General features: G+C 43.4%; 852 protein-coding genes, 3 tRNA genes, 1 rRNA gene, 1 pseudogene, 10 riboswitches and 1 other annotated feature (1 of these 868 only partly in view). Of the genes and pseudogenes, 603 read left to right on the forward strand and 254 right to left on the reverse strand.

The window, feature by feature from the left end:
* The 15 genes from UFB30_RS00005 to dnaA all read right to left on the reverse strand — a co-directional run.
* Positions 1 to 60, reverse strand: a 16S ribosomal RNA gene (locus UFB30_RS00005); the annotation flags it as partial.
* 400 nt (positions 61 to 460) lie between these two features.
* The gene (locus UFB30_RS00010) at positions 461 to 1,231 is read right to left on the reverse strand and encodes a DUF2705 family protein (protein WP_322419625.1); all 771 of its coding nucleotides are present in this window, start codon (positions 1,229 to 1,231) and stop codon (positions 461 to 463) included.
* Complete coding sequence (locus UFB30_RS00015; protein WP_322419626.1) at positions 1,228 to 2,121, reverse strand: ABC transporter ATP-binding protein; 894 nt, start codon at positions 2,119 to 2,121, stop codon at positions 1,228 to 1,230. The genes UFB30_RS00010 and UFB30_RS00015 overlap by 4 nt, the downstream gene beginning before the upstream one ends.
* Positions 2,122 to 2,313: a PLD nuclease N-terminal domain-containing protein gene (locus UFB30_RS00020; RefSeq protein WP_322419627.1), complete on the reverse strand. Its 192-nt coding sequence runs from the start codon at positions 2,311 to 2,313 to the stop codon at positions 2,122 to 2,124. It abuts the gene before it with no gap.
* Complete coding sequence (locus tag UFB30_RS00025) at positions 2,306 to 2,521, reverse strand: sigmaY antisigma factor component (RefSeq protein WP_322419628.1); 216 nt, start codon at positions 2,519 to 2,521, stop codon at positions 2,306 to 2,308. The genes UFB30_RS00020 and UFB30_RS00025 overlap by 8 nt, the downstream gene beginning before the upstream one ends.
* Positions 2,514 to 2,801 (reverse strand): DUF5345 family protein, encoded by a 288-nt coding sequence (locus UFB30_RS00030; RefSeq protein WP_322419629.1) that lies wholly within the window; start codon positions 2,799 to 2,801, stop codon positions 2,514 to 2,516. Before UFB30_RS00030 ends, UFB30_RS00025 begins: the two co-directional genes overlap by 8 nt.
* Positions 2,752 to 3,276: a sigma-70 family RNA polymerase sigma factor gene (locus tag UFB30_RS00035; protein ID WP_322419630.1), complete on the reverse strand. Its 525-nt coding sequence runs from the start codon at positions 3,274 to 3,276 to the stop codon at positions 2,752 to 2,754. The genes UFB30_RS00030 and UFB30_RS00035 overlap by 50 nt, the downstream gene beginning before the upstream one ends.
* A gap of 463 nt (positions 3,277 to 3,739) precedes the next feature.
* Complete coding sequence (locus UFB30_RS00040) at positions 3,740 to 4,822, reverse strand: HD-GYP domain-containing protein (protein ID WP_322419631.1); 1,083 nt, start codon at positions 4,820 to 4,822, stop codon at positions 3,740 to 3,742.
* Positions 4,823 to 4,915: 93 nt separating this feature from the next.
* Positions 4,916 to 7,432 (reverse strand): DNA gyrase subunit A, encoded by a 2,517-nt coding sequence (gene gyrA / locus UFB30_RS00045; protein WP_322419632.1) that lies wholly within the window; start codon positions 7,430 to 7,432, stop codon positions 4,916 to 4,918.
* Between the two features lie 86 nt (positions 7,433 to 7,518).
* Positions 7,519 to 9,456 carry a DNA topoisomerase (ATP-hydrolyzing) subunit B gene (gene gyrB / locus UFB30_RS00050; RefSeq protein WP_322419633.1) on the reverse strand — a complete coding sequence of 646 codons (1,938 nt, stop codon included), beginning with the start codon at positions 9,454 to 9,456 and terminating at the stop codon, positions 7,519 to 7,521.
* A gap of 22 nt (positions 9,457 to 9,478) precedes the next feature.
* Positions 9,479 to 9,733 carry an extracellular matrix regulator RemB gene (gene remB, locus UFB30_RS00055; RefSeq protein WP_322419634.1) on the reverse strand — a complete coding sequence of 85 codons (255 nt, stop codon included), beginning with the start codon at positions 9,731 to 9,733 and terminating at the stop codon, positions 9,479 to 9,481.
* Between the two features lie 6 nt (positions 9,734 to 9,739).
* Positions 9,740 to 10,864 (reverse strand): DNA replication/repair protein RecF, encoded by a 1,125-nt coding sequence (recF, locus tag UFB30_RS00060; RefSeq protein ID WP_322419635.1) that lies wholly within the window; start codon positions 10,862 to 10,864, stop codon positions 9,740 to 9,742.
* 4 nt (positions 10,865 to 10,868) lie between these two features.
* Positions 10,869 to 11,090 carry a S4 domain-containing protein YaaA gene (gene yaaA, locus UFB30_RS00065; protein ID WP_322420520.1) on the reverse strand — a complete coding sequence of 74 codons (222 nt, stop codon included), beginning with the start codon at positions 11,088 to 11,090 and terminating at the stop codon, positions 10,869 to 10,871.
* Between the two features lie 136 nt (positions 11,091 to 11,226).
* Entirely contained in the window at positions 11,227 to 12,363 is a 1,137-nt protein-coding gene (dnaN, locus tag UFB30_RS00070) for a DNA polymerase III subunit beta (protein ID WP_322419637.1), read from the reverse strand.
* 188 nt (positions 12,364 to 12,551) lie between these two features.
* Positions 12,552 to 13,898 (reverse strand): chromosomal replication initiator protein DnaA, encoded by a 1,347-nt coding sequence (gene dnaA, locus UFB30_RS00075; protein ID WP_322419638.1) that lies wholly within the window; start codon positions 13,896 to 13,898, stop codon positions 12,552 to 12,554.
* Between the two features lie 864 nt (positions 13,899 to 14,762).
* Between dnaA and rpmH the strand changes: the two genes are divergently transcribed.
* The 11 genes from rpmH (at position 14,763) to UFB30_RS00130 (ending at position 25,697) form a co-directional block, all read left to right on the forward strand.
* The gene (rpmH, locus tag UFB30_RS00080) at positions 14,763 to 14,897 is read left to right on the forward strand and encodes a 50S ribosomal protein L34 (protein ID WP_082029149.1); all 135 of its coding nucleotides are present in this window, start codon (positions 14,763 to 14,765) and stop codon (positions 14,895 to 14,897) included.
* Between the two features lie 72 nt (positions 14,898 to 14,969).
* Positions 14,970 to 15,326: a ribonuclease P protein component gene (gene rnpA / locus UFB30_RS00085; RefSeq protein WP_322419639.1), complete on the forward strand. Its 357-nt coding sequence runs from the start codon at positions 14,970 to 14,972 to the stop codon at positions 15,324 to 15,326.
* An 85-nt stretch (positions 15,327 to 15,411) separates the two neighbouring features.
* Positions 15,412 to 16,176 (forward strand): YidC family membrane integrase SpoIIIJ, encoded by a 765-nt coding sequence (gene spoIIIJ / locus UFB30_RS00090; RefSeq protein ID WP_322419640.1) that lies wholly within the window; start codon positions 15,412 to 15,414, stop codon positions 16,174 to 16,176.
* A gap of 15 nt (positions 16,177 to 16,191) precedes the next feature.
* A complete protein-coding gene (gene jag, locus UFB30_RS00095; protein ID WP_322419641.1) occupies positions 16,192 to 16,812 on the forward strand; it encodes an RNA-binding cell elongation regulator Jag/EloR in 621 nt (206 codons plus the stop codon).
* A 695-nt stretch (positions 16,813 to 17,507) separates the two neighbouring features.
* Positions 17,508 to 18,890, forward strand: coding sequence for a tRNA uridine-5-carboxymethylaminomethyl(34) synthesis GTPase MnmE (mnmE, locus tag UFB30_RS00100; RefSeq protein WP_322419642.1), 1,383 nt, complete (start codon positions 17,508 to 17,510; stop codon positions 18,888 to 18,890).
* A 422-nt stretch (positions 18,891 to 19,312) separates the two neighbouring features.
* The gene (gene mnmG, locus UFB30_RS00105) at positions 19,313 to 21,205 is read left to right on the forward strand and encodes a tRNA uridine-5-carboxymethylaminomethyl(34) synthesis enzyme MnmG (RefSeq protein ID WP_322419643.1); all 1,893 of its coding nucleotides are present in this window, start codon (positions 19,313 to 19,315) and stop codon (positions 21,203 to 21,205) included.
* 20 nt (positions 21,206 to 21,225) lie between these two features.
* Positions 21,226 to 21,942, forward strand: coding sequence for a 16S rRNA (guanine(527)-N(7))-methyltransferase RsmG (gene rsmG, locus UFB30_RS00110; RefSeq protein ID WP_322419644.1), 717 nt, complete (start codon positions 21,226 to 21,228; stop codon positions 21,940 to 21,942).
* Positions 21,943 to 21,978: 36 nt separating this feature from the next.
* Positions 21,979 to 22,845 (forward strand): nucleoid occlusion protein, encoded by an 867-nt coding sequence (noc, locus tag UFB30_RS00115; protein ID WP_322419645.1) that lies wholly within the window; start codon positions 21,979 to 21,981, stop codon positions 22,843 to 22,845.
* A 500-nt stretch (positions 22,846 to 23,345) separates the two neighbouring features.
* Entirely contained in the window at positions 23,346 to 24,107 is a 762-nt protein-coding gene (locus tag UFB30_RS00120; protein ID WP_322419646.1) for a ParA family protein, read from the forward strand.
* Positions 24,100 to 24,951, forward strand: a complete 852-nt coding sequence (locus tag UFB30_RS00125) for a ParB/RepB/Spo0J family partition protein (protein WP_322419647.1) — start codon at positions 24,100 to 24,102, stop codon at positions 24,949 to 24,951. Before UFB30_RS00120 ends, UFB30_RS00125 begins: the two co-directional genes overlap by 8 nt.
* Before the next feature lie 29 nt (positions 24,952 to 24,980).
* The gene (locus tag UFB30_RS00130; protein WP_322419648.1) at positions 24,981 to 25,697 is read left to right on the forward strand and encodes a DUF554 domain-containing protein; all 717 of its coding nucleotides are present in this window, start codon (positions 24,981 to 24,983) and stop codon (positions 25,695 to 25,697) included.
* Here the strand turns inward: UFB30_RS00130 and yyaC are convergent.
* The gene (gene yyaC / locus UFB30_RS00135) at positions 25,642 to 26,265 is read right to left on the reverse strand and encodes a spore protease YyaC (RefSeq protein WP_322419649.1); all 624 of its coding nucleotides are present in this window, start codon (positions 26,263 to 26,265) and stop codon (positions 25,642 to 25,644) included. The genes UFB30_RS00130 and yyaC overlap by 56 nt on opposite strands.
* Before the next feature lie 195 nt (positions 26,266 to 26,460).
* Between yyaC and UFB30_RS00140 the strand changes: the two genes are divergently transcribed.
* The 12 genes from UFB30_RS00140 to UFB30_RS00195 all read left to right on the forward strand — a co-directional run bounded on the left by UFB30_RS00140 (position 26,461) and on the right by UFB30_RS00195 (position 39,819).
* Entirely contained in the window at positions 26,461 to 27,486 is a 1,026-nt protein-coding gene (locus tag UFB30_RS00140) for a mechanosensitive ion channel family protein (protein WP_322419650.1), read from the forward strand.
* Between the two features lie 11 nt (positions 27,487 to 27,497).
* Complete coding sequence (locus UFB30_RS00145; RefSeq protein WP_322419651.1) at positions 27,498 to 27,695, forward strand: DUF951 domain-containing protein; 198 nt, start codon at positions 27,498 to 27,500, stop codon at positions 27,693 to 27,695.
* A gap of 190 nt (positions 27,696 to 27,885) precedes the next feature.
* Positions 27,886 to 28,986 (forward strand): redox-regulated ATPase YchF, encoded by a 1,101-nt coding sequence (gene ychF / locus UFB30_RS00150; RefSeq protein WP_322419652.1) that lies wholly within the window; start codon positions 27,886 to 27,888, stop codon positions 28,984 to 28,986.
* 443 nt (positions 28,987 to 29,429) lie between these two features.
* A complete protein-coding gene (gene rpsF, locus UFB30_RS00155) occupies positions 29,430 to 29,720 on the forward strand; it encodes a 30S ribosomal protein S6 (protein WP_039812934.1) in 291 nt (96 codons plus the stop codon).
* A gap of 66 nt (positions 29,721 to 29,786) precedes the next feature.
* Positions 29,787 to 30,302, forward strand: coding sequence for a single-stranded DNA-binding protein (gene ssb / locus UFB30_RS00160; RefSeq protein ID WP_322419653.1), 516 nt, complete (start codon positions 29,787 to 29,789; stop codon positions 30,300 to 30,302).
* 45 nt (positions 30,303 to 30,347) lie between these two features.
* Complete coding sequence (rpsR, locus tag UFB30_RS00165) at positions 30,348 to 30,584, forward strand: 30S ribosomal protein S18 (RefSeq protein ID WP_039812930.1); 237 nt, start codon at positions 30,348 to 30,350, stop codon at positions 30,582 to 30,584.
* 231 nt (positions 30,585 to 30,815) lie between these two features.
* Positions 30,816 to 32,834: a methyl-accepting chemotaxis protein gene (locus UFB30_RS00170; RefSeq protein ID WP_322419654.1), complete on the forward strand. Its 2,019-nt coding sequence runs from the start codon at positions 30,816 to 30,818 to the stop codon at positions 32,832 to 32,834.
* Positions 32,835 to 33,008: 174 nt separating this feature from the next.
* Positions 33,009 to 33,947 (forward strand): YybS family protein, encoded by a 939-nt coding sequence (locus UFB30_RS00175; RefSeq protein WP_322419655.1) that lies wholly within the window; start codon positions 33,009 to 33,011, stop codon positions 33,945 to 33,947.
* 78 nt (positions 33,948 to 34,025) lie between these two features.
* Entirely contained in the window at positions 34,026 to 36,005 is a 1,980-nt protein-coding gene (locus UFB30_RS00180) for a DHH family phosphoesterase (RefSeq protein WP_322419656.1), read from the forward strand.
* The gene (gene rplI, locus UFB30_RS00185) at positions 36,002 to 36,448 is read left to right on the forward strand and encodes a 50S ribosomal protein L9 (protein ID WP_322419657.1); all 447 of its coding nucleotides are present in this window, start codon (positions 36,002 to 36,004) and stop codon (positions 36,446 to 36,448) included. The genes UFB30_RS00180 and rplI overlap by 4 nt, the downstream gene beginning before the upstream one ends.
* Before the next feature lie 151 nt (positions 36,449 to 36,599).
* Positions 36,600 to 37,964, forward strand: a complete 1,365-nt coding sequence (gene dnaB / locus UFB30_RS00190) for a replicative DNA helicase (protein WP_039812921.1) — start codon at positions 36,600 to 36,602, stop codon at positions 37,962 to 37,964.
* A gap of 559 nt (positions 37,965 to 38,523) precedes the next feature.
* On the forward strand, positions 38,524 to 39,819 hold the full coding sequence (locus UFB30_RS00195) for an adenylosuccinate synthase (protein WP_322419658.1): 1,296 nt from the start codon (positions 38,524 to 38,526) through the stop codon (positions 39,817 to 39,819).
* Positions 39,820 to 40,021: 202 nt separating this feature from the next.
* Here the strand turns inward: UFB30_RS00195 and UFB30_RS00200 are convergent, their stop codons facing one another.
* The 3 genes from UFB30_RS00200 to UFB30_RS00210 form a co-directional block, all read right to left on the reverse strand.
* Complete coding sequence (locus tag UFB30_RS00200) at positions 40,022 to 40,852, reverse strand: STAS domain-containing protein (protein ID WP_322419659.1); 831 nt, start codon at positions 40,850 to 40,852, stop codon at positions 40,022 to 40,024.
* A 105-nt stretch (positions 40,853 to 40,957) separates the two neighbouring features.
* A complete protein-coding gene (locus UFB30_RS00205) occupies positions 40,958 to 41,791 on the reverse strand; it encodes a YitT family protein (RefSeq protein WP_322420521.1) in 834 nt (277 codons plus the stop codon).
* 209 nt (positions 41,792 to 42,000) lie between these two features.
* A complete protein-coding gene (locus UFB30_RS00210; protein ID WP_322419660.1) occupies positions 42,001 to 43,041 on the reverse strand; it encodes a potassium channel family protein in 1,041 nt (346 codons plus the stop codon).
* A gap of 207 nt (positions 43,042 to 43,248) precedes the next feature.
* Here UFB30_RS00210 and UFB30_RS00215 point away from each other — a divergent pair.
* From UFB30_RS00215 to UFB30_RS00265, 11 genes are all read left to right on the forward strand, one after another.
* Positions 43,249 to 43,323 (forward strand) — tRNA-Glu (locus UFB30_RS00215).
* A gap of 27 nt (positions 43,324 to 43,350) precedes the next feature.
* Positions 43,351 to 43,426: transfer RNA gene (locus UFB30_RS00220), tRNA-Asp, on the forward strand.
* A gap of 4 nt (positions 43,427 to 43,430) precedes the next feature.
* Positions 43,431 to 43,503: transfer RNA gene (locus UFB30_RS00225), tRNA-Phe, on the forward strand.
* 300 nt (positions 43,504 to 43,803) lie between these two features.
* Positions 43,804 to 45,222 (forward strand): peptidoglycan DD-metalloendopeptidase family protein, encoded by a 1,419-nt coding sequence (locus tag UFB30_RS00230; RefSeq protein WP_322419661.1) that lies wholly within the window; start codon positions 43,804 to 43,806, stop codon positions 45,220 to 45,222.
* Between the two features lie 535 nt (positions 45,223 to 45,757).
* Entirely contained in the window at positions 45,758 to 46,468 is a 711-nt protein-coding gene (gene yycF, locus UFB30_RS00235; protein ID WP_039812910.1) for a response regulator YycF, read from the forward strand.
* A 6-nt stretch (positions 46,469 to 46,474) separates the two neighbouring features.
* Entirely contained in the window at positions 46,475 to 48,328 is a 1,854-nt protein-coding gene (walK, locus tag UFB30_RS00240) for a cell wall metabolism sensor histidine kinase WalK (protein WP_322419662.1), read from the forward strand.
* Complete coding sequence (locus UFB30_RS00245; RefSeq protein WP_322419663.1) at positions 48,325 to 49,656, forward strand: YycH family regulatory protein; 1,332 nt, start codon at positions 48,325 to 48,327, stop codon at positions 49,654 to 49,656. Before walK ends, UFB30_RS00245 begins: the two co-directional genes overlap by 4 nt.
* Positions 49,643 to 50,500 (forward strand): two-component system regulatory protein YycI, encoded by an 858-nt coding sequence (locus tag UFB30_RS00250; RefSeq protein WP_322419664.1) that lies wholly within the window; start codon positions 49,643 to 49,645, stop codon positions 50,498 to 50,500. The genes UFB30_RS00245 and UFB30_RS00250 overlap by 14 nt, the downstream gene beginning before the upstream one ends.
* 6 nt (positions 50,501 to 50,506) lie before the next feature.
* On the forward strand, positions 50,507 to 51,304 hold the full coding sequence (locus UFB30_RS00255) for an MBL fold metallo-hydrolase (protein WP_322419665.1): 798 nt from the start codon (positions 50,507 to 50,509) through the stop codon (positions 51,302 to 51,304).
* Positions 51,305 to 51,808: 504 nt separating this feature from the next.
* On the forward strand, positions 51,809 to 52,216 hold the full coding sequence (locus tag UFB30_RS00260; protein ID WP_322419666.1) for a hypothetical protein: 408 nt from the start codon (positions 51,809 to 51,811) through the stop codon (positions 52,214 to 52,216).
* The gene (locus UFB30_RS00265) at positions 52,213 to 52,809 is read left to right on the forward strand and encodes a peroxiredoxin family protein (protein WP_322419667.1); all 597 of its coding nucleotides are present in this window, start codon (positions 52,213 to 52,215) and stop codon (positions 52,807 to 52,809) included. The genes UFB30_RS00260 and UFB30_RS00265 overlap by 4 nt, the downstream gene beginning before the upstream one ends.
* Positions 52,810 to 53,047: 238 nt before the next feature.
* Here UFB30_RS00265 and UFB30_RS00270 read toward each other — a convergent pair whose 3' ends face one another.
* Positions 53,048 to 54,010 (reverse strand): glutaminase, encoded by a 963-nt coding sequence (locus tag UFB30_RS00270; RefSeq protein ID WP_322419668.1) that lies wholly within the window; start codon positions 54,008 to 54,010, stop codon positions 53,048 to 53,050.
* Between the two features lie 195 nt (positions 54,011 to 54,205).
* Between UFB30_RS00270 and UFB30_RS00275 the strand changes: the two genes are divergently transcribed.
* Positions 54,206 to 55,411 carry a S1C family serine protease gene (locus UFB30_RS00275; protein WP_322419669.1) on the forward strand — a complete coding sequence of 402 codons (1,206 nt, stop codon included), beginning with the start codon at positions 54,206 to 54,208 and terminating at the stop codon, positions 55,409 to 55,411.
* A 195-nt stretch (positions 55,412 to 55,606) separates the two neighbouring features.
* Complete coding sequence (locus tag UFB30_RS00280) at positions 55,607 to 55,780, forward strand: CxxH/CxxC protein (RefSeq protein ID WP_322419670.1); 174 nt, start codon at positions 55,607 to 55,609, stop codon at positions 55,778 to 55,780.
* Between the two features lie 540 nt (positions 55,781 to 56,320).
* On the opposite strand, the gene UFB30_RS00285 is transcribed toward UFB30_RS00280, so the two are convergent.
* A complete protein-coding gene (locus UFB30_RS00285) occupies positions 56,321 to 57,895 on the reverse strand; it encodes a sensor domain-containing diguanylate cyclase (RefSeq protein WP_322419671.1) in 1,575 nt (524 codons plus the stop codon).
* A 129-nt stretch (positions 57,896 to 58,024) separates the two neighbouring features.
* Between UFB30_RS00285 and UFB30_RS00290 the strand changes: the two genes are divergently transcribed.
* On the forward strand, positions 58,025 to 58,219 hold the full coding sequence (locus UFB30_RS00290; protein WP_322419672.1) for a hypothetical protein: 195 nt from the start codon (positions 58,025 to 58,027) through the stop codon (positions 58,217 to 58,219).
* Here UFB30_RS00290 and UFB30_RS00295 read toward each other — a convergent pair.
* The 3 genes from UFB30_RS00295 to UFB30_RS00305 all read right to left on the reverse strand — a co-directional run bounded on the left by UFB30_RS00295 (position 58,177) and on the right by UFB30_RS00305 (position 62,854).
* Positions 58,177 to 59,811, reverse strand: a complete 1,635-nt coding sequence (locus UFB30_RS00295; protein WP_322419673.1) for an L-lactate permease — start codon at positions 59,809 to 59,811, stop codon at positions 58,177 to 58,179. The two genes, UFB30_RS00290 and UFB30_RS00295, sit on opposite strands and share 43 nt — an antisense overlap.
* Before the next feature lie 270 nt (positions 59,812 to 60,081).
* A complete protein-coding gene (locus UFB30_RS00300) occupies positions 60,082 to 61,518 on the reverse strand; it encodes a DASH family cryptochrome (protein WP_322419674.1) in 1,437 nt (478 codons plus the stop codon).
* A 274-nt stretch (positions 61,519 to 61,792) separates the two neighbouring features.
* A complete protein-coding gene (locus UFB30_RS00305) occupies positions 61,793 to 62,854 on the reverse strand; it encodes a saccharopine dehydrogenase family protein (protein WP_322419675.1) in 1,062 nt (353 codons plus the stop codon).
* 157 nt (positions 62,855 to 63,011) lie between these two features.
* On the opposite strand from UFB30_RS00305, the gene UFB30_RS00310 reads away from it, so the two are divergent.
* From UFB30_RS00310 to UFB30_RS00325, 4 genes are all read left to right on the forward strand, one after another.
* Complete coding sequence (locus tag UFB30_RS00310) at positions 63,012 to 63,875, forward strand: DegV family protein (protein WP_322419676.1); 864 nt, start codon at positions 63,012 to 63,014, stop codon at positions 63,873 to 63,875.
* A gap of 85 nt (positions 63,876 to 63,960) precedes the next feature.
* Complete coding sequence (locus tag UFB30_RS00315) at positions 63,961 to 64,581, forward strand: hypothetical protein (RefSeq protein WP_322419677.1); 621 nt, start codon at positions 63,961 to 63,963, stop codon at positions 64,579 to 64,581.
* 270 nt (positions 64,582 to 64,851) lie between these two features.
* Positions 64,852 to 65,202 (forward strand): hypothetical protein, encoded by a 351-nt coding sequence (locus UFB30_RS00320; protein WP_322419678.1) that lies wholly within the window; start codon positions 64,852 to 64,854, stop codon positions 65,200 to 65,202.
* A gap of 99 nt (positions 65,203 to 65,301) precedes the next feature.
* Positions 65,302 to 65,634: a DUF3221 domain-containing protein gene (locus UFB30_RS00325; RefSeq protein WP_322419679.1), complete on the forward strand. Its 333-nt coding sequence runs from the start codon at positions 65,302 to 65,304 to the stop codon at positions 65,632 to 65,634.
* Positions 65,635 to 65,679: 45 nt separating this feature from the next.
* Here the strand turns inward: UFB30_RS00325 and UFB30_RS00330 are convergent, their stop codons facing one another.
* Positions 65,680 to 67,095: an RQC-minor-2 family DNA-binding protein gene (locus UFB30_RS00330; RefSeq protein ID WP_322419680.1), complete on the reverse strand. Its 1,416-nt coding sequence runs from the start codon at positions 67,093 to 67,095 to the stop codon at positions 65,680 to 65,682.
* Positions 67,096 to 67,234: 139 nt separating this feature from the next.
* Here UFB30_RS00330 and rlmH point away from each other — a divergent pair, with 139 nt between their 5' ends.
* Complete coding sequence (gene rlmH / locus UFB30_RS00335; RefSeq protein WP_322419681.1) at positions 67,235 to 67,714, forward strand: 23S rRNA (pseudouridine(1915)-N(3))-methyltransferase RlmH; 480 nt, start codon at positions 67,235 to 67,237, stop codon at positions 67,712 to 67,714.
* Positions 67,715 to 67,849: 135 nt separating this feature from the next.
* Complete coding sequence (locus tag UFB30_RS00340; RefSeq protein ID WP_322419682.1) at positions 67,850 to 69,661, forward strand: AIPR family protein; 1,812 nt, start codon at positions 67,850 to 67,852, stop codon at positions 69,659 to 69,661.
* A gap of 218 nt (positions 69,662 to 69,879) precedes the next feature.
* Here the strand turns inward: UFB30_RS00340 and UFB30_RS00345 are convergent, their stop codons facing one another.
* Entirely contained in the window at positions 69,880 to 71,811 is a 1,932-nt protein-coding gene (locus UFB30_RS00345; protein ID WP_322419683.1) for a DUF2075 domain-containing protein, read from the reverse strand.
* A 160-nt stretch (positions 71,812 to 71,971) separates the two neighbouring features.
* Between UFB30_RS00345 and UFB30_RS00350 the strand changes: the two genes are divergently transcribed.
* From UFB30_RS00350 to UFB30_RS00365, 4 genes are all read left to right on the forward strand, one after another.
* A complete protein-coding gene (locus UFB30_RS00350) occupies positions 71,972 to 72,862 on the forward strand; it encodes a DUF4352 domain-containing protein (RefSeq protein WP_322419684.1) in 891 nt (296 codons plus the stop codon).
* Positions 72,863 to 73,046: 184 nt separating this feature from the next.
* Complete coding sequence (locus UFB30_RS00355) at positions 73,047 to 73,367, forward strand: hypothetical protein (RefSeq protein ID WP_322419685.1); 321 nt, start codon at positions 73,047 to 73,049, stop codon at positions 73,365 to 73,367.
* A 307-nt stretch (positions 73,368 to 73,674) separates the two neighbouring features.
* Complete coding sequence (locus UFB30_RS00360) at positions 73,675 to 74,403, forward strand: YybI family spore inner coat protein (protein WP_322419686.1); 729 nt, start codon at positions 73,675 to 73,677, stop codon at positions 74,401 to 74,403.
* A 321-nt stretch (positions 74,404 to 74,724) separates the two neighbouring features.
* On the forward strand, positions 74,725 to 75,315 hold the full coding sequence (locus UFB30_RS00365; RefSeq protein WP_322420522.1) for a 2OG-Fe(II) oxygenase: 591 nt from the start codon (positions 74,725 to 74,727) through the stop codon (positions 75,313 to 75,315).
* 220 nt (positions 75,316 to 75,535) lie between these two features.
* Here UFB30_RS00365 and UFB30_RS00370 read toward each other — a convergent pair whose 3' ends face one another.
* Positions 75,536 to 76,750: an amidohydrolase gene (locus UFB30_RS00370; RefSeq protein ID WP_322419687.1), complete on the reverse strand. Its 1,215-nt coding sequence runs from the start codon at positions 76,748 to 76,750 to the stop codon at positions 75,536 to 75,538.
* Positions 76,751 to 76,889: 139 nt separating this feature from the next.
* Here UFB30_RS00370 and UFB30_RS00375 point away from each other — a divergent pair, with 139 nt between their 5' ends.
* From UFB30_RS00375 to UFB30_RS00400, 6 genes are all read left to right on the forward strand, one after another.
* Positions 76,890 to 77,330 carry a hypothetical protein gene (locus UFB30_RS00375; RefSeq protein ID WP_322419688.1) on the forward strand — a complete coding sequence of 147 codons (441 nt, stop codon included), beginning with the start codon at positions 76,890 to 76,892 and terminating at the stop codon, positions 77,328 to 77,330.
* A 33-nt stretch (positions 77,331 to 77,363) separates the two neighbouring features.
* Positions 77,364 to 77,942 carry a hypothetical protein gene (locus UFB30_RS00380; RefSeq protein ID WP_322419689.1) on the forward strand — a complete coding sequence of 193 codons (579 nt, stop codon included), beginning with the start codon at positions 77,364 to 77,366 and terminating at the stop codon, positions 77,940 to 77,942.
* A gap of 151 nt (positions 77,943 to 78,093) precedes the next feature.
* A complete protein-coding gene (locus tag UFB30_RS00385; protein ID WP_322419690.1) occupies positions 78,094 to 78,789 on the forward strand; it encodes a Crp/Fnr family transcriptional regulator in 696 nt (231 codons plus the stop codon).
* A 385-nt stretch (positions 78,790 to 79,174) separates the two neighbouring features.
* Complete coding sequence (locus UFB30_RS00390) at positions 79,175 to 79,297, forward strand: cytochrome C oxidase subunit II (protein WP_322419691.1); 123 nt, start codon at positions 79,175 to 79,177, stop codon at positions 79,295 to 79,297.
* Between the two features lie 18 nt (positions 79,298 to 79,315).
* A complete protein-coding gene (locus UFB30_RS00395; RefSeq protein WP_322419692.1) occupies positions 79,316 to 79,789 on the forward strand; it encodes a cytochrome c oxidase subunit II in 474 nt (157 codons plus the stop codon).
* Complete coding sequence (locus UFB30_RS00400) at positions 79,789 to 81,441, forward strand: b(o/a)3-type cytochrome-c oxidase subunit 1 (protein ID WP_322419693.1); 1,653 nt, start codon at positions 79,789 to 79,791, stop codon at positions 81,439 to 81,441. Before UFB30_RS00395 ends, UFB30_RS00400 begins: the two co-directional genes overlap by 1 nt.
* Positions 81,442 to 81,570: 129 nt before the next feature.
* Here UFB30_RS00400 and UFB30_RS00405 read toward each other — a convergent pair whose 3' ends face one another.
* Both UFB30_RS00405 and UFB30_RS00410 read right to left on the reverse strand, forming a co-directional pair.
* Complete coding sequence (locus UFB30_RS00405) at positions 81,571 to 82,797, reverse strand: NAD(P)/FAD-dependent oxidoreductase (RefSeq protein ID WP_322419694.1); 1,227 nt, start codon at positions 82,795 to 82,797, stop codon at positions 81,571 to 81,573.
* Positions 82,798 to 83,159: 362 nt separating this feature from the next.
* Positions 83,160 to 83,597 (reverse strand): annotated as a pseudogene (locus UFB30_RS00410) (ferritin family protein); the annotation flags it as partial.
* Between the two features lie 326 nt (positions 83,598 to 83,923).
* A riboswitch (SAM riboswitch) is annotated at positions 83,924 to 84,028 on the forward strand.
* A 101-nt stretch (positions 84,029 to 84,129) separates the two neighbouring features.
* Between UFB30_RS00410 and UFB30_RS00415 the strand changes: the two are divergent.
* The 8 genes from UFB30_RS00415 (at position 84,130) to UFB30_RS00450 (ending at position 89,610) form a co-directional block, all read left to right on the forward strand.
* Positions 84,130 to 84,939: a transporter substrate-binding domain-containing protein gene (locus tag UFB30_RS00415; RefSeq protein ID WP_322419695.1), complete on the forward strand. Its 810-nt coding sequence runs from the start codon at positions 84,130 to 84,132 to the stop codon at positions 84,937 to 84,939.
* Positions 84,940 to 84,960: 21 nt separating this feature from the next.
* The gene (locus UFB30_RS00420) at positions 84,961 to 85,680 is read left to right on the forward strand and encodes an amino acid ABC transporter permease (protein WP_322419696.1); all 720 of its coding nucleotides are present in this window, start codon (positions 84,961 to 84,963) and stop codon (positions 85,678 to 85,680) included.
* Positions 85,680 to 86,450, forward strand: a complete 771-nt coding sequence (locus tag UFB30_RS00425; RefSeq protein ID WP_322419697.1) for an amino acid ABC transporter ATP-binding protein — start codon at positions 85,680 to 85,682, stop codon at positions 86,448 to 86,450. The genes UFB30_RS00420 and UFB30_RS00425 overlap by 1 nt, the downstream gene beginning before the upstream one ends.
* Complete coding sequence (mmuM, locus tag UFB30_RS00430) at positions 86,447 to 87,373, forward strand: homocysteine S-methyltransferase (protein ID WP_322419698.1); 927 nt, start codon at positions 86,447 to 86,449, stop codon at positions 87,371 to 87,373. Before UFB30_RS00425 ends, mmuM begins: the two co-directional genes overlap by 4 nt.
* Positions 87,374 to 87,519: 146 nt before the next feature.
* Positions 87,520 to 87,996, forward strand: a complete 477-nt coding sequence (locus UFB30_RS00435; RefSeq protein WP_322419699.1) for a peptide-methionine (S)-S-oxide reductase — start codon at positions 87,520 to 87,522, stop codon at positions 87,994 to 87,996.
* Positions 87,997 to 88,008: 12 nt separating this feature from the next.
* The gene (locus UFB30_RS00440) at positions 88,009 to 88,269 is read left to right on the forward strand and encodes a hypothetical protein (protein ID WP_322419700.1); all 261 of its coding nucleotides are present in this window, start codon (positions 88,009 to 88,011) and stop codon (positions 88,267 to 88,269) included.
* 33 nt (positions 88,270 to 88,302) lie between these two features.
* Positions 88,303 to 89,238 (forward strand): aldo/keto reductase, encoded by a 936-nt coding sequence (locus tag UFB30_RS00445; protein ID WP_322419701.1) that lies wholly within the window; start codon positions 88,303 to 88,305, stop codon positions 89,236 to 89,238.
* Between the two features lie 165 nt (positions 89,239 to 89,403).
* Positions 89,404 to 89,610, forward strand: coding sequence for a hypothetical protein (locus tag UFB30_RS00450; protein WP_322419702.1), 207 nt, complete (start codon positions 89,404 to 89,406; stop codon positions 89,608 to 89,610).
* Positions 89,611 to 89,631: 21 nt separating this feature from the next.
* Here the strand turns inward: UFB30_RS00450 and UFB30_RS00455 are convergent, their stop codons facing one another.
* The gene (locus UFB30_RS00455; RefSeq protein ID WP_322419703.1) at positions 89,632 to 90,417 is read right to left on the reverse strand and encodes a serine/threonine protein kinase; all 786 of its coding nucleotides are present in this window, start codon (positions 90,415 to 90,417) and stop codon (positions 89,632 to 89,634) included.
* Between the two features lie 712 nt (positions 90,418 to 91,129).
* Here UFB30_RS00455 and UFB30_RS00460 point away from each other — a divergent pair.
* The 3 genes from UFB30_RS00460 (at position 91,130) to UFB30_RS00470 (ending at position 96,225) form a co-directional block, all read left to right on the forward strand.
* Positions 91,130 to 95,665 carry an Ig-like domain-containing protein gene (locus tag UFB30_RS00460; protein ID WP_322419704.1) on the forward strand — a complete coding sequence of 1,512 codons (4,536 nt, stop codon included), beginning with the start codon at positions 91,130 to 91,132 and terminating at the stop codon, positions 95,663 to 95,665.
* Positions 95,666 to 95,787: 122 nt separating this feature from the next.
* Positions 95,788 to 95,982, forward strand: a complete 195-nt coding sequence (locus UFB30_RS00465) for a hypothetical protein (RefSeq protein WP_322419705.1) — start codon at positions 95,788 to 95,790, stop codon at positions 95,980 to 95,982.
* Positions 95,983 to 96,006: 24 nt separating this feature from the next.
* A complete protein-coding gene (locus UFB30_RS00470; RefSeq protein ID WP_322419706.1) occupies positions 96,007 to 96,225 on the forward strand; it encodes a hypothetical protein in 219 nt (72 codons plus the stop codon).
* Positions 96,226 to 96,266: 41 nt separating this feature from the next.
* On the opposite strand, the gene UFB30_RS00475 is transcribed toward UFB30_RS00470, so the two are convergent.
* The gene (locus UFB30_RS00475; protein ID WP_322419707.1) at positions 96,267 to 96,998 is read right to left on the reverse strand and encodes a GTP pyrophosphokinase; all 732 of its coding nucleotides are present in this window, start codon (positions 96,996 to 96,998) and stop codon (positions 96,267 to 96,269) included.
* Positions 96,999 to 97,207: 209 nt separating this feature from the next.
* On the opposite strand from UFB30_RS00475, the gene UFB30_RS00480 reads away from it, so the two are divergent.
* The 3 genes from UFB30_RS00480 to hpaB all read left to right on the forward strand — a co-directional run bounded on the left by UFB30_RS00480 (position 97,208) and on the right by hpaB (position 99,544).
* Positions 97,208 to 97,735: a general stress protein gene (locus UFB30_RS00480; protein ID WP_322419708.1), complete on the forward strand. Its 528-nt coding sequence runs from the start codon at positions 97,208 to 97,210 to the stop codon at positions 97,733 to 97,735.
* Positions 97,736 to 97,823: 88 nt separating this feature from the next.
* Entirely contained in the window at positions 97,824 to 98,009 is a 186-nt protein-coding gene (locus UFB30_RS00485; protein WP_322419709.1) for a hypothetical protein, read from the forward strand.
* Between the two features lie 104 nt (positions 98,010 to 98,113).
* On the forward strand, positions 98,114 to 99,544 hold the full coding sequence (gene hpaB / locus UFB30_RS00490; RefSeq protein WP_322419710.1) for a 4-hydroxyphenylacetate 3-monooxygenase, oxygenase component: 1,431 nt from the start codon (positions 98,114 to 98,116) through the stop codon (positions 99,542 to 99,544).
* A 30-nt stretch (positions 99,545 to 99,574) separates the two neighbouring features.
* On the opposite strand, the gene UFB30_RS00495 is transcribed toward hpaB, so the two are convergent.
* From UFB30_RS00495 to UFB30_RS00505, 3 genes are all read right to left on the reverse strand, one after another.
* On the reverse strand, positions 99,575 to 99,808 hold the full coding sequence (locus tag UFB30_RS00495) for a hypothetical protein (protein ID WP_322419711.1): 234 nt from the start codon (positions 99,806 to 99,808) through the stop codon (positions 99,575 to 99,577).
* A gap of 353 nt (positions 99,809 to 100,161) precedes the next feature.
* Entirely contained in the window at positions 100,162 to 101,163 is a 1,002-nt protein-coding gene (locus UFB30_RS00500; RefSeq protein ID WP_322419712.1) for a tRNA dihydrouridine synthase, read from the reverse strand.
* A gap of 383 nt (positions 101,164 to 101,546) precedes the next feature.
* Complete coding sequence (locus UFB30_RS00505; protein WP_322419713.1) at positions 101,547 to 102,296, reverse strand: DeoR/GlpR family DNA-binding transcription regulator; 750 nt, start codon at positions 102,294 to 102,296, stop codon at positions 101,547 to 101,549.
* Positions 102,297 to 102,471: 175 nt separating this feature from the next.
* Between UFB30_RS00505 and UFB30_RS00510 the strand changes: the two genes are divergently transcribed.
* From UFB30_RS00510 to nagB (UFB30_RS00600), 19 genes are all read left to right on the forward strand, one after another.
* Positions 102,472 to 103,176: a ribulose-phosphate 3-epimerase gene (locus UFB30_RS00510; RefSeq protein WP_322419714.1), complete on the forward strand. Its 705-nt coding sequence runs from the start codon at positions 102,472 to 102,474 to the stop codon at positions 103,174 to 103,176.
* Positions 103,177 to 103,737, forward strand: a complete 561-nt coding sequence (hxlB, locus tag UFB30_RS00515) for a 6-phospho-3-hexuloisomerase (protein ID WP_322419715.1) — start codon at positions 103,177 to 103,179, stop codon at positions 103,735 to 103,737. It abuts the gene before it with no gap.
* Positions 103,738 to 103,767: 30 nt separating this feature from the next.
* Positions 103,768 to 104,919, forward strand: coding sequence for a mannitol-1-phosphate 5-dehydrogenase (locus UFB30_RS00520; RefSeq protein ID WP_322419716.1), 1,152 nt, complete (start codon positions 103,768 to 103,770; stop codon positions 104,917 to 104,919).
* Between the two features lie 51 nt (positions 104,920 to 104,970).
* Positions 104,971 to 105,408: a PTS sugar transporter subunit IIA gene (locus tag UFB30_RS00525; RefSeq protein ID WP_322419717.1), complete on the forward strand. Its 438-nt coding sequence runs from the start codon at positions 104,971 to 104,973 to the stop codon at positions 105,406 to 105,408.
* 24 nt (positions 105,409 to 105,432) lie between these two features.
* A complete protein-coding gene (locus UFB30_RS00530) occupies positions 105,433 to 106,896 on the forward strand; it encodes a PTS mannitol transporter subunit IIBC (RefSeq protein ID WP_322419718.1) in 1,464 nt (487 codons plus the stop codon).
* A gap of 613 nt (positions 106,897 to 107,509) precedes the next feature.
* Positions 107,510 to 109,870 (forward strand): glycoside hydrolase family 10-like protein, encoded by a 2,361-nt coding sequence (locus UFB30_RS00535; RefSeq protein ID WP_322419719.1) that lies wholly within the window; start codon positions 107,510 to 107,512, stop codon positions 109,868 to 109,870.
* 187 nt (positions 109,871 to 110,057) lie between these two features.
* Entirely contained in the window at positions 110,058 to 111,395 is a 1,338-nt protein-coding gene (locus tag UFB30_RS00540; RefSeq protein WP_322419720.1) for an ABC transporter substrate-binding protein, read from the forward strand.
* Between the two features lie 69 nt (positions 111,396 to 111,464).
* On the forward strand, positions 111,465 to 112,403 hold the full coding sequence (locus UFB30_RS00545; protein WP_322419721.1) for a carbohydrate ABC transporter permease: 939 nt from the start codon (positions 111,465 to 111,467) through the stop codon (positions 112,401 to 112,403).
* Between the two features lie 19 nt (positions 112,404 to 112,422).
* Positions 112,423 to 113,247 (forward strand): carbohydrate ABC transporter permease, encoded by an 825-nt coding sequence (locus UFB30_RS00550; protein ID WP_322419722.1) that lies wholly within the window; start codon positions 112,423 to 112,425, stop codon positions 113,245 to 113,247.
* Positions 113,248 to 113,264: 17 nt separating this feature from the next.
* Positions 113,265 to 114,617: an FAD-dependent oxidoreductase gene (locus tag UFB30_RS00555; RefSeq protein ID WP_322419723.1), complete on the forward strand. Its 1,353-nt coding sequence runs from the start codon at positions 113,265 to 113,267 to the stop codon at positions 114,615 to 114,617.
* 2 nt (positions 114,618 to 114,619) lie between these two features.
* Entirely contained in the window at positions 114,620 to 117,175 is a 2,556-nt protein-coding gene (locus UFB30_RS00560) for a glycoside hydrolase family 38 N-terminal domain-containing protein (RefSeq protein ID WP_322419724.1), read from the forward strand.
* Between the two features lie 39 nt (positions 117,176 to 117,214).
* Positions 117,215 to 118,891 (forward strand): ROK family protein, encoded by a 1,677-nt coding sequence (locus tag UFB30_RS00565; RefSeq protein ID WP_322419725.1) that lies wholly within the window; start codon positions 117,215 to 117,217, stop codon positions 118,889 to 118,891.
* An 18-nt stretch (positions 118,892 to 118,909) separates the two neighbouring features.
* Positions 118,910 to 119,887 (forward strand): acetylxylan esterase, encoded by a 978-nt coding sequence (locus tag UFB30_RS00570; RefSeq protein ID WP_322419726.1) that lies wholly within the window; start codon positions 118,910 to 118,912, stop codon positions 119,885 to 119,887.
* Positions 119,888 to 119,906: 19 nt separating this feature from the next.
* Complete coding sequence (locus UFB30_RS00575) at positions 119,907 to 121,433, forward strand: DUF4127 family protein (protein WP_322419727.1); 1,527 nt, start codon at positions 119,907 to 119,909, stop codon at positions 121,431 to 121,433.
* The gene (locus UFB30_RS00580) at positions 121,426 to 122,109 is read left to right on the forward strand and encodes an N-acetylmannosamine-6-phosphate 2-epimerase (protein ID WP_322419728.1); all 684 of its coding nucleotides are present in this window, start codon (positions 121,426 to 121,428) and stop codon (positions 122,107 to 122,109) included. Before UFB30_RS00575 ends, UFB30_RS00580 begins: the two co-directional genes overlap by 8 nt.
* A gap of 39 nt (positions 122,110 to 122,148) precedes the next feature.
* The gene (locus UFB30_RS00585; RefSeq protein WP_322419729.1) at positions 122,149 to 123,063 is read left to right on the forward strand and encodes an ROK family protein; all 915 of its coding nucleotides are present in this window, start codon (positions 122,149 to 122,151) and stop codon (positions 123,061 to 123,063) included.
* Complete coding sequence (manA, locus tag UFB30_RS00590) at positions 123,038 to 123,982, forward strand: mannose-6-phosphate isomerase, class I (protein WP_322419730.1); 945 nt, start codon at positions 123,038 to 123,040, stop codon at positions 123,980 to 123,982. The genes UFB30_RS00585 and manA (UFB30_RS00590) overlap by 26 nt, the downstream gene beginning before the upstream one ends.
* A gap of 76 nt (positions 123,983 to 124,058) precedes the next feature.
* Entirely contained in the window at positions 124,059 to 125,225 is a 1,167-nt protein-coding gene (gene nagA / locus UFB30_RS00595; RefSeq protein ID WP_322419731.1) for an N-acetylglucosamine-6-phosphate deacetylase, read from the forward strand.
* Positions 125,222 to 125,971, forward strand: a complete 750-nt coding sequence (gene nagB, locus UFB30_RS00600) for a glucosamine-6-phosphate deaminase (RefSeq protein ID WP_322419732.1) — start codon at positions 125,222 to 125,224, stop codon at positions 125,969 to 125,971. The genes nagA (UFB30_RS00595) and nagB (UFB30_RS00600) overlap by 4 nt, the downstream gene beginning before the upstream one ends.
* A gap of 117 nt (positions 125,972 to 126,088) precedes the next feature.
* Here the strand turns inward: nagB (UFB30_RS00600) and UFB30_RS00605 are convergent, their stop codons facing one another.
* The 3 genes from UFB30_RS00605 to UFB30_RS00615 all read right to left on the reverse strand — a co-directional run bounded on the left by UFB30_RS00605 (position 126,089) and on the right by UFB30_RS00615 (position 128,749).
* The gene (locus UFB30_RS00605) at positions 126,089 to 127,477 is read right to left on the reverse strand and encodes a DUF4179 domain-containing protein (protein ID WP_322419733.1); all 1,389 of its coding nucleotides are present in this window, start codon (positions 127,475 to 127,477) and stop codon (positions 126,089 to 126,091) included.
* Positions 127,455 to 127,997: a sigma-70 family RNA polymerase sigma factor gene (locus tag UFB30_RS00610; protein WP_322419734.1), complete on the reverse strand. Its 543-nt coding sequence runs from the start codon at positions 127,995 to 127,997 to the stop codon at positions 127,455 to 127,457. The genes UFB30_RS00605 and UFB30_RS00610 overlap by 23 nt, the downstream gene beginning before the upstream one ends.
* Before the next feature lie 122 nt (positions 127,998 to 128,119).
* A complete protein-coding gene (locus UFB30_RS00615) occupies positions 128,120 to 128,749 on the reverse strand; it encodes a class I SAM-dependent methyltransferase (RefSeq protein ID WP_322419735.1) in 630 nt (209 codons plus the stop codon).
* Positions 128,750 to 128,990: 241 nt separating this feature from the next.
* Here UFB30_RS00615 and UFB30_RS00620 point away from each other — a divergent pair, with 241 nt between their 5' ends.
* The 4 genes from UFB30_RS00620 to UFB30_RS00635 all read left to right on the forward strand — a co-directional run bounded on the left by UFB30_RS00620 (position 128,991) and on the right by UFB30_RS00635 (position 132,712).
* Positions 128,991 to 129,548 carry a YcxB family protein gene (locus tag UFB30_RS00620; RefSeq protein ID WP_322419736.1) on the forward strand — a complete coding sequence of 186 codons (558 nt, stop codon included), beginning with the start codon at positions 128,991 to 128,993 and terminating at the stop codon, positions 129,546 to 129,548.
* 47 nt (positions 129,549 to 129,595) lie between these two features.
* Positions 129,596 to 130,195 carry a Type 1 glutamine amidotransferase-like domain-containing protein gene (locus tag UFB30_RS00625; RefSeq protein WP_322420523.1) on the forward strand — a complete coding sequence of 200 codons (600 nt, stop codon included), beginning with the start codon at positions 129,596 to 129,598 and terminating at the stop codon, positions 130,193 to 130,195.
* Between the two features lie 237 nt (positions 130,196 to 130,432).
* Positions 130,433 to 131,485 carry an ArsR/SmtB family transcription factor gene (locus UFB30_RS00630; protein WP_322419737.1) on the forward strand — a complete coding sequence of 351 codons (1,053 nt, stop codon included), beginning with the start codon at positions 130,433 to 130,435 and terminating at the stop codon, positions 131,483 to 131,485.
* Complete coding sequence (locus tag UFB30_RS00635) at positions 131,486 to 132,712, forward strand: MFS transporter (protein ID WP_322419738.1); 1,227 nt, start codon at positions 131,486 to 131,488, stop codon at positions 132,710 to 132,712.
* A 56-nt stretch (positions 132,713 to 132,768) separates the two neighbouring features.
* Here UFB30_RS00635 and UFB30_RS00640 read toward each other — a convergent pair whose 3' ends face one another.
* Positions 132,769 to 132,993, reverse strand: a complete 225-nt coding sequence (locus UFB30_RS00640) for a hypothetical protein (RefSeq protein ID WP_322419739.1) — start codon at positions 132,991 to 132,993, stop codon at positions 132,769 to 132,771.
* 133 nt (positions 132,994 to 133,126) lie between these two features.
* On the opposite strand from UFB30_RS00640, the gene UFB30_RS00645 reads away from it, so the two are divergent.
* The 4 genes from UFB30_RS00645 to UFB30_RS00660 all read left to right on the forward strand — a co-directional run bounded on the left by UFB30_RS00645 (position 133,127) and on the right by UFB30_RS00660 (position 137,143).
* On the forward strand, positions 133,127 to 134,098 hold the full coding sequence (locus UFB30_RS00645; protein ID WP_322419740.1) for an HD domain-containing protein: 972 nt from the start codon (positions 133,127 to 133,129) through the stop codon (positions 134,096 to 134,098).
* Positions 134,099 to 134,125: 27 nt separating this feature from the next.
* Positions 134,126 to 134,641, forward strand: coding sequence for a GNAT family N-acetyltransferase (locus tag UFB30_RS00650; RefSeq protein ID WP_322419741.1), 516 nt, complete (start codon positions 134,126 to 134,128; stop codon positions 134,639 to 134,641).
* Between the two features lie 88 nt (positions 134,642 to 134,729).
* A complete protein-coding gene (locus tag UFB30_RS00655) occupies positions 134,730 to 136,325 on the forward strand; it encodes a histidine kinase N-terminal 7TM domain-containing diguanylate cyclase (protein ID WP_322419742.1) in 1,596 nt (531 codons plus the stop codon).
* Between the two features lie 59 nt (positions 136,326 to 136,384).
* On the forward strand, positions 136,385 to 137,143 hold the full coding sequence (locus tag UFB30_RS00660) for a class I SAM-dependent methyltransferase (RefSeq protein ID WP_322419743.1): 759 nt from the start codon (positions 136,385 to 136,387) through the stop codon (positions 137,141 to 137,143).
* Positions 137,144 to 137,210: 67 nt separating this feature from the next.
* On the opposite strand, the gene UFB30_RS00665 is transcribed toward UFB30_RS00660, so the two are convergent.
* On the reverse strand, positions 137,211 to 137,498 hold the full coding sequence (locus tag UFB30_RS00665) for a hypothetical protein (RefSeq protein ID WP_322419744.1): 288 nt from the start codon (positions 137,496 to 137,498) through the stop codon (positions 137,211 to 137,213).
* A gap of 214 nt (positions 137,499 to 137,712) precedes the next feature.
* Positions 137,713 to 138,078, reverse strand: coding sequence for a VOC family protein (locus UFB30_RS00670; protein ID WP_322419745.1), 366 nt, complete (start codon positions 138,076 to 138,078; stop codon positions 137,713 to 137,715).
* Positions 138,079 to 138,178: 100 nt separating this feature from the next.
* On the opposite strand from UFB30_RS00670, the gene UFB30_RS00675 reads away from it, so the two are divergent.
* Entirely contained in the window at positions 138,179 to 139,018 is an 840-nt protein-coding gene (locus UFB30_RS00675; RefSeq protein ID WP_322419746.1) for a DUF2268 domain-containing putative Zn-dependent protease, read from the forward strand.
* Between the two features lie 84 nt (positions 139,019 to 139,102).
* A complete protein-coding gene (locus tag UFB30_RS00680) occupies positions 139,103 to 139,618 on the forward strand; it encodes a GNAT family N-acetyltransferase (RefSeq protein ID WP_322419747.1) in 516 nt (171 codons plus the stop codon).
* Positions 139,619 to 139,689: 71 nt separating this feature from the next.
* On the opposite strand, the gene UFB30_RS00685 is transcribed toward UFB30_RS00680, so the two are convergent.
* Complete coding sequence (locus UFB30_RS00685; RefSeq protein ID WP_322419748.1) at positions 139,690 to 140,235, reverse strand: GNAT family N-acetyltransferase; 546 nt, start codon at positions 140,233 to 140,235, stop codon at positions 139,690 to 139,692.
* Between the two features lie 189 nt (positions 140,236 to 140,424).
* On the opposite strand from UFB30_RS00685, the gene UFB30_RS00690 reads away from it, so the two are divergent.
* Positions 140,425 to 141,171, forward strand: coding sequence for an SAM-dependent methyltransferase (locus UFB30_RS00690; protein WP_322419749.1), 747 nt, complete (start codon positions 140,425 to 140,427; stop codon positions 141,169 to 141,171).
* Positions 141,172 to 141,413: 242 nt separating this feature from the next.
* Here UFB30_RS00690 and UFB30_RS00695 read toward each other — a convergent pair whose 3' ends face one another.
* A complete protein-coding gene (locus UFB30_RS00695) occupies positions 141,414 to 142,454 on the reverse strand; it encodes an NAD(P)-dependent alcohol dehydrogenase (RefSeq protein ID WP_322419750.1) in 1,041 nt (346 codons plus the stop codon).
* 329 nt (positions 142,455 to 142,783) lie between these two features.
* On the opposite strand from UFB30_RS00695, the gene UFB30_RS00700 reads away from it, so the two are divergent.
* The 3 genes from UFB30_RS00700 to UFB30_RS00710 all read left to right on the forward strand — a co-directional run bounded on the left by UFB30_RS00700 (position 142,784) and on the right by UFB30_RS00710 (position 144,270).
* Positions 142,784 to 143,323 carry a dihydrofolate reductase family protein gene (locus UFB30_RS00700; RefSeq protein ID WP_322419751.1) on the forward strand — a complete coding sequence of 180 codons (540 nt, stop codon included), beginning with the start codon at positions 142,784 to 142,786 and terminating at the stop codon, positions 143,321 to 143,323.
* Positions 143,324 to 143,464: 141 nt separating this feature from the next.
* A riboswitch (guanidine-I (ykkC/yxkD leader) is annotated at positions 143,465 to 143,559 on the forward strand.
* A 61-nt stretch (positions 143,560 to 143,620) separates the two neighbouring features.
* Entirely contained in the window at positions 143,621 to 143,956 is a 336-nt protein-coding gene (locus tag UFB30_RS00705) for a DMT family transporter (protein WP_322419752.1), read from the forward strand.
* Complete coding sequence (locus UFB30_RS00710; protein ID WP_322419753.1) at positions 143,953 to 144,270, forward strand: DMT family transporter; 318 nt, start codon at positions 143,953 to 143,955, stop codon at positions 144,268 to 144,270. Before UFB30_RS00705 ends, UFB30_RS00710 begins: the two co-directional genes overlap by 4 nt.
* Positions 144,271 to 144,505: 235 nt before the next feature.
* Here UFB30_RS00710 and UFB30_RS00715 read toward each other — a convergent pair whose 3' ends face one another.
* Positions 144,506 to 145,642, reverse strand: a complete 1,137-nt coding sequence (locus UFB30_RS00715; RefSeq protein WP_322420524.1) for a Glu/Leu/Phe/Val dehydrogenase dimerization domain-containing protein — start codon at positions 145,640 to 145,642, stop codon at positions 144,506 to 144,508.
* A 53-nt stretch (positions 145,643 to 145,695) separates the two neighbouring features.
* Positions 145,696 to 145,974 carry a YuzB family protein gene (locus UFB30_RS00720; protein ID WP_322419754.1) on the reverse strand — a complete coding sequence of 93 codons (279 nt, stop codon included), beginning with the start codon at positions 145,972 to 145,974 and terminating at the stop codon, positions 145,696 to 145,698.
* Between the two features lie 489 nt (positions 145,975 to 146,463).
* Here UFB30_RS00720 and hppD point away from each other — a divergent pair, with 489 nt between their 5' ends.
* From hppD to UFB30_RS00750, 6 genes are all read left to right on the forward strand, one after another.
* The gene (gene hppD, locus UFB30_RS00725; protein ID WP_322419755.1) at positions 146,464 to 147,585 is read left to right on the forward strand and encodes a 4-hydroxyphenylpyruvate dioxygenase; all 1,122 of its coding nucleotides are present in this window, start codon (positions 146,464 to 146,466) and stop codon (positions 147,583 to 147,585) included.
* A 12-nt stretch (positions 147,586 to 147,597) separates the two neighbouring features.
* The gene (locus UFB30_RS00730; protein ID WP_322419756.1) at positions 147,598 to 148,542 is read left to right on the forward strand and encodes a hypothetical protein; all 945 of its coding nucleotides are present in this window, start codon (positions 147,598 to 147,600) and stop codon (positions 148,540 to 148,542) included.
* 23 nt (positions 148,543 to 148,565) lie between these two features.
* On the forward strand, positions 148,566 to 149,840 hold the full coding sequence (fahA, locus tag UFB30_RS00735) for a fumarylacetoacetase (RefSeq protein WP_322420525.1): 1,275 nt from the start codon (positions 148,566 to 148,568) through the stop codon (positions 149,838 to 149,840).
* 14 nt (positions 149,841 to 149,854) lie between these two features.
* Entirely contained in the window at positions 149,855 to 151,006 is a 1,152-nt protein-coding gene (locus UFB30_RS00740; RefSeq protein WP_322419757.1) for a homogentisate 1,2-dioxygenase, read from the forward strand.
* Between the two features lie 150 nt (positions 151,007 to 151,156).
* A complete protein-coding gene (gene nhaC, locus UFB30_RS00745) occupies positions 151,157 to 152,587 on the forward strand; it encodes a Na+/H+ antiporter NhaC (protein ID WP_322419758.1) in 1,431 nt (476 codons plus the stop codon).
* Positions 152,588 to 152,602: 15 nt separating this feature from the next.
* Positions 152,603 to 152,932 carry a YerC/YecD family TrpR-related protein gene (locus UFB30_RS00750; RefSeq protein WP_322419759.1) on the forward strand — a complete coding sequence of 110 codons (330 nt, stop codon included), beginning with the start codon at positions 152,603 to 152,605 and terminating at the stop codon, positions 152,930 to 152,932.
* Positions 152,933 to 153,189: 257 nt separating this feature from the next.
* Here UFB30_RS00750 and UFB30_RS00755 read toward each other — a convergent pair whose 3' ends face one another.
* Positions 153,190 to 154,389 carry an MFS transporter gene (locus tag UFB30_RS00755; RefSeq protein WP_322419760.1) on the reverse strand — a complete coding sequence of 400 codons (1,200 nt, stop codon included), beginning with the start codon at positions 154,387 to 154,389 and terminating at the stop codon, positions 153,190 to 153,192.
* Between the two features lie 225 nt (positions 154,390 to 154,614).
* Here UFB30_RS00755 and UFB30_RS00760 point away from each other — a divergent pair, with 225 nt between their 5' ends.
* Genes UFB30_RS00760 through UFB30_RS00785 form a run of 6 tightly spaced genes read left to right on the forward strand, consistent with a single transcriptional unit; the run spans position 154,615 to position 161,381 of the window.
* On the forward strand, positions 154,615 to 156,417 hold the full coding sequence (locus UFB30_RS00760; RefSeq protein WP_322419761.1) for an IucA/IucC family protein: 1,803 nt from the start codon (positions 154,615 to 154,617) through the stop codon (positions 156,415 to 156,417).
* The gene (locus UFB30_RS00765; protein ID WP_322419762.1) at positions 156,392 to 158,116 is read left to right on the forward strand and encodes an IucA/IucC family protein; all 1,725 of its coding nucleotides are present in this window, start codon (positions 156,392 to 156,394) and stop codon (positions 158,114 to 158,116) included. The genes UFB30_RS00760 and UFB30_RS00765 overlap by 26 nt, the downstream gene beginning before the upstream one ends.
* Entirely contained in the window at positions 158,104 to 159,336 is a 1,233-nt protein-coding gene (locus UFB30_RS00770) for an AMP-binding protein (RefSeq protein ID WP_322419763.1), read from the forward strand. The genes UFB30_RS00765 and UFB30_RS00770 overlap by 13 nt, the downstream gene beginning before the upstream one ends.
* Positions 159,333 to 159,605 (forward strand): petrobactin biosynthesis protein AsbD, encoded by a 273-nt coding sequence (gene asbD, locus UFB30_RS00775; RefSeq protein ID WP_322419764.1) that lies wholly within the window; start codon positions 159,333 to 159,335, stop codon positions 159,603 to 159,605. The genes UFB30_RS00770 and asbD overlap by 4 nt, the downstream gene beginning before the upstream one ends.
* Positions 159,598 to 160,572 (forward strand): DUF6005 family protein, encoded by a 975-nt coding sequence (locus UFB30_RS00780; RefSeq protein WP_322419765.1) that lies wholly within the window; start codon positions 159,598 to 159,600, stop codon positions 160,570 to 160,572. The genes asbD and UFB30_RS00780 overlap by 8 nt, the downstream gene beginning before the upstream one ends.
* Complete coding sequence (locus UFB30_RS00785; RefSeq protein WP_322419766.1) at positions 160,569 to 161,381, forward strand: sugar phosphate isomerase/epimerase family protein; 813 nt, start codon at positions 160,569 to 160,571, stop codon at positions 161,379 to 161,381. Before UFB30_RS00780 ends, UFB30_RS00785 begins: the two co-directional genes overlap by 4 nt.
* Before the next feature lie 208 nt (positions 161,382 to 161,589).
* On the opposite strand, the gene UFB30_RS00790 is transcribed toward UFB30_RS00785, so the two are convergent.
* The 4 genes from UFB30_RS00790 to UFB30_RS00805 form a co-directional block, all read right to left on the reverse strand.
* The gene (locus UFB30_RS00790; protein ID WP_322419767.1) at positions 161,590 to 163,155 is read right to left on the reverse strand and encodes a hypothetical protein; all 1,566 of its coding nucleotides are present in this window, start codon (positions 163,153 to 163,155) and stop codon (positions 161,590 to 161,592) included.
* Positions 163,152 to 163,580, reverse strand: a complete 429-nt coding sequence (locus UFB30_RS00795; RefSeq protein WP_322419768.1) for a PulJ/GspJ family protein — start codon at positions 163,578 to 163,580, stop codon at positions 163,152 to 163,154. The genes UFB30_RS00790 and UFB30_RS00795 overlap by 4 nt, the downstream gene beginning before the upstream one ends.
* Positions 163,570 to 164,040 (reverse strand): type IV pilus modification PilV family protein, encoded by a 471-nt coding sequence (locus UFB30_RS00800; RefSeq protein ID WP_322419769.1) that lies wholly within the window; start codon positions 164,038 to 164,040, stop codon positions 163,570 to 163,572. Before UFB30_RS00800 ends, UFB30_RS00795 begins: the two co-directional genes overlap by 11 nt.
* A gap of 134 nt (positions 164,041 to 164,174) precedes the next feature.
* On the reverse strand, positions 164,175 to 164,618 hold the full coding sequence (locus UFB30_RS00805; RefSeq protein ID WP_322419770.1) for a MarR family winged helix-turn-helix transcriptional regulator: 444 nt from the start codon (positions 164,616 to 164,618) through the stop codon (positions 164,175 to 164,177).
* Between the two features lie 105 nt (positions 164,619 to 164,723).
* On the opposite strand from UFB30_RS00805, the gene UFB30_RS00810 reads away from it, so the two are divergent.
* The 10 genes from UFB30_RS00810 (at position 164,724) to UFB30_RS00855 (ending at position 174,940) form a co-directional block, all read left to right on the forward strand.
* Positions 164,724 to 165,140 carry an organic hydroperoxide resistance protein gene (locus UFB30_RS00810; RefSeq protein ID WP_322419771.1) on the forward strand — a complete coding sequence of 139 codons (417 nt, stop codon included), beginning with the start codon at positions 164,724 to 164,726 and terminating at the stop codon, positions 165,138 to 165,140.
* 402 nt (positions 165,141 to 165,542) lie between these two features.
* Complete coding sequence (gene nadB / locus UFB30_RS00815; protein WP_322419772.1) at positions 165,543 to 167,105, forward strand: L-aspartate oxidase; 1,563 nt, start codon at positions 165,543 to 165,545, stop codon at positions 167,103 to 167,105.
* The gene (gene nadC, locus UFB30_RS00820; RefSeq protein ID WP_322419773.1) at positions 167,074 to 167,946 is read left to right on the forward strand and encodes a carboxylating nicotinate-nucleotide diphosphorylase; all 873 of its coding nucleotides are present in this window, start codon (positions 167,074 to 167,076) and stop codon (positions 167,944 to 167,946) included. The genes nadB and nadC overlap by 32 nt, the downstream gene beginning before the upstream one ends.
* Positions 167,943 to 168,902, forward strand: a complete 960-nt coding sequence (gene nadA / locus UFB30_RS00825; protein WP_322419774.1) for a quinolinate synthase NadA — start codon at positions 167,943 to 167,945, stop codon at positions 168,900 to 168,902. Before nadC ends, nadA begins: the two co-directional genes overlap by 4 nt.
* A gap of 477 nt (positions 168,903 to 169,379) precedes the next feature.
* The gene (locus tag UFB30_RS00830) at positions 169,380 to 169,964 is read left to right on the forward strand and encodes a glycerol-3-phosphate responsive antiterminator (protein ID WP_322419775.1); all 585 of its coding nucleotides are present in this window, start codon (positions 169,380 to 169,382) and stop codon (positions 169,962 to 169,964) included.
* Entirely contained in the window at positions 169,961 to 171,067 is a 1,107-nt protein-coding gene (locus UFB30_RS00835; RefSeq protein WP_322419776.1) for an ABC transporter ATP-binding protein, read from the forward strand. Before UFB30_RS00830 ends, UFB30_RS00835 begins: the two co-directional genes overlap by 4 nt.
* 65 nt (positions 171,068 to 171,132) lie before the next feature.
* Positions 171,133 to 171,987, forward strand: a complete 855-nt coding sequence (locus UFB30_RS00840) for a carbohydrate ABC transporter permease (RefSeq protein WP_322420526.1) — start codon at positions 171,133 to 171,135, stop codon at positions 171,985 to 171,987.
* Between the two features lie 2 nt (positions 171,988 to 171,989).
* Positions 171,990 to 172,796: a carbohydrate ABC transporter permease gene (locus UFB30_RS00845; protein WP_322420527.1), complete on the forward strand. Its 807-nt coding sequence runs from the start codon at positions 171,990 to 171,992 to the stop codon at positions 172,794 to 172,796.
* Positions 172,797 to 172,810: 14 nt separating this feature from the next.
* Positions 172,811 to 174,154, forward strand: coding sequence for an ABC transporter substrate-binding protein (locus tag UFB30_RS00850; RefSeq protein WP_322419777.1), 1,344 nt, complete (start codon positions 172,811 to 172,813; stop codon positions 174,152 to 174,154).
* A gap of 18 nt (positions 174,155 to 174,172) precedes the next feature.
* On the forward strand, positions 174,173 to 174,940 hold the full coding sequence (locus tag UFB30_RS00855; protein ID WP_322419778.1) for a glycerophosphodiester phosphodiesterase: 768 nt from the start codon (positions 174,173 to 174,175) through the stop codon (positions 174,938 to 174,940).
* Between the two features lie 276 nt (positions 174,941 to 175,216).
* On the opposite strand, the gene UFB30_RS00860 is transcribed toward UFB30_RS00855, so the two are convergent.
* Entirely contained in the window at positions 175,217 to 175,564 is a 348-nt protein-coding gene (locus UFB30_RS00860) for a winged helix-turn-helix transcriptional regulator (protein ID WP_322419779.1), read from the reverse strand.
* A gap of 117 nt (positions 175,565 to 175,681) precedes the next feature.
* On the opposite strand from UFB30_RS00860, the gene UFB30_RS00865 reads away from it, so the two are divergent.
* Positions 175,682 to 176,176, forward strand: a complete 495-nt coding sequence (locus UFB30_RS00865; RefSeq protein WP_322419780.1) for a lactoylglutathione lyase family protein — start codon at positions 175,682 to 175,684, stop codon at positions 176,174 to 176,176.
* Between the two features lie 206 nt (positions 176,177 to 176,382).
* On the opposite strand, the gene guaC is transcribed toward UFB30_RS00865, so the two are convergent.
* Positions 176,383 to 177,366 (reverse strand): GMP reductase, encoded by a 984-nt coding sequence (gene guaC, locus UFB30_RS00870; RefSeq protein ID WP_322419781.1) that lies wholly within the window; start codon positions 177,364 to 177,366, stop codon positions 176,383 to 176,385.
* Positions 177,367 to 177,524: 158 nt separating this feature from the next.
* Between guaC and UFB30_RS00875 the strand changes: the two genes are divergently transcribed.
* The gene (locus tag UFB30_RS00875) at positions 177,525 to 178,076 is read left to right on the forward strand and encodes a DUF488 domain-containing protein (RefSeq protein ID WP_322419783.1); all 552 of its coding nucleotides are present in this window, start codon (positions 177,525 to 177,527) and stop codon (positions 178,074 to 178,076) included.
* 12 nt (positions 178,077 to 178,088) lie between these two features.
* Here the strand turns inward: UFB30_RS00875 and UFB30_RS00880 are convergent, their stop codons facing one another.
* On the reverse strand, positions 178,089 to 178,259 hold the full coding sequence (locus tag UFB30_RS00880) for a Fe3+ hydroxamate ABC transporter substrate-binding protein (RefSeq protein WP_322419784.1): 171 nt from the start codon (positions 178,257 to 178,259) through the stop codon (positions 178,089 to 178,091).
* A 103-nt stretch (positions 178,260 to 178,362) separates the two neighbouring features.
* Here UFB30_RS00880 and UFB30_RS00885 point away from each other — a divergent pair, with 103 nt between their 5' ends.
* Both UFB30_RS00885 and UFB30_RS00890 read left to right on the forward strand, forming a co-directional pair.
* Entirely contained in the window at positions 178,363 to 178,731 is a 369-nt protein-coding gene (locus tag UFB30_RS00885; protein WP_435390765.1) for a VOC family protein, read from the forward strand.
* A complete protein-coding gene (locus UFB30_RS00890) occupies positions 178,728 to 179,141 on the forward strand; it encodes a VOC family protein (protein ID WP_322419786.1) in 414 nt (137 codons plus the stop codon). Before UFB30_RS00885 ends, UFB30_RS00890 begins: the two co-directional genes overlap by 4 nt.
* Before the next feature lie 52 nt (positions 179,142 to 179,193).
* On the opposite strand, the gene UFB30_RS00895 is transcribed toward UFB30_RS00890, so the two are convergent.
* The 3 genes from UFB30_RS00895 to UFB30_RS00905 all read right to left on the reverse strand — a co-directional run bounded on the left by UFB30_RS00895 (position 179,194) and on the right by UFB30_RS00905 (position 181,690).
* On the reverse strand, positions 179,194 to 180,117 hold the full coding sequence (locus UFB30_RS00895; protein ID WP_322419787.1) for an alpha/beta hydrolase: 924 nt from the start codon (positions 180,115 to 180,117) through the stop codon (positions 179,194 to 179,196).
* An 84-nt stretch (positions 180,118 to 180,201) separates the two neighbouring features.
* Positions 180,202 to 180,741: a helix-turn-helix domain-containing protein gene (locus UFB30_RS00900; protein WP_322419788.1), complete on the reverse strand. Its 540-nt coding sequence runs from the start codon at positions 180,739 to 180,741 to the stop codon at positions 180,202 to 180,204.
* Between the two features lie 187 nt (positions 180,742 to 180,928).
* Positions 180,929 to 181,690: an MBL fold metallo-hydrolase gene (locus UFB30_RS00905; protein ID WP_322419789.1), complete on the reverse strand. Its 762-nt coding sequence runs from the start codon at positions 181,688 to 181,690 to the stop codon at positions 180,929 to 180,931.
* 121 nt (positions 181,691 to 181,811) lie between these two features.
* Between UFB30_RS00905 and UFB30_RS00910 the strand changes: the two genes are divergently transcribed.
* The 9 genes from UFB30_RS00910 to UFB30_RS00950 all read left to right on the forward strand — a co-directional run bounded on the left by UFB30_RS00910 (position 181,812) and on the right by UFB30_RS00950 (position 190,776).
* On the forward strand, positions 181,812 to 182,219 hold the full coding sequence (locus tag UFB30_RS00910; protein ID WP_322419790.1) for an Lrp/AsnC family transcriptional regulator: 408 nt from the start codon (positions 181,812 to 181,814) through the stop codon (positions 182,217 to 182,219).
* Positions 182,220 to 182,395: 176 nt separating this feature from the next.
* Entirely contained in the window at positions 182,396 to 183,367 is a 972-nt protein-coding gene (locus tag UFB30_RS00915) for a LacI family DNA-binding transcriptional regulator (RefSeq protein WP_322419791.1), read from the forward strand.
* A gap of 11 nt (positions 183,368 to 183,378) precedes the next feature.
* Entirely contained in the window at positions 183,379 to 184,254 is an 876-nt protein-coding gene (gene rbsK, locus UFB30_RS00920; protein WP_322419792.1) for a ribokinase, read from the forward strand.
* Positions 184,241 to 184,630, forward strand: coding sequence for a D-ribose pyranase (gene rbsD, locus UFB30_RS00925; RefSeq protein WP_322419793.1), 390 nt, complete (start codon positions 184,241 to 184,243; stop codon positions 184,628 to 184,630). Before rbsK ends, rbsD begins: the two co-directional genes overlap by 14 nt.
* 17 nt (positions 184,631 to 184,647) lie before the next feature.
* Positions 184,648 to 186,117 (forward strand): sugar ABC transporter ATP-binding protein, encoded by a 1,470-nt coding sequence (locus UFB30_RS00930; RefSeq protein WP_322420528.1) that lies wholly within the window; start codon positions 184,648 to 184,650, stop codon positions 186,115 to 186,117.
* Position 186,118: 1 nt separating this feature from the next.
* Positions 186,119 to 187,051 (forward strand): ABC transporter permease subunit, encoded by a 933-nt coding sequence (locus tag UFB30_RS00935; protein WP_322419794.1) that lies wholly within the window; start codon positions 186,119 to 186,121, stop codon positions 187,049 to 187,051.
* Between the two features lie 33 nt (positions 187,052 to 187,084).
* The gene (gene rbsB / locus UFB30_RS00940) at positions 187,085 to 188,020 is read left to right on the forward strand and encodes a ribose ABC transporter substrate-binding protein RbsB (protein WP_435390767.1); all 936 of its coding nucleotides are present in this window, start codon (positions 187,085 to 187,087) and stop codon (positions 188,018 to 188,020) included.
* Between the two features lie 156 nt (positions 188,021 to 188,176).
* Positions 188,177 to 188,389: a binding site (T-box leader), on the forward strand.
* A gap of 48 nt (positions 188,390 to 188,437) precedes the next feature.
* The gene (gene argS / locus UFB30_RS00945; protein ID WP_322419795.1) at positions 188,438 to 190,126 is read left to right on the forward strand and encodes an arginine--tRNA ligase; all 1,689 of its coding nucleotides are present in this window, start codon (positions 188,438 to 188,440) and stop codon (positions 190,124 to 190,126) included.
* Positions 190,127 to 190,203: 77 nt separating this feature from the next.
* The gene (locus UFB30_RS00950) at positions 190,204 to 190,776 is read left to right on the forward strand and encodes a DUF1349 domain-containing protein (protein ID WP_322419796.1); all 573 of its coding nucleotides are present in this window, start codon (positions 190,204 to 190,206) and stop codon (positions 190,774 to 190,776) included.
* A 37-nt stretch (positions 190,777 to 190,813) separates the two neighbouring features.
* Here the strand turns inward: UFB30_RS00950 and UFB30_RS00955 are convergent, their stop codons facing one another.
* Positions 190,814 to 191,113, reverse strand: coding sequence for a hypothetical protein (locus UFB30_RS00955; RefSeq protein WP_322419797.1), 300 nt, complete (start codon positions 191,111 to 191,113; stop codon positions 190,814 to 190,816).
* Positions 191,114 to 191,205: 92 nt separating this feature from the next.
* Complete coding sequence (locus UFB30_RS00960) at positions 191,206 to 192,021, reverse strand: GNAT family N-acetyltransferase (RefSeq protein ID WP_322419798.1); 816 nt, start codon at positions 192,019 to 192,021, stop codon at positions 191,206 to 191,208.
* Positions 192,022 to 192,161: 140 nt separating this feature from the next.
* On the opposite strand from UFB30_RS00960, the gene UFB30_RS00965 reads away from it, so the two are divergent.
* Positions 192,162 to 192,620 carry a DIP1984 family protein gene (locus UFB30_RS00965; RefSeq protein WP_322419799.1) on the forward strand — a complete coding sequence of 153 codons (459 nt, stop codon included), beginning with the start codon at positions 192,162 to 192,164 and terminating at the stop codon, positions 192,618 to 192,620.
* A gap of 252 nt (positions 192,621 to 192,872) precedes the next feature.
* Here the strand turns inward: UFB30_RS00965 and UFB30_RS00970 are convergent, their stop codons facing one another.
* Positions 192,873 to 193,973 carry a GGDEF domain-containing protein gene (locus UFB30_RS00970; RefSeq protein ID WP_322419800.1) on the reverse strand — a complete coding sequence of 367 codons (1,101 nt, stop codon included), beginning with the start codon at positions 193,971 to 193,973 and terminating at the stop codon, positions 192,873 to 192,875.
* Between the two features lie 118 nt (positions 193,974 to 194,091).
* Between UFB30_RS00970 and UFB30_RS00975 the strand changes: the two genes are divergently transcribed.
* Positions 194,092 to 195,111: a DmpA family aminopeptidase gene (locus tag UFB30_RS00975; RefSeq protein ID WP_322420530.1), complete on the forward strand. Its 1,020-nt coding sequence runs from the start codon at positions 194,092 to 194,094 to the stop codon at positions 195,109 to 195,111.
* A 37-nt stretch (positions 195,112 to 195,148) separates the two neighbouring features.
* Here UFB30_RS00975 and UFB30_RS00980 read toward each other — a convergent pair whose 3' ends face one another.
* Together UFB30_RS00980 and UFB30_RS00985 are read right to left on the reverse strand one after the other, a co-directional pair.
* Positions 195,149 to 195,604 carry a DUF3278 domain-containing protein gene (locus UFB30_RS00980; RefSeq protein ID WP_322419801.1) on the reverse strand — a complete coding sequence of 152 codons (456 nt, stop codon included), beginning with the start codon at positions 195,602 to 195,604 and terminating at the stop codon, positions 195,149 to 195,151.
* Complete coding sequence (locus UFB30_RS00985; RefSeq protein WP_322419802.1) at positions 195,601 to 195,801, reverse strand: helix-turn-helix transcriptional regulator; 201 nt, start codon at positions 195,799 to 195,801, stop codon at positions 195,601 to 195,603. The genes UFB30_RS00980 and UFB30_RS00985 overlap by 4 nt, the downstream gene beginning before the upstream one ends.
* Positions 195,802 to 196,011: 210 nt before the next feature.
* On the opposite strand from UFB30_RS00985, the gene UFB30_RS00990 reads away from it, so the two are divergent.
* The 3 genes from UFB30_RS00990 (at position 196,012) to UFB30_RS01000 (ending at position 198,278) form a co-directional block, all read left to right on the forward strand.
* Positions 196,012 to 196,488 carry a hypothetical protein gene (locus UFB30_RS00990; protein ID WP_322419803.1) on the forward strand — a complete coding sequence of 159 codons (477 nt, stop codon included), beginning with the start codon at positions 196,012 to 196,014 and terminating at the stop codon, positions 196,486 to 196,488.
* A 16-nt stretch (positions 196,489 to 196,504) separates the two neighbouring features.
* A complete protein-coding gene (locus UFB30_RS00995) occupies positions 196,505 to 196,891 on the forward strand; it encodes a VOC family protein (RefSeq protein ID WP_322419804.1) in 387 nt (128 codons plus the stop codon).
* Between the two features lie 76 nt (positions 196,892 to 196,967).
* Positions 196,968 to 198,278: a M48 family metallopeptidase gene (locus UFB30_RS01000; protein WP_322419805.1), complete on the forward strand. Its 1,311-nt coding sequence runs from the start codon at positions 196,968 to 196,970 to the stop codon at positions 198,276 to 198,278.
* 88 nt (positions 198,279 to 198,366) lie between these two features.
* Here the strand turns inward: UFB30_RS01000 and UFB30_RS01005 are convergent, their stop codons facing one another.
* From UFB30_RS01005 to UFB30_RS01015, 3 genes are all read right to left on the reverse strand, one after another.
* Complete coding sequence (locus tag UFB30_RS01005; RefSeq protein ID WP_322419806.1) at positions 198,367 to 199,122, reverse strand: alpha/beta hydrolase; 756 nt, start codon at positions 199,120 to 199,122, stop codon at positions 198,367 to 198,369.
* A gap of 33 nt (positions 199,123 to 199,155) precedes the next feature.
* Positions 199,156 to 199,461, reverse strand: a complete 306-nt coding sequence (locus UFB30_RS01010) for a nucleotide pyrophosphohydrolase (RefSeq protein WP_322419807.1) — start codon at positions 199,459 to 199,461, stop codon at positions 199,156 to 199,158.
* 105 nt (positions 199,462 to 199,566) lie between these two features.
* Positions 199,567 to 200,421, reverse strand: coding sequence for an HAD family hydrolase (locus UFB30_RS01015; RefSeq protein ID WP_322419808.1), 855 nt, complete (start codon positions 200,419 to 200,421; stop codon positions 199,567 to 199,569).
* Positions 200,422 to 200,605: 184 nt separating this feature from the next.
* On the opposite strand from UFB30_RS01015, the gene UFB30_RS01020 reads away from it, so the two are divergent.
* The 3 genes from UFB30_RS01020 to ulaA are packed head-to-tail and all read left to right on the forward strand — an operon-like array spanning position 200,606 to position 204,313.
* A complete protein-coding gene (locus tag UFB30_RS01020; protein ID WP_322419809.1) occupies positions 200,606 to 202,645 on the forward strand; it encodes a BglG family transcription antiterminator in 2,040 nt (679 codons plus the stop codon).
* A gap of 1 nt (position 202,646) precedes the next feature.
* On the forward strand, positions 202,647 to 202,928 hold the full coding sequence (locus UFB30_RS01025; protein WP_322419810.1) for a PTS sugar transporter subunit IIB: 282 nt from the start codon (positions 202,647 to 202,649) through the stop codon (positions 202,926 to 202,928).
* Between the two features lie 35 nt (positions 202,929 to 202,963).
* Positions 202,964 to 204,313, forward strand: coding sequence for a PTS ascorbate transporter subunit IIC (gene ulaA, locus UFB30_RS01030; protein WP_322419811.1), 1,350 nt, complete (start codon positions 202,964 to 202,966; stop codon positions 204,311 to 204,313).
* A 62-nt stretch (positions 204,314 to 204,375) separates the two neighbouring features.
* On the opposite strand, the gene UFB30_RS01035 is transcribed toward ulaA, so the two are convergent.
* Positions 204,376 to 204,939: a sugar O-acetyltransferase gene (locus tag UFB30_RS01035; RefSeq protein ID WP_322419812.1), complete on the reverse strand. Its 564-nt coding sequence runs from the start codon at positions 204,937 to 204,939 to the stop codon at positions 204,376 to 204,378.
* Between the two features lie 201 nt (positions 204,940 to 205,140).
* Between UFB30_RS01035 and UFB30_RS01040 the strand changes: the two genes are divergently transcribed.
* Together UFB30_RS01040 and UFB30_RS01045 are read left to right on the forward strand one after the other, a co-directional pair.
* The gene (locus UFB30_RS01040) at positions 205,141 to 206,208 is read left to right on the forward strand and encodes a M42 family metallopeptidase (RefSeq protein WP_322419813.1); all 1,068 of its coding nucleotides are present in this window, start codon (positions 205,141 to 205,143) and stop codon (positions 206,206 to 206,208) included.
* Positions 206,209 to 206,381: 173 nt separating this feature from the next.
* On the forward strand, positions 206,382 to 207,521 hold the full coding sequence (locus UFB30_RS01045) for a M50 family metallopeptidase (protein WP_322419814.1): 1,140 nt from the start codon (positions 206,382 to 206,384) through the stop codon (positions 207,519 to 207,521).
* Between the two features lie 64 nt (positions 207,522 to 207,585).
* Here the strand turns inward: UFB30_RS01045 and UFB30_RS01050 are convergent, their stop codons facing one another.
* Entirely contained in the window at positions 207,586 to 209,439 is a 1,854-nt protein-coding gene (locus UFB30_RS01050; RefSeq protein ID WP_322420531.1) for a DNA ligase D, read from the reverse strand.
* 120 nt (positions 209,440 to 209,559) lie between these two features.
* Between UFB30_RS01050 and ku the strand changes: the two genes are divergently transcribed.
* From ku to UFB30_RS01105, 11 genes are all read left to right on the forward strand, one after another.
* Entirely contained in the window at positions 209,560 to 210,399 is an 840-nt protein-coding gene (ku, locus tag UFB30_RS01055) for a non-homologous end joining protein Ku (RefSeq protein ID WP_322419815.1), read from the forward strand.
* Between the two features lie 259 nt (positions 210,400 to 210,658).
* A complete protein-coding gene (locus UFB30_RS01060) occupies positions 210,659 to 211,549 on the forward strand; it encodes an N-acyl homoserine lactonase family protein (RefSeq protein WP_322419816.1) in 891 nt (296 codons plus the stop codon).
* Positions 211,550 to 211,702: 153 nt separating this feature from the next.
* Positions 211,703 to 212,437 carry a sulfite exporter TauE/SafE family protein gene (locus UFB30_RS01065; protein WP_322419817.1) on the forward strand — a complete coding sequence of 245 codons (735 nt, stop codon included), beginning with the start codon at positions 211,703 to 211,705 and terminating at the stop codon, positions 212,435 to 212,437.
* Between the two features lie 168 nt (positions 212,438 to 212,605).
* A complete protein-coding gene (locus UFB30_RS01070) occupies positions 212,606 to 213,769 on the forward strand; it encodes an MFS transporter (protein WP_322419818.1) in 1,164 nt (387 codons plus the stop codon).
* A gap of 157 nt (positions 213,770 to 213,926) precedes the next feature.
* A complete protein-coding gene (locus UFB30_RS01075; RefSeq protein WP_322419819.1) occupies positions 213,927 to 214,916 on the forward strand; it encodes an ABC transporter substrate-binding protein in 990 nt (329 codons plus the stop codon).
* Between the two features lie 61 nt (positions 214,917 to 214,977).
* The gene (locus UFB30_RS01080; RefSeq protein ID WP_322419820.1) at positions 214,978 to 215,982 is read left to right on the forward strand and encodes a FecCD family ABC transporter permease; all 1,005 of its coding nucleotides are present in this window, start codon (positions 214,978 to 214,980) and stop codon (positions 215,980 to 215,982) included.
* Complete coding sequence (locus UFB30_RS01085) at positions 215,979 to 217,013, forward strand: FecCD family ABC transporter permease (RefSeq protein WP_322419821.1); 1,035 nt, start codon at positions 215,979 to 215,981, stop codon at positions 217,011 to 217,013. The genes UFB30_RS01080 and UFB30_RS01085 overlap by 4 nt, the downstream gene beginning before the upstream one ends.
* A gap of 35 nt (positions 217,014 to 217,048) precedes the next feature.
* Positions 217,049 to 217,696 carry an IucA/IucC family C-terminal-domain containing protein gene (locus UFB30_RS01090; protein ID WP_322419822.1) on the forward strand — a complete coding sequence of 216 codons (648 nt, stop codon included), beginning with the start codon at positions 217,049 to 217,051 and terminating at the stop codon, positions 217,694 to 217,696.
* A 110-nt stretch (positions 217,697 to 217,806) separates the two neighbouring features.
* Positions 217,807 to 218,310, forward strand: coding sequence for a hypothetical protein (locus tag UFB30_RS01095; protein WP_322419823.1), 504 nt, complete (start codon positions 217,807 to 217,809; stop codon positions 218,308 to 218,310).
* 14 nt (positions 218,311 to 218,324) lie between these two features.
* A complete protein-coding gene (locus UFB30_RS01100) occupies positions 218,325 to 218,507 on the forward strand; it encodes a hypothetical protein (protein WP_322419824.1) in 183 nt (60 codons plus the stop codon).
* A 199-nt stretch (positions 218,508 to 218,706) separates the two neighbouring features.
* Positions 218,707 to 220,239: a malate:quinone oxidoreductase gene (locus UFB30_RS01105; RefSeq protein WP_435390772.1), complete on the forward strand. Its 1,533-nt coding sequence runs from the start codon at positions 218,707 to 218,709 to the stop codon at positions 220,237 to 220,239.
* A gap of 251 nt (positions 220,240 to 220,490) precedes the next feature.
* Here UFB30_RS01105 and UFB30_RS01110 read toward each other — a convergent pair whose 3' ends face one another.
* Both UFB30_RS01110 and UFB30_RS01115 read right to left on the reverse strand, forming a co-directional pair.
* Complete coding sequence (locus tag UFB30_RS01110) at positions 220,491 to 221,384, reverse strand: fructose bisphosphate aldolase (protein WP_322419825.1); 894 nt, start codon at positions 221,382 to 221,384, stop codon at positions 220,491 to 220,493.
* Between the two features lie 135 nt (positions 221,385 to 221,519).
* On the reverse strand, positions 221,520 to 222,359 hold the full coding sequence (locus UFB30_RS01115) for an aldo/keto reductase (protein ID WP_322419826.1): 840 nt from the start codon (positions 222,357 to 222,359) through the stop codon (positions 221,520 to 221,522).
* A 178-nt stretch (positions 222,360 to 222,537) separates the two neighbouring features.
* Here UFB30_RS01115 and UFB30_RS01120 point away from each other — a divergent pair, with 178 nt between their 5' ends.
* The 4 genes from UFB30_RS01120 to UFB30_RS01135 all read left to right on the forward strand — a co-directional run bounded on the left by UFB30_RS01120 (position 222,538) and on the right by UFB30_RS01135 (position 225,792).
* Positions 222,538 to 223,380 (forward strand): methyl-accepting chemotaxis protein, encoded by an 843-nt coding sequence (locus UFB30_RS01120; protein ID WP_322419827.1) that lies wholly within the window; start codon positions 222,538 to 222,540, stop codon positions 223,378 to 223,380.
* Between the two features lie 240 nt (positions 223,381 to 223,620).
* Entirely contained in the window at positions 223,621 to 224,199 is a 579-nt protein-coding gene (locus tag UFB30_RS01125; protein ID WP_322419828.1) for a hypothetical protein, read from the forward strand.
* A 66-nt stretch (positions 224,200 to 224,265) separates the two neighbouring features.
* On the forward strand, positions 224,266 to 225,177 hold the full coding sequence (locus UFB30_RS01130; protein ID WP_322419829.1) for an HD domain-containing phosphohydrolase: 912 nt from the start codon (positions 224,266 to 224,268) through the stop codon (positions 225,175 to 225,177).
* A 159-nt stretch (positions 225,178 to 225,336) separates the two neighbouring features.
* On the forward strand, positions 225,337 to 225,792 hold the full coding sequence (locus tag UFB30_RS01135; protein WP_322419830.1) for a GNAT family N-acetyltransferase: 456 nt from the start codon (positions 225,337 to 225,339) through the stop codon (positions 225,790 to 225,792).
* A gap of 37 nt (positions 225,793 to 225,829) precedes the next feature.
* Here UFB30_RS01135 and UFB30_RS01140 read toward each other — a convergent pair whose 3' ends face one another.
* Positions 225,830 to 226,390, reverse strand: a complete 561-nt coding sequence (locus UFB30_RS01140; RefSeq protein WP_322419831.1) for a DUF2179 domain-containing protein — start codon at positions 226,388 to 226,390, stop codon at positions 225,830 to 225,832.
* A gap of 165 nt (positions 226,391 to 226,555) precedes the next feature.
* On the opposite strand from UFB30_RS01140, the gene UFB30_RS01145 reads away from it, so the two are divergent.
* From UFB30_RS01145 to UFB30_RS01155, 3 genes are all read left to right on the forward strand, one after another.
* Complete coding sequence (locus tag UFB30_RS01145; RefSeq protein ID WP_322419832.1) at positions 226,556 to 227,008, forward strand: nucleoside deaminase; 453 nt, start codon at positions 226,556 to 226,558, stop codon at positions 227,006 to 227,008.
* Positions 227,009 to 227,076: 68 nt separating this feature from the next.
* Entirely contained in the window at positions 227,077 to 227,466 is a 390-nt protein-coding gene (locus UFB30_RS01150) for a hypothetical protein (protein WP_322419833.1), read from the forward strand.
* A gap of 334 nt (positions 227,467 to 227,800) precedes the next feature.
* Positions 227,801 to 228,304: an LURP-one-related/scramblase family protein gene (locus UFB30_RS01155; protein WP_322419834.1), complete on the forward strand. Its 504-nt coding sequence runs from the start codon at positions 227,801 to 227,803 to the stop codon at positions 228,302 to 228,304.
* Positions 228,305 to 228,345: 41 nt separating this feature from the next.
* On the opposite strand, the gene UFB30_RS01160 is transcribed toward UFB30_RS01155, so the two are convergent.
* Positions 228,346 to 229,212 carry a pirin family protein gene (locus UFB30_RS01160; protein ID WP_322419835.1) on the reverse strand — a complete coding sequence of 289 codons (867 nt, stop codon included), beginning with the start codon at positions 229,210 to 229,212 and terminating at the stop codon, positions 228,346 to 228,348.
* A 199-nt stretch (positions 229,213 to 229,411) separates the two neighbouring features.
* Between UFB30_RS01160 and UFB30_RS01165 the strand changes: the two genes are divergently transcribed.
* Both UFB30_RS01165 and UFB30_RS01170 read left to right on the forward strand, forming a co-directional pair.
* Complete coding sequence (locus UFB30_RS01165; RefSeq protein WP_322419836.1) at positions 229,412 to 229,855, forward strand: DUF2243 domain-containing protein; 444 nt, start codon at positions 229,412 to 229,414, stop codon at positions 229,853 to 229,855.
* 1 nt (position 229,856) lies between these two features.
* A complete protein-coding gene (locus tag UFB30_RS01170) occupies positions 229,857 to 230,627 on the forward strand; it encodes a cytochrome c oxidase assembly protein (protein WP_322419837.1) in 771 nt (256 codons plus the stop codon).
* 56 nt (positions 230,628 to 230,683) lie between these two features.
* On the opposite strand, the gene phnC is transcribed toward UFB30_RS01170, so the two are convergent.
* The 10 genes from phnC to UFB30_RS01220 all read right to left on the reverse strand — a co-directional run bounded on the left by phnC (position 230,684) and on the right by UFB30_RS01220 (position 237,953).
* Complete coding sequence (phnC, locus tag UFB30_RS01175; RefSeq protein ID WP_322419838.1) at positions 230,684 to 231,442, reverse strand: phosphonate ABC transporter ATP-binding protein; 759 nt, start codon at positions 231,440 to 231,442, stop codon at positions 230,684 to 230,686.
* Between the two features lie 12 nt (positions 231,443 to 231,454).
* On the reverse strand, positions 231,455 to 232,207 hold the full coding sequence (gene phnE / locus UFB30_RS01180; RefSeq protein WP_322419839.1) for a phosphonate ABC transporter, permease protein PhnE: 753 nt from the start codon (positions 232,205 to 232,207) through the stop codon (positions 231,455 to 231,457).
* 11 nt (positions 232,208 to 232,218) lie between these two features.
* Positions 232,219 to 233,124 (reverse strand): phosphate/phosphite/phosphonate ABC transporter substrate-binding protein, encoded by a 906-nt coding sequence (gene phnD, locus UFB30_RS01185; RefSeq protein WP_322419840.1) that lies wholly within the window; start codon positions 233,122 to 233,124, stop codon positions 232,219 to 232,221.
* Positions 233,125 to 233,396: 272 nt separating this feature from the next.
* Positions 233,397 to 234,092 (reverse strand): energy-coupling factor transporter transmembrane component T family protein, encoded by a 696-nt coding sequence (locus UFB30_RS01190; RefSeq protein WP_322419841.1) that lies wholly within the window; start codon positions 234,090 to 234,092, stop codon positions 233,397 to 233,399.
* Positions 234,064 to 235,443 carry an ABC transporter ATP-binding protein gene (locus tag UFB30_RS01195; protein ID WP_322419842.1) on the reverse strand — a complete coding sequence of 460 codons (1,380 nt, stop codon included), beginning with the start codon at positions 235,441 to 235,443 and terminating at the stop codon, positions 234,064 to 234,066. Before UFB30_RS01195 ends, UFB30_RS01190 begins: the two co-directional genes overlap by 29 nt.
* Entirely contained in the window at positions 235,436 to 236,008 is a 573-nt protein-coding gene (locus UFB30_RS01200) for an ECF transporter S component (RefSeq protein ID WP_322419843.1), read from the reverse strand. The genes UFB30_RS01195 and UFB30_RS01200 overlap by 8 nt, the downstream gene beginning before the upstream one ends.
* Positions 236,001 to 236,591: a YkoF family thiamine/hydroxymethylpyrimidine-binding protein gene (locus UFB30_RS01205; RefSeq protein WP_322419844.1), complete on the reverse strand. Its 591-nt coding sequence runs from the start codon at positions 236,589 to 236,591 to the stop codon at positions 236,001 to 236,003. Before UFB30_RS01205 ends, UFB30_RS01200 begins: the two co-directional genes overlap by 8 nt.
* Positions 236,592 to 236,672: 81 nt before the next feature.
* Positions 236,673 to 236,776: riboswitch (TPP riboswitch) on the reverse strand.
* 287 nt (positions 236,777 to 237,063) lie between these two features.
* Positions 237,064 to 237,231, reverse strand: a complete 168-nt coding sequence (locus UFB30_RS01210; protein WP_322419845.1) for a hypothetical protein — start codon at positions 237,229 to 237,231, stop codon at positions 237,064 to 237,066.
* Between the two features lie 15 nt (positions 237,232 to 237,246).
* The gene (locus UFB30_RS01215) at positions 237,247 to 237,435 is read right to left on the reverse strand and encodes a helix-hairpin-helix domain-containing protein (RefSeq protein ID WP_322419846.1); all 189 of its coding nucleotides are present in this window, start codon (positions 237,433 to 237,435) and stop codon (positions 237,247 to 237,249) included.
* 17 nt (positions 237,436 to 237,452) lie between these two features.
* Entirely contained in the window at positions 237,453 to 237,953 is a 501-nt protein-coding gene (locus UFB30_RS01220) for a hypothetical protein (RefSeq protein WP_322419847.1), read from the reverse strand.
* A gap of 167 nt (positions 237,954 to 238,120) precedes the next feature.
* On the opposite strand from UFB30_RS01220, the gene UFB30_RS01225 reads away from it, so the two are divergent.
* From UFB30_RS01225 to UFB30_RS01235, 3 genes are all read left to right on the forward strand, one after another.
* On the forward strand, positions 238,121 to 239,098 hold the full coding sequence (locus UFB30_RS01225) for a ring-cleaving dioxygenase (protein WP_322420533.1): 978 nt from the start codon (positions 238,121 to 238,123) through the stop codon (positions 239,096 to 239,098).
* 106 nt (positions 239,099 to 239,204) lie between these two features.
* The gene (locus UFB30_RS01230; RefSeq protein ID WP_322419848.1) at positions 239,205 to 239,396 is read left to right on the forward strand and encodes a hypothetical protein; all 192 of its coding nucleotides are present in this window, start codon (positions 239,205 to 239,207) and stop codon (positions 239,394 to 239,396) included.
* A gap of 264 nt (positions 239,397 to 239,660) precedes the next feature.
* Positions 239,661 to 241,202, forward strand: a complete 1,542-nt coding sequence (locus UFB30_RS01235) for an esterase/lipase family protein (RefSeq protein ID WP_322419849.1) — start codon at positions 239,661 to 239,663, stop codon at positions 241,200 to 241,202.
* 68 nt (positions 241,203 to 241,270) lie between these two features.
* Here the strand turns inward: UFB30_RS01235 and UFB30_RS01240 are convergent, their stop codons facing one another.
* Together UFB30_RS01240 and UFB30_RS01245 are read right to left on the reverse strand one after the other, a co-directional pair.
* Positions 241,271 to 241,693, reverse strand: coding sequence for a hypothetical protein (locus UFB30_RS01240; protein WP_322419850.1), 423 nt, complete (start codon positions 241,691 to 241,693; stop codon positions 241,271 to 241,273).
* A gap of 14 nt (positions 241,694 to 241,707) precedes the next feature.
* A complete protein-coding gene (locus UFB30_RS01245; protein ID WP_322419851.1) occupies positions 241,708 to 242,112 on the reverse strand; it encodes a hypothetical protein in 405 nt (134 codons plus the stop codon).
* Positions 242,113 to 242,237: 125 nt separating this feature from the next.
* On the opposite strand from UFB30_RS01245, the gene UFB30_RS01250 reads away from it, so the two are divergent.
* From UFB30_RS01250 to UFB30_RS01270, 5 genes are read left to right on the forward strand one after another with little or no spacing between them, the layout of a single operon-like run.
* Entirely contained in the window at positions 242,238 to 242,909 is a 672-nt protein-coding gene (locus UFB30_RS01250; protein ID WP_322419852.1) for a hypothetical protein, read from the forward strand.
* Between the two features lie 34 nt (positions 242,910 to 242,943).
* On the forward strand, positions 242,944 to 243,234 hold the full coding sequence (locus UFB30_RS01255) for a hypothetical protein (protein WP_322419853.1): 291 nt from the start codon (positions 242,944 to 242,946) through the stop codon (positions 243,232 to 243,234).
* Between the two features lie 15 nt (positions 243,235 to 243,249).
* Positions 243,250 to 243,552 carry a hypothetical protein gene (locus UFB30_RS01260; protein WP_322419854.1) on the forward strand — a complete coding sequence of 101 codons (303 nt, stop codon included), beginning with the start codon at positions 243,250 to 243,252 and terminating at the stop codon, positions 243,550 to 243,552.
* Positions 243,549 to 247,211, forward strand: coding sequence for a multicopper oxidase domain-containing protein (locus UFB30_RS01265; protein WP_322419855.1), 3,663 nt, complete (start codon positions 243,549 to 243,551; stop codon positions 247,209 to 247,211). Before UFB30_RS01260 ends, UFB30_RS01265 begins: the two co-directional genes overlap by 4 nt.
* On the forward strand, positions 247,208 to 247,792 hold the full coding sequence (locus UFB30_RS01270) for an SCO family protein (protein WP_322419856.1): 585 nt from the start codon (positions 247,208 to 247,210) through the stop codon (positions 247,790 to 247,792). The genes UFB30_RS01265 and UFB30_RS01270 overlap by 4 nt, the downstream gene beginning before the upstream one ends.
* Before the next feature lie 306 nt (positions 247,793 to 248,098).
* Here UFB30_RS01270 and UFB30_RS01275 read toward each other — a convergent pair whose 3' ends face one another.
* A complete protein-coding gene (locus UFB30_RS01275; protein WP_322419857.1) occupies positions 248,099 to 249,448 on the reverse strand; it encodes an FAD-dependent oxidoreductase in 1,350 nt (449 codons plus the stop codon).
* A 194-nt stretch (positions 249,449 to 249,642) separates the two neighbouring features.
* On the opposite strand from UFB30_RS01275, the gene UFB30_RS01280 reads away from it, so the two are divergent.
* The gene (locus UFB30_RS01280) at positions 249,643 to 251,106 is read left to right on the forward strand and encodes a gluconokinase (RefSeq protein ID WP_322419858.1); all 1,464 of its coding nucleotides are present in this window, start codon (positions 249,643 to 249,645) and stop codon (positions 251,104 to 251,106) included.
* Between the two features lie 285 nt (positions 251,107 to 251,391).
* On the opposite strand, the gene UFB30_RS01285 is transcribed toward UFB30_RS01280, so the two are convergent.
* Positions 251,392 to 251,991: a class I SAM-dependent methyltransferase gene (locus UFB30_RS01285; RefSeq protein ID WP_322419859.1), complete on the reverse strand. Its 600-nt coding sequence runs from the start codon at positions 251,989 to 251,991 to the stop codon at positions 251,392 to 251,394.
* 97 nt (positions 251,992 to 252,088) lie between these two features.
* Between UFB30_RS01285 and UFB30_RS01290 the strand changes: the two genes are divergently transcribed.
* On the forward strand, positions 252,089 to 253,741 hold the full coding sequence (locus UFB30_RS01290; protein ID WP_322419860.1) for a glycoside hydrolase family 13 protein: 1,653 nt from the start codon (positions 252,089 to 252,091) through the stop codon (positions 253,739 to 253,741).
* A 42-nt stretch (positions 253,742 to 253,783) separates the two neighbouring features.
* On the opposite strand, the gene UFB30_RS01295 is transcribed toward UFB30_RS01290, so the two are convergent.
* Entirely contained in the window at positions 253,784 to 255,985 is a 2,202-nt protein-coding gene (locus UFB30_RS01295; RefSeq protein ID WP_322419861.1) for an EAL domain-containing protein, read from the reverse strand.
* 213 nt (positions 255,986 to 256,198) lie between these two features.
* Between UFB30_RS01295 and UFB30_RS01300 the strand changes: the two genes are divergently transcribed.
* Positions 256,199 to 256,549 (forward strand): hypothetical protein, encoded by a 351-nt coding sequence (locus UFB30_RS01300; RefSeq protein WP_322419862.1) that lies wholly within the window; start codon positions 256,199 to 256,201, stop codon positions 256,547 to 256,549.
* Between the two features lie 6 nt (positions 256,550 to 256,555).
* Here the strand turns inward: UFB30_RS01300 and yxiS are convergent, their stop codons facing one another.
* Entirely contained in the window at positions 256,556 to 256,840 is a 285-nt protein-coding gene (gene yxiS / locus UFB30_RS01305; protein WP_322419863.1) for a protein YxiS, read from the reverse strand.
* 113 nt (positions 256,841 to 256,953) lie between these two features.
* Between yxiS and UFB30_RS01310 the strand changes: the two genes are divergently transcribed.
* Positions 256,954 to 257,367, forward strand: coding sequence for a VOC family protein (locus UFB30_RS01310; protein ID WP_322419864.1), 414 nt, complete (start codon positions 256,954 to 256,956; stop codon positions 257,365 to 257,367).
* 254 nt (positions 257,368 to 257,621) lie between these two features.
* On the opposite strand, the gene UFB30_RS01315 is transcribed toward UFB30_RS01310, so the two are convergent.
* The 4 genes from UFB30_RS01315 to selD all read right to left on the reverse strand — a co-directional run bounded on the left by UFB30_RS01315 (position 257,622) and on the right by selD (position 260,529).
* Positions 257,622 to 257,972, reverse strand: coding sequence for a fluoride efflux transporter FluC (locus UFB30_RS01315; RefSeq protein ID WP_322419865.1), 351 nt, complete (start codon positions 257,970 to 257,972; stop codon positions 257,622 to 257,624).
* The gene (locus UFB30_RS01320; protein WP_322419866.1) at positions 257,969 to 258,331 is read right to left on the reverse strand and encodes a fluoride efflux transporter FluC; all 363 of its coding nucleotides are present in this window, start codon (positions 258,329 to 258,331) and stop codon (positions 257,969 to 257,971) included. The genes UFB30_RS01315 and UFB30_RS01320 overlap by 4 nt, the downstream gene beginning before the upstream one ends.
* Positions 258,332 to 258,410: 79 nt before the next feature.
* Positions 258,411 to 259,463, reverse strand: a complete 1,053-nt coding sequence (gene mnmH / locus UFB30_RS01325) for a tRNA 2-selenouridine(34) synthase MnmH (protein ID WP_322419867.1) — start codon at positions 259,461 to 259,463, stop codon at positions 258,411 to 258,413.
* Positions 259,464 to 259,482: 19 nt separating this feature from the next.
* Positions 259,483 to 260,529: a selenide, water dikinase SelD gene (selD, locus tag UFB30_RS01330; protein ID WP_322419868.1), complete on the reverse strand. Its 1,047-nt coding sequence runs from the start codon at positions 260,527 to 260,529 to the stop codon at positions 259,483 to 259,485.
* Positions 260,530 to 260,696: 167 nt separating this feature from the next.
* On the opposite strand from selD, the gene UFB30_RS01335 reads away from it, so the two are divergent.
* The 14 genes from UFB30_RS01335 (at position 260,697) to UFB30_RS01400 (ending at position 272,950) form a co-directional block, all read left to right on the forward strand.
* Positions 260,697 to 260,939, forward strand: a complete 243-nt coding sequence (locus UFB30_RS01335) for a type B 50S ribosomal protein L31 (RefSeq protein ID WP_322419869.1) — start codon at positions 260,697 to 260,699, stop codon at positions 260,937 to 260,939.
* 211 nt (positions 260,940 to 261,150) lie between these two features.
* Positions 261,151 to 262,494, forward strand: coding sequence for a GH1 family beta-glucosidase (locus UFB30_RS01340; protein ID WP_322419870.1), 1,344 nt, complete (start codon positions 261,151 to 261,153; stop codon positions 262,492 to 262,494).
* A gap of 12 nt (positions 262,495 to 262,506) precedes the next feature.
* A complete protein-coding gene (locus UFB30_RS01345) occupies positions 262,507 to 263,787 on the forward strand; it encodes an ABC transporter substrate-binding protein (protein ID WP_322419871.1) in 1,281 nt (426 codons plus the stop codon).
* Between the two features lie 75 nt (positions 263,788 to 263,862).
* On the forward strand, positions 263,863 to 264,804 hold the full coding sequence (locus UFB30_RS01350) for a carbohydrate ABC transporter permease (RefSeq protein ID WP_322419872.1): 942 nt from the start codon (positions 263,863 to 263,865) through the stop codon (positions 264,802 to 264,804).
* Positions 264,805 to 265,653, forward strand: a complete 849-nt coding sequence (locus UFB30_RS01355; protein WP_052268793.1) for a carbohydrate ABC transporter permease — start codon at positions 264,805 to 264,807, stop codon at positions 265,651 to 265,653.
* Between the two features lie 29 nt (positions 265,654 to 265,682).
* Positions 265,683 to 266,708 carry a LacI family DNA-binding transcriptional regulator gene (locus UFB30_RS01360; RefSeq protein WP_322419873.1) on the forward strand — a complete coding sequence of 342 codons (1,026 nt, stop codon included), beginning with the start codon at positions 265,683 to 265,685 and terminating at the stop codon, positions 266,706 to 266,708.
* 131 nt (positions 266,709 to 266,839) lie between these two features.
* A complete protein-coding gene (locus UFB30_RS01365) occupies positions 266,840 to 267,469 on the forward strand; it encodes an esterase/lipase family protein (protein ID WP_322419874.1) in 630 nt (209 codons plus the stop codon).
* 68 nt (positions 267,470 to 267,537) lie between these two features.
* On the forward strand, positions 267,538 to 268,161 hold the full coding sequence (locus UFB30_RS01370) for an NUDIX hydrolase (protein ID WP_322419875.1): 624 nt from the start codon (positions 267,538 to 267,540) through the stop codon (positions 268,159 to 268,161).
* Positions 268,162 to 268,464: 303 nt separating this feature from the next.
* The gene (locus UFB30_RS01375) at positions 268,465 to 269,535 is read left to right on the forward strand and encodes a branched-chain amino acid aminotransferase (protein WP_322419876.1); all 1,071 of its coding nucleotides are present in this window, start codon (positions 268,465 to 268,467) and stop codon (positions 269,533 to 269,535) included.
* Positions 269,536 to 269,590: 55 nt separating this feature from the next.
* Entirely contained in the window at positions 269,591 to 269,851 is a 261-nt protein-coding gene (locus UFB30_RS01380; protein WP_322419877.1) for a hypothetical protein, read from the forward strand.
* Positions 269,852 to 269,911: 60 nt separating this feature from the next.
* Positions 269,912 to 270,124, forward strand: coding sequence for a hypothetical protein (locus UFB30_RS01385; protein ID WP_322419878.1), 213 nt, complete (start codon positions 269,912 to 269,914; stop codon positions 270,122 to 270,124).
* A 20-nt stretch (positions 270,125 to 270,144) separates the two neighbouring features.
* Positions 270,145 to 270,303, forward strand: coding sequence for a hypothetical protein (locus UFB30_RS01390; RefSeq protein ID WP_322419879.1), 159 nt, complete (start codon positions 270,145 to 270,147; stop codon positions 270,301 to 270,303).
* Between the two features lie 259 nt (positions 270,304 to 270,562).
* The gene (locus UFB30_RS01395) at positions 270,563 to 272,206 is read left to right on the forward strand and encodes an AMP-binding protein (protein ID WP_322419880.1); all 1,644 of its coding nucleotides are present in this window, start codon (positions 270,563 to 270,565) and stop codon (positions 272,204 to 272,206) included.
* Positions 272,207 to 272,398: 192 nt separating this feature from the next.
* Positions 272,399 to 272,950, forward strand: a complete 552-nt coding sequence (locus UFB30_RS01400) for a TVP38/TMEM64 family protein (protein ID WP_322419881.1) — start codon at positions 272,399 to 272,401, stop codon at positions 272,948 to 272,950.
* On the opposite strand, the gene UFB30_RS01405 is transcribed toward UFB30_RS01400, so the two are convergent.
* The gene (locus tag UFB30_RS01405; protein WP_322419882.1) at positions 272,951 to 273,598 is read right to left on the reverse strand and encodes a DUF429 domain-containing protein; all 648 of its coding nucleotides are present in this window, start codon (positions 273,596 to 273,598) and stop codon (positions 272,951 to 272,953) included. It lies immediately after the preceding gene.
* Positions 273,599 to 273,932: 334 nt separating this feature from the next.
* Between UFB30_RS01405 and UFB30_RS01410 the strand changes: the two genes are divergently transcribed.
* From UFB30_RS01410 to UFB30_RS01445, 8 genes are all read left to right on the forward strand, one after another.
* Positions 273,933 to 275,087, forward strand: coding sequence for an MFS transporter (locus UFB30_RS01410; protein ID WP_322419883.1), 1,155 nt, complete (start codon positions 273,933 to 273,935; stop codon positions 275,085 to 275,087).
* Positions 275,088 to 275,153: 66 nt separating this feature from the next.
* Entirely contained in the window at positions 275,154 to 275,486 is a 333-nt protein-coding gene (locus UFB30_RS01415; RefSeq protein ID WP_322419884.1) for a thioredoxin family protein, read from the forward strand.
* A 93-nt stretch (positions 275,487 to 275,579) separates the two neighbouring features.
* Positions 275,580 to 276,311, forward strand: a complete 732-nt coding sequence (locus UFB30_RS01420; RefSeq protein ID WP_322419885.1) for an ABC transporter ATP-binding protein — start codon at positions 275,580 to 275,582, stop codon at positions 276,309 to 276,311.
* A complete protein-coding gene (locus UFB30_RS01425; RefSeq protein ID WP_322419886.1) occupies positions 276,308 to 277,066 on the forward strand; it encodes an ABC transporter permease in 759 nt (252 codons plus the stop codon). The genes UFB30_RS01420 and UFB30_RS01425 overlap by 4 nt, the downstream gene beginning before the upstream one ends.
* 58 nt (positions 277,067 to 277,124) lie before the next feature.
* Positions 277,125 to 277,209, forward strand: a riboswitch (cyclic di-GMP riboswitch).
* Positions 277,210 to 277,250: 41 nt separating this feature from the next.
* Positions 277,251 to 278,123 (forward strand): amidase, encoded by an 873-nt coding sequence (locus UFB30_RS01430; RefSeq protein ID WP_322419887.1) that lies wholly within the window; start codon positions 277,251 to 277,253, stop codon positions 278,121 to 278,123.
* A 125-nt stretch (positions 278,124 to 278,248) separates the two neighbouring features.
* Positions 278,249 to 279,877, forward strand: coding sequence for a GGDEF domain-containing response regulator (locus UFB30_RS01435; RefSeq protein ID WP_322419888.1), 1,629 nt, complete (start codon positions 278,249 to 278,251; stop codon positions 279,875 to 279,877).
* On the forward strand, positions 279,877 to 280,911 hold the full coding sequence (locus tag UFB30_RS01440) for a HEAT repeat domain-containing protein (protein ID WP_322419889.1): 1,035 nt from the start codon (positions 279,877 to 279,879) through the stop codon (positions 280,909 to 280,911). Before UFB30_RS01435 ends, UFB30_RS01440 begins: the two co-directional genes overlap by 1 nt.
* Positions 280,911 to 282,329, forward strand: a complete 1,419-nt coding sequence (locus tag UFB30_RS01445; protein WP_322419890.1) for a glycosyltransferase family 2 protein — start codon at positions 280,911 to 280,913, stop codon at positions 282,327 to 282,329. Before UFB30_RS01440 ends, UFB30_RS01445 begins: the two co-directional genes overlap by 1 nt.
* A gap of 37 nt (positions 282,330 to 282,366) precedes the next feature.
* Here UFB30_RS01445 and UFB30_RS01450 read toward each other — a convergent pair whose 3' ends face one another.
* From UFB30_RS01450 to UFB30_RS01460, 3 genes are all read right to left on the reverse strand, one after another.
* Positions 282,367 to 285,531 carry a hypothetical protein gene (locus UFB30_RS01450; protein WP_322419891.1) on the reverse strand — a complete coding sequence of 1,055 codons (3,165 nt, stop codon included), beginning with the start codon at positions 285,529 to 285,531 and terminating at the stop codon, positions 282,367 to 282,369.
* Between the two features lie 127 nt (positions 285,532 to 285,658).
* On the reverse strand, positions 285,659 to 287,263 hold the full coding sequence (locus tag UFB30_RS01455) for an ABC transporter permease (RefSeq protein WP_322419892.1): 1,605 nt from the start codon (positions 287,261 to 287,263) through the stop codon (positions 285,659 to 285,661).
* Complete coding sequence (locus UFB30_RS01460) at positions 287,260 to 288,156, reverse strand: ABC transporter ATP-binding protein (RefSeq protein WP_322419893.1); 897 nt, start codon at positions 288,154 to 288,156, stop codon at positions 287,260 to 287,262. Before UFB30_RS01460 ends, UFB30_RS01455 begins: the two co-directional genes overlap by 4 nt.
* Positions 288,157 to 288,389: 233 nt before the next feature.
* Between UFB30_RS01460 and UFB30_RS01465 the strand changes: the two genes are divergently transcribed.
* Entirely contained in the window at positions 288,390 to 288,974 is a 585-nt protein-coding gene (locus UFB30_RS01465; protein WP_322419894.1) for a TetR/AcrR family transcriptional regulator, read from the forward strand.
* A gap of 38 nt (positions 288,975 to 289,012) precedes the next feature.
* Here the strand turns inward: UFB30_RS01465 and UFB30_RS01470 are convergent, their stop codons facing one another.
* Positions 289,013 to 289,378 carry a PH domain-containing protein gene (locus UFB30_RS01470; protein WP_322419895.1) on the reverse strand — a complete coding sequence of 122 codons (366 nt, stop codon included), beginning with the start codon at positions 289,376 to 289,378 and terminating at the stop codon, positions 289,013 to 289,015.
* Positions 289,379 to 289,650: 272 nt separating this feature from the next.
* On the opposite strand from UFB30_RS01470, the gene UFB30_RS01475 reads away from it, so the two are divergent.
* Positions 289,651 to 293,310 (forward strand): DUF8508 domain-containing protein, encoded by a 3,660-nt coding sequence (locus UFB30_RS01475; protein WP_322419896.1) that lies wholly within the window; start codon positions 289,651 to 289,653, stop codon positions 293,308 to 293,310.
* A 133-nt stretch (positions 293,311 to 293,443) separates the two neighbouring features.
* Here UFB30_RS01475 and UFB30_RS01480 read toward each other — a convergent pair whose 3' ends face one another.
* Complete coding sequence (locus tag UFB30_RS01480; protein ID WP_322419897.1) at positions 293,444 to 294,430, reverse strand: LLM class flavin-dependent oxidoreductase; 987 nt, start codon at positions 294,428 to 294,430, stop codon at positions 293,444 to 293,446.
* 70 nt (positions 294,431 to 294,500) lie between these two features.
* Positions 294,501 to 295,613: a glycerate kinase gene (locus tag UFB30_RS01485; RefSeq protein ID WP_322419898.1), complete on the reverse strand. Its 1,113-nt coding sequence runs from the start codon at positions 295,611 to 295,613 to the stop codon at positions 294,501 to 294,503.
* Positions 295,614 to 295,819: 206 nt separating this feature from the next.
* Here UFB30_RS01485 and rlmN point away from each other — a divergent pair, with 206 nt between their 5' ends.
* From rlmN to UFB30_RS01505, 4 genes are all read left to right on the forward strand, one after another.
* Entirely contained in the window at positions 295,820 to 296,881 is a 1,062-nt protein-coding gene (gene rlmN / locus UFB30_RS01490) for a dual-specificity RNA methyltransferase RlmN (protein WP_322419899.1), read from the forward strand.
* A gap of 126 nt (positions 296,882 to 297,007) precedes the next feature.
* Positions 297,008 to 298,492, forward strand: coding sequence for a GGDEF domain-containing protein (locus UFB30_RS01495; RefSeq protein WP_322419900.1), 1,485 nt, complete (start codon positions 297,008 to 297,010; stop codon positions 298,490 to 298,492).
* Between the two features lie 11 nt (positions 298,493 to 298,503).
* On the forward strand, positions 298,504 to 299,004 hold the full coding sequence (locus tag UFB30_RS01500) for a hypothetical protein (RefSeq protein WP_322419901.1): 501 nt from the start codon (positions 298,504 to 298,506) through the stop codon (positions 299,002 to 299,004).
* 19 nt (positions 299,005 to 299,023) lie between these two features.
* The gene (locus tag UFB30_RS01505; RefSeq protein WP_322419902.1) at positions 299,024 to 299,620 is read left to right on the forward strand and encodes a class I SAM-dependent methyltransferase; all 597 of its coding nucleotides are present in this window, start codon (positions 299,024 to 299,026) and stop codon (positions 299,618 to 299,620) included.
* Between the two features lie 223 nt (positions 299,621 to 299,843).
* Here the strand turns inward: UFB30_RS01505 and UFB30_RS01510 are convergent, their stop codons facing one another.
* On the reverse strand, positions 299,844 to 300,560 hold the full coding sequence (locus tag UFB30_RS01510; RefSeq protein WP_322419903.1) for a 3-ketoacyl-ACP reductase: 717 nt from the start codon (positions 300,558 to 300,560) through the stop codon (positions 299,844 to 299,846).
* Between the two features lie 110 nt (positions 300,561 to 300,670).
* On the opposite strand from UFB30_RS01510, the gene UFB30_RS01515 reads away from it, so the two are divergent.
* Positions 300,671 to 301,099: a hypothetical protein gene (locus tag UFB30_RS01515; RefSeq protein ID WP_322419904.1), complete on the forward strand. Its 429-nt coding sequence runs from the start codon at positions 300,671 to 300,673 to the stop codon at positions 301,097 to 301,099.
* A 42-nt stretch (positions 301,100 to 301,141) separates the two neighbouring features.
* Here the strand turns inward: UFB30_RS01515 and UFB30_RS01520 are convergent, their stop codons facing one another.
* Entirely contained in the window at positions 301,142 to 301,933 is a 792-nt protein-coding gene (locus UFB30_RS01520) for a TIGR00266 family protein (protein WP_322419905.1), read from the reverse strand.
* A gap of 122 nt (positions 301,934 to 302,055) precedes the next feature.
* Here UFB30_RS01520 and UFB30_RS01525 point away from each other — a divergent pair, with 122 nt between their 5' ends.
* The 11 genes from UFB30_RS01525 to UFB30_RS01575 all read left to right on the forward strand — a co-directional run bounded on the left by UFB30_RS01525 (position 302,056) and on the right by UFB30_RS01575 (position 312,567).
* The gene (locus UFB30_RS01525; protein ID WP_322419906.1) at positions 302,056 to 302,361 is read left to right on the forward strand and encodes a hypothetical protein; all 306 of its coding nucleotides are present in this window, start codon (positions 302,056 to 302,058) and stop codon (positions 302,359 to 302,361) included.
* 11 nt (positions 302,362 to 302,372) lie between these two features.
* Positions 302,373 to 302,822: an ATP-binding protein gene (locus tag UFB30_RS01530; RefSeq protein ID WP_322419907.1), complete on the forward strand. Its 450-nt coding sequence runs from the start codon at positions 302,373 to 302,375 to the stop codon at positions 302,820 to 302,822.
* A gap of 14 nt (positions 302,823 to 302,836) precedes the next feature.
* Entirely contained in the window at positions 302,837 to 303,832 is a 996-nt protein-coding gene (locus UFB30_RS01535) for a zinc-binding dehydrogenase (protein WP_322419908.1), read from the forward strand.
* Between the two features lie 181 nt (positions 303,833 to 304,013).
* Positions 304,014 to 305,789 carry a helix-turn-helix domain-containing protein gene (locus UFB30_RS01540; protein WP_322419909.1) on the forward strand — a complete coding sequence of 592 codons (1,776 nt, stop codon included), beginning with the start codon at positions 304,014 to 304,016 and terminating at the stop codon, positions 305,787 to 305,789.
* 124 nt (positions 305,790 to 305,913) lie between these two features.
* The gene (locus tag UFB30_RS01545) at positions 305,914 to 307,242 is read left to right on the forward strand and encodes a M20 family metallo-hydrolase (RefSeq protein ID WP_322420534.1); all 1,329 of its coding nucleotides are present in this window, start codon (positions 305,914 to 305,916) and stop codon (positions 307,240 to 307,242) included.
* On the forward strand, positions 307,239 to 308,261 hold the full coding sequence (locus UFB30_RS01550; RefSeq protein WP_322419910.1) for a TRAP transporter substrate-binding protein: 1,023 nt from the start codon (positions 307,239 to 307,241) through the stop codon (positions 308,259 to 308,261). Before UFB30_RS01545 ends, UFB30_RS01550 begins: the two co-directional genes overlap by 4 nt.
* Before the next feature lie 57 nt (positions 308,262 to 308,318).
* Positions 308,319 to 308,849, forward strand: coding sequence for a TRAP transporter small permease (locus UFB30_RS01555; RefSeq protein WP_322419911.1), 531 nt, complete (start codon positions 308,319 to 308,321; stop codon positions 308,847 to 308,849).
* Entirely contained in the window at positions 308,827 to 310,098 is a 1,272-nt protein-coding gene (locus UFB30_RS01560; protein WP_322419912.1) for a TRAP transporter large permease, read from the forward strand. The genes UFB30_RS01555 and UFB30_RS01560 overlap by 23 nt, the downstream gene beginning before the upstream one ends.
* A gap of 12 nt (positions 310,099 to 310,110) precedes the next feature.
* Positions 310,111 to 310,911, forward strand: coding sequence for a DUF3100 domain-containing protein (locus UFB30_RS01565; protein ID WP_322419913.1), 801 nt, complete (start codon positions 310,111 to 310,113; stop codon positions 310,909 to 310,911).
* Complete coding sequence (locus UFB30_RS01570) at positions 310,911 to 311,363, forward strand: hypothetical protein (RefSeq protein ID WP_322419914.1); 453 nt, start codon at positions 310,911 to 310,913, stop codon at positions 311,361 to 311,363. Before UFB30_RS01565 ends, UFB30_RS01570 begins: the two co-directional genes overlap by 1 nt.
* A 355-nt stretch (positions 311,364 to 311,718) precedes the next feature.
* A complete protein-coding gene (locus UFB30_RS01575) occupies positions 311,719 to 312,567 on the forward strand; it encodes a glycerophosphodiester phosphodiesterase (protein WP_322419915.1) in 849 nt (282 codons plus the stop codon).
* 62 nt (positions 312,568 to 312,629) lie between these two features.
* Here the strand turns inward: UFB30_RS01575 and UFB30_RS01580 are convergent, their stop codons facing one another.
* Complete coding sequence (locus tag UFB30_RS01580) at positions 312,630 to 313,094, reverse strand: glutathione peroxidase (protein WP_322419916.1); 465 nt, start codon at positions 313,092 to 313,094, stop codon at positions 312,630 to 312,632.
* A gap of 442 nt (positions 313,095 to 313,536) precedes the next feature.
* Here UFB30_RS01580 and gltB point away from each other — a divergent pair, with 442 nt between their 5' ends.
* From gltB to iadA, 5 genes are all read left to right on the forward strand, one after another.
* Positions 313,537 to 318,114, forward strand: coding sequence for a glutamate synthase large subunit (gene gltB, locus UFB30_RS01585; protein ID WP_322419917.1), 4,578 nt, complete (start codon positions 313,537 to 313,539; stop codon positions 318,112 to 318,114).
* Positions 318,115 to 318,132: 18 nt separating this feature from the next.
* Positions 318,133 to 319,620, forward strand: a complete 1,488-nt coding sequence (locus tag UFB30_RS01590) for a glutamate synthase subunit beta (protein WP_322419918.1) — start codon at positions 318,133 to 318,135, stop codon at positions 319,618 to 319,620.
* 312 nt (positions 319,621 to 319,932) lie between these two features.
* Positions 319,933 to 321,966: a catalase gene (locus UFB30_RS01595; RefSeq protein WP_322419919.1), complete on the forward strand. Its 2,034-nt coding sequence runs from the start codon at positions 319,933 to 319,935 to the stop codon at positions 321,964 to 321,966.
* 104 nt (positions 321,967 to 322,070) lie between these two features.
* Positions 322,071 to 323,504 (forward strand): DEAD/DEAH box helicase, encoded by a 1,434-nt coding sequence (locus tag UFB30_RS01600; RefSeq protein ID WP_322419920.1) that lies wholly within the window; start codon positions 322,071 to 322,073, stop codon positions 323,502 to 323,504.
* A gap of 152 nt (positions 323,505 to 323,656) precedes the next feature.
* Entirely contained in the window at positions 323,657 to 324,829 is a 1,173-nt protein-coding gene (gene iadA, locus UFB30_RS01605) for a beta-aspartyl-peptidase (RefSeq protein ID WP_322419921.1), read from the forward strand.
* A gap of 56 nt (positions 324,830 to 324,885) precedes the next feature.
* Here the strand turns inward: iadA and UFB30_RS01610 are convergent, their stop codons facing one another.
* Positions 324,886 to 325,497 (reverse strand): YIP1 family protein, encoded by a 612-nt coding sequence (locus tag UFB30_RS01610; protein WP_322419922.1) that lies wholly within the window; start codon positions 325,495 to 325,497, stop codon positions 324,886 to 324,888.
* Positions 325,498 to 325,825: 328 nt separating this feature from the next.
* Here UFB30_RS01610 and UFB30_RS01615 point away from each other — a divergent pair, with 328 nt between their 5' ends.
* Both UFB30_RS01615 and UFB30_RS01620 read left to right on the forward strand, forming a co-directional pair.
* Entirely contained in the window at positions 325,826 to 327,004 is a 1,179-nt protein-coding gene (locus UFB30_RS01615) for a ParM/StbA family protein (RefSeq protein WP_322419923.1), read from the forward strand.
* A gap of 10 nt (positions 327,005 to 327,014) precedes the next feature.
* On the forward strand, positions 327,015 to 327,554 hold the full coding sequence (locus UFB30_RS01620; RefSeq protein WP_322419924.1) for a hypothetical protein: 540 nt from the start codon (positions 327,015 to 327,017) through the stop codon (positions 327,552 to 327,554).
* Positions 327,555 to 327,871: 317 nt separating this feature from the next.
* Here the strand turns inward: UFB30_RS01620 and UFB30_RS01625 are convergent, their stop codons facing one another.
* From UFB30_RS01625 to UFB30_RS01635, 3 genes are all read right to left on the reverse strand, one after another.
* Complete coding sequence (locus UFB30_RS01625; RefSeq protein WP_322419925.1) at positions 327,872 to 328,072, reverse strand: hypothetical protein; 201 nt, start codon at positions 328,070 to 328,072, stop codon at positions 327,872 to 327,874.
* An 18-nt stretch (positions 328,073 to 328,090) separates the two neighbouring features.
* On the reverse strand, positions 328,091 to 329,317 hold the full coding sequence (gene pepT, locus UFB30_RS01630; protein ID WP_322419926.1) for a peptidase T: 1,227 nt from the start codon (positions 329,315 to 329,317) through the stop codon (positions 328,091 to 328,093).
* Between the two features lie 79 nt (positions 329,318 to 329,396).
* Positions 329,397 to 329,975 carry an ECF transporter S component gene (locus tag UFB30_RS01635; RefSeq protein WP_322419927.1) on the reverse strand — a complete coding sequence of 193 codons (579 nt, stop codon included), beginning with the start codon at positions 329,973 to 329,975 and terminating at the stop codon, positions 329,397 to 329,399.
* A gap of 134 nt (positions 329,976 to 330,109) precedes the next feature.
* Positions 330,110 to 330,244: riboswitch (FMN riboswitch) on the reverse strand.
* Between the two features lie 349 nt (positions 330,245 to 330,593).
* Here UFB30_RS01635 and UFB30_RS01640 point away from each other — a divergent pair.
* The 13 genes from UFB30_RS01640 to UFB30_RS01700 all read left to right on the forward strand — a co-directional run bounded on the left by UFB30_RS01640 (position 330,594) and on the right by UFB30_RS01700 (position 345,195).
* Positions 330,594 to 332,378 (forward strand): S9 family peptidase, encoded by a 1,785-nt coding sequence (locus UFB30_RS01640; protein WP_322419928.1) that lies wholly within the window; start codon positions 330,594 to 330,596, stop codon positions 332,376 to 332,378.
* Between the two features lie 436 nt (positions 332,379 to 332,814).
* The gene (locus UFB30_RS01645) at positions 332,815 to 334,644 is read left to right on the forward strand and encodes a nucleoside-diphosphate sugar epimerase/dehydratase (protein WP_322419929.1); all 1,830 of its coding nucleotides are present in this window, start codon (positions 332,815 to 332,817) and stop codon (positions 334,642 to 334,644) included.
* A gap of 29 nt (positions 334,645 to 334,673) precedes the next feature.
* On the forward strand, positions 334,674 to 335,708 hold the full coding sequence (galE, locus tag UFB30_RS01650) for a UDP-glucose 4-epimerase GalE (protein ID WP_322419930.1): 1,035 nt from the start codon (positions 334,674 to 334,676) through the stop codon (positions 335,706 to 335,708).
* 69 nt (positions 335,709 to 335,777) lie between these two features.
* Entirely contained in the window at positions 335,778 to 336,125 is a 348-nt protein-coding gene (locus UFB30_RS01655; RefSeq protein ID WP_322419931.1) for a helix-turn-helix domain-containing protein, read from the forward strand.
* A 29-nt stretch (positions 336,126 to 336,154) separates the two neighbouring features.
* The gene (locus tag UFB30_RS01660; RefSeq protein ID WP_322419932.1) at positions 336,155 to 336,904 is read left to right on the forward strand and encodes a YveK family protein; all 750 of its coding nucleotides are present in this window, start codon (positions 336,155 to 336,157) and stop codon (positions 336,902 to 336,904) included.
* Entirely contained in the window at positions 336,894 to 337,589 is a 696-nt protein-coding gene (locus UFB30_RS01665; RefSeq protein WP_322419933.1) for a CpsD/CapB family tyrosine-protein kinase, read from the forward strand. The genes UFB30_RS01660 and UFB30_RS01665 overlap by 11 nt, the downstream gene beginning before the upstream one ends.
* A 50-nt stretch (positions 337,590 to 337,639) precedes the next feature.
* Positions 337,640 to 338,257, forward strand: a complete 618-nt coding sequence (locus UFB30_RS01670; RefSeq protein ID WP_322419934.1) for a sugar transferase — start codon at positions 337,640 to 337,642, stop codon at positions 338,255 to 338,257.
* Positions 338,254 to 339,111 carry an NAD-dependent epimerase/dehydratase family protein gene (locus UFB30_RS01675; protein ID WP_322419935.1) on the forward strand — a complete coding sequence of 286 codons (858 nt, stop codon included), beginning with the start codon at positions 338,254 to 338,256 and terminating at the stop codon, positions 339,109 to 339,111. Before UFB30_RS01670 ends, UFB30_RS01675 begins: the two co-directional genes overlap by 4 nt.
* Positions 339,104 to 340,291, forward strand: a complete 1,188-nt coding sequence (locus UFB30_RS01680; protein WP_322419936.1) for a glycosyltransferase family 4 protein — start codon at positions 339,104 to 339,106, stop codon at positions 340,289 to 340,291. Before UFB30_RS01675 ends, UFB30_RS01680 begins: the two co-directional genes overlap by 8 nt.
* The gene (locus UFB30_RS01685; RefSeq protein WP_322419937.1) at positions 340,272 to 341,411 is read left to right on the forward strand and encodes a glycosyltransferase family 4 protein; all 1,140 of its coding nucleotides are present in this window, start codon (positions 340,272 to 340,274) and stop codon (positions 341,409 to 341,411) included. The genes UFB30_RS01680 and UFB30_RS01685 overlap by 20 nt, the downstream gene beginning before the upstream one ends.
* A 4-nt stretch (positions 341,412 to 341,415) precedes the next feature.
* Positions 341,416 to 342,630, forward strand: coding sequence for a glycosyltransferase (locus UFB30_RS01690; protein ID WP_322419938.1), 1,215 nt, complete (start codon positions 341,416 to 341,418; stop codon positions 342,628 to 342,630).
* 1 nt (position 342,631) lies between these two features.
* The gene (locus tag UFB30_RS01695) at positions 342,632 to 343,999 is read left to right on the forward strand and encodes an O-antigen ligase family protein (protein WP_322419939.1); all 1,368 of its coding nucleotides are present in this window, start codon (positions 342,632 to 342,634) and stop codon (positions 343,997 to 343,999) included.
* Positions 344,000 to 344,187: 188 nt separating this feature from the next.
* Positions 344,188 to 345,195 carry a glycosyltransferase gene (locus tag UFB30_RS01700; RefSeq protein ID WP_322419940.1) on the forward strand — a complete coding sequence of 336 codons (1,008 nt, stop codon included), beginning with the start codon at positions 344,188 to 344,190 and terminating at the stop codon, positions 345,193 to 345,195.
* A 51-nt stretch (positions 345,196 to 345,246) separates the two neighbouring features.
* Here the strand turns inward: UFB30_RS01700 and UFB30_RS01705 are convergent, their stop codons facing one another.
* Complete coding sequence (locus UFB30_RS01705) at positions 345,247 to 345,801, reverse strand: biotin transporter BioY (RefSeq protein ID WP_322419941.1); 555 nt, start codon at positions 345,799 to 345,801, stop codon at positions 345,247 to 345,249.
* Between the two features lie 170 nt (positions 345,802 to 345,971).
* Here UFB30_RS01705 and UFB30_RS01710 point away from each other — a divergent pair, with 170 nt between their 5' ends.
* The 5 genes from UFB30_RS01710 (at position 345,972) to UFB30_RS01730 (ending at position 353,225) form a co-directional block, all read left to right on the forward strand.
* Positions 345,972 to 348,134: a malate synthase G gene (locus tag UFB30_RS01710; protein ID WP_322419942.1), complete on the forward strand. Its 2,163-nt coding sequence runs from the start codon at positions 345,972 to 345,974 to the stop codon at positions 348,132 to 348,134.
* Positions 348,135 to 348,449: 315 nt separating this feature from the next.
* Positions 348,450 to 348,749: a hypothetical protein gene (locus UFB30_RS01715; protein WP_322419943.1), complete on the forward strand. Its 300-nt coding sequence runs from the start codon at positions 348,450 to 348,452 to the stop codon at positions 348,747 to 348,749.
* A gap of 64 nt (positions 348,750 to 348,813) precedes the next feature.
* The gene (gene aceA, locus UFB30_RS01720) at positions 348,814 to 350,109 is read left to right on the forward strand and encodes an isocitrate lyase (protein ID WP_435390782.1); all 1,296 of its coding nucleotides are present in this window, start codon (positions 348,814 to 348,816) and stop codon (positions 350,107 to 350,109) included.
* Between the two features lie 176 nt (positions 350,110 to 350,285).
* Positions 350,286 to 351,929: a sensor domain-containing protein gene (locus UFB30_RS01725; RefSeq protein ID WP_322419945.1), complete on the forward strand. Its 1,644-nt coding sequence runs from the start codon at positions 350,286 to 350,288 to the stop codon at positions 351,927 to 351,929.
* Positions 351,930 to 352,013: 84 nt separating this feature from the next.
* A complete protein-coding gene (locus UFB30_RS01730; protein ID WP_322419946.1) occupies positions 352,014 to 353,225 on the forward strand; it encodes an NAD(P)/FAD-dependent oxidoreductase in 1,212 nt (403 codons plus the stop codon).
* 52 nt (positions 353,226 to 353,277) lie between these two features.
* Here the strand turns inward: UFB30_RS01730 and UFB30_RS01735 are convergent, their stop codons facing one another.
* On the reverse strand, positions 353,278 to 354,579 hold the full coding sequence (locus UFB30_RS01735) for an MFS transporter (protein WP_322419947.1): 1,302 nt from the start codon (positions 354,577 to 354,579) through the stop codon (positions 353,278 to 353,280).
* A 117-nt stretch (positions 354,580 to 354,696) separates the two neighbouring features.
* On the opposite strand from UFB30_RS01735, the gene UFB30_RS01740 reads away from it, so the two are divergent.
* The 3 genes from UFB30_RS01740 to UFB30_RS01750 all read left to right on the forward strand — a co-directional run bounded on the left by UFB30_RS01740 (position 354,697) and on the right by UFB30_RS01750 (position 357,625).
* Complete coding sequence (locus UFB30_RS01740; protein WP_322419948.1) at positions 354,697 to 355,962, forward strand: helix-turn-helix domain-containing protein; 1,266 nt, start codon at positions 354,697 to 354,699, stop codon at positions 355,960 to 355,962.
* Positions 355,963 to 356,175: 213 nt separating this feature from the next.
* Positions 356,176 to 356,406, forward strand: coding sequence for an excisionase family DNA-binding protein (locus UFB30_RS01745; protein ID WP_322419949.1), 231 nt, complete (start codon positions 356,176 to 356,178; stop codon positions 356,404 to 356,406).
* A gap of 19 nt (positions 356,407 to 356,425) precedes the next feature.
* Positions 356,426 to 357,625, forward strand: a complete 1,200-nt coding sequence (locus UFB30_RS01750; protein WP_322419950.1) for a hypothetical protein — start codon at positions 356,426 to 356,428, stop codon at positions 357,623 to 357,625.
* A 45-nt stretch (positions 357,626 to 357,670) separates the two neighbouring features.
* Here UFB30_RS01750 and UFB30_RS01755 read toward each other — a convergent pair whose 3' ends face one another.
* Positions 357,671 to 358,462 carry an NAD-dependent epimerase/dehydratase family protein gene (locus UFB30_RS01755; protein WP_322419951.1) on the reverse strand — a complete coding sequence of 264 codons (792 nt, stop codon included), beginning with the start codon at positions 358,460 to 358,462 and terminating at the stop codon, positions 357,671 to 357,673.
* Between the two features lie 434 nt (positions 358,463 to 358,896).
* Here UFB30_RS01755 and UFB30_RS01760 point away from each other — a divergent pair, with 434 nt between their 5' ends.
* A complete protein-coding gene (locus tag UFB30_RS01760; protein WP_322419952.1) occupies positions 358,897 to 360,267 on the forward strand; it encodes an aspartate kinase in 1,371 nt (456 codons plus the stop codon).
* Between the two features lie 329 nt (positions 360,268 to 360,596).
* On the opposite strand, the gene UFB30_RS01765 is transcribed toward UFB30_RS01760, so the two are convergent.
* Positions 360,597 to 362,054: an alpha-amylase gene (locus UFB30_RS01765; RefSeq protein ID WP_322419953.1), complete on the reverse strand. Its 1,458-nt coding sequence runs from the start codon at positions 362,052 to 362,054 to the stop codon at positions 360,597 to 360,599.
* 306 nt (positions 362,055 to 362,360) lie between these two features.
* Here UFB30_RS01765 and UFB30_RS01770 point away from each other — a divergent pair, with 306 nt between their 5' ends.
* Positions 362,361 to 364,079: an ABC transporter ATP-binding protein gene (locus UFB30_RS01770; protein WP_322419954.1), complete on the forward strand. Its 1,719-nt coding sequence runs from the start codon at positions 362,361 to 362,363 to the stop codon at positions 364,077 to 364,079.
* A 215-nt stretch (positions 364,080 to 364,294) separates the two neighbouring features.
* On the opposite strand, the gene UFB30_RS01775 is transcribed toward UFB30_RS01770, so the two are convergent.
* Together UFB30_RS01775 and pulA are read right to left on the reverse strand one after the other, a co-directional pair.
* The gene (locus UFB30_RS01775; protein ID WP_322419955.1) at positions 364,295 to 365,236 is read right to left on the reverse strand and encodes an L-lactate dehydrogenase; all 942 of its coding nucleotides are present in this window, start codon (positions 365,234 to 365,236) and stop codon (positions 364,295 to 364,297) included.
* Positions 365,237 to 365,447: 211 nt separating this feature from the next.
* Positions 365,448 to 368,312 carry a type I pullulanase gene (gene pulA, locus UFB30_RS01780; protein ID WP_435390790.1) on the reverse strand — a complete coding sequence of 955 codons (2,865 nt, stop codon included), beginning with the start codon at positions 368,310 to 368,312 and terminating at the stop codon, positions 365,448 to 365,450.
* 214 nt (positions 368,313 to 368,526) lie between these two features.
* Between pulA and UFB30_RS01785 the strand changes: the two genes are divergently transcribed.
* On the forward strand, positions 368,527 to 368,730 hold the full coding sequence (locus tag UFB30_RS01785; protein WP_322419956.1) for a hypothetical protein: 204 nt from the start codon (positions 368,527 to 368,529) through the stop codon (positions 368,728 to 368,730).
* Positions 368,731 to 369,003: 273 nt separating this feature from the next.
* Here UFB30_RS01785 and UFB30_RS01790 read toward each other — a convergent pair whose 3' ends face one another.
* Positions 369,004 to 369,888, reverse strand: a complete 885-nt coding sequence (locus UFB30_RS01790; RefSeq protein ID WP_322419957.1) for a LysR family transcriptional regulator — start codon at positions 369,886 to 369,888, stop codon at positions 369,004 to 369,006.
* 170 nt (positions 369,889 to 370,058) lie between these two features.
* On the opposite strand from UFB30_RS01790, the gene UFB30_RS01795 reads away from it, so the two are divergent.
* The 4 genes from UFB30_RS01795 to UFB30_RS01810 all read left to right on the forward strand — a co-directional run bounded on the left by UFB30_RS01795 (position 370,059) and on the right by UFB30_RS01810 (position 373,736).
* Complete coding sequence (locus tag UFB30_RS01795) at positions 370,059 to 370,745, forward strand: CoA transferase subunit A (RefSeq protein WP_322419958.1); 687 nt, start codon at positions 370,059 to 370,061, stop codon at positions 370,743 to 370,745.
* Positions 370,746 to 370,757: 12 nt separating this feature from the next.
* Positions 370,758 to 371,432, forward strand: a complete 675-nt coding sequence (locus UFB30_RS01800; protein WP_322419959.1) for a 3-oxoacid CoA-transferase subunit B — start codon at positions 370,758 to 370,760, stop codon at positions 371,430 to 371,432.
* Positions 371,433 to 371,621: 189 nt separating this feature from the next.
* Positions 371,622 to 372,941 carry a GntP family permease gene (locus UFB30_RS01805; protein WP_322419960.1) on the forward strand — a complete coding sequence of 440 codons (1,320 nt, stop codon included), beginning with the start codon at positions 371,622 to 371,624 and terminating at the stop codon, positions 372,939 to 372,941.
* 18 nt (positions 372,942 to 372,959) lie between these two features.
* Positions 372,960 to 373,736, forward strand: coding sequence for a 3-hydroxybutyrate dehydrogenase (locus UFB30_RS01810; RefSeq protein ID WP_322419961.1), 777 nt, complete (start codon positions 372,960 to 372,962; stop codon positions 373,734 to 373,736).
* Positions 373,737 to 374,338: 602 nt separating this feature from the next.
* Here the strand turns inward: UFB30_RS01810 and UFB30_RS01815 are convergent.
* Positions 374,339 to 374,530, reverse strand: a complete 192-nt coding sequence (locus UFB30_RS01815; protein ID WP_322419962.1) for a hypothetical protein — start codon at positions 374,528 to 374,530, stop codon at positions 374,339 to 374,341.
* Positions 374,531 to 374,671: 141 nt separating this feature from the next.
* On the opposite strand from UFB30_RS01815, the gene UFB30_RS01820 reads away from it, so the two are divergent.
* The 5 genes from UFB30_RS01820 (at position 374,672) to UFB30_RS01840 (ending at position 379,169) form a co-directional block, all read left to right on the forward strand.
* The gene (locus UFB30_RS01820; RefSeq protein WP_322419963.1) at positions 374,672 to 375,235 is read left to right on the forward strand and encodes a VanZ family protein; all 564 of its coding nucleotides are present in this window, start codon (positions 374,672 to 374,674) and stop codon (positions 375,233 to 375,235) included.
* A gap of 216 nt (positions 375,236 to 375,451) precedes the next feature.
* Positions 375,452 to 376,144, forward strand: a complete 693-nt coding sequence (gene pxpB / locus UFB30_RS01825; RefSeq protein ID WP_322419964.1) for a 5-oxoprolinase subunit PxpB — start codon at positions 375,452 to 375,454, stop codon at positions 376,142 to 376,144.
* Positions 376,141 to 377,133, forward strand: a complete 993-nt coding sequence (locus UFB30_RS01830) for a 5-oxoprolinase subunit C family protein (protein WP_322419965.1) — start codon at positions 376,141 to 376,143, stop codon at positions 377,131 to 377,133. Before pxpB ends, UFB30_RS01830 begins: the two co-directional genes overlap by 4 nt.
* Positions 377,126 to 377,884, forward strand: coding sequence for a 5-oxoprolinase subunit PxpA (locus UFB30_RS01835; RefSeq protein WP_322419966.1), 759 nt, complete (start codon positions 377,126 to 377,128; stop codon positions 377,882 to 377,884). Before UFB30_RS01830 ends, UFB30_RS01835 begins: the two co-directional genes overlap by 8 nt.
* Before the next feature lie 91 nt (positions 377,885 to 377,975).
* The gene (locus tag UFB30_RS01840) at positions 377,976 to 379,169 is read left to right on the forward strand and encodes an NRAMP family divalent metal transporter (RefSeq protein ID WP_322419967.1); all 1,194 of its coding nucleotides are present in this window, start codon (positions 377,976 to 377,978) and stop codon (positions 379,167 to 379,169) included.
* Between the two features lie 493 nt (positions 379,170 to 379,662).
* On the opposite strand, the gene UFB30_RS01845 is transcribed toward UFB30_RS01840, so the two are convergent.
* From UFB30_RS01845 to UFB30_RS01860, 4 genes are all read right to left on the reverse strand, one after another.
* The gene (locus UFB30_RS01845; RefSeq protein WP_322419968.1) at positions 379,663 to 380,598 is read right to left on the reverse strand and encodes an ArsA family ATPase; all 936 of its coding nucleotides are present in this window, start codon (positions 380,596 to 380,598) and stop codon (positions 379,663 to 379,665) included.
* Between the two features lie 15 nt (positions 380,599 to 380,613).
* Positions 380,614 to 381,009: a cory-CC-star protein gene (locus UFB30_RS01850; RefSeq protein WP_494337693.1), complete on the reverse strand. Its 396-nt coding sequence runs from the start codon at positions 381,007 to 381,009 to the stop codon at positions 380,614 to 380,616.
* Positions 381,010 to 381,132: 123 nt separating this feature from the next.
* Entirely contained in the window at positions 381,133 to 382,872 is a 1,740-nt protein-coding gene (locus UFB30_RS01855; protein ID WP_322419969.1) for a carbon starvation CstA family protein, read from the reverse strand.
* A 179-nt stretch (positions 382,873 to 383,051) separates the two neighbouring features.
* Positions 383,052 to 383,822 (reverse strand): SDR family oxidoreductase, encoded by a 771-nt coding sequence (locus UFB30_RS01860; protein ID WP_322419970.1) that lies wholly within the window; start codon positions 383,820 to 383,822, stop codon positions 383,052 to 383,054.
* Positions 383,823 to 383,925: 103 nt separating this feature from the next.
* Between UFB30_RS01860 and UFB30_RS01865 the strand changes: the two genes are divergently transcribed.
* From UFB30_RS01865 to UFB30_RS01895, 7 genes are all read left to right on the forward strand, one after another.
* A complete protein-coding gene (locus UFB30_RS01865) occupies positions 383,926 to 384,444 on the forward strand; it encodes a GNAT family N-acetyltransferase (protein WP_322419971.1) in 519 nt (172 codons plus the stop codon).
* 69 nt (positions 384,445 to 384,513) lie between these two features.
* Complete coding sequence (locus UFB30_RS01870; RefSeq protein WP_322419972.1) at positions 384,514 to 384,783, forward strand: hypothetical protein; 270 nt, start codon at positions 384,514 to 384,516, stop codon at positions 384,781 to 384,783.
* Positions 384,783 to 385,337: a GNAT family N-acetyltransferase gene (locus UFB30_RS01875; RefSeq protein ID WP_322419973.1), complete on the forward strand. Its 555-nt coding sequence runs from the start codon at positions 384,783 to 384,785 to the stop codon at positions 385,335 to 385,337. Before UFB30_RS01870 ends, UFB30_RS01875 begins: the two co-directional genes overlap by 1 nt.
* A gap of 52 nt (positions 385,338 to 385,389) precedes the next feature.
* Positions 385,390 to 385,515, forward strand: coding sequence for a hypothetical protein (locus UFB30_RS01880; RefSeq protein ID WP_322419974.1), 126 nt, complete (start codon positions 385,390 to 385,392; stop codon positions 385,513 to 385,515).
* Between the two features lie 309 nt (positions 385,516 to 385,824).
* Entirely contained in the window at positions 385,825 to 387,075 is a 1,251-nt protein-coding gene (locus UFB30_RS01885) for an NAD-dependent epimerase/dehydratase family protein (protein ID WP_322419975.1), read from the forward strand.
* Between the two features lie 15 nt (positions 387,076 to 387,090).
* A complete protein-coding gene (locus UFB30_RS01890) occupies positions 387,091 to 388,224 on the forward strand; it encodes a glycosyltransferase family 4 protein (protein ID WP_322419976.1) in 1,134 nt (377 codons plus the stop codon).
* 9 nt (positions 388,225 to 388,233) lie between these two features.
* Positions 388,234 to 388,650: a GtrA family protein gene (locus UFB30_RS01895; protein ID WP_322419977.1), complete on the forward strand. Its 417-nt coding sequence runs from the start codon at positions 388,234 to 388,236 to the stop codon at positions 388,648 to 388,650.
* Positions 388,651 to 388,889: 239 nt separating this feature from the next.
* Here the strand turns inward: UFB30_RS01895 and UFB30_RS01900 are convergent, their stop codons facing one another.
* The 8 genes from UFB30_RS01900 to UFB30_RS01935 all read right to left on the reverse strand — a co-directional run bounded on the left by UFB30_RS01900 (position 388,890) and on the right by UFB30_RS01935 (position 395,499).
* The gene (locus UFB30_RS01900) at positions 388,890 to 390,032 is read right to left on the reverse strand and encodes a CAP domain-containing protein (RefSeq protein WP_322419978.1); all 1,143 of its coding nucleotides are present in this window, start codon (positions 390,030 to 390,032) and stop codon (positions 388,890 to 388,892) included.
* Between the two features lie 179 nt (positions 390,033 to 390,211).
* Positions 390,212 to 390,922, reverse strand: coding sequence for a hypothetical protein (locus UFB30_RS01905; RefSeq protein ID WP_322419979.1), 711 nt, complete (start codon positions 390,920 to 390,922; stop codon positions 390,212 to 390,214).
* Positions 390,915 to 391,787 (reverse strand): ABC transporter ATP-binding protein, encoded by an 873-nt coding sequence (locus tag UFB30_RS01910; protein WP_322419980.1) that lies wholly within the window; start codon positions 391,785 to 391,787, stop codon positions 390,915 to 390,917. Before UFB30_RS01910 ends, UFB30_RS01905 begins: the two co-directional genes overlap by 8 nt.
* Complete coding sequence (locus tag UFB30_RS01915) at positions 391,784 to 392,152, reverse strand: GntR family transcriptional regulator (protein WP_039812177.1); 369 nt, start codon at positions 392,150 to 392,152, stop codon at positions 391,784 to 391,786. Before UFB30_RS01915 ends, UFB30_RS01910 begins: the two co-directional genes overlap by 4 nt.
* Before the next feature lie 288 nt (positions 392,153 to 392,440).
* Positions 392,441 to 392,983: a 1,2-dihydroxy-3-keto-5-methylthiopentene dioxygenase gene (locus UFB30_RS01920; protein WP_322419981.1), complete on the reverse strand. Its 543-nt coding sequence runs from the start codon at positions 392,981 to 392,983 to the stop codon at positions 392,441 to 392,443.
* A complete protein-coding gene (locus UFB30_RS01925) occupies positions 392,983 to 393,615 on the reverse strand; it encodes a methylthioribulose 1-phosphate dehydratase (protein WP_322419982.1) in 633 nt (210 codons plus the stop codon). Before UFB30_RS01925 ends, UFB30_RS01920 begins: the two co-directional genes overlap by 1 nt.
* Positions 393,612 to 394,277, reverse strand: coding sequence for a 2-hydroxy-3-keto-5-methylthiopentenyl-1-phosphate phosphatase (locus UFB30_RS01930; RefSeq protein WP_322419983.1), 666 nt, complete (start codon positions 394,275 to 394,277; stop codon positions 393,612 to 393,614). Before UFB30_RS01930 ends, UFB30_RS01925 begins: the two co-directional genes overlap by 4 nt.
* A 4-nt stretch (positions 394,278 to 394,281) precedes the next feature.
* On the reverse strand, positions 394,282 to 395,499 hold the full coding sequence (locus tag UFB30_RS01935) for a 2,3-diketo-5-methylthiopentyl-1-phosphate enolase (RefSeq protein ID WP_322419984.1): 1,218 nt from the start codon (positions 395,497 to 395,499) through the stop codon (positions 394,282 to 394,284).
* 76 nt (positions 395,500 to 395,575) lie between these two features.
* Positions 395,576 to 395,684: riboswitch (SAM riboswitch) on the reverse strand.
* Between the two features lie 591 nt (positions 395,685 to 396,275).
* A riboswitch (SAM riboswitch) is annotated at positions 396,276 to 396,397 on the forward strand.
* Positions 396,398 to 396,656: 259 nt separating this feature from the next.
* Between UFB30_RS01935 and UFB30_RS01940 the strand changes: the two genes are divergently transcribed.
* The 6 genes from UFB30_RS01940 to UFB30_RS01965 all read left to right on the forward strand — a co-directional run bounded on the left by UFB30_RS01940 (position 396,657) and on the right by UFB30_RS01965 (position 403,487).
* Positions 396,657 to 397,319, forward strand: coding sequence for a sulfite oxidase-like oxidoreductase (locus tag UFB30_RS01940; protein WP_322419985.1), 663 nt, complete (start codon positions 396,657 to 396,659; stop codon positions 397,317 to 397,319).
* A gap of 15 nt (positions 397,320 to 397,334) precedes the next feature.
* Complete coding sequence (gene mtnK, locus UFB30_RS01945) at positions 397,335 to 398,549, forward strand: S-methyl-5-thioribose kinase (RefSeq protein WP_322419986.1); 1,215 nt, start codon at positions 397,335 to 397,337, stop codon at positions 398,547 to 398,549.
* Positions 398,546 to 399,595, forward strand: coding sequence for an S-methyl-5-thioribose-1-phosphate isomerase (gene mtnA / locus UFB30_RS01950; RefSeq protein WP_322419987.1), 1,050 nt, complete (start codon positions 398,546 to 398,548; stop codon positions 399,593 to 399,595). Before mtnK ends, mtnA begins: the two co-directional genes overlap by 4 nt.
* A gap of 232 nt (positions 399,596 to 399,827) precedes the next feature.
* The gene (locus UFB30_RS01955) at positions 399,828 to 400,976 is read left to right on the forward strand and encodes a sugar ABC transporter substrate-binding protein (RefSeq protein ID WP_322419988.1); all 1,149 of its coding nucleotides are present in this window, start codon (positions 399,828 to 399,830) and stop codon (positions 400,974 to 400,976) included.
* On the forward strand, positions 400,973 to 402,511 hold the full coding sequence (locus tag UFB30_RS01960; RefSeq protein WP_322419989.1) for a sugar ABC transporter ATP-binding protein: 1,539 nt from the start codon (positions 400,973 to 400,975) through the stop codon (positions 402,509 to 402,511). The genes UFB30_RS01955 and UFB30_RS01960 overlap by 4 nt, the downstream gene beginning before the upstream one ends.
* Positions 402,512 to 402,533: 22 nt before the next feature.
* A complete protein-coding gene (locus UFB30_RS01965; RefSeq protein ID WP_322420535.1) occupies positions 402,534 to 403,487 on the forward strand; it encodes an ABC transporter permease in 954 nt (317 codons plus the stop codon).
* Between the two features lie 325 nt (positions 403,488 to 403,812).
* Here UFB30_RS01965 and UFB30_RS01970 read toward each other — a convergent pair whose 3' ends face one another.
* The 4 genes from UFB30_RS01970 to UFB30_RS01985 all read right to left on the reverse strand — a co-directional run bounded on the left by UFB30_RS01970 (position 403,813) and on the right by UFB30_RS01985 (position 409,665).
* On the reverse strand, positions 403,813 to 405,627 hold the full coding sequence (locus UFB30_RS01970) for a mechanosensitive ion channel (RefSeq protein ID WP_322419990.1): 1,815 nt from the start codon (positions 405,625 to 405,627) through the stop codon (positions 403,813 to 403,815).
* 111 nt (positions 405,628 to 405,738) lie between these two features.
* Positions 405,739 to 406,443, reverse strand: a complete 705-nt coding sequence (locus tag UFB30_RS01975) for a pseudouridine synthase (RefSeq protein ID WP_322419991.1) — start codon at positions 406,441 to 406,443, stop codon at positions 405,739 to 405,741.
* Positions 406,444 to 407,247, reverse strand: a complete 804-nt coding sequence (locus UFB30_RS01980) for a Cof-type HAD-IIB family hydrolase (protein ID WP_322419992.1) — start codon at positions 407,245 to 407,247, stop codon at positions 406,444 to 406,446. It abuts the gene before it with no gap.
* Between the two features lie 300 nt (positions 407,248 to 407,547).
* Entirely contained in the window at positions 407,548 to 409,665 is a 2,118-nt protein-coding gene (locus tag UFB30_RS01985) for a beta-propeller domain-containing protein (RefSeq protein ID WP_322419993.1), read from the reverse strand.
* A gap of 195 nt (positions 409,666 to 409,860) precedes the next feature.
* On the opposite strand from UFB30_RS01985, the gene UFB30_RS01990 reads away from it, so the two are divergent.
* The 13 genes from UFB30_RS01990 (at position 409,861) to UFB30_RS02045 (ending at position 421,765) form a co-directional block, all read left to right on the forward strand.
* Complete coding sequence (locus UFB30_RS01990; RefSeq protein WP_322419994.1) at positions 409,861 to 410,610, forward strand: sugar phosphate isomerase/epimerase family protein; 750 nt, start codon at positions 409,861 to 409,863, stop codon at positions 410,608 to 410,610.
* 491 nt (positions 410,611 to 411,101) lie between these two features.
* Complete coding sequence (gene dppA / locus UFB30_RS01995; protein ID WP_322419995.1) at positions 411,102 to 411,923, forward strand: D-aminopeptidase DppA; 822 nt, start codon at positions 411,102 to 411,104, stop codon at positions 411,921 to 411,923.
* 12 nt (positions 411,924 to 411,935) lie between these two features.
* The gene (locus UFB30_RS02000) at positions 411,936 to 412,868 is read left to right on the forward strand and encodes an ABC transporter permease (RefSeq protein WP_322419996.1); all 933 of its coding nucleotides are present in this window, start codon (positions 411,936 to 411,938) and stop codon (positions 412,866 to 412,868) included.
* Between the two features lies 1 nt (position 412,869).
* The gene (locus tag UFB30_RS02005) at positions 412,870 to 413,823 is read left to right on the forward strand and encodes an ABC transporter permease (protein WP_322419997.1); all 954 of its coding nucleotides are present in this window, start codon (positions 412,870 to 412,872) and stop codon (positions 413,821 to 413,823) included.
* A 204-nt stretch (positions 413,824 to 414,027) separates the two neighbouring features.
* A complete protein-coding gene (locus UFB30_RS02010; protein ID WP_322419998.1) occupies positions 414,028 to 415,056 on the forward strand; it encodes an ABC transporter ATP-binding protein in 1,029 nt (342 codons plus the stop codon).
* A gap of 84 nt (positions 415,057 to 415,140) precedes the next feature.
* Complete coding sequence (locus UFB30_RS02015) at positions 415,141 to 416,775, forward strand: peptide ABC transporter substrate-binding protein (RefSeq protein ID WP_322419999.1); 1,635 nt, start codon at positions 415,141 to 415,143, stop codon at positions 416,773 to 416,775.
* Positions 416,776 to 416,781: 6 nt separating this feature from the next.
* Complete coding sequence (locus UFB30_RS02020; protein ID WP_322420000.1) at positions 416,782 to 417,018, forward strand: hypothetical protein; 237 nt, start codon at positions 416,782 to 416,784, stop codon at positions 417,016 to 417,018.
* A gap of 51 nt (positions 417,019 to 417,069) precedes the next feature.
* Positions 417,070 to 417,990: a S66 peptidase family protein gene (locus UFB30_RS02025; protein WP_322420001.1), complete on the forward strand. Its 921-nt coding sequence runs from the start codon at positions 417,070 to 417,072 to the stop codon at positions 417,988 to 417,990.
* Positions 417,990 to 419,090, forward strand: a complete 1,101-nt coding sequence (locus UFB30_RS02030) for a dipeptide epimerase (RefSeq protein ID WP_322420002.1) — start codon at positions 417,990 to 417,992, stop codon at positions 419,088 to 419,090. Before UFB30_RS02025 ends, UFB30_RS02030 begins: the two co-directional genes overlap by 1 nt.
* Positions 419,087 to 419,995 (forward strand): C40 family peptidase, encoded by a 909-nt coding sequence (locus UFB30_RS02035; RefSeq protein ID WP_322420003.1) that lies wholly within the window; start codon positions 419,087 to 419,089, stop codon positions 419,993 to 419,995. Before UFB30_RS02030 ends, UFB30_RS02035 begins: the two co-directional genes overlap by 4 nt.
* 13 nt (positions 419,996 to 420,008) lie before the next feature.
* Entirely contained in the window at positions 420,009 to 420,971 is a 963-nt protein-coding gene (locus tag UFB30_RS02040) for an ABC transporter ATP-binding protein (protein ID WP_322420004.1), read from the forward strand.
* A gap of 67 nt (positions 420,972 to 421,038) precedes the next feature.
* A complete protein-coding gene (yxzF, locus tag UFB30_RS16650; protein ID WP_494337692.1) occupies positions 421,039 to 421,134 on the forward strand; it encodes a small protein YxzF in 96 nt (31 codons plus the stop codon).
* A 430-nt stretch (positions 421,135 to 421,564) separates the two neighbouring features.
* On the forward strand, positions 421,565 to 421,765 hold the full coding sequence (locus tag UFB30_RS02045; RefSeq protein ID WP_041123677.1) for a cold-shock protein: 201 nt from the start codon (positions 421,565 to 421,567) through the stop codon (positions 421,763 to 421,765).
* A 176-nt stretch (positions 421,766 to 421,941) separates the two neighbouring features.
* On the opposite strand, the gene UFB30_RS02050 is transcribed toward UFB30_RS02045, so the two are convergent.
* Complete coding sequence (locus tag UFB30_RS02050) at positions 421,942 to 422,298, reverse strand: hypothetical protein (RefSeq protein WP_322420005.1); 357 nt, start codon at positions 422,296 to 422,298, stop codon at positions 421,942 to 421,944.
* 123 nt (positions 422,299 to 422,421) lie between these two features.
* Between UFB30_RS02050 and UFB30_RS02055 the strand changes: the two genes are divergently transcribed.
* Positions 422,422 to 423,006, forward strand: a complete 585-nt coding sequence (locus tag UFB30_RS02055; protein ID WP_322420006.1) for a DNA-3-methyladenine glycosylase — start codon at positions 422,422 to 422,424, stop codon at positions 423,004 to 423,006.
* 13 nt (positions 423,007 to 423,019) lie between these two features.
* Positions 423,020 to 424,024 (forward strand): acrylyl-CoA reductase family protein, encoded by a 1,005-nt coding sequence (locus tag UFB30_RS02060; protein WP_322420007.1) that lies wholly within the window; start codon positions 423,020 to 423,022, stop codon positions 424,022 to 424,024.
* Positions 424,025 to 424,180: 156 nt separating this feature from the next.
* On the opposite strand, the gene UFB30_RS02065 is transcribed toward UFB30_RS02060, so the two are convergent.
* Positions 424,181 to 425,353, reverse strand: coding sequence for a PstS family phosphate ABC transporter substrate-binding protein (locus UFB30_RS02065; RefSeq protein WP_322420008.1), 1,173 nt, complete (start codon positions 425,351 to 425,353; stop codon positions 424,181 to 424,183).
* Complete coding sequence (locus UFB30_RS02070) at positions 425,337 to 425,798, reverse strand: helix-turn-helix transcriptional regulator (RefSeq protein WP_322420009.1); 462 nt, start codon at positions 425,796 to 425,798, stop codon at positions 425,337 to 425,339. Before UFB30_RS02070 ends, UFB30_RS02065 begins: the two co-directional genes overlap by 17 nt.
* A gap of 284 nt (positions 425,799 to 426,082) precedes the next feature.
* Between UFB30_RS02070 and UFB30_RS02075 the strand changes: the two genes are divergently transcribed.
* The 4 genes from UFB30_RS02075 to UFB30_RS02090 all read left to right on the forward strand — a co-directional run bounded on the left by UFB30_RS02075 (position 426,083) and on the right by UFB30_RS02090 (position 428,454).
* Positions 426,083 to 426,844, forward strand: a complete 762-nt coding sequence (locus tag UFB30_RS02075) for a threonine/serine exporter family protein (RefSeq protein ID WP_435390791.1) — start codon at positions 426,083 to 426,085, stop codon at positions 426,842 to 426,844.
* Positions 426,845 to 426,859: 15 nt separating this feature from the next.
* A complete protein-coding gene (locus UFB30_RS02080) occupies positions 426,860 to 427,303 on the forward strand; it encodes a threonine/serine exporter family protein (RefSeq protein ID WP_322420011.1) in 444 nt (147 codons plus the stop codon).
* Between the two features lie 124 nt (positions 427,304 to 427,427).
* Positions 427,428 to 427,793 carry a DUF2512 family protein gene (locus tag UFB30_RS02085; RefSeq protein ID WP_322420012.1) on the forward strand — a complete coding sequence of 122 codons (366 nt, stop codon included), beginning with the start codon at positions 427,428 to 427,430 and terminating at the stop codon, positions 427,791 to 427,793.
* A gap of 52 nt (positions 427,794 to 427,845) precedes the next feature.
* Entirely contained in the window at positions 427,846 to 428,454 is a 609-nt protein-coding gene (locus UFB30_RS02090; protein ID WP_322420013.1) for a DUF421 domain-containing protein, read from the forward strand.
* 43 nt (positions 428,455 to 428,497) lie between these two features.
* Here the strand turns inward: UFB30_RS02090 and UFB30_RS02095 are convergent, their stop codons facing one another.
* The 3 genes from UFB30_RS02095 to nagA (UFB30_RS02105) form a co-directional block, all read right to left on the reverse strand.
* On the reverse strand, positions 428,498 to 429,652 hold the full coding sequence (locus tag UFB30_RS02095) for a GGDEF domain-containing protein (protein WP_322420014.1): 1,155 nt from the start codon (positions 429,650 to 429,652) through the stop codon (positions 428,498 to 428,500).
* A 98-nt stretch (positions 429,653 to 429,750) separates the two neighbouring features.
* Entirely contained in the window at positions 429,751 to 430,473 is a 723-nt protein-coding gene (gene nagB / locus UFB30_RS02100; protein ID WP_322420015.1) for a glucosamine-6-phosphate deaminase, read from the reverse strand.
* Positions 430,455 to 431,627 carry an N-acetylglucosamine-6-phosphate deacetylase gene (nagA, locus tag UFB30_RS02105; RefSeq protein ID WP_322420016.1) on the reverse strand — a complete coding sequence of 391 codons (1,173 nt, stop codon included), beginning with the start codon at positions 431,625 to 431,627 and terminating at the stop codon, positions 430,455 to 430,457. Before nagA (UFB30_RS02105) ends, nagB (UFB30_RS02100) begins: the two co-directional genes overlap by 19 nt.
* Positions 431,628 to 432,007: 380 nt before the next feature.
* On the opposite strand from nagA (UFB30_RS02105), the gene UFB30_RS02110 reads away from it, so the two are divergent.
* From UFB30_RS02110 to murQ, 7 genes are all read left to right on the forward strand, one after another.
* Positions 432,008 to 432,853: a MurR/RpiR family transcriptional regulator gene (locus tag UFB30_RS02110; RefSeq protein WP_322420017.1), complete on the forward strand. Its 846-nt coding sequence runs from the start codon at positions 432,008 to 432,010 to the stop codon at positions 432,851 to 432,853.
* 153 nt (positions 432,854 to 433,006) lie between these two features.
* Complete coding sequence (locus tag UFB30_RS02115; protein ID WP_322420018.1) at positions 433,007 to 434,356, forward strand: extracellular solute-binding protein; 1,350 nt, start codon at positions 433,007 to 433,009, stop codon at positions 434,354 to 434,356.
* A 110-nt stretch (positions 434,357 to 434,466) separates the two neighbouring features.
* Positions 434,467 to 435,360, forward strand: a complete 894-nt coding sequence (locus UFB30_RS02120) for a carbohydrate ABC transporter permease (RefSeq protein ID WP_322420019.1) — start codon at positions 434,467 to 434,469, stop codon at positions 435,358 to 435,360.
* Positions 435,361 to 435,378: 18 nt separating this feature from the next.
* Positions 435,379 to 436,209 (forward strand): carbohydrate ABC transporter permease, encoded by an 831-nt coding sequence (locus tag UFB30_RS02125; RefSeq protein WP_322420020.1) that lies wholly within the window; start codon positions 435,379 to 435,381, stop codon positions 436,207 to 436,209.
* Positions 436,210 to 436,225: 16 nt separating this feature from the next.
* Positions 436,226 to 437,299 carry a serine hydrolase domain-containing protein gene (locus tag UFB30_RS02130; protein WP_322420021.1) on the forward strand — a complete coding sequence of 358 codons (1,074 nt, stop codon included), beginning with the start codon at positions 436,226 to 436,228 and terminating at the stop codon, positions 437,297 to 437,299.
* A 12-nt stretch (positions 437,300 to 437,311) separates the two neighbouring features.
* Positions 437,312 to 438,313 (forward strand): BadF/BadG/BcrA/BcrD ATPase family protein, encoded by a 1,002-nt coding sequence (locus UFB30_RS02135; protein WP_322420022.1) that lies wholly within the window; start codon positions 437,312 to 437,314, stop codon positions 438,311 to 438,313.
* Between the two features lie 41 nt (positions 438,314 to 438,354).
* Positions 438,355 to 439,254 (forward strand): N-acetylmuramic acid 6-phosphate etherase, encoded by a 900-nt coding sequence (gene murQ, locus UFB30_RS02140; RefSeq protein ID WP_322420023.1) that lies wholly within the window; start codon positions 438,355 to 438,357, stop codon positions 439,252 to 439,254.
* 96 nt (positions 439,255 to 439,350) lie between these two features.
* Here the strand turns inward: murQ and UFB30_RS02145 are convergent, their stop codons facing one another.
* On the reverse strand, positions 439,351 to 439,674 hold the full coding sequence (locus tag UFB30_RS02145) for a hypothetical protein (protein ID WP_322420024.1): 324 nt from the start codon (positions 439,672 to 439,674) through the stop codon (positions 439,351 to 439,353).
* 120 nt (positions 439,675 to 439,794) lie between these two features.
* Between UFB30_RS02145 and UFB30_RS02150 the strand changes: the two genes are divergently transcribed.
* The 11 genes from UFB30_RS02150 (at position 439,795) to UFB30_RS02200 (ending at position 449,498) form a co-directional block, all read left to right on the forward strand.
* Complete coding sequence (locus UFB30_RS02150; RefSeq protein WP_322420025.1) at positions 439,795 to 440,118, forward strand: nucleoside triphosphate pyrophosphohydrolase; 324 nt, start codon at positions 439,795 to 439,797, stop codon at positions 440,116 to 440,118.
* A 21-nt stretch (positions 440,119 to 440,139) separates the two neighbouring features.
* A complete protein-coding gene (locus UFB30_RS02155; RefSeq protein WP_322420026.1) occupies positions 440,140 to 441,132 on the forward strand; it encodes an HNH endonuclease in 993 nt (330 codons plus the stop codon).
* A 27-nt stretch (positions 441,133 to 441,159) separates the two neighbouring features.
* Positions 441,160 to 442,977, forward strand: a complete 1,818-nt coding sequence (locus UFB30_RS02160; RefSeq protein ID WP_322420027.1) for a DUF262 domain-containing protein — start codon at positions 441,160 to 441,162, stop codon at positions 442,975 to 442,977.
* A gap of 68 nt (positions 442,978 to 443,045) precedes the next feature.
* Positions 443,046 to 443,558: a GNAT family N-acetyltransferase gene (locus UFB30_RS02165; RefSeq protein ID WP_322420028.1), complete on the forward strand. Its 513-nt coding sequence runs from the start codon at positions 443,046 to 443,048 to the stop codon at positions 443,556 to 443,558.
* A 124-nt stretch (positions 443,559 to 443,682) separates the two neighbouring features.
* The gene (locus UFB30_RS02170; RefSeq protein ID WP_322420029.1) at positions 443,683 to 443,997 is read left to right on the forward strand and encodes a hypothetical protein; all 315 of its coding nucleotides are present in this window, start codon (positions 443,683 to 443,685) and stop codon (positions 443,995 to 443,997) included.
* Between the two features lie 14 nt (positions 443,998 to 444,011).
* Positions 444,012 to 444,530, forward strand: coding sequence for a hypothetical protein (locus tag UFB30_RS02175; protein ID WP_322420030.1), 519 nt, complete (start codon positions 444,012 to 444,014; stop codon positions 444,528 to 444,530).
* A 12-nt stretch (positions 444,531 to 444,542) separates the two neighbouring features.
* A complete protein-coding gene (locus UFB30_RS02180) occupies positions 444,543 to 445,436 on the forward strand; it encodes a hypothetical protein (RefSeq protein ID WP_322420031.1) in 894 nt (297 codons plus the stop codon).
* Between the two features lie 22 nt (positions 445,437 to 445,458).
* Complete coding sequence (locus UFB30_RS02185; RefSeq protein ID WP_322420032.1) at positions 445,459 to 445,689, forward strand: hypothetical protein; 231 nt, start codon at positions 445,459 to 445,461, stop codon at positions 445,687 to 445,689.
* A 143-nt stretch (positions 445,690 to 445,832) separates the two neighbouring features.
* Positions 445,833 to 447,338 (forward strand): spore germination protein, encoded by a 1,506-nt coding sequence (locus UFB30_RS02190; RefSeq protein WP_322420033.1) that lies wholly within the window; start codon positions 445,833 to 445,835, stop codon positions 447,336 to 447,338.
* Entirely contained in the window at positions 447,322 to 448,407 is a 1,086-nt protein-coding gene (locus tag UFB30_RS02195) for a GerAB/ArcD/ProY family transporter (protein ID WP_322420034.1), read from the forward strand. Before UFB30_RS02190 ends, UFB30_RS02195 begins: the two co-directional genes overlap by 17 nt.
* Positions 448,404 to 449,498, forward strand: a complete 1,095-nt coding sequence (locus UFB30_RS02200; RefSeq protein WP_322420035.1) for a Ger(x)C family spore germination protein — start codon at positions 448,404 to 448,406, stop codon at positions 449,496 to 449,498. The genes UFB30_RS02195 and UFB30_RS02200 overlap by 4 nt, the downstream gene beginning before the upstream one ends.
* A 19-nt stretch (positions 449,499 to 449,517) precedes the next feature.
* Here the strand turns inward: UFB30_RS02200 and UFB30_RS02205 are convergent, their stop codons facing one another.
* Together UFB30_RS02205 and UFB30_RS02210 are read right to left on the reverse strand one after the other, a co-directional pair.
* Positions 449,518 to 450,054 carry a hypothetical protein gene (locus tag UFB30_RS02205; protein WP_322420036.1) on the reverse strand — a complete coding sequence of 179 codons (537 nt, stop codon included), beginning with the start codon at positions 450,052 to 450,054 and terminating at the stop codon, positions 449,518 to 449,520.
* Positions 450,055 to 450,071: 17 nt separating this feature from the next.
* Positions 450,072 to 450,362, reverse strand: a complete 291-nt coding sequence (locus UFB30_RS02210) for a hypothetical protein (protein ID WP_322420037.1) — start codon at positions 450,360 to 450,362, stop codon at positions 450,072 to 450,074.
* 303 nt (positions 450,363 to 450,665) lie between these two features.
* On the opposite strand from UFB30_RS02210, the gene UFB30_RS02215 reads away from it, so the two are divergent.
* A complete protein-coding gene (locus tag UFB30_RS02215; RefSeq protein ID WP_322420038.1) occupies positions 450,666 to 451,010 on the forward strand; it encodes a four-helix bundle copper-binding protein in 345 nt (114 codons plus the stop codon).
* 64 nt (positions 451,011 to 451,074) lie between these two features.
* Here UFB30_RS02215 and UFB30_RS02220 read toward each other — a convergent pair whose 3' ends face one another.
* Complete coding sequence (locus UFB30_RS02220; protein WP_322420039.1) at positions 451,075 to 452,400, reverse strand: TrkH family potassium uptake protein; 1,326 nt, start codon at positions 452,398 to 452,400, stop codon at positions 451,075 to 451,077.
* 24 nt (positions 452,401 to 452,424) lie between these two features.
* Positions 452,425 to 453,093 (reverse strand): potassium channel family protein, encoded by a 669-nt coding sequence (locus tag UFB30_RS02225; RefSeq protein ID WP_435390783.1) that lies wholly within the window; start codon positions 453,091 to 453,093, stop codon positions 452,425 to 452,427.
* Between the two features lie 50 nt (positions 453,094 to 453,143).
* Positions 453,144 to 453,287: riboswitch (cyclic di-AMP (ydaO/yuaA leader) on the reverse strand.
* A gap of 173 nt (positions 453,288 to 453,460) precedes the next feature.
* On the opposite strand from UFB30_RS02225, the gene UFB30_RS02230 reads away from it, so the two are divergent.
* Positions 453,461 to 453,643, forward strand: a complete 183-nt coding sequence (locus UFB30_RS02230; RefSeq protein WP_322420041.1) for a CsbD family protein — start codon at positions 453,461 to 453,463, stop codon at positions 453,641 to 453,643.
* 50 nt (positions 453,644 to 453,693) lie between these two features.
* Here UFB30_RS02230 and UFB30_RS02235 read toward each other — a convergent pair whose 3' ends face one another.
* The 5 genes from UFB30_RS02235 to UFB30_RS02255 all read right to left on the reverse strand — a co-directional run bounded on the left by UFB30_RS02235 (position 453,694) and on the right by UFB30_RS02255 (position 459,092).
* Positions 453,694 to 454,695, reverse strand: a complete 1,002-nt coding sequence (locus UFB30_RS02235; protein ID WP_322420042.1) for a sodium:calcium antiporter — start codon at positions 454,693 to 454,695, stop codon at positions 453,694 to 453,696.
* Positions 454,696 to 454,828: 133 nt separating this feature from the next.
* Complete coding sequence (locus UFB30_RS02240; protein WP_322420043.1) at positions 454,829 to 455,830, reverse strand: sodium:calcium antiporter; 1,002 nt, start codon at positions 455,828 to 455,830, stop codon at positions 454,829 to 454,831.
* Between the two features lie 69 nt (positions 455,831 to 455,899).
* Entirely contained in the window at positions 455,900 to 457,231 is a 1,332-nt protein-coding gene (locus UFB30_RS02245) for a hemolysin family protein (RefSeq protein WP_322420044.1), read from the reverse strand.
* A gap of 125 nt (positions 457,232 to 457,356) precedes the next feature.
* Positions 457,357 to 458,667, reverse strand: a complete 1,311-nt coding sequence (locus UFB30_RS02250; RefSeq protein ID WP_322420045.1) for a hemolysin family protein — start codon at positions 458,665 to 458,667, stop codon at positions 457,357 to 457,359.
* A 38-nt stretch (positions 458,668 to 458,705) separates the two neighbouring features.
* Positions 458,706 to 459,092 carry a MerR family transcriptional regulator gene (locus UFB30_RS02255; protein ID WP_322420536.1) on the reverse strand — a complete coding sequence of 129 codons (387 nt, stop codon included), beginning with the start codon at positions 459,090 to 459,092 and terminating at the stop codon, positions 458,706 to 458,708.
* 246 nt (positions 459,093 to 459,338) lie between these two features.
* Between UFB30_RS02255 and UFB30_RS02260 the strand changes: the two genes are divergently transcribed.
* The 3 genes from UFB30_RS02260 (at position 459,339) to UFB30_RS02270 (ending at position 463,204) form a co-directional block, all read left to right on the forward strand.
* Positions 459,339 to 460,199, forward strand: coding sequence for a hypothetical protein (locus UFB30_RS02260; protein ID WP_322420046.1), 861 nt, complete (start codon positions 459,339 to 459,341; stop codon positions 460,197 to 460,199).
* Positions 460,200 to 460,365: 166 nt separating this feature from the next.
* The gene (locus UFB30_RS02265) at positions 460,366 to 461,190 is read left to right on the forward strand and encodes an SDR family oxidoreductase (protein WP_322420047.1); all 825 of its coding nucleotides are present in this window, start codon (positions 460,366 to 460,368) and stop codon (positions 461,188 to 461,190) included.
* 511 nt (positions 461,191 to 461,701) lie between these two features.
* Positions 461,702 to 463,204 carry a cryptochrome/photolyase family protein gene (locus UFB30_RS02270; RefSeq protein WP_322420048.1) on the forward strand — a complete coding sequence of 501 codons (1,503 nt, stop codon included), beginning with the start codon at positions 461,702 to 461,704 and terminating at the stop codon, positions 463,202 to 463,204.
* Between the two features lie 135 nt (positions 463,205 to 463,339).
* Here the strand turns inward: UFB30_RS02270 and UFB30_RS02275 are convergent, their stop codons facing one another.
* Positions 463,340 to 464,050 carry a GntR family transcriptional regulator gene (locus tag UFB30_RS02275; RefSeq protein ID WP_322420049.1) on the reverse strand — a complete coding sequence of 237 codons (711 nt, stop codon included), beginning with the start codon at positions 464,048 to 464,050 and terminating at the stop codon, positions 463,340 to 463,342.
* 150 nt (positions 464,051 to 464,200) lie between these two features.
* On the opposite strand from UFB30_RS02275, the gene UFB30_RS02280 reads away from it, so the two are divergent.
* Complete coding sequence (locus tag UFB30_RS02280) at positions 464,201 to 465,553, forward strand: 6-phospho-alpha-glucosidase (RefSeq protein ID WP_322420050.1); 1,353 nt, start codon at positions 464,201 to 464,203, stop codon at positions 465,551 to 465,553.
* A gap of 72 nt (positions 465,554 to 465,625) precedes the next feature.
* The gene (locus UFB30_RS02285) at positions 465,626 to 467,170 is read left to right on the forward strand and encodes a PTS transporter subunit EIIC (protein WP_322420051.1); all 1,545 of its coding nucleotides are present in this window, start codon (positions 465,626 to 465,628) and stop codon (positions 467,168 to 467,170) included.
* Between the two features lie 155 nt (positions 467,171 to 467,325).
* Here the strand turns inward: UFB30_RS02285 and UFB30_RS02290 are convergent, their stop codons facing one another.
* On the reverse strand, positions 467,326 to 468,660 hold the full coding sequence (locus tag UFB30_RS02290) for a hypothetical protein (protein WP_322420052.1): 1,335 nt from the start codon (positions 468,658 to 468,660) through the stop codon (positions 467,326 to 467,328).
* Between the two features lie 252 nt (positions 468,661 to 468,912).
* On the opposite strand from UFB30_RS02290, the gene UFB30_RS02295 reads away from it, so the two are divergent.
* From UFB30_RS02295 to UFB30_RS02305, 3 genes are all read left to right on the forward strand, one after another.
* Complete coding sequence (locus UFB30_RS02295) at positions 468,913 to 470,319, forward strand: PepSY-associated TM helix domain-containing protein (protein WP_322420053.1); 1,407 nt, start codon at positions 468,913 to 468,915, stop codon at positions 470,317 to 470,319.
* On the forward strand, positions 470,319 to 470,768 hold the full coding sequence (locus UFB30_RS02300; RefSeq protein WP_322420054.1) for a FixH family protein: 450 nt from the start codon (positions 470,319 to 470,321) through the stop codon (positions 470,766 to 470,768). Before UFB30_RS02295 ends, UFB30_RS02300 begins: the two co-directional genes overlap by 1 nt.
* Before the next feature lie 204 nt (positions 470,769 to 470,972).
* Entirely contained in the window at positions 470,973 to 471,455 is a 483-nt protein-coding gene (locus UFB30_RS02305; protein ID WP_322420055.1) for an STAS domain-containing protein, read from the forward strand.
* 39 nt (positions 471,456 to 471,494) lie between these two features.
* Here the strand turns inward: UFB30_RS02305 and UFB30_RS02310 are convergent, their stop codons facing one another.
* The 3 genes from UFB30_RS02310 to zupT form a co-directional block, all read right to left on the reverse strand.
* Positions 471,495 to 472,592, reverse strand: coding sequence for an endonuclease (locus tag UFB30_RS02310; RefSeq protein ID WP_322420056.1), 1,098 nt, complete (start codon positions 472,590 to 472,592; stop codon positions 471,495 to 471,497).
* A gap of 192 nt (positions 472,593 to 472,784) precedes the next feature.
* Positions 472,785 to 473,027, reverse strand: a complete 243-nt coding sequence (locus tag UFB30_RS02315; protein ID WP_322420057.1) for a hypothetical protein — start codon at positions 473,025 to 473,027, stop codon at positions 472,785 to 472,787.
* Positions 473,028 to 473,163: 136 nt separating this feature from the next.
* Positions 473,164 to 474,018, reverse strand: coding sequence for a zinc transporter ZupT (gene zupT, locus UFB30_RS02320; RefSeq protein ID WP_322420058.1), 855 nt, complete (start codon positions 474,016 to 474,018; stop codon positions 473,164 to 473,166).
* A gap of 270 nt (positions 474,019 to 474,288) precedes the next feature.
* On the opposite strand from zupT, the gene UFB30_RS02325 reads away from it, so the two are divergent.
* The 3 genes from UFB30_RS02325 to UFB30_RS02335 all read left to right on the forward strand — a co-directional run bounded on the left by UFB30_RS02325 (position 474,289) and on the right by UFB30_RS02335 (position 476,903).
* Positions 474,289 to 474,636, forward strand: coding sequence for a hypothetical protein (locus tag UFB30_RS02325; RefSeq protein ID WP_322420059.1), 348 nt, complete (start codon positions 474,289 to 474,291; stop codon positions 474,634 to 474,636).
* A gap of 66 nt (positions 474,637 to 474,702) precedes the next feature.
* Positions 474,703 to 475,266 (forward strand): NADPH-dependent FMN reductase, encoded by a 564-nt coding sequence (locus UFB30_RS02330; protein ID WP_322420060.1) that lies wholly within the window; start codon positions 474,703 to 474,705, stop codon positions 475,264 to 475,266.
* 314 nt (positions 475,267 to 475,580) lie between these two features.
* Positions 475,581 to 476,903 (forward strand): TrkH family potassium uptake protein, encoded by a 1,323-nt coding sequence (locus UFB30_RS02335; RefSeq protein ID WP_322420537.1) that lies wholly within the window; start codon positions 475,581 to 475,583, stop codon positions 476,901 to 476,903.
* 35 nt (positions 476,904 to 476,938) lie between these two features.
* On the opposite strand, the gene UFB30_RS02340 is transcribed toward UFB30_RS02335, so the two are convergent.
* The 5 genes from UFB30_RS02340 to UFB30_RS02360 form a co-directional block, all read right to left on the reverse strand.
* Positions 476,939 to 478,681, reverse strand: coding sequence for an ATP-binding protein (locus UFB30_RS02340; protein WP_322420061.1), 1,743 nt, complete (start codon positions 478,679 to 478,681; stop codon positions 476,939 to 476,941).
* A gap of 170 nt (positions 478,682 to 478,851) precedes the next feature.
* Positions 478,852 to 478,974, reverse strand: a complete 123-nt coding sequence (locus UFB30_RS02345) for a 3-methyladenine DNA glycosylase (protein WP_322420062.1) — start codon at positions 478,972 to 478,974, stop codon at positions 478,852 to 478,854.
* Positions 478,975 to 479,317: 343 nt separating this feature from the next.
* On the reverse strand, positions 479,318 to 479,752 hold the full coding sequence (locus tag UFB30_RS02350) for a GNAT family N-acetyltransferase (protein ID WP_322420063.1): 435 nt from the start codon (positions 479,750 to 479,752) through the stop codon (positions 479,318 to 479,320).
* A 12-nt stretch (positions 479,753 to 479,764) separates the two neighbouring features.
* Positions 479,765 to 480,046 carry a hypothetical protein gene (locus UFB30_RS02355; RefSeq protein ID WP_322420064.1) on the reverse strand — a complete coding sequence of 94 codons (282 nt, stop codon included), beginning with the start codon at positions 480,044 to 480,046 and terminating at the stop codon, positions 479,765 to 479,767.
* Positions 480,047 to 480,062: 16 nt separating this feature from the next.
* A complete protein-coding gene (locus UFB30_RS02360) occupies positions 480,063 to 480,890 on the reverse strand; it encodes an alpha/beta hydrolase (protein ID WP_322420065.1) in 828 nt (275 codons plus the stop codon).
* Between the two features lie 137 nt (positions 480,891 to 481,027).
* Here UFB30_RS02360 and UFB30_RS02365 point away from each other — a divergent pair, with 137 nt between their 5' ends.
* The 6 genes from UFB30_RS02365 to UFB30_RS02390 all read left to right on the forward strand — a co-directional run bounded on the left by UFB30_RS02365 (position 481,028) and on the right by UFB30_RS02390 (position 486,012).
* Positions 481,028 to 481,288 (forward strand): DUF4190 domain-containing protein, encoded by a 261-nt coding sequence (locus UFB30_RS02365; protein ID WP_322420066.1) that lies wholly within the window; start codon positions 481,028 to 481,030, stop codon positions 481,286 to 481,288.
* Between the two features lie 13 nt (positions 481,289 to 481,301).
* Complete coding sequence (locus UFB30_RS02370) at positions 481,302 to 481,505, forward strand: hypothetical protein (RefSeq protein WP_322420067.1); 204 nt, start codon at positions 481,302 to 481,304, stop codon at positions 481,503 to 481,505.
* 117 nt (positions 481,506 to 481,622) lie between these two features.
* Positions 481,623 to 482,147 (forward strand): sigma-70 family RNA polymerase sigma factor, encoded by a 525-nt coding sequence (locus tag UFB30_RS02375; protein ID WP_322420068.1) that lies wholly within the window; start codon positions 481,623 to 481,625, stop codon positions 482,145 to 482,147.
* Complete coding sequence (locus tag UFB30_RS02380; protein WP_322420069.1) at positions 482,134 to 483,837, forward strand: LCP family glycopolymer transferase; 1,704 nt, start codon at positions 482,134 to 482,136, stop codon at positions 483,835 to 483,837. Before UFB30_RS02375 ends, UFB30_RS02380 begins: the two co-directional genes overlap by 14 nt.
* Positions 483,838 to 484,132: 295 nt before the next feature.
* A complete protein-coding gene (locus tag UFB30_RS02385) occupies positions 484,133 to 484,855 on the forward strand; it encodes a CBS domain-containing protein (protein WP_322420070.1) in 723 nt (240 codons plus the stop codon).
* Positions 484,852 to 486,012, forward strand: a complete 1,161-nt coding sequence (locus UFB30_RS02390; protein ID WP_322420071.1) for an alanyl-tRNA editing protein — start codon at positions 484,852 to 484,854, stop codon at positions 486,010 to 486,012. Before UFB30_RS02385 ends, UFB30_RS02390 begins: the two co-directional genes overlap by 4 nt.
* Before the next feature lie 115 nt (positions 486,013 to 486,127).
* Here UFB30_RS02390 and UFB30_RS02395 read toward each other — a convergent pair whose 3' ends face one another.
* A complete protein-coding gene (locus tag UFB30_RS02395) occupies positions 486,128 to 486,790 on the reverse strand; it encodes a GNAT family N-acetyltransferase (protein WP_322420072.1) in 663 nt (220 codons plus the stop codon).
* Positions 486,791 to 487,070: 280 nt separating this feature from the next.
* Here UFB30_RS02395 and gvpJ point away from each other — a divergent pair, with 280 nt between their 5' ends.
* Genes gvpJ through gvpU form a run of 13 tightly spaced genes read left to right on the forward strand, consistent with a single transcriptional unit; the run spans position 487,071 to position 493,226 of the window.
* Positions 487,071 to 487,325 (forward strand): gas vesicle protein GvpJ, encoded by a 255-nt coding sequence (gvpJ, locus tag UFB30_RS02400; RefSeq protein WP_204729213.1) that lies wholly within the window; start codon positions 487,071 to 487,073, stop codon positions 487,323 to 487,325.
* Positions 487,326 to 487,349: 24 nt separating this feature from the next.
* Entirely contained in the window at positions 487,350 to 487,817 is a 468-nt protein-coding gene (locus UFB30_RS02405; protein ID WP_322420073.1) for a gas vesicle protein GvpP, read from the forward strand.
* A 33-nt stretch (positions 487,818 to 487,850) separates the two neighbouring features.
* Positions 487,851 to 488,240, forward strand: a complete 390-nt coding sequence (gene gvpQ, locus UFB30_RS02410) for a gas vesicle protein GvpQ (protein ID WP_322420074.1) — start codon at positions 487,851 to 487,853, stop codon at positions 488,238 to 488,240.
* A gap of 15 nt (positions 488,241 to 488,255) precedes the next feature.
* Complete coding sequence (gene gvpA / locus UFB30_RS02415) at positions 488,256 to 488,522, forward strand: gas vesicle structural protein GvpA (protein ID WP_322420075.1); 267 nt, start codon at positions 488,256 to 488,258, stop codon at positions 488,520 to 488,522.
* A gap of 26 nt (positions 488,523 to 488,548) precedes the next feature.
* On the forward strand, positions 488,549 to 488,815 hold the full coding sequence (gvpO, locus tag UFB30_RS02420; RefSeq protein WP_322420076.1) for a gas vesicle protein GvpO: 267 nt from the start codon (positions 488,549 to 488,551) through the stop codon (positions 488,813 to 488,815).
* A gap of 22 nt (positions 488,816 to 488,837) precedes the next feature.
* Positions 488,838 to 489,596, forward strand: a complete 759-nt coding sequence (locus tag UFB30_RS02425; RefSeq protein WP_322420077.1) for a GvpL/GvpF family gas vesicle protein — start codon at positions 488,838 to 488,840, stop codon at positions 489,594 to 489,596.
* Between the two features lie 5 nt (positions 489,597 to 489,601).
* A complete protein-coding gene (locus UFB30_RS02430) occupies positions 489,602 to 489,862 on the forward strand; it encodes a gas vesicle protein GvpG (RefSeq protein ID WP_322420078.1) in 261 nt (86 codons plus the stop codon).
* A gap of 2 nt (positions 489,863 to 489,864) precedes the next feature.
* Positions 489,865 to 490,668, forward strand: a complete 804-nt coding sequence (locus tag UFB30_RS02435) for a GvpL/GvpF family gas vesicle protein (RefSeq protein WP_322420079.1) — start codon at positions 489,865 to 489,867, stop codon at positions 490,666 to 490,668.
* Between the two features lie 12 nt (positions 490,669 to 490,680).
* Positions 490,681 to 490,959 (forward strand): gas vesicle protein, encoded by a 279-nt coding sequence (locus tag UFB30_RS02440; RefSeq protein WP_322420080.1) that lies wholly within the window; start codon positions 490,681 to 490,683, stop codon positions 490,957 to 490,959.
* A complete protein-coding gene (locus UFB30_RS02445; protein ID WP_322420081.1) occupies positions 490,919 to 491,203 on the forward strand; it encodes a gas vesicle protein K in 285 nt (94 codons plus the stop codon). The genes UFB30_RS02440 and UFB30_RS02445 overlap by 41 nt, the downstream gene beginning before the upstream one ends.
* Before the next feature lie 15 nt (positions 491,204 to 491,218).
* Complete coding sequence (locus UFB30_RS02450) at positions 491,219 to 491,524, forward strand: gas vesicle protein (RefSeq protein ID WP_322420082.1); 306 nt, start codon at positions 491,219 to 491,221, stop codon at positions 491,522 to 491,524.
* 27 nt (positions 491,525 to 491,551) lie between these two features.
* The gene (locus UFB30_RS02455; RefSeq protein WP_322420083.1) at positions 491,552 to 492,829 is read left to right on the forward strand and encodes a YtxH domain-containing protein; all 1,278 of its coding nucleotides are present in this window, start codon (positions 491,552 to 491,554) and stop codon (positions 492,827 to 492,829) included.
* Positions 492,830 to 492,848: 19 nt separating this feature from the next.
* On the forward strand, positions 492,849 to 493,226 hold the full coding sequence (gvpU, locus tag UFB30_RS02460; protein ID WP_322420084.1) for a gas vesicle accessory protein GvpU: 378 nt from the start codon (positions 492,849 to 492,851) through the stop codon (positions 493,224 to 493,226).
* Between the two features lie 36 nt (positions 493,227 to 493,262).
* Here gvpU and UFB30_RS02465 read toward each other — a convergent pair whose 3' ends face one another.
* The 9 genes from UFB30_RS02465 to UFB30_RS02505 form a co-directional block, all read right to left on the reverse strand.
* Positions 493,263 to 494,093, reverse strand: coding sequence for an STAS domain-containing protein (locus UFB30_RS02465; RefSeq protein ID WP_322420085.1), 831 nt, complete (start codon positions 494,091 to 494,093; stop codon positions 493,263 to 493,265).
* 883 nt (positions 494,094 to 494,976) lie between these two features.
* Positions 494,977 to 495,945 carry a sugar phosphate isomerase/epimerase family protein gene (locus UFB30_RS02470; protein ID WP_322420086.1) on the reverse strand — a complete coding sequence of 323 codons (969 nt, stop codon included), beginning with the start codon at positions 495,943 to 495,945 and terminating at the stop codon, positions 494,977 to 494,979.
* Between the two features lie 207 nt (positions 495,946 to 496,152).
* Positions 496,153 to 497,190 carry a Gfo/Idh/MocA family protein gene (locus UFB30_RS02475; RefSeq protein WP_322420087.1) on the reverse strand — a complete coding sequence of 346 codons (1,038 nt, stop codon included), beginning with the start codon at positions 497,188 to 497,190 and terminating at the stop codon, positions 496,153 to 496,155.
* 9 nt (positions 497,191 to 497,199) lie between these two features.
* On the reverse strand, positions 497,200 to 498,222 hold the full coding sequence (locus tag UFB30_RS02480) for a Gfo/Idh/MocA family protein (RefSeq protein ID WP_322420088.1): 1,023 nt from the start codon (positions 498,220 to 498,222) through the stop codon (positions 497,200 to 497,202).
* Positions 498,223 to 498,225: 3 nt separating this feature from the next.
* Positions 498,226 to 498,954 carry a ThuA domain-containing protein gene (locus UFB30_RS02485; RefSeq protein WP_322420089.1) on the reverse strand — a complete coding sequence of 243 codons (729 nt, stop codon included), beginning with the start codon at positions 498,952 to 498,954 and terminating at the stop codon, positions 498,226 to 498,228.
* A 180-nt stretch (positions 498,955 to 499,134) separates the two neighbouring features.
* The gene (locus UFB30_RS02490; RefSeq protein ID WP_322420090.1) at positions 499,135 to 499,956 is read right to left on the reverse strand and encodes a carbohydrate ABC transporter permease; all 822 of its coding nucleotides are present in this window, start codon (positions 499,954 to 499,956) and stop codon (positions 499,135 to 499,137) included.
* 12 nt (positions 499,957 to 499,968) lie between these two features.
* The gene (locus tag UFB30_RS02495; protein WP_435390792.1) at positions 499,969 to 501,243 is read right to left on the reverse strand and encodes a carbohydrate ABC transporter permease; all 1,275 of its coding nucleotides are present in this window, start codon (positions 501,241 to 501,243) and stop codon (positions 499,969 to 499,971) included.
* Between the two features lie 273 nt (positions 501,244 to 501,516).
* A complete protein-coding gene (locus tag UFB30_RS02500) occupies positions 501,517 to 502,839 on the reverse strand; it encodes an ABC transporter substrate-binding protein (RefSeq protein WP_322420092.1) in 1,323 nt (440 codons plus the stop codon).
* A 21-nt stretch (positions 502,840 to 502,860) separates the two neighbouring features.
* Positions 502,861 to 503,847, reverse strand: coding sequence for a LacI family DNA-binding transcriptional regulator (locus UFB30_RS02505; RefSeq protein WP_322420093.1), 987 nt, complete (start codon positions 503,845 to 503,847; stop codon positions 502,861 to 502,863).
* Positions 503,848 to 504,266: 419 nt separating this feature from the next.
* Here UFB30_RS02505 and UFB30_RS02510 point away from each other — a divergent pair, with 419 nt between their 5' ends.
* The 3 genes from UFB30_RS02510 to UFB30_RS02520 all read left to right on the forward strand — a co-directional run bounded on the left by UFB30_RS02510 (position 504,267) and on the right by UFB30_RS02520 (position 507,665).
* Positions 504,267 to 505,010, forward strand: coding sequence for a Cof-type HAD-IIB family hydrolase (locus UFB30_RS02510; RefSeq protein WP_322420094.1), 744 nt, complete (start codon positions 504,267 to 504,269; stop codon positions 505,008 to 505,010).
* Positions 505,011 to 505,112: 102 nt separating this feature from the next.
* Positions 505,113 to 505,940, forward strand: a complete 828-nt coding sequence (locus tag UFB30_RS02515; RefSeq protein WP_322420095.1) for an aldo/keto reductase — start codon at positions 505,113 to 505,115, stop codon at positions 505,938 to 505,940.
* 519 nt (positions 505,941 to 506,459) lie between these two features.
* Positions 506,460 to 507,665, forward strand: a complete 1,206-nt coding sequence (locus tag UFB30_RS02520) for a YflT domain-containing protein (protein ID WP_322420096.1) — start codon at positions 506,460 to 506,462, stop codon at positions 507,663 to 507,665.
* A gap of 451 nt (positions 507,666 to 508,116) precedes the next feature.
* Here UFB30_RS02520 and UFB30_RS02525 read toward each other — a convergent pair whose 3' ends face one another.
* The 8 genes from UFB30_RS02525 to argC form a co-directional block, all read right to left on the reverse strand.
* Positions 508,117 to 508,587 carry a hypothetical protein gene (locus UFB30_RS02525; protein WP_322420097.1) on the reverse strand — a complete coding sequence of 157 codons (471 nt, stop codon included), beginning with the start codon at positions 508,585 to 508,587 and terminating at the stop codon, positions 508,117 to 508,119.
* A gap of 346 nt (positions 508,588 to 508,933) precedes the next feature.
* Positions 508,934 to 509,875: an ornithine carbamoyltransferase gene (gene argF / locus UFB30_RS02530; RefSeq protein ID WP_322420098.1), complete on the reverse strand. Its 942-nt coding sequence runs from the start codon at positions 509,873 to 509,875 to the stop codon at positions 508,934 to 508,936.
* A complete protein-coding gene (carB, locus tag UFB30_RS02535) occupies positions 509,872 to 512,940 on the reverse strand; it encodes a carbamoyl-phosphate synthase (glutamine-hydrolyzing) large subunit (RefSeq protein ID WP_322420099.1) in 3,069 nt (1,022 codons plus the stop codon). Before carB ends, argF begins: the two co-directional genes overlap by 4 nt.
* The gene (locus UFB30_RS02540) at positions 512,933 to 513,994 is read right to left on the reverse strand and encodes a carbamoyl phosphate synthase small subunit (protein WP_322420100.1); all 1,062 of its coding nucleotides are present in this window, start codon (positions 513,992 to 513,994) and stop codon (positions 512,933 to 512,935) included. Before UFB30_RS02540 ends, carB begins: the two co-directional genes overlap by 8 nt.
* A gap of 447 nt (positions 513,995 to 514,441) precedes the next feature.
* The gene (gene argD / locus UFB30_RS02545; RefSeq protein ID WP_322420101.1) at positions 514,442 to 515,596 is read right to left on the reverse strand and encodes an acetylornithine transaminase; all 1,155 of its coding nucleotides are present in this window, start codon (positions 515,594 to 515,596) and stop codon (positions 514,442 to 514,444) included.
* Positions 515,593 to 516,363, reverse strand: a complete 771-nt coding sequence (gene argB, locus UFB30_RS02550; protein WP_322420102.1) for an acetylglutamate kinase — start codon at positions 516,361 to 516,363, stop codon at positions 515,593 to 515,595. Before argB ends, argD begins: the two co-directional genes overlap by 4 nt.
* A complete protein-coding gene (argJ, locus tag UFB30_RS02555) occupies positions 516,326 to 517,552 on the reverse strand; it encodes a bifunctional ornithine acetyltransferase/N-acetylglutamate synthase (protein ID WP_322420103.1) in 1,227 nt (408 codons plus the stop codon). Before argJ ends, argB begins: the two co-directional genes overlap by 38 nt.
* Before the next feature lie 246 nt (positions 517,553 to 517,798).
* Positions 517,799 to 518,830: an N-acetyl-gamma-glutamyl-phosphate reductase gene (gene argC / locus UFB30_RS02560; protein ID WP_322420104.1), complete on the reverse strand. Its 1,032-nt coding sequence runs from the start codon at positions 518,828 to 518,830 to the stop codon at positions 517,799 to 517,801.
* Between the two features lie 570 nt (positions 518,831 to 519,400).
* Here argC and UFB30_RS02565 point away from each other — a divergent pair.
* The 5 genes from UFB30_RS02565 to UFB30_RS02585 all read left to right on the forward strand — a co-directional run bounded on the left by UFB30_RS02565 (position 519,401) and on the right by UFB30_RS02585 (position 522,912).
* Positions 519,401 to 519,772 carry a VOC family protein gene (locus UFB30_RS02565; protein ID WP_322420105.1) on the forward strand — a complete coding sequence of 124 codons (372 nt, stop codon included), beginning with the start codon at positions 519,401 to 519,403 and terminating at the stop codon, positions 519,770 to 519,772.
* A gap of 203 nt (positions 519,773 to 519,975) precedes the next feature.
* Complete coding sequence (locus UFB30_RS02570) at positions 519,976 to 520,344, forward strand: response regulator (protein ID WP_322420106.1); 369 nt, start codon at positions 519,976 to 519,978, stop codon at positions 520,342 to 520,344.
* 487 nt (positions 520,345 to 520,831) lie between these two features.
* Positions 520,832 to 521,620, forward strand: coding sequence for a hypothetical protein (locus UFB30_RS02575; RefSeq protein ID WP_322420107.1), 789 nt, complete (start codon positions 520,832 to 520,834; stop codon positions 521,618 to 521,620).
* Between the two features lie 12 nt (positions 521,621 to 521,632).
* Positions 521,633 to 522,586, forward strand: coding sequence for a peptide-methionine (R)-S-oxide reductase MsrB (msrB, locus tag UFB30_RS02580; RefSeq protein WP_322420108.1), 954 nt, complete (start codon positions 521,633 to 521,635; stop codon positions 522,584 to 522,586).
* A 14-nt stretch (positions 522,587 to 522,600) separates the two neighbouring features.
* A complete protein-coding gene (locus UFB30_RS02585; RefSeq protein WP_322420109.1) occupies positions 522,601 to 522,912 on the forward strand; it encodes a hypothetical protein in 312 nt (103 codons plus the stop codon).
* A gap of 50 nt (positions 522,913 to 522,962) precedes the next feature.
* Here the strand turns inward: UFB30_RS02585 and UFB30_RS02590 are convergent, their stop codons facing one another.
* Complete coding sequence (locus UFB30_RS02590; protein WP_322420110.1) at positions 522,963 to 523,772, reverse strand: SGNH/GDSL hydrolase family protein; 810 nt, start codon at positions 523,770 to 523,772, stop codon at positions 522,963 to 522,965.
* Between the two features lie 158 nt (positions 523,773 to 523,930).
* On the opposite strand from UFB30_RS02590, the gene UFB30_RS02595 reads away from it, so the two are divergent.
* From UFB30_RS02595 to UFB30_RS02605, 3 genes are all read left to right on the forward strand, one after another.
* Positions 523,931 to 524,401, forward strand: a complete 471-nt coding sequence (locus tag UFB30_RS02595; RefSeq protein WP_322420111.1) for a DUF3284 domain-containing protein — start codon at positions 523,931 to 523,933, stop codon at positions 524,399 to 524,401.
* Complete coding sequence (locus UFB30_RS02600; RefSeq protein ID WP_322420112.1) at positions 524,382 to 525,563, forward strand: class I SAM-dependent rRNA methyltransferase; 1,182 nt, start codon at positions 524,382 to 524,384, stop codon at positions 525,561 to 525,563. The genes UFB30_RS02595 and UFB30_RS02600 overlap by 20 nt, the downstream gene beginning before the upstream one ends.
* Positions 525,564 to 526,019: 456 nt before the next feature.
* On the forward strand, positions 526,020 to 528,266 hold the full coding sequence (locus UFB30_RS02605) for a helicase C-terminal domain-containing protein (protein ID WP_322420113.1): 2,247 nt from the start codon (positions 526,020 to 526,022) through the stop codon (positions 528,264 to 528,266).
* Between the two features lie 211 nt (positions 528,267 to 528,477).
* Here UFB30_RS02605 and UFB30_RS02610 read toward each other — a convergent pair whose 3' ends face one another.
* The 3 genes from UFB30_RS02610 to UFB30_RS02620 form a co-directional block, all read right to left on the reverse strand.
* Positions 528,478 to 528,669 (reverse strand): YwbE family protein, encoded by a 192-nt coding sequence (locus tag UFB30_RS02610; protein WP_322420114.1) that lies wholly within the window; start codon positions 528,667 to 528,669, stop codon positions 528,478 to 528,480.
* A gap of 87 nt (positions 528,670 to 528,756) precedes the next feature.
* Positions 528,757 to 529,650 carry a manganese catalase family protein gene (locus UFB30_RS02615; RefSeq protein WP_322420115.1) on the reverse strand — a complete coding sequence of 298 codons (894 nt, stop codon included), beginning with the start codon at positions 529,648 to 529,650 and terminating at the stop codon, positions 528,757 to 528,759.
* A gap of 62 nt (positions 529,651 to 529,712) precedes the next feature.
* On the reverse strand, positions 529,713 to 529,928 hold the full coding sequence (locus tag UFB30_RS02620; protein ID WP_322420116.1) for a YuzF family protein: 216 nt from the start codon (positions 529,926 to 529,928) through the stop codon (positions 529,713 to 529,715).
* A 278-nt stretch (positions 529,929 to 530,206) separates the two neighbouring features.
* Here UFB30_RS02620 and UFB30_RS02625 point away from each other — a divergent pair, with 278 nt between their 5' ends.
* The 6 genes from UFB30_RS02625 to UFB30_RS02650 all read left to right on the forward strand — a co-directional run bounded on the left by UFB30_RS02625 (position 530,207) and on the right by UFB30_RS02650 (position 535,274).
* Positions 530,207 to 530,392, forward strand: coding sequence for a hypothetical protein (locus UFB30_RS02625; RefSeq protein WP_322420117.1), 186 nt, complete (start codon positions 530,207 to 530,209; stop codon positions 530,390 to 530,392).
* A 17-nt stretch (positions 530,393 to 530,409) separates the two neighbouring features.
* A complete protein-coding gene (locus tag UFB30_RS02630; protein ID WP_322420118.1) occupies positions 530,410 to 530,712 on the forward strand; it encodes a DUF4212 domain-containing protein in 303 nt (100 codons plus the stop codon).
* Between the two features lie 67 nt (positions 530,713 to 530,779).
* Positions 530,780 to 532,456, forward strand: coding sequence for a sodium:solute symporter family protein (locus UFB30_RS02635; protein ID WP_322420119.1), 1,677 nt, complete (start codon positions 530,780 to 530,782; stop codon positions 532,454 to 532,456).
* Complete coding sequence (locus UFB30_RS02640; protein ID WP_322420120.1) at positions 532,425 to 534,299, forward strand: DUF294 nucleotidyltransferase-like domain-containing protein; 1,875 nt, start codon at positions 532,425 to 532,427, stop codon at positions 534,297 to 534,299. The genes UFB30_RS02635 and UFB30_RS02640 overlap by 32 nt, the downstream gene beginning before the upstream one ends.
* 14 nt (positions 534,300 to 534,313) lie before the next feature.
* Complete coding sequence (locus tag UFB30_RS02645) at positions 534,314 to 534,964, forward strand: 3'-5' exonuclease (RefSeq protein ID WP_322420121.1); 651 nt, start codon at positions 534,314 to 534,316, stop codon at positions 534,962 to 534,964.
* A gap of 97 nt (positions 534,965 to 535,061) precedes the next feature.
* Positions 535,062 to 535,274, forward strand: a complete 213-nt coding sequence (locus UFB30_RS02650) for a hypothetical protein (RefSeq protein WP_322420122.1) — start codon at positions 535,062 to 535,064, stop codon at positions 535,272 to 535,274.
* Positions 535,275 to 535,545: 271 nt separating this feature from the next.
* Here UFB30_RS02650 and UFB30_RS02655 read toward each other — a convergent pair whose 3' ends face one another.
* Positions 535,546 to 536,919: a dipeptidase gene (locus tag UFB30_RS02655; RefSeq protein WP_322420123.1), complete on the reverse strand. Its 1,374-nt coding sequence runs from the start codon at positions 536,917 to 536,919 to the stop codon at positions 535,546 to 535,548.
* Positions 536,920 to 537,547: 628 nt separating this feature from the next.
* On the opposite strand from UFB30_RS02655, the gene UFB30_RS02660 reads away from it, so the two are divergent.
* The 3 genes from UFB30_RS02660 (at position 537,548) to UFB30_RS02670 (ending at position 541,380) form a co-directional block, all read left to right on the forward strand.
* On the forward strand, positions 537,548 to 538,813 hold the full coding sequence (locus UFB30_RS02660) for a hemolysin family protein (RefSeq protein WP_322420124.1): 1,266 nt from the start codon (positions 537,548 to 537,550) through the stop codon (positions 538,811 to 538,813).
* Positions 538,814 to 539,168: 355 nt separating this feature from the next.
* Positions 539,169 to 539,272, forward strand: a riboswitch (SAM riboswitch).
* 81 nt (positions 539,273 to 539,353) lie between these two features.
* On the forward strand, positions 539,354 to 540,412 hold the full coding sequence (locus UFB30_RS02665; RefSeq protein WP_322420125.1) for an LLM class flavin-dependent oxidoreductase: 1,059 nt from the start codon (positions 539,354 to 539,356) through the stop codon (positions 540,410 to 540,412).
* An 11-nt stretch (positions 540,413 to 540,423) separates the two neighbouring features.
* Complete coding sequence (locus UFB30_RS02670; protein ID WP_322420126.1) at positions 540,424 to 541,380, forward strand: ATP-grasp domain-containing protein; 957 nt, start codon at positions 540,424 to 540,426, stop codon at positions 541,378 to 541,380.
* Positions 541,381 to 541,426: 46 nt separating this feature from the next.
* On the opposite strand, the gene UFB30_RS02675 is transcribed toward UFB30_RS02670, so the two are convergent.
* The gene (locus UFB30_RS02675; RefSeq protein ID WP_322420127.1) at positions 541,427 to 542,233 is read right to left on the reverse strand and encodes an alpha/beta fold hydrolase; all 807 of its coding nucleotides are present in this window, start codon (positions 542,231 to 542,233) and stop codon (positions 541,427 to 541,429) included.
* Positions 542,234 to 542,404: 171 nt separating this feature from the next.
* Between UFB30_RS02675 and UFB30_RS02680 the strand changes: the two genes are divergently transcribed.
* Together UFB30_RS02680 and UFB30_RS02685 are read left to right on the forward strand one after the other, a co-directional pair.
* Positions 542,405 to 542,725, forward strand: a complete 321-nt coding sequence (locus UFB30_RS02680; RefSeq protein ID WP_322420128.1) for an ArsR/SmtB family transcription factor — start codon at positions 542,405 to 542,407, stop codon at positions 542,723 to 542,725.
* A gap of 97 nt (positions 542,726 to 542,822) precedes the next feature.
* Positions 542,823 to 543,677, forward strand: a complete 855-nt coding sequence (locus UFB30_RS02685; protein WP_322420129.1) for a permease — start codon at positions 542,823 to 542,825, stop codon at positions 543,675 to 543,677.
* A gap of 161 nt (positions 543,678 to 543,838) precedes the next feature.
* Here the strand turns inward: UFB30_RS02685 and UFB30_RS02690 are convergent, their stop codons facing one another.
* From UFB30_RS02690 to UFB30_RS02705, 4 genes are all read right to left on the reverse strand, one after another.
* Entirely contained in the window at positions 543,839 to 544,123 is a 285-nt protein-coding gene (locus UFB30_RS02690; RefSeq protein WP_322420130.1) for an iron-sulfur cluster assembly accessory protein, read from the reverse strand.
* Positions 544,124 to 544,220: 97 nt separating this feature from the next.
* Complete coding sequence (arsC, locus tag UFB30_RS02695; RefSeq protein WP_322420131.1) at positions 544,221 to 544,640, reverse strand: arsenate reductase (thioredoxin); 420 nt, start codon at positions 544,638 to 544,640, stop codon at positions 544,221 to 544,223.
* 192 nt (positions 544,641 to 544,832) lie between these two features.
* Entirely contained in the window at positions 544,833 to 546,128 is a 1,296-nt protein-coding gene (locus UFB30_RS02700) for an arsenic transporter (protein ID WP_322420132.1), read from the reverse strand.
* 18 nt (positions 546,129 to 546,146) lie between these two features.
* Positions 546,147 to 546,494: an ArsR/SmtB family transcription factor gene (locus UFB30_RS02705; protein ID WP_322420133.1), complete on the reverse strand. Its 348-nt coding sequence runs from the start codon at positions 546,492 to 546,494 to the stop codon at positions 546,147 to 546,149.
* Positions 546,495 to 546,978: 484 nt separating this feature from the next.
* Here UFB30_RS02705 and proC point away from each other — a divergent pair, with 484 nt between their 5' ends.
* Positions 546,979 to 547,788 (forward strand): pyrroline-5-carboxylate reductase, encoded by an 810-nt coding sequence (gene proC / locus UFB30_RS02710; RefSeq protein ID WP_322420134.1) that lies wholly within the window; start codon positions 546,979 to 546,981, stop codon positions 547,786 to 547,788.
* 275 nt (positions 547,789 to 548,063) lie between these two features.
* Here the strand turns inward: proC and UFB30_RS02715 are convergent, their stop codons facing one another.
* Positions 548,064 to 549,620, reverse strand: coding sequence for an ABC-F family ATP-binding cassette domain-containing protein (locus tag UFB30_RS02715; protein ID WP_322420135.1), 1,557 nt, complete (start codon positions 549,618 to 549,620; stop codon positions 548,064 to 548,066).
* Positions 549,621 to 549,768: 148 nt separating this feature from the next.
* Between UFB30_RS02715 and UFB30_RS02720 the strand changes: the two genes are divergently transcribed.
* Positions 549,769 to 550,230, forward strand: coding sequence for a MarR family winged helix-turn-helix transcriptional regulator (locus UFB30_RS02720; protein ID WP_322420136.1), 462 nt, complete (start codon positions 549,769 to 549,771; stop codon positions 550,228 to 550,230).
* Complete coding sequence (locus tag UFB30_RS02725; RefSeq protein WP_322420137.1) at positions 550,214 to 551,593, forward strand: MATE family efflux transporter; 1,380 nt, start codon at positions 550,214 to 550,216, stop codon at positions 551,591 to 551,593. Before UFB30_RS02720 ends, UFB30_RS02725 begins: the two co-directional genes overlap by 17 nt.
* A gap of 41 nt (positions 551,594 to 551,634) precedes the next feature.
* On the opposite strand, the gene UFB30_RS02730 is transcribed toward UFB30_RS02725, so the two are convergent.
* Both UFB30_RS02730 and UFB30_RS02735 read right to left on the reverse strand, forming a co-directional pair.
* Positions 551,635 to 553,701: a cation:proton antiporter gene (locus UFB30_RS02730; protein WP_322420138.1), complete on the reverse strand. Its 2,067-nt coding sequence runs from the start codon at positions 553,699 to 553,701 to the stop codon at positions 551,635 to 551,637.
* A 105-nt stretch (positions 553,702 to 553,806) separates the two neighbouring features.
* Complete coding sequence (locus tag UFB30_RS02735) at positions 553,807 to 553,977, reverse strand: SE1832 family protein (protein ID WP_322420139.1); 171 nt, start codon at positions 553,975 to 553,977, stop codon at positions 553,807 to 553,809.
* A gap of 258 nt (positions 553,978 to 554,235) precedes the next feature.
* Here UFB30_RS02735 and UFB30_RS02740 point away from each other — a divergent pair, with 258 nt between their 5' ends.
* The 6 genes from UFB30_RS02740 to UFB30_RS02765 all read left to right on the forward strand — a co-directional run bounded on the left by UFB30_RS02740 (position 554,236) and on the right by UFB30_RS02765 (position 563,348).
* Positions 554,236 to 555,702 carry a circularly permuted type 2 ATP-grasp protein gene (locus UFB30_RS02740; protein WP_322420140.1) on the forward strand — a complete coding sequence of 489 codons (1,467 nt, stop codon included), beginning with the start codon at positions 554,236 to 554,238 and terminating at the stop codon, positions 555,700 to 555,702.
* Positions 555,683 to 556,651, forward strand: coding sequence for an alpha-E domain-containing protein (locus UFB30_RS02745; RefSeq protein WP_322420141.1), 969 nt, complete (start codon positions 555,683 to 555,685; stop codon positions 556,649 to 556,651). Before UFB30_RS02740 ends, UFB30_RS02745 begins: the two co-directional genes overlap by 20 nt.
* 51 nt (positions 556,652 to 556,702) lie before the next feature.
* Entirely contained in the window at positions 556,703 to 557,554 is an 852-nt protein-coding gene (locus tag UFB30_RS02750; RefSeq protein WP_322420142.1) for a transglutaminase family protein, read from the forward strand.
* Positions 557,555 to 558,077: 523 nt separating this feature from the next.
* Positions 558,078 to 558,722: a Rossmann-fold NAD(P)-binding domain-containing protein gene (locus tag UFB30_RS02755; RefSeq protein ID WP_322420143.1), complete on the forward strand. Its 645-nt coding sequence runs from the start codon at positions 558,078 to 558,080 to the stop codon at positions 558,720 to 558,722.
* 73 nt (positions 558,723 to 558,795) lie between these two features.
* On the forward strand, positions 558,796 to 560,631 hold the full coding sequence (locus UFB30_RS02760; protein ID WP_322420144.1) for a cation:proton antiporter: 1,836 nt from the start codon (positions 558,796 to 558,798) through the stop codon (positions 560,629 to 560,631).
* 566 nt (positions 560,632 to 561,197) lie between these two features.
* The gene (locus UFB30_RS02765; protein ID WP_322420145.1) at positions 561,198 to 563,348 is read left to right on the forward strand and encodes a DNA topoisomerase III; all 2,151 of its coding nucleotides are present in this window, start codon (positions 561,198 to 561,200) and stop codon (positions 563,346 to 563,348) included.
* A gap of 142 nt (positions 563,349 to 563,490) precedes the next feature.
* Here UFB30_RS02765 and UFB30_RS02770 read toward each other — a convergent pair whose 3' ends face one another.
* On the reverse strand, positions 563,491 to 564,870 hold the full coding sequence (locus UFB30_RS02770) for an MFS transporter (RefSeq protein ID WP_322420146.1): 1,380 nt from the start codon (positions 564,868 to 564,870) through the stop codon (positions 563,491 to 563,493).
* A gap of 241 nt (positions 564,871 to 565,111) precedes the next feature.
* Here UFB30_RS02770 and ybaK point away from each other — a divergent pair, with 241 nt between their 5' ends.
* From ybaK to UFB30_RS02790, 4 genes are all read left to right on the forward strand, one after another.
* On the forward strand, positions 565,112 to 565,585 hold the full coding sequence (gene ybaK, locus UFB30_RS02775) for a Cys-tRNA(Pro) deacylase (RefSeq protein WP_322420147.1): 474 nt from the start codon (positions 565,112 to 565,114) through the stop codon (positions 565,583 to 565,585).
* 87 nt (positions 565,586 to 565,672) lie between these two features.
* Positions 565,673 to 566,005, forward strand: coding sequence for a YflT domain-containing protein (locus UFB30_RS02780; protein ID WP_322420148.1), 333 nt, complete (start codon positions 565,673 to 565,675; stop codon positions 566,003 to 566,005).
* A 264-nt stretch (positions 566,006 to 566,269) separates the two neighbouring features.
* Positions 566,270 to 566,911, forward strand: a complete 642-nt coding sequence (locus UFB30_RS02785) for a YczE/YyaS/YitT family protein (RefSeq protein WP_322420149.1) — start codon at positions 566,270 to 566,272, stop codon at positions 566,909 to 566,911.
* Between the two features lie 72 nt (positions 566,912 to 566,983).
* Entirely contained in the window at positions 566,984 to 568,129 is a 1,146-nt protein-coding gene (locus UFB30_RS02790) for an acyl-CoA dehydrogenase family protein (RefSeq protein WP_322420150.1), read from the forward strand.
* Positions 568,130 to 568,411: 282 nt separating this feature from the next.
* Here the strand turns inward: UFB30_RS02790 and UFB30_RS02795 are convergent, their stop codons facing one another.
* The 4 genes from UFB30_RS02795 to UFB30_RS02810 all read right to left on the reverse strand — a co-directional run bounded on the left by UFB30_RS02795 (position 568,412) and on the right by UFB30_RS02810 (position 575,365).
* Entirely contained in the window at positions 568,412 to 571,354 is a 2,943-nt protein-coding gene (locus tag UFB30_RS02795) for a carbohydrate binding domain-containing protein (protein WP_322420151.1), read from the reverse strand.
* 159 nt (positions 571,355 to 571,513) lie between these two features.
* Complete coding sequence (locus UFB30_RS02800; RefSeq protein WP_322420152.1) at positions 571,514 to 572,533, reverse strand: LacI family DNA-binding transcriptional regulator; 1,020 nt, start codon at positions 572,531 to 572,533, stop codon at positions 571,514 to 571,516.
* Between the two features lie 381 nt (positions 572,534 to 572,914).
* Positions 572,915 to 573,712, reverse strand: a complete 798-nt coding sequence (locus UFB30_RS02805; protein ID WP_322420153.1) for an endonuclease/exonuclease/phosphatase family protein — start codon at positions 573,710 to 573,712, stop codon at positions 572,915 to 572,917.
* A gap of 3 nt (positions 573,713 to 573,715) precedes the next feature.
* Entirely contained in the window at positions 573,716 to 575,365 is a 1,650-nt protein-coding gene (locus UFB30_RS02810) for a PTS transporter subunit IIBC (protein ID WP_322420154.1), read from the reverse strand.
* 267 nt (positions 575,366 to 575,632) lie between these two features.
* Here UFB30_RS02810 and UFB30_RS02815 point away from each other — a divergent pair, with 267 nt between their 5' ends.
* A complete protein-coding gene (locus UFB30_RS02815; RefSeq protein WP_322420155.1) occupies positions 575,633 to 576,925 on the forward strand; it encodes a DUF2254 domain-containing protein in 1,293 nt (430 codons plus the stop codon).
* A 49-nt stretch (positions 576,926 to 576,974) separates the two neighbouring features.
* On the opposite strand, the gene UFB30_RS02820 is transcribed toward UFB30_RS02815, so the two are convergent.
* Positions 576,975 to 578,246 (reverse strand): tetratricopeptide repeat protein, encoded by a 1,272-nt coding sequence (locus UFB30_RS02820; RefSeq protein WP_322420156.1) that lies wholly within the window; start codon positions 578,244 to 578,246, stop codon positions 576,975 to 576,977.
* A 227-nt stretch (positions 578,247 to 578,473) separates the two neighbouring features.
* Here UFB30_RS02820 and UFB30_RS02825 point away from each other — a divergent pair, with 227 nt between their 5' ends.
* Together UFB30_RS02825 and UFB30_RS02830 are read left to right on the forward strand one after the other, a co-directional pair.
* Positions 578,474 to 580,585 (forward strand): immune inhibitor A, encoded by a 2,112-nt coding sequence (locus UFB30_RS02825; RefSeq protein ID WP_322420157.1) that lies wholly within the window; start codon positions 578,474 to 578,476, stop codon positions 580,583 to 580,585.
* A 273-nt stretch (positions 580,586 to 580,858) separates the two neighbouring features.
* The gene (locus UFB30_RS02830) at positions 580,859 to 582,049 is read left to right on the forward strand and encodes a glycine C-acetyltransferase (protein WP_322420158.1); all 1,191 of its coding nucleotides are present in this window, start codon (positions 580,859 to 580,861) and stop codon (positions 582,047 to 582,049) included.
* A 395-nt stretch (positions 582,050 to 582,444) separates the two neighbouring features.
* Here the strand turns inward: UFB30_RS02830 and UFB30_RS02835 are convergent, their stop codons facing one another.
* Entirely contained in the window at positions 582,445 to 584,076 is a 1,632-nt protein-coding gene (locus UFB30_RS02835) for a glutathione ABC transporter substrate-binding protein (protein ID WP_322420159.1), read from the reverse strand.
* A 608-nt stretch (positions 584,077 to 584,684) separates the two neighbouring features.
* Here UFB30_RS02835 and nikC point away from each other — a divergent pair.
* The 6 genes from nikC to UFB30_RS02865 all read left to right on the forward strand — a co-directional run bounded on the left by nikC (position 584,685) and on the right by UFB30_RS02865 (position 591,609).
* Complete coding sequence (nikC, locus tag UFB30_RS02840; RefSeq protein ID WP_322420160.1) at positions 584,685 to 585,578, forward strand: nickel transporter permease; 894 nt, start codon at positions 584,685 to 584,687, stop codon at positions 585,576 to 585,578.
* Positions 585,579 to 585,594: 16 nt separating this feature from the next.
* Entirely contained in the window at positions 585,595 to 586,545 is a 951-nt protein-coding gene (locus tag UFB30_RS02845) for an ABC transporter permease (protein ID WP_322420161.1), read from the forward strand.
* A 30-nt stretch (positions 586,546 to 586,575) separates the two neighbouring features.
* Complete coding sequence (locus UFB30_RS02850) at positions 586,576 to 587,610, forward strand: ABC transporter ATP-binding protein (RefSeq protein WP_322420162.1); 1,035 nt, start codon at positions 586,576 to 586,578, stop codon at positions 587,608 to 587,610.
* Positions 587,579 to 588,634 carry an ABC transporter ATP-binding protein gene (locus UFB30_RS02855; protein WP_322420163.1) on the forward strand — a complete coding sequence of 352 codons (1,056 nt, stop codon included), beginning with the start codon at positions 587,579 to 587,581 and terminating at the stop codon, positions 588,632 to 588,634. Before UFB30_RS02850 ends, UFB30_RS02855 begins: the two co-directional genes overlap by 32 nt.
* Before the next feature lie 386 nt (positions 588,635 to 589,020).
* Complete coding sequence (locus UFB30_RS02860; RefSeq protein WP_322420164.1) at positions 589,021 to 589,971, forward strand: L-threonine 3-dehydrogenase; 951 nt, start codon at positions 589,021 to 589,023, stop codon at positions 589,969 to 589,971.
* A 339-nt stretch (positions 589,972 to 590,310) separates the two neighbouring features.
* Positions 590,311 to 591,609, forward strand: a complete 1,299-nt coding sequence (locus tag UFB30_RS02865; RefSeq protein WP_322420165.1) for an ATP-binding protein — start codon at positions 590,311 to 590,313, stop codon at positions 591,607 to 591,609.
* Between the two features lie 188 nt (positions 591,610 to 591,797).
* Here UFB30_RS02865 and UFB30_RS02870 read toward each other — a convergent pair whose 3' ends face one another.
* On the reverse strand, positions 591,798 to 593,162 hold the full coding sequence (locus UFB30_RS02870) for a YjiH family protein (protein ID WP_322420166.1): 1,365 nt from the start codon (positions 593,160 to 593,162) through the stop codon (positions 591,798 to 591,800).
* A 279-nt stretch (positions 593,163 to 593,441) separates the two neighbouring features.
* Here UFB30_RS02870 and UFB30_RS02875 point away from each other — a divergent pair, with 279 nt between their 5' ends.
* The 3 genes from UFB30_RS02875 to UFB30_RS02885 all read left to right on the forward strand — a co-directional run bounded on the left by UFB30_RS02875 (position 593,442) and on the right by UFB30_RS02885 (position 595,889).
* The gene (locus UFB30_RS02875; RefSeq protein ID WP_322420167.1) at positions 593,442 to 593,585 is read left to right on the forward strand and encodes a sporulation histidine kinase inhibitor Sda; all 144 of its coding nucleotides are present in this window, start codon (positions 593,442 to 593,444) and stop codon (positions 593,583 to 593,585) included.
* A 127-nt stretch (positions 593,586 to 593,712) separates the two neighbouring features.
* On the forward strand, positions 593,713 to 594,582 hold the full coding sequence (locus UFB30_RS02880) for a Cof-type HAD-IIB family hydrolase (protein ID WP_322420168.1): 870 nt from the start codon (positions 593,713 to 593,715) through the stop codon (positions 594,580 to 594,582).
* Positions 594,583 to 594,953: 371 nt separating this feature from the next.
* Positions 594,954 to 595,889, forward strand: a complete 936-nt coding sequence (locus UFB30_RS02885) for a carbohydrate kinase family protein (RefSeq protein WP_322420169.1) — start codon at positions 594,954 to 594,956, stop codon at positions 595,887 to 595,889.
* Between the two features lie 50 nt (positions 595,890 to 595,939).
* Here the strand turns inward: UFB30_RS02885 and bshB2 are convergent, their stop codons facing one another.
* The 4 genes from bshB2 to pdxK all read right to left on the reverse strand — a co-directional run bounded on the left by bshB2 (position 595,940) and on the right by pdxK (position 598,285).
* Positions 595,940 to 596,617 carry a bacillithiol biosynthesis deacetylase BshB2 gene (gene bshB2 / locus UFB30_RS02890; RefSeq protein WP_322420170.1) on the reverse strand — a complete coding sequence of 226 codons (678 nt, stop codon included), beginning with the start codon at positions 596,615 to 596,617 and terminating at the stop codon, positions 595,940 to 595,942.
* 18 nt (positions 596,618 to 596,635) lie between these two features.
* A complete protein-coding gene (locus tag UFB30_RS02895; protein ID WP_039811761.1) occupies positions 596,636 to 596,986 on the reverse strand; it encodes a YojF family protein in 351 nt (116 codons plus the stop codon).
* A gap of 116 nt (positions 596,987 to 597,102) precedes the next feature.
* On the reverse strand, positions 597,103 to 597,375 hold the full coding sequence (locus tag UFB30_RS02900; RefSeq protein WP_322420171.1) for a hypothetical protein: 273 nt from the start codon (positions 597,373 to 597,375) through the stop codon (positions 597,103 to 597,105).
* Positions 597,376 to 597,445: 70 nt separating this feature from the next.
* Complete coding sequence (gene pdxK / locus UFB30_RS02905; RefSeq protein ID WP_322420172.1) at positions 597,446 to 598,285, reverse strand: pyridoxine/pyridoxal/pyridoxamine kinase; 840 nt, start codon at positions 598,283 to 598,285, stop codon at positions 597,446 to 597,448.
* 293 nt (positions 598,286 to 598,578) lie between these two features.
* Between pdxK and UFB30_RS02910 the strand changes: the two genes are divergently transcribed.
* From UFB30_RS02910 to UFB30_RS02930, 5 genes are all read left to right on the forward strand, one after another.
* Positions 598,579 to 599,118, forward strand: a complete 540-nt coding sequence (locus tag UFB30_RS02910) for a DUF4230 domain-containing protein (RefSeq protein WP_322420173.1) — start codon at positions 598,579 to 598,581, stop codon at positions 599,116 to 599,118.
* 15 nt (positions 599,119 to 599,133) lie between these two features.
* Entirely contained in the window at positions 599,134 to 599,805 is a 672-nt protein-coding gene (locus UFB30_RS02915) for a uracil-DNA glycosylase (RefSeq protein WP_322420174.1), read from the forward strand.
* Between the two features lie 14 nt (positions 599,806 to 599,819).
* Positions 599,820 to 600,008, forward strand: a complete 189-nt coding sequence (locus tag UFB30_RS02920; RefSeq protein WP_322420175.1) for a uracil-DNA glycosylase — start codon at positions 599,820 to 599,822, stop codon at positions 600,006 to 600,008.
* Positions 600,005 to 600,292 carry a YwdI family protein gene (locus UFB30_RS02925; protein ID WP_322420176.1) on the forward strand — a complete coding sequence of 96 codons (288 nt, stop codon included), beginning with the start codon at positions 600,005 to 600,007 and terminating at the stop codon, positions 600,290 to 600,292. The genes UFB30_RS02920 and UFB30_RS02925 overlap by 4 nt, the downstream gene beginning before the upstream one ends.
* A 366-nt stretch (positions 600,293 to 600,658) precedes the next feature.
* Positions 600,659 to 601,030, forward strand: a complete 372-nt coding sequence (locus UFB30_RS02930; protein WP_039811746.1) for a DUF423 domain-containing protein — start codon at positions 600,659 to 600,661, stop codon at positions 601,028 to 601,030.
* Between the two features lie 40 nt (positions 601,031 to 601,070).
* Here UFB30_RS02930 and gerQ read toward each other — a convergent pair whose 3' ends face one another.
* Positions 601,071 to 601,451, reverse strand: a complete 381-nt coding sequence (gerQ, locus tag UFB30_RS02935) for a spore coat protein GerQ (protein ID WP_322420177.1) — start codon at positions 601,449 to 601,451, stop codon at positions 601,071 to 601,073.
* A gap of 94 nt (positions 601,452 to 601,545) precedes the next feature.
* Positions 601,546 to 602,295 carry a hydrogen peroxide-dependent heme synthase gene (hemQ, locus tag UFB30_RS02940; protein WP_322420178.1) on the reverse strand — a complete coding sequence of 250 codons (750 nt, stop codon included), beginning with the start codon at positions 602,293 to 602,295 and terminating at the stop codon, positions 601,546 to 601,548.
* Positions 602,296 to 602,889: 594 nt separating this feature from the next.
* On the opposite strand from hemQ, the gene pta reads away from it, so the two are divergent.
* The gene (gene pta, locus UFB30_RS02945) at positions 602,890 to 603,861 is read left to right on the forward strand and encodes a phosphate acetyltransferase (RefSeq protein ID WP_322420179.1); all 972 of its coding nucleotides are present in this window, start codon (positions 602,890 to 602,892) and stop codon (positions 603,859 to 603,861) included.
* 328 nt (positions 603,862 to 604,189) lie between these two features.
* Here pta and UFB30_RS02950 read toward each other — a convergent pair whose 3' ends face one another.
* From UFB30_RS02950 to UFB30_RS02960, 3 genes are all read right to left on the reverse strand, one after another.
* Positions 604,190 to 604,903 carry an ABC transporter ATP-binding protein gene (locus tag UFB30_RS02950; protein WP_322420180.1) on the reverse strand — a complete coding sequence of 238 codons (714 nt, stop codon included), beginning with the start codon at positions 604,901 to 604,903 and terminating at the stop codon, positions 604,190 to 604,192.
* Between the two features lies 1 nt (position 604,904).
* Positions 604,905 to 606,545, reverse strand: coding sequence for an ABC transporter permease (locus UFB30_RS02955; RefSeq protein ID WP_322420181.1), 1,641 nt, complete (start codon positions 606,543 to 606,545; stop codon positions 604,905 to 604,907).
* Positions 606,546 to 607,274: 729 nt separating this feature from the next.
* On the reverse strand, positions 607,275 to 608,360 hold the full coding sequence (locus tag UFB30_RS02960) for a Fe(3+) ABC transporter substrate-binding protein (protein WP_322420182.1): 1,086 nt from the start codon (positions 608,358 to 608,360) through the stop codon (positions 607,275 to 607,277).
* A gap of 168 nt (positions 608,361 to 608,528) precedes the next feature.
* On the opposite strand from UFB30_RS02960, the gene lipL reads away from it, so the two are divergent.
* The gene (lipL, locus tag UFB30_RS02965) at positions 608,529 to 609,371 is read left to right on the forward strand and encodes an octanoyl-[GcvH]:protein N-octanoyltransferase (RefSeq protein ID WP_322420183.1); all 843 of its coding nucleotides are present in this window, start codon (positions 608,529 to 608,531) and stop codon (positions 609,369 to 609,371) included.
* Positions 609,372 to 609,590: 219 nt separating this feature from the next.
* Here the strand turns inward: lipL and UFB30_RS02970 are convergent, their stop codons facing one another.
* Positions 609,591 to 610,289, reverse strand: coding sequence for an RsfA family transcriptional regulator (locus tag UFB30_RS02970; RefSeq protein WP_322420184.1), 699 nt, complete (start codon positions 610,287 to 610,289; stop codon positions 609,591 to 609,593).
* A 593-nt stretch (positions 610,290 to 610,882) separates the two neighbouring features.
* Here UFB30_RS02970 and UFB30_RS02975 point away from each other — a divergent pair.
* From UFB30_RS02975 to UFB30_RS02995, 5 genes are all read left to right on the forward strand, one after another.
* Positions 610,883 to 612,190: an HD domain-containing protein gene (locus UFB30_RS02975; RefSeq protein WP_322420185.1), complete on the forward strand. Its 1,308-nt coding sequence runs from the start codon at positions 610,883 to 610,885 to the stop codon at positions 612,188 to 612,190.
* A 15-nt stretch (positions 612,191 to 612,205) separates the two neighbouring features.
* Positions 612,206 to 612,709, forward strand: a complete 504-nt coding sequence (locus UFB30_RS02980; RefSeq protein ID WP_322420186.1) for a YwgA family protein — start codon at positions 612,206 to 612,208, stop codon at positions 612,707 to 612,709.
* A gap of 497 nt (positions 612,710 to 613,206) precedes the next feature.
* Positions 613,207 to 613,962, forward strand: a complete 756-nt coding sequence (locus UFB30_RS02985) for a DeoR/GlpR family DNA-binding transcription regulator (RefSeq protein ID WP_435390784.1) — start codon at positions 613,207 to 613,209, stop codon at positions 613,960 to 613,962.
* Complete coding sequence (gene pfkB, locus UFB30_RS02990) at positions 613,959 to 614,879, forward strand: 1-phosphofructokinase (RefSeq protein ID WP_322420188.1); 921 nt, start codon at positions 613,959 to 613,961, stop codon at positions 614,877 to 614,879. Before UFB30_RS02985 ends, pfkB begins: the two co-directional genes overlap by 4 nt.
* On the forward strand, positions 614,876 to 616,738 hold the full coding sequence (locus UFB30_RS02995) for a PTS fructose transporter subunit IIABC (protein ID WP_322420189.1): 1,863 nt from the start codon (positions 614,876 to 614,878) through the stop codon (positions 616,736 to 616,738). Before pfkB ends, UFB30_RS02995 begins: the two co-directional genes overlap by 4 nt.
* Positions 616,739 to 616,918: 180 nt before the next feature.
* Here UFB30_RS02995 and thmT read toward each other — a convergent pair whose 3' ends face one another.
* Positions 616,919 to 617,104, reverse strand: coding sequence for a 2-hydroxymuconate tautomerase (gene thmT / locus UFB30_RS03000; protein ID WP_322420190.1), 186 nt, complete (start codon positions 617,102 to 617,104; stop codon positions 616,919 to 616,921).
* Between the two features lie 329 nt (positions 617,105 to 617,433).
* On the opposite strand from thmT, the gene UFB30_RS03005 reads away from it, so the two are divergent.
* Positions 617,434 to 617,949 carry a YwhD family protein gene (locus UFB30_RS03005; RefSeq protein WP_322420191.1) on the forward strand — a complete coding sequence of 172 codons (516 nt, stop codon included), beginning with the start codon at positions 617,434 to 617,436 and terminating at the stop codon, positions 617,947 to 617,949.
* A 160-nt stretch (positions 617,950 to 618,109) separates the two neighbouring features.
* Here the strand turns inward: UFB30_RS03005 and UFB30_RS03010 are convergent, their stop codons facing one another.
* Positions 618,110 to 620,158, reverse strand: a complete 2,049-nt coding sequence (locus UFB30_RS03010) for a transglycosylase domain-containing protein (RefSeq protein ID WP_322420192.1) — start codon at positions 620,156 to 620,158, stop codon at positions 618,110 to 618,112.
* Between the two features lie 684 nt (positions 620,159 to 620,842).
* On the opposite strand from UFB30_RS03010, the gene speE reads away from it, so the two are divergent.
* The 6 genes from speE (at position 620,843) to UFB30_RS03040 (ending at position 626,760) form a co-directional block, all read left to right on the forward strand.
* Positions 620,843 to 621,673, forward strand: a complete 831-nt coding sequence (gene speE / locus UFB30_RS03015; RefSeq protein WP_039811711.1) for a polyamine aminopropyltransferase — start codon at positions 620,843 to 620,845, stop codon at positions 621,671 to 621,673.
* Positions 621,674 to 621,685: 12 nt separating this feature from the next.
* Positions 621,686 to 622,558 carry an agmatinase gene (gene speB / locus UFB30_RS03020; protein ID WP_322420193.1) on the forward strand — a complete coding sequence of 291 codons (873 nt, stop codon included), beginning with the start codon at positions 621,686 to 621,688 and terminating at the stop codon, positions 622,556 to 622,558.
* 538 nt (positions 622,559 to 623,096) lie between these two features.
* A complete protein-coding gene (locus tag UFB30_RS03025) occupies positions 623,097 to 623,528 on the forward strand; it encodes a YwiB family protein (RefSeq protein ID WP_322420194.1) in 432 nt (143 codons plus the stop codon).
* On the forward strand, positions 623,525 to 625,195 hold the full coding sequence (gene argS, locus UFB30_RS03030) for an arginine--tRNA ligase (protein WP_322420195.1): 1,671 nt from the start codon (positions 623,525 to 623,527) through the stop codon (positions 625,193 to 625,195). The genes UFB30_RS03025 and argS (UFB30_RS03030) overlap by 4 nt, the downstream gene beginning before the upstream one ends.
* 143 nt (positions 625,196 to 625,338) lie before the next feature.
* Positions 625,339 to 625,767, forward strand: a complete 429-nt coding sequence (locus UFB30_RS03035) for a lipoprotein (RefSeq protein WP_322420196.1) — start codon at positions 625,339 to 625,341, stop codon at positions 625,765 to 625,767.
* 84 nt (positions 625,768 to 625,851) lie between these two features.
* A complete protein-coding gene (locus UFB30_RS03040; protein ID WP_322420197.1) occupies positions 625,852 to 626,760 on the forward strand; it encodes a hypothetical protein in 909 nt (302 codons plus the stop codon).
* A gap of 38 nt (positions 626,761 to 626,798) precedes the next feature.
* On the opposite strand, the gene UFB30_RS03045 is transcribed toward UFB30_RS03040, so the two are convergent.
* The gene (locus UFB30_RS03045) at positions 626,799 to 627,443 is read right to left on the reverse strand and encodes a peroxiredoxin-like family protein (protein WP_322420198.1); all 645 of its coding nucleotides are present in this window, start codon (positions 627,441 to 627,443) and stop codon (positions 626,799 to 626,801) included.
* Positions 627,444 to 627,629: 186 nt separating this feature from the next.
* Between UFB30_RS03045 and UFB30_RS03050 the strand changes: the two genes are divergently transcribed.
* The 18 genes from UFB30_RS03050 (at position 627,630) to UFB30_RS03135 (ending at position 643,883) form a co-directional block, all read left to right on the forward strand.
* A complete protein-coding gene (locus UFB30_RS03050; protein ID WP_322420199.1) occupies positions 627,630 to 628,265 on the forward strand; it encodes a methyltransferase domain-containing protein in 636 nt (211 codons plus the stop codon).
* 266 nt (positions 628,266 to 628,531) lie between these two features.
* A complete protein-coding gene (locus UFB30_RS03055; RefSeq protein WP_322420200.1) occupies positions 628,532 to 629,005 on the forward strand; it encodes an S-ribosylhomocysteine lyase in 474 nt (157 codons plus the stop codon).
* A complete protein-coding gene (cysK, locus tag UFB30_RS03060) occupies positions 629,006 to 629,926 on the forward strand; it encodes a cysteine synthase A (RefSeq protein WP_322420201.1) in 921 nt (306 codons plus the stop codon). It abuts the gene before it with no gap.
* A gap of 6 nt (positions 629,927 to 629,932) precedes the next feature.
* Entirely contained in the window at positions 629,933 to 631,072 is a 1,140-nt protein-coding gene (locus tag UFB30_RS03065) for a bifunctional cystathionine gamma-lyase/homocysteine desulfhydrase (protein WP_322420202.1), read from the forward strand.
* A 375-nt stretch (positions 631,073 to 631,447) separates the two neighbouring features.
* Positions 631,448 to 632,233, forward strand: coding sequence for an MFS transporter (locus tag UFB30_RS03070; RefSeq protein ID WP_322420203.1), 786 nt, complete (start codon positions 631,448 to 631,450; stop codon positions 632,231 to 632,233).
* Between the two features lie 313 nt (positions 632,234 to 632,546).
* Complete coding sequence (locus UFB30_RS03075; protein WP_322420204.1) at positions 632,547 to 633,521, forward strand: ring-cleaving dioxygenase; 975 nt, start codon at positions 632,547 to 632,549, stop codon at positions 633,519 to 633,521.
* Between the two features lie 255 nt (positions 633,522 to 633,776).
* Positions 633,777 to 633,963, forward strand: a riboswitch (cobalamin riboswitch).
* 132 nt (positions 633,964 to 634,095) lie between these two features.
* Entirely contained in the window at positions 634,096 to 635,079 is a 984-nt protein-coding gene (locus tag UFB30_RS03080; protein ID WP_322420205.1) for an ABC transporter substrate-binding protein, read from the forward strand.
* Positions 635,042 to 636,094, forward strand: a complete 1,053-nt coding sequence (locus UFB30_RS03085) for a FecCD family ABC transporter permease (protein ID WP_435390785.1) — start codon at positions 635,042 to 635,044, stop codon at positions 636,092 to 636,094. The genes UFB30_RS03080 and UFB30_RS03085 overlap by 38 nt, the downstream gene beginning before the upstream one ends.
* A gap of 2 nt (positions 636,095 to 636,096) precedes the next feature.
* The gene (locus UFB30_RS03090) at positions 636,097 to 637,563 is read left to right on the forward strand and encodes an adenosylcobinamide amidohydrolase (protein WP_322420206.1); all 1,467 of its coding nucleotides are present in this window, start codon (positions 636,097 to 636,099) and stop codon (positions 637,561 to 637,563) included.
* Positions 637,560 to 638,522 carry an adenosylcobinamide-phosphate synthase CbiB gene (gene cbiB, locus UFB30_RS03095; protein WP_322420207.1) on the forward strand — a complete coding sequence of 321 codons (963 nt, stop codon included), beginning with the start codon at positions 637,560 to 637,562 and terminating at the stop codon, positions 638,520 to 638,522. The genes UFB30_RS03090 and cbiB overlap by 4 nt, the downstream gene beginning before the upstream one ends.
* Positions 638,497 to 639,570, forward strand: coding sequence for a pyridoxal phosphate-dependent aminotransferase (locus tag UFB30_RS03100; protein ID WP_322420208.1), 1,074 nt, complete (start codon positions 638,497 to 638,499; stop codon positions 639,568 to 639,570). Before cbiB ends, UFB30_RS03100 begins: the two co-directional genes overlap by 26 nt.
* The gene (locus tag UFB30_RS03105; RefSeq protein WP_322420209.1) at positions 639,558 to 640,100 is read left to right on the forward strand and encodes a bifunctional adenosylcobinamide kinase/adenosylcobinamide-phosphate guanylyltransferase; all 543 of its coding nucleotides are present in this window, start codon (positions 639,558 to 639,560) and stop codon (positions 640,098 to 640,100) included. The genes UFB30_RS03100 and UFB30_RS03105 overlap by 13 nt, the downstream gene beginning before the upstream one ends.
* A gap of 43 nt (positions 640,101 to 640,143) precedes the next feature.
* Positions 640,144 to 640,923: an adenosylcobinamide-GDP ribazoletransferase gene (gene cobS / locus UFB30_RS03110; protein ID WP_322420210.1), complete on the forward strand. Its 780-nt coding sequence runs from the start codon at positions 640,144 to 640,146 to the stop codon at positions 640,921 to 640,923.
* Positions 640,875 to 641,510 (forward strand): histidine phosphatase family protein, encoded by a 636-nt coding sequence (locus UFB30_RS03115; protein WP_322420211.1) that lies wholly within the window; start codon positions 640,875 to 640,877, stop codon positions 641,508 to 641,510. Before cobS ends, UFB30_RS03115 begins: the two co-directional genes overlap by 49 nt.
* Positions 641,462 to 641,890: a bifunctional adenosylcobinamide kinase/adenosylcobinamide-phosphate guanylyltransferase gene (locus tag UFB30_RS03120; RefSeq protein WP_322420212.1), complete on the forward strand. Its 429-nt coding sequence runs from the start codon at positions 641,462 to 641,464 to the stop codon at positions 641,888 to 641,890. The genes UFB30_RS03115 and UFB30_RS03120 overlap by 49 nt, the downstream gene beginning before the upstream one ends.
* Positions 641,887 to 642,471 (forward strand): cob(I)yrinic acid a,c-diamide adenosyltransferase, encoded by a 585-nt coding sequence (locus UFB30_RS03125; protein ID WP_322420213.1) that lies wholly within the window; start codon positions 641,887 to 641,889, stop codon positions 642,469 to 642,471. Before UFB30_RS03120 ends, UFB30_RS03125 begins: the two co-directional genes overlap by 4 nt.
* Before the next feature lie 22 nt (positions 642,472 to 642,493).
* Positions 642,494 to 643,132 (forward strand): ATP-binding protein, encoded by a 639-nt coding sequence (locus UFB30_RS03130; RefSeq protein WP_322420214.1) that lies wholly within the window; start codon positions 642,494 to 642,496, stop codon positions 643,130 to 643,132.
* A gap of 448 nt (positions 643,133 to 643,580) precedes the next feature.
* A complete protein-coding gene (locus UFB30_RS03135) occupies positions 643,581 to 643,883 on the forward strand; it encodes a TIGR04104 family putative zinc finger protein (RefSeq protein ID WP_322420215.1) in 303 nt (100 codons plus the stop codon).
* Positions 643,884 to 643,924: 41 nt separating this feature from the next.
* On the opposite strand, the gene UFB30_RS03140 is transcribed toward UFB30_RS03135, so the two are convergent.
* A complete protein-coding gene (locus tag UFB30_RS03140; RefSeq protein ID WP_322420216.1) occupies positions 643,925 to 645,067 on the reverse strand; it encodes a phospholipase D-like domain-containing protein in 1,143 nt (380 codons plus the stop codon).
* A gap of 154 nt (positions 645,068 to 645,221) precedes the next feature.
* Here UFB30_RS03140 and UFB30_RS03145 point away from each other — a divergent pair, with 154 nt between their 5' ends.
* Positions 645,222 to 647,339, forward strand: a complete 2,118-nt coding sequence (locus tag UFB30_RS03145) for a heterodisulfide reductase-related iron-sulfur binding cluster (protein ID WP_322420217.1) — start codon at positions 645,222 to 645,224, stop codon at positions 647,337 to 647,339.
* A gap of 96 nt (positions 647,340 to 647,435) precedes the next feature.
* Here the strand turns inward: UFB30_RS03145 and UFB30_RS03150 are convergent, their stop codons facing one another.
* Positions 647,436 to 647,657: a hypothetical protein gene (locus tag UFB30_RS03150; RefSeq protein WP_322420218.1), complete on the reverse strand. Its 222-nt coding sequence runs from the start codon at positions 647,655 to 647,657 to the stop codon at positions 647,436 to 647,438.
* Positions 647,658 to 647,698: 41 nt separating this feature from the next.
* Entirely contained in the window at positions 647,699 to 648,661 is a 963-nt protein-coding gene (locus UFB30_RS03155; protein ID WP_322420219.1) for a type II toxin-antitoxin system SpoIISA family toxin, read from the reverse strand.
* Positions 648,662 to 649,222: 561 nt separating this feature from the next.
* On the opposite strand from UFB30_RS03155, the gene UFB30_RS03160 reads away from it, so the two are divergent.
* The 10 genes from UFB30_RS03160 (at position 649,223) to UFB30_RS03205 (ending at position 663,375) form a co-directional block, all read left to right on the forward strand.
* A complete protein-coding gene (locus UFB30_RS03160; RefSeq protein WP_322420220.1) occupies positions 649,223 to 650,401 on the forward strand; it encodes an acetyl-CoA C-acetyltransferase in 1,179 nt (392 codons plus the stop codon).
* 388 nt (positions 650,402 to 650,789) lie between these two features.
* Complete coding sequence (locus UFB30_RS03165) at positions 650,790 to 651,641, forward strand: 3-hydroxybutyryl-CoA dehydrogenase (protein WP_322420221.1); 852 nt, start codon at positions 650,790 to 650,792, stop codon at positions 651,639 to 651,641.
* Positions 651,642 to 651,662: 21 nt separating this feature from the next.
* A complete protein-coding gene (locus UFB30_RS03170) occupies positions 651,663 to 652,799 on the forward strand; it encodes an acyl-CoA dehydrogenase (protein ID WP_322420222.1) in 1,137 nt (378 codons plus the stop codon).
* Positions 652,800 to 652,812: 13 nt separating this feature from the next.
* Positions 652,813 to 653,952, forward strand: a complete 1,140-nt coding sequence (locus tag UFB30_RS03175; RefSeq protein ID WP_322420223.1) for an acyl-CoA dehydrogenase — start codon at positions 652,813 to 652,815, stop codon at positions 653,950 to 653,952.
* A gap of 489 nt (positions 653,953 to 654,441) precedes the next feature.
* Positions 654,442 to 655,032, forward strand: a complete 591-nt coding sequence (locus UFB30_RS03180) for a TetR/AcrR family transcriptional regulator (RefSeq protein ID WP_435390793.1) — start codon at positions 654,442 to 654,444, stop codon at positions 655,030 to 655,032.
* 3 nt (positions 655,033 to 655,035) lie between these two features.
* A complete protein-coding gene (gene icmF / locus UFB30_RS03185) occupies positions 655,036 to 658,296 on the forward strand; it encodes a fused isobutyryl-CoA mutase/GTPase IcmF (protein WP_322420225.1) in 3,261 nt (1,086 codons plus the stop codon).
* A gap of 770 nt (positions 658,297 to 659,066) precedes the next feature.
* The gene (rpoE, locus tag UFB30_RS03190; RefSeq protein ID WP_322420226.1) at positions 659,067 to 659,594 is read left to right on the forward strand and encodes a DNA-directed RNA polymerase subunit delta; all 528 of its coding nucleotides are present in this window, start codon (positions 659,067 to 659,069) and stop codon (positions 659,592 to 659,594) included.
* 334 nt (positions 659,595 to 659,928) lie between these two features.
* Positions 659,929 to 661,527: a CTP synthase gene (gene pyrG, locus UFB30_RS03195; RefSeq protein ID WP_322420227.1), complete on the forward strand. Its 1,599-nt coding sequence runs from the start codon at positions 659,929 to 659,931 to the stop codon at positions 661,525 to 661,527.
* 347 nt (positions 661,528 to 661,874) lie between these two features.
* Positions 661,875 to 662,405, forward strand: coding sequence for a hypothetical protein (locus UFB30_RS03200; protein WP_322420228.1), 531 nt, complete (start codon positions 661,875 to 661,877; stop codon positions 662,403 to 662,405).
* Between the two features lies 1 nt (position 662,406).
* The gene (locus tag UFB30_RS03205) at positions 662,407 to 663,375 is read left to right on the forward strand and encodes a nuclease-related domain-containing protein (protein ID WP_322420229.1); all 969 of its coding nucleotides are present in this window, start codon (positions 662,407 to 662,409) and stop codon (positions 663,373 to 663,375) included.
* A gap of 286 nt (positions 663,376 to 663,661) precedes the next feature.
* Here UFB30_RS03205 and UFB30_RS03210 read toward each other — a convergent pair whose 3' ends face one another.
* On the reverse strand, positions 663,662 to 664,180 hold the full coding sequence (locus UFB30_RS03210; protein WP_322420230.1) for a DUF2529 family protein: 519 nt from the start codon (positions 664,178 to 664,180) through the stop codon (positions 663,662 to 663,664).
* Between the two features lie 206 nt (positions 664,181 to 664,386).
* Between UFB30_RS03210 and UFB30_RS03215 the strand changes: the two genes are divergently transcribed.
* The 14 genes from UFB30_RS03215 (at position 664,387) to UFB30_RS03280 (ending at position 678,971) form a co-directional block, all read left to right on the forward strand.
* The gene (locus UFB30_RS03215; RefSeq protein WP_322420231.1) at positions 664,387 to 664,746 is read left to right on the forward strand and encodes a response regulator; all 360 of its coding nucleotides are present in this window, start codon (positions 664,387 to 664,389) and stop codon (positions 664,744 to 664,746) included.
* Positions 664,747 to 664,865: 119 nt separating this feature from the next.
* Positions 664,866 to 665,723 carry a class II fructose-bisphosphate aldolase gene (locus UFB30_RS03220; RefSeq protein WP_322420232.1) on the forward strand — a complete coding sequence of 286 codons (858 nt, stop codon included), beginning with the start codon at positions 664,866 to 664,868 and terminating at the stop codon, positions 665,721 to 665,723.
* 543 nt (positions 665,724 to 666,266) lie between these two features.
* Positions 666,267 to 666,911, forward strand: coding sequence for a fructose-6-phosphate aldolase (fsa, locus tag UFB30_RS03225; protein ID WP_322420233.1), 645 nt, complete (start codon positions 666,267 to 666,269; stop codon positions 666,909 to 666,911).
* A gap of 88 nt (positions 666,912 to 666,999) precedes the next feature.
* A complete protein-coding gene (gene murA / locus UFB30_RS03230) occupies positions 667,000 to 668,286 on the forward strand; it encodes a UDP-N-acetylglucosamine 1-carboxyvinyltransferase (RefSeq protein WP_322420234.1) in 1,287 nt (428 codons plus the stop codon).
* Between the two features lie 73 nt (positions 668,287 to 668,359).
* Entirely contained in the window at positions 668,360 to 669,322 is a 963-nt protein-coding gene (gene glpX, locus UFB30_RS03235; protein WP_322420235.1) for a class II fructose-bisphosphatase, read from the forward strand.
* Between the two features lie 542 nt (positions 669,323 to 669,864).
* Positions 669,865 to 671,139 carry a transcription termination factor Rho gene (gene rho / locus UFB30_RS03240; protein WP_322420236.1) on the forward strand — a complete coding sequence of 425 codons (1,275 nt, stop codon included), beginning with the start codon at positions 669,865 to 669,867 and terminating at the stop codon, positions 671,137 to 671,139.
* A 499-nt stretch (positions 671,140 to 671,638) separates the two neighbouring features.
* Positions 671,639 to 671,839 carry a 50S ribosomal protein L31 gene (rpmE, locus tag UFB30_RS03245; protein ID WP_039811605.1) on the forward strand — a complete coding sequence of 67 codons (201 nt, stop codon included), beginning with the start codon at positions 671,639 to 671,641 and terminating at the stop codon, positions 671,837 to 671,839.
* Positions 671,840 to 672,141: 302 nt separating this feature from the next.
* Positions 672,142 to 672,744 (forward strand): thymidine kinase, encoded by a 603-nt coding sequence (locus UFB30_RS03250; protein ID WP_322420237.1) that lies wholly within the window; start codon positions 672,142 to 672,144, stop codon positions 672,742 to 672,744.
* A 281-nt stretch (positions 672,745 to 673,025) separates the two neighbouring features.
* Entirely contained in the window at positions 673,026 to 674,105 is a 1,080-nt protein-coding gene (gene prfA / locus UFB30_RS03255) for a peptide chain release factor 1 (protein ID WP_322420238.1), read from the forward strand.
* Entirely contained in the window at positions 674,092 to 674,973 is an 882-nt protein-coding gene (gene prmC, locus UFB30_RS03260) for a peptide chain release factor N(5)-glutamine methyltransferase (protein WP_322420239.1), read from the forward strand. The genes prfA and prmC overlap by 14 nt, the downstream gene beginning before the upstream one ends.
* Positions 674,974 to 675,367: 394 nt before the next feature.
* Positions 675,368 to 675,928, forward strand: coding sequence for a stage II sporulation protein R (locus UFB30_RS03265; RefSeq protein WP_322420240.1), 561 nt, complete (start codon positions 675,368 to 675,370; stop codon positions 675,926 to 675,928).
* Between the two features lie 183 nt (positions 675,929 to 676,111).
* Positions 676,112 to 677,164 carry an L-threonylcarbamoyladenylate synthase gene (locus UFB30_RS03270; RefSeq protein WP_322420241.1) on the forward strand — a complete coding sequence of 351 codons (1,053 nt, stop codon included), beginning with the start codon at positions 676,112 to 676,114 and terminating at the stop codon, positions 677,162 to 677,164.
* Between the two features lie 286 nt (positions 677,165 to 677,450).
* On the forward strand, positions 677,451 to 677,963 hold the full coding sequence (locus UFB30_RS03275) for a manganese efflux pump MntP (protein ID WP_322420242.1): 513 nt from the start codon (positions 677,451 to 677,453) through the stop codon (positions 677,961 to 677,963).
* Between the two features lie 69 nt (positions 677,964 to 678,032).
* Positions 678,033 to 678,971, forward strand: coding sequence for an aldose epimerase family protein (locus UFB30_RS03280; RefSeq protein ID WP_322420243.1), 939 nt, complete (start codon positions 678,033 to 678,035; stop codon positions 678,969 to 678,971).
* 41 nt (positions 678,972 to 679,012) lie between these two features.
* Here UFB30_RS03280 and UFB30_RS03285 read toward each other — a convergent pair whose 3' ends face one another.
* The 4 genes from UFB30_RS03285 to UFB30_RS03300 form a co-directional block, all read right to left on the reverse strand.
* The gene (locus UFB30_RS03285) at positions 679,013 to 680,389 is read right to left on the reverse strand and encodes a family 43 glycosylhydrolase (RefSeq protein WP_322420244.1); all 1,377 of its coding nucleotides are present in this window, start codon (positions 680,387 to 680,389) and stop codon (positions 679,013 to 679,015) included.
* Positions 680,390 to 680,431: 42 nt separating this feature from the next.
* Positions 680,432 to 681,250 carry a carbohydrate ABC transporter permease gene (locus UFB30_RS03290; RefSeq protein ID WP_322420245.1) on the reverse strand — a complete coding sequence of 273 codons (819 nt, stop codon included), beginning with the start codon at positions 681,248 to 681,250 and terminating at the stop codon, positions 680,432 to 680,434.
* The gene (locus UFB30_RS03295) at positions 681,243 to 682,148 is read right to left on the reverse strand and encodes a carbohydrate ABC transporter permease (RefSeq protein WP_322420246.1); all 906 of its coding nucleotides are present in this window, start codon (positions 682,146 to 682,148) and stop codon (positions 681,243 to 681,245) included. The genes UFB30_RS03290 and UFB30_RS03295 overlap by 8 nt, the downstream gene beginning before the upstream one ends.
* 89 nt (positions 682,149 to 682,237) lie before the next feature.
* Positions 682,238 to 683,497: an ABC transporter substrate-binding protein gene (locus UFB30_RS03300; RefSeq protein ID WP_322420247.1), complete on the reverse strand. Its 1,260-nt coding sequence runs from the start codon at positions 683,495 to 683,497 to the stop codon at positions 682,238 to 682,240.
* A gap of 287 nt (positions 683,498 to 683,784) precedes the next feature.
* Between UFB30_RS03300 and UFB30_RS03305 the strand changes: the two genes are divergently transcribed.
* The 25 genes from UFB30_RS03305 (at position 683,785) to spoIID (ending at position 708,952) form a co-directional block, all read left to right on the forward strand.
* Positions 683,785 to 684,975 (forward strand): galactokinase, encoded by a 1,191-nt coding sequence (locus tag UFB30_RS03305; RefSeq protein ID WP_322420248.1) that lies wholly within the window; start codon positions 683,785 to 683,787, stop codon positions 684,973 to 684,975.
* A complete protein-coding gene (locus tag UFB30_RS03310; RefSeq protein ID WP_322420249.1) occupies positions 684,972 to 685,991 on the forward strand; it encodes an aldose epimerase family protein in 1,020 nt (339 codons plus the stop codon). The genes UFB30_RS03305 and UFB30_RS03310 overlap by 4 nt, the downstream gene beginning before the upstream one ends.
* A gap of 15 nt (positions 685,992 to 686,006) precedes the next feature.
* The gene (locus UFB30_RS03315) at positions 686,007 to 687,812 is read left to right on the forward strand and encodes a glycoside hydrolase family 2 protein (RefSeq protein WP_322420250.1); all 1,806 of its coding nucleotides are present in this window, start codon (positions 686,007 to 686,009) and stop codon (positions 687,810 to 687,812) included.
* 5 nt (positions 687,813 to 687,817) lie between these two features.
* Complete coding sequence (gene galE / locus UFB30_RS03320) at positions 687,818 to 688,825, forward strand: UDP-glucose 4-epimerase GalE (RefSeq protein ID WP_322420251.1); 1,008 nt, start codon at positions 687,818 to 687,820, stop codon at positions 688,823 to 688,825.
* A 6-nt stretch (positions 688,826 to 688,831) separates the two neighbouring features.
* Positions 688,832 to 690,331, forward strand: coding sequence for a UDP-glucose--hexose-1-phosphate uridylyltransferase (gene galT, locus UFB30_RS03325; protein WP_322420252.1), 1,500 nt, complete (start codon positions 688,832 to 688,834; stop codon positions 690,329 to 690,331).
* A gap of 63 nt (positions 690,332 to 690,394) precedes the next feature.
* Positions 690,395 to 691,399: a LacI family DNA-binding transcriptional regulator gene (locus UFB30_RS03330; protein ID WP_322420253.1), complete on the forward strand. Its 1,005-nt coding sequence runs from the start codon at positions 690,395 to 690,397 to the stop codon at positions 691,397 to 691,399.
* Positions 691,400 to 691,912: 513 nt separating this feature from the next.
* Complete coding sequence (locus UFB30_RS03335) at positions 691,913 to 692,365, forward strand: low molecular weight protein arginine phosphatase (RefSeq protein WP_322420254.1); 453 nt, start codon at positions 691,913 to 691,915, stop codon at positions 692,363 to 692,365.
* A gap of 1 nt (position 692,366) precedes the next feature.
* The gene (gene rpiB, locus UFB30_RS03340; protein WP_322420255.1) at positions 692,367 to 692,807 is read left to right on the forward strand and encodes a ribose 5-phosphate isomerase B; all 441 of its coding nucleotides are present in this window, start codon (positions 692,367 to 692,369) and stop codon (positions 692,805 to 692,807) included.
* A 207-nt stretch (positions 692,808 to 693,014) separates the two neighbouring features.
* On the forward strand, positions 693,015 to 693,548 hold the full coding sequence (locus UFB30_RS03345; RefSeq protein ID WP_322420256.1) for a TIGR01440 family protein: 534 nt from the start codon (positions 693,015 to 693,017) through the stop codon (positions 693,546 to 693,548).
* A 237-nt stretch (positions 693,549 to 693,785) separates the two neighbouring features.
* On the forward strand, positions 693,786 to 695,021 hold the full coding sequence (gene glyA / locus UFB30_RS03350; RefSeq protein ID WP_322420257.1) for a serine hydroxymethyltransferase: 1,236 nt from the start codon (positions 693,786 to 693,788) through the stop codon (positions 695,019 to 695,021).
* Between the two features lie 565 nt (positions 695,022 to 695,586).
* Positions 695,587 to 696,216: a uracil phosphoribosyltransferase gene (gene upp / locus UFB30_RS03355; RefSeq protein WP_039811537.1), complete on the forward strand. Its 630-nt coding sequence runs from the start codon at positions 695,587 to 695,589 to the stop codon at positions 696,214 to 696,216.
* 24 nt (positions 696,217 to 696,240) lie between these two features.
* On the forward strand, positions 696,241 to 697,386 hold the full coding sequence (gene wecB, locus UFB30_RS03360; RefSeq protein WP_322420258.1) for a non-hydrolyzing UDP-N-acetylglucosamine 2-epimerase: 1,146 nt from the start codon (positions 696,241 to 696,243) through the stop codon (positions 697,384 to 697,386).
* Between the two features lie 463 nt (positions 697,387 to 697,849).
* Entirely contained in the window at positions 697,850 to 698,068 is a 219-nt protein-coding gene (locus tag UFB30_RS03365) for an AtpZ/AtpI family protein (protein ID WP_322420259.1), read from the forward strand.
* A gap of 4 nt (positions 698,069 to 698,072) precedes the next feature.
* Complete coding sequence (locus UFB30_RS03370; RefSeq protein ID WP_322420260.1) at positions 698,073 to 698,459, forward strand: ATP synthase subunit I; 387 nt, start codon at positions 698,073 to 698,075, stop codon at positions 698,457 to 698,459.
* A gap of 5 nt (positions 698,460 to 698,464) precedes the next feature.
* Complete coding sequence (gene atpB, locus UFB30_RS03375) at positions 698,465 to 699,175, forward strand: F0F1 ATP synthase subunit A (protein ID WP_322420261.1); 711 nt, start codon at positions 698,465 to 698,467, stop codon at positions 699,173 to 699,175.
* 89 nt (positions 699,176 to 699,264) lie between these two features.
* The gene (gene atpE / locus UFB30_RS03380) at positions 699,265 to 699,477 is read left to right on the forward strand and encodes a F0F1 ATP synthase subunit C (protein WP_039813889.1); all 213 of its coding nucleotides are present in this window, start codon (positions 699,265 to 699,267) and stop codon (positions 699,475 to 699,477) included.
* 181 nt (positions 699,478 to 699,658) lie between these two features.
* A complete protein-coding gene (atpF, locus tag UFB30_RS03385) occupies positions 699,659 to 700,177 on the forward strand; it encodes a F0F1 ATP synthase subunit B (protein WP_322420262.1) in 519 nt (172 codons plus the stop codon).
* Positions 700,174 to 700,710, forward strand: coding sequence for a F0F1 ATP synthase subunit delta (locus UFB30_RS03390; RefSeq protein WP_322420263.1), 537 nt, complete (start codon positions 700,174 to 700,176; stop codon positions 700,708 to 700,710). The genes atpF and UFB30_RS03390 overlap by 4 nt, the downstream gene beginning before the upstream one ends.
* Before the next feature lie 26 nt (positions 700,711 to 700,736).
* Complete coding sequence (gene atpA, locus UFB30_RS03395) at positions 700,737 to 702,245, forward strand: F0F1 ATP synthase subunit alpha (RefSeq protein ID WP_322420264.1); 1,509 nt, start codon at positions 700,737 to 700,739, stop codon at positions 702,243 to 702,245.
* Positions 702,246 to 702,284: 39 nt separating this feature from the next.
* Positions 702,285 to 703,148: a F0F1 ATP synthase subunit gamma gene (locus UFB30_RS03400; protein WP_039811516.1), complete on the forward strand. Its 864-nt coding sequence runs from the start codon at positions 702,285 to 702,287 to the stop codon at positions 703,146 to 703,148.
* Between the two features lie 279 nt (positions 703,149 to 703,427).
* A complete protein-coding gene (atpD, locus tag UFB30_RS03405; RefSeq protein ID WP_322420265.1) occupies positions 703,428 to 704,837 on the forward strand; it encodes a F0F1 ATP synthase subunit beta in 1,410 nt (469 codons plus the stop codon).
* A gap of 22 nt (positions 704,838 to 704,859) precedes the next feature.
* A complete protein-coding gene (locus UFB30_RS03410; RefSeq protein WP_039811513.1) occupies positions 704,860 to 705,264 on the forward strand; it encodes a F0F1 ATP synthase subunit epsilon in 405 nt (134 codons plus the stop codon).
* Between the two features lie 281 nt (positions 705,265 to 705,545).
* Positions 705,546 to 705,776, forward strand: a complete 231-nt coding sequence (locus tag UFB30_RS03415; RefSeq protein WP_322420266.1) for a DUF1146 family protein — start codon at positions 705,546 to 705,548, stop codon at positions 705,774 to 705,776.
* 452 nt (positions 705,777 to 706,228) lie between these two features.
* The gene (gene murA, locus UFB30_RS03420) at positions 706,229 to 707,539 is read left to right on the forward strand and encodes a UDP-N-acetylglucosamine 1-carboxyvinyltransferase (protein ID WP_322420267.1); all 1,311 of its coding nucleotides are present in this window, start codon (positions 706,229 to 706,231) and stop codon (positions 707,537 to 707,539) included.
* A 420-nt stretch (positions 707,540 to 707,959) separates the two neighbouring features.
* A complete protein-coding gene (spoIID, locus tag UFB30_RS03425; protein ID WP_322420268.1) occupies positions 707,960 to 708,952 on the forward strand; it encodes a stage II sporulation protein D in 993 nt (330 codons plus the stop codon).
* A 196-nt stretch (positions 708,953 to 709,148) separates the two neighbouring features.
* Here spoIID and UFB30_RS03430 read toward each other — a convergent pair whose 3' ends face one another.
* Positions 709,149 to 709,583, reverse strand: coding sequence for a VanZ family protein (locus UFB30_RS03430; protein WP_322420269.1), 435 nt, complete (start codon positions 709,581 to 709,583; stop codon positions 709,149 to 709,151).
* A gap of 130 nt (positions 709,584 to 709,713) precedes the next feature.
* Between UFB30_RS03430 and UFB30_RS03435 the strand changes: the two genes are divergently transcribed.
* From UFB30_RS03435 to UFB30_RS03470, 8 genes are all read left to right on the forward strand, one after another.
* Complete coding sequence (locus UFB30_RS03435; protein ID WP_322420270.1) at positions 709,714 to 710,394, forward strand: M23 family metallopeptidase; 681 nt, start codon at positions 709,714 to 709,716, stop codon at positions 710,392 to 710,394.
* Between the two features lie 63 nt (positions 710,395 to 710,457).
* Positions 710,458 to 710,721, forward strand: a complete 264-nt coding sequence (gene spoIIID, locus UFB30_RS03440; RefSeq protein WP_322420271.1) for a sporulation transcriptional regulator SpoIIID — start codon at positions 710,458 to 710,460, stop codon at positions 710,719 to 710,721.
* A gap of 289 nt (positions 710,722 to 711,010) precedes the next feature.
* Positions 711,011 to 712,012 (forward strand): rod shape-determining protein, encoded by a 1,002-nt coding sequence (locus UFB30_RS03445; RefSeq protein ID WP_322420272.1) that lies wholly within the window; start codon positions 711,011 to 711,013, stop codon positions 712,010 to 712,012.
* A 118-nt stretch (positions 712,013 to 712,130) separates the two neighbouring features.
* Positions 712,131 to 712,970 (forward strand): flagellar hook-basal body protein, encoded by an 840-nt coding sequence (locus UFB30_RS03450; RefSeq protein WP_322420273.1) that lies wholly within the window; start codon positions 712,131 to 712,133, stop codon positions 712,968 to 712,970.
* 13 nt (positions 712,971 to 712,983) lie between these two features.
* Positions 712,984 to 713,820 (forward strand): flagellar hook-basal body protein, encoded by an 837-nt coding sequence (locus UFB30_RS03455; RefSeq protein ID WP_322420274.1) that lies wholly within the window; start codon positions 712,984 to 712,986, stop codon positions 713,818 to 713,820.
* 15 nt (positions 713,821 to 713,835) lie between these two features.
* Positions 713,836 to 714,090, forward strand: coding sequence for a DNA-directed RNA polymerase subunit beta (locus UFB30_RS03460; RefSeq protein ID WP_322420275.1), 255 nt, complete (start codon positions 713,836 to 713,838; stop codon positions 714,088 to 714,090).
* Between the two features lie 14 nt (positions 714,091 to 714,104).
* Positions 714,105 to 714,527 carry a 3-hydroxyacyl-ACP dehydratase FabZ gene (fabZ, locus tag UFB30_RS03465; RefSeq protein ID WP_322420276.1) on the forward strand — a complete coding sequence of 141 codons (423 nt, stop codon included), beginning with the start codon at positions 714,105 to 714,107 and terminating at the stop codon, positions 714,525 to 714,527.
* Positions 714,528 to 715,054: 527 nt separating this feature from the next.
* Positions 715,055 to 715,372, forward strand: a complete 318-nt coding sequence (locus tag UFB30_RS03470; protein ID WP_322420277.1) for a hypothetical protein — start codon at positions 715,055 to 715,057, stop codon at positions 715,370 to 715,372.
* An 85-nt stretch (positions 715,373 to 715,457) separates the two neighbouring features.
* Here the strand turns inward: UFB30_RS03470 and UFB30_RS03475 are convergent, their stop codons facing one another.
* The gene (locus UFB30_RS03475; RefSeq protein ID WP_322420278.1) at positions 715,458 to 715,883 is read right to left on the reverse strand and encodes a YwpF family protein; all 426 of its coding nucleotides are present in this window, start codon (positions 715,881 to 715,883) and stop codon (positions 715,458 to 715,460) included.
* A gap of 244 nt (positions 715,884 to 716,127) precedes the next feature.
* On the opposite strand from UFB30_RS03475, the gene UFB30_RS03480 reads away from it, so the two are divergent.
* Positions 716,128 to 716,532: a single-stranded DNA-binding protein gene (locus UFB30_RS03480; RefSeq protein ID WP_322420279.1), complete on the forward strand. Its 405-nt coding sequence runs from the start codon at positions 716,128 to 716,130 to the stop codon at positions 716,530 to 716,532.
* 341 nt (positions 716,533 to 716,873) lie between these two features.
* Here UFB30_RS03480 and UFB30_RS03485 read toward each other — a convergent pair whose 3' ends face one another.
* Both UFB30_RS03485 and UFB30_RS03490 read right to left on the reverse strand, forming a co-directional pair.
* Entirely contained in the window at positions 716,874 to 719,669 is a 2,796-nt protein-coding gene (locus tag UFB30_RS03485) for a DEAD/DEAH box helicase (RefSeq protein WP_322420280.1), read from the reverse strand.
* On the reverse strand, positions 719,656 to 721,191 hold the full coding sequence (locus UFB30_RS03490) for an SWIM zinc finger family protein (RefSeq protein ID WP_322420281.1): 1,536 nt from the start codon (positions 721,189 to 721,191) through the stop codon (positions 719,656 to 719,658). Before UFB30_RS03490 ends, UFB30_RS03485 begins: the two co-directional genes overlap by 14 nt.
* 955 nt (positions 721,192 to 722,146) lie before the next feature.
* Here UFB30_RS03490 and UFB30_RS03495 point away from each other — a divergent pair.
* Positions 722,147 to 723,130: a nuclease-related domain-containing protein gene (locus UFB30_RS03495; RefSeq protein WP_322420282.1), complete on the forward strand. Its 984-nt coding sequence runs from the start codon at positions 722,147 to 722,149 to the stop codon at positions 723,128 to 723,130.
* 311 nt (positions 723,131 to 723,441) lie between these two features.
* On the opposite strand, the gene UFB30_RS03500 is transcribed toward UFB30_RS03495, so the two are convergent.
* The 3 genes from UFB30_RS03500 to UFB30_RS03510 form a co-directional block, all read right to left on the reverse strand.
* Positions 723,442 to 724,719, reverse strand: coding sequence for an efflux RND transporter periplasmic adaptor subunit (locus UFB30_RS03500; protein WP_322420283.1), 1,278 nt, complete (start codon positions 724,717 to 724,719; stop codon positions 723,442 to 723,444).
* A 15-nt stretch (positions 724,720 to 724,734) separates the two neighbouring features.
* Positions 724,735 to 725,400, reverse strand: coding sequence for a hypothetical protein (locus UFB30_RS03505; protein ID WP_322420284.1), 666 nt, complete (start codon positions 725,398 to 725,400; stop codon positions 724,735 to 724,737).
* A 166-nt stretch (positions 725,401 to 725,566) separates the two neighbouring features.
* Positions 725,567 to 725,986 carry a helix-turn-helix domain-containing protein gene (locus UFB30_RS03510; RefSeq protein WP_322420285.1) on the reverse strand — a complete coding sequence of 140 codons (420 nt, stop codon included), beginning with the start codon at positions 725,984 to 725,986 and terminating at the stop codon, positions 725,567 to 725,569.
* Positions 725,987 to 726,162: 176 nt separating this feature from the next.
* Between UFB30_RS03510 and UFB30_RS03515 the strand changes: the two genes are divergently transcribed.
* The 3 genes from UFB30_RS03515 (at position 726,163) to UFB30_RS03525 (ending at position 727,016) form a co-directional block, all read left to right on the forward strand.
* Positions 726,163 to 726,300 carry a hypothetical protein gene (locus tag UFB30_RS03515; RefSeq protein ID WP_322420286.1) on the forward strand — a complete coding sequence of 46 codons (138 nt, stop codon included), beginning with the start codon at positions 726,163 to 726,165 and terminating at the stop codon, positions 726,298 to 726,300.
* A 93-nt stretch (positions 726,301 to 726,393) separates the two neighbouring features.
* Positions 726,394 to 726,843, forward strand: a complete 450-nt coding sequence (locus UFB30_RS03520; protein WP_322420287.1) for a hypothetical protein — start codon at positions 726,394 to 726,396, stop codon at positions 726,841 to 726,843.
* 32 nt (positions 726,844 to 726,875) lie between these two features.
* Positions 726,876 to 727,016, forward strand: coding sequence for a YwzD family small protein (locus tag UFB30_RS03525; protein ID WP_322420288.1), 141 nt, complete (start codon positions 726,876 to 726,878; stop codon positions 727,014 to 727,016).
* 377 nt (positions 727,017 to 727,393) lie between these two features.
* Here the strand turns inward: UFB30_RS03525 and UFB30_RS03530 are convergent, their stop codons facing one another.
* Positions 727,394 to 728,269, reverse strand: coding sequence for a hypothetical protein (locus UFB30_RS03530; RefSeq protein WP_322420289.1), 876 nt, complete (start codon positions 728,267 to 728,269; stop codon positions 727,394 to 727,396).
* Between the two features lie 237 nt (positions 728,270 to 728,506).
* On the opposite strand from UFB30_RS03530, the gene UFB30_RS03535 reads away from it, so the two are divergent.
* Complete coding sequence (locus UFB30_RS03535; protein ID WP_322420290.1) at positions 728,507 to 729,016, forward strand: hypothetical protein; 510 nt, start codon at positions 728,507 to 728,509, stop codon at positions 729,014 to 729,016.
* Positions 729,017 to 729,060: 44 nt separating this feature from the next.
* On the opposite strand, the gene UFB30_RS03540 is transcribed toward UFB30_RS03535, so the two are convergent.
* Both UFB30_RS03540 and UFB30_RS03545 read right to left on the reverse strand, forming a co-directional pair.
* Positions 729,061 to 729,252, reverse strand: a complete 192-nt coding sequence (locus tag UFB30_RS03540) for a hypothetical protein (protein WP_322420291.1) — start codon at positions 729,250 to 729,252, stop codon at positions 729,061 to 729,063.
* A gap of 39 nt (positions 729,253 to 729,291) precedes the next feature.
* Positions 729,292 to 729,447, reverse strand: a complete 156-nt coding sequence (locus tag UFB30_RS03545) for a hypothetical protein (RefSeq protein ID WP_322420292.1) — start codon at positions 729,445 to 729,447, stop codon at positions 729,292 to 729,294.
* 260 nt (positions 729,448 to 729,707) lie between these two features.
* On the opposite strand from UFB30_RS03545, the gene UFB30_RS03550 reads away from it, so the two are divergent.
* Complete coding sequence (locus UFB30_RS03550) at positions 729,708 to 730,553, forward strand: STAS domain-containing protein (protein ID WP_322420293.1); 846 nt, start codon at positions 729,708 to 729,710, stop codon at positions 730,551 to 730,553.
* 372 nt (positions 730,554 to 730,925) lie between these two features.
* On the opposite strand, the gene UFB30_RS03555 is transcribed toward UFB30_RS03550, so the two are convergent.
* Positions 730,926 to 731,738: a 3D domain-containing protein gene (locus tag UFB30_RS03555; RefSeq protein WP_322420294.1), complete on the reverse strand. Its 813-nt coding sequence runs from the start codon at positions 731,736 to 731,738 to the stop codon at positions 730,926 to 730,928.
* A 212-nt stretch (positions 731,739 to 731,950) separates the two neighbouring features.
* Here UFB30_RS03555 and serC point away from each other — a divergent pair, with 212 nt between their 5' ends.
* The 3 genes from serC to UFB30_RS03570 all read left to right on the forward strand — a co-directional run bounded on the left by serC (position 731,951) and on the right by UFB30_RS03570 (position 735,868).
* Positions 731,951 to 733,030, forward strand: coding sequence for a 3-phosphoserine/phosphohydroxythreonine transaminase (gene serC / locus UFB30_RS03560; protein ID WP_322420295.1), 1,080 nt, complete (start codon positions 731,951 to 731,953; stop codon positions 733,028 to 733,030).
* Between the two features lie 520 nt (positions 733,031 to 733,550).
* Positions 733,551 to 734,735 carry a phosphoglycerate dehydrogenase gene (locus tag UFB30_RS03565; protein ID WP_322420296.1) on the forward strand — a complete coding sequence of 395 codons (1,185 nt, stop codon included), beginning with the start codon at positions 733,551 to 733,553 and terminating at the stop codon, positions 734,733 to 734,735.
* Positions 734,736 to 735,409: 674 nt separating this feature from the next.
* The gene (locus tag UFB30_RS03570; protein WP_322420297.1) at positions 735,410 to 735,868 is read left to right on the forward strand and encodes an IDEAL domain-containing protein; all 459 of its coding nucleotides are present in this window, start codon (positions 735,410 to 735,412) and stop codon (positions 735,866 to 735,868) included.
* 297 nt (positions 735,869 to 736,165) lie between these two features.
* On the opposite strand, the gene UFB30_RS03575 is transcribed toward UFB30_RS03570, so the two are convergent.
* Positions 736,166 to 736,333 carry a hypothetical protein gene (locus UFB30_RS03575; RefSeq protein WP_322420298.1) on the reverse strand — a complete coding sequence of 56 codons (168 nt, stop codon included), beginning with the start codon at positions 736,331 to 736,333 and terminating at the stop codon, positions 736,166 to 736,168.
* Positions 736,326 to 737,630 carry a helix-turn-helix transcriptional regulator gene (locus tag UFB30_RS03580; RefSeq protein ID WP_322420299.1) on the reverse strand — a complete coding sequence of 435 codons (1,305 nt, stop codon included), beginning with the start codon at positions 737,628 to 737,630 and terminating at the stop codon, positions 736,326 to 736,328. The genes UFB30_RS03575 and UFB30_RS03580 overlap by 8 nt, the downstream gene beginning before the upstream one ends.
* 116 nt (positions 737,631 to 737,746) lie before the next feature.
* On the opposite strand from UFB30_RS03580, the gene UFB30_RS03585 reads away from it, so the two are divergent.
* Positions 737,747 to 739,057 (forward strand): C40 family peptidase, encoded by a 1,311-nt coding sequence (locus tag UFB30_RS03585; protein ID WP_435390786.1) that lies wholly within the window; start codon positions 737,747 to 737,749, stop codon positions 739,055 to 739,057.
* A gap of 315 nt (positions 739,058 to 739,372) precedes the next feature.
* Here UFB30_RS03585 and UFB30_RS03590 read toward each other — a convergent pair whose 3' ends face one another.
* Positions 739,373 to 742,027 carry an N-acetylmuramoyl-L-alanine amidase gene (locus tag UFB30_RS03590; RefSeq protein WP_322420301.1) on the reverse strand — a complete coding sequence of 885 codons (2,655 nt, stop codon included), beginning with the start codon at positions 742,025 to 742,027 and terminating at the stop codon, positions 739,373 to 739,375.
* 432 nt (positions 742,028 to 742,459) lie between these two features.
* Here UFB30_RS03590 and UFB30_RS03595 point away from each other — a divergent pair, with 432 nt between their 5' ends.
* From UFB30_RS03595 to tagH, 6 genes are all read left to right on the forward strand, one after another.
* Positions 742,460 to 745,447 carry a CDP-glycerol glycerophosphotransferase family protein gene (locus UFB30_RS03595; RefSeq protein WP_322420302.1) on the forward strand — a complete coding sequence of 996 codons (2,988 nt, stop codon included), beginning with the start codon at positions 742,460 to 742,462 and terminating at the stop codon, positions 745,445 to 745,447.
* A 76-nt stretch (positions 745,448 to 745,523) separates the two neighbouring features.
* Positions 745,524 to 745,931 (forward strand): glycerol-3-phosphate cytidylyltransferase, encoded by a 408-nt coding sequence (tagD, locus tag UFB30_RS03600; protein ID WP_322420303.1) that lies wholly within the window; start codon positions 745,524 to 745,526, stop codon positions 745,929 to 745,931.
* A gap of 6 nt (positions 745,932 to 745,937) precedes the next feature.
* Positions 745,938 to 747,101, forward strand: coding sequence for a CDP-glycerol glycerophosphotransferase family protein (locus UFB30_RS03605; protein WP_322420304.1), 1,164 nt, complete (start codon positions 745,938 to 745,940; stop codon positions 747,099 to 747,101).
* Positions 747,102 to 747,128: 27 nt separating this feature from the next.
* A complete protein-coding gene (locus UFB30_RS03610) occupies positions 747,129 to 748,328 on the forward strand; it encodes a CDP-glycerol glycerophosphotransferase family protein (RefSeq protein ID WP_322420305.1) in 1,200 nt (399 codons plus the stop codon).
* A 12-nt stretch (positions 748,329 to 748,340) separates the two neighbouring features.
* Complete coding sequence (locus UFB30_RS03615) at positions 748,341 to 749,147, forward strand: ABC transporter permease (RefSeq protein ID WP_322420306.1); 807 nt, start codon at positions 748,341 to 748,343, stop codon at positions 749,145 to 749,147.
* A 14-nt stretch (positions 749,148 to 749,161) separates the two neighbouring features.
* On the forward strand, positions 749,162 to 749,965 hold the full coding sequence (tagH, locus tag UFB30_RS03620; protein ID WP_322420307.1) for a teichoic acids export ABC transporter ATP-binding subunit TagH: 804 nt from the start codon (positions 749,162 to 749,164) through the stop codon (positions 749,963 to 749,965).
* Positions 749,966 to 750,028: 63 nt separating this feature from the next.
* On the opposite strand, the gene UFB30_RS03625 is transcribed toward tagH, so the two are convergent.
* Both UFB30_RS03625 and UFB30_RS03630 read right to left on the reverse strand, forming a co-directional pair.
* Positions 750,029 to 753,316 (reverse strand): SH3 domain-containing protein, encoded by a 3,288-nt coding sequence (locus tag UFB30_RS03625; protein ID WP_322420308.1) that lies wholly within the window; start codon positions 753,314 to 753,316, stop codon positions 750,029 to 750,031.
* A gap of 468 nt (positions 753,317 to 753,784) precedes the next feature.
* Positions 753,785 to 754,525, reverse strand: coding sequence for a WecB/TagA/CpsF family glycosyltransferase (locus UFB30_RS03630; protein ID WP_322420309.1), 741 nt, complete (start codon positions 754,523 to 754,525; stop codon positions 753,785 to 753,787).
* A 153-nt stretch (positions 754,526 to 754,678) separates the two neighbouring features.
* Between UFB30_RS03630 and UFB30_RS03635 the strand changes: the two genes are divergently transcribed.
* On the forward strand, positions 754,679 to 755,743 hold the full coding sequence (locus tag UFB30_RS03635) for a glycosyltransferase family 4 protein (RefSeq protein WP_322420310.1): 1,065 nt from the start codon (positions 754,679 to 754,681) through the stop codon (positions 755,741 to 755,743).
* A gap of 299 nt (positions 755,744 to 756,042) precedes the next feature.
* Here UFB30_RS03635 and UFB30_RS03640 read toward each other — a convergent pair whose 3' ends face one another.
* Positions 756,043 to 756,984: an LCP family glycopolymer transferase gene (locus UFB30_RS03640; RefSeq protein WP_322420311.1), complete on the reverse strand. Its 942-nt coding sequence runs from the start codon at positions 756,982 to 756,984 to the stop codon at positions 756,043 to 756,045.
* A 20-nt stretch (positions 756,985 to 757,004) separates the two neighbouring features.
* Positions 757,005 to 757,787 carry a hypothetical protein gene (locus tag UFB30_RS03645; protein ID WP_322420312.1) on the reverse strand — a complete coding sequence of 261 codons (783 nt, stop codon included), beginning with the start codon at positions 757,785 to 757,787 and terminating at the stop codon, positions 757,005 to 757,007.
* A 258-nt stretch (positions 757,788 to 758,045) separates the two neighbouring features.
* On the opposite strand from UFB30_RS03645, the gene UFB30_RS03650 reads away from it, so the two are divergent.
* The 17 genes from UFB30_RS03650 to UFB30_RS03730 all read left to right on the forward strand — a co-directional run bounded on the left by UFB30_RS03650 (position 758,046) and on the right by UFB30_RS03730 (position 778,836).
* Complete coding sequence (locus tag UFB30_RS03650) at positions 758,046 to 758,792, forward strand: YveK family protein (protein WP_322420313.1); 747 nt, start codon at positions 758,046 to 758,048, stop codon at positions 758,790 to 758,792.
* Entirely contained in the window at positions 758,782 to 759,480 is a 699-nt protein-coding gene (locus tag UFB30_RS03655) for a CpsD/CapB family tyrosine-protein kinase (RefSeq protein WP_322420314.1), read from the forward strand. Before UFB30_RS03650 ends, UFB30_RS03655 begins: the two co-directional genes overlap by 11 nt.
* A 13-nt stretch (positions 759,481 to 759,493) precedes the next feature.
* Positions 759,494 to 760,273 (forward strand): tyrosine-protein phosphatase, encoded by a 780-nt coding sequence (locus tag UFB30_RS03660; RefSeq protein ID WP_322420315.1) that lies wholly within the window; start codon positions 759,494 to 759,496, stop codon positions 760,271 to 760,273.
* 274 nt (positions 760,274 to 760,547) lie between these two features.
* The gene (locus tag UFB30_RS03665; RefSeq protein WP_322420316.1) at positions 760,548 to 762,389 is read left to right on the forward strand and encodes a polysaccharide biosynthesis protein; all 1,842 of its coding nucleotides are present in this window, start codon (positions 760,548 to 760,550) and stop codon (positions 762,387 to 762,389) included.
* A 274-nt stretch (positions 762,390 to 762,663) separates the two neighbouring features.
* The gene (locus UFB30_RS03670; protein WP_322420539.1) at positions 762,664 to 763,776 is read left to right on the forward strand and encodes a DegT/DnrJ/EryC1/StrS family aminotransferase; all 1,113 of its coding nucleotides are present in this window, start codon (positions 762,664 to 762,666) and stop codon (positions 763,774 to 763,776) included.
* Positions 763,777 to 763,781: 5 nt separating this feature from the next.
* Positions 763,782 to 764,426: a sugar transferase gene (locus UFB30_RS03675; protein WP_322420317.1), complete on the forward strand. Its 645-nt coding sequence runs from the start codon at positions 763,782 to 763,784 to the stop codon at positions 764,424 to 764,426.
* Positions 764,416 to 765,036: an acetyltransferase gene (locus tag UFB30_RS03680; RefSeq protein ID WP_322420318.1), complete on the forward strand. Its 621-nt coding sequence runs from the start codon at positions 764,416 to 764,418 to the stop codon at positions 765,034 to 765,036. Before UFB30_RS03675 ends, UFB30_RS03680 begins: the two co-directional genes overlap by 11 nt.
* Entirely contained in the window at positions 765,036 to 766,328 is a 1,293-nt protein-coding gene (locus tag UFB30_RS03685; RefSeq protein WP_322420319.1) for a glycosyltransferase family 4 protein, read from the forward strand. Before UFB30_RS03680 ends, UFB30_RS03685 begins: the two co-directional genes overlap by 1 nt.
* Positions 766,303 to 767,622, forward strand: coding sequence for a nucleotide sugar dehydrogenase (locus tag UFB30_RS03690; protein WP_322420320.1), 1,320 nt, complete (start codon positions 766,303 to 766,305; stop codon positions 767,620 to 767,622). The genes UFB30_RS03685 and UFB30_RS03690 overlap by 26 nt, the downstream gene beginning before the upstream one ends.
* Before the next feature lie 66 nt (positions 767,623 to 767,688).
* Complete coding sequence (locus UFB30_RS03695) at positions 767,689 to 768,801, forward strand: glycosyltransferase (protein ID WP_322420321.1); 1,113 nt, start codon at positions 767,689 to 767,691, stop codon at positions 768,799 to 768,801.
* The gene (locus tag UFB30_RS03700) at positions 768,794 to 769,978 is read left to right on the forward strand and encodes an O-antigen ligase family protein (RefSeq protein WP_322420322.1); all 1,185 of its coding nucleotides are present in this window, start codon (positions 768,794 to 768,796) and stop codon (positions 769,976 to 769,978) included. The genes UFB30_RS03695 and UFB30_RS03700 overlap by 8 nt, the downstream gene beginning before the upstream one ends.
* A 14-nt stretch (positions 769,979 to 769,992) precedes the next feature.
* Complete coding sequence (locus tag UFB30_RS03705; RefSeq protein ID WP_322420323.1) at positions 769,993 to 770,496, forward strand: acyltransferase; 504 nt, start codon at positions 769,993 to 769,995, stop codon at positions 770,494 to 770,496.
* Positions 770,497 to 770,517: 21 nt separating this feature from the next.
* Positions 770,518 to 772,038 carry a murein biosynthesis integral membrane protein MurJ gene (gene murJ, locus UFB30_RS03710; RefSeq protein WP_322420324.1) on the forward strand — a complete coding sequence of 507 codons (1,521 nt, stop codon included), beginning with the start codon at positions 770,518 to 770,520 and terminating at the stop codon, positions 772,036 to 772,038.
* 1,076 nt (positions 772,039 to 773,114) lie between these two features.
* Complete coding sequence (gene wecB / locus UFB30_RS03715; protein ID WP_322420325.1) at positions 773,115 to 774,209, forward strand: non-hydrolyzing UDP-N-acetylglucosamine 2-epimerase; 1,095 nt, start codon at positions 773,115 to 773,117, stop codon at positions 774,207 to 774,209.
* A gap of 227 nt (positions 774,210 to 774,436) precedes the next feature.
* Complete coding sequence (locus tag UFB30_RS03720) at positions 774,437 to 774,922, forward strand: competence protein ComK (protein WP_322420326.1); 486 nt, start codon at positions 774,437 to 774,439, stop codon at positions 774,920 to 774,922.
* A 232-nt stretch (positions 774,923 to 775,154) separates the two neighbouring features.
* Positions 775,155 to 776,423: a hypothetical protein gene (locus UFB30_RS03725; RefSeq protein WP_322420327.1), complete on the forward strand. Its 1,269-nt coding sequence runs from the start codon at positions 775,155 to 775,157 to the stop codon at positions 776,421 to 776,423.
* Between the two features lie 592 nt (positions 776,424 to 777,015).
* Positions 777,016 to 778,836, forward strand: coding sequence for a P-loop ATPase, Sll1717 family (locus UFB30_RS03730; protein ID WP_322420328.1), 1,821 nt, complete (start codon positions 777,016 to 777,018; stop codon positions 778,834 to 778,836).
* A 298-nt stretch (positions 778,837 to 779,134) separates the two neighbouring features.
* On the opposite strand, the gene UFB30_RS03735 is transcribed toward UFB30_RS03730, so the two are convergent.
* Complete coding sequence (locus UFB30_RS03735) at positions 779,135 to 780,436, reverse strand: PQQ-dependent sugar dehydrogenase (RefSeq protein ID WP_322420329.1); 1,302 nt, start codon at positions 780,434 to 780,436, stop codon at positions 779,135 to 779,137.
* A 770-nt stretch (positions 780,437 to 781,206) separates the two neighbouring features.
* Complete coding sequence (locus tag UFB30_RS03740) at positions 781,207 to 781,434, reverse strand: hypothetical protein (RefSeq protein ID WP_322420330.1); 228 nt, start codon at positions 781,432 to 781,434, stop codon at positions 781,207 to 781,209.
* 256 nt (positions 781,435 to 781,690) lie between these two features.
* On the opposite strand from UFB30_RS03740, the gene UFB30_RS03745 reads away from it, so the two are divergent.
* From UFB30_RS03745 to UFB30_RS03775, 7 genes are all read left to right on the forward strand, one after another.
* Positions 781,691 to 782,188, forward strand: coding sequence for a hypothetical protein (locus UFB30_RS03745; RefSeq protein WP_322420331.1), 498 nt, complete (start codon positions 781,691 to 781,693; stop codon positions 782,186 to 782,188).
* 400 nt (positions 782,189 to 782,588) lie between these two features.
* Positions 782,589 to 783,380, forward strand: a complete 792-nt coding sequence (locus UFB30_RS03750; protein WP_322420332.1) for an SDR family oxidoreductase — start codon at positions 782,589 to 782,591, stop codon at positions 783,378 to 783,380.
* An 87-nt stretch (positions 783,381 to 783,467) separates the two neighbouring features.
* A complete protein-coding gene (locus tag UFB30_RS03755; protein WP_322420333.1) occupies positions 783,468 to 784,943 on the forward strand; it encodes an FAD-binding oxidoreductase in 1,476 nt (491 codons plus the stop codon).
* A 22-nt stretch (positions 784,944 to 784,965) separates the two neighbouring features.
* Positions 784,966 to 786,399, forward strand: a complete 1,434-nt coding sequence (locus tag UFB30_RS03760; RefSeq protein WP_322420334.1) for an FGGY-family carbohydrate kinase — start codon at positions 784,966 to 784,968, stop codon at positions 786,397 to 786,399.
* Between the two features lie 16 nt (positions 786,400 to 786,415).
* Entirely contained in the window at positions 786,416 to 787,714 is a 1,299-nt protein-coding gene (locus tag UFB30_RS03765) for an MFS transporter (protein WP_322420335.1), read from the forward strand.
* 148 nt (positions 787,715 to 787,862) lie between these two features.
* Entirely contained in the window at positions 787,863 to 788,588 is a 726-nt protein-coding gene (locus UFB30_RS03770) for a MurR/RpiR family transcriptional regulator (RefSeq protein ID WP_322420336.1), read from the forward strand.
* 58 nt (positions 788,589 to 788,646) lie between these two features.
* Positions 788,647 to 790,197 carry a BCCT family transporter gene (locus UFB30_RS03775; RefSeq protein WP_322420337.1) on the forward strand — a complete coding sequence of 517 codons (1,551 nt, stop codon included), beginning with the start codon at positions 788,647 to 788,649 and terminating at the stop codon, positions 790,195 to 790,197.
* A gap of 84 nt (positions 790,198 to 790,281) precedes the next feature.
* Here UFB30_RS03775 and UFB30_RS03780 read toward each other — a convergent pair whose 3' ends face one another.
* Positions 790,282 to 790,755 carry a sigma-70 family RNA polymerase sigma factor gene (locus tag UFB30_RS03780; protein ID WP_322420338.1) on the reverse strand — a complete coding sequence of 158 codons (474 nt, stop codon included), beginning with the start codon at positions 790,753 to 790,755 and terminating at the stop codon, positions 790,282 to 790,284.
* A gap of 347 nt (positions 790,756 to 791,102) precedes the next feature.
* Between UFB30_RS03780 and UFB30_RS03785 the strand changes: the two genes are divergently transcribed.
* The 8 genes from UFB30_RS03785 to UFB30_RS03820 all read left to right on the forward strand — a co-directional run bounded on the left by UFB30_RS03785 (position 791,103) and on the right by UFB30_RS03820 (position 799,555).
* On the forward strand, positions 791,103 to 791,594 hold the full coding sequence (locus UFB30_RS03785; protein WP_322420339.1) for a competence protein ComK: 492 nt from the start codon (positions 791,103 to 791,105) through the stop codon (positions 791,592 to 791,594).
* Positions 791,595 to 791,937: 343 nt separating this feature from the next.
* Positions 791,938 to 792,780 (forward strand): hypothetical protein, encoded by an 843-nt coding sequence (locus tag UFB30_RS03790; protein ID WP_322420340.1) that lies wholly within the window; start codon positions 791,938 to 791,940, stop codon positions 792,778 to 792,780.
* Between the two features lie 494 nt (positions 792,781 to 793,274).
* Positions 793,275 to 794,027 (forward strand): IclR family transcriptional regulator, encoded by a 753-nt coding sequence (locus UFB30_RS03795; protein ID WP_322420341.1) that lies wholly within the window; start codon positions 793,275 to 793,277, stop codon positions 794,025 to 794,027.
* A gap of 13 nt (positions 794,028 to 794,040) precedes the next feature.
* On the forward strand, positions 794,041 to 794,988 hold the full coding sequence (locus tag UFB30_RS03800) for a sugar kinase (protein WP_322420342.1): 948 nt from the start codon (positions 794,041 to 794,043) through the stop codon (positions 794,986 to 794,988).
* Between the two features lie 11 nt (positions 794,989 to 794,999).
* A complete protein-coding gene (locus tag UFB30_RS03805) occupies positions 795,000 to 795,653 on the forward strand; it encodes a bifunctional 4-hydroxy-2-oxoglutarate aldolase/2-dehydro-3-deoxy-phosphogluconate aldolase (RefSeq protein ID WP_322420343.1) in 654 nt (217 codons plus the stop codon).
* Entirely contained in the window at positions 795,650 to 796,798 is a 1,149-nt protein-coding gene (gene dgoD / locus UFB30_RS03810) for a galactonate dehydratase (protein ID WP_322420344.1), read from the forward strand. Before UFB30_RS03805 ends, dgoD begins: the two co-directional genes overlap by 4 nt.
* A 55-nt stretch (positions 796,799 to 796,853) precedes the next feature.
* Positions 796,854 to 798,209 carry a GntT/GntP/DsdX family permease gene (locus UFB30_RS03815; protein ID WP_322420345.1) on the forward strand — a complete coding sequence of 452 codons (1,356 nt, stop codon included), beginning with the start codon at positions 796,854 to 796,856 and terminating at the stop codon, positions 798,207 to 798,209.
* A gap of 974 nt (positions 798,210 to 799,183) precedes the next feature.
* Entirely contained in the window at positions 799,184 to 799,555 is a 372-nt protein-coding gene (locus tag UFB30_RS03820; RefSeq protein WP_322420346.1) for a response regulator, read from the forward strand.
* Positions 799,556 to 800,003: 448 nt separating this feature from the next.
* Here the strand turns inward: UFB30_RS03820 and UFB30_RS03825 are convergent, their stop codons facing one another.
* Complete coding sequence (locus UFB30_RS03825) at positions 800,004 to 800,633, reverse strand: sensor histidine kinase (protein WP_322420347.1); 630 nt, start codon at positions 800,631 to 800,633, stop codon at positions 800,004 to 800,006.
* 528 nt (positions 800,634 to 801,161) lie between these two features.
* On the opposite strand from UFB30_RS03825, the gene UFB30_RS03830 reads away from it, so the two are divergent.
* From UFB30_RS03830 to UFB30_RS03850, 5 genes are all read left to right on the forward strand, one after another.
* Complete coding sequence (locus UFB30_RS03830) at positions 801,162 to 804,248, forward strand: DEAD/DEAH box helicase (protein ID WP_322420348.1); 3,087 nt, start codon at positions 801,162 to 801,164, stop codon at positions 804,246 to 804,248.
* A 1,621-nt stretch (positions 804,249 to 805,869) separates the two neighbouring features.
* Positions 805,870 to 806,190, forward strand: coding sequence for a hypothetical protein (locus UFB30_RS03835; RefSeq protein ID WP_322420349.1), 321 nt, complete (start codon positions 805,870 to 805,872; stop codon positions 806,188 to 806,190).
* Positions 806,191 to 806,300: 110 nt separating this feature from the next.
* Positions 806,301 to 806,522, forward strand: a complete 222-nt coding sequence (locus tag UFB30_RS03840; protein WP_322420350.1) for a hypothetical protein — start codon at positions 806,301 to 806,303, stop codon at positions 806,520 to 806,522.
* Positions 806,523 to 806,811: 289 nt separating this feature from the next.
* Positions 806,812 to 807,210 (forward strand): hypothetical protein, encoded by a 399-nt coding sequence (locus UFB30_RS03845; protein WP_322420351.1) that lies wholly within the window; start codon positions 806,812 to 806,814, stop codon positions 807,208 to 807,210.
* A 135-nt stretch (positions 807,211 to 807,345) separates the two neighbouring features.
* A complete protein-coding gene (locus UFB30_RS03850) occupies positions 807,346 to 807,483 on the forward strand; it encodes a hypothetical protein (RefSeq protein WP_322420352.1) in 138 nt (45 codons plus the stop codon).
* A gap of 222 nt (positions 807,484 to 807,705) precedes the next feature.
* On the opposite strand, the gene UFB30_RS03855 is transcribed toward UFB30_RS03850, so the two are convergent.
* Positions 807,706 to 808,974 (reverse strand): sensor histidine kinase, encoded by a 1,269-nt coding sequence (locus UFB30_RS03855; RefSeq protein WP_322420353.1) that lies wholly within the window; start codon positions 808,972 to 808,974, stop codon positions 807,706 to 807,708.
* A gap of 503 nt (positions 808,975 to 809,477) precedes the next feature.
* Here UFB30_RS03855 and UFB30_RS16615 point away from each other — a divergent pair.
* From UFB30_RS16615 to UFB30_RS03890, 8 genes are all read left to right on the forward strand, one after another.
* On the forward strand, positions 809,478 to 809,678 hold the full coding sequence (locus UFB30_RS16615) for a response regulator (RefSeq protein WP_353962764.1): 201 nt from the start codon (positions 809,478 to 809,480) through the stop codon (positions 809,676 to 809,678).
* Positions 809,679 to 810,503: 825 nt separating this feature from the next.
* A complete protein-coding gene (locus UFB30_RS03860) occupies positions 810,504 to 811,046 on the forward strand; it encodes a macro domain-containing protein (RefSeq protein WP_322420354.1) in 543 nt (180 codons plus the stop codon).
* Between the two features lie 64 nt (positions 811,047 to 811,110).
* Complete coding sequence (locus UFB30_RS03865) at positions 811,111 to 811,470, forward strand: hypothetical protein (RefSeq protein WP_322420355.1); 360 nt, start codon at positions 811,111 to 811,113, stop codon at positions 811,468 to 811,470.
* Between the two features lie 126 nt (positions 811,471 to 811,596).
* A complete protein-coding gene (locus tag UFB30_RS03870) occupies positions 811,597 to 812,181 on the forward strand; it encodes a thermonuclease family protein (protein ID WP_322420356.1) in 585 nt (194 codons plus the stop codon).
* Between the two features lie 189 nt (positions 812,182 to 812,370).
* Positions 812,371 to 812,826: a hypothetical protein gene (locus UFB30_RS03875; RefSeq protein WP_322420357.1), complete on the forward strand. Its 456-nt coding sequence runs from the start codon at positions 812,371 to 812,373 to the stop codon at positions 812,824 to 812,826.
* 855 nt (positions 812,827 to 813,681) lie between these two features.
* Positions 813,682 to 814,842: a restriction endonuclease-related protein gene (locus UFB30_RS03880; RefSeq protein WP_322420358.1), complete on the forward strand. Its 1,161-nt coding sequence runs from the start codon at positions 813,682 to 813,684 to the stop codon at positions 814,840 to 814,842.
* A complete protein-coding gene (locus UFB30_RS03885) occupies positions 814,839 to 818,120 on the forward strand; it encodes a hypothetical protein (protein WP_322420359.1) in 3,282 nt (1,093 codons plus the stop codon). Before UFB30_RS03880 ends, UFB30_RS03885 begins: the two co-directional genes overlap by 4 nt.
* Positions 818,098 to 820,524: an RNaseH domain-containing protein gene (locus UFB30_RS03890; RefSeq protein ID WP_322420360.1), complete on the forward strand. Its 2,427-nt coding sequence runs from the start codon at positions 818,098 to 818,100 to the stop codon at positions 820,522 to 820,524. The genes UFB30_RS03885 and UFB30_RS03890 overlap by 23 nt, the downstream gene beginning before the upstream one ends.
* A 1,441-nt stretch (positions 820,525 to 821,965) precedes the next feature.
* Here UFB30_RS03890 and UFB30_RS03895 read toward each other — a convergent pair.
* Entirely contained in the window at positions 821,966 to 822,709 is a 744-nt protein-coding gene (locus tag UFB30_RS03895; RefSeq protein WP_322420361.1) for an aquaporin, read from the reverse strand.
* 322 nt (positions 822,710 to 823,031) lie between these two features.
* On the opposite strand from UFB30_RS03895, the gene UFB30_RS03900 reads away from it, so the two are divergent.
* The 8 genes from UFB30_RS03900 to UFB30_RS03935 all read left to right on the forward strand — a co-directional run bounded on the left by UFB30_RS03900 (position 823,032) and on the right by UFB30_RS03935 (position 841,284).
* Positions 823,032 to 823,508 carry a hypothetical protein gene (locus tag UFB30_RS03900; protein ID WP_322420362.1) on the forward strand — a complete coding sequence of 159 codons (477 nt, stop codon included), beginning with the start codon at positions 823,032 to 823,034 and terminating at the stop codon, positions 823,506 to 823,508.
* 136 nt (positions 823,509 to 823,644) lie between these two features.
* Positions 823,645 to 824,484 (forward strand): RelA/SpoT-related domain-containing protein, encoded by an 840-nt coding sequence (locus UFB30_RS03905; protein WP_322420363.1) that lies wholly within the window; start codon positions 823,645 to 823,647, stop codon positions 824,482 to 824,484.
* Between the two features lie 1,820 nt (positions 824,485 to 826,304).
* Positions 826,305 to 826,928, forward strand: coding sequence for a hypothetical protein (locus tag UFB30_RS03910; protein ID WP_322420364.1), 624 nt, complete (start codon positions 826,305 to 826,307; stop codon positions 826,926 to 826,928).
* 1,037 nt (positions 826,929 to 827,965) lie between these two features.
* Positions 827,966 to 832,399: a SpaA isopeptide-forming pilin-related protein gene (locus UFB30_RS03915; protein WP_322420365.1), complete on the forward strand. Its 4,434-nt coding sequence runs from the start codon at positions 827,966 to 827,968 to the stop codon at positions 832,397 to 832,399.
* Between the two features lie 691 nt (positions 832,400 to 833,090).
* The gene (locus UFB30_RS03920; protein WP_322420366.1) at positions 833,091 to 837,482 is read left to right on the forward strand and encodes a SpaA isopeptide-forming pilin-related protein; all 4,392 of its coding nucleotides are present in this window, start codon (positions 833,091 to 833,093) and stop codon (positions 837,480 to 837,482) included.
* 301 nt (positions 837,483 to 837,783) lie between these two features.
* Positions 837,784 to 839,544 (forward strand): SpaH/EbpB family LPXTG-anchored major pilin, encoded by a 1,761-nt coding sequence (locus UFB30_RS03925; protein ID WP_322420367.1) that lies wholly within the window; start codon positions 837,784 to 837,786, stop codon positions 839,542 to 839,544.
* A gap of 232 nt (positions 839,545 to 839,776) precedes the next feature.
* Positions 839,777 to 840,604 carry a class C sortase gene (locus tag UFB30_RS03930; protein WP_322420368.1) on the forward strand — a complete coding sequence of 276 codons (828 nt, stop codon included), beginning with the start codon at positions 839,777 to 839,779 and terminating at the stop codon, positions 840,602 to 840,604.
* Positions 840,601 to 841,284 carry a class C sortase gene (locus UFB30_RS03935; protein ID WP_322420369.1) on the forward strand — a complete coding sequence of 228 codons (684 nt, stop codon included), beginning with the start codon at positions 840,601 to 840,603 and terminating at the stop codon, positions 841,282 to 841,284. The genes UFB30_RS03930 and UFB30_RS03935 overlap by 4 nt, the downstream gene beginning before the upstream one ends.
* A gap of 119 nt (positions 841,285 to 841,403) precedes the next feature.
* Here the strand turns inward: UFB30_RS03935 and UFB30_RS03940 are convergent, their stop codons facing one another.
* Positions 841,404 to 842,546, reverse strand: a complete 1,143-nt coding sequence (locus UFB30_RS03940) for a response regulator (RefSeq protein ID WP_322420370.1) — start codon at positions 842,544 to 842,546, stop codon at positions 841,404 to 841,406.
* 186 nt (positions 842,547 to 842,732) lie between these two features.
* On the opposite strand from UFB30_RS03940, the gene UFB30_RS03945 reads away from it, so the two are divergent.
* A complete protein-coding gene (locus UFB30_RS03945; protein WP_322420371.1) occupies positions 842,733 to 845,756 on the forward strand; it encodes an ATP-binding protein in 3,024 nt (1,007 codons plus the stop codon).
* A 140-nt stretch (positions 845,757 to 845,896) separates the two neighbouring features.
* On the opposite strand, the gene UFB30_RS03950 is transcribed toward UFB30_RS03945, so the two are convergent.
* Positions 845,897 to 846,775, reverse strand: coding sequence for a hypothetical protein (locus UFB30_RS03950; RefSeq protein WP_322420372.1), 879 nt, complete (start codon positions 846,773 to 846,775; stop codon positions 845,897 to 845,899).
* A 326-nt stretch (positions 846,776 to 847,101) separates the two neighbouring features.
* Here UFB30_RS03950 and UFB30_RS03955 point away from each other — a divergent pair, with 326 nt between their 5' ends.
* The gene (locus UFB30_RS03955) at positions 847,102 to 847,578 is read left to right on the forward strand and encodes a competence protein ComK (protein ID WP_322420373.1); all 477 of its coding nucleotides are present in this window, start codon (positions 847,102 to 847,104) and stop codon (positions 847,576 to 847,578) included.
* A 212-nt stretch (positions 847,579 to 847,790) separates the two neighbouring features.
* On the opposite strand, the gene UFB30_RS03960 is transcribed toward UFB30_RS03955, so the two are convergent.
* Both UFB30_RS03960 and UFB30_RS03965 read right to left on the reverse strand, forming a co-directional pair.
* Positions 847,791 to 848,039, reverse strand: coding sequence for a hypothetical protein (locus UFB30_RS03960; RefSeq protein WP_322420374.1), 249 nt, complete (start codon positions 848,037 to 848,039; stop codon positions 847,791 to 847,793).
* Between the two features lie 936 nt (positions 848,040 to 848,975).
* Positions 848,976 to 849,545, reverse strand: coding sequence for a hypothetical protein (locus tag UFB30_RS03965; protein WP_322420375.1), 570 nt, complete (start codon positions 849,543 to 849,545; stop codon positions 848,976 to 848,978).
* 472 nt (positions 849,546 to 850,017) lie between these two features.
* On the opposite strand from UFB30_RS03965, the gene UFB30_RS03970 reads away from it, so the two are divergent.
* The 3 genes from UFB30_RS03970 to UFB30_RS03980 are packed head-to-tail and all read left to right on the forward strand — an operon-like array spanning position 850,018 to position 856,971.
* Positions 850,018 to 852,165, forward strand: a complete 2,148-nt coding sequence (locus UFB30_RS03970) for a hypothetical protein (RefSeq protein WP_322420376.1) — start codon at positions 850,018 to 850,020, stop codon at positions 852,163 to 852,165.
* A gap of 20 nt (positions 852,166 to 852,185) precedes the next feature.
* Positions 852,186 to 854,126, forward strand: coding sequence for an McrB family protein (locus UFB30_RS03975; RefSeq protein ID WP_322420377.1), 1,941 nt, complete (start codon positions 852,186 to 852,188; stop codon positions 854,124 to 854,126).
* A gap of 4 nt (positions 854,127 to 854,130) precedes the next feature.
* A complete protein-coding gene (locus UFB30_RS03980) occupies positions 854,131 to 856,971 on the forward strand; it encodes a nuclease domain-containing protein (protein ID WP_322420378.1) in 2,841 nt (946 codons plus the stop codon).
* A 449-nt stretch (positions 856,972 to 857,420) separates the two neighbouring features.
* On the opposite strand, the gene UFB30_RS03985 is transcribed toward UFB30_RS03980, so the two are convergent.
* The 3 genes from UFB30_RS03985 to UFB30_RS03995 form a co-directional block, all read right to left on the reverse strand.
* Positions 857,421 to 858,227 carry a hypothetical protein gene (locus UFB30_RS03985; RefSeq protein ID WP_322420379.1) on the reverse strand — a complete coding sequence of 269 codons (807 nt, stop codon included), beginning with the start codon at positions 858,225 to 858,227 and terminating at the stop codon, positions 857,421 to 857,423.
* A complete protein-coding gene (locus UFB30_RS03990) occupies positions 858,220 to 858,777 on the reverse strand; it encodes a hypothetical protein (RefSeq protein WP_322420380.1) in 558 nt (185 codons plus the stop codon). The genes UFB30_RS03985 and UFB30_RS03990 overlap by 8 nt, the downstream gene beginning before the upstream one ends.
* A 225-nt stretch (positions 858,778 to 859,002) precedes the next feature.
* Entirely contained in the window at positions 859,003 to 859,833 is an 831-nt protein-coding gene (locus UFB30_RS03995) for a hypothetical protein (protein ID WP_322420381.1), read from the reverse strand.
* Positions 859,834 to 860,161: 328 nt separating this feature from the next.
* Here UFB30_RS03995 and UFB30_RS04000 point away from each other — a divergent pair, with 328 nt between their 5' ends.
* On the forward strand, positions 860,162 to 861,403 hold the full coding sequence (locus UFB30_RS04000) for a GTPase family protein (RefSeq protein WP_322420382.1): 1,242 nt from the start codon (positions 860,162 to 860,164) through the stop codon (positions 861,401 to 861,403).
* Positions 861,404 to 861,523: 120 nt separating this feature from the next.
* Here UFB30_RS04000 and UFB30_RS04005 read toward each other — a convergent pair whose 3' ends face one another.
* The gene (locus UFB30_RS04005) at positions 861,524 to 862,843 is read right to left on the reverse strand and encodes a hypothetical protein (RefSeq protein ID WP_322420383.1); all 1,320 of its coding nucleotides are present in this window, start codon (positions 862,841 to 862,843) and stop codon (positions 861,524 to 861,526) included.
* A gap of 459 nt (positions 862,844 to 863,302) precedes the next feature.
* On the opposite strand from UFB30_RS04005, the gene UFB30_RS04010 reads away from it, so the two are divergent.
* The 7 genes from UFB30_RS04010 to UFB30_RS04040 all read left to right on the forward strand — a co-directional run bounded on the left by UFB30_RS04010 (position 863,303) and on the right by UFB30_RS04040 (position 867,094).
* The gene (locus UFB30_RS04010; protein ID WP_322420384.1) at positions 863,303 to 863,713 is read left to right on the forward strand and encodes a VanZ family protein; all 411 of its coding nucleotides are present in this window, start codon (positions 863,303 to 863,305) and stop codon (positions 863,711 to 863,713) included.
* 57 nt (positions 863,714 to 863,770) lie between these two features.
* Positions 863,771 to 864,211 carry a hypothetical protein gene (locus UFB30_RS04015; protein ID WP_322420385.1) on the forward strand — a complete coding sequence of 147 codons (441 nt, stop codon included), beginning with the start codon at positions 863,771 to 863,773 and terminating at the stop codon, positions 864,209 to 864,211.
* Between the two features lie 47 nt (positions 864,212 to 864,258).
* Positions 864,259 to 864,768 carry a DUF3916 domain-containing protein gene (locus UFB30_RS04020; RefSeq protein ID WP_322420386.1) on the forward strand — a complete coding sequence of 170 codons (510 nt, stop codon included), beginning with the start codon at positions 864,259 to 864,261 and terminating at the stop codon, positions 864,766 to 864,768.
* Positions 864,769 to 864,822: 54 nt separating this feature from the next.
* Positions 864,823 to 865,146, forward strand: coding sequence for a hypothetical protein (locus tag UFB30_RS04025; RefSeq protein WP_322420387.1), 324 nt, complete (start codon positions 864,823 to 864,825; stop codon positions 865,144 to 865,146).
* A 1-nt stretch (position 865,147) separates the two neighbouring features.
* Positions 865,148 to 865,381 (forward strand): suppressor of fused domain protein, encoded by a 234-nt coding sequence (locus tag UFB30_RS04030; RefSeq protein WP_322420388.1) that lies wholly within the window; start codon positions 865,148 to 865,150, stop codon positions 865,379 to 865,381.
* Positions 865,382 to 865,671: 290 nt separating this feature from the next.
* Positions 865,672 to 866,151, forward strand: a complete 480-nt coding sequence (locus tag UFB30_RS04035) for a DUF4760 domain-containing protein (RefSeq protein WP_322420389.1) — start codon at positions 865,672 to 865,674, stop codon at positions 866,149 to 866,151.
* A 106-nt stretch (positions 866,152 to 866,257) separates the two neighbouring features.
* Positions 866,258 to 867,094, forward strand: a complete 837-nt coding sequence (locus UFB30_RS04040; RefSeq protein WP_322420390.1) for an NERD domain-containing protein — start codon at positions 866,258 to 866,260, stop codon at positions 867,092 to 867,094.
* A gap of 78 nt (positions 867,095 to 867,172) precedes the next feature.
* Here the strand turns inward: UFB30_RS04040 and UFB30_RS04045 are convergent, their stop codons facing one another.
* Positions 867,173 to 867,415, reverse strand: a complete 243-nt coding sequence (locus tag UFB30_RS04045) for a hypothetical protein (protein ID WP_322420391.1) — start codon at positions 867,413 to 867,415, stop codon at positions 867,173 to 867,175.
* Positions 867,416 to 867,562: 147 nt separating this feature from the next.
* On the opposite strand from UFB30_RS04045, the gene UFB30_RS04050 reads away from it, so the two are divergent.
* The 15 genes from UFB30_RS04050 (at position 867,563) to UFB30_RS04120 (ending at position 884,272) form a co-directional block, all read left to right on the forward strand.
* The gene (locus UFB30_RS04050; RefSeq protein WP_322420392.1) at positions 867,563 to 868,030 is read left to right on the forward strand and encodes a DUF2691 family protein; all 468 of its coding nucleotides are present in this window, start codon (positions 867,563 to 867,565) and stop codon (positions 868,028 to 868,030) included.
* 133 nt (positions 868,031 to 868,163) lie between these two features.
* Positions 868,164 to 869,426, forward strand: coding sequence for a hypothetical protein (locus tag UFB30_RS04055; RefSeq protein ID WP_322420393.1), 1,263 nt, complete (start codon positions 868,164 to 868,166; stop codon positions 869,424 to 869,426).
* A gap of 66 nt (positions 869,427 to 869,492) precedes the next feature.
* Complete coding sequence (locus UFB30_RS04060) at positions 869,493 to 870,614, forward strand: mandelate racemase/muconate lactonizing enzyme family protein (protein WP_322420394.1); 1,122 nt, start codon at positions 869,493 to 869,495, stop codon at positions 870,612 to 870,614.
* The gene (locus UFB30_RS04065; protein ID WP_322420395.1) at positions 870,611 to 872,011 is read left to right on the forward strand and encodes a YfcC family protein; all 1,401 of its coding nucleotides are present in this window, start codon (positions 870,611 to 870,613) and stop codon (positions 872,009 to 872,011) included. The genes UFB30_RS04060 and UFB30_RS04065 overlap by 4 nt, the downstream gene beginning before the upstream one ends.
* Positions 872,008 to 873,111 (forward strand): M20 peptidase aminoacylase family protein, encoded by a 1,104-nt coding sequence (locus tag UFB30_RS04070; protein WP_322420396.1) that lies wholly within the window; start codon positions 872,008 to 872,010, stop codon positions 873,109 to 873,111. The genes UFB30_RS04065 and UFB30_RS04070 overlap by 4 nt, the downstream gene beginning before the upstream one ends.
* Before the next feature lie 259 nt (positions 873,112 to 873,370).
* Positions 873,371 to 874,036, forward strand: coding sequence for a transaldolase family protein (locus UFB30_RS04075; RefSeq protein WP_322420397.1), 666 nt, complete (start codon positions 873,371 to 873,373; stop codon positions 874,034 to 874,036).
* A gap of 1 nt (position 874,037) precedes the next feature.
* Positions 874,038 to 874,697 carry a DUF4867 family protein gene (locus UFB30_RS04080; protein ID WP_322420398.1) on the forward strand — a complete coding sequence of 220 codons (660 nt, stop codon included), beginning with the start codon at positions 874,038 to 874,040 and terminating at the stop codon, positions 874,695 to 874,697.
* A gap of 5 nt (positions 874,698 to 874,702) precedes the next feature.
* Positions 874,703 to 876,721, forward strand: coding sequence for an alpha-glucosidase (locus tag UFB30_RS04085; protein WP_322420399.1), 2,019 nt, complete (start codon positions 874,703 to 874,705; stop codon positions 876,719 to 876,721).
* A 3-nt stretch (positions 876,722 to 876,724) separates the two neighbouring features.
* Positions 876,725 to 878,056, forward strand: a complete 1,332-nt coding sequence (sftI, locus tag UFB30_RS04090; protein ID WP_322420400.1) for a sulfoquinovose isomerase — start codon at positions 876,725 to 876,727, stop codon at positions 878,054 to 878,056.
* 28 nt (positions 878,057 to 878,084) lie between these two features.
* Positions 878,085 to 878,825 carry a GntR family transcriptional regulator gene (locus UFB30_RS04095; RefSeq protein ID WP_322420401.1) on the forward strand — a complete coding sequence of 247 codons (741 nt, stop codon included), beginning with the start codon at positions 878,085 to 878,087 and terminating at the stop codon, positions 878,823 to 878,825.
* Between the two features lie 21 nt (positions 878,826 to 878,846).
* The gene (locus UFB30_RS04100; RefSeq protein ID WP_322420402.1) at positions 878,847 to 880,277 is read left to right on the forward strand and encodes an aldehyde dehydrogenase family protein; all 1,431 of its coding nucleotides are present in this window, start codon (positions 878,847 to 878,849) and stop codon (positions 880,275 to 880,277) included.
* Positions 880,278 to 880,298: 21 nt separating this feature from the next.
* Complete coding sequence (locus UFB30_RS04105; RefSeq protein WP_322420403.1) at positions 880,299 to 881,201, forward strand: AEC family transporter; 903 nt, start codon at positions 880,299 to 880,301, stop codon at positions 881,199 to 881,201.
* Between the two features lie 24 nt (positions 881,202 to 881,225).
* Positions 881,226 to 882,497: an ABC transporter substrate-binding protein gene (locus UFB30_RS04110; RefSeq protein WP_322420404.1), complete on the forward strand. Its 1,272-nt coding sequence runs from the start codon at positions 881,226 to 881,228 to the stop codon at positions 882,495 to 882,497.
* A gap of 69 nt (positions 882,498 to 882,566) precedes the next feature.
* Positions 882,567 to 883,448, forward strand: coding sequence for a carbohydrate ABC transporter permease (locus UFB30_RS04115; RefSeq protein WP_322420405.1), 882 nt, complete (start codon positions 882,567 to 882,569; stop codon positions 883,446 to 883,448).
* A 14-nt stretch (positions 883,449 to 883,462) separates the two neighbouring features.
* Positions 883,463 to 884,272 carry a carbohydrate ABC transporter permease gene (locus UFB30_RS04120; RefSeq protein WP_322420406.1) on the forward strand — a complete coding sequence of 270 codons (810 nt, stop codon included), beginning with the start codon at positions 883,463 to 883,465 and terminating at the stop codon, positions 884,270 to 884,272.
* 214 nt (positions 884,273 to 884,486) lie between these two features.
* Here UFB30_RS04120 and UFB30_RS04125 read toward each other — a convergent pair whose 3' ends face one another.
* On the reverse strand, positions 884,487 to 884,702 hold the full coding sequence (locus UFB30_RS04125; protein WP_322420407.1) for a hypothetical protein: 216 nt from the start codon (positions 884,700 to 884,702) through the stop codon (positions 884,487 to 884,489).
* Positions 884,703 to 884,897: 195 nt separating this feature from the next.
* Between UFB30_RS04125 and UFB30_RS04130 the strand changes: the two genes are divergently transcribed.
* The 4 genes from UFB30_RS04130 (at position 884,898) to galU (ending at position 888,520) form a co-directional block, all read left to right on the forward strand.
* A complete protein-coding gene (locus tag UFB30_RS04130) occupies positions 884,898 to 885,620 on the forward strand; it encodes a hypothetical protein (protein WP_322420408.1) in 723 nt (240 codons plus the stop codon).
* A 54-nt stretch (positions 885,621 to 885,674) separates the two neighbouring features.
* Positions 885,675 to 886,670 (forward strand): YheC/YheD family protein, encoded by a 996-nt coding sequence (locus tag UFB30_RS04135; RefSeq protein WP_322420409.1) that lies wholly within the window; start codon positions 885,675 to 885,677, stop codon positions 886,668 to 886,670.
* Between the two features lie 58 nt (positions 886,671 to 886,728).
* Complete coding sequence (locus tag UFB30_RS04140; protein ID WP_322420410.1) at positions 886,729 to 887,496, forward strand: REP-associated tyrosine transposase; 768 nt, start codon at positions 886,729 to 886,731, stop codon at positions 887,494 to 887,496.
* Positions 887,497 to 887,638: 142 nt separating this feature from the next.
* Entirely contained in the window at positions 887,639 to 888,520 is an 882-nt protein-coding gene (gene galU / locus UFB30_RS04145; protein WP_322420411.1) for a UTP--glucose-1-phosphate uridylyltransferase GalU, read from the forward strand.
* 38 nt (positions 888,521 to 888,558) lie between these two features.
* On the opposite strand, the gene UFB30_RS16610 is transcribed toward galU, so the two are convergent.
* The gene (locus tag UFB30_RS16610) at positions 888,559 to 888,723 is read right to left on the reverse strand and encodes a hypothetical protein (protein ID WP_343217558.1); all 165 of its coding nucleotides are present in this window, start codon (positions 888,721 to 888,723) and stop codon (positions 888,559 to 888,561) included.
* A 135-nt stretch (positions 888,724 to 888,858) separates the two neighbouring features.
* On the opposite strand from UFB30_RS16610, the gene UFB30_RS04150 reads away from it, so the two are divergent.
* Entirely contained in the window at positions 888,859 to 889,320 is a 462-nt protein-coding gene (locus UFB30_RS04150; RefSeq protein ID WP_322420412.1) for a hypothetical protein, read from the forward strand.
* 66 nt (positions 889,321 to 889,386) lie between these two features.
* Here UFB30_RS04150 and UFB30_RS04155 read toward each other — a convergent pair whose 3' ends face one another.
* The 6 genes from UFB30_RS04155 to UFB30_RS04180 all read right to left on the reverse strand — a co-directional run bounded on the left by UFB30_RS04155 (position 889,387) and on the right by UFB30_RS04180 (position 896,692).
* Positions 889,387 to 889,917 (reverse strand): CueP family metal-binding protein, encoded by a 531-nt coding sequence (locus UFB30_RS04155; protein WP_322420413.1) that lies wholly within the window; start codon positions 889,915 to 889,917, stop codon positions 889,387 to 889,389.
* Between the two features lie 207 nt (positions 889,918 to 890,124).
* Positions 890,125 to 891,930, reverse strand: a complete 1,806-nt coding sequence (locus tag UFB30_RS04160) for a zinc ribbon domain-containing protein (RefSeq protein ID WP_322420414.1) — start codon at positions 891,928 to 891,930, stop codon at positions 890,125 to 890,127.
* Between the two features lie 50 nt (positions 891,931 to 891,980).
* Positions 891,981 to 892,157, reverse strand: a complete 177-nt coding sequence (locus UFB30_RS04165; RefSeq protein ID WP_322420415.1) for a hypothetical protein — start codon at positions 892,155 to 892,157, stop codon at positions 891,981 to 891,983.
* 29 nt (positions 892,158 to 892,186) lie between these two features.
* Positions 892,187 to 892,993 carry a zinc ribbon domain-containing protein gene (locus UFB30_RS04170; RefSeq protein WP_322420416.1) on the reverse strand — a complete coding sequence of 269 codons (807 nt, stop codon included), beginning with the start codon at positions 892,991 to 892,993 and terminating at the stop codon, positions 892,187 to 892,189.
* A 235-nt stretch (positions 892,994 to 893,228) separates the two neighbouring features.
* Positions 893,229 to 895,151, reverse strand: coding sequence for a 5'-nucleotidase C-terminal domain-containing protein (locus UFB30_RS04175; protein ID WP_322420417.1), 1,923 nt, complete (start codon positions 895,149 to 895,151; stop codon positions 893,229 to 893,231).
* Positions 895,152 to 895,360: 209 nt separating this feature from the next.
* The gene (locus UFB30_RS04180; RefSeq protein WP_322420418.1) at positions 895,361 to 896,692 is read right to left on the reverse strand and encodes an alkaline phosphatase; all 1,332 of its coding nucleotides are present in this window, start codon (positions 896,690 to 896,692) and stop codon (positions 895,361 to 895,363) included.
* Between the two features lie 282 nt (positions 896,693 to 896,974).
* Between UFB30_RS04180 and UFB30_RS04185 the strand changes: the two genes are divergently transcribed.
* The 18 genes from UFB30_RS04185 to UFB30_RS04270 all read left to right on the forward strand — a co-directional run.
* A complete protein-coding gene (locus UFB30_RS04185; RefSeq protein ID WP_322420419.1) occupies positions 896,975 to 898,267 on the forward strand; it encodes a processed acidic surface protein in 1,293 nt (430 codons plus the stop codon).
* A gap of 1 nt (position 898,268) precedes the next feature.
* A complete protein-coding gene (gene srtD / locus UFB30_RS04190) occupies positions 898,269 to 898,940 on the forward strand; it encodes a class D sortase, LPxTATN-specific (RefSeq protein WP_322420420.1) in 672 nt (223 codons plus the stop codon).
* Between the two features lie 298 nt (positions 898,941 to 899,238).
* Positions 899,239 to 901,866 carry an endo-beta-N-acetylglucosaminidase gene (locus UFB30_RS04195; protein WP_322420421.1) on the forward strand — a complete coding sequence of 876 codons (2,628 nt, stop codon included), beginning with the start codon at positions 899,239 to 899,241 and terminating at the stop codon, positions 901,864 to 901,866.
* A gap of 214 nt (positions 901,867 to 902,080) precedes the next feature.
* The gene (locus UFB30_RS04200; RefSeq protein WP_322420422.1) at positions 902,081 to 903,478 is read left to right on the forward strand and encodes a glycoside hydrolase family 1 protein; all 1,398 of its coding nucleotides are present in this window, start codon (positions 902,081 to 902,083) and stop codon (positions 903,476 to 903,478) included.
* Entirely contained in the window at positions 903,456 to 904,325 is an 870-nt protein-coding gene (locus UFB30_RS04205; RefSeq protein WP_322420423.1) for an ROK family protein, read from the forward strand. Before UFB30_RS04200 ends, UFB30_RS04205 begins: the two co-directional genes overlap by 23 nt.
* A complete protein-coding gene (locus tag UFB30_RS04210; RefSeq protein ID WP_322420424.1) occupies positions 904,310 to 904,936 on the forward strand; it encodes a YesL family protein in 627 nt (208 codons plus the stop codon). Before UFB30_RS04205 ends, UFB30_RS04210 begins: the two co-directional genes overlap by 16 nt.
* Positions 904,933 to 907,611 (forward strand): alpha-mannosidase, encoded by a 2,679-nt coding sequence (locus tag UFB30_RS04215; protein ID WP_322420425.1) that lies wholly within the window; start codon positions 904,933 to 904,935, stop codon positions 907,609 to 907,611. The genes UFB30_RS04210 and UFB30_RS04215 overlap by 4 nt, the downstream gene beginning before the upstream one ends.
* Complete coding sequence (locus UFB30_RS04220) at positions 907,601 to 908,908, forward strand: glycoside hydrolase family 125 protein (protein ID WP_322420426.1); 1,308 nt, start codon at positions 907,601 to 907,603, stop codon at positions 908,906 to 908,908. The genes UFB30_RS04215 and UFB30_RS04220 overlap by 11 nt, the downstream gene beginning before the upstream one ends.
* 2 nt (positions 908,909 to 908,910) lie before the next feature.
* The gene (locus UFB30_RS04225) at positions 908,911 to 911,946 is read left to right on the forward strand and encodes an alpha-mannosidase (RefSeq protein WP_322420427.1); all 3,036 of its coding nucleotides are present in this window, start codon (positions 908,911 to 908,913) and stop codon (positions 911,944 to 911,946) included.
* Positions 911,947 to 912,043: 97 nt separating this feature from the next.
* A complete protein-coding gene (locus UFB30_RS04230) occupies positions 912,044 to 913,807 on the forward strand; it encodes a sensor histidine kinase (RefSeq protein WP_322420428.1) in 1,764 nt (587 codons plus the stop codon).
* Positions 913,800 to 915,281, forward strand: coding sequence for a response regulator transcription factor (locus UFB30_RS04235; protein WP_322420429.1), 1,482 nt, complete (start codon positions 913,800 to 913,802; stop codon positions 915,279 to 915,281). The genes UFB30_RS04230 and UFB30_RS04235 overlap by 8 nt, the downstream gene beginning before the upstream one ends.
* A gap of 162 nt (positions 915,282 to 915,443) precedes the next feature.
* Positions 915,444 to 916,382: an ABC transporter permease gene (locus UFB30_RS04240; protein ID WP_322420430.1), complete on the forward strand. Its 939-nt coding sequence runs from the start codon at positions 915,444 to 915,446 to the stop codon at positions 916,380 to 916,382.
* Positions 916,383 to 916,518: 136 nt separating this feature from the next.
* The gene (locus tag UFB30_RS04245) at positions 916,519 to 917,373 is read left to right on the forward strand and encodes a carbohydrate ABC transporter permease (RefSeq protein ID WP_322420540.1); all 855 of its coding nucleotides are present in this window, start codon (positions 916,519 to 916,521) and stop codon (positions 917,371 to 917,373) included.
* 28 nt (positions 917,374 to 917,401) lie between these two features.
* The gene (locus UFB30_RS04250) at positions 917,402 to 918,853 is read left to right on the forward strand and encodes an ABC transporter substrate-binding protein (RefSeq protein WP_322420431.1); all 1,452 of its coding nucleotides are present in this window, start codon (positions 917,402 to 917,404) and stop codon (positions 918,851 to 918,853) included.
* A 121-nt stretch (positions 918,854 to 918,974) separates the two neighbouring features.
* A complete protein-coding gene (locus tag UFB30_RS04255) occupies positions 918,975 to 919,901 on the forward strand; it encodes an ROK family protein (protein ID WP_322420432.1) in 927 nt (308 codons plus the stop codon).
* Positions 919,898 to 920,854: a mannose-6-phosphate isomerase, class I gene (manA, locus tag UFB30_RS04260; protein WP_322420433.1), complete on the forward strand. Its 957-nt coding sequence runs from the start codon at positions 919,898 to 919,900 to the stop codon at positions 920,852 to 920,854. Before UFB30_RS04255 ends, manA (UFB30_RS04260) begins: the two co-directional genes overlap by 4 nt.
* 302 nt (positions 920,855 to 921,156) lie before the next feature.
* Positions 921,157 to 922,173, forward strand: a complete 1,017-nt coding sequence (locus UFB30_RS04265; protein WP_322420434.1) for a C40 family peptidase — start codon at positions 921,157 to 921,159, stop codon at positions 922,171 to 922,173.
* 55 nt (positions 922,174 to 922,228) lie between these two features.
* On the forward strand, positions 922,229 to 922,746 hold the 5' portion of the coding sequence (locus tag UFB30_RS04270; RefSeq protein ID WP_322420435.1) for a hypothetical protein. 58 nt of this gene lie beyond the right edge of the window; 518 of the gene's 576 nt are visible here — the first part of the coding sequence; its start codon is at positions 922,229 to 922,231; its stop codon lies off the right edge, out of view.

Here is a 922,746-nt window from a genome sequence, read left to right on the forward strand (position 1 = left end):
TTGCATGTATTAGGCACGCCGCCAGCGTTCGTCCTGAGCCAGGATCAAACTCTCCGTAAAGTGTTTGAAAAGCTCATTGTCTTTTTGTTTCGAAAAAGACTAAAAATCTTAAACGTTGACGTTTGGTTGTTTAGTTTTCAAGGTTCAAGTACTTCTTTTCGCTTTCTTCTTTATAAGGAAGAAATGCGGTGTTGCTCTCTCAAGCGACCAATCTATCATAACATCTTTCAGCGTTTTAAGTCAATCACTTTTTTAAAAAAGTTTTTTACTTTGTTTTGCTGTGTGATGTAGTTGTTAGCTGCGCTGTTGAAGCAACGAGGAATAATATATCACGGAACTTTGCACAAACGCAAGACTTTTGAAAAAGACTATTAATTTAGATTATTTGCCACAAATTCAGCAGCATCCAAAACCATAAAAAAAGTCTGGCAGCATTAACCTGTCGCCAGACGAAAACCCTTTATCCCTGCACCCATTCTCTTCTTTTTAAGTATCCGATCGCTCCGGCAATCATAACTGCACATAATATGATTGTGGTGATTACTGCCTTCCATAGTCCAGAAAGTGTTTCGCTCTGAATAGCAAGATTCGACAGCGCCAGAAGGTGACCAGGCGTCCACATCATTGGTTCTACAAAAATAGAGGATGCCAGTGCAAGTAATATTAAAATAACAAGTGCAGCTCCTGCCACCGCGGCACTCCTTTTTAAAAACGTACTTAAAAACAGCACGAGCGTGACAGTGAAAATCAGCCACATCAGATAAAAGAACGAAGATAACAAAAGTTGCTGAAAAGCAATTGGGTCAAATAATAAATAGATATAATAAAGTGCGGCACCCGCTCCTGCAAGATAGGAAATAAATGCAATGAGTGTACCTGCAAGCCATTTAGCTAAAAAGTAGCTTGCGTGGGAGACCGGCTTAGCCAGAATCATCACAGCTGTCCCGCTCGACCGTTCACCTGCAAGAGAACCCATCAGTGCAAGTACAATGACAAATACACCGATTTGCGAAAACTGTCCGAGCGTTTCTGCAAATACCTGCTCAGATCCTGGCAGCGGGATTTCAAATACAGCGCCTTCCGGCAATCCGCCGAATTCTTCAAGAATATCAGGCAGATAATAGCTGGTCAGCGGCTGCATGATGCCAAGCGCGATAAATACAAGCGGCATCCAGATCCACTTAAAGCTTCTGACCATTTCAAGCATTTCTTTTTTAAACAGTACGCTCATTTCATCACCTCATGGAAGACATCTTCAAGCGAAGCTGTGCCGACTTCAAGTGAGCGAAGAGGCAACTGAGAGGTCAATGCTTCCTCAAGTATGATCTTCCTCAGCACAGCAGTTTCTTTTCCTTTAATGACTGCAGTATTTTCATTTATCTCTATTAATAGATCAGGATGTCTCTCACCAAATGATTTTCCCCATTCCAATAGATGCTGATCTGCACGCAATACCATTTCGGGACGCTCATATTTCATATAAACGTGATCAATTGAATCAAAGAGCACTTTCTTCCCTCTATTCATCATGAGTACGTCATCGCATAAAACCTGCGCATCATGAAGGACATGCGTGGAATAGAGAATCGTCATTTCTTTTTTTAATTCCTTCAGCAGTGTCATCACTTCTTTTCGACCGGCCGGATCAAGTGCTGATACAGGCTCATCAAGCAGGAGGATCTTCGGACTGTGAATCAGTGCCTGTGCAATCCCAAGCCGCTGCTTCATCCCGCCTGAGAATCCGCCGATCTTTTTACCAGCATGTTCTGAAAGACCAACCCTCTCAAGCAGAGCATCAGCTTTTAACATTGTTTCCTTTTTTGATTTTTTGCCGAGTCTCCCCGCAAGCATGAGGTATTCTTTTGCGGTCATCCAGTTAAAAAAGGACGGGTATTGCGGCAGAAAACCGATCTGCTGTCTCTGATCCGCCACAGGTTCTTCGAATTCAATGGTGCCGCCGGTTGGTGTTGATAATCCACTGATCATGTGAAGCGCAGTTGTTTTTCCAGCACCATTTGGACCAACAAGTGCTGTCGTTCTGCCTGTTTCCAGACTGAATGAGAGCTGATCCACTGCTGTGAATGAACCGAATTTTTTCGTCAGATTCTGTACTGTAATCATTTACGTATCCCTTCTGCCGATCACGAAATACAGAATCGGTCCAATCATATTGATGAAAATAATGACTAAAGCCCAGACCCATTTCGGACCGTTAACAGACGGCCGTTTGAATAAATCCACTAAAGCGGTAACAGCTAACACAATATTAATAAATGCCAGTGGTGCAATGATGGCAAAATTTAAATCATCCATTTTCCTCTCTCCTTTTTTGTAAATATGATTTCATTACTCTCGACCAGAGCAGATAAAATAAAAGCGGCATTGGGGTCTGAATCATCCCCCAGATTCCCCAGAACCATTTGGCATGCCCTCTTTTTCTGGCATCAGTGAATAAGAAGGTGCTTTGTGCAATCAGCAGACAGACAATGAGTATAAAAATCAGCGGATTTACTTCATTCATGCTGCTTCACCCTGCTTTTTCTAACGTACATAATGATCCCGGCAACCATTAAGAACAGGAGCTGGCTTGCTGCATATAATACCGGCTCATTGATCAGCACCAAAACGGTCGTTGATACAATCAATATCGCTATCACCAAAAACCAGATGAGTTCTCTTTTCTGCCGCTGCCTGATTTCATTAATCATCAGATTGAAGGATTCTCGTGACGGTGGGGATTTTTCCAGCCGGTCAAACGCCTGAAGACCTTTGATCAGTTTTTCTTCTGTCTTGTCTTTCATCTTCTCCCAGCTCCTTTCTTAAGTTTGCCATTGCATGGTGCAATCTGGACTTGATCGTTCCGGTGGAGACATTACAAATCGTCGCAATTTCCTCATAGGAATAGCCGTAAGTATATTTGAGAATGACAGGAATGCGGTGGTGGTCTTTTAATGTCCGAAGCGCTTCAGCCACCTCAATGCCAAGCTCATCGCCAAGGTTCCATTCAAGCTGCTGCTTGTTCAGATAAGTCTGCTCCCGTTTTTTCCTGCGTTTCTTATCAAGCCAGAGATTTGTAGCGATCTGAATCATCCATGTTGAAAAGGAGGCTTTCTCCGGGCGGAACTGTGAGAAGCGTTCAATACAGCGGATGACTGTATCCTGCGCCAGGTCTTCCGCTTCAGCCGGATGCAATGTCAGCTTTACAAGATACGCATATAAAAATGAATAGTTCTCATGCAGCCATTCACTGAGCTGCTCCGTGCGATCCCTGCTCATACCGCCCCTCCTTTTCTTTGATCTATTGCTTATACGTTTAAGTTGTTCAATTTGTTCAAAAGAAAATTAAATTTTTTAAACGCAGTCCCTTTCCGTGGAGGGCTTCGCTTTTCTGTTACGCTTTGTTAAAGTAGGCTGTTGATTTCCGCTTCAGGGGGACGCTTTCCGCGGCCGGGCGGTGAGCCCGCAGGCTTCGCCATGCTCGGTCTCACACGTCCCTTCCTGCCGCAGGAGTCGCCCCTTTACGCTTCAATCACCAGCTGTGCAGTAACAACAATGGACTTTAACAAAGCGTTCTGTTAAAAGTAACCAATCAATATTTCACAGAAGAAATGTGTTCTTCCATTCACCTCCTGGGTATATCAATCACCTTTACCGATAATTTCGTCACCTTTTAAGTTATTCAGCGAAGCGGAGATCAGCAGCCCACTTTAAAAGGATCCATACAAAAAGGCTATTTCAATTAAGAAATAACCTGTTCAATGTATAGCTTTCTCTCTTTTGTAAGATCAATGATGTCCTCTGATCCTTCTGCTTTTATCATTGGTCTCAGCAGATGCTGGGGCTGTGTAAAGATTACTTCAGCTGTCCGGTCATCCGATAGGATCACGCGCGTTCCTGTTGCAAGACCGCCTACGATCTCCTGGAGTGCTTTTAACAATGCAATATCAAACTTCCCAAGCTCATCCTCCCAGATGATTTCAAGCGCTCTGAATGGAGACTTTTTCGCACGGTATAGACGTTCTGAGGTCATGGCATGGAATACATCGGCGAGTGCAAGTACCTGTGAGGATCTCGAAATATCCTTCCCTCTGCTGCCTTTTGGATAGCCGCTCCCGTCAAGCCGTTCATGATGCTGCAGGATGGCAGCCTTCATTTCGTTTTTCAACAGCGGGCTGTCCATGATGTACTGATAGCTGTAAAGCGGATGCTTACGGATTTCGATGGCTTCCTCCTGAGTAAGGGGACCTGATTTTTTCAATATAGATAGCGGCATTTTTGCCATACCTGTATCTGTTAGGATCCCTGCCACTGCAAGCTGAATACATCCACCCTGATCATAGCCTGCTTTTTCAGCCAGCAGATAGCTGATGATCGCAGTTGACACTGAATGGTGCGCAATATAGCTTTTAGCTTCTGACCAGCGATGCAGCTGATAAATGACGTCTTTATGCTTTGCTACCTGCCTTAAAAGCGGCATTAATCTGCTTTTAAGCGCGACGATATCCAGCTTTCCACCGGATTGCCAGGCATTGAATACACCGTTGTAATAGCTGATCAGTTCCATATACTGCTTTTTAAGCGGGGGTTCCTCTGCTGCAACCACAATGCTTCCTGCTTCTTCCCTTACCGGTTCTGCCTCCACCTTACTGCCATCTGCCAGCTTTGAATAAACCTCAACGTGCTGGATATTAAAAGCTCTCAGTGCTTCAAAGTGAATCGAACTGAGCTCTGTTCCTTTTTTAATAATCGGATTCGCTGTCAGACCCATAATATCCTGAGCGATCCGGCAGCCTTCTGTTAGGTCATGCACGCTAACTTTCACCGACATACACCTCCTGACTTCTAGTTCTTTTTTATCATTTTATCACATAAAAAAAAGAAAGCAGGTGTTTTTTTCCTGCTTTCTTTTTAAAAATTATTCTTCTGTATCTGTTTCTGAAATGGCCGGTTCTGCGTCAGTTGCTTCCTGACCTTCCATTCCTTCCACTTCTTCATCGAGTTCTTCTTCTTTTTCAATACGTGTAACGGTTGCTACCTGTTCCTCTTCGCCAAGACGGATCAGCTTCACACCCTGCGTGCTTCTGCCGGTTTGTGAAATACCTGAAACATCCATACGGATCAGTACGCCATGCGCTGTAATCAGCATGATGTCCTCTTCGCCGGTCACAGCTTTCACTGCAACAAGACGACCGTTTTTCTCTGTGATGTTACATGTTTTAATCCCTTTACCGCCTCTTGACTGAACACGGTATTCCTCTTCAGGTGTACGTTTTCCGTAACCTTTTTCAGTAACGACCAGAATATCGTTGCCTTCTTCGAGAATTTCCATCCCGACAACAATATCGTCTTCATTCAGTCGGATACCGCGCACACCACCTGCAGTACGGCCCATTGATCTGATATCTGTTTCCGGGAAGCGGATCATCAGACCATTTTTCGTACCGATAATGATTTCACGGTTACCGTCTGTGTATTTCACAGAAATCAGCTCGTCATCATCACGAAGGTTGATGGCGATCAGACCGTTATTACGGATATTGGCAAAGTCTGTTGCCGGTGTACGTTTTGACACACCGCGCTTTGTCGTAAAGAAGAAGTATGAATTCTCATCAAACTCTTCAACGCGGATCATCGCATTGACCACTTCATCTTTATCAACCTCAAGCAGGTTTACAAGCGGTAGACCTTTCGCTGTACGGCTGAATTCCGGAATCTCATACCCTTTTGCACGGTAAACCTTTCCTTTGTTCGTAAAGAACAGGATCGTGTCATGCGTTGACGTTGTCAGCAGATGCTCGACAAAGTCATCTTCATTCGTCCCCATTCCCTGAATCCCCCGTCCTCCACGCTTTTGCGTGCGGTACGTTGAAGCAGGAAGACGCTTAATATAACCGTTATGGGTAAGGGTCACAATCAGGTTTTCCTCTGGAATCAGGTCCTCATCCTCGATCATTTCCGCTCCGCCTACTGTGATTTCAGTACGGCGCTTATCGTTAAAGCGTTCTTTTAATTCAAGCAGCTCTTCACGGATAATTTCAAGTACGCGTGATTCATTGGCAAGGATTTCTTTCAGGTCTTTAATTAACGCAACAAGCCCCTGATATTCTTCCTCGATTTTGTCACGCTCAAGTCCTGTCAGACGCTGAAGACGCATATCAAGAATCGCCTGTGCCTGCTTTTCAGACAGACTGAATTGAGTCATCAGGCCTTCACGGGCAATATCTGTTGTCTCAGAACCACGGATCAGGGCGATGATTTCATCAATATGATCAAGCGCGATACGCAGACCTTCCAAGATATGTGCACGCGCTTCCGCTTTACGCAGTTCAAATTCAGTTCTACGGCGGATCACGACTTTCTGATGCTCTAAGTAATGATGAAGGGCTTCCTTCAGATTCAGTACCTTCGGATGACCGTCAACAAGTGCAAGCATGTTAATACCGAAGCTTGTCTGAAGTGCAGTCTGCTTATAAAGGTTGTTCAGCAGTACATTCGCGTTTGCATCACGGCGTACTTCAATCACAATACGCATACCATTACGGTCAGACTCATCACGAAGATCTGTAATGCCGTCGATTTTCTTATCACGTACAAGCTCAGCGATCTTTTCAATCAGCTTGGCTTTATTGACCTGATAAGGCAGCTCATGAACAAGAATCGTCTCACGTCCATTGGCTTTTTGCTCAATCTCCACCTTCGCGCGCTGGATCACTGAACCGCGTCCTGTCTCATAAGCACGGCGGATACCGCTGCGTCCGAGAATCAGGGCACCTGTCGGAAAGTCCGGACCAGGGATATACTCCATCAGTTCGCCGATTGTAATTTCAGGATGCTCACTGAATGCAAGCAGACCATCGATCACTTCGCCAAGCTGATGAGGCGGAATGTTTGTCGCCATTCCGACTGCAATACCGCTTGAACCATTAACAAGCAGGTTCGGGAAACGTGATGGCAGAACGACTGGCTCGCGTTCAGATCCATCATAGTTATCACGGAAATCAATCGTATCTTTATTAATATCACGAAGAATTTCCATTGAAATCTTCGACATTCTTGCTTCTGTATAACGCATCGCAGCTGCTGCGTCACCGTCAACAGAACCGAAGTTCCCGTGACCGTCAACGAGCATGTAGCGATAGCTGAAATCCTGCGCCATACGTACCATTGTGTCATATACAGCAGAGTCACCGTGCGGGTGATACTTACCGATTACTTCACCGACGATACGGGCAGATTTTTTAAATGCTTTATCAGACGTCATACCAAGGTCATTCATCGCATAAAGAATACGACGGTGAACCGGCTTTAAGCCGTCTCTTACATCAGGAAGGGCACGTGATACGATAACGCTCATTGCGTAATCCATAAATGAAGTACGCATTTCCTGACTAATATTGATTTCATGAACATTCGAACTCGGCGTTTCAGCCATAACAGAAAAACCTCCTATTCCTGCAATTACTCTGTTCTAAACATTAAGAAGGGATAGGAAAGCCTATCCCTCCGCATTTATAAAAGTTACACGTCCAGATTTTTTACGTATGCAGCGTTTTCTTCGATAAACATTCTGCGCGGTTCTACTTTATCACCCATCAGAATTTCAAAGGTTTCGTCTGCTTCAATCGCATCTTCAAGACTGACCTGAAGCATTGTACGTGATTCAGGATCCATCGTTGTTTCCCACAGCTGTTCAGGGTTCATCTCACCAAGACCCTTATAGCGCTGAAGCCCAGGCTTTGGTGTAGGTGACATTTCTGAAAGAATGCGATTCATTTCACGGTCAGTATAGGCATAACGGACTGTTTTACCCTGCGTGATTTTGTAAAGTGGCGGCTGGGCGATATAGATATAGCCTGCCTCAATGATCGGACGCATATAGCGGTATAGGAATGTCAGCAGGAGCGTACGGATGTGCGCACCATCGACATCGGCATCTGTCATGATAACAACTTTATGATAACGGGCTTTAGAAATATCAAAGTCCTCGCCGATGCCTGTTCCAAGTGCCGTAATGATGGCACGGATTTCATTATTCGATAAAATTTTATCCAGACGCGCTTTTTCAACGTTAATGATCTTCCCGCGAAGCGGCAGGATCGCCTGGAAATGACGGTCACGGCCCTGCTTGGCTGAACCGCCGGCAGAGTCACCCTCAACCACATAAATTTCACTGATATGAGGATCTCTTGAAGAACAGTCAGCAAGCTTACCAGGAAGACTTGATACTTCAAGCGCACTCTTTCTGCGTGTCAGCTCACGTGCTTTTTTCGCTGCAAGGCGGGCACGCGCTGCCATTGACCCTTTATCAACAATCTGACGGGCAACCTGAGGGTTTTCCATCATGAACTTTGTGAAGTGCTCTGAGAACAGCTGGTCTGTGATCGTTCTGGCCTCTGAGTTACCAAGCTTCGTTTTCGTCTGACCTTCGAACTGAGGATCAGGGTGCTTGATTGAAACAATGGCTGTCAAACCTTCACGCACATCTTCACCTGAAAGATTGCCATCTGCATCCTTCAGCAAATTATTACGTGCCGCATAGTTATTAATCACACGTGTAAGGGCTGTTCTGAAGCCTGATTCATGCGTTCCGCCCTCATATGTGTTGATGTTATTCGCAAAAGAATAGATGTTACTTGCAAAGCCCTGGTTATACTGCATGGAGATTTCGATTGAAATTCCGTCTTTTTCCCCTTCAATAAACACAGGCTCAGGATGAATCACTTCTTTTGAACGGTTTAAGTGCTCTACATATGACTTAATGCCGCCTTCATAGTGAAAACGCTTGAGGATATTGTTGCCTTCTTCATCCTGCTCACGCTGATCTTCTATTTCAAGTGCAAGCCCGCGATTTAAGAAAGCAAGCTCTCTTACACGGTTTGCAAGCGTATCAAAATCATACTCAGTTGTTTCAGTGAAAATTTCAGGATCCGCTTTAAAGCGTGTAATGGTTCCGGTATGATCCGTCTCACCAATCACTTTCAGGTCAAACTGGGGAACACCCTGTCTGTAAACTTGGTTATAGACTTTGCCATCACGGTGCACATATACCTGAAGCTCTTCAGATAATGCGTTAACGACCGAAGCCCCAACGCCGTGAAGTCCGCCTGAAACCTTATATCCGCCACCGCCGAATTTACCTCCGGCGTGCAGCACAGTCATGATAACCTCAACAGCCGGACGTCCCATCTTTTCATGGGTACCGACCGGAATTCCGCGTCCGTTATCTTCAACTTCAATCCAGTTATCTTTTGTAATACGGATTGAAATTGTGTCACAGTGGCCTGCTAGCGCCTCATCAATACTATTATCAACAATTTCCCATACCAGATGGTGGAGTCCTCTTGCAGCAGTCGATCCGATATACATACCCGGACGCTTTCTTACTGCTTCAAGACCTTCAAGCACCTGTATCTGATTCTCATCATAGGCCTGGATGTTTGTATCTTCAGTTGCCACGCGATCTCACCTGCACTTTCTATTACTTACGGCCAAAGGGCCTGCTCATTTTTTCCGCTCTTTTTTTCAAGGTTGCTGAAGACAATGGTGACAAATAAACTTTGAAATCTGTGATGACAATTGATTTACAGGCTGACTGACAGAGATCAACGATGCCGTTTTCGTTATCTTTCATAAACTGCTCCATAATGAGCGAGTCTTCTGCTGCCTGTACATCCATGATCGCCACGATATCATTCATTCTGACCATTGCGTCTTCCCCGATATGCACATACATCTAGGGTCAGCCCCCTTCAGTTTTTTTCATCACACCGTCCTCGACAATAAACGTTGTCGCCTCATTCAGTGTCTGATGGTCAATCCCTTCCACGCTGGTGGTGGTCACAAAGGTCTGGACTTTACCCTGGATTGTATTCAGTAGATGGGACTGTCTGTAATCATCCAGCTCCGAGAGTACGTCATCCAGAAGTAAAATCGGATACTCACCGATCTCTGCATGGATCAATTCAATCTCGGCTAATTTGATCGAAAGCGCGGTTGTCCGCTGCTGACCCTGCGAGCCGAATGTCTGGACATCATGACCGTTCACTAAAAACTGCAGATCATCACGGTGGGGTCCTGCAAGCGTAACGCCCCGCTCAATCTCTCTTTGCCGGACGGATGCCAGCTTTTCGCGGAAGACTTCTTCGACTTCTTTGAGCTGCTGCTCTGCTGTTACCTGCACAGACGGCTTGTACACGACTTCAAGCGTTTCAAGCCCGCGTGAGATCCCTTTATGAATCGGTTCCGCCCATTCCTGCAAAAGCTTTAAATATTGAAAACGGCGCACGACAATTTTAGCAGCCATCTCAACAAACTGGTCAGTCAATACATCAAGCATTGTCTGATCTGTCTGCTTTCTTGCCTGCAGCTGTTTCAGATAGTGATTGCGCTGAAGCAGAATCTTCTGGTAAAGACTGCTGTCATGTAAATAGACAGCCGACACCTGGCCAATCTCCATATCAATAAAACGACGCCTTACTTGAGGGCTCCCCTTTACCAGGTGGAGATCTTCGGGCGCGAACATGACGACATTCATATGGCCGACATAGCGGCTGAGTTTTGATTGTTCAAGGTGATTGACTTTTGCTTTCTTCCCTTTTTTTGAAATCACAAGTTCAAGGGGAAGTGCTCCGTGCTGCTTCATCACTCTACCTTCTATTTTAGCATACTCTTCATTCCATTGTATTAAATCTTTATCATTTGACGTTCTATGGGATTTTGCCATTGCCAGGACATAAATGGACTCCATGACGTTTGTCTTGCCCTGCGCGTTTTCTCCGAGGATTACGTTGACATTGTTATCAAATTTTAATGTCAGCCCATCATAATTTCGATAATGCGTAAGCTTAAGCTGCTCAATGTGCATTTGGTTACCCTTCCGATTTTACTTGATACTTGCCTACTTCCGGGATATAGATCTCATCCCCGTCACGCAGCTTGCGTCCTCTGCGCTGATCCTGTTCGTCATTAATGAATACATCATGCTCTCCGAGGAACCATTTTGCCATCCCGCCGCTCTGAATCACATTTGCTAATTTCAGAAACTGACCAAGCGTTATATATTCAGTCTGAATCGTAATTTTTTCAGTCATCTTCATCACTTCTTTCCACATTGACTTATCCTTCTATTTTACCTCAAATACCCCCTGAAAACAAAAGATACCTCAGGCTTTTAAAAGCGCGAAAACCGGACTCCTGCCTGAGGAATCCGGCTGCTTTGATTATGGTTTAGTAAGTTCTCACAGGTGTAATCAGCTGCAGAATTGAATCATCACCAGTCGGGCGGAGCACAAACGGTCTCATCGCACCCGTGAACTGGATATTTGTCTCAGCACCTTCAAGTACCTTCAGCGCATCCATCATGTATTTCGCACTGAACGAAATTGTCAGCTCTTCGCCAGTCGTGGCATCACTCTGCACTTCTTCCACAACTTTTCCGATCTCAGGCGTGTTCGACGAAATCTGAACGCCACCCTCTTCGCTGATGTGAAGCTTAACCACATTGTTTCGTTCTTCTCTTGCTAAAAGGGATGCACGGTCAATCGCCTGTAAGAAATCCTTACCGCCGATTGTCATCTCTGTTTTGCTTTCTGAAGGAACAAGACGTGACGTATCAGGATAATTCCCTTCAAGCAGGCGTGAGAAGAATAATACATGCTTCGCACGGAATAACACCTGATTTTCAGTCATAACAATTTCAGTCTCATCTGCCGTGTCATCCAGAATCTTGTTCAGCTCATTTAAGCTCTTACCTGGAATCACTGCTTTATAAGGCTCCCCATTCCCGCCATTGATCGGTGCTTTACGCATTGCCAGGCGGTGGCTGTCTGTTGCAACACAGTTCAGCATGCCGTCTTCAACCGTCCAGTTTACACCTGTCAAGATAGGGCGTGTTTCTGAGGCGGACACTGCAAAAACAGTCTGTCTGATCATTGTTTTTAAAAGATTTGTCGGGATCTTCAGTACGCTGTCTTCCTCAATCTCAGGCAGTCTCGGGTATTCCGAAACATCCTGACCGTTCAGATTAAACTCTGATTTACCGGAACGGATGACAGTCTGAAGATGTGAATGCACTTCAATTTCAACTGTATCAAGCGGCAGTTTTTTAACAATGCTTTCAAAAAACTTGGCCTGGAGTACGATACCGCCAGTCTGTTCAACGTTCACGATCTCCTTGCCATCTTCTTCTTTTGGAATAAAGGATTCAATTGAAATATCTGAGTCACTGCCAGTCAGTGTAATCCCTTCATCGTGCGCAGTAATTTTAATCCCGCTTAAAATCGGAATTGCCGTTCTTGATGATACTGCCTTGATGACGTCATTTACCCCATCAACCAGTCGATCTCGCTGGATCTGAAATTTCATGTGATATAGCCTCCAACTCTTCGCATCCTGCTGCGAGTTATATAATAATTATTTTTTAAATAAATAGTAATAGTACTAGTAGGTGCTGTGGATATGTGGATAAACCTGTTAATGAATGACTGTGCAGGTTTTCCACATGTGAATAAAATGTGTTCAGACGTGTACCCGCCATCCACACTTGTCCACACTTATTTCTGCAATGCAGATTTGATTTCTTTAATTTCATGCTTAAGTGAATCGTCTTCAACAAGCAATTTAGAGATCTTTTCATGCGCATGAATAACAGTTGTATGATCCCGGCCGCCAAATTCCTCGCCAATCTTCGGCAGAGAGAAATCAGTCAGCTCTCTTGAAAGATACATGGCAATCTGACGCGGAAAAGCAACTGTCTTCGTTCTTTTCTTCGCTTTAAAGTCTTCAAGCTTTACGCTGAAATGCTCTCCGACCGTTTTTTGAATATCCATAATTGTGATAACCTTCGGCTTCGAGCTTGGCATGATATCCTTCAGTGCCTCAGCTGTCAGATCCGCATTAATGTCCTTGCTCACTAGAGATGAATAGGCAACGACACGGATCAGTGCGCCTTCAAGCTCACGAATATTAGAATCTATCTGATTCGCAATATAAAGCATCGCTTCATTCGGGATATCGAGCCCTTCAGCTTTAGCTTTTTTGCGTAAAATGGCAATTCTCGTTTCCAGGTCAGGCGGCGTGATATCAGTAATCAGCCCCCACTCAAAACGGGAGCGCAGCCTGTCTTCAAGCGTCGGGATTTCCTTTGGCGGCCGGTCACTGGAGATGACAATCTGTTTGCTCTCCTCGTGAAGTGTATTAAAAGTATGGAAAAATTCCTCTTGCGTCTGTTCTTTCCCGGCCAGGAATTGAATATCATCTATTAAGAGTACATCTACGTTACGGTACTTATTGCGGAAATCAACCGCTTTATTATCACGGATTGAATTGATGAACTCATTCGTGAATTTCTCAGAAGATAAATAAACAACCTTTGCATTCGGATTATGCTCAAGTACATAATGGCCGATCGCATGCATTAAGTGCGTTTTACCGAGTCCGACACCCCCGTAGATAAACAGCGGATTATAAGCTTTTGCCGGTGCTTCAGCCACTGCAAGTGAGGCAGCATGCGCAAAGCGGTTACCCGAGCCGATAACAAACGTGTCAAACGTATACTTCGGGTTCAGCATACTCTTTGACCATTCCTGCTGATCATCATCAACAACCGGCTTTTTAGGCGGTGCAGCAAAATCAAGATCATCATCATTCTGATTTTGGGGAATAATGAACTTAATTCTGAGCTCTTCTCCAGTCACTTCTTTTAATACACCGGAGATCAGCTGCGTATAATTACCCTCGAGCCAGTCCCGTGCGAATTCATTTGGTGCGGTTACAGTTAATACATCGCGCTGGAGCGAAAAAGCCTTCGTTGATTTCAGCCACGTCTCAAAGCTTGGCTTACTCACTTTTTTCTCCATATCATCCAATGCGCGATTCCACAAATCCGTGATGTTTTCCAACTAAATGCCCCCTCCTTTTATTGAATATTTTTCGAGAAAAACATTCCCGAAAGTGAAAATTCATATATATACATCATCATGAATAACGAAAAAAGCCGAATTCGTGATGTATCGACAATATTCAGCAGCTGTGGACAACTTTTTACATGCATGTGAAAATGTTTATCCACAGGCTATCCACATTTGTGGATAATATTAATCTGTTAAAAAGTTATTCAGAGTGAAAACACAACTATAATATCAAATAAAACCAATCAGTGCAATGGCTGATGATATTTATCCACATCCCCTTCAACACGTGGATTATGACTATCCACAAGGCGTGAACGTGTGAAAAAGGTGTCGATAAGCGCTGTGGATAATTTTTTTGGCAGGGAAAGTGGTGTGCAGAGTTATTAACAGATTGAGAGAATTTGAGTTTTGAGGAATGGGTATTCAGAAATTGATGAAGAACTCTATTTCAGAATGACGCCGAAAAAGAAATTTACTTCCTGGATCGGGGGCTGGAAATTTTAGAGGATTTGACTGCTTTCTACTATAATAATGAGAAGTGACAGATGGAGTGGGTAAGAATTGAGGTCAGATCCGGGAAATTTAAGGTCACATTCACAACACCTCAGGTCACTTTTTCTCCTATTAAAATCACATTCACCTGAGCGTTGTTCTCCGGCTCCTTCACCGCTTCCACTTACAGGATTTGATTATTTTTTCATTTTTCTATTGAACGTAAACGCTCCGGGTGTTATGATATAGTGGTTGCACGAATCAGACATTGACAATGACGATTGAACGTCGCTATAATGACTTAGAATGTTTAGAGTTCTGATCATAGATATAAATGATCTTTTTAGGAGGTGTCTTACTATGAAACGTACATTCCAACCAAATACTCGTAAAAGAAGTAAAGTACACGGATTCCGCGCACGCATGAGCACGAAGAACGGACGCAAGGTTCTTGCTCGCCGCCGTCAACGTGGACGTAAAGTATTGTCTGCTTAAGACCACTGATTCCACTCAGTGGTCTTTTTTCGCTTAAATACCGGAAAAATATCGAAAATTGTGGGTGGCGTAATGAGAAAAGAGCAGAGAATCAAGAAAAATCCTGAATTTCAGGCCGTTTTCAAAAAAGGAACATCCATGGCCAATCGGCAGTTCGTTTTGTATCGCTTGAAAAAGCAGGATCAGGTAATGTTTCGTCTTGGCATGTCTGTCAGCAAAAAAGTTGGCAACGCAGTAACCCGTGTTCAGGTGAAAAGATATATCAGGCAGGTATTTCTGGAACTGTCAAATGAGCTGGACCCCTCTTATGACTACGTCGTCATCGCGAGGAAGCCGGCAGCTGATTTGAATTTCCATGAAACAAAGAAATCACTGACACACGTGATGAAAAAATCGCGCGTGCTAAAAAGTGAACATTCTAAGAAATAGAGGCTCAATTTGACCAAACGTGTTACAATTACGGGTGGTTATATGAATAGAAACAATTTTTTGAAAGACAGGGAGGAACATATTCGTGAAGAAGAAACTCTTTCCCTTTATGATGTTTGCGGTCGTAGCTGTTTTCCTTGCAGGTTGTACGGAAATCGATCAGCCGATCACATCAGACAGTGAAGGGATTTGGAATAGCTACTTTGTATATCCGCTATCTTGGCTGATTACACAGATTGCTGAATTTTTTAATGAAAACTATGGTCTTGGGATTGTAATTGTTACACTTATCATCCGTTTTGTACTGCTGCCATTAATGATTAAGCAGACAAAAAATACAAAGCGTATGCAGGAAATCCAGCCTGAAATGATGAAGTTACGTGAAAAGTATTCTTCTAAGGATGCGCAGACACAGCAAAAACTTCAGCAGGAAACAATGGCGATGTTCCAAAAGCACGGTGTTAACCCGCTTGCCGGCTGTTTCCCATTATTAATTCAAATGCCGATTCTGATTGCATTCTATCATGCAATTGTCAGAACGACAGAAATCTCAAATCACAATTTCCTATGGTTCGACCTTGGTGAAACAGATCCATACTTTATTCTGCCGATTGTAACTGGTTTAACAACATTCCTTCAGCAGAAAATTATGATGGCAGGTAACCCTGCAGGTATGAACCCGCAAATGCAGATCATGCTATATCTGATGCCTGTTATGATCGCAGTATTTGCTTTCATCTTCCCAACTGCCCTATCACTATACTGGGTAGTCGGTAACGTCTTTATGATTGTGCAGACTTTACTCATTAATGGTACATTTAAGAAAAATGAGGCTGAAAGCTCAACTTGATAGGAGGGGCTGTATGTGAATGAGGAGATCACGCTGACAGGTGCGACTGTTGAAGAGGCTGTATCCGAAGCGCTTGTAAAACTCGGTATTTCCAAAGAACAGGCTGACATATCAGTACTGGATGAAGGAAAAAAAGGTTTTCTTGGGCTCGGGTCACGCCCGGCTAAGGTGCAGGTAATCCGTAAAAAGGATGCGATTGAAGAAGTCGAACGCTATCTGAAGGATATTGCCGGCCAAATGGGCGTTGAACTGACAACCTCGGCCCAGCGCGAAGGGAAAGTTGTAACAATATTGCTTGAAAGTGAAAAAGTTGCTTTGCTGATCGGCAAACGCGGTCAAACGCTAAACGCACTTCAGACCCTTGCCCAGCTTATTGCAAATCGCTACACCGAACAATTTGTAACAATCGTGTTAGACGCAGAAGATTACCGTGAAAGAAGACGCGTCACGCTCAGTCAGCTGGCTGAACGCAAAGCGGAACAGGCGCTTCGTACAAGACGCCCTGTGAAGCTTGAACCGATGCCATCTTTTGAACGGAAAATCATTCACAGCGCACTGTCTTCCAGACGTGATATCGAAACTCATTCCGAAGGCCGTGAGCCCCACCGCTATCTGGTAATTACTGCTAAATATTAATAAAAATCAGCTGTCTGATGGCAGCTGATTTTTTTATGGGAATCGTTCATGAAATGCTTTCTTACATCGTTTCGCTGCGCTTCAGGCGGACGCTTTCCGGACGGAGGTTGCTGAGCCTCCTCGCCTTCGGCTGTGGGGTCTCAGCTTCCCTCTATTCGTCCCGGAGTCGCCGCCTTACGCTTCGCTACACTGAGAATGCAGTCCAAAAGTTTGTTTTTACAATTTATTTTGCAAAAAAGAGTAACAAATTTATTATTAATAGCAGTTAGATTATTCGTTTCAATATATTAATTTTTTGGTAAATATTTTAAAATAATATAAAAATACTTACTGAATGAATTGAACTATTAACTTGTCTGCACAGATGATGATTGGAGTGGAAGGGGGCGACTCCTGTGGCAGGAAGGGACAGGTGAGACCTGGCATGGCGAAGCCTGCGGGCTCACCGCCCGGCCACGGAAAGCGTCCCCCTGGAGCGGAAATCATCAGCCAACGTATAGAAGGAACATAATATATACGTTACCCACATGTGAATAACCCATTTCCTTACCATACATTGTGGATAATGCCAACTGATTTTCTTTTTTTCAATGCAAAAGTATGGTATTCTAATGATTTAGAGAGTATATATCGGAGGCCTTCTGTGTGGAAGGCCCTTCTTACTGTATAGAGAAAGAATAACGAGGTGACATGTTATGGAGTTTGACACGATTGCAGCAATTTCAACACCTATGGGTGAAGGCGCGATCGCGATTGTACGGTTAAGCGGTGATGAGGCTTTCACGATTGCTGACCGTGTATATAGAAGTGGCGGGAAGCAGCTGCAGTCTGTCCCATCCCACACCATTCATTACGGTCATATCGTCGACCCGAGAACAGACGAAACCATTGAGGAAGTCATGGTTTCTGTTATGAAGGGGCCAAAGACGTTTACCCGTGAAGATGTGGTGGAGATCAACTGTCACGGCGGTGTTGTCAGTGTAAACCGCGTGCTGCAGCTGCTCCTGCGTGAAGGTGCAAGACTTGCTGAGCCGGGTGAGTTCACGAAGCGTGCATTTTTAAATGGACGGATTGACCTGTCACAGGCAGAAGCAGTGATGGATCTGATCCGTGCCAAAACGGATCGTGCGATGAATGTCGCAATGAATCAGATGCAGGGAAGATTATCCCGTCTGGTGCAGTCATTGCGTCAGGAAATTTTAGAAATTTTAGCGCAGGTGGAAGTAAATATTGATTATCCTGAGTATGATGATGTTGAAGAGATGACATTAAATATGATGATGGAAAAATCAAAGTATGTACGCGATGAGGTGGAAAAGCTGCTGAAAACATCGGAACAGGGGAAAATTCTGCGTGAAGGCCTCTCAACCGTGATTATCGGCAGACCGAATGTCGGAAAATCTTCCTTATTAAATAGCTTAGTGCAGGAAAATAAAGCGATTGTCACGGACATTCCGGGTACAACGCGTGATGTGATCGAAGAGTATGTCAATGTAAGAGGCGTTCCGCTCAAGCTTGTCGATACAGCAGGAATCCGCGAAACGGAAGATATCGTCGAACGGATTGGTGTGGAGCGGTCACGCCAGGTGTTAAAGGAAGCGGATCTGATCCTGCTTGTATTAAATCACGGTGAAGAGCTATCTGATGAAGACCGCAGACTATTTGAAGCGGTCAGCGGCATGGATGTCATTGTGATTGTCAATAAAACGGATCTGGATCGGGCCATTGATCTGGATGAAGTGAAGCAGCTTTCAGGTGATCATAAGCTTGTGACGACCTCCCTCTTAAAAGAACAGGGTGTAGATGAGCTTGAAGAAGCCATTGCTTCATTATTCTTTGACGGTTCAGTTGATCTGGGCGACGGCACATATGTTTCAAACAGCCGTCACATTGCACTGCTTCACCAGGCGCTTCAGGCGATTGAAGAAGCGCTTCAGGGTGCTGAAATGGGTACACCGGTTGATATGGTGCAGATTGACCTGCGCCGTACGTGGGAGATCCTTGGCGAAATGATCGGGGATACCGTTCAGGAAAGCCTAATTGACCAGCTATTCTCGCAGTTCTGCCTTGGGAAATAAAATAATCTTTTATAACTGCTACCCTGCGTTTCAGGCGGACGCTTTCCGGACGGTGGTTGCTGAGCCTCCTCAGGCAAGCCTTGCGGGGTCTCAGCTTCCCACTAATCGTCCCGGAGTCGCCGCCTTTCACTCCGGGTAGCGCGAATTTCTCTTCCAACAGTCAAATGATATAAAACTGACCCAACTTTCTAAGGGTGGTTTATTTTAAAATAATTTATCTGAATCAGTATTAAATAAATGATTTATTTCATTGCACCTAGCTGATTGGAGCGTAAGGCGGGGACTCCGGCGCGAAAAGCGTGACAGCTGAGACCCCGCAGAGCTTCAGCTTGAGGAGACTCAGCGCACGCCGCGCGGAAAGCCTCCGCCTGAAGCGGAAATCAGCGGCACTGGTTCAGTTAAAAAGGAGGACATTCATCATCATGGTGAAAAAATTTGAGGCAGGAAATTATGATGTAATCGTCATTGGTGCCGGTCACGCAGGTGTGGAAGCAGGTCTTGCTTCTGCGCGAATGGGTGCAAAAACACTAATGTTAACAATAAATCTTGATATGGTGGCATTTATGCCATGTAACCCTTCAGTCGGCGGACCGGCTAAGGGAATCGTTGTACGTGAAATCGACGCGCTTGGCGGTCAGATGGGGCGTACAATAGACCAGACGCATATTCAGATGCGTATGCTGAACACTGGAAAAGGACCTGCTGTTCGCGCGCTTCGTGCACAGGCTGATAAGGTGCTTTACCAGCAAATGATGAAAGAAACGATTGAAAATGAGCCGAACATGACGCTTCTTCAGGGAATGGTTGAAGAACTGATCATTGAGGACGGTGAGTGTCACGGCGTGATCACAAATACTGGTGCAACATTCCGTGCGAAAACAACGATTATCACTGCGGGAACATTCCTGCGCGGTGAAGTCATTATCGGCGACCTGAAATATTCAAGCGGTCCGAATAACCAGCAGCCTTCAATTGGTCTTGCAGATCATATGAGAGATCTTGGCTTTGATGTCGTACGTTTTAAAACGGGAACACCACCGCGTGTAAACAGTTCGACAATTGATTACACGAAAACTGAAATTCAGCCCGGTGATGAAACGCCGCGAGCCTTCAGCTATGAAACAACTGAATTTATTACAGATCAGCTGCCATGCTGGCTAACCTATACAAATGCAGAAACACATCAGATCATCGACGATAATTTACACCGTTCTGCAATGTACTCAGGTATGATTAAGGGTACAGGCCCTCGTTACTGTCCTTCAATCGAGGATAAGGTTGTGCGTTTTAATGATAAGCCACGCCACCAGATCTTCCTTGAGCCTGAAGGCCGTAATACCAAGGAAGTCTACGTGCAGGGTCTTTCTACAAGTCTGCCTGAAGATGTGCAGCAGCAGATCCTGTCAACGATTCCGGGTCTCGAAAATGCACAGATGATGCGCTCAGGCTATGCCATCGAGTACGATGCAATGGTGCCGACGCAGCTGTGGCCAACGCTTGAGACGAAAAAAATCCGTAACCTGTATACAGCGGGTCAGATTAACGGAACGTCAGGCTATGAGGAAGCAGCAGGTCAGGGACTGATGGCCGGTATTAATGCTGCCAGACGTGCGTTTGACAAAGAAGAAGTCATCTTGAGCCGTTCTGATGCGTATATCGGGGTACTGATTGATGATCTTGTGACGAAAGGGACAAACGAACCTTACCGTCTGCTGACGTCACGTGCTGAATACCGTCTGCTTCTGCGTCACGATAATGCAGATTTGAGATTAACAGACGTTGGTTATGAGATTGGTCTGATTTCAGATGAGCGCTACAGCCGTTTTAACCTGAAAAAAGAGCAGATCGATGCAGAAATTAAGAGACTGCAGGAAGTCATTATTAAGCCGAATGAAGCTACACAGACACTGCTTGAAGAAGCAGGAAGCTCTGCTTTAAAAGATGGAATTCGCGGAACAGACCTTTTAAGAAGACCGGAAATCACGTACAATCATATTAAAGTATTGTCACCTGCAGAGACTGAACTCCCTGCTGATGTAGAGGAACAGGTCGAGATTCAGGTGAAATATGAAGGCTATATTGAAAAATCTCTTCAGCAGGTCGATAAGCTGAAAAAGATGGAGAATAAAAAAATTCCAGAAGGCATTGATTATGATGCGATTACGGGGCTTGCTTCAGAAGCAAGACAGAAGCTGCGCGAGGTTCAGCCGCTGTCAATCGCCCAGGCATCACGCATCTCCGGTGTAAACCCGGCGGATATTTCAATTTTACTTGTCTATATCGAACAGGGTAAAATTGCAAAAGTATCCGGTTGAATGATCTAAAGGAGACCAATATGACAGAACAGCAGTTTTACGAACAGCTAAAAGCAAAAGGTATTACGCTTAGTGACGAGCAGCTGCAGCAGTTCAGAAAGTATCATGAAATTCTTGTCGAATGGAATGAGAAAATGAACCTGACAGCGATCACTGACCGTGAAGAAGTATATTTAAAACATTTTTATGACTCAATCACAGCCGCATTTTATTTCGACTTCACAAAGCCGATGAGCATTTGTGATGTGGGAGCGGGCGCAGGTTTTCCAAGCATTCCGCTGAAAATCTGCTTCCCGCACCTGAATGTGTCGATTGTAGACTCCCTCAATAAACGGATTACATTTTTAAATCACTTAGCAGACGAGCTGAAGCTTGAAGATGTACACTTTTACCATGACCGTGCTGAGACGTTTGGCAAAAATGCTGACCACCGCGAGCAGTATGACCTTGTGACAGCACGCGCTGTGGCAAGGCTGTCTGTGCTTTCAGAGCTGTGCCTGCCACTTGCCAAAACAGGCGGTCACTTCGTTGCAATGAAGGGTGCGGGTGCGTCTGAAGAGCTTGACGCCGGTCAAAAAGCGATTACGCTCCTTGGCGGCAAAAAGACAGCGGTCCACGCTTTCACGCTTCCTGAAGAGGAAAGTGAACGATCTGTTATCGTCGTGGAAAAAGTAAAATCTACACCGAAGAAGTATCCAAGAAAGCCGGGAACACCGAATAAATCTCCGCTTTCATAATGGCGTTTAGTTTTTCACAAAGGGTGGTGTGTCTTGATGAAGACTCCGTTTTCACGGATCTTTGGCCTTGGTGATAAGGACGAGCCTGTTTCGCCTGAAACCACGGAAGAAAAAGCAGTAAACCAAGAAGAAGTTAAACAAATCGACATTCATCAGATCAAACCGAACCGTTTTCAGCCGAGAACGATTTTTGATGATGAAAAAATAGATGAGCTGGCAAGAACCATTCATACACACGGCATCATTCAGCCGATCGTTGTACGCGAAAGCGGAGACGGTTCCTATGAAATCATTGCCGGTGAACGCAGATGGCGCGCGATGAAATCCCTTCAATGGGAAACCGTTCCCGCCATTGTGAAAAATATGAGTGACACTGAAACAGCATCTGTAGCTTTAATTGAAAATCTTCAGCGCGAAGAACTTTCTCCCGTGGAAGAAGCGATGGCTTACCAAAAGCTCCTGGATCTTCATGAATTGACACAGGAAGCCCTGGCCCAGCGCCTTGGAAAAGGTCAATCAACAGTCGCCAATAAGCTGCGTCTTTTAAAGCTGCCTGAATTCGTTCAGGAAAGCATTATCCAGAAAAAAATGACGGAGCGGCATGCGCGTGCACTGATTCCTTTAAAGGATGCTGAGCTTCAGAACAAACTCGCAGAAGAAATCATCGAACAGCAGCTGAACGTCAAGCAGACGGAGCAGCGCGTACAGAAAATGCTTGAAGCCAAAGAGACAAAGCCGAAGCCAAAACGCAAGGCATTCAATAAAGACGTACGGATTGCCGTCAATACAATCCGCCAGTCACTGAATATGATCTCTGACTCAGGCATGAAGCTCGATTCAAAAGAAGAAGAGTACGATGATTACTATCAGATTACGATCAAGCTGCCTAAAAAGAAGAAATAGATTGCTAGAGTAGAAGCCCGCTTGTCATGAGCGGGTTTTTATTTTGCCTGAAAGATCATAAGTCAGGGTTTGGAGGTCGTATTTAACTGTTTGGGTGCCGCATCTCTTCCGTCGAGGTAGCGGTACACCCGGATCGAACGTTGTATGAGCCAAATTGACGTATGTATTCTGCAAATTGAGTGCTGCACCAGCCCGCTTGATGCCTTTAAGACACTAAGGGCTTATTTCTTAAAGGCATCAAGAGGGCGTGGCGGTTTGTACCTGTTTTCGCTGAAGTTGCAGCTATCTGTGGTGAAGTTGATGTGATACACCCGGAAGCTTGTCTTGGTTTCTGCGTCAGCCTGCAGCAATGACTTCCCGGGTTTGTCGTATTTCCAGAGTTCCTGTCATGATCCCCCGAAGCCAAAACAACCACTCTACTTTTACAGGCAATCTCTGTTAAAATAAACTTAATATTTTCATAGACCGAAGCATTCACAAAAAGGGGACGGGTGACACGAATGGGGAGAATGATTGCGATTGCGAATCAAAAAGGCGGAGTCGGTAAAACGACGACGTCTGTTAACATCAGTGCATGTCTTGCTTATTTGGGGAAAAAGGTTTTACTCGTTGATATGGATCCGCAGGGGAACGCGACGAGCGGGGTTGGCATCAACAAAGGGGATGTAGATGAAAGTATTTATGAAGTGTTAGTAGAGGATGTATCAGCTAAAAGTGTGATCAGGGGTACATCTGTTGAAAATCTGTATGCGATTCCTGCGACAATCTCACTTGCAGGAGCGGAAATTGAGCTTGTTTCGATGGTTTCCCGGGAAATAAGATTGAAAAAAGCGCTTGAGGATGTACAGCACAGGTTCGATTATATTATTATTGATTGTCCGCCCTCGCTTGGGATGCTGACGATCAATGCTTTAACTGCTTCAGATGCCTGTATTATTCCGGTGCAGTGTGAATATTACGCACTTGAAGGCCTCAGTCAGCTGTTAAGTACAGTGAGACTCGTTCAAAAACACCTCAATCATCATTTACTGATTGATGGTGTGCTGCTTACCATGCTGGATGCAAGAACAAACCTTGGTATTCAGGTCATTGCAGAAGTGAAAAAGTATTTTCAGGATAAAGTATACAGAACAATTATTCCAAGAAATGTAAGATTGAGTGAGGCGCCGAGCCATGGGCTGCCTGTAATTTTATATGATCCGAAGTCAAAAGGGGCAGAAGTCTATCTTGATTTAGCAAAGGAAGTGATCATTAATGGCTAAAGGACTTGGTAAAGGTGTGAACAATCTTTTTAAAGATATGTCTTCCATTCACGATGAGCACATTCAGCAGCTGTCAGTGAAAGACATCCGTCCGAATCCTTATCAACCGAGAAAAATATTTGATGAAATTCCGCTTGAAGAGCTGACGCTTTCTGTCAAAGAACATGGGATTTTACAGCCGATTATTGTCCGGAAAAGTCTGAAGGGATTTGAAATCGTTGCCGGAGAACGCCGTTTCAGGGCAGCAAAAGCAGCAGCGCTTACGCATGTGCCGGCCGTTATCCGTGATTTAAATGACCGGCAGATGATGGAGCTTTCCGTGCTTGAAAACCTGCAGCGTGAAGATTTAACGCCTGTTGAAGAGGCAAAAGCCTATGAAACGCTGATGCAGAAGCTGAAGATCTCACAGGATGAGCTTGCCAAAAAGGTTGGTAAAAGCAGACCGCATATTGCCAATCACCTGCGTCTGCTGAATCTTTCAGAACTGATTCAGGAAAAGCTTTCACGTAAAGAGTTATCAATGGGACACGGCCGCGCGCTTGCAGGGCTGAAAGATAAGGAAACAGCTGAGCAGCTTGCTGATAAAGTCCTGAAAGAAGGCTTAAATGTACGTCAGCTCGAAAAACTCATTTCAGAAGCCGCTCCCACTCGGAAGGAAAAACCAAAACGAAAGGCAGATCCTCATTTAAAGCAGCAGGAAACCGTGCTGAGAGAGCGTTTTGGTACCAGTGTGGCCATTAAGAAAAACAAAAATAAAGGCAAGATTGAAATTGAATTTATGTCAGAGGATGATCTTGAACGGATTTTATCGCTGTTAGGTGAAGATACGGAGAACCGCTTCTGAGATAGAGAGCAGGAAAGAGGGAGTTTCGCTTGGTATTGTTGGGAACATTGGTAAATGGTCTGTTAATTGTGATCGGCACACTGATCGGAAAGCTGCTGCACAGAATTCCGGAGAAAATGAAAGCAACTGTCATGTCCGCCATTGGACTTGCAGTCGTGGTGCTTGGTCTGCAGATGGGCCTTTCAAGCAACAATTATCTGATTGTGATCATCAGTCTGGTGCTTGGAGCGGTGATCGGTGAATGGATGGAGCTTGATGACAAGCTGAATGCAATGGGCAGATGGATTGAGCGGAAGGTTGGATCGAAGGGTGAGACGAGTATTTCCCAGGGCTTTGTGACAGCGACACTGATCTTTGTCATCGGTGCGATGGGCGTGATCGGAGCGCTGGATTCAGGGCTCCGCGGTGATCATCAGGTACTGTTCACAAAATCCATTATTGATGGATTCGTCTCAATTATCTTAACGTCAACGCTTGGTGTCGGCGTGTTGTTCTCTGCGATTCCGGTTGTCCTTTATCAGGGAGCGATCGCACTGTTTGCCACGCAGATTGACAAATTTGTCCCTGACGTCCTGATGGATCAATTTATCGCTGAAATGACGTCAGCAGGCGGCATCATGATTTTTGCGATCGGACTGAATCTGATCGGCATCACAAAAATCCGAGTGGCCAACCTGCTCCCGGGTATCCTCATTGTGGGTGCGATTGTGACAGTTGTTCACCTGTATGAAGCGTATGGGTTTTAGCGATCTTTTTTCGTAAAAGAATATTGGAATAATGAATGGCATCTGTAATCTTAGAAGCCATTTCATTGACTAAATAAAGGCGTGTATTCTGTAGCATCGCATGCTCCATGAAGCCGCCTGCATTTACAATCCCTGTGATATGCACATCACCAATCGGCGGCAGCTGTTTCTGTACGCCTGCACCAGGGAAGATCGGTCCCTCCCCGACTTCGATATAGCCGATATTGCGGAACTGACCGAGGCATGCATCAATCGCTACAATAAAAGGATTGTCATACTCCAGCCGGATTTTTTCAGCAGTATCTGCCAGATTCAGTGCATGTACAGGGTCCTTTAACGTCCCGTACAGATCGCAAAATGGCAGCTTTCTTTTTTCAAGAAGCGATCCCGTCAGCGGTCCGAGTGAATCACCTGTAGAGCGGTCAGTTCCAATACATACATACACAATCGGCCGGTCAATGGGATATTTTGAAGCAAGTGTCTTTGCGAGTCGGTGTGGTGTCATGTGATCCTCTAAATGACTGCGGCAGCTAGTATCGGTAAATTGCGGCGGTATCGCTTCGTTCATATTAGCCAGCTCCTCTCACTTCTACAGTATAGGTAGATTCCTATTTTTTATTCTGTTTATTCATTATATAATACATTTTGTTCTTTTTAAAGAACAAAATGTTTTTTTTCTTATAAGTTGGAGAAAAAAACGAACGCTGATAAAATAAAGAATAGCTTGAGATGATTTTTCTAAAAAAAGCAGGAAGTGATATAAATGGAACTTGCTACACCGGAAACACCGTTAACACCTGGAACGCCTGATACATCGGAAACACCCGAAACACCTGAAAATCAGGAAACAGAGGGGCCACCTGAGACAATAGAAGAAGTCGTTGACATAAGTGCCTGGAAAGAAGCATGGGACTCAGTCGTTGCCTATTTAACAAATGAGGCAGTCTGGGTTCAATTCGGTATTACTTTTTTAAGGATTATTCTGATCATTGTCATCGCAGGCATCGTCGTCCGTATTGCTAAAAAGCTCATCCAAAATGTCTTTAAAGTGCGTGCGCGCGGCCCCGTACAGGTGTCGATCCGCCGGGAGAACACGCTGTTAAAACTGCTGCAGAATGTAGTGTCTTACGTCGTTTATTTTGTCGCCGTGCTTGCTGTACTTTCTGCATTTGAAATTGATGTCCGCGGTTTGATCGCCGGTGCCGGGATCGTCGGACTTGCCGTTGGTTTTGGTGCCCAGAACCTTGTCCGTGATATCATTACAGGATTCTTTATCATTTTTGAAGACCAGTTCTCTGTGGGAGATTACGTCAGAATCGGTCAGGCAGAAGGACATGTGGAAGAGATCGGTCTTCGCACAACAAAAATTAAAAGCTGGACCGGGGAATTGCACATTTTTCCAAACGGAAACATTACGGAAGTAACGAACTTTTCGATTCACAATAGCGTAGCTGTCGTGGATATCAGTATCGCTTACGAAGAAGACGTAGCGAAAGCTGAACAGGCCATTCGTGAATTCTGTGACTCTCTCGAAGGTAAATATGAGGAGATCCTGATGAAGCCGGAGCTGCTCGGTGTTCAGACACTTGGCGCTTCAGAAGTTGTCATGCGCGTCATTGCAGAAACGCAGCCAATGAAACATTGGTATATAGGCAGGGAGCTCAAACGTGAAATCAAGCATTATCTTGATGAGCGCGGAATTGAAATTCCATTCCCTCGTATGGTGATGTACTCAAGAGAGGAAGCAGGTAAGCTTCAAACGGATATGCAGGACAAAGTGAAAAAATAGGAGGATATTTCATGGAGGAAAAAGAGTTTGGACTACATGATGTAGTAGAAATGAAAAAACCCCATCCGTGCGGAGTCAACCAGTGGAAAATCATCCGGATGGGAATGGATATCAGAATCAAATGTGAGGGCTGTCAACACAGCGTCATGATTCCCCGCAAGGAGTTTTCCCGTAAAATGAAGAAAGTGCTTGTGAAGCATGAGGAATAAAAAAGAGACCGCATGAGATCAGGAATGATGTCATGCGGTTTTTTCATTTAGCGGAAGCAGCTGAGATCAAATCCCGCCCACACGCCGGTCCTCTTGTATTTATCAAAGGAACTCTTTATAATTGTGTGAGGTTTGTATATGACACGTCACATGAATATGTTTTCAATAGAAGATTCAAGGAGTGAACGAAATGGCTTTAACAGCTGGAATCGTGGGCTTACCGAACGTCGGGAAGTCTACTTTATTTAATGCAATTACAAAAGCAGGTGCTGAATCTGCAAACTATCCGTTCTGTACAATCGACCCGAACGTCGGGATCGTAGAAGTACCGGACCCGCGTCTGACTAAGCTGACTGAGCTGGTTGAACCGAAAAAGACCGTTCCGACTGCATTTGAATTTACTGATATTGCAGGGATTGTAAAAGGTGCCAGTAAAGGTGAAGGCCTCGGTAACAAGTTCCTTTCACATATCCGTGAAGTAGATGCAATTGTACAGGTTGTCCGCTGCTTTGCAGATGACAATATCACACACGTTTCAGGTAAAGTGGACCCGATTGATGATATCGAAGTCATCAACCTTGAGCTGATTTTAGCGGACCTTGAAGCTGTCGATAAGCGCATCGGCCGCGTTGCTAAAATGGCCAAGCAAAAAGACAAGGATGCTGTCATTGAAATGGCTGTTCTTGAAAAGATCAAAGAAGCGCTTGAAAACAATCAGGCAGCAAGAACTGTTGAGCTGAATGAAGAGCAGGCGAAAATCGCAAAAGGCATGCACCTGTTAACAAGCAAGCCAATGCTTTACGCTGCAAACGTAGGTGAAGATGAAATCGCGGATCCTTCAGATAACGAATACGTACAGCGCGTGCGTGAATTCGCAAAAGAAGATAACGCAGAAGTGATCGTTGTCTGCGCGAAGATTGAAGAAGAAATTGCAGAGCTTGATGAAGATGAAAAAGCAATGTTCCTTTCAGAGCTTGGCATTGAAGAATCAGGTCTTGATCAGCTGATCCGTGCAACATACGATCTGCTTGGTCTTGCTACGTACTTCACAGCTGGTGTTCAGGAAGTACGCGCATGGACATTCCGCCACGGCATGAAAGCACCACAGTGTGCCGGCGTCATCCACACAGACTTCGAACGCGGCTTCATCCGTGCAGAAACCGTTTCTTATGACGACCTGATCGCCTCAGGCGGCATGTCTCCGGCAAAAGAAGCAGGTAAAGTACGCCTTGAAGGTAAAGAATATATCGTAAAAGACGGAGATGTCATTCACTTCCGTTTTAACGTATAAATGAGCTGTGCCCCCGGGAGAGAGATTCCGGGGGTTTTGTTTTGGTTGAAAATATTGTCTTGAGGAATAGGTCAAATGACATGATTCTACGAACATACTCCATTTTTCTAAGAACACTCGCTTGTAACCTCCGAACAATCTCGCCTATTCTAAGAACCACAAGCATTTTTCTAAGAACCAAACCGAATTTTCTAAGAACCAAACCCTGCCCGCCAAACCACCTCCCCCCGACTGGACATCCCACCCCCAATCCGTTACAATAAAATAAGAACAAATGTTCTATTTCTGTTTGGGGAAGAACAGGAATCTCAAAAACTTACTATCGCCCTTGTCCAAAAGATCTCACTATGCTATAATATATCCTTGTGAGTAATAGAAATTTTTTATTATTCCTTGTCTCCTGACAGCAGGAGGCCGCATAGACCATAAGGAGGTGAAAACCGATGAGAAAGTACGAAATCATGTACATTGTCCGTCCAGACGTTGATGAGGATCAGAAAAAAGCTGTAACTGAGCGTTTTGAAGAAATCCTTACTTCAAACGGAGCGGAGATCATCGAGTCAAAAGAGTGGGGTAAGCGTCGTTTCGCTTATGAAATCAACGATTACCGCGAAGGATTCTACCAGATCGTTAAGTTGAACTCAGGTTCTGAGGCTATCAACGAATTCGACCGTCTGGCTAAGATCAGCGATGATATCGTTCGCCACATGACAATCCGCGAAGAAGAAAACTAATCTCTAAATATAAGTTCCTTGCAATAGCAGATACCTGCTTGCGCAAAAATAAAGGAGTTGGTTCTGATGATGAATCGAGTCGTATTAGTCGGTCGATTAACGAAGGATCCGGACTTGCGCTATACGCCAAGCGGTGTAGCAGTTGCAACATTTACACTCGCTGTTAATCGTGCTTTCACGAACCAGCAGGGAGACCGTGAAGCGGATTTTATTAACTGTGTGGTATGGAGACGTCCAGCTGAAAACGTGGCAAACTTCCTTAAAAAGGGAAGCCTTGCAGGCGTTGACGGACGTATTCAGACACGAAGCTATGACAACCAGGAAGGCAAACGCGTGTATGTCACTGAAGTGAATGCAGAAAGTGTTCAATTCCTGGAGCCGAAGAACGCTTCAGGCGGCCAGTCCGGCGGCGGAAGCTACGGAGGCAATCAGGGGTATCAGGACAATAATAACTTCGGTCAGAATCAACCGCGTGAAAACCAAAGCAACCAGAATAACCAGAACTACACAAGAGTGGACAAGGACCCATTCTCAAATGACGGTCAGCCGATCGACATTTCAGATGATGATCTGCCATTCTAAGAGGTGTAGAACCATAAAATCTTAAACAAGAAGGAGGGGAATCCCATGGCAGGAGGACGCAGAGGCGGTCGTCGTCGTAAGAAGGTGTGTTACTTTACTTCAAACGGTATTACACACATCGACTATAAAGACGTAGATCTACTAAGAAAGTTTATCTCTGAGCGTGGAAAAATTCTTCCACGTCGTGTAACTGGCACAAGCGCTAAGTATCAGCGCAGACTGACAGTTGCTGTTAAGCGCGCACGTACAATGGCGCTACTACCATTCGTTTCAGGCGAATAATAGCAAAAAGCTGCCGTCTCTTCGTGAGACAGGCAGCTTTTTTCATTTTCCTCTCTATAGCCACTACTTTTAACCTACTAAATGTATAATGTCCGAAATTTCTCTCTTTTACCATGACATTTGAACTAAAAATTTTCGCACTCACCTATTCACTTTTTCGTATATGAACCGATGTATATGTATGAGGCAATGAACGCCTGAATATAAAAAGATCAGCATGAGGTGAACAGGGTGAAACTGAAATCTATTAAGACAAAATTAATCATGACAACATCGCTGGTATTGATCGCAGCATTTGCGGTTTTACTGAGCTTAACGGGATGGCAGTTGCATGACCGTACGCAGGAAAATGTTCTGCAGCAGGCTGAAGGAATAGCAGGAGAGCTGAATAACTCTGCTGAGACCTTCCTTGATCAGTATGGACGCAGCATTGAGCAGATCGCTTCAACAACGACTGCACTTCAGTATGCTGAAGCAGCACTTGAAGATGGCGATGCAGCTGCGACAAATGAACTGGAACAGCTGCTTGAGGAATATTTAACAATTTATTCAGATCCATCTTCTATTTATGTAGCGGCGGATAACGGCTCGCTGCTTATTTCTCCGTTTGTCGATTTACCGGCAGACTTTGATGCAACAACGCGTGACTGGTATCAGCAGGCATCAGCAGCACCTGATACGGTCATCTGGAGTGAGCCATACATAGACGAAGCAACGGGGGAGTACGTGATTACGGCTGCAAAAGCCATGCAGAGCGGCTCGCAGCTTGTCGGGGTTGTAGGTGTAGACGTTAAGCTTGGGGACCTGACCACAAAGCTTGGTGAAACGCAGATTGGCTATAATGGTTATCCATTTGTATTATCAGGTGAAGGTGTCGCGCTTGTGCACCCGACACTTCAAAGTGAAAATCTGATGGAATATGGTTTTATTCAGGAGATTTTTGCTGACGAGAACGAAACAGGAAGCGTGGAATACGAACTGGACGGCGCTGATAAGCTGATGGTCTATTCAACTGCGGAAAATACAGGCTGGAAAATCGGTGTCGCATTTGACCAGTCGGATATTGCAGCGGAATCAATCTCTATTTTGACGCTGTTATTAATCATTGGTGTTGTCACACTGGTGATTGCAGCCGTGATTATGTCACTTGTAGCAGGCAGGTTCTCAAAACCGATCGTCGCGTTGAGTCATTCTGTGCGTGAAGTGGCAAATGGGGACCTTAGTACGCGCGCAAATGTGAAATCTGATGATGAGATTGGCGAGCTTGGTACCCAATTCAACATGATGGTCGATCATATGAATGAGATCTTAACAACGGTCAAATCATCTGTTGAAGAGGTGCGCGGATCTGCTGAGGGCTTAAGTGCTGTAGCAGAGGAGACAAATGCTTCAAGTGAGCAGGTGGCAAGTGCAGTGGGTGACATTGCTGATGGTGCGACCCAGTCTGCAGAGGAAGCAGATGAAGCGAACCGTCAGTCACAGACACTTGGTGAAAAGATCAATGCGATTTCTGAGCAGTCTAAGCAGATGTCTGAAGTGGCAAGTGAAGCGGGCAGTGTGAATGCGAGCGGTATCAGTCAGATGAAGCAGCTGAAGGAATACCATACGTCTTCTACAGAATTTATTCAGTCAATGGAATCTGTGATTCAGGATCTTGAGACGAAAGTTCAGACGATTGAAAGCGTCATGGCCACCATCACAGAGATTTCCTCTCAGACGAACCTGCTGGCACTTAACGCTTCAATTGAGGCGGCGCGTGCAGGTGAGCATGGTAAAGGGTTCGCAGTGGTTGCTGATGAGGTCAGAAAGCTTGCAGAGCAGTCAGTGCGTGCAACGGATGAAGTGAAGCAGACGATTGCAGATATCCAGGGCAGCTCAAAGCGTGCGGTCAGTGAAATGGGGCGCACAAAAGAGAACTTTGATCATCAGTCAATCGTTGTTGAACAGACCAATGATATTTTTGACCAGATGTCTGATTTTATGGGCACGATGGAAACGTCTATTCTTGCTGTTTACCGTGAAATTCAGGACGTATCAGCAAGCAAGGAAGCAGTCACGCGTGTCATTCAGGAAATGGCTGCGATGGCTGAAGAAACAGCCGCATCATGCGAAGAGGTGGCAGCTTCAACGGATGAGCAGGTCAGAGCCATTCAGACCGTTACTGAATCTGCAGAGCGGTTAAGTGAGCTGAGCGATGACCTGCAGCAGGCAGTCAACCGCTTCAGGCTTGATGAACAAAAAGAAGCTTAAACACGAATCCTCCGGGTCTATTTGACCTGGGGGATTTTTATATTTATCAAACCGGTGAACGGAACAGGCGGTTAATTCAATACAAAAAGAGGCTGCGGGTTGAAGGAGAGCAGTATGACAGATAAAATGAGTAGATGGATATAGTGGTTGAATGAGAAAAATAGAGGTGTATGAATGAACAATACAAATACGTTAAAGCTGACTGAAGGCGCAATGATGACTGCTTTTTTTGCCGTGTTATTACTGATCACGGTGTATGTGCCGTTTATTTCAATCGCGTCAGCTTTCTTTTTACTGCTGCCATTTTTACTATACAGCGTGAAATATTCGATTCGCGCTTCACTTGTGATGCTTGCTGCGTCAATTGGTGTCGCTGCCATTGTTGGCGGACCGATCTCGATCCCGGTTGCGATTTTATACGGAACAACCGGTGTGATGATGGGCTGGCTGGTCCAGCAGGGTAAAAGCAAATTTATGATTTTTATGATTTCAACGCTTGTGTTTGTTGTAAATATCGTGGTTCAATATTTATTTTCGATTCTGCTTCTTGGCATTAATATGATCGATGAGTTTATTACATTAATGGATGACTCCCTGGAGCAGGCGATCGCTGTCTATACGGCTGCAGGCATTGATACAGGTGATGTACAGGAGCAGTTTGCACAAATTATGCTGGCTTTTGAAACGCTGCTGCCATCATTAATTATCATGTCTTCAGCATTGCTGATCTGGATCATGATGATTATCAACTTCCCGCTCGTTAAGCGGATTGCGAAAAAGGATATGCCTAAATTCGATGCATTCCGCAACCTGTCGCTGCCTAAAAACGTGATCTGGTACTACCTGATTATCCTGCTGACAGCACTCATTGCAACGCCTGAGCAGGGCACAATGTTTGCGTACGCTTTAATCAATCTGCAGTTTGGATTTGAACTGCTGATGATCCTGCAGGGTCTGGCTTTCATCCATTTCTACGGCCATTTAAAGGGATGGAACAGGGGGCTTCTGGTGATTTTGACCATTTTAGGCGTATTGATCAATCCATTGACGCGAATTTTAGGTATAATAGACTTAGGTTTTGATTTAAGAAAACGGATCACTGAAAAGAAGTAGACGCACATTCTTTTTGGTGGATGGATAAGATAGAGCATATATCATGCAAACGGGTGAACCGTTTTGGGAGCTGAAGGCATGCCAACATATTTTCAACACCGGATTTTACGCCGGCTGCTGCTTGGGCTTACAGTGATTGTCTTTTTAATTGCGGCGGTATTATTTCTATATAACTGGATGTTCGCGGTCGGTACGCTGATTCTGGCAGTGCCTGTATTGTGGTTCGCTTTTGTCTTTGAAAAGCGTTTCTTCAATGACACTGAAGAATATATCTCCACCCTTTCCTACAGGGTTAAAAGGGTCGGGGAAGAAGCGCTGATGGAAATGCCGGTTGGAATCCTGCTGTATAATGACGATTTTTACGTTGAGTGGGCGAATCCGTATTTAACGGCTTTCATTGAAGACGGCACGATGATCGGCCGCTCTTTATATGATGTGGCGGACGTACTTGTACCGGTGATCAAAAAAGAAGGCAGCATTGAAGAGACGGTCTCCTGGCAGGGACGGATTTTCCGTATCATCCATAAGCAGGATGAAAAGCTGCTGTACTTTTTTGATGTCACAGAGCAGTCAGAAGTCGAAGAGCAGTATGAAGCAGACCGGACCGTGATCTCGGTCATCTTTTTAGATAACTATGATGAACTGACGCAGGGGATGGATGACTCTGCGCGCAGTAATATTAACAGTGCGGTGACCACGCTGCTGAACCAGTGGGCGATGGAGCACGATATTTATGTGAAAAGGGTCTCATCTGACCGTTTCCTTGCCGTCATGAATGAACGTATTTTACGTGAACTGGAGTATGAAAAATTCACTATCCTGGATTCAATCCGTGAGATGACGTCTAAGCAGAATGTGCCGCTGACGCTCAGTATAGGGATTGGATCAGGCGCTGAGACGCTTCCTGAGCTCGGTCGTCAGGCGCAGTCGAGTCTTGACCTTGCCCTGGGCCGCGGTGGCGATCAGGTGGTCATTAATCAGGCAAACGGGAAAGTAAAGTTTTACGGCGGGAAGACCAATCCGATGGAAAAGCGTACGCGTGTACGTGCGCGCGTGATCTCCCATGCACTGCGTGAACTGATTGTCAGCAGTGATAAAGTCATTGTGATGGGTCATAAGCGTCCGGATATGGATGCAGTCGGAGCGGCAATCGGCGTCAGAAAGATTGCACAGATGAATCAGCGTGAAGGCTTTGTTGCACTGAATTTCACAGAGATCGACAGCGGGGTAAACCGTCTGATTGATGAGATAAAGACCAAGCCGGATTTATTCTCGCATATCATTACGCCTGAAGAGGCACTTGATATGGTGACAGACGATACACTGCTGGTGATTGTCGATACGCACAAGCCGAGTCTTGTCATTGAAGAAAAGCTGTTAAATAAAGCGGAAAAAGTGGTAGTCATTGACCACCACCGCCGCGGAGAAGAGTTTATTGAGAACCCGCTCCTTGTTTATATGGAGCCTTATGCTTCTTCAACGGCAGAGCTTGTCACTGAACTGCTTGATTATCAGCCGAAAACAGAGAAAATCACAATGCTTGAAGCCACTGCGCTTCTTGCTGGTATAATAGTGGATACAAAAAGCTTCACGATGCGTACGGGTTCCCGGACGTTTGATGCGGCATCATATCTCAGAACGCTTGGAGCGGATACCGTACTCGTTCAGCAGTTCTTAAGAGAAGACGTGACGACCTATGTAGAGCGGGCGCGCCTTGTGGAGACGGTCACCTTTTACAAGCATGGCATGGCCATTGCCTTTGGTGAGGATGAACGCGTACACGATTCGGTGATTATTGCCCAGGCAGCTGATACGCTGCTCCAAATGGAAGACGTGGCTGCTTCATTTGTCGTTGCTTTCCGTGATGAAGGTGTCGTCGGCATCAGTGCCCGTTCACTCGGCACAGTCAACGTGCAGCTGATCATGGAAAAACTGAATGGCGGAGGTCACCTGACCAATGCAGCCACCCAGCTCCGGGACGTTACGATTGATGAAGCTGTAGAACAGTTGAAGCAGGCAATCAATGAACACATCGAAGGAGGAACTGAAGAATCATGAAAGTAATTTTCCTACAGGACGTTAAAGGTAAAGGTAAAAAAGGCGAAGTGAAAAATGTTGCAGACGGATATGCGCACAACTATCTACTGAAAAATAATCTGGCTGCTGAAGCAAACGCAGGAAATGTCAGCCAGCTGAATGCTCAAAAGAAAAAGAAGGAGCAGGAAGCGCAGCAGGTGCTTGAAGAAGCAAAGCAGCTGAAGGCGAAAATGGAGGAGCTGACGGTTGAACTGACAGCGAAATCCGGTGAAGACGGCCGTCTGTTCGGCTCAGTTACATCAAAACAGATTGCTGAAGAACTGAAAAAAACGCACGGCATCAAAGTCGATAAGCGTAAAATCGAACTCAGCGATGCAATCCGTTCACTCGGTTACACAAACGTACCGGTGAAAATTCATAACGAAGTAACTGCGACTGTAAAGGTTCACGTAACTGAGGAATAATTTAGGGTCTTCTGAAACCAAACGCATCCATGATATACTGAAACTATCAAAATGGATCAAATAGAGACAAATAAAAGTGCCGGGACTGTGCGAATTTCCTGAGGGAAGCATAGTGCCGGCATTTTATACAGCAACACAGGAGGGATCCGACGTGAATGAACAGTATGCGGACCGAATGCCGCCGCAAAATATAGAAGCCGAGCAGGCCGTGCTTGGCGCCATCTTTTTAGAACCTCAGTCACTGATATCTGCGCAGGAAGTCCTCATGCCCGAAGATTTTTACCGCAGTGCCCACCAGCGTATTTTTGACGTCATGATCAGCTTGAGTGATAAAGGAAAAGCGATTGACCTCGTCACAGTTACAGAAGAGCTTGCAGCCATGAAAGAGCTTGAAGACGTTGGCGGCATCTCCTATTTAACAGACCTTGCAGGCTTTGTACCGACTGCAGCCAACCTTGAATATTACGCGCATATCGTTGAAGAAAAAGCGCTTTTACGAAGACTGATCCGCACAGCGACCACAATCGCACAGGACGGCTATGCGCGTGAGGATGAAGTTGAAAACCTTTTAGCTGAAGCCGAGCGTAACATCATGGAAGTCGCGAACCGTAAAAACACAAGTGCCTTCCACTCTATGAAGGACGTGCTCGTGCGGACCTATGATAATATCGAGATGCTTAACAGCACGCAGGGGGATATTACAGGAATTGCGACAGGCTTTAATGAGCTTGACCGCATGACAGCAGGCTTCCAGCGGAACGATCTGATCATCGTGGCAGCCCGTCCATCAGTTGGTAAGACCGCATTTGCTCTGAATATTGCACAAAACGTTGCCACCAAAACCGGTGAAAACGTTGCGATCTTCAGTCTTGAGATGGGCGCCGAGCAGCTTGTTATGCGTATGCTCTGTGCTGAAGGCAATATCAACGCCCAGAACCTGCGTACAGGTGCACTCACAGATGAGGATTGGCGCAAGCTGACCATGGCGATGGGAAGTCTGTCAAACGCCGGTATCTATATTGATGACACGCCTGGTGTACGTGTACAGGATATCCGCGCAAAGTGCCGCCGTCTGAAGCAGGAACACGGACTCGGTATGATTCTGATTGACTACATGCAGCTGATCCACGGTACCGGAAAACCCGGCGAGAACCGTCAGCAGGAAGTATCTGAAATTTCCCGTTCCCTGAAAGGACTCGCGCGTGAGCTTGAAGTGCCGGTTATTGCACTGTCTCAGCTGTCACGTGGTGTTGAATCCCGTCAGGACAAGCGTCCGATGATGTCTGACTTACGTGAATCAGGAAGTATTGAGCAGGATGCCGATATCGTTGCCTTCCTTTACCGTGATGACTATTACGATAAAGAAAGTGAAAACCAGAATACGATTGAAATCATTATTGCCAAGCAGCGTAACGGCCCGGTTGGTACGGTATCACTTGCCTTTATTAAAGAATATAACAAATTCGTTAACCTCGAGCGGCGACTTGACGATCCGAGTATGCCGCCTGGTGCGTAAAGCCTCCTTTATGGGGGCTTTTTTAGTTTGTGGCTGGATGCGTCGAGTGCTGTATGTTTGCTGTTGAGTGACATGTTTTGCCGGTTGAGGTAGCGATACACCCGGGTTGAGTGCACAGTATTGCGCGTTGAGTGTCGTGATAGCCGGATTGACTGCAGCATTCCGCCACTCGGACGTTGCATCCGCTTAAAGCACCAGCCCCTCTTCATGCCTTTAAGAAACCAGAAGCCTGTTACCTAAGTGCATCAAGTGCCGGACTGAGAGACAGAGGTAGCAATGACAACTGATCTCTTGTAGCCATTTTCACTGAACTTGTAGCGATACACCCGGGTTTCTGTAACTTTTCACCCTAAACGTGTAGCAATCGCGCCCAAATGCTGTCACATTCCCGCAAATCCGCACCACACCCGCCAGTAAACCTTTTCAATGATCGAAATAAACGAATATAAATTCCTATTTAACCAAAAATGTTCGTCTTTACATTGACTGACCCTCTAATGACTGGTAAACTGTTCTTGTTTGATAAAAAGGGTGTAACAGCCTGACGGAGGTGCGTTCCATGTCTTCAGTAGTTGTCGTAGGAACTCAATGGGGAGATGAAGGAAAGGGTAAGATCACTGACTTTCTCTCAGAACATGCAGAAGTAATTGCACGCTATCAGGGCGGTAATAATGCAGGTCATACAATTAAATTTGATGGTGAAACATATAAGCTGCATCTTATTCCATCAGGGATCTTTTATAAAGATAAAATCTCTGTGATCGGTAATGGAATGGTTGTAGATCCAAAAGCGCTTGTGAAGGAGCTTAAGTATCTTCATGACCGCGGTGTCAGCACAGAAAATCTGCGTATCAGCAACCGTGCACACGTGATTCTTCCTTACCACTTAAAGCTTGATGAAGTGGAAGAAGATCGCAAAGGTGCAAACAAAATCGGTACAACGAAAAAAGGAATCGGTCCTGCCTACATGGATAAAGCAGCGCGTGCCGGTATCCGTATTGCTGACCTTTTAGATAAAGAGTCATTTAAAGAAAAGCTTGAACACAACCTTGCTGAAAAGAATCGTATGCTTGAGCGCTTCTATGAAGTGGAAGGCTTTACGATGGAAGATATTTTCGAAGAATACTATGAATATGGTCAGCAGATCGCGAAATATGTATGCGATACATCTGTTGTATTGAATGATGCACTTGATGAAGCGCGCCGCGTGCTTTTTGAAGGAGCACAGGGTGTTATGCTTGATATTGATCAGGGTACATACCCATTTGTTACATCTTCAAATCCGGTAGCGGGTGGCGTTACAATCGGTTCAGGTGTTGGTCCGACAAAAATCGGTCACGTTGTAGGTGTATCTAAAGCTTATACAACACGTGTCGGTGATGGTCCGTTCCCAACTGAACTGCATGATGAAATCGGCAGCCAGATCCGTGAAGTCGGCCGTGAATATGGTACAACGACAGGACGTGCGCGCCGCGTCGGCTGGTTCGACAGCGTTGTTGTACGTCACGCACGCCGCGTAAGTGGACTGACAGACCTTTCACTGAACTCAATTGATGTATTAACAGGCATCAAAACGCTGAAAATCTGTACATCTTACCGCCTTGGTGATGAGATCATTACAGAATATCCGGCAAACCTTCGCACACTTGCGAAATGTGAGCCGATCTATGAAGAGCTTCCAGGCTGGGACGAAGACATCACAGGCGTCCGCTCACTTGATGAGCTTCCTGAAAATGCACGTCACTACCTTGAGCGCGTCTCACAACTGACAGGCATCCCGCTATCAATCTTCTCAGTAGGACCTGACCGTACACAGACAAATGTTGTGAAAAGTGTGTGGAGAGTAGAGAAATAAGAAAAGCGTAAGGCGCTCGTTCAGCTCCGACAGGCATAAGATGCGCAGCGAGAAAAGGGTGAACTTTCCCTTTTTCGCTGTGTAGCTTATGACCCGAGGAGCTAGCGCCTGGAGCTGGATCAAAAGAAAAGTGGAAGCAGGCGTTCAGCCTCAAAACTGATATAAAAAGGGTATCTGCCATCAACGGCAGATACCCTTTTTGCTATAAAATCTCCACGTCCCAATTCTTAATGGCCTGCTCTACATTAGAGAACGTCTGAATATCTTTAAAAGAAATTCCATTTAACACTATATGCTGCGCAAGCTCAGGACGCAGACCACTCACATTCACGTCAATTCCGAGCAGCTTCAGCACGTTAGTAATATCAAATACATGACCTGCCACTTCATTATCAATTGTCACAATCCCTGAGAAATCAATGATGACACAATCAAGATCCATGTCACTGATCGCAGGAATCGTCTTTGTCATCAGATGCTCAGCCCTTGCTGAATCAATTTTTCCGACCAGTGGAAGGACGACCACACCTGGCTGAATCGGTACGATCGGTGCGGAAAGCTCAAGGATTTCTTTGCGGCTCTCTTCATTGATCCGGTTCTTATACCTTTCAAACAAAAGGATGGATTCCCTCATATTAATATCCAGAATAAAGTTTAACCGGTTTAATACAAAAAGCGTGTCCTTTGTTGACAGCTCCATTTGTAAACAGATGGTTCCAATTAAATCGCTGAAGTACATTCTGGTATCCGGATAAGGACGGATGAGAGAAGAAAGCTTATCCATCATTGATACCTGTTCTTCAATATTTTCCCGGCTCCATTTTAAAAACTTTTCCTCCACTGATATCTCTTCTTCAACATGCAAAGTGTCAGAGAAAAATTTAAAAAAACGGCCATTGTTGCGTCGTGATTCTTCTATCATTGCCTGTGGAATCTCCACATCGACTTTTCCAAGACTATACACCAGAAGTTTTTCTCCAAGCTCTTCTCCATTTTGTTTCAGGTATGAAGCAAAATCCTGAATCGAACCCATGTCAATCCCTCAATTCTGTGATGTAGATGCTCTTTTTGTAGTGTGATATTTTGCAGGTATGCGGCTTGTGTCTGCCGGACCTGAACGCCTGCTTCCACTTTTCTTTTAATGTATCGCTTTTTTCTTAAATCTCCCGCCGCGTACTTCGGCGATGCTGCCGACTGCGAGGAAGGCGGTTGGGTCTATATCTTCTACTATACCCTTCAGTTTAGCCTCTTCAAGCCTTGTAATAACACAAAAAACAACTTTTTTCTGATGCAGTGTGAATCCGCCCTGACCGTTCAGATAGGTTACACCGCGTCCGAGCCGATCAATGATGGCATCGCCAATTTCAATATAATTGTCACTGATGATCCATGCTGCTTTTGATTCGTCCATTCCCTGAATGACAATGTCAATCGTTTTAAATGCAATAAAATATGCAATCAATGAATACATCGCGCGGTCCCAGCCGAACACAAATCCTGCAACAGTGAAGATGAATAAGTTAAAAAACATAATCATTTCCCCGACAGAAAAAGGGAGGTTTTTATTGAATAATATTGCGAGAATTTCTGTGCCATCAAGTGAGCCGCCATACCTGATCACAATTCCGACGCCTGCACCAAGTACAATGCCGCCAAAAACTGTGGCAAGCAGCAAATCATCAGTGAAAACCTCAACACTGTGAAGGAGATAAGTGGAGATTGATAATACAGAAATACCAAGCAGCGTGGAAAGTGCAAATGTTTTTCCAATCTGCTTATAGCCAATAAAGAAAAAAGGAATATTCAGTATAAAAATAAAAAGTCCAAGCTTCCATCCGGTTAAGTAAGAAAGAATAATAGATATACCAACAATCCCGCCATCAAGTACCTGATTGGGTACCAGAAACAGTTCCAGTCCGACGGCCATCATGATTGCCCCAATAATAATAAAGAAGACACGTTTACTAATCATTTTCAATGAGAGCTTTTTATGCTGACTCCTTTTCTTAGCAGAAACAGGAGGCAGTTCGTGCTTTTTACGCTTACCCGGCAATATGCATCCCTCCTGGTGGTATGATTGTTACCATTATACACGAGGTTCTTTCTCAAAAGTACTTTCATATTAAATAGACCCCATCTTCAGGCTGATAAAAATCCAAATAAAAAACCCGCTGCTGCGGGTCATTCAACTGTTTCATATAAAACGTTCAGGCGCTTATAAGTTTTCTCGTCACAGATCACATATAAGTTATCATCCTTTTTCAAGGGTTTTTTAATGGCCTCTTTAAAATCCATATCTTCATTGACTGCAATCAGTACTGCCCCGTCATCCAGCAGCTTCTGCGATGCATCGCGATATGTTTTCCACGTGTCCTTCGCTTTGATTACATAAATGTTATTACCGAATCGTTTACTGAGCAGCTGTCTGAAAATCGTTGTTGTACCTGGCTGGAGGGTTGCTTTTGCCATCAGCAGCGACACAGAGTCATCTGACAGTATGAAATCATCCACCCTGATATGATTAAACTTAGAAATATGACGCTCCTCGCAAATCTCTACAATCGTCTGGATATCAACCTGATGCGCTACCGATAGCGCTTCAACTGCAGATGCAATGAGCAGGCTTTTTCCATCTCTTAAGATGGTATCTTCAATTGCAGGATCTGAAAAGATCGCCACTCTCTTTGCCTCAGTGATATTTGCTTTATGCAGAATCCTTTCTTCTGACGGATCCCCGCTGATAAAATGCACTTTATCATCCGGCATAGGTGTTTCATCTGTATTCTCGACAAGAACGATTTCAGCACCGTTATTGTGATACAGCACTTCTTTAATTGCCTGCTCTGTCTTTTTCGACCAGCCGATATATACGTAGTGACCACTTTTTTTATACACCAGTTTCCCCTCCTTTTTTAAACGCTGATATGTACTGGCTGCTTCAACAATCTTTCCGATCAGAACCCCAATCAGACCAATTCCGAAGATAAACAGAAAAATTCCGACAAGTCTCCCTGCCACTGTAACCGGAAAAAAGTCCCCATATCCGACTGTCGTTAACGTCGTCATGGTCCACCAGAAGCTGTCGAACAGTGTTGGAAATGTTTCGGGCTCTATCCAGTAGACTGAGAATGTTCCAAATAAAATAATAAACGCTGAAAGAATAGCAATTACACGGAAGTCCATTTCAGAAAGCTGCTTCCAGAGCCTGATAAATATATGCATGTTTCATCCCTCCTTTTATATTGTTACGGATTTCTTCATTGAGAAGTTTCATATACAAATTTTAACGTTCTTTCAGCCTGTCGTATACTGCCTTAAAGAGCGAAATAACGGAGATGAAAAAAACCTTAAAAACTTTCAAAAAAAGATTGTCAGCTTTTAAATGGTTATGGTATAGTTAGATTCGTTGCTAAGGCAGCGCCAGATATTGGCCCGTTGGTCAAGTGGTTAAGACACCGCCCTTTCACGGCGGTAACACGGGTTCGAATCCCGTACGGGTCACCACTTATTTCAAAATACATAATACCTTTTGGTCCCGTGGTGTAGCGGTTAACATGCCTGCCTGTCACGCAGGAGATCGCCGGTTCGATCCCGGTCGGGACCGCCATTTAGGCTTTGTAGCTCAGTTGGTAGAGCAATGGACTGAAAATCCATGTGTCGGCGGTTCGATTCCGTCCAAAGCCATAAGATACGCTGCAATCGCGGCGTATTTTTTTATGCCTAAACTTCTACCTATAACCTCTTTTACCTTCTACTAAACATCTCAATTTCATAACAAAAAAATTACAGTCAAAAAATTTTCACTTTTTATACCCCGTCATCATCGTTCAGATCAGTATGTTGGAAAAATATAGATGAAAACTGGTTTTATATCATTTTTTACAGTTAGGCAACAAGCATTGTATCGGAACTTCTATATGGTACATTTGGATGGCGCGTTTTTAAGAGACGCTGATTCAACTATACCTGTTGGAGGATAAGACGATGAAAAACAACAATCTAAAGCGTTCATTTATATATTCAGGCAAAAGCCTTAAAATATTTGCTGCCGGCGTGATGCTATCAACTGCATTATGGGGTTTCGACACAGAGGCTTCAGCTGAGTCACGCGGATTGACAGTGGTTCACCACGTGTATGCAGGTGAAGAATATGTTGGCGTCGTGACTGACCCGGATGACCTGACTGCATGGGCAGAGAAAAAAGAAGAAGAGCTTGAAGAGGAAGTTTCCGGTGATGTAAAACATAACCTGAAGCTGATCCCCGAGCATGTATTTAACCCGCAAACAACAGATCAGCAGCTGGTCGACCAGGCAAAAGAAGCAGCAGCATTTGTAACAGATGCTTATGAAGTGAAGCTTGGCGATGAATCTGTTGCTTATGTTGAAAATGAAAAAGCGGCACAGGAAGCGATCAGACAGCTGAAGTTAACAGCTGTATCTGAAAAAGAGCTGGATCGCTTTGAGAAAGAAGATCTGAGTGAAGAGCTTGAGCCGGGTGACAGCCGTATTACGGATATTGAGCTGAAAGGCATTGGAGAGCAGAATGAAACACAGGTTGAGCCTGACCAGCTTTCCGATCCAAAAGAAGCAGTTGAAAAGCTGTTAGCAGGTACCACTTCCACTGTTGATCACGAGGTGGCTGAAGGTGAAACAAAAGAAGATATTCTTGAACAATACGATATGGATGAAGAAACATTTGATGAACTGAATCCTGATGCAGGGGAACTTTCAGAAGGTGTAATGGTCAGAGCTTCTGAAAAGATCCCGGGTGTAGAAGTTCAGGTAAAAAAAGAGTCACGTGTGAAGGAAACCATTGATTTTGAAGAAGAAGTCAAAGAAGACAGCGGGATGTTCAAAGGTGAATCACGCGTAGAGCAGGAAGGCCAGGAAGGTGAAAAAGTCTATACAGAGCTGATCACTGAAGTAAATGGTGAACAGACTGCTGCATCAACTGAAAATGAAGAAGTCACTAAAGAAGTGAAGAATCATATTGTTTTAGAAGGAACTAAAGAAATCCCGTCTAAAGGAACAGGCTCACTTCAATGGCCTGCTGATGGCGGATATATTTCAAGTCATCAGGGACCTAGATGGGGCGACCATCATAAAGGCATTGATATCGCCAGCCCTGACAGCCTGACAATCAGCAACGTGGATAATGGCGTTGTCGTATCTGCCGGCTTTGAAGGGGATTACGGAAATAAAGTCGTTGTTGATCACAATAACGGTATGCGTACAATCTATGCTCACCTGAGTGAAATTCACGTAGAGCCGGGCCAGACAGTCGGGAAGGGTGAATCACTCGGATTGATGGGAACAACAGGATTTTCTACAGGCATCCATCTTCATTTTGAAGTATATGTAAATGGTGAACTGAAAAACCCGATGGATTATCTGGATTATTAAAAGAAACACTGCTGCCGGTACCGGTTTTACTGAAAAACTGGATGCCGGCAGCAGTTTTGTGTATCTAAGATATCTCTTTAAACAATGGCTGCTGATTTCCGTTTCAGGCGGACGCTTTCCGAACGGCGATTGCTGAGCCTCCTCGGCGCAAGCGCCTGTGGGGTCTCAGCTTCCCGCTACTCGTACCCGAGTCGCCGCCTTCCACTCCAATCATCAGCTATGCAAGTATTATATTACATTTTTTTAATTCAAAAAATCTTTCTAAGCTGACCTTGAAAGTAAGGACGGAGACTCCTGCAGCATAGAAGCGACAGGTGAGACCGTGGAGGGTGAAGCCTGGAAGGGGCTCACCGCGCGGCTGCGGAAAGCGCAGACCTTCACGGAGAGGGGCAGCGGGTTAAAATCAAAAAACCTATTTCCCGGGAAATCACCTGACAAAATCGGGTAAAGAGTGAATTATTAACGTCAACGTGATACATTTACTATAAGACTATATAACACTCAATGATTACGAAAGATAAAGGAGAATCACGAGATGGATAAAAAGATCCTAGTTGTCGACGATGAAAAGCCAATTGCAGATATACTACAATTTAACCTGAAAAAAGAAGGCTATGAAGTTCACTGTGCATATGATGGTGACGAGGCACTTGAAAAGGTTGAAGAAATAAAGCCAGACCTGATCCTGCTTGATATCATGCTTCCGGGAAGAGATGGGATGGAAGTATGCCGTGAAGTACGTAAAAATTATGAAATGCCAATTATTATGCTGACAGCAAAAGACTCCGAGATTGATAAAGTGCTCGGTCTTGAGCTTGGCGCGGATGATTATGTAACAAAGCCTTTCAGTACGCGCGAGCTTGTGGCACGTGTGAAAGCAAATATGCGCCGTCACCAGGCGTTAAAAGGCCAGGTTGAGGAAGAGAACCTGACAAATGAAATTACAGTGGGCGTGCTGACGATTCATCCAGATGCTTACATGGTGACAAAACGCGGTGAGACGATTGAGCTGACACACCGTGAGTTTGAGCTGCTTCATTATTTATCAAAACATATCGGACAGGTAATGACGCGTGAGCACTTGCTTCAGACAGTATGGGGCTATGACTATTATGGTGATGTGCGTACAGTGGATGTAACGGTTCGCCGTCTGCGTGAAAAAATTGAAGACAATCCAAGTCATCCATTATGGATTGTGACGCGCCGTGGTGTCGGTTACTACCTGAGAAATCCGGACCAGGATTAAATTTAAATGAGAAAGGTTAATTTCTTTCAATCAATACATTTAAAGTTTGTGTTGATATACGTACTCCTGATCGCATTAGCCATGCAGATTATTGGTGTTTATTTTGTGCGTGAGCTTGAGGATACGCTGATCGAAAACTTCAAATCGTCAATTGAAGACCGTATGAGCCCGCTGGAATACAGTATTACAGAAGAGATCGATACTGATCTGGCGGGCGAGCGGTCAGATGATGAACCTTCATTACAACAGTCCATCCAAGTATTGCTGGGTGGACTTAATTCTGAAGATATTGAGGAAGTACGGATTATCGACGCAAGAAACCGGGTGCTTGGGACGTCAGATGATAATAACCAGACCGTTGTCGGACAGCGTATGAATAATGAGCTGCTGCAACGGATGTTTATTGAAGGGGGACCACCTCCTAATAATCTGAATGAGACTTACGTGGACCGTGAAAGCGGGGACAGGATGTGGGTGCTCGCGATACCGCTTGTGTCAGGAAGTGATGTCATTGGTGCCATCCATATTGAATCAAGAATTGAAAATGTGTATACACAGATGGATGAGATCAATGGCATCCTGGCCGGTGGAACCGCCATTTCACTCGTAATCACTGCGATACTTGGTGTGCTGCTGGCACAAACCATCACAAGGCCGATTGCAGATATGAGAAGTCATGCTGTAGATATGGCAAAAGGAAATTTCTCAAGGAAAGTAAAAGTATATGGTCATGATGAGATCGGTCAACTGGCCATTACCTTTAATAATTTGACGAAAAGACTTCAGGAAGCACGGGTCACAACTGAAGCAGAAAAACGGAAGCTTTCCAGCGTTCTCAGTTATATGACAGATGGCGTAATCGCGACTGACAGAAGAGGCAGGGTCATCTTAATTAACGATCCTGCGGCAGGAATGCTGAATGTTTCACGTGAAACAGTGCTGTCCATGTCTCTTCCTGAACTGCTTGGTATTGAAGATGAATATTCATTTGAAGACCTTTCAAGTCAAAATGATTCGCTTATTTTGAATTTCGGTACACAGGCAAAGCCTTATATTCTTCGTGCAAACTTCTCTGCAATTCAAAAGGAAACCGGCTTTGTGAGCGGTCTGATTGCGGTTTTGCATGATATTACCGAGCAGGAAAAGATTGATGCAGAGCGCCGCGAGTTTGTAGCGAATGTATCCCATGAGCTCCGGACGCCGCTGACAACGATGCGAAGCTATCTTGAGGCGCTGGCTGAAGGTGCATGGCAGGATGAAGAAATCGCACCGCAGTTTCTTCATACAACCCAGACTGAAACTGAGCGGATGATTCGCCTTGTGAACGATCTGCTGCAGCTGTCTAAAATGGATAGCCGCGACTATCGTTTGAATAAAGAATGGGTAAACTTTATCGCGTTTTATCAGCGGATTATTGACCGCTTTGATATGGGGCGTTCACAGAATGTATCGTTTAAAGTAAAACTGCCAAAGGATCCTGTGTATGTCGAGATCGATACTGATAAAATGACACAGGTGCTCGATAATATTATTTCAAATGCGCTGAAGTATTCTCCGGAAGGCGGTCAGATCGGCTTTAAGGTGGAACTGAAAGAGCGTGAAAAAGAGATTGTTGTCAGCGTGTCAGACCAGGGTGTAGGGATTCCGCGTGAAAACCTGAAAAATATTTTTGAACGCTTTTATCGTGTGGACAAAGCCAGAACAAGACAGCTTGGCGGTACAGGGCTTGGACTTGCGATTGCCAAAGAGATGATTACCGCACACGGTGGTCAGGTCTGGGCTTCAAGTGTGGAAGGAAGAGGGACAACCATTTATTTCACACTGCCATATGATCCGGAAAGTGAGGATGAATGGGCATGATGAAAAGAATGGAGCTTTTAAAGTCAATTTTACTGTCTCTGCTTGTTGTATTAAGCCTGGTGTTAACCTGGAATGTATGGTCATATCAGCCGGCAAGTGAGCCTTATGATGAGTCAGAGACAACGGTTGAGAATGTTTCGATTTCTGAAGAACGTACGACAAGGGATTTAATCCAGCCGTCGCGTTTTCTTGTGCATGGTGAAGTGGCAGTCAGTGGTACTTCGGAGGAAAATAATATCAATACGCTGAACGCACTGATGCAGGAGTGGAGTATTTATAACGTTCAGCAGAATAGCACATTTGATGAAGAGGAATTCCGGAATATTGTCCATGGATCCAATCGCATTGAAATACTTTATCCTGCTGAAATTCCGTTCAGTGCTTATCGTGATATTGTGACTTTTGAAAATAATACACTGCCTGAGGATTCATTTGACCGTGTCGTTATTGATGTGTCGGGTCCGGAGGATACACCGTTTACCGTTTACTTTGTCCATTATGATAACAGGGTGGTTTATGAAGGACGTGTAGATTCAACTTATTTTGAGGACCTGAACAGTGTGATTGTGACGAATGCAGCTGCGATTTATACGCCGCTTTTCGCTTACGAAACAGGTGAACGGACGATTTATCTGCCCGTTGAGCGCAGAGAGTACAGTAAGTATCTTTATAAGATGACGACAATTGATATTAACCTTTTCAGACGGGCACTGTTCCAGAATCCTGATGCTGTAGAGTTGAATCAGTTCGGTTCCTCACGTGATCAGTATTTTGATCAGTCATCGAACTTAATGGAGGTTGACCGTAACAATAATACGCTCAGCTATGTGAATCCGTCTGCAGAGCTTTCCACAGTCGGCAGGGCGGGTGAGCTGTTTCAAAAGAGCAGGCGATTTGTCAATGAGCATGAAGGCTGGGTGGATACGTATTACCTGTATGACCTTGATGCGATGGATCAGGAAGTGACTTTCCGCATGCATGAACAGGGACTGCCGGTTTTTAATGATAACGGCGTTGCTGAAATGTATCAGGAGTGGGGAGAGACGAGAATTCATCAGTATGCACGCTCATTTTTAACAAAACAGTTTGAGATTCCGTCTGAGTCCGATACAGTATCACTTGGTTCAGGCTATGATGCCATTGAAGCCATTGAAAGCATTGAGGATTTCGATCCGGAGCGGCTGCAGGATGTGACAGTCGGCTATTATATGACGAAAAATGATAGTGACAACACGTATACACTTGATCCGGTCTGGTATTACAAATACAATGACAGCTGGGCGCGAGTGCCGGTATTAGGAGGAGGGGATCCGGTTGGATTGGAGTAAAACGAAAACCATCTTTATCGTTGTCTTTCTGATCCTGGACATTTTCCTCCTGATTCTGTTTGTTCAAAAATACAATGACAGCCAGCTGGAAACGATTGGGGACCTTTCAACGACGGAGCGGTTAGCTGGTGAAAATGTAACATTGGGAGAGCTGCCGGATGTAGAAGACAGCAGGCCTTATCTCAATGCTGAATATTATCGTTTTATGAGTTCAGATTTACAGGAGCTTGAGGGACAGACGGCAACAATCCGGGAAGGACAGATTCTTGAGTCGGTGCTGACTGAACCGGTTGCGATTGAAGACCCGGAAAATCCTGAGGAACTGAATGAGCTGTTAGAGGATTATGTGACAAATGGCGGTCAGTATACGTTTTGGGAATACGATGAGGAAGACAATCAGCTGATCTATTTTCAGACGTTTGAAGGGTTAACGCTTTATTACAACCTGAACGCACAAATTGCTGTGCAGCTGAACGGAAATAACGAGGCGATTTCTTATGAGCAGACATACCTGACGTCATTAGAAGAATTTACAGAGGAACAACAGCTTAGAGAGCCAAGGTCAGTACTTGAAACCTTTTATGACCGCAACCTGATCCAGCCGAATTCTACAGCAGTAGACCTGCAGCTTGGCTATTACCCGCTATTTGTACAGGAGACAGGCGGAGATACGGATGAAGGCATTACACAGGTGCTCACCCCTACCTGGAAAATGACGATCGAGAATGAAGACGGCAGCCGGAATGATTTATTTATGAATGCGGTGGACGGGAGTATTTATGATATGTCACAGGTAGACCTTGATTTCGAACAGCTGGAAGAAGAAGACGAAATTGCGGAGTGAAGAAATATGACAATGCATATGAGTGTGCTGGCAAGCGGCAGTACAGGCAATGCAATTTTTATAGAAAACGAGAACCATTCCTTTTTGGTGGATGCGGGCCTGAGCGGCAAGCAGATGGAAGGGTTATTCAGCCAGATTGACCGCTCAATCAAGGATTTGAGCGGTATCCTGGTCACCCACGAGCACAGCGATCATATCAAAGGGCTCGGAATTCTTGCGCGCCGCTACAATCTGCCTGTCTATGCAAACGAAAAAACGTGGCAGGCCATGGAACCGCTCATTGGAAATGTAAACAGCGATCAGAAGTTTATCTTTCCAATGGAGACGGTCCAGACATTCGGCGGCCTGGATATCGAATCCTTCGGTGTCTCACATGACGCAGCCGAGCCAATGTTTTACGTGTTCCATGAGAACGGTAAAAAAATTGTTGTCATGACAGACACAGGCTACGTCAGTGACCGGATGAAAGGTATTATCAAAGGTGCCGACGCATACGTGTTTGAAAGTAATCATGACGTCGGGATGCTGCGCATGGGACGCTATCCATGGAGTATCAAACGCCGGATCCTGAGCGATGTCGGCCACGTCTCCAACGAAGATGCAGCACTTGCGATGAGTGAAGTGCTGACAGATAATACGAAGCGAATCTATTTATCTCACTTATCAAAGGATAATAACATGAAAGATCTGGCGAGAATGAGCGTCACCCAGACCCTTGAAGGCTGCGGACTGAAGGTTGGCGAGACATTCGACCTTTATGATACAGACGCGAAAACGCCGACGGATCTTTATAAGATTGTATGAGCACTGCCTGTGAGGTGGTGCTTTTTTTGGTACTGTGGGGGGCGTGGTTCGCTGAAAAAGTGGTGATGTTCGTGGAAAAGCAGGTGTTGTTCTTAGAATCACGTGGCATGTTCGGAGAAAAACAGGTATGATTCTTAGAAAAAACACGATGGTTCGCAGAATAGTGTAATTTTACCCATACCGCCGCATCTCTTACATCCACCCCACACTTTTCAACACCTTTGTGACATCAGGCAATTTCCCGCCCTTTTTCGCACAAATCAAGTAGACTGATAGAAGGAGAGATAGGAGGAGGGGTATGAGATCGAATGGTATAATATACGCGCGCTAATCATTTCATCCACACAAATCGCGCTGCTCATCTCATTTGCTGTTGCCTGGTTCCGCATCAGGCAGTCAGATAAAATCTTAGCATCAAAGGTATCCAACCTTTTTTATACATTCGTACTCGTCTGGAAGTTCTCAAGCATCCTCTTCTACTTTGAGTACATTTTAAAAGCGCCGATGTCCATTCTGTATTACAATGGAGGCGAACTTGGATTACTGCTCGCTGTCGCAGCCGTTCTGCTGCAGCTCATATACTATAGCCGGAAGATGCCTGATATCATTGTTCACTGGCTCCCGGTATGGCTCATTGTATTAACGCTTACTGAAGCGGCAAAGCTTGTACTGACTGCCACGTCAATCATAGACGCACTGCTCGCAGGCGTTTTTCTCATATGTCTTATTTTCATCTGGTCAAAAAACAGCCGTCTTTTAAAAGAAGCGCCATGTCTTACACTGTTAATGGTACTCGCGCTTCAATGGCTCACAATCTCGCTAAATGGCGATTTCATCACAACCGGACTCATCTATAGCTGGCTAATCAGTGCAGCCGTCTGGTTTGTTACAACAAGGAGGAAGCAATCATGATTCCACGATTATTAGCCCTCGGGTTAGTCGGCGTTTTAGTCGCACTGCTAATCGTTAACGTTATGAATGATCAAAAAGAGCGCCAGGAGCTGCAGGCACTTCAGGAAGAATATGCAGTCGCCCCTGCCGATAACGAAAGCGCAGCACCCGTTGAGTCAAGCGGCGCTGTAAAAGAGGGCAACACAGTTCCGAGCGTAGAGGTTACCACGCTGGATGGTGAAACCGTCAACCTGGCAGACTACCGCGGAAAAAAGGTTATCCTGAACTTCTGGGCAACCTGGTGTCCGCCATGCATGGCAGAAATGCCGCATATGCAGGAGTACTATGAAAATGAAGCCGGTGAGCAAAACGTTGAGATCCTGGCTGTTAACTTAACGAGTAAGGACAACGGAATGGATCGAATTGAATCATTCGTTGAGGACTACGAGCTGACATTCCCAATTCTGCTTGATGAAACAGGCGCAATGGGCGATGAATTTCAGGCGTTTTTCATCCCAACCACGTATCTGATTGACGAAGAAGGCGTGATTCAGCGCAAACTGATGGGCCCGATGGATCGGGATATGATGGTTGATATGATGGAGGAGTTGTAGGATTGAAGGGAAAAACCGCCTGTGGGGGCGGTTTTTGTTTGTGTTTGGTGTGGGATTCGTGGAATGTTGGGTGATATTCGGAGAAAAACGGGTGGTGTTCAAAGGAAAACACGTCATGTTCGAAGAAAAACCCGGGTGGTTCGCAACTAATATAGCGACCTTCGTAGAAAAGTGTAATTTGACCTATGTAAAAAACATAAAAAAAACTGCCAGCCGCGGCTGGCAGAAGAATCTCTACTTAGAATATACTAAAATCCCACTCCTCAGAAATCTGCCTCAACAGCATCGTCCCAGCAGCGCTATTACCGTTCGCGTCAATCGCCGGACTGAACACAGCGATGCCGCAGCCTTTTCTGAACGCTTTTTCAGGTGAGTGCCATTTTGGAGGTACGGATGCTAAAATGCCGCCTGAGACGCCACTTTTAGCGGGAATGCCGACGTGTGCGGCGAATTTTCCTGATGAGTTGTACATGCCGCATGTGACCATCAGGACTTTGGCGATGCGGGCTACGTCATGGCTGAAAATCTGGCGTTCCTCGATTGGGTCGTAGCCGTCGTGCGCGATCACGAGTCCGATTTTAGCTAAATCCTCAAGGCTGATACAGATCGCACAGAGCCGGATATAAATATCAAGCGCTTCTTCCACATCCAGATCCAGCAGTTTCGATTCTTTTAAATAGTAGGCAAGCGCACGATTCCGGTGTGCGGTCTGCCATTCAGATTCATAGACCTCCTGATCAAGCTCGAGCTGATGGCCGATCATGCCTTCGACAAACAGCAGGAAGCGCTCATACTTTTCAGAGACCGTATCGCCCGGCAGCATGGATGCAACCGTAATCGCGCCAGCATTGATCAGCGGATTGAACGGCTTGCCGGGTCTGTGAATTTCAAATGGAATAATAGAGTTAAACGATTCACCGGTTGGTTCAACATCCACTTTATCCAGCACAAAATCAAGCCCTTTAAAATGACAGAGCGCGACAAAGCTGATGATCTTCGAAATACTCTGCAGCGTGAATTTCACGTTACTTTCCCCGGCCATATACGTGTCACCGTTATAATCCATGATGCAGATCCCGAGCTGATCACGGTCCTGATTCGCAAGCGCCGGTATGTATTGCGCGGGCTCTCCAAGCATTGTATGTGAGCGGTTATCTTCAACCCATTGCTTTAATTTCTCGTACACTTCTTCACTTCTCATATCCCAGCCTCCTATCGGTCAGTCAGTATTAGTCTTTTCCCCTTACTTTTAAAATCTAACCGTTTTAAGAAATGAACCTTCAGCACATTCCATGCAATTTTTTTAAAAGATTAAGCATTTTTTCATCTGATTTTCATCTTCGCGCTCTATACTGTGAATCATAGAAGAGATCACATACGAAAGGATGATCAATTAATGGGTTATTACGATGATCACACAAATACAGAACGATCCAATAAAAAAAGCGGAAGCAAGGCAGGTTATTTCTTTTCAAGCCTTGTCGGCGTTATTGTCGGTGCACTAATTGTTGCTCTGGCGTTCCCGATGTTTGACGGGGGAAATAATTCGACCGTGAGCAACTCCGGCACAGCAGGACAGGCAACGGAATCCCAGCCGATTTCCTATGACGTATCATCAGATGTGACAGCAGCCGTTGAAAAAGCCGGAGATGCAGTTGTTGGTGTAACGAACCTTCAGGCTGGCGGCGGTATGTTTGGTCAGCAAAGTGAAGCGCAGGAAGCCGGCACAGGTTCCGGTGTGATCTATAAAGAAGAAGGCGACAGCGCATTTATCGTGACCAACTATCACGTGATTGAAGGCAGTGACCAGGTGGAAGTCACACTTGCTGACGGCACAAAAGAAGAAGCAACAGTGCTTGGCGGCGACCAGTGGACAGACCTTGCTGTACTTCAGATCAGCGGTGAAAACGTAGAAACCGTTGCTGAATTTGGTGACTCACAGGCACTGAAGCCTGGTGAACCGGTTATCGCAATCGGTAACCCGCTTGGCCTTCAATTCTCAGGTTCCGTGACAACAGGTGTTGTATCAGGCGTTGAACGTACAATTCCGGTAGACATCAATCAGGACGGACAGGTTGACTGGCAGGCAGAGGTTATCCAGACAGATGCAGCCATTAACCCTGGTAACTCAGGCGGTGCCCTTGTTAACAGTCAGGGACAGCTGATCGGTATCAACTCAATGAAAATCGCCCAGTCTTCAGTTGAAGGAATCGGGCTTGCCATCCCAATTGATATGGCTCAGCCAATTATCAATGACCTTGAGTCAAAAGGTGAAGTTGACCGCCCGACAATGGGTATCACACTATTTGACCTTGCCAACGTACCGGCAGTCTACCAGCAGGAACAGCTGAACCTTCCTGAAGAAGTCACAACAGGCGTTGTCATCGAACGCGTCGTACCTAATTCAGCGGCAGCCAATGCAGGACTCGAAGACATGGACGTCATCGTTGAAATGGACGGCGAAAAAATCAACAACAGTATGGAACTCCGCCAGCACCTTTACACTGAAAAGAGCGTCGGTGACGAAATGCAGGTAAAAGTGTACCGAAATGGTGAAATGGTTGAAGTGACAATGACTTTGACAGACGACTCGCAGCTATAAAACATTGAGGGGCTTCACGGCTCCTCAATCCTAAATTGAAAATAATCTCCTCCTAAAGGAGTTCATATAGATTTCAAGTCCACACAAACTACAGACAAAACGCTATTTCTTAAGCCTATTTTCAGCAGGAGCCCTCCACGCTCCTGCTATTTTTTTGTGAAAAACGCATCCATGATACAATCAATCTAAAAGGTGGTGACACATTTGCGCATATTTTGCTGTAAGGAACATGTCGAATTAGCACTGGATGTGCTGGTCGATGAAACAGAGGACGTCCCTCTTTTGAAGACAGTGGATAACTATGAAGAGTTGTCCACAAACTGTGAATACTGCAATGAAACAGCCATATATCTTGTGGAGAACAAATGATCTCATACGAAATGTGGATAGTTATTGTGGATATGTGTATAACTTTTGGGGATAACCTGTTTATAATGGTCGAATAACCTAAAATTTTCAACCAGCGCAAAACGACAAAAATCTATCCACAGTGGACAAATAGAAAAGAGGAAGCAGGCGTTCAGGTCCGACAAGCATAAGACGAGGAGCGGTAAACGGGTGATCTTTCCCGTATAACGATGCTTGGCTTATGAGCCGAGGACCTTAACGCTGGAGCTGGATCAAATCGTAAAGTGGAAATGCCTGACGCGGGCGTTCGATAAAATGAAAAGGTGGCGTAAATCATTCAAAAGGTGATAGATAAAAATAGAAAGGTGATGGATAATAGCCAGCCGCCCGGTATAGAAGTGTGAATCACTCAGAAAGCTGATGCAAATAAACTTAAAGCTGATAGATAAAACCCAAAAGCCGATAGATAAATCTGCCTGCGCGTTATGCCAAACCCGCCAACCCACCAGCTCCCGCCCCACACAAACAAAAAAACCACCCCCGCCCCCACGGAAATGGAATCTATCTCGAACTATTCGAAGTCTCTAACTCCTCATTCCAAACATAAAAATCATTCTTCCCATTGCGTTTAATCTTGTACATTGCCTGGTCCGCTTTATAGATCAGTGTTTCAAGCTTTGTTCCATGATGCGGATAGCAGCTGATGCCGAGGCTGAATCTGATCTCAAGTGGTGTATTCTCAGCCCAGTAAGGTCTGTTTTCAAACTGCTTCATCAGCCTGAAGATTAATTGTTTAAATGCGGCTTCGTTTTCACATTGTAGATAAGCAAAAAATTCATCTCCGCCAACCCTTGCAGCGAGCCCCTGATCACCTACAGTTTCTTTCAGTACCTCACCAACATGCTTTAAATACTCATCCCCGGTCTGGTGACCAAATGTATCATTGACCGATTTGAAATCATCAAGGTCGAGAATCAGCATAGCCGTTGTCTGCTGTCCTCTTAATGCTTTTGCCGCCTCCTCATAAAAGGCGCGGCGATTAGGCAGTCTGGTAAGTGGGTCATGATAGGCTAAAAAACGAATGGTTTCCTCTGCTTCTTTGTACATCTGAACATCTCTTAGGATACAGAGAATATAAAGATTGTGCTCAACAAATACAAAATCCCCATCAATTAAAATGTACTTTTTCTCACCCTGTTCAGTCTGGATCCGTGACTCATACTGACTGATCCGCTCTCCCCGGTCAAACATATACTGAAACCGTGTAAGGGCACCTTCTTTTCTATCATCTGATAGATAGTCAGTGAATTGTTTTCCTTTAATACTTTGCTCGCCTAAAAGTGCCAGTGCAGCCGGATTTGCACTTTCAATCATCCCTTCCCGATCAATCAGTAAAATAGGAGACGGATTGATCTCATGGAGCGTAGAAAAGCGTTTATGATACGACGCAAGAAAATCGAATTTTTTCATACCGTATGCTAATGCACCAATCCAGATAATACCCCCGTAAATATAAGGGTAGGGTGGCATCGTGCCTCTGAATTCAAAAATGCCAAAAATAAAATTCCAGACCTGTACCAGAATAGCTACCACAATTAAAAGGCTGATAATCCTTTTTTGCTGAGGGGCTACGGCTTTTTTACCAAGCTGATGGAGCATCCAGATGATAAAAAATGAGAGCGTCAGTCCAGCGCCCATTGTTGCAAGATATGCGGCATTGAAATCAGGATATATAAACAATCCTTCACGCTCAAATGATGTACTGTTTGTAAAATTACTCTGAAAGATCAACGTAAGTGGAATAGGTAATGCAGGTATGTAAAGCACCCACGGATACAGAAATGAAGGGAACTTCTCATACACGCCCGTTATTTTAATAATAAAATGAATCGACAAACACAAGATCAGCAGCCCTGCATTTCCAAACACATAAGTGATCAGAAATGGACTGTAGGAGAGATCAACCTGCTGGCGGATAAATTCTGTTGTAAACAGCACCCCGTAACAGGCAATATACGCGCTTAATAATAAATGCTCCGTACGTCTGTGATTTCTCATCAGCACATCAGCTGCCATATAAAACATCATCGCAGCCGGAAGCAAATATAAAGCCATATAAATCAGCAATTCCCTCATCTCATCACACCCTTTTGTGTGAAATAGGCCTAAGTGCCCCTTTTATACATATAAGTATCTCATATTCAAAGAAATTCAGCACGCTAAAGTTGTTTGAAAGTTTAAAAAACGATCATTTGGATGGGGTTCATGAGATTTGCTTATGTTCAGAAAATAACAGTGATGGTTCCGGAAATTACACAGGTGGTTCATGAGATTTTCATGCCGGTTCCTGAAATTGGACACAATGACCCACTCCCATTTAAAAAAGCTGCCCGCATAAACCCCGGACAGCTCTCCATCTATAAAAGAATAAACCCGATCACACCTGCCATCGTCACATAAAACATCATCGGCACAAGCGTCATCCGGATAATCGTCCCTTCCTTACCGGTCAGATTCACAACGGATGCGGCGGCTACCACATTCAGCACGCAAATCATATTTCCGGCATTCGCACCAAGCACCTGCAGCGCAAGGATGATCTGCGGATCAGCACCGATCTGATCGGCCACACTGAATTGAAACAGTGAAAACATCATGCTGCTGAAGGTCGCACTGCCTGAAATAAATGAGCCGAGCGCACCGATAATCGGGGCAACGAGCGGCCAGTTGGTCCCTGCAGCGGCAGAGACGAAATCCGCCAGCTCAAGCGGCATGCTGAGCAGATCCGCGCCGTTCACACCTGAATTGATAAAAATCCGCACCATAGGAACAGCAGTCCCAAGCGCGATGGCAGTGCCGACCATTGTTTTTGCAGATTGACTGAATACACTGCCTACAGCCTTCACGCGCATACTGTGGAGCAGGGCCGTCAGCAGCACAGCGACTAAAAAGATCGTACCGGGTAGATAAAATGGTTCGAAAAATGTCGTAATTTCTGTTCCAAGAATATTACTCCAGCCAACCTGAACCTCACGCAGCCATCCTTTTAGCGGCAGGGCGTCAATCCTCGTCAGTACAAGGAGTGAAGTGACGATCAGGTAAGGCAGCCATGCTTTCCAGAGCGGCATCCCGGCGCCGTTCACAGCTTCAGCTTTTACCTGATCAGCCGCCGCAAAATCCCAAGCTTTTTTCGGTAAAAGGAATCCTTTTTTCGCAGCCGGTACGACAACCATCAGCCCGACAAGTCCTCCGATAATAGACGGGAATTCAGGTCCGAGCAGCGTGGCGACTGTAAATGCCGGTACAGTAAACGCAAGCCCTGCAAAAATCGCAAACGGTGCGATCTGAAAGCCTTCCTTCCATGAACGGTTCTCGCCAAAAAAGCGGGTCAGCATGATCACTAAAATAAGCGGAATAAACGTCCCGATAAAGAGATCGATGAAAACTGCTGTGCTCGCGACCTCCTGCAAATACGGACCGATCGCAGCGCCGCCAAGTTCCTCCTGGACAACAGGCGCAAGTGAGCTTCCCTGATTCAGCCCCTGGTTCACCCCAACAATAATCGGTGTCCCAACTGCACCAAAAGAAACAGCAGAACTATCAGCAATCAAAGCAAGCGCAACAGCAGCAAGTGGCGGGAAGCCAAGCGCGACAAGGAGCGGCGCAGCAATCGCAGCCGGCGTCCCAAACCCGGCTGCTCCTTCAATAAAAGAACCGAACAGCCAGGCAATAATAATGAGCTGAACTCGGCGATCAGCCGTGATTTGTGTAAAACCGTTCCGGATCGAATCCATTGCGCCGCTTTTCTTCAGCGTGTTGAGTAAGAGGATGGCACCAAACACAATCCACATAATCGAAACAGCGATGATCAGACCTTCGATGATCGCAGCAGAAATCTGAATCACAGACACCTGCCAGATAAAAAACGCCAGCAGCGCAGTCGCCGCAAGACTGATCGGCATCGCTTTTGTTGCAGGCAAACGGAGAATGACGAGAAACAAAAATACAGCTAAAACAGGGGTCAGAGCAGTCAGCATTTGCAAAAACGTCATCAGAATCATCCTTATCGGGTTGTAAGATACTTTAAGTATAGCAGGTTTTTGGGAGAGAGAAGGGGTTATTTGTGAAGTTTTTCACAAATATTTGCGTGGTGGAGGGTGTTCGTAGAAAAAACGTGGTGGTTCAAAGAATAACGAGGCATGTTCGGAGAATAACATGCCTCGTTCGGAGAAAAACAAGGTACGTTCAAAGAAAAAACATCGAGGTTCGCAGGATAGTGTTAAAAGACCTACCCCGCAACAAACTTCAGCTGCCCAAAACCATCACTTCATCACACTCAAAAACCGCTCCTTATTCCGCTCGACCGACCCGAACAAATCCACAACCGGCGCCGGATAATGACGGCCAATGACAACGCCTGCCGCCTGCTGTCCCTCATAATTCATCTCATAAGGCGCAAAGATTCTTGCCCCCGGCACTTTACGAAGCTCCGGCAGCCACGTCCGTAAATACTCACCTTTTGGATCGTAATCCCGCGCCTGCTTCACCACATTGAACGCCCTGAACTGAATCGCATCATTCCCGACACCCGCCTGATACAGCCAGTTCCCGTAATTACTCGACACATCATAATCAATCAGCAGCGATTCAAACCACGCAGCGCCGATCCGCCAGTCGAGTCCGAGATTCTTCGTCAGAAAGCTCGCCACGTTTTGTCTCGCACGGTTCGACATAAACCCGGTTGCACGCAGCTCCCGCATCGCAGCATCCACCAGCGGATATCCGGTCTTCCCGTTCATCCAGGCTGATTCAAGCTTCTCATCACGGTCCCACGGCGGCGTCCGGTCGCGCAGGCCGGATGCCGCAAACAAATTATCGCCGTAACGCCTGTGCACCAGGTGAAAATAATCCCGCCACAGCAGTTCAAAATACAGCCAGTACGTAGAATCATTTTTCAAGCGCTCATCTTCATAGCGGCGTACCTCATCCATCACCATCCGGGGCGATAGACACCCATGCGCAAGCCACGGTGAGAGCTTTGACGAATCATCCTCCTTCAGCATGCCATTCCGCGTTTCCTTATACACACGCAGCTGATCCGATTCAAAAAAGTAGTGCGCAATCCGCTTCAGTCCCGCGTTCATTCCGCCGCGAAAACGGAGCGGTCCGTCCAGCTCATCAAAACCAAGCGCAGATAAAGACGGGATCTCGCCTTCATCCAACTCCACACTTTTCGCGACAGCTGAAGGTTTTGAAAGGGGAGGACGCATCAGTACATCGTTCTTTTCAATCCGCTTTCTGAACTGCGAAAAGGTGTCCGGCACGCTGTACGAATCAAACGGTAAATCCTCCGGATCGTACAGATTATGTCCGTGATCAATTGACACTTTTGCCTGCAGCGCCTCACGCACCCGGCGCTCTGCCGTCTGCTCCTCGCTGCCGATTTCCTCATGCAGATACAGACACTTCACAAAATACTGCTCATTCAGCGCCCCGAAAACCTCCGCCGGATCCCCGGTGCGCACAAAAAGCGGGATGCCAAGCTTCTTCAATTCACTGCGCAGATCCTCCACACTCTCCCTGATAAACGCAGCCCGGAACTTCTCCATCTTCCGGAATCCATACGAAGTCTCCCTCATCATCTCCGGATCAAATACATACACCCCCACAACCGGCAGCCCGCTTGCCACCGCGCGTCTCAGCGGCTGGTGATCAATCGTCCGCAGATCGTTTCTGAACCATACAGCTGCAATATCCATTGGATTCGCTCCTTTTGATAAATGTGTTAGGGATATTGTAAAAGAATAGGAGGGTGGAAGGAAGTTTGGGTCGGCTGTGGCGGGAGTGGTTCCGGAGATTACTAGTGGTGTTCAGAAGATTACGTGGATGGTTCCTGAAATAACCACTGGTGTTCCGGAGATTACAACGGTCGTTCCGGACATTTCCGCACCGGTCCCGGAGATAGGGTGCAAAGACCTATCCCCAACGCACAAAAAAGCCCGGGACCCCAACCAAATCCCGGACTCAAAAACCCTACTCCACAACCTCAAACTCCCCCGACCCCTCAAGCGACTCCACCAGCCCCGACCCAAAAAGCCCGGCCGGCGTAAAGCTTCCTGAAGGCAGATCGCGCCCGAGCATCCGGCGCACGACTTCCAGTGAACCAAGTGCAGTCAGTGTGTAGGCGTTTGTCGTTTTGATCCGCACCGTTACCGTACTGCCATCCGCCGCTTTTGCTTCCCCGACAATATAGGACGGTGCATTCTCCCGTGCACGTTCATCCGGCCCTTTGGCGGAGCGGTCGACCCATTTCAGCAGCTGCTTCTGGACAGGCTTTGTGCCGAGCACCGGTGCGAAAAGGGACATGACGCGTGCGCCGCGGATCTGCGTTTCTGACAGCGGAATCCACGTCGTGATATTAGGAATTTTCGTTGTATAGTACGCAGTCGAGACGTCACCCCACGGAATCGCTGTGACCGGCTGCTGCCCCTTGCCGAAGTCGAGCGTCCGCTTTTTCGTGCCCATTGGAAACGGAACAATCTTCCCGTCCTTCCGCTCAGCGCTGCCACCGGAAAGTCCCTCAATCATCGTTTTCGTTGTGCCGGGTGACATGCCTGCTAAAAAGGAAAATCCGAGTGAAAGTGAGACTGCGTTTGGCATGAGCTCCTTCAGCTTATGTGCGGTGCAGTCAGTCGGGATCACGTCAAACCCGACGCCCGGGCACAGTACGATCCCTTTATCAGCAGCGCGCTTTGACATTTCAGGAGCATGAATCATTTCAAATACGTCGATTTCCCCCGTGATATCAAGGTAGTGCGTGCCTGCAGCAAGACAGCCTTCGACCATCTGCCGGCTTGTCTTTGAAAAGGGGCCCGCGCAGTGTAAGACGAGTTCCATTCCTGCAAGCTTTTCGGCAACCGTTCCAGGGTCATCAAGTGAGAACACGCTTGACTCAAGTCCAAGTTCACCTGCAAGCCTGCTGATCGCCTCTTCGTTTCGTCCGGCAAGCACCGGGGTCATGCCGTCTTTTACTGCCTGACGCGCAATCAGCTCGCCGGTGTAGCCATTTGCTCCGTAGATCATCCATGCTGACATACTGATTCATCCTTTCAGTCATTGAATTGTAGATAAGTATAGCAAACATTTCCTTTTCAAAGCCGTCACAAAGATAGTTGAAATATGCAACTAAATCCCTTTTCGCGCCTGAAATGGCTTACAATAGGGTTACATCAAGAGTTTACTGGAGGTTCATATGATTAAAATAATGGCTGATTCGACGTGTGATCTGTCAAACGAGGTACTTGAAAAGTACGACATCAGCACGGCGCCACTGAAAATTAACATTGACGGCAATTCCTATAAAGATAAAGTTGAAATCGATCCGGAGACATTTTTCAGAATGCTTGAGGATCTCTCGGATTTTCCGACAACCGGTGCACCGAGCCCTGCTGAGTACCTGTCGATTATGGAGGAAGCGGTTGAATCGGGTCATACGCATATTTTATGTATCTGTATGTCGAGCGGAACGAGCGGCTCCTATCAATCTGCTGAGCTTGCAAAAGACTACTTTTACGAGGAGCACCCGACCTCACCTGTGCATATTCAGATCATAGATTCAAAATGTATGAGTCACGGGAGCGGCTGGCTTCTTTTGAAAAGCGCGCTGCTGCGTGAAAGAGGCGCCTCATTTGAAGAGATCGTCGGCTTTAACGAACAGTATAAAACAAACGTGAAGCACTTTTTGTCAGTTGATGACCTGAACCACCTCATTAAAAGCGGACGGATCTCAAACGCGAGTGCAATGGTCGGCAAATTGCTCATGCTGAAGCCAGTTATGACGATGAAGGACGGTAAGGGAGCGGTTGTTGCAAAAGAGCGCGGCCGTAAAAAGGTACTGAAGCATTACGTTGAGGAATTTAAAAAGCGGTATGACCCGGAGCAGACGGAATTTGTCATCATCGGTTATACGACAGATGCTTCTGTTGCAGAAAGCTTAAAGGTAAAAATGCAGGAGGAGACCGACTTTGCAGGCGAGATCTTCGTCATGCAGATGGGCGTTGCAGTCGGTACCCATGTTGGACCGGGCGGCATCTCGATGTTTTTTATGGAAAAATAAGATTCAGAAAATGTACAAAATTATGAAACCTCCGGGAGATTCTATTCGTAAAACGAAGTAGACGAAACCCCCGGAGGTTATTTTTATGCTCAATAAAATTCGCAATATCGATGCAGATACAGTCACACCGTACATTTCAACAGCCGCCGTCCTGCTGATCCTCTCAGCATTCTTCTTCCCGGCCATCGCTGTTATGTTCATCCAGGATATGCTGTTCTTCTCCTATGATCACTGGTCATTCCTGCGCCCATCCGAAGCATATATTGGCTTCGGCGCCGCCATGATCTGGGTCGCGATCGTGCTGCTGTCATTTCTGTTTACCAAAATGCATTCAGAGCGAAAAGACACGATCTACAAATTCGCAGGCCTGCACGTTGTGATGATGGCACTCGCCGTACCGGTTTTTGCACTGTCCATTTATCACTACGTCTTTTTAGATGAAAACGGTGTGACCGGCAACTCATTCTGGACGTTTTCAGAGGAGCATATTTCATGGGATGAGGTTGAGGAAGTAACGCGCCTTGTAGATGAAAGCAATAAAGCGGTTCTGTCCTATACGTTTTCGGATGGTGAAAAGTCGATTACCGTTCCTTACAACTCGCGTGAATACGAGACGAGACGTGCGATTTTGAGCGCGGTTCAGATGTATGAGTGGGAAGTGACGGATATTTTTGAGGACGCGGGGACGGTGCCGATTACGTTTTGATGGTTGATGGGGGAGTGGTGGTTCAGGAGATTACAGGTGGTGTTCAGAAGATTATTGTAGGTGTTCAGGAGACTACCTGTGTGGTTCAGAACAAAATCACGTGTGTTCAGGAAATAATCGGGGTGGTTCCGGAGATCGTTATATAGACCCATCACTCAAAACGAACTTACATTAAAATTGCTTTATGATAAAATGAATTAAATGGAAAATAACCAAATTGCTGTCACCGTGCCAGGGTTCCCGGAACGCCAACCAATAGGAGGAATACAAATGAGGAAAACGCTTGATTTTATCCTGATCGCCGGCGCCATTGCTATCCTTTTGTTCGCAGACTTCGAGCGGTATATCAATCCTTGGTTCACAACCATCTGGATCACCATCGCCGTCTCCCTTTTAGTCCTCAACATCATGACAATACCACACATCAGGAAACCATCTGCCATCATTTTACTCGTCATGACGCTCAGCACACTGGCCTTCATCAGCTGGGCACCGATCAATTTCGAACTGATCATTCACGTCGTATTCGCTTTATCACCACTCGTTCCGATTATCAAAATGCTCACGGATCAACCAAAGGCGATGACCTATAAAAGTGTCAGCGCAGGAGAGCCTGTTTAAAAGTTGCATACACCATTTAAAAGCGGATTTTCCTGTTTAGTTTAAAGGAAAATGCGTTTTTTTATAGCGTAAATATAATCAGGGGGGGAGCCGCCTATCATGCCAAAATTATATACAGTCTTGGCCATCATGGTTTTACTAACTATTGCAGGATGTTCCGGCCCAACAAACAGCAATGAACATAATCATGATGAACTAGAAACAGAAACCGTCAGTTTTACAGGAACCATCAGGGAAATCAACGGGAAAACAGCAATCGTTTCCGCGGTATTATCTGAAGGTAACCCTGAAAGTAACGTGTTTGTTGACCTTTCCGTAAATCAGGATGAAACATTTCAGGTGGGAGATATCATTAAAGTAGAATACGATGGTGCCATCAACGAATCGAATCCGGCTCAAATTAATACGCTGTCTGTTGAACACGCAGAATAAGCACCAAAAAACGCCCGGGAACCGTTCCCCGGGCGTCATCTTATTTCATATCTTCTCCTTAAACAACTTCTTCACAGCCCTAACCACATACTTCTCCGGCCATTCCCCAAGCATGCCAAAAACAGCCGTCTCATGCAGCCCGAGCGTCCGCACCTTATTCGTCGGCTCACCCATTAAGGTCTGAGCCAGTAAATGCAGTGTCAGCGTAAGCTCGGTTTCATCTAAAAAAGCCTCTACACGCTCCACTTCAGCGCGCGTTACCTGAAAGCCTTCAACCTCAACCATCACATCATCCGGCTTCGGCTGGTTCGCCTCAAGAAGCACCGTCCATTCAGCAATCAGCTCATCTAGCGCCGCCTCAGAGACCTCAAGAGTCTTCCATTCCTGCACCGCCTTCAGCACCTTCGTATCAGGCAGCACGACCTCAGACAGACTCATCAGCGTTGGCTCCACGCGCTCCTCAGGCAGCCGGACCGCCTTCAGCTGCTCATAGCACCCAACCACTTCAGGAGCCTCCACATCAAGCCGATCCTTTAACCAAATGAGCCGTTCAAGCTTCCCGCTAAAAGCATTCAGCCGAAGCTTCACATCCTGCACGTCACGCAGCGCCTCCACGACATTCATACTCTGCGCAGCAATCTCATTCAGCTGGCGTTCAATCGTCGCGATCCGTTTCACCGTGCGCTCCATAATAGGCTCTTCACGCAGCTCAATGCGCTCCTCGTCTACGTGATACTTCACCGCATACTCACACACCGGGCACGTGCACACAAGCGCCTCACCATCTACAGCAAGCTCTTTCTCATGCGTACACATCTCCCAGCGCCATTCAGCCGGAATATCACGGTAAGGCCGCATCACAATCTCCACGCGGTGCCGCCAGTACGCGATGTCCTCCGGATACTTCAACACAGCTAAAAGAGAAGACCTGTTCATCTTCTCAACAGCTTCCACCACATGATTCTTTTCTTTTGCAAGCTCTATAAAAGGATGGCGGCTGTACGCATCATAGATCTGATCCAGCCAGTACTCACGCTTCATCCGGTGAAGCTTCGCACAAAACGCATAATCCTTCAGCACATACGACACATGATGATGCAGCCCCTCAGCTGACAGCCGGCTGTAGATCTTCCCGTAAAAATAACTCTCATCAATCGGAAGCCCGCGCTGCGCCGAATGCTCCTGCCATAAAAACATCTCAGGCCGCATCAGCTGAGGATACAGCTCCTCCTCACGCGTCACAGGAACCGGCATCCGCCAGCAGTCCGCATGCAGAAACTCCTTTATATCCTTAAGCTCTCTATAGGAAAACTGAGGCAGCGCACGATGGACCGCCTGCTGAAGACGGGACAGCACCGCACGCTCCTCCTTATGCCCAATTGAGCGGACATTCGCATACCTGCGCCCAACCGGCATAAACAATAATTTATCATAAGGTTCAATCTTAACCCCTGGTTTCATGTGGAACACTCCTTACTTCTAACCCCTCAATTCATTATAAAGCCCATCACCGAAGGACTCTAATTTGGATAGTCTCGGAAGTTCCAGCGCAGCCCATTCATGTTAAACTAATACCATCACAACAACCCGGAGGACCATTATGAAAATACAAATCATCACAGTCGGCAAACTCAAAGAAAAATACCTCAAACAGGGCATCGCCGAATACACCAAACGCCTCAGCGCCTACTGCAACATTGAAGAAATCGAAGTCCCAGACGAAAAAGCACCCGAAAACCTGAGCGAAGCCGACATGCAAATCGTCAAACAAAAAGAAGGCGAGCGCATTCTCTCTAAAATAGGCGCAGACACCCACATCATCACCCTCGAAATTAACGGCAAACAGCTCACATCAGAGCAGCTGGCAAAGGAAATAGACAAGCTTGCGACCTATGGGAAAAGTAAAATTGCTTTTGTCATTGGGGGATCACTTGGACTCAGTGATGAAGTATTGAAGAGAAGTGATTTTGGACTGTCATTTTCGAAGATGACGTTTCCGCATCAGTTGATGAAATTGGTTTTGGTGGAGCAGGTTTATCGGAGTTTTAGGATTAATAGGAATGAACCGTATCATAAATAATAAATTTTTATTTGAACTTTCTGAACTAATAAAAATTTATAAAATGAAAATTACCATTTGGGTAAATGGAGGTATATTGTTATATAATAATTCATAGATAGACAATTTTTTACTGCATCGAAGGGAGAACAAAATATGGCTAAGGCAACCAAAGTGAATCATCCGATAATTTCAAGTTATTTGGAAGATTTCGCTAGAAATTATGGGATATCTAAAAACAAAGCAAAGGATGAACATGCTTTGTTTGAGAAATTTATTAACGATTTGATCCTTAAAGTATATGGTAACGATGTTAATGCAAACTTTGAGAGTATGGAAACTGGAACTGCATTTGGTATTGATGGAGTAGCGATTTTTGTAAATGATAGGCTGATTGAAAGCGAAGAGGACTTTGACTATATTTGCGAGCACGCTAAAAAAATTGATGTTAACTTTATATTCACTCAAGCTAAAGTGAGCACAAATTTTGATAGAACGCAAATTCAAGACTTTTTTATGGGGGTATTAAGATTTTTTAACCTTGAAAAATGCGAGATTAATGAATTAAAAGATCAATGGGAAATCAGTAAATATATATATAATAAAAGTAATAAATTCAAAGAATTGCCAAGTATAGATTTATACTTTGCTACTTTATCGAATAATGAGATAGATTTCAAAGATATACACATGAAATCAACTTTAGATAAAGGAATACACGATTTAATTAATAAAGTCATGTTTAATGATCAAAGAATCAGCTTCAAACCATTGGGTCTAAAAAAAATAATGGAACTTTATAGAAAATTGGATAGTAATCTTGAAATAAAATTTAATTTGGATAAACAGCCTGTCCCTTATCCGATTGATCCTACAAAAAAAGTATCTTCTGGATATTATGGTCTGATTAGGTTAGAAAGTCTATTTGATATTTTAACAGATAAAATAGATGGTGAAATAAAGCTAAAAAAGGGTATTTTTGAAGATAACATCAGAGATTATCTAGGTAGTGATGATAATATTGATGTGAATTCTAATATGACAAAGGAAATTACAGGAAGCAAGGCGCATCTTTTTGGTTTGTTAAATAATGGTATTACGATTATTGCTGACGATGTTAGTATAGTTACTACTGAGGCTACTTTAACAAACTACCAGATTGTTAATGGGTGTCAAACGAGTAATGTATTATTTGAATCTCGAGAAAATATTAACGCTGAAAATATATATATTCCAATTAGATTAATTGGTACAACTGATGAGGAAACCAAGCATGCTATTATAAAGGCTACCAATAGTCAAACTTCCCTTAAGCCTGAACAGCTGGCGGCATTAAAGATCGAACAAAAAGATATCGAAGAATATTACAGGGTGAAACGAATCAGAAATAAATTTGATTTATATTATGAGCGACGAACAGAGCAATATAGAAATGAAGAGATACAAAAAATCAAAATTATAAATATCCCTTTTCAAATTAAGGCTACTTCAGCTATGTTTTTAGATTTACCACATGAGGTATCTGGTCAATACGGTAAAGTTGAAAAGTCAACAAGAGGAAAAATGTTCCAAAGTTCTGATTACTTAAATGTCTATTATGTAAGTGGTTTAGCATGGTATAGAGTAGATGCATTTATAAGAAATACAGAAGAAGGTAAGCTGTTCAGAAGAGCAAGGTGGCATATAATGATGCTTTTCAAATATTTTATCGAGTCTCAGTACCTTGACTACACTGATTTAGAAATTAATAAAAATGCTGAGTCCGTCTCAAACAAAATAGAAAAGATATTGTTAGATGATGCACAATCAACTCAATTAATAGAACAAGCAGTAAATACAATCAAAGATTATCTAGAAGAAAATGGAATATCTGATATTTCAGAAGATAGAAAGCTGTTTGAACGTAAAGAAACAACAGAGGGCTTGAAGAGCTTTTTAGTGAAATCAAATGACAGAGTTACACAATAATAATTTATATTCTGTTTAATAACCCTAGTACTGTATAGAATGAGTTAGGGTACAAAATGGTTAGCATGGCTCTTTTGTGAGAAAAAACCCTCACTTAGATGCTTCTCAGTTAGCTTTGTCACAAACGAATCATCTACAATATAAAGTGTCATTATAGAATGTTAACATAAATAAAAAGTCAAAGGGTCCTCATCATGTAAGGAGGACCCTTTGACTTTTTAATAATCTAATTCGCACTCTGCTACTAAACTAGCTTTACTAGGCGACAAATCCTCATAATCTACCGACTTATTCAATCGTTCCCTAAAGTAATCATTCAACTTGGGATTCGTACAAAACACAAAACAACCCTTCTGTCCACGAGTCATCAGCGTCCTGTACGTATTACGAATAATCCGATCAGCCAAAGCCTGAGCTTTCTCCGGATCTTCTTTCGCCATTGTTTTAATTCCTTTCAATGATTGATCCGTCTTTGCACGCTTTGTAAAATCAGTAATCACTTCACCATTTTCAAAACTGATATCCGGACCGATAATTACGCCAACATAGTCAAACTCAAGCCCCTGTGAAGTATGAATGCAGCCTGCTTCAGCTACTGAATTCTGCTCAATTGCCCAGATACTATCTGAGAGGTTCCAGCTGATTTTAAAGTTGTGCTCAGGGATTTCAATGTCTTTGTGAAGCGTATTGTTACGTCCGTTTTTCGGCCATTCCCAGCAGTAGCCTGCGAGCATACGTGATTTATTATTCTTTTTATTCAGTTCTTCAATGTCAGTCAGCATATGATTCGGGTCATCATACACTCTGAAGTCATAGTCAACGCCGCGATCATTTGCATTGGCAGTTTCACGAATCTGAAGAACATCATCCAGCCAGGCGATATAAGCATCTGATCCATCGCAGCGGAATTGTGAAGTGAGTTTGCCTTCAATCAATTCAGCATTCATGTCCGCAGCAAACTCTTTGATAAGATCAATGCTGCCGATATCTTTTAACGTTACTTTTTGATTTTCATCGATGAAAAAGATCGTAAATTTAGATGCATGAATGGCTTCTTTTACCTGGTTCTCTCCAAGGTTCGCGAACAGACCTGATTTCTCGTTCAGTCGGTGCGCTTCGTCAATAATCAGCACGTCAAATTCATCTTTTTCAGACTCAGTGAAGCTGCCGGAGCCTTTGAAGAGATTATCAATCTGCGTTTTCTTCATGGTGCCTTTAAGCTTCGAGGCATATACGTTACGTGGTGCAGAGTTTTTGGATACATAGAGTGCAGTCAGTTCTTCGTTAATCAGGTTCACGAGCAGATTGACAGCCATCACTGACTTACCTGTTCCAGGACCGCCTTCTATGACCATCACACGTTTCTGGCCGGTTTTAATGCTATCAAGCGCAAGATTTAGAGCTTCTTCGTAGAATACCTTCTGCTCATCAATCAGTACAAACTCCTGATTTCCTTTCAGCATGTTGGCTAGTGAGTCCTGAAGAGATTTTGAAGGACGGATCTTACCATGCTCAATCTGATAAATCAGTCCATTGCGATCACCAAAACGAACATACTTTTTAATAAAATCGCGCAGCTTTTGAATTTCACCTTTAGTAAAAACAGGTGCTTTTGCAATATGGTTAGCATAGTGTGGGTCAGTTAACGGATCATTTTCAGTTTGTCTGTAATTATGTAGATATGCACACGGATTCAGCAAAATATGCTGGTCCTGAACATTTTGATTAAAGTCTTCAATCAGCGCTGCGTAGGACCATGCCTGATAGGAAGGGTGAGTCACAGTACGTTTGCCTCCACCAAGATAGGTAGAAACCAGCGCATCTTTACCCGTCACCTTCTCGATCTCAGACCATTGCTTCAGTTCAACGACTACTACATGGTCCTGTTTTCCGTCATGACCTGCGATAAGAAAATCCACACGCTTTGAGGTATTAGGGATCTTAAATTCAATGGCTACAGCCGTATCATCTGGGATGTCGTCATCCTGCATTACATTCGACATTCTATGAAGAGAGTTTTCCCAGGAATTGATTTCGCTTTTTGATGTACGGCCGATTTTTTGTTGATAGGATTCGTATAGGCGTTCGACTAGGAGTTCGTTTGTGACGTCGGATATGAATTCGGTTTTACTGGCTTCGTATATGATCATTTTTTAGCCTCTATTCACTCGCTTTTTAGGAATTAAGTTCTATTATACTATATTTTAAAAAACCTAACAGATATCATTTTTTAAAAATATTACATAAATAAGAAAAAATATGGTATATTTAAAATAGTTAAAAAGAATCAGTTAAAGGAGTGAGGAGCAAGTGAAGAAATCAATGTTCTGGCTTTTATTAATTGTTTCAATGTTGCTGGTAGCCTGTGGAGATGATAGTACAAGCGGAGAAGATATTCTTGAACCTGAGACTGCGGAAGCAGAAACAGAAAATAGTGAGTCTGGGGAAGAAGAGGAAGTCTCTAATGAAGACTCAAAAGGTATATTAGCAGAAGAAGATTATGATAAGTTGTACACCAACCCAGGTGATTACAAAGGTTATGAGGTTGAAATGACCGGTAAAGTATTTATGGAACCTGAAAAAGATGGTGATGGTACATATTTTCAAATGTGGGCTGATCCTGAAAACAGTGAAAAGAATACGATTATTGGAATTGATGATCCTTCATTAGATTTATCTAGTGAGGACTACGTAAAAATTAAAGGGGTAGTCCATGATGAATTCGAAGGGGAAAACGCATTTGGTGGGATCGTAACGGCACCAATGGTTGCTGCAGAAAGCGTTGAAGTAGTGGACTATATCACAGCCATGTCTCCAACCCTTAAAGAAATCAGCCCTGCTCAGGAAATGAATCAGCATGACCTTATGATAACAGTTCAAAAAGTAGAGTTTGCAGAAAATCAAACGAGAGTGTATGTAAAAGTACAAAATAATACACAAGATTTAGCCTCATTTTATACTCATTCTGCTAGATTAATTGTTGGCAATCAGCAATTAGAATCTGATTATTTCGATTCATATTCGACAGGTTTGCCTGAAGTTCAATCGGATATTCTTCCAGGGATTGAAAGTGAAGGCGTTATTGTATATCCAGCAATTGATTTTGAGGCGACAGAATCAATGCAGTTTTATGCAGAAACCTATAGTGATAATTATGAATTGGACTTTGAGCCGTATATTTTTGATATTGTAATTGAATAAATCTCAATAGCTGATGAACCCACTCTTTTGCAAAAGAGTGGGTTCATCAGTTTTATATTTGTCTGATAACTATCTTAAATGATTTCTCTCACCTGCAATTCCCGACACAATAAAATCCACCCCACTTCCAAAATCTAAACCTCACCCCTATAATAAAACTAACAAACGGTTTGGGGGTAAAACCATGGAAAAGTCATTATCAATAATTTTTAAATCAAAGCCAGAATCATGGGAGTTTAGAGGAGATCCCTATTTATGGTGCGAATTAGAACAGGTTTTTGCCGATATACCAGCTCCTTGCTCAAAAGCGTGCTTTATCGACTATTTTGAAAAGTATTTTAAAAAACTTACAAATTACCCCTTCCATACTGAAGATGAATCAATTTTTGTGGAAAAATACGCACGAGGGGGCATGTCAAGTGGGCAGATTAGTATGGAATTTTGGAGAGGAAAGGCTCTATTGCTTTTACTCAATCGATTAGAAAAACTAAATTTAGAGAAGTAGAGGTATTTGTATAATCTTTAGGAATATTTCCGCTAACCTTTAACTGATGGTATAAGATTCATTGCAATTTGAGAAGGGGAATATCTCCATTTTAGAAAATCTCATTTAGATATAGTACGGCGATATTTAAGTTTTATTTGAAGCTCGGGGATCCAGTTCTGCAATAAGCGGAGCGGACCTGGGCTTTTTTATTTGTTGTGACCAAAGGTTCTGTCCCATCCTTCATTCTGAGTGATGAAGCCGCAGCATATGTTTATGTTAGAACATTTGGGAATGGTGATTATAGTGTTTTGGAAAGGAGCATGCTATGTATAATCATTACACCGGGACTAATATGAATCCTCCAAATGTCGTTTCGTTTGCATATGGAGATGTAACCGGAGACAGAGTCCCTGACAATGTCTATTTAACCGGCATTATGACGCCGGATAGCCCATTTATTCAACAGATCACGCTGCTCGTTCAGGATGGCAGATCCGGCAGGTTCACAAGTATCCCGCTTCAGGAAAATGCTGGCTACAATCCGACTGTGTTCCTTGGGGATTTTACCGGGAATGGAGTAGATGACATTTTAATCAGTATTGCTACAGGCGGTAGTGGTGGAACAATGTACGTCTATATTTATTCCTTTTTGAATAACAACCCGCAATTATTATTTGATGTTGATGTCTATAATGAGCAGTATCAATATGAGGTGCATTATCAGGATGATTACAAAGTGGAAGTTGTCAGCTTGATCAATCATCAAACGTACATCATAGATATCTCACAAAGAGGCAGTGAATATTTAAGTGAGATATATGATGAAAATGGCAGGCTGAAGAGCCCGATTACTGGATTTGTCAATCCTCTCAGTGGTTTATACCCTGTTGATTTTGATTCAGATAAACGATACGAGCTGCTGGCTTATCAGAAAATTGCCGGGAGATATAATGCGGATTCGTTAGGGTATGTGTTGAATACGTTAGCATGGCTTGATCATCGGTTTGTTTTGCAGGATCAGAATGTTGCGATTTTTGGATATGAGAAAATTTAAGTTTTATTAAAGCCAGGGATCACTTTTGCAATCAGCGGAGTGGGGCCTGGCTTCTTTTTTGTTAAGAGCAAATACTGAATGTGTCCAAATGTGTAACGTGGGGTCATTTTTCTTCACAAAAAAATATTTTGTTCTATCACTTTTTTTGAAATTAAAGGTATTATAAAGTTAATATTGTAAATATTAGAAAAGGTAGGATGACAAATGAATATAACGCCTAACCATGATTTAACTAATGTGAAAGAACAGTTTATGGAAGGGTATATGACAGAGCCCGAAAAAGCGGCAGAACAGCACCTTTTTGATGCCGTTGGGTCTGTCATGATGGTCGGAGATACAGTGATTCCGTTTACGAAGCTGCATACGTGGCCGCTGGTTGTGGTGTTGGAGGATGTATTAAGCTGCGAGGAATGTGATCAGCTGATTCAATTATCGAGTGATAGAATGAAGCGCTCGAAGATTAGTAGTGATCGTGTTGTCAATCAGATGAGAACAAGTAGCGGCATGTTCTTTGAGGAGTCAGAAAATGATCTGGTCAATATCATTGAAAAGCGTCTTGCTAAGATCATGAATATTCCTGTCGAACACGCAGAGGGGTTACAGATCTTGAAATATACGCCGGGACAGGAGTATAAAGCGCACCATGATTACTTTTTGCCGACCAGTAAAGCCGCTTCAAATAATCGCATTAGCACAATGGTCGTTTATTTGAATGAAGTGGAAGAGGGAGGAGAAACCTACTTTCCTGCATTAAATATCTCTATCACTCCTCAAAAGGGGTCAGCCGTCTATTTCGAATACTTTTACAACAATGAAGAACTGAACCAACAAACGCTTCATGGCGGGGCACCTGTTATAAAAGGGGAAAAGTGGGTTGCAACACAGTGGATGAGGAGAAAACGTGTGCGGTGATAATGAGAAACATTTCCTGTCCTATACACAATGTCCATACAATTCATTTACGTTAAATGATCTGAAAAAGTATATAAAACAGTGATATATTGAATCACTGCTTCATCAGCTCATAGGATGATAGCTGATATAAATTCTTTTTAAAGCCCGGGAACCTATCTCCACATTACGTGGAGCATCCCCGGGTTTTTATGTTGTTTGAGTTTCATCAGCTTTACTATTACCCCTCCATCAAAAACTGCCTCCCCTTCCCAAACACAGCATTAATAGGCTTTCTCCTTGCAATCGCTTCTGCACTGCAGCTTGCATCTACAAGAATGAATGAAGCAGTATCGCCTGGCTTTGGCCATTGCTGCTGACCTTCTGCTGAGAGAGGTGTGATGCCACCTGTTGCATATTTCAGTAACTGATTTAACCCGACTTCATCGCTGATCCCGAAGCGTTCTCCGAGTGTGGCGAGTTTATCAATCGTATTTCCAGTGCCAAAAGGTGACCAGTGATCTGTAATGCTGTCATGACCAACTGAGACTGGAATTCCTGCTTTCCATAGAGCCGGGATTGGAATTGTGGGACGATTAATTGGCACACTGGTCGTCACATCAATTTTTGCGTCGTTCAGTATGCCAGTCAGCTGCTGCAGCCGTCTTTCCTTCAGGTCGCCCAGCGCCAGTGCATGGCTGATCGTGACGCGACCTTCATAGCCATTCTTTTTGACTAAGTCAGCGATTTGCTCCATTTCAAAAGCGCCGAGTGAATCCGGATCGTGGAGGTGAATGTCGATGTCTTTATCATAATCCTGCGCAATGGCAAACATCGTTTCAAGAGAATGATTAATGTTGCGGTCCACGGTTGCAGGGTCCACGCCTCCCACGTGAGTAGCTCCGTGCTCCATCGCCTGACGGACGAGGGATTCAGCGTTGCTTCTTAAGAGCCCGTGCTGCGGGAAAGCGACAATTTCATATGTCAGGTAATCTTCATACGCTTCAAGTGCGCGGACTGTGGCTTTTAGGTTTTCAATCCCTGAAACTGGATCAATATTGCAGTGCGTGCGGATATGGGTATGACCATTTTGCAAAAGCAGTTCAATCATCTTCTTTGCACGTTCCTCTGCTACAGGAAGCTGTTCCTTCAGGATGGTCTGTTCTTCCTCAATCCGGGTAAAGATGCCGTTAACAGCGGGCTCCACAGCTTTCCACGGACCTGAGTAATACGTCTTATCAATATGAATATGCATCTCCCGGAACGCAGGCAGCAGCAGTGCGCCTTCTGCATCAATCACGGGAAGGTCGGTTTGAGCAGGATAAGTTGATGTCACTTCAGTAATCGTCTCATGCTCAATTTTCAGATGCGCCGTTTCAGTACAGGTTTTAGTCACCCGGTCATCATGATTAAATCCGGTTTCAATCGTTGCATTTATAATCCAATAACCATTCATAAAGTACCTCCAGTATGCTCAACGTTTTCTATCATTGTAAAAGGTAGATTGTGAAAAATACAAATCAACCATTGATTTAACACTTTTGGAAAATGATATAATAATGTTCAATGTTGATTTATATAAAGGAGCTGCTCAATTGAAAAAGCACCTTACCATCCTAACTTTCATAGCTGTTGTTCTAACCGCCTGCAGCAGCGAGCCATTAATCGAAATGGACCAGGACACCAGCTATATTCAATATCTGCCACAGGAAGAAGAGCTTGAGGTATTTGTCAGGTATCTGAATCATTCTAATCGGCCTGTCGATTTTTGCGTAGAGATTTTATTTGATGATGAGGATATATGGGCTGCATTCCCTTATGAACGGTATGTAATATCGTGTGATCCGGAAGATCCTAAAGCTTATGGTGAAACGTCTGGAGAGCTAACAATTCTACCTAATAATGAATTTGTAGTCGGCAGAAATATGTCTCACCACAATGGAATCGATGAATCTTTATTACCTGGCAACGTCAGAGTCCGGTTATTTAATGATGATGGATTTGAATTAATTGAACCATTGAACGTATTGAACTGATCGATAACAAGACGTACTTTTAGGAGCTTTGTTATGAAAGAAATATCAATTAACTATTTTAATACTAAAAAAGGTTGTATTCAGTTGATGAAGCATCTGCCTTACAATCGATTTATTTTTTATTTTGGCTGTGCGTTATTTTTAATGATTGGCATTTTTGAATTCCAGAAGTCTGCAGAGGTTGCCAGACGGGTTGCTGATGGAAATGCTTCAGAGGAATTGATACTGCTGGTCATTTCCGTTTTGATTGAAGGGGTTCGTTTCTTACTGTCTGTAGCCGTCATCTACTTCTTAGGCAGACTGATCAACCGCATAAAGGGAAATCACCTCTATAACAAACATATCAGCAGCTCAACCTATCCGATACATTACAGAGAAGGTGATCCGTTTATTTCAATAGGAGAAAAAAGAAGAAGGTTTCCGCTGGATGATAAGCTGACGATAGTTGCGACTCAGGATTATTATTTATTTTATAGTGGGAAACCATGGAAGCTGGATACGTTCCTGATTAACCGGGACCAAGAGAGTGATCCGGTGTATCGCAGTAAGTTGGATAAATTGATTCAACTGGTGATAGAGCAAGAAGGAGTTAATTTTAAAAAGAGGAAATAAATATGAGGTCGGAGAAGCAACTTCCGTAAACTTATTACTAAGTCTGATCAGATCTCAACTATGGTTATCTACAAAATCTGTCTCACCATTTCACACACCTGTGCTATACTTAAACAAGTATTATAAATACATCTTTAGGAGGCTCAAACACATGTATGCAGAAACTAAACCAATTTCAGACGACCTGAAAGAACTACTGTCACTGCCTCATCATGTGAAGACCTTCGCTAAAGATCGTTATTTATTCCGTGAAAGTGATCAGATTCAACACCTCTTTTTTATCACGAAAGGAAAGGTCCAGCTGAGTAAAATGAATTCAGATGGGCGTGAGCTGACGCTTCGGATTTGCGGGCAGAATCAGCTGCTTGGGGAAGTGTATTTATACGCTGAGGATGCGACGTACATGCTGGATGCGAAGGTAAAAGAGGACGTGGAGTGCTACCTGTACCCAATTCATGAGCTTGAAGCGGAGTTTAATCAAAATCCGAAACTCGCTGCTGCTTTTATGAAATGGATGTGCCTGAATCAGCGGAAGACCCAGACCCGCTTCCGTGATCTGCTGCTTCACGGAAAAAAGGGTGCCCTTTATTCCACATTAATCCGATTATCCAACAGCTATGGCATTCAAAAGTCAGAGGGAATCTTAATTGACGTATCCCTCACAAACCAGGACCTCGCCAACTTCTGCGGAATGGCACGCGAAGTGGCAAACCGGATGCTATCCGAACTGAAAAAACAGGAAATCATCTCTATATGCGACGGAAAAATCCTCATCCGCGACCTCGCCTACCTAAAAAACGAAATCCAATGCGAAAACTGTCCACTCACACTTTGCCGCATTGACTAACCAACTACTACTCTCACACCAGAGAATAGTAGTTTTTTTATTGCTTTTTTAATGAATCAATTAAAAGTTTAGCTAAAACATCTATTTTATAAATCACAACAATATACTGAATAAAATCCAAGTGGAGCGAAGCGTAGGGCGGCGACTCCAGCGGGATGTGACGGACAGGTGAGACCCCGGAAGGCGAAGCCTGAGGAGGCTCAGCGCCGTCCCCGCGGAAAGCGTCCGCCCGAAGCGCAGCGAAACGGTTTAATAAATTTGGCGAAAAAATGAAAGAATCAAAGTTTCAGGTTAATTTTTGTCACAGATGTGATATTTATCACAGTGGTCAGCACGTGATTCCTTTACGCTTAACCCAATATCAATGTTGGAGAGGTGAACTGAAGTGGCTAAGAAAAAACAGGCGAACGAAGAAAATCTGAAGGGAACATTAGTCAGCGTATTTTTTGTTGGATTTGTCATCGTCGCGATGTGGATAGCTGTTTACCTGATGTATTTATCCCAATAACCGTAAAGGAGAATCACCATGCATCTTCATAAGTACGAAAAAATATGGCTCGTATTCGGCACCGTATGCCTCATTGCATTCTTAAGCATTGTTGGTGTGAATGCATTCGCGCATGATCACACACCTGCAGGCGGAATCGAAACAATCGACCCTGAGAAGGTAAGGGAAACCGCTCCTTTTAATGAACCGGGTGTCAAAAAGCTGGATGACGATACTTATCAGGCAGCGATTGTCGCAAGTGCGTTTGCCTACGATGGCGGACAGACGTTAACAGTTCCCGTTGGTAAAGAAATCATTTTTAAAGTAACCAGTACAGACGTGGTTCACAGTTTTACGATTGATAACACAAACGTCAATATGATGGTTGTGCCCGGTCAGGTGACGACAAAGTCATACACATTTAAAGAACCGGGGAAATATCTGATTATCTGTAATGAGTACTGCGGAACAGGTCACCATTTTATGTACACAGAAATTGAGGTGACAGAATAATGCTGGCAGCTGGAGAACGTAAATTAGCGCTTTGGAATATGGGTGTCGCCTACACCGCATTTTTAATCGGAACACTTGCCGGTTTACTTCAGGTATTTATCCGGAACGACCAACTGGAGCTCCCGGCATGGCTGGATTACTATCAGATTCTAACGGCACACGGCGTGCTACTTGCACTTATCTTTACGACATTTTTCATTTTTGCATTTTTTATTTCGGGTATGAGTAAAAGCCTTGGCGCGTTCGGTCCAAAAGTGCTGCTCTGGAACTGGATCGGATTTCTGGTGATGCTTGCAGGAACGATTCTTGCGACAGTCATGATTGTGATTGGGGAAGCATCCGTTCTTTATACGTTTTACGCACCTTTAATGGCAAACCCCTGGTATTACGTGGGTCTCGCTTTATTTGTAGTCGGCTCCTGGATCATGGGATTTGCACTCGTTGGCCACTATATGAAATGGAGAAAAGCAAATCGCGGTGAACTTAGTCCTCTCTTTGCCTTTATGACGGTCTCGACAATCGCTCTATGGGTCATTGCATGCCTGGGTGTGGTTGCGACAGTCTTATTTCAGTACATTCCCTGGGCATTCGGCTGGGTGGACACGATTAATGTCGAATTAAGTCGTACGCTGTTCTGGTATTTCGGGCACCCGCTCGTTTACTTCTGGCTGCTGCCTGCTTATATGGCATGGTATACAGTCGTGCCGAAAATTCTTGGCGTACCCGTCTTCAGTGATTCATTGGCGCGTCTTGCGTTTGTCCTGTTTATCCTGTTCTCCATTCCTGTCGGCTTCCACCATCAGCTGATGGAGCCCGGGATCTCTGATTTCTGGAAGTTCCTGCAGGTGGTGCTCACCTTCATGGTCATACTTCCATCTCTGATGACTGCATTCTCTATGTTTGCAAACTTTGAACGCGCTGGACGGAAAAATGGCGGGAAAGGGTTATTCGGCTGGTTCACAAAGCTTCCGTGGAAGGATCTGCGGTTTACATCCATTTTCATTGCCATGGCTTTCTTCATTCCGGGAGGCGCCGGCGGAATCATTAACGCAAGCTTTCAGCTGAATGAAATCGTGCACAACACGCTCTGGATCGTCGGACACTTTCATATTACCGTTGGAACGCCTGTTGCGATGACTTTTATGGGGCTGACTTACTGGTTAATCCCTTATCTGACCGGCAGAAAGTTCTCGAACACAATGAAGAAATTAGGCTTTATCCAGATCGGATTATGGGCAGTTGGCATGCTGTTAATGAGTACAGCCCAGCATATTCTCGGCCTGCTTGGCGCCCCGCGACGTACTGCGTATTCAAACTATAACGGTCACGAATCTGCACTGGAATGGTTTGATGGCATTCTGACAAATCACGTCACCATGGCCGTCGGTGGAAGCATTCTTTTCCTTTCAGCTATGCTGCTGCTTTATATCGTAATCATGAGCGCATTCGTCTCACCAAAAGCTGTTGAGCCGCACGAATTTGTAGAGTTTCCGCTCGCTGAAAGTGATAAACGGGCAACACCGAAAATACTCGAGAACTGGCTTGTATGGATCGGTATTGCATTCGTACTCATCATCATCGCGTACGCCATCCCAATTGCCCAGATGATCCAGCATGCACCACCGGGGTCAAGAGGATTTATCACATGGTAGGAGTTGAGTGAAATGGTATTAACGCTGATTTTCTTTTTTCTGGTCATCATTTTAACAACCGGTATGTATGTGGAATTAACAACGGATGAAGACTAAAGAAGCGAAGGCTGGTCTCTGCCAGCCTTCGCTTCATACTTTTTTCAACAGCGGCCGGTCCTGCAAATACATCGACAGATCCGCACTGTTTCCATTCACAATCTCTTCGGCAACGAGCTTTGCCAGCGCCTGCCCATACACCATCCCATTATCACCAAACGCAAACACAAAATAGCCGCCCGGGAATTCCTCATATTTCCCCACAACCGGCACACCATCTACAATACCGCCATAGGATGAAGCCAGATAAAATTCAGGCTCAACCCTGATCGTTGGAAACATCGTATTAAACTCTTCAATTAACTGATATTTTTTATGAATTAATTTACTATTTCTGTCTCCTTCTTCATCTGTGTTTTCATCAAGTCCGCCAATAATCACACGGTTGTCCTGCGTTGTCCGTAAATATAAATAGGGGCGGGCGGTTTCCCACAGAAGTGTACGATTGTACCAGGCGGACAGGTCATCTACCGGTTTAGTAGTGACCGTGAATGTACTTTCAAAAGAAGCTTTCTTCTCATTTTTGATATCCAAGCCCTCATACCCCGCGGCAAAGATCACGCGACGCGCCTCAATGGCATAGCCGTTCTTGGTCGTCACAATCATATGGCCGCTTTCCTGATCGAAGTGCTGTCCGTTCATTTCAGTATGTTCATATACACGAACCCCTTGAGCGACCGCCTCCTCGAAAAGCGCATGCGTATAGGTGAACGGATTAATTTCCCCGTCATTGTAAGAATAAATCGCAGCTTCCCGGCTGAAAGGATACTTCGCTTCAATCTCATCTTTTTCTAAAAAAGTCACTTCACAGTCATGCTGCTTTAAATATTTATATTCCTTCCTCAGCTTGTCCACGTCTTCGGGACAGCTGGCGGAATAAAGGGTATCTCTTCTGGTGAATTCGCAGTCGATTGAACTGCTTTTTGAGGCTGCTTCTATCTCATTAATCGCCTCTTTTAACAGCTGCAGATGTCTCGCAATATACTCTTCTCCAAAGGTATTGACCAGGCGCGTGAACATCTTCTCCCCGGAATACTGAAGGAGGGCTGTATTTGTTGCAGTGCTGCCGCTTGCGATCCTTGACTTTTCGATGACTACAGTATCCAGGTCATGATCAGCCAGATAATATGCGCACTGTGCACCCGAGCTGCCACCACCAACAATCAGCACATCACAGGACAGATCTGTTTCCAATAGCGGATAAGCCGGAGCATCTGGAAAGGTGGTCGGCCAGTAATAGGTACCGGTTTGACGTTTCATGTGAATCCTCCCAAAAATAGAATAGATAAGGTTATCATGCCCGGATTTCTGCCGGATATGCTGAGCATCTGCAATAGCGTGGGAAAAATTCAGGAGCTTTTGGCTGAGTTTTATTTAAATATTCGCTTTGTTAAAGTTCATTGTTGTTTCTGCACAGCTGTTGATTGGAGTGAAAGGGGGCGACTCCTGTGGCAGGAAGGGACAGGTGAGACGATCACGGCGAAGCCTGATGGCTCAGCGCCCGGCCACGGAAAGCGTCCCCCTGGAGCGGAAATCAACAGCCAACTTTAACTAAGTGTAAATGTTAATAAAATGTTATAATTAGGATATATATTCATTTTTAAGGATGCTTCCTTGTGAAATCAGCCTCTGGCCAAGCCTCTTTCAAATGCGGCTAAATGATTCAAAGAAGCATTACGCAGCTGAGTAAAAACGAATCTTACATCATTCGGGATGTTAAATGATAAGAACCTGTCGTACATCGCAATATTATCGATTTCCCATTGAACACCTGATGCGAATGCAGCCTTCACACTTTCAGGCGTTGTGATAAAATTTTGGGATTCATCCACTGGTAATGGGACCTGGTATCGCTCGAACAGTGGCAGTAACGCTATGATATGTCTCATTTCAGCCGCCCGGATCTGTACAAACGTTCTGATGTCACCAAAGGTTCCAATGATGTTATTGTATCTTGCCTGCGCCAGATACTCATCCTGAAGGGCATAAGTGAGCATTTGAGGCAGGGATAATGAAGCTGCATTTAATGCCCCGATCGCGCCATAGTTTTCAAATTGTCTATACATATGTGTCACCTTCTTTTTAATGTTAAGTTATTCTATTCGTAGTCGTGAAGCTGGTGTGTAAAATCAGGGTTTCTGAAGAAGAAAGTGACAGTTCGACGCGATGGACATGTACATAAAAAATAGAGGACTCAGTGAATGTTTAGAGTAAGCAATTAAATTTTTTTTTTTGTGAAAAAGCAAAAGTTAAACAGTGCTGATATAAAAGAAATGAAAACGTATTCCTAATTCAGTAAATGTGAGAGTAAATAGCAAAATGTTGAAAAAATTGTTTGACAGCAGGCCGGTTGTCCAATACGATCGTACATATCAAAAAACTTAATAACTTATCCAGAGAGACTGAGGGACAGGCCCTGTGACGTCCAGCAACCATCATGTTATGAGAGGTGCTAATTCCTGCAGAATGTTGTCATTCTGAGAGATAAGAAGCAGATTAAAACCTCTTTCTTATTGGAAGTGGTTTTTTTTGTGTTTATCAGGCTGACATATCAATTAAATTCACACTACATACATAAAAGGAGCGTACATCATGAAAAGACAACCTTTATTTTTATCACTATTTTTACTGACTGGGGCCGTTGCTTTAAGCGGCTGTTCTTCAGATGAAACAACGGCGGCAAACGGCGATGAGGTCATTATCGTCGGGACGCAGAATGATTATCCGCCATTTGCATTTGCAAATGACAACAATGAGCTGACAGGCTATGACGTTGATGTGGTGAAGGCCATCGATGAAAAGCTGGATGGCTATACGTTTGAGTTCACGGCGGTTCCGTGGGACAGTATGTTTCTTTCGCTTGAATCGAATAAAATTCAGGCGGTTGCCGATCAGATAGCCAAAACACCTGAGCGTGAGGAGAAGTATTTATTTACAGATGAATCCTACTTTGCAGCTGAAACGGTGATTGCTGTAAAGGAAGGCAGAGAGGATATTCAGACGATTGAGGACCTTGAAGGGAAGAAGGTGGGTGCGCTTGCGGGTGATTCCTATACATTGCTGCTTGAAGAGTATAACGAGACAGCGGATACTCCGATAGAGTTAACGTACAGTGAAAGCGGAACGCCTGCTGAGGTGTTACAGGACGTGCAGAATGAACGCGTGGATGCTTATGTGAATGACCCGATTATGATGAATAAAGTGCTTGAGAAAAATGAGCTGGGCGTTGAGATCGTCGGGCAGTCTCTTGTGAATGATCAGATGGGCATTGTGCTGAAGCACGGTGAAAAGGGCGAGGAGCTGAAGGCGTTAATTGACCCGATTCTCAAGCAGCTGAAGCAGGACGGAACATTAGCTGAACTGTCACGGAAATGGACAGGCGGAGAATACATTCCTGAATAAGCGTCCGGAGGGTAAGAGAGAATGGAAAATTTACTGGATATCAGCTTTATCATAGAGAGCTATCCCGCGATCCTGTCGCGTCTGCCGATTACGATTGGCATCGCTGTGGGCTCGATGGTGATCAGCCTGATCATCGGGCTTGTGACGGCATTAATTAAAATCTATAAGGTGCCTGTACTGAGCGTGATTACGTCAATCTACGTCTCATTTATCAGGGGAACGCCTCTACTCGTACAGATCTATCTTGTGTTTTACGGGATACCGAAAGTAATTTATTATCTGCAGATTGAATACGGCGTGCTTTTATCAGCAGATGTGAACAGTATATCGCCTGAAGTCTATGCGTTGCTGGCGTTTTCAATTAACCTTGGGGCTTATCTGTCTGAGACGATCCGGTCTGCGATTGAGTCAGTGGACCGCGGTCAGTTTGAAGCGGCAAAAGCAATCGGGATGAGCCCGGTGCAGATGATGACGAAAATCATTTTCCCGCAGGCTTTAACCGTCGCGATCCCGAACCTTGGAAACATGTTCATCAGCACCATCAAGGATACGTCCCTTGTATTCATTATTGGTGTCGTGGACGTGATGGGGCAGGCAAAAATTCTCGGCTCACGCGGGCTGGCGTTTTTTGAGGTGTATATCGCTGTGTCAATTGTCTACTGGATTCTCTGTATCGTTGTAGAGCGGCTGCTGGTCAGACTCGAAAAGCGGGCCCGCAGATATGAAAGAGGGATTGCGTGATGATTAAACTTGAAAATATTCATAAGTATTATGACAGCCAGCATGTGCTGAAGGGGATTGACCTGGACATCCGTGAAGGAGAAGTCGTATCGATTTTAGGACCGAGTGGGTCTGGGAAATCAACGCTGTTAAGATGCATCAACTTTCTTGAGCAGCCAACTACCGGAACCGTTGAGCTTGCTGGTAAAAAAGTAGACGCTGAGTCGGCAGGGAGGTCAGATATCCTGGCTTTAAGAACGGCAACCGGCATGGTTTTTCAGCAGTACAACCTGTTTAAAAACCTGACTGTACTGCAAAACGTAATGGTCGGCTTAACAAGCGTGAAGCAGCTGAAGAAGGAGCAGGCGAAAGAGACAAGTCTTGAGATTCTTGAAAAGGTCGGTCTATCCAACCGGCTCGATCATTATCCGGCGCAGCTCTCCGGTGGTCAGCAGCAGCGGGTCGGCATTGCCCGTGCGATGGCACTTAACCCGAAAGTCCTGTTGTTTGATGAACCAACGTCCTCTCTGGACCCTGAGCTTGTGGACGGTGTGCTGGCAACGATTAAGAGCGTGGCTGAAGAAGGAAAAACGATGCTCATTGTGACGCACGAGCTTCAGTTTGCGCGTGAAATCTCAGACAGGGTGATCTTCATGGAGGACGGGCTGATTGTAGAAGAAGGAACACCTGATCAGCTGTTTAACCATGCGAAAAAGGAAAGAACGAAGCAATTTTTAAAGCGGTCAAAGCGTTCTGAACAGCAGGAAGACAGAAAGGATGATTTGGCGTGAACCCGATTGAAAATATATTGAATGACTATCCCATCATCATTCTTGATGGCGCACTCGCAACTGAGCTTGAGGGCTATGGATGCGACCTGAACGACCAGCTATGGTCAGCAAAAATTCTGCTGGAAAATCCGGAGCTGATTAAAAAGGTTCACCTTGATTATTTTGAGGCAGGCGCTGACTGTGCGATCACTGCCAGCTATCAGGCAACCATTGAAGGGTATCAGCAAAGAGGACTGTCTGAGAAAGAAGCAGTCAGCCTGATCACGAAATCAGTCCAGCTTGCAGCAGAAGCCCGCGATGAATTCTGGGCTGGGCAGCCGGGTCGTCCAAAGCCTTTAGTCGCAGCCTCAGTCGGTCCATATGGCGCTTTTCTTTCAGACGGATCTGAATACCGCGGAGATTACGCTGCAGGCTTTGATGAACTGGTTGCCTTTCACAAAGGAAGGATCAAAGTGTTAGTTGAAGCAGGAACGGATCTGTTAGCGTGCGAAACGATTCCGTGCCTTGAGGAAGCGAAAGCCATTGTGGAAGTGTTGAGCGAATTCCCTGAAGTGACTGCATGGATCAGCTTCAGCGCAAAGGACCTAATACATAACAGCAATGGTGAAAAAATCGCTGACTGTGCAGAGTGGCTGAATGAGCAGGAGCAGGTGGCTGCAGTCGGCATTAACTGCTCAGCACCTGAGACGATTGAATCCCTGATTAATGAAGTAAAAAGCCGGACGGCAAAACCTGTGATTGTCTACCCGAACTCCGGTGAAAAGTATAATGCAGTCACCAAAGTATGGGGCGGAGAGTCCTCGTCAGATCAGTTTGCAGAGGATGCAAAGAAGTGGCATAAGGCAGGTGCCCGGATCATCGGCGGCTGCTGCAGAACAACGCCTGAGGATATTCGGGCGATTGCTGCGTGGGCGCGTGAATAATAGATTGGTGAAAGATCAGGCAGATGAATAGAGCGCCTGATCTTTTTTATTGAAAGAAGCTTTTTGTTGTTTTGAAATGATGAACCTTATGAATGATACAATCAGGTATAGAAACTGATCATTTTACAAACATAGAGGTGAATCAAATGGAAACTGTATATTTTGCCGGCGGCTGCCTATGGGGCGTACAGGCATTTATCAAAACGCTGCCCGGCGTGACGTCGACAGAAGCAGGGAGAGCGAATGGAGCAACGGGTACACTTGATGGTGACTACGACGGATTTGCAGAATGTGTAAAAACTGAGTTTGATCCAAAGGTCGTGACAATGGAAGAGCTGATGAATTACTTCTTTGAAATCATCGACCCATACAGTCTGAATAAACAGGGGATTGATGTGGGAGAGAAGTACAGAACGGGCGTTTACAGCGAAGATCCTCAGCATCTAGAAGTGGCGCGGGCATTTATCCAAAAGAGAGATGACGCTGACCGGATTGTGGTTGAAGTGCTGCCGCTCACAAATTATGTGCGGAGCGCAGAGGAGCATCAGGACCGGCTGGATAAGTGTCCGGATGATTATTGTCATATTTCTGAAGAGCTGATGAATAAGTACCGGGAAGCGTAAGGGGGAGAACCGATGAACGGGCTAAAATGGCTCAGTATCACTGCGTGTTTACTTGGCATCATTTTAATTATTTACGGCTGGACACAGACATGGGATTTCGAGGCGTCTTTTGAAGAGTACGGCACATTACTCGTTCAAAGGACAGTTAAGTCATCGGTAAGTATCGTTGGTGGATTGATTTTACTCGTGTTGGGTATGTCATTACATATAGTAAAAGCGTATTTTCTTAAGGTTGAGAATGATCTTTATGAGATGGAACGGCGCAGGAAGTAAGCAGGCTTTTAAATCATGAAATGGGGAGTTTTTATGAAGCAGCGCAGCTTAGGAAACACAGGCATTCAAGTTTCAGAAATCGGCTTTGGCGCATGGCAGTTAGGTAATGAAAAAGACTGGGGCAGCATGACGGATGCTGCAGCGATTCATTTAGTAAGCGAAGCATTGGATACCGGGTGTAATTTTTTTGATACGGCGCCTAACTATGGTTCAGGGAAGAGTGAAGAACTGCTCGGAAAAGCTTTTAAAGGAAAAAGGGAGCAGGTGGTCATCAGCAGTAAATGTGGCCACCATCAAAACGGTGAACAGAGCTTTGAACCTGAAAAACTGATTGAATCAGTGGAAGGCAGTCTGCAGCGTTTACAGACAGACTATCTCGACAGCCTGCTGCTTCATAACCCTCCGTTTGAAAGTCTGAACGGAAACAGTCCGCAGTTTGAAGTGCTGGAAAAGCTGAAAGAGCAGGGTAAGATCAGGGCGTATGGGGCTTCAGTTGATACAGGAAGAGAAATGAATGAACTGTTAAACAATACGGATAGTCAGGTGATTGAGGTAATGTTTAATATTTTCCATCAGGAGCCTGCAGCTGCGATAAAGGCAGCTGAGCGTAAGGGAACAGGTGTGATTGCCAAGGTGCCGCTGGATTCCGGATGGCTGACCGGCAAGTATGACACGGGCAGCCGCTTCAGCGGGATCAGAAGCAGATGGAGTGTTGAGGAGATTGAACAAAGAGGCAGGCTGGTCGAACAAGTCCGCAGCATGATCGGGAACGACATTCCTATGGCCCGTGCAGCACTGCAATTTATTCTGTCACACGAAGAAGTATCCACGGTGATTCCCGGTGCGAAAGATATTCAGCAGTTCAATGAGAACCGTTCCGCATCAGAAGGCAGCTTATCTGAAAATATTATCAATCAGCTGAGAGAAATGTGGCATGAAGACATTCAGGATGTCAACCTGCCGTGGTAGCAGGATGGCAGTGAGGAAATACATTTCAGTTGTATAAAATGAACAGCCGCTTTATGCTCATGATAGAGGGTGTTTTTCATCTCTAAATGGTACACCCCTGAATTAAAGGAGGATGCTCAATGTTCAAAAAGATCATCAAAGGCATTTCCAAAGAATTAAAGAAACGTGGAAGCAGCAGTGGCAGAAGAAGACATTACCGTCACGGATCGAGCAGCGGGAAGAGACGCGGGTATCGTGGCAGCAGCAGTAGCGGCCGACGTGGGCGCAACCCGTATTATGGTTCAGACCGTTATAAAAACAAAAGACATTATTCCAGCAGCTGATTGTGATAAGAAGAATCACAAAAGACGCCCTGAACCGGATAACGGCTAAGCGGCGTCTTTTTAAAGTGCTTTATTCCAGCATGCTGATCACTTTTTTCATATCAGCCAGTATGTCCCCGCACTGCTGATAGGGCTCTGATATGCCCAGCAGCCGCTTAAGCAGCACTGTCGTGTCAGGGTGAAGGCTGAGCTCTTCAGTCCAGGGCCTGCCCTTTTTCGTATCCCCGTCATATGAAGAATAAAGAAGAAACAGCAGGAAGTCTCCCAGGTCGAAAAAATCATCCTGTGCAAGCTTCTCACGTGGCGTTTTCAACCCGCTGTCAGCGTCCAGCTTACTTGCCAGACCAAAGTCAATCAAGTGTAGATCACCATTGTGCAGGAGAACATTCGGAATCCTGATATCCCCGTGAAAGACACCCTGGTGATGAATCGCACAGACAATTTCAGCCAGCTTTTGAACGATTTCCAGACACTCTTTCTCAGTATACTGCTGTCCGGTTGAAAATAATGTATCCTCTACATTTTTCCCCTTAACAAATTCCATCGAAAAGAATTGCTCTCCCTCATATGAAAAAGCTTCGATGAGTGCAGGAATCCCCGGATGATCCAGCTGCTTGAGAATTGCGGTTTCCTGTGCATAGTTCTCAACGTTTTCCCGTCTTTTGCTTTTGCGCATCTGCTTCACCACGCATGGCTGGCTGGTGTTCAGATCCCGGCATAAATAGATGATGCCGTAGCTTCCGTTCTGAAGGACTTTCTCAATCTGATATCGTCCAGCCAGTTTTTCACTGACCGAAAATTGGTGGTCCATGAGTCTCTGGCGTGCTTTTTTGATCAACCAACGTACAGCTTCCATACGCACCTCTGTGTTTTATGTTTATCATATCAAATTCCGCGAAAGTCATGACGTTGACCTGCTTGATCTGAGAAAGGTCATTTTGAAGTAGGGAATAACGGATTTTTCCATTCGGGAGGTTGTATATACCATTAGAACTATGAATCGCATTTATATTTAATAGAGATATATAATCATTTTTATATATGACCACTGTATGTATTTAATCTTGAGTCCTTAATATTGAAAGAGAGAGATGCCTGTATCAAAGGGAATTAGAACCCGCTCACGGCGTCCGGACTGGAGTTGAAATGGATAATCAGCATATAAATCAAGCATTCATTATTTTAAAAAAGTGTTGTAATCAATTATCAGTGGTTTATAGTTATAGTCAAATGTCCCACGTAGGACAAAAATAAATAAATATTCATTGTCTGAACAAAAAATTTTCGATTTATATGAAAGCGTTAACAAAATTGAGATGCATTTATCAGATGAGCGGTCACTTGATGAAACACCTGAATAGAAGGGTGAAATCGTCAATTTAGACATAGGATTAGCACTTGTACCTGAGGTCAACTTTTTTAATAAAGAAGGGAGCGGAAGAGTATCAAACAGGAGATCGTTATTCCCCGGTAGAGCTGCTTCAATTTCAACACAGAAGGTTTAAGAGTAGCAAAAGTCCAGTTGCGGAACGTTTTACAAACGAAAAAAGACAGGAGATGAGTACATATTGAAAAAGGCTAAAAGAATGAAAATGCTGAGTCTGGTTTTAGTGACGAATATGCTGCTGTTCACATTTGCGGATTTTAATGTAAGCAGTGTGAAAGCAGAAGAAACAGGGCAGAGCGAGGCGGCCTCACAAACGATTACATCAATCGCTGCAGTTGGTGCTACAACGCTTCAGGTAGGGTTTGATGGAGGTGTCGGGTTCGAATTTCCGAACTTTAATAATGGTGCCGGGTTTGAAGCTGTGGAGGATGATGTTGATCTTCTGGTGAAGCAGGATGGCGAATGGGTTTCGATCGTCAACAATGCTGCGAGCGGATGGATCTATGATGTGAACTTTGGTAACTGGTGGGAAGGCCCTGGCGGTTACTGGTTCAATCCGGTAGAGGAAACGACGCAGGTCAGAGTGGGGTCAAAGACGAATCCGGATGTGTTTGTTGAGTACACGCTAAATGTGACGCCGGCAAACCCGCAGGTCATTACATCAATGGCGCCTGCAGGACCAACTACATTTGATGTATCGCCTTCCGGTGGTACAGGATTTGAGTTCCCGAGGTTCAACACTGGCGCAACATTTAACGATGTAAAGGATGACATCGCCCTTTTTGTAAAACAGGGTGATGAGTGGGTTTCGATTGATAACAATGCAAGCAGCGGCTGGATTTATGATAATAACTTCGGCAACTGGTGGGAAGGCCCGGGTGGATACTGGTTTGACCCGGTAGAAGAAACGACGCAGGTGAGAGTGGCATCGATCACGAATCCGGATGTGTTTGTTGACTATACGTTAGTCGTTACACTTCCTGTGAGAAATTCTCACGTCATTTCCAACTTTGATGGTAAAGCAGTCTTTGAAGCAGATAAGAGCGGTGCAATCGGCATGCCGATCCCAAGAATTGATGGGGGTTATGCGACAAAGAGTGAAATTGATAACTTTGTCTATGAAGTAAAGGTTGATGGTGAGTGGGTCAATATTTTAGAATCTGCCGTGACTGGATTCAGTTACTCGGCAAATGGCTACAATAACTCATCATCAGCTACGCAGTGGGGATTCTGGACGGATTATATCTTCGGTCTCTGGTTCCAGCCTTTACAGGAGGATGTAGCGCTTCGCATCGGCTACCCGCTGGACGGTGAAAAGGGCGGCGACATTGGAGATAACTACGTTGAATATCAATTGGTCGGTAACCCGGATGCATTTCGCCCGGATGATGTGGTCGGTGAAGATATCGAGCTTGGGTCATCTGAGAATTCAGCAATTGAAGGATGGGAACTAGTCTTTAATGATGAGTTTGATGGCACTGAACTTGATGAAAGTAAATGGAATTATGAAACCGGGTATTATTTAAATGATGATCCTGGCACATGGGGCTGGGGAAATGAAGAGCTTCAGCATTATACAGACAGTGAAGATAATGTATTTGTAGAAGACGGTAAATTAAATATCGAGGCACTTGAAGATCCGGCATCATTCGAGCAGGATCCGGACCGTGTGGCACCGTATTCTTCAGGAAAAATTACGACGCAGGATAAATTCAAATTTACTTACGGACGAGTGGACTTCAGCGCTAAGCTTCCTGCTGTGTCAGGCGCATGGCCGGCACTTTGGATGATGCCAAATGATGAAGTGTATGGCGGATGGGCATCTTCAGGTGAGATTGATGTCATGGAAGCTAGAGGACGTGTACCGGAATCAACAAGCGGTGCGATCCACTTTGGCGGTGAATGGCCTGCCAATACGTATCTTTCAGGTGAACAGCACTTTGAGGATGGCGGAAGAATTGATACAGACTTCCACACATACAGTGTGATTTGGGAAGAGGATGCAATCAGCTGGTATGTAGACGGAAAGTTTTTCTACAAAGTCACAAAAGAGCAGTGGTTCTCAGCAGCAGTTCAGGACAATCCAAATGCACCTTTCGATCAGGATTTCTATCTGATCATGAACCTTGCAATGGGCGGCTGGTTTGACGGCGGCGTTCAGCCTGACGCTGAAGATTTCCCTGTTTCGATGGAAGTGGATTACGTCCGCGTCTATAAAGACCTTGAAGCGGAAGAAGAGGAAATCCCTGAGGTTCCTGTAACAGGTGTAGAGCTGAATAAATCTGAGGTTGAATTAACAAAAGAAGGCCAGACAACAAGACTTTCAGCAGCAGTTGCTCCGGCAAACGCGACAAATAAGAAGGTTACATGGTCTTCAAGTGATGAAAACGTTGCGAAAGTAAGTACAGGCGGTGTTGTCACAGCAGTCGCGAACGGAGCCGCTGAGATTACAGTAACAACAGAAGATGGCGGTCAGACTGATACAGCGACGGTCACTGTCGATATTATTCCGGAAATGACGCAGGAGCAGATGTTCCCGCTGAAAAATGGTTCATTCAGTGAGGAACTGACTGGCTGGACAGCGTGGAGCTGGAATAACGAAAACTTTATCAATGAAGTAGAAGTGAAGAATGGCAAAGCTGAAATCAGCGTTCCTGCATTTGATGCAGAAGGCACAGGTGCTGAAAAGTGGGCTGTCCAGTTGAAGCAGTCGGATCTTCAGCTTTACGCAGATAAAGAATATCTGGTTTCCTTTGACGCGAGTTCAAGCGTTCCACGCGATTTGGAATTAGTCGTTCAAAATAGCGATTTCGTGCGCGCATTCGAAAAGGAAATGTCATTAACAGAGGAAACTGAAAGATTCACATATTCATTTACCGCAACAGCAGAAGAAGCGGTTGAACTGAACTTCCTTTTAGGTAAATACGCTGAATCTGATGCGCATAGCGTAACGATTGATAATGTCGTGCTTGAAATGAAGAATCCGGCTGTCAACCAGGTGAAAAATCCTTCATTTGCAGACGGAAACACGTCATGGGATCTCTGGTCTGATACTGGTGCAACATCAAAGATCACAGACGGTCAGAATCAGCTTACGATTCCATCGATCGGTAATGAGTTCTGGAGTATTCAATTCAGCCAGCTTGGATTTAAGTTAGAGGAATCAAAGTCATACCGCTTAGTATTCGATATGTCTTCATCAATCGGCAGAAAAATTGATGCGATTTTAGAAAGTGCAAGCTTTGACAAGCATATATGGGAAACGGTGGAAATCAATGAAGAATTAAAGACGTATGCGATTGAATTTACGCATGAAAAGGATACAGACCCTGCGGCGAAGCTTCTGTTCGCTTTAGGTAAAGTGGAAGGACAGGAAGCGATTGGAGAGCACACTGTCACAATTGATAACGTGCATCTGTATGAAATTCCTGCATTGCCGGCAGAAAATCCTGAAAATCCGGAAGAACCATCACCTGAAAAAGAAGGCTACGGTGTTGGTACAGTAAAGGAAAATTCAGTCGAGTTTTATGTGAACGATGCGCCATGGGCGATCATTCATTACATTAAAAACGGCACAACGCAGCAGAATATTATGATGAATAAAGCCGGGGAGAACTACTCTGTTTTCACGTTAGATGTGAACGAAGGCGATGAAATCAAATACTGGTTCACTTACGGACTGGCTGAAGGCGGGCAGGCGGAATATGCTGAGCAAACGTATATTCACGAGTTTTCAACTGCGCCTGAAGCACCGACTGCAAACGAAGTATCAGATCAGTCAACAGAGGTAACCGGTGAAGCGGCGGCCGGAACAGTTGTAACGGTGTCGAATGAAACGGAAGCATTTACAGCAACGGCAACTGCTGACGGTGCATATTCAGTCACCATTCCAAAGCAAAAAGCAGGTACCGTGCTTACGATTACGGCAACCGATGCAGATGGAAATGTGAGTGAAGCACTGAGTATCACAGTTACAGATAAAACAGCTCCTGATGCGCCGACAGCAAATGAAGTATCAGATCAGTCAACAGAAGTAACTGGTGAAGCAGAAGCTGGTTCAACTGTCACGGTTTCAAATGGAACAGACTCATTTACAGCAGTTGCAGACGCTGATGGTGTATATACTGTTGAAATTCCAGAGCAGGAAGCAGGCACTGTGCTGACGATTACAGCAACAGATGAGGCTGGAAATGTGAGTGAAGAATTAAGCGTAACCGTAACAAGTACGCTGAAAGTGGACGAAGTAACGGTTCAGTCTAAAGAAGTAACAGGCAAGACAGAAGCAGGAGCAACCGTCACTGTGGATCTTAATGGAAAAAATAATAAGCGTACTGTAAACGCGGATGAAGACGGCCGATTTACAGTCAAGATTCCTAAGCAGCACGCAGGTACCATCCTTACCATTACGGCAGAAGATGCAGATGGTGAGCTGATTAACACGAAAACAGTCAGTGTCAATGATGGTAAAGCACCTTCAGCGCCGAATGTGCAAAACAATGTAAAGAACTCTTCTACTTCTGTCTCAGGTAAAGCGGAGGCAAATGCCGAAGTAACAGTGAAAGCCGGCGACAACGTCATCGGAACTGCACAGGCAGATGATAAAGGGAAGTTTGAAGTGGAAATTGAGAAGCAGGAAAAGTCTACTGTTCTAAGCATTACTGCAACAGATGCAGAAGGCATGACCAGTAAGGCAGTAAAGGTAACAGTGAAGAAATAAGCAGCTAAGCCCCCTTTCCTGGAATGGAGAGGGGGCTGTTTTTATAAGAAAGGATGATTTTTTAGGGAACATTTTTCCATCCCATACGTATCTTTGTTAAATCATCTTTGAGGAGTGAGCAGATGACAAGAGAAAACTTCAAGTGTGAAAAGTGCGGACATACAGAGAGCAAAACCGGAAAAATTGGCAACAACGGGTACGATAAAATTAGAAAACCGGATTCGTTTATGTCGTTTGGTACTTCGATGTATATCTTCTGCTGTGCGAAATGCGGGGATGTATTTGAAATGAAAATCGAGAGTCCGGAAAGGCTATAAATTTAAATAAGGGGGTTCGGCGAAATGGACTTACTGCTCTGGTTTACAATTGCATTTTTTGTGATTGGATTGATTGTGCTGATGGTAATTAGAAAATCGATACGAAACAGAATGGAGTTTGTGAAAAATAACCCTGATCGTGAAGGGGAAGCAAAGCCGGTGATCTGGTTTATCTGGGCAGCGACTGCGTGGGGTGTTGTGAGTATGGCGCTTATTGTGACGTGGTTTTCGGGGGTTGCTTAAAAACCAGGCGCGGATCAATCCCTGCACCTGGTTTTATATTTCTATTTCCGTCCCTTATCCATGCGCTTCAGCAGATCAGCCATCATCTCAGCGGGATTAATCATTACATCTTCTTCAGGGTTTGTTTCCTTCAGAATATTTACCTCCTGATTAATCCGCTCCATTTTCCGGTCCAGCGCATTTGCCGTATCAGCAGCTTCCTTCAGCTCCTGAGTCAGCTTTTCGGGAACGTTGCCATTGTATTTGTAGTAGATTTTGTGCTCAAGACTTGCCCAGAAGTCCATCGCAATCGTTCTAATCTGCATCTCAACATTCACATTCACTGTCCGGTCAGACATGAAAACCGGAATCTGCAGAAGCAGGTGCAGGCTCTGATAGCCGCTTGGCTTCGGATTTTTGATATAATCCTTCACTTCAATCACCTGAATGTCCGCCTGGTTCTGAATCATCTCACTGATTCTGTAAATGTCAGAGACAAATGAGCAGATTACCCGGATTCCGGCAAGGTCTTTGATCTCCTTTTCAATCATATCAAGCGACAGCGGCAGGCCTTTCTTCTGCATCTTCTTCACAATGCTGTCCCCTGACTTCACACGCGTATTCACGTGCTCTATCGGATTATAGGTATGAATCAGCTGAAACTCCTCTTTCAGAATGTTTACCTTCGTACTGATCTCATCCAGCGCAAACTTATAAGTCGCACGGAAGCGCTTGATTTCTTTTCGGATATGTTCGAATTCTTCTTTTGAAATGGGCTGCTGGTGTTCTGACATGTGAGGTCCTCCATTTTATAGGGCTGTGATTTTTACTTATATAGATATACTGACTTTCATTTCACCAGGTTGCAATTATTCAATGATTTTTTGTGAAGGTATGTATTTTATGTGAAGGGTTCCGTTGGAAAAAGATAAACACAGCTTAATAGATGAGGACGTTCATTTTATATACTTAATCTAAATATAGCAGGAGGTGAACAGTCAAGGTGAAGACGGTACTGAGCAACAGATTAAAATACTTGTACACCGGTGAATGTTTTTCAATGATTCTCTTTGTGCCGCTTAGTTTTTATTTAAATGCTGCATTTCCTGATCTGCAATTGTATTCACTATTTTCATTCTGGGTCTCTTTTATTCTTTTGGAATTTCTCTTATTACAGGGAGCGATCTATTGGTATGCAAAACTAAAGAGGTTAAAAAAAGAACAGTCAGCAATCACCCCGATTAAAACTGTTCGCCTGTTACATCGCCTGAAAATCGTCAATAAAGGGCTTATAATCGCAGGTGTTTTTGCATTTGGTATTGATTTTATTCAGCATTACCCAAATCTTCCTGCAGGCGGTTTATTAATTTCCTTTTTCATTTATATCTTTGCCATTTTAGAGTTTATTAACTACTTTTATACTCAACTATCATATGGCCGTATATTTGAAATTAAAAACCTGTTAAGGAATAGAACGCTGAAGAGATCCAGTTTGAGTAAGGATTTTGAGCGGATGAAAAATTTGCATTAAGAAGAGGGTTAACGGTTACTATCTTAAAATGTATTATATACGTTAACTAGCAATTTTTTAGATGAAGAGCGTAATAAGGAGTTTGATCATGTTTGTTATTAATATCCTCGTATCTATAATCGGCATGACGGCATTAATGGGTGTATTAGTTTTTATGACCCTCAAAATCATTCGCGGTAAAAAGAATCTGTATACCTGGATGATCTTAATCGTCCTGGCTTTCTTCTTGCTTTTAGCCAGCTGGCAGGCACTCATCTTTTTCAATTTCAATTAGATCATTTCCTCTAACATGTAATCATATAACCCCGGCAGTCACACAATCCATTTCCCCTCATACCTATAAGTTACAGACTTTTTCTAAAGAAGGAGCATGTCACGATGGGGATCTCAACAGGAGAGCAGTATATCAGGCGGATCAATCAGCTGAAGACGAATATTCTGCTGGATGGAAGCGGGATTACGGGGGACATCTCAGATCATCCTGCCTTTAAAGGTGTGATGGCAAGCCAGGCGAAGCTGTATGATCTTCAGCATCAGCCCGAATTAAAAGAGATCATGACATATGTCTCTGACACATCAGGAAACCGTATAGGGACTTCCTTTTTAGAGCCGAAAACAAAAGAGGGTTTAGAAAAAAGAAGGCTGATGATCCAGGAATGGGCGAAGAGTCATGCGGGGATGATGGGCAGATCCCCTGACTATATGAATACCATTCTGATGGTACTGAATGCCGCAGCGGAGCTTTTTACTGCTGAGGATGAAAAGTGCGCAGAAAATATCAGACATTACTATGATTATGTGAGGGAGAATGACTTATCCTTAACCCATGTATTCGTCAGTCCGCAAAAAGACCGTTCCAGCAAAGGTGGCGGAGATACTGCAGCTCGAATGATAAAGAAAACCGCAGATGGCATTGTGGTTAACGGCTCCCGGATCTTAGCTACGCAGGCAGGTATTACTGATGAAATTCTTGTATATCCGGTGCCTTCTAATATAGATGATGAAGCCTTTTCCTACGCGTTTGCGATTCCATGTGATACGCCGGGCTTAACGTTTATCTGCCGGGAGTCCTTTACTTATAAGGAATCTCACTACGATCACCCGCTTGGCTCCAGATATGATGAAATGGATGCAATTGTCCTTTTTGACAATGTCCTTGTGCCATGGGATCGGGTGTTTTTGCACGGCAGCTCAATCGTAAAAAATCTTCTGTACAGTCAAAGCCGTATTTTTGAACATACCGCCCATCAGGTTGTCTCAAAAAATGTGATCAAGACAGAATTTATTCTGGGAACCATCCAGCTCATTATTGATGGGATCAACATTGGTGAATACCAGCATATACGTGAAAAATTTTCTGAAGTGGCGATCGCACTTGAAGTTATGAAGGGGCTTTTACATCAGTCAGAAAAGAACGCGAAAGTCAATCAGTGGGGCACACTGACGCCGGAACCTAACCCGTTGCTTGCAGCAGTGAACTACTATCCGAGAATCTACCCGCGTTTCATGGAAATCATTCAGCTGATCAGTGCGAGTGGGCTTGTTGCCATTCCGTCTGAAAAAGACTTTGGAGGAGATCAGAAAGAGGTGCTGAATCATCATTTACAATCTGCCAATCAGGAAGGTTATGAACGGGTAAAACTATTCCGTCTGGCATGGGATTTGTCGATGAGTGCCTTTGGGTCGAGACAGAAGCTGTATGAACGGTTCTTTTTCGGTGATCCTGTCAGACTTGCAGATCAGTTATATGGCAGATATGACAGAGGGGACTCGATTGAGATGGTGAAGGATTTTCTTGCTGGAAAGTAGCATGAAGGCTGGGGATTATGTTTCCCAGCCTTATTTGCGAGCGCTATTTTCCTGTAAGTGCTTTTCATAAGCCGTCCGGACTTTATCTACTCCTGATGAATATACAGAACTTTTTTTATGAATTTCGTTTAATAAATATAGCCCTCTGAATAAGGAACCAACAATAATGCCAAAAGCAATCAGACCACCGATCAGAGGTCCCATCATCAATAATAAATAGCCGAGAATCGTTGCCAGTACAATTGAAAACAGCAAATGCGCCATATGGTTACCATCCTTTCATTAGATTACAGGGTATATTATGTAATAAACATGATTTTATCATATCTATAATTTGAGCTGCGAAAGAAATTTTAACAGTACGAATTAAAGAAGGCGAAACAGAACAATGTAGATTGAAGTATAAAACAATATATTTATGACGATCTTAGTGCAGCGAAGTGTAAGGCGGTGACTCCGGGACGATTAGTCGGAAGCTGAGACCCCGGAAAGCGAAGCTTGAGGAGGCTCAGCAACCACCGTCCGGAAAGCATCCGCCTGAAGAGCAGCGGAACGATTGAAACACTAATATAGAGCCAAAAAAAGAGAAAAGCCCATTCGACTTTTCTCTCATCACTTTATTTACTTACCGAAAACCCCTGCTCTTCATTCACACCATTTTTCTCTGTGAATTCATTCAGCAGATCACGCACCTCATCTGTCGTCTCCGTTTCCATCAGACGGTTTCTCAGCTCACTCGCCCCACGGAATCCGCGTACATAGATCTTAAAGAATCTACGCAGCGGTTTGAATGCACGCGGCTCAAGCTCTCTTGAATACTTGTCATGCAGATCAAGCTGCAGACGAAGCAGATCAAGCAGCTCCTCGCTCGTATGCTCTTTCTTTTCCTTTTCAAACGCAAATGGATTATGGAAAATCCCGCGCCCGATCATCACACCGTCAATTCCATACTTCTCAGCAAGCTCAAGGCCCATCTGACGGTCCTCGATATCACCGTTTATGGTAAGGAGCGTATGCGGTGCAATCTCATCGCGCAGCTTTTTGATCTCAGGGATCAGCTCCCAGTGAGCAGGCACGTTACTCATCTCTTTTTTCGTACGCAGATGGATCGACAGGTTGGCAATATCCTGTTCAAGAACATGCTTCAGCCAGTCATGCCACTCATCTACATTCGTATAGCCGAGACGCGTCTTCACGCTGACTGGAAGACCTCCCGCTTTCGCTGCCTGGATAATTGCAGCCGCAGTCTCCGGATGGCGGATCAGACCTGATCCTTTTCCGTTTGCTGCCACGTTCTGTACAGGACAGCCCATATTAATATCCACACCGCGATAGCCCATCTCAGCCATCCCGATACTCATCTGACGGAAATATTCAGGCTTGTCTCCCCAGATATGCGCAACAATCGGCTGCTCATCCTCTGTAAAAGTCAGGCGGCCTTTCACGCTGTCTTTTCCGCGCGGGTGGCAATAGCTCTCCGAATTCGTAAACTCCGTAAAAAATACATCAGGTCTCGCTGCCTCGCTGACAACATGACGAAACACGACATCCGTCACTGCTTCCATTGGCGCAAGCACAAAAAATGGACGCGGCAACTCATGCCAGAAATTATCTTTCATATCTATCTGAACCCTTTCTATAGAGGAAACACGTTCCCGAAATGTTATATATATCATCATCAATGACTGGTTTCACTTGACTTTGGTCTTTATATACTTTAATAGGATTTGGATGAAAGTGCAAGGGGAGTGGGCTGAAAAGAGGTGTTGGTAAAACGATCCCTTTTGTTATGTGAAACAATGTTGTAAGTAAAATCTTAGTGCAGCGAAGCGTAAGGTGGCGACTCCGGGACAATTAGAGGGAAGCTGAGACCCCACAGGCGAAGCCGAGGAGGCTCAGCAACCTCCGTCCGGAAAGCGTCCACCTGAAGCGCAGCGAAACGATTAAAAAAAGACCGGACAATTTGTCGCAGTCTTTTAATAAGAAGAAAATTAAAAATGTCCTAACTAACCACAACAATCTCCTGATTATCATAAAGCCGTTTCACATGCTCATTCACATTCTCAGTAATCAGATACGTCAGCTGACTCGTCGGGCAGATAATATGATTGGATACAGTATCAAGCTTGTCAGCCGTGACCATCGCAAGCGTTTTAGACGAAACACTGACCATCTTCCTTTTTACAAGCGCTTCAGAAATGCTAGGTACGCTGATGCCGATATGAGGGTCAATGTTATAGACGCCCATGATATAAAGGTCAGCTCTCATAGAGTCCAGCGCTTCCACCGTGTCGATCCCCAGATTCACCATAGATTGCTTGAATAACGTTCCACCTACCATAATGACCTCAACATCCTCGTGATCCCCAAGTGCCATGGCAATCGGCGGGCTGTTTGTAATAATGGTTGCCTTTAATGATAGAGGGATCTGGTTCACAAATTGCAGGTTTGTTGTACCGCCATCGATCAGGATGACCATATCGTTTCTGATAAAGTCCATCGCTTTCTTCGCAAGGCTTGTTTTAATGTCACTTGAGATATACTGCCGGGTTGTGAAATCCACTACCGGCGGACCGACTCTGAGTGCGCCGCTATGAACGCGTTTGACCAGCCCCTGTTTATCCAGCTCTTTTAAATCTCTTCTGATTGTATCCTCTGAAACAGATAACCTGCGGCTCAGGTCGCTGGCAATAATCTTATGTTCTTCATCTAATATCTCCACTATCTTTTGCTGTCGTTCTTCTTTTAGCATCTGATCTATCCCCTTTGTTCGTGTGGAATGATTCTTATTTTAGCACAATTAATCTGCAACTAAAACACATTCGCGCATCAAACGCGCTAAAAAATGCAAAAACGGGCTTTACATATAAATTGAAAGCGCTTATAATAAATTAAACAATTAAAAACACGCACAAGGAGGCACAAAAATGCAAAATAGAAAAATTGATATCGCGCCATCAATCATGTGCGCTGATTTATGTAATTTAGAAGCTGGTGTTAATAACATAGAGGAACTGGGGCTTGATCTATTGCATGTAGATGTAATCGACGGGTACTTCAGTCCAAGCATGCCTCTTGGCATAGATACGATCAAACAATTAAAAACACGCACAAACATGAAGTTTGATGTTCATATTATGGCAAAAGATAATGAATACTTTATTCAGGAAATGATTCAGATCGGTGCAGAACAGATCACATTTCACTTAGAAACAAGCAATCACGTCGACAGACACCTGCAGCTGGTGAAGAAAAGCGGATTACGTGCAGGTATTGCATTAAACCCGGCAACGCCGCTATCGGAGCTTGAGTATATTCTTCCGTACTGCGATACCGTTTTACTGATGCTGATCAACCCGGGCTTTGCAACAGATAAGAATGAAAAGCAGGTCGCTTATGCTGTTGAGAAGGTACGTGATCTTCGTCAATTAATTGATGAAAAAGGATTGGATACGCGCATTGAAGTCGATGGACGTGTTTCATTTGAGACGATTCCAGGATTAGTGAGCGCCGGTGCAGATATTCTGGTTGCCGGAAGTACAAGCCTTTTTGCTAAAGGTCAGAGCCTTGAAGACAACAAAAAGCTGATGGAAGAAAAAATTAAAGCAGGTCTATACGAGGAGGCAAAATAAATGACTCAATATCATGAATCTGCCAAAGAGATTACAAACGAACTGGCTAACACACTGCAGAATGTGAATGCTGAAGATGTAGCGCACTTAATGGAAGAAATCAGCCGTGCCGATAAAGTGTTTTTTGTAGGCGTGGGAAGAGTCCTGCTTTCCTTGAAATCCATTGCAAAAAGACTGGCTCACCTCGGTGTGAACACTTACGTTGTTGGTCAGATTACTGAGCCGGCGATTACAGATAAGGACCTTCTGATTGTAGGGTCAGGCAGCGGTGAGACTGCTTTCCCGCTGATCATTGCGAAAAAAGCAAAGCAGCATAACGCACGGGTTGCCCACATTGGCGCTAATCCTGAAAGTTCAATGAGAGAATTCTCAGATGTATTTGTCCGCATCCCGGTCAGCACAAAGTTGAACAGACCGAACGAAATCCCATCCGTGCAGCCAATGACAAGCTTATTTGAACAAAGTCTGCTGTTGCTTGGTGACACAGTAGCGTTGATGATGATTAAGGAACAGGATATTGATATGAAAAACCTTTGGGAGTACCACGCAAACCTTGAGTAGGTAAATTCTTGAGACAGGGGAGAAATGAACATGCGCGCGTTACATTTTGGAGCAGGAAATATTGGCAAAGGGTTTATTGGTTACTTGCTGAGTAAGAATGGTTATGAAGTATGCTTCGTTGACGTCAACCAGCAGATGATTGACCACATCAACAGCCACAACCGTTATGACGTTGAACTGCTAAGTGATGATCGCCGCATTGAAACCATTTCGCCAGTTTCTGCGTTGAACAGTATCACTCAAAAAGATGCGGTGATCGAAAGGATTGTAAGTGCAGATGTCATTACCATGTCAGTCGGCGTACAGAACCTTTCCAAGGTAGCAGGCGTGCTCGCTGAAGGATTAAAAAAGAGAGCTGCTGCAAACCGGAAGAACATCAATGTGATGGCGAATGAGAACGCCATTAACGCAAGTTCAACCTTGCGAAAAGAAGTAGCTGAACATCTTACGCAGGAAGAAATGAATGAGATCTGCACGTTCACAGCCTTTCCAAATACTGCCGTTGACCGATTGGCATTATCAAGGCAAAGTGAAAGTGGAGAGATTCCAATGGTTGAGCCTTTTTACGAATGGGTGATTGATCAGTCTGAAAAAGTGGATGATGGTCTTCCCGGGCTTCAAGGGGTGACTTATACGCAGGACTTAACACCTTTTATAGAGAGAAAGCTATATATCGTAAATATGGGACATGCTGCCGCCGCTTATCTGGGTCATTTAAAAGGGTATCCAACGATTAGAGAAACGCTTGAAAACACTGAGCTTGAAGCGCTAGTTAAAGGCGCAATGAAGGAAGCTGCCGGTTATATCGTACAGACATTTCAGGCGGATCCGAATGAGTTGGACCAATTCATTGAGAAGACAGTGGGCCGGTTCAAAAATCCGCATGTCAGTGATGATGTGAAAAGGGTTGGCAGAGCGCCGGTCAGAAAGCTTGGATCCCGTGAGCGTCTCGTGCATCCGACAGTGTCATTATTTGAAAAAGGTCACCCGGTTGAAAATCTGACAGAAGCAATTGCTGCAGGGTTTCTATTTAATGCCCCTGAGGATGAAGAAGCTGAAAAACTTCAGGCACTCATCGCAGAAAATGGAATCGAAAAGGCAGTTCAGATCATCAGTGGTATAAAAATTCAAAACCTTCAAAGCAAAATTGTCAGCAAATATAACACTTTAAAAAACGGATAGAGAGTCAGTCAGGTGATACCTGCTCTGAGAACAATAAGAGGAGGAACAATTATGTTAGCAGATTATTTAAAAGGAAATATTCATTTTGAAGAGGGATCGTCAACGTGGGAAGAATCAATCAAAGCTGCTGCTGAACCACTTTTAAGTAAGCGCTTTATTACTGAAGATTATGTTCAGGACATGATTAAAAATGTTCAGGTGAACGGCTCTTATATCGTGATTGCACCGGGTATTGCCATGCCTCACGCCCAAAACCAGGGCGGCGTGCTTAAGACGGGTATTTCATTCCTGAAGCTTGAGAATAGTGTGACCTATCCGGAGGAAAAAGATGTGAATATCCTGTTTGTTCTTGCAGCTGAAGACAGCGAGGGGCATTTGGAGTTAATTTCAGATCTGTCATCTCTGTTAATTGATGAAGACGTAATGGAGCAGCTGAAGCAGTCAACCAGTGAAGAAGAGGTATTGAACCTGATCGAAGCACTTGAATAAACCATAAAAAGGGGATGAGTAAAGATGACAAACGTGGCAAATGTTCAGGACTATGGTCAAAGTGGAGATAAAAAGCCTTCTGTACGTGCAAAAATTCAGGCAATGGGCGGTTTCCTCACGAATATGGTTCTGCCGAATATTGGTGCATTTATTGCCTGGGGTATTTTAACCGCGCTATTTATTCCGACCGGCTGGATTCCGAATGAAGATCTCGGGCAAATCGTCGGACCTGCAATTACCTACCTGCTGCCACTGCTCCTTGCCTATACTGGCGGACGAATGATCGCCGGTCAAAGAGGAGCTGTAATGGGTGCGATCGGGGCAATTGGACTGATTGTCGGTTCTGATATCCCGATGTTCCTTGGTGCAATGATTATCGGACCGTTAGGTGGTTATGCGATCAAGAAATTTGATCAGCTGATTGAAAACAGAATTCCTGCCGGCTTTGAAATGATCGTTAACAATTTCTCAATCGGTATTTTAGGATTCGGTTTAATGATCATTTCTTACTTGTTCATCGGACCAGTCATTCAATCCCTGAATGAAGCAATGACTGCAGCAATTCAGGCGCTTGTGTCGACAGGCTTCCTGCCGCTGCTATCCATTGTGAATGAACCTGCGAAAGTGTTGTTCCTGAATAACGTGATTGATCAGGGGATTTACTATCCGCTTGGACTGCAGGAAACAGTTGAAGCCGGGAAATCCATCTTCTTTACAGTCGCTTCAAACCCTGGACCGGGTCTTGGACTGCTTCTTGCATTCACGCTATTTGGTGGAAAGATAGCCAGAAGAACAGCGCCGGGTGCGATTGTCATCCACTTCCTTGGTGGTATTCACGAGCTGTACTTCCCGTACGTACTAATGAAACCACTTACAATCATCGGTATGATTGCAGGAGGTATGTCAGGAATTGCAGTATTCAGCTTCTTTGATGCAGGTCTTGTAGCCGGACCAAGTCCGGGATCCATTTTCGCTTACCTTGCCCTGACACCAAGAGGCAACTTCCTCGGTATTATTTCAGGCGTCCTGGTAGCTGCAGCAGTAACATTTGCTGTTACATCCGTGATCCTGAAGCTTGATAAAAACAAAGATGAAGAAGCTGACTTTAGCAGCTCTCTTGCAAAGTCACAGTCAATGAAAGCAGAAGGAAAGCAACTGATGAATTTCTCAGGAGAAACTGCAGAAGCTGCTGCAACAAAGAACGTAAGCAAAATCTCATTTGCATGTGATGCAGGAGCAGGAAGCAGTGCGCTCGGTGCCACAACCTTCCGGAAGAAGCTCCAAAAGAAAGGGATCACAGACATTGAGGTGAAGCACTATCGAATCGAGGATGTCCCTGAGCACTCAGATATCATCGTCGTGCACAAAAACCTCTCTGACCGCGCAAGAATGGCCCATGAAGATAAACGGATCATTACGATCGAAAGCTATCTGAATGACCCGAGTCTTGATGAGCTCTTAGATCAGTTGGAGCAGGAAAAGAAATAGTGAAGATGTAATGAGCTGACCCGGCGTTGATCCAACGCTGGGTCAGCTTTTTTGTTAAAAAAGCTGAAAATTTTTTCTCTATGCTAAAAAAGGGAGGGAGAATGATTTTAAGTGACATTATTAATTCAGTGATAAAACCCGGCTTTACATTATAGCGTTTCGATGAGCATCGCGGCTGGAGCAATGAGAATATACCCTGAGAGTTTACGATTTTGGCGGGGAAATAACGTGAAACTTTCAGCACACGAGTGATCAATTTGAACCCGGGTGAAGAGTTTCGCAGGATGACACTCTTCACTCGTGTTTTTATAATACTTCTCCTGAAAATATTCAGCATCAAATTTTTATGAGCAAAGCAAAATTTGGTTCGTTCACACTAATGCTAAAAGGTTTAAAAAAAGTATTTATTTAACAATATATTAAATTGATATACCTAAAATAGAGGTCAGTTCAAAGGTTTTATTTAAAATGAAAATAAATTTCTTAATTTAAAAATATTCGAAATTATTTTGAAATTAACTTGCAAACGCCTTTGGAGGGTGCTTATAATGTTCATGAAAACGCTATCATTTTTTGATAATCGTTTTTATTTTGAACAAAGGGGAGGATATGTATGAAGGAAAGTTGGAAGAAGCTTACCGGTTCAGTACTTTCAGCCAGTCTGGTATTGTCGTCACTTGGTTTAGCGGGTTCGGCTGTTGCAGAGGAAACAGTTTCGGAGGATGTACTTGCTGTTATGGATCAGTCGGGGGATAGATTGGAAATAGATACGACAAATCAACGCTCCAATGATAACAGGCTTGTTGTGTTTAATGACACATTCAGTTATTACACTGAAACAGATAAAGGGAGCTTTGAAGTCGTTCTGGAGAAAAGCGGTCTTACTACATACCGTGTTGTAAAACAGACAAATGGTGACAGCGAAATTCCTGAAAACGGCTTGGTGTTATCAACTGGAGATGTAACAACAGATGAAATTAAAGGGTTTCTTGAGCAGCTTGAAACCGGGGAAACCGTTACTTTACATGAACCAACAGTAAAACAGGAGAACATGCAGTCAAATGCAGTTGATCCGACAGCACAATCAAATCCTGGAGGCGCGGTGTTCGATGGCTTCAGAGGGCCGGATCAGCTGATTGTATATACTCCTGGCTTCGGTTCATCAACTAAAACAAATCAGTATGGATATGAAATAACAGTAGAAGATGGATTTGTAACAAAGCTTGGGGGCGGAAATTCAGCAATTCCTGAGAATGGCTTTGTTGTGAGTGGTCATGGTGTAGGATCAGCCTGGCTGTCATCTAATTCAATCATTGGAGCAAAAGTTACTGTAAATGAAAATGGGGTTGTAGAAATCACCCAGGACGTTGAAAGTTTCCAATATCAAAGCAGACAATCTATTGAACAGGCAAAGAATTCTATTGAAAAAGCAAAAGCTGAATTTCTTGATGTAGCGATGGAAGAAGCTGAAGAATCGGTTGAAAAAGCGGAAGCGCTTTTAGAGGATGCATCGCAAATGAATGCGGAAGACCCTGTTCGTGCACTTCATATGACAAGAGAAGCTACGCAAATCGCCTATGATGCATACTATTATTCATTGCCTTCAAATATTGCTGAACAGCGTGGCATCTGGTACCGGCCTGAAGAAACTACTCTTGAAGGGGTAAATCAGGTTCTTGATCGGATGGAAGAGGCTGGCTTTAACTCAGTTTACTTAGAAACGACTTTCTGGGGCTATACGATTTATCCTAGTGAAACAATGAAAGCTTATGGGTTGCCAGAGCAGCACCCTAATTTTAAAAATGGTGATTATGGAGAATACGGAAAGGATCTGCTGAAAGCGTATATTGAAGAAGGAAAGAAGCGGGGCATGACTGTACAGGCCTGGACTGATGGTTTTATGATCGGACATGGTTCTCTCGGCCTGCCTTCCCAATTCCAGAAATACCCTGAATGGGCAGCGATTCAGCGATCTAATACAACAGGAAAGCCTGCACCGGACTCCTCAAATCAGTATTACTGGCTGGATATTGTGCAGCCTGATGTTCAGGAATTCATGCTTGCGATTTATGAAGAAATGCAATCTGAATATGATATTAAAGGCTTGAATATCGACTATATGCGTTACCCGCATCACGGCTTTGATAAAAGCTACGGATACAGTACAGAAGCAAGAGAAATGTACAAAGAGGTATCCGGAATTGATCCACTGGATCTGACTGCCGCTGATCAAGATGAATGGGATGCATGGCAGGAATGGATCCGCACAAAGGAAAATGAATTTGTCAGTAAGCTTCATGATCAGTCAAAGGCCATTGATAAGCGATTCATGCTGACTGCCACACCTGAGCCTGGACCTGAAGCAGTACTGATCGGAGACTGGAAAGACGATATTGACGGTGTTATTCCCCAGGCATACGGTCATGATTTCAACAGCATTCAAAACACAGTGAATGCAAGTAAAAAACTGATGCCTGAAGGCACAATGTATTACACAGGAATTTATTCTTTCTATCACCACCTGAGTGAGATGGCAAGCGTAAATGATGTCATGTCAGCTAAATATGGAACATCCGGTGTAAATATGTTTGCTTTTGGTCAGGCAAGCGCGCCTTCAGTGGATGCACTTGGAAAAGGTCCTTGGAGAGAAAAAGCCATTAACCCTGGTGAAGAGCCGATTGAAGCATCGTTTGCTGTATTAAAAGACATGCAAAAGCAAATAGGACAAAACTATATTGCCGGAGGAGCCGTTAAAGGAAAAGATGCAGCTTCTATCAGGAAAGCTGTCAAAAATGTAGAAAAATCAATTCAGAGAGATACGTTTAACACGGATGAAGCTTATCAAAATGCACAAGCCATTATTACGGAACTGATTGAAACTGAAAAGCTGAATAAAGCTTTAGGAGAGAGAATGCTTGGTCAACTCGAGGAAACAAAGCTGTGGGTAAACTATTCTAATCAGCACCATCAGTGATGTGTGGGAAATAACAGATGTATAATATCTGTTATTTCCTTCTTCTATCCCGATAAAAAGAAATTAATTTTCAAAAATAAAAAAATAAATAAAATAATTTACAAAAAGTGATTGAAAGTTGCTTTGCGGCATCATATAATAAAAACAAGAAAACGCTTTCTTAGTGATTACAAAGGGGGAAATACAGATGGAGAAGACAGTGAAAAGAATTTTTGCGGGTTCACTTATCACGGCACTTTCATTAAGCATGGCAGCATGTAACAGTGACGGGGCAAACGGGTCAGATGACAGTCAGGAAGGCGGCAGTAGTGAAGGTCTTTCGGGAACAGTGACGATGTGGACAGCCTCTCTTGCGGGAGAGCCGTTTGATACATACTTCAAGGACCTCGAAGCAGATTTTGAAGAAATGCATCCTGATCTGGATGTAGTAATTCAGGATATTCCACAAAATGAAATGGAACAAAAAGTACTAACATCGCTGACTGGTGGAGATGTACCGGATCTGGTTAACCTTAACCCTCACTATATGTCTAACATTGCAGCACAGGGCGGACTACTTGATCTTACTGATGAACTGAGTGATGAAGCAAAGGGTGCTTATGTAGAAGGTCCTTTTGAATCAGGAAAGTACGAAGACGGCTTATATGCACTGCCGTGGTATCTGACAACAACTGTTTCATGGTATAACGGCGACCATTTTGAAGAAGCCGGCGTATCTGAATTACCAACGACTACGCAGGGCATCTATGACACAGCTAAAAAAGTAACGGACGCAACTGGGAATCCTTCATACTATCCGGTTATCAATGATGGAAATGCAATCATGGAAAAGCTGGTTTCCCTCTCTAACGGAGAACCAATTGTAGAAGACGGTGTAGCGAATTTATCTGGAAATGAAAACATTGTGGAATTCTTTGAACTAACTCAGAAAATGTATGAAGAAGGTATTATTCCACAGGAGACTGCAGAAGGCTCAATTCAGACTGGTCAGGAACTGTACATGGCTGGAAACATCTCACTTCTTGAGGGTGGTGTAACATTCCTTGGTCCGATCGAATCCGGTGCACCTGACGTATTCTCTGCTTCAAAAGCAGGCCAGCCATTAAATGATGCTGATGCTCCTGTGAATGTGGCAGTCATGAACTTTGCTGTACCAGCTAAAACTCAAAACAAAGAGGCTGCTGTAGCGCTGGCTGAATTTGTAACAAATGCTGAAAATCAGCTTGAATTTGCAAAAACTGCAGGTACAGTCTTGCCTTCAACAACTGAGTCATTAGAAGATGATTATTTTGCAAATCCAGGGGATTCACCAAAAGCAATGGGAATGCTTGAAGCATCTAAATCACTTGGTCGTGCGGAAGTATTAATCCCGCCAACTGAAAACAGTGCGGATCTGCGCCTAGCAACGAAAAACATTTTCACAGAAAACCTTCAGGGGTCACTATCACCTGAAGAAGCGGTAAAACAGCTTGAAGAAGAGTGGAACGCGGCCTTTGAAAAATCAGGTGAAAAAGTAACTTTCTAAATTTTGTTTAAAACCACAGGAGACTAGCTTATCTAAGCTAGTCTCTACTTCTTAAAAGGGGGGCTCATGATGAATAGAGAGCCTATAGTAATGAAAAACATTAGTGTAAAATCTGCACGCAGGCAGCGAAAATGGAGTGGTGCGTTTTTAACACCGTGGATGTTTTTACTTCCATCTATTGTGATATTGGGGCTGTTCCTGGGCTATCCCATTCTGGAGGCATTCAGATGGAGTTTCCTGGATTATAAAATTATTGCAGGTACAGGCGAGTTTGTAGGGCTTGCAAATTTTCAGGAGATCTTCGCAGATAAGTATTTCTGGAACGCGCTGATTAATACAATCTTATTTTTAGTCATTGTACTTCCATTGAATGTTTTCCTGCCAATGATATTAGCGGCATTAGTTAATCAGAAAATCAGAGGAGTAGAAACGTTTCGTATTCTCTACTATCTGCCGGTTATTACGCCGATGGTAGTAGCAGCATTAATGTGGAAGATGCTTTATTCTCAAAACGGTATCATTGCTGAAATACTATTATTCCTTGGTATTTTTGATTCACCGACAAATCTTCTTGTCCAATCTTCAACAGCGTTAGTAGCAGTTTCGGCGATCACTGTCTGGAAAGGGCTCGGGTATTACATGATCATTTATCTGGCTGGACTTCAATCGATCCCTAAAGATGTCTATGAATCAGCAGAAATTGATGGTGCATCTGTGTGGCAAAAGTTCACGAAGATTACAGTACCTATGCTGACACCTTCTATCACACTGGTTTCTGTTATGACGATTATTGCAGGGATGAAAGTGTTTGAGGAGATTGCTTTAACGACAGGTGGAGGACCTGCCGGCGCTACAACGACTCTTGTTATGTATATTTATGAGAAATTTAACAGCCTCGATGTCAGTATTGCTTCAGCAGCAGGACTTGTTCTGCTTGTGTTGGCGATCGGCGCATCATTGCTTCAGATGAAGCTGACGAGTAAACGTGAAGACGACTTAAGGGCGTAAGAGAAAGGGGAAAACAGATTTGAAACCAAAACAATTCACTCAAAAACTTTGGCTGTATGCCCTGATGATCTTTATTACATGCCTGACAGTGGGACCTTTTTTAATCACTTTATTTATTGCTATGAAATCTCCTACTGAAGGAATATATGGAGCGATGCTTCCTGAAAATCCAACATTTGAAAATTTCGTATCAGCTTTTGATAAAGCTAATTTTTCTTTGTACTTTCTAAATACAACGATTGTCACTGCACTGGCTATTCCGTTAAATCTACTGTTTTGCAGTCTGGCTGCATATCCGCTTGCCAGAATGAACTTCAAGGGAAGAAGTGTGGTTCTTGCCCTGATTATCTCAACAATGATGGTTCCGTTCCAATTATACATGGCGCCACTTTTTCAGTTGTCAGGAGAACTCGGGCTCAGAAATACTCACGTAGGATTGATCGTCATGCAGGTATCCACTGCCTTTGGCATATTCCTGTTACGTCAGGCGTATCTGCGTGTCCCGAAAGAGCTTGAAGAATCTGCATACCTCGATGGCGCAAATAAATTTAAAGTGTGGTATCTGGTTGCACTTCCCCTTGTCAAGCCAACGCTTGTCACTTTAGCTATTTTTACATTTATGGGGACATGGGGAGATTATTTATGGCCACTCATTAACTCAACCGATAGCAGCAGATACACATTATCAATCGGTCTTGCGCAGCTTTCACAGAACTTCGATGGATCTAACCTGAAGCTGATCAGTGCGGCATCCATTTTAACAACAATCCCTACCCTTGTGATTTTTATCTGGCTGCAGAGATACTTTATCTCGGGTGCCACAGATGGTGCAGTAAAGGGTTAACTTGAGGAGGCGTTCTTTTGGAAACAATCATTTATAACGGTCGGGACATACCGGTCTTATATGACGTAGATTGTGTTGTAGTTGGAGGAGGTACAGGTGGTGCGGCGGCAGCTATATCAGCACTGGAAGAGACCTTATCAGTACTGGTAATTGAAAAAAATATATCACTTGGCGGTACTCAGACGAATTCATTAGTTTCTCCAATGATGCCTACCTACGTGGAAACACAACGTATTAACAGAATGATTATTGAAAGACTCCATGCTGAAAATATTCGTACAAGCGATGGTACAACTACCTGCAGCTGGTTCAATGTTGAATCCCTCAGTTACGTACTTGAACAGTTAATCACAGAACGTGGAGGAGATATTCTTTACGATTCGAGATTTATCGATTGTATAAAAAATGATCAACAGATCAATTACATTATCGTAAGTACCTGCAGCGGTCTTGTTGCGATTAAAGGAAAAACCTTTATCGACAGTACTGCAGATGCATCGCTATCACAGGCAGCAGGAATACCGGTAACGTCGGGTGATGCAAAAGGGCAGAATCAGCAGATTTCCTTCCGTTTTGAAATGGGTGGGATCAATATTGATCAGATTCGGGAATTTGTCCTTTCTAAAGGAGAGACGTTCTGCAAAATTGATGACCCTGATTTTTTTGAAATTGCGATGGTTCCCGGCAAGGGGCATGTCTTAGAGCCGTTATTCCGCAAAGGAGTCGAAAATGGGGATCTTCTTGAAGAGGATATGAGATATTTTCAGGCATTTACACAGCCTGGCAAACCAACTGTAATGTCCTTTAATTGCCCTCATGTACCGGGCATTTACCAAACAACAGATCCGATACTGCGTTCAAAAGCAGTGACCAGGGGAAGAGAAATGATTCAAAGGCTGTCCAAGTTTCTGCCCGCCTATCTTCCCGGATTTGAACAATCATTTCTGCTGCGTGAAGCGACTCAGCTGGGAATCAGGGAATCATGGAGAATTACTGGTAAGTATGTGCTGACAGAGCATGACTATATTAAACGGGCACGATTTGATGACGGGATTGCCCGTGGTGACTGGTATATAGATGTGCATAGTGTGGCAAAAGAGGATATTGAACATGCAAAGCTTTCAAAGGGTGAATACTATGAAATTCCTTACCGGTCTCTTGTAGCTGACGAGGCTGAAAATCTGATCGTAGTCGGCAGACATATATCAAGTACATTTTTAATGCAGGCTTCTCTCAGAATTCAGCCGACTGTCAGAGATCTGGGCCAGGTGGCAGGAATGGCATGTGCATATTCTGTCAGAATGAACACCGCTCTGAATCAGATGGATGGTGCGGTACTTAAACAACAGCTTCAGCTTGTGGAGGAATGAGAATGGAACAGATTAAAGAAGTGCATATTCTGAATCATACACACTGGGATCGGGAGTGGTATGAGTCATTTGAACAGTTTCGTTACAAACTCAGAAACGGTCTGCGCTATGTTCAGGAATTAATATCTGCAGGTGAGATCGAAAACTTTTTCCTCGATGGACAGACAATTGTGCTGGATGACTATCGGGAAGTTGTGAGTGAAAAAGAATATGAACGCTTTCTTTCCCTGATCAAAGACCAAAAGATTGAAGTGGGACCGTGGTATTTGCTTGCAGATGAATTTCTGGTCTCAGGAGAGGCGATGCTGAAAAACCTTGAAATTGGTATTAAGACTTCAAAAGCTCTTGGATCAGCAGCCAGTATCGGCTATCTGCCGGATACGTTTGGACATATCAGTCAAATGCCGCAAATACTGAAGGGTTACGATATTCAGCATGCGCTGATCTTTCGGGGAGCAGTATCTGACAGTTACGAAAATACCTGGGTTGGTGCAGATAACAGCAAAGTTTTCACCTTTGTTTTGCCGTTATTTGAAGGTTATTATCAGACCTTTTTAAAACATAAAGATTTCATGGAGAAAACAGAAACCTATCTGTCAGATAAAGCTCCTTATCTCAGACATAATAAAGCTTTGATCATGAATGGCGCAGACCATACTTTTGTGAGTCGTGATCTTAAAGATAGAATCATGGAGATGCAAAGGCAGTATCCACATATTCGATTTACACAATCGCTTATGTCTCAGTATCTGGATGCATTTAAAGAAAAAGATACTGGGAATGTGATTAAAGGAGAGCAGAGAGATCCGTCCAAAATATTTATCCTGCCTGGTGTATACTCAACACGATCTTATTTAAAGGTTCAAAATCAAATGTGTGAAGATCAGGCGATCGGTATGATGGAGGCTTTAAATGTCTGGAATAATGGTGAGAGTGATTCAGCTGAATTTATGGATTACGTATGGAAGCTGATTCTCCAAAACCAGCCTCATGACAGTATTTGCGGATGCAGCGTTGACGAAGTCCATGATGAGATGGAAACCAGAACACAAAAAGTACTGAGTGCGATCGGTCAATTTACACACGATCACCTTAACGATGAGTATCCATTTGAATTTATAGATTCCACTGTTGAAAATCCTTACTTATATCTTGTAAATAACACGCCGGTATCAGAGATGTATACGGTGAATGCAAGTATCCGTATTCCGGTGCCGATGGATCTGGGCAGTATCAGGTTGTCACATGACGACAAAGACATTCCGTTCGATGTGATAAGACGGGAACAGCGCGAAGAATTCCTGCATCACATTCTGGCGGAGCCTCACTATGCTGAATATGTAATCTATGATGTCACATTTAATCTTCATTTTGATGGGGTAGAAGTAAAGAGAGTCCGGATAGAGCGTGAAGCTAAGAAAACATATGCTTTGGAAATGAAAGAAGCAGATCATATTGAAAATGAATTTTATCAGATTCGGTGGGGCTCTCAGGGGTTATCTATTAAAGATATCGAAACAGGTGTCAACTATAAAAATCAGCATCATTTCCTATCTTCTCTTGATGCAGGTGATTCATATAATTATTCTCCACCGGTTAATGATCACCTGAGTACAGGCAGACTCATGCAGGTAAGTAAGATCAAAAAAGGTAAGACCTTCGAATCTGCAATTCTGCATTATGAACTTGAACAGCCGGCTTCACTGAATGAGGATCGTACGGGTCCAGCTCATGAAACAGTTACATCTCATATTGAAACGACAGTTACATTAAATAGAGGGAAAAGGTTAATTCAGTTCAAAACAAAAGTGGTGAATACTGCAAAAGATCAAAAGCTTCGGGTTGGATTTGGTACTGGCACTGATGTGCATGTCAGCTATGGAGATACAGCATTCGACCTGCTGGAAAGAGAAACGCTGAGAATAAAAGAATATGATATGCCGAAAAATAAAGAGGCGGTAATGAATCAATATCCGACGTATTCTACGGTTATTGCGGGTGATCATCAGCTTGTTCATAGAGGGCTCCAGGAATTTGAAGTTGAGCGCCATGAACAGTCTGATATGGTTTTCCTGACAATGATCAGAAGTGTTGGATGGTTATCAAGAAGGGACTTGAGAACCCGTGGAAATGGTGCAGGACCGGGCTTCGAAACGCCGGGAGCACAATGTATAGGTACTTATGAATTCGAGTATGGTCTTATACTGGGGCAAAACAACATGTCACTTAATCACGCAAAAGTGATGAGGCAGCCGGTGTTAACACAGCAATCATATATATTTAAAAAAGAGAGAAATTTATTTAAGCAGTCCTCACAAGTGATCGTATTCTCTTCGTTCCGTCAAAAAGATGAGAATTCATTTGATATAAGAATGTTCAATCCTTCTTCAGAGGAAGCTGTTACAACCTTACACTTTGGCTTTGATCCTGAAGAAGTCACAAAAGTAAATTTTAATGGGGAATCGATTATTCATTATCCGGCAAAGCGTGAAGTGAGTGTTTCTTTTCAACCAAAAGAAATTGTCACGCTACGTGTTAAAAGAACATTTGATTATTGAGGACTTTGACCCTAACCATAGGAATGAAGGTGATTGCAGATGAGAAAATATATTGCATTTGATATTGGTGGTACGTTGATTAAATATGGCGTGCTTGCTGAAGATGGCACCCTGCTGGAGAAGTACGAAACACCCACAGAAGCTGAGCAGGGTGGAAAAATGATTTTAGAAAAAGTAAAAGCGTTTGGTCAGGAATTATTGCAAAGACATACGATTGCAGGGGTTTGTATCAGCACTGCAGGACAGGTAGATTCCAGGCAGGGAAAGATCATGTACGCTTCTCCGCTTATCCCGGAGTACACGGGTGTAGCGGTCAAGCAGGAACTCGAATCTCACTTTAATCTGCCAGTTGAAGTTGAAAATGATGTGAATTGTGCGGGTCTTGCAGAATCCTGGATTGGTACAGGAAAAGAAGCGAAAAGTTTGTTCTGTCTGACGATCGGAACAGGGATTGGCGGGAGTTATATTCTCGATAATAAGCTGCATGCAGGACACAGCTTCAGTGGAGGAGAAATCGGCTATATTCCAATAGAAGGTAAGCAGTTTGAAGAGCTTGCTTCTACAAGAACACTCATCGATAACGTAGCAAAACGCAAAGATATTCAGGCAGACGAAATTGATGGGAAAAAGATTTTTGAAATGGCACGTAATGGGGATGCGGTATGCGCAGAGGAAATTGACCGCCTTGCATATTACCTGTCAAAAGGCATTGCAACGATTGCTTACATGATGAATCCGGAGATGATTATCATCGGTGGAGGGATTACAGCACAAAAAGATTATCTTTATCCGCTGATCATGAAGCATCTTGAAAGTGACCTGATCCCGGCTATTTTAAGCAAAACAGAAATTAAAATTGCTCAAAATCTTAATAATGCAGGAATGATTGGCGCGCTGCGCAACTTCTTATTGCAGGAATCGATGCAGCCGCTAAAAAGCATCGTAACCATGATTGAATCCAATCACCACAAGCTCACAAAAAGAGAACAGCTGATTGCAAAGTATATCATGATGAATCTGGAGTCGGTTCCGAATAAAACGATCTCTGAATTATCCGGGCAGATTAACGTTTCAGAGGCAACGATTACACGATTCTGTCAAAAGCTGGAGTTTGGTTCCTACAATAAATTACGCCTGCTTGCAAAAGAGGCCTCTGTCAGCACAAGAATCTATGAACATGCTGAAACATCAAGTATTTCAGAAGTAAGAGAAGCTTATATGGCGATGATGAACAAGTTCAACTCACTACATCAGACTGAAGATCTTCAAAAGATGAAACAGTTGATGAAGAATGCAGATCAGGTTTTTCTCTATGGTGGAAACGAGATGTCCTTCGTTGCAGACCAGTTAAAGTATAAATTGTTAAAGCTCGGTATAAAGGCTGATTCCTTCTCTACACCTTATCAAATGGAGATGTCCACTTACGCCTGCACGCCGGAAACAGTCATGCTCGGTTTTAGTGCGAATGGATTCGACCGTGAAATTATTCAGATATTAGAAAGTGGAAATCAGTCAGGGTGTCTGACAATTGGTGTCACCAGCCAGCAGGATTCTCCGATGGCGAGCGTTTCCGACCTCCAGTTAATGATCCCGACAACTGAAGAAATAGACGGTGTCAGCAGTTCGATTGGAGAAGTATCTATGTACTTTCTTGTTGATATCATACTGAAGGAACTTCAGGATAGAAAACCAAAAACAAAAAAAGTAATTGTCTGATCAGTGAGGTGATCACGCGTGCAAATACCTGGTTTCTCATTTGAAGAATTAAGATCTTATCAGCCGTTATTGACGAAAGAAGATGATTTTGATCGCTTTTGGCGTGAAAGAGTCAAGGAAAATGAACAATATCGGCTGAATGTAACGACTAAAGAAAGAAGCTATCCGGTTGAAGGCATTAAAGTCTATGACGTGTATTTTGACGGTTTTCGTAATTCAAGAATACATGCAGCTTATGTTTGCCCTGAAAATGTAAAAAATGACGCACCGGTCGCATTGATCTTTCATGGGTATAACTGGAATACTCTTCAGCCTAACTATGCTTTTAAATATGCTGTTCAGGGTATTCCGGCTTTAATGGTGGAAGTCAGAGGGCAGAATCATTTGTCGCCGGATATGAATCATTATGAACACGGACATGCGGCCGGGTGGATGTCTATGGGGTTATCTGAACCTGATCACTACTACTACAGCTTTGTATACATGGATTGCTTCAGGAGCGCAGATGTTGCAGTTCAGTTAAGCGGAGGAAAAAAAGTATTCGTTGAGGGAGGAAGCCAGGGGGGCGGACTGGCAATTGCGACTGCCGCACTCAGGGACGATATTTTATTTGCTCTATGTGATATTCCGTTTCTGACTCAGTTTGAACATTCTGTCAGAGCAGCTACGGAAGGTCCTTACACTGAACTGGCTCACTATTTCAAAGTGCATGATCCCGCTTATGAATCAGGAAAAAGTGTCTACAGTACTTTAAGCTATGTGGATTGTCTTAATCTTGCAGAAAAAGTTACTTGTCCTGTATTCATGTCTATCGGTCTCGAGGACCCGGTATGTCCTCCACAAAGCGGCTTCGCTTTGTTTAATTACTTAGGTGGGCGAAAAGAAATCAGAACATATCCGCATTACGGGCATGAAGTGCCGGCAGTTCATGAGGAAGAAAAGTTAGCATTTGTAGCTGCAATGATAGAGCAGAACCGTATCAAAGAAAAATTTTGATTAAAGAGAGGGACCTTACATGAAAATCGTTTACCTCCCAATAGATGAACGTCCATGTAATCTTACATATATTGAGATGATTGCGGGATCATCCCGGGATATAGAATTAACAACCCCTGAATATAGCCTTTTAGGAAATAAGCGAATTCCTGCTGATACAGAAGAGCTTTGGAAGTGGCTGACAGCCGAAGTCCATCAGGCGGATGCACTATTATTGAGTGTGGATTTATTAATCTATGGCGGTCTCCTTCCATCGCGCCTTCATTATTTAAAACAGGAAGACGCAGAGACGTGGCTTGAGCGTTTTCGGTCATTACGCAGAGACTTTCCTCAATTAAAGATTTATGCATCTAATCTGATCATGCGTACGCCTAAATACAGCTCCAGCGATGAAGAGCCTGAATACTATGAAGACTGGGGAAGAGAGCTTTTTCTGCGGGCATATTTAATAGACAAGAAAAGCCGTGAAACACTTACTGCATCTGAAGAGAAGCAATTAGAGGAAATTATTTTAAAGCTTCCTGCAGCATACATTGAGGATTATGAACAGAGACGTGCATTTAATTCAAATATAAATGTACAGATACTGGACCTTGTACGTGAGGGTGTATTTGATTTTCTGGCTGTTCCACAGGATGACAGTGCAGAGTACGGTTATACCGCTATGGATCAGAAAGCAGTTGTCAGCAGAAGAGAACAGCTTCGCCTTTATTATCAGGTCCAGATGTATCCGGGAGCCGATGAAGTAGGAGCGACGCTGCTTGCACGGGCGTATAACCACTTTCACAATCAATCCCCCAAAATCTATCCTATTTGGAGCAGTACACTCGGACCGCAATTGATCCCGATGTATGAGGATCGTCCATTTGCTGAGAGTCTGAAAGCGCATGTGATGGCTGCCGGATGTCAGCTTACCGCGAATGCTGATGAAGCGGACCTGATTTTAGCATATAACACTCCCGGGAAAATCATGCAGGAATCGTGGGAGCAGGATAAAAGAGATATTACTTATACGAGCTTCAGAAATATGCTCACTTTTACTGATCAGATTAAATATAACATTCAAAACGGAAAAAAGGTCATACTCGCGGATGCTGCATATGCAAATGGTGGTGACCGGGAATTAATTACACTGCTGGATGAGGAAAAAGTGCTTGACCAGCTTTTATCATACAAAGGCTGGAATACAAATTGTAATACTTTAGGGACTACAATCTGTCAGGGAGCTATTGGCCTTCATGCTGTATCCGGAGTTTTGAAGGAAAATCTGATTTATCATTTACTGGACGATTATTTCTATCAGGCGGAAGTACGAATGGAAATGACGGCAGATTATCTTCCTGAAAACGGGTTAACATATTTTGAATTAAAGGATCTGGCAGAACTGGTGAATGCGGAACGGGATCAACGCCTGACGAAGAGATTCCACAGCATGTTACATAATAGCTTCAAAGATGTTGAATTAATTGAATTAAAAAGCTTCAGCCCGTGGAATCGGATGTTTGAATGCGGATTATCTATTAATGTGAGGTGTGAAAATGCTTGAAATCATAAAAAAAGGTCTGGTTGTATCATGTCAGGCACTGGAAGATGAACCTTTGTATGGTTCAGATACGATGAAAAAAATGGCAGAAGCAGCGAGAAGAGGCGGTGCAGTTGCAATCCGTGCAAACGGAGTTGAAGATATTAAAGCGATAAAGGCACAAGTGAATCTTCCGATTATCGGTATTATTAAAGCGGTTTATCCTGACTCAGATGTCTATATTACTCCTACTTTAAAGGAAGTGGAGGCGCTGATAGAAGCTGGGGTAGACCTGATCGCAACAGATGCGACGATGAGGGTGAGACCGAATCATCAGTCATTAGAGAATTTTATAAAAGAGGTAAAATCCCGTTTTCCAGAGCAACAATGGATGGCAGATTGTGCAACGCTGGAAGAGTGCATACATGCAGAAGAGCTGGGGTTTGATTGTGTTGGAACAACGCTTCACGGATACACAAAAAATACCGCGGGGAAAAAGCTGTACCATGATGATTTTCAGTTTTTAAAAGAAGTGGTTAATGCTGTGAACATTCCGGTCATTGCAGAAGGTAATATTATAACACCTGAAATGTCTATGCAAGCGCTTAATTGCGGAGCACATTCTGTTGTGGTGGGTGGAGCGATTACAAGGCCGCAGCAAATTACAGAAAGATTTGTGGCTGAACTTAAAAAAATATGATGGATAGAAATAAACATCTAGTGGATTGGGGGAGCTTTCATGTTCGGTGGAATTGAAGCAGGTGGAACTAAGTTTGTATGTGCTGTTGGAGATGAAAAAGGAACTGTTATGAAGCGGATACAGCTGCCAACTGCGGACCCTGTGGAAACTATGCCGCAGGTCATCGCATTCTTTCGGCAGTATCCTATAAAGGCACTCGGAGTCGGTTCATTTGGTCCGATCGATTTGAATTTTGAAAGCCCTTTATTCGGTCATATTACTTCAACGCCAAAGACCGCCTGGAGAAATTATCCGCTTGTTAAAGTGTTACAAGATGAACTCCGGGTTCCGGTAAGGTTCACTACAGACGTGAATGCAGCAGCGCTTGGTGAGGCTGTATCCGGAGCAGCAAAAGGGATCGACAGCTGCTTATATATTACAGTTGGTACCGGTATTGGTGCAGGTGCAGTAGTAAGTGGAAAATTGCTTCAGGGTCTCTCTCATCCTGAGATGGGTCACATTTTGTTGCGGCGTCATTCACAGGATGGCTTTAAAGGTATATGTCCATATCATCATGACTGTCTTGAAGGAATGGCATCCGGACCGGCAATTGAAGCTCGCTGGGGCGAAAAAGCTGAAGAACTGAAAGAAAAGGCAGAGGTCTGGGAACTGGAAGGTTATTATCTCGCTCAGGCATTGATGCAGTATATCTTAATTCTCTCGCCGAAGAAAATTATTCTTGGTGGCGGCGTAATGAATCAGAAACAATTGTTTTCTTCTGTCTATATACACTTGAAAGAGCTTTTGAATGATTATATCTCTTTGCCGAACCTCTCTGAATATATTGTAAGTCCTGCGCTGGGAGATCATGCGGGTATAACAGGTGCGTTGATACTTGCAAGAGATACTTACCCTCAAAAAGAATTAACTACGGGAAAGGGTTCTGCTGATGACGGAATATCCGATGTTTTTTGAACCGATATTTAAAGAAAGAATCTGGGGAGGTAATCAGCTGAAATCTTTTGGGTATGATCTTCCTTTTGATCATACGGGAGAGTGCTGGGGGATTGCCGCTCACAGGAATGGGCAAAGTGTAATAAAAAATGGTGCACATAAAGGAAAAACACTTGGTGAGCTCTGGAAAAATGAACGTCACCTTTTTGAAGATTTTCCAGGAGAAAGATTTCCGCTCTTAACCAAGATACTTGATGCCGCTCAGGATTTGTCTGTGCAGGTTCATCCGGATAATGAATATGCGGAGAAGCATGAAGGAGAGCCTGGTAAAACTGAATGCTGGTATGTGATTGACTGTGAAGAAGGTGCAGAAATTGTCTATGGCCATCATGCGAAAAGCCGTAAGGAACTTGAGTTTATGATAAAAAATGCTCAGTGGGAAAAACTTCTTCACAAAGTGCCGGTTAAAAAGGGCGATTTTTATTTCGTGCCGAGTGGAACGATTCATGCCATTGGAGCTGGTATAACCATATTGGAAACACAGCAGAACTCTGATACCACATATCGGGTGTATGATTATGATCGTAAGGATCAGAATGGAAATAAGAGAGAGTTACATATAGAAAAATCGATCGCTGTGACAACTGTTCCTGCTTCCATCCCTGAAATGAAAGAGACAGTTGAAGTGGGTGGAGACAGAAAAGTGATCCATTACGTGGAAAATGAATATTTCACAGTAGAGAAATGGCAGATAAATGGCTCTTTTGTTGTTGAACAACCTTATCCTTTTCAACTTGTCAGTGTCATTTCAGGTTTTGGATCAGTTACAACTGCCGGTGCATGCTATGAATTCAATAAAGGTGATCACTTTTTATTACCGTGCGGAATAGGTGAACTGGAATTCAAGGGTGAGTCGGAGTTGATTATAGCGCACGTCTAAGGCGACAGTCGTTGGTTCAATCAATGCTGTGCATAGATACCTGCTGTCAAATGTTTGTGTTTGAAAGGGTGGTTAGGTGGATCAGTATATTTTAGAACAAATCAGGATCCCATTTGAAAATGGTGATCAGACCATTGCTGATGTGTGGGTTCAAAATGGGAAGTTTAAAAGCATTTCGTCAAACCTCTCAGAGCCGGATATTCCACGAATGAAAGTCTCTGAAAAATGGAGGATCTTGCCTGGCTTTATTGATATTCATATACATGGAGCGGGGGGTGCTGATGTAATGGATTCAACGCCTGAAGCGCTGCTGAAGATAGCGGACACACTTCCTTCTGAGGGAACAACAAGCTTTCTGGCAACTACTATGACTCAGCGCCCTGAAGCTGTAAATGCAGCTGTTTTGAATGCGGCGCAATATTATCAGCAACAAAAAGCCCAGGGGCAGTCAGAGCTTCTCGGAATCCATCTGGAAGGGCCATTCATCTCAACAGAAAAAGCCGGAGCGCAGCCTTTAGAGTTTATTATTCCACCATCTGTTGAGCTGTTTAACAAATGGTGTGAAGCCTCAAATGATTTAATTCGTGTTGTCACACTGGCTCCAGAGACTGACGAAGGTCTTAGTTTTGTTAAAGAGTTGCAGACACGAAATATCATTGTCTCCCTTGGTCATTCTAATGCATCAGAAGAAGTCGTATTAAAGGCGATTGAAGCGGGTGCTTCCCATGTTACTCATCTCTATAATCAGATGAGCTCTTTTCAGCACCGGGAACCTGGTATGGTTGGAATCGCTCTTACCAATCAACAATTACATGCAGAATTAATTGCGGATTTTATTCATAGTCATCAATCAGCGGTTCAACTGGCAATAAGATCAAAAGGAATTGATCATGTCATTCTGATTACTGATGCTATGAGGGCAAAAGGTTTGAAGGATGGCGTATATGAACTTGGTGGACAAAAAGTGACCGTCAAAGGAATGGAAGCCAGATTGGCAGATGGGACACTGGCAGGGAGTGTATTAACAATGGATCAGGCATTCCGCCATGTGAAAAAACTGCTTGGATTAAAAGACAGTGAAATGATTGCGCTGACTTCAGCGAATGCTGCCCGGACACTCGGTATATTTGATCACAAAGGTTCGATTACTGAGGGGAAGGATGCAGATTTTGTCCTGCTTGATGAAAATGATTGCGTTCAAAAAACGGCTTGTAAAGGTATCATGAGGGGTGAGAAGCTATGAAATTAATGCTCACAAAAGATTATGATGAATTAAGTAAATGTGGTGCTGATTTAATTATGGCTCAGATCAACGCCAAACAGGACAGCGTTCTTGGGTTAGCAACAGGAAGTTCCCCCCTCGGCTGCTACCAAGAGCTTATTCAACGGTGTCAGAACAACCTCGTTACTTTTAAATATGTATCCTCCCTGAATTTAGATGAGTACATAGGGCTGTCTCCAGAGCATCAGCAAAGCTATCGTTATTTTATGAATCATCATTTTTTTAATCAGATTAACATTAATCAAAATCATACATACCTGCCAAATGGGGTGCATCCTAACCTTGAACAGGCATGCATTGAATACGAGACTAAAATTGATCAGGTTGGACCTCCGGATATTCAAATCCTGGGGATTGGGGCTAATGGACATATCGGCTTTAATGAACCGGGCAGCTCTTTTTCAAGCTACACACACATTGTCAAATTAGCACACTCCACACGTCAGGCTAATGCACGATTTTTCAGATCAATTGATGAAGTTCCCACACATGCGATTACAATGGGGATCAGTTCCATTTTAAAAAGCAAAAAAATTATTTTAATGGCCTCAGGCCAACAGAAGGCTGAAGCCATTAAAAGATTGCTTGATGGAGAAAAGAATGAACAATTTCCGGCCTCTTCTCTTTTTGATCATCCTGACGTTACATTAATTGTTGATAAAGAAGCATATGAATTAGTTGAAACAGAGAATTTAGCCAGGTGCTAGTTTTCGAACTATTTGCTAATCAAGTTAAATAGTCCGGCTGACGATTAAGTAGCTCGCCGGACTATTTGTTAGATCTAAGAAGGTAATTTAATTCTCCTTAAAAGTCCCTGATACTCCTTATTGATTAACGCTGCTGATTGAAGCCTCAAACGCCTCCATCTCAACAAGGCTATTCCCGCTGAACGAGTCAAACGGCACCATCACATCATAATTATTTGCGTTCCCCTCAACCTGAAATGTAGACTTGAATCTCAAATCATCACCTATTCTCACAGCCTGATCAGATAACACCCAATGTTCAATCATCTCATTCATCATCAGCTCATTGTTATCATCTCTTTTTACCTGATCAGAAGGCATCAGTGTAACAAAGTCTGCAAAATTCTGAAGGATATCATCTCTGAACGCGCCATCCTCAATTCCTGATATGTCAAAGTCCACCGAGATTTCATTTCCATCCTGCTGAACTTCATTCACCTGAATCTGATAGTCAAAGCGCTCACTTTCAACGGTAAATGGAGAATTGGTATTCAACGAGTGTAGTGCATGGTCATCCCGCATTCTGATCTCAGGCTTAACAGTTAAGTGCGCAATATTTTCATCGATTTTACTGCTTAAAAGCTCGCGCACCTCTTTTATCACTTTTCCGTCCTGTATTTCAGTGGACAGAATATCTGCATTTCTTTTCGATAGACGCTCACCATCATTATCAAATACAGTGAGTTCGACTGTATCACCCTTTCCTTTAAGAGGAAGTTCCACAGTATAATAAAGCAGGGTAGTCGCAGCGCCTTTCGTCATGCTGTTCATTTTCAATTTATAATCATCGAAAGTACTTTCTCCTGTTAAAGCAAAGGTTTCAGCAGGGATCTTTTCAACCGGTACATCAAACTTCCAGCTTCCATGAACACCATTTACATAGTTAAAGGTAAGCGGCAGTGTAAAGTTCTCCGGCAGTTCAGCGTTCGGGCTATAAAATTCCACAGCACCTGCATACCCTTCGTCAGTTTCTTTGAGCTCTCCCATACTGGCTGACCACTGGGACTGATCTTTTCCGTCAAATAAATGAATATTGTAGCCTGCTTCAGGACCTTCTTCGTCAGTTTCAGGATTTCCACCTTCAGCCAAAAACGAGATTCCGATTACGTTGCCGTCATAGTACGCACTTGTGATTTTTACCGCTACACCTTTTTCCTCAGCCGTTTCATCCAGTCCCGTAATCAGTCCGCTGCTGAATAATTCCTGTCCAATCTGCATGCTATATTTTTCATAAATTCCGCCGATCACCGGTACAGCTGCAAGCACGTTGCTGACCGGTGCGAAAAGCAGGCCCGACGCCAGGAAGGCGGCCGCTGCAGCAGATGAAAAAACGCCTGCTTTCTTCATCCGTGACTGGTATGTACGCTTCTTTCCCCGGCTAATCCCGCGGTCAATCGCATTGAACACATCTTCCTTTGGAAATTCAATCTCTTCGATTTCTCTTTCAATACGCTCTTTGTTCAACATGCTCTATCCCCTCCAGTATCTTTTTCAGCTCCAGTTTTGCCCGGCGCAGCTGCGTTTTTACCGTATTCTCCGGTATCTCCAGTGTCCGGCTGATCTGCTGAATCGGATAATCATGATAGTAAAATAGAATAATAACTGACTGATAATCCGCTCTGAGCGCTGCAATCGCCTCTTTCACATCGAGCCTGCCTTCAATATCCGGTCCTTGTTCAGCGGGCAGCGCGTCAGCCAGCTCATCGTCTATGATCAGCTGATTTTTCCTGCGCAGCACATCATACGCAGTCCGGATCAGAATCCTGGTCAGCCATGTGCTGAAAAACTCTGGCTGCTTCACCTGATGCACAGACACCAGCGCCTTACACACCGTATCCTGCACGACATCGAGCGCATCCTCTTTATTCCTTACGTAAAGAAAAGCTGTTTTATAAAGCTTTTCACTTTCCTGCTTTACGAGCTTTTCAAATGCCTTTTGATTACCTTTAATCGCTTTTTTAACTAATGCTGCATTCTGTTTATCCAAGCCGCCGCCTCCTTTCACTGGTTAGAGTAGCGTGTGTATGGAAAAGTTTCAGGGGAGTTCGGGAAATTTTTGAAGGGGCATTAAAAAGGCAACTCCGTTATGATCCGGAGTTGCCTGCAACCTTATTTATGCGATAAAGTCATTACACCACCGCAATGAGACACTTTATGAAACTCATATTCACAAATTTCCTGCAATGCATCTTTCAGCTCATCAGCCACAAAATAAAATTCATCTTCATCCCAATGCTCAAGATGATCTGCACGACATGCATCCAGCTGCTCTCTTGTCCCGAAAGCAATGTCACCAACCAGCAGCTGACCGCCTGCTTTTAAGTGGGATAACAGTTCCCGGATAAAAGTGACTTTTTCGTCATCATTCAGATGATGCAGCGTATATGTGCTGACGATAAAATCGTATTTTTTCTCCTCGAGCGCAGCCGGCAGACCATTTGAAATATCCCACTCCAGCAGGTTCGCTGCAGGCATCTTCTCCTGCGCGATCGAGATCATCTCAGATGAGAAATCCAGCCCGTCAATCCGGTGTCCGTTTTCATAGAGTTTAGTGGTTAGGACAGCTGTACCAAAGCCGATATCCAGTACTTCGGCATTTTTCTTTTGCATGACAAGATTAAAAATCTGATTAAGTATCTCTTTATAGCCGGCAAAAGGGTACAGATTACTTTCTTCACTCACCTCTACCGTCTGATCATAGCTGTTTGCCCATAAATTAAATCCAGTATTATTTAACAAGAATGCTCCTCCTATATGTTGCGATCTGTCGGGCATTCAACAAAACTGCCCGTATTAGCGTCCGATAACCTCTGTTATATTAGCGTTTTTCATATGGTACCACACCTTCCAATTATTTGTATTTAGTATATCATATGTCCTTTGTCCTTTTTCTTATTTTCACAAAATATCCCTGTGCTTCACCTGCAAACCTGTGTTAAATTGACATTGACTCAACATAGAAAGGTGACTAAATACATACATGATACAATTTAAAACAACCTATACGACACAGGATTACGTAGATATGCAGGTGAAGCTGCAGACGCTGACTGGTGATCTGAACAATTTGAAAAAGAGAAGCACGATTTCACTTATGCTGATTGTGATTATCCTTTCATGGACTTTTGATCTTTTCAGCTCACTTTTTGGCGGGATTGCAGCTGTACTGATGATTATTGCTGCAGGATTGATCATGCCGAACCTGCTTGAAAAAACAGCGGTGAAGAATTTTAACAAACAGCTGAGCGGAAGAAATATGGAGAATTCTTTAGGCACTGTAGAATTTGAAGTAAATGAAGAAGGCATTATCCGTAAGATGCAATATTCAACACTTGCCTTTGACTGGGATGGCGTTATCCGTATTGGAGAAGATGACAGAAACTATTATCTGTTCCTCTCCAGAACACACGTTTTATTTTTTCCAAAGCAGCCTGAAGGACTGTCAGAAGCAGATCAGTTACGATTTGAAAGTCTGATTGGACAGGTGAGAAAGCGGATCAGGGAAGAATATCAGCAGAGCAGGGATGCCAGTCAATAAAAGGAGGATTTAACATAGGCAGACTATTCTTTTACAGCGATCAAATTATTGAGTCCCCGGGCAACCAGAGGCTCGACGATATACTATTCAAAGGGATGAATCGTCATACGAAGATCGGCTACATTCCTTCAACAGAAGATCCGGATCGAACGTATTTTCAGACCAAAGCGGACTATTATCGTCATTACGGTGTTGAGGAGATCATGTTTTTCGACCTGTATAGTGACTTTGATTCATCAAAAATTGAGGAGCTGCTGTCATGTGATATCGTCCATCTTTCAGCAGGTAATCCAATTGAATTCCAGTCTGCTTTAGCACATCGTAAAATGGATCAGGTGTTGCGCGAATACTTTAACCGCGGTGGAACCATTGTCGGTGTAAGTGGCGGAGCGGTTCAACTTGGCAAGTCTATCACGCTGTTTCAGCTGTTTACAGGGGAGTCAGGTCGGAAGCTCAAAGGTCTGCAGCTGGCTGATTTTGAATTCCTGCCTCATTACAACCGCTGGGATGACGCATTTAAAAAGAAGGTTGAACAGTATGCGGTTGAAACCGGGATAACGGTTTATGCAGGAAATGATGGGGATGGAATGGTGGTTGAGGATGGTCACATTCAGTTTATTGGAGAGATTAAGATTATAAATGGATAAGAACATATATGACACAAAGCGCCTGGGATTTTCATTCAGGCGTTTTTTTGAATTTTTAATTACTTCAGAACTCAATAACATAGATCCTGCTATTTCTAAGGTGTCTGTTTTTAATTTCCTACATCTCACTATCAGAGACAACAATCACTCAGTTATATTCTATAAAAATAAAACTTTATATTCTAATTATATAGAACATGTGGTAACCTGAAAAAAATACCATTTCGGGGTGATCGCATGGAAACATTAAAAATGACTGGAAGACCAAGAGAAACATACGAGGTTCAATTGACTTACTCATTGCTCTGGGAATGTGCGCTTGGGATTGCAGCAATCACGAACTCCAAGCTGCTAAAAACATTAGAAAAACCGGAAAAAGACTGGAATCGTTTAAGAGAATCACTGTCAGAGGAACTACAAAGTCAATTAAACTTTGTAGAAAAAAACAACACATGGAAATCTCTCCTTCAGATTCTTCACCAGAAAGAATTCGAAGACTTGGACGACTATATTTCATATATAGAGAAGCTTGATGAAGTAGAGCTTAGATTTATGTGTCTTCCTATTACAGGACGAAATGATCAAAGGTTGAGACAAAGTGCTGCACAAGGAGATCGGGATGCTGTGCAATCCTTGATGATTGCTTCCGATTATAATCCGTTCTTTCCTCAGTACATAGAATTTATTAGTCAACATGATGCCAGTTTGTTAAAAAAGCATCTGGTTCGTGTCATAACGCTTTGGTTTAAGGAAGTGGTAACACTCGATGCAATAGAGAGGGAAGAGATTTTAAAGAGAGATTTTGATTCGAAGCAGACATTAAAACAAAAGCTGACCTCAGAAGAACTAGTTCAGGTAGCGACAGGAGGTATCTCCTACATTCCGGAACCAAGTGTTCACACAGTTTTACTCATTCCCCAGTACATCTACCGGCCCTGGAGCATAGAAGCAGATATTGAAGGGGTGAAAGTATTTTATTATCCTGTTTCAAATGAAAGTGTCTCTCCGGGTGATCGCTATACGCCTGATCAGTTTCTTGTATTGAAGCATAAAGCTTTAGGAGATGAAGGAAGGCTTAAAATTGTAAAACTGTTATCTGAGAAAAATCGAACATTACAGGATATCACTGGGCAGTTGAATATGGGGAAGTCTACTGTTCACCATCATCTGAAAATTCTCCGCTCTGCAAAACTTGTTGAAACAAGCGGATCCCAATATAAATTGAAAAAGGATGCCCTTGAGTTAATGTATAAAGAAATCAAATTATACCTTGAACAGCCGGTGAATTAAATGAAAAGTCCATTACTCCGTAATCGCTCATTTGTTTCTGTATGGACCGGTAATGGGATTTCAGAGCTTGGCGGCGCTTTTGGTACGTTCTGTAATTCTATATTAATTTACCAGCTCACCGGCTCCACTTTAGCACTCGGTAGCATGTGGCTGCTTTACTTCTTGCCTTCATTGGTGCTTCAGTTATTTATTGGCCCATTTATCGACCGATGGAGCAGGAAATGGATCATGGTTTTTTCGCAATGGATGAGAGGGCTTGTGTTTTTGATCCCGCTTTTTGCGCTGATGACAGACAGTCTTTCTGTTTGGCATATTTACACGGTTCAGATTGCAGTCGGGTTAATCACACCTTTTTATGTGCCTGCCAATCATGCAATTACGCCTTCTATTGTTTCTGAAAAGCATCTGGAACAGGCCAATGCCTATATAGATGGGACAGTCAGACTCATGATGTTTACTGCACCGCTGCTTGGCGGTTTGGTGATTGAATATGCCGGTGTGGGTGCAACCCTTTCTTTTGTTTCTATGCTGCTTTTAATCAGCGGGTTTATGCTTCTTTTCGTACAGGAAAAGAGAGGAGATGCGGCAGTAAGGAAATCATGGATCGCAGAATTTACAGAAGGGATATCTTATTTCTTCACAAAGCCGACTGTCGTGTGGCTTGGTGTTTTTCTCGCAGTCGTTCAATTCGGTGTCGGCGTAACGATGGTCACTACACTTCCATATATCACAGAAGAGTTAAATGGCAGTTATGCAGACTATGGCTATTTTATGGCAGGCTTCCCAGTCGGTTATATCCTCGGTGCAATGATCATTGGAAAAATAGTCTATCATAGCCGGAGAGTACTGATGCTGGGTTCTTTATTTATCGGAGGGTTAACCTTCATCGCGTTATTCTTTAATACAAGTATCATGCTGGGCGTCATGACGGAAGTGATTGGTGGCATTGTAATGGCAGTTTTCAGTATTCACAACACCACGATATGCCAGAAGGCTGTACCTAACAATCTGATGGGAAAAGTGTTTTCAGTCAGGCTGCTCATTATAAGAGGTGTAATGCCGCTTGGTGTGCTTGCGGGTGGTGCTCTGAGTGAGATGTGGGGTGTCCGGCCACTGTATTTATTCATCGGTACACTCATATGTTTCATATCACTAATTGGAATCATTGTTCCATACTTTAAGTTTATAGATGCTGAAAAAGAGATGCCAAAGCGTGCCCAAGCATAGTAGTGACAATGATAGCCGAACGGTAATGTAGCTAATGAACATCAAAAAACACGCCCTCACTCAGGACGTGTCTCTCTCCTTGCCAGCTTGTACATGAAAAACAGTAAAACAGCGATAAGCACCGCACTAAACAGAAGTGCTATCGGATTTCCTTCTCCAAAGATTGCAGTCAGCGCAACATCAAATGAAGGAACGCCTATTGCAGCAAGCAGCGGGAGAATCAATGTGGCAGTCAGGATACCTCCAGTGAAATACAAAATGTTTTTCGTTTTGGTACTCAAAAAACCGCCTCCTTCGTACTATGGTATCATAATATAAGGAAATAACTTATTTTTCTGACTTTTTACGGAAATAGTAAGGAAGTAGATGTATTCAGACACCAGCAGTAATTTGACCAGATAAGAGGAGGCAGTTATGTACATAGAAGATGATCTATGTGGCAGCTTTAAGCTGGAAAGTATTTTAGAAGAACTCATACTCAGTGCGCCGGTTCAGCGCTTAAAGGGCATTCACCAGGGTGGTGCAGGCTATCTTGTGAATGAAAAGTGGAACGTCACACGCTATGAGCATTCAGTTGGAGTGATGCTGCTGATCAGAAAGCTGGGTGGTTCACTCGAAGAACAGATTGCAGGGCTCCTGCATGATGTTTCCCATACGGCTTTTTCACATGTCATCGATTTTGTGTTTGAGCATGAGGATGAGGATTATCACGAACAGATTTTCCATAACGTAGTGGAAAATTCAGAGATTCCTGATATTCTCACAAAGCATGGTTATCGCTTCGAAGACATCCTTCTCGATGACACAAAATGGACGCTTCTTGAACAACCTGCACCTGAGCTTTGTGCGGACCGTGTTGATTATACGCTTCGGGACATGTACAGATACGGACAAATTACGCTTTCAGAAGCTACACACTTTTTAGACGAACTGATCGTCATACATGAGAGGATGTACCCCAGCAATATTGAATCAGCTGAATGGATCGTGGAGACGTATTATAAAGAAGTGATCGATTTCTTTATGGATCCACTTAATATATACGCAAACGACAGGCTTGCCCACTTACTCAAGCTCGCTCTGGAGAAGAAAGTATTAACTGCAAGTGATTTTCTTCTTGAAGACGCAATTCTAATAGATAGAGTCAGGAACACCAATGACAGAGAGCTTCAGGAGCTGCTGAAGCAACTCCACCCACAGGTGAAAGTCACGGAAGACCGCAAGCACTACCACCTCCACAGAAAAAATAAGCTTCGCATGCTGGATCCTTCAGTTCTTCACAACAGCAAATGGTTCAAAGCATCCTCCATTTCTAAAAAGGTAAGAATGATGGGAGATGAAGCGTACGAAAAAGCTGTCAGAGGAATGTATGTGAAAGTGCTTTAAAATTAGAACATTTAAAGGGGATCATAAATGAATATCAGTATTGAACCGTTACAGGCTTCACACGCTGAAGACCTTCTCCAGTTTGAAACCGAAAACCGGACGTACTTCAGCAGCATGGTACCGGATCGCGGTGATGACTATTACGTGCCGGTCATATTTGAACAAAAGCACCAGGCCCTGCTCAATGAACAGGTGCAGGGGGACGCTTGTTTTTACCTGATTAAAGACGAACAGAACCGGATCATTGGCAGAATGAATGTGACTGGCATCGACCCGAGAGAGCAATCAGGCAGTATTGGATACCGGATTGGCGAGGTTTATGCCGGAAAAGGAGCCGCCAGTCAAGCCCTTCAGCTTTTAATCAATGACATGCAAAAGAAAGGGATAAAAAAACTGAGTGCGATGACCACTGAGAATCACCTTGCGTCTCAAAAGATACTTCTGAAGAATGAATTCAGGGAAGTTGTTGGTGCAGGGGAGATTGTTGATTTGAATGGGCAGAAACTGAAAATGATTCACTTCGTGTACTTGCGACCTAAGTAGAAATTATAAAATAGTCCAAAACACCCCTTTTTCACCCTCTATATGCTAAAGTTAAATTAAAACGTTCCTTCAAGAAGGGGGCTGCACGGTGAACCTGGAGCTGTCTGCATATATCACACTTGCCTGTACATCCGGTGTACTCAACTTGTTTTTGAGTCTTTATGTATTTTTTAAGCGTCACCATTATACAAACATCTCTTATGTTTTTATTCTGTATACCTTCCTTATCAGCATTTACTGCTTTGGAACAGCTTTCAGTCTGTTGTCCACGTCACTTGAAGAGCTCAAATTCTGGACAACGGTGCTTTATGTTGGGCTGCCTATTTCAGCTCCTCTGGGACTATTATTTATCATGCAGTATCTCGGGTTTAATATTTTTAAAAAGAGATATTTGCTGCTCCTGTTGATTCCATTTATCAGCCTGATGATGGTGGCTACTAATGACTTTCATCACTTATATTATCGTGTATATGAAATAGATCCTGTCCTGGGTGCCCCTTATGTTTATCAGGAAATCGGCTTTTGGTATCTGATTCATGGCATATTTACATTTTCAAGCATGTTCACTGCTTTTTATCTACTGCTTTCCCAGTGGAGAGAGACGTCCAGTGAGTATCGTCCCCAGCTGGTCGCGCTACTGTTTGGTCAACTACTGCCAATGATGACTGCTTTCATTTACCTGATCGGCCTTACACCTCCGGGGATTGATCCGGTTCCAATGGTATTTTGGATTTCCTCAATGCTTTATCTCTGGGCGATCGGTTCATCGCGTCTGTTCAGAATCATGCCCATTGCCAAAATGACGATTTTTAACAATATTAATGATGGAGTCATTGTGCTTGATACTTATGGCAGATTAATTGAATTCAATGAGGCGTCTGAAAAGATGTTTCCGGGCTTAACCAATAAGATGTTTGGGAAACATATTGAAGAGCTTTGGCAGGCGTTTTCCGGGAAAAGTCTTCCTTTTAAAATAGAAAAAGAAGCACTTCAGAAGGATTTGCAGTTTAGCGGACCAGATCATCGTGAATATACTTATCAGCTTCGTACCAAGCCGTTTCAGCACGGGTTGCATCATAAAGGACAATTGCTGATTTTTACTGATATTACTGAAGTGAAAAGACTTCAGCTGCAGCTCGAGCATCTGGCCTATTATGACGAACTCACCCAGATCTACAACAGGCGCGCATTCTTTCGAAAGTGTGATCAGTACTTTGCAGAAGCCAAAGATCACAAGCTGCCGTTGACTGTGATCCTGATGGACATTGATCATTTTAAAAGAGTCAATGATACATACGGGCATGCCGTGGGTGATCAGGTGCTTAATCATATGGTGAAAGTGTGTGAGGAAAAGCTTGAACCCGGGCAGCTGTTTGGACGATATGGCGGGGAAGAATTTGTGCTTGCTCTGCAAAATACAGATCTTATTAAAGGTGAAGAACTGGCGGAGCAGCTGCGTCACTATGTTGAGGATCATCCTTTTAAAATGGAAGAAGGCGTTCTGCCAATTACATTGAGCCTGGGCGTGTCATCAGCGAATCACGAGCCTGATGAAACCTTATTCCAGCTTCTAAATCAGGCGGATAAAGCTTTGTATCAGGCGAAAGAGGGTGGACGGAACAGGGTGAAAGCTTATACCAATTTGTCTGATCAATTAAAACGCATTGAAATAACAGGCGGCTAATATAATAAATAATAGCTATGTTTCACGTGGAACATAGCTCAGCATAAGGAGAGTATGATTTGAATAACTTCGAAGAATACGACGACCCGGAGCTCTATGACAAGGAAAACGAAAGCTACCTGCCTGAGCTCCCTCTTTTAATAAAGTGGGCATCCAAAAAGTCCGGTACAATCATTGACCTGGCATGTGGAACCGGAAGAGTGACCATTCCTTTGGCTGAAAAAGGTTTTCGGGTAATGGGGATAGACGTACATAATGGCATGCTGGAAAAGGCACAAAAGAAATCCACTGTAGCAGGGGTGAATATAGATTGGCTACAGGAGGATTGCACAAACCTGAACCTGGAGATGAAAAGCCCTCTGATTTATACAGTTGGCAACTCATTTCAACACTTTTTAACGAATGAAGCGCAGGATGGGTTACTTGTATCAGTGAATCGGCATTTAGAAGAGGGTGGCATCTTCATCTTCGGAACAAGGTTTCCAGGTTCTGAAGAATTGCTGCAGCCAAGCACAGAAGAATACTGGAGAACCTATCAGAACGGGGAATATAAAGTAGACGTCTCCACCATCAGTCACTATGATGCCCTGGAGCAGATCCAGCACTATACCACGATTAGAAAATATAAGCATGTCAGTGATGAAATTGTTGATGAAAAGCGGACGAATATAAGCCTGAGATATGTATTCCCGAAAGAAATGGAAAGGCTGCTCAGCGTTCAAGGCTTTGAAGTGCTGGATGTCTATGAAGATTGGAAAGAGACGCCGGTTTCAAATGATAGCTATGAGATGATTTATGTGTGCAGGAAAATGAGGTAACACTAAAAAATAGCTGGTTAATGACAAAGGGTAGAAATAGCACGCGCTACTTCTGCCCTTCTGCATATCATCTATTCTTACTTCTTTTTTCTAATAAGATCGGGGTAATGTTCAGTAAGATCGAGACAATGGTCAAAAACCATAATGCCCATTCCATCGTAGGCACGACATCCATTAGAGCTCCCCAATCTTCTGCTTCAACCCAATCCGCTACCATACTGTATTCTGCACAAAGTGTTAAAGCTGTAAATGATAGTCCCATAGCCATCGCAAGCTTATAGTCTTTTCCTGCTGCGTACAGATAAAGGTTGAAAAAAGTCACAATGATCGCGATAACCCCTAAGATAACCCACATAACCAGACCTCCGAATATGTATCTTATGTATAAATTTTTCGTCCCACAAATTACTGATTACAAAAACAGATACACACTTACTAATATGGAAATCACTAAAACGACGATCGAGTACCAAAAACCGCCCTCATTGAGTTTTTTGAGTAGTGATTTGTCATTTGTTTTCTTAGTGCTCATTTGTTTCACCCCTCCTTCAGATACTTTTATAAAAGCATCATTTGACTCTCTGAATCATCTCAACTCTGTTTCCGAAAGGATCCCTGAATTCAAAACGATCAAAACCCGGAATCAGAATACCTTCAAGAATCTCAATGTTCTCTTTTTCAAGGGTTTGTCTCCACCCGCTCAGGTCATTTACTTCATAAGCCAGGTGTGCTTTTGTTGAGGTGCGATCAAAACCTTCCTCTGTTCCAACATGCACCTCTGCATTGCCGGCTGACAGCCAGAATCCACCGCGGCCTTTTAAGGAATCAGGCTTTTCTTTTTCAGTAAATCCCAGAACATCACAATAAAATCTTTTACCCTGTTCCTCTGAACCTTTTGGAATTGTAATTTGAGCATGATGTAATCCAAGTACCATAAAGCTCTCCTCCTATATGTAAAAGCACTTACTCTATTTTACAGGAAAAGAAAGGGATTTGCATGTGCTTTAAAGAAATGTAAGCGTGGAGGTGGCAGCAATGAACCAAATTGAAGTATTAAACCTGGTACCTAAATTTCTGAACTTTTATGATAAGGCTAATCAGCCTGATATCAATGCTGACGAAAGGTTTAAGCTGTGGAAGGAACATTACAACTTTGCAGCGATTCCACCTGGAGAAGAAGGTCAGAAGATGGCAAGGGAGATGCTTGATCATGCTTTTACGCAGTACGCTAAACATGTTCCGGTCTTAAAGGAATGGAATCCTGATACAAGTAAACTTGAACGGACACTGATAGATATAAAAGACATCATGGGATATCATCAGCCTGTTAATCTTACAGTCATCTATTTCGTTGGAGGATTTGAGAATAACCCTTTTGTTGCACCATATGGGGAAGGGAAGGCTGTGTGTCTGCCAATTGAATGCGGAGAATCGGATATTTTTCTCGCGCACGAGCTGACTCATATTATACACGGCGAGACTGCCGGCATTAAGCCGTCCTGGGAGCGTACAATCGGTTCCACATTACTGCAGGAGGGGCTTGCTACACGTATCAGTGAATATTATGTGCCGGGAGAACCTGAGGAAAAGTATATTGCAAATCAGGACGGCTGGCTTGAAGCCTGCAAAGAGAGGCATGCAGATATATTAGAGGGCATTATTCCTTTTCTGGATGATCAATCTGCAGAAACAGTTTCAAGATTTATATTTGGTACAGGAACAGCCGGTCTGCCAAGAGAAGTGTACTATGCAGGGTGGGAAACAGTCGGGAAGCTTCTTGAAGAAGGTGTTACATTTGAAAAAATGGCCTATATACCTGAAGAGGATATTCCTGAGTACATCAGAAAGGCAATGGTGAAAGAAACATTACGTTAATGGAGAAGTACATCGGTTACTAAACTTCACTTCTGCACGGAGTTCTTAACTGTACTTGAATAAATATTTGGTCAGGAGAAAAAAATGGATACACAACATAATAAATTGAATATGAAATTAAGATCAATAACAGAAAGCGATATTCATTCAGTCATGGAATGGAGCCGTGACTCAACTTTTTGTCAGGCGAATGGCTGGCCGTCTGACAGAAGTCCGGAAGAAGTTCAGCGCTGGTGGAGCAACTGTGTCAATCATCCGCCGGAAGGATTAATCCGAATGGGAATCATCATCAATGAAGAACTGATCGGTTATGCAGACTTAGCGTCAATCAATGGAGATGCTGCAGAGCTTGGACTTGCGATTGGGAAGAGTGGGTTGTGGGGAAAGGGGATTGGCACTCAGGCGGCAGCACTGATGATGGAATATGGGGCTGAGGAGTTGAACCTAACTGTATTTCACGCAGAAACACATGAAGATAATATCAGATCCGGGAGAATGCTTGAGAAACTTGGTTTTCAGGAAGTCAGCAGGATTGGGTATGAAGTCTATGAGGGTAAAAATAGCCAGCTGATTCAATTTCAGTTTTTATATCGGAAATAGAATGCAGGCGCATTGAAAGAGTGAGAGGATACTTCCTGCTCACTCGCGTCCTTCAAAGCATAAATACAATGCTAGTCCTTATCAATTACATAATGCAGATGCACCTTATCATCAATTTTAACTTCTCCCTGCAGATCAAATCCGCATTTCTCAATCACTTTTCTTGAAGCATGGTTATGTGGAAGCACTACAGCATTCAGTCGTTCAGTTTTCGTATCACTGAACAAATATTGAATGAGCGCTTTTACAGCGAGCGTGGTATATCCTCTTTTCGTATGGTGCGTTGACATCGCATAAGCAACTTCACGGTTCGATCCGCTTAACTCCTCTTTGATTCCCGTATTGCAAAAGCCGATTAATTCACCGGTTTCTTTTAAAATCACGGCAAGCTTCAGCCAGTTCTCTCCGATATGGGGGACGGATGCTAAAAACCTCTCGTTATCCGGTATCTCGTAGTTTGTCACCCATTCCTGACGCTGTTCTCTTGTTGACTGCCAATCCGGTAAAAACTGATAAACCTCAGGCTGTGAAGTCAGCTCGTAAATCGCATCTGCATCTTCACTTCTGAAAGGTCTCAGCAGAATATCCCCGCAATCGATTGTAAATGTATGATTCATATTCAATCCCCTTTAAAAAATACTACTCTTTTACATTGTACTGTAATTAATGTAAGGAAAAGAAAGGAATTTCGAATTTAACAGAGAAGTAGTCTTAGTAGCATAAGTCTGGAGGTAGAATTTAATGGGAATTAGAAACCTGAACCCGGACCACTCATACTAAGATTTCAAAAATAAGGAGTGGTTTCAGTGGAATGGATTAAAGATTTTTACACAAAGCAGTATGAATGGATGAATATAAATGATGAGGACATGCTGAAGGCAGAAGAAAAACGGCTTCAGCACATTGAGCAGTTTGCCGGTAAATCAGCTCGGACAATCCTTGAACTTGGCGGAGGAAAAGGATATTTTGCTGTGGCAGCCGCCAAGAAGGGTTATGACGTGACAGTCATTGAACTCGCAGAAAACGCTGCAGCTTATACTCAACAGCTGGCAAAGGCGTATGGTGTATCTGAAAACATCACTGTGATTCAGGGAGACTTTTATGAAACAGCTATCACTGGACAGTTTGATGCGGTCTGTTACTGGGACGGCTTTGGGATCGGAACAGATGCTGATCAGCAGCGCTTATTAAAGAGGATTAGAGAATGGCTCAAGCCTGATGGCACAGCGTTCATCGACATTTACACGCCATGGTTCTGGGCAAAAGCAGCAGGCCAGCGTATGGAGCTGGGAAGCGGGATCAAAAGAGCGTACGACTTTGATGCGTATAACTGCCGTATGCTTGATGCATGGTGGGAGCAGGATCATGAAGAGGAGAAGGTCGTACAATCGCTCAGATGTTATTCGCCTGCAGATCTGCTGCTTCTGCTGAATGGACTGGACCTTGAAGTCATTCACTGTGAATCTGGCGGTGCAATGGATTATGAAGCTTGGAAGTATCATGAGAAAGTATCTTTAGGGGATGCGATGGGGTATTTAGCGGTATTAAAATAACACATCATAAAACACCACAAAGATGGAGGTAAACGCCGTCCCTGTGGTGCTCTTTTACTTAGCTATATGAAAGATTAATGTTGTTTCTGCACAGCTGGAGATTGGAGCGTAAGGGGACGACTCCTGCGGCAGGAAGGGACGTGTGAGACCTGGCATGGCGAAGCCTGCGGGCTCACCGCCCGGCCGCGGAAAGCGTCCCCCTCTCGCTGCAATCAACAGCCAGCTTTAACAACACCTTTCATTTACATCGTACTGATATTGATCACAAAGCGATACTTCACATCAGAATCCATCACACGTTTATACGCCTCATCAATCTCATCGGCTGAGATCACTTCAATGCTTGGGGCAATGTCATGCTCCGCGCAGAAATCAAGCATTTCCTGCGTTTCACGAATGCCGCCAATCATGGATCCTGCAAATGAACGTCTGTGCGGAATCAATGAAAATGCATTGACCTCAAGCGGTTCAGCAGGGGCGCCAACGTTTACAAGCGTTCCGTTCAGTGTCAGCAGTGAAAGATAGGCGTTGATATCAAGCTTCGCACTGACGGTATTGATAATCAGGTCAAAAGTGCCTGCAAGCTTCTCAAATGTTTCATCATCACTTGTCGCATAATAGCTGCTCGCACCAAACGCCAGACCATCTTCTTTCTTATTCAGGGTCTGCGAAAGAACCGTCACTTCAGCGCCCATGGCATGAGCAATTTTAACCGCCATATGTCCAAGACCGCCCATTCCGACAACGGCTACTTTTTTGCCTGGACCAGCCTCCCAGTGATTCAATGGTGAAAAGGTTGTAATCCCTGCACATAAAAGCGGTGCGGCTTTATCAAGAGGGATACTATCCGGGATCCCGAGCACAAAATCCTCAACGACGACGATATGGGTAGAGTAACCGCCCTGCGTCGGCTCACCGTATTTATCCACGCCGGCATAGGTAGGCACATTTCCTTTCAGGCAGTATTGCTCCTCACCAGCCTTACAGTTTTCACATTCACCACATGAATCGACCATACAGCCGACACCTACACGGTCCCCGACTTTATACTTCGTGACGTCTTCACCGACATCCGTTACAACGCCCGCGATTTCATGACCCGGCACCAGCGGATAATTCACTTCGCCCCAGTCCCCGTGCGCAGTATGAAGATCAGAGTGACAAATACCTGCAAACTTAATCTCAATCAGTACATCATTCTTATCCAGCTCGCGGCGCGTAATTTCAGCCTCGCGAAACGACTTATCCGGACCATCTACAGCTCTTGCCTTAGCAGTTACCATCTATAAAACCTCCAGTATCTTTTAAAGGTGTCGGGTGCAACTCACCAGCAAACCTTCTTAACCTTTATAGTTCACGCGGGGTAAAAAATTAAACATTTATTATATGAATCTTTTATTTCGATGTGCTGAGATTCCTGATGTATATTTTAGAAGATCAGGAAATTGGTCTTCTAATTGAGGTAGAATAGCATTAAATATATCCCGTTAAGACAATGATTGATTTTAGATATGTAAATATATTTAATTCTCATGAGTAAGGGGTGATGGAAATGGTGACGTTGAATCAGACTTTTTAACAATCAGAGAGAATTAGTAGAGGAGGCAGAATCATGAGGAAGCTCATTTATCATGTTGCAACCACTGTAGATGGATATATTGCTCACACGGACGGTAGCGCTGATACAGGTTTTTTATCGGATGGCGAGCATGTGACAGACTATATAGCAAGTCTTCAGAATGATTATGGCGCTGTAATTATGGGGAGAGCCACTTATGAATATGGCTATCAGTTTGGGCTTGAAAAGGGAAGTCCTGCTTATCAGGGGATGCCGAATTATGTCTTTTCTTCCACGCTTGATTTCCCGACATCTGAAGGATTAATTTTAGTAAAAGAAGATGCTGCTGAATATGTAGCTAATTTGAAGAAACAGGAAGGAAAGCCTGTTTATTTGTGCGGGGGAGGCCGCTTTGCATCTTATCTGCTGAACCATCAATTAATTGATGAGGTAATCTTGAAAGTGAATCCTGTATTGTTTGGAGCGGGTATTAAACTGTTTGAAGGGACAGATGGTGAAATATCGCTTGAATTGATGAATAATAAAGTTTACAGCAATGGAGTCTTATTGCCTGTCTATCAGGTGAACTACTAAAACAGATAGATAGGGGGATGGCTGTACTAATGACAGGAACCCCTTATCTCTCAATGGATGTTAGTCTCATGGGAAAACGATCCTCCTTACTTGACTTCCCAATCATGCCGTACTAAGATAGGAATCGAAAACTCCATAGACATAAAGACTTTCTAGGGTTCCGCCATTACGGGTCTGGTCCGAGAGAAAGCGCAAAGAGCAATCTTTGTACACGGAGGGAGAAAAGCCCGGGAGATACCACTTAACAAGTGATATGTCCCGGGTTTTTTATTTTTTACTAGAAAAGGAGCGATTTTTATGTGGTGGTTTGTCGTAGCAGTTGCGGCACTGTTTGAAATCGGCTGGGCAACCGGCTTGAAATATGCAAATGACGGGCTGACATGGACGCTGACAATTGCAGCGATTGTAGTGAGCTTTACAGGATTGCTGATGGCTTCAACGCGCCTTCCGACAGCAACCGTCTACGCGGTTTTTGTCGGTCTCGGCACATTAGGCACTGTGATTGTAGATATGATCTTTTTTGAGGCGGGTATCAATGCAGGCGTGGTATTCTTTGTCATTATGCTGCTCGTGGGGGTCATCGGCCTGAAATTTGTGACGGATGAAAAAGGGAAGGAGGCGCAGGAATCATGAGCTGGATTGCCTTAATTATCGCGGGATTCTGTGAAGTGCTTGGTGTGAATGGCATGCAGCGTATTGCAACAGGTAAAAAGCTGAGTGGATTTATCTTTCTGATCGCCGGCTTTATCGCAAGCCTGAACCTCCTTTCATTTGCCATGACTACGATTCCCCTTGGCGTCGCTTACGCCGTCTGGACCGGAATGGGAACAATCGGCGGAGTCGTTGTCGGAATGTTATTTTACGGCGACCCTGCCGACCGCAAGCGGATTTTCTTTCTGACCCTGATTGTGGTGGCGGTTGTAGGATTGAGGGTTGTGACGAATTAAATAGAGCGGCAGCATCAAGGTAAGAAACCCCCGGCTGAACCGTCAGCCGGGGGATTTTATATGGTTTGGGTATAGGTCTATTTACACTTTTCTGCGAAGGTGGCGCATTTAGTTGCGAATCACCCGGGTTTTTCTGCGAACATAGCGCTCTAATCTCCGAATAACACATGTTATTCCACGAACGTCAGCCAAAATTCTGCGAACCTGCCCCGTCACACCTCAGCATCAATCAAAATCAATGCCTTACATCCCACTTCGCCCGCTTCTTGGGAGAGAAAAAGCTGTTTCTATTCTTTCTCGACTCAATTCTGCGCTCACAGATCTCATTCGCAGCTTCAACAGTCGTGATATTCTGCTGCGCTGCCTGTTCAAACACTTCTAAAAGGGAATGGTAAATGGCTTTTGTCTTTTTCAGTACGCGTTCTTTATTTGGCGAATACAGCTCATCGGTGACCTGGATAATCCCGCCGCTGTTTACAATGTAATCAGGCGCGTAAAGGATGCCTTTTTCTTTTAACACCATTGCAAGATCTTCCGTTAAAAGCTGGTTGTTTGCTGCGCCAGCGATCGCTTTTACGCTAAGCTGCTCAATCGTCTGTTCATTAATAATCCCGCCAATTGCACACGGCACAAACATATCTGCAGGTGCCTGGTAGATCGCATCTCCGTCTGTCGGAATCACGCTTCTGCCCATAAATGAACCTTTTTGAACGAGCGCATCTACAGTATCAGGATTGATATCAGTCACATACAGGTTGGCGCCTTCTTCAAGCAGATGCTCTGCAACTTTGAAGCCGACTTTGCCGAGCCCCTGTATCGAAAATGTTTTTTCAAGCAGGTTTTCAGTACCATAAAGTGTTTTAGCGACAGCCTTAATACTGTACAGGACGCCGAGCGCTGTCGGAATCGAGGTTTCCCCGCCACCCCCGTATTCTTCAGGTAGCCCAGCAATACAATTCGTTTCCCTGTGTGCATGGACAAAATCCTCAAGCACCGTCCCCATATCAGTTCCGGTATAAAATCGGCCGTTTAATGATTCCACAAACTGACCGTACGCGCGGAATAGTTCCGGTGATTTATCAGTATTCGGATCTCCGATGATCACACCTTTACCCCCACCGAAATCCAGGTCTGCTGCTGCACATTTATACGTCATGCCCTTTGACAGGCGCAGTACATCCTCAAGTGCTTCTTCAGTCGATTCATAATTTCTCATACGCGTGCCGCCAATCGCAGGGCCGAGTGTGGTGTTATGGATTGCAATGATCGCTTTTAAGCCGGTTGCAGGGTCATTACAAAATAAAATTTGTTCATGCTCCTGCATTTTTTCAAATAGATCCGCAGATAAAGAAGGGACAGAGGCTGATTGCATGATTGTTTTCAATAGAAAATCCTCCTGGCATTGTGTTTTTGTAAAATAACAAATTAATAAAGCGCTTTCATTTTACGTTGATCTGATACAGGTGCTGCACTCGCAAGCGGGATGGAGAGCCGCTGCTGAATCGCCGGATAAAGTTCATCAGCAGTCTTACAGAAAACACCCTTACCATTTACGATTGCGAAAGGTTCTACAATACACTGACCGCAATAATTGAGACATTTATTTTCCATTACCTGAACGTCAGGTAACTGTTTTACCGCTATTTTTGTATCCTGGAGCTGCCGTTTAAAATTATTGGGGCAAAACTTTATGATATGCGTCACGGTGTAAACCTCCCTGAATAGAATCGAGCTGTCTGAGGTGATTATAGGAATGAGTTTTTATCCGGCGCAAGGATCGGTGTGAAAGCATTACCGCATGATCGCGATAAAGTGGAGTCTCTATAAGTTGGCTGCTGATTTCCGCTTCTGGGGGACGCTTTCCGCGGACGAACGCTCAAGCCTCCTCGGGCAGAAAACCATTGCCCTGCGGGGTCTTTCCCGATCGTTTTTCCGCAGGAGTCGCCCCCCTTACGCTCCAATCATCAGCTGTGCAGAAACAATTATGTCTTTTAAAAGTAATAAATTTCATACAGCCAGAGTCATTTAATCCTCCCCCTACAAAACTTACTAATTATATCTAAGAATTATTTCTAAAAGCTGTTCCATCTTTACTCTTCTACCAATTTCATGCGTTAAAGTAAGCGTTTGCAAAACGTGGAATTTAAGATTAAGATTTTGAAAGATTCTAAATTTTTCAAGGGGGAACTGAAAATGGCAAAGGATATAACTGAACTGACACAGAACGCAGTGGAGGATATTTTTCCGGTAGAAAGCTTTCATCATTTAGAGTTGTATGTTGGAAATGCAAAGCAGTCAGCGTACTATTTCTGTCATGCTTTCGGATTTGAAATCAAAGCGTACCGCGGGCTTGAGACGGGCAGCCGTGAGAGAGTATCTTATGTGCTTGAGCAGGGCGTGATCCGTCTTGTGATCACCGGGTCTTTGACGGACCAGACGGATATTGCTGAGTTTGTGAAGCTGCACGGCGAAGGCACGAAGGATATCGGTCTTGAGGTGTCTGATATTGATAAAGCTTATTACGGGGCAGTTGAGCGCGGCGGCACAGGGATTCGTGAGCCCTGGACTGAAAATGATGAGAACGGCACGGTAAAAAAAGCAATCATCGGTACATACGGCGACGTTATTCATACACTTGTTGAAAACGTTGATTATAAAGGTGCTTTTCTGCCGGGTTATGAGCCTTATGATGGACCGAGTACAGCAAAATCTATCGGCCTTGTCGGGATCGACCACGTGGTTGGAAATGTGGAGAGAATGGATGAGTGGACGTCTTATTATGAAAAGGTATTCGGTTTTAATGTATTAAAGCATTTTGACGATGAAAACATTTCGACGGACTATTCTGCCCTGATGTCAAAGGTGATGACAAACGGGTCGGGCCGCATTAAGTTTCCGATTAATGAGCCGGCTGAAGGGAAGCGAAAGTCGCAGATTCAGGAATATCTCGACTTCCATAACGGTCCTGGCGTCCAGCATTTAGCGGTACTGACAAATGACATCATTTCAACCGTACATGCACTGCATGAAAACGGAGTTGAATTCCTTCAGACGCCTGCCACTTATTACGAGGATCTTGCAGCACGTGTAGGGGATATTGATGAGGACGTCCAGAGACTTCAGGAGCTGAATATTTTGGTGGACCGTGATGACGAAGGGTACCTGCTTCAGATTTTTACAAAGCCGGTTGTTGACCGCCCGACGCTGTTCATTGAAATCATTCAGCGTAAAGGTGCGAGAGGATTTGGAGAAGGTAACTTTAAAGCATTATTTGAATCAATCGAGCGCGAGCAGGAACGCAGAGGAAATATTTAAAAGCATATGTCTGTGAAAAAACTGATGCCGAGTACCAAGGCTTATTTCTCTCAAATCATTGATTACGCCGGTCTATTTCCGCCGGCGCAGCTTTCTTTAGATCAGGCGATCCGCAACTACGCCGGTTATCAGCAGAACGCGGATGCCTGGATGCTTGGCCGGTTTGTGATTCCGGTGGGAAGGATCACTGAGCTCGAAGCTTACCTGCATCTCTTTTCAAAAGACAGGAAGCTGGATTTATCAGTTACGGGAAGACCTGCTGCCACTGTTGAAACGTGGTTTGAGCAGCTTTATTCAGACATGAAGCTGCTCAATGATTTCACAGCAGAGCACAGCGGCCTGATAACAGTCTCCATGCTTGAACTGCCGCTGCCGACAGGCGTTCCAGCGCCATCTTTTTTTAAAAAGGTTGCGGATGAAACACCAGAGGCACAGCTGTTTTTTGAAATGACAACACCGCTCCACAGCAGGGAATGGGAGCAGGATCTCATCGGAACACTTGATAGCATCAGCGACTACAACAAGTCCGCTAAACGGATAGCCGGCTTCAAGCTGCGAACGGGGGGCGTGACAGCAGATGCTTTTCCAACCGTTGAGCAGACTGCATTTGTCCTTAAAGCCTGCAGTGACAGGGATATTCCGCAGAAGTTCACAGCAGGTCTTCACCACCCGGTCCGTATGTATCGCGAGGAAGTCCAGACTGAGATGCATGGCTTTTTAAATGTATTTACAGCGGGTATGCTGTCACGGGTTTATCATATGAAACAAAATGAAATCGCTTACATAATAGCGGATCAGACCCCGCATTTTACATTCAGCTCAAGTGAACTTGGTTGGAAGGAGCTGCGGATTCATACGGAGCAGATCGCACAGCTCCGCAGCTCAGCGCTTTATTCATTTGGCAGCTGCAGCTTTGATGAACCGCGGGAGGATCTGCAGCTGCTTCAGTTATTGTAAGCAGGAAAGGAAGGTCAGAATTGATGAGGTCATTTATCGAAACGGATGCAGCATCGCATTTCCCAATTCAGAATCTGCCCTATGGAGTGTTTCAGCCTTCAAACGGTGAACCGAGAATTGGCGTTGCAATTGGGGAATATATATTGGATTTATCAGTAATAGAAGCTGAAGGTTTATTTAAGCGTGCGGGACTGAAGGAAGAACATCTCTTTGATCAGCCTTCTCTCAATGCGTTTATGAAGCTTGGAAAGCCTGTATGGAAGCTTGTAAGACAGGAGGTTCAGCGTCTTTTAGATGAACATGAGCCTGAACTGCGTGATCATCGTGACTTACGTGAAAAAGCGCTTGTACCGATGAAGGAAGTCGAGCTTTTACTGCCGGCTCAAATTGGTGATTATACTGACTTTTATGCGTCAAAAGAGCATGCAACAAATGTCGGGACAATGTTCAGAGGCAAAGAGAATGCCTTAATGCCGAACTGGACGCACCTGCCTGTCGGTTATCATGGGCGGGCGAGTTCAGTTGTGGTGAGCGGAACGGATGTACGCCGGCCAAACGGTCAGATGAAGAAGCCTGATCAGGAATTTCCTGTCTACGGTCCGAGTCAGCAGCTGGATATTGAGCTTGAGATGGGCTGGTTTATCGGACCGGGCAATGAGCAGGGGAAGCCGGTTGCAATGGCTGGTGCGGAGGATCAGATCTTCGGGCTCGTACTAGTCAACGACTGGAGTGCCAGGGATATTCAGGCGTGGGAGTATCAGCCGCTCGGTCCATTTTTAGCGAAAAGCTTTGCAACATCTGTCTCACCGTGGGTTATTCCGTTAGAAGCGCTTGAACCATTCAGAGTGAGCGGACCTGAACAGGATCCGGAGCCGCTCGGTTATCTGAAGCAGAGTGGAGCGGGATCCTTTGATATTAACCTTGAAGTGTTTCTGAAAGGACGTGGAATGGAAAAGTCACAGCGGATTATCTCAACAAATTTCCGCCACCTTTACTGGAGTATGGCGCAGCAGATCAGCCATCACACAGTAGCGGGTTGTAACTTGAGACCCGGTGACCTCCTTGCTTCAGGCACAATCAGCGGACCTGAACGTGAGCAGCGGGGAAGCTTCCTGGAATTAACGTGGCGCGGGACCGACCCGATTCAGCTTGCAACGGGTGAAGAGCGCATCTGGGTGGAGGATGAAGATGAAATCACCATCACCGGCTGGTGCCAGGGTGACGGCTACAGAATCGGCTTTGGTGAGGTGACAGGAAAGATTTTACCAGCTTTAGTTGCTGCAGATATGATGAAGTAGGAGGTTGTTAAGAGATGCCTTTTTATAAGCAAATGGGACAAATACCAAAGAAAAGACACACGATGTTTAAAAAAGAAGACGGGTCACTGTTTCGTGAACAGGTCATGGGGACGAAGGGATTCTCAGGGATCCAGTCCATTCTCTATCACCATTACCCGCCGACAAGCATGATCGAATCTGAACTGCTTGGCAGCTGCGCCGTTGAATACGAGGAGCAGCAGGGGCTCGCACCGCGCTTGATTGATTCGCCTGATCAGCAGGGAGATACAGATGCTGTTTCAGGAAGACAATACGTGCTTGGTAATGACGATGTCTTAATCGGTATTGCAAGACCAACCAAAGCAATGGATTACTTTTACCGCAACGGCGACGGTGACGAAGTATTATTTGTCCATTACGGTTCCGGAAAAGTGGAGACAACCTTCGGGACACTGGCTTACAAGCCCGGCGATTATATCGTGCTGCCGATCGGTACGATTTACCGTGTTGTACCTGATGAAGGGGACACAAAATTTCTCGTGATCGAAACGAACAGCTGGATCACAACGCCAAAGCGCTACCGCAACGTTCACGGTCAGCTGCTTGAGCACAGTCCTTTCTGTGAAAGAGATTTCCACGGACCTGAGAAGCTTGAAACACATGATGACAGAAATGAGTATCATGTGAAAACAAAATCCCGGGGGTTCATGCACCTGCATACATTTGGTCACCATCCGCTCGACGTTGTCGGCTGGGATGGCTACCTGTTTCCATACACCTTTAACGTCAGTGATTTTGAACCAATCACCGGACGCGTACATATGCCGCCGCCGATTCACCAGACATTTGAGGCAAATAACTTTGTCATCTGTTCATTTGTGCCAAGGCTCTATGACTACCATCCGGAAGCCATCCCGGCACCTTATTACCACAGTAATGTTGACAGTGACGAAGTCCTTTACTATGTAAAAGGGAATTTCATGAGCAGAAAAGGGGTCAAGGAAGGATCGTTTACACTTCATCCTTCAGGCATTCCGCACGGCCCTCACCCGGGTAAAATCGAAGCAAGTATCGGTAAAAAGGAAACAACAGAACTCGCAGTCATGATTGATACCTTCCGCCCGCTAAAGGTGGTTAAGCAGGCACACCAGTTTGAGGATCGGGATTATAAGTATAGCTGGAAATAGCGATGACAGGGGGGACCAGTGCACTTTCCCCTGGTACTCTGTTGAAGTTAGATGTAAAAAAATGATTGTTTTTACATGATTAGCAATTTGTGCAGTGATCGAGATTAGAAAAATGATAGCGCTTTTTGACAAGCGCTCAGGAGGAGTAGAATGAAAACACGCAAGCCGTCATTTTTAATTTCTGTTCTGTTAATCGTCTTTCTTACCTTTGTGTTAGGTGTCAGTATTCTGCATTATCAGGTCGCACCGCAAATTCCAATCCTGATTGTAGCGTCTACGGTTGCGATCTACGGCTATTTGATCGGCTTTAAGTGGAAAGAGATTGAAGGGGCAATGGTAAAGGGCATCTCAGCAGGATTATCTTCCATTCTGATCCTCTGTCTGATTGGCGTTGTGATTGGTGTATGGGCATTAAACGGCACTGTACCAACGATGTCTTATTATGGACTAGTTATTTTGTCACCTCAATTTTTCCTGTTATCCGCTGTTGTTCTTTGCGTGGTCGTTTCCGTGATGACAGGAAGCTCATGGAGTGCGATCAGCACAATGGGTGTGGCGCTGATGGGTGTCGCATATGGAATGGATATTTCACCTCTCATGACTGCAGGTGCGGTTGTCAGTGGCGCAATCTTCGGTGATAAGATTTCACCGCTGTCTGACACGACGAATCTCGCATCAGCCATTGGAAAAGTGGATATTTTTGAGCATATCCGTTATATGCTCTGGACAACCATCCCGGCACTTTTGATCACAATGGGTATCTTTACAGTCATCGGTCTTGATTCAAGATTTGTTAACCCAAACCTGACTCAAATCGAAGAAATGATCACAATTTTACAGGGACAGTTCCCGCTAAGTGCAGTCACGCTGCTGTCACCACTCGCGATTATCATCCTGGCGCTGAGAAAGGTTCCGCCTATCCCGACGCTGATCTGCGGGTTATTTATCGCAGTTTTAACGGCATTCTACACCGCTCCTGAAGCAACGCTTGGCGACATTATGGCAGCTGCACACTTCGGCTACACAGCTGAAACCGGTGTAGAAGCAGTCGACAGCCTGTTATCACTCGGCGGCCTTGCCAGCATGATGTTTGGTGTATCGATCATCCTGGTCGCACTGGCACTCGGCGGCCTCATTCAGCTGATCGGGTTCCATCAGGTCATCATTGAAGGCATCTCAGGCTTTTTAAACAGAAAAGGAAATGTTATTTTGACAACGGTACTCTCCTGCATTGGCGTAAACGTGGTAATCGGCGAAGCCTATCTATCCATTATCCTGCCTGGACAAATGCTTGAATCCTCTTACAAAAAAGTGGGGCTGCACCCGAAAAACCTTTCAAGAACGCTTGAAGATGCAGGTACAGTTGTTCACCCGCTCGTTCCATGGGGTGTATCCGGTGCATTCATTATGTCTACGTTAGGCGTGGGAGTAGGATACGCGCTATTCAGCTTCTTCTGTATCATCACACCGATTCTTGCCGTGATTTTCGGCTACACCCGGTTCCTCGCTGTTCTTCCGCCTGAGGGAGCAGGGGAGGTCTATGCGGAAGATGAAATTGATGAAAAGAAAATGGTGCTTTGATTGGGGATCGTCCATATGAAAACAGACAGAGAAAAAACGAACCGCGAACAGTTTTTCGCGGCACTCGTTTCACTTGAAACAACTGAAGAATGTCTCGCTTTCTTTGAAGACATCGCCACCGGCAAAGAACTCGAAGCCTTCATCCAGCGCTACCAGGTCGCCAGGCGGCTGATCAACGGCGACACCTATGAAACGATTGAGCTTGAGACCAATGCACGTTCAAGTATGGTGTCCCGGATCAAGCGGTGTCTGAACAGGGAAGACAGCGGTCTGCGGGCGGTGGTTTTGAGGGAGATGAAGGAGAGTAGTAGCGATCCGGCAGCGACACAGCGGTGGCGGAGTTGAGTGAGTTGTTTATCATGTTAAAAGCTAACCGGCTGAACCCTTCCTGAGTATACAGTAACCCCCGGCTGAGCGGTCAGCCGGGGGTTTTGAGTGGTGTGTGGTGTAGGTCTTTTTACGCTATTTCCTGAAAGTGGTGCGAAAAGTCATGAACCACCGGGGTTTTCTCATGAACACCAACTTTTATTTCCTGAACCACACGTATTATCTCATGAACATCAGCCGAAATCTCCTGAACCATTTTAATCCAATTTGATACACTAACCTCCGTCCCCCTGTATCACCCGCAAACCCCGCACCCGCATCAAATACCCAAACGCCAGAACCAATGACAACAAGCCATACCCAAACATCATCTGCTGAAGCGCCAGTGTATCAAGCAGCAATCCGGTCACGATCAGGATGAACTGATAAATAAAGTCATCGAGCATCCCGCGGAATGAGAAGAATCTCCCGTGGTAAGGGGACGGGATGGTTGTCTGGAACATCGTTGTTGCGAGTGGAAAGAAGCTTCCTACAGCAAATCCGAATAGGGCAAACGCGAGCAGTGCAACAGGTGCATAAGTCACATAGATCAGCATCAGCTGCGAAAGACCGATCAACATAGCAAAAGCAAACAGACTTTTCGCGGGCATGCTGTGATCAAAGCGCCTGACAAACAGCGTGCCCAGAATAAAAGCAACTCCTTCAATTGTATATAGCCAGCCCTTCACAGCAGGGTCTTCAAGGATTTCGCTCACATTAATAATAATCAGGTTAAACCCGCCTATAAATAAAAGGGGTGCGAGCGTAAGCAGCATCGTCGGAATTACAGCCGGATGCTCACGTATAACTGGAAATACCTTCATAAAACCACGGCTTTGTTTTTCTTCGTGCACTACCCGGCCTGCTTCTTCTTGTTTCTCATCAATTTTTAACTGCATCGTTAATAAAAGCAGCACTGTATAAGCAATTCCTGCGATGATATACAGCATCGTCAGGGACATCAGGCTGAGAAAAATACCGGCCGCTGCTGTACCTGCAATACGCGACAGCGTGGATATATTCATATGTAATCCGTTGACTTTTACAAGCTCGCTTTCCTCAGTAACGAGTGGAATGGCAGCCTGAAGTGCGGGGAAATAGAAGGCTGCTGCGATATTGATTGAGATCAAAAAGGCAATCATCCATACAATAGAGCCTGTCTCAATGGCGATCAGCATAAAGCCTGTACTGATCAGCCTTCCGACCCCTGCATAGAGCATAATCGTTTTCTTTTTCATCTGATCAACAGCTTTTCCTGCAAGCGGGCCAAGCGCAATGCCAGCCAGAATACCGGTTGCCAGTATCAGTGATTTATGAAAATCAGACGGGATTTTATCCTGCATAAACGCAAGATCTCCAATAATCCCAAGCCATAATCCAAACCCTGCAATAAATTCTCCAACGAGTAAAATCCATATATTTTTATTTTTTATCAACTGTATCAGCCCTTCTTCATGAAATTAGACCTATTGAAAATGATAATCATTTTCAATTATAATGAGAACGCGAATAAATGAAAAGAGCAATTTTCCCTAACGAGGAAATGGCAGGATGCTGATTGATATCAAAACGGACAGCCTTTTACTTAGAAAAGGTTATTTTTTCACCTTCTATTGAGAATGATTATCAACAAATGTGGGAATGAAAGGAATGGTGAGGTTATGACAGATCATGCAAAGAGGATTGCAGAAAAAGCTTCATTCCAGGCGTTTATGAACAGTTATTTGCGGGAGACTGATATGGGCGTCTGGTGCTGTGTGGATCAGTGGAGGCGTCATCATCAGCTGCAGGAGGGTGCTCAGATGATTGAGCTTCACCTGCCTCATCAGGCGCTCCGGTACGGACTTGAGGTGACGTATGCATCTACAGCAGTCGGCAGGCATCAGTTCGGCCGTGTATTTGCTTATCGTCCTCATACAAAAAAGTGGGAGCAGACAGATTATTTCACTGTTATGATTCACGCCATTCAGGAGCTTCATTTTAAAGAAAAAGGTACGCATTATGATGAACTGCTTGTCCGTCTGCTCGACAGCTGCCATACAATGACCGGCTATATTGAGAAGCGGCTGGGGGATGCAGATCGGCTGTATGATCCCCGGCAGACATTTATTGAATCTGAACAGTCACTGCTGTTTGGTCACTGGCTGCACCCGACACCTAAAAGCAGGCAGGGGATGGCATCCTGGCAGCATGACCGGTTCGCGCCGGAGCTGAAAGGTTCTTTTCAGCTGCATTATTTTGAAGTACATAACAGTTTGATTGAAGAAGATAGTCTTTTACATAAAAAAACGAGTGAGCTGCTGATGGAATCAGTCAGACACGCGCTTCCGGAGATGAAGGCTGCTGAAGGTTGCAGTCTGATTCCGATGCATCCACTGCAGGCAGAGTGGCTGCTGCAGCAGGATGACGTGAAGGCCTTCATTCAGCAGGGCACGCTGAAAAGTCTTGGCACATTTGGTACTGCATACACAGCTACTTCATCATTTAGAACGCTATACGCCCCTGAGGAGGACTGGATGCTGAAGTTTTCCATTCCTGTTAAGCTGACGAATTCTCTGAGGGTTAACAAGCGTCATGAATTAAAAGCAGGGATGACGATGGCAAAGTTGATGCGCAGGCTGCCATTTCTTACAGCATATCCGGATTTCCACATGATAGAAGACCCGGCGTACCTAACGTTAAACCTTCCGTCAACAAAGGAGTCAGGCTTTGAAATGATTATCAGATTCAACCCTTTTTCAGCAGCTGAAGGAAGCGGCAGGGGTATATGTTCTATTGCATCTTTAACACAGGATCCGGTTCCGGGTGAGCATTCCAAGCTGTCCAGAGTGATCACGCAGCTTGCAGATACTGCACAAGCTTCTGCTGAATCAGTCAGTCTCAAATGGTTTGAGCGCTACTGGTATCAGGCAATTGAACCGCTGATCCATCTATATGATGAGTATGGAATTGCACTTGAAGCACACCAGCAGAACAGCCTGATCGACCTCTCCACGGGTTATCCATCAGCCTATTACTACCGGGATAACCAGGGCTATTATTTAGCTGAATCTGAAAAGCAGCAGCTGCTTGAAATTGAGCGTGATCTGGCAAGAGCGCCGGAGCTGTTTTATACAGAATCGCTGATTGAAGACCGCTTTACTTATTATGCGTTCATGAATCAGCTGGCTTCTGTGATCTATCGTTTTGGGGCAGATGGTCTGATCAGTGAAAGTGAGTTGATTGACTGGGTAACGGAGCGGTTTGAGACGCTCGAAAAGGGTTTGTCTAATCGCGGAAAGCGCTTTGTATCAAGACTTTTAAAAGCTGAAAAATTGCCTTGTAAAGCTAACCTGCTGACAAGATTACATGATGTTGATGAACTGGAGGAAGCGCTTGAGCAGGCGGTTTATACCTATGTAAAAAATCCATTCGCAAAAGAAGGAAAGGGGCATGCATATGCAGATGTATCAATCAGTGTCTGATCCGCATACTCATCGTGTGACCAGGCAGCTTGTGGAGGCGTTGCTATTTGAAAGTCTGATTCCTTTTCAGGAGGTGCGGTCGGATGAACCGGCTGAATCGTGCTTTGTTATGCATGGACGGCACAGGAACTATGAATGTCGCGGAAAGAGATCGGCTTTTAACCGTGTCAGGCTGACAGGGCCGGTTGTATATAAGGAGAATAACAGAACGATCCAGGCAACGCTTGAGGATCTGCTGCAGGATTTTATTCCTGAAGAAAAAGCAGGTGCGCTGCGGACTGAATGGATGCAGACGATCGCACTCAGCAGATGGAATGATCAATATGCAGTTCCGTCTTTATCAAGGAGGGAATTGACGTTTGAAGCGCTTGAATCACAGCTGATTGAAGGGCATCCCTATCATCCGTCCTATAAAGCGAGAACCGGTTTCACAATAGAGGATCATGAAAAATACGGTCCGGAAGCAGGGCAGACGTTTCAAGTCATCTGGACAGCAGTCTGCCGTGAGATCACGTCAGTTTGTATTACTGTTGATGAATCGGAATTTTGGCAGCGGGAGCTTGGTACTGAAGGCTGGCAGGCTATTTTACAAGAAATGAAACGCCAGAATCTCGATTTGACGCATTATACCCTTCTCCCTGTGCATCCGTGGCAGTGGGAGGCGCTGCAGGATGAGCTGGGTTCTCTTTTAGCTGAAAAATTGATGATCCGGCTGGATGTGGAAAGTGAGTATTATACGGCTACGCAGTCTGTCAGAACACTCATTAATCAGAGGGATTACAAAAAAGCGCACCTGAAGCTGCCAATGAATATGGTGAATACCTCTTCACTGCGTACCCTGAACCCGGAATCCGTCTGCGCGGCGCCTGCGATTTCAGCATGGATTGATAGAGCGGTGCGTGCTGATGCCTTTTTAAAGGACCGGATGATTGTGTTAAAGGAATATGCAGGTGTGATGGCAGAGGCAGGTTCTGCTGCATTAACCGGACAGCTTGGTGCGATTTGGCGTGAAAGTCTGTCAGCGTATTTATCAGAGGGTGATGAGGCGGTCCCGTTTACAGCGATGTGTGTAACAGAGCGTGATGGTGAGTTATTTATTCAGCCGTGGCTGGATCAATATGGCATAGAAGCCTGGATACAGCGGCTGATTGAAGTGGCTGTGATTCCTGTATGGCACTTACTTGTTGCGCATGGGATCGGATTAGAAGCGCATGCACAGAATATGGTGCTGGTCCATCAGAACGGCTGGCCGCAGCGGATTGTCCTGCGTGATTTTCATGAGAGTGTGGAGTATACAGAAGCATTTGTCAACGACTTACACGCTGTTCCGGATTTTGAAAAGATTCACCCTGGATTTAAAGGTGCACCGGATGATCAGTTTTACCGAATGGCGAATGTAGAAGCATTGCGGGAGCTTGTGATGGATACGCTGTTTATTTTTAACCTTGCAGATCTTTCGTATGTGCTTGAGCAGCAGACCGGATTTGAGGAAGAGCGCTTCTGGCGTCAGGTAAATGTACGAATTGCTGAGCATATCAGTTCATTTCCGCATTTACAAAAGCGCCACGCAGCACTGGGAATGGAGCAGCCGGTCATTTACACAGAATCACTGCTTAAAAAGAAGTTGATCTCCGGTGAACACAGACATCTGGTGCCAAATGAATTTGAGAGAAAGGAAGCGTCAGCATGCTCTATATAGATGACCAATTTTACAGTCAGGCAGATCTTGATAAAAGATTTGAAATCTTCAGGGGGATGCCTGAGCTGAGAGAAAATGAAGGAAAGCGGATCGCTGTCTGTCTGGATGATCCGTTTGAATGGATTGCCCTTTGTCTATTTATGAAACAATCCGGCGGCACTGTAATGCCCATTCATGCGTCAACACCAAAGGATGGCGCGGTGCAAATGGCAAATCGGGCATCCTGCACTGTTTTGTTTTATGGAGTCCTGGATTCACCGCTTTACCTGGAAAATGAATCAGCGGATGAAGAAGGCGGGCTGCTTCAGATGAGTTCCGGCACAACGGGAGCTCCGAAATGTATCAAACGTTCGTGGGGCTCAATTGATGAGGAGCTCGAAAGCTATGTGAAGGTGCTGCCTGCGGGATCAGACGTGCCATCACTTGTTGCGTGCCCTGTCTCGCATTCATATGGTCTGATCTGCGGCGTTCTGGCCTCTTTGGCGCGTGGGGCACAGCCAGTCATTCTGTCAGGTATGAACCCGGCTTATCTATTGAAAAAAGTGAAGGCTCATCAGAAACATCTATTTTATGCCTCTCCCGTTCTTTTACATACAATGGCACGCCTTGCGAGGGGTGAAAAGGTGTTTGATCAGGTCATGACCTCAGGGACAATGCTTCCTTCTGTCTGGTTTGAAAAAATCAAAGAGGTGTCAGGAACTGTACTTCAGCAGTATGGCTGTTCTGAAGCGGGATGTATCAGTATCAACCCTGACGTCACATCCACTGGTGAAATGGGCTATGTGCTTCCACATCTGGAAGTAACAGCCGGTCTGCCGGGACATCCTCAGGAAATCGTGGTGACTAAAAAGGAAGAAGTGATTCACACGAAAGATCTCGGAGAACTTGATCATGGGATGCTCACATTTATCTCAAGACTTGATGACACGATTAACGTGGCGGGACTGAATGTGTATCCGCAGGAAGTGGAGGATGTGCTGCTGCGGGCATCGGGCGTAAATGATGCAGTTGTCCTGAAAAAGCCCAGCAGACTGTCAGGAGAAAATGTCTGTGCGTACTATAATTCAACTGAAGAATTGGCTGAATCAGAACTGCGCGAATGGTGTCTCAGATATCTCGCGCCTTATCAGATTCCAGCAACATTCATGAAAGTAAACGAAATCCCAAAGCTTGCAAACGGAAAAGTAAGCAGAAAACAAGTATCGGAGCTGTTTGTATGACAAAAGAAGCGTATATCAACCTGATCGAACGCTTAATCAAAGAAGAACTCGAACTCGCGGCAGCAGATTCATTTCACCCGCATGCCCGATTGAATGAAGATCTCTATATCGATTCTGTGATGATGCTTGAACTGATCCTCTGTCTTGAATTAGAAGCGGGTGTTTCTATCCCGGATGAAGCCATTTCACCAAAGGATTTCTATACAGTCGACAGCCTGGCAGACTTTTTAATGCGGCAGTCAGAGCGGGAGGGAGCCACGCATGATTAAAGTTCACTGCTTTGTCAGCTGCGTCTGCGAAGCGATCAAAAAATCAACAAATGCAGATCACAGACCCTATTATTTTGGTGTGTGGGATGCAGATTTTGACGTGCTTGAAGACGGTACGATTACCTATCATTCATCACGGATTGATCATACTTTTTTCAAAACATGGTATGAAATGCTTTATGGCATCAGGCTTCGTGAGTGGTATGATCCCTCAAAAAATAAACGTGAAAACATTCAGGAAATGCTATGGCTACTGGACGGAAAATCAGATGATGAGTATTTGATGGTGATGCTGGATTTATCTAAACTGCCTGAGCGTGAAAACAAATTTCACCAGTCACCATTTCCGCATTATGTCATGCTCGAAAAAACGGATGACGAAGATCAATGGATGATGCTCGACCCTGACTTCAGATGGGAAGGTGTGCTGCCGAAAGACCGTATTTTACAGGCGATAGAAGAGCCGGCTGTAGGAGGCGGTTATCTGTTTGACGCGTCTGAAGTCGTTACACCAGGTCCTGAAACAGTGGAAGCGTATTTTAATACGTGTATGAAGCTGAATGAAAATCCGATTCTTGATGCAGTGAAACATATCGTTACTTCTTATACAGAAGGAGAGCGGGGGCCCGTTTCAAAGCTGTCAAAAGTACTGAAGCAGCTTCCGGTCCTTGCCATCAGAAAATATGCCTATGAACATGCCTTTGCGTACTTCTGGAATGAGCTTCAGCTGGATGAAGATGAATTTGAAGCATGGTGTGATGAAATTGAGAAGCTCGAACGCGGCTTCACAACAATTCAGTATCGCGCGATGAAATATGCAAAAACAGAAGACCCTGAAGTGGCTGAGACGATTTTTCTAAAAATAGATGAACTGCAGTCGATTGAATTCCGCATTAAGCAGGGGCTTCAGGAAAGCTTTGAAGCCTGGATGAAAAAACAGGTCAGGGAAGAGGTGACAGCAGGATGAAGCTATCAATCTGTACGATTTCATTTCGCCACCATCTGCTCTCGATTGATCATATTGCAGACTGGGCAAAAGAACATCATTTTGACGGGATTGAACTCTGGGGCGTCCATGCCAAAAACCTGGCTGACAATCCGGCATACGGAGAAGCGTGGATAAAAGATAAAGGGCTTTATATCAGTATGATCAGTGACTACCTGCCATTAGAGCTTGATACAGACCGGATGCTTGAAGAAACAATGAAGCTTTCAAAGCTTGCCAAACGCTGGGGCACACACAAGATTCGGACGTTTGCCGGAAAGAAAGGAAGTGCAGAGACAACGTCTGAGGAGCGTGCCGACTTGGTACACGCACTCCGCACAGTCTGCTGCTACCTTGATGCAGAAGGTCAGCAGGCAATCGTTGAGACTCATCCCGGCACGCTGACAGACAGCCTTGAGTCGACCATTCAGCTGATGGAAGAAGTCGATCATCCGGCACTAAAGGTGAACTTTGATGTACTCCACATCTGGGAATCAGGCGCCGATCCGGCAGAAGCACTTCGAAAACTTCAGCCGTACACTGCCCATTTTCATTTGAAAAACATTACGGCGAAAAAACATCTTGGTGTTTTCGCACCACATAATGTCTATGCAGCAGCGGGTTCAAGAGAGGGTATGACGCCATTAGCTAAAGGTGCAATCGACTATGAGAGGTTTCTGCGTCTGCTCTCGCATGATGCGGAGGCATCGCTTGAGTGGTTTGGCCCGAATGTGAAAGAGGTTCTTGAGATGGATGGTGTGATGGTGCGTGAAGGGATTTTTGCGGTTTAAATGAGTGTACAGTTAACCCCCGGCTGAGCGGTCAGCCGGGGGTTTTTTGCGAATAGGTCTTTTTACATGATTCTACGAAGGTCGTGCATTTAGTTACGAACCACCCGGGTTTTTCTTTGAACATACACGTCTATTCTCCGAACAAAGCATGTCATTCTCCGAACATCGCTCAATTTTCCACGAATCCCTTCCGCTCGATAACAAAATCCTACTCCTCAACCAGCACCTCCGTCTTCAAGAAGCTACCGTCTTCCGAATACTCGATCACTTCAACCTGTTCTTCGCCGCCCGGACCATCCCATTCGCCGTAGTCACTGTCGGGCGGGTTGACAGTCATATTATTTCCGTTTGTAATAAAGTTTTTGACGACAACATTTCCATTAATCGTAGTGTTACTCCCGAGTATAAAAGTGCTATTTGGGGCTATGATCAGCCTGTCGTTTGTTGCTTGGCCTCCCTTAATATCAAGACTTGAGACACCATATGCAAAAATATCACCGGTGACCTGCTTTCCGTTGGTCAACTGGAGGTCAGCTTCTTTTATATACAGGTGACCATTTAAAGGATCATTTCCGCTATATTTGAATATTTCACTCCCGGCATAGCGTATAGTGAGAACGTCTGTATCATTATTATTGTTTATTGAGCCCTGACCGCCTGATTGAAATTCATTTAAGATAATCAATTCAAGTTTCCCGGGATTAATTAATTCAATACTTCCTTTTAAATCAAGAGTATCTACAAAGATTCTTTTGTTTTGACCCTGTAGATCTATTGTTAGGGGACGATTGTTTTTAGTGCTAATCTCTTCAAAATAATAATCATCTTTTATCAGTTTAAGAACACCGTTTGCGCTATTTTGATCGTCATATCCGCTCTGGGGTGCAGGGAAAGAATTCTGGACAGAGGGCAGGTCAGGTGCTCTCTGAACACAATCCATTTGAACTGCATCAAGGTTAAAGTTTTCAAATACATTTCCAGTTACTTTCGAATGGGGGTCAACCTGTTGTTCAGTAAAAACATCACCATCTATCATTGTGTTGGTACCACCATTAATATTGATGTTTCCTTTTGAATAGACGTTTCCGATAATTTTGGCTTGTCCTCCATTCAGGTTGGTAGTTCCGTCTGAATAAATCGGACCGATAAGTGTTCCATTTCCAACGTTTACATCACCCTTGGCATACACCGAAAAACAAGCCTGAAATTTCGTCGTCCCGCTATCATTAGGAATCGTTACAGATTTGGGTGTTTTATCCACATTCATCTGGATCTCCACCCGCTGCTTCAATTCCTTTGTCAGTTCAGGTGTTTTTTCTGCCGGTATAGTCCCTGCGGATGCAATTTCATAGACGAGTGGTGAGGTGCTGATCTGAGTTACTTTTGCATTTGAAAAAGGGGTAACGGACTGCTGCTCCTCATAGGTGCTTGCCGATTCAAACGTCAGCCTCTCATTAATCATGCTTTGCACACGGCTGTAAAAAACAGTTTCCAGGTCGTAGTCGATTTGTTCTTCAGGAGGAAGTGCATTATACGAACTAAGCACCTCTTTATAAGCAGCGCCGGCAAGCACATTCAGCTCTGCCCGCTTTTCAACAAGACCCGCTTCAGCAATGTAATATGAAGACTGGTTGACCTGCTCATTGACCGTCACGCGGGTCGTATTCAGCGTAAAAGACAGGATGCTGACACCGATAATTGAAATAAATAGCACAGCGAATATCGTCAATAGTAAAGAGTAACCGCTTTGATTATTTACATACCGTTTGATCATAAGTCAGTTCCTTTCCTAAGGACGATTTGCGTCTCCCATTTCTTTGCAGAAGTGTCTGTGATTAAAACGTTTAATGTGTCTCCATCAAGGTCTGGGGTGAAATCAGCAACTTTATTTAAAATGGAACGGCCATTTCTCAGCAGCTCCTGTGTGCCATCATCAAATGAATAAATAATCGGTTCCCCATCCGTTTGAATAATTAATGAGGCAGTCTGCACCTCGATATCTTTTGGATGCTGACGGATATCGGTTGTAATCGACTGGAGCGCAAATGTCACTTTACGTGTGCTGAGACTTTCTTCCTGCTGTTGATCAGCACTGCTGTCAGCCTGTGTGACAATTCCGATCGCAAATACAGAAATGAGAGAAATCAGCGCCAGCACTGCAAGCAATTCAGTCAGCGTAAACCCGCGTTCATTCCCCATCAGCAGATTTCCTCCATTCAATCAGACCTTCTATTTTCGTAAAAGGATCTCCCTGTTCGGAAGGTGAACTCACTTCCACCACAGCCTTTGTCAGCACTTCGGTCAGATCCGTAAAGGTCTCATCGTCTGATATGTAAGGGGAAAGGGTGACTTCCACACGTGATCCCCCTTCAGTTTTAGAAAAAATCTTCTCATCAGGCAAAGACTGTTCAAGCAACAGGTCATAAGGGTCAGTGGTTAGCGCTGTTTCGATCTCATCAAAGCGATACTGCTGACCGGCCTCATACAAATCCTCCATCTGACGCTGTGCAACAAAGGTATGATCCACCACTTCCTCAGACACCTCATTGGACCTGGCAGAAGTCAGAAACAAATTCATAAACACCATCGCCAAAAGCACCACAATCACAACAGATGCAAGCACCTCGACTAACGTTACACCCCGCTCGTTCGTTACCATATATACACCCCTGTCAGGATTAATCGATCGGTTAAAATAGTACTATGTGTCTATCATAGCACAGGAGCAGCGGAGACGAGTGCAGTGAGGCGTTTTTGGCATGATTTTAAAAAAGAACAGTCAACTGGGCCGCTCTAACAATGCTCATCATCCTGTAAATTAAGCTTAAAAGCCAGCTCATCCAGCATTTTTTTATAAACGTTATATTCCTCCGCGCTCAACCCCAGCACTTCATTGATTTTCGCCGGAATGTCTTTTGCTTTAAGTTCAAGCTGGCGTCCGCTTTCAGTTAATCTGATCACAAGCTGCCGTTCATCATCAGGGTTCCGGGTTTTCTCGATATATCCTGTATGAATCAGTTTATTAACTAAAGGGGTAAGCGTACCTGAATCCAGCTGCAGCCGTTCACCGATGGATTTTAGCGTGACGACATCCTTTTCCCAGAGAACCAGCATGACGAGGTATTGCGGATAAGTCAGGTTCAGCGGCGCTAAAAACGGCCGGTAGCGCTTAATAATTTCTTTGGAAATCGCATAAAAGGGGAAGCATAGCTGATTAGATAATGTTAAAGGATTCATAAAAATCTCCTCCTGAGAATCATATTGTTTGCAAAAATATTTAAGTTGTATAAAATTAAATTGTACACAACTTAAATATACCACATTTAACAGGAGGAATCATTCATGAAAAAGCTATTTACATCAACAGCAACAGCAGTAGGCGGACGTGAAGGACGCGTCACAGCAGAAAGCGGCTCATTCGATCTTGGACTTGCAATGCCAATGCCAGGCGCAGACACTGCAGGCAAAAGTAACCCTGAAGAGCTATTCGCAGCAGGCTATGCAGCATGCTTCGACTCAGCCATGAACATCGTTGCGATGCAAAAAGGCATTAAGCATGACGGTTCTGAAATCAAAGCAGACGTATCACTGAACAAAGGTGACGCAGGCTACGCGCTGTCAGTAGAAATGGACGTACTGATCAAAGGTGTGGATGAAGAAACAGCACGTCAACTGGTAGAAGAAGGACACCAGGTATGCCCTTATTCGAATGCAACGCGCGGAAATATTGATGTGAGTTTTAATGTGCGAGTAGCATAAAAAGTGATACAGGGGGACGGAGGTTACTGTATCACTTTTAGAATCATTCTAAATTTGAACCATTTAACACCGTCCCCGTTGTGCCGCTTGAAACCCCCTATCCGATTAACCGGCCAGGGGGTTTTTTATCTGTTTAATGTATAGGTCTAATTACACGATTCCACGAAGATTAGCTGTTAAGCTGCGAACCACCCGGGTTTTTCTCCGAACATCGCGTACTATTCTCTGAACCTCTCAGGTTATTCTCCGAACACCGCCTATTAACCTCTGAACCCTCCCAGTATGCTCTCCAAACCATCCACCACCCCACCTGTCAAAAACCTCTTGTATTTAACTTTTAGATATGTAAATATATTTACATGACATGTGTAAAGACACTTGTTAAAAATGGAGGTCTGCATCATGGATATAGCAGATGTACTGATTGTCGGGAGCGGTGTTGCAGCGCTTCAGCTGGCGGCAGAATTAAGCACGGAGCACAATGTGAAAATACTCACAAAATTCGGGGTCAAACACAGTAATTCTTCTTTGGCGCAGGGCGGGATTGCTGCAGCCATTGGAACTGGTGACAAGTCAGCATATCACGTGACTGACACACTTGAAGCTGGCAGATTCCATAATGATGAGTGCACCGTACGTGCGATTGTGCAGGAAGGACCGGGGTTAATACACCCTTTCTCAGGTATTTTTGATCGGGATCAGGATGGACGTTTGCAGCTTGGGCTGGAGGGTGCGCACAGCAGGCACCGGATTGTCCATAGCGGCGGTGATGCGACCGGAAAGAATTTAGTAGCGCACCTGCTGAGTCAAATGAACCCGAATGTCACAGTGGAAGAAAACATGTTCAGCTATGAGCTGCTGATGAATCAGGACAAAAGCCGGTGTATCGGGGTTAAAGCAAAGGATTCGCATGACAGTGTGCGTGAGTTTTACGGACGGCATATTGTGCTTGCGACAGGCGGGTGCGGGCAGCTGTATTCTTTTACCTCCAACGCGGAGACGGCTACTGGTGACGGGATCGCGATGGCTTACCTGGCCGGCGCTGAAGTGGCAGATATGGAATTTATTCAGTTTCACCCGACACTTTTACATATAAATGGCGTAACAAAAGGACTGATCTCAGAAGCGGTGCGGGGAGAAGGGGCTGTTCTTGTAAATGAAGATGGTTTGCCAGTAATGAAAGGTGTTCATCCGTTAGGGGATCTGGCGCCGCGTCATATAGTCTCGCAGACCATTTTTCAATGGATTGAAAAGGGTCAGCAGGTATATCTGGATATCAGCGGTATCAGTCACTTCAGTGAGCGTTTTCCATCTATTTCAGCAATGTGTGAGCTAAATGGAGTTCAAATTTCAGCAGGCAGAATCCCGGTCGCACCAGGCAGTCATTTTTTAATGGGTGGGATCAAAACGGACTTAACCGGACGCACCTCAATTGATGGTTTGTATGCAATCGGGGAAGTTGCATGCACCGGCTTCCACGGTGCCAATCGCCTGGCGAGTAATTCACTGCTTGAAGGATTGTATCAGGGGAAACGTCTTGCGCAGTGGATCAGTGCAAATCCGGGGCCAGTTCCGCAGCAGGAAAGGTTAGAAATCGATCAGACCGTGAGAAAAGCACCGCTTCCGGAGACCCGGCTGTTAAAAGAGCGCATGATGAAGCGCGTTGGGATCGTCCGTTCAAAAAGGCTGCTGGAAGAGCAAAAAGACTGGCTTAATCAGTTCAGGTTAAAGGAAATCAGCGGGCTCGATGACTATTCAATCAGGGAACTGACAACCATTTTGATGGGTGTAACAGCAGAGCTGATTACAGAAGCGGCATTGAGCCATACTGAGAGCAGGGGCGGTCATTTCAGAAGTGACTTTCCATTGGAGAATCCGCAGTGGACCGGGACAACTCTGATTCAAAAGTACAAAGGGGAAAAGGGGTACATAAATGAATACATTAAAGCTTCGCTCGTGCATTGAGCAGTTTTTGATTGAGGATATTGGTGAGCAGGATCTCACGACAGATTTGATTTTTACAGATGACACAAAAGGTGAAATTGTTTTTTTAGCAAAAGAACGGGGCGTTTTCTGCGGGCAGGACATCATTCGGACGGGTTTCCCGCTTTTAGATTCAGATGTTGAGGTCAGTCTTTTTGTAAAAGACGGGGAATCAATTGAAGCAGGTCAGCAGCTTGGTGTGGTTTCAGGACAGATTTCCGCGTTGCTGAAAGGGGAAAGAGTTGTGCTGAATCTTGTGCAGCGAATGAGCGGCATTGCGACATTGACGCGAAAAGCAGTGGAGACGCTTGGGAATGCAGATACAAAGATCTGTGACACGAGAAAAACAACGCCCGGACTGCGGATGCTTGAGAAATACGCGGTACGATGCGGGGGCGGCTATAACCACAGATACGGGCTGTATGACGGTGTCATGATCAAGGATAACCATATCTCATTTGCCGGCTCAATCACGCAGGCAGTGGAGATGGTTCTTGCACGGGCCGGCCATATGGTGAAAATTGAAGTGGAGACTGAAACAGCGGAGCAGGTGGCAGAAGCAGTTGAAGCAGGCGCAGATGTGATTATGTTTGATAATCGTACGCCTGAAGAAATGATCCAGCTGAAAAAACTCGTGCCTGACCACATCATTACGGAAGCGTCCGGCGGCATTACACTTGCTAACCTCGCAGATTACAGAGACTGCGGCGTCGATTATATTTCACTCGGCTTTCTGACTCATTCCTATAAAGCGCTTGATATCAGTGTAAAGGTATCAGCTACTGAGGTTCATCATTTATCAAAGAGAGGAACATTGATATGACAACAACTGAAACGAAAAGCCGTCTGATTGAAGAGATTCAAATGTGGAAAGAAAAGCGCAATGCGATCATCCTTGCCCACAACTACGAGATTCCTGAGGTCCAGGATATCGCGGACGTACTTGGCGATTCGCTGATGCTTGCACGTGCTGCAGCTGAAACGACTGCTGATGTCATCGTCTTTTGCGGTGTTCACTTTATGGCTGAAACGGCTGCAGTCCTGAATCCTGAAAAAACAGTGCTGCTGCCTGACCTTAAAGCAGGCTGTTCACTCGCTGATTCCATCACAGCAGATCAGCTGCGCGAGTGGAAGGCTGAGCACCCGGAAGCGGTTGTAGTTGCGTATGTAAACACAACAGCAGAAGTCAAAGCGCTAAGTGACTATTGCTGCACGTCATCAAATGCAGTAGATATCGTCAATTCAATCCCGGCAGATCAGGAAATTCTCTTTTTACCGGATATGTTTCTAGGTTCATTTGTTCAAAAAGAAACAGGCCGTGACAATATGCAGATCTGGATGGGCGAATGCCACGTTCATGCGGGTATCCAGCCTGACCAGGTTGATGAAGTAATGGCAAAGCACCCGGAGGCTGACCTGTTGGTACATCCCGAATGCGGTTGTTCAACCTCAAGCATGTACCTGATGTCAGAAGGCGTCCTGCCAAAAGAAAAAACGCATATTCTCTCAACAGGCAATATGCTGAAGCACTCCAAAAATGCCGATGCATCAGAATTTGTGATCGCCACAGAAGTCGGCATCATTCACCAGATGCAAAAGCAGAACCCTGATAAACGCTTTATCGCCGCAAACGACCAGGCGATCTGTCCATTTATGAAAATGATCACGCTTGAAAAAGTACTGGACGCATTAAAAGAAAATAAGCATGTGATTACAGTGGAAAAAGATATAGCAGATCAGGCAAAGCTTTCGATTGAGCGGATGATTTCGATCGGTTAGGCTGCAGGATAAGCGTTGGACCCCGGCCGGGTGATTGGCCGGGGTTTATGATGTGATACAGGGGGACGGAGGTGATTGTATCATAAAGGAATATATTCCCTATTTGATACAGCAACCTCCGTCCCCCTGTATCACGATGGCAAGCCAGCTGATGGCATAGGTCAAATGACACTTTTTCCGGAACGTTACCTGATTAGTCATGAACCTTCGACATTTTGTTCTGAAGATCGTATGTTATTTCATGAACACCAGTGGTAATCTCCGGAACATTACCTGAAATTTCATGAATCACCCCCTTAACAAAACCTTTTCAATTTCCTCACATCCCCTTCAAACTTCCTTAACATTCCAGCTGTAACATCATAGCTGTGAAAGACAAGTGAATAGCAGTCCGGTATGACTTGATGAGAACCATGAAAACGGGAGAAGGCCTCTTTGTATTTTCATGGATTTTTTTATGACTGCCGGGGAAAAGGAGTGAGCGTTTTGTTTTTGGATAGATTGAAAGAGTCTCAGGTGATTGCATCGATTAAGGAGCCGAAGCAGCTTGAGGCATTTGTTGAGACAGACATTAAGGCGGCCTTTTTACTGCTGGGAAATCTCACGGTGATTAAGCGGTATGTGGACTTTTTAAAGGAGCATGACCGGGATGTGTTTTTACATATTGAGAAGATTCCGGGCATCAGCTATGACCGTGAAGGGTTGAAGTTTATTGCGCGTCATGTGCAGCCGACGGGGATTGTGACGACGAAGCCATCGCTTGTTGCCGCTGCAAAAAAAGAGGGACTGATTACGATTCAGCGTCTGTTTTTAATCGATTCAGATGCTTTAAAAAATGGGCTTGAAAGTGCGGAGCAGGCTCAGCCTGATTTTCTGGAGCTGATGCCTGGTGTGGTACCGCATTTGATTGAGCATGTAAAGAAGAAAACGGATATTCCAATTATAACGGGCGGCCTGATTCAGAACCGCAGACAGATGGAGAAGGCGATTGAACGCGGTGCGACAGCTGTTTCTACAGGAAGAACGCACCTTTGGAAGCCGATTGTGGAGGTGGTTCGATGAGGAAAGTGGAGTTAAAAGGGATTACGAAATCTTATGATGGTAAGCAGGATGTATTAAAAGCGATTGATGTGATGATCGAGCCGGGTGAGTTTTTTGTGCTGGTTGGTCCATCAGGGTGCGGGAAAAGCACGATGCTTCGCATGATTGCAGGGCTTGAATCAATTACTTCAGGTGAGCTTGCATTGGATGGAAAGCGGGCGAACGCCTTAAGTCCGAGCGAGCGTGATCTGTCGATGGTGTTTCAGAATTATGCGCTGTATCCCCATTTAACCGTAGAGCAGAATATCACATTCGGCTTGCACGTAAAGAAGGTTTCCAAAAGAGAGCAGAAGGAGCGCTGCAAGGAAGTGTGCGAGATGCTTGGGCTGAGTGATTATATGAAGCGGAAGCCGCGCGAACTCTCTGGCGGTCAGCGTCAGCGGGTGGCACTTGCCCGTGCGGTTGTGACGCAGGCGCCGCTTTGCTTAATGGATGAGCCGCTTTCAAACCTTGATGCGAAGCTGCGTGCGAAAATGCGCTCTGAGATCAGACAGCTTCAGAGAAAGCTTGGTCTGACAATGATTTATGTGACGCATGATCAGACAGAGGCCATGACAATGGCGGACCGGATGATGATTTTATCAGGCGGGGACGTACAGCAGATCGGGCGTCCGCTTGATGTCTACAACAACCCGGCAAATACGTTTGTGGCGTCCTTTATTGGCTCGCCGCCGATGAATCTGATTGATGCTGAAATGAAGGATTCCGTCCTTGTTGCAGACGGGCACTGGATGACGCCGGTGACTGCAGATATGAAGCAGAAAATTGGCGCAGGCCGTGTCACACTCGGTGTGAGACCGGAGCACATTTCACTTGCTAAGGACAGTGAGCCGGGCTTTTTGGTTCAGGTGGCAAATGTGGAGGTGCTCGGCACGGAAACGCTTGTGACATTTGACTTTGGTGAGGATACACAGTGGATCGCTAAATGGCCGGGACAGAGCAGCGTGCAGCCCGGTGAGCAGATCCGGATCTGTGTTGATGACCGTCACCTGGCGTTATTTTCAGCTGAAACGGGTGAGCGGATTGTATGTGAACCGGCGCCAGTTAAGAAGGTGTCGTTATGACAACGATTCAGCATGAATTCACTCCTGATCGTCGGGTGGAGCGGAAGCGCGCCTGGTCAAACTGGATGACGGGGATGCTGTTTTTACTGCCTTCACTGATACTGTTTGGCGTGTTTCTCTTTTACCCGATGGTCCGGACGGTGTACTTGAGTCTGTTTTTAACGGATTCGCAGGGTGTGCCGGTCGTGTTTGTCGGCTGGGAGAACTTTTTGAATCTGTTTCAGTCGACGAGCTTTCAGCTGAGTGCAAAAGCTACAGCGCTGTTTGTTCTTTATACAGTGCCTGCAGGAATTGTACTTGCGACTGCGCTTGCGATTTTGGCGAATCAGAAACTGAGAGGCATCGGGCTTTTCCGCACGATGTTCTCTGCAACGATGGGGATGAGTGTGGCAGCGTCGTCTGTGATTTGGATGTTTCTGTTCAACCCGTCGATCGGGCTGTTCAATCGCATATTGGGAGCGCTGAATATTCCTGGTGTGCAGTGGCTGCTTGATCCGCAATATGCGCTGTTATCCGTGTCAGTTGCGACGATCTGGATGAATACGGGCTTTGCCTTTTTGATTCTGCTAGGCGGACTGCAGAATATTGATCAGTCACTGTATGAAAGTGCGAGAGTTGCAGGTGTGAGTGAGTCGTATAAGCTTCGTAAAATCACACTGCCGATGCTGTCACCGACGCTCTTTTTCGTGACAACGGTCTCTTTGATCAATGCGTTTCAGACGTTTGGACAGGTGGATCTTTTAACAAAAGGCGGGCCGATGGAGTCGACGAATGTGATTGTGTACTCCATTTATAAGGATGCGTTTATCAACTATAACGTTGGATCAGCAAGTGCCCAGGCTGTACTCCTGTTTGTAGCAGTGCTTGTGGTGACAGTGCTTCAGTTCAAAATCGGTGAAAGGAAGGTGCACTATCAGTGAGCATGGGGAAAAAGGGTTTACTTTATATGACGCTCACCGTCTCAGGACTTGTGATGGTGTTCCCGATTCTTTACGCCTTTCTCATAAGCTTTATGCAGGGTGGAGAGGTGCTGCAGGGTTCGCTGTGGCCGGAAACTTTCTCTCTTGCAAACTATTTTTCCGCATTCGAGCGGGTGCCGCTTTTGACGTATTTGTGGAACAGTCTGGTCGTGTCTGTACTGATTATGGCAGGGCAGCTGGTACTTTGCAGTCTGGCGGCGTTTGCGTTTGTATTTATTGAGTTCAAGGGACGGGAATGGATTTTCTATCTGTTTATTTCAACCATGATGATCCCCTGGGAAGCGACGATGGTGCCGAACTTTCAGACCGTGCAGTCGCTTGGCTGGCTGAACAGCTACGCAGGGCTGACGATTCCGTTTTTCGCGATGGCATTCGGTACGTTTTTACTCAGGCAGCAGTTCAAGACGATTCCAAAAGAGTTGTATGAAGCGTCCCAGATTGCCGGGATCAGCAAGCTCAGGTTTTTCACGGGTGTCGTACTGCCGGTTGCGAAAACGACGATGACGACACTTGCGATTTACAGCTTTTTAACCGCATGGAATATGTATTTATGGCCGCTTCTTGTCACGAACAATGAAGCAAACCGCACTGTTCAGATCGGTCTGAAGCAGATGCAGACCCAGGAGATTGCGAGTGACTGGGGCGTTGTAATGGCTGGTGTGGTGATGGTGATTTTACCGACATTGATTCTTTTATTCGCGGGACAAAAACGACTTCAGGAAGGCCTTACACAAGGGGCGCTAAAATAAGGAGGAAACAATCAATGAAAAAGCTTTGGATCGGTTCAACGGCAATGGCACTACTTTTAGCAGCATGTTCAAGTGAAACGGATGAGGCAGTTCAGACAACAGACGCAACAGCTGCTCCTGCTGAAGATGAAGGCAAAACAGAGGTTGTATTCTGGCATGCGATGAGCGGAGAGCTTGAGACTGCGCTGAACACACTGGTGGATGATTTCAACGCATCCCAGGAGGAATATGAGGTTGAGCCGGTATTCCAGGGAACGTATGAAGAAGCACTGACAAAGCTGAACACTGTGGCAGGAACAGATGAATCACCTGCCATGATGCAAGTATTTGAAGTCGGTACAAAATTCATGATCGACTCAGGGCATATCCAGCCGGTACAGGATTTCATTGATGAAGAAGGCTTTGATACATCAATCTGGGAAGAGAATATCACAAACTATTACAGCGTAGACGGTGTTCAGTACTCAATGCCATTTAACTCGTCAACGCCGGTTCTCATTTATAATAAAGATGCATTTGAAGCGGCAGGACTTGATCCGGAGCAGGCGCCAATGACTTACAGTGAGCTGCAGGAAGCTGCAACAGCACTGACTGAAGGCGACCAGAAAGGCTTCTCGATTTTAAACTACGGCTGGTTCTTTGAAGAATTAGTGGCAGCGCAGGGCGGACTTTTCGTCGATGCTGAAAATGGACGTGAAGGCCAGGCAACTGAAGCTGTATTTAACGGAGAAGAAGGGCTGAATGTATTCAACCTGATCAAGGATATGCATGATGAAGGAACATTCTATAACTCAGGTCAGAACTGGGATGATATGCGTGCTGCATTCCAGTCAGGCGCAACTGCGATGATTCTTGACTCATCTGCCGGTGTAAAAGGAATGATTGATAACGCACCGTTTGAAGTTGGCGTTGGTTACCTGCCAGTACCGGACGATGCAGAGCGTAACGGCGTCATCATCGGCGGTGCGTCACTCTGGATGGCTGAAGCAATTGATGCTGAGCAGAAGCAGGGTGCATGGGAATTCATGAAGTATGCGTCATCAGCAGAAGCACAGGCACAGTGGCACGTTGATACAGGATACTTTGCGATCAACCCGGCAGCATACGATGAGCAGGTTGTTGTTGATCAGTGGGAGCAGTACCCGCAGTTGAAAGTAACTGTTGATCAGCTGAAAGAAACACAGGCAAATGCAGCAACAGGCGGCGCACTGATCTCAGTCTTCCCTGAAGCAAGACAGCGCGTAGTCAATGCAATGGAAAGCTTATATCAGGGAGCAGATCCACAGGAAGCACTTGACCAGGCAGCAGAAGAAACAAACCGTGCACTTGAAGTAGAAGCAGCAAAGAACGGAAACTGAACTAAGGGAGGCACGCATATGACAACCTATTATGCTCACCGCGGGGCAAGCACAATGTGTCCCGAAAATACAATGGCTGCTTTCAGACAGGCACTGCGTGAAAAAGCAGACGGAATCGAAATTGATGTACAGCTTTCAAAGGACGGAGAAGCCGTTGTCATTCATGATGAAACCGTAGACCGCACGACGAATGGAACAGGTGCTGTAAAGGATCTGACCGTGCTTGAACTCAAGCAGCTTGATGCAGGCAGCTGGTATAACCAGGCGTGTAAGGACGAGACTATTCCGCTATTGGAAGAAGTGCTGAAATGGATCGCGCGGACAGACCTGATGCTGAACATTGAGCTGAAAACCGATCGCGAGCCATATCCGGGAATTGAGCAGGTTGTTATTGATGCAGTCAAACGCCATGATCTGGGTGAGAGAGTTGTTCTCTCTTCCTTTAACCTTGAAACATTAAGACGCGTACGTGAAATCAGCAGTTCAGCTTCCATTGCCGTACTCGTGTGGGATAATGTCGACGGCATCGTCAAATGCGCACGTCACCTCGGCGCAGAAGCCATCCACGCACGACCTGGCTTCATGCATACAGCAGAATCCCTGCGCGCAGAAGCAGCCGGATTGCCGATCAGACTTTATACAGTCAATGAGCCGGAAGATCTGCAGGGGATTGCGCCAGGGTTTGTGGATGCGGTGTTTACTGATTCACCGGCAAGGTTGAGGAAGGCGCTGGGTGATACAGCGGGGACGGAGGTTAGTGTATCATTTATGCAGAATATTCCATGATTTCTCATTAACCTCGCCACATCGTGTCACCCGCTGCCCGGCGGAACCCCTGCTGCCGGGCAGAATCAGAAAAAGCGGCTGGTATGCGCACCAGTCGCTTTTTTGCGTTTGTGTGGTATAGATCAAATGTCACTTTTCTGCGAAGGCTGCTGTTTTAGTTGCGAACCACCCGGGTTTTTCTGCGAAAATGACGCGTTATCCTTTGAACAATAGCTGTTATTCTCCGAACACCGCCCAGCATTCCACGAACCACCAATATGTTCGATCAACCCCAACTTATTCTCCTGCTAATCCACCCTGCTCAGTTCCCCAAAGATGCATGGCTTCCAGAACTGGTTTCAGTGTCAGGCCTTTTTCAGAAACAGAATATTCTACTCTGGGCGGCATTTCGTTGTACTGCGTGCGAACCACGAGTCCGTCCTGTTCAAGCTCCTTCAGCTGCTGGCTGAGCATTTTATGGGTAATCCCCGGGAGCAGTCTGCGCAGCTCGTTATAGCGCTGAGTGCCATCGAAAGTAACGTGCCAGAGGATCACGAGCTTCCACTTTCCACCGACTTTATTTAATGTATAGTCAATTGAGCATTTCAGTTTTCCGTGATCATCAACCTGAATCTCTTCGGTCATAAAAATCCCTCCAATACTACCTTTTTGGGTAGTATCTTCCCAAAAAGTGCATTCTGTTGTGTAGAAGAATACCCCTTTATAATAAGGGTGTCAAACCATTAGAGGAGGTATTTTTTAATGACAACTTATCCAAGAAACTTTTCTCATATCGGGCTTTCCGTTCCGGATTTAGATGCAGCAGTGACATTTTATACAGAGGTGTTTGGCTGGTATACGATGATGGAGCCGTCACCTGTTTATAATGATGATACGGCGATCGGGCAGATGTGTCGTGACGTATTCGGGAATGACTGGGAGGAGTTCCGGATTGCTCACCTTTCAACCGGAGATAAAATCGGGATCGAGCTGTTTGAATTCCCGCAAAATGAAGAGCCTGACAATAACTTTGAGTATTGGAAAACAGGGATTTTTCACTTTTGTGTGCAGGATCCGGACATTGAGGGTCTTGTAGAGAAAATTATTGCGCATGGCGGAAAGCAGCGCATGCCGATCCGCGAATATTATCCGGACGATAAGCCATTTAAAATGGTGTATGTAGAAGATCCATTTGGGAATATTTTTGAGATTTATACGCATAGCTATGAGATGACTTATTCGGCGGGCGCTTATTAATCGTTCGGTTCTATAGAAAAAGCGGCTGGCGATGTGCGCCAGCCGCTTTTTTGCATTCGTGTGGTCTAGGTCAAATTACACGATTTCCGGAAGGTCATCCGATTAGTTCTGAACCACCGATGTAATCTCATGAACATGACGGATAATCTCAGGAACTTCATCAATAATCTCCTGAACACCACCCAAAATGTCATGAACTACTCAGCTCAATAAACCTTATCCCCATTAAAAATCGAATTCTTCACCACAACATAATCCACATGCTTAATCGACTCAAGCGTTGTGCCGCCTGCATATGAAATAGATGACTGAAGATCCTGCTCCATTTCAGTCAGCGTATCCTGAAGTGAGCCTTTATGCTCGACGAACATTTTTTTGCCTTCGACGTTTTTCTTTTCGCCTTTTTGGAATTCTGAGGCTGAGCCGAAGTATTCTTTGACGCGTTTGCCGTCTACTTCAGTTGTTTCGCCAGGTGACTCTTCATGTCCGGCAAATAGGGAACCGATCATGACCATCGATGCGCCGAAGCGGACTGATTTGGCGATATCGCCGTGTGTACGGATTCCGCCGTCAGCGATGATTGGCTTGCTTGCAGCTTTTGCACACCAGCGAAGTGCTGCGAGCTGCCATCCGCCTGTGCCAAAGCCAGTTTTGATTTTCGTGATGCACACTTTACCGGGGCCGATTCCTACTTTTGTTGCGTCAGCGCCGGCATTCTCAAGCTCTCTGACTGCTTCAGGTGTACCGACGTTTCCGGCGATCACGAAGCTGTCAGGCAGATGTGTTTTAATATGCTGAATCATGCGAATCACTGCGTTTGAGTGACCGTGTGCAATATCAATTGTGATGTAATCCGGCACCAGCTGAGAAGAAGCGAGTTCCTCGATAAATCCGTATTCTTCTTCTTTTACCCCTACACTGATTGACGCGATCAAGCCTTTTGACTGCATCTCTTTGATAAATGCAATACGCGTTTCAGGTTCAAAACGGTGCATGATATAAAAGTAACCGTTTTCAGCTAAATGCACTGCGATTTTTTCATCAATGATCGTCTGCATGTTGGCTGGTACGACTGGCAGTTTGAATGTATGCTTTCCGAACTTAACGGATGTATCACACTCTGATCGACTGTTTACGACACATTTTGCGGGAATTAATTGAATATCCTCGTAATCAAATACATTATCCATATGAAACACTCCTAAAAGCGAATGATTTTTTGTTTTGAATATAAAATTGTTCGTACATATGATAATTTACATGAAATTGAATGTCCTGTCAAAGTTTTCTGTCATCAATGTGGAAAACAGGGTAGAGAGTGGTAAGAGGGATTGAAAGGAGATCAGTTATGAACATCTACACAATCGGTCACTACAATCATGCTGAAGAAGAATTTCTCAATCTGCTAAAAGCTGCAGATATCACATTTATAGCAGACGTGCGCGCGTTTCCGGGAAGCCGCAGAAGTCCTCAATTCAAAAAAGAAAACCTGCAGGATTGGCTGAAGAAATCGGGCATTGGCTATCAGCATTTCCCTGAGCTCGGTGGAAGAAGAAGGATATCCGGTGTAGTCGGGGAGGATCTGAATGCCGGGTGGGAGAACCGTTCTTTTCACAATTATGCGGATTATACGCTGACTGATGAGTTTAAGCTTGGTGTTGGAGAGCTGATGAAGCTTGCTGAAGACGGAAATGTCGCTTATATGTGCTCAGAGCACCATCCGGCCAGGTGTCACCGGCTGATTATCAGCAATTGGCTTCAGGCAAATGGTTGGAATGTGCATCATATTATTCCCGGGTCAAAAAGTGAGCCGAAGCTTGTTCGTCATGAGCTTGGTAAATGGGGTGCGGTGCCTGTGATTGAGGAGGGTGGAGAGGTTGTGTATCCTTTGCTGAAATAAGAGGGCGTGTGCTCAAGCCCTCTTCTCAAAACAGTCCTCACACAAAAATGAAGCCTCATTTCTTAAATAAGCCTTTATTTCAGTAAATCCTTTCTTTTTGGGGTAGCGCAGCTTTGCATAAACCTGCTCATCCTCCTCGATTAGCTTACCGCAATTCATACACTTCGGTGGGTCAAATAACATTTATGAATCCTCCTGTTATTTCCGTTTTTTGTAAGGTAAAATAAGTGTAGCTGAAATTTAATCGATTTACAATTTAATGGGGAGCAGGAAGGGAGAAATGAAAATGATTAAGCAAATTGGACAGATTGGTGTACGGGTAAAAGATGTGAAGCGTGCGACTGCATTTTACCGGGAAACGCTAGGGCTTCAGCAGTTATTTGAAACTGAAAACATGTCGTTTTTTGAGTGTGAAGGGGTACGGCTGATGCTGACGCTGCCTGAAAATGATGCGTTTGATCACCCGGGTTCAGTTCTTTATTTTAATGTGCCGGATATTGAGGAAGCGTATCAGCAATTTGAGGATAAAGGTGTGTCATTTCTGGATCAGCCGCACGTGGTTGCGAAGATGGAACAGACGGAGACCTGGATGACTTTTTTCAGGGATACTGAGGGGAATACACTCGCATTAATGAGCGAAGTGACGGTATCATGAAAAATCAGTTAATCAGAGTCGGGACCACCTATCTTCCTGTTTCAGACCCGGGCCAGTCTGCCGTGTGGTATCAGGAAAAGCTGGGGGCAGTCATGAACTATAAGGATGATCAAAAAGCGATTTTGGATCTTGCGAATCAGAGTCTGTTCCTTGTAAAAGCTGAAATGGATCAGACAGCCAATTTCATTGATACCCAGGGCAAAGAACGTTTTTCGCTGACATTTGAAGTGGATGGACTGACGTCGCTGAAGTCGCTTCAGCAGACATTGCAGGCATCGGGCGTAGAGACAGGTGAGATTGAAGACAGGGGACATGCGGGCAGAAATTTTGTGTTTTCAGATCCAGACGGTAACCTGTTTGATGTGTGGAGTGAGCTGAGTTCTGATTTTAAAAAGGGAGTAAGCAGTTAACTAATGGTCTTGAATAGAGGGGTCCTGCAGTTGAGAGGACCCCTTATCAGTATTAATTGCTGTTTGAAAACCATATTTTAAGCTGTTTCAGTAATTCCGGGTGCAGATCTTTGTCACGCAGATCTTTTTGATATTCTTTTTGCAAACCAAGCAATGAATGAGGTCTGTCTCTGCGTCTCAGTATGTGGTTCATATCTGAAATCACAATGTGCTCAGCGCCTGAAAAAGAGGCGAATTCAGCAGCTGAACCAGGCTTGATCTGTATGTCCCGTGCGCCTTCAATCGCAAGTGATCTGCAGGGTACTGAATTCATGAAATCAGTTATATGATAAGCTTTCATTTCTCTTATCCATTTAGCATTTATGGTGGTACCGCGATATTTGATAGCGGGAGCAGTCGTTTGAGCAATCTTTTGGTCAACGGATTTTGAGGATTTTTCTATATTCTTCTCCACACGCAGTATCTTAAAAAGGTACTTTTTAAATCCTGTTGTTTGCTGAACTTCTTTTTGCAGTAATTCTCTTTGATAAGCAATCAGTTCTTCTCCCGTGCCCATGAAACCGCAAAGAAATATAAAGCCATCGGCAGGTTCCAGCTTCATGACAGCAGGACCTGTGATCGCACCTTCACTGTGACCAATCAGCGTAATACGGTTGTAGTGTTTTTTTAATTCACGCATCCATACTGCTGCATCTGAGATGAAATCTGAAAGCCCTGTTTCATTAAAAGTTCCTTCACTCATTCCGGTACCTCGCTTATCAAACCTGAGTGAGGGCACGCCAATCTCATACAGAAAATACGCTAAATCTCTGTATAAATTTGATTGGAATTTTTTATGGTTTCCATCTTGGTTAACCTGACCTGATCCTGGCATAATGATTACTGCATGATCAGACGAGCCTTCAGGAGTTGCGAGTGTTCCCTGAAGCTTAAATCCCTGATTAGTCACCATCAAACGCTTTTCATTAAAAATCATCATACTGCCTCCATTCGTTTAAAGTATCCTCCGACAGCACCAAATAAGCTGAGTATGAGTGAGATTAGAAGGTTTTTCTTCATACTAGTTCCCCTTTTTATGATTCGGCTCAGAAACAAAGAATTGTGCCATCGTAATTTTTTTCGTGTCTGATCTTCTTGAGTTTTGGGTGTAGGGCTTAATGACCTGATAAAGTTCTTCTTTAAAGGTTTCCCACTCCTGTTCATTCAGATGAAGATCAACCTGACTGAAGCCATAGATGTCTTTGGTGAGATCAACGTCACCGTCAAAAAATTCTTCTGTCTGTCTCATCAGGTTCGCAAAAAAAGTTGTAAACATGTTCATATGCTCATCCTTCGTGAGCTTCGAGCCTTCCTCCGGTGTTATTCTTGACCCGTTGACCTGTAAAGCGTATGTCTTTTCAGTCGTACCCCGGATTTGTTTTTCGTTGGTAACAGTCAGGATGTTACCTTTTTTTAATGTGTTCAGATGTCTGTATAAAGTAGCCTGTGGGATTTCTTCAAGCACATCCAGCAGCTCTGCCACCGTAGCAGGTCCTTTAGATAAATGCTGTATAATTTTCATGCGAACAGGATGCATAATTAAGTCAGCTTTTGATTTCATCAGATTCACCTCATTATTATCATTATCAATAATGATAATAATAGAATTTTGATTAAATGTCCAGCAGTAAAGTAAGAAAAGTTGTTTAAGATGCATTCTTCATTTCCAAATCACATATTAAAAAAAGAGCTGATCATGCAGGGCATGGTCAGCTTTAATGGGATTTAGAAAACAGAGATTTTTTTCTTCAAAACGAATAAGACTCTCCATCCTCAGGTACATGCAACCGGTCTGCAAATCCCTTTTCTACTGCAAAAGTCTTCAGCTCATCACGTGACAGCGCCCAGTGATTGACAGCTTCCATGTGAACCGCCACGATTTTAGCATTTGGTGCAGCTTTAGCCGTTTCGTATATATCTTCTTTGCCCATCACGAGTGAACCGCCTTCAAGGAACTGGTTGTCCCCTGCGTTAGCGACGATGACCTCAGGCTGATGCTTGAGAATTTCTTTTTCTGTTCCTTCATACCAGACTGTATCCCCGGCGACATAAAGCGTTTTTTCACTTGAATGCTTGAAAACAACGCCTGAAACATGCCCAAGCATCTTAAGAATTTCACCTCTGCCATGCTCTCCGACTGTTTTGATCAGCTGGACGCCTTCAAATTCAGTTTGCTCGCTCAGTACTTCCAGATTTTCAAATCCATCCTCTTTCACTTTCTCTAAATCTTCATCATTTTGAACGAATACTTTCATATTTTTTGGTATTGCATTCTTAGCAGCCTCATCATAATGATCAAGATGCAGGTGTGTTAAAATCACCGCATTCACGCCCTGGATTACTTCATCTATTGGAATCGGCAGTTCGACAAGCGGGTTATTCTGATCCTGTCTTGCTGCGTTTTGAAATGGAGGATAAGCACCTTTGTCAGCTAAAAATGGGTCTACAAGAAACTTTTTACCGGCATAGTGAACAACGAGTGTAGCGTTTCTGATTAATTGAATGTTCATTGATTGTCAGCTCCTGTTATGAAAGGTTACTTACAGTTTATAATAGAGATATAGTTGAAATACATAGCTTAAATCAAGTCTTTAGGCGTTATTACTTGAATAATGAAAGGATTGAATCAGCATGCTGGATCGCACGGATCAGCTTATTATAAAAGAGCTCTCTGCAAATAGCCGTATGACGATGAAACAGCTGGGTGAAAGGGTACACCTGACAGGACAGGCGACGTCATCCAGGGTTGCGAAGCTTGAGGATATGGGGATTATTGAGGGGTATACGCTGAAAGTCAATCAGGCTAAGCTGGGGCTGCCGGTTCATGTAATGATTCAGATTTTTACGGAAAGCCCTGATCATAGAAGTTATCACAGAGTGATTGAAGAGAACGCAGCTTATATTATACAAAACTATAAAGTGAGCGGAGAGAGCTGTTATTTGGTTGAAGCCAGGTTTCCTTCGAATGAAGTACTCAATGAGTTTTTAACAGTGCTAAGCAGTGTGGTGAGTTATAAAGTGGCGGTTGTTATTGGTTAAGCAGCTGAACCGATGGAACACCGCTAATAGGATAATTGTAAATATATTCCCTTCTTGACACATTTGAAACGCCCTTATACAATACATGTAACCGGTTACATAAAATTTGTTTTCAAGTAGCCGGTTTTTTAAAACTAAAATATGTAACCGATTACATAAATTCGGGGTGTGGTGAAATGGCAACGATTAAACAGGTAGCTCAGCATGCAGGTGTTTCAGTCGCGACAGTTTCAAGAGTGCTGAATGATAAAGGATATGTGCATGAAGATACGCGCAAGGCAGTGCTGAAAGCGATTGAAGAACTTCAATATAATCCAAACAGTGTGGCGAGGAGTCTTTTTAAGAAATCTTCAAATACGATTGGACTATTAATTCCTGACATCACAAACCCCTTTTTCCCTCAGCTGGTCAGAGCGGTTGAAGATGTGATGTATCCAAAAGGGTATACAACGATTCTTTTCAACAGTGATGAAAATATCCAGCATGAACTTGATTATCTAAAAGGAATGACTTCAAAGTACATTGATGGTGTCATCGTTGTTTCCAATACACTCAAGTGGGAACACCTCGAGCCGCTAACTGTGCCAGTCATTGCACTTGATCGTCATATAGATGACAGAATTGCTTCTGTCACCATTGATAACTATGAAAGCAGCTTTAAAGCACTTGAGTTTCTGGTTGAAAGGGGCTGCCGCAAAATAGCTCATCTGGCCGGTCCTGCTCATGTCTTTACTTCAAGTGAAAGGCTGAGAGCTTATAAAGATTTCACTCAAAAACATGGTCTTGAAGAAATGATTCAGGAAGGGTCTTATGAGCTTCAGAGCGGCATGCTGAACACGATGCAGCTGTTAACGAAATATCAGCAGGTAGATGCGATTTTTGCAGGTAACGATGTCATGGCAATCGGTGCACTGAAAGCCGCTGCAAAGCTGGGAATTAGTGTACCTAAAGAACTTTCAGTGATGGGCTTTGACGGCGTTGAGTGGGGAACAGCAGTTACGCCTGAATTGACTACGATGCAGCAGCCGATTTATCAGATTGGACAAAAAGCAGCTGAGATGCTCTTGAAGCGCCTTGAAACCCCGGGGTTATCGCCGGAACATGTCAGGCTGAATGCAGAGCTGACAGTCAGACAGTCAACGAAATAAGGAGTGATCACATGATTACAGTAGCAGGCAGCTTGAATATAGATCTTGTCACAGAAGCAGAGCGTTTTCCACTTCCGGGAGAGACCATTCTGGGTACCGGTTTCTCCACTGTGTTTGGTGGAAAAGGTGCAAATCAGGCCGTTGCAGCAGCAAGGCTTGGTGGACAGGTGAAAATGGTCGGTAAGGTTGGAAATGACCTTTACGGAGAAAGTTACCTTGAGTATTTAACGAACGAAACAGTTGATGTATCAAATGTGAAACCGGTTACACATTTACCTACAGGCACTGCATCTATTGTGGTGGCAGAGCAGGATAATCAGATTATTGTAGTGGCTGGGGCAAATGGAGACGTAGACGGGGACTTCATAAAAGAAGAAATGACCGGTTCGCAAAAAGGAGTCCTGCTGGTTCAGCTTGAGATCCCGGATGAAGCGGTAGAAGAAGCGATGAAAGCAGCAAAAGCAAACGGCAGCACCGTGATTTTAAACCCTGCACCTTTCAAACCGCTACCGGCTGAATGGTGGGAGCTTGCAGACTATATCACACCAAACGAGCATGAGGCGGCTTCTCTTAAGAAAGAAAGCAACTTTCATGAAGCGTACAGAGAAAAGTTAATCGTCACACGAGGCAGCGAAGGCGCAAGCTTTTTTGAAAAAGGTGAGGAAGTGCTGGTACCGGCACCGAAAGTAACACCGGTTGATACGACTGGGGCAGGCGATACGTTTAACGGAGCGCTTGCAGCATTTCTGGATCAGGGGCTTGCACTGAGACAGGCTGTTGAAAAAGCAGTCAAGGCAGCCAGTATGTCGATTACGGCGCTTGGTGCACAAAGTGCGATGCCGACACTGCAGCAGCTTGAAGGAGGCGGAGATCATGCGGAAAAGTAACTTTTTAAACAGTGAAATTACGAAAGTGCTGGCTGATCTTGGTCATACAGACACTGTTGTGATTGCGGATTGCGGTCTCCCAATACCTGAGCATGTGAAAAAAATTGACCTGTCTCTAACGCTTGGCATTCCGGACATTGAAACGGTTTTAAAAGCAGTATTGAAGGAGATGGAGGTCGAGTCAGTCACGGTTGCAAAAGAGGCGGATGCTCAAAACCAGGCATTCAGCCATTTAGTAAACGAACAATTTGATTCAATTGAAAAAGTGTCACATGAAAAATTCAAACAGCAAACCTCTTCAGCCAGAGCAGTTATCAGGACAGGAGAACATACGCCATATGCAAACATTATCCTGCACGCGGGGGTGATCTTTTGAGTAAGCCAATCATTGAAATGTCGGATATTCACAAATCTTTTGGACAGGTTGAAGTGCTTACGGGCGTCTCGTTTGACCTGAAGCCTGGTGAAATTCACGCGCTGATGGGTGAAAACGGGGCAGGTAAGTCAACGCTGATGAAAATTCTCACTGGTATTCATTCAAAAGACCAGGGAGAGATCATCTACAAAGGTAAGAAAACAGCTTTTAAAAGTCCAAAAGAAGCTGAAAAAGCCGGAATCAGCGTAATTCATCAGGAGCTGAATATTATTCCTGAGCTGACAGTTGCAGAAAACTTCTTTTTAGGAAAAGAAAAAACGGCCGGTAAGACAGGCATTTTGAGAAACAAAGAAATGAATGAAGAAGCAAAAGCGTGGCTGATGGAGCTTGGGATCAAGCTCGATCCGAAAAAGTCTGCTGCTGAATGTTCTGTTGGTCAGCAGCAGATGATCGAGATTGCAAGAGCTGTATCTGCTGACAGTGAAGTCCTAATTATGGATGAACCGACAGCTGCGCTGACGAAAAAAGAAATTGATGTTCTTTTCAACGTGATGAATGGTCTCAGAAAGAAAAACGTCGCAATTGTGTATATTTCTCACCGGATGGAAGAGATTTTCAGCATGTGCGACAGGATTACTGTACTGAGAGATGGTGCTTCTGTTGGCACCAGAGTCATTAAAGAAACCAATTTTCAGGAAGTTGTAAAGATGATGGTTGGACGCGAGCTTGGTGAACAGTTTCCTGAAAGAAAGGTGACACCGGGGAAAGTGCGGCTGACGGTGGAAAACCTGACATCATCTACCGGAGTCAAATCGGCATCATTTGATTTGAAAGAAGGAGAGATCCTGGGCGTTGCCGGCTTGATGGGTGCCGGAAGAACAGAGCTGATGAGAGCGTTGTTTGGAGCTGATAAAAGCTCAGGTGTGATTCAGATTGAAGGAAAAACGCTGAATAAGCCGACGCCCAAAAAATCGATCCGTGCCGGAATGGCATTTGTCACAGAAGACCGTAAAGGCGAAGGTTTAATTCTTAATCAGACAGTCAGAGAGAACCTTTCAACTGCTCAGTTCAACAATATTTCCAAATGGAGCCTGATGAATACAAAGAAAGAACAGGCTTCAGCAGCTGAACTGATCGAACGGCTGAGAATTAAGACATCCGGGCCCGAACAGGAAGCGAAATCGCTCAGTGGAGGTAATCAGCAGAAGATTGTCATTGGCAAATGGCTTGCAACGAATCCTTCCGTACTGATTCTTGATGAACCGACCAGAGGGGTTGATGTCGGTGCGAAGAAAGAGATTTATCAGATTATGAATGATCTGACGGCAAGAGGTGTGTCTATCATTATGGTGTCATCAGAGCTTCCTGAAATCCTCGGGATGTCAGACCGTATCCTTGTGATGCATGAGGGGAAAGTGACTGCAATCATGAACCGGGCTGATGCGGATCAGGAAAAAATTATGACAGCAGCAACAGGAGGAGAGTAAATTGAAAAACTCAGGTATTATCCAAAAAATCGGTCCTTTCCTTGGATTGTTACTGATCGTAGTCGTGCTATCCATTTTAAGTCCGAACTTCCTTGACCTTAACAATATCCTGAATATTTTAAGACAGGTATCAATTAATGCATTAATTGCATTTGGGATGACATTTGTTATTTTGACTGGCGGGATTGACCTGTCAGTAGGTTCGATGCTGGCACTTGGTGCAGCACTTACTGCAGGTGCGATGACATCAGGTTTTGATCCGATTCTGGCCATTTTAATCGGCTTATTGATCGGAGCAGCAATGGGTGCCTTTAACGGGATTATTATCACAAAAGGTAAGGTTGCACCGTTTATTGCAACACTGGCAACCATGACCATTTACCGCGGGCTGACGCTTGTGTATACAGAAGGTCGTCCGGTAACAGGATTGTCTGATGCATTTTCATTTCAGATGATTGGTAAAGGGTATATTTTCGGGATTCCGTTCCCCGTCGTTACGATGTTTTTAGCTTTTGGTGTTCTATGGTTCATTTTAAAGAAAACGACATTTGGACGCGGTGTTTATTCAGTCGGCGGTAATGAAGAGGCATCAAGACTTGCCGGGTTAAATGTAGACCGGATTAAAATCGGCGTCTATACGTTAACAGGTGTGCTGAGCGTGCTTGCGGGAATTATCCTCACATCCCGTTTGAACTCAGCTCAACCGACAGCCGGTACTGCATATGAACTAGATGCGATTGCTGCTGTTGTATTAGGCGGGACAAGTCTGACTGGCGGTCGCGGATGGATTGTCGGCACTTTAATCGGTGCACTGATCATCGGTGTCCTCAACAACGGACTTAATTTAATGAATGTATCTTCTTTTTATCAACAGGTGGTAAAAGGCGGCGTGATTCTGCTGGCAGTCCTGCTGGATCGGAAGAAAGCTGCTTAATTTATAAAACTATATCAAAAGGAGTGTTTGAAATTGAAGAAAAGATTATTTTTAACGTTGATGCTGATGATGTCACTGGTTTTGGCTGCATGTTCTCTGGATTCACCAGGCTCTGAAAGTGAAGATACAGGAAGCGATGAAGGTGGCAGTGAAGGAGCAGGCACAATTGGATTTTCTATTTCAACTTTAAACAACCCGTTCTTTGTGACACTTGCGGAAGGTGCAGAAGCACAGGCAGAAGAAGCTGGTATGGATATTACAGTTGTCGATGCTCAGGATGACCCGGCAAAACAGGCCAGTGATATTGAAGACCTGATTCAGCAGGGAGTAGACATCATTCTTGTGAACCCAACCGATTCTGCAGCAGTTGCATCAGCGATTGAATCAGCGAACAATGCTGATATTCCGGTGATTACAGTAGACAGAAGCGCTGAAGGTGGAGAAGTGGTTACACATATTGCCTCTGATAACGTTGAAGGCGGACGTCTTGCAGGGAACTTTATTATCGAAGAGCTTGGCGGATCAGGTAATGTTGTAGAGCTTGAAGGGATTTCAGGATCTTCAGCAGCACGTGAGCGTGGAGAAGGGTTCAACGAAGTGATTGCAGAAAGCGACATTGAAGTAGTTGCGAACCAGACAGCAAACTTTGATCGTGCAGAAGGACTTTCTGTTATGGAAAACATCATTCAGAGCGGTGCGGAATTTGATGCAGTATTTGCCCACAATGATGAGATGGCACTTGGTGCTGTAGAAGCACTTGAAGCGGCAGGCATGTCAGATGTCATGGTAGTCGGCTTTGATGCGACAGATGACGCTGTGGCAGCTGTAGAAGCTGGTACAATGGCAGCAACAGTCGCACAGAAGCCGGATGAAATCGGTATAAGTGCGATTGATACAGCACAGGCAGTACTTGATGGCGAGACGGTAGAAGAGTTTGTGCCGGTTGAGCTTGAGCTTGTGACGCAGTAAATGATTTAAGCCCCTCACATTCTTTTAGATGTGAGGGGTTTTTGATACAGGGGGACGGAGGTTAGTGTATCATTATGGGGATTTTATCCAATCGAATAAAGCATCAATTAAATTAACTATTGTATTCCCCCGTCAAATGGCTATAATAGGTAAAAACAAACGTCAATGACAAAGAGAGTAGCTTGCTGTGGATGTGAAGCGAGCCGGGGATGGTGGGAGCCCGGTTGTGAAGCAGGGAGTGAAGCGCACTTTTGAGATGCAGGTCTGAAACAGGAGTAGGAGCTGCCGGGGAGAACCCCGTTATCAATTTGAGTGGTTGTGAAAACAATGAGAGTGGTACCGCGGACGAATCAGACGCCCGTCTCTTTTCCTGTATGGAGAAGAGATGGGCGTTTTTTATTTGGAGGAGGAATGTTGATGGACTATCAATCGTTATTTGCAGAAGCTTTATATCAGCAGCTGAGAGATCAGCTGGATCAGGAAAAGGTGTATCAGCTGATTGAAAAGCCGAAATTTACGGAGATGGGTGATTTTGCTTTTCCATGCTTTGAGCTTGCGAAGATTTTTCGGAAGGCACCAAACCAGATCGCCAGTGACCTTGCTGAAAAGCTTGAGCTGCCGCCTCTTTTTGAAAAGGTGGAAGCGGTTGGCGGATATGTAAATGTCTTTTTAGATCAGACGGAAGTTTCGGGTTCAGTGGTTGCTGAAGTGATTCAAGCGAAAGATCATTATGGCACGATGAATCATGGAAATGGGGAAGTCATTACGATCGATTTCTCCTCGCCGAATATTGCAAAACCCTTTTCCATGGGACACCTGCGTTCAACTGTCATTGGTCACTCGCTTGCCCGGATTGCGGAGAAAAATGGATTTGAAGTTGTACGAATTAACCATTTGGGTGACTGGGGTACGCAGTTTGGCAAGCTGATTGCTGCCTACAAGCTTTGGGGAAATGAAGAGAAGATTCGTGAAAAGCCGATTAAGGAGCTGCTGAAGCTGTATGTTCAGTTTCATGATGAGGCGGAACGTGATCCATCTCTCATTGATGAGGGGCGGCTGTGGTTCAAGCGGCTTGAGGATGGTGACCAGGAGGCGCACGCTCTGTGGGAATGGTTCAGAGATGAATCGCTGAAGGAGTTTAACAGTATTTACGAGCTGCTTGGTGTCACGTTTGATTCAACGCAGGGGGAGGCTTTTTATAACGATAAGATGGACCGGGTTGTGCAGCTGCTTGAGGAGAAAAAGCTTTTAGAGGAGTCTGACGGTGCGCTTGTGGTGCAGACAGCTGAGGGAATGCCGCCGTGTCTCATTAAAAAGAAGGACGGTACAACGCTTTACGCGACGCGCGATCTGGCAGCGGCGATTTATCGTCACGAGATTTATGGATCGGAGCGGTCATTATATGTGGTTGGCAATGAGCAGACGCTGCATTTTAAACAGCTGTTTCTCGTTCTTGAAAAGATGGGCTATGAGTGGAGTCAGGGGTTGAAGCATGTTCCGTTTGGCATGATGCTGAAGGATGGCAAGAAGATGTCGACGCGGAAAGGAAAAGTCGTGCTGCTTGAGGAAGTGCTGAAGGAAGCGGTAAGTCTGGCGCAGCAGAATATTGCAGATAAAAATCCTTCCCTTCCTGATCAGGAGCGGGTTGCACATCAGGTCGGGACGGGTGCTGTTATCTTTCATGACTTGAAGAATCACCGTTTAAACGATGTGGAATTTTCGCTGGATGCCATGCTGAAGTTTGAAGGAGAGACAGGTCCTTATGTTCAGTACACGCATGCGCGTGCGTCTTCCATTCTCAGAAAAGCTTCATATCGCGTAAATGCTGCCCAGCTGATGTTCTCAGATGACACTGCATGGGCTGTGGTCAAATGTCTGATGGGCTTCCCGGAAGCTGTGACGCGTGCATTTGAAGGGAATGACCCTTCACAGATTGCGAAATATGTACTTGAACTGGCAAAGTCGTTTAATCAGTACTACGGAAACGTGCGGATTCTGGATGCGGTTGAGGGAAGACAGGAGAAGCTGTCGCTGGTTCATGCTGTACAGATTGTCTTAAAAGAAGGTATGTATTTACTTGGGCTGGAGGCACCTGAAGAGATGTAAAAGGATTCAAATATGCGAAACAGCGGCAGACTGATTATAATAATCAGTGTAAAAGTTTGAGCTATAGGAGGATCCATATGTGGAACAATTATCAGTGGATGAACAAGCCGCAGAAAATCGAAGAGCAGAATGACAGACTTATTTTTCACACGCAGGGAGACACTGACTTCTGGAGAAATACACACTATCAGTTCAACCGGATGACTGGACATGCTTTACTTAAACGAATTCCGTCAGAAGAGTTCCGCTGCACCGGCTCATTCAAGGTGAAACCTGAACATACTTTTGATCAGGCCGGGATTCTGATTTATGTGGATGAGGATAACTGGATGAAATGTTCAGTTGAATATATTCCAGAAGGACCTTCTCACCTTGGGGCCGTTGTGACCTCACATGCCTACTCAGACTGGTCTACACAGAATTTTTCAAACGAACGGATTGGTGAAGAAATGACGTTTGAAATCATTTATCAATCGAATGATGTTGAGATTTATTTTATTGATCAGGAAGGAAACCGTGAACAGATCAGGATCGGTCGTCTTCATAACCCGAATGGTGTGGAAGAGATTAAAATTGGTCCTTATGCCTGCAGCCCCAATGAGCTCGATCAGGGGTTTGAGGTGGAAGTGACGAAGTGGGAAATAGGATAAAAAACAGAGCCGGCAAGCGCTCTGTTTTTTTAACTTCTTACTCTTTTACATCAATCACATCATTAAACAGATTCGGACCGTCTGTCTGCACAATCTTATGACGGTTCGTGTCTTTCACAAAAATGCTTTTGTACTGAACCTCGCCGTTATCCTCTTTAAAAATAATCACACGTTCACCAGGACCGTCTTCCGCAATTTCAGTTGAATAGTTATCTGTATCTACATACTCAGCCAGATTTTCGTATTCCGGGAAAGTAGTCAGATCAATATGATCAGCCGTTCTGCTACAGCCTGCAATGATCATGATACTGAATGCTGCTAACAATATTTTTCTCATTGTCTCTCTCCTTTAATTCTTCTCACTGTGTATATTACTCCTTTTATATAAGAGTAAAGTAAGAAGAAAATGAGAATTTGATGAGAAAAAGTCTACCAGATGTAAGTATAATAATCCTGTGCATGATAGACCTCAAACCCGCAGGATTCATAAAGCTTCAAAGGACCTTTATTTTCAGCCTCCACTTCAAGATGAATCTCGCGTCCTTCCCCTTGAAGCTGATGAAGCACGCTTAATAACGCATTCCTGCCAATGCCCTTTCCTCTTAGTTCTTGAGACACCACAAAACCGTAAATCCAGTAATGCTCATTCATGAAATGAATTCTGAGCTTACCGGCAGGCTGACCTTCCCATTCAATGATATAGGAAATGGTTAAATCATCTGCAACCTCTCCATCAAAGAACTGTTCGACTTCTTCCCGCGGGATTGAAAAGCCGTCTGCGTCCAGGTCAATCTGAAATGCCCGGTCAGCTGACTGTGCTTTACGCAAATTGAGCTTTTCAGATGTTGCAGGCAACTCTTTTTGATCCCACTTCATTTGGTATTCAGTCATTTTGTAAGTGGCATCAGTTTTTTTGATAAATGCCTGCCCGGAAGCTGATGAAGCTGGTGTATTCAGTAAAACAGTTTTATATCCTCCTTCACTTATAAAGTGGAGCGCTTCTTTAAAAAGTGCTGTGAAAATCCCCTGTCTTCTGAAATCAGGATGAACCATCCCGCAAACTTCAGCAGTCACACCAAAATCATATACGCCAAGGAATCCGGTAAGCTTTCCATTTTCGGTATGCTGAAAGATCTTTACACCCTGACCGCTTTCAAGGGTATTTTCATTCAGCTTCAGCTGGATACGGTCGAATTGCTCGCATATTGTTTTAAGTGCTGTGATTTTTTCGAGTGATTCTGACATGTGATCCCTTCTTTTCTAAAAAAATATTGTATGGGGATATTTTATAATATTTTGAAAAACAGCGGGTGTGTTTTTGTACATGCAGAGGGCTTAATGCTAAAATAAGGGAATACATAATCGATGCTGAAGGAGAGATTCCAATGAAACTGGCAGAAGCACTCATTACCCGTGCAGATTATCAGAAGAGAATTGAGCAATTAAGACATCGGCTGATCCAGAATGCAAGAGTGCAGGAGGGTGAAGAACCAAATGAAGATCCGAAAGAGTTGCAAAATGAGCTTGAGCAGATTCTGAAACAGCTGAAAACGCTCATTCAGGATATCAACCGGACTAATTTGCAAACACCATTTGACGATAAACGTTCACTGGCTGATGCGTTAACGGAACGTGAGCTGATTGGACAGGAACGGCGCATTTTCAGTGAGCTTGCTGAGCAGGCTTCCGTGCGTCATGACCGTTATTCACGTTCAGAAATCAAATCGGTTTCTACCATCAATGTGAAGGAAACGCAGAAGCGCGTTGATGATCTTTCTCAGGAATACCGTAAGCTTGATACGAAAATTCAGGAGCTGAACTGGCTGACTGAATGTATTAAGTAACTGTAAGCAGGTAGCGGTTGAAAAGGCGAGTACCAACCCACCAATGGGCAAATTGGAAGCTTATTTTAATGGTACGGGTTCAGGGGCAGCCCTAATGGTTCGAGTCCTGTCTGACAATTCAAGCCCAGTACATTTCACATGAGGACAATGACACTATACATTTCACTACCAGGTACTGATTTTCATATCGTGAGGGTGGGTATGGGGAGAAAAACTTCCGGCATGATGCCGGAAGTTTTTCAATTTTTACTGTTATGGACGTGCTGTATGCATATTCTCAGCGGGCGAATGGCATACTCTGTTTCTGCCTGTCTGCTTTGCCTTATATAGTGCATGATCAGCATCTTTTAATAATAGCTTGGGCAGTCTGGTCGTTTCGTGATAGGAAGCAAGTCCAATGGAAACAGTCACCATAATTACTTCACCGGTTGATAGTTTGAATGGATGCTGTTCCACCTGTCTGCGCACCCGCTCGCTAATCTCCCGGGCTTTTTTAAATGAGCAATCGAGTAAGATCACAGTGAATTCTTCCCCGCCATTGCGGCTGACAATGTCAAACGAGCGCACAGTCTGCTTCAGCACATTGCTCAGCTCAATTAGCACAAGGTCTCCTTCATTGTGACCATATGTATCATTTACCTGCTTAAAATGGTCAATATCAATAAAAAGTAAAGAGAGCTGTTCCTGTTTTTTCTCAGCCTGCATACAGAGGCTGTTAAATACCTGATCGAATTGACGAACATTATTTAAGCCGGTCAATCCGTCCGTTTTTGCCTCAAGTTTAAAACGATTCATCAGCTTTTGGCTATCTCTGATATACTCTACAGTTGAAAATGAAACGAATCCTGCGGTATACGAGATAGACCAGTAGATAGAAATCAGCATCGGCAGGATACTCAGATCATTGAGCAGATAAACGACAACGATTGTAAAAATAACATTAGAGACAGTTAGTGACAGAAAGATTTTCATGCGTTTACTGAAGCGGCTGTTAAATATCAGCAGTGCCGACGCTGTAATTGCTACAATTAATAGTGAAGCAGCGACAGATGAAAGGTTGAATCCAATCATAAAGCGCCCTGCAATCACAAGTAGCATCGCGGTAACTGCTGGTATGCTGCCCCCATAAAAAGCAACAAGCAGAATGGGAATATGCCTGAGATCAATAATCGTTGAACCAAAATTCATGCTATATTGCATCAGTATATTACTTAACACGCCGGCTAACAGCCCGGCGACCACTTTTCTTCTGACAGAGGACTCACGCACTAATGGTGATGACTGGGTAACTTGTGTATATAGAAACAATGATGTAATTAAAATTGTAAAATTAGAAAACAGTTCCTTAATCATCATTTTGTCCTCCGTTTATAAGACATAATACCTACATAATTTAAATATAACCGAGATCGCATTACAGTGCTATATAAAAGTACGTATTTTAGGGGTGATTCATGTGAAAGTAAGGGAAATGGGAATGAAGGTTGGCCTGCTGCCGACTGGAGAACTGAACTGTATTACAGACGTCTGTGGTGTAAAGGTTGGTCACGTTACACTTGATCATGAAATAGGAGAGGGGGGTGATCGTGCTTGTACAGGAGTAACCGCGATCCTTCCACACAAAGGCAACTTGTTCCGTGAAAAAGTAACGGCTGCAAGCTATGTGCTGAACGGCTTTGGCAAAACAACCGGACTTGTTCAGCTTAATGAACTCGGCGTCTTAGAATCGCCTATCATGTTGACCAACACATTTGGCGTACCTGCAGTGACGCAGGGTACGCTTGAATATATGCTTAATCAGAATCCGGAAATCGGTGATACAACCGGCACGATCAATGTTGTGGTCGGTGAATGTAACGACAGTTATTTAAATTCAATACGCAAGTTTCCAGTCAAACCTGCGCACGCACGTGAAGCATTGCAGCTTTCTGAGGCACCTGCTGAAGAAGGCGCAGTTGGTGCGGGTAAAGGTATGGTCTGTTTTGGCTACAAGGGTGGAATTGGAACGTCTTCGAGAGTGATTGAGGCAGCGGATGCCCCATACACAATCGGCGTGCTCGTGTTGAGTAATTTTGGTCAAAAAGAAGAATTCTTACGCGAAAAATATGGGATTACAGCAAAAGGAGAGGGCATTGCTGAAACCCCTGACGGATCAATTATGATTGTCCTTGCAACAGATGCCCCGCTCAGCGACAGACAACTTCAGCGGGTGGCGAAGCGCTGCGGAATCGGACTTGGCAGAACAGGCAGCCACTTCAGTCACGGCAGCGGCGATATCGTGATCGCCTTTTCAACTGCGTATAAAATTCCGCACGAATCAGAATCAGTCATGGAATCACGAAAGCAGCTGAGAGAGGATCATCCTGTGATGAATCACCTGTTTCAGGCAGCAGCTGAGGCGACAGAAGAAGCAATCCTGAACTCGCTTTCTCAGGCCATAACGACAAAAGGAAGAGATGGAAGGGTTGTTGAACACTACCCATTAAATTAAGAAGAGCCGGTCCCGGTTTAACGGGCTCGGCTCTTTTTTATAGTAGCTCTTTATTTTTTCTGTAGGATCGCTTTAATGATATGTAGCTTGATAAGAACATAAATAATGCTGCAGTTGTCAGTAATCCAAGAATCTCCATCCATTCTCCTCTACTGCTTGGAAAATGGACAAGAGGTATATAAAGTACGATAAATATAGTAGTAAAAGAGAATGTTCTGATCAGGATGAGCTTGCGTTCTTTTTTATAAGCCTTGTCTGAAGCGACATCTGTATATTCGATCCCGGACGTAATATACCTGCCGGAAACGTATAGCACAAATACACCAATAGAGATCAACAGCACCGTCTCTGCATCTATATTCAAAAACTGATTTAAAAAGGTCATTCCTATTAAAGTGATTAAAAGAATGATTGAACCTTCAGCGAGAAAAGCCATGATCTTCTTCTCTTTATACTCATCATCAGGCAGCAAAATACTAATCCATGTTTTCATTTGCTATCCACCTCCCAAAATAAATCATCCAGCGTTTTATTTAATTCTTTTGCAATGGCGACACACAACTGCAGACTCGGGTTATACTCCCCTTTTTCAATCAGTCCAATTGTCTGCCTGGTCACACCGGTCCGTTTAGCCAGCTGTTCCTGTGTAATTGAAGCTTGTATTCTTGTGATTTTTACATTGTTTTTCACGATTTCACCTGCAGAATGTAAGATATAGTTAACATATGTAATTTATATATTACATCCCACTCGTATATATGTCAATGAATGGTATAGTTTGAATGAAAGAATTAACCGCTTTTTGATTTTATACTTTCGCCTGTCTCAACACTTTATTAACTCCAAATCTATTCCTGCTATAATAAACACAATGATTTCTCCAGCAAAGGAGCCACCGAAATGAAAACCTTAATCTCCTATTTCAAGCAAAGGCAATTCCGTAACAGATTTATTAATACAATCTATGAATTTCATGAATTACTACTCGCCAATATAAATGAAAAAAAGATTAAAAAGGCGCAAAAGCAGAATCAGCCGATTGAGCCGCATTTTCTGACGATGATCAGAGCCGCGCGCATTGTATCAAAGGTGCAGAAAATTTCCGGCACGGGAAATGGTGCAGAGCTGCTTGCGAACCTGCTGTATTCTGAAACGATTCTGATGAGGCAGGTGCTACAGGCGAAAAAGGATGGTCTGTCGATCCGGAATGAGACGATTCAGGAGTCAATTGAGGAAATCGCCATTGGGTTTGAAAAGACAGTCGATCATTTTTATGAGCTGCGGACTGAGGGCATGAGAGAGGAAATGATGATCAGCCGTGAACTCAGGGCGCAGCGGGAGCGGATGACGGCGCATAAAAGATTAGATCATAAATAAAAAGGGGAGCAGTTTGATGTTGCATCATGTAGAGCTATACGTATCGGACCTGAAAAAATCCACTGAATTCTGGGGCTGGCTGCTTGAGGAGCTTGGCTATGAATTGTATCAGGAGTGGGAGAGCGGGAGAAGCTGGAAGTACGGGGAGACGTATCTGGTGTTTGTGCAGACAGAAGACGCGTATCTGGACATTCCTTATCACCGCAAGCGAACCGGGTTGAATCACCTGGCGTTTCATGCGGATTCCCGTGAGCAGGTGGATGAGCTGACAGAGAAATTAAAGGATAAAGGCGTTACGATTTTGTATGAGGACAAGCATCCTTTTGCAGGCGGGGAAGATTATTATGCGGTATTTATGGAGGATCCGGACCGGATAAAAGTAGAAATTGTAGCAAGAAAATAATTTTATTTTTCTGAAAATCCTTCAAGTTTCCTTAAAAATCCATTATTATAAAGGAAAGGATATTGGAGGGGAACGGATGGAGGTTGCTGTTAAAATCGAAACCTGCTCAGCATGCGGGGAGCAGATAGAAGTGGTGCCTGGCTATGTGAAATGGTGTGAACACTGTCTGGATCAGGTTCAGGAGAGGAAACGGGAGGAACCGCCAAAGCATTGGATGGCAAAGATATTTGACTGGCTCGGGAGAAAGCAGGGAGATCAGCTATTGAAAGGTGTGCTTTCCAAGCAGACGGAAAAGCCTGGGCTTACACTTAAATCAGGCATGGCATATATCGTTGCAACGCTGATACATATGACAAGCATATTGTTGTTTGCCACGGGTTTATACTGCCTGATTGCTTTAAATGAGACTGTAGCTGCGATTTTTGCAGGTGTCATCCTGCTTGCGATCTCCTGGCTGGCACGCCCGAGAGTACAGAAGCTGGAGAGGGATGAAACTGTGCTTACAGCAGACGAGCTGCCTGAGCTTTTTAGTCTGCTTGATGAAGTCAGCAGTGCACTCGGCAGTCCAAAAATTGACGGGGTAGTCATTAACGGTGATTACAATGCGTCAATTGCTTATTACGGCTGGAAAAAACGGGTGATCTTAAAAATTGGAGCTCCGCTATTGATTGTACTCGATCACGAGGAGCGAACAGCCCTCTTTGGTCATGAGATCGGACACCTGGTCAATGGAGACCTGAATAGAAGTGGGTATATTGGAACAGCGCTTTTCACGATTTATACGTGGGTATCTGTATTAATTCCTGAACGGACGACCGTGTATGATACTGGTCTGTTGGATTATATGGATGAAGTAAACCCTGTAGGCCTGGGTCCGCTGAACTGGATCAGCCAGCAGGTACAGCGTGTCATTGCATTTTTCCCGAAAATGATTTTCCTAACGCTGTTGTATCTGCTGTATCAAAATATGCAGCGCGCTGAGTACTATGCGGATCAGCTGGCAGCATCAGTTGCCGGAAAAGAAGCGGCAATCAGTATGCTCAAAAAGCTTGAGTATGTAGAGACGTTCCTTTACAGTCTTAGGAAAACAGTGATTGGAAACGGCAAAGTTCATTTTTTAACAGAGTTGAAGGAGCAATTTGCGCAATTGCCTGCTAAAGAGAAGCTGCGGATTCAAAAGATTTCTGAGCTTGAAAAGTCAAGAGCAGATGACACACACCCGCCAACTGCATACCGCCTGCAATATATAGAATCAAGGAACGAGCGCAAGCCACTGATGAAGACAGATTCACCGCGCATGAAGCGGGTTGAATTGGAGATGGCTGTATATAGTGAGAAAGCGGCGGAAGAGGTGGTGGAGTTTTATCGTTATTATAAGTATTCATGATCAAAGAAGCCGCTGTCCGGGATGGTCAGCGGCTTCTTTGATCGTATAATTGAGTCACCCCGAGCATAATTGAACGTCGCTCACAGACTCACAGCCACTCAAGCACCCGCTGAATCTTCATATCCCAATAAGCCCAGTTATGATCACCGTGTTCCTCTTCATACGTCAGATCCAGGCTGTGTTCCTCAGCCAGCTCCTTAAAACGGATATTATCCTCATAAAGGAAATCTTCAGTCCCACACGCCTGAAACAGCCTTGGCAGGTCACCTTCAGCTGTTTTCACTAAATGCAATAAGTCATTTTCAGTCCCATCTAGCGTTGCGTGATCGCCAAACGCATGGTCATACTTCCGATCTTTGCGCACCCGGTCCGCCATATCAAGCGCACCTGACAGGGAAGCCGCTGCAGCAAACTTTTCAGGCTTACGCAGGGCCAGCTTGAATGCACCATATCCGCCCATTGAAAGACCTGCAGCAAAAGTGTCTTCTCTTTTAGTGGAAACGGGAAATGTCGCTTCGATAAAAGCAGGTAATTCTTCGCTGATATACGTCCAGTAGTCATGTCCATGCTTCATATCTGTATAAGCGCTGAGGTCCGCACTCGGCATCACCACAGCGATTCCTTTTTCATTTGCATAGCGTTCAATGGAAGACCAGCGCATCCAGCACGAATAGTCATCTGAAGCCCCGTGTAAAAGGTAAAGCACAGGAAACTTCCGGCTGTCATATGAGTATGTATGATTTTCTGATAAAGCCTTCTGGTCGACACTGATTGGCAGCACGACATTGACAGCTGTCTGAATGCCGAGGGCTGCTGATGAAAGATTGATTTCAAATAAAGGCATATGAATCGCTCCTGTCTGGTTTGAAATATGAAACTACTTTTTAACCGGATATTTGATTCCATTCTTTTTAATCTTTTCTCTGATAATCTCTTCAACGTCCAGCTCAAGTACGCTGCTGAGGGTAAGAGCATAGATCAGTACATCTGCAATTTCGTCCTTAATGTTCTCAATGTTTTGTTCAATGGCCTGTTCGCTGCTTTTCCACTGAAAGTCCTCTAACAGCTCTGAAGCCTCGATTGACAGTGAAATCGCTAAATCTTTCGGATTATGTGCCTTCCCCCAGTTTCTTTCTTCACGAAATTCATTAATAGATTGGATGATTTCATCAATTTGATTCAATAGTGTCAGTCCTTTTGTTTTCTTTTTATACTATCATACAGATAATGGCTGCTGAAATTAATAGAAATGAAAAAGGCGCATGTCTCCATACGCCTTACATCAGCTTTATTCCATTTCAAAATAGTCCTTCAAAAACAGAAACAGCCCGTTTTCTTTATAACTGTAAGCTGTTACTTCATCCACTGCGCTCTTTACCAGGTGCTCAGCATTTTGCATTGCCACTGCATGTCCTGCAAGGTCAAGCATTGGCAAATCATTCTCTCCATCGCCAACCGCCATGAGCTGGGAAGGTGCCAGATCATACTTTTTCAATAGCCTGCTCACACCCGTTGCTTTTGAAATCCCGTGTGCCATGATTTCGACGTTATGCATGGAGGATGAAGAGGTTGAAAACTGATCGTCTGATGCTTTTTGCTGCAATGTTTCTTTCCAGGCTTCAATTTCCTCCACACTCATGCTGAAGAAATAGATCTTTACGTTGCCCTGGTAACGGGGTTCTGAAGTCCACTGGATCAGGTGGTCAACGGCTTCCCTTCTTGAGTGAAGCTCATTTTCCATCAGACTATCAGGTCTCGGCTGCGCTAATAATTCTCTGAAAAATGTCCGGTCTTCTTTTAGGGCAAAGCGCTCGCCGTGAAGAGGGTGTGCTTCATAATAGATGCCTTTTTCACGTGCTTCCTCAATTGTATTTTGCACGAGTGCGGGATTAATCGTATACTCTTCTAATGTTTCATCTCCTATATAGCTGCCCATACCGTTTGCTGAAACAATGCCATCGGGTTTTAATTCATCCGGCAGCACATCTTCAATTTCCTGTCTGGTTCTGCCCGAGGCAATAAATACGCGTATATTTTCTTTTTGCTGGAGATGCTGCAGGAGGGAGACTACATTGTCCGCGACCTTATTTTCTTCATTTAACAATGTACCATCCATATCAAGTGCAATTGCTTTTGCTTTCATTATAGGTTCCTCCTTTTGAATAAACGCAGTCTTTCTTATTCAAGTATAATCCTGTTAAGAAATTGGACAAAGAAATGATGAGCCCAATCTGTGTTGAAAGCGCACACATCATTTGGGTCTGAATGTTATTGCAGCAGTGATGAAAGCGCTTTACAATTTGTATTAAGAAACGGAGGGACTACCCTTGCTGGATCAGAAATCTTATGAGTTTCTTGAGAGACTTACGCAATATCAGAGCATTACGAAGCCAGAGATGATGATGGAGCTGAATTTAACGGAGCGTCAATTTGACTATTTATTAGAAAAAGCAAACAGTACGCTGACCATGATGAAACTGCCGACAGTCGGAATGCACAACCAGGTGTTGGTGACAGATGACAAGGTGAGAGCATTTATGAAAAAGGAAGCATCTCTGACAGCGAAAGGCAATGACCTGATCGTTTCTGAAGAAGATCGTCCATTGATGATCTACCTGTATACATTCATTAAGCAGGAGATGGTTTCAGGCTATCATTACCAGCTCTTGTTAAACGTCAGTAAAAATACAGCGCTGACTGACGTGAAGAAAACAAAGGAGCTGTGCCGTGAGTGGCATGTGCAGCTTGAGTATCAGCGGATGAATGGTTATATCATCAGTGGCACTGAGATGAATCAAAGAAGGTTTGCAATTTATTGTATTAACACCCTGCTCTCAAAGCCGCTTGGTAAAGAAATACTGATCACGACACTCAGAGCGTGGAATCAGGACCATCAGGTAGTAGAGGTTCAAAAAGGAATAGACCGTTTTTTGAAGGGGCATCCGATTCAGCTTGTCAGAAGCAGAAAAGTCGAAATGATGTATCATTTCATTTTCATCAAAGCCCGCCTTGAAAATGAAAGCCTTCATTTTGAGGAGGATGAGAAAACACTTTTAGAGGACCAGGAGATCTTCTCTTATGCAGCTGATCTCGCGAATCTGTTATTTCCTCAGACTGCTGAAACAGAAAAGTATTTTGTTGGGATTCAATTACTCACTTGTCAGGAGGAATTAAACCCGCAATATCATGCACCGCTTAGAAGGCTGGCTGAAAAAATCATAGATGAGTTTGAGAAAAACACGCTGCTGCCGATCCGGCACAAAGCGTATCTGGTAAAAAGCCTTTTTAACCATCTTGTCCCGACCTTTTTTCGCATCACGTTCAGCATTCCGCTGATCAATCCGATGACGGAGAAGATTAAAGAGGATTATCATGAACTGTTTCAGTTTGTGGAAAAATCCCTGTATCCACTTGAGATCTGGACGGGGAAAAAGATCAGTGAAGCAGAGATTGGTTACTTTACACTTCATTTTGGCGGCTATCTTGAAAATCACAACGATGGGGAAGCTGAGCGGGTCAAAGCTTTAATTGTCTGCTCAAACGGTGTCAGCTCATCAGTGATGCTGAGATCTCAGCTGAGTGAACTATTTCCAGGGATTGATTTTTCAAGCGTGTATACAGCAGAACATATTGATCAGATGTCCCCGGAAAATTACGATTTGATTTTTTCGACTGTCCCTGTTGAATCTGAGAAGCCGGTCTATCAGGTAAAGCCGCTGCTGTCGATTGTAGAAAAGTCACATCTCATTCAGGCCGTAGCATCCGCTTTTCCACAGCTGGATGACAGGAATTTATCGGTTGAGCAGATTATGCAGATTGTCAGAAGAAATGCAGACGTCAAAAACGAAAAAAAGCTGATTTCAGAATTAGTTGAGCTTTTATATGCAAAGAACACAGAGAAAAGGTGGGAAAAACCAATGCTATCAGAATTATTAACAGAAGAGAATATTCATTTTACTAACGAAGAACTGGATTGGAAAACAGCCATCAGAAAAGCGGCTGAGCCTTTAGTGGAAACAGAGACGGTTGAACCGCGCTATGTGGAAGCAATGATCAGCAATGTTGAAGAGGTGGGTGCTTATATCCATATCGGAAAAGGCATTGCCATTCCTCATGCAAGACCGGATGCCGGCGTCAATCAGGTGGGGATGTCATTCCTCAGAACAAGAGAACCTGTGAAGCTACTTGATCAGGAAGAGCACAGTATTGATGTATTTGTCTGCCTTGCAGCAGTGGATAATGAAGCCCATTTAAAAGCATTGGCACATTTAACAAAGATTCTTGGTAATGATGAAGCGCTTCAGATGATGAAGAATGCGACTTCTGCAGAGGAAATTATCAATATTATTAAAGAGGGGGAAGAATAAAATGAAAATTTTAGCAGTGTGTGGATCAGGACTTGGAACGAGCTTTATGGTGGAAATGAATATCAATCAGGTATTAGGTGAACTCGGTATTACAGGTGTAGAAGTATCTCATTCAGATTTAAGTTCAGCAACACCGGCAGATGCAGATGTGTTTTTCCTTGCGAAGGATATCGCTGAAGGCGGAGAGCACTTAGGTGAAGTCATTGTTCTTGATAACATCATTGATATGGACGAGCTGAGAGAAAAAGTACGCAAGATGGCAGAAGAGAGAAACTTAATTTAAATAGAGATAGTAAAAAAATGAGAGGGTGAGAGACGATGACGGGTGTTTTGACGACTTTGGTGGATATTTTAAGTCAACCTTCAATTCTTGTAGCGATGATTGCACTGATCGGACTGATTGCACAGAGAAAAAATCTGTCTGACACAATGAAAGGGACGACAAAAACGTTTGTCGGATTCCTGGTCATTGCAGCGGGGGCCGGCATTCTTGAGGTAGCATTGCTTCCATTTGGTACGATGTTCCAGGAGGCGTTTAACGTAGCAGGTGTTGTACCAAATAACGAGGCGATTGTGGCGCTTGCGCTAAATGAATATGGCTCAAGTACAGCACTGATCATGTTTTTCGGGATGGTTGTGAATGTAATCATTGCGCGCTTCACACGATTTAAGTATATCTTCTTAACTGGTCACCATGCGCTTTATATGGCATGTATGCTCGCGGTAATCATGGCTGTGGCAGGCTTCACAACGATTCCTCAGATTGCAGCAGGTGCGGTTGCATTAGGGATCATTATGACACTGTCACCGGCAATCGTTCAGCCGTTTATAAGAAAGCTGACAGGTAATGATAACGTAGCCCTGGGTCATTTCAGCGCAGTTGGTTACGCACTTAGCGGTCTTGTCGGTAAAGCAGTCGGTGGAAAAGAGCCGACATCTACTGAAAAAATTAATTTTCCAAAAGGACTTGGTTTCCTGCGCGACAGTACAGTCAGTATTGCCCTGACAATGGTTGTGATGTACTTCGTCGTTGCGATCGCAGCAGGTCCGACTTTTATCGAAGCAGAACTGAGTGACGGAACAAACTTCCTTGTATTCTCTCTGATTCAGGCTGGTAACTTCGCAGCAGGTGTATTCGTGATCTTAGCGGGTGTACGTCTGGTGCTTGCAGAAATTGTACCTGCCTTCAAAGGGATTTCAACGAAGCTTGTGCCGAATGCCAAGCCCGCACTTGATGTACCGATTGTCTTCACATATGCGCCAAACGCAGTATTAATCGGCTTCTTCTCAAGTTTTGCCGGCGGATTATTCAGTATGATTTTCATGGCACTTGCAGGCAGTACCATCATTCTGCCTGGTGTTGTACCACACTTCTTCACAGGTGCAGCTGCCGGCGTATTCGGAAATGCAACAGGAGGCATCAAGGGAGCTGTCGCCGGTTCCTTTGTCAACGGGATCATCATTTCATTCCTGCCAGTCTTCCTGCTGCCGGTACTCGGAGACCTTGGATTTGCCAATACAACATTCTCTGACGCGGACTTTGGCGTAAGCGGTATCTTCTTCGGATCCCTTGCCAACTTTGCCGGACCAGTTGCAATTGTGATCAGTCTGATCGTGATTCTGTTGCTGATGGCGATTCCGTTCAAAAAGAAAGAGAAAACAGCATAATTAATCAAAAAAACCGGCAGCCGGGATTCATTGTGAATCCTGACTGCCGGTTTTTTATAAGGTTATTTCACATCAATCTCTTTAATGACTCTCGCGGGGTTTCCTCCAACCACCACATTTGCAGGGACATCCTTTGTCACAACAGCACCTGACGCAATCACCGCATTGTCGCCAACAGTGATTCCGGGATTAATTACTGCATTCCCACCAATCCACACGTTATCTCCAAATGTAATCGGCTTTGCATACTCCCTGCCTGAATTCCGTTCAGCCGGATCAAGCGGATGGGTTGCTGTATAGATCTGAACGCCCGGCGCCAGCATACAGTTATCGCCAAAGCGAACCTCACACACATCTAAAATCGTACAGTCAAAATTAGCGAAGAAATTTTCTCCTACATGCGTGTTATAGCCGTAATCGAAGCGGATATTCGGTTCCATATATACATGGTTACCAGTTGAACCAAGCAGATCCTTCAGCATTTCAACACGCTGATCACCTTCTGATTCAGTCGTCTGGTTAAACATGCGGACCTTTCTTCTCGCCACTTCACGCTCTTTCATTAACACCGGATCAGCCGGATCATACATTTCACCTGCAAGCATTTTTTGTTTTTCAGTTTTCATATGGGTCACCTTTTCTGGATGGGTTTTTTTAAGTTTCTCATTTTTGGGGTGGGGTGGCTAGTGATACAGGGGGGACGGAGGTACATGTATCATTTATGCAGAATATTCCTTTTTGATACAGGCACCTCCGTCCCCGCTGTATCTTTCGCTTATCTAAATAAAAAGGTATAATCACATAAACAAACCTAAGGAGGAATCAGCATGCAGCAGCTTTTAGAACGATTAACCGCCCTGCACGGACCATGCGGCCATGAGCAGCCGGTCAGTAAATGGGTGAGAGATACAGTAAAGCCTTTGGTAGATGAGGTAAAGGTGGATTCACTTGGCAATGTGATTGCAGTGAAGAAGGGAACGAAGCCCGGTCCTGTGATGGTAATGACGGCGCATATGGATGAGGTTGGTTTTATCGTTAAGAAGATTGAGGAGAGTGGTCTGCTGCGCTTTGAGAAGCTTGGTGGAAATGATGACCGGCTGCTGTTAACGCAGAAGGTTCAGCTGCGAACACGCACAGGGCTTCTGACTGGTGTAATCGGCAGTATTTCTGCTCATTATGCAAAATTTGATGACGCAGCGAAGGTACGCAATCATCGTCAGCTATACATAGACATTGGTGCAAAAAATAAAGCACATGCAATTGAACTCGGCGTGCAAGTCGGGACGCCAGTTACCTGGAAGCCGGATATGGAGTTTTTGGGTAACGAAACGACAGGGCGTTTTGTTGGAAAAGGCTTTGATGACAGAGCGGGCTGTGCAGTACTGATCCAAACACTTCAGGAGCTGCAGGATGCGCCGTTTGCAGGAACAGTTACAGCTGTTTTTACTGTACAGGAGGAGGTTGGTCTTCGCGGAGCCCAGGTGGCTGCAAGGCAGGTGGAGGCAGATGTTGCAATCGCGCTTGATACAACCGCGGTCAGCGATACGCCTGAAGAAACGATGGATGCTTCACTCGCGCTCGGTGCAGGCACAGGGATTAAAGTGCTTGATTTCAGCCTGATTTCCCATCCGGCTGTAAAAGAAAAGCTGATCCATTTAGCAAACGACAAAAATATTCCTTATCAGCTTGAGATATTCCCGGGCATCGGCACAGACGGGGGCGCAATGAGCCTCGCAAATCACGGGATCCCAACAGGCGTCCTGTCTATTCCGTCGCGTTATGCGCACTCTCCGGTTGAAGTGATTGATATGCAGGATCTGATTGCGACGAAGGAGCTGCTGAAGGCGTTTGTTTTGGATTTAAGTGAGGAGAGCGGGTTTGGGTTTTTGGATTGATGGGATAAATGAAGCGGCGCAGTGGGACGGAGTTCTATGAGTCATTTTTAGAGGTATTTTAAAAGTGATATGCAATCTCCGTCCCCCTGTATCACCCCTTATTTTATGAATCCTTTTCAAAAGCTTAGCCGTATATAAACTAACGAAAGCTTTCTCAGAAAAGGAGCACCAAGATGACTCAGTTTACAGAAAAAGAAACAGTGCAGCCGAAATCGAAATTCAGGACTCAGGGTGTGCAGGCACTTTTCGGTCTTTCAATGGGTGTATTGATTTCATCTTTTATGCTGCGTGAAGAAGTGAGTATTACAATTCTCAGCGTATTGTTTATTTTGCTTATCGCTGTAATCAGCTTTGTGGTCAGCCTCATGATTCATGAGACGGGTCATGCGGTCGGTGGAAAGCTTGGCGGGATGGAAGTGATGAATTTATCTTATGGTCCATTCGTTTATGCAAAGGTGAAAGGGAAAAGCCGCTTTTTCTTTAAGCTGCCTGCATTGGGCTATATTGGGCGCGCAATGATGCGTTTTACTGATGCGATTTCTGAGGATGAAATGAGGAAAAAGCTTCTCCGGCTTATTTATGCCGGTCCGGTTTCCAATATTGTAACTGGAGGCATCGCGCTTGTTATTGCTTTTTTCGTGTGGCCGTCAGGTGCGCTTTTAACCTTTGCGTTGGTCAGCTTATTTTTGGGACTGACGAACCTGGCGAATGTGGAAACACCAACTGGCGTGCAGACAGACGGCAGAATGATCTCACTGTTGAAGGGGAAAGAGCCTGGCGCAGAAGTGATTTTTGTCAGTTATCAATTACTGCAGGAAGATCCGACCGGGACGGGTAATTGGAAGCAGCAGACGATCTTAAAGGTTGAAGAGGTGATGAAGCGCTATCCGGAATGGCCGCTTGCTTCTTCTTTATTGGCGACTGCTGGTCCTTACTATTATCAGTCCAGCCTGGAACGTTTCCTGCAGCTATCAGAAGAAAGAGCATTTAAAGAAAGGACTGGCAAAGCGGCTGTTCTTCAGGATCTGATTGATACAGCAGCAGCCACCGGACTTTATTTTGCAGGCCAGCTGCATGGAACGCCTGATATAGAAGAGAAGCTCCGGCTGATCAGTGATAAAGATGAAGTATCACGTTATATGCGCGACGCCTACCTTTCCATTGTTCACGGGGAGACAGCTCAGGCAATAGAAGCGCTGGATCAGGTGGACCGGGCCATAGGGGAGTGGCATCCGCTGTATCTTGATGGCGCAGCACAGCGGAAAGTGGCTGAAGTCATACGTAAACGATTAATCAATGATCAGGTCATATAAATGAATCAGCTGCTTTATTTCCTGGAAAAGGCTGAAGAAATATTTTCTTGCTTACCCTGCCCGGTTACCACTTTTGAACCGGGCTTTTTCTATTTCCTATCAGTTCCTTCAACTGTTCAAGCAGATGGGAAAAAGGCTGGTCATTTAATTGCTGCCTGAAGGATTTAAATGGATCACCCTGCTTTGTGAGGCGATCGATCACTGCCGGGAGAGGGAATTGGGAAGGGTGCAACTTCTCATTCACTTCATTCCAGAAAAGCGGCGCTGCGACCAGGCCCTGCTCACTGCCTCTTGCTGAATATGGAGCAATAATGGTTTTGCCTGCGTCATGCTGAATGTAATCAAGATAGAGCTTATTGTGACGGTTTTTTTTCAATCGTTCAGTCGTAAACCAGCGGGGCTTCTGCTCACATAAAAAGTCACAGATAAACGATGTAAATATTCTGGTTTCCTCATAAGTGAACATTTCACCGGACAGCGGAATATAGACTTGAAGCCCTTTTCCGCCGGATACCTTGATATAAGAGTGTAAGCCGAATTCATCAAAGATTGCTTTCATGCGCAAAGCGGCTTCAATGGCCAGGCTGAACGCTTCTGCAGAAGGAGGGTCCAGATCAAAGACAATCTCTGTCGGCTTTTTGGTGTGAATCGTTTGAAATGGAATATGAAATTCAAGAGAGAGCTGATTTCCAAGCCAAAGCAAAGTGTCTATACTGTTACACAGAATATAGCTGATACCATCTTCTTTTTTAGTCAGGACAAAGTCAGGAGCATAATCCGGGCAGTTTTTCTGATAAAAGCGTTCACCTGCTGCTCCATGCGGATAGCGTATGACCGTCAGCAGGCGATCTTGCAGAAAGGGCATCAGATAAGGAGCAGCAAGCTGCAGATAGAGTAAATAATCATCCTTTACCAGACCTGAGTCAGGCCATACAGGCTTTTCAGGATGCGTGACTGCTACGCGTTCAGGCAACGGGAACAGCTGGCGATGAAGCGTCTTCCAGGTACACTCCTCAGGCTCAGCCTCAAAATTAAATGCATGAAACCGGGGCTCCCGTAAGTGTTTTCCATCAAAATCAATACATGCAATATCTACGCATACGGAGGGAGGTAATGACCACATTGAAGCAGACATCTTTTCGCCACTTGTCTGAAACAGTTCCTTTAATGCGTTTTCCTGCTCCCCGTTCAGTCCATGACGAAAATGAACCACTTCAAAGGGCCCGTCTTCATGATAAATGGCGCCATGAAAGTAACCATTGTTTTTGTCCCAGAAGGTCAGAAATACAGTAATAAAGCGCCAGTTTTTTTCTTTTAACCACTGCTCGCTTCGTTTACCAGCCTGCCATTGTCCCGTTTTCTTCTTGGCGATCACGCCTTCTCCATGGTGAAGCTCAACCCAGTCAATTGCTTCTGTCCGTGATTCGAAAAGGTCAATCCCCTGAATTCTCTCATCTGCTCCTGCATCCACCGATAATGGAAGTGAGAGAGCTGTGAAAAGCGCAGTAAGCTGTTTCTTCCGTTTAGATAAAGTCTGGGTCTGAAGCGTTCTTCCTTTATACGTTAAGAGATCAAAAGCGATGTAGTGGCATGGAAAGGTCTCCCGGTGCTTTTGAATAACAGAAGGGATGCCCATCCTCCCGCGTGTTTGAACCGTTGTGAAATGACTGCGGAAGGAATTCAGTAAATAGACGAGCTCTCCGTCCAGCAAAAGCGGAAGATAGGGCTTCACAGCTTCATAGCGCTCCTCGCAAAAGGCGACAATCTCAGGAAACAGATGATTAAGCGTCTTTTCATTCCGGCTCACCAGCCTCGGTGTCTGCTCTTCCCAAAGAATCATACAGCGAAAGCCATCGTATTTTACTTCATACAGCCAGTCAGGGCCTGACGGAACAGCGTTTGTTGCAGTCAACAGCATCGGTTTCAAGACGACAACCACCTTCCTTGTTTTGCAATAGCTTTTGATGAAGTTTCCCTGCTCATACATAATTCCGGACGAAAAACACCTTAGTAAGGAAAAAATGAAGCAGGTGAAAACATGCATACCGTTTGGAAAGGAAGCATTTCATTTGGGTTGGTCAATATCCCGGTAAAGCTCCATACAGCCACTGAAAATAAAGATATTAAACTGCGTCAGCTGCACAAGGAATGCCATACGCCGATCAATTATAAAAAAGTCTGCTCAGCGTGCGAAAAGGAAGTGCAGGATGAAGACATTGTAAAAGCCTATGAGTACACCAAAAATAAATTTGTCGTGCTTGATGAAGAAGACCTTACAAACCTGAAGAAAGAAAATGAAGATAAAGCAGTGGAAATCATTGATTTTGTAAAGCTTGAGGAAATTGACCCTATTTACTTTGAAAAAAGCTATTTTATGGCACCTGACACCGGGGGAGGGAAAGCATACTCTCTTTTAAAAAAAGCGCTTGAAGCTTCAGGGAAAATCGGCGTGGCAAAGATTATCATCCGGTCAAAAGAACAGCTTGCTGTCATTCGTGTGTATCAGGAAACGCTGGTGATGGAAACGATTCATTTCCCGGACGAAGTCAGGAGCTCAAAGGATGTACCAAATATACCTGAAAACGCAAACGTGGTTCAAAAAGAGCTTGATACAGCACTTCTGCTGATTGATCAGCTTACCACGGCTTTCGATCCTGAAAAATACACAGACGAATACCGTACTGCATTAATGGAGTTGATTGAGCAGAAGAAAACAGGAAAGAAAACTGTTACAGCTGCCGACCGGAAGCAGCCAACCACAGCCGCCAACGTAACAGAGCTTATGGCAGCACTGCAGGCATCAGTAGAGAAAACAAAGAAGAAAAAACCGGCAGCGAAGAAGCGTACCACTACCGCTAAGGCTAAGGTAAATGCATAAGAGAAGATGAATCCGGGGGATTTCATTAAGTCCAGCTGTCTACTTGATGTGGAAGCTGGATTTTTGTTTTGTTGATGACTTTCAGCTAGATACACGGGGACGGAGGTGGTTGTATCATTATGGAATATTCCGCATAAATGATACATGCACCTCCGTCCCCCTGTATCACTCCGCACATCCACAACACCTCCAGCCATCCCACATTCCCCCGCCCCCTCTTATAATAAAGTCAAAACTTCAATTCGGGAGGGCGATGAACATGCTGGTGTATGATAACAGGTTGTCTGGTGTCCGGGTGCATGCGTTTTCGACTGGTCAGGTTGCTGTGAAGAAGCCGTATCGTCAGTGGAGAGGGGTGGAGGCGCTGAGGATTCCTGCGCTTGTTGCTTCTCCTTCGTGGACAGAGTGGCTGCCGGTCTGGAGTTATCTTGTGGAGCTGCCTGATCTGAAGGTGCTGATTGATACGGGTGAGACGCCGCGTGTGAATGAGGAAGGCTGGTTCAAGGATCATACGAAAAATGAGTGGCTGTTAAAAAGGCTGATCCGTTTCAATATAGAGCCTTCCCAAGGCATTGGCGCTCAGCTTCAGCGGGCAGGGATTGACCCAATGTCGATTGACTATACGATTTTGACACACTCTCATACGGATCATGCAGGAGGACTCAGTGATCTGCCTGGGACGCCGGTCATCATGTCCAGAAAGGAATTTGACCAGTCACAGCGTTTTCTGCTTGGCGCTGTTTCAGAAAGATGGCCGTCCGGTATTGAATTTAAGCTCACTGATTTTCCGGATTCAGATGCTTTATTCAAAGGGGCGGATCATTCGCTGCATCCTCAGATCTCTCTTGTATCAACGCCTGGACATACTGACGGACATTTATCAGTCATTCTTCGTGATGGCGATCTGTCATTATTTTTTGCCGGAGACGTGACCTTCAATCAGTCACAGTTAGCTGATAAACGGATTCCGGGTATTTCTGCATCGTTTGAGCATGCTTACGCAACAATGGGCGCCATCCGTTCTTATGCGCTTTATCATCCAACCATTTATCTGCCATCACATGACCCGGATATTGTTACGAGGCTTGATCAGCGGAAGACGCTGACGAGAAGTGAAGTCGTTACGTATACCGGGCAAAGGCCCGTTTAATATAGATGAGACCATGTGTAGTTTGCATGGTCTTTTTACATATCCTCACCTGGTATATTTATAGATAAGCAGAATGAATCAAAAATCATAAATATTATCAATTTTACTTATATATCCATTTCTCATACAATGTACATATGAGGAGTGATCCAAATGGAAATGTTATTAATCTTTTTAACAGGGATTGCAGCGACTACACTTGGCACGCTGGCAGGGGGCGGCGGGCTGATCAGTCTGCCTGTAATGCTGCTTTTGGGTTTGCCGGTACACAGTGCGATCGGTGCAAACAAAGTGTCCAATACGGTCAGTTCTTTTTCATCGTTCTTTTATTTATTACGCCATAAAAATATTAACCTGAAGGAATCGCTCTGGATCATTCCATTCAGTTTAGCTGGCGGGGTAACGGGTGGTCTTATTGCGTCGGCACTGCCAGCTGAAAACCTGACAATTGTGGCTGTAATCCTGTTAATATTCGCCCTCGCTACTTCCTTTTTGAATAAAAGCAGCTTCGAGCATAATCAATCCCTGAAGAAAAGCGGTTTTGGTGCAGCTGGACTCTACGGAATCGGTGTCTATGACGGTTTGTTTGGACCGGGACAGGGCACGCTGATGCTTTATTTATTCAGCTGGCTGAAGGTATCATATATAAAAGCAGTCGGGCTTGTTCGTCTTGCTACTTTTTCAAGCTGCTTTGGTGCAGCGGTCACTTATATTGCTTCGGGCCATATCATCTGGTTGCTGACGCTGGCTTTACTGGTGGGGTCTTTTCTGGGAGCGCAAATGGGTGTAAGGCTCGCTCAAAAGATGAAGCCATCCCAGGTGAAGCCGCTGCTGAGAATTGTCACTGTGGTCCTGCTCATACAATTGATTATAGAACAGCTGCAATGATTAAAAGTCTGAACATTTAGTTAAAGGTGATATAATAGAAAATAGCCATCACTTTTAAAAGGAGGAATTTTGTATGAACACTTTACCCCGTCCACCCAGTTAAGCAATAGCGCGTGAACCGCCTGATTGTCCTTTCTCAACATTTAAAAGAGAGGGGGCGATTGAGCGATGCGCGCAAAACGGAATATTAAGACGCTATACGTCATCAGTTTTTTCTTTTCACTGATTCCTGCTTATGTAATTGAACGATTGTTCTGGGAAATGCGTGGGATGTCAGTGCTGGATGTAGTGCTGACAGAGGTCATTTTTGGTGCGGTGATGCTGCTGATGGAGGTCCCGTCAGGTGTGCTGGCTGACCGGATCGGAAGAAAACCGCTGATTGTAACGGGCGTCTTATTCGAGGGTCTGATGTTTGCCATTTTGTTAACAGCAGATTCCTTCTGGCAGTTCGGACTGGCGATTGCTTTTGCCGCGGCAGGAGCTGCTCTGTTAAGCGGAGCTGAAAATGCTCTGTTATACGATTCGCTGGCAGCGGTCAATCGGGAAGAACGCTTTGACTGGCATATTGGCAGACTGCAGGCAGTCAGAATGGTGTCCTTATTTATTGCTGCCATGTCAGGAAGTTTTTTGGCCGTACGTGTTTCACTAGAGGTCAATTACTGGCTATCACTGAGCAGTACACTCATCGCTTTTTTACTGACGTTTTTATTAAAGGATGTGGAACGTAAAGGCGATGAAAGTGAATTTACCATGGCAGGTCAGGTCATTGAAGCGGTCAGGTTTTTTAAAAAGCAGCCTGCTTTGGTATATGTATTGATTTTAGGGATTACGGTTGGACTCGCAGCGGGGTTTGTTGAAGAGTTCTGGCAACTTTATCTTGTAGATGCAGGGATCAGCATCTCATTCTTTGGGCTGTTTTACGGTGTCATTCTGATTGTGCAGATACCGGGTGCCCTGGCCGCCCATTCTCTGCGAAAAAGGTTTGAACGTGGCATGCTGCTTAAAGGTGTGATCCTGACTGGTGCAGCCGCATTGATTCTTTCAGCAGTCCAGGTAAATTGGCTCGGGGCTGCAGCCATCATTTTCTTTTTGCTTGCCGCAGGCATGACAGAGCCGCTGATCATGGGCGCTCTTCACGAAAAAGCAGACAGCAGGATCAGAGCCACCATTGAATCCTTTCAATCATTCGTTTTTAATGCGGTGCTGATTGGTGCAGGCACTGGGTTTGGCTATATCGCTACGAGGTTTACCCTGGCGTCAGGATTTCTGTTTCTTGCGGTTTTTAGCGTGGTTCCTTTAGTTTTAAGAACGTTGATTAAATTAAATCGTTGAGTAAAAAGCAGTCTTCGGGCTGCTTTTTTTCATGGAGACAAAGAGAGGTGTGCAAAATAAATGAAAATAATTCTCAATTAACTATTGATAATCGTTTTCAATTGTAATACAATCATATTGCAAATGAAAATCATTATCAATAAAAGGAGTTAAGAAAATGAATAAAAAGTTATTGTTGTTTATTGTTGCATGTCTGGTCTCTGCTTTCGTGCTGGCAGCTTGTGGCGGCAGTGAGGAAGAATCAACAGATGCGACTGAATCAGATAGCGGCACTGATTTAGAAGAAACTGAGTCTGAGGGCGGCGTGATTGAAGTAGAGCATGCGATGGGGACCACTACTTTAGAAGAAAAGCCTGAGCGTGTTGTATCGCTTTATCAGGGCGCAACTGATACTGTACTTGAGTTTGACGTAACTCCTGTTGGCGTTGTTGAATCATGGGTACAGATGCCAATGTATGATTACATAAAGGAAGATCTTCAGGATGTAACTTATGTAGGTCAGGAAACACAGCCTAATCTTGAAGAGATTGCAGCTTTAGATCCGGATGTGATTTTTGCTTCTCAGATCCGTCATGAAGAGATTTATGAGCAGTTAAATGAAATCGCACCGACGATTGTAAACGAAACAATCTATGATTTTAAAGAAACAACTAACCTGATTGGGCAGGCGCTTGGTGAAGAAGAAAAAGCTGAAACACTTTTAGCTGACTGGGACAGCCGTATCGCTGATTTCCAGGAAAAGATCGCTTCTGATGAAAATTGGCCGATGAGTGCTGCTGTACTGAACTACCGTGCAGATCACGCACGTATTTATGTAACTGGTTTTGCAGGTTCAATCCTTCAGGAAGCAGGATTTGAAGAGCCGATTGAACTGCAGGGTCAAAATGAAGAAATTGTGATGTTAAATGATAAAGAAGCCATTCCGCAGATGAATGCAGATGTGTTCTTCCAGTTCATGGAGGATACACCGGATGTTCAGAATACGTTTGAAGACTGGACTGCTCACCCGCTTTATCAGAACCTTGAAGCTGTTCAGAACGATAACGTATTTACAGTAGATGAGGTTGCATGGAATATGGCTGGCGGTTTGCAGGCTGCGAACCTGATGCTTGATGATATGTATGAATATTTTGAGCTTGAGCAATAAGATTTGAGTGGAGGGGAGGCATATTGCGTCCCCTTTTTCTCATGAAAGAAGAGGCGTTATGATGTTACGTTCCCCTATACTTAAATTCATCGGTCTAATCAGCTTAATCGTAACTGTTATCTTTCTGTTTCTGACAAGTCTGGCTGTTGGTCAGACGGCAATTCCCCTGTCTGAAACGTGGGAAGCGATTATCAGTTATGACCCGAATAATACGAACCATCTTATTATTGGTACCTCCCGTCTTTCAAGAGGACTGATTTCTTTAGTGATTGGTATGAACCTTGCGCTTGCAGGAGTTTTTGTACAGGCGCTGACGAGAAACCCGCTTGCTGCACCTGATCTGTTGGGGATCAATGCAGGGGCCATTTTCTTTATTGTGTTTGCGATCACCTGGCTGGAGATTTCGTCGCTATCGGGCTATATGTGGTTTGCGTTTTTAGGCGCTGCCATCGCAGGGGGAACTGTGTTCTTCCTCGGAAGCCTTGGGCGTGATGGTCTTACACCTATTAAGGTAATTCTTGCAGGAGTCGCGCTATCCGCATTATTTGTCTCCTTTACCCAGGGGATGCTCGTACTCGATGAACAGTCAATTCAGACAGTTCTTTTCTGGATTTCAGGCTCTGTTGCAGGCCGTGACCTTGAGATGCTGCTGTCAGTGCTGCCATTTCTGCTTACTGCCCTTGTCATCAGTCTGTTTATGGCACGTCCAATGGGTGTTTTCTCATCTGGTGATGACGTGGCGAAGGGACTCGGTCAAAAGGTATGGCTGACGAAGCTTGTAATGGGCATGCTGGTCATTGTGCTGGCAGGCGGCTCAGTGGCTGTTGTCGGTTCTGTCGGTTTTATTGGTCTGATCGTTCCTCATATGGCGAAAAGTCTTGTGGGGAATGACTACCGCTGGATCCTGCCTTACAGCGGGCTTTTAGGAGCCGTTGTGCTGCTTGCTGCTGACATTATTGCCCGGGTCATTATCGCACCTCAGGAAGTTCCGATTGGTGTTATGACCGCTTTTATAGGCGGACCTTTCTTTATTTATCTTGCTAAAAAAGGAGTGTCGAAAAAATGAAACAGTGGACATTCCGTTTATTTAACGACCGGGTATCCATTCAGTTTTCGGCACGCTGGCTGATGGTAACGGGTATCTGGTTGTTTGCAGTAGCGTCAGTCTTTTTATTAAGTCTCTCATCAGGGAGTAACTGGATTCCGCTCACTGAGGTATTTTTACAGGTGACTGGACAAATTGATCAGCATTCGTTTGTTGTGGAAACACTCCGTTTGCCGCGTGCGCTGATGGCCATTTTAGTTGGGGCAGCGCTTGGTGTGGCGGGTCTGATCCTGCAAAGTCTGGTCAGAAATCCGCTTGCTTCACCTGATATTATCGGGATTACAAGCGGGGCATCTCTTGGTGCTGTTACATTTATTTCTTTTGGTGCAGGCATCATCAGTATGCAGTATCTGCCGCTCGCAGCAATTGGCGGAGGCTTATTTGCTGCACTGCTGATTTATCTGATTTCGTGGAATAAGGGTGTAACTCCGATCAGACTTGTGTTAATCGGTGTTGGATTGTCAGCGATCATGAAGGCATGTGTGACCTTTATGCTTGTGATGGGTGATACGGCCACCACCACACAGTCTTACATATGGCTGACTGGCAGTATTTATGCGGCATCCTGGAGTGAGGTCAGCTCAATGATCTGGTGGCTGCTGATCCCGATTCCGTTTTTAATCGTATTTGGCAGGGGGTTGAATGTGACAGAGCTTGGTGAGGATTTTTCAGTCAGCGTGGGCATCCGGGTGCAGCTCCAGCAGTTTATCTTTCTGATGTGCAGTGTAATGCTTGCAGGAACAGCAGCTGCTTATGCTGGAGGTATCGGATTTGTCGGACTGATGGCGCCTCATATTGCGAGACGCCTCGTACACCGCTCATTCCCGGGACTAGCTGTTTTGACTGCTTTAATCGGTGCATTTCTTGTACTCATTGCAGACCTTGTGGCACGGACCATGTTCCTGCCGCTTGATATTCCCGCAGGTGTATTCACCGCTGCAATTGGCGCGCCGTTTTTCTTATATTTGCTGTTCCGATACAGGAATCAGTGATTTGATCACTACACGTTTTTAAAAGGAGGCAGATCATGGACTTAGAACAATATCGGGTTGAAAAGAAACACGGCAGGGAAGGCGTGCCGATCAAGCAGCTGGAGGATCCGGATGTGATCGCAGAAGTCGTTGGACGCTATGCCCGTGTCAGTGATATCAAGCTTGAATCAACAGCAGCTTCGTTAGTGATGAAGAGATATGCCGTCATGACTGCAGCGGCGGCACTTGAATATTATGGCCTTTATAAAGGAAAAGAAAATTGGCTCAAAGAAGCAGCATTTCATTTTGATCATTTCGTGTTGCTTGAGGGTGACCAGCATCATGACATGGACGGGGACTGGAAAACTATTGTTTTCGCAGAACACCTGGCGCCTATGGTGCAGCAATTCTCTAAAACCTGTAAAATACCGCAAAAGATTTTATGGGAAAATATCGCTGTGCGCATGCAGGCTGTGTTCCGGAAAAAGGCTGATGAGTATCCTGGTCAGCTGCTGGAAGCGTTATTTAATGAAATGACGGATCCGGAAGCAGAATGGACCGGTGTTGAAACAAACCCTTTTACAACATATCTTCAGCGGCCCGAAAGCTGGGATGTGATTCCTGTCAGGGAAACATGCTGCCGACTTTATCAGATTAAAGAAGGTGAGGAACAGCCATATTGCGGGAATTGTCCGTTGAGATGATGTGCATTATAGGGACGGAGGTTAAGTGTCATGAAGGCACACTTTAACCTCCGTCCCCATTTTTTGTTATAATTGTCTAAAATCCTGTGACTGAGTAAGGGAGAGGTGTCATGTTTGAAAATATGAAGAAAAGCATGGAAGACCAGCGCTTCCGGTCAACATTTTTACAGACACTGCAGACGTTTGAGAAGTCCTTAAGAACTGGTGTCGGGGAAACGAAGGTAAGAAAAATTATCAGAAAGAAGATCAGCCCGGACGCAATGACTGGTATGATTGTCCGCACAATTGAGATGGCGGCTGAAATCAGAGGAATGGCGGTCAATCGGGAATCTATTGAAACATATGCGAACCTTTTATATGCAGAAACGATTTTAATGCAAAAGGTAAACAAAGCATCCCAGCAGGATAAGGTTCCAATCACCCACCATACGCTGATTGAAGCGATTGATGAAGTCAGCAGAGGGTTTGAAAAAGCGATGGATCAGTACGTGAAGCTGAAAACTTCTGATGTGAAGGATGAACTGGTGATTACACGTGAGCTGAGAGGTCAGCGTGAGCGGTTAAAGAAAGAAATGGAAAGACAACGGAGCGCTGGGGCAGAGAAATTGGAATAACAGAGGTGTACGATATGGATAGATTTCTGCTGATTTTTGGTCTCCTCATGTTTGCAGGAGGCTTTATTTTTTTCCTTATGAACTTTATTTCAGAATATGAATCTACGGTATTCATTGTATCCATTATGGTAATGCTGAATGCAGCAATTGCAATCGGGGTTTCTGAAATTCTTAGTAAGTTGAAAGAAGCTGATTGAATGGAGACAAGTATGTACTTTGGAGATGGAGGTTAAGGTGCTGCGATCATGTACGTTAACCTCCGTCCCTAAAGTACGATGAACAAATAAAGATTTGAAACAATTACGCAGAATGATACAATATTAATATGTAGAAATAGTTCGAAAAATAACATTTAAGCTTTTCAATAAAATCTTAGCTTACAAAAGGACGGTAAAAATGAGTAACAAACATATTAAATCAGACGTTATCTTAATTGGCGCCGGTATTATGAGTGCAACGCTTGGATCTTTGCTGAAGGAACTGGCTCCGGATTGGAATATAAAAGCTTTTGAACGACTTGACAGTGCAGGGGAAGAGAGCTCGAATGAATGGAATAATGCCGGAACGGGGCACTCATCTTTATGTGAGCTGAATTATACGAATGAATTGCCTGACGGAACAATTGATGTAACGAAAGCGAATAAAGTAAATGAAGAATTCCAGGTTTCCAAGCAGTTCTGGGCACATTTAGTGAACAGTGGACTGATTGAAAATCCAAAAGAATTTATTATGGCGCTTCCTCACATGAGTCTTGTCCATGGTGAAAAAGACGTTAATTTCCTGAAAAATAGATTTAAAGCGCTTTCAGATAATCCGCTATTCTCAGGGATGGAGTATTCAGATGATCCCGAGAAGCTGAAGGAATGGATTCCGCTGATAATGGAGAATCGTCAGGTGGACCAGCCAATTGCAGCAACGAAAATTGATGCCGGAACTGATGTGAATTTTGGTGCACTGACACGTAAGCTGTTTACTCATTTAGCAGAAGAAGGCGTTTCGGTGAACTACAAGCATCAGGTTGATGATATGAAACGCACTGAAGACGGTGAATGGGAACTGAAAATCCGTGATCTGGAAAACGATCGTCTTGAGTATCATAAAGCGAAGTTTGTCTTTATCGGTGCCGGTGGGGGGAGTCTTCACCTGCTTCAGAAATCGGGTATTCCTGAAAGCAAAAATGTTGGCGGATTCCCGGTAAGCGGGTTGTTTATGGTATGTACAAAGCCTGAGGTAGTTGAGAAGCATTATGCAAAAGTGTATGGAAAAGCACCGGTTGGCGCACCGCCAATGTCTGTGCCGCACCTTGATACACGTTTGATTGATGGAAAAGAGTCATTATTTTTCGGTCCGTTCGCAGGATTTTCACCGAAGTTCCTGAAAACAGGTTCAAATATGGATCTGATTACTTCCGTGAAAAAGGACAACCTCACGACAATGGTTGCTGCGGGGATGAAGAATATGCCTCTGACAAAGTATCTGATTGAACAGGTGCTGCAATCGAAGGAGCAGCGTATGGAAGCACTGCGTGAGTTTGTACCGAATGCAAAGAGTGAGGACTGGGAGCTTGTCGTAGCCGGACAGCGTGTACAGGTCATTAAAGATACAAAGCAGGGCGGTAAAGGTACGCTTCAGTTTGGAACTGAGGTCATCAGTGGCGCGAATGGTTCAATTGCTGCACTGCTTGGCGCTTCACCTGGTGCTTCAACATCAGTATCAGTCATGCTTGATGTGCTGAATGGCTGCTTCCCGGAAGAGATGAAGGGATGGGAGCCGAAGATCAAAGAGATGATTCCTTCTTATGGAAAAAATCTGCTTGATCATCCTGATTTAATTAAGGAAATTAATGAAACGACTTCAGAGGCGCTTGGTCTGGTGAATACCGGTGCTGCGATTGCTGAAGATCCGGTTAAGGCGGAGACAACTGTATAATTTGATGGAATGCCGCGGGCTTTGGAGTCTGCGGCTTTTTATTTTGGCGGGGTGGTTTGAGGGTGTTCGTAGAAAAATTGCTGTGGTTCTTAGATAAGGCGTGGATGTTCTTAGAAAAACCATGACTGTTCTCAGAAAAAATGGTCGTGTTCTTAGAAACTCACCGCACATTCGTAGAAAGGTGACATTTGACCTACATCTGTCGCAAAAAACTGCCTGAAGCACGTCACAGCTTCAGGCAGAAACATCATTTATTTTTTATTCACTGACGCATCATAAATCGTATCAATTGCATCCAGTAAGCCGGCATCAAACTGCTCCTGAGTCTGACCATGACGCAGGTCAGATGCCAGGGCACGTGAGAAGCTTGCGATCAAGCCGTCATTTTCCTTCAGTTTTTCGTTTGCTTCATCACGTGAGTAGCCGCCTGATAGCGCAACAACGCGTACAACACGCGGATGGTCAACGAGTTCTTTGAAGAAATTCGCTTTCGTTGGAATTGAAAGCTTCAGCATGACATTCTGATCGTCAGAGAGATGATCCAGATGCTTTAAAATCTCATCTTTCATGATCGCCTCACATTGTTCTTTATCTTTACTATGGATATTCACTTCAGGTTCAATGATCGGCACGAGTCCGGCATCAATAATCTGTTTGCCGACTTCAAACTGCTGATCAATCACTTCTTTAATCCCGTTCTCATTCGGTTCATTAATGACAGAGCGCATTTTCGTACCAAAAATATGTCTGTCATTTGCACGGCGGAGGGTTTCATCCAGATCATTAATTGGTTTCATGAGCTGAACGCCGTCTTTTTCGTCTGCAAGTCCTTTATCCACTTTTAAAAATGGGACAATCCCTTTTTCCTCCCAGAGATAATCACCAGTATGCTTGCCTTCAATATCACGGTCCATTGTCTGTTCAAACAGGATCGCTCCAAGTATTTTGTCAGATGTAAAAGCAGGAGAAGTGATGATTCTTGTGCGCATTTCATGGACCATATCGAACATTTCATCTTCGTTGGAGTATGCACTTTCCTCCACACCATAAGCTTTCAGTGCCTTCGGGGTACTGCCGCCACTTTGATCGAGTGCTGCGATAAAACCTTTTCCGTTCTTGACCTTATCAAATTGCTCCTGATTCATTTTCTCCACTCCTTTGATATGTAATTTTTTCTGCCACCTATACTCTTCCCTCTAAATTGGACGATCTAACATCAATTTTGAGAAAAATTTACTTATAAATAAAAAATCAGCAGTGTAGACTGCTGATTCAAGAACTCAATATTCCTCATATTCACGCGGGTTCTGGTCGGCAATTCTTCCATCTTCGCGTGTCAGGCCGTTGATTTTCTCCACTTCTTCACTGGATAATTCAAAATCAAACAGTTCAAGGTTTTCACGCTGCCTGTGGGTATTTGCTGATCTTGGCAGTGAGATTGTATCAAGCTGATAGATCCATCTGAGAATGACTTGTCCTACTGATTTGTTATGATTGTTCGCGATGTTTTGAAGCGTTTCATCGTTCAGGACGCTGCCAGCTCTTTCAAGCGGGCTCCAGGCCTGTGTAATGATATCGTGCTGATTGTTATAATCACGCTGTTCCTGCTGTGAAAAGTACGGGTGTAATTCAATTTGATTAACAACTGGCTTTACACCGGTTTCCTTTTCAAGCCGCTCGAGATGCTCAGGCATAAAGTTACATACGCCGATTGAACGGATCAATCCTTTTTCCTGCGCAGTGATCAACGCTTTCCATGCTTCAACATACTGATCCTGTTTCGGGTTGGGCCAGTGGAGCAGATAGAGATCCCAGTAGCTCAGATTAGCCCGGTAAAGCGATTCCTGAATCATTTCCAGAGCACGGTCGTAATCATAGTACTGTGCACGCAGCTTGGAGGTTAAAAATAAATTATCCCGGTTGATGCCCGATCTTTTCACAGCTTCTCCGAGTGTGCCCTCATTATCGTAGCGGATCGCTGAATCAAAAAGGCGGTATCCGTTTTTAATCGCTGCTGTAATCGATTCGACTCCCTGTTCACCTTTTAATGTATATGTGCCAAGTCCTGTTGATGGAATCTTGTAGCCGTCATGCATTGTCCGTTCCGGTATGTTTGTCATCGTATTCTCCTTCACAATTTTTCTTTAATTTTTCCCTGTCATCATTTACCTAAACATAAGAGAGCACCTCAATGCTTTGCTCCTTTGTATAAATAATATATAATAAATGGGTCTTTGGTTTATCGTTCTAAAGTATTGGGTATGGACAAAAAGTACATAAATAAAAGGGGTTTGATTCATGCAGTTGATCAAGGATTCAAATGAAACAGCAACAAATAAATTGGAAGCGTTTTTACAGGTGATTCCTGTGATTCATACGATGCTGCCGGACGTGGGTATTGGCGTAGTGGATACTGAAAAGTGGCTTGCATATTATCCGGGGCGGAAGATTAATATCGGGGCGCGGGCAGGCCGGAAGATAGATCCGAATGAACCACTGGCTGAGTGCATTCGTGATCAGAGGGAAATTAAGCAGGAAGTACCTGAGGAGTTTTTCGGGATTTCATTTACAGGTCTTGCAGCGCCTATTATTGAAAATCAGCAGGTCATCGGCGCAATTGCCATTCAGATACAGGAACAGAATGAGAAAGCACTTAGGGAAATTTCGGATCAGATTTTTGACTCAATTAATCAGGCAAATGAAAGGATTACTTCACTACATAGCGGTTCAGAAGGCCTTGCTGTCCATTCCTCCTCTCTTCTACAGCAATCAACTGAAGCATCTGAGGCAATGAAAAATACAGATGAAGTCATCAACATCATCAAAAAAATCGCCAGCCAGACAAATATTCTCGGGCTGAATGCATCGATTGAAGCAGCGAGAGCGGGTGAACACGGGCGTGGGTTTAACATTGTCGCCAAAGAGATCAGAAAGTTATCAAATGACACACTTGAGTCTACTGAAAAAATCAGCTCCACATTAAAGCAAGTGCAAAGTTCCATACACGAGATTCAGTCAATGGTTGAAAATTTGGTGACTGTGGGGCGTGAGCAGGCTTCAGCTACTGAAGAAATCTCTTCCTTCATTGATGAAATAGAAAAGATGAGCGCGAAGCTGAAAACTTATGCTGCAAAGTTATGATGAAATGACTATATATTCTTAGCAGAATCCTCCGGAACAAAGGAGGTTTTTACATTTATATATACATGCTGTATGAATAAACATACAAAAATGTTCAAAATATTTAAAAAGAAATAGCCTTATGATTTGTCCGACGGTATAATAGAGAGGGGATAAAGTAGAAGTACAATCAGGTAAGATATTATTCCGGTAAAAGATTTCAGAAGGTGCATTGCAACTAATAGGATAGGAGATGTAGAAATGAAAAAACTGATGACAACACTATTTTCACTCGTTTTACTATTAAGTTTGGCAACACCGGCTTTCGCGACAGGGGACACTTCGAATTCAGAAGCATTAGAAGTAGTAGATCAGAAGAACGATGAAATTTATTCTGAAATTGACCATGGCGTAGCAGCCACAGAGGCTTTAAAAGATAACTATTTTAGTGAAATCAGTCAGCTTGAAGAAGTTGCACATGTTTTAGCTTTAAAACAGGAGAAAACAGCGATTCTGGTTGCATTGGAAGCGTCAGGTCAGGAAGATGGGGCATTAAATGCAGTGCTTTCAGAAAAAGAAGCACAGCTTGCTCAGGCACATGCAGGATTAGATACTGCTTCTGAACAGGTACAAACATACTTTGAAATCACAGCGGCATATGAAGCTGAGCGTGATGCAATCATCCAGTATGTCTATGATGTAACGCTTGCCTTAACAGATCAGGGGATTCAGGAAGCAGCTGAGCTTGGATTACTGGCGAAATGCAGCTGGGTGCATGTACGCTTTGGTGATACAAGAGAGTGGATTGATCCGATTGAAATCGTTGGTGGAAGAAGATAAATAATGTTTATGGAAAATAGAACGAGCCTACAGCTCGTTCTATTTTAGGTGTAAGGAGGCATTAACATGAGGGGGTTTAGAATTAATAAGTCTGGTCAATCACTTGAAAAGGTTGATTTTAATACTACAGAAATTAATTTACTTGTTAATCATCCTAAAATGGAAATCATGCACCAGTTAATAAAGAAAGATAAAATGTTTTATATTTACCCAGGTGCTCATGAAGAGGTAATGGAATTTTATTATGTATTATCCGGTTCTGTTAAGTGCGAGGATTATGATGGTGAAAAGGTTATACTCACACCAGGTGATTATATCTGTTCTCAGGGACTCAAAGAACCTGTGCATTTTAAGACACTTGAAGAAGTAAAATTATTGATTTTCACGAACGAAGAATCTTTTTACCACATTAGCGAAAAACTAGGGGCTCTTGAAGAAGCTTCGAAAATGGTAGAAGCAAAAGATCGTTATACAGCTAACCACAGTCAAAGGGTAGCTGAATACTCAGTTGGGATTGCCAGGAAAATGAAAATGGATACAGGTCATTTGAAAAGGCTAACCCGTGCAGCTTTTCTGCATGACATCGGCAAAGTCAACGTTCCTGAAGAGATCCTCAATAAACCGGGAAAACTGACAAATGAAGAATATGAAATTATGAAAAAACATCCTGCAGACGGCGCTCACATGGTTGCGCAGACGTATTATAAAGATCTTGCTCCAATTATTCATCAGCACCACGAACGGCTGGACGGTTCCGGTTATCCGGACGGGCTGAAAGGTGATGAGATCCTGATTGAGGCAAGAATTATAGCAGTCAGTGATACCTTTGATGCGCTGACCGAAGACAGGGTTTACCGTAAAGCCTGGACTGCTGCTAGTGCTTTAGAGGAGATCAAGGCGCATAAGGGCGATTTATATGATGAAACAGTGGTTGAGTTATTTGAAGAAGTACTGCGTGAAGAAGGAAAAATTGATTGACACTTTTCTTTAGATCACGTAAAGTAAACGTTGCGATGAGCTCGTTTGCATAAGACGTTCGGATGTTATCACGTTGTGGAGCGTGGTCCGGCGCCGCAAATTTTGAGGAACCCCCTGTTCTTAGGATCAGGGGGTTTATTTTATATCAGGGAGGCCGTGATGATGCTGCTGAAAGCTGTACCTTATGATCAGCGCACGGACTATATTGATTTGCTTCTGTTAGCTGATGATAGTGAAGATGCTGTCCGTTCATACATTGATTATGGAGATCTATACGTTATACATATTGAAAACCAGATTGTCGGAGTGATGCTTTTGATCCCGCTGTCTGAAGATACAGTAGAGCTGAAAAACATTGCGCTGTCAGGAAATCAGAGAGGTAAAGGGATTGGAAAAGAGGCGATTGAAGCGGCAGTAAAATTATATAAAGATAATGGTTTTTGCACTATGAATGTCGGTACAGCGAATTCCAGTATTGAAAATCTCGCATTTTATCAAAAAGCGGGCTTTCGTATGTATACGATTATAAAAGACTACTTTGCAGATTATGATCCGCCGGTTTATGAGCACGGGATCCGGGCGCTTGATCTGGTTATGTTTGAAAGGGAACTTTAAAAGGAAAAACCGGCCGGGAATCATCCCGCAGCCGGTTTTACGAATCTTTCAGCGCTTCTTTTTTCTGCAGGCCACGTTTTCTGTTGCGCTTCATCGCCTTAGTGATATAGCCGCCTTTAAAGTTTCGCGGTTCATAAGAGACGATAAATGCATTCGGTTCATAGCCGCTGACAATATTAATAAACTCACGCTCGCGGTCACGCCGGGCTGTACAGTCAAGTCTGTAACGACGTGCTTCATTCATTCCTTCCACTTCAGAGGTGGATACGCTGAAGCCTTCATTCCGCAGGCTCTGAATCAATTCCTCATTTTTCTTCATGATATTGACTTCTATCGAGACAAATCCGATCGCAAGACGCTGTTCAAGAATTTGACCGAGATAAACCCCGATCCCGAATCCGAGTGCGTAGGCAACCATATTCAGATAGTTTGATAGATCACTGAATACGATGCCAAGGGCAATCACATATATAAAACCTTCTAAAATGCCAAGGGCAGAGGCTTTTCCTTTCATTCCTTTTACCATCATAATTGTACGAAGGGTCAGTACGGGAACAAAAATCAGCTGGGCAACAAAAATAATCAAAGCTTGTAGCAAACTTGACACCTTCCTTCCAAAACGTTCTGTTAAGTGTACCAAGCGTTCCTTCCATAGAGCAAGTGACACAATTATGACAGTGCACATTTTTGGAAGCGTTTTATTCTGAAATCCGGCTGCTTTCCTCTATACTGAATGTGAAATGGATAGGAGGAGGCAGAGATCATGAATGCATTTATGAAACGGGCAATTGAATTAGCAGCTGATAACGTACGGGAAGGCGGACATCCTTTTGGTGCAGTGATTATGAAGGATGATGAAATCGTCGCTGAGGGCGTGAATGAACTGCATCTTCATTTTGATGTGAGCGGACATGCAGAGATGCTTGCGATCAGGCGGCTTCAGGAAAAAATTCAGTCTCATGATTTATCCGGTTATACGATGTATGCGAGCGGAGAACCGTGTCCGATGTGCTATACAACAATGGCTTTTGCTGGCATGACTGATATTTACTACTGTGCTTCAGTAGAGGAAGCGGCTGAGGCAGGACTGGAGAAATCAGCGGACATCTATGCAGATCTTCAGAAGCCGCGTGAAGCGCGTTCCCTTCAAATGAAAAAGGTGGAGCTTGAAGCAGGTCTTGAAAATCCTATGAAATTGTACAAAGAATCTCAATGATTTGGCGTACCATTCCTTTTGAAAAGGGGTATAGATAAGTAGAACCTTTTTGAAAGGAGAGGCTGACGATGAAAGCCTTCATAAAAGACATTCTCTTTGGTATCGTGGTCTTCATTGTGGTCATGGTCATGGAGTTTCTGGTGACACTGCCGTTTGGCACACAGGATGTCTGGGCGCTTCCCGAAGAAGAGTATCGTCAGTATTTGAACCTTGAATTTCTATTAACGGCGATCCCGGCAGGACTGGTCACTTATTTATTTGCGAGATGGCAAAAGCCTGATCAGAAGGCTGGATGGAGAAAAGCATGGACCTGGACGCTGATTGCGTTTGTGATGTATTTTGCGATTGGAATTGGCAATGGCAATCTTGAGGATATTTTCGGTGTGCTGGGTATTTACGTGATGCTTGCTTTTATGTTTGCCGGCCCACTCATTTATGTGCTTTTTAATGATGATTGAGCCTTCAGTTAATGCTGGAGGCTTTTTTGTGTGATGGCGCGGCTGTTGAATGTGCAGGGTGGTAGCTGTGCGAGGCGATGAAGTGATTTATATCGATCACCTTTTTGATTTTATCTATCATCTTTTGAATTAATTAAATCATCAATCAGAGGAATTCAACTTTTTTCGTTTTGTACAGGGGATATCCATCAGCTTTTCATATTATTCTATCAGCAATCAGAATTATTCCATCACCTTTTTGCTTAATTCAACGTCCGCCACCACGCCCACACTACTCATTTAAATGAAACATTTTCCATCTTTCTCCGTATAAAAGACAAAGGGAGTGAAGGAATTGGAAAACAGAATTTACTTTTCAGATCAGTTCTTTTCAGCAGGAAGGACAGACATTTTTAACGGAGAGAAAGAAAAAATCGGCACACTTGATCATAAAAGCGCTTTTAGTTCAGGTATTAATATTGAAGATATTCTTGGTGAAACAGTAATCGAAGCGGGGTTTGGTTTCTTTTCTAATAAATGGACAATTAAAAGAGGAGAGGAAGAGCTCGGTTTTGTGAAAAATGCGCTATCTTTTTTCACGAAGAAGTATCGCTATTTTAAGAATGGTCAGGAGTATGAGGTTGAGTCTCCTGCAATGTCTAAAGAGTATACCATTTTTGACAGCTCAAGGGTGGCGGTAGCTTCCTTCCGCAAAGTCAGCGGCTTTTTTCAGACGGCTGCTTATGAGCTCACGAATCACTCAGAGCTGTTTGAAGCGGATGAACTGATTGCAGTCATTATGGGGGTAAATGCGATTGAAAAACGGAACAGGAACTCAAGTGCTGGAGGCGCTACTTAAAAAGCACCCTTCACATCACGAAGGGTGCCCGGTTTCAAACATTATTTCACCGCCGGCTTTCCAAACTTCCCGGCCTGAAAATCACGCATGGCATCGCGGATCTCATCCATGTTACTCATCACGAATGGGCCGTGCGCTACATAGTCCTCTTTAAGTGGAACACCTGAATACAGCAGCAGGCGCGCCCGTGTTTTCGCTCGGATTGTCAGCTCGCTATCTGCATCCGTTCCGTCCTCTTTATAGGTGAGTAAGCCGACATCTGTTTTTGCAAGCGGCACAGATGATTCGCCAGCCTCGATTTCTCCTGCAGTCACGTAGAAAAATCCATTATGATTCTCAGGGATCACATGCTTATATTCAGCGCCTTCCTTCAGGCGTATTTCAGTCATTGTGATTGGCACGAGGCTTTCCATCGGTCCCTTCACACCGGCAACCTCTCCGGAATAGACGCGCACACTGCCACCATTCACTTCAGCAACCGGTGCATCCTCTAGGTATACGTTTTGATAAGACGTAGTGGTTGTCCGAAGTTCTTGCGGCAGGTTCAGCCAGAGCTGAAACGTATGAATGAGGTCTTCATCCACTGCTTCCTCGCCGTGGCGTGCTGCCCAGCCGGCATTCATATATTGAACATCCCCTGCATCAAGCACAGAATGTCCTCCGTGATTATCTATATGCTCAAGGCGGCCATCGACTACATAGGTAATGGTCTGAAACCCTCTATGCGGGTGATCTGAAAAGGTCCCGCGCTTAAACCAGTCATCTGCCATCAGAATAAACGGATCAAATTCCTTCATGCGTTCAGGCGGCAGAATCCAGCCCTGCTGTACGTGAGGATATCCATTCTGATTATAAGAAACTCTCCAATGATCTTTTATATCTCTTTTAAAGCGATTTTCTTCAGTCATTTGAATCACTCCTTCATGTACTACTGAACCATATTTCCCCCTGTAAAACCAATCATTCAATAGGCTGAAGTTTTTTCGGGCTGGCCGAATATCCCATTATCCGTTCACCAATAATGAAAATACGGTTGAGAAAATCTGTTTGCAGAATATCTACTGGGGTAATTTTACAATAAGGTTGAAATAATAGAGGAGTGTTAGCATGAAGTCAGTAAATCGGAACCTTCTATCGGGCGTTCTGTTCGGTCTGGGTCTGATTGTATTTATGGATGAAGTCGTATTTCATCAGCTTTTACAATGGCACCATTTTTATGATAAGTCGACTACATTTGCCGGTATTGCTTCAGACGGGCTGTTAAATTCATTTGGCTTCTTTTCTGCTGTGTTTGGGTTATTTATGCTTGCAGATCTAGGGAAAAGACAGGTGCTTCACTGGAAAAGGTGGATCGGCGGTGCATTTCTCGGGGCAGGGGGCTTTCAATTATACGATGGTATTATCCATCACAAGCTGCTGCAGCTTCATCAGATCCGTTATCAGGTAGATATTCTGCCGTATGATATGGTCTGGAACATCAGTGCATTTCTTATGCTCCTGACAGGTGCCGTGATTGTGAGTAACGCCCGGCGGAAAAGTCAGGTGAGTTAAGATGAAACATCATGCAGCGGTTCCGGGTGAATGGTTTGAGCTTCTTGTCGTTGTATTGGGTGCTTTACTGATCTGCATCTATTATTTTCTTGAGCGAAACCGGATAGACTGGCTGTCTTACAGAATTCTTTTATGGGCAACGGGTGTGAGCTTTGCGGTGATCAGCCTTGCAGGACCAATAGCAGAACAGGCGCACGCTGACTTCAGTATGCACATGACCGTTCATTTACTACTCGGGATGCTATCCCCGTTATTTCTTGTGTTAGCAAAGCCTGCAGAACTGATCATCAAGACGCTGCCTGTAAAAGCTGCCCGAAAACTTACCGGATGGATGAAAAGCAGCCGTTATCTTCAGTTGATACATATGCCCGCAGTGGGTGCTATCCTTAATATAGGCGGGTTATTTCTACTGTACCGGACAGGGTTATTCAGTCTGATGCATGAATCCTTACCGGTTTATCTACTCGTTCACCTTCACGTATTTTTAGCAGGATATTTATTTACGCATCTGATTCTGGCAGTGGACTTTGTACCGAGGCGTTATTCATTTTTTCATCGTGCCACTGTGCTAGTTTTAACATTAGCAGCCCATAAGATCCTTTCGAAGGTGATATACGCTTCTCCGCCGGAAGGGATTGAAAAAGCGGCTGGAGAACAGGGAGCGATGCTGATGTATTATGGAGGGGATCTGATTGACCTGGCAATCATCATTCTCATCTGCTATGGATGGTATAGGAATCGTCAGAGGAAATATGCATTTTCAACAGGTTAGCATGTTATTGGCAGATTAACTTTGTATATCAGCCATTTAAAAAAACCAGCCTTCAATCACAATTTTGATTGAAGGCTGGTTTCACCATAAGTCTCTTTATATTCCAGGTCCCCAAACATCGCAGGTGGTCCATCAAAAATAACCTGCCCATCCTTCAATGCAATGACCCGGTCTGCGTACTTTTTGGCGAGCTCCAGATCATGTACATTGATCATTGTCAGCAGCCCCAGGTCGTCATGCATGTTCCGTAAAAGCGTAAAAATCTGATTGGCAGTTCCCGGGTCCAGTGAAGCAACGGGTTCATCACCAAGCAGGACGGCTGGCTGCTGGACAAGTGCCCGGGCGATCCCGACACGCTGCTTCTGTCCGCCAGACAGCTGCTCCACGCGGCGGTTTTCAAACCCATCGAGCCCAACACTTCTAATGGCATCATGAGCAGCGGACTTTTCCTCTTTTGTAAAAAGACCGATCAGATTTTTAAATGAAGAGCGGCTTCCGAACATGCCGGTTAACACGTTCTGCATCACTGACAAACGTGGAATCAGGTTAAAATGCTGAAAGATCATCCCGGTATGCTGACGGATCTTTCTGAGCTCAGCTTCACTCCGTTTTCTCAGAGACTGCCCATTGTAAATCACATCACCTTCAGTCGGTGTCTGCAGACCATTCAGACAGCGGATAAAGGTTGATTTGCCAGCGCCGCTTTTACCAAGTACACAGATAAATTCACCTTTTTTAAATGTCAGATCAATCGCCTGGAGTGCTTTTGTATGAGCATTTGGATAAGTCACGGAGACATTTTTACATTCAATCATCATACACACTCCTTAAATTACCCGGTTTCTAATATAGCTGGTAAGAAAATCAATGACGATGACCATGATCATGATAATCAGGACATCGAGTGCGACGGCGCTATATTGAAAAGTTTTGAAATCATTGAACAGGCGCTGACCAATTCCGCCGCCTCCGATGAATCCGAGGACAAGAGAGGTCCGGATTGCCACTTCAAACCGGTAGAAAAAGTGTGACAGCACATTCGGCCAGATCTGAGGCAGAATGCTGAACAGGTGAGCCGTCCAGCGCTTCGCACCTACTGCCCGCATTGCTTCCTGAGGACCAGGGTCAGCTGCTTCAATCAGTTCTGAAATCAGTTTCCCAAGCACGCCGACGTTATGAATCATAATCGCAATGACAGCAGGAAATGGTCCGAGTCCAAGCATGGTCAGTAAGATGAGACCAATGACGATCTCAGGCACCGAACGGATAAAGCTCAGGCTTGTTCTTAAAAAGTAAAAAAATCCTTTTGGTGCGGTGTTTTTAGCGGCCAGAAAGCTGACCGGCAGTGCAATCAGTAGTGCCAGGAAGCTGCCGAGAAACGCCATCGCAAGCGTTTCTCCTGCGTCCTCAAGCATAAGCGGCAGCTTTGAGGTATCCATTGGGAACCATTGGCCCAAAAACTCAATCATATTTCCAAAGTCACGGAACTTGGAAAGATCAAACTCAGTCACACGCATGCTGAGTAATACAAAAGCGGTCAAAATAGCGGCAAGAGCAATGTGTTTTTTCTTAAACCACAAAGTAACCAGCTCTATTCAGCATCTAAAATGCCCTGTTTTTCTGCAGCATCCAAAATGCTGTCATAATCCTCAGGTGCTGCCTCTGTAAAGCCTGATGCACCGAACGCATCCAGAATTTCAGGGTCCTCAATCGCTAAAAATGCTTCCTGCAGTGTATTGATCGTCTCTTCATCTGTACCTGCAGTAACAGCCCATGGATACTGGAAGAGGGGTTCTGACGTCCAGATCACTTTTAGCTGACTGTCATCAATTTTCCCGGATTCAATCAGCTGGTTGTAGATGGCACTGTCAATTGCGCCGGCGTCAACCTGACCGTTTTGAACAGCGAGTGCCGTTGCATCGTGAGAGCCGGTAAATCTGACTGTACTGAATTCGTAGCTGTCTTCTGATTCATAGACACCACGGTCCTGTAATTCAATTGACGGGATCAGTGAGCCTGATGTTGAGTTCGGGTCACCGAAAGCAAAATCTATCGCTGAAGGATCGCTCAAAAGGTCTTCAATAGACTCAAAAGGCTGATCCTGGTGCGTAATGATATAGGAATTGTAAAATGGTTCACCATTTACAAGCTGTGTAATGATAGCTTTTGCGTCGCTTCTTTCCTGGGCGATCACATATGTCAGCGGTCCAAGGTAAGCCATGTCAATCTGATCAAAGTTCATCGCTTCCACGACACCGTTGTAATCAGGGTACACGTCAATTTCAGTTTCTCTTCCAAGTGCGTCAGTAAGTACTTCCTGCAATTTATTCATTGCGCCTTCCATTTCGCCCTCAGTCTGGGCAGGGATGACGCCGATTGTAAATGCTTCATCACTTGAGCTTTGTTGGTCTGTGTCCTCGGTTTCTTCAGCATTGCCACATGCAGCAAGCGCTAGAGCAGTTGATAGTGCAGCCGCTGATAACATCATTTTTTTCATTGATAATTCCTCTTTTCTGTCTGATTTTGAACAATATATAAATTTTATGCTTATTTAGAGGAGGTGTAAAGGATTTGTGGGGGTGTGAAAGAGGTAGGTTCTTAGATTAGACGGTGATGTTCACAGAATAGAAGAAGGTGTTCTTAGAAAAGCGGGTGCGGTTCGGAGAAAAAACAGGGCCGTTCTTAGAAAAAACATCTCCCTTCGTAGAAAAGTGACATTAGAACCAAGCCAACTTCATCAAAAAACAGCCGGCCCGCGCCAGCTGTTTCTCATAAAAACCCTGCTGCCATACTTCCGCAAAGCAGGACTAAAAACAAACCAATTCCTGCTGCATCCGCCCGGCTGACAGTAATCTTCCGGTAAAAATCGCGTTTGCCCTCACCGGTAAAGCCGCGCGCTTCCATTGCAAAAGCGGTCCGCTCAGCCTTCCGAACAGCGCCTGCAAGCATGGGAATCAGCACGTGCCGCATCGCCAGCACCCTTTTAACAGGAGACTTCGGTACTTCAACGCCACGAAGCTTCTGTGCCTGTCGAATCTGAAAAAACTCGTCCTTTAAAACAGGGAGAAATTGATAGCCGACCAGGATGCTGTAGGCGATCTTAGGAGACAGCTTCAGCTGCTGCATCAGGCTCAGAATAAAATCCACAGGCTTTGTGGTAAAGACAAAAAGCAGTGACAGGCTTGAAAAGGCAAGTACACGAAAGCTTAATGACAATGCTGTGCCAAGCGTACTGTCTTCATTGCCAAAAACAAGTGTCGTCCAAAAATAGCCGACTGCGCCAAGCAGGAAAGGGAGCATCATCAGACTCCACGCTTTCCAGGACACTTTCGCAAAAAGCAATTGAATCAGCACGACTCCGCTGAAAAATACAAGTGGTGTCCACGGATTAAAAAAGAAAGCCATTGCAATCATTGAAACAGTGATCGCAATAAACTTAACCGAAGGATTCATGCGGTTGATCATGCACATCACCTCCATATGGCGGACATAAGCGATGCTGCTCAAGCAGCTGCTGATCCTGCCAGACTGCACGGGGATTAAATGGACCGCTCAGGCTTCCTTCATGCAGCAACAGCAGTGAATCTGCCACGCGGTCCGCAAAATTCATATCATGCGTCACAATTAAAAATGTGATGCCTTCATTTGCACGTGACACGATCAGGTTTTCAAGCTCACGTAAGGCTGCTTTATCCTGCCCGGCAGTCGGTTCATCCATCACAATCACAGGACGACCGTCACACAGCATAGCCCCGATTGCTGTCCGTCTTTTCTGACCATGACTGATCGCAAAAGGGTTGGACTCACTGACCACAGTAAGATATAACCGCTCAAGCATGTCTTCAACAGACTGCCCTCCGCCAAATGAAAGCTCTTCCCGGACTGACTTTGTTAAAAACAGAAATTCTGGTGACTGGGGCACATAGCCGATTCTTTTCGGCTGGACAGTCCCACCGGTCGATTTTAACCCGCACAATGCTTTTAACAGCGTCGATTTCCCGCTGCCATTAGGACCTGCAAGCACTGCGATTTCCCCTTTTTTCAGTGAAAAAGTGACCGGTGAAACAATTGGCTCGACAGCCAGTTTTTCAGCAGACAGAAGAATTTGATCTGACTGTACCGGCTTCCTTGCGACTGACGCTTCAACCTGTTTCGACGCAGTCATTTGCCACTCCCGGTCAAAGAAGTCACCCCATAAAGCGACTTGGTGATCAATCGCTATTACTGTCAGGTTTCCTGTGTCATGGAGGTCGCGCAGCCACTTAACAAATTCCCGGGCGGTCACCGGATCTAAATGAGTCAGAGGTTCATCAAGCAGAAGGACCTCAGGCTCCAGCACCCATGCACATGCGGTTGCGACACGCTGCTTCTGCCCGCCTGAAAGTGTCTGGATAACTGAATCTCTGAAGTCCTCAAGCCCGGTTTCCCGTAAGACCTCTTGGATCCGTCCGCTGATCTCAGATGCAGGCACCTTTACATTCTCAAGTGTAAAAGCGAGTTCTTCTTCAACTGTCTGCATGCAAAACTGGCTGTCAGGATCCTGAAAAACAGTTGCAATCCGGTGATTAATTTCCCCCGGCTCATAGTCAGCCGCTGCTTTCCCAAACAGCTCGATTTGACCGGTGACAATGCCATCGCAATTTTCAGGGTAAAGGCGGTTGAGCAGGTACAGAAGTGAAGACTTTCCGCACCCGCTCGGACCTGTAATCACCACACGCTCCCCCGCGCGAATATTGAAATCCACATTTTTAAAAACAGGCAGTTCGTCATCCGGAAAACGGAATGACACATCCTGCAAAGAGATGACGTTATGCATGTGCATCACGCTTTGTAATCGAATAACCTCTCAGTGATCCTGTCGCAAGCAGTGCGTCTACGAGATATTTCCCGCCAATCCCTGCAATGATCGAGCCACTCATCACACGAATCACAAACATCAGCAATACATACTCTGTACTTAACGCTGCAAATCCGCCGAGTAAGTAACCATACACAAAGCTGAATACAGCAGCCCCGGCGCCAGCCATCATATAGATCCCTAGGTTAAAATAGCGGTACCTTGTCGCTGCAAACACAGCTTCAGCACCGAGTCCCTGAATGACCCCTGCTAAAATCAGGCGCGGTCCGACTGCATTGCCAAGCATGACTTCAATCGCAGCGGCCATTGTCTCGGGAATTACTGCAGCACCAGGCTTTCTGATGATTGCCATGACAATAATAGACACGATAAACCAGATCCCGAAGATCCACTCATATGCAATCGGTCCGATCAGTGAGGCCCAGATGTTTCCGACATGTAAAAACAATAAGTAAATGATGCCGAAAACAACAGCAAACAACGCCATCAGCACGACTTCCTTCAGCTTCCAGCTCTTAAGCATGGTGATTACCCTTATGAGATGGACTGTTGATACTCATGGATACAGTCATCACTAAATGACGGTGTTCATCAGACCTTGCGTGGCCGAATGTCTCCTCGTAAAAATCAAATACCTCATGGATATCCCCGTGAATGCCGCTTGCATAATGCATCGAATCATTGAATACACCGCGCTCTTTCGCCCGGTCCACTTCCCTGTAAATCACACTCATATAATCAGGGTTATTCATCGGGTACAGGGCAAACTGTGAAGAGACATACTGCTTTGTATCGTCATGATTATGTACTTCAGGGTCAGCTTCCATATAGGAATCGCCTGCCGTATCACCCGGACAGCCTGCTGAAAAAGTTGCATTGACCGCTACATGTTCCCCGGTTTTAGCGGCATGAAGCGTAATTGCTTTGATCACATTGAACACATGCTGCTCCTGTCCGCGTATCACCGTTGATACATCATCTGTATGCTTCCAGACGCCTGTCAGATCAGTTGCCTCCAGTGCGCCTTTTATTACCGGAATAAAATCTCCAGTCATTGGGTGCAGTGAAAAACGGCACCCCACAATTTTGCTTGTTCCACATTCCATTTTGTATTCCTCCCAGAGCAGTTTTTGCACAAAAAAAGACCACATCCGCGTAAGATGTAGCCACTGCTCCTGATATAAAAAAGAGAAGTCACTACACTTCCTCACGCAGGTATTATCCTGATCGAGTCATAAGGGATCGGAGCTAATGCTCACATCTCAGCTAATTCGCACCCCTAGTGCAGATAACGGTATTTAATTTTCTGTGCACGACCACTATATCACCAGAGAATGGAATGTGCAACACTCGAAAAATCTAATTAGAACCATATTATACCTTTTTGTTAAAAACTTTATTAAATTGGCTCTGTTAAAGTTGGCTGTTGATTTCCGCTTCAGGGGGACGCTTTCCGCGGCCGGGCGGTGAGCCCGCAGGCTTCGCCATGGCCTCACGCGTCCCTTCCTGTCAGCCACCGCCTTACGCTACAACAATCAGCTGTGCAAAAAAGTAAGATGGATTTTAATAATGGGGACATTATTCCCTCGGTTCAAAAATCAGCACGCCAATTATCGCAATCACCAGACTGAACAATACGGAGTAAAACCAGTGACGTCCCTGAGTTGTGTGATTAAGGATGTTCATCAGGGCACTGATACAAAAGGTCACAAAAAACACGAAAAGGATCAGAATGATTGTCATCATGTTAATCGTCTCCTCTTAACTGTTTTTAAATATGTCAGTCCCGCCAGCTTCTTTCAGCTGACGAATGGTTTTTGGACCAACGCCGTGAAGGGAAAGAAGCTCTTTTTCCGTATACTTTTGTATGTCAGTCATTGTTTTAATACCTGCCTGAGCGAATGCACGCTGTGAGGGTTTACTTAAGCCGGAAGGTAAATCGCCTGTCACGTCTGCTCATCTCCTTTTTAAAAAAGCATGGTTGGCAGTTCTTCAAGCCGCTGGTCTGTGCTGCGTGTGATTTTCAGTGAATAGCCGGGTTTTGAATGTGCACTCCCGCGTACGGTCAGTGTTCTTTTGCGGTCAGCCATTTCAATCGTCAGCCACTTACGGCCGGCATCTGACGTTTTAATACACTCTGAAACCTCGCTTGCTGTCAGTAAAATGATTTCCGTGTTCTGAAGATCTTCTTCACCGCAGATAAAAGCAAACAGGTATTGGTTGTCATGCTGGCTGCGAAGCGTTTTTTCCATTTCTGTATCGTAAAAGGAGAAGGTCCAGATACGGGATTCTTTTTTAAAACGGGGGGTAAACGAGTATTTAGCATAAATGAAATAACTGTCGATTTCATTTTCAAGCGCATAAATTCTCCGGTCGTGACCGCCTTCTTTCATGACAGGTGAGAATCCGCGATTGACGAGATGAGACAGCAGCGCACCAAAGTAAAAATCGACTTTGGGAATACTCATATCATTGCTCCTCCTTTCAGGTAAGGGTAGTTACTCCTTATTATGAAGCACTTTCGGGTGGATTTACATTTTTAACACTTGAGCAGTCATAATTCTTGCATTCAATCTGGAATCATTAGATGCTATGGGTATGAAAATTGCACTAGAGGAGGTTCATGATAATGTCCATTAAAGAACTGAAAGGAATACATCACGTTACTGCGATTACAAGCAGTGCTGAGAAAAATTACGAGTTTTTCACCAATGTACTCGGGATGAGGCTGGTCAAAAAAACAGTGAACCAGGATGATATCCAGACGTATCACCTGTTTTTTGCTGATGATACAGGAAGTCCCGGGACAGATATGACATTCTTTGATTTTCCAGGCATTCCAAAAGGAAATCACGGGACAAATGAAATTTCAAAAACGTCATTCCGTGTACCAAGTGATGCCGCGATTGATTACTGGGAAAAGCGGTTTGATCGCCTGAATGTGAAGCATAAAGGTGTGCAGGAGCAGTTTGGTAAAAAGACCATCTCCTTTGTTGATTTTGATGATCAGCAGTATCAGCTGATTTCAGATGAAAATGATCAAGGTGTTGAAGCAGGGACGCCGTGGCAAAATGGGCCGGTGCCGCTTGAGTATGCGATCACTGGATTAGGACCGCTGTTTGTCCGCGTTGACCGCTTTGATTATTTTAAAGAAATGCTTGAAAAGGTGTTGCTGTTTAGAGAAACAGCTGCTGAACAATCATTTCACTTATTTGAAGTGGGTGAAGGTGGAAACGGTGCGAGTGTGATTGTTGAACATAACACCTTTTTACCGCAGGCACAGCAGGGGTTTGGCACAGTTCACCATGCCGCATTCAGGCTTGAAGATAGAGCCATGCTCGATGACTGGGATGAGCGGATGAAGAGCTTCGGTTTCCCGACATCCGGGTTTGTTGACCGTTTCTTCTTTAAGTCGCTGTACGCAAGGGTTGCGCCGCAGATTCTGTTCGAATTCGCAACAGATGGCCCGGGTTTCATGGGAGACGAGCCATATGAAACGCTTGGCGAGAAGCTTTCACTGCCACCGTTTTTAGAGCCGAAACGTGACGAGATCGAAAGCAAAGTAAGGCCGATTGATACGGTGAGAAGTACGAAAAAGTTTGAAAAAGAATAGTGAGTGTGAGCCGGATATCTGAGGGGATATCCGGCTTTTTTATGCAGGGTGAAGCGGGCGTGCGGCGGTCGGTGGAAACGACCACGGAGCAGCGGGATTACAACCAGTGGCAGGAGTGATTGCTACAGAACCCCGGGTGTATCGCTACAAGCTCAGCGGGGAAAGCTACAAACTCTGGCGGAAAAAGCTACAACCTGAGCTGAAATCACAACATTCAGCCGGCGCATACCGCCATCCCGTTGAAATGCCCTTGGGAAACAATCTTTTGTTTCTTAAAGGCATGAAGCGGGTGTGGTGAAGCAATTTTTTTGTGTGGATACGACCATAGAGAAGCGGGATTGGTACAAGCTGCGGGGGTGATTGCAACAAGATTCCGGGTGTATCGCTACAAGTTCAGCAGGGAAAGCTACACTGTAAACAGAAATAGCGACAATCAGCCGTCCCATCCCACACATAAATAAATAATAATTTAATTATTCAAAACATACAGGATTTACCTTCCGGGTGTCGAAATACTTAGGTGGTCGGGGTTTCCCGGTACAGCTTTAAAGGAGAGGATTAGATGAAAAAAACGCTTTCCCTGTTAATTGCTGTGTTCCTGCTTCTGTCACTGCCGTCTGCCGCTTTTGCCGGAGGATTTAAGACGCCTGGTAACTCACTTGTTCCAGGTACAATCAGTATTGGTGAAGCCCCTGCTTACATAGACCCTGCAAAGCCTGTTGTTGTATTTGTTCAGGGTCTGACGAATGATTCGACCGTTTGGTATAACGAAAATGATATGTACAGCCGTGCGCTTGCGGCGGGTTATGAAACAGCTTTTGTTGAGCTGAATGATTCCGGAGGCACGCCTAAAAGTTATTGGGATAATGGTGAGATGCTTGCAGGTCAGCTTGAAGAGATCTCTGCTCATTTTGGCGGAAAAAAGCTGGTGATCGTTGCGTTTAGTAAAGGGGGCGTTGATACTCAGGTTGCCCTGATTCATGAAGGGAAGTATCCGCTTGTCTCGAATGTCATTACGCTCAGCTCACCTCACTATGGAAGTGAGCTTGCCAACCTGGCGAATAGTACATCTCTTGGCTGGCTTGCGAGTCTGATTGGACAGAATAGTGAAGGTACTCAGAGTCTGCAGACTGGTACAATGAACTACTTCCGTTCGATCACTGATAACCGCTTTGAAGCATCACAAAACAGTTATTTTTCTCTTGCAGGTACACGCACCGGACCTTTGTTCAGTGCTTACTGGTTTGGGAGCGGTTTCATTTCAGGACCAAATGATGGGGTTGTATCAGTTGCAAGTGCTCAACTGCCCTACGGTAGGAGTCTGGCTGTCGGGAACTGGAATCACGGTGAGGTCAATAAGGGATATAATACCCTGTCGATCTTCCAGCCATATCTAACGACACAGCGGGCTGCTGCATTCTCTGATTTTAGCGCAATGGAAGCAAGGGAAGACGAAACCGGACCGCTGGATACTCTTATAAGAGGCGGGGCACAGGATGGTAAAGCGTCAGAGAGTTTCTATGTAGAGGATGAAGCAGAAAGCCTTGTGATTAACTGGATGAGTGCCACACCGCATAACACGGTGACGCTGAAATCTCCTAAAGGGCCGGCACGGGATTATGAGGTGACGGCTGATGAGGATGATACGATGTTTTTTGACGGAGCTTATCATCATACGATTGAAGTATCTGACCCTGAAGCCGGGAAGTGGATCGCAGAAACTGTAACGGAAGAGGAATCTGCTTATGCTTTAATGGTCACTTTCCAATCAACATTAAACGATCAGCTCGCGCTTGAGCCTGCTGGAAATAAGCGGAGCTGGGCTTTAGAAGCGAACCTTGGCTTAAGAAATAAAGCGCAGCGTCATGCAGAGATCGAGATGTTTAGTGAAATAGGGTTTATTCCGGGTAACGGTAAAGGAAATCAGCGCTCTGGTCAGCAGATGCGTACATTTAAGCAAAGCGGAAAATCTGTGACGATTCCTTCAGAAGAGGGTACCTACAATATGACGGTGGAAGTGGAAGGCACTACGCCATCCGGACAGAAGTTCCAGCGTACAGTGATAGAGTCTGTATTTGTCGATAAGGAAGGGTTCGCTTACTAAAAATGATACTCATGTTGTTTCTGCACAGCTGTTGATATCCGTCTGAAGCGGACACCAACAGCTGTTTTTTAATACCTGTAGGAAATGAAAATAATCAGACTGACAATGGCGTAATAAATCATGGAACAGGCAGGCAGCAGCATTTGCCATTCTTGAACAGGGAGCCCGCACAGTGCCGGACTCTGCAGTACTTCTCCAAGCATCAGACCCATTATACTTCCCATACTAATATGAATCGCTCCGGCGACCCCGGCTGAAGCATAGCCTGAAACCGCGCCACAGAGGTAGCCTGCTATTAGAAGTACGCCCCATAACCAATCCCCTTCAAACATCAGAACGAGTGGCAGCGTGATGGTCAATCCTGCTCCGCCTGTGATGAATGTTACCACAGTATTAGTGAAACGTTCTGTTAACGTAAATCTCTTTTTTAATAATAAAGCTGTATGAAAGATCAAAAGTGTAATGGCTGACAGGAAAATCGCTTCCGGCATAGCTTTCACTTCCTTTAAGATTTCACCACAGATGTTAAAGCGAGTGCGATCAGGCAGACATATATGATTTCAAGCATCACCGGAAGTATGGTTAATCCTCCTGCAGCAGCCCCGATCATCGGCCCCATCAACCCCATCATAAATCCGTTAGAGAGTCCGGTCAGTGCTGTCTGGCCGTCATAGAACAGTCCGGTTACTGCACCCGTCAGTCCTCCCGCAACAGCTGCAACCAGCGTCAAAAAGACAAAATAGAATGGGAAATAATCAATGATGACCATGCCTGTTATCAGGCCTGAAAAGCCGCCTGTCAGCATTGCGATATTCATACCCAGATGAAACCCCGTCTGATCACGCAGTTTGAAAAACTGTTTTAAGCAGTAAGCAGTGATGGCAATGTGCAGGAATAGGATCAGGGCCATACATATCCGCTCCTTTTACATAATCTTTTATTGTATGACGCCCGGTGTCTGTCCGTGCAAAACCCACTCCAAAACCCTCTGTACTGCATAGACTGATCATAAATTGTAAAGAAAGGAGGGTCATTGTGTATTCAGATTTTAATGTGGAAGCCTGGCTCCATTCAGCCCCTTCACACAACCCGGAAACCTATCCATCTCCAGCAGGTAAAGGAACATCAGAAGAGATCCTGCTCAAAAAACGCTACATTGAACTGGCAAATATCTTTCTTCAGTTAAAATACAACCCTGAGAAAGGCAAAGTCTTATTGCTTCAATCGTTTCTCGTTGAAAAAAGAAATCAGACCGTTGAAGTCATTTGCCGGGATCAGTCAGTTGTAAAAGGCAGAGTACAGGATATCGGGAGGGACTATCTGGTTCTGACAAGCTATTTCACAAAATACTGGGTTCCCTACAGTGCGGTTTCAGAGGTGAGGCTGCCTTATGGTGCACCTGAATTTACGAATACGCACCAATATGTTTTTTTCGATAATCATCTGAGGAAAAAGCTGTTAAGAAACTTCGGTGCAACGGTTTCAAGGCGTGCGAAACTAAAAGAAATGTTTTACCGCGAAACCTTGAAAACCAGTCTGCGCCGCTGGAGGAACAGCTGGCTGAAAGTAGACTTGATGGATGGACAGTTTTATTACGGCAAACTGATCAACTCAGATGAAGAGAAGCTGAGGTTATTAATTAAACGAAAAGAGCAGGACATTCCTTATGAAAAAATAAAAACCATTAAAAAATCCCGTTTCCGGTGATGATTTGCCGGGATGGACAGAAAGGAAGAAGGATATGGCTTTAACAGATGAGCAGCGGGCAGGAGAGCTTGGCATGCTGATTGGTGCATCGGTTTTTGTTGTGACAAGGTCTGATCAGCTTAATTTATTCGGTCAGACGTTCAGACCGATCTTTGTCGGGACGCTGCGCGAGGTAGGAGAAGGGCATCTTACGCTTGATCCGGTTACGGTCAAGATGGTAACGGCGCCATTTTTTCAATTTCCGGTACCGCTGAGTATTCCACTTGAAAATATTGCACATTTTACGCGGGGCTTTGCTGCAGATAAAGTATTTCCACTAACGTAAAAGAGGAGGATAAAAGTGGAAAATCAACAAAAGGGAATGACTTCAAACGACAGGCATGAAGAAGGGTTAATTCAATTTATTGCAGCGCATGCAGGTGCGAAAATGCTTGCGCTCACATCATCTTTTCCGTACTTTTTTATCGGCAGAATCATTCAGGTAGTGGATGACTATGTGGTTTTAGCAGTGGAAACAACGAATGTTGCGGAGCTTGAAAACCGCGAGTGGCACATTCATATTCATGATATTGAGGTGTTTTATGTTGAGCGGGACGGCTGGCCGCTGATCCCCCAGCTGAAAGAAACAGGTGGTGACGGGTGAGACGTTTCTTTCACATTGTCGCCATTCCGATCCGGATTGTACTCAATCAATTCGGTGATCATAATCCCAATGGCATGATGTATGTATTAAAAGAAAATGAAAAGAGAGTAAAGCGTCTTGTCAAAAAGAATCCTTTCACCCCGGTGGAGCTGGTTCAACCTTTAGTGATCAGGGCAAATGCCGGTGATGATATCGAGATTCTGTTTGAAAATAAGCTTCCTTTTCCAGCCGGTATCCATATGGAGGAAGCAGATTATGATGTGATGGATTCTGATGGAGCGGAAGTGGGATTCAATCATTCATCGCTCGTGAAAAAGGGGAAGAAAAAGACGTATCATTTCCGGGTGAACCGCCCTGGCACTTATCCATTTTCAGACCTCGGCAACCCTTCAAGTACAGAGAAAGGGTCAAATGGGAACGGTTTATTTGGTGCTCTTTTTGTTCAGAAAAGGGGATCCTGGTGGACACATCCTGAGACAGGCGGCCCGGTTACGAGCGGACCATTTGCAGATATTCATCACCCTTTTTTACCTTCATTCCGTGAATATGCATGGCTCTTTCATGATGAGATGGAGACTGATGATTTAACAGGCAATCAGCCGATTAACCCGATGACGAATGAGCAGAGTGAGTCCACGCATGCGGTGAATTACCGCTATGAACCGCTTGGGAATCGCAAGAAACTGGTGGATGAAGGTGTTGTATGTCCGGAATGTGACGGGGAAGAGGTGCATCATGATTCCTGGGTATTCGGGGATCCAGCGACACCGATTTTAAGAGGTTATAAAGGGGATCCTGCAGTCATTCGCCTGGTGCATAGCGGCATTAAGGAGACACACGTATTTCACTACCACGTTCACCAGTGGCTGAAAGACCCGTCTAATGCAGATTCCGAGATTATTGATGCGCAGAGTATCAGCCCTCAATCCTGGTATGACATCGAACCGCTTTATGGACTTGGCAGCCTGCAGGGGGCGATCGGAGACGCGATCATTCACTGTCATCTGTATCCTCATTTTGAAGCGGGGATGTGGGGGATGAACCGGATATTCGATACACTTCAGGATGGAACACAGCGTTATCCGGACGGAACACAGATTAACGCGCTCCAGCCGCTCCCTGACCGGCCAAAGCCCCCGAGACCGACAAAGGATAAACCGGGATTTCCGAATTTCATTCCAGGGAAACCGGGCTTTAAAGCACCGCGTCCACCGCTTGGTATTGAAGGTGGAAGAGGGCTGACAGACCTGGAAAGACAGGCAGCAATACCTGATCCGAGACCTGGTGCTGTTTTTGCAGATCCATGCGGATTTAATCCTGATGCACCAGTGATTGAATACCGTGTTTCAGCCATTGAACTGCCGATTATTTATAACCGTCAGGGCTGGCATGATCCAAAGGGCCGGATCTTTGTGCTGGATGATGACCTTGAGGCTGTACTGAATGGTGAAAAAGAGCCGGAACCGCTTGTCATTCATACACCGGCAGGCACCTGCGTCAGAATTCATTTTACAAATCGTCTGCCGGAGATTGCAGGCGGAGATGTGTTTCAGCTCTTTACGCGCACCTATGAAACAGGGTTTCATATTCATTTTATGAAGTTCGATGTCCTTGTTAATGACGGGGCAAACGTAGGGTGGAACTATGATTCAAGTGTGCTGCAGGGCCAGACGATCACCTATGAATATTATGCTGACGTCGAACTGAAAGCCTGGTTTTATCATGATCACCTGTTTGCTACGCACCACCAGCAGCACGGTGTTTTTGGTTCGGGTGTCATCCATCCGCGCTTTACAAAATTCCTGGATTCAAAAACAGGCGATCCGGTGATTAATGCAACGGAAATAACAGCGGTGCATCCGCTGATACCTGACTACCGGGACCTTTCGTTATTTGTACAGGACTTTGCCCTTTTATATGAGCGTGACGGCACGCCAATTCAGCCTCCTGATTATCCGGGCTCACAGGATGACCCCGGTGTATTTGGTGTCAATTATAAATGTGAACCGCTCCAGTTCCGTCTGCAAGGACCGGGTGACCCGGCTTACTCTTTCAGCTCCCATGTTAATGGAGATCCCATCACGCCGGTATTTAATTGTTATAAAGGAGATCCACTCAGAGTCAGGCTGATTCAGGGTGCGCAGGAGGAATCGCACAGTTTTCATATTCACGGGATGCGCTGGAAAGCAGAGCGGCCTGATGTCGAGACAAGATTTGAGTCGCAAAAGCATATTGGCATCTCAGAGTCCTTCACGCTGGAAACTTTCGCTCCGCATTCAGGAGATTACTTGTGGACCTTTGCAACAGAAGAAGATCTGTGGAATGGATTATGGGGACTCATTCGTGCATTTGAAGAGCCAGTGGAGGGATTAATTCCGTTGCCTGATCAGAGGCCGTTTAAGTCTGACCCGTTTTTGACAACTGCCACAGATGGAATTCCTCCTGGAAAACCATCAGAGATCGAAAGCCCGGCACCTGCAGAAGCACCGCTGAGACGATTTGATATTACCGCTTTCCATCTCCCGTTATCCTACAGTAAACACGGTGAGCACGATCCTTATGGCATTATTTTCGCACACACTGAAGATAAAGAAGCCATTTTAGCAGGTCAGAAATCACCGGAGCCGCTTATTCTGCGTGTTAATGCGGGGGAAGAGGTAGAGATCCGGTTAACAAACGCTTTAACGCCTGGCCGTTTCCCGTATCCGGATGGCATATGGGCTTACCCTGAAGTAAAGGAGCAGGCATTTTACCCGCCGTCATTACGCATTTCGCTGCACCCGCAACTTGTTCTGGCGGATGTGAAAACATCATCCGGTGAGACAGCAGGCTTTAACTTTGATCAGTCGGCAGGACCTGGTGAATCCATCACCTATCGCTGGTATATAGACCATGCATTTGGCGCAAGCGGGCTGTGGGATATGACTGATATCAGGAATCACCGGTCACTTGGCTCATTTGGCATGTTAATTGCAGAGCCAAGAGGGTCAGAGGTGCTTGATCCGACAGAACTGACAGAGGATAGAAAAGCTTCTGCCGTGGTCCTCAAACATCCGTTTTTACCAGAGACAAGAGAGTTTGTACTCATCATGCATGACGGTGTGAGACTTAAAGATAAAAATGGAAACCTGATCATTGACCCGGCTGACGGCATTCTTGGTGAGACTGAGGAAGAAGATTTGTTTGATACGTATGATCAGGGTTCAAGAGGGTTCAATTACCGGACAGAAAGGTTGATCAGAAGGCTCGAAAAACACGATAACCCTGGGTGGCTATTCAGCTCAAAAGCACATGGTGACCCATCAACGCCTGTATTTGAAGCCTACCCTGGAGATCCGGTTACAATCCGGCTTGTCAACCCTTCAGAACGCAGGCGTGCACACACTTTCAGGCTCCATGGCCACTACTGGAACACGGATGCAATGGATTTGACTTCCCAGGTAAAATCATTCGACGGTCCGGTCATTACAGGTCACACAGCAGATTTGAAGCTTCATTATGGAGCAGGCGGATGGTCCGGATTATCAGGTGATTATATGTACCGTTCAGGTAATATCCGCTGGGATATCGAGCTTGGTATGTGGGGGATGTTAAGGGTTTATAAGCGGATGCAGCATCATTTACCGCCGCTTAATCAGAAAAAAGATGACGTAACATGAAGGTGTTCAGCACAGGAGTGTTCTTTTTATTGCTGGCAGGTGCAGCATGGGGTGTATGGTACTTGCAGACATCACTTCCTGTCCTTAAATCAATTGAGCCATTTCAGATGGCATCAGTTATAGATGAGGAAAGTTATACCTCTGAAAATGACCGTATCAAAGTTGTCGCATTTTTTTATACTGCCTGTCCGGATGTTTGCCCGTTTACAATGAGTGACTTGAAAGAAGTAGATAGCGAGCTGCGAGGGGAAGGCGTATTTGAAGAGCAGGTGGAATTTGTGGCCATTACCCTGGATCCTGAAGCGGATACAGAGGAGCGGATTATGAACTATGCAAAGTCCTTTGATGCCCTCACAGATCACTGGCACTGGTTAAGAGGGACGGAAAAGGAGACCGCAGAAGTAACTGAACAGTTTCGCATGCAGCGCGTGAAGCTTGACGGTCAGATTGTTCACAGTACAACGCTTTATTTAGTGGATGCTGAACATCAGATTCGCGGCACTTATCAGATGGCTACTGCACGGGACCGGCTGAACATGGAAGAACTGGTTCGTGATGTTTTGAGGCTGGCTGGAGAGTGACTAGAGAGCGTTTTGCGGGACAGTGGCCGCCCAAGCGGTTGTCGCTGTTCCTGCCCAGCTTGTAGCGATACGCCGGAGAGGTTGTCGCTGTTCCCGCCCAGCTTGTAGCGATACACCCGGGAACCTGTCGCTTTCCCTCCGCCGCTTGTAGCAATCTCACATTTCTGTTGTCGTGTCCGCCAAAAAGGCTGATCTTCCGCCGCTCTGCGCAAACCAATTATCCCCGGTGCTCAACCGCCAGACTGCACAAAAAAGCGCACTTATCTGAAAGTGCGCTTTTCAACGTATTGATCTGTGCAATGCCGGTTAAACCAGTTCCGGTTTACGTGTCTCCGCCGCTGCAAGTCCTGCTTTATTCAGGAAGTTCCATGGCTGGTTAAAGTGCGGCTGGAAGAAGAAGTCGACAAAGCCGAGTTCATCGATTGTCATGCCAGTCTGAATGCAGACGCTGAGTGTGTTAATTGACTGTGTCACATCCGCTTTTGATAAGACCTGTGCGCCAATGATCTTGCGGCTTTCAGGAAGATAGCTGACCTTCAGCAGCACATCCTCTGCTGTCGGCATAAATTCAGGACGGTGCTTTTCTAAGATTGTGACACTTTTCACATGAATGTCCGCAGCTTTTGCACTGGTTTCAGTTAAGCCTGTTGATGCCATATTCAAGTCATAAATGTGAAGCCCTGACGTACCTTGCGTACCAACATTTTTCATGACCGGCTCAATCAGGTTGCGTGCAACGAGCGTACCCATTCTGACTGCGTTTGTTGCAAGCGGAATATAGGCAGCCTGGCCAGTCGGGTTATATTTCACTGCACAGCAGTCGCCGGCTGCAAGAATATCAGGATCACTTGTACGCATATAGTCATCCACTTTAATTGCCCCATTTGGCAGCATATCCACTTTTCCTTTTAAAAGCTCAGTATTCGGGCGGAAACCGACACACATAATGACCAGGTCGGTCTCAACGCGTCCTGCATTCGTAACAACGGCCTCAACAGATGTTTCACCTTCAAAACGTGTTACGGTCTCACCAAGTCTAAGCTCAACGCCGCGGTCAATGAATGCCTGTTCCACCTGATCTGTAAATTCCTCATCAAGATATTTATTCAAAATACGGTCTACACCGTCAATGAGCGTTACTTTCTTACCTGCCTGCTGAAATGCTTCAACAAGCTCAACTCCGATATAGCCTGCTCCTACAACAGTTACATGTTTTACGTCACGTGACTTCTCAATAATTGTATTTGCCTGGTTGAAGTTCTTCGCTAACAGAATATTATCGAGCTTTATGCCATCAATTGGCGGAATGATTGGCCAGGAGCCGGTAGACATCACAAGCTTATCGTAGCTGTCATTCACCTCTTCACCAGTGACAAGATTTAACGCTTTGATCTGCTTGCGCGCAGTATCGATTTCCTGCACGGCATGCTGCATTTTCATCGTAACACCAAGACTTCTCAGCTGTTCAGGTGAGCTGTAGAAAAGCCCCTGCGGATCTTCAACGACACCGCCGACATATAATGCTAAACCACATGATAGAAAGGACACATTATCGTTTTTCTCATAGACTGTAATATCTGCATCAGGATACATATTGGCCATATTCGTTACAGCTGCTGTCCCAGCGTGAGTACTTCCGATTACTGCGATTTTCATGGAAAAATTCCTCCTATATTTTATATTGTGAAAAACTTCACAATAACTGATTGATTTAAGTATACGACGGGTTGGAATGGAATGCAAGTATTTTGTTCAGTATTTCACAATCGGTTTGTACAGCGTATTTTTAATGGTAGTATTAGGGTAAAGATAAGAAACTAAATAATTTGTTCATTAAAGGGAGTGCAGGTATGCAAAGGTTTGTAATTGGTCTTGATCTTGGTACAACCAGTGTGAAAGCAGTGATGTTTTACCGGGATGGAAAAGTAAAAGCTGAAGCGGAACAGTTAATTAAAACAGTTTATTCAACAGATGGGTATGCAGAGCAGGATCCGGAGGTGATCGTATCATCTGCAGTGTTTGCGTTAAAAAGTGTGCTGGATAAAGCGAATGTCAGCGCAGAAGATATTCTGGGCATTGGTTTTTCAAGTGCCATGCACTCTTTGATCTGCACTGATGGGAATGGCCGGGCGCTTTCAAAAGCAATGATATGGGCAGATGGAAGAGGCCGACAGCAGGCAAAAGATTTGATGGAATCAGAAGGGGCTGCTTTTTATAAACGTACAGGTACGCCCATCCATCCAATGTCTCCTTTAACAAAGCTGATGTGGATGAAGGAGACAGGCTATGGCCCTTATTTACAGGCTGAATATATGATGTCAATTAAAGAATATATCATCTTTCAGTGGTTTCAAGAGCGGGCGATTGATTATGCAATGGCTTCAGCGACTGGCATGCTGGATGGTCGGACCTTGCGATGGGATAGAGAAATACTTGAAACCGCAGGCATCAGAGAAGAGCAGCTGGGTACACCGGTATCGCCTGATTACCAGCTGGGTGAACTGAACCCTGTTATCGCGGGCTATTTAAAGCTTCCAGCGCACATACCATTTGTGATTGGATCGGCTGACGGGCAGCTTGCCAACCTTGGCAGCAGCGGACTTGAAGAAAATTGTCTCACCATTTCAGCCGGTACGAGCGGGGCAGTACGTAAATGGACAAACAGCTTTACTGTCAGTGAAGGTCAGGAAGTGTTCTGTTATGCATTTACGCCGGATCATTATATTACAGGCGGTCCTACCAACAATGGAGGGGTTGCAATCGACTGGCTCAAAAAGACCTTTAATTATCCTGGCACATATGAAGAGCTGATCAATGAAGCAGCAGCGGCACCCACAGGAGCAGATGGATTAATTTTTTTACCGTATATTAACGGAGAGCGTGCACCACTTTGGGATCAAGATGCAAGAGGAAGCTTAATCGGTCTTTCGATTTCACACGGGGTTCCACACTATGCGAGGGCTGTGCTCGAAGGTATTACATTGAATCTGTATCAGATCTATCTTTCTCTTGGTGCCGCCGGAGAAGAGGCAGAAGTGATTTACGTTAACGGGGGTTTATCCCGGTCAGCACTTTGGGTCCAAATTCTTTCGAATATCTTTAATAAACCGGTTCAGTGTACAGAAAGTCACCATAGTGCTGCCTGGGGAGCTGCATGGTTAGTGTTAACTGCTCTGGGAGAAAAAGAATCACTGGATCAGATTAAAGAAAATATTCCTTTAGGAGAACGGTTCGAACCTGATGAAGATCAGCATGAAGAATATAGGAAGATTTACGAACGCTACAGCAGGCTGGTTGAGGTGATGACTGTATAAATGTAAAAGTGATATTGATTTCATTTCCAAGCGCTAGGTTCCCGGGGGCATAAGCCACGCAGCGGTAAACGGTAAAGGTCACCCGTTATCCGCTCCGCGTCTTATGCTTGTCGGAGCTGACCAAGCGCCTTCCACCTTTCATGAGATCCAGCTCCAGCAGGCAGGTCCTCGAGTCATAAGCTGCGATGAGAAAATGGGAAAGGTCACCCATTTCTCTCATCACATCTTATGCTTGTCGGACCTAAACGCCTGCCTCCGCTTTTCAGTGTTCCACGTGAAACATTTTCAGATTTTTTGCGCAATGATTTGTATCACGTGTGAAAGCCCGTTATGCAGCTTTCCTTCCTGTCTAGTGACCTCGCCGGTAAAGAAGTGAATAATTCTCCAGTCTTTAAATGTCTCAAGTATTTCTCCTGCATCATATAGAAATTCTTCCTTTGGAGGACCTCCTGTTTTGTAAGGAAGCTGGTGCTTCGAATACACTTCGCTGATATAATAGCCGCGGGGTTTGATTGTGTTTTTGATTCCCTCAAGCATTGACTCTCTGCCTGCAGGATCAATATGACCAAATACGTTAATTACCGCGTCATACGATTCAGGTGTCCAGTCTGCATCGGTAAGATCAGCCAGAGCGGTTTTTATCTCTACATGTCTTTCAGCGGCCAGTGACTGCGTTTTTTTGAGACCTTCTGCTGAATAATCCCATGCCGTAACGCTGAGTCCTTTTTCAGCCATAAACACAGCATTTCTGCCTTCTCCTTCAGCTACCGCTAACACAGAACCTCTTCTTAAATTCAGCTTTTTCTGCGCGAAAACGATAAATTCGTTAGGTTCTTTTCCGTAAATATACGTTTTGTTTTGAAACCTTCTATCCCATGCATTCATTTGATCACTCCTCCTCTGAATTATAATGGTTCTGAACAGTAATCTCATTTGTAAGCGGTTATAATGAACGTACATTAACGATACAGGAGGGGTTCTGATGAAGAAAACATGGTGGAAGGAAGCGGTTGTCTATCAGGTATACTGGCGCAGCTTTTATGACAGCAATGGTGATGGGTTTGGAGACCTCCGGGGTGTGCTTGAAAAGCTGGATTACATAAAGATGCTTGGTGTGGATGTGATCTGGCTGAATCCGTTTTATGAATCACCCGACCGTGATAACGGCTATGACATTTCAGACTATGAAGCTGTGATGGAAAAAGCGGGTGATCTGGATACTTTCAAAGAACTGCTGGAAGCAATTCATGCTAAAGGGATGAAGGTGATCATGGATCTAGTGGTTAATCACACATCCGATCAGCATCCATGGTTTCTGGATTCCAAATCCTCAAAAGACCATCCGAAACGTGACTGGTATATCTGGCGCGAAGGAAAAGAAGATGGACCACCGAATAACTGGCGCTCATACTTTGAACCATCAACGTGGACGAAGAGTGAAGAAACCGGTGAGTATTACTTTCATTCTTTTGCAAAAGAGCAGCCTGATCTGAACTGGGAGAACACTGAAGTAAGGCGGGAGATCTACCGTATGATGCGTTCATGGCTCGATCTTGGCATTGACGGATTCAGAATGGATGTGATTAACCTGCTTGCAAAACAGGAAGGCTTCCCGGATGCAGACAACCCTGATCATATCAGTTATCTCGCTGATAACCCGGGTATTCACGATTATCTGCAGGAAATGAACAGAGAGGTGCTATCTCATTATGACGTGATGACAGTCGGAGAGATTCCATTTGTCAATCCAGATACCGGCCTTTTATATGTTCATGAAGACCGGAACGAATTGAATACCCTGTTTCATTTTCAGGTGGCGGATGAAATGCCGGTGATGGATCTGCCGAAGTATAAGGAAATCCAGGAGAATTGGTATAAAGGTATTTTTGAAAAAGGCTGGAACTCTCAGTTTTTAAATAATCATGATCATACGCGACAGGTGACCCGCTACGGAAATGATGGGAAATACCGCACAGAATCAGCCAAGCTGCTTGGTATTATGCTTCATACACTGCCTGGTATGCCATACATTTATCAGGGTGAAGAGATCGGCATGACTGGTGTCCGCTTTGATTCAATAGAGGACTACAATGACATTGCGATGAAAAATAAATATAAAGAAGAAGTGGAAAAGGGAAGAGATCCGGAAGAAGTATTTGAGGACCTTCTGCTGCTCAGCCGGGACAATTCCCGTACACCAATGCAGTGGAATGACAAAGAAAATGCCGGCTTTACAAAAGGGAAGCCGTGGATCAGGGTGAACCCCAACTATCAGGAAATCAATGTGGAACAGGCGCTTGCTGATCAAAGCTCTGTATTCTATACGTACCAGAACCTGATCGAACTGCGCAAAGAGCATCCCGTAATGGTTTATGGTGATTATGAGGATCTCTCAAAAGGGAAAGAACCGCTGTACATGTATAAAAGAGTATATAAAAATACGTCATGGCTAATTGCATTGAATCACTCGGATCAGTCACTTTCATTGGAAAGCCCTAAAGCCTATGCAGGTGAAGCAACTCGTCTTGTGATCGGTAACTATAAAGTCGACGCTGCAGCAAGGTCTGTAATGCCTGAGACGCTCGACTTAAAACCATATGAAGCCCGTGTATATGAGTTTGTATCAGCAGATTAACAAAAAGACAGCGCAGGTGCGCTGTCTTTTTGTTCACTTACATTAAACCCGCAGGCTGTAGAGCTCAAGCTCAGACTCTACCCATTTCGAATAATCAATTAGCGTTTCAAATTGCTGCTTATTAAATGTGCGCGGCAGATAATCAGTTATGCAAAGCGTTCCGATCATTTCACCCATTGAGATAAGCGGGATGCCGGCATAAAACTGAAGTCCGCTCATTTTAAAGAATTCACGGATTTCTTCATCAGGATGCTCAGCCATGTTTTCGATGATCAGTGCTTCCTGCTGTCTGATCACATAATCGCACAGTGTCTGGTCACGTGGAACTTCTCTGATCGTCTGCACAGGTTCAGGAAGCCCGATACATGACTTAAACCATTGGCGCTTGTCGTCTATGATTGAGATAAAACAGATCGGGACATGAAAGGCATTCTGAATGATTCTGGTGATGCGGTCAAACCGTTCCTCAGCAGGTGTGTCCAGAATCTGAAGCCGTTCAATTTCCTTCAGCCTGCTTGCTTCATCCACAGTATCCTTCGTCACAGCGGCTTCAAGATATCCATGATTTTTCTGCAGGATATAGTCAAAGAAATGCTCAATTGTACTTTTGATCTTTTCAAGTGGCAGCGGTCTGCTGAAATAATAGCCCTGAATTTCATCACAGCCGAGGCTTGTCAGAATGTCAAATTGTTCTTTTGTTTCCACTCCCTCAGCGGTCACATAGAGGTTGAGTTTTTTAGCGAGCTGGATAATAAAATGTACAATGCTGATGTCCTTTTCGCTATGGTGCTGGTCAATCTGTGAGATGAATGAACGGTCAATTTTAATTCCATCGAGTGAAAAGCTTCTAAGATAATTTAAAGATGAATAGCTTACACCAAAATCATCAATGACGACCCGAAAACCGATCTTTTTTAAATGCTCAATAATTTCCATGCCTTTAATCGGGTCTGCCATCAGCATATTTTCTGTAATCTCGATCTCAAGACTGGCAGGATCCACTCCGCATTCATTTATTATCGTAATGAAATGATTTTCAATTAATTCAGGTTCAAATAAAGCAGCAGACAGGTTAATTGACGTTCTTGCATTTTTAAAAAGTTCAGGTGTCTGCTTAATATCAGCGCACACTTTATATACGACTGTCCTGGTTACATCCTGAATAAGCGTGGTTTTTTCAGCAACCGGAATAAATTTAAGGGGCGGCACTGTTCCGAGTACCGGGCTGAACCATCTGACGAGCGCTTCATAGTGTACCTGGTTTGTGTGGGCATCTAATTTCGGCTGATAATATACAGTCAGCTCATCCTGCTCAAGTGCTTTATATAACTCGGCTTCCATAATGGCTTCATCTTTATTAGCCTGCAGGTGATTTTCTGTTTTAAACAGGCGGATAGAGTTCCTACCCTCGCGTTTTGCTTCAACCATTGCCGCGCAGGCATTTGTTATCAATGAATTCGAGTGACCCGGGCTCATACAGATTCCTATGCAACCTGTAACCGGGATCGAGACACTTTTCACTTCATAAGTAAATGCTGATAAAGATGAAAGGATCGTTTCAGCAAGATCATAGACCTCATCTTCAATGAGCTCACGTACAGCGATGATAAACTCATCACCATCTATTCTTCCTAAAATTGACCCGGGCGGTAAAAGTACCCCTGTCTGTTTAGCGATTTTCTTCAGTAATTCGTTCGTCTCTTCAATCCCAAGCCACTCATTGATTAATTTAAAGCGGTCAATATTTAAATATAAAATTGAAAGCTTTGTATTCTCCATTCTGGATAGCTCAGCTTTTACCTTGAGCATGCTTGGAAGCCCGGTTAAATAATCAATATTTTCGATCGAGGCGAGCAGCTTGGCAGATGTTGAATCTGAAAGGTCGTCTGTCAGACCGATAATGTATCTGACATGTCCATAACGGTCGGTGATTGGCATAAGAGCTGAGGCAGCATACTCAGAAATGTTAGAGAGCTTGTTCATCTGGTCGGAATAAAATACAGGCTCACCTGTAGAAGCCACTTCATCGTACTGACTGATGAGAGGAGCTGCAACTTTTTCATCATAGATGTCATGAATATAACGGTTCTTCCAATCTTCCGGAAGTGAAGCGAGTCGCACCGCTTCAGGTGTAACATCTTTATATTTATAGCCCTGCGTGTCCACTTCCATCAGGAAAACCATTTTGTAGAGACCGGCAAAGAAGTTAAACAGGTACTGGGGATCTGCTTTCAAGTGTTCCATGCATTTTCCTCCTCTTAACACACAACCAGTTTATATAAGAAACAATTAATTATTTCTATCATAATTCGAATAGTGACGTATGTCACGATTATATTGCGTGTAAGGTGTAGAAAGATACATTCTAATACAAGTCTAAAGGATGAATTTTAGTGTTTCATGGGGGCTTGCACGATTTGTTAAAATAAAGATAAAAAGCAATTTGGAGTGAGGGGCTTGAATGTAAAAAAACTGAACCATCTGGAGATTAACATTTCAGGGACTTCGGGGACATCTTATCGCACGATTATTGATTTTGAGAAAAGCTATATACTCAGGTCCGGGATCGTCAATAATGAAAAAGTTGACCTGAAGCCTGCTATGCTGAATGACATTGAAAAGGATAGGTTGAGAGAAAAGCTTTCACACCTATCGATTGAATCGCTAAAGCATATACAGGGGAGAGTAAAAGAGAACTCGGAGCTGTACTGGCAGGTAATTGCCACGGGTGACGATGAAACGCTGCAGGAGGTTGGTGTGAACCAGCTCCCGCTTGAGTGGAATAATTTTTTCAGGCTGCTTCCATAGGCAGCCTTATCTCTTCGCATATTTTGAAACAATAAAGGCAAGGTCATCATTCCCGAACACCTGTAATACATTAATCAATGTGCCGGAATCAACCATCATATCAAACACTTCACTCTCTTCCTTCAGCTTTTGCAGCAGGCTGTTAGGCGGCTGCGCGGGATAGGCTTCGTGATAGATTTTTTCAGGGTCCAGGTTATGCTCGTGGCACCACTGGATGAAAATACGTACCATTACCTCTTCATCTTCCTGATACTGCTTGATAATATAAGCTTCTTTTTCTTTTTGATTCATAAAGCAGCCTCCTTTGCTCTTTCTTAATAGTGTAATGGAGAAGGAGTAAAACGGGAAGCAGGAGAAGGAATTCTCATTAATTCTATAGAATCATGTTAGGAGGAGGGATGAAAATGGCAATTAATGTGTATATGGTTTTTGATGGTGATGCCTATGAAGCGATCCGCTATTATGAGAAAGTATTTGATGCTGGTAAAGCAGAAATTATGACGTTTGGTGAAGCACCGCCACATCCTGAATATCCGCTGCCGGAAGAGGCAAAACAAAGGGTCATGCATGGCCGGCTTGAGATCAACGGAAGCGATGTGATGTTTTCGGATACATTTCCCGGTTCAATCCTGAATAAAGGCGATAACATTACGCTTGCTGTTGTACTGGAGGATGAAGAGACATTACGCACGCAATTTAACCGTTTAAAAGAAGGTGGAGTGGTTCAGATGGAACTTCAGGAAACATTCTGTAGTAAGCTGTATGGACAGGTCATTGACCGCTTTGGCATCTCGTGGCAATTCAATCTGGGGGAATAGCATCAATGTGTCCCGGGTGGTTTCAATATCCGGAGCCGTGGGTAAATATCCTTTGTGACCACGTAAAACAACGGTGGAGTGGCGGAGAAATGAACCGCTATTTTGCTGCATTGTAGTGACTGCCGGGAAGACAGCGGCTTTCTTAAAGAAAAAGGATCCAACCACCCGAATTGGCGATTAAGAGGGCATACATTCTTCCCCATATAAATGAAATTGCGAACATCTCTGGTGACAGCCAGAGATTTTTTCGCGTTTTAAGCCGCAATGATCAAAAATCCAAGAGCCGCAAAAAGGGTACCACCTGAAAATGTCATCAGTAAATACAAGGCTGCGCGCAGCCGCTTCTTTTCATCAAAAAGCTTAACTGCTTCAGTCTGCATCGTTGAAAAAGTCGTAAATGCGCCGAGGAAACCTGTTGCAAAAAGTGCATTGAATGCTGATGAAAGCTCAAAGCCAATCGTCATACCAAGCAGAAAAGAACCGAGTAAATTCACCAGCATTGTACCAAACGGCATAAATGGAGACGTTCTGTTCCCATATGTCGAAAGTAAATATCTCGCAATTGCCCCGAAAAATCCGCCAGCCCCAAGTAGTAATAGGTTCATAAATCTCCACCTGCCTTCTGACCAACCTTCATGCCGCTATAGGCAAATAAAAAACCGCCAGCCAAGCTGATCAGGAAATAAATAATGGCAAACCAATATTGTTCACCCTGTAAAAAACTGAATAATTCTGCACTGACAGCTGACAGCGTTGTAAAAGATCCAATCATCCCGGTCGTCATTCCAAGTCTGACGCCACGGTTGATCTTGAGTGGAGCGGTTGACAGCAGTCCAAGTAAAAATGAACCGAGAAGATTTACGATTAATGTCGAAAAAGGGAAACTGCTTTGGATCAGTGTATTAGCTAACGCCCTCAGCAATACACCGGCAGCCCCGCCAAGACCAACCCACAATAGGTTCATGTACATCACCTGCTCATTATCTGTTTTTTAATCAACCAAAAGGAGATTTTAATAAACTAAAACAAAAATAAAGCCGTCATTAATGCTGACGGCTTGCTGAATAGCTGAATGAATTCGCTGCCTGCTTCACTTTCTCATAAGCTTCATCCATTGATTCAGCCGTAATGAATGTATGCTTGCCATCCTGCGAGCTGATTGAATGCTCATATCTTGGATCGTAATAATGTAATAGTAATAGTTTTACGGCTTCTTCATAATGCTGTTTTGTCAAAAGAGCACGTATTTCCCGGGAAATTGGCGTGTGAATTCTGCGTTCGATCTTTTCGAATGCCTCCATAAATTGTGCCGGTGTCTGATCAGGCTGATAATCCTGTAAGATATTTTTAACGCGTACTTCAGCCGGTAGGTCAAGAAACAGCTGAGGTGCTTTTTCTTTTTTTTCATGAAGGAAATCAGGCATATGAACGCGGCCGATTCTTCTGCTCTCGCCTTCAATCAATATATAAGGAGAATTTTGCAGTTTTCTCAATTCTGTAATCAACAAGGAATCGAATTTCTTCTGGTTGCTTGGTTCTAAACCGATTTGTCCAAAAATTGATCCGCGATGACCAGCCATTTTTTCAAGATCAATCACAGGATAGCCTTCATCTTTCAGCCGATTTAATAACACTGTTTTTCCAGAACCGGTGTAACCGTTCAGTACGAGCAATTCAGGATTGAATTCATATGCTTCCAGAGACTGGACGACCCACTGTCTATATGTCCGAATACCTCCAGTCAAACGGTTCACATCAATACCCATCAGCTCAGTTGTGGTAGCTGCCGTTTTACTTCTCATCCCTCCACGCCAGCAAAACACAGAAACCGGACCGCCTAACGCTTTGAACTGCTTCACAAATTGAGGCAATTTTGCAGAGAAAATCTCAAGGCCGCGTTCCTTTGCTGCTTCCTGTCCAACCTGCTTATAGATCGTTCCGATTTCTGCACGTTCTTCATTATCAAAAACGGGTATGTTGACACTACCCGGAATAGAGCCTTCTTCAAATTCACCCGGAGAGCGGACATCAACCAGAATTCTGTCGTTATTTTCATGTGCTTTCATTAAATCATTTAAGCTGATTTCTCTTGTCACGACTGTTTCACCTTCCGACTTATGATTGTATACTGATTTTCCCGCTATGTTCGTCGATCACTTCTCCGATGATATGCGCATCAACCTTCTGGTCACGCAGCTTTGCGAGGAGGTCATCCGCTTCATGTTCAGACACGGAAATTAACAGTCCGCCCGATGTCACCGCATCACATAAAATATAGCGGTCAATCTGGTCCATTTCTTCCGGGAACCTCACTTTACCATCTAAATGTGCGTAATTGTTTTTCGTACCACCAGGAATTGTACCGCCTTCAGCGAGTTCACGGACGCGTGGCAGAACAGGAACCTGACTGCTATAAATGCGGATTCCAGCTTCGCTGCCCGCTGCCATCTCTGAAGCATGTCCAAGCAGCCCGAAACCTGTAACATCCGTTGCTGCATGTACATCAAAACCAGCCATCGTTTCAGCAGCTGTCTTATTGAGCGTTGCCATTACCCTTGTTACATTATGCGTTTCTTCCTCACTCAATAATCCATTCTTCAGGGCAGTTGTTGAAATTCCGACACCGATCGGTTTTGTCAGAATCAGTTTATCACCGGGTTTTGCACCGGCATTCGCTCTTACTTTATCAGGATGTACGGTTCCGGTTACAGCCAGTCCGAATTTCGGCTCCTGATCATCAATGGAATGTCCGCCTACAAGTGTTACACCGGCTTCTTTCAGTTTGTCACCAGCTCCGCGAAGGATATCAGTCAGAATACTTTTATCAAGCGTTGAGATAGGAAATGCAACAATATTTAATGCAGTCAGCGGTGTGCCGCCCATTGCGTAGACATCGCTAATTGCATTTGCAGCAGCAATCTGTCCAAAGTCATAAGGATCATCGACGATTGGTGTAAAGAAATCCAGTGTCTGCACAAGCGCCGTATCTTCATTAATTTTATAAACGCCGGCATCATCACTCGTATCAAGACCAACGAGTAAATTTGGGTTGGCTTCTGCCTGTGGAAGATTTTTCAGTACCTGTGACAGATCAGCAGGACCGATTTTACAGCCGCAGCCGCCTTTAGAAGAAAGTGAAGTAAGCTTGATTGTGTTTGTCATATATATCAACCTTTCATATCAATTCATTCCTTTAAGTTTAGCACAAATTGAAAAGCTTCATTCGATATAAAGATTCCGATAAAGCAATTAACTTGCAACGGTAAGCGATACATGTTTTAATATAAAGCGTAATGGTTACGATTTAAATAAACGGGAGGTACTTATATATGAAACAAAACACACACCCTGACTATCGAAAGGTAGTATTCATGGATACAAATAGTGGATTTAAGTTTTTGACTGGATCAACGAAAGGTTCGAATGAAACAATAGAATGGGAAGACGGTAACACTTATCCTCTATTGAAGGTAGAAGTAAGTTCAGATACCCATCCTTTCTATACTGGTCGCCAAAAATTCGCTGACAAAGACGGGCGTGCTGAAAGATTTAAAAAGAAATATAATCTTTAACAAACATTTACTGCTGCATCGAATATTGATGCAGCAGTATTTTTGTCTATTTACGAAAACTTTTCGTAAATTTCTTCGAAAAACACGAATAAATCTGAAAATAATGTATTGACAGCGCTTTATTTTGAGTATAGAATCCAAATTAACGAAACATTTTATTTAAATAAAAAACAAAACGAAAAAATTTCGTAAGTTTTTGAGGATGGTGGCTATGAGAAAGTTTCCTGAGAATTTTGTCTGGGGTACTGCAACCTCTTCCTTTCAAATAGAAGGTGGAAGAGAGTCAAGAGGAGAGTCAATCTGGGATCAGTTTTGTAAGAACCCGGGTAAGGTGTTGAATGGTGATCATGGTGAAGTTGCATGTGACCATATCAACCGTTATAAAGAGGACGTTCAATTAATGAAAGACTTGAATGTTCCATGGTACCGCTTTTCGATTTCATGGTCGAGAGTATTCCCGAATGGTGACAGAGTCGTAAATGAAGAAGGTCTTCAGTTCTACGATAACCTGTTAACTGAACTTGAGAAGCAGGGTATTAAGCCGGCTGTTACGCTTTATCACTGGGACCTGCCACAGGCGCTTCAGGATAAAGGCGGCTGGATGAACAGAGACATCGTTGAAGAGTTTGCTCATTACTGTGACGTCATTTTCGATCGTTTCGGTGACAGAGTGTCTAACTGGATTACACATAACGAACCATGGGTAGTGAGCTGGCTTGGTTACGGTTCAGGTGAACATGCACCGGGTTACCGCGATATACCTGCATTTTTGAAGGCTGCACACCACGTGCTATTGTCACACGGAGTGGTTGTTAAACGCTTCAGAGAAAGACAGCTTCCGGGTGAGATCGGAATTACATTAAATCTGAATTCTTCTTATCCATTTGATGAAAACGCTTCATCAGCTGAAGCAACAGTCAGATGGGACGGCTTCCTGAATCGCTGGTTCCTTGATCCGGTATTCAAAGGACATTATCCTGCTGACATGCTTGAACACTACAGTGTTTATACAGATTTCTCTTTCGTAAAAGACGGAGACCTGGAAACAATGTCAGCTGCTGTAGATTTCCTTGGTATTAATTATTATTCAATTTCCTACCTGACACATCAGCCGGGGGCATGGCTTGAAGCAGGACATGAGAGCGGCGGCCACAGACGTACGTCAATGGGCTGGGAAGTATACGCAAAAGGATTATCTGATCTGCTTATCAGATTGAAAAATGATTATGACAATCCTGTCATCTATGTCACTGAAAATGGAGCGGCGTACGATGATGTAGTAACAAACGGAGAAGTTCAGGATCCGGATCGTGTTCAGTACCTGCAGGAGCATTTGGATGCGTGCCTGGATGCGATTGATGCGGGCGTTGATTTAAAGGGGTACTTCGCCTGGAGCTTCCTTGATAACTTTGAATGGGCATTCGGCTATTGCAAACGCTTTGGCCTGGTATATGTTGATTTTGAAACACAGCAAAGAATTCCGAAAGAAAGTGCAAAATGGTTTCAGCAGGTAATTGTGAACAATGGGTTAAAGATTCAACAACAATATACTTAAGGGGATGAAGGAATGAAAAAGGTACTAAAGGCAGGACTAGTAGCTGGGGGAGTTATGGCAATACTTGCAGGATGTTCAAGTGATGAAGCAGACAGCGGCACTTCAGGCAGCGGCGGCGGTTCAGAAACAATTGATATGTGGGTATTCGGTACAACAGGTTATGAAAAACTTGCGGATGCTTATATGGAAGAAAATCCGGATGTAAAGATCAACGTCCAGACGACTGAAATGGGTGACCACCACAATAACTTATTCACTGCATTATCTGCAGGTCAGGGTGCACCTGATATCGCGATGATCGAGGTTGGGGAAATTGAGCGTTATCGTGAAGCACAGGACCGTTTTGTAAACCTGTATGACCTTGGTGCAGGAGACGTTCAGGATAACTATCTTGACTGGGTATGGAACGTGGGTGGAAGTGCTGACGGCGAATTCCAATTTGGACTTCCAACTGATATCGGCCCAACTGCAATGTACTACCGTACAGATGTAGTATCAGAAGCAGGTTATCCAACTGATCCGGCAGAACTTGCTGCTGAAGTTGATACTTGGGATAAATACGCAACATTTGCAAAAGACATTGCTGAAGCAACAGGCAAGCCGGTTGTAGATAATGCAGAGCTGATCTTTAACGCTAAGCGTGACCAGGCATCTGAACATTACTTTAACCGTGACAATGAACTGATTGTTGAAGAAAATGCTGAAATCCGCGAAGCATATGATTACACAGTAGACCTGATTAATGCAGATGCTGTTGGAAACATGCCGCTTTGGACACCTGAATGGGGCCAGGGAATGGCTGAAGGTTCTTACGCAACACTTCTTGGACCAGCCTGGATGCAGGGTGTAGTAAAAGGAAATGCACCTGATGCTTCAGAGTGGATGATCACAACAATGCCTGAAGGTGCAGGTAACTGGGGTGGTTCTTACCTGACAATCTCTGAAGAGTCAGATAAGCAGGAAGAAGCTTACGCATTCATCGAGTGGTTAGTATCTCCTGAAAACCAGCTTGAATCATTCAAGGATATGGGTCTGTTCCCATCAACTCCTGAAACTTATGCTGCAGAAGAATTCACAAATTACTCTGATGAGTACTTTGGAGGAATCAACACAGCAGCAGTATTCGCAGAAGCTGCTGAGCAAGTAAATGATGTATATAAAGGACGTAACTACCTGCTTGTACAAGGTGAAATCATGACGGCGCTTAATAACGTATTAAGCAGCGGTGGAGATCCTGACCAGGAGTGGGAAGATGCAATGGAAAGAATCAAACAGCGTCTTGAGCGTGAGTAGATAGGATTCATGAAGGGTGAGGTCCGCTTTAGCCGGTTCCTTGCCCTTTTTATTAAAAGGAGATGACCTTGTAAAATGGTATCGAAATCTGAGAAATACACTGAGAAAAAAGCAAGGCGATCTTTAAGTGAAGAAAAACGTCATAGTATTGCAGGCTACCTGTTTGTCTCTCCGTTTTTCATTCTCTTTGCGATTTTCGGCTTATTCCCGATGCTGTTCAGCTTCTATCTGGCTTTCTTTAAGTGGAACGGCCTTGGAGAAATGACGTATAACGGTATTAACAACTTCACAATTATTTTTAACGATCCGATTTTTTGGAAGTCAATTTATAACACAGTTATCATTGGACTTTTGGGAACGGTGCCGCAGTTGATCGTAGCATTTTTACTGGCATATGCACTGAATTCACAGGTTCTCCGCTTCAAAAATACATTCAGAGTAGCGATCTTCATGCCATACGTTACATCAATTGTAGCTGTGGCGATTCTATTCAGTATTATCTTTAACAATCAATCTTTCGGATTAGTTAACAGCTTCCTGGGCATTTTTGGTGTAGAGCCAATTGTCTTTACGCAGTCTGAGTGGGGTGCGAAAATTGCGATTGCAGCGATGATCTTCTGGCGCTGGGTTGGTTATAATACGATCATTTACCTTGCAGGGATGCAGAGTATTTCAAATGATTTATATGAAGCTGCAAAAATTGATGGGGCAACACTTACACAGCAGCTGCGTTATATTACGCTGCCAATGCTGAAGCCTTTCGTATTGTTTACTGTATTTATGGGAACAATCGGATCACTTCAGATCTTTACAGAGCCATTAATCTTCTTTGGTGGAAACCTGCGTGAAGAAGGAATTACAGTAGTAGCGTATCTGTATCGTGACGCTTTTGAAAATAACTTCTTTGGCACAGCATCAGCAGTAGCAATTGTACTGTTTGCGATTATCATGGTGTTCTCAGTTATCAACCTGTTAGTTACAAACCGGCTTGGCCGCGGGAAAGCGAGGAAGGCTTAAATGAAACAAGTAGCAATTAATCAACCTAAAAAGCAGCCGGGAAGGTTTATCCTTTATGGCTTACTGATTTTCGCCGGACTCGTGTCACTTTTCCCGTTCTACTGGATGTTTGTCATGGCGACTCAGCCAAACCACGTGATTAACCAGACACCGCCTGCGTTATTACCTGGTGCAGAGCTTGTCACGAACTTTACGAATGTGCTTGGGACAATTGATTTCTTCGGTGCGATGATGAATTCACTGATTGTCTCAGTGGCAGTTACAGCCGGAAGTCTTTTCTTATGCTCATTAGCCGGCTTTGCTTTTGCGAAGCTTAAGTTTAAAGGACGTGACGTACTGTTTGTGCTGATTCTGATCACAATGATGATTCCGCCTCAGCTTGGATTAATTCCAACCTACTACATCATCAGTCAGCTTGGCTGGTTGAGTGACCTTAAGGCAATCATCGTACCGGGTCTGATCAATGCGTTCGGAATCTTCTGGATGCGCCAGTATATCAAAGAAGCTGTACCTGATGAGCTGATTGAAGCAGCACGTATTGATGGATGCTCGATTTTCAGAGTTTACTGGAACATTGTAACACCGGCAATCCTGCCAGCATTCGCAACACTTGGAATCATCGTATTCATGAATGTATGGAACGATTTCCTATGGCCGTTAGTGGTACTTCAGGACCAGTCGAGCCACACATTGCAGGTAGCGCTTCGTGCGTTAAGTGATTCTTATAACCGTGATTATGGTATGATATTATCAGGTACATTCTGGGCAACAGTACCATTAATCATTGTCTTCCTGCTATTCAACAAAGCCTTTATCAGCAGTCTTACACAAGGGGCTGTAAAGAGTTGAGTGTGCTGAGGACCGGGGAGTCTAGGAAAATGAAGGTAACCATTAAAGATATCGCCAAATTAGCCGGCGTTTCTCAGGCTACTGTTTCTAAAATTATTAATAACTATCATGATGTCGGGCAGGAAACGCGAAAGCGCGTCATAGAAATTATGGAGCGCGAAGGATATCGTCCTTCCCAGTCACGTATGATCAACGATAAAAAAACCAACGTAGTTGGTGTAGTATTTGCCGGACGGGTTAACGCAGATTTAACCCATCCGGTTTTTGTTGAAGTGCTGAACGAATTTAAAAAAACAATTGGCCAGTTAGGCTATGATCTTATTTTATTTTCTAACGAACAATTTTTCGAGGTGCGTGAAAACTACCTCGCCAGATGCCAGCACTTTGACGTGGATGGCTGTCTGATTATTGCAGGTGATCAGGTTGAGTCCTCTGTATATGAGCTTGATCAGAGTCCAATTCCATGCGTGGGTGTGGATATCGAACTGACTGGACCATTTTCAAGCTATGTTATGAGTGACAGCAACAGCATCGCTGCCAAAGTTGTTGAACACTTTTACCTGAACGGCCACCGGAAGATTGCCTATATCGGCGGAACGAACGGCTCTCTGGTGGCAGATTCCAGGCTGAATGCCTTCAAACAGACGCTTAAATATTACGGTCTGCCAATGAAGGATGAATGGTTTTACGAAGGGGACTTCTTTGAGCAGAGCGGTTATAACGGAATGAATCACCTGCTCGATCAGGAGGATGTGCCAACAGCTGTGTTTGCCAGCGCAGACCTGATGGCAATCGGTGCGATGAAGGCGGCGAAGGAACGCGGACTTCATGTGCCTGATGACATCTCGATTATCGGCTGTGATGATATTCTGCCTGCGAGATACGTAGAGCCACCGCTTACTACAATCAGACAGGATAAAGCGAAAATGGGTAAAATGGCTGCCCACATTTTACTTGATCTGATTAAAAACCATATTGAGTCCAGTACAGTGGCTGTAGAACCTGACCTGATTGTCAGACATTCCACCGGCGCTGCACTGCAGACGAATAACTGACGAACTGCCAGCTGCAAATCAGCTGGCAGTTTTATTATGCGTGCTAACCACAATGGACAGCATTTGCAGCACCATTAGAGTTATGCAAATATAAAATAAAAAGCTTATTTCGTTGAAGGGAGTGAAGGCAGATGGGTGAAAAAGTATTTCTTATTCACGGCTTTAATAAAGGTGCAGCAGATATGTATCCACTCGAGCATTTCCTCAGTCAGATGGTATATGACTGTATTACCCTCTCATTTCAATTACGATTTCACCACTTTGACGAAGCAGCATCAGTCCTTCAGTCGCTGTTAAAAGAAAAAATAAGGGATGGGGAAAAGGTATATTTGATCGGTCACAGTACTGGAGGCATTGTGATTCGTAAGGTGCTTTCAGATCCTGAGTGTGCCGGGAAGGTTTCGCGTGCCGTACTGATTGCCACACCGAATCAGGGAAGCGGACTGGCGGGTGCGGCCCACCTGATCCGTCCTTTCACGCTGATTTATAAAACTCTATTTTCAATTACACCTGCCTATATGAAAAAATATACATTTGCTGTTTCAAATGTTGAGATTGGAGCGATTGCCGGAGATCACGCCGGGCTTTTACTTGGAAAGATGCTCAGGCAGCGCAATGACGGCCGGGTTGAAACAGCTTCTGTCTGGATGCCGGAGATGAAAGACTTTCTGATCCTGCCATACCATCACAAACAGATCCATCATCAGCCCGAAACTGCGAAGCTCATCCACCGCTTTTTCCAGACCGGCAGCTTTCATTAACATATTGTATTGCCTGATACTTCAGGATTTCTGATATAGTTAAGAAAAAGAGTAACGGGGCTGATGACATGGAAGAACATAAGATCATTGAACGTCTTCAGGCACATGAGCCGATCATTCTCGGAGAAGAAGCAGTCCGTCATTATTCCATTATGATTCCTTTTATCAAGAAGGAAGATGGTCTTCATCTGCTGTTCGAAGTACGTTCACTTACAATGCGCAGACAGCCTGGAGAGGTGTGCTTCCCCGGTGGAAGAGTTGACAGTGACGATGACAGCGCGAAAGGTGCTGCAATCCGGGAAGCGCAGGAAGAGCTGGGCTTGTGTGATACATCAATCGGACGGGTCTATTCATTCGGGAAACTCGTCTCACCATTTGGCATGACGATCAGCACATACGTTGGGTTTTTGGATAACGAATCTGAAATTGAACCTAATCCGGCCGAGGTCGAAGAGGTGTTCACTGTTCCACTGAGCTATTTTTTAAACGAAAAGCCCGATGAACATATTATACGGGTTGAAGTAAAGCCGGATGAGGGCTTTCCTTATGACCTGATTGCAAATGGCCGTGAATATAAGTGGCAGACAAGACAGTATTCTGAGTACTTCTACCATTATGAAGGCAGGGTCATCTGGGGATTGACTGCGCGCGTTCTGAAGGAGTTTGTAGATAAGGTTCTAAAGGGAGAATAAAGAGTTCCATCCGGCAGTTCAATGTCTGCCTGATGGAGCTTTTTTTATTTGGGTAATTTGGCCTGAAGTGTCGAACGTCTGGCGATGAGTGTTGAACATGCAGCTTTAAGTGTCGAAGTGGAGGTGTTTTGCGTCGAACCCCCAAAAACACATGCCGAACAATCGGGATTCAAGCTCGAACCTGCCACATTCATTTCTATGAAAAATCAATTCTTTCTGAATTTTTTCACTTTAGCACTTTTAATCATTAAAACTTCTGTGTACAATTGTTCAAATAAAGAACCAATAAAGGAGTTATGACAGATGAAGACAAAAGCATTAGAAATTGTAAAAAGCCAACAGCTGAAAGCGAAGCCATCTGCGGGGGTTCCTTTTGGTACTACGTTCACAGATCATATGTTTATCATGGATTATGAAGAAGAAAACGGGTGGCACGATGCGCGTATTACCCCTTACTCACCGCTCACACTCGATCCTGCAGCAATGATTTTCCACTACGGACAAACAATCTTCGAAGGGTTAAAGGCATACCGTACGGAAGATGACCGGATTTTATTATTCCGTCCTGAAAAGAATTTCGAACGCCTGAACCTTTCCGGAGAGCGTCTGAGCATTCCGCCGGTAGACGAGGAACAGGTGCTTGAGTACTTAAAAACGTTGATAGAGCTTGAAAAAGACTGGGTGCCGACTGCGCCGGGACATTCTCTTTATATCCGTCCATTTATCATTGCGACTGAGCCGAACCTTGCTGTTAGTCCATCAAAAACATACAGAATGATGATTCTGCTTTCTCCGGTAGGACCTTATTTCCCTGGTGGTTTGAAGCCTGTCACCATTCATGTTGAACAGGAATTCACACGTGCGGTAAAAGGCGGTACAGGCATGGCCAAGACAGCAGGGAATTATTCTTCAGGCTATCAGGCGCAGGCCGGTGCCAAAAAAGCCGGAAATGCTGACGTACTCTGGCTTGATGGGATTGAAAAGCGCTATATTGAAGAAGTGGGCAGTATGAATATTTTCTTTAAAGTCAACGGGGAAATCGTAACGCCTGCGCTCAGTGGCAGTATCTTAAAGGGTGTCACACGTATGTCTATTATTGAAGTATTAAAAAGCTGGGATGTGCCTGTTACAGAACGCCGCATTGCGATCGACGAACTTTATGACCTGTATGAAAAAGGACTTGTTGAAGAAGCGTTTGGTACCGGTACAGCCGCAGTCATCTCACCAGTTGGCGAATTGAACTGGGGAGATAAAAAGATGGTTTTCAACAACCACGAAATTGGCGAGGTGTCACAGAAACTATATGACACCATTACAGGTATTCAGACAGGCAGACGACCTGACGATTTCAATTGGACAGTTGAGGTAAAATAACTTTATCAAAACGCTTTCCCTGATGTAAAATAACACTCAGGGAGGGCGTTTTTTTATGGTATATGTCGCATTAATTATGACAGCAATGATGCTTGTATTAATTATTACTGTTGTCATGAACAATAATAAGAAAATCCATCAGGATGTCGCAGGCAGACTGAGTAATGATAAGAAACTTGAACAGCAGGTGGTTAACCTGATCAGAAGCGGTCAGGACCAGGAAATCATTGTACGGTTTGTCAGAGATGAGACGGGTCTGAATCAGCCGGAAGCACAAAGCTATATCCGCAAACTGCAAACTGAGCGTGGGCTGTAACTGGTTTAAGCATCCGGATAGTGGGAAAAGACTTACCAATGCGTAAAAAGGAGTGGTAAGATGACCCAGTCACTTGAACCCGGCAGAAATTATACCGGAGAAGAGCTGCAGGAAATGATCCAAAACGAAGATATTCTGCTGCTTTCCTCCAATGAAGATCAGCTGTTTACAGATGCGTCGCGTGAATACAGAGTGGTTTCATGGTATGAGGGATTCCATAGCCAGGGTCCATCCTACCAGACGAAACGGGCTTATATTGTAGAGAAGGTTTAATACTGATGGAGCTGGAGCCAATGTGCCAGCTCTTTTTTAATGTCACTGACTTAAGTACTGTTGTGACAGTGAAGGAATTAAGTGATCTTTTGATGGAAATCACTGATGTTATGAAGGGATTAAATATGGTGTTGATGGAAATAGGCACCCTGAAATCTAACATGAAGGAATTATTATGAAGATTGAGAGAATAGATTTCAGAATGAGGGAATCTTTTCAAACATTGATGCTAATAATCAAGAAATGAAGGAAATCCAGGCGCCGTCCCGCTGCCCCTGTTCCCCGCCGCCGCCTCCTATCAATCCCCGCCCTATCGCCGTCCCGCTACCCCTTCTTCACCCACAAGCCGCCTCTGTCCATTTTCCTAATTATCACATCAAATCTATATTTTTCTGAACATTGTGATAATATGGAAGGGAACAATTGGGAGAAAGGGGTATGTCCATGCTTGAGAAGACGGTCGGTAAAATTGTGAAGGAGATGGCGCATTCATATGGGGATGTGGAAGCGTATGTCTATCCTGAACATCACATTCGCAGGACTTACAGTGAATTTGATCATGAAACAGATGAGCTCGCAAAAGCTTTTATGGGACTTGGCATTGAAAAAGGGGAGCACGTTGCCATTTGGTCTGACAACAAACGTGAATGGCTGTTAAGTCAGTATGCCACCGGGAAAATGGGTGCTGTGCTTGTCACAGTGAATACCAATTATCAACAGGCTGAACTGACTTATCTGCTCGAGCAGTCAGATGCAACGACGCTAATTCTGGGAGAAGAGTTTAAAGGCACTTCTTACATAGATATTATAAACGCAGTGTGTCCAGGCCTCGCTTCTTCGAAAAAAGGACACCTTCAGCAAAGTAAGCTGCCGTATTTAAAAAGGGTGATCGTGATGAGTGATAACGAGTATCCCGGGATTTTTACGTGGTCAGAATTCCAGCAGTTTGCAGTTGCCGTTTCAGATCAGGAGCTGGCTGGTAGACTTGATACACTTGATCCGCAGGACGTGATTAATATTCAATATACGTCCGGCACAACCGGTTTTCCTAAAGGTGTGATGCTTACCCACTACAATATTGTGAATAACGCACAGCTGATTGGTGACTATATGAAGCTGACCTCAAAAGACAGAGTCTGTATTCCAGTGCCATTTTTCCACTGCTTCGGGTGTGTGCTTGGAACGCTTGCTGCCGTTACCCATGGATCAACGATGGTCTTACTGGAACAATTTGATCCACTTAAGGTGCTCAAAGCAGTGCAGGAAGAAAAATGTACTGCTCTGCATGGTGTGCCAACCATGTTTATTGCTGAACTGAATCACCCTGACTACCATACATTTGATACTTCATCACTGCGCACCGGAATTATGGCAGGGTCGCCATGCCCAATTGAAGTCATGAAAAAGGTAATTGGAGACATGGGAGCAGATGAAATTACCATCTGTTACGGCCAGACAGAGTCTTCGCCTGTGATCACCCAGACCAGACCCGATGATGCAATTGAAAAACGTGTAGCCACTGTCGGCAAGCCACATCCCGATGTGGAAGTGAAAATTATCGATCCGGTGTCCGGTCAGGAGGTTCAGACAGGTGAACCCGGTGAGTTATGTACACGGGGCTACCTGATAATGAAAGGCTACTATAAAAATGAAGAAGCCACTGATGCTGCAATTGATCATGAGGGCTGGCTGCATACAGGTGATATTGCTGTGATGGATGAAGACGGTTATATTGCGATTACAGGCCGCATTAAGGATATGATTATCAGAGGCGGCGAAAACATTTATCCAAGAGAGATTGAAGAATTTCTTTACCAGCATCCCGCGATTCAGGATGTACAGGTGGTCGGTGTCCCTGATGCAAGGTACGGGGAGGAGTTAATGGCCTGGATTATTTTAAAAGAAGGCGCAGCACTTACGGAAGAAGAGCTCAGACAATATTGCCGCGGTAAAATATCGCATCATAAAATTCCCAGATATATTGAATTTACTGATGCGTATCCAATGACAGCTTCAGGTAAAATTCAGAAATATGTCTTAAGGGAAATGTCGCTTGAAAAAGCCGGGGTGGAAACATCATAATGGGGAACTGGAGGATGGGACAAATTGTTTCATCCTCTTATTCGTTTCGCTGTACTTGGATTTATCGTTGAACTTAATAACAGGATTGTTTTGTACAAACCTCTTTTCCTCGTGCATTTCATGAAAAAAGACTATATGATATTTCTAACCATATATTTAATCAATATGATCTGATTGCAGGGAGGGATCCAGTTGGAAGAACTGGCGGAAGTTCAACATTTAATAGAAGAGTCAGGCTGGCTTGGTCCTGCACTGTTTATATTGCTTCATCTTGTCAGACCACTGCTGTTTTTACCAGTGATTCTGGTATGTGTAGCGGGTGGCCTGCTGTTTGGCTTTATAGAAGGCGCGATCCTTTCGTTTATTGGGCTCACATTAATGAGCTTTGTTTCATATGTATTGATCTATCGGTTTCCGACCTTCAAACAAAAGCTTTCAAGGCTGAAAGATAAAGTGCTGCCGGACCGTCATTTGTCGATGGGACAAATTATGGTGCTTCGTATTATGCCATTTGTTCACTTTCATCTGCTGTCATTTTACTTAATGGAAATGACGGATACACGGAAGGAATATATGATCTATTCAATGATTGGTGTGATTGCGCCTGCAGTGATTTACACTGCATTTGGGGGTGCGATTCATGAGCTGCCGTGGTATGGAACAGCCATTCTTTTTATTTTACTACTCCTGGTCTACAAAGTGATTGGTAAGATGCATAACGACAAAATGGATACGATCACCTGATCAGCAGCACATCACAAAGGGGTGTGCTGCTGAAGTCTTTTCATAAGTCCATACTGGTTGTTTATCAGAAGCTGCATAATGCCACACTGCAAGCGCAGCACCGCATGCGTCAATGGAGTGTGTCGTTTCTGCTACTTCGTCTGTAAGACCAGTCATCCCCTGCTCTTTTAGCCAGGTAAAGACTTTTGCTCTCATGACCGGGTCCTTTTTATAGTGAAGTGCAGGATCCGGATCACCCATCCGCAACCCGATCGCGGCCCCGGGGTGAACCTCTACAATTTTAATCTTCTGATTTAAGCTTTGCAACATTCTCGTCAGCTGAATGCCTCTCAGTGTAATATATACCATTCTGGTCATGGTAGGCGTCATAATGGAGCTGCCGTTTAAACCGCCTGCTTTTAAGACGCTTCTGAGTGCTTTATCATGAGGACGGTCACCGCCGCCATCCTGATAAGAAAGAGGTGCATCAATTCCGATGATAACTTCTGTTTCAGCTGAACAAGCCTGCACCAGATTCAGAATATCCTGATCTGAGGCATGCGTGATTGATTTTTTTAGGGTCAGACCATCGTTCTTCATATAAAAAGCTGTGGCCACTGTATCCTGGTAGTTAGCTGGACCTGATAAGTCTATTCCAATGATGATCATAGAGACTCTCCTCTGGCATGTATTTCTATTCATCATATCAGCTTCAGAAATTGCGGAACAATTTTTGTGGGCGAAGGGGCCGTCAGTGTTCAAATCATTTCCCTGATGAACCAATTAAACTGAACATATCGTATCAAACCCTGACATCGCCATGAATAAAAGTGCGCTCCCTCATAAGGACAAATGTCCTTTTTCGGCCCTGCTATGATTAGCAGTAAAGGCTAAATAAGACAATGCGGTAGAGATTCACTGTAAAAAGCAGTAAGATTGAAAAAGCACAGAGCTTTGCCACCCAAGGCAAAGCTCTTATTCTTGAAACAAGCAGGTGGACAGCATGAAAATCTGGTATTTAATTATTGCATTATTTCTTATATCTATTAACCTCAGACCGGCGATTACTTCAGTGGCGCCGCTTTTGGATACGATTCAGCAGGACCTGGGTATGAGTGGAACAACAGCGGGACTCCTGACCACGCTGCCTGTTCTGTGTATGGGGATTTTCGCTCCACTCGCCACTAAAATTAGCGAGCGGGTGGGGCTTGAACGCGGAATTTTTTATTCTCTCGTATTGATTACGATTGCCACTGCATTAAGAGGTTTTTTTGGTACGGTTCCTTTATTAATTGTCACAGCATTTTTAGCCGGTGTCGGTATTGGTGTGGCAGGTCCACTGGTGTCGGGCTTTATCAAACAGTATTTTCCAACGAAGCCGGGAGTAGTCGGTGTTTATACAGTTTCTATGGCGATTGGTGCAGGAAGTGCCACAGGTATATCAGCACCTATTTACGAATCAATCGGCAACTGGGAGCCGGCCCTCGCGATCTGGGCAGTGCTTGGTCTGGCTGCAATGATTGTGTGGATCAGATTCCCCGGGAAAAAACAGTCCGGCCTGCCTGAAAAAACACCATTGCCATGGACAAGTGGCAGAGCATGGCTGATTTTATTGTTTTTCGGATTAATGTCGAGTATTTTCTATTCTGTCACAGCATGGGGCGCTCCGATTATTCAGAGTATGGGGTATAACTCAGTTGTTGCAGGTTCAATGTTAACTGCATTCGTCTTAATTCAGATTCCTTCTTCTTTTATCATTCCAAGTCTTGTTGCCAGGTTTGGTTATGTATTTCCAACACTGCTTGGCTGCACAGTCATTGAGCTTTCAGGCGTGATCCTGCTGATTTCAGACGGACACCCGCTGATTGCCATGCTATTAATCGGACTTGGAGCAGGAGGTCTGTTTCCGCTGGCGCTGATGCTCCCAATTATCGAAACGAATTCTTATCAGAAAGCGAGCGCATGGGCGGCCATGTCACAGGGTGGCGGTTATGTCATTTCTGCACTCGGTCCGCTCGGAGTTGGTGCAGTATACGATGTCACAGGGAGCTATATTAACGCGCTTTATGGAATGACCGCGATCATCTGTATGATGGGCGTGCTTCAGGTCATGCTATGGGTAACAGCTGAAAGCACCAGGTTAAAGAAACAGCGTTGATTTTACTGAGAAAGCCTGTGTAGATTTAACGGAACAGGGGTAAGTGAAGGATAGAGGTGGTTGAATATGAGAGCATATACTGATATCCGTTCAGATGAAGAGCTGGATCATATGATGAATCAACCGTTAAGTGTTGTCTATATCTCAAGAAATGGCTGCAGTGTCTGTCATGCGCTCCTTCCAAAAATCCAGCAGGTAATGGAAACGTATCCCGGGGTTGAATTCGGTCACATTACTGCAGATGATTATGAAGAGGTTGCAGGGAAACTGTCGATTTTCACTGTGCCGGTTGTGCTGATCTTTTCTGAAGGAAAAGAGCTATTAAGAGATGCCCGTTTTATCCGGATTGATGAGTTCAGGGAATCATTAGATAAAATGACTGTTCTTCTCGAACGGTAAAAAGGCAGGCTGATATGCTTGCCTTTTTGCGATCTGTTTATTATCATTACTACATTATAATTATTATAAATAAGAGAAAAGGAAGTAATGGTCATGACAAAGGATACGAAGGCTGCGATACAGTTCAGCCATGTCAATTATCAATCAGGCGATACAAAAATATTACATGATATCACCGGCTGGTTCCCTAAGAACAGAATCACAACACTTGTAGGACCATCCGGAGCGGGTAAAACGACGCTTTTCAGACTATGTAACGGGCTTATTTCCCCGGACTCAGGTGAGATCTATATAGATGATCAGAAAATTTCGTCGTACAATCCGGTGGAACTCAGAAGAAAGGTAGGAATTGCGCTGCAAACTGCTGTCATGGTGCCGGGCACCGTGCGTAAAAATATGGCGCTGCCTTTTGAGCTTCAGGGAAAAGAACTGCCTGAGGAAACAGCGGAAGAGATGATCAAACTGGTCGGACTTGATAAAAGCTATCTTGACCGTGATGCAAAGGATCTATCGGGTGGACAGCGTCAGAAGGTTTCGATTGCCCGGACACTTGTAATGAAGCCTGAAATCCTGCTGCTGGATGAAATTACGTCATCACTTGACCGCGTATCACAGCAGGAAATCGAAGAATTAATCGTCAGAATCAATCACACCTATCAAACGACAATTATGTGGATAACACATAATCTGAAACAGGCACTATCCATCGGTGAATACACGTGGGTCATGATGGATGGAGAGCTTGTGGAAACAGGTGAAAGCAGTCTGCTGAAAGATCCGCAGAACAAGAGAGTTCAGACCTTTGTAAAGGGGGAAGCAGAATGAGTTTTCTATTACTTGGTTTATCCCTCATTTTCGTATTAATTCCCCTTCTTTTATCAAAGACACTGAACCTTGGACTTGAAAAGGATGCTGTCGTGGCGACAATCAGAGCGATCATTCAGCTCCTTGCAGTCGGTTATATTCTGCAGTTTGTGTTTGATGCTGAGAACTTTTTCTATATCTTTTTAATGGTTGTCTTAATTATTGGTGCAGCGGTTCAGAATGCACGTAAAAAAGGTGTTTCAATCAAAGGGATTACATGGAAGCTGATTGTCACGTTTGTCTTTATTGAAGTCTTGACGCAGGGCATTTTACTCGGCCTGAATATTACACCTGCGACTGCACAGTACATTATTCCAATCAGCGGCATGGTGATCGGAAATTCAATGGTCTTATCAATTCTGTTTTTAAACCGCTTTACTTCTGAAATTGAATCCAGGGAAAGTGAAACTGAACTGATTCTGTCATTAGGCGGAACACCGAAGCAGGCGATTCACCGCCCGCTGATCTCATCAATTCAGGCAAGCACCATCCCGACGATCGAAAGTCAGAAGACGATAGGTCTGGTGCAGCTTCCCGGTATGATGAGCGGTCAGATTATTGCAGGGGCAGATCCGCTGCAGGCTGTCATGTTCCAGCTGTTGATCATCTTTCTTTTACTGACGACAGCTGTCGTGACAAGTGCGATGCTTGGATTCCTGTCTTACCCGACGCTGTTTAATGAGCGGATGCAGCTGCTGAAGCCTCAGAAAAAATAAAGCAAATAATTTTTGCGTAGACGCACACCTGGAATGGTCGTATAATTTTTAAAAATGAATCTGATAAGGGCAAACTTCTCCGAAAGGGAAGGACGCAAAGCTGTGAGCCTGTGTGGTATTCATATGGTTGTCTGGCTGCCGGGTTCTCATTCTGTGGGACCCACCTTATAGAATGGAGGACCAGGTGAAAAAGGTTATTTGTTCTGCGCTGTTATGTCTGATTGTGGGAATGGTGTGCAGTATGGCGATGCCGGTAAAAGCTTCAACGATTGAAAAAGCTACATGGTTATGGAATCCGTGGTCTCTAATTGATGGAACGACTGAGACACTGGACTTTTTGTCTGAAAAGCAGGTAACAAAAGTGTACGTACAGATCGATCGGGATGTTTCTGCTGACGTCTACCGTTCGTTTATTAAAGGCGCAACTGCAAGAGGAATTGATGTATATGCGCTCGATGGTGCACCTGACTGGGCCGCACCAAAAGGGTATCTCCAGCTCAGGCAGTTACTCGGCTGGGTTGAGCAATATCAGCAGGCTTCAGCAAACGAATCGGATTTTAAAGGTATTCACCTGGATGTAGAGCCATACCTGTATAGCGGATGGAATTCGAAGCGGGTAACTGTCGTTAAAGCCTATCAATCTCTCATTAAAGAAGCCTCAGTTAAAGCAGTTCAGCTGAATATTCGTATGGAAGCGGACGTTCCTTTCTGGTTTGACGAGATCAAATTCAAAAACACCTACGGAAGCGGGCTGCTGTCTGACTGGGTTCAGCAGCATACTGACGGAATTACAATTATGGCTTACCGTGATTCAGCTGCAGCGATTACGCCTATAGTGCTGCATGAACTGGCGGTTGGTGATCAGCTTGGAAAACCTGTTGTGATCGGTGTAGAGACAGGTCAGACAAGTGAAGGTGAGTATCTTACGTTTATTCAGGAAGGCGAAGCTGTAATGAATAGCGAGCTTGAAAAAGTAGTTCAGCAGGTAAAGAGTTTTCAGAGCTTTAATGGTTTTGCCATTCATCATACTGAGAGCTGGAAAGCCCTAAAGCCTTAAATAATAAAGAACTTTCCCAAAATTTGAGGGAAAGTTCTTTTTCATTGTTAAAAGAGTTGTATAATAGGGAAAAAAGAACGAAAAAGAGCAATGGAAATACGAACATTTACATAGGATGTGGGCATATGAGTACAAAATATCAGGAGATGTTAAATAAACGTATTGAACAGACAGTAATGGAGTGGAGTGCAAAACATGCTGTCACTGAAGATGAATGCTATCGCTTTTTCCATGGATTAAAAGGAACAGCCGGGACGATTGGATTGACAGCGTTGTCTGATCAGGCTGAAAAAGCCCTGGCAGAGCTGGAGGAAGACGGCACGCGGATCCTCACGGGGGAAGAATGGCGGAAATTCTTTGCGCATGATCAAATAAAAGCATTCACGCAGGAAGCGGCAACCATTGAGCAGCTGGAAGAGATTCAGGGGGAACTGGATGATCAGCCTGAATCAGTGCCCTTTATCCTGATGATTGAAAAAGATGTTGAGTTCATTAAAAGAATGAAAGGCTTCCTTGAAGAGAATGCCTTTCAAGTCATTACAACGATGACACTTTCAAAAGGCCTTGAACATTACTATGACCTTTCACCGGATCTGCTGATTGTTGATCTGGATTTATTATCTGAAGGGGAAGAATTACTGATCAGTGAAATGATGAAAAAAGCGAGAAAAGATTTAACGCCGATTATTTTAGTCAGTGGTGAGCTTACAGACGAGAAAAGAATAGCGGCTTATGAGATGGGTGTGCTTGATGTAATTGGTAAGCCGATTAATGAAAATATCATTATTCCTTTTTTAAGGAACAGGATATTCCAGCGCAACATGCTGCTTGGACAAATCAGGAATGACTTTTTGACTGGTGCGTTAAAAAGAGATTGTCTTGAGCATGAAGTGCTGCAGGTGACGAAAAAAATGCTTGAAGGGGAAACGGGATCTGCTGTTTTTGCGATGGTTGACCTGGATCATTTTAAGCAGGTGAATGATACTTATGGACATCCGGCAGGGGATGAAGTGTTGAGAACCTTTGCAAAAATCATTTTGGAAACAAAGGATCCGGCAGACCGGCTGATCCGCTTTGGGGGAGAAGAATTTTCTGTTGTATTCCCTGAGTCAACTTACGAGGAAGCTGAGAAAAAGATTCAGAACTGGCGTGAGGCTTTCAATCAGCATGTATTTTCATCAGGTGAACAGGAATTTAACGTTCAATTTTCCGCTGGTCTGAATGAATGGCATGGTGCCGTTCATATCAAGGAAATTCTCGAGTGTGCGGATAAATCTCTTTATTACGCAAAAGAAAATGGACGTAATTGTACTGTCCGGTACTCAGAAGTCATCAAATTACAACTTGCAACCGAGCAGATGGTGCTGATTGTGGTGGATGATGATGAACTGGTGAGAGAAATGCTGAAGGATCATTTTGAAAGGCGCGGAAAAGTTGGCGGTCGCTCAGTGGATGTTAAAACGTATGCAAATGGCGTGGATTTTCTTCAGGGTGACTGGTATACAGCGGGGAAGAAATATATGATTCTGCTGGATGGCATGATGCCAAAGATGGACGGAATAGAAGTGCTCGCAAAGCTGAGAGAAGCATATGGCACGAGAAATATACTTGTTTCAATGCTGACGGCGAGACAGGGTGATCAGGAGGTTGAACGGGCATTGGGACTCGGTGCTGATGATTATATGGTGAAGCCTTTTAACGTAAGGGAAGTGGCTTCAAGAATTGACCGTATGATGGAAAGGATGTTCAGTTAATGGTCACAGTAGTGCTATGGATTTCAGGTGTGTTTTTGCTGCTGCAGGTCGCTTTGTTGATCTATTTATCACTCATGAAGCAAAAAGGAATCCGAACCGATCAGGAGGTCTCCGGGGTTTATCAGCAAGTGCTGAGTCCTTACCTTGCATATTTAGCAGGGGAGAACGATCATGAACCGGATCTGCCGTCAGATGAGCAGGTTCGTGTAAAAGTACTCGAAAAGCTCCTTTCAGGATATGCTTCAAATATCAAAGGAGCGGAGAATGAAAAACGTATGAGCCATACAGCTGAGCGCTTTCTGGCTGATCATTACAGGGGTATTCTGCTGAAAGGAAGCTGGGCAGAGCGTGTGAATACTCTCTTCTTCATTGAAGATTTTCATCTGAAAACGCTCCAGTCAGAAGTGAAGAAACATTATCTCTCACTGAAGGATGAGGATGAAGAGTATAGGCAGTCACTTCGTGTTCTGGCTTCATTTGGTGATGAGAGCGTTCTGCAGGTGCTGAAAAGCGGGGAAGCTATTTCAATCGGGTTCATGAAGGAATGCTTGAGGAGACTGCCGGGAAGTTCTTTAGAACAATTGAAAGCAGATCAGGAGCTGCCTGTTCCGGTAAAGCTTGGCATGATCTCTTATTTTGGTGAGACGGGATTTTATGAGCACTTGCCATATGTCGAAGCTCATATTCAGCATAAAGAAAAGGAAGTCCGGCTGAAATCTCTCGCTGCTTTATGCCAGTACAGATATATTTCATCAGCGGATAAAATCTCTCCATTTCTGACTTCTGATTTGTGGGAGGAGAGAATGTACGCTGCCCGTCTTTCGGGGCTCCTTCAACTGACGAGATATTCCACCTCCTTAATGCAGCTCGCCGGCGATCCGAACTGGTGGGTGCGCTTTGCTGCTTGTGAAGCGCTGAAGCAAATGCCGGACGGTGAAATCCTGCTGACTTTTGCAGCGGAAGGGCATGAAGATCTGTATGCAAGAGATATGGCCAAACAGCTTCAAACGTTGAGAACGGGGGTGGGCAGATAATGGAATGGCTGAGTTGGCTTGTGTATACTGCAGCAATCGTCATCATTATTTATATGGCTTCTGTCTCACTATTGTACATTGGTATGTTTCTGGTGGCAGGACCAAGAATAAGGAAAGAGCGGCAGCTGAATCGTGAAGCCCATATAGAAGAGATTTCAATGAATAAGGATACTTTTCCGATCTCTGTACTGGTTCCTGCCTACAATGAAGAAGTAGGGGTTGTCAGTACTGCAAGGTCCATGCTTGCTCTGAATTACCCTCAATTTGAAGTGATCGTGATTGATGACGGATCTTCTGACCGGACGAGTGAACGTGTAATTGCTGAGTTCAGGATGAAGGAGATTGATCTGGCTATCCGCCGCTATTTTGATACAGCAGAGGTTGAACGGGCTTTTCAATCTACTTTATTTCCACACCTCTTTTTAATTCAAAAGCAAAACGGGGGAAAGGCAGATGCGCTGAATGCAGGTATTAACTTTTCAAAATATCCTTATTTTGCTGCGATTGATGGCGACTCCCTTTTAGACCGTGACGCGCTGCTGAAAACGATGAAGCCGATCATTGATTCAAATGGAAAGGTAACAGCCACAGGGGGAACCGTCCGGATTGCCAATGGGTCAAGGATTGTCAGAAGTGAAGTGGAAGAGATCGCCCTGCCGAAAACACCAATTGTACTGATGCAGATTATTGAATACTTCAGAGCGTTTCTTATCGGCCGGCTGGGCTTAAGCAGGATGAATATGCTGCTGATTGTGTCAGGAGCTTTTGGTGTTTTTGAAAAGAACCGCGTGATTAAGGCAGGCGGTTATAAGGTGAACACAGTTGGTGAGGATATGGAGCTCATTGTCAGGATGCATAAATCAATTAAAGATGAGCAGTCTGATCAGCGGATTGAGTATATTCAGGATCCGGTCTGCTGGACTGAGGCGCCTTCGACTGTCAGTTCTCTCAGGTCCCAGCGAAGAAGATGGCAAAGAGGGCTGGCAGAGACGCTCTGGACACATAAATCTATGCTGTTGAATCCAAAGTATAAAGGCATAGGGCTCTTTGCGCTTCCGTATTATCTGTTTGTGGAGCTGCTGAGTGCGGTATTCGAATTAATCGGTTATGTCATCATCATTGCCGGGCTTCTGTTTGCCTTTATTTCCTGGGAAATCACTGTGGTTATGTTTCTTGCAACGGTCGTATATGGTTCGCTCATTTCAAGTCTTGCCGTATTGCTTGAGGAATGGACCTATCATAAATATCCGGATGTTAAAAGTCTGCTGAAATTGTTTGGGTGGTCCTTAACCGAAGCGTTCTGGTATCGTCCGCTGACTGTTTTATGGAGATGTGAAGGGCTGGTTGCTGCCATTCGTCAGAAAGGTTCATGGGGGAACATGCAGCGAAAAGGAATTTCTGAAGAGGAAGCTGCGTAAAAAAGTCCGGGACGAAAAATATGTCCCGGACTTTTACTTATTCACTGGATTTAAATAATTCCTGAAGTATATAATATGAATCTTTTAATCTTTCTTCAGATTGCGGAATGTCCCACTTTTCCCACGTATAAGGCTCAAAAGGTGTCTGTTCAATCATTTCCTGGTCATTGCTGCTGATGATCGCTGCTGAAATATCAATCGCATCAATCTCAATAGATGACGTCAGACCATCCTGCTGAATATCACCGGTGAATTCCCGCTGGCTCGGATCTTTAGCGTTGAGCAGCATCCATGGAATGCGGATTTCGAGCAGTCCGTCATCAGTGTAGTAATAGTCTGAAAGTGAATCATATTCCTCGTGATCAGGGTCTCCAATACCAAACTTTAATGCGCCGGTTTCGTAGCTGTCAAAAGGCATTAACTCGTTTGTATCAGGTCTGATAAACGCTTTATTCAGCGCCAGTCTGATCGGGTGGAATTCATCGGGTTCTTCATTATCCGGAATCATATCAAGCGTTGTAGCATAGTCAAAGTAAAAAGTATCATAATCTCCTGCTACTTCCAGATCAGCCTCTTTCCCTTTGAATCTCGCTCTAAAGTCAGCGGGCCCTTTGCCAGTCTCAATCCCTTTATCAGGTCTTATACTGAAGTAAAGATCGAGCCATTGGTCCTTAAAGAAAGTATCTGAAAGCTCTGGTACAGCTAATTGGAGATACAGATATCGCTCGTCATGCAATACCTTCAGTTCCTTAATCAGGTCTGAATATTGACCGAGACTCTTTGCTTCTTCATCAGCCTCTCCGTTAATTCTTCCAAGATGTCTGTCAAAGCTCAGCAGACCAAATTGCTGCTCGTTTGTCTGTGCATTTGACCAGTATGGCCGTCTGTCGGGATTATCATAATCCATCGTATTCCACGTCCGCTTAAACCATTCATCCTGCCATGTAAATACAAGCCCCCCGAGCATATCGAGGTGAAGGATATCTTCATATAGACTTGTAAGGATTTCTCCCTGCTCTGTTTCTTCAATAAATCCCTGATTCCATCCAAAAGGATTTTCATGTGTTTTGCCTCTTGAAGCAGGGATACCGAATTCTGCAATCAGAATGGGCAGGTCATGACTTGCTTTCAGGTCTGCTAAATAACCTGCATAGTTATTAGGCTCGCCTCTGTGGTCGATATATTCTGTGTATTTTTCCTCCAGGTTTAAAAAGTCCGGATAATATGGATACACATGATAAGAGGCGAACATGCCCACTTCTGTCAGATCACCGGATACAGAAATATGATTTGGATCCACTGTTGCCAGATCCTCCTGTTCAGACGGCTCAGCAGGATGCTCCAGGTTATCTGTTGTAACCCAGTTGGTAAAGCTTAATGGCCGCATGCTTTTATATTCTTCTAGCTCGTATTCGATAAGGTATTCGAATTGCTCTGCAAGCCAGATCTCCATCGGCTCGGCGTTCTCAGTAGAAATGTATTTCCCAGTAAAGTCTTCCATATCAGGATACTGGGATTTCATCTGATCTACCATCAGCGGATACCACTCTATTCCAATCATCCAGCCAATCACATATTGAGAAACATCCGAGCGGTATACGCCGGAAGCGTGACCGGGTACGTGGTCAATATTCGCATTTCCATGAATGGCATCCGTAATGTGCTGAATCTCTTCTCTGAAAGCTTGTGTACTTTCTTCGTTAAAAGCATCCAGTGTTTCTTCAAGCGGTTCCTCATCAGCCCATACACCGTGCATCAAATAAATCGGCTCTTCCGCCTGCTCGTTATATGCAGCAAGAGAGTCATAAAATGCAGGGGGGTGAAGTGTATAGACCCGAACTGTATTGGCATTCATTTCTCCGATCATGTCGAACCATCTGTCATACTCTTCTCTTGTAATTGCAGCCTCTCCCGGGAAGTAGCCAGGCTTGCCCATCCCCATGTTAACGCCTTTGATTGTAATTGGTTGCCACTCACTGCCGCGGTAAACTTCATATTGCTGTTCATTTATTCTTGCAGGGTATGAAATGTCATTGATTGAAGCCTGCGTTTCTTTAGCAGAATCCTGAACGCTAGCAGAATCTGATGTTTCTGACGCAAGGTCAAACGTCTTATTAATCATAGGAGCTGCTGTCCGCCAGAAAAAACTTTTATCAGGAGAAAATGTTTCAGGTGATAACCATTTCTGCACAGTAGCCATACCTGAAACCTGAAAGTATGACGGCAGGCTTTCAATATCAGCATAATCTCCTGCGAAATAGGTGATATTCGCCTGCTGTTTTGTATGATGCAACACAGCTGGAAATTGCTCAGGAAGTCCAGCTTCTTTCAGTTTTGCACTTCCGCTTGAGCTTGGTGACCAGTCATACCAGGCTGCAACATCACCTTCGTCCTGAGGGATCAGAATATCAAACCAATAGCGGTAGCCGGGGCTTTCTTCAAGGTCAAAAAGTTCCTTTCCTTTCTCAGTGAAATTCAGCCTGATTGCTGTTTCATCAAAATCATTCTGGTCAAGAACGAGAATGCTGTCTGAAGATTCGTTCAGCAAGATAAACCCTTCGCCTTCATACTGCCAGTCACCCTGTGATGTCTCATAATGATCAATCATCCACGAGGGAACTTCATCGCCTTCCAAAGAAGGGAAGTAACGGCCAATCCATCCCGTCCAATCAGCCTTGATGAATTCCATTACATCCTGCTTTACATTGTCAGATGTGGGAGAAGCAAAAGAATTAAACTCCATTACAAGGTCAGTATCCTCGCTTAACACCTGATTTTTAATGAGGCTCCAATCCTCCTGCTTCAGTCCGCCCTCAATCAGGTCGCTGCTCCCTGGTGTAGCTTCGCCGTCTGGAGACCAGGGGAGATCAGACTCATATACACCATAAGTATCAGCAATATAAATTAAATCTTTTCCCGTCAATGACGACGGGAAAAGATAATTGTCGACAGATTCAGCCTGCTCATCTGTCTTCAATCCGATATAATCATTTTCTTCATTAAATTCAGTACCATCAGATTTTTGATAATGGTAGTGATTCAATAGCCAGGTTAGGCTGTGGTGCTCGCGGTATTTTTCGTCGGGCACTGTATAATCAATAATACTAATGTTCAGTTCGGTATGGCTTTTTGAAAACCAAATCATAACAGGGAGTATAATAATCACAATCAGTCCTATGCTGAAAACCAGTAGCTTTTTCAATGATTTGAACCTCGCTTTTCATGTCATAAAATCTTATTTATTATTAATAATAGTCTGAAAGTCTTGTTTGAACAATAAAAAATACCCACTTTTATAAAAAGTGGGTACGGTTTGTGAAGTATAGCTATTATCCTTTCAAATCCCGCTGTTTATAACTGTAAACACCTGCTGTATATAAAATCGCAGCAAACAGCGTCAAAAGTAAAAGAGGGATTAGGCTCAGATCTTCACCCGGAATCTGCGGTACATGTCCAAACGGTGATAACTTACCCGGCCATTCAGGCAGCTGGAGTAACCCGCCAAGGTACACAACGAGAAATGAATAAATTAAATATCCCCAGGCAATAGAAGTGATGGAAGGCTTATAGCCGGTGAATAAAGTTCCGATGCCGACCATTACCCAGATTGCAGGCAGATAGACGAGCCCTGCTGTTATCACTGTACTAAATGGCATGGGTTCGTCCATTACAGGGACAGAGGCGCCCCATAGGCTGACTGTAGCAATGACCATCATAAGAGAGCCGAATATCAAAGCAACAGCAAGGTAGCTTAGGAACACTTTTTGTCTGGAAACTGCACGGGCATAAATGTTCTCCATCCGGTTTTTGTTTTCCTCTGATTTTAACTTGAAGAAAAACATGAGGGCCGGCACCGCAGCCATCATAGACATAATTGCCATCAGCATAGAAACGAACTGCTCTGTCAGTGTCAGGCCGCTTTCAGGGTCAACCATATTACTTAACATTTCATTGCTTCCGAAAAATGACTCGAGATCCCCAAGGACCGAACCATAAGAAGCACCAATTGCCATGAGGGCAACTCCCCAGACAATGATACTTGTTCTGAGCAGTCTCAGTGCAAGACCGAATGGACTGAGAAGGAATGGAGATGCATGTTTCCGTCCCGGTTTTGCAGGAAGCATTCCGCTCCCCAAATCCCTTTTAAATAAAAGACTGAATGCTGTTCCCGCGAAAAAAAGGCTGCCTGCAACGAGTAAAAATAGTGGACTGATCAGGTTATTTACATACACCTCAGTTTTTAACGTCCATCCAAGTGGTGAAAACCATGATACTGTCTCATTACTCACATCACCAAATGCTCTTATGATATATGATAAACCAAGTACTAAAAAAGCAAAGCCGGTGGCACCGCGGCTGCTTTCAGAAAGCTGGGCAAAAAACGCTGTAACTCCTGCAAAAAAAAGCCCCGTAGCGCCAATTGCTGCACCATATAAAAATGAATCCCCCACAGGCACAGTTTCAATTCCAAGTATACTTAAGGAACTGCCTAGAGAAAGTGCCAGCAGCAACTGTGAAATGCCCATTGTAATTAATACAGCAGTTAACGGTGCCAGTCTGCCTGCAGGAAGTGAACCGATCATTTCAGAACGGCCATCTTCCTCATCGCCCCGCGTATGCTTTGCTGTCAGCAGAATCGTCATCACTGCTGCCAAAATGGCAGTGAAAAGCAGCATCTGATGGGCCATCATCGGACCGGTTGTGTAATTTTCAAGTCCATATCCAGGCCCCACCATTGCGGTCATCGCAGGATTTCTCATTGTTTCCGCCACTGCAAATCGCTCAGCCTCCGATTGATAAAGGTCCTCAAACGCCCAGGCAGTCAGTAGGGTGAGTGCAGTGATCGATAAAATCCAAATGATCATTTTTAATAAGTCTGCGCGTAAATAAAACTTTATCAGTGATCCTGTCTGATAAAAATTCTTTCGGCTCATCGCTGATCACTTCCTGTCCCTTCATAGTGGCGCATAAACAAATCTTCAAGTGTTGGCGGTGTGCTCTCCAGCCTGGTGATACCAAGTGTACTCAGTTTTTTAATCACGATATCCAGTGCTTCCGCATCCACCTGAAGTGACGTTCCTTTTTCAGTATGCTTTACATCATGTACGCCCGGAAGATCACTGATTCCATTCAGTGGAGCTCTTGTTTCTACCACCAAATTTGTTCTTGTCAGATGGCGCATCTCATCCAATGAACCTGATTCAATGATTTCACCCTGTCTGATAATCGCAACCCGGTCGCATAACCGTTCAACCTCAGACAGAATATGGCTTGAAAGCAATACACTTTTGCCTTCAGATTTTGCTTCCAGTACGCACTCCTGGAATACACGTTCCATCAGCGGATCCAGCCCTGAAGTTGGTTCATCCAGAATGAACAGTTCAGCATCTGATGCAAAGGCAGCAACGAGTGTCACTTTTTGTCTGTTCCCTTTTGAGTAAGTACGGCATTTTTTTGATGGATCCAGTTGAAATCTTTTAATCAGCTCCTGCTTTTTCTCTGGGTTATAGCTGTCCCGTAACTTTAAGAATAAATCAATAACTTCTCCGCCAGTCAGGTTTGGCCATAAATTGGCGTCACCCGGGACATATGCAATCCGCTTGTGAATGTCTACTGAATCCTTCCACACGTCTAATCCAAAAATTGAAGCGCCACCTGAAGTCGGCTTAATAATGCCAAGCAGTGTCCGGATCGTTGTTGATTTCCCGGCGCCATTCGGTCCGATAAACCCAAAAATTTCTCCTTTGCGAATCGTGAAACTGACGTCTTTCAATGCCTGGAATTTTCCAAACCTTTTTGATAAATGTTCAATGTGAAGTATGGTCATATGAGACCCTCCTTAATATGATTTTTAAAATTGTTGAAATTCAAGCGTCACGGGGAGAGTTGCCCGCTTTTTAACTAACACCTATTTCATAAAAGTTTTAAACTATTTTACTTTATATATTTCATAATATACCCGTTTATATAAAAATACAATACTTTATGAACTAAATTATTTGTTATATTTCATAACTTTGTTTACACTATAATAAGAGTCATGAATAAAGAGGTGACAGCATGAATGGATTTGAACGCAGACGTGAATTAAAAAAGCAGCATATTTTACAGGCTGCGATGGAGCTTTTCAGTGAACTTGGGATTCAGAAGGTTTCAATTGCTGATATTGCTAAAAAGGCTCAGGTTTCTCAGGTAACCATCTATAATTATTTTGAAAGTAAGCATAATCTGATACATGAGGTCTTTATTTATTATGTGGATCAGGCGTCCAATCAGTTTGAAGAAATTGTGCATAGTGATCTATCGTTTCCTGAAAAGGTGAAGGGGATCATTTTTAATAAAAAGCAGGTGTCTACAAATATTCACCCTGAGTTTTATCAGTATCTGATGAAAGAATATACGGAGGAAGGTAATTATATAGAAAGAGTTTATACTGAAAAAGCGTTACCTTATTTTATCCGGCTATTTGATGAGGGGAAAAAAGAGGGCTATGTGGATCAGCATCTATCCAATGAGGCAATTCTTTTTTATATCCAGATGTTAAAGGATTATCTTCAGCGTGAAGATGTGTACGAGCGTATTCTCCCGTTAACTGAAGACATTACAAATATATTCTTTTACGGCGTAATCGGAAAGAAATCATAAAATAAGCCCTGGCATATCAGAGATGCCGGGGCTTATTCTTATAAGATTGCTTCTGCTAAAATGCGGTCAAGCTTTCTGATATCCACTTTCTTATTCACATTCAGCTTAAAGCGCCCGGAGCGTGTCCACAGTTCAAGCTCTGCGTTCAGATCAAATGTCCCGCCGTTTTCAGATGAATACATATCGATCGATTTAAAAGGAATCGTATAGATTTCCACTTTCTTACCGGTAATCCCCTGTTTGTCAGCGATAAGCAGACGTTTATTCGTGATTACCGCTGTATCACGCACCGTTTTATAAGCTACTTTCGCTTCTTCACCTTCAACAAGCAGTGCCTCGAGATCAGCTGGAACTGCTACTTCCTCAATAAATGTCCAGCTCATAATTGCTGTTAAATCTGCCATTCTATCAGCCTCCTTAACTATATATTAATGGAGACATACGATAGAGTCACCCCCAGAAAATGGTTTTCAACAGCGAAATATATAAAGGCTAACCACAAATAGAATTCGGATTGAAAAGGAGATGTTACATAAGTAAATAGAATGTATTTTGAATTCGCTTACAAGGACTTTCTTATTAATTGTTTGTAAAGATTCTAAATATTGTAGAGAAATCCAAACTTTTCTTTTAGTATTAAAAATGCACGAATACATAACCAGGAGGTAATACATTAATGCAGCCTTACAAAAAGCACTTTGCTGTTTTTGTAGCTTTAGTCATGGTATTCAGCCTGCTGACACCTTTTTCATCTGTGTCAAAAGCGGCAAGCTTTACAGAGACGTTTGATAATTGGACTCAAACTGGATCATCATATCTGGATGGTTCATTTGAGGGAAATAACGGAGTGAACTGGGACTATACAGGTGGACGGGCATCGACTTCGATTGATGGAAAGGGAATGATGTTCCGCGATGCTGGAAGTGTCTTAATATCTTCTGAGATTGATGGCGGAATTTCATCACTATCTTTAGATATTAAGGCGGATTTCACTACAACTAACCCTCGTCAACTAGAAGTATATATTAACGACGTGCTCGTTGGGACAACTCCTAACGTTGCGGCGGGTAGTGAAAAAATTAACTACAGCTTAGAAGATTTGGATGTTGAAGGACCGTTTGTCATTCAATTTAAAAAGGTGGGTTCTAACAGTCAGCTGACTGTCGACAACATCGCATGGACTTCATACGAAGATCCGACAAAAGTTTCCGCTGTACAGTCCAGCGTACCAGCTGGTCAGGTAGCTGAAGGAACAGAAGTAGCATTTTCTACTTCAACTGCTGATGCAGAGATCTTTGTTGCTCAAAATGGCGGTGAGTATGAAGCATACACAGCTCCATTCACGTTAACTGAAGATACAACGTTTGACGTATATGCTGCTGCAGACGGACTGGATGATAGTGACGTCAGAACGTATGAGTATTCAATCATTGCTGAAGAAAGTATTGCAGACGTTAGGAACCAGGAAGTGGGTTCAATTGTTTCAACAACTGGTACAGTAAGTGCTGTATTTAACCAGGGTGGTGCGAACAATATTTATATGCAGAATGCAGGCGCTGGCATTGTTGTCAGATCAACTGCTGACGTAACTCCTGGTGATATTATTTCGGTATACGGTGAGCTTCAGGATTATAATGGACTGGCGCAAATCGCAGCTGAGGCTGAGGATGTTGTTGTGACTGGTCAGGAAGAAGCACCTGCACCACAGCCGGTTCCTGAAACTGGTCTTAGCGAAGCGCTTGAAGGAACACTTGTATCTGTTTCAAATGTCAATATCGCTTCTTCCGGCAGCGGTAATTACTATGGAACAGATGAATTTGGAAATGACATTGTGATTCGTCCGGCAACAAGTCTTGATATTCAGACAGGCCGTACGTATGAAGTCGTTAATGGTGTGGTTGGAGAGTTTAATGGAACATATCAAATTGTTCCAAGATCAGCTGATGACGTGATTTTCGATACAAATCAGGTTCGTCCTGTGAAAGCTGACCCTGCCGGCGGATTTGTAGCAGAAGGCGGGACAGTTACACTTTCAACAGAAACTGAAGGTGCATCGATTTATTACACAACAGACGGTTCTGAGCCGACTGAAGACAGCACGCTTTATGATGGTGGCGTAACAATCACTGAAAACACTGATCTCAAAGCAGTTGCTGTAAAAGAGGGTATGACAACAAGTGATGTTGCTGAATTCACTTATGTGATTCAGTCTGATGATATTGAGATTCACGATATTCAGGCTGCAGCGCACTTCTCACCTTATGAGGGACTGTCTGTACCTGATGTTGAAGGGATTGTCACGTATGTAGTGAACAGCAGCAGTTTTTATATGCAGTCACTAACACCGGATGAAGACTCTCGTACTTCAGAAGGAATTCTTGTATACCAGAGAAGTCATGGTCTTGCTGAAGGAGATCACGTAGAAGTAAGTGGAACGGTTTTAGAGTATTATGTGGAAGGTTACGGAGACCGTTTTGACAATGATCTTCCTGTAACACAGATCGAATCAACAAACATTAATGAAATCGCATCAGGTCTTGAGCTTCCTGAGCCAGTCGTTATTGGCGGCGAAAACGGTATTGAAGTACCGACTGAAGTGATTGATAATGACAACTTTGCACAATTTGATCCTGCAGAGGATGGCATTGACTTTTATGAAAGTATTGAAGGTATGCGTGTCGAGGTAGCTGGCGGAACAGCGAGCGGTCCTCAGAAGTACGGTGAAATTGCAGTGCTTCCGAATAAGGGAGATGAAGTTTATACACAGGCAGGCGGTTCGATTGTGAAGCCTGATGACTTTAATCCTGAGCGTGTGTTTATTGATGTAGATGACGAGAATTTTGTTGTGAAAACAGGGGACGAGTTATCAACATCAGCAATTGGTGTAATGAGCTACGGTTTTGGGAAGTATAAAGTGCTTGCAGGAAAAGGCCAGATGCCAGCATTCACTGATGGCGGACTTGAGCCTGATTCAACAACGATTGAATACAAAGAAGATGAGCTGACGATTGCTTCTTATAATATTGAGAACTTCTCAGCAAATACTTCTAATACAAGTGATGAGAAAGCGCAGCGTATTGCTGATTCATTCATTAATGACCTTGGATCACCGGATATTATTGCGCTGACAGAAGTACAGGATACGAATGGTCCAACAGACGATGGTACAGTTTCAGGAGAGGGAAGCTATCAGCGCCTGATCAATGACATCATCGCGCTTGGCGGTCCTGAGTATGCTTATACTGAGGTCATTCCTGAAGATAAGCAGGACGGCGGACAGCCGGGAGGTAACATCCGTAACGGTTTCCTTTACAACCCTGAACGCGTTCAGCTGACTGAAGGAGAGCAGGGCGGAGCCAATGATGCAATCGATGTGGTGGACGGCGAACTCACGCTGAACCCTGGACGTATTGCGCCATCAGAATTCCCGAACACACGTAAGCCTGTTGTTGCGGAATTCGATTTTAACGGCGAAAAAGTGATTGTAGTTGGAACTCACCTGAACTCTAAAGGTGGAGATCAGCCGTTATTCGGTCAGAATCAGCCGCCATTCCTTGGCAGTGAAGCTGAGCGTGTTGAGCTTGCAGCGATCATTAACAGCTTTGTACAGGATGTGCAGGCACAGACACCCGATGCAAACATTGTCGTTGCAGGTGATATGAATGATTTTGAATTCGCTGCACCGATTGAGGCACTAAAAGGTGAAGAACTGACGAATCTGATTGACGGAGTGGAAAAAGAAGAGCGCTACACTTACAACTATGAAGGGAATGCACAGGTGCTTGACCACATTCTTGTGAGTAATAACCTGGCTGACCGTACAGCGTTTGATATTGTTCATATCAACTCTGACTTCATGGAAGTTCACGGACGTGCATCTGACCATGATCCACTGCTGGCACAGATCAGCTTTAAAGAGGATATTGAAGAACCACAGCCTGAAAAGAAAGTTGTTAACCTTGCTGACTATGAGCAAAAGAAAGTAAATATCTTTGAAAATGATGTACACATTGTAGCTGAAAAAGGATTAAAGGCAGATGAAATTATGGTTCGCGGCACGAACGTAAGCTTTGAGGGTGAGGGTCTTGAAGATCTTGAAATCACACTTCATGCAAAAGAAGCTGGTGCAGCGTATGATTTTGAAGGAAATGAAGTAAAATCAGTGGTTGTACAGCATAAAAACGTTGAAGCCATCTATGGAGCAGAAAATATCCAGAAGCTTGAGCTTCGCGGATCAGCGAAAAAAGCTGGCGTGACGCTTTATGACACTGAAGGAAATGAAATTGAGCTTGAAAATGAAAAGCCTGGTAAGGGCAAAAGTAAGAAAGCATCATAATGAGGAACCCCCTGAAATCGCAATCTGCGATTCAGGGGGTTTCTCCATTATGAAGCTGACCCAATTAACAGACCACAGTACCATTGCATCCACTCCATTTAAATTCCTAAAAAAAAACCGCCTTAACAGCGGTTCAAATCATTTCCCGGGCAATAAGCTCATAAGACTTCTTCTTATCCTCAGGAGAATATATATTCGTAATCAATAAAAAGTCATCGGTTTGATATCGCTCACTTAACTCTTCCAGAGAAGTCTTCACTTTCTCAGGCGTCCCGACAATCATTCTTCTGCGGTTATGCCGGATTTTCTCCAGGTCAGCTGATGTAAGTCCTTGCTCTTTCAGGCGTTCAGGAGCATGAACCTGTGAATCGCCTTTTTCAATGCTAAGCAGCCACATATCCTGCGTAAGTGCGAGGCGCTCAGCTTCTTCCTGTGTTTCAGCACAGACGGTAAATACACATACATTTACAGTTGGTTCATCAAATTGCCCTGGTTTGAAATGTTCACGGTATACCCGGAGTGTTTCTTCCCATTTATCCGGATTAATAAAGTGACCAAATGTCAGTCCCAGACCGCGCTCCGCAGCAAGCTTAGCGCTTCGGGGTGAGAGACCGAGCACCCATATGGGCGGGGCACTGCCGGTTCTTGGTGTGACTTTGACCATTCTATATTCATGCTGCTTGGGAAGTTCATTATGCAAAAACCCGTACAATTCATCGAGATGTCTTGGGAAAGCACTCATCATACTTTCACGGCTGTCAGTTAATGCGGCTCTTGTCCGTTCAGTTCCGCCGGGAGATCTGCCAACGCCGAGATCCACGCGGCCGGGAAACAAAGCCTCAATCGTTTTAAAGGTTTCTGCAACCTTCAGGGGACTGTACTGCGGCAGTAAAATGCCACCGGAACCCACTTTAATGAATTCTGTAGCTGAAGCGATTCGTGTCATCAGAATTTCGGGTGCTGCGCTGAGCAGCCCGTTAGTATTATGATGCTCGGCCAGCCAATAGCGCTGATAGCCAAGCTTTTCAGCGGATTTTGCAAGTTCAATGGTGTCATTCAGGACATCAGAGGGGTCTGATCCCTGAGGCATTGGGACCTGATCCAGAATTCCAAGTTTCATGACTGAGTCCTCCTCATCATTCAATGACTCAATTATGACATGATCCCGGTTTAACCTGCATCAGGTTTGCTCACGCAAGCCTCAACTGAATCAATTTTGCGATTTCAGTGGCTCTTTTAGCAGTCAGTGTTTTTGCTTGCGTCAGGGCATAATCAAGTGTGCAGGGGCTATGCATAATTGAAAAGCTTGCTGTAAATAGATCCAGGAGACCTTCAGCTTCATGATCAAGGCTGCCTGATATTAAAAGAACCGGCTTATCACATGAAGCTGCAAGTTCAGCTACATAATGAGCCACTTTCCCATACATCGTCTGTTCATCACTTTTTCCTTCACCTGTAAGGATCAGGTCCGCTCTACGGACTGCTTCAGGAAGTCCCATTTCTTCCCCAATCAGTTTTGCACCCTGTGCGAACTGACCGCCTGCAGCAAGCAGGGCAAACCCCATTCCACCTGCAGCTCCAGCGCCTGGTGCATCAATCAGTTCCGCAGCAGTGAGTGCTGCAAACTGTGAAATCCATTGATCATAAACAGCAATATCTTCAGATCGGACACCTTTTTGAGGACCGAAAATCGCTGTAGCACCTTCTTCTCCGGTTAAAGGGTTATTCACATCTGAAGCGATCATCAGGTCAATTTCTTTCAGTCTCGGGTCAAGTGTTGTCAGGTCTACGCGCTGAATATAAGGAAGTCTCCCCAGGTTAACGCTGCCTTCAAATGTCTCTGTGTAAGTGTACATTGCGCCAAGCGCTTCAAGCAGGCCTGCTCCACCGTCATTCACTGCACTTCCGCCAAGGCCGATCAGCACCTTTTTACACCCATGGTCCAATGCATAGCGGATCAGCTCGCCAACGCCATATGAAGTAGATTGGATCGGTATCAGTTCATCAGTTGTGAAGTCCGGAAGACCGACCGCCTGTGCTGATTCAATATAAGCGGTGTCTCCATCTATACAGATTTTCGCTTTTTTATCATGTCCGTATGTATTTTTAACTGTAACTTCCATTGGGATGATCCCTTTTTTAAATGAAAACGGCTCAAGCATGCCTTCACCACCATCTGCCATCGGAAGAAGTACATAGTCAGCTTCAGGATAAACGAGTTGAAACCCTTCTTTCATTGCCAGCGCTGCTTCTGAAGCGCTCAGGCTGCCTTTAAATGAATCTGGTGCAATGACAATTTTCATAATCAGTCAGCTCCTATTCAGTGCGATTGGCTATATTGTATCAGGCTGAATGAGACAAAGCGCTTAAAAAAAGAAATTTCTGATTATGATCAATTTCCACTTGAAAAAGTGACGGTTGTGTGATTTGTTTTCGATAATCCCTTGCAATTAATGGTGCAACCATCGTACAATGAAGGATGAATGTCATTTTCGAAATGAGGGTAAAAATGAAAACTTCCATTTATGGATTAACGTTGGAGCAACTTGTTGCCTGGCTTATGGAACATGGTCAAAAGAAGTTTCGTGCAGAACAGATTTGGGACTGGCTTTATCGTAAGAGAGTCACAACTTTTGAAGATATGAAGAACGTCAATAAAGAATGCCGTGAGTTACTAGAAGAGAACTTTGTCATCGAGACACTGGATCTTCAGATTCGTCAGGATTCACAGGACGGCACTGTGAAATTTTTATTTAAACTTCAGGATGGAAACCTGATTGAAACCGTACTGATGAGACAGAAATATGGTCAGTCAGTATGTGTAACGACTCAGGTCGGCTGTAATATCGGCTGTACATTCTGTGCGAGTGGTCTGCTTAAGAAGAGCCGTGACCTTTCGAGCGGTGAAGTTGTTGAACAGATCATGCGCGTTCAGAAGTATATGGATGAAAAAGGCGATGGTGACCGCGTCAGTCATATCGTTGTCATGGGAATCGGAGAGCCGTTTGATAACTATGATAACCTGATGAGCTTCCTGCGCGTCGTGAATTCAGCGAAAGGTCTGGGCATCGGGGCACGTCATATCACGGTTTCAACAAGTGGTCTTGCGAACCGGATTTATGACTTTGCAGATGAAGACCTGCAGGTAAACCTTGCACTGTCTCTTCACGCACCGAATGATGAGCTGCGTACACGCATCATGAAGATTAACCGTGCATATCCAATTGAGCCGCTTATGAAAGCGATCGATTACTACCTTGAAAAAACAAATCGCAGAATTACGTTTGAGTACATTCTTTTACATGATGTAAATGATCATGTGGAAGAAGCAGAACAGCTTGCGAAGATGCTTTACAACAAGCGTCACCTGGCATATGTGAACCTGATTCCTTACAATCCGGTTGATGAGCATATCCAGTATGAGCGAAGCAAGCAGGAAAACATCATGAAGTTTTATGATACGCTGAAAAAAGGCGGCATTAACTGTGTGGTACGTCAGGAGCATGGTACTGATATTGATGCGGCATGCGGACAGCTGCGCAGTAAGCAGATTAAAAAATCAGCAGTATAAATTTGAAAGCCTGGAAAATTCCAGGCTTTTTCTAATTTTTAGAAGCTATACTTATTTCTATTGAAAACCGTCTCTTCCATGTATTATAATAAAAATGTGACAAATGACCTATTTGGAGGAACGGTGATGGAGGGACTATTTTTAACGGCAGCCTTTATTATTACAGCATTTCTTGCTAATACACTTCGCTTCTTCGTAAACGGATACATAAACAGATTAATATTTGTCATCTCGACAGTACTGCTGGTTCTTCTTGAGCAGTGGCTTGTTTCACCTTCACACACCCATTGGCTGCTTTTATTTGTCATTGCGGCAACTGTGATCAGCTTTCATTTCAGTGGAGGTATGATTGCAGCAGGACTTGCATCATTATATCTATGGATCACTACAGGGCAGGTGGAACTTAGTGTTTATACCGCCTATTTTTTATTTGCATCATCCGTTTATGCAGTCAGATTTTATGTCAGAAAAATACGCCGTCAGCGCGATCACTGGCTTGAGATCCTGACGATTAATTCAAAACAGCTGAATGTGACAAAGGATGTCAGTCAGGCCATGCAGCAAACGTTTAATACAAAGCGCCTGCTCGAAACGATCCTGACATCTATGACAGCAGGACACGGGCTTGGCTATAACCGCGCAATGATTTTTCTGCTCGGAGAAGACAAGCATACGTTAAAGGGTATCATGGCCACAGGGCCGGTTCGGGCGGAAGAAGGCTTTGAGATCTGGGAGAATATCACGGTTAACCGCTATGGCCTGGCAGATTTAATTGATAAAAAAGAAGAAGAGAAGGCAGATCAACTATTAAATGAAATTGTGCAGGATATGACCATTCCGCTGACAGAAGACAGCTTTCTGACTAGTGTGATGAACTCGGGTCATCCAATGCTTGTGAAAAAGATAGATGAAAACGATGAGCTGATGAAGCATTTTCAACATAAGCTTAATCTGCAGGAGTTTGCTGTGATTCCTCTTATTCATCAGGGCGAAAAGTCAGGAGTTGTTATGATCGATAACCTCGTGAACCAGAAGCCGCTTAATATGCATGATGTCGACATCGTTACCCCGCTTGCTACACAGGCAGCTATTGCGCTTCAGCAGGCGAGCCAGTATGAATCAGTTGAACGGATGGCTCTTAAGGACGGATTGACCAATCTTTATAATCAGCGTGCATTTCAGCAGTCTTTATCTGATGAGTTTTGCAGCAGGTCGTTTTCAATTATTCTATTAGATATTGATTTCTTTAAAAATTATAATGATACCAATGGACATATGCTCGGTAATGAGGTGCTTGTTCAGCTTGCGGGAGTCATCTCAAATAGTCTCAGAGGGGATGATCTTGCTTATCGTTTTGGCGGGGAGGAGTTCGTTATTTTACTCCCGGGTACAACAAAGGATAAAGCGTATATGGTAGCAGAAAGAATCCGTAAAAGGGTGGAAGAAACAGTTTTTCCAAAAGGAGAATTACAGCCGAAAGGAAAGCTGACGGTCAGCCTGGGTGTCGCTGCATCTGATGGTTCAATGGATCCTTTTGATGTCGTAGAACTTGCGGATCAGGCGCTGTATGAAGCAAAAGACCGCGGTAAAAACCGCGTGGCAGTCACCTAGGAGGTATATAGATGGATTATGCATTATTGCTAATGAATATTATTGCATTCACGATCGTCTTTCTGATTACAACCAGACCGATGTACTTGCGTTCGCTCAGAGTGAAAGCGGATCGTACAGCTAAGCGGCTTGGGCTCTCTCTGAATGAGTTGGTCTATTCATATGAACAGATGGTCTTCTTTACAGCACTTCCAAGTCATTTACCTCAGCTGAAGCTTGCTGAAAAGCAGGATATCTTACTGAAGCTTGACTATCATTCTATGTTTTTCCCAAGGCTCAAAGGCGTAAAAGTCATTGTCACAAAAGGCAGTCATCCTTTTGATCTGGCTTATTTGCCGATTAAAGATTTCAGGCTTCCTGCGCTGGACCGACTTTCCTCAGAGTCTCATTTGACTGACAGAGAGTATTTAACAGTCAGCTCTTATATTGCGAGCAATCTGCAAACACTGTATGAGATTAAAGATGAAGTGTTTCATAAAATGCAATTTAAAGCGGATCAAATGCCAGAATAAAAAGAAAAGAGGCGGACTCATGATAAACGATCAACAGCTATCAATCCGGACGTCGAGTCTGCTTGAAACAGTCAGTTCCTCGATTCATCATAACCGCTATGAAGCGACACCTTACGAAGGGCTCGAGGCTTTAAGTGAAGCTTATTCACTAAAAGGCAGGAGCTTAGTGGATTATGGGTGTGGGAAAGGGCGGGTTTCATTTTATTTTCATCACCGGTTTGGGATTGATGTGACAGGTATTGAGATGAACCCAAGGCTTTATCAGGCAGCGCTTGAAAACCAGGCATCCTATCTGGCTAAACGAAAGCTGAAAAAAGGCAGCATTCAGTTTGAACGTGCCTATGCGGAGAAGTATGAAGTGAAAGCGGATCAGGATGTGTTTTATTTCTTTAATCCATTTTCTCTGCAGTTATTTTCAGCTGTGCTTAGCCGGATCTCATCATCTCTTGAGAAGCATCCAAGACAGGCCACGATTATTTTGTATTATCCAACTGTTGAATACATTCATCATATTGAAGAGCATTCCGCTTTTCATCTGACACAGCAGATTCCGGTTCCGGGATTGGTAGAAAATAATCATAATGAGCGTTTTGTGGTTTTTGAGTATGGAGAGTAAAGGTTTTAGTGAGGTGGAGTTAATGTTGTAATCGTTTCGCTGCGCTTCAGGTGGAGGCTTTCCGAGCGGTGGTTGCTGAGCCTCCTCGCCTTAGGCTGCGGGGTCTCAGCTTCCCACTAATCGCTCCGGAGTCCCCGCCTTACGCTTCGCTTCACTAAGATGGACTTTATGAACGGTCTGTTCTGTAAAAACCCAGTTTTATATCTTTTAAAGAAAGGTATAATTAAAACGGATTTGTCGCCCAGATTGCGGAGGTTTTGATAAATGATCGCTGTTCAAGCTTCAGCAGGCTGACGATGTATTCTGCAAGGTCTTCGGCCTGTGTGAATTTATCAGGGTTGCGTTCTCCATCCTGCCCGCGTGTTAAGTCAGTTTCAACCAGGCTTGGTGTAATGGTGGAGACACGTATATTGTACGGACGAACCTCCTGCATCAGTGATTCAGTCAGGCCGTTCACAGCGAATTTTGATGCACTGTATGCACTTGATCCTTTTGTGCCTTTTAATCCTGACATGGAAGAAATGTTAATAATATCACCTTTTTGACGTTCGATCATACCCGGCAGCACCGCTTTTGTGGTATGCACGATGCCCATTACATTCGTTTGCAATACCTTGCTCCAGTCATCTGTCGAGAGCTTCAGAAATTCCCCATAGACACCGACCCCGGCATTATTAATCAGGATATCAACCTGTCCAAGCTTGTCCGTCAGTTCTGTGATGGCATGCTGAATATCCGCTTCATAGCTGACGTCAGCTGCAGCAGTTTCTACACTTATCCCGTATTCACTCAGCTTCTCTTTTATGTTTTTCAGATGCTCCTCAGACCTCCCGATGATTCCGAGATCTACACCTTCTTTCGCCAGTTCTATTGCTGTTGCAGCACCTATCCCGCGGCTGCCGCCTGTAATAATGGCTTTTTTACCTTTTAAAGATTGCATATTGTTCATCCTTTCTGAATCAGTTTCTATCTATGTTATTCACATCATATCATCTCTGAAAACATGCAGATAAAAGGATGTTTCTGTATAATGGCTGGTGAGGTGAAAAAATGAAGAAACTGTTAATTGGTTTATTGATTTTTGCTGCACTGGTTGGCGGAGGCCTGTATGCCGTCTATTATTTTGGCACAGAAATGGCAGCTGATCAGGTGGTTGACTCGGTTACTTCTGATATGAAGGAGACCGGTGAAATGGATCAGGTGAAGACATATATAGAGCAGGACCCAGTATTAAGCAGCTACCTTGAAGATGCGAAAGCTGCACAGGATGATGAAGATCTGGCTTTTACAACAAGAGCTGAAGCAACACGTGTGATGATTCAGAAAGTGGGAATCGGTGAGCTTCAGCAGATTCAGGCTGATGCGGAATCAGGTAACCTGTCAGAGCAGGAAGTCATTCAAAAGCTTGAACAATCTTTAACTGAAGAAGAGTTAAAAGCATTGAAAGTACTTGCTTATAAAGAAATATATGGAGAATAATAAAAGCCTTTCAAGGAGTGTCCTTGAAAGGCTTTTGCATGATTATCTGTCACCACCAAGGATATCGAAAAGGCCGCCTGCTGCGCTTCCTTCACCTTTCGACCCGCCGTTACGCGGCATGGCGGAGAAAACGCGGCTTGCGAGACGGCTGAATGGTAAAGATTGAACCCACACCGTACCAGGTCCGCGCAATGTAGCAAGGAATAATCCTTCTCCACCAAACATCGCAGTCTTAATCCCGCCTACCATTTCAATGTTATAGTCAATCCCGCCAGTCATCGCGACCAGGCAGCCTGTATCAAGACGAAGCATTTCGCCAGGGGCTAATTCTCTTTTATGAATGGTTCCGCCTGCATGAACGAAAGCCATTCCGTCTCCCTCAAGCTTCTGCATAATGAATCCTTCACCACCGAAGAAACCGGCTCCAATTTTCCGCTGAAACTCAATACCGATGGATACACCCTTTGCAGCTGCTAAAAAAGCATCCTTTTGACAGATTAATTTGCCGTCAATTGTGCTGAGATCAAGCGGAATAATTTTGCCTGGGTAAGGTGAAGCAAAGCTGACGTGCTTTTTCCCGCTTCCTTCGTTTGTGAAGGCAGTCATGAATAAGCTTTCACCGGTTAATACACGTTTCCCTGCACCAAGGAGCTTACCCATCAGTCCGCCTGAGGATGCTGCACCATCTCCGAAAATGGTCTCCATTCTGATTGAATCGTCCATCATCATCAGACTTCCGGCTTCAGCAATGACTGTTTCCTGCGGATCGAGCTCCACTTCTACAAACTGCATGTCGTCTCCATAAAGCTTGAAATCAATTTCATGATTATTCATACTGCCTTCACTCCTTTTCATTATTTCTTCAATCATAACCTATTTTGCTGAAAAATCTGAATATGTTTTTGTTAAACTATAAAGGGAAGAAATACATCATAAAGCATTTGAAAGGGGTAGCGATGAAAAATTACTTGATCTGGCTTGTCGTATTTCTGGTTCTGATGACAGCTGCAGCTTATCTGCTGGTCAGATTTACGTTCATGGAATGGCAGTTCACGGGAATTGTGATCTTAGCAGCAGCATTCTTTTTCAGTTCATCCGGCGGCCTTTCTTCTAATATGGGAGAAGCGCATGCAGTGACTGAAAGTAATGGACATTACAGTCCGCGTTTTGAAAAAGCGGTCCTGTTCTTTACTCCGTCTATTGCAGCTGCAGTAGTTATACTGATCGCAAGCTTTATAATTCCGTTTATTTCAAATGGCTGAGGGTGATAATGATGAAATCCATTCATCAGATTATGCAGCTGATCGGGCGACTGGACGCTCATGTTGCAGATGATTTTGAAGGACAGGACCTGGATTTTAAACAATGGAGTATAAAGACAGAAGATAATGTCCGGAAAATGGTTGAATATGCGATCTGTATGGCGAATGGCGGAGGCGGCAGCGTTGTTTTCGGGATTGCTGATCGCGTAAAAGGTCATGGCAAAACGATTTTAGGCGTGCCGGAAAACCTTGATATTGAGTCATTCCATGAACGGATCTTACAGGAAACGGTTCCGCCGTTATCTGCTGAATTTGACATCGTTCAACTTGACTACGGAACAGGTCAGCTGTTAATTATGACAGTGGAAGGTAAGGGAGGACCTTATTCTTTTTTAAACGGTAAATCTGTCGTGCGAAAAGGAAAAGAATGCTTAACGATTGAAGAAAATACTCAATTCTGAAAGGGGTTTTGATCATGAAGGCTGTTTATCATAAAGGGACAAAAGGAATGGAAGGTCTTACATACGGGGATCTGGATCAGCAGGAAGTAAAGGCGGGGGAAGTGCGTATTAAGCTGAAAGCAGCCGGTCTGAATCACCGTGACTTATTTGTATTAACCCGTCACAGTGAAGAAGATCCTGCGCTTGTTGTAGGCTCAGATGGAGCAGGTATCATTGAAGAAGTCGGTGAAGGTGTAACAAATGTCAGTAAGGGTGACGAGGTCATTGTAAACCCGGGGATCAATTGGAAACATAATACGGATGCACCCCCGCCGGAATTTGATATTGTCGGACTGCCGGGTCACGGTACATTTGCTGAGAGTATTGTTTTGCCTGCCGATAACGCTGTTAAAAAGCCTGACTACCTCAGCTGGGAAGAAGCAGGTGTTGTTGCACTTGCGGGTCTGACAGCGTATCGTGCGCTGTTCACGCGCGGTCAGGTGAAGGAAGGGATGAAGGTACTGATTCCCGGAATCGGAAGCGGTGTCGCAACGTTCCTTCTTCAATTTGCCAAAGCAGCAGGCGCAACAGTCTATGTGACTTCCCGTTCAGAAGAAAAGCGTCAGAAAGCACTTGAGCTTGGTGCTGATCATGCCATCGACAGTGAAGGAGACTGGGAACAGGCACTGGATGGCACAAAGATGGATCTTGTCATTGAATGTGTCGGTGCAGCAACCTTTAATAAGTCTTTAAAGCAGCTGAGAAAAGGAGGTACAATCGTTACTTTTGGTGCCTCGGCAGGCGACGAAGTGACGATCAACCTGCGCGACTTTTTCTATGGTCAGCAAAACCTGTTAGGCTCTACAATGGGTAGTGCAGAAGAGCTTGATGAGATGATTGCATTTATTGAAAAGCATCAGATTCATCCTGTGGTGGATCAGGTATATGGTTTATCAGATTACAAAGCTGCATTTGAGCGGATTGAGAAAGCTGAACAGCTGGGGAAGATCGGGTTTAAAATCAGTGATTGATTTAAATAATTGTTAAACAATATTTGCCCAAGCGAGTGAGTCATTCCTTAAATGGAATATACCACTTGCCTGGGTATTTTTTGCGTTCAGAAGGAATAAGTCTGGTAAAAATCAACTGTTCAGTTTACAGCCTTACGTGTATGATGATTCAAAAGTTAACGGTAATAATGGAGGGATAGAAATGGATACTGAAAAACAACTTCGGAGCTTAATTAATTCAGTGCAGGCAATGACTTCTACTCTTCACATAGACGAAGTGCTGGACCAGCTGATTAAAGAAGTTCTGAATGTCATCGACGGGTCAAATGCAAGTGTCCTTTTTTTATATGATGAAAAAATCGGGAAGCTTTATGCGAAAGCCGCAGCAGGTTTTGACATGAAGTATTTGAAGCACGCGCTGCTTGAACCGGGTGAAGGGATGAGTGGAAAAACCTTTTTATCTCAGCAGGGCAGGATTTTTTCAACACATGACGATACGTTAAAAGGTATGACGGATATCAACGAGGAAACAAAAGAATACTATTCAAAAGCACGCGGGGATATGGAGTATCCGGCAAGTGCGATTTGCGTGCCGCTAATCACAAAAAAGGGTTGTATTGGTGTCCTGACTGTAGACATATATGATGAAAATGTAGTTTTTAATGCACAAGATTTAAAGCTGCTTGAAACATTTGCAGTACAGGCGGTGATTGCAATTGAAAATGCTACGCTCTTCTCAAAAAGTGAAAGAACACAAAGGGTTCATGAAGCGCTCAGCAGAGTATCGCTTTCACAGGGGGGGCTTGAGGAAATTACAAAAACGATGGCTTCGCTTGTACATGCGGAAGTCATTGTTTTTAATGAGTTCTTTGATTTACTTGAGGCTTCCAGTGAGCATGCTTCTGCCAGAGCACGACTGCTGATACAGCAATACCCGCAGGAACTGACCAGTGGGATGTCACAGGACAAAGGGTCTGTATGCCAAGTCAATGATGGTGATATGCAGGAAAGAGTTTATTTTTTTCCTGTACGGACTGATCAGCGCGCAATGGGATTGATTTGTATCTATCTGGATGAAAGAGAAGTGCTTGATCCACTGGACCAATTTGCGATTGAACAGGCCTCTATGATCTTCGCGCTTGAAATGAACCGTCGTGATAAAAGTTCCTATGAGGCGCTGACGTATTCAGGTTATGTGCTCGATCAGCTACTGTATGGAAAGCTTGATGAATTGACTGTTAATGAAATTGCGCGCACAACTTCCGGCGCTATAGAAGGCCGGCGTTTTTTTCTGGTTCAATTAACGATAGAAGAGGCGCTGTTGTCTCTCAAAGAAATCTCCGTTAAAAAAGAAATGCTGCTGCGTGTGATCGCAAGGAAATTGTCACAATTTCCTTATAAAGCGTTTATTCTTGATCAGAACCTGGATATGATTTTTATGTTCGCATACCCGGAATATATAGATGAATCTTCAGCTTACGAACGGATTAGAATTTTGTTTGCTCAATTGGTAGAGGAGGTAAGACAGCTGGCCGGTCTTTCGGTCCTTATAGGAATCGGGAGAGCTGTTCAGCAGCTTGAGGAAGTTAAGATATCTGCTAATGATGCGTCTAAATGTGTAGATTACCTGCTGACGAAAAATAAAGACAGCTCTCTTTTGGCTTATTTTGAGCTCGGTTTTCAGCGATTGTTTTTGAAAACAGAAGCCCGTGAGCTTGAAGCGTATGTAGAAGATACAATTGGAAAATTAAAAGAGTTCGATCAAGCGCATAATGGCAGTCTGATGATTACATTGAGTGTTTATCTTGAACTGAATCAGAATATGAAATTGACTGCTGAAGCATTATTTATTCATGTGAATACGGTGAAGTACCGTTTGAAGCTGATTAAGGATGTACTCGGATTACAAGCTATTCAAGGAAAAGAAGCATTCGAGCTGCAATTAGCGGTAAATATTGATAGTTTCCTGGAAAGATAGTGAAATGGTTGTCTTTAAAAGACAAAATAAAATACAAATCTTTGTCTGTGATAGACATTATAAAATAGTCTGACTTATTTTATAATTTCAACTATTACAAAGATAAAGAGGTGATCAAGTGGCAATGCAGGCAAAAGCCAGTTTTTCAAAATTATTTTTATCAAGATTGCTTCACCAATATCCTGCAGCACTGGATCGGGAGGGTATTTCCGGAAAAAGAGTAGCTCAGAGGCTTGCTGAACTGTCCAGAATCGGATTAACAAAAGAGCAGGGCAGTAACCGGATGTCATTTTCTGACGAAGAACGTGCAGCAAAAGAGCTGGTTAAAATCTGGATGAAAGAAGCCGGACTTTCCATATATGAAGATGGAGCAGGAAACGTGTTCGGTACACTTCGCGGCAAAGATCAAAGCCAGTCAATTATGTCAGGGTCTCATGTCGATAGTGTACCGAATGGTGGTCATTTTGACGGTCCGCTTGGCGTACTTGCTGCTTTGGAAGTTGCACAGGCGTGGAAGGAAACAGGATACGTGCCTGAAACAAACTATGAAGTTGTCATTTTTACAGACGAAGAAGGCGCACGCTTTAACGGTGGACTGACAGGCAGCAGGGCAATGGCTGGAGAAGTGGATATGACTAAGCAGATGAAACTTACAGACTACAACGGTACCCCTTTTGAAGAAGTCCTTAAACAGCACGGTCTTTCACTCAAAAACTTTAGTGAGTCGAAGCGTTCACTCGATAAAATAAAAGCTTATGTAGAAGTGCATATTGAGCAGGGCAAACAACTTGAGGAAAGAAATCTTTCAACAGGCGTCGTAACCGGTATTGCCGGTCCATCATGGCTGACAATTACGTTCAATGGTGATGCCGGTCATGCAGGAAATACACCGATGATCGGAAGGAAAGACCCTCTTGTTGCAGCCGGAGAATTTGTCTCCAGGCTCAAAGATATTCCGGGTCAGGTCAGCAGTTCAGGCGTTGCCACAGTAGGGAAGCTTGAAGTTTTACCGAACGGTGTTAATGTCATACCGGGTCAGGTGAAGCTGACTGCTGATATTCGTGATATAGACAAAGATTTAAAAAATCAGATTGTAGAAAAAACGAGATTATTATTAACCGAGTTAGAAGAAAAGCATGGCATTGCAGTTGACGTTCAGGAAACATTGAATGTTACTCCGGTAAAACTGTCGGAAACCATGCAGGAGATTGCAGCTGAAAGTACAGCTCATGTAACAGGTGAAAAAGCGTTTTATTTACCAAGCGGAGCAGGTCATGACGCCATGGTAATGGGACGTTACGTGCCGACAGCCATGCTTTTTACAAACAGTAAGCACGGTGTGAGTCATAACCCGAAGGAATGGTCTTCTTTAGAACATTGTGTAGAAACGATTCATGTTTTAAAACATATGCTCGAAAAAATTGATCAAACAGACAGGAGTGAGCTTGTATGAAGAAGTTTAAGTTAGCTGGAGTAACAATGATGCTTGGAGGTGCGCTTACTTTGTCTGCCTGTGGGAGCAAAGATAGCGCAGGTGGATCAGGGGAAGCAGAGTATCAGTGGAAGCTCGGCTGGAACTCAGGAGAAGAGGGAGATTCGAAGGGTGAAGCGGCGATTGCATTTAAAGAGTACGTGGAGGCAGAGTCAGATGGCCGTATTGAAATAGAATTCTTCCCGAATGAAACGTATGCTTCATCTCCTGAAATGATAGAAGCAGTTCAGGTGGGAGCACTGGAAATGGCGATCCCAGGAGCAAATGAACTTGCGAATGTAGTACCTGAATATGCAGCACTCTCATTACCTTTTATTGTTGAAACAGCTGAAGAAGCACACGCAGTGCTTGATAGTGAAATTGGAACTGAATTAAGAGAAAAAGCAACCGACCAGGGGTTTGTCGCATTAACAGATACAGAGCTGGGCTTTACACACATTACAAATGATGTCCGCCCAATTAATGAACCCGCAGATCTTGAAGGTCTGAGCATGCGTTCACCAAACGATGCGAGCTTAATAGAAACATTTGAAGCATTTGGATCTTCAGTATCAACAATGGCTTACACAGAGCTTTACAGCGGTCTTTCACAGGGAGTCATTGATGGACAATTTAACCCGTTGTTAAATATATTTGATCAGAATATGCATGAAGTACAGGATTATCTCGCAATGACAAACTTCACATACTACTACTGCTATATGATTTTGAATCAGGATGTATTTAATAGTCTTGATGAAGACCTTCAGCAGATTGTGATGGAAGGTGCTGAAAAAGCACGTGATGCCTCACGTGAAGTTGTAGCAGAAAGTGAGCAGGAGTATTTCGAGCGTGCACAGGAAGAGTTCGTGGAAGTAACTGAACCTGATCTGGCAGCATTCCAGGAAGCTGCACAGCCGGTTTACAAGGAAGTCGAAGATATCATGGGACCGGAAATTATTCAGGATATTCAAGGGTTCTTAGAGGAATATCGTCAATAAAGCCAGGAGCGGGGCAGCTGAGTGAGCCCCGCTTTTTTTGAAAAAGGAGGCAGACGCATGTCAGCTGTTCATAAAAAAATATGGATTGACCGGATTGTTGATGTACTGGATCTGATTGCTTCTGTGATGATGGTCGTGTTGACGGCTGTTGTATTTGGAGAAGTGTTAAGCCGGTACGTATTTGACTTACCCCTGGTTTTTTCAAATGAATTAACACTTTTGTTATTTCCATGGGTGATTTTTATTGCTGCCATTTCAGTGACAAAAAATGAAGGGCATTTATCAATTAATTTCTTTAGAAATCTGATGCCAAAAGCAGTTCAGAGATGGGTTTTTGCTTTTTCAAAATTAGTCATGCTGTTTTTTTCTGTCTACATGTCTTTCTCGGCTTATCGTATGGGAGAAAATACAGCAAGTCAGGTCATGCCGGTGTTAAGAATTTCAAAAACATGGCTGATCACATCAGTAAGTGTATCATTTGCAGTTATTTCGCTTATATTAATCTATCAATTTGTGATGATTGTACTTGGTAAGTTAGAAGTTCCAGATGAGGAGGAGATGCTCGATGATCTGGATCATGGTAATTAGTTTTTTTCTGCTAATCGTATTAGGAGTACCAATTGCTTTTGCAATGGGTGCTTCAGCGTTAATGTATATTCTTGTAGCGGGTATTCCACTTGAAATGTTTTCACAGCGCTTTTTTTCCAATACACAGTCTTTCGCTTTCCTCGCAATTCCATTTTTTATTCTTGCCGGTAACTTGATGATTCACGGCAAAATTGCACAAAGAATAATTAATGTAGCCGATTCAATGGTCAGACAGCTGCCAGGAGGGCTTGGGTGTGTATCCGTCGTGACAAGTATGGGGATGGCCGGTGTGTCAGGTTCATCAGTAGCTGATGCTGCATCCACCGGGAGTGTACTGATTCCTGAAATGAAAAAAAGAGGTTACAGTGCATCATTTGCTGCGTCTATCAACGCTTCGAGTTCCGTTGTAGGTATTATCATACCGCCGAGCAGCACAATGATCATCATTGCCTGGCTGGCCAATTTATCAATTGCAGAAATGTTTATCGCTGGTATTATCCCCGGTATTCTCGTCGGGATCATTTATTTAATTACAACTGTGATTTTATCTGTTAAGCGGGGATATCCACGCGAAGAGAAGCCCACTTTTAAAGAGTTTTTCTATCATATTCGTAAAGCGTCATGGGCACTGCTTTTACCTGTGATTCTCTTAGGATCAATTGTAATGGGTATTGCGACAGCCACAGAAGCTGCTGCAATCTCAGTTGTATATGCCCTCCTTGTCGGTTTATTTGTGTATAGGAGTCTAAACTGGAAAAACATCTACCAGTCACTGAAAGAGACTGTTCACGGTACCAGTGTCGTGATGGTTACAGTATGTACGTCTATGATTTTTACCTGGGTTCTCATATCGGAAGGAATTCCACGCATGATTTCAGATGCATTGTACAGCCTTGGACTTCCGGGATGGGCCCTGATTTTAGTTCTGATTGCAATTATGCTTCTTGCAGGCATGATCATGGAGCTGGTACCGAACCTGTTTTTATTCATTCCAATCTTTTTCCCGATTGCGGCTGAGATCGGAATGGACCCAATTCAATTTTCAATTGTTATGCTCGTTTCACTTGCGCTTGGGATGTTCACACCACCAGTAGGTGCCACATTATTCATCTCATGCTATATCGCAAAAGTTGGTATTGAAAAGACAATAAAAGATATCCTCCCTTACTTTGTGTCAGGGATCATTGTCGTTTTGCTTCTTGCGTATATTCCATATTTAACGCTCGGTCTGCCAGCGTTATTTGAATAAGGGGGGAATAATATGAGTCAGGTTCATTTAGGTATCTGGAAAGATTGGCGTCTTCACGTCATTGTGTTTTTAATCGTGGTATTTGCTGAGTTCATTGGTACCCATGAGTTTTCAGTCGGTCCCGGAGTTGTTCTGCTTTTACCGATGCTTTATGCACTGCTGATCGGGCTGGGACTTTATTTCACACCGGCGGTAAAAGAAAAGCAGTCAAAAAATGCTGAACCGTTAATTGTGCTGGGTGTTACACTTCTGATTGCCAAAATTGGTGTGGTGATCGGACCGTCACTCCCGCAAATTATTGAAGCGGGACCTGCGCTGTTGCTGCAGGAGTTTGGTAACTTAGGGACAATTCTGCTTGCACTTCCTTTAGCAGTATTGCTTGGACTTAAACGGGAAAGTATCGGAATGACTCATTCCGTTGCAAGAGAACCAAACGTTGGTCTGATTATGGATAAGTATGGTTTTAACTCTCCTGAAGGCAGGGGTGTAATGGCTATCTACATTTTTGGTACTGTTTTTGGCGCTGTTTTCATGGGATTGATTGCAGGGTTCCTTGCTACGCTGACACCTCTGCACCCACTTTCATTCGCCATGGCATCCGGTATCGGAAGTGGAAGTATGATGGCTGCTGCAAGTGGGTCCCTGATTGGCTCTTTCCCTGAGTTTGAGAACGACATTATTGCATTTGCGGGTGCCAGTAACCTGTTATCACTTTCTACCGGTCTATATATGAGTATGCTGATCGGACTTCCGCTGACTGAGAAAATGTATCAGCTGATGACCAGAAATAAAGCGGGGAAGGGGCAGTCATAATGTTGAAAAATATTCAGGAGTGGATCATTCTATTAAGCATTTTTGCGGTTGTCTCATTGGCAGCTAACTGGATTGGCTATGATGTTATGCCGCTTTCAGCACTTCCCGGAATGCTTGTTCTTGTTGTCATTTGTCTTGCAGGTCTGATCATCCAAAGAGCACTTCCTTATAAAATTCCAAGTGTTGCATACATTGCGATCATCGGTATTTTGGCTTCAATGCCATGGATGCCGGGTTCTTCAACAGTGGTTGCGTGGACATCGGAAGTCCAGCTGCTGGCACTTACAACGCCGATATTAGCTTATGCAGGTATCGCAATCGGCCGTTCATGGACGGATTTTGTAAAGCTTGGATGGCGGACAATTGTAGTTGCAATGTTTGTTCTGCTTGGAACATTTTTAGGTTCAGCTTTGATCGCAGAAGTCGTACTGCGGTTTCAAGGGATTATATAAGAAAATGAGTTTGAGAGGGTTATTTAATATAAACGCTTTGTTAAAGTCCATTGTTGTTTCTGCACAGCTGGTGATTGAAGCGTAAGGGGGCGACTCCTGCGGCAGAAAGGGACGTGTGAGGCCATGGCGAAGCCTGCGGGCTCACCGCCCGGCCGCGGAAAGCGTCCCCCTGAAGCGGAAATCAACAGCCAACTTTAACAAAGCGAATATAAAAAAGATACCCCTGCAGTGAACACACTGCAGGGGTTAAAATATGAGTCTTTATGGACAAATACCCCCACCACCTTCTTTGAAATATGATATACTAATCATATAAATAGAAAATTCAGACTTATTGAACGAGGGGGAAATGAATATGATTAGGAAGTGGAAGCGAAGGCGGTTTACCTTCATTGCATTTCTTAGTGCCTGTCTGATTTTACTGGTAGGGTATATCAGTCAGCCGGTGAAAGACGTCAGTGTTGAAGGTATGATATCCGTAGCTCACAGAGGGGCAGCGAGTTATGCGCCGGAAAATACGCATGCAGCTTTTCAAAAAGGGGTAGAGCTCGGAGCAGACTTTATTGAAGCGGATGTGCATTTGTCCAGGGATGGTGAATTGATCATCATGCATGATGAATCAGTTGATAGAACAACAAATGGCAGCGGTCTGATTAAAGATATGACACTTGAGGAACTGAAAGCACTTGAAGCAGGGTCACATTTTCACCCTGATTATTACGGGGAACCGATTATTACGTTAAATGAATTAATGGAATCATTCTACGGACAGGTTGGACTTTTAATAGAGATCAAGCACCCTGCACTGTATCCGGGGATTGAAGAGAGAGTAGTAGAAGTATTATCGCAATACCCCGCAACCGAAAGTGTCATCGTCCAGTCCTTTGATATTGACGCAATGAAGCGTATCCATGAACTGGACCCGGACCTCCAAATCGCAGTCCTCATGAAAGCCTCTTTTGTACCCGTATCATTATGGCAATTAGACGATTTGACCTCATTTGCAACCTATATAAATTTTAATATTTCTTCAGTCGCAAAAAGAACAGTAGATGAAATCCATGCCCGCGGCGGAAAAGTGCTGGTGTGGTCAAAGAAAGATAAGCGGCTGATTCAAAAAGCCGTATCTTATGACGTCGATGGCATCATTACCGACTTCTCAAGATGGCCGGTAAACGAGGATATACAGACTTTAGATGAATAGACATGAAAACACCTGTTCAGCGCGGCACAACCACCGGGCTGAACAGGTGTTTTTGCAACCTGTCAGACGACTTTCTCAATATCCTTTTTCATGTCTGAAGGTTCAACTGCGGGTTCAAAGCGCTCTGCTACCTGACCATTGCGGTCGACCAGAAACTTTGTGAAATTCCACTTGATCTCCCCGCCATTTTCTTCTTTAAGAAATTTAAAGAGGTTTTCCGCTTCTTCGCCATTTACTTTGACTTTTGCCATTAATGGGAAAGTAACGCCGTAATTCACCTGACAAAATTCTGTCGTTTCCGCAATGTTTTCAAATTCCTGATTTGCAAACTGATCACATGGGAAGCCCAGCACAACCAGTCCCTCCTGCTGATATTGCTCATGCAGCTCCTGCAGACCTTTGAACTGAGGTGTGTAGCCGCATTTACTTGCAGTATTAACAATAAGCAGCGGCTGCCCTTTATAAGCATCCAGTGACATTACATCCCCATTGGTCTTGCGTACCGTATAATCGTAAACATTGTTCATATGTACAGCCTCCTTTTAAGTATTCATTACCTTTAGCATAGCAAACTTAAAAATGTTACGCACTTTTACTCTCTCGGGACGATATTGTTATCAAATATAACCATTTTTCTTACATCATTAGGTAATAATCATGTGAGAAAGAGAAGCTCAAACTGTTTTTTTATAAAAAATCATCTTTTTTTTGAATTTTTCTTCATATTTAATATAAACGCATACATATCAAGGCGTAAAAGGGTTTTATGAATACTGAAAAACGCTTTATGACAGCGTTTTCATTCATTTTTATTCATAAAAATGCAATAAAAATCGTTATCAGAATTTTATGTGAATGTCATTTTCATGATATACTAGTTCGAAAATGAAAGTACTATGGGCAAATGCCTCTCTTCACCTCAAATGAAGAACGACTTTCACACTTTTAAAAAAGAGAGGGGACGTTTAGATGAAAAAGACTGGTTATCCGGATCCGCAGGGTTTATATAGCCCGGAACTCGAACATGAAGCATGCGGTATTGGTATGATTGCCAATATTAATGGGGAAAAGACGCATAATATCGTTCAGAATGCGATTAACATTCTATGTAACCTCGAACACCGTGGAGGTCAGTCAGCCGATACAAGTACCGGTGACGGAGCCGGAATCCTGACACAGATCCCACACCGTTTCTTCCAAAAACAATGTGAAAAAGAAAATATATTCCTTCCTGACTCAGGCCGATATGGTGTTGGAATGGTATTCCTTCCTCAGGAACATAACACCAGAATGAAAAGTAAAGAGATGATTGAACAGATTATCGAGGAAGAAGGACAGGGATTTCTTGGCTGGAGACCGGTACCGATTAATGACTCATTCGTAGGTAAGGTCGCAACAAAGTCGAAGCCTGCGATTCGTCAGGTATTTGTTGAAGCATCTGACGACCTGAAGGATCAAATGGATTTTGAGCGCAAGTTATTTGTGATCAGACGCAGAATTGAACGTGAACTGCCAGTGATCGAAGGCTTTGAAGATGTGTATGTGAGCAGTCTTTCAACAAGAACCATCGTGTACAAAGGGATGCTGATCCCGGAACAGCTGGATTCTTTCTACATTGACTTGAATCACCCAGACTTCAAATCCGCGCTAGCGCTTGTCCACTCACGTTTCAGTACGAACACCTTCCCTAGCTGGAAACGCTCACACCCGAACCGTTATACGATCCACAATGGAGAATTTAATACGCTCAGGGGAAATGTGAACTGGATGAGAGCACGTGAGAAAATGTGTGCTTCTGAACATTTTAATGAGGATGAACTGAAAAAAATACTTCCGGTAATTGATGATGACGGAAGTGACTCTTCAATGTTTGATAATGCATTTGAATTCCTGCACCTGTCAGGCCGTTCTCTTGCTCATACTGCCATGATGATGGTGCCTGAACCATGGTCAAATGACAGCACAATCCGTGAAGAAAAGCGTGATTTTTATCAGTATCACAGTACATTGATGGAGCCATGGGATGGACCGGCTGCGCTTGTTACAACAGACGGCAACCAGATCTGTGCATTCCTTGACCGTAATGGACTTCGCCCTGCGCGTTACTATGTAACAAAGAGCGGGATGATTGTACTTGGTTCTGAAGTAGGTGCCCTTGATATCTTTGCTGATGATATTGAATACAAAGAGCGACTGACACCAGGGAAAATGCTGCTTGTTGACCTTGAAAAAGGAACAATTATACCTGATGAGGAAGTAAAGCTCCAGATTGCTTCCGAGCAGCCTTATAAAGAGTGGCTGACAAATCTGAAGGATCTTGAAGATTTAGAAGAGCCTGCAGAGCTTGCGCCTGAAATCACAGGAGAAGTACTTGCTGAGCAGCAGGTTGCTTTTGGCTACACGCGTGAAGAATTGAACAAAATCATTAAACCGCTTGTCTCTGAAGGGAAAGATCCTGTCGGGTCAATGGGGTATGATTCACCAATTGCTGTACTGTCTAAGAAACCTCAGCTTTTATATAACTATTTCAAGCAGTTATTTGCCCAGGTTACGAACCCTGCCATTGATGCGATCCGTGAAAAGCTGATAACAATGGTAGAAACGACAATCGGACCTGAAGGAAACCTTGTAGCACCTGGACCTGACAGTTGTAAGCATATCCGACTTAAAACACCGATTTTAAATAATAAACAGCTTGAGTCCCTTCGCCAACAGAACCTTGATGGTTTTGGAGCGGTGACGATTTCAACGCTTTTTGATGCAAAAGAAGGCAGTCTTGAGCCTGCCATGGAAGCAATCTTTGAAAAAGCTGATCAGGCTGTGGCTGATGGCAAAGTACTATTTGTCCTTTCTGACCGCGGTGTGACTGCAGATCAGGCAGCGATTCCTGCATTACTTGCAGTAGCAGGTCTGCATCATCACCTGATCCGTCAGGGAACACGTACAAAAGTCAGCATTTTACTTGAATCCGGTGAACCAAGAGAGGTTCATCACTTTGCAACACTATTAGGGTATGGTGCTGAAGGCATCAATCCATACCTTGCATTTGAAACTGTACGTGACCTGATCAAGACGGGTGAAATTGAAGATAAAACATATGACGAAGCAGTAGAAAGCTATATTCATGCAGCAACTGACGGCGTCATTAAAGTACTCTCAAAGATCGGAATCTCAACGATTCAGAGTTACAGAGGGGCACAGATTTTTGAAGCATTCGGTATTCATCCTGAAGTGGTGGATAAGTACTTTACAAGAACGCCTTCAAGAATCGGCGGCATCAAAATGGATATGATCGAAAAAGAAGTGCTTCTTCGTCATGAACGCGCTTATAAAGATAAGCGTGCCGGTACGCCGAGTTTGGATTCGGGCGATGATTATCAGTATCGTGCAAACGGAGAAGACCATACGTATAACCCAAGCACAATTCATACGCTGCAGCATGCCTGCCGTACGAATGATTATGCTGCTTTCAAAAAGTACTCACAGCTGCTGGCAGGAGAAGGTGCAAATCTCCAGTCACTTAGAGGGCTGATGCGATTCAAAAAGGGACAGTCAATCCCGATTGAAGAGGTTGAATCTGTAGAAGCAATCTGCCGCAGATTTAAAACAGGGGCAATGTCATACGGATCTATCTCACAGGAAGCGCACGAAGCACTTGCGATTGCGATGAACCGTATCGGTGGCCGCAGTAATTCCGGTGAAGGTGGAGAATCCCCTGAACGCTTTAAGCCATCACCAAATGGAGACTCACGCAGAAGTGCGATTAAGCAGGTTGCATCAGGCCGCTTTGGCGTAACGAGTCATTATCTTGTGAATGCAGATGAGATTCAGATTAAAGTCGCACAGGGCGCGAAGCCTGGTGAAGGTGGACATCTGCCAGGTAAAAAGGTTTATCCATGGATTGCAGAAGTGCGTGGCTCAACAACAGGTGTTGAACTGATTTCACCACCGCCGCACCATGACATTTACTCAATTGAGGATCTTGCAGAGCTGATCCATAACCTGAAAAACGCGAATCCAAGCGCACGTATCAGCGTTAAACTTGTATCAGCTGTTGGTGTTGGTACGATTGCGGCCGGTGTTGCAAAAGGTCGTGCTGACCTTGTATTGATCAGTGGATACGACGGTGGTACAGGTGCTGCACCGAGAACGAGCCTGAAGCATACAGGACTCCCTTGGGAAATCGGTCTTGCAGAAACGCACCAGACACTGCTATTAAACGGTCTGCGTGACCGTATTGTCATTGAGACAGACGGTAAAATGATGACCGGGCGTGACGTTGTCATGGCTTCACTGCTTGGCGCAGAAGAATACGGCTTCTCAACTGCACCACTTGTTGTGCTTGGCTGTATCATGATGCGCGTATGTCACCTGGATACATGTCCTGTTGGTGTTGCAACACAGAACCCTGAGCTTCGTAAAAAGTTCACGGGTGATGCTGAACACGTAGCAAACTTTATGAGATTTATCGCAATGGAAACACGTGAAATCATGGCTGAGCTCGGCTTCAGAACAGTGAATGAGATGATTGGACGCACTGATTTCCTTGAGCGCAATCCAAATATTGAGCACTGGAAAGCCGGAGACGTTGACCTTTCTCCACTGCTTTACTCACCGGATCTTCCGGCAAAAGTAGGCCGCTACCATATGCAGAACCAGGATCACGGACTGGAAAAAACGCTTGATTATCAGGAGCTGATTCCTCAGGCGAGAAAAGCGATTGAAGAAGGAGAGAAAGTCTTCTTTACAACTGCAATCCGTAACATTAACCGTGTAACCGGCTCAATGCTTGGCAGTGAAATCTCACGCCGATATGGAGCAGAAGGGCTGCCTGAGGATACGATTAACTTTACGTTTAAAGGATCAGCAGGTCAGAGCTTTGGCGCATTTATTCCTAAAGGCATGACGCTTCGACTCGTTGGAGATGCCAATGACTTCGTCGGTAAAGGGCTGTCGGGTGGTAAGATCATCGTTCATCCGGATCCTGTTGTTACATTCCCACCTGAAAAGAACATCATCATTGGTAACGTTGCGTTTTACGGAGCGTCTGATGGTGAAGCTTACATTCACGGTGTGGCAGGAGAGCGTTTCTGCGTACGTAACAGTGGCGCAGAAGTTGTTGTTGAAGGTGTAGGAGACCACGCATGTGAATATATGACGGGCGGACGGGTCGTTGTACTCGGAGAAACCGGCCGTAACTTCGCAGCAGGTATGTCCGGCGGGGTTGCATACATTTTCGATGAGAGCGGCTCATTCAGAGAGCGCTGCAATGAAGAGCTTGTGCTTGTTGAACCATTAACGGATCAGCAGGAAAAGCAGGATGTTTATAACATGATTGAAAAGCACGTCGAATATACAGAAAGCGGCCACGGCAAACGGATTCTCACATACTGGGAGAAGTATTCAGAGCAGTTTATCCGCGTTGTACCGAAAGCCTACCTGAAGATTAATACACGTATTAATGAATTAATCGAAAGCGGGTCAACAAGAGAAGACGCAGAAATGACTGCATTTGAAGAAAGTAAGCGTGAGGTCGTTACGCAATAATCTTTAAGGAGGGATTTGATGGGGAAAGCTACTGGATTCATGGAATATGAACGTCATTCGCAGCGTGAGCGGGATCCTAAAGAACGAATTAAGGATTGGAAAGACTATACTGCGCGGATGCCTGAAGAAGAAGTGAAGCTGGAAGGAGCGCGCTGCATGGACTGCGGCGTGCCTACCTGCCACACAGGAACAGAAATCAACGGACAGACCACAGGATGCCCGGTTAATCATTTGATTCCTGAATGGAATGACCTTGTTTATCAGGGTAAGTGGAAGGAAGCACTTGAGCGTGAGCACGAGAAAAACAACTTCCCGGAATTCACAGGCATTGCATGTCCAGCACCATGTGAGGGAGCATGTGTACTTGGTATTAACGAAGACCCTGTAGCGATCCGTACAGTTGAACGTTCAATTATTGAGCGCGGCTTTGATGAAGGATGGGTAGTGCCGGAACCACCAAAACAGCGCACAGGGAAAAAAGTGGCTGTCGTCGGCTCAGGTCCTGCGGGTCTTGCGGCTGCAGCACAGCTGAATAAAGCGGGTCACCTGGTAACTGTATTCGAAAAGAACGATCGCGTAGGCGGTCTTCTGACATACGGAATCCCTGAAATGAAGCTGCCTTATGCAGTCGTTGAAAGACGTGTAAATATCCTGAAAGAAGAAGGGATTCAATTCGAAACAAATGCTGATATCGGCGGGAATGTACCGGTACAAAAGCTGCGTGACGAATTCGATTCAATTATTCTTTGCGGCGGCGCTCAGGTGCACCGTAATATTCCTGTAGAAGGCCGTGACCTGAAAGGCATTCATTATGCAATGGACTTCCTTCATGCCAACACGAAGAGCCTTCTTGACTCTAATCTGGAAGACGGTAACTATATTTCTGCTAAAGGAAAAGATGTAATCGTCATCGGTGGGGGAGATACAGGAACTGACTGTCTGGCAACTGCAATCCGTCACGAGTGTAACAGCCTGACTCAGTTTGATATCTACGATAAAAAAGGCTCAATCCGTGATGCAATGGGTAACCCATGGCCGCAATATCCAATCGTTCACCGTATTGAATACGGTCAAAAAGAAGGGGCTGCGAAATTCGGCTCTGATCCGCGTGCCTTTGCTGTCCAGACAACAAAATTTGTCGGTGATGAAGAAGGCAATGTGAAAGAAGTACACACAATTAACGTTAAGCTTCGCATTGATGAAAACGGCAACCGCATCCGCGAAACGATTCCAGGTACAGAAAAAGTCTGGAAAGCAGACCTTGTTCTGCTTGCAATCGGCTTCAGCGGACCGGAGCAGGGGCTGATCAAGCAGCTTGAGCTTGAAACAACGGAACGTTCTACGGTTAAGGCTGAATACGGTGACTACCGTACAAATGTAGAAGGCGTATTCTCAGCTGGTGACATGAGACGCGGACAGAGTCTGATTGTCTGGGCAATCAACGAAGGCCGCGAAGCAGCACGCGAATGTGACCGCTACCTGATGGGATCGACTGTATTGCCTTAAACTTCTTATTACAAGAGAGCACTTGCTTTTTGAACATTTTAATAAAGAAATTTTAGTGGAGCGAAGTGAAAGGTGGCGACTCCGGGACGATTAGAGGGAAGCTGAGACCCCGCAACCGAAGGTGAGGAGGCTCAGCAACCTCCGTCCGGAAAGCGTCCACCTGAAACGCAGCGAAACGATTTTAGAACCTGAGACATTTTGTCCAGGTTCTTTTTGTTTTCGAAAAATTTCGCGAAAATTGTTTGTTGAAACAACTAACAGGGAAACAGAAAAAGGCAGTTTCATCACAAATTTACATAAGGAGGAACAACATTGAGTAGCGAAAACCCGAACAAAAAGCAGCAGCAGCTCGAACAGTTCAAAACAGATGACTCCGGTAAAAAGATGACAACCAATCAGGGGCTTAAGATATCAGAAGATGAATTTTCACTGAAAGCTGGTGTAAGGGGGCCAACCCTCCTTGAAGACTTTCAATTCAGAGAAAAAATGACACACTTTGACCATGAGCGTATTCCTGAGCGAATTGTGCACGCACGAGGATCGGGTGCTCACGGGGAGTTTGAATTATATGATTCACTTGAAGATGTAACGAAGGCTGGTTTTTTAACAGATACTTCGAGAAAAACACCTGTATTCGTACGTTTTTCAACAGTAGCAGGCTCTAAAGGGTCAGCCGATCTGGCACGTGATGCACGTGGATTTGCTGTAAAGTTTTATACAGATGAAGGTAACTATGATCTTGTCGGAAATAATATTCCGGTATTCTTCATTCAGGATGCGATTAAATTCCCGGACCTTGTACATGCAGTAAAGCCTGAGCCGCATAATGAAATTCCGCAGGCAGCCTCAGCTCATGATACATTCTGGGATTTTGTAGCGAATAACCAGGAGTCTGCACATATGGTGATGTGGACGATGTCTGACCGTGCGATTCCGCGAAGCTATCGTATGATGGAAGGCTTCGGGGTGCATACATTCCGCTTTATTAACGCAGAAGGACAGGCCCATTTTGTGAAATTCCACTGGAAGCCTGTACTTGGCACGCATTCAGTCGTATGGGATGAAGCGCAGAAGCTGAACGGGAAAAATCCTGACTTCCATAAAGCGGATCTGTTTGAATCAATTGAAAACGGTGACTACCCTGAATATGAGCTTGGTGTTCAGCTTGTGTCTGAAGAAGATGAATTCAAATTTGATTTTGATGTACTGGATCCGACAAAGCTCTGGCCTGAAGAAGATGTACCGGTACGAATCGTCGGGAAGATGACACTGAACCGCAATCCGGATAACTTCTTTGCAGAAACGGAACAGGTGGCATTCCACCCGGGGCATCTGGTGCCGGGTATTGATTTCACAAATGATCCGCTACTCCAGGGACGTCTATTCTCTTATACAGATACGCAGCTGATCCGTCTTGGCGGTCCGAACTTCCATGAGCTCCCGATTAACCGCCCTGTATGCCCGTTCCATAACAACCAGCGCGACGGTTATGGCAGACAGACCATTAATAAGGGTCAGGTGAGCTATCACAAGAACTCACTTGCGAACAATACGCCGGAGCCTGCCACACCTGAAGAAGGCGGCTTTGAACATTATCAGGAGAAGATGGAAGGACGCAAAGTCCGCGCAAGAAGCGACAGCTTTAAAGACCACTTTTCACAGGCAACGCTTTTCTATAACAGTATGAGTGCGCCTGAAAAAGAGCATATGCAAAACGCATTCAGCTTCGAGCTTGGTAAAGTTGAAAGTGAATCAGTCCGCCGTCAGGTCGTTGATATGTTTGCGAATGTCAGTATGGAACTGGCAAGTGAAGTGGCGAAAAATATTGGCCTTGATGCACCTCAGGGACATGATTCAGGTGTGACAAAATCATCCCCTGCACTGAGCCAGGAAAACACAGTGAAATCTGCAAAGACACGTAAAGTACTGTTGATTGCAGGTGACGGTTTTGAAGGTGATGTACCTTCTATCATTGAAAAGCTTGAGAGTGACGGTGTAGAAGTTGAGGTTGTGAGTGAAATGATGGGTGTACTCAAAGGTGCAGATGGCTCTGAGCTGAAAGTGGATCAGACATTCCTGACAGCCGACTCAGTCCTCTATGATGCACTATACGCAGTAGGTGGCAAGGACCTCAGCAAAAAATTTGTTCAGACGACTTCCTACTTCCTGAATGAAGCGTTTATGCACTTTAAGCCGATTGGTGCAACACACGAAGGAACAAAGTGGCTTGAAGCAAATGATATTGCAGACAGCCCTGGCGTGATCCATGGCAATGATGCGGACAGCTTCACACATTCTTTTGTTGAAGCAATCAAAGCGCACCGTCACTGGAGCCGTGAAGTTTAACTAATATATTTCGAGGAACTGCCCGCACCTTATCTGGTGACGGGCAGTTTTTTCTGTTTCAGCCGTGGTATACTAAACAGCATCACTCAATAAAGGAGCAACACATGACGAACAACTGGCAGCAATTCAATCTCAGCCCTTCAATTTCAGAAGCACTTGAGAAGCTTTCTTATACAGCACCAACAGAAGTACAGGAGCAGGTAATCCCCGCATTAAAAGCCGGGCACGACCTGATGGCAAAAGCCCAGACAGGAAGCGGTAAAACTGCTGCGTATGCAATTCCGATCTGTGACGAAGTCATCTGGGAGGAAAACAAACCACAGGCACTTATCATTACCCCTACACGTGAACTGGCTGATCAGGTCCGTCTTGATGCCCTCGCAATCGGGCGTTTTAAGCGACTGAAAGCTGCAGCTCTATATGGCAGACAGTCTTTTGCCAAGCAGAAGCTTGAGCTGAAACAGAAAACACATATCATCTCAGGGACACCTGGCAGACTGCTTGACCACCTCGAGAAAGGTACCTTTGATCCATCCAAATTAAAATATGTGATCATCGATGAAGCTGATGAATTATTCAACAGAGGATTTATTGAGCAGGTGGAAGCCATTATGGCATTCATGCCAAAAGACAGGCTTACAGGGCTCTTCTCAGCGACTTTCTCTGAAGAAGTAGAGTCATTGGCTGCCAAATGGCTAAAAACGCCTGAGCGCTTCGAGATTGCCTCTCAGCATAAGGTAGAAGATCTGATTCAGCATTTTTACATGAAAACAGAAGAAAAACAGAAGTTTGAGCTGTTGAAGCAGGTAACGATGAGTGAGAACCCGGATACATGCATGATCTTCTGCCGCACACAGGACCGGACAGACGAATTAACCGAAAGACTCGATCGTGCAGGTTATTCATGCGATAAAATTCACGGCGGAATGGTTCAGGAAGAACGTTTTGATGTGATGAATGAATTCAAACGGGGGGACTTCCGTTATTTAATTGCAACAGATATTGCAGCACGCGGAATTGACGTAGCCAACGTATCTTTAGTCGTAAACTATGATCTGCCACTGGAACTGCCTGCATATACGCATAGAAGCGGCAGAACGGGCAGAGCAGGACAGAACGGTAAAGTAGTTTCGTTTGTTGAAGCTGGCCGGGAAGATGACCGTCTGGCAGCCATCATTGAATACACTAATGCGAATCTGATTGAACTTTATTCAGTGCCGCCTGCTGACATTGGCGCTTTCTGGTCCAAAATGGACGAGCAGCAGGAACGGAAAACGGCTGCAATTGAAAAAGTTAGTGAAGATATCCTGAAGATCTACGTGAATGGCGGTAAAAAGAAGAAGCTGAGAGCGGGAGACTTTGTGGGTACAATCACATCAATTGATGGTGTAACTGCAGATGATATTGGCATTATCACCATTGAACCGACCTGTTCTTTTATAGAAATCCATAACGGTAAAGGTCACAAGGTGATCAATGCTTTAAAAGAAACGACAATTAAGGGTAAGAAGCTAAAAGTATATCCAGCGAAAAAGTAAAATAAAACACCGTCACCTGATTTACAGGCAGACGGTGTTTTTATAGATTCCTGAAAAGTTCCTTATACGTTTGTCATTGTCTTCTATGGTGGTAGCTTCCGTGATAAACTTTTAGTTAAATACTTGATTCAGATCGATAGAGGAGGAGCGGCATGTTAACACTTATTAAAAAAGCGGATGTATACAGCCCTGATCATCTTGGTATTAAAGATATTTTAATAGCTGATAAACGTATAGCAGCAATAGAAGATCATATTGATTTACCTCCTCACACGCCAGGACTTACAGTGATCGAGGCTGATGGAAAGATCGCTGTGCCCGGGTTTATTGACTCCCACGTTCACATTATGGGAGGGGGAGGTGAAGGCAGTTATAAAACACGTACACCCGAACTCCAATTAACGGATGCTACACTTGGCGGTGTCACAACGCTTGTAGGCGTAATTGGTACGGATGGGACCACACGTACAATGCCGTCTCTGATTGCCAAGGCAAGAGCGCTTGAGGAAGAAGGGATCACCTGTTATATACATACAGGATCTTATCAGGTACCAGTCAAAACGCTGACAGGGAAGATAGAAGACGATTTAATATTAATCGACCGCGTAATCGGAGCTGGGGAGATAGCGATCTCAGACCACCGTTCCTCACAGCCGACTGTTCAGGAACTTGCTAAAATCGCATCTGCTGCAAGAATTGGCGGTATGCTATCCGGCAAAGCCGGGATTGTTAACATCCACGTAGGTGACAGTTACGATCACCTTACATTGATTGAAGAAGTTGTTGAAACCACAGATATACCGATTAAACAGTTTTATCCGACGCATATAAACCGGAACCCTCACTTATTTGAAGCAGGTATCGAGTTTGCGAAAAAAGGCGGATATGTCGACTTCACAACCAGTACGATTCCAAAGTTTCTCGAGGAAGGCGAAGTAAAGTCCGCTACAGCATTAAGAAAGATGCTTAATGCAGGTGTAGATCCATCCTTAATTACATTTACATCAGATGGCCAGGCAAGCTTACCTGATTTTGATGAAAATGGTGAGTTAATCGGGCTACAGTTAGGGAAAGTAACCTCCTTATTTGAAGCGGTTCATGAAGCAATAACCGTTGAAGGAATTGATCTTAGTACGGCTATCCGGGTCATCACCAGAAACCCTGCAAAGATATTAAAGCTTTCTCAAAAAGGGGAGCTTGCTGAAGGGAAAGATGCGGATATTGTTCTACTAGATCAGCAGAATTATTTAATTGACAGCGTGTTCGCTTTAGGACAGCTAATGGTATCGAATCAGGAGCCTATAATTAAAGGGACATTTGAATAACTATATCAATAAAAGGCTTCTGAAATGCTGCTCAGAAGCCTTTTTTATGATCTGATTTAAATAAAGCTTAACCCTATAATAATAAAAATGACAGGAATTAATAGTATTGCTATGGATATCCCAATCACCAGTGAAACGCCAAGTCCTTTCCAACTTGAAAAGTTGTGCACAACCCCAATCGTTTTACTCGTAATCACAATATTCCAGGTGGTGATGATTAACGTAATCAAGCTTAATAATAGTGATGCGCCAAGTGGCAGTGAAGAATACTCACCCCAGGCAGGTCTCTGGAAGAATTGATCACCATATATCAGAATGAAAACCATTATAATCGGCAGCATGAAAAGATTTGGAATCGCAGTAAGTCCAATTGCCTTTCTCATATCATGCAATGTGCCGCTTCCATTCATCCACTTACCAACCAGTGTATATAACCAGCTTCCCACAAAGAATCCAATGAGTCCGAAAATAGGTCCTGAGATAAGAATTAAAAACGTCACTAATATCAATGATCTGTCTTCTGTGAAACCTGATTCCTGCAGACCGTTTAACGTAGTTGCATATGAAGCTAAAATGAGCAAAATAATCGAGTAATTTTTACTTTTATTTTCTATTACGTATTTTGCTGTGCTTTTTGGTTTAAACCAAACTGAGAAAATTGGATTCATTTAACAGCGCCTCCTTTTACCTACTAGTACGAATGACATTATATTTAGTTTCATATTTTTCCTTAATATAGATAAATACGCATGTGTATACAAAAACGTATACAAGTATACAATTTGTAAACATAATGTATACAATAACGTAAACATGTAAACAAATGTGTACACATGCCTTTATATCAGCGTGTGTACGACTGTGTAAACATGTAAACGGATTTGTATACAACGTATCTGATTTTTCAGTACTTAAGATTGATTGACGTTTACCCTTCTCTTATATAAAGTTAATAGGAGCGGAATATATCCGTAGATTTTTTTCAGGAGGTTTACTATGACTAAATCAAGAATTGCAGCAGTTGATGTTGGAAATGATTCAGTAAAAGCATTATTTGGCCAATCAGACTATGAACTAAATATCCCGAACGTTATTGCAAGAGATCGTGAGGATCGCCCGGTAATCGGAATTGAAGACCTTCACGAGAAAGATCCGCTTGATGGCTTACATATCCGCGTTCACTCCCCTGCCCTGCAGGATAATAACGCAATTTACCGTGTAGGTAACCTTGCTACAAAGAGTGACAATGCGACAGAACTTGACCCGGGCAGCAGCAAATCAGAAGAAGATCAGTCACTAGTAATGTTGTTTGCAAGTATTGCGTTGGATGCAGCGCGCGAAAACAGCGGCTTTGAAGCTAAAAACAACGTGATTGATGCAACATATACTCTGGGAACAGGCTTACCGTTAAGAGAAGTAAAAGAGGGTAAGGACGTAGGTTTCCGTTCACAGCTTCTGGGCTCTGTTCACCAGGTGGAATTCTTAGTGACACCGAAACACCAGGGCAAGAAAGTAAATATCAAATTTGAAGAAGTAAAGGTATATCCTGAAGGATTTGCTGCATTTATTAACCTTGTGATGGACAATGAGGGTAAAATCATTAACCGTGACCTGATCGATAAGCAGATTTTAATCCAGGATATCGGCGGTTTATCAACAGATATCGCTGTTATTCGCAATCGAAATGTTGATGACGATAAGGCTCAGGGCTTTAATCTGGGTGTATCTGAATCTCTTGAAGCAATTCGTGAAGAAATCCGCTCACGCCATGGTGTAGAGCTTGATACACGTCGTGATGTAGTAGATATTATTACGAAGAAAAATGACCGTAACCACATCATGGTGAAGGGCTCACGTACAAGCGTACATGACATCACTGACCGCATCCTTTTGGACCTTGCTAAGAAGGAATACCGTCACCTGCGCAACGTATGGGCAAAGAACTCACAGACAGAGATTTGCTACTTTGTCGGAGGCGGCTCAATGGTATTGAAAGACTACCTAAAAACACTTAATAACAACCTTGATGGCTATAACATTGATTTCTTTGAGGACGAAAAAGAAAGTATCTGGATGATGGCTAACGCTTATCATAAGCTGATCAATGATTTCGTGCGTAAAAACAGTAAGGAAGCTGCTCCTAAGAAAACTGAAGCGAAAGCAGCTTCAAAGTAAGGTGTATTAAATGAGTGGTACGATCAAGAAGGGACAGGCGATTACCTTTCGCCTGCCTTCTGATACACCGGACCATTTGCTGAGGGAATTGCAAAGGCTGAAAGAAGCTGAGAAGAGAAATTTTTCAAGTAAAATTGCAGAATTTGCACTTGAAGGTCTCGGTAAGAACTCTCAGAAAGAAAGAGAGACGATTACCGTACCAATCCCAAAACAGCTATCCAAAGAACAGCGGGCATGGCTCAGACATGCACACTCTGAAGCGCTGCTTGGTAATATCGTCTATCAGCTTCTGAATGATCCGGTCAGGGCTACAGCGATCCTGGCATCGATGAACAGTACTTCTCTGTCAGTAGATGAGGCACTTTACCTGCAGGAAGAAGAACAACCTGAAGGAGCGCCTCAGCCTGCACCACCTGTACAGCAGGACCCTGAATTTGATGACCTCGACTCAATTGATTCCATTGAAATTGAGCGAGAAGAGGTTCAGGAAGAAAAAGAAGAAGACTTAGATGACCTATTAGGAAGTTTCTTGGATAAAATGAATAAATAAATGATTAAAAAGGAATCTATTGGAATAGATTCCTTTTTAATTTATTAATTAATTTACATATTTTATAAAAATATTAATATAAATTTATAGTTATAGCTACTGAAGTGGAATGAGAAAAGAGAACATTTATTAAAAACAGGCTGATTATTAAATTTACATTTAGTGAAACGGAGCGTAAGGCGGCGACTCCGGGACGATTAGTTGGAAGCTGAGACTCTGAGGAGGCTCAGCAACAACCGTCCGGAAAGCGTCCCCGCCTGAAGTACAGTGAAACGATTAAAAAAAGCGAGACAATTTACATGTCCCGCCTTCTAATATTATTCTTCCAAACGGCCCTCTTCTTTCAACTTCCTGCGTCTGCTGTTCATAAATAAAATAACAGCACCAACTGTAGAAAAGAACAAAACCATGTAATCAAATGGCACAGGTTCATCTTTCGTTACAATCAGATAAAAAATCCTGATTGAATTAATCAGCAAAACCACACTTAAAATTAAATCAAGTTTTCTTAAATCCACGATGTACCCCTTTCGAAATTACTTATCCACATGTGGAAAACGTTTAGCGATTTCAACAATCACCTGAGACGCTTTTTCCATGTTATCCACAGAGATATACTCAAATTTCCCGTGGAAGTTCTCTCCACCAGTGAAAACGTTTGGTGTCGGCAGTCCCATATAGGATAACTGAGACCCATCTGTACCACCGCGGATTGGCTCAATGATCGCATCAATGCCAAGTGAATTCATTGCTTCTTCAGCGATATCCACGATAAATCGAACGGGTTCGATCTTTTCACGCATGTTGTAATACTGGTCTTCAATCGTAATTTCCACTGTACCTTCACCGTGTTTAGCGTTTACTTCATCAGCTGTGCGCTGCAGCGTAGATTTACGTTTCTCAAACTTTTCCCGGTCGTGGTCACGGATAATGTATTGAAGCTCCGTTTTTTCCACATCTCCATTCATCTGCATCAGATGAAAGAAGCCTTCGTAGCCGGCTGTAAATTCAGGTGCTTCATTTAAAGGAAGTGATTGATTCAATTCCATTGCAATCTTTAATGAATTGACCATCTTATTTTTTGCCGTTCCCGGGTGGACGTTTGTACCGTGAATCGTTAATTTCGCGCCGGCTGCGTTGAAACTTTCATATTGAAGCTCTCCAAGCGGACCGCCATCGATTGTGTAAGCATAGTCAGCGTCAAAACGCTTTACATCAAACTTATGTGGGCCGCGGCCGATTTCTTCATCCGGTGTAAAAGCAACGCGGATTCTGCCGTGCTTAATGTCAGGGTTTTGCACCAGATGCTCCATCGCGGTCATAATTTCAGCAATACCCGCTTTATTGTCAGCACCTAACAGTGTTGTGCCGTCAGTTGTAATCAGCGTATGCCCTTTATATTTACTCAGTTCCGGAAATTCAGCGGGAGACATGGTTACTTTTTCATTCAATTGAATATCTCCACCACTATATTCAACAACCTGAGGATTTACGTTAGTGCCTGTAAAATCAGTTGCTGTATCTACGTGTGCTAGGAACCCGATTGTCGGGATATCTCCTTCTATGTTTGCAGGGAGTGTTGCCATCAGGTAGCCGTGATCATCCACTTCAACCTCTTCAAGTCCGATTTCTTTTAACTCTTTTTCTAAATGACGAATCAGATCCCATTGCTTCTCAGTGGAAGGTGTTGAAGGGGAGTCCGGATCTGATTGAGTATCAATTTTTGCATATGTAATCAAACGGTCCATTAGTTTCTTTTGCATGAGTAACCTCCAGCATTTTTCTTTATTATAGCATGTAAAAGCACCAGTCAGTAATAACGCCTGACTGGTGCCTGATTGATTAAACGGGGCCGGTCTGCATAGATTGCTGACGGATCCACGGCTTTAATTTTACGAATAACGGAATAAACAGTGCTGCAACACATGCTGATTTGATTAAGTTAAACGGAATAATTGCGCCGGTTGTCAGTCCTAACTTAACAGCAGGATCAAGCATGTAATCCATTCCAAAGAACCACGCGTATGCAGGCAGAATCAAAAAGTAATTCAATACTGCAAGCAGCAGAACCATTAGTACAGTTCCGGCAACAAGCCCTTTAGCCAATGCACCTTTTGTTTTGCGTTTGTGGTAGAAGAATGCGACCGGCAGGATAAATGCACACCCTGCAATAAAGTTCGACAGTTCGCCGATTGGTACGCCGCTTCCTTTGAAAAGGTAATACAGAATGTTTTTGAGTGCCTCCACAATCACACCAGCCATTGGTGAAAACATGATTGCTGCGAGTAAAGCCGGCACGTCACTGAAGTCAATTTTCAAAAAATCCGGTAAAAACGGAAGTGGAAAATTGAGCATCATCAGTAAAAATGCCACTGCGCTAAGCATGGATAGCTTAACTAAAAGTTGTGTGTTTTTTAACATGAGTAGCTCCTGTCCTCGTTCCACACAGAAGTTTCGGCATCGTACACAAATAAACCCTGCAGATTCGGCGCAATCAGCAGGGAGAATTCAGCACGAAATAAAGGGTCAGCTTTTCGCAAATCCCTTATTCTTGCCTCCATCTTCTCCCATCCAGACTATACTGTCGGCCTCCGGTTCTCACGGAGTCAGCAAATAGCTCCCTATTCGCTCGCGGGCTCATTCTTACATTTACCGCCGGTCGGGAATTTCACCCTGCCCTGAAGATGGAACGATATTTAGTTTAGGATTTTAGTATAGCGCAATGTGAATGGGTATTCAATTTAAAAGTTTCGGGCGGGTTAGGCGTTTATCATATTGCATCTCTCTAAGCATGAATGTCGTATGAATCCGTTTGAAGGCTGTATCCGGCAAGTTGAGGTAGCGATACACCCGGGTTGAGTGACGTATTCAGACGGTTGAAGTAGGTCTTCACTTTTTCGAATGCTCTATACTACAATTTGACTACAAAAGCAGGGGTCAGTATGAACTCATTTCTACTAATTTTATCTAAAAAAAGGAGTTTACTATAAAACAATCGAATATTACGTAGAACGAAACAAACAGGGAGGACTTTAATCGATGATCAATTTCAGACAGCCGGATGTTGAAAATTTTTTTCAGACGTTCGGCATTCAGACATTTACAGTGAATAAAGAGGAAACACAGCTCGTTTTCAGCACAAATTTAAATGGAAAATATAATCTTTGGGCAATGGACCTGCCAAATGCATTTCCATATCCGCTCAGCTTTCATAATCAGAGCTGTTCAGAACTTGCATACGACAAGCAGGGGCGCTACATTCTCGCAGTGATGGATCAGGATGGTGATGAAAACGGTCAGATCTATGCGGTGCCGCCAAAGGGTGGAAGTCTTGAACCGCTGCGCACACATGAAGGCGCGCGCCATATGGGACTGAACCTGAGTAAAGATGGTGAAAGGCTGTATTATACATCAACAAAGGAAGATCAGACTTATCTGAAATCCTATTGCTATGATTTAAAAGAGGATGCAGAAAAAGTCATTCATGAAGGAAAAGATGCCGCGACGTATCTTGCAGCAAAAAGTCCTGATGAACAGGCAATTGTCTATGTAAAGCATTATGCAAATACTTACGTGCTGGCTTTTGTGAAAAAGGATGGTCAGGAGGTTTATCTGACACCAGATCGAGAAGAACAGCATACGGTTTCAGGCGTGGAATTCGTTTCAGATCACCTGATTTATTTTACAACCAATTATGGAGAAGATTTCTCTTACCTTGCACGCTTTAACCTGGAAGATGAATCATTTGAAAAAGTTGCTGCGATTGAAAAAGAGGAGTTCGACGATGTCTACTATGATCAATCCTCAAACAGCCTTTATATCAGGGCTGAAAAAGGTGTGAAAGATAAGCTGTATCAGTTTGACCTGAAAGAAGAAAAGTTAAACGGAATTGATATCCCGACAACTGAAATCGCAGGACTGAAAGTAGCTGACTCAGGCAACCTTTATCTTGCAGGCCGAACCGCTGTCAGACCGGCTAACATTTATATGAGAAAAGACGGGCAGTGGAAGCAGCTGACAAAGTATAACGTGCCGGGGGTGAAGGAAGAAGAAATGGCAGAGCCTGAGCTTCATACTTACAAGTCATTCGATGGACTGGAAATTGAAGCGCAGTTCTTTAAAGCGAAACCTGAAAACAGTAATGGACACGTCATTCTATGGCCGCATGGAGGACCACAGGCGGCGGAGCGTGCGACTTTCCGTTCACTGTTTCAATTCCTTGTCTACCGAGGATACAGTATATTTACACCGAACTTTCGCGGCTCAACCGGATATGGTCTGAAGTTCTCCAAGATGGTAGAAGGGGATTGGGGACACGGACCGCGTCTTGATAATATAGAAGGACTTGAGTATCTATTTAAAAAAGGACTCGCAGACCGTGACAAAGTTCTGCTGATGGGCGGAAGCTACGGAGGCTACATGGCGCTGCTTCTCCACGGCCGTCACGCAGACTACTTCAAAGCAGTCGTGGATATTTTCGGACCATGTAACCTGTTCAGCTTTATTGAATCAGTTCCTGAACACTGGAAACCGGTCATGAAACAATGGGTAGGCGATCCGGTAGAAGACAAAGAAAAGCTGACAGAAGACTCACCGATCGAATATCTGGATTCCATGACAAAACCAATGTTCGTCATCCAGGGTGCGAAGGATCCACGCGTTGTCAAAGCCGAATCTGACCAGATTGTCGAAGCGTTGAAAGGAAAAGGCCGTGAAGTGAAATATCTTGTACTTGATGATGAAGGGCACGGGTTTTCCAAGAAGGCGAATGAGATGAGGGTGTATGAGGAAGTGCTGGCGTTTTTTGATGAGTATATAAAATAAGCCATTTCATTTCCGGCTGTTAGCCAGGTAACTGACAGCCGGAAAATGAATCTGAAGAATTATAAAGAATCCTGTTGACATGTTCTTTATAAAGAACTATCATAAGGACAAGTAACCAATTCTGACATATATTTTAGACAGTTATTAATTTTTTTAATCTTTCGTTCTTTATAAAGAATATTATGAAGAGCGAAATATTTTTATTGAAGTTGTTCTTTATTAAGAATTGAGGTGATGTCTCCTTACCTTTATCAAAGAAGGCACTCGTCCATGTTAAGGGTTGAAAGACACCTTAGACGCCAGTCGTCGTTGGCAGGGAGTGAGGTGGGGTTAGATGCCCTATTCTTATTAAAACAATGATGTGTCGGGTTTTGTCTAAGACCCTGCACATCATTGTTTTAATGAATTTGTGATTGTAGACGAAAGGAGGAGTTTGATGTCTTATAAAAAGCAGTTATCTATATTCATTGTATTGGATTTGTTTCTGGTTTTTTCAGCGTTTGTGCTCAGTCATCTGCTGGTAAATGGTTTGTTCGCTATCACTCATACATTTATGATCAGCTCGGCAGTATTGCTGGGGATGTATCTGGGTTTTTCAAGCTCATACAGACTTTATAAAAAGGCCTGGGAATATGCCAGTGTAATTGAACTGCTGATTATATTAAAAGCTACTGCCTTATCAGTCATGGCTGCTTTATTCGTTGAAACAATGATAACAGGTCAACTCATGCTGCGGGTCATGATCGTTACCTGGCTGCTTCAAGTTTTAATGGTTGGTGGTTCGAGATTTGTATGGCGGATATATCGCAATCAAAAACAGCAGTACCGGCCGGATTATAAGAGAACGTTAATTATCGGAGCCGGTGCAGCAGGAACAATGGTGGCAAGGCAATTGCTTCAGGGAAAGGATTGTGATCTTAAACCTGTTGCTTTTATTGATGATAATCCTCATAAGCATAATCTGGATGTTCTCGGGTTGCCGGTATATGGAGGAACCGGGAGGGTAGTGGAAGCGGTTGAAAAACTGAAGATACAAAAAATTATTATTGCCATCCCATCATTAAATAAAAAACAATTAAATAAAATCTATACAGAATGTGCGAAATCGAACACGGATACAAAAATTCTTCCAATGATAGAAGATCTGATTTCAGGGAAGGTATCGGTCAGTCAAATGCGGGAGGTTCAGGTTGAAGATTTACTTGGCCGGAAACCGGTTGAACTAGACTTAGAACTTTTATCAGGAACGTTAAAAAACAAAATCATACTTGTGACTGGCGCAGGTGGATCTATTGGATCTGAGATATGCAGGCAACTTATTAAGTTTCAACCTTCTAAAATGATTCTGCTCGGCCACGGAGAAAACAGTATTTACAATATTGAAATGGAATTAAGACTGGAGCATGACGTGGCACATACAGAATTTATTACAGAAATTGCTGATGTCCAGGATGCCCAGAAAATGATGGAAATTATGTATGAATATAAACCGGATATTGTCTATCATGCTGCAGCACACAAGCACGTTCCACTTATGGAAAGAAATCCTGAAGAAGCAGTTAAAAATAACATTATAGGAACAAGAAATGTTGCTCAGGCTTCCAGTTGGAACGGTGTAGACACTTTTGTCATGATCTCAACTGATAAAGCTGTTAATCCAACAAATGTGATGGGTGCATCTAAAAAACTGGCTGAAATGATAGTTCAGGGAATGGATCAAATAAGTAACACTAAGTTTGTAGCAGTACGTTTTGGAAATGTGCTCGGGAGCAGAGGGAGTGTGATTCCCCATTTTAAAAAACAGATTGAAAGAGGCGGACCTGTAACAGTGACACATCCCGAAATGATTCGCTATTTTATGACCATTCCGGAAGCTTCAAGGCTGGTTATTCAGGCTGGTGCCCTGGCTGAAGGCGGGGAGATCTTTGTGCTTGATATGGGTGAGCCGGTCCGGATTGTTGATTTGGCTAAAAATATGATTACTTTGTCGGGGAATTCACTGGAAGATATTGATATTGTTTTTACCGGGATCAGACCTGGTGAAAAGTTATATGAAGAGCTGTTGAACCAGGATGAGGTCAGGTCAGAACAAATTTATCCCAAGATATATATTGGGCAAAGGGCAGAACTTTATTTAGATGAGATAGAGTCAATCATTGATAATTTTTCTTTAATGGAAAAAGAGAATCTAAAACAAAAATTGCTTGAACTGGCGAATCGTAAACCTGCTCACTTAAAAAAATCGAACTGGCCTATTTCAAGCTGATTGTTCTTTATTAAGAATGGAGTGATCTGATGACAATCTTAGTTACTGGAGCAGCTGGATATATAGGTAGTCATACGTGCGTTGAGCTACTAGAAGCAGGATACAATATCGTAGCACTTGATAATTTCAGTAACAGCCATCCAGAGTCTTTAAAGCGGGTATCAGAGCTGACAGGTAAGATATTTCCTATAGTAAAAGCGGACTTAAAAGAAGAGACCTTAATTGCAGAGGTTTTTGATCAGTATCAAATTGAGGCTGTTATCCACTTTGCAGCTTACAAGGCTGTGGGTGAGTCAGTTCATCATCCGCTAACTTACTATGAAAATAATTTATCTGGCCTGATCAACCTTTTAAAAGTGATGGAGAGATATAAAGTAAAAAGAATTGTTTTTAGTTCTTCAGCAACTGTCTATGGCAGTGTTGCTCAAATGCCTATCAGAGAGAATGTGCCATTTGGAAAAACCAGCCCTTATGGAAAAACCAAGCAAATGGCAGAAGAGATTTTGAATGATTTATATACTTCAGACACTGCGTGGAATATTACAATTTTAAGATATTTCAACCCTATTGGCGCTCATTCAAGTGGTCGTATTGGTGAAGATCCAACTGGAACTCCAAATAATCTGGTGCCTTATATATCCCAGGTTGCGATAGGTCAAAGAGTCATGCTGAATATTTTCGGAAACGACTATGAAACAAAAGATGGTACAGGGGTTCGGGATTACATCCATATATCTGATTTGGCAAATGGTCACCTCAAAGCGATTGAGGCGCCAGAGGGCTTAAACGTTTACAACTTGGGGACCGGCTGTGGATATAGCGTATTAGAAGTGGTGGAAGCTTTTGAAGAAGCATCCGGAAAAGCAATACCATTAAAGTTTACAGCAAGAAGACCTGGGGATATAGCAGTCTGTTATGCAGATCCGGTTAAGGCCGAACTAGAGCTCAAATGGAAAGCAACAAGATCGCTTAAAGATATGTGTGAGGATACCTGGAGATGGCAAACTTTGAACCCTTCAGGCTATACAGACTTTAACCACCTGGTCCAGAAAGCGGAGGGTTAACGGAAAACACTCAATTACAATGTATTGCGGCAGAGGAGTGAAGATACTTTAAGGAAGAGGAGCAGAGTCATGATCGGTGAAAATATTAAAAAGCATCGCAAAGAAAAAGGACTGACTTTATCTGAACTTGCTGAGAAGGCCGGAGTTTCAAAATCTTACTTAAGTAATATTGAGCGAAACCTAAAACAAAATCCATCTATCCATGTGTTAGAGAAAATATCAAGAGTGCTGGAAGTTAATTTGCAGAGTCTGCTGAAGGCGAAGTCTGAAAACAATATGTTAATTAGTAAGGACAGGGATGACTTCATCAGGGAATTTCAAAAAAACATATCAAATTATCAGGAGTTGAAAGATTACAAAACAGTCCTTGAATTTATCAAATGGAAAAATAAGAATGTGAATTCCCATCATAAGTGATTTAAAGAATAAGTTTGGGAGGTACAGGCATGAGGAACCCTGTCAGTCTGAAAGAATTAGTGTTATTTATCAAAAAGAGGGCACTGTTATTAATCAGTTTAACTTTACTTTTTGGTGGTGCTGCTTACTTAATCACAACTTATTTTATGACACCTATGTATCAAACTTCTACACAGCTATTGATTAACGAAGAGAAAAGTGACCAGCCTTATGTAAATGTCTCAGAAATACAGGCAAACCTGCAGTTAATTAATACTTATAACGTCATTATTAAAAGTCCCGTTATTCTTGAACAGGTAGTTGAAGCGATGAACAGTGAAGTCACCGTAGCAGAGTTAAATGAAAAAATAACGGTGCAAAACGTTCAGGATTCCCAGGTAGTGAACTTGATTGTAACAGATGTAGATCCTGTAAGAGCTGCAAGGATCGCAAATCAAACAGCGCAAGTCTTTCAAAACGATATATCTGAATTAATGAACGTTGATAATGTAAACATACTCTCGCCAGCCATTGTTACCGGAAATGAAAAGCCGGTTTCACCTGACCTTTACTTAAACACAGCTGCAGGAAGCCTTACTGGTTTTGTCATTGGGTTCATTATTACGCTGTTACTGGAATATTTTAATAACACGGTGAAAGATGAGCAGCATCTCAGTGAAATATTGTCAATTCCAATCCTGGGAACCGTGGATACAATGAATAACAAAAAGTATCCCGATAAGATCATCAGTGGGAATGTCAGTAACATTGATACGAGGAGGAAAGGATATGGGAGTTAAAAAGCGAAAAAAAATGCATCAGAAAAGAATCCTCCTTACACTAAGTGACCCAAGAGCAGTGATTTCAGAACAGTTTCGTACAATTAGAACAAACATTAAATTTTCTGCTATAGATCAGACTATAAAAAGTATTGTCATTACATCCAGTGAAGCAGAAGAAGGGAAATCCACTGTGGCAGCTAACCTGGCAGTCGTGTTCGCACAGGAAGGGAAAAAGACACTATTAATTGACGCGGATCTTAGAAAGCCGACTGTTCAATACACATTCAATCTTATGAATACCACCGGTTTAACGAGTGTATTGAGTCATCAGGTATCATTCGGGCAGGCAGTTCACAAAACACATTTGAGCGAACTTGATGTGCTGACGTCCGGTCCTATTCCTCCAAACCCTTCAGAGCTCTTAAGCTCAAGAGCAATGGAGAATCTGATGAAGGAAGTAAAAGAAGAGTACGATATGGTTATTTTTGATTCTCCTCCAGTGATCATCGTAACTGATGCTCAGCTCTTAGCGAATCAATGTGATGGTTCTATTCTGGTTGTGAGGTCGAATCACACAGACAAAGAAAAGGTGATGAAAGCAAAAGAACTGTTAAATTCCGCCAATACAAGAATATTAGGAGCGGTTTTAAACGATAAAAAAGTCATAAACAACAATTACTATCAATACTATGGAGAAAAATGAAAGCAGATCAAGCTGATCCTGCTTTTATTTTTTTGGTCAGGAGGTAAAAAATGTATATCTTTATGAAGCGGACTATTGATATAGTGGCGTCATTTCTACTACTTTTTATGCTCTCTCCATTACTGCTGTTCATCATGTTATTGATTAAAGTAACTTCACCGGGCCCTGTAATTTTTAAGCAAAAGCGAATAGGACTGAACAAAAAAGAATTTATTATTTACAAATTCAGAACGATGAAAATTGATACGCCAAGTGATATGCCCACACATTTGTTAAAAGATGAAAATAAATGTGTGACGAGAATAGGAGCCTTTCTGAGAAAAACAAGTCTGGATGAACTGCCGCAGCTTATGAACATTTTTCTTGGACACATGAGCTTTGTTGGACCAAGACCTGCATTGTGGAACCAGGCTGACTTAATCCTTTTACGTGACCGGTATTCAGCTAATTCAGTCAGACCGGGGTTAACCGGATGGGCTCAGATCAATGGAAGAGATTATATTTCCATCGAAAGGAAGGCTTTTCTGGATGGTGAGTATATTAGAAGAATGAATTTGAAACTGGATTTTTATTGTCTGTATAAGACGGTTGCCAAAGTGTTGAAAGAAGAAAACGTAGGCTATCCACTTGAGGCAGCGTCTCTGGCCGGGAAGGATGAATCTCTATGAGAAAAGTTCTGATTGTAGGCAGCAGAAGCTATATTGGAACACATCTATCGCAGTGGTTGAAAAAGGATCAGAAACAATATCTGGTGGAGTCAATCTCAGTCCGTGATCATCATTGGAAGGAAAAAAACTTCGGTCTATACGACAGCATTGTCTATACAGTGGGATTGGCCCATCAAAAAGAAACGAAAGAAAATAAAGAGGACTATTACCGAGTGAACAGAGATCTTACTTACCAGGTGGCCAAAAAAGCGAAGGAGGATGGGGCACAACACTTTGTTTATCTTAGTTCTATGAGTGTATATGGCATTGTTTCCGGGACTATCAACGAACACACACAAATGAATCCAAGGACTTACTATGGAGATTCCAAGCTTCAGGCAGAAAAGCTGCTGGAAAGTCTGACTGATGAGCATTTTCAAGTAGGCATCGTACGTCCGCCAATGGTATATGGCGAAGGTTGTAAAGGAAATTACCGTAAGATTTCGGCCTTCAGCACCCGTATTCCCGGCTTCTTATGCTTTGAAAATCAAAGGAGCGGAATATATATACTTAACCTTTGTGAATTCCTGAAGTACATGATTGATGAAAAGAGAATAGGAACATTTCATCCTCAAAATGCAGAATATTACAGCACTTTTGATCTTGTGAGGCTGATCAGAAGTTCTCATGGGAAAGGAAGCAGATTAGTCAGAAAGCTGCCTGCCAAGTTTTATAAACTCCATGTGAACCTGCTGGATAAAGTGTTTGGCAGTCTCACTTATGATGAGAGTATGTCCTATGATACTTGTCATTACCGGTTATTTGACTTTGAGACTTCAATCCTGATGAGCGAAGGAGCAAAAGAGTATGAGTAAAAAAGTACTTTTCGTAGCTACGGTCGTTAAAGGTCACATCAATGCTTTTCACCTCCCTTACCTGAAGAAATTAAAAGAAGAAGGATGGGAAACCCATGTTTGTGCAAAAAATGATTTTGATATCGGGGAAGACTGCAGGATTCCTTATTGTGATCGGTATTTTGACATTCCATTTGAACGCTCTCCTTTTTCAAGTAATAACCTGAGTGCATATAGACAGCTAAAAGAGATAATTGATAAAAATAACTATCAATTGGTACATTGTCACACACCCGTGGGAGGTGCTTTAACAAGGCTTGCAGCCAGGGAAGCAAGAAACAGGGGCACAAAAATCATCTATACTGCTCACGGCTATCATTTTTATAAAGGTGCATCAGCAATGATGTGGACCGTCTATTACCCGGTTGAAAAATGGCTGGCCTCTTATACTGATTGTCAGATTTTAATTAATGAAGATGATTATCATATCTCTGTAAACCGTCATTTTAAAGCTGAGAGAATTGAATTGATCCCTGGTGTTGGTGTAGATCTGAAGAGATTTTCACGCCCTGATTTTATTTTAAAAGATCAATTAAGAACTAAGCATGGTTTTAATAAAGACGATTTCATCATGATTTGCGTTGGGGAGCTCAGTGAAAGTAAAAACCAATCTATGCTGATAGATGTAATGGGCCATCTGAAAGAAAGTATTCCGAATATAAAGCTTCTACTCGTCGGGAGAGGAAACAAGGCCCGTGAGTTTGAAGAAAAGGTTCAAAATATGAACCTGCAGGAGCAGGTCCAGTTTATGGGTTACAGAAATGATGTTCATGAACTGATGGCATTGTCAGACATTGCAGTTTCAACTTCAAGGCGGGAGGGTTTGCCGGTTAATGTTATGGAAGCGATGGCGGTGAATTTACCGGTTGTTGTAACAAATAGCAGAGGAAATAAAGATCTTGTTCAGCATATGAAGAATGGACTGGTCGTTGAATTGGATCATGATAAAGCTTTTAGTGAAGCGGTTTTGAAACTCTATCGTTCACCAGAAATGAGAGAGAGATTCAGCATAGAGAATGCAAAAATGATTAAAAATTACAGTGTTGAAGAGATGGTCAATAAAGTATGCAGCATCTATCATGATTACGCCGGAAGTGGCTGGATATCTGAGGAGGGGTTAGATGAAAGTACTGTTTATTAGGTCCAATCCAGTATCACCTGACCCAAGAGTCGAAAAAGAAGCAGATTCCTTAATGAAAAATGGGTATGAAGTTTCTATTGTCTCCTGGAATAGAGAAAAAAACGGTAAGAACAAAAAGGGTCAATTGAAATTAAAAAACGGGAAAGTTGATATTGAATGGATTCAAATCGAATCAGGTTATGGTAATGGTCTGAAAAATATATATCCTTTATTGAAGTTCCAGATAAAGCTATTCATTTATCTGGTCAGACATACAAAAGAGTTTGATTGTGTTCACGCCTGTGACTTTGATACCGTTCTTCCGGCGAATTTAATAGCTAAGCTGTTAAATAAAAAAATTGTTTATGATATTTTTGATTACTACGTGGATGCTTTTTCCGTTCCCAGGACATTAAAACCAGTCGTTGAGAAAATAGATATTCAGATGATGAACTCAGCTGATGCTGTCATCATAACAAATGAAAGCAGAAAAGAGCAGATAAAGAAAAGCAGTCCGAAAAACCTGTTAATCATTCACAATTCACCGGTTCATACTGCTAAAACACATGATAAGCATGCTGAAAAGACAGTATCCGGCAGGTTGTCATTTGCATACTTTGGCATTTTCAGCAATGGAAGACTGCTGGAAGAAATTCTTTCTGTTTTCGAAAATAGAAAGGATATTGAACTTCATATCGGGGGATTTGGTTTACTTGAGCCGGAGGTCATCAAAGCATCTGAGAATCATGAAAATATTATCTATTATGGAAAAGTACCTTATGATCGGGTGATTGAGGTTGAATCTTCATGTGATGTGCTGTTTGCAACCTATGACCCTGAAGTACCTAATCACCGTTTTTCTTCACCTAACAAGTTGTATGAAGCAATGATGCTTGGTAAGCCAATCATTGTTTCAAAAGGAACGGGATTAGATCACCTGATTGAAGAATATGAGCTGGGGCGATCGATTGATTATACAAGGGAAGGGTTCGAACAGGCGGTAAATGAATTTTCCGGAATGCTGCCGAATATCGAACAGATCTATCAGCATGTGACAAACGTTTATCAAGAAATGTTTTCGTGGGATATTATGGAGAACAGGTTGGTTGATATTTATCATCAATTAGAAAAGGGAAGATAAACAGATGAAAAAGAGGATATTATTTATCAGCAGGTCTCTAAGAATTGGTGGTATTGAACGTTCACTTGTGAATTTGCTTAAAAACATAGACTATACAGCGGTAGAGGTGGACTTGTTTCTCTATACAAATAAAGGAGAATATCTTGAAGAATTGCCTGAAAGCATTAATTTAGTTAATCATTCGAAGCTTTTAGAAATGCTTGGCATGACAGTGAATGAAGCTAAAGAATATAGAGGTTATCTTTTTGCTTTTACAAGACTGCTAATGGCTATTGTGTGTAAAATAATTGGCAGTCGTTTATTTTGGAAGCTTGCATTTGCAGGGAGAGCTTTGCCTGAGCACTATCATTCCGCCATTGCTTTTTCAAATAACATTGGTCACCGTCATTTGAATTCCGGATATTATCAATTCTTAATTGAAAAAGTGAATGCCGATCGTAAAATAGGCTGGGTTCATACGGATTATCAAAAAATGGGCTTAAACCCGCAGAAAGATCACAGATATTTTGCTCAACTGGATGCGATTGTAAATGTATCGAAAGCCAGTAAAAAAATCTTTGATGATGTTTTTCCTCAATGGACTTCAAAATCGCATGTCGTATACAATACAGTACCGGTGAATGAAATTGAATTATTAGGAAATAAAGAGCTGGAAAGATCTCATCCAAAAAAACCTCATGATTTGAAGGGTGTGACAGTTGCCAGGCTTGATCAGAATAAATCAGTAGAAAGAGTGATTTACGGTATACATGAGATGAAAAAAATTAACCCGAATGTATCCTGGACAATTGTGGGTGATGGACCTGAGAGACCCAGACTTGAAAAATTGACTGATGAATTGGAATTAAATCAAGTGATTAAATTTGAAGGGAATCAAAAAAATCCATATCCCTTTATAAAAAATGCAGACGTATTTGTCTTGAGCTCTAAATATGAAGGACTTCCGATGACTGTTTTAGAGTCTCTGGTTCTGAAAACACCCGTAATTGTCACCAATTATGCGGCAGCTCATGAGCAGGTGAAAAATGGATATAACGGAATTGTTGCAGAAAACTCAAATGAGGGTCTTACAAAAGAACTTGTTGAATTGGCAGCATTTCCAGGGATCATCAAACAGCTGAAAGAACGGATTGCGGCGGAGGAATTTTATTTCAATCGTCTCGCGGTGTCTCAGTTTGATCATTTAATCAATGAAGGTAAGCAGAGAGGAGGAATGTAATATGTCTGTACCAGTTGATACAGAAAGACGGTTATTTACACCAATTGCATTTACTTTCCCTTATATGATTATTCTATTACTGGGGTTAAAAATTGAGTCTGCAAGATATATTACATTCTTAACTGTACTTATCTTTATAAGTGCTTTTTTTTATTTCAGACAGGAAAAGCATTTCACTATACAACCAAAGTATTTCTTTCTTTTACTATTCTTTGCGGGTTATTTGTTATTAGGTCTGGCAAACGGAAGTATGCTGCAGATCATTAAAAACATCAGCATGGTGTTCGTTTTAATGGCTCCTTTTTTTCTTTTTGACTGGCTGTTTGCCGAGAAAAACAAAAAGCACTTATATAAGAATACGAAAGCTGTGCTTTGGGTGATCAGTCCTGTACTAGTGTATACAATCATCTCCACTTTTTACTATTTAAATAAAAATCCATATCTTGCAAGATATATGGCTACTTATGATTCAGATGCAGCTTCTGTAGTTGGCCTTCCGATTGCCATCGGAGGAGGATACGCGTTAATCTACGGAATTATCGTTCTAGTACCTTTATTTATTTACCTTGGAAAGATTTCGAAAGGGAGCTTCCGGACAGCGGTTTTGTTTTTTTCAGGCGCAGTCATTCTGTTGGCGTTTATTGTAAAAGCAGGATTTGCGACAGCATTTTTAGTGGCAGTAATTGCGGGAATTTCATCGCTGGTTATTTATGGGCAGCAAAGGGCTATTTTCTGGTTTTTTGCTGTTATTGGTATACTATATAGCTTTTTATTTATGAGTTCAGCTTTTATCATACAAGTTATTTATGGCCTGCGCAGTCTTCTTCCGGATCATTCGATTATAGGGACCAGGCTGGAAGAGATCATTCCGATTTTGAATGGAACTTCAGGGAACTCAAGTTTTTCTGTCAGAATTGATAAGCTGAATGAGAGTATTTCAGCATTTTTAGATCATCCTTTGATAGGTATCGGTCCTAAATATGGTTTTGATTATACTGCCGTAGCAGCTCACACAGGCTTCCATACAGAGTGGATTGATCTGCTATCACAATATGGTCTATTGTTGGGAATCCCGCTTATGATATTTATTTTTACTACATTTGTTCAATTGTTAAAGATTTTTCAAGATACGATGTATTCTCCGTTGATAAAGTTGAGTACACTCACGCTGTTGTGTATAGGATTTCTGAATCCAATTTTGAATACATCAGCTTTTTTAATCGCATTTGTTTTTATTCCAAGTCTTCTCGTTCAACATTCGCTCAGACAGGAATATAAAGAAAAGGTTTATTCAGATATTCTGCTAAATGAGAATAAAACGTCAGATAACCGTATGAATAAAGAACCAAAAGTATTTCTTTTAAGATAGCTTTGTTAAAAGTGGCTGTTGATTTCCGCTTCAGGGGGACGCTTTTCGCGGCCGGGGGGTGAACCCGCAGGCGCCATGCCAGGTCTCACACGAGCCGCCCCCTTACGCTCCAATCACCAGCTGTGAAGAAACAACAATATCATTTAATAAAGCGTTAAGATAAATAAATGACAAGAGGTGTTCGAATCATGAAATTCAGTGTGGTTATTCCTATGTATAATGTCGCAGCTTATCTGAAAACATGTATTGAGAGTGTGTTGGCACAGTCTTATACAGATATTGAAATGATTCTGGTGAATGACGGTTCAACAGATAACAGCTGTGAAATTGCAAAGAAATATGTGGATCAGTATCAGCATGTCGTTTTGATTAATCAGCAGAATCAGGGGCTTTCTCAGGCAAGGAATACAGGAATTAAAGCAGCCGTGGGAGATTATATCATTTTTCTTGATGCAGACGATTTCTGGTCAAAGGATTTTTTAGGCGACCTGGCAAAGAGAATCGAAGAAGCTGATTCTGATGCAGTATTATTCCGTTATCAATTTTATTACCAGGATCAGAACAAATATGAAGAGCAGCGATACAAATTTACCAGAGAGCAGATTAGAAACCTGGAGGGTAAAGCAGCCTTAGAATTAATACTAAACCATATGACTTATTTTGATTGGTATGCTTGTATGCTGGTAGTAAAAAGACAACTGATTTTAAGTAATCATTTATTTTTTATACCTGACAAAAAATATGAAGACGTTTTATGGACCCCAAATGTATTATTGCATGCTGAAAAAGTGGACTATTTCGATGAAGCGATTTATTCTTATCGATTAGAACGGGAGGGACAAATCACTAAAAATGTAACGAGAGCCACTTTAACTGATAGTATTTATGCTGTTACTTACTGGAGAAGAATGATAGATGATCAATTTGTGGGCACTGAGCTGGGAGAAAAATTAATGGTCAATGTATGTTACCGTTATTATTTTGCATTATATCTAACCGGGTTTTTAAAAAATGAAGATAAAAAACATGTAATCAATCTTTTAAAAGATAATAAAAATTATTTAATGTATTATACAAATGCAAAACAAAAATACTCTTATATTCTATGCAGGTTGTTAGGATTCAACTTAGCTACCTTTATTTTTAAATATTATATTAAGCATTTTACCAACAGTAAGTATGAAACATCTCAATAAAAGAAGAGGAAATATACTCCTCTTCTTTATTAGAATTGATGAACCAGCCGATTATGCCGCTTCCCCAAAACTCATCTGCGAGCTCTTCAACCGGTCCCTCACAGCAATCCCAATCCATGCTGCAAGTAAAGCTTTAATCACACCCACTGCTAAAAACGGCGTCACACCCGCTGCCAGTGCTGCCGGCCATGACAGATCAAGCAAAACCTTAAGCCAGATCGTACCGAACGTCAGAGTCACGATCATGCCGATCAGGTTTGCGATGATGGCCATTTTATATGTAAATGCTGTTTTCTCTAAAAAGAGCCCTGTAAAAAATGCTGCTGCAATGAATCCCACGATATAACCGCCTGTTGGACCTGCTACGACATGAGCGCCTCCTGCAAATCCTGCGAACACAGGCAGACCGATAACCCCTAGCATCATGTAGATCACCATTGAAAAGGCGCCGTATCTGCTTCCTAAAATGGTTGCCGCAATACCGACTGCAAGTGTCTGGCCACTGATTGGTACGAGCGGGAGCGGAATTTCAATCTGAGCAAAAATTGCTGTTACTGCTGCCAGCATGCTGCTGAATAAATACATTCTTAAACGACTGGATGACATCTGAACTCCTCCTAAATAAGTTAACTAATATCAAAATTAAGTTTACACAAATGAGATACAATAAGCTACTACTTTTAGAAATTTTAAAAAACAGTTGAAATTGAATTTATTTGTTATATAATAATCATTAATTAAATAAACTGTTATATAACAAAAGGAGGATTATTCTTATGAATAAGCATGGTTTGCAGGTAAATCCCTCTCTATATGAATTTATTGAAAAAGAAGCACTACCGGAAACAGGGATAAATAGTGAAGATTTTTGGAGCGGATTCAGTGAAATTGTCCATGGGTTTACACCGAAAAACCGCCAGCTGTTACATAAGCGGGAAGAGTTGCAGCAGAAAATTGATGAATGGCATCAGACTTATGGTTGGCAGGAGCAGCGCGAGGGATATGAAAAGTTTTTAAAAGAGATTGGATATCTTGAAGACGAAGTAAAGGATTTTCAGATTACGACTCAAAACGTTGACCGGGAAATCGCAAGCCAGGCGGGTCCTCAGCTGGTGGTGCCTGTGAATAATGCGCGTTATGCCATTAATGCTGCGAATGCAAGGTGGGGCAGTCTGTACGATGCGCTCTATGGAACAGATGTGATCAGTGAGGAAAACGGTGCTGAAAAAGGATCTTCCTATAATCCTAAGCGGGGAGAGCAGGTCATTACTTATGCAAAGAGATTCCTGGATCAATCTGTCCCTCTTCAACAAGGATCTCATGTAGATGTAACCCGTTATTTTATTGAAAATGGTCAGCTTTCGGCTGAGACAGGCGATGGAAAAACCGGCCTACAAGACCCTGATTCATTCAGAGGACACCAGGGCTCAGCAGACCATCCGACAGCTGTACTATTACAGCATCACGATCTGCATATCGACATCAGAATTAATCAATCCCATCCGATTGGCCAGACAGACAAGGCGGGTGTAAAAGATGTTTGTGTTGAAGCGGCACTGACCACGATCATGGACTGTGAAGATTCAGTTACAGCAGTTGATGCTGAAGACAAAGTGCTCGTCTACCGCAATTGGCTTGGACTGATGAAGGGTTCGCTGACAGAAAGGTTCGTTAAGGGCGGAGAAACGGTTCATCGTACGCTTGCGGATGACCGTTATTATACTGCGCGGGATGGCGGAGATCTGAAGCTGAGAGGACGGTCACTCCTTTTAATCAGAAATGTCGGTCACCTGATGACAAACGGCATGCTGCTTGATCGTGAAGGGAATGAAGTACCTGAAGGGATTGCAGATGCTGTCATTACGAGTCTGATTGCGATGCATGACATTAAAGGAAAGCATGCCAATTCCGAAAAAGGCTCGATCTATATCGTGAAGCCGAAAATGCACGGTTCTCAGGAAGTTGAATTTTCAAACCGTTTATTTAATGCGGTAGAAGACCTGCTTGGACTTGAGCGTCATACGGTTAAAATTGGTGTAATGGACGAAGAGCGAAGAACAACCCTCAATCTGAAAAACTGTATTCATGCAGTAAAGGACCGGATTGTTTTTATTAATACCGGCTTCCTGGATCGTACGGGAGATGAAATTCATACATCTATGCACGCAGGGGCTGTCATCCGAAAAGGTGAAATGAAACAGTCTGCCTGGCTGAACGCTTATGAGAAGTCGAATGTAGGTAATGGTTTATTATGCGGGCTGCCAGGCAAAGCGCAGATTGGAAAAGGAATGTGGGCAATGCCTGACAGAATGAAGGAAATGATGGAACAGAAAACAGGCCATCTGGAAGCCGGAGGTAATACAGCATGGGTTCCTTCACCGACTGCAGCAACCCTGCATGCGCTGCACTACCATCAATTGCAGGTGAAAAGCATCCAGGAGTCACTGCGCAATCAAATCACAAACCGCAGGCAGGCATTACTGACCATTCCTCTGGCAGATCAGCAGTGGAGCGCTGAAGAAATCGAACAGGAGCTTGAAAACAATGCACAGGGTCTACTGGGCTACGTTGTACGCTGGGTAGAACACGGCATAGGCTGCTCAAAAGTACCTGATATCCATAACGTCGGCCTGATGGAAGACCGTGCAACATTGCGGATCTCAAGCCAGCACATGTCCAATTGGCTTCAGCATGGCATTGTAACAGAACAGCAGATCCTGCAGGTATTAGAAAAAATGGCACAAGTCGTTGACCAGCAAAATGCCAATGACCCTGCCTACCAGCCAATGAGCGAAAACTTTGAAGACTCAATTGCATTCCAGGCCGCAAAAGAGCTGATCTTCGAAGGCACAAAACAACCAAGCGGCTACACAGAACCGATTCTTCATAAGAGACGGTTAGAGTATAAAGAAAAAATGATGGCTTTGAAAGAGTCTTAATGTGCCGATAGATTTAGTTTGCTGTAACAATTTATTGATTAAAACTTTGTATAAACTACAGCGCTGATCGTTGTGGAAGGCGGGGACTCCGGGACGATTAGTGGGAAGCTGAGACCCCGCAGCCGAAGGCGAGGAGGCTCAGCAAGCACCGTCCGGAAAGCCTCCGCCTGGAGCAACGGTCAGCGCCAAACTAATAAGAAACACCCATTTTCAAAAAAATTTAAGTTTTCTGTTATAAAACAGTTGCAAAATTAAATTCTCTGTTATATATTAATATCAATCAAAGGAAAACAAAACCATTTGGAGGGATGACAAATGCAAACACAAATGACAGGCACCACCAACCAGGAACTGATCGAAAAGTGGGTAACCCAGCAATTGATGAACGGCAAAACAAACCGTGAAATGGACGGCACGCTATTCGTATATGGAAATGAAGCACACCGCCTTCACCACCACCCGACAGGCGAAATTGAAATTGTACCTGAACAGATCTCAAACGTTGTTGTATTCAGAAAACGTGAAGAGCCGGTTGAACTGAATCACTGCAGAGCATGCGGAATGGAATATGACACTTTCAAAGATGCGATTGAATGCTGTTCTGATGTAGATTAATTTTTTTGGTCACTGTGTTATATAACAAATTTGAAATAAAAGAATTGTAATAATACAAAAGGGGATGGAAATCATGACAAACACAAACAATCAGCAGGTTGAGGAACTACAGCAAAACTGGCAGGGGGAGCGCTGGGAAGGGGTTCAGCGCCCTTACACGCCGGAAGATGTGATCAAACTGAGAGGATCAGTTGTCATAGAACAGACGCTTGCAAGAATGGGAGCTGATCGTCTTTGGAAACTGATGCACGAAGAGGATTACATTAACGCACTTGGTGCACTCACTGGAAACCAGGCAATGCAGCAGGTAAAAGCGGGACTGAAAGCTATTTACCTGAGCGGATGGCAGGTTGCAGCAGATGCCAACCTTTCAGGTCATATGTATCCGGACCAGAGTTTATATCCGGCAAACAGTGTCCCTCAGGTTGTAAAAAGAATTAACCAGACGCTTCAGCGTGCAGATCAGATCCAGCAGGCTGAAGGAAAGGGCGATACATACTGGTTCGCCCCAATCGTAGCAGATATGGAAGCTGGCTTTGGGGGTAACCTGAACGTATTTGAATTAACAAAAGCAATGATTGAAGCAGGAGCAGGCGGTGTTCACCTTGAGGATCAGCTGTCTTCAGAAAAGAAATGCGGTCACTTAGGCGGAAAAGTACTTCTTCCAACGCAGACAGCCGTTAAAAACCTGATCTCTGCAAGACTTGCAGCAGATGTGATGGGTGTTCCAACAGTCATTATTGCACGTACTGATGCAAACGCAGCGAACCTGATTACAAGCGATGTAGATCCATACGATCATCAGTTTATTACAGGCGAACGTACACCTGAAGGGTTCTATCGTACAAATGACGGTCTGGATCAGGCGATTGCGAGAGGGCTTGCATATGCACCATATGCTGACCTGATCTGGTGTGAGACATCTGAACCAAATCTTGATGAAGCGCGCAGATTTGCAGAAGCGATTCATGAGAAGTTCCCTGGCAAGCTGCTTGCGTATAACTGCTCACCTTCATTTAACTGGAAAAAGAAGCTGGATGATGAAACGATTGAAATCTTCCAGCAGGAGCTGGGTAAAATGGGCTATAAATTCCAGTTCGTGACACTTGCAGGCTTCCATTCATTGAATTATGGCATGTTTGAACTGGCGCGTGGTTACAAGGCGCGCGGCATGGGTGCATATTCAGAGCTGCAGCAGGCTGAATTTGATGCAGAAGAGAATGGTTATACAGCAACACGCCACCAGCGCGAAGTAGGTACAGGTTACTTTGATGAAGTGTCAATGGTGATCTCCGGCGGTACTTCGTCCACAACAGCACTATCAGGTTCAACTGAAGCAGAGCAATTTCAAAAAGCTTAATTGAATGCATTGTTTAAAGAAAGACGTCCTGAAATATAGGGCGTCTTTTTCAGTTATAATATGGAAATAAGTGAAAAATATTTGAAATCATTCATTTTAAGCATATCGGCACGCTTAACTTTTGTAGAATGGTGGTATGATAAAAGTACTATGTCGGATGGACGGAGGTTAGAGGAATGAAACAGAAATATGAAAACAGCATACATCCATTTATCACAATGATGGACAGGATATCTGACATTGTATTAATCCTTGAAGTACTGCCGGGTCCTGAATTTATATATGAATTTATTAATGAACAGGGTAAAAAGATTCTTGGTCTGGATGAAACCATTCTGGGAAGACGATTTGAAGATATATATGCACCTGAACGTGCTGATTATATAAGAGAAAAGTATATGGAAGTCATTAAGACGAAGCTGCATACGCATTTTGAATTGGTAGGGGAAGGTGGCTGGATCGGAGAAACCACGCTTAATCCGATTGTAAATGAACATAATGAAGTCACGCATGTCTTATCTATTACAAGAGATGTCACAGACCGGAAATCTCTTGAAGAGAATCTCGCTAAAACATCTGCTGAGCTCGGTCTCGTATGGGATCATGCCTCGGACGCCATTTTTTTCATGAATGAAGACGGGTCGATTTACAGAGTGAACCGGGCGTTTGAAGATATGCTTGGTTATCAGCAGGCTGAAGTCCAGGGTGTGTTAATTCCACCTTTTTTCAAAGGTCACAATCAGGAAAAGCATGAAGCTTTTTTATCAAAATTATTTGGCGGACAAGCATTTGAAAATATGGAGAGGCAGCGGGTATGTAAGGATGGAAGAATCATAGAAGTACTGGCATCCTATCGCCCGGTTAAGCTGAACCACAGATCCTATGCAATTGTCATGTATAAAGATATTACACATCTGAAAGAGGTTGAAAGACAGGTAAAAGAGCGTGAAGAAAGGTTCAGATCTTTGTTTGACGCGAATCCGGATATAATCTGGGCAATTGATAAAAATGGCCGTGTTGAACATGTGAATGGAGCTGTAACAGATATACTTGGGTATTCAAAAGAAGAAATTTTACAGATGGACAGCCACCTTTTAGCAAACCATACGGATTCCCAGACGATTCAATATGAAGAAGCCGTAAAGAGAACGCTTGAGGGAGCGACAGTGGAATATACAGCAGAACTTTTTCATAAGTCAGGAAAAAAAGTGGAGCTGAAGGTAAAAACGCTTCCGATCAGAGTAAATGGTGAAACGATTGGGATCTATGAGGTTGGGCAGGATATGACGCAGCGTAATAGAGCCGAGAGAGCGTTGAAAAGAATGGCGTTTACTGACAGCCTTACTGGACTGCCGAATCGTCGTCACATCACAGAAAAAATTGATGAAACGATTGCTGCATCAAGAGAAAACCAGCAGCAATTTGCCCTGCTTTATATTGATATGGATCATTTTAAGGAAATTAATGATTCTTTTGGACATGATGCGGGAGATGATTTGCTTAAATTATTTGCAAACCGTATCCGGAGCGAAATGACTGCCGATCAGCTCGTAGCAAGGCTTGGGGGAGATGAGTTTTTAGTATTGCTGCCGGATATTTCAGATGAGGCAGATGCAGTCAATAAAGCCGGGGAAGTACTGAATGCACTCAGTAGCCCTTACAGAATCGCAGGACAGCAGCTGGATGTGACCTCGAGTATGGGGATTTCTATTTATCCGAAGCATGGTAAAAATAAACGTGAGCTGATTAAGCAGGCGGATGAAGCATTATATAGTGCCAAGGATAACGGTAAAAACATGTTCATGCTGTATGGAAAATAAGCACATATTCGTGCTTATTTTTTTTCGCGGTTTTGCACGGCTGCAGGTCAGGGTATAAATAATAGACAGAGAGGGAGTGCCAAAATGACAGAATTACATAATGGGAAATTATACTGGCCGGAAACAGCTGAGAGAGATGTGTCATTTCCGGCATTGAAAGGAGACCAGCATTGTGATGTGCTGATTGTGGGTGGAGGAATGGCCGGTGCGCTTTGTGCTGAAGAGCTGTCTCATACACAATTGAAGGTTTCTGTAGTGGATAAAGGAAGCGTAGGGGAAGGCAGTTCATCAGCAAATACCGGATTGCTCCAATACTCTAATGATAAAATGCTTCATGAATTCATCGAAGAAATTGGTGAAGAAAAAGCTGTGACATTTTATAAAATGTGTCTGGATGCAGTTGAGGAACTGCAAAAGGTGGCCGGAACTTTACCGGGGAAAGTGGATTTTGTCAGAAGACCAAGCCTTTATTATGCATCTGACGAATCAGACGTTGAAAAGCTGAAAAAAGAATACGCAGCTTTATCCGAGCATGGATTTGAAGTGGAATACTTTGATGCAGATAAAATTGAAGAGATCTACGGATTCAGAAAACCGGCAGCACTTATGACACACGGGGATGCAGAAGTGAATCCGTTTCGCCTGATCCGTTCTTTATTTGAAAGTGCACATACACGCGGGGTTCAGATCTATGAGCATACATCCCTTGAAAATCTTCATACAGATCAGGAAGGAAAGCATATTCTGCAGACTGCTGAGGGGACAATAACAGCTGAACGTGTGATTTACTGTACCGGCTATGAGGCGAAGTCGCTTGCAGACAGATTTGGAGGTGAACTGAACCGGACGTATGCGATTACGACAAATCCGGTTGAGAATCTTGAATCCTGGATTTACCGTGCGTTGATCTGGGAGACAAAACGCCCGTACTTTTATATGAGAACGACTGAAGACGGCAGGATAATCGCCGGCGGACTGGATGAAGATAAAATGGATGCTGATGTAAGTGATGAAAAGCTGCGTGATCGGGGTGAAAGGCTGATTAATCGAATTAAGGAGCATTTTCCTGAACTCGACATCAACGCTGAATACGTGTGGTCAGCAGCCTTTGGTGAATCAGAGGATGGCCTTCCGTTTATCGGGAAAGATCCTAAGCATGAAGGGATTTACTACTGTCTTGGATTTGGCGGTAATGGAACGGTGTACAGTAAGCTCGGCGCGAAGCTGCTATGCGAGATGTTTCATGACGAGCACAATCCGAATGAAGCGGCGATTGTAGATCCGGGAAGAGATTGAAAGTAAAAAAGCCGGGAGCTCCCGGCTTTTTTCAATGGTTGAAATCCTTAAATTAAGCCTCAGCAATTTTCACTGCCTTTTCCTCTGCAACTTCTTCAGCAGCTTCATCATCGACTTTTGAAGGTCGCAAGCCCATAACTGTCACAGCGATTAGAAGCCCTGCTGTAATCAGAATAATCAGCGCCGGGGAGGCAATGTCATACAAAAATCCGAATAGGATCAGACCGATTGGTGAGATACCTGATGCCACCATTTCAAGCAGCCCGAAGACTCTTCCACGGTAATGCTCAGGTGTGGTCTTTTGCATCAATACCTGGATTGGCGTGTTAATAATAATCATGGCAGCTCCGAATAGGAAATTCACAGCCATATAATAAGCGATAAATGCTGGAGAACCCATTGGAATCAGAAGAGGAAGTGCTAACAGTGCAAATAGAAATCCTATACTGATCATACCAAACCGCATCGTACGGATCGGCTTTTGAAACTCTTTGCGTGTAGAAAGATATACTGACAGGGCAAGCGTCCCGAGTCCAATCATTGATTCTACTAAACCGAGCTGGTTGGAGGTTGCGCCAAGTACTTCAATAATAACGTAAGGAAGCCCGACAACAGCAGCCATGAAAAAGAAATTAACCCAAAGCGCAACAAGCATGATTGGCAGAAGGACACGGTGTCCTTTTACATATACGGCACCTGCTTTCAGGCTGGCGAGCAATGGTTCGTCCTTTTGACCCTCTTCATCTTGAGAAGTAGATTCCTTTTTATAGAGCGAAAAATTAATATTGATTTCACAAATGAGTGCAGTGGCATAGGCGATCGCATGAATTAAGAAAAACATTTCAATGGATAAAAATCCGTACATGACGCCACCAAGAACCGGTCCTAAAATACTTGCGAGTGAGTTAGAGGACTGTGTTAATGAAATCGCACGCTGAATCCTTGCACCATCCACAAAGCTTGCAACAGAAGCAGTCAGTCCGATTCCTGCAAAAGTTGCGAAAATAGCTATGAGTACAGCTGTGATGTAAATGACCGGCAGGCTTAAACCGAATGAAAGTGTATAGATAAAGACCAGTAGCATCGTTGCAGTCATTAGGGCATGAGAGGTTACAACGACCTGTTTCCGTGGGAGGCGATCAACAATATGTCCAGCAATTGGAGCAAGAATGATCCTCGGTACCATTGAACATAAAAATGTAAGAGCAAAGCTGGAAGCAGAACCGGTTAGCGTTAAAACGAAAAAGCTGATTCCAAACATGTAAATATGAGCACCAATTGTGCCGATGAACTCGCCACCAGTGAAGAAAAACAAATTACGGGTGGCTTTTTGCAAACGCTGCTGGTCAGTCATATAAACCCCTCTTTTCAAAAGTTTAATTTAATTAAACAAATCATAACATGCATTTTCTTTGTAATCAACAGAAAAGTTTAATATAATTAAACAAAAAGATTTTAGAGGGTGAACAGCATGAGCAGTCTGGGTGAACGCATACGGAAATTACGTAAAGAAAAGAAAATGACCCTTGTAGATGTGGCAGGAGATGCGATGTCTAAAGGGATGCTGAGTCTGATAGAGAACGGCCGGTCAAATCCTTCGATGGAGAGTCTTCAGCATATTGCAAAGCAGCTTGGGGTGAATGTCCAGGTGCTGCTGGCGGAAGAGTCGAGTGAAGAGATGAAGAAGAAGCTGGTTGAAATAGAAGAAATGATGCAGGAAGTGTATCAGGCCAAAACCTTGAAAGAATATGAACAGCTTCAGCGGGAGGTCAGAAAAAGCCTGGAACAAATTCTTGATCAAGAGCTGCCAAGCACATATGAGACTGGACGTTTTCATGAAATCGCAGGACGAATTGATTTAAATGATGAAAAAAGTGAGAGTGGATTGAATCATATCAGCCAGGCGATTGAATGCTACGAATATTTGTCTTTGAACCACAGCGTTTATAAAGCGCAAATGAGAATAGTTTTGAATAAATTTATTCAGCATGAATACAAGGAAGCCCTTGAGCAGCTTTTAATTTACAAAGAAGCTTACTACAAAAAAGAGTTGCTGGCGGATCCGCTTGTGCAGATTGAATCAGATCACTTAGAAGCCGTACTGTTATTTGCGGTAGGAAGATATGAGGAAGCAGCAGAAATTCTTGATAGTATTATTTCGTTTTCAAAGCGTAAAAACATTTATTACTTAATGGATGACGTTTATCGTCTTATTTCATTTTATTCGTTATTAAAAGGCGATGAGGAGAAAAGGCGTTATGCGTTGAAAAAATCACGACAGTTCGCAGAGTTCACTGAGCGATACGATGGTATTACCAGCACGATGTTCATGGAAATTCATCATGAAAACATTTATTTAAAGCAGCATGAAAAGGCGCTTCAGATGCTCGATGATATCAGACAAAATGAAGTATTTGGAGAGATGGAAGAAAGCGGCTTTATTTATTTGGAGCGTGGGAGTGCAAACTATGGTCTTGGGAATATTGATCAGGCATATGAAGAATTAAAGCAGTTCGAATTCCCAACCTTCGCTCATCACCCATTCGACATATCCATGCTGGCTACCGCAGATGCCTATATGGCGCTGTGCCTGATTGAAAAAGGTGAACCTGAAAAAGCACTGATTCACGCAGAGAAAGCAAAAGCGAAAGTAGCTGGTCTGCCGGAAACGCCATACCATCATTTTATTCAGGAAACATGGGAAAAAACGAAAGCAAATTTGGATAACAGATCATAAGAAGATTATGATTAAATATAGCGGGAATACAGGCAGAGGGTGCTGTTGCGAAATATACAGTGCGCCTCTGCTTTAAATTTGTGGGAAAATAGTGAATTTGTCATGTGAATGTCATATAGGGTAGAAATTTAAAAGATGATATTTAAAGGGTTTGGGTGTATAATTACCTATGTAGTTGATAGAAATATACGTGACATATGAAGGGTGTATAGAATGTATCTTACAACAAAAGAATTAGCAGCTTATCTGGATATGTCCGAACAGTTGATTTTACAGTTAATTTATGAAAATAAAATCAGAGCTGTTCACGATGGACAGCAATATCTTATTAATAAAGAACAATTCAACCAGCATTTAAAGCAGGTGGAGAAGGTAAAGGAACTCATAGAAGAGTGGAAAAATGAGCCGATTCCTGAAAGTCCTGATGTGAAAGATGAAGACTGAGAGAAATGGAGGTGCCCAGATGATAACTTTTACCAGAAAGCTGAAGGAAAAGCTTGAATCAGCTGATCTGAATCAGATTTGGCCTGGTTTTCAGTTAACCGCTTATGCGCTTTATAATCATGAATATGTGTATTTATTCAATCATCCAATTTGTGAGGCGAAGGATGAGCCGCTGGTTTTTGAGTGGGATAAGCGGTTTGTTGGCAACACGCTGATTTTGTTTGAGGATGTGCCAACTGCAATCGTTAATGTTGAAAAGCCGGGTTCTTTTGAAGGAAATTATGCAGTATTAGTGCATGAGCTATTTCATGGCTACCAGACGCTGATGGATGAAAAGAGATTTCCGGATGAATTACTGGGTGTACAATATCCGCTTCTCGAAGAAAACATCAGTCTCAGGCTTGAAGAGAGAACGGTTTTACGTGCAGCAGTTGAAGCCTCTGCACATGAGGAGAAATATAATCAGTTAAAGCGTTTTGTTTCTTTAAGAGAAAAGAGAAGAGAACTTCTTGGGGAATCACTGAACTATGAAAACCTGATTGAAACAATTGAAGGTCCTGCATGGTATGCGGAAATGAAGGCGTATGCATCACTTCATCAGCAGTCCGATGCTGAGAACTGTTATAAGGAAAAACTGCTTCATCATGAAGAAGCAGAACTGCATCTGCGAAAAAGCTGCTACAGCTCCGGATTAGCGCTATGTTTATTACTTGATGACCTTTACCCGGCCTGGAAGCAGAAATACTTTTATGAAGAGTGTACACTGTATGACTGTATTAAAGAAAAAGCAGGTATGTGTGAAAATGCCGGAACACAGTGTGATCATAAGTTAATGGGGGAAGCTGCCAGGATCTATCAGCTTGTCCAGGAGTCAAGAATGAAAACCATCCAGTCCTTTTCAGATTTTGACGGCTATCAGCTGACAATCGAAGGACCCATGAGAGCGGTATTTTTTGATCCGATGAATATGGTGAATGTCGATCATCAGCTGCTGCATCAGTATTTTGTGACCATGCAGATACAGGAGCGGGAGTATCTGATTAATCAGCCTGCACTGACTCATTATTCGCAGTCAGTCTTGCAGGCGGATAAACTGCAGCTGAATCTGACAGAGAAACCGTTGATCAATAAAGGGTCTGTAAATATACCTGGGATAGGAGATTTCCGGGGAAGTATAATTGAAGATGGGAAAAAACTCAGGCTTATGTTAGCGAATTAAAATTAGAAAAGCTGCAGGATCAGATCTGATCCTGCAGCTTTCATTTCAGTCTTCAGCAGCATCCTTCTTCACAAAAGCATGTCCGCCTACATATTTATAATCATCCGGATGACCGAATGAATCAGGAACTTCATCCAGATATTCATTTGCATCGTCAACCGGTGCGTAGCCAAGCGGATTATCAGCATCTACTGTGAAAAAGCTCTGCTTGTTATTTGAAATGCCGTAGATCGTTACGACTTCATTGATTTCAGCGGTAATAGACTTACGGACAAGCTGGGTAAGGTCTGCATAGCTGAGCCAGATCATCAGATGCTCTCTTGAATCCGGTTTTTCCACGCATCCGCAGATCCGCAGGTTTACAACCTCCATCCCGAACTTATCATGATAAAGCTTTCCAAGGTCCTCATTATAGACCTTGCTTAAGCCGTAAAATGTGTCGGGACGTGTTTCCGTTGTTGTATCATAAGGTGCATCTTGTGCAGGCAGAAAGCCGACTGCGTGAATACTGCTCGCATAGACGATCCTTTTGACACCGTGCTGCCGGGCTGCTTCGTAAATGTGATACGTGCCCCGGATATTCGCATCCAAAATCTCTTCAAATTCATTCTCAACAGGTAAGCCTCCAAAGTGCAGGACCGTTTCTATATCATGCTCTCTGAAAATACCCTCGATTGCCTCGTAATCATTTAGATCTGCCTCTATAAATGGCAGTTCTTTTGGAAGCTCATCAGAAGTCGAGCGGTTTGTCAGGACCAGTTCAAAATCATCTTTCAGCGCATGGGCCAAAACCGTTCCAAGTCCGCCTGAAGCGCCTGTTAATAACACTTTCCCCATTTTATCTCACTGCCTTTCTGTATCAAGTCATGCTTGTACCTTTCCCTTTTTTAAACAATACAACCCGGATTTTCAAAAAAACTTATTTGTAAGCGTTATCAATTTAAATATTCAGCAAATAAGGGTGACACAGTGATGTGAACCTTGTATACTTGTCATTAAAATCTTTCTAGAAAATACAAGTGTTTTTATGAAAAGGACAAATGTGTTTTGTTAATACAGATCCTGTTACAGAACATTAACCAGAAATTCTGTTAAAGCCATTATTGTATGTGCACAGCTGATGATAGGAGCGGAAGGGGGCGGCTCGCAGTAAGGGACGTGTGAGGTCTAGGCGAAGCCTGCGGGCTCACCGCCCGGCCGCGGAAAGCGTTCCCCTGGAGCGGAGATCATCAGCCAATTTAACAAAGCTAAAACAAAGGAGTTTTGCCTTCATGAAAGTAGTAAAATTTGGCGGCAGTTCAGTCGCAAGTGCCACTCAGTACAAAAAAGTCGCCTCTATCTTAGCAGCAGATCCTGAGCGTAAAGCAGTGATTGTCTCAGCACCTGGCAAACGGCATGAAGGAGATACAAAAACAACCGACCTATTAATCCGTCTCGCTGAGAGTGTAGGAGAGCGGGACTTTGATGAAGCTGCTTTCCAGGCAGTTTTAAAAAGGTACCAGGACATTATTGATGAACTGGAGCTTGATTCTTCATTAATGACAGAAGTGGAAGGGCATCTTCATGAAGTCATTTCAATGTACAGACAGTCCAAGGATCGTCTGCTTGATGGGTTAAAGGCGAGCGGGGAAGACCTGAATGCCAAAGTGATGTCAGCTTACCTAAAGTCACTGGGCAGAAAAGCGACTTATATTTCGCCTAAAAGAGCAGGTATGATCGTAACGGATGAACCGGGCAATGCACAAATTCTGCCGGAGTCATATCCTGAGATTGCCAAACTGAGAGATGTTGAAGGTATTCTTGTCATACCGGGATTCTTTGGATACTCATATGAAGGGAATATCGTCACGTTCCCTCGTGGCGGCTCTGACATCACAGGTTCAATCATCGCAGCAGGCCTTGATGCAACCGAATATGAAAACTTCACTGATGTAGACTCTATTTACTGTGTCAGCCCAAAAATGGTTGACCAGCCGCGCGAGCTGAAAGAGCTGACTTATCGTGAAATGCGGGAGCTTGCATATTCAGGCTTCTCCGTGTTCCATGACGAAGCCTTGCAGCCGGTTGTGCATAAAAAGATTCCGGTTTGCGTAAAAAATACAAACCGTCCTGAAGCAAAAGGTACAAGAATCGTCGCAAGCCGTGAACTTGACGGACAACCGGTAATCGGAATCGCAAGCGATGAAGGCTTCTGCAGTATCAACATGACCAAATATCTGATGAACAGAGAGCTCGGATTCGGCCGTAAGCTGCTCGCTATTTTAGAGGATGAGGGTGTATCGTATGAACATACGCCATCAGGAATTGATAACATGTCTGTGATTTTGCGCTCTCACCAGCTATACAACGGTCAGGAGGCCCGCGTATTAAACCGGATTCGTGAAGAGCTGCATGTGGAGGACCTGTATGTCGAGCGTGATCTTGCCATGATTATGGTTGTAGGGGAAGGCATGAACCAGACAATCGGAATCGCCTCAAAAGCCACGCAGGCACTCGCTGAAGCTGGTGCAAATATCAAGATGATTAACCAGGGATCAAGCGAGGTTAGCATGATGTTTGGAGTGAATGTGGCAGACGTTGAAAAGGCGGTACGGAGTCTCTATCATATTTACTTTCCGGCTGAGGTTGGGCATGAGGCGTAATGTTGTAGAGTCTGGACTTTTGTGAATGACTGGTGAAAAAGATGGAGAGCGGCTGATGGAAAAGTGTTGGCCGCTGATGGGAATAATCTTACGTTGAGGGAATAACGGCCTGAATTGAAGGATAAAAGACGATATAAAGTGAAATGAAGGAATTACTTCTCATATTGAAGGGATCATTTCAGGATTGAGGGAATCCTTTGAACAATTGACGCTTTTTTCACCAAATTGATTAAAAAACTATATCCCATTTTCAACCCGTGTCACGTTTCAAAATAGACACACTAAATAAAAACCGGAGACATCCACTGTCTCCGGTCATTTTTTATCTATTATTCAGCCGGCAAAGCCCATACCGATACACTGCCCGCCTGAACAGGGAACGTACCATATCCCTCATCATCAATTACCACAGGCTCATCAATCGAGTTCGTATAATCCGTCCACTCTTCACCAGCACGATGTTCACCGACAAACATTCTTTTTTCACCTTCATCACCAACTGTCACAACGACTGCACAGCCGGATCCTTCAATTTCCTCTACGCCGCGCCTGACCCAGCCGATTGTTGCAGGATGATCAAAATAGTCGTCCTGCTCACCGTAGGCACGATGATAGCGCGCGTAAATAAGCGGATCAATTGCTTCACGTTTATCCTCAATCGGATTCTCTCCATCAATCCCGAAATAATCCCCGTAGAATACACAAGGGTAACCATCTGCACGAAGCAGAACGAGTGCATACGCACTTTGCTTGAACCAGTCCTGCACCCACGACTCAAGAGACTCGCCAGGCTGGGAATCATGGTTATCAACAAATGTCACAGCATTCATCGGGTATTCGCCCACAAGCGTTCCTTCAAAGAGTGTAGATAGATCAGCTTCACGGCCTGCTTCTGAAATGCGGTGAAGCTTGTAGTGTAACTGAACATCAAATAAATCAAGCTGATAATCGGTTTCTTCCAGGAAGTTTCCGCAAGCCTCGATATCTTCGTTCCAATATTCACCGACCATATAGAAGTTGCCATCGCGATGTTCTTTCACCTGTCTGATAAATTCATCAATAAATTCATGACTGATATGTTTAATGGCATCAAGGCGATAACCGTCAGCATCAAGCATATCTGACATCCATTTCCCCCAGTTAACCATTTCATCACGGACTTCAGGATGGTTGTAATCAATGTTTGCAAACATCAGATAATCATAATTTCCAAACTCATCATCCACCTGATCATTCCAGTCTTTTCCCTCACCGACAATCTTGAAAAAGCCTGTTCTTTCTTCACGGGCATCAAAGTCTGTCCCGTTAAAATGGTCGAAGTTCCACTGGAAATCAGAGTATTTACCATCTCGTCCAGGAAAAGTAAACTTTGTCCAGCCTTCAATCTCAAATGGTTCAGAGATTTCTTCAAGACGGTTCTCAGCGTCTACTTCAATGACCTGAAATGTTTCTTTTTCATCCGCTCCGGCTTTATGGTTCATCACGACATCCACGTAGACCTGAATACCATTATCATGGCAGGCCTGAATGGCTTCGTGAAGTTCGTCTTTCGTACCGTATTTCGTTCTGACGTCGCCTTTTTGATCGAACTCTCCCAGGTCGTACAGGTCATATACGCCATAGCCGTTATCATCAGGTGATTCGCCTTTTGTAACAGGAGGAATCCAGACTGCGTCAATTCCGCTGGCTTTCAGTTCAGGTGCAGCATCCCTTAGTCTTTTCCAGTGGTCACCGTCTGCAGCGACGTGCCACTCGAAGAATTGAAGCATTGTGTGATTTCTTTCCACGTGAATTCCTCCTCTGAATAAAATAATTCAATTGTTTAGTCGTAAATCATTGGCGGTTGATCTCCGCTTCAGGCGGACGCTTTCCGTGGCCGGGCGCAGGAGTCGCCCCCTTACGCTCCAATCAACGCTGTGCATTATAAGATAGTGAATTTATGCACATTTAAATATTAATAAAATGATTATAGTGCAAGTTAAGTAATCAGACAATTTTGAATCTATTTTGTTTCGTTAATCGAAAATAGTGGTGGCACTATTTTTTGGTTGCTGTAAAATAATAGTTACATATTTCACAAGGGAGTACGAATGATGTTAAAAAGATTCTTTTCTTACTATAAGCCACATAAAAAGCTGTTTTTGGCTGATTTCAGCTGCGCCGTAATCGTAGGGATTCTGGAGCTCGGCTTTCCGCTTGCGGTGTCATGGTTTATTGACTCGCTGCTTCCTGAAGGGAACTGGCAGGCGATTACCTGGGTCAGCTTTTTGCTCCTGTTTCTCTATCTCTCAAGTACCTCTCTTCAGTACGTTGTAAACTATTGGGGTCATAAACTCGGGATTAATATTGAGACAGATATGCGCCAGGAGCTGTTTGAGCATGTACAGCGGCAGTCGTTTTCATTTTTTGACAATACGAAGACCGGTCATATTATGAGCCGGATCACAAACGACCTGTTTGATATCGGGGAAATGGCGCACCACGGTCCCGAGGATTTATTTATTGCGGTGATGACATTTATCGGCGCGTTCTGGATTATGCTGACGATCAACGTGAAGCTTGCGCTGATCGCGATTATTGTTGTGCCGTTTCTGATCTGGCTCATTACGTATGCAAATATCAAAATGAATACGGCGTGGAAAATGATGTACAGCAATATTGCTGAAGTGAATGCCCGTGTTGAAGATAGCGTGTCAGGGGCGCGCGTTGTTCAGTCATTTACAAATGAACAGCATGAGATTAAGCGTTTTACAACAGATAACCGTCATTACCGTCAGTCTAAAGTCGGCGCATACAAAGTGATGGCGTTCAGTCTGTCGGGTATGTATATCATGACGCGTCTGATTGTACTCGTTGTGCTTGTATTTGGGGCATACCTGAGTCTCAATAACGAGCTGTCTTATGGGGAGCTTGTCGCATTTGTTTTATATATCAATGTGCTCTTTAAGCCGATTGATAAAATCAGCGCACTGCTAGAGATGTATCCAAAAGGAATGGCAGGTTTCAAACGCTTTACAGATCTGCTTGACCAGGCTCCTGTCATTACAAACCGCCCGGATGCAAAAGAGGTCGATCATTTAGAAGGGGAAATTGAATTTGATCACGTGTCCTTCAGCTATGATGATCAGAAAAAGGTGCTGAATGACATTTCATTGAAGTTGAACCGCGGAGAAACTGTTGCATTTGTCGGTCCATCCGGAGCGGGGAAGACAACGATCTGCTCTCTGATTCCAAGGTTTTATGATGTAAACGAAGGTGCCATCAGAATTGATGGGATCGATATCTGTGACATGACGAAGGAATCGCTCAGAAGTCAGATTGGGATTGTGCAGCAGGACGTCTTCCTTTTCACGGGAACGCTCCGTGAAAACATTGCATACGGAAAGCTTGATGCAACAGAGGAAGAAATTCAGGAAGCTGCAAGGAAAGCGAACCTGCAGTCAGTCGTGGATGGACTTCCGCTTGGCTATAACACACAGATCGGTGAGCGCGGATTAAAGCTCTCAGGCGGTCAGAAGCAGCGGATTGCCATTGCAAGAATGTTCCTGAAAGATCCTTCTATTCTGATTCTTGATGAAGCAACTTCAGCGCTGGATACTGAGACAGAGGCGATGATTCAAGGCGCAATTGAAGAGCTTGCAAAAGGGCGTACAACGCTAGTAATCGCTCACAGACTTGCGACGATCAGGAAAGCGGACCGCGTTGTTGTGGTAACAGAAGAGGGGATTGCAGAAGACGGCACGCATGCCGAACTGCTTGAGCAGGATGGGATATTTGCGAATCTGCACCGGGTTCAGTATGAGCAGGTGTGATGGGGGACGGTTGGTTCGTGAAAAAATGGCGTATGTTCTTAGAAACGCAGGTAGTGTTCGTAGAAAAACGTGCATGGTTCTTATAAAATAATCAATCTTCGTAGAAAAAACAGAGTGGTTCTTAGAAAAGTGTAATAAGACCTAATCCGTCACTCTGCCGCGAAACGACTCCATCTAAAAAGCAGCTGTTGCCACCGCAACAGCTGCTTTTTCAATCAAAAATGAGGCTTCAAAATCCCTCTAAGCACATCTGCACTATGAGCAAACTGCTCTTTTTCCTTATCGCTCAAATTCAGCTCAATTACTTCCCGCACGCCATTCCGGTTAATCACAGCAGGAACACCGATATATACATCATCCTCGCCATATTCACCTTCCATCAGTGCAGAAACCGTCAAAATGCTGTTTTCATTGTGTAGAATCGCTCTTGTAATCCGCACAAGCCCCATTGCAATCCCGTAATAAGTAGCGCCTTTACTATTAATGATCTGATAGGCGGCATCGCGCACATTTACGAAAATGTCATCGAGACCTTCCTGCGTATATTCAGGATGCTTTTTGATCATATCAAGCACTGCAACACCACCGACATCGACTGAGCTATAGACAGGCAGCTCGCTGTCGCCGTGTTCACCGATGATGTAACCGTGGACGTTTTGCGGTGCGACCTGGAAATATTCGCCGAGCAGATAACGGAATCGTGCTGTATCTAAAATGGTACCGGAGCCAATCACGCGCTCTTTTGGAAAGCCGCTGTACTTCCATACTGCATACGTTAAAACGTCTACAGGGTTGGTTGCGACAAGGAAGATCCCGTCAAAGCCGCTGTCTACAACCTGTGTGACGATAGAATGGAAGATTTTCAGGTTCTTTTCAACAAGCTGAAGTCTTGTTTCACCGGGCTTCTGGTTTGCCCCCGCGCAAATGACGACGAGATCAACGTCTTTACAGTCTTCATATGTGCCAAATGAAATATTTAATGATTGCTGTGCAAAGACTTTTCCGTGGTTTAAATCGAGTACGTCACCCTTTGCTTTTTCTTCATTCAGGTCAATCATAATCAGCTCATCAGCGACACCCTGATTCAGCAGTCCGAATGCATAACTTGAGCCGACAAAACCAGTTCCAATTAATGCTACGCGATTACCTTTTACCATTTTCACAACACACCTTTTCAAATAGAATGATGTTCTGCTTTTATTATAAACGATTAAACAGATATTGTGAATATTTTCACAATATAAATAAAAAATAAAATGATAAATATTTTAAAAGAATCTAAATAGCTTTATCCTCACATACCCAAAGAAATGGAAGACAAACATATAAAGAACCCCTGATTCTATAACAGAGTCAGGGGCGTTACTTTTACTTCATTTTTCCATCCTTCAGTAATACCATACTGCTTAATCCATCTACCTCTACACTTTTACCTTTTTCCACAGACAATACTTCAGTGCCTGCTTCTTCACTGTTCACAAGTACTTTCCACGGTCCTTTACCAGGAAGGGAAACGGACACCGCTTCTCTATTTGCGTTATGAACAACAAACAGATGACGGTTCTTTTTCTCCTGCAGTGTATAAGCAATTGTGTTGGCAGGGGAGTCAGCAAATGTCAGGCGTTCATTGATGGCATCTGCATTTGTCAGTCTGAATGCGTCATATTTCTGACGGAGGTCAATTAAGCCTGCCATATAATCTACTTCTTCATCAAATGCAGCACGGCGTTCCCAGTCTAATTGGTTCACACTGTCAGGTGACTGGTAGCTGTTATGGTCTCCACCTTTTGTACGCATGAATTCCTGTCCTGCATGGATAAATGAAATTCCCTGAGATGTTAGTACGATTGAGGAACCAAGCTTGTGCATAGACTTCATTTCCTCAGGTGTTGCATCAGGATTTGTTTTCTCAAGCTTATCCCACAGTGTCAGGTTATCGTGTGCTTCAACATATTGCACAACCTGATCAGGATCACGGTAAGTGGCAAAGCTGTCGTCATACGCAATTCCACCGGCTACACTCTGGCGAATGATGTCTTCCATTCCCTGTTTACCATTGATAAAGCCAGGGTCTGTATCCTCCCAAACGCTTCCTTTTGCACCGTCGCGCAGCGTATCATTGAAATGCGCAACGCGTTCCATATCTTCAGCATTTTTCTGATTTGCTTTCAGCTCTGCATCCAGTGGCGTATTCAGATCCCAGCCTTCTCCAAGAACAATGATAGATGGATCAATCTCATCCAATGCTTCGCGCACTTCGTTCATTGTATCTGTGTCATGAATACCCATTAAATCGAAGCGGAAGCCGTCCATGTCGTATTCTTCAGCCCAGTATGAAACGGAATCCACGATAAATTTCTGCATCATTTTACGTTCAGAAGCTGTATCATTTCCAACGCCAGTACCATTTGCAAGGGAACCATCCTCGTTGTAACGGAAATAGTAGCCCGGTACAAGCTGGTGGAAATTCGATTCATTTACAGCATACATATGGTTGTATACCACATCCATAATGACACCCAGATCTTCTTCATGAAGCGTGTGAATCATTTCTTTTAACTCTTCTACTCTGACTTCAGGATCATAAGGGTCAGTTGAGTATGAACCTTCAGGTGTATTATAGTTTTTCGGATCATACCCCCAGTTGAATTGTGGTGTATCAAGGTTCGTTTCATCAACTGTACGATAATCATAGATTGGCAGGAACTGAACGTGAGACACGCCAAGGTTTAAAATGTGGTCAAGTCCGGTTGCATATCCTTCAGGTCCTGTTGTTCCTTTTTCAGTCACGCCAAGGTATTTCCCTTTGTTTTCAATCCCGCTTTCAGGCTGAATGGAAAGGTCTCTGACATGCAGCTCATAGATCGTCGCATCTTCAGGATTTTCACCCTTAGAGAATGCTTCCCAGCCATCAGGGTTCGTGCGGTCAAGGTCAAGGACTGCACCTTTATCTCCATTTACAGAAGTGGAGCGTACGTAAGGGTCTACTGCTTCTCGCCATTCGTCACCAATCTTTACTTTATACGTATAAAGCTGATTGTGAAGGTCGCCTTCAACGGATGCTGTCCATGTTCCTTTTTCAGCAGCATCCATAACAATTTCTTCGCCTCCAGTCGAATCCCACGCATCATAAAGAACAAGTCGTGCTTCGCTTGCAGTCGGTGCCCACAGACGGAAATCAGTCTGTTCCTCCGTATACGTGTTACCTAAATCATCACCATCATAAAAGTACATCTCATCAAATGATTCTGAACGGATTACTTTACCAACCTGAACAGTTGCGTCACCGAAAAAGTCCGTTTCAATCGTATACGTCTGTGTCAGATCAATATCTTCTACTGTTTCGATCGTCACTTTGTTCGTCACAGGATCTGAGCCTTCAAAAGGACGGATATCTGCAATCGTCAATCCAGTTAACGTAATGCCCGGATCTTCAGCAGCAGTATTAATCGGCAGATTCGTCGTTAATGTAATTTCATTTACTTCATCGATCGTAGCGCTCACAATACGCGGTGTTGAATCAATATATTTGGAATCATAATAAATCCCTTTATCACTTTGAACGATCCAGACCTCAGCTGTACCGTCTTCATTAAGTTTCGTAATATAGCGGTCGCCAAATTCCTGGTCAGCCCAGGCATTATCACCTTCCGTTTTCTTTACGATAAAGCCGACTTTATTAAACAATTCATCACTTGAAACCGTGAAGTTTGCAGTTAATCCAAAGTCATCCTCACCTGTAAACTGGATTTCCTGACCATCACCGTTGTCAGGCCACGCCCACAGGTTCCAGCCCTCATAATTGCCGTCAAAACGGTAGTAGTGAAGTGTTACGTCAACTTCATTGAATTCAGGGAACTCACGATATTCACCGTCCGGCGGGGAAGTGTAAACTGTGTCATCACCGGATTTGATCCAGACCTCAGCAACGCCGGCTTCAGACTCAGCCCAGCGGTCACCACCGTCCTTTTCCCAAGCGTCAGTTCTGACAATAAAACCGATTCGGTCATGCGAACCTTCAAGATCCACAGTGGCGATCTTTCCAAAATCATCTTCGCCTGTAAATTCATGAACCTGACCATCGCCGCCTTCAGGCCATACCCAGAGATTCCAGTCCTGAGTTGAGTCAGGGGCTTCCTCATAATGAACAATCAGTGTTGAATATGTATTGTTTTCTGCCTGTGCAGTGTTTGGGGCAAACGGTTGCACAACCGGCAATAAAGAAACGATCATTAAGAATGATAACCAGCCTGCTAAAAACTTTTTACGATTCACTTACATTCCTCCTAAAGTTTGGTATGGTTAGGATTATAAGGTGAGTATCGTATGATTGAAAGCGTTTGCACAAAAGTTGCACAAAACGAATCCAATGGACTAGTGAACAAATCGTGACTATGTGTTCTGAATGATCTGAAAACAGGAATATTTACATAGGAGGTTGGGATGGATGAAAGTGATTGGATATTTTCTGTCAGGACTCTTAATTGCAACTGCGATCTTTATGATTGCGGGTCCGATTGTTGGTGGTGTGATTGCTTTTGCACTGCTGTTCACAATCCAGCTGGCAAAACCGCTTGAAGAGAAGCCTGCTAAAGACCGGGTGGCTGAGGCGTATGAGAAATATTTAGAGGAGAGAGAAACCGGATCATAGGGGGTCCGGTTTCTTGGTGTAGGAGAAGGCGTTTTTGTTTGTTTAAGGAATAGTGTGCTGAAATGATGTAATTGTGCACAGGAATGATGGAATTCCTCCGCAGCTTGAAGGTATTACCGCGTTTTTGAATCAAATGAAGGAATTATATTTAAAATTGAGTGAATCATTTTCCATATTGAAGCATAAATTTCCAATCTGATGCGATACTTTCTGAAATGAAGGAAGTCCTTCTCCCTCGCCCATACCCAGACTTGTAACCAACCACTTTCACAGCTACCACCCCTCATGAAGTCCCCGTACCGTTTTAATAAATTCCTTTGTCGCATATGGCATATAGCGATTTTTGGCTGAAATAATCCCAAGCACCCAGGGGAAAGGCTTAGACAGATTCACCATTCGGACATCCGGGTCCGCTACACGCCGGCCGATCTGTTCAGGCATTAATGTAACTCCCAGATTTTTTGATACCATGCCCACAATAAAATCCCACTGAGAGCTTTCATAAGCAATTTGCGGTGTAAATCCTTCCTCGATACAAACTTCAATGGTCCGGCTGTTTAACGTGAATTCTTTACTCAACAGTAAAAATGGATCGTTTTTCAGCTCAATCAGATCAATCATATTCCGCTCAGCAAGTGGGTGAGACTTATGGACAAGGAGCTTGATCTCCTGATGGACAAATTCAATAGAATCGAACTTGTTTTCATCAACAGGCAGCAGCACGAAGCCAAGATCAACTTCACCCTCGAGCACTTTTTCCTCAACCCGCTGCGCTCCGACCTCTGTAAGAGAAATCGTCACATCCGGGAACTGCTGCTGAAATTCAGCGATGATACGCGGGAAAAAAAGAGTACTGATAACAGGTGGAAGCCCGATCGTAATCCGTCCTTTTTTCACACTCATTGTGTCATAAAGGGAAATGGATAAATCCTCAATGCTGTTCACGACTTTCTGTGCCTGTGCGAATACAACTTCACCTGCATCAGTTAATGAAATTCTTTTCGCAGACCGATCAATCAAAGTGACTTCCAATTCGTCCTCAAGGTTTTTCACCATTTTACTTAATGTCGGCTGCGTCACGTGCAGCGTCTGTGCTGCCTTTGTGTAGCTTCTTTGCCGTGCGACTTCGATAAAGTATTGCAGCTGCCTGATCTCCATTTTACATTCTCCTATAACTTTTATCTATGGTTATTATAATTATTATTCATTTTACCTATCAAAAAGATCGCGGTAAACTGAAAAACGTAAAACAGTCATAATTTTGCCACAATTTAAGTGGTTTTCTTTTTTTAATAAAAAGTAAGCGTTTACAAGAAGGGGTGGTTGTGTTGAAGACGGTTTATCAGCGTTTTGAAGATGCAGTGAAAGACGTAAAGGACGGCGCTGTCATTATGGTGGGAGGATTCGGATTGGTCGGAATCCCTGAGAATTTAATTCTTGCCCTTGAAGCATCAGGTGTAAAAGATCTGACAGTAATTTCAAACAACTGTGGTGTTGATGACTGGGGACTTGGCAGATTACTAAAAAATAAACAGATTAAGAAGATGATTGGCTCATATGTGGGTGAGAATAAAGAGTTTGAAAGACAGGTGCTTGCCGGGGAGCTGGAGGTTGAACTGACACCCCAGGGAACACTGGCTGAAAAAATCCGGGCAGGCGGTGCAGGAATTCCAGCCTTTTTTACGCCGGCGGGAGTCGGAACCCCAGTTGCAGAAGGGAAAGAGGTACGCTCATTTAACGGGAAGGAATATGTCCTGGAAGGAGCATTGACCGCAGACTTCAGTTTCATCAGAGCACTGAAAGGTGATAAAGCAGGGAACCTCGTTTACAACAAAACGGCACGTAACTTTAATCCGATGATCGCAGCGGCAGGCCGTATCACAGTTGCGGAAGTTGAAGAAGTAGTGGAGATTGGTGAAATTGATCCGGACGCGGTACATACACCCGGCATTTATGTGCAGGGGATCATCCAGGGTGAACAGGAAAAACGGATTGAGCGTGTAACAACGAGATAAGGAGGGGTCATGATGGCAGTGGAATTGGATAAAAAAGCAGTAAGAGAAAAGATTGCAAAGCGTGCAGAAAAAGAGATTCAGGATGGGTTTTACGTCAATCTTGGTATTGGGATGCCAACACTGATTGCGAATCATATTTCAGATAACAAGCAGGTTGTTCTTCAGTCTGAAAATGGTCTGCTCGGAATCGGTGCCTATCCGACAGAAGCAGAACTGGATGCGGACCTGATCAATGCGGGGAAAGAGACTGTCACAGCGATCAAGGGTGCTTCGTACTTTGACAGTGCAGAATCCTTCGCCATGATCCGCGGCGGTCATATTGATATCGCAATCCTCGGCGGCATGGAGGTTGCTGAAAATGGTGATCTGGCTAACTGGATGATACCGGGCAAGATGATTAAAGGCATGGGCGGTGCAATGGACCTTGTTCACGGAGCCAAAAAGACAGTTGTGATCATGGAGCATGTCAACCGTGCAGGGGAATCCAAAGTCTTAACATCCTGCACACTGCCACTCACTGGTCAGGGCGTCGTCAACCGCCTGATCACAGACCGTGCAGTCATAGATGTAACAGACAATGGACTGGTTTTACTCGAAACAGCAGAAGGATGGACGGCGGAAGAAGTAAAATCCTGCACAGAAGCGCCGCTGATACTTCATGAGTCATTTAAAGAGGGTTCATTTTAGAAAAGTTTACTTATCAAGATGCATTTGTTATTGCGCAGCTGTTGATTCTCGTTGCAGGGGGCGGCTTGCAAGAAGGGACGTGTGAGGCCCAGGCGAAGCCTGCGGGCCCAGCGCCCGGCCGCGAAGTCTCCCTGAAGCCGAAATCAACAGCCAACTTTTACAGAGCCACAGAATTAAGGGGGATGGAAAATGCTTAGTATGATTGGATTGATCGTCGGTCTTACGCTACTGATTGTGTTCACAATGAGGGGTATGAACCTGTTGGTAGCAGCACCTTTATGTGCACTGTTTGTTGCGGTCATGAGTGGTCTGCCACTGTTTCCACAGATGGTAGCTGAAGGGGAGATTAACTTTTTAACAAGCTATATGGGAGGGTTTACTGGATTCATCATGGCATGGTTCCCGATGTTCCTGCTTGGGGCAATTTTCGGGAAGGTGATGGAGGATAGCGGAGCAGCTGACAGTGTATCTAAATGGATTGTCAGTAAGCTTGGTTTGAAATATGCAGTGCTGGCGATTGTCGCAGCCTGTGCCATTCTTACATACGGAGGCGTAAGCTTATTCGTTGTTGCGTTCTCTGTCTATCCGATGGCGCTTAGCTTATTTAAAGAAGCGGATCTGCCGAGACGATTCATTCCGGCTGCGCTTGCGTTTGGTTCCGTTACGTTTACGATGACATCTGCAGGTTCACCTGAGATTCAGAACTGGATCCCGATGGAATATATGGATACGAACCAATACGCAGGCTGGGAGGTCAGCATACTTGTTGCTGTATTCATGATGATCTTTGGTTACTGGTGGCTGAAACGGATGATCAATAAAGCTGTAAATAAAGGAGAGCGTTTTAAGGCGCGTGAGGATGATCCGACAATGGTTGACCGGGCATTGCCAAATCCATTTATGGGATTAATCCCGCTTGTTGTTGTACTAATCATCAGTTATATTTTCCACCACGATCTTGGCACATCAGCGTTGATTATTGCGTTATTGAGCGGGATCATTGCGACATATTTATTAAACAGAAAGTATTTTTCAAATGTCAGTAAGGCGCTATCTGATGGAACGATCGGTGCGTTAATTGCCATTGGTAACACTGCAGCAGTTGTAGGATTCGGCGGAGTGGCAAAAGCGGTTCCTGCATTTACAACAGCAGTTGATGCAATGGCTAGTATCCCGGGCAGCCCGCTGATTGGCGGTGCAGTTGCAGTCAGTGTCATTGCCGGTATGACAGGATCAGCATCAGGCGGTCAGACAATTGCACTTCCATTACTTGCACCGGGCTATATCGAGGCAGGTGTGAATCAGGAAGCGTTGCACCGTACAGTAGCGATTTCATCTGGGGCGCTGGATTCACTGCCGCATAATGGCTATGTTGTCACAACAATCCGAGGTATTTGTGGTGAAACGCATAAAGAGGCTTACGGTCCTGTTGCAGTTGTATCTGTCATTGTACCGCTGATAGGACTTGCGATTGCAATTGCATTGTTCTCAATCGGTTTAGGAATCTAATCGCTGGAGGTGATCGTGATGGTCAAAGACAAAGTTGTATTTATAACCGGAGCAGCGAGCGGAATTGGCTATGAAATTGCAGTCGCTTTTGCTAAAGCCGGTGCTAAAATTGTGTTAACAGATATCAATGAGGAAGCAGTTATGAAAGCAGCAGAAGAGCTTAAGGATCAGGGGTGTGATAGCCTGGGTCTGGTGTGTGATGTAACAAAGGAAGACCATATAAAAGAAACGATTAACCAGACAGTGGAGCACTTCGGGAGACTGGATGTGCTGATTAACAATGCAGGCATGCAACATGTTTCAGCCATTGAGGACTTTCCTACAGAAAAGTTTGAGCTGCTGACAAAAATCATGCTCACAGCGCCTTTTATCGCAACAAAGCATGTATTTCCAATTATGAAAAAGCAGGGCGGGGGCCGCATTATTAACATGGCATCCATTAACGGGCTCGTTGGCTTCGCAGGGAAAGCAGCCTACAACAGCGCCAAGCACGGTGTGATCGGTCTGACAAAAGTAGCGGCACTTGAAGGAGCGGAGCACGGCATCACAGTGAACGCTATGTGCCCAGGCTACGTTGACACACCGCTTGTGCGCAACCAGCTTGAAGATCTTGCGCAAAACCGTGGCGTTTCACTGGAAAAGGTCATCGAAGAAGTGATCTACCCGCTTGTCCCGCAAAAACGCCTGCTTGATGTTCAGGAAATCGCGGACTATACGATGTTCTTAGCGAGCGACCAGGCGAGAGGGATTACAGGCCAGGCGGTGGCGTTAGATGGCGGATATACTGCACAGTAATATAGAAAAGCGCAGATGAGCGTTTAGGGGCGTACACGTTGGACTGATGCGCCGGAGATAAAGGAAACACGGCGAACGAAGTGAGCCGATGTTGACTTATCGGACAGAGCAGAAGGAAACGTGCTAGCCACTGCGAATCGGAGCTGGACAACATAGAAAAGCGTAATCAGGCGTTCAGGTCCGACAAGCATAAGACGGCTTGAGAGAAATGGGCGACCTTCCCATTTTCTCAAGGTGGCTTATGACTCGAGGACCTGCCTGCTGGAGCTGGACAAAATAGAAAAGCGCAAGGCGCTCGTTCAAATGGTAGATGGAAAGGACGAAGGAAAAACATATTAAAATGATCGAATTGTGCACCTGAGTGATGAAATTCCTCAGCAGTTTGAAGGTATTACCACGTATTTAAATCAAACGAAGGAATTATAGATAAAATTGAGTGAATCATTTTATATTTTGAGTGATAAAAATTCAAATTGATGGATAACTTTCTGTATTGAAGGAAATCACGATCATGTCTGGAAAAGATTACCAATATGTACGAGGAAAAAAGCCCTTGATACTCTTCACAACCAGGTGAGGGGCATCAAGGGCTTTTCTATTGTTCAGGCATAAACATAAAATTTTATCAGGTCTGCCAGTCCCTGATCATCTTCACTAACCGGAGATTGAAAAATGCCAATGACCAGATCCATAAACTCTCCCCGAAACAAAAAAGCGAAAATTAAAATCACACTAATCAAAATTGCTGCAAGAAATAATATGTACATAGACCATTTCCCTGCCAGCTGAGCCATCAATCTCCCTCCTAAAATACACTTATATGTATTAGACGTTAAAATAAGGAAAAAGTTTCGTATTTTCTGAAAAATGTTTTGATTTATTTTTTTGGGTAAATCAAATAGGATAAGATTAGATGAATGGAAAGAGGGAAACATATGATTTCGATTGCGCTGCCGGCGGCTGTCATAGCTGCAGTCATCGGACTAATAGCAATAGCACGTGATAATAAAAAGAAAAAACGTTCAACAGCAAAACGCTTGATGGTGGTACTGTTTTGGATTTACGTCACAGCAGTGGTTCACGTAACACTCGGAACACTCTCATATCCGCCGAACCCTGATGCCCCGCTCAGAATCCAGCTTGAACCGCTGTATTTCTTAGATGAGTGGGCAACATACCGTAATCATCAGAGTGTATCATTCTTTCAAAACGCAAGCTTAACATTCTATAATTTCATTATGTTTATGCCGTATGGATTTTTCTTAGCGGCTCTATTCAAAAAAAGATTTTTCAAATCGCTGTTGATTCTATTTTTCACAAGCCTGCTGATTGAAACGACCCAACTGGTCCTGTCCTACCTTGGAATCGCATGGATGAGAGGCTTTAACGTAGACGATCTGATTATGAATACAGCCGGCGGAATACTTGTGTACCTTTTTGTAAGAATCATATTGATCATACAGGGTAAAAATAGAAGGTCAGGAAAGACAGGTAAATGATATTCATCAAGCAACTTTAAGCGTAGCGAAACGGTTTTAGAGCCTGAGACAACTTTTGTCCAGGCTTTTTATATACATTCAAACACCTCCTCAACAAGTCCTATATATAATAGAAGGATTGCAGTCAAACGCTCATTGCGATAATCTATTTCCTAAGGGTTGAATGTTCAGATAAAAAAGAATTGATAAAAAGCTTCATTGTAAAGGAGGGGTTTGATGGGTGTTACATATCATCCGCTTGGCGATCAGGCGGTACTGATTCACTTCAAGCAGGAAGTGAGCAGTGAAGTGCTGGCAGAAGTCCAATGCCTGAAACAAGCGATTCAAAAAGAGCAGCCGGACTGGTTGTATGAAGCAGTCCCAGGCTATGCATCCCTGGCTGTACATTATGATCTGACGCAGCTGGTCCAGGAAAAAGATCCTTATGAATACGTTGTATCTTTTCTCAAAGGAAAAGCAAATGCGCTGGAAACAAGTAATAGTTTCAAACAGCGTACGGTAAAAATACCGGTCTGTTATGGCGGCGAGCTAGGTCCTGATCTTGAAGAAGTCGCTGAGCATGCAGGCATCTCAGCTGAAGAAGTGATCAAACGTCATCAAAACGGTGATTATACCGTTTATATGCTGGGCTTTGCACCAGGTTTTCCTTATATAGGCGGGCTTGATCCAGCCATTGCAGCTCCGCGTAAAAATAATCCGAGAACAGCGATTCCAGCAGGGTCTGTGGGGATTGCAGGCAAGCAGACAGGCGTATACTCCATTGAAACGCCGGGAGGATGGCAGATCATCGGCAGAACACCTGAAAAGCTGTTTGATTTAAACAGAGATGAATCGTTCCTTTTAAAAGCAGGGGACAGAATCGAATTTTATGCTATTACAGAAAAAGAATTTGAGGAGTGGCAGCGATGATTAAAGTAGTAGAGCCAGGGCTGCTGTCTTCAATTCAGGATAATGGCCGCCGTGGACATCAGGAGTCCGGCATAATTATTTCAGGCGTCATGGATACATTCTCTTTACGTATTGCGAACATGCTTGTCGGTAACCCGGAAGATGAGGCGGGACTTGAAATCACCTTAACGGGTCCAACCATTGAATTTCTGGAAGACCAGCTGATTGCCATTTGTGGAGCGGATTTCTCAGCCACGATCGATGATCAGCCGGCACCTTTATGGCGTCCGGTAGCAGTGAAAAAGGGCAGCACCCTGCATATGAAGTTTTCCAAAGTGGGCTGCAGAGGTGTTATTGCAGTCGGAGGAGGCTTTGACATACCAAAGGTGCTTGGCAGTAAATCTACATATCTGAGGGCTAACATCGGGGGCTTTAAAGGACGCAGCCTCGAAAAAGAGGATATCATTCAGTCTGGAGAGCGCAGCAGCCAATCAGAGAGAATTTTTAAGAGCGTAATCAATCATCCTGTGAAATGGTCTGTTTCCAATGCTTATACCCATAATGTTTATGACCGCTCAGTGATGAGAGTGATTCCCGGTAAACAATATCATGATTTTACAGAAGAAAGCAGAAACTGTTTCTTTGAACAGGATTACAAAATCTCCAAACAATCTGACCGGATGGGCTTCAGGTTAGATGGTGACAATCTTGAATGCGGGCTGAATGGGGACATGCTGTCAGAAGGAGTGGCATTCGGAACGATACAGGTGCCTGCAGATGGACAGCCGATTATTTTACTCGCAGACAGGCAGACACTTGGCGGGTACCCAAAAATCGGGCAGATTGCTTCTGTAGACTTACCTGCACTGATTCAGAAAAAACCTGGTGAAGCAATCCGATTTGAGGAAATCTCAATTCAGGATGCTCAAAATCTATTTAAACAGCGTGAAAAAGAATGGCAGGAATTAAAACAGATGATCAATATCAAACTGGAGGGATTAGATGGTTAAGATCGATCTGAACTGTGATATGGGGGAGAGCTTTGGCGCTTATAAAATGGGAAATGATGCTGAAGTCCTAAAATATATCACTTCTGCAAATATTGCATGCGGCTATCATGCCGGGGATCCCTCAGTCATGAGAAAAACGGTAGAGCTGGCGCTTAAAAGCGGAACAGCGATTGGTGCGCATCCGGGATTCCCGGACCTTGGCGGCTTTGGCAGGCGTAACATGAACGTATCAGAAGAAGAAGCATACGACTTGACGCTGTATCAGATTGGTGCACTCTACGGCTTTGTGAAAGCGCAGGGAGGAACGCTTCAGCATGTAAAGCCGCATGGTGCACTCTATAATGCAGCTGCAAAAGACGCAAAACTTGCCCATGCAATCGCTAAAGCGGTATATGACCTGGATCCGGGGCTGATCTTATTTGGGTTATCGGGCGGGGAGCTGGTCCGTGCCGGAAAGCAAATCGGACTGAAGACGGCTTCAGAAGTATTTGCTGACAGAACATATCAGCCGGACGGTTCCTTAACGCCAAGATCACAAAGCAACGCACTCATTGAGGATGATGAACAGGCTGTCAACCAGGTGGTGCGGATGGTAAAAGAAGGCATTGTACGTGGTGTGGATGACAAAAATATCAGTATTGAGGCAGACACTGTCTGTATTCACGGTGATGGCGCCCATGCACTTGCATTTGCGGAAAAGATTAATCAGCGGTTACGAGAAGAAAATATCAGTATGCAAAGCTTAAAATAAATGGTTTAAGCCCATGATGCCTTTAGTCAGCAGGATATGCCGGCTAAAGGCATCAGGAGCTTTATAGACGAACAGGAAAGGAATGACAACTATGAAAAAACCGGAATCTAACCGCAGTATCCTGCTCGGTGCTGCATTTCTGATGGCGACATCTGCCGTCGGACCAGGGTTTTTAACTCAAACAACTACATTCACACAGACACTTGCAGCAAGTTTTGGGTTTGTGATCTTGATCTCTATTATTATTGATATTGGTGTACAGATGAATATCTGGCGTATCATCACAGTTTCCGGTAAACGCGCGCAGGAAATCGCCAATGAAGTGCTCCCGGGGCTTGGTGTTGTGCTGGCCGGACTTGTTGTACTCGGCGGGCTTGCGTTTAACATCGGAAACATCGGGGGAGCGGGGCTTGGGACCAACGTACTTTTCGGCGTTTCTCCTGAAATGGGTGCCCTGTTCAGTGGACTGATCGCGATCGGGATCTTCCTTGTGCGGGAAGCCGCGCGTATCATGGACCGCTTTATCCAGGTGCTTGGTTTCCTCATGATTGGACTCACTGTATTTGTGATGTTCCAATCGCAGCCGCCAATTGGAGAAGCGATTACGCGCTCATTTGTTCCTGAAACTGTAGACTTTCTGGCAATTGTTACACTGGTCGGCGGTACAGTCGGCGGATACATTACATTTGCAGGGGGACACAGACTGCTTGATGCAGGTCTGAGCGGTACGAAAAATATACCTGAAGTCAATAAAAGTGCAGTATCTGCGATCGGACTCGCTTCGATCATCAGAATCTTTCTATTCCTTGCAACACTTGGCGTCGTGGCACAGGGCCTTGAAATTAATCCGGACAACCCGCCTGCATCTGTGTTCCAGCTTGCAGCAGGTAACATTGGATATAAAATTTTCGGTGTTGTGATGTGGTCAGCTGCAATCAGTTCAGTCATCGGGGCTGCTTATACGTCAGTTTCCTTTATCAAGACGTTCAGCCCGGTTTTAGCAAAGTATGAGAAGTTTCTGATTGTCGGTTTCATTACGGCTTCTACAGCGATCTTTACTTCAATCGGTCAACCAGTTACATTGCTGATTCTTGCTGGTGCGTTAAATGGGCTGATTCTTCCAATTTCACTTGGTGTGATATTGCTTGCAGCCCATAATAAGAAAATTGTTGGTGATTACAGTCATCCGAAGTGGCTAACAGGGTTTGGGATCCTGATTGTAGTTGTCATGGCTTATCTGGGCGGTTATACGATGATTAATCAGCTGCCTGAGCTATTTTCATAAAATAGTAAAAAACCAGGATGAGTTCATCCTGGTTTTTTGAGTGATGGAAACATGCCTGTTTGTTGAATGTATTCAGGGCAACAGGGTAGCGATCTGCGCTGAAGTTGTCGCGATTCGCCCGGGAAGATGTCGCTTTCTTTGCTGAGCTTGTAGCAATCCGTCAGGGAACTCGTCGATTTCCCCGCTAAAGCTGTCGTAATTAAGCGTTCCTGTTGTAATATCCACTCACAGAGTTGCTTCACCACACACTCTTCATGCTTTTAAGAAACCAAAGAAAGTTTCCCAGGGGCATTTCAAACCTATAGTGCCGGAAGCTGTTTGTTGCTTTCCCCGCTGAACTTGTAGCAATTCGCCCGGAAAGATGTAGCGATCCACCCGGGAAGATGTCGCTTTCTTCGCTGAGCTTGTAGCAATCCGTCAGGGAACTCGTCGATTTCCCCGCTAAACTTGTCCCAATCTATGCTCAGGTTGTAGCAATCCACCCAAGGACTCCTCACTTCTTTTGATCAAGTTGTACGCTGAACCATTCAAGCAGATCTTTATTCACAATATCCTGTGAAGAAAACGGGACATAAATGAGCTCCTGCTTTTTAAAAGTATCTTTAATTCTTTCAAGGTGCGGCTTCTCATGCTTTTTACGCTCCTGCATAAAGGTGCCGTCAACATCATCAGGCAGTACTTTATTGATAATCAGCGTTTTGACATGAAGATCATACTGATCGAGCAGCTGAAGTGCTTTCTCTGTTTCAAGAATCGGCAGCCGTTCAGGGTTTAAGACAAATACAAAGCCTGTTTCCTTAGAATCAAGCAGAATTTCTCTCGCCTTGGAGAAACGGTCCTGGCGTGTTCTGAGTACATCATAGATCGGGTCTTCAACAGGCTCTCCGTCATTTAAAAGCGCAGCGTAGTTCTCATTTGTTTTCCTGCGCTTCTCAAGCAGCCCCTCAATCCAGATGCCCATCAGTTCAGGCAGCGTTAAAAGGCGGATCGTATGGCCAGTTGGTGCTGTATCAAAAATGATTTTATCGAACTTTTCTCGCTCCTCTAAGACAATCGAAATCAATTTATCAAACAGGGCAGCCTCATCAGCACCGGGTGAAGACTTCGCCGTATCAAGCTGTCTGTGAACTTCTTCCATCATACCGGCGTGCACAACGCCTTTAATATTCGCTTTTACGCCTTTAATATAGTTCGCCGTTTCAATTTCAGGATCAATTTCAAGCGCGAACAAATTTGGTGCAATTTCTTTGTTTTTACCACCGATTTTCCGGTCAAAAATATCACCAACATTATGGGCAGGGTCAGTGGAAACAAGCAGTGTGCGGTAGCCCTGTTTCGCAGATTTCCATGCAATGGCAGCAGCAGACGTCGATTTTCCGACGCCTCCTTTGCCACCGACAAATAAGATATTGTTCTTTAAGATATTCATCAAATGACTCCTTTATCAGCAGCAGCGGATACCTGAGAGCGGAGATTTTTCCATTCCCATCCGCAGATGCCAGTCATGAAATTTTTCGATCATATGAGGATATAGCTCAAGCGTGTAATAATAGACCGGATTTGGAATGCCGATCATTTCAGAGTACAGCATAAGCAAAAACAGGTCATCTTCATTACGTAATTCACGTGCGATTTCCTGGCGGTGGGGCATGCTCAGCACTTCTTCGTAGTAGGCGATGAGTTTTTTGACATGGTCGAGCATGGTTGAGCACCTCCTTTGGGTTAAATATTGTGGGTGATATGGTTTTTGGGTCAGCTTCGTTTGTTTTTCAATCACCTTTTGAAATTTTTCGATCACATACACAAACATTTCGATCACATTTAAAAATTCAGTAGTCATAAACAGTTTTTGAGTCACATTCTCTGTTTTTTCAATCACCTTCACAAGTTTTTCGATCACCTTTTATATCACCAAGCTTAAACTAAAAACAGGAAAGAGCCAACGCCCTTTCCTGCTTTCAGCTTATTCGTTCGGATCAAGCGGTGTTTGATTTTTAGACATGAGCGTAGAGATGGCTGTCAGACAGATCCATAGTGCGAATCCAAGGATCAGCGCGCCGAATACAAACAGCAGCGTGCTGGATTGCTCATTCCACCATGCCCACTGAGTAAATACCTGGCTGATCATTGCGTAAAGCGTCATGAACATCAGGAAGACCATCGGAATCAGGGTGATCAGATAGTTTCTGCCGAGTCTCTTCAGCCAGATCGAAATCAGTAAGAGGTTGATGCCGGCTAACAGCTGATTGGATGTACCAAACAGCGGCCACAGCAGGTAACCGCCTGAACCGAAGCCGTTAGGACCTTCAGGGATCAGTACAAGTGCAGCACTTGATACAACAGCGATTGTCGTAGCAACGTGTGTTTTTTCAAGGGCAGGCACTTTATATTCTGTACCAAGCTCAGAGATAATGTAGCGCATTAAACGGACAGATGTATCAAGTGTAGTTGCCGCAAAGCTGACAACGATAATAGATACGATCGTTGAGGCAACTTCAGCCGGAATACCAAGACCGTTTGCAAGCTGGCTCGCTCCAAGTACGAAGTTGCCAAGGCCGCCGCCACTTGCAGCCGCAAAGCTGTTATAAGACTCTTTAAATGCATCAGCGTTCGGGAAAAGAGTGATCACTGCAATGATTGAAATCAATGCCAGTACACCTTCACCAACAGCACCTGCATAACCAACAAAACGTGCATCTGTTTCCTTATTCAGCTGCTTTGATGATGTACCTGATGATACAAGTCCGTGGAAACCGGAAATCGCACCACAGGCAATTGTAATAAAGAGAAGCGGGAACCAGGATACATCATTTGCATCAGGGTTCGTAATTGGTGCTGTAATGCTCGGGTTTGTAAATAAAAGACCAAGATACAGAATACCAAGACCAACAACAAGCTGATGAGAGTTGATAAAGTCACGCGGCTGCAGAAGCTTCCATACAGGAAGTGTAGACGCGATATAGACGTAGATCATGAGGACCACAATCCAGATAAAGAACGCACTTGATATCGCACCGAGTCCGAAGATTCCGGCACCGTCTTCACCGCCCATGTAGCGGACAAGGTCAATCTGCAGGATCTGATATTCTGCTGCAAGTACTGCAACAAGATACATAACCGCAAGTGCCACCAGTGAAGGAACAAGCATTTTTGCATTCCGCTTATACACTGCATGACCGATCCAGACCGCAAGTGGGATCTGAATAAATACAGGCAGTACGCTTGAAGGGAATGTAATGAACAGGTTGGCAATCACCCATGCAAATACAGCGTTAACCATCAGTACAAGAATTAAAATAATGAATAAGAACAAAATCTTTGCACGCTGGCCAACGAGTTTATTTGCAAGTGTTCCCATTGACTGTCCTTTATTTCTGACAGAAACAACAAGTGTACCAAAGTCATGAACCCCTGCTGCAAATACTGTTCCAAATACCACCCAGAGGACTGCAGGCAGCCAGCCCCAGTAGACGGCAATGGCAGGTCCTAAAATCGGTGCAGCACCAGCTACAGACGTAAAGTGATGACCCCACAGGACAAACTTATTCGTCGGTACAAAATCGACGCCATCCTTGTAGCGGTGTGCAGGTGTCACATAATTCGGATCAAGTCTGTAAATTTTCTCGGCAACAAATTTCGAATAAAACCTGTAGCCCAGCACAAATATAAACAGCCCGATCGCCGCTAACGCAATTGCATTCATTCAGTTTTCCTCCTTATTATGTAATCTGACATTGTTATATATAGTATGTAAGCACTTTCAATGTCATGTTCAATAATAGGGGATTGTGTAAATAGTGTAAATATTAAAATAATAATATTTCCGTTAAACTAAGGATTTAGTTGAATAGTCATGTAATGATGTCAGAAACAAGTAAGTCGTTAGAAGTGATTAATAAACCCGCCTTCTGAATGGATCGTCTGACCCGTCACCCACTGCGCTTCTTTGCTGACAAGAAATGATGCCAGGTTCGCAACATCTGACGGCTGCCCGATCCGCCCCTGTGGAGAACGCTTCAGCAGTTCTTCTTTCAGCTCGTCATTCATCCACCCTGTATCGGTAGGTCCCGGATTAATCACATTGATTGTGATTTTTCTTTTAGCAAGTACAGGGGAGATCGTGTAAACAAGCGTATCTATTGTAGATTTCGTCATTGCATAGGAAAGCTCATTAGGCATTGGTCCCTGTGCCCAGCCGGTTGTCAGACAGATTACTCTCCCGAAATTATATTCAAAATGCTGCAGAAATTTCTGCGTCAGCAGCGTGACAGCACGCGTGTTAATTGCATAATGCTGATCAAGCTGTTCTGCAGTAACCGTTTCGATCGTATCGTTAATCGAGACAGCTGCATTATGGATGAGCGTATCAGGATAGCGTCCGAATGTTGAATAGCAAAATGAAAATAATTCATCCGGTGATTGAACATCCGCTAAATTCAGCTCAAGCATTTCAGCGTGTACACTTTTTTCCCGGCATAACCTTAAAATATCGTCTGTATCCTCACTGCGCTCATAGGCCGACACTTCACGGTCGTAAGCATGCCAGTAAGTAAAAAGAATATCCATTCCATCTGCCGCTAACCTTTCAACAAGTGAAGCACCAATTCCTATTTTTCTGCCGACACCTGTAACAAGTGCGAGTCTGCGTGTCATACGATCACCACTTTCATTTTTAAAAGTAAAAAGTATTCTCTTTTTCCTATTATAACGTTAACATAGACAAAAGAAATTATTGGAAGAAAAGGCGGGATGAAAAATGAAAGAAATACAGTTGGTTAAGCCGGAAAAGGTAAAGGAAGAAGCGTATCAGGCCTACATAAGAGAGTGGCAGTCAGCAGAAGAGGAAATCATTCCACATGCTTCTATACCTAAGAGTAAGAAATTTGAGGAACAGGTTGAAAACTGGAGAAGAGAAGAGCTGGGCCTGGGTATTCCTGAAGGCTGGGTGAGCGGATCCTTATTCTTTTTAATTAATCGTGCAGAAAAAGTGCTTGGCGCCGTTCATATACGTCACGAACTTACGGAAACATTATTTCAACGCGGCGGTCACATCGGCTATGGTATCAGACCGGATGAACGTAAAAAGGGTTACGCCACAGAGATTCTGAAACTTTCACTGAGAGAAGCCAGAGAGCTTGGCATTAACGACGTACTGATTACCTGCGATGATGATAATCCGGGATCCTATAAAACAATCGAGTCCAACGGCGGCGTCAGAGACCCGCAGGATGCTGAAGAAAACGGTGTTCTTGTCAGACGTTACTGGATTCGCTGAAATTTTTCATAATTCCGGCTATTTCTCTGATATAGTAAGAGGAGAACAGATTTGAAAGGAACGATTTGAATGAGCAATACGTCTGAACCGACCAGAATGGATAAGTTAAAGTCACGTGAAAAGATTTTTCTCGGACTGCTGATTGGTGGTGCGTTAGGTTTAAACTTCCGTCTGATCAACGTACTGATGATAGATGATATTACCATGCAGACTGTAAGCAATGTGGAGCTTGGTATTTATATTTTATTTTTTGTGGTGGCAGTGTTTGGCATGCTGTGGGTGAGAAAGCAAAAGAAGATCGAACTGGAAAAGAACCCGGAGCCTGAGAAGAAAAGCTGATGGTCTTTGATGAAGTTAAGACCGACAGATTAATGCTTACACCACTCACAAAAGAACATACACAATTTGTTTTTAAGCATTTTTCAGATCCGGTTGTCTGCCGGTATCTATTAGATGAAGAAGTCTATACAGACATAGAGGAAGCAGAAAACTTTATTCTGTTTAATGCGTATCATCCCAAAAAGAATCATAACCGCTGGGCCATTGTGATAAAAGAGACTGGTACAGTGATTGGTACATGCGGCTTCCATCAGTGGGACCGCTATAACAACATTGCAGAGATCGGTTATGACCTGACCCCGTCTGAATGGGGAAAAGGCTACGGAAACGAAGCGGTTAAAGGTATGATTAAACACGGTTTTGAACAGATGAAGCTGAACCGGATCGAGGCCTACGCAGCAAAAGGCAATGCAGCTTCTATGGAACTTCTTGAAAGGCTGGGCTTTAAGCGTGAAGGTTTAGTGCGGGATAAACATCTGTTCCGGGGAAAATATTATGACCATTACAGTTACTCGCTTCTTATGCGGGAATGGAAGAGCGGTTCACATGTGTGAGCCGTTTTTTGTTGTTAGAGGCCTCTTCTTCCGAAAGAGAGAGGGCGTTGGGTTGAAGGAAAAGCAGGTGGGGTTGATGGAATTCACGTATCCTGCTGAAGGAAATATGAGCAATCATGAAGGGAATCGTCCGCTTTTAAAGAAAATGAAGGAATCGTTTCCAGAATTGATGGAATAATTTCCGATATTGAGGGAATCACTCGCAAATTGAAGGAATAACTCTTCAAATGAAGGAATTAGCGCACGTTGATAATCTTAGATCAATAGCTCTTCACATCCAGTCTCACCATTTATGCAACATACCATATCGTGAATAGCTGATTAAACCTGATTGCAATGAGTCAGGATCATTCATTTTGTTTCAGCTTTCCGGTCTGATCCTCCAATCTCAACACAAGCCTTACAGTGAATCATTAGGCATGACAACACAAAAAAGCTACAATAGAACATAATGATTGAATATTCTGCAGGTTAGGGAGTGATTGATTTGACTTACACAATGGATCAGAAACCTTTTCATCATAAAAAGATACTCGTACTTGGCGGCGATGGCTTTTGCGGATGGCCGACAACGCTGCATTTATCAAAGCAGGGATATGAGGTTGTAGTAATTGATAACCTCTCCAGGCGAAACATTGATAATGAGCTTGAAGTGGAATCACTGACACCAATCAGACCGCTTGGTGCGAGACTTGATGCCTGGAAAGAGCTTACGGGAAATGAAATCCGCCATATTAACCTTGATCTGGCTGAGGAATATGACAGGCTGTTACAGGTCATCAATCAAGAAAAACCGCAGGCCATCATTCATTTTGCTGAACAGCGCTCAGCGCCATACTCCATGAAATCACCGCGACACAAGCGCTATACGGTGAACAACAATATGAATGCTACACATAACCTGCTTTGTGCCATTGCAGAATCGGCGCAGGATATTCACCTTGTACATCTTGGTACAATGGGCGTCTACGGCTATGGTACGGCAGGCGTTAAAATTCCGGAGGGCTACCTTGATGTGGAAGTGAAAACGGAGCAGGGAGAACGGGTGGAGCAGCAGATTCTTTATCCGACGAATCCTGGCTCCGTCTACCATATGACGAAATCACAGGATCAGCTTCTTTTCCAGTACTACAACAAAAATGACCGGATCAGAATCACAGACCTTCATCAGGGGATCGTGTGGGGAACCAACACAGAAGAAACGAACCTTGATGATCGTCTGATTAACCGATTCGACTATGATGGAGATTATGGAACGGTGCTGAATCGCTTTCTGATGCAGGCTGCACTCGGTTACCCGATTACCGTTCATGGCACAGGCGGTCAGACGCGCGCGTTTATTCATATCCAGGATACTGTCCGCTGCATTCAGCTTGCAGTGGAGAATCCGCCTGAAAAAGAGGATCGCGTCATGATTTTTAATCAGATGACTGAGACGCACAGGGTTGAGGATCTTGCGAAAATGGTGAGTGAGCTGACCGGTGGAGAGATCGCCTATGTGTCTAACCCGCGTAATGAGGCAGCTGAAAATGAGCTGCATGTGAAAAACGATTTATTTCTTTCAAAAGGACTTAATCCGATTACGTTGAATAGAGGACTTCTTGAAGAAGTGACGGAAGTAGCAAGACGATATGCATACAGAGCTGACCTGTCTAAAATCCCGGCCCGCAGCGTCTGGACGAAGAATCAGCAGGCAGGTGTTCCGGAAAAGCGCGAAACCGTTACAGATCAAACCTGATAGCAGGAGGCTTTTATGAGAATTGCAATGATCACAGAAACATTTCTCCCATCCACAGATGGCGTGGTGACCAGGCTGTGCGCCTCGATCCGCTGGCTGCGAAGTGAAGGCCATGAAGTGATGGTCATCGCACCGGACCACGGGATTAAGGAATACGAAGGGGCGATTGTAGCAGGCATTCCAGCATACAATTTCTTCTTATATAAAGAGGACAGAAAGTTTTCCTTTTACTCTAAAAAAGTAAAAAAATATCTGAAAACATTTAACCCGGATATTGTGCACGCCGTCAATCCATCTTTTCTTGGAGTGACGGGTATTTACTATGCAAAAAGGCTGAAGCTGCCGCTGATGGCTTCCTACCATACACATGTACCGAAATATGCCGATTACTATAACTTCTCCTACCTGAAGCCCGCGATGTGGACCTATTTTAAAACATTGCATAACCGGGCAAGTCTGAACCTCTGTACATCCAATACCGTACTTGGCGAGCTGAGGGAAAAAGGTTTTCGTAATGTTCATCTATGGAAAAGAGGCGTGGACACCAAGCAGTTTCACCCCGGGTTTTACAGTGAAGAGATGAGGGAGCGGCTGACAGGTGGTAAGACGGATAAAACACTTCTGATCTTTGTCAGCAGACTGGCTGCTGAAAAAGAAATTGAGCGGGTAAAGCCGCTTCTGACACAGTCTGATGATTACTGTCTGGCAATCGTCGGTGATGGACCGAACAGAGAAACACTTGAAAAAGAATTTGCCGGCACAAACACCATTTTTACAGGCTTTATGCATGGAGAGGAGCTGGCTCAGGCATATGCTTCATCAGATGTGTTTGTCTTTCCTTCAACGACGGAAACGTTAGGCCTTGTCCTCATGGAAGCAATGGCTTCAGGACTGCCTGTTTTAGCTGCTAAAAGCGGTCCGACTGCAGAGCAGGTGGCAGATGGGGAAACCGGTGTGCTCTTTGATCCGGCAGATCCCGCTCACATACTGAGAGCAGCCGCTCAGCTGAAAATAAAAGAAGTCCGTGCTAAAATGGGGCAGCGTGCACATGAGGAAATTCAGTCAGTCGGCTGGGATGAATCTGCCGCGCAGCTGATGGATTACTATTATGAAACGCTCTCAGTGCACAAAGAAAGCAGTAAGAAATAAGGTGTAAATATGAAAAGACGTGGCGTTAAACAGTTTTATTCCTATAGTGTGATCGGGATTACATGCGCGCTGCTTGATATCGGAGTATTAAATGGACTCCTGCTTTTATATCCAACACATGATCCCGGGCTTTTGACCGTCTATAATACACTGGCTTATACCGCCGCTGTGTTAAACAGTTATATATGGAACTCACGTTATACATTTAACGTGAACAAAAATAAAAAGCAGTTTGCAGGATTTATCACGCAGGCGATCATCAGTCTGTTTATTGCAAATGGCGTTTTTATCGGGGGGCTGTGGGTGATTGAGCAGCCTGATCTTCTTCCGCAGTGGCTGGAGACGAATACCGCGAAGGGATTATCGATGCTATTGTCCTCACTGTCGAGCTTCTTTTTTATGAAGTGGTTTGTGTTTAGGAAGTAATATAAAAAGAGGGTGGAACATGTTCAATGTGTTCCATCCTCTTAGTCGTTTCGCTGTGCTTCAGGCGGACGCTTTCCGGACGGAGGTTGCTGAGCCTCCTCAGACTTCGTCTTCCGGGGTCTCAGCTTCCCTCTAATCGTCCCGGAGTCGCCGCCTTACGCTCCGCTGCACTAAGGTTGTTATATAAATTATGTTTTACATAACAAAACCAATTGCTTTGTCACACGATCTTTTTATCATCAGTTATTAAAAAACTTCTCCGTAAAAAACGGCTGGTTTTCTGTATTGAAATCGACGCCGACACCAAGGTAACCATAGTCAGGCTTCAGGATATTCTCGCGGTGACCGAGTGAATTCATCAGACCTTCATGCGCAAAGATCGCGCTGTATTGACCGTAAGCAAGATTTTCCCCGGCTACTGTGTATTGAATGCCATCAGCATCCATCCGGTCAAATGGTGATTCTCCATCAAGGTTATCATGCGAGAAAAACCGGTTCTCTGCCATATCCGCACTATGCTTACGGGCGGTCTCACTGATCGCTTCATCCCACTCGAGTGTATTCAATCCATGCACCACTCTGGCAGCGTTTGTTACATCAAACAGCTGATATTTAAATCCTTCTTCAAGCTCAGCAGAAGGTTCAGCATACAGGGCGTCCCGCTGATCTTCGAGTTCTTCTGAAACAACCTGCAGTGCAGTCACTGTATTATTTTCATGCTGATCATAAAAGACAGTGATATAAGCGCCGTCAAAAGAAAATAAGTCATATTCGCCGTCATCCTGGAGCTCGTATCGTACAAATCCTTTTTGGATAGAAGAAAGCGGCTCACCTAGCTCAGCTCTTACTTCATCACGTGTACTGCCCATTTCAAGCGGAAGTGAGGAAGAAATCAGATCCTGGTTTGTAAATAAACCATTCACATTATTTTCTTCATTATAAGAAACCATAAAAAAGTTTTGGTATTGTTCATGATAAGCATGCCAGTTCACGCCAAACTCATTCATAGAACTGCGGCTTGCCTGACCTGCAGCGGCTTCGACATCAGATTTGGCTTGTCCAAGCTCAATATTATGGACGGCAAACAGTTCTTCAGAAGGGACAGAGAGTTCCGGACGCTCCACTGCGATTGTTTCATTTTCAGTGGAGAGCTCCGGTGCGTCCTGTATGATCTCATCTATCTCTATAATAAAATCAGTCATTGATTCCAATAAAGATTCCCAGGCATTTTGTATGCCTCCGCCTTCAAAAGCAGCGGATGCGCGGTCTGACAGATCACTTACAGCAGACAGATTCACCGATTCCGGGATCTGATCTTCCCACATCGGTTTTGAGAGAAACAGACCAAGGACGATGACAATCAATAGAAGTAGTTTTCTCAAAGTGTATTTCCCCCTATCTGTGCTTTATTTTACATGATCGAAAGGTGCAGGCGAAAGTGGGAAGGAACCCAAACCTGCAGAACTGATGTCAATAGTATGAACGCGTTGTAAGGTATTAATTAGTACCCTTTTAAAAAGAAGGGCAAACAAAAAGCCGCGTACAGATACGCGGCAGCAGCTCACCTTACAGCTCCGGGATGAATGGAAGCGTTTTTGAATATGATATACACAAATGCAGCAAGTACAATGGCAGTGACAGGGAAGGCCCAGTAGTTCAAGTCAAACATGACTGGCGCTCCGATCCGGACATCCGAAATAAAGAATTCAATCACCGGTGTACGCAACGGTTCAATCAGCAGCGTAATGACAAGAACAGCCAGCAGTCCAAGTCCGCCGACAAGACCGAACCGGTGGAAGGCAGCAGCAAGGAAGAAGCCGAAATTAAAAACCATAAAGCAGAACAAAGTGAGCAGCCCAAACTCTGCGAACCAGCTGAATTCACCTGTAATGGCTTCAGAGATATGCATAAATTGAACATTATTCCATACAGTGGCGACCAGGTTGGTATACGTAAACGTTACTGCAATGCTGATGGCAGCCATGATCACGGCAAGCAGCGCACTGAATGTAAAAGCTGAGAGCATATATTGCTGACGTGAAGAACCAAGTCTGATCGTGTAAGAGAATGTTTCTTTAATTAAAATGAAACCTGAGATGCCGGAGTAAATGAAAATCGCTATGGCAACTGAGATAATCACACTGCCGTTTGTATAGGTTGAAAGAACAGTGAGCGGAATCAGTGAAAAAGTGAAAATCGCCCAGAAAATCAAGACAGAAAACCGGTAATCGATCAGGAAAAACCTGACGAGAGCAGACAGCTGATTAAACATACATTTTCTCCTCCTTCTCAGTTAAATGAACCATTAGCTCCTGGATCGAACAGCGTTCTGTCGATAAGCCCATTGTCTTTGCACGGGCAGGATCGAGATCATCCCCGAAAATCAGTACACTTTTCTGACCCATAATTTCAGCGGAATGAAGGATCTGCTTTCCTTCAGTAAAGCGGTCGACCTGGGCTGCCGGTCCGCTGACCTGTAAGCTTTTCGCCATCAGCGCTTCCGCAGGCTCATGCGTCAGCAATTCACCATCTTTTAACAGCACAATTTCTTCAAAGAGGTTGCTTACTTCATCAATTAAATGAGTGGAAATAATAAAGGTTCTGGGATGGGACTCATATTCTTCAAGCAGAATATCATAAAATTTATAGCGCGCGCTCGCATCCATGCCGATATAGGGTTCATCAAAAATTGTAATGGCAGTGTGACTTGCAAGCCCGATAATAATGCTTAGTGCTGACTCCATCCCTTTAGATAAACCTTTTGCATTTTGAGAAGGAGAGAGGTTGAATGTTTTCAATAAGCGATCAGCCGTTCCCTGAGACCAGTTTGGATAAAACCGGCTCGCTGTTCTCAGTACTTCACGGATTTTCAGCTTGCGTTTAAAATTATTTGCTTCGCTGATCAGACAGATATGCTGCAGCGCGTTTCGATTATTAAAAGGTTTTTCACCATTGATCAGCACCTGACCGCCTGAAGGCTTGATATGACCTGCCATCATCTGCAAAAGCGTCGTTTTTCCCGCCCCGTTCCTGCCGAGCAGTCCGATAATCTTTTCAGGTTCAATCGTCAGGTTAAAAGGTTTTAACGCCTGCTTCCTGCCATAATGCTTCTCTAATTGCTGCACCTCAATTTTCATTTCGGGTCACCCTTTCGAAGTAGTGTATTCAGCTCACTCTCACTAATCCCCAGCTTTTCTGCCTCTGTTTTCAAAGGAACGATATAATCATGATAAAAACGATCCTTCCGTTTAGATAAGATAATCTCCCTTGCCTGATCTCCGACAAACATACCGATGCCTCTTTTCTTAAAAAGAATTTCCTGCTCTACAAGCTGGTTAATGCCTTTAGCTGCAGTAGCCGGGTTGATCTGATAAAACTTTGCGAATTCATTAGTGGAAGGAACACGATCTCCGATGCTGTAAGACCCTTCAAGGATGCCTGACTCAATCGTTTCGGCGATCTGCTGGAAAATCGGAACGTCTTCTCTCAGTTTATAGTCCATATTACCGCCCGCCTCATTGGTTAGTTACTTATGTAATTAACCATAAAACTAAATGACGTATTAGTCAATAGGTTTTGGAAATATTTTTTAGTAGGGGGGGGTTCGTAGAAAAATCGCTGTTGTTCGGAGAATGGAAGGTGATGTTCGTAGAAAAGTATGCGTGGTTCAAAGAATAGAAGAGGATGTTCAAAGAAAAAACTGTATGGTTCGTAGAAAAGTGTAATTAGACCTATACCAAAAACCACAACAAATTAAAAACCGCACCCCTTAAAGGATGCGGTCATCAGCTTATTTTGCTTCTTCAAATGCAGGGTCGTGAAATGGATGAGCGACCCAGCCTTCTTTTTCGATGAAGAGGCGTACGGCCACGACTTCGCGCTCATCTGTCAGCGTAAAGAAGTGAGGGGTGTTCACCGGTACGGAAATCACATCACCAGGTGCAAGATTTACATCAAAGTAGCCTTTTTCTTCGCTTTTGATAATGAAAATACCTGATCCGGCAGTGATGGCACGCACTTCGTCTTCTGTGTGCGTATGTACCTGCTCGAACTTTTTCAGGAGATCCTCAAGACCCGGTGTCTGCTCATTCAGTGAGATCACATCCCAGTTATGATAACCGCGTCGCTCAGCCAGTGCGCGGATCTCCCCGTCAAATACGGATAGAACAGTTTCTTTATCTTCATCAGACAGCCCCGTCACACCCTGAAGTGCTTCCGGAAGCTTTGCAGTATCCCACTTTTCATATAACACACCCTGGTCAGACAGGAATGCCTGTACCTGTTCTTCACCTTTGATAACTTCCTGTGTATCTCTGATTGTAATTGTCGCCATTATGATCTTCCTCCCTGAGTTTGTAGTCGTAATGCGAGATGTGTCTCAAATAGAAATTCAAATGCTTCAAGATGCTTTTTTGCTTCAAAAGCATTCCGCCCCCAGACGGTAATGCCGTGATTGCGGATTAGCACACCAAAAATATTTTCCTCAATCCGTTCTGCTAAAAGGTTTGCGAGATCCGGAATATGTGCCGGGTTTTCTATAATCGGCACCCGTAATACAGCGTCTTCCTCCCACAGGTTAAAAGCTTTAATGAGCTCCTGGTGCTGAAAAGTGATTTCACCTTTTTCAGCGTATAGCTCAGAAATCACATTGTTGCTGACCGTATGGATGTGGAGGGAGCAGCCTGCGTCTGTCAGTTCGTACACTTTTTGATGTAAAAGCGTCTCAGCAGAAGGCTTCAATCCGGTCTGTTCAACCGGCTGGCTGTGCTGATCCACTAACAGAAAGTCTTCATCTGTCCGCTGGTACTTATCCTTGCCGCTTGCTGTTACCAGAAATTCAAGCGGGTCATCGGATACTTTGATCGACAGGTTGCCGCTTGTACCAGGGAACCAGTTTCTTGCACCAAGAGCATCTTTTACATCGGCAAGCTCCTGCCAGCGGTTCTTAAGATCAAGTGTTTTCAACGGTGCACAACCTCCTTTGACTGTTCAAGATAGGTAACAACTTCATCAAAATGAGTAAAACGCTTGTATGGAAGATTCAGCTCCCTGCATTTTTCCTCAAGGTAATCGCCACAGACAAACACCAGGTCAGCGAGCTTTGCAGCTTCAAGATCTGTAACAGAATCGCCGATGACGATTTTCTGTACAGGCTCATCTGTAAGCTCCCTGATGATACTTGGTTTACAGCAGCCGCAATCATTTGAACAGTGCTTATCACAAGTGTGCGGCCAGGTGATTTGAATTGTATTTCCTGAAAAATCACTGCCGTTACAGTAAAGCTGATTTTCAAGGTTGTAAGGCTTTAGCATGGGCTTTACGAAAAAATCGATGCCGCCGCTGACGATATTCAGCGGGACATTTTCTTTTCTTGTATAGCTGACAAAATCACCAAAGCCATCACGGATTTCAGCCGTTTCGACAACATACTGAATGATCTCTTCTTTTAGAGAAGAAGGGAGGGTTGCGAACATTTTCCCTACGCCCTCGCGGATTGATATTTCCCGGGAAAGAATTTGATCTTTAATCGGCTCCCAGCCCGGGGGATCAAAGTGCTGCATAATTGAAATGATGTTGTCGGATTTTGTGATGGTGCCATCAAAATCACAAAAGATTACGCTTGGCATGCGCTCACCCCCATAATGCAAGTGCCTTCTCAAGCTCTGCTGACTTTGCGGCAGCATCTTCCAGCGTACCGCCTGCCTGAACTTCAGCAATCGCATCACGGAAAGCTTTTGCACCGGCTGCCGCGCCTCCAGGGTGACCGTGAATACCGCCGCCGGCATTGATAATTGAGTCTTTTCCAAAGTCCTCAATCAGCTGTGGAACCAGTCCTGGATGAATACCGGCTGATGGCACAGGGAATGCGCGTTTCAGGCGGCTGTCAGATGTAAGTGCATCCCTGATCGCAAATGTTTCGCTTTTTTCCATCGCCACACTGCCATATGGAGAAGGGAACAGCACGAAGTCTGCACCTGCAAGACGAAGCAGTTTGCCAAGCAATACCTGATTTGAAATGCCGTACAGCGGTGAAGCTGTAAATGCACCGGATACAGCAGGGTGAGCCATAATCGGTACATCAATATATGGATCTTCAGCAAGACTCTGCAGTGTATCAAGCCCGTAAGCAAAAACGTTAAACAGTAATGCATTCGCACCAAGCGAGACTGCTTTTCTTGCTTTCTCTTTTAAATCAAACGTTCTGCCTGAAAGGTTTACTGCATATAACGTCCGGTGACCTGTACGTTCATATTCTTCATTCAGCACCTTCACACCTCGGCGGATCCGGTCTTCAAAAGGGGTGAGCGGATTATCAAATAAAATCTCATCATCCTTTACAAGATCAACCCCACCTGCAGCCTGGGCACGGAGCTGTTCTTCGAAAAGATCTGTTCCGCGGCCGATCATCCCCTTGAAAATACTCATCAGAAGCGGGCGGTCATGTACGCCAAGCTTGTTTCTAATTGAATCAATTCCAAACTGGGGACCGGGGAACTGCTGCTCAAGTGCTTCATCAAGCTCAATATCTACAAGCTTTACTTCACCATCAAGTGACAGCTTTCCAAAAATCGTTGTCAGGATCGCCGGAATATCAGCGCTGAAGTTTGCCGCAGGATACGCAATCTTAATCAGTCCCGCCTTGCGCTCACCGAGGTGAGCCGCTGCATCTGAAGGCGTTGTTTCACTGACAGAGACAACTTCACCCTTATGTTTTTTTAACTGCTCCTGATCAACCGCGGGTAGGTCCGTCCATGAACCGACCGTCAGCCCAAGCGCAATAGACTCAGCCTTTTTTTCCAAATTTCCTTTTGCATCATGTACAAGATAAGTCGCTGTGATTTTTGACATAAAAGACATCCTTTCAAAAACAGAAATAAAAAATCCGCTCCCAAAGAGGAAGCGGACATCAAAATGAACGTTCTTCCTCTTATCCTTCAGCTGTCGCTGTGAGAATTAGCACCTTGAATCAGCGTTAGCCGAAACAGGTTGCCGGGTTTCATCGGGCTCGTCCCTCCACCTGCTCTTTATAAGAGTTGTATAACGTATTCAGTTAGTTTTAAAATCATGTACCGAATTATGGCAGACATCTTCAAAAACGTCAAGCAGATTTTTCAGAAAATTATATTTTTGATTTTTGAATTTATGAGTATAAATTGTGATGTGCTTTATAAATTGGCGGGTGATTTACGCTGCAGGGGGACGCTTTCCGCGGCCGGGCGGTGAGCCAGCAGGCTTCGCCATTGCCTCATCTGTCCCTTCCTGCCGCAGCCCCTTACGCTTCAATCACCCGCTGTGCAGGTACTATGATTTTTTAACAAAGTAAAAATATGAGAGATAGTTGATCAACCAACTATATATTTTTCAAAGATAACTCAGCTGTTGACCGGAGTGGAGGGCGGCGACTCCGGGACGAATAGAGGGGAGCTGAGACCCCGGAAGCCGCAGGCTGAGGAGGCTCAGCAACCTCCGTCCGGAAAGCGTCCGCCTGAAACGCAGGTCAACAGCGGTTCCCGGAAGCCCCCAAAAAATAAATTTAAAAAACCCGTTGACAAACCGTCACTCTATTCCGTAAACTTGCAATTATGAAATCGCAATAAACCAAAAACATCCAACTACATATACCACTCTTATCGAGAGTTGGCTGAGGGAATTGGCCCTATGAAGCCCGGCAACCGGCCCCGCTGTATACATAACAGCAGGGACACGGTGCTACATCCAACAGACGTAATGGTCTGAGAGATAAGAGGTCGAATCAGTCTAATTCTGCCTCTTTCTATCTTAGAAAGGGGCTTTTTATTTTTCACTTTTATAAAAAGCAATTAGTGAATTTGCACAGCAGATGATTGGAGCGTAAGGCGGCGACTCCGGGACGATTAGTTGGAAGCTGAGACCCCGCAGGCGAAGCCGAGGAGGTCTAATGGAGCCACAAAACGGCTCATCCAGGAAAGCGTCCGCCTGAAGCGGAAATCATCTGCCGGCTTGAAGCAAACAAGGAGCGTGAAACAATGGGTAAGGCAGAACGGTTGAAAAAAGCACGGCCGCCGGTACAGAAAAATACACATGATGGCAGACTTCCACCTGGTCAGACGCTGACAGAAAAATTTCCGATTCTGCATGAAGGCGAAGTCCCTGAATACAATCTTGCTACATGGGATTTCACGCTGTTTGGAGAAGGTGCAACGAAAAAGACATTCACTTATGACGAGCTCATGCAGCTGCCGCAGACGACAATCGTAAAAGATATTCACTGCGTGACAAGGTGGTCAAGGTTTGACAATGCTTTTACCGGCGTCACAATAAAGGATTTGCTGAAAGATTTTGAGATCCCTGAAGGCACGAAGCACGTTATGATTTATGGAGATCATGACTACGAGACGAACTTACCGCTTGAGGATCTGCTAAAAGAAGACATTCTGCTGGCGCACTCTTTTGAAGGGAAGCCGCTGACAGCCAAGCATGGTTATCCATTCAGACTGGTCGTACCGCACCTGTATTTCTGGAAGAGTGTGAAGTGGATCAGAGGAATTGAATTTTTACAGGAAGACCGCCCGGGGTTCTGGGAACGCAACGGATTTCACAATTACGGAGAAGTATTCAGAGAAGAGCGTTTTTCAGGAGAGGACTTAGATATTCCTGAAGATGAGTGGCATAAAAAAGAATTTGATTAAAGGAGAGGAACGTCAATGACAAATGTACGTGAGCATGTGTATGAACCATTTACTGAACAGAGTGTCCTCGTTTATTTAGAGAAAAAGGGACTCATTACAGATAAAGAGCAGGTAACGTGTAAGGAAGTTGGGGATGGTAATCTGAACTATGTGTTTATAGTAAAGGATTTGCAGACTGACAAATCGCTTGTCGTTAAGCAGGCGCTGCCTTATGCAAAGGTTGTCGGTGAAAGCTGGCCGTTATCGCTCGACCGTGCACGTATTGAACGCCAGGCACTGCAGGAAGCAGCGAAATATGTACCGACGCTTGTACCGGAAGTATTCGATTATGACGATGACTATGCAGTGACAGTAATGGAAGACCTGTCAGATCACGTGATTCTGAGAAAAGGGTTACTTGAAGGAAACCTTTATCCTCACATTTCAGAACATATCGGAACGTATCTTGCTGAAAACCTGTTCAACGCCTCTGATGAAGCGCTTGGACCGATTGAAAAGAAAAAGCTGGCACGTCAGTTTGTGAATCCGGACTTGTGTGATATTACTGAAAAACTTGTTTTCACAGACCCATATCAGAATGCTGAATCCAATTCCTACCCTGAAAATCTTCAGGAAGCAGTGGAGTCACTGTGGCAGGACGATCGTCTAATCTTTGAAGTCGCAAAATTGAAAAAACAATTCCTGACTGAAGGAGAAACATTGCTGCACGGAGACCTTCATACAGGCAGTGTGTTTGTAACGGAAGAGTCTACAAAAGTAATTGACCCTGAATTTGCATTCTATGGTCCGGCAGGCTTTGATATCGGTGCATTCATTGCTAACCTGACGCTAAACTATATTGCCCAGCAGGAAAGAGCGGATGAAAGTAATCGTCATGAGATCAGTGACTACCTGCTTGAGACGATCGAACAGACTTGGGCAGTATTTGAAAAGCGCTACCGCGAGCTGCTGTTAGAAAAAGGCTTTGAAGAGAGACAGCGGACAGATCAGTATGCAGATTACGTACTTGAAAAGATCTGGCAGGATACGCTCGGATTTGCCGGCTGTAAAACGATCCGCCGCATCATCGGCCTTGCACATGTTGAAGATATTGATGGAATTGAAGACGAAACAGGCAGACTGCAGGCACAGCAGCGCGCGATTGAAACGGGCAGATCACTGATTTTCAACCGTTCTGTATGGCGCTCGCCGAAAAGCCTGACTGCTTATCTGAAGGGGCTGGCAAAATGACGAATTTTATTAAACCGGTCATCTGGGAAGGCGATGCAATTCGTCTGTTAAATCAGCAGAAGCTTCCCCGAGAAGTGGAATATATCTTTTTAAAAACAATTGAAGATGTGTGGAACAGCATAACAGAATTGAAAGTACGAGGCGCACCTGCAATCGGGATCACAGCAGCTTTCGGGCTTGCTCTGTGGGCGAAAAACAGCGGGCTGAATGAGCTTGAGATTCTGAAGTCAGAGCTTGCTGTAAAAGCAGTCTATCTGAATTCCTCCCGTCCGACAGCGGTTAACCTGTCATGGGCGCTTCAGAGGTTACTCAAAGCAGCTGAAGAAGAAGCCTCTGCTGCGAAAGTAATTGAGCGCCTTGAAACAGAGGCAATCCTGATTCAACAGCAGGATGAAGAAACGTGTAAGCGCATTGGGGAGTACGGCTTTTCGCTGCTTCCTGATGACGCAACGGTTCTCACTCACTGCAATACAGGCGCAATCGCTACTTCCAAATACGGTACAGCACTTGGCGCATTTTATATCGCAAAAGAGCAGGGTTCTGATATTCACGTATATGCAACTGAAACGAGACCAGTCCTGCAGGGAGCAAGGCTGACTGCATGGGAACTCCAGCAGGCAGACATTGCCGTCACGCTGATCACAGACAACATGGCTGCTCATGTACTTAAAACGAAAAATATCGATGCAATTTTAGTAGGTGCCGACAGAATTACAGCCAATGGCGACACAGCAAACAAAATCGGTACATACGGCCTTGCCATTTTAGCAAAAGCCCACGGTATCCCATTCTACGTAGCTGCACCGCTATCCACCATTGATCTCGAAACAGCAACCGGCGATGACATCGTGATTGAAGAAAGGCACGCAGAAGAAATCACCCATATCGGCGGCAAGCGCATCGCACCGGAAGACATCAACGTATTCAACCCGGCATTCGACGTCACGCCACACGGTTTAATCTCAGGCATCGTGACGGAAAAAGGGATTGTGACGGGAGATTACCAGACAAAATTAAAAGCATTGTTTGAAGGTGTAACGGTTTAAAATTACTGACTTATAAAAGAATATCAAAGTTTATGCACAGCAGATGATTGGAGCGGAGGGCGGCGACTCCGGGACGATTAGAGGGAAGCTGAGACCCCGCAACCGAAGGTGAGGAGGCTCAGCAACCTCCGTCCGGAAAGCGTCCGCCCGAAGCGGAAATCATCAGCCCGAATATAGGACACCATTTTACCCTGACACTTTACCAAATTAACCTTTTAAAGGAGTGCAGAAAATGAAAAAAGGACTTACTTTACTTTTACTCTTACTAACATTCATCCTTGCAGCATGTACCGACCAGCAGCCTTCTTCTCAAGAAGAGGAAGCACCGGACGAAGCAGTAGCAGAAGAATCAACTGAAGCAGCTGAAGAAGCTTCAACTGACCAAGCCTCACAGGCAAGCGACGCAGAAATTCCGGCAGCAGTAGACAAGCCGCTTAAAATCGCTGCAATCATGGAATTTTCAACAGGCACATTCGCTTCACAGTATGTAAGCGGACTTGAAGCGCAGGTCGAAAAATTCGGCGGAGAAGTACAAATTTACAATGCAAACAATGATTTATCACAAATGGCTAACCATCTTCAAACAGCGATTAATCAGGGGGTTGATGGTATTCTGATCGACCACGGCCGTGCAGAAGCACTAAACCAGGGTGTGGAAGAAGCGCTTGAAAAAGGCATCTCTGTCGTAACATTTGATAACGACATTACTGTAGACGGCGTAACAGCGATCAGCCAGGATGATTACAGTCTTGCATGGGGCACGCTGAAACAGATGGCACAGGACATTGATGGAGAAGGAAATATTGTATACGTATGGGCTGGCGGCTTTACTCCGCTTGAAAGACGTAACGTCATTTATGAAGCATTCCTCGAGCACTACCCGAACGTTTCAGAAGTGGCACGCTTTGGGAGCGTCAGTAATAATACAGCACTTGATTCACAAAACCAGATGGAAGCTGTACTGAAAAAATATCCTGAAGAAGGCTCAATTGATGCAGTATTCGCACCATACGATGAATTCGCAAAAGGCGTGACGCGTGCGATTCAGCAGGCAGGACGCGATGAAATTAAAGTGTACGGCATTGACTTAAGTGATGAAGACCTTCAGATCATGCAGGAGGAAAACAGTCCCTGGGTGACAACCGCTGCAACAGATCCTGCTGAAGTAGCCGGGGTCCAGGTAAGATTCCTGTATCAGAAAATTGCAGGTGAAGAAACACCATCGATCTATGCACTTGACCCTTCAGTCGTAAATGTAAGCGACCTTCCTGATGAGCCTGTCACAATGGCGGATGTCGGTCAGCACATCGAAGGCTGGGGTTCACCGAATGCTGCGCGTTCACCTTGGATGGACGCACTGGAGGCGAAAAACGGACAATGAGTACGCTTCAGGTTCAACAGCTTACAAAGTCATTTGGTCCAGTCAATGTGCTAAAGCAAGTGGACTTCTCAGTTGAACCTGGTGAAGTTCATGCGCTGCTCGGTGTAAATGGTGCCGGCAAAAGTACACTTGTTAAAATTCTGTCAGGTGACTATGAAAAAGACGGCGGCACCATTTTGATGGATGGGGAAGAGGTTCATTTCACTTCCCCATCTGACGCTCAGGATAAAGGCATCGCCATTGTCGTTCAGGAAGTGGATACAGGACTGATTCCAAACCTTTCAGTTGCTGAAAATGTCACGCTTGACCTGACAGTTGGCGGTAAAAATACCCGGCCAATCAGCTGGAAAAAGCGCAAACAGATTGCAGCAGAACGGCTGGCAAAGGTTCAGACGCCTATTCAGCTGAACAAGCTGGTGGAAGATTGCACACTCTCTCAAAAGCAGATGATTCTTCTTGCACGGGCCGTCGCATCTGACGCGAAAATCATCATTTTTGATGAGCCAACCGCCCCATTAAGTGATCATGAAACAAAACAGCTGTTCAGTGTCATAGAGGAGCTGAAGGCACAGGGCATCGGAATGATTTATATTTCCCACCGCATGCAGGAAATCAATCAGATCGCCGATCGCATGACCATCATGAGGGATGGTAAAGCAGTCGCTGTTCATGAAACCGGCAGTGTATCAACTGAAGAAGTTGTCAAAACTATGCTGGGTAAACAGCTTCATAAAGCGGATTATCATCATCGTGAATTTAGTGAAGAGACGGTTTTTGAAATTAAGCAGGTAGCGGTACCTGAGACCGGCAAAGAAATCAGTCTTTCTGTACGCGCCGGGGAAATTGTTGGGATCGCAGGGCTCGTCGGTGCAGGGAAATCTGAAACAGCCAATGCGATTTTCGGTGTGTCGAATGCAAAAGGAAAGTGGCTGGTGAATGGCACTGAAGTAAAAGTGAAAAGCCCTCGTCACGCAGTTCAGGCAGGGCTTTCATTTATCCCGGAAGAGCGTCGTAAAAGTGGTGTGCTGATCGAATCAACCGTTCAGGAAAACCTGTCTCTTCCGGCGCTTCAACACTTCTCAACGGCAGGCTGGATCAACCGGAAAAAGGAACATCAGTCAGCGCTGCAGCAGATTCAGGAGCTTGGCATCATTACATCCTCCCCAAAAGCGCTGATGAAGCATCTCAGCGGTGGGAATCAGCAGAAGGTATCGATTGGGAAATGGCTGAATCATGACAGCAGTGTATTTATGTTTGACGAACCGACAAAAGGAATTGATGTTGGGGCAAAAAACGATGTCTTCCGTCTGATCACACATTTAGCTGATCAGGGAAAAGGCATTTTATATTTTACGAGTGAATTTGATGAGCTGCTTCAGATCGCAGACCGGATTCTGGTCATGGCGGATGGAGAGATCACCGATGAAATGCAGAATCATGAAGCAACAGAAGCGCGTCTCATGACAGCAGCGACAGGAGGGAATGCAGTTGAAACAGCTGAATATCAGCGATTATCCGCAGCAGGCAGATCTTAAGGAGCGGATCGTCAATTTTTTCATGAAATTTGGCACACTCCTGGCACTTGCACTGATCATACTTTTTTTCAGTCTGACAAATGAACAATTTCTAACGTACGGTAACATTACGGATATTCTCCGTTCAATCTCGATCGTGACACTCGTGGCAATCGGCGTCACATTCTCTATGATTGTCGGCGGGTTTGACCTATCAGTCGGATCCACCGTCAGTCTGGCAACTGTTGCGAGCGGTGCACTTTTAGTCTGGTACAGTCAGGAACTTCTTGTCGTACTGCTCGTGCCACTCGTACTCGGTGCGTTAATCGGACTGATCAACGCATTTATCGTGGTGAAGATCAGAATTCCTGATTTAATTGGGACACTGGCAGTCATGTATATCATCAATGGTGTGCATCTGACGTATACAAAAGGTTATTCCATCTATAGCAACATGCCAATGCCGGATGGCAGCGGCACGGCACCGGGTATTTTTATTCCGGCATTTCAGTTTATCGGACAGGGCAGACTGTTCAATATCCCGTTTCCGGTTATTTTAATGGTCGTGATTGTTGCACTGGTTCATTTATTTTTAAATTATACACGTGCCGGTCGTCTGTTTTATATGACTGGTGGTAATAAAGAAGCGGCGCGTTTATCAGGTGTACCTGTGAATCGTTACCGGACATATGCCTATGTAATCAGCGGTGTTTTTGCAGCACTTGCGGGGATCGTTCTTGCTGCACGTATTGGTACTGGACAGGTATCAGCAGGTGACCCGTTACTGATGGACGGGGTTGCTGCTGCACTGATCGGTTATTCGGTATTCGGTGCTGGAAAGCCGAATGTCATCGGGACATTTATCGGTGCCATTATTATCGGGATTTTGCTGAATGGACTGACGATGATGAATGTACCGTATTATGCGCAGGATATTATTAAAGGCGGTATTTTGGTTGGAGCGCTTGCGCTGACTTACTTCAGGAAGAAGGAGTAGAGGATTTTGTGAGTGGGGCGTCGGCGTCGTATTTGGTCCGGTCCGCCGCGTGCGAAAAACTGAAAAGGTGATGGAATTAATCGGATACGTGATTGAATAAAACGCAATGGTGAGTGAAAAAATTGTCCGTAAAACGGAGATGATTGAATAACCAAAAAGGTGACGCAATTACCGGCAAAGGTGAAGGATATACCACAAAAGGTGACTGAATTAACTCCCGTCTCCCCACCCTTGCCGCTAACGACATCAAGCCCATCCCCCGCCCCATAACCAAACCACATAAAAGAGCGCTCATGCCACAGCATGAGCGCTCTTTGCAATTATATTATTCACCGCGACGATCGTTATCAAAATCATCAGGCGCATAAGGGGTGTTGCCGCGCTGATCATCTTCAGGGAAATCATCCGCATCATTCACACTGTCCCAGGCAGATGTGTCACGTGACAGATCATCGCCGCTCCAGTCATTATCAACCGGTCGCTGGTCAGCATCGTCACGAACCGCATCATGTGGCGGTGTTGATGAAGTGTGCTTCGTTCCTTCATGGCGGTTTTCCTGCTTCATCTTTTCTCTTTCCTGTCTTGCATTTTCTTTATTCATTTCAGTATTTTCAGCTTTACGTTCAATCTTATCAAGGTAGCGTGATGCATTGTCGCGTCCGCCAAGTCCGAATGCAAGGCCAAATGCAAGTGCCACTGCACCAAGGATCAGGATAAACGCAGAGTTCACAATTGTATCCGCGACGCCAAGCTGGTCAAGTGCCATGAATAATGCAAGTGCCATAATGGCGTATTTCGCAACTGAGCTTAAGGCTTCAAGCTCTGAGCCTTCAAACAGGCTGGCAAGAATACGCTTCACAATGTTTGCAAGAATAATACCAAGTGCAAGAATGATAATCGCTGTAATGACGCTTGGCAGGAATGCAAGAACTGCTGTACCAAGGTCTACAAGGAAGCTGAGTCCGACAATCTGGAAAGCTTCTACAACGAACAGGATCACAACAATAATCTGTACAAGATAACCGACGATATCAGATGGTGTCATACCGTTTCCGGACGCTTTCCATCCGCCAACGCGCAGGTGACTTGTTACATGATTGAAGCTGAGTCTTGATAGCAGATCTGCGACAAAGCGGCGAGCCCATTTACCAACGAACAGCCCAACAAAGATCAGCAGAATCGCAATAATAATGTTCGGGATCATGGCCATGACGTCATCCAGCATATTGATCGCAGGGTCTGTAATACCTGCAATCTGCAGACGTTCAAGCGCTGAGATCGTAACTGGAATCATGATCAGAACGAATACAACTGTACCAATAATAGATGAAATTGATGTATCTTTCAGCGCCTTATCAAATCCAAGTCTTGCACCAAGCTTGTCAGCTCCTACTGCATGCAGGAAGTTAGCTACAATATCTCTGACAATCTTTGCGACAATCCAGCCAATGATAAAGATCAGCGCAGCTGCTACCAGTCTCGGAATAAATGACAGGAAGCTTGCAAGCATGCCGCTGAATGGTTCAGAGACTGCATCAATGCCAAGTGCACCAAGAATACCAGGCAGGAACATCAGTAAAACAAGATAGAATACAATCGTTCCGGCGCTATCTACATAGCTTCCTAGATTAGAAGAATCTTTGACATATTTACTGTCACGTACTTTCCGGTTCTGGACAAGTTTATGTCCGACCTTTACGACAACTGTTTTCAGCACAAGTGCGAGCACGTAAGCTAAAAGCAGAATCAGTGCAGCGGTCAGGATATTCGGAATAAATGCCAGAATCGTACTCATCATATCAACAAGTGGAGAAGCGATAATGTTCAGGTTAAGTATGTTGAAGAATAAAATAAAGACAAATACCATGATGATCCAGAATACAATTGTTCCGGCGATCTTTTCAGGTGTCCATTTTCTGGATTTTTCCTTATCACCGTCCGTTGAAGCAGAGCGTCTGTTAGGTGAGCCATACTTGCGGATGACACCAGTTTTCTTAAGTAATTTTTCGACACCGGCTGAAATTGCCTTCGCAATAAAAAAGCCGACAAGCAATACGACTAACGCAAGCAAAAGATTTCCAAGAGAATTCAAAAATCCGCTTGTGTTAAACCCATCACCGGAAAACCAGTTATTGTTCATAAAAACCCTCCTCCGTATTTGATATTCAAATAAACATTTCCCTTGTTATGACAGGAAAAAACAATTTTTGAAAAATAAATTTTGGGAATAAAAAAAGCCAGTGCCTATGCACTAGCTTTTCCCTTTAATTCCCTCTTTGAGGAGCTGGATTTCTTCTGTGGTTAAATGGCGCCATTCACCCGGTTCCAATGGATCGAGGTGAATGTGTGAAATGCGGGTTCTTTTCAAACTGATCACATGGTTGCCAAAAGCACTGCACATCCGTCTGATCTGCCGGTTCAGCCCCTGTTTTAAAATAATGCGGAACGTAAATTCACCGGTTTTTTCAGCAAAAGCAGGGGATGCCTCTTTGCCTTTAATCAGCAAACCGCCTTCACACATCTTTTCAATCATACTGTCTGATACCGGGCGCTTCGTCTGAACGATATACTCTTTTTCTTTAGCTGCTTCCTCTTTCATTAGAGGATTCACAATTGATCCGTCATTTGTCAGGATCAGCAGTCCGGTTGACGCTTTATCCAGCCTTCCGACAGCAAAAATTCTCGTCTCCCAGTTAAGATAATCAACGAGATTACCTTCCACTGCCTTTTGTGCAGTACAGGTGATGCCGGCGGGTTTGTGAAAGGCAAGGTATACGCGTTCAGCCGGTTCAGGAACTGGTTTTCCATCAATCAGAATCACATCTTCAGGCAGCACTTCTGTGGAGTGGGTGCATGGAATCCCGTTTACTGTAACGCGCTTCTGTTCAATCATTCTTCCTGTTTCACGCCTGGAGTACGCACCGCTTTTCGCTAAAACTGTCTGGATATGCTGCATTTAGAGTAAATATTTCTCCACAACGTGTGCCACGCCGTGTTCCATATTTGATCGTGTTACAAAATCAGCGGCTTCTTTTATATCATCCGGTGCATTATCCATTGCCACACCGAGTCCGGCAAATTTGATCATCTCAAGGTCGTTATAGCTGTCACCAACTGCGATGATCTCAGAGCGGTCAATCTCAAGCTTTTTCGCCAGCTGTTCAAGGCTCGTCCCTTTTGTTACACCATGCTCAGTGAATTCAAGGAAGTAAGGCTTTGAACGGTAGACGCTCAATGTGCCTGCAAGTTCTTCCTTTAGCTTCTGCTCAACCTTTTCTAGCACGCTGCCTTCCTTAAGCATCAATACTTTGACGACCGGTTCTTTTACAGCCTGCTTGAAATCATCTGTTAAGGCAACCGGAAGGCCGGTAAGTGTTGATTCAATTTGTGTGAATTCATTATCTTCAGGCGTCAAAATCGCTTCGTTAACATACGTCTGGATACCGACGTTTTCCCGGCGGCTCAGGTCATACAGGTGGTGAACCGTCTCAGGTGATAGCGTACTTTCAAACAGCAGTTCCTTTGTCTTCGCGTTAAAAATATTTGCGCCATTATATGAAAGAATATAGCTTCCATAATCTGCAAGACGCAGCTCATTTGCTGCATCCCACATACCAAACGTCGGGCGTCCTGAAGCAAGTACCACCTTCACGCCTTTCTCCTGTGCTTTCATAAGGGCTGCAGCGTTTTCTTCCGAGATCGAGTGGTCATCCTGCAGCAGTGTGTCATCCATATCTAAAACAATCATTTTATAAGTCATTGTAAGTCTCCTTCTTGTCTATACATATCACTCATTTTACTGCAGGAAGGGGGTAAGTGGCAAGGTGGCGGGGTGGCTGGGAGTGGTTCGGAGAAAAGTCGGCGGGGTCCTTAGAAAAGAAGGATATGTTCGCAGAAAAAAGGGGGGGGTTCGTAGAATTGTGTCATTTGCACTACACCAAAAAATACCCTTAGGAAACTGTCTTGAAAGTTTCCCAAAGGCATAAAACGGTTGTCAATTTGGATGATACGATGTTCGATCGCGGCTATACACTGACTGATAAAATAGATCCATTTACCGTCAAGGCAGCGGGTGATGGTCAATTCCATTATATTTCACAAGGTAAAGGTGATCATCCACATAAATCATCCGCTGAACCATACTTTCATATTCCTCGTACAGCTGGTTTGGATCTTTTTCATCCATGTATTCTGCAGCAAGTTCAATGCCGTCAGTAGTGATGCTGTATATATGCGCACCCTGACCTTCAAATTCAAGGTTCATGTCATCTTTGCCTTCATACAGCATAATCGGAAAGCCGTACAGACCGCGTTCCTCATGCCTGAATAACGCTTTATGATCGTACTGGATCGGAGAGTGTGTGCCCCGCCCGCCGATCACTTCCACGTCTTTTTCAACCGGGTTATTAAAATCTGTGATATCAAACAGGGAGATTTTCATGCCTTCCTGTCTGACAATCGGTGCTTCACCCGGCTTTGTTTCTTCAAGTGAGGTTTCAACGCCGAAACCGATCAGATGATTGTCATCGAGAGGGTGAAGATACGTGCTGAATCCAGGAATTTTCAACTCGCCAAGTACTTCAGGCGCTGTTGGGTCTGATGTATCAATCACGTACAATGGGTCAGTCTCCCTGAATGTGACGATATACGCCTTATCCCCCATAAATCTCGCTGAATAGATGCGTTCGCCAGGTGCAAGGTCTTCAACCGAACCGCTTATAGCCATCTGCTCATCTAAAATGTAGAGGTTGTTCACAGAAGGCTGATCCTCTGACCACATAGATCCTTTTGTTGTCGCAGCGCGGAAATAGCCGTTGTGCTCATCCATTGAAAATTGATTTAAGATACGTCCGGGTACTTTCCCCTGTGCAGCAAACTGAACGTTCAGCCTATCAATAGAAAATTTATAAATCTCAGTTTCATCCCCCGGTCCGCCGCCTGCAGGCATAATATCCATCATTGGGAAGAACGTATGCTGCATTGAAGCAATATACAGATTTTCTTTTGACATGTAGATTTGACCACTGCTGCCGAGATAAGAATGAACAGTTGCTTCTGTATCAGGCTCATTGATCGGCACTGCTGAAATCGTGGCATATTCAGCACTGTCTGATTCAGGAATCTTCTGAATCTGATCAACCGGCTGTGTGAAGAATTCATCTGATACTGCAGTATCTTTTATGAAAGGCTGCAGCCTGACTTCTGCATCTTCATTTTCCTGCATAATCCAGACATCAGGGTGATGATTCGTGACAAGGTAAAGAACGTCCTCCACCATCCTTGAGCTTGCAAGGTAGCCTTCCGCTGAAAATTCCCGCGTTAAAGCAGGAGAAGCAGGATCAGTTACATCGTAAATTTTAGCAGTTGTCGTACTGACCTCCTGACCGGGTTTGCTGTGCCAGAAGTCCCCGACTGCAATTAGCGTATCACCACTTAGATAAAGGGATGAACCGTAAAAGTTCCCCTGTCCGAGCGTAATCGTATGAACCGTTTCAGTAGAGCCATCCTCTAAAATCTGTTCAATTCTAACCTTTTCATTTTGATAAAGAATATAAATATAGTCTCCGTCTGTCTGGACAATATCCGCTTCCTCCACGCCATCAACCTGATTATTTGTAGTAGAGAAATCGCCGCCTGCACCATCTGATGAAGCGGTGTCAGCAGATTCCATACTGCCTTCTGATGCAGACTCTTCAACCATAATATCCCCGCCAACTGCCCGACTATTTTCCATCAGCGCAGCAAAATGATCTCTCAGTTCCTGTTCGTCTGTAAACGAAGGGAGATCTGTTACAATTTTAAACTCAATGGCCTGCCCGTTTTTCAGCTTCAAACCAAGAGAGGATTTAATTTCCTCTGATAAATGCAGTGTGTAAAAGGCACCATTTTCATATCCGCCGTCCGGAGGCGCTACTGACAGTGTATGACCTTCATTCATCAGCTCAACTGTAACGGCAGTCTGATTTCCATTCTGATCTTCAACATATACAGTTTCTTCATTTACCGTATCCTCACGCATCTCTTCCGTGAAATTCATCCGCCACGTATGGTCGCTGAATACAGATCTGACTTCAGCGCCAGTTGCTGTATTCGTCACTTCAGGCTTCTGAAGCAGATAAAATGTGAGTCCGCCTCCTGCAACCAGAATCAGCAGGGCAGTAATCAACCACTTCTTCATGATGATGGTCCCCCAATCAATTTTGTATTCGCAGTCTATCATTTTAAATGTTCATCCCGTTGCCTTCATTTTCCTTATTACTAATAAGACGTACATATTTCAATTAAGTTACAAAAATAATCTGAAAATAGAAAAGCTCAGACTTGAGGTGAAAGTGTTTTCATAATACCCTTATGTAAAAGAGGAGGGTTTCACATGGTAAAAGTAGCGATACAGCTTTGGTCTGTCAAAGAAGCAATGGAAGAAAATCCTGAACAAACAATCCGTGAGCTGAGCGGGGCAGGTTATGATGGTGTGCAGCTGGCCGGTGACTACGGTAAATCAGGTGCAGAATGGAAAAAGATTTTAACAGACAACCATTTAGAGGCGGCAGGCATTCATATGCCGGTAACCGCACTGGAAAATCAATCTGAACTCGATCACTGGATCAGCTTCAGCAAAGAGATTGGCAACAATAAGCTGATTATTCCTTTCGTGGATGAAGAGTGGCGGACGCTTGAAGGTTATAAAAAACTGGTTCATCTAATGAATGCGGCAGCTCCAAAGTTAAATGAAGCAGGAATCAGGCTTGGCTATCACCATCACGATTTTGAGTTTCAAACAGTGGAAACAAGTATGACCGGCTGGGATGTCATTGAAGAAACAGCGGATCGGGATCATATTCATTTTGAAATCGATGTCTACTGGACAGAATATGCAGGAATCCATACATATAATCTGCTTGACCGTTTGAAAGATCATATTTTCTCTATTCATTTAAAAGATATGGTCGAAGAAAACGGTCATAAGAGAACCGCTGCGATTGGCAAAGGAAGCCTTGATCTGAAAGGTTTCGCTGATCGCGTCCAAACTGACTGGCTGGTTGTTGAGCAGGAGCACTTTGACGGCAATCCGCTTGAAGAAGTAAAGCCGAGTGCGCAGGTTGTAAAAGAATGGTATAAATAAGAGGTTTTGCGGAAACCCGGGGTGCTGCTCCGGGTTTTTTGTATGGCTATAAGGCAGGTCAAATTTCACTATTTCCGGAACCAGGCGAATAATCTCCTGAACATCATATTTAATTTCATGAACCACCCTCGTAATCTCATGAACTACCAAATTAATCTTCTGAACACCACAGATAATCTCCTGAACCACATTCACCTCTATCAACCCCCAACCGTAAAATCCAAATAATTATCCATCCCCAAGCATAATTACCCGCTCATATGAACAAAAATATTTAAAAATTTTCAAAATCCTAAAAAATTTTTTCATCTCTCAACCAAAACTATTTACCTAACCGAAATAGTTGATTTATCAGCGTTCAGGGACGATTGTAATACCACTTGAACCCTGATCTGACAAGCTTGAACAGGGCTTCCTCCATTTGATGGATTTGCCTTCCTTTGGTATAGTTGTTTGAAAATTGTGATTGTAGAAAAAAGGGGAATTTGTCGATGAAGGTTTACTTGTCAGTGGACATGGAAGGGATCACAGGACTTCCGGATTATACATATGTCAGTTCAAATGAAAAAAATTATGAGCGTGGCCGTCTGATCATGACGCAGGAAGCGAATGCCGTGATTGAAGCAGCTTTTGAAGCAGGCGCAACAGAAGTGCTGGTGAACGATTCGCATTCGAAGATGAATAATATTGTGATTGAGGAGCTGCATCCGGATGCACTGCTGATCACGGGGGATGTGAAGCCATTTTCGATGGTTCAGGGGCTTGATTCAACGTTTGATGCGGCAATCTTCCTCGGCTACCATGCCCGTGCAGGTCAAAAAGGTGTGATGTCACACGCCATGACGTGGGGCGTACGCAATATGTGGGTTGATGATGAAATCGTTGGTGAGCTCGGACTGAATGCAATGGTTGCAGGTTACTTCGGGGTTCCGGTTGTCATGGTTGGCGGCGATGATTGTGCAGCTGCTGAAGCAAAATCACTGATCAGTGGCGTGAAGACCGCAGCAGTAAAAGAAACGATTTCAAGATCTGCGGTGAAAAGTCTGACTCCTGTTAAAGCACAGGCGCTTTTAAAAGAAACGGCGGCAGACGCTTTAAAAGAGATGCAGGCTGAGCCTTTAATCGCATCAGATGCACCTGTTTTTAAAATCGAATTCACTAATTACGGTATGGCGGAGTGGGCGAATCTGATGCCCGGGACAGAGATAGAGCCGGACACCTGTATCGTCACATTCAGAGCTAAAAACATCTTAGAAGCATATCAGGCAATGTTAGTGATGACAGAGCTTGCTATGCGTACATCATTTTGTTAGGGGGAGCAGCAGGTGGCAGGATACATAGCAAAACGTTTTATGATGATGGTTGTAACCATCCTTGTCATTGCGACACTTACATTCGTATTAATGAATGCGATTCCAGGTTCTCCGTTTAACGAGGACCGGGGCACGAGTGAAGCAGTACAGGCAAATATGAATGCACACTTCGGGCTCGATCAGCCGCTGTATGTGCAGTACGGCATGTACTTAAAGAGTATTGCCACATTTGATTTCGGACCGTCGATTAAGAATCCGAATCAGACAGTCAATGATTTACTTGGGAGAGGATTTCCGATTTCAGCAGAGCTCGGGATCATTACGATTTTACTGGCGCTGATCTCAGGCGTTGTGCTTGGCGTGCTGGCAGCGCTCAGACATAACGGCGTGATTGATTACCTGGCGATGACGCTTGCGGTACTTGGAATTTCGATTCCAAACTTTGTACTGGCGACGCTTGTCATTCAGCAGTTTGCGGTTAATTGGGGCGTACTTCCGGCAGCGACATGGTCAAGCCCGGCGCATATGGTACTTCCGGTTATTGCGCTTGCCACAGGGCCAATGGCGATTATCGCCCGCCTGACACGCTCAAGCATGCTTGAAGTGCTGACGCAGGATTACATAAAAATGGCGCGTGCAAAAGGCCTGACTCCTTTTAAAATCGTCGTCAAACACGCTTTGAAAAATGCGATGCTTCCAGTCGTCACGATTCTTGGTACGTTGGTAGCCGGCATCTTAACAGGAACGTTCGTCATTGAAAAAATCTTTGCGATTCCCGGAATGGGTAAATATTTCGTCGACAGTATTAATGACCGTGACTATCCGGTCATTATGGGAACGACCGTGTTTTACAGTTCCATTCTTGTCATCATGCTCTTCCTTGTGGATGTGGCATACACATTGCTTGATCCGAGGATTAAGCTTGTGAAGAAAGGAGGAGAGTAAGATGAGAAAAACGGTAGAAAATCCTCCTTCACATCATGAACAGATTCCGGAGGACTGGTTCCGCCCGGTCGGACAGGATCGTGAAAAAGCAGAAGAGGTTGTAAGACCATCTCTTTCCTACTGGCGCGATGCTTGGAGAAGATTACTGAAAAACAAACTGGCAATGGCGGGACTATTATTTCTGATCGGCCTCGCTTTTATGGCGATATTCGGTCCAATGCTGACGCCGCACTCGCCAACGACTCAGAACCTGCCGAATCAGAACCTCGCACCAAACAGCACACACTGGTTTGGAACGGATAATCTGGGACGCGACGTATTTGCACGGACCTGGTACGGGGCACGGATCAGTTTATTTGTTGGTCTGATGGCTGCGCTGATTGATTTTACGATTGGTATTATCTATGGCGGAATCGCCGGCTATAAAGGCGGCAGAACCGATTCAGCGATGATGCGTGTCATTGAAATTTTATACGGACTGCCATACTTACTCGTTGTGATTCTGCTATTAGTTGTGATGGGCCCAAGCCTTGTAACGATCATTGTGGCACTGACGGTTACCGGCTGGATCGGGATGGCCAGGATCGTCCGCGGTCAGGTCATGCAGATCAAAAACTATGAATTCGTAACAGCTTCCCAGTCATTCGGAGCAAAAACATCACGGATCATCCGTAAAAACCTGCTGCCGAATACAATGGGACCAATCATTGTTCAAATGACGCTGACAGTACCGACTGCCATTTTCGCCGAAGCCTTCCTAAGCTTCCTCGGACTCGGTATTCAGGCACCGCACGCGAGCTGGGGCGTCATGGCCAACGACGCACTTGGGGTCATCATCTCAGGACACTGGTGGAGACTATTCTTCCCGGCATTCTTCATCTCACTCACCATGTTCGCATTTAACGTACTCGGTGACGGCCTGCAGGATGCATTAGATCCGAAACTTAGAAAATAGTAGCTATTATAAAGTTATTATAATCCTTGCACAGCTGATGACCGGAGCGGAAGGGGGCGACTCCAGCGGCAGGAAGGGACAGGTGAGTCAAAGCATGGCGCAGCCTGCTGGCTCACCGCCCGGCCGCGGAAAGCGTCCCCCTGAAGCGCAGGTCATCAGCCAAACTTAACAAAGCTAAACTTATTTGGCAGGAGTGAAAAACAGATGACTGTAGCAGACAGAAAACACCGTACAGTCGATGGGACTGCGGCAGGAGAGCCTGTCCTTGAAGTGCGTGACCTTGAAGTAACGTTTAAAACGTATGGGGGAACCGTGCAGGCTGTGCGTGGTGTGAACTTTAACGTATATAAAGGCGAAACCCTTGCCATTGTAGGTGAATCCGGCTCGGGTAAAAGTGTGACGTCAAGCGCGATTATGGGGCTGATCCCGTCACCACCAGGCGAAATTACACGCGGCAACGTTCAATTTAAAGGGAAAGACCTGACGAAGCTGTCCAAAAAAGACATGCGGGAGATCCGCGGGGTTGATATCTCAATGATCTTCCAGGATCCGATGACGGCGCTGAACCCTACATTAAAAATAGGGGACCAGCTGACAGAAGGGATCCGCCAACACCAGAAGCTTTCAAAAGCACAGGCGAATGAAAAAGCGCTTGAGATGATGAAGCTTGTCGGGATTCCAAATCCTGAAGAGCGGCTGAAGCAATATCCTCACCAGTTCAGCGGCGGGATGAGACAGCGGATTGTCATCGCCATTGCACTGATGTGTGAGCCGGAGCTGCTGATTGCGGATGAACCGACGACGGCACTGGATGTAACGATTCAGGCCCAGATTCTTGAACTATTTGAAGAGATTCAGAAGAAAACCGGCGTTTCCATTATTTTGATCACGCATGACCTTGGCGTTGTGGCAAAAATCGCCCATCGGATTGCAGTCATGTATGCCGGAAAAATTGTAGAAATCGGTACAAAGCGCGAGGTCTTTTATCAGCCCGAGCACCCTTATACGCAGGGACTGTTGAATTCAGTTCCACGACTTGATTTAAAAGGAAAGCCGCTTGAGCCAATCGAAGGCACACCGCCGGATTTATTTTCACCGCCGGCAGGCTGTCCATTTGCAGCCAGATGTCCGCACGCCATGCTTGTGTGTGAAAAAGTGGTGCCGCAGACAGAGCATCTGTCAGAGACGCATCAGGCGGACTGCTGGCTTTTAGATGAAAGAGCACAAAGGTAACAACTGGTCTGGAAAAGACGTTTCCGGTTCACCCGGACGGTTTCCAGGCCGGCAAAAATAAAACACCACAGGGGGAATTACAGCATGAAAAAATGGGGAATCTTTTTATTTTCAATCGTCATGGTGCTTGTACTTGCAGCCTGCACGGCAAACGATGAAGCCGGCCAGGAAGAGCAGGATGAGGGCGTCCAGAGCGAAGAGTCAGGCGGAGAAAAAGTCCTTCGCATGAACAACGGCACAGAGCCGACATCAATGAACCCGCCAATCGGATTTGATGCATCGTCATGGAACGTTCTGAATAACGTAATGGAAGGACTGACGCGTCTTGGTCAGGACGACCAGCCACAGGAAGCAATGGCAGAGTCATGGGAAGTATCTGAAGACGGACTTACATATACATTTAAAATCCGTGAAGATGCAAACTGGTCAAATGGAGAGCCTGTAACAGCAGAAGACTTCGTTTATGCGTGGACGTATATGCTTGAGCCTGAAACTGCATCTCCTGCAGCATTCCTTGCTTACTTCATTGAAGGAGCTGAAGCTTTCAACGCAGGTGAAGGAAGTGCAGAAGACCTTGGACTGACAGCTGTAGATGAGAAAACATTTGAAGTGAAGCTTGCACAGCCAACTGGTGCGTTCTTAAACATCATCTCAAACCCTTCATTCTTCCCGGTGCATAAAGCAACGGCTGAAGAAAATCCTGAATGGTTTGCTGAAGCTGACACATTCGTTGCAAACGGACCGTTCAAGCTTGAATCATGGGAGCATGACAGTGAAATCGTCATGGCGAAAAACGAAGAGTACTGGGATGCAGAAACTGTAAAGCTTGATAAAGTTCACTGGGCAATGGTCAGCGATACAAACACTGAGTACCAGATGTTTGAAAGTGGAGACCTTGATATGACAGAAATCCCTGCAGACAGCGCTGAAGAACTGATTGACTCTGAAAATGTAGTCATCGAAGATCAGGCAGGTCTTGCATTCTACCGTTTTAACGTAGAAGAGGAGCCATTCCAGAACAAGAAGATCCGCCAGGCAATCGGGAAAGCCGTGAACCAGCAGGAGCTTGTTGACTATGTAACGAAGATGGGTGAAGTTCCTGCAACAGGATTTGTTTCACCTGGATTTGAAGATGCAGAAGGGAACGACTTCCGTGAAACAAATGGAGACCTTCAGACATTTGACGCTGAAGAAGCGAAGCAGCTTCTTGAAGAAGGAATGGAAGAGGAAGGCTATGACGAGCTTCCAACCATCACTCTGACTTACAGCAACACTGAATCAAACCGTATCGTTGCTGAAGCAATCCAGCAAATGGTCAGCCAGAATATTGGCGTTGACATGGAGCTTTCCGCTTCAGAAAGTAACGTATTCCTTGATGAGCAGCGCGCACTGCAGCACCAGCTGTCACGAAGCTCATTCCTGCATGACTATGCTGACCCTGTAAACGCGCTTGAAAGCTTTGTTACGGATTCATCCATGAACCGTACAGGCTGGTCAAATGAAGAATACGATCAGCTGATTGCCGACGCGAAAGCTGAAACAGATGAGCAGGCACGCTATGAACTGCTTTATGAAGCTGAAAAGCTGTTAATGGAAGAAGCACCAATCTTCACACTTCACTACTACAACCAGGTTTACCTGTATGCAGACAGCATCTCTGATGTTGTGCGACACCCGGTTGGTTACCTTGAACTGAAGTGGGCAGATAAGGAAGCTTAAGTTGAATTGAATGGGAAGTGCCGCCTTGGCGGTGCTTTCTGTTCGTTAAATGAGTTTGGTGTGGTGGACGTTGGTGTTCAGGAAATTACTATTGGTCTTCAGGAAATTACGCCGACGGTTCATGAGATGATCACTGGTGTTCAGGAGATTTTCCGGTCGGTTCATGAAATATTCAACATGGTTCAGGAGATTGGGACTATTTACTCTCATTCATTCATCCACCAAACCATTTCTGTTTTCTGAAAAGAGGGTTACCAACCCCTTTTTCAGAGCACAGAAAGGAGCATGACACACATGATCTTACCAAAACAATTACAGAGCGGAGACACAGTCGGATTTATCGCGCCGGCCAGCCCGCCAAATATAAAAAGCATGGAAAAATCAATCGAATTCTTCACATCACTCGGATTAAAAGTAAAAGAAGGCAAACACGTTCGAAAAGTATACGGTTATTTAGCAGGAACAGATGAGGAGCGGCTTGAAGACCTCCACGCGATGTTTGCAGATCCTGAAGTCAGTGCAGTCATTTGCGCAGGCGGCGGTTACGGAACAGGTCGCATCGCAGACAAAATTAACTATGACCTGATCCGTCAAAACCCAAAAATCTTTTGGGGATACAGTGATATCACATATTTACACACAGCAATCCGCCAGGAAACAGGACTTATTACATTCCACGGTCCAATGCCCGCTTCAGATATCGGCAAAGATGAGTTTCACGCGCTTTCAGGTAAAATGTTTGCCCAGCTGTTTGAGCCGAGGGAGCTTCATTATACTGAAGCAATCGGTGAGCTGAATGTCATAACAGCAGGTGGAGCAACAGGAGAGCTGACGGGCGGGAATTTGACGCTGATTGTGAGCACACTGAATACAAAGCACGAAATTGATATGAAAGACAAAATTCTTTTAATTGAAGATGTAGATGAAGAGCCTTACAGAATTGACGGTATGCTGAGCCAGCTGAAGTCAGCGGGTAAACTGCAGGAGCTGAACGGAATTGTGGCAGGTGATTTTAAAAATGCTGTGCCGACAAACGGAAAGCCGTCACTGTCACTTGACGAAGTGCTGCAGCATTATTTAGGAGATCTCGGTATCCCTGTTGTGTCAGGCTTTAAAATCGGTCACTGTGAACCACATTTTTCAGTGCCGCTCGGGGTTAACGCAAAGCTGTCAGCTGCTGATAAAACGCTGACGCTGCTGCCGGGGGTGGATTAATGAAGATCCGCTCTATTGAAACATTCCGCGTCAGAGTGCCGCTGAAAAAACCGTTTAAGACAGCACTCAGAACGCTAACTGTTTCTGATTCTGTCATTGTAAAAGTAACGGATGAAGAGGGACGCACAGGATACGGTGAGGCGCCGCCGACACACGTCATTACAGGCGATTCACTTTCAAGTATTGTAGAAGCGGTCAACGGCATTATTGCACCGAAGTGTATTGGACAGTCACTTTTGAATAGAGAAAATCTGCTTCATACCGTGAACACGTCAATGGTCCGCAATACAAGCGCAAAGGCTGCGGTGGATTGTGCAATCCATGACCTGCTCGCACAGCACGCCGGCATGCCGCTTTATCAGTTTCTTGGCGGCGCAGCGGATTCCTTTGAAACGGACTACACGGTCAGTGTGAATGAGCCGGACGAAATGGCTGCAGATGCTGCACAATTTAACAGAGACGGCTTCTCTGTTCTCAAAATCAAAGTCGGGATTGGCGCAATTGAAGATGATCTTAAACGCATTAGAGCCATCCGTGAAAAAACAGATTGCACGCTGAGACTTGATGCAAATCAGGGGTGGACTGCAAAAGAAGCAGTCTATGCAATCAGCAGGATGGAAGATGAGGGGCTGAATATTGAACTCGTCGAACAGCCGGTTAAAGCGCATGATCTAAAAGGATTGAAATACGTAACAGACCATACATATACAAAGGTTATGGCAGATGAAAGTGTCTTCAGCCCGCAGGATGCCATCCGCGTGCTTGAAATGCGTGCAGCAGACCTGATCAATATCAAGCTCATGAAAGCAGGCGGTATTCATCAGGCAATGACGATTGCAAAGCTTGCTGAAGCCTATGAGATTCCCTGTATGACTGGCAGCATGATTGAAACGAAGGTCGGTATTTCAGCAGCTGCCCATTTTGCGGCAAGCCAGCGGAATATTACGCGCTATGATTTTGATGCACCTCTTTTACTGGCTGAGGATATTGTCAATGGAGGTGTCCAGTTCAATAGCGCCCATATGACATTTAGCACTGCACCGGGACTTGGCATTGAATCAATTAAAGATCATGCAGTGCTTAAGGAGGTAAATAAATGAGAACGGCACAAATCAATGTAACAGCAGCAACACTCTGGACGGAGCCGGCATCACCACGCGAACTTGATCAGCCTGCGCTTGAACAGCCGGTGAGAATTGAAGCCTGGCTTGATGGTATGTCAGCTGAAGAGCGTAAAGAGCTGCTTGATGGCAATAAAGTTCAGTCACAGGTATTGTACGGGGATACGGTCACGATTGAAGAGGTAAAGGATGACTGGGCACAGGTAGTAGTCCTTTCACAAAGCTCTAAAAAGCACCCTGCAGGCTATCCCGGATGGATTCCAGTGTCACAGCTGACTGAAATCGACGCTGACGATATGGACCCGGCTGAGGAAAAAGCCATTGTTACATCAGACTTTACCCAGCTTTTAGATGAGAATGGTAAAACGCTTGTGAGCCTCGCGTTTACAACTATTCTTCCGGTAACCGGCTTGGAGGACGGTCTGGTTGAGGTGCATACGCCTCATGGACAGGCCTTTTTGAAAAGAGATGCGGTAACGCTTTTCAATGACGAGCTTGAAAAAGGAACACCTGAAACGATTTTAAAAGACGGTGAAAGATTTCTGGACCTGCTGTATTTATGGGGCGGTATGACGCCATTCGGCTATGACTGCTCAGGCTTCAGCTACTCTATGATGAGAGCGAACGGCTACCTGATTCCACGTGATGCATCTGATCAGGCGGCAGCCGGTAAAGAAATTGAGAAGGAAGATGTGAAACCCGGTGACTTAATCTTTTTTGCATATGAAGAAGGCAAAGGACGCCTGCACCACGTCGCCATTTACCACGGTGACGGCAAAATGATTCATTCGCCGACTCCGGGTAAAAAGATCATGATTCAGGAGATCGCAGGTACGTTTTATGAAAAAGAATGGTGCCAGACAAGGCGCTACTGGCAGGAATGAGGAGGAAGACACCATGAGCATGCAGAAGCTGCTGGAAGTAACAGACCTGAAAAAACACTTTGATCTCGGAAAAAACCAGCTCCTGAAAGCGGTAGACGGGATCAGCTTTGATGTACATAAAGGGGAAACGCTCGGTCTGGTTGGAGAATCAGGCTGCGGTAAATCCACAACAGGACGCACGGTGATGGGGTTATATAACCGGACAGAAGGATCAGTCACATTTGACGGAAAAGATGTTCACCGTATGTCTGAAAAAGACCGCTTTGATTTCCTGCGCAATATGCAGATGATCTTCCAGGACCCATACGCTTCACTGAACCCGAGGTCAACGGTGCTTGAGATTATCTCAGAGCCGATGGAAATTCACGGGCTTTATAAAAGTCAGAAGGAAATGAAGGAAAAAGTGTATCAGCTGCTTGAGGATGTGGGGCTGAACCGCGACCACGCCAACCGTTATCCGCACGAATTCTCAGGCGGTCAGCGTCAGCGGATCGGGATCGCGCGTGCACTCGCGCTCGACCCTGATTTTATCGTGGCAGATGAGCCGATCTCAGCGCTTGATGTGTCTGTTCAGGCTCAGGTTGTGAATCTGCTGAAATCACTTCAGGAGGAAAAAGGGCTGACGTATTTATTTATCGCCCATGATCTCTCGATGGTGAAGCACATTTCAGACCGTATCGGCGTGATGTACCTTGGCCGTATGATGGAGCTGACGACAAGTGAGAAGTTATATGACGAACCGCTTCATCCTTATACAAAAGCACTCATGTCAGCCATTCCGATTCCGGATCCTGATGTGGAGGAATCACGTGAACGGATACTGCTTGATGGAGAGCTTCCAAGTCCGATCAACCCGCCATCAGGCTGCGTATTCAGAACCCGCTGCCCTGTAGCCACAGAGCGCTGTGCAGAAGCTGTGCCTGAGTGGCGTGAAGTACGCCCGGGTCATTTTGCAGCCTGTCACTACGCAGATTGACATGTTTGTATCTTCCGTGATGTGGGAATAACAAGATTAACTTGAGCACAAGCGGGAGGGATTTACTGTGGGAAGATTTATTAAGCGCGCAATCAAATACGGACCGATCGTATACCCGTTCATCCGTAAGTTTTTAAATAGTCGTAAAGCAAAAAGATATTAATTAGATGAGACCGTCCTTTGGGGGGTCTTTTTTAATTTGGGTGTAATGGACTTTGCTGGTGGAGTAGAAGAATTAGGGTCACATCCGTAAGAATTCGTGTCAGTTCCTTAAATCCTCAAGTCACCTCCCTGTATTCCGATCATTTCTAATCATTTATTTTTGTTACACCAATCCTGATCTGATCACAATAGCAGCGTTTGCACAACAGGCAATGGCGAAATGTGTCGGAAAGTATTTTGGCAAAAGGTTTGCTATTTCCAAAACCCCATGCTATGATTAGTCCATGCTTAATACGTAACACCATCTAATTCACATGTTATCAGGAACTTTTTACATTTTCCGATCATGTAAAAAGCTTGTGATAGCATGTGAATTCTTTGTTTTTACTCAGCTATTAAGTAAAACTTAGAACACAGTGGAGGAATTACCCATGAACGAAGGTACAGTAAAATGGTTTAACGCAGAAAAAGGATTTGGATTTATCGAAGTAGACGGCGGCGAAGATGTATTCGTACACTTCTCAGCTATCACTGGCGACGGATTCAAAACTCTTGAAGAAGGTCAAAAAGTTAGCTTTGAAATCACTCAAGGCAACCGTGGCGACCAAGCTGCTAACGTTGTAAAATTATAATTTTACACTTCCAAAACACCCGCTTCTCTTTTGAGGAGCGGGTGTTTTTTGGTTTCGGGCCGCTCAGTGGGGACGGAGTTAAATGAACCGTTTTTGTAATGATTCTAAAAGTGGCGCATTCAACTCCGTCTCTAAGTGAACCATTTTTGTAATCACTTTAATATATTCTCAAAGCCTCAACTTCCTGTAAGCTTAAAAATCAGCCGGATGACGAGTGCGGCCAGGATGAAAAATGGAATGAGCATCAAATATCCTGCCTCAGTTCCACGTCCAAAAACCAGCCATGCGAAAAGCTGAAAGGATAGCACTGCTCCACCACCTGTGATTGCGAGCAATAATGCTGTTGAATGAGTCGCGCTATTTTTAAACCATTCCTGGTAAGCGGGTATACTGAAAAGCAGTGCGAGCAGCAGAAGGACTGCTGCAGGAAATACAAGCAGATCTCCTATAAGTGACTGATATTTAAATTGAAGGTATTTTGACGCGGCTGACAGTATCAAGCCGCCAATTAAAAATAGGATGTTAATTTTCATTCATCCACCTCCACCAAGGGTTACATATAATTTCCACATATAAAGCAGAATTCCTCTAAGTAAAATATCGTTTTAAGAAGGAGCTTCACAGGGAATGACAGAAGATAGGAGGAGGGAGTGAGGATGCCACTGCTTGAACAATCTTTTTATGAAAAAAATGCACTTGAGCTTGCGGAGTCTCTGCTTGGGAAGCTGATTGTGAAGGATACACCTGAGGGCAGGGCGTCAGGTATTATTGTGGAGACAGAAGCATACATGGGTGCTGAAGACCGGGCAGCGCACAGCTATGGAAACCGCCGCACACGCCGGACGGAGATTATGTTCGGAAAGGCAGGTTCTGTGTACACTTATCAGATGCATACGCATACGCTTGTGAATGTTGTAGCGGCTGAAGTGGACACGCCTCAGGCTGTTTTGATCCGGGCGGTTGAGCCGGTTGAAGGCCTTCATTTAATGGAGAAAAGACGCCCCGGCAGAAAGCAGGTAGAGTGGACAAATGGTCCCGGCAAGCTGACGAAGGCACTCGGTATCGCAATGAGTGACTACGGTTCGCACTATACAGTACCGCCGCTGCAGCTTTTTGAAGGATGGGAACACGGTGATTTTGAGATTGCCACAGGTCCAAGAATCGGGATTGATAATACAGGTGAGGCCCGTCATTATCCGTGGCGGTTTTTTGTAAAAGGAAATCCATATATTTCACGTTAAAAAAGGGGAGGAATTGAAGATGACGTTTAAAGCAGTAATGGTAGATTTAAAAGATGATCAGGTAGAAGCGAAAGTAACTGATGTGACAGAAGAGCAGCTGCCAAAAGGAGAAGTGCTGATTAGGGTTGCGTATTCCAGTGTGAATTTTAAAGACGGGCTGGCAGGTTTGAAGGATGGTAAGATTGTTCAGTCGTATCCGTTTATTCCGGGAATTGATCTGTCAGGTACAGTTGAATCGTCAGAAGACAGCCGTTTTAAAAAAGGTGATCCTGTCATTGCCACGAGCTATGATATTGGTGTGACGCACTTTGGCGGGTACAGTGAGTATGCGCGTATTCCTGCTGACTGGGTGGTGCCGCTCCCTGAAGGACTTTCTCTGCGTGAGGCCATGATCTTTGGTACGGCAGGATTCACAGCTGCATTATCTGTACATAGACTTGAAAAAGAGGATGTGACACCTGAATCAGGAGATGTGCTTGTGACCGGTGCAACAGGCGGTGTCGGCAGTATGGCTGTTGCGATGCTTGCTGCAAAAGGGTATCAGGTAACAGGGAGCACAGGGAAATCTTCAGAACATGAATATCTGAAATCACTCGGCGCTTCAAATGTGATCTCCCGTGATGAAGTGTATGACGGCGGGAAAATCAGGCCGCTGAATAAAGGAATCTGGGCTGGCGCTGTGGATCCGGTTGGAGGAGACAGTCTGGCGTCTGTCTTAAGTAAAATGAAACAAAACGGCGCGGTTGCAGTGAGCGGATTGACAGGTGGAACAAAGGTGCCTGCTACTGTCCATCCATTTATCCTGCGCGGAGTGAGTCTGCTCGGGGTAGATTCAGCATACTGTGCCATGCCCCTTCGTGAACAGATCTGGAAACGCCTTGGCTCTGATCTGAAGCCTGAGCTGCTTGAGGAAATGGTGGATCGTGAAGTTGAGCTTCAGGATGTGCCTCACGCGATGTCGGAGATTATTGAAAGTAAGATCAGAGGCCGCGTGTTGGTGAAGGTTGCCGGTGAATAGAGTGATTGAATGCTGTCCGGAGGCTGTAGGCTCCGGACAGTTTTTTTATGAGATTTAGTAATCTGAGCCAAGACTGTAGCAATTCCCCGTTCAGTTTGTAGTGATCTGAGCCAGGACTGTAGCAATCAGCCTAGAACTTGCAGCAATCCCACAGCCTCACTCAACATTCACATACCCGGTCTCTTCCACAATCCACTGCCCTTCCTCCGACAAAATCCAGTCGATCAGCTTCTGCTCATTTTCAGTCCGTTCGCCGACTGTAATGGCATAAAATTCGGCTGAAAGCGGGTAGCTGTCGTCACGGATTGATTCAGCAGAGGGATGGACGCCATCAATGGCAATCAGCTTGATATCCCCATCTCGCACCATTTCTGTGGAGAAGAATCTGTACGAAAAACCGATTGCGTTTCCATGATTGCGGTAATCAGATGTTTCTTTAATGATACCGCCCATGCCGGTTACGATTTCTTCGGCGGGTGCTTCCATGATTGGAATGCCGACCATTAGTTTTTCAAGTGCAGTCTGGCTTCCGCTGTCATCAGGACGCTGGAAAGCCTGGATCTCCTCATCCTCGCCGCCAACTTCTTTCCAATTTGTAATTTCACCTGAGTAAATTCCCTGAATTTCTTCTACAGTTAATGAATCTACAGGATTTTTAGTATTAACAAAAAAGACGAAAGCTTCCCGGCCGATTGGTGTCAGTTCGAACTCAAATCCTGCATGTTTAGCAGCCAGCTCCTGTCTTTCCGATGGACCGGCGACGAAAATCATATCCGTTTCTTCCGCGATCAATCTGCTGTAAGCTTCATCCGTTTTTGTAGCCATCACTGTCTGATTCGAGTTACCCACATGTGGATAGTCGTCTTCCGGGTATACGGCCTGCACAAATGCTGAGTACAGTGGATAAAGTGCAGTTGCACCATCTAATTCAGGTAGGGGCTCTTCTAAATGAAGTGACGCTTCCTGGGTCATGGATACAGCTTTCGTACCTGACTCGAACGGCTCATAGACTGTCAGGTCCACTTCAGCTGAGTTCGTTATGCTCACAAGATAGGCATCATAGGCTGCCATACTGCCGATGGTCAGAGCCACAGCTGTCATAAGACCGGCTGCTGTGTAAGCAAGCTTTTTGCCCTTTACGAGATGGAACAGGCGGAGTATAAATAAGATGTAGAGTGCTGCGCCGACCCCGATCGCTGTATACATGAAGCGTTCCCCTCCAATTAACAGGGCAAAAAAGCTCGCAATCGCGACAATAAAGACTGCAAAAAATCCTGTAAATATAGCTGCGGACACTCTGAAAATATTTTCTTTAACTCTTTCTGTCATCTCTTAATTCCTCCAGTCGATGATAAGCTTCTTTCTCATCAAATGTACTGAACCATCTGAACCGCTGAGGGTCAAGAATCCGGTAATGCTGACTGATCAGGTTCTGCTGCAGTGTATAACTGCCAGCTGACCGGATGTCCTTCCACCATACTTTTCCGCCTAAGGTTCTGTTAACCGGCCCCACGCCATGCTCGAATGTCACCAGTCTGATCACCTCAAGCGGCTCATCTCCAAGACTGTTTTGCAGCACTTCACTCTGGTGAAAAAGAGCAGTCACCGCCACCACAGTATTCCATCCTGGTAATGTACGGCCTTTTTCAATTTGTACAAGCGTTTTTTTAGATATCCCCAAAATCTCAGCCATTTTATCCTGAGAAAAGCCGTTTTCTGTCCTGATTAACTTCATTTTGTCTGAAATGATGTGGATAACCTGTTCTCTATTCAATTTCCTCACCCCTTAAGTGTTGAAATATACGATTAGTGTAATTTTACACCATAATGTTAAATCGTCAACTAATTATTTTTACACAGCTGTGGGTAAAGTGTGTGGATAGTCAGAGTTTTTCACCTATTTAATAAACAATTTTCATAAAGGTGATGAAATACCTGTGCAAAAATATTGGTTGTCCACAAACAAATCCACATTTCCTCACCGCCTTATAAAAAAATCATGATACACTAATAGCACTGAAATTGTACGGAGGTGGTGACGGCATGGAGATCGAGGATATGGAACAATATCTTGAGGAGCAGTATGACATTATGGATGTTTGTCTGCTGGCCGGGAAAATTATGCTTGAGAGTGGAGCTGAGACGTATCGGGTGGAGGATACAATGATGAGGATTGCAAAGAACTATGGCATTAAGGAGTCCCATAGTTATGTCACCCCGACTGGAATTATGTTTTCAATTGAGACGGAAGAGCCGACCAAAACAAAGCTGATCCGCATTTCTGACCGCACCACTGATCTAAAGAAAGTGATGCTTGTGAATAGTACGTCTCGCAGGATTGCAAATGGGGAGCTGGACGTTCCGCAAGCTTACCGTATTTTGAAAAGAATCTATAAAGACGATGAGACGTATGCATTAATGACGCGTATTGCGGCGGCTGCAGTTTCAAGCGGCTGCTTTCTCATGATGTTCCAGGGGTCATGGGCCGACTTTATTCCCGCGATGATCATTGGCGGACTGGGTTTTGCGAGCGTTGTATATGTGCATGATCTCGTACTGATCAAGTTTTTCTCTGAATTCATGGCAGCACTTGTGATTGGTCTGCTGGCTGCAGGGGCTGTGATGACAGGGCTTGGTCAGGAGCTTGATAAAATCATTATCGGCTCTGTTATGCCGCTTGTTCCCGGGCTTTTAATTACCAACGCAGTCCGCGATCTGATTGCAGGGCATTTTATATCCGGCTTATCTAAAGGGGCTGAGGCATTTCTGACCGCATTTGCGATTGGTTCAGGAATTGCAGTAGTTGTGACGTTATTATAGAAAGGGGGATAACCTGTGGATATCTTAATTAATATTGTGACAAGCTTTATTGCTGCAGCAGGATTCGGCATTATCTTTAACGCGCCGAGAGAAGCTTTGTGGAAATGCGGGCTTGTTGGCATGCTCGGGTGGATGGCTTATTTTCTGCTGACGTTTCAGGGAATTGGCGAGGTGCCGGCCACGGTTGCAGCCGCTTTTATGATCGCAGTGATCAGCCAGGTATTCTCCCGTGTCTATAAAGCACCGATTATTATCTATATCGTATCAGGCATTATCCCGCTTGTGCCGGGTGGAACGGCCTATAATGCGATGCGCTCATTTGTCACCAATGACTATAATATGGCGCTATCTTTTGCTGCAAAAGCATTCATGGTGTCAGGCTCGATCGCGATGGGGATTGTGCTGTCTGAGGTGATCAGTCAGATTATGAAGCAGAGCAGGCTGAAGAGAATTGGTTAAGCAGAAAGTCCGGAGATCAGACCGGGCTTTTTTTGTTGGTCAATTTCACCATACCTGTCACACAACCCTTAGTATACCGCTCACCCGAACAGGGCAGGTTATACAAGATCGGAGGTGTGAAAACATGAACCATGGAAAATCAATGCTGATCAAAGCACTGCTATTATTTCCGGTGATTTGGATTGTATTGACGGGCTTTAACGAGGTAACATTTCTTGATTCAACCTCTGTTGCAGTTATTTTATATGTAGTGGCTTATATCGGGGATATGCTTGTTGTCAGAAATGCAGGAAATACAATAGGCACAATTGGTGACCTGATTCTCGGCACACTTGTGATCTGGTTTACGCTTATACTTCTTGGTTATAACAACATCCTCGGTGAAGCGATCGCAGCCGGTGTGATCCTGACAGCAGGAGAATACTTCTATCATAAATGGCTGATTCACAACCTGTTTGAAGAAACGGCAGACCCTGCACCAAATGCTTAACGAATGATCCCCTTCGAGCAGGGGATTCTACATATGTAAAGGAGTGAGTGTAATGGATTTAGACTGGATTTGGAAAGCCATTCTTATCATTGTAGCCGGCGTCTTACTGTTAAGAATTTCAGGAAGAAAATCCATTTCACAGATGACAATTGCCCAGACTGTGATCATGATTTCCATCGGCAGTTTATTAATTCAGCCCGTTTCAGGTAAAAACATCTGGACCACTTTTGGCGTGGCAGCACTATTAATCGGCACACTGGTCTTCATTGAATACATGCAAATCAGATGGGACAAAGCAGAAACTTTTTTCAGCGGTAAATCTAAAGTAGTGATTGAGGATGGACGGATTGTGGAAGAGAACCTGAAAGGAATCAGGTTAACTGTCGATAAGCTTGAGATGTGGCTCAGGCAAAATGGGATTGATGACTTCAATAAAGTTCAGTGGGCTACGATTGAACCTAGTGGACAGCTGGGTTATGTGCTGAAGCCTGAATATCAGCCGATCACAAAAAGTGAGTTTGAAGATCTGGTGGTAAAAATGAATTTGATCGGCCAACAGCTGAATATCCGTGAAGCTGATCAACAGCCTGCTCAACCAGCTTCACCATTGTTTTCGGAGATCAAATACCCTGAACAGACGGATCCGGAACATTTAAATTAAATTTCGTATTCATAAATTGTCTATTTCCCGGGAAATTTGCATTTTAAATTTGAAATTCTGCTGAGTTAATCTCTGAACATGCTTTTCGATAAGATTTTTCTTTATACATTTGAGCGTCTGCTTTTATCAGTAATTCATCCATTGTCTGACCGTCTATTGGATAGGCGGCATAGCCGATGGAGGTCTTTAAATTAATCGTGCCGGCATCAATTTTTTTATCATTTTCGACAGCTTCTCTGATCGCTTTCTTCGTATGAGAGATAGACTGTTTGTCGATGGACTGCTGCATGATGACAACAAACTCATCGCCGCCCAGTCTGACAGCGGTATGCTGACCCCAGGCGAAGTCCCTGAGTGATTCAGCCATTTTAACGAGTACATCGTCACCCGTCTTATGCCCGAAAAGATCATTAATCTGTTTGAATCCGTTCAAATCCAATGAATATAAGACAAATGGCTTTTTTGTACCCGAGTGAAGGAGCTGTTCAATGTAGCTGTCGAGATATTTCCGGTTTGGAAGACCTGTCAGATAATCATGTGTAGCGAGCTTCATGACGCGGTTATGGTTTCGGACATTGACTGCAATGCTGAGTCCGTAAGTCCAGCCGACTGTCCAGATGATGACCATAAAGAACAGGAAGCTCGTATAAGGATGTGATTCAAAGTTGGCTTCAAAAGCGCCGTTCAATGCCAGAAACCATCTCCCGGCAAAAGAACTGCCGATCAGTATGAAAGTGGCAGCTGAAATCATATAGATTTTTCTCTCAAGACCAGTTGATTTCCAAAGTAAAAAGAATGCAGATAAAAAGAAAATAATGGTGACCAGTGAATCAAAAACTAAAAAACGTGCATTGGGCATTTCCCTGAAAAGTAAAATGAATGAAGTTGCATAAATAAACGTCATGATAAAAATCAGCAGGCGCAATCGCTCTTTATGATAGCCCTTAAAGCGCATAATGCCTTCAAGGATCAGGATAGGCGTCAGTAATGTAGCGAGATTGTTCAAAACGGCAGCATATGAGCCGATAATGGGTACAAAAAGCAGAGGAAGAAAGCCGAGTCCGCCTATGATCGCAGCCCACGCCCACATATCCAGTCCTCTTTCCTGGATGTTCATTTTCCACGTAATTGTCATCACTATAGCGGAAATTATTGCAAGTACAAAGACAACAGCTCCGAGCGTGATCGGATCAAGCATAGTCAGACCCACCTCCTGTACACTATATCTATTTTCTTTATTATACAGTAAAATAGGTCTAAATATCTAATTTGAATTAAAATTATTTTATATTGAAATTAATTACCAAATGCTTTTTCATCTGCAATCAATACAACATCATTGTGCTGACTTAAAGCAGAAGCAGGAAAAGTAGGATCCGGGGTACCTTCAAGCAGGCGTCTGACAGCCGCTGCTTTTCTCTCGCCTGAAGCCAGTAGCACGATTTTCTTACTGTGCAATATAGACTTTATACCCATGGTGATCGCGTGTGTCGGAACTTCTTCAAGTGATTGGAAGTACCGGGCGTTTGCTTCCCGTGTAGAATCTGCAAGACTGATGACATGGGTATGTCCATTAAAATCACTGCCGGGCTCATTAAAGCCGATATGACCGTTTTCCCCGATGCCAAGAATCTGCAAATCAGGCGGCCCGAATTTTTTTAACAGCTTTTCATAGTGTCTGCATTCCTTCTCGAGGTTTGAAGCCATTCCATCAGGTAAAAAGGTCTGATCACGAGGGATATCAATATGAGAAAATAAGTGCTCCTGCATATAACGGTGATAGCTTTTTGAATGGGCAGGATCAAGCCCGATATATTCATCCAGATTAAATGTACGCATGTGTTTAAATGAAAGCAGCCCTGCACGGTACTGTCTTACGAGCAGCTGATACAGTCCGATAGGTGTTCCGCCTGTTGCAAGCCCAAGCACCGGCTCCTCCTGCTCTCTGATACAGTCCCTAACAAGCCCCGCAGCAACCTTACTCATCTCAATATAGTTTTTCACAATGACGATATCCATGGCAGATCCTCCTTTTGAAATACAATTTCACCGCGGCAGATGGTCAGCACAACATTGTACGCTTCATCCAGCACCACAAAATCTGCATCTTTCCCCGGCTCAATACTTCCTTTACGATTCCATACCCCAAGCTGACGTGCTGCATTCCCGGAAGTGATTTTAGCAAGCTCTTCTATAGAAAGGTCGGTAAGTGACATCAGATTTTTCAATGCCTGATCCATCGTCAGCACACTGCCCGCAAGTGTTCCATCCACAAGCCTTGCTTCAGAACCTGTCACTGTGACCTGCTGACCGCCAAGATCATATTCTCCATCAGACAAACCTTTCGCCCGCATCGCATCAGTGATCAGTATAAGACCGTCTGCCCCTTTTTCGTTCCATGCAAGCCGCACTGCTTCCGGATGACTATGTACAAAATCCGCAATGATCTCAGCGTTTACCTTTTTCTCTAAAAGCGCCCCGCCAGCTACACCCGGATCCCGGTGATGAAAAGGACTCATCTGATTATATAAATGCGTAACCTGACTTGCCCCGGCTGTTACTGCCTGCTTCAGCTCATCATACGTTGCATCTGAGTGGCCGATTGATACGGTAACGCCACTTTCGGAAACCTCCTTTGTAAAAGTCATTCCGTTTTCACGCTCAGGTGCTGCAGTCACCACTTTTATATTTCCGTCAGCAGCTTCCTGGAATTGTTGAAACAACTTCACGTCAGGGGACAGCATTAATGCAGGATCCTGAGCCCCGGCTTTTTCATGTGAAAGAAAAGGCCCCTCAAGATGAACACCAAGCACTTCAGCACCTTTCGCTGGCCGCTTCATATAATCAGCGGTGTTGCGTAATGCTTTGAGCACAGCTTCTTCAGTCTGTGTCATTGTTGTCGCCAGAAAAGATGTCACACCTTCCTTTACAAGGGTTTGCGCCATTGTTTCCAGTGCCTCAGGCGTCGCATCCATCACATCCGCACCACCTGCCCCGTGAATATGTGGATCGATGAAGCCGGGGAGGAGGTAGTGGGTTGGGGGGATTTTTATAATTTTTTGGATAAAATTGTTGCTAGGTTTATTCGTGATGGAAGCGATATTTCCATGCAGAATTGAAATATGAATCTTAGTATTTTGAAGAAAGTGCTCGATTGAAAGATGGTTTTCCATATTAATCCTCCTGATTTTGATTTATACAAAGTATATAATGGTACAAATTATAAAGTAATAACATTTTAATTATTTCTAAGGTTAGTCAAAATAATCTAGGAAATATCACGAATCAATAATAGATAAATCCAGTAGTTTAGAAATACTGAATGAATCATTGTACTTTCTCAAATAGTAGGGAAGTTACCTAAGATGACAAAAACAAAAAGCTCAAAGCTAGAAATGATTGTAAGATCAGTTCCAGCCTGTTTGCTAAATAAAAGATTTAGAAAATTTAAAAAATGATTGACAGTAAAAAAATACTTGCATAAAATGTAGTTAAGCTACATATAATTATAAAAATATTTGGAGTTAAGCTACATATGTTGTTAGGAGGTAACATGGTAAATGGTCTAGAAAGACTTAAACAAGGTTTGTCTTCTCTAAAACCCTCTGAGAAAAAAGTAGCTCAGTACATTCTTGATCATCCGCAACTTGTACTGGACATGCCAATAGCGGTATTGGCAAAAAATTCTTGCGCTAGTGAAGCGACTATCATTAGAATGTGCCGCTCGTTGCATATTAATGGTTTTAAGGAACTAAAACTAAGTATTTCAGCTTCATTGAGCAGTCATCATTATGCAGAAGAGCGATATAGAGATATTTCAGCGAATACAAGTTTGACAGATATTATTCAGTCTGTAACGAATAATAACCTTCATTCAATAAAAAGTACGCTGAATCTAATGGATGTGAAGACAATTAAAGCCGCTATTGATTTAATTTCAAATGCGAGAAAAGTAGTGGTTATTGGTGTAGGGGCATCCGCTATCGTTGCATTGGATTTTGAGCAGAAGCTTAGAAGAATAAATAAGTGGTGTGAGGCTCTTACAGATAGTCATTCTCAGCTTACCTCAGCTGTTCATCTGGAGGAACAAGATGTGGTAATAGCAATATCTTATTCCGGGGAGACAATAGAAATCATCAATACATTAAAAATGGCTGAGAAGAATAAAGTGAAAATTATTTCTTTAACTGCTTATGGTACTAATACTGTACAGAAAATGTCAGCTGTTAATTTATTTGTTTCACCAATAGAAGCAAGCATCCGGAGTGGAGCAACAGCATCAAGAATTGCCCAATTGAGTGTAATTGATATTCTCTTTATAGGAATCGCTTCATTAGATTACGAACAGTCCATTCATTATTTGGATAAAACTAGAGAAGCTATAGATAAAACACATTAGAAGCTAATAAGCAAGTACGTTCATAAGGTATTTACACAGATGCCCAATTTTATTTTCGGGGGTGACAGAAAGACGCTGGACGTACTAGCAATTTCATCATAAAAGAAAGCGCTTACTTTTATGAGCGTAATAAAAAAACAGGGGTGGAAATAAATGAGTAGAAAAAAGCTAAAAAGAAATTTGTTATCAGTTTCGGCAATATCACTTATCGCGTTGACAGGGTGTTCTTCAGACGATTCATCATCTGAGCAAGCTGAAAACAGTAATACAGAAGGTGAGGTTTCTGGAGAGCTTGAAGTTCAGTATTTTGTAGGTGGATATGGGGATGAGTGGTGGAAGAGCACAATTGAAGCGTTTAAAGAAGAGTATCCGGATGTTGAAGTAATTGAACACTCGGGACCAAATATTAACGAAGAAATGAAAACGCGATGGATCTCAAATAATCCACCAGATGTTGTTTATATTGATGGAAACGGCGCTAATGAAACACAAATGATTAATGACGGACAGTTAATGGACCTTAGTGACTGGGCAGGCGATTTAACTTTTGAAGGTGATACACCATTAATGGATAGCTTTATCTCACCAGCTCAGGAAGTAGAGGGAGCTGTGTATAGTCTTCCGCTGGTCTTTGATACTTGGGGTGCATGGTATGACAGTGCCTGGTTTGAAGAAAACGGTTGGGAAGTTCCAGAAGACTTTGACAGCTGGTTAGCATCAATGAAAACAATACAGGATGATGCAGGAATTGAACCGTTTATTACAACTGGTCAATATCCTCAGTATTTCCAAAGGGGAGTTCTGAACCCTGCATTTGCAGCAGCTGGTGGAGAAGACTTACTGAATAATTTATCAAATGGTGTTGTAGAAGCATGGGAAAGTGATGAAGCTTTGGAAATTATGAAAAAGGTGCAGGAGATTGTTGACGCAGGTCTGATCGATGAAGGATTTGCTGCGCGAAGCCATACGCAAACCCAGATGAATTTCCTTATGCATGAAACAGCTTATATTCCTGTAGGCTTCTGGCTTCCAAATGAAATGGCGAATGATACGCCAGAAGGTTTTGAGTACGGTTTCATTCCAACTCCTATGAATAACTCTGGAGATGCAATGGCGCTTGTGCCGGATATCCGACCGGTAGCAATTGCAAAAGAGGCTGAGAACCCTGAAGCAGCTAAAGCATTTGTAGAGTTTATGTTCTCTGAAGAACGTGCTCAGGCGTTTGCAGAATCAACAGGGGCAATTATGAATCTTCAAGGCGTAGATTTGAGTGGAAATGAGAATGTACCTGAATTCCTTAAGGGAATTAATGATTTGATTAATAACCCTGGAGCAATTGAAATTTATAATCGTGCCCAGCCTACAGGTGAAGAGATGGAAATCGCTGTTGAGATTACAAATGAAGTAAAAGCCCGTAGTGTAGATATCTTAATGGGTAAAATTACGGCTGAAGAATTTGTAAAAGCGATGGCGGATAAATCAAGAGAATTAAGAGGAGAATAATTGACTTAAAGGAGGAATGCGGGGTCATAAAGACTTTGCATTCCTCTCTCCATCTATAAGATCAATAAACTTATATGCTGAAATAATACTGAAAAGAAAAGAGTGATGACGTGGTCCAGTCTAAAAAACAAAAGTACTTGTTTTTGACGTTCTGCTTATTACCGACCTTTCTGTTGTTTGTTATTTTCACAGTTTATCCAATGGTAAATGGAATATATTTATCTTTATTTGACTGGTCAGGAATGAGTGCAAACAGAGAGTTTGTCGGATTTGAAAATTATATTCGCATGTTTAACGATGAAATTATTGGTAAGGCGATTTACAATGATTACTTCTTTGTTGTCACAAAAGTAATTGGGATTATGATTTTATCGTTATTTTTTGCTGTGGCCTTGACACAATTGAAGGTAAAAGAAGCACCCTTTTACAGAGTAGTGTTTTTCTTTCCAAACATTATGTCTGTAGTAGTGATCGGTATTCTTTGGCAGTTCATCTACGAACCGGATATTGGTCTTGTTAACGGCTTTTTAACTTCAGTTGGTCTTGAGAGCTGGACCAGACCGTGGCTTGGTTCAATGGAATGGGCATTACCGTCATTAGTCGTACCGGCAATATGGGCAGGTATTGGATTATTTATGCTATTGCTTATGGGAGGAATAATGAATATCCCGAAAAGCCAATACGAATCAGCAGAAATTGATGGAGCCAGTGAATGGCAGCAGTTTTGGAAAATTACTGTTCCGTTGATTTGGCCTCAGATTAAAACTTCAATGATCTATATTGTAATCACATCATTAAATGGTTCATTTGTACTTGTGCAAATTATGACTAACGGTGGACCGGGGAACGAAACTGAAGTAATGGGGTCGTATTTATATCAAAAAGCTTTTGAAGATTTTCAATTTGGATACGGCGCAACAATTGGTGTGCTTATACTCATTCTTTCACTGGTAACAGTTTTAATTATGCAATTTATTCTAAAAAGAGAAAAAGTAGAATACTAGGGAGCGGGGAACTCATATATGACAAAATTTATAACCGGCGCTGCTGTGCGTATTCCATTAATTATATGGTCGATACTCGTTGTGTTTCCATTAATATGGATGTTCGTTGGAGCTTTCAAATCCAATGCTGAAATTTTCTCTTCTCCATGGTCAATGCCAGAGACCTATAATTTCGGGAATTTTGTATCAGCATGGGTTGATTTTAGTATAGGCTCGTCTTTTCTCAATACCATATTTGTAACTGTACTGGGTACTGTGCTTTGTCTGGCATTTTCAATTCCCACTACCTACGCACTTGAAAGATTGCGTTTTAAAGGCAGTGAGGTACTATTCAATGTTTATCTTGCATCTATGATGATCCCGGCAGTGCTCGGCTGGATTCCATTATTCTTTTTATTAATGAATATGAATCTTCTGGATAACCTGTTTGCGTTATCGGCAGTTTATGCCATTTCACAGGTGCCATTCACTATATTCATCTTATCAAGTTTTATGGGCAGTGTTCCAAAAGAACTGGAAGAAGCAGCAGCGGTTGATGGAATGAGTCCATACGGTGTGCTGTTTAAAATCGTAACGCCGATGGTGAAAACAGGGATTATCACTGCTTCAATTTTAAATGCTATTACGTTTTGGAATGAATACTTTATGGCGCTTATCCTGCTGCAGACTGAAAGCAAAAATACACTTGGTGTACAAATGGATTTGCTAAGTACGAATGCTCAATATGAAAGTGCCTGGGGAGCCTTATTTGCAGGTCTTGTCATAGCGGTAGTGCCTGTTATTATCTTCTACGCGATCTTCCAGCGCCATATCGTTAAAGGAATGACAGAAGGTGCGGTCAAAGGATAACTGGAGGTGCGGGATATTGAAGGAGACTCAACTGGATTTTTCTAAGATAACGAAGCTGATTGATCAGGAAATTGAAAAGGGGACACTCCCCGGCGCTGTGCTGGCTGTTACAACAAATGACAGTGTGCCTTTAATATATTCAGCTGGTTACGCACATAAAGAAAAAGAGGTTAAAGTGACTAAAGAAACATTGTATGACCTTGCATCGTTAACAAAAGTAACATCGACTTTACCTGCCATATTATTATTGCTTGAAGCAGGCGAAATTGATCTTGATGATCCGGTTTACAATTATGTTCAATCATTCAAAGAACATAATGATGACATCACAATCAAACATTTGCTGACTCATACAAGCGGGTATCCGCCGGAGATAAAATTTTATCAACGCAACCTGACAATGGAAGCAGCAGTTGTTGAAATTGCCGGGCTTACCGCTAAAAAACCTGCAGGAACTGAGGTTATATACAGTGATTTAAACTATATCGTTCTAGGATATATTACGGAGCAGGTTAGTGGTATGCCGTTAGATGAATATACAGCGAATCACATCTATAAGCCGCTTGGAATGAAAAATACATTTTTTAATCCACCAGAGCATCTGAGAATGCAAACAGCTGCTACAGAATTTCGGGAATCATTGAATGACTATCAGTGGGGGGAAGTTCATGATGAAAATGCAACAAATTTCAATGGCATAAGTGGTCATGCAGGTCTCTTCTCCACTGGCGGAGACATGATTAAATATTGTCAGTTGTTTTTAAATAAAGGAGTCTATCAGGAGAAAATGCTGCTATCACCACTCACAATTGAGTTGGCTGCAGATTGTTATACGGACAGTCTAAATCTGAGTCGCGGTCTCGGATGGCAATTACATTCTACAGGAGTTTTCTCAGGGCAGTTCCTGCAGAAGGGTTATGGTCATACAGGGTTTACGGGGACTTCTATGTGGATTTCACCTGAAAAAAACCTGGCGATCGTATTATTAACAAACCGGGTTCACTATGGCAGAGAGAATAATATAAACAGTCTAAGAAGAAAGTTGCACAATGTAATTGCTGTGACCATGAAAGAAAAGGGTGTTATTTAGGAGAGTGATCCTGTGAATAGGATAGCAAATGGTGCAAAAAGATGGATTGGAATTGATGGAGGAGGAACAAAAACGTCATGTGTCATTGGAGACTGTAAAGGGAATATACTTGGTACGTCATTAACGGGATCCAGTAATATTCATTCAAATTCACATCATCAGGTTAAAGAAAGACTTCTGCAATTAATTACAGACGTCATGCAAAAAACAGACGTTTCCATCGATCAAATTGCAGTCATACAGCTTTGTCTGTCAGGCTGTGACCGGGAATCTGACAAGAAACAGATAAGAGGATTCTTTCAGGGAACAAACTTTGAAAAGAAGATCAATATAGCGAATGATGCAATTGCTGCTTTATATGCCGGTACAGCCGGAGCACCGGGAATTGTATTAATTGCAGGAACCGGATCTATTGCTTACGGGTTATCAAAAGATCAATCTAACCCGGTTAGAGTTGGGGGCTGGGGTTACCTTTTGGGTGATGAAGGGAGCGGTTATCATATTGGACAAATGGCTTTAACAAGCGTGTTAAAAAGCTTTGATGGCCGGGGACCTCATACCTTATTAACCACAATGCTCGCGGACCACTTTGAAATAAGGAATATACAGGAGATCATTCCAATCATTTATGGCGATCAGTATACCAGAACACTGATCGGAAGTCTCGCTGAAATTGTAATGAAGGCAGAAGCATCAGGAGACGGGGTTGCAGCTGGAATCCTTAAGCAGGCTGTCATAGAAAAATGCCTCATTGTGAAAGCAGCAATAAGTCAAATGAAAGAAAAGGATATAACGATTGTTCTGCATGGAGGGCTCTTTACAAATGATCGTTATAAGAAAAAATTCTGTACTCAGCTTAAATCAGAGCTGAATACTGAAGTTAACATGATCGAATCTCATTTACCACCTGTAGCAGGAGCTTATATACTTGCTTTGCAGCAGAGCGACATCCAAATAAATCAAAAAGTGAAAGATCAATTAAAAGAGTACTATCAGCCGACAGGCAGCTGTTAAATGATTTGCGAAATAAATTCTATAATTAGGGTGATAGCCATATGGAAATGATATCGAAACTGACCACTGAGATGAAAAATGTAAAATCTAAAAACCTTGACCAGCTGACAACTGATGAAATTCTTAGTTTAATGAATGAAGAAGACCAAACAGTTCCTTATGCTGTAAAGGCTGTTCTTCCGGAAATCAGCCAGGCAGTCACTTATGTTAAAGACGCACTTCTTAATGGAGGGTCAGTTTTTTATATAGGTGCAGGTACAAGTGGAAGAATCGGCTTGCTGGACGCTGTAGAATGTCCTCCTACCTTCAGTACATCAGCTGACAAAGTACAGGCTATTCTTGCGGGGGGAGAAGCATCCTTATTCAGAGCGATTGAAGGAGCAGAAGATAACGGGAATCAGGGAGTAAAAGATCTGGAAAACAGACAGCTTAGCAACAAAGATGTAGTCATTGGCATTGCAGCCAGTGGAAGAACGCCATATGTGAAAGGAGCGTTAGAGTACGCATCATTCATAGGTGCAAAAGTAGTCAGTCTCACCAGCAATAAACATTCAGAGATTTCCAAGTTTGCTGACATAGCAATAGAAGTCGATACTGGACCGGAAGTGTTAACCGGATCTACCAGATTAAAAGCTGCTACGGCTCACAAAATGGTATTAAACATGATCTCTACCGCTTCTATGATTCAATGCGGCAAGGTCTATCAGAACCTGATGGTTGATGTGAAAGCATCAAACTATAAGCTGAAAGAACGCGCCAAAATGATTGTCAGTGAAGCAACAGGTGTGTCATATTCTGAAGCAGAGCAGGTTCTTGAAGAAACGAATTATGAAGTAAAACCTGCAATTGTTAAAATCTTAACCGGTACAGATGCTGAAACTGCAAAAAAGAAGCTGATGCAGGCAAATGGGTTTGTAAGAAATGCTGTTGATCTGAACTAACCAAATGAATAATCATCAAAAAACAGCAGTGAACGCACACTGCTGTTTTCTTTTTGGGTATTCAATTTTAGCAGTGTCATGGAGAATGACGCGGAGCTAGTTCTGTGATTGTTTTTTGAACGTGTGGAAGTCTTTATCAAGCTCTATATGTTTATGAAGAAGGTAATCGAAATTCTGGTGCTGCTCCTCATGCTTTTTTGCCTGTACTTTTAACATAGACAGGATCGCATGCTGATTGTCATATTCCATGCGGTGAAGCTGTGAATCAATTTTATTAAACCTGGTATCGACTTGATCAAATCTGGTATCAACTTCAACGAACCTTGCATCCACTTGCTGCTTAAACTCGCGCAGGTCAGACTTTATATCTTTAAGCTCCCCCTGCATGTCCTGCAAAATACTGAGGATCTCTTTCTCCATTGTGTTCACCTCCTTTACTGTTGAATCTATTATATAACGCTCCAGGAGAAAAATATAGTTTTGGATGAAGCTTCCTTTTATAGGGGGTATAATAGAAGAAAACGAGAGGGAGTGTGCCATATGCCAGTCTACAACAAGCTCGTACGCGACCTTATCCCGGATATCATTGCAGCAAGCGGGAAATCAATGGAGACGCGGATTCTGAGTAACGAAGAGTATGTAATTGAAGTGAAGAAAAAGATGAAAGAAGAGCTGGCTGAATACCACGCCACCCAGAATGACGAAGACGCAATTGAAGAGCTTGCAGACCTGCTGGAACTGATCTCTGCCGCTGCTAAGACGCATGGAGTGACGCTTGAGGAAGTGGAGGCAGCGCGTGAGGTGAAGGCAAGGGATCGCGGTAGATTTAATGAGAAGATTTATTTGGTTGAGGTGGAGGATTGAATAAAGGGCAGGTGAATGACAATGAGTCATAAACTGAAGGTAGCTGAAGCGAGAGCAGAATACATAACAGAGCAGGATGTGTGGAGTCACTTCAATTTCATTTTTTCGGAGAAGTCAAAAAATTCAGCCTCCTATAAATATGCTTTAGTTAAATCGCTTTTAGAGAATTTATATAGTGTTAATGAAAAATTAGAATTAACTTATTACCAAGTCTTTGAGAGCTTTACAGAAATTTATTGGAACTTAGTAATTCACCATAAACTTAGTCAATTAAATCTTCAGCAAAAATCTGCGAGGATTGAAACAGTTTTAAAAGAATCTTTATTAAAACATCATCTTAACGATCAGATAATATTTGAAAAAATACCTGATCAAATAAAAATTAAAATTGTTAAAAAAGTTATAACTGAATGCAAAAATGATGTAATGGGTGCATTATACGGCGACACTCAAGGATTAATTTATTCATTTGACAATTACAAACGTCAATTAAAGTTAACACCGTCATTTTATTCATTTATGCAAAGATTTCAAAAAGTATTAATGTATCTTTCAAATTATCATTTAGCATTATTCCTTGAAAAATATAATTCAGGTTCAAGCACTGACGGACTATTACTAAAAATTGAAAATGTATCAAAGAGAAAGTCTCTGGATAAGTTTTATTTATTATTAGCTTCTGTCTACCAGAAAGAGTGTTTTTATTGCGGTAACAAAATAAAATCAAGAAAAGGCAACCATGTGGATCATTTTATTCCATGGAGCTTTATTCAAAATGATCAACTATGGAATCTTGTAATAGCATGTGTAAAGTGCAACACTTCAAAGAATAATAAATTGGCAGACAAAGAATTTCTTGAAAAACTTATTCAAAGAAATAACTTTCTTTCATTAGAAGAAAACATCACACAAAGAGTTGATATGCAATTATATGTACCAAAGAAATTAGAAGATTTATATAAATATTCAAGGCAAAACGGATATACAGATATTTGGACACCAAATAGATTATGAAAATAGCTTCGTTGTGGAGGTAAAGATGTGATTAATAATGTAACTAAAGCTCCTATTTCGCAATTGTTAGATTCAGAGAGAAGTTATATCTACCATATTCCAAAGTACCAAAGAGAATATACCTGGTCTAAGTCGCAATGGGAAAATTTATTTGATGATTTAACCGAAAATGATGCTGGGTATTTTTTAGGCTCGATTATTTGTATAAATACAATTACTAGTGCTCTGGGAGACCCTGAATTTGAAGTAGTCGATGGTCAGCAACGTTTAACGACTTTAAGCATTTTGCTCGCTACATTATATGGAGTGCTCGATGATCACCGTGGTGAGCTTGATGAAGATAATGTTTCAGACTTACTACAGTTGAAGCGGAAAATTGTGTTGAAGAAAGATAATAATAAAATAAGGGTCTCTCCTCAAATTCAAAATAGCAATTTAGAAGATTATGAGTATTTGATGGGTGAACTGAAAATTCTGCCAAGTCGTAAAAAACCAAAAAATACGGGAAATCGTAGAATCTATAAAGCACATACATACTTTAAGAATCGTCTTTTAGAAGAAGGCGAAAATTCTGTTGAAAAAATAAAGAAATGGCTTTTGATTTTGGAAAAGGTTAATGCTGCAATAGTTGTGATGATTGAGGTCTCAACACATGCTGATGCTTATACCTTATTTGAATCACTAAATAATAGAGGTACACCATTAACAGCGGTAGACTTAATGAAAAATTTACTGCTCGCACAAGTTGATCAAAATAAAAATTCTTCGATTGATGTGTTTTTTGATCAATGGACACAAATTTTAGATTTAATAGGAAATGAATACAAAATTCAAGAAAGATTTTTTAGACATTATTATAATGCTTTTAGGACTACAATTAATGAACCTTTTAAAAAGGGTAATGAAAGTAAAAAATTCCCTTTAGGAGCAATTGCTACGCGGTCAACATTATTAAGTATTTATCAAACTATGATAAAAAATGACCCTGAAAAGTTCCTTGATTCTATTATCCGAAGCGCCAGAGTGTATGCTAGTATACTTTTAAACGAAGAGGATCTTCCTGCAGAAATCAAAGAGCACCTTAAAGATCTTGAAAGAATTCAAGGTTCTCCATCACATTTATTATTGTTATATTTATTTGAAAATCAAGCTAAACTCTTCCTTGACGATCAAACTCTAAGTAAGATTGTCTCATTACTTGTTAAATTTTTCGTGCGACGAAATTTAACTGATGTACCAAATACTCGTGATTTAACTAAAATTTTTATGGATATAATATTATTAATTGAAGAAAATGATTTAATAGAAAATAATATTTATATCTTAATACGTGATCAGCTAAAAAGACATTCTGTAGATGACATGATATTTAAAGATAAGCTTAGAGGGGATATTTATGAAGAAAATGCTGGAGCGGCTAGATTTGTATTATCTAAAATAGCACAACAAGGAATGACGAAAGAGTCAAAGGTAAATTTATGGGAGAGAAATAAAAACAATAAATACGTATGGACAATTGAACACATTTTTCCTCAAGGGAAAAATATTCCTCAAGATTGGGTCGATATGATAGCTGATGGTGACGTCGAGAAAGCTAGAGATCATCAACAAAACCTAGTTCATACTCTAGGAAATTTAACTATTACGGGTTATAACAGTAATTTGAGTAATCTTCCGTTTATAACTAAAAGAGATAAAACTGATCGAAACGGCTTATATATAGGTTTTAAAAATGGAATAAATTTAAATGAGGATCTTAAAAACGCGGAAGCTTGGAAACCGGAAATGATAAATAAAAGAACAGAAAATTTAGTGGAGAGGATATTAATATTAATGTCATTTTAGTTTAGTGAGTCAATCTATGAAAAATTACAAAGTCTAATAGAAGTCTACATTTTTAACGGAGGTTCCCAATGAACATCAGAAAAGCAACACTCAAAGATGCTGCAGGGATTGCGAAGGTACAGGTGGACACTTGGAAGACTACTTACAGAGGCATGGTGCCTGATGATTATCTGGATCACATGTCTTATGAGCGCCGGGAAGAGATGTGGGGAAAGATTATCGGTGATGGCCAGGTTGTCTATGTGGCGGAGGACAATGGTGAGGTTGTCGGGTTTGCGAATGGCGGGGAAGAGAGAAGTAATAAATATTCCGGTTATGACGGAGAGCTTTTTGCGATTTACATACTTGAGTCCTATCAGCGCCAGGGACTTGGCAAAAAGCTGATGGCGCCTGTGGTGGACGAGTTGAAGAGTAAAGGACTTTCTTCCATGATTGTCTGCGTGCTTGAGAAGAATGATTCCAAGCGTTTTTATGAGGTGCTTGGTGCAGAGAAGGTCGATACGGTGAAAATTAACTTTGGCGGTAGAGATCTGAAGGAAGCGGTGTATGGGTGGAAGGATCTTGAGCAGGTGAATTTATAACAGACAAGCCATTTAACAACGGTAGCCTAATCGTTGTTAAATGGCTTTTTTTAGTTTATCAACCATTATACTGGATATATATGTTAAGCTTAAATCAATAGCATTTATAAAAGGAGAAAACGCGTTGGCAAAGATATTAAAGCTCATCACCATTCTGACAATGTTTACGATTGTGATTTACATTGGTGGATTTGAAATTGACCAATTGAATGTCTTTGCTGCACTGATGTTTTTCCTGTCATTAATCTTAGCAGCAAGCTTTCGGAATCCAATCCGATCCAACATCTTTTTTATTATTTCTTTAAGCTGTTTATCAGTCATCGTTTTAACGAATCTTGATTTTCTAATCGGGGCAATATCTTTAGTCACGATGATCCTTTGGCAGTTTTTCTACTGTTTCTACTATGTCGAATACGAACGGGAAAAGCTTGAGAGCTAAATAGGAGGAATGAGATGACGGACCAATTCGTACTTGGGCTTGTAATGTCTTCAGCTCCGAGGTCTTTACTGACAGATGAAGGTTTTGTACATATACGTGTATTTACAGCAGCTGACCTTGAAGCGCATTTTGGTGTGAAGGGCTCTCTGCATTTTGACAGGGGAGAGGACAATTTGCTGTCGGGGCATGGGAAAGCGGCTTTTTCTTACTGGACGAAGCTGTTTGAATTGACTGAAGAGGAAATTGAAGAGACTAACCGGGATCATAATGAGGCGCTGCATGTGTTAATCAAAAAGGTGAGGAAGTTTGTGCGGACGCATGGGCTTACTGCAGCGAAATGGAACAGCTTTAATGAACAGTTCGATTTCGATCGCCCCTGGAGTGTACAGTTATTTACGCCGACTGCACCGCCAATGATGTTCAACATTGGTGTACTCGATATGAAATGGCTAGCTTCAATGGAAATGGAGTTTGGGTTTGGTGCGAGAGAGGACAGATGGATGGAGCTTGTAAAAGGTGTGGCTGAGAAGTGAGGGAGTGATGATATGAGGAGTATTACTTTAGAAAAATGGAGCGATATCAAAGTACCTGAAGCCAGTGCGTATCCGGCTGCTGTGACGCGTGATCATCGTGTGCTGCTGATTGAAGAGGATCTCCATCAGTTTAATGGCGTTGACTTGAGAACGCACCGGGGAGACTATGTGGTGAAGATCATTGATGGAAATGAGGTTACCCAATTTACAGCAACAGATTTTCCGTTTGTTCCTGACCGGCTGGATCTATTTTCAGATGGGACGGTCCTGCTCGTGTCGAGTATTTGCTGGCGCGAGGATGGCTGGGTGCAGAAAAATGCGCGGAGGTACAGCACGGATGGTGAGTGCCTGGATGAATTTGTACTTGGCACAGGCCTGTCTGCGCTTTCGATTGATGATGAGGATACAATTTGGGTGGGCTATCACGAGGAGGGTGTCTTCGGGAATCACGGCTGGGATCACAATCCGGTGGGGAGTGCCGGGCTTGTGGCTTTTTCTAAGGATGGTCAGATTCGATGGGAGGCCAGGAAGTATGATGTTTTTGAATGTAAAGCCCTGAATGTACAGGACGCATCGGACGTCTATTTTCATTACACTTTATGTTCCTGGCTTGTACACCTGGACCATTTTAAAGAAATCCGCCGCTACAAGATAGAGACGCCTGCTTACATTCCTCAGCTGATGATGCTTGATTCAGAAACTATGATGACGGCTGAATATCAATCAGATTACGTGCGGCATCTGACGTATGAAAACGGGATGTTTGTTACGCGGGAGTGCTTTAAAATGGTCGATCAAAGTGGACATGCGCTATCCGGAAAAGTCATCATGCGGGGAAATGAGCTATTTGTATTCACTGAAACCGGTATCTACAAAAAGAATCTGACGCTTGATTTGCTGAAGTAAATGTAATGATGGGGGTGTTCAAATGAAAATCACTGCTTACATATTAATCTTAATTTTCACCGGATTATTCATCGCGAGCTTCCACACTGGACCATTTCCGTTACCCGGCATCTTTTATCTGCTGCCGGCAATCTTTGTCCTGACGACTTTGCAGCTTTTTGAAAAGGGAAAGCGAAAAGAAGGGATTGTGAACGGCTTGATTACAGCGATATTTATAGGTATTGCATGTTCAAGTTTTATCCTATCAACCTGAGAACTTTTTATATAACATGTGAACCAATCACCTGACCATCAGCCGTCAGGTGTTTTTTTGTGCTTGTGGATCAATTAAAAGTCTGATAGTCATGTATAGATTTACTCAAAAGTGTTCAAGATTACTAAAAAGGGGGTGAGGGTGTGGAAGGGGAGTCGTTTCAGCGGAAAGATCAGGTTCAACAGTGTGCCGGTACGGATGAATTTAAAGAGCAGCTGCTGTTTCATTTAGGGAATACAGAGGATCTGGTTATCCTGTCTGTTCACAGTCAGGATGCGGGTGTTCAGTCTTTCATTATCTATATCGATTCGTTAATCGATCATGTCAGGCTGGAGGAGATCATTGAGTGGTCAGGTGAAATGAAGTGGCTGACAAATGACCAACTGATGAGCAGTAAAATAAAATTTTACGAGGGATCACTCTCGTTTCATCAGCTTACTCAAAAGCTGCTGGATGGCGAAGCATTTGTCCTGACACCTGAAAAATCAGATTGGAAGATTAAAGGGATTGCCATACCGAGAGAGATTGCCAGAACGATTGAAGAGCCGAAAAATGAACAGGTAATCCGAGGGCCTCATTATGGAATGAATGAATCGCTGAGCAGTAATATTTATTTGCTCAGGCAGCGGTTGAAATCCCCCCACCTGGTCGTCAGGTATTATCAGATTGGCAGGGAGTCTCATACAAAGAGTGCGCTGATCTATGTGGAGAATGCAGCAAATCAGATGATTGTTGAAGAATTTATCAGAAGAATTGAAAGCATTGATGTAGATACTGCTCACAGTGTCGGCTACCTTGAAGAAATGCTGGAGGATCACTGCCTTTCTCCATTTCCGCAGTTTCTTGTAACAGAAAGACCTGACAGAGTGACAGATAATCTTTCTGAAGGCCGGATTGCATTTATGATCGATGGATCACCAACGGCATTAATTGGACCGGCTTCTTTCTTTTCGTTTTATCAGTCTCCGGATGATTATAACGGCCGCTTTATTATTGGTACATTTTACAGGTTGCTGCGGCTGACCAGTTTTATTGTGGCACTGCTGCTTCCGGCTTTTTATATTGCCATTATCAGCTTTCATTTTGAAGTGATTCCTGAAACTCTGACACTCCCTGCCAAGCGGGCAATAGAAGACATTCCTTATCCGCCGCTATTTGAAGCATTTGTCATGGAAATTACGATTGAACTGATCAGGGAAGCGACGGTCAGGCTGCCGTTCCCCGTTGGACAGACAATTGGCGTTGTAGGTGGTCTGGTCATCGGGGATGCTGTGGTAAATGCAGGATTTGTATCGAATATTATGGTCATTGTTGTGGCACTTACAGCCATCTCTTCATTTGTTGTACCTTCTGTAGAGATGAATGCAACAGTCCGGATTTTGAGGTTTCCTTTTATGATTTTGGCAACATTATTTGGATTTTACGGGGTAACCGTCGGACTGACGATATTACTGATTCATCTGATCCGGCTGGAGTCTCTGGGTGTTCCTTACCTGACCCCAATTGCGCCATTTCATAAGTCGGGTCTGCGGGATTCTTTATTCCGGATGCCGTCATGGCTTCAGAGCACCAGACCGGCAGGAACGCTTACGATGAATAAAGTCAGACAGGGCTTTTCAAAGAGGTGGCAGCATGCAAAAAAACAATGAGGTCACCGGCTGGCAGTTATTTTATCTGGTCATCCAGACGCAGATTGGTGTTGGCGTTCTCTCATTGCCGAGAGATATCACTTTAGAGGCAGGACATGATGCATGGATTTCTGTCATACTTGGAGGCGTCCTGATTCAACTCGTCCTGCTGATATTTCTGTGGCTGTTACTGAGGGTGGGGGAGCTCAGTTATTTTGACATCATCATACAATCATTTGGGAAAGCAGTGGGTAAGGTATTTATATTTTGTTATCTAATCTATTTTTTATATATCCTGACAGTCTCAAGTATTACTTTTACAAAGATATTATCAGACTGGATCTACTTGGATACACCAAGGGAGATTTTGACGATTTTGTTCTTAATACCGGCTGCATACTGCGCAGGAAGCAAAATCAGTCATGTGGCAAGGTTCTCTATGATTGTGTCCTGCCTGTTGCCTGTGCTGGTCATTCTGTTGATTCCTGTATACAGTTCACCTGAGTTTATTCATTTCTTTCCGATAGGCTCAGAGGGGGCCTCAGCCATTCTCGGAGGTCTGAAGGCGTCAGTCCTGGCCTATATCGGATTTGAAGCTTTCCTGTACTTTAGTAAATACGTGAAAAGCAACCGGCAAAAAGAGTTAAAAAAGGCTGCTTTTTCAACCTCTTTTGTTCTGTTCTTTTATTTGTTTCTGGTCATCTCAACTCAGCTGTATTTTCATGTGCAGGAGATTGTCGTCGTGCCCTATGCAGTTTTATATATATTGAAGTCGCTCAGCTTTGTCATAGTAGAGCGTATTGACCTGATCTTTCTGACACTCTGGATTGTCGTGGCACTTACATCATTTATTAACTATTTGTATGTAGCAGCGGAAGAAACTAAAATACTGTTCAACTTAAAAGGCCGCCAGTGGGCAATTATGTTTATGATTTCAAGTGTATTTGCTGTTTCGCTTTTCATAGATGAGAAGCAATCCATTATTCAACTGCAAAATCTCGTGACCTATGCTGCAGCTATTTTCACGGTAATCATTCCGCTTGCTGCTTTGTCAGTCTATCTGCTGTTCAGGAAGGGACATGCGACATGAAAAAAAAGCCAATTATTTTAATGATACTAAGCAGCCTTATGCTCTCAGGATGCTGGGATCAGAATCTGTTAAAGGATGTGCAGCTGGTCTATACAGCAGGCTATGACCAGACAGATAATGGAGAAGTAAAAGCCACCACGCTTGCGCCGCCGATTGATCAAACGGATCAGGTAAATGAAATTACTGTTACCGGTCACACAATGCGAGACTCAATGCTTGAGATGGATCTGTTAATTGCTGAGTTCGCAGACTTTTCAAAGCTTCAGACAATCCTTCTGGGAAATGATCTGGTTACACAGGAGATTTATTCATTTCTGGATGAACTGTACAGAAACCCGCAGTATAATCTGCATGCAAGGGTTGCAGTAACAGATCGTCCAGCGAACGAATTGTTATCTCAGCAGATTGAAACGCAGAAAGATAAATCAGAGTACTTTAAAGGACTGCTGGAAAGCTCTGAACTCACCAGTGTGACCCCTTACGTTTCCTTACAGGATGCATGCACCATTATGTTTAATCCTGAAAGAGACTTGTATCTGCCTTATATCGCTTATGAAGAAAAAGAAAAGCGTGCAAAGCTTGCCGGTATTGCACTATTTCACAAAAATCGCTTTACAGGAGCGTATTTGGATCCTGAAGAAAGTGTCATTTTTAATATGTTGAACAACGATACGGGAGAAACGGTCAGGGTTACACGCCGTGTTCATGATGATAGAGAACTCGAAGTGGAGAATTGGTTAACAGCGGAAATCAAACATTCAAAAACCCGTATGAAAGTCAGCAAGGATCTGAAAACCTGGGAAGCGAAGGTTGAAATGGAAATCGTGATTACTGAGTATGGCCAGAATAAAATTACGAAGGAAAAAGAGGCGGATCTCACAAAGCGATTAAAAGAGATTCTGACAGAAGACATCATGCATGTTATGGCAAAATTACAGTCTTCTCAATCAGACGCTTTTGGTCTTGCAAACCGTGTAGCTGCTTTTAACGATGAGCGGTGGGATCCTGATAGCTGGGATGAGACTTACAAAGCGCTTCAGATTCATGCGGAGATAGAGTTGAAGGTAATGGGTACAGGCATTATAGATTGAGGACCTGAATGCGGGGTCCTCATCTTGAATCAATAACTTTACTAGCCTGATCAAAAGCTCTTACTTCTACACGTTCCAGGCTGCTATATCCGCCAGCCCAGTACCATATTGTACGTTCATCGCCTTTCACGATTTTACCTTCTTTCACATCTTCATCAAATTCGATTTCTATGCGGCTGACCTCGTCAGTGATTTCGCCTGCGATGATCGCGACTGGCTGCCGGTCAGATTCTACTCCGTCATTCATTTCCCAGTGGGTCATGCCAAAACTGATGATCGGTGATTCCGCGGTGTTTGCAGATGAGAACTCTGTTGAGCCTGTATAATTCCACTGACCATTTACGGTTGAAAACTGTGCGTTGCCTATGCCTTCTTCTGTTGTATAGATTGCAAAGCCATATTCGCTGTCATAAGGCACAGTAACCAGTACCTCTTCATATACAATTCCTTCATTTATCATCAGCTGTTCCATTGTTACTTCTTCTTCAACAACTTTTTTACTGCATCCTGTCAGTAATATGCTGATCATTAAAGTAATAAAAACCCGCTGTTTCAATGAATCAGCACCTCCTTTTATACATCATCACTCTTCAGAGCGTCCACATACTGCTTTGCTTCAACAAGCGACAGCCCTCTGGTTTCCCTGACTTTTTTCACAGCCTGCACGTCTTTACCCTGATGAAGAAGACCTTTCAGCTCTTGATGCAATTCTTTATAAAGCTCGTCTTCAGGAACATCGGCATGTGCAGATAACCGCTCAACTTTGTAGTTCAATGTTCTAACTCGCTGATCGAGCCTGAGAATTGTGGATAACATATAAACAATGACGACTATGGTAATGATTTCGATTAGATTGAATTCCATATGTACATCTCCTAACTGTTAGTGTGGGATATTTTCTATAATATAACATTTCGATTAAATGAAATGAACCAATGTCGCAACTTTTGGATAAATTAGCAATAGATAAAAAAATGATCCTGTGAGGGGAGAAAGCGTAGAGCAAGTTCTTCAAACGTTAGCCTGTTAGTTGAGACCAGGAACTTTAGCATCATACATTTACTGCATTCATTTAAAGGGCATGTTATATAGGAGAGATGAATAAAATCCAGGTGTTTAGTAAATCTTACTTTTGTAATAAAAATTATAAAAGCGAGGTTCTTAATCATGAGTGTAGTGACGAATACAAACGAAAAATTTCAAGCCTGTATTGATGCTTGTTCAAAGTGTGCACAGGCATGTTATGAATGTTTTAGTGCGTGTCTGAATGAACCGGACCTGAATGCCAGAAAAAACTGTGTAAGTATACTTGTGGAATGTGCAATGATGTGTCAAATGTCTGTATCCATGATGGCAATGAACGGGCAGTTTTCGAAGGAACATTGCGAACTATGTGCAAAAATTTGCGAGCGCTGTGCACAAGAGTGTGCGATGTTTAAAGATGAGCATTGTCAAAAATGTGCTGATATCTGCCGCATGTGTGCAGAAGAGTGCAGAAAAATGACCGCTTAATCTACTGGAAATTAGTCGAAGACAAGCAACAAAAAAGAGCGGAGAAATCCGCTCTTTTATTGAATTATCCTGTATAAACATCCTCTTTCGCATACTTCACTTTATCCGGCTTCGTCGTCGCAAGTGAAAACGCAAGTGTGATCGGCCCTAGCCTCCCTAAGAACATCAGGATCATCACAATTACTTTACCCGGATCACTCAAGTCCCCGGTAATCCCCATCGACAACCCGACTGTACCGAAGGCAGAAAACGTTTCGAATGCCAGCAGCAGAAACGGCAGCTCCGATTCTGTTATCGTTAATAAGAATAACGTGACAAAGACGGCTGCAATCGCGACCACTGTAATTGCAAATGAACGAATGACGATATCACGTTTGATAGTGCGGTTCATCAGTGTAACCTCACTGCGGTTCTGCAGATAGCTGATAACGGCTACAATCATTACGATTGCAGTTGTCAGCTTAATCCCGCTCCCTGTTGACCCGCTTCCTGCCCCGATAAACATCAGTACCATCATCAGGAGGATGGACGGTGTTTCCATATCGCCAATATTCAGCGTGTTAAACCCGGCAGTTCTTGTTGTAACAGCCTGGAAATAAGATGCCCATACTTTATCTAAAAAGGATAGTGGTCCAATGGTGTTTGGGTTGCCGTATTCAATAAAAAAGATGAGCAGGAATGCAGCAACATTGATGACCAGTGTTCCAATAATCATGAGCTTGGAATGCAGGGCAAGCTTTCTGAAAATCGGCTGATTCTTCACATCAATGAGAACAGTAAAGCCCAATCCGCCAAGTATAAACATGCCCGTAATCACCAGATTCACAATCGGATTCCCGGCATAACCCATCAGACTGTCAGACCATAATGAAAATCCGGCGTTATTAAATGCTGAGATAGAGTGGAAAAGACTCGTATATAATCCGAAAGCCCACCCATATTCAGGCACCCACACAGTAGCGAGTAACAGCATTCCGAATAATTCAATCATGATTGAAAAAATAAACAGCCTGATCGCAAGTCTGATCACACCGCCAATCGCAGTCTGATTTAAGGCTTCCTGTAATAGGAGCCTTTCCTTCAAAGAAATTCTTTTACCCAAAATCAGAATGACCAGCACAGCGAATGTCATAAAACCAAGCCCGCCAATTTGTATCAGCATCATAATGACAACCTCGCCGAACACAGTAAAAACGGTTCCTGTGTCCACTGTAACCAGTCCAGTCACAGTTGTAGCAGATGTAGCCATAAAGAACGCGTCAATCCATGGAATGCCCCCGTCTTCCGTAGCAAAAGGCAGTTTCAGCAGCAATGTGCCAATGATGATCGTAATCGCAAAGCCTCCCATTAAAAACTGGGGAGGGGTTAATGTGAATGTTCGTTTTTTCATGTGATGCACCTCCCTGAGCCTGATTTAAAAAGCAGCGTTTTCAAATCGTTCCAGATCAGATTTGTGACCCATGACAACGAGTATTGTCCCCAGCCTGATCAGATCATCTGGAGAGGGTGCAATGTTCACATGATTATTGTTTTTATATGCCAGTACCGTTACACCATATTTGGCTCTGATATCCAGCTCGGCTAATGACCGGTTGTTCATTTTAGAAGTGGCGAGCAGCTCCGCGATACTGTATTCCTCAGATAGATCAATAAAGTCGATCAGTGTATCTGAAGACAAATTGTGAGCAACGCGTTTTGCTGTCTCATATTCCGGGTGGACAATAACGTCCGCCCCGATCTTTTCAAGCACTTTATGGTGATAATCATTTTGAGCTTTGACAACAACTTTTTTGATTCCCAGTTCTTTTAATAACAATGTAGTCAGCACACTTGCCTGAATATCATCACCAATTGCGACAATGACTTCATCAAAGTTTCTGATACCTACATTAATCAGAGATCTTTCATCTGTGCTGTCCAGCTGGATGGCATGGGTTGCATATTGACCGTATTCTTCTACCTTATCTTCTGACAGGTCAATCGCCATGACTTCATGTCCGATTGAATATAATTCCTTACAGATACTGCCGCCAAAACGGCCTAATCCAATGACTGAAAATTGCTTTTTAACCATTTCCTTCACTCCTTTTGAATTAAAAAAAACCACATCACAAAGAAATGGTCATGGTTAGACCTTTCTCTCCTTAACGCTTACGGGGTTAGCTGTCGGATTAGGGACTGAAGAGTATCCCATCTTTCAAATGAAAGATTCACCCCGAGACCATTTGGCCAAAAAAATGGGTCCCCCGCACAAAAATGTTTCAGCGATTTAAAGGCAGTTATGTGATTGATAGATAGAATCTACTCCTGTTGTCAGAGGTTGTCAATACATTCTACTAATCACCGAAAAGTCTGAAAATTTATTTTTAGAAAGATCAGATGTAAGGGAATTGTTTACACTTTTCGAAAAAGGGAAATGACAGACTATTAACCTTTAAGGAGTGATCAACATGTCTGATAAAGGAATGAGCGATAAAGTAAAAGGCGCTGTGAATAAGGTCAAAGGCGAAACAAAGGATCAGGTGGGTAACGCTAAAAATGATCCGAATATGCAGGCAGAAGGTAAGAAGGATAAAACTAAAGGTGACTTTCAAAAAGGCGTAGGCGATTTTAAAAATAGCGTAAATAAGTGATGTACTTAAAAAGCTCCTGTTTTCAGCAGGAGCTTTTTTATGTTCATAGATCAGCTGTTGATAAAAATCAGATAGGACGATACGAAATAAACGACGACAGCCAGGATGGAAGGCAGCATGTAGTTAAAGCCGGATGCTGCTTTTTTTCTCAAAATCGCAAACGTCAAAATGCCTGAAAGAATAAAGATACCGATTGCGGTTGTTAAATGAGAAGTTGAGACTGTCGTGATGATCGAACCATCTCTATAAATGGCATCTGCACCGGCAATGATAAATATATTGAAAATGTTGCTTCCAAGAATTGACCCTATTGCAAGGTTGATGTTTTTAAGACGCAACGCGACTAATACAGACACTGCTTCAGGAAAGGAGGTTGCAGCAGCCACGAGAAAGCTTCCGATAAAGCTTGAACCGAGTCCTGTCAGCACAGCGATCCGATCACCCATGATCGATAACATGGTACCAGCACCCATAATGACAATCGCTGCAATGATAAATCCGAGGACAGCGGTTCTGAGAGATATCGTCTTTTTTGTTGAATCGACTTTAGCAAGCAGTGGATCCTCAACTTGCGTCACAGTCTGTTTGTTTTTTGATAAACGTCCGAGAATCATGATTTTTGCAAAGTAAATGGCTGCAATCAGCAGTGAATCAATCCCTATTCCAAGAATTGTATAGTCAATACGGATGATTAAAGACACCATAATCAGCAATGTCAGCAGCATGCCAATTCCTGCAGTGTATAAATGGTCATTGCTGGCCTGTAAAAAGAGCTGTTTCTTTCTGAAGTAAAGGTCAAAACAGGCAAGAATAAACACGTTAAATAAATTTGATCCAAGCAGATTCCCGATTGCGATATCATTGTTTCCAATCCATACGGCCGAAAAACTTGTCGTCACTTCAGGCAAAGACGTTGCACCTGCAAGCAGAAGGGTGCCGACTAACAGCCCACCCATGCCTGTTTTTGTACTGATCACATCAGCGTATGTAGAAAGTTTCATCGCGGCATAGATTGTTACAACTGCAGCAAGTATAAACCAGACAAACGCCATATGGCATCACTTCCCTGTATAGAATTGCCCTGAGGCAGCACGATCCTACCTGATAGCTTTCCCATATTAATGAAAAGATATGTCTGAGGTGCTGACACAACAAAACCCGGTGTTTAAACCGGGTTTTGTTGTGTCAGCTATTTATAAAGATCAAATAAGACGATACAAAATAAACAATGACAACCAGGATAGAAGGCAGCATGTATTTAAACATAGAAGTTGCTTTCTTCATCAGGACAGCCCAGATCGCAATAACAGAAAGAATTGTTACACCGATTGCAGTTGTTAAATGGGAGTCTGAAACCGTCGTAATAATCGCACCTTCACGGTAAATCAGGTCCGAACCTGCAAGAATCAGCATATTGAAAATGTTACTTCCAAGAATCGATCCCATCGCAAGGTTAATATTTTTCAGGCGCAAGGCCACAAATACTGAAACGGCTTCAGGCAGTGAAGTTGTCGCCGCAACCAGGAAGCTTCCGATAAAGCTTGAGCCAAGCCCCGTGATGACAGCGATCTGGTCACCCATGATCGACAGGACTGTCCCTGCACCCATAATCACGATCGCCGCAATGATAAAGCCGATGACCGCATGCTTTACTGACATTGTAAATTCTGATGACTCTTTTGCCGGTATGACGTGTTCTTCAGGCTGTGGTAAGGTCTGATCTGATTTTGACAGTCTGCCGATAATTGAGATGCCGGCAATATAAATGACGACAATCAGGATAGAATCAATACCCATTCCAAGAATTGTGTAATCAATCCGGAGCGTTAACGCAATCATGACAAGCAGTGTCAGCAGTAAGCCAAGTCCTGCTGTGTAAAGGTGGTCATTACTTGCCTGTAAAAACAGCTTTTTCTTTCTGTAATAAAGGTCAAAGCATGCAAGGATAAAAACGTTAAATAAGTTAGATCCAAGTACATTTCCAATCGCAATATCATTATTTCCAATCAAAACAGCTGACAGACTCGTCGTCACTTCAGGAAGGGAAGTAGCTCCTGCGAGTAACAGTGTACCCACGAGCAAACCGCCCATCGCCGTTTTTGTACTGATCACATCAGCGTACGTCGAAAGCTTCATTGCTGCATACACGGTGACGGCTGCAGCCAGAATAAACCAGACAAATGCCATATGTATTCACCTCTGAAAATTATTGGTTATGCTTTAGATAAAAGGAGGGCTGCTAAAGCAGCAGCCCTCTTAAGACTCTTCTTCGGGTTCAGGATCTTCAGCTTTTTTCACGGTGATTTTCACACGTTCAATCCGGTTTTCAGACAGTTCAAGCACATCAAACAGCACATTTTTAAACTGGATAGAAGGTCTTTCATTCTCACGTGGAATATAGCCGAGTTCATGAATGATAAAGCCACTGACTGTATCCAATTCATCTGATGGAAGGCTGACTTTAATGATTTCCTCAAGCTCCCATAAACGGAACGTTCCCCCCGTCACATAAACACCAGGCGCCTGCTCAATGATCTCCTCATCAGATGAACCGTGTTCAAGACTTTCACTTGAGATCTCACCGACAATTTCCTCGATGACATCTTCAATTGTAATAATCCCTTCAGTACCGCCATATTCATCAATGACAATCGCAATATGGGTATTACTTTTTTGCATGGAAGCAAACAGTACGTCAATCGGCTGTGATTCAAGTACAAAAAACGGCTTTCTGATCAGGTTTTTTAAATGAAATGGTTCATCGTTACCAATATACTGGAAAAGGTCCTTGGCATGCAATACGCCTATGATGTTATCAATTGACTCTTCATAAACGGGAAATCGGGTAAATCGTTCTTCCTTTACAAGTGATAGTACATCTTCAAACGTCGCATCAATCGGCAGCGCGGAAATATCTCTGCGGTGCGTAATAATATCTGTAGCAATTTTATCGTTAAATTCAAAGATATTATTAATCAGCACTTTTTCTTCCGGATTAATTGTCCCGCGCTCGCGGCCAACATCTACAAGCATTCTGATATCCTCTTCAGTCGCCTCTTCATTCTTTGCATTCGGATCAACACCGAACAGACGGACCACTGCGTTCGTTGATACAGTCAGAATGTAAACAACGGGCGCACTTACTTTAGCAAGCAGCGAAAGGGGAGTTGCAGCAACCTTTGAGATGGCCTCTGCTTTTTGAAGTGCCAGCTGCTTTGGTACCAGTTCCCCGAAAACCAGTGTAAAGTAAGACAGCACAATTGTAATGGTGATAACTGAGAGTGTATTTAAGACACCGAGTGACAGCGGAACGCCTAAGTCCACGAGCGTTTCAGCAAGCGGACCTGCGAAGAAGTCCGCTGCGAATGCACTGGATAAAAACCCTGCAAGCGTAATTCCAATCTGGATCGTGCTTAAAAACAGACTCGGTTTTGAAATGAGGTTATATAAAGTTTTCGCCTTCGCATCTCCATTGTCTGCATCACGCTTCACTTTATTATCATTCAGGTTTACTAAAGCAAGCTCTGAAGCAGCAAAAAAAGCATTAATCAAAATCAATATGGCTAACGTTACGAGCGCAATCGTCAACAATGATTCCTCCATAAATGTAGTTATTAATCTTTCATTCCCGTTTTTCACCAGGTTCTAACACATAGATTAATAGATGGATGTACACAAAACCCCGTACGGCCGTACGGGGTCATGGCTTTTCCTTAAGCCTGGGCTGTCTGAATATCCAGACGCACTCTTAAAATCTGGTGGTTATCCATTTCTTCAACTGTCCAGATATGCTTTTCATCACTCGGAATTTGATCGCCTTCTGCCACTTCATTCTTTTTATGAAGCACCCAGCCTGCAATTGTATCAACGTCTTCAGCGCCTTCAAACTGGGCGCCAAAGCGTTCTTCAAGCTCGTCAAGAAGAACCCGGCCATTTACGCAGTAAGCAAGCTCACTGACTTCCTCAATATCATTCCGCTCATCCTCATCGAATTCGTCGCGGATCTCACCGACAATCTCCTCAAGAATATCCTCAAGCGTTAGCAGGCCTGAAGTTCCGCCGTGATCATCAATAATCAGCGCCATATGCACGCGCTCAAGCTGCATTTTCAGCATTGCATCCTGAAGTGGTGTCTGTTCAGGCAGCATGACAATCTCATGAAGAGAATCGGTTAGGCTATGGGAACGGTCACGCACAATATTTGTCAGCATTTCCTTCACGTTAATAAAACCGATAATGTGGTCCTTATCATTTTCTGTCGTGACAGGAAAACGCGTGTACTGGTGTTCATCAATGATGCTGAGAATTTCTTCTGTTGTCATACTGATATCAAGCGTCTCCATCTGCACACGGGGCACCATGATATCCTTGGCAACACTTTCATCAAACGCAAAAATGTTTTCCATAAATGAAAGCTCAGTCTCATTAATCTCACCGCTCTTAAAGCTCTGTGCCATAATAATCTTTAGCTCTTCTTCTGAGTGAGCCTGCTCATGGCCTGCAGGCTGAACGCCGAATGCGCGCAGTAACAGACGCGCTGATCCGTTCAATGTCCAGATCGCCGGGAACATGATTTTACCGAACCAGTAAAGCGGACGGGCAAGGAGAAGCGTCATTCTTTCAGCAAACTGAATCGCAAGTGTTTTTGGTGCAAGTTCTCCAATCACCACATGCAGAAACGTCACAAGTGCAAACGCCACAGCGAATGACACGATCGTAGACATCGCAGCAGGCACACCAAGACTGTCAAACACAGGATGCAGAATCTTTTCAACAGTCGGCTCACCAAGCCACCCGAGACCAAGCGCCGTCACGGTAATACCCAGCTGACACGCTGATAAATAATAATCCAGATCCGTCACAAGCTTCTTCACAATCGGCGCCGTCTTATTCCCCTCAGCAATCAGCTGGTCAACACGCGACATTCTCACCTTCACCACAGCAAACTCAGATCCTACAAAAAAGGCCGTCAAACCGATTAATAAAGCGACAAGCCCAAGATTTAATAACAATATACTGTCCAATAAATTCCCCTGAAAAAGGGGATTCACCTCCGAAATTTTTAACTTAAAAGTGTTGTCATCAGCTGAAGCAGTGGAATCATTTTCAGCTGAATCTCTTCTTTAATCATATGTCGTTCCTCAGGAGCAGCTTCCGACAGCTCCTCTTTCAGCGATAAAATCTTCTCCTGCAGATGGGCAATCTCCTCTTTTACTTCCTGCAGCGCAGGACTCGAAACAGGCTTCATGTCCATCAGCACCTTAATCTCATCCAGCGTCATCCGCCGGTCCTTCAACAACTGAATCTCCTTCAGTGTCTCCAGCACAGACTCCGGATATAACCGGTAATTCGAAGCAGAACGCTCAAAAGACAAAAGCCCCATCTGGGTATAATAATCAATCGTCCGGGTTGAGAGACCGCTGCGCTTCGCAACCGTTCCAATTCGTATTAGCGCCTTCCCAAAATAGTCATCGTCCTCTCGTTATGCAAAGTAAGAAAAGTATACAGTGTAACGTGATGGTTGGCAAGTGAGTGATACAGCGGGGACGGAGGTTGCTGTATCACATTGGTGATGAATTCCATTTTGATCCACTTACCTCCGTCCCCCTGTATCTGCTTATATCGGTTTATACCAAATCCAGATGGGGAAAAGACTTTCAAAAAATTTTATTGAAATATAGAAAGGAATTTCCTTATGAACTCTACCGGACTTTCTCAACAACAACTAACAGAAGCCGTCAGCCTGATCCGTAAAGCTGCTGATCTTCAGGAAACCCTGCAGCAAACAGTATTTGCTGATCAGGTAATGGAGCGGTCGATTCCGGTCGTCTGGTTTGGGAGACGTTCACCAGGTTCTCTGATTACAATCGGGACTAATCCATCCTCAAAGGAATTTATTGCCTCTGACGGAAGTCTCCTTGCAGCAGAAAAATCCCGCTTTTTTGTGAGAGAAGAGAGGGTTAGCCTGGATCAATACCAGGAAAGTGAGCAGTCTTTAATTGAAACTATTAAGCACTATCAGACCTATTTTGAACGCAGCACTGTATACAGCGGATGGTTTGGTAAAAAGAATGGAGCAAAGCTAGAAGGCTTTTTAAACGGAATGGGTTATTCATTTTATCAGGATACAGGCATGCAGCCGGCTGTACATATCGACTTCTTTCCAATTCCGACTTTAAAGCAGATGGGTACGATTAAGGGGAGGGAGGAGGTAATGGATTCACCTGAGATCAAATCTCTATTAACCGATACAATTAACTTTCTGGCGCCAGGGAAGATTCTGATCCTTGGAAAAGAACATTGCAAAAGATTTCAGCATTTTTATCCGTACACAAGGCTTGGTGAAATCCATCAGGTGGAGCATTATCCTGATGCGCGCTATCAAAAGGGCTATAGTGAGGAATTCAAAGCGGAAGTCATTGGTCTGCATTTTAAACCATCCGAGCAATTTCTTGCGCTCGGTGGCGGAGTGGATGATAACGGCCTCAGCCATGGCAGCTATGGGGGCAGGGATGCGATCAGGCAAATTGGTGAGGCAGTGCGGAGGCGATCTTAAAAGCCTGAAGTTACCGCATCAATGATTACTGTTACGAGTATTAAACCACCTATGGTAAAAAACGAGTAGGCTGTCTTCTTTCCATGTCCGGGGTGTGCTGCTTACAGGTTTACACTTCCACAAACAGGGAACCTCCTGTATATACAAATAACAGGAGGTTTTACATATGGGACGATTAAGTGGAAAGACTGCTATTATTACTGGCGCAGCAACGGGAATAGGGGAAGCGACAGCGCATGTATTTGCTGAACAGGGTGCTGTAACGGTACTTGCTGATGTAAATAAGGAACAGCTTGATCAGGTGGTAAACGATATTACAGGAAATGGCGGACAGGCAGTTGCATATGAGGTGGATGTTTCGGATGAAAAAAGTGTCCAGTCATTTGCAGAAGCGATAAAAGAAAAATACAAAACAGTAGATGTACTTTTCAACAATGCGGGTGTGGATCAGCAGGGTGGTAAAGTGCACGAATATCCGATTGAGCTTTTTGACCGTATTATTGCAGTAGACCTTCGCGGGACGTTTTTGATGAGTAAATTTATCATTCCGCTGATGTTGGATCACGGTGGTTCGATCATCAATAACGGTTCGATGTCAGGGCACGCTGCGGACCTGGACCGCTCAGGCTATAATGCTGCTAAAGGCGGTATTATTAACTTTACAAAAGCAGCAGCAATTGATTACGCACGCCACGGCATCCGTGTAAATTCCATTTCACCGGGCACAATCGAAACACCGCTGATTGATGAATTGGTCGGATCAAAACAGGAGGAAATGGGCGAAGCATTCCGTGAAGCGAATAAGTGGATCACCCCGCTTGGAAGACTTGGCAAGCCGCGTGAAATGGCGACAGTCGCCCTGTTCCTCGCATCAGACGACAGCTCCTACGTAACAGGAGAAGACATTAAAGCAGACGGCGGAATCCTCGCTTACACATGGCCGGGTAAAATGCTGATCGAACAGGATGAGTGGAAGAAGGATACGGAGTAAAGAGATCGAGATAAAAAACGCTATGGGACAGCTTCGTTTGTAAACGGAGCTGGTTATAGCGTTTTTTTAATCAGCTGATGATGTTACTGTAACCCTCGTAAATCAGAAAGCCGCACAATATCCCGCTCACCAGAAAATAAAAATAGGCTAATTTGTTTCCAATGGTTTCATCTCTGTAATACTCTATTCCATTAGCAACTAATAAAAAGATCATTAGGATTGTTAACCCTGCAGGTCCTACTAAATCTATGTCCGTAAACCATCTCAGCCCGACGCTAATCAGAACAAGAGCTGCAATTATGTAAGAAAAGACTCGGAAAACTTTCAAATACAAAGAATCACCTGCCAATTTTTGCTTCTTATTATAGCATGGGCAATGCGGTTGAAAAAGGCATCACCTGCGTGCCCTTTTTGGAATAATTCCCATTTTGATACACGTAACTCCGTACCGGCGTATCCCCCCGACTCATTCCCCGTCACAATGGGTATACCACTATCAGGAGGTGATTCCATGGCAACACGCTGGATCTTTGGGAATCAATTGAGTCATGAGCTGCCGATTGTGAAAGAGGCAGACAAGGAGCTGGATGTGTTTTTAATGATTGAGGCGCAGTCACGGTCGACGTGGCAGCATTATCATAAGCAAAAGCTGGTACTGATTTTTTCTGCAATGCGGCATTTTGCTGCTGAGCTTGAGGATAAGGGGTTTCAGGTTGATTATAGGGAAGCGGATTCGTTTGAGGATGCGTGGAAGGGGCATGAGAAGGATTTTGAGCCTGAAAAGGTTTTTTATACGGTTCACACAGATTACCGGATGACGCAGGCGATGAAAAAGTGGGAGAAGTCTTTGTCAGGAATTGACGTTGAGGTGCTGGATGCACGCCCGCTGTTTTTATTGACTGCTGAGGAAATCAAAGGTGAATTGAAAGGGGATGGACCGTGGAAGATGGACCCATTTTACCGGAGGATGCGAAAGCGGCTGAATGTGCTGGTTGAGGGGGATGATCCTGTCGGCGGTAAATGGTCGTTTGATCAGGATAATCGTAAGGCTGCGAAGAGTAATACTGCATTTACAAAAGCGCGTTCATTCAGACCTGATCAAATCACTAAAGATGTGATGGAGAAGGTTGAAAAGCAGTTTGGAGATAATCCGGGTGAACTGAAGCCGTTCAGGTGGGCTGTTACAAGGAAAGAAGCATTGCAGGCGCTGAATCAGTTTATTAAAGAGCGGCTTGAAACGTTTGGAACCTATCAGGATGCGATGCTTGAAGGTGACGACTTCATGTCACATTCGCTCCTTTCTTCTTCTATTAATATCGGACTGCTGACCCCGATGGAAGTAGTCCGTAAAGCTGAACAGGCCTATCTGGATGGAGAAGTGCCGATTAATTCAGCTGAAGGATTTATCCGGCAGATCATCGGGTGGCGTGAGTTTATAAGAGGAATTTATCTGAAGAAAATGCCCAAATACCGTGATGTAAATGAATTCAGCCATCAGCGCGATCTGCCGTCTTTTTTCTGGGATGCAGAGACTGATATGAACTGTATGCATGAATCAATCCGGCCGGTTGTGGAACATGGTTACAACCATCATATTCAGCGGCTCATGGTCATCGGTAACTATGCAACCCTGTTCGGACTCTCACCGCAGCAGACCTCCGACTGGTTCAACGAAATGTACATTGACGCACACGACTGGGTCGTACTCCCGAACGTACTCGGCATGGCACTCTACGCAGACGGCGGAGTCCTATCAACCAAGCCCTACGTTGCCTCAGGTAAATACATCAATAAAATGAGCAACTACTGCGGTTCATGCAAATATAACGTCAATCATCAGACAGAAGAAGATGCCTGCCCATTCAATTCGCTCTACTGGCACTTTTTAGACCGCCATGCTGATAAGCTCAGCAATAACCACCGGATGGGGCTTGTCTATAAGCAGTGGCAAAAGCGTGATGCTGAGGTGAAGCAGGCCATTCTGGAAAAGGGAGAACGTCTGCTTAAGGAATAAGCGGCGCTCAGGGGACGGGTTTGAGTGGCTCATTTGTATTATCTTGCTAAAATGGCGCACAGGACTCCGTCCCCGGTGTGCCATTTTTGTAATGATTTCCATAATGATACAGCAACCTCCGTCCCCGTGTATCACCTAAGGCCGGGAAGCACGCAGCGTAAACTTATATTCATCACTTCTGAAATGATTCTCACTATACTCAAACACCGTCCCATCCAACAAAATACTGTACGACTGGATCTTCAGGATCGGCTGTCCCGAATTGACCTGCAGGGCTTCCGCAATAGCAGGGTCAGGCAGGATAGGGATGACTTCCTGGAAGCTTTCTTTGATTTTAGTTCCGACTTCTTTTTCGATGTAGTCGTATTTTGAGCCGGTCATGATCTGGTAGGACAGGTTTGGAAATAGTCTGACCGGCAAATAGGTGTCTTCCACTACATAAGGCATATCATCGACGAGGCGCTGCCGGCGGATATAAAAGACGGTTTCGTTTTCTCCGAGTCTCAGCATTCTTCTGATATGGTCATCCGGCTGGATCATTTCAAATTTCATGATTTGGTTGACCGGCTCTTTATTTAACCTTCTCATTTCCTCAGTAAAGCTCACCAGTTCAAAGATATTGTGTTCGATTTTCTGTTCTTTTACATAGGTTCCGCTGCCCTGTACTTTTTCCAGCAGGCCCTCTTCTACAAGCTGTTTAATTGCCTGTCTGATTGTGACGCGGGATGCCCCGTATGTGGTTGAAAGGTGGTGTTCAGTCGGAATTGTTTCGCCTTCCTGCCACTTGCCGGACTGAATTTCCTCTTTGATTTGCTGTGCAATTTTTTTATATAAAGGTGCAGCCATCATCACGCCTCCTAGCAATACTGTTTATCACATTATAACGAAATTGACACATTTTATCGATACAAAATGTTGACGCTTCCATAGATATGTATTATATTTGTATCAAATTAATATTGATACAAATTAGATACCTATTGGAGGCGAAAGAATATGAAGAAGCAAAACCTGGTTGTAGTTGGTGGCGGAAGTACGTACACCATCGGAATGATCATGAGCCTTGTAGCTGAAAAAGAACAATTCCCTTTAAAATCCATTACCTTTTATGATACGAATGCTGAGCGTCAGGAAAAGATCGCAAAGGCAACAGACATTATTTTACGCGAGAAATATCCGGAGCTTGAGCGCTTCAGTTATACAACGGATAAAGAAGAGGCGCTGACAGGAGCGGATTTTGTATTTGTACAGATCAGAACAGGCGGTCTTGCGATGCGTGAAAAGGATGAGCAGATCCCGCTTCGCCATGGTGCAGTCGGTCAGGAAACATGTGGACCGGGCGGAATGGCATACGGTTTGAGATCAATCGGAGACATGATTGAACTGGTGAATGATATCCGCGAGTATGCACCGGAAGCCTGGATTTTAAACTATACAAATCCTGCTGCGATTGTAGCAGAAGCATTGAGAAGAGAGTTCCCTGAGGATAAGAAGCTGCTTAACATCTGTGATATGCCGGCAGCGATTATGGTGAGCTACGCGGGCATTCTCGGTAAGGATGTATTTGATCTTGTACCTGAATACTTCGGTCTGAATCACTTTGGCTGGTTTACAAGTATTCTTGATAAGGATGGAAATGATCACACTGAAACGATTAAGCGTGCAATCACAGAAGACGGATTCATGCCTGAAGATGCAGAGATCGCCAATGATCCTTCATGGATTAAGACCTTCAAGCAGGTTGAAAAGATGCTGAATGATTTCCCTGAATACCTTCCGAATACGTACCTTCAGTATTATCTGTATCCATCAGATATGGTTGAAAAAGAGGACGCTGAAAATACGCGTGCCCGCCAGGTGATCAACGGCCGCGAAAAGCGCGTTCATGCACTTGCTGACCAGATTATTGCAGATGACACGACTGAAAACGCTGAGCTTGAAGTGGATATTCACGGGCGTTATATGATCCGCGTTGCTGCTTCAATGGCTTATAATAACGGCGATATTTTTATCGTAATGGTTGAAAACAACGGTACGATTCCGAATCTGCCGGATGATGCAATGGTAGAAGTCCCTGCCATGATGACCAGCCGTGGACCAAAACCTTTTGCTGTAGGACATATCGATACGTTCTATAAAGGGCTTATTGAAGGACAGCTGGCATATGAAAAGCTGGTTGTTGACGCTTATTTTGAAAACAGCTACGAAAAAGCACTTCAGGCACTCACACTGAACCGTACAGTTGTGGATGCACCGCGTGCCCGCAAAATTCTGGACGATATGATTGATGCAAATAAAGACTTCTGGCCTGAGTTGCACCGCAGTAAACAGCTTGTCACGAATGCCTAATTTAATGCCCGGGGAAACATCCCGGGCTTTCACTGGAAAAATAAGAAAGCGGTTACGTAAGGAGGAACAACTGTGAGTAATGTATTCGGAAGCCTGCAGAAGTTTGGGAAATCATTAATGGTACCTGTCGCGCTTTTACCGGCAGCGGGAATTCTGCTCGGTCTTGGTGCTGCATTAACAGGTCCGCTCGCGGACTCGTTAACATTTTTGCAAAACGATGCTGTCCAGACAGTCGGAGAGGGGATGTCTGCTGTCGGAATCAGTATCTTCAATAACCTTGCTGTCATCTTTGCAATTGGCGTTGCGATTGGATTAACAGGCGGCTCAGGGATTGCCGCACTCGCTGCATTGCTGGGTTATGTCATTATGAATCAGACCATCTCATTTGCGCTCGGCATTACACCTGAAATGGTTGAACAAAGCGGGGAGTACGGCATGGCAGTCGGAATTCCAACGCTTGAGACCGGCGTACTCGGCGGGATTGTCGTCGGACTGCTTGCCGTCTGGGTCTACAGAAAGTTCCATGAATTCAACCCGCCTGAAGTACTCGGATTCTTCGCGGGAGACCGCTCAGTCGGAATTGTCATGGTGTTCGCTTCAATTGTACTGGCATTTCTCATGATGCTGATCTGGCCGCCAATCCAGGGCGGGATCAACGCCGTGGCAAACGTCATCGCAAATGGCGTTACAAATCCTTTATACATCGGGCTTTACGGCTTTCTTGAGAGAGCTCTTATTCCAACAGGTCTTCACCACATCTGGTACGCACCGTTTCTATGGACGTCACTTGGTGGAACAGCTGAAGTGGCAGGAAGCACGGTCTCTGGTGACCAGTATATCTTCCTTGCACAGATTGCAGCCGGCGTTGAAGTAACGGCTGGACGTTTCATGGCAGGGAAATTCCCGATTATCATGTTCGGACTCCTGGGAGCAGCACTCGCCATGTACCGCCGCGCTGATAAAAAGAATCAGCCGGTCGTAAAAGGGATGCTGATCGCAGCAGCCGGAACAGCATTTTTAACAGGAATCACTGAACCGATTGAGTTCACTTTCCTATTTGTCGCACCGCTGCTATTCCTTTTCCACGCAGTGTTAGCCGGCGTATCATTCGCAGTCATGTATATGCTTGATGTCCACCTCGGATGGGCAGGCGGCTCGGGTCTGATTGACTTCATACTCGTCAATGCACTGCCGGGCACTGAAAACTGGTGGGTCAATCTGGTCGCAGGGGCAGTATTCTTTGTGATCTACTACTTCTCATTCTCATTTGCCATTAAAAAGTGGGACCTCGCTACACCAGGCCGCGGTGGTCAGGAAAACAAGCTTTACACGCGAAAAGACTTTAATGAGAAGAAAAAAGGCGGCAAGTCAAATCAATCAAAAGAAACCGCTGTTGCCATCATGGCAGCACTTGGCGGAGAAGAAAATCTGAAGCATGTTGATGCCTGCTTCACACGCCTTCGCGTCGAAGTAAAAGAAATAGATGCCATTGACGAAGACGAATTGAAAGCACTCGGCGCAGCCGGTGTCGTCAAAGTCGGAAAGAATATCCAGGCCATCTTCGGCGGACGGTCGGATCTTTATAAAAATGAAATCAATCGTTTGCTGAGTTCTTGATTCAGGAACGCCACTCTTTTTGGGAGTGGCGTTTTTGTATTTATTACCATATTGATACACTAACCTCCGTCCCGCTGTATCACTTACAAAACCACAAAAAACGCCGGGCATCATCACCCGGCATTTCTGCATCTATATTTATTTTAGGGGGAACATTAATGATCGTGCGCGGTACCTTTTTTAATTGCAATGACTGAGGTTGGTGCTGCATCAAAAGTTTGAATGACTTCTGTTTCTCCGTGTACAGGGTCAACCTGATTAAGTGTCATTGTTGCAGGATCTGTTATATAGACAATTCCTTCAACGAGAGCAAGTGCAGGACCTGGTTTTCCATGACCGTGACCTTCTGAAGGTGCAATCGGGTCGATTACTGCAGTTTCTGATTCAATTTCTCCTGTAGATAAATGAATCATAAATAGTGAACCGTTTTTCCCTATTACATAAGCGTGCTCTTCATCCATTGCCATGCTGCCAACATACTCGGTTCCAAGGTCTATGGTTTCGATTGTACGCTCCTTTAAATCAATCAGAGAGACGTGGGTATTTAAATTGGCATCTTTTTCGCTGCTGTAATTGCCGATCATATAATCTGAGGATGAGAGTCCTTTCAGAGAACCGACACGTGCGCCTTCATCAGGAAGTGCGAGTTCTGTTATGTCATTTTCAGCAGGATGATATAAGAGAACTTGTCCCTCACAGCCAAAAGCAACTGTTTCCGTTTCATCGGATCCGCCGGAAGCCTCTCCGTGAAGACCCGGACAGTTTGAGAAGGTACTTTCTTTTTCACCTTCAGTAGTGTAAATGGCAATCCCTTCAGGAAGTGGCTGCGGGTTTTCTTCAGGTGTGTAAGAAACGATATTACGTCCATCTGAAAGTGGGACTGCTACTCCGTGATGAGGTACAGTCTGAATGGTTGCGACTGGTACCGGGGCTTCCTCAGTCGTTAATGCTGTATCTTCATAAACGTTAATTTCGCCACTTCCGTCATCAAAGATAGCAGTACGGCCAGCGTGATTGACAAAGTGGGTGGGCTGGTCACCTTTTAGTTCGTATGATGAAAGCACAGGGTTTTCTATGTAATCATGCGCATGGTCCCCGTGAGCCTCTGACCATACACCGGAATCCAGCAGTTTTACAACGCCATTCTCACGGTCATTTACAAAAATATGTCGCTGATCCGGTGACAGGCTAAGAGCGGAAACGCTCAGGTCGAGAGTTTCAACAACTTCCTCGTGATCACTGTCCAAAATCCAGATGCCATTTTCATGTCCTACTGCTATACGTGCAGTGGTTTCATTGCCATGCGCATGCTCTTCATGGTCATCTTCATCATGAAGGTCGTGATCCTCCACCTCATGATCATTCTTCTCAGCTACAGTTTCATTGCTGTCAGTACTGTTTGTCTCCTGAGAGGTGTCAGCAGTATTACATGCAGCCAGTAAAAGAACGCCCAGCATAAGTGTCCAGATAAACAATGTGTATTTTGTCAAAAACTCCAGCTCCTTTTATGTAAATAGTAATCATTACGTTTTACATAGTATCTTTTCTTTAAATGTTATGCAAGAGAAAGATTAAAAATACTGCACTTATTTTCAGTCCTATTTCACTCTGACTTCACACGTCACTGCTACAATTTTCAAATGAGTCATGAAAAAGTGATCCATTTAAAAAAATTCTGCGTTAGTTAAGTAACAGGATTGTGAAATGAACGGGGTACGTGTGCCCGGGAAGGAGTGGTGAGGATGGAAGCGTTGAAGATGAGTGAGCGTGAAGTGAGTGAGAAGAAAGAAAAAAAACGTAGTGCTTCATTGTATCAGGCGGTCTGGAGGTGGCATTTTTATGCCGGGTTGATTTTTTCGCCGTTCTTATTAATTTTAGCTTTTAGTGGGGGTGTGTATTTATTTAAGCCGCAGATTGAAAATGTGCTGTATAAGGATCTCTATTTTGTTGAAGAGGGAGGAACTGCGCTTGCTGTGACTGCGCAAACTGCTGGTGTCCTTGAAAGTTATCCGGATGCAAGTGTAACATCGGTCAGTTTTTATGATGATCCTGCCCGTTCAACAGAAGTTGGCATTATACAAAATGGGGAGGCAGCTTCTGTCTATGTGAACCCTTATAATGGTGCCGTGCTGGGTGATATTCAGTCAGGGGAAAGGTTTACTGATATTTTTGTCAGTATTCATAGTGAACTGCTGGTCGGTGGAACGGCAGCTAATCTGCTTGTAGAGCTTGCGGCATGCTGGGCTGTAATTTTACTGATTACGGGTCTATATATCTGGTGGCCGAGAAACAGGTCTGCGATCTGGGGTACTGTGCTGCCAAGGATTCGGAGTAAAGGGAGAACGTTTTGGCGTGATATGCACGCTGTACCTGCGTTTTGGCTTTCTCTTGGTATTTTAATTCTGATCTTAACCGGGCTGCCATGGTCGGGTGTCATGGGGGAGCAGATTAATCGTCTGGCAACTTCCACGAATACGGGCTATCCAGCATTTGCACAGAGCTTTGGTGAAAAGCCTGAATCACAGGTGCTTGCAAAAGATGTGGCGTCTGATGTGCCGTGGGCTTCTGAAAATATGCCTGTGCCGTCATCAGTGGATAATGGATATGTTCCGATCTCAGTTGATGACGCTGTCAATGTTGCATCTCAGCAGAGTATCGCAAAGCCTTATACCATTTCGATGCCACAGGGGGAAACCGGTGTTTATACATTAGCAACTTCTCATTCAAACCCGTCTGATAGTGCTACTCTTCACGTGGATCAGTATACCGGTTCCATTTTAAGTGATGTGCGCTTTGCGGATTATGGCATCATGGCGCAGGGAATTACGCTCGGTATCGCGCTGCATGAAGGGCGACTGTTTGGACTTGCGAATCAGGTTCTTGGACTGATTGTCTGTATCGGCTTAATTTTCGTCATTATCAGCTCATACATCATGTGGAAAAAGCGTAAACCAAAAGGGCGTTCAGGCGCTCCGGCGAAGCCGAAGGATAAAAAAGTAACCCGGATCGTATTCTTCATCATGCTTGGGCTGGGCGTGCTCATGCCGCTTGTGGGCATTTCTATTATTGTGATTTACCTGCTTGACCGCTTTGTCATTCCCCGTATACAACCTTTGCGGAAGCAGCTGTTTGAAGGAGGGGAGCGTTGATGAATAAAAGAATAGGTGCGTTAACACTTGCGGGTGCAATTTTATTGAGCGGCTGTGCGGCAGGGAATCCGGAAGCAAGGCTGTCCGAGCCGCTGGAAACTTTTATTTACTTGCCTGAGGACATATCGGCAGACACACCTGAAACATTTACAGTGCATGTGACTGAAAATGGCGAACTGCTGGAAACTGCGGATGACATCACCTTCGAGGTATGGCAGGAAGCAGCGGAAGAATCTGAATGGATTGAGGCCGAGAGCAGTGAAGCAGGCGTTTATACGGCTGAAGCCACCTTTGAAAAAGAAGGGCTTTACTATATACAGGCACATGTAAGTTCAGACGGTGTATCCTCAATGCCTGTTAAAAGCTTTACAGTTGGAGAGTTGACTGAAGAAGAACAGGCAATTGTAGAGGAAGAGCCTGAGGAGCATGATGAAGGGCATCATCATTAAAATAGAAGTTGCAGGAGGGGCACATCGGGGACGGAGTTGAGTGGTTCATTTTAAAATGGCGCACTGAACTCTGTCCCCCGTGTGCCATTTTTGAAATCATTCCCATAATGATACAGCAACCTCCGTCCCCGCTGTATCATGGGTTACATCACCTCACTTCAGGGGTATATTAAGAGTATCCTGCTGGCGAAGAGAGGGAAAGCCATGTCTGAAACAATTGAAAGCTTAAAGCATGAAATCAATTTACTTAATCAGAAACTGGAACGCTATGAAAAATACATTAAAGAGCTTTCTGCGCCGATTATTCCATCGATCGTACCGCATACGATTCTGGTACCACTGACTGGCAGAATGACTGAAGAAAGACTCACACATATTATGGAGACGATTCTTTACCATTTGCAATATGGAGATGTCGAGAATGTCCTGATTGACTTATCAGGGACGACGATTAATGATGTCGACAAATCAGATTATCAGCTGATGGCTGCTAAAATGAGAGAGCTTATTGGTGCAATTAAGCTCATGGGTGCGCGTACGATTTTTGTGGGCTTTTCCCCGATGTTTGCACGGGAGATTGTTCTCTCTGGCGTGATCACAGACGGCAGAATTCAGTCATTTTCAACTTTCAGAAGTGCATTGCAGCATATTATGAAGGACAAAGGCTTTGAAATGAACCAACGTTAAAAGCAGACCCTTGTGATGGGGTCTGCTTTTTACATAAAATCACCAGATCGCTTCTACATACTCAGGGTGATCAATAAATGGATTGCGATTTCCCTGGTATGCATCAAAAATCACTTCATTCCGATTACGTTCAAACGCATCAACAGGGTCCTGTTCATGCCATTCCTTTAAAGTAGAGAGTTTGCCAAGGTAAGGACCGGCCACATCAACCTGATCAAGCACTTCAAGGTCTACTTCACCGGCGTCCCCCTCATAACGAACGGCCATGTAAAATACCATTCTTGCAATATCGCCTTTTACTTCATCACGCGGCTCCCATGAATCACTGTCATAGAAAGTGTCAGGTGCTTCAGGGTGGATTCTTCCCCCATTGTCAAAGTCGAGATTCTGCCTTGATGAATTTACTGTGACATCAGTTGGTCTCAGTGCATGCAGGTCAGTGCCGGTTCCCATGACCGTACCGAAATCACCTTTAGATTGCGGCCAGACATGCTCGCGGTTCCACTCATCAATCAGACCGCCATTATCATACTTTGAAATGGACTTGCCTGTATATAAAAGAAGAACGTTATTTGAATTGTTCGGATCCTCATCTGTATTACGTAGCGCTTCCCAGGCATTTGCGTAGGAAATCTCCTGATGATCGTCAATAATATTATGTAGTGCCTGCTTTAATGCAACGCCCGTTAAACCTTCCGCGTCAGCATAATAACCAGTTCCCGGTGTACCCGGATCTTCCGCTGCATCCCTGCTGATTGAAGTGACAGATTCAACACCCTCATGTGCAAAATAATCGTCCCGCGTTCCGTCAACTACAATATAATCGCCTAGATTTGAAGGGTTGCTCATCAAACCATACTCACTGCGGTAGCCGGCATCCAGCTTCACAAAAATCATTTCTGACATCTGCGTTTCAGACGGATCATCAGCTAACGCAAGCGCATAATCACTTGTGAAATTTGATTGCTGTACTGTTGAAGTCGATACCGGTACCCCAACAATATAACCGCCAACCGTCACATCAGTCCCATTTGGCTCATTCATCGCCTCATTGACAGACAGCGATGATGCCCCCGACACAACCGGCACCGCCAAAAGCAGCACAAGCGTAACCATTAATAAAACAGCTTTTTTCATCATGACACTCCTCTAAAATAGATTGCCCTTAGGCAACACTATCTTTCGTAAAAGCAGTCACAATCCCTTTAATAAATTTGCTCATTTAGATAAATAAACAAATAAACATGTATTAATGTTTTTAATTGCAAAATTCATAGGAAATGTTGAATGAAAAAGAACCGGTCAATTGCACCGGTTCCTGAGTATGTATTACCACCAGTCCACAAACACAACCGCCAGAATAAATGCGCCTGCCAAAGCAAAATCAGTATAAGCCCCGGTTTTTGTTGCCTCAGACCTTAATCTTTCAAATCCGGTTAATATAAAGATCAAACTGATCGCTAAAATTAAATAATAGATTGGAAATAAAACATGACCTGTAAAAGCCGTGTATAGCGCAATCACACTTGCAGCCACGGCAAGCACCAGCCTGATAACCTTTAAAACAACCATCATGGGTCCCCCGAAAAATATAGTTGGAAAAATCTGATAGATTCAGTGTAGCACAACGCCTTTTCAAGAAACAGGTCAAGAAGTCATTCTTTTACAATGTCGATCAAATAAAAACCCCGGAGGACCGGGGTTTTTATTACATAAGTAAAATTAAACTTGAAGCCATCACAATCATACCGGCAACCATCCCATACATCGCATGGTGCGCCTTGCCATATTCACGCGCTGCAGGAAGGAGACCATCCAGCGAAATGAATACCATGATGCCGCCGACAGCAGCAAATACGAGTCCAAACATTGTATCCGTCAAAAATGGCATTAAGATCAGGAATCCAATTAATGCACCGGCAGGCTCTGCAAGTCCTGATAAGAAAGACAGCTTAAACGCTTTTCGGCGTGAACCCGTTGCATAATAAATTGGCACAGAAACCGCAATCCCCTCAGGTATATTATGCAAGGCAATAGCGATTGCAATCGCAATCCCGACAGCAGGATCATCCAGCGCTGAAATAAAAGTTGCCAGTCCTTCAGGGAAGTTGTGTATCGCAATGGCAAGTGCCATAAACACACCCATTTTTCTCAACCGCAATGCGGCACTTTGACTGAGGGTTGCTTTTTTTGTAGCCTTCGCAGCAACCGTCTCCCCGCCTTCAGGGTCCTGAGCCGACTCAACAAACTTAGATTCATGCGGATTTCCGACAGTAGGAATCAACTTATCAATCAGTCCAATTAACACCATACCCGCAAAAAACGCAATCACCGTAAACAACGTTCCGGTTTGGTCCCCGTGCCCTGCAGTCAGTTCATCCAGCGCTTTAGGAAAAATTTCAATAAACGAAACATAAATCATGACCCCAGCTGAAAAACCAAGTGTGACAGACAGAAAAGCTGTATTCGTCCGCTTTGCAAAAAAAGCAAACATACTTCCCACGCCAGTCGCCAGCCCCGCAAACAATGTTAATAAAAACGCAAATAAAACTGCTCCGTCCATCCTGCATTCTCCTTTAGATTAAAATGATTCTAATGCTACTATATGATAAAAGTTTGTTGAGTGCAACTTTTTTGTGAGTGTGTAATAAAGATTGCTTTGACTAAAAGCGATACGGGGGGACGGAGGTTGCTGTATCAGAATGGAATATTCAGGGGAAGTGATACATGAACCTCCGTCCCCCTGTATCAAAAAGTAAACTGACTATTCAAATAAACTTCTTAAAATGGTATCATTTACCTGTGTAAAAATGATGATTTGATGGGGGATATGATGCAGAAAATTGGAAAGTGGCTTCAGAAAATAGGAGGCGTCATCGCAGGCGCGCTCATTCCGTTACTACCGATGTGGACGGAGGTAAATTTGCAGATAATTATACAATATGAGCTTCTCGCACTGCTGGTCATATTATTAGGGTCAGTCTATGTTAAAGAGCAGGGATGGGAAATCACGGCGCTCCTGATCGGCGCAGTGGGGATGGCGAGTTATGTATATATCAGTAATGAATTCTGGATTTTAATTGCAACGCTAATTTCTGGTGCTGCAGTTGGTGGAATCGCCTATTTAACCAAACCTAAAGAAAACAGCAATTCTGCAGAGGGGCAATTGCATACAGAATGATCTCCAGATATGCATCATCAGGGTCATTCATTTAAAATAAGGAAAAGACCATAAAGGAGTGTTCGTATGCAGGAGTTGCCAGTCATTGTTGCCATGTGCGGCAGTCTCAGAAAAGACTCGCTGAACCGCAAGCTGATGAACGAAATCATCCGCCAGTCTGAAGGAAAGTGGCATGTGAAGGAAGCAGAAATAGGAGAGCTGCCCTTATTCAATGAAGATATTGAAGCGGAAGGGGACCCGGAGTCAGTACGATCTTTCCGCAAAAAGCTGAATGAAGCTGATGGGGTGCTGATCGTCACACCTGAATATAATGCAGGCATACCAGGCGGACTGAAAAACGCACTTGACTGGGCGTCGCGCTCACCGAAAGAATTCTCCATCAAAAATCTGCCGGTCGCTATTGCCGGTGCGTCAAATGGGAATGTGGGAACCGCACTATCACAAATGCAGGTGCGCCAAATTCTCACAAACATGAACGCAAATATCATGACCAACCCGAAAATCATTGCAAGCCGCTACCAGACAAAAATTGTTCCGGAATCCGGCCGCCTGACAGATGAGGGGACAGAAAAGCAGATTGATAAGTTTATTGAGAGTTTTACGAGGTTTGTGGCTGTTTTTGGGAAGTGAAACACTGGGGACGGAGGTAAGTGTATCTATTATGCAGGAATTCCCATAATGATACACAAACCTCCGTCCCCCTGTATCACCATGCACATTCCCAGCCAAAAACCAGTTTTCCAAAACAAAAATCCGGGTATAGAAAAAGCAGTCAACGGTTTGTGAACCATGACAACATCACCTTTATGCTAGTTTGGCTCCCCATTGTCCATTGGGGGGCATTTTTTGTGAAAAAAGAAGAAATATTATCCATTCTCCTCCTATTGACAAAGTGTTCCAACAGGAGTATTTTAGCGTCAATAAGGTGGAATCGAGGCGCTATGATGAAGTTGAAAAGGGTTCAGCTGACACCGCCGCAGTTTCTTATGGCGGGATTTGGAATTACGATTCTGATAGGCACTCTTTTATTGAAGATGCCAGCGTCAACGTATGATGGCATTTCGTGGCTGAATGCCTTATTTACCGCTACATCTGCCACTACTGTAACTGGTCTTGCGGTTGTAGACACCGGAACAGTTTTTACGCTTTTTGGAGAAGCGGTGATTATGATTTTGATTCAGGTTGGCGGGCTTGGATTTATGACTTTCGCTGTGCTGGTTATTCTTTTTTTAAGAAAGAAGATTACGCTGAAAGAGAGATTGCTGATTCAGGAAGCGCTCAGTCAGACGTCAATCGGAGGCGTAGTCCGGCTTGTATTATCTCTATTCATTTTTTCACTTGTGATCGAACTGATTGGAATGGTCCTGCTTGCGACGGTATGGGTGCCGGAGTACGGCTGGACGGAAGGGCTTCATGTCAGTTTATTTCATTCAGTTTCTGCATTTAATAACGCCGGTTTTTCATTATGGTCGGATAATATGATGGGATACGTTGGTGATCCGGTTATTAATCTGGTAATTACCGGTTTATTTATACTGGGAGGGATTGGCTTTACGGTTTTGGTAGATGTCTATCATAAGCCGCAGTTTAAAAAGCTGACATTGCATTCGAAGCTGATGATTGTCGGTACACTGGTCATTAATACGGTTGCGTTGTTATTTATCTTTTTCTCGGAATACAGTAACCCCGGTACAATTGGTGATATGTCATTGATTGATAAGCTCTGGGCTTCATATTTTCAGGGTGTCACAACAAGGACTGCCGGCTTTAACTCAATTGATATTGGAAGTATGGAAGAATCGTCTGTTTTATTCATGATGGCACTGATGTTCATCGGTGCTGGAAGTGGTTCAACCGGGAGTGGAATTAAGCTGACGACTGCGATTATTATTATGCTGACGTTTATTACGTATCTGCAGAATAAAAGTGAGGTTGCGGTGTTTGGACGCACGATTAAGAATAATATTGTGATGAGAGCTTTTGCGATCACCTTTGCGGGCTTTATCACAGTTTTTATCTGTCTGCTTGGACTGACGCTGACTGATCCGCAATTGCCATTTTTGGAAGTCGCATTTGAAGTGTTTTCGGCTTTTGGTACGGTTGGGCTTTCAATGGGGCTCACAGCTGATTTGAGTGTGCCAGGTAAGTTGATCATTATCATACTGATGTTTTTGGGAAGGGTGGGGCCGATCACGCTTGCATTTTCATTAGCTGCGATTAAGCCGGATAAGGTCCGTTATGCAAAAGAAGACGTTTATACAGGTTAAAAGCACAAGAGACTGAACCCGGTCCCTTGTGCTTTTTAAATGGCTTTAGTTTTTGGTTGCCCCAATGAGGCGGCAGGGAATGTCACTGTAATCGTTGTACCCCAGTTGATTTTACTGTTTACTTTAATGTCACCGTCGTGATCCTTAATCAGTTTGAAGCAGACGGCCATGCCGATACCGGTTCCTTTTTCTTTTGTGGTATAGTATGGCTCGCCGATTCTTGATAGGCGGGATTTGGCGATGCCTTTTCCGTTGTCGATGATGCGGATTCGGATCTGTCCGTCCGGGCTGTCGACTTTGATTTTGATTTTACTTTCAGGCACAGTTGCTTCCAGACTGTTTTTCAGAAAGTTGATCATAATCTGTTTAAAGTGTGATTTTTGAATATGAATTAATCCGTTTGATGTTAACAGGTTTTGAATCGAGATAAATTTGTTTTCACGGATTGCTACGGATTGATAGAGAAAGTGTATATTCTCAAGTTCCTCCGCTACATTAATAATTTCTTTGTGACCGTTCTCCGGGCTTTCTGTGCCTGGCCGTGCAAGCAGCAGAAGCTCTTTTAATACTTCGACGATCCGGTCAATTTCTTCTAAAATAATATTTTCGAGTTTTGGATCATCTGTTTTTTCTTTTGCCAGCTGTATGAGTCCTCTTACCGTTGTGAGCGGGTTTCGGATTTCATGGGCAATACTGGCTGCCAGTTCGCCGACGACTTTGGATTTTTCAGAGTCAAGCAGCAGCTTTTCGTTGTTCTTTTGTTCAGTAAAGTCGACGCCGATAAAAAGGGTATATACTTCACGGCTGTCGAGCTCAAGCGCTTCAAAGCTCCATTTTATATAGCGTATCTCACCAGAGCGGGTCAGCATTCTGTCCTGTTTGGGATTCAGCTCGCGTATGGCCATCAGTGCTGAGAGATCCTGATGTGTCAGCTGTTCTTTTGAGACTGAGAGCAGTCTGCAGATTGAATCATTCAGCCGGATGATCCGGTTATTCTGGTCAATGACCGCCAGATAGTTTGGATTGATATCCATAATCTTTTCAAGCAGTGTGCGCTGGCGGGCAAGATGATCGTTTGCCTGAATCAGCATGCCGGACTGCATCCGCACGTAGCTCAGAAACAGTAAAATCGCAATAATGATCGAGTTGAAGCTTGAAAAATATAATGGGAGCGGACTGAATGCGCTCAGCACCCCATTTAAAAAGATAAAGATTGCACCAATACTGATATGCAGATAAAAGATTTTGAGCGTCCGGGTTCGAATCCCACTGGCTGCTATAGCAAAAAGAATTGTATTGGTAATGACTAGCAGCGTATTGATCATAAATGTGACATTCAGTGCTCCGTACAGCGGCATCAGGTGTTCAGGGGAATACATCCCGTCCTGTACAAATTCGTAGCCGTCAATACCGGCATTTGTGAAGTTAATCAAATAGACAATGGTGCTGATGACCATTAATATGACAAACCATTTCATCTTAAAGACTTTCCTGAAGGCTGCGAGTTCAGGACTCTGTTTGACCATAATGACGCCAAGGATGTACATGACCGGCATCAGAAAAATCGGTCCGGATCTGAAGAACCTGAATAACCAGTCGATGACGTTTAATGAAAAGACGTCCTGGCTGTATAAAACGGCAATTCCCATCTGCCAGAGCGAGATTAGGAAAAGAAAGATTGAAAATGATTTTGTATTGACTGATCTTGAGTAAAAAAGTAAAGAAACTGCTAAAAATAACGGTATGCTGGCTAATGCCATTAATAAAAAGAACGCCATGGAAGGGTCTTCCTTTCCCTTATTCAATGCGTGGAAGATTAGATAGCTCCACACCTTTAATGTCTAATTTTAGCAAATTGTTACGCGTTTGCACACAGCGAATGTCCTTTGCTTTTATAAATCTTTTGTGAAAACAAAAAAGAGAGCCAATTTCGGGCCCTCAACACAGCTTAATTACTTTTTGCAGTTTTTGTGTGAGCAGGTTTATCAGGATCACGCTGCGGCTCGATATCCTCACCGCGTTCTCTTTTCAAACGCTGTTCAACTGAATCATTCTTCGTCTCTTCATTCATCGCTTTCTACCTCCTGTCACAATTATTTTTCCATTTATTCAAAAAAATATTCAAAATCAGGTTATAAAGAGGTTTATTTAGGGAAATAAATAGATGCGTTAATGATCGTTGACATTGTTTAGTCGAGAGGATGAGTCGTATTTCCAGAAGGTTGAAGTGCAGTAAATGTAACAAATGGATGGAGCTTTACGAAGATATTTACCTGAAAGCAGAGCGTCCATCGAAGCAGAATGATCAAAAAGGGCTGTACGAACCTTCTTGCAGAGATTGTACAATTGCGATGAGAAGTAAAGGTTTGGAGAAAAGATAAAAGCAGGCATCAGGTGCCTGCTTTTTGTATACGCTATAATTCTTTTTTAAATACGTAGCTGACTTTGTCATAGCCCATTTTAGATTCATAAAACCGGTGTGCATCGGTACGCTGAAGTCCTGAAGATAAGGCAACGCGCTCATAGCCTGCTTCTGCTGCCCAGCTATGTACGAAATTCAACAGCTTTTCACCATAGCCATATGATCGTTTCGTCTGATCTGTGACAAGATCACACACCCACACAAACCGTCCATAGTATAAGGTAATCATGGGCTTAAATCCTGCCACAGCCACGATTTCACTACCCTCATAAAGCGCGAAAAGTCTGTAGCTGTCTTTTTCCCGTGCTTCTTCAATCAGCGACAGATAGGCAGCCTCATCCAAATGCGTACGCAGCTGCTTCATTACTGGAAAAGCAGTCATCAATTCTTCAATTGTTGTACATTCTTTAATATGCTCCGGGTTCATTCGAGCCTCCCTCTAAACTGTATCAGCAGTCAACAGCATCACAAATGATGCGAGTGAAACCATGTTGATGATTGAAAAAACCAATCCAAGCATCATATAAATGTTTATACGGGCAGAGACAAACAGCTGGAAAAATCCCATAAGCAGTGACCCGGCGAAAAGGACTGCTGCTGTGATTGCAAGCGGTGTGGAAAACGAAGCTGGTGCCAGACCGATGATCACAACAATTCCGGTAATCACTGCTGTCAGCATCAGAAATAAGATGCTTTTTAATTCAGGGCGTAAAAAAGACATCGTAATGACCTCCTTTTTAAGACTTCATCAACCATTGAAAAGCGTCGGGAAATTCCTTTCTCCACGTAGATTCATGATGCCTTCCGTCCTTCACAATGTCAAACCGGAGCCTTTCTTCCGGGAATCCACTGTCTATAAATGCCTCAGATATATTTTTCGCATCCTCTAATAAAAGCTTTGAACCGCGCCTGCTTTTGTCTTCTGTGTCACCAATATTAATGAATACTTTTTGTAAAGAGGCGTGATCCCCGTTCTTAATCAGTTTTTTTAACGTATGGTTGTCCTGCCAGACCATCAGGGAAAAGGCCATGACTTTTCCGAATGTATGAGGATATATAAGGCCTGCGTACAGAGAAATATATGCACCAAATGAGCTTCCGCCGATCATTGTATCTCCGGGACCGGGAAGTGTTCTGAATTCCTGATCAATCCATGGCTTCAGCGTTTCAGTTAGAAAAGCGAGATACTGCTCACCTTTTCCGCCAAACTGGTGTTGATCATTTACATAGACATTATATTCATTGCTGCGTTCATCTTCCCCGTGATCGACCGCTACAACGATTACCTCGTATGATTCATTTTGCCTACTCAACGCTTCAAGTGATTCGTCCACGCCCCATTCTTCACCTGTGGAAGTTGCCTGGTCAAAGACATTCTGCGCGTCATGCATATAAAGAACAGGGTATCGCTTTTCACTTTCATTATATCCTGGTGGTAGATAAACCCAGATGTTTTTAGTCGTATTCAGCTGAGGAACCTTCATATCCTTTACAATGCGGACATCCCCAGTAACTGTATGTGATTCTTGCTGATCAAATAGCTGCTGCCAATTTACTGCTTTCATATTGATCCCCTTTCAGTGTTCGTATCCAAGATCATAGCATATATTTCCTGCAGTTCGTGTGGTCAGCTGTCGAATTTTTTTCATAAGCTGAATCTTTTTTCCATTTAAAACGTAAATCATGATAAGGAGCTGATCGTATGACACAGACAAATACACAATCAATTGTTTCACTCACGCTCGGCATATTATCACTGATGGTCCCGTTTCTCGGAATTATCCTTGGAATAGCAGGTATTATCACTGCGAATATCTCCATGAAGCAGATTGCCATCAGTGAGGAAAATGGAAAAGGATTTGCTATCTCAGGCCTGATCTGCAGCATCGTTGGACTAATTATCCAGCTGTTCACCATTCTGGCATGGATCTTTTTCTTCGGTCTTGCATTTTTGACAGGGTGATGGGGGTGAAGGTGTGAAGAAATCAGGAAAATTTAAAAAGGGTGTCAGGTACTGGTGGGTGTTTGGTGTGACACTTTTTGCGGTTATGACATTACTTGATCTGATCACCGGGCAGGAAATCGTCTGGTCTGAGCACATCCTCATTCCGCTCCTGACTGTGATGCTTGCGTCGTTTTTCGATTGGGCGTGGGATAGTAAGGAGTATGGGAAGAAATAAGCATTGTATACATGTAAAAAAACCGGAACATAATTCCGGTTTTTTTACATGTATGCGAAACCATTTTTAATGATACGTCGTCGAACTTCTGAAGCCGGCTTCAAACGGGAGGGACCAATGAATTCAAAGGGGAGAGATCAGCTGCTTTCTGAGCTAATGAAAGCGCACGGTGATGAGCTGGTGCGGCTTGCTTTTACATATGTAAAGAGTGAGGAAACGGCAAAAGATATGGTACAGAACACATTTATGAAATGCTATCAGCACTTGGACTCGTTCAGGGGTGAGTCAGCTTACCGCACCTGGTTATTTCGTATTACGATTAACGAGTGCAAGGACTATTTGAAAAGCTGGCACTATAAAAAGACGGTTGCAGCTGAAAAAGTAAAAGAGATCAGCACTTTTGCATCTGCAGAAAAAGCGGCGATCCGTCACGAACAGCAACGCGAAGTGAATATAGCTTTACTTGCGTTACCGACAGGATACAGAGAAGTACTCGATTTGTATTACTTCCGTGACTTTAAAATTGAAGAGATTGCAGAACTGATCGGTGAAAAGCAGAATACAGTAAAGACCAGACTCAAACGCGGCAGGGAAAAGCTTAAGGTTATGCTTGAGGAGGCTGAGCGAATTGAGAGAGCGTAAATGGATTGGGAAAGATCATCAATTAAGGTTTACAGAGAGGGATCAGAGTAAGGTTTTTGAGAAGATTCATAGTGATGGCGCATATAAAAAGAAAAATCGTAATCTAACCAGGGTATTTCCTGCAGTTGCAGCTATTCTTTTTCTGATGATAGGGGGTATATTGGTTATTCCGATGATGACAGATCAGGAAAAGATGCCTGCTAATGTTCCTGATGATGCAGTGCCGCTTCCAGCTGATCAAGAAGACAGTATTGAGGATACGCTGACGCTTCTCACTCTTGTAGGCAGTGATGAGGCAGAGAGAAGAATTGAGTACGGGGTTGTCACCATTTATAACCCGGCTTCACGAAGTATGAAAATGACGACAATTCCAAGGGACACACTGATGACAATCTTTATTAATAATGAGGGAGAAACAACAGAGGACAAGTTCACTCATTCAGCTGCTTATAACGGAATTGAAGGAGCCGCTGAATCTGTGGAATCACTAGTACGAATCGAAGTCGATGAAACTGTCTGGCTCGATGAATTAACCGTCAATAAACTTCTTGCCGGAGCGGGGTTAGATGGAGAAATGCCCACGTATTACCCTAATGATGAACAGACACCGATCGTCAGGGAGGAAAAACGTCTTGAAGTGTTGAAGGCATATTTCGCACATGCAGGCAGTGATATGAGCTTACCAGATATTCAAGAGGAATTTGATGTGTCACCTGATGCTGCAAAAATTATAAAGGCCAATGAAAAGATTATGACAGTCAATCTGATGGAGGAAGCACAAACAGACCAGATTGATGGTATCTATTATGAAGTCATAAATGATGAGTCTATGACACAATTCAGAAAGTCATTGAAAAGACATTTACTGAGTGATGAGGGGATTTTTACTTTTACAAACTTTGATATTGAAGACCCAATTGAAGATCAACGTACTTATTTTTTGATGGTTTCTGCAGAATGGACCGGGCATCAGCCTGCATTTATCGAATCAGTTGAGATTACAGACCGTGAAGGAAATCCTTTGAATGAAGAGGGTCTGACCTGGTCTATGTATGTCACTCCGGAAAACGATAAATTTGGGTTGTTTGAGGATTATCAGGGAGAACTGATTGGAATAGAAGGGTCTGAAATTGATGAATTAACAGAGGTTGCACTGAAGTTTGAAACAGATCATCTTGTTTCAAACGATGATCGCAGGCTGAAAATCACTTACTCTTTTGAAGGTGAGTCCCGTGAGCAACTAGTTGAATGGGATACGCTGAGCCGGTTGAATACGACAGTTGATGAAACTGATTCAAGCTTATCAGAAGAAACAACGATTGATATCGCAAAATCCCAGTGGAAGTATGAGTTAAAAGTGAATGGAACCGCCATACCTGAAAATGGAACAATGGCTGTTTCTAAATCTGAAGTTGATGTTTTACTGACGGAGCAGCGCCCTGTCTCAGATATGATACCTGAAGACACGATGATGAAAGGTAAGATCAGTGAAGAGTTTTATGAACATATTGAAAGTATCTCATCAGAACCTGATGATGTGTCTGTTACAGACGGAACAACTGTTACCGGTTATCAACTATATTTTGATATGAACGAAAATGATAAAATTGAACTGAAGATTTCATCGGAACTGCAGGAAAGATTGGGGCTTGAGAGTAGTAGTGTGATTATTTTGAAGAACGAATCATAAGTAACGGAGAGTAACAGGAGCAGGTCGTTTCCTGGAATGTCCTGAGCAAAATTTAAAGCTGCTCCTTAAATGGGGGCAGCAATTTTGTTTTTGGGAGATAGGTCTATTCTCACGATCTCCTGAACCACCCAGATTTTGTTCTGAACACCAGTAGTCATTTCTTGAACACCCATCATTATTTCAGGGACAAGACCGGTAATCTCCTGAACCCCCAACCACCCCCAACCACCCCCAACCCAATTAAGTGACCTCCACCCACAAAACCTGTATCATAAATCAAAAAGGGGACAGAACTATGGACTCTGCCAATTCCCGCGCTTTTTTGCGTGATTTTAATGAGATTGAGAGCTATCTGAAGACGAAGCACAATAAAGGTGATTATATGAGTTTTCAGGCGCTCCTTGATAAAGCTGCGCAGCGGAATGACCGGATTGTGAAGCGTTATATCAGTGACCTGAAGGAAATCGCTGAGCTGCGAAATGCGATTGTACATACGTATACGAATGAGGTGCTGGCTGAGCCGACACCTTATGTGGTGAATTTGATTCAAGAGATCAGAAGCAAGCTTGTGGTACCACCTACCGTGGAGCGTTTTATTAAAGAAGTCGTCACGCTGCATGAGGATTCTTCCCTCAAACAGGTGCTTCACAACATGAATGAAAAGGCGTATTCACAATTTCCGCTCGTGGATAAACACAACCTGGTTACGTCACTTGTGACTGACAGCGGAATCGCAAACTGGCTGGCGGCTCATCTGGATCAGGATCACGTGTCGATTAAAAATGTACAGGTGAAGGACCTTCAGCCTTACGATAAAAAGAAGAAGAGCTACCGTTTTATTCGGCAGGATGCCAGCATGTATGAAGCACAGGACCGTTTTTCGCAGGCAGCTGAACGCGGGGAAAAGCTGGTAACGCTCATCATCACTGAAAATGGCGCGAGTAACAAACCGATCCTTGGTATCATCACACCTTGGGACGTCATGGAAACCAAAGAGAAAGGAAACAGTACACCGTGAAGTTATTTTATGAAAATGTAAATCTACAAACCTTTCAGGCGACAAAATTGGATGAGGGAACAGATGAACAGGGGCGGCGCTATATTGTGCTGGATCAAACCGCTTTTTACCCGACAGGCGGAGGACAGCCTCATGACACGGGTCTACTGAATCAGGCGCGCGTCTATGATGTGGAAGAGGTGGACGGGACAGTCAGACATTATATAGAAGGAACAGATCCGTTACTTGAAACCGTGCATGGTGAAATTGACTGGAACCGCCGTTTTGACCATATGCAGCAGCATGCAGGACAGCATATCCTGTCTGCAGCTTTTGAAAATAACTTTGACTTAAAGACCGTCAGCTTTCATTTAGGAGAAGAGGTCTGCTCAATTGATCTGGAGACGGAGGGTGTCAGCAGTGAATTGCTTGCGGCTGCAGAGGATCAGGCAAATGAGCTGGTACTTGATAACAGACCGATTGAGACAAAATGGGTGAGTAAAGAAGAACTCGCACAGTATCCGCTCAGAAAAGAAGTAGCTGTCTCTGACGATATCAGACTCGTGATCATTCCTGAAGCGGATTATAACGGCTGCGGCGGAACGCATCCAACCTCTACAGGCCAGGTGGGTACAATCAAAATTCTTCACACTGAAAAGCAGCGCGGGCACACGAGGGTTTATTTTGTCTGCGGGAAGAGAGTGAACAACCAGCTTGGTGAAAAGAATGAAGTGATCCAGGCACTCACTGCTAAAATGAGCGCTCCTCAGGAAAAGCTCAAGGATGCTGCAGACCGGCTTCTTGATCAGAACCGTCAGCTTGAAAAGACAGTAGATGAGCTTAAAGATCAGCTGCTTTCATTCGAGGCGAAACAGTATACAGAAGATGTAGTCAAAGAAATCTTCACTGACCGCCCGGTTTCAGAACTTCAGAAGCTTGCTAAGATGATCGTTAATGAAGAGAAAACCGTTCTTTTTGTAAATGAAACAGATGACAAACTTCAGCTCGTTTGCGGAAGGGGCGCTAACGTGGAAGTGAATATGAATCAGCTTGTTAAATCTGTCCTGCCGCTGATCAACGGCAGAGGAGGCGGCAAGCCGGACTTTGCTCAGGGTGGTGGAGAAAAGCTGGTGTCAGCAGCTGAACTTTTAGAAGCATGTGCAGCGGAATTACTATAAAACAAGGTTGGAAAAAAAGTGAATTTATAACCTCTCATTATTGAAATTAACCTTAGTGAAGCGCAGCGAAACGACTTTAAGAGGCTGAGACATTTCTATGTCCCGGCCTCGTTTTTTAAAGCCTTTTCCAATAACGATTATGTCCGTCAAACGTGCCTGCTGATTCAAAGCCGCGTTTCTGATAAAAACGGTTCAGTTCTCCATTTGCTTCCACGCAGTCCAGCATCAGAACCTCGCCTTCAAAGTTTTCTTCAATCCAGGACAGGCATGCGCTGCCGATCCCTTCTTTTCTGATCTGCGGATACACAGCCAGCCTGTGAAGATACAGTCCATCCTGATCAATCCGCTCCTTCCAGATATGTTCATCCCAGGAATCAGGTCCTCTTCTCAGCGTGAATGTACCAATTAACTCATCTTTTTCATAAACCGCATATGTATTTCCTGCTAATATATCTTTTCTGATCTCAGCGTCTTCACCACCGGATAACAGGTAACTCCACTGGGGAATGCCCTCACTTTTCAGTATACCGGCACAATGCTTCAGTAAAGAGAGTATCTCATTATAACTTGCTTCTGTTGCTTTTTGATAAGTAATCACCCTGCCGCCTCTCATCATAGAAAAATGCTGCTGGGCTTTTTGTGTGTCAGCGGTATTGTCCTGAATCAGTCCCTTTCCAAGTACTGATCGGTTAATGCCTTCTGTTACAGCGCTGCGAATCACCAGAAATAATATAACGAAAGATATAGTGGTGCCGAAAATGATCATCAGGATCTCCATACAGTTCCTCCTTTACCATTTTATATCTATTCAATCCTACCTCAGCCAGCAGTCGGCGACAATATCTCTTCAGCAATGATAGATGAGAAGTTTTAAACATTATTTTTCTAACAAATTGTTTCTATCACAATACGCTTATGTATTATTTTTGAATTTAATTGAAATATTATGATTTTTAGTTTTAAACATCATGATGTGCTGGGTATACACTGAGTAGTATGCATAGCAAATGGTACCAAACGGCTTAGGGCACACAGATATAGAGAAAAGGAGGGTTTGGATGGCGATACAAAAAAGTACGGACAGTTCGAGTCTGGCAGAAGTCATTGACCGGATTCTTGATAAAGGAATTGTCATTGATGCATTTGTCAGAGTGTCGCTCGTAGGAATTGAAATTCTGACGGTTGAAGCACGTATTGTCATTGCGAGTGTTGATACGTGGCTGCGTTATGCAGAAGCGGTCGGCTTGCTGCGTGATGATGTACAGGAAGCAGGTCTGACGTCCAGAGATGGTCAGACACAATACAGTTACTAATTATGGAGCAGAAAGGTGAGGGAAATGGCTGAGAAGGATAAAGAAAAAGAAGTGAAAAAAACACAGGATGAGAATTCGGAATCATCTGAACATTCATCAGTTAATCTCGCATTACTGGGCGGGATTGTCGGAGCGGGAATTGGCCTGCTGTCCAATTCTGAAGCAAATAAGAGAATAATGAAGCGGCTTGGTGAATCTGAAATGATCAGACTCGCAGGCGCTGAATTTAAAAAGACTGCAACGGACCTGTTAAGAGAACAGGCGCTCAACAGTTTTAAGGATGTTGCAAAAGGCACTTCAGAATCAGTCAGCTCAGCGAAAGATGAATCGAATGATGAGCTTGAGGACATCAAAAATGAAAATAAGCAATTAAACGACCGTCTTGACCGGATTGAAGAAATGCTTGGTCAATTAGCTGAATCGAAAAGTTCAACACAGAAAAAGACCGCCTCAGGATCCAAGAGCAGCTCAACAAACTCCAGAAAGAGCTGATGCGCCTTTTTAACAGGAAAAGAGGTGTGAGCATTGTCTATTAAAAGCAAGATTGCAGGGAAAGTCGTCGAGAAAGCAAAGGACAATATGGTTGAAAATATGCAGGACAAAGCAGAGGATGCCTCAGAAGAACTGAGTGACGCGAAAAATGAAAACGCTGATAAAGTTCACAGCAAAGCTGAATCTGCGAAAGACAAGGCACAGAATGCCCTCTTGTCAGTAAAAGATAAGCTGGGTGACGCCACTGAAAAAGGCGAAGAGCTTCAGGAAAAAGTATCAGGTAATAAAAAACGTAAAAAAGTCAAAGGGATTAATGATATTAAAGGTATCAGCAATCTGAAAAGTTACCGTGATGTAAAAAGCTCCAATGATGTTAAAAGTTCTTACGACATTAAACATTATTCGGATATTGAAGAAGATTAGGAAGGGGATATTCACATGGCCATTCAAAAAAGTACAGACAGTTCAAGCTTAGCAGAGGTTATCGACCGTATTTTAGATAAAGGAATTGTGATTGATGCATTTGTCCGCGTTTCAGTTGTGGGAATTGAAATTCTGACAGTTGAAGCTCGTATTGTCATTGCGAGTGTGGATACATGGTTGCGTTATGCAGAAGCGGTTGGCCTGTTACGTGACGATGTACAAGAGGAAGGCAGATTCCTTTCGGGTAACAGGGAGCGGAGCGAAGCAGGATTCAGTCTATAATTCTTGAACGTTAGGCGGAGATGGTGATGGAAATCAAAAAAATCATGAAAAATACTTCAGACTTTTTCGATGAGCATGTAGCACCTGTTCACAAGATTACAGCAGTTGAACAGACAGAGAATGAAGGCTGGAAGCTGGTCGTAGAAGTCATTGAGGAAAAGGAATATATGAAGCGTTATGCAAAGGATGAAATGGTTGGCGTGTATGATGTGTATCTCAATAAAAGCGCTGAAATCATTTCCTTTGTCAGACGGGAAATCCGTTACAGAAGCGCAGTGAATATTGAACAGTAATGTTTGAAAAGGAGCCGGGGTCATGAGTGAGACAGGTACTTATATATTTTGCGGGATTCAGTCGGAAAAGCCGCTTGAAGGGCTTTCAGTAGAGCTTGAAGGTGAGACGCGTGAGCTGTATACCATTCATTATAAAGATGCAGCCATGGTAGCGGCTAAAGCACCGATGAAAATTTATCATCCGAAAAAAGACAATCTGATGATGCACCAGAAAGTTGTATCACAGGTGATGGAGCACTATGACACGGTCATTCCGGTCAGCTTTGGGAACGTTTTTAAAACGGATGATGACGTTGCTGTATTGCTTGAGAACCTGTATCCGCAATTCAGCAAACTTTTTCCGGAGATCAAAGGAAAGATTGAAGTCGGCTTAAAAGCGATCGGCAAACAGAACTGGCTTGAACAGCAGGCCCGTGAAAATCCTGAGATCAGTAAAGCGCAGAAGTCAGCAGCAGGTAAATCTGAAGCAGCCGCTTATTATGACCGGATCAAACTTGGCGGAGCCGCCCAGAATCTCTTTAAATCCCTTCAAAAAGAGATGGAAAGAGAAATGTTTGAACCGCTCAACGAGATTGCAGTGGCGTCAAAAAAGAACGACCCTATCAGTGAAAAAATGCTGTTAAATGCAGCTTTTCTAATTGATCGTGATCAGGAAAAAGCATTCGATCAGAAGGTCAATGAGATCCATGACAAGTGGCAGGACAGACTCGACTTCAGCTACAGCGGACCATGGGCAGCTTATAATTTCGTCAACATCAAATTAACAGTGGAGGACGGCTGATAACCGTGATTCATAAACTGGTGACGGCACCGATCAATATGGTCATTAAAATCGGTGAAAAAGTAAAAGAAGAAGCAGATAAAGAACTGTACGATCTAAATACAATCCAGCAAAAGCTGATCCAGCTTCAAATGATGTATGAGCTTGAAGAAATTCCTGAAGAAGTCTATCAGGAAAAGGAAGAAGAGCTTCTCATCCGCTACGAAATCGCAAAACAGCGTGAAATGGAACAGTGGGAGCGTATGACTGAAAAGAAAGAAGGGTGATTATGGGGGAATTGCTTTATCTATATGCATGTGTTCCATCGAAAGAAATGACCACACTTCCTGACCTGACAGGGTTTGACGGTGAAGGGAAGTTGCACACGATTCAATCCGGCTCAATTACTGCAGTGATCTGTGAGCTTGATTCAGAGGCCTATCATGAAGACGTGCTGAAGGACAAGGTTGAAAATGATATGCAGTGGCTTCAGGAGAAAGCGTTTCATCATCATGAAACAGTACTCGCGCTTTCAAAGCTGTATACAGTCATTCCATTAAAGTTCAGCACAATCTATAAAAGTGAGGACAGTCTAAAACGGACACTGACTGAAAATGAGTCCAGAATGAATGACATTTTTGACCTGCTGGACGGCAATGAAGAATGGAATCTTAAAATCTATTGTGATGATCAAACGTTAAAAGAGCAGGTCAGCAAAAGTAATCCGGTAATTGAAAAAAAGCGTGAGGAGATCAGCCAGCTTTCTAAAGGAAAGCAGTTCTTTGAGCTGAAAAAACTCGACAAGCTCGTTGAAACTGAGCTCGAGCAGGAGAAAAACCGGGTCAGTGAGCAGGTGCACGAAGAATTGAAAAAGCTTGTACTTCAAGGGAATGTAAAGCGTACCTGGAGCAGTGAGGTGACAGGTGCCGATAAAAAAATGACCTGGAACAGCGTGTACTTAATTTCGAAAGAGGATGTCGAAAGCTTTCTTGAGAAAGTACAGTCATATGATCAGGAAATGCAGGAAACAGGATGGCAGCTTGAAGCGTCAGGACCGTGGCCAGCTTACCATTTTTCAAGTTTCCAAACGTGAGGATGACACACAATGTCACTTAGAGAAGATATAGAAAATAAAGAAATTGCACTGATCGATATTCTGGACGTCATTCTTGATAAAGGTGTGGCAATTAAAGCGGATCTCATCATTTCCATTGCCGGCATTGACCTTGTCTACCTTGATCTGAGGCTGCTCGTCGCATCAGTAGAATCACTCGTTCAGGCACAGGCTGAAGGTAAAACAGTTACATCAGCGCAATTCGATATGCAAAAGGAGGCGCTTTTGGATGCAACAGGTCAACCCGACAAGCGGAAAGATCAACCTTGATCCGGATAAAGCGGAACATGGACTTGCCCAGCTCGTACTGACAGTCGTCGAACTGCTCAGGCAGATTGTAGAACGTCACGCAATCCGCCGCGTGGAAGGCGGTACATTGTCTGACGAAGAGATTGAAAGGCTTGGGGAAGCACTCATGAATCTGGAAGAAAAGATGGAAGAATTAAGAGAGGTATTCGGCTTGGAAGCTGAAGATCTGAATATTGATCTCGGTCCACTCGGCAGTCTGCTTTAAACAGGAGGTTACACAATGGCAGTCGAACATAATATGCAATCCAGTACGATTGTGGATGTGCTCGAGAAAGTGCTTGATAAAGGGGTCGTCATCGCAGGTGATATCACGGTCGGCATTGCTGATATCGAACTGCTTACAATTAAAATCAGACTGATCGTCGCATCAGTGGATAAAGCCAAGGAAATCGGGCTCGACTGGTGGGAATCTGATCCTTACTTAAGCTCAAAAGCAATTGATCAAAATACAAAAGCAATTGAACAGGAAAATAAAGAACTGAGAGAAAGACTGCAGGCACTCGAAAATAAAATAGAAGCTAAATAATATTAGCGCAAACAGGAGGAAGTTAATATGGCAGATGAAACGAAATTGGACAATCAGGAAAACAGCGAAGAATCATCAGGAAAAAGCAAAAGCACAATCGGCCGCTCAATTGCGGGTGGATTAATCGGAGCCTCTCTTGGCTACCTTGCTACACCTCAAAACGGTAAGCGTCTTATCAGCAGCCTTGACGCTGATAAACTTAAATCTAAAAGCTCAGATATCACACAGGCAGCAAAAGATAAATCTAAGAAAACTACTGATTCTATTAAAAACTCTGCGAAAAGCCTTTTCGGACGAGATAAAGATGAAGACGACGATTATGATGAAGATGCAGATGTATCTGCTGAAAAGCAGGATGAAGACAGCGATGAAACGTATCTTGATTCAGGTCTGAAAAAGGGCGAAAAAGGCAAGAAGGATCAGGACGACGAAGATGATGACAATGACGATGACAAGCTTGAAAACTTGGATGACAAAGAAGTTAAGAAAGAAAAGAAAAAGAGAAAGAGAAAAAAGAAGGGCAAAGATGCAAATGATGATGTCAATAAGAGACTTGACCGTCTTGAAAAAATGATCTCTCAGCTTGCTGAAGGAGAAGACCCAGACGTTGAGGACGATGAAGAAGATGAGGATCAGGACCAGGATAAAGACAAGCTTGAAAACATGAATGATAAAGAGGTTAAGAGAGAAAAGAAAAAGAGAAAGAGAAAGAAAAAAGGCAAAGATGCAAATGATGATGTGCATAAGAGACTTGACAGCCTTGAAAAACTGATCGCCCAGCTTGCTGAAAATCAGGGATCTGACGATGAGGATGAAGAGGACGATGAAGAAGACAACGAGCTGGAAAACGACAACGAAGTGAACGAAGACGAGAAGGATGAAAATGATTCTTCAGATGATGACGCAGATGAAAAAGACGGCGATGATACTGAAGATGATGAAGATGAAGATAATGATACTGAAGATGATGAAGACGAAGATGAAGAAGATGACGACACCGAAGAAGATAACGATGAAGATGAAGACGATGACGACAGCGACGAGGATGAGGAAGTAGAAGACGAAGAAGAGGACAAGAAAGAGAAGAAGGACGAGAAAGACAAAGAAGACGAGGAAGAAGAAAAAGAAGACAAGAAAGAAGATAAAAAGAAAGCACCAGCAAAAAAATCAACAGCCAAGAAAACGGCATCTAAAAGTACAAGCACTAAAAGTAAGCCAAGAAAGAAACGGACACCAGCAAAGAAGAGCACGACAAAGAAAACAGGCGGTACAACCGTTTCAAGTAACGACGATACGAAGTCATAGTCAGGAAGGGGCAGTGAAGATGAAGGATAATGTACTGGAGTCATTCGTGCAGGCTGCAAACAAGTATGATTTCACACTTGATATCAGTCTGAATATAAATGGAGCTGTCGTAACAGGGACGATGATTTCTGCAGGTGAGTATTTCAAAGCTTTAAGTGAAGAATTTGCTGAAGGAAATGAAGTGGCTGAAAAGCTGGCAGAACAGTTATCTGAAACAGGAGAAAATGCTGAGTCAAATGCCGGATCAGAGGCTAACTTTATTCATCTGAAGGATACAAAAATCTATAATGGTGACAGCAAAGCCACACCATCAAGAGGGAAAATCCTCTGGCGTGGTAAGCTTGAGGAAGTAGATGGTTTTTTCCTTGGTAAAATTTCATCAGGCAGTTCTAAATAAAAAACAGAGCGTCCTTTATGGGCGCTCTGTTTTTGGTTATATGTTCACTTTTTCAAGACTATCAAGTGCCTGTTTAACGGTTGTAAATGCTCTTGTATTTCTAAAGTCAACAAGTCCGCTATCTACAAGAGATTTGACGGTATCAGGTCTGAATCCTGTCGCAAGCACCTGTATGCCAAGAAGCTGAAGCATACCTTTCATCTGATTCAAATACTGGGCCACTTCAATTTCTACTGGCGTGATGCCTGAAAAATCGATAATTGCATGTGTGATATCTGAGCCTGCCAGTTCAGGAAGTACATTCTCTAAAATATACCTTGCACGAAAAGCAGTCATCTCACCGATTAATGGAAGTACAACAACACCTTCTCTTACCGGAACAATCGGGGCAGAAAGACGGGCTGTTTCTTCCAGATAACGCTCTTCCATACGCTCAGTCATTGCTTCATAAGCAAATACTGTTTCGTTCAAACTTGTATCAAGCAAAAGGTCAACCTTTTTAATAATCTCAGACTGCTCTTTTATACAAAGATTCAATTGTTCACCGATTTCGTTGACCACTTCAATAAACACTTCACGGGTCGGCTGGTAGCGGACAATGATTTCTGATATTTTCCCACCCGCAGAAACCTGCATGGCTGCGTTTTCTTTACTCCAGTTGATCAGAGCCTCGGGAGCAGTCGTCCTGTGCTGTTCAGCAATATCCCCTAAAAAAGTCAGGAACTCCTTATACATCACAACCGCATTTTCACGCTCATCATCAGAGATCTTCAGGCTCGCTCTTTCAATGACTGCATTCACAATCTCTTCAGCCATCACCGTTTTATGGCTGCTTACATATTCCGCAAACTTCACAAGATGAGGCACAGCAGTTCACACCTTTTTTGTTTTATTTTACTTCACGGAGTGGGTTTTGACTATATGGGGAAGGTGAGATTGGGAGGAAGGTCATGGTGGGAGTGGTAACTGGAGGTGGGTTCGTAGAATAATTACTGTTGTTCGTAGAAACAAGCGTAGTGTTCTTAGAATAGAGATGAAGGTTCTTAGAAAAATCAGCATCTTCTTAGAAAAAACAGGGAGGTTCATAGAAAAGTGTAATTTGACCTATGTGCGCAGCATAAAAAATCTTCCCTTAGACGAAGTCTGGGGAAGATTTTTCGGATTCTTATTCTTAAAACTTGATCCAGCTCCAGCAGGCAGGGGCTAGTACGGTTCCCTCAGCTCCTTAAGATAAGTCAACATCAGCTCACTGCGTTCGCTGTGTTTCCTTTATCTCAATCCGCTTCAGTCCACCGCATACGCACCTAACCGCCTGCTTCCGCCTTTCACGTGATCCAGCTACGACTCGAGGGGCTAACCGCCTGCTTCCGCCTTTACCGGTGTCCAGCTCCAGCGCCTAGCCTCTCGAGTCATAAGTCAACCTGAAAAAATGGGAAAGAGCACCCATTTCTCTCAGGTCGCCTTATGCTTGTCGGGTCTGTTCAAGCCGCTTCCGCTTTTCTCGTTGTCCAGCTCCAGCGCCTAGCTCCTCGGATCATAAGCCACGCATCGGTAAACGGGAAAGTTCACCCATTTTCCGATCCGCGTCTTATGTCTGTCGGAGCTGACCAAGCGCCTTCCGCTTTTCTCGTGATCCAGCTCCGACTCGCAGCCCCTCGAGTCATAAGCCACAAAGTGATAAAGGGAAAGTTCACCCTTTTTCACTTTGCGTCTTATGCTTGTCGGAGCTAAACGCTCGTCTCCGCTTTTCTTACAGCCACCACATATCCGCTGGCTGTTCTTTAATATTCACCGACTTCAATGTCTGTACTGCGCGCTGGAAGCCTTCTTCGATACTCATGATTGGATCTTCATGTTCGATGCTGACAACGTGGTCGTAGCCGTATGTGCGCAGTGCGCTGATGATGCGGCCCCATTCGTCTGCAGGGTGTCCCATTCCAACTGAACGGAAGCTCCATGCGCGCGTCTGGATTTTGTCGTATGTCTGCATGTCCGTCAGACCATACATATTGACGTTGTCCTGATCAATGTACGTGTCTTTTGCATGGAAGTGATGGATCGCATTTTCTTTTCCAAGAATTTTAATCGCACCGACCGGATCAATTCCCTGCCACCATAAGTGACTTGGATCAAGGTTTGCTCCGATATATTCGTTTGTTGCTTCACGCAGCTTCAGCATTGTGTATGGCGTGTGGACAGAGAATCCGCCGTGCAGTTCAAGGCCGATTTTTACGTCAGCTTTTTTTGCAATTTCAGCGATTTCTTTCCAGTATGGAATTAATTTTTCTTCCCACTGCCATTTCAGAATATCACCGTATTCGTTTGGCCACGGTGCAACCGGCCAGTTTGGATGCTTAGCGTCAGCGTCAGCACCCGGTGTACCTGAAAAAGTGTTAACGACAGGAACGCCGCACAGCTTCGCAAGTTCGATCGTTTTGCGAAGTGCTTCGTCACTCTCTTTTGCGAACGCTTCATCAGGGCTGACAGGGTTGCCGTGGCAGCTGAATGCGCTGATTGTCAGACCGCGTGATGTTACTTTTTCAAGGTATTCTTTACGCTTGCCTTCGTCTTCAAGCAGCTCATCGATCGGGCAATGGTCGTTCCCAGGATATCCGCCTGTACCGATTTCAACTGAATCAAGACCTGAATCTTTCACATAATCAAGCATTTCTTCAAATGGTTTTTGTGCAAATAATACTGCAAATACACCTAACTTCATAGTAAAGATACCTCCATATACAATTATATTTAGAGTTTTGATTTATTAAAATCGATTCATATACCTGCACAGCTGATGAGTGAAGCGTAAGGGGGCGGCTCGCAGGAAGGGACAGGTGAGACAGAGCATGGCGAAGCCTGCTGGCTCAACGACCGGCCGCAGAAAGCGTCCCCCTGAAGCGGAACTCATCAGCCAATTTTAGAAAGATTAAAACCTAATCGATTTCCCAGTCTCACTGCTCTCATAAATTGCTTCAATCACCTTTGAAACCATCATCGCTTCTTCAGGCTTCACGAGTGGTTCCTGATTGCCGCGGCAGCTTTCAAGGAAGTTGTACGCCTGCGGTAGTCCAGGATTTTCATCATCTGAAATCCAGTAGGCTTCCTGATCAAGCAGCATGCCGTATTTTGCCTGATAAAGCTTAAGCGGGTATACATCAAGACCGCCCTTTGTACCTGATACTGTAACAGTTTCCTGGTCATCTGCCAGGTTAGCTGCCCATGATGTTTCAAATAACAATGTAGCGCCATCCTTGAATTTAATATAGGCAGTTGCATGGTCGTCGACTTCAAATGTCGTTGGATCAAATTTACCCCACTGATTGACGACATCATCCTGACGGCTCAATTCATTGTAAGTTGCACCTGACACTTCTGAGATTTCAGGAAAATCCATCAGGTGTAGGGCAAGGTCCAGGAAATGACAGCCAAAGTCGATCAGACTTCCACCGCCCTGCAGATCCTTGTTTGTAAATACGCCCCAGCCTGGTACTTTACGGCGTCTGATTGCCTGTGCACGGGATACGAGTGGACGGCCGATTTCACCTGCATTAATAAAACGTTTAGCAGCCACCGCTTCTTTTGTATGACGGTAGTGATAAGCAATCATTAATACTTTTCCAGCCTTTTCAGAGGCTTCAATCATGGCCTTACACTCTGCAGTAGTCATGGCCATCGGCTTTTCACACAAAACGTGTTTGCCGGCTTCGAATGCAGCGATTGCAATTTCTGCGTGAAACTTGTTAGGTGTACAGATGGTGACTGCATCCACTTTATCAAAGATCTTATGATAGTCGTCTGTGTGGTAAGGAATCTGGTAGTCTTTTGCAACGGTCTTGGCACGCTCTGCATTTACATCACAGACTGCCGTTACATCAACATCGTTTCCTAACGCAAGAAAGGAGGGGAGGTGCCGCGATACCGCGATGCCTCCGACTCCAATAATTCCAACTCTTAATTTATCCATATCAATCACCTACAGTTTTACAATCTGTTTGGATTTGTTAGATTCAAGTGCTCCCAAGATGACTTTCAGAGAACGTTTTCCTTCTTCACCATCGATCAGCGGCTGCTTGCCTGAAAGGATTGAGTCTACAAAATGATCGATGACACCGGTTGATACCTGACCGCCTTCATCATTTGACTGGATTTTTCCAAGAGACAGTTCTTCTTTTGTGCCATCAGCTTTTTGCAGAACAACTGAATATTCAGGATCGTCTTCAAGACGAAGAACGCCTTTTTCTGCATAAATGACCGTTGCATTATCTTCAGCAACATAAGACCAGCTTGCAGCAAGCGTGCCGATAATGCCACTTTCTGTTTTCAATACGAGTACGGCATTGTCATCCACATCAGTGTTTTCTTTAGCACTTGTTTCAACCATTGCCGCTACTTCTGTCATTTCTTCACCTAATATGTAGCGGATTAAATCTGTTTTGTGTACGCCAAGGTCGCCCATTGCGCCGATAAAAGCCTCATCCTTTTTAAAGAACCAGCTGTCTTTACCGTCAGCACTCCAGCCTTCAGGACCAGGATGACCGAACGCAGTACGGAAGCTGTAGACTTTGCCAAGTTCACCTGAAGCAATCCACTCCTGAGCTTTCTGATGTGATGCCACGAAGCGCTGGTTATGACCGATCATCAGCAGTTTGCCGGCTTTTTCAGCAGCTGCGATCATATCGTCTGCTTCCTGTTCGCTTGTTGCCATCGGCTTTTCACACAATACGTGTTTGCCGGCTTCAAGGGCAGCGATTGATACAGGTGCATGAAGGTGGTTCGGCGTGCAGACGCTGACTGCATCAAGATCCAGTTTCACAAGATCCTTATAGTCTGTAAACGTTTGCGCAGCACCGAATTTTTTAGCCATTTCCTTTGCACGCTTTTCATTAATATCACAGATTGCAACGATTTCTACGTTTTTATTTGCTGCATATTCAGCAAGGTGACGGTGCTTCGCAATACTTCCGGCACCTACAACACCAACTTTTAATTTAGCCATTGATTAGTCCTCCTTATATCCTTCAAGCTTTTCGATCGGCTTTGCATTTCCGTAAACAGGGTAGTCACGCTTAGTTGGAGCCGCCCATTTTACGCCGTTAGCAATAACCTGCTGGATTTGTTTGTTATGATAAGTAGGGTGTGTTTCGTGGCCCGGACGGAAATAGAAGATCTTTCCGTTTCCACGCTTGAATGTTGCACCACTTCTGAATACTTCTCCACCCTGGAACCAGCTGAGGAAAATCAGTTCATCCGGCGCAGGAATATCAAAGTGTTCACCATACATTTCCTCTTCTTCAAGCTCGATATACTCACCAATACCGTCAGCAATCGGGTGACTTGGATCAACGACCCACAGACGCTCGCGCTCATTCGCTTCACGCCATTTCAAGTCACAGCCTGTACCCATCAGATGCTTAAAGATCTTTGAAAAGTGGGCAGAGTGAAGGACGATCAGGCCCATTCCTTCCCAGACTCGCTTCTGTACCTTTTCTACAATCGCGTCATCCACTTCATCATGCGCAAGGTGACCCCACCATAAAAGAACATCTGTGTTATTCAGCACGTCTTCAGTTAAACCGTGCTCCGGCTCATCCAATGTAGCCGTTTTCACATCATAGCCGTGTTCAGCAAGTGCATCCGCAATTACACGGTGAATGCCATCAGGATAGATTTCCTTAACAGCATCATGTTTTTTCTCATGTCTAAATTCATTCCAAACCGTAACGTTCATTGCTCGAAACACTCCTTTAATTATAACTGTAAGCGCTCTTAAAATAGAGCAGGTTGTATATGCAACCGCTTCCTATACTTTAACAGATTTATCAACTGAGAAGTAAATATTTGCATCGTTTTCTTCAACTCGAATCAAAAAGAGGGCCGGGGACCTCGTACGGACCCGGCACACCCATAATTATTCTTTTACCGAGCCTGAAGTCAGTCCGGCAACAATTCTTCTCTGGAAAATTAGTACCAGTATAACAATAGGGATGGTTACAAGAACAGTCGCAGCTGAAATATCTCCCCAAGGAATCGTGAACTGACTCTGATAAAGTGAGATCCCAACAGGCACTGTACGCCATTCATCGGCAGTGTTGATGGTTAAGGCAAATAAATACTCATTCCACGCAGCGATAAATACAAGGATACCGGTTGTGAAAACACCAGGTGCTGCAAGCGGGAAAATAATTTTTCTGAACGTCTGGAAAGGTGACGCACCATCCAGCTTTGCTGATTCTTCAAGCTCCCACGGAATCTTCTGGAAGAAGGTTGCCAGAATCCAGATTGCAAGAGGGAGGGAAACCGTAATATACGGAATCACCAGGCCCATATAGCTGTTACGAAGATCTGCAGCAGTTATAAAGTTATAGATTGGTGAAATAATCGCAATCTGCGGGAACATGGATGCTGCTAAGATGATCCCTAAAATAACACCTTTAAATCTGATTGGCAGACGCGTCAGTGCATATGCTGCAATCGAAGCAAATCCAATCGCAATCAATGTAGTTAATGAAGATACGACAAAACTGTTCCACATGTATCTGAAAAGCGGACGGTTCGTAATGGCGTTTTCATAGGATGCAAGAGATGGATCTGCTGTGAACCAGTTAAAGTTATTAAAAATTTCGCCCGGCGGTTTGATCGACGTGAGGAAAACCCAGATGAAAGGGAACATCACGAAAAATACAAACACGACCAGAAAAATATAGAAGCCTATTCCTGCACGTTTGTTCATCCTGATTCCTCCTTAGCGACCCTGTTTGCCGGCAAACAAATCAGAACCGATGAATTTGATAAAGAAGATTGAAATAATCGCAACCGATAAGAACACGATGACAGAAAGCGTTGAGCCTGCACCGAAGTTCGACTGTGAAAATAGTGTAATGTAAGCATAGATTGAGATAGACTCGGTAGCATTTGCCGGTCCACCGCCTGTTAATACCCAGATCAAATCAAATACCCGGAAGGCATCAAGCGTACGGAATAGCAAAGCAACAAGAATAGCTGATTTCAACAGCGGAAGGGTAATCTTCCAGAATTGCTGCCACTTACTTGCGCCATCGACTTCTGCCGCCTCATAAAGCGAGCCTGAAATCGTCTGCAAACCTGCCAGGAGCAGAAGTGCCATGTAAGGTGTCGTTTTCCAGACATCTGCAAAGATAACAGAGAACATACCACCGGCTCCTGTAGAGAGGAGGACGGATGCATCGTCTATCAGACCGAATTGTTCAAAGTAATGTGCAACGATCCCTGTCTGGCCATCATATAAAAAGCCCCACATCATTGCTGCAACCGCTGTTGGAATCGCCCATGGAATCAGAACTGATGCACGGACAATCCCTCTTCCGATAAATACACGGTTAATCAAAAGGGCGATCAGCAGACCGAGGACAAGCTCAGCTCCAACTGATGCAATGGTGAAAAGTAATGTGTTCCACATCGCCTGCCACATCCGGCCTTCAGTTAAATAACGGCCATAATTGGACAGTCCGATAAAGTTGGATTCGATGACAGCTGTATTAACGGAACTAAGAGAGCCTGCGACATTGGACGCCACCGTAGCAAACTGTTCGTCCTGAGCATTCTCAGAAATCCCTTCTAACTGGGCTTCTGCATCATCAAGGAATGCTTTATATTCTTCCGCCCATTCATTTTCAACTTCAGCGTACTTCAGGTCACTGTCAGCAATGGCTGAGAAGGATGCGATCCGCTCTTCAACCTCTTCATACTGTTCACTGACGCCATCCATTTCAAGAAGTTCAGTGTGGAATTCGCTAATTCCAGAGACAATGTTGGCGATCGCAGTTGCATCATCGCCGCTTGCCTGGGATTCAAGTGCTTCAAGATCCCGTTCAAGGTAAAAATAGTCGTTCGCATAGCGTTCAAGGTCCATATTCGCATCAAGGAACCTCTCAGAACGGGAAGGATCGCTTAGTCTGTAGTCAAAGAGGCTATTATAGAAGGATTGCGCAACAGGCCACAATGTAACAAGAATAACGAGAATGAGGGCTGGTGCGACCATTAAGTAGCCAAGCTGTTTTTCATTCAATTGAAACTTCAACGGTTTCACCTACTTTTTTAAAATGATAAGTAACCAAGAGAAGGGGAGGTGTTATAGCCACCCCCCCTTAATCACTTCTGCTTATATTGACAGATTAAGAGATGATTTAATTTTTCTTCATTCCCGATCGGCTCTGTCTTTTACGGCCATTGGAAAAATGTTGTTCGCTCATCCCCATAAACGACTGACAATTTCGCAAGACCTGCAAAGCTTTTCGATATTTCCTGAATGAATTTACTCAGCGATCGCTGCTTCCATTTCTTCCTGCATCGTTGCAGCAGCTTCTTCAGCTGTGATTTCTCCTGCAAGTGCTCTTGAAAGCTGAACCTGCATAATATCAGAGATACGTGGATAGATCGGTGTTACCGGTCTTGGTACAGCATTCTGAAGTGTCTCAACGAATTCAGGCTGAGCAAAGATTGGTGCTGCTTCCTGAACTTCAGCATCTTCATAAAGTGATTCGATTGTCGGTGCAAGACCGCCTTCCTGAGCACTGATCTTCTGACCTTCAGGACCTGTGATGAACTTTACAAATTCCCATGCAGCTTCCTGATTTTCAGAGTAACGGTTGATCATTGCCATCCATCCGCCAAGTGTTGCAGCGTTTGTACCATCTTCAGCTGCCGGAAGAACAGAGAATCCTACATTTCCTGCAACTTCAGACACTTCTTCATCGTTTGAAGTTGCCTGCATATATGGCCAGTTACGTGCGAATACTGCCTGTCCGCCAACCCATGCATTGTTTGTTTCAGTTTCCTGGAAGCTTAGGATATTGCTTGGCACAAACTCAGAGTTTACGATATCAATCATTGTCTGGATACCGGCAACCGTTTCAGGGCTGTCTACAACTACTTCATTGTTCTCGTTAATAATTTCACCGCCGTGAGAAGCAATGAACTCAACTGCGTTTGTCACCATACCTTCATATTGGTTAGCCTGCATCAGGTATCCGAATTCAGTTTCGCCTTCACCCTGCAGAGATCCTGCCATTTCAATCAGCTCTGTCCAGGTTGCAGGAGGCGTGTCCACAATGTCTGTACGGTAATACAGAAGACCTGCATCTGTGAACTGCGGCATCGCATACTGACGGCCATTGAAATTACCCGACTGAATCGTACCAGGGAAGTAATCATCAAGGTTGATGCCATCCTGTTCAATAAAACGGTCAAGCTCAAGTGCATACTGTGCCTGGGCAAATTCAGCAGGCCAGATTACATCTGCCTGGAATACATCAATCTCAGAACTCTGTGAACCAAGAATCGTTACATATTGGTCATGCTGAGCGCCCGTATCTGCAGGCATTTCGCGATACTCAACGTTAATATTCGGGTTTTGTTCTTCAAAAGCAGCAATTAAAGCATCTGTTGCGTTTGTCACGTCAACACCACGTGCATAAGTGATTGTTACTTCTTCTTCAGATGTGCCTTCATCTCCACCTGTATCAGAACCGGCATCTGTTCCCGTGTCTGTTGACTCCTCGTCTCCGCTACATGCAGCAAGAAGTAAGCTCATTGTTAATACAGTAACGCCGGCAACTTTTTTGTTCCAAAGTTTCATAAAGTAAAGCCCCCTTAGTTTTTAAGTTGATTGTCTTTCAATTAATTTCAAAGGTAGAAGGATGTCTTCTGCCTTGTTTTCACGTTTTCCTTCGATAATGTCAAGCATGACTTCCATTGCTTTTTCGCCAATGTCAGAAGTGAATTGGTTAATCGTTGTGAATTGCGGATCCATCAGCGTTGCAATGGGCTGATCATCAAATCCTACAACTGCAAGATCATCCGGGACGCACCAGCCATTCAGCTGTGCTTCCTTAATCATTCCTGCCGCTACCTCATCGCTTCCTGTGAAGAATGCAGTAGGCGGATCGTCCATTGTGGCAATGTGTCTGAAAATCTCTCTTCCATTCTCAACAGTAAAGACGTCCTTAAACATCCAGGCCGGATTTGGTTCTATTCCGGCTTCTGTAACCGCTTTCAAATAACCCTTGCGCCGGTTGACAGAAACGCTGCTGTCGTTCCCCTGGCAGTAACCGATTTTCCTGTGTCCCTTGTCGAGTAAGTGCTTTGTACCAATGTATCCACCTTCTATCTGATCAAGGCGGACTCTCGTGACTGTTGCATCGGGATCATATTCATTACAGTAAATGACAGTGCCGTATTTTGTGTAAGGCGCAATGGCTTCCCACTTGTTTTCGGCGGCTGCCAGAATAATGCCGTCGACCTGCTTGGACTGAAGCAGCTGAAAATACTCCAATTCTTTATCAGGACTGATTCTCGTATTGCATAAAATCAGCTGATAACCATGTCTGGCTGCTTTCTGTTCCATCGCATCGACCAGCTGGCTGAAAAATGGATTCACGATTCTCGAGATCAGCACCGCAATTTTCTTTGTCTTTATATTGCGTAATCTCTGAGCTGAGGAGTTTGGCACATAACCAAGTTCCTCCATCGCTTTTTGAACAGCCTGCTTTTTTTCCTCACTGACATACGGATGATGATTGATTACCCTTGATACGGTCGCCTGTGACAACCCAGCTTTTTGCGCAACATCTTTAATGGTGTACACGCGCTGACCCTCCTATAGGAACACCCCCAATTGTGAAGTCATATGAAATCGTTTTCACGACTAAATCATATAACATTATGAAATCGATTTCAATACCAAATAAAAAAATTCTTAATATTCTTTTTATTCTGAAAAACAATGACAATTGAAATGGTTTTCATTGGGTAAAATAGGTTCGAATACCTGTAAAAGAAGATTTCATATGTATTCCTTCTCAAAAAAAAGGGGGATGTAAAGGGCTAACACTATGAAAACATGAAAGCGCATTCTTGTCTATACATCTTTTAAAATATTATTATGTATATAGTATTCAGAAGAACGAAAAAGTTTTCGTAAACGCTGATTCACAAAGGGTTTTGGTCGATTTTAACGAGTGAAGCGTCTATACTTACAGGTAGCAGATCTGGAAGGAGAATAACATGAAAAAAGATATACAGCTGATCGCTTTAGATATGGACGGCACACTTCTCAGAAATGATCACAGCGTTTCTGAAGAAAATAAGGCTGCGATTCAAACAGCACAGGAGCAGGGGAAGGCTGTTATGGTCAGTACAGGACGCCCGCTTTTATATGCTGAAGAGATTGTTGATTCATTAAAGCTCTCCACCTACCTGATCACAGTCAATGGAGGAGAGATCTGGAGCCCGGAGCGTAAGTTAATCGAACGGACGATGATTGATTCTGTGCACGTCGAATTTATGCTTGAGATGGCACTGAAACATGATACGCATTACTGGTCTTCCACGGTTGAGGGCGTGTGGAACAAAAACACCACATTCCCGAAAAACATTCGTGACTATCAGTGGCTGAAATTCGGCTTTGACATAAAAGACGATGAAGTACGGAAATTAATTTGGGAGGAGTTATCGAAGCGCCAGGAGCTTGAGGTGACGAATTCAAGCCTGACCAATATAGAAGTGAACGCTGCAGGGATCAATAAGGCAGCGGCGATCCGTAAAGTATGCTGGCGTCTGAACATTCAGATGGACCAGGTCATGGCAGTCGGTGACAGTCTGAATGACCTTGCGATGATCAAAGAGTCAGGGATCGGTGTTGCAATGGGGAACGCTCAGGAAAAAGTAAAGGAAGCAGCTGACTGGGTCACACATTCTAACGAGGATCACGGCGTTGCAGAAGCCATCAGGCGGTTTGTGCTCAACTGATGGTTTATTTCTTTCGGAAACGGAAATAACAAAGAATGTGACTTTAAAGAAGCACATGTATATACTTAATCTGAATTTTCAATTTCGAGAGGAGTTTTAAGCATGGATATTGTTACATTAAACAACGGACTGAAAATGCCTCAAATCGGACTTGGTGTATGGCAGGTAGAAGACCATCAGACAGGTGTGGATTCAGTAAAAAAAGCAATCGAAACAGGTTACCGTTCGATTGATACAGCGATGATTTATAAAAACGAAGAAGCAGTCGGACAGGGGATCCGCGAGTCCGGTGTACCGCGTGAGGAACTGTTCATCACAACAAAAGTCTGGAACGCGGACCAGGGCTATGACAGCACACTTCAGGCGCTTGAAACAAGCCTTGAAAAACTTGGTCTTGATTACGTAGACCTCTATCTCATTCACTGGCCGATGCCTGAAAAAGATAAATATATCGAAACTTATAAAGCACTTGAAAAGCTTTATGAAGACGGCAAAGTAAAAGCGATCGGGGTATGTAACTTTGAAATTGAACACCTGCAGCGCCTGATGGATGAATGCACAGTCAAGCCTGTATTAAACCAGGTTGAGTGCCATCCATACTTTGCACAGCTTGAACTGAAGGAATTCTGTGCGAAGCATGACATTTTCCTTGAAGCATGGAGCCCGCTGATGCAGGGTGGAGCAGTACTTGAAGACGACATCATCCGCAATATCGCTGAAAAGTACGGCAAAGAACCGGCACAGGTTGTCATCCGCTGGCACCTGCAGTCAGGCAGCATTGTCATTCCGAAGTCAGTGACACCATCACGCATCGAATCAAACTTTGATGTATTCGATTTTGCATTGACTGCTGACGAACTGAAAAGCATCAACGACCTCGACCGCGGCGAGCGCAAAGGTCCGCATCCAAATGAAATGAATAAAGAATAATTAACAGACCCGGGGGCTTGAGTGCTCCCGGGTTTTTTAGTATTAACCGTTTCGCTGTGCTTCAGGCGGATGCTTTCCGGCCTGAGGTTGCTGAGCATCCTCAGGCAAGCCTTGCGGGGTCTCAGCTTCCCTCTAATCGTCCCGGAGTCACCGCCCTACGCTCCGCTACACTGGAATTTCAATTAAAATATCATAATAAAATTAGCTCGATTTAGTTAGTTTATTGGTCTTCAATGTAACTATAGTTTAAGAAAAGAATTTGTAGTATAGAATTATAACAATATATTAAAAGTGGAAGTTTTATCAATAGTCATTTTGAGGTGAGCGAAGCGGAAGGCGCCGTCCCCGCGGAAAGTGTCCGCCTGTAGAGTAGTGAACCGGTTGTAACACATATTACATTTAGTAGGTAAATATCAGTATTTACCATTACGATACACTTTGAGTTGTTTTAACAATTAACAGACAGGGTATTTCCAAACTATGTTGAAAAAATTAGAACGACCCTAAGGAGGAAATACCATGTCAAAAACATTTGTTGAAACATTTCATTCTGAGCAGGACGTTTTAAAGAAAATCGAAGACCTTAAACTTCAAGGATATAAAGAAAACGATATGTATGTCGTAGCGCGTGATAAAGACGAATTGTCTCTTGTCAGAGGCCGTACTGATGCTGACATCGAAGCGGTGGAAGGAAACTGGTGGGACAAGTTCAAAGCATTTGTCGCAGGAGATTCTTCTGTAAGAGAAGCGTTTGACCGCATGGGAATGGAAAAACAGGATGCAGAACGCTATTACGATGAAGTCAGAAACGGTGCATTTTTATTATATGCGGATAGTGCTTATGCAGATGAAAACGATGATTACGTCAGTCCGGCAGCAGGCGGGCTCGATCCCGACTCACGTGCAGATCATCAGGTGAGCGGTACAAATTTTACAAATGAGCAGACAAATACTCATACTTCAGCTGCTGAAGGTGCCGGAAGACCACTGGCGGAACGCACTGACCAGAATACAGCCGGCGTAGATCACGATCGCGCGCTTGGTGACCGGGACCGTTACGTTGATCCGAATATAGATAATCCTGAGCCGACACAGCCTGTAAATGACAGCAGGGAGGATCAAATCCGGTCTGAAGAGCAGCCAACGCCAAACCATACAGCGAACAAGGATGCCGCTGCAGCAGATCGTCATGATGAGGATCCTGAGGAATATCGTGCGCCGGATGACCGCGGAAAAATCCTTGAGCCTTCTGAGCATGATAAACAGCAATATGGCGGCGGTCAGGGGGAAGAAGAGTTTTCACCGGACGCAGTAGATGCCGGCACACCTCGCGGCCAGGTCAGACCGGATCAGCCAAACTATCAGGGCGACCCGTCAGGTAAGCATCGTCACGGAGAAGTTGAACCACCGGAAGCGCACGGTGGAGCGGATAACAAACGGCACGTTGTAGACGGTCAGGAATCAGTCTGGGTGGATAGAAGCCAGTCGAATAGTGATCAGCACGTGGAAGCAGAGACTGACAGTAAAGGACGCCTGCGCGGGCAGGAGGATATTTCTGAGCAGAATCCAAATGATCACGCGCACCAGGAGCATCCAGGTGAGGAAAGTACATTGCGTGACCGGGACCGTGCGAAGCCATCACATGATCCTGCACTTGATAAAGAAGAAAAAGAACGTCGTCTGCTGATGGAAGAAAATCATTTTAGAAATAAGGATCGTTTATAATTGTGAATGAAGGTGAACCCGGGGTGAGTAGAGATGCTTGCCCCGGTTTTTGTTTGGCGGAAATGATCATTTGGCGGGAGGGGGGATAGGGCAAACTACACTTTTCTGTGAACCATACTGTTTTTTGTACGAAGGTTGCTTGTTATTCTCCGAAGATGGCTGCACGAGCTTCGAACCAACGTCTTTTTTCTCTGAACATCAGTCATTTTTCTCCGAACCGGCACACATCCCGTCCCGGATTGCCAACCAAACGCCGGTTACAAGCCATACGTGTATAGGTCAAATTACTTAATTTCATGAACCGCATTAAAAATTTGATGAACCACAGGTGTAATCTCCTGAACACCAGTCCAAATCTCCTGAACTACCCACATTATCTCCTGAACCCACATTAGAATCTCCGGAACCACCACGACACAACAGCGCAGTCCAACAAAAAAACGCGCCACAATCAGCGCGTTTTTTTAGAGAATCCTTCCTGATCCAGATAGGAAGCAGCTTCATCATAAGTTGTAAAAATCCCATCAAGCATATCGTCAGCGTAAACACTCCACGTATCAGCGTCTTCGCGCGTCAGCGTCAATTCCTGACCATTTGCATTCACCCAGGGCTCATCACTAAATGGCTCAAAGTCTGCCAATTCCTCAGTCAGCAGGGAATCGATAGAGGCTGCGATGATTCTGCGCAAATCCTCTTCGCTGCAGTCACGGATATTGGTCATTCCTTTTGCGTCGGAAGGGTAGTCATTCAGGTGGGCTGTGTAGACAAAGCCATTCCCGTTTGGATGAAGGTGATAGACAACCGTTTTTTTCTCACGGATGCTTCCTTCAAAATGAAAATTAACCCGCCCAAGCGAAACGTTGTGCCGTGTTAATTCTTCAAATGATTCAATAATCTCAAGCTTTTCTTCAAAAGTCAGCATTGCGTCTGCCCCCGTTCCATTGATTGATGCCGTTTATTATAGCATATTGAACTGCGTTCGCCATATTCGTGTGATTTAACGGTTTTGCATAATAAAGCACTTCATGCGCTGAAGGAACAGTTTCCCAAAGGCATGAAGTGCGGATTTTTAATATTGGCTGGTAATTTTCGCTCCAGGGGGACGCTTTCCGTGTCCGGGCGGTGAGCCCGCAGGCTTCGCCAAGGCCTCACACGTCCCTTCCTGCCACAGGAGTCGCCCCCTTCCGCTTCAATCACCAGCTGTGCAATAACAATAATGGACTTTTAAAAAGTGTCAATCTAAAAAATTGCCATTCAAACTTAATGCATTACTTCCCCATCAACGCAACCAGCAATGCCTTCTGTGCATGCAATCTGTTTTCAGCTTCCTGGAATACAACTGAGTGAGGACCTTCAAGCACGGCTGTACTCACTTCTTCTTCGCGATGGGCCGGCAGACAGTGCATGAAGATATAATCAGCTTCTGCGTGTGAGGTTAACTGTTCATTGACCTGGAAGCCTTCAAATGCTTTCAGTCGCTCAGCCTGTTCATCTTCCTGCCCCATGCTTGCCCAGACATCTGTGTAAATGACATGCGCACCTGTTGCAGCCTGGACCGGATCGTGTGTAACGAGGATCTCTGCGCCGGTTTTTGCACCTTCCGCCTGGGCGTATGCAAGGATTTCAGCGTCAGGCTCGTAGCCGGCAGGGCAGGCGAGCGTAAAGTGCATACCTGTTTTTGCTGCACCGATCATCAGGGAGTGGGCAACATTGTTCCCGTCTCCGATATAAGCCATTTTTTTATGCTTAAATGAACCGAATGTTTCATAGACGGTCAGCAGGTCTGCAAGTGTCTGACACGGATGGTAATCGTCAGTCAGCCCGTTGATGACAGGGATTGAACTGTTTTCAGCGAGCTCCTGGACTGTGCTTTGGGCAAAGGTACGTATCATAATGCCATCCAGATAGCCTGACAGCACGCGCGCTGTATCAGCAATCGTTTCGCCGCGGCCCATCTGGATATCTCTCGTGCTCAGGTACATGGCGTGCCCGCCGAGCTGGAGCATGCCTGCTTCGAATGAGACACGCGTACGGGTGGATGATTTCTCAAAGATCATGCCAAGCACCTTTCCCTGTAAAAGGGGGAGGTGCTTGTTCTCGGGTTTTTTCAGTTCAGCTGCAAATTCGATCAGCTCTAAAATTTCGTTTGATGTATAGTCTCTTAACGTCAGCAAGTCTTTATGCTGAAGCGTGGGAATGAGCATATTCATACGAAAACTCCTTTTTTGGGAAGTGTGTTGAAAAATGCTTCCGCAGTTTCTTTTCTTGTCCAGACGTGAAGTCTGTGAATCGATGCCGTTGTGATCACTGAAGGATCTGCTTCAAGTGAGATAACGGCTTTTTTATCGTCACGGTCCATCCATTGATCAAAGGCAAGCGTCTCAGGTGTAAATACAAGAAACCCTTTTTCCTGCCATGATTTGACCAGTGACGTTTCGAAATGGTTGGTGATAAAAATACTGCCGCCGTTCCACAGGTCAGCAAGCTGCTGACTTGCACCTGACAATGCTTTTTTCATTGCAATTTCAGGATCTCTGTCTGACGCCATCACTTCACCGGTTGATGTCATGACAGGTGTGAGCTCCGGTGAAAGACCAGGCAGCTTGATGTGTGAGAATACCGGTGCTTTTACAGTGAAACCGCGCTGTCCGTTAAATGACTGGGAGATACCCAGATCATTCAGGCTCTGTCCAAGCATCAAAGAAGTTGCATGCTGCACGAGCGGGACATTGGTTGACTTACTGCTGATCGGCACTGTTCTTGAAGCACGCGGATTAATCTCAATAACATACAATCCGCTGTCCTGACACACAAACTGGATATTGAACAAGCCTTTAAAATCAAGCTTTTTAGCAATATGAACAGCCGTATCACATACCTGATCAAGCATCGAAGCTGACAGTGAAAGCGGTGGTGTAACGGCAATGCTGTCGCCGGAATGCACGCCCGTACCTTCAATATGCTCATAGACAGCTGCAACCCAGGCGTTTTTACCGTCAGAGAGAACATCCACTTCGGCTTCTTTCCCCTGAATAAATTTATCAACAAGCACAGGATATTCGATCTGTGCTGAAGCTAAATAGGCTTCAAGCTCCTCATCGCTGTTCAGTTTCATCATCCCGCTGCCGCCGATCACATAAGACGGGCGGAGCAGGATCGGGTAACTCAGATCATCTGCAGCCTGCCATACTTCAGCCGGCTGATTGGCAGTGAAGCCAGGGATCACAGGCAGTCCTGCTTTTTTTAAAAAAGTATAAAAACGGTCGCGGTCTTCCATCTCATCAAGAATGTCTGAAGATGAGCCGAGCAGGTGGTAGCCTGCATCCTCAAGCTCTTTTGCGACATTGATTGAAGTCTGTCCGCCAAACTGGACAATGACAGCGTTGATGCCTTCAAACTCAAGGACATTCATAATATCTTCAGCGCAAAGCGGTTCAAAATACAGTGCATCTGCCACTTCATAATCCGTACTCACGGTTTCAGGGTTATTATTAATCAGCACAGCCTCATAACCCATTTTCTGCAGGGCAAGCACGCTGTGAACGCAGCAATAGTCAAACTCAATGCCCTGCCCGATACGGATCGGACCTGAACCAATCACGGCAACTTTCGGCTTTTTACTCTTGCGGTCATCAGACGTACCGCTCCACGTTGAGTAAAAATAGTTCGTCTTCGCTTCAAATTCTGCTGCACACGTATCAACCATTCTGTAAGACGGTGTGATGTTCCACTTCAGGCGCTGTTCTTTGACAAAAGAATCAGGCACATTCCAGAAGGATGCAAGCTGCTTATCGGTAAAGCCAAGCTTCTTCGCTTCAAGCATCTTTTCTTTGGTGACTTCAAGCCATGCAAGATCCTCATATGCCAGCTGTGCTTTCACAAGTCGAGATAATACAGACAGGTAATAAAGCGAAATTTTCGTCCAGCTATGAAGGGTTGTTGTGGAAACGCCTCTCTTTAACAGCTCAAAAATCGCAAACAATCGGCGGTCATCCGGTTCTTTGACTAGTGTTTCAAGTGCCTGCGTATCAAGCTCTGATAAAGCAGGGAGGAAGAGACCGTCAATTTTCTGATCTAGTGAACGTATTGCCTTTTGGAAAGCCGCTTCGATTGATCGTTCAATGGCCATGACTTCACCTGTTGCTTTCATCTGTGTACCAAGCTGGCGGTTCGCATCGCTGAACTGATCAAATGGCCAGCGCGGAATTTTAACGGTCACATAATCAAGTGCAGGCTCAAAGCTCGCAAAAGTTGTACCGGTAACTGGATTTTTCAGCTCATGCAGATGATAGCCAACTGCAAGCTTTGCAGCGAGACGCGCAATCGGATAGCCTGTTGCCTTTGAAGCAAGCGCTGACGAACGACTTACACGCGGGTTTACTTCGATTAAAAAGTATTCGCCGCTTGAAGGGTGCAGAGCGAACTGAATGTTACATCCACCCACAATGCCAAGCGCTTCAATGATTTTAATAGAAGACGTTCTGAGCATATGGTATTCCTTATCGTGCAGCGTCTGACTCGGTGCTGTCACGATCGAATCCCCTGTATGCACGCCAACCGGATCAAGGTTTTCCATGTTACAGATCGTAATGCATGTGCCGGAAGCGTCACGCATGACTTCATATTCAATTTCCTTAAAGCCTGCAATACTTTTTTCAACAAGGCACTGGTGAATCGGACTTGCTGAGAGACCCTGCTTCACAAGTGATAAGTATGTTTTTTCATCCTTCGCGATCCCGCCGCCAAATCCGCCAAGGGTATAGGCAGGACGGACAATGATTGGATAGCCGCAGTAATCGGCGAAAGCCAGTGCTTCTTTTTGGCTGTAAATGATTTCACTGTCAGGTACCGGTTCATTGAGTTCCTTCATCAGCGAGCGGAAAGCATCACGGTCCTCCGCTTTTTTAATCGAATGAATATCAGTCCCGAGCAGCTTCACGCCATATTTTTCAAGGATCCCCTGATCAGTCAGCGCCATCGCGAGGTTCAGCCCCGTCTGACCACCAACCGTTGCAAGTAGACCATCCGGCTTTTCTTTTTCAAGAATCTCTTTCACGCTTTCTACTGTCAGCGGTTCAAAATAGACGCGGTCAGCAGTCGTTTCATCCGTCATAATTGTAGCGGGGTTGTTATTAATTAAAATGACTTCAATTCCTTCCTCGCGAAGGGCGGTGCAGGCCTGCGTACCTGAATAGTCAAACTCAGCAGCCTGACCGATCACAATGGCACCGGATCCAATTACTAATACTTTTTTAATCTCCTGCTGTTTAGGCATGTTGTGACACCTTCTTTTCCTGTTGAATCAATTTGAAAAACTCATCAAATACTTCATGGTGTTCAGCCGGACCCGGTGAAGCTTCCGGATGAAACTGAACGGTTAACAGTGGAAGATCTTTATGTAAAAGACCTTCCACACTGCTGTCATTTACATTTGTATAAAGAACCTCCACAGTTGGAGGGATGGAATCCATTTTTACAACGTAGCTGTGATTTTGCGAGCTCATGCTTACGCGCTTTGTCTTCAGATTCATCACCGGATGATTTGCACCACGGTGACCGAAAGCGAGCTTTTCTGTTGATGCACCAAAAGCAATCGCCAGCAGCTGATGACCCAGACAGATGCCAAGCGTTGGGTAAGCATTCGCCCATGCACGATAGTCATCAATTTTATGCATAAGGGATGCAGGATCCCCCGGTCCATTAGAGAACAGTAAACCATCTAACGGATAGCTGACCAGTTCGTCTGTTGAGACGGTATAAGGAAACACCGTCACCTTACAGCCGCGGTCCAGCAGTGCCTGTAAAATCGATTTCTTATAGCCGAAATCAATAAGTCCTATATGCGGTGTACCTTCTCCATATGTCACGGCTGCTTTTGCAGTCACATGCGGCACAACAAATGTACGGATCGGCTCCCATGCAGGAAGCGGTTTGCCTTCAAGCTGCATCACCGCCTGCATCGTTCCATCTTCGCGGATGGTCTGAATCACAGAGCGCGTGTCCACGCCCGACATAATGGGGACATTATGCATCACTGCAAACTCCAATAAAGAAATACCTCGTTCAAGGGTGCCTTCATATAATTCAGTCACCACAATACCTGCAGGCTGGATTTCTTTTGACTCAAGGTTGGCCTCCTGAATACCGTATTGACCCATCAGCGGGTACGAGAAAACAATAATCTGACCGTGATAAGAGGGGTCAGTCAGCACCTCTTCATAGCCGGTCATGCCCGTGAAGAAGACGATTTCTCCCTGTACGTCTTTAACTGCGCCTTTCCATGCTCCTTCAAATGACTGTCCGTTCGACAGTGACAGCGTTCCTTTCATGAGAACCGCCTCCTTTTTATAATTAATCGCTTATGATATCAGCTTCGGGCGGACGCTATCCGCGGTCGGGCGGTGAGCCCGCAGGCTTCGCCATGGCCACACACGTTCCTTCCTGCGAGCCGCCGCCATGCGCTACAATCAACGCTTTTTGGATGTAAAGCAGGTTTTTTGTGAATAAATATAAATAAAAATGTAATTTTATTCATTTATGTGAATAAGAATACTGTCCGGGAAGGGGGGGCTTCCGGGACAGCTGGTATTTAGATTTTGTGGACGATGGTTTTTCGGGCTAGGCCAAATTACACTTTTCCACGAACCATCGTGTTTTTTCTCCGAACCACCGGTGTTTTTCTCCGAACATAAGAGGTTATTCTTTGAACCAATGATGTTTTTCTCCGAACATCCACGATTATTCTCCGAACCCGACAATCATGAACTACAAAAACCTCAACTCACCGTATACTCAACCTGCATCATTGTCTTCTCAAGCAGTGATGCCGCCTGCTTACATTCCTCATAGCTGACAGTAAGCGGAGGCAGCAGTCTGATGACGTTTGGTCCTGCAGGTACGAGCAGCAGCCCGTTTTCCTCTGCTTTTTTTACAATGGGACCAGCTTCGGTGCTTAGGACGATCCCAAGCATTAAGCCTTTACCCTGAATGCACGTCACCTGTGAGAGGCCGAAAAGGGAAGCGAGCTGCTCGCGAAGATAAGCGGCTTTTTTCCGGACTTCTTCAAGAAAAGCTTCGTTAAAAATGTGATCAACGACTGTCTGTGCTGCTGTAACAGCAAGCGGATTGCCGCCGTATGTGGATCCATGTGAGCCTGGACCGAAATAGTCAGCCAGCGCTTCAGTGCCGAGAATTGCCCCGACCGGAAATCCGCCGCCTAGTCCTTTTGCGAGTGTAACAATATCGGGTTTAAGCGGCGTCTGTTCAAACGCATAACGGGTGCCTGTGCGGCCGATTCCGGTTTGCACCTCATCAATGATCAGTAAAAACCCGGCTGATTCGCTGAGCTTCTGCAACTCAGTAGCGAAATCTTCATCAATCGGATTCACACCGCCTTCACCTTGAATGACTTCAAGCATGACGGCTGCCGTATCTTCATCAATCGCAGCCTTTAAAGCTTCTACATTGTTAAAAGGGATCGTCCGGAACTCAGGCATGAGCGGACCGAAGCCTTCTTTTACTTTATCCTGACCGGTTGCGGCCATGGCGCCGGTTGTTCGACCGTGAAAGGACTGTTCAAATGTAATGATCACGTGTTTCCCAGTCGCTTTACGGGCCAGTTTGATTGCCGCTTCATTCGCTTCAGCTCCGCTATTGCAAAACAGCGCGCGTGAAAGCGGCGTGTCTTTGACAAGATCAGCTGCGAGCTTTTCCTGGGCAGGACTTTCAAACAGATTTGAAATATGCCAGAGGTTTTCAGCCTGTGTCTGCAAAGCGCTGACCATTTTAGGGTGACTGTGTCCGAGGCTTACAACTGCGATCCCGCTTGTGAAATCAAGGTAGGTTTTACCCTGATCGTCCCAGACGGTCGTTCCTTCACCTTTCACTATATGAAGTGAACGCCTCGCATAGTTTTGAAAAAGTGCACTCATTTGACAACCACCTCCTTTAAAATCGTCGTACCTTCAAGCATTTCGTTCACAATTCGGACGGTTGGAATATCCGCTTCCAGACAGCCGGCAGCTGCCTGGACTTTTGGGATCATACCGCCGTAGATTGTGCCGTCTGAAATCCATCCGTTGATTTCATGCGGATGAGTGGTTGTGACGGTCTCGCCGTTTACTTTAATCCCTGGTGTGTCAGTTACAAAAAGAAGTTCATCAGCACCAATTGCAGCAGCGATTTTTTCAGCTGCAGTGTCTGCATTTATGTTCAGCGCCTGTCCGTCATTGGTTCTGCCGATACAGGAAATGACCGGTACAGTACCTTCAAGGAGCGCGAGCAGGGCAGGGTTCACATCATCAATTTTCCCGACATAGCCGTATGTCGCCTGATCTAAAAAGGATGCTTTCATTAATCCGCCGTCAAAGCCGTTTAACCCGACGGCCTGGATAGCCGCCTGTTCGAGCTGGTGGACGATCCATGGGTTCACTGATCCGATCAGCGTCGTCTGAACGATTTCTATGGCTTCAGCAGGCGTAACACGCAGTCCGTTGACAACGGTGGTTTCAATCTGTGCTTCTTTCAGCTTACGGTTAATGGCAGGGCCGCCACCGTGAACAATGATGACCTTTTTACCGCTTTCAATCATCTGGTGAATACCTTTGAAAAAGTCGGGGGTCAGCCGCTCGAGCAGACTGCCGCCAAGCTTAATGACTGTTTTATGTTCTGTAGCTTGCGTTGATCTGTACATAGTCATATGTCAGGTCGCACCCCCATGCAAGTCCTTTCCCATCACCCTGATTCACGTTGACCTTCAGTTTGATTTCAGGCTGCTTCAGATATTCAGTAAGCTCATCCTCTGAAAATGGAAGTGGTTCACCTTCACGGACAACCGGTGTCGTACCGATCAGAATTTCAACTTCATTCGGATCAATCGTCATTCCGCTGTAGCCGACAGCTGCAAGAATACGTCCCCAGTTGGCATCGCAGCCAAACGCTGCAGTCTTTACAAGAGGTGAGCCTACTACTGTTTTCGCAATTTTACGTGCTTCCTCATCATTCTTCGCGCCGTTCACTTCAACCTCAATCAGCTTCGTCGCACCTTCACCGTCCTTGGCGATCATTTTGCCGAGGTCCTCACATACATGTAAAAGCGTCTGAACGAACACCTTCCAGTCAGGGTGGGATGGAGAGAGTGTCTCATTTTCAGCCAGTCCATTCGCCATGACAAGTACCATATCATTCGTTGATGTATCGCCGTCTACGGTAATGGAGTTAAATGAACGGTCCACTACTGATTTCAGTGCGCTGTGCAGGTGGTCTGATTCAATCGCGGCGTCTGTTGAAATAAATCCTAGCATCGTTGCCATATTCGGATGAATCATGCCCGATCCTTTTGCAGTCCCGGCAACGGTTACGGTTTTCCCGTCAATATCCACTTTATAAGCAGTATTTTTCGATACCGTATCAGTCGTCAGGATGGATTGTGAAAAGTCAATTGACCCTTTTAAGCCGGCAACAGGTTCAAGCTTTGGAATTCCGTATTTCAGGCGGTCCATTGGAAGTTTCTCACCAATAACGCCGGTAGAGGCAACGCCAACAAGGTGTGGTTCGATATTTAAAAGATTTGCTGTTAGATGCTGCATCGTCTGCGCATCTATATAACCCTGCTTACCTGTGCAGGCATTGGCATTTCCTGAGTTCACGATAATTGCCTGCATCTTCTTTTCAACGGCAAGCGCTTCTTTTGTAACTTTTAAAGGCGCTGCCTGAACCGCATTTGTCGTATACACGCCGGCAGCGTTTGCAGGAACCTCACTTACTAAAAGTGCAAGGTCATTCTTTTTATGTTTAATACCGCAGTGCAGTCCTGCAGCCTTAAATCCAATTGGCGAAGCAATATTATTACCTGAAATCTTTTTGATTGATGGATAGACAGTTGTCATACTATTCCTCCTTAAATAAAAGCGGAAGGCGCTGGTCGGTTCGCGCCTGAAGCTATATAAAGTTTGCTATTCACAATTCAAGCTGAACCTTGGAGTGAAGGACGGAGACTCCTGCGGAAAAACGATCGGGAAAGACCCCGCAGAGCAGTGATCTTCTGCTCGAGGAGGCTTGAGCGTTCGTCCGCGGAAAGCGGAGTCCTTCACGGAAAGGTGAAGCGGTTCATGAACGGCAAGTTTCATTGCAAGTTATATATACGAAGGAACCAGATCAAGTCCTTCTGTTTCCTTAAATCCAAACTGAACGTTCATATTCTGAATGGCCTGACCTGCTGCACCTTTTACGAGGTTGTCAATGACTGAGACGATCGTGGCGCGATTTGTCCGCGGGTCCACGTGGGTTTGAAGGTCGCAGTAATTTGAGCCGTACACCTGGTTTGTGCTGAACTTTGGTCCCGGTGGCATTACTCTGACGAACGTTTCATGCTGGTAACTTTCCTGATAACATTCCTGCAGCTGCTTCTCGGTTACACCGTCAGCAAGCGGTGCATAAGCAGCTGCCAAGATTCCCCGTGTCATTGGCACAAGGTGGGTGCTGAAGGTGATGGGTCGTGTCTTCTCCGCAAACCGGGCAAGGCCCGTTTCGATCTCAGGTATATGCTGATGTTTGTTGACTTTATAGATAGAAAGACTTTCATTTGTTTCGCTGAAATGTGTCATTTGATTCGGCTTGTTACCCGCTCCAGACACACCACTTTTTGCGTCAATAATCAGGCTGTCAGTATCAATCAGTCCGTTTTTAACAGCAGGGAGCAGGCTGAGCAGAACAGCTGTCGGATAACAGCCGGGATTAGCAACCATCACTGCGTCTTTGACAGCTTCACGGTTCCATTCAGTCAGTCCATATACTGCTTTTTGAAGCGAGGAAGCTGGTGCTGCATCTTTTCCGTACCACTGAGTGTAATCTTCAGCTGATAAGCGGTAGTCACCTGAAAGGTCGATGATGCGAGGTCCCTTTCCGATCAGAGGAGGGAGCAGTCTGCTTGTCACCCCACTTGGTGTACTTGTGAATATAACATCCAGTTTCGCTAAATGTTCAATTCTGATTTTATGAAGAGGTGTGTCATAAATATTCATTAAATATGAATATTTATGAGAAAATAACTCTCCTTCATCAGAAGAAGTAAACAGGTCAATTGATGAAATTCCGCTGTGACGATGTAAAAGCCTGATCAGCTCAAGACCGCCATAACCGGTTGCACCTATAATTCCAACTTTCACATCCATCACTCCAAAAAAATATGTTAGGCATATTATAGAGATGTATAAAAATAAAATCAACCGTATTTTTATAAAATGTTGCGCAATTCTGCTAATGGTAACGCTTACAATATAGATAGCAGTAGGAAGAAACTTTTTTAAAGAATCAGTTTGTAATTTTTTTTAATGAAGTAATGATTACGGTTAGATTAAATATTTGTGAATAAGCCCTGCGCATATCTTTATGAAGTGATATTCGTTAAAATAAAAGGAAGTAATCAATCTTAAGGGAGGTTTTCTTATCAGCCGCATTGCTTCACATCCGTATGTGATGATCACGCGTAAAATTGAGTGGGAAGAACAGCACATCATCGAACACGAAAGTTTTCTGCACCTTTACCCTCAAAAGCTCACTGATGACTCCAATGAATTTTATTTCCACGAAATTCTTGATCTTTCCTATAAAGAAAGCCAGAGAAGTTTTGGTTTATTATACGTGCATACGACCCGCGGACTTTACCCTTATAAAGTCAGAGAGAATCCAATTGAATTTATCAGGATGGTTGAAGAAAGAATAAAGGGAGTGTTTTAATGAGTTTTCGATTTGAAGGCATTGATCATGTGCAATTGACAGCACCTGAAGGCAGTGAAGATGAAGCGCGGAGATTTTACACTGACCTGCTGGGGTTGAAAGAAATACCAAAGCCTGTTAACCTTCGTGGGAATGGTGGGTGCTGGTTTATATGTGGGAACCAGGAAATACACATCGGGCGTGAGGAGCCATATACTCCGCCAAGAAAGGCGCATCCGGCATTTATCGTAAAGAATCTGGAGGAACTTCGCATTTGTTTATCTGAACAGAATGTATCTATTCAGGAAGAACAGCCGATCGAAGGAAGAACAAGGTTTTTTGTCAGAGACCCTTTTGGAAATAAATTAGAATTTCTTGAATATCACGTTTAACAAATTTTAAATGAGGTAAACATAAAGGTTTTGCTTACAACCTTTGACAAATACGTATAAGTATGAAAAGATTGGTATAACAGATCGCAACTCTGTTAAGTGCAGTTGTTTTCATGTAAGGAGCGTATTTTTTTCTAAATTTAAATCAGTTAATAAATGTGACCATCAGGCTTATGGAATGAAGTAGTTAGGAGGTCATCAGCATGCAGCGAATCATGATTATTGAAGATAACGCTGACCTTCGCTTGGATCTCACAGAACAGGTTTCTGACCTGGGGTATCAATCCATACCGGTCACAGATTTTGAACGGATTATTGAGCATTTCATCGAAGAAAAACCAGATTTGGTGCTCTTGGATGTAAAACTGCCTTATTTCGACGGTTTTTACTGGTACCGTCAAATCAGAGAGTATTCCAAATGTCCGATTGTCTATCTGTGGCATCACGAAGATGCAACAAGAGGGTTACAAGTGGCAAGAGAAGGTAAGAGAACGACCGGAGATGTGTTGCCGCTGACGTCGGAAATGTTAAGAACAACTTTGACACAGTATTTAAAAAATAGATTGAAATAAATGACTGACTCCCCGGCAGAAGCCTGGGAGTTTTTCTTTTGGGATTTATAGAGCAAGGCTTGTGCTTGCAGATCATTTGGCGTATTTGAACAAGTCAGGGCGGGATTCGGGCAACTGGCGCTGTAACATAGACAGGTTCCCGGGTGTATCGCGACATCCTCCAGCATAATAGAGACAACTCCAGCAAAAAAGCAACATCTGGCCCGTGTCTGCCCTGCATGCACTTAGGAAACAGGCTCTTAGTGTCTTAAAGGCATTAAGAGGGGCTGGCGATTGTGATTCAGATAATGGGTATGAACAAGTCAGGGCGGGATTCGGACAACTGGCGCCGGAACATAGACAAATTCCCGGGCGTATCGCGGCATCCTTAACGTGAAAACCGGCAACCTGGCCTAAAATACCAACGATTTCCCCTCCGCCCCCCACATAACTGAAACAATTCACTCGTTTATCCGTATAAGTAACTAGAAAAAGTGAGGTGTCCTGGATGAAAAAAGAGAATGTTGCGCTGATTGCGGGATTATTATTTATGGCAGCGGCGGCTGCGGTCATGTTTTATTATGAAGTAGAGCTTTTAAACGCATTGGCATTTCCGATATTTGCGATTGGTATATCGCCGTACTTTTACATAAGATCGAAAGAGAAAGAAGCTAAATGGCTGTCAGAGGCTGCTGAACTTGCAGGGAAATCTCTGCTTGATGAGAATGAATGGATTTATGAGTATACAGGCAGCTCTTATAGCTCATTGACAATTGTTAATAAAGACGGGGAGTATATAGGGGCTTATAAAATTGTGAATCTTCCGCTGTGGAAAAAAGTGGTCTCGATGTTTTTGTCTGGTCTAGACGCATATTACTCTTTCACAGCAGGCGTATTTACCTCTCACAATGAACCGGCGGTTGCTTTTCAAAAAAGAAAAGAAAACGGCCGGAATGTGCTGGAAATCAGAAACCACGAAGGTAAAACAGTTGGGTATTATAAGGAAGAGAAGAAATTAACGAGAACAAATGGAGCGATCTATACAGCAGATGGGGAGCTTCTGTGTGATGTGAAAACAAAATCACTGGCCGGTGACTTTCATCTGCAAACAGAAGACGGAAGGTTTTTCGCATCATACATGCAAGGGTATTTCGATTACGCAATGAAGCCGCAGTTTCAAAAATCCACTGCACTTGACCTTGTAAAAGTAGGCGATCAGCTTTCTGAAATTGAAAAAACCCTTGCCGCCGCAGTCGTGTGTTATTGGATGAGTTATCTGCAGCGAGGAAACAGATAGGGGTGATGTTAAATGGAAAAAGCAATGTTCGCAGGCGGCTGTTTCTGGTGCCTGGTCAGACCCATTCAGGAACGTGATGGTGTACTGAAAGTAATATCAGGTTATACAGGAGGGACTGAAGAAGACGCTGTGTACTCTAAGGTGAAAAACGGCGGGACGGGCCATGTGGAAGCTGTTTATATTGAATATGATCAAGAACGGATTTCCTATAAAGAACTACTGGATATCTACTGGCCCCTGACTGATCCAACCGATTCAGAAGGTCAGTTTTCTGACCGTGGTGCCGCATACAGATCGATTATTTTTACGTATACGGATGAACAGAGAGCGCAAGCCGAGAAATCCAAATCAGCGCTTGCGGAAAGCGGTCGTTTTGAAAAGCAGATTGTCACAGAGATTAGGGAAGCAGGACCTTTTTATCCGGCAGAGGATTTCCATCAGGACTTTGATCTGAAAAACAGCTTTCGTTATGCCCTGTATGTTCAGGGGTCCGGACGTGAAAAGTTTCAGCGTACCTACTGGCCTAAAGATCGAACGCATTTAAAAGAGAAGCTGACTGACCTGCAGTATTTCGTGACGCAGGAAAATGGCACGGAGCCTCCTTATGAAAATGAGTACTGGGATAATGAGCGTGAAGGAGTTTACGTGGATATTGTGTCAGGTGAACCGCTGTTTTCATCGCGCGATCAGTATGATGCCGGCTGCGGATGGCCGTCTTTTACTAAGCCGATTACTGATTCAATGGTGGAGGAGAAGTGGGATGTCTCCACGAAAAACACGCGTCGTGAGATCAGAAGCCGGCATGCTGATTCCCATCTTGGACATGTGTTTGAAGACGGGCCGGAGAGTAAAGGTGGTTTGCGTTACTGCATCAACTCAGCGGCACTGCGGTTTATCCCGAAAGAGCGGCTTGAGGAAGAAGGTTACGGTGACTTTATGATATTATTTGCTTTAAAGAGAGATTAGAGGAGGACCTTCTGTTGAAAAATGCCAAGGTGGCTTTGCTGTTATTCGGAAGCCAGTTTTTCTATCTATTATTTCTGCCGATCTGGTTCACCTTTTACGGCGTATCACTCATGAATATAGAGCAGGATGGATCATTTGCAGGGCGCATGGTGCTGTATGCCGTTGGATCTTATCCGGTTGTACTGATGGCTGTGATTGTCATCTCATGGATGGCTTATCATAAGTATAACTGGAAGAAGATGCTGCTTGTGAACAGTCTGCCGATTGTGTGGATTACACCGATTTTATTTATGTTTATCTTTGCGACAATGTTTGGCGGGGCATAATCACGAAAAAAGCTTCACTGCCTGATTGAACGGGCAGTGAAGCTTTTTCATTACTCTCCGAATTTCGGCAGCGTCAATTTATTATGATACAGCTGATTAAACCACATTTCATACCCGAGGTCATTCGGATGAATGGTGTCGTCCAGCATATCTTCAAGCGCAATATCACGTTCAGTCATTTCATTTAAAATCGCATCATGTGTATCAAAGTAGCGCCAGCCGTTTTCAGCGGCAACTGCTTTTGTCAGGTTGTTATAATCAGCAAACGTTAGTCCAAGCTCGTTCAGACCTGATTCTGTCAGGTTTGTCTTTAGGATCGGATTGGGTGAGATGAATAGAATCTCAACACCCGGAATTGCCTGGGTAAATGTGCGATAAAGCTCTTCAAGTGAAGATTGTGTTGCTTCAAGTGAAACGCTCTGACGGTAATTGTTAATGACAGATGTCTCAAGGATTAACAGGTCCGGTCTGCTTTTGAGAACGCCTTGAACCACATCAGGGCGTAAGAGCATCTCAGAAGTATAGCCGGAGTGTCCATGATTGGCAATGGTGACATGCTTCAGTGGGCGTGATGTGCTGCGGATTTCATTTTGCAGCAGCGCGCGCCATGTGTGGGAAGGGACGCTTGCGCCAACACCTTTTGTCACGCTGCTTCCAAGTGTGACAACACGAGCAGAGCCATTTTTTAATACGCGATAAGTCAAAAAGTCTATATATGAAAGATCAGTGTTATGTGCCGGGTTAAGTTTCTGCAGCTCTTCTGCTACAGCGCTTTGCTTAGAACGATATTCACCGCGTACCATTCCCATCAGTACGAGGAACACACAGCTGATCAACAGCAGCTTTGATAAATGTTTCATCTGGCAGATACATTCCTTTCGTTTGTCGGTAACACGTTATAAATGTAATTGTAACAAAAATGTAATAATACCTCAATAGGTCTGCCGTCCTTCTCGGCATAAGCGGGATGAACACGTTATAATGGTAAGTAGTAAATGTGTACAGGAGGTTTCAGAAAATGGGTGCATTAAATCAGACAATGGTCATTGAACGTCCGATTGAAACAGTTTTTAATGAGACGATCCAAATGGAAAAGTCACCGGAAATCATGGATCAGGTCATCAGTATAAAAAAGCTGACTGAAGGTCCAATTGGTGAAGGGACCAGATATGAAGAAGTGAGAGACCTCGGAGGACGTAAAGTGCAATCTGTGCTTGTTGTGACTGAATTTGTAGTCAACAAATCCTATGCAGTGACAAGTGAACAGAATGGTGTGAAAATCAACTTCCGTTATACATTCCGTGAAGAGGATGAAAATAGCACATTTGTCACATTTGACGGAACCATCACAACAGAGGGCTTTGCACGTTCACTTTTTAAAGGGATGATTGTCCGCATGATTTCAAAAGAGGAACTATTTCATTTACAAAAGCTGAAAAAATATATTGAAAGCCGTACGGAGGGCAAGCATGACGAAAATAACGATTAAAAAAGGTTTTTCAGAAAAAATCCGTGAAGGATGGCCGCTGCTGACAAAAGAGATGGTCCAGCAGGGCAATATAGATGAAGAAGGAAAAGTGTTTACTGCGATTGATCCGCGCGGGCAGTTTCTCGCAAAGGGCTATCTCGGAAAGCAAAACAAGGGCTCGGGCTGGCTGTTAACATGGAAGCAAAATGAGGAGATCGGTGCTTCCCTTTTTAAAAAGAAGCTTGAGGAGGCCGCAGGTTACCGTAAAAATTTCTTTGAAGATGACCAGACAGATGCTTTCCGTCTCTTCAACGGTGAAGGAGACGGCATTGGCGGTCTGACAATTGATCACTACGCAGGTCATTACCTGTTCACGTGGTACAGCATCGGGATCTATCATTTCAGAGACGAAATCCTGAGCGCATTCGAAGAGATCCTTCCTTATAAAAGCATTTACGAAAAAAAGCGCTTTGATTCAAAAGGGCAATATGTAGAGGACGACGATTTTGTAAAAGGTGAGCGGCCTGATTTTCCGCTGTTGGTAAAAGAAAATGGCGCACATTTCGCCGTTTACCTGAATGATGGTGCGATGACAGGGGTGTTTCTTGATCAGCGCAATGTGAGAAAAGCGATCAGGGACAAGTATGCTGAAGGCAAAACCGTGCTGAATACATTCTCTTATACAGGCGCTTTTTCAGTGTTCGCAGCGCTTGGTGGCGCAATGAAAACAACAAGTGTCGACCTGGCCAACCGCAGTGTACCGAAAACGATTGAACAGTTCAGCATGAATGGCATTGACTATGAAGCGCAGGACATCCTCGTTCGCGACGTATTCCGCTATTTCAACTACTGCGTGAAAAACGAAGTCAAATTTGACCTTGTCATCATGGACCCGCCAAGCTTTGCGCGCTCAAAAAAGCATACATTTTCAGCGTCAAAAGATTATAAAAACCTGGTGAAGCAGGCGATCGACATCACAGAGAAAAAAGGTGTGATTGTGGCTTCAACCAATGCGGCTTCATTTGATATGAAAAAGTTCAGGACCTTTATTGATCAGGCTTTTAAAGAAAAAGGTGCACGCTATAAAATCATCGAAACCTTCTCGCTGCCGGAAGACTTCCGCACGACTGAAGACTATCCGCCTGGTGATTACCTGAAGGTTTGTGTGATACAGACGCTTTAGGTTGGTCGGGCTGGCGAGTCTGCGGGTGCTGCAGGTGGTGATATGTCGGTATTGTGGCCGGAGTTGTCTCTATTGTGCTGCAGTTTGTCTCGATACACCCGGGAACTTGTCTGTATCCGGGCGCCATTTGTCCGTATTCAGCCCGAACTTGTTCAGTTCCGCCATCTGAGACGTTCCCGCCGGCCCCTCTTGATGCCCTTAAGACACTAAGAGCCTGTTTCTCAAGTGCATGCAGGGCAGAGTACAGGCTCTGCAGGTCAGATGTCGGTATTGTTGCTGAAGTTGTCTCTATTCCACCGCAGTATGTCGTGACACACCCGGGAGTTTGTCTGTGTCCGAGCGCCAGTTGTCTGAATCCAGCCTGTACTTGTTCAGTTTCACTACTTGAGTTGCCCGGATTACATAGAAGGGCAGCGGCTTCAAAAAGTACATATCGTTTTGAAAGGAGGACCCCTGATGGAGCCGGTCACACTATCTGCAAGAAGACTCGCTGAATACGTACACCGCAGTGGCAGCATAGACTCAGCGATCGGAAGCGCTAATGCCATGATGGAGGGTACCAGAATCCATCAGGCGATCCAGAAAACCTATGGCGAGGAAGACGAAAAAGAAAAATTTCTGTCACGCGAACTCAACCTTGAAGACAAAACGTTCATTTTGGAGGGACGCTGTGACGGTCTCTTAAAGCGTGAGAGCGGTTATATCGTGGATGAGATCAAATCTACGTCAAGACAGCTCGAAGACATAGAATCGCCTGCAGAGGTCCACAGAGCGCAGGCGTTTGTTTATGCGTGGATATTAACAGAAGAGCTGGAGCTTGAAGACATTCAGGTGCAGGTGACATACGTGCAGTCCTCCACCCGGGAGGAAATGCGCTTTATCGAAACGTACAGTGCCTCCTTTTTAAAAGAAAAAGTGATTGAAATGGTGAAGATTTACGAGCCATTTGCTTTATTGATGCAAAGTCTAAGGAAGGATCGGCAGGATTCGATCGGGACATTTACATTTCCGTTTGATTCATTCAGACCGGGTCAGCGCGAGCTGGCGGGCTCAGTTTATAAAACCATCAACGAAAAGGCGAAGCTGTTTGCGCAGGCGCCGACCGGGATCGGGAAAACCATTTCGACGCTATTTCCTGCTGTCAAAGCTGCTGGTGAAGAAAAAATTAACCAGATCGTCTACACTACCGCTAAAACAACGACGCGGATTGCGGCGGAAGAAGCGTTCAGCCTGATGCACAGTCAGGGGCTGAAGATGTCAGCTGTATCAATGACGGCAAAGGATAAAATCTGTTTTAAGGAAAAAACGATCTGCCAGAAGGAATACTGTGAATTTGCTGACGGGCATTTTGACCGGATTAACGGTGCGATGATGGATATTCTCGCTAATGAAACATTGATGACCCGAAGTGTGATTGAGAAGTATGCGATGAAGCACCGCGTATGCCCTTTTGAATTCTCCATGGATCTTTCGTATGTGGCGGATGCAATGATCGGGGATTATAATTACGTTTTTGATCCGCGCGTTTCGAGAAAGCGTATGGCAGGGGAGCAAAAAAGCAGGTCTGTGCTGCTTGTAGATGAGGCACATAATCTGCCGGACCGCGCGAGTAATATGTATTCAGCCTCACTAACCAAAGCGCCGTTTTTGCAGCTGAGCAGAAATGATCAGCACCCTGCGCTTCAGCAGGCAGCGAAGCGTGTGAATAAAGCTTTTTTAGAGGTGAAAAAAGAACTGGAAGAATCATTTGCGATTGTGACTGAACTGCCGGAAGAATGGCTTGAATCCGTTCAGGCATTTTTTTCGGAAGCAGAAAGACTTGTTCAGTCAGGTGTTCGGGATGAACAGGTGATTGAACAGTATTTCGCTGTTCGCCAGCTGACTGCAGCAGCTGAACAGATTGATGAGCGGTTTTATATCTACATTCAAAAAATGAGAAATGATGTGCTGGTGAAAGTCGTTTGTATGGACCCCTCAGCATTTATTCAGGGTTCTGCAAAAGGATACAGGGCGTCAGTCTTTTTCAGCGCAACCATGCAGCCGGTTTCTTATATCAGGACCATGCTGGGCGGGGAGCAGGAGGACTTTCAGCTCGACCTGCCATCTCCATTTAAAAAAGAGCAGATTGAAGTGAAAACTGTGCCGGTATCCACAAAATATAAAGACCGTGAAGCAACAATCAGGCGGATTACTGACGAACTCAGAAGCGCCATTGAGCGGCACACGGGTAACTTTATGGTCTTTTTTCCTTCCTACGCTTATATGAAAATGGCATATGAGTTTTTTGAAGAAGAAGGGATTGATGGTGTCGAGCTGATGATGCAGTCTTCAGGAATGAATGAAGCAGAACGCGATTCGTTTTTAGCTTCATTTAAAAATGGACAGAGGATTGCAGCGTTTGCAGTGCTTGGCGGCGTTTTTTCTGAAGGAGTGGATCTGCCCGGTGACCAGCTGACCGGTGTTGCCATTGTCGGTGTTGGTCTGCCGCAGATCAATCCTGAACGGGACCAGCTGAAAAAGTATTTTCAGGAAAAAGGGTTAAACGGTTATCAGTATGCTTATGTGTTTCCAGGCATGAATAAAGTGCTGCAGGCAGGGGGACGGCTGATCCGGACTGAACAGGACAGCGGGATTCTGCTGCTGATTGATGACCGGTACTTGACGGCACAGTATCAGAAGCTGCTGCCGGATGAGTGGAAGTAGGCGTGGGCTGTTTGTGGGTTCGTGGAAAAGTGTGTGGTATTCGGAGAAAAACGCGGTACGTTCGAAGAATAGAACGTGTGGTTCTTGGAGCTACATGATCGGTTCGTAGAAAAGCCACCATCGTTCACAGAAAAAGTGTAATTAGACCTCTCACCCATACAAATAAAAAAGCGATCCGGAAGCCAGCCTCCCGAACCGCACGATCACAAAATCAGTAAACCTTCTTCACACGGCCCACCTGTCCATCTTCAAGGCGTACTTTAATGCCATGGGGATGACTTGGCGAGTTCGTCAGAATATCTTTTACTGTACCAGTTGTCAGATTTCCTGATCGCTGGTCTTTTTTTAAGACGATATCAACCTGCTTACCGGCTGAAATATCGCTGCGCTTCTGTCCGTTCATTATACAATACCCCGCTTCGCTTTTCTTATAGTATAACAAAGAAAAGCCGGAGTACCCCAGCTTCTGCCTATCCTCCCGTTTTGAATCCTACATGTTTGCCTTGAGTCTCTTAGCAATCTGCTCGTATAGATCACGGTCGATCCCCGGTGCAAATTCCTCCGGCAGGTCATTCAGGTCAGGAATCTCACCGCCATCTTCCGGAATACCCTCCTTCACAATCAGCGGCTGTCCGTTTGCGGGGTTTGTGCCTTTCCATATCTGTTTAATATCTTTATAGTCATTGTCACTCCAGGTGAACAGAACGTTACCTACACCCTGATCTTCATACTTTCTGGCGTGATCAAATACCCGGTTGTCCAGGTTTGGAATTGGCAGCATTTTTGTCAGGTCAGTTCCTGTCGCAATCTCAATGGCTTTAGCGTAAGCAAGAATATGCACGCCTCCACGAACAAGCAGGTAGCCAATCATCTCCCGTGCAGTCGGGTGATCAGTCATTTCATAGACTCTCATCTTATGCGTTCTGGCCCCGATTTCCAAAAAGAAGTTATGAAGCAGATCCAGAATCAGATTGCCGCTTGAAAATACATAATCACCACGCCATGAATTGCCCATTGAATCTCCTGCAAGTGAGGTTTGTGCAGTTGCAATAAATGAGTAGGTGTTTCGTTTGTCTGTTGCGTTACTGAGTGGTGTTAAATCAGGCTCTGCGGTGAACGTTGTTCCTTTAGAAACAAGATTGATGGTATTGCTGACCAGCTCAACATGACCGAATTCTTCTGCTGTAATGCTGGCAACAAGATCATAAAATGGCTTAAGTTTGTGCTTTTGTCTAAAGTTAAAAGACTGATACATATAATTATTTAATGTAGACATTTCACCGAATTTACCGCCGAGCAGCTCCTGAACGGCTGCTGCTGCATTTGCATCACCGTACTCAGGAGCCGGAAGATCAATCAGCAATTTATTCACACGTTTAAACATGCAGTCCCTCCTCTGAATGGAAGCTCTGCTAACTGTATGAAAGCTGAAAAACAATTATGCTTTTAAGATGGGGAAATCCATACAATTTGCTGTGTACGGATGAAAAAAGGAACCTGATTGATTTCAATGACGATATGATCCGGAGCGGCACTCGTCAGCGTTCCCTGCACAGGGTTCTTGGTGGTTTGGACTGTAATCATTGTACCTACGAGTGAGTTCAACGCCTGGTACACAAAGGGATCATAATGACTGACAAATGTAAGCTGTTGTTCATTCATGAAAAACATCTCCTTTTTCAGAATGATGTAGTATATGCAAAAAAATTTAAATCTGTTTCCCAAGATAGTACAGATGATTTGAATACAAACAGAGGTTGTTATATTAAGTTTTTCAAATAGAACAGTAATTTAAGTTCTATATGAAACAGGACTTTGGACCTTTTTAACATTGTGAACAATTCTTGACATCAGGTGCTAATTAAATGAATAATGTAAAAAGGTTGAATATTCATTCTTTTTGTTGAATTAAAATGATAACGCTTACAGAGGGGGATGTTATGTTTTCTGTTTGGTTTTTAGGAATCATTACTGTGCTTTCAGTATTTTTTGCATTGAAGCTTAAGAAGAAGAGGTTGCTGTTTACACCTGTAATTGCTGTTGCAGCATTGCTTGTCATTGAAATTGCCAAAGTTCCAATGCCTTTCTGGGATACTGTGACATTTATTTTTGATCTGAGGGGCTAATGTAGAGGAGGAGAAACATGAAGAAAATTGATAAGAAGGTGGCTGACTCCTATTTTAAGACACGTACGACGCTGATTATGATCTATCTGGCAATCGGTGCAACGGTTTCTTATGGGGTTGTCCTGTTTGCAGAGCCGCTGTCGAATATCACATTTAACGGAATTCCGCTTCATTATTACATGGGTGCTCAAGGGGCCGTCTTGACTTTTATTATACTTCTGTTTGTCAATGCGATTGTCAGTGACCGTGTAGATAAAAAATATGGCATTGATGAAGCGCGTAACGAGTCAATCGGTTCAGGGAAGACTGTCGATCATTAAGAGAGGCTCGACCGAATGGTTGTCTTGACAACTAAATTGGAAGAGCGTCATTCAAAGGGGGAACAGGATGGATACTCAGTTTTTAGTCTCACTGGCATTTATACTTTTAACATTCGGTTTGTACATAGGAATTGCGATTTATAATCAGGCAAAGGCTACATCAGACTTTTACGTGGCAGGACGCGGAGTACCGCCAATTTATAACGGGATGGCGATTGGTGCCGACTGGATGAGTGCTGCTTCATTCATTGGTATGGCCGGAACCGTTATGGTCATGGGGTATGACGGACTTGGCTATATTATGGGATGGACAGGCGGTTATCTGCTCTTAACCTTCCTGATGGCGCCTCAGCTTCGTAAATACGGACGCTATACCGTTCCGGAGTTTATCGGGGACCGTTATGGCAGTAACCTTGCCAGATTGATTGCGGCTGTTGCGACGATCATCATCAGTTTCACGTATTCAATTGGACAGATGTCAGGATCCGGTGTCGTGATCGGCCGTCTGCTTGAAGTGGATTACCGCATCGGGACAATTATTGGTGCGTGTCTCATCGCCTTTTATTCAGCACTTGGAGGGATGAAGGGGATTACATGGACGCAGGTAGCGCAGTATGTGGTGTTAATCACAGCTTACCTTGTACCTGTTATCTTTATGGCACTTCAGCTGACTAATAACCCGCTTCCATGGGTTTCATACGGTTCAATCATTGAGGAAATGAGAGTGCTCGACCGTGAGCTTGGGATTTCAGAGTATGTTGTGCCATTTACTGAAGGAACCAAGTGGCAGTTCCTGGCCCTGATGTTTACGCTGATGGCCGGTACTGCGGGACTTCCACACGTGATTGTACGTTTTTACACAGTATCAACTATGAAGGCTGCGCGCTGGAGTGGTGCCTGGGCGCTGTTGTTTATTGGACTTCTATATCTTTCAGCACCTGCATATGCTGCATTTTCACGCTTTATCCTGATGACGCAGGTCGCGGGTTCACCAATTGATCAGCTTCCTGCATGGACAGCGTCATGGGTGGACACAGGCATGCTCCAGGTTGCAGATACGAGCGGGGATGGTGTGCTGCAGTGGCAGGAGCTTCAGATTGCAAATGACATTGTTGTTATGGCGACACCTGAGATTGCGAACCTTGGTATTTTTGTTATTGGCTTGATGGCAGCAGGTGCGATGGCTGCCGCGCTTTCAACAGCCGGTGGTCTGATGATTGCTATCTCAGCATCACTTTCACATGATATTTATTTCCGCTCAATTAATCCGAATGCATCTGATAAAAAGCGTCTGGCAGTTGGGCGCTGGTCAATTGTGCTCGCATCACTTGCAGCAGGTGTGATTGCACTGAATCCACCTGGAGCGATCACTCAGATCGTGGCATGGGCGTTTGCACTTGCTTCAGGCTCATTCTTCCCGGCACTGCTCCTTGGTGTATGGTGGAAGCGTTCAAATGCAAAAGGTGTCATTGCCGGAATGCTTGTCGGCTTATCAGTGACGCTTGGTTACATTTTTGCCGCGAAATACGGCGGATTCACGATTTTAGGCATTATTGATACAGGAGCCGGGGTCTTCGGTGCATCTGCTGCGATCATTGCGAACGTAGTCGTATCACTTGCAACGAAGCCGCCATCACAAAAGATTCAGGAAGAGGTTATTGACCTTCGTTATCCTGAGCAGATGACATACCGGGATGGAGAGGTGTGGCTTGATGACGGAAACGACGTACCGCCATCCAAGTGATGGTGAATCAATCAGAGCATTTATTAAAGAGACACCGCTTTTTAAAAACAGATCTGATATTGAGTTCAGCCGGCTCTATAATCTTTGTCAGGAGCGGCAGTACGACCAGGGCGTTTTAATTGCGGATGCGCGTAAAAAAAGGGAAGGAATTCTGCTGATTACATCAGGGCTTGCTGAAGTATACGCAGCAGGATTCCAGGGTGTCAGAGAAGTGCTTGAATTTGCAGGTCCCGGCGAAATTGTCGGGCTCGCAAGTATCAGTACGATGCTGAAGCCGACGGATGAACCTGTTCATACCGTTGAGATTTCAGCGCTTGAAACCACACAGGGTTTATTTATTCCATACAGTGTCCTGAAAGAGCTCTGGGGGGAGCCTTCAGTACAGCAGTACTTTTTGGAAAAAGCGATCTTCCGTCTGCAGGATGTGTACCAGTCATTAACTGAACAGATGCAGCAGGCGGGGTGGATCGAACAGCAGAAGCAGGTATTTCAGCGGGTGCAGGACATGATGTCCTCCCCGCTGCTTACCGTTTCAGCTGACAGTACCTTAGAAGAAGGCATCGGTTTTATGGCGCGTCATGAACTGAGCGCTGCAGTTTACGTAAAACATGAAGTCCCTTACATCGTATCCATGCGGGAAGTGATGAAGGCCATTGCTGAAAAACATCCACTTTCTTCACAGCTGTCAGCAATCGGGAAGGAATGTGCGGTCATTAAAAGGAACGCCTTTTATTATGATGCACTTGCCATCTTTCAGCTGAAAGGAGACCTGCGTCACATTGTGGTACTGGATGAGAGGGAGCGGCCGATTGGCATGCTGACCCTTTCAGATGTATTAAAACAGCGCCATCGTTCGATTCAGCACCTGATGAAGGAAATTCAGGCGGTTGGACCGTCCACACTTGAAAAGCTCTCCGGTGATCTGAAAAAAATGGCGTCCGGGCTCATAGAAGAACGCGCAAGCATCCGTATGCTGTCTTCTGCCATGACGCCGCTTTTTGATCAGCTGACAGGAAAGCTGATCAATGACGCTGTGAAAAATACAGGTCAACCTCCATGCGAATTTGCTTTTTATCAGATGGGCAGCGCAGGACGCGGAGAACAGTTCCAGATGACAGATCAGGATCACTTTCTTGTATTTGAAAGAAACGGCAGTGATGAAGAGGCTTATTTTGAAAAGCTTGGAGAGGAAATTACGTCTCTGCTGGAACAGGCAGGTTTTAAATTATGCGATGGCCAGATGATGGTCAGCAATCCGATATGGAGAGGGTCCGTGACCGACTGGCAGCAGCGGATCAGAAGGTGGGCATTACGCTCTACGCCGCAAAACATACTATATGCCTATAATTTTTTTGCGATGAGATGGCTGTATGGAAATGCGGAAGTCCACCATGATTTTATGAAAGGATTGAAGAAAGAACTCGAGCACTCAGGCGTATTATTAAGACAGATGGCAGAGGAAATCAGGTCGGTACCTATTCCTTCAATTGACCACCGGATCAGAAGCTTTATTTTGAGGGAAGGCAAAGTCATTGATCTGAAAAAGCAGGTGCTTTTCCCATTTCACCATGCCCTGCAAATCAGCTCTATCCGTGCAGGAATATTAGAAGGATCAACAGCTGACAGGATTGCGAAACTGACGGAAAAAGGAAAGATTGAAGAGGATACAGATCTGAAAGAAAGCATTGATTTTATTTTATCGCTGAACCTTCAGCGCAAGCAGGAAGGAACCTCTGAAGTCCGTCCGGATCAGCTGACTTCAAGGGAAAAAGCACTTTTATCAAAATCACTTGAAACACTGCGTCACTTTCAGCAGGCTGCAGTCAGGGAAATGGGTGTGTAAAAGGAGGAGACAACATGGCGATATGGTCAAAGAAATTTGATGATCAGATCAACACAGATATTCCGCTTTCCACACCGCTCGATGAATTAAATCTGCTCGTCATCGATACTGAAACAACAGGCTTTGCAGTGGGGAAGGATGACCGGCTGATTGAGGTGGGGGCCGTGCCGGTTAAAGGGCTGAAGGTACTGGAGAAGGAATCATTTCAGTCTTACGTCAACCCTGTCAGAGAGATCCCGCCGGCCATTACCGACCTGACATCGATCAGACAGTCAGATGTGGAGGATGCCCCTGATGCGATGGAAGTTATTGAAGCACTTTTTGAAAAAGGGAAGCAACTGGAGACCCATGCGCTGGCCGGGCACTACATTTCATTTGATCTGCTCGTATTCAAGCATGAGCTGAGAAGAAATTCGCTGCGCTATCAGGAGCCGCCAGCGATAGATACACTTGATCTGCTTTCGTACCTTGTTCCGACCTGGGAGATGAAAGATCTTGCCTACTATGCATCCGTTTTTGAAACAAGAATGTATGACCGGCATACAGCACTGGGTGATGCAATGACAGCAGCCTACCTTTTTTGCGAGCTTTGTGAACGTGTGAAAGAGAGAGGCATCACCACCTGGGGAGAGCTGCTCGCACTGCGTTCATCGAGAACGCCGTGACAAAATGATGTCAATATGCTGGAAATGGTTTGAAGGTGATTGTTATGTGGGAATAGTAAGGTGCACGAATTAAATCGAAAAGAGAGGATTGTCAGAAATGACGCTTCAAAGCATTTTACAGGAATTCCATACATTAAAAGCGGAGTCCATTCCAGTAGATTTACTTGATGAAAAATATGCTGATTTGATGATCCGGATGGAGCAGTCTTATGAGATCCCAGATGTCATTACTGCAGAGTGGGAAGAGAAAAATAGATCAGTCAGTACGGTGTATAGATTAATTGCGAGCAATCGGCTGATGGATACTTGAATAGTGGATTAAGAACCGTTTGGTGGGGATGCCGGGCGGTTTTTTGTATGGATGGGAGGTTGGTTCATGAAATTTTGCGGGGTGTTCATGACATAACATGTGCGGTTCCGGAGATTACCACTGGTGTTCATGACATTACATTCGGGGTTCAGGAGATTTTCACGCTTGTCCCTGAAATTGTGTGGAAAGGCCTAGCCTCCTGCAGCGCCAAATCCCCGTCCCAGAACGAAACAAAACCGCCGCTCCCAAAAGAGCGGCGGTCCACCATCCATTATTTCTTCAAAACCTCAGGCAGCGTGCTGTAATAATCAGCAATCACACGCAGTCCCTGATCAAAATTCTCTAAATGAAAATGTTCATTCGGTGCATGGAAGTTCTCACCCGGCAGACCGAATCCCATCAGCACAATCGGCTTCTGCAGAATCTGGTCAAACGCTGCAACGATCGGAATCGAGCCGCCGCCGCGGATGAACTGGGTTGGTACGCCGTACACTTTTTCATATGATGCACCGGCAGCCTGAATCGCAGGATGATCATAAGGCGTCACGTACGGTGCCCCTTTATCAAACGGCGTGACTTCAACTGTTACACCAGCCGGCGTATGAGCCTCAACGTGCTTTGTCAGCAGCTCAACAATCTCATCGGGATCCTGGTGTGGTACGAGCCGGCACGTAATTTTCGCATGCGCTTCATTTGGCAGAACCGTTTTAATGCCTTCGCCTTCAAAGCCGCCCCACATGCCGTTAATTTCAAGTGTTGGACGCGTCCACATGCGCTCGAGTGATGTATAGCCCTTTTCGCCGAACAGTTCTTCAACTTCAAGCTCTTTTTTCAAAGCCTCATCTGAAAAGTTCAGTGCTTCATAGGCTGCTTTTTCTTCATCAGTCAGCGGCTCAACTTTATCGTAAAAGCGGTCTACCTGAATCACACCGTTTTCATCACGGAATGAATCAAGCAGACTGACGAGCGCATGAAGTGCATTTTGCACAGCGCCGCCATACAGCCCTGAGTGCAGGTCGCCTTTTGCACCTTTCACGTCAATCTGAATGCCCGCAAGTCCGCGCAGACCATAGCAGATCGCAGGCTGTCCTTTTTCCTGCATGCCGGTATCTGAGATCACAATGACATCTGAGGCCAGCAGGTCCTGGTTTTCTTCAACAAATTTTGGAAGGTTAACACTGCCAATTTCCTCTTCGCCTTCAATCAGAAACTTCAGATTAACTGGCAGCTTTCCGTGTTCCTTCAATAAAGCTTCTGCTGCTTTAACGTGCATAAAGGATTGTCCTTTGTCATCAGTTGCGCCGCGGGCATAAATTTTGTTGTCGCGAATTGCGGGCTGGAAGGGCTCCGTTTCCCATAAATGTAGCGGGTCAACCGGCTGGACGTCATAGTGCCCGTATACTAACACGGTGGGTGCATCCTCTGCATGAAGCCAGTCGCCATAGACGACAGGGTGTCCCGGTGTCTGGATGATCTGAACGTTTTCCATTCCGATTTTCCGAAGGTTTTCTGCGATCCATTCGCCGCCTTTTAATGTATTCTGCTTATGTTCTGAGAGTGAGCTAACGCTTGGGATCGATAACCATTCGGTCAGTTCTGCTAAATGCCGGTCACGATTGTCGCGGAAATATTGATCTAATGCCATTTTCAAACACTCCTTAATAAAATTTGACAGTGGATTGGCGCTCTGTTATGCTAGTGGTTGATCGTTTTACGGGAGCGGATTTTCGGCGGATATCGCCAGCCGCCATAATTAAATAACAAGGTCTGGAAATCCAAGGCCTGAATTCAGCGGCTCACCTTCTGAGTACGCTAAGCAGTTAAGCTATTTCACCGATTGAAGCAAAAACCCTCTAAAAATGCCGGGGTCGTTGCCCGGAGACAGTACTTCAAACTACTACGCAGTAACTGTGCACTTCTAAAGGTTCTATCTCACCGAACCGATTCAGACCAAAAATTCCAGATTACTTTATGAACGAATCTAACGTTTTAAAGTAATATCTGATTCACACTGGCGCAGCTTCGGAGCTGCAAGGACGAAAGAGAGGTTAGGGCTTTCGTTGTTTTAGGTATTATGTAATGCCGCTCCCGTAAGGCAGATCACCAATCCTCTTTAACATTACTCCTAAATGATTTTCATTTCAATTTTCTTTCCATATTCGCCTTAAAAGATCGACTTTTCAGTTAATGACAGTGGAATTTTTATTCAGGATAGTATACGCTAGTTCTATCTAATTTTTTTACATATTGCTAATTAACCAGGAGGAATATCGTTGGAATTTATAGCCATAGCTGCTTTGCTTTTTGCCTCATTCTTTTTATCAGGAAGTGAGACAGCGCTGACTGCTGTCAACAAAATGAAGGTTAAAACCCGTGCCGAGCAGGGTGATCGTGCGGCTGAAAAGCTGTTAAAACAGGTGTCAAAGCCTGATCAGATGATCACAACTATTTTGATAGGGAACAATATATCGAATATTCTTTTACCTGTTCTCGTAACAGTCATCGCAATTGATTACGGAATTGAAGTTGCACTTGCAACAGGGATTTTAACAGTTACGCTGATTATCTTCTCTGAAGTACTGCCGAAAACAATTGCCGCTACTTTTGCTGACCGGATTGCCTACATTGTAGCGCCGGTAATCCGCATTTTAATGACAATTTTTAAGCCGATTACATGGTTTTTATCTAAATTCACAAATATCGTGATCCGTATTCTTTCAAAAGGTGATATTAAGGAAGCAACGATTACGAAAGAAGAGCTTCGCACAATGGTGGATATCGCTTCGACTGAGGGAACTTTTTTAGGTGATGAATCCCTGCGTATTAAAGGGGTTCTTGACTTTCAGAAAAAGGACGTCGGCGATGCAATGAAAACGCCGCGTGTTGATATCATTGGCATTCCTATTGAGACTAAGTATGAAGAAGTACGTGATTATGTCATTGATAATCCTTATACACGCTATCCTGTGTATAAAGAAAATATGGATAATATCGTCGGAGTGTTTCACTCCAAGCAGGTGATCGAATGGTCATTGACGCCTGAAAAGCCTTTGACGGAGTTTATGGACAATGATCCGCTGTTCACAGTGGAGACGACTTCAATTGAACGTATTTTCAAACGCATGCTTCAGGCGAAAAAGCATTTTGCGATTGTACTTGATGAGTACGGCGGGACGCTTGGGATTATCACGCATGAGGACATCATCGAAGCCATGATCGGTCAGGAAATTGCCGATGAGAATGACGACGAGGAAGAGTCATGGATTGATGAACTGACAGAAAGAACGATTGTCTGTCACGGTAAACTGAACATACACCGTCTGAATGAAGTGTTCTCGACGAAGATTCCGGAAGAGCAGGACGTACTTGCAGGGTTTGTATTAAAAGAGATTGGTCATTTGCCTGAAGAAGGCGATGAATTCGATTTCCAGCACCTGCGCTTTACCGTACTTGAGATGGAGAAAAATAAAATTACAAAGGTGCGCATTGAAAAACGCGTTATCGATGGGATTGCAGATGATAAAGATATCGAAAGCTGATGGCAGACGCCGTCAGCTTTTTGCTTTATGAAATAAAAATTTCAGTGAATTTTGATATGACGATTAATAAGACGAGACAAGATTATAGTTCTTGAAAGTTTATTAAGAATCATTTAAGTGCAGCGGAGCGTAAGGCGGTGACTCCGGAGCGATTAGTGGGAAGCTGAGACCCCACAGCCGAAGGCGAGGAGGCTCAGCAACCACCGCTCGGAAAGCATCCGCCTGAAGCGCAGCGAAACGTTACAAGATACATCTTTTAGATAAGTTTCGTCCGCCGAATAGATTAGAAAATTCACACATTGGGTCTTGACTAAAACCAAGTGATGTTATAGGATTAGCGTATTAAAGTGAATAGCTCTTATCGAGAGTGGTGGAGGGATATGGCCCTGTGAAGCCCGGCAACCGCTGACTTTGTCAGAAAGGTGCTACATCCATCAGGCATTGCCTGAAAGATAAGACAGGAGTTCTGAGGTTTCTTCTTCTGTCTGTCGCAGAGGGAGTTTTTTTATTTTATGGACAACACAAGGAGAGTGAATCAGGATGAAATATGGTTTCTGGCTTCCGATTTTTGGCGGGTGGCTTCGTAATGTTGAAGATGAGAATATGCCACCGACATTTGATTATGCGAAAAAAGTGATTCAGTCAGCAGAGATGTGGGGTTACGATACCACACTGATCGCTGAACTGTACCTGAACGATATAAAAGGACCGGAACGGGATTCAATTGAAGCCTGGTCAACAGCAGCGGCACTTGCAGCAGTAACTGAGAAGATTGAAATTATGACTGCAATCCGTCCGGGATTTCATAATCCGGCAGTAGCTGCAAAAATGGCTTCCAATATTGATCACATTTCAAACGGCCGATTCACATTAAACGTTGTGTCTGCCTGGTGGGCTGAAGAAGCGAAGCAGTATGGCGGCGCATTTACAGAGCACGATGAGCGCTATGAGCGTACGGATGAGTTCCTTACAATTTTAAAAGGGCTCTGGACCGAGGACACATTCAGTTTTAAAGGGAAATATTATGATATTGAAAATACAAAGCTTGAACCAAAGCCGGTTCAGCGTCCGAATCCAATTCTTTATGCAGGCGGTGAAAGCCCGCGCGGCAAGCAGTCTATTGTTGAACACTGCGATTCTTATGTGATGCATGGCGGAACAGTTGAAGAAATTGAAACAAAGATTGCTGATATGGAATCACGCCGTGCTGCAGCAGAGAAGGATCCATTTGGTTCATTCGGAATGGCGGCGTTTATTATTTGTCGTGATACAGAAGAGGAAGTGCAGGCTGAACTTGAACGGATCACAGATGTAAAAGACGTGAGCGGATATGCCGGCTACAACGATTTCGTCAGCAAATCACAGCTTGAGCAGCAGGTAAAACTGATGGATTACTCTGTATCAAACCGCGGACTCAGACCGAACCTGATTGGCACACCTGAACAGATTGCAGAGCGGATCATTGAATTTGAAAATGCAGGCCTTGACCTGTTACTGCTTCAGTTCTCTCCACAACTTGAAGAGATGAAGCGTTTTTCTGAAAAAGTTATGCCACTGGTTGAGAAAAAGAGAAAGCTTCAGCAGGAAATCAACATTTAGGGGGAAACAGTATGAGTAAAGCATATGTACTGCATGAAAATGATGAATGGACGGTTCATTTAACGAAAAGACTGGATGAACTGAATGTATCTTATGAAGTTTGGCATCTAGATGAAGGGATTGTAGATTTAACGGAAGAGCCTCCTGAAGGCATTTTTTACAGCAGAATGAGTGCTTCTTCACATACGCGCGGTCACCGTTTTGCGCCGGAACTTACGGAATCAGTGCTTGCATGGCTTGAGCAGCATGGCAGAACAGTATTGAACGGCTCGCGTGCACTTCGTCTTGAGGTGAGCAAGGTGAACCAGTACACGGCACTTCAGCTGAATGGAATTAAAACGCCTGATACGATCGCAGCGGTTGGACGAGAGCAGATTATAAAAGCAGCGGAAAAGCTTGATAAACCATCGTTTATTACGAAGCATAACCGTGCAGGAAAAGGGCTTGGCGTTCAGCTTTTCCATTCGATTGATGCGCTGAAGCAATATGTAAACAGCGATGATTTTGAACTGCCGGTTGATGGGATTACGCTCATTCAGGAGTATATTGAGTCACCGGAGTCATATATTACGCGCTGCGAATTTGTAGGTGGTAAATTTGTCTATGCGGTTCGTGTGGATACTTCTGAGGGCTTTGAGCTATGCCCGGCAGATGCATGCCAGATTGATGATCTGTTCTGCCCGGTTGGTGAAGAGGTGGAGGAGAAGCCGAAGTTCCAAGTTGTGAAAGACTTTAATGAGCCGCTGTTGATCACACAGCTTGAATATTTTCTTGCGAGAAATGATATTGCTGTGGCGGGAATTGAGTTCATTAAAGATGCTGACGGCGAGATTTATGTATATGACATCAATACAAACACGAATTACAATGCGGATGCAGAAGCAGCTCACGGTACTTACGGGATGCTTGAGCTTGCGAAGTTTCTGAAGAAGAAGCTTGAGCGCGAGTACTCCGTAGTTGAAGCTTAGATATTATATTTGAAAAGCCCTGTTCAGACAGGGCTTTTTTCATTGATTAATTACGCAAAAACTGCAAAATCTCTGCATTCAGCTTTTCAGTTTCTTCAAAGACAAGACCATGTCCGCTTTCTTCAAATTTAACAAGCTCAGCATTTTGCAGATGAGACTGCAGGTACTCAGAAAAGTGGATTGGGCAGATCTCATCGTTTGTACCATGAAGCAACAGGACAGGTACTGTTACGTGCTCAAGGTCACCGCGGCCATCTTCATCTCTGAGTGCTTCAGCAGAATGGATCGTTCCATGTGCGGATGCCTGCAGACCGAGTGTGCCAAACCAGTGCCTGAAAGCTTCTGAAGGTTCCTGATGGAAGAACATATCGCCGAATTCCTCTAAGAAAGCAGGGCGGTCTTTTTGTATGCTTTCAATCATTCCATCGATTTCTTTTGCTTCAATGCCATAAGGGAAATCATCTGTTTTTGTAAATCGCGGAGCGGCAGGTGCAAGCAGCATCAGCTTGGAAATTCCGTGCTGCTGATGGCGCGCCATGTATCTCAGTGCAATCGGGCCACCCATTGAAAAGCCTGCCAGCACAGCATTTTCTAATCCCAAATGGTCAATGACAGCTTTTACATCATCTGCTTTCCGGTTATAGTCATAACCGCTCCACGGCTTATCTGATTGCCCGTATCCTCTCAGGTCAATTCCGATAAAGCGGTATCCCAAATTCACAATCTCATTGATCTGATATTCAAACATACGGTGATTGACAGGCCAGCCGTGAATAAAAATAACCGGCTGACCCTCACCGATATCCTCTACAAATAATGAAACGCCTTTTTCAACTTCGATTCGATGTGACATCAAAAAACCTCCTGAAATTAAGATAATATTTGTATACCCGAAACTTTTAAATGTACACCAATACTTTACAGTTTTATAAATCAAAAAAAATTGATTTAATGATTGACATTTATGAACAACGTGAATATGATGGGTATATCAAATAAATTTGATGCAAAGGTGGAATATGATATGACCTCACAAGTAATCGCTCCAAATGAAGACACGTTTGTAAAGTTTGAAAAGAAATTTAAAGCGCTCGCTGATCAGAAAAGGCTGGAGATTTTGCATCTTATTCAGCAGCATCACTCACTTTGTGTATGTGATCTTGCAGAACATATTGATATGCCTCAGTCCAAATTGTCCTATCATTTAAAACAGCTATTAGATGCAGGGTTTTTAAACGTTGAAAAGAAAGGGACCTGGAATTACTATTCAATTAATAATGAGGGGATCAATGAAGTGTTGTCACCTGCATTGTGCTGTCTGTTTAGAAATGAAGAGAGCTGCTGAATTAGAAGCCCGGAGAAAAGATTTCCCCTGGCTTGTTCAAAGAATCAAAAAAATTTGATTTATTAATCAAAAAAAGTTGATATAAGGAGCGAGAAAATTGTTGGAATCATTTATTTGGATTGCATTGGAACTTACCGTATTGTTTGTCGTCATTTCTTTTGTACTTTCACTGCTGCAGTCGTTTATCCCTTATGAAAAAGTGGAGGATTATTTGAGAACACGATCAAAATGGAAAGCAGGATTATTTGCAATTGTATTTGCTTTTATTACGCCATTTTGTTCCTGCTCGACGATTCCAGTTGTCGTGAATATGCTGCGAAATAAGGTACCTTTTGGATTAACCATGGTCTTTCTATTCTCTTCACCATTACTGGATCCGACCATCCTGACTGTAATGGGAGTGATTCTTGGATGGCAGACGACAGTGATTTATACATTGGTCACCGCTGTTTTCTCTCTCGTTCTGGGTTTCACACTCGAAAGGCTGGGCTTTGAAAAATACGTGAAGCCGGTCATGGTGAAAGGGTACCACTCAGGTAAGAAAAAGTGGGATGTGAAGCGGGCTTTGAGGGAGACCGGTCAGATGATGAAGTCAGTATTTCCGTTTTTAATCATTGGCGCTGCAATTGGTGCAGGTATACATGGTCTGGTACCGGCTTCATTCATTGCTGAGAACTTTGGTCATCAGGCATGGTGGCTGATTCCGCTTGCTGCATTACTCGGAATTCCGTTATATATCAGGCTCTCAAGCATGATTCCGATTTCTCAGGTGCTGCTGCTCAAAGGAATGGCATTGGGACCGATCATGGCGCTGCTGATCAGTTCTGCTGGTGCGAGCCTGCCGGAAGTCGTCCTTTTAAAATCAATATTCCATATAAAGCTCGTAGCAGTGTTTGTGCTATCAGTGTTAACGATGGCTACGTTATCAGGATTGATCTTTTACTTTATTTAAGGAGGTGGCAAATGATGCTAAAAAAATTACTCTCAATTGTTAAGCCGCTTAAAAAAGAAGATTGCTGTAAAGTGAAGATTGTTGAAATGAAAGAGGATAAGAGCTGTTAATAGACAAAAAATCCGGAACAGGTGTGCTCCGGATTTTTTGTCGTTAGCTTTTTACATAATCTGTTCAGGTCCGCCGGTCATTACGATTCCACGGCCTTCAGGTGTATCCTGAACATCAAGCGTCAATTCTTCTGCGACGAATAAAATCTGCGGATCAATTGCTACTTTGATGCCATTAATCGTCTGAATCACATCGTTTTCTTCCGGTACATGGAATGACAAGCCTATCTCAGGACTGCCTTCTCCCTGACCGGCAAAATATACGCGGATATTTTCAGATTCATACTGGTGAAATAACTTTTTGAACGCTTCTTTTGCTTCATCTGTAATAATCATTTTTGTCTTCCTTTCTCACATTAGCTTATACATTTATGATGTGTGAAAAGGGAGAGAAACGCAAGTATGATGCTGTCCGGCAGTATTAGCCAGACTCCTATTTGCCGGTTTCAGCAAATTCTTTGATTCTTGACCCGATTTCATCACGTACGCGCTGGAAGAACGCCCACTTTTCTTCGTCAGTGCCTTCTGCTTTAGCCGGGTCATCAAAGCCCCAGTGCTCACGTTTTACATGTGGAGGTGTAACAGGGCAGTGATCTGCAGCATGTCCGCACAGTGTTACCACAAGGTCAGCATTGTTTAGAATCTCTGGATCAATCGTGTCAGATGTCTGGTTTGAAATATCAATGCCTGCTTCATTCATTGCTTTTACAGCATTTGGATTAAGTCCGTGTGCTTCAAGACCTGCGCTTAATACGTTCCACTCATCGCTTAAATATTGCTTGCCCCAGCCTTCTGCCATCTGGCTTCTGCAAGAGTTACCTGTGCATAGGAAATATAATGTTTTTTTAGACATGAGAAACACTCCTTGAAATTAGTTAGTTTGTTGTGAACGCTTTGTTTGTCAGCGATCTTGTATCTATTCCTGGTTTAGTTGCAGCAATTTGCGCCAGGGTTGTAGCGATACGCCGGGGACCTTGTAGTAATCCCCCGGCTTCCGGTAGCAAATACACTAAATGTTTGTCGTATTCTGATCCCGAAAATGGTATTACAGAATAATCAGCAGCCACACATACAATCCAAACAATGTGATAAACAGCGTCGGGATCGTAAGGATAATTCCTACTTTAAAATAGTAGCCCCAGCTGATGTTGAAGCCTTTTTTGCTCAGAACATGCAGCCATAATAATGTAGCCAGTGAGCCGATCGGTGTAATTTTCGGTCCGAGGTCAGAACCGATCACATTTGCATAAATCAATGCTTCTCTTACTGCACCAGTTGTATTTGTTTCCTGGATTGCGAGTGCATCGATCATGACAGTCGGCATGTTATTCATAATTGAAGACAGGAATGCAGCAATAAAGCCCATGCCCATTGTGGCTGCAAGCAGTCCCTGATCAGCTGTTGCATCAAGCACATCAGCAAGCAGGCTGGTCAATCCGACATTTCGCAGTCCATAAACGACTACATACATACCGATGGAGAAAAATACAATGGCCCACGGCGCGTCTTTTACAACAGTGGTCGTGTTGACGGCCGGGCTTCTTCTTGCAATCAGCAGGAAGATAATCGCAATGATACCTGCGATAATGGATACCGGGATTTCAGCGAACTCGCTTGTGAAATAACCGGCAAGTAAAATTGCAAGCACGCCCCATGAAAGGCGGAACATTTTCGGATCCTTGAGCGCTTCCTGAGGCTTACGAAGCTGTGATAAATCATAATTTTCCGGAATACTCTTACGGAAAAACAGCCACAGTACTAAAATACTTGCCCCGATACTGAAGAAGTTTGGAATGATCATCCGGCTTGCATACTCTGCAAATCCGATACCAAATACGTCAGCAGAAACGATATTAACAAGGTTACTGACGATCAGCGGCAGGGAGGCAGTATCAGCGATAAATCCGCTGGCCATAATGAATGGTAAAATCATCGCTTCTTTAAAGTTCAAGTTTCTCACCATTGCAAGGACAATCGGCGTCAGAATCAGAGCTGCACCATCATTTGCGAAGAAGGCTGCGACCAGTGCGCCAAGTAATGTAACGTAGATAAACATTCTGATCCCGCTGCCTTTCGCAAACCTTGCCATATGCAGTGCGGACCATTCGAAAAAACCGATCTCATCTAAAATCAATGAAATAATGATGAGTGCGACAAATGTCAGCGTGGCGTTCCAGACGATGGCTGTTACATCAGCGACATCCTGCATGGAGACAACGCCCAAAATCAGTGCGATCACAGCGCCTCCCATTGCAGAGTAGCCGATGCCAAGGCCTTTAGGTTGCCAGATCACAAGTGTTAACGTAATAAGAAAAATCAGTATTGCTAAAAATATATCCATGACGGGACTCCTTTAAATTTAGTTACAGGAAACACGTTTCCCTTTTTCGATCAGCTGTTCGAGATGATGATCCTGCGCCGGCAGCTGGTCTAAAATGCTGCGGATCATGTCATAGCCTTCAAAGGATTCATTCAGCGAATACACAATCCACTGTCCTTTTCGCTGCTCTCTGATCATGCCGATATCCTTCATCTTCCGGACATGCTGGCTGACCGAAGGCTGACTCATTTGAAATATCTCAACGAACTCGCACACACAGCAGTCGTGATCTGCAAGAATACGCAGCATCGTTAACCGAGTTTTATCACCCATCAGTTTTAAAGCGGTTGAAGCTTTATCAATCGACATGGCTTCCATTGCGGGCATGGTGTACACCTCCATTTTTGTTCATCCGCTGATTAGTATATAGGCATATGCTTATATACGCAACAGGGAAATGTGATTTTGATTGTAAATGTTATGTTACATGTGGACGGCTTTGGCAGGATGTAGTGATTGTAGGTGGAGATGTAGCAATCCGGCTTCAGGTTGTAGCGATAAACCCGGGAGCCTGTCGTTATCCAGCCCGGCTTGTAGCAATTTCGCCAGACTGATGACATATCAGCCCATGGTCTTGCGGCATCATTCCACTTTATGCCCTGAGAAAACTGTAAATACGGCAGCGTTTTAGATAGAGCTTTCAGGGAAAATATGAGATAGTAAACAAAATCAGTCATGAACGAAAGGGAGATGGACCATGGAAGGATTTCCGTTATTCAGCACATCGCTGATCTTAACAGTTGTCACCATTGCAGTCGTAACGGCAGGCATTTTATATATCAGCTCAAGAGCTAAAAAATAGGAGGAACATATGACACAAATCGGTTTTATCGGATGCGGTAAAATGGCACAGGCAATGATCGGCGGGATGATCCGCTCTAAAACTGTCAAGCCGTCATCCATTATCGCAAGCGCAACAACTAAAGATACCAGAGTAAAGGTATCAGATCAGTTTGGGATTGAAGTAACAGGTGATAACAGTAAGGTGGCTACAGAAGCAGACATGCTGTTTCTCGGCATTGTACCGGGGCTTCACCAGCAGATCCTTGAAGAAATTACACCTCATTTAAAAGAAGAAACTGTCATCATTACGATTGCAGCCGGACTTACAACCGCTGATATCTCAGCATTTGCCGGCAAAAAGCTGAAGGTCATCAGAACAATGCCAAACACCCCATCACTCGCAGGGGAAGGGATGTCAGCGATCAGTGTCAATGATGAAGTCACCGAAGAAGAGCTGGCGGCAGTCCTGAAACTGTTCCGTTCATTCGGTAAAACAGAAGTAATATCAGAAGATCTGATGGACAGCATTCCGGCAATCAGCGGTTCTTCGCCAGCTTACGTCTACATGATGATTGAAGCCATGGCAGATGGTGGTGTCCGTCAGGGGCTAAAGCGCGATCAGGCCTATCGTCTCGCAGCGCAGGCCGTACTCGGTGCAGCGAAAATGGTGCTAGATACCGGCAAGCATCCCGGCGAACTGAAAGACCAGGTTACTTCACCGGGCGGCGCTACCATTGCAGCAACAGAAGCCCTTGAGAAGCACCGTTTCAGAGGGGCGATATTAGAAGCGATGGAAAGCTGTACCGCAACGGTGAAGGAATTAGGTCATAAAAAATAAGCAGCGCCGCGGCGCTGCTTATTTTTGTACGCTGGAAGTCAGTCCGAATCCTTCGTAAAGGTGATGGAATTAATCGCGGAGGTGACGTAATTCATTCGAAAGCTGATGGATAAAAGGCCTGTCCATTGCCACGAAGTTTGAATAACTGGATTCCTGACGCGATTAATCTGAAAGGTGATAGATTAACAGCAAAAGGTGATCGAATAAGCTGCCTGTGACCTCGCCCACGTGCTACACCCGCGCGCCACTGCCAGAGCGCCAACTCATGCTCACTCCTATGCGTTAACCTTCTCACTCCACTCCTCAACATTCCACGTTCTCGTAGCCCAGTCCTCATAAAAATCAGGCTCATGGCATACAAGGACAATCGTTCCATTATACGCCTTCATTGCACGCTTCAGCTCTTCCTTCGCCGTCACATCCAAATGATTCGTCGGCTCATCGAACAGCAGCCAGTTACTTTCATGCATCATCAGCTTACAAAGACGTACTTTCGCCTGCTCGCCACCTGACAGCTGAGTCATCTGGCGTGAAATATGCTCATTTTTCAGTCCGCATCTTGCAAGTGCCGCGCGCACCTGATGCTGGTCCATGCCAGGGAATTCGCTCCATACATCCTCGATCGGCGTAATCGCTTTTGGCTTCATTTCCTGTTCAAAATAAGAAGGATACAGGAAGTCGCCGTGGATCACTTTTCCGCCTAAAGGATCAAGCTTACCCATAATCGTTTTCAGCAGTGTTGATTTACCTACACCGTTACAGCCGACAACAGCGATTTTTTCCCCGCGTTCAATTTCAAGTGTCATCTTCGGCAGAAGCGGTTCGTCATAACCGATTTCAAGGTTCTCGGCTTCCACTACATAACGGCTGCTGCCGCGGGATTCTTTAAATTCAAACACCGGCTTTGCAGCTGTTTCAGGGCGGTCAATCCGCTCGATCCGGTCAAGCTGCTTCTGACGACTTTTCGCACGGCCCGTCGTTGAGTAACGGGCTTTATTTTTCGCAATAAAGTCTTCCTGCTTTTTAATGAATTCCTGCTGCTTTTCATATGCCTGCAGGTGCTGGTTTTTATGAAGCTCAGCAAGCTCTATAAATTTGTCATAGCTTGCCGTGTAGCGGTTCATACGGGCAAACTCAAGGTGCAGGATAATATCCACTGTATCATTCATGAAGTTCGTATCATGAGAGATCAATAAAAATGCATGCGGATAATCTTTTAAATACATTGACAGCCAGCGGATATGCTCGACGTCAAGATAGTTGGTCGGCTCATCCAGCAGCAATACTTTCGGCTTTTCAAGTAACAGCTTCGCTAAAAGCACTTTTGTACGCTGTCCGCCGCTCAGTGCTGATACGTCACGGTCAAGTCCGATTGCATCCAGCCCTAGTCCGCGTGCGACTTCCTCGATTTTAATATCAAGCGTATAGAAGTCACCTGCATCCAGCGCATCCTGGATTTCAGCCATTTCCTCTAAAAGTGTTTCAAGCTCTTCAGGCGTGGCATCTGCCATTTTACCTGTGATTTCATTCAGCTCTTCTTCCTTTTTAAATAGAGGAAGGTAGGCATCTCCAAGTGTTTCACGCATCGTACGTCCCGGTGTCAGCTGTGTGTGCTGGTCCAGGTAACCATAATGCGTGCCAGGCAGCCATTCCACTTTTCCTTCATCGTGAATAAGCTCTCCCGTCAATATATTCATCAGTGTTGATTTACCAACACCGTTTGCACCGACAAGTCCAATATGTTCACCGGCTAATAACCGGAAAGAAACGTCTTTAAAAAGCGTGCGATCGCCAAATGAATGGGACAGCTTACTTACAGATAATACACTCATGTTTGTCCTCCAAAATAAAAGTCTCCCTTCATCATAATGGATGTAACCTATTCCTGCCACCTTAAAAAACTTCGTAGTCAGAAAAGTTGCGTATGCAACTAAATGCAATTATAATAGTCAGCAGTGAATGAGAAAAGAGATGATATCAATGAAACACGCACATACAGCCGGACGCTGGTTATCAACAGTGCACCGGTACAGTTACATTTTTCTAAGTAAGACCTTTGCTGAATACGGAATCGGGCAGGGGCAGATAAAATTTTTAATGATGCTTTTTGAGCGTGATGGACTGACTCAGGAGTATATGGCAAATGAGCTGAATATTGATAAAGCTACTGTTGCCCGTTCTATCCGTAAGCTTGAAACAGAAGGCTATGTGAAAAGGATGCCACATGAAACAGACAGAAGGTCAAACTACATTTATCTGACTGAAAAAGCGAAGGATATTGAAGCATTCGTGAAAAAAGAAATGACGTATTGGAGAGAAACGCTGACCTCAGGTTTTACAGAAGAAGAACAACAGCTGGCAACTGATCTTTTGAAGCGGATGGCAGGGAATGCAGTAAGAGAAATTGAAGGGCAGGTGAAATCAAATGAAACAGCAGAGTGAAAGACTTGGACAGGAAAAAATCCCATCATTAATGGTGCGCTTTTCAGTGCCTGCCTTTATCGGCATGTTTGTGATGGCTTTTTATAATATTGCGGATACATTTTTTATTGCGAGAGGCATTGGAACCGTCGGGGTAGCGGCACTTTCTATTGCGTTTCCGCTGCAGTTGATTATTACTGCGTTTGCAGCTGCGATCGGAATTGGTGGTGCATCGATTATTTCGAGACGTCTTGGTGAAAACCGGCTGGATGAAGCGAATAAGATTTTCGGCAATGTCATCTGGCTTGTCGGTTTCCTGAGTGTCTTAATGGTTGTTGCGGCACTCGCATTTCTAGAGCCAATACTCATCACATTCGGTGCAACGGAGGAAATCCTGCCTTATGCAGCAGAGTACCTGTCAATCATTTTATATGGAGCGATTTTCCAGGCCTTTGCGATGTCCATGAATAATGTCGTGCGTTCAGAAGGAAATGCAAAGATGGCGATGCTGACCATGGTGATTTCTGCAGGGTTGAATATTGTATTGGACCCGATCTTTATCTTCACGCTGGATATGGGAATGGCAGGTGCTGCGATTGCAACTGTCATTTCACAGGCAGTCGGTGCGATATGGTTATATCTTTACTTCCGTGCAGGTAAAAGCTCTCTCGAATTCAGATGGATCGGACTGCTGCCGGACTGGCGTGTGGTACGTGAGATCACACAGATCGGCTCAGCAACTTTTGTCAGACAGACTGCAGGAAGTCTGATGTTTATTGCAGTGAACTGGATGCTTGTCATTTATGGCGGAGAATCTGCGGTGGCGATTTTCGGGATTATTAACCGGATTATGATGTTTGCGATTATGCCGATGTTCGGTATTGTGCAGGGAATGCAGCCGATTATCGGATTTAATTACGGTGCGAAGCTGCATCACAGAGTGAGTGAAACGTTAAAGCTTGGTATTGGTGTTTCAACTGTGATGGCGATTTTTGTATGGGTGGTTACGATGCTGTTCCCTGGCGCGATGATGTCTGTCTTCTCGACTGACCCTGAAGTGATTTCAGGAGGAGAGGAAGCGATGCGCTTTATCTTCCTGATTGTACCGATTATCGGTTTTCAGATGGTAACCGGCGGACTTTATCAGGCACTTGGAAAAGCGAAAATTTCATTTATCCTGTCCATGGCAAGGCAGCTGATCTTTTTAATTCCGCTTGTACTCATTCTGCCATCATTCCTGGGGCTGACCGGTGTATGGCTGGCTTTCCCGATTGCAGATGGTCTGGCGTTTCTCCTGTCACTGTTCTTTGTGTGGAGAGACCGCCACAAGCTGTTTCAGAAAACCCCTGCTGCAAAACTGCGGCAGGCAGAAGCACACAGTTAACGAAAACACCCCCGGAAGCATGCTTCCGGGGGTGTTTTTGATTAATCATAATCACGTTTAAACAATACTTCTTTCGGTACTTCTGTTCCACGTGCACCGCGTATATCTGTTTCCCCGGTTTCAGTCGGATAAAAGATAATAAAGCTTTCGGGATTCGCAACAGCAAGACGGCTTGGCAGCTGATCAAGCTGAGGGTGCCAGGCGATCGTTCCTTTTCTCGCACTCATCACGATGACTAAATCATTTTTACGTAAGGATTCAACTGGCTGACGATACAGCTCCTGCCATGATGCAAGTCTGTGCGTAACAGTCGTTACATTCGGTTTGATGTCAGCGAGTATTTTTTCGTATGGTTCAGTCTGATCACGTATGATCAGCACTTCAAGTAAGGTGTTTAACTGGGCAGCCATTCCCTTCACAATTCTCAGCGCATCTGTGAACCCGGGCTTATGATCAGAGCCGCTCGGGACTAACAGCATGATCCGGTCTGTTGTATTCAGAGGGTGACCTAGCTTTACAATCATTGCACGTTCATTTGTATGATCAAGAAAGTTGTCAATGACGCTGCCAAACAGTTTTGTTTTAGTGGATTTCTGACCATTCCATCCGGCAATAATCGTTGTAATCCGCTCTTCAGCAACAGCACGTTCAATCCCGCGCCCCGGGTTACGATCGACTTTGATCAGGGTTCTTGCCGGGATTTCAGCGCTTGCTGCGTGTGCAATGGCCTGCGTGAGCATTTTCTCTGCATTGGCTACAGCATTTTCAACAGATTTCACATCCCTCTGTACAACACTCAGTGGATAAACGGGCTCAGTTGAAGCCTTCGCACGTCTCACAACGAAGCTGAGGTCAAGCAACGTCTGGGTCGTTTTCGGGTTGGCAACCGGAATCAGAATTCTCTCGGGACGCTCATCATTCAGCTGAGGTGCTTCAAGTGTTTCACTTTCTGCGAGTTTACGCCCGAACTTTTCTGTCAGATACGGGCCTGTAATACAGGTGAGCAGAATCATTACGATCACAGCATTAACGGTTGCAACATTTAATAGGCCAATTTCAAAACCTACAAGTGTGGCAGCAAGCGTTGCAGCAGCCTGCGGAGTCGTCAGCCCGATGATGACGAAGTTTTCCAGTCTATTATATTGATAAATCTTACTCGTGAGCATACTTGCAATCGATTTACCGATCAGCACCGAACCTAACACAACACCAAGCATGATCCAGGCATCAAGGCTTGAAAACAGTACAGATAAATCCATCAGCATGCCGACTGACAGCAGGAAAAACGGGATGAACAATGCATTACCGGTGAAGCGGATTCTGTTCATTAATGTGCCGTGGTCATAGATGTAACGGTTTAATGCAAGTCCTGCCAAAAAGGCGCCGATAATCGGTTCGAGACCTGCAAGCAGTGCAATTGCCCCCGCTACAAACATCACCGTCAATACAAAGTTAAATTCCATTTGACCGTCGTTATTGGAATTTCTGAAAAACCATTTTGCGGTAAATGGTGCACCAACCAGCACGACGAGCCCGAACAGGATGGTTGAGATCACAAGGCGGAACCAGAATTCTGCACTCGCATCCCCGCCTGCAAGACCGACAACTGCAGCGAGTATGAGCATGGCGAATGTATCGGTTAATAGCGTTCCGCCAATCGCTGTTGTGACGGCTTTATTCTTTGCGATACCAAGTCTTGAGGCAATCGGATAAGCAAGAAGAGTATGGGAACCAACAATGGATCCCAGCAGAATCGCTGCGCTGAATGAGAAACCGAGATACCAGGCGAGCGCTGTTCCGAACAGTAAAGGAATAAAGAATGAAAGCAGCCCAAATAGAATACTTCTGGAGCGGTACTTTTTAAAGCCGTCTATATCAAGTTCCAGACCGGCAATGAAAATAATAAATAACAATCCGACAGTACCCAGCAGCTGGATTGTTTCCCCGCGCTCCAGCAGGCCGAGCCCATTTGGCCCGACAATGACTCCGGCAATAATCGGCCCAATGATGCCGGGGATTCTGAGCTTACTCATAATAAATGGTGAAATGAGAAAAATAATAACAGCCAATCCAAATACGAGAACCGGCTCCTGTAATGGAAGAGTCATAGATCAACCTGCTTTCCTTCAACATGTATATTCAAATTATATACGAATCATTTTTCAGAGGAAACAAATAGCCGACCACCTTCTTTGGCGATCGGCTATTTTTAATTACTCTTCAAGTTTTCTCAGCTCAGACAATTCCTCTTCAATAACAGTCAGTCTTTTTTGTGCAGAAGCTCCGTCGCGACCTACTGACTCCAGCTTCTCCAGGTCATCCTGTGCCCTGATGTATTCCATCTTCAGCTCTGCGATTCGATTCTGAATTTCATTTTGCGTCATGAAAATCCCTCCATTTTATTATTCTAACAAATTTACTTTTCTGTCGGCAAAACTTGAACGGATTGTGCTTACAAGTATAGGAAGAAGGGTAAAGATTAAAGTATTTTCAGAAAATTTAGAGGGATTTTGTTCTTAATTGTTGAAGAAGGAGACAGCACATATTTTTAAGATTAACGCTCTGCTGAAGAAAATCGTGAACTGAGCTCAGCCGGGAGCGGACATCTTCAGCAAAGTTATGATAAAGAGGGGGACAGGCAAATGTTCAAGCCATATCAGTCTGAAACAAATTTTGATGAAATGCTTGAAAAAGATGGATCAGTCAGGTCGCACTATCAGGATTTTCACAAAGTCATGGACCAGTTCAGTGAAGCAGAACTGAGAGAAAAGCATGAAACAGCCCAACTCAGCTTTTTAAGACAGGGCATCACATTTACTGTTTATAACGACAATATCGGCACGGAACGTACCATGCCGTTTGATTTTATTCCGATCATTATGCCGCCTGAAACGTGGACGATGATTGAAAAGGGAATGAGGCAGCGGGTGGAAGCACTGAACCGTTTCCTCGATGACATTTACCACAATGCAGAAATCGTGAAAGACGGCGTGATCCCCAGGGAATTTGTCGAACAGAATCCTTACTATCTGAAAAAGCAGGTAACTGGCATTGATGTTCCGTTGAAAAATCATATTTTCCTTGCAGGTATTGATCTGATTCGTGATCAGGAAGGTACATACCGTGTGCTTGAAGATAACCTGAGAAACCCTTCAGGTATGTCTTATGTCTATCAGAACAGATATGTGATGCGTCAGGTCTATCCTGAGTTTTTCAACCGTCACAGCATTCAGTCGCTTGAACATCAGCTTTCCCATATGCATGAAGCAGTGCTCGATCACTGCCCGATTAACTGTCTTCATGAGCCAAGGGCTGTTCTGCTGACACCCGGGATGTATAATTCAGCATATTATGATCATGTATTCCTCGCTCAGCAGATGGGAATTGAACTCGTTGAAGGACGGGATCTGTATGTCAGAGATAATATCGTCTATGTCAAAACGATCCGCGGCATGCAGCGCGTAGATATTATTTACCGCAGGATTGATGATGACTTCCTGGATCCTCAGGTGTTTAATAAAGATTCTGCGCTTGGCGTACCCGGTCTGATGAGTGCCTATAAAAAAGGAAATGTTTCAATTTTAAACGGGGTTGGAAATGGTGTTGCGGATGACAAGGCGATGTATGCATTTGTCCCTGAAATGATCCGCTATTACCTTAATGAAGATCCGATTATTCCAAATGTAGATACGTATTTTATGAGAAATATTGAACAGCGTAAATGGGCGCTTGAGAATCTTGACCAGCTCGTTGTAAAGAACGTGGGTGCTTCAGGCGGTTATGATATGCTGATCGGCCCTCATGCAACAAATGAAGAAATTGACCGTTTCAGAAAAAAAATTGAAGAGGAGCCTCATCAGTATATTGCACAGCCGACCATCCAGCTTTCAAGAGCTCCGGCATTTCAGGATGGACGCTTTTATCCGTGCCACGTGGACCTCCGCGTGTTTGTTATGCGGGGTAAAAAGACACACGTCCTGCCTGGTGGACTTTCACGTGTAGCCTTGAAGGAAGGGTCACTTGTCGTAAATTCTTCGCAGGGTGGCGGAGGAAAAGATACTTGGGTATTAAAAGGAGGCGAAAGCAACCATGCTGAGCAGAGTAGCTGATTCACTATACTGGATGTCACGGAATATCGAGCGTGCAGAGAATAATGCGCGGGTACTTGGCGTACAGCTGATTCAAATGCTTGAAGCCTCGTCAGAAGAAACGCTTGCCCGTCATGACTGGGAGATCGTTCTTGAGATCTGTGGTTCTGTCGCTGATTTTAACCGGCTGTATCCTAAAATGAGCACAAATCACTTAATTGACTATCTTGCTTTTTCAGAGGACAATCCGAATTCGATTCTGAATTGCATTAAATATGCCAGAGAGAATGCAAGAACGACGCGTGATATTATTCCGAACGATTTGTTTGAGGTATGGAATAACTTATATCTTGAGATGACTGAAATCAGAATATCCGAAGGGTCCCTCAGAGACATTCAGCACTTTTTAAACAGAGTCAAAATCACAGCGATGACTTCACACGGGATTGTCGATTCCATGATGACACGCGGCGTTCCGTACAGGTTTTTTAATGTTGCTAAATGGCTTGAGCGCGCTGAAAAAACAGCGCGGGTATTAAATATTCTTAATGACCAGTCCGCAGCGGATCAGAAAAAAGCAGATGGCACTAATTATTATTACTGGCGATCTGCATTGCAGCTGGTGAACGGATATGAGGAATATTTGAAAAAATATCCGCCTAGAATGAATGAAAGAGATGTTCTTTCATTTCTGATATCAGACTATTCATTCCCGCGGTCAATTCAATATTGTATCGATCATATCAGAGAGTCGATTATCTCTCTTGAAGGCGGACGCGTTTCGCATTATTCATGGAGAATGTATGCGGCGCTCGATCTGATCATTGATGAGTTTGACGAGCAGAAGATCAGATCGTTAAAAGAGGAAGGCATCAGCACTTTCCTGGATGATTTTCAGAACAAGTGTAATGATATTGGACGTATTTTTTCTGAGACTTATTATCTCGTCGAACCTTCAAAAACTTCTTGAAAGGGTAAGAATCAAGAAGAGAAACTCACAACACGAGGGAGCGGACGACCGATGAAGTACGAAATCACGCATATTAATACATTTAATTATTCAACAGCAGTTGATCAAAGTATGAACGAGATCAGACTTAAACCGAGAACAGATGAATGTCAGCGTCTTCTGGCATACAGAACGGAACTGACACCTGCTGCACTTACAAAAGAGTATCAGGATATCTGGGGGAATAATGTGGAATCATTTTTTATCGCTGAGATACACCAGTCGCTCGAAGTTAAAACAATCTCAACAATCAGTATCCAGCGAAGTCCATTCATAGAACGGATAGACTATTCACCGGAAATGAAATCAATTTTCCATTCAAACATTTTCAGACAGCAGTATTTGCCATTTTTAAATCAGACGGGGTATACATTTGTCACGCAGGATCAGATTAATAAAGTGATTAATGAAATCGGAGATACTGAAAATCCCGTTAAATTCTCACTGGATCTGATGAGATATGTATATAACCTGTTCACATACGATCCTGAAGCAACGGATGTGAATACAAAAGCAACCGAATCGATCGAAGGGTGTAAAGGAGTATGTCAGGATTATGCCCACGTCATGATCGGGCTGCTCAGAGCACACAATATTCCGGCGCGATATATCAGCGGCTATCTCTATGTCGGAGAAGATTCAGCGCTGGTCGGTGATGCCGCGACTCACGCATGGGTTGAAGTGATGGTGCCGGGTATTGGATGGGTCGGACTGGATCCAACAAACAATGTAGAAGCGCTTGAGAATCATATCAGAATCGGAGTAGGACGTGACTATGCTGATGTCAGTCCACTTCAGGGTGTATACCGCGGGGGAGAACAGGAGCTTGATGTGAAAGTCAGCGTTAAACTGCTGGATCAGTAAAATTGCTGTATCGAAGTGAAAAAGGCGATGTATAAAATGAGTCTTGGACTACAAGATCATTATATAGAGCGAAAAGTATTTTTCAATAGAATCCTTCTCAGTGGAACGGAGCGTAAGGTGGCGACTCCTGCGGCAGGAAGGGACGCGTGAGACCTGGCATGGCGAAGCCTGCGGGCTCACCGCCCGGCCGCGGAAAGCGTCCCCCTGAAACGGTTAAAAGAGGCTGGACATTTTTGTTCATGCCTCTTCTTTTGTATTTACGCTTTGTTAAAGTCCATTGATGTTTCTGCACAGCTGGTGATCGAAGCGTAAGGTGGCGACTCCTGCGGCAGGAAGGGACGTGAGAGACCAGGCATGGCGAAGCCTGCGGGCTCACCGCCCGGCAGCGGAAAGCGTCCCCCTGAAGCGTAGATCAACAGCCAACTTTAACAAAGTCTATATTTAAATAAGAGCACATCCACACCGCTGGAATTGTTTAGGGATCGAAGTAATGGTCGATATAAGGATAAAGGCGGTGAACACGATGAAGTCACGGACTGCAGCAGTGATTGGTTCGCATACAGCCACAGGCCGTGAACTAATTAAAGAACTGTGTTCACGCCGCATGTATGCTGAAGTAATTGTTCTGTCTGAATCTGAGGTGACATACAGCCATGAGAAAATGTCAGAGCGAATCATTGATTTCAGATACTTCGAAGCGGGTCACCTCGGTATTGTGGATGATGTGTTTTGCTGTATGCAGCCTTCCAACGACCCGTGGTTTGATCCGCTCATGGTGGCTGCAGCAGTGAAGAAAAGTAATGCCTCACAGTATCTTGCATTATCTTCTATGGGAGCAGATCCCCGTTCTATATTAAGACTGAATAGAATGTATGGCGAATACGAGCTTCAGCTCAAAAAACTAAAGCTTCCCTCTCTCCATATTTTCCGTCCATCCATTTTGTTGACAAATCCGGATGACTTTGGCGTGAAAGAGTCAGCTGCAGAGAAAATCATGACTTTCGCAGGCTGGGCGATGGTTGGCCCCTTAAAAACGTACAAGGGCATCAGAGCCTCACAGCTGGCACTTGCAATGACTGAAAAGGCGCTCAACGGTAAATTTCCAATTGCAGCAATCTATAAATCCGGTGAAATTGAAAACACGAAAAGAAGTGAATCAGAGACTTAATTCTTCTTTAAAAGCAGGATAACTGGTAAAGTATTATGCATATCAGTTTGAACTTAAAGGTGGTGTCACGGAGTTGTTTAATTCTCTGTTATTTACGGCGATGCTTGTCGTCTTTTTAGGAATACTGTCACAATGGCTTTCATGGCGCATCCGTATGCCTGCGATCGTCGTCATGTCGGTTGCCGGAATTATCGTCGGACCGGTACTCGGGTTTATTAATCCTGAGCAGGAGTTTGGTGATTTATACGGACCGATTATTTCGATGGCCGTTGCGATTATCTTATTTGAAGGAAGTCTGCAGCTGGACTTCCGGGAAATACGTGATCTCGGCAGGCCCGTTTTCAGAATCGTGACATTCGGTGCTTTTATTGCCTGGATTCTCGGATCATTAACAGCGCATTACATAGCAGGACTTTCTTTACCTGTCGCGTTTGTCATCGGGGGACTGTTCATTGTAACAGGACCTACCGTGATTTTGCCGCTTCTTAGACAGGCAAAACTGAAGCCGAGGCCGGCAAAAATTTTAAAATGGGAAGGGATCATTGTAGATCCATTCGGTGTCCTTCTTGCATTATTTGCATTTCAGATTATCCTGTTCTTTATTGACGAAGCAGTTACATTTACAAACCTGCTCCTCTTCTTTGGTGCCGCGGCCTTTGCAACCGTGCTCGGCTGGGCGCTCGGACGTGGTATGGGATGGATGTTTGAAAAGGGGTATATTCCTGAATTTCTAAAGTCACCTGTTCTATTTGCTGTCGTTCTGTTCTGTTTTAGTGTGGCAGATGAAGTGATGCATGAAACAGGTCTGTTATCGGTTACAGCAATGGGAATGACTATGGCAAATATGCATATTTCATCTATTGGTGATATGCGTCATTTCAAAGAAAATATCTCAGTACTGCTGATTTCAACAATTTTTATCATGCTGACAGCGTCACTGCAGGTAGAAACATTACTTGAAATCTTTAACTTAAGAATCATCGGCTATGTTGTACTGATGCTGTTGATTGTTAGACCGCTATCCATCTGGCTGTCGACGATCGGAACGGATTTGTCCTGGCAGGAGCGGACGCTTGTCGGCTGGATTGCACCGCGTGGAATCGTCGCGCTGACTGTATCCGGCTACTTTGCATCCGTGTTGCTTGATACGGGGTTTGAAGATGCTGAAATTTTGACTGCGCTCACCTTTGCGCTGGTCTTCTCCACTGTAGTTGCCCACGGATTTTCTATTGGCTGGGTAGCGAAAAAGCTGAAGCTTGCAAATGATGAGGGACCTGGAGTGATCGTGGTTGGAGGAAACTCCTTTACCAGAGGACTTGCGCATACGCTGCATGAGATGAAGGTGCCTGTGATCCTTGTGGATTCAACGTGGCGCAACCTTGCACCTGCAAGACAAAGAGGTGTGCCGACATTCCACGGAGAACTATTGTCTGAGCAAACTGAATACAGACTGGATATGACACCTTATGAAGCAATTCTGGCTGCTACCCCACTGGATTCTTATAATGCTCTGGTGTGCTCGACTTTTACACCTTCCATCGGGCGTAAGCATCTGTTCCAGGTTTCCATGGAGAAAACACATGATGCTGATCTGGCAGGATTGAAGCACACTGTCGGCGGCAGAACCCTGTTTGATGAACAGGCAACTCTGCAGGAGCTTAACCGCCGGGTTGAGAGTGGACATGTATTCAGACGCACACAGATTACAGAGCAGTATACGTATGAAAAGTACAAAGAAGAAATCAATGAGGATGATTTCCTGATTGGCGTGCTGAATAAGTCAGGTCACTTTGAACCATTCGTAAAAGACTGGGAAGAAGTGATTAACCCTGGAGATACATTAGTCAGGCTGACTGCTCAAACGAAAGAAGTTGAGAAAGTAAAACAAAAGATGAATGGTAATAAATAATGAATTTAATTCCGGGAAGCGCTGCGCTTTCCGGATTTTTTATGGGGAAGGTTTTGTATGAGTTGCAGCAATTCTCGTCGTTGTTGAAGTGATCAACCCGTGAGAATGTAGCAATCTGAGCCGGGTATGTAGCGATCCCCCGTGACCTTGTTGCAATTCCTGTTCACCTGTGTCGTATCCACTCTCATCTTCACACCGCCAGCCACTCTTCGTGCATTTAAGAAACTAAAGACCTGTTACTTGAGTGCATGTAGAGTTGGGTATAGTGACAGGATAAAGTTACAGCTTTTCCGGCTGAGGTGTAGTAATCAGCTTTGTGGCTTGTAGCAATTTGTCCCGGGTGAGTATGTGTTTTCCTTCAAGCTGTAGCGATACACCCGGGAAGTTGTACCATTTCGCTTAAAAACTGTCGGGATCCGCCCGAAAAGTTTTCGTGATCATACAAGCCAACGACAGCAATCCGTCCTAAGCTTGACGCAATGTTCTCCAGCCCCTCAAACCACCCCGACCGGTCAAATATGTTATACTCACTAACAGAATTGAACTAAAAAAGGACGGATTTAACCATGAAGAAAACAGTTGTACTGGCTGAAAAGCCGTCAGTCGGCCGCGACATTGCACGCGTGCTGAACTGTCATAAAAAAGGAAACGGTTATCTTGAAGGGGACAATTATATCGTCACCTGGGCGCTGGGTCACCTGGTTACGCATGCGGACCCGGATCATTACGGGGATCAGTATCAGTCATGGCGTCTTGAAGATCTGCCGATTTTGCCAAAAGAGATGAAGCTTGTTGTGATTAAAAAGACCGGTAAACAGTTTCAGGCAGTAAAAAGCCAGCTGACACGCGGTGATGTCGGAGAGATTGTTATTGCAACCGATGCAGGCCGTGAAGGTGAGCTCGTTGCCCGCTGGATTTTGGAAAAGGCAAGAGTAAACAAGCCAGTGAAGCGCCTGTGGATTTCTTCAGTGACTGACAAAGCGATCCGTGAAGGCTTCAAAAATCTAAAAGACGGTGATCGCTACGTGCCGCTTTACCATTCAGCCGTTGCCCGTGCAGAGGCGGATTGGATCGTCGGGATCAATGCCACGCGGGCACTGACAACAAAATTCAACGCCCAGCTGTCATCAGGAAGGGTACAGACCCCTACGATTGCGATGATTGCTATGCGCGAAGAAGAGATTAAGCAATTTAAGCCGAAAAAGTTTTATGGACTTCAGGCAAAAGCTGACGGTCTGACGCTGAAATGGACGGATGGAAAAACCAATCAAACGTTTGATCAGCAAAAAGCAGATCAGCTTTTAGCAAAAACAAAAGGTCATGAAGTGATCATTAAAGATGTGAAAAAAACACCGAAGAAGACGTATCCAAAACCTTTATATGATTTGACTGAACTGCAGCGCGATGCCCATAAACGCTATCACTTTTCAGCAAAAGAAACGCTTTCCGTTTTGCAGAAGCTGTATGAGCAGCACAAGCTCGTGACTTATCCGAGAACGGACTCCCGTTTCCTGTCATCTGATATGACCGAAACACTTGCTGACCGTTTGAAAGGGATGAAGGTGCCGCCATACGCACAGCATGTGGTGAAGCTTCTGCGCAAGCCGATTAAAGCAGGCAGCTTTATTAACGATGCAAAAGTATCTGATCACCACGCGATTATCCCGACCGAAGAAACGCTGCGTACTGAAAAACTCAATGATAAGGAATGGAAAATCTACAGCCTGATTGCCGAGCGCTTCCTTGCTGTACTGATGCCACCTTATGAATATGAGCAGACCGTTGTGACAGCAGAAATTGGCGGGGAAACCTTTACCGCTAAAGGAAATATCCCAATCAAACTCGGTTTTAAAGAGCTGGATCAGAGTGAAGAAGAACAGCATGCAGCACTGCCGGACGTTGAAAAAGGAAGCCGTCTGAAGGTGGGGAGCATCAATATCACAACAGGTGAAACACAGCCGCCTGCAAGATTTAATGAAGCGACACTGCTCTCAGCAATGGAAAACCCGAAAGCGTATATGCAGGGTGAGAAGAAAGAGTTAGTAGACAAACTTGGAGAAACAGGCGGGCTTGGAACCGTTGCAACACGCGCAGATATTATTGAAAAGCTATTTAACAGTTTTCTGATCGAAAAGCGCGGCAACGATATTTTCCTTACGTCAAAAGGACGTCAGCTGCTGGACCTTGTACCGGAAGAACTAAGATCACCTGCACTGACAGCCCAGTGGGAACAGAAGCTTTCTGCCATTGCTGATGGAAAGCTGAAGCAGCAGGCGTTTATGAGTGAAATGACACAGTTTTCAAAAGATGTGGTACGTTCAATTAAAAACAGTAAAGCTCAGTACAAGCATGACAATATGACAGGTACACACTGTCCTGACTGCGGCAAGCTCATGCTTGAAGTCAACGGCAAGAACGGCAAAATGCTTGTCTGTCAGGACCGTGAATGCGGTCACCGCAAAAATATCGCCAAGAAAACCAACGCACGCTGTCCGAAATGTAAAAAGAAAATGGACCTGCGCGGTGAGGGGGATGCTCAGACATTCAGCTGTGTCTGCGGCTACCGTGAGAAAATGGATGCTTTTCAAAAGCGCCGTAAAGAAAACCAGAAGAACAAAGCTGGCAAGCAGGACGTGAAGAAATATATGAAAAAACAAAATCAGGATGAGCCGGTGAATACAGCGCTCGCTGATGCTCTAAAGAATTTGAAGCTATAAGAAAAAGCGTTTCTTTCCTTGAAGGGAGAGAAACGCTTTTTTAGTAGCGGTACAGCGGGGACGGAGTTGACTGTTCCACTTTTAGAATCATTCCAAAAATGAACCGTCGAACTCCGTCCCCAATAAGCCGCCTTCATCATATCTAACCAACTTCCACACTGTTAGCAGAAGCTCTCTTATAAAAAATCATAAAGAACGTCACACTTGCAGCAGCAAGCAGCGTCAGGACAAGGAACAGATTACTGTAAATGACATTGTCCCCGCTTGAAGAGAGGGGATTTAAACGAAGTGTCACACCCTGTATTTCAAGGACAGCTCCAAAAATGGCACTCGCAAATGCGCCGCCCATAAAGTTCAGCAGGTTAAAGAGTCCAATCCCGACACCGTTTTCTTCACGGCTTAATGTAGAAGAAAGAATGTCAGCAGTCGAACTCTGAACGAGCGGGAACCCAAGATACGCAACCAGCATACAAATCGAAATAATCCAGGCCTGACTTCCGGCAAACGTTGAAATAAGCAGACAGCCGCCGGCAATCAGGAGCAGTGCGGTAATAACCACCGGCACACCGCCGCGCTTATCAATCACGCGCCCGCCATATTGACCGAGGAACCCTGAAATAATTGCACCAGGGAAAAGCACAAGACCAATGCCAATAGTTGAAAGCGTATTTAAATCACGCAGCATGATCGGGATGATAAAAATCAGCCCAAACAGACACGACGTTCCAAAAAAGCTCGTCAGCACTGTCACGGTATAGCGCTTATTTTTCAAAATCGCAGGCTGGATAAACGGGTTCTTCGCCTTCAGCGTCCACCATACGAATAAACCGCCTGCAACAGCCGTCACAGCAAGAAGCCATAAAGTATAAGTCGTGATTACAAATAGTAGGCTCGCCACAGTGATTGCAATTAAAATCGCACCCGGAATATCAATACTGCCCTGCTGTCTTTCCTCAGCCGGCAACCACTTTCTGAAAAGCGGAATAGACAGCGCAGACATCATGGACAGGATAAATAAAAAACGCCAGTCCAGCACACCGCCAATGAGTCCGCCTACAATCGGACCGACACCGGACGCAAACGCAACAGTAGATGCCACATATCCGAATACCTTACCGCGGCTTGAAGGCATAAACCTTGCAGGAATAATAAATGAAAGTGCAGGGATACTCGCACCACCCATCGCCTGAAAAATTCTTGCCACGATTAAAGAAGGGAAATTCGGTGATAAAAATCCGATCAGAGAACCGATCGCAAAAAGCGAAATTCCGATTGTAAATAATGTACGGATCGCAAACAGGTCAGCAAGCTTTCCATACATTAAAGAACCGATCGCAAAAACCAGAATATACCCGGTCAGCACCCAGCTTACCTGAGAAGGAGACAGCCCGAAGTCTGCAGCAATATCCGGAATCGCTACATTAAACATCGTCCCATTCATCACTGTAAACGCCAGTATCAAACAAATTAAAAAAGTCAGCTTCTTCTTCTGACTATCAGGAACTTCTTTTATATCAGTCATTGTTAAAACCTCTTACTTTCTGTTTAGCTTTGGTAGATTGGCTGATGAACTCCGCTTCAGGCGGACGCTCACCGCCCGGGGGCAGGAAAGCGCAGTCCTCCACGGAAATCAACACCGGTTGTCTTCGTTAAATACTTCGCTATCCAAAATAATCATAGAGCCTGCAACCGGAATTGTAAAACGGTTTAGCGCTAATCGTGTAAAATAAAAATAATCAGAAAACGCAAAGGGGAGTTTCAGGATGGGTAAAGGAAAGACAAATGCCATGCGAATGCTGGACGCTGCATCAATTCCATACGGCACAACAGAATACGATACAAAAGACGGACTGACAGATGGTGTGTCAGTCGCTGAAAAGGTTGGACGCAAGACAGAAGAAGTGTTTAAAACTCTTGTCGCTCATGGGATATCAAAACAGTACTATGTATTTGTTATTCCCGTTGACCGTGAATTGAACCTCAAAAAAGCTGCAGCTGCTGCAGGTGAAAAGAAAGTGGAAATGATTCCGATGAAGAGCCTGCAGCAAATTACCGGTTACATCAAAGGAGGATGTTCTCCGATTGGCATGAAAAAGCCGTTTCCAACTTTGATAGACGGTTCTGCAAAAGAGCTGAAAACGATACTGGTCAGCGCCGGGCAGGTTGGTAAACAAATTGAAATAAATCCCATGGATCTCAGTCAGGTCACGGCTGCAGCCTTTGCTGAACTGACTTGAAAAACTTTCGAAAGTTTAACTGTTTCTCCTGCCGGGTAGAGTTCTTCTGTAGAACAATTTACAGCAATTAACCAGGAGGAGATAAGCATGAGTCTATTTTACAAAGAGTTCACAAACGATGAGGAAGTAGTAAATGCAATTGGCTCCATTAAAGCAAAAGGTGTTAACGAAGATACGATTTACGTTGTGACACACGACGATGACCGTACAAAACGAATTGCTGACAACGCCGATGCGAATACGCCAGGCGGATTCGCAACAAAAGCAAAAAACATCTTCAGTAAAAAAGGTGATGAGCTGCGTGATCAGTTCAAAGACCTTGGTTTTACACAAACTGAAGCAGAAAATTTAGAAGAAAAACTTGATGAAGGTAAAGTCATTGTCGTTGTAAAAGACGCACCGGCAGGCTTTACAGTATAAATTTTAAGAAAATCTGTCCTCGTAGCAGGGCAGATTTTTTTGCTTGTAAAAGGCAGTTAAAGATAATAGATATAGGTCTATTTTCACTAAAAGTCGAACCTTCATGGTGGTACGCCGAAGATGATCTATTAATCTCCGAACCCTGGATGTTTTCCGCCGAACCCGTACAACACCCATAATCCCCCATCACCAAAAAAACCACCATATATGTTAAAGTAGTCTAAGTGAAAAATAGGATCTATTTAAATGAAAGAAGGATTTTACATGAATAGAAGAGAAAAAACGCTGCGCTGGAGCTTTTTCATTATAGGACTCGTGATTTTAGGTCTGGGCATCTCTTTGACAATTAAAGGGCAGCAGCTTGGCATCGGGCCATGGGATGTGCTGCATGTCGGATTGTTTCAGCAGCTGGGGCTTACAGTCGGCACGTGGGCGATTTTAGTCGGGGCGCTGATTATTGCATTAACAGTGGTCGTGACGAAAAAGCCGCCACGCATCGGTGCGATTTTGAATATGCTGTTAATCGGAGTATTTATTGATTTCTTCAACTGGCTGATTCCTGAACCGCAGTCCTTGATCGGTGCAATCGTGATTTTACTCGCGGGTATTGTCGTGATGGGCTATGGGGTAGGAATTTACGTATCTGCAGATCTTGGAGAAGGGCCACGGGATACAATTATGATGATGATTGTCAGAAGAACAGGATGGAATTTGTCTAAGGTACGCCGCAGTATTGAAATTGTTGCGCTGATCATTGGCTGGCTGCTCGGTGGCCCGGTTGGCATCGGAACAATTCTGATTGCATTCTTTACCGGAACGATCGTGAATCTGTCACTGCCACAGAGCCGTATCGCCCTGCAAAAGCTGCTGACGAAAGAAGCAAAAACAGCAGCACATCATGCGTGATTTCCCGAGCAAATCGGTTGGTTATAAAAAGAACGTCCTGTAAACTTATATGAAAACGCAGGAGTGATGTTTGTGTACGATTTTACAAAAACAGATGCGCAGAAGAGAATGCTGGCTGACCTTAACAGACTCATTCCTTCATTTAAAAAGCGTGAACACTTACTTGATGAACCGAATGCTTATCCTGAGAAAAATATTAAAGAATTAATAGACCTGGGCTATTCAAAGCTGACGCTGCCAAAGGAATTCGGCGGTCAGGGAGAGGGGCTTTATGAGCTTGTGCTCGGTCAGGAAGCGATTGCTAAAGGGAGCGGTGCAACGGCATTATCTATGGGCTGGCACACCGGCACCCTGCTTGAATTCAGTGAGAGGCGCCACTGGAAAAAAGAAGCAGCAGATTTTATTTTGGAAAAGATCAAAGATGGTGCGATTGTAAACACTGCTGCGACTGAAAAGGGTGCCGGCAGTCCTGCAAGAGGGGCATTGCCGAAAACGACGGCAGTGAAAACCGCTTCAGGATGGGAGATTACCGGTGAGAAATCCTATACCTCCCTTGCGCCAATGCTTGACTATATTTTCGTGACAGCTGTGATTGATGGGACAGATCAGGTCGCAACCTTCATCCTACCGGGTGATGCTGAAGGTGTGTCAATCAGAGAGTCGTGGGACAGTATCGGTATGCACGGAACCGCCAGTCATGATCTCGTGCTGGAGAAGGTTGAAGTGCCTGAGCGTTATATGCTCAAGGATGGTGCAGGAGCTGGTGCCAAGCCGCCAATGAGCTGGCTGCTTCATATTCCTGCCTGCTATATTGGAATCGCCGGCGCAGCACTTGAAGATGCCACGTCTTTTGCAGCATCTTATGAACCGGCTTCGCTCGGAGAACCGATCGGAAGCCTTCCGAATGTGCAGGAAAAGCTCGGTGATCTGCAGGTGAAGCTGCTAAGTGCGAGACAGGTGCTTTATCATACAGCTGAAAGCTATGAGCGTGCGGAAAATAAAGAGGATGTACGAGTACTATTGAGCTCAGCAAAAGTACATGTGACCAATGCAGCGATTGAGATTGTTGAAAAGTCGATGAGAATTGTCGGGCCGCAGAGTATGTCTGCCTCAAGTCCGATGCAGCGCTATTACCGCGACGTGCGGATGGGGCTTCATAACCCGCCGATGGAGGATATGGTCAAAGGACAGTTTGGGAAGAAGATGGTGGATCAGTGAGGCTGAAATGGTGAAGGGGAGTCGGGATTAATTGAATCATCAATGGGATAAATCGATCACCTTTTCAGTTAATTACGTCACCTTTACGATTGATTCAACGTTTATCGGTCTGGTGCACCGGAATTAGCTCACCAATTTTATTTTTCTATCATCTTCTGACTTTATTCGATCACCTTTTGACTTATTCATTCGACCACACGCACGTCCATTAACTCGCAAATCCAGCACAAACAAAAAAGCCGTGATCCCGGGAACAACATTCCCCGGGGCCACGGCTTTTTACTATTCCAATGTTACATTATCAATCTTCACTTCATGCGCATCATTTGATTCACCTGCAATTTTACCTAACAGGAACTTCAGGCTGAGCGCCTGCTGAGTTGCCGGAGTAAATGTGAATTCATATGTCTGCTGATCAGCTGTCAGCTCCACGACCTCAGATAATGAACGGGCATATGCAGCATCTTCAACTGTCACTTCCATCTTCCGGTCAACAGTAGAACTTGCATCAAACTTCAGCGTATAAGGTTTTCCAGGAAGCAGTGACAGGTTCTCCTGATACAGCTGAACGCCCCATGGTTCAGCACTCTGCTGTCCAATCTGGATCAGCGCCTGATCATTAACAAGCTGCAAACTGCTTGGAGCTGCATCCCAATGAAAGTATGACACCCAAGGCTCAAGACTTCCATCAAATGTTCCATTCTTAATTGGTGTCTCACCTGCAGGACCACCAACTCTTTTCAGTGAAAGGTTATCAAGTTCAACATTGCCTTCTCCACCAAATGAAACAACAAATTGTGCATTCAGGTCAGTGATATCAGGCATTGTGAATGCTACATTCTGTGTTGACCATTCCTCGTCAGCTGAAATAACTTCGCTTGCATAAACGGTCGAACCATCTTCGCTGAGCAGTTCAATTTGAACGTCGCTTTGATCAGCTTTTACTTCAAGTGCCAGTTCATAAGGGCTCTCGCTTTGCAGCTGAATGCCTTTTTGAACAAGCTGAGCATCAGAGTCGTTCACTGTCAGAACGCGGCGCTCAGGGTCTACTGATACTGCATCGTCAGAAGATGCATTTAACACATTCCAATAAAGGAGTCTGTCAGGGAAGCCCTGATCAAATGTTCCGTTATAGATCAGATTTCCGTTTTTAAGCGGTGACTTTGAAGCATCCGGATCAATTTCCGGTGCTGTTGTTTCTTCAATTCTGACATTGCCGATCCAGACTGGATGTGTTGACAGACCCAGGTTAAATTCAAGGCGTGCTTTCAGGTCTGTTTCTTCTGTCATCTGGAAGACAGTTTCATAGGGTTGTACTTCATTTGTCAGCGAGAAAGATTCACTGCTTGAGTAAGTTGAATAATCTCGATCAGCGTCTCCACTCACTTTGACATTGATATCACGGTTGCTTGCAGACTTTGCATCAAAGCTGACTTTGTAATAACGTCCTTTTCCGATTGTAACGTCCTGGATCAGCTGAATCGCATAAGGCTGATTACCGCCGTTTTGAATGTCTGCCTTTGCAAAATTGCGGCCATCAAGCTCATCAATTGAAAGGGAAGCCTGTCCGCCAAAGTCAGGAAGTGCAAGGAAGTACCAGTGATCAGTTCCTGGGACACCTTCAACACCTTTTACAGTGCCAGTGTCTTCAGTGAAGTCATTGTTATAAACAAGGTTACCGTCTTCTAGCGGCAGCTTCGCATCTTCTGGAAGCGGCTCTGCCACAACTTCAGGCAGTTCAGGCGTCTGATATGGACGGCCTGTCAGATCATATACCCGTACGTAATCTACGTTCATTGACTGCGGGAACATTGTATCTTCAGTCGGGTCACCATCAAAGTTTCCGCCGATTGCAAGGTTCAGCAGCATGTGGAACGGCTGATCGAATGGAGCAGGGTACGTATGATTTGCAGCAGCATTTTGCTCTTTGCTGTACCAGTTGTTCTGCGTCTGTGTCAGTACGCCGTCTACATACCAGCGGATCTCACCAGGCTCCCATTCAACTGAATAGACATGTTCATCGGCAATTGTTGAACCATCCGGGAACGTGTATTCAGCGCCAGTGTATTTATTGTTTGGCCATGTTTCACCATAGTGAATTGTACCAATTGCGTGGTGAGGGTTGCTTCCCTGTGCTTCTAAAATATCAATTTCCCCGGAAGCAGCCCAGCCGCCGTAACGATCTTCTTCAGGAAGCATCCAGAATGCCGGCCAGTAGCCTTTTCCTGTAGGAAGTGAGGCCTTCATTTCAAATTTTCCGTATGTTTTAGCAAAAAGTCCTTTGGTTCTTAAGCGTGCAGATGTGTATGAAAAACCTTCATACTCTTCTTCGCGTGCTGTAATAACAAGATTTCCATCTTCCGTTTTTGCGTTTTCAGGACGGTCAGTGTAATACTGCTTTTCATTATTTCCCCATCCCGGTACGAATGTTCCGTTTGCATCATAGAAGCCGTTGCCAATCTCAAAATCCCATTTAGAGCGGTCAATTTCAGTCCCGTTGAATTCGTCCTGCCAGATCAGTGACCATGGCGACACAAAGTCTTCCGGATTTTGTGTAGATACACCATTCAGCTCAAGTGCTGTTTCAAGCTCAGCATCTTCAATCACACCATCGCCATTTAGAGAAGAGCCGGCTGCAAGTGTTGAGACGTGAAGAGATTTGATCAGGCTGTCCAGTGGATGGTCAACGTCTGTAAGCGCATTCAAAATTAACTGATCGATTACACCGTCAACTGACAGCTGGTTCAGTTGTTTAGATTGGCCTTTGTTTTTACCTTCAGCCGTAACTGCAGTGAATTCACCCGATAGCTCAAGCGATGATCCATTGAGTAGCGAAACGCCTTTAAAACCGTCTGCTGTCAGTTCATTTTCTGTAAGAGAACCGTTTCCGTCAAACAGTGTGTTTTCAATAATTGAATCTCCGGACACTGTGAATGATGTTTCATGAGAAGACGTTTTAACAGAAAGCGTTTGCAAAGAAGAGTTGTGAATGGTCAGACTCTCTGGTGCTTTACCCTTTATGTAAACCGTTCCTTCAACTGACACGTTGTCGAGTGTAATATTCTTTCCGGCGGCTGGCGTAATATGAAGGTCTCCTTTGATGACCTCATTACTCAGCACATCGTCTTTCAGGTTGACAGTGTCTTTCTTTGCAAAACCGGTACCTGCAAAGCTGGACATAGATAGCGAGAAGACTAACAATAATGCACTGCTCTTTTTTAACATGTAATGGCCTCCCTTGTTTTGTCCTACGTGGGACATTTGAGTATAACTATAAAAGCATTCATCATTTTTGACAACCGGTTTTTACAATAATGAATGCTTCAGGTGTAAAAAGGTACTATTGATCTAGTGTGAAAAGTCAGTCTATTTTACAATGAATAGTTAAGAATCCGGTGCTGCACATGAATCACGCTCAATCAGGGTGGCTGTAAAAGAATGTTCAGGTGCCGGGACACCGTATTCAACCCGGCTGATCAATTGCTCCACCAGATATTCTGCCATTTCCACCCGCGGCAGCTGCATTGTTGTAAGGGAAGGGTTTGTGTATTCTGTGAGCCGGATATTATCAAAGCCGATGAGGGAAATGTGCTTTGGCACAGAAATACCATGTTCCCCAAGCGCTTTTAATGCACCGATTGCAATCAGGTCATTGGAGCAGACAACAGCTGTCGGCAGGATTCCTTTATCAATCCAGTCCAGTATGGCCTCATAGCCGGATTGCTCCACAAAGCTTCCTATAAAAACAGGACCCTCAGCAAGGTTTGCCTGTTGCATCGCCTGTTTGTAACCGTGTAATCGTTCAACTGCAGCACGGTTTTCCTGCTCGCCGGTTATGATCCCGATCTGCTGATGACCGTGTCCGATCAGGTGTTCAGTTGCATGAAGGGCGGATTCCTGGTTTAACAGAATCGGAACAGGTATTTCCAACTGATCCGAATCAAGGTTGTTCTGATCAAAAACCCCCACTAAGAAGCCAGCTTCCCTGATTTCATCGACAATCCTTTGCACCGATGACCAGCTGATGATCATTCCGGCGTCAATGCTTTTCTCTCTGTACAGTTTTAAAATAGGGGAAGTGTCATCGATTGTTGAGGTTGTGACGAGAACATTATAGCCGCGCTCTGCACATGAGCTGATCATACTGCTGATGACTGTGCTGTAAAAGAGATCATCCGCATAAATGTTATGCTTTTCAGGATCCTGTATGATAAATAATCCGAGCGTCTGCGTTTTCTTTTTTGTCAGGCGTCTTGCAGAAACGTTCGGGTGGTAGTTGTGTTCATTCATAATTTGAAGAATACGTTCACGCGTTTCTTTTTTTACCTGGGGTGAATCATTTAATACCCGCTGCACTGTTTTTCTCGATACGCCGGCGAGTTTTGCTATATCAAAAATATCCATTTTTTCCTCCTGCGTGTTACTTATAGAGTTTATTATAGCTGAATAAGAACCCGCCTGCATTGAATGATGAAGGGTCAGTTTGAAAGGTGAGAAGTGAACGGTGAAGCTGCAGTAGATGAGCGGGGAATTCAATCATCTATAAAAATATATCTATCATCTTTTTGGTTAATTCCGTCGTCTTTTAATTTATTCAGCTTCTGTTAGTCTGAAACGCCTGAATTACGTCATGAATCGTCATTATTCAATCACCTTTTGTACTAATTCCATCACCAAAAAGTTTATTAGACCCATGCCCGAAAGCGCCACTGCCTGAAATGAAGCATTCTTCTCCAGCTAAAGAGTAGTGAAACGATTTTAAGGATGAGACATTTTGTCCCATCCTTAAAATAATTTAATCTTTAGTTCCACTTCCACACCAAAATGATCAGATACAACAGGGTAATGCTCCCCGTTAAATATCACTCTAGAAGATTTTACTTTTACAGACTCCGAAGCAAAAATATAATCAATCCGGAGCGGCTGTGCGTTACCTTCCCAGCCTGCGATCTCCCCGAATACGGTTGTGCCGCTGTCTTTTGTTGCAGCAAGTGTGTAAGTATCCTTTAAACCTTTTGTTAAAAGAAGGTCATAGCCTTCTTCTTTCAATCCAGCGTGGTTGTTGAAGTCCCCCATATAGAATGAGAGTCTGTCAGGGTGCTGTCTTTTGAGTAAACGGTCAACCTGTTCAGTGTAAAGCTCTTCTTCATCGCTCCACCAGCCGAGGTGGCATGAGTAAAAATCAATCAGCTGGTCTCCGGCGTTCACTGTGATGCGGGGGACGGCACGGGTCTTCCAGTGATCAGGATCTTCAGATTTTGTGATAAAAAAGGAATCCTTTTCTGTGACCGGCAGCCTTGAGATCAGGGCAACACCTTCTTCATAAACGTCATAGCCATAGTGGCAGAAGGACCAGTGCATCTGATCTTCAGTTCTGTCGAGTGCAGATAAACGCTTCAGCAGTTCAAGACCAAAGTGTCCTTTTTTATAGCCGCCTTCCTGAGGAGCGTCAGCCAGCTGACTGACCTCCTGCAGTGCGATGACATCATATTCACGTTCTGTAATTGTTTTTGCAAGAATATCGAGCTTTTCCAGCTGCTGTTCTTCCTGCCAGGAATGACAGTTCAGTGTGAGCAGTTTCATTGATTAAGCTCCTAACTCGTCTTGAATATCGGATTTCAGTACGTCTGCTTTTGGTCCGTAGATTGCCTGAACGCCACGATCGCGAAGGACAAGTCCAAGTGCACCGTTTTGCTTCCAGATTCTTTCGTCTGCTACAAGGCCGATATCTTTAACGGTTACACGAAGGCGCGTCATACATGCATCTACATCTTCAATGTTTTCTTCTCCACCTAAAAGTCCGATAATCGCAACAGCCTGTGAGTCTTTGTTGCTGGCAGTTGTTTTAGATGAAATCTTCTCTTCAGTTGTTTCTTCGATATAGTTTCCTGCACGTCCCGGAGTAGGGAAGTTAAAGCGTTTGATCAGGAAGTAGGCTGCGCCGAAGTTCACAGCAAACATGATCACAGAGACGAACACCAGGTTGATCAGGTCCCGGGTAAGACCGGCATTGACAATCAGTGGCGTTCTTGTAAGAAATTCAATAAATCCAAATGCATGAATACGCAGGTCAATTAAATCAACAAGTGCAAATGAAACACCAGTCAGTACAGCATATACGATATAAAGAAGCGGTGCAGCGAACATGAACATGAATTCGATTGGCTCAGTTACACCTGTTAAAAATACAGCCAGACCTGCTGAAAGAAACATGGATTTGTATTTTGTGCGTTTATCTTTATCAACATTCAGGTACATCGCAAGTGCAAGTCCAATCAGTGCAGCAGATGAAGCAATGAACTGTCCGACTTTAAAGCGTGCCGGCACAACCTCTTCAGTCAGCTGGTTGTAGCCTGCAGTGTTACCCTGCTGAAGCATATTGTAAAGGTCTGTAACCCATGCGAGCCAAAGTGGATCCTGACCTGATACCATGCTGCCGGCACTCGCACCAGTCTGAATTACGTATGTACCGCCAAGCTCCGTATAATTGATCGGAACCGTCAGCATATGATGAAGTCCGAATGGCAGTAACAGTCTTTCAAGTGTACCGAAAATAAATGGCGCAACAATCGGTGCTGAATTTCGGGAGTTTGCAATCCACTGCCCGAAGTCATTCAACAGCCCCTGGATGAAAGGCCATACAAGTGACATAATCAGTGCAACGACTACAGAACCTGCAATGACAACGAAAGGTACAAAGCGTTTTCCGTTAAAGAAGGCAAGCGCCTGTGGAAGCTTACTGAAGTTATAATATTTGTTGTAAAGTGCTGCGCCAAGGAATCCGGAAATAATTCCGACAAATACACCCATATTCAGTGCAGGTGCACCCAGGACTGAAATAAAGTAATCAGCAACAACAAGCTCTGCTCCTAAAAGAGAGGTAACCGTTGCAGAAGGGTCGGCAAGCATGTCAGCATTTACGCCAAATATAGCTCCTGTAATTCTGTTTATTAATAGAAAAGCGATTAATGCAGCAAATGCACCGCCTGCGCGGTCTTTTGCCCACGAGCCGCCAATTGCAACTGCAAATAGAATATGCAGATTCGTAATGATCGCCCACCCGATGTCTTCCATCACACGCGCAATCGTTTGCATTAATACGATGTCGCCAGTCATCATGGCAAGCAGCTTACCAAGCGAAATCATGATTCCGGCAGCCGGCATCACCGCAACGACAACAAGCAGTGCTTTACCAAACTTCTGCCAGAAATCAAATGAACCGAAAATCTTTTTCATACCAAGCCCTCCAAGGTTCTATGTATAGGTTTTCATAAATGGTTTTTATGATGTACAATATGATGCAACCGTTTGCACTAATTGTTCATGTAGAATATTGTATATACAAGACAGAGAACTTGCAAGCGTTTTATTAAAAAAGTTTTACTACACCTCTGTCTGTGAAATAGACACTGTGCGTCAATATATAACTGAGGTAAAATATTTATAAGAGACATACTGTAAACGCTTCAAAGAAAATCAAATGATTAAAAGGGGTGGAGCGGGATGAAAAAACAGTGGATCAACCTGAAAGATAAAGTCTGGCTCAGGCCGCTCGGGTATAGCCTGCTTGCGGTGCTGCTTGCAGCAGTTGTTGGTTTCGTTGATATTAACTATGGACCTGGCATATCAGGTCTGCCCGCTATTTTCTATACAGAAGTAGAGCTCGCTCAAGCCATTCTGACTGCTCTGATCACAGCGCTGCTGACGATGACGACATTCACTTTTTCAACGATTATGGTTGTCCTCACAACCTATGCTTCACAATATTCACCTAAGACCATTAAAAATTTTATTACAGACCCGCTGACGCTCAGAGTGCTCGGGATATTTATGGGCGGATTCATTTATTCAACACTTTCGATGCTGTTTATGAGAGACAGCCTTTCACAGGATCCGGTGATCGCCGGCGTAGTGGGAGTACTGATTGCAATTTTATGTCTGGTGTTTTTTGCAATCTTTATTCATCATGTAGCAAATGATATACAGGCAAGCCGTCTGATTGAACGCCTTGCAGGTGACACAGATGATGTAACAGACTACTATTTTAAGCTTATGCAAAAGCAGAATGTTTCTCTTGAACATCAGGGTGAAAACTGGAATTCTGGCGAGACCTTCTATCAGGTCCAGGCGCAAAGCTATGGATACGTACAATATATAGATTTGGATCAGCTGGGAAAAAAGGCGGCAGAGCATGGGGTAATGATTGAAGTGAACGTGCCAATCGGTGAATACGTTCATAAAGCCACGCCACTGCTGACAGTATATGTTCAGCCAGAACGTCTGCCTGAAGTAAGAGACCTGCCTCTGACACAAAGCTTTATGATCGGGAATGAGCGGGACGTCAGGCAGGATCCCGTATTTGCCCTGCAAAAAATGGTTGAAGTCGCGCTGCGGGCAATTTCACCGGGTATCAATGATCCGAATACGGCAAATGACAGTATAAGGCATATCGGCAGACTGCTTGGAAATATGGCGCAGTTTCCCGTGAGGCCTATTCTGATAACAGATGACGATGGTAAAGGTCTGGTGAAAATAAACCTTCCATCATTCCAGGATATCTTATATAAAACCTTTTTCCAGCTTCGCCATTACGGAAAAGAAGATGTATCCGTCCTGACTGCGATGCTTGAAGCCATTGCCTTTGCCGGAGAAAGTGCACCACGACAGCATCTGGGTTCACTAAGGGACATTGCAGAATACGTCGTAGAAAAAGCTGATCTTGACAAGATGCCAGCGATGGATCGTGAGTGGATCAATCAGAAATTGCAGGCGGTTGAGAGGATTACAGAGAGGTAAGGCAGACGCTCCATAGTAAAAGGGCATTCCGTCGCGGAATGCCCTTTTACTATGAAACCATTGTCTTCAGTAAATCCTGATAAGCCTTTGCTTCTTCAGCCTGTCCGGAAGCAAGATAAGCTTTAAAAAGGCGCTCAACCGGCTCTTTTGATTCTGGATGCAACTCCATTTCATAGGTGAAGCAGTCAATCGCTTCATTGTAAAATCCGATTTTTTCATACAGCTCACCTGCTGCGGCCTGCTGCTCAGGATCTTCTGCTATTTCAGCAAGCTGCTTGACCAGCTGATAGACTGGCAGATCCGCTAAGGGTGTCAAATGTCTTAAGATTCCCCCCACGTCATGATCAGGCACGTGCCTTAAAGCAGTCAGGATCATTTCGTTCATCTCTTCAGGGTGATCTGCTAGAAGCGGTGCAAGTCTGCTGCAAAGTGTCTCAAAGGAGAGAGCTGTCAATGTGTCCTGGTCCTGCAACAGCGTTCTCAGATCCCGTACATCTGAAGCCCTTAGCGTAAAAGGGTATTTCGCGAGCAGTCTGATTGCTTCAGCAGGCTGTTGTTGCCTGACCAGTTCCTTAAAAGCATTTCTCGCCGGTTCATCATAGCCGTCTGCAAGTAGTCTGTCATAAAGCATCTGCTGCTGTGCCGGAGTGTAATGGATATTTGTGAATTCGAGCAGTGTTTTAAATGTTCCCGGAGCCGGAGCAGATTTGTATTGTTCCTCTGCTGCAGCAAGCTGATGCTGAATCGGGAATCCCTCTTTCAGGTTGCGTGCCTCCCATAAAGTACGCTGATCAGCAGTCAGATCAACTTTTTCAGAGCGGGTTGACTTGACCCACTCGTGTTCAGGATAGATCGATCTGATCCGGTCATACACAATCGCTGCTTTTTTAAATTTGCCATCGCGTTTATACGTATAGTAGTGATCCCTGAGGACCTTGAACAACTTTTCTTCTTTGATCAGACCATCGAAGCAGCTGAAGATCTCGACTGACTGGAGCGGGTCGTGTGCTGTTTTTTTGAGTAATACGGTAAATGATTGGTTTGTAAGTGTCATTTCTGATGATACAAGTTGATCCGAGAGCGGGTGGGGGCATAAAAAAACAATTCCCTGCGTGAACGCTTTTTCAGTGTAGCTGCGCCTTTTAGAGCGGCTCACTTTTTTAGCGGCAAGGAATTGCTGATCTTTAAAATATAAGTGATATAAGTGGTGGTACTCATCTCGTGCTTCAAGAATCGTACATGGAACGTGAATAGCCAGACGGATTGGTGTCAGGGCGGTCAGTGATTGATCTTTTTCTTTCAAGTAGAATTGATTCATCATTCTCGTTCCTCCTCTCAGGGTCAGTCTTATTATATCATACTTTTCAGAATACTGATTAATTCATTTGGACTAGGACTAAAGTTCATTTGGTACACGAAATATTTTTAAAGGTACTTATTTACCCCTTTTTGGTAGTATTTAACCATGTTAAATTTCACTTTTTTCTGAAAATTTTGCATGTTAAGCTGTAAAAGCATGACAGAATATAGTTCGAAAGGGGAAATAACATGAAGAAGAAACCGGTATTAAAAGTACTATCTTCAAGTGCACTTGCACTGTCTCTGTTAGCACCTGCAGCAATGGTACCAGGGACAGCATCAGCTGCACCTGCAGATACGCCGAATTGGGATACAGAACGCTATGGGGATCGTCAGGATATAGATACATATCTTCAGAGTCTGAGTGAAGATGAGGGTTTTCTTAAGCAGGCTGAAAAGAAAATCAAAGAACAGGCTGCACAGCTTGAGGCTGACCAGGAAACTGCAGGCGCTTCAGCTCAGTCAGAAGAGAATTTTACTTTTAACGGCGGTACGAAGCTGTTTTTGGATCGTAATTTAGAATTTAAGGAGTTCACTCTGCGAAGCGTAGGGGAAAACGTTGAAGTATGGGTGGCGAATGACCTGAGCTATCCTGAAGGAGATCCACGGGGAACAGACGTTGTAACTCAGGAGCAGGTTGACAAACTGAAGGATGAGTTCGATTCGAATATGTATCCGGTTGCGACTGATTTCTTTGGGACACCGGATAAACTGGACGGATCGAATGCGACAGTTCCTGGCATGGTTGGGTTACCAGATGATTATTATGAAGGCAGCGACAAAGTCATGATGATGATCGATAACGTCAAGGATGATGCTTATTATGATTCAACTTATCCATTCTTCGTAGCAGGCTTCTTCTGGCAGACGCTAGAAAACTATACTGATCGTAACATGATTACCATTGATACTAACAACTGGGAAGAGCGTCTTGAATCAACTTTCTATGCAACAACCATTCATGAGCTTCAGCATTTAATCCATGCAGATAACGATGCAGCTGAAGAAACATGGTTGAATGAGGGGATGTCAACATTCTCTGAATATCTTGGCGGTTATGGTCACGGTGAAGGGTCAATTAACTTCTTCCTGGATCACCCTGAAAACTCACTTGTGAACTGGGATGATCACCGCAATGCATCAACAGGACCAGAGACTATTGCTGACTACGGTCAGGTATATCTGTTCACACTTTATCTGTATGATAAATACGGCCAGGAGCTGATCCGTGAGCTTGCAACATCACAGTCACAGGGAATTGCTTCGGTAAATGAAGTATTTGCTTCTAATGGCATTGATAAGACATTTAAAGACGTCTATCAGGACTTTATGACAGCACTTGCACTTGATGACGGAAAAGGTAATCAGGGCGTATATGAATTTGACAGCATCAACCTGCGCGATCTTCCAGTAGATAACGAAGGTACTAAGCGCGGTAAAACAGTCAGCTATGAAAATGCACTTGAAGTAGAAAAAGAAGGTGTACCTGCATGGGGCGGGGACTTCAAATCTATTGATTTCTCAAACAAAGTAAAAGACTTTAAGTTCAACGGGGTAGACTTCCTTCAGAAATGGACGTCAGTTAAAGATCCGTTAAATCCTGATAACCAGGTACTTTACAGTCAAAATGGAGCTGAAGATGACAGTGAGCTGATCTTTAAAGCGGATCTGACAGGCACTGATTCAGCAACACTGACATTCGATCACCTGTATGACATTGAAGAAACATGGGATTATGGAGTCGTTCAGGTATCAACTGATAACGGTGAAACATGGACATCACTTGAAAACGAAAATACACGTACAGAAGTTGCTGAAGGCGGATATCCTACAATTATCGAAAACGTACCTGGATTCACAGGTAAGGTAGATGAATGGACAAACGAATCATTTGACCTCAGTGCATACGCAGGTCAGGAAGTTCTTGTCTCATTCCGCTACATGGAGGACTGGGCATTCAGCAATGAAGGATGGTATGTAGATAACATTCAGGTGGAGGCTGCAGGCTTTGAATCAGACGGGTCTTCAGTTGAACCATTCACATCACTTGCTGAAATGAATGAAGAATTCCTTGAGTATACAGTGACATTCATCCAGGAACGCGGAAAGGGTAACGCTCATCCGAAAGTATGGCACGTTGATCCATTTAACGTGAACGATGAAGATGCCCTGAAACTGAACCAGCTATTTAAAAACGGTAATGTAAAAATGATCACAACATTTGCAGCACCGGAAGGTATCACAAGCCCAATCGACTTTACTTATGAGCTTTTGACGAAAGAGAATAAGAATAATAGATAAGAAATTCAAAGTTTTAAATACAATTTGAGTGGAACGGAGCGTAAGGCGTCCGCCTGAAGCGAAGTGCTGCGTTTAAGAGACTGAGACACACATTGTGTTTCAGTCTCTTTTTAATGGAGTATAAAAATAATAGATCGGGTAATAAATAAACTGTATACGCATTGCTTTGTCCGCAATACATAAACATGTTAAAATAAAATGTGTGTTAAATACTTTTAAAACAACAAATTATGTCTTTTTCAGAAGGACAAATGTAAACGAGGAGGAAATGACGTGTCTAAAGTACTTCAACAGTTTTTACAGGACAACCTGAATGATTTAAAAGATAAGGGCTTATATAATGAAATTGATCCGGTAGAAGGTCCAAACGGTGCGATGATCACGATTGGCGGACAGGAACTGATTAACCTGTCTTCAAATAACTACCTGGGTCTGGCGACAAATGATCATTTAAAAGAAGCGGCTAAAAAAGCGATTGATCATTACGGGGTTGGTGCAGGGGCTGTCCGTACAATCAACGGTACACTTGATGTACACGTAAAGCTTGAAGAAAAACTTGCTGAATTCAAGGGGACAGAAGCTGCAATTGCTTATCAGTCAGGCTTTAACTGTAACATGGCTGCGATCTCTGCAGTGATGGATAAAAATGATGCCATTCTATCAGATGAATTAAACCATGCATCAATCATTGACGGCTGCCGTCTTTCAAAAGCAAAAATCATCCGCGTGAACCACTCGGATATGGATGATCTTCGTGCAAAAGCGAAGGAAGCAACAGAATCAGGTCTGTACAATAAAGTGATGGTTATCACGGATGGTGTATTTTCAATGGATGGGGACGTTGCAAAGCTTCCTGAAATCGTTGAAATCGCAAAAGAATATGACCTGATAACGTATGTGGATGATGCACACGGTTCTGGTGTGATGGGTAAAGGAAAAGGTACAGTAAAACATTTCGGTCTTGAAAAAGAAGTAGACTTCCAGATCGGTACGCTATCAAAAGCGATCGGAGTCGTTGGCGGATATGTGGCAGGGTCTCAGGATCTGATTGATCTGTTAAAAGTACGCTCACGACCGTTCCTGTTCTCAACAGCATTAACACCAGGAGATACAGTGGCGATTACAGAAGCCATCCAGATGCTGCTTGACAGCACTGAGCTTCATGACAAGCTATGGGAGAACGGTGATTATCTAAAAGCCGGCCTGAAGAAAATCGGTTTTGATATTGGTGAAAGTGAAACACCGATTACACCGGTTATTATCGGTGAAGAAAAGCTGACTCAGAAATTCAGCAAACGTTTGTTTGAAGAAGGCGTATATGCCAAATCAATCGTCTTCCCAACCGTTCCACGCGGCACAGGCCGTGTCAGAAACATGCCTACAGCAGCACATACGAAAGAGATGCTGGATGAGGCAATCGCAGTGTATGAGAAGGTTGGTAAGGAATTAGAAATTATTAAGTAAAACGATAAGATGACCAGGAATGAGAGCCTGTCCCGTATAATGGGGCAGGCTTTTTTTTGCTTATCCGGGGTGGCCGGGCCGAATGTGAAGGAATTGTGTGAAAGAATTAAGGGAATATCTATAGTGCAGAAGGAATTAACGTTTGAAATGAAGAAAATATGGCGGTCTGAATCAAAATGAAGGAAATAAATACAGGATTGAAGGAATCACACCCAGGATTGATGGAATAATATTTAGATTGAAGGAATAACCCCTCAAATGATGGAATTGCGCCGTGTCCGACGGTACCAGCTATCCCGCCCCGTCAACAACCACACCCACGCCTCGATTGCAAAAACCGAAAACAAAAACCCCCGCCCGGATCACTCCGGACGAGGGTTTTTTATCATATCTGATTACTCAGAGATTGTTACATCTTTAAGCTGATAAAGACCATTTGGAAGTGTAGAGAATCCAGATACATTATCGCTTACACCAGTCAGGTATTCCTGGTGGTGAATGTAAACCATTGGTGCCACTTCTACAAGACGTTCCTGAAGCTGTGAGTAGATCTCAGCACGAGCGTCCTGGTCAGTTTCCTGACGGCCCTGGTCAAGCAGTGAGTCAACTTCGTCATCCTGTAGGAATGAACGGTTACCCGGTGCTCCAACCTGAGAAGAGTGGAATAGTGCATATGTTGCATAGTCAGCGTCAGCTGTTGGCGTTGACCATCCAAGGATAAACATGTCGTGGTTACCCGCAGCAGTTTCATCAAGGAATGAACCAAATTCAACAACTTCAATTTCAACTTCAATGTTCAGTTCAGCAAGTGCTTCCTGAACAAGTACAGCAGTGTCAACACGCTGTGGGTTGTCATTTGTCATGATTGTAGTAGAGAAACCGTCAGCAAATCCTGCTTCTTCAAGAAGTGCTCTGGCTTCATCCATGTTGTACTCAAGAGGTTCAACACTTTCATCATAACCGAATACGCCTGGAGGAATTGGACCTACAGCAGGAACACCGTATCCTTCATAAATACCTTCAATGATTGAAGCCTTATCAACTGCCATAGAGATTGCCTGACGTACCTGCTGGTTGTCAAATGGCTCCTGCTCCATGTTAAATCCTAGGTAAGAAAGTGATGTTGAACCCTGGATTTGTGCAGATGCATTATCAAGGTTATCAACACGTGAAACTTCGTTTGGCTGAAGTGGATCGATAATGTGAGCGTTACCTGTTTCAAGTTCAGCTACACGAGTACCTGATTCAGGAACAACGCGGAATGTTACAGTATCAACCTGTGCTCCGCCATCCCAGTGCTCTTCGTTGTTAGAAAGAACGATTTCTTCACCAGGAGTCCAGCTTTCGAATTTGAAGAATCCAGTACCAACCGGCTCTTGTGCAATCACAGAACCTGGCTCAGATCCTTCTTCCATTGCTGCATAGTCAGCATCAATTGCTTCTTTAGAAATCATACCGCCACCGCTGTGAGAAAGGTGAGCAAGTAGTGGAGCGAAAGGATATTCAGTAACGATTTGTACAGTGTACTCATCAATTACGTTTACTTCTGTGATCATTTCATAAAGGAATCCACGTGGTGAAGCTACTTCAGGATCAAGAACGCGATCTAGGTTAGCTTTAACAACTTCAGCGTTAAATGCTGAACCGTCGTGGAATGTTACATCTTCACGAAGCTTGAATTCCCAAGTCAGGTCATCAACAGCTTCCCATTCTTCAGCCAGTAGTGGCTCAATTTCGTTGTCTGCATTTTGGAATACAAGTGTTTCATAAAGGTTAGCCTGAATGTTTGATGAAGGAACATCATTTGAACCGTGTGGATCAAGTGATGATGCATCAGATAGTACATTCAGCATTAGATCGCCGCCTGAACCGCCTTCAGCAGCGCCATCTTCTGTTTCTGTTCCGCCATCATCAGTAGAACCGCCTTCTTCTGATGAAGAGTCGTCGCTTCCGCCGGCACATGCTGCAAGGAACATTGCAAGTACAAGCGTTAGTAAAAATGCCCAAAGCGTCTTTTTACTTGTCAAAAAAATTACCCCCCATATTTAAATAATCATTCTGAAATGTGCGCACAAAGCGCAATATTCAAAAAATAATATATCGCAAATTTTAGAATATTACAAGCGTGTAAAAATAGTTTCAACTGTATTTTAAAGATTATCACTGGATGTTCATGATATTGGAAAATCTTATAATTATATTAATATAATTTATACAATTAGTTTTAGCTTTAAAGCGTTACTCTGCTAAAATAATGATTGCTTCAAAAAACCGTTTGTATTCACACGGCGGAATGAATTGTACTTTCTGCGTTATTTTTAGTGAAAAAACCTGCGTACCTTGTAATTTACAGAAAATTACGCAAGTATATTTAAGCCTTACAGTACTAAGACTGCAACCTTAAAAAACATATAATTAAAATACTAGATTTTGATAAAGCTATTCTAATATTAGCAATGTGGAATTATTATCCTTACGAAAGTTTTCATGTAGGAATTTATGCAAATTGTTTCATAAAAAAAGATATTAGAATAGTTTCATTTTTGTTGAAAATGCGTTAATATTGTTGAGGTGCGTAAAGTTCTTTCCTATTACTTTACAAAGCGATTTATATGCATAAGAGAGGGTGTAAAAAATGAGTGAAAATACGGTTAACCATCCGGTTACTGCTAAGAAAGTCAATCCCAGAATAGAAAACTATAAAATGATCTGGAAGCGGCTGAAAAAGAATAAAGCAGCATTGATCGGCGGATATTTAATTGTCTTTTTCATAGTTGTCGCAATTTTCGGACCGATGTTGCTTTCAAAAGATCCGAACTCTACTGATATCGCCAATAAGCTCGTAGGTCCATCTGCTGAGTACTGGTTTGGTACAGATAACTTTGGAAGAGATATTTTCACGCGGATTATACATGGAATGGGGATAACGCTTTATGTTGGTTTCCTTTCTGTTATTATCGGTCTGGTTGTAGGGGTGCCGCTCGGAATCGTTTCCGGTTATTATGGCGGACGGATTGATAACTTTATTATGAGAATCATGGATATTCTGCTTGCGTTCCCGGGTATTCTTCTTGCACTTGCGATTGTAAGTGTACTTGGAGGAAGTCTTCAAAACGTAATTATTGCAGTAGGTATTTTCTCTGTTCCTGCGTTTGCACGTATTGTCCGCGGTTCAACGCTTTCCGTTAAGAAACTTGAATATATTGATGCGGTTCGTGCACTTGGCGCTACAGATTTCAGAATTATCTTTCGTCACATTCTGCCAAACGTTATGTCTCCGATTATTGTTCAGGCGACACTTCGTATTGCGACTGCAGTCTTAACAGCTGCCGGTCTTTCGTTCCTTGGTCTTGGTGCACAGCCGCCGATGCCTGAATGGGGTGCGATGCTGTCTGAAGGTCGTGACTACATCTATGATGCATGGCACGTAGCCTTTTTCCCTGGCATGATGATTGTGCTTGTCGTTCTGGCTTTCAACATCTTTGGTGATGGAATCCGCGACGCACTTGATCCGAAAATGAAACAATAACTGGAGGTGCTTTGATATGACGAAATTTATTATCCGTCGTTTAATTCAGACGATCCCCGTATTACTTGGGGTTACGATATTAGTATTTTCTCTGATGCACCTGATTCCGGGTGACCCGGCGCAGATTATTGCGGGGGAAGCTGCACCTGAACGTCAGGTTGAACAGATCCGTGAAAGATTAGGTTTAAATGATCCATTACATGTACAGTATGGTACTTTTCTTGGAAACGTAGTTACAGGTGACCTGGGAACTTCAGTTCGAAGCAGCCGTCCTGTAGCTGATGAAATCGGCGCCCGCTTCTGGGTAACGGTTGAACTTGCTGTCTATAGTACGATATTAAGTGTATTTATGGGGCTGATTGCAGGTATCGTATCTGCAGTACGTCACTATACAGTAACAGATGTAGTGATCATGATCGTGGCGCTGTTTGGACTTTCAATGCCGAACTTCTGGCTCGGTCTGATGCTGATTCAGTGGTTTGCAATCGGGAACTGGATACCGGAGTCGCTGCAGCCATTTCTCCAGATGCGTGCATCCGGATGGGGTGACGACTGGAGACAGGTTGTTCTTCCGGTTATTACACTTGGTACGGCAGGGGCAGCGATTATTGCCCGTATGACGCGTTCAAGTATGCTTGAAGTCATCAGTGCGGATTACATTCGTACAGCCCGTGCAAAAGGTGTGAAAGAACGCGTTGTTATTTATCAGCACGCACTTAAAAATGCACTGATCCCGGTTGTTACAGTAGTTGGTCTTGAGTTCGGTGCGCTGCTTGGCGGAACAGTACTGACAGAAACAATCTTTGCAATCAACGGAATGGGCCGTCTGACAATTGATGCGATCAGACAGCGTGACTTCCCGGTTGTACAGGGTACAGTACTTGTTATATCCGTTCTGTTCGTACTCGTAAACTTACTTGTTGATATTTCTTACAGATTCCTGAATAAACGTATAGATCTGAACTAAGATTTTTTAAATGAAATGAGGGGTGATCACATGAGCTCATCAGAAAATATATTAGAGATCCGCGAACTTCAGACATCATTCTTTACAGATGAAGGTGAAGTAAAAGCAGTAGACGGTGTCAGCTTTGAACTGCCGCGCGGTAAAACACTTGGTGTTGTAGGTGAATCAGGTTCCGGTAAAAGTATTACAGCTTTATCGATTCTGAACCTTTTAGCCAAGCCGGGTAAAATTAAAGGCGGGGAGATCCGCTTTAAGGGTGAAAACATTCTTACTTATTCAGAAAAGCAAATGCGTGAAATCCGTGGTAACGATATTTCGATGATCTTCCAGGAGCCAATGACTTCATTGAATCCTGTATACACTGTCGGTCAGCAGATCATGGAATCAATCCGTATTCACCAGGGGCTGAATAAGCGTGAAGCCAAGCTGAAAGCGATCGAAATGCTGAAGCTTGTCGGAATTCCTTCTCCTGAAAAACGTGTGGATCAGTATCCATTCGAATTGTCAGGCGGTATGAGACAGCGTGTCATGATTGCAATTGCACTTTCATGTAATCCTGATATGCTGATTGCCGATGAGCCGACAACTGCATTGGATGTAACAATTCAGGCACAGATTCTGGATCTGATACGTGAACTGCAGAACAAATTAAATATGTCAGTGATGATGATTACACACGACCTTGGCGTTGTAGCAGAAACATGTGACTACGTTGCCGTTATGTATGCAGGCCAGGTAGTTGAATTTGCAGATGTCCGCACGCTTTTCAAAAATCCAAAGCATCCATATACAGTCGGACTGCTGAACTCACTGCCAAGACACGACATTGAGCAGGATAAGCTGAAGCCGATCAATGGAACAGTACCAAGTCCGCACAATATGCCAAAAGGCTGCCGTTTTGCGCCAAGATGTCCGTTTGCGACAGAGCTTTGCCGTGAAAAGTTGCCAGTACTTGAAACAGATGAAAATAATAATCAGATTCGCTGTTGGATCTACTCAGATGAGTGGGACGGCGATCCGGAGGTGAATGTCCATGACAGCGAAGAAAGAACTGCTAAAGGTTGAGGGACTAAAACAGTATTTCCCGATTAAAGGTGGATTCTTCGGTCGTACGGTGAATCACGTTAAAGCCGTGGATGATATCAGCTTTACAGTATATGAAGGTGAAACAGTCAGTATTGTAGGAGAGTCGGGTTGTGGTAAATCAACAACCGGACGTGCAATCCTTCGTCTGGACGAGCCGACAGAAGGCGTTGTTTCTTTTGAAGGCAGAGACCTGACAACACTGAGTAAAAAAGAAATGCGCGCAATGCGTAAAGATCTTCAGATTATATTCCAGGATCCATATGCATCGATTAATCCGCGTCAGATTGTATCTGCCGTGATTGAAGAAGCGATGGATATTCAAAATGCGGTACCTAAAAAAGACCGCCGCAGAAAAATTGAAGAACTGCTTCAGACAGTAGGACTTCAAAAATTCCAGGCAGACCGTTACCCGCATGAATTCTCAGGCGGTCAGCGTCAGCGTATTGGGATTGCTCGTGCTCTGTCAGTAGATCCAAAGCTGATTATCTGTGATGAAGCAGTATCAGCGCTGGATGTTTCGATTCAGGCACAGGTATTGAACCTGCTTGAAGAATTGCAGGAAGAGTTCGGACTTACGTATCTCTTTATCTCGCATGACCTTGGTGTTGTCCGTCATATTTCTGACCGCATCATTGTAATGTATCTTGGTAAAATTGTTGAGATCGGTGACAAGCATTCACTGTTTGATAACCCTCAGCATCCATATACAAAAGCACTGCTGTCAGCGATTCCGGTGCCGGATCCTGACGCTAAAAAAGAGCGTATTGCACTAAAAGGAGATGTACCTTCTCCAATCAACCCGCCAACCGGCTGCCGTTTCCACACGCGCTGTCCGTTTGCGACTGAAAAGTGTAAAACAGACGTACCTGAACTGCGTACAACTGACTTTATGAAGGAAGGTCACCAGGCTGCATGTCACTATATCGAAGAAATTAAATCAGGTGAACATAAGCCAAAGGACTATACTGCTGGAGCCATTGTCGGTAAAGGACAGGAAGTTTAATAGATTGTGAAAAAACCAGCCTGCGGGCTGGTTTTTTTGTGGTGATTGCCAGATATGCGGGTGTGTCTGGGGGAGGTCTAATATCACTTTCTTCTGAACGGTGGGAGAAATGTTCTGAACCGCTTCATTAATTTAATGAACATCAAATATAATTTCCTGAACCACCATTGTCATCTCCTGAACATCCCATCAAATCTCCTGAACTACCCACACAGTAAACCACCGCTCTCTTCCTCGCAAAAGTTTTATAATAAAAAATGTCCTCCCGGTATAAACATTTCAAGCGATTTATGTTAAATTAATAAGGGATTAAGTAAATATAAACTATAAGTGTATTTCTCATACGGACAATTGTTCTTTTAATATTTAGTAATGGAGGTTTTCTCATGAAACGTATATTAGTTACAGGTGCGCTTGGTCAGATCGGGTCGGAATTAATCACGAAGCTGCGTGCTGAATACGGTGCAGATAACGTGATCGCATCTGATATTCGCACAGCAGAAACTGAAGCAGTCACAGGCGGTCCCTTTGAGATCCTGGATGTGACGGATGGCGCGAGAATGAATGAGATCGTGTCAAAGTATAAAGTGGATACGATGATGCATATGGCGGCACTTCTTTCAGCGAAAGCAGAGGAGTCTCCGCAGCTTGCATGGCATTTGAATATGGGTGGACTGATGAACGGTCTTGAAACTGCCCGCGAACACAATCTGCAATTCTTTACGCCAAGCTCAATCGGCGCATTTGGTCCTGATACGCCAAAAATCGATACGCCGCAGGATACGATCCAGCGTCCGACAACAATGTATGGTGTGAATAAAGTATCCGGGGAGCTGCTTTGCGATTATTATTTCAAGCGCTTTGGAGTAGATACACGCGGTGTGCGTTTCCCTGGATTGATCTCGTACGTTACACCTCCGGGCGGCGGTACGACGGATTACGCAGTTGAAGTGTATTATGAGGCTCTAAAATCAGGCCGTTATACTTCTCCGATCAACAAAGGCACTTATATGGATATGATGTATATGCCTGATGCGCTGCAGGCGATTGTTGACCTGATGGAGGCAGACCCTGCGAAGCTTAAGCACCGCAACGCGTTCAATGTCACTGCAATGAGTATTGAGCCTGAGATGGTTGCTGCTGAAATCAAAAAACATATTCCTTCTTTTGAAATGAACTACCAGCCGGATCCTGTACGTCAGGCGATTGCTGACAGCTGGCCCGATGCAATTGATGCAACTGCTGCAAAAGACGAGTGGGGCTTTAAAGCTCAGCATGACTTAACGTCAATGACAACAGACATGCTTTCAAAGCTGAAAACCACGATTACAAATTAAAGATTCGAAAAGCTGTTACAGTAATCTTTTATTAAGGATGACTGTAGCAGCTTTTTTTAGAATAAGTATTTGATATGTTAAGGAAGTTTTTGCTGAGATAAGGCGCTTTAAGACCGATGTTACAGCGACATAGGGTATTGTTTTCCACCCGAACCTCAACATTTTCAGCCTTCTGATGAAGCTAAAAAACATCCAGGCTTTGCTTCGACCTTTTCCTTCAAAAATCGACATGGTATGATATGAGTATTGAATGGTTCTTTTTGAGTTTATTATAAGTATATATTTACCATATACATAACAACTGAGGACGAACTAATCTGAAGATTGGCAGGTGAGAAAATGCTGCAATCCTATACATTTTCACAGATTAAAGGCCTAATCGGGATTATTGGTATTGTTTTTATCGTACAAATTATTTTTATTACCGCAGGGTTCAATGGGTGGTTTTCCACTGCAACTTATATTGTCATTGAAGTAGCCGTAGCCATCATTCTGCTGTGGCTGGCCTATATGATTTACAGGCGGGCTACTGCCTTAAGAAGTCTCTTTAAGGAAATGGAAGAAGAAGAGTTCAAAATGTCGGCAATGATTCAGTCAATGCCTGATTTTGTCTGCTTTAAAGACGGGAAGGGCAGATGGATCAGAACGAATGATTTTGGACTTGAACTTTACGGCCTGAAAGGGAAGCACTATATCGGAAAAACGGATGCTGAACTTGGAGAAGTAAATCCTTTTTTCAAAGAGGCATTTGATTATTGTGTGGTAACTGATGAACAGACCTGGCAAAAGGGCAAAACTGACCGCAGTGAAGAGTCTTTTTATGTAGAGTCGGGAGAGTATAAATCCTTTGACGTGATAAAAGTGCCGATTTTTCACAAAGACGGCAGCCGGAAAGCACTTATTACAATCGGGCGGGATATTTCACAGCAAAAAGCTGCTGAAGAACAGCTGCTGAGAAGAGAAAAGCTTTCAGTAGCCGGTGAGCTGGCATCAGGGATAGCACATGAAATTAAAAATCCGCTGACCAGTCTGAAAGGTTACGTTCAGCTGATGCAGGAAACAGGCTCATTAACAGAAGAGAGAGTAAAATTAATGGCATCGGAAATCGACCGTATTCATGCGATTACAGAAGAGCTGTTAATCCTTTCAAAGCCTGAGATTAAAAAGCATGAACAGTTCTCCATCTGCGATTCTGTGGAATATGTGATCAACTTTATGAAGCATCAGGCGGCATCAAAAAATATTGATATTAAAGTCAGCCGTTTAGATCAAAAAGATAAATTTGTCTATGGTGACCGGAATCAGATTATTCAGGTGTTTATGAACTTAGTAAAAAACAGTATAGAAGCGATCGAGGAAAACGGGGAAATAATAATTAAGCCCTCAGTACAGGGCGATGAGATTCAGGTCGAACTGCTAGACAGCGGTCCGGGTATTCCGGAAGAGATGATTGAAAAAATTTCGGAAGCTTTTTATACCACTAAAGAAAAGGGGATGGGGCTCGGGCTAACAGTCTGCCATAGAATTGTTCAGGCACATGGCGGCTCTCTGGCATTTGAAAACCTTCCTGAAGGCGGTACAAATGCAATTGTCCAGTTACCTCTCTATTCAAAGAAAAAGACACTTACACGATCGTAAGTGTCTTTTTTTATAATTAGGCTTTGTTAAAATGGGCTGTTAATTTCCGCTTCAGGGGGACTTCGCGGCCGGGCGGTGAGCCCGCAGGCTTCGCCATGGCCTCACACGTCCCTTCCTGCCGCAGTCGCCCCCTTACGCTCCAATCACCAGCTGTACAGAAACTACAATGATATTTAAATAGCTTATAATTAAAATAAAATATGGGCAATACCCGCGATAATTGGCAATGTAATGAGTGTACGCAGAAGGAAGATCAGTACAAGGTCCAGGAAGTTAACAGGGACCTTTGAACCGAGCAGCACGCCACCAACCTCTGACATATAGATCAGCTGTGTAACGGAAACCGCTGCAATGACAAAGCGCGTCATCTCAGAAGAAATATCCGCCCCGATAATGGCCGGCAGGAACATATCTGCAAATCCGACAACCATTGTCTGAGCTGCATCTGCAGCTTCAGGAATCTGAAGGATCTCCAGAATTGGCACGAATGGCGTACCAAGTATGGTAAAGAATGCTGTTTCCTCAGCAAGAATCAGTGCAACTGTTCCGAATGCCATAACAACAGGTGCAACCCCAAGCCACATATCAAGTACATTTTTCATACCGCTTTTGAAGAAGTGACCGACACTGTTATTCTTTCTAGCAGCCTGAATGGCAAGCTCTGTTCCATGCTGCAGGCGTGATTTGTGATCTGGCACATCTTCAAGTGATTCTTCTTCTTCCGCTTCAGTAATATAGGTTTTCTTTTTCAGAGACAGAGGCGGGATACGCGGCATAATGATTGCCGCAATGAATCCTGAAAATGCAACTGTCAGATAAAATGGAACAAAGTAAGAAGCCAGGTCAACTGTTTCAATGACCACAATACTGAAAGTAATCGAAACAACTGAGAAGGTCGTACCAATAACAGCTGCTTCACGTTTTGAATAATGTCCTTCTTCATACTGTTTATTTGTCAGCATGACACCAATCGTACCGTCCCCAAGCCATGAAGCAAGAGAGTCGATTGAAGCGCGTCCAGGCAGCTTGAATAACGGACGCATTATCTTAGCCATTAATGTACCGAACCACTCAAGTAAACCGAAGTTAAGCAATAATGGCAGAAATAATCCTGCAAATAGGAATAAAGAGAATAATAGCGTAATCAGACCGCCTTCACCGAGCAATAAGCCCCCGGTATATTCAGACCAGATCAGCTCTGTTGCGCTGCCACCGATCTGGAAAAAAGTAATCAGTGCAAAGACTGCAGCTAGTAATCTTACAATCACCCAGAACCATGTGACATTAAACAGGGTATTTCTGAAGTCATTGTCCGTAATAAATGCAGGCTTTGCAGCACGTGCAAGTAAAGACAGGATAGCGGTAATTACAATAATAAATGTCATAATCGCCGGAATCGCACCGCCAATCAATCCCTGAAGCCAATCAGATAAAATTGCGATTGGAATTGTGACTGCTTCTTCTGATGGAAGAGGCATCATGAATAGAAAAATCCCGATAATAGAAGGGATAATAAAGAGCAAATAATCTTTTGCTGTAAATGTATTATTCATCGTTTTTCTCCTTTTTGAATGGACTGATAAAAATTAAGTGAATAAAAATAAGCCAAATTCAATTTTAATTCACACCCCCATTGAAATCAATGATTTACTCAGAAAACTTAACGTAAGCGCTTTCAAGTTAATTTAAACACTTTCAATTCCGATAAGCAATGGTATTGTAGAGATGGCACTGGTTAAATTTCACATATTGAACACAATATAAAGTTTAAAAACAAGAGAATCTGGGGAAAATATCTTTAACATATAGAAAATAAGATGAGGTGGGTATGAATGAATACAATGGGCCATTTAACAAATGAAAAATTACTGGAAGCACTTGAATCAGCCAGGAAACTGAATCTGGCTAGGGATTTTATTCAGCTACTTGAGAGAGAAGTGGAGAAGCGCGGGCTTCGCGCGCTTATGTGTTCTTAACAGCAGGCACCTGCTGTTTTTATTTTGCAATTTGATTGTATAAAATTTGTAAAGACTGAGCAGTGAAAAGGTTTCCAGTGAATCCGCTGTGATACAATGGTCCAATCAAATACAAGAAGGTGAAGAGATGATTAAGCTAATTGCATCTGATATGGATGGCACACTGCTGAATGGCAGTCACGAAGTAGGGCAGGAAACGATCAACGCAATTAAAGAAGCGAAAGATGCCGGGATTGAAGTGATCATTGCAACCGGCAGATCATATAAAGAAGCGGTATTGCCAATTAAAAACGCTGGGCTGTCACTCCCGTTAATCGTGGTAAACGGTGCTGAAATACGCGACACAGAGGGGAATCAGCTTTACAAGAAAGGCCTGAGCGCTGAAAAAGCAGAAGCAGCAGCAGATGCCCTTGAGAAGCTGGATGTTTACTTTGAAATTTATACTGAGAATGGTACGTATACAAACCATAAAGAGCACGGCATTCAGTTGTTAATTGATATTTTCCTGACGTCGAATCCGGATACGCCGCTTCCACACGTAAAGGAAGAAGCAGCAAACCGCTATGATGAGGGGCATGTACATGTAGTAGATGACTATCACGAAGTATTCAATTCCTCAGAAACCGTCTATAAGTTTCTGGCCTTTTCATCAAAGCCGGAAAAGCTGGAGCAGGCGAAGGAAGCACTGAACGAAATGGGCGGACTTGCAATCAGTTCTTCAGGTAAAGAAAACCTTGAGATCACAAGTGTAGATGCGCAAAAGGGACTTGCCCTTGAATGGTATGTGAACCAGCGCGGGATTGAATCAGATGATGTCATGGCAATTGGTGACAATTATAATGATGTTTCAATGATGAAGCTTGCAGGCTGGTCAGTTGCAATGGGCAACGCACCAAAGGATATTCAGCAGATCTGCCGTTACGTTACTTCAACAAACCGTGAAGAAGGCGTAGCCAAAGCGATCCGTAAGTTAACTGAAACTGAAGCAAAAGTATAAAGTTGAGCCGTTTCCTGAATTGGGAGCGGCTTGTTTTGTGTGTATGCGGAGCTGAAAGAGCGCCTTCCGCTTTTCTAGGTGTCCAGCTCCAGCAGGCAGGTCCTCGAGTCATAAGCCGTTTTGAGAAAATGGGGAAGGTCGCCCATTTCTCTCAAGCCGTCTTATGCTTGTCGGACCTGAACGCCTGCTTCCGCTTTTCTAGGTGTCCAGCTCCAGGCGCTAGCTCTTCGGGTCATAATCCACATAGCGGTAAACGGGAAAGTTCGCCCATTTTCCGCTATGCGGATTATGCCTGTCAGAGCTGAACGAGCGCCTTCCGCTTTTCTGTGATACACTTTTTAAAAAGTGTTTTTTCACAGGAGGGTTTTCAGATGAAAAAAGGTGTTATTTCATTAGGAGAAGCTTTGATTGATTTTATTCCAACAGATGAAACAAATGACTTCTATTATAAAAGTCCGGGCGGTGCACCGGCTAACGTAGCTGTAGGTGTAGCGCGTCTGGGGCTGCCATCTTACTTTGCCGGAAAAGTAGGGGAGGATGTGCTTGGCAGATTTCTGGAGCGTACGTTAAAAAACTACGGTGTGAATACTGACTATATGCACTTTGATCAGGACAATCGTACAGGTGTTGTATTCGTCACACTGGACAATGGGGAGCGCAGCTTTGATTTTTACATAGATCCGAGTGCGGACAGATTTTACAAAGCTGAAGAGCTGGACCCGGCGCTATTTGAGGAATCCAGAATTCTGCATTTTGGTTCGATTTCCATGATTAGTGAGCCATCTAAAACAGCAACGAAAAAAGCGGTTGAACTGGCGCGTGAAAAAGGGATGATCATTTCTTATGATCCGAATCTTCGTATGTCACTATGGCCAAATGAAGAAGAAGCGCGCAGAACGATTTCTTCTATGCTGGATCAGGCGGATGTCGTTAAGATTTCAGAAGAAGAACTGGAATTTTTAACTGGCACGGCTGACATCCAAAAAGGTGCCGAGGTGATGAAGCAGTTCGGAATTCCGCTCTTACTGATCACAATGGGTGCTGAAGGGAGCTGGGTATTCACGCAGACGGATACGCGTCACGTGCCGGCGAATAAAGTTCAGGCAGTTGATACAACAGGTGCTGGCGATGCATTTGTTTCAGGCATGCTGTATTCGCTTCATGAATATGAAGGAGAAGTACGTGACCTGAAGCTTGAGCGTGCAGTTGAAATGGTAGAGCTTGCAAGCCGTTCAGGCGCACTTGCTGCTTCAGTGAAGGGTGCGATGACTGCACTGCCGACGATTGAGGAATTAAAAAAGGCATAATAAAACGCCCGTTTGGTGAACGACTTTTGTCGCTGCCAAACGGGCATTTTTTAAATGTATCCCTGATCAAACCGATAGTTGAAAAACCTTTCCTGTGTCACCCACTGAATCGCTTCAGGATCGTTTTCTCCGAGTCTTTTTTCAAGATCCTCAAGCATCCAGGCTGTTTGTGAGATATGGGCGCGCATTGCGTTGAGCTTTACATCCATTACCTCTGTTACATCGTTGACAACATCCGGCTCTCCAAGTTCTTCTGCCGTGTTATTGGCAAACGCAACACAGTGAAGCTTTGGACGTTTTTCCATCCGGTGCACGGCTCTGACTACTGCACGTGCAGTTGCTTCATGGTCAGGATGAACGCAATAGTCCGGATAAAATGTAATCACAAGGGAAGGGTTCGTTTCCTTTATAAGTGATTCCATCATTTCAACCATATATTCATCATCTTCAAACTCAACTGTCTTATCACGCAGCCCCATCATGCGCAGGTCAGTCAGTCCCATTGCGGTCGCAGCTGCTTTTAATTCTTTTTTACGGATGTCAGGAAGAGATTCTCTTGTTGCAAATGGCGGGTTACCAAGGTTTCTTCCCATCTGGCCAAGCGTCAGACATGCATATGTGACACCGGTGCCGTTCTTAATATGAGATGCAATCGTGCCGGATACGCCGAACGCTTCATCGTCGGGGTGCGGGAACACGACCAGTACGTGATTTTCCTGTTCAATCATATTTCTGACTCCTTCCTGTTACTCAAAAGGTGTTTCGCTGATCTGCAGTGAAACAGCAAGCTTACCCTGATGGTCATGTCCGGCCATCAGCAGCCTTCCTTTATCATCAAGCTCGTAATGTGTGATGCCCTGTGCATAAATCCATCCGAGGTCTCCAAGCTTTAAACCAACTCGTGATGGCGGGTCACCAATAATTTTTCCAAGCTCATATTCCACTTTTGCATTTCTGATAAAAGCTCCTGCATTGAAAAACTTTTCATCGAAATGGGAAGCGTACGAACCGTTTGTTGTTTCTAAATGGATATATACTTCTTTGTTTGCAAAGCTGTTAATCAGTTTTTGTACGTCATCTATTTTGACAGGCTCCATCATGCTCCTCCTTGCCTTTAATCATATGCTCTATTTTACTTCAAAACTTTCCGGAATGCGAAAAGGCTGTTTCAGTTTCCTGTAAAATAACAAAAAGCCGCGTGGGCGGCTTTTTGTTATGATGGGTCTTTTATTTTACGTTCGTTTTCTTTATCAGGGGTATAGCCTGATTGATTTTCTCTTTCCGGTGTGCGGTCTGTGTGAAGTGGTGCTTCATTATTTTGACTGATCTGCTGCTTGCGCTGACCGGTATAGGCAGCTACAGCAATTACAGCGATCACACCGCCGATCAGCCCGGCTATAGCAGAGATCCCAAGTGACCCGGTGATCAGATAAAAGCCGCCAAACACACCAAGTATCACAGCAAGTGCAATAATAAAGTTTATCATGGTTTCACCTCATTTAAAGAATCACTATTTCTTACGTGTATTCCTTAAATTAGCAAAACTAAACTTTTCATTACGCATTCAATGTTTCTTTGTTTACAGTCACTTTGCCAAACCGGCTGTGTGCCCCGTGCATAACAGGTCCTACATATTCATTCAGGCGCCAGCCGTGGTGAATTGCTGATGTAACAAATTCTTTTGCGTTCGTAACGGCTTCTTTCAACTCGAGGCCGTTGGCAAGATTAGCAGTGATTGCAGCTGCAAATGTACAGCCAGCCCCGTGATTATAAGAAGTATCTGCTTTTTCTGCTTCAAGTAAAATAAACGTCTCGCCGTCATAGAATAAATCAACTGCCTGATCGTGTTCGAGCTGCTTACCGCCTTTAACGACAACAGATTTTGCACCCATCTCAACGATTTTAGCTGCTGCTGCTTTCATATCTTCTATTGTGCGTATTGGTCCAACACCTGACAGCTGCCATGCTTCGAACAGGTTAGGTGTAACCACCATTGCACGCGGTAACAGATGCTCCTGCATAGCGCCAACTGTCTCAGGGTGCAGTACTTCATCCTCACCTTTACATACCATTACAGGATCAATGACTACTTTATCAGTTTCAGAGCGGTCGATTGCCTGAGCAGCAGTCTCAATAATTTCCACTGATCCAAGCATCCCTGTTTTTAAAGCGGAAATACCTGTAGACAGGGCAGTGTCGATCTGCGCCTTCAGTGTGTCAATTGGTAGCGGGTGTACATTATGCGCCCAGTGATTTGCCGGGTCCATTGTTACCACTGTCGTAAGAGCCGTCATACCATACGTGCCGTGCTCCTGAAACGTTTTAAGGTCAGCCTGAATGCCTGCGCCACCACTTGTATCTGATCCTGCGATTGTTAATGTTTTATTTAAAGACATAAAAAACCCTCCAAAGATTATTTCCTTCATCATAGCACGCGTGGGGAATGTTTGAAAACGTCCTGCATTTCCCGGGAAATAGTGATGAATTTTGACAGATATTTGTCATAACCGGGCAATACCGACAGACTGTAAGAAGGAACTGGTTTCCAACGATCGGCAAGTTCCGTATAATAAAGACTGGTTATAAAAAATCCAGCTGTAAGCTGTTAAATGGTGATGAAATGAGCAAAGGTTTGAAGAATTTAGTGTTTGGAATGTTAACGTTAGCTATAATTGCAGGGGCGGGAGTCTTGGGATTTCAATACATATTTGGCGATAATCAGCAACAGAGGTCTGCAACTTTTGTTGAACAGATTAAAGATATGAATGCTCTTGCAACTTCACAGGCTTTTGTTAAAACAGTTATTGATGAAAAAGATAACGAGGTTTTCGGACTGGACATTAAGTGGAAACTACCAGGCACAGAGCGCAGAGTGTTTTTAGTTGTGCCGGGTACAGTACTTGCAGGTATTGATATGGATCAGCTGTCAGAGGACGATGTTGAAGTGAATGAAGAGGAGAAAACAGTTTCTCTGACGCTTCCGCGTGCGAAACTGCTTCAGGATCCTGCCATTCAGGCGGATGAGGTGGAAACCTTCACGACTGAAGGAATCTTCCGCAGTGCCATAAACCTGGAGGAAAGTATTGATTATATAGCTGTTGCGCAGGAAAAAATTAAAAAAGAAGCAATTGAACAGGGTGTGCTTGAGCGGGCAGAAATCAATGCTGAACTGGCATTAACCGAGTTCTTTGAATTCACGGGGTATGACGCTGACATAACATTCGAATAACAGGGGTGATCATATATGGGTGTAAATATTCAAAACGATTGGCAGGACAAGCTTCAGCCGGTTTTTGATGAACCGGAGTACCAGCAGTTAAGAGAATTTCTCAAGCAGGAATACAGCTCAGGTAAAGTATTTCCACCAATGGATGATATTTATGCAGCGTTCAAGCGGACACCTTTTCATAAAGTGAAGGCGGTTATTCTCGGTCAGGATCCTTATCATGGAGAGGGCCAGGCGCACGGGCTCAGCTTTTCCGTGCAGGAGGGAACAAGAATTCCTCCGTCACTGCAGAATATTTTTAAAGAATTGAAGGAAGATGTAGACGTTGATCCGCCAAAGTCGGGGGATTTAACGAAGTGGGCAGATGAAGGCGTCCTTTTGCTGAATACAGTTCTGACAGTAAAGGAAGGACAGGCTCATTCTCATAAGGGAAAAGGCTGGGAGCAGCTCACTGATGAGGCAATCAGGCTTTTAGGTGAGAGGGAAGAACCGCTTGTGTTCATTTTATGGGGCAAGCCCGCTCAGGCTAAAAGCAGGCTGATTGATACAGATAAACATTTGATACTCAATTCGCCGCACCCAAGCCCGCTCGCTGCACACAGAGGTTTCTTCGGCAGTCAGCCATTTTCCAAAACGAACAAATATTTAAAGGAGCACGGCATCGACCCGATCAACTGGTCACTTGATTGAAGGAGGCATTCGTTTTGGCTGAATCAAAGCGTATTAACTGCAATGCGTGTAAATACTATTATGTAACCTGGGATCCGAACTTTCCCAAAGGATGCAAAGCGCATGGGTTCAAAACCAGACACCTTCCATCACTCGAAGTGTTCAGGGCATCCGGACAGCCATGCTATGCATTTGAACCAAAGCAGGGAAGGAGATCGACATGAATATTTCATACGAACAGCTTCTTCAGAAAATTTCACAGGAAGCGAATAAAGCACAGGGAGCAGCGCCTGGTCGTCAGCGCGAGCATTTGCGCTCTATACAGACATTATGCGAGCTTGCACTTGGACAGGAGGAATCGGCGCCTGCACCAGGAAGGCAGCCACAGCCCCCGGTCCAGCCGGTAATGCAGCCGCAGCAGGTCCAATCCTATCAGCAGCCAAGCCCGCTGCAGGAAAAGCCGATCGAAACAGACGGCGGCAATGGTGATTCATTGTTTGATTTTTAAAGTAATTATCTTATGGAACCGCTATTGGTTTGCGCTTCAGGCGGACGCTTTCCGCGCGGCGTGCGCTGAGCCTCCTCGGCTTTGCCTGTGGGGTCTCAGCTCTCACGCTCCTCGCGCTGGAGTCGCCGCCTTACGCGCAAACCAATAGCTAGAATTTTACAAATCATTTAAAAACCGTTTTTGAGTGATAATTTGATATATTGAGCTGGTGGTTGGAGTGGGGGGACGGAGACTCCCGCCCCAGGAGGGGACAGGTGAGACCAGGTATGGCGAAGCCTGTGGGCTCAGCGCCCGGGGGCAGGAAAGCGCAGTCCCCCACGGGAACCATCAGCGGTTAAAAGCTCCAAACAGGAAAGGAAGTCTCAAATGAAAATACTATTAATTATTGGTGCAATCAATGCATTTCTATCAGTCGCGCTCGGAGCTTTTGGTGCACATGCACTTGAAGGTAGAGTAGAGCCAAAATACCTTGATACATGGAACACAGCGGTGCAATATCAGATGTTCCACGCAACAGCCATCTTAATTACCGGTGTGTTAATCGGCACACTTCCGGCGTCAGGTCTTTTCGGAACTGCGGGCTGGTTATTTGTGGGGGGAATCGTGTTCTTCTCAGGAAGCCTGTATGTATTAAGTCTCACAGGAATCAGTGTGTTGGGTGCCATCACACCAATTGGCGGTTTGTTGTTCCTGGGTGGATGGGTCTGCCTGATTATCGCGATTGCTAAAGTTTTATAAAAAGTAAAGAGAGTCCGATATTCCGGGCTCTCTTTTCGTTTTATTGCCCCACATTATTAAACGGATATTCGTACTCAATCTCCCCGTCAAACGTTGCATAATCCAGATAAATAAGCGGCAGCAGATATCTTTTTCCGGTATTCGGATCGCTTAAAATCAGATGATCACGTCCGGCTGCTTCAATAATGCCTTTAAAAATTTTAGCGTTCCAGTCCTTATTGTTTTCAAATGTCATATAGACAGTCGTCGGCTTACCCCGATTTAATCTGAAAATATTTTCAATATACGATTCTTCCACAGGCGGACGAGCGGGCTGCTGAGCCTGCTGTTGCTGGCCATAGTAGTATTGATAATTAGGGTAGTAACCACCGTACTGTCCCGTACCGTACTGCCCCGTAGAATAAGATGGATTCATTGTCATTTTTATTCTCCCTCCAGTCAGTTACACAATATGAACAGCAACGCGATTTTATACATAAAAAAACCTCCAGCCACATTTGACTGGAGGGAACTTCTTATACGTGAAGAAACTTCGGCAGGTCCTCATCTTCAAGCAGGTTACCTACATAGAACGCACCAAATTCACCATAGCGCGCACTTGTTTCATCAAAACGCATTTCATATACAATTTTCTTAAACTGCAGCACATCATCCGCATAGAGCGTTACGCCCCATTCCCAGTCATCAAAGCCGACTGACCCTGAGATAATCTGCTTGATCTTGCCTGCATATTGACGGCCGATCATACCGTGATCATACATCAGCTTTTTACGGTCTTCCATTGAAAGCATGTACCAGTTATCATTGCCTTCACGCTTTTTATCCATTGGATAGAAGCAGATATGCTTTGATTTTGGCAGCTTTGGATACAGACGTGATCTCACATAAGGGTTTTCATAAGGATCTTCATCAGAATCCTTTGATCCATAGCTTCCAAGCTCAACAACAGACACATACGAATAAGTAGGTACTGTATAATCAGCAATCGTTAATTTGTTAAATTCATTTTCAAGGTCATTCAGCTCTTCCATTGTCGGACGCAGAATGAATAATACGAAATCTGCCTTCTGTCCAACAATTGAATAGAACGAATGACTGCCCTGGTCCTGATCCTGTACGTCATTCAGCTTCTTTAAAAACTGCTGGAACTCATTGATCGCTGCTGTGCGCTCATCGCTTGTCAGCTGCTTCCACGAAGTCCAGTCCATCTTACGAAAATCATGCAGGCCATACCAGCCATCCAGCGTAGTTGCCGCTTCACTCATATTCAGTCACTCCTAAATGAAATGTCATATAAACTCACTGCTTCTATCTTATCATAAAGGGAACAGGGACAGCTAATGAGGGAGGAGGGGTTCATGGAATTGTTGGAGTTGTAAACCGCTAATTTCCGCTGCGGATGGGCGCTTTCCGCGGCCGCGCGGTGAGCCTCCTCAACGCTGCGCGTCTGCGGGGTCTCACCTGTCGCTTCTATGCCGCAGGAGTCGCCCATCCTCCGCTGCAATCAGCTTTGTAATACTTTTTCAAATGATAATTTCTATAAAGTACAAGCGTCAGCATTATTGTAACTTAAAGTAGATTATTTTAAACAATCTTAGCTGATTGTAGTGGAAGGCGGGGACTCCGGGACGATTAGTGGGAAGCTGAGACCCCGCAGGCGGAGCCGAGGAGGCTTAGCAACCACCGTCCGGAAAGCCTCCCGCCTGTAACGGAAATCAGCGGTTTAAATAACTCATCCATTTAAAATTGTCCGAAAACAAAAACTTTTTTAATGAAAACGTTGACATAAAGGGTATTGGTTGAATTCACTTGCAGATGGGGTATGCTTACATGTAGAGACCAATTTAGGAGGATGAATCATGAGCGATTTATTCACAGGATTAAAAGAAAAATTAACTGGTAAAGAACGCCGTATTGTATTTCCTGAAGGATCAGACGAACGTATTTTAAGAGCAGCAAGCCGTCTTGCAGCAGAAAATATTTTAACACCAATTCTTGTCGGTAACCCGAACGCCATTGCTGAAAAAGCTGACGAAGCAAACGTGATTTTAGATGGATGTGACATTGTCGATCCGTCATCATACCCTGAATTCGACTCGCTTGTTTCATCATTCGTTGAGCGCCGTAAAGGGAAAGCAACGGAAGAACAGGCACGCGAGATTCTTTTAGATGAAAATTATTTCGGCACAATGCTTGTCTACACAAACCGTGCAGATGGTCTTGTGAGTGGAGCGGCACATTCTACTGCAGATACAGTGCGCCCGGCATTACAGATCATCAAGACAAAAGAAGGCATCAAAAAGACTTCAGGCGTATTCATTATGGTACGCGACGATGAAAAGTATGTATTTGCTGATTGCGCAATCAACATTTCACCAGACAGCAATGACCTGGCTGAAATCGCGCTTGAAAGTGCAAAGACTGCTGAAATGTTCGACGTGGACCCACGCGTTGCGATGCTGAGCTTCTCAACAAAAGGTTCAGCGAAATCACCTGAAACTGAAAAAGTAACTGAAGCAATCAAGATCGCAAAAGAAGCAAATCCTGAGCTGACACTTGATGGTGAATTTCAGTTCGATGCAGCTTTCGTTCCTTCAGTAGCGAAAAGCAAGGCACCTGATTCAGAAATCCAGGGTGATGCAAACGTATTTGTATTCCCAAGCCTTGAAGCTGGTAACATCGGCTACAAAATCGCACAGCGCCTTGGCGGATTCGAAGCAGTTGGCCCGATCCTTCAGGGACTGAACGCACCGGTGAATGACCTTTCACGCGGATGTAACGAAGAAGACGTGTATAAGCTTGCGTTAATTACTGCAGGTCAGTCACTATAATAGAATGAATCCCCCGTCTGAACGAGCAGACGGGGGATTTTTTGCGTGGTGGTATGTTTACATTATTGCTGCGTGAACGCAGTATGGTGCTTCGCGATGTAGCGATACACCCGGATTGAATGTTGTATTATTCGAATTCATGTAGCAATCCGCTTGGGTTGAGTGCAGTGTCATGCAAATCGACGTAGCGACACACCCGGGTTGAGTGCAGTGTCATGCAAATCGACGTAGCACTACCCCCGTGTTGAATTGTATCCCCCGAGTTAAACAGTCGTATCAGCATCCCCACAAAAAAAAGCGGAGACCCGGTCTCCGCTGTCCTCAAACATTATTTCATTTCAACCAGTTGAAGCTCCGGCTGTTCTTTCTTCGTTGTACAGATCGACTCCCAGTCGTGGGCAGCCCCGTCCCGCATCGTAACAATACGGTCTGCAATGGCTTTGGAGTCTTCAAGATCGTGTGAGACGAAGATGGACGTGATGCCTGTCTTTTTGATAATCTCTCTCAGCTCGCTGCGGATTTTGATCTGCAGGCCGGCATCGAGGTTACTGAATGGCTCATCAAGTAAAAGAAGAGAAGGCTTTGGTGCGAGTGCACGTGCCAGTGCAATCCGCTGCTGCTGTCCTCCACTTAATTCGTGTGGGTAGCGCTTGGCATAGGCAGTCATATTGACAAGCTCAAGTACTTCTTCAGCGCGCTGCTTTCTTTCACGGCGGCTGAGCTTCTTTAAGCCGAATTGAATGTTTTCAAGCACAGTCATATGTGGAAACAATGCGTAATCCTGGAACACCATACCGATTCCGCGCTTTTCAGGAAGCACGAAGCGGCGGTCATCCGTCATCACTGCACCATCAATTGAAATTTTACCTTTTGAAGGGACCTCAAGACCGCAAAGCAGGCGCAGCACAGTACTTTTACCGCTGCCGCTGTCACCCTGGATGGAAATGATTTCACCCTGTTCAATTTCTAATTGGAAATGGTTAATGGTATTCGTTTTCGCTTTTCCATAACAAAAGCACAGGTCTTTGATTTCGACGAACATATCAATTCGGCTCCTTTTCTAAAACTTGATGGAAGATATAAATCGCAATACCGCTGATGACGACAATCAGGATAGAAGCAAGAGAAGCTTCATGAATTTGCTCGTCACTCGCGTACTGATAAGCTTTAGTGGCTAAAGTGTCAAAGTTAAATGGCCGTAAAATCAGGGTTAAAGGCAGTTCTTTCAAAATATCGATAAAGACCAGTATAAAGCCGCTGATCAATGGAACTTTTATCATACGCAGGTCCACTTTGAAAAATGTCTTTGTCAGATTTTCACCTAACATTCTTGATGCTTCCGTATATTTGTTTCCGATTTTATCAAAGCCGGCTTCAACTGAATTGTAGCCGATCGCGAGGAAACGGATAATATATGCTGAAATCAGAATGAATAAGCTTGTGCTTAAGAATAGGGAAGCTTCCATTCCGACTGCTTCATAAAAGGCAAACAGCCATTTATCAAGATCAATGAAGATGGTACTGATCCCGACTGCGATAACGGCACCGGGAATTGAATACCCGAGAATCGTTATGCGGGCAGCAGACTTTGAAACAAAGCTCTGATGCATTCTCGCAAAGTTTGCGATAATCACGGCAAACACCATCACAAGTGCTGCGCCGATAAAGGAAACAAGCACTGAGTTTGTGATAAATGATGTGAATTCAGGTGATGCAATCTTTTCAAATGTTAAGATCATCCAGTCCACCATTTGGATAAATGGAATTAAAAATGCGAGCATGAAAATCATCAAACAATAGCCAAATGCAAGCCAGGCCTTTGATCCATTTAGCTTAATTGGTGTCAGCGGTCTTGTTTTTGCCGTGGTTGAACTGTATTTCTTACGTCCGCGCATCACTTTTTCAAGAATCAGGATGGCGAAGACGATAAACATCAGAGTTGCTGCAAGCTTGATCGCTGAATTCAGATCATTCATGCCAAACCACGTCTGGAAAATCGCTGTACTGAATGTCGGGACGCCGAAATACTGAACGAGGCCGTAATCATTTAACACCTCAAGCAGTACCAGGCTGACGCCGCCTACAATCGCACCGCGTGAAATCGGGAGTACAACTTTGAAATAGATCTCCCATGAATTCCTGCCAAGCAGCCGCGCATTCTCAACAAGTGAAGCAGACTGATGCGCAAGGAACGCACGTGTAATCGTATATACATAAGGAAATAAAAACATTGTGAAAATAAATACTGCACCAGGCAGGTTCAGTATATTTACATACGACTGGTTGATTGAAATATCCCAGTTGTTCCTGAGCGTCGTCTGGATCACGCCGGTATAATCGAGGATCCCGTTATAGGTGTATCCTGCGATAAACGGAGGGATCGCGAGCGGCAGTATCAACGCCCACTTAAAAAATTTCTTCATCGGAAAGTCATAGGCGGATACAAGCCATGCAAGACTCGTGCCGACTAAAATCGTGAACAATCCGGTAAATAGCATAATCAAACCTGTATTCTTTAACAGGTCAGGCAGAATAAACTCCTGGATATGTGCCCAGTTTTCTGCTTTCTCAGTAAAAAAGTTAATTAAGATCGTTAAGTTTGGAAGCAAAATCAGAATAACAATGATTAAGCTTAAGAGTGACCAGATATTCAGATAACCTGGTATTTTTCGAAACACCTTCAAGCTGGACACGTCCTTAAAATCTGCAATTCAATGTACAAACAAATAGCTTGCAATCGTTCCCTGATAATGATAACAGTTCTCATTTGATTTGTATAGTTGAAAACGCTTATTTAGCAGGAATTACCGCAGGGAAGGGTGTCTGCTGTGTCAAAATTTAGACAAATTGCATGGGGGCGGTGGTTGTGCGTAGCGCGCGGCGGCGTGGTGCGAAAAAATGAAAAGGTGATTGAAAAAAGAGTGGAGGTGATCGATATATGGCTGGAGGTGGCGTAAAAATCGCATCCTTAGGCTGCGGCAGGTGAAAAAACAAAAAGGTGAGTCTAAAAAATCAGGAAGGTGATAGATATATTGCGTAAGGTGATTTAATTAGCAGCGGGCCCCATCGCCCGATCTTAAAGGCTCCTCATCCTAAAATATCCTATCTTTATTCATGATCCATCTTCAGCCCTTTATGCACTTAGGTCAAAAGCTTTAAATCTTTTAGTTTCTCAAGGGCATGAAGGGCAGGGGAGTGTGCGAAAAACGGAAAAGGTGATTGATAAAAGGACAGAGGTGATAGATAAATCTCCGGAGATGACGCAAAAACCGGCTGTCTAAGCCTTTGGCGAAGAAAAAGCTAAAAGGTGAGTGAATTAATAAAGGAGCTGATTGATATATCACAAAAGCTGACGTAAAAAAGATATAAAAAAGCTGCATCACCTGAAACCAGGCGATACAGCTTATTCGTTCTTATTTCCAGCCAACTTCATTCATAATCTGAAGGGCACGTGCATTGTTTTCACCAAGTTCAGTCAGGTTAATGTCCTGTGCTTTGAACTCGCCCCAGCTTTGCAGAAGCTCTGAAGCTTCAACGTTTTCGTTTGCAGGGTACTCATAGTTTGCAGCAGAAAATTCTTTCTGTGCAGCTTCAGAAGATAGGAACTCAATGAACTTCTGAGCGTTTTCTGTGTTCTTGCTGCTTGCTGTTACGCCGGCACCACTGATGTTAACGTGTGTACCTGTAGTGTCCTGGTTAGGGAATACCACTTCAAGACCTTCAGCAACTTTTACTTCTTCTTCATCTTCAGAATTCAGCATTTGACCAAGGTAGTAAGTGTTCATAACAGCTACATCACCTTCACCGGCAGCAATTCCTTTTGCCTGGTCACGGTCTCCGCCTTCAGGGTCACGTGCCATGTTGTTTACAATACCTTCAGACCATTCTTTTGCAGCGTCTTCACCGTTAAGTGAAATCATAGATGCAACAAGTGACTGGTTATAAATGTTTTCAGAAGAACGGATCAGCACGCGGCCTGCCATATCTTCTTCAGTTAATGATTCGTAAGTCTGGATTTGTTCAGCGTCAACTTTTTCCGGATTATATACGATCACACGTGCACGCTTTGTTAAACCGAACCACTGGTTATCAGTGTCACGAAGGTTTTCCGGAATGTTTTCATTCAGTGTATCGCTTTCGATTGACTGAAGCAGTTCAAGATCTTTCGCACGGTGCAGACGGCCTGCATCAGCTGTCATAAATACGTCAGCCTCAGATGCGACACCTTCACGCTCAAGACGTGCGATTAACTCATCATCTTTACCCTGAATCACATTCACTTCAATACCAGTTTCTTCAGTAAACTGATCATAAAGCGCCTGGTCTGTCTCATAATGACGACCGGTATAAAGGTTAACTTCTCCAGCTGATTCCTCAGTAGCTGCTGAATCGTCTGAAGAACCGTTGTCTTCAGTTGTTTCTTCTTCCCCTGAATTTCCGCAAGCCGTTAAGATTGCAAGAATCAGAGCTAGACCAAATAAATACCATGCTTTTCTCATGATGTACACTCCTCTTATGTAGATTTAATTGAAAATGATTATCAGCACTATTCAAATTATAATGATAATCATTCTCAAGTCAATAGTTTTTTGAAAATTAGTATGAACGTTTTCTAAATGGTATCTATGATATAATTTTCTCAGTTTGATAAAGAGGAGAATAAACGTATGGAAGATCAGGGTTTGAAGCTGTTAAAACAGCCAATATGGAGAGTGATAGACCAGTCGAGTCTCGGACCTTCATTTGAAGCGCTGCAGTCCTTTGCGATGGATGATACGCTTTGTGCATCATCAGGGAGCGGGGATGCACCTGCCACAGCACGCTCATGGGTGCACCACCGGACAATCGTACTTGGTACACAGGATGCCCGCACACCACATTTAGAAGAAGGACTGAAGCTCCTTGAAAAAGAGGGGTGGCGATATATCGTTCGCAATTCTGGCGGTCTTGCTGTTGTCCTTGATGAAGGTGTATTAAATATTTCACTCGTATTTTCTGAAGCAGATAAAGGAATTGATATCAATAGCGGCTATGACGCCATGCATGCACTTGTAAAAGAGATGTTTGCTGATTTCGGTCAGGAGATTGAAGCATACGAGATTGTTCATTCATACTGTCCGGGAAGCTATGATTTAAGTATAAATGGAAAAAAGTTCGCCGGTATCTCTCAAAGACGCCTGCGGGGAGGCATCGCCGTGCAGATTTATCTGTGTATGAATGGCAGCGGATCTGAGCGAGCAGAACTGGTACGGCGTTTTTATGAACGCGCGGTCCAGGGCGAGCAGACAAAATTCAGCTATCCTGATATTCACCCTGAACATATGGCATCACTATCAGAGCTGTTTGGCGTTGAGCTGACCGTCCAGGACGGAATGCTGCGCTTTCTGAATGCACTGAAGTCCGTGAGCGGCGAGCTGGTTGCAGGTTCACTGAACGGTGAAGAGCTGGACATGTATGCGGCTTATTATGACCGGGTTGTGAAGCGGAATGAGAGCGTCTTAGGGAAATAAAAAATGAGCGAAAGGCCGGGGAAAGGGTCTTTCGCTTTTTTATGGTCGATCTGGCCGGGTCTGGGCTGGACTAGTGAACTCGCGTGACGGTTGTATTCGGGTGAGTTCTGGACTGGGATGGGAATTCTGTCACCAATCGAGGTAATTCCATCACCTTTTAAATTATTCGAACTGCCCAGCTAACCTTCGCCTCTAGGACCTGAACGCCGTCCACTTTTCTTAGTGCTCAGCAACCTTCTCCAAGTTCCCATTCCGGTCCATCTTAAATGTATTCGCATGCTCTTGCTCGTTAAACAGCACAAGCTTTCTTGCACGGTTCATGATTTGCATTAGCGTATCATAATCCTCTTTCATGGCAGACTCTCGTTCTTCTAAATACTGTACTTTCTTTTCAAGAGAGCGGCATTTTTCCTGCCAGACTTTCACTTCTGAGGAGAGTCTGTCAGAGTGTTGCAGTGAACCTTTCCGGTCAAGCTGCTGAAGATATGCGATGACGGCACTTAATGTCAACTCCGATACACGCTTTTCAGGCTGAGGGGCAGGCTGTGCAAAGGCTGGTGCGGTTTCAGTATGCTCCTCCGCAATTTCTTCATTCATCGAAACTGGCTCCTCAATTTCAAAGCCCTCCGGAACAGAAAAATCGGGCTGATATAATACTTTCTTTTTACCGGAATGATCCTTGCCAAGCAGTCTGTTACGCTGCTTCCGCTGTTTTTTTGCAAGAGTTAAAGCATGCTCGAACTGACTGCGTACCACCGCATTCCACCTGAATCCGCATGCAGCAGAAGTCCGGTCCAGCTTATCTCCGGCTTCCTCAAATGCATTCAACTGCGTACTTCCTTCTCTCACGTGCCGCAGCACAGTGTCTGCCAGCAATAAATCATCCTCTTCCATCCATGCATCCTGACGGTTTTTCATCCTCGTCACTCCAATCTTTGAATCTTTCTGCTACCATTTTCCCCCCAGTGTAAAAGTTTTATACATCACGTTTAGAAAAAAATTTGCATTGCACAAGATTGAAACCGTGACTTCATGTCATGTACAATTAAATGCAGCGAACAAATTTATATGAAGACTACATATCAAAAGCCGTTCTGCACAAAAGCTGACGGCTGTTTTACTTTCACTTTTACAGTTTCAGTAAGTTTGAAAAGTGGAACTATATAACTTATTGAGATTTCTATATGAAGTGAGATGCTGTTTATTACACGCACCAGATAATGAAGCAAATCGATTATAATTACAGCGTTGACCGGAGGCGACTCCGGGACGATTAGTGGGAAGCTGAGACCCCGGAAGCCGCAGGCTGAGGAGGCTCAGCAACCACCGTCCGGAAAGCGTCCGCCTGAAACGCAGGTCAGACGCCACCATTAAAGAACCAGACAATATATTTATTTTCCCGTCTCAAAAACTGAGACACCGGCATTTAAAAATAGTTGAAATTTGTCAAGTCGTGAAGTAAAAAAATAACCCGTTATAATAAGAAATAACGAAAGAGATGAGGGACACACATGACGTATGCGCAGCAAAAACTGGCTGAGGAAAAAGTATTCAAAGACCCTGTCCACCGCTATATTCACGTGCGGGATCAGGTTGTCTGGGACCTTGTCGGAACGCGTGAATTTCAGCGTCTGAGAAGAATCCGTCAGCTTGGAACGACCTATCTGACTTTTCACGGAGCAGAGCACAGCCGGTTCAACCACTCGCTGGGTGTATATGAAATCATCCGCCGGATTGTAGATGACGTATTCGCTCAGAGACCTGAATGGGATCACAGTGAACGCCTGTTATGTCTCTGTGCGGCACTGCTGCATGACCTCGGGCACGGTCCGTTTTCACATTCATTTGAAAAAGTGTTTGATCTGGACCACGAGGATTTTACTCAGGAAATCATACTGGGTAACACAGAAGTGAATCAGGTGCTGTCAAAAGTGTCACCTGATTTTCCGCAAAAAGTAGCTGACGTGATTGCCAAAACGTATGAAAACAAACAGGTGATCAGTCTGATCTCAAGTCAGATTGATGCTGACCGTATGGATTATCTGCAGCGGGATGCTTATTTTACAGGGGTCAGCTACGGACATTTTGACATGGAAAGAATTTTGCGTGTGTTAAGACCTGTGGATGATCAGGTGGTTATCAAATCAAGCGGGATGCATGCGGTGGAAGACTATATTATGAGCCGCTATCAGATGTACTGGCAGGTGTATTTCCATCCCGTGACACGCAGTTCGGAAGTGATTTTAACGAAAATTCTTCACCGTGCAAAAGAACTGAGCAGTCAGGGGTACGAATTCGCTTACGAGCCGAGACATTTTAAATCAATGTTTACAGGGAATGTGACGCTGAAAGATTATCTGAACCTTGATGAATCCGTCGTCACCTACTATTTTCAAATGTGGGAAGATGAAAAGGATCCGATTTTAAGAGATCTGTGTGACCGTTTTATGCAGCGCAGACTGTTCAAATACGTTGAATTCGATCCTTCAAAGGAATATAAAAAATTAAATCAGCTTGAGCGGCTGTTTAGAGAGGCGGAGCTCGATCCGGACTATTATCTGGTGGTTGACTCATCTTCAGATCTGCCGTATGATTTCTACCGGCCTGGAGAAGAAGAGGAAAGAGTTCCAATCCATTTATTAATGCCAGGCGGTGAAATCAGAGAACTTTCACGCCAATCTGAGATTGTGGACGCAATTTCAGGGAAAAGAAGAACAGACCATAAATTGTATTATCCAAAAGATTGCCTGATGGATGATTCATCTCATAAAGAAACAAAACAGAAAATCCTCGACATCCTCGGGGTAACAGAACGCTAAAAGGGGAGAAAGTCAATGATGAAGGATCACGCCCGGCTTATGCAGGCATTTTCAGCAGTAGATGAAATTGTCGGCAGAAAAAAGCTGCAGAAGATCATTTTTATCGCCAAAAAGCACAATTATGCATTCCATGAAAAATATCAGTTCCATTTCTTCGGACCCTATTCTGAAGAATTAACACTTAGAGTAGAAGAACTGTGCAACATGGGCTTTTTAAAAGAATATAACGAGAAAAAAAGCGGCTATTATCAGTACCGCTACGAAATCACGGATGAAGGAAGAGACTTTCTGGCATCACAGAATGAAACGCCGGGAGCGGAACTTAAACCTTTTCTGACAGACCTCAACCAGCAATCCTCCAGATTTCTTGAACTCGTCTCAACGATTCTATACTTCGATTCTCTTGAAGAGCAGGAATGTATCGAAAAAGTAAGGAAAGTAAAAGAAAAACAAAACTATACAGATGATGAATGTCAGGAAGCTTTGTCATACATAGCGCATTTGAAGACATTATCTTAGATTGTGACCTCTCCATTGATGGAGGGGTTTTTGTTTTGAGTAATTTTTTTTTGTGGTGGGTGGTTAGTTGGTGGTTCCGAAAATTATAGCTGGTGTTCAGGAGATTATGTGGTGTGTTCATGAAATGACGATGAGTGTTCAGAAGATTACCACCATGGTTCAGGACGTTTTACGGGTGGTCCCTGAAATTGTGTAATTAGAACTACACCATTCTGATAGAAAAATAATTGATACACATAGATTATGATCACCACTCAGGTTCATTGAAGCGGAAGGGGGCGACTCCGGGACGATTAGTTGGAAGCTGAGACCCCGCAGGCGCAGCCGAGGAGGCTCAGCAACAACCGTCCGGAAAGCGTCCCCCTGAAGCGTAAATGGACCGGTATAGAAAAATCATCAAAATAAACTTGAGCGTTTTTGGATGTTTTTGAAAGAAAATGATTGATTTATGTAAGCGTTCTCTTTATAATGAAATTACAAACAACACGAGAAGGAGAATGGATATGCTGACTGAAGAGCGTTATTCCATCATTTTGGATAAGCTGAAGTCGTTTGAAACAGTGAAGATCCAGGAGTTGATCGACATCACAGGCGCTTCAGAATCAACAATCAGGCGGGACCTGACGGAGCTTGAGAAAAAGAAGTTCATTAAAAGAATCCACGGCGGGGCCAGAAGAATGGAACGGAAAATGGATGAGCCCGGCATGGAAGAGAAATCAGTCAAAAACCTTCATCAAAAGCAGCAAATCGCTCAGGCAGCGGCAGCACTAGTGGAAGAAGGTGACTGTATTTTCATCGATGCAGGATCAACGACGAGCCACATGATCCCCTTTTTACCTGAAGGAGACATCATTGTTGTGACAAACGGTCTGATGCATATTGAGGCTTTGATGAAAAAAGGAATTCGCACCTATTTAACGGGTGGCGCTGTGAAGCCAAAGACGAATGCACTGATCGGAAGAGGGGCCATTGATTCACTGAATGGTTACAGATTTGATAAAGCTTTTATGGGAACGAACGGTGTGCATTATGAGTCGGGCTACACCACGCCGGACCCGGAAGAAGCACAGGTGAAGGCAGCAGCGATCAGTCTTTCGCGGGAAGCTTTTGTCCTGGCGGATTCAGAAAAGATTGGTGAAATTGCATTTGCAAGGTTTGGTGAGTTAAGTGAAGCGGTGCTCATTACAGAGACGTTTGAAGAAAATGCGGAACTTTATAAAAACCAGACAAGCGTAAAAGAGGTGGAAGTATGATTTTAACAGTAACGCTTAATCCGTCAGTGGATTATGTGGTCCGCGTTGATCAATTCAGCACAGGGCATTTAAATAGAACGGATCAGACGGCATTCTATGCAGGTGGCAAAGGCATTAACGTTTCGCAGGTGCTGAAAGAGCTGGACGTGAGCAGTACGGCAACCGGATTTACCGGAGGATTCAGTGGAAGGTTTATTGAGGACACCCTTTCAGAAAAGCAGATCAAAGCTGATTTCATTCATGTTGAGGATCATTCGCGTATCAATATCAAACTGAAAACAGATGAAGAAACGGAAATTAATGCAGCAGGTCCTGTGATTTCATCTGAAAAAGTGAATGAACTGATTGAGCTGGTCAGCCGGTATGGGAAAGGCGATACGCTGGTACTTGCAGGCAGTATTCCTTCAAGTGTGGAGCGGGATTTATACGGAAAGCTTGCAGCAGCGGCTTATCAAAATGAGATGCAGATCGTCATTGATTCTGAAAAATCATTGCTTGAACCGGCACTCGGGACATCGCTGACACTGATTAAACCAAATCATAAGGAGCTCGGGGGCTATATCGGCCGGGATATTCAGACTGTTGAAGAAGCGGTGATCTATGGAAGGCAATTTTATCAGGACCATCACATTGAATATCTGATGGTTTCAATGGCTGAGCATGGCGCGGTTTTGTTCGCAGGTGACGAAACATACATTGCCACGCCGCCAGAAGGTGAACTGATTAACAGCGTAGGCGCCGGTGATTCATCTGTTGCAGGATTCCTTGCAGGTCTTGAAAAAGGTTATTCAATAGAAGAAACATTTGCGCTCAGTATGGCATGCGGTGCAGCAACCGCATTTTCAGAAGGACTTGCTGTAAAAGAACAAATTGATCACTACTTGCCAATGGTACAAATAAGGGGGTTAGCAAAATGAAGATTACTGATTTACTCACAAAAAGTACAATTAACCTGGAGCTGAAGTCAACAGAGAAGCAGGGCACAATTGACGAAATGGTCAGCCTGCTGGACCGCGCAGGAAAGCTTGCTGATGCAAAAGCATACCGTGAAGCGATTCAGGCGCGTGAAGACCAGACCACTACTGGTATTGGTGAAGGTGTAGCGATTCCTCACGCAAAGACAAAGGCGGTAAAAGAGCCTGCGATTGCATTTGGACGCTCAGTTGAGGGACTTGATTATGAATCTCTTGATGGCCAGCCTGCACATCTTGTATTCATGATTGCAGCAACGGAAGGCGCAAACGATACACATTTACAGGCGCTGAGCCGTTTGTCAGTCCTGCTTTTAAAAGATGAGGTAAAACAGGGGCTGCTGGATGCAAAAACACCTGATGACGTGATTGCGCTGATCTCGAGCTTTGAAGAAGAGGAAGCAGAGGAAGAGCAAACGACTGGAGAAGTACAGGGTCAGATTTTAGCAGTAACAGGCTGTCCGACAGGCATTGCGCACACATACATGGCAGCTGATGCATTGAAGAATAAAGCTAAAGAAATGAATGTGCCAATCAAGGTTGAAACGAATGGGTCAGACGGCGCGAAAAACGTGCTGACTGCTGAAGAAATTGAAAACGCTGTAGCAATTATCGTAGCGGCCGATACAAAGGTTGAGATGGAACGTTTTAAAGGAAAGCGTGTCATTGAAGTACCGGTAACAGACGGAATCCGTAAAACTGAAACGCTGATTAACCGTGCGATTAAGCAGGATGCACCTGTTTATCAGGGCAGCGGCGGCAGCGAAAAGAGAGAAGAAGGTCAGGCAAAGGGACGTTCAGGCGTTTACAAACACCTGATGAACGGTGTATCAAATATGCTTCCGTTTATCGTAGGTGGAGGAATCCTGATTGCACTTTCCTTCATGTTTGAGGATCAGATTACAGGTGAACGTTCAGCGCTTGGTGATATCTTAAGCTATATCGGTGGAGAGAACGCATTTGCACTGATTATTCCGGTTCTGGCAGCATTTATCGCAATGAGTATTGCAGATCGTCCGGGCTTTGCACCTGGTATGGTCGGCGGTCTGATGGCAGCTTCAAGTAATGCAGGTTTCCTTGGCGGTATTATCGCCGGCTTCCTTGCAGGTTACTTAGTACTTGGATTAAAACGCGTATTTGCCAACCTGCCACAGGTATTTAACGGGTTAAAACCGGTTCTGATTTATCCGCTGTTTGGTATTTTAATCACAGGTTTGATCATGTATTGGGCAGTTCAGCCGCTTAGCGCGATTAACCAGGGTGTCATTGACTGGTTAGGCGGTCTTGGAACAGGAAACCTTGCACTGTTAGGCCTGCTGCTTGGCGGTATGATGGCGATTGATATGGGTGGACCGATCAACAAAGCAGCTTATGCATTCGCACTTGCAGTCGCAGCTGACGGTCAATTCGGACCACAGGCAGCTGTTATGGCCGGTGGTATGGTGCCGCCGCTTGGAATGGCACTTGCAACAACACTTTTCCGTAAAAAGTTCAACGAGCAGGAGCGTAAAACAGGGGTGTCAGCATACTTCCTTGGTGCATTCTTCATCACAGAAGGTGCAATTCCATTCGCAGCAGCCGATCCACTGCGCGTGATCCCTGCAGCAGTAGCCGGTTCAGCAGTCGCAGGCGGTCTGACACTATGGTTTGACCTTGCACTGCGCGCACCGCACGGCGGAATCTTCGTATTCCCGACGCTTGAAGGCGCAGTGATTAACATTCTGCTGTATGTCATTGCAATTGTAGCTGGTACAGTGGTCACTGCGTTGACAGTTGGATTTTTGAAGAAGCCGGTTGTGGCATAAGCGGTTGGTTCATTAAATTACATGTAATGTTCAGAAGATAACATGTCCTGTTCATGAAATATTTCGGGTGATTCATGACATGATCCCCACAGTTCAGGAGATAGTAAAATTAGACCTATGCGCGACAGCGCCAAAAAACTTCCTCAAGGCGAAGCCTGAGGAAGTTTTTTATGCTATTTATTATTGATCACTTACCCTCACGCCGCCAACACCATAATCCGTCTTCTTCATTTCTTCAATAATAATCGAAACCTTATCCGGCGTTGCACCAGTTGTCTCAACCACTGCATCTGTAACCTTTTCAACAAGTGCTCTTTTCTGGTCATCGCTGCGACCCTCAATCATTTTCACTGTAACAATCGGCATATCAAAGATCTCCCCTCAAAGTGTATTCATCGTCTTCAATTGATCTCATATGATACAATTAAATCTGATAACGTATATTTATTGTATATGATTTTTAAGGCTTTTACATAAAGTAAAGATTGACTGGATGGTTTTGGTTAGAAGTACTTTCAAACTACCTGCACAGCTGTGATTGAAGCGGAAGGGGGCGACTCCTGCGGCAGGAAGGGATAGGCGAGATCAAGCATGGCGAAGCCTGCGAGCTCACCGCCCGGCCGCGGAAAGCGTCCCCCTGCAGCGGAAATCAACAGTAAAAATTAGCGGAGTAACACGTAAAGGAGCGAACATATATGTCAGACAAAAAGAAAAATATCGGCTTCAACATCATCAAAAACGACCCGACAGATGGACACGGCGGATTTGGTGTCGGTTCACTGAGTCTGGATAACGTATCACCGGTCATTATCGACGTCAAGGAGCAGGAAGCGGAAGTTGATATCGGCGCGATGCACGCCAGATCCAAAGTCGAAAAGAGGATCAAATTTACAACGAACCGTGAAGACTCAGCCGGTGGGAAGGATTACTGGCTTGTCTGGGTAACGATTGACCGTAAACCTGAAGGACCTTATTATGCAGGTGTGACTGCCTGTGAAATGGTTGTGAACGTTGAGAAGAGAAGAGGGTACAAGGTTCTTGCGGATCACGTCAATCTGATGGATAAATCAATGAAACGTAAAATCATTGTTGACCATATGGATGACACGTCTAAAAAAGTACTGGCGGATTTCCTGAAATCCCACAATGAAGCATTTTGGAATGCATCTGAAGCGGAACTTCACGAGGCGCTGCTGTCAACAGAAAAATGATATTCGTGAACAAATTGTGACGGATTGTAGAAAACTGTCACTGATTATTGCTAGAGGCGGATAAAGAGAGTAAAATTACTTTACAGTTGCATTGAATATGTAGCTAGGACACGAAAAGACCCGAGGCCGCACACCTCGGGTCTTTTTGCGTCCAAAAAAGTTACTCCATAAACCATTTTTCAAACCAGTTTTCATCCTCTGAATGTCCATTAACCGGTTCTCCCGGCGGTGCCGCAGCATTTCCGTCACAGTCCTCTAAAGGTGCTGTCTGCTCAAGAAAATAAGCAGTCCGTTCTCCGCAGGATTCACCTGACAGCAGCCCGGTATGCGGATCCATCTGAACGGCTGTGACACCAGGCGGCGGGACAAAGAAGGCTTCAGGCTTTTCTGCGTGAGCTCGCTCCATAAAGCGCAGCCAGATCCATTTCGCTGCCTGTTTATCCTCTGTAAGCGTTAAGGTCCGCGCATCATCATAGCCTGTCCATACGCCTGCGTTCAGCATTGGGGAAAAGCCGATCATCCACTGATCGGTATCCGTTGTGCCGGATTTTGCTGCATATTCACGTGTTTTTTCATCTAAAAGGGTGATACCTGTAACAGTTGAATAATCATTGAGTGCAGGATCAAATGTCCCTGTGAGCATATGAGTCATCACAAACGCCTGCTGCTCGTCAATGATCCGCTTGGCTTTCTTTTTAGACTCGTAGATTACTTCTCCATCAGGCGCTTCAATCTTTCTGATCAATACAGGCTTCACTTTTTTACCGCCATTTGCAAAAACGGAATACGCATTGAATAACTCCAACGGCACCGCTTCAGACGTGCCGAGCGCAGCTGAAGGAACCTCATCAACCGGTGTACTTATACCGAATTCCTTTGCCTGACTCTTTAATACATTGCTGCCGAGAAACTCATGCGCTTTTACCGCGTAAATATTATCCGAAATAGCAATCGCCTGGGCAAGAGTAATGGCATCATTCGCATATTTCTGGTTAAAGTTTTGAGGAGCATACTCGCTTCTGCCCTCATCATACGTGAAAGTGGTTGGTTCACTCCGCATTGTAGTAGCAGGCGTAAACCCTTTTTCCAGTGCAGCCGTATATAGAATGGGCTTCATGGTCGACCCCGGTTGCCTGAATGCCTGTGTCACACGGTTAAAGGGACTCTTTTCAAAATCCCGGCCGCCAGTCATCGCTTTCACTTCACCGCTCTCAGGGTCAATCGCTGCAAAAGCGACTTCAAGATCAGTCGCCGGCATATTCTCTTTCACAACCTCATCCGCAATCTCCTGCAGTTCAGTATCAAGTGTTGTATAGATTTTTAACCCGCCGTACTTCAGGTAATAGGGTTCAAGATCAATGGACTCAAGCTCTTTCCAGACCGCTTCCTGAAAATAGGGAGCAGCTCCAAGAAATTCGGAAGGAGGGGAAGCGGTCACCTGAACTTTCTCCTCAACAGCTTCTTCAGCCTGTGCTTCCGTAATATCACCATTTTCGAGCATTTCTGAAAGGACAAGCTCCTGGCGTTCCTTCGCCTGATCAAAATGATCGACCGGTGAATAACCCGATGGAGACTTTGGAATCCCGGCAAGCATGGCTGCCTGGGCAAGCGTCAAATCTTCAGAGGCCACACCAAAATAATACTGGCTCGCCGCTTCAATCCCGTAACGCCCGTGACCGTAATAAATTGTATTTAAATAACCTTCAAGAATATCTTCCTTTTCATAATTCCACTCAAGACGAATCGTATATAATGCTTCATTTAATTTCCTCGCCCACGTCTTATCATGCGTTAAATAAAGATTACGCGCATACTGCTGCGAAATGGTACTCGCACCCTGCACCTTTGCCATTGCCTGAATATCAGCAACCACAGCACCCGCAATTCTTTTAATATCAAAACCTTTATGATCATAAAATTTCCGGTCTTCAACTGCAATCACGGCATTCACAGCAAAAGGGGAAATCTCATCAAGCGACTTCCAGTAGCGCTTCTCACCTGATGACCGCTCTCCAATCAGCTGATCCTCACCATCAAACAGCAGTGTAGATTGCGTAACAGCAATCGAAGGGGGCCCGGTCGTTTTAGCATAAAAATATAACACAGTGACTGAAGCACCCCATAAAAACACGAACGTAATCATACTGAGCAGAGCAAGCTGTAAAATCCTTATGCGCCGTCTCCTCTTCTTCCGCGAAACACGTCCCAACGCCTCCGCCTCCTGTTTTTTTAACCTAGTATGTGCAGAACTGCATGAAATTAATCTCTGAAACTGAAATAGAGTCAAGTCTGGTAGCAGTCTTGTCTCAGATTGTCGCTGTTTTGGTCAGGCTTGTAGCAATCTCCGCCGGATGTGTAGCGATACACCCGGGAATATGTCGTTATCCTGACCAGCGTTGTAGCAATCGCTTCCCATACATGTCGTATTAACAAATGAAGTCGCCAGCCCACACTCTATTCAAGCCGCTAACAAACCCAAAGCCAGTTACCCAACTGTATTCCAAACCATTACCCCGCCAAAAAAGTTCATACAACCACCCCAAACAATCCAAAAAACATCTTGAATTCTCCCCAAAAAAGTCTATACTTTTCCTCATGTGTGTTTTCTTTTCGAACAACGTGGAAAACACATTTAGTATGAAATGTTTTATAAGTTTTCAGGCAAAACTCAGTTCGCGATTGAATTGAATGTTGCTCATAACTTTTTTATACCATTTGAGTATTTGATCGCAGTGGGGGACGGAGACTCCTGCAGCGGAGAAGGGACAGGTGAGACCGTCAGGCAAAGCCTGAGGGGCTCACCGCCCGGCTGCGGAAAGCGGAGTCCCCCACGGAGATCAAATACGTTATCCAATACAGACAAAATTTATTTAAATAAAAGGAGAAATGCAAAATGGGCGGATTCTGGTTCACAGAAAAACAAACAGAAAACTTCGGTATCACAATGAAAATCAAACAAACACTACACTCGGAAAAAACAGACTTCCAGCAGCTCGACATGGCTGAAACAGAAGAATGGGGCAACATGCTCTTCCTTGACGGCATGGTCATGACATCCCAAAAAGACGAATTCGTATACCACGAAATGGTCGCACACGTACCGCTTTTCACACACCCGAACCCTGAAAACGTACTTGTTGTAGGTGGTGGAGACGGCGGTGTAATCCGTGAAGTACTCAAGCACCCATCTGTAAAGAAAGCAACACTTGTTGAAATCGATGGCAAAGTAATCGAGTACTCAAAGAAATACCTTCCTGAAATTGCGGGAGACCTTGAAAATGAGCGCGTGGAAGTGATCGTTGGAGATGGCTTCATGCATATTGCTGAAAGTGAAAATGAGTATGATGTGATCATGGTTGATTCAACTGAGCCTGTGGGGCCTGCAGTTAACCTGTTTACAAAAGGCTTCTATTCAGGCATTTCAAAAGCGCTGAAAGAAGACGGTATTTTTGTTGCACAGTCAGACAACCCTTGGTTCAAATCAGATCTGATCAAGCAGGTCATGAGCGATGTAAAGGAAATCTTCCCGATCACGCGCCTGTACACAGCCAACATTCCAACGTACCCAAGCGGTCTTTGGGCGTTCACACTTGGATCTAAAAAGCATGATCCACTAAAAGTAGCAGAAGAAAGATTCCATGAAATTGATACGAAGTATTACACAAAAGAGCTTCACAACGCAGCATTCGTTCTGCCGAAATTCGTGAAAGACTTAACTGAATAGGAGGCATTCCCTGTGAAATTTGATGAGCAGTATTCAGGAAATGTTTTTATCAAAAGTCATCCCAATTATGAGGAAAGCCAGGCAGTCATTTACGGCATGCCGATGGACTGGACGGTCAGCTACCGTCCCGGTTCACGCTTCGGCCCTGCCCGCATCCGTGAGGTATCAATTGGCCTTGAAGAATACAGCCCGTACCTTGACCGCGAGCTGGATGAGGTGAAATATTTTGATGCAGGCGATATCCCGCTGCCGTTCGGTAATCCTTATAAAAGCATCGACTTAATCGAAGAATATATCGACTCTCTTTTAAAAGACGGAAAATTCCCATTGGGCATGGGCGGAGAGCACCTTGTATCATGGCCAGTGATGAAGGCTGTTGCGAAAAAGTATGATGATCTTGCCATCATTCACTTTGACGCACACACAGACCTTCGGACAGACTATGAAGGCGAAGAGCTTTCACACTCAACACCGATCCGTAAAATTGCTGAGCATATCGGTCCGAAAAATGTCTATTCTTTCGGGATCCGTTCAGGCATGAAAGAAGAGTTTCAGTGGGCAAAAGAAAACGGCATGCACATTTCAAAGTTTGAAGTGCTTGAGCCGCTAAAAGAAATCCTGCCAACACTTGCAGGACGCAATGTGTATGTAACGATTGATATCGACGTACTCGATCCGGCACACGCACCGGGTACCGGCACAGTTGACGCAGGCGGCATCACATCACGTGAGCTGCTGGCATCAATCCACGCAATCGCAGGATCAGAAGTAAACGTGGTAGGCGCGGACTTAGTTGAAGTCGCGCCAGTCTATGACCACTCAGAACAAACGGCTAACACAGCCAGCAAAATGCTGCGCGAAATGCTGTTAGGGTTTGTGAAATAGAAGATTCGGGAAGACTGCGGCGAGCCGCAGTCTTTTTCTGTTTCTGAGGGCTGTGGGATTTGCTGATACGGCACTCGGTTGTGGTGATACTGCACTCAATCGACAGAACACTGCACTCAACCCGGGTGTATCGCTACACCAATCGCGCGCATACGACACTCAACAGCAACTATACGGCGTTCACCCGCGTACATCCTGCATTCACCAGGCCCTCTTCGTGCCCTTAAGTAACATGCTCTTAGTTTCTCAGTGGCATCAAGAGAGATGGCAGTGAAACCGGCTGTCACAGCACTCAACTGGGGTGATACAGCACTCAATCGGCAGAACACTGCACTCAACCCGGGTGTATCGCTACGCCAATCGCGCGCATACGACACTCAACAGCAACTATACGGCGTTCGATCCCGCGTATCTCCACCCGGAATGGCTAAACTAAACCTGAATTTTTCTGCCCATTCCCCACAACTTCCATTGCATTTTACGCTCACCCTCTTTTATAATAGAAAGGTTATTAATTGAGCGAAACGGAGTGAGCAAGATGGAAAACGCAACACCCGTCTCCATTCATCTGACAACAGTGATCACACAGCCCGATGGCTCAAAGGAAAAACTATCCCTGGAGTCTGAAGGGGAATGGATTCAAAAAAACAATATTGATTATTTAAAATATGAAGAAGAGCAAAACGGCGGCACCGTCCGGACCATTGTGAAAATGGAAGAAGACAGTGCGGTAATCCTGCGCAGTGGAGCGGTTAAGATGCGACTCGCTTTCAGACGCGGCGATAAAATGGTGAGCTCTTATGAAAGTGAACACGGCACACTTTCCCTTTTAACAAATACTAAAGCATACACACACCATACGCCAGGCAGAAAAGACGGACGTTTTCAAATTACGTACGGTCTTGAAATGCAGGGCTCAAGTGTTGGCACTTATAAAATGACGATTGATTACAAGGAGGCTGTGCAATGACCATTGCATTGGATGTACAGGAAAAACTGAAGCAGGAAATTAAGGATGCAGTATTAAAAGCAGGGCTCGCAACTGAAGAGCAGCTGCCTGAAGTGATTTTAGAGACACCTAAAGATAAAGCGAACGGTGACTTTTCAACGAATATGGCGATGCAGCTTGCACGCGTAGCGAAAAAAGCGCCGCGTCAGATAGCACAGGACATCGTTGACAACTTTGATCAATCAAAAGCTTCTATTAAAGAACTCGATATCGCAGGGCCGGGGTTCATCAACTTTTACATGGACAACTCATACCTGACTGACCTGATCCCGACAATCCTTACTGCAGGTGAGGCATATGGGGAAACAAATACAGGCGCGGGCGAAAAAGTACAGGTTGAGTTTGTATCAGCGAACCCGACCGGAGACCTTCACCTTGGACATGCGCGTGGTGCGTCAGTTGGTGATTCACTGTCTAACGTTCTTGCAAAAGCAGGCTACGATGTGACACGCGAATATTATATTAACGATGCAGGTAACCAGATCCACAACCTTGCACTATCTGTTGAAGCACGCTATTTCCAGGCGCTTGGTCAGGATAAAGCAATGCCTGAAGACGGTTATCACGGTGCGGACATTATCGGAATTGCGAACACGCTTGCTGAAGAATTCGGTGACAAGTACGTGAATGCATCTGAAGAAGAGCGTTATGAATTCTTCCGTGAATACGGGTTAAAGTACGAGCTGAAAAAGCTCCAGGACGACCTGGAAGCATTCCGCGTTCCATTTGACGTATGGTTCTCTGAAACATCACTTTACAAAAGCGGTAAAATTGACGATGCGCTAAAAGTGTTAAAGGATAACGGCCACATTTATGAAGAAGACGGTGCAACATGGTTCCGTTCTACAGAGCTTGGTGACGATAAAGACCGCGTGCTGATCAAAAATGACGGTTCATACACGTACCTGACGCCTGACCTTGCTTATCACCGTGATAAGTTTGAGCGTGGATTTGGTAAAGTGATTAACATCTGGGGTGCCGATCACCACGGCTATATTCCGCGTATGAAAGCGGCTGTTGAGGCACTTGGTTACAACCGTGAAAACCTTGAAGTTGAAGTCATCCAGATGGTTCAGCTGTATAAAGACGGCGAGAAAATGAAGATGAGTAAGCGTACAGGTAAAGCTGTAACAATGCGTGAGCTTGTGGATGAAGTTGGTCTTGATGCCGTACGTTACTTCTTCGCCATGCGTTCAGGCGACTCACATATGGACTTTGACCTGGATCTAGCCGTGTCACAATCAAATGAAAACCCTGTGTATTACGCACAATATGCACACGCACGTATTTGCAGTATTCTGCGTTCAGCAGAGGAGCAGGGCTTCAGCTTTGCGGATCAGGCTGATGTATCACTGATCGGTACTGAAAAAGAAATCGACCTGCTGAAAAAGCTTGGTGAATTCCCGCAGGTAGTCGGTACAGCTGCGCAAATGCGTACACCGCACCGTGTTGCAACGTATATCAATGAGCTTGCTTCAGCATTCCACAGCTTCTACAATGCGAATAAAGTACTTGATGCAGAAGCACCTGAGCTGACAAAAGCACGTCTCAACCTGATTCAGGCAGTACGCCAGACAATCAGCAATGCACTGAAGCTGATTGGTGTAGCAGCGCCTGAGCAAATGTAATGACTTTTAAAAACTGTCTCTATGTGAGGCAGTTTTTTTGTGGTTAAAAAAGCAGTTAGATTGTATAGGTATTTAGATGTGTATATCATTGATTAGTAGGGTATATGTAAAATAAATACCATTTTTCTAGAAAGGATGTTGAGATGAAGAAGCTTCTGTTATTTACAGGAACTGTCTTTCTGTTAACGGCCTGTAATGAGGAAGAGTCACCAGATTACATTTTTACAGGTGAGGGAGAGCACTGGGAGGCCAATTTGGAAATGACGGAGTTCGTCAGTGATGATGACCAGGAAATGATGGAGCAATCTTTTACCCTGACCTTTAAAGGAGAGAATGAAGACCTTTTGGGATCGGATCGAACAGGAGAAGTCATTGGTGGATATGTTTCGAGTGATGGAGAGTACGCGACGACATGGGGATTTAACGAACAATCAATTGAAGACACCTTATTTACAACTACCAGAAATACTGCGTTGGAATATAGTTCTTTTTCTGAGACTGAGACAATCGAAATATTCGTTGAATGGGAAGGCGGAAACGAAGAAATGTTTGAAATCACATCATCAGAGTAACCACTCAGGTCTTTCACGATCTGGGTTTTTATGTGAAGGATTTTCTCTTAAACGTCTCGAATAACCATATTTGGAGGTGATCACATGAATATTTTAAATAAACACCTGACAAAGGATCAGAAAATCGCAATTAACTTATACATATCCCGTGATGCAAGGGAAGTGGATAGAGCGTTTCATGCTTTCAGGCAGGGAGAAGGATCTCCTGAAGCTGTTATTCACGCACTCGAAGCTTATCAGAACAGAGATGGCGGATTTGGTCATGCCATTGAACCGGATCGCAGGATGGTGGACTCGAGCGTCATTGATACAACTGTTGCATTGCAATATATCATGCAGCTGCCGATCAGCTCCCGCCATCCAATGGTTACAAAAGCCCTGAACTATCTGGAAAAGCAGTACGACGGTGAGAAAAAACTGTTTCCAATTGTGCCGGCAATTGTGAATCATGTGCCGCGTGCTCCCTGGTGGACTGTCAATGAAGCAGGTGAAAGGGGCTTTGAAAAGACGCCCGGCAACCCGTCAGCAGAAATCCTCGGCTATTTTCAGAGGTGTCAGCCTCATTCAATATTTACAGCAAAGCTTGAAACAGATGTAATTAACCGGCTGCGTGAAATCACTGAATGGGATATGCACGAAATCCAGTGCTATTACAGACTGGCTGAACTGACACCAAAAGAGGGGCTGAAAGAGGAAATCATTCATAAAATCAGGGAGCTGGTTCAGTTCGCTAATCCGGAAGAATGGAATGGATATGGACTTAAGCCGCTTCAATTAATTACAAACACCCAATCACCTTTATACAATGAATTTGAAGATCTGGCTGAGGAAAATGCCAGGTGGTATGCAGAGCAGCTGCACAAGGAAGGCTACTGGAACCCTTCATGGGAATGGGGTCAGTATCCGGTCGAGTGGGAGCTGTCTAAAAAAGAGTGGCAGAGTTACCTCACAGTAAACGCGTGCCATCCGCCGCAGTATTTACTTCAATTATGAAAACAGCCGGACTCCTCAAATAGGGTCCGGCTGTTTGCTTAAATATTTTTCACGAATTCAATGACTTTTTCAGGCGGTGTGCGATAAGTATAATCAGCATCCACCTCAGCAAATAGAATGGTACCTGATGAATCTACTACAAAGGTTGCCGGTTTAGGCAGTTCCCAATCGTCATTACCGTTGTGACCTGCTACATCAAGTCCTGAATCTTTGTAAATCTCAATCAGATAATCAGGCATATTAAATACAAGATTAAATTGATCAGCAACTTTATTTCCGACATCACTTAGCACTGTAAATTCAAGATTGTTCTTTTCTTTTGTGTTTAGTGAAGCATCAGGGATTTCCGGGCTGATCGCAACGAGCGTTGCACCTGCTGCTTCGATTTCTGAAAGCTTATTCTGGTAAGCCTTCAATTCAAGATTACAATATGGGCACCAGCCCCCGCGATAAAATGTAAGAATAACAGGGCCCTCAGACAATAAGTTTTTAATAGAAACCTGTTTTCCAGTAGCATCAGGCAGCGTAAAGTCAGGAATCTGATCTCCTTTTTTTAGGCCCTGCGCTACACCTGACTCTTCAAGTTCCTGCGTGGCCTGAGCCATTAATCGCTGCTTTTCTTCAGGTGCTTTTTTCTTAAACTGGTCTTTATACGTTTTAATTTCTTCTAATAAAGTAGACATGTCATTCCCTCCCTTAAAGGTTCGCTTTAAACCATACCAGATCAGTCGGGTTTTTTCATGGATTTTGCTTATTTTAAATACAATACGCGTGACAACTACATTATTTTTTGATAATATAGTCACCGTCCCGGTTAATTCCGAGTATGTTGATAAGAATAATAAAATTTGAATGGAGTGGACCCCGAAATGGGACGCGAATTTGTAGAAATCTTTGATGAATGGGCAGACAGCTATGATGCATCAGTCAGCGGACAGGATGAAGAATATGCAGCAGTTTTCGAGCATTATGACACGATCCTTGAAGAAGTAGCCTCAAAAGCTACTGGACATACGGTTGAATTTGGTCCCGGCACAGGCAATCTGACTGAAAAGCTTTTAGCAAAAGGTCTTAACGTTACAGCCTACGAGCCAAATAACGCCATGCGTATACGCACGCAGGAGCGCTTTCCTGCTTTAAATATCTCGGATGGAGACTTCCTGGATTTCGAATTGACTGGCCAGCCTGATACATTCGTCAGTACCTACGCTTTTCACCATCTAACAGATGAGGAGAAAGCGAAAGCGGCACAGATCTATGCATCCAAACTGGCAGCTGACGGACAGATTATTTTCGCTGACACCATTTTTGAAACAGAAGAAGCAAAACTTGCCCAGTGGAAAAAAGTAGAACAGCAGGGCTACCATAATCTACTGGAAGATTTGAAAAGAGAATACTACACTACCATTCCTGTGATGAATGAGCTGCTGGATGAAGCAGGATTCTCTGTCTCATTTAAAAGGTTGAATGAATATGTGTGGCTGATTCATGCAGTGAAGAAGTAAGGGTGAATATAAGTTTTGGTGATGTATGAGAATTTAGAAACACTCAGTTAATCGTAGCGTAAGGCGGCGACTCCGGGACGAATAGAGGGAAGCTGAGACCCCACAGCCGAAGGCGAGCGATAAAGATTGGACCACAAAACGGTCCACCGTCCGGAAAGCGTCCGCCTGAAGCGCAGATTAACGGTTAACGAATGGAAATCCCTGTACATCCCATCACTGAACCAGTTAAGATAAACACAATCACACTTTCAAAGGAGAGATTTCACATGACAAAAAAAATGAATGTAGAAAGCTTTAATCTTGACCACACGAAAGTAAAAGCACCTTACGTACGACTGGTAGGTGTAACAAAAGGACAGCATGGCGATGCGATCCATAAATATGACCTGCGCTTTAAGCAGCCGAACAAAGAGCATATGAAAATGGACGGTCTTCATTCAATTGAGCACTTAATGGCTGAAAATATCCGTAATCACCTGGATAACGTGGTGGATATCGGTCCAATGGGCTGCCAGACAGGATTCTATCTTGCAGTATTAAATCATGACAACTATGATGAGATCCTCGATGCGATTGAAGCTACGCTTAATGACGTGTTAAAAGCTGATGAAGTACCGGCGTGCAACGAAGTGCAGTGCGGCTGGGCAGCGAACCACAGCCTTGAAGGTGCAAAGGAAATTGCTGCTGATATGCTTGCAAAGCGCGATGAGTGGAAAGACGTTTTTGGTGAGGACGCATAAATGAACGTGGCAAAAAGCGTGCATGAACTGATCGGCAATACGCCGGTCGTAGAAATCTCCGGCATTCCGGTTCCTAACGAATGCCGGATTTTTGCGAAACTGGAGTATTTTAACCCGGGCGGCAGCGTCAAAGACCGCCTCGGCATGGAGCTCATTGCAGATGCACTGAAGCGCGGTGAGTTAAAAGAAGGCGGCACCATTATTGAACCAACTGCAGGAAATACCGGTATCGGCGTTGCACTTGCAGCTGTAGGACGAGGCTTTAAAGTGATCTTTGTAGTGCCTGAAAAATTCAGTGTGGAAAAGCAGACACTCATGCGCGCACTTGGCGCAGAGGTTGTGAATACACCGACCGCTGATGGGATGAAGGGTGCGATTACAAAAGCAGAAGCGCTTGTGCGTGAGATCCCGGACTCATTTTCACCGGCGCAGTTCGGCAATCCTGCCAACCCGGAGACGTATTATAAAACGATGGGTCCGGAGCTTTGGCGCGATCTTGACGGTAAGATTGATATTTTCATAGCGGGTGCAGGAACGGGCGGTACATTTATGGGAAATGCCAGATACCTGAAGGATCAGAACCCTGACATCAAAACAGTCATTGTAGAACCTGAGGGCTCAACGATTAATGGCGGAGAGTCAGGTCCTCATAAAACTGAAGGAATCGGGATGGAATTTCTACCTGACTATATGGACCGCAAGTTATTTGACGCGATTCATACGGTATACGACAAGGACGCTTTTTACTGGGTAAAAGAACTGGCTTTAAAAGAAGGTCTGCTTGTCGGCAGTTCATCAGGTGCAGCTTTTCATGCCGCACTGAAAGAGGCTGAAACTGCTGAAAAAGGCAGCCACATTGTAACGGTTTTTGCAGATAGCAGTGAACGTTATCTTAGTCAGAATATTTATGAAGGTGGTTAAACACATATGAAGCAGAAAACGAAATTGATACATGGCGGTATTGTTGGAGACGAAGCGACAGGTGCGGTTTCCACGCCAATTTATCAGGTGAGCACATATAAGCAGGACGGTGTAGGCGGGCTGCGTCAGGGATATGAGTATTCGCGTACAGGCAACCCGACGCGTCATGCACTTGAAGAATTAATCAAGGATCTTGAAAATGGTCACGCAGGGTTTGCATTCGGTTCAGGTATGGCCGCAATCAGTTCAGTGATGATGCTGTTTGACACAGGCTCACACGTTGTCCTGACTGATGATGTCTACGGAGGAACGTACCGCGTCATGACAAAGGTGCTGAATCGCCTTGGCATTGATTCTACTTTTGTGGATACAAGCAACCCTGAAAATGTAAAAAATGCGATTCAGGAGAATACAAAAGCAGTATTTATTGAAACACCGACAAATCCATTGTTAAAAGTAACGGATATTGCTGCAGTATCAGCCGTTGCAAAAGAACATGGTCTGCTGACAATTGTAGATAACACATTTACAACACCATACTGGCAGACACCAATTGACCACGGAGCGGATATTGTTGTACACAGCGCGACAAAATATCTTGGCGGACACAGTGACGTTGTAGCAGGGCTTGTTGTCGTGAATTCAGCTGAGCTTGCTGAAGAAGTGCACTTTGTCCAGAATTCTGTTGGTGCGATCCTTGGACCACAGGATTCATGGCTGCTAATGCGTGGTATCAAGACACTTGGTCTGCGTATGGAAGAGCATGAAGTGAACGCAAAGGAAATCGTTTCATTCCTTGAGCGTCATGAAGGCGTCACAACAATCCATTACCCTGGCATTAAATCACACCCGGGTCACGAGACAGCAGCAAAGCAGTCACGCGGCTTTGGCGGTATGATCTCATTTGACGTCGGCAGCGGTGAAAAAGCGGCACGTGTGCTTGAAAAAGTGAAATACTTTACGCTTGCTGAAAGCCTTGGCGCAGTAGAGAGTCTGATCTCAGTACCGGCACGCATGACACATGCATCGATTCCGGCAGAGCGCCGCGCAGAGCTTGGCATTACTGACGGTCTTGTGAGAATTTCAGTTGGAATTGAAGACATTGAAGACCTGCTGCTGGATCTTGAGCAGGCATTGGAAGACTAATCGTGATATGCCGCTCCTTTGATGGGGCGGTTTCTTTGTGTTTGCTGATGGGAGAGTGCATGGATAGTGGGATTGCTACAAGTTGAAGCCTAATAGCAACAACTTCCCGCGCGTATCGCGGCAAGCTGAAAAGGAAATGCCACACTTGCGCGGTCTACACTGACCAGGCAGAAAGAAATATGTTGGATTTATTAAACTCCTTCACTTTGCTATCTCACCTGGTGTAATAGATTATTAAGTGAACATACATAATTTACGTAAAATACCTTATTTACCGTTTAAAACAAGTAAAAATAAGGTATCTATTCTTTGAAGACTGGTTACACATACTTAAACTAATTAGCTGTTAATCTATCGTCAGAAAGGAAGAATACAATGGTTATTACTGCAACAATCATTCTCATCTTTGGCCTGCCTTTTCTTTGGCTCATCTTGCTTTCAGCGGATGTGACAAATGGAAAACGGGAAAAAATTGAGTGGAAAAAGCCGGGGATTCTTTTCCTGTCCCTCACATTAATCAGTGTGCTGGTAAATATCTATTTTTATAGCTCTTATCATCTTCCATTCTTTCAAAATTCATTTGGGATGATGGTCGCACTCATCGTGACCGGTGCTTTTCTTCTTATATTTTCCATTGTTAACATCATTGTACACATCGTTCACAAAGGTGCACCTAAATCCTTTTATAACCCTAAGGGGCTGTGGATTTTTACAGGGGTCTTTTGCTTCGTCATTCTCTTTTTCACGGCCTGGGTTTATCCGTTTGCGCAAAAGATGTCTTATTCGTACAAAGTAGATAAGGCGGTTGAGGCGCTTTCAGAAGAAGAAACGAATGAGGAAGTGAGCGTTTTATTTATGAACTCAGAGCAGGAATGTTTCAGATCAGGTTGTTATGATGAGGAATACAGCAATTTCTTTTACGTAAAAAACAACCTGGATGAAGAGAAAGAGGTACAGGTGAGGATCCGTGCATTAGATGCCGATCAGAATGAATTAAAAATAGTAGAGTCTGACATCATGACCCTTGATGGCGGAGAACTGAGGTTAGTTGAGACAAAGGAAACCAATGATAAAACAAATGTTTGGAGCAGGTCCTCTTTTGAGACAGACGTTCGTACGCACTATTATGAGTCTATGTTCAGGTTCCGGGACACGGAGTAAATCGCCTTTCCCATCTTTTATAGGGTGGGAGAGGTTTTTTGTGTTTGATGATGTGATGAAGTCCTTCCGGATTGCGACTACCTGGAGCGGGAAAGGTACAAGCTTACGCGGGGATTGCTGCAACTTCTGGCTGGATTGCGACAGCTTCCTGGGTGTATCGCTACAAGTTTAAAGGGAAATGCTACAAATGAAGCGGAAATACAGCAAACTAAAAATATCTCGAATTCGAGATATTTTTCTTGCATTCTTTTACAATCAGACATACAATAAGGATATAAAATATCTCAGTTTCGAGATAAAAGGAGTGGTAATCATGAAAGTAACAGGAATTCATCACGTATCAGCCATTACATCGGCTGCTGAGAAAAATCATAAATTTTTTACACAGACATTAGGCATGCGCCTTGTTAAGAAAACTGTCAATCAGGACAGCACATCTTCTTATCACTTATTTTATGCAGATGGAGTGGGCAGCCCGGGAACAGACATGACTTATTTCGATATCCCGATGGCCGGACGCACGTATCCAGGCGTTTCGAGTATTTCAAATACTGCATTCCGTGTACCAACGACTGAGTCGCTTCACTACTGGAAAAAGCGTTTTGAAGAATTGAATGTCCGTCATGATGACATTGAAAAGCGTGCGGGACGTGACACACTTTATTTTGAGGATGAAGAGGGATCACGTCTCATGCTTGTAGCGGATAACGGTGAGGAAGGCGTTGCACCGGGCGTGCCGTGGACTGGTGCTGATGTGCCTGAAGAGCATGCCATTGTGGGGCTCGGACCGGTGACCCTGACTGTACGCCGTGCGGCAAAAACCATTGCAGTACTAGAGCAGGTGCTTGGTTTTGAAAAAGTGGGTGAGTATCCAAACCGTGCCGGTGCAGAGCTGCCTGCAATACAGGTCATGTCTGTTGCGGAAGGCGGAACGGGTGCTGAAGTCCATATCGAAGAGCGGCCTGATCTTCCGCCTGAGCGTCCAGGACGGGGAAGCGTGCACCACGTGGCATTCCGGATTCCGACTTTTGAGGAGTATGAAAAGTGGGATGACCGTATCCGAAGCTTCGGTCTGATGACATCAGGCGAAGTGGACCGCTACTATTTCCGCTCAATTTACTTCCGTGAGTCAAACGGCATTCTGTTTGAGCTGGCAACTGATGAGCCGGGCTTTGCAACAGACGAGGACATGGAGCACCTTGGAGAAGAACTTTCGCTGCCGCCATTCCTTGAGCCAAAGCGCGCTCAAATTGAAGCGAGCTTAAGACCACTTGAAATCAAAAGCTGATTTGTCTGCCGTCCGGCCTGCGCCGGGCGGCTTTTATATGGGTCGGGGAGTAGGTCATTTGTCATAATTTCAGGAACCGATGTCAAAATGTCCTGAACCATACAGGTAATTTCATGAACAACAGGTGTAATCTCCGGAACCACCCAGGAAATTTCCTGAACCTCACTGGTTTTCTCCTGAACCACAACCCCACTGGTGAAAAATCCCTTGCACACTCACCAAACCTAAGTGCTATAATAGCATTGGAAAAACATTTCAATACGAACGGATAGAGGTGCTGATCATCAATGATCAGTTAAAAGGGAAGCTGGTGTAATTCCAGCGCGGTCCCGCCACTGTAAATGACTTGTGTCTGCCGCAGCCACTGTAGCTTAAGCTATGGGAAGGAGGCAGTTACTAAAGTGTCATGAGCCAGGAGACCTGCCTTGATTCCAAGCACCAGACACGCCTACGAGGATATGGGCGGGTGTTGCAGCCTCTCCGTTTTTTTACATACGGCTATACCCTGCAACCCTGCATCTCCCGCGTGAGATGTTTTTTTATTGCAAAAAATCATAAGACGGAGGAACACAAAATGAAAAAATGGTTACCAGTATTACTCGCAGCAGGCGTTCTTGCAGCCTGCTCAGACAGCACAGAGCAAACAACAGAGGAAACGCCGGCAGACGACCAGCAGGAAGAAGCAACAGAAGAGTCTGCTGAATCTGAAGCATCATCATTCCCGGTTACAGTGACTGATGCAAACGGTGATGAGATTACAATCGAAGAGCAGCCTGACGCAATTGTATCTATGCTGCCAAGTAATACAGAAATCGCATACGCACTTGGACTGGATGAAGAAATTGTTGGGGTATCTGACTTTGATAACTATCCTGAAGAAGCGATGGAAGTTGAGAAAATCGGGGGCATGGAATTTAACGTAGAAAAGATTATCTCACTTCAGCCTGATGTGGTGCTTGCGCATGCGTCAAATCCGGGCGGTGCCGATGGTCTTCAGCAGATTGAAGATGCAGGTATCCCGGTTGTGGTCATTGAAAACGCGATGACGTTTGATGAAGTGTACGACACGATTGAGATGATTGGTCAGGTGACTGGCACAACTGAAGAAGCTGAGCAGATTATTGCTGATATGCAGACTGGATTTGATGAGATTGCAGAAAAAGCAGCCGGCATTTCAGAAGAAGACCAGAAATCAGTTTTAGTAGATGTGGCAGGACCGCCTGAAATGTATGTGGCAGGAAACAACACGTTTATTCAGGAAATGCTTGATCTAATCAATGCTGAAAATGTGATGGCGGATCAGGAAGGCTTTGTTCCTTTAACAGAAGAGGAAGTTGTCTCTCGTAATCCTGATGTGGCGCTTCTCACATACGGTTATTATGTTGAAGATGCGGTGAACCAGTGGTTGACTTACGAAGGATTCAGTCAGGTGACTGCAGTAACAGAAGAGGCGGTATTTGAAGTCCCTTCTGATCCTGTTACACGTTCAGGCCCAAGACTGGTAGAAGGAACGCAGGCGCTTGCAGAAGCGATCTATCCTGATGTTTTCGCGGAATAAAGTCTGGGCGGGATATACTGTTTCCATCCTGCTCCTGCTGACTGCATTTACACTCGGGGTCACTGTTGGCTCTGTACGGGTGCCTGTTATGGAAATGCTCAGCATTTTCGCAGGTGCATTCAGTAATAGAGAAGCACTGGATCCGATGTTCAACTCAATTGTGCTGGATATCCGGTTTCCACGGGTGATCCTTGCCGCTCTTGTCGGTGCATCACTTGCGATTGCAGGTGCGTCGTTTCAGGGACTGCTGAAAAACCCGCTCGCTGACCCTTATACGCTTGGTGTCTCATCAGGTGCGTCAGTCGGCGCAGTGGCTACCATTTTTCTCGGACTCTCGATTCCGGGACTCGGCAGCTTCACATTACCGGTGATCAGTATTTTAGCGGCCCTTCTGACACTTGTGATTGTGCTGGGCTTTGCCAGAATGGTCGAAAAATCGATGAAAATGGAAACGATTATTCTCACGGGGATCATCTTCAGTTCATTTCTCGGCTCGATTTTATCACTGATGATTGCATTAACAGGAGATGAGCTCAGACAGATCATCAACTGGCTGCTGGGCAGTGTGTCAATGAGAGGCTGGGAGTATATCCGCCTGATTGCGCCGTTCTTTGTGATTGGTGCACTCCTTTTAATCTGGAATGCACGTGAGCTGAATGCAATGGCATTTGGCGAGGAGCGTGCCCAGCATCTTGGGGTAAATGTTCAGCGGAGAAAGTTTGTTGTGTTAGCCTCAGGTTCACTATTAACAGGTGCAGCTGTCGCCGTGTCAGGCACGATTGGCTTTGTCGGGCTTGTGGTACCGCACATGGTCAGAATGCTGACAGGGTCAGATCACCGTCACGTGCTGCCGCTCTCGATTCTAAATGGAGCGAGTCTGCTGATTTTATGTGACCTTGTCGCAAGAACGATTGTGGCACCAACTGAGCTGCCGATCGGAGTCATTACAGCGTTGATCGGGGCACCGGTATTTGGGCTGATACTCATACAAAAACGTAAAGAAAGGAGAGGGTAGCGATGCTGAAGGCTTCACAGATCAGCGGTGGTTATGGTGAAAAGGATGTTGTGAAAAACGTTTCATTTGAGCTTCAGAAGCAGGAGATTCTCGGCATTCTCGGACCAAATGGCAGCGGGAAAACGACGCTGATGAAAATGATCAGCGGACTTTTGCCTTGCAGTGCAGGGGATGTTTCATTTAAGGACCAGCCGCTTAAAAGTTATTCCGCTAAGCAGCTGGCACGCGAAATTGCTGTCCTGCCGCAGCTGCACAGCCATGCATTTGACTATACAGTACGTGAAACTGTGTCGATGGGCCGCTATCCTCACCAGAAAGGTATGTTTGCACCCTGGACGGCTCAGGATGAAAAAGCGGTAAAAGAAGCGATGAAGCAGACCGGCGTCCTCGAATTTGAAGGGAAATCAATTCAGGACCTCTCAGGCGGGGAGCGTCAGCGCGTGTTTTTAGCACAGGCACTGGCACAGGAGCCGAAGCTGCTATTACTGGATGAACCGACGAACCATCTGGATCTGTCCTATCAGAAGCAGCTGCTTGATCTTTTAAAGGAATGGACCGAAACGCATGAACTGACGGTGATATCAATTTTTCACGATTTAAATATCGCCTCGCTATATTGCGACCGGCTGCTGCTTTTACACAATGGGGAAACCGTGCAGCTGGCTGAGCCGGGGCATGTGATGAATAAAGAAACGGTGGAACGGGTGTATCAGGCGCGTGTTCATACGCAGTCACACCCTGAGCTGCCTAAGCCGCAGGTCACACTGCTGCCAAACCACGGACAAAGGTTGCCATCTGAGATTACGAAAGAGCATTTCACAATTACCGCTGATCATATTCACGTTGAAGCACCCCAGTCGCTGAAAACTTTATCATCAGCAGTGATCGGAGCAGGGCTTGGCTGGTATCATCATTTCGTCAACCGGCACGTGCCGATGGATTATGAATGTGACGACAGCTATGAAGATATGAAAATGTACGCTGCCCAAAATGGATGGAATGCCGCTGACACTGTCGGGATGATGACAGCTGTGATGGTGGAGGATGTTGTGATCCGTGAGTACGAAGAGAACGGATTGTCAGTCGTGATCGCGGTGACCGCAGGTGTAGGAAACGCAGTTGACGTCTCACTTTCCCATGAACGGGATCGCCAGGCGACAATCGGTACTATCAACAGCTGGATCTTTATTAACGGCAAGCTGTCAGATGAAGCGTTTATTCAGGCAATGATGACGGCAACTGAAGCAAAAGTTAAAGCGCTGCAGAATGCTGATGTAAAGGATCCGCTCACAGGCACCCTTGCAACCGGCACTTCAACGGACAGCGCAATGGTTGCTGCCACACAGCATGGGTCTTTCGTGCAATACGCAGGCTCCATCACGCCGCTCGGAAAGCTGATTGGTAAAGGGATTGTGGAATGTACGACAGAAGCAATAAAGATTTACCGTAAACGAAAGGGAACATCATGATCACACATGCAGCTGCAATCACGCTCGCACTCTGTCTTGATAGATTAATTGGAGATCCGCCCGCCTGGCCGCACCCTGTCAGGTGGATCGGATCTTTCATTATATGGCTTGAGCGCAGGTTAAATAAAGGACGATTACGTAAGCTGAGAGGGATCGTCAGCGTATGTTCAGTGCTTACAATAACGTTACTGATCACAGCTTTACTCGTCTACGGAAGCAATCAGGTTCACTGGATTGCAGGCTTTATAGTTGAAACGCTCCTGATTACTTCAGCACTTGCCTCTAAAAGTCTGGCTGACGCAGCTCAGGAAGTCTCCGTGCCGCTTCAAAAAGGGTACATGAAAGAAGCCAGAACCAAGCTCTCCTGGATTGTCGGGCGGGATACAGAACATCTTGACGAATCAGAGATTGCACGCGGAACGATTGAAACAGTCGCTGAAAATACAAGTGACGGGGTTACAGCTCCTATGTTCTGGGCGCTGATATTCGGTGCGCCGGGTATCTGGGTATATAAAGCGGTTAACACCGGCGATTCAATTGTCGGCTATAAAAACGAACGTTACGCTGTGTACGGCTGGGCGAGCGCAAGGCTTGATGATCTGGCAAACTGGATTCCGGCAAGGATCACAGCGCTGCTGATGCTGATGACAAAAAAGCCTGCACATGGCAGAAGAAGCACGCTTTTAAAAGAACTGCCCGCACAGGCAAAAAAGCACCCAAGTCCAAACAGCGGCTGGGGTGAAGCAGCTGTCGCACTGCTCTTACATATTAAACTCGGTGGAACGAATACATATCAGGGTGTGACCTCAAACAGGCCTGTCATCGGTCTGTCTGAGGAACCGCTCACCGTACAACATATTGAACAAACCATCACCATCATGCACCGGACAGCCTGGCTGTTTCTTGCATGCTGCTGGATTGGAGGGACCCTTTTTGACCTTACCTTCACATGGCGCTAATCCGCTTCGATTATACGAGTCACTGAATCTGAGCGCACCTGAAGACATTATTGATTTCAGTGAAAACAGTATGCCGGCCGGTCCGCCTGCACATTTAAAAGAGCAGTGGGATCAATGGTACAATGCAATTTCCTCCTACCCTGATCCTGAAGGAAGGGGATTGAAAAAGCAGATTGCCAAAAAGCATCAGGTAAAGGAATCGCAGGTGCTGCTGGGAAACGGCGCATCAGAATTAATGATGACAGCGCTCAGAAGTTTTCAGGGAAAGACAGTCGGCGTGATTCATCCTGCATTCAGTGAATATGAAAGGGTTATTCAGGCGAATGGGGCAATGGTTCATCACTTTTACACGAATGAATCAATGAGCTTTCAGCCGGATGAAGATGAAATTCATTCGTTTCTCTCTAAGCCTGATTGTGCACTTTTCATCTGCAACCCTAACAATCCGACAGGTATCCTGCTTAAAAAAGAAACGATTTTATCATGGCTCAAAACAGCTGAAAAATCAGGCAGTACCCTGCTGCTTGATGAAGCCTTTATTGATATGGCCGGAGAACACTACTCACTTGCAGATCACACTGGCAGCCCGTCACTGATTATTTTCAGATCGATGACCAAAATGTACAGCATTGCAGGACTTCGGCTCGGCTATCTGCTTTCAAATGAGCAGACTGTAAAAGAAATCAGTCAGTGGCTGCCTCACTGGAATGTGAATCAGCTCGCACTATTAGCAGGGGAGACTGTCTTGCAGGAGCCGTCTTACACTGAAAAAGTGTGCTCATTTACCCAAAAGGAAAGATCACGTTTTACAGATGCCTTGCGTGACCTTGGCTTTAAAATATCTGACTCAGCAGCTAACTATGTATGTATCCAGCCGCCGGATCCTCAGCAGACGGAAGAGCTTTGGCGGTTTTTACTCAGAGAAGGACTTGTTCTCAGGCACACTTACAATTACCGCGGACTTGACGGCAGCTGGCTGAGAGTCGGGATCAAGCTGCCGGAACAAAACAAAAAGCTGATTGAGGCGATTACGTTATGGGTACAGTGACAGTCATCATTGGCGGTGTCAGAAGCGGAAAAACCGGATGGGCAGAACATGAAGCGGTGAGCCTGCAGCATGAAACCGGAGGCAGTCTGGTATATCTCGCTTCAGGTGTAGCCTTTGACCGTGAAATGAAGGAGCGGATTGAAAGACACAGGAAAGATCGCGCGGATGAGAACTGGCTCACCATTGAGCAGCCTGTTGATCTGCCGGAAGCAATCAGAAAAATACCGGAGCGTGCCATTGTCGTCTGGGACTGCGTGACGACCTGGCTGACAAATGAACTGATGAGAGGGTCTGAAAAAGCGCAGGTTATGCATGATCTGTGCTACTTTATCAAATCAGTCAGAATGCAGGCTGACCTTTATATCGTCTCAAATGAAGTGCTCAGTGAACCAGTTTTTACAGAGGGGTTCACATCAGACTATCAGCGCATGATCGGTGAAGTTCATCAGGTGCTTGTAAAAGAAAGCAATTGTGCAGTTGAAATGGAAGCAGGCCTTGCGCTGATCCGGAAAGGTGAGATGTGGGAATGAACCTCAGGCAATATGATAAGCTTGCATTAGAGAAAGTATCATCATGTTAAAAGGATTTTTACTTGCTATTCAGTTTTTCACAGTGCTGCCAATCCGCCGTGAAATTGACATGAATCAGCGGACGGTCAACTGGATGATCGGGCTTCTGCCCCTGATCGGCGCAATCATTGGAAGTGTATCCATCAGTGTCGAATTCACTGCAGACCATCTTTTTTCTGTGAGTCCGCTGATCACTGCATTTCTCATCTGTCTGACATTGATCGTCCTGACAGGCGGTCTGCATCTGGACGGCTGGACAGATGTGAGTGATGCCTACTTTTCATATAGAGATGTTGAAAAACGGCATGAAATTTTGAAGGATCCTAGAGTCGGTGCATTTGGTGTACTGTCACTGATTGTCCTGCTGGCGTCAAAGTTCATTCTGCTGCTGGATCTTGCCATGCAGGGGGTGACAGATTGGCTCTGGCTTTTCTGGATACCGGTGCTGTCACGGCTGATGATTGCGGTTTTACTCGTAAAAGCGCAGCTTGCCAGGCAAGAGGGAATGGCACATTACTTAAAACGTTATTTAACGGATCGTGTGCTGTTAAAAGCAGGTGTGGTCAGTCTGGTGTTGCTCATCCCACTGTTGTTTTCACCCGGGCTGTGGCCGTTATTGGCAGTGCTTTTAGCAGGAGCAGTGATCTTTACGTTCATGAACGTCATCTTTTTTAAAAAAGCATTTGGCGGTATCTCCGGAGATACGCTTGGTGCTTCAGTTGAAGGAGGAGAATTATGGAGTCTGATACTCGTGTGGTGTTATCTCTCTATCGTCATGGGGTAACAAAGGAAAACCAGGATAAGGTGTATATTGGCTGGTCAGATGTGTCAATCTCACAGGACGGGGTTGACCGTCTGCATGAAACAAAAGCACACCGTCCTGACGCAGAGCGTGTGGTGATCAGTGATTTAAAAAGGTGTGTGGAATCAGCGGATATTTTATTCCCCGATCAGCCGAAAATTCAGCATCGCGGACTGCGTGAAATCAATTTCGGTGAATGGGAAGGCCGTAAAGCGGATGAACTGCAAAAGCGTGAGGATTTCGCAGAGTGGCTCAATAATCCCGAATTAATGCAGCCTGAGAATGGTGAGTCATTTAAAGACTTTTCAGATCGCGTGATGGAAGCATGGAAGACGATCCGCGAATGGTGTCTGCATGATGAAGTCAGGGATATCGCCATCGTTGCGCACGGTGGTCCGATCAGAAAGCTGCTGACAGAGCTTGCGCCTGAAGAAAAGGATTTCTGGGACTGGAAACCGCTTCACGGTGAAGGGCTTACCCTTGTGTGGAAAGACGCAGCGTCATTCGGGAGGGGAGACCGGTGCACTTTGTTATCGGCGGTGCCTTCAATGGCAAACGAAAATGGGTAGCATCGCAGCTTGACGAGGCTCCCTTTCAGGAAATCAGTGAGCCTGGGAAAAGCCTGGACGACGGTGTGAACAACATTTTATCTACAGACCTTGAACACTGGATTTTCAAGCAATTTGGACATGATAGTGATGAAGTCGTACAAACATGGAAGCAGGAAGTAGACCGTTTAATCGAATGGGAAAACGGACATCCTGACAGGCGCGTCGTCATCATTGGAACAGATCAGTCTAAAGGGATCGTGCCAATTGAAAAAGAACAGCGCTTCACGCGTGACATTCTTGGATGGTGTCATCAATATTCCGCATTAAAAGCAGAACGTGTGACAAGAGTCTGGTATGGTATTGCAGAAGAGCTGAAAACAAAGGAGGAGTTAAGATGAAAATTTACACGAAAACAGGGGATAAAGGACAGACAAGTCTAATCGGGGGACGCGTCTTTAAAGATGATGTCCGCGTGGAAGCATACGGCACAATTGATGAAGCAAACAGCTTCGTCGGAAAAGCTGTCACAGAGCTTGATGCTGAAAAGTTTGCAGATATTTTAGCAGACCTTGAAGCCATCCAGCACGAACTGTTTGATGCAGGCGGTGACCTTGCAAATGTATCAAGCCGCCGTGAGTGGAAGCTTGATCCGAAGGCAGTAGAACAGCTTGAAAAAAGAATAGATGAACTGATGGAGGAAGCACCTGAGCTTGAAAGATTTATTCTGCCTGGCGGTTCACCTGCAGCAGCGACGCTTCATATTGCAAGAACCGTTACGCGCCGTGCAGAGCGCCAGACCGTAGCGCTTGCAAAGCTTGATGCAGAACTGCCTGGGACACCGCAGCAGTATCTAAACCGTCTATCCGATTACCTGTTTGCTTGCGCGCGCGTTGTGAATGCACGCCAGGGAATTTCAGATGTAGAGTATATCCGCAGCGCAAAAGTGTTCCGTACAAATAAAAAATCCAAAGATGAATAAGTCTGCTTTTGGACGTAACGCAATGGAATGGGTGGGAGGCGATCAGGTAATTGTAATGACCTCTGATAATAGCGGCGGCATTGGTGAAAAGCCGCTTGATGAGGTCAAGGTTCCGTATGACATGGTCGCCTACTATGCTTTTCGTACAGCATTGATGGACTGCTTTTCAGCAGGTGCAGTACCGGTTTCGGTCGTGATTCATAATTTTTGCGGGGACGCAGCCTGGACAAAGCTTGAGTCCGGAGTAAAGCAGGGACTGGCGGAAATTGGAGCGGACGCAGCTATCACAGGCAGTACCGAATCAAATATGACGCTTCAGCAGTCCGCCGTGGCAGTCACCGTGATTGGTGAAAGGGTACGGGATTTTTCAGAAGTAAGTGGTCCGCTGGAATGGTCTCTTGCCGGAAAACCGCTCGTTGGCATGGAAGTAGTTGAAGAAGCAGCGGATGTGGCGCCGCTAAGTCTTGCGCGTTCATACGTTGATGATCCATCAGTTGCGGTGATCTGGCCGGCCGGTTCAAAAGGGATTGCCGCTGAATGGATGCGGATGTGTGAGCAGCTTGTTATTGATGCACAAATACCTGATTTCAGCGTTGATGTAAATAAATCAGCTGGTCCGGCAACGTGCTGGATTGTGGGGAGAAGGTCTGCAGTGGATTGATGCTGCAGGCTTTTTTCATGGAGATGTAGCAATTGTGGCCGGATTTGTAGCGATACACCCGGGAAGTTGTCGTAGTCCTGGTCGAGATTGTAGCGATACACCCGGGAACTTGTAGCAATCCTGTCGCAGAATGTAGCAAAGCAAAATTAGTCGTGTCAGATCCACCTTCTGACTTGCTAGCCCACACCCTCTTGATGCCCTTAGGAAATTAAAAGACTGATGCTTAAGGGCATGAAGAGGGTGTGGTGGACTGAGGCGGTTGTAGCGATCGGGACCCAGGTTGTAGCGATACACCGGGAAAGTTGTCGCAATCATGACCAAAGTTGTCGTGATACACCCGGGAAGTTGTCGCAATCCACGCGCAGGATGTAGCAATCACAACAATCCAGGGAACTTTTCCCGCGTTCATTCGTATAACTACTATAAGGATCACGAAGGAGGAACCAAAATGGCTGTCTGTCAAAACTGTCATCAAAAATGGCCTTATTCGAAAGCTTTTAAACGCATCATGTGGTTCAACAGTCCAATGAAATGCCCGCACTGTGGTGAAAAACAGTATGTGACTAAAAATACAAGAAAGCGTTCTGCGACTCTTTCAGGACTGGTCAGCTTCATTATTATTTTTAGTGGGCTGTTCCTGGAATTATCTTTCACTTCGCTTGCAATACTGGCAGTAGCAGTTTTCGTAATCGCGATACTCGTCATGCCGTTGGGCGTGAAATTGTCAAATGAAGATGAGCCGCTTTGGTAGTGCAGCAGGCAGAGAGTACATGATACTCTTTGCCTATTCCACTACAGCAAATGCCCCACACACCATGCAGCAGACTCTTTTATAGGCTGCACCTTCAAATCACCCTGCTTCAGCTTCACCGACTCCGCCAGATCTTTTTCAAAGCTTGTTTTAAGAGAATGAATCACAGTAACATCCTCTGTCACCACATTTAACTCCTCATTAATCAGCAGACTTCTCCGGTCAAAATTCATTGTGCCGATATCACACAGCTTTCCATCAATCAAAATTGCTTTTGCGTGATAAAAACCGTTTTGAAATTGATAAATGTCAGCACCTTTACTGATTAACCTGCGTAAATAGCGGTAGGAGGCTGGCTGTACAAGTGGATGGTCAGGTGTACCAGGTACCAGAACGGTTAGTTTGACTCCTTTTTCAAGCGCATTAAATAAGCAGGTCTCAACTTTTTGAGTCGGAATAAAATAAGGCGAGCCGATAAAAATCGATGAAGAAGCTTTTTGGAGCAGGCTGCAGATGAATGCTTCCTGATCCACTGCTTCAGAAGAGACGAGCTGGTATTGACCGTTTCCTGCTGAATCAGGTTCTACAAACTCTTCACGCCAGTCGCGCTCAAATTCCGTCTGACAATCCTGTGTAATCTCCCCCGTAAGTCTCAGATGATAATCTCGCCAGGGTGTCAAAACAGGATCCAGATGTAAATATTCAAGTCCAATATTAAATCCCCCGACATGTGCAATTTTCTTATCAATCACGGCAAGCTTTTTATGATTTCTTTTCTGCATGAAAAACCAGCTTCCTTTAAAAGAAAACGGACGGCTGAATTGAATGATGACTTCTTCATGCGGTATATGTTTAAGTGACTTTTTAAAGGAACGGCTGCCAATTGCATCCAGCATCAGACGCACGCGGACACCTTCACGTGCTTTTTTGACAAGCAGCTTCATCAGGCGCTGTCCGGCATCATCAGGCTGTAAAATAAAAAACATGATATCGATTGTACAGACAGCATTCAGACAATCATCTTCAAGCTGCTTCATCCATTCCACGCCGTCGTCAAAAAAAGTTGCTTCAGCATTTTTCTTTGTATAGGGAGAAGCATAATTTTTTTTATTTTTTTTCAATCCTGCCAGCCAGTCCAGTCTGAGCCAGATAACAAGCAGGGCGATCCAGACAAATATTTTCATCATCCGACTCCTTTCTCGAAAATAGTATGTCCAAATAACAGCAGAACCTGTAAAATGAAAGAGAAAAATTCTGAAAATCCATTGACTGAATGCTCATTCATTATATAATGAGTATAAGAAAGTGTCAGACAACTTTGGGAGGAGTGCAGCGAACATGAGCATTGGGGATATTTTGCTGATTGTTAACTGGATTGCGTTTATTCTTGTAACCGCTTACGCAGTCTATTTATTTGGCTATCTGGTTAAATCACGCTATGACTTTATTAAGCTCGGTAAAAAAGAAGAGTTTGATAACAATGTCAAAGAACGCATGAAGAAGATCATGGTTCAGGTGTTTGGCCAGAAAAAATTATTGAAGGATAAGAAGAGCGGATTGATTCACGTCATGTTCTTCTATGGCTTCCTGCTTGTACAGGCTGGAGCGATTGACTTCATTTACAAAGGACTTGTACCTGGTGAGCACTTGCCGCTCGGTATTTTCTACCCTGGATTCACGTTTTTCCAGGAGCTTGTTACATTAATGATTCTTGTCGCAGTGGCATGGGCGTTCTACCGCCGTTACATGGAAAAGCTTGTCCGTCTGAAAAGGGGTTTTAAATCAGGCCTTGTACTGATTTTTATCGGCGGACTGATGGTATCTGTGTTACTTGGAAATGGAGCGGGAATCGTCTTCTTCGGTCACGAGCCGACATGGACTGAACCTGTTGCCTCAGTCATTGCACTTGCAACCGGCTGGATGGGTACTACAGCGAATGCAGTCATTTTCTATTTTGCATGGTGGGTACACTTATTATTCCTGTTAGGCTTCTTAGTATACGTGCCGCAATCAAAGCACGCGCACTTAATTGCTGGACCGATCAACGTATATTTCAACCGTCTTGATAATCCTGGTAAGCTTCGCAGCATCAATTTTGAAGACGAATCACAGGAAACGTTCGGCGTTGGGAAAGTGGAAGACTTCACACAGCTTCAGATGATTGACCTTTATGCATGTGTTGAGTGTGGACGCTGTACGAATATGTGTCCGGCAACCGGTACAGGTAAAATGCTGTCGCCAATGGATTTGATCACAAAAATCCGTGACCACCTGACATTTACAGGAGCGGCTGTGACATCACAGTCTCCATGGGTACCGGCACCTGCTTTTGCCCAGACAAAAGGCAACCAGATCGCAGCAGCTGCAGCAAACGGCGGCACTGAAGCAGCGATCGATATGTACCACCCAAGCCTGATTGGTGATGTTATCACAGAAGAGGAAATCTGGGCTTGTACAACGTGCCGTAACTGTGAAGATCAGTGTCCTGTTATGAATGAGCACGTTGATAAAATTATTGACCTGCGCCGTTACCTTGTTCTGACTGAAGGTAAAATGGAGCCGGATGCACAGCGCGCAATGCAAAACATTGAGCGTCAGGGTAATCCTTGGGGTCTGAACCGTAAAGAAAAAGAAAACTGGAGAGAAGCACGCGAAGACGTTGTGGTTCCTACAGTGAAAGAAATGAAAAAAGCAGACGAAGAATTCGAATACCTTTTCTGGGTTGGATCAATGGGTTCATTTGACAACCGAAGCCAGAAAATCGCGCTGTCATTTGCAAAAATGCTGAATGAAGCAGGCGTAAAATTCGCGATTCTCGGTAACAAAGAGAAAAACTCAGGTGACACACCGCGCCGACTTGGAAATGAATTCTTATTCCAGGAGCTTGCGAATGCGAACATCGCTGAGTTTGAAAAAAATGACGTGAAAAAGATCGTAACCATCGATCCTCACGCATACAATGTCTTTAAAAATGAGTATCCTGAATTCGGCCTGAAAGCTGAAGTCTACCACCACACAGAAGTACTTGCAGAGCTGGTGGAGCGCGGCAGGCTGAAGCCGGTACATGCAGTCAACGAGAAGATCACCTTCCACGACTCATGCTACCTCGGCCGCTACAACGAAGTATACGATCCGCCGCGTGAAATCCTGAAGTCTATCCCAGGCGTTCAGCTTGTGGAAATGGAACGTAACCGTGAAAAAGGCATGTGCTGTGGCGCCGGCGGAGGACTCATGTGGATGGAAGAAGACAAAGGCCACCGCGTAAACGTTGCCCGTACAGAACAGGCACTCGTCGTTGAACCATCCATGATCAGCTCCGGCTGTCCATACTGCCTGACAATGCTGTCAGACGGTACGAAGGCGAAGGAAGTTGAAGAAGAAGTTGGCACAATGGATGTTGCTGAACTGCTTGAGCTGAGTGTGATTGGGAAGCCTCAGGCGGCTGAAAGTGCATAAGAAATTTCAAAAACAATGAATACACTAATAAAACCAAACGACCTGGCTGCTTCTAACGACGGCCAGGTCGTTTTTTATTGATCGTATCGAATCGCCTTATCTAAGCATCGATATGATATGGCTGCCGCGTTTTTTTCTTTCTTTTTCATGCTGCGGTACAGAATATTTCCCTACTTTCGTCACGTTCGATTTAGCATTCAAATCGAATTGACTGACACAGCTATGGTCGCTTGCTGACTTAATTTTTACGCGAATCGTTTTTTGAGATTCTTCTTTCACATATTCATGATTGCTGGGATCATTAGTTAGTCCCGACACTGCATACCACCTCCCATCAATTCATTGCACCTGCTTAACTTCTAACGAACACCGGCTTCTTTCTGAGTGCCCCATTCATAATTCTGTATTGTAGTTTGAACAAGCTGGGGAACCAGAGAGCCATCGAGCGTATCAATCTCACCATATCGGCAGACAATCAGGATAAGATACAGTCTTCTATCCAAAAAAGTCGGCGTGAGCATGTATGAGCGATTACTGGAAAACAACGTTAACGTATAATTTTCGTTTAGGAGCAGGTTACTGATCATTTTATTCATGGATGGTTCGGCATGGATAGGTAAATTAGTTGCCTGAAATTTTTTAATGAACTCTTCGTATGCATCACTCAAAAAATCCTGATCTTCAAAGTTCAAACTGAAGGTAGAAGCAATATCTTCTAAAACCCCTATTAAATCTTCCTCATAAATCTGATAATCAAATTCCTCAGTCTGTCTGTCAGCCGCCTCATAAAATTCATAAATGTGAGCGAGCAGTCCGAATCTTGATAAATAACTCTGCAGTACATCGTGCACCAAGTCCAGCATATCTGTGCCGTAATCGATATGCTTAAAGTTAGCCGGTATATTTTCATGAACTAAAGCAAAGTGAGAAGCCTTGGCAGTCAACCTTGTGACTGTATCGTCAGCATCCGATCGATATGCTTCAATTTCATCCAGATCAAATTCAGTATTCCATATCTTTTTAATTCTTGGTGTTGAAAAAATTGAAATGTCGATAAAAATAACTGAGGAGGCAGCAAGAAGCAATAAGTTCCAGTCTTCAGCCGCAAATTCGTAAAAGGTTAACCATATTGCCGCACCAGCGATAAAAATCAGATATAACCCACGTCTGAAATTCTTTTGGCGCGACTGTCGTTTAAATATTTCCCACCTGGCTTCACCGGTGAAATCCGGTTTCGAGATCTTCTGTTCTTTCACTAATTCATATACAAAAAAATAAAGTAAAAACAATAATACAACCAAAACCCATAGTACAAGTCCCATCCCAACACCACTCCTCATGACAGGTGAATGATCCGTGAAAAAACCTGGAAGGACATTTTTAAGCAGCATAAATGAATAAAGAGGATGAAATGGAAGAAGATAACTTTCAACTCATCTCATTATATTTTTCAGTCGTTTAAATAGTATAAAAAAATACCAGCTATATAATTTACGAACATTCTATAACTCCACTTGTTTCAATAGTTGAAATCGCTTACAATAGAAGAGGTAGCATCATTTAAATGCCGTTAAATCGGCTTTTTTAAAGGGGATTTACTGAGCGAGCGTTCAGTCAACAAGCGCCCGCCCAGCCACAAATTAGTCAGAATGTTCAGGTCAAGGATGCATTTTTGTAAGCGGATTCAATTTTACTTTTAGACCGGCTGTGTTTATCAATGCAGTCAAAGCTGATTGAAGCTTAGGGTTGGCGACTCCTGCGGCAGCGAAGGGACAGGTGAGACCTTACGGCGAAGCCGGAGGGGCTCACCGCCTGGCCGCGGAAAGCGCCAATCCGCAGCGAAGATCAGCGGCTATCAAAGTTAAACAAAGGGGAGAATCACAATGCCAAAAACAGTAATTATTGACGGAGCAAGAACACCTTTCGGAAAAATGGGCGGATCACTCGCATCATTCACAGCATCAGACCTTGGAGCAGCAGCAATCAAAGAAGCACTTAAACGTGCAGACGTTGCACCGGAAACAATAGATGAAGTTATCCTTGGAACAGTCCTGCAGGGCGGACAGGGACAAATCCCATCGCGCCAGGCAGCACAAAAAGCAGGCATCCCATGGGAAGTAAAAACAGAAACAATTAACAAAGTATGTGCGTCAGGCATGCGTTCAGTGACACTTGGAGACCAGCTGATCAGACTTGGAGATGAGTCCCTGATTGTTGCAGGCGGCATGGAGTCAATGACAAATGCGCCTTACTTTATGGATAAAGCAAGATCAGGATTCCGTATGGGAGACCAGATGGTAAAAGACATGATGGTTCACGATGGACTGACTTGTACATTTAACAACGTTCATATGGGTACTTACGGAAACTCAACAGCTGAAGAATTCAGCCTGACACGTGAAGAGCAGGATGCATGGGCTGCAAGAAGCCACAAGCTTGCAGGCGATGCAATCGATAATGGTGTATTTGCTGAAGAGATTGTTCCACTTCAGGTTCCTCAGCGTAAAGGTGATCCAATCGCTGTTGAAAATGATGAATCAGTCAGAAGAGGGACTACACCTGAAACACTTGCAGGTCTTCGTCCGGCATTCGGAAAAGACGGCACAATCACAGCAGGTAACGCGCCTGGCATCAACGACGGTGCCTGCGCAATGGTATTAATGAGCGATGAGCGCGCTACAAAAGAAGGCAAAAAGCCGCTTGCAACGATTCTTGGACACGCAGAAGTAGCAGTAGAAGCGAAAAACTTCCCTCAAACACCTGGCCTTGTCATCAACGCACTGCTTGAAAAAACAGGCCACAAGCTTGAAGACATCGACCTGTTTGAAATCAACGAAGCATTCTCAGCAGTTGCACTGGCAAGTAACAAAATCGCTAAGCTCGACCCTGAAAAAGTAAACGTCAACGGAGGCGCAGTCGCACTTGGTCACCCAATCGGCGCAAGCGGCGCACGCATCATCCTGACACTTGCCTACGAACTCAAACGCCGTGGCGGCGGACTCGGCATCGCAGCCATCTGCTCAGGCGGAGGCCAGGGCGACGCAGTACTGATTCAGGTTTGATCCTGAATTATGTACCTAGAGGTTACTGATTTTTTAAGAGTTACAAAGTCATGATAAATGCTATTGCTTTAAAAATAGAAATACTAGCAGACCGGAGCGTAAGGCGGCGACTCTGGAACGAATAGTGGGAAGCTGATCCCCCGCAAGGCTCAGCAACCACCGTCCGGAAAGCGTCCGCCTGAAGCGCAGGTTTGCGGTTTATCAAAACAAGAATTGTACATTGCACCATCCCCTGTTGGGCTGCGCGGAGGACGGGTGACTCCAGCGGCAGAGAAGGGACAGGTGAGACCATACGGCGAAGCCGGAGGGGCTCACCGCCCGGCCGCGGAAAGCTTCCCGTCCGGAGCTCAGACCAACAGGGCATATCAGAGTACAAAGGAGAATCCCAATGAACATCAAAACAGTCATGGTCATCGGCGCCGGACAAATGGGCGGCGGCATTGCACAGGTATGTGCCCAGTCAGGCTACAACGTTATCCTCAACGACCTGAAAGACGAATTCCTCACACGCGGACTCGGCGTCATCGAAAAAAACCTGAACCGTGCAGTCAGCAAAGAAAGAATGACAGAAGAAGATAAAAACGCAACGCTCGGCCGCATCACACGTTCAACCGATCTGAACGATGCAAAAAATGCTGACCTCATCATCGAAGCAGCCGTAGAAAACATGAGTATCAAAACAAAAATTTTCGAAACACTGGATCAGGCAGCACCTGCACATGCCATTCTAGCGTCAAACACTTCCTCACTTCCTATCACGGAAATCGCAGCAGCAACAAAGCGTCCTGAGCAGGTCATCGGCATGCATTTTATGAACCCTGTACCAGTCATGAAGCTCGTTGAAATTATCCGCGGACTTGCGACATCAGATGAAGTGTACCAGGCGATTGAAGATATGACGAAGTCGCTCAGTAAAGCACCTGTTGAAGTGGAAGACTTCCCGGGATTTGTTTCAAACCGTATTTTGATGCCAATGATCAATGAAGCAATCTACACACTTTATGAAGGTGTGGCAACGAAGGAAGCCATTGATGATGTCATGAAAATGGGGATGAATCATCCGATGGGTCCGCTTCAGCTTGCTGACTTTATCGGTCTTGACACGTGCCTTTATATTATGGAAATTCTTCACGAAGGATTTGGCGACAGCAAATATCGCCCATGTCCGCTGCTTCGCAAATATGTAAAAGCGGGCTGGCTTGGTAAGAAGACCGGCCGCGGTTTCTACAGCTACGAATAAACACCAGGGAGGATCAGAAAGATGGACCTGCGATTTACAGAAGAACAAATCATGATGCAAAAAATGGTCAGGGACTTCGCAAAAGAGGAAATTGAGCCATTTATCGAAAGAATGGAAGCCGGAGAGTTTCCGCGTGAGATTTTAAATAAAATGGCTGAGCTTGGCCTGATGGGGATTACGGTTCCTGAAGAATACGGCGGCGCAGGGATGGATTTCACGTCCTACATCATTGCAATTAATGAGCTTGCGAAGGTCAGTCCGGTTGTCAGCGTAATTCTATCCGTTCATACATCAGTCGGAACGAACCCGATTTTATACTACGGAAATGAAGAGCAGAAGCAGAAATACGTGACAAAGCTTGCGACTGGAGAACACCTGGGTGCCTTCTGTCTGACAGAGCCGAGTGCAGGGTCTGATGCTGCGAGCCTGAAAACACGGGCCGTGAAAAAAGACGATCATTACGTATTAAACGGCTCTAAAATTTTCATCACTAACGGTGGAGAAGCAGACACGTATATCGTATTTGCCGTAACAGATCCTGAAAAAGGGACAAGAGGGATCAGCGCATTTATCGTAGAGAAGAATTTCCCTGGGTTTGTTGTCGGAAAAGATGAAGAGAAAATGGGTCTTCACGGTTCACGCACAGTCCAGCTGACGTTTGAAGATATGAAAGTACCTGCTGAAAACCTTTTAGGTGAAGAAGGGGAAGGCTTCAAAATCGCACTTGGCAACCTGGATGTCGGCAGAATCGGAATCGCAGCAAAATCACTTGGCATTGCTGAAGCAGCGGTAGAACATGCAGTCGCTTACGCAAAAGAGCGTGAGCAGTTCGGTAAGCCGATCGCACAGCAGCAGGGCATCGGCTTTAAGCTTGCAGATATGGCAACAGCCGCTGAAGCTGCAAAACTATTAGTCTATCAGGCAGCATTCCTTCGTCAGGAAGGCAAGCCGTGTGGAAAAGAAGCATCAATGGCAAAGCTGTTCACTTCATCAACCGCAATGAATAACGCAATCGAGTGCGTCCAGGTATTTGGCGGGAACGGCTATACAGAAGATTATCCTGCAGAGCGCCTGTTCCGTGACGCAAAAATCAGTGAGATCTATGAAGGTACAAGTGAAATCCAGAGAATCGTGATCAGTAAGCACGTAACCAAATAGGGGGAAATCCAACATGAATTTTAAGTTAACTGAAGAACATGAAATGATCCGTAAAATGGTACGCGACTTTGCAGAAAAGGATGTTGCACCAACAGCTGCAGAGCGTGATGAAGAAGAACGCTTTGACCGTGAAATCTTCGATAAAATGGCTGAGCTTGGCTTAACGGGGATTCCATGGCCTGAAGAGTACGGTGGAATCGGCAGTGACTACCTTGCATATGTAATCGCAGTTGAAGAACTGTCACGCGTCTGTGCTTCAACAGGTGTAACACTATCCGCTCACCTGTCACTTGCAAGCTGGCCGATCTATAAGTTCGGTACAGAAGAACAGAAAAAGCATTACCTGACAAAGCTTGCACAGGGTGAAATGCTTGGCGCTTACGGACTTTCTGAGCCGGGCGCAGGCTCTGACGTATCTTCAATGAAAACAAAAGCTGTGAAAAACGGTGATCACTACGTACTGAACGGTTCAAAGGTCTGGATCACAAACGGTGGCGCAGCAGAACTGTATATTATCTTCGCAGTCACAGATCCTGAAGCAGGCACACGCGGAATGAGTGCATTTATTGTTGAAAAAGGCTGGGAAGGCTTCTCGATCGGTAAAAAAGAGAAAAAGCTCGGTATTCGTTCATCACCGACAACTGAGCTGATCTTTGACAATGTTAAAGTACCTGCTGAAAACCTTTTAGGGAAAGAAGGAGAAGGCTTCAAGATTGCCATGATGACACTGGACGGCGGCCGTAACGGAATCGCAGCACAGGCAGTCGGCATTGCACAGGGCGCACTTGATGCATCAGTTGAATACGCAAAAGGACGCGAGCAGTTCGGCAAAACGATCCTTGCAAACCAGGGCGTATCCTTCAAAATCGCAGACATGGCAACAAGCATTGAAGCGTCACGCCTGCTGACTTACCAGGCGGCATGGCTTGAATCAGAAGGACTTCCTTACGGTAAGGAATCTGCGATGTCTAAGTTGATGGCAGGAGACACGGCGATGAAGGTGACTGTGGAAGCTGTACAGATCTTCGGCGGCTACGGCTATACAAAGGACTACCCGGTCGAACGCTACATGCGCGACGCAAAAATCACTCAGATCTACGAAGGCACCCAGGAAATCCAGCGCCTCGTAATCGGCCGTATGGTGACGAAATAAGTTTAATGGTGCAGATAACCGCTTTTGATTTCCGCGGGAGGGCTTCGCTTTCCGCGGACGAACGCTCGAGCCTCCTCAGGCAGAAAACCACTGCCTTCCGGGGTCTCTCACGATCGTTTTTCCGCAGGAGTCTCGCCCACCCGCTACAATCAACGCTTTATATGACTTGAACTAACAAACTTATGATCATTACTTAAATTCTTAAATTCATTTTACTTTTTATCAATGTGTCTACTTACAAAGCGTTGATTGGAGCGGAAGGGGGCGACTCCGGGACGATTAGTGGGAAGCTGAGACCCCGCAGGCCTTGCCGAGGAGGCTCAGCAACCACCGTCCGGAAAGCGTCCCCCTGAAGCGGAAATCATAAGCGGTTGTAATAGACTCAAGTCCCTCAAGCCAACGGCCCATCAACAATGTGAAAGGTGGCGGATGCGATTGGAGAATAAACGGGAAGTACAATCCTCAGTAAAAGACGAGCGGCTCATAGAAATGCGCCGTGATCAGATGATCAAAGGGGCCGTATCCCTTTTTAAGCAAAAAGGATTTCACCGCACCACAACACGTGAAATCGCCAAAGCTTCAGGATTCAGTATCGGTACACTCTACGAATATATACGTACAAAAGAAGACGTACTCTACCTCGTCTGTGACAGGATCTATGACGAAGTCCGCGTCCGCCTGCATGATATGGAGATTGATGGCGGGACGCTGCAGTCTTTATCAAGAGGGATTGCACATTATTTTAAAGTGGTCGACGGTATGCAGGATGAAGTGCTTGTCATGTATCAGGAAGCCAAGTCACTGTCAAAGGATGCACTGCCGTACGTATTGAAAAAAGAGCTGGAAATGACAAAAATGTTTGAAACGCTGATTCAGAAATGTGTGGATGAAGGTGAGCTTGTGATGGAGCAGGATGAAATTCATCTGCTCGCACAGAACATTTTCGTACAGGGTCAGATGTGGGCGTTCAGAAGATGGGCGCTGCGTGAATATAATATCGATCAGTATACGGACAGACAGACCGAGCTGCTGCTGAAAGGTGTAAGGGGATACCAGGCAGCGGTGAACAAGGGGGAATAAACAATGGCAGTAAATGAACCAGTAATCTATAAGCCGAAACATCCGGTTCGTTTTGTAACGGCATCCAGCCTGTTTGACGGCCATGATGCGTCGATTAATATTATGAGAAGAATACTGCAGGCGAGCGGTGCGGAGGTCATTCACCTAGGCCACAACCGCTCAGTTGAGGAAGTTGTGAATGCTGCAATTCAGGAAGATGTGCAGGGAATTGCAATTTCATCCTATCAGGGTGGACACGTTGAATATTTTAAATATATGTACGACCTGTTGAAAGAGCGCGGTGCACCGCATATCAAAATTTATGGCGGCGGTGGCGGCGTGATCATTCCGCGTGAAATCAAAGAGCTTCACGCATATGGAATCGCGCGTATCTTTTCGCCGGAGGATGGCCGTACAAATGGGCTTCAGGGCATGATCAACCGGATGCTTGAAGAGTGTGATTATGCAACCGTTGAAAAAGAAATGAAGCATGAGATCAGTGAGCTGACGTCGGGTGATATCCCTGTCGTATCAAAGTTTATCTCACTTGCTGAGTACCGTATGAAGGATGACAGTGACGTCTGGCAGAACATTATGGACCAGGTCAAAGCGGAAGAAAAGCATGCGCCGGTTATCGGAATCACAGGTACAGGGGGCGCAGGAAAAAGCTCGCTGACAGATGAGTTGATCCGACGTTTTATCAATGAAATTCCTGATAAAAAGGTTGCGATCCTTTCAATCGATCCAACCAAGCAGAAAACGGGCGGCGCGCTTTTAGGAGACAGAATCCGTATGAATGCGATTTTCTCTGACCGCGTATTTATGAGAAGTCTTGCAACCCGCGGCTCTAAAAGTGAGTTGTCACTTGCGATCCGTGATGCGATTTCTGTTGTGAAAGCTGCAGGCTATGACATGGTCATCGTTGAGACGAGCGGAATCGGACAGGGGGATGCTGAAATCGCTGAGATCTCAGATATCTCTATGTATGTGATGACGAGTGAATTCGGTGCGCCTTCACAGCTTGAAAAAATCGATATGATTGATTACGCAGACCTTGTTGTTATTAACAAATATGAGCGTAAAGGCAGTGAGGATGCGAAGCGCCAGGTGCAGAAGCAGTATCAGCGCAGCCGCATGCTGTTTGATCAGGACCTTGATGATATGCCGGTGTTCGGTACGATCGCATCCCAATTTAACGATGCAGGCACGAATACACTTTTCGCAGCACTGATTGAAAAAGTGAACGAAAAGGTTCAGACAGACTGGGCAACCGCGTTTTCTAAAAAAGCGGAAGTGGAAAAGCAGAACGTCATTATCCCGAATGACCGCCGCTACTACCTGCGCGAGATCTCAGAAACCGTTCGCCGCTATCATAAGGGTGCTGAAGAGCAGGTAAAGCTTGCACGCCGATTCTTCCAGCTTGAAGGCAGTATTGAAGCTGCAAGGGAAGCGGGCGAAGATGAAACGGTCAATGTACTTGAAACAATGAAAGAAACTACGTGGGAGCAGCTTTCAGCAGAGTCTAAAAAGATTCTTGAAAACTGGCCGCAGCTGAAAGAGCTTTACGCACAGGATCAATTCACAACAAAAATCCGCGATAAGGAAATCGTCACAGAGTTGAAGACAACAAGTCTTTCAGGTCTGTCGATTCCAAAAGTTGCACTGCCGAAGTTTGAAGACTACGGTGAAATTTTAAAGTGGGTCTACAAAGAAAACGTACCGGGATCATTCCCGTATACAGCAGGCGTATTTCCTTTTAAACGTAAGGGTGAAGATCCGAAGCGTCAGTTCGCCGGTGAAGGGACGCCTGAACGGACGAACCGCCGCTTCCATTACCTTTCAAAGGATGATGATGCAAAGCGCCTGAGTACGGCATTTGATTCAGTCACGCTTTACGGTGAGGATCCTGACCACCGACCTGACATTTACGGAAAAGTCGGAGAGAGCGGCGTCAGCATTTGTACACTTGAGGATATGAAAAAGCTTTATGCAGGCTTTGACCTATGTGCACCATCAACGTCAGTATCCATGACGATTAACGGACCTGCACCGATTATTCTGGCAATGTTCATGAATACAGCGGTTGACCAGCAGATAAAAGCACGTGAGGAAGAACTCGGCCGCACCCTTTCAATGGAGGAATTCACTGAAGTGCGTGAACAGACGCTGCAGGTGGTACGCGGAACCGTACAGGCCGATATTCTAAAAGAGGATCAGGGACAGAATACTTGTATCTTCTCAACAGAATTCGCGCTGCGTATGATGGGAGATATCCAGCAGTACTTTATCGATCATAAAGTGCGTAACTATTACTCAGTATCAATTTCCGGCTATCATATCGCTGAAGCGGGAGCGAATCCGATTTCGCAGCTGGCATTTACACTGGCTAATGGCTTTACGTACGTTGAATACTACTTAAGCCGCGGAATGGATATTAACGACTTTGCACCGAACCTGTCATTCTTCTTCTCAAATGGACTTGATCCTGAATACACAGTAATCGGCCGTGTAGCAAGACGGATCTGGGCAACAGTGATGAGAGACAAGTACGGAGCAAATGAACGTAGTCAGAAGCTGAAATATCATATTCAGACATCAGGCCGCTCACTGCATGCGCAGGAAATCGACTTCAACGATATCCGCACAACGCTGCAGGCGCTGATGGCACTTCAGGATAACTGTAACTCGCTTCACACAAACGCATATGACGAAGCGATCACAACGCCGACTGAAGAATCTGTACGCAGAGCCATGGCAATCCAGATGATCATTACAAAAGAGCACGGCTTAAGTAAAAACGAAAATCCGCTTCAGGGTGCATTTATCGTCGAAGAACTGACTGACCTTGTTGAAGAAATGGTGCTTCAGGAATTCGAGCGTATTAATGACCGCGGCGGCGTACTTGGCGCAATGGAAACGCAGTATCAGCGCGGGAAAATTCAGGAAGAATCCATGCATTACGAAATGAAGAAGCATACAGGAGAGCTTCCGATTATCGGCGTGAACACCTATCTGAATCCAAACCCGCCATCAGAAGAACAGATGGACAGCATGGAACTCGCACGTGCGACAAAAGAAGAGAAGGAAACGCAGATCACAAACCTTCAAAACTTCCAGCAGACGCACGGTGACAAAGCTGAAGAAGCGCTGAACCGGTTGAAAGAAACAGCTGTATCAGGTGGCAACCTGTTTGCTGAACTGATGGAAACAGTAAAAGTGGCCTCGCTCGGTCAAATTACACATGCTTTATATGAAGTGGGCGGACAATACCGTCGGAATATGTAGTATTAAATTACCGTTAAAACTGCCGGATTATTACCCGGCAGTTTTCTTTTTGTACTATACTAAGAGTAATCATTTTGATCAGGACGTGATTTAGTGAAAAAACTGCTTATTTTAAGCGCCTCTATATTGCTAGTCGCAGGGCTGACACTCTATTTATACAGCCGGATGGTTGGAGCAGTACCGTTTTTGATGCTGTCCGCCGTGTTTTACTGGCTCGCATGGCGCGAAACTAAAAAGGGTCGAATAAAGAATTCCTAAAAAACAATGGTAACTATGGCATTCTGATTAAAACTTTGGTTATAATGGAACATATGCCTTGAGCTAAATTCATTTAAATACTTTGCTTACATTGTAAAGGTTGGCTGATGATTTCCGCTTCAGGGGGACGCTTTCCGCGGCCGGGCGGTGAGCCCGCAGGCTTCGCCATGGCCTCACACGTCCCTTCCTGCCGCAGGAGTCGCCCCCTTACGCTGCAATCATCAGCTGTGCAGAAATTATTATGGGCTTTTACAAGGTTTTAGTAATGTATATTATGAAATTCTATACAAGTTGTTTATGAAGATGAATGTTTTATAACAAACTGAAGTTGATTGGTGCGGAGGGGTGCGAGACTCCTGCGGGAGAGTGCGGGCTGATCAGACCCCACAGGCGAAGCCGAGAAGGCTTATCACCCCACCCGCGGAAAGCGAGTACCCCGGAGCACCAATCAACTGGTTATAAAGGGATCAACTTCTGACAGCAACATCACCCAAACCAAAGGAGTGCAAATCATGGAACTTAAAAATCGCTCAGTAGAAGATCTGCGTGAATATTCATTTATAGAAATCGCACACCAGCTGCTCGTTGATAACCATAACTCAATGACATTCAATGACATGGTCGAAGAATGGAAACGCCTGCTAGGTGTAACAGATAAAGAAGCACGTGACAGAATCGTTCAGTTCTATACAGACCTGAACATGGACGGCCGCTTCATCTATCTCGACTCAGACAAAGGCTGGGGTCTACGTTCATGGTACCCGCTTGACCAGGTAGAAGACGAGCAGATCACAAGCGAAATCCAGACAACGAAGAAAAAGACAAAGTCTAAGAAGAAGAAAAAAGCAGAAGAAGATCTTGACTTTGACAACCTCGATGACGAAGAAGACGACCTTGTCTATGACGAAATCGACGATGAAGTTGAAGACGTGGAAGACATCGACGGAGAAGAATTCGAAGACGACGTCGATTATGATGATCTTGACGATGATGAAGATGATGAAGACCTTGAAGAAGACGAAGAAGAGGAGAATCTTTAAATCGTCAGTCTTTTCCGCCATTTAATTCTTTCTTGATTTTTTAAAATTTGATGGTAGTATTTTATTTGGGCTCCCTTTAAAGGGATCAATCGCAAATATCCGCGCTCCCTTGCGTTTTACACGCAGGAGGGGCGCTTTTTATTTTTTATAAAACTCTTTTTAACAGCAATGAACTGTTTATTGTTGGCTTAAAAGAATCACATTTGAATTAAGAATAATAGATTTGATTTTTAAGACTTAATTCTAATGTACAGAGTTGACCGAAGCGTCCCCCCTGAAGCGGAGGTCAACGGTCACCCTACCGAACCTCGTAAACCCGAAAGGAGAAATACACATGTCAACAAAATATATTTTCGTCACAGGCGGCGTAGTATCATCGCTTGGTAAAGGTATTACAGCAGCATCACTTGGACGCCTTTTAAAAAACAGAGGGCTGAACGTAACAATTCAGAAGTTCGACCCATATATCAACGTAGACCCTGGAACAATGAGTCCATACCAGCACGGTGAAGTATTCGTAACAGATGATGGCGCTGAGACTGACCTTGACCTTGGTCACTATGAGCGTTTTATCGACATTAACCTGAACAAATACAGCAACGTGACAACAGGTAAGATCTACTCGACGGTTCTAAAGAAAGAGCGTCGCGGTGACTATCTTGGCGGAACTGTACAGGTAATTCCGCATATCACAAACGAATTGAAAGAGCGCGTTTTCCGTGCAGGCCGTGAAACAAATGCGGATATCGTGATCACTGAAATTGGCGGAACAGTAGGGGATATCGAATCTCTTCCATTCCTTGAAGCAATCCGTCAGATTAAGAGTGATGTAGGCCGTGAGAATGTGATGTACGTTCATTGTACGCTTGTGCCATACATTAAAGCTGCCGGCGAAATGAAAACAAAGCCGACACAGCACAGTGTAAAAGAGCTTCGCAGCCTTGGTATCCAGCCGAATATCATTGTTCTTCGTACAGAAAACCCGATTTCTCAGGATATGAAAGATAAGATTGCGCTGTTCTGTGACATCGATGAAAAATCAGTCATCGAAGCAACAGATGCAGATACGCTTTACGCTGTACCACTTGCGCTTCAGGCTCAAAACATGGACCAGATCGTCTGTGACCACTTCCAGCTTGACGCACCTCAGCCTGAAATGACTGAATGGAATGCACTTGTGGACCGTGTACGTAACCTGAAGGAAAAGACAACGATTGCGCTTGTTGGTAAATACGTTGAGCTGCAGGATGCTTACATTTCAGTTGTAGAATCACTTCGCCATGCAGGCTATAGCTTTGACGCAGACGTTGAAGTGAAATGGCTGAATTCTGAACTGCTGACGCGTGAAAATATTGAGCAGGAGCTTGCAGACGTTGACGGAATCCTTGTACCAGGTGGCTTCGGCGACCGTGCCATCGAAGGTAAAATCGAAGCAATCCGCTATGCGCGTGAAACAAAAACACCATTCCTTGGTATCTGCCTTGGTATGCAGCTTGCAAGTGTTGAATTTGCACGCAATGTACTTGGACTTGAAGGGGCTCACTCAGCTGAGATCAACCCGACAACGCCATATCCGGTCATTGACCTGTTACCTGAACAGAAGGATATCGAAGACCTTGGCGGAACGCTGCGTCTTGGACTTTATCCATGTAAGCTGACTGAAGGTACAAAAGCATTCGAAGCATATGACAACGAAGTCGTATATGAGCGCCACCGTCACCGCTTTGAATTCAACAACCAGTACCGTGAGAAAATGGAGGACGCAGGATTCCTATTCTCAGGTACAAGCCCTGACGGCCGTCTTGTAGAAATCATTGAGCTTGCTGACCATCCATGGTTCGTGGCGTCACAGTTCCACCCGGAATTCACATCACGCCCAACACGTCCGCAGCCATTATTCAGAGACTTTATTGAAGCAACAATGAAGAAATAATTTAAGTTGATCCTCCACCCGGGGTTGGGTGGAGGATTTTTTTTGAGCGATTGGCGGGGCGAGGTGGCTGGCGGAGGCGGATTTCGGATTTCCTTCAATCTGTGTTTTTTTGCATCAATATCGGTGGAGATTCCCTCAATACAGAAATGATTCGATCAATCTGCACCTTCATTGCTTCAATGGAGCTGCGGAGGGCTTTTTTTCCTTCAACCGCGGTTCTGATTCCTTCACATAAACCAATATTCCCTTCAGAACAATCGGTGTTTCCTTCATTTACCTTTCACCTCATGTTAAAGTTAGCGTGTACGATCGGAACTGGGTATAATCAACAAAAGGAGGTGAACAACATGCAGAAGCTGTATAAATGGTCTAACTGGAAAACATGGCTCGTTTCTTTTATTATTTTCGGTGCTTTTTTAGGGTTCATTTTGCCTAATGAAGCTGCAGAGTCTTCCCGTATAACCGGAACATCGGAATCTCCGGATGGTTCTTTTTTCTATTCGCCAGCCACGCTTTATTCAATTGCCGATACTTATGGAGAAGAGGGGAGATCATACTATATTCGGGCTCGCTACACGTTCGATGTTGTCTGGCCAATTGCCTATTTTCTGTTTCTGACCACTACAGTCGGTCTGCTTTTCAAGCCGCTTCGCCAGTCGAAATGGAGATGGGTCATTCTGCTGCCGTTATTTGGTCTGATCTTTGATTATCTGGAGAATCTCAGTACATCTCTAGTAATGAATGCTTACCCGGACACGCTCGATTTCTTCGCAACGATTGCTCCGTTTTTTACAGCAATCAAATGGACATCAATCTATACGAGTTTTCTTCTGATCCCAATTGGCATCATTCTTCGCATACTGAAATGGAGGAAATAATTTGATCATTAAACCCCAGACTGTTCCCCGTCATATAAAATCATTAGAGGTCATCGCAAAAAGACTAAAGCCATTTCACCCGAAATATCCGGAAATCCAGCGTCAGTTAGCTATAATGGTCGCCGGGCACAAGGGTGAGACAGGTCTTGATTATCATCTGAGCTTTATTGACACTCCGCACCTCACTCTTCACAACCTTCGTTTAAAAGGGGAACTTCATTATTTTCAAATAGATTCGACCCTGATCTTTTCTAACGCAATTATCATCATTGAAGTGAAAAACATAGCGGGCACAATCGAATTCAACACCGACTTTCAGCAGGTGATCCGCACCCATAACGGTGTAACAGAAGCATTCAAAGACTTTCATTTGCAAACAGACAGGCAAAAGCAGCAGCTCACAGCTTTCCTTAAAAAGAACAAACTTCCCAACCTGCCCGTCATCCCATTAATTGTTATGTCAAACAGCCGCACAATCGTACAATCTAAAACCCCTCATGTACTTCAAAATGTTATACCCGCCGAAGCGCTTCAATCCCATATCCAAAAAAGAATAGCCGGACTCCACATAAAAAAGATCAGTCATTCTCAAGTTAAGAAAATTGCTGAATTATTGCTCAGGGCAAATGAAGAATTGGAATCTGACTGGCTGACTCGTTATGGCCTTCAATTTCATGACTTTCACATGGGTGTCGAGTGTCCAGGGTGTCAGATATTCGGCATGAAAATGAAGTACAAAAGTAAGTGGGAGTGCCAATCCTGCCGGGCAATATCAGATCAAGCTCATCACAGTGCACTTGAAGAACTGTTTTTATTAAAAGGAGAAGGTCTCACTAATAAAGATATCAGGCACTTTTTTCTGATTGAACATAACCAGCAGGTCAGAAGAATGGTAAATGGCATGAGCATTTCAGTCGCTGGTAAAACGAAAGGAACTAAATATTATAGGCATAAGTCTGTAATGGAGTGAAACATGTTGATGGAATTGTAGTTGGTACCTGAAGGGAATCTGTTCTGAGTTGATAGAATTAATCTTAAAGATGATGCGATTACGACGATCTGAATTGAAATGAAGTAATCAATAGCAAAATTGAAGGAATCCATCAGCCAGAATGAACAAATAAAAATCAAATTGAGTGAAAAACTCTTCAAATGAAGGAATTATTCACACCCGCCATTGCCATTCAAGTCCGGACATTGCACTCAAATATAAAAAACCCCGGCCGCAATCTCCAGCAGCCGGGGCATTCCATCTATTAATAATCCTCCAGAATCTCATCCAGCACAAACTTCACACCATGGTATAAATAAAGAGCAGCCATCAGTGATGGAAAACCGAATCGTCCGCCAAATTCATCCGGCAGCATGCCCCGCACGGTTTGCGTGTTCAGAAATGAATCTGCCTTTTCCTGAAGGTCTTGCTCTGCATCCTTTACTTTCCCTGCAATCACAGCAAAAGGCACTTCAGCTTCAATCAGCTTTTCTGCAAAAGCGAGCGCCTGTGGGTCAGTCGTTCTTCTTGTGACAAGCAGCACGCGGTCAGCGACAGTTAATTCATCTGCATTCTGTAATTCGCGTACGCCTTCAAGCGGCTCCTCACCCTGCAAGGCTTCAGCAGTCACGCCTGCCATTTCTCCAAATCCTTTTATATAAATAGAGCCGTCACCAACTGAAGCCTGTGCTAAAAGGCGGGCGGCATTTTCAATTTCCATTTCTTCTTTAGACTGCAATCTGCCGAATAATCCGGTCAGCTGTGTAGTGAACATTTTTAGCATAAGTGTCATCCTTTCAATTGATTTCCTCACTATTTGTCGAAAAAGCGCAAACGGTTTCTTCATTAATAGGAAGGAACTCATCTATTTGTGTTGAATGTACCATAATAAGCACTGATTGAGAAACAGACCGTATTACTCTATTATGAAGAAGTATACATACAAAGCGAACCTGGGTAAGTTGGGTATCACAAAAAAGAGGTGGAAATGTGGAAAAAGTACTGATTGTAGATGATCAATTTGGCATACGTATTCTGCTGAATGAAATTCTTGAAAAAGAAGGGTACCAGACTTATCAGGCAGCAAATGGAATGGAAGCACTGGCGCTTTTAAAAGAAGAGCCGGATCTAGTATTGCTCGATATGAAAATTCCGGGAATGGATGGCATTGAGATTTTGCGTAAAATGAAAGAAAAGGAAGAGGAGATCAAAGTCATTATCATGACAGCCTATGGTGAACTCGGCATGATTCAGGAGGCAGAATCTTTGGGAGCGCTTACACACATCACGAAGCCTTTTGACATTCAGGACATCAGAAACCTTGTCAAAGAGCATATAAAGGCAAATTAGCACGTCCTAATTTGAAAAGATGAGCGGCTGGCATGGTAAAATGCTAAAACGTTTGGTATGATACTAGAGAAAATGGTTGTGCAAAAGCTATGCCGTTTATTTAAAGGAGGAAACTAATTATGCCATTAGTATCAATGACAGATATGCTGAACAAAGCGAAGGATGGGGGCTATGCAGTAGGTCAGTTCAACCTGAATAACCTTGAATTTACTCAGGCGATTCTTCAGGCTGCTGAAGAAGAAAAATCACCTGTAATTCTTGGTGTTTCTGAAGGTGCTGCCCGCTACATGAGCGGATTTACAACTGTGGTGAAAATGGTTGAAGGTCTTCTTGAAGACTTAAACATTACTGTACCAGTAGCAATTCACCTTGACCACGGATCAAGCTTTGACAAGTGTAAAGAAGCAATTGATGCAGGTTTCACATCTGTAATGATTGACGCTTCTCACGGTCCTTTCGAAGATAACGTGGAAGTAACTTCTAAAGTTGTTGAATACGCACACGCTAAAGGAGTTTCTGTAGAAGCTGAACTTGGCGTTGTAGGCGGCCAGGAAGATGACGTGGTTGCAGATGGCGTGATCTATGCAGATCCTAAAGAATGTAAAGAACTTGTAGAACGCACAGGTATCGATACACTTGCACCAGCACTTGGATCAGTTCACGGTCCTTACAAAGGCGAACCGAACCTTGGATTCAAGGAAATGGAGCAGATCGGTAACGAAGCAGGCGTACCAATCGTTCTTCACGGCGGTACAGGCATTCCAACAAAAGATATCCAAAAAGCGATCTCTTACGGAACAGCTAAAATCAACGTGAACACAGAAAACCAGATTGCATCAGCGAAGAAAGTACGTGAAGTACTTGCTGCTGACTCAGAAGTATATGATCCACGTAAATATCTTGGACCAGCGCGTGAAGTGATTAAAGAAACAGTAATCGGCAAAATGCGTGAATTTGGTTCATCAAACAAAGCGTAACTCGTCACTCGGTTTCATGGGGTAGAAATTGAGTCATATCAAAAGAGGCTGGCTCACAAACAGGCAAGCCGCTTATTTTCGAATAAGCGGCCCAACCGTTTTTTGAGCCGGCCTTTTTTAAATATTTTATGGCTCTGGTAACCGGCTTTGATTTCCGTGGGAGGGCTTCGCTTTCCGCGGACGAACGCTCAGGCCAAGGCAGAAAACCACTGCCTTCTAGGACTTTCACGATCGTTTTTCCGCAGGATTCTCGCCCTACCACTCCAATCAAAGCCTAAATTTACTTATTAAACATCGGAAAATTATCTTTTTTAATTGAAAGAAAATTGGTACATTAGTTAGTAATTAAATTTACCAAAGTCACACGAAGTTGATCGGAGCGTAAGGCGGCGACTCCGGGACGATTAGTTGGAAGCTGAGACCCCGCAGGCGCTTGCGCCGAGGAGGTCTAATGGAGCCACAAAACGGCTCATCCAGGAAAGCGTCCGCCTGAAGCGCAGATCAGCGGGCAACACCAAATACATAAAAAAGGATGGGATCACATTGAAATTTTTCATTGATACAGCAAATATGGATGAGATCAAAGAAGCACACAGCTGGGGGATTATCGACGGCGTGACAACAAATCCGTCGCTTGTAGCGAAAGAAGGCATTTCGTTCCACGACCGTCTGAAGGAAATCACCTCACTTGTAGATGGTTCAGTCAGTGCAGAAGTTATTTCTCTTGATGCGGAAGGTATGATCAGAGAAGGAAAAGAGCTGGCTGCAATCGCACCGAATATCACCGTTAAAGTCCCCATGACACCTGATGGACTGAAGGCAACTGCGGCATTTGCAAAAGAAGGTATTAAAACAAATGTGACGCTGATTTTCAGTGCAAACCAGGCACTGATGGCAGCGCGTGCGGGTGCATCTTATGTGTCACCTTTCCTTGGCCGTCTTGATGACATTGGTCACGATGGAATGGATCTGATCAGCACAATTTCTGATATGTTCATTCTGCATGACATTAAATCAGAAATTATCGCGGCATCAATCCGTCATCCGATGCATGTCACCCAGGCTGCGCTAAATGGTGCGCATATTGCAACATGTCCATCAAAAGTGTTACACCAACTATTTAAACACCCACTAACGGAAGCGGGAATTGAAGCATTTCTTAACGACTGGAATAATCGCAAATCGTAAAAAATCCTGCTTCCTTCACACATGATTCAGCTGGAAATACACATCATAAAAAGACATAAAAGAGCTGGTTCGGAAGGAGCTTCAATCTATGGAGAAATTAAAAATTGAAGGGGGCAATCCCCTTAAAGGAAATATTAAAGTCAGTGGTGCGAAAAACAGTGCAGTTGCGCTGATCCCTGCAACAATTCTTGCAGACACACCAACGACGATTGAAGGTTTACCTGATATATCAGATGTTCATACATTAAAAGCGCTTTTAGAAGAGATTGGCGGAGAAGTTGAATTTGAAGATGGTGAAATGCGTGTGAACCCTGAAGGTATGGTTGCAATGCCATTACCAAACGGACGCGTGAAAAAGCTCCGTGCCTCTTATTATCTGATGGGTGCGATGCTTGGCAAGTTTAAAAAAGCGGCAATCGGTCTGCCAGGTGGATGCTACCTTGGGCCACGTCCAATTGATCAGCATATTAAAGGCTTTGAAGCACTTGGGGCGACTGTTACAAACGAACAGGGAGCACTGTACCTGCGTGCTGATGAACTGAGAGGTGCCCGTATTTATTTAGACGTTGTAAGTGTAGGTGCTACGATCAATATTATGCTTGCAGCTGTAAGAGCCAAGGGCCAGACGGTTATTGAAAATGCCGCAAAGGAACCTGAAATCATTGATGTAGCTACACTGTTAAGTAATATGGGTGCAAAAATCAAAGGTGCCGGAACAAATGTCATTAGAATTGAAGGTGTAGATGAGCTTCACGGTACGCGTCACACGATTATTCCTGACCGTATTGAAGCTGGTACATTCATGATTTTAGCGGCGGCAGCAGGGGAAGGTGTGACAATTAATAACGTCATTCCGCTTCATGTCGAATCGCTGATTGCCAAGCTGCGTGAAATGGGTGTTCCTGTCGAAATCGGTGATGAAGATGTCTACATTGGAAAATCAGAAAGCCTGAATTCAATTGATATCCAGACGCTTGTTTATCCGGGATTCCCGACAGATCTCCAGCAGCCGATGACGTCACTGATGACGAAAATTCACGGTACAGCAATGGTGACTGATACGATTTACTCAGCGCGCTTTAAGCATATTGACGAATTAAAGCGCATGAACGCAAATATCAAAACTGAAGGACGCGCAGCCATTGTCTACGGTCCGTCCGTTTTACAGGGCGCACGCGTCAAAGCTTCTGACTTACGGGCAGGAGCTGCACTTGTCATCGCAGGCTTAATGGCTGAGGGTATTACTGAAGTTACTGGACTTGAGCACATTGACCGCGGATACAGTGATTTGATTGAGAAACTATCAGGTCTTGGTGCAGTGATCTGGCGTGAAGAAATGTCAGCAGAAGAACTTGAGCAGGTGAATAACGCTTAATTTCAAATAGTATGTCATATTAAAAAATAATGTGTTATACTGATTCATGACAAATCACGAGGGGTTGAATGACATGGAACGCAGTTTATCAATGGAGCTTGTACGGGTTACAGAAGCAGCAGCATTATCATCAGCAAGATGGATGGGTCGCGGTTTGAAAAATGAAGCAGACGATGCAGCAACGACTGCTATGCGCGATGTATTCGATACGATTCCGATGAAGGGTACAGTGGTCATCGGTGAAGGTGAAATGGATGAAGCACCAATGCTTTATATTGGTGAAAAACTTGGTACAGGCTATGGTCCCCGCCTTGATGTAGCAGTTGATCCGCTGGAAGGCACGAACATTGTCGCTTCAGGCGGCTGGAATGCACTTGCGGTTCTCGCAGTTGCGGATCATGGGAACTTACTAAACGCACCTGACATGTATATGGATAAAATTGCAGTCGGGCCGGAAGCAGTAGGCTGTATTGATATTAATGCACCGGTCATTGACAACCTGAGAGCAGTAGCAAAAGCGAAAAATAAGGACATTGAAGATGTGGTTGCGACGATTTTAAATCGTGAGCGACATGCGAAAATTATCGAAGAGCTGCGTGCAGCAGGTGCCCGCATCAAGCTGATTGGTGATGGAGACGTTGCAGGCGCAATTAATACAGCGTTCGATACGACCGGTGTAGACATTCTTTTCGGATCAGGCGGAGCGCCAGAAGGTGTAATCGCTGCAGTTGGACTAAAGTGTCTGGGCGGTGAAATCCAGGGGCGCCTGCTTCCGCAAAATGAAGAAGAAGCAGAACGCTGTAAAGCAATGAACATTGATGTCAGCCAGGTCCTGCGTATGGAAGACCTCGTCCGCGGTGACGATGCAATCTTTGCAGCAACTGGTGTGACAGATGGCGAACTCCTTAAAGGCGTTCAGTTCAAAGGTACATACGGAGAAACCGATTCTCTCGTTATGCGTGCAAAATCCGGCACTGTTCGCTTCATCAAAGGCACACACAGCCTGAAAAAGAAGCCGAACCTTGTCATGAAGTAATAGTCGAAAGCTCCGGGATGAAAACCTGGAGTTTTTTCGTTGGGTATAGTAGTAACCGCAATTTCTCTCCGTTCAGGACTTCGCTTTCCGCGGACGAACGCTCAGGCCAGGCAGAAAACCACTGCCTTCCAGGGTCTTTCACGATCGTTTTTTTACGCAAGAGTCTTCGTCCTGAACTCCGAGAAATTGCTCAGGTTGGCTTTTCAATAACTATTAGTTTTGATCCATTGAAAGCGTTGATTAGAGTGGAAGGGGGCGACTCCGGGACGAGTAGCGGGAAGCTGAGACCCCGCAAGGCTTGCCTGAGGAGGCTCAGCAACCGCCGTCCGGAAAGCGTCCCCCTGAAACGGAAATCATAAGCGGTTACACAAGTACTCACCAGCCGACAATTTTCATCGTTGATTGTGCGGATAAATAAGAGTAGAATAATGATTGACTTCAGCTACACAACCTCTATTTCAACCAGTTTTCCTCACAAACATTTTTCAAGCACAATAGATTTGCTGAAGAAGCATTTAAAATAACAGAAGTGGGTGTCCTTTATGGAAGAATTAAAAATGTCGTCACTCGACAATATGAAATTAAAAGAATTATATGAGCTCGCAAAAGAGTATCGTGTATCGTATTACAGCAAGCTGACGAAAAAGGAATTAATTTTTGCAATCCTTAAATCACGTGCTGAACAGGAAGGCTATTTCTTTATGGAAGGCGTACTTGAAGTCATTCAGTCTGAAGGCTTCGGCTTCCTGCGACCGATCAACTACTCACCAAGCTCTGAGGATATTTATATTTCAGCCTCACAGATCCGCCGTTTTGACCTGAGAAATGGTGATAAAGTTTCCGGTAAAGTAAGACCGCCGAAAGAAAATGAGCGTTATTTCGGATTATTGCATGTTGAAGCAGTGAACGGGGAAGATCCTGAAACATCAAAAGAGCGTGTGCATTTCCCTGCACTGACGCCTTTATATCCTGATCGTCAAATTAAGCTTGAAAACCAGCCGCGCCAGCTATCAACACGTATTATGGACCTGGTGTCACCGGTTGGTTTTGGTCAACGTGGATTAATCGTTGCCCCTCCAAAAGCAGGTAAGACGATGCTGATGAAAGAAATTGCTAACTCCATTACAACAAATCATCCTGAAGCTGAACTGATTGTCCTGCTGATCGATGAACGTCCTGAGGAAGTAACGGATATTGAACGTTCTGTTGATGCTGATGTTGTCAGCTCAACATTTGATGAAGTGCCGGAAAATCATATTAAAGTTGCAGAGCTTGTTCTTGAACGTGCCATGCGTTTAGTTGAGCATAAGCGTGACGTGGTCATTCTGATGGATAGCATTACACGTCTGGCACGTGCTTATAACCTGGTAATTCCGCCAAGCGGCCGTACGCTCTCAGGTGGTATTGACCCGGCTGCGTTCCACCGTCCAAAGCGTTTCTTCGGAGCTGCGCGTAACATTGAAGAAGGCGGAAGCTTAACGATCCTTGCAACAGCACTGGTTGATACAGGATCACGTATGGATGAAGTCATCTATGAAGAGTTTAAAGGAACAGGTAACATGGAGCTTCACCTGGACCGCAGCATGGCAGAGCGCCGTATCTTCCCTGCAATTGACGTCCGCCGCAGCGGTACGCGTAAAGAAGAACTGCTCGTTACAAAAGACCATCTTGATAAACTTTGGGCGATCCGCCGCGCATTGTCAGATTCACATGACTTCGGCGAGCGTCTCGTTCGCAAAATCCGTCAGACAAAGACGAACCAGGAGTTCTTTGAAAACCTGACAGAAGAAATGAAATCAAGCGGGCGTAAGTCGTAAGAAATAAAGTCTTAGAATAAAGTAAGTGATTTTATAACCGTTGCACTGCGCTTCAGGCGGACGCTTTCCGGACGGAGGTTGCTGAGCCTCCTCAGGCAAGCCTTGCGGGGTCTCAGCTTCCCTCTAATCGTCCCGGAGTCGCCGCCTTACGCTCCGTTTCACTAAGTAGTGATCAGAAGATTTGGTTATGATCTTTTATGTCACAATCACACTCAGCTGTTGGTTGGAGTGGAGGGCGGAGACTCCCGCCCCAGGAAGGGACAGGTGAGACCATGCATGCGAAGCATGTAGGGGCTCACCGCCCGGGGGCAGGAAAGCGCAGCCCTCCACGGAAACCAGCAGCGTTTTTTAAAGCAAACAATTTTCAAAAACAAGGTTGCTACACTCAATTCACCCTGCTATAATGTAAGCAGTGTGCTTGAAACATATCTGGCACCGTGCTAGTATGTAAGATACTTACTCTGTTCCAGATGGTTCAGGGCGGAAGGAGATGACTGAGATGAAAACTGATATTCATCCAAATTACAAAGCTGCAAAGGTAACTTGTACTTGCGGTAATGAATTTGAAACAGGTTCTGTTAAGGAAGACATTCGTATCGAGGTTTGCTCGGAATGCCATCCATTCTACACAGGACGTCAGAAGTTCGCAGCAGCGGACGGCCGTGTTGATCGCTTCAACAAAAAATACGGTCTTAAGTAATTTTCGTAAATCAAAACAGGCGAGAATCAAATTCTTGCCTGTTTTTTTACGGTTAAATTCGCCAATTAAGGAAATAAAACAACAGATTCAGTCAAATCGCCTCTTGAACGAAGAGGTGTTTTTCAATAGACTTAAACCATATTGCAATGATAGATATTGTTCTTAAAAACACGACAAAGTGTTTATGAAATATGTAACGTATAAGCCACATTCAGCTGACCCACGTAAAGGGGCAGCGTTACAGAAGAAAATTATGCTTTTACATAAGCGTACTGTAAACGACCAAAGGAGCTGAAGGAAACGTGTATGTAATGAAACAGACGGGCTGGGTGGAAGTGATTTGCGGAAGTATGTTTTCCGGAAAATCAGAAGAACTGATCAGACGCGTAAGACGCGCACAATTTGCAAGACAGCACATTTTAGTATTTAAACCAAAACTCGACGATCGCTATAGTGAAGAAGCCATTGTTTCCCATAATGGAGCATCTGTCATCGCCGTACCTGTTGAGCATTCTTCAGAAATTCTTGAACAGGTAACCGAGCAGGCAGATCTGATCGCAATCGATGAAGTTCAGTTTTTTGATGAAGGCGTAGTAGATGTCATCACAAAGCTTGCTGATCAGGGATTCAGAGTGATCACAGCGGGTCTTGATCAGGATTTCCGAGGCGAGCCTTTTGGTCCGGTTCCACACCTGATGTCACTTGCTGAACAGGTAACGAAGCTCCAGGCAGTATGTGCAGTTTGCGGATCGCCGGCAAGCAGAACGCAGCGTCTGATCGAAGGACGTCCTGCAGGTTATGATGACCCGGTTATTTTAGTCGGTGCATCAGAAGCATACGAACCACGCTGCCGCCACCATCACGAAGTGCCCAAGGGCGTAACCGTCTCATCTGAAAAAGTTTAACTTATAACGTTTTGGATAGAGAATCATTTTCTTCATATTCTTATTGGAGAGAGTGATTCTTTTTAAATGGCGCAGTAAATGAATATAAGATTTGTGGCAGAGGAAGGCAGGGACTCCAGTGGCGGAAAAGGAAAGGTGAGACCATACATGGCACAGAGGGGCTCACCGCCCGGCAGCGGAAAGCTTCTGCCTGGAGCTGCCACAAACCGTTTACTGAGAAGCTGATTTCAGTTGTGAGACACCCCGCCATCGGCTATACTAACTAAAGAGGTGAAGATATCATGTTTGATCGATTACAAGCGGTAGAAGACCGCTATGATAAATTAAATGAACTGCTCAGCGACCCTGAGATCGTCAATGATACAAATAAACTGCGTGAATACTCAAAAGAGCAATCAGACCTGTCTGAAACAGTTGAGACGTATCGCCGTTATAAAGAAGTATTCGAGCAGCACAAAGATGCAAAAGAAATGCTGAATGAAAAGCTCGACGCTGATATGCGTGACATGGTAAAAGAAGAAGTAAGTGAGCTTTCTGCTGAAATTGAAGCACTTGAAGAAAAGCTGCACGTGCTCCTTTTACCAAAAGATCCGAATGATGATAAGAACGTAATCATGGAAGTCCGTGGTGCAGCCGGTGGAGATGAGGCTGCTTTATTTGCCGGTGACCTTTACCGTATGTACAGCCGTTACGCTGAATCTCAAGGCTGGAAAATTGAAGTGATGGATGCCAGCACAACAGGGGTTGGCGGATATAAAGAGATCACTTTTATGATCAATGGAACCGGTGCTTATTCCAAAATGAAATACGAAAACGGTGCACATCGCGTACAGCGTGTTCCTGAAACAGAATCAGGCGGCCGGATTCATACGTCAACTGCGACTGTTGCGTGTCTTCCTGAAGTAGAGGATGTGGAAGTGGATATTCATGAAAAAGATATCCGTGTTGATACATTTGCTTCAAGTGGTCCGGGTGGACAGTCGGTTAATACAACGATGTCAGCAGTACGCCTGACACACGTTCCAACCGGTGTAGTTGTGTCCATGCAGGATGAAAAATCACAGATTAAAAATAAAGAAAAAGCGATGAAGATTCTGCGTGCGCGTATTTATGATAAGTTCGAACAGGAAGCACGTGCTGAATACGATGCTGTCCGTAAGTCAGCTGTTGGTACAGGTGACCGCTCAGAGCGTATCCGCACATACAATTTCCCGCAAAACCGTGTAACGGATCACCGCATCGGCTTAACGATCCAGAAGCTCGATCAGATCCTTCAGGGTAAAATGGATGAAATTATTGAGGCGCTTATTTTAGAAGAACAATCTGCTAAAATGGAAGCGATGAATAATGGAGAAGCTTAAAATGTACGAGGCCCTTAATTGGGCTTCTTCTTATTTAGAGGATCATGACCGCGAAGCGCACGCGGCCGAATTATTATTGAGACATATCACGGGACTTGACCGGCACAAATTTTTTATGGAACTGAGAGAACTTCTGTCTGATGACCAGCTGGAGGCTTTTAAAAAAGCTGTCGAAAAACATGTCGAAGGTGTACCAGTACAGCATTTGATGGGTTATGAAGAATTTTACGGAAGACGCTTTGCGGTAAATGGCGACGTCCTGATTCCACGGCCGGAAACAGAAGAACTGATCTTTTATATGTTTGAAAGAACAGATCGTATCTTTGATAAAAGAGAAAACATTCAGGCGCTGGACGTTGGCACAGGGAGCGGTGTAATTGGTGTAACGATGAAGCTTGAACGCCCGGACTGGGAGGTCACAGCAACAGACTTATCACCGGCAGCACTTCACACAGCTAAAAAGAATGCCGCCTCAAATGCCGCCAATATCGAATTTTTAGAAGGTGACCTGCTTCAGCCGCTTGAAGGAAAAAAGTTTGATGTTTTTCTATCAAACCCGCCGTACATTCCTTACAGCGATATCAGTTCAATGTCAGAAGTCGTCACAGATCACGAGCCTCACTCCGCACTTTTTGCTGATGAAGAAGGACTGATCCTCTACAGAAAAATGAGCGAACAGCTTCCGGCAGTCATGAACAGACCCGGTCTCATCGGCTTCGAAGTCGGAGCAGGTCAGGGAGAAACCGTCGCCGCTTTACTGAAAAAAGCATTTCCTGATGATGAAACTGAAGTGATTTATGATATTAACGGGAAAGATAGAATGGTATTTTGTGAGTTACTCAATCATACCTCTGATAAAGATTGCTGAAGGTTCCCGCTTCAGGCGGACGCTTTCCATTGCCGGGCGGTGAGCCAGCAGGCTTCGCCATGCTCCGTCTCACCTGCCCCTTCCTGCCATAGGAGTCGCCGCCTTACGCGGGAACCTTCAGCTGTGCAAGTATGAAAATAATCATTCATAACTCGAGACATATGTAATTAACATTTATTATTCGCAGCGTTGATCGAAGTGGAAGGCGGCGACTCCGGGACGATTAGTGGGAAGGTGAGACCCCGCAGCCGAAGGCGAGGAGGCTCAGCAACCACCGTCCGGAAAGCGTCCGCCTGGAACGGAGATCAAACGCCAAACTTTTTAATTCCTATCAATGTTTAAAACTCGCAAATCTCGTCCACAATGCCCTAGTAACAGCAGGGAGGAATGGACGATGATTCAAAAAACAATGATTCTTATACTTTTACTAACCATACTCACACCATTTGCAGTATCCGGAGAAGAACAGGAAATCAGAATGCGTGTGATCGGAAATAGTGATACAGCAGAAGATCAATCAGTAAAAGAAGCGCTCTACCAGTCCGTACAGCCTGAACTGATTCAATTGCTCGGTAATCAGCCTTTAACAAGACAGGAGCTGGCTGATCAATTGACCGTCCATCTTGATCAGATCAGACAGATCGTAGAGAAAGCAGCAGGTGTCATTGCACCGGACCAAAAGATATCCACAGCATTTGAACCGCACACATTTCCTGATGGACAAACCTTTCTGACACTTGTGATTAAGGTCGGAGAGGGAGCGGGAGAAAACTGGTGGTGTACTTTTTTTCCAGAGATGTGCGGTACTGTTACATTAGATGAAGATAAAAATACCGAATGTGAGAATGACTTATCCCCAGAAAAAAAGGTGTCGAAAACTGAAATGAAGGTAGAGTCATTTATTGTGAACTGGATATCAGATAAATGGAACCGCTTTAATGAAAAACGGGGATAACTTTTACTTATTCACAAAGTTGTGCACATTTTCGATGAAGTTATGCACAAACTGTGGATGAAAATGACCTTTGTGCACAGGAAGTTAAAAATAGTATACTATTATCCAAGACTAAATGTTGATAAACCAGCATGTCGAAAAAAATCAAAATAAATCTAAAAAGTAATTTGAGAGGTGATTCACATGGAAACGATCCGCTGGACTGTGGATATCAATGTGGAAAAACAAAAAAGTTATCCACAGATTTCCGAAGCAGCTGACTATCTGCGTCATGGACATGTCATCGCCTTTCCCACTGAAACCGTTTACGGACTGGGAGCCGATGCGACAAATGATGCTGCTGTGCAAGGTATATTTGATGCAAAAGGCAGACCGTCTGATAATCCGCTGATTGTCCACATTTCAAATCCTGATGCACTGCATGACCTCGTTTCTGACATCAGTCCGGAAGCATCACAGTTAATTGAAACCTTCTGGCCTGGACCGTTAACCATTATTTTCAAGAAAAAGAACGGTGTGTTTTCAGATCTTGTCACTGCAGGGCTTGATACTGTCGGAATCCGTATGCCGGCGCACGCTGTTGCACTTGAGCTGATCGGCCGTTCCGGAAAACCGCTTGCAGCTCCTAGTGCGAATACGAGTGGTAAGCCGAGTCCGACAGCAGCTGAACACGTGGCGCGTGACCTCTCCGGCCGAATTACAGGAATTGTGGACGGCGGTGAGACAGGCGTAGGTCTCGAATCCACCGTGATCGATTGTACAGTTACACCACCCATGATTCTCAGACCGGGTGGCGTTTCGGCAGAGGAGATTGAAGCCTGTATTGGTAAGGTTCATGTAGATCCTTCCCTGAAAAAAGAACAGAGTGCACCCAGGTCACCAGGAATGAAATATACCCATTATGCCCCAACCGCTCCACTTTACTTGATCAAAGGGAAGACGGAATGGATTCAGCAGACGATTCACCGTTTGCAGGCGGGGGGAAAGAGGGTTGGCCTTCTCGTTTCAAGCGAGCTGGCAGCTGAGCTGGATGCTGATATCGTGAGTGTCTGCGGTAGTCGGGAAGACCCTGCATCCACTGCACGCAGCCTCTATCATGCGATCCGCTCCTTTAACGATACAGATGCAGATATTATTTTAGCTGAAGCCTTTGAGGAAAAAGGAATCGGCACAGCCATTATGAACCGTCTGGAAAAAGCAGCCGGACATAAATGGATGAAGGAAAGCTCTTCCTGAGAGGGAGGGCTTTTTTGTGTTGAAGCGGTTTAATCGGAAATAGAATGTGACGCAGTTTTTATGCGATTACTACTGGTATCCGGGTGTATCGCTACAGTCATGGTACGGATTGCTACAAAAACCCGGGTGTATCGCTACAGCCTCAACACAAAAAGCCACAAATATCAGAACCACCGCAAATCCGCGTAAGAAATACCATAAGTAAAGAACCCATTACCGCCAAAGGTCTTTCATATTATGGTCCATCCAATCATATAATCCCCCATTGAAACTAAGGGGGAGCGGTATGTGGACAATCTTTTTGGCGTTAGCGCTCGGGATGGATGCATTGTCGGCAAGTATTGCAGCTGGGGCACAGCCTGTCAGTGTTAAGGCGAAATGGATCATCAGTACTCTCGTTGGTCTTTTACATACAGTACTACCGGCAGCGGGCATGGTGATTGGCTCATCGCTGCTTGATGCAATGAACTGGTTTGGTATGGTGCTGCTCGTTTTCATTGGGCTTCAGATGATTTTTGCCGGTTTCAAATCAAAAAAGGAGCAGCCGATGGTTTTGACGCCTTTCAAATGGCTCGCCTTTTCGATTGCTGTCAGTCTCGACAGCTTATCAATCGGGATCACACTGGGGATCACAGACCTTTCTGATTCACAGGCGCTCATCATATTTGGTATCGCAGCTTTTCTAATGACCAGGATCGGCTTTGCACTAGGAGGCCTTGTCACACTCACGGCAGGCAGATTCAGCGAAGTGATTGGCGGTAGCATCCTGATTGGACTTGCACTCAGGATGATTGAGTAGCGTACTGGTTTGAAAAGCTGTACGGAGGATACATTATAAATACAGTAAGAATTACCGGGGTGAAACGTGTTGGAAAAAGGAACATTTAAAGGTCTTGAAGCATTTATATTGGAAAACCAGCATTTAAAAGCAGTCATTTTACCGGATTTCGGTGGGAAGATTGCGAGCTTTTACGATAAAAAAGCTGAATACGAGTGGTTTTATCAGGCGAAAGTGGAACAATTGCCGATGCCTCATTATGGTTCTGCATTTGGGGAATATACGCCTGGCGGATTTGATGATTGTTTTCCAGCTGTAGATGAAGGGCCTCATCCAATTAATAATAGAAAAGTGCCCGACCATGGAGAAGTATGGTCAATGGTATGGGAAGTTGATGAAAAACTCGAAAACGGAATCACACTCGAAGTGAAAAGTCCTGTTTTTCCGTATGAGCTTAAAAAGACGATTACGCTCCTTGAGGATGGACTTGAAGTAAGATACAGAGTGGTCAATACAGGAGAGGCGCCATTTGCTTATATCTGGTCTCCGAGTATTTTACTGAATATGAATGAACACACGCAGATTGAAGTACCCGAAGAATGCGATGAAATTATCAGCACCGAGCCTGATAATGAGCATCTGGGGGACTGGGGAGCGCGTCATCCTTTTCCGATCACGCAATCAAAAGAGTCAAAAGAAGAAATTGATCTCTCAAAAATGGCAACGAAAGAATCTCAGAGCATTGAAAAGTTTTATTTCTCAAAAAGACTGAACAATGGCTGGTGCAGAGCTGTCCAGCACGATCTGAAAAAAGCGCTGTATTACTCATTTGACCCTGATAAAATCCCTTTCCTGTCAGTCTTTAAAAATCAGGGCGGCTGGCTCGGTGACTACAACTTCTCACTTCAGCCATCCACAGGAATGTATGATGATGTCTATGTAGCAAATAAAATTGACCGGGTTGCGAAGATTCCACCGGAGGATGAAAATATCTGGATCTTCCGGATAACAGTTGAAGACACAGAGTAAAAAGGCGAGGGCAGGGGTCGCTTGACCCTTGCCTTCGCTTTTTAGCGATCCTTTATTTCGATATGGTCTAAATCAAATGTGCCGTTTGTGACTATAAGGTCAATTGTGTTTTCACCCTGCTTGAGGTTCAGCTTATAAGAACTTGCAGTCAGCGGTTCATTTTGCAGACCCTGGTTATTATTAAACAGCGTGAATGTGTCGCCTGAATCTGTTGAGCCGTTTACTGTGACGGCACCACTATTTCTCCAGTACAAGTAAAGATAGTATTCTCCATCTTCAGGCGCATCAAATGTAATTGAAAGGTTCTGGTCTGTTTCTGCCAGAATTCCTTCCTCCGTGATGTCGGCTTCCGTTTCAATTTCCTCCGCTGTATATTTGGTAATGTTCACTGGATCACCTGCCGGAAGTGGGAGCGGCTTTGTTACTGGAACGGGTTCTCCGAATTCAGGGAAACCATCCTCGTTGATCTCAAATGGCTGCATGCGTACATTTCTCGTCCATCCTGAGCCCTGTTCTTTAGCTGCATGATAGACAATCCACTGCTCTGAGCCGTCCGGGGATTCAACAAATGATGCATGTCCCGGACCGTAGACATTATTTCCACTTTCAAATACAGGCTCTTCCTGCTTTGTCCAGGAATCAGGGTCAAGTAAGTCAGACCCTCTTTCAGCGGTCAGAATCCCCAGCTTGTAAAAATCACTCCAGCTTCCGCTTCCTGAATAAACAATATGAATATAATCCTCCGTATAAAGTATTTGAGGACCTTCGTTAATAGATGGCGCTCCGCCTTCCTTTTCCCAGTCATATTCAGGTCTTGAAAGCTCCACTCTATCCGTGTTAAGTTCCATTGGATTTTCCATGCCGGCGATATAGATATACTGGCTGACATTTTCATCGCCCTCCCAGCCGGACCAGACGTAAAATAATTCTTCTTCCTGCTGGATGACTGTACCGTCAATTCCCCATTTATCCGTAGGGTCTGTGATTTGACCAACATCTGTGTATTCGGAAAACGGGTCTTCATTTTCTGATTCCAGCACGTACATACGGTGCTGGCTTCCGCCTCCATCAGCTGCATAGTATACGTACCATTTACCATCAATAAAATGAACTTCGGGAGCCCAGATATTCTGACTGTTTTCAGTTCCCGGGGTAGGCTCCCATACCACTTTTGACTCAGCATTCATCATTGAAGTGGGGCTGTCAGATTGCCAGATCGTAATGTTACTTCCTGTTGTATGTGTGTAGACATACGTATCTTCGTGCTTAGTCATCCATGGATCAGCACCATCAGGTAAAATCGGGTTATAAAACTCTTTTACATACTCATTTGACTCTGAAGATTGATCAGGCGTACAGGCTGCAAGCCCGATTCCCGCCGTTAAAATCGCGATTCCTGTTAAAGCTGATTTCTTCACAACATCACTCCTAAAGCAAAAGCCGCTCTTGGCGGCTTTTGGTTACTTGATACCTGATTGTGTAATCCCCCGGATAAACCATTTCTGACCGATCAGGAAGACAATTAAAATTGGAATTGTTGCTAATGTAGTCAGGGCCATCAGCTTTCCGTAAGAAGAAACGAAGCTTCCCTGCTGCATAATCGCAATACCGGTTGTCACTGTTCTCATCTCCGGCGTATTTGTTGTTACCAGTGGCCACAGGAAGTCATTATAGATTGCCATGAATGTAAAGATCGCAAGTGTCGCAATAAGTGGTCTCGCAGACGGTATGACGACCTTCATAAAGATCTGCCATTTGTTTGCGCCATCCATACGTGCTGCTTCCTCCAGCTCTTTAGGGAAAGAACGGAAGAATTGATACAGCAAGAATACCCCGAATGCATTGGCTGAATAAGGCAAAATCAGCGGTGCATACGTGTTCAGAAGACCAAGATTACTAAACTGCTGATAGAGCGGCAGGAAGGTGATGACCCACGGAATCATCAGCGTGCTGACGAACAACGGGAATAATACCTTTTTAAAAGGAACATCCAGGCGGGCCAGTGCGTATGCAGCCATTGAGTCAATAATGACCACAATTGCTACGCCTGCAAATCCGACAAACAGTGAATTAAATAACCATCTTAAAATCGGTACACTGGTGCTCGTTAATGTACTGGTATAGTTTTCAAAAGTAAATTCCTGAGGGAAGAATGTTCCGCCCCCAATCGCTTCAAAATCGGATTTGAAAGAAGTGGAGACCATCCATACAAGCGGAATTAGAAATAAGATCGCTAAGATAGATGCAAAAACAATATTGAGTATCTTCGTTTTACGCATTGTTTTTCTCCTTTCTTTCACCTGATCTTGTCACCAGGAATTGTCCAACTGAAATCACAATCATAATCAGTGCCATCAGCATCGCCATAGCAGCTGCTGAACCCATCTGTCTTAATTCAAATGCCTGCTGAACAATCCCCATCAGCAGCACTTCAGTTGATTCACCAGGGCCGCCACGTGTCATCAGATATGGCTGTCCATATACGTTAAATGATGCGATTGTCGATGTGATTACAACAAAAATCATAATTGGTCTGATAGACGGCAGCGTGATATGTAAAAATTTGTGCCAGCTTGAAGCACCATCAATATCCGCTGCTTCATAAAGCTCTTCAGGAACTTCATTCAGTGCATTGATGAAAATGATCATATTAAAACCAATGGTCCACCACACTGTGGCAATGACAAGTGAGATCCATGCAAAAGGCAATCGGGTTAACCATGGGATACTGTCCATACCGAGTGAATTTAAAAACTGGTTCAGCAGGCCTGAGTTTGAATCAAGCATCCAGAGCCATAAAACTGCAATGACTGATACTGAAATGGCATAAGGAAGGAAATAGGCTGTTCTGAAAAATCCGCGGATTTTATCAGGCAAGCTATTTACGAGCATTGCCAGTCCAAGTCCGACAATGACTAATAATGGCACACTGTAAATAACAAATTGAGCTGTATTTTTAAGTCCATTTAAAAATACACGGTTCTCAGGTGTACCTGATGTAAAAATAGCACTGTAATTTTCCAGCCCTACAAATGGATGGATTGGGGAAATTAAATTCCAATCATGAAAACTGATATAGATCCCATAGACAAGCGGAACAACTAGAAACAGTGTGAACATGATCAGATATGGAAGTACAAATAAAAATGATGTAAAACCCGATGCTTTTGACTTCATATCAAAACCTTCTTTCTTTAAAGCTGGTTTAAAGTAAAAGGTAAGAGGGAGGGTGAACACCCGCTCTTACCTTCAAACTTTACTGCTGATTATTGCAGACTTGCCTGTGCATCTTGAGCTGCCTGCTCAAGTGCTTCCTGTGCTTCTCTCTGATTCAGAAGTACTTCATTAACAGCGCTGAATAACGGATCAGATACAGGTCCCCAGTTTTCAACATTTGGAGAGAACTGTACGTATTCAAATTGCTTCGCCACTTCAGGCTGCTGCTTCATTTCGTTGAACTCATCACTTTCGTATACTGCTTTAGATGCAGGAGCCTGTCCAGACTCAGCCCATGCCATGCCATTTTCGTCTACATAGTTAAGGAAAGTTGTGATTGCGTCAATTTTAGCTTCGTCCTGAACCGTTTCAGGAATAACAAAGTTGTGAGAGTTAGCAAACACTGCCTGCTGTTCAGTTCCAAGCTGTGGCACTGGTGCTACACCATAGTTCAGACCTGACTCTTCAAACTGATTCATCATCCATGGACCGTTCATATGCATAGCTGATTTACCCTGAAGGAATAATGTCAGTTCGCCGTCCTGCTGGATGTCTGCAGGTGATACTTCGTGGTCATAGATCAGAGAGTGAAGGAATTCTAGTGCTTCAACTGCTTCTGGAGAATCATATTGCACTTCGCCATCATCTGTGATCAGCTCACCGCCGTTTTGATAGACAATTGACGGGAAGATGAACTGCTGAGGCCATAGTGTCGGCACTGCAAATCCATATTGACCTTCATCTGCATTTGTTGTTGCTTTTGCTGCCTCAAGGAATTCTTCACGATTCGTTGGTGGAGCCTCAGGGTCAAGTCCTGCTGCTTCAAATAGATCTTTATTGTAATAGAACATAAGCGGGTGGATATCTAATGGAACGCCGTAGATTGATCCATCTACTTCTGCGCCTTCCCATGCAGTAGGGTGATAATTCTCTTTATCTATTTGATCCCCTACAATATCATCAAGGTTCTTGATAATGTTCTGGTTGGCATATGTCATAATCTGATCTCCGTGCATGATCATTACATCTGCGCCTTCCTGCTGACCACTAAGCGATAGGTCAAGTGTCGTATAATACTCTGACTGCGGGACGATTTGGAAATCTACCTGTACTTCATCCTGTGAATCATTGAATTCGTTTACAATCTGCTCCATATTCGGGCCGTCTGCGCCTGAGAATGGTGCCCAGAAAGTAATTTCCTGTGTTCCGCTGCTACCTTCACTGCTGCTCGACGTATCATCTCCTGAACAAGCTGCCAGTACAGACGCCACTGCTAAACCTGATGCAACTGTAAGTAAAGACTTTTTCATGTGAAAATCCCCCTCAAGTTAAAAGTTTAGTTAACAATCGTTTTATTAACTAAAATAAATGTAAACTAAAAGCGCTTTCATTGTCAACTTTATTTTTTGATATTTTAATATGACTGTCATGTTACGATCGTTTAAACCCTTATTTAATAAGTTTTATGAGAATTTAATAAAGTTTTATCTAGTAAAACTATTTTATTTTTTACGTTGACTTTTACTAAAAATAAATTATAATTGTGATAGATTTAGTTTTATGAATCAGAAGCAGACAACGATAAGGAGGATGCCGGATGAATGTATATGACTTAAAGCAGTCTTTTATCTCTATATTTAATGAAGCACCTGAACGGTTGTTTTTCGCGCCGGGTAGAATTAATCTGATCGGGGAACACACAGACTATAATGGAGGAAAAGTATTTCCGCTGGCAATTACATATGGAACGTATGCCTATGTAAGAGAGCGGAATGACAAGAAAGTCAGATTGGCATCAACAAACTTTCCTCAAACAGGAATCATAACAGCTTCTCTCGACCAGCTTGAAAAGAACCTTGAGACTGAGTGGGTTAACTATCCGCTTGGAGTTATATACTTTTTAAAAGAAAGCGGTTACAAAGTCGAGCGCGGGTTTGATGTGTTATTTGAAGGTAATATTCCAAATGGTGCCGGACTGTCATCCTCTGCTTCTATTGAAATGGCAGCGGGCGTGATGGCAAAGGGATTGGCCGGACTATCTATCTCACAGATTGAGCTGATCAAATTATGCCAGCGTGTGGAAAATGAATATATCGGTGTGAACAGCGGGATTATGGATCAGTTCGCGATCGGTATGGGCAGACAGGGTCAGGCGCTGTGGCTTGACTGTGATACGCTGGATTTTGAATACGCACCGATTGAACTTGAACATGAAAAAATTGTGATTATGAACACAAATAAAAGAAGAGAACTAGCATCCTCTAAATATAATGAGCGCCGCGCTGAATGTGAGAAGGCTTTAAAGATCATCCAAAAGCATACATCAGTTGAGAGTCTTGGAGAGCTTTCAGTTACGCAGCTATCGGATGTGGAGACATGGCTGAATGATTCCCTTCTATATAAAAGAGTAAAACATGTTGTGACAGAAAATGAGCGCACCAAACTGGCATTTGTTTCACTAAAGGCAGGCGACCTTGAGCAGGTTGGGCAGCTGATGAATGCTTCACACCAGTCTCTGAAGGAAGATTATGAAGTGACTGGAGAGGAGCTGGATACACTGGCGGAATTTGCACAGGTGCAGCCTGGTGTCATTGGATCCAGAATGACAGGAGCAGGATTTGGAGGATGTGCGATTGCCATCGTCAAAACAGACGCGGTAGATGAATTCATTAAGCAAACGAGAAGACACTATCAGGACCGGATCGGCTATGGACCGGACTTTTATGTTGCTTCAGTTGGAGACGGTGCCAAAGAGATTGCGATTGAAGGAGTTGAGCAGACGGGATGATATCACGAAAAGAAATTGCCACACATAACGGACACCCGATTTTCAGGTATACGATTGAAAATAATAATGGTGTACGGCTGTCAGCGTTGAATTACGGGTGTATCATCACTGAATGGACAGCGCCTGATCAGGATGGCCGCCTGGAGAACATCGTACTGGGCTATGAGGATTTCTCCAGGTACCTGACAGACTCACCTTACTTTGGTGCGATCGTTGGCCGTTTTGCCGGCAGAATCGAAAATGCTTCTTTTGCATTAGATAATGAAACCTTCAGCCTTGCAAAAAATGATGGTGAAAACTCTTTGCATGGGGGAGATGAAGGCTTCGATAAAAAGGTCTGGGCAGTTACAGAGCAGGATCAGACCTTAGTCTTCAACCTGACAAGCCCTCATTTAGAGGAAGGGTTTCCCGGAGAATTAACGATTCAGGTGAGCTACACATTGACCGATGAAAATGAGCTCCGGATTAAATACAACGCGACAACAGATAGAAAAACAGTGATCAACATGACAAACCATACTTACTTCAATCTGACAGGGACATTACAACCGGTGCTGAATCATGAGCTTAAGATTCCCGCGGATACTTATCTGCCGTTAAAGGAGACACTGATTCCAACAGGGGAACTAAGAAACGTTGAGAACACTCCTTTTGATTTCCGTGAATCAAAGAGGCTTGCAGATGCGCTGGACCTTCAGGATGAACAGATCAAAATTGGTGGAAACGGCTATGATCATCCTTTTGTATTAAATGAAGGAATCATTCAGCTGAGTGAGCCTGTAAGCAGAAGGCGTTTGACGATTCACACGGATCAGCCGGCTGTCGTATTCTATGCAGGAAATCAGCTTGGCAAGGAAGGTGCCATGCGCGGTGAAAAAATACAGGCGCACTCAGGATTGTGTCTGGAAACACAGGGCTTGCCAAATGCAATGAACGAACCATCATTTCCATCGTGTGAACTGTCACCTGGTGAAACGTACAGCTCAGAAACTATTTATCGGCTAACTACATATTAGAAGGAGTGGAAAGTAATGAGATCAGAATACCCTCGTCCGCAATTTGTAAGACCGGCTTGGCTTAACTTAAATGGAGAATGGGATTTCGCTTTTGATGATCAGCATAAAGGACTGAAGGAAAAATGGTATCAGGGCAGTAATGCTTTTGATCGTAAAATACAGGTCCCTTTTGTATTTCAGACTGAATTAAGCGGTATTCAGGATAAAACCTTCCATGATGTTGTGTGGTATCAGCGTAAAGTGGAGATTCCTGCTGAGTGGAGCGGTAAAAAGCTGATGCTTCACTTTGGAGCTGTCGACTACCAGGCGAAAGTCTATGTAAATGAAGAGCTTGCAGGAGAACATACTGGCGGACATACTTCTTTTTCATTTGATATTACACATTTAGCAGGTGAAGAGGCAGTCATCACGGTTCGTGCTTATGATCCATCAAAAGATGAAACCATTCCTAGAGGAAAGCAATTCTGGAAAGAAGAAATTGAGTCAATCTGGTATACCAATACAACAGGAATCTGGCAGCCTGTGTGGCTGGAGGCTGTATCTGAAGCTTCGTTGAATCACGTCCGTCTTACACCGGATCTGGATAAAGGTGATGTTGAAGCAGAATTTGAGTTTACATCAGCAGCCACCGGTAAATGGGCTGATGTTTCCATTTCTTTTAAAGGAAAATCAATCGTTCAGGAGAGGTTTTTAATCAATGAAACCTACGTAAAACGAACGTTTAATGTGTTCGGTCAGCATATTTTCCATACAGGCTTTCATCATGAAGGAATGACATGGTCACCTGAGAATCCTCAGTTATTTGATATGACAGTGAAGGTTGTGGATGAAGCAGCTGTGCATGATCAGGTTGACACTTACTTTGGTATGAGAAAGGTTCATACAGAGGATGGGATGGTTTATTTAAATAACAAACCATATTATCAGCGTCTTGTGCTTGATCAGGGTTACTGGAGAAAAGGTCTTTTAACAGCTCCAGATGACAATGATTTCAAGCGGGACATTGAACTCGCAAAAGAACTTGGCTTTAATGGCTGCAGAAAGCACCAGAAGGTTGAAGATCCAAGATTTTTATACTGGGCTGACCAGCTTGGCTTCCTTGTATGGGGAGAATGCGCAGCGTCTGCTTATTATTCTGAAAAAGCTGCCTCACGTCTGGTGGAGGAATGGTCAGAAATCATTGAACGGGACTACAATCACCCGTCGATTGTTGCTTGGGTTCCTCTTAACGAAAGTTGGGGCGTGCAGATGATCAGATCTAATCAAAAACAGCAGCATCATTCCCAGGCACTTTATCACCATGTACACTCTCTTGACCAGACCCGCCTGGTTGTCGGTAATGACGGGTGGGAACAGACAGTAACTGATATTTGTGCAATTCACAATTACAACCACGGCAGTGATGATGAAAAAGCAAAAAGCGCTCATTTCAAAGAAGAGCTCAGCACAAAAGAAAATCTGTTGGCATCACAGCCTGCTAAGCGCAAAGTATACGCTAACGGGTTCAGCCACCAGGGAGAGCCGATCCTGTTAACTGAGTTTGGTGGAATCGCCTTTATGACTGGAGAGGATAACGGCTGGGGTTACACTTCTGTAAAGGACGAAAAAGCATATGTAGCAGATTATAAGCGGATCATGGATGCAGTCTACAGCTCAGAAGCGCTTCATGGCTACTGCTATACGCAGCTGACAGATGTTGAGCAGGAGATAAACGGTATCTTGACGTATGACCGTGAGGCGAAGTGTAAGATAGAAGATATTCGTGAGATTAACCTTCAATGGCATAACGAAATTAAGTCAAAATTGTCCGGTAAGGAGTGAGTCAAATGGCAGTACTTGTCACAGGTGGAGCAGGATACATTGGAAGTCACGCAGTATTGGCGCTGAAAAGAAAAGGGTTTGAAACAGTCATCGTAGATAATCTGCAGACCGGTCACGGCGGTGCAGTCAGCAGTGATGACCATTTTTACAAAGGATCCCTGCATGACGGGGCCTTTCTTGATCAGGTATTTACGAACCATGATATAGATGCAGTCATTCATTTTGCTGCAAGCTCACTGGTCGGTGAGAGCGTTCAAAATCCTTTAAAATACTATGAGAACAATGTGGGCGGTGCGATTTCACTGCTGCAGGCAATGAAGCGTCACGGCGTGAAAAAGCTCGTCTTTTCTTCAACGGCAGCGACTTACGGTGAGCCTGAAACAGATCTGCTCACAGAAGAAGACACGGTATCTCCGACAAATCCTTACGGGGAAACAAAGCTTGCTGTTGAAAAAATGCTGAAATGGGCAAGTGAAGCATACGGAATTCACTCCATTTCGCTTAGGTATTTCAATGTTGCCGGCGCAGATCCGGAAGGCCTCCGTGGGGAAGATCATGATCCTGAAACACACCTGATTCCAATTATTCTTCAGGTCGCACTCGGTCAGCGTGATCACATCAGCATTTTCGGAACAGACTATGCAACGCCGGATGGCACGTGCATCCGTGACTACATTCATGTAAGTGATCTTGTAGACGCGCATCTGCTTGCGCTTGAAAAACTGACGACAGATCCTGAAACAACCGTATTTAACCTTGGAAATGGCCAGGGCTTCAGTGTCAAAGAAGTTATTGATACTGCACGTAAAGTAACAGGGCATGACATCCCGGCAATAGAAGAAGCACGCCGGGCAGGCGATCCTGCAAAACTGGTCGCTTCTGCTGAAAAAGCAAGAAAAGTACTTGGATGGAGCCCGGTTTACACCAACCTTTACGATATCATCGAAAGCGCCTGGAAATGGCACGAAACTAATCCTCAAGGGTATGACCAGGAAGCCCGGAAAGGAGACTGATCTCAAATGATTTCTTTACAAATTGAACGTCTGCTGCAGTTTGCTGTGCAAAAAAAGATGATTGAAACGGCAGACATAGACTATGCAAGGAACAGAATCCTTTCACTGCTGAAGCTTGATGCACCGGAAGAAACAGCCGTACCGGAAGAGCAGCTTGAAACACCGGTGCCTGTTCTGAATGAAATCATCAGCTGGGCTGAAGATTACCTTGATGTGACCGGCATCACTGAAAAAGATCAGGTGGATGCTGCGATCATGAACTGCCTGATGCCGAGACCTTCTGAGCTGAATCAGACATTCTTTTCTCTTTATCAGGAAGATCCTGAAAAGGCGACTGATTTCTTTTACGGATTATCACAGCATGCTAACTATATCCGAACAGACCGCATTGCAAAGAATGAAAGCTGGATCTCAGAAACGCCTTTTGGTGAGCTTGAAATTACAATCAATCTCTCAAAGCCTGAAAAAGATCCGGCAGCCATCGCAGCTGAAAAGAAAGCAAAAAGCGTGAGTTATCCATCCTGCCTGCTGTGTAAAGAAAATGTCGGATATGACGGCAGAGCAAACCACCCGGCACGGCAAAACCACCGGATTGTACCGGTAACGCTTGAGCAGGAACAATGGTTTTTCCAGTACTCGCCGTATGTGTACTATAACGAGCACGCGATTGTACTGAGTGAAGCACACAAGCCGATGAAGGTATCAAAGGAAAGCTTTGATAGGCTGTTGGGGTTTACAGAACAATTTCCGCATTACTTCGTCGGATCAAACGCAGACCTGCCAATCGTCGGAGGGTCCATCTTGAGCCATGACCATTTTCAGGCCGGGCATTACGAATTCCCAATGGCAACAGCCCCAGTAACAGAGACTTTTACGTTTAAAGGATATGAAAACGTGGAAGCGGGAATTGTGAAATGGCCGATGTCTGTCCTGAGACTGAGAAGCGAAGACCGCTACGAACTCTCAGCCCTTGCCGGTAAAGTGCTGGACCTCTGGAAACGCTATGAAGATCCACTTGTTGATATTTTAGCGTTCACTGATGGTGTGCCGCATAACACAATCACACCAATCGCAAGGGTACGCGAAGGGAAATTTGAAATTGACCTCGTCCTGCGCAATAACCGGACAAGTGACGAGCATCCAGGCGGAATCTTCCATCCGCATGAAGAGCTGCATCATATTAAAAAAGAAAATATCGGCCTTATTGAAGTCATGGGGCTTGCAGTGCTTCCAGGCCGTTTAAAAGAGGAGCTTCAACTGACAGCTGACTATCTTGCAAACAATGACCTTAACGGATTGCATCAGGATGATCGTACAGCCAAACATGCAGAATGGGCACAGCAGATACTTGAAAAACGCTCACTTTCACCTGAGAATGCGATTAACGTCCTCAGAGAAGAAACAGGCAAAGTATTTGAACAAGTCCTCTCGCATGCCGGCGTATTTAAGCAGAACGAACAGGGCCAGGCAGCGTTTAAAAAGTTTCTTGATTCGATAAATGACTAAAACCTCTGGCATAAATCACGTATAATAGAAAGTAAATGTCCTGAAAACGAATGGGTGGTAAAAATGGCAACTTTAAAAGATATAGCGTCCAAGGCAAATGTCTCGCTTGCAACGGTGTCCCGGGTGCTGAATAAGGATGAAAGTCTCTCTGTTGCGCATGAAACAAAGCAGCGGATTCTGCTGATTGCTGAGGAGCTGAACTATCAGCCTGGTAAAAGAAAGGTTGTTAAAAAGAAAACCGTCCTCAGAATGGGTCTGGTGTATTGGTATTCAAAAGAACAGGAAATGGAAGATCCATATTATCTTTCAGTCCGTCTGGGAGTAGAGCGGACCTGTTCTGAACGTGGAATTGAAATCGTTAAATACTATAAAAATGACCTACAATTCAGATCAGCCGGAGAAGAAAAGCTGGATGGCATGATTGCGATAGGTAAGTTCAGCTTGTCTGATATTTCTTTATTCAAAAAACTGACTGATAAACTGGTACTTGTCGATTTCACACCAACATCAAGTGTTGATTCCATCGTAGTCGACTTCCGCTCCGCCATGATCGATGTCCTCAAACACCTGATCGACCTTGGTCACGAGCGCATCGGCTACATCGGCGGACACGAATACGTACAGGATAATGAAATGGTCAAGGACGAGCGGGAAACAACATTTTTCGAATACCTGTCTCTCTATCACACCTTTCATCCTGAATACATCTGGACCGGGAAGTTCACAGCTGCAGATGGCTACACGCTGATGAAAGAAGCGCTGAAGCTCGACAATGGACCAACCGCATTCATTATGGGAAGTGACTCAATGGCAATCGGAGCCATGCGTGCCCTCCATGAAAAAGGGGTCCGCGTACCGGAACAGGTATCCGTCGTCGGCTTCAACGACATCGAAATGTCACGCTACCTGCAGCCGTCACTCACAACCATACAGGTCCACACCGAATACATGGGTGAAGCAGCCGTCGACCTCCTGCTCGATCAGCTCACATCCAAACGTAAAATCGCCAAAAAAGTCGTCCTGCCAACCACCCTGCTGGTGCGCGAAAGCAGCGGACCACTGAAATAGAGTTTGTGAGAACCCGGGTTTGGGAGAGACCCGGGTTTTTGCATGTGATACGGGGGGACGGAGGTTGCTGTATCTTTTATGCAGAATATGGGAGGGGTGGCTTGGTCGCCGAAGTGGCAAGAGCTGCGCGAAGGTGGTATTTCTAGTCATGAAGGGGTCAGTGATTTGGTTGACGGTGCGATACGCCCGGGTTGAATACAGTGGCTGCTGCAGTGAGTGTCATGAAAACGCCAACGGCCGGCATGATTGACCAGGCGGGGGAGTGAGCACGAAATTGATGTTGATATTCTATTTCGATCGTACCGGCTATTTTTATGACTTTAAGAAACTAAATCCTTGTTACTGAAGAGCATGAAGAGGACATGGGAGATATCTGAGGTTCTTCATGCAGAATTTGGTAAAGTGATACATCACCTCCGTCCCCCTGTATCACAAAACACTCCCCAAAAGAAAAAGTGTCTAAAATGTGATAAGCTTAAGAGGAACTGAGAATCCTAAAAAGGGGTCGTTTTCATGAGGATTTTGTTTATTTGTACAGGGAATACTTGCCGCAGTCCGATGGCTGAAGCAATTTTAAATCATAGAGGTGAGCCGCATATGGAGGTGCGTTCTGCCGGTCTTTTTGCGATGGAAGGCGGGATGGCATCACATAATGCGCAGCAGGTGCTTGAGGAAAATGGTCTGGCGCATGATCACCGCTCGCATTCTGTTACGCAGGCTGATGTGCACTGGGCGGATTATGTGTTCGCTATGACGAGTTCGCATAAAGCAATGCTGATGGAGCAGTTTCCGTTTGCAGCTGACCGTATTTTTACACTGAAGGAATTTTCCTCAGAGCGCGGGCTGGATGTGTCGGATCCGTATGGCGGTTCGGTTGAAGTATACCGCTCCACTTTTAACGAGTTAAACAGATTAATGGATAGCATGCTGAAAAACCTTAATAAACAGGAACAGGGAGGATTTTAATATGAAAGTCGCATTAGCATCTGATCATGGTGGTACGAATCTGCGTAAGGAAATTGCAGATCTTTTAAAGGAAATGAATATTGAATTTGAAGATTTCGGCTGTGACTGTGAGGGATCAGTTGATTATCCTGATTACGCATTGCCGGTTGCTGAAAAAGTGGCAGCTGGTGAATTTGACCGCGGAATTCTGATCTGCGGTACTGGTATTGGCATGAGTATTGCAGCGAATAAAGTAAAAGGCATCCGCTGTGCACTTGTACACGATACGTTCAGCGCGAAAGCAACGCGTGGTCATAACGATTCGAATATGCTTGCGATGGGCGAGCGTGTCATTGGTCCGGGGCTTGCGCGTGAAATTGCATCGATCTGGCTTCAGGGAGAATTTGAAGGCGGACGCCATGAGAATCGTATTAACAAAATGAGTGAGTATGAAGCGAAGTAATTATAGAAATCTGCTGAGATAAAGACAGTTCATGTGAATGCACAGCTGATGGTTGGAGTGGAAGGGGGCGACTCCGGGACAGCGGGAAGCTGAGACCCCGCAAGGCGAAGCCTGAGGAGGCTCAGCAACCACCGTCCGGAAAGCGTCCCCCTGAAGCGGAAACTATCAGCCCATCTTAACAGAACCAAATAGAAAGAAGGGCTTGCAATGAACCAGGAATTGCTGTCGATTCTTCAGGAATATCAGGAACAGGCTTTGTTAAAAGAGGGGCAGTTGTTTGTCATCGGCTGTTCAACGTCAGAAGTCATCGGTCGTAAAATCGGCACATCCGGAACAGATGAGGTTGCTGAATCGCTTTTTAAAGCATTTGAAAGATTTGCCGCAGATACCGGTGTGCATCTTGTATTTCAGGGATGTGAACACATTAATCGTGCGCTGATCGTGGAGCGGGAAACAGCAGAACGTTACAGCCTTGATGAAGTAACCGTCGTTCCTGTTCGAAAAGCAGGCGGTGCAATGGCTTCATATGCATATCGTCATATGAAGAATCCGGTTGCAGTGGAGCGCATTCAGGCACACGGGGGCATCGATATTGGCGATACGCTGATCGGCATGCACCTGAAGCCGGTCGCCGTACCGGTCCGTGTTACTGCAAAATCACTAGGTGAAGCCCATATTACACTTGCGCGTACCAGACCAAAACTCGTTGGCGGTGCACGTGCTGTGTACGAACTTGAATAGATAGATGGACAACCGGTCTGAGGAGGCCGGTTGTTTTTCTGAAATGAAAAAATACAAAAGATCATAAAAGATTTTTGAAAAATATTCGTCTTTTCGCATGAAAACTTATATGTAAGCGTATAACAACACCCTTTTTGTCAAAAACTCCATTTTCACAATCATCAAAAACGTGTTAAGATGAAGTAGATTTTTGACCAAAGACGGGAAACAGTCCCGGGACATGAGGGAGGATTCACAATGAATAAGATTCAACAGCAGGATCAGGCATTATTCGAAGCAATGCAGGATGAACTGAAGCGTCAGCGTACGAAAATCGAGCTGATCGCTTCAGAGAATTTTGTAAGTGAAGCAGTCATGGAAGCGCAAGGATCAGTACTGACAAACAAATACGCAGAAGGTTACCCTGGACGCCGCTACTATGGTGGCTGCGAGCACGTGGATGTAGCTGAAAACCTTGCACGCGACCGCGCGAAAGAAATTTTCGGCGCAGAGCATGCAAACGTTCAGCCGCACTCAGGTGCACAGGCTAATATGGCTGTCTATTTCTCAGTACTAAAGCCGGGCGACACGGTTCTTGGTATGAACCTGTCTCATGGAGGTCACTTAACGCACGGAAGTCCAGTAAACTTCAGTGGTGAACTATATAATTTTGTCGAGTACGGTGTAGGTGAAAAAGACGAGCGCATCGATTATGAGGATGTTCGTCAAAAAGCGCTTGAGCATAAGCCGAAGATGATCGTAGCCGGTGCAAGTGCATATTCACGTACAATCGATTTCGCTAAATTCCGTGAAATCGCTGATGAAGTGGACGCATATCTGATGGTGGATATGGCGCATATCGCAGGACTTGTGGCAACTGGTGCACACCCGTCTCCAGTCCCACACGCACATTTCGTTACAACCACAACGCACAAAACACTTCGCGGACCGCGCGGAGGCATGATTCTTTGTAAGGAAGAATTCGCGAAAAAGATCGATAAGTCCATTTTCCCTGGCGTTCAGGGTGGACCGCTCATGCACGTCATTGCTGCAAAAGCAGTAGCATTCGGTGAAGCACTGAAGCCAGAATTCAAAGACTATATCGATCAGGTTGTTAAAAATGCGAAGGCAATGGCAGAAGCATTTAAGAAAAACGGAATCGACATCGTCTCAGACGGCACTGATAACCACCTTGTACTTGTGAATCTGCGCTCACTGAACCTGACAGGTAAAGTTGCAGAAAAAGTACTTGATGATATCGGCATCACTGTTAACAAAAACACAATCCCATTCGACCCTGAAAGCCCGTTCGTCACAAGCGGTATCCGTATCGGAACACCAGCTGTCACATCACGCGGCTTCAAGGAAAAAGAAATGGAAGAAATCGCTGAACTGATCGCAGAAGCACTTAAAAATCACGAAGACGAAGCAAAGCTGAAAGAAGCTGCAGCAAAAGTCGAAGAGATTACAAGCCGCTTTGCGTTATACGAGTAAAATCTGGAGGCTGTCCTTAATGGGCAGTCTTTTTTAGTTGTTTGAGACATGAAACGGGTGAGGTTTAGGGTGGATATGACCACAAAACCGGTGGAAAGCAACAACCAGGCTCGGAATAGCGACAAGAACCCGGGTGTATCGCTACAACCACAGCAGGAATTGCTACATCCCGGGCGGAAACAGCGACAAGGTCACGAAGTCGCCCTGCATGCCCTTTGGAAACAGTCTTTTAGTGTCTCAAGGGCATGAAGAGGGTATGGTGCAGGTCAGATATGACGAGAGAATCGATAGAAAGCAACAACCAGGCCCGGAATAGCGACAAGAACCCGGGTGTATCACTACAATTTTAGAGCGGATTGCTACATTCCGAACGAAAACAGTGACACTCCCATTAAGCTCCCCTGCACACAAACCGTCAAAATATTTAGTACAATTACCATTCCGTAACACTTACCATACATTATACGAACCTTTCTTGTAAAAAACCTGTAAGTATGATAACTTTCGTAAGGATTTGCTTTATAATAATATGAAGAAATGCATTTACATAAAAGGAGTGACAGGTGTGGGAAAAGTATACGTATTTGATCATCCGCTGATTCAGCACAAGCTGACGCACATCCGCGATGAGCAGACTGGAACAAAGGATTTTCGTGAACTTGTAGATGAAGTCGCAACACTAATGGCATTTGAAATCACACGTGACCTTCCAATGGAAGAAATCGATCTGAAAACGCCAGTTAGTCAGACGAAAGGTAAAGTACTTTCCGGTAAGAAGCTTGCGATCGTGCCAATTCTTCGTGCAGGAATCGGGATGGTAGATGGCATTCTGAAAATGATCCCGGCAGCAAAAGTTGGCCACGTTGGACTATACCGTGACCCTGAAACATTAAAGCCGGTTGAATATTACGTGAAACTTCCTTCAGACGTTGAAGAGCGTGACTTCATTTTAGTTGACCCAATGCTTGCAACAGGCGGATCAGCAGTTGAAGCGATCAATTCCCTGAAAAAGCGCGGTGCAAAGAATATCAAATTCCTATGTCTTGTAGCAGCACCAGAAGGCGTTGAAGAAATTAAAAAAGAACATGATGATGTAGACATTTATATTGCAGCCCTTGATGAAAAGCTGAACGAAAAAGGTTATATTGTCCCTGGTCTTGGAGACGCAGGCGACAGACTATTCGGAACAAAATAAGCGAAACCGTTAAAGGAGAAAACAATGTCAAAACGTATAAAAGTGATGACGATTTTCGGCACAAGACCGGAAGCAATTAAAATGGCACCATTAGTACTTGAGCTTAAAAAACAGGACCAGTATTTCGAGCCGATTGTAACTGTAACGGCTCAGCACAGACAAATGCTTGATCAGGTAATGGATATTTTCGGGATCACACCTGACCACGATTTAAATATCATGAAAGACCGACAGACGCTAACTGGTATCACAACACGTGCGCTTGAAGGCCTTGACCGTATTATGAAAGAAACAAAACCTGATATCGTACTTGTTCACGGTGATACAACGACTACATTCGTTGCTGGACTCGCAGCATTTTACAATCAGATCGCAGTCGGACACGTGGAAGCAGGACTTCGTACGTGGAATAAATATTCTCCGTACCCTGAAGAGATGAACCGTCAGCTGACAGGTGTAATGGCGGATCTGCATTTTGCTCCAACCGATCAGTCAGCGGATAACCTGATTCAGGAGAATAAGCCTGAAGAAAATATCTTTGTTACTGGTAATACAGCAATCGACGCACTATCGACGACTGTAAATGAAGACTATCAGAGCGATATTCTTGATCAGTTAAATGGTGACCGCCTGATTCTTGTAACAGCACACCGCAGAGAAAACCTTGGTGAGCCGATGAAAAATATGTTCCGTGCAATTAAACGCGTGGTCGATGAGCAGAAAGATGTTCAGGTCGTATACCCTGTTCACCTGAACCCTGCTGTCCGTGAAATCGCCCAGGACATTCTTGGTGGAGATGATCGTATTCACCTGATCGATCCGCTTGATGTGATTGATTTCCACAACTTTGCATCAAAAGCGTACCTGATTCTGACTGACTCAGGCGGCGTGCAGGAAGAAGCGCCTTCACTTGGTGTCCCTGTACTTGTACTGCGTGATACAACTGAACGTCCTGAAGGTATCGCAGCAGGCACGCTGAAGCTTGCAGGAATCGAAGAGGAACAGATCTACAATATGGCAACAGAACTGCTGACAGATGACGCAGCCTACCAGGCCATGTCAAAAGCATCCAATCCATATGGTGACGGTAAAGCCTCTGCCCGTATTGCAGAAGCGATCCGCTACTATTTTAAAGAAACAGATCAGCGCCCGGACACATTCCGCGTGTAAGAGAAATCCCGCTCCTGGATCAGGGGCGGGATTTCTTTTATCGTGAGGCAAGGCTGAAAAAATCAATAGGCGATTGAATAAACTGAAAAGGTGTAAGAATCATTCCAAAAGGTGATTGAATTACCAGACAAGGTGTAAGAATTAAAAACCGCACACCGCCCCCCAATACACACCCCCTATGCCTCAACCCAAACCCCACAATCACCACCCGCCCAAAGGACATACCAAACCACAAAAAACAACTCTCAAGCACCACCCAAAATCCCGGTTTGTCAAAAATGTGAACACACATACATCTATATGTGATCAATTGAACTTTTTGTCGAGATCGCGTTGACATCATTTAGTGCCTATTGTATGCTTTTAAAGGGTATAATGATAAGGTTTTCATAGGTGCAAAAAAGCATGTAAAACCTTACAATATCCGCCCTCAATTTCATTCTCAGATTGTGAGGATGCACTCATGCGTCAAACCAGACGTCCGTTCCATGCGATGGTCCTTTATTCGGCCATTCTGTCACAATTAACTGGTTCCGTACTCATCGGTATTTTCGGTGGAAGATGGCTTGATCGCCAGACGGAAACAGAACCGCTGTTTATGATCATCGGATTACTTCTGGGTTTATCAGCAGGAATCTATGCGATGCTTCGCACAGTGAAACAATTCGACTCAGGAGAGTAGCTAAATGCCTGACATCAGAAAGCATTTTTTGCGGTACACCAAGTACATATTTTACTTGTTATCGATTTTTGTCCTCGGCTTCGGGTTCACACCTTTCCCGGATGTTTTTCTCGGTCTGATACTGGGAACTTCTTTCAGCCTGCTCAATCTTTGGCTGATGAAGAACAGAATGGAAAAGTTTGATCGTGCGATGGACGAAGGCAGAAAAGTGCGTTCGCTTGGAACACTATCACGTATGGCCTCAGCAGGAGTAGCGGTGCTGATTGCACTGGAATTTCCGGAACTCATTCATTTGATTTCCACTGTATTTGGATTAATGATGGTTTATTTCGTCATTATGATAGATTATTTATTGCAGCAAGTCCTACACAAGAAGCGGGAAGAGAGGTGAAATAAATGAATCATGAAGCGCCATTAGCAGAATTTCTGGGGCTGACCTTTAATCTCTCCAATGTCTTAATGATTACCGTCGCATCCGCAATTGTATTTTTAATTGCAGTCATATCCACGCGCACCCTGGCAATGAAGCCAACCGGGATGCAGAACTTTATGGAATGGATCATGGACTTTGTGCGGAATATCATCAAGAGTAACATGGATTGGAAAACAGGAGGAAGCTTTCACATTTTAGGGATTACACTCATTATGTATGTTGCAATTTCGAACTTTTTAGGTTTACCGTTTGCGATTACATATGATCATTATCTCTGGTGGAAATCACCGACAGCTGATCCAATCGTTACAATGACTCTTGCTGTTATGGTAATTGCGCTGACGCATTACTATGGCATACGCATGAAAGGCTTCAGTGAATACGGGAAAGACTTTTTCCGTCCAATGGGTTTCTTATTCCCGCTTAAGATTATCGAAGAATTTGCAAACACGCTAACGCTTGGTTTGCGTCTTTACGGTAACATCTATGCAGGTGAGATCCTGCTCGGTCTTCTTGCAGGAAGTTTGGCAACAGGTGTCTTTGGTCACCTTGCAGCGGTTATTCCAACGCTTGCATGGCTTGGTTTCTCCGTATTTATCGGTGGTATCCAGGCATTCATTTTCGTAATGTTAACGATGGTTTATATGGCGCACAAAGTGAGCTCCGACCATTAATATATTTACCTGTTCAGATACTGAACAAACATCTTAAACAAAAAATTATTTACCCACACTAAGGAGGATATATCCAAATGACAGGTTCAATTGGTCTTTTAGCAGCAGCACTAGCAGTAGGTTTAGCAGCACTAGGTGCAGGTATCGGTAACGGTATGATCGTATCTAAAACAGTAGAAGGTATCGCACGTCAGCCAGAAGCTCGCGGTATGCTTCAAACTACAATGTTCATCGGGGTAGCACTAGTTGAGGCCGTTCCGATCATCGCCGTAGTTATCGCGTTCATCGTACAAGGTCAATAATTCATTACACGTTAAAATGGCGAAGATCATTCCTAGCGAACCTTCGCCTTTTTTCAGAGTAACAGTTGTTTATCACTTTAAACGTTAAAGGTTAGTTGGTTCCCGTAGTGGAATTCAACGCACATCTTATTAATATGAAACTTTCCGTATTTGACTGACTTCTGAAGGGAGTGAAACGAGCGTGTTCACACTTGATGCATTTGTACTTGGAGCCAGTGGCTTCAGTGAAGGGGATATCCTTTTCCAACTCGGGATGTTCATCCTTTTACTAGCATTACTTAAGAAATTCGCATGGGGTCCGTTAATGGGCATCATGAAACAGCGTGAAGATCACATCGCAGGCGAAATCGAAGCGGCTGAAAGAAGTCGTACAGAAGCGAAGCAGCAGCTTGAAGAGCAGCGCCAGCTTTTGAAAGAAGCTCGTCAGGATGCGCAGGAACTGATTGAAAACGCCCGCAAACAGGGTGATGCTCAGCGTGAAGAGATTATTCTTGCAGCGCGTGCAGAATCAGAGCGTATGAAAGAAGCGACACTTCGCGAGATCGAAACAGAAAAAGACCAGGCAGTTGCAGCACTTCGCGAGCAGGTTGCTACACTATCTGTACTGGTTGCTTCTAAAGTAATTGAAAAAGAACTGACAGTTGAAGAACAGCAGCAGCTGATCAACGAAACAATTGCAAAGGCAGGGGATCTGCGATGAGCAAATCAACTGCAGCAGCGCGTTACGCTCAGGCACTTTTTGAGCTTGCAGTAAAGCACGGCCAGACAGAGAAAATTGAAGAAGACCTTCGCACAGTTCGCCAGGTGTTTACACAGACGCCTGAACTGTCTCAGCTTCTTCAGTCTCCTAAATGGTCAAAAGTACAAAAGAAGCAGCTGATCGAGAAATCATTCAGCGGCATTTCACAGCACGTGCTGAACACGATGTACATTCTGGTTGACCGCCGTCGTAACAACGAGATGGTAGAGCTTGCAGATGAGTACATTAACCGTGCACTTGACGCACGCGGTACAGCCGTTGCACACGTATCATCAGCAACAAAACTATCAGACGCAGATAAAGAAGCAATCTCTGCTTCATTTGCTCCGCAGGTCGGAAAACAGCGTCTTGACATTCATAATCACGTAGACTCAGCACTTCTTGGCGGCATTCGCATCCGCATCGGGAACCGTATTTTTGACGGCACCCTTCGCAATAAGCTAAATCGCCTTGAACGTGAACTGAAACGATAAGATCCACGAAATGAGGGGTGACATTCATGAGCATCAAAGCTGAAGAAATCAGTGCGCTGATTAAACAGCAGATTGAAAATTATCAATCGGATATCGAAGTAACGGAGGTTGGTACGGTTATCGAAATCGGTGACGGTATCGCACGTGCTCATGGCCTTGATAACGTTATGGCTGGAGAGCTTGTTGAGTTCTCTAACGGCGTTATGGGTATGGCGCAAAACCTTGAGCAGAACAATGTCGGTATCATTATCCTTGGACCATACCGCGACATCAAAGAAGGCGACGAAGTTCGCCGTACAGGCCGTATCATGGAAGTTCCAGTTGGTGAGGAACTGATCGGCCGCGTAGTAAACCCGCTTGGACAGCCTGTTGACGGACTTGGTCCAATCAACACATCTAAAGCACGTCCAATCGAAAGCCCGGCACCAGGCGTAATGGCGCGTAAGTCAGTACACGAGCCACTTCAGACTGGTATCAAAGCGATCGATGCACTTGTTCCGATCGGCCGTGGTCAGCGTGAGCTTATCATCGGTGACCGTCAGACTGGTAAGACATCTGTAGCAATCGATACAATCCTGAACCAGAAAGACCAGGATATGATCTGTATCTACGTTGCAATCGGACAGAAGGAATCAACAGTACGTGGTACAGTTGAAACACTTCGTAAGCACGGCGCACTTGATTACTCAATCGTCGTAACGGCATCTGCATCACAGCCTGCACCGTTATTATTCCTTGCACCTTATACAGGAGTAACAATGGGTGAAGAATTCATGTTAAATGGCAAGCACGTGCTTGTTGTATATGATGACTTAACAAAACAGGCATCTGCATACCGTGAACTTTCACTACTACTACGCCGTCCTCCAGGTCGTGAAGCATATCCTGGTGACGTATTCTACCTTCACAGCCGCCTTCTTGAGCGTGCAGCGAAGCTGAATGAAACATTGGGCTCAGGTTCAATCACTGCCCTTCCATTCGTTGAAACACAAGCAGGGGATATCTCAGCTTACATTCCAACGAACGTAATCTCAATTACTGATGGACAGATCTTCCTTCAGTCAGATCTATTCTTCTCGGGTGTACGTCCTGCGATCAACGCCGGTCTTTCAGTATCCCGTGTTGGTGGATCTGCACAGATCAAAGCGATGAAGAAGGTATCTGGTACACTGCGTCTTGACCTTGCAGCATACCGTGAGCTTGAAGCATTCGCGCAGTTCGGTTCTGACCTTGATAAAGCAACTCAGGCAAAACTGAACCGTGGTGCACGTACTGTAGAAGTACTGAAGCAGGACCTGAACAAGCCGCTTAAAGTAGAAAAGCAGGTAATGATCCTTTATGCATTAACAAAAGGACACCTTGATGATATCCCAGTAGAAGACATTCGCCGTTTCGAGAACGAATTCCTAAGCTGGATGGATCAAAACCACAAAGAACTGCTGGATCACATCCGCACAACGCAAGGTCTGCCTGAAGACAGTGATATGGAAGCAGCAATCAACGGATTCAAGAAGACTTTTGCTAAAAGCGAATAATTAAACCGGCAATTCAACATTAAAGGGTGGTGAGAACCAGTGGCATCGTTACGCGATATTAAAAACAGAATCACGTCGACGAAAAAGACAAGTCAAATCACAAAAGCAATGGAAATGGTATCCGCATCCAAGCTGTCCCGTGCAGAGGATAACGCGAAATCATTCAACCCTTACATGAACAAAATTCAGGAAGTGGTTGCTTCTATTGCAACAGGCGCGGCAGATGCATCACACCCGATGCTCAGCACACGCCCTGTGAAAAAGACTGCTTATCTCGTCATCACTTCTGACAGAGGACTTGCAGGAGCTTATAACTCCAACGTAATCCGTTCAGCAATGAATGCGATCAACAGCCGTCACTCAAGCAAAGATGAGTATGTGATCCTTGCAGTCGGTCGTGTCGGACGTGACTTCTTTGCTAAAAAAGGCATGAATATCATCGATAGCATCATTGGGTTACCCGACCAGCCAAGCTTTGCTGATATTAAAGAAATTACGGGAAAAGCAGTGGGCATGTATGCAGATGAAGCTTTCGACGAGCTTTACATGTACTACAACCACTTCGTCAGCGCAATTTCACAGGAAGTAACAGAGAAGAAGGTTCTCCCTCTGACAGATGTAGCAGCTGAAACAGGCGGCATGACATCTTATGAGTTTGAACCATCACCTGAAGCAATCCTTGAAGTGCTTCTACCGCAATACGCAGAAAGCCTGATCTACGGCGCACTGCTTGACGGTAAAGCAAGTGAACACGCTGCCCGTATGACAGCAATGAAGAGTGCAACGGACAACGCCAAAGAGCTTATCGATTCACTATCATTATCATACAACCGTGCCCGCCAGGCCGCGATCACTCAGGAAATCACCGAAATCGTCGGCGGCGCCGCGGCGTTAGAAGACTAATAAAGTTCAGAATGGCTTCTTTCATTCTTAACAGTTTGAGGCAGCTGTGACTGAAACGTATTAAGACTTACCCAGAGAGTTGACCGGAGCGCAGGGCGGCGACTCCGGGACGAATAGTGGGAAGCTGAGACCCCGGAAGCCGCAGGCTGAGGAGGCTAAGCAACCACCGTCCGGAAAGCGTCCGCCCGAAGCGCAGGTCAATCTCTCGTTACCAAAGACACAACACATGTAGCCGGGCTTTCCCGCTCGGCTTCCACAAGCAAGCTAGGAGGGAAAATGATGAATAAAGGACGCGTTTTACAGGTCATGGGTCCAGTTGTTGACATCAAGTTTGACAATGGCCAGCTGCCTGACATTTATAACGCTCTAACAGTACCATCCGGTTCAGCAGAAGGCGGAGTACTAACGTTAGAAGTAGCGCTTCACCTTGGTGATGATGCTGTTCGTACCATTGCGATGTCCTCCACTGACGGCATTCAGCGTGGAGCAGAAGTAACGGACCTTGGTTCGCCAATTACTGTTCCTGTTGGAGATGCTACACTTGGACGCGTATTTAACGTACTTGGAGAAGCGATTGACCTTGCAGGAGATGTAGATGCAAGCGTACAGCGTGACCCAATTCACCGTACAGCACCAACATTTGAACAACTTTCAACTGACACAGAAATCCTTGAGACTGGAATTAAAGTAGTAGACCTGCTTGCTCCATATATCAAGGGTGGTAAAATCGGTCTCTTCGGAGGAGCCGGTGTTGGTAAAACCGTACTGATTCAGGAACTGATCAACAACATCGCACAAGAGCACGGCGGTATCTCAGTATTCGCCGGTGTTGGAGAGCGTACACGTGAAGGAAATGACCTTTTCCACGAGATGACTGATTCAGGCGTTATCAAGAAAACAGCGATGGTATTCGGTCAGATGAACGAGCCGCCGGGTGCGCGTATGCGTGTTGCCCTGTCAGGTCTGACAATGGCTGAATTCTTCCGTGATGAGCAGGGACAGGACGTACTTCTGTTCATCGATAATATCTTCCGTTTCACGCAGGCAGGTTCTGAGGTATCAGCACTACTTGGCCGTATGCCATCAGCCGTTGGTTACCAGCCGACACTTGCAACTGAAATGGGTCAGCTTCAAGAGCGTATCACGTCGACAAATGTTGGTTCAGTAACATCGATCCAGGCGATCTACGTACCTGCCGATGACTATACTGACCCTGCACCGGCGACAACATTCGCCCACCTTGATGCAACGACAAACCTTGAGCGTAAGCTTTCTGAAATGGGTATCTACCCAGCCGTTGACCCGCTTGCTTCAACATCACGCGCACTTTCTCCAGAGATCGTTGGAGAAGAGCACTACAATGTAGCACGTGAAGTTCAGCAGACGCTTCAGCGTTACAAAGAGCTTCAGGATATCATTGCCATCCTGGGTATGGATGAACTTCAGGAAGAAGATAAGATGATCGTAGGACGCGCACGCCGTATCCAGTTCTTCCTATCTCAGAACTTCCACGTAGCAGAGCAGTTTACAGGCCAGAAGGGTTCTTATGTTCCTGTTAAAGAAACAATCGCAGGATTCAAAGACATTCTTGCAGGTAAATACGACCACCTTCCAGAAGATGCATTCCGTCTGGTTGGACGCATCGAAGAAGTGCTCGAATCTGCTAAGAAGATGGGCGTAGAAGTATAATTAGGGACCAGGAGGGAAAAAAATGAAGACCGTTAACGTCAATATCGTTACTCCCGATGGCCCTGTGTACGAGTCTGCTGTAGAAATGGTGAGCACAAAAGCTCAGAGCGGGGAGCTCGGCATTCTGCCAGGGCACATCCCAATGGTTGCACCGCTTGAGATCGGCGCTGTCCGTCTGAAAAAAGAAGGACGCACTGAACTTGTAGCAGTAACCGGAGGCTTCCTTGAAGTCCGCCCGGAGCAGGTAACAATTCTGGCACAAGCAGCAGAGCCTGCAACAGACATTGATATCGACCGTGCAAAAGAAGCCAAGCAGCGGGCAGAGCGCCTTCTGCAGGCCAAACAGGACAACGTTGACTTCAAACGCGCAGAACTTGCACTTCGTCGTGCAATGAATCGCATTGATGTATACGAAAATAAAATGTAACTGATTCAACCGGCACCCTCCCCGGAATGGCTAACATGCCAGGCCGGTAAGGGGGCCGGTTTTTTATTTGAGCCACATGGTTTATCTCTGATAAAAAACAGGTAATAAATTATGGTTGAAATGAAAGAATGAAATCATTATTTACTACGGCTACAATCAGCCCTGTTTTAAGAGGACTGACATCATACTTTATGAGCATTTTCACAAACTACGGACAGATTCTCATGGATTTCTAAGAATTCTTTGGTAGAATGGCAAAGTTGGCAGAAAGGGGTCAGTATATGGCAGAGTTCGGACAGCAGGCGCTTTTAAGCATGCTTATCCATTTAACATTTATCGCATTAACTTTCTGGTCGATGCAGGCGCTTCGTTTCGACAAAGCGATCCGGCCAAACAGGGTATTTCAGGCAAGGGTACTGTTTATCCTTGTGAGCATTGCAATCGGCTCCACAGTCGCCAATTTCTTCTTATCATATACAACGTGGTCTCAGCAGCTGCCATATCTCTGGTAGGCACAAAATTGTCACAATGTAAAGGTTTTCATAAAGGAAAACCATTGATTTTTCAAAAAATGTGATTTTTATAACTACCAAATCAGGAAGATATGGTTTAAATTTATAAGGATGTGGAATAGTCAACCATGTGACATTAAACCGGCAGGGGCTATCTTGAACTCTTCATATATAAGAGAACTGAGTTTTTGTAAAGACAGTGGATCTGTCGATAAGTACTGTATGGCATGTGAAAAAATTGTCAAATTGCCATGAATCATGACTTTCTTCTCTTGTATAAAAGAGTTCTAGAATGATAAGATTTGTAATGTTTTAGTTTTTTAAAAGTTTACTTGTTTATGAGACGATTATTGGATTAGCCTATTGCGCGATTGAAGAGGACGATATCACTTCAGTCACTTACATTGAATATGAATAGTATTATGAGAATGAAGACGCGGAGGGGAACTCACTTGGAAAAAATCATCGTACGCGGCGGTAACAAGCTGCAAGGTTCAGTCAAAGTAGAAGGTGCTAAAAATGCAGTTCTTCCAATTTTAGCAGCAGCACTTTTAGCTGGAAAAGGAAAAAGTACTTTACTAGAAGTACCTGCATTATCAGATGTAAAAACAATTAACCAGGTACTTACGCATTTAAATGCAGAAGTAGAGTACACAAAAGAAGCAAATAAATTAGTAGTGGATGCAAGCAGAGATCTTGCACCGGAAGCACCATTTGAATATGTACGTAAAATGCGTGCATCTGTTCAGGTCATGGGACCACTACTCGCAAGAAATGGTCACGCAAGAGTCGCACTTCCTGGAGGCTGTGCAATCGGTTCACGACCAATTGATCTTCACCTGAAAGGGTTCGAAGCGATGGGCGCGGAAGTCACTGTTGGAAATGGATTTATCGAAGCGAAGACAAACGGCCGTCTGAAAGGCGCAAAAATTTATCTGGACTTCCCAAGTGTAGGTGCCACTGAAAACATCATGGCCGCTGCAACACTTGCAGAAGGCACAACAGTCATTGAAAACTGTGCAAAAGAGCCTGAAATTGTAGACATGGCGAACTACATGAACAAAATGGGTGCTAAGATCAAAGGCGCAGGAACTGATACAATTCGTATCGAAGGTGTGGAAGAACTGCACGGTGCAGAACACACAATCATTCCTGACCGTATCGAAGCCGGCACATTCATGATTGCAGCAGCGATCACAGAAGGCGACGTATTAATCGAAAACGCAGTACCGGAGCATTCAGCTTCAGTTATCGCGAAGCTAAAAGAAATGGGCGTTACAGTCATCGAGGAAAATGAAGGCGTACGCGTTATTGGAAACGGCAACCTGAAGTCGGTAGACATCAAGACAATGCCACATCCGGGCTTCCCGACAGACATGCAATCACAAATGATGGCACTGATGCTGACAGCAAACGGAACAGGCGTGATCACTGAAACAGTATTCGAAAACCGCTTCATGCACGTCGAAGAATTCCGCCGCATGAATGCAAACGTAAAAATCGAAGGACGTTCAACAATCATGAACGGACCAAGCAATCTTCAGGGAGCAGAAGTCGCAGCAACTGACCTGAGAGCAGGCGCAGCGCTGATCCTCGCAGGACTCGTAGCAGATGGCTACACACAAGTAACAGAACTGAAACACCTTGATCGTGGCTACGTAAACTTCCACGAAAAGCTAGTCGCACTAGGCGCAAACGTAGAACGTGTTCGTGAAGAGACAGAAGCAAGAGCAGAAGCAGCTGCAACAGCAGTACGCGTATAATTTTACTGAACTCATACTTCTTATTCTTATACATCACGATATTCTAACTAATTATACGTATATCAGCAGTATACACACGCGAGGGCGTGGGTATACTGCTTTTTTATTTTGGGGTGCTTAGCTTTGTTACAGGTATGGGGGGCGGGGCGCGATTTCGCTCACCTTTTGAGATATATCTATCACCTTTATTGTTAATTCCATCACCAAATTGATTATTCTGCCTGCGGCCAAATATGACTGTTTATATCTATCAGCAATGGCGATAATTCCATCACCTTTTACATTAATTCCTACACCAATAATCTTTTTCGACCATGCCCTCTTCATGCACTTAAAGAAACCTGCTCTCTTAAAAACAAAAGTCTAACGCAGCTGCCTTATTCATATACTTCCCCATAACCTATGTCTGGAGGGGTGAAAATGCACCAGCGGCTTAAGCTGTTTTTGTTGTTTGCAGGATATTTTGTACTATTACTCGCGATTCCGGCGTTCATTGTTGCGCCAAAAGAGGAGCAGAGAACCCCTTTGCCTGATAAGGAGGAGCCTGCTGAGCAGGTAGAAGAGTCTGAAGCCCATTTGACTGTACCGGTCATGCGGCAGGCCAGTGGTGAGATTGAGACCGTTGATCTTGAGGAGTATGTGTCAGGTGTTGTGGCGAGTGAGATGCCTGCTTCTTTTGAAAAGGAGGCATTGAAAGCACAGGCGCTTGCTGCACGGACGTATGTGACGAAGTTTTTATCGCATAGCGGGGAAGAGCCCATCACGGATTCCACGACCCATCAGGTATATAAAAATAAAGAGGAATTGAAGGAAATCTGGAAAGACGACTATACATGGAAAATCAAAGCGATCGATGAAGCGGTAAATGAAACGAAAGGTGAAATTTTAACCTATGAAGGACAGCCAATTACTGCTGCATTCTTTTCAACAAGTAATGGATGGACTGAAAACGCGAGGGATTACTGGGAAGAGGATGTACCTTATTTAGCATCAGTTGAAAGTAAATGGGATGAGCAGGCAGCGCCGGGATTTTATCACGAAAAGAAAATACCGGTCAGTGAATTTGAAGAAAAGCTCGGGATCAGTCTGTCAGCGGGTGAACAGGGCAGCATTCTTGAACGTACACCGGGGAACAGAATTAAATCGGTTGAGATTGCAGGAAAAACATTTAGCGGAAGAGAGATCCGGGAAACGCTTGATCTGCGCTCCACAGACTTTGAATGGGTGCTGCAAGGTGATGAAGTGGTCATTAAAACAAAAGGCTTCGGTCATGGCGTCGGGATGAGTCAATACGGAGCCAACGGAATGGCGCTCGCCGGCAGCAGCTACAAGGAAATTGTCCATCATTATTTTAGCGGTGTGGAGATCACATCTATTGATGAGGCTGTGCCGGCATTGGTGGTTAGAAGATAAAAAAGAAGCATTCCGCGGTGGGCGGGATGCTTCTTTTTGGGGTGATGACGACGGTCGGGGTGGCACACACTGCACTCAATGATGCATACAGCGCACTCAACCCGGGTGTATCGCGCAGTCGCGGGCCACAACACCGACGTCAAATGCCATCATACGTCGGTCAGCGCCACTAGCACTAACCTCAGCCATACAACCATCAAACCTGAAAATAACCCTCGACCCTCACAAACAACTTCCTCAAACCGCTGTCTCTTTTAACAAAATAAAATCGCTGGACTACCAGATATACGATCAAGACACCGATGACATCTTTTACAGCGTCTATCATTGTCGCTGAGCGGTAGGGAACGAATGCCTGATGGATTTCATCTGTGAAGCCGTAGAACGCTGCAAACACGGCAGCAAGTGTATGTGTGGCGACGTTCAGCTTGCCGTGGACAAGCAGCGCCGCAATAAATAAGAAATGAAGGATGCCAAATTCAATTAAGTGGAGAGATTCTTTTAAAAAACGGTCAAACGTTCCTGACGGCAGCTCGATGACTGCATCGTGCGGCAGACTTGAAAGCACCCAGATCAGAATCATATATATAAAAGGCAAAGTGGTAATGAACAGTTTAAGCCATTTGATCATGCATCAGAATCCTTTCCGAGACTTGTACTATTTGGGATTGTATCACGCAGCACACAAGTCTGAAGAAAAAAATTGTGACAATGTATAGAATTTCCTCTAAGCGTTCAGAATGATTGCTGAGGTGATGAAAATGATTAAGGGAGACAAAAATCAATCTACCCTGTCAGAAAGCTTTAAGAAGTTTTTCAAAAAACGCTGGGCAGTACCTGCAGTATATCTGGGATGTGCGGCGCTCGCGGTTGGAGCTGTATTCTTTATACAGGACCAAAAAGGTACAGATGTTGCAGAACAGTCAACTGAAAGTGAATACGTCTATCAGGAAGAAGCCCCGGACTATACTTATGGCCCAACAGACACAGCTGAAGTCAATCAGTCTGCAGAAAAAATGAGTCTGCCGGTCACAAATCAGGATGCGGTCTCCGTGCATAAAGCCTTTTATGACCAGACAGCAGACGCAAGTGAGCAGCAGGAAGCACTCATCGTTGTGAATCAGACGTACTATCCAAACCTTGGTGTAGACCTGGTACAGGATGGTGAGCCATTTGAAGTAACTGCCGCAATGAGCGGAACAGTTACACTTGTTGAAGAGGATCCATTCATCGGAAATGCAGTAGAAATCGAGCACGACGGCTATGTTACACGCTATCAGGCAATCGAGGATATCGCAGTTGCTGAAGGTGAGGAAGTCAGACAGGGACAGGTCATTGCCCAATCCGGTGTCAGTGAATTAAACCCTGAAGCAGGACTTCATGTACACTTTGAAGTACTAAAAGACGGTCAGGCAATCGACCCGATGTCAATTACGGAATAATAGGTATATCTTAACCGCCTGCCGGCATATAATGCACAAACGGACCCACAGGAGGCCGGCACCGTGCATGAGTATATCAGAGAGAGAACAATCTCGGCTGGCAGGCACATCGTAGAGACAGAAGAAACGGTCCGCTCTATCGCAAAAATATTTGGGGTATCTAAAAGCACAGTGCATAAAGACTTAACCGAGCGCCTGCCGAAACTGGATCCTGCGCTCGCAGACGAAGTAAAAACGATTCTTCATTATCATAAAGCGATTCGACACCTAAGGGGCGGAGAAGCCACAAAAGCCAAATACGAAAAGCAGCAGCACTTATCCAATTGAAAAAGAGGAGGCCGTGAATCAAACGTTTGTTTGGTTCATGACCTCCTCTTTTAGTTGTGGTAATATATACTTATTGGACTTTGGAGTGTAGAAGCGGGGCTGTCCCGGATCTACTAACATAAACAACTGACGATCCTTCAAAAGGAAAACGGTACATACTTTGCGTTATTTCTCAAAAATGATCCGTTAGAACCGATATAAGGTAAGGATAATAAGAGGAGCCAGAGACCTCCATTTTAGCTATACAAATTCAACCATTAACAGTAACTGAAGGGAGTCAAATAAGAAGATGTTTTCAAAAGATATAGGAATTGACCTCGGAACAGCGAACCTGCTGATCCATGTAAAAGGTAAAGGAATCGTACTGAATGAACCGTCTGTAGTGGCCATTGATAAAAACACAAACCGTGTACTTGCAGTGGGTGAGGAAGCGCGCAATATGGTCGGCAGAACGCCTGGCAATATCGTGGCGATCCGTCCGCTAAAAGACGGTGTAATCGCTGATTTTGACGTAACAGAAGCGATGCTGAAGCACTTTATTAACAAATTAAATCTAAGAGGCTTAATGTCTAAGCCACGCATTCTGATCTGCTGCCCAACGAATATCACAAGCGTTGAGCAAAAAGCAATCCGTGAAGCTGCTGAGAAGAGCGGCGGCAAACGTATTTTCCTTGAAGAGGAGCCAAAAGTTGCTGCGATCGGTGCTGGCATGGATATTTTCCAGCCAAGCGGCAATATGGTTGTCGATATCGGCGGCGGAACAACTGATGTAGCGGTTCTTTCAATGGGTGATATTGTAACGTCCCAGTCAATCAAAATGGCCGGTGACCAGTTTGACGCAGATATTTTAAACTATGTGAAAAAAGAGTATAAGCTGTTGATCGGTGAGCGTACGGCAGAAGCAATTAAGCTGAGCATCGCAACTGTATTTCCTGACTCACGTGATGAAGAAATGGAAATTCGCGGCCGTGATATGGTCAGTGGTCTTCCACGTACCATTACAATTAAATCAGCAGAGGTGGAAAGAGCACTGCGTGAATCAGTGGCAGTCATTGTACAGGCAGCTAAAAACGTGCTTGAAAAAACACCGCCTGAACTATCAGCTGACATTATTGACCGCGGTGTGATCTTAACAGGCGGCGGCGCGCTGCTGCACGGAATTGATCTCCTGCTGGCTGAAGAACTCAAAGTCCCTGTCTTTGTTGCAGAAAATCCAATGGATTGTGTAGCAATCGGAACAGGCGTCATGCTTGAGAATATTGATAAAATTCCTCAGAGTAAACTGGGATAATGGACTTTAGGAGATTACTTCTGACAATGTCGAAAGAAGGAATCTCCTGAAAATTCCTCCGTCCTATGCAGAAACTTGTTATAATAAGTCACGGGTAAAAAATGACGAGGTGAAAACGATGTTTAGAGGCTTTTACACAGTTGCAACCGGAATGCTTGCACAGCAGAGAAAAACCGAAATGCTGACAAATAATATGTCTAATGTGAATACACCTGGCTTCAAGGCGGACCAGGCTTCGATGAGAGCATTTCCTGAAATGTTGCTTTCAAGTCTTGGAGACTCCAGAGTTCCGACAGAAAACGGGATGTCAACCACCAGAATGACACCAGTCGGCGGCTTGAACACGGGTGTATATATGCAGGAAGCAGTGCCTTTATTTACACAGGGAGATCTGCGAGAAACAGGACTCTCCACTGACCTTGCCATTTTACAGGGAGATTTGCCGATAAATGAAGAAACCGGTATACCAGGCGCTCTCTTTTTTACCCTGGAGCATGAAGACGGTACAGACCGCTACACAAGAAACGGAAACTTTGCACTTGATGCAGACGGCTTTTTAACCACACCTGCAGGTCATTACGTGCTGGACGAAAACGGTGCGAGAATTGAGCTTGAAAATGACCGTTTTGAAGTAACAGATGGTGGTCAGGTCATTCAAAATGGTGCGAACATTGCAAGAATCGGCATCGCCTATTCAGATGATCCGCGTGCCCTCGTAAAAGAAGGCGATGAATTGTACAGAGCTCCTGATGGAACTGTATTCGACAGCGCTTATAACGTAGCGGATGCAGGCTTTTCAATTAATCAGGGCTCCCTTGAACGGTCAAATGTAGACAGTGCAAGAACGATGACTGATTTGATGGCTTCCTACCGTTCGTTTGAAGCGAACCAGAAAGTCCTTCAGGCATATGACCGGAGCATGGAAAAAGCAGTGAACGAAGTCGGCAGGCTGAACTAAAGGGGGCTAATCAATGATCCGCAATATGGTGACTGCAACAAACACAATGAATCAGCTGCAGCAGCAGCTTGATCTGATTTCAAATAATATTGCCAACTCAGCAACAACCGGCTATAAACAGACAACCGCGAACTTTAACTCGCTGCTTCATCAGCAGGTACAGAATCAGCGGGATGATCAGGCACCGCGCATGACACCGGATGGTCTGAGACTTGGGAACGGTGCAAGAATCTCACAGTCACAGCTGGTAGGAACGCAAGGGTCTTTGCAGCGTACTGAAAGAGATCTTGATTTTGCTTTTAGCACTGAAAATCAATACTTTAAAGTACTCGTCCAATCTCCTGATGGCACTTCTGAACAAAACTTCACGCGCGCCGGCGGATTTTATCTGACACCGGTCAACGATGATGAAGTGATGCTTGTAGATGCACAGGGCAACGGCATTTTAAATCAAAATGACGAACTGATCATGCTTGATGGGCCGGTTGACAGCATTCAGCTGCAGGATAACGGGACACTGCTTGTCGAATCAGGCGGCGTTCAGCAGGCTGTAGAGCTTGGCATCGTTGATATCCAGCGCCCCCAGCTGTTGGACCGTGTCTCAAGCGTCTATCTGGGCATTCCTGATAACCTTGCTGAGCTTGGCGTTGAACCAGGCGAACTGATGGTACAGATGGAAGGCGGACTCAGACAGAACATTGGGCTTGAACAGGGTGCCCTTGAACAATCAAATGTAGATTTATCAAAAGCATTTACTGAACTGATTGAAGTTCAGAGAAATTACCAATTTCATTCAAGAGCCGTATCAATCTCTGATCAGATGTCCGGTCTTGTAAACGGATTGCGTTAAAGGAGTTATCGAAATATGTCTGAAACACGTTCAGAAAAAAAACAAAAGCCGGAAGAGCAGGAGAAGACTTCTAGAACGCCAAGATGGGTGCAGGTACGCCTGTTTCCAATACTCATCAGAGTGTTATTAATTGTGCTGCTTGCAGGCCTCAGCCTTGTTGTCGGTCTGATGGTCGGTTACGGTGTCATCGGAGACGGCTCTCCACAGGATGCCCTAAAACCTGAAACATGGACACATATTATTGATCTTGTCACACAAGATACAGAATAGCAGGAGGTTTTTTGATGTTAGATACTCAGCAGATTAAAGAAATTATCCCACACCGCTACCCATTTTTATTAATTGATAAAGTAGTGGAAATCGAAGAAGGCAAACGTGCAGTTGCCATTAAAAATGTCACTGCAAACGAAGAATTTTTCAACGGACATTTCCCGGATTACCCGGTCATGCCAGGCGTTCTCATTGTAGAAGCACTCGCACAGACTGGCGCCGTTGCCATGCTCAAACAGGAAGATTACAGAGGCAAGCTTGCTTTCTTCACAGGCATCGACAACTGCCGCTTCAAACGCCAGGTCAAGCCTGGTGACCAGCTCCGCCTCGAAGTCGAAATCGTCCGCATCAAAGGGCCGATCGGCAAAGGAAAAGCGACAGCAACTGTAGATGGTGAAGTGGCTTGTGAAACGGAGATTATGTTTGCTATTAAGTAGAAAAGCGTAAGGCGCTCGGTAAGCTCCGACAGGCATAAGACGCGGAGCGGAAAACGGGCGTTTTTCCCGTTTACCGATGCGTGGCTTATGACCCGAGGAGCTAGCGCCTGAAGCTGGACAAAGTAGAAAAGCGTAAGCGACTTGAACAGCCCCGACAGGCATAAGACGCGGAGCGGAAAACGGGTGTTTTTTCCGTTTACCGATGCGTGGCTTATGACCCGAGGAGCTAGCGCCTGGAGCTGGACAACATAGAAAAGCGTAAGGCGCTCGTTTCGCTCCAAACGGCATAAGCCATGGAGCGGGAAACGGGTGCTTTTTCATGTTTACCGTTTCTGAATCTGGACAATATAAAAAGCACAAGCCTTTACAAAAAGTAAGACCGGTATAAAAACTTTATGTATATTAAAAGCACACTCAGTGAAGCGCAGCGAAACGATTATTTTAACTCCATACATATTTCATCCCTCTCCGGGGAAACTATCGACAGACCGTGATTGGTCATCCCATAAAAAAAGGAGAGGAAATAAATGAACAAATACATCAAAATGACTGCCGGCTCACTGCTTGCAGCAGCACTTATGGTTGGCTGTAACGTAGATGACGGCATGACTGGAGACAACAACGACGGTGCTTTAGAAAACCCGATGAACGACAATCGTGACAACAACGCAAATGATAACAACAACCGCGTTGACGATGACTGGGGTATGGACGGCGACCGTAACAATGACCGTAACAACGGCAACAATGATAATAACGGTATGATGGGCGATGACAACAACAACCGTGAAGATATCATTGAAGATGAAGTTGACCGCGAAGATCGCGACAGAAACGACGAATAATAAAAAAGACTGTTCGCACGCTGCTTAGACAGGCGGGTGAACAGTCTTTTTTGCAAATTGCGTGATCTGAACTTTCATGACCAAGCTACTTCTTTATCCGTGGCTTTTCCCTCATCTGATGCCTAAACTCGGCAAGCAGCTCATCACCGGAAATATCCTTTTTATTTAGTATGTAAGCAAGCAGGTCCTCAGCGTATTCATTCCGCTGATTCCGCATGTGCGCTGAAAACAGTACACTCACCTTGTCACCGATTGGTTTCACTTCATGAACAGTGGCAAACAGACCGGCCGGATCATTCTTTTCATTGGAAATGACCGCAAGCACTTCAATATCTTCATCACTTTGCTGAAGGCGTTGGAAATATTCTGTTTCAGTTCCATCGAGAAAGGCTTCAAGAATCCATGTCTGATGCTCATCTTCCTTATTGATAATCAGTCCGTCATGAAGGTTGAAATTGCGGATATTCTCATCTTCAACGATCTGAATTTTCATCAGTTTGAACGTCTTCATTACCGTCCAGCCCCTTTGATTGATTTACACTCATTATAACATACCGAAAAATTTTACAAAAAATCAGAAAATCATACATTAGTTCATTTCCCGGGGAATAATGTCGTTGAAAGGTACAATTTCCCCTTAGAAGAAAATAAACTTTTCTACCTCAAAACCGACATCAAAATGAATATTTCCATGTTTTACAACAATTTAACTGCCGATTATGATGAGATTATCTTAAACGAAAGGAGGAGAGAATATGATCAATCAGGTCACATTGGTAGGCAGATTGACTAAGGATCCGGAGTTAAAAGAAATCGCGGGTAACAGACAGGTCCTGAATATCACGCTTGCAGTCAACCGGCCCTTTAAAAATCAGTCAGGAGAATTTGAAGCAGATTTTATCAGGTGCACGATCTGGAACCGCAACGCCCAGAACACTTCAGCCTATTGTGAAAAAGGGTCGCTCATAGGTATTGTCGGCAGCATTCAGTCCCGGTCATATGAAAGAGAAGACGGCATCAGACAATACACGACAGAAGTATATGTGGATACAGTCAGATTTTTGGACCGCAAAAAACAATCCACAGACCCCGGCCCGTTTGAACAGCCCATTCCGCACACAGCTCCAACGTCAGATATCCATTTAGAAACAATCAAATAACAACTCAAGCCACGGCTCCGCTCCAACAAGCAGCTGACTCCTGCAGCATCCGTCAAACCTTCCCCATTGCCGGACCTGCCGGAGTTAGAGCTTCTGCACTCATCCTCTATTATTTTGAAATGCATTGTAGTGAGCAACAAACTACTTTTTTCCATCCCAGCGATTGATTGGAGCGGAGAACGGAGACTCCCGCCCCAGTAAAGGACAGGTGAGACCCCGCAAGCGAAACTGAGGAGGCTCACCGGCCGGGGGCAGGAAAGCGCAGTTCTCCGCGGAAATCAATAGCGGCATTTCGCCCACCCACCACTAAAAAACCGCCTGACGACGTCAGACGGTTTTCTTCATGCATTTAACACTAATAAATCCTCAAGTTCTTCATTCGAAAGCTCGGTAATCCACTGATCGCCGCGGATAATATCCTCATTCAGCGACTGCTTTTTCTCGAGCATCTTATCAATTTTCTCCTCAATCGTCCCGGAGGAAATAAACTTGTGCACATGGACAAATCGAGTCTGGCCAATGCGGTATGCCCGGTCTGTCGCCTGATTCTCAACTGCAGGGTTCCACCAGCGGTCATAGTGAATGACGTGGTTTGCAGCGGTCAGGGTCAGACCCGTTCCGCCGGCCTTCAGACTTAATATAAACACAGGGAACTCGCCTGCCTGGAATTGCTCAACCAGCTGATCGCGCGTTGCTTTTGGCGTTGAACCATTCAGGAATGGGACTTTAAAGCCGTATTTCTTCTGCAGTACATCCTGGATCATGCGTCCCATTGAAATATACTGCGTGAAAATAATTGTACCTTCACGCGCTTCTAAAATCTGCTCCACCAGATCCATTAACTTATCCATCTTTTCAGAACGTGCCACAATATCAGCAGGGGATTCTTCCTGCAGGTAAAGGGCAGGGTGGTCGCAAAGCTGCTTCAGTCTGTTCAGCATCTGCAGCACCATTCCTTTTCGCTCGATGCCTGAGAGCTGCGGGATTTTTTCAAGTGTATCCTGTACCAGCTGCTCATACAGTGATGCCTGCTCAGACGTTAATGGACAGAATTCCTTCTGTTCAATTTTAGAAGGAAGGTTCAGACCGACAGCCGGATCCACCTTTGTCCGGCGCAGCAGGAATGGACGGATCCGCTTTTGCAGCTTCAATGTCAGCGCTTCTGACCCGTCACGTTCAATCGGTGCAATAAAGTCTTTCCGGAAAGCAGCAAGCGAGCCGAGGTAGCCATGATTAATAAAATCAAAAATCGCCCACAGCTCAGACAATCTGTTTTCCATCGGCGTTCCGGTCAGTGCCAGGTGATGCTGTCCCTTCAAACTGCGGATTGCTTTTGACTGTTTGGTAAACGGATTTTTAATATTCTGTGCTTCATCGAGTGCGACTGCTGCCCATTGCACAGCTGACAGCTCTTCCTGATCCGCGTGGCAAAGGCCGTATGAGGTCAGCACGACATCAGCTTTTGCAATAGATGTCCCGAATTCCTCACCCTTGGCGCGAACCGGTCCATAATGAAGCTGCACCTCAAGCTCAGGTGCAAAGCGTTCAATTTCACGCTGCCAGTTACCAAGAACTGAGGTAGGAGAGATAATTAAAAATGGCTGCTCAGGTGATTCAGTCTCCTTCACATGCTGCATATAGCTGATCAGCTGAATCGTTTTCCCGAGCCCCATATCATCAGCCAGACACGCACCAAAACGGTTTGCGCGTAAGAAATTCATCCAGCTGAATCCCTGCTGCTGATACGGTCTCAGCTCACCCTGAAGCGCATCAGGAGGAGGGAGGAGAGGGATTTTTCCTGTGTCATTCAGCTTTTCCATCATTGATTTCATCGAGCGATTCAGCTCAAACTGAATCCGCAGATCATCTGCACTGTCATCCTCTTCATCATTCAGGTGGTCCTCAAGCAGATCCTGCATGCTGATGCCATTCTTCTTAGCAGCCTGCATCGCCTGCTGAATGCGGGCAATCATCGCAGGATCAAGCGCAACCCATTCACCGTTCAGCTGAATGAAGCGCCGCTTTTCCTCTACAAGTGACTGGAATTCTTCATCTGACAGATCCTGCCCGTTAACTGAAATTTTCCAGTCATAATCCACAAGCGAATCAAGTCCGACAAATGACGGGCGGTAGCTATGATCCCCTTTTACAGAAGCTTTCAGTGCCACATTCGACTTCTGAATCGAACGCCACCATGCCGGAAGCAGGATCTCAACGTCGAGTGCAAGCAGTTTTTCGCTGCCCTCTGTTAAAAAGAGCCACGCCCGCTCCTCAGCCATTTCAAGCTGCCACTCACCATCTTCTTTTAAATAAGGAATCAGCTTTACCCAGCGATCCAGCTCCTGTGAAATCACAGCCTCTTCATCCAGCCATCTTTTAGGGAGAGAGTCAGTCAGCGGCTTTGATAAATCCAGATCATAGGTCCAGTCAGCACGCCGGCTGTCACGCAGGAACGGCTGCATCCGCCACGGCTGTTCCTCAGATTCAGGCTCCTCAAGACGCAGTCCGAAGCGGTAAGGCAGCTCAAGATCCTTCTGCTCAACCCACATCTGCCACTTCTTTTCATCGAAATAAGCAGCCAGATCCTCAGCTGTCAGCACGTGCCCTTTGTTAAACAGACGCTCCGCAAGATTCGAGCTCCTCGGATGATGATCGAAAAATGACGTAATCGCATGCTCATACCAGTCATTCATGAACTTTTTCTGATCCGCATCCGCCGTCTCACCGCTATAAGACATATCAGCCCACTCACTCCAGAACTCATCGCCAAGCTTCATCTCAAATGTCTCACCTTCAGCCTGGTGATTCCACTCTGCAAGCCACTTTCCTTCAGTGATCCACTCATATAAAAGGGGAGCGGCATCATACATAAAATCCGCCTGCTCAGATAATTCAAAGCTGACACGGCCGTGGAACTCCGGCTGAGCAAAAAGCGTCAGCACCGCCCAGCTGTCGAGCGCAATACTGTCAGCCGGGAGTCCGCTGAATAAAGGAAGGGAAGTGCCATGAAACGATTCCTTATGCCATAAAAGCAGCGAGTACTGCCAAAGCGAAGGGTCAACCATCTCGCCATCCTCATTCACAACCCGTATTGAAAAATAACCTTCGGAAAGCGGCAGCACATCAATCTTTTCCATGAATCAGTTTCCCCCTCTCACATTCTTCTCTAAATGCACGCAGCCTTCTGTACCGGTCAATCAGCTGCTCAAGATACAATTCAAAACGCGGCTCTTCATTTAAGCCCTGGTAGATCTTCTTCAATCTTTTCAAATAGCGCACCGCTTTTTTATAAGTTTCACGCTGCTTTTTCTGAATCAGGCTCTCCACCCACTGGTGAAGAAGCGGAGCAGCAAACTCCGGCTTGCGCTCCATCAGCTTTTTCAAACCGGCAGCCTCAAGCTCCTCAGGTGTAAAGTCAATCCAATGGACAAGCTCCACCCATTCCTTATATTTACCTGCATCAAGCATCACAGCACCTAAATGACGCGCACTGTAAGGCAGCAGCTTTTCATACAATTTAATTGTCACATCCGGCACATGCAGCCTCAGCTGTTCACCCTCAATCTTATGAATCAGCCACAGTGAAAACGATCGGCGGTCAGAATGATTTTCCATCCGCGCCAAATAAAGGTCCAGCTTTTTCTGCATCGCTTTTAACACCCTGACGGAACGGTCAATCTCATCCTCGCGCAGCAGCCACTCAAGCCACTGCACCGCATGAGGCACCGCAAGTTCAGAAGACTCAGCGAACTGCTCCTCAAAGTCATCATCATTTCTGAGCAGCGCAAAAATTGTCTGCGCCAGCTGCGTCTCATCCGACTGGTCAGCTTCAGCTAAACGTTCCGCTTCCAGCTCACGGTCACGCCGCTTTGTAAACAGCTGAAACCACATCATTCCATAGATCGAAAAGCTGAGCGGATCCTTTCGCCCTAGCAGCCTTGCCGTGTCTGCTTTCAACTCCTTGAAAAATGGATCAAACGAAAACGGATGCGCATACACAGTCAGGTCATACACCGCCTTCTGCATCGCCTCCATAATTGTCTCCAGCCCGCGCGTAATGCCTGCAGACTCCTGATCAAACTTCTCAGCCAGGTAGTTGTAATAATAGAAAGAAATATAAAGCATATATAAAGGAGTCCATTCCTTCTCAACCGGTGCCTGCTCCTGAAACTTGCGATAGCCGGCAAGAATATAATGCTCCATTAAAAAAGTATCATCCTGAATTTTCTCAAACGGCATCAAAGCACCCGTTGTCTCGGCCAATCTGCGCCAAGCCTCAGGTGACTTCTGAGCCCGGACAGACGCATCCTGCTTCTGATTGCGCCACGTCTGAATCCACTGACTCACACTCGCAATCTGCTGATAAAACTTAAAAAACACAGCCATCCGGTGACGGCACCACGGCTCCTCAGGACAGCTGCAGCTGCTTCCCTTATCCGGATTCAGTGAAATACGCACACTCACGCCATGCACATCCCGCACCTTCGCCTTCAGCATCTGATTACCCGCATCAAATCCCATCTCATACACCGTGCCCTGCCTATATAAAAATAATCCCTTCTGCACAAGACGTTCATCAGCCTGATCAGCAGGCGAAAACTGCCTGAACATCCGCTGCTCAAGCCGCTCCATTCCATCCGCAAGCAATTGCGTTTGCATTCACCATCTCCACCTTTTCGAAAAAAAACGTATCTTTAATTATACCGTACTTTTGCGGAAAAACGAAGGGGGAGGGTGGGAAACTGTTTCTGGTAGGGAGTAGCGGGGCACGTTGGGAGCGGTGCATCCGGTTTTGGCAGTGCTGGCAGTGCTGGCGGCGCGAAAAAACGAAAAGGTGATTGAAAAAAAGGGGGAGGTGATAGATATATCGCCGGAGCTGACGTAAAAATCCGCTGTCCAGGTCTTCGTGGATGAAAAAATAAAAAGGTGACGTAATCTATAAAGGAGGTGATCGATATCCTGCAAAAGGTGATGCAATAAACGCCGCCCCTTGCCTCGTAAAACCCTCAATTTACACTCAGCCCATCTTAATCCCAAGCCCACTTCCCCAGCCCTGAATGCACTTAGGACACAAGCTTTAGATCTTTTAGTTTCTCAAGGGCATGAAGAGGGTGTGGCGGAAGTGATGACAGGTGGCGGCGAGAAAAAACGAAAAGGTGATTGAAAAAAGTGAGGAGGTGACCGAAATATCGCCGGAGCTGACGTGAAAATCCGCTGTAAAGGCCTTCGTGGATGAAAAAACAAAAAGGTGACGCAATCTATAAAGGAGGTGATCGATATCCTGCAAAAGGTGATGCAATAAACGCCGCCCCTTGCCTCGTAAAACCCTCAATTTACACTCAGCCCATCTTATCCCCAAGCCCACTTCCCCAGCCCTGAATGCACTTAGGACACAAGCTTTAGATCTTTTAGTTTCTCAAGGGCATGAAGAGGGTGTGGCGGAAGGGACGACAGGGGCTGCTCGAAAAAACGAAAAGGTGATTGAAAAAAGTGGGGAGGTGATCGATATATCGCAAAAGGTGATTGAATTCCCACCGCTACCTGCACGCCACACCGCCGCTACCCATAATAAAACCATCTAACTAAAATCCATCAAAAGAAAAGAGTTGAAACCATGATCATCAAACAACGTGAAATGCCTAAACATATAAAAACCTTACAATGTATAGCCCGCAGAATGCCTGATTTTCATCCGAAAAAGCCACTGGTTGCAGAAGAGCTCTATAAGCAAATCGCAGGCTACCAGGGTGAAAAAAGCTCAGATTACTATATTTCGTATCTAGAGCCTGCTCCGCTCGTGCTCTACAACATCCGTTTAAGAAATGGAGATTTTCACTTTCAAATTGATACGATACTAATATTTAACAAGGCGATCTTCATTCTCGAAGTAAAAAATTTAGCAGGAATCATTGAAATCAGATCGTCGTATGATCAGGTTTTGAAAACCACTAATGATCAAACCTCCGCGCAAAAAAGTTTTCATACTCAGGTAAAATTGCAAAAAGAACATCTTGAGAGGTGGGTCAGGCGGAATTTTAATATGAAAATGCCTATCATCCCGTTGATCATCATGAGCAATCCGCGTTCGATTTTGAAGGCAGAATCCCCGGAGCTACTGGGAAATGTGCATCCGGCTTCATCGATCCCGTTTGCAATCTACCATGAATTAGATAAACTGCCTTCGAAAAAACACTCTTCAAAGCACATCATGGCACTTGCTGAGCTGATGGCTGCATCACAAGAAGAACTCGAAGTTGATTGGTTTGAACGTTTTGATTTTAATTTGAAGACATTACTTACAGGGATGTCATGTCCTTCATGTGAACAGTTTGCAATTGTTCAAAGCAGTATGAAATGGAGCTGTAAAAATTGTTCCTTAAGCGGGTTTCAAATCGTTGAATCTGCCATTGAAGAAGCCTTCCTGCTAATGGGTGAAGGCATCAGAAGTAAAGAGTTAAGAAGATTTCTGGGAGGGCTGTCCGCGCAAAAAATGAACAGAATTGCGAGAAAAGCCAAGTTATACAAAACCGGACTGACGAAAGGAACAAAATATCATTGTAAAATTTTGGGTAGTGTAGAAATAATAGAAGCAGAGTAATGATTATTTCCTAAGGGCATGAAGAGGGCGTGGCGGAAAAAAGTAAAAGGTGATGGAAAAGTGGAGGGAGGTGATCGATAAAAACACATAGGTGACTTAAAAACCGACTCCTGCAGCGATCATGCCTGAAAAAACAAAAAGGTGATGTATTTAATCGCAGAGGTGAGCGATAAAATACAAAAGGTGGCTCAATCACGCGCCGGGCCTTCGCCAGGGCGCATCCCCACGCCCCGTCGCCATGCGCACCCCATCGCCCAGCCACGTCCCCCAAAAAAAACAAAAAGCCCCGCACCAGCGAGGCTCCTGCAAAACTAATTCGGCAATACACCGAGCAGCACATACTTCCAGTTCATCCGCTCATCTGTATAACCAAGATTATCAAACGTCAGGCGGTTAATCCGCATCGGGGTAATATAAGGCATACCATTTCGTTCAATCTGCTCAGGGTCAACAGTGACCCATTCGCCTGCTTCAAGCCCACCTGCGATCTGCTGGCGGTCACCATCAAGGATTCCCAGATTAACGATACGCGGTTCAACGAGGCCGAGTTCATTTAGTACGTATATTTTTGACTCGTCTAATCCAATCACAGGCATTGTCACAGCATTTGGTGCCGTATCCAGTATGATTTCATTCACAACGTGCTGACCGACAAACCAGTTGTCATCTGCAGTGAGTAGGTCAATATTGACAGGGTACGTACTTTTATCACTCAACTGTGGCTCCTGATCCGGCATTAAAGGATTGGAGGACACAGTGCCCTCACTGATTGATTCTGCTACAGGTGAGGTGGTGCGCGTCTGCATGCCTTCAAGTACCAGCTTTGCTTCTTCGTCCGTAAGCTTAGTGTGTGATGCGAGAGAGTCAGTATAGATGGTGATGAGCGGGTGGCTGACGTCTTCAGCAAGGCTTGCGATTTGACCTTCATATTCACTTGCTACTGTTACAACCGGACTATTCAGTAGCCCGTCAGCAAGACTTTCAAACTTTTCACGCTCAGCTTCGAGTCGTTCCACTTCCGCTTCCTGTTCACCGATTTGCTGATTAATCAGTGAGCGGGTCTGAGCGACTGTTGCATCTGAGACGTCAATTCCGATTTCCAGTTCAACGGTAATCAATAATTGGTCATCATTAATGGAGCTTGAAGGGCTGGCATTTGCTGATGAAGATGAACTTGACGAAGCGATTTGACGTTCAATCGTTTCAAGCTCTGTTATGTAGGACTCGACCGCAGCAATCTCGCTGTCCAGCTGCTCAATTTCGGATTCAAATGCGAGCCGCTGCTCTTCAAGGTCGGTTACGGTGTACTCATATAAAGGAGTTCCGGGGGATACTTCATCGCCTTCTTCTACTAAAAACTGTGTAAACATCCCAAGCTGTTCAGAAAAATAGACTGTTTCTTCAACTGCTGTCTGAACGACACCGTTTTTCACCATGATTTCTTCAACCGTTTCACTTTGAGCGGTCTTCTGGTCGTGTACAATAGAGGTCCGGTCCACAAGTAATAAGTCCTGTTTAATTAAGAAAAGGTTCACGCCGACAAAAATAGCTGCGAGAACGCTGATAAGCCATTTACTTCGATTACTCACATTTGCCAGCCTCCTTTATAAAAATAAGTATTGGTAGAACGGCAGCCACTCAAGTGTAGCGGTTGCGCTCCAGAATAATAAATTAAATCCTAATATCATCAGGAATGCAGCCCATCTTTTTAAAGTCGTAATCCTCCGGAGGGTCATAAATTGCCAGTAAATCACCCAGAATTTAAACAGCGAAATCGTTCCCAGGAAATAAATAATCCACGCCTGATCGATAAATAGCTGCCCGATTACACCCCAGGAAAAAGGTGAGGAGTACCAGTCAATGCCCTGCCACACCATAAGAACAATAAAGCTCAGGCGTTCGAGTAAAAGAATGACGACTGGAAAAAAGGATAGTGCCAGCGTTTGTCTGAAAGTGATGTCTTTTGCAACCAGCCAATTAAATAGGGCAGGAACAAATAAAATCAGACATACATATAACAAGCCCTGTGCGAGGCTCCCCAGGAGGAAATAAAATCTTTGCAAATCATATTCAAGCCCATAAAATAAAACAAAATTTCCGGCCCACTCCTGCGTGCCCATACCAATGACAGCACCAAAGCCGAAAATCAGACATCCTGCTATAAAAGCAGCGGTAATATAACGTTTTATATGTATAATCCCAGTGCTGCCCGCAATGAACTCAATCATTTTTACGGGAGCTGTCAAACCCTGACGCAAACCATAACGCATCTTCAAACCTCCCAAACATATTCCCTTTCTCTATTGTAAAGAAAAACACTGATCTTGTCATTGCTAGAAGTAATTTGTAAATCATTACAGGATGTTGAAGCGCTCTGTTAATTTGCTCCTGACTGTTAACGATAAAAAAACTGCTGACTGTAGATCAGCAGTTTTTTCACTTGAGATATGTTCTGGCGACTTTCAGCATACTGACAAAAAAATCAGTGTGATGCTTTTGTTTGTTAGGGGGCATTTGAGAGAGCGCGCGGATTTCATCAAGCAGTGAATGGTTTTCACGCAGGAAATCCATCAGCTGGCGGTCCTCGGCTTTCATTACTTTTTGAGTAACTTCATATTTGGCTTCTTTAATAATTTCTTTATCTGTCGTTTCATATAACACGATTGCCATAAAGGTATCGTCGTCAATATGGTATATATCTTTCATTTTACGTAAAATATCGATGGGAAACTGGCGTACGCCTCTTTCATAGTTAGATAAAGTAGCGGGGCGTATATTTAACTGATAGGCAGCATCCTTTTGGCTGATCTCAACCACTTCTTCACGGTAGTATTTCAGAATATGTGCCAAAGACATTGTATTCACCTTCTTTATTTCCGAATACTTTTACAATATCGGTCCAGGAAGGTTTAAAAATGATAATAAACGATATGTTAATTATTTTTTATTAACATATCGTTTATTTTTTAGTATAATAAGAAATTATAAAATACAATAAATACGTAATTTTCTGATAAATGGAGGAAATGTAAATGGATGATTTTCATAATTGGGTACGTGAGACGAGTATTGAATTTGAAGAGAAACTGTCCAGAGCATTGAAGCCTGAGGAAATTGAATTTCTTAAATGGATTGAAGAGCAATTTGTAAGTACAGAAGAGCATACATAATAGAGAGAAACGGTCATTTCATAAAATCTTCAGCTCCCACATAGCGTCGGAGTGCCTTTGTAGAAGCTGCCATCATGAATTTTGGAGGATTTTATGAACCATTACACATTTCGTTTTCAGGAGCTGCCGCAAAATCTGAGTACCATTCTGAAAGACTTTTTGGAATACGATGCAGTACAGGATTTTGAGCGGCTCCCGCACTACAATTTTTTCAGACAACTGCAGCATTTATTTTACAGCGAAAATAAAGTCTTTATTGAATCCTGTGAGTTTTACGAGCAACAGTCTGCGCCTCACAAAACCAACTTCACGATCACACTACGCGGAAAATCGTCCTTTAGCATACACATCTCATGTAACACACAGACACGCACCATTCATTTTACCTTCCCGCAAGATGAAGCCTATTGTCAGCGCGCTTTAAGCAGCGCACTAACCTATGCTTTCAACTATTCCCGTCCGGCAGACTATCAGAACCGTCCAATCGCGCCAAGTGAAAAAAGAATAATCTGGTCAGGTTTAGTATGGAGAGAAAGAAGGTAATATACTGAAAAACATACAACGGAGAGATCGCAATGGCAATGGAACAATTAACAAGCAATCATCTATCATCTATTCTAAAAGAAGCACACACAAAAGGTGAAAAAGAAGAACTCACAGCCGAACAAATGGTGCAGTGGCTGGCATCAAAATTAAACACGCATGATGCCAAGTAAAAAGAGCTTCCCGCGGCGGGGAGCTCTTTTTGTCTTTTCGGCGGCTGCGCTGGTCGGCAGGGGCGTCGGGCGGGCGAATAATCTAAAAGGTGATGGAATAAACGCAATAGGTGATCGAATAATCAGCATTGGTGGCAGAAAACATCCGTCCATCCGCAAAAATGGATGAATAAATGAAAAGGTGATAGATAAAACAAAAAGGTGATACGAATTCACCCCAAAGGTGACTTAATTACGCCTGCAGTACTGCCCCTGCCAGCCCCTCTAGCCCACACACTTGACCACGACACCCCAACCCCAACTGCCTCCAGTTTCCCAACTGCATCAAAAGGACCCCGCTTCATCACGCAATATCGTCTCCCGCAGCCGGGCCCGTCCTACACCTGATTCCCAAGCAGCGTCTCCATATGGTCGATCCCCTTACTCGTCAACTGGTAGTGCATCTGCCCCTCGTGTTTAATTTTTTCGACGAGTGGGCGGGAGCGGCTGAGTGCGATCTGAATCGCTTTTGACGAATAGTCTGTATTAAAATGTTTTTTCAGCACGTCATATACTTCTTTAGCCGACATATGAGAGCGGTCGAATTCCTTCATATAAATATATAAAATGCTCAGCGCCTGATCCTCGACACGTTCGAGCATGCGCGGATCGGGATTATTCTCAAGGTTGAATGCTGAAATATCCTGTGAAACAAATTCATTTTCAGTGTCCTTCTCCACATCAGATGTATGGTTAAGCAGTGTATCAATATAAGCAAACCCTGAATCAGTGACTTCATAAATTTTCTGCAGATCCTGCTGACCTGATTCCTGCAAGTATCCTTTTTTCACACACGTATGAACGCTTAAATGGATATTGTTTGGAACGGTGTGACGGGCTTCCCGGAATTGCTTGCGAACCATTTTCGCGGTGAAAGCGGGCTGCTGTTTAAATTGTGACAGGTAATAAGCCATTGCAAGTGTAAATTGCCATTCTGCATTCAGGGGAAGCTTTTCAAGAAACTTCTGAATGTCAGGCTTTTCACCAGATCCGGTTTCAGGCAGCGGCTTTGGTGCAGGGGTATTTTTTTCGATTTCAAATGTGCTCGAAATTTTCCCCCGCCGGCCTGGTCCGGGTTTCAAATCTTCTTTCATCATTTTAGAAAGGTACGTCTGTACGACTTTATCGTGCTCATCGACAAATGACCGGTCACCTGAGACTGCGTATTCGAAATCTTTATAACGAACACTAAGCTGATACGTTTCCTGACCCATATTACCGCCTCCTGAGTGTTTTTTCTCTTTATATTATGTTTATTATAGTTCTTTTATCGGATAAGCACAAGACTTTTTGTTCTTTATTGAGAATATTTTTGAGTCGATTCTAACTCCATCCTATTTTTGTCTCATTTAAAGTATGCACAAAAACCCATTTCTCTATTCAAAGTGTTTAAAAAATGGCAAAAGCGGTCATAGTACAAGAAACATTTAATAGAAAGGGGAGAGGTAGTGATGTTGCTCGACCCAATGGGAAAAGTCCTATTTATGGAAATCTGCAAGAGACTTCGTGACAATAAATGGACGGTGGATGATCACCAGTTTTATAAAGATGAAGATGTGACAGAAGCGGTATTTGCACTGCCGGAGTATTTAGTGGAAAGAGAAGATAATCCTGAATTTGAAAAGGATATTGCTGTTGTAAAATATGAAGGTGATCCGCAGAAAATGAAGGAAAACCAGATTGATGGTGTCCTGTTAAAGTTTTATACGAAACGCCTGAAGGCACTGGGGCTATATGAGGCAATATCTGATATCGAGCTGTTTCAGCGCAAAAATAATGCGACATCTGTTGAGTTTTATGTTGATCAGGTATTTGCGGATGAAAAAGTACAGGAGTGGTTTGAAGCGCTCTTTCACTTGCTTGACGAGCAGATGACAGGGATATACGGGGATGAGATAAAGGAGATTCCAATCGTCCTTTTACCAAAAAAACTGCATGACCTGCCGCTGCACACGACGTAAAATAAGAAAAAGCTGCATCATCTGCAGCTTTTTCTTCTATTATATTAATAATGCTCTTTCTCCTGCGCCTTCCAGCTTAAGAAGGTTGCGAGGCCGATCATACCGAAAATCATCACAAGTTCAATTAAAAATGATTCGTTGAAAGACGTCTCAAACACATCAGTGAACACTTTCAGCCCAATATAAGAAATAAGTAAAATAGCGATAAGTCCTGTGGCTAAATGATGAAATTTCACCGAATCACACCTCCTGTAACTCTCTAAGATGTCCATAAACTATTGCAGTGGTTTACGTTTTTTATCGTCGATTGTCAGAGCGTTTCTTGAGCCGGGAATCATACCGGCCAGACTCACATTTCGAACGTTTGAAGGCTGCATGGACTGTATGTAGAAATGCTGTTCATCTGATTCGAAAAGAATTTCTTTTTGCATCAGTTTTAGCCTCCCTTTGATCTCATCTTACGCCGCCCAAATACCTCATTCAACAAAATCATCATTTCTTAATCACCTTGTTACAGAAATAATATATACAGACAAAAAACGACAAACTTCTTCTGAGATCTGTTACAGTAAAAAAACATTCAGAAAAATGTTTATCATATAAAAATGCGGGTAAATGTTATAGGCTATCATTTTACTTTTATGGATTAAGAAAAAAATCATCATTTTTTTCCGTCAGAAAGGGGTCCGCAATGGCTGAAACACACCTCGAACCAACCTTGAAAAACTTAACTGATACGATCCTGGATCAACGAGTTGAACTGGCAAGGACGATTACTGAAAAACAGAATAAACGTTATGAACGGCTTGAAGCTTTCGCCGATGACCTGCTTGAATTCCGTATAGAACTGGTGACACTTTATGGAGAGGCACTCTCCATGTCAAAGGATGAGCGGGAGGAAAGAATCGAAAGCTGGGGCACGAAAACAGGCAGAGCGTGCGCTGAAATGGGCATCTCACTTGATTCGATGCTGAAGGAAGTCCCTGAATACCGTGCTGCAATCGGTGAAATTATTAAAGAGACAGCAATTACATATGATTATCCGATTTCAAAGCTTTATGAGGTCCTCACAGTGCTTGACCGTACAGTGGATGATGTTGTGTATTATTTCTGCCTGCCATTCGTAGAAGTGCAGACAGCATCTTTGCAGGCGTCCCAGGAACAGATGCTGGAGATGTCTGTACCCGTCGTACCCATTGATGCAGGCGTAGCCGTACTGCCGCTGGTTGGAACAATAGATACGCACCGCGCAAAGCTGATCATGGAAGAGTCTCTGACAAAATGTCTGGATTTGAATGTCAGCGAATTCGTCATCGATCTGTCCGGGGTAGCCATGGTGGATACATTCGTCGCCCATAAGCTTTTTCAGGTAATCGATTCATTAAAATTAATTGGTGTGAAACCGAAAATATCCGGGATCTCTCCTGAAATGGCACAGACGATTGTACAGCTTGGACTGAACTTTTCAGATGTGCCTTCTTATGCGACGTTGAAGTCCGCTTTAAAGGAAATCGGATTTGAGCAGAGATTAAGTTAATATGTAAAATTGAACCTCCGCAGCGTATCAGGCTGCGGAGGTTTTATTAATGTCTTGATAACTAAGAGAATATGTCATTTAAATTCAATCGAAGTACGAACCGAAAATCTCATATCTTTCTAGGTTATCTGTATTCATTTAAATAAAACGCTTTGTTAAAGTCCATTGTTGTTTCTGCACAGCTGGTGATCGAAGTGTAAGGGGGCGGCTCGCAGGAAGGGACGTGTGAGGCCTGGGCGAAGCCTGCGGGCTCACCGCCCGGCCGCGGAAAGCGTCCCCTCTCTCGCTGCAATCAACAGCCAACTTTAACAAAGACAAATAAAAAAACCCACTGTCCAGCAGAACAGTGGGTACATATATGATAAACCTATATTAGTCTAGGATTTTAATATCTACTGTTTGAACGCCATAGTTAAGAGCATCCTGTTGAGAAGGGATAAATAGGTCGATCTTATTCCCTTTGATTGCGCCGCCAGTATCTCCAGCGATTGCTTCACCGTAACCTTCAACCCATACACGTGAACCCAGTGGAATTACATTAGGGTCTACTGCGATGACTTTCTGGTCAGGGTTTGAACGTAAGTCAATTCCTGTAGCCGTTACACCAGAGCAACCTGCACAGTATGCAGTGTATGCTGTAGCTGTTACTGTCATTTCCTGAGCTGCTTCAGATGATGGTGCTTCGCCACCAGTACCTTCTACACCTTCAGTTGACTGAGTTTGACCAGAGTCCTGAGCTACCTCTTCTTCAGCTGGCTCTTCCTGCTGTGCAGGCTGTGATTGTGGAGCTGCTTCAGCCTGTGCTGGAGCTGCTGCTTGTCCAGATACTGAGAATTCCTGTCCAGGGAAAATCAGGTCACTTGAAAGGCCATTCCAGCTCATAAGTTCACCTACAGTAATACCGTGTTCAGTAGCGATCTTATAAAGTGTGTCGCCTTTCACTACTGTATAAGTGTCATTTGAAGTAGCTTCTTCACCAGATACCTTAAGCGTCTGTTCCGGGAAAATTAAAGTAGAAGATAGATTGTTCCACTTCTGAATCTGTTCGACTGTTACATTATTATTTTGAGAGATGCTCCAAAGAGTGTCACCTTTTTTGACTGAGTAATCTGCTGCTGATGCTGACGCTGCTGCGCCTGTTGATAATGCTGCGATTGCTGTTAGTGCAACGATTTGCTTTTTCATAATTTGAATTACCTCCTTTTCACTAACAGGACCTAGCATAACACGCATACATTTCACAGCAATGTCAAAACAGTTAGAGGGAGATAACAATTACATTACGTGCTAATTTGTCTATACAGCGTTGACATGTGTGCACCTGAGGACTATACTATACTACATTATTGGAAAGGATAGTTTAATGATTTAAAGTGTAAGAGAGGAGTAGAATTTTGATGGATCGAGTCGTTAACTTTTCGGCGGGCCCCTCAGCAATGCCGCTCGAAGTACTGATGCGAGCGCAATCTGAACTCGTCGACACAAATCACGCTGGCATGTCGGTGATGGAGATGAGTCACCGATCGAAAGCCTTCGAAGACATTTTAGAGAACACAAAACACCTTTTGAAAAAAGTCATGAACATCCCTGAAAACTATAAAATTTTATTTTTACAGGGGGGTGCTTCGTTACAATTCAGCATGATCCCGTTAAATTTGTTACAAAAAGATCACGAAGCAGCCTACATTATTACAGGCTCATGGTCCCAAAAAGCGCTGAAAGAGGCTAAAAAGGTCGGACAAACCACTGTCATAGCAACATCCGAAGAGACCCAGTTTAGAAATATTCCGGATTTCTCTCAGATTACACAATTTGAAAAATTATCCTACGTACACATCACAGGTAACAATACAATAGAAGGAACACGGTTTACGGAACTGCCAAAAACAGATGCCCCGATCATCAATGACTGGTCTTCAGGTATTCTGTCAGAAGAAATTAACGTCAGCGACTACGGCGTGATCTATGCAGGCGCACAGAAAAATCTCGGACCATCCGGCGTCACCGTCGTAATCATCCGTGAAGACCTGATCGGGCACGCACCTGATCACCTGCCAACGATGCTTGATTACAAAACGCATGAAAAATCAGATTCACTCTACAACACACCACCGACATTCGGGATTTACATGATCGGTCTCATGCTCGAATGGATCGACTCACTCGGCGGTGTAAAAGAAATCGAAAAACGCAACCGTGAAAAAGCTTCTTTATTATATGAAACAATTGATCAGTCAAACTTATTCTATTCACCTGTTAAAAAGGAAGACCGTTCGCTAATGAACATTCCTTTTAAAACGGACAGTGAGGAAACAGATAAAGCATTTATCGAATTCGCAGCATCCAAGCAGCTTGTTGAATTAAAAGGCCACCGCTCAGTAGGCGGTATGCGTGCGAGTATGTACAATGCGATGCCGATTGAGCATGTGGAGCGGCTGTGCGATGCGATGCGGGAGTTTGAGGCGAAAATAAAATAGCGGATAACTTAAGCAATCGTTGATCTCCGTTTCAGGCGGACGCTTTCCTGGATGAGCCGTTTTCTGGCTCCATTAGACCTCCTCGGCTTCGGCTGTGGGGTCTCAGCGTCCAACTAATCGTCCCGGAGTTGCCGCCTTCCACTGCGATCAACTGAGTGTGAGGACCTTTACTTTCACTGTCTTAGTTATTTGAGAGAATCAAAAAAGTTATTCAGCTAATAAATACTTCTATATCTAGTTGAGTAGACCCAGTGTTAGTTATAAGTAATTAAAGCTTTTCGTAATCTGTAATTGTCTTTCTTCTATAATAATAGTAAGAAGCTACAAGATATTTAACATCCATCAGCTGGCAACCGGAGCGGAAGGTGGCGACTCCAACGGGATGTGACGGACAGGTGAGACCCCGCAGGTGCGAAGCGTCCGAGGAGGCTCACCGCCGTCCCCGTGGAAAGCGTCCGCCTGTAGCACAGGGCGCCCGCCTGGCAAATAAATTTATATAATTATCAGGAGGTTCTCTACGTTGACATACCAGATTCAAACCTACAACAAAATTGCCGATGCAGGATTAAAATTGTTAGACGAACAGTACAAGATCAACGAAAGCAATGAACCGGATGCGATTTTACTCAGAAGCCACAAGCTTCACAACCAGCCAATCCCTAACTCAGTTCAGGCCATTGCCAGAGCCGGTGCCGGAACCAACAACATTCCAATTGAACAGTGCTCCGAACAGGGTGTTGTTGTATTTAACACACCAGGCGCCAACGCAAACGCAGTAAAAGAGCTCGTCATCTCATGCCTGATCGCAAGCTCACGTAACCTGTTCCGCGCCGTTCAGTGGACACATTCTCTAAAAGGGGAAACTGAAATCCCTGAAAAAGTGGAAGCAAACAAAAAAGCGTTTATCGGTCATGAAGTAGCCGGCAAAAAGCTCGGTGTCATCGGACTGGGGAACATTGGGTCAGTCGTAGCCAATGACGCACTCGCACTTGATATGGAAGTCATGGCCTACGATCCATTCGTATCAGTAGACGTAGCCTGGACCATTTCACGCAGCGTCAAGCGCGTTCACCAGCTTGAAGAATTGCTGGCGCAATGTGATTTTATTACCATTCACGTCCCGCTCAGCCCGAAAACAACCGGCATCATTGATGAAAAAGCATTTAAAGCCATGAAAAAAGGGATTCATTTCATCAACTTTGCACGTGGAGAACTCGTGGATCACGCAGCATTGAAAAAAGCACTTGAAGACGGCACAGTCGGCAAATACATCACCGACTTCCCAAGCGATGACATCTTCGGTATGGATAACGTAGTCGCAACACCACACCTCGGTGCATCTACAACCGAATCTGAAGAAAACTGTGCAGTGATGGCAGCAAGGCAGCTGAAAAATTACCTTGAAACAGGGAATATCAAAAATGCGGTGAACCTGCCAAACGTCAGCCTGCCACTTACATCACCGGGCCGCCTGACGATCATGCACAGAAACATCCCGAACATGCTCGGACAATTCTCCCAGCTGCTCGCAGAACGCAACTTCAACATCGCAGACATGCTCAACCGCAGCCGTGGAGAATTTGCTTATACACTCATCGACATCGACAACAAACTGAACGATGAAGAAGCAGCAGACATCATGAACAGATTCCAGAAAATCGAAGGTGTGATCCGGGCAAGACACATTGCGAACGGATGGCACTAAAAACAGGAACTTCCTCTATTTATAATAGAGGGAGTTTTTTTCATTAGCGTGCTGTCAGTTACCTAAGGGCATGAAGAGGGAGGGTACTGGAATTGTGGGGGGGCGTTGCGACGGAGGTGGCGGAATCATTCGATAGGTGAATGAAATAAATGGAAAGGTGATGGAATAAAGTAAAAGGTGATCGAATTAATCGAGATCCGCCAGCCAGAGGGCGAATAAAAAAATTCATGACTTAATAAATTGAAAAGGTGATAGATATATTGTAAAAGGTGGCCGAATTAATCTCCAGCTCCCGACCTGACCCGTCTCCGTCAAACTCCACCCCATATGAAGTGCCAGCCAGTACCACGATAAACCTCTTCCCAGCCTGAAGCAGCCATCTCCAAAATGTGAACATCCCATGTCAAATGTGCATATATCAAAATTAATCAAACATTTATCCTTTTCATTTCTTGCAAAATATACGATAATTATGTTAAAGTACTGAATATTTAAAAAATATTCAACTTAATCTGACTTAACCGAAAAAAATACCCTGCCAAGTGATTCTGTATTGAAAAGTCAATGTATGGAGCGGGAGAACGAGTCACTCCACAACAGTCAGCTGAAGTTCCGGCAGACGTAACAGGACTGTGTAACACAGTCGAGACAGAAACAGAATAGGAGGGAGAACAATGATGCTGACCGTCAAGATGATGAAGCCGTTCTACACACTCCAGGAAGGCCATGAGCTTAAGCTGGTATTTGCCTACCAATATTTTTCGGTCATGAAAGGCGAAGAAATTTATCATTTTATTCCGGTGGAGTCTAACGAAATCAGGATTAACCTGAAGACAAAACAGGTAGAAAATTTAACAGATATATTCGTATTTCAACGCGGAACAAGAATTTTCAGAATACCCTTGTTTCAATTATTGCAGGTGTCTGATCTCATTGAACATCTCAGATCGATTTCACAATTTTATGTGGATCAAATACAAGCGGATGAGGAGGAGCAGGCGATGAATGATGAAATTATGAACCTTGAGATGCAAAACCTTTACCGTTTAATCGATAAAGCACTGTTGGAAGGAGACCGTGACCTGTTTATGCAGCTTACTAATCAGCTGAAAACAGAGGAGGCGGCCCAGTAATGGATGAATATTGTTTAACCACATAGAAAACCCTCTCAACTGTCAAACAGAAGAGAGGGTTTTTAAGTTGGGAAAAAAACCGAAAAATTTGTCAAAACGCGTCGAATGTTTTTTTGAAAAAACATTTTGTTCTGTGTAAATCCAATAGATTCCTCTAAAAAATTACAAAAATACAAAAAAAGTGCCGCCCGATTAATCGAGCGGCCAATGAGAGGGTATTGCTGGGTCATTTCATAATCTTATTGTAATATAAATTTAACGATTCGTCTATTGGGAAAATTGCGATTGAAAAAAATGTCAGGCTGCTGGTGGCAGTACAATTCTGTCCACATGTGGTGTAAAAACATCACGAGTACCTGCCAAATTTACTGATTCTGTTTCCGATCCAATATTAAAAGTGCCGAATGCACCTACCAATGAAAGAGCAATTAATAGTGAAGCTGAAGCTTTTTTAAGTTTATTCATTTGATCTTCTCTCCTTTGAAATCAATTTTCTCCATTGACTGTAGTAATGATTAACCTTCTCAACATCGCCTATTGACTCATAATAGTCGATAATCATTTCCAGTACTTCCAGTGCATCGCTAAAGCTTTGTAACTTAAGCAGGTGGGGATATAAGTATTTTACCGCATATTTTATGCCCGCTGGTTGGGAAAATTCATACTTTTCAAGAAAATTTGAATGGTGATAAAAGTATTTGTTTCCAATTATTGCATCAGTTTCTTTTAACAGTCTCATTCGCGAATGCCAACTTTTGTCAATGTCGTTTAATTTCACTTTACTTTCAAGCCATATTAATAAAGAGGTGCCGTAAGCATAGGAAAATGGTTCTGACAGTTCAATCGCTTCATCAGCTGCTTTCTTTGCCTTCGTATAATCTTTTACTAAATACAGGCAGCGGGCATAATTAATTAAAACGCCTGGATAAAGTGTTGCTTTAAAGAACATTCTCGTATTTCTTAGAAGCGATTTGTAGACTGTTAAAGCCTCTGAGTAAAGGCTCAACCTCATATAGCTAATTCCGAGGATCATTTGGGAATGAACCTGACGTGTGAAATTAGATTCAGCCACATATACATCATATGCTTTTTTACTGAAAGTTAGAGCAGCTTCGTTATCATTAATTGAAGTATATAAGTGAGACAATATATAACTTGCTTCAGCTACCCACATACCACCGATTGGAAGGGGGTTATTTAAGAACTCATGAACTGCTTTTAACCCCTCTTCATACTTTTCATTCATTGAATGATAAAAACCTCTAAAAAACAGTAAAATATTCTTCTCAACAGGGTCAAACGTGTTTTTTATCTTCTGAATCATTTTTAAAGATTCCTGCACACCTTGATGATCCCAATGAAACAGACAGTATCTTAACTTATATAAATGATATAAATTCACATACTCGCTGGTTAAAATATAATCTTCTTTTTCAAGAAGCTCTTGGTATAATTGTTCAATTGACTCACGATCATGCATGCAAATCGCATGCATAAATGCTTCTAGCGTATCCCGAATCTCCCTCAAATCCCCGGTAATATCCTGAAGCTTCAACCCCAGCTTTGAAAGCAGCAGGTTCACAGTTTCCTCATTCGCCGTATACATATTCGTCTCAATTTTACTCAGGTGTGAAATGGAACAGATGCCTTCCGCCAGGTCAGTCTGAGTCAGACCCTTTTTAGTACGATAGTATTTAATAATTGATCCAATGTTCATGAATAACACCTCTATTTCTATCAAAACTGTGTTGGTTTGTAACATATATAATATTTGTAATGAAATAGTAATATTCCAATGATGAAAAATGTTGTAAAATGACTAGGAGTATATTTTTATATATGTATCTTTAGTATGATTTCATTATACATGAAAAAGGGGTGCCTCATTTGAAAAAATGGATTTATTCAGTTTCAGCCACTGCAGCAGTTGCATCTTTTTTCGGTCTTCACGCTGAGGAAGCTTCAGCAAACACTCATACGGTAAATGCTGGCGATTCTCTATGGAAGATTGCAAATAAGTATAACGTATCAGTCAGTCATATCAAACAACTGAATAATATTACTTCAGAGATCATCCACCCGAACCAGGTTCTGAAGGTAAGCGCTTCATCAGAAAGTGCCGAACAGGGCCAGTCACAGGCACCTTCTCAAGGCAGCAGTCAGGGCAGCGGCTCTACATATACAGTTAAATCCGGTGACACGCTTTCAAAGATTGCACTCAGCACAGGAACACCATTATCTGAATTAAAATCTTTGAACAGCATTCAGGGTCACCTCATTTATCCGGGGCAGGTTCTGAAAACGAAAGGTGGCGCAACACAGGGTTCTTCAAACAATGTGTCACAGCCATCAACAGGTTCAGGAAGCACTGCTACAAACGGAACATATACAGTAAAAGCAGGCGATACACTATCTCACATTGCATCAAATCATGGGATGAGCCTCGCAAAATTAATGGAAATTAACAAAATCTCCGGTCACCTGATCTTTGTTGGTCAAAAGCTTAGCGTTTCAGGAACTGTAAGTGGTGGAAGCGGAAATTCAGGTTCATCAGGCAGTGTCAATACAGGCGGCGGTTCATCTGACCAAAGCAGTTCATCGTCTACTTATACAGTAAGAGGCGGGGACACACTCGGTAAGATCGCGATCATGTACAAAATGTCTCTATCTCAGTTAAAAAGCATTAATGGACTCAGTTCTGACCTGATCAGAGTCGGACAGGTACTAAAGGTAAGCGGTGATGGAAGCTCTTCAGGCGGAGGCAGCTCGACAGGCGGCTCATCAGGCCCTGTTCAGACAGTCACACCACCATCCGGTACCAGTGCAAGTGTCTCAACACTACTGTCAGTCGCACAATCAATGATGGGCGTACCATACGTGTGGGGCGGATCTTCACCATCCGGCTTCGACTGCAGCGGATTCATTAACTATGTGTATAATCAGGCAGGCTATGGCATTTCGCGTACAAACGCAGAAGGGCAGCACGCACGCTCTCATTACGTAAGCACACCTCAACTGGGAGACCTGGTATTCTTCGAAAATACATACAAAGCGGGCATCTCGCACGTAGGTATTTACATCGGCAACAACCAGTTCATCCACGCAAACGACGGTGGCGTACAGATTACGAGTCTTAATAACTCTTACTGGAAATCAAAGTTCGAAAGCTTCAAGCGATTTTATAAGTAAACAAAAAAGCAGACTGCGCGTCTGCTTTTTTTGTTTGGGGTAAAAAAAGAGCGGAGGCAGGGTCTGTCCCTGTCTCCGCTCTCCGTCCGGTGACTAGCGAAGAGAGGGTCTGTCCCTGTCTCCACTCCTCGCCCGGTGGGCAGCGAAGAGAGGGTCTGTCCCTGTCCCTGTCTCCACTCCTCGCCCGGCGGCTAGCGAAGAGAGGGTCTGTCCCTGTCTCCACTCCTCGTCCGGTGGTTAGCGAAGAGAGGGTCTGTCCCTGTCTCCACTCCTCGTCCGGTGACTAGCGAAGGCAGGGTCTGTCCCTCCCTTCACTCAATCCAAACTAAAATACTGCAATAGCCCTTCAAAAACACCTTCTGCTGTCAGTTGTCGGTAGTAGCTGCTTCTGAGTTTGACTGCGTCGTCCGGGTTGTCCATGAATCCTACTTCGAGTAGGGCACTTGGGATTTTTGTTTCGCGGACGACGTGGTAGTTGCCTTCTGCGACGCGGCGGTAGCTTGTGCCGATTTTGTCGATGACTGCGTCCTGGACGTTAAGGGCGAGTCTTTGGCTGTTCGCTGCTTCGTAGCGGCTGTACCAGAATGTTTCGGTTCCTCGTGCTAATCCATTGAATGCGTTCGCATGGACGCTGAGGAATAATTCTCCGCCTGAGTTGTTGGCGATTGCTGCTCTTTCGTGTAGTTCAAGGAAGCGGTCTGTTGTGCGTGTCATGATAACATTGGCACCAGCGTTTTCAAGGATTCTCTGTGAGCGCAGTGAGATATCGAGTACGAGCTCTTTTTCGAGCATGCCGCCTGCGATTGCGCCTGAATCTTTACCGCCATGACCGGCATCTAGTACGATAGTTCTGCCTTCAAAGCTTCTGACATCGTCTTTATGGACATAGCCTGTTGTTGCACGGCCGTCTACATAGACAGTTGCCTGGAACCAACTGCCTGTGAATGTGCGATAGATTAAGCGTGAGCCGTAGCTGTATGATTTAAGCACGCCGCTGCTTTTAGAGGCGCTTGCGTATACGTTTGTTGATGATTTGTATGCTGCGCCTACGATTCTTTTTTGTTTGGCAATTGCGTTTTCTACGTGGTCTGCATGAATGTAACCAGTTGTCGGTCCACCATTTACATAGACAGTTGCACGGTACCAGTCTGAAGTGAATGTTTCGTATTGCAGTACCTGACCGGCAGCATAGCTTTTTAAGACGCCTGAGCCAGTTGAAGCCTCTGAATAGACGTTTGTTGGTGACATGACGCCGACTCCGGTCAGTGGAACGGGTGACTGGGTATAGCGTTCAACGTCGTTGCTGTGAATGTAGCCTGTATGGGCTGAGCCGTTGACATAGACGGTAGCCTCATACCAGTTAGCATTGTAATAACGATATTTTAAAATAGAACCTTTAGAATAGGTTTTTAGTGCACTGGATGATGTGCTTCTTTCCGAGTAGACAGCGGTTGGACTTTTTAGTGCAATACCGCTGATCAGAGGTGGCTTGTCGCCGACATCATTTGCATGGATATAGCCTGTCCGGGCTTTGCCGCCTACATAAACAGTTGCAGCGTACCAGTTACCAGAGTATGAGCGGTACTGCAGGGAGCTGCCGGCAGGGTATGATTTTAAAACTGATCCATTCTGATCCGTGCCCGAGTAAACGTTGGTCGGATCCTTTAAGCCATAACCTCTCAGGCTTTCAGATGTATCTGATAGCAGGTCAATATCATCTGCATGGATAAAACCGGCATGTGCTTCGCCGCCGATATAGACATTTGCACTGTACCAGCTGTCAGAGTAATATCTGAATTGAAGGGTTGATCCTTCACTATAAGACTTTAAGACTGTGCCTCTATCAGTTGCAGCATAGACATTTGTCGGTGATTTTAATGCGATTCCCTTGATAACGGGGTGTTCAGTCGCCACTGTACGGGAAGTCTGATTCTCTTCTTCGCCTTCTAACAGGACGTCATCCGCATGGATATAGCCAGTATGTGCCTGCCCGCTTAAATAGACGGTTGCTTTATACCAATTATCAGAATGGGATTTAAATTGCAAAGTAGATCCTTCACTGTAAGATTTGAGAATCTCGCCTCTTTCAGTTGCAACATATACGTGTGTTTTATTTTTGAGTGCAGTCCCTTTGATCACGGGCTCTTCTTTAATAGAAGTTACTGCGCTCATGCTCATCATTGAAGATTGTGCAGAGACTTCTGCATTTTCTTCATCAAGTACTTTATCTTCTTCTGTGCTTTCTTTTTCAATCATTGTTTCTTTGTCAGTTTCAGTATCCTGGTCGTTATTTTCAACTTCAGCCTCATCGACTGCCGGATCCTGTTCTTCAACTTCAGTCTCATCAACCGCTGGATCCAGTACTTCGACTGCGGTCTCAACGTCTTCTGCGGCTGTTTCTTCAGCTCCAGGAGCTTCTTCATTATGTATAGAAGGATCTGATGTAAGGCTTTCTTCGGCCTGTTCAGTGTCCTCTGCAATAATTTCAGTCTCTGCTTCTTCCTGTAGTTGTTCTTCGTACAGCTTCAGAAATTCAATAAAATCAGCTTTGTTTGCTTCCAGTGAAATGAGGGTATCTTTGTTAATTAACGGGTTTGAGTTTTCTTCAGCTGTCTGAAGGGCTGTTTCGTCCTCTGAAAGCAGAAACTCATTTGAGATCCACCCGGTTTTCCATTCGGCATTTTCTGGTGATGTACGAGTCACGGGAAATGTAATCAGCGTTTGATCCTGACCTTTTTCCAGCACTTTTACCCAAAAAGCACCATTGAATTCATATTCAATTTCATTTGCTTCAGAGGTGTTATTTTCATAGAGCGGCGGTGTCGAATCTTCGTTGTTCTGATGAACCAGAGCCAGTTCAATGACCTCTCCGGATCCATCCGACTCATTATCCTGTTCTGCAAATGTCTGCAGTGGAAATGCCTGCATCATCAACAGAAACATGATAACGAGTAGACTTACTTTCTTCATTTTATCCCTCCAGATTAAATTTAAAAAATTACACCAAATGACAACTTTTACAAACATGGTCTGACCAGACTATTATAAATAATATCGTCAGACAATATAATATATTAAAATAAATTAATATAAAAATGTATTAAATGACTTATTTTTATGTAAAATATGGGATTTATTAATTCTTTTAACTCCTCTTTCTGCTATTCTATGAAACGTTTTAAGAGAAGGGATGGGGAGATTTCATGCTGGATTTTGGCGTGAAATTTGTACGGAGGTCGTATGGTTCAGCCTTGATTAGACATTTTTCAATGAATATAATTTAAATGGTAAACTTCGTTAAATAAATGAAATATGAGATGAGACGAATCTGTATGATTCATTGTGCTAAAATAGACTAATGGATGAAATGCAGAAATTATAGATGAAGGGGAAATTCTTCAAATGGAAAGTAATACGAGTAGGGTTTTAAGAGTATCTAAGAGAGTTTTAAGAAAAAGAGCAGGAAAGCTGAAACAAAAAATGTTAAAATCTGCTAGAAGTGAGGTAGCAGCAACAAATCTCACATTAAAAGACGGGTTACTTACAATAGAAGGAACAGCAAAGTTTTTACATTATACAAATGAAGGTAAGAATCCGATTTCGCTGAGCCTTGCTGATGCTGAAAGCAAAAAGACAATAATCAGAGCTGAAGCGATAATAGATACTGTAATGGGTCACATATTGCCTGTAAAAAAATCAACATTTTCAGCAAGCTTTAATTTGAAAAAATATAACGAAAATGGTGAGTTGAATGGTAGAAAACTTGATGTGTTCCTCCATTTTAAGGGTTTCGTGAACAGAACATACAGGTTATATATACCAGTCAAGAAGCTTTCAAACGGTTTTATGAATGATTACAATCGTGACAATCAAGCAATTTATTATCCGTATAGAACTTCTTATGGGAATTTAAGTATTCTTATATTGTCGAATAATGATCAGGAACGATTAAAAACGATACCCAATTTACTGACAGGATATCAAATGAATAATGGAGAGCTGAGTCTTAGCGGATGGTTTGACTCAGATTTTCTAAGCTTTTTTGATTTAAATCCTGAAGACCTTTCATTAGTGGTGAAAAGAAGAGGTTCAGCTAATAATTGGGAGTCTGAAATAAATGTAACAGGAGAACATTGGAAAGCTAAAGTAAACATTTATGATATTAATTTCTCTAAAGGCGTTTGGGATTTTTATCTCAGTCTTAAAAAAGGCCATATGCTGTTACATCGGATAAGGCTCTCTAATAATGAAGTTTTCAATGAAAACAGAACATTTTATGTGCCTGCAGAAAAGGAATCCTTAAAAGGTGTTTGTTATAGAACAAAACAGAATGGCTTTTCAGTTAATATACAAGCTACAATGATTCGTGCTACTTCTCTTGAAATTGAAAATTTAAATGGAGACATTCAGTTCCGAACAAATTTTTCGAAGAGTGGCCTGAACCTATCAGAAGATCAAACATTAAAAGCGTTGACTTTAACATTTATACAGAGAGATACAAACCAAGAGGTCAGTTTTCCTCTAAATTATGAACTAAACCAGTTAAGTACACATGTACAGACTGCCTGTTCGTTTAAATATAATGACATTTTAGATGAATTTGGTATCACCAAAAAAATCTGGGATGCATATCTGGATGTGGAAACAAATACCGACAGGCTCCGTATGAGAATTAAAGCTCGTAGTAGAATAATGTCCCAAACTTCTAAGCAGAACTATTTTAAAGATCAATCTATGTACTCAATGTATTTTTATCAGACGATCTATAAGCGTTTGTCACTGGTATACTCTTTAGTTCCTTTAAGAAGAACTGTCAGTGACTACCGGTTTGACAAGCTTAATCTTATTCTACAGGGAAAAGCTTATATCGATTCATCTGAATTTGAGAATGATTCGGCAACAATCCTAAATATTGTGGCAAAAAACAGAGTGACAGAAGAGGAAATTTTTGTTCCATGTAAAAAACTCAATTCAGGCGTATTAAAACGCGTGTTAGGCAAGGCGCAGGCAAAAGGAATAAATTTTGAGGTGGAAATTTCACTCATTGAACTTCAGGGATTAATTGATACTGCGAAAGATATCATTGATTTTTATATTGAAGCTTCAACAGAAAAAGTCACTCGCCGAGAGAAAATCGGACTGAAAAAATATCGATATTATAAAGATGATGTTCTTGCTGCCACTGAATTACCTTCGAAATATGAAGGCGTGGATATCAGTTATTGTTTGACAATTACGCCAAGGGGTAATCTAAAGATTGAAACATTCAAATTAGAGAAGCGTTTTAAGGAAAGTCTGCTGAGTGTCAAAGGGGAAGAAGAGATCTGGCTGATCGGTGAACGTCCGGATACAGCACAGGATACGGGCTATCACTTTTTCCGCTACTGCCGCCGAAATTTCCCGGACCAGCCGGTGTATTATGCGATCAATGGTGACTCAAAGGATTTGAAGAACATCGAGCATTTAGGAAATGTCCTGATTGCCGGGACACCGGAGCACTTTGAGATTGCTTCAAAAGCAAAGGTGCTGATCGGATCGCACGACTTTGACTACTTCCTGCCATTCAAGGGGATTCAGTCACCGGGGTATAAGGATACAGTCAAGGTATTCCTTCAGCACGGCGTCCTGGGCCGTAAAAAAGTGGAGTACAATAAAAAGTTTTATAAATATCCATTTGATATTTTCTGCGTCAGCTCAACTGATGAAAAGCATATGGTGATGGATCAGCAGGGCTATACGGATCAGGATGTCAGGGTAACCGGACTTTCGAGATTTGATCAGCTGCTGCAGGATCATAATCCTAAAAGAGAGATTCTGCTGATCCCGACCTGGAGAGAGTGGCTGAATACGACTGACGCTCTTTTAGAGTCAGAGTACTTAAAGCGGTATACAGGATTTCTCAAAAATCCGAGGCTGCTTGAGCTGTTAAAGAAGCATAATCTTAAATTAAATTTCTATCCTCACTACCGCATGCAGCAGTTTTTCGATGAATTTGGCACGGATTTTGACCCGTCGATTAACCTGATCAAGCTTGGGGAGAAAAATGTGCAGGATCTGCTGAAGGATAATGCGCTGATGATCACTGACTTTTCAAGTGTGTCATTTGATTTTACTTACTTAAGTAAACCGGTTATTTTCTATCATTTTGACCGGGACTCATTCTTTAAAGGCGGCATCATGAGACCATTTGATGAAACGTTCCTCGGGGATGTGGCTTCAGAAGAGGATCAAATGATCAGCTATATTGAAAAGAGCATTGAAAATAACTTCGCTGAAAAAGAAGATGTAAAGGATAAAAAAGGCATGATTTTCGACTACGTTGATCAGCATAACTGTGAGCGGATCTACAGCGAAATTCAGCGGGCAATCAAGGAAAAAGCCAAAGCATAATTGAAAGGGGCCGGACACGCTGTTGAAAAGGCCCCTCCGCTTTGCGCCAGTCAATACTGTAAAAGGAGCGTTAACAATGGATGATAACAAAAAAGTTGTACTGACCTATGGAACATATGATTTATTGCATTGGGGACATATTAATCTGCTGAAGCGTGCGCGCGAGCTTGGCGATACGCTGATCGTTGCATTATCAACAGATGAATTTAACCAGAAAAAGCACAAGGATGCGTATCATTCATATGAACACCGCAAGCTGATCCTTGAGTCGATCCGCTATGTAGATAAAGTAATCCCTGAAGACAACTGGGAGCAGAAGGTCAATGATGTGATTGAGAATAAAGTAGATATCTTTGTGATGGGTGATGACTGGAAGGGTGAGTTTGATTTCCTCGCTGAATATTGTGATGTCGTATACCTTGACCGCACAACCGGTATCTCTACTACAAAAATTAAAAAGGACTTGCTGGGTGGCAGCAGATAACAAATGATGAGCGACGCAATCAAGTCCATTTATTTAGTAATCATTTATCTCCTCTTTTCATTTTATAAGCTGCGCCCTTTACAAAAGAGTGCCGTATTTTATGCAAGCTTTGAACAGAACACAATCTATATTCTTGATGAGCTGCTCAGAAGAAATCCCGATATCAGGGTTACAGTGATCTGTAAGGATTCCATCCGTGATAAGTTCAATCATTATCCTGAGGAGTCAATTACACTGCTGTCACTGAACCGGCAGACTGATCTCCTCAGGAGAATGTATCATACGGCAGTATCAAAGGTCGTAATTGTAGATAATTATTATGCAGAGCTGTCTGCCATGAACTTTAAAAAGGGTGTTGAATGCATTCAGATCTGGCATGCCAATGGTGCGATCAAAAGCTTTGGCCTTGAAGACAGAGGTAACATTGACAGAACGCAGGTCGCGATCCGCAGGTTCAAAAGTGTCTACAAACACTTCACGAAGATTGTTGTCGGTTCTGATGAGATGGCAGAGGTGTTTAAAAGAGCATTTGGTGCAGCAGATGAAGTCTTTTTAAAAACAGGCGTACCAAGAACCGATTTGTTTTTTGATACACCCGTGTTAAAATCTCATAGACGTGAGTTCTTCAGGAAATATCCGACGCTGGAAGGTAAAAAGCTGGTTCTCTATACGCCAACCTTCAGGGATGCTGATGATCACAGATATGATATTGATTTTGTCTCGATTCAGCAGCAGTTAGGGCAGGATTATGCCTTTATCATTAAAATGCACCCTGCTACTAAGCAGATATTGAATATACCGGATGATCCTGACAGTATTTTTATTACGGTGGACCGGACATTCGAAGTGAATGAGCTGCTGCCGGTTGCGGATGTGCTCATCACAGATTATTCATCTATTCCATTTGAATTTTGTCTGCTGGAAAAGCCGATGATCTTTTTTGCATATGATCTGGAGGAATATATTCAGGACAGAGGAATCTGGAGCGACTACGCGGAATTTGTGCCGGGACCGGTTGTAAAGACGACTGACGCACTTGTCAGAGAAATACAGTCTTCTCATGGAAAGCCCGTAGATCCTTCCTATCAGACATTTTGTGAAAAGTGGAACAAATACTCTTCAGGTGAAGCCGGCAGTAAGCTTGCAGACTATATCCTGAACAAAATATAGTGAAATCTTCACGCAGCGGAGGAAATTATGATATACAGGTTATTTAGAAAAGTGGCAGGAAAGGTCTATGGAAATGTCATTAAACGGCTGTTTTCTGTGCTTGGCAAATTGCCGAAGAAGAAAAATGTGATCATTTTTGAAAGCTTCCATGGAAAGCAGTACAGCTGTAATCCAAGGGCAATCTATGAATATATGAAAGACAACCGGCCTGGCTATGTGATGTACTGGAGCGTTGATACGAAAGGGATGAAGGTTTTCGAGTCACGCGACGTGAATGTGCTAAAGAAGTTTTCCCCTAAATGGGTATACATGATGGCCCGTGCAAAATACTGGGTGATCAATACGCGTGTGCCGGTGTGGATGCAGAAGCCGAAAAAGACGGTATACCTGCAGACATGGCACGGAACACCGCTGAAAAAGCTCGGGATTGATATTGATGACGTGCAGATGCCCGGCACAACGACTGAAAAGTACAGAAAAAACTTTTTGAAGGAAGCAGCGCAGTGGTCTTACCTGATTGCGCCTAATCAGTATTCAGCTGATATTTTCAGAAAGGCATTCGGCTTTTCAGGAAAGATGCTCAACTCAGGCTACCCGAGAAATGATATTTTACACAATGAAAATAATGAAGCAGTGATCAATCAGCTGAAGGATAAGCTCGGCATTGACCGAGAGAAAAAAGTGATTTTATATGCGCCTACCTGGAGAGATGATGAATATTTCGAGGTGGGAAAATATAAATTTTCATTAAAGCTTGATCTTGCTAAGATGCAGGAAGCGCTTGGTGATGAATATGTCATCCTGTTAAGAATGCACTATTTGATTGCTCAGCACCTTAACATTGCAGATTATGAAGGTTTTGCTTATAATGTATCAGGTTATGCAGATATCCGGGACCTGTATTTAGTGTCTGATCTGCTCATCACAGATTATTCATCTGTCTTTTTTGATTATGCAAACTTAAAGCGTCCAATGATCTTTTTTGTCTATGATATTGATAAATACCGTGATGATTTAAGAGGATTTTATATTGATTTTGAGCAGGAAGCACCTGGTCCGCTTGTAAAAGATAACGATGCGTTACTTGAAGCAATCCGCAATGCTGACAGCACGGATGAAATAGATGAAGCCTTCTACCGGAAGTTCTGTGCCTGGGAAAATGGGCGTGCCAGCGAGCGGGTTGTAGCAGCTGTGTTTGATGAGCAATCAAATTCTATAAGAAAGTGATAGGATGATTACATGAAAGCGTTATGGACTGTCATAAAAGAACAAATCGATAACTTTTATCTGATTCAAAGACTCGGTTTGTTTGAAATTAAAAGTACAAATAACAATAACTACTTAGGTTTTGCCTGGGAGCTGATTAATCCGGGGATTCAATTACTCGTTTTCTGGTTTGTATTCGGTTATGGAATCCGAGAGAATGAAGGCGTCGATGGCGTTCCTTTTTTCTTATGGCTGTTTGCCGGGTTGTTAATCTGGTTTTTTGTTCAGCCTTCGATTCTGCATGGTTCAAAATCGATCTATACAAGAATTAAAATGATCGCAAAAATGAGCTTTCCAACCAGTGCGATTCCAAGCTTTGTGATGATGTCAAAGTTTTACCCGCATTTGGCGCTGCTGGCAATCGCGGTCGTGATCTTTCAATTTTCCGGTTTTCCAATCTCGGTTTATTATTTGCAGATTCCGTATTTTATGTTTGCAACGATTGTATTTGTCTTTGCGATTAACTTAATTACTTCAACACTTGCGACGATTATCCGTGATGTGCAGATGATTGTACAGGCTGTACTCAGAATGCTGATCTACGTGTCACCAATTCTATGGGTATCATTCCGTCTGCCGGAATTCGTCCAGGTCATTATGAAAATCAACCCGTTATACTATCTGATTGAGGGCTACAGAGCAGCATTCTTTTATCAGAACTGGTATTTCATTGAGCAGTGGGAGTACACGCTCGGATTCTGGACAGGTATGTTTGTCTTACTATTGATCGGCTCAATGATTCATGTGAAATTCAGAAATCAGTTAATTGATTTCTTATAATTAGGATGTGCCTTATGGAAAAATCAATCATTGTTAATAATGTTGCGAAAAGATATAAGTTATATCAGAAGCCGTCTGAGAAAATACTGGACCTGCTACTGCCAAAAAGCTACGGGGAGGAGTTCTTTGCGCTCCGCGGTGTAAGCTTTGAAGCGGAAAAGGGTGATGTAATCGGATTTATCGGGGTAAACGGCTCAGGGAAGTCAACGCTCTCCAATATTCTTGCGGGGATTGTGCCGCCAACGTATGGAGACGTTACGATAAATGGACAGACTGCGCTGATTGCTGTGCAGTCTGGACTGGATAATAACCTGACCGGGCGCGATAACATTGAGCTGAAATGTCTAATGCTTGGTTTTACCAAGGAGCAGATCAAGGAGCTTGAGCCTGAGATTATTGATTTTGCTGACCTTGGGAAGTTTATTGATCAGCCGGTGAAGAGCTATTCGAGCGGGATGAAGTCACGTCTTGGATTTGCGATCTCTGTCACGATTGATCCTGATATCCTGGTAATTGATGAGGCCCTGTCAGTAGGGGATAAGTCATTCGCTGAAAAGTGTCTGGATAAAATGAATGAATTCAAAGCCCGTGGAAAAACAATCTTTTTTGTCAGCCACTCAGTTGGTCAGATGAAAAGGTTCTGTGATAAAGCGCTATGGCTTGAGTTCGGTAAAGCAAAGGAATTTGGTCCGATTGAAGAAGTAATGCCAAAATATGAAAAGTTCCTTGAGGAATATAAATCAATGTCCAAGAAGGAACAGAAGACGTTCAGACAAAAAGGTGCTGAATTGCAAAGTGCATATGAGCCAATCACATGATTGTTTTTTAAGACATATAGAAGCACCCTGAATGCTTAACCATTCAGGGTGCTTTTTTCTGGATTATTTTCTTTCAATTAGATACGTTTCATTTGAAGTTCCACTGCTAATCCAGCCAGTTCCACCATTAAATCGAATCTGGTACCATTCGTTGTTTTTCACAAATTCACCACTACGAGTGATACCAATTAGAAGCTGACCTTTTGTCACGCTGCCGATGATGTTGTCATTGTTACTGGTATTTGTGCTTGAACGTACTCTTAGTGAATCTGTTACCACTTCAAGTACATTACTCACAGTAACATAGCCTGCTGATACCCAACCGGTCTGGCCATTATACTTTACCTGATACCAGCCAAGTCCATTCTCGCCAACTATATCGATTACAGTATCACGAGGGATATTTGCAAGAATTTTACTATTTGTAGTAGATGGCTTATCACGGAAGTTCAGGTTATCAGTGACTGTGCCTTTTGCCCCGGCAGGGAATGGATAGAATTCCTGTGGTGGTCCTGGTAATGGATCTGGCGTGCCGGAAATGTTTGGTACATCAAAAATTAATGTATAATCACTTAGATCCTTATACATATTTTGGATTCTTGTCGTCTGGGATAATGCCCAGCTGACATGTGTGGCGTATTGGTGCGTTGCAGGATTTTCAGGATTCCACTTCATTTTGTAGAGTGTGTCCTGGCCTGCAGAGATATAGCCACTTGAAATAAATCTTGCGCCTCCAATAATAGCTTGTTCAGGTGTAAACCACCCCTCATTATAAGCCCGCTTTGAGCCCTCAGCAACAGCAGCTCCATCAATTGCACCAATTCCAAACATATTGTATACGGTTTGTCCGTTGTACTCTACACCTTGTGCGAGAGGGGAAGTACCATTACCTGTCTCATGGAGAGCGTGAGAAATCAGGTACAACTCATTCACACCGTGCGTTTTGGAAGCTTGAATAAACGTGCTGCCCAAGCCTTCAAGTATCCCCTTGCCATTCAATACTTTTGAATTTAATTCAGAAGCAGTGGTTCCGGCAGGTTCAGATAGCACAAGAAACTGAAAATAAGAAGGGTCATTACGGTCAGCAAAGTTTGCAGGGTTCATATAATAGGATACAAGGTTTCTTGAAGCATCATAAAGTCCCTGACCATCAGCTTTCGGCATTCCTTGGCTCATTTGCAGATCAAGCATCGTGTTGAATGAAGTTGAATAATTAGTTTTATTAATAATCTCTTTAGAAGTATTCACATGAGTTTTGTGAATATATCCTGTTTTTCTTGATCCATTCACATAGACACTAGCTTCATACCAATTCTCTGAAAAAGTTTTGAATTTTAAAAGTGAATATTTGGAATAACTCTTTAACACGCCTGATCTTAAAGATGGACTCGCATAAACACTTGTGGGTTCAAAGTTTGCCCGTCCTTCTATAGCAGTTTGATTTTCAACTGCTATTTCAATATCACTCGTGTGAATATAACCTGTTCTTGCTTTTCCACTCACATAGACCGTAGCCTTATACCAGTTTTGGGAAAATGAGCTGAACTGAAGAACAGTGCCAGGTGGATAAGACTTTCTGATATCAGACGAGCTTGAAGCAAGTGAGTATACATTCGTCGGATTCTTTAAAGAAATCCCCTGTAGTGAGTTAGACACTTCATTGATATTTTCGACATCTGATTTATGGATATAAACCAAATGAGGCTGCCCGCTCAGGTAAATCTTAGCCTGATACCAATCAGCTGAATATGTTGTATAAGAGAGAATTGTTCCCTGAGCATAACTCTTCTTTGCCGGAGAGTTTTTATCAGCTGTTGTATACACATTGGTCGGGGCATTTAAGGCAATCCCTTTTAACGGACTTAATGAATCAGTTTTTAATTCAACGTCCGCAGCATTTATATACCCGATTCGCGCAATTCCATTCACGTAAACCTTGGCAATATAGAACTGGTCAGAATAATCACGGAAAGAAAGGATGGTTCCCTGACTATAACTTTTCCAGACACCTGAACCTGTGCTTGCAGATTGATAGACATTTGTATTCGGCTTAAGTGCTACACCTTCAAGTGCTTCAGCTTCCGGCTGCTGTGAATCTGAAATATCATTCGCGTTAATGAAACCGCTTCTGGCTTTTCCGTTCACATAAACCGTAGCCTCATACCAATTTTCTGAGTATTGAGTGTAGACTAGTCTGCTTCCAAAAGGATATTGCTTTAATACGCCTGAGTCTCTGGAAACATTTGAAAATACATTCGTAACCAGCTTTGAAGCGTATCCGCTGTCTCTTACAGGATTTGATACCAAAGTATCTACATCATTCACATGAATAAATCCTGAGCGTGCACGACCGTTCACATAAACCGTAGCGCTGTACCATTCAGATGACAGTGTACGATAGACGAGCTCACTACCTCTTGGATAGCTCTTCAGCACTGCAGACGATCTGCTTTGGTCAGAATAAACATTAACAGTCGCTGCAACTCCCACACCTCTCAACGTTTCTTCAACTGCAGCTGCCTGGAAAGTGCGTGCCATTGAAAAAGTTGAAGGCTGCTCAGTGATTTCTTCAGCTTCTTCTGTTTTTTCTTCTGTTACAGTTGCTTCATCAGTGCTTTCTTCAGTTTCTAAAGCTTCTTCTTCAACAGCTTTTTCCTCTGAAGGGACCGCTTCTTCAATAATTACTTCTTCTGACTCAGCAGGGGCTTCTGCCTCATCCTCAGTTAGCGCAGGCTCTTCAAGCTTGCGTTCTTCAAGTAATTGAAGTGACTCTTCTTCTGTGAACAAAAGCTCAGCATCAACATAACCTGTAAAAACTTCTTCAGTTTCAGCGTCAGTATACGCGACAAGTATGTAGGAAGGTTCTTCACTTTCCAGTTCAGTTGTCACTTCAGCCGAAGCTTCTTCTGATTCAGTTGGTTCAGCTGCAACTTCTTCAACTGTTTCTTCTGTTACTTCAGTAGAAGTCTCTTCAACAGCTTCCTCAGATACTGCCTCATCCTCAGATGCTTCAGTAGCCGGTTCTTCTGTTACCTCGTCTTCAGTAGCAGTCTGCTCATCAGCTTCTGTGCTTTCAATATTTTCAGAGACGGGCGTCTCAGCTTCTTCAGTGACTTCTGTAACTAATTCAACTGCTGTACCATCTGTAAGTGTCAGTACCACTTCACTGTCGGGATTTTCTGATTCCAGCAGGTCAATCTCAGATGATGCATCTTCACCATGAATGAATCTGATTTCTTTTTCCTGCTCTTCAGGTACCAGTTCTTCCTGCGCGTAACTGATAGATGGGAAAAGTTGCAGAATCATGGCGAATAACATGATAAAAACCGGAATTGATTTAACCTTCTTCAATCCTTACACCTCATTTTTAAATAGTAAACTGTACTCATGAACCTCCTCCAGCATTGATAACCATGACAAAACTAACAGTTAATTCCTGCAATTAAGTGTGAAAATAATTGCATTTTCATTATAGTATAATAAAAAATAGATGTGAAGTCTTAAAAATAGTGCTTTCTAAGAGTGTAAACTAGTTAAATATACACATTTAAAGCCGATATATATACAAAATCATACATTTAAAGAAATAAGAGGTCTGATTATTCGACCGGAAAAAATGATTTTTAGGTAAAAAGATGTGTTTTTTAGATTTACTGTAACTCATCCAATTTTTTGTTCACTAAGTAAATATAGTGTAAGGAAATAATTAATTGTAAATGAGGATGTATCTTTGTAAAGGAGAGTAAATAGAGGGACGTACGGAGCAAGGAGATGCGGATATTAAAAAGAACTGAAGCCAGGCCTCAGTCCTTTCAACAGCTATGATCTTCTGAGTATCCTCACAGCAATAACATTCATTAAAAACAATGGAAGTGCCATCATGCGTCCAATACGTTTAGGCTGCGTTACAAGTCTGTAGAACCACTCCAGGTTCAGCCTGATAAAAATGCCCGGTGCACGTTTTGTTTCACCTGACAGCACATCAAAGCTCCCGCCAACGCCCATTGCGATTGTGTGAGGGAAGAGGTGTCTGTACGTGTTGATCCATTGCTCCTGTCTAGGGAAGCCTGTTCCAACAAATACAAAGTCAGCTTCTGTATTCTTTACACGTTCAGCGACCTGTTCAGGATATGAATGATAGCCGTCTTCATATCCTGCAATGATCAGCTGAGGATATTGCTTCTTCAGATTAGCCACAGCCTTTTGAATGACTTCAGGCTTTGCACCGTATAAAAAGACAGACTTTTGCTGATCAGCAGCAATTCTTAGGAAATCGTGCAGGAGATCGAAGCCTGCGATTCTTTCAGGGAGCGGCTGACCGAGAATTTTTGATGCGTAGATGATCCCGATGCCGTCCGGTACCACGCAGTCTGCGCTGTGAACGATCTTTTTATATGCAGGATCCCGGTCAGCATGCATGACGATTTCCGGATTGGCGGTAATGATAAATGCCTGTTTCTTCTTATCGATATGTTCTTCCTTTATATAGGTAAGGAGTCGTTTATTTGTCGTTTTGATGAACGGAATGTTAAGGATATTAATCTTATTTAATGAGTTCAAGCCTGTCACCTCTGCGTTTAGTAGGGTTGTCAATGTTTGTAAAGGGTTTATGAAGGGAATGTAAACACTATAATTGAATGATTGCTATTTCGTAAAGGATTAGCTATACTTTGATGAGAATATTAATTTAATGTAAAGACTGAGGTGATCAAGATGCTTTTATTTGCACTGGTGACATCCTTTATCTTTGCTATGTTGATCACTCCTGCGGTTATTAAAGCCGCGCATTCACTAGGAGCTGTTGACCAGCCAAATGCCCGGAAAGTGCATTTAAAAGAGATGCCACGTCTTGGCGGTCTATCAATATATCTGGCATTTATAATAGGTGTTGCAATTGTTCAGTTAACACAGCCACTTGACTTTGATTTATATATTATCATAGCGGGCGCAACCATAATCCTGCTCACTGGTATTTTAGATGATATACACGAAATTACACCGCTGATGAAGCTCAGCGGACAGATTGCGGCAGCACTGCTGATTGCGCTTGGCGGGATCCAGCTTGAATTTATTAACCTTCCATTCGGAGGCACATTTGAATTTGGTCTGATGAGTATACCGCTGACAGTCTTCTGGATTGTCGCAATTACAAACTCCATCAACCTGATTGATGGTCTGGATGGACTGGCTTCCGGTGTTTCTGCCATTGCACTTGCAACAATCGGCTTTATGGCCGTGCTGATGGGGAATACGCTTGTTATGGTCATCGCATTCATCCTTGTCGCAGGGATTCTTGGATTTATGCGCTATAACTTCTTCCCGGCAAAGATCTTTATGGGAGATTCAGGGGCATTATTCCTTGGATTCATGATCTCAATTCTTGCCTTACAGGGGTTCAAAAACATTACAGTGATTTCGTTAATCATTCCGCTGATTATCCTTGGTGTACCGCTATCAGACACATTCTTTGCGATTATCAGACGGAGATTCAATAAAGCAAAAATCTCGCAGGCAGATAAATCACACCTGCATCACTGCTTAATCAATCTTGGATTCACACACAGACAGACTGTGCTGTTAATCTACTCAATGGCTGCACTATTCGGAGTCTTTGCGATTATCTTCTCAATGTCAACGATTTGGGGAGCCATTATCGTCGGACTACTGCTGTTTGTATCCATTGAAATCGCAGTTGAAATGATCGGACTCGTAGACAAAAGCTACCGTCCGCTGCTGAACTTCCTACGGATTGCAGAGAAGCAGCAGAATAAATCATAAATACAAAATTAAAAGCTGCCGGTGCAAAACCGGCAGCTTTTTTCATTCGAAAGTTTATTTGACTGTTGATCGTGTTAAGTACATGAGCCTCTCAAAACAGTCAGTGATTATTACATATAAAGTGCAACGGAGCGTAAGGCGGTGATTCCGGGACGAATAGAGGGAAGCTGAGACCCCACAGCCGAAGGCGAGGAGGCTCAGCAACCTCCGTCCGGAAAGCGTCCGCCTGAAGCGCAGTGTAACGATTAAAGATATAAAAAGACCCCGAAGCACCATCGCTCCGGGATCCTCTAAACACCTTATGATGAACTCAAAGCCAATTCCGCCTTCAACTGTTCCTGCACCTCAGCAATCTTCTCATCCGGCACAACATAATAATAAATATCATTGATATACTGTCCGCTTCCGCCATCAAGTGTCGTCTGCTGTACACTGCCTGCAGCTGAACGGTACTTGGACTGAATATCAACAAGCTGATTAAAAGTCAGGTTTGTCTTTACATTAGAACCAAGCGCCTGAAAGATATCCTGGAAGTTCATCAGGGAGTTCACGCTTGCACCTTCACGGATAATCCCCTGGATGACCTGACGCTGGCGTTCCTGACGGCCGAAGTCGCCGTTTGGATCTTCATAACGCATTCTTGCGTAAGCGAGTGCTTCGTCACCGTTCAGTGAGAGCTCACCAAGTGGATAGCTGTAACCGCCAGCTTCAAATTCAAGTCCGTTATTTACTGTGACACCATCAACAGCATCCACAATATCCTTAAAGCCTTCCATATTTACTTTTACATAATAATCAATCGGAATATCAAGCATATTTTCTACTGTAGACATTGCAAGCTCTGTACCGCCGAAGGCATAGGCATGGTTGATCTTATCCATTCCGCGTCCTTCAATATTTGTATAAGTATCACGCGGGATGCTGAGCAGCTTTGTTTCTTCTGTCTGCGGGTTCACGGTCATCACGATCATTGTATCTGATCTTCCTGAGTCGCCTTCACGCTCGTCTACCCCAAGCAGCAGGACAGAGAATGGATCTCTTTCTTCAAATCGGACTTCCTCCATACGTTTCTCTGATACTTCGCGGTCAATCGGCTCGTGCATTTCATTTGTTGCACTTGTCAGCGATTGGAATACAATGGCGCCATAGGCAATCGCGCTTAAAAATAACAGCCCGAGGATGATCAGCGACCACTTCAGTACCGGTCTTTTCTTTTTTCTCTTACGTTTTACTCTTTCCATGTAATAGCCCCACTTTATGTTTATTGTTGATTAAAAAAGTATGCTGACAGTGTCTCGCCCCATAATGCATTCGCTTCACTTGTCGGATCATTATCCTCTGTTAAATAGTTTTCCAGATCAGACGGCCATTCGTCCCAGTGGTCAATGTAAGTAATAGATGTACCGTCAAATCGTTCGCTGATCACTTCTACTTCGTCATTGTAATAGGAGGCGCCGGCAATCGGCTGTGATGGCATGGCAAATACTGATGCATCCATCGCTTCCAGCTCACTGATGATCTGATCCATAAAGTACTCCTGGTCATCAATCGACCAATAACCATTGTCATAAATCGTCGGCAGTTCAAACAGAATGATATCTGCATTTACAAATCTGTCATCTTGAGCCATTTCATCTGCCCAATAGTCTGACGTTTCTTCATAGCTGAAGGTTTCAATTGATGAATTGTTCAGCACTTCTGAAAATCGTTCCTCCAAAATACCGGTCCAGGCTGGTGATTCCAGTGCTGCTGAGTCAGTTGATACGAGTGTAATAGAAAGTGAATCTCCATTTGCTTCGGCGGATTTAACCTTTTCCAGAAATTCAGCAGGTAAGTCAGTGTTAAATGGCAGATCCGAACCTTCCTCCGCAGTCGCTGTTTCTTCTTCAGCTTCTGATTCTTCCTGCACTGCACTTTGTGCCTCTGTCGTCAGCACCGGACTCTTCTCATGAACAGCCTTCAGCTGACCCTGCCAGGACTGATAGCCGAAAAATAATCCGCCGGCAGTGGCGATAACAAGTAAAAAGAATAATAATTTCTTCATCCAAACGGCTCCTTTAAACAATTGCTTCATCTAATCGATTAGACCTGATTGTCATCAGAAAAATGAGACATACATCCCCCTATCCGAACTGAAAAAGCAGAATAATAAGTCATATATATTCATTATTATAGTAAACTCCCGGGTCAAATAATAGATAAGAAATGAAAAATCCCGAAAAAATTGACAATTCCTGCTGAACTCTGAAAAAGGTATGCTATAATCAAATAGTTATTTTTATTTGACAGGAGGCACCACTTGATGGAAGAAACAATTAGTCTGAAAGAATTATTTACCGTATTGAAAAAACGGTTCATGTTGATCGTCTCATTCGCAGTCATTGCCGTCTTATTAGCAGGACTTTACTCCTTTTTAATCGTGACGCCGATGTATCAGTCAACGACACAGCTGCTTGTGAATCAGGAACAGACAGAAGCTGCGAATGTACAGGTGTCTGATATACAGGCCAACCTTCAGTTAATTAATACATATAGCGGCATTATTAAGAGTCCGGCTATTTTAGAGCAGGTTTCAACACAATTAGACAATGAATTAACAGTTGCTCAGCTGAACAGTAAAATTACAGTTGCAAATGAACAAAATTCACAGCTTGTGAACGTAACAATAGAAGATGAAGATCCATATAAAGCAGCAGAAATTGCTAATCTTACAGCTGAAGTATTTCAGACTGAAATTGTTGAGCTAATGAATGTAAATAACGTGAATATCCTGTCTCCGGCAGTAGTATCAGATAACCAGAGTCCGGTCAGCCCGCAGCCATTTTTAAATATGGCGATTGCATTAGTTGTCGGCTTAATGATTGGAGTAGGGCTATCATTCTTACTTGAATATCTTGATAACTCTGTGAAGACAGAAGAAGATATTGAAAAAGTATTGGATCTCCCATTACTTGGTGTCATTAACACAATGGACAACAAAGATGTGCCAAATCAATTACACCTTCAGAAGAAGTCAGTAGGTTCAAGGAGTGAGCAGTATGGCAGCTAAGAAAAACAAAGGCTCTAATCAGCATATGAGAAATCTGATTGCACATGCCAATCCGAAAGCGGTTGCGGCAGAGCAGTACAGAACGATCAGAACGAATATACAATTTTCAGCAGTTGATCAGGAAATCCAGACGATTGTTGTAACGTCTTCCGGAGCGGGTGAAGGGAAGTCGACAACTGCCGCAAACATGGCAATTGTTTTCGCCCAGGCAGGTAAGCGGACGCTACTCGTTGACGCTGATATGAGAAAGCCCACTGTACACTATACATTCAGCCTGATTAATTCAAGAGGATTATCAAATATCCTGACGAGACAAAACAGACTTGAAGAAGTAGTAGAGGAGTCTGGGATTGAAAAGCTGCAGGTGCTTACTTCAGGTATCATTCCTCCGAACCCTTCTGAACTGCTTGATTCCCGTTCAATGGATCAGTTTATACAACAGGCAAGAGAATCATATGATGTCGTTATTTTTGATGCGCCGCCAGTTCTTGCTGTGACGGATGCGCAGGTGCTTGCAAGCCGCTGTGACGGAACAATTCTTGTCGTGCGTTCGCGTGTAGCAGATAAAGAAAAAGCTGTGAAAGCGAAAGAGCAGCTGCTGGCTGTGAAAACTAAAATTCTCGGTGTGATCTTAAATGATAAAAAAGTCGAAGCCGGTGACGATTATTATTACTATTACGGAGAATAAGAGGTGAGGATCAATGATTGATATTCACTGTCATATCCTTCCGGGACTGGATGATGGTGCGCAGACGATAGAGGATGCATTAACAATGGCTGATCAGGCGATTGAAAATGGCATCACAGATATTATCGCAACACCGCACCATCAGACACGCCGTTTTCATAATGAGTCACATATAGTAAAACGTGCCGTTCATGAACTTAATCGAAAGCTTGCTGAAACCGGACGTTCTTTGAAGATTCATCCCGGTCAGGAAATCAGAATGTACGGTGAACTGATTGAAGATCTGCGCAGCGGGACAAGTATTGCACTTGGGAAAAATCAAAATCCATATGTGCTGGTAGAATTTCCATCCAGTCAGATTCCGGTTTTTGCCCAGCGTGTCTTATACGACCTTCAGGTGGAGGGGTATCGTCCGATTATTGCCCATCCTGAGCGTAACAGTATGATTGTGGAAAAGCCTGAAAGATTACTTGAGTTAGTCCAGCAGGGGGTACTGACACAATTGACGGCGACAAGTGTTGCCGGGGAGTTTAATAAAAAAGTCCAGAAATTTTCTCTTCAGCTGATTGAGTCGAATCAGGCTCACTTTATCGCGTCAGATGCCCATAATACCGGCGCACGTGGATTTTCAATGCAGAAGGCATATCAGGTCATCACAGACCGTTTCGGCAGTCAAGTGACGTCTGAGATGAAAGAACATTCCACTTCAGTTCTTTCAGGGGAGTTATTTGTTCCTGCCCCACCAGAATTAATTAGAAAACAGAGCTTTTTACGCAGAATTTTGCCTATCTAAGGGGTTTTTACCAACAACTCTCCTTAAATAGGCTTTTTATTTTCCCAACTTTACATAAAATAAACCCAAATAATACATAAAAAATGAAAAACAACTATTCATCTTCCATCTATTGTGATACTATGTTACAAGAATCGAGCGATAAAAAGGCGAAAAAAGCTACAAATCGCCATTAAACTGTAAAAAATAATAGTACCTAAGCATTAATTCGCTTGGGAAAAACCATAGATCATTACGGTTTTGTAACAAAGTATTTACGGAGGTGGAAATCACATTGGCTTATCAGAAAAGACTGGCAGGACTTATGCTTATAGACTCATCAATTGTGATTCTATCTATCTTTATCAGCTACTATTTCTTCTTACCTTTCGGTGACCTTTACGGGATCGGAAGCGACCAGAATATGAACGTCCTAGTGACGAGTTCAATTCTGCTGCTATTAACCCATCATTTATTTGCACACTTTTTCGGGCTTTATAAAAGGGTGTGGCAATATTCAAGTCTGAATGAGCTGGTTGGGCTTGCTAAGGCAGTTACGCTATCTATTATTGTCGTCGTACTCTATCAGCTGATCTTTTCAACTTCACTTTATACAAGAACCCTATTAATCACATGGATGCTACATATACTACTATTAGGCGGTGTCAGATTCAGCTGGCGCATGTACCGGGATACATATTTCCGCCCAACTAAAAATCGTAAGCGTACGCTGGTTGTCGGAGCGGGTGCTGCCGGTTCACTTATTTTAAGAGAGCTGAACCATAATCCAAATGCAGAGCTTCAGGTCGTCGGGTTTATCGATGATGACCGCTCGAAGCACAACCTTGAAATCCATGGCGTTCCAGTCTATGGGGGCGTGGATTGTATTAAAGAGGTCGTCGAGAAGCAGCAGATCGAACATATCATTATTGCGATTCCTTCATTAGATAGAAGCGGGATTAAGCGTATTTTTGAAGAGTGTGCAAAAACAAATGCTAAAACGAAAATCCTTCCTCTATTCGGTGATCTGGCGTCAGGCCGTATAGAAGTAAACCAGATCCGTGAAGTGCAGGTTGAAGACTTACTCGGCCGAGATCCGGTTGAGCTGGATATGCAGAAGATCTCTGAAGACTTAACAGGTAAGACGATTCTGGTTACAGGTGCCGGCGGCTCAATCGGTTCAGAAATCAGCCGTCAGGTTTGCAGGTTCTCACCAGCTAAGCTGATTCTGCTCGGACATGGTGAAAATTCTATATACAAAATTGATATGGAGCTGCGCAGTCAGTTCGCTGATCATATTGAACTTGTGCCAACGATTGCAGATGTGCAGGATGGTGAACGGATTCTTGCAGTCATGAAAGAGCATCAGCCGGATGTTGTCTACCATGCTGCGGCACATAAGCACGTACCTTTAATGGAAGCAAATCCGTTTGAAGCGGTTAAAAACAATATCTTTGGTACAAAAAATGTCGCAACTGCTGCACATGAAGCAGGAGTAGGACACTTTGTACTGGTCTCTACTGATAAAGCAGTGAATCCTCCTAACGTCATGGGTGCAACAAAGCGTTTTGCTGAAATGATCGTTCAGAACCTTGCGAAAGAAAGCGATACAGTGTTTGCAGCGGTCCGGTTTGGTAATGTATTAGGCTCTCGGGGCAGTGTGATTCCTTTATTTAAAAGACAGATTGCTGCAGGCGGTCCTGTCACAGTGACTGATGAAAGAATGACACGTTACTTTATGACAATCCCTGAAGCGTCACGCCTGGTCATTCAGGCGGGTACACTTGCACGCGGCGGGGAAGTATTTGTGTTGGATATGGGAGAGCCTGTAAAGATTGTGGATCTCGCAAAGAACCTGATCCGCTTATCCGGTTATACAGAAGAAGAAATTCCAATCAAATTTGCCGGAATGCGTCCTGGAGAGAAGCTATATGAAGAGTTGTTGAATGAAGATGAAGTACAGGATAAGCAGGTGTTCGAGAAGATATTTATTGGTAAAGCAGTTCCAGTTTCGAATGTTGAGATGGAGCTATTGCTGAGAGATATTGAACATTCTGACGAAGAGCAACTTAAAGAGATATTAATTGGTGTTGCGAACCGAAAGAATGTGGAGCGTTTAAAGATCAAAAGTAGCTAAATGCAAAGTTGGACATGTCTCCTATTCCAGTATCAGGGGAGGCACTCGGTCATCAGGTGGGATTCGGTTCCTTAGACGCATGTGTTGTCAGGCTGGTGGTGTGAGGGTGGGTTGAATGCCCGAATATTTTGTTTTTAGATAGCTGATAGAGGGAACGATAGCGCTTACATAGGTTAGGTTCCTTTTGGTCAGCTATTTATTTTATAATAATCAACTAATATACACAGATCTTACATCAGGAAGGATGATGACAATGGAGACAACTAAAAGTAAAGTGGCTCAAAGAATATTGCTTTCTTCTCCACATATGAGTGATGAGGGGTATGAGCAGCGGTTTGTCCAGGAAGCTTTTGAGACAAACTGGATTGCGCCTCTTGGGAAAAATGTGGATGAGTTTGAGAAAGAACTGGCTAAGAAAGTAAATATTAGAGCTGCTGCAGCATTGTCATCAGGCACAGCTGCCATTCACCTGGCACTGAAGGCAGCTGGTGTAGGTGTAAATGATGTCGTATTCTGCTCAACACTTACATTTTCAGCTACAGCCAATCCAATTATTTACCAAAATGCAAAGCCGGTTTTTATAGATAGTGACGAGAAAACTTGGAATATGTGTCCGGATGCTTTAGAACAAGCGTTTAAAAAGTATCCTGATGTAAAAGCTGTTGTGATTGTACATCTATATGGTTTATCTGCAGATATGGATCGAATCACTGAATTATGTGATCAGTATAATGTAGCTTTGATCGAGGATGCTGCTGAATCGCTGGGTAGCTATTACAAGGGACAAATGACAGGAACATTTGGTGACTTTGGGATATATTCATTTAACGGGAATAAGATTATTACGACTTCAGGTGGAGGTATGCTTGTTTCTAATCAGGACAGCCGTATTGCTAAGGCAAGATTTTGGTCGATGCAGTCCCGTGACCAGGCGAGACATTATCAGCATAGTGAACTTGGCTATAATTATCGAATGAGTAATATTTCTGCGGGTATAGGTCGTGGTCAGCTGATGGTGTTGGATCAGCGTGTTGAGAAAAAGCGTAAGATCTATGAAACATATAAGAAAGAGCTTAATGGACTCGAGGGTATTTCGTTTATGCCTGAGAATGAGTGGGATAAGCCGAATTACTGGCTAAGCGCGATTACATTGGAACATCCGATAATTACTGTTGAACGTTTAATTGAGCATTTGGATGAATGGAATATCGAGTCGAGACCTGTTTGGAAGCCGATGCATTTGCAGCCTTATTTTGAGGGGTATGATTTTGTTGGAAGTGATGTTTCTGAGCGGTTGTTTGAGCATGGTATTTGTTTGCCAAGTGATACGAAGATGAGTGATGAAGAGCTAGCTTATGTGGTAGAGAAAATTAAAGAGTTGTGGTGAGTGAAGTGAGGAAACAAGGATTATATGAGCGTTATTTTAAAAGGGTGATTGATGTTACGTGTTCATCTGCAGCTATTATTGTGTTGAGTCCTGTGTTTGCTGTGACTGCTATTCTTGTGAAGAAGAAGCTTGGTAGTCCGGTCTTGTTTACACAGGAGCGCCCGGGTATGAATGAAGAGATTTTTAAGATGTATAAGTTTCGGACGATGACGGATGAGCGTGATGAGAATGAAGAATTGCTTCCTGATCATGTGAGGCTGACGAAGTTCGGACAGTTTTTAAGATCTACTTCACTTGATGAGTTACCAGAGCTCTTTAATATTCTTAAAGGTGATATGTCTCTCATTGGACCAAGACCTTTACTTGTTCAGTATCTTCCTTTATACAGTATTCATCAACGAAAACGCCATGAAGTAAGACCTGGCTTGTCAGGGCTTGCTCAGGTAAGTGGACGGAATGCCATTAGCTGGGAACAGAAGTTTGAGTTAGATGTTAAGTATGTTGAAAATGTGAGTTTCACAGGAGATTGGAAACTGATCTTTTTGACTTTAAAAAAGGTATTTGTAAGGGAAGGGATCAACTCTGAAACGGCTGCAACCATGGAGCCATTCAAGGGGTCTGAAAAGGGAACAGTAAGTTATGAAGAATAAATTACTGATTATTGGTGCCAGTGGACATGGAAAAGTGGTTGCAGATATAGCGCTTGAGATGGGGAAGTGGGAGAAAGTTGCTTTTCTCGATGATAATCCTGCGGTTACTTCATGTTTAGGTCTTGATGTTGTTGGTACATCTGAAGATTTCAAAAAGTTTATTGATGATTACGATTTTTTTGTTGCCATTGGTGATAATGATATTAGAAAAAAAGTATATCAGAAGTTAGAGAGTCTAAGTGCGAGTATACCTGTACTTATACATCCGGGCGCCGTTGTTGGGCGAGAAGTACTAATTGAGTGTGGCACTGTATTAATGGCTGGTGTAATTGTCAATTGTAACACGAGAATAGGTAAGGGATGCATCTTAAACACTGGTTCAACCGTAGATCATGACAATTTGATTGGCGATTTTGTGCATGTTTCTCCGGGTGTTCATTTGGCTGGAACTGTAATTGTCGGATCAGGCTCTTGGTTAGGGGTTGGCAGTGTGATCAAGAATAATGTAAGTATTTGTGAGGGAATTATGATTGGTGCTGGTGCGGTAGTTGTTAACGATATAATTACTGCTGGAGTATATGTTGGTGTCCCTGTTAGGAGAGTTAAATAATGAAAAAGAACATTTGGATATGGAATCATTATGCAACAAATATGTATAAAGATCAGGCTGGTCGACATTATTGGTTTGCAGAAAACCTTATAAAAAAGGGGTATAATCCTACAATATTTTGTGCCTCCACTGTACATAACTCAGATGAAAACATAGATACGGGGAAACGCTTATTTGTCTCTCATCAAGTTAATGAAATACCATTTGTTTTTGTAAAAACTCCTAACTATATTGGAAACGGCAAGCAACGTATTAAAAACATGCTTAGTTTCTATATTAATCTTTTTAAGGTCTCAAAAGAGTATGCAAAAAAGAATGGTAAGCCAGATGTAATCTTAGCTTCAAGTGTTCATCCTTTAACTCTTGTAGCAGGAATAAAAGTAGCTAAACATTTTGGAGTGCCTTGCATTTGTGAAGTAAGAGATCTTTGGCCGGAAAGTATAGTAGCGTATGGAACCTTAAAAAGAAATAGTTTAATTGCAAAAATGTTGTACCAAGGAGAAAAGTGGATTTATAAAAATGCCCATTCTATTATTATGACTTGGGAAGGTGGGAAAGACTACATCTCAGATCAAAATTGGGATGACATAATAGATTTAAACAAAGTTCATCATATAAGTAATGGGGTAGTAATAGATTCATTTGATAAAAATAGCAATGAACATAAAATAATAGATTCAGATTTAGATAGTAAGGGATATAAAAATATCGTTTATGCCGGGTCAATAAGAAAAGTTAACAATCTAGGTATGTTGATAGACGCTGCCAATATTATTCAAAAGCAAGATGAAAATGATATTAGATTTTTAATATATGGTTCTGGTGATGAAAGTGAAGCTCTTAAGAAACGTTGTGAAGAAGAAGGTATTAATAACGTTATCTTCAAGGGAAAAGTAGAAAAGAAGTATGTGCCATCTATACTTAAAAAATCATATATTAATATTCTTCATAACTCCAGCACTTCACTTGATAAGTACGGTCAAAGTCAAAATAAATTCTTTGAATATTTAGCTGCTGGAAAATGTATCGTTCAAACATACTCTACTGGATACAGTATTTGTGAAAAATATAATTGTGGAATTAGTGCTCCTCATCAAAATGCAAAAGAAATTGCTAAAGCTATTTTAATTGCAAGTAGCAGTGAAGTGGATAATAAAAAAATGGGTGAGAACGCCAGAGAAATTGCCCATGTGTTTGATTTTAGTAAGTTGACAGAAAAAGTTATTAATATTATTGAAGGTATTGATGAAGGTGGGGAAGAGTCAAATGAATTTGTACGAAAAACTAGTTAACAAAGAAGAGAAAATAGCAGTAATAGGATTAGGGTATGTAGGGATGCCGATTGCAGTTGCATTCGCAAAAAAAGTAAATGTAATTGGATTTGATTTAAATAAAGAGAAAATCCAACAATATAAAGACGGTGTAGACCCGACTAACGAAATCGGCAATGAAATTATCAAAAAAACCTCTGTGGAATTTACTTCAGACCCAAGTAAAATTCGAGATGCGAAATTTCATGTAGTAGCTGTACCCACTCCAATTAATGCGGATAAAACCCCTGATTTAACACCTATTGAGAAAGTCAGTAGCATGATTGGAAAAAACCTTACAATTGGATCTGTTGTTGTATATGAATCTACTGTATATCCAGGAGTAACAGAAGATATTTGTATTCCGATTTTAGAAAAAGAGTCAGGTTTAAAATGTGGGATAGATTTTAAAGTTGGTTACTCTCCTGAACGTATTAATCCTGGAGATAAAATTCATAGACTAGAGAATATAATAAAAATTGTTTCTGGTATTGATCAACAGTCGTTAGATGAAATTGCTAAAATATATGAATTAGTTGTAGAGGCTGGAGTTCACCGAGCTAATTCTATTAAAGTAGCTGAAGCAGCTAAAGTGGTAGAGAATAGTCAAAGAGATATAAACATTGCATTTATGAATGAACTTGCAATGGTGTTTGATCGTATGGGAATTGATACACAAGAAGTTATTGAAGCTATGAATACTAAGTGGAATGCTCTGAAATTTTATCCGGGATTAGTGGGGGGACACTGTATTAGTGTAGATCCTTACTATTTTCTATATGAAGCTGAAAAATTGGGTTATCATAGTCAAATTATCCTTTCTGGAAGAAAGATTAATGATGGTATGGGGAAATTTGTTGCCGAAGCTATTATTAAGAAACTGATATTAGCTAATAAAGTTGTTAAACAGTCAAAAGTAATTATACTTGGGTTAGCTTTTAAAGAAAATACACCTGATACAAGAAACTCAAAGGTAATAGATATTATTTTGGGGTTAAGAGAATACGGTATAGAACCTATAGTTGTAGATCCAGAAGCAGATAAGACAGAAGCTAAAATGCAATATGGAATTGAATTAGCAGATTTGAGTGAAATAAATGATGCTGATTGTGTTGTATTAGCAGTTGCACATCAAGTATTTAAAGAACTTCAATTAAATGAAATTGATTCTTTATATGCAGATTACGAAAATAAAAACAAAATTTTAATCGACATTAAAAGTGTTTTTAGTAAAGTTGATTTAGAGCAAAAAGGATTTAGTTATTGGAGATTATAGATTTCCTAAGGAAAATTTTACAATATATCAAAAGTATTTACTTATGGAAAATCGGAGGTCTATTATATGGTAAACGAAGAGGGATATGATATTTTAGTAATTTCGGAAGCATATCCAAAAGGAAATGATTATTCTAATAATTATATCCACTCAAGAAATATATTTTACAAACAACTAAATCTAAATATTTTAGTTCTTTCTTTTAATGCTGTTTCTGAATATAGTATTGATGATATTAAAGTAATACCACTTTCTATTTACAGAAAGAAGTATGCAAAAAAACGCTGGAAAATTGTAATATCACATGCACCTAACATAAGAAATCATGTTAGGTTTATAAATGAATACAAAAAGAATTTTGAAGAAATAGTTTTTGTAATTCACGGTCATGAGGTACTTCCTTTAAATAAATATTATCCAAAGAGTTACGATTTCATAAAAAAACAGTGGTCAAAAGATATACAACAAAATATGTATGATTTACTAAAATTAAGAGTATTAAAAATGTTTTTTTTGAAACTTATAAAAGAAGATAAATGTCATTTCTTTTTTGTAAGTGAATGGATGAAGAAGGAATTTGAGGATAATGTTAATATTTCTTTAGAAGAAGTGACATCAAACTATAGAATTATTCCTAACAATATACATGAAACATTTGAAAATGAGCAATATCAAACAAAAAACAATAAAATAGCGGATTTCGTTAGTATACGTCCCTTTGATAATTCAAAGTACGCAGTGGATATAATAGTAGAAATAGCTAAAAACAATCCAGAATATACTTTTCATCTGTACGGAAAAGGAGATTACTTTAAGTATAATAATATACCAACAAACCTAACAGTTAAATATGAATATATTGATCAAAAAGAAATACCTAGAATATTAAACCAATATCACTATGCAATTTTACCAACACGTCTGGATTCACAGGGGGTTTTTATGTGTGAATTAGCATCTTTTGGGATTCCACTAATTACCTCTGATATAGACATATGTAGAGAAATGTTAAGTGGATTTGAAAATGTTAAATTTATAGATAACAAAGAAAGCAAAAACATTAAAATAAAAAAAATACTTACCGATATAATCAATTCTGATAATAGAAACACTAAGTTTTTTCAACAAAATACAGTATATAAAGAAATAGAATACTTTAGGAGATTTTTAGGTGAATAAAAATATTTTATATGTATTATTTTTCTTATCACTATTCTCTATTTTTAATCTAAAAGCTATTAATCTAGGAAGTATAGATTTATTCTTAGAAGATATAATAATCTTTATTAGTACACTTACACTTTTTGGCTACATTGCAAATAAAAATAATGAAATAAACAGAGACTTGACCGTAAAATTATGGTACTTTTATATATTTTTTATAGCATTGATAACGACAATAAGGTATTTTTTTGGTGAAATAGAAATAATTAGCTTTTTCTTTATATTGAAAGAAATAGAATTTTTTATATTTTTCATCCTATCTTATAGTGTTGGTCGCATGTTGTCTAATGGGAAGATTGCAATTTATGTAAATATAATAATTATACCTAGTTTAGTATGGGGTGCACTCCAGGTAATATTAGGTATAAAAGCACACTATGGTATTGGTGGAATAGGGAATGAAGCACCAAGTATAAGTGGGATGTCTTTTGGAGTAATAAGCTTTATATATCTGTACTTATGGCTTAATAATAAAATTAAAAAATTATCAATTATTTACTTTTGTTTATATATCACAAGTTCTCTTTTTGTTATTTTAACTGTATCTCGAGGAGCAATACTAGCGATGTTGTGTGCTAATATCTTTTTTTGGGGTGCATTATTCGTTTTTAAGAATGAGAGTAGTAAACTAAAATATATTTTATCAAGTATTTCGATAATATTAATTATTACGATATTAAATTACTTTTTTGATTTTATATATTTATTCAACACTGTCATTGAAAGATTCTCTCGAATAGATCAAAGTAGTAATATTCGATTTAATAACTGGGGATACTTATTGCAACATAATGATTCACTAGGATGGATTGTGGGAATGGGGAAAAGTTTTCCTAATGTAATCACCGGATCTAGTTATTTACAAGTGGACAATCAGTATATTCGTAACATCATAGAGATGGGTCTAATTGGAAGCGTTATTTGGTTTATTTTAATTTTTTCTTTTATTTATACAGTATTTAGAGCAAACAAAAAAGTAATTACTATAATAGCCATAACATTTACCCTTCTCTTTTTAGTTTACAGTATGGTTAGTGAAGCTTTTCAAGTATCTAGAATAAGTTTACTTTATTGGGCTTTTACTGGTTTATTAATTGGAATAATTAAAAAAGAGAAAATTATCAAAGATTGAGTGGTGGTAACTAAATGAAAATGAGTATTATATATCTTTGTGGAAGCTTAATAAGCACCTTAAAATCTATAGAATCTAGGTTATTAACGGTATATAAAACAAAACTAGTTAACAAAACTGGACATCAGCCCTTATGGATAGGTTCGAATACTACACTGAATTATCCCGATAATATTTTTGTTGGTAACAACAGTTATGTAAACGGAGGATGGCTATTAGCAAACAAGAACTCTAAAATAGTCATAGGAAAAAACTGTTTGATTTCATTTAATGTTCATATAAGGACATATTCACATAATATTAAAGAAACGAGTAAACCGATTATACAGCAAGGAGATTTTGAAAAAGATATTATTATAGGTAACAATGTTTGGATTGGACATGGAGCGCAGATTATGCCTGGAGTAAGGATTGGAGACAATTGTGTTGTAGGAGCGGGTGCAGTTGTAACAAAAAGTTTTGAAGATAATCTTATTATAGCGGGAGTTCCAGCAAGAGCTATAAGGGATTATATATAACGAATTTAAGGAAGTACTTGTATGAAAAAAGTTGCAATATACATTGTTATAATAACAGTTTTTTCAAGGTTTTTAGGCTTTGGAAGAGAATTAACAATTGCTTATTATTATGGAGCTTCTTATATTAGTGATGCGTATATTGTATCTCTAATTATTCCTACAGTTATTTTTGGAATTATTGGAACTGGGGTAATGAGCGGAATTATTCCAATTTATATAAGAATAATGGAAGAAAAAAATGAAGATGAAAGTAAAAATTTTCTTAGCAACGTTTTGTATCTTTTTGTAATCATCACTTCTTTTTTGCTTATTTTGTTCTATTTGTTTAAGGAAAAAATATTAAGAGTGTTTGCTATAGGGTTTGATGAAAATACTATGGCTTTAGCTAGTAATTTAGCTGAAATTACAATATTCACTATATATTTCACGGTTATAATTTCAATATTTACAGGTTATCTTCAATTAAAGGATAAATTTATAATTCCTGCTCTATTAGGTCTTATTTATAATATAGTCATTATCACAAGCATTGTTCTTAGTTATTACGTTAACGTTGTAATGTTAGGCTATGGAGCATTAATAGCAGCTTTTCTTCAGATGTTATTTATACTGTATTTTGCTTTTAAAAATGGTTTTTCTATAAAAGCAAAGTTAAACTTTTATGATAAGTATATAAAGGCACTTTTTATTATGTGTATACCTATAATGATGAGTCAGTCTATAAGTCAAATAAATGTCATTGTGGATAAAACTATTGCTTCAACTATTTCTGAAGGAGCTATCTCTGCAATAAATTATGCAGATAGGGTCAATTCTTTAATATTAAGCACAGTCGTTATGACAATCTCTACTTTAATATATCCTAGAATGTCTAAGTTTGCTATAAATAAAGATTTCAAAAGTTTGAAAAACGTAATTACGCTTACTATTAGAATTATTACACTTATTTTAGTTCCTACTACTGTTTTTCTATTAAATTATTCGGAAGGAATTACTAGATTAATTTTTGAAAGAGGGAATTTTTCTAGTAAAGATGTTAACTTTACCTCAAAAGCTTTACTCTTTTATTCATTGGGTATGATTTTCTTTGCTTACAGAGAAATTCTCACTAAAATTTTATTTTCCTTCCAAAATTCCAAAATTCCATTAATTAATTCGCTAATTGCGTTATTTATTAATATAATACTAACTATCTATTTAGCAAGACAGTTCGGTATAAGTGGAATTGTGCTTGCCACTTCATTATCTGCATTAATATCAACAATTTTTTTATATTGGAATGTTAAAAAATTATATGGGGAAATATTGGAGAATGGAGAATTCTTAAGATTTTTAAAAGTTTTATTTATATCAATTTTTTCAATTGAATTATTACAAATAATAAAGTTAGAAAACATAATTGAAAATACTGACTTTTATATTATTTTGACGGGAGGATGTTATATTTTTATTTGTGCTCTTTTATTAATCTTGGTTAAAGAAATAGAAATTAAAAAGATATCAAAAGTACTAGTGAGAGATAAGACGAGCAATAATAAATGAAATCCATAGGAAGCAAGGGGGAGTATCTCTTGCTTCCTTTGTTGTTTATGACAATTTAATTTTGTAGGAAACGGTAAATAAGAGTATGCAGAACATATTAAATACTTCACTGCTTTATACGTAGAGGTGGTCATGTTAGGCTAACTCGCCTGGCAAGTTTAAACCTTGCCCTATTGCCTAAAAGCAAGACCATAGAGGCTCAGTGTCTAGCTACTCGAGTAAGTAATAAATACAGATTAGTGAATACTGCTAATTGTCGAAACCAACATTTCTTAAGTGCCAAATACATCCTTTGTCATAAATGTGGAATTTAGATTTATTTTCCTGTCACGCCCTTTAGAAAGTACCACTAATGCCATTCTATTTACTAATTTGAGACAAGGGGGGGGGGGGATAAATATACAGTAAAATGAAACTTATCCAGTAGATATTTAGATATGTGATTAAGGTTTTAGCTTTTCTTCTTTAGCCGGTGCCTTATTATGTGCTATTAAAGGAGAAGCGTCAATCGCGAAGGCTTCATCTATGATAAAGCCCTCACGGAAGGACCTGAGGATTATGGTGTCTTTTATTGGACTAATTCATTAGAAAGTTATATTTTGGATAATTCTTGAATAAGGTCATGCGAATGGCCGTGATCAGAGAATAGAAAACCGCATTTCAAACGAACAGAATATCATTTTTCAAACGGTTTAATATATCTTTGATCGTCGAAATAAGCTCGACCAATCTGGTGACTAAGAACAAATCATAGCTTATTAAATCAAGTATATGAGAGTATCACGCCACTATTTCTTGGAGATAACAGCGCCGCAAGATCCATCTCCGAAAAAAACAGCCTTATATCGCTGGATGGGTTCCAAGACATATAATTCCTAGATGCCAAACAGGCTCACTTCTTAATAAGCACAAGGAGACTTCCTTTAGTCTGAGTTTGTTTCAGCGCTTACTCTTTTCGACTGTTTAGGGAGGTTCTTCTTTTTTATGCGCTCAAACATTTGATGGCGTTGGGCTGAGAAATATGAAATTCGTTCATATGGTTGTTTTCTAATAAATATATGGAGTTGTTTAAGAGCATGAAGAAAAAAATCATGGTGGTATTTGGCACAAGGCCGGAAGCTATAAAAATGTGTCCTTTAGTTAAAGAGTTAAAGACACGAGAAACATTAAATACTATTGTGTGTGTAACAGGTCAACATAGAGAAATGTTAGATCAGGTTTTGAAAGCATTTGATGTAACTCCTGATTATGACCTTTCAATTATGAAAGATAAACAAACTTTGTTCGATGTCACAATAAACATTCTTGGAAAAATGAAAGACATTTTAGAAAAAGAAAAGCCTGATACCGTACTGGTTCATGGTGATACATCTACAACTTTTGTGACGTCATTAGCATGCTTTTATTTACAAATACCTGTTGGACATGTTGAAGCTGGGCTTAGAACTTATAACATCTATTCGCCATACCCAGAAGAATTTAATCGTCAGGCAGTAGGGATTGTTGCTAAATATAACTTTGCTCCAACAGAAATGTCTAAAGGTAATCTATTAAAGGAGGGAAAAGATTCGTCTTCAATTCATGTAACTGGTAACACTGCTATAGACGCTCTCAATACAACTGTGACAGGTGATTATTCACACGAGCAGATTCAATGGGCATCAGATAGTAGACTCATTATGATCACTGCTCATCGAAGAGAAAACCTTGGAGAACCAATGAAAAACATGTTTAGAGCAATAAAACGAATTGTTGATGAATATCAAGATATCAAAGTGATCTATCCTATACATATGAATCCTGTTGTCCGGGAAGCTGCTAATGAAATACTTGGTAATAATGATAGAGTTAGGATCATTGAGCCACTCGAAGTACTAGACTTTCACAATTTCCTAGCAAAATCTTATTTGATTTTGACAGATAGTGGCGGGATTCAAGAAGAAGCACCAAGCTTAGGAAAGCCAGTTCTGGTTATGAGAGATACAACAGAACGGCCAGAAGGCGTTGAAGCAGGAACACTAAAACTTGTGGGGACTGAAGAAGAAAACATTTATAATAACTTCAAGTTGCTTCTTGAAGATAATTATGAGTATGAAAAAATGAGTAAAGCAAGTAATCCGTATGGAGATGGTTTTGCTAGTAAGAGGATTGCGGATGTGTTAGAGCTTTAGGGTTAAATAGTCTCTTACAAGCTAGATTAACAATACAAATCAATTAAAAAATCTCCCTGTCCCAAACAAGATTCTGACAATTTAAGATGAAGATATTTATTTATTAAAATTTCAGGGACAGGGTTATTCTTTGAGAGAACGATATTTTTGAAGGAAATTAATATTCTCTGTCGAAATGTATATAAGTGTAAAATTTTATTTATATATGTTTCGGGAGGAATTAGATTATGAAAGAGAATCATTTATTGATCAACCGTAATACACTGGCCATCAGAAAGATTGAGCATCCTGAGTTTCAGTCGGAGATTATTCATGCAGATGGTGTGCAGTATGCTGCTGATTCGCCGATGAAGATTTTGTTTGACTGCTGTATATTGGCTGGGAGTACGCTTAAGGGAAATATAGATGCATCCAGGCATAAGCTGGGTGTGAAGGACTCGATTGTCCCGGTTATACTGGATCCGGTTACTAAACTAATCGTGATGCCGACGCATGTGCCGAATGATCCTGAAAATATATGGATCTTTCCAGAACATGTGTTGGAGACGAACGTATACACGAGAAAGAATTCTGTGATTGAATTTACAGGAGGTAAGAAGCTCCTGGTGAACCTCCCATTATTTGAGTTAAAACGTCAGCTGAAACGCACTGAGCGGTTTCGAGCGATGAGAAGGGTTCAATCATTTATGATAATGAAGCGGGATGATAAATGAATTTCCCTTTGCGGGTTGTCTGAAACAGTGATCTAGCTGCTGTCATTTTGATTTACCAATGACTTTGTGTGACCAGATCTATAACGGTATTATGTTACATCTGCAGAGAGAAAAACAGGAATTATAAATGAATGAATACCCATTCATTTTGTCTGATGAAGTAAGAAGTTAATCTATCTATTTCGGAGCCGATACATAATACATATAGCTAGTTGAAAGTAGTGTGATTTTAATGAATGTTTTAATTAACGATTCGGGTCTGGTGATTTCGATCATAGCCATCAATATGACGGTAATTGGACTGACGTCGCTTGCTGAGATGAAATCTGTCATTGGGGTAGATTATGGAAGGTTTTTATTAAGGAAGTATAAAGTTTTTGGCTGGTTGCGAGTGTATTATCTACTAATCATATTTGCCATTATAAATGTCCTCGCGCTTTTCCTGATGGGGTTGAACGGTAATATTTTTCGGATGATTTATTTCTGGACGATTGTGACAGCACTGGCTTTTGCAATTTATTATTTCTTCTCCTATATCATCGTGGAAAGCAAGAATGTAAAAAAACAGATTTATGAGCAGGAATTGCTTGGTCTATACTATAACTGCAATGAGAAGACGACGTATCCGGCTGACCTGGTTACAGGTATTATGGATGGGTCGCGTACATCAAAAAAGCTATCACAAAGTGTGATTCATTATTTTGACCAGTATTCAGTTGATCGTGAAGAGGCTTTTATAGAGCTATTTGGCCGGGAATCAATGCTTTATCAGTACACAAAACGCTTAAATAAAATCCGCAGCAGGGATATTGGCGATGCGGCTCCTTACATATATAGGTGTGGCCTGTATGGAACACCTGACATCTCACATGAATTCTTTCAGCTATATCGCTATTCAAATGCTCAGGATCGTTGGATACTAACCATACTTGATGAGTTTGATACAACAGGAGAACCAGGAAGAGAACAATTTGACTACATAAGACTTTCTAACTTTACCAGGATCGCGGCCCAGCTCAACACATTTGGGAACTCAAGTAACCTTTATCAGCATAAGTTTTTAGAGCATCTCACCAGATATTACATAAAAGCGTGTTTTCATTCACCTCCATCTGTCAGCAAGAAAATAGTTAGCGATACAGCAGTATTTGGTACAGCCGAATTTTATAAGTTCATGATCAAATCCTATATTGAAGAGAAATCAGAACTAAAGCTCGAAACAATTGAAAATCAGATCAGCAACATATTGACTCATACTAATCAACTGTTAAATCCTGAACAGCATTTTCACATTCTGATAAAAGAAATCTTAGCACACTCCGAAAAAGAAGAACTCCAGCTCCTATTGACAAGAATCACTTTGAACTACCAACAAAAACAAAGTCAAAATAGCCAGCTGCCCTTGATTAATCAAGAGGCCATTAGACAGTGGATCTATAACCATCAAGCAGCGGTCCGGGAAAAGGAAGTGGAGGTGAGGGATTTTTTGTTTGGGAAGTAGTTTTTAGGAGCCTTATTAAAAAACATCCCTGAGAATCTCACTGTACTAAACGCAATTCTGATATTCGAAGTAAATTGCATAAGTAAAAATAATTTTGAGGATAGGATACATGTAAGCATGTTCCATGGCTGACGCTGCTGATGGAGGCTTCATGGAAGGTGTTTTTTAATAAAGTGTATAAGAATTATGACAAAATAAGCGTCAATTTTGGGTCAATTCATCCCAATAGGATTTAGTCTAGGTATATAGCTTATGATATTTAACTGCGTGTCCAGACAAATGATTAATCCAGTGCTACCATCATTTTGATACGCCAATGCCTACAATTTGATGCAAACTTTCTATGAAAAGATCTAACAGAAAGGGCACAATTAAAAAAGTATTCACTTTCCATTGTATAATCTTGAAAAGTCAAACCGTTTACCTAAATGAAGTTGTGTTTCCAGAGTAGCTATAATATGTATTTTAAAACACAATTAATAAGCCTGAATATTTACATTAAAATAATGGAAGGACACCAAGCCACAAACCAGATTTGAAGAGAAGTCTAGACGGCAAGCTTTTAATCACTATAGAAAAGAGGGGAAATTAAATGTACCAAGTCTTGGAGATTAAAGATATCTTTATTGGAAGCATCGATGCAAAAGATGATGTTAATAATGCTATATCTAATAATGAATTTATTGAAAGCTTTATAATGCCTCCAAAGTTTGATATTGATGAATTTTTAGTTCGTGATAAATGTTTTGTAGAGGGCTACAAAGGAACAGGTAAGACGGCGTTGTTACACTATATGTCAAAATATGCACAAGGAGAAAGCGCTTACGATCTTTTTATCTTGTTTAAATCGCATTACAAGTTTACAGATAAAGAAAAGCTAGAAAATCTAGCAGCACAACAAATGGAGTTCGATAAAAATTCTTTAAAAGATGAAATGGACTTTGAATATATATGGAGATGGGTAATTTTAAATAAAATAGTAGAATTGAACGTAATAAATGATTATAAAGTTTTCCAGAAAGACAAAGATTGGGACAGATTTGAGAAATTTATCAAGTCATTCAATAAGAAATCAAATTCAAAATCTTTCTTTGATGTATTACCCTTTAAACTAAATAAAGTCAGTGGAATAGGATACTCTGTTCAACTACCTGATACAAATCTTATGCATACAATAGGTATACAAGATATGGAATTTTCCGATAAAAATACAGGATACATAGAATTTTCACAATTACTAAACAAAGCAATTGAATTGTTTTGTAAATTAAATTTTTGCAATAAAAATTCATATATATTTATTGATGAGCTTGAAGCGTTCTATGAGGAAAGTGAAATTTTTAAACGTGACTTAAGAATGATTAGGGATCTTATTTTAACCGTCAAATATTTTAATGATTTATTCTCTGATTTACAATTTAAAAACCTCAAAATCATATGTGCAGTTAGAACAGAAGTTCTTGAAAGTATAAAAAAACACGTCGCTGCAAAAGAAATCAATAAGGTTATATATAGCTTTAAGAAAGAATTAAAATGGAACTATTCTAATACGAATGCATATCAGCATCCTATCATTCAAATTTGGTTAAAAAGAATTAAAATGGCTGAAAAAAAGATAAATAATCAAATACTAACAGATGCAGGAGTTATGGATAAATGGTTTGATAAAAAAATTGATTCATATAATATAATTCCTTACATCTTAGATCATAGTTGGCACAAACCCAGAGATGTTGTTAGATATTTACAGGCTGCAGAAAATAACAGTTCTCACAAAACCCGTTATGATCGTAGTGTATTCGACCAATTAAGAAAAGAATATTCAAAAGAAAGTTGGAAAGAGATATTTGAAGAATTAAATATTCTTTATACTCCAGAAGAAATTGAACTTATAAGGGATTTTCTTGTATTTTTCAAAAGACATTTTTCAGTTGAAGAAGCTAAAGAGAGAGCAAATAATTTATCTATAGGTTCAACTAATAAGTTTTTAAGAGAGAATATTGATAGTATTTTAAAAGATTTATATAGAGTAGGGTGTATAGGCAATATGACCAGTAATAAAAAATATTATCGTTGGCAACATAAAGGGGACGACGGGATTGTTCTAACAGATCCAGATCTACTTATCACGGTACATGTTGGTCTATGGTCAGAACTCTCATTATTCAACAATCCAGTTAAGACTAGTTCAATGGTTGGTAAAGTAGTAAAATGTAAAGTGAAGGGATGGAATAAATTTTTTGTATATGTGGACATCCCAGAATATAGAATGGAAGGCAGTATTCACATTTCTAAACTATCAAACAGCTTTGTTAAAGAGATTACTACCATAATAAGTGAAGGTGAAGAATTTAATGCAAAGCTAATTGAATATGATGCAAAACATGGATGGCAACTAACTAGAAAATTTTAAAAATCTCCCTCTCCAAACTCAATTATTACAATTAAAGTAAATTATATAAGTGAATATAAGAAATGAATGAATAAAACATTTTATAGTTAATGTTGTGAATAGTAATTTATGTCTCTAAATATTCATAAATGTTTTCAGGAGTTTGTCATTTGTACAGTCAGCAAAAAAGAAGCAGGCAATCATTGAAATCAAGGATTGCCTGCTTCTTTAATATTGTCAAGCGCCTTAAGTTAATGACATAGACACAAGACTAGCACTTTTAGAGAATCATAAATGATTCAGCGTCGTCGCCTTCAGCTCAGTTCCCTTCACCTGCTGCAGTAACTCTATAAATCACACCGCCATCAGTGGCTGCAATCAGCGCGCCATCCTCAGTTACGAGAATATCACGGAAACGTTCTCCTTCGTCAGTTAATAGACGTTCTTCTCCAACGATGATGTCATTTTCGATGACGACACGTACGATGTAGTTCGGGAATAGACCACCGATGAACAGGTTGTTCTCCCACTCAGGAATGGCGTCGTTGTCATAGAATGACATACCACTTGGTGCACTAGTTGGATCCCAATAATAGACTGGTTCAACAAAGCCTTGAGCCTCGTGTTCTGCAATACCCTCATTGATTAGTTCACCAGAGTACTCGATTCCATAAGACACAATTGGCCAGCCATAGTTAGAACCTGGTTCGATAATATTTAGTTCATCCCCGGCTTGTGGACCGAATTCAACAATCCACAGGTCTCCTGTTGCGGGGTTAAAGTCCACGCCTTGAATATTGCGGTGACCGTAGCTGTAAATCCCATCTAGTGCATCTTCATCTTCAACAAATGGATTCGACTCTACCGGGTCCCCGTCTTGTGTGATGTGAATGACTTTACCTAAGTAAGCATCTAAGTCTTGTGCACGTTCGCGAATTGGATCATCTGAACGCTCCCCGGTTGTTAGAAATAGGTTGCCATCCTCATCAAAGATAATACGTCCTCCATAGTGTAAGGTACCATCATATGCCGGTACTGCCTGGAAAATGACTTCGAAATCCTCAAGAGATGCTTCATCTTCTGATAACCTACCTTTACCAACAGCAGTTACCGTACCACCTTCAATATCCTGAGAAAACGTCATAAACACGTATCTTGATTCTTCAAAATCAGGTGCAATGGTCACATCAAGTAAACCACCTTGATCTTCGTTATTTACTTCTGGTGTACCTTCGATTGGATCTGATACAGAGCCATCTTCAAGATTTACAATCAGCAGTTCTGCAGAATCTCTCTGTGTAACAAGTAAGCGGTTTGTATCAAACTCTTCCATCCCCCAGGACACGCCAAGTCCCTCAGCAACTACTTCCACATCAAGCTCTGTTTCAGTTTCTACTTCAGGTGCTCTCGTTTGTTCTGGAAATGCTGGTTCAAACTCAGTAACCTTTGGCTCAGTTTCTGCACTTTCATTTGCGCCATCATCAGAACTTTCTTCTGTTCCAGCATCCGAATCATCAGTTGATGCTTCGTCTGAAGACTCATCATTGCTACATGCTGCCAAAGACAATACTAAGATCAGCATTATAAAAAGCATGAATCTTGACCACGAAACTTTTGTCATCTGTTTTCCTCCTCATCTCTGGAATATTAAACTAAATAAAGACTAAAATACTTTAACCGGAAGCCCTGCACTAAAAATTGGTTAAGGCTTTCGTATCATAGCTGAAAAGCCCAATGTAACGTACTTTTCCCTAAAACCTATTTCAGGAAACTATACGAAAAATATACCTCGGTAAAAAAATCGCCTCTGTCCTAAACACGATTCTGACAACAATTCAAATCAATTGTACAAATGAAAGTAGGAAGTGAGTCATTAAAGTACTTGAGTGTGGATGTGCTGGATCGTTATTTGCGAGTGTAAATATTCATAAATGTGTTCAGGACAGGGCGTTTTGGGGATGAGCGTCCATTTTTGGAGAATACGCACTGTTAGTATTTGGACAAGTTCAGTAGCATCATTTAATTGATGGTCCAGCCAAAAGGTTGATCCGGCGCTGCCGTCATTTTGATCCACAAATGACTTCAATCTGATCCATGCTTGCTATAAAGAGATTCACGTGTAAACTCTAGAATATATTTTACACTTTTTGCTCGATAAGATTTTACACTTTTGCTCAATCAACTCACTGTTAATGACTGAAACTTGACGGTTCATTTTGTCCGGATTTTGACGCACCTTTTGACCTTTAAAGATAGGGAGGCTTTGAAGGTCTATCATTATTCGTCTACAAATCTACAAGTCTACATATCTACTTGGTAAATTTCATTTTCTCTCTAGTTTACGCAAAAAAGTGAAAACCGGATTAATCGCGGTCTTCACTTTTTTAATCACTATTTCTTAGTATTTCCGTCTTCCTCCAACCGCTCCATCTCCTCATGCGTCTGCGGAAAGCCATTCGCCTGCCCATCCGCTCTATAAGCAGCAACCAGCTGTGTCAGATCCTTCTCTTCCTGATCAAAATCCGCGTTCGCACTCTCCTCCTGATCCACCTTCACACTGTTTCTCATATCAGTATCCTCAAGCGTTTCAAAGTTTTCATCTGAATGCTTACCATTCATTCTTTTCTGGTACCCCTATATCGCAGTAAATGTCCCAATAGATGCAATTGAACCAACTAAAATTGATTTTGTCGCAGTATTCATGATAAAACCTCCTGAGTCTTTAATTAAGCTTCCTTAACAAAACTTTACCTTCTTTACGGAGAAACATGAGGAAAATGAAAGTTACAACCGTTAAGATTTGATAACATATATATCAGAACAAGTTAAAATACAGCGGGAAACCAACCGCTTTTTTCTAATAGGAGGTTCAGCTTTGAAAAAACGTATGCTCATCATTTCAACTATACTTACAGCTTTCATTCTATCTGCCTGTCTGAAAGTAGGTGACCCCATCAGCACCTCTGTCCGGTCAACAATTGACTATATAAGTGATGAAGAATACAACGAAGTGGTACAGATCGCAACAGGCTCACCTTCAATCAATGATTTCCGCAAAATCACATTTGATTTTGAACTGGAACACTCAGACGACGTAGTCGAGCGCAACATCCAGTTTCCTGACCCTGACAGCTGGGAAAACACGCTCGATTCAATAGATAACCAAAAGAGGTATCTAACTGAAAAAGGGGAGGAGCAAAACGATCCCGACAAAAACTTTGTAAATTATCACCGGGAAATCATCTTTTACAGCAAAGGGTTGAACAATCAGGAAGTAGAAAAAGCACTAAATGCTATTTACATCGATGTATACGTTGATTCTGAAGTAGGCACCCCCACTGATAAAGAATACCGGGTTTTTGAGGCGGAGTAAGCGGGAGTGGAGACAGGGACAGACCCTGCCTTCGCTAAAGGTGTTAGTTCAAGAAACTTTAAGGCTTGCCAAAAAACACTCTGATCAGCCGTAAATGATCAGAGTGTTTTTTGTTTAGGACGAATTAGTTCTTACTGAGCTTCTCTAACGCTTTGGAATTCTGTTTGACCCCACTTTTTATACTCTTTATCACTTTCAAATCGTTAGCTGCTAGAAGTTTTTTATATAAACATTAATTTATATTTATAGTAAACACAGAGATGAAATAAAAGAAAATTTTCCTATATATTAAATTTATTTAATTAATAAAGAAAAATTTCCTTAAAAACTATTGCATTTTGATATTTGAGGATTTAGACTATGTTTATTCAGAAGAATCAGAAAGGCGGGAAAAACTAGCATGGACCTATCATTAAATAAAATTACTGATTTTAAAATGGACTTTTTTAATCTGACAGGAAAAGCTGCCATTATTACTGGGGGCAATTCAGGGTTAGGACAGGGATTTGCACTTGCACTTGCAAAAGCTGGGGCAGATATTTTTGTTGTAAGTATGGCAGATGATGAAGTCACAAAAAAGTTAATTGAAGCAGAAGGTGTTCAATACCATATTAAGATTGCTGACATCACAAAAGATGGTGTGTGTAAAGAGATCATAGATGAGTGTATCGAGGTATTCGGGAAAGTTGATATTCTGGTCAATAATGCAGGTATCGGGATAAATGAAAAAGATGTGACGAAGTTTACAAGGTTCCAATGGGATAAGATGGTCTCAGTTAATTTGACTGCACCCTTTGAATTAGCCCATGAGGCAGCTAAACAAATGATTCCTCAACAAAGTGGAAAGATTATTAACACATGTTCCTTATTTTCATATCTTGGAGGACAATGGTCACCGGCATATTCAGCTACAAAACATGGATTAGCTGGTTTCACAAAAGCTTATTGTGATGAATTAGCACAGTTTAATATACAGGTTAATGGAATCGCACCGGGATACTTTGCAACGGATGTAACGAAAGAAACAAGAGCAAACCCTGAAAGTAATCAAAGAGTGTTAGATCATATTCCAGCTAACAGATGGGGAAATATCCAGGACCTTATGGGAGCGGTTGTATTCCTGGCAAGTGATGCGTCTAATTATGTAAACGGTTCCTTAATCAATGTGGATGGCGGCTACTTAGTAAGATAAACACATTTATGAAATGATCCATCAGATTATTGCAGTAGAAGATTGAGAGAAGAGTTCAAAAATACGAATACATAAGGAGAATGACTTATGAATACACAAATTATTAAAGAATTAACAGCACTACTTTCGGAAGATCAGGTTGTAACAAATGAGGATGCACTTTATGATGCTTCTGCCGATCGCTATAAGAAATATGCAAAGACGAAAAAAGTATTAAATGTACCTGCTCCAATTGCTATTGTATATCCACTTTCAACGCAAGATGTTCAATCTATCCTTACCTTCTGTAACGACAGAGAAATTAATGTCATTCCAAGAAGCGGAAAAACTGGGACAGAGGGCGGATTAGAAAACTGGAAAGACGTTTCTATTGTAGTCGATGGATCGAAAATGAATGACATCATCAAGATCGATACCTATAATATGCAGGCAACTGTACAAGCAGGTGTGAAATTACAAACGCTTGAAGATGAGCTGAGGAAAGTTGGCTACACAACTGGACATTCTCCTCAATCAAAGCCGGTAGCGCAATTTGGTGGTTTGGTTGCAACCCGTAGTATCGGACAGTTCTCAACTTTGTATGGTGCAATTGAAGACATGGTGGTTGGTTTGGAATGTGTCTTCCCGGAAGGACAAATTTCTAAAATTAAGAATGTCCCGAGAAGATCTGGAGGGCCTGATATCAGACATATCGTGATTGGTAATGAGGGAGCACTGTGCTATGTAACAGAAGTGACAGTGAAGATTTTCAAATATACCCCTGAACACACAACATTCCATGGCTACCTGATAAAAGATGTTGAAACAGGTATCAAGATTTTACGTGAAGTAATGGTTAATGGCTTCAGACCATCTGTTGCCCGTGTGTATTCTGAAGAGGACGCAAGACAGCATTTTGGAAACTTTTACAAAGAAAAATGTGTATTGATCTTTACAAGTGAAGGACCAAAAGGAATTGTCAAAGCCACAAATGAAGGAATTTCAGAAGCTGTGGAGACTTTCAAAGATGGTGTGCTGGAGAAAGTAGATCCTTCTTTAATTGAAGATTGGTTCAATCACTTGAACTGGGATGAAAGCAGAATTGAGAAAGAAATTCAGGATATGAAAGATTTCAACTCTCATGATGGCTTTACTACAGAAATTTCTGCAGACTGGGAAAATGTTGTCCATATTTATAACAACGTCATTGCAAGAATCAAAAGTGAATTTGATCGAGTTGAAGATTTAACGATGCTCGGAGGCCATTCTTCTCATAGTTATTTGAATGGTACTAACATGTACTTCGTGTACAACTATACAATTAACTGTGCGCCGGAGGATGAACTTAAAACTTATCATCATCCAATTCATCAGATCATTATTGAAGAAACGTTAAAAATGGGCGGCTCTATGTGTCATCATCACGGAATTGGTAAATACCGTTCTGAATGGACGAAGGAAGAACACGGCTCAGCTTATTATATGCTCGAAAAGTTAAAAGAAGCCTTCGATCCAAAAGGAATCATGAATCATGGTACTATTTTCCCTCAACCAAAAGAAATTCAGAAGTATATTCATAGCTAATCTGATAGGGAGGGGGAAATCCATGGATACCAAATACATTATGGGGATCGATAACGGCTCACAAAGTACTAAAGTAGCCATTTTCGATCTTGAAGGTAATGAAGTAGCTTTTGGTTCACAACCATTGAGAGAAACACTGACTCCTGAACCAGGTGTAGTGGTTCACCCGGATGAAGATCTTTGGGACAGTGTGTATCAGGGGATAAAAAATTGTCTGGCCAATTTTAAAGGTGATCGAATGGCAATTGAGGGAATTGGTCTTTGTACCATTCGATGCTGCCGTGTATTACTTAAAGAAGACGGTAATCTAGCCCATCCAGTATTAAGCTGGATGGATGCCAGATTATCCAAGCCTTATGTACATCAGGATGATCAGGTTAAATATGTAACAACTACATCCGGATATCTTGGACTGAGATTAACCGGTAATTACAATGATACTGCCGGTAATTATGAAGTGTATTGGCCATTGGATCGTGAAACGCTGGACTGGTCAGAAGATGATTCTGAAATAAGTGCCAATGGCTTATCAAGAGATATGCTGTTTAATCTCGTTAAGCCGGGAGAAAAGTTAGGATTTTTAAGAAATGAACTTACTAAAGAATTTGGGTTTAAAGCGAATGTACCAGTAATCGCTACTTCTAACGATAAAGCTGTGGAAGTACTGGGAGCAGGTATTAATGACCCGAACTCCATTATGATCTCTCTAGGAACGTTTATTTCTTCCATGGTAACAAGAGATGATTATTATGAGAGCGCTAACAATTTTTTCCCTACACTTGCATCTATTCCTCATAAGTATGTATATGAGACAAATGGCATTAGAAGGGGACTATGGACAGTCAGCTGGTTCAAAAAGCTGGTTGGAGAGGAACTGATCACAGAATCTGAAAAGCTTGGGATCTCGGCAGAAGATTTTCTTAATCTCAAAGCAGAAGAAGTCTCTCCGGGTAGCGATGGTTTAATTACCATATTAGATTGGCTGGCGACCCCTGACAAACCTTATCGGAAAGGCATTATGATTGGGTTTGATCAGAGGCACACCCGCTATCATATATACCGCTCTATTTTGGAAGCGATTGCATTTAATATTAAGAATAATATTGATGATATGGCACAGGAAATCAATTTAGATCTGAACCAAGTAGTTGTGATTGGGGGCGGATCCAAGAGCGATGTCATCATGCAGATAATAGCGGACTTATTTGGACAGCCTGTATATAGAAGAAAAGGGAGCAGTAGTGCCTGCTTAGGAGCTGCAATATGTGTAGCTGTTAACCTCTCTATCTATGAAGATTTCACAGATGCCATTGAAAAAATGGTCAGGAATGAAATGACGTTCCTGCCGGATATGGATAATCACACATTCTACAACGAAGTAAATAATACGATTGTTAAAAATGTAAGAAAACACACGGATCATATATTACAACAGACATATCCAATATTTAAATAAGAGATGGATGGTGCTTATGCAAACCAAAAATGTTAAAAGGTATTTTCAGTTTTTGCTCGTTGTCCTAGCAGCAGGTTCTATATTCCCTTTAATCTATCTTAGAACAAATTATCAGGAAACCATTTTAGAAGTATATGGTATGACTTTGCCACAATTAAATACTATCTTTTCGGTGTTAGGTATCGCATTCCTAATTGGATATTTCCCTAGTGGATGGATATCAGATAGGTTCTCAGCAAAGAAACTTCTATCTATTTCTTTATTATTTGTTGGGTTGGCCGGAATATGGTTTGCACAAGTGCCAAGTTATCCTGTTGTGATTTTGATCTTTGTAATTTGGGGAATCTTTTCAGTTTTAACATTCTGGTCAGCTCACTTAAAGCTTGTTAAGCTGATTTCAAAAAGAGAAGAAGAAGGCCGGTTCTTTGGTGTATTAGATGGTGGAAGAGGAGTTGTAGAAGCAGTTCTTGCCAGTGTCGCAGTCTTTATTTTTTCCAGCGTATTAGGGGCAAGCACTGCGATTGAAGACAAGCAGGATGCTTTGGTAAATGTGATTTACATGTATTCAGGCATACTCATTCTTGTCTCAATATTAATTATGATCTTTGTAAAGGTGGATGATCCTAGTCAGGATAAGATAGCGAAAACTAAAGAGACTGGGTCAGCAAAGGTAAAAACCAGTGATTTACGCAAAGTGTTTTCCAACAACTTCGTGTGGTTGCTGGGTGGAATTATTTTTATGAGTTACATAGTGACATGGACCATCTATTATTTCGGAGGTTTCCTTCAAACCAATATTGGCATTAGTGCATCTGTCGTCGGCACTGTTACAGTAGTGATGCTTTGGATGCGTCCTATCGGAGGAATTGCAGGAGGATTTCTTGGAGATAAGCTGGGGAAAAGCAATGTACTCATGGCCGCATTAGTATTAGCAGCAGTTTTCCTGGTTCTGATTTCTATTCTTCCTGCAAGTCTGCCGCCTGCTGTCTTTTATTCATTAGTCATTTTAAGCGGATTATCTATCTACACAATCCGAGGACTTTATTGGTCACTGCTAGGTGACTGTAATGTTCCAGATGAAAGGCTCGGTATTTCTATTGGTTTGATATCTTTCATTGGATATCTGCCCGACATACTGTTGCCGTTAGTAATGAGTTTAATGCTTTCATCATTCGGAGATGCAGGAGGCTACAATGCATACTTTATCTTCAGTGCAGTTGCAGCTGTATTGGGCATTATGATTACATTGATTTTCAAAAAGGGTGTCAGCAATAGAATGATTGTTCCGCAACATCAAGAGCGAAAAGCCTTATAAATCAGCACACTATATGTTACACTCCTGAGGCTGTAGTAAAATGCAGCCTCATTTTTGATTCCTCAATAAGTAAGTATTCTCACCGATCTTAGGTATAATAGAAGAATCACAGATAGATAAGTTTTTTTAGAATGGAGTGATTGCATAAATGTTAAAAGTTGTAACAGAACACTTAACTAAATTAGAAAAAGAAGTGCATGAAAAACTTTCTGGTGTTGTCTTACATAATCAAAATTTAAAAATAATTGAAGCTGCAGACATATGTGAAGTCTCTCCCTCAAAAGTATCCAAGCTTGTAAGGAAATTAGGATTTGATAATTTTAAACAATATAAACAATATTTTAGCGGGCAGGAAATTAACTTGAAAACCCCTAAAAAATCTAGTGAAATTGATCGCTTGATGCAGTTTTTAGAAAATTTCGATCATCAGATCATTGATGAATTTGTATCCATCTTTCAAAAGTATAACCGAATCATTCTTTTTGGACTTGGCCCCTCTTTTATCAGCGCTGAATACTTTGCATACAAACTCGCAACTGTATCAGAAAAAAACGTTACCGTTACACAGAGTGAAGATTTTGCTGAACGATTAACAGATGAGGATTCATTACTGATTGTCTTTTCAGTGACTGGGAAATTTACTTCCTTTGATTCGTTATTTTCAAATGTAAAAGAAAACGGCTCAAGTGTGATGCTGCTACTTGAGGAGTATGTCAGTACATTCGAATCGATGGCAGATTATGTATTTCATTTATCAAAATACAATCAGGATCATCAACTTGAACCTTTTGAGAAAACAAGGACAGTATTTTTCATATTCATAGAAGAAGTAATCACTAAACTATCGACATTAAATAAAAATAAAGAAGAGTAATTTTTAAATACACTTTCACTTAAAAATGGAAGCGCTCTCTTTTGGTAGGAGGTTTAATATGAGTTCATTTAAGCATTGGGTTTTTTGGCCGCCTTTTTTACTTGTCTTAATTGCCAGTTTAATAAGCTTTGTAAACAAAGATGCCTTTACATCTATTACAACCGGAGCCAATGACTGGGTAATAACGAATATGGGATGGCTGTTTAGTGTAGCAGGTTTATTTATGGTTATGGTTTGTATAGGGGTCTATTTTTCAAAGCTTGGTAAAGTAAGAATTGGTGGTGAAAGTGCAAAACCATTATTGTCTTTTAGAAACTGGTTTGCGATTACATTAACTACAACGATTGCAGCAGGTATTACTTTTTGGGGAATAGCAGAACCGATCTATCATCTTGTGCAACCACCGGCAAGTCTTGAAATCGAACCAAATAGTTCCGGCGCAGCCGTTTTCTCTTTATCTACAATGTACCTTCATTGGACGATCACTCCATACGCTATTTATTGTATCCCGGCTCTGATGTTTGCTTTTGCTTATTACAATATGAAAAAACCATTCAGTATTGCTTCTTCTCTGGCTCCATTGTTTGGAGATAGAGTATTTGGAAGATGGGGTAAGTTGCTGGATGCCGTTTGTCTCTACACATTGGCTTTAGGAATGGCAGCTGCAATGGGCACTTCTATTTTAAATTTGTCAGGGGGAGTAAATTATTTATTTGATTTACAGAGCTCACCCGGTTTGTGGGCAATTATAGCATTTGTTATGATGCTTACTTTTCTGATCTCAGCTTCTTCAGGCCTGATGAAAGGTATTCGTATTCTTTCAGATATAAACTTAAAATTATTTATTTTTATTATTCTATTCATTTTTATCGTTGGACCAACTGCTTACATACTCAACCTGGGAACAGAGTCTTTGGGTAATTACCTATCTCAATTCTTCGAGAAAAGTTTATTCACCGGTGCTGCAGCAGGCGATCAATGGCCGCAGTGGTGGACAACGTTCTACTGGGCAAACTGGTTTTCCTGGGCTGCCATCACCTCACTATTTTTAGGAAGGATTGCATATGGTCATACAGTTAGAGCTTTTATCATTGTAAACTTTGTTTTACCCGCTATTTTTGGAGGTATATGGATGACCATTTTTGGTGGAACATCTATAAACATGCAGATGACTGAAGGGACTCTAGGTGAAGTATTAACCACTAATGGTCCGGAAGCAGTAGTTTATTCCGTACTTGAAACAATTCCACTGGCAGAAATTATTATTCCTCTATATCTATTTATTGTCTTTATTGCCTTTGTCACTGCTGCTGATTCAACAATTGCAGCCATGGGCGGGATCAGTTCAACCGGAATAACGCCAGAAAGCCCGGAACCTGGCATTTTGATAAAGGTGATTTGGGGAGTAACCATCACCCTTGTAGCGTGGGTTATGATCAGCTTTGCTCAAATTGACGGAATCAAAATGTTATCAAACCTGGGTGGAGTGCCTGCAGTTTTTCTTGGTATTGGCACGATCTTTGCATTAATTAAAGTTGCAAAATCTCCGGAAAAATACGATAAAACATCAGAATCGTATAAAGAAGATCGTAATCAAAAAGTGAGTTGAAAGATTGAGTGGAGACAGGGACAGACCCTGTCTCCACTCGCCACCGGGGGAACAGCGAAGGGAGGGACAGACCCTGCCTTCGCTCTACCGCCCTTCCCGCAACCGCTCAACAGCCCCCTTCTTCCACTTCTTCACCGCACTCACACTCACTTTATGCCGTTCCGCAATTTCACTCATCTTCATATCATCCACAAACGTATGCCAGAACCACTTTTTCTGATGGGCAGTTAAGCCTTCTGCATAAGGCGCGAGCAGATCTATCTCAAGCAATTTGTCCTCTGTAATATCCATATTCATCTGCCAGTACTCTTCGGATTTTACTGTTTCCCGCTCCAGCAGCTTATTCTGCTTGCGCATCAGATCCAGCATCCCACCGCGAATATATTGATAGGCGAATGGAGCGAACTCACCATTTTGCTCCTGGAATTTCTCTGAAGCTTTCCATAGCGCAATCCGTCCCTCCTGAAGGTAAAGGTCATGGTCCCGCGTTACGTGAAGCTTTTTCATCATGTGAAAAATCATCGGCTCAAATTGTTCATAGCGTTCTTCAAATGTCATGTTGGTTTTCTCCAAATTGGAGACGCGTCTGCCGTGTATTCCCTGGGTTAAATGAAGCTTATAGGAATGGACACCGGTTTGCGATTGAGTGTTTTTAACGTTTGAAGCTGAAAAACTTCATTTTTTGATGAAATTCTATTCAAATAGACGATTTATGACCGCAAATGAACAAAACACCACCATTTAGCATAATTAATTTCTTATATTTTACTATTAAGTAAAAATATTTAAAAAATTTAAAGGAGATCATCAAACGATGTCGAATATACAGGAGACGACACTTCTTAGGGACACTTCATGGACGCGTTAATAAACGTTTTGGCAGAGGCCGAACAGGGGAGAAATGGATGAAAGACAATCACGTGGATTATGAAATTAATCAGGCAACAATGGCAATCAGATGCGCAAGACACCTCGAGTATCAATCTCACATCATCGAAACAGGCAAAAGCTGCTACTCAGCAATGACCTCACTTCAACTGTTGGATTACGCCTGCAAAATGGGCGGCAGTACCTATAAAGGACGCCAGGATTCTGTCAGGTTCAAATTCAGCTTCTACAGCAAAATCCCAATACTGGTTAACCAAAATGAAGAAATCATCATGTTCCCAACACACTCACCAACCCATATCGATAATATCTGGATCTCACTTGAGCATTTCGACAAGGCCTTTGAGCACGCTGAGCGGGAGAAGGCAATTGTCAGGTTTACAAATGGAGAACAAATCACCGTCATGTGCTCACTAAAAACACTCAGCAAACAGCATCAGCGGGCTTCGGCATTGATGCTGCAGGAGCTGCATTTTCCGAGGAAGCGGATGGTGATGCGGATGCAGTGAACTGAATTACTCGTCATGATGTGCAAGTGGTCTTCAGCAAGTCTCGATACTTGAGGCCTGCAATCGCCACTTAGATAGTGTGGTACGCACCAGAAAAGGAAGTCTAACGGTCGGTCGTACCACGCATCTTTACGGGAAGTTGATTTTAAAAGCAAAAAACGTTTGGATATGATAGAAGGAAAGATTTAATATTATATAAAATGGGAAATTACAAGAGCTATATTGGAGGAAGGTAATGCTGACGGTTTGGAGGGACTTTTTAATTAACTAGTTTGTAAAACTGCCAAAAGGTTTTTCCCATTGAAATTAGCCAATATTCTTCGGGAAAATGAGGTAAGCAATTATGATTATTCAATTTGTATGTAGTTTGTTATTCTTTACTATGCTAGGGGCACTATTTAATACGTTTGAAATATACTATTATAAGATTAAAAAAAGAACTAATCCCTTTCCAATAGATCACTCTTTAAACCATAAATTTTGTTTAAATACATTAGGTAAATGGAAAATCTGGATATACATACAATCAATACTTCTAATCAATATTGTGAAAGATTATGTACATTTGCAGGAGGGATCGTTTACAATCCAACTTGCATTTTTATTACTATTGTTTGTCTTTATCTTTATGGTGGGAGATTATTTTCATTTTAATGCGGAAGACAAATTACTTAATTACCTGTCATATATATCAAAAATTATTTTCCTGATCTATACTGTCATGATATTTACCGTCTTGTTAATGGAAAATGAAGCAAATTTCAAAGTGTTGGTAAGTGTGCCATTAATCAGTTTGGTTTATACATTTATTTTCATGAAAAACGTAATTGAGACCTTCAACTCTTTTTTATTTTACTCAATCAACTTTCTGCTCATTATGCTTATTACTATGTTTATTGTGGGAGTAAACTTTGGGACGTTTTACTTTTTTAATAATGAAAGATTTGGGTTTTATACCTCAGAAGATATTGAAATGGTAAATAGCGGGGAAACACTATTTGCTTTATTACAATTATCTTATAAGGGAATAGGTCCATTTTATACTTTCCCTGCACTTAATATTAATCAATCAAGTACTTTAATTGATTACACACCATTAATGGAATTTATTATTGGCAGTATGTTCAATTTAGTTATTGTTGGGTTTTTTATTTCATATTCCGTATCAAAAATTTCAAAAGCTTAGACAAATGACAAATCAGTGTTTCCCAGTGAAGACCATTTCAAAAATTATATGCATTTTTACAACGGGTAGGTCTGGATAGAGTTCTTAGCATTGAAAGAAAGATTTTTTAGGATGTGTATTCTATCTGCAATAAATCAATTTTAGGACTACATTAATGTATGGTGAATGATGACTATTCAGCAAAGTGTTATGTAATTATCATTTTTAATAATTAAAATTAAAAATGAGTAATTGCAAAAACGAAAGTGCTGGTGGATGACGTTCTGCATATAAAAGCGCAGCTCATGATACTTTAGAGCTGCGCTTTTTTTGTGTGAAATCAGATAAATGAATTGTAGGGTGTAAGGGGTGAGATTGATAAAGGGACATCCTACTTTTTACTTATTCAGGAAACAAATGGTTGACGGTAAACGTTTACATTGGTACACTCAATTTTATTAAATCATATATGGAAATTAAAATCATATATGTGATTTTTATGGAAGAGGTGTGCGATGTCAGTAAAGTCAGCCGTTCGTGTAATGGAAATATTGGAGTTACTTAGTGAACATTCAGAGGGATTGACTGTGAAGGAAATCAGTGTGGCACTTTCATTTCCACAAAGCAGTACATTTAACCTTGTACAGACGCTTTGTACAAGAAATTATCTGATTCAGACCGGTACGAAGCAATATAAGCTTGGTCCAAAGCTTATCCATATTGGATCGAATGCGATGGAGGGGCTGGATGTTCAGTCAGAAGGTGAGCTGCACCTGCGTGAGCTGATGGAGGACGTGCAGGAAACGGTATTTATGGCCGTTTTATCAGAGGGTGAGCTTGTCTATGTATCCAAGATGGAGTATAACCGCTCCATCCGGACAGGCGCGAAGATCGGCTCCAGAAAGCCGCTCTATTGCACCGGACTTGGAAAAGCGTTTCTTGCTTTCCTGCCTGAAGCAAAAAGGGACAGTCTCATTGAGGAACAGGAATTAGTCAAAATCACTGAAAATACGATCACGTCAAAAGCCGATCTGATCGAACAGCTGAAGCAATTTTCAGCGCAGGGCTATTCAATTGATGATGAGGAAAATGAAGAAGGCTTATATTGTCTCGCTGCGCCCGTTTTTAATGCAAATAATGAGGTGGCAGCTGCGATCAGTATTGCGGGACCGAAGTATAGGATGCTGCCGAACAAGGAAGCTGCAGCCGGGAAGCTGTTAGCCGTGTCTGAGACAATCTCGCAAAAGCTCGGCTATATCAAATCATAAGGGAGGTTTCACGATGGATGTTGTGACCTTAGGGGAAACGATGGTCTCTTTTACCCCGCAGACGACGGGTCTGATGAGGTATGCGCGCCACTATCAGTCAGCCTTTGCAGGTGCTGAGACGAATACAATGACCGGCCTATCAAGACTTGGTCATCAGACCGGGTGGATCAGCCGAGTTGGTGATGACGAGCTTGGCGCCTCTGTTCTCTCGTTTGTGAGGGGAGAAGGGATTGATGTCAGCCACGTATTAAAAGATTCGACTGCTCCAACTGCTTTAATGCTGAAGGAAATGCTGAATGAGGAACATGTAAGGGTTTACTATTACCGTCAGCGTTCAGCCGCGAGTAATCTGCAGCCGGAAGACATTGACGAGTCATATATCGCCCGGGCTAAGTACTTATACATAACGGGCATCACGCCCGCGTTAAGCAGCTCCTGTCTTGAAGCGGTTCAGCAGGCCATTACATATGCAAAGAAGCATTCAGTGAAAGTTATTTTTGATCCCAATCTGCGTAAAAAGCTCTGGGAGGAGGAACACGCAAGGAAGATTCTGCTTGAACTTGCTGCACAGTCAGACATTGTGCTGCCGGGTATTGCAGAAGGTGAATTCCTCTTTGGCATTCAGGATGAAAAGGAAATCGCCCGGCGCTTTATTGAAAACGGAGCAGGCACAGTCATTACCAAACTGGGTGAGCACGGAGCCTATTATGTATCCGGCGGGGAAGAAACATACGTCCCGGGATTTAAAGTGAAGGCCATTGATCCGGTTGGTGCCGGAGACGGGTTTGCAGCAGGTGTTATTTCTGGTCTGCTCGATGGACTCTCAGGAGAAGAGGCAGTCAGACGCGGGTGTGCTATTGGTGCAATGGTCACCACGACATCAGGTGATATTGAAGGACTGCCGGATCGCAGGCTGCTTGAGAATTTTATGGCAGACAGCAAAGAAGATGTAAGCAGATAGGAGAGGTACATATGAATACTGCATTAACAAGCATACTCGACAGCAAAATGGTCCCTATTGTAAGAGGACAGTCTCCTGAAGATGTGCTTCAAATTGCAAAAGCACTCTATGAAGGCGGCGTTCAGGTCATTGAAATTACGTTAAACTCGCCAGGTGCGCTCAAGTCAATCGAATACGTGTCTAAGGAGCTTGGGGATGTCATGGCAGTAGGTGCCGGTACAGTGCTTGACCCTGAATCAGCCCGGGCAGCATTACTCGCAGGTGCATCCTTTATCCTGTCACCCTCTGTCAATACAGAGACGATTAAAATGACGAAGAGATACGGAGCCGTCAGTATACCGGGCGCCATGACACCAACCGAAATTGTCACTGCATTTGAAAGCGGTTGCGATATTGTCAAAGTATTTCCCGTGACCACACTCGGTCCGGATTACATAAAGGATATCAAGGGTCCGCTTGGTCATATTCCACTGATGCCAACAGGCGGCGTGAGTCTGGATAACTTTGAAGCTTACCTGAAAACCGGTGCAGTGGCCTGCGGATTAGGAAGCTCGCTCGTTCAGTATACAGCAGAAATCGATCAGCCTTACCTGACAAATTTAACAGAGAAAGCAAGACGTTTTACATTGATTGCAGATCAGTTTAAGGGAGGAATCACCAAATGAAAATTACCGGCTATGAGTTATTCCAGGTGCCGCCAAGATGGCTGTTTTTAAAAATTGAAACGGATGAAGGGATCACCGGGTGGGGAGAGCCTGTTATTGAAGGGAAGGCTTCCACTGTCAAGGCGTGCGTGCATGAACTGATGGAGCAGCTGATCGGAAAAGACCCGGCCCGAATAGAGGATCACTGGAATATGATGTACCGCTCAGGCTTTTACCGCGGAGGTCCGATCCACATGAGTGCGATCGCCGGCATTGATCAGGCACTTTGGGATATTAAAGGGAAATTCTTCAATGCGCCTGTTCATCAATTACTCGGAGGCGCCTGCCGCGATTCAATACGCGTATATTCATGGATTGGAGGAGACCGTCCCGCAGACGTCGGCACCGCAGCAAAAGAAGTAGTTGATGCAGGCTTCACCGCCGTTAAAATGAACGGGACAGAAGAGCTTCAATACGTTGATTCTTATGAAAAAATTGATCAGACAGTAGAGCGGATTGCAGCGGTTCGTGAAGCAGTTGGCGACTACATCGGAATCGGCATCGACTTCCACGGGAGAGTACATAAGCCAATGGCAAAAATTCTGGCGAAAGAGCTTGAACCATTCCGTCCGATGTTTATCGAAGAACCTGTACTGCCGGAAAATAACGAAGCGCTCAGAGATATTGCGATGCACACAAATATCCCAATCGCAACCGGTGAACGGATGTTTTCAAGATGGGAATTCAAAAAGCTGCTCTCTGACGGCTACGCTGATATTATTCAGCCGGATCTGTCCCATGCAGGAGGCATCACTGAGTGTAAAAAGATCTTTTCAATGGCAGAGGCATATGACGTTGCAGTCGCACCTCACTGCCCCCTTGGTCCGATCGCCCTTGCTGCGTGCCTGCAGGTCGATGCGACGTCGCACAATGCATTTATTCAGGAGCAGAGTCTCGGGATTCACTACAACGTTGAAAGTGATTTGCTTGATTACATCACAGACAAATCCGTTTTCCATTATGAAAAGGGGCATGTGAACATTCCGCAGGGTCCTGGACTTGGTATTGAAATTAACGAAGATCACGTCCGTAAGCTTGCTGAGAAGGGACACAACTGGAAAAACCCTGTATGGAGACATGCAGACGGCACCATCGCAGAATGGTAGATTGATTGTTTTATCGGAAGATTTCAGAAGGATTTAATAAGGGGAGGTTATTCACATGTCATCAGGCGGTTTAATTATCGTAACGATTCTGGCCATATCTTTACTGCTGTTTCTGGTCATGAAATCAAAGCTCCAGGCATTCGTTGCCCTGCTGATCTCAAGTTTATTCATCGGGATCGCGTCAGGAATGGAGCTTCAGGAAATTATCATCTCAATTGAAGAAGGAATGGGCGGAACACTCGGATTTATCGCAGTTGTCGTTGGCCTTGGTGCAATGTTTGGTGAGCTGCTGAGAGTATCAGGTGGTGCTGAAAGACTTGCGCATACCCTGGTCAATAAATTTGGAGAAGGAAAAGTGCAATGGGCGCTCGGGTTAACGGGCTTTATTGTTGCAATTCCGATCTTCCTTGATGTCGCACTTGTCATTCTCGTGCCGATCATCTACAGCCTTGCACAGAAAACGAAGAAATCACTGCTTTACTTCGGAATGCCGCTGCTCGCCGGACTCGCTGTCACACACAGCTTCGTTCCACCGACACCAGGTCCGATCGCAGTAGCATCTGTGTTAAATGCAGACTTAGGATGGGTTATTCTGTTCGGTGTACTTGCCGGTATTCCAGCCATGGTATTAGCTGGACCTGTATTCGGCCGTTACATAGGAAGAAAAATTCACGTCAAAGTACCGGAATATATCGTTGAAAATGAGTTCAACAATAAAGAATACGAGGAAAAAGAATTACCAAGCTTTCTTTTAGTAGCCGTCTTAATCTTAATTCCATTATTCCTGATTATCCTGAATACAGTTTTAGGAGCGGTACTGCCAGAAGGCAACGGCGTTCGTGAATTATTTACATTCATCGGTCATCCGTTCGTAGCGCTAACGATTTCAACCTTACTGACTTTCTATTTCCTTGGAACAAAGCGTGGCTATACAAAGGAAGAAATCCAGAAAATCGCTACAAAATCACTTGAACCTGCCGGAATTATCATCCTAATTACCGGAGCCGGCGGTGTATTCAAGCAGACACTGATCAACAGCGGTGTCGGTGACGTCCTGGGCAACATGATGGCTGAATCCAGCATGCCATTAATCGTGCTTGCCTTTATCATCGCAACATTCGTCCGCGTCGCACAGGGCTCAGCAACCGTTGCCATGATCACAGCAGCCGGTCTGATCGCCCCTGTACTCGAAGTCGTCGACGTATCAGCACCAATGCTTGGCCTTCTCGTTATCTCAATCGCATCAGGCGCAACCGTCTTCTCTCACGTCAACGACTCAGGCTTCTGGCTCGTTAACCGGTTCTTCGGATTGACAGAGAAAGAGACGCTGCAGACCTGGACTGTGATGGAGACGATTATTGGGTTTGTCGGGTTTGGTGTGGTGTTTGGGATTAGTTTGTTTATTGCATAGGTTTTTTTAATAAAGGAGGACGGAGGAAAGTAATCATTAACATTTTGAAACATCACCTGCGACCCCTTGTGAATTTTTAGAGGTGTTTATTTCGAAACGGAAACTAAATTACCGTATCATAATGTCGGGTAACAGGCGATGATAGTAGGACGGTGAAATCATAGACTTAGTTTAAGTCATTTCAGACACTCTATATATTTCTTGCTTATATCAACTGCAATAAATTTCTCATATAATTAAAATACAGATATACGTTCCTTTTAACTAAAGATACATGACAAGAAAAAATCTCCTCCAAGGGTGAATTTTTAACTTGGAGGAGTTGAGTCATCAAGACTCAAAGGTGCGTTATCCATTGGGTGGATATACACCACAGCATAGCATTAACAATATGATTTTAATATATATATATATGGATGATTCAGTTATTGTCCAGATAATTCACAGTTATTTACCGTATATCCCCATTCTTCTTATGTCTTTCATGCACCACTTCTATAGAAATACTCACCATCAAAGTAATTCGATTTCAGTATCATTCGCCAGACCTTGCGGATAGCGGTATATTAGTTATTTAGATGGCTGATAGTTATTATTTAGTTTTAATGTTTTTTACTAATTTATCTTCTGTATAATTAGTATTACCAATGACGAATGGCACATAAAGTATTTCTCATACACACAAAACCCCCAAGTAGTATTGGGGGTTTTGTGTTAATAAAGACATATTGTAGAGAGTAGCCAGCTTTGCATTAGTAGAGACTTTCGCGATTTAATATTTGGAGAGATCAAGTAACCAAATTCCCTTAAATAAAGTCAGTAAATCCCGTTCCACATTTGCAAGTTTTAGATCTGATCTAAAACTAAACACAACCTGAACTAAACTGATTTTGTTACCTTTATACATTAGAATAATGTTGTACTATATTTTGTTTTCGGTACTGGAAACATGTTAGGTTCTGGAGGTGGAATTAATGAAGGTCCTGGTCGCGGACGATGAAAAATTTTCGAGGCTGCTTGTTAAAGAAACTCTTGAGTGTTTAAATGTCGAGTTAGTATTTGCTGAAGATGGCACTAGTGCTTTGGAAAAGTTATCGAGTGAGAAGTTCCATATTTGTATATTGGATAATATCATGCCTGGAATAACAGGTATCGAGTTAATTAACAAACTTGAAGGTGAATATCTTCCTGAGCATATCATCATGCTTACTGCCAGAGTACAAAAAGAAGATCAGCTAGCTGCCGAAGCTTGTGGTGTGGGACATTATGTGTCGAAACCATATAGTCCAAATAAGCTATACCAATTAATTCAGGAATTAATGTCAATTAATAGTTCGACTACTTAAGGTACCGTCATGCTTGATCATAATATAATTTTTTATCAACAGGATACTAGAACGCTCGATAAGGGCTGTAAATGAGAGGCATTCAAATTAAGAAGTTAAAGCATGACAATATGACTTTACTATACATGATTTTTTGTTAAATGATTCTGGTCTTATTTCCTTTGAACGAGATGGTTTTATGGATTTAACAGGTATCAGTGTTCAGTGTAATGGGACAAATATAAAAGCTCCCTTCCCAGGTTATGCTTAGCTTGGGAAGAAAGCTTTTTAAGGTGTAGTAGTAAAGAAATTAAACAACCAAGCAAAAGCTTCAGTCAAAAAGATGAAGAATGCAGAATCACAAAATGGAAAGAGTTTGATATGCAAAGTATGCCTACAGCTAAGAGGGAGATCCGACGTTGGGAATAATTTATTAGTCAAGATATGTTTTTCATATATTACGTCGCAATTATCCATAACTTCTAAAAATAATAAATGAAACCTCCGTACCTGCCCCGACCTCACTTTTAATTCTGAGACCTTTGCCAAAAGCTTTCTTTAGTCTTCTATTGGTATTGGTTATTCCAATTCTATGGGATTCTTCAAATTTCATTGTGTTTAAGTAGTCAACGGTTTCTTTTTTCATCCCAATACCGTCGTCTTTAATGGTAATTTTCATATTGTATTGATCTTTCTCAGCTCTGACTTCTATAGTATCGCCTCTAGTTTGCTTTACCACTCCATGTTTTAAAGCATTTTCAACGATTGGTTGAATCGTGAGTGTAGGTTGAAAAAATTCACTAATATCCTCATCAATATCCCAAATAATTTTCAACCGCTTGCCAAACCGGACTTTTTCTATAAATAAATATGATTCCGTGATAGACAGTTCTTCTTGTAAAGAAGTAAACCGATTTAATGAGCCTGTATCAAATTTGCTTCTTAAGAGATCACTGAAATGTCCTATAAGGTGTTGCATTTTAATTGGATCAATATCACTGAGTGCACTGATGGAATTCAGTGTGTTAAAGATAAAGTGCGGCTGAATTTGTGCCTGGAGCCATCTTGCTTCGAGTGTATCTTCAAGCTGTTTTCTCATTATATATAAGAGCGCCAGTCCGACTCCTAGTGAAACCTGCCTGTCCTAAATACGATTCTGATAATTCAAGTCAATTGTATAGACGTCACTGAATCACACGCCTGTTAATTGTTTATAAAGGCATCTTCCATCGCTACTCTGCTGATTAAGCACTATAGTGTTCCGTTTTTGCTCGATAAAATTTTACACTTTTGGTCAATCAAAATATTCTGATTGTCTGGATAAAACAGTGGTTCAACAAGAAGAATGCAAAATAGGGGAGGGAGTTGGTTTAACATACGATTATGTAATGATAGAGTTTAAAGTTATAAGCTTTTGGAAAAATCATTTTAAAAATCTTGTTGTGTATCTAAAAAGCTATCGATAAAATACAATTTAAGTATTAAACTAAGCTGTTTTGCATTATACATACAATATATTATGCACTAAATTGTATAAAACGGTTAAAAAGCGGGATCTTTACGGGGTGCCAAACGTAAATTTGTATATTGCTTAAGTTTAGGTGACCAGTCATACAAGGAGGTAGCAATGAATAAGATTAATGACATTTTAGATGCATGGATCACGATCGAACAACTATCTGAAGGCTCCATTAATAGGAAAGATACGTCTTTAAAGCCATTGAAATCTTTAGATGAGAATTGGCATGGTTATTTTAAAAACTTTTTAAATAATCAAAAAGAGATACAGGGCATTTCAGACAATTCTTTCAAAAAATCCGGTTTGGTTTTGTATTTAGACATTTTCAATTTTCAGGAAGTCGTTGAAATATTGAGGAAGAAATACAAGCTTGATAAAACTGATGAAGAAATTAGCAGCTCAGACAAGTTTACGCTCTCAATCTATTTCGATAACGAGTTAAATTTTATTTCTGATAAGTTTTTTTATACAATGAGCGGATATATTCGTAACCATGGAGATTTAATAGAAGATTTTTATGGATTTGAGGAAACATATAAAGAAGATTTAAACAGAGAATTCAGTGAAGATTTCAATACAACCATTACAAAACTTTTCGATCAATACAAAGTATCTCATACAAATTTTCGTTACTCATTCGTGAAAAACCTGGACAATGGAGATGTTAACTTACATTCCTTTTTCATTGAAGATATGAATAAGGCAAAAGCGATAAATAATAAAAACTTGAATAGATATTTTCAGGGATTTTTCGGAGAACGGAAAAATCTTGATGGAAACAAAAAGTCGGAGCACTTTAACCCGAATATTTATGAAGATTGGATCTTACAACCAGAGTGTTATCCATTAGGGCGCTTTCCGAGCAATCCGGAGTATGCGCTATCATTTATGCAACAAACAGCGGTAAATTTGGCTTTAAATGATGCCAATACTCTTCGAAGTGTTAATGGTCCACCGGGAACAGGAAAAACAACATTGTTGAAAGATATATTTGCTGATTTAGTTGTCCAGCAGGCAGTTGAAATCTCACAACTTTCAGACAAGAGTATAAACCGTGATCTGGTCTATTACAAAGAAAAAGGTAAATTTGGTGCTCTGCCAACTTCCATTTCAAGTAAGAATATCATAGTTGCAAGTTCAAACAATGGCGCAGTTCAAAACATTGTAACGGAGCTACCTAAGAAAGAGAGTATTGACGCTACTTTTCAAAACTTGCTAATGGAAGCAGATTATTTTAAGGATATCTCCAATTCTACATTAAGTACTGAAGGTTATGGGAAAAGCAGTAAGATGAAAATGGAGCCTTTGGAGGAAGAAAACTGGGGGGTCTTTTCACTTGAAGGGGGAGCTGCAGCCAATATAAATAAATTATTAATGACGATTGAATTTATCGACAAACATTTAACTGATGATTATCAACCTAATCCAGCTATATATCAGGAGTTTTTAAATCTACACCATCAGTTGAAGAAAAAGAGAGCGGAAGTTCAAGAGTACTATTTAAATGCTGCTAAGCTAAAAAAACTAAGAAAACAGCTAAGAGAATATACTATTTCTTTTGAACGAGAAGCAGAAGAGAAACGAGTGGCTTTAAATATAAGGAAAGAAGAAGAGAATCATAAGTTAATGAGATTAAATAATGAAAATTTGAACCTGAAACAAGATCTAACAAATACGGAAATAGAGATGGAGACTATAACAGATGAATACAATCAAGCTTTAAGAGATTATGAAACAATTCAATTACAAAAGCCTGGTTTTTTAAGAAGAATATTCAATAGGTCACAGGTTCAAACCTATTTTGACCAGCTTAATGGTGCTAACAACAACTTAAAAGCTCTTACACAACAGAAAGTCAAAATACAAAAGCAAGAGAGGAAAATCAATCACAAAATAGAAGTTAATGTATCTAATACCAAAAAGATTGAAAAGATCATTCAAAAATTAGCAACTGAATTTAGCGCCTGGGAAAAAACTAAAAAAGACAGGATCATTAAATATAAAAATGAAGTGCTTAAATTAGAAAAAAATAAAGTTAAACGGGACATAAAAGAAGTTGATTTCTCACTGTCGTATGAGGACTTGCAAAAGTCTAACCCCTGGTTTGAGAAGGATTTTCGTGTGTTGCAGTCTGAGCTGTTTATCGCCGCTTTAAAGGTTAGAAAGCAATTTCTATTTGAAAACGTAAAAAGTTTGAAAGCGGCAAGAATCATTTGGGGGAAGCAATCTGAATACTTAGAAAGAGAAAACGGTAATGAATTAGTAACAGAATCATGGCAGTGGTTAAACTTCGCCATTCCAGTTGTTAGTACTACTTTTGCAAGTTTTGGGCGCATGTTTAAAAATCTTGGTGAAAATTCTATTGGAAATTTGTTTGTCGATGAAGCAGGTCAAGCCCTTCCACAAGCTAGTGTAGGAGCAATATTTAGAAGTAAAAAGGTGTTGGTAGTAGGCGATCCATCACAAATAAAACCAGTATTAACTTTGGATTCGAACGTGCTATCGCTGATTGGGAGACATCACAACGTAAATGAAAAATTTATTTCAACTGATGCTTCTACTCAAACGATTGTAGATGATGCCAGCCAGTATGGATTCCAAAAGAATGAGGACGAGTGGATTGGAATTCCCCTTTGGGTTCACAGACGTTCTAACTATCCAATGTTCACTATCGCTAATGAACTATCATATGATGGGTTGATGGTTCAAGGGAAATCAGAAGCTGCTGCGATAGGGAAGTCAAAATGGTATGATTCAGCCGGGAATGCGAACGACAAGTTTGTTAAGGAACAAGCAGAGTTGTTGAAAAGTTTAATGAAGGAAAAAATTCAGGAAAACCCAAAATTAATTGACGACATTTATGTTATATCCCCATTCAGAAATGTAGCTTATAAGCTTGCTAAAACCTTAGATGAAATTAATTTTACAAAACGTGAAAACGGTAAAAGTACAAATGTAGGAACTGTGCATACTTTTCAAGGAAAAGAAGCAAAGATCGTATATTTTGTTCTTGGGGCTGACTCAAATAGTGCAGGAGCGGCAAGATGGGCTGTTTCTGATCCTAATATGATGAACGTTGCAGCTACCAGAGCGAAAGAGGAGTTTTATGTGATCGGAGATAAAGCGTTGTATGCGTCGTTAGGAAGTAATGTTGCAAACACTACGATTTCTATCATTGAGGACTATAATAGCTGATTTTAAAAAATAAACTTAAAAAATCTCCCTGTCCAAAGAACTGATAATTCAAGTCAATTGTGTAAGTGAAAATCGCAAGTGAGTGATTAAAGCACTTTAGGAAGGCTATGCTGGATCGTTATTTATAAGTGTAACTACAACGATACAAATATACTTAGCTTTTGCTGCTGGACACGCCCATCGGTTTATAGCACACACGCATTGCTTCAACGGCGACTGCACGTCAGTACAGAAGTAAACCGTACCTTATGCTGGGGAGCACAGGCGGTTTGCTTTTTTTGGGGAAAATATCTTCCTGTCCTAAACACGATTTTGACAATTCAATTTGACGTTCACGTATAGAGTCGTCTCCATCTTTCATCATGTAATACTAGCCATGTACAATACGATAAAGGATGGCATCATCCCGAGAAAAAACAACTAATAAAAGAGGCTTTTTTGAGATATGGTCTTTGCATCTACGAAGAAAAGATTAAAAATGGAAAAACCCAAAAGAAAATTGATTTTAATATATAAGTTGTTAATACTCAAACAAATTAGTTACTAAAACATTGAAAGTGACGAAAGTATGGTATTTTAAAACCATGAGTGATAGGGCAGTAACATAACAATCTATTTACGGTGTTTTATTGGTATGACTATCAGGTTAATAAAACACGAAATAATCAGAACGATATATAGTAGATTTGGTAAATTGAATACTAAGATTAAGATTCCAACAGCTACACAAAAAATCAATAATTGGAGATAATCAGCTTCTTTGGTTCTTTGATCTTTCATAACTCTTCTCCTTTTTAACACTGGTTTTGCTGATATAAAATTCAACTGTATTGAACTACTAAAAACATCCTTGAAGAAAGATATTTTTTTCATTATGTAATTACTTTGTGTTTCTAATTAATTCATTAAATCAATATAAAGTTTCCTCATGAGATGTTAAGTTGCAGTTGTTCTAACAATTCAATAATAAGAAAAGAGTTCAATCCACATCAATTAATTCTTACGTAAGTCAAATTTATTTTTCATTCCTGTGACATTATTGTAGCGTTATTTTAAGTTTTAAGGCTTTGCATTATAGCAATCAGTTAATTTTTTGAACTAATTTGTTAATTTGATTTGCTTTACTTCATATGAATTCTCTATTTCAGCTGTTGGTTCAATAAAATAAAATGATACAGGAATTCTTTTAAAATCGCTCTTATAAATTTCTTTACATCAATAAAAATCTTTTGTTAATCTGTGCTGAATATCAAATGGTTATAATTATGCTTCTTCTTCATTTTGGAAGTTTTCTCATCAAGTAAACAAGCTTAAAATGATAAGCCTTCTGTAAATATGAAGAAATTCTACATGTTTGTGATGAATATTCGAAACTACTGAAAAAGCACCTTACGTCGAGGTGCTTTTTTGTATTGTTTTTCACACTAAAAAAGGTTTTTTGATTTAGGGATATTTGCTGATATTTCCAGTTGTAAATGCGACTTTCTTTACACAGCATAACTGCTAAGCAGGAAAGTTTTATTCGTCACTAAACGAATAAAAAGAAATTTATAAGAACCTGTTCAGTCGGATAGGTGAAAATAGGAAATAAAAATAGTAAAAGTAAAAGGAGGAAATGACCATGCAGACATTTACAATCCGTAACGAAAAAGGAGAAATCTTTCATGATGTGATTCAACCCGCCGTCTGTTTTTGCAAAACAACTGGAACGCTCTTCAAAATCGATGAGTTGGATATATGCAGTGACTTTGCGAGAAAAACTACAATACGCTATCTCGCAGCGGCAAAACACGGCATTATTACTGATAAAGAAGCAGAAATGATGATCGGGGATATGACGATTATGGACCTTCCAAAAGACCAGTTTGAAATCGACAAAGTTTATCAGATCAGGGGCTATGTAAAAAGCTTATATGAAAAAAGCAGAGGAATCGAAACATAAAGTTCACAAAAAGTCAGTAGTTACTAGGATTTCAAAGGAAATATACTAACAGAGTTACTATTTTCATTAAATTAATTGAAGGATATCAAACCTTGAAAAAGGTGATACCAATGAACAGGAAAATTCAACTGATTTTTGAATCCAGAGCAGAGTATCCGCAACTCGTTGCAAAAGAATTAAATTTACGAGCTAAGAATATTTTCATACATGAATATCTCTTTCAACCCTATGTAAAAGCATTTACGCCAATTGGAGAATACAGACCCAAATTTAAAATGGATTGGAAATCAAAAAAAGCCTATATCGAAACTATTGTCAAAATCAGTGAGTAATGTCAGTGAAGCCTTCAAAAAGCATTGAGGGCTTTTCGTAAATCTCAAATATGCAGTCAAAAGATATTATTTATTATTAATGGTCAATCCTATATTTAATTCCCTTCTAAACCATATCTGTGTGATTGCTGAACGAGACCTCTTTATCCTCACATCTGCCTGGCTGAACCTGTTAAAATTGTCTGATCATTTTTCGGAGTTTTGGGAAGAAGCAAGTGTACTGATTAAACGATCCTGAGCTAAATATGAACCATGAAATGAACGTGAATTATGAATGGAGGTCATTTATATGAATAAAGTGAAAAATACTAACTTATTGATAGCAAACTATCAGGGTGCTAAGTCATTTGAAGATTTCCCATACAATGACCTGGCAGAGTTTGATGAACGACTTTTAGAATATATTTCTCACTTTTTTACTGACAATCATTTTTTGTGTATGGAAAAATCAAGTGAGGTTGTAATGGAAGTAATGTGTCAGTTTTGTCTGGATGATTATCATAATGGATATGAGATTTGTCAACGTTCTTCCATGATTAAGATAAGTATTGATGAAAACACAGAAAAGAAGCTATCTATTTGGAAAGAAATCATGGGGATTTGGAGTGAATTTTCAGAAGGGTACTTTATATTAACCGTTTGCCACAACTGCCAATATTGGTTCGTGGAAGAAAATCCGAAATTGTGATTCATTCTATAACTAATTCCGTCTGCTAAAAATAAAATAGTGTCTTTTCCTCTGTTTGTCAAACTTTTAAATAAGAAACTTTTTCCAATGAGCATTTTTATAGTTATCCATTTTAGTAAGAAATGAGGTGTATTTTTGAAGAAAATTATCTTAACTGTATTAATAGGAACTTTTAAGGCGGGATGTTCAATTGAAGCATGGAAGGCGGACCCGGATAAAGAGAAAGTTATGTTTGAATTTAAAAAAGAAGATGATGCTATGAGCGAAGACTAATGAATGTTGAAGGTGAAAATGAACTTTGAATTATCTTATTGATATGTAATTATTATAAATAACAAATCCGCATTAAAATTTGATATGGCATTCTCATAATGGAAGATGATAGTTAAAATAGCGAAAGTATATTTAGGCAGGTTTGATGCAGAATAGCGGAAGCGACTATATCATATGTGAAAAACATTCCATAATGATACAATCACCTCCGTCCCCCTTGTATCACCCGCAATCCTGTAAAACTACAAAAGAAATTTCAGTTCCTTCATCGATATCGCTCTTAATCATTAATCCCGTACTATATGCTTTTTCCAATCTTTTGTTGGTATTTGTCAGACCGATCCCGAAGGACTCTTCAAATTTCTTTTTGTTGATTTTTTCTATTGTTCTTTTGTCCATTCCAACACCATCATCTTTGATGATTACCAGCATATTATCGTTGTCTTTTAATGCTTTGATTTCAATCGTCCCACCTTTTGCCCTGTTCATAATGCCGTGTTTGATTGCATTTTCAACAATCGGCTGAATAGTAAGGGTAGGAATGAAGAATTTATCCGTGTCAGGGGCGATGTCCCATATGACGTTCAGCCGATCACCGTATCTGACTTTTTCAATGAATAAATATGATTTTGCGATTGAAAGTTCTTCCTCCAGAGATTTGAGACGGTTAAATGATCCTGAATCGAATTTACTTCTTAATAGGTCACCGAAATGACTGACGAGCTGCTGCATCTTATCTGGGTCAATTGAACAAAGCGCGTTAATTGAATTAAGTGTGTTGAAGATAAAGTGTGGCTGGATTTGAGCCTGTAGCCACCTTGCTTCAAGTGTTTCTTCAAGTTGTTTTCTCATTTTATATGATAGGGCCAGAACAAATCCGAAAACCCACCCCATTACATGTGGAATATAAGCAATGTATAGAAATGTCTGAAATGCATGTTGTGTAGAACCGATCAGTTGAACTTCTATCTGTCCATCAAACGCTAGGTACCACCTGTAAGAAAACACAGGAACAAGCACCGAAAATGATATCGCTGCATATAGATGAACGAAAAACTGGGTTTTATCAGTTTTATAAAGAAGAGCAACGGCAGAAGAAATACAGATGAAAACGACAGCTGCGTCGTGAAAAAGGTATCTGTTCGTTGGATTCATTTGGTTTATATAAGCCATTACAATTGCTAGTCCACATAATAAGAAGATGTACTTCAGACGCTTTTGTTCATCTCCAAAACCTCGAAATCTTAAAATGCCTTCCAGTAGTATCAGCGCCCCGATGATTGTGCCGCTATTATTTATAAAAACAACAAGGCTTCCATGGAAAAATGCTGAGGGTGCAAACGAAATAAATGATATCGCAGCAGATAAAGTCCATAACGCCGGACCTTTAATCGTTATATTAATTCTCCACAGATGAAGCATTAAGGCAAACGACATGAAACTTAAAATCATGATCACCAGAGTAAGCGTTTTCAAGTCTGCTACAATCATCTATGTTTCCTCCTCCTTTTCATTAAAACATAAATTTAAAGTCTGAAGTTACTTTGATATCAGTAATTTGAAAACCGGACAGTGAAACTCAAGCACTGTCCGGTTTCCTGAAAATTTTTAATCGCTACAAGACTTTATATGAAAGTCAAAAGGAAACTGTATAAATCTTATTTTACCTTTTGAAGACAGACAGTTCAATTTGATTGTTGAATATTTGTGAAAATTCACAAGATAAATTAGAAATAACTGAGAACTGAAACAGAACAAAACAAGATCTGAAAAAATGGAGTTTTCAGTATCCTTTTACTAGTATGTTTTCGTACTGTGTTTATTTTCATATCTGAAATTTACTGATCGGCTTTATGTATATATTAAAAGACTACACAATATCCTGGGGAGATGTCTTTAATTAAAATACTGATCGCAGATGATAATATTTATCAGGGCTGCTCGTTAAAGAAAAGCTGGAGTGTTTAAGTGCCGGGTTAGTATTTGCTGAAGATATCACTAGTGCTTTAGAAAAGCTATTAAGTGAGAAGTTCGATTTTTGTATACTTGACAATATTATGCCTGAATTGACTGGTCTTACGTTAATCAAAAAACTTGAGGGTGAATACCTTCTCATACGGATCATTATGCTGATTGTCAGTTCAAATAAGGCAGGTCTTCTTACTGAAGAAGCCTGCAATGTGGGATATGATTAAACCATATAGCCCAATTAAACTTTACAAATTAATCAAGCAATTAATAGTAGATAAAAAATCATATTGCTTAAGGTTTATTCTCTTCAGAATAAAAATACGAATGCAAAACTCAGCTTTAATTAAAATTGCTAAAAAAAGGTGAGGGTAAACACATTAACCAGGTAAAGAATGAGTCAATGAATTAAATTCAAATGATTTTTTGTTTAAAAATGATTCAGGTTTTATTTAGAAATACTATTCAAAAAATATTGTACATTGTATATTATCGAATATGCCATCTGTCATGTGGCAAATCTCTTTGTCAATATACATAAAAGCCCTTTAATTAATAGGGCTTTTATGTATCTATGATCTATCAGTGTAATGAAATTAATCTATAAGCTCGCTAACAAGTCTATGCATAGCCTTGTCAGCGGGCTTTTTGAGTTTTATATACAGCGAAAGGGTTGAGATGTTCTGCCGACGGACATCCAGATTATAAGTGAAATAAGTAATCTTACAGGTTTTCTTTCTCGTTTTAATGATTGAAGTTCAATTTTCTCTTTTCTTGTCATTACTTGTAAAAAAAGAAGTGTTTTCCGGCGAAGCATATACCTTAAATAGCACATGGCGCTATATTAAATAAAATCTGTAATAAATGTTAGTTTTTAATCGGTTGAATAGAACTTGTTCAGTCGCTCTTTTTAAAATGAATGAAGAAGGAAATCCGGATGAAAATTCTATATGGATATAAAGACCCTGAGATTCTGTGCAGTGATAATCTACGAATGATTTCATAGATTTTTCAGCTGTAAGTTTATAGAAGAAAAAAGGAAGGTGATGATCATGTCTATTACACTTAAAAATCAATCTTTATTACGAGCTGAAGAGCATATCATCGGTCATCAGGTCAACGGACTTGGGTTTATGGGTTCAGGTATCTCCATGCAAATAAAAAAGGAATTTCCGGATGTTTTTCGAGGGTATCAAAAGTATGTGAATTTCCACCCGTCAGCAGAATCCATGCTCGGACACAATCTGATGATTGCAACGAACCAAATGGATATTAATGAATTTGACCGTAACTCCCAGTATAAAATCATTTCTAACCTTTTTGGTCAGGCTCGCATAGGACGATCTGAAAAACAAACAAATGAAAAAGCGCTGAAGAGGGCGCTGATTCATTTGAAAAATTTTGCTGAAGTTAATGAGTTGTCAGTTGCTTTACCATACGGCATTGGATGTGGAAAATCAGGAGGTGATTGGAGAGAAATCGAGCAGATCATCCAGGAAGTTTTTTCTGATTACGCTGTCACATTATATCAAAGTGATGAAATTGCTGAGCATTCGCTAAAGAAAAATATAAAAATTACTCAATCAATATTTTGAGGAGAAGAGTAGTTGCACAGCAGATCCATTGTGTTAAGGCAATTACAGTGAAGGAGAGATTTCTTTGAAGAAGGTAAATATGACACCCGAACAATATAAAGCGCTCAGGGAGTACATTAAAAGTCAGCCTGATATAAATTTTAGAACCCTGATTTGTCATTGGGAAGCAAATGAACTTTCAAGAGTCATTAATGAGATGACATACGAACAGGTATCAGCCGCTTATTTTGGTGAGCAGGTTTGCAATATTGTGCCGGACCTTATGGACTCTCAAATTTTGAATCAGCTGGAGGCATTTAAAGCATATAACAATGGTGAACAGGTTCAACTTTTCTTCTCTGAGGAAATAGGGTGGGTGGATGCAAATCATTATTATGAACCGGCATTTTTTGATAAGAACGTTCAGTTCAGAAGAAAATGCTGAACATTTAATGACGACTTTAACCACTCAGCCTGCTGTGACTCTTTAAGGTCAGTTGCATTTTAGCAATTTATCATACAAACGTCATAGAGGATAGGAAATCAAACGTGAAAGGAAGAATAGATTTTGTTGAAAAAAATATTACTTACAGCAATTATTACATCTGCATTTTCGCTTACAGCTGCTTGCGACTATGACAGGGAGCTTATATTACTGCTGAATGAAATTAATCAGATCATTGACACGGTTCCAGAGGCGGAATTAAGCGGAAGAGAAGTGCAGATAATTCGGGTAGTGGATGGGGACACAGTAATCGTGAACGATCAAGATAAGGAAGAAATGATCAGACTGCTCTTAATTGACACCCCTGAGAGTATCCCCCCATCCAAGGAAAAAGAGTATCTGGGAGAATCTTCATCTGATTTCGCAAAAGTAGCGCTCAATAAAGGCGATACTGTTACTCTGGAGATTGGTAATCCTGATCGGGACGCATACGGGAGACTTTTAGGCTACATATGGGTAGATGACACGAACTTTAATCAACTTATGATAGAAGAAGGATTTGCACGTGTTGTAAATATCAGCGAACCCAATACCAAATACCTGGATGAATTTATCCGGGCAGAAGAACAGGCAAAAGAACAAAAAATTGGTATCTGGAGTGTACCAGGGTATGTAACTGAAAATGGATTCGATATGTCCGCTATTGAATAGATTGAAACTACCTGAGCAATATCTGATGTATCATTTTAGGAGAATATTCAGATCAATTTTTGTAATAGTATATCCATCGAACTGAGTATAAAAGGTAAATACTAAAATGAAATGCCTTAAAAATTTATATATCAGTCAGGTCGTAAACTTCAGTTAGGTTTGCCACTTATAAAAGGGGGATTAAGAAGTTTGCGTGAGGGGGCTGTCCGCTATTCAGAAGGTAATGGTAGGTTGTTATACATGTGCTATGGAATTATTCTTATGTGTAAGAAACAGCCGGTTCTTACCAAAGACTATAATGATATACAAATAGATCCTATTTCAATAAAAACCGATCATAATATTGCAGAGAAATTTTCTTTATCATTCTTGATCACTCAGGATGGATGTTCATGTGACTTTTTTCATTCATACAGTCATCAACCTTATGATCGTGCTCTGAGAATTAAACTAAGTTTGATGATTCATGAAATCTATCTTCAACAAAAACCGATTGGAATCTACTACAAAAATTTTGAAGGGGACTACAGCACTGCTAAAATGATATTCACTAAATCGCAAGAGGTTTATCACGTGGATGAAGAACTTAGTTTTTTAAAAGAGGAGCAGGTTTTTTATTTTGTTGCTGCCCCTGTTGATGTGTGATGTGATACAGGGGGATGACGGTGTTTGTATCCGCCATCCCCCTGTATCATACAAAACACAAAAAACCTCCCGGAACAAAGAGGTTTTCTGCGTGTTAGTGAAGTATTTTTTGGCCACTTTTCCGTGGCAGTTTTTATTATACAGGGATTGAGTTTTTTTGAAATAGTAAAACTGATCATCAACTTAATGATTGCTGAACAGTTTTTGAGCAGTGGTATTTACTAAATGGTATGAATTGAGATGTTTAATTCAAATGAAGTTCAAAGATTAAAGATTCTTTTTGTTATATTTATGGTATTGCTACATTGTACATAGAAGAAACTTAAGATCTATTTATTTCGTTATGGTTAACAGCTTTTCCTTAAGAAATGGATATGTATATTATTTGTTCAGATACTTTGTAAATATCGGTTAGTTTTGCTGTTTGTTTTGTGACGATAGGCTTTATAATAATTATTGCCTCTCTCTAATGGCGTTATATGGATGATGTACGGCCCAGTACACACAAAAGTCCTCATCTGATAAGGGCTTTTTGTGTGAAGAAAATCTATATTAAATCATTTTATCTAGTGAATGAAAAGTCAGTAACAATAGACTTTAAAGGACTTTGTAAAGTGTTCAGTTTTGTTATTTATAAACCGTTCAGAAATATGCCAGTACCCGTTCAGTTTAACTATTTTGAAATTCGCAAATAGGGTATATAATTTAAATCACCAATTGGCTAATTGGTAACACTACGACTCATTTACAGACAAAAACCTCCCACAGCGCCGGGAGGTTTTTGTGTATATAAAACTAATTTATATTAACAGAAAATTCAAAATAATATTAGTTTCTCTTCAGAAGGAGGCACTTATGAATCAGGATGAGTTATTCAGAGAATTGATTAATGCAGTTATATTGTTCGAAAAGTGTGATGAATCAGCCTTGAACAATTTGATCAATGTTCATGAGGTGCTGTTATTGAATGAGCCTGACAGGATTCCTCACATGCTGACTGATTTTGTTCAGCTTTTATCTGAAAAACCGATGATTGGGTTTAAGAGTTTCAGCGATATACAGCTTCCTGTTCTGTTGGATATTGCTTCATCTCCTTTGGTGAGCGGTAAGGAGATAGAGAAGGCTTTGGAGGAATGGGATCTGAAAAACAGTAGTGCAGTTTTCACCGGTTTGGAAGCAGATCAGCGCGTGATGAGAGATATTTTATTTGAATGCAGAGACATGAAGAACCAAAAAGCTGCCCAGGAGATCTATACCAGAATTAGATTATTTGTATATAATCCGGCTTTTGTTAAAAGTCATTTGAGAGCAAAACCTTTTGCGAATGTGGTGACAGAAAAGCAATTGGACGATTTCATAAATATGCTTGCAACAGAATATGACCTGCTGCCCACTATTCCCCGTAAGATAAAGCAGCTTTATGAGAAGGTAGAACTTTCAAATGCGATGACTGTGTGCCCTGTATGTTACAGAATCAGAACTGGTTTAAATATTTGTACAGACGATTCAGTGTGCTTTTCTTCCAAACAAAAAAACATGATGAGTCCCGTGATGCTGGTTGAAGATATTCTGGCGAATAACCCTGAAGTCAGAATTAAGTCAGATATTGAGAATGAAACGTTTCTGCAACCGAGAGCGGGGATCTTCAAGTTTAGTATTTTACCGGGACTGTCAGAGTGGAGAATAGCAAAGAAGTTAAAAAGGAGATTACCTTTAGAATTATTGTTATTTCCTGACCTGGAAATGAAAGGTGACATAAAGATCACTTATCGTGGAGCCTCGTTGTATGTGGATGTAAAGGACCAGAGAGATCCGCTGAAGCTCGGTCAGTCGCTTAGGGCACAGGGCAACAGACTGCCTGTCATTGTGATTACCTCTAATAGAACAGCAAATAATCGATCGTATATGGAGTTATTGAAACGTGAATTACCTAATGCAGTTTTATTGAGGGAGAAGGAACTCATTCCCTATGTCATAGAGTATTTTCATTTACCCGGGAGGCTGGTGAAGTCATGAGACAATCATTTAAACATTTATTCACAGGTGTATATTCAGATCAATTGAAGGACATCCGTCGTATGCTTGATGACAATCAACCACTTTTATATGTCGAATATTTGTTATATGCGGTATCAAAATGTCTGCCGGACAGACCAATTGATGGAAGGCTGTATCCGCTGAAGCAGGTAGATGTCGTTATGCTTGGACAGCCTGAATATTTTGTGAATGAGACGCTTAACTCAGTTTACTATCAGCATACGTTATTTTTAATGCAGCCGGAATATGACCGATATGCATTTAACAGTTTGGCAGAGCGTTATTTTAACCTTCCGTCCCATTGTCGCCTTTATGATCTTGTAAATGGAAGTGATGGTATTAAGTGGGTAGTTAAAAGTGAGCGCTGTGCATTTCACGAAGATGAGCGGACGAAGATGTACGATCAAATTCTTGAGGATAGATCTGTCATTGCACATAAGGAAAGTAACCTATCCTTTATTTCTGCAAAAGATAAATATTCAAAAATTATTTTTCGTAAAGGTCAGCGGGATATCGTGAAAGACGTGAATATTTACCCTGAAGAATGGTTAAAAGATCAACATTCTTTTATTTTGACTGATCATATCCGGGAGGTTCAGAAAAATAAATCGCCCCTTTCTTTTCAGGGAGATACGATCGACTTAAAAGAACTGGCTGAGGAATTAAGTGAGAAGACCGGAAAAAATTATTATAAAGAAGTGGTTCAACAGATTTCACTCGAGTCTTTACAGGGGAAGTCAGTTTTTTCACTTAATGAAGTGACTCATCTGATCGGCCGTACAGGCAGTGGGAAAAGTGTGATTAGAGATTTAGTCGTATATTATGCGAAAAAGAATGGTAAGAAAATAACTTTCCTCGAGCACGATGTAAATACGTGCCTGGAGTTGAAAAAGCACTTTGAGTCGCTGGGATTGAAAAGTGCAGTATTCCTCTCAGACAAAAAGCAAAATCATTACATGAATCAATATGCAGGAGCAAATATGAAGGGCGAGACCCTGTTTGACTGGTTTGCACAGCACAGGGAAATGATAGATACGCTTGATACAGGTCATTACACAAGAACATTAAAAAAACACATTACGGGTTATGATGATCCGCAGCTTAAGGTCATGGTGGAGGATGATGAAAAGAAAAGTTTTCGTAAGGCAGTCCCTCCTGACTATGATAAAAGTGCGTCTTTTAAAAGAATTGAACGATTAATTGACGCTGATATCTGGATAGGAAATTATGCTTCTTTTCTAAGATCAAAAGTGCCTTTTTTTGCTGATCATTATGAGCGGACCTATCTTGAAGTTGCCTGGTTAAGAAGTGATTTGCTGGTAGTCGATGAATATGATTTTGCTCAGCAGCAATTTGACCATATGTACATTGAAAAACTTGATCTCGTTGCAGCAGGTCAGGAATACAACAAGTCTTTTATTGATGAATTAACAGGGTTTTCGGCCAGGGTTAATAAACATGTTGCTGACCCTTTTGCCAGAAGCTATATCCAGACGATCTCTAATGCAGCAATGATCAGCCGCCATTTATATGGAAGTCATTTTCAAAACCACAGGATTGTAAATGCAATAAGAGACGGCTTCTTTTCACCTGAAAAACTGTTATATCAATGGAGAAGAGATTTTATTGAGGAGTCAGGCTGGCTCATTGAATGGGACAGGAAAATCATGAATCCTGTATCAAAATCGGGTATTTTTGAAGAATTGTTTCAGTTTTACTCACATAAAGATCCTCAGAAATATGGAATTTTATCCGAAACTGATTTGATTAACCGCTTGATAGCTGAAATGCAGGCAGATGGTATACGTTTCAATGAAAAATCACTATCACAGCAAAGATACATGACCGAAATGCTTGCTTTTATTGTATGTCTTTCCTATTTACATCAATATACGGGGGTGCTGATTTCCGGTAATCAGGTTTTTATGAATATGGTACCTGGGGCAGGTGAAGCATATACTTTTTTACCCGGCAAAAGAGAACCTTATATCCCGGCACCGCTCATTCCCAATTTACTGCTGTACAGGCTGACTTCAGGAGCAGATGGTCGTATTGATAAAATGGAACTCGCTTATTATACAGGTACTGGAAGGGAAGTGTTGAGCCGGCTGCCGGAACTGTTCCGTCATATAGAAACAACACCACCTCCGGACACGATATTTCTTTCAGCCACCAGCTATATGCCTGGTTCCAGCTTCAGCCATACAGAGATAAAACCTGACTGGCTGATTGTGAATAAAAATCAATCCACACAAAAAATACATTTATTTTATAACCCTGTTATGGAAAGAGCGGGGGATGAATTGAAGGCAATTTATGTATCAGGTCAGCGGGATGAATGGTTGAAAAAGGATGCCATTCAAAACTTAATCAGACTGCTTGAACTTAATCAGCAGTTTGCTAAAGACCTGAAACGAATGAATGATGGACAGGCGTATAAAAGAATGATCGGGTTTCCCGTACCTTCTTATAAATTAGCTGATCAGGTTGGCCAGGCTTTGCTGAAAAAGGGGAATATGAGTGTCAGAGTATTATATAAAGAAGGGAAAAACGAGCGTCCTTATGATTCTGAGATTCATCTGTTCAAACACGAACTTACTGATTTGCAGGAACATACCCCGGATTGCTTCGTCTTCGTTACGTCAGCGATCGGCAGAGCTGTCAATCTTATGCAAAAAAACAGTTCAGATCATGCACTAATAGGGACAATGTATTTTCTCATCAGACCTTATCCCGTCCCTGAACAAATTGAGGACATCCTATTCTGTCTTCATTCACAAAAGCCGGTGCTGATGGAAGAATGTCTGAATAAAAGCGTAACACCACTGCGCGGATGGCAATTATTTGATCAGGTTCATAAAAAAACGTTCAGTCTGTATGGGAAGCTATTGCACGCTAAGGGATTTTGGCGTTCGTTATCTGACAATCAAAAAGAGATGCTTGCTAAAAATATACTGGCGGAAATGATGCAAACGATTGGGCGGGGATTTAGGGGGAGAAATGAATTAACTGTTTATTTATGTGATGCTGCATTTGCAAAAGAAACTGCCGGAAGTGCGCTGCCAGTTCATCGTTTTCGTCATGAACCATGTGATTCGATTCAATCAAGTCTGCTTGCTCAAATTGAATATCTGCTCACTACATCTGCTGATCCGTTGCTGAGACATTTGTATGAGCCGTTAATTGATACAATCGATGGTATTGCGTTAAAGAAGAACAGAAGGAGCTGGTATGATGAATATACAGTCAAAAGTTAAAAAATATATTCAGCCACTGCGCTATACCATTAACCAGCAGGAGTTAAAAAAGATTAAACTCCTGACTGTAAGGCTCCCTGACCAATGGGCGAAAGCGATTCTTCAGTTCGATTATCAACAGTCACCTAGAATGAAAGGTATTATTGAGACCATTCGTGTTGAACACCCTGAGATTATTTACACTGATTTAAGTGAAAAAGCCAAAGCACAGAGAATCCCATTTTTATATGTAATAGAAAGTGAGAACACCAGAGAATCACTTACTGTCATCATGGAGAAAATCTATGAATATATGGTCAGGGAATCAGCATTTGAAAAGGTGACGCCCTCCTACATGTCATATCAATCTCTGAAAAATGGCTGGAGTGCTGAGACTTATCATGCCAGTGACCTGATAAAGGTTACCGATCAGTATCGATTTATTCCTGCCCTCCTGTCGTATCTATCCGTTCAACAGCCACTGGAATTAAAGGAAGGCCGGTCGAGAGCATTTACAAGAGTCGCAGGTGTTCATGAAGGCCATTATATGATCCTTTCGCAGCCTTACCGAACCGGACAACTGTATGTTTATTCAAATGCAGCTTACTTTAGTGTGGAAATACCACTTCGGCCTTTTGAAAATGATGAACTTGTTGTCAATCTTCACCTTTCAGTTCGTTACTGGCCTGTATCGAAGGATAACATTACGTATAAAAGCTGGAAGAACTATTTTTCTCTGCTCTCAGGAACATTTTCTCATGATGGCTCTACTCTGTTGTATTCTTCACAGGTGAAACTTGATCGGCTTAACCAGAAGCTTGAGATCAGGAAAGGTCAAGAATATTATCTTAAAGAACGAAAAATTTTACCGGAATCAGTGTTAAATGATTTACAATCATACTGCGAAAGAGGAATCGATCAGGAAGAAGATTTTGCAGGTATTGCGCTGTCACAGGAAAACAGGTCATGGTTTGGAGGGAAATTTGATCAGTCGAAAATTCCTTCAGGTATGACACCAAGAGAGAGCGAACTTTTTTACGAAGCTTTTGCCGTACATCTCCCTCTGTTAAATGCTACAGAACATTGGGTTGAAGTACCGAAGCAATTAAATGGTGTCTCCGTGATAAAGTCCTCTTCTCATAAAGATGCTTACTTCCCTAAATTCGACGATTTTTATCTGCCGGATTCTATCTCTGAACTTACGCTCAATTTATTTGTGCCTAAAGGAAACAGGTGGGCAGACTATTTTGTTGAAGGGTATTTCAATGAGAACAGTCATCGATATGTTTTCTTCAATAAAGTATCGGACGTTCAATGGGAGGTCGCATTTTATGATAGAAGGGTACAGTTATCGGTCAATATGATTGAAACAGAATTTGCTCATCTTCTTAAAAGAGAAAAAGAAGATAAGTGCGAAACAATTAAGGCAGAACTTTCTCAATACATGAATTCAAAGCCCGGGAGTCTGAATGTGTTCTTTCTGGCAGATTACCATCAGCAAAAAGGTAATGGGGCGGGAACTTATCGAAATGGGGACCCAAAAAAAGAAATCAGAAAGGCATTTGCTGATGAGGGGTGTCATGTTCAATTTATGAATTATCCACTGAACGAACCTGACTTATTTCAACTAACCTCAGAAGTTAAAAGCAGGTTCAACCATAGTTTTCTGGATGTCCTTAGCAAGCATGGTGTTAGCAGAAGGGTCATGAATCAATCAGTAACGATACTTAGCGTTTTAGTCGATCCTTCAGGCAGGATATTTTTTGCGAAAAGAATGCCTGGAGGAGAATGCTTTTTCAGTCTTCCGGGACAGGCGTGGGTCAATTCATATGAATCAGTCAGATTAGTGATCGCTTCACGTGCTATTAAATATGATTCTGTAATTAAATTTCTGGCGCGGGAGTTAACATTCATTGACGGTCCAGTGCAGCTGTATGTGAGTGGAAATATAAAAAGAGAAGATCATTTCTTTAAAAACGGTTTGTATTTCACTGATAGTCATTTCCTGCTAGAAGCATTTCCGGAACTAAGTATAGCCCGGATTAATACAGGAAGTGATGTCCCTGATTACTATGGAAGCAGCTATAAAAGAAGCAGAGGAGATAAAACAGGACATCCTGCGTGGCGTGCGAGTCTTATAAAAGGACTATACGGTCATCCCGCTCAAAAAGATGTTTATTATTCAATTGCAGCCAGAGGAGACACCATACAGTACTCACCTTCCCGGCAGCGGGACAACTACCATGTTGGCATCTATAAAAGAAGCAGGATTGTTGAAATTGCGATCCGGAGTAACACTGAATGTACAGAAGATATTGCGTATACTGTTCATTTAATGAGAAACGTAAACATTGCGTACCAGAAAGAAACGAATTTACCGAGCCCTTTAAATGAGATTGACAAGGTGATCAAGGATTTCCGGTGAATGGTCAGTTCGCTGTTAATCGATCGGCATGATCAATTTCTGGCATAATCCAATAAGAAAAGCCTCCAGAGTAGCAACTGGAGGCCTTTCTTAACTGGTGATTTGATGGTTTAGCCAATATCATCCTATTGGCAATTTTAATTATACAATCCTTCTGAAAAATAGAAAGAGCGAAACTGAAACAGAACTACACGATTCCTGAACGGTTTCTTAAAAAATGTTTCAAGGATAGTAATCAGAATTAGTGAAAAATGGCAATAATGAAGTGGTAATTTATTACCTTCCAGTCACGACACGTCTTGTTGTTAGGCGGACGATCAGACGAATTGAATGGTATAAGCACAAAAACCTCCCGGGCAGGAGGTTTTTGCAAGTAGTGAATTTTTTGTCCACTATGCAGTGGTAGTATTTATTCTACAGTAAATATTTATTTTATATACAGGTAATCTGAATAAAATCTATTCTTTAAATGAACGATAACTTAATGAAGAAAGAGGTATCTATCGCTGCTTGACATAGTATCTTAAAATTAATTTTATCATGATCACTTTTATTTGATGATTATTTCGACAACAGAGATGGATTTATTATTGTGGAAAACTCAGGCGGATCTGCTAATGATAGTGAGATAATCAGACTAGAAAATATTGCAAAAGCTCAGGCAAGAAAAAGAGGCAGATGCAGCCAGCCATGAAGAAGAACCTGACATTGCAGTTGAAAACCGTCCAGATCCTCAACAAACAACAGAACGAAATGAAGTTGAATTAAACGCCACGTGTTTGGATTAAGCAAATAGCATTTATAGGGGAATGCTTGTCCAGGCAGATAATTTATATGGTGATAATGATCCGGCTAACGGTTTCTATGGCTCCTATTACACTGAATGGGATGAATTATTGCAAGCGTTCTGATATACGTTAAAAGATACATAATCTGCTGATGAATTTAAATGAGCAAGAGTAGATTCAAGAGAGTGGCTCTTTATAAAAGAGAACTTTTTTAAAGAAATGCCGGATGAAGCAGCTTCTGCCAGATTAACATCATCGGGTCAGTAATGTGATGTAACGAAGAATCGGACTTATATTATAATTGAAAATGTATGAAGTAGTTCTGAACGATCCACCTGCTTGTATATTTATTGTTCAGTTCGTATTCATCTTTGATTCAGATAGTCACTTTACATTGTCGGCAGGTGAAGTATAATAAAGCATGTCAATTGTTAATTGACTGACTATTCATACCTAATGTACGCAAAGCCCCCCATGCAGCTCTGGGGGTTTTTGTGTGCTCGAAATGAGACTAATCTATTTCTTCTTTTCTGATCGGTACAAAAGAGAAGGTATTATGGATAATGACAATCTTTTTTCTTTGTTAATGTAAAACGCATCTCCTGTGCAATCAGACGATTTCACAGGAGATGCGTTTTATTGACTAATGAGAACTATTTAACGTTAGGTGTGTTTTGTGAAGCACCAGCTACTTCTATCCCTGTTTCTTCTTTTACATAGAAAAGGGACTTAAATACCACGGCAGCTAAGGCCGCGCCGATTAGAGGAGCAACGATAAAGACCCATACCTGAACAATTGCGTCTCCCCCTGCAAAGATCGCAGGTGCCAGGCTTCTGGCTGGATTAACAGATGTCCCTGTCAGCGGGATACCGATCAGGTGAACCAGTGTTAATGTCAGACCGATTACAAGACCACCCATGTGAGAAGTGGCTTTGCTCGATGTAACACCGAGAATAGCTAATACAAATATAAAAGTCAGAACAATTTCTACTGCGAGTGCACCACTAAGGTCAAGGCCGACCGCACTCATTTCACCATAACCATTCGCTCCAAAACCTTCGAGCGTTACTGAACTCGACACAATAAAAGCCAGGAATGAACTTCCTGCAAATGAGCCTGCGACCTGGGCTCCGACATATCCACCTAACTCTTTGGTAGTCAGGTTTCCAGACATCCAAACCGCAAGCGATACTGCTGGATTCACATGACAGCCGGATACATGCCCGATTGCATAAGCTGCTGCTACAATTGACAATCCAAATGCCAATGCAATCGCAAGAACGCCAAGGTAGCCTGTGTCTGTACCACCTGTATAACCACCAAGAACAACTGCTGTTCCTGTTCCAAGAAACACTAAGACAAATGTACCGATAAACTCTGCTAAATACTTCTTCAATCTCATCTCTCCTTGTTTTAAATTCCTCTTCACATTATCAAAAAAACAATTGAACTAATCAAAGTCATTAAGAATGTCGTACTAGGTGTTAATCTGATGAGTCATAAAAACCCCCGATTAACCGGGGGTTTTTACGTGCTAGAGGATTTGTCTGTGTCATTGGATAATGACAATTTAATTATACATCGCAAGCAGCTAAATAGAATCACGAAACTGACACAAAGCTGTGCAGTTACTGAACAGTATCTGTGTAATGGGGAAATATTCATAAGCAGCTAGTACAATAAAATAAAGTATGCAATTGATTGTTGGAGGTTTAATAGTGATTTGCTTTAATAGAAAAAAATTAACCGTATCTATTTTATTTGTTCTTATGATCGGTGGATGTGATTTTATAGATGAAAAAGAAGTACTTGAAAAAGGAAGTTATTATGTTGGATATCATACAACATATGAAAATATAAAAGTTGAAACATCAGAGAGATGGAAAATTACTAGTGGATTAGAAAATAAATCAAACTATAAATTGGTTCATGTAGAATTGACAGAAGAGGAAATTGCAGGATTAAAAATTATTCGTTTGACTACGGAGGAAGAGGTAGGAACATTGGAGAGTTCTCTAGGAACTGTTAAAGGCCAGGAGTATGTTTTTGCTGCATACGATGAAAGTATATATTTTAAGGGATTGAATGAAACGGAAAAATATGAATTGAAGAAAAGTATGCAGGACTCACTGGATAAAGATAAGTTATTCAGAAGTATGTCTGATTATATATTATTTGAAGGTGCAGAGAATTAAGTTGACATATGCCGAAATTGCATTACAGGATGCTGTGATATGGATCATTCATCAATAAGAATGCGTCTCATAAATTTCCTGGAGATTAAAGAGTTCTGAAGGCATGTCAGACAACTACAAAAATGGAGGGGCGAAAATGGATTTAGTTAAAGCTGAGTTTCTACAGGAGTTCAACATAGATGAACAAAGGATTGAGGCAGCATCAATTGACTGGAATGAGCTATTAGATATTTATAACGACTACATCATCTACAGAGACGAGTTACGGCTAACTACAAGTATGGTTCCGGACATCATCCGAATGAATGCACATGTACATAGTGTGAAAACTCGAATAAAAAATCCGAAAAATCTGATACATAAAGTGATCAGAAAAACAATCAGGGAAAAAAGGAGAGACGAGCATTATGTCATACATAAAGATAATTATAAGAGCGAGATTACTGATTTAATAGGAATTCGAGTATTGCACTTGTATAAAGATCAGGCTATCCACATAGATTCTTTTATTAGAGAACGCTGGAACCTGAAAGAACGTTGCAAGATTTATTACCGGTCGGGGGATTATTCTGATTCCGGCGTTCCTGATGATGATCACTCCTTTGAGTATAAAGTTCATGAGGCTGGATACAGATCATGGCATTATTTAATAGAATCAAACGTAAGGGGGGCCATGCATACTGCAGAAATTCAGGTTCGTACAATATTTGAAGAAGGATGGAGTGAAGTCGATCATCAATTAAGGTATCCAAATAACATAAATAACTCATTACTCACTGAACAATTGTTAGTATTAAACAGGATCGCAGGAAGTGCAGATGAATTAACCAATACGATCCGGGAAACGAAAATCAGAATGGAGCAATTAACAGAAGGTAGAAATCAGGATCGAATGACGATCAATCATTTAAGAAAAGAATTAGAAAGAGTTCAGAAGCACGATTTCAACACAAGGGCGGGTATTATCGAAGCATAATAATGATTAATGTTGATTGAGAAGAAAATATGCGCCCAGAAGGGTTTGCGATGTTCGGATTCAGTTCAGAAGTTGTAAAGTTATTTTACAGTTTATGCCTTTTTGTTTAATTTGGATCAGGTATAATTAAGTTGTCATCATTGTATGACATAGCTTAGTCCTCATATGCGCGAAGACCCTCATGTAGCTATGGGGGTTTTTGTATTTAGCAGCACATTCAGAACGCTGCTGATGCAAGTAACTAGTTATGTATAGATTTTATTCCAAATCATTTTGTATAGAAAAAAATGTCAGTTAGTAAGGCAGTATAATAGAAGTACTTTCCCACAAAAATAGACAGAGACCAAAACACTCTCTGTCTGTTTTTATTAAACATTTATCTGACTATTTCTCCGGACTAAAAACATTATAAAACATCCACTTTCAACATAAAGATATTATTCAACGTGAAAAGCCCCCGTGGATTGTCGGGAGCTTTTCGAAGTGGTGACATAATGGATTGTCAATAGCCGCCTATTGACTCTTTAAATTATACAGATCATTGTCTTTTTGAAAATAGATAATCTGAATAAAAACTAAATGAATTATAGAAGATATCTGATTGTTGTAAGAAAAGGTAAGAGTTTTGTATTGTTCAGTAAATGATTAGAAACTCATTAGTTTTACTCTTTAATTTGTATTTGATTTCTGTATAATTTGAACTGCCAATCTAAAACTGGCATTTTAAGGACTCAGTAAATGTGATGTACATGCAAAAAGCCCTCTGCTCCTGAGAGCTTTTTGCATGTCACAGAGTAATTAAAATATATAATTCTTTTTCTTGAGATGAACTTGTTTAATTCTAATGAGGAGTTTGTCATGAAACTGTTAACCCATTTTGTATATATTATTTTAACTGGCTGCACTCTTTTTTCTGTTTATAAGATACTTCCTAACGGGGGTTTTTTAAATATGACACTGTATATAATCATTTCAATCATAATAGCGATTATTTACTATATTATACTTTATTTGATATCCGGAAAAATTAATAGAGGATCGAATTGGTTCCGGGGAGAGTCAGAATAGTCTTTTTTAAGTGAAAAATCTGAGCAGCATAATTTTCACTTGTTATTATTCATTATTTTCGATTTAACAAATGTACGAATCTGAGCTGAACGATCAGAAAGATCAAACTTGCTCTAACAATTAATTTTTATCATCTAGAGTGTTCAATTATTTAAATCAAGAGATATTTCACATGAATATTTTGATTGAAACAGGAAAGAGTCGCAGAAAAGCTTTTCGTCATGCCTTTTATAAAGACAGATAGGTTATACGATTTTATACTAAAAGTTATTTTCTCGATGATGGGAATCTTATGGAACTGGAAGACCGTGGATGCACTAAAGACTAAGGCTCGCTAATGAACTTCATGCTGAAATTGATAAGATGATTGAAACGTGCACGGATTACCTGAAAGCTCAGATTCAGCAGGATGGACAATTTATTTATGGTTATTTCCCTCATTTTGATAAACCGATTGGATTTTATAATAATCTGCGTCACTCTTCCTCCACGTATTCATTAATTGAGGGGGCTTGCATATCTGAACAAAGATGTCCGGATTGCGAGAAAGCCGATAAGTTATTTAATGAATCATTACCTGTTCGAGAAAAAAGATGCTGCTTTCATTTTTGATGATACTAATGATATTAATGAAATAATGTTGGGTCAAAATGCTGCGTTTGTCTTTGCGATATGTGAATATCTTAAGCATGATCCTGAACACCCTGGATACCAGGAAGCTGCTCAAAAGGCTTTCAAGAAGGATATTACATATGATTGATGACACGAACGCAAAGACTAAACATGTGCTTCATTACCCGACTCTTAAAGTCAAGGAACATTTCCGAGTCATTTATTATGATGGAGAGGCAGCACTTGCTCTATTAAGGTTATATCAGATTGATAAAAATGAGCAGTGGTTAAATGCTGTAAAAATATTATTTGAAAGATTTATCAAAAAGGACTATTGGAAGTATCATGATCATTGGCTGGGGTATTGTACATACGAATTAGTCCAGATTGTTGACGATCCAAGGTACTGTGAGTTTGAAGTTCAAAAAGTATTATATATCAAAAATCGCGCGACTATATTCCCTACGTTTCTTGAGATGCAAATAGGTACTTATCACCTGGTAGAAAAAGCAAAAGAGCGCGGTTACACTGACCTGGTAGCTAAACATATGGATGAAAAGGTATTCATTGATACAATTCACCACCGTGCTGACTATCAAAGACTCGGTTATTTTTATCCTGAAACAGCTATGTATTTTAAAAACCCTGAAAGAACGCTCGGAGCATTTTTTATTAAACACCACGGTTACAGAGTGAGGATTGACGATATTGAGCACTATATTTCGGGCTTTATTCAATTCCAGAAAGTTTTTAAGGGGAAATAAATAGGTTTATACAGTCCAGGATCACTAATTAGACTCACCTTTCGTAAAGCGAAAGGTGAGTCTTTTTGTTGTATTAAATTAATTGTGAAGATTAATAGAAAGTGAATATTAAAAGTAAGATCAACATTTATTATTTGAAGAATAATATTCTTAGAAGAAAGTATAGGCGGGAATTCATAAAAAAATTCTCCCTCAAATAAAGAATATGGAGATTGAGGGAGGGGAGTCACCAGGACTCGAAAGGAGCAATACCCATTGGGTCTGGGATACAAAAAATATAATACCACATAGATTATTACACTGAAACGGCTGATTAATCGAGTTTTAGTAATTGCTCAGAAATTGATTAGTCATAATTAATTGCTTTATTTTTGGTTCGAATAGGGTGTACTTTCATCCTTTAACTAAGTGGGATTCAACGTTATCTATTCTGTCTAAATGTATTGAGTGATTCAAATAGATTTAACAAGGGAATTGGGTGCTTTAAATTTCAATTAATACGATCAGACTTCCTGGGAATTACGGAATAGCTGGATTGAAAATCACTTTAGTTCAGATTTTGTTCAAACCACTGTGGTATCTTAACTTGGATGTATTGTATTTTTGTTGAAATCGATGAACTTTTTAAAGGAGATTTAAGGGACTGTTCAAATACAACAATATACTTCAACTATTGTTTTATGAGAGTAAATTTACATTCCAATGCAAGGCAACATATAATGGGTTAATTTTTTATTATCTTAGTGGTAGTAGTCATTTAAAGATAACTAATTTTTCTTACATCAACAAAAATACCAGTTATTTTAGTATAAAAGTCCCTGTTCAGAACTTGTTTAGTGAGCAGATGGTATGTTTTTTATATACAGATACACAATTTTATATGTTTTTAACATGATTATTCTTTAGGGGAGGGGTTGTAATATATTTTGCTATTAATTATTTTGAAAAAATTAAGATATTGACAGAGGCGTTAATAGCAAAATGATATTTCAAATTGTAGCTTAGAGACATAAAAATAAAAGGAGCATTCTAACACAATGAGAACAATCAAAAGAATAAGTCTATTGGTATTAGGTTTCGTCCTGATTCTTAGCCAAAATGCACCGTATGTCTTTGCAAACGAAGATCCTATAGAACCGGAAGTTATACTCACAGCAGAATCCATTGAAGGGAATACAGTAACACTTCAGTTAACATCGACCGGTAATGCCGAGGAGTTTATCGTAGAGTTTCCAGATGGCGCAACCTTTGATCAAGAGGTCACGCGTTCATTAAACCATGTAGAAGCATCCATGCAGTATGACAATGAAAATTCCACTTTGACAGTGGTAAAAGAAGGGGGTAATTTCCTCTTCGTTGCAGGAAACCTCCCGGAAGGCAGCAATACATTTTACGTAACTGCATACCATGGAGGTCAGGAAGTGGCGGCTAATGAGATGATTGTGACTGTCACTGCTACTGTAACACCTGAAGATAACACGGATATCAATCCGGAAAATCAAGAAGTCACAAATAATGAAGAAACCCGGCAAGAAGATATTGTGAATATGGATGATGAGATAAAGGAATCTGATCAGCAGAACGATAGTATTATTAGTTCTGAAGAAGGAATAACAAATGATGAACAGATAAGTGAAAATGAGATTACAGACACACAAGATACACAAGAGAGCAAACCAGATGAAAATAATGATGACGATTTAATTTTACAAAGTGATGATGCAGAACTTCAATCGCAAGCTTATATTGTACCTGATGGAAATCTGGAACTATATTTCAATGCCCTGGAGCAAGAAGTTGTGTCTGGAAGGACTTCTAATTATCAGCTGGACCTTAAGGCTACAGGTTCTCAAACGCGATATGAAAATGCAGAACTTGTCGTAGAGCTTCCACAGAGTGATGAGGTAAATATGATTTATCCTCAAATTATTAACGGGGTTCCGGATGACTCGTTAAGGATTGCTAATGTGTTACCTCTTTATGATGAGATCACTCAAACATTAACATATGTCATCCCGGAGCTAGAAACAGGTCAGTCGTATCGGATTAATATTAAAGCAACACCAGAACTGGGCACAACACCAGTTAGTAACCTTACAACCAATCAGCGAATCATGACAGCGCAGGCTCAATTTACATCGTTATCAACTGAGGAAACGATTACTGCTACTCCTGACGATATTTACATCATTTCGGATGCTTCAGTAAATATCAATAAAGTATATCAGGGTGCTGAAAGAACGATTAGCGGAGAAAAACAAGAAATCCTCGGAGCTCCAATTGCGAATGATTATCTTAAATGGGAGTTAAGAGTGAATGTTCCTAAACAGAATTTTGGTCAAAGTTTCTTGCGTGAAGGAAGCAAAATTATTGTCAGAGACCTGGTGCCTCAAGAATTAGAATTTTTCCCTGAAGATCAAACACCTGGATTTATGGGAGTCTATGACAGTACAGATCGCACAATCACATGGGAGTTTGATGCCCCGACATTTGAGCAGCAAGCATTAAGTACGAACAGTCTTTTTTCAGAAAATTTAAACGTGACATTGAGAATTAATTCAGCTACACCTGATTATTCTTTTCTCACAAACCAAGCAAATGTAATAATAGATGTGCATAAAGGGGAGAATGAGAGCCTCATTACCCGTACTGACAATGCGTCTAGTACAGTAGAAATGGGTGGAGTAGGAATAAACCCAGGTATTGTTGAAGGAGAATTGTATTATGGCTTTCATTTAGGCCCTAGTAATGGTAGTGGAGGTTCGCAAGATCTTTCGAATGCAGGAGATATTCCTGTTGTCACTGATGATGCCTCCCTTACATTTTTAAACTGGATACATCTTTCAAACAATAACCTCGAATACAGTTACAACGGAGGACCCTGGACAAGTGGCGGACAAAATCTGCCATTGCAAAATCAGATATTAGCCAGTGGTTATCAACAATATACAATGGAGTACACAATCGACTCGAAATTAAAGCTTAATCGCCTTGGTGTTTTCATGCCAGTTGATGAATGGAATGTAAATTCACCATTGCGGTACTATTCTGTGACGCCAGCCACCTATATTCAATTCAAGGTTAATGGTGTTTGGCGGGCTGAATATCAATTTGATTTTCTGCCTGGTCAGGACTTTAGATTACTGAATGTAATAGATTACGGAGTAGCAGAAAATGAACACGTAGAGGCTTATCGGTACATCGTTCGCGATGCACCTGGAACAATGTCAACAGGTATATTCAGTTATTACGACGTTTACGATGGTGCTGTTGGCCTCGCTACGAATACAGTTACTTATAATTATGAATTAAATGATGGAACTCGTGTATGGTTACGTCCCTGGTCAGATAACCATCCGGACGGGCCAAGTTCACACGGACAGAGAAGCGTCAATATCGTCGGTTTTATGGACACAGAGCCGACAGTTAGAACGTCGATCAATTTTGTCGATGGTAGTGATACTGTCTTAAACGTAGATTCAAATATTCAGAGAGGGAACAACCGAATTCAAGTTGAATTTGAGAATACTGCAAGTTCACCAGATAATGTTACAGGACCGGTTGAACTGGTAGCGTTGTTGCCACCAGGTGTTAAGTTAGCTGATCTATTAAATCTTACCTATACCGGTTCTTCATCTCCACCTAGCTATGAAGTGATTGGAGAAGTTAATGGTCAGCTTCAAGTTAAATTTAACTTTGATGTAAATCGATTGTTGCCAGGCGAGCGGATTACTGCAAGTTTCGATGTGGATGTAACCCGGACAGCTCCTTCCACATTGGAAATGCAAGTTTACGGATTCTCGTCAAATTCAAATTTACAAGTTCCGAGTAATCAAGGGGATACTGTTGCAAGAAGTGTATTGGAACTCGACGCTAATGATTTAAATGGAAATGATATCTTTTCGGATTTCCGAGTGAAATCAGAAAATAGATATACGATCCTAAAATCAGATAACTTGCTCATTACTAAAGAGGTTAAAGGAGAACTTGATAGTGAGTATTCGCTATTTGGATATACAACACCAGATGGGGATGTGAATTATCGTTTTAACTTAACGAACACAACTGGTGAGGTCATTGAAAAATTTAGCTTTTTAGATGTGCTTCCTTCTGTTGGAGATTTAGGGATAACAGATAACGTCCCTAGAGGCAGTCAGTTTGAAGTACTCCTGAAAGGTCCGATTAGCTTCACAGATACATTGTGGGAAGATCAGGTGACAGTGCTCTACAGTACGGCGAAAAACCCTAGCCGTTCTGACCTTTATAGTACAGTGGATTTTCCAAATGGAGCCTCGCTGCCAACGGATCCAGCGGGTGCTGAGATCCCGGATTGGTTAACGGAAACTGAAGTAATCGATTGGTCTGCAATTCATAGTTTTAAAATCGTTATGAACGATGGTGTAGAGTGGCTTGAAGGGCAGAACATTGTATTTGAAATCGAAGCAATAGCTCCTGCTCTGCCTGTTGATCGATCACTGTTGGACCCTGAAGCAGCTCTTGAAGACCGCGCAGCCTGGAATTCATTCGCAGTGACGACAAACGGATTACTGGCTGTTGAGCCGCTTCGCGTTGGAGTGGTGATGGAATATGACATTGAAGATCCGGTTGTAGAAAAGACTGTAGACGGTCAGACTGAAACGCTGGATCTTGCAAACCGTGACCAGGTCTTCACCTGGGAAGTGGATTATTCGTTTGGGAACTTCATAGATGGATGGGACTCCGTTGTACTCCGTGATGAGGTTCACGAATTGCTTGAGATTTTGGCAGTACGCATCCTCGATGAAGCCGGTAATGACATCTCGGACACGGGTACTTTAACGGTCACAGACAATCTTGTGACATTTGTCCCGGACAAAGTGGATGACAGCTACAGCTACCTAAGCGGCAGCGTCTATACGCTGGAGATCGATACGAGTATCCGGGCTGATGTAACGAACGAAGAACTCCTTCCGTTCATACAGGGCAATGGCATACCAAACCAGGCAGAACTAATCATCGATGACGATCCGACCCTATCAAATGAAGTGAACGTGAAGCCACCTGGTTATGCGGGTCTTGACGTGACAAAAGTCGACGAAGAGACCGGTGAAGTGCTCGCAGGTGCTACATTCGAGCTGCGTGCATGCGCATCAGCTGACACACCGGCTGGAGATTGTACGCTCGTTGAAACGCTGACAACAGATGCATCAGGCATTATCAGCTTCCGTGACCTGCCGCTTGGTGAATATGTACTCATCGAGACAGAAGCACCGGACGGCTACCGCCTGCTCACAGCGCCTGTTCGTATCACACTCGCAGACGCAGATGCAGGAGAAATCGTAGAACGCACGGTCGAGAACTCGAAAAATGGCTGGGAGCTCCCAGCGACTGGTGGTATTGGGGCGTTAATATACACTTTAATCGGTCTTATTTTAATGGCAATCACAGCGTTTGCGTTATTCAGACGCAAAGAACAACCTGTAGTACAATAATTATTTGGAGACATGAGTTAAACAGTTTTGATAAAGAAATGATTAGTCCTTAAAAAATATTCAGGAAGGTGGAGGGGGTAAGAGCCCTCCACTTTTTTAAAATTCATTTACAACGGCAGAGACAGCTATCTGTTTTAGTAAATCCGTTGGCTATATTGTTTATTACCTGTTTTTGAATTTTTCGTAGATAAGAGAACCCGTTTATGATCCATTGTTAGATAATGACAAACACAAACTCTCAAAGTGAATTTACCCGAGAATCCTCATGTTTTATCATCTGATCTCAAAGTTTCAGTATGTACCTAAAAAAATGAGACTTATACAATTTTCCTGTTTTTCAGTGAAAGTGATCTGGTAAGGATCTATTTAAATCTCTTTAAACTGAAAAACCACACTAATTTTAATAGGTAACATATGAGAAAATGAATTTTTTGTAAACTATTAAAGACTTTGTTTATTCAGTATAAAAGTTTCAGTTCAGTATCTGTTCAGGACCTGATGATATTGTAATTATATATACAGATACATATTTGTATATAAAGCAATACCAGTTATTAAGGGGGGATTGTAATATATTTTGCTATTAAGTATTTTCAGAGAGTTAAGAGATTACAGAGGCTCTAATAGCAAAATGATATATCAAATTGCAGCTTAATGACAGTTAAATAGAAGGAGGGTCGTAAAGATAATAATGAAATTACTCAGAAGAATAAGTATCTTCGTTATCGGTATTATATTGATTGTAAGCCAAAATGCACCATATGTTTTTGCAAACGAAGATCTTACAGAGGCGGATGTTACACTCGTTGTAGAATCCGTTGACGGTAATACGTCAACACTTGAGTTAACATCGTCAGGGTCTGTGGATGAATGGATTGTTCAGTTCCCAGCAGGTGCTACCTTTGACGCAGAAGCTACTCGTGCACTGAATGTCAGAGAAACGGAAGGGAAATTTGATCAAGAGACTTCCGAGCTCACCATTGCAAATGAAGGCGATACATTTCGTTTTGTAGCAGGAGATCTTCCGGAAGGAGATAGCAAATTTCGTGTGGCGGCATATTATGCCGGGCAGGAAGTCGCCTTTGATGAAACGATACTGACCGTTGCTGTAATTCCAGAAACAAATACAGCTGAAGAAGCTGATGTAATGGAAGAAAGCGCTTTAGAGGAAAATGAAGAACAGCCTGCTGCAGAAGACGCTGTTATTGAGGAAGAAAGTGCTGTTGAATCACCAGCAGAAGATTCGTCTGAATCAGCTGATACTGCAACTGAACAACCTGCAGCTGAAGAGGAAAGCGCAGAGCTGATACCGGAGAAGGAACCTGTCGAAGAACCTGCGGTCACCCTCCAGGAAGAAACTGCTAATGCAGAACAGGAAACAGACGTTGCGCCAGCTCCGGTCAATCCTGAAGGGAATCTCGAAGTCTACTACGGAGCATTACAATCACAGGTTTTATCCGGAAGAACTTCGACATATCAATTGGATTTTAAGGTGACAGGTTCTCAGAGTGCGTACGAGGACATCGAACTTGTCGTGCAATTGCCGACAAACCCGGACACGAACGTGCTGTATCCGCAGATCGTAAGTGGTCAGCCAGACGCGACATTGACGATTGCTGGTGTCCAGCCCGTATACGATCCAGTAAATCAGACTCTCACATATGTGTTTCCTGAGTTAGCGAGCGGACAATCTTATCGTACCCTCGTCAAAGCAACACCTGAGCTCGGAACGACACCAGTGAGTGGACTTTCGGCCAACCAGCGTGACCTGACAAGTCAGGTATCACTAAGCGGCGGTTCTGTAACATCCGTAACGAAGACGGCTGATGGTGTTGCCATTGTTTCAGATGGCACAGTCAACCTCTCCAAGACTTATATCGGAACAGAGCAATTGGTCGGAGGGGTATTCGTGCCAAAGGATGGTGCACCGCGACAGGGCGAGTACATCCACTGGACACTGACAGCAAGCTCATCCAAACAGACAGCAGGACAGTCCTATCTGAAGGAAGGGGCAAAAATTATTATCCGTGACGTTATTCCTGTAGGAACGAGTTTTGTAGAATCTGCACAGAAGCCTGGCTTTACAGGTGTCTATAACAGTGCTACCCGAACCGTCACTTGGGAAATTGACGCCCCGACAATAGAACAGCAAAAGCTTGCAACAAACACGCTGTTTACAGAAGAATTGTCTGTTGTGCTCCGTGTCAACGATAATACGGCAAACTTTTCTTCGCTTGTAAATAATGCAGATGTAGAAATTGAGCTTGTGGGATCAACACCTCAGAATCCAATTACTCGTACACGCTCAGCTACTTCTACTGTTATCATGGCAGGGCCAGGTGTTGAAACACCTGGTGTCATAGGGAATAATTATTATGGTTATCATTCAGGCGCAAAAGATGGTGTCGGGAGATGGGAAACACTTCCTGAATTAGGAACTTCCTTTCCAACCGTAACTGATTCTGCAAACTTAACGTTTATGAATACCATGGCTATAGCTCCATTTGGACTGAGATACAGTGTTAACGGAGGTGCATTTACTACCGATAATTATAATACTGCATTTGTTGATCAAATTATTGCAAGTGGCTACAGACACTATACAATGGAATATTCGATTGATCCAAAGCTAGATTTAACGTCACTTTCTATTACTAAACCAGTTATTTACTATACGAATACAGCTCCACTTCGTCAGATGGAAACCCTTCCAGACACATTTGTACAGCTTCGTGTTAATGGCGTATGGCAGGCGGAGTACCCAGTAGATTTTCCAAATACTACCACATGGAATTCCCAACCTTATATAGATGTAAGTAATTTTGGGAAACAACCTGGTGATGTGGTTGATTCTTATCGCGTTATTTACAGGAACTCACATGGAGGTTTATTTGGGAGGGTTTTCTCGACTTATGACGTCGTACCTGGTGCCACAGGTGTCGCATCAAATAGTGCTACTTATCGATATGAGTTAAACGATGGAACCAGAGTTGTTTTACAACCAACAGGAGATACATCTGTTCATGGTCCACGTTATGTGAATATTGTGGATGCTATAGAGACTGAACCTACAGTGAGAACATCTATCGACTTTGTAGATGAAAACAACCAGCCACTTACAAATGATTCAACGATTGAGCGTGGTCTGAACCGCATTAAGGTTGATTTCCTTAATCTGCAGGCTTCTGAAGACAACGTTGATGGACCGGTTGAACTTGTTGCGTTGTTGCCACCGGGTGTTGTATTGGCGGATGATCCGGATGTTATTTACAGTGACAATTCGATCACCCCAAGCTATGAAGTTCTCGGTGAGATAGACGGCAGGCAAAGAATCAAGTTTACATGGGATAATTCAAGACTAATCCGCGGTGAAAATATCACTGCAAGCTTTAACGTCGATGTAACCCGTACTGCATTGTCTGATATCAACCTTGAAGTGTATGCCTTTACAGACAATACATCACTTAAACGGGCTGACGGGACGAAGGACTTTGATGATCTCGATTTCAATGACAACGGGAACTCAATTGAAACGATGATTGGAGCTTCAAGTGATTATGTTATTCGAAAAGCGGATGACCTTCAAATTAAGAAAGAAGTAAAAGGCGCACTTGACGCCGACTACTCCATGTTCGGTCGTACCACACCGGGCGGAGAGGTGAATTACAGATTTAATCTGACGAATACGACTGGTGAGATTATTGAGAAATTCAGCTTTTTAGATGTCTTACCATCCGTTGGTGATTTAGGCATTACAGATAACGTACCGCGTGACAGTCAATTTGATGTGACGCTCGCCGGACCGATCAGCTTCAGTGGTACGCTTTGGGAGGACCGGGTGACGGTACTTTACAGTTCGGCAAAGAACCCAAGCCGGACCGATCTTTATGCTGCTGTTGACTACCCGTCAGGCAGTTCACCGCCCGCTGATCCGTCAGGGGCTGAAACGCCAACCTGGTTGACAGAAGCAGAAGTGACTGACTGGAGCGCAATACACAGCTTCAAGATCGTCATGAACGAAGGTGTCACATGGCTTGAAGGGCAGAATATCGTATTTGAGATATCTGCACGTGTACCGGATCTGCCTGTTGACCGTGAACTTTTAGACCCGGAACGAAATGCATATGAACGAGCAGCCTGGAATTCATTCGCAGTGACGACAAACGGATTACTGGCTGTTGAGCCGCTTCGCGTTGGAGTGGTGATGGAATATGACATTGAAGATCCGGTTGTAGAGAAGGCTGTAGACGGTCAGACCGATACGCTTGATCTTGCAGACCGTGACCAGGTCTTCACCTGGGAAGTGGATTATTTGTTTGGGAACTTCACTGGTGGATGGGACTCCGTTGTACTCCGTGATGAGATTCACGAATTGCTTGAGATTTTGGCAGTACGCATCCTCGATGAAGCCGGTAATGACATCTCTGACACGGGTACTTTAACGGTCACAGACAATCTTGTGACATTTGTCCCAGACAAAGTTGATGACAGCTACAGCTACTTAAGTGGCAGCGTCTATACGCTGGAGATCGATACGAGTATCCGGGCTGATGTAACGAACGAAGAGCTCCTCCCGTTCATACAGGGGAATGGCATACCAAACCAGGCAGAACTCATCATCGATGACGAGCCGACCCAATCAAATGAAGTGAACGTGAAGCCACCTGGTTATGCGGGTCTTGACGTGACAAAAGTCGACGAAGAGACCGGTGAAGTGCTCGCAGGTGCTACATTCGAGCTGCGTGCATGCGCGTCAGCTGACACACCGGCTGAAGATTGTACACTCGTTGACACTAAAACAACAGATGCATCAGGCATTATCAGCTTCAGGGATCTTCCTCTTGGTGAATATATACTCATCGAGACAGAAGCACCGGACGGCTACCGCCTGCTCACAGCGCCTGTTCGTATCACACTCGCAGACGCAGATGCAGGAAAAATCGTAGAACGCACGGTCGAGAACTCGAAAAATGGCTGGGAGCTCCCAGCGACCGGCGGTATCGGAACATGGCTCTTTAGTTTAATTGGACTGGTTTTAATGGCGGGGTCCACACTTTATGCCGTCAGGAGAAAGAAAGGGTAGTATCTAACTTTCTTAAGACCTTTTCACTCTGTTGATTTTAAGAATATGATCACTTCTAAAATGGAGTGCTGTTTTAGAAGTGATTGTGTCGGTTCTTACTTGAGCCAGAACAAAATAATAACAAGTTCATTTTTTGTTTAGCAATTATTCAGATGAATGATCAGTCTCTCAGTATATGATTATTTTAGAGAGAGGGTTTTGATTTTTTGAAACTAGTTTTCAGGTGATTTTATCTATCTGTTTTCGGTTTTGAGAGGGTATTAAGATTTATTATTTTTCAAAGAGAAAAGGAGATTAAAAAATGAAAAAAGAGTTAAAAAGATACCTGGGGATCTTTATCCCGATGGTGCTCTTATTATCGATGGTATTCCCGCAAATGGCATCAGCTTATACAGTGCTAGGGGATCAGAATAATCCGTCATTAACAATTTATAAATATGCACAGGAGCCAGGGGCAACATCTACTCCTGGAACGGGACTTCCCGGAGAAACTCCTGTTGGCGATCCATTAGAAGGTGTTGAGTTTACATTGACGCAAACACATGCTTTTGATCCATCCACTAACGAATGGACAGAAGTAACAGGTGTCACACCAATTGTGGCTGTAACAGACCCTAACGGCCAAATTGTTCTTACTAATACTGAAGGCCTGCAGCTTGGTCGCTACGAAGTCCAGGAAACAGATGGACCTGATAGCGTCATCTTAAATACAGACGTATATTCCGTTGATGTTCCTATGACAAGTCAGGATGGCACGACGCTGAACTATGACGTGAACATCTACCCTAAAAATGAAGTGGTACGCGGAGATGCAGAACTGATTAAAGTAGGGGAAGGCGGAGAAATCCTTCCAGGCGTTGTCTTTGGTTTATATAACGCTGAAGACGAACTATTAGATGAATTAACGACAGATGCAGAAGGTAAGATCACAGTTGAAAACCTTGCATCCGGCACGTACTATTTCCAGGAGCTTCAGACAGTTCCAGGCTATACATTAAATAATACAAAAATCTTCTTCGACGTAACACAGAATGAAGAAGGTAGTACAGTTGAATGGACAAATAGCGCAATCAATGATGGAAATGTAGTAACAAACTATAACGTGCCTGAAATTGAAAAAGATGTTGAAGGAACGGATTTCTTTGCGGTTGATCGTGACGCTGAATACACGTATAACCTGACAATTACAACACCAGGAGACATTCAGAATTACAGCGCAATCGGTGTGCGTGACGTGTTAGACCCTCGTCTTGAGTACGCTGGAACGTGGACGGTGACGGGTACAGATGCAAGCAACATCGCATTTAACCAGGATGGTCAGACATTAACATGGGAAGTGGTTGATCTTTCACAGTTGACTGCGAATCAGCAAATCACCATCTCATTTACTTCAACAATCAGACCTGATGCAGTTTTACTTCCTGAAGAAACAGGGATTCCAAATACTGCGACGATCCATTTTGACAACGATAGCGGCTCTTTCACAGAACCAACAGATCCAAACGAGCCGACTGATCCGGAGAACCCACCGACAGTAGAGGAGCCACCAACGACACCACCGGTGTACGTTGACCCAACAGAAGGTGCACTACAGATCCTGAAAGTGGATAAGTCAGATAACAGTATTGTTCTTGAAGGTGCAGAGTTCAAGCTGACGACAGATCAAGTTGGAGATAACATTGTTGACGCTGCAGGGACTATCATCACAGTAAACGGCGCGCCGTTTACAGGTCTTCTTGAGAACCTTGTGACAGACGCAAGCGGTCAAATCTCAATTGAAGGCTTAACACCTGGCACGTACTACCTGCACGAGACAAAAGCACCGACTTATACAGAGGATGGCGAAGAGAAACCATACCGTCTTCTAACAGCACCTCTAGAAGTAACAGTCACAGATGGAGTTGACGAGAACGAAGTCACAGTAGAAAACTCTAAATCAGGCTGGGAGCTGCCAACGACTGGTGGAATGGGTGGATTACTATTCACATTAATCGGTCTGGCTTTAATGGCAATCGCAGCGTTTGCGTTATTCAGACGCAAAGAACAACCTGAAGTACAATAATTGATTGGAGAAATGATTTAAACTCTTTCAATAAAGAATAAATTGGTTTGTTCATTAACAATCATAAAGGAAGGTGGAGGGGGAAAGAACCCTCCACTTTTTTTAAAATTCATTTACAACGGCAGAGGCAGCTTTCATCTGAGTAATCTTATATTCAGTTATTAGGTCATACTTCCTCTGCTGTTTTAAATGATATTTTAATAGTAGAATATAATACGAGGATGATAATACCATGAAAAAAATAATATTAACGCTTATTTTTATTGCGGGACTGGGGCTTTTTTTATATCCGGTCGTTAGCGATATGCTTGCAACAACCGCACATCAGGCGGTCATTAAGGACCATAAAGATCTTATTGAGCAGACTGACCAGGAATTGATTGCTAAAGAGAAAGAAAAAGTAAATGCTCATAATGAGACACTGGCTTCATCTGATTTAAATTTTGTTGATCCATTCGCTGAGATATCCGATAATGAAAGCAGCGGAACAACCAGCTATTATGATGCTCTTAATCTGGGACCGATTATTGGCAATGTCAGAGTGCCATCCATAGATGTGGAATTACCGATCTACCATGGTACGACAGAAGAGGTGCTGTCCAAAGGAGCGGGGCATCTTGAAAATTCTTCATTACCAAGCAGCAATGCAGGCGTCCATAGTGTAATCACTGCTCACAGAGGACTGCCTTCCGCTAAAATGTTTAGAGATCTGGATGAACTAAGTGTTGGAGATCATTTCTATATCGAAGTATTAGATGAAACGATTGCATATGAGGTAGAGAAAGTCGAAGTCGTTTTACCTTCTGAAACGTCCTGGATAAATATGGATCATGAAGAAAATAAGGCGACTCTTCTGACATGTGATCCATATATGATTAATACCCATAGAATGCTTGTGACAGGTACGCAAGTCCCCTATGAACCAGGTACTGATGAAGAAATTCCAGATACATCAGATGATTCAAATGTCATGTATCTGATTATAATTGGTGTTGCATTGCTCATACTAGTATTAATCATAATCTTTATACGAAAGAGGAAACAAGGTGATGATGAATGATAAGAAAAACGCTGCTGGTTATTTTATTCATAATTGGTTTTTCTATTTTTTTATTCCCTCATGCCGGTAAGATTATCAATGATCACGCTCAGAGAGAGCAGGCTGAAGCATTCAGGAGTATTGAATATGAGGATGTCAATACTGACCTGATCTATGATAAAGCCATTTCATGCAATCATGAAATTTTCACTGATACTGAAGGGTTTCGAGACCCTTTCAATAAGCATAGTGAAGTCTCAAACAAATTTAAAGAGTGCTTTGACCTGTTAGATGGGGACATTTTTGCTGTAATTGAAATACCACGGCTCGATCTAATCATACCGGTTTATCTTGGTGCTACAGATGAGATCTTAAGCAAGGGCATTGGTCAGGTGGAAGGTTCGTCATTACCTGTAGGGGGAGTCAATACACACACTGTCCTGGCGGGTCATCGGGGAATGGCTTCAAAAACAATGTTTCGCCATCTGGATCAGCTGGTTCCAGGTGATCGCTTTTATATTCATACAATAAATGAAACTTTAGTATATGAAGCCTACGAACAGGAAGTAATTTATCCCCATCAGACAGAATCGTTGGAAATCGTGAAGGGGGAAGACCTTGCCACTTTAATTACTTGCCACCCTTATCGTTCCACCGAACAACGATTACTGATACATGCCAAGAGAGTAAACACTGGTTAATTTATCAATTTTCTTAATAAATAACTAAACATACCAAATAAAAAAGCTAAGAATCAAGTAAAGACTGGCTTTACTCAATTCTTAGCTTTTGAATAGTAAGGAAGTTTTTTAAATTGCCATTAGCTAGAAAACTGTAATGAGATCCACTGCTGATACCAGTTACGTATTGCATTGTTTGGAGAAGTGCCGTACTCTTTTTCCAGCATTTCTTTGAGTTTTTCATAATGTTTTTCCACGTTTTGTCTGTCATCCAGTTTGCTATATAATTGCATTAATACAAAGTATGGATAATCTAAATGCGGGTACAGCTTTTGTATGTGTAGTGAGTTTAAAATGGCCTCAGTATAAAGCTCTTCTCTCATTAAAAGCTGAATTACTTCTCTTGAAATTGAAAAAAACATGATCATATATTGTTCTTTGAGGTTTTCTTTCCAGACGCTCGATTCCTCTGACAGGAAATGTCCCTTATAAAGTTCTTTTACTCTAGTATAAACTTTTATGACCTTAGCCAGATATCCTTGTGATTTCCGGTTCATAAGAGTTTCGATTTCATCGATACCCTCTGCCCATTCAATTACATCGTATTCGACACTATTAAATTCAATCTCATATCCATGATTTGAGTTAACGATACGAACCCCAATACCTAACTCTTCTATTGTTTTTCTCAGTTGATATATTGTTGTATATAAATTATCGTATGCACTTTTCATATCGAGGTCCGGCCAAAATAATTCAACCAATACATCTTTTCTGATTACACCTTCACTATGCTGAACTAAAAAAGAGAATAGCTCACGTGCTTTAGTGGTCCTCCACCTTATATTTTTAAGTTCCACGCCGTCTTTTTTAATGTGAAAATAATTAAATGCATGAATTGTAAACTTGACACTTGTAAGTTGAGTGCTCGTCATGTGACGCTGAATTAATGCATGTACTCTTTCAGAACTGTAAGGTTTAAGTATATAATCCAGAGCACCTAATTCAAATGCTTTAAGTGCGTATTGATCATATGCAGTAACAAAAACAATTCTACATCGTTCATTGTTCTCGATGATTTCTGAAGCGAGTTCTATCCCGGAAGATTCAGGGAGGTTAATATCTAAAAATACCAGATCAATGTTACTCTTAATGATTTCTTCAAGCAAACCATCTCCGTTTTCAAACGTTTTTACTACTTTTACTGCGTTTGTTTCCTCAACTATCTTCTGTAAGCGCTGAATAGCGAGTAGTTCATCATCTACAATGACAGCTTTTAACATTTGATCACCCCTCCAAGCCCGATTAAAAACTGATTACTAGAGTAATATGATAATTATAACAAAAACACCTCAACACAAACTGAACAATTATGAATTTTTAGTTTATTTATTAATTATAGGTAAAATTATATGTTATATTAACTTTAATAAATAGATATAACTATTTTGAGATGGGCTGATAAAAATATGGGAAAAAATAAATTTTTTAAAAAAAGTATTCTGATTTTGATCCTTGTATTAATTATTTTAACTTCATTACGTATAGCATGGTTAGCTTATCATACATCTAACCATACTTTAATAGCAGAAGACGGATTTATAGATTTAAGTGAGTATAATGTAGATGAGATTCGTCAGTTAAATATATCTGAAGGATGGGACTTTAAGCCTGGATTAATTTATAATGCTGATACACTTCACAATGATGAGGTTATTCAAAATGGCAATCACAACTATGGATCGTACTATTTAACAATATTGCTTAATGATGAAGTTGATACTGATGATATATTTTCTCTTAGTATCCCTTCCTCAGCCACAGCGTCTTCTCTGTATGTTAATGGGGAACTTATAGCACAGTCCGGAGTGGTTTCTAATGAACCTGTAGAGCACTTAGGAAAAGGGACGCCATATTTAGCGTCTTTTACGACGAATACAAATGAATTAAATTTTGTAGTAAATACTTCTAATTTTGATACCACTGATGGCGCTTCTTTAAATAGCCCAATTTACTTCGGCACTTCAGAATCTCTTTTACAAAAACGGAATCTGGAACAGTTTTTACTTTTAATTATTATTGTGATTTTGTCATTATTTAGCATTTACAGTCTCGTTATTTATTTATTTATTAATCGTAAGTTCATATTTTTATTATTTTCAATTGGTTTCCTGTTTCCGGCTATCGATGAATTATTAATGTACAATTCATCAGTTCTGAGTATTTTAAATCTGAATTACGAATGGTCTTATAAAGTAAAAGAATTTGCATACCTTGGATCTGTTTTCTTTCTGGTTCAGATTATGAAGAGTATTCTCAGAGAAGAGCGAACCTACAAAAGATTCTATATGTTAAACGTCTTATATCTGATTTGTTCAATCATCATATTCATTTCACCATTGCAATTGTTAAGTCAAATAAGTGTTAGTTTCTTTGTGTTGTATTTCCTGTCGTTTGCTATCGTAATGCCTATGGCTCTGAAAGAATACTTTCATTACAGAGATGAATCAATCTTTATTGCCATTATTCTTGTCGGTACTACGTCAGGTATTATCTGGGGTGTTGTAAAAGCAGTATTTTCATTAGATATTCCTTTTTATCCTTTTGATTATTTTCTGGTTTTTCTGGCATTCTCTATGTTTTGGTTTAAACGTTTTGCCAGAAAAAATAATGAAGTATTGAGTTTAGTGGAGAAGTTGAAACAGAAGGACAAAGCTAAAGAAGAGTTTCTGGTTAATACATCATACGCATTGCAAAAACCCTTGCACAGTCTCTTAAACATTGTATACACTACGCTCGATAATAATGTCCATTTAACTTCTAAATTAAGAGAAAATCTTGGTTTAATAGCAAATATAGGAGAACGAATGTCCTACACATTAAACAATCTGGAGGATTTTGCAAAGTTAAATGACTCAAAAATAAAATTAAATCCAGAGCCGGTAAGCCTTTACTCAGTATCATCATCTATTATTGATATTATGATGTTTATGTTAGAAAATAAGAACTTGAAATTCGAAATGAATATCCCGAAAAACCTGCCGTATATTCATGCGGATCCTAACCGCCTTTCACAAGTTTTATTTGCACTATTGCATAATTCAGTGAGATTCAGTAAAGATGGAGTTATTAAATTATCTGCAAATTCTAATAAAGGAAATAATTTTGTATACATTTCTGTTGAAGATCAGGGCCAAGGAATGGAAGAGGAGACAATCAAAAAAATTTTTAATCCATACGAAGATAGTGACGTAGAAAATAAACTAAGCAACGGAGTAGGAATGGGATTAAAGGTTTGTAAACTTTTGATTGAACTGCATGGTGGTGAAATTTCTGTACAATCTGTTCCTGGTCAAGGGTCAGTCTTTACATTTAGTCTGCCAATATCATCAATTTCTAATTTAAATGAACAGAATAGTACTGATACTGATTCTAATTATGTACAGGAATCTGCAATAACAGTTCCCGATTACTTATACCAGGATTCAGAGAGTGATAAACCTTGTATACTGATAGTACAAAATGATCCGGCCGAGTTTAGAGTTCTGAAAGAAATGCTTTCTGATGATTATCATGTCTTCAGCGCATATAGTGGACTCGATGTCCTGAAAAAACTAAAAAGTAAAAACTGGGATTTGCTTATTTCTGATGTGATGTTAACTGAAATGTCCGGATACGAGTTAACTAAAGAAGTAAGAAAAAAGTACTCTCTGGTTGAGCTTCCAATTTTACTGCTTACCAATATGGCAACACCTCAGGAAGTATATACTGGCTTCAAGTATGGAGCTAACGACCATGTAGCAAGACCATTGGTAAGGTTGGAGTTTACTGCGCGTGTGAAAGTACTTATCCAATTAAAAAATTCCTTAAAAGAACAGATGAAAATGGAAGCTGCCTGGTTACAGGCTCAAATTCAGCCGCACTTTCTATTTAATACGCTGAATACAATCGCTTCATTAAGTGATATCGATAACGACCGAATGTTAAGGCTGCTTGATGAATTTTCAAATTACTTGAGGCATAGTTTCGATGTGCACCACACGCGTGAAATGATTCCTTTAAAGGCAGAACTGGCCTTAACGAAATCGTATCTGCATATTGAAAATGAGCGCTTTGGTACCAGGGTGCGAGTTGATTGGAAGTTAGACGATTTAGATCATATCTATATACCTCCATTGTCTGTCCAGACTTTAGTAGAGAATGCAATTAAGCATGGGATATTAAAAAAGAAAGAGGGCGGACACATACAGATTCAAGTGATGAGAAAAGATGATTTTGCAGAAATTGTTATTCATGATAATGGGGTAGGGATAGAAGAAAATAAATTAAATGCATTGAAGAACAATGAAAATTCACTTAAAAGAGGTATTGGGCTAATCAATACGAATAGACGGCTCAAGCAGTATTTTGGACAGGAGTTATCAATAAAAAGTCAGGTGAATCAAGGTACAAGAGTCAGTTTTAAGGTACCTATACAGAGGCTGAAAAATTAATCAGATTGATAGCATCTCAGGATTTACAGGTCCTTGGAAGATTGATCAATTTTTAACGTGTACTGTGTTAAAAGCTGATCGTATTGATTGTTCGATACGATCAGCTTTTTAGTATTTCTATTTGAAGTCTGACAGCTGGGTTAACTGCTGAGTTGATCACCTAATATTGTTTCGATGTGGGCAATACCACTTTTAGTTAAGTAGTAGCACATGTGCCCTTGGTCCTTCACCTTTCTAACTAAAGGTCTGGAACGACTTAAAGCAAGCTGAATGACCTTTTCTGTATGTTCAGTTGTAAAATACTCACATAAAATATTGTAGACTTGCTTTGCTGTCAGGTGAGGTTCGTTAAATTCTTTGCTAAATATATATAAAATACTTAACGCTTGATCTTCCACACGCTCCAACAGCCTCGGATCAGGATTTTCGTCGAGGTTAAAATAAGAAAGCTCAATTGATGGAAGAGCCTTTTCTTTATCAATATGAATCATAACTTCATCATTTTCAAGAGATCTGATATAGGAATTACCTTCATCTGTAAGTGAAAAGTTTCTCTGATTGCTGCTATCAAGTGATGTAGTGTCTTCCTGAAAATAACCTTTCTTTACACAATTATTTACACTGAAGTGAATGTTGTTAGGAACTGTGTGCCGGGAATCTCTGAATCGTTTGCGAAGTAATTTTGCTGTAAATGTTTTGTTTCCTTCGACGTGTGTAATATAGTATCCCATTGCCAATGTATATTGCCACTCAGAGTTAATCGGAAGACTTTCTATAAATTTCTGTATTTTAGTTTTTGTAAATTGAGGATATTCATCCTGCACATTTATCACAGTACTGTTACTCATCAAAAGTTCACTGCCTTTAGTGTTAATATCTATAAATTCTTCAGGGTTCATCATTTCATGAAGGTAGCTCTGAATAATTTTCTCTTGCTCTCCAATAAATTCCCTATCCCCTGTAGCCGAGTATTCAAAATCTTTATAGCGAACACTTAAATGAAATGTATTCTGGACCATATCATTACTCCTTATGTAACTTAGTATTAGTTTGAATTATAGTTCTTTCATCAGAGGCGAACAACATGGATTGATCTGTATTGAGTAGTTGTTTAGTTTTTGACTATTTTTTGTCTTGAAATTTTACTCTAAAGTGATTCACCTGTGTTTTAAAGCTTACTGGAATGAATACCGGGTTGCTATTGAGTTTTTCTTACGTTTAAATCTAAAAAGCATATTTATTTGCCGTATTTCTGTTAAATATATTGAAAACGACACTTCACGGACGCGTTAATAAACGATTTGGCAGGGGCCGAACAGGGGAGAAATGGAGAAAAGAAAATCGAGTGGACTATGAAATCAATCAGGAAACAATGACAATCAGATGCGCAAGACACCTCGAGCTGCAAACTCGCATCATCAAAGCAAGCAAAAGCTGCTACTCGGTATTGACCTCACTTCAACTCATGGAATACGCCTGCAAAATGGGCGGCAGCACCTACAAGGGCCGGCAGGAATCCGTCAGATTCAAATTCGGCATCTCCAGCAAAATCCCAATCCTGATCAACCAGAATGAAGAAATCATCATGTTCCCAACACACTCACCAACCCATATCGATAACACATGGATTTCACTCGAGCATTTCGACAAAGCCTTCGAGCACGCTGAGCGGGGGAAGGCCATTGTCAGATTCATTAACGGAGAACAAGTCACTGTCATGTGCTCACTGAAAACGCTCAGCAAACAGCACCAGCGAGCTTCGGCATTGATGTTGCAGGAGCTGCATTTTCCGAGGAAGCGGATGGTGATGCGGATGGGGTGAATAGATGTAAGTGTGATACAGGGGGACGGAGGTAAGTATATCTTTTATACACATATTTCCATTATGATACAGCAACCTCCGTCCCCCTGTATTGTCATCAATTAAAGCATAGAAAAAACGGGTGATAGCAAACACTTATCACCCGCTTTCTATTTTACTCATTTATCTTTTTCCTTCTCTAAGCTCTCCATCTCCTCATACGTCTGAGGAAATCAGTTGGCCTGCCAATCTGCCCGGTAAGCGGCATCCAATTGTGTGAGATTCTGCTCTGCGTGATCCACATTTGCGTTCACATTTTCCTCCTCCACCTTCACACTATTTCTCATATCCGTATCCTCAAGTGTCTCAAAACTCTCGCCTGAGGCCTTGTTCTTTTTTCTTTTCTGATACCCGGTAATCGCAGTAAATGTCCCGGCAGATACAATCGTACCGAGTAAGATTGATTTCGTTGTCGTATTCATGATAAAACCTCCCTGTCATGCAAATAAATTTTCCTTAGCTATTTAATACCCTTTCTGCACAAAAACATGAGATTATCTAAAGTTACAAGCGTTAAGATTTGATAACATATATATCAGAGATTTTATACGCAAAAGGAGGTTCACTATGTGAATAAACGTATATTCATCATCGTAACTCTACTTATCACCTTAACGCTCTCTGCCTGTCTTAAAGTCGGAGAACCGAGTAGATTTTCGTCTCTAGCAGTCATTGACTATATCAATGATGAAGAATATAAAGAAGTCTTGAACATCATACCCGGTCAGCCACCGAAAAGTTAATTCAATAGATAGCCAGGAGAGACACATAATTGAAAAAGGAAACGAACAAAATGACAAAGATGAAAATATTGTGCTGTATCACCGTGAGATTATTTTTTACAGTAAAGGATTAAACACTCAAGAAGTGGAGGAAGCGTTGAACACCATCTATATCGATGTATTTGTAGAGTCCGATGTAGGCTTGCCGACTGATAGGGAGTATAGGGTTTTTGGGGGAGGATGAGGAACTGTAGTCGCCCCGCATTAGAAGACGTCGCAGTATTAGCACCCGTGAATGTTCGGTCTATTGATTACTTCAATTGCTTCAGGCGCAAACGTCTTTTTCCAAGTAAACGACTCAGGCTTTTGTTTTCAGTCTGACAGAGAAAGACATTGCGGATCTGGATTGTGATGGAGACGATTATTGAGTTTGTTGAATTTGCCGTTAGTTTGTTTTTTTCGTAGAACCTATTAAAATAATACTTCGCTACAAATTGCTAATGAAGTAAAAAAAGCGGGTGATAGTCTTTCAGCACCCACTGTTGGTATTTTGCTACTCAGAGGAAAGGGGAAGTGTATCAATTATGTAATTATTATCATAATGATGCAGCAACCTCCACCCCACCTGTATCTTTATTATTCTGAGTCCGGAAGCTGCACGGTATATTTATTATTAGCATCTAACATTTCATCAACTAATCTACTAATATCATCAGTAAACGAATCAAGAGATCCCGAAGGTTCGATGGCTAGTGAAGATAACGCTTTTAAAGACAGGTACATTTCTAGCTGAGTATCGTAGGTTTGCTGGTACTCAGCTGGCGGGCTTTTAAGATCTGAAATTTGTGTTTCTACAGAAGCCATTAATTCTTCAAGTTCTTCAATACTTCCATCATCGCTAAACTCAATATACTGATAATAAAGAGCAGTATCAAAATCTTTAGCAACATTGCCACCAATCTGAACTTCATCTTCATAAATAACATCATACCAGACTGAATAATACTGATCTGTCATCTCTTCAGCTTTTATACCGGCTTCCATCATAGCTTCCTGAAGAGCCTCTACTTTAGCATGATAATCACTAGAATTTTCAACTGACGACTGTGTTTCCTCCTTTACATCCATATCATCTGAAGAATTTGTAGAAGAGCATCCCGTGACAAGTAAAACCCCTGCAGTTAACAAAAAAGTTCTTTTAAACATAAAATCCCTCCTTTGATTACCTGTTTTGTCTTAAGTAATTAAACGATACAAAATATGTAACTCTATTATACTCTAATAAGAACCAATAAGATATATTTATTCATTATAAAGAACTTAATTTTGCTGTTTATAGATAAAGTTTAAGCAGGTATTTGCAAGCCAATTCCTGTCATTTAAATCAGATTGTTATGCTTATAGTTTATGATCATTATCAAGCAGTGAATCCACAGTCCCACACTACTATTTATAAATATATTAAGTAATAATAACTAAATAATTAATAAATTATTGAAATTAAATAAAGGGTTACCATTTGAGATGTCGAATTCTTGTATAGAGAAAGTGTTATCCAAGAAGAACACAAACAAGACTTCTAGGGAACTTTGTATGAATGTGTAGTTATGTGTAATGTCAATTTGAAATAACTGATGCTCTTAATAGATTTAAAAATCTAAGACTTTGAGGTGAAAGTATGGGAAGTTACGAACTATGGTTAGATGAAAGTGGAGATTTTGAAAAGGACTTAGAAGGAAAAGAAGTTCCTTCATTAGTTGGAGGGCTGCTTTGTCCGGCTGGATTTTTAAACGAGATAGATGGAAATAAAATATTAAATGAAGCCAAAGCTAAAGTTCCATCAATTCCAGATTGGGTTCACGCTACAGATATCAAGGGTAAAAAGTACGGGGATTTTGCAATTACAGTATTACAAAGTTTAATAAATCAAAACATAAATCTAGTGATCTTCGAGAACCAAGAAAAGCTTAAAGTCGTCAATAGTGATGTTACTTATATTCATATTTTATCTGAAGGTATTGTTCAACTATTTCAAACTTTAGCAATGGTTGATAAAGAAATTAAGTTACACATAATAGCGGCAAATCGAATGAAAGCAACTGATAATTATAAAAGCAAGATACCGAATGCAGAGTATAGACAAAGGTTAGAAGAAAAAATGGAGCTATCTTTCGCAAGACGAAACCTTATAACTAATAAATGGTCATGGGAACTGTCATTAGGATCTGCACGAAAAGATCCAAGATTAATGCTGGCAGATGTTATATGTCACTCATGGTTTCGTCGGAATGGTAATAAATTTATTGAAGAGCAAAAAAAACAGTTGGGAATTTTATATAAACAGGAATATCACTTCACAGCATTTGAAAAGGCAACTTTATCAGTTATAAAGCGACAATTAGCTGAAGGTCAAGTCGGAGAAGCGCTTTACGAATTACTTATAATGGAAAATGAAAGTCGATTATCAAATGGAGATACGAAAAAGATTAGGTCGTCTAATAAATTAAACACACAAATTAATTCAATTATTGAATTAATAATGAAGCATTTAAAACAGCTGCCTGATTTCGCACAGACTACTCACCTTTCAATAGTAACTAATAGATTAAAGACACTTATACATTTACATAGAGACTTTATAAAAGCTGAGGAAATATTGAATAAAGTAAAGGAACTGATTATTCCTGAATTAAAAAAGTACAAGATTGAAAACAATTTATTTATCTTTAACATAAACTTAATGCTTTTTACTAATGCTACTCATCAGGGGAATATCAATCTGGCTGAAAAACAAATAAATGAGAACAGACAACATCTTAATACTCTCATGCAGAGATGGGAAAGTCTCAATTTAGTACTTGATTTTTTAGTTAGAGAATCGGTTCACTTAATAAATGTTTATGACTTTAAAGATGTCATTATTAAAATGGATCAGTTACAGAAATTTATTGATAGTACAATTGAACTCTTTCCCCTTGCTTTTAAAGATGAACTCTCTTTGGAGGCTCAAAAAATCAATTCTGATATAAGAGGAAAAGTAATCGGTACCAGGTTACAGGCAAGATGCTTTTTGAGTAGAGAGGAACCAGCGCAAATTTCATTAGCTCAATTAGACTCTGATGAAGCTATAAAAGAATTTATAGATAAAAGTGATCTGAGTAGACAGTATCAATATAGAAGTCAAATTGAGTGTGAAGCTGGGAACTACGTGGCTGCTATTAGTTGGTTAGGCAGTTCAGTAGATATTCATGACGATCATGTAGATCCATTAGTTTTATTAAATAAAATATTATCTTCTTCTCAAAAAGTATTTGGTATTATGCACTATTCAAGAATAATGAGTGAAGCGGCAGTGAATGGTGAAAAAGATTTGTCCAACTCCTTATATGAGAGTTGGGTCAAAGCTGAGGTGACCACACAAGTTAGAAAGGGTTGTAATAATAATCACCCGTATGAAATTATTTATTGGAAACTTGGTACGTATTTAATGATAAATGGTGATACTAAAGCTGCTATAGAAAGATATAAATTAGCAGTTGATATATGCTTTGCTCATGAAGAACATCTGACTATGCGATCAATAGGATTGGCGATATTAGCAGAATTAGCTTCGTTTTTATTTAGTGAAGAGAGGTATGTTAAAGAAGCGCATAATATTGTTAAGCAATTACTTAATAAGTACGAAAGATTTATGAAAGAGATAAGTGTACCTTCCATAAATAATTTTTTTGAGGACTGGGATAAAAAACTTCATAAAATACGAATTTTACCTATTTCTGAACAAAGTAATATACTTTATGATTTATCTCGAAAAGTTGGGTATTAGAAAATTTAAGGAGGATTATAATGAGGAAAAATTTAAATGAATACTTTTTAAGGGAGAGAAAAATAGATTACTACTTAAGTTTAGAAAGTGTTAAAGATAAAATGAATTTTATTTTAAATTCATTTGGTTTAGAAGGACCTTTTCTCGTAGGAACATTAAAAAAAACTGCTTCAGGGGCAATAATAATTGTGGATTTAATAGATCCGTACAAACAAATAAGGCTAGAAAAAAAAATTGTTGAAGAAGCAGCAATTACAAATACAGCTTATTATGGGATGGGAAATAACAAAGACGATGTAAATGCATTTGTAGATGAAAAAGTTCTGTTTAAATTCAGACCTGACGAAACGGTAGGGAAACAAGGTATATTAGAAAGAGGTAATGTATTAAGAGTTGTATATGGATCCATAGAAATAATTAATCGGGAAAATATAAATGACCTTAAAAGAAAAATTGGTATAGAGCCTGATATCGCAGAGCACTCGCCAGATTTAAAGGTCATAAAAAATAAAAAAGGAAATATATACTATAATAATGCGAAAAATAGTAATTTAATAAAGGGAAACATAAGTAAGAAAAACAAAGGGTCGAAAAGCATAGATTTAAATATGAGTGATTTACTGAAAAAACAAAAAAAACAATTAGAAAATAGAGAAAAAAATTTGATAGCAAAAGAAGAACAGATTACAAAAATAATTGAGAAACTGACTTACCAAGAACAAGAACTAGTGGAAAGAGAAAGATTTTTAGAAGAACTAGGCCTAATTGAAAAAAAGAGGTCTAGCTTGAGTATAAAACCAGAAGGTACTTTTAAAGTATCTCAAATTAATCATGATTTAATTCAAAATATACAGCAATATATATTTACAAATACTCATGACCATTTGAAATACGAAACAGAGGTTATAGAAAATTTTACGGCATCTCTTCAAACTAATCAGATGATTATTTTATCAGGTTCGTCAGGAACAGGAAAGACTAGCTTGATTTCCGCATTCTCTAAAAGTGTTGGGGCCAGTTTTAAAGTCATTCCAGTACAATCTAGCTGGTTAGATAGGCAAGACTTATTAGGATATTTAAACCCGTTAAGCAAGATTTATGTTTCTACTCCATTTTTAGACGCAATTAAAGAGGCAAAGAATGACGAAGAAAGGCTTTATATAATTTGTTTAGATGAAATTAATTTAGCTCAAATAGAATATTACCTAGCAGACCTACTGAGTTTAAGAGAGCACCAAGAGGGAATTCCTTTGTACAGCAAACAAGAATATTCTTTTTATCTTGAAGAAATTAAGTGGTACGTTAAAAATCGATACAATTTGAGAAAAGAAGATGACGCAGAAAAATTACTCAAAGCCAATTTGAAAATTAATGATAAAGATATTTTTAAGTATTCGCAAAGGTACAACAATCTTAGAAAATACGGACATAACCTAAATATTCCTAAAAATGTTCGAATTGTTGGAACGATGAATGTGGATGGGACGACAAAGCCTTTAAGCCCTAAAGTAATTGATCGAAGTTTTATCTTTGAAATAAATAAGCAAAATATTAATCTTGAAATGAATAAAGATTTAAAAGAAGTTTTCGTCCCAGCAGAGAATTGGTCTTTAAGTAATTTGAAGATTGACGAGACGGATTTTATTAAAAAACTGAAAGAAATAAATTCATTACTTAAAGAATGTAATGCTGAAATCAATAGCCGAACCGAAAAACATATTTACTATTTAGAAATATCTTATAATAATTTAAAAAAAGATCCAATGGAAGTACACGACTTAATTATAATGGGCAAAGTGTTGCCTAAAATAAATATTTTTATAGATGATACTTTTAATACACACTATCAAATACAAAATGAAATAGAAAAATTAGTTGGTAAAAAATCTAAATCTTACAACAAGGTTACTGAAATGATTGCGAAATCTGAAGTAACTAATGTTTTTACTTATTGGGGGTAAGTATGTGGAAATAAAACCAATCATGATAAATGTACATTATGATAAAAATGCAGAATTGTACGAAAGAATGCTTCCAGTTATTAATATTGAAGAAGTAGCTGAAATACAATTTGATCCCATTAATGAATGTTGGTATACATTTAATCATTATCAAAATTATTCAGTGATAGAAGAAGAAGTTGTTTATGCTCAAATAGGATTTAAAGTAATACGGAATGGCCATGAAAAAAAGTCTGAGGAAGTGATGTATATAAAAAATGACGAAGGAGTGAATAAAAAACTTTTTTTGTATAAAGATGTATGGTTTGAATTGAGTAAATTCAAGTTTAATAAGAAAAAAAAACGAATTGAATACTCTTCAGAAAAAAGGGATCAAATTGCAGGGTTAAATCAATCTGGAAATTTAATTCCAATATTAAAAACATTGTCCGGACAAACTATAAAAGATGGCAAAAACGTTTTATTTTTGCCTTCATCTATTTCTCTAGATAACTATCGAATAATGGTAGCGGATATTTTTTACGTTTATATTGATTTATTAAGAGATAGTCATTCCAACGTTGTACTAAGTAGGCAAAAAACTAAATCTCTGGAGTGGATAAAAGAAATTATTTCTATAATTGAAAAACCTATCAATAAAATTAATAGAAATCCAGAGCAAAATTTTAATGTTAGAATTTCTAATGAGAAAATAAATCAATCTGAAAAAATATTTGACCCAATGACTTTAATACAACAAGAAATATTTTTAGGCAAAAACAAAATTAAAAGACCTGTTATTTATAAAGAAGTAAATACTTATGAAAACAGGATTATTAAACAGTTTTTAATGTCTTTAAAATTCTATATTAATTTATATCTAAAAGAAAAGTTAATCGATTCTAAAAAACTAAATATTGAATCAGAGTTAAAAGTTTTAAAGGCAAAAAAAGATTTCTTGACATCTTTCGATAAAAATGATGTGCAGCAATTGTCTGATATTGAGGCTCGTTATGATAAAGAACTCAAAAAGTATGTGCAAAATCTAAAAGTTAATCTGAAAAAAACTCTATATCATACACATGAAAATACAAATATGAATAACATGATTAATGTAGAGTTAAAATTTGCAGTGACAATTCCTATTAAATCAAAAAAAACTGATTATATAAACGGTGATATAGAAACGGAATACTCCACTGAATGGAATAATAGTTCTGGAAAGTGGGATCTAGAGTTAATTTCTTATTCATATCAAAAAGATACAAGTGGAAAGATTGTAGTAAGTTCCAAGACCACTGAAAAATTTAATAAGAAATTTAAATTACAGTTAAGATCAAAAAATGTTAACGAACACTTATCTCTATTAAAGAGTTTTAAAGAACTAGAAAATAATAAAACATATCTTTATGCTATTAGTGGTAATATTCAGAAAGATAAAGAGGTTTTCGATTTCTCGAACAAGGATTTTATTGGGAAAAATGAAAAGGGTAATTATAAAAAATATAATTTTTTATTTTCAGAAATAAAAGAAATATATGTTAACAACAATAAAATAGACCTTAGTAGAAAATACTTATTAGATGACTTAGTCAATGAATTATTGTCAATGGATAAAACATATGCTGGAATATTGGACAAACAAATGGAGAATAGGCTAAAAATTTCTTCATACAAAGAGCAGCAGGGCTTGAGAAGTCAACTATCGAATATTCTTGGAGAAGAGCAGGAGTACAAAAAATTATATAAGAAAATTAAGTATTTATTAAGTTTAAAATTGTTTAAAGATATCGAGATTACTAATTTTGAATTTGTTAAAGCTACACAACTTTTTTTACATAACACAGACTATAGAGTAGTTTGGGAAGTTTTAAAACAAAATAAGTTTTTACAAACCCCATCTTTATTTGCTAAGAACAACCAAAATTTCATCAGTATTAAAAACGTTAATGATATATATGAGATTTGGTCTTTTATAAAAATGTTTTATCTACTTAAAAACGAACTAGGCTGGAAACTTGAAGATAAAAGAAGTTTTACTAGTGAAATCGAATTATTTCTCTCAGGTAAGAATAATAAGAAGAAAAATTTAAATGAATTCATTGTAAATTTATATAAAAATGATCATGAACTTGAATTATGTTATAACCCAAAACTCCCTAGACATAATCAAGCGTCATTAACACCGGATTATAGGTTTATTATAAGAAATAAAAAGAATCCAACTTTTCATTTAACTGTATATTTAGATGCTAAGTACAGAAATTATAGAGAACAATCAGAGAATGCTTGGATAAGGGATATCAAAGAAGTTGCTATTGAAAAATATTTGAGAACAACTTCTACAGATATAGATTTAAAAGGTGACCTTTCATTTATTCTTCACTGTGATGATCAATTTGGTGATGAAAAAGAAGTTGAAGGTACAAATTACAGTGCTGCATATGATAAAAGGTTTCAGGAATTAAATGGAAATAAACTTTATTTAGGTGAAGAATCAAACTATAATCAGGTTTTTTTGAAACGAGAAGAGTATGGGCATAGAGTAGGGTCAATATTTATGACTCCACAATCTACTTTTTCATTTATAAAATGGTTTAGAATGATTATGGAATATCATGTCGGGGACCACAAAACTTGTTGGAGATGTGGTTCAACCCATAATCAGGTAATAGAGACAGAAACATCTACCGAAACGGGCTACCCAAAACTTTATTTAGAATGTAACACATGCGGGGAATTTTGGGTAAAAGTACATTGTAGAAATGGGCACAAGTTAATTAAACACACTAATAATTTTCATCAACAAAAAGATAATTCTAACTCATGGTACGTTATATGTCCTTTATGTTTCCAAGGGAAATAGAATTAATGATTTATACAATATAAATGACTTTGAATAGTTACTTATAAGTCTAGATTCTCACAAATTTATAGAAGACAAAGTATTCCGGTGGTAACGATTGTGGCTTATCATAGGAGTTGGTGCTGAAATTCACTAGATTTTTGATGTTCAAGGAGTCATTTATCACTCTATGATAGTTAGCACAAGTACTAGGGTGAAATAGAAAAGGCTCAGATCAATCCCAACTGATCTGAGCCTTTAATTCTGTTTGATTTATTAGTATTTTCTAAAGAATACTCGATAATTCAAGTGAAGAAATTAATTTAAGGTGTGACTAGTTCATGAAATTTAAGTTATCTAATCAAAATCCTATAAACTAGCGACAGATAACCAATGTATTCAAGTTAATGAACTGTCTCTATTTTGAACATAATATAAAAGAACTTCATTTCAAAAAACCTTATTTAAACTTACAAACTGTAAGTATTCTTAACACTAAAAGCCACCTTCAAAAACAACACAGCCCCCGCCACAATATTTACACCCGGAATTGAAAGAGCTGCCACTATAATCGCAAGCTTTGACACCTTTGCTCCGCAGTAGATCGTCATCAGCTGAAAGTAAGTTTTCCGATCAATCTGCTTATTGATATATCTTTTTGTGAGGGAGGCAGCAATCAGAGCGATTGACCATGCGGATAGAGCAGGCAGGTAATTCCAGAGTGACGGATTTTCGATTAATTGATCCACCACCAGTTCAACATCTGCTGTCAGTTCCTTATTGCTGATTCCAGATGAGGCAGTCCCCAGTTTTTCGGCCAGCTCCTCAGTCAGGATCACCTGGTCTTTGCCGACTTCTTCAATTGCTTGATTCGCATAGGCCTCTGAGTCAGTCGCCTTCATTTGATAACTTTCAGCAGATCCGCTCTCGTCATAAATGACAATATCATAGTCTTCATGATTGGTATCCTCAAACATATAAGCATATATTGCATCATCGTCTTCATTTTCAATTTCTATATAATACACCTCATGAGCAATTCCTTTAATATTTGAAATCAGTCCCGTAAGCTGTTCTTCTTCAAGAGATTGCAAGTAGGCTTGCAGCTCATTGACATCTGCATTTGCCAACTCCTGATTACTCCGTTTTAAAGCCTCAATGATATAGCCGTGCTTTTCCATATCAAGCTGTGAACCCTGTGAATAAAAATGTCCCAGAGCGGTGGCGATCCCTATTTCATCCCAATTGTTCCTGACGATTTTTTTAATCTTATCCATTCATCTGCTCCATTTTATTTCTTACATCGTCTTTATTCATTTTTTTGCCTTCACTTTTACCGGACTTAAAGGCCCTAATCAGCTCTTCCTTAGTCGGTTCTTTTCCTTTCGCCTTTTCTCTGAAATAAAGGTCCATCACTTTTCCCATTCCAAATGTAAGACCGGCAACCAAAGGAATTGACATAATCCCACCGAGACCCGGAAGACCGATTTTATAAAGGCCGATAGCCGTCTGCTGGGCAGCAAAGCCTCCCCCGACAACACCGCCGAGATATTTCAACACATTCACTGCGCCGCTTTCTTTCAGATCAATCCCACGGATCTTTGCAATCTTATGCCCCATAAAGGCCTGGATTGGAGTAAGAATGAAAATATCAGCAAATGGAAGCGGCTGGATCGCGACAGCCGCACAAATCAAAGAAGTCGTGCCAATCATTTTATTGACCTTCTCATCCGGTGTTAGTGCGTCATTATTTTCAATCTCAAAAAACTCTTTAGAAAGCTGCTGCTTATACTTTTGAAACAAACTTTTCTGCTCCTGCGTCTCCATATCCGTGTCCACCCTTCAAAAACAATTTATAAATCTATCATATTACTTTTATCATATATATAAAACAAAATATGTTAAGAAGCGAAGGGAGGGACAGACCCTGTCTTCGCTCTGCACCGGTGGGATAGTGAAGGCAGGGACAGACCCTGCCTCCAGACCCTGCCTCCACAGACCCTGCCTCAAAAAAAGCGGAGAGAGGAACAGACCCTCTCTCCGCCAATTAAATTATTGAATAAACTCATACTCTTCAAGTGTGATATAATCTGTGCGCTGATATTTTGTTTTATGGAAGGTATATGCTTTATTCTCATAAAATGCAGGTCTGCTGTCTACGGGGATTTCATCTACTACGTTTAGTTCTTCATCAACTACGATGATTCGTTCAGTGCTTGTACTCATTCGTCCTGTATCATAGGCCATGAACAGGCCGTTGCCAAGACCGTGTGCATAGTAGAATTCGCCATAGTTGATTTTGTCCGTTGCGCCATCGTATAAGGGTTCTCCGGTTACATAATCGATTTGAACAAGTCCGTTATTCGTCCTTCCGTAAGCTTTTGTATTTTCAATATCCAGATAGATTACTTTATTGATCCAGAGAAGATCGTGTGGATCATGAATGACAAAAGGTTCTTTTATATCGGAATCTTCATCAAATGGGCGGGCGATGTAATCATCATGATGTCTGCTGAGTATGACCCTGCCTTGTGAAGTATCAGTAATGACTTCTTCCTCATTTAATGTGACGGTTCTTTTAAAAGTGGGCGTATCTCGTTCATCCAATTCTACTAACGCAACTTGATCCGGACTGATTCTGGTGATCATTTCTCCCTGATTCAGGTCAACTGTTCCAAATCGCAAATCTTCAACGTCTGTTAGAGGCTGTACTTCATCAATGATATAATCAATCCAATCCAGCGTTGAAGTGTGAGCAAGAGGAGTGCCTGTTAACAGATTGAGCTCGATGTATTGTACGGGATGATCCAGATGTACATGCTGGCCCTGATGATTTACAATGACAGGATTTCCTTTAGCATTCACAGCAAACATGGATACCATGTGGGAAGGATCCCAGAAGGAGGACCGCTAACGAAAGATGTTTGAAAATTTTTAAAAACATCCGATCTGTTTTCACGACAGATCGGATGTTAGCAAATGTACATATTATTTAATATAGAGTTTTTTATGCAAAATATTTACCTTCGCAGTGTTAAACATTTTTTGCAGAAGAATAATGAAAAAAGGCGTTGAAGAGGACATGTACGCTTTGAACAGGCGAATCCAAGCTCACCAAATATGCAATTGAATTATTTAAACTAATATTTAGCGTGATAAGAACTTGTAAAATGTTACAATCGTTATAAAAGCAGATGCTGGAGGAAGATACATGTCAAATTCGAATGATTTCAACCGTGAAGAAGTAAATCAGTTAATTCAATCCATTTATAAAATGCTCGCCGATTCCAAGTTTCCCGGGAAAGTGAAGGATAAAATCGCCAGGGAGCTTGAGGTGCTGAAGGGGTTTACGATTGATGCAAGGCCTGCCAGAATTGCCATTGTCGGCAGACGTGGTGCAGGGAAGTCCAGTCTCATTAATGCGATTTTCAGTGAAAGGCGTGCTGAGATTGGTGATGTAAAAGCGAGGACAGGTGCAGGCAAGTGGCATACATACACATCCGCATCAGGCGATCTTGAAATATTGGATACGCGGGGACTTGGTGAAGGGGATACACCGGAAGAAGCTGTGTCCAGGGAGACTGCCATTGAAGAAGTGAAGGCTTCCATTCAGGAGAAATGTCCGGATGCGATTTTGTTTTTGAGTAAAGCAAAAGAAGTCAGTGCGAGAATCGATGAAGACCTGCAGCAGCTGCTTGAACTCAAAACTTCCATTAAAATGCAGCACGACTTTGACGTACCGATTATCGGCGTTGTTACCCAGGTGGACGAGCTGAGCCCGAAATCATCAGACAAACCGCCCTTTGATCATCCCGTAAAACAAAAGAATATCAGGGAAGCGGCTGACGTCCTGTCTGAAAAGCTGAAGCAGGCGGTGGCAGCACCGGTAAACGTTCTGCCAGTCTCGAGTTATATGGAGTTTGATGGTGAGGAAATTGTCTATGACATCAGGTGGAATATTGATAAACTGCTTGATTACATGCTTGATAAGCTCCCAAACGAGGCACAGATGATCCTGGCAAAGCTATCAAAGATTAAATCTGTCCAGAAGAAAATTGCCAGGCGAATCGGTAAAAGTACCGCGGGCGTAACCGGCGTGATCGGCGGAAGCCCGATCCCGCTCGCAGACCTGCCAGTTATCACAGGACTTCAGATGACCATGATCTCAGCCATCGCAATGATCGGTGGCACAAAACTCAATAAAAAAGGTGTCATTGACTTCCTCGGCGCACTCGGACTTAACGTAGCAGCAGGATTCGCACTGCGCCAGGCAGCAAGACAGCTTCTAAAAGTCATCCCGGTCGCCGGCAACGTCATATCAGGTGCCATCGCAACAGCCGGAACCTATGCACTGGCAGAAGCCGCCATTGCCTACTTTATTGACGGGAAATCGCTGGATGATGTGAAAGAGACGTATGATGATGTGTTTGAGGAGGAGAAAGAGGCGAAGTAAAGAAGGTGGACGGAGAAGACTCTATCATCTGGAAGTTATTATACAAATGATACAGCCGGCTCCGTTTAGGTGTATTAAAAGAGAAAGCGAAGTCCACCCGGACCTCGCTTTCTCAATTTTCTACCATTCCACTTCAATCACCCGACCAACCAAGGAAGTATCATCCTCAAGCATCTCCTGATCAATCTCGGCAATCACTCTCACATCAACATCCTGTTCCTTAAGCAATGCGTAAAGCTCAGCATACTTCGTCTTACTAACCGTAAATGTTTTATAGTCGATCTGATAGCTATATGCCTGATCATGATTCCAGTCCGCAAATGGATCAGTTTTGTAATAGGGATCGCTTGGCAGCTGGATTTCAAAAGTATCTGCATTTTCATCACCAAGCACAAGCTCAGCTTTACTTTCCATGAAGAATGGCATATCAATATAGCTGTAAGGGTCATATAAAACATCCTTATCGGTCAGCTCAACTCCCTGCTGCTCCATATACTGCTTTCCTTCCTCAGTGATCGTTGAAAACAATGGTTCAATAACGGAGTATTCCGCTTCTCTCACATAAGCACGGGTTCTCGAATATCTGCTATTTAAATCTGAATCATACAAATTTACGGCATTCAGCTGAACAAATCCTGTCTTCGCAGCCTCATATAAGCCCTGGAACTTTTCCCTTTCAAAAAATAAAGTCCAGGCCTCAAGTCCGGCAGCAGTGCGATGAACGACATCGATTTGAAAATAATCTGCCGGATCAACCACGTCAGGCGAATAGCCCGTCTGCGGAAGCATCTGCCCCACACCTTCATAAGCAAAATAACGTCCGCTATACGCATACGGATTATATCGCACTTCCCGCTCAGTCGTAGACAGTCCCATTTCATCCATAAAAGCCTGCAGATCTTCGGAAGGCAGGTAACTTTCCTCCGGCAGCAGCTTGATAACCTCAATATCCGTGACAAAACCGGTCGGTGAAAAGTCCATCTCATCATTTGGATCCGGGATGACACCTGTTAAAAACAGCTCCGCATCACTCTTCAATAAGTCATTGTACAACTCAGCATATGTATCGCGATCCAGATAAAAAGTAGCGCTGGTTTCCTGCGTATGCGAAACAACCTCCAGTGCAAAATCCACCCCGGTACGCCCCTTACCATAACCCGAAAAATCATCCGATAACGTCGCAGTTCCACCCATATAAAAAGGCGTCCCATAATACTCCTCAATATTAAGCAGCGCCTCATCACCATATACATTTGTATCGGCAGAAGCAGCATAAGGCTCAATCGGATACAACTCAGTCTTAGGAACATTTGCCTTATCCAAACCAAAATTGATCACACGGAACTCATGCTCAGCAGTACTAATTGGCGTTTTCTCCTCTTCCTCACAAGCCCCCAACACAAGAACAGCACTAGAAACAACTAAAATCCTCTTAAACAACAACCCACAATCCCTTTCTATCCTTTACAAATACGACAGTATGTAAAATTAAAGTTGGATCTATTTTAACATTAATTGTGGAGAGAGGGACAGACCCTGTCTTCGCTGGTCACGGGTGGGGGAGTGAAGGGAGGGACAGACCCTGTCTTCGCTGGTCACGGCTGGGGGAGTGAAGGGAGGGACAGACCCTGTCTTCGCTGGTCATGGCTGGGGGAGTAAAGGGAGGGACAGACCCTGCCTTCGCTGGTCACGGGTGGGAGAGTGAAGGGAGGGACAGACCCTGTCTCCACTGATCACGGGCGGGAGAGTAAAGGGAGGGACAGACCCTGCCTTCGCTGGTCATGGCTGGGGGGAGAAAAGAAAGAGACAGACCCTATCTCCACCAAAGTTTAATAAATCTGTCATCAGGTAACACTAAGTAGTAAACTATAATGAGAGATATGAAATCGAGGTTATAAAGTGAAGAAATTAATGTTAACTGTCTGGATGTTATTGATTTGTATCGGTGTTTTCACAGGAGATGTGGGGGCATTATTGTCGCGGGGACAAGTATCTTTTAACATCAATCCTGCCCCTTCAGGAAATATGTATTTTCAACTATACCCGTTATTCCATGCGAGTTTTTTCGAAATGACTGGACACTTTTTTATGTTTTCGGTGCTGACATATCTGGTCTATATTAACTTCAAACAATTGCACCTGACTTTTTTGATTGCTTTGATTTTTGCTGTCACCACAGAACTGTTACAGCCCTTCTTCGGACGGGGCGCTGATCTGTATGATTTACTGGCTAACATGATTGGGATCTTTCTGGTGGTGTTTTTGATTGCAGCGGAGGCAGGGACAGACCCTGCCTCCAGTGGTGAGTAATGACGAGCGGAGACAGGGACAGACCCTGTCTTCGGAACATAAAAAAGGGTGGAGCTTATGTCACATAACATTGATTTTCAATATACATACACGTCAGGGGATAGCTGGGCTTCAGGATGTATCAGCACCGAACATCAAACATTTGAGTTTACATGTTCCTATCTATTCCATAATCCTTTTGAGGAACTACTAAATGCTGTCTATCAGATCGTACCGAACCTGGCTGCGTTTCCAAGGAAAGAAATTCATTTCACAATGCTGGATGAACCGCTTGAATATAGGTGGGAATTCAGATTAATAGATGATACACACGTGAGAATCAACATCTATGAAAAAGTGTACGACTCGAAAACAAAACTGGTTTTTCAGGACAATTGCAATTTATTCAGCCTCCTAAAGGCTCTAACAAAATGCATTGCTAATAATCCTGAACTCAGAGGAAATGAAAACATAGAACGGATTAATAAGGAGTTTAAAGTTTACTTGAAGAATGGCTGAGCGAAGGGAGGGACAGACCCTGCCTTCGCTCAAGACTGGAGAGAGCCATGAGAGAAAAGAAAATCCGAGGAAAGAAAAGAAAGACTAAGCAGATGCTCGCTTTTATGGAAGAAGCTACAGAATATTTTCCAACTGAATTTTACGGCGGCTACTGGAACTATCCGCTGCCGGTCGGTCAAAGCTTTATTACTTCAGATCAGATATCTTTTAAGATTAAAAGGTTATGTATGCAGACACTCATTGATAGAGCGTGGCATCTGGCGCAGCAAAAGCCTAAAGGGTATGATTTTTGCAGGGTGATTGCGTTTATTCATCGGACGGATTTGTGGCGGTCTGAAATCATCGTGTTTAAAGATGAAGATTACTATAGCAAATTCTTCGATCGGAACGGTGATGATTATAAATGGAGGAGACTCAATGATGAGCGGGATATTACGCGTGAACTGAATCTGTTGAAACCTGAATCGTTTCGCCCGATTGGATTTGATGAATTCATTATGGATGAGGACAAAAATGAAGTGCGGGGTGAAATTTGGGTAGTTGGAGAAATGGATTAGTGGAGCAGGGCGCGTTCTGCTTCTAAATTGTATATGAAAAAGGGGATCGATCAAATGAAAAAGGATTACATAAACTTTCTTGAAAAACATCTTGGCAAGATCCAGCATGGATGGGATAGCGATCAGGGAAACTATCAGATCGCCCGTTTTAACCACGTTCCACATGACGGAGCGATTACATTTACCACAGTCGGACTCAATCGATGCGTTCAGATAGATGAAACAGCGGGAACAAAGCTGTCTCAAGAGCTTGTATTTATATCAGATGAATCATTTGGAGAGCAGAACATTCCATCCATTATGATGCAAATCGCAGAAATGATCATAGATACGGGGAACATACTGCTTCAAGGAGAATTAATCGGTCCCCTACGGTAAAATGTTCGAAGGGACACTTATGGAAGCTGTCTACGTGACAAGCCCGGTTTATTTTAAAGAAGCGTTTTTCGTCTGTGTGGATGAACCAGGACTCGAAATCATCATGGCCTGGCTGATTCCAGTCACTGCCGAAGAGGCAGCGTTTATCAATCAATACGGCGGGGAAGCTTTCGAAGACCTACTAGAAAGAGAAGACCCTGATTTAACAGATCTGGGGAGAGTGAGTTTGGTTTGAATGGTGGGAGTGGAGGCAGGGACAGACCCTGCCTCCAGTGCCCACCGGTGGGGTAGCGAAGAGAGGGACAGACCCTGCCTTCGCTATTCACATTTACATTGTAACCATCCAGTTTAATGGTAAAATAGACACGGGGTAAAAAAGTAGTGTCGGAAAACCTATTAATCTTGAAGAAAGGAGGAGCTATGCAAAATAAGAAAATACTCAGTTACATATTAATTTCTATATGTACCATGCTTTCGTTATTGTTTTTCTATGAACCAATTTTTTTATTTGCTGGCAGGATGGAATTGAGTGTCCTGGTGGGGTTCGCAGCGATTGCATCTGGTTTATCGGGTATTCTGATGAGCCTGTCATCGCGCCGTGGTGCAGTGTTTGAGGCAATTCGAGAGTATTATCAGCAGGGCGATACTTCAGAAATGATTGCAGCGAGGAGAAAAATTTACAGTATTGAAGAAAAAGAAACGGTCACATATCTCGAAAATTCACGTGAATGGACAGAGGAACAGTCTCTTGCAGCAGCAGAGCTCTGCTCATTTTTTCATTTCTGGGGCATGATGGTCAGAAAAGGCTACCTCCCGCTCTGGATTTTTAAAAGTGCTTCAGGACCTTCAATTGTAAGACTGCATTATCTGCTTAATGACTTTATCAAACAGCGCCGCATCGAAAACAATACATACTACGCTCAGGATTTCGAATACCTTGCAGAGCAGATCAAACGCAAATATAAAATCTATTATCCGATACGGAGAAGGGGGAGGAAGAGGTAGAGCAGTGAAGGGAGGGACAGACCCTGTCTCCACTGGCCACCGCACAGGTAGCGAAGGGAGGGACAGACCCTGCCTTCACAAAACCCCCTGGAAAGGTTCACATCATATGAAAAAAATCATCATTATAACAATGATCGTTCTACTGGCATTGCCTTTTCTTTTTGTATTTGCACCATGGATTTTCACAGCGGCAATGTTGATAGGAATCTTTTTTCTCAGAACAAATTTCCCTCAAATCAAAGGAGCTGCCGGAGAGTGGATGGTGAATCAGAGGTTAAGCAAGCTTGGTCCGGAATATAGGACGTTTCATGATCTTTATGTACCAAAAGCTGATGGCGGAACGACTCAGGTGGACCATATTGTTACGTCGCCGTACGGCATTTTTGTGATCGAGACTAAGCATTATGACGGCTGGATTTTTGGCAGTGAGAAACAGAAATATTGGACACAGACCATATATAAAAGAAAAGAGAAGCTCTATAATCCGATATGGCAAAACTATGGGCATATCAAAGCGATTAAACATTACATAGATCAAGAAAAATCTAATCACATACACTCAATCATTGCATTCTCACAAAACTCCACATTTAAGTTTAAAGAAGAATTCCAGTCAGCCCGCGTGATTCAATTTCCGCAGCTTTTAGAGGTCATCCAGGAACATAAACTGGCAGTTATTGATGAAAATGATTTAAAAAGAATCAACGCAGCATTTAAACAACTGATCCTGACTGACAGAAAGCAAAAAAGGCATGTCAAAAAACAGCACGTTGATGATATCAAAAATCCTCACAATACAAAAACACAGAAAATAAAGCATGCGCCTGAAAAACCGGGCTGTCCTAAATGCGGTGCAGAACTTTCGATCAAAAGAGGAAAACACGGGTCTTTTTATGCCTGCACAACATATCCGGCGTGCCGGTTCACGAAGAGAGTCGGGTGAGGAGTGAAGGCAGGGACAGACCCTGCCTCCAGTGCCCACCGGCGGGATAGCGGAGAGAGGGACAGACCCTGCCTTCGCTCAAAAAAACAACATCACCACTGCAGCAGATTCTTCCCATTCCTGATACCTGACATATTGGATTGCAATTCTGATAAACCGGAACACTTCCTTCGTTATGTACCACAAAAAATTGAAGACAGTAACCAGCGCACCTATTCTCCAAAGAATAAATACAACCACTGAAAAGCATCCACCCGCGACATGCCTGGTGAAAATTGTCCCTAAAATGAAAACTAAAATACCGATCCCTACCCAAATCATTAAGCCCACTCCCTGAAACGTGATGAAAAAACTATTTAAATGGAATATAATAGAATATAAATCCGTATTAAAGTATATTACAGAATATAATAGAATGTATAGATGACGAATAGAAATAAATTCTCTTACTGGAAAAGGAGGGTTATTGTGATTAGAGGGATCAGTTTTAATATCCCAAACAAATATGGGAAGTTACTTGCGGATATATTAAACCCGATTGATCTTACACAATTCAATTGGCACAATGAAAACGAAGAGGCTTACTTAATCGTCAATGGTCAATTAGATCATGAACTTTTCTCCGAAAGTCCAAAGCAAATAGAGGGAAATGAACTTCAAAGAAGGATAGAAGACAATGAACATTATATAATATTTGCAGATTTAAAAGCCTTTCCTAGAGGAGAAAAGGCCCATAACATTGATACATATGAATCTTTTTTAGACAGTAATTGCCAAATGATTCTTCTAATTATTGACTGTGTTGATGTCACTATTTATTGCAAGGATAACGAAACATTAAGGTCACTTTATGAAAATGCACGAAGCAATCAGTTTGAAGACGTTCAGTATATAAGTGATGTGAACGACGGAAGAACCAGGCTGTCTGTGTGGTAGAGGAGTGAAGGGAGGGACAGACCCTGTCTCCAGTGCCCACCGGCGGGAGAGCGAAGGCAGGGACAGACCCTCCCTCCGCTTCCCGCTAACTCAAATCTGATATAATAAAATCACGATTTAGGGAGGTGACGCTATGAAAATTGGTGTAATTGGTTCAAGACAGTTCCTGAAGGATATAGAAAGACTGAAGGAAAAGTACCGTGAAGTCAGTTTTTATAAGTATTTGTACGAGTCTCCTGTTGAGGCTGAAGGCTTGATCAGGTCTGCTGAAGAGAGAATGGATGTCTGGCTGTTTTCAGGTGTGATTCCTTATTTTTATGCCCGTTCTGTTGTAAAGCGGAAGGGGTTATTGTATACATTTGCGCCGTTTACTGAAATTATGGTGACGCTTTCGTTGTTTAAGCTGTTTTATCAGGAAGGAATCACTATGAATAAGGTGTCGCTGGATTTGCCTGATCAGCGGACGATTCATGGGGTTTTAAATCAGCTCGGGGCTGATGATGAAGTTAAATTTGTGAAGGATTATGCATGGATTTATAAGGGATTACCGGAGCGGGATGCACTGGATCTGGATGAGTTTGTTGACTATCACAGGTCGTTATATGAATCCGGTGAAACGTTAATTGCTTTAACGAGTATACATGCTGTATATGACCGGCTGATTTCTCATGGAGTACCTGCGCGTTATATGATTCAGGCGGAGTCGGCTATTTTGGAGGGAATTGAAAGAGCGATTCAGATTGGTATGCTGGAGCAGGAGAAAAAATCTCAGGTTGCAGTGATCAGAATGGATGGCTCATATCAAGCGGTTCAGGATCCGTTTATTCGTTTACTCAATGGAACGGTTGCGCAGCATGAGAACAGTTGGAATCTGTATTCCACACGCGGAGCGGTAGAGGAGAAGTTTGATCCCATGCAACTGGTCAAAACGGGCGGTGTGCCTGTGATCGGGATCGGATTTGGACAGACACTCCGGCGGGCAGAGTTGCATGCACATGATGCATTACAGTACGCAAAAAAGCATCAGGGTAACGGTCCGGCTGTTTATGTATTGAATGATAAGGACGTTTTATCAGAATGGAAGGCTGAACATAACGTGCAAATAAAGGTGAAATCGGATTCTGAAGACGTCATGCGAATTGCTGAAGAAATTGATCTCTCTGCCAAAGCGGTCCATCTGTTTCTATCATTTATTACCGATGGAGATGCCCCGGCTTTTACTGCAAATGATTTTGCCGCTTACACAGGAAAATCCAGAAGGTCTGCTGAGAGGATGATTAAAAAGTTCGTGGAATATCAATATATCCGGCATGCCGGTACTGAGCGACCATATGATCAGGGAAGACCGAGAGCAGTCTACCGGGCAACAGAAAAACTCTTAAGTTATGTTGACTAGATGAAATTTTCAGATTATTATAATGTATAATAAACGACAAAATAACGACAAAAAGAGGGTGCAATCATGAAGATTATTGAAGCGAACATATGGGGGATCCATCTTCCTCTTAGTGAACCATTTGTCATATCCTATGCGACATTTCCGCACATGCCTTCTATTATTCTGGAACTAAAAACAGATAATGGACTTAGCGGATTTGGTGAGGCTGTACCTGATGAGCATGTAACAGGGGAGTCTTTTGAAGGAGCATACGCGCTTTTAAAGCATATGCTGATCCCTGAAGTGATGGGCGAATCACCTTTTAACATTGAGCGGATCCATCAGAAAATGAATGACAGACTGATACATAACCCTTCAATTAAAGCAGCGGTTGATATCGCCTGCTATGACTTAATGGGAAAAGCAGCAGGTTTGCCGGTATATGATCTGATCGGCGGGAGAGCGCACGACAGGCTCACCTATCCAAAGGTTATTTCAATCGGGACACCGGAAAAAATGGCAGCACAGTGTACAGAGGCACTGAATGCGGGGTATGAAGAATTGAAAATCAAATTGAGCGGAGATGTACAGGCAGATGTGCAGCGCTTGCATACGATTCGTCAGACAGTAGGGGACCAGGTGCCGATCCGGGTGGATGTGAATCAGGGCTGGAAAACAGTTGATCAGGCAAAACGTGCGCTGTCACAGCTTATATCACTTGATCTGGACTGGATTGAACAGCCGCTTGCCCCGCATGAATTTGATGCCATGAATGAACTGAAGTCTTTCTCGGTCATTCCGCTGATGCTTGATGAAAGTGTTGTGAGTGAGACAGATCTGAACAGGGCAATCGTGGCACGTGCAGCGGATAAAATCAATATTAAGCTGATGAAATGCGGGGGAATCTATCCTGCTGTTCACATGGCAAAAACAGCAGAAGCAGCAGGGCTCACCTGTCAGATCGGTTCAATGGTGGAATCCTCAATCGGTTCAGCGGCAGGATATCACGCAGCAATGGCAAGAAAAAATATTTCCAGTACTGAGCTCACAGGTCCACTGCTGTTCTCAAAAGATGTTGGTAATCTGACATATCAGATCCCTGAAGTAGTGCTCACAGGACAGCCTGGTCTTGGCATTGAGATTGATCGCTCCGTGCTGCAGGATTTGAGTGTTAAATATGATGAGATAAAGGGGGATATCACATGAGTGAAAAGAAAAAGAAATTTCCGATTCCACATACGTATGCCATTATTTTTTCAATCGTCATTCTGGCAGCAATCGCGACTTATATTGTACCTGCCGGACAGTTTGATCGGGAGGAAGTAGATGGCAGGACGGTTGTAGTTGGTAACAGCTATCAGGAAGTGGAGTCAAATCCAATTGGCTTTTTCGAAGTCTTTATGGCCATTCCTGAGGGGATGGCAGCAGGTTCTTCCATCATTTTTTATATCTTTTTGGTAGGTGGAGCTTTTGGCGTCATCCGTGCTACAAATGCAATTGAAGCAGGTATACATAAAACGGTTGTAAAGCTTGGGAAAAAAGAGTTTTTATTAATTCCAATTACGATGTTTATCTTCTCGGTGTTGGGTGCAACAATGGGCATGTCAGAGGAGAGTATCATCTTTGTTCCAATTGGGATTGCGATTGCCCGTGCGATCGGATATGACGCCATTACTGGTACTGCAATGGTCAGCCTTGGAGCGGCGAGCGGATTTATAGGCGGCATGCTGAATCCATTTACTGTCGGAATTGCACAGGGAATTGCTGAGGTTCCGATCTTTTCAGGATTTGGTTTCCGTTTTGTTGTATACATTTTTATTCTCTCCCTGGCGATTTTCTATGTGATGCGTTATGCAAGAAAAGTGAAAAATGATCCATCACGCAGTGTCATTGCTGACCTTGAAATGAAGGCCAAGAAAGATGCGGAAAAGAAAATTAAAGAATCCGGGCTTCCTTCATTTTCAACAAGGCATTTGTTTGTGTTTCTGATTATCATTGGGGGTTTAGTATTTAACGTATATGGTGTATTCCAGTGGGGATGGTATTTAACTGAGCTCGCTGCATCGTTCATTATCATCGGTTTACTTTCAGGGTTTGTAGGCGGATTGAATGTGAATCAGGTATTTGATGCTTTTGTTGACGGCATGAAGCTTGTGGCATTCGGTGCATTGATTGTAGGTTTTGCCCGTGCGATTCTTGTTGTTATGGAAAATGGCGTGATTATAGACACACTTGTCAATTCACTCGCAGCAGTGATCAGTCAGCTTCCTCAGACAGTCAATGTAGTGGGAATGCTGGTTGTGCAGACAATTACAAACCTGTTTATCCCGTCAGGAAGTGGACAGGCTGCAACTACCATGCCAATCATGACACCTTTATCAGACCTGCTGGGCATTAATCGTCAGGTTGCGGTGCTCGCTTATCAATATGGCGACGGTATTTCAAATTCAATTATTCCGACATCTGCATCATTAATGGGATATCTTGCTGTTGCCGGCATTCCATATGAAAGATGGGTCAAATTTATTTGGAAATTAATACTTGGCTGGTTCAGTATTGCAGTTGTGGCATTGGTTGTTGCGGTGCTGATTGGAGTCTCATGATGGAGCAGCCATTACTTGAAAAGATATATAAAGACTTACACGAGATTGCAGAGGTAAGCTTTAAAGAAAAGAAAACGACAGAATATATCGCATCAGTTTTATCCAAGCATGACATACGTATTCAGACATTTGAACAGCATACTGGTTTGATTGCTGAAGTGGGAAGCGGCAGTCCGGTGGTTGGGCTGCGGGCTGATATTGATGCACTCTGGCAGGAGGTGGATGGTGAGATGAAAGCCAATCACTCCTGCGGGCACGATGCTCATATGACCATTGGAATTGGTACGTTACTTTCTCTGAAAGAAAAAGAGTCTCAATTAAAAGGTACCTTCCGATGCCTGTTTCAGCCTGCTGAAGAACAGGGGAACGGCTCACTGAAAGTCGTCAAAGCAGGAGCCGTTGATGATATGGACACTTTATTTGGTGTCCATCTGCGTCCCCGGGATGAAATCAGATTTGGAAAAGCAGCACCTTCAATTCGCCACGGTGCAGCAATCTTTTTCGAAGGTAAAATTATCAGTGCAGATGCCCATGGTGCCAGACCACACCAGGGGGTCAATGCAATTGACGTCGGCTTTGCCATTCAGCAGCGTCTGAATCAAATCAGGCTGTCTCCCATGACCCCGTATTCAATTAAGATGACTAAATTTCTGGCAGGCGGAAACAGTCCGAACATCATACCCGGAACCGCATTATTCAGTCTGGATTTGCGCTCGCAGACAAACAGCGGGCTTGATGAGCTTCAAAAAGAAGCCTCAGTCACGATTGAAGCGGTTAAGACAATGTACCAGGTAGAAATAGAAGGGAAATGGGTCGATTACACACCGGGTGCGGAAGTCTCATCAGAAACGGAAAACATACTCAGGACTGCCATCAGAGATGTGCTGGGTTCCGAAAACTGTGAGGACCCAGTCATCACACCCGGTAGCGACGACTTCCATTTCTACACAATCGAACGCCCACACCTTAAAGCCTCCATGCTCGCACTTGGAGCAGACCTGACACCAGGGCTTCACCATCCGCATATGAGCTTTAATCTGGATTGCCTGAAAATTGGGGTTGAAGTGATAGAGCGGGCGGTTATGGGAGTGATGGAGTGAAGGCAGGGACAGAGCGAAGGCAGGGACAGACCCTGTCTCCAGTGCCCACGTTGGGAGAGCGAAGAGAGGGACAGACCCTGTCTCCAGTGCCCACCGGCGGGAGAGCGAAGAGAGGGACAGACCCTGCCTTCGCTCCGACACCATTTTTCAAATTATCTAAAAATTCCCCTTGCTTTTTTGAAACCGCTATCATAAACTGTTTTTAAAGATAGTGATGTTTCACTAAAGGTCACTATAAATGATAGGGGGATGTTTATTTATGAAATATTTTTTGGACAGTGCAATTTTAGAGGAAATTAAGTATGCGTATGAGAATTGGGGCATTGATGGGGTGACGACGAATCCCCGACATGTGATGAATAGTGGGAAGTCGCAGGAGCAGCTGCTTAAGGAATTGGCTGAGGAGTTTAAGGGCGTTGAGAATTTCCCGATTTCTGTGGAGATTGATCCACATTTGGATGATGCGGATGAGATGGTGGCTGAAGGAAAGAAGTTTGCTGCATTATCACCGAATTTTATTGTAAAGATTCCTTGTACTGAGGCTGGATTGATTGCAGCGAAGAGACTTGAGGAGCAGGGTGTGAAGACGAATGTAACGCTAGTGTTCTCACCATCTCAGGCACTGCAGCCGGCTCGTGTAGGAGCAGCATTTGTGTCACCGTTTATCGGCTGGAAGGAACAGAGCGGGGATGAGACGGCTTCGTACATACAGGATATTGTGACGATTTACCGTAATTATGGTTATGAGACGGAAATCATTGTTGCAGCTTTGAGAAATGGACATCAGATTGCTCAGGCAGCGGTTGCGGGAGCGGATATTGTAACATGTGGATTTGACGTGTATAAGCAGAGCTTCTACCATCCATTTACGAACCACGGTCTTGGTGTATTTACAGATGCATGGGATAAAACGGTGAAAAGCTGATATGTCTTTACTGGATCAACTGAACGAAATAAATGCTGAGATAGACATTAAGCATGTAAGTGATCCTGCTTTTTCATTATACGGGCAGGTGCTGGAGATTCCAGCTGAGAGCTTTGAAGAAGTGATGACCAATAAAGAAGTACCTGAGGAAGGGAATGTATATGTCGCCAGTGATCAGGAGCTTGAGGCACTAGCAATCACTGCTTATATACAGGAACACATTTACGGTGGCTTCCCGGTTCAGGCAGGCTATTGTAATGGCAATACTGCAAAAATGAATGCGGTTGAATTTCATCATGGCAGTGAAGTAAATGTTGCCTGTACTGATTTGATTCTATTCTTAGGAGATCGCAGAAGAATTGAGAACCGGCAGTATCAGACGGACGACCTGAAAGCCTTCTTTATTCCAAAAGGAACAGTGATAGAAGTCTACAGTACAACGCTTCATTTCGCCCCGGCGAGTGTGAGTGATAAAGGGTTTAAGTGTATTGTGATTCTGCCGGAAGGAACGAACACGGATCAGGAAGGTGAAGCATTTCCGTATGTATTTGCTAAGAATAAGTGGCTGCTGATTCATGAGGAGCATGAAAAAATGAAGCAGCGCGGTGCGTTAGTCGGGCTGGCAGGTAAGAATCATGAGATCAAGCATGTAAAGGGGTAAGTGTTATGGAGACAACCAGGCAGGAAAGCTTTTCTGTACAGACAGGTGAAAATGAGTGGACGCTTGGACGGAAAGGTCATAACCTATTTCAGCATATTACGACCAAACCATTCATTTATGCGGGAACCGGTCATGAGAAAGTGGAGATGTACAGAGGGAACTTCAGGATTGAGGACCGTTTGGAAGAAAGAGTGGCGCTGCGTTTTGTGAAAGAGGAAAATGATGAGCTGTTTTTCTCGGCGGCAGGTCAGGAGCCTGTTATAAAAATGACTGCTGAAGTAAAAGATCAGCAGGTGACACTCTCTTTTGAATCACTTTCTTCATTATATAACCGTTTTTGGATCAGGCTGCAGGCTTCTCCGGAAGAAGCGGTATACGGATGCGGCGAGCAGCTTTCACATTTTAATCTGCGCGGTAAGAACTTTCCGCTCTGGACATCTGAGCCTGGTGTAGGAAGAAATAAGAACACCTATGTGACCTGGCAGGCGGATGTGACCGGAATGGCAGGCGGGGATTATTATCATACGAATTATCCTCAGCCGAGCTTCATCTCTTCAAGGCATTACGCAGTGCAGGTGGATACGACGTGCTATGCGGATTTCAATTTTGAGCACCCGGATTTTCATGAGCTTGAAGTATGGGGTGTGCCAAACCGTATCACCATTCTTGGAGGAGAATCGCTTCAGGATTGTGTGGAGAAGGTCTCTGACTTTTATGGCAGAAACCCGAAGCTTCCTGAGTGGGTCAATGAAGGGATTATGCTCGGTATCCAGGGTGGCACGCAGACGGTGGATGAGAAGTGGCAGCGGGCGGTTGATGAAGGTGTTCATGTTTCTGCTTTATGGGTGCAGGACTGGCAGGGCGAGCGCATTACCTCTTTTGGTAAAAGGCTGATGTGGAACTGGCAGTGGGATCAGAATCTGTATCCGGAACTGCCTGCATATATGGAAAAGTGGCGCAGCAGGGGTACGCGATTTATGGGCTATATTAATCCTTATATTGCAGTCGAAGGTGCACTGTTTAAAGAAGCTGAAGCGCATGGTTATTTTGCGCTGAACAGTGAAGGGGATACGTACTTAGTCGACTTTGGGGAATTTTACTGCGGGGTTGTGGATTTCACGAATCCGGAAGCCTTTGAGTGGTATAAGCAGGTCATCAAAACGTATCTGATTGACTTCGGGCTGAGCGGCTGGATGGCTGACTTTGGGGAGTACCTGCCAACGGATGTGATTTTACACTCCGGACAGTCAGCGATGGAGATGCATAACCACTGGCCGGTACTCTGGGCGAAGTGTAATCATGAGGCAATCAAAGAAGCAGGAAAGCTTGATGAGATTGTGTTCTTTATGAGAGCGGGTTATGCAGGGATCCAGGAATACTGCCCGTTGCTGTGGGGCGGTGATCAGTCAGTTGACTGGTCAGTGGATGACGGGATCAGATCTGTCATACCGGCTGCACTGTCTGCAGGGTTCTCAGGTATGGGTGTGCACCATAGTGATGTTGGTGGATATACCTCACTCCACGGTATAAAGAGAAGCAAAGAGCTTTTACTCCGCTGGGCTGAAATGTCTGCATTCACACCGGTTATGCGGTCGCATGAAGGAAATCGTCCTTATGACTGTGCGCAGTTTGATGATGATCTTGAAACACTGCATCATTTTGCTAAAACAACTGAATGGTTCAGAAAGCTGACGGATTACAGGAAGCATGTGCTGGCTGAGTATTATGATAAAGGCATTCCGGTACAGCGTCCTCTGCTTTTAAAAGATCCGGGAGATGAGAAGTTAACAGATGAAAAGTACAGCTTCCTTTTAGGAGAAGATCTGCTGGTGGCGCCTGTGGTTGAAGAAGGCGCTGTGACCAGAAAAGTATATCTGCCAAAAGGAGAATGGATTCATGTGTGGACCGGCGATCGCTTTTCGCAGGGTGCACATGAGGTGAAGGCTGAGATGGGTGAGCCGCCGGTGTTTTATTCAGCACAATCCAGCTGGGCAAAAGAGTTTACAAGCTTGAGAGGAGACTAATCAGTGACTTATTCAATTTTATATCTGCCAATTAGTCGAAAAACTTTTGATAATGAAGCAGCAGAAGAATATAGAGCTTTATCAGTTGAAAAGTTACAGGAGGTCGCGCAGGTTGAAGAGCCTGGACGTCTGCTTTCTTCAGTTGATGAGTTGAGAGAATATTTAACACAGGTGGACAGTCAGTCATTTGATGCGATTGTGTATCAGAGTACGACATTTGCTGATGCGGAATTTCCCGATGAAGTGACAAAATGGCGCAGGGAGCCGGTCGTTGTCTGGTCGGTTCGCGAGCCGAGTACTGGAGGACGTCTGAGACTGAATTCGTTAACAGGTGGTAACAGTACAAGCAACCTGATGAAGGTCAAAAAGCATCCGTTTCAGTTCATCTTCGGCAATCCGGATGAAGAAAGATGTATCACCGATTTGAAAAGAAGTCTGGTTGTTTTAAAAACGCAGACCCGTTTGAAGAATCTGAAGATCGGTGTCATAGGCGATCATCCGCCAGGCTTTTACTTCTCTGATACAGATGAGCAGCTGTTAAAAGAAAAGACAGGTGTATCAGTGGAGGCGATGGATCTGTATCACGCTTTTAATGAAAGTAAAAAAATTGAGCAGGCAGCTTATGAACCTGCGATTGCACTTGCTGAAAAGCAGGTGATCGGTTTAAACCGATCAGATGAAACGGTCACGCGATTTGCACAATTCTACACATATGTAGAAGAGCAGATCCAGCAGCGTGACATTGAAGCACTTGCGATCAGATGCTGGCCGGACTTTTTCACAGAGCTTGGAGCGGCTGCCTGCAGTACGCTTAGTCAATTTACAGAGCATGGGGTTGTGTCGTCATGTGAATCAGATATTCACGGCTCAGTGTCGATGTTTATTTTACAGGAGCTGAGCGGAGGATCCGCACCATATCTTGGAGACCTGGTCCACGTAGATGAAGAACATAACTCATTTGTGTTCTGGCACTGCGGTGCAGCAGCTTATTCACTGGCAAGCCCGGCAACCGGTGCAACTGCCGGGGTTCATCCGAACAGAAAGCTCGGAATGACAATGGAATTCGGGTTAAAAGCAGGAAATGTCACGATCTTCAGACTCCATTATGATGGTGAGAACTTTAAGTTCCTTGTATTCAGAGGTAAAGCGACTGACCGTCCTCAGCATTTTAATGGGACGTCTGTAGAGGTTGAAATTGAAAAGGATGTAAGAGAAACGCTGGATCACTTGATGGGTGAAGGCTATGAACCGCATTATGCAATTGTGTATGCTGATGTGGTAGATGAAGTGAAACGCCTTGGCAAGGTCATGAATATACCGGTTGATGTCGTGTAAGGAATAAGTAGTAAAGAAGGTGAAAGTCATGGCGAGACCGCCAAATATGCTGGATGCAACCAGCGGGGAAGCACTCTATCTCCAGGTGAAGGATATCTTGATCAGCCGGATTGAACAGAAAATCTGGAACGCAGGGGATCTGATTCCGACTGAACAGGAATTGATGAAGGAATTTGATGTCAGCCGGACGACGATTCGCCAGGCGATTTCGATTCTCGTTCAGGAAAACCTGCTTGAGAAAAAGCAGGGACGCGGTACAATTGTCCGTCCATCATTAATTGTAGGAAGCCTGAAAAAGCTGAAAGGCTTTGCTGAAGAAGTCATGGACCGGGGCATGCAGCCGCGTTCGAAGCTGATCAGGGCGCAAAAAACGAATGCCCTTTTTGAAGAAAAGTCGATTCTCGGTGTGCCGGAGGATGGCTACATTTATCTCGTGGAGCGGGTACGGTTTGCTGATGACATACCGCTTGCAGTTGAACGCTCATGCTGGCCGCCGCACATTGGAGAAATTCTGATGAATGAAGACCTGGATAATGCTCACTTTTATGAAATCCTGGAGCGCAACGGGATTTTTCTGAACCGGGCTAAAGATAAAATCTCAGCCATTAATGCAACGGTGCATGAGGCTGATCTGCTCGGGATCAGACCGGGAGAAGCGTTACTTGAAATGTCGCGATTAAGTTTTGGACTGAATGAAAAGCCACTTGAGCTCACGAAGACGAAATACCGGTCAGATCAGTATCATTACACCATTGATCTGCACCGGTAACCAGACTGGAGGTTCACGCATATGGAAAGCACGACTTTAAAGCAATATGGATTACTCATTGATCATCAATGGGTTGAGACAGAAGAAGCGATGGCAGTAGTGAATAAATCAAATCAGGAAGATTATGCGAAAATTTCAGTTGCATCCAAAACACACGTGGATGAAGCGGTCACATCAGCTAAAAAGGCACTGGAGAATGACTGGGGTCCTTATGACCGCTACAAGGTATTAAGTAAAACATCAGCACTGTTACTGGAAAATAAAGAGGAGATTGCACAGATTATCACAGCAGAAGTCGGTAAACCGATTAAGGATGCCCGTGTTGAAGTGGAACGTGCGGCACTGACGCTTGAGATCTCAGCTGAGGAAGCAAAACGCATCCACGGTGAGGGCGTTCCGGTTGAATCAGCACCCGGTTCAGAAAACAGGCTCGCATTTACAATCAAATCGCCGGTTGGTGTGGTTGCAGCGATTACACCATTTAATGTGCCGCTGAATCTTGTCTGTCACAAAATCGGACCGGCGCTCGCAGCAGGGAATAGTGTGGTGCTGAAGCCTGCAGAAGTCACACCAATCTGTTCACTGAAGCTTGTGGAATTATTGCTTGAAGCTGGGCTGCCACATGGACGTCTGCAGTATGTAACCGGGGACGGAGCAGTGATTGGTGAAGCATTCCTTGCTCATCCTGATGTCAACATGCTCACATTTACAGGGAGCCCGAGAGTAGGAGAGCTGCTGAAAAGTAAAGCCGGGATGAAAAAAGTATCCCTTGAGCTTGGAAACAATTCAGCTACTGTGGTTCACAGTGACGCTGATCTGGAAAAGGCTTCATCGCTGGTTGTTCAGAAAAGCTTTAACAGCGCCGGCCAGGTATGTATTTCAGTCCAGCGCGTATTTGTTCATAAAGAAGTGGAAGCGCAGTTCCTGTCACTTGTAAAAGAGAAGACAGAGCAGCTGGTAACGGGAGATCCTTTTGATGATCAAACGGATGTCGGTCCTCTGATCCGTCTAAGTGAAGCTGAACGCGTGGAAGAATGGATAAATGAAGCATTACATGAAGGTGCAGAGCTTGTAACCGGCGGAAAGCGGGACGGTGCTTATGTTCAGCCGACGATCCTTAAAAATGTAACGTCTTCAATGAAAGTATGTAAAAAAGAAGTATTCGGTCCGGTTTTCTCGATCGAAACATATGACGATGAAAACGAAGTCATTAAAAAAGTAAACGACTCAGATTACGGTCTGCAGGCAGGACTTTTCACTTCGAGCTTAAGCTTTGCAATGAAAGCGGCTAAGAAGATTCATGTCGGCGGCGTGATCGTCAATGATGCATCCATGTACCGTGCAGATCATATGCCTTATGGTGGTGTGAAGATGAGCGGGAGTGGAAAAGAAGGTCCTAAATATGCAATTGAGGAAATGATGGAAGAAAAAATCATTGTCTTTAACTTGTAAGGCAGAGACAGGTTTCAGTCAATGAATGTTCTGTCAGTCATTGCACCAATCTTTATTATTTTTGCAGTCGGCTTTTTCGGACAAAAGCATCTACAGCTGAATACAAAGACTGCCTCAACACTGGCGCTGTATCTGATGTCACCTTTTCTGGCATTCAGGACGTTTTACACGCAGCCAATCCAGGAGGAATTTTTGTACCTTTGTCTGTATGCTGCAGGTCTTTGCTTCATTCTAATTGGAAGCGTTTACTTATATGGCCGGGTTAGACGCTTACAGCAAAAAGAGATCAGTGCGCTGGTACTATCGAGTGCCTTTATGAATAACGGGAACTATGGAACGCCTGTCATTCTGTTCGCATTCGGCTCAGCCGGATTTGATGTTGCCATCATGCTGATGGTGATCCAGCAGCTGCTGATGAGCACAGTCGGCATTTACACTGCAGCCAGGGGCTCTGAGAGTGGCGGGTCAGTAAAGCCTGCGTTAAAAGCGGTTGTCAGAATGCCAATTGCTTATGGTGCTTTTGCGGGTCTGGCATTACAGCTTTCCGATGTTCAGCTGGCCATTCCGCTGTTTAATGCAATTGATCTCATTGCAGATGCGGCAATTCCGACGATTATGCTGATACTCGGGATGCAGCTCGCTTCTATCCCGTGGAAATTCTCAGATCCTCAGAATTTATCAGTAGCGTTAATTACGAGACTGGTTCTATCACCGATTGTAGCGCTTGGGTTGACGCTTCTGCTGCCGGTTGATGAATTGACTGCAGCTATTATGATTATCATGGCTGCTACACCTGCAGCTGCAAATACGACGATGTTTGCGATTCAATATGGAGCAAAACCGGAATTTGTATCACGGGTCACGTTGTTTTCAACAGTATTGAGTGTTGTAACGGTTCCAATTGTTTTGTGGCTCACTACTTAATTTAAGAACAAGGGGGAAATTTAAATGAAAAAGGCATTGCTTGCAGGTTCTTTAGCGGTTTCAGCTATTTTAGCAGGATGTGTTGGCGGTTCAGGGGGAAATGATACAGCCGGCTCTTCAAACGGATCAGGTGATGGGGGAGAAACAACCATCAGCTTTATTCACTGGCGTGGAGAAGATAAGGCCGTATTTGATGAGCTGATCTCGCAATTTGAAGAAGAAAATCCGGATATTTCAGTTGATATGACGATTTATCCATCTGAGCAGTATCAGTCAACCGCTCAAACTTTACTGCGTGACGGCTCAACAGGGGATGTATTTACAAGTTTTCCAGGCTCACAATTTGAAATCATCAATCGTGCAGGACTTTTTGAAGACCTGAGCGGTGAAGAATTTGTTGGCAATTATAATGAGCAGCTGATTACAGCAGGGCAGTCTGAGGATGGTCAGCAACTGGCGCTTCCACTGCAGCTTGTATTTAACCAGCCGGTCTATAATGCAACATTATTCGAAGAACTTGGACTTGATCCAAATCCTAAGAGCTGGGATGAATTCTTAGCACTTTGTCAGGAACTTCTTGATGCAGGTTACACACCGATCGCATTCCCTGGATCAGATATTGGTCCCGGCCAGTTCATGAATCCAATGATGATGAACAATGCACCTGAAGAGGACATCTTCGATCAGCTGATGGCAGGAGAAGCGAAGCTCACAGACGAGTGGTGGGTGAAGACGCTGTCACAATTCCAGGAGCTGAATGACCTTGGTTATCTGAATCAGGACTCTCTTGGTACAAATCACAACGGGGCGATCTCTCTTGTAGCAAATGAAGAAGCGGCAATGCTTGCTACCGGCTCCTATGCCATGGCAGGTATTAAAGAAATTAACCCCGATATTGACCTTGGTCTTATCGCACCAATTACTGTAGCTGAAGATGAAATGCAGTGGGAAGGGATTAATACAACAACGTTTATGCTTGCAGTAAATGCGAATTCTGAGAAGAAAGAAGCGGCAAAAGAATTTGTTTCGTTCCTTTCTGAAACAGAGCATGCAGAAACGTATGCAAACGAAACAAGTCAGCACGTTACTGTCAATGATGTTGAATACGAGTCAGAAGAATTGTCTTCTGCTTCTGAGTGGATGGATCGCAACACACGCTTCCAGCCACGTTACCTGATTCCGAATGCAGACGTTGAAAAAGCGGTTATCGCTTCAATTCAATCCGTTCTTGGCGGCGCTTCACCAGAAGAAGCTGCAGAGGAAGCACAGCAGATTGTAGATCAGAATATCGAATAAATCTTAGTTAAATAAAAAATGGGGAGGCTCTCTCTCCCCATTCTTCTGATAAGAGTGAGGGGGACTCCCATGCATTTCAAAAAAAATAAAGTATTGTTTCTATTTTTGCTGCCGGGCTTAATTTTATATTCAATCTTTTTCATCGTACCAAGTTTGAATGCGATCATTTACTCATTTACTGACTGGGACGGTTTATCACCTGACTTTAATGTAGTCGGTTTTGAAAACTACATACAAATCATAACGAATGACTCGATTTTCTTTAAAGCATTTACAAACAATCTGAAGTTCATGCTGTTTGTGTTGATCTTTCAGACTGGATTCTCATTACTTTTTGCGATGTTCTTAATTAAAAATACACGCACCAATGTATTCTTAAGGGCACTTTATTTCTTCCCGACCATTCTGAGCTCAGTATCTGTCGCGTTTATCTGGACATTTATCTATGATCCGAATATCGGGATCCTGAATACTGTATTATCTTCACTGAACCTGGAATTCCTGCAGCAAAGCTGGCTTGGAGACCAGAACATTGCCATCTATTCAGTGGCCGTGACGCAAGTATGGTTCCATACCGGACAGATGCTGATTATATTTGTAGCAGGCCTTCAGGCAATTCCTGAAGATCTGTATGAAGTGGCTGATATTGAAGGAGCCAACCGCTGGCAGCGTTTCCGTCATGTAACGTGGCCAATGATTGCGCCATCAGCGACAATCGTCATGGCTTATACAACGATTCAATCGTTTAAAGCCTTTGACTTAATTTTTGCCATGACTCGTGGGGGTCCCAACTATTCCACTGAAATCCTGGCAACGCTGATCTATTCGACGGCGTTCAGAAGCTTTGAATTCGGATATGCTTCAGCACAGTCTGTTATCTTCATGATCGTGATCGCCATCATTACCGTTGCACAATTCAGAATCCTGCGCGCAAGCAGAGTACAGGAATAGGGGGAGCTCAGCATATGAAAATCATTCGATATATCTTATTAGCTTTATTTGCTGCAGCAATCATTGTGCCAATGCTGGTGGTCATCTTTACAACGTTCAAATCAACAGCAGAAGTATTCAGCAACATTATGGGATTGCCAAGCAGCTGGAGTATTGAAAACTATGTATCTATCTTTGTAGAACAGCCAATGGCGAAATATTTTATGAACAGTGTCATTGTCACATTGTTCTCAGTATCTATTACGCTGATCCTTGCAAGCTTTATTGCTTACAGTGTCACGCGAATGTTCGGGTGGATCGGTGTTGTGATCTTTTCACTATTCACAATCGGTATGATGGTGCCGGCGCAGGTAAATATGATCCCGCTCTACCAGCTGGTTTTTGACCTCGGTCTGACAAACAGCCTGCTTGGATTAATTCTGGTAAATACAGCAGTCACACTGCCGGTAGCCGTCTTTATCCTGAGCGGATTCATGAAATCACTGCCAAAATCACTATTCGAAGCAGCAACAATCGACGGTGCAAACGAATGGAAAATGTATTACAAAATTGCGCTGCCATTATCAGTACCATCACTGGCAGCAACAGCGATCTTCCTTTTCGTGATGCACTGGAACGACCTGCTTTATCCGTTACTATTCATTACAAATAACGACTACAAAACACTCCCGCTCGCACTACTTGAATTCCAGGGAGAATACGCAACAAACTATCCATTACTATTCACAGGCGTTCTGATCGCATCAGCACCAATGATCATCGCCTACATCTTCCTGCAGCGCTACTTCATCGCAGGTATCACTGCCGGATCAGTGAAAGGATGATACTATGACAAAACCAAATCTTGAACTGAGCTGGATCCTGCTGGCATTGTTTCTAATATCAGCTGGTGTTGGGCTGATGAGTGTGTCGGTTTGGGTTACGGTGGTATGTGTGGTTTTGGGGATTGGGTGTGTGTTGAGGGTTTTGCCTGTTTTTGGGGAGTGAAGGCAGGGGAGAGTGAAGGCAGGGACAGACCCTGTCTTCGCTCTCCTTTTTTTACCCATAATAACCTGACAAATCTTCTTCCTCTAAATCATATTCTTCTAAAAGCGCACTGTAATCTCTTCGTTTACTTTCTGGCTGGCTCAGCTTTACAAAAAGCTCATTGATTAACTGCTGAATGTTATTTAGGTCCTTATCTTGTAAAAGGCCTTCTTCATGAGCCAGTTTCAGTACGCGAAGCCGCTTTTCGATTTCTTCAAATTTTCCCATTATCAATTCTCCTTTTTAAAAGCAGTTTTCATTCATTTAGCGTCAGCTTACCAATGTATTGTGATTTTTACAATTTGAGAAAGGACATAATTTCAAAATTCAAGAAGGTTTTTGCTGAATTATGTAGAATTATACATTAATTGTGTTTAGTGGTTCGGTCATTCATAGGTAAATCAGATGACTGGAGGCTGAAATATGAGGACAATCTGGAAGGTGGCAGGTGGGATTGGGATTGTAGCCGGGACTTTTGCAGCTGGCAGTGCGGTTGGTACGACTGGAGCGGAGACGGAGCTGCAGGGTGAAATGGTTGGTTATGATGAGCTGGTAAATGAGAAGAAGCTGCTTGAGGAAGAGCTTGCAGACATGCTGGAAACCAATGAACAGACTGCATCTGAATTAAGTGATCTTCAGGATGAGCTGGCTGATGCGATGAAGGTTATGGATGAACGTGAGCTTGTTCAAAGTGATTTAGAAAGTCTGCAGGAGGAATTAAATGCCGTTGAGGAAACGTTGGAAAGTGAACTTACAGCGGGCCGTGAAGACATTGCTGAACAATTAGAAGAGGAAAATGAAAAGCTAACATCTCTTCAATCGGAAATCTCAGAATTGGATGAAGTGCTTCTGTCAAAGCAGGATGAGTTAGCTCAGCTTGAAGGAGACATTTTAAAGGCAGCCGGTCAACCGGTCGAATTAACTGCCGGACAATTCATCGTCGGAATGGATGTACCACCCGGACGATATCAGGCAACCAATCTTGGAGAAGGGTCCAACTTTATCGTCTACAGTGCCAGTGGCGATTTACTCGTAAATACCATCCTCGGAGACAGCATAGTCGGAAGCGGCGACTACGTCTTCTTTGCAAGTGAAGGAGACCAGGTTGAAACCCATGAGGCAGTTCGCCTGGTTCCGGTTGAGTGAGGGGGGGAGTGGAGGCAGGGACAGACCCTGCCTTCGCTGGAAAGGAGTGGAGAAATGAAAATTGGACTATTACGCAGGTATGTGAGCCCAATGACAAAAGATATGGTGGCAGCATTGATTGCAAAAGAGCACCAAGCAGAGGTGATTTTCTTTCAGGCATCGGGCATTGATTTTGAAAATCGTCTGATCAGGGGTTTGACCCTGCAGCATGGCGACTGGGTTAATAGTGTGTCTTATTTTCCGGACGTCGTCTATAATGATGTGCCTCTGAAAAAGGATGAAAAACTTTACGAAAGGCTTGAGCAGTCGGGTATTCCTTTTACGACTCACAGGTTTGGGGTCAATAAGAAAACTTTTCAGCGAAGGATGTCAGAGAACCCTTATTTGTCAGCATTTTCGATTCCGACGATTACATATCAGGGTTTTCAATCCCTGGAACAGGCATTAGCTCAGTTTAAACAGATTTTTCTGAAGCCAAACAGGGGGCACAAGGGGGATGGGATGTACATCATCGAGCAAAAAGAGAACAATTTGCTGGTGACAGATACAGAAGGAACCGTCAACCGTTTTAACAAAGAAGAGGCCGAGAGCTTCTTTAACCTTCATGTAAATGAATTTTTTCATATCCAGCCTAAGTTTACAGCAACTACACAGGCTGGAGATCCCTATGTTATCCGCAGTTATGTAGGGAAAGATGGCACGGGTAAGTGGAAAGCCATCTTTCACTATGCAGCCATTGGCTTAAACAAAAATCCGATTGTAAACGTAAGCCAAGGCTCCTCTATCAGCTATATCCAACCCTTTTTAAAAACTCAATTCGGTGATCAACACCATCTAATCAGCAAAAAACTGAAAGAGAATGCCATCCGGGTGGCCGAACAAACAGAAGCCATCCTCGGCTTTAAAATAGACGCACTCGGCCTCGACATCTGCCTAACCAGCGAAGGCGATTACTACCTTTACGAAGTGAACGCATTCCCGGGAACCAGACCATTTGAAGCCCTGGTAGAAAAATTCGCTGTACCTTATGCGTTGTCTTTGAAGGGGTAGTGAAGGGAGGGACAGACCCTGCCTTCGCTCACCACACCCAAAAAGAAAGGAGTACAACATGGTTAGAAAACCAAGGCAGAAAAGTAAAAGCGGTATTTATCATGTAACGATTCGCGGAAATAATAGACAGTTAATTTTTTATGATGACGCGGACCGGCATTACTTATTAAGCAAGATTCAGAAGGTGAAAAGCGAAACGGGGTTTGAGCTTTATGCCTGGTGCCTGATGGACAATCATGTTCATTTGGTTATCAGGGAAAAGGAAGTATCGATATCTAAAATTATGCAAAGAGTTAATGGAAGTTTTAGTATGTATATGAATAAGAAACATTATGGTACAGGTCACACTTATGAAGGCAGATTTTATAGCAAGCCGATTGAGACCATTTTATATTTACATACAGTGATCCGATATACGCATCAGAATCCTGTAAGAAGTTTGATTACTTCCTTGCCATCTGATTATAAATGGAGCAGCTGTCGAGCTTATTATCAGAGTGATTCATTATTTGCACATCTGACTGACACAAAAGGAATTTTGAATTATTTCTCAAAGGATCCGCTAAAAGCTGTCTTGAAATTCAAAAGGTATACAGAATCTGTTTATGACCTTCCCCAGAAAAAATCCACATCAAAACCCTACTACACCGACACCGAGGTTCTTAACCTCATTCAATCAAAATTTCCCCAAATCAACATATCCCAAATTAAGCACCTGCCAGTAAAAGAAAGAAACGAAATCCTCAAACAACTGAAAAAAGAATTCACCGCAAACCAAATTTCCAGGATCGTGGGAATTGCTATTACGATTGTTTGGAAAGCTTGAATAGCGAAGGCAGGGACAGACCCTGCCTTCGCTCCCAGTCCACTTTCTCCCATCACTCTGATATAATAGACATTAATCAATTTGCAGGTATTTAGTAATAGATTTTTCTTCATCCATTCAGTTGTATAGAGGAGGAGTCAGGTTGAGTCAAACAGTAAAAAAGGCGATTATTCCTGCTGCGGGTCTTGGGACGAGGTTTTTGCCTGCAACGAAAGCGATGCCTAAAGAGATGCTACCGATCGTGGATAAGCCTGCTATTCAGTATATTGTTGAAGAGGCGGTGTCTTCGGGGATTGAGGATATCATTATTGTGACGGGTAAAGGGAAGCGGGCAATTGAGGATCATTTTGATTCTGCTTTTGAATTAGAAGCGAATCTTCAGGAGAAGGAAAAATATGATTTGCTTGAAAAGGTGAAGGAGTCTTCAAAGGTTGAGATTCATTACATTCGTCAAAAGGAGCCGCTTGGACTTGGACATGCTGTGTGGTGTGCCAGAAAGTTTATCGGTAACGAGCCTTTTGCTGTTTTACTTGGAGACGATATTGTTGAATCGGAGAAGCCTTGTCTGAAGCAATTAATTGAGCAGTATGAAGTGACCCAGTCGTCTTTGATTGGGGTTAAAACTGTTCCGGATGAGGAAGCTTATCGGTATGGCATTGTGGATTTCACAAATCAGGATGGGAAGCTTTTTGAAGTGAACCAGTTAGTTGAAAAGCCTGCACCCGGAACTGCTCCATCAAACTTAGCGATTATGGGGCGATATATTCTAACGCCTCAAATTTTTTCGTTTCTGGATCGTAAGGAAAGAGGCGCTGGTGGCGAGATCCAGTTAACTGATGCGATTCAGGGCTTGAGTGAGCATCAGCAGGTGTTTGCTTATGATTTTGATGGTGTCAGATATGATATTGGAGATAAAATTGGATTTATTAAAACGATTATTGAGTTTGGGCTGAAAAATCCTGAATTGAGAGAAGAGCTGGAGATCTATTTACGGGAAATTGTGGAGAAGCCGCATACGATTTAAAAAACCAGACCGGGGGCTCTCCGGTCTGGTTTTTTCGGTTATTTCAGCTGCATGGTGGTGATGCAGGTTGGGTCATCTTTGAATGTCAAAATTTCGGTTTCTGTTTCGTTGTCATCGTGTGTGATTTTGACCTGGAATGTCTGGTCACGTGGAAGCCAGAGGTACATAAAGTCGTTTTTATAGACCGGGACAGACCCCGTTATACTCTCTTAAATGGAATTAATTATAAAATCGAAGACTATTTTTCTTTCACTTGTGTATAATATAAATAGTTATATTTTCATGGTTCTATATAACTAATAAAATAGTGGAATTATTTAGAAAGAGGGGTTATTGAGATGAGAAAGGTGATATTAATTTTAGTTATGTCGAGTTTACTGGCGGGTTGTAATGGAGGACTAAGTTCTTTAACAGATCAGGTTTTTGCCAAAAATGCTCAACCGGCTGCAATTATCAATACTTTATATGAATCGGCGTTTGAAAATGATGAGGAAACTGTTGATCGGCTTTTAATGCATGTAGATGGATATGAGGGTGAATCTTATGAAGCGGTTGAGGAATTATCCGCTCATGTAATGGAGTTAGGGGGAGTGAACAATTTAAATATTACTGAAATTAAGAGAAATCAGATACAATCTGAAGTAGCAGAAGATTTGGAATACGACTATGGTGATAATTGGCGTGTTGTTTCTTCAGAGTTAGGCGGGGGTTATTCCTTCGTGTGGATTTTACAGAAAGTGGACAGCGAGCTGGTCATTGTATATTTAGAAGAGGTATATCTGGAAGATATCATTCAATAACAGGAAGTCTGAAGGTGCAGAGCCTTCAGACTTCTTTTTAATTTCACCGTTTTTCTGTTAGAACACCTATGTCAACTGCATCGTTGTAATACATGTTGGATCTTCTTCAAATGTTGATATTTCAGACTCGACTGTTTTACCCTCATGTTCGATTTTTACTTGATAAGTGTCGTCCCTGGGTAGCCAGAGATCAATAAAGCCGTTTTCAAATGTTGTCATGTTTTCATCAGCAATGATATTTCCTTCAGAGTCTTCGATATAGACATGAAATGTTTCTTCCACCATTTCCCCCTGACAGCCTGTGAGACTGTGGTACGTGCAGGGGTGGGTTTCATTTACATAGGGAGCAATTGAGACAAAGAAGTCTTCGGTGGAAATATCATAGACCGCTTCAGTGCCGTCTTCCTCCGTTACCATAAGCTCTTTTCCGTTGATAGATGCCTGTTCTGCCTGCGCTTCACGTGTGCTGAAGTCCTGAATCATTGACTGGATGTCAATGGACTCATTTTGGTTTTGTGATTGTTCTTCGCTCTCACTGTTACAGGCAACTAAAATAATTGAAGACAATAATAATAGAATGATTGATTTTAGTTTCATTCTGCGACTCTCCTTAGTCATTTTTATATACCCTATTATAGTATAAAAGCATAAAAGTTAAAGATTATCCTTCGTTTGGACAAAGAATGTTCAGGGTTGACTTCATGCTGAGTAGCGGATAAAAGGAAGATACACTAAAAAACTCGTATTCTCTGCAGAATACGAGTTAAAGCTTCTGAAATGCTGATGCGATTAATGAATATGATCCTAGTCAATTGTGATGGGATCAGTATGCAGCAGTTCTTCAATCATAAACTGACCATCTTCAAGGATGACCATGGATTCTGTGTGGAAACCGGTATATCGCGGTTCTCCTTCAGGTGCGAAAATGTAGAACCATTCTTCTGTCAAGACGATCGCCCTGTCTTCTGATACAACATCGATGCTGATCAGGTTTGTATGATCATGTTCTTCGGTAATGCCTTCAGAAGCCAGATAATCAATATAATCTCTCTGCTCGCTGGCACGCGAGCCGGTCGTGTATGGTGCAATGATTGAAAAATCCTGTTCATTGATGGCTTTGACAGAAAGGCTGTTGTAGTTCCTCATAAATGCTTCAACTTCCTCCTCCAGCCCGTCATGAAAGTTCAGATCAGTTGAAGACTCTGCAGTGACTGTATTTGTCTCAACAACTGTTTCATAATATGTTTCTGATCCGGCCGTTTCATATGAAGTAGGAGGGAGATGCCAGGCATCGCTTCTCTCTAGATCGCAGCCATGAATTTTAAAGCTGTCGTTGCTATATTCAAGTACCAGGTCACAGGTGTAGTTAACCGGATCCAGGCTGATATCGTCATAACTTGACTGCGTCATCATTGCTGCCGGCATACTCAGCATCAGGCTGTCAGGTTCCCCGACCGCTTTTGCCTCTTCCGGGTAAATGACTGCAACTGCCAGAAGCCCGCTGTAAATAAATTGATTTTCTTTTAAAGAAGTGATCTGCTCATTTAACTCCTTCTGATGATCCGGAGAGACATTTGTAAAATGATCGGAGTCAAAAGTTGCCATTGCTTTTAACAGATCTTCACTGTATTGCAGGTATTCATCAAGCAGCTGATCCGACTGTTCCTCTGAAAGTACGGGAACTTCAATGCTGTTTTCACCAGCAAGAATTTCTGTTTCTTCTGATGAAAATGCACCCCAGGGGAAGGTTGAAGTGGCTTTTGCCTTCAAACTGCTGCCAATTGGAATCGGGCCGATTGTATCTGTTCTGCCGTTATCATTAAAGGTAATTTCATTTCCATCAATATTGAGCTTAGTTTGAGCAGGTGATCCCTTTTGAAGGTTAAATGACACGTCCGCAAACTCTACTCTAGATCCAAGTGTCTGAACATCTCTGGTCAGATCTACAAGCTCAAGCTCCTGTTCGTCAGACATTTTACCAAACTCATTTGAAAATTCTGTCGTCATAGTATAGATGCCTGGTGTAAGGGGTCCTGCAGTCAAATTGCCGCCCTCAGCCGGTGTGGAAAGTGCTTTGTCATTCAGCTTCACCTCAGCCTGAACAGATTCATCAGGTAGTGGGAGCTCGATATATTGGTTAATTCCGGTTACAGCATACTTTTTAATGATACCTAAAAGCGGTTTTTGTTCGGTTAAAGTAAACAGCTGTGTGTCAGACGTGACGCTGAGTGATCTGAGAACAATATCTCTATCAAGTGCAAGGAGTGCTTCTGCCTCGAATTCACTGATGTTGCTGCCATCTTCATGCAGAACAAGCTTTTGAATCGTAGCCGCATCACCTTCTTTAAATGCCTGCGAAAACCTTTCAGCTGTTTGATCTGCTGAAAAATAGAGGCTTGTTCCGTAAATGCCTCCGATTAAAAGGATCAATATGGTAAGGGATGATGCGATGATCGTCTTTTCTTTTTTCGTCCGTTTCCTTTTGGGAGCAGGAGGAGGTGGAGCAGGCTGAATGACTTGCTCCTCCTGGTGAAGCGGCCTGCCGCAGGACAGACAGAATTTTTGATCGGCAGCTGCTTCAGCTCCGCATTCCTGACAAAATTTTTGCATCATTTTCCTCCTGTAGCTCTGTCATGTCGTTAGTGATCATATCAATTTGATCAAAATATAACTGATCGTCCAACACTGTAAGCGTCTATTTTTGGTTCGTTATATTGGAGTGTTTCATCCAGGTGATTATAGAAATAAAACATCTCCAAAGTGTTGACTTCAAAGGATGAATTTCCTGCTGCTTTAATCGGTGTCACATCATCTTTAAGGAATTCGAAGACCCTCAAAGCTGTTAATTCCTTCTGTCCAGATCAGGTTAAAATAAACCCATACTCATCAGGTCCCAGAATGAAGATTCAGCAATTGACAGACTAAACACAGCGAAAACAATAGAAACCAGAACGATATATGCCAGAAAACCATATAATGGATCTGCTGTTTTTGATTTCATCGTCATTAATGAACTGATGATATGAAGGGGAACAGAACCGATTACGATACTGACCGACAGAACGATCAAAATAACTGATAAAGTGTACATACTCATTAACGTTGTAAGCACTGCTGCTGCAAGGAAAATGATTGGAAGCAATATATGCGCACCAAATATAGCAGTAACTGATTTATATGAATCTTGTCGTCCAAATAGTTTATTAGATAAGAATAAACACGTGATCACGAGAAATACGATTGCAGCTGTAAACATGAGACTTTGAAAAAATACGCCGAAAAATGATGGTCCATAGCCACCAAATCCTCCAAATGTTGCCTGATACATAAGGTATGGCATAGATCCGAATAAAATAGAAAAAAGTATAATTGAAATTAAACCGTTTTTAAATTCTCCTTCTCCGGTCTGTAATGACTTCGAAGGGCTTTTTATGTATTGTTTGAAATAATTCCAGTAGCTTATTGAGGTCGCTTTCGCTTTTTCAATCGTTGGATTAGGTGTACTGCTGACTGCAGCAGCCTGATGCTGTTGCTGTACCTGCTCCTGCAAGGGTGGGGGTGCTGATGCCGCGTGCTGACTTTGCGCTGTAAAGCCCTCCTTTATTATCTCTGTCCCACAATTTCCGCAAAATTTTCCTGTTGATTGTTCATGACCGCAATTAACACAATTCATCCAATCACTCCTTAACATTTTTTAGTAAAAAAAGAGTACTTATAACCATTTCTTTATACCTATAATATTTTTATTGAATTACAAAGTCAACTGCTTTTAAGAAAATAATGGGAAAATCGTATGTGTGGTACTTATAGGTTTATTGTCGGGGGATAATTCGATTTGCAGTATAAAAAAACCCTTTACCTGGTCCTTATCAAATAAGGACCGGTAAAGGGTTCTGATTGAGGCTGACTTATTCACTCACAATTCTTCCTTCAACGCCAGGGATCGGCTGACCTGAAGCCAGTGCTTCTGTTAGAACTGCGCTGAGCAGTTCGCCGCTGTCGAATACAACGTCATCTGCACTGAACATTGTGTAGCCGTCTCCACCCGCTGCTGTGAAGTCATTTGTTGCGACTGTGTATACTTTTTCAGTATCAAGTGGCTCGCCGCCTACCAGCACTTCTGTTACACGGCTTCCTGCAGGAGCAGAAGCATCATACTTGAATGAGAAGCCTGAGATATGAAGGAAGCCTCCATTTTGCTCAGGTGCCATACGTACTGAATGCTCAAGTGCTGCAAGCAGCTGTTCGCCTGTTACATTCATTTGTACAAGTGTGTTGATGAATGGCAGGACTTCTTCAACTTCGCCGCGTGTTACTTCACCTGCATCGATTGAAGCTCTGATACCACCGCCGTTTGTAATGGCAATGTCAGTACCAAGTGTTGATCTCATTGCATCTGTAATCAGGTTACCAAGGTTTGTTTCCTGTGTTCTTACATTTTCTCTTGCGCCGTCAAGTGCAACTGGCGTTGAACCGACCACTTCATTTAAAAGCTCATCCAGGATATCCTGGTAAGGTGCAAAAATGTCTGCAATCTGCGGATCTTCTACTTTGTCCGCGCTGTCACGGTAAAGGAATCCATTTACCCCGATCAGCTCATCTCCTGAGAATAGAAGATTTGTATGGCCGGCAGCTTTTGTATACTCATATGCCTGAGTAACATAAGCATGCTCATACTTAACAGGTGTTTCGATTGTGTCGTGGCTGTGACCGCCGATGATCAGGTCAACGCCTTCAACTTCGTTAGCGATGTTGATATCAGTGTCCAGACCTGAATGAGAGAGAAGGATGATGTGATCTACTTCATCTTCAATTTCATCTACAATATCCTGTGTACGGGATACTTCATCCTGGAATTCAATGCCTTCGATATTCTTAGGGCTTGTCTTTTCAGCAGTATCAGTCGCAGTTACACCAACTACGCCAAATGTCTGGCCGCCGCGCTCGATCACTGTATAGTCATCAAGGAAATTCTCACCGTCTTCAAGAATATTTGCTGATACGATTGGGAAAGCTGCATTTCCTGCAACTTCTTCAAGGTACTCATGACCAAAGTTAAAGTCGTGGTTACCAGGAACCATCGCATCATAAGACATTTCTGTTAATGCCTCTAATGCTGGTACACCATCAAAATTGTTAACAAGTGCTGTACCGTGAAGCGTATCTCCAAGGTCAAACAGCATCGCGTCAGGATTTTCAGCTCTTACTTCATTTACAAGCGTAGAAACCTTCGCAAGACCCATGTGACCTTCATCTTCATCAAATGTGATTCTGCCGTGCATATCATTCGTATGAACGATCGGCATCACTGTAATATTCTCATCCATTAAGTCAAACATCTCATCAATATCCTCTGATGTCAGTGGCTTATTCGGCTTAAATGTCTTATCACTTTTATCAATCAGACCAAGCTCAGCCGCTGCTGCAACATAAGGCTCCGCTTCATCAGAAATACTGCGATAATCTTTGAAGTTCTTAAACGAATCATCTGAATAAGTATCTTTCAGGTTAAGGCTTCTTACAAGGTAAGTATAAGCCTGCTCCCTGGAAATTTTATTACCAGCATTGACTTCAGCTACATCTTCCTCAGTTAAAATACCAGTTCGGACTGCTGCTTCAAAATAAGCTGCCGCATCTCCGGAAACCCCTTGGAAAAGATCAGTCGAACCCTGAAGATCAATCCCCAGTTCCCCCACAAGCTCTACAATAAAAGTCTCAGTTGTAACAGGTGCCTTGACTGATTTCTTCGCATCTGCAGTCCCTGCATATGTAGAAAAAGTCAAACCAGCGGCTAAAGCGGTAATCAGAATCTTATTCTTCTGTGTTTGCATAGTAACCTCCCAAATAATATGTAGTGTTGCCTTTTCATCATATACATTATTGGAATCGCATACAATAAAGATTCGAAATTTTATAAAGAAATTAACGAATAGTTTACAAATTGGGGGGAGTGAAGGGAGGGACAGAGTGAAGGCAGGGACAGACCCTGTCTCCGCTCCAACAAAAAAAAGAAGGGAAAAATCCCTTCTCAATTTAACACTTAAAAATCAATCTTCATCGCTTCACCCATCAGCTTCGGCAGGTCAGTGTTATTTAGTAGTCCTGAAAACTTATGCGCCTGTGCACCATATGCATATACCGGTACGTCAACACCTGTGTGTGCGGATGTCGTCCATCCAACCAGCGCACGGTCACTGATGACTTCGTTGATTGCCATGGCTGCATTGTCTGTTTCTTCTATTAAAGCTGCTTCTTCTTCAGTCAATTCAATATTTGCATATTCTTTTACGATTTCACGGGCATTCGAGCGGTCTTCGTTCAGTTCAGCAGCCATTGTATCACCGGTTGCTTTTACGTCGTGAAGGACATCGATATTCAGGTCATACTCACCGTTTGATCCGACCGACATCCCGCCGGTTTCGTGGTCACCTGCAACAACGACAAGTGTATTTTTATCCTTTTTCGCGTATTCGATTGCAGCGGCTACCGCTTCATCAAATGCTTTTGTGTCATTCATTGCCCATGCTGCATCGTGCGCGTGGCCTGCCCAGTCGATTTGTGAACCTTCAACCATCAGGAAGAAGCCGTCTTTATCCTGTTCAAGTGCATTAAGCGCTGCGCCGGTCATATCTGCAAGGCTTGGCTGATCCGTTTCACCGCGCTCAAGCTCCGGAGCCATCGCATCGTCAGCAAATAGTCCGAGCAGCTTGCCACTTTTAGCTGAAGTCAGTTCATCTGAATTGGTTACATATTCATAGCCATCTGCCTCTGCAGATTCAATCAGGTTCAGTTCAGGCTGCTTTCCGCCTTCTGATTCAGGGAGGAAATAGTCGCGTCCGCCACCCAGTAGAACGTCTACACCATTTTCAAAATACTGAGGTGCAATACCCGCTTCATTTCCACGCGACTCAACACTTGAACCAAATACAGCAGGTGTTGCGTGTGTGATTGTAGAAGTCGCAACAAGACCGGTAGACTTACCAGCTTCCTCAGCTGCATCTAAAATAGAATCCACCTGCTCACCATCAGGCGTCACCCCAACCATTCCGTTATTCGTCTTCTCACCAGTCGCCATTGCAGTACCCGCAGCAGCAGAATCCGTTACTTCAGTATCCGCAGAATACGTCTGCATCAATCCCTTTACAAAAGGATCAAAAGAAGACTCCTCACCTTTAAACCAGCGATAGTTCGTTGCGTAAGAAGCGTTGTAACCATCCGGAATCATATAAATCACATTATGTACTTTTTCATTTCCCTGACCGGCCCAATCCGGCTTCCCTGACGCAGTCGACTCCTCATTTTGAGTGCCAATCGCAATCCCTGATAAAACAAGTCCTCCTGAAAGTGCAAGTAAAGCAGTTTTCTTCAACATGTTTTCCTGTCTCCCTTCAAAATAGCTTACGGGATGTAGGTTAGCAAAGGATTGTAAAGAAGTGATTACGAGATTGTAAATATAGAGAAAGATGGAACTAATATACTTTTAAAAGGGTTTTAATGGTAATTATGAGTGTTTGAGTGAAGGGAGGGACAGACCCTGCCTTCAGTCTACCCATCAGGAAAAATTTATCTTAATTTGACAAAATAAAGATATCTTTTTTGGTAGCAGCCGATTATAATACTCTTGTAATTATAAAAATGTAGAGGAAGATGAAGGGTGAAAAAGTTGCTGTCGGTGGTTTTTGCTATGCTGTTGGTTGTTAGTAGCTTTCCGGTGAGTGGTTTTGCAGCTGTAGATCAAGGAGAATTGGATACATATCTTGCTGAGATTCAGTGGACTGAAGATGAGTTAGATACATATTTAGAGTACTACGGATACAGAATCAGTGATTTTGAATCGTTTGAAGAGCTGGAGGATTTTCTGGGGCCGGTGATCACTGAGGAAAGTCTGCAGGAGTTATTGGACGCATATGGTTTAACGCGTGAAGAGCTTGATGAAATCATGGCGTTATATGGTGAAACGGTTGAGGATTATTTATTTATTGATGACATTGAATTTTATATTATAGATCGAGCAGAATTAGACGCATACCTTGCTGAGATTCAGTGGACTGAAGATGAGCTGGATACGTATTTATGGGAGTATTACGGGTATAGAATCAGTGATTTTATATCTTTTGAAGAGCTGGAGGATTTCCTTGGGCCGGTGATCACTGAAGAAAGTCTTCAGGAATTATTGGATGCATATGGCTTAACGCGTGAAGAGTTAGATGAAATTTTAGCTTTATATGGTGAAACGGTTGAGGATTATACATTTATCGATGATATTGAATTCTATATTTTAGAAGAGTTGTATTATGAAGAAGACTACTATTATGATGATTTGTTTAGTGAATTTGGATTGACTGAAGAGGAGTTAGACCGTTTATTTACTCATCTTGACACGCTTGATTTTGCTGCAATTGAAGCGAGACTTGATGCAGTCTATAATCGTCTGATGGCTTTAGAAGAGTTTGAATCTGCGACTGAATTATCAGCTGAGCAAATTGCTGAATTACTATCAATCATGCAGGAATTGCTTGATATTTTTGAAATGGATGCTACTTTTACATTAGTAAAAAGCGGTGAAGAGAAATCAATTTCATTGGCTGAGTTAATTTCAATGACCAGTATTGAGGACTATGATCTAGTAATTTCACTGTTTTCTAAGCAGGGTGAATTTTTAGCGGATTTCATTTTGACAAATGAAATGTTCGGATCTGATCTGATTAAAGAAACTGCAGAAGATCTTCCTGTGGTTGAAGAAGCTGTAGAAACGAAGAAGGAAGTGAAAGCACAGGAAACAGCAAAGGAAACTGCTGTCACTGGAACTGCTGCTGTTACGAAAACGGTAAAGGGTGAAAAGCTCCCTTATACAGGCGCGAATTATCTGGCAAAAGTATTGCTTGGTCTTTCAGTTTTAGCGATGGGTATATGGGCAGTGCGACGTTATCGCAGACAGGAAGCTTAAAATGGACTCAAGAAATGCCCGCAGAACGCGTAAGTTGCGCCTGAAAAAGAGTATTTTTTTATTATTTGGTGTGGGGCTCATTTCATTTGGCTTCTGGTTTGCCAGTTCGAATGCTTTTCCTTTGATAAAAGGATACTACCTTTATAAAACAAGTGCAGAATCGCACCAGGTATCAGAAATTAAAGCTGAAAATGTCGTGAAAGACGATAGGTTGTCGACAAGAAAAGCAGAAAACCCAATTGATGAGCCTTTATATCCGGAAGTGCCTGAAATCGGAGATCATATGGGCGAATTAATCATTCCAAAACTTGATGTCAGTCTACCCATTTATCATGGCACAGATGAAGATGAACTGGAAAAGGGTGTAGGTCACTATGCAGGTAGTGTGCTTCCCGGTGAACAGGATAACTCCGTTTTAGCAGGACACCGGGATACAGTATTCCGAAGACTGGGTGAAGTGGGCGAAGACGACCTGCTGACAGTCGTGACCGAAGCAGGAAGCTTTACGTACAAGGTACGAAAAGTCAGGATCGTCGATGAAGACGACCGTTCTATCATCGTACCAAAGCCAAAAGCTACCCTGACCCTCTCCACCTGCTATCCATTTGATGCAATCGGCTACACAACAGAAAGATATATACTCATTGCAGACTTAATTAAAAGTGAACGATAAACAGCGTCTCCCATATTGGGACCGCTGTTTTTTTGGGAGTGGAGGGAGGGACAGACCCTGCCTTCGCTCTCCCGCCGGTGACCAGTGGAGACAGGGACAGACCCTCCCTTCACTGCAAAAATCATATATTCACTACACAAAATAAACAACCCCGTCCAATCAAATTGACGGGGTTGTTGTTGTTCTTCTATGATTTATCCAATTAATATCCAATAAGTGATCGTTTAAATGTAAGCGTTTACTTTTAGGGTAGGAAGGAGGATATGCAATTCTATATTATTTTAAAGGGAGTGGGCGTATGAGAAAGTATGGAGTGCTGTTTGTTTTACTTTTGTCTTTTTCTTTTGTTGGTATATTAAATGATGCTGAGGCAGAGCAGCCGGAGTCGTCTTATTGGTATCCTGATGAGCTGTTGAATTGGAGTCCTGAAGGTGATAAGGATGCGGTCTTTAATCAAAGTACGGTTCCTTTAGCTGAAAGGGAAGGTGGGAAGTCTGAGGCGAGGCTGGTTGCTTTGTCTGCGATGAATCCTTCTACCAGCGGAGTTCCTTCGCAGGGGGGAAATTCTTTTTATGCAAATACGTTTAGTTATTGGCAGTACGTAGACTTGATGGTTTACTGGGCAGGCTCTGCCGGGGAAGGGATTATTACACCGCCAAGTGCAGATGTGATTGATAATGCTCATCGAAATGGTGTGCCGATTCTTGGAAATGTTTTCTTTCCTCCGAAGGTTTATGGCGGGAAGGATGAGTGGGTGGATCAGATGCTCACGCAAGATGAGGCTGGTTCTTTTCCGGCAGCTGATCAACTCTTAAAAGTGGCAGCGTACTACGGTTTTGATGGATGGTTTATTAATCAGGAAACTGAAGGCGGAACACCTGAGGACGCGAAGCTGATGCAGGCGTTTTTGATTTATCTTCAGGAGAAGAAGCCGGAACATATGGAGATTATGTGGTATGACTCTATGACAGAAGACGGCAGTATTGACTGGCAAAACTATTTGACTGATAAAAATAAGATATTCCTGCAGGATGGATCAATGAAGGTAGCTGATCATATGTTTCTGAATTTCTGGTGGAGCCGTCAGTCACAGCAGCAGTCTGCTGATAAGGCGTGGGAAATTGGAAGAAGTCCTTATGATCTCTTTGCAGGGATTGACGTTGAGGCAAACGGCTATCAAACCTCTATTAATTGGGAAAATATATTCCCGGAAGAACAGGAGGCTTTAACATCTCTGGGAATTTACCGTCCTGACTGGGCATACAAGGATTCAAAAACGATGGAAGAATTTTATCAAAAAGAGCAGCATTTTTGGACTGGTGCAGCCGGGAATCCTGAACACACAGATGCAAATCCTGCATCATGGAAGGGAATGGCCCACTATTTTGATGAAAAAACGGTAATTGATTCAATGCCATTTGTAACGCATTTTAATACAGGGAGCGGTCAATTTTTTAATGTGGAGGGCGAGAAGAAATCTGAGCGTGAATGGAACAACCGCAGCGTTCAGGATATTCTGCCAACCTGGAGATGGAAAACTGACAACAGCCTGCTATCAGTCGATTTCACGTGGGATGAAGCTTATACAGGAGGCAGTTCAATTGCAGTAACCGGGGACATTGAAAAAGGTGAAAAGTCCAGAATTGATCTCTATAAAACGAATATTAATGTAGAGAAACATACACAACTGGCGTTAACTTATAAATCATTATCCGGAGAAAAGCTCAGCATGGCAGTCAGCTTCAGTGATAACCCTGGTGAATTTACAACCTTTGACCTTAAAAAGAAAAGTCACGGAAAGTGGGTAACAGACCAGGTTTCACTGAAGAAGTTTGAAGGGAAAACGATCTCAACAATCGGTGTTGAAGTAGAAGGAAATGAAGTACCTGTAGAACTTTATTTAGGCGGATTATCTGTCATGAATAAGAGTGACATGCGTGAAAAAGCTGATGCGCCATCTCACGCTGACATAATTGAAGTCGATTTTAACAAAGGGATTTATGCGGACCTGAGAATTTCATGGGATCAAGTAGATGAGGCAGAAAAATATGAGATTTACAGACGATTACCAGATGGTCAAAAACAATTCGTCGGCGTCTCAGTAAACCATGTATTCTATCTGGAAAATATCAAAAGGTCAGGCAAGGAAGACTTCACGACATTTGAAGTGATTACTGTAAACGATGCTGGGAATCGCAGCAAAAAATCAGCAGATCTGACACTTGAATGGCCGCCTTACCCTGCACCGGAAGCAGACTTCACATCTGATCAGACTGTAGCGGCACCCGGACAGGAAATACAATTTACCAGTCTTGCTTCAGAGGTAACCGAAGAACTTCAATGGACGTTTGAAGGAGCGGATATTGAAACCAGTACCGACCCGACACCAATTGTCAGCTATCCGGATGAAGGTGTTTATACTGTCAAACTCACCGCTAAAAATAGCGAAGGGGAAGATACACTTATAAAAGAAAACTATATAACCATTTCAGAAGGGGCTGCTGAAATAAGAAATTTAGCTGCATCAGCAACAGCTACAGCCAGTGGACAATGCGCACAAACAGAAGGTCCAGCCTATGCAATAGATGGCAGCCTAATTAACAACAGCAAATGGTGTGCAATTGGAGATGAAAATTGGCTTCAATTAGACCTGGGCCACATTTATCAGCTAGCAGAATTCAAAATTTTTCATGCTGAGGCAGGCGGGGAACCGGCAGCTTTTAACACTAAAATTTACAGCATAGAAACAAGCATCGACGGAGAAAACTGGAGTGAAGCCGTCTACGAAAATCAAAACAAAGCAGACATCTCTTCACATGCGATCCCACTAACAGAAGCAAGGTACGTCAGACTCAGCATTGTGCAGCCAACACAAGGGGCTGACAAAGCAGCGAGGATCTTTGAGTTTGAGGTTTTTGGGTTTTAGGGAAAGAGCGAAGGCAGGGACAGACCCTGTCTCCACTCGTCACCGGCGGGGTAGTGAAGGCAGGGACAGACCCTCCCTCCACAACCTGTCATTTCTAAAGTTTTCATGCGTTTATTAAAGGACTTGGAGAGAAGGGCTTCCAAGTCCTTTTTGCTGTCTTTAAGATGAAAATAAGTAAATTGAAAGCGATTTCTTATGTTGGGAGTTGAGCAGGATGGAGAGACGTTTTCCTGATGGTTTTTGGTGGGGGGCGGCGTCTTCTGCGCCACAGAGTGAAGGTGCGCTGGCAGAGGATGGTAAGGCGCAGACTGTTTGGGATGCCTGGTTCGAAAGGGAAGCGGATCGTTTTTTTGATCATAGGGGACCAGTTGATGCGGAGGGGTTTTTTTACCGGATGAAAGAGGATGTTGCTTTGATGAAGGATTGCGGATTGAATTCTTTCAGGACTTCGATTTCATGGGCAAGGCTGCTTCCGGATGGGGTGCATGTGAGCAGGAAGGCTGTGTTGTTTTACAGGGAAATGCTGCTTGAGTTGAAGCAGCAGGGCATTGAGCCGGTGGTGAATCTTTACCATTTTGATCTTCCACTCCATCTGTATGAACAGGGTGGCTGGGAGAACCGGAAGACGGTTGAGGCCTTCTCCTTTTATGCAAATACTGTATTTGAACAGCTTGGGGATCTGGCAGATTACTGGACGACGTTTAATGAGCCGATTGTGCCTGTTGAGATGGGTTATCTGAATCATTATCATTTGCCGGCTGTGTATGAGCCGGCGCGTGCGTGTCAGGCAGGTTATCATACGATGATTGCCCATGCGGAGGCGGTCAGGGTGTTCAGGAAGGTAATACCGCATGGAAAGATTGGCATGATTTTAAATCTGATGCCAAATTATCCGCGGACTGAATCGCCGGAAGATCAAGAGGCGGCTTTTTATGCTGATTTAATTTTTAACAGGAGTTTTCTTGATCCTTCTGTAAAAGGTGTCATTCCGCAAGAGTTAAAGGAACTTTTGAAAAAAGAGCAAATCAGCGTTGATATTCAGTCTGGTGATGATGAATTGATTCGTCAGGGGAAGGTGGATTTCCTTGGTGTGAATTATTATCAGCCCCGCAGAGTACAGGAGGGGGATGCATCAGCAGACAAGCTGACTGACCGATATTTTCTTCCCTACAGCTGGCCGGGAGCCCGAATTAATCCTCATCGGGGCTGGGAGATTTATGAACGGGGCTTGTATGATATTTCGATTAGAATCCGTGATGAATATTGCAATATTCCGTGGTATGTCGCTGAAAACGGCATGGGTGTGGAAGGTGAGAAGCCTGATTCTAAGAACCGCATAAACGATCAGTATAGAATCTGGTTTTATGAGGATCATTTAGCGATGCTGCATAAAGGGATCGGGGAAGGGTCTAATTGTTTTGGTTATCATGTGTGGACGTTTATTGATAATTGGTCCTGGCTGAATGCTTATAAAAACCGTTATGGGCTGGTTCATCTGGATCTGGAGAGCGGCCGCAGGATTAAAAAGGAGAGTGCAGAGTGGTTTAAGTCACTCTCTGCAAGCAATGTACTGACAGGAGGAAAGCACAATGACGTTAGTGCTCGCCGTTGATATTGGTGGATCCTTTGTAAAGTCTGCGGTGACGCGTCCTGATGGTCAACTGTATGACTTTCAAAAAGTTGCTACACCGACTTCGCTTGATGCTTTTATGCTGGTGATGGATCAGTTAGTCGATGCGAACGATATTCAGGGGATTGCCATCAGTTCTCCGGGAAGTATTGAGTCTTCAGGGCTGAATGTCGGGTATAGTGCCGTTCCATATTTATATCATGAGAACTTAAAGGTGTTGTGCGAAGGGCGTTATGGTGTGCCGGTCAGTATTGAAAATGACGGGAATTGTGCGGCGCTAGCTGAATATGAATGTGGCGCCGCTGAAGGAATAGCGTCTTTTGTCTGTATTGTGATTGGTACCGGCATCGGAGGCGGGATTGTCCATCATGGCGAGTTGCTCCGTGGTGCACATCTTCACGCGGGTGAATTTGGTTATTTGATGCTGGATATGGCAAACGGCAATACATGGAGTGAAACGGGCTCTTCGTCTGCATTGACTAAACGGGCAGGCTTTTTAAATGGAGAAGAGGTATTTAAACGTGCTGGGCATTCACCTGAAGCTGCATCAGCGCTTGAGCACTTTTTTCATACACTGGCTGCCGGTATTTTTTCGATTCAATACATTTTGGATCCGCAAAGGGTACTGCTCGGTGGAGGGATTACACAGCAGTCGGCTTTTTTAAAGGGCATCAATGAGGCAATTGAAGCGCTTTACAGACAAAAAAGTTATGCGGCGGTTAAGCCGGAGATCCGCCTTTGTCAGGCTGGCAGTCACGCTCAGCTTACAGGTGCGGTTCATCTTTGGAAAAAACAGTGGAAGGATGAAGCAGGATGTTTACAAGAATAGGCGGTTTTTTTACTGAGGCGAGTCTTTGGATCTTCAGAATGATGCAATTAAATCTCACTTGGCTGATCCATATCGTACTCGGTGGTGTGATTACAGGCTTTTTCCCTGCAACGGTTGCGCTTTTTTCGATCACGCGCAGCTGGGTGAAGGGTGATATTGATGAGCCTGTGTGGACATCTTTTCACAGGTGTTTTAAAAACAATTTTATGAAGTCAAATGCGCTTGGAGCAGTCTATGCGGCAGTAGGCGGTTTTATCTATCTGGATCTTTATCTGGCACTGCAGATGAAAGGTGCGGTCGGACTTTTTCTGACAATCCTGCTGATTGTGGTTGCTGCGTTATTTATCCTGTCACTGTTAACATTTTTCGCCTACTATGTACATTTTGAGCAGACGTATAAAGCCTATTTAATTCAGCCTTTTATCCTTACATTTATCAGCTTCCGTCAAAACCTCCTGATTGTGATCGGGCTTACGCTGATCGGCTATCTGTTAAAAGAGATGCCGGGTCTGATTCCGTTCGCTGCAGGTGTGATGCCGGCTTACTGGATTATGAAGGTTTCGATGAACCGGTATAGACAATTGAAGATTGAAATGGAGGCAGTCACATGACAAAGAAAACAGCGCATATCATTTCTCACTCGCATTGGGACAGGGAATGGTATATGTCACTTGAAGAACATCGTTATTATCTGGTTCAGCTTTTTGATGATCTGTTAACGATGCTTAAGGATGATCCTGATTATCACAGCTTTCATCTGGACGGGCAGACGATTATGGTTGATGACTATCTGCAGGTCAGACCGGATAGAAAAGAAGAGGTCGAAAAGTATATCCATGAGGGCAGACTTGTGATTGGTCCCTGGTACATTTTACAGGATGCTTTTTTGACAAGTGCTGAAGCGAATATCAGAAACCTGCTTTATGGAATGAAAACGACAAGGAAGTATGGTCAGGACGGGAATCTCGGGTATTTTCCGGATACATTCGGTGTGTATGGTCAGGCGCCTCAGATTCTGAAGCAGGCTGGTATTGATACAGCTGCATTTGGACGTGGTGTGACGCCAACAGGATTTAATAATCAGGTATTTCATGATGATTATTCCTCACCGTATTCTGAAATGACATGGGAAGCGCCGGATGGTTCACAGGTGCTTGGGATTTTATTTGCCAATTGGTATTCGAATGGCAATGAAATTCCGTCAGACGGTACAGCTGAGGCGTTTTGGGATCAGAAGCTTAGAGATGCTGAACGTTTTGCTTCAACCTCTGAATTGTTATTTATGAATGGGTGTGATCATCAGCCTGTACAAAAAGATATTACGAAGGCAATTAAAATCGCAAATGAACTGAGGCCGGAGATTGAATTCAGACATTCAAGCTTCCAGGATTATATTGCAGAAGTAAAAAAGGACCTTCCGAATCAGCTTCAGGTTGTAAAGGGAGAGCTGCGAAATCAAAAAACAGATGGCTGGAGTACGTTAGTGAATACAGCTTCTGCAAGGATTTATCTGAAGCAGGCAAATGACCGCTGTCAGACACTGCTTGAAAAAGTGATGGAACCGCTCGGGTGCTTTGCAGAGGATCAGGCGCTTCACAGTGACTTTACAGAATACTACTGGAAGCTTCTGATGGAGAATCACCCTCATGATAGTATTTGCGGATGCAGTGTTGATCATGTGCATCAGGAAATGGAGACAAGGTTTATGAAGGTGGAGACCGGTGTTCAGCGATATATAGATGAGCAGCTTAAGTCGATTGCTGAGAAGATTGATACAACTCATCAGCATCCCGGGGCGATCCCGCTTTTGATTATGAATACAGCTGCCTCCAGGGAAAAACAGGTAATCAGGAAGGTGATTCACTTACATAAGATTTATTTCAGTGAGAAGCCGTTTCAGGAAATTCCTGCTCTTCTTCAAAAAAAGTCTGCGGGCACTTTTTATGCGGAAAATGGCGAGGGGGAGAAATTTGCAACAGTTACAAAGGATAATGGGATTGTATTTGGATACGATCTTCCGGATGATGGCTTCCGGCGTCCTTACTATGCCATTGAAGCAGAGCTTACATTTGAATATGCTCCAGCGGTTGCAGCTGGTTATGAGGTTTACTATCTGATTCCTGAAGTAAATCAAACTGATCAGCGCATGCTTTTCGATCAGGATAAGCTCAAAATGGAAAATGAATTTGTAAAAGTAATGGTGCATGAAAATGGAACTTACACAATCAGTAATCAACAAACAGGTGTGAGCTATCCCGGGCTTGGTATCTATGAGGATACGGGAGATATCGGTAATGAGTATATGTTTAAGGAAACAGGAGATGGCTTCAGAGTCAGGTCTGAAAAGATGGAACAAATGAACGTCATTGAAAATAATGGACTGATTGCTTCTATTGAAATCATTCAGTCAATGAAGGTTCCGGCGCATGCTGATGACCAGCTTCAGGAGGAGCGTCAGAACCTGGTGTGGCACCCTGAGAGAAAAAGCGGTCGGAGCAATGAAATGACCAATATACAAATTAAAACAACGCTAACACTTGAAAAGCACGCAAGAGGATTGATGGTAAGCACAGTTGTTGATAACCAGGCAAAGGATCACAGGCTAAGGGTGTTGTTCCCGGCTGGTTCAAAGGAGGAATTCCATTTAGCTGACAGTGTTTTTGAAGTGAGTAAACGTCCTAACGTACCTGAAAAGGAATGGAAGAATCCTGCATTCGATCACCATATGCAGCGCTTTGTCAGCCTGAACGGGTTGACTGTGGCAGGAAAGGGTCTTCATGAGTATGAGGTCTCCGGTCAGGACACGATTGAATTAACGCTGCTCCGTTCTGTTGGAGAGCTTGGTGACTGGGGGGTATTTGAAACGCCTGAAGCACAAAGCTCAGGTGAACAGTCAGCTGAGTATATGGTGATCCCGGATTCAACGCATAAGGCATTTGATGAGGCTTATCGTTTTCCAATACCGGCGGCAGTAGCAGTAGCAGGCTGTCATAGCGGAAACAAGTCGAAGGTGTCAGCTCTTTTTGAATGGCAGGGAGAAGGATTGATTCTCACGTCCATTAAACCCCGCCTGCAGGGAGAAGGAACAGTGATCAGGTGGTTCAATCCATCTGACAACATCGTTACGCTTGAGGTTGATGTTTTAGATGAAAAAGAGATTTATCATTCGACAGTTCTTGAAAAAAAAGCAGAATTACTTGGCAGCGGACGGGTAAATATCGAGGTCAAACCATATGAAATTATGACACTGCTGGTCAGTGAGGGGGATAAGCGGAATGAATACTAAAACGGTACCTGTATCATTGCAGACCATCATAGAAAAAGTTAAGAAAGTATATCCGGAAGATCAGGCATTACAGGAAATGTTCGAGAAATGTTTTTTAAATACATGGAATACAACGCTTCAGGTTGATGACGACGGTGTCTTTGTCATCACCGGAGATATACCCGCAATGTGGCTGAGGGATTCATCTGCGCAGATCAGGCCCTATCTGATCGCAGCAGCTGAAGATCAGGAAGTGGCGGATGTCATCCGTCAGGTGATTGAAAGACAATGGATGTATATTCTTCAGGATCCTTATGCCAATGCTTTTAACAGAACAGCTTCCGGGAAAGGTCACCAGTCAGATCGGACTGATATGTCACCGTGGATCTGGGAGCGGAAATATGAAATTGACTCACTGTGCTTTCCCCTCCAGCTCACCTGGATGTACTGGAAAGCAACGGGCGATCAGTCAATATTGAATCATCAGCTTGTCAAAGTCATTCAAGCGATTATAGAAGTGTGGAAAACTGAACAGGATCACGAAAACAGCTCTCCCTATTTATTTGAGCGTGATGAGTGCAGAGTATCAGACACGCTCCTGAGGGACGGGAAAGGGGGATATTCAGTGAAAACCGGCATGACGTGGTCAGGCTTCAGACCAAGTGATGATGCCTGCCATTACGGTTATCTGATACCCGCTAATATGTTCGCTGTATCCGTGCTTGGGTATGCCGCGGAAATGCTGAACGAGATGAATGAAATGCAGCTGGCTGAAGAAGCACAGCATCTGGCAGCTGCCATACGCTCGGGAATTGAAACGCACGGTACGTTCAATCACCCTGTTTACGGAAAAATATATGCCTATGAAACAGATGGAGCAGGATCTTTTAATCTGATGGATGATGCCAATGTACCGAGCCTTCTTTCAGCACCATACCTTGGTTACACAAGTCACGACGATCCGGTTTATTTAAATACCAGAGCATTTATTTTAAGCAGGGATAATCCATATTACTATGAAGGTGATCAGGCCTCAGGAATCGGAAGTCCCCACACACCGGATCATTATATCTGGCACATTGCACTGGCGATGCAGGGGATGACCGCTGCGGATCAGGCTGAAAAGAATGTTATTTTACAGTATTTTAAACAGACACATGGAGGCACCGGATATATGCATGAAGGGTTTCATGCAGACAGTCCCGAGCGATTTACAAGAGAGTGGTTTGCATGGGCGAATTCAATGTTCAGCGAATTTGTACTGAGCACTGCCGGAATGTATGTGCCGGGCAATCCTCTTGCTGTGAAAGGGGAATAAGGATGTTTTTTACTGTTGAAAAGCTTGAAAACAGAATGCATGAGCTGGAGAGACTGAGATATAGAGAGCGTATGAATATCTCTTTATTTTCTTCATATACGCCGGATAGCGGAGCTGAAAATACTTTTCCATCAGTCTTTGATCATGGAAGTCTGAAAGTGGGAGATCATTGGTCAGGCAGAGATCATTATCTCTGGCTCAATACAGAAGTGACAATTCCTGATGACTGGAAGACAAAACGCACTGTTGCTTTTTTTGATCTGGGCAGAACCGGTGGCGGAAATAATTCCGGCTTTGAATCACTATTCTTTTTGAATGGACAGGCTTTTCAGGGCGTTGATTCAAACCACCGGGAAGTACTGCTCCCGGACAGTGTATCCGGTCAGCATCAATTCACACTCCAGCTCTGGTCAGGGCTTGAAGGTGGCGGCCAGCCATCTGTTCAGACCTATCAGTTAAAGGAAGCCTGGGTTGGCTGGCTGGATGAAAACACTGATCAGCTTTATTACATGGTACGTGCCATTCTTGAATCAGTTAAACAGCTTGATGAACATCAGGTGATTCGTTCAAAGCTTCTATCTGCTTTAAATCGAAGCAGCAGGAAAATTAACTGGCAGGCAGCAGGTGAAGAAAGGTTTTACGAATCAGTCAGTGTTGCTCTGAGCGAACTTTCAGAAGCCATCAGTGACATTCACCTGCCATCTGAGATCAGTATTCGCGCAGTCGGTCATTCCCATATTGACCTGGCGTGGCTCTGGAGAACAAAGCATACAAAGGAAAAGGCAGTCCGCACATTCCGTACAGTGCTCAGGCTGATGGAGCTTTACCCTGATTATACGTATCTGCAAAGTCAGCCTCAGCTGTATGAGTGGATCAGACAGGAGGATCCGGAACTGTTTGAAGAAATCCGCAGGAAAATCAAAGAGGGCCAGTGGGAAGTAGAAGGATCAATGTGGGTAGAGGCAGACTGCAACATTCCATCGGGTGAATCGTTTGTCAGGCAGTTACTTTATGGTAAACGGTTCTTTGAAAAAGAATTTGGTATCGTCACGAGATCCTTATGGCTGCCGGATGTTTTCGGTTACAGCTGGTCGCTGCCGCAGATTCTGAAGAAATCCGGAATCGATACGTTTATGACAACAAAGATCAGCTGGAATCAATATAACAGGATGCCGCATGACACCTTCAGATGGCGTGGAATAGACGGATCTGAAATCCTGACCCATTTTATTACAACGCCTGAACCAGGAAGACCTGAAGATTCATGGTTTTATACTTATAATGGGCTGATCTCAGGTGAAACTGTGACAGGTATCTGGAAGCAGTACCGTGATAAAGAAATTAATCAGGAGCTTTTACTGGCGTATGGATATGGAGACGGCGGAGGCGGAGTGAACCGCGATATGATTGAGATGAAACGGCATCTTGACGGAATCCCGGCTATGCCTGAAGTAAAATCCGGTAAAGCAGCTGACTATTTTACGGACCTTCATCACACAATCGATCAGGCTGATGGCTATGTACATACCTGGGACGGGGAGCTCTACCTCGAATATCACAGAGGCACCTATACAAGCCAGGCAAGAATGAAGCAGGAAAACAGGAAGCTTGAATTTGCATATAGAGAGCTTGAAATGCTGGCAGTTATGCATGCGCTTGACCATGGATTTGAGACGTATCCGGCGGCTGAAATTGAAAAAGGATGGAAGTATATTCTGCTGAATCAGTTCCACGATATTATTCCGGGATCCTCCATTCATGAGGTGTACGAGGATGCACACCGGGACTATGCGGCCGCATGGGAGCTTTTCCATATGGTTAAAAAAAGGCTGCTGACCTCTTTACTAGCAGGTGAATCAGGCTCAGCTGCAGTGCTTCATAAAAGAGAGCTGTCTAAACCTGTGTTAGTTCACCACAAGGGAGAGCTGTCTCTGATTGAACCATCAGCTGGAGCAGGTATCACAGCGCTGACACCGGTAACCCCTGTTAATTCCAATCATTTTGTAACAAGAATCGGGGAGCGTTTTGTTCAGACACCGTTTTATCATATTAAATGGAATGAAAAAGGTCAGCTCATATCGATCATTGACCTTGATGAATTGCGTGAAATGCTCGACGGGACTGGAAATGTTTTGAGGCTCTATGAAGATCGTCCGATGGCACATGATGCCTGGGATATTGACCTTTACTATATCGAAAAGTCTGAAGAAATTGATCGACTGATATCCTGTACAGTAAATGAAAGCAGTCCGTTTAAAATCGATATCATGTTTAAATGGCAGCATGATCATGCAGATATTGAGCAGACAATGGTGCTCTACACCCATACAAAGCGCATTGATTTTGAAACAAAGGTTGATTGGCGCGCGAGACAGCAGCTGCTGAAGGCTGAGTTTCCGCTGCAGATCCGTTCCACTGAAGCGATATATGATATTCAATTCGGTAACGTGAAGCGGCCCACCCATTGGAATACATCCTGGGAGATGGCACGATTTGAATCTGTCGGACATAAATGGGCTGCACTATCTGAAGTGAATTATGGGATTGGTGTACTCAACGACAGTAAGTATGGATACGGAATTAAGGATAATCTGATCTCTTTATCATTATTAAAAGGGCCGGTGTACCCTGATCCTGAAGCAGATCTTGGCATCCATCATTTCACCTATGCGCTATTTCCATTTAAAGGGTCAAATGATAAACACCAGATTGAGGAAGAGGCACTTGTATTGAATGATCCTCCTGAAGTGCTGGAAAATACGTCTGTAAATGAACACGGGTTCCTGATCCGTTCAGGGGCAGCATCAGTATTAGTTGATGCGATCAAAAAAGCAGAGGAACGCCAGTCAGTAATTGTCAGGTTTCATGAAATGGAAGGATCGCGGGTTAAAACCGCAGTTGAATCAGGATACAAAGTGATCAAATGGCGTTTTGTTAACCTGCTTGAAGAGCCTGTCAGTGACTGGAATGAGACTGGTGACATACTGCTGACCTTTAATCCGTATGAAATAAATTCGATTGAAATTGAATTCGCCTGAGGACATAATAGAAGCAGTAATAAAGGAACCTGACGGGGAGAAATTGACTCGTCAGGTTCCTTACCCTATATAAAAAGATGCCGCCGGGAGGCTTAATATGAAAGCGCTTTATAAAATCAGGCAGATTAATAAACGAATGTTTCACCGCGTATTTATTACCTACTCCGTTGTGATATTTCTGGCGATGGCAGCACTTTTTCTATTTCTATCAGAGTACTATGCAGATTTTATTATTCAGAGGGAAGTAGACCGGCAGAGTGATATTGTTGATGATTTAAAGGATGAGATCCAGGAAAAACACGACTTTGTCAGACAGGGAGTCAGACAGCTTTATCAGGAAGAGCGGCTGATTGAGGATGTTGCATTTGCGCTTCAGCATTCCTATGAAGAATATCTCAGATACCGCCTTGACCGGTTTAGTGAAAGTGACTCCTTTGTCCCTTATCATTTCGATATTTTTGTCGAAAACTATTTCTCAAGAGATGAAGAAGCGATCGCTGTACAAATCAGAAATGAGAACCTTGGAACGGAATACGTATATTTATATGACCATACGAAATGGAATCTTGAAATGGAGGATCAGCAGGAAAGACCGATCAAAGAATATGCTGATGAACCGCCACCGGGGGACATGCTGGTGATCAGTGAACAGATTAATGATCCGGTATCAATGGATCGCCTGGGTGAAATGCTTGTCTATTTCAGCTATGACAACCTTGATCGTCTGCTTTCACTGCAGGACAGCGCTGTCAGCAGCAGCTACGTCATTATGAACGAAAACAAAGACATCTTTTATCAAAACGGTCAGGATACAGAGATTTTAATTGAGGAGGTTGGATTTCAGGCTGTTGAAACTCAAATCAGACCGGATGATACATATTATCTGCAGTCTTCAATTGATCCGGTATCAGGACTGATGGTTGCCTCGCTCGTACCGGAAGCGGGGATGGCACAGTTATTCACTTACCGGACAACAATTTTGCTGATCATTTCTCTATTAACTTTTCTTGCAATCGGTCTGCCTTACTGGACTCTCAGAAGCTATTCGCACAGGGTGGATCTGATTCTTTCAAAAATGAGAGAGGTGCAAAGCGGTCAGCTGGATGCAAGAATTGAGAAAACCAGACATCAGGATGATCTGTCAGTGATCTCGGATACATTTAATGAAACGCTGGATGAATTAAACGATTACATTCATAAGGTTTATTTCTCGCGACTAAAACAAAAAGAGGCCGAACTGGCGAATCTTCAGGCACAGATTAATCCGCACTTTTTATATAACACCCTGGAAGCGATCAGAATGAAATCCTTAAAAGAGGGTGCCAGAACCTCCTCTAAAATGATTGTTCAGCTGGCAAAGCTTTTCAGGTATTCGCTGAAATCTGAAGAGCTGGTTTCTGTGGAAAATGAATGTAACCATGCACGGGAATATATTAATTTGTTTAAAGCCCGTTTTGAAAATCTCCTGCATGCTGATTTTACAATTGAAGCAGGACTTTCAGAGAAAAAAATGCCGCCATTTATCCTGCAGCCTTTGATAGAAAATTATTTAATTCACGGGTTTGACCCCGGGAAGACAGATAACCGGCTGAGTGTTGATATAAAAAGTGAGGAGCAGTATCTGCGTATCATGATTTGTGATAATGGAAAAGGAATCAGTGCTGAGAAACTCCGGGAAATTCATGAGCGGCTGAAGGATCAAAAAAGCTCGTCTGATTCTATTGGTCTCGGCAATGTTCATGAAAGAATTCAGCTTAAATTCGGAAAAACATACGGTGTGGAAGTGAACAGTGAGCAGGGTGTTAAAACGGTCATCCACGTTACCCTGCCGATATTGACAGGAGGGAACAGTGATGTTTAATGTCATGCTTGTAGATGATGAGCCGCTTATATTAGAAGGGCTTCAGCATATTATTGACTGGAATGAGCTTGGTTTCAGGATTGCTGCAACTGCTAAAGATGGTCAGGAGGGGCTTGCTCTTGCCAGTACGCTCCCGATTGATCTGATTATCACTGACATTAAAATGCCTGAAATGAATGGGCTTTCTTTATTAAAGGAACTGAACCAGCAGCATTATCCTGCAAAATCTATTGTGTTGTCCGGCTTTCAGGAATTCGATCTCATCAAAGAAGGCCTCATGCTTGGTATTGAAAACTACCTCACAAAACCGGTAGATGACGATGAGCTGATTGCTTCATTAAAAATTGTCAGAGAAAAACTTGAGCGTTCAATGCTTGAAGAAGAGTCTCGCTTAACACTGCGTGATCACGCAATCATCAGATGGTTAACCGGAAAGATGAAGCAGGAGGAATTCGATGAACGACTGACGCTTTATTCTTCTGAACTTGTTACATTGCCTGCTGTTGCGGGGCTTTTGAAAATGGACTTTTCAGATCGTGAGGAAGGGTATCTATATCAGCTGCAGCATAAGATAGAATCCCGGACTAACGCTACTGCTGTCGTTACACCATCAGCAGATTTGCTTTTACTGATCAGGGAAAATGATCTGACTGATGAGTTTACATCAATTGTGGAAGACCTTCTTGCGAAAACGGAATATGTGCTGGTTTTCAGCCGGTTGCTTACAGCAAGAAGCGAATTTCAAGAGGTTTTCAGAGAAATGGAAATGACCAGTGAGTTAACCATGCTCACCCCCTCACACCGGGAGCCGGAAACTTTAACTGTGATTTCAACAGTATCATCACATGACCCGCAATTTAATATCAGACCGGAATGGCTTGAAATGCTTGCTGACAGGAAAGCTGATGAAGTGACCAGACTGCTGGGCCAAAAGCTTGCTGAGACGAACCAGGGACACTTGCTGCCGGTAACGAAAGGCTTTCTGCTGGAGCTATTCTTCAGTGTGAAGAACAAATTTATGATTTCTATGGATTATCGTGATTATGTTCAATTGATTCATAGAATCATGTTTTTTGAACATATCAATGAAGCAAATCAGCTTTTAAAAGACATTATTGATATGGTCCATCCGGAAAACCCGGATCAGGAAAAAAAGAGTATTGTCATTCAGCGCGTTCTTCATTACATTCACGAAAGCTATCATGAGGACATGTCGCTTAAAACGCTTGGCCATCAATTCCATATCAATCCAATATACCTCGGCCAGCTTTTTCAAAAAGAGGTCGGCGCCGTCTTCACGAAGTACTTAAATCAAATCAGGATATCAAAAGCTAAGGCTTTACTGCTTAATTCAAGCGAAAAAGCGGGAATGATCGGTAAAAAGGTAGGGTACACAGATGCAACTTACTTTTACAAACAGTTTAAAAAATATGAAGGGGTGACACCTTCAGAGTGGAGAAAGAGGCAGACATAAAAAAGAGGCGGGGCAAACCGTCTCTTTTTTATGTACTTCTATCAACCTCTTTATTTTGAACAGTAAAACTATAAAAACTCAACTTTCTGATATGTAAGGGTTTTCATATACTTTAATTAGAAACATTCAGGTCTTAACAAATAAAAGGAAAGGAGGAAAATGATGAAGCGGATCAGGAAGTTCGGTAAGAATTTATATGACAATAGAGTTTGGCTCTTAATGGTGTTGCCAGGATTGATCTGGTTAATTGTTCTGAAGTACATTCCAATGTTCGGTCAAATTATTGCATTTAAGGATTTTCGTTTTCATCCGGATGGGTTTTTTGCAAGCGTCTTTCACAGTGAGTGGGTGGGATTTGAGAATTTTCAGTTCCTGTTCAGTACAAATGATGCTTACATTATTACCCGCAATACACTTTTATACAATATTGGATTTATTGTAATCGGGTTAATTCTAGCAGTCGCAGTGGCGATTATTTTAAGTGAAATTACAAAGCAGCGCCTGGCAAAAATCTATCAGACAGGTATGCTGTTTCCACACTTTTTATCCTGGGTTGTTGTCAGTTACTTTGTCTTTGCATTCCTGAGTACAGACCGTGGCCTGTTTAACTCAGTATTAGAGTTTTTCGGTGCAGATCCGGTCTCCTGGTATAACGAACCCGGTTACTGGCCGTACTTTATTATGGGGATCAGCCAGTGGAAAGGGGTCGGCTTCAGCAGCATCGTTTACCTGGCAGCGATTGTAGGAATTGAAAGAACCTATTATGAGGCTGCAATGATTGATGGAGCGAATAAGTGGCAGCAGATCAAACATGTCACAATCCCGATGATTATGCCCCTGATCGTGATTCTGACAATATTAAATATCGGAAGTATCTTCAGTGCAGATTTTGGCCTTTTTTATCAGATCCCGCGTGACTCCGGACCACTCTATTCTGTTACTAACGTCATCGATACATACGTATACAGAGGATTAATGACGATGGGTGATATCGGAATGAGTACAGCAGCAGGACTCTATCAGGCAACTGTTGGATTTATCCTGATTTTGCTGACCAACTACATTGTCCGTAAGATCGACGAAGAAAATGCACTATTTTAATGATTGAAAGGAGGAAAACATCATGCAGGCACCAACAAGAGTGATTGTGAAGCCACGTGAGAAAGTAAAAGCTGTAGCGGTTAAAAAGAAAAAACCCTTTAATCCATATGGCTTCTCAGGCAAAACAAGCATACTCATGCATATCCTCCTCGGTACATTTGCATTCTTATGTGTATTTCCATTTATCTACGTTATCATTATTTCGCTATCTAATGAAGCGTCTCTCGCAGAAAATGGCTACCAGCTCATACCCGAGGAATGGAGCTTTGAAGCATATGCCTATCTCTGGCAGATGAGAGCTCAGATTGCAAAAGCGTACGGGGTAACAATTGCTGTCACTGTCCTTGGTACAATCATCAGTGTAGCGATTATCGCACTATATGCATATGCCATTTCACGCAGACAGTTCATCTATCGTAAACAATTCACGTTTATTGCATTTTTCACGATGCTTTTCAGTGGAGGAATGGTTCCATTCTATATCGTTATGACGCAATTTCTGGATTTGAAAAACTCAATCTGGGCATTGATCCTCCCGATGGCAGTCAATGCATTTTATATTATTATCATGAGAACCTTCTTCATGAGAACCGTACCTGAAGCCATTTTGGAATCAGCAAGAATTGATGGAGCGAGTGAGTGGAGAATCTTTTTGACGATCGTACTGCCTTTATCGATTCCAGGGATTGCAACGATCGCACTCTTCAGCACACTTGCATACTGGAATGACTGGTTCAACGCGCTGTTATTTATTGACGATCCATCACTTGTACCTTTGCAATCACTATTAATGAGAATTGAAAGTAATATGGACTTCATTCAGCAAAATTCGATGCTGACTAATCAAAACAGCTCAATATTGAATTCGATTCCACAGGATTCTGCAAGAATGGCCATGGTGGTCATCGCGACTTTACCGATTGCATTATCCTATCCTTTTTTCCAGAAATACTTTATCAGGGGACTAACAATTGGCGGTGTGAAGGACTGAGAAATTACACGAACAGGGGGAAAACAGTATGAAAAAGCTTGGAATTTGGGGATTAATTCTAACATTAGTAATGGGGATTCTTGCTGCATGCAGCTCGGATAGCGGAAGTGAAGCTTCAGGTGAATCATCAGATGATCATGTCACATTAACATGGTATCTGATCGGCACACCTCAACCGGATCTCGAAATGGTGATGGAAGAAGTAAACGCCTATACAAAAGAAGAGATCAATACGTCAATTGATCTGAAGCTGCTGGACTGGGGTGAGTACGATGAGCGTATGCAGGTGATCACCACTTCCGGTGAAAATTACGACATTGCTTTTACCAGCTCATGGGCAAATAACTATGCATTAAATGCACGCCGCGGGGCATTTATGCCTTTAAATGACTTAATTGAAGAACACGGACAGGAATTCAAAGAAGCCATCAATCCTGCATTTCTGGAAGGAGCTCAAATTGATGGAGAGCTATATGCGATTCCAACAAATAAAGAGCTGGGTCAGCAGGCTGTCCTTTCATTTAACAAAGAGCTTGCGGACAAGCATGATCTGGACCTTTCTTCAGTAAACTCTATTGCAGATCTTGAGCCGCTTCTTGAAGTCATCAAGAATGAAGAGTCAGGTGTATCACCGATCGCAACTTTTGATGCATATCTGCCATTTGACTCAATCCTGAACGAAGAAATGCCTTTTGCTTTCCGTCTGGATGGAAATACAGATGAAGTCGTTAATAAATATGCTGAAGATGTCACGATGGAGACATTAACTACAATGCATGACTACTACAAAAAAGGCTATATCAAACAGGATGCTGCAACGAGCACTGACTCATGGCCGCTTGAAACACCAAACTGGTTTGTCAGAAAAGAAATCTATCAGCCTTATGCTGAATCGATCTGGTCAAGAACAGCAGGCTATGAAATTGCCGTTCGACCACTTCACGAACCATATATTTTTAATAACTCAGTAACAGGGTCAATGCAGGCGATTTCTGCTACTTCAAAGCACCCTGAACGTGCAATGCAGTTTTTAAATCTATTAAACACGGATCCTTATCTTCGTAACCTCCTTGATAAAGGAATCGAAGGTACACATTATGAAGAAAACGAAGAAGGAATGATTACAGATCTGCCTGCGCGTGTTGAAAGTTTTAATATGCCAAGCTTTGCGATTGGTAACCAGTTCATTCTTAAACTATATGAAGATGATCCGGCTGATAAATGGGAGGCTTTTGAAGAATTCAACGAAAAATCAGTCCCATCACCGGCACTTGGATTCTACTTTGATTCAAACCCTGTAAGAACCGAAATTGCTGCGATCTCGAACGTAACAAGTGAATTCTCTCCAGCATTGTTAAAGGGAGCAGTTGACCCGAAGGAATACCTTCCACAATTTAATCAGAAGCTGGAAGAGGCAGGGATGCAGAAAGTAATTGATGAAATCCAGAAGCAGTACGATGCATGGAAATCTGAACAGTAAAACCTGACATACCAGAGGATATAGAGGAGTCCGGAATCAATCATGATTTCGGCATCCTCTTTTTATTTGACCTTCTTTACGCAAATGATGGGCAAAAAGAACTATAAAAGAGGTGTTTTATATGATCGCAGGAATCGATCTTGGCGGAACAAATGTCAGAATTGGCGTCATCAATGAGTTGCTGGAAATCGTTGAATGGAAGGAAGCACTCTCAGAAGTGGAGAAAGGCTATGATCATACAATTCAGGTTATTTTCAATTTACTTGACCAGGTAAAAGCGGACTATCACATTGAAAGAGTCGGCCTGTGTGCACCCGGACCATTGGATCATAAAGCAGGAGTACTGCTGGATCCTCCTAACCTTAAAGGGTGGGGGTATCAGCCAATTGTACAGTCTATTGAACGTTATATGAGCTGTCCAGTGTATTTATTGAATGATGCAAATGCAGCTGCTTTAAGTGAAGCTGCCACCGGTGCAGGAGAAGGGTATGAGAGTGTCTGGTTTACCACTGTCAGTACAGGAATAGGAAGCGGATATGTCTATCAGGGGAAGCTGATTCAGGGTGAGAAAGGCTGCACTGGTGAAATTGGAAATATGATTATCGTTCCTGGAGGGTACAGGCATGCTAATCTTAACCCCGGGTCATTAGAGGGTTATGCAAGCGGAACGGCAATTGGACGCATTGCAAAAGAAAAGTACGGGATTAAGGGTGGAGCATTCGAAGTAATCGATCGGGCACAAAAAGGAGATCCGCAAGCAACCATTATCCTCAACAGCACACTGGAATATCTCAGCACAGCTATTGCCAATATTGTCCACACTATTAACCCGTCAGTCTTTGTTTTTGGTGGTGGCGTCATGACAGATTCAGAGTACCTGCTGCCGTTATTGTCGGAAAAAGTAGATCAGAGAATTTATGGAAGCCTGCAGGGAACGATAGAATTGAAAGCTGCCCATCACAAAAATGAGGCAGGTGTACTTGGCGCCGCAGTATACGCCAGTCAGCAACCATCACAGCCCTCTATCGTAAGGGGGCTGAAATCATGACAATATATAAGTTAAAGCCACATTTTCAAAACAAAATCTGGGGAGGCAGAAAGCTTGAAACCGTCTTTCAATATGACATCCCTGCCGGACCAGTTGGAGAATGCTGGGGGATTTCAGCTCATAAGAACGGTGAGAGTATTATAGAGAACGGTCCATTTAAAGGTATGACACTTTCTGAACTATGGGAACAGAATAAGCTTGAAGTATTTGGAGAGTATCCGCATGAGTCTTTTCCGCTGCTAGTGAAAATTTTGGACGCAGACTCAGACTTATCAGTTCAAGTGCATCCGGATAACCATGAAGCAAAAGAGCTCGAAGGAGAGCCATTTGGAAAAACTGAATGCTGGTACGTACTTGATGCAAAACCAGGCGCTGAATTAATCATAGGTCATAATGCAAAATCAAAAGAAGAATTAACCACAGAAATTCAAAAAGGAAACTGGAAGAGTCTGCTCAGAAAGCGAAAAGTCAAAAAAGGCGATTTCATTTTTATTGAAAGTGGGACCCTTCATGCCATCGGCTCAGGAATCCTGCTGCTCGAAATACAACAGTCAAGCGACACTACTTACCGGGTCTATGACTTTGACCGCCGGGATCAAAACGGACACCTACGTGAACTGCACCATGAAAAAGCCATCAGGGTCACAAATACACCCGATCAATTTTTAGAGAAAAAACCGGAATCCCGTCGAACGGATGAAGCGATCATCAGTCAGATGATCTCAACTAAAGAATTTAGTGTCTGGCTTTATCAGGTGGATGGAAAAGTCAACCTGAAAACGCCAGACCGATTTAAACTCCTGAGTGTTACAGAGGGACAAGGGAAAGTCCTGTCAGCAGATGGGGGAAATATTACAGAACTGAAAAAGGGTGACCATTATCTAGTGCCAAGACATAGTGAAGAAGTGGTAATTTTGGGGAAGGTGGAGTTTGTTGTGAGCGGGGTAGAGTGAAGGGAGGGACAGACCCTGCCTTCGCTCTATCGCCGGTGGTGAGTGGAGACAGGGTCTGTCCCTGCCTTCACAAATACCCCGCAGCCCCATCATTCTACCCCGGGCCAACCAGCGCCTCCTCTTAAACCTAAAGCATATTATTTACCCAAAAAGTACCTTTTTAAACTCCTTCTGTAATACTTTGTAACACTTTTTAATATTATTGTAATGACCGTTAAGTGTAAAAGTAGTTTAATATGATTGTTGTGAGAAACATATAAAAAACACATAAACGTGTTAATTGTAATAGGGGAGTGTACAGATTGAAAAAGTGGGTACGTACAGCTGTAGCAACTACAGCGATTGCAGCGACAATTAGTGGACTTGGATCTCAGGCATTTGCGAGCACGTATAAAGTTTCCAGTGGTGATACTCTTTGGAAAATCGCTTTGGAAAATCAGACTTCTGTTAACCAGATTAAGCAATTAAATGACTTAACTTCAGATATCATTTTTCCAAACCAGCTTTTAAAGCTTTCAGGTGAAGCAGTTTCTTCATCAAATACTGGAAGCACAACTTCTGTCAGTGGATCAACTTATGTCGTTAAGGCTGGAGATACATTGTACGGAATTGCTTTGAAGACAAATACATCTCTTTCTAGTATCAGATCTTTAAATAACCTGACTTCACATCTTATTTATCCGGGTCAGTCACTTAAGCTTGAAGGTTCAGTACATACTAGCAGTAACAGTAGTGATGTTAGTAGTTCATCAGGTTCATCAAGCTCTTCTAATACATCAACTTATACAGTTAAATCAGGTGACTATTTATCTAAGATTGCCGTTAATCACGGAATCAGTCTTTCTGAATTGATGAATTTAAATGGATTAAGCGGATATTTGATTTATCCTGGTCAAACACTTAAAGTAACAGGAACTGCTACGAATGTTTCATCAGGACCTGCTCAAACTTCTCAAAAGCAGACTTCTGCAGTTTCCGGTGCAAGTGCGATTATTCAAAAGGCTAAAGCACAAATCGGAACGCCGTATGTTTGGGGCGGAACGTCTACTTCAGGGTTTGATTGCAGTGGATTTATCAGCTATGTATTTGATACTTCAAGAACAAGTGCAGCAGGCTATTACTCTCGTTCATCACACGTTAGCAGCCCGCAGCCTGGCGATCTAGTATTCTTCAAGAATACTTATAAAGCTGGAATCTCGCATGTTGGGATTTATGTAGGCGGTAATCAGTTTGTTCACGCCGGAAACAATGGTGTTGAAGTGACTAGCTTAAGCAACCCTTACTGGAGCTCTAAATTCGATAGCTATAGAAGTTTTTAATGATTGAAAAAAGCTGCTTCGGCAGCTTTTTTTGTAGTTAAAAGGAGTGGTCGTTTTGTCATTTTTTAAAAGAAAGCAAAATGGTGAAATTTCTAAGCATCCTTTAGAGCATGAAAAAGAGATTCTGGGTAAGAAAATTGCCGGGGATGTTGATCAGGCACTGGAGCATATTCAGTCATTGGATTTAAAATATTTAATAGAAGAAAAAATTCAGAAGCTCCGCTATTTATATCCTGATATTAATGATTATAAATACGAATTATTAAAAAGAAATGTCTATTACATAGAGTTTATTAAAGAGTTAAAGAGGTTTTTAGCGGAGATCTTCAGAGGTTTTGTTAATGAAGTTGATCTGGGGCGTGTAAAGCAAAGAATTTCAGGTCAATTAGATGAGGCGGTTAGCCGTCATTATGACCGGTTTCATGAGCATTATTTATCAACGGACGAGGGCCTGCAAGGTTTGGAGCAGTCTTTTCGTGAAAATCTTCTGATGTATGAATGGCTGAAAAAGCTGCTGCCGTTTTACCAGCGTCATCATTATTCGGTCTCAGAAGATCTGCCAAAGCGGTGGAT

The organism is Jeotgalibacillus haloalkalitolerans, from assembly GCF_034427455.1.
GTDB lineage: Bacteria > Bacillota > Bacilli > Bacillales > Jeotgalibacillaceae > Jeotgalibacillus > Jeotgalibacillus haloalkalitolerans.

Bases quoted from the DNA above. Each gene is read 5' to 3' on its own strand.
- UFB30_RS01200 (WP_322419843.1), bottom strand. From the start codon at position 236,008: ATGCTTAAGAGCTGGAAGCTGAAGGAAGTCGTGCTGATGGCGTTGTTT.
- UFB30_RS02395 (WP_322420072.1), bottom strand. From the start codon at position 486,790: ATGGAGATCCTGATGATCATTTTCGGCACCACTATATCTTTCGTTATA.
- argD (WP_322420101.1), bottom strand. From the start codon at position 515,596: ATGAGTGCACTTTTTCAAAACTATGCGAGGCGTTCACTTCATATAGTG.
- UFB30_RS00020 (WP_322419627.1), bottom strand. From the start codon at position 2,313: ATGGATGATTTAAATTTTGCCATCATTGCACCACTGGCATTTATTAAT.
- spoIID (WP_322420268.1), top strand. From the start codon at position 707,960: ATGCACCAGCGGCTTAAGCTGTTTTTGTTGTTTGCAGGATATTTTGTA.
- UFB30_RS01170 (WP_322419837.1), top strand. From the start codon at position 229,857: ATGAAACATCATGCAGCGGTTCCGGGTGAATGGTTTGAGCTTCTTGTC.
- cysK (WP_322420201.1), top strand. From the start codon at position 629,006: ATGAACGTGGCAAAAAGCGTGCATGAACTGATCGGCAATACGCCGGTC.
- UFB30_RS01890 (WP_322419976.1), top strand. From the start codon at position 387,091: ATGAGAATTGCAATGATCACAGAAACATTTCTCCCATCCACAGATGGC.
- UFB30_RS02645 (WP_322420121.1), top strand. From the start codon at position 534,314: ATGGCGATATGGTCAAAGAAATTTGATGATCAGATCAACACAGATATT.
- UFB30_RS00905 (WP_322419789.1), bottom strand. From the start codon at position 181,690: ATGAACATTCAATTAATCAGAAACGCTACACTCGTTGTTCACTATGCC.
- UFB30_RS00400 (WP_322419693.1), top strand. From the start codon at position 79,789: ATGCTGGCAGCTGGAGAACGTAAATTAGCGCTTTGGAATATGGGTGTC.
- UFB30_RS00030 (WP_322419629.1), bottom strand. From the start codon at position 2,801: ATGAAAGACAAGACAGAAGAAAAACTGATCAAAGGTCTTCAGGCGTTT.
- UFB30_RS01540 (WP_322419909.1), top strand. From the start codon at position 304,014: ATGGATACTGAAAAACAACTTCGGAGCTTAATTAATTCAGTGCAGGCA.
- UFB30_RS02785 (WP_322420149.1), top strand. From the start codon at position 566,270: ATGAATAGAAGAGAAAAAACGCTGCGCTGGAGCTTTTTCATTATAGGA.
- UFB30_RS01695 (WP_322419939.1), top strand. From the start codon at position 342,632: ATGTCTGTACCAGTTGATACAGAAAGACGGTTATTTACACCAATTGCA.
- UFB30_RS01845 (WP_322419968.1), bottom strand. From the start codon at position 380,598: ATGAATATCTTAAAGAACAATATCTTATTTGTCGGTGGCAAAGGAGGC.
- UFB30_RS04150 (WP_322420412.1), top strand. From the start codon at position 888,859: ATGAGAAAGGTGATATTAATTTTAGTTATGTCGAGTTTACTGGCGGGT.
- UFB30_RS01315 (WP_322419865.1), bottom strand. From the start codon at position 257,972: ATGAACCTATTACTACTTGGGGCTGGCGGATTTTTCGGGGCAATTGCG.
- UFB30_RS01210 (WP_322419845.1), bottom strand. From the start codon at position 237,231: ATGATGACAATCATTCTGATCCTTTTCGTGTTTTTTGTGACCTTTTGT.
- UFB30_RS02085 (WP_322420012.1), top strand. From the start codon at position 427,428: ATGAACCATGGAAAATCAATGCTGATCAAAGCACTGCTATTATTTCCG.
- UFB30_RS04220 (WP_322420426.1), top strand. From the start codon at position 907,601: ATGAATACTAAAACGGTACCTGTATCATTGCAGACCATCATAGAAAAA.
- hpaB (WP_322419710.1), top strand. From the start codon at position 98,114: ATGGGGATCTCAACAGGAGAGCAGTATATCAGGCGGATCAATCAGCTG.
- UFB30_RS01000 (WP_322419805.1), top strand. From the start codon at position 196,968: ATGGAGGTTGCTGTTAAAATCGAAACCTGCTCAGCATGCGGGGAGCAG.
- UFB30_RS01700 (WP_322419940.1), top strand. From the start codon at position 344,188: ATGAAATTCAGTGTGGTTATTCCTATGTATAATGTCGCAGCTTATCTG.
- UFB30_RS03135 (WP_322420215.1), top strand. From the start codon at position 643,581: ATGGCTGTCTGTCAAAACTGTCATCAAAAATGGCCTTATTCGAAAGCT.
- UFB30_RS02675 (WP_322420127.1), bottom strand. From the start codon at position 542,233: ATGTCACATCGAATCGAAGTTGAAAAAGGCGTTTCATTATTTGTAGAG.
- UFB30_RS01575 (WP_322419915.1), top strand. From the start codon at position 311,719: ATGATTAGGAAGTGGAAGCGAAGGCGGTTTACCTTCATTGCATTTCTT.
- UFB30_RS03835 (WP_322420349.1), top strand. From the start codon at position 805,870: ATGCAGACATTTACAATCCGTAACGAAAAAGGAGAAATCTTTCATGAT.
- UFB30_RS01145 (WP_322419832.1), top strand. From the start codon at position 226,556: ATGAATGCATTTATGAAACGGGCAATTGAATTAGCAGCTGATAACGTA.
- UFB30_RS02845 (WP_322420161.1), top strand. From the start codon at position 585,595: ATGACGAAATTTATTATCCGTCGTTTAATTCAGACGATCCCCGTATTA.
- UFB30_RS02640 (WP_322420120.1), top strand. From the start codon at position 532,425: ATGACGGAAACGACGTACCGCCATCCAAGTGATGGTGAATCAATCAGA.
- UFB30_RS00705 (WP_322419752.1), top strand. From the start codon at position 143,621: ATGTGGTGGTTTGTCGTAGCAGTTGCGGCACTGTTTGAAATCGGCTGG.
- UFB30_RS02300 (WP_322420054.1), top strand. From the start codon at position 470,319: ATGAATAAAAGAATAGGTGCGTTAACACTTGCGGGTGCAATTTTATTG.
- UFB30_RS01740 (WP_322419948.1), top strand. From the start codon at position 354,697: ATGAGCAGTCTGGGTGAACGCATACGGAAATTACGTAAAGAAAAGAAA.
- UFB30_RS00795 (WP_322419768.1), bottom strand. From the start codon at position 163,580: ATGGGGAATGAACGCGGGTTTACGCTGACTGAATTGCTTGCAGTGCTG.
- UFB30_RS02355 (WP_322420064.1), bottom strand. From the start codon at position 480,046: ATGTCTTTTTTACGCCCTGAATTAAAAAGCATCTTATTTCTGATGCTG.
- atpD (WP_322420265.1), top strand. From the start codon at position 703,428: ATGAATAAAGGACGCGTTTTACAGGTCATGGGTCCAGTTGTTGACATC.
- yaaA (WP_322420520.1), bottom strand. From the start codon at position 11,090: ATGACTGAAAAAATTACGATTCAGACTGAATATATAACGCTTGGTCAG.
- UFB30_RS00915 (WP_322419791.1), top strand. From the start codon at position 182,396: ATGGCAACGATTAAACAGGTAGCTCAGCATGCAGGTGTTTCAGTCGCG.
- UFB30_RS02525 (WP_322420097.1), bottom strand. From the start codon at position 508,587: ATGCTGACTTTTGAAGAAAAGCTTGAGATTATTGAATCATTTGAAGAA.
- hppD (WP_322419755.1), top strand. From the start codon at position 146,464: ATGGCAAAGGATATAACTGAACTGACACAGAACGCAGTGGAGGATATT.
- UFB30_RS00790 (WP_322419767.1), bottom strand. From the start codon at position 163,155: ATGATCAAACGGTATGTAAATAATCAAAGCGGTTACTCTTTACTATTG.
- UFB30_RS03535 (WP_322420290.1), top strand. From the start codon at position 728,507: ATGTTGCTCGACCCAATGGGAAAAGTCCTATTTATGGAAATCTGCAAG.
- UFB30_RS01340 (WP_322419870.1), top strand. From the start codon at position 261,151: ATGAGAAAGTTTCCTGAGAATTTTGTCTGGGGTACTGCAACCTCTTCC.
- UFB30_RS04135 (WP_322420409.1), top strand. From the start codon at position 885,675: ATGAAAATTGGACTATTACGCAGGTATGTGAGCCCAATGACAAAAGAT.
- UFB30_RS03790 (WP_322420340.1), top strand. From the start codon at position 791,938: ATGATTATTCAATTTGTATGTAGTTTGTTATTCTTTACTATGCTAGGG.
- UFB30_RS02125 (WP_322420020.1), top strand. From the start codon at position 435,379: ATGACAAAATTTATAACCGGCGCTGCTGTGCGTATTCCATTAATTATA.
- UFB30_RS01615 (WP_322419923.1), top strand. From the start codon at position 325,826: ATGACTAAATCAAGAATTGCAGCAGTTGATGTTGGAAATGATTCAGTA.
- UFB30_RS03105 (WP_322420209.1), top strand. From the start codon at position 639,558: ATGGGTACAGTGACAGTCATCATTGGCGGTGTCAGAAGCGGAAAAACC.
- pyrG (WP_322420227.1), top strand. From the start codon at position 659,929: ATGTCAACAAAATATATTTTCGTCACAGGCGGCGTAGTATCATCGCTT.
- UFB30_RS00645 (WP_322419740.1), top strand. From the start codon at position 133,127: ATGTACATAGAAGATGATCTATGTGGCAGCTTTAAGCTGGAAAGTATT.
- murQ (WP_322420023.1), top strand. From the start codon at position 438,355: ATGGAAATGATATCGAAACTGACCACTGAGATGAAAAATGTAAAATCT.
- UFB30_RS02440 (WP_322420080.1), top strand. From the start codon at position 490,681: ATGTCACTTAGAGAAGATATAGAAAATAAAGAAATTGCACTGATCGAT.
- UFB30_RS01420 (WP_322419885.1), top strand. From the start codon at position 275,580: ATGACAAAGGATACGAAGGCTGCGATACAGTTCAGCCATGTCAATTAT.
- UFB30_RS00575 (WP_322419727.1), top strand. From the start codon at position 119,907: ATGAAAATCGTTTACCTCCCAATAGATGAACGTCCATGTAATCTTACA.
- UFB30_RS03485 (WP_322420280.1), bottom strand. From the start codon at position 719,669: ATGGAAAAGATTGATGTGCTGCCGCTTTCCGAAGGTTATTTTTCAATA.
- UFB30_RS01755 (WP_322419951.1), bottom strand. From the start codon at position 358,462: ATGGGGAAAGTGTTATTAACAGGCGCTTCAGGCGGACTTGGAACGGTT.
- UFB30_RS03295 (WP_322420246.1), bottom strand. From the start codon at position 682,148: ATGAAGTCAAAAGCATCGGGTTTTACATCATTTTTATTTGTACTTCCA.
- bshB2 (WP_322420170.1), bottom strand. From the start codon at position 596,617: ATGATTGAACAGGAAAATCACGTACTGGTCGTGTTCCCGCACCCCGAC.
- UFB30_RS00865 (WP_322419780.1), top strand. From the start codon at position 175,682: ATGACAACTTATCCAAGAAACTTTTCTCATATCGGGCTTTCCGTTCCG.
- UFB30_RS03595 (WP_322420302.1), top strand. From the start codon at position 742,460: ATGGAAAGTAATACGAGTAGGGTTTTAAGAGTATCTAAGAGAGTTTTA.
- UFB30_RS03155 (WP_322420219.1), bottom strand. From the start codon at position 648,661: ATGGGACTTGTACTATGGGTTTTGGTTGTATTATTGTTTTTACTTTAT.
- cobS (WP_322420210.1), top strand. From the start codon at position 640,144: ATGTTAAAAGGATTTTTACTTGCTATTCAGTTTTTCACAGTGCTGCCA.
- guaC (WP_322419781.1), bottom strand. From the start codon at position 177,366: ATGGATAATGTATTTGATTACGAGGATATTCAATTAATTCCCGCAAAA.
- argS (WP_322420195.1), top strand. From the start codon at position 623,525: ATGACCATTGCATTGGATGTACAGGAAAAACTGAAGCAGGAAATTAAG.
- ybaK (WP_322420147.1), top strand. From the start codon at position 565,112: ATGGGTAAAGGAAAGACAAATGCCATGCGAATGCTGGACGCTGCATCA.
- UFB30_RS01710 (WP_322419942.1), top strand. From the start codon at position 345,972: ATGAATAAGCATGGTTTGCAGGTAAATCCCTCTCTATATGAATTTATT.
- UFB30_RS01005 (WP_322419806.1), bottom strand. From the start codon at position 199,122: ATGCCTTTATTTGAAATCAATCTTTCATCAGCAGCCCTCGGCATTCAG.
- UFB30_RS04230 (WP_322420428.1), top strand. From the start codon at position 912,044: ATGAAAGCGCTTTATAAAATCAGGCAGATTAATAAACGAATGTTTCAC.
- UFB30_RS00370 (WP_322419687.1), bottom strand. From the start codon at position 76,750: ATGAATGGTTATTGGATTATAAATGCAACGATTGAAACCGGATTTAAT.
- UFB30_RS03290 (WP_322420245.1), bottom strand. From the start codon at position 681,250: ATGCGTAAAACGAAGATACTCAATATTGTTTTTGCATCTATCTTAGCG.
- selD (WP_322419868.1), bottom strand. From the start codon at position 260,529: ATGACAAACACAATCAAGCTTACTTCACTTTCTTCTAAAGGCGGCTGC.
- UFB30_RS01110 (WP_322419825.1), bottom strand. From the start codon at position 221,384: ATGAATCAGGAGCAATTTGATAAGGTCAAGAACGGAAAAGGTTTTATC.
- UFB30_RS02385 (WP_322420070.1), top strand. From the start codon at position 484,133: ATGGACTCTGCCAATTCCCGCGCTTTTTTGCGTGATTTTAATGAGATT.
- UFB30_RS00885 (WP_435390765.1), top strand. From the start codon at position 178,363: ATGATTAAGCAAATTGGACAGATTGGTGTACGGGTAAAAGATGTGAAG.
- UFB30_RS02520 (WP_322420096.1), top strand. From the start codon at position 506,460: ATGTCAAAAACATTTGTTGAAACATTTCATTCTGAGCAGGACGTTTTA.
- UFB30_RS03445 (WP_322420272.1), top strand. From the start codon at position 711,011: ATGTTTTCAAAAGATATAGGAATTGACCTCGGAACAGCGAACCTGCTG.
- UFB30_RS02150 (WP_322420025.1), top strand. From the start codon at position 439,795: ATGCCAGTCTACAACAAGCTCGTACGCGACCTTATCCCGGATATCATT.
- UFB30_RS03175 (WP_322420223.1), top strand. From the start codon at position 652,813: ATGAATTTTAAGTTAACTGAAGAACATGAAATGATCCGTAAAATGGTA.
- pta (WP_322420179.1), top strand. From the start codon at position 602,890: ATGAGCGATTTATTCACAGGATTAAAAGAAAAATTAACTGGTAAAGAA.
- UFB30_RS01350 (WP_322419872.1), top strand. From the start codon at position 263,863: ATGGTATCGAAATCTGAGAAATACACTGAGAAAAAAGCAAGGCGATCT.
- UFB30_RS00405 (WP_322419694.1), bottom strand. From the start codon at position 82,797: ATGAAACGTCAAACCGGTACCTATTACTGGCCGACCACCTTTCCAGAT.
- UFB30_RS00470 (WP_322419706.1), top strand. From the start codon at position 96,007: ATGGACTTACTGCTCTGGTTTACAATTGCATTTTTTGTGATTGGATTG.
- UFB30_RS00780 (WP_322419765.1), top strand. From the start codon at position 159,598: ATGATTAAAGTTCACTGCTTTGTCAGCTGCGTCTGCGAAGCGATCAAA.
- UFB30_RS03690 (WP_322420320.1), top strand. From the start codon at position 766,303: ATGAATTTGTACGAAAAACTAGTTAACAAAGAAGAGAAAATAGCAGTA.
- UFB30_RS02050 (WP_322420005.1), bottom strand. From the start codon at position 422,298: ATGAAAATTAACATCCTATTTTTAATTGGCGGCTTGATACTGTCAGCC.
- ku (WP_322419815.1), top strand. From the start codon at position 209,560: ATGCATACCGTTTGGAAAGGAAGCATTTCATTTGGGTTGGTCAATATC.
- UFB30_RS02455 (WP_322420083.1), top strand. From the start codon at position 491,552: ATGGCAGATGAAACGAAATTGGACAATCAGGAAAACAGCGAAGAATCA.
- UFB30_RS03115 (WP_322420211.1), top strand. From the start codon at position 640,875: ATGGAGTCTGATACTCGTGTGGTGTTATCTCTCTATCGTCATGGGGTA.
- atpB (WP_322420261.1), top strand. From the start codon at position 698,465: ATGAATCATGAAGCGCCATTAGCAGAATTTCTGGGGCTGACCTTTAAT.
- UFB30_RS01690 (WP_322419938.1), top strand. From the start codon at position 341,416: ATGAAAAAGAGGATATTATTTATCAGCAGGTCTCTAAGAATTGGTGGT.
- UFB30_RS01915 (WP_039812177.1), bottom strand. From the start codon at position 392,152: ATGGACTATAAACTGAGAGAAGACGTTCCGATTTTCCAGCAGATCGCC.
- UFB30_RS03515 (WP_322420286.1), top strand. From the start codon at position 726,163: ATGGATGATTTTCATAATTGGGTACGTGAGACGAGTATTGAATTTGAA.
- UFB30_RS00380 (WP_322419689.1), top strand. From the start codon at position 77,364: ATGAAAGAAATATCAATTAACTATTTTAATACTAAAAAAGGTTGTATT.
- UFB30_RS00200 (WP_322419659.1), bottom strand. From the start codon at position 40,852: ATGGGTTCGATTCAGGATTTTGCTTCATACCTGAAACAAAATGGAGAA.
- UFB30_RS01380 (WP_322419877.1), top strand. From the start codon at position 269,591: ATGGTATATGTCGCATTAATTATGACAGCAATGATGCTTGTATTAATT.
- proC (WP_322420134.1), top strand. From the start codon at position 546,979: ATGACACAAATCGGTTTTATCGGATGCGGTAAAATGGCACAGGCAATG.
- mtnK (WP_322419986.1), top strand. From the start codon at position 397,335: ATGACAAATGTACGTGAGCATGTGTATGAACCATTTACTGAACAGAGT.
- UFB30_RS03705 (WP_322420323.1), top strand. From the start codon at position 769,993: ATGAAAATGAGTATTATATATCTTTGTGGAAGCTTAATAAGCACCTTA.
- nagA (WP_322420016.1), bottom strand. From the start codon at position 431,627: ATGGAAAACCATCTTTCAATCGAGCACTTTCTTCAAAATACTAAGATT.
- UFB30_RS01775 (WP_322419955.1), bottom strand. From the start codon at position 365,236: ATGGTAAAAGGTAATCGCGTAGCATTAATTGGAACTGGTTTTGTCGGC.
- UFB30_RS01335 (WP_322419869.1), top strand. From the start codon at position 260,697: ATGAAACAAAACACACACCCTGACTATCGAAAGGTAGTATTCATGGAT.
- UFB30_RS02995 (WP_322420189.1), top strand. From the start codon at position 614,876: ATGAAGATTACTGATTTACTCACAAAAAGTACAATTAACCTGGAGCTG.
- nhaC (WP_322419758.1), top strand. From the start codon at position 151,157: ATGAAAACACGCAAGCCGTCATTTTTAATTTCTGTTCTGTTAATCGTC.
- UFB30_RS01590 (WP_322419918.1), top strand. From the start codon at position 318,133: ATGGGGAAAGCTACTGGATTCATGGAATATGAACGTCATTCGCAGCGT.
- UFB30_RS01930 (WP_322419983.1), bottom strand. From the start codon at position 394,277: ATGCCAAGCGTAATCTTTTGTGATTTTGATGGCACCATCACAAAATCC.
- UFB30_RS00685 (WP_322419748.1), bottom strand. From the start codon at position 140,235: ATGAATCATACATTTACAATCGATTGCGGGGATATTCTGCTGAGACCT.
- UFB30_RS00850 (WP_322419777.1), top strand. From the start codon at position 172,811: ATGAAAAAGCTTTGGATCGGTTCAACGGCAATGGCACTACTTTTAGCA.
- UFB30_RS03935 (WP_322420369.1), top strand. From the start codon at position 840,601: ATGATAAGAAAAACGCTGCTGGTTATTTTATTCATAATTGGTTTTTCT.
- UFB30_RS01960 (WP_322419989.1), top strand. From the start codon at position 400,973: ATGAGTACGCTTCAGGTTCAACAGCTTACAAAGTCATTTGGTCCAGTC.
- UFB30_RS03330 (WP_322420253.1), top strand. From the start codon at position 690,395: ATGGCAACTTTAAAAGATATAGCGTCCAAGGCAAATGTCTCGCTTGCA.
- UFB30_RS04215 (WP_322420425.1), top strand. From the start codon at position 904,933: ATGACAAAGAAAACAGCGCATATCATTTCTCACTCGCATTGGGACAGG.
- UFB30_RS02620 (WP_322420116.1), bottom strand. From the start codon at position 529,928: ATGAATGAACAACAGCTTACATTTGTCAGTCATTATGATCCCTTTGTG.
- UFB30_RS02005 (WP_322419997.1), top strand. From the start codon at position 412,870: ATGAGAAAAACGGTAGAAAATCCTCCTTCACATCATGAACAGATTCCG.
- UFB30_RS00670 (WP_322419745.1), bottom strand. From the start codon at position 138,078: ATGGTACTTGGATTACATCATGCTCAAATTACAATTCCAAAAGGTTCA.
- remB (WP_322419634.1), bottom strand. From the start codon at position 9,733: ATGTATGTGCATATCGGGGAAGACGCAATGGTCAGAATGAATGATATC.
- UFB30_RS02875 (WP_322420167.1), top strand. From the start codon at position 593,442: ATGAATACAATGGGCCATTTAACAAATGAAAAATTACTGGAAGCACTT.
- UFB30_RS03940 (WP_322420370.1), bottom strand. From the start codon at position 842,546: ATGTTAAAAGCTGTCATTGTAGATGATGAACTACTCGCTATTCAGCGC.
- UFB30_RS03505 (WP_322420284.1), bottom strand. From the start codon at position 725,400: ATGCGTTATGGTTTGCGTCAGGGTTTGACAGCTCCCGTAAAAATGATT.
- UFB30_RS03805 (WP_322420343.1), top strand. From the start codon at position 795,000: ATGAATACTGCATTAACAAGCATACTCGACAGCAAAATGGTCCCTATT.
- UFB30_RS00385 (WP_322419690.1), top strand. From the start codon at position 78,094: ATGTATGCAGAAACTAAACCAATTTCAGACGACCTGAAAGAACTACTG.
- UFB30_RS00650 (WP_322419741.1), top strand. From the start codon at position 134,126: ATGAATATCAGTATTGAACCGTTACAGGCTTCACACGCTGAAGACCTT.
- iadA (WP_322419921.1), top strand. From the start codon at position 323,657: ATGTTAACACTTATTAAAAAAGCGGATGTATACAGCCCTGATCATCTT.
- UFB30_RS02815 (WP_322420155.1), top strand. From the start codon at position 575,633: ATGAAAAAACAGTGGATCAACCTGAAAGATAAAGTCTGGCTCAGGCCG.
- UFB30_RS01515 (WP_322419904.1), top strand. From the start codon at position 300,671: ATGAAGAAACTGTTAATTGGTTTATTGATTTTTGCTGCACTGGTTGGC.
- UFB30_RS02870 (WP_322420166.1), bottom strand. From the start codon at position 593,162: ATGAATAATACATTTACAGCAAAAGATTATTTGCTCTTTATTATCCCT.
- UFB30_RS03180 (WP_435390793.1), top strand. From the start codon at position 654,442: ATGCGCCGTGATCAGATGATCAAAGGGGCCGTATCCCTTTTTAAGCAA.
- UFB30_RS02515 (WP_322420095.1), top strand. From the start codon at position 505,113: ATGGATATTGTTACATTAAACAACGGACTGAAAATGCCTCAAATCGGA.
- UFB30_RS03975 (WP_322420377.1), top strand. From the start codon at position 852,186: ATGAGGAAAAATTTAAATGAATACTTTTTAAGGGAGAGAAAAATAGAT.
- UFB30_RS03005 (WP_322420191.1), top strand. From the start codon at position 617,434: ATGTCAGACAAAAAGAAAAATATCGGCTTCAACATCATCAAAAACGAC.
- UFB30_RS01290 (WP_322419860.1), top strand. From the start codon at position 252,089: ATGAAGAAAACATGGTGGAAGGAAGCGGTTGTCTATCAGGTATACTGG.
- gvpU (WP_322420084.1), top strand. From the start codon at position 492,849: ATGAAGGATAATGTACTGGAGTCATTCGTGCAGGCTGCAAACAAGTAT.
- UFB30_RS00290 (WP_322419672.1), top strand. From the start codon at position 58,025: ATGAGATTTGCTTATGTTCAGAAAATAACAGTGATGGTTCCGGAAATT.
- UFB30_RS02330 (WP_322420060.1), top strand. From the start codon at position 474,703: ATGCAGGAGTTGCCAGTCATTGTTGCCATGTGCGGCAGTCTCAGAAAA.
- UFB30_RS00910 (WP_322419790.1), top strand. From the start codon at position 181,812: ATGCTGGATCGCACGGATCAGCTTATTATAAAAGAGCTCTCTGCAAAT.
- UFB30_RS01320 (WP_322419866.1), bottom strand. From the start codon at position 258,331: ATGAACCTATTGTGGGTTGGTCTTGGCGGGGCTGCCGGTGTATTGCTG.
- UFB30_RS02855 (WP_322420163.1), top strand. From the start codon at position 587,579: ATGACAGCGAAGAAAGAACTGCTAAAGGTTGAGGGACTAAAACAGTAT.
- rpiB (WP_322420255.1), top strand. From the start codon at position 692,367: ATGAAAGTCGCATTAGCATCTGATCATGGTGGTACGAATCTGCGTAAG.
- UFB30_RS02725 (WP_322420137.1), top strand. From the start codon at position 550,214: ATGAAACAGCAGAGTGAAAGACTTGGACAGGAAAAAATCCCATCATTA.
- UFB30_RS00965 (WP_322419799.1), top strand. From the start codon at position 192,162: ATGAAACTGGCAGAAGCACTCATTACCCGTGCAGATTATCAGAAGAGA.
- murJ (WP_322420324.1), top strand. From the start codon at position 770,518: ATGAAAAAAGTTGCAATATACATTGTTATAATAACAGTTTTTTCAAGG.
- UFB30_RS02025 (WP_322420001.1), top strand. From the start codon at position 417,070: ATGATCTTACCAAAACAATTACAGAGCGGAGACACAGTCGGATTTATC.
- UFB30_RS01985 (WP_322419993.1), bottom strand. From the start codon at position 409,665: ATGAAGAAGTGGTTGATTACTGCCCTGCTGATTCTGGTTGCAGGAGGC.
- UFB30_RS01310 (WP_322419864.1), top strand. From the start codon at position 256,954: ATGGCAATTAATGTGTATATGGTTTTTGATGGTGATGCCTATGAAGCG.
- UFB30_RS02825 (WP_322420157.1), top strand. From the start codon at position 578,474: ATGAAGAAGAAACCGGTATTAAAAGTACTATCTTCAAGTGCACTTGCA.
- UFB30_RS01090 (WP_322419822.1), top strand. From the start codon at position 217,049: ATGGACTTAGAACAATATCGGGTTGAAAAGAAACACGGCAGGGAAGGC.
- UFB30_RS00890 (WP_322419786.1), top strand. From the start codon at position 178,728: ATGAAAAATCAGTTAATCAGAGTCGGGACCACCTATCTTCCTGTTTCA.
- UFB30_RS03780 (WP_322420338.1), bottom strand. From the start codon at position 790,755: ATGACATTTGAAGAACGCTATGAACAATTTGAGCCGATGATTTTTCAC.
- UFB30_RS03165 (WP_322420221.1), top strand. From the start codon at position 650,790: ATGAACATCAAAACAGTCATGGTCATCGGCGCCGGACAAATGGGCGGC.
- UFB30_RS03650 (WP_322420313.1), top strand. From the start codon at position 758,046: ATGGAAGAAACAATTAGTCTGAAAGAATTATTTACCGTATTGAAAAAA.
- UFB30_RS02405 (WP_322420073.1), top strand. From the start codon at position 487,350: ATGGCTGAGAAGGATAAAGAAAAAGAAGTGAAAAAAACACAGGATGAG.
- UFB30_RS01835 (WP_322419966.1), top strand. From the start codon at position 377,126: ATGGTTAAGATCGATCTGAACTGTGATATGGGGGAGAGCTTTGGCGCT.
- UFB30_RS00955 (WP_322419797.1), bottom strand. From the start codon at position 191,113: ATGAGAAAAATATTGTTAGCAGCATTCAGTATCATGATCATTGCAGGC.
- UFB30_RS02915 (WP_322420174.1), top strand. From the start codon at position 599,134: ATGGGTGTAAATATTCAAAACGATTGGCAGGACAAGCTTCAGCCGGTT.
- UFB30_RS02630 (WP_322420118.1), top strand. From the start codon at position 530,410: ATGAAGAAAATTGATAAGAAGGTGGCTGACTCCTATTTTAAGACACGT.
- carB (WP_322420099.1), bottom strand. From the start codon at position 512,940: ATGCCTAAACAGCAGGAGATTAAAAAAGTATTAGTAATTGGATCCGGT.
- UFB30_RS03890 (WP_322420360.1), top strand. From the start codon at position 818,098: ATGAATATACAGTCAAAAGTTAAAAAATATATTCAGCCACTGCGCTAT.
- UFB30_RS00835 (WP_322419776.1), top strand. From the start codon at position 169,961: ATGAGGAAAGTGGAGTTAAAAGGGATTACGAAATCTTATGATGGTAAG.
- UFB30_RS01610 (WP_322419922.1), bottom strand. From the start codon at position 325,497: ATGAATCCAATTTTCTCAGTTTGGTTTAAACCAAAAAGCACAGCAAAA.
- UFB30_RS03160 (WP_322420220.1), top strand. From the start codon at position 649,223: ATGCCAAAAACAGTAATTATTGACGGAGCAAGAACACCTTTCGGAAAA.
- mnmG (WP_322419643.1), top strand. From the start codon at position 19,313: ATGGTGAAAAAATTTGAGGCAGGAAATTATGATGTAATCGTCATTGGT.
- UFB30_RS04225 (WP_322420427.1), top strand. From the start codon at position 908,911: ATGTTTTTTACTGTTGAAAAGCTTGAAAACAGAATGCATGAGCTGGAG.
- UFB30_RS03920 (WP_322420366.1), top strand. From the start codon at position 833,091: ATGAAATTACTCAGAAGAATAAGTATCTTCGTTATCGGTATTATATTG.
- UFB30_RS00495 (WP_322419711.1), bottom strand. From the start codon at position 99,808: ATGGCGCATTTGCTGTTTTCAATTGTACTGGCAACGATTCTCGGCTAT.
- UFB30_RS02680 (WP_322420128.1), top strand. From the start codon at position 542,405: ATGACCTCACAAGTAATCGCTCCAAATGAAGACACGTTTGTAAAGTTT.
- hxlB (WP_322419715.1), top strand. From the start codon at position 103,177: ATGACTCAATATCATGAATCTGCCAAAGAGATTACAAACGAACTGGCT.
- UFB30_RS03575 (WP_322420298.1), bottom strand. From the start codon at position 736,333: ATGAATAAACTTAAAAAAGCTTCAGCTTCACTATTAATTGCTCTTTCA.
- UFB30_RS04045 (WP_322420391.1), bottom strand. From the start codon at position 867,415: ATGATTTGGGTAGGGATCGGTATTTTAGTTTTCATTTTAGGGACAATT.
- UFB30_RS01830 (WP_322419965.1), top strand. From the start codon at position 376,141: ATGATTAAAGTAGTAGAGCCAGGGCTGCTGTCTTCAATTCAGGATAAT.
- UFB30_RS03965 (WP_322420375.1), bottom strand. From the start codon at position 849,545: ATGTTTAAAAGAACTTTTTTGTTAACTGCAGGGGTTTTACTTGTCACG.
- wecB (WP_322420258.1), top strand. From the start codon at position 696,241: ATGTCAAAACGTATAAAAGTGATGACGATTTTCGGCACAAGACCGGAA.
- UFB30_RS01750 (WP_322419950.1), top strand. From the start codon at position 356,426: ATGATAACTTTTACCAGAAAGCTGAAGGAAAAGCTTGAATCAGCTGAT.
- galT (WP_322420252.1), top strand. From the start codon at position 688,832: ATGATTTCTTTACAAATTGAACGTCTGCTGCAGTTTGCTGTGCAAAAA.
- UFB30_RS03220 (WP_322420232.1), top strand. From the start codon at position 664,866: ATGCCATTAGTATCAATGACAGATATGCTGAACAAAGCGAAGGATGGG.
- walK (WP_322419662.1), top strand. From the start codon at position 46,475: ATGAGAAAGGTTAATTTCTTTCAATCAATACATTTAAAGTTTGTGTTG.
- UFB30_RS01195 (WP_322419842.1), bottom strand. From the start codon at position 235,443: ATGCATAACGTCATCTCTTTGCAGGATGTGTCATTCCGTTTTCCGGAT.
- UFB30_RS01415 (WP_322419884.1), top strand. From the start codon at position 275,154: ATGAGAGCATATACTGATATCCGTTCAGATGAAGAGCTGGATCATATG.
- gltB (WP_322419917.1), top strand. From the start codon at position 313,537: ATGAAAAAGACTGGTTATCCGGATCCGCAGGGTTTATATAGCCCGGAA.
- UFB30_RS03545 (WP_322420292.1), bottom strand. From the start codon at position 729,447: ATGCAAAAAGAAATTCTTTTCGAATCAGATGAACAGCATTTCTACATA.
- UFB30_RS03140 (WP_322420216.1), bottom strand. From the start codon at position 645,067: ATGAAAATATTTGTCTGGATCGCCCTGCTTGTTATCTGGCTCAGACTG.
- UFB30_RS01425 (WP_322419886.1), top strand. From the start codon at position 276,308: ATGAGTTTTCTATTACTTGGTTTATCCCTCATTTTCGTATTAATTCCC.
- dgoD (WP_322420344.1), top strand. From the start codon at position 795,650: ATGAAAATTACCGGCTATGAGTTATTCCAGGTGCCGCCAAGATGGCTG.
- UFB30_RS04130 (WP_322420408.1), top strand. From the start codon at position 884,898: ATGAGGACAATCTGGAAGGTGGCAGGTGGGATTGGGATTGTAGCCGGG.
- UFB30_RS00560 (WP_322419724.1), top strand. From the start codon at position 114,620: ATGGAACAGATTAAAGAAGTGCATATTCTGAATCATACACACTGGGAT.
- UFB30_RS01130 (WP_322419829.1), top strand. From the start codon at position 224,266: ATGAGGGGGTTTAGAATTAATAAGTCTGGTCAATCACTTGAAAAGGTT.
- UFB30_RS02625 (WP_322420117.1), top strand. From the start codon at position 530,207: ATGTTTTCTGTTTGGTTTTTAGGAATCATTACTGTGCTTTCAGTATTT.
- UFB30_RS02015 (WP_322419999.1), top strand. From the start codon at position 415,141: ATGAAAAAATGGGGAATCTTTTTATTTTCAATCGTCATGGTGCTTGTA.
- rho (WP_322420236.1), top strand. From the start codon at position 669,865: ATGGAAGAATTAAAAATGTCGTCACTCGACAATATGAAATTAAAAGAA.
- UFB30_RS03520 (WP_322420287.1), top strand. From the start codon at position 726,394: ATGAACCATTACACATTTCGTTTTCAGGAGCTGCCGCAAAATCTGAGT.
- UFB30_RS03925 (WP_322420367.1), top strand. From the start codon at position 837,784: ATGAAAAAAGAGTTAAAAAGATACCTGGGGATCTTTATCCCGATGGTG.
- ssb (WP_322419653.1), top strand. From the start codon at position 29,787: ATGATGAATCGAGTCGTATTAGTCGGTCGATTAACGAAGGATCCGGAC.
- UFB30_RS01865 (WP_322419971.1), top strand. From the start codon at position 383,926: ATGAAAGAAATACAGTTGGTTAAGCCGGAAAAGGTAAAGGAAGAAGCG.
- cbiB (WP_322420207.1), top strand. From the start codon at position 637,560: ATGATCACACATGCAGCTGCAATCACGCTCGCACTCTGTCTTGATAGA.
- UFB30_RS01705 (WP_322419941.1), bottom strand. From the start codon at position 345,801: ATGTCATCCAGTCGTTTAAGAATGTATTTATTCAGCAGCATGCTGGCA.
- UFB30_RS00860 (WP_322419779.1), bottom strand. From the start codon at position 175,564: ATGACCGAAGAGATTCAGGTTGATGATCACGGAAAACTGAAATGCTCA.
- UFB30_RS02095 (WP_322420014.1), bottom strand. From the start codon at position 429,652: ATGCTTGATCCGATCACGCTCGGAGCTGTTGTCTTTGTACTTGCAATA.
- UFB30_RS00995 (WP_322419804.1), top strand. From the start codon at position 196,505: ATGTTGCATCATGTAGAGCTATACGTATCGGACCTGAAAAAATCCACT.
- UFB30_RS00535 (WP_322419719.1), top strand. From the start codon at position 107,510: ATGAAGGAAAGTTGGAAGAAGCTTACCGGTTCAGTACTTTCAGCCAGT.
- UFB30_RS03760 (WP_322420334.1), top strand. From the start codon at position 784,966: ATGGATACCAAATACATTATGGGGATCGATAACGGCTCACAAAGTACT.
- UFB30_RS01970 (WP_322419990.1), bottom strand. From the start codon at position 405,627: ATGAACAATAACTGGTTTTCCGGTGATGGGTTTAACACAAGCGGATTT.
- UFB30_RS00315 (WP_322419677.1), top strand. From the start codon at position 63,961: ATGCTCAATAAAATTCGCAATATCGATGCAGATACAGTCACACCGTAC.
- UFB30_RS01735 (WP_322419947.1), bottom strand. From the start codon at position 354,579: ATGACTGACCAGCAGCGTTTGCAAAAAGCCACCCGTAATTTGTTTTTC.
- UFB30_RS03915 (WP_322420365.1), top strand. From the start codon at position 827,966: ATGAGAACAATCAAAAGAATAAGTCTATTGGTATTAGGTTTCGTCCTG.
- UFB30_RS01760 (WP_322419952.1), top strand. From the start codon at position 358,897: ATGAAAGTAGTAAAATTTGGCGGCAGTTCAGTCGCAAGTGCCACTCAG.
- UFB30_RS04160 (WP_322420414.1), bottom strand. From the start codon at position 891,930: ATGCAAAAATTTTGTCAGGAATGCGGAGCTGAAGCAGCTGCCGATCAA.
- gvpA (WP_322420075.1), top strand. From the start codon at position 488,256: ATGGCCATTCAAAAAAGTACAGACAGTTCAAGCTTAGCAGAGGTTATC.
- UFB30_RS04000 (WP_322420382.1), top strand. From the start codon at position 860,162: ATGTCAAATTCGAATGATTTCAACCGTGAAGAAGTAAATCAGTTAATT.
- UFB30_RS03170 (WP_322420222.1), top strand. From the start codon at position 651,663: ATGGACCTGCGATTTACAGAAGAACAAATCATGATGCAAAAAATGGTC.
- UFB30_RS01205 (WP_322419844.1), bottom strand. From the start codon at position 236,591: ATGGAATGTGGAACAAGCAAAATTGTGGGGTGCCGTTTTTCACTGCAC.
- serC (WP_322420295.1), top strand. From the start codon at position 731,951: ATGGATCGAGTCGTTAACTTTTCGGCGGGCCCCTCAGCAATGCCGCTC.
- UFB30_RS01770 (WP_322419954.1), top strand. From the start codon at position 362,361: ATGTTAAAAAGATTCTTTTCTTACTATAAGCCACATAAAAAGCTGTTT.
- UFB30_RS02950 (WP_322420180.1), bottom strand. From the start codon at position 604,903: ATGTTCGTCGAAATCAAAGACCTGTGCTTTTGTTATGGAAAAGCGAAA.
- UFB30_RS02490 (WP_322420090.1), bottom strand. From the start codon at position 499,956: ATGAACAAACGTGCAGGAATAGGCTTCTATATTTTTCTGGTCGTGTTT.
- UFB30_RS01470 (WP_322419895.1), bottom strand. From the start codon at position 289,378: ATGGCAGATTTAACAGCAATTATGAGCTGGACATTTATTGAGGAAGTA.
- UFB30_RS00770 (WP_322419763.1), top strand. From the start codon at position 158,104: ATGCTCTATATAGATGACCAATTTTACAGTCAGGCAGATCTTGATAAA.
- UFB30_RS03310 (WP_322420249.1), top strand. From the start codon at position 684,972: ATGATATCACGAAAAGAAATTGCCACACATAACGGACACCCGATTTTC.
- UFB30_RS02780 (WP_322420148.1), top strand. From the start codon at position 565,673: ATGAGTCTATTTTACAAAGAGTTCACAAACGATGAGGAAGTAGTAAAT.
- UFB30_RS01465 (WP_322419894.1), top strand. From the start codon at position 288,390: ATGAATGGATTTGAACGCAGACGTGAATTAAAAAAGCAGCATATTTTA.
- UFB30_RS04115 (WP_322420405.1), top strand. From the start codon at position 882,567: ATGCATTTCAAAAAAAATAAAGTATTGTTTCTATTTTTGCTGCCGGGC.
- UFB30_RS00620 (WP_322419736.1), top strand. From the start codon at position 128,991: ATGATACAATTTAAAACAACCTATACGACACAGGATTACGTAGATATG.
- UFB30_RS03885 (WP_322420359.1), top strand. From the start codon at position 814,839: ATGAGACAATCATTTAAACATTTATTCACAGGTGTATATTCAGATCAA.
- UFB30_RS01435 (WP_322419888.1), top strand. From the start codon at position 278,249: ATGAGTACAAAATATCAGGAGATGTTAAATAAACGTATTGAACAGACA.
- UFB30_RS02425 (WP_322420077.1), top strand. From the start codon at position 488,838: ATGAGTGAGACAGGTACTTATATATTTTGCGGGATTCAGTCGGAAAAG.
- UFB30_RS00805 (WP_322419770.1), bottom strand. From the start codon at position 164,618: ATGAATCCTTTAACATTATCTAATCAGCTATGCTTCCCCTTTTATGCG.
- UFB30_RS04140 (WP_322420410.1), top strand. From the start codon at position 886,729: ATGGTTAGAAAACCAAGGCAGAAAAGTAAAAGCGGTATTTATCATGTA.
- UFB30_RS01475 (WP_322419896.1), top strand. From the start codon at position 289,651: ATGCAGCCTTACAAAAAGCACTTTGCTGTTTTTGTAGCTTTAGTCATG.
- UFB30_RS02850 (WP_322420162.1), top strand. From the start codon at position 586,576: ATGAGCTCATCAGAAAATATATTAGAGATCCGCGAACTTCAGACATCA.
- nadA (WP_322419774.1), top strand. From the start codon at position 167,943: ATGACAACAACTGAAACGAAAAGCCGTCTGATTGAAGAGATTCAAATG.
- UFB30_RS01235 (WP_322419849.1), top strand. From the start codon at position 239,661: ATGAAAAAAACGCTTTCCCTGTTAATTGCTGTGTTCCTGCTTCTGTCA.
- UFB30_RS02705 (WP_322420133.1), bottom strand. From the start codon at position 546,494: ATGCCCGCAATGGAAGCCATGTCGATTGATAAAGCTTCAACCGCTTTA.
- UFB30_RS02210 (WP_322420037.1), bottom strand. From the start codon at position 450,362: ATGGAATTCAATCTAATCGAAATCATTACCATAGTCGTCATTGTTTAT.
- UFB30_RS01810 (WP_322419961.1), top strand. From the start codon at position 372,960: ATGGTCAAAGACAAAGTTGTATTTATAACCGGAGCAGCGAGCGGAATT.
- UFB30_RS01190 (WP_322419841.1), bottom strand. From the start codon at position 234,092: ATGATCAACCGCATGAATCCTTCGGTTAAGTTTATTGCGATCACTGTT.
- UFB30_RS02565 (WP_322420105.1), top strand. From the start codon at position 519,401: ATGAGTTTTCGATTTGAAGGCATTGATCATGTGCAATTGACAGCACCT.
- UFB30_RS01850 (WP_494337693.1), bottom strand. From the start codon at position 381,009: ATGACTACTGAATTTTTAAATGTGATCGAAATGTTTGTGTATGTGATC.
- UFB30_RS01455 (WP_322419892.1), bottom strand. From the start codon at position 287,263: ATGAGCCGAAAGAATTTTTATCAGACAGGATCACTGATAAAGTTTTAT.
- UFB30_RS01935 (WP_322419984.1), bottom strand. From the start codon at position 395,499: ATGTCAAAAATCACAGCGACTTATCTTGTACATGATGCAAAAGGAAAT.
- UFB30_RS01405 (WP_322419882.1), bottom strand. From the start codon at position 273,598: ATGATCATCATTGGAATAGACTTATCAGGTCCAGCTAACTACCAGGAT.
- UFB30_RS03735 (WP_322420329.1), bottom strand. From the start codon at position 780,436: ATGACAAAAGTTTCGTGGTCAAGATTCATGCTTTTTATAATGCTGATC.
- gvpO (WP_322420076.1), top strand. From the start codon at position 488,549: ATGGAAATCAAAAAAATCATGAAAAATACTTCAGACTTTTTCGATGAG.
- UFB30_RS03825 (WP_322420347.1), bottom strand. From the start codon at position 800,633: ATGAGAAAACAGCTTGAAGATACACTCGAAGCAAGATGGCTCCAGGCA.
- UFB30_RS00715 (WP_322420524.1), bottom strand. From the start codon at position 145,642: ATGCAATCAGCCTCTGTCCCTTCTTTATCTGCGGATCTATTTGAAAAA.
- glpX (WP_322420235.1), top strand. From the start codon at position 668,360: ATGGAACGCAGTTTATCAATGGAGCTTGTACGGGTTACAGAAGCAGCA.
- rpoE (WP_322420226.1), top strand. From the start codon at position 659,067: ATGGAACTTAAAAATCGCTCAGTAGAAGATCTGCGTGAATATTCATTT.
- UFB30_RS01635 (WP_322419927.1), bottom strand. From the start codon at position 329,975: ATGTTAAAAAACACACAACTTTTAGTTAAGCTATCCATGCTTAGCGCA.
- yxiS (WP_322419863.1), bottom strand. From the start codon at position 256,840: ATGAATCAAAAAGAAAAAGAAGCTTATATTATCAAGCAGTATCAGGAA.
- UFB30_RS04025 (WP_322420387.1), top strand. From the start codon at position 864,823: ATGAAAAAGGATTACATAAACTTTCTTGAAAAACATCTTGGCAAGATC.
- arsC (WP_322420131.1), bottom strand. From the start codon at position 544,640: ATGTCTAAAAAAACATTATATTTCCTATGCACAGGTAACTCTTGCAGA.
- UFB30_RS03960 (WP_322420374.1), bottom strand. From the start codon at position 848,039: ATGAATACGACAACGAAATCAATCTTACTCGGTACGATTGTATCTGCC.
- UFB30_RS03035 (WP_322420196.1), top strand. From the start codon at position 625,339: ATGAAGAAGCTTCTGTTATTTACAGGAACTGTCTTTCTGTTAACGGCC.
- UFB30_RS03785 (WP_322420339.1), top strand. From the start codon at position 791,103: ATGAAAGACAATCACGTGGATTATGAAATTAATCAGGCAACAATGGCA.
- UFB30_RS02925 (WP_322420176.1), top strand. From the start codon at position 600,005: ATGAATATTTCATACGAACAGCTTCTTCAGAAAATTTCACAGGAAGCG.
- glyA (WP_322420257.1), top strand. From the start codon at position 693,786: ATGAATAAGATTCAACAGCAGGATCAGGCATTATTCGAAGCAATGCAG.
- UFB30_RS00365 (WP_322420522.1), top strand. From the start codon at position 74,725: ATGATGGTCGGAGATACAGTGATTCCGTTTACGAAGCTGCATACGTGG.
- UFB30_RS02175 (WP_322420030.1), top strand. From the start codon at position 444,012: ATGACGGACCAATTCGTACTTGGGCTTGTAATGTCTTCAGCTCCGAGG.
- UFB30_RS01910 (WP_322419980.1), bottom strand. From the start codon at position 391,787: ATGAAAATTGAGGTGCAGCAATTAGAGAAGCATTATGGCAGGAAGCAG.
- gvpJ (WP_204729213.1), top strand. From the start codon at position 487,071: ATGGCGATACAAAAAAGTACGGACAGTTCGAGTCTGGCAGAAGTCATT.
- UFB30_RS03080 (WP_322420205.1), top strand. From the start codon at position 634,096: ATGAAAAAATGGTTACCAGTATTACTCGCAGCAGGCGTTCTTGCAGCC.
- UFB30_RS01370 (WP_322419875.1), top strand. From the start codon at position 267,538: ATGGAAGAACATAAGATCATTGAACGTCTTCAGGCACATGAGCCGATC.
- UFB30_RS01240 (WP_322419850.1), bottom strand. From the start codon at position 241,693: ATGCCGGAAGCGATTTTCCTGTCAGCCATTACACTTTTGATCTTTCAT.
- UFB30_RS02260 (WP_322420046.1), top strand. From the start codon at position 459,339: ATGAACTCTACCGGACTTTCTCAACAACAACTAACAGAAGCCGTCAGC.
- UFB30_RS00120 (WP_322419646.1), top strand. From the start codon at position 23,346: ATGGGGAGAATGATTGCGATTGCGAATCAAAAAGGCGGAGTCGGTAAA.
- UFB30_RS01745 (WP_322419949.1), top strand. From the start codon at position 356,176: ATGTATCTTACAACAAAAGAATTAGCAGCTTATCTGGATATGTCCGAA.
- UFB30_RS03995 (WP_322420381.1), bottom strand. From the start codon at position 859,833: ATGGTATCCATGTTTGCTGTGAATGCTAAAGGAAATCCTGTCATTGTA.
- UFB30_RS00665 (WP_322419744.1), bottom strand. From the start codon at position 137,498: ATGTGGGTTATCTTAGGGGTTATCGCGATCATTGTGACTTTTTTCAAC.
- UFB30_RS02755 (WP_322420143.1), top strand. From the start codon at position 558,078: ATGAAGTCACGGACTGCAGCAGTGATTGGTTCGCATACAGCCACAGGC.
- UFB30_RS02980 (WP_322420186.1), top strand. From the start codon at position 612,206: ATGATGAAGGATCACGCCCGGCTTATGCAGGCATTTTCAGCAGTAGAT.
- UFB30_RS02375 (WP_322420068.1), top strand. From the start codon at position 481,623: ATGAATTCAAAGGGGAGAGATCAGCTGCTTTCTGAGCTAATGAAAGCG.
- UFB30_RS01375 (WP_322419876.1), top strand. From the start codon at position 268,465: ATGAAGACAAAAGCATTAGAAATTGTAAAAAGCCAACAGCTGAAAGCG.
- UFB30_RS00465 (WP_322419705.1), top strand. From the start codon at position 95,788: ATGACAAGAGAAAACTTCAAGTGTGAAAAGTGCGGACATACAGAGAGC.
- UFB30_RS01790 (WP_322419957.1), bottom strand. From the start codon at position 369,888: ATGGAGATCAGGCAGCTGCAATACTTTATCGAAGTCGCACGGCAAAGA.
- UFB30_RS01535 (WP_322419908.1), top strand. From the start codon at position 302,837: ATGAAGGCTGTTTATCATAAAGGGACAAAAGGAATGGAAGGTCTTACA.
- UFB30_RS01620 (WP_322419924.1), top strand. From the start codon at position 327,015: ATGAGTGGTACGATCAAGAAGGGACAGGCGATTACCTTTCGCCTGCCT.
- UFB30_RS04240 (WP_322420430.1), top strand. From the start codon at position 915,444: ATGAAGCGGATCAGGAAGTTCGGTAAGAATTTATATGACAATAGAGTT.
- UFB30_RS02670 (WP_322420126.1), top strand. From the start codon at position 540,424: ATGAGTAAAGCATATGTACTGCATGAAAATGATGAATGGACGGTTCAT.
- UFB30_RS04015 (WP_322420385.1), top strand. From the start codon at position 863,771: ATGTCACATAACATTGATTTTCAATATACATACACGTCAGGGGATAGC.
- UFB30_RS03455 (WP_322420274.1), top strand. From the start codon at position 712,984: ATGATCCGCAATATGGTGACTGCAACAAACACAATGAATCAGCTGCAG.
- UFB30_RS01805 (WP_322419960.1), top strand. From the start codon at position 371,622: ATGCTTAGTATGATTGGATTGATCGTCGGTCTTACGCTACTGATTGTG.
- UFB30_RS03125 (WP_322420213.1), top strand. From the start codon at position 641,887: ATGAAAATTTACACGAAAACAGGGGATAAAGGACAGACAAGTCTAATC.
- UFB30_RS04085 (WP_322420399.1), top strand. From the start codon at position 874,703: ATGGAGACAACCAGGCAGGAAAGCTTTTCTGTACAGACAGGTGAAAAT.
- UFB30_RS00760 (WP_322419761.1), top strand. From the start codon at position 154,615: ATGACAGATCATGCAAAGAGGATTGCAGAAAAAGCTTCATTCCAGGCG.
- UFB30_RS01670 (WP_322419934.1), top strand. From the start codon at position 337,640: ATGTATATCTTTATGAAGCGGACTATTGATATAGTGGCGTCATTTCTA.
- lipL (WP_322420183.1), top strand. From the start codon at position 608,529: ATGGAAGATCAGGGTTTGAAGCTGTTAAAACAGCCAATATGGAGAGTG.
- rpmH (WP_082029149.1), top strand. From the start codon at position 14,763: ATGAAACGTACATTCCAACCAAATACTCGTAAAAGAAGTAAAGTACAC.
- murA (WP_322420234.1), top strand. From the start codon at position 667,000: ATGGAGAAATTAAAAATTGAAGGGGGCAATCCCCTTAAAGGAAATATT.
- UFB30_RS03615 (WP_322420306.1), top strand. From the start codon at position 748,341: ATGAAAGCGTTATGGACTGTCATAAAAGAACAAATCGATAACTTTTAT.
- yycF (WP_039812910.1), top strand. From the start codon at position 45,758: ATGGATAAAAAGATCCTAGTTGTCGACGATGAAAAGCCAATTGCAGAT.
- UFB30_RS03755 (WP_322420333.1), top strand. From the start codon at position 783,468: ATGAATACACAAATTATTAAAGAATTAACAGCACTACTTTCGGAAGAT.
- UFB30_RS01725 (WP_322419945.1), top strand. From the start codon at position 350,286: ATGAAACAGAAATATGAAAACAGCATACATCCATTTATCACAATGATG.
- UFB30_RS01875 (WP_322419973.1), top strand. From the start codon at position 384,783: ATGGTCTTTGATGAAGTTAAGACCGACAGATTAATGCTTACACCACTC.
- UFB30_RS01980 (WP_322419992.1), bottom strand. From the start codon at position 407,247: ATGACTTATAAAATGATTGTTTTAGATATGGATGACACACTGCTGCAG.
- UFB30_RS02770 (WP_322420146.1), bottom strand. From the start codon at position 564,870: ATGACTGATATAAAAGAAGTTCCTGATAGTCAGAAGAAGAAGCTGACT.
- UFB30_RS03800 (WP_322420342.1), top strand. From the start codon at position 794,041: ATGGATGTTGTGACCTTAGGGGAAACGATGGTCTCTTTTACCCCGCAG.
- UFB30_RS01495 (WP_322419900.1), top strand. From the start codon at position 297,008: ATGGAGGGACTATTTTTAACGGCAGCCTTTATTATTACAGCATTTCTT.
- UFB30_RS01100 (WP_322419824.1), top strand. From the start codon at position 218,325: ATGGATAGATTTCTGCTGATTTTTGGTCTCCTCATGTTTGCAGGAGGC.
- UFB30_RS00605 (WP_322419733.1), bottom strand. From the start codon at position 127,477: ATGTTGAACAAAGAGCGTATTGAAAGAGAAATCGAAGAGATTGAATTT.
- UFB30_RS03460 (WP_322420275.1), top strand. From the start codon at position 713,836: ATGTCTGAAACACGTTCAGAAAAAAAACAAAAGCCGGAAGAGCAGGAG.
- pfkB (WP_322420188.1), top strand. From the start codon at position 613,959: ATGATTTTAACAGTAACGCTTAATCCGTCAGTGGATTATGTGGTCCGC.
- UFB30_RS02590 (WP_322420110.1), bottom strand. From the start codon at position 523,772: ATGAAACATTTATCAAAGCTGCTGTTGATCAGCTGTGTGTTCCTCGTA.
- UFB30_RS00295 (WP_322419673.1), bottom strand. From the start codon at position 59,811: ATGACGTTTTTGCAAATGCTGACTGCTCTGACCCCTGTTTTAGCTGTA.
- UFB30_RS00485 (WP_322419709.1), top strand. From the start codon at position 97,824: ATGTTTGTTATTAATATCCTCGTATCTATAATCGGCATGACGGCATTA.
- phnC (WP_322419838.1), bottom strand. From the start codon at position 231,442: ATGATTGAATGTAAAAATGTCTCCGTGACTTATCCAAATGCTCATACA.
- UFB30_RS03605 (WP_322420304.1), top strand. From the start codon at position 745,938: ATGAGCGACGCAATCAAGTCCATTTATTTAGTAATCATTTATCTCCTC.
- UFB30_RS02880 (WP_322420168.1), top strand. From the start codon at position 593,713: ATGATTAAGCTAATTGCATCTGATATGGATGGCACACTGCTGAATGGC.
- UFB30_RS00425 (WP_322419697.1), top strand. From the start codon at position 85,680: ATGATTAAACTTGAAAATATTCATAAGTATTATGACAGCCAGCATGTG.
- UFB30_RS02435 (WP_322420079.1), top strand. From the start codon at position 489,865: ATGGGGGAATTGCTTTATCTATATGCATGTGTTCCATCGAAAGAAATG.
- UFB30_RS01105 (WP_435390772.1), top strand. From the start codon at position 218,707: ATGAGTAACAAACATATTAAATCAGACGTTATCTTAATTGGCGCCGGT.
- UFB30_RS00680 (WP_322419747.1), top strand. From the start codon at position 139,103: ATGGATACACAACATAATAAATTGAATATGAAATTAAGATCAATAACA.
- speE (WP_039811711.1), top strand. From the start codon at position 620,843: ATGGGCGGATTCTGGTTCACAGAAAAACAAACAGAAAACTTCGGTATC.
- UFB30_RS01730 (WP_322419946.1), top strand. From the start codon at position 352,014: ATGACAGAATTACATAATGGGAAATTATACTGGCCGGAAACAGCTGAG.
- UFB30_RS03680 (WP_322420318.1), top strand. From the start codon at position 764,416: ATGAAGAATAAATTACTGATTATTGGTGCCAGTGGACATGGAAAAGTG.
- UFB30_RS02180 (WP_322420031.1), top strand. From the start codon at position 444,543: ATGAGGAGTATTACTTTAGAAAAATGGAGCGATATCAAAGTACCTGAA.
- UFB30_RS04055 (WP_322420393.1), top strand. From the start codon at position 868,164: ATGAAAATTGGTGTAATTGGTTCAAGACAGTTCCTGAAGGATATAGAA.
- UFB30_RS02740 (WP_322420140.1), top strand. From the start codon at position 554,236: ATGTTCAAGCCATATCAGTCTGAAACAAATTTTGATGAAATGCTTGAA.
- dnaN (WP_322419637.1), bottom strand. From the start codon at position 12,363: ATGAAATTTCAGATCCAGCGAGATCGACTGGTTGATGGGGTAAATGAC.
- UFB30_RS04120 (WP_322420406.1), top strand. From the start codon at position 883,463: ATGAAAATCATTCGATATATCTTATTAGCTTTATTTGCTGCAGCAATC.
- UFB30_RS00740 (WP_322419757.1), top strand. From the start codon at position 149,855: ATGCCTTTTTATAAGCAAATGGGACAAATACCAAAGAAAAGACACACG.
- manA (WP_322419730.1), top strand. From the start codon at position 123,038: ATGACGGAATATCCGATGTTTTTTGAACCGATATTTAAAGAAAGAATC.
- UFB30_RS02115 (WP_322420018.1), top strand. From the start codon at position 433,007: ATGAGTAGAAAAAAGCTAAAAAGAAATTTGTTATCAGTTTCGGCAATA.
- UFB30_RS03720 (WP_322420326.1), top strand. From the start codon at position 774,437: ATGAAAGAGAATCATTTATTGATCAACCGTAATACACTGGCCATCAGA.
- UFB30_RS03090 (WP_322420206.1), top strand. From the start codon at position 636,097: ATGCTGAAGGCTTCACAGATCAGCGGTGGTTATGGTGAAAAGGATGTT.
- UFB30_RS01365 (WP_322419874.1), top strand. From the start codon at position 266,840: ATGGGTGAAAAAGTATTTCTTATTCACGGCTTTAATAAAGGTGCAGCA.
- UFB30_RS00010 (WP_322419625.1), bottom strand. From the start codon at position 1,231: ATGAGCGTACTGTTTAAAAAAGAAATGCTTGAAATGGTCAGAAGCTTT.
- UFB30_RS01565 (WP_322419913.1), top strand. From the start codon at position 310,111: ATGAGTCAGGTTCATTTAGGTATCTGGAAAGATTGGCGTCTTCACGTC.
- UFB30_RS02735 (WP_322420139.1), bottom strand. From the start codon at position 553,977: ATGACGCAAAATGAAATTCAGAATCGAATCGCAGAGCTGAAGATGGAA.
- UFB30_RS03730 (WP_322420328.1), top strand. From the start codon at position 777,016: ATGTACCAAGTCTTGGAGATTAAAGATATCTTTATTGGAAGCATCGAT.
- pxpB (WP_322419964.1), top strand. From the start codon at position 375,452: ATGGGTGTTACATATCATCCGCTTGGCGATCAGGCGGTACTGATTCAC.
- UFB30_RS01660 (WP_322419932.1), top strand. From the start codon at position 336,155: ATGAGGAACCCTGTCAGTCTGAAAGAATTAGTGTTATTTATCAAAAAG.
- galE (WP_322420251.1), top strand. From the start codon at position 687,818: ATGGCAGTACTTGTCACAGGTGGAGCAGGATACATTGGAAGTCACGCA.
- zupT (WP_322420058.1), bottom strand. From the start codon at position 474,018: ATGGACGGAGCAGTTTTATTTGCGTTTTTATTAACATTGTTTGCGGGG.
- UFB30_RS02220 (WP_322420039.1), bottom strand. From the start codon at position 452,400: ATGAAAAAACGAACATTCACATTAACCCCTCCCCAGTTTTTAATGGGA.
- UFB30_RS02340 (WP_322420061.1), bottom strand. From the start codon at position 478,681: ATGGCGTTCTTTTTATTAATGGCATTAGCCAGCATACCGTTATTTTTA.
- UFB30_RS04110 (WP_322420404.1), top strand. From the start codon at position 881,226: ATGAAAAAGGCATTGCTTGCAGGTTCTTTAGCGGTTTCAGCTATTTTA.
- UFB30_RS00520 (WP_322419716.1), top strand. From the start codon at position 103,768: ATGCGCGCGTTACATTTTGGAGCAGGAAATATTGGCAAAGGGTTTATT.
- UFB30_RS03635 (WP_322420310.1), top strand. From the start codon at position 754,679: ATGCTTTTATTTGCACTGGTGACATCCTTTATCTTTGCTATGTTGATC.
- UFB30_RS00330 (WP_322419680.1), bottom strand. From the start codon at position 67,095: ATGAAACCAGGGGTTAAGATTGAACCTTATGATAAATTATTGTTTATG.
- UFB30_RS02865 (WP_322420165.1), top strand. From the start codon at position 590,311: ATGCTGCAATCCTATACATTTTCACAGATTAAAGGCCTAATCGGGATT.
- UFB30_RS03335 (WP_322420254.1), top strand. From the start codon at position 691,913: ATGAGGATTTTGTTTATTTGTACAGGGAATACTTGCCGCAGTCCGATG.
- UFB30_RS01645 (WP_322419929.1), top strand. From the start codon at position 332,815: ATGTCTTATAAAAAGCAGTTATCTATATTCATTGTATTGGATTTGTTT.
- UFB30_RS01355 (WP_052268793.1), top strand. From the start codon at position 264,805: ATGAAACAAGTAGCAATTAATCAACCTAAAAAGCAGCCGGGAAGGTTT.
- UFB30_RS03570 (WP_322420297.1), top strand. From the start codon at position 735,410: ATGATGCTGACCGTCAAGATGATGAAGCCGTTCTACACACTCCAGGAA.
- UFB30_RS01840 (WP_322419967.1), top strand. From the start codon at position 377,976: ATGAAAAAACCGGAATCTAACCGCAGTATCCTGCTCGGTGCTGCATTT.
- argF (WP_322420098.1), bottom strand. From the start codon at position 509,875: ATGAATATGCTCATTCCCACGCTTCAGCATAAAGACTTGCTGACGTTA.
- UFB30_RS03740 (WP_322420330.1), bottom strand. From the start codon at position 781,434: ATGAATGGTAAGCATTCAGATGAAAACTTTGAAACGCTTGAGGATACT.
- UFB30_RS01855 (WP_322419969.1), bottom strand. From the start codon at position 382,872: ATGAATGCAATTGCGTTAGCGGCGATCGGGCTGTTTATATTTGTGCTG.
- UFB30_RS03820 (WP_322420346.1), top strand. From the start codon at position 799,184: ATGAAGGTCCTGGTCGCGGACGATGAAAAATTTTCGAGGCTGCTTGTT.
- UFB30_RS04070 (WP_322420396.1), top strand. From the start codon at position 872,008: ATGATGGAGCAGCCATTACTTGAAAAGATATATAAAGACTTACACGAG.
- UFB30_RS03775 (WP_322420337.1), top strand. From the start codon at position 788,647: ATGAGTTCATTTAAGCATTGGGTTTTTTGGCCGCCTTTTTTACTTGTC.
- UFB30_RS01940 (WP_322419985.1), top strand. From the start codon at position 396,657: ATGGGTAAGGCAGAACGGTTGAAAAAAGCACGGCCGCCGGTACAGAAA.
- UFB30_RS02985 (WP_435390784.1), top strand. From the start codon at position 613,207: ATGGATATGCTGACTGAAGAGCGTTATTCCATCATTTTGGATAAGCTG.
- UFB30_RS04180 (WP_322420418.1), bottom strand. From the start codon at position 896,692: ATGTTGAAGAAAACTGCTTTACTTGCACTTTCAGGAGGACTTGTTTTA.
- nagB (WP_322419732.1), top strand. From the start codon at position 125,222: ATGAAATTAATGCTCACAAAAGATTATGATGAATTAAGTAAATGTGGT.
- UFB30_RS04250 (WP_322420431.1), top strand. From the start codon at position 917,402: ATGAAAAAGCTTGGAATTTGGGGATTAATTCTAACATTAGTAATGGGG.
- UFB30_RS02295 (WP_322420053.1), top strand. From the start codon at position 468,913: ATGGAAGCGTTGAAGATGAGTGAGCGTGAAGTGAGTGAGAAGAAAGAA.
- UFB30_RS03945 (WP_322420371.1), top strand. From the start codon at position 842,733: ATGGGAAAAAATAAATTTTTTAAAAAAAGTATTCTGATTTTGATCCTT.
- aceA (WP_435390782.1), top strand. From the start codon at position 348,814: ATGGAAATCATGACAAACACAAACAATCAGCAGGTTGAGGAACTACAG.
- UFB30_RS02110 (WP_322420017.1), top strand. From the start codon at position 432,008: ATGGTAAATGGTCTAGAAAGACTTAAACAAGGTTTGTCTTCTCTAAAA.
- UFB30_RS02310 (WP_322420056.1), bottom strand. From the start codon at position 472,592: ATGAAAAAAGCTGTTTTATTAATGGTTACGCTTGTGCTGCTTTTGGCG.
- UFB30_RS04080 (WP_322420398.1), top strand. From the start codon at position 874,038: ATGTCTTTACTGGATCAACTGAACGAAATAAATGCTGAGATAGACATT.
- UFB30_RS04065 (WP_322420395.1), top strand. From the start codon at position 870,611: ATGAGTGAAAAGAAAAAGAAATTTCCGATTCCACATACGTATGCCATT.
- UFB30_RS02615 (WP_322420115.1), bottom strand. From the start codon at position 529,650: ATGTTTAAACGTGTGAATAAATTGCTGATTGATCTTCCGGCTCCTGAG.
- prfA (WP_322420238.1), top strand. From the start codon at position 673,026: ATGTTTGATCGATTACAAGCGGTAGAAGACCGCTATGATAAATTAAAT.
- UFB30_RS02575 (WP_322420107.1), top strand. From the start codon at position 520,832: ATGAAAAAAGAGAATGTTGCGCTGATTGCGGGATTATTATTTATGGCA.
- UFB30_RS03075 (WP_322420204.1), top strand. From the start codon at position 632,547: ATGAAAGTAACAGGAATTCATCACGTATCAGCCATTACATCGGCTGCT.
- UFB30_RS03305 (WP_322420248.1), top strand. From the start codon at position 683,785: ATGAATGTATATGACTTAAAGCAGTCTTTTATCTCTATATTTAATGAA.
- UFB30_RS01280 (WP_322419858.1), top strand. From the start codon at position 249,643: ATGCAAAGGTTTGTAATTGGTCTTGATCTTGGTACAACCAGTGTGAAA.
- UFB30_RS03040 (WP_322420197.1), top strand. From the start codon at position 625,852: ATGAATATTTTAAATAAACACCTGACAAAGGATCAGAAAATCGCAATT.
- UFB30_RS01800 (WP_322419959.1), top strand. From the start codon at position 370,758: ATGGCAGTGGAATTGGATAAAAAAGCAGTAAGAGAAAAGATTGCAAAG.
- UFB30_RS01160 (WP_322419835.1), bottom strand. From the start codon at position 229,212: ATGACTGAAGAAAATCGCTTTAAAAGAGATATAAAAGATCATTGGAGA.
- UFB30_RS01390 (WP_322419879.1), top strand. From the start codon at position 270,145: ATGTGCCAGCTCTTTTTTAATGTCACTGACTTAAGTACTGTTGTGACA.
- UFB30_RS00540 (WP_322419720.1), top strand. From the start codon at position 110,058: ATGGAGAAGACAGTGAAAAGAATTTTTGCGGGTTCACTTATCACGGCA.
- UFB30_RS01580 (WP_322419916.1), bottom strand. From the start codon at position 313,094: ATGAACAATGTTTACGATTATACGGTACGCAAGACCAATGGGGATGTA.
- rbsD (WP_322419793.1), top strand. From the start codon at position 184,241: ATGCGGAAAAGTAACTTTTTAAACAGTGAAATTACGAAAGTGCTGGCT.
- UFB30_RS00530 (WP_322419718.1), top strand. From the start codon at position 105,433: ATGACAAACGTGGCAAATGTTCAGGACTATGGTCAAAGTGGAGATAAA.
- UFB30_RS02495 (WP_435390792.1), bottom strand. From the start codon at position 501,243: ATGGTCGCACCAGCCCTCATTCTCGTTATTCTTGTTACATTGTGGCCT.
- UFB30_RS02185 (WP_322420032.1), top strand. From the start codon at position 445,459: ATGAAAATCACTGCTTACATATTAATCTTAATTTTCACCGGATTATTC.
- UFB30_RS04255 (WP_322420432.1), top strand. From the start codon at position 918,975: ATGATCGCAGGAATCGATCTTGGCGGAACAAATGTCAGAATTGGCGTC.
- UFB30_RS00880 (WP_322419784.1), bottom strand. From the start codon at position 178,259: ATGTTATTTGACCCACCGAAGTGTATGAATTGCGGTAAGCTAATCGAG.
- rbsK (WP_322419792.1), top strand. From the start codon at position 183,379: ATGATTACAGTAGCAGGCAGCTTGAATATAGATCTTGTCACAGAAGCA.
- wecB (WP_322420325.1), top strand. From the start codon at position 773,115: ATGAAGAAAAAAATCATGGTGGTATTTGGCACAAGGCCGGAAGCTATA.
- UFB30_RS03550 (WP_322420293.1), top strand. From the start codon at position 729,708: ATGGCTGAAACACACCTCGAACCAACCTTGAAAAACTTAACTGATACG.
- argS (WP_322419795.1), top strand. From the start codon at position 188,438: ATGGACTATCAATCGTTATTTGCAGAAGCTTTATATCAGCAGCTGAGA.
- UFB30_RS03370 (WP_322420260.1), top strand. From the start codon at position 698,073: ATGCCTGACATCAGAAAGCATTTTTTGCGGTACACCAAGTACATATTT.
- UFB30_RS00840 (WP_322420526.1), top strand. From the start codon at position 171,133: ATGACGGGGATGCTGTTTTTACTGCCTTCACTGATACTGTTTGGCGTG.
- UFB30_RS00845 (WP_322420527.1), top strand. From the start codon at position 171,990: ATGGGGAAAAAGGGTTTACTTTATATGACGCTCACCGTCTCAGGACTT.
- UFB30_RS02075 (WP_435390791.1), top strand. From the start codon at position 426,083: ATGGAACAATATCTTGAGGAGCAGTATGACATTATGGATGTTTGTCTG.
- UFB30_RS00565 (WP_322419725.1), top strand. From the start codon at position 117,215: ATGAGAAAATATATTGCATTTGATATTGGTGGTACGTTGATTAAATAT.
- UFB30_RS03990 (WP_322420380.1), bottom strand. From the start codon at position 858,777: ATGGAGACGCAGGAGCAGAAAAGTTTGTTTCAAAAGTATAAGCAGCAG.
- UFB30_RS00950 (WP_322419796.1), top strand. From the start codon at position 190,204: ATGTGGAACAATTATCAGTGGATGAACAAGCCGCAGAAAATCGAAGAG.
- UFB30_RS02350 (WP_322420063.1), bottom strand. From the start codon at position 479,752: ATGAACCCGGAGCATATTAAAGAATGTACAACAATTGAAGAATTGATG.
- asbD (WP_322419764.1), top strand. From the start codon at position 159,333: ATGACAAAAGAAGCGTATATCAACCTGATCGAACGCTTAATCAAAGAA.
- UFB30_RS00360 (WP_322419686.1), top strand. From the start codon at position 73,675: ATGTATAATCATTACACCGGGACTAATATGAATCCTCCAAATGTCGTT.
- UFB30_RS00310 (WP_322419676.1), top strand. From the start codon at position 63,012: ATGATTAAAATAATGGCTGATTCGACGTGTGATCTGTCAAACGAGGTA.
- UFB30_RS02635 (WP_322420119.1), top strand. From the start codon at position 530,780: ATGGATACTCAGTTTTTAGTCTCACTGGCATTTATACTTTTAACATTC.
- UFB30_RS03025 (WP_322420194.1), top strand. From the start codon at position 623,097: ATGGAAAACGCAACACCCGTCTCCATTCATCTGACAACAGTGATCACA.
- UFB30_RS00875 (WP_322419783.1), top strand. From the start codon at position 177,525: ATGAACATCTACACAATCGGTCACTACAATCATGCTGAAGAAGAATTT.
- phnD (WP_322419840.1), bottom strand. From the start codon at position 233,124: ATGAAAAAAATGATGTTATCAGCGGCTGCACTATCAACTGCTCTAGCG.
- UFB30_RS03480 (WP_322420279.1), top strand. From the start codon at position 716,128: ATGATCAATCAGGTCACATTGGTAGGCAGATTGACTAAGGATCCGGAG.
- UFB30_RS01135 (WP_322419830.1), top strand. From the start codon at position 225,337: ATGATGCTGCTGAAAGCTGTACCTTATGATCAGCGCACGGACTATATT.
- UFB30_RS04020 (WP_322420386.1), top strand. From the start codon at position 864,259: ATGAGAGAAAAGAAAATCCGAGGAAAGAAAAGAAAGACTAAGCAGATG.
- UFB30_RS01395 (WP_322419880.1), top strand. From the start codon at position 270,563: ATGTCCATGCTTGAGAAGACGGTCGGTAAAATTGTGAAGGAGATGGCG.
- hemQ (WP_322420178.1), bottom strand. From the start codon at position 602,295: ATGAGTGAAGCGGCAACTACGCTGGATGGCTGGTATGGCCTGCATGAT.
- UFB30_RS00300 (WP_322419674.1), bottom strand. From the start codon at position 61,518: ATGGATATTGCAGCTGTATGGTTCAGAAACGATCTGCGGACGATTGAT.
- UFB30_RS00585 (WP_322419729.1), top strand. From the start codon at position 122,149: ATGTTCGGTGGAATTGAAGCAGGTGGAACTAAGTTTGTATGTGCTGTT.
- UFB30_RS02600 (WP_322420112.1), top strand. From the start codon at position 524,382: ATGACGAAAATAACGATTAAAAAAGGTTTTTCAGAAAAAATCCGTGAA.
- UFB30_RS03795 (WP_322420341.1), top strand. From the start codon at position 793,275: ATGTCAGTAAAGTCAGCCGTTCGTGTAATGGAAATATTGGAGTTACTT.
- UFB30_RS01685 (WP_322419937.1), top strand. From the start codon at position 340,272: ATGAAAGTACTGTTTATTAGGTCCAATCCAGTATCACCTGACCCAAGA.
- UFB30_RS02215 (WP_322420038.1), top strand. From the start codon at position 450,666: ATGAGTGTAGTGACGAATACAAACGAAAAATTTCAAGCCTGTATTGAT.
- UFB30_RS00205 (WP_322420521.1), bottom strand. From the start codon at position 41,791: ATGATTAGTAAACGTGTCTTCTTTATTATTATTGGGGCAATCATGATG.
- UFB30_RS01530 (WP_322419907.1), top strand. From the start codon at position 302,373: ATGAAATCCATTCATCAGATTATGCAGCTGATCGGGCGACTGGACGCT.
- UFB30_RS03855 (WP_322420353.1), bottom strand. From the start codon at position 808,974: ATGATTGTAGCAGACTTGAAAACGCTTACTCTGGTGATCATGATTTTA.
- UFB30_RS00435 (WP_322419699.1), top strand. From the start codon at position 87,520: ATGGAAACTGTATATTTTGCCGGCGGCTGCCTATGGGGCGTACAGGCA.
- UFB30_RS02485 (WP_322420089.1), bottom strand. From the start codon at position 498,954: ATGAACGTTACGGTTTGGAATGAATTTAGACATGAGAAAAAACATGAT.
- yyaC (WP_322419649.1), bottom strand. From the start codon at position 26,265: ATGAACGAAGCGATACCGCCGCAATTTACCGATACTAGCTGCCGCAGT.
- UFB30_RS00675 (WP_322419746.1), top strand. From the start codon at position 138,179: ATGAACCAAATTGAAGTATTAAACCTGGTACCTAAATTTCTGAACTTT.
- UFB30_RS02040 (WP_322420004.1), top strand. From the start codon at position 420,009: ATGAGCATGCAGAAGCTGCTGGAAGTAACAGACCTGAAAAAACACTTT.
- UFB30_RS04040 (WP_322420390.1), top strand. From the start codon at position 866,258: ATGAAAAAAATCATCATTATAACAATGATCGTTCTACTGGCATTGCCT.
- UFB30_RS02700 (WP_322420132.1), bottom strand. From the start codon at position 546,128: ATGGATATATTTTTAGCAATACTGATTTTTCTTATTACGTTAACACTT.
- UFB30_RS01165 (WP_322419836.1), top strand. From the start codon at position 229,412: ATGAAGTCAGTAAATCGGAACCTTCTATCGGGCGTTCTGTTCGGTCTG.
- UFB30_RS03695 (WP_322420321.1), top strand. From the start codon at position 767,689: ATGGTAAACGAAGAGGGATATGATATTTTAGTAATTTCGGAAGCATAT.
- UFB30_RS02325 (WP_322420059.1), top strand. From the start codon at position 474,289: ATGCAGAAAATTGGAAAGTGGCTTCAGAAAATAGGAGGCGTCATCGCA.
- UFB30_RS00285 (WP_322419671.1), bottom strand. From the start codon at position 57,895: ATGAGGGAATTGCTGATTTATATGGCTTTATATTTGCTTCCGGCTGCG.
- UFB30_RS04200 (WP_322420422.1), top strand. From the start codon at position 902,081: ATGGAGAGACGTTTTCCTGATGGTTTTTGGTGGGGGGCGGCGTCTTCT.
- UFB30_RS01560 (WP_322419912.1), top strand. From the start codon at position 308,827: ATGATCTGGATCATGGTAATTAGTTTTTTTCTGCTAATCGTATTAGGA.
- UFB30_RS02805 (WP_322420153.1), bottom strand. From the start codon at position 573,712: ATGAAACTGCTCACACTGAACTGTCATTCCTGGCAGGAAGAACAGCAG.
- UFB30_RS02975 (WP_322420185.1), top strand. From the start codon at position 610,883: ATGACGTATGCGCAGCAAAAACTGGCTGAGGAAAAAGTATTCAAAGAC.
- UFB30_RS00195 (WP_322419658.1), top strand. From the start codon at position 38,524: ATGTCTTCAGTAGTTGTCGTAGGAACTCAATGGGGAGATGAAGGAAAG.
- UFB30_RS01510 (WP_322419903.1), bottom strand. From the start codon at position 300,560: ATGCAATCTTTAAAAGGTAAAAAAGCCATTATTACAGGCGGCAGCCGC.
- UFB30_RS04235 (WP_322420429.1), top strand. From the start codon at position 913,800: ATGTTTAATGTCATGCTTGTAGATGATGAGCCGCTTATATTAGAAGGG.
- UFB30_RS01440 (WP_322419889.1), top strand. From the start codon at position 279,877: ATGGTCACAGTAGTGCTATGGATTTCAGGTGTGTTTTTGCTGCTGCAG.
- dppA (WP_322419995.1), top strand. From the start codon at position 411,102: ATGAAGGTTTACTTGTCAGTGGACATGGAAGGGATCACAGGACTTCCG.
- UFB30_RS03300 (WP_322420247.1), bottom strand. From the start codon at position 683,497: ATGAAAAAGTCTTTACTTACAGTTGCATCAGGTTTAGCAGTGGCGTCT.
- UFB30_RS01025 (WP_322419810.1), top strand. From the start codon at position 202,647: ATGAAAATTTTAGCAGTGTGTGGATCAGGACTTGGAACGAGCTTTATG.
- prmC (WP_322420239.1), top strand. From the start codon at position 674,092: ATGGAGAAGCTTAAAATGTACGAGGCCCTTAATTGGGCTTCTTCTTAT.
- UFB30_RS02360 (WP_322420065.1), bottom strand. From the start codon at position 480,890: ATGAAAGCAGTAAATTGGCAGCAGCTATTTGATCAGCAAGAATCACAT.
- UFB30_RS03770 (WP_322420336.1), top strand. From the start codon at position 787,863: ATGTTAAAAGTTGTAACAGAACACTTAACTAAATTAGAAAAAGAAGTG.
- UFB30_RS03845 (WP_322420351.1), top strand. From the start codon at position 806,812: ATGAATAAAGTGAAAAATACTAACTTATTGATAGCAAACTATCAGGGT.
- UFB30_RS01600 (WP_322419920.1), top strand. From the start codon at position 322,071: ATGACGAACAACTGGCAGCAATTCAATCTCAGCCCTTCAATTTCAGAA.
- UFB30_RS03275 (WP_322420242.1), top strand. From the start codon at position 677,451: ATGTGGACAATCTTTTTGGCGTTAGCGCTCGGGATGGATGCATTGTCG.
- UFB30_RS04155 (WP_322420413.1), bottom strand. From the start codon at position 889,917: ATGAAACTAAAATCAATCATTCTATTATTATTGTCTTCAATTATTTTA.
- UFB30_RS00445 (WP_322419701.1), top strand. From the start codon at position 88,303: ATGAAGCAGCGCAGCTTAGGAAACACAGGCATTCAAGTTTCAGAAATC.
- UFB30_RS02090 (WP_322420013.1), top strand. From the start codon at position 427,846: ATGGATTTAGACTGGATTTGGAAAGCCATTCTTATCATTGTAGCCGGC.
- UFB30_RS00260 (WP_322419666.1), top strand. From the start codon at position 51,809: ATGTCCATTCTGTATTACAATGGAGGCGAACTTGGATTACTGCTCGCT.
- UFB30_RS01385 (WP_322419878.1), top strand. From the start codon at position 269,912: ATGACCCAGTCACTTGAACCCGGCAGAAATTATACCGGAGAAGAGCTG.
- UFB30_RS01345 (WP_322419871.1), top strand. From the start codon at position 262,507: ATGAAAAAGGTACTAAAGGCAGGACTAGTAGCTGGGGGAGTTATGGCA.
- UFB30_RS00455 (WP_322419703.1), bottom strand. From the start codon at position 90,417: ATGGAAGCTGTACGTTGGTTGATCAAAAAAGCACGCCAGAGACTCATG.
- UFB30_RS01035 (WP_322419812.1), bottom strand. From the start codon at position 204,939: ATGAAAACTGAAAAACAAAAAATGCTTGCAGGTGAAATGTATGATCCG.
- UFB30_RS01990 (WP_322419994.1), top strand. From the start codon at position 409,861: ATGGTAAAAGTAGCGATACAGCTTTGGTCTGTCAAAGAAGCAATGGAA.
- UFB30_RS02265 (WP_322420047.1), top strand. From the start codon at position 460,366: ATGGGACGATTAAGTGGAAAGACTGCTATTATTACTGGCGCAGCAACG.
- fabZ (WP_322420276.1), top strand. From the start codon at position 714,105: ATGTTAGATACTCAGCAGATTAAAGAAATTATCCCACACCGCTACCCA.
- UFB30_RS04205 (WP_322420423.1), top strand. From the start codon at position 903,456: ATGACGTTAGTGCTCGCCGTTGATATTGGTGGATCCTTTGTAAAGTCT.
- rsmG (WP_322419644.1), top strand. From the start codon at position 21,226: ATGACAGAACAGCAGTTTTACGAACAGCTAAAAGCAAAAGGTATTACG.
- gyrA (WP_322419632.1), bottom strand. From the start codon at position 7,432: ATGGCTGAAACGCCGAGTTCGAATGTTCATGAAATCAATATTAGTCAG.
- UFB30_RS04125 (WP_322420407.1), bottom strand. From the start codon at position 884,702: ATGGGAAAATTTGAAGAAATCGAAAAGCGGCTTCGCGTACTGAAACTG.
- UFB30_RS02145 (WP_322420024.1), bottom strand. From the start codon at position 439,674: ATGGAGAAAGAGATCCTCAGTATTTTGCAGGACATGCAGGGGGAGCTT.
- UFB30_RS01445 (WP_322419890.1), top strand. From the start codon at position 280,911: ATGGAATGGCTGAGTTGGCTTGTGTATACTGCAGCAATCGTCATCATT.
- UFB30_RS03200 (WP_322420228.1), top strand. From the start codon at position 661,875: ATGCAGAAGCTGTATAAATGGTCTAACTGGAAAACATGGCTCGTTTCT.
- UFB30_RS01920 (WP_322419981.1), bottom strand. From the start codon at position 392,983: ATGGCGACAATTACAATCAGAGATACACAGGAAGTTATCAAAGGTGAA.
- UFB30_RS00305 (WP_322419675.1), bottom strand. From the start codon at position 62,854: ATGTCAGCATGGATGATCTACGGAGCAAATGGCTACACCGGCGAGCTG.
- UFB30_RS01275 (WP_322419857.1), bottom strand. From the start codon at position 249,448: ATGAAAATCGCAGTAATCGGAAGTACTCACGCTGGGACAGCAGCTGTA.
- UFB30_RS02810 (WP_322420154.1), bottom strand. From the start codon at position 575,365: ATGAAAAAGATTTTCGGTTCATTTGATTTCTGGCAGAAGTTTGGTAAA.
- mnmE (WP_322419642.1), top strand. From the start codon at position 17,508: ATGGAGTTTGACACGATTGCAGCAATTTCAACACCTATGGGTGAAGGC.
- UFB30_RS03905 (WP_322420363.1), top strand. From the start codon at position 823,645: ATGGATTTAGTTAAAGCTGAGTTTCTACAGGAGTTCAACATAGATGAA.
- UFB30_RS02230 (WP_322420041.1), top strand. From the start codon at position 453,461: ATGTCTGATAAAGGAATGAGCGATAAAGTAAAAGGCGCTGTGAATAAG.
- UFB30_RS00990 (WP_322419803.1), top strand. From the start codon at position 196,012: ATGAAAACCTTAATCTCCTATTTCAAGCAAAGGCAATTCCGTAACAGA.
- icmF (WP_322420225.1), top strand. From the start codon at position 655,036: ATGGCAGTAAATGAACCAGTAATCTATAAGCCGAAACATCCGGTTCGT.
- UFB30_RS03685 (WP_322420319.1), top strand. From the start codon at position 765,036: ATGAAAAAGAACATTTGGATATGGAATCATTATGCAACAAATATGTAT.
- UFB30_RS01065 (WP_322419817.1), top strand. From the start codon at position 211,703: ATGGAAATGTTATTAATCTTTTTAACAGGGATTGCAGCGACTACACTT.
- UFB30_RS03765 (WP_322420335.1), top strand. From the start codon at position 786,416: ATGCAAACCAAAAATGTTAAAAGGTATTTTCAGTTTTTGCTCGTTGTC.
- UFB30_RS04075 (WP_322420397.1), top strand. From the start codon at position 873,371: ATGAAATATTTTTTGGACAGTGCAATTTTAGAGGAAATTAAGTATGCG.
- UFB30_RS02315 (WP_322420057.1), bottom strand. From the start codon at position 473,027: ATGGTTGTTTTAAAGGTTATCAGGCTGGTGCTTGCCGTGGCTGCAAGT.
- argJ (WP_322420103.1), bottom strand. From the start codon at position 517,552: ATGACAACTGTCTATCCATCAATCAAAAAGATTTCAGGTAATAATATT.
- UFB30_RS00710 (WP_322419753.1), top strand. From the start codon at position 143,953: ATGAGCTGGATTGCCTTAATTATCGCGGGATTCTGTGAAGTGCTTGGT.
- UFB30_RS03315 (WP_322420250.1), top strand. From the start codon at position 686,007: ATGAGATCAGAATACCCTCGTCCGCAATTTGTAAGACCGGCTTGGCTT.
- UFB30_RS02030 (WP_322420002.1), top strand. From the start codon at position 417,990: ATGAAGATCCGCTCTATTGAAACATTCCGCGTCAGAGTGCCGCTGAAA.
- UFB30_RS03450 (WP_322420273.1), top strand. From the start codon at position 712,131: ATGTTTAGAGGCTTTTACACAGTTGCAACCGGAATGCTTGCACAGCAG.
- UFB30_RS03130 (WP_322420214.1), top strand. From the start codon at position 642,494: ATGGAATGGGTGGGAGGCGATCAGGTAATTGTAATGACCTCTGATAAT.
- UFB30_RS00785 (WP_322419766.1), top strand. From the start codon at position 160,569: ATGAAGCTATCAATCTGTACGATTTCATTTCGCCACCATCTGCTCTCG.
- UFB30_RS02745 (WP_322420141.1), top strand. From the start codon at position 555,683: ATGCTGAGCAGAGTAGCTGATTCACTATACTGGATGTCACGGAATATC.
- ulaA (WP_322419811.1), top strand. From the start codon at position 202,964: ATGACGGGTGTTTTGACGACTTTGGTGGATATTTTAAGTCAACCTTCA.
- UFB30_RS02885 (WP_322420169.1), top strand. From the start codon at position 594,954: ATGAAAAAAGGTGTTATTTCATTAGGAGAAGCTTTGATTGATTTTATT.
- UFB30_RS01285 (WP_322419859.1), bottom strand. From the start codon at position 251,991: ATGAATGCATGGGATAGAAGGTTTCAAAACAAAACGTATATTTACGGA.
- noc (WP_322419645.1), top strand. From the start codon at position 21,979: ATGAAGACTCCGTTTTCACGGATCTTTGGCCTTGGTGATAAGGACGAG.
- UFB30_RS00525 (WP_322419717.1), top strand. From the start codon at position 104,971: ATGTTAGCAGATTATTTAAAAGGAAATATTCATTTTGAAGAGGGATCG.
- UFB30_RS01220 (WP_322419847.1), bottom strand. From the start codon at position 237,953: ATGAGTATTCCCAAAGTCGATTTTTACTTTGGTGCGCTGCTGTCTCAT.
- UFB30_RS02570 (WP_322420106.1), top strand. From the start codon at position 519,976: ATGCAGCGAATCATGATTATTGAAGATAACGCTGACCTTCGCTTGGAT.
- UFB30_RS01270 (WP_322419856.1), top strand. From the start codon at position 247,208: ATGAAGGTGTTCAGCACAGGAGTGTTCTTTTTATTGCTGGCAGGTGCA.
- UFB30_RS04060 (WP_322420394.1), top strand. From the start codon at position 869,493: ATGAAGATTATTGAAGCGAACATATGGGGGATCCATCTTCCTCTTAGT.
- UFB30_RS03725 (WP_322420327.1), top strand. From the start codon at position 775,155: ATGAATGTTTTAATTAACGATTCGGGTCTGGTGATTTCGATCATAGCC.
- UFB30_RS03510 (WP_322420285.1), bottom strand. From the start codon at position 725,986: ATGTCTTTGGCACATATTCTGAAATACTACCGTGAAGAAGTGGTTGAG.
- UFB30_RS01570 (WP_322419914.1), top strand. From the start codon at position 310,911: ATGTTGAAAAATATTCAGGAGTGGATCATTCTATTAAGCATTTTTGCG.
- msrB (WP_322420108.1), top strand. From the start codon at position 521,633: ATGGAAAAAGCAATGTTCGCAGGCGGCTGTTTCTGGTGCCTGGTCAGA.
- UFB30_RS02610 (WP_322420114.1), bottom strand. From the start codon at position 528,669: ATGAACGGACAGAAGCGCAGCGATATTTCAGCCGGTAAGCAGGTTGAT.
- atpA (WP_322420264.1), top strand. From the start codon at position 700,737: ATGAGCATCAAAGCTGAAGAAATCAGTGCGCTGATTAAACAGCAGATT.
- UFB30_RS02730 (WP_322420138.1), bottom strand. From the start codon at position 553,701: ATGACTCTTCCATTACAGGAGCCGGTTCTCGTATTTGGATTGGCTGTT.
- gerQ (WP_322420177.1), bottom strand. From the start codon at position 601,451: ATGACAATGAATCCATCTTATTCTACGGGGCAGTACGGTACGGGACAG.
- thmT (WP_322420190.1), bottom strand. From the start codon at position 617,104: ATGCCGATTGTTACAGTGAAAATGATTGAGGGTCGCAGCGATGACCAG.
- UFB30_RS01675 (WP_322419935.1), top strand. From the start codon at position 338,254: ATGAGAAAAGTTCTGATTGTAGGCAGCAGAAGCTATATTGGAACACAT.
- UFB30_RS02970 (WP_322420184.1), bottom strand. From the start codon at position 610,289: ATGAAAAACCGTCAGGATGCATGGATGGAAGAGGATGATTTATTGCTG.
- UFB30_RS00475 (WP_322419707.1), bottom strand. From the start codon at position 96,998: ATGTCAGAACACCAGCAGCCCATTTCAAAAGAAGAATTCGAACATATC.
- UFB30_RS00960 (WP_322419798.1), bottom strand. From the start codon at position 192,021: ATGTCAGAATCACTCGAAAAAATCACAGCACTTAAAACAATATGCGAG.
- UFB30_RS01860 (WP_322419970.1), bottom strand. From the start codon at position 383,822: ATGACACGCAGACTCGCACTTGTTACAGGTGTCGGCAGAAAAATAGGA.
- UFB30_RS01050 (WP_322420531.1), bottom strand. From the start codon at position 209,439: ATGCTGTTGACTGCAACAAACGCTGTTCCGTCAGGCCCTGACTGGCTG.
- UFB30_RS00580 (WP_322419728.1), top strand. From the start codon at position 121,426: ATGCTTGAAATCATAAAAAAAGGTCTGGTTGTATCATGTCAGGCACTG.
- UFB30_RS00320 (WP_322419678.1), top strand. From the start codon at position 64,852: ATGAGGAAAACGCTTGATTTTATCCTGATCGCCGGCGCCATTGCTATC.
- UFB30_RS02895 (WP_039811761.1), bottom strand. From the start codon at position 596,986: ATGGAGCCTGTCAAAATAGATGACGTACAAAAACTGATTAACAGCTTT.
- nadB (WP_322419772.1), top strand. From the start codon at position 165,543: ATGGATATAGCAGATGTACTGATTGTCGGGAGCGGTGTTGCAGCGCTT.
- UFB30_RS00930 (WP_322420528.1), top strand. From the start codon at position 184,648: ATGTCGGATATTCACAAATCTTTTGGACAGGTTGAAGTGCTTACGGGC.
- pdxK (WP_322420172.1), bottom strand. From the start codon at position 598,285: ATGTCTTTAAATAAAACATTAACAATCGCAGGATCAGATACAAGTGGT.
- UFB30_RS01545 (WP_322420534.1), top strand. From the start codon at position 305,914: ATGCAGGCAAAAGCCAGTTTTTCAAAATTATTTTTATCAAGATTGCTT.
- UFB30_RS01680 (WP_322419936.1), top strand. From the start codon at position 339,104: ATGAGTAAAAAAGTACTTTTCGTAGCTACGGTCGTTAAAGGTCACATC.
- UFB30_RS00180 (WP_322419656.1), top strand. From the start codon at position 34,026: ATGCCAACATATTTTCAACACCGGATTTTACGCCGGCTGCTGCTTGGG.
- UFB30_RS00700 (WP_322419751.1), top strand. From the start codon at position 142,784: ATGAGGAAGCTCATTTATCATGTTGCAACCACTGTAGATGGATATATT.
- UFB30_RS00505 (WP_322419713.1), bottom strand. From the start codon at position 102,296: ATGCTAAAAGAAGAACGACAGCAAAAGATAGTGGAGATATTAGATGAA.
- UFB30_RS00970 (WP_322419800.1), bottom strand. From the start codon at position 193,973: ATGATTAAGGAACTGTTTTCTAATTTTACAATTTTAATTACATCATTG.
- UFB30_RS00035 (WP_322419630.1), bottom strand. From the start codon at position 3,276: ATGAGCAGGGATCGCACGGAGCAGCTCAGTGAATGGCTGCATGAGAAC.
- UFB30_RS03660 (WP_322420315.1), top strand. From the start codon at position 759,494: ATGATTGATATTCACTGTCATATCCTTCCGGGACTGGATGATGGTGCG.
- UFB30_RS03750 (WP_322420332.1), top strand. From the start codon at position 782,589: ATGGACCTATCATTAAATAAAATTACTGATTTTAAAATGGACTTTTTT.
- UFB30_RS00345 (WP_322419683.1), bottom strand. From the start codon at position 71,811: ATGATCATATACGAAGCCAGTAAAACCGAATTCATATCCGACGTCACA.
- UFB30_RS02155 (WP_322420026.1), top strand. From the start codon at position 440,140: ATGAGTCATAAACTGAAGGTAGCTGAAGCGAGAGCAGAATACATAACA.
- UFB30_RS04100 (WP_322420402.1), top strand. From the start codon at position 878,847: ATGGAAAGCACGACTTTAAAGCAATATGGATTACTCATTGATCATCAA.
- UFB30_RS02690 (WP_322420130.1), bottom strand. From the start codon at position 544,123: ATGATTATTACAGATGAAGCAAAAGAAGCGTTCAAAAAGTTATTTCAC.
- UFB30_RS03590 (WP_322420301.1), bottom strand. From the start codon at position 742,027: ATGAAGAAAGTAAGTCTACTCGTTATCATGTTTCTGTTGATGATGCAG.
- UFB30_RS00245 (WP_322419663.1), top strand. From the start codon at position 48,325: ATGATGAAAAGAATGGAGCTTTTAAAGTCAATTTTACTGTCTCTGCTT.
- UFB30_RS01965 (WP_322420535.1), top strand. From the start codon at position 402,534: ATGAAATTTGGCACACTCCTGGCACTTGCACTGATCATACTTTTTTTC.
- UFB30_RS01480 (WP_322419897.1), bottom strand. From the start codon at position 294,430: ATGAAACTTGGAATTCTGGATCAGGTCCCAATGCCTCAGGGATCAGAC.
- UFB30_RS02305 (WP_322420055.1), top strand. From the start codon at position 470,973: ATGTCTGAAACAATTGAAAGCTTAAAGCATGAAATCAATTTACTTAAT.
- UFB30_RS01785 (WP_322419956.1), top strand. From the start codon at position 368,527: ATGAAAGTGATTGGATATTTTCTGTCAGGACTCTTAATTGCAACTGCG.
- UFB30_RS02500 (WP_322420092.1), bottom strand. From the start codon at position 502,839: ATGAAACTTTGGAACAAAAAAGTTGCCGGCGTTACTGTATTAACAATG.
- UFB30_RS03970 (WP_322420376.1), top strand. From the start codon at position 850,018: ATGGGAAGTTACGAACTATGGTTAGATGAAAGTGGAGATTTTGAAAAG.
- UFB30_RS02665 (WP_322420125.1), top strand. From the start codon at position 539,354: ATGAAATATGGTTTCTGGCTTCCGATTTTTGGCGGGTGGCTTCGTAAT.
- UFB30_RS03580 (WP_322420299.1), bottom strand. From the start codon at position 737,630: ATGTTACAAACCAACACAGTTTTGATAGAAATAGAGGTGTTATTCATG.
- argB (WP_322420102.1), bottom strand. From the start codon at position 516,363: ATGACTATGTACAGATCAACGCAAGCTACAGAACATAAAACAGTCATT.
- rpsF (WP_039812934.1), top strand. From the start codon at position 29,430: ATGAGAAAGTACGAAATCATGTACATTGTCCGTCCAGACGTTGATGAG.
- rlmH (WP_322419681.1), top strand. From the start codon at position 67,235: ATGAAAATACAAATCATCACAGTCGGCAAACTCAAAGAAAAATACCTC.
- UFB30_RS02270 (WP_322420048.1), top strand. From the start codon at position 461,702: ATGGCAACACGCTGGATCTTTGGGAATCAATTGAGTCATGAGCTGCCG.
- UFB30_RS03525 (WP_322420288.1), top strand. From the start codon at position 726,876: ATGGCAATGGAACAATTAACAAGCAATCATCTATCATCTATTCTAAAA.
- UFB30_RS03270 (WP_322420241.1), top strand. From the start codon at position 676,112: ATGGAAACGATCCGCTGGACTGTGGATATCAATGTGGAAAAACAAAAA.
- UFB30_RS00210 (WP_322419660.1), bottom strand. From the start codon at position 43,041: ATGCATATATTTATCAGGCTCTGGAAGCAGCTTTCTGAAATGGACTTC.
- UFB30_RS03055 (WP_322420200.1), top strand. From the start codon at position 628,532: ATGACAAAAAAAATGAATGTAGAAAGCTTTAATCTTGACCACACGAAA.
- UFB30_RS02540 (WP_322420100.1), bottom strand. From the start codon at position 513,994: ATGAAAGGAACGCTGTCACTGTCGAACGGACAGTCATTTGAAGGAGCA.
- UFB30_RS02200 (WP_322420035.1), top strand. From the start codon at position 448,404: ATGAAAAAAAAGCCAATTATTTTAATGATACTAAGCAGCCTTATGCTC.
- UFB30_RS02445 (WP_322420081.1), top strand. From the start codon at position 490,919: ATGCAACAGGTCAACCCGACAAGCGGAAAGATCAACCTTGATCCGGAT.
- UFB30_RS02045 (WP_041123677.1), top strand. From the start codon at position 421,565: ATGAACGAAGGTACAGTAAAATGGTTTAACGCAGAAAAAGGATTTGGA.
- UFB30_RS01955 (WP_322419988.1), top strand. From the start codon at position 399,828: ATGAAAAAAGGACTTACTTTACTTTTACTCTTACTAACATTCATCCTT.
- UFB30_RS00255 (WP_322419665.1), top strand. From the start codon at position 50,507: ATGACAATGCATATGAGTGTGCTGGCAAGCGGCAGTACAGGCAATGCA.
- rplI (WP_322419657.1), top strand. From the start codon at position 36,002: ATGAAAGTAATTTTCCTACAGGACGTTAAAGGTAAAGGTAAAAAAGGC.
- UFB30_RS02655 (WP_322420123.1), bottom strand. From the start codon at position 536,919: ATGGCATTAGATCAATATTTCCGCGACAATCGTGACCGGCATTTAGCA.
- tagD (WP_322420303.1), top strand. From the start codon at position 745,524: ATGGATGATAACAAAAAAGTTGTACTGACCTATGGAACATATGATTTA.
- UFB30_RS01550 (WP_322419910.1), top strand. From the start codon at position 307,239: ATGAAGAAGTTTAAGTTAGCTGGAGTAACAATGATGCTTGGAGGTGCG.
- UFB30_RS02480 (WP_322420088.1), bottom strand. From the start codon at position 498,222: ATGGCTAAATTAAAAGTTGGTGTTGTAGGTGCCGGAAGTATTGCGAAG.
- UFB30_RS01640 (WP_322419928.1), top strand. From the start codon at position 330,594: ATGATCAATTTCAGACAGCCGGATGTTGAAAATTTTTTTCAGACGTTC.
- UFB30_RS01360 (WP_322419873.1), top strand. From the start codon at position 265,683: ATGAAGGTAACCATTAAAGATATCGCCAAATTAGCCGGCGTTTCTCAG.
- UFB30_RS02475 (WP_322420087.1), bottom strand. From the start codon at position 497,190: ATGGATAAATTAAGAGTTGGAATTATTGGAGTCGGAGGCATCGCGGTA.
- UFB30_RS04175 (WP_322420417.1), bottom strand. From the start codon at position 895,151: ATGCAAACACAGAAGAATAAGATTCTGATTACCGCTTTAGCCGCTGGT.
- UFB30_RS02010 (WP_322419998.1), top strand. From the start codon at position 414,028: ATGACTGTAGCAGACAGAAAACACCGTACAGTCGATGGGACTGCGGCA.
- UFB30_RS03610 (WP_322420305.1), top strand. From the start codon at position 747,129: ATGATATACAGGTTATTTAGAAAAGTGGCAGGAAAGGTCTATGGAAAT.
- rpsR (WP_039812930.1), top strand. From the start codon at position 30,348: ATGGCAGGAGGACGCAGAGGCGGTCGTCGTCGTAAGAAGGTGTGTTAC.
- UFB30_RS03070 (WP_322420203.1), top strand. From the start codon at position 631,448: ATGGTTATTACTGCAACAATCATTCTCATCTTTGGCCTGCCTTTTCTT.
- UFB30_RS03265 (WP_322420240.1), top strand. From the start codon at position 675,368: ATGATTCAAAAAACAATGATTCTTATACTTTTACTAACCATACTCACA.
- UFB30_RS02035 (WP_322420003.1), top strand. From the start codon at position 419,087: ATGAGAACGGCACAAATCAATGTAACAGCAGCAACACTCTGGACGGAG.
- UFB30_RS00270 (WP_322419668.1), bottom strand. From the start codon at position 54,010: ATGAGAAGTGAAGAAGTGTACGAGAAATTAAAGCAATGGGTTGAAGAT.
- pepT (WP_322419926.1), bottom strand. From the start codon at position 329,317: ATGCAAAAGAAACTAATGGACCGTTTGATTACATATGCAAAAATTGAT.
- UFB30_RS02335 (WP_322420537.1), top strand. From the start codon at position 475,581: ATGAAGTTGAAAAGGGTTCAGCTGACACCGCCGCAGTTTCTTATGGCG.
- UFB30_RS02195 (WP_322420034.1), top strand. From the start codon at position 447,322: ATGCAAAAAAACAATGAGGTCACCGGCTGGCAGTTATTTTATCTGGTC.
- UFB30_RS03145 (WP_322420217.1), top strand. From the start codon at position 645,222: ATGAGCATTGGGGATATTTTGCTGATTGTTAACTGGATTGCGTTTATT.
- UFB30_RS02860 (WP_322420164.1), top strand. From the start codon at position 589,021: ATGAAACGTATATTAGTTACAGGTGCGCTTGGTCAGATCGGGTCGGAA.
- UFB30_RS00230 (WP_322419661.1), top strand. From the start codon at position 43,804: ATGAAAAACAACAATCTAAAGCGTTCATTTATATATTCAGGCAAAAGC.
- recF (WP_322419635.1), bottom strand. From the start codon at position 10,864: ATGCACATTGAGCAGCTTAAGCTTACGCATTATCGAAATTATGATGGG.
- UFB30_RS04210 (WP_322420424.1), top strand. From the start codon at position 904,310: ATGTTTACAAGAATAGGCGGTTTTTTTACTGAGGCGAGTCTTTGGATC.
- UFB30_RS00265 (WP_322419667.1), top strand. From the start codon at position 52,213: ATGATTCCACGATTATTAGCCCTCGGGTTAGTCGGCGTTTTAGTCGCA.
- UFB30_RS03495 (WP_322420282.1), top strand. From the start codon at position 722,147: ATGATCATCAAACAACGTGAAATGCCTAAACATATAAAAACCTTACAA.
- UFB30_RS01555 (WP_322419911.1), top strand. From the start codon at position 308,319: ATGTCAGCTGTTCATAAAAAAATATGGATTGACCGGATTGTTGATGTA.
- UFB30_RS03045 (WP_322420198.1), bottom strand. From the start codon at position 627,443: ATGTCTACTTTATTAGAAGAAATTAAAACGTATAAAGACCAGTTTAAG.
- UFB30_RS00750 (WP_322419759.1), top strand. From the start codon at position 152,603: ATGAAAACAGACAGAGAAAAAACGAACCGCGAACAGTTTTTCGCGGCA.
- UFB30_RS02065 (WP_322420008.1), bottom strand. From the start codon at position 425,353: ATGACAGAAAGAGTTAAAGAAAATATTTTCAGAGTGTCCGCAGCTATA.
- UFB30_RS00500 (WP_322419712.1), bottom strand. From the start codon at position 101,163: ATGAAAGATAATTTCTGGCATGAGTTGCCGCGTCCATTTTTTGTGCTT.
- UFB30_RS03345 (WP_322420256.1), top strand. From the start codon at position 693,015: ATGAACCAGGAATTGCTGTCGATTCTTCAGGAATATCAGGAACAGGCT.
- UFB30_RS02800 (WP_322420152.1), bottom strand. From the start codon at position 572,533: ATGGATATTTTTGATATAGCAAAACTCGCCGGCGTATCGAGAAAAACA.
- UFB30_RS03830 (WP_322420348.1), top strand. From the start codon at position 801,162: ATGAATAAGATTAATGACATTTTAGATGCATGGATCACGATCGAACAA.
- UFB30_RS03210 (WP_322420230.1), bottom strand. From the start codon at position 664,180: ATGCTAAAAATGTTCACTACACAGCTGACCGGATTATTCGGCAGATTG.
- pulA (WP_435390790.1), bottom strand. From the start codon at position 368,312: ATGATCGTTTCTTTATTGCCGGTTGTGCAACCGTTTGCCCCAAACACT.
- UFB30_RS01460 (WP_322419893.1), bottom strand. From the start codon at position 288,156: ATGACCATACTTCACATTGAACATTTATCAAAAAGGTTTGGAAAATTC.
- UFB30_RS02510 (WP_322420094.1), top strand. From the start codon at position 504,267: ATGAAAAAAGATATACAGCTGATCGCTTTAGATATGGACGGCACACTT.
- UFB30_RS01820 (WP_322419963.1), top strand. From the start codon at position 374,672: ATGATTTCGATTGCGCTGCCGGCGGCTGTCATAGCTGCAGTCATCGGA.
- UFB30_RS01060 (WP_322419816.1), top strand. From the start codon at position 210,659: ATGCTGGTGTATGATAACAGGTTGTCTGGTGTCCGGGTGCATGCGTTT.
- UFB30_RS00440 (WP_322419700.1), top strand. From the start codon at position 88,009: ATGAACGGGCTAAAATGGCTCAGTATCACTGCGTGTTTACTTGGCATC.
- tagH (WP_322420307.1), top strand. From the start codon at position 749,162: ATGGAAAAATCAATCATTGTTAATAATGTTGCGAAAAGATATAAGTTA.
- mtnA (WP_322419987.1), top strand. From the start codon at position 398,546: ATGACGAATTTTATTAAACCGGTCATCTGGGAAGGCGATGCAATTCGT.
- UFB30_RS02275 (WP_322420049.1), bottom strand. From the start codon at position 464,050: ATGGCTGCACCTTTATATAAAAAAATTGCACAGCAAATCAAAGAGGAA.
- UFB30_RS01715 (WP_322419943.1), top strand. From the start codon at position 348,450: ATGCAAACACAAATGACAGGCACCACCAACCAGGAACTGATCGAAAAG.
- UFB30_RS00140 (WP_322419650.1), top strand. From the start codon at position 26,461: ATGGAACTTGCTACACCGGAAACACCGTTAACACCTGGAACGCCTGAT.
- UFB30_RS02750 (WP_322420142.1), top strand. From the start codon at position 556,703: ATGAAGTACGAAATCACGCATATTAATACATTTAATTATTCAACAGCA.
- UFB30_RS02280 (WP_322420050.1), top strand. From the start codon at position 464,201: ATGAAGAAGCAAAACCTGGTTGTAGTTGGTGGCGGAAGTACGTACACC.
- UFB30_RS02715 (WP_322420135.1), bottom strand. From the start codon at position 549,620: ATGAGTGTATTATCTGTAAGTAAGCTGTCCCATTCATTTGGCGATCGC.
- UFB30_RS01655 (WP_322419931.1), top strand. From the start codon at position 335,778: ATGATCGGTGAAAATATTAAAAAGCATCGCAAAGAAAAAGGACTGACT.
- UFB30_RS00340 (WP_322419682.1), top strand. From the start codon at position 67,850: ATGGCTAAGGCAACCAAAGTGAATCATCCGATAATTTCAAGTTATTTG.
- UFB30_RS00545 (WP_322419721.1), top strand. From the start codon at position 111,465: ATGAATAGAGAGCCTATAGTAATGAAAAACATTAGTGTAAAATCTGCA.
- manA (WP_322420433.1), top strand. From the start codon at position 919,898: ATGACAATATATAAGTTAAAGCCACATTTTCAAAACAAAATCTGGGGA.
- UFB30_RS02595 (WP_322420111.1), top strand. From the start codon at position 523,931: ATGGGTGCATTAAATCAGACAATGGTCATTGAACGTCCGATTGAAACA.
- UFB30_RS03365 (WP_322420259.1), top strand. From the start codon at position 697,850: ATGCGTCAAACCAGACGTCCGTTCCATGCGATGGTCCTTTATTCGGCC.
- UFB30_RS01520 (WP_322419905.1), bottom strand. From the start codon at position 301,933: ATGAATAATCATGAAATTGATTTCAAGCTTTATGGAGACGACATGCAG.
- UFB30_RS00855 (WP_322419778.1), top strand. From the start codon at position 174,173: ATGACAACCTATTATGCTCACCGCGGGGCAAGCACAATGTGTCCCGAA.
- UFB30_RS03840 (WP_322420350.1), top strand. From the start codon at position 806,301: ATGAACAGGAAAATTCAACTGATTTTTGAATCCAGAGCAGAGTATCCG.
- UFB30_RS00025 (WP_322419628.1), bottom strand. From the start codon at position 2,521: ATGAATGAAGTAAATCCGCTGATTTTTATACTCATTGTCTGTCTGCTG.
- UFB30_RS00175 (WP_322419655.1), top strand. From the start codon at position 33,009: ATGAACAATACAAATACGTTAAAGCTGACTGAAGGCGCAATGATGACT.
- rlmN (WP_322419899.1), top strand. From the start codon at position 295,820: ATGAAAACTTCCATTTATGGATTAACGTTGGAGCAACTTGTTGCCTGG.
- UFB30_RS01245 (WP_322419851.1), bottom strand. From the start codon at position 242,112: ATGGCCCTGATCCTATTCCTGCACATTGCCATCACTGCTTACTGCTTA.
- UFB30_RS02365 (WP_322420066.1), top strand. From the start codon at position 481,028: ATGACACAGACAAATACACAATCAATTGTTTCACTCACGCTCGGCATA.
- nikC (WP_322420160.1), top strand. From the start codon at position 584,685: ATGAGTGAAAATACGGTTAACCATCCGGTTACTGCTAAGAAAGTCAAT.
- UFB30_RS03860 (WP_322420354.1), top strand. From the start codon at position 810,504: ATGTCTATTACACTTAAAAATCAATCTTTATTACGAGCTGAAGAGCAT.
- UFB30_RS03880 (WP_322420358.1), top strand. From the start codon at position 813,682: ATGAATCAGGATGAGTTATTCAGAGAATTGATTAATGCAGTTATATTG.
- UFB30_RS01045 (WP_322419814.1), top strand. From the start codon at position 206,382: ATGACTCAGTTTACAGAAAAAGAAACAGTGCAGCCGAAATCGAAATTC.
- UFB30_RS03435 (WP_322420270.1), top strand. From the start codon at position 709,714: ATGATTAAGGGAGACAAAAATCAATCTACCCTGTCAGAAAGCTTTAAG.
- fahA (WP_322420525.1), top strand. From the start codon at position 148,566: ATGAGGTCATTTATCGAAACGGATGCAGCATCGCATTTCCCAATTCAG.
- UFB30_RS03410 (WP_039811513.1), top strand. From the start codon at position 704,860: ATGAAGACCGTTAACGTCAATATCGTTACTCCCGATGGCCCTGTGTAC.
- UFB30_RS03470 (WP_322420277.1), top strand. From the start codon at position 715,055: ATGAACAAATACATCAAAATGACTGCCGGCTCACTGCTTGCAGCAGCA.
- UFB30_RS02240 (WP_322420043.1), bottom strand. From the start codon at position 455,830: ATGGCATTTGTCTGGTTTATTCTGGCTGCAGCCGTCACCGTGTATGCA.
- UFB30_RS03065 (WP_322420202.1), top strand. From the start codon at position 629,933: ATGAAGCAGAAAACGAAATTGATACATGGCGGTATTGTTGGAGACGAA.
- UFB30_RS00510 (WP_322419714.1), top strand. From the start codon at position 102,472: ATGCAAAATAGAAAAATTGATATCGCGCCATCAATCATGTGCGCTGAT.
- UFB30_RS02165 (WP_322420028.1), top strand. From the start codon at position 443,046: ATGAACATCAGAAAAGCAACACTCAAAGATGCTGCAGGGATTGCGAAG.
- UFB30_RS01505 (WP_322419902.1), top strand. From the start codon at position 299,024: ATGATAAACGATCAACAGCTATCAATCCGGACGTCGAGTCTGCTTGAA.
- UFB30_RS03950 (WP_322420372.1), bottom strand. From the start codon at position 846,775: ATGGTCCAGAATACATTTCATTTAAGTGTTCGCTATAAAGATTTTGAA.
- UFB30_RS02235 (WP_322420042.1), bottom strand. From the start codon at position 454,695: ATGGCGTTTGTCTGGTTTATACTTGCTGCAGTTGTAACAATCTATGCC.
- srtD (WP_322420420.1), top strand. From the start codon at position 898,269: ATGGACTCAAGAAATGCCCGCAGAACGCGTAAGTTGCGCCTGAAAAAG.
- UFB30_RS01255 (WP_322419853.1), top strand. From the start codon at position 242,944: ATGGCTTTAACAGATGAGCAGCGGGCAGGAGAGCTTGGCATGCTGATT.
- UFB30_RS01085 (WP_322419821.1), top strand. From the start codon at position 215,979: ATGAAACAGTGGACATTCCGTTTATTTAACGACCGGGTATCCATTCAG.
- UFB30_RS03050 (WP_322420199.1), top strand. From the start codon at position 627,630: ATGGGACGCGAATTTGTAGAAATCTTTGATGAATGGGCAGACAGCTAT.
- UFB30_RS01125 (WP_322419828.1), top strand. From the start codon at position 223,621: ATGAAAAAACTGATGACAACACTATTTTCACTCGTTTTACTATTAAGT.
- UFB30_RS03640 (WP_322420311.1), bottom strand. From the start codon at position 756,984: ATGGAAAGAGTAAAACGTAAGAGAAAAAAGAAAAGACCGGTACTGAAG.
- UFB30_RS01665 (WP_322419933.1), top strand. From the start codon at position 336,894: ATGGGAGTTAAAAAGCGAAAAAAAATGCATCAGAAAAGAATCCTCCTT.
- UFB30_RS00275 (WP_322419669.1), top strand. From the start codon at position 54,206: ATGGGTTATTACGATGATCACACAAATACAGAACGATCCAATAAAAAA.
- UFB30_RS01815 (WP_322419962.1), bottom strand. From the start codon at position 374,530: ATGGCTCAGCTGGCAGGGAAATGGTCTATGTACATATTATTTCTTGCA.
- UFB30_RS01525 (WP_322419906.1), top strand. From the start codon at position 302,056: ATGAAAAATTACTTGATCTGGCTTGTCGTATTTCTGGTTCTGATGACA.
- UFB30_RS00415 (WP_322419695.1), top strand. From the start codon at position 84,130: ATGAAAAGACAACCTTTATTTTTATCACTATTTTTACTGACTGGGGCC.
- UFB30_RS01075 (WP_322419819.1), top strand. From the start codon at position 213,927: ATGAATAAAAAGTTATTGTTGTTTATTGTTGCATGTCTGGTCTCTGCT.
- UFB30_RS01040 (WP_322419813.1), top strand. From the start codon at position 205,141: ATGCAGCAGCTTTTAGAACGATTAACCGCCCTGCACGGACCATGCGGC.
- UFB30_RS03390 (WP_322420263.1), top strand. From the start codon at position 700,174: ATGAGCAAATCAACTGCAGCAGCGCGTTACGCTCAGGCACTTTTTGAG.
- UFB30_RS01120 (WP_322419827.1), top strand. From the start codon at position 222,538: ATGCAGTTGATCAAGGATTCAAATGAAACAGCAACAAATAAATTGGAA.
- UFB30_RS03930 (WP_322420368.1), top strand. From the start codon at position 839,777: ATGAAAAAAATAATATTAACGCTTATTTTTATTGCGGGACTGGGGCTT.
- galE (WP_322419930.1), top strand. From the start codon at position 334,674: ATGACAATCTTAGTTACTGGAGCAGCTGGATATATAGGTAGTCATACG.
- UFB30_RS03645 (WP_322420312.1), bottom strand. From the start codon at position 757,787: ATGAAGAAATTATTATTCTTTTTACTTGTTATCGCCACTGCCGGCGGA.
- ychF (WP_322419652.1), top strand. From the start codon at position 27,886: ATGGCTTTAACAGCTGGAATCGTGGGCTTACCGAACGTCGGGAAGTCT.
- UFB30_RS00420 (WP_322419696.1), top strand. From the start codon at position 84,961: ATGGAAAATTTACTGGATATCAGCTTTATCATAGAGAGCTATCCCGCG.
- UFB30_RS04105 (WP_322420403.1), top strand. From the start codon at position 880,299: ATGAATGTTCTGTCAGTCATTGCACCAATCTTTATTATTTTTGCAGTC.
- UFB30_RS00895 (WP_322419787.1), bottom strand. From the start codon at position 180,117: ATGATTTTTAATGAAAAGCGTTTGATGGTGACTAATCAGGGATTTAAG.
- UFB30_RS03490 (WP_322420281.1), bottom strand. From the start codon at position 721,191: ATGCAAACGCAATTGCTTGCGGATGGAATGGAGCGGCTTGAGCAGCGG.
- rpmE (WP_039811605.1), top strand. From the start codon at position 671,639: ATGAAAACTGATATTCATCCAAATTACAAAGCTGCAAAGGTAACTTGT.
- UFB30_RS00630 (WP_322419737.1), top strand. From the start codon at position 130,433: ATGGAAACATTAAAAATGACTGGAAGACCAAGAGAAACATACGAGGTT.
- rnpA (WP_322419639.1), top strand. From the start codon at position 14,970: ATGAGAAAAGAGCAGAGAATCAAGAAAAATCCTGAATTTCAGGCCGTT.
- UFB30_RS02820 (WP_322420156.1), bottom strand. From the start codon at position 578,246: ATGATGAATCAATTCTACTTGAAAGAAAAAGATCAATCACTGACCGCC.
- UFB30_RS02900 (WP_322420171.1), bottom strand. From the start codon at position 597,375: ATGATAAACTTTATTATTGCACTTGCTGTGATACTTGGTGTGTTTGGC.
- UFB30_RS02720 (WP_322420136.1), top strand. From the start codon at position 549,769: ATGAAACACGCACATACAGCCGGACGCTGGTTATCAACAGTGCACCGG.
- UFB30_RS02345 (WP_322420062.1), bottom strand. From the start codon at position 478,974: ATGAATGAAGAGACGAAGAATGATTCAGTTGAACAGCGTTTGAAAAGA.
- UFB30_RS02795 (WP_322420151.1), bottom strand. From the start codon at position 571,354: ATGTTAAAAAAGAGCAGTGCATTATTGTTAGTCTTCTCGCTATCTATG.
- UFB30_RS04095 (WP_322420401.1), top strand. From the start codon at position 878,085: ATGGCGAGACCGCCAAATATGCTGGATGCAACCAGCGGGGAAGCACTC.
- UFB30_RS00695 (WP_322419750.1), bottom strand. From the start codon at position 142,454: ATGGTAACTGCTAAGGCAAGAGCTGTAGATGGTCCGGATAAGTCGTTT.
- UFB30_RS01410 (WP_322419883.1), top strand. From the start codon at position 273,933: ATGAAAATCTGGTATTTAATTATTGCATTATTTCTTATATCTATTAAC.
- nadC (WP_322419773.1), top strand. From the start codon at position 167,074: ATGAATACATTAAAGCTTCGCTCGTGCATTGAGCAGTTTTTGATTGAG.
- UFB30_RS00765 (WP_322419762.1), top strand. From the start codon at position 156,392: ATGCAGATGTATCAATCAGTGTCTGATCCGCATACTCATCGTGTGACC.
- UFB30_RS02650 (WP_322420122.1), top strand. From the start codon at position 535,062: ATGACGCTTCAAAGCATTTTACAGGAATTCCATACATTAAAAGCGGAG.
- UFB30_RS01080 (WP_322419820.1), top strand. From the start codon at position 214,978: ATGTTACGTTCCCCTATACTTAAATTCATCGGTCTAATCAGCTTAATC.
- UFB30_RS03910 (WP_322420364.1), top strand. From the start codon at position 826,305: ATGATTGATGACACGAACGCAAAGACTAAACATGTGCTTCATTACCCG.
- UFB30_RS00325 (WP_322419679.1), top strand. From the start codon at position 65,302: ATGCCAAAATTATATACAGTCTTGGCCATCATGGTTTTACTAACTATT.
- UFB30_RS01070 (WP_322419818.1), top strand. From the start codon at position 212,606: ATGCGCGCAAAACGGAATATTAAGACGCTATACGTCATCAGTTTTTTC.
- UFB30_RS00635 (WP_322419738.1), top strand. From the start codon at position 131,486: ATGAAAAGTCCATTACTCCGTAATCGCTCATTTGTTTCTGTATGGACC.
- UFB30_RS04030 (WP_322420388.1), top strand. From the start codon at position 865,148: ATGTTCGAAGGGACACTTATGGAAGCTGTCTACGTGACAAGCCCGGTT.
- UFB30_RS01500 (WP_322419901.1), top strand. From the start codon at position 298,504: ATGGATTATGCATTATTGCTAATGAATATTATTGCATTCACGATCGTC.
- UFB30_RS01895 (WP_322419977.1), top strand. From the start codon at position 388,234: ATGAAAAGACGTGGCGTTAAACAGTTTTATTCCTATAGTGTGATCGGG.
- UFB30_RS03985 (WP_322420379.1), bottom strand. From the start codon at position 858,227: ATGGATAAGATTAAAAAAATCGTCAGGAACAATTGGGATGAAATAGGG.
- UFB30_RS02960 (WP_322420182.1), bottom strand. From the start codon at position 608,360: ATGAGAAAAGCATGGTATTTATTTGGTCTAGCTCTGATTCTTGCAATC.
- UFB30_RS03475 (WP_322420278.1), bottom strand. From the start codon at position 715,883: ATGAAGACGTTCAAACTGATGAAAATTCAGATCGTTGAAGATGAGAAT.
- UFB30_RS00145 (WP_322419651.1), top strand. From the start codon at position 27,498: ATGGAGGAAAAAGAGTTTGGACTACATGATGTAGTAGAAATGAAAAAA.
- UFB30_RS02470 (WP_322420086.1), bottom strand. From the start codon at position 495,945: ATGAAGTTAGGTGTATTTGCAGTATTATTTGCACAAAAACCATTTGAA.
- nagB (WP_322420015.1), bottom strand. From the start codon at position 430,473: ATGGATATCGTCATTGTGAAAAACTATATTGAGATGAGTAAGGTTGCT.
- UFB30_RS00800 (WP_322419769.1), bottom strand. From the start codon at position 164,040: ATGGTAACGAACGAGCGGGGTGTAACGTTAGTCGAGGTGCTTGCATCT.
- UFB30_RS02765 (WP_322420145.1), top strand. From the start codon at position 561,198: ATGAAGAAAACAGTTGTACTGGCTGAAAAGCCGTCAGTCGGCCGCGAC.
- UFB30_RS04170 (WP_322420416.1), bottom strand. From the start codon at position 892,993: ATGAATTGTGTTAATTGCGGTCATGAACAATCAACAGGAAAATTTTGC.
- UFB30_RS00980 (WP_322419801.1), bottom strand. From the start codon at position 195,604: ATGAAAACATGGATTAGTATTTTGCTGCCTGATGATGAGTATAAAGAG.
- UFB30_RS01975 (WP_322419991.1), bottom strand. From the start codon at position 406,443: ATGCAGCATATCCAGACAGTTTTAGCGAAAAGCGGTGCGTACTCCAGG.
- UFB30_RS03530 (WP_322420289.1), bottom strand. From the start codon at position 728,269: ATGGGTCAGGAAACGTATCAGCTTAGTGTTCGTTATAAAGATTTCGAA.
- UFB30_RS01485 (WP_322419898.1), bottom strand. From the start codon at position 295,613: ATGAAAATTGTCATTGCACCAGATTCATTTAAAGGCAGCCTGAGCGCT.
- UFB30_RS01905 (WP_322419979.1), bottom strand. From the start codon at position 390,922: ATGTTTAATCAGCTGTCTGCTCTCGTCAGGTTTTTCCTGATCGATTAC.
- UFB30_RS00395 (WP_322419692.1), top strand. From the start codon at position 79,316: ATGCATCTTCATAAGTACGAAAAAATATGGCTCGTATTCGGCACCGTA.
- UFB30_RS01150 (WP_322419833.1), top strand. From the start codon at position 227,077: ATGAAAGCCTTCATAAAAGACATTCTCTTTGGTATCGTGGTCTTCATT.
- UFB30_RS03655 (WP_322420314.1), top strand. From the start codon at position 758,782: ATGGCAGCTAAGAAAAACAAAGGCTCTAATCAGCATATGAGAAATCTG.
- UFB30_RS00125 (WP_322419647.1), top strand. From the start codon at position 24,100: ATGGCTAAAGGACTTGGTAAAGGTGTGAACAATCTTTTTAAAGATATG.
- UFB30_RS01295 (WP_322419861.1), bottom strand. From the start codon at position 255,985: ATGGAACACTTGAAAGCAGATCCCCAGTACCTGTTTAACTTCTTTGCC.
- UFB30_RS02450 (WP_322420082.1), top strand. From the start codon at position 491,219: ATGGCAGTCGAACATAATATGCAATCCAGTACGATTGTGGATGTGCTC.
- UFB30_RS00355 (WP_322419685.1), top strand. From the start codon at position 73,047: ATGGAAAAGTCATTATCAATAATTTTTAAATCAAAGCCAGAATCATGG.
- UFB30_RS00810 (WP_322419771.1), top strand. From the start codon at position 164,724: ATGAAAAAGCTATTTACATCAACAGCAACAGCAGTAGGCGGACGTGAA.
- UFB30_RS03430 (WP_322420269.1), bottom strand. From the start codon at position 709,583: ATGATCAAATGGCTTAAACTGTTCATTACCACTTTGCCTTTTATATAT.
- UFB30_RS01015 (WP_322419808.1), bottom strand. From the start codon at position 200,421: ATGAAAGCAAAAGCAATTGCACTTGATATGGATGGTACATTGTTAAAT.
- UFB30_RS03555 (WP_322420294.1), bottom strand. From the start codon at position 731,738: ATGAAAAAGCAAATCGTTGCACTAACAGCAATCGCAGCATTATCAACA.
- UFB30_RS01095 (WP_322419823.1), top strand. From the start codon at position 217,807: ATGTTTGAAAATATGAAGAAAAGCATGGAAGACCAGCGCTTCCGGTCA.
- UFB30_RS00900 (WP_322419788.1), bottom strand. From the start codon at position 180,741: ATGAAATCAAAAGCTGACTTAATTATGCATCCTGTTCGCATGAAAATT.
- UFB30_RS02055 (WP_322420006.1), top strand. From the start codon at position 422,422: ATGCCACTGCTTGAACAATCTTTTTATGAAAAAAATGCACTTGAGCTT.
- UFB30_RS00975 (WP_322420530.1), top strand. From the start codon at position 194,092: ATGGGAATGAAGGTTGGCCTGCTGCCGACTGGAGAACTGAACTGTATT.
- UFB30_RS04195 (WP_322420421.1), top strand. From the start codon at position 899,239: ATGAGAAAGTATGGAGTGCTGTTTGTTTTACTTTTGTCTTTTTCTTTT.
- UFB30_RS03815 (WP_322420345.1), top strand. From the start codon at position 796,854: ATGTCATCAGGCGGTTTAATTATCGTAACGATTCTGGCCATATCTTTA.
- UFB30_RS01115 (WP_322419826.1), bottom strand. From the start codon at position 222,359: ATGACAAACATACCGGAACGGACAATGCATGACGGCTACAAGATTCCA.
- UFB30_RS02930 (WP_039811746.1), top strand. From the start codon at position 600,659: ATGAAAATACTATTAATTATTGGTGCAATCAATGCATTTCTATCAGTC.
- UFB30_RS03415 (WP_322420266.1), top strand. From the start codon at position 705,546: ATGGCAGAGTTCGGACAGCAGGCGCTTTTAAGCATGCTTATCCATTTA.
- UFB30_RS02605 (WP_322420113.1), top strand. From the start codon at position 526,020: ATGGAGCCGGTCACACTATCTGCAAGAAGACTCGCTGAATACGTACAC.
- UFB30_RS01870 (WP_322419972.1), top strand. From the start codon at position 384,514: ATGAGCAATACGTCTGAACCGACCAGAATGGATAAGTTAAAGTCACGT.
- UFB30_RS04245 (WP_322420540.1), top strand. From the start codon at position 916,519: ATGCATATCCTCCTCGGTACATTTGCATTCTTATGTGTATTTCCATTT.
- UFB30_RS00015 (WP_322419626.1), bottom strand. From the start codon at position 2,121: ATGATTACAGTACAGAATCTGACGAAAAAATTCGGTTCATTCACAGCA.